Genomic DNA, 906,616 nt, shown 5'->3' on the forward strand with positions numbered 1-906,616 from the left:
GGTCATCGCGACCTCAGCCGCCCGGGCCTCATCCTTCAGGTCGATCCCAGCGGTCAGCAGCGCATGCGCCACGGCCCGGTAGATCACGCCCGTATCCAGATGCCTGAGGCCATAATGCGCCGCGAGGCGCTTGGCCATGGTGCCCTTGCCCGAGGCAGCCGGGCCATCGATGGCGATGATCATTCTAGCGCTGTCCTGAAGTGTCGCGTGCCCGCCGCAGCGGCCGCTCGTCGGTAAATATGTTGCGGGAGGCGAACTCTCCCGGGCTGGCGAAGGTCAAGTACTCCCGGAGCGCCGGGGACGTCGAACTGGTCGTGAACCAAGGCTCCTTCAGACGCCGCGCCGCGCCGCCAGTCCAGGGCGGCACCCGCCCCAGCTTGCGCTGCTTGGCGAGATATTCGGCAATGGCGCCAGCGAGGGCATCAAGCTTCGCATCGCCCGTGAGGCTGGGCTCGGCCTCGATGGCCGCATAACGCGCCTCGTCAGACGGAGCGAGATCGAACGTATCGACGAATTCGGCGAGCATGACGTCCCGCGACTCCCCGTGCCCGATCCGGGCGACCGCCTCAGCGAGGGTATTTGGGCGCATCGACCGCTCCCTCTGGGTTCATGTGCTTCAGCAGAAAACGCTGCTTTTCGGCCGAGGCCGCACTCGCCGGAAAGTATCTTGCAAGGAGCGCGACCGCTGCATCCGCGTCCGTGATTCCAACGACCTTCATCAGGTTGAGGATGTCGAGCCGCTCGGCCTCGCCGCGCGCGGGGTCGAGGACCCTGACCGCCTTGAGCTTCAACGCCAGCATATACTCGGCCGAGGGCACGGAGACCACCAATCCCGGCGGCGAGCCGTCGCGCGGAAAAGTGCCGAACTCCAGGTGGTCGGCCGCCTGATCCGCCAGCGGACTGAGGTGGAAGGTAACGCCGTCGTTGAACCAATCGTTTGACCAGCCATTCTGCTGGGCAATGCCATGGAGCGTCTCGGCGAGCCAGGGAGGAAGCGGACTCGGCAGCGCCGAGACGTCGACGTCTTCCGTGGCGAAGCGAAAGTTGCTTGCCAGCATCAAGGCTGATCCGCCGTAAACCGCGATCTGCAGTTTGGCCCCGGCCTGGGCCGCCGCCCGTCCGATCGCGTCGAAGGCCGCCAGCAGCGCGTCGCGGTCAAAGGCGGAAGGCATTGCGTTCCCTTATGCGAAATCCGCGCCCGCCTTGCGCATCAGCGGGATGAAGTCGGGGAAGCTGGTGGCGATGAAGGCGGTGTCGTCGACGGTGACCGGCTTGTCGGAGGCGAGGCCCATGACCAGCGCGGACATCGCGATGCGGTGGTCCATGTGGGTAGCGACCACGCCGCCGCCCGGGACGTGGCCGCGGCCCTCGACGATCAGGTCGTCACCGGTGATCTCGACCTTGACGCCGTTGACGCGCAGCATCGCCGCGGTGGCCTCCAGCCGGTCGGATTCCTTGACGCGCAGCTCGTGCAGGCCGCGCATCACGGTCGTGCCCTCTGCGTAAGCGGCGGCGACGGCGAGCACGAGATATTCGTCGATCATCGAGGGCGCGCGCTCGGGCGGCACCTCGACGCCCTTCAGCTTCGAGGCGCGCACCCGCAGGCGGGCCATCGGCTCGCCGGCATCGCCGCGGACATCGTCCTCCTCGATCGAGGCGCCCATCTCGCGCAAGGTGGTGAACAGGCCGGTGCGCAGCGGGTTGGTCATGACGTCGGAGAGCACGAGGTCCGAGCCATCCACGATCAGCGCCGCGACCAGCGGGAAGGCGGCCGAGGACGGGTCGGCCGGCACGATCACCGGCGCGCCTGTCAGCTCCGGCTGCCCGGTCAGCGCGATGCGGCGACCGTGACTGCCTTCCGGCGTGGTGACGATCTCGGCGCCGAAATGCTTGAGCATCAGCTCGGTGTGGTCGCGGCTCGCCTCCTGCTCGATCACCGTCGTGATTCCGGGCGCGGCGAGGCCGGCCAGCAGCACGGCCGACTTGATCTGCGCCGAGGCCACCGGCGTGCGGTATTCGATCGGAATCGGGTTGCTGGCACCCTGAAGGGTTAACGGGAGCTTGCCGCCCTCGGCGCTGGCGGTGACCTTGGCACCCATCAGCGCCAGGGGATCGAGGATCCGCAGCATCGGGCGGCTGCGCAGCGAGGCGTCGCCATCGAACACCGCCGAGATCGGACAGCCCGCGACGGCGCCCATCACCAGCCGGCACCCGGTGCCGGAGTTGCCGAAATCGAGCGTGGTGGCCGGCTGGGCAAAGCCGCCGACGCCGACACCGTTCACGGTCCAGGCGAACTCGCCGGTGCACTCGACCTTGGCGCCGAGCGTCCGCATCGACTTGGCGGTGTTGAGAACGTCCTCGCCCTCGAGCAGGCCGGAAATCCGGGTCTCGCCCACCGACAGCGCGCCCAGGATCAGCGCGCGGTGCGAGATCGACTTGTCGCCGGGAACGCGAATCGTGCCCGAAAGCGGCCCGGAGGCGCGGGATTCGAGTGGAGTGGGGGCGGCTGACGTGCTCACGGCGGGATCCTCGGGTTTTGGAGCCGGCAGGTATCACAGCGCCCGGCGGCCGTCACGGCCGTGATATCCGGTTGAAAGCGCTATTGACAGCGGCGCGGCAACTAGCCAAGTGAGACACCGCTTTTCAGACATTGCCAGGACGCCTGCACGTGGCCAAATCCGAGCTCGGAACCAAACGCATTTGCCCGACCACGGGCAAAAAGTTCTACGACCTCAACAAGAACCCGGTGATTTCGCCCTACACCGGCGAGGTCGTGCCGATCGCTCCGGTGGCGCCCACCCGCGCCATGCGCGGCGAGGCGGCGCGCGCCGCCGCCGCGCAGGACACCGCGCACGAGCCGGCCGAGGCCGAGGAGTTGGTGTCGCTCGAGGAGGCCGATGCCGAGGAGAACTCCGGCAAGGTCAAGGCCGTCGTGCCCGAGTCCGAGGACGACATCGAGATCGACGAGACCCTCGACGACGACGAGGATGACGACTCGACCTTCATCGCCGACGAGGAAGAAGGCGACGAAGATGTCACAGACATCATCGGTGATGTCGGCGGCGACGAAGAATAATCGTCGAAGCCACTTGAGATCAGCCGCGAACTGTGGTTCACGGTGCTCCCCGGCGGTCACCCAGACCGCCGGTTCGGTTCAGGGGCCATAGCTCAGCTGGGAGAGCGCTTGCATGGCATGCAAGAGGTCGGCGGTTCGATCCCGCCTGGCTCCACCACGCTTCGCCCTCCGGGCTACGCGTGGCGCAGCCACGACGGAGCCCGGAGGGCGAAGCGTGGTGCCCGGCGAAGCCCCTCGGCGAAGCCGGGCTGCTCAGCAACGAAATCTCTTGCCTTAAGTTTGGACTTCAGCTTCGCGCGGCTTCAAAGCCGAGCTGACAAATTCTTTTCCCGATCACAAAATGCACGCCTGCGGTCCCTCGCGGCGAGCACCTTCGCATGTGGTACGTCTACATTATCCGCAGCATCAACTTTCCCGACCAGGAATACATCGGCGCGACCGCGGACATCCGCCAGCGCCTAAGGGATCACAACGCAGGGCGCTCGGCCCATACCTCCAAGTTCGCGCCGTGGACGCTCGTCTGGTACTGCGCCTTTCCGGACAAGCTCCGCGCTCTGGCCTTCGAAGCCTATCTGAAGTCGCATTCGGGCCGCGCCTTTTCGAAGAAGCGCCTGCTCGGTCCGGCTTGAGCCTCACTCCACCGCCGCCTCCAGCCGCTCCCGCAGCTTCACCAGCTTGCCGTGCAGGTCCGCCAGCTCCGCGATCGAGCAGCCGGTCGCATCCAGGATCGCGGGCGGCACGATGGCGCGCGCTTTCTCGCGCAACGCAGCGCCCTGCGCGGTCAGGGTGACCAGCACCTGGCGCTCGTCCTCGGCTGATCGCGTCCGCGTCAGCAGATGCAACGCCTCCATCCGCTTCAAGAGCGGCGTCAGCGTGCCGGAATCCAGGAACAGCCGCGCGCCGATCTCCTTCACCGACAGGCGATCGCGCTCCCACAGCACCAGCATGACCAGATATTGCGGATAGGTCAGACCGAGCCGGTCGAGCAGCGGCTTGTAGACGCGGTTGAAGGCGTGGGCGGTCGAGTAGACGGCAAAGCAGAGCTGGCTGCCGAGCTGGAGCGGCACGTCGGCGGTGGTCTTCTTGGGCATCGTCACACCAGGAATGGATCATCGGGTGCATCTTGGGCGTTGCGAAACAGATCCGGCAACGACCCGGACGTACCGATCACGAATTTTCTACCGAACAATTATATTGTGCGCAATCTAATTGCGTGCAATATATGCCTTACTGAATTCCACTCCACCCAACCCAGGAGACACCCCATGTCCGTGAACGTGCTCTACAAGACCAGCGCCAAGGCCACCGGCGGTCGCGACGGCGAGGCGGCCACCCTCGACGGTTCGCTCAGCGTCAAGCTCGCCACCCCGAAGGAGCTCGGCGGTGGCGGTGGCGCCGGCAACAATCCGGAGCAGCTGTTCGCCGCCGGTTATGCCGCCTGCTTCATCGGCGCGATGAAGTTCGTGGCGTCGCAGGGCGGCCCGAAGGTTCCGGCCGATGCGTCGGTGACCTCGACGGTCGGCATCGGCCCGCGCTCGGAAGGCGGCTTCGGCATCACCGCGGAGCTCGCGGTCTCGCTGCCTGGCCTCGCCAAGGCGGACGCCGAGGCGCTGGTCGCCAAGGCCCATGAGGTGTGCCCATACTCCAACGCCACCCGCGGCAATGTCGACGTCAAGCTGACCGTCGTCTGAGCCTGAATTCTGCGACGCGGCAGATTGCCGCGCACAGCCATACAGCCCTCGCTTTTCCGCGAGGGCTGCATTCGCGCGAGCCGGTTTGCGCAGGTGGCGCAGCAATGCTTAATGACCGCGAGTTGCAACCAACCTCGCGATGTCCATGACACTCCCATTTGCTCCCGGCGCCATGGCCGGCCTGCGCGTGATCGATCTCACGCGCGTGCTCGGCGGGCCCTATTGCACGCAGATCCTGGCCGACCACGGCGCCGACGTGATCAAGGTCGAGCCGCCCGCCGGCGACGAGGTGCGCGACTGGGGCCCTCCGTTCCACGACGAGGACGCGGCCTACTTCGTCGGCATCAACCGCAACAAGCGCTCGATCGGCCTCGACCTCGCCTCCGAGGGTGGCCGCGTGGTGCTGCTGAAGATGCTCGAGACCGCCGACGTGCTGATCGAGAACTTCAAGCCGGGCACGCTCGAGAAGTGGGGCATCGGCAGCGACGTGCTGCGCGAGAAATTCCCCAAGCTCGTGCACTGCCGCATCTGCGGCTTCGGCGCCGATGGGCCGCGCGGCGGCAATCCCGGCTATGACGCGATCATCCAGGCGATGACCGGCATGATCGCGGCGACCGGCTCGCCCGAGAGCGGCCCGATGCGGATCGGCGTGCCGCTGGTGGACATCACCACGGGTCTCTATGCCGCGATCGGCATCCTGATGGCGCTGTCGGAACGGCAGCGTTCGGGACAAGGCCAGTTCCTCGAGGTCACGCTGTACGAGACAGGCCTGGCGATCATGCATCCGCACACCGCCAACTACTTCATGCATGGCAAGCCGCCATCATTGACCGGCAACGAGCATCCGAACCTCGTGCCCTACGCGATCTTCCCGACCAAGACCGACGACATCTTCATCGGCGTCGGCAATGACGGCACGTTCCGCAAGCTCGCCAAGGAAATCGGCCGCCCCGAGCTCGGCACCGATCCGCGCTTTGCGCGCAACCGCGACCGTGTCGCCAATCGCGAGGCGCTGCGCGCCGAGCTCGCGGCCGTGTTCAGCGCGTTCGAGGCCGAGCCGCTGTGCGACCGCCTGCTCGCCGCCGGCCTGCCAGCCGGACCGGTGCAGAAGATCGATCAGGCGCTGACCAATCCGCATACGCTCTACCGCGGCGATGTCATCGAGAAGGATTGGTACAAGGGCGTAGCCTCGCCGATCCGGCTCGAACGCACCAAGCCGACCTTGCGCTCCACTCCGCCGAAATACAGCCAGCACGCCGCGGAAGTGCTAAGCGAATTCGGCTACACGCCGAGCGAGATAGAAGCGCTACAGGCGGCGGGAACCGTCTGCACGGAACGGAAACGCTGATCCTGCCTACGCGCGACCGCCGCATCGCACCACGATGCGGCGGTCGAGAGATGCAATTGACCGCTTCTCGCGGCCGCACGGCGCGCCGCTTTCCTACGTCTGGTCATACGTCTATACATTCACAAAACTGTCATGCGGCGCTGTTAACGGCCGCCACGACCGATGACGTTCATGGGAGGATCTTTTTGATGTCATTTCGACAAATCGCTGCTGCGACTGCCGTTGCGGCCACCTTTGGTTTTGCTGCTTCGCCCGCACTCGCAGTGACTGAAATCCAGTGGTGGCACGCCATGACCGGCGGCAACAACGACATCGTCAACAAGCTCGCCGAGGAGTTCAACGCGTCGCAGAGCGACTACAAGGTCGTCCCGACCTTCAAGGGCGCCTATCCCGACACGATGAATGCCGGCATTGCCGCGTTCCGCGCCGGCACTGCGCCGCACATCCTGCAGGTCTTCGAGGTCGGCACCGCCACGATGATGAGCGCCAAGGGCGCGATCAAGCCGGTCTATGAGCTGATGAAGGACGCCGGCGAGCCGTTCGATCCCAAGGCCTATCTGCCGGCGATCACCGGCTACTACTCGACGTCGAAGGGCGACATGCTGTCGTTCCCGTTCAACTCGTCCTCGATGGTGATGTGGATCAACAAGGACGAGCTGAAGAAGGCCGGCGTCGCCGAGATCCCGAAGACCTGGCCGGAGGTGTTCGACGCCGCCAAGAAGCTGAAGGCGGCCGGGCATGACACCTGCGGCTTCTCCAACGCCTGGGCGTCCTGGGCCAATATCGAGCAGTTCTCCGCCTGGCACAACGTGCCGATCGGCACCAAGGCGAACGGCCTCGACGGCTTCGATACGGTGCTCGAGTTCAACAGCCCGCTGCACGTCAAGCACCTTCAGAACCTCGTCGAGCTGCAGAAGGACAAGACCTACGACTATTCGGGTCGCGGCTCGGCCTCCGAGAGCCGCTTCGGCTCCGGCGAGTGCGCGATCTTCCTGACCTCGTCGGGCTACTACGCCACCGCCAAGAACACCGCGAAGTTCGACTTCACCTCCGCGCCGATGCCGTACTACCCGGAGGCCCAGGGTGCGCCGCAGAACTCGATCATCGGCGGCGCCTCGCTGTGGGTGATGGGCGGCAAGACGGCCGACGAGTACAAGGGCGTCGCCAAGTTCTTCACCTTCCTGTCGGACACCAACCGCCAGGCCAAGCTGCATCAGGAATCCGGCTACCTGCCGATCACCAAGGCGGCCTATGAGAAGACCAAAGCGGACGGCTTCTACGAGAAGAACCCGACCTTGCAGACGCCGCTGAAGGAGCTCACCAACAAGGAGCCGACCGAGAACTCGCGCGGCCTCCGCTTCGGCAACATGGTGCAGATGCGCGACGTCTGGTCGGAGGAGATCGAGGCGGCGCTGGCCGGAAAGAAGACGCCTAAGGAAGCGCTCGACTCCGCCGTTGCCCGCGGCAATGCGATGTTGCGCACCTTCGAGAAAACGGCCAAGTAAGTCCGTGACAGAGGCTTCCCCGTACCAAGGGGAAGCCTCGCCTTTATCCCTCTCGCAGCGCGCTCCATGGAAAAGTCGGTCGTCTTCAACGGCAAGCTGTTGCCTTACCTGCTGCTGGCACCGCAGCTCGCGATCACGCTGATCTTCTTCTACTGGCCAGCCAGCCAGGCGATCTGGCAATCCTTCCTGCGCGAGGACGCCTTCGGCCTCAATTCCGAATTCGTCGGGCTCGAGAACTACCAGGCGCTGTTCGCTCAGCCGGAATATTACACCGCCATCGGCACGACGATCGTGTTCTCCTCGCTGGTGACAGTGCTGTCGCTCGGCGTCGCGCTGCTGTTCGCGACGCAAGCCGACAAGAACCTCAAGGGCGCCTCCGTCTACAAGACGCTGATGATCTGGCCCTATGCGGTGGCGCCCGCGATCGCCGGCGTGCTCTGGTTCTTCATCTTCCACCCCACACTCGGCACCCTGGCGCGGCCGCTGCGCATCATGGGCTTCGACTGGAATCCGATGCTCAACGGCACCCATGCGATGGTGCTGCTGGTGATGGCCGCGGTGTGGAAGCAGGTCGCCTACAACTTCCTGTTCTTCCTGGCCGGCCTGCAGGCGATCCCGAAGAGCGTGATCGAGGCCGGCGCGATCGATGGCGCGGGTCCGCTGCGGCGATTCTGGACCATCATCTTCCCGCTGCTGTCGCCGACCACCTTCTTCCTGCTCGTGGTCAACATCGTCTACGTGTTCTTCGAGACCTTCGGCATCATCGACGCGGTCACCGGCGGCGGTCCGGCCGGCTCGACCACGACGATGGTCTACAAGGTGTTCGCCGACGGCCGGCTCGGCGGCGATCTCGGCGGCTCGGCCGCGCAATCGGTCGTGCTGATGGTGATCGTGATCGCGCTGACCGCGATCCAGTTCCGCTATGTCGAGCGCAAGGTGCAGTACTGATGGTCGAGCATCGTCCGCTCCGGGATCTCGTCGCCTACCTCGTGCTCTCGCTGGGCATCGTGATCTTCGCCTTCCCGGTGTATGTCGCCTTCATCGCCTCAACCTATGACGCGGCGACCGTCGTCAGCGGCAACCTGCCGCTGGCGCCTGGTGGCCGCATGCTGGAGAATTATTATCGCGCGGTGTTCGTCGGCGGCTCGCGCTTCATGAACCAGCCGGTCGGCGTGCTGCTGGCCAACTCCTTCATCACCGCCATCGGCATCGCCGTGGGCAAGATCCTGATCTCGATCCTGTCGGCGTTCGCGATCGTCTATTTCCGTTTTCCGTTTCGCAAGACCGCGTTCTGGATCATCTTCATCACCCTGATGCTGCCGGTGGAGGTCCGCATCTATCCGACCTACAAGGTCGTCGCCGATTTGCGCATGCTCGACACCTATGCCGGCCTGATCCTGCCGCTGATCGCCTCTGCCACCGGCACGCTGCTGTTCCGCCAGTTTTTCATGACCATTCCCGACGAGCTGCTGGAGGCCTCGCGCATCGACGGCGCAGGTCCACTGCGTTTCTTCTGGGACACGCTGCTGCCGCTGTCGATGACGACGGTGGCGGCGCTGTTCGTCATCCAGTTCATCTATGGCTGGAACCAGTATCTCTGGCCGCTGCTGATCACCACCAAGGACTCGATGCAGACCATCGTGATCGGCATCAAGAAGATGCTCACCACCACCGACGAGCTCGCAGAATGGCAGCTCGCGATGGCGACCGCCGTACTGGCCATGCTGCCGCCGGTCGCGGTCGTCGTCTTCATGCAGCGCTTGTTCGTGAAGGGCCTCGTGGAGACGGAAAAGTGAGAGGGGCGAGCAGCGAATGGCGAATAGCGAATAGGGTTGCGCTGCCGCCTGAACCTCATCTCTCTCCGCCCCTCTTCGCTACTCCCTATTCGCCATTCACGCATCACCGGTAACCACAATGGCCAACGTCACGCTCCGCAACGTCCGCAAGGTCTATCCCGGCGGCTTCGAGGCCATCAAAGGCATCGACTTCGAGGTCGGCGACGGCCAGTTCTGCGTGCTGGTGGGCCCGTCCGGCTGCGGCAAATCCACGCTGCTGCGGATGGTCGCCGGGCTGGAGACGGTGTCGTCAGGCGAGATCGATATCGGCGGCCGCGTCGTCAATGCGATCGAGCCGGCCGAGCGCGACATCGCGATGGTGTTCCAGAACTACGCGCTCTACCCGCACATGACCGTGTACAACAACATGGCCTATGGCTTGCGCAATCGCGGCATGGCGGAAGCCGAGATCAAGACCCGGGTCGAGGAGGCCGCACGCATCCTCGAGCTCGGCACCATGCTGCAGCGGAAGCCGCGCCAGCTCTCCGGCGGCCAGCGCCAGCGCGTGGCGATGGGCCGCGCCATCGTGCGCCAGCCGAAAGTGTTCCTGTTCGACGAGCCGCTGTCCAATCTCGACGCCAAGCTGCGCATCGCGATGCGGGTGGAGATTCGCAAGCTGCAGCGCCGGCTCAACACGACGGCGATCTACGTCACCCATGACCAGCTTGAGGCGATGACCTTGGCCGACATCCTGGTGGTGATGAACGGCGGCAAGGTCGAGCAGATCGGCAATCCGCTGGAGATCTATCAGAAGCCGGCCACCACCTTCGTCGCCTCCTTCATCGGCGCGCCGCCGATGAACCTGATGCCGCTCGATGACCTGCGCGCACAGTTGCACGGTGCCGACGCGGTTCCGGCGGAAGCGGGCCAGCTCGGCATCCGTCCCGAGGATTTCGAACTCGGCGACACCGTGCCCGCCGGCGGCGTCGGGCTCGACCTTCGCGTCGACGCGATCGAGCATGTGGGCGCCGAAACCTACGTCTACGGCTCGCGGCAGGACGGGGGCGGCGACGACCGCCTGACGGCCACCGCCAATGACGTCATCGTGCGGCTGCCCGGCGTCACGGCGCCGGAGATCGGCGCCAGGATCCGCGCCGTGGCGCCGCGGGCCAAGCTGCATCTGTTCTCGGCCGATGGGCGGCAAAGGCTGCCGGCTTAAGCCCTTCCACAGACTGACTGATTCCCGGAAGCTTCAGGTGCTTGAACGTGCCTGGGATCGTGCCCATATTGCTGCTCAAGGGATGCCATCCGGGTCCCGAAACGTCAAAGTCGCTTCGAGAGGACTTTGTAAACCATGTCTCGTGTTCCTTCGCTCTCCAGCCCGTTCCTCCTGGGCTTCGACGAGATCGAGCGCGTGCTCGACCGCGTCGTCAAAGGTGCCGACGGTTATCCGCCCTACAATATCGAGCGGTTCGAACGTACCAATGGCCAGCCCGAGCGGCTCCGGATCACGCTGGCGGTGGCGGGTTTCACCCGCGACCAACTCGATGTCACCATTGAGGAAAACCAGCTCGTCATCCGCGGCCGGCAGCAGGACGACAAGACCAGGCAATACATTCATCGCGGCATCGCCGCGCGCCACTTCCAGCGCACCTTCGTGCTGGCGGAGGGAATGCATGTGCTCGGTGCGGATCTGAAGAACGGGCTGTTGTCGGTCGATCTGGCCAGGCCCGAACCTGAGCGGATCGTTAAGACAATAGCGATCAATGAACACGAATAATGGTTTGATGGAACGAGTAGCGGACTCGACCGCTTGAGTCTCAGAAGGAGTCGAGACCATGACTGAAGGTAATGTTGCGTCGGAATCCCCCGTCTCCGTGGAGTCGCTGGCGACCTTGGGCGAGGGCCACATCGCTTATGTGAAGCAGATCCGCTCCGAAGACGTGCCGGGCCTGTTTCCGCAAGCGCCGCAGATCGCGCCGGGACTGAAGCTGTTCGCCTTGCATGCCGCCGACGGCACGCCGATCATGCTCACCGACAGCCGCGAAGCCGCGATTGCGAACGCATGGAGCCATGAGCTCCAGGCCGTGAGCGTGCACTAAGCGAGGCCGGAGGTCACGCGCGCAACGGCGTCTCGCGAGACGCCGTTGTTGTGAGACCCAAGCGGATCATGCACTGATACGAGGGCGGTCCCCAAGCCAGGGGACGGCCCTTTTTTCTTATCAGGACGATCGCCAAGCATGGGTTCGTTGGTCACACCGGTGAGCACAGCCGAGTTGCGAGCCGATGATTCGCTGTCATCCGCCCTCCTCGCGCTCAACAATGCGCATGCGTCCGAGTTGTCCTGGTTGGCGCCCGATGCGCTCGCACATCTGATCGGGCAGGCATGGCGCGCGTGGCGGATCGGCGAAGCCGATGCACTGATTATCGCGCTCGACGAAGCCGCCGACTACGCCAGTCCGAACTATCGCTGGTTTTGCGCGCGCTACGATCGCTTCATCTATGTCGACCGGATCGTCGTGGCGCAGACAGCGCGCGGCCGAGGACTCGCGCGCCTGCTCTACGAGCAGCTCGCTCGTGATGCTCAGTCGGCAGCTCATCAGCGCCTCGTCTGCGAGGTCAATGTCGAACCGCCGAATCCGCAGTCCGATGCCTTCCACGCTGCGCTCGGCTTCGTGCCGCTGGCGACAGCCAGCATCCACGACGGCACCAAGACGGTGCGCTATCTGATCAAGCCCTTGAGCTAGTGCATGATGCGCTTGTACGACGTCGCATTACGCTCCAGATGTCGACAAACTCTGCTCTCTCCGTTCCCTCCCCCCTTGTGGGGGAGGGTCAGGGAGGGGGGTAGCCGCGGGCGCGATCGACGATGGCCTGGCGGATCGCTTCAGCAGCGCTGACTAAGTTCGGCGTCAGCTACATGTTGTTGAAGCGAAGGACAAAGAATTTCTTGGTCTAGGAACGCATCGCTCGATTGCACCGGCGGTGCTCTCCAACTACGTGCAGCATCCTGGGCCACCCCCCTCCCTGACCCTCCCCCACAAGGGGGGAGGGAACGGACAGACTGGTGATTGTCGAAGTCTCAGCATGAGGCGATGGTGCGGGAACGCAGCACGCGCTGGGAGCAGGCGAAGAAGCGGGTATCAAGCCGCAGAAGCGACCTCAGGCCGCAGAGGCCGGCGGCAGGGCCAGAACCGAATAGATCGCCTGGGCATCGCGCGACGCGCGCAGCTTCTTGGCGACGTCTTGGTCGCGCAGCAGGCGCGCGATGCGCGCCAGCGCCTTCAGGTGATCGGCGCCGGCACCTTCGGGGGCGAGCAGCAGGAACACGAGATCGACCGGCTGGCCATCCATGGCCTCGAAATCAATCGGCCGCTCCAGCCGAGCGAACAGGCCAAACAGCTTCTCCAGCTTCGGCAGCTTGCCGTGGGGGATGGCGACGCCGTAGCCGACCGCCGTGGTGCCGAGCTTCTCCCGCTGCAACAGCACCTCGAACACGCTGCGCTCGTTCTGCCCGGTCAGCGCAGCCGCACGCGCCGCCAGCTCCTGGAGCGCCTGCTTCTTGCTGATAACCTTTAAAGCCGGCAAGATCGCCTCGGGTGCGACCAGATCGGTAATCGGCATAGGGCGTTCCGAGGTGATTGAACCGTCAGTGTGCGAAGTAAGTCGGGACAGACCGGCGTCAAGAAGCTGAGGCGGCAGACGGGCTTACCCCGTGTCCAATGCGAGGCGCTTCTACCCCAACGCAACGGCGGTGCCAACTCCCACAAGCATGTTCCCGCAGCCTATCCTTAAAGATCGCCAGAGCATGGCGGTCTGAAGGCACCAACGCGCCGGCCCGTCGCGCGGCACCGCCGCGCGACCGTGGCGTGACGTCGCAAGCGCTCCGCCAACCACCTGATCAGGAACCCGTTTTCGGCTCGCGCAACGGGGACCGCGCAGCCCCGGCCGTACGATTACGGCTTCACGGCTGGCGGATCGACCCAGCCGATGTTGCCGTCGGCGCGGCGATAGATGATGTTCACCCGCCCGCTGGAGCCGTGCTGAAAAACCATGCAGGGCGCACCCGAAAGATCGAGCTCGAGCACCGCTTCGGACACCGACAGGCGCTTCAGCGCGGTGGTGTTCTCGGCGATGATGACGGGATTGTAGCCGGTGATCTCCTCGTCGCCTTCGGCGGGCGCCTCGATCACATAGCTCGGCGCATCGAGCACCGCGCCGTCGAGGCCGGCGAGCGCGGCGTTGGCCGCGTGCGTCTTGCGCGCCGAGCGGTCCTTCAGCCGGCTCTTGTAGCGGCGCAGCCGCTTCTCGATCATCAGCAGCGCCTGGTCGGCGCTGGCATAGGCATCCTGCGCATTCGATTCGGCCTCGAGCGTAATTCCCGAATCAAGGTGCAGTGCGCAATCGGTCTTGAACCCGAAGCCGTCCTTGGAGAGCGTGACGTGGCCGGAATAATTGCCGTCGAAATATTTGCGTAAGACCTCGTCGGTGCGCTCGCTGACGCGGCCGCGCAGCGCTTCGCTGACGCTGATGCTCTTTCCGGAAATCCGCAGGGTCATGTGTCGCCTCGATTCATGTGAACCAAGTATGACACTAAGCCTATTTGGTTAAGGCGCAATCGCAGGGCAAGGTCAAACTGACGCGGTATCCCGGGTGCGGTCGGCGCTGGCCGGCGACGACAGGGCATGTGCGAGCATGCTCTGCTTGTCGCGGCGGCGCTGCACCGAGGACGGGATCCGCATCGCTTCCCGGTATTTTGCGACCGTGCGGCGCGCGATGTCGATTCCGGCGGCCCGCAGCTTCTCGACGATGGTATCGTCGGAGAGAATTGCGGAGGGATCTTCCGCATCGATCAGCTGCTTGATGTGATGCCGCACCGCTTCCGCCGAATGCGCCTCGCCGCCATCGGCCGAGGCGATCGAGGCGGTGAAGAAATATTTCAGCTCGAACGTGCCGCGATTGGTCGCCATGTATTTGTTGGCGGTGACACGCGACACCGTCGATTCGTGCATCTGGATGGCATCCGCGACGGCCTTCAGGTTCAACGGGCGCAGATGCGCGACGCCGTGGGTGAAGAAGCCGTCCTGCTGGCGCACGATCTCGGTCGCCACCTTCAGGATCGTGCGGGCACGCTGGTCGAGCGCGCGCACCAGCCACGTCGCGTTCTGCAGGCAGTCGGTGAAGTAGGACTTGTCGCCGTCCTTGCGGATCGTCTTCGACAGCTCGGAGTAGTAGACCTGGTTCACCAGGACGCGCGGCAGCGTGTCGCTGTTGAGCTCGACCAGCCAGCCGCCGTCCGGACCCGGACGCACATAGACGTCGGGCACCATGGTCTGCGTGCGCGTGGTGCCGAACTTCAGGCCGGGCTTCGGATCAAGCCTTCGGATCTCGCCGATCATGTCGACGAGGTCCTCATCGTCGACGCCGCACAGCTTGCGGAGTGCGGCGAAATCGCGCTTTGCCAGCAGGTCGAGATGCTCGACCAGCGCCTGCATGGCAGGGTCGTAGCGGTCGAGCTCACGCAGCTGGATCGCGAGGCATTCGCTCAAATTGCGCGCGCAGATGCCGGGCGGATCGAAGGTCTGCAGCACGCCCAGCACCGCATCGACATCGGCCTGCTCGGCGCCGAGCCGGTCGGCGGCCTGGCCGAGGTCGAGCGGCAGGTAGCCCGCCTCGTCGACGAGATCGATCAGGTATTGACCGATCATGCGATCGGCCGGCGAGACGAACGCCACCGCGGCCTGCTCGGCGAGATGATCCGACAGCGTCGTCTCGGCCGCGACGAAGGCTTCCAGATTGTAGTCCTCGTCACCCGAGGCCCCGCCGCCCCATTCGGTGTAGGTGGTCGGAGCGGCATCCTGCGCATTGCGCGCCGCGGCTTCCGCCGGCTCCTCGGAGAAGACGTTTTCGAGCCCGGAATCCAGCGTCTGTTCGATCTCCGTACGGGTACCTAGATCGCGGCTCATCCAGTCCTCGGGCGCGCTTTCGTAAGCATCGCCGGCACTGCTGCCGCCGTCGCCGAAATCCTCGGCGCCGGCTTCACCGCCTTCTGAGAACTCGCCGCGCTCCGCCATCTGCTGCTCGCCGGCGACCGGGGCCTCGGGGCCATCGCTGGCGCGCTCCAGCAGCGGGTTACGCTCCAGCTCCTCTTCAACGAATGTGGAGAGGTCGAGATTGGACAGCTGCAGCAGCTTGATCGCCTGCATCAGCTGCGGCGTCATCACCAGTGACTGTGACTGGCGGAATTCTAATCTCTGCGTCAACGCCATGGGAGCAAGAACATTCCCTTACTGGTCCAATTCTTGCTTATCCTAATCTGCGCGCGATGTACACGTCTTGACGAATAAGAAAAACGGAGTATGGCGCGGCTGGGAAGACGAGGTTACCAGGCCTCGGGCGCCCGTACGGAAACACCGTGAATTGCAGTCTTTCCGTCGCTTGTCACGTCAGTGACAATACCGACGACAAAGCCGACAAACAGCGCGTCCGGAATCCTACAGCCTGAACTCCTCGCCGAGATACAGCCTACGCACGTCGGGATCGGCGACGATCTCCTCCGGGCTGCCCTCGGTGAGAATCTGTCCGGCATAGACGATATAGGCGCGGTCGGTCAGGCCCAGCGTCTCGCGGACGTTATGGTCGGTGATCAAGACGCCGATGCCGCGATTGGTGAGATGGCGCACCAGTTGCTGAATGTCGCCGACCGCGATCGGGTCGATGCCGGCGAACGGCTCGTCCAGCAGCATGTAGTTCGGGCGCGTGGCGAGCGCGCGCGCGATCTCGACGCGGCGGCGCTCACCGCCGGACAGCGCGATCGACGGCGATTTGCGCAGCCGCGTGATGGTGAACTCTTCCAAGAGCGCATCGAGCTCGCGCTCGCGCTTCTTGCGCGACGGCTCGACCACCTCGAGCACGGCGCGGATGTTCTGCTCGACGGTGAGGCCGCGGAAGATCGAGGCTTCCTGCGGCAGGTAGCCGATGCCCAATCGCGCGCGCTGATACATCGGCAGCCGCGTGACGTCATGGCCGTCGAGCTCGATGGCGCCGCGATCGGCCTTGATCAGGCCTGTGATCATGTAGAACACGGTGGTCTTGCCGGCGCCGTTCGGTCCGAGCAGGCCGACCGCCTCGCCGCGGCGGACATAGATCGAGACGCCGCGCACCACCTGGCGGCTGCCAAAGCTCTTCTCGATCGAATGCACCGCGAGGAAGCCGGGACGGCGCAACAGCTGCGGACCGCCGCTCGCGCCGTTGTTGCGCGGCTTGGCGGGCGCAGGCTGCGAGGCCGGCCGCTTGCGCTGGATCTGCTCGGTGTTCTGCGGCGAGCGCGGATTGATCCGCATCGCCGGCTGCTGCTCGTTGCGCACGGATTCGTTGCGGACGGAGTCGGCGAGCACGGCCAGGGGATCGTCGACCTGCGACGGATTGAACGGATCGTCCATGGCGGTGATGTCGTCGCGCCGACGCGCGGAGCCTCGCTGGCCACGCTTGGCGGGACGCCCACGAAACATGCCGAGTAGATCCACCATCCTCGCTTCGCTTACGCCCTTCGAAGCTGCCCGTCACCGACCGCAGCGCTGGCTCGCCCGCCCACCGCGAGCGAACGCATCTCACCTGCCCTACGGATCAATCGGAAGCGCAGGGCCGGCCAAAGCGCGGCTGACCGCGCTCCGGAGTTTGTCGTCTGACGGCGAGGTCGCGATCGATCGCAAAATCGCAATCGGCGCTGCTCGTCACCGCCCGCACGCGGCCAGCCAAAGCCCTTGGCTTGGCCAGCGGTGCCGGTCCTGCGACGCGAACAGCCCGACCGCTAGATAGAGGCAGGTGCGGCGCGGTTCAACTGGAGCCGCGAGCCTTTTGCTAAATAGTTGAGTTTACTTTTGTTTGTTGCCGAGCGACAACGGAGCGCCGATCGCGACCGGCGCGCCGGACGGTCCGGGCGACGATCCGCAGCCGCCGCTGGCCCCCGATCCTGATCCCGATCCTGCATTCGGCAGCAGCACCTGCACGCCGCGCCCGCCGTCCGATTCGACCCGCGACACGCCGGTGGTCATGTCGACGGTGAGGCGGTCGCCGCGCATCACGTTCTTGCACTGGGTCATGACCACGCCGCCCTGCATCGTGATCATGTTGGTCTTGGTGTCGTAGACCGCGGTCTCGCCGGTCACGACCTGGTCCTTCTGGGTCACCTTGACGTCGCCGCGCGCCTCGAGCCGGCGAATCGCCGAGCTGCCGTCCGGCCCCGGCGTCGCGGCCGGCGTCGCCTTGGTCGGCTTGCCGCCGGGCTGGGCGCCGCCGTCATAGAACACCACCAGCGACTTCGAGGTCATGGTGGTATCGCCCTGCACGACCTTCACATTGCCGGTGAAGGTCGCCTCCTTCTTCTTGTCGCGCATCTCCAGCGAGGCCGCCTCGATCTGGATCGGCTGGTCGCGATTCTGCGAAAAACCCTGCAGCGCGTTGGGCACGCCGGTGGTCGTGCTCTGCGCCTGCGCCGAGGCGGCGAGCGACACGATCGCGAGCGCGGCGAAGCCTGCGGCGCAGAGCGCCGGACGAATGAAACGACGAATCATCTGATCACTTCACGTTGCGGGCCGGCCGGCCCGTATCCGCGCTGGCGGTGGTGGCCGGGGCGGCGTTCATGTTGTCGAGGTTCATCACCACATTGCCCTCGAACCGGACCACCTCGCCATTGTCGATGATGCGCAGGCGATCGGCCGAGAGCGTGCCGTTCGTCAGCTTGACGTCGACGCGCTCGTCCGACGACACGGTGCCCTTGGCCATGTCGACCGAGGCCCGGCTGAGGCGCGCCTCATAGCCGGTCGAGGTCGTCAGCAGGATGTCCTTCTTCAATTCGAGCTGCTGCTGCTTGGTGTCGAACACGCCGGTGTTCGCCCGCAAGGTCACGGTCGACTGATCCTCCATCAGCACCTTGGCGCGGAGGATGTTGAGCTCGACGTGATCGGGATCAGTGAGGTCCTGCACCGCGCTGTGGGCGACGAGGTCATAGGGCCGCTGGTCCGGCGTGAAGCCGGTGAGATGCGGCGTCTCCATCGTGATCTTGCGGCCGGAGATGACAAGATTGCCGGAGAGGTTGTTGGTCTCGACCTTGACCCGGAAATCGTTGAAGAAGGCGACGTAGAGCACCACCGCCATCGCCAGTCCCACCGCCGTCGGCACGGCGATCCGCAACGCGCGCACGAAGCGGCTGTGGCGCGCCGCCACCGCGAAGCGCGCCTGCAAGGTGGGATCATAGACGGGGTTCTGGACCGAGTTCACCAGGGCTCCGACGGACACGGGACACGTGCGAAACAGCGGTCATCCTACCATGGCCGTGCCGGGCATTGCAGCCTGGAACTGGCGCGAAATCGCGACGCAGGTCGCCTACAATCATTAAGAGAGATTAATGATCCTGAACGGCAGCCCGCCGCCGCATCACGAATGGGCAAAAATGTCCTCGGCCTCGAATCCGCCCAGATCGAGCGTGGCGCGGTGGGGCAGGAAAGCGAAGCAGGCCTGCGCCAGCGCCAGCCGGCCCTCGCGCGCCAGCATCACGTCGAGCTTCTCGCGCAGCGCGTGCAGATGCAGCACGTCGGAGGCGGCATAAGCGAGCTGCGGCTCGCTGAGGGCATCGGCGCCCCAGTCGCTCGACTGCTGCTGCTTGGAGAGATCGATGTTGAGCAGCTCGCGGACGAGATCCTTCAGCCCATGGCGATCGGTGTAGGTGCGCGCCAGCCGCGAGGCGATCTTGGTGCAATAGACCGGCTGCGGCATCACGCCGAACGTGTGAAACAGCGTCGCGACGTCGAAGCGGGCGAAGTGGAAGATCTTGGTGATCGCGGGATTGCCCAGCAGCGCCTTCAGGTTCGGCGCGTCGGTGTGCCCCTTGGGGATCTGCACCACGTCGGCCGAGCCGTCGCCGGGCGACAGCTGCACCACGCAGAGCCGGTCGCGGTGCGGATTGAGCCCCATCGTCTCGGTGTCGATCGCAACCGAGGAGGTGTAGCGGGACAGATCGGGCAGGTCGCCACGGTGCAGGCGGACGGTCATGGGTATCAAAACCTCGGTCGGATCGATATCGGACGCGACGGGCCAAGGCGACACGGGCCAAGGCGACGCCGCAGGACGGGCTCGGGGAACCGGCTGTAGCCCGGCGCTGGTAACCATCCGGCAAACGCGCCGCACGGAGATCGGACCAGGGAATGCCAGCCGGGCTGCCCGGACGCAAGGCCCGGCTGGCACCGGCGCTGGCATGCAAGACCGCCCCTACGGCGCCGCAGCCATCCTTCGGCACGTGCGTAAGGAAGGTCCCTCAGACACGGATCGGTTGCGCTGCGGCCGACACAAACGAGGCAGGGCCGCCCGTCTGCGTCGCGCCTCATCCTCCCCCATCGATCGATGCGACTCTTGCATTGATCGATGCCGCCTTTGGCTTTGACAGAGAATGCCGCCCGCCCTAGGCACGAGATTGGCGCTTGACTACGCAGCATTTGCGGTGGAGCGACCCAAGTCGGCCCGCAGACGCTGCCCAACGACGACAAAATCAACGAGGAGGAAGCCCAGATGAAGACAGTCTCAGCTCTCATTGCAGCCGCCGTGCTGGCGGTCACGTCGCCCCTGGCGATGGCGCGCGATTTCCGCTCCGCCGACGTGCATCCGGCCGACTATCCGACCGTCGAAGCCGTCAAGTTCATGGGCAAAGAGCTCGCAGCCGCGAGCGGCGGCAAGCTCGGCGTCAAGGTGTTCCCGAACGGCGCGCTCGGCTCCGAGAAGGACACGGTCGAGCAGCTGAAGATCGGCGCGCTCGACATGATGCGCATCAACTCCTCGCCGCTGAACAATTTCGTGCCCGAGACCGTCGCGCTGTGCCTGCCCTTCGTGTTCCGCGACACCCAGCACATGCGCAATGTGCTGGACGGTCCGATCGGCGACGAGATCCTTGCCGCCATGGAGTCCGCCGGACTGATCGGCCTCGCTTATTATGACAGCGGCGCACGCTCGATCTACACGGTCAAGGCGCCGGTCAAGTCGCTCGCCGACCTCAAGGGCCTGAAGATCCGCGTCCAGCAGTCCGATCTCTGGGTCGGCATGATCCAGAGCCTCGGCGCCAACCCGACGCCGATGCCCTATGGCGAGGTCTACACCGCGCTGAAAACGGGTCTGGTCGACGCCGCCGAGAACAACTGGCCGTCCTACGAATCCTCGCGTCATTTCGAGGCCGCCAAGTTCTACAACGTCACCGAGCACTCGCTGGCGCCTGAAGTCCTCGTGATGTCCAAGAAGGTCTGGGACACTCTGAGCAAGGACGACCAGGCGCTGGTCCGCAAGGCCGCCAAGGACTCCGTTCCGGTCATGCGCAAGCTGTGGGACGAGCGCGAGCAGGCCTCGCGCAAGGCCGTCGAGGCCGCCGGCGTGCAGGTCATCACCGTCGCCAACAAGCAGGAGTTCGTCGACGCGATGAAGCCGGTCTACCAGAAGTTCGCCGGCGACGAGAAGCTCCAGAGCCTCGTCAAGCGTATCCAGGACACCAAGTAAACCAGACTAACGACACGACCTAGCAGCACCAACGAACAACAACAGTCACCCGCTCCGGCGTCGTCATCGGCGACGCCGGATGCAGGCCAGGGGAGGACGGGAATGACAGACCCACATGTCGGCGACCACGAGCACGGTGAGGGGCGCCCGTCACGCGGCCCGCTGACGCGGATCAACGCCGTGATCGCGCGGCTGGGCATGTATCTGTCGGTCGCCGGCCTGCTCGTCATCGTCACCATCGTCTTCTACCAGGTGTTCGGACGCTACGTGCTCAACTCCAGCCCGACCTGGACCGAGAATTTGGCGCTGGTCCTGATCCTCTATGTCACCTTGATCGGCGGCGCCGTCGGCGTCCGCGATGCCGGGCATATCGGCATGGACAGTCTTCTGGTGATGCTGCCGGACTCCACCCGCGAGAAGATCGAGATCGTGATCCACGTGCTGGTCGCCCTGTTCGGCATCGCCATGGCCTATAATGGCTGGATCCTCGGCGCCTCCGTCGGCACCGTGAAGATCGCCAATCTCGGCCTGCCTGAGCTCGTCCGCTACGTCCCGCTGGTCGTCTCCGGGCTCCTGATCGTCTCCTTCTCAATCGAGCACATCATTGCTCTCCTGCGCGGTGAAGAGGTCATCCCGTCATGGAACTGATCATTCTCGGCGTCACCTTCTTCGGCTTTCTCATTCTCGGCGTCCCCGTCGCGTTTGCGATCGGCCTGTCCGCGATCTGCACCATTCTCTATGAAGGCCTGCCGGTCGCCGTCATCTTCCAGCAGATGATGTCGGGGATGAACATCTTCTCGTTCCTCGCCATTCCGTTCTTCGTGTTCAGCGGCGAATTGATGCTGCATGGCGGCGTCGCCGACAAGATCGTGCAGCTCGCGAAAAACCTCGTCGGTCACATCCGCGGCGGCCTGGGCATGTCCAACGTCGTCGCCTGCACGCTGTTCGGCGGCGTCTCCGGCTCGCCGGTCGCCGACGTCTCGGCGATGGGCGCGGTGATGATCCCGATGATGAAGAAGGAAGGGTTCGACACCGACTACGCCGTCAACGTCACCACCCACGCCTCGCTGGTCGGAGCGTTGATGCCCACCAGTCATAACATGATCATCTATGCGCTCGCCGCCGGCGGCAAGGTGTCGATCGGCGCGCTGATCGCCGCGGGCCTGATGCCGGCGCTGGTGCTGATGGTCTGCATGCTGGTCGCGGCCTATGCGGTTGCCGTCAAGCGTGGCTATCCCGCCGGCAAGTTTCCCGGCTGGTCCGAGGTGGCCCGCTCGTTGGCGGCGGCACTGCCGGGCCTCTTGATCGTCGGCATCATCCTGGCGGGCATCCTCTCCGGCGTGTTCACCGCCACCGAGTCGGCGGCCGTCGCGGTCACCTACACGATCGTGCTGACGTTCTTCATCTACCGCACCATGACCTTGCAGAACTTCCTGCGCGCTGCCGCCAAGGCGGTGAAGACCACCGGCGTCGTGCTGCTGCTGATCGGCGTCTCCACGATGTTCCAGTATCTGATGGGACTCTACGAAGTCGCCGATTTCGCCGGCGATCTGATGAGCAAGGTCTCGACGCAGCCCTGGATGATCTTCCTCTTGATCAACATCATCCTGTTCCTGCTCGGCACCTTCATGGACATGGCGGCGACGATCCTGATCTGCACCCCCATCTTCCTGCCGATCGCGATGAAGGCCGGCATGGATCCGGTGCAGTTCGGCATGCTGATGCTGATCAACTGCGCGCTCGGCCTCAACACCCCGCCGGTCGGCACCACCCAGTTCGTCGGCTGCGCCATCGGCGGCATCTCGGTCGGCGCGGTCATGCGCACCATCCTGCCGTTCTACGCCGCGCTGATCGCAGCACTGATGTTCGTGACCTATGTCCCGGCGTTCTCGCTGTGGCTGCCGCGGCTGCTGATGGGGTACAAGGGATAGGTGGAAGCGGCCGCTGGTTTGTTGGCCGACCCCGGCCGGCAAACCGCGCCTGCCATGGCTTGCTGACAACAACATTTGCTGACCGCGTAGGGTGGGCAAAGGCGCGCCCGACAGCAGGTTGGCGTAAGAGGTCTCGCGCGCGACGTGCCCACCGCGTCGCGCCGAGATCAAGATGGTGGGCACGGCGCACCAGCAGCGGCGCAAGCCGTGAGATCTTGCGACGCGCCTTTGCCCACCCTACAGCCTGACAGCCACCTCCTCCGCTGCCGTCCCGGACAAGCCCGCCGAAGCGACGCGTCGACGCTCACTTGACGCAGGAGCGCGCGACGATGCCGATCTTGCGGCGATCGCCGGCGAGATCGAATTCCAGCCCCATCGCGGTCTCCGAGTCGACCGTGCCGATCCCGTCATACAGGATCTCGATCCGCTTGGCCGCCTCCAGATCCGCCATCGTCGCGCCGACGATCTGCCCCGTTGTCTGCGGACCGAGCGGGCTCGCTTCCAGCGCGACCAGCTTGAACGGATAGCTGCGCCTGCCATGATCGTTGACCAGGAACACCTGTCGCTCCGTCATGATGGCCCGCATCGTCTGCTCGAACGTCTCGCTGTCGTATTTCCAGTTCGGAATCATCGCGAGATGGACGGTCGAGGCGTCGCCGCGGCAATACAGGCGCAGGCGGAAGTTCACGAACAAGGACCGGTTGAAGATTTCGACATAGGCGCCGCCGCCGCCGAACGGCTCAACGGTCATCGGGCTAGAGTATGCCGAGCTGATCTCGATGCCGAGATCGACAACCTCCTGCCGCGTCAGCCATCGGACCTTACCCCGCGTCGAGGCGGCCAGCGCGAGCAGTCTCGGACTGGCATCCATGCGCAGAACGTAGTCAATCAGCCTCCCCATCATCGCCTGGTCGGCAGCACGGACGGGCTCGCTCGCGGTGCTGGCCTTCGGCTCCTTGCTCGGCTCGGGGTCGAGCAGCTGCCGCAAGCCGAGCTCGCCTCCTTCGGCGTGCCGCCTGATGCCGCCGAGAAACGCCAGGACGCAGGCTGATGCACAATGACCGCGATCCCAGCCGCCGTCGATGGTGTTGATGAATCTGCCGTCCGCATCAAGCGTCCCGGAGGTCTTGCCGACCGCGCTGTGCAGGTTCTCCTCGCGGATCATCTCGCCAAGTCGCATCGCAGCCGTGAGATCGCCGCCGGGCGAGTTGAACCTGATGTCATATCCACTCCTCCCCTTGGCGAGAAACTGCCGAAACACCTCCGGCGTGTCGCGCTGGATGGTGCCCTCGGCCGCGATCCACGAGCAGCCGTTACAATTGCCGGTATCGCCGGCGTTGAAGAACCGCATCGGCTTCGACGCATCGTAGTTGAATGTCTCGTCGGCAGCGGAGGGCTGGGCAGCCAATGCGGCGATAACGCCGAGCAGGACGGGCGCCACCAGGCGCAGAGACGAGCGGCGGTGCGCAGCCGCAAGGTGCTTTGCGCGGGTGGAGATGATGAACGACATGGATTGTGTCCGTGACGACGAAAAGGAGACGGGATCGGCTGACGGAGCCGAGGCAATGGCAGAAATGTGCGAGAGACGGCGGATAGCAAAACCTTGTATGACTTCGCCCGCTGCAGCGATTAACGAAGCTGGCGCCTCGAGCAGGAGAATGCTACCGTCAGCAATCACAGATCGCAAGCGCGCCGCTCTACGTCTAAGCCCTGCGTGCGCTGAAGCGAGAATCGCTTAGACTCTGCGCTCGTTTGCTATGATGTTCTGGATCTGCACAAGATATCTTCCAGGGCGACGGAGGATGACCGCGCCTCCTGGCGACGAATGACGCACCATCACGCCAGTCATGAGCACCGATTGATCCGCCTCGATGAGGACAGCCTTTCCGACAGAGCCGCTGCCCAACACGTTCTGGATCGATGGGGACGCGCAAGCAACGTGAGCACATGGTCACCCTGTCCCACTTCCTGAACCTCGATCTCGTGCTGAGATCGAAGTCCGACCTCACCGAGCTGATCGCGCATCTGGACCAGGGCGTCTACGTGCTGCATCACCAGGAGCACGAGCAGGAGTTTCTGCTGGTGCTGGAGACCACGGATGCGCTCGATCCGATCGCATGCACGGATCGATTCCTCACCTGGATCGAATCGCTGTCCGACGCGGCGCGGGAGCTGTGGACAGGCTGCACGTCGCGCACCTTCTCCTATGGCTTCGAAGGCGGCGGCGACTTCCCCGCGCTCGACATCACGATCCCCGCCGATCTTGTGCTGCGGATCGCTGCGCTCGGCGCCGCCATCGGCATCACCGTGTATCCCCTTCGCAATACTGGTGCGGAGCGGAAGGACGAACCAGATGCGCTATCCTGACGGACAGATCGCGCGGCTCGGCGACGAGGTTGGTCTCGCCGGCATGAGCGGCAGGGTCGTCTGCTCGATCGACACCGGCGAATATTCAGACGCTTTCCCCAAGCAGGACTGGGCCTACCTACAGCGCGGCGTCATGATCGAATGGGATGGCCAGGGCCTGACGCATTACGAGGAGCCGGAGGCCGGTATGATCCTGGTCAGACGTCGTCGATCAGTTCGAGCATAGCAACACCAACAGTAAATAGGTCACAGCTTCGGACAAGAATGAAAAGGCACCTCGGCGTTGGGCAGCCAGGTCCGGATAGAGAGGAGCTTGCAATGGCGGCGATCGGATTCATCGGTTTGGGTGTCATGGGCGAGCCGATCTGTCGGAATCTGGCGCTGAAGTCCGGCGTCCCGATCCTCGGCTTCGATCGTGCGGATGCACCGCTGCAGCGGCTCGCCGCGGTCGGCGTCATCAGGGCCGCATCGCTCGCGGAGCTGGCGCGCGAGGCGGATGTGATCTTCATGGCGTTGCCGAGCGGCAAGCACGTCCAGGCCGTGTGCGACGGCGATGGCCTGCTCCGCCACGTCGAGGCGCGTCACACCATCGTGGACCTCGGCACCTCGCCCGTGCAGGCCAGCCGGGAGTTGGCCGAGCGGTTTGCGGCCAAGGGCGCCGCCTACGCGGATGCGCCGATCGCCCGCACGCGGCAGGCGGCCGAGGACGGCACGCTGAGTGTGATGGTGGGGACCGACGCGGCGACGTTCGAACGGCTGCGGCCGCTGATCGCGATGTTCGCGACCGACATCACCCATTGCGGCGGCGTCGGCGCCGGCCAGGTCGTGAAGATCCTCAACAACATGGTGCTGATGCAGACGGTCGTGGCGCTCGGCGAGGCGCTGGAGACCGCCAAGCGTGCGGGCCTCGATCCCACGCTGCTGTTCGAAACCCTCGCCAAAGGCTCCGCCGACAGCTTCGCGCTACGCAACCACGGCATGTAGGCGATGCTGCCCGACACATATCCCGAGCGCGCGTTCTCGACCGAATATGCCCGCAAGGACATCCGCTACGCCCTCGATCTCGCCAGGTCCGTGCAGATCGATCTGCCGGGCGCCGAGCTTGCCGACAGACGGCTCGGAGAGGCCATCGAGGCGGGATATGGCGATCTGTATTGGCCCGTGCTGGCGCGCGTGATCGCGGCGTCACGTAAGATTTGACCTGCATGAGGCTTTGTTGGCCGGCCTGACCGGCGAACCGCGTCTGTGATAGCGAGCGGATAGCGGTATCATCCCTCATCAATGAACCGGCTCCGTGGCACGCGGCAGCGATTGCGCGCCTTGCGCCTCTCTTGGCCCGGATTTATATGTCGATCGTCGGATAATTCGAGAATTCCAAATGGTTCAGACGACCGCACTCGAATTTCAAAGCAAGCTCGACGAGTTTCAGGACCGCGCGCAGCGCGAGCCTGTTGAGATCATCCGGCATGGCCAACGCGAACTCGTCCTGATGTCAGCCGAACATTACGACTGGCTGGTCGCGGCGGCTCATCGTGTTCATCGCACCGCGGACGCGCCGGCAATCGTCATCGATGCGATCGAGCGGGCCGAGATGGATCCGGAGCACGTGGTTCTCGACGATCTACTTAAGTGAGGCCTGGGCGTGGCGTTTCCGGATCCGAAGCCGGGTCTTATCGTCCGCTACGATTATCTCTGGTCGCATGATGCCGCCGCGGGGCGCGAGCATGGGAAGGATCGTCCAACATGCCTCGTAGCAGCCATCGACCGTTCCGGGTTATCCCGTTACGTCGTGTTGCTGCCAATCACGCATGCCCCTCCGGATGACGCCACTGTCGCGGTAGAGATACCTGCCAAAGTGAAGCAGGCGATTGGCTTGGATAACGCGCGCAGTTGGATCGTGGTTTCGGAGTACAATATCGACGAATGGCCCAACGCCGGCCTCACACCTATTCCAGGTCATCCGGGACAATTCAGTTACGGCTTCATTCCCCCGGGATTGTTCGCGCAGGTGAAAGCCAAGTTTCTCAAGCTGGCAAAGGACAAGAGCACCAAGGCGGTACAACGATAATTGGCGCAACGGCGCCACGCGCAGTTCTGTAACTGCTGCACGCGCCTGACTTCGATACAGATGTTACGGTCTTGCTAGTCGCGCCCGCATGCCACCCATCCCCAAACTGCCCGTCGTGCCAGTCTGTCGCAGCATTTGGCCTTGCCCCGTCGGGCAAATCAGCTGCACATTTCCGCGCGCCCCTGCTGCCGCATGAGGGGCGTGTCGCGACCGTCACGAGACGTTGGCAGTGGGATGCGATGGGCGTGCGTCGACGCAGCGTGAACTAATCGCGCGGACGAACGGCGAGGCACGCACGGTCAAGTCGCGCGGTCCTGACATCCCGATGCTGATGTCAACTCACGCAGAAGCTTCAGCTTCGCGTGGGGATGGTGGCCAGCAAGCCGGCGCACCAGGGAGAGCGCGAAGCAGCCGTTAAAACCGTTGCGCAGGGAAGGCCGGATGATCCGGCGCGTACCTGTGGTTCCTGCCGCCAGCATTTTCTTGTCGCTGGCGGGCCATGGGTGCGACCGGCACCCGGCCTTCCCTGCGCCCTCAGTATTGACAGGGCGAGACGATCGGCAGAGCTCGGGCGCGGGATGCGTCGCGAGATCGTCGCCCCTCGTCCGGGAAGGACCAACGTTGCTGTTTGACAGGTAAAGGCTGTGAAACGGCAGGGCAAGCAGCACTGTAGCCCGACTGCGGCATTCGGCGTTCCGGCTGACAGTCACAAAGATCCGGTTGAAATCGACGTCTCGAACAATAACTATGGCTTGGACTTAGGAGAGGCCCATGACGACCAGTCCCGATCTCGGAGACGTGCTGGACGAGTTCGTAACTGGGCTCGTCGCCTCCGGTCGATATCGCTCGAAGGACGAAGTCCTGCGCGAGGGAGTCCGGCTTCTCCAGGAGCGAGAGCGGAGACTCGCGGCTCTCGACGCTTCGATCGCCCGTGGGCTTGAGGATGCGGATAGGGGTCGAACCAGTCCCAGCGCGGAGGTCTTCGATCAGCTCGAAGCGAAGCTGCTCGCCCGGGCCGTGATCACCCCGTGATCGTTGTCCTAACGGCTGAAGCTAAAGCCGATCTCGAGCAGATCGTAGAATTTGTCGCGACGCAAAGTCCCGCAAGTGCCCTCAAGCTCCTGCGAGAGCTCCAGGAAAAATGCGATACGCTGCTCGACGCACCGCGAGGCTATCCGCTGGTGCCGCGTTACGAAGACCGCGGCATTCGCCGCCGGCCGTTCGGTAGCTTCCTCATCTTCTACCGCGTGCGCGACGATAGGATCGAGATCATCCATATCCTGCACGGCGCGCGCGATTACGAGAAGCTTCTCTTCCCTCAGGATTGAACGGCGAGGCGGCGGCTTGGATCAAGGAAAAACGTCGCACAATGGACGCCGGGCTATGCGTGCACGCCGTGTGGTCCATCGACCATCTCGGCGGCGCCACGCGAAGCTCGAAGAGCGAAGCGTGGTGCCCAGGAAAGGACTCGAACCTTCACGGCCGTTAAGCCACTGGCACCTGAAGCCAGCGCGTCTACCAATTCCGCCACCTGGGCATGTGGAGGCGGTGTGTACGGATCGAACGGCGGCTTGTCAAACCACTCGGAGCCCAAGATGACAATTTTTCTCAAGCCAAGCGCAAAAACACGGCTCCCTTTTCCGCGGTGCGGGCGATGGGCTATACAACGGCGCAAGATGGCGGGCCGCGGGGTGCGAATCGCCGCTGACAGGCTTCTCGTCCGGGGCGGATCGACCGCCCGGCTATCCCAGGAATGATCCCAATGGCATCGAATCTGGACACCCTCGTCACCGTGTTCGGCGGCTCCGGCTTCGTCGGCCGCAATGTCGTCCGGGCGCTGGCCAAGCGCGACTACCGCATCCGCGTCGCGGTGCGCCGGCCGGAGCTCGCCGGCCATCTGCAGCCGCTCGGCCGCGTCGGCCAGATCCACACCGTGCAGGCCAATCTGCGCTATCCCGACTCGGTCGCGGCGGCGCTGCGCGACAGCCATGTCGCCATCAACCTCGTCGGCATCCTGACCGAGAGCGGCGCGCAGACCTTCGACGCCGTGCAGGCGGAAGGCGCCGCCACCGTCGCCAAGGCCGCGGCCGCCGCCGGCGCCCGGCTGGTGCACGTCTCGGCGATCGGCGCCGACGCCAACTCGGCCTCGAGCTACGCCCGCGCCAAGGCGGCGGGCGAAGCCGCATCGCTCGCCGCAGTGCCGGAGGCCGTGATCATGCGGCCGTCGGTCGTGTTCGGCCCCGAGGACCAGTTCAGCAACCGCTTCGCCGGCCTCGCCCGGATCGCGCCGTTCCTGCCGCTGGTCGGCGGCGGCGAGACCAAGATGCAGCCGGTCTATGTCGGCGATGTCGCGACCGCCGTGGCGGATGCCGTCGACGGCAAGGCGCAGCCGGGCGCGACCTATGAGCTCGGCGGGCCGGAGGTGCTGAGCTTCCGCGAGATCCTCAAGATCATCCTCGACATCACCGACCGCGACCGCGCGCTGCTGCCGCTGCCGTTCGGGCTCGCCAAGCTGCAGGCCGCGTTCCTGCAATTCGCGCCGGGCCCGCTGAAGCTGACGCCGGACCAGGTCGAGCTGCTGCGCCACGACAACATCGTGTCGGAGGCTGCGAAGGCGGCGGGGCTGACCTTGCAGGGCCTCGGCATCACGCCGGATTCGCTGGAAGCGATCGGCCCGCAATATCTCTGGCGCTTCCGCCCGGCGGGTCAGTTTCAGCGCAAGAACGCATGAGGGGTCCGTAGGGTGGGCAAAGCGAAGCGTGCCCACCACCTTGCTTCGGCATACGCGGTCAGAACGGAGGGCACGGCGCTGCGCGCCTTTGCCCACCCTACGCGGTAACTACTTCCCCAACGCCAGCGCGATCAGGCCGAGCGTGCCGACGATGACGCGCCACCAGGCGAACAGCACGAAGCCGTGGCGGGTGACGTAGCCGAGGAAGGCCTTCACCACGATCATCGCGGTGATGAAGGAGACGACGAAGCCGATCGCGATGAGGCCGAGGTGATCCGAGGTCATCTCGGCACGGCTCTTGTAGAAGTCGTAGACGAAGGCGCCGACCATCGTCGGGATCGCCAGGAAGAAGGAGAACTCCGCCGCCGAGCGCTTGTCGCCGCCGAGCAGCATCGCCGCCACGATGGTCGAGCCGGAACGCGACACGCCGGGGATCATTGCCAGGCACTGCGCGACGCCGATCCACAGATACATCATCAGCGGATAGCGCGTGGCGTCGTGCTCTCGCGGCTTGAGATCGATCTGGTCGACCCACAGCAGGATGGCGCCGCCGACGATGAGAGAGAAGCACACGACCCAGGGATCGAACAGCAGCGCCTTGATGTATTTGCCGGCGATGAGGCCGATGATCACAGCGGGCAGGAACGCGATCAGCACGCCGATGATGAAGCGGCGATCGTCGGGATTGGTGAGGGCGCCGACGGCGACGCGGGACAGCTTGAAGAAATACAGCGCGACGATGGCGAGGATGGCGCCGAGCTGGATCAGGATCGCAAAGCTCTTCCAGAAGCCGTCCTCGCCGAGGCCGAAGAAGCGCTCCGCGAGCAGCAGATGGCCGGTCGAGGATACCGGAAGGAATTCGGTGACGCCCTCGACAATGCCGAGAAGCACCGCCCGCAGCGTATCTGACATCATGATCGGATCCAGGATTGCCGGCAAAAACGCCGCCCTTCTCGCCTATTCGGCCGGCGCCCGCAATTGCAAAAAGCGCTGGCCACGGCCACATCGGATGAATGAACCGAGACGTGATCGGGCCTACGAATCAGAACGCGGCCGTGCCGCCTCGCGGACCTCACATCTCGATCCGTGTTCCCGGAACGTCATTTCCCGCATGCCGCCCCGTCGCCCTACTGCTTACACTTTCGCCGACCATGCGCTAATGGTCCGAATCGCGCCAGGCTCCCCTGCGCCGGTATCGGGACGATCCATCGGTGCGAGCCGGTGGTTGATTGTTCGTTAAGTGCCAAGCCGCCGCGCGGTCGTCGAAAGGCTCCATGTACACGCTCTACCACCATCCCTTCTGCCCGCATTCGCGCTTCGTCCGGCTGGTGCTCGGCGAATACGGGCTCGATCTGCGCCTGGTGGAGGAGCGCGCCTGGGAGCGTCGCGAGGCGTTCCTGGTGCTCAATCCGGCCGCGACGACTCCCGTGCTGTCGGTCGACGACATGCCGCCGGTGCCGGGCGTCGGCGTGATCGCGGAATTCCTCGACGAGACCTGCGGGCCGGAGGCCGGTGACCGCCGGCTGATGCCATCGTCGCCTGCCGAGCGCATCGAGGTGCGCCGGCTGATGGACTGGTTCAACACCAAATTCTTCGAGGAGGCCTCGAACCTGCTCGTCACCGAGCGCATCTACAAGCGCTTCATGAGCGAGGAGGATGGCGGCGGGCCGCCATCGACCGACGTGATTCGCGCGGCCAAGACCAATGTGCGCTATCACCTCGCCTATATCGGCTGGCTGGCGCAGCGGCGCAATTTCCTCGCCGGCGACCGCCTGACCTATGCCGACCTCGCCGCCGCCGCGCATCTCTCCGCGATCGACTATCTCGGCGACGTGCCGTGGATCGAGGACGACGCTGCGAAGGCGTGGTACGCGCGGGTGAAGTCGCGACCGTCGTTCCGGCCACTGCTGAGCGACTGGCTGGCCGGCGTGCCGGCGTCGCGCACCTATGTGGACCTCGACTTCTGAGCGCCCACGCGCCAGACGCCCTCAAGGCGACGCTGGCGGCCGAGGCGCTGAAGCTCGGCTTCGACTGCGTCGGCATTACCGCGCCGGTGGTGAGGCCCGAGCGTGCAGCCGCGTTCGAGCGCTTCCTCGCCGAGGGCCAGCATGGCGACATGGACTGGCTCGCCCGCGAGCCGTCGAGGCGCACCGATCCGCTGAAACTGTGGAGCGAGGTCCGCAGCGTCATCATGCTCGGCGTCAATTACGGGCCTGACGAAGACCCGCGCGCGATCCTCGCCCAGCGCAGCCGCGCCGCGATCTCGGTCTATGCGCGCGGCGACGACTATCACGACGTCATCAAGAAGAACCTCAAGACGCTCGCCCGATGGCTGATCGCGCAGACCGGCGGCGACGTGAAGGTGTTCGTCGATACCGCCGCCGTGATGGAGAAGCCGCTGGCCGAAGCGGCCGGGCTCGGCTGGCAGGGCAAGCATACCAATCTGGTCTCGCGCGGCTTCGGCTCGTGGCTGTTCCTCGGCGCGATCTACACTACGCTCAAGCTGCCGATAGACACACCGGAGCGCGACCATTGCGGCTCGTGCCGGGCCTGCCTCGACAGCTGCCCGACGGCAGCGTTCCCCGCGCCCTATAGCCTCGATGCGCGGCGGTGCATCTCGTACCTGACCATCGAGAACAAGGGGCCGATCCCGCGCGAATTCCGCAAAGCCATGGGCAACCGCATCTATGGCTGCGACGATTGCCTCGCCGCCTGCCCCTGGAACAAGTTCGCGCAGGCGGGACGCGAGGCGAAGCTCGCGGCCCGCGACGCGTTGCGCGCGCCTGATCTGGCCGAGCTGGCTGATCTCGACGATGCCGCGTTCCGCGCACTGTTCACGAAGTCGCCGATCAAGCGTATCGGCCGCGATCGTTTCCTGCGCAACGTCCTGATCGCGATCGGCAACTCCGGCGATGCTGCGCTGATCGCCTCGGCAGAGCGGCTCACGGTCGATCCGAACCCGCTGGTGCGCGGCGCCGCGGCCTGGGCGTTGGGGGAGTTGCTTGAAGGCGACGCCTTCGCGAAAGCGGCGGACTCGGCGCTGGCGGCCGAGGCCGACGACAGCGTCCGCGCGGAATGGCAAGCCCGATGCTGACGCCGACCGCCTCAGCCCATCTCGCCGACGGCGGCCAGCATCCGCGCGATGTCCTGCGGCCGCGACAGCCGGTGGTCACCGTCCTGGATCATGGTCAGCACCACGTCCTCGGCCGGCAACCGGTGCGCCAGCGCGAAGGCATGCTGCCAGGGCACGTCGGGGTCCTGGGCGCCCTGGAGGATGCGCACGGGGCAGCCGACATTGATGGCGCTGCCGAGCAGCAGGTGATTTCGGCCGTCCTCGATCAGGGCGCGCGTGATCGGATAGGGCTCGCCATACTCCGAAGGCCGCATCCAGACGCCATTGGTCTCGATCTCCCGGCGGATCTCGGCCGAGAAACCCTTCCACATCAGCTCCTCGGTGAAATCGGGCGCCCGGCGCGATCAGGACCAGACCCGCCAGCGAAGCCTCGCCCGGCTGCTTCAAGAGCTCGCGCGCCAGCAGCAGCGCCATCCAGCCGCCCATCGACGAGCCGATCACCACCTGCGGCCCGCGGCAGAACTGCCGGAACACGGCCACGCTCTCCTCCAGCCAGCGGCCGATCGTGCCGTCGACGAAGCGCCCGCCGGACTCGCCGTGGCCGGAATAGTCGAACCGGACGCAGGCGCGGCCACGCTCGGCCGCCCAGGCCTCCAGCGCCACCGCCTTGGTCCCCTTCATGTCGGAGTTGAAGCCGCCGAGCCAGAACAGCCCCGGCGGCGTCCCCGGACGCGCCCGCACCGCGATCTGGCGCGCGGCTTCGCCGGCGCCGACGGCGATGAAGGCAGGAAGATCGCTCGATTCGATAGCTTGGTTCATGGATCGTTACCCCCTGGCGGGCGTTGTGTGGGCGAGCCGGCCGTTGCCGTCAATCCGATCGATCTGAGCTGCGGCTTGCGAAAGCGAGGCGTGCACTCTATGTCCGCCGTTGGAACCACATGGCCCGGCCCCGCGCGTTGGCGCGTCTGTCCTGGCCCGCTGGTCTCCTTTGGGGGAATACGCCGCCACGCCGACTGCGCGTGCGACGCAAGTGCCGCAACGGCCGGGCGGAATTTCGACGCACCGGCCATGCGCGACCTTGCCCGCAAAGGCATCTTCCTTCAAAATAGCCGCCTTCTTCCACAACCTTGGAGCACTACCCATTCGCCGCCCCAATCGAGCCCCGCCCGCTGCCGTCAAAGACGGGCCGCGCACCAATGATGAGATTCGCAATGCGCAGATCCAGCTGATCGACGCCGAAGGCACCAACCGTGGTGTCGTCGAGACCGTTGTCGCGATCAAGATGGCGGCCGAGGCCGGCATGGACCTGGTCGAGATTTCGCCGAACAATTCGCCTCCCGTCTGTAAGATCATGGACTACGGGAAGTACAAATATTCGGCGCAGAAGAAGGCCGCCGAGGCCCGCAAGAAGCAGAAGGTCGTCGAGATCAAGGAGATCAAGCTCCGTCCGATGATCGATGACCACGACTACGACGTGAAGATGCGGGCAATGCAGCGCTTCTTCGAGGAGGGCGACAAGGTCAAGATCACCCTGCGCTATCGCGGCCGCGAAATGGCGCACCAGGAGATCGGCACCAAGCTGCTCGACAAGGTGAAGTCCGACGTTGCGGCGTTCGCCAAGGTCGAGCAGGACGCCAAGTTCGAGGGCCGTCAGGTCGTCATGGTTCTGGCCCCGCGCTGACAGCGAGGCGCGGGAGGGTTTTGCGGTCCGTCAGACGGTTGACGGGCCGCTTTCGTTTGCAAGCCGATCGTTGACGAAATCTTTCCGCCGCGCGCGAACTTGTCCCTGACCGCCCGGTATCTCGGTAACCGCCCCCCACTAGGATGGGCCTCCGCATCGCTGAGGCTCGATCGATCATGACTGGGCGCATCCTCTGGGGATTGCTGGCGCTGTTCTTCGCCGCGGCCGAGGCCCGAGCTGACCCCGAGCCGGGCGGCTGGGTCGATCCGGGCTGGCGCCGGCTCGTGGCGCGCTATGCCGTGACATTCGGGCAGGATGGTCTGAGCAGGACGGTGATCGACTTCGAGATCCTCGCGCTCAATGCGCGTGGCGCCGAAACCATCGCCCAGCAGAGCTTCAACTATAACAGCCACTTCGGCGAGCTTGCGGTCAGCAACCTCACCACCATCAAGGCCGACGGCCGGGTCATTCCGGTCGACCCGCGCGCGATCCGCGACCAGCCCACGGCGACTGAGACGTCATCGCCCTATTTCGATGAGGAGCGGACCCGGATCATCGCCTATTCCGATGTCGCTGCCGGCGACAAGGTCACCGGACGTGCTGTCTACACCGACAAGCTCGCCCATTTTCCGGGCCAGTTCGCGCAGTTCTGGGTCCAACCCCAGGATCAGCCGCCCGAAGTCCTGGAGCTGACTGTCGACGGCCCGGCGTCGATGCCGCTGCAGACATCGGCGCAGGACGTCGAGCACCGCGTGGAGCAGTTGGGCGACCGGATCATTCATCACGTCCGGTTCACGCAGCAGACGCCACGGTCCCGAGCGATCGGGCTGGACGCGTTCGATAGCGCCCGTCGCTTCGAGGCCAGCACATTCGCCGGGTATGCCGCGTTGGCAGGCATGCTCAGGGAGCGCAATGCGCCCATGGCCCGGCCGACGGAAGTCTTGCGGCGCTTCGCGGCCGAGATCGTCGGCGACGCCGCCACCACCGCGGACAAGGTCGAGCGCCTCCACAACTGGGTGACCCAGACGATCCGTTACGTCGGCATTGGGCTCGAGGATGGCGGCCTGACATCGCAGCCGGCAGAGTCCGTGCTCGCGGCGCGCTATGGCGACTGCAAGGCGCATGCGACCCTGCTGAAGGCGCTGCTCGCCGCGCAGGGCATCGCCGCCGACCTCGTCGCGATCAACAGTGGCGCGCGATATCGGATCACGGAGGTCGCGACCCAGAATTTCGACCATGTGATCATCTATGTGCCGGAATTGGACCAGTACCTCGATCCGACCGCATCGCTGGTCGCATTCGGTGCGCTGCCATCCGACTTGGGCGGCAAGCCGGCGCTCGACATCGACAGAGGCGAGGTGGTGACGCTTCCGCTCACGCCAGCGGAACGCTTCTCGCTCACATCGGACAGCGAGGTCACGCTGGCCCCTGACGGCGCCCGCATCGGCCGAACCGTGCTGGGTGGACGCGGGCTGGGAGCGGCGTTGAGCCGAGCCATGGTGAGACGTTCCGAACGGATGGACCGTCGGCGAGGCCCGATCGAGATGCTCAATGGCGAGCGGATCGAGGACAGCCCCGATCCCCTCGCGCCAGACGTGCGCCAACTTGCCGACTCCTACGCCGCCATCACGTCCTATCGCCTGAAGCCGATCCCGCTCGACGCACCGCTGCGTCTCTCGGCGCTCGTCACCAGCGATCCGCGGCCCTCTCCGTTGGAGCTGGCGACGGCAGGTGTGCGGCGGGAGACGTTCAGATGCCAGTCGGTGCAATATGTGCACACGGTGACGCTGCACTTGGCCGACGGCGTCAGTCTCGCGTCCAAGCAAGCAGCGGTCTCCCATGCCGCCGACTTGTCCGGCGAGACTGTCTATGGCCCGGTCCACGGCCGGATCGAGGTCGGCGGCGAGATCACCGACGACAAGGGGACGGTCCGCGCGACGTCCCGCCTGCTCGTCCGGTTCGACGGGCCGGTCTGCCCGGCGGATTTCGCCGGCAGCATCGAGAAGGCCTGGATCAAATTCGATCAGTTCCGGCGCGCCGCGATCAGCCTCTCAACGAAGCCGGTCGGCTATGTGCTCGAGACCAGCCCCGAATTGGACGCGGCGCTCGAGGCCTACAATCGCAAGGACTACCAGCTGGCGCTGTCCCGGTTCTGGCCGCTCGCGAAGGCCGGACATCCCAAGGCGCGCGCCTATATCGGCTTCATGCACGAATACGCCTACGGCGTCGCCCGCGACTATTCCGAGGCGGCGCGCTGGTATCGCATGTCGGCCGAACAGGGTGACACCTACAGCCAGGCGAAGCTCGCCGGCCTCTACGCCAATGGATTGGGTGTCGCGCGTGACGATACGATCGCGGCCGAGTGGTACGCGCGGGCCGCGCGGCTCGGCGACCGCCAGGCTCAGCTGCATCTCGCGACCTTCTACCGCGATGGTCGCGGCGTCGGCCGCGACCTGAAGCAGGCCGAGACATGGTTCGCGCTCGCGGCGGAGCAGGGCTCGGGGTGGGCGCAGATGAGCATCGGGTTGCTCTACACCAAGGGTGGCGACGGGCTGCCGGTGGACTATGGCAAGGCCGTCGAGTGGTTCCGAAAAGCCGCGGCCAATGACGACGCCACCGCCAAATACAATCTCGGCTGGGCCTATGAGGCCGGGCTCGGCGTGCCCCGGAATAACGAGCAGGCCATCGAGTGGTATCGCAAGGCCGCGGATCAGGGCGATCAGCTCGCCAAGGAACGCCTCGCCCGCCTGACGAGCGCTGGCTCGCCATCCTTGCCGGCCGGGCGCCTCATCGGCGGCCTTCTGAACCTGCTGTCCAGCCGCGCTGAATAAGCCGCCCGTTCAAATCGGGCTGCCGTGCCGCCAGCTGGTCGTCCGTCGCTGCTCTAGCTGCGCGTCGCCTGCCACCGCCCGCTGCAGGTGCCGGTCGAGCCTTTGCCGCTCCAGCGACCGGAGCCGGAGGTCGCGCCCAGCCGCCCGTTACCGCTGGCCGACGAGCCGCCCTGCGAGACCCGCACCGTAACGGCGCCGCCGCGGCCGACGGTGCCGGTGATGTTGGCGGAGCCGGCCGAAGTCACGCGGCCGCCGCTGATCTGCACCGGGAAGCTGTAGCCCTGGTCGCAATTGCCGGCTTCAGTAATGATCAGGACGGTCCAGGGACCGTCGAACCCGGCGGCGTGGACTGGTGCGGAAGACGAGATGGCTGCCGCGGCCAGGACAGCGGCGACGGCAGCGGGACGGATGATGCGGACCATGGACGGACCCCGGCTTGGTTAACGAAAGCTGATCATGGGTCGGAATAGCCGATTCCATGGTTCGACGTTGCCAAGTTCGATCGTCTCTGGCATAAGCGCGACCTTCGTCGCCCGGCTGATCAAGGGCTGCCGTGGCGATGTCCCTGTGCGGGTGGATCCTCGTTTGGATCCGAAACCTGAGCACAACCAACGCTCTAACGAGCATTTTCGCCAGATGGCGCCGCTTTTGCGGGCGGCTTGCCGTTGGCAATCTAAGGAGAGCCAAATGCCCAAGCTGAAGACCAAATCCGGCGCCAAAAAGCGCTTCAAGGTGACCGGGACCGGCAAGGTGATGCACGCTCAGCGCGGTAAGCGCCACGGCATGATCAAGCGGACCAAGAAGCAGATCCGGCAGCTGCGCGGCACCCGCGTGCTGTTCAAGACCGACGGCGACAACGTCAAGAAGTACTTCTTGCCGAACGCCTGACCGGCCTCTCGCTTCCGAACCCGGCCGCGCGTGACGCGGCTCGTCATCACCTCTGAACAAGGATTTCCGTCATGTCTCGCGTCAAACGCGGTGTGACCGCCCACGCCAAGCACAAGAAGGTCTACAAGGCCGCCAAGGGTTTCTACGGCCGCCGCAAGAACACCATCCGCGCCGCCAAGGCCGCCGTCGAGAAGGCCGGCCAGTATGCGTTCCGCGATCGCAAGCGCAAGAAGCGCACCTTCCGCGCGCTGTGGATCCAGCGCCTGAACGCCGCGGTGCGTCCGTTCGAGCTCACCTACAGCCGATTTATCGACGGCCTGTCCAAGTCCGGCATCACCGTCGACCGCAAGGTGCTGTCGGATCTCGCGATCAACGAGCCCGCCGCGTTCGAGGCGATCGTTGTGAAGGCCAAGGCGGCGCTCGCCCCCTGATCGCCTTCCGCATCGTGAGGACTTCAAAAGCGGCCGACGCTCTCGGCCGCTTTTTGCTGTCTAGCGCCCTCACTCGTTTCGCTTGACCCCTGTCGCCGTCGCGGCGACAACCCAGCCGCCTTTGCCCCGCGGAGATCTTGCCCGTGTCCGACCTCGCCTCGCTCGAAATCTCGATCCTCGACCAGATCGCCGCCGCCGGCGACGAAGCCGCGCTGGAAGCGGTGCGCGTCGCATCCCTCGGCAAGAAGGGCTCGATCTCGGCGCTGCTCGCCACGCTCGGCAAGATGTCGCCGGACGAGCGCAAGACCCAAGGCGCCGCCATCAACCTCGCCAAGGACAAGGTCACGCAGGCGCTCTCCGCGCGGCGCGACGTGCTGAAGGCCGCCGCGCTCGACGCCCGCCTCGCCGCCGAGACCATCGACGTCACCTTGCCCTTGCAGGATACGCCGGCCGATACGGGGCGCATCCATCCGCTCAGCCAGGTGATGGACGAGCTGACCACGATCTTCGCCGACATGGGCTTCTCGATCGCCGAAGGTCCCGATGTCGAGACCGACGACTACAACTTCACCAAGCTGAACTTCCCGGAAGGCCACCCCGCACGCGAGATGCACGACACCTTCTTCTTCAATCCGAAGGAGGACGGCTCGCGCATGCTGCTGCGGACGCACACCTCGCCGGTGCAGGTGCGGACAATGCTGACCCAGAAGCCGCCGATCCGCGTGATCTGCCCGGGCCGCACCTACCGCATCGATTCGGACGCGACCCACACGCCGCAATTCCATCAGGTCGAAGGCCTCGTGATCGACAAGGGCTCGCATCTCGGCCACCTCAAATGGATCCTGCACGAGTTCTGCAAGGCGTTCTTCGAGGTCGACCACATCAACATGAAATTCCGGCCGTCGTTCTTCCCGTTCACCGAGCCGTCGCTCGAGGTCGACATCCAGTGCCGCCGCGACAAGGGCGAGATCCGCTTCGGCGAGGGCGAGGACTGGCTGGAGATTCTCGGCTGCGGCATGGTGCATCCGAACGTCCTGCGCGCCTGCGGCATCGATCCCGACGAGTACCAGGGCTTTGCCTGGGGCATGGGCATCGACCGCATCGCAATGCTGAAATACGGCATGAGCGATCTGCGCCAGCTGTTCGAAGGCGACGTCCGCTGGCTGTCGCATTACGGCTTCAAGCCGCTGGAGGTGCCGACTCTGGCGGGAGGGTTGAGCACGTGAGCGTTGGGCCGCTCAATCTTGCCTATGGGGCAGTCGGACTCCCTTTCCTGCGTGCGGGGGAGGGTTGGGTACTCCGCATGCTTGGTTCGGCAAACGCCGGTCTCTCCGTTCCCTCCCCCCTTGTGGGGGAGGGTCAGGGAGGGGGGTAGCCCAGGATGCCGCACGCAGTCGTTACCGAACGCCAGCGCAACAGAGCGAAGCAACTTCGCCAAGCGATGACGCGCGCCGAGACGCTGCTGTGGCGCCACATCAAGGCGAACCGAATCGATGGCGTTGGCTTTCGTCGGCAGGTGCCATTTTGTAACTACATCGCAGATTTCGTCTGCTTCTCGGCAAAGCTCGTGATCGAGCTCGACGGCGAGTCGCATGATTTTTCCGAACGTCAGGCGAAGGACACCGCCCGCGATTCATTCTTTGCAAGCGAAGGTTTTCAGATCCTGCGCTTCACCAATGAGCAGGTGACCTCGAATTTGGAAGGCGTCGTTGAGGCCATCCGCCAGGTTATCGCCGGTCGCGCCCGCGGCTTACCCCCCTCCCTGCCCCTCCCCCACAAGGGGGGAGGGAACAGAGAGAGCGGTGCAAGCACCCAAGACAATTCACACGATACGAACAACATCAAGATCCGAGGCATGCAGCCATGAAATTCACGCTGTCCTGGCTGAAGGACCATCTCGACACCGACGAGCCCGTTGAGAAGCTCGCCGACAAGCTCACGATGATCGGCCTCGAGGTCGAGCATCTCGAGGACAAGGCGAAGCTGCTTGCGCCGTATAAGATCGCGCGCGTCGTCTCCGCCGAGCAGCATCCCAACGCGGACCGGCTGCGCGTCTGCATGGTCGACACCGGCGACGGTGGCGCACCGGTACAGGTCGTGTGCGGCGCGCCGAATGCGCGCGCGGGGCTGGTGTCGGTGTTCTCGCCGCCCGGCACCTACATTCCGGGCAAGAATATCACGCTGTCGGTCGGCACCATCCGTGGTGTCGAGAGTCGTGGCATGCTGTGCTCCGAGGCCGAGCTCGAATTGTCCGAGAACCACGACGGCATCATGGAGCTGCCGGCGGATGCGCCGATCGGCAAGCCCTATGCGGAATGGGCCGGGCTCGGCGATCCCTTGTTCGAGATCAATCTGACGCCGAATCGCCAGGACTGCACCGGCGTGCACGGCATCGCGCGCGACCTCGCCGCGGCCGATATGGGCAAGCTGAAAGACCCCGGCATCAAGCCGATCAAGGGCGAATTCCCCTGCCCCGTGAAGGTCACCGTCGAAGACGAGAAGCTGTGTCCGGGCTTCGCGCTGCGGCTGGTGCGCGGCGTCAAGAACGGCCCCTCGCCGAAATGGTTGCAGCAGCGGCTGACCTCGATCGGACTGCGCCCGATCAACGCGCTGGTCGACATCACCAACTACATGACGTTCGACCGCGCGCGTCCGTTGCACGTGTTCGACGCCAAGAAGGTCAAGGGCAGCCTGGTCGTCCGCCGCGCCCGCGACGGCGAGACCCTGCTGGCGCTCGACGGCCGCACCTACACGCTCGATCCGTCGATGTGCGTCATCGCAGATGATGCCGACGTGGAATCGCTCGCCGGCATCATGGGCGGCGAGGCCTCTGGCTGCGACGCTGATACCACCGACGTGCTGATCGAATCGGCGCTGTGGAACGAGATCAACATCGCCCAGACCGGCCGCAAGCTCGGCATCAACTCCGACGCGCGCTACCGCTTCGAGCGCGGCGTCGATCCGGCCTTAATGGTGCCGGGCCTGGAGCTGGCGACCAAGCTGGTGCTCGAGCTGTGCGGCGGCACGCCGTCGGAGACCATCGTGGTCGGCAACGCCTATGGCGATGACCGCATCATCGACTTCCCGGTCACCGAGGTAAAGCGCCTCGCCGGCATCGAGGTCCCCTTCCCGGAGATGCGGCGCATCCTGACTCATCTCGGCTTCACCTTGGCCGGCAATGGCCCGGTGGTGAAGGTCGCGGTGCCCTCGTGGCGCAGCGACGTCCATGGCAAGGCTGATGTGGTCGAGGAGATCGTCCGCATCTTCGGCGTCGACAAGGTGCCGATGACGCCGTTCGAGCGCGGCGACGCGCCGCGCAAGCCGGTGCTGACGCCGCTGCAGCTGCGCACCCGCCGCGCCAAGCGCGCTCTGGCGGCGCGCGGCATGGTCGAGGCGGTGACGTGGTCGTTCATCTCGAAGCCCGCCGCAGAGCTGTTCGGCGGCGGCAAGCCTGAGCTTGCGCTTGCCAATCCGATCGCGTCCGACCTCTCCGACATGCGGCCGAGCCTGCTGCCGGGCCTGATCGCGACCGTGCAAGCCAACGCCGATCGCGGCTTCGGTGATGCCGCGATCTTCGAGGTCGGGCAGATCTTCAAGGGCGATCGTCCGGAGGATCAGTTCATCGCCGCCAGCGGCATCCGGCGCGGCATCGCTTCATCCAAGGGTTTCGGCCGGCATTGGACCGGATCGCAGCCGGCGAATGCCTATGACGCCAAGGCTGATGCGCTCGCCGTGCTTGCCGCGGCCGGGGCGCCGATGGCGTCGCTCCAGATCGTCAGCGGCGGTCCGGCATGGATGCATCCGGGTCGCTCCGGCACGATCCAGATGGGACCGCAGAACGTGCTCGGGCATTTCGGCGAGCTGCATCCGCGCACGCTCGAGGCGCTGAAGGCCGATGGCCCGCTGGTCGCGTTCGAGGTCATCCTCGATCGTATCCCCGCCGCCAAGGCGAAGCCGACGCGCGCCAAGCCGGCGCTGGAGCTCTCGGCGTTCCAGCCGGTGTCGCGCGACTTCGCCTTCATCGTCGATCGCAAGGTCAAGGCCGGCGATATCGTGAAGGCGGCGCAGGGCGTCGACAAGAAGCTGATCAGCGACGTCACGGTGTTCGACATCTACGAGGGCAAGGGCATCGAGGACGGCAAGAAGTCGGTCGCGATCGCCGTGACCTTGCAGCCGCGCGACAAAACGATGACCGACGAGGAGATCGACGCCGTCGCGGCGAAGATCACCGCTGACGTGGCCAAGAAGACCGGCGGCACGTTGCGCGGATGAGCCTCTCCGGGCTCATCCCTGCCGAACTCAGCCTGTTCGCGACGATCGCTGTGGCGGTCGTTGCCTTCATCGCAGCGACCGCGCGCGGCTTCTCCGGCTTCGGTGCGGCGCTGATCTTCATGCCGCTCGCCAGCAGCTTCGCGACACCGCGCCTCGTCGCGCCGCTGCTGCTGGTGATCGACTTCGTGGCGATGGCGCCAACGGTGCCCAACGCCTGGCGCAACGCCGACCGCAAGGCGACGGCCGTGATCGTCGCCGGCGCGCTGGTCGGCGTGCCCATTGGCACCACCTTTCTCACCCGGCTCGATCCGGTGACCGTGCGCTGGATCATCACCGGCTTCGTGATCGCGTTGCTCGCACTGCTGATCTCCGGCTGGCGCTATCGCGGCAAGGACCACACGGCGCTGTCGGTCGCCGTCGGCGCCGTCTCCGGTTTCTGCAGCGGCGTGGCCCAGACCGGCGGGCCGCCGATCGTCGGCTATTGGCTCGGCCGCCCGATCGAGCCAAAGATCGCGCGCGCCAACATCGTGCTGTTCTTCGGGGCCTCCGACTGCTTCGCGATGATCAGCTATGCCGCGAGCAGCCTGATCACCTGGGACTCGCTCAAGCTCGCCTTGCTCATCGGGCCCGTCTATGCGGTTGGCGTCGCGTTCGGCGCCGCCTTGTTCGGCCGCGCCAGCGAGCGCGTGTTCCGCATCATCTGCTATGCGCTGATCGCGATCGCCGTGATCTTCGGCCTTCCGGCCCTCGACGGCGTGCTCGGTCGGAGCTAGCCTCCGCGCAACGAGACCACCGGGAGCACGCCATGATCAATCGTCGCACGATGCTGTCGCTGGCGTTGGGTACGGCTGGGGCCATCGCGGCACCGTCAGTGTTCGCGCAAGGCGCCAAGTCCGGAACACGCATTGTTTTCCTGGGCACCAAGGGCGGCCCACGCGTCGGTGTCGGCGCCTCGAACCCCGCCAATCTCGTCGTCGTCAACGGCACGCCGTTCGTCATCGATTGCGGCATGGGCGTCAGCCGGCAACTCGTCAGCGCCGGCGTACCGATCCCGTCGGTCAAATACATCCTGATCAGCCACCATCATTCCGATCACAATCTGGAATACGGCAATTTGTTCTACAACGCCTGGGCCGCGGGACTGTCGACGCCGATCCAGTCGTTTGGACCGAAAGGCCTGGAGGCGATGACGCGGAGCTTCTGGGAGACGAACAAATTCGATGTCGACACCCGCATCGACGACGAAGGCCGCCCCGATCCGCGGCCGCTGCTGATCGCGAAAGACATCGACGCCGACGGCGTGGTGGTCAAGACGGCCGACGTGACGGTGACCGCGTTCCGCACGCCGCATCCGCCGATCACGGACAATTTCGCCTACAAGTTCGAGACGCCGGACGGCACGATCGTGTTCTCCAGCGACACCGCCTACAATCCGAAGCTGGCCGAGTTCGCCAAGGGCGCTGACGTTCTCGTGCACGAATGTTTGTACGTGCCCGCTGTCGACCGCCTCGTCCTCAAGACGAAGAACGGCTCCACCTTGAAGAAGCATCTGCTGGAGAGCCACACCACCACGGAAGACGTCGGCCGCATCGCCGCTGCAGCGGGCGTGAAAGTGCTGGTGCTCAGCCACTTCGTGCCTGGCGATGATCCCGAGGTGACCGACGAGGATTGGACCCGCGACGTGAAGAAGACCTACACGGGCCGCATCGTCGTCGCGAAGGACCTGATGGAGCTGAAGCTGCCGGTGTAGTCCACATAGTGACCATGAACCGCATAGCTCATCGCTTCCACGACACGGTGCGCATGAATGCGCCCTCTCCCCTTGTGGGAGAGGGCATGTAGGGGTCCAAACCGGCTACATAGGTGACAGAACAAACCGACGACATGGGTGACAGGTTGAGGTGATCGGCAGGAGGACTTGCCGATGGGCTGGAAGGAAACCTGCGCTGTGGACGAACGGATGCGTTTTGTGTTGGCAGTTGAAGCGGGAGAGAAGTCGTTTGCGGCACTCTGTCGGGAGTTCGGGATCAGCCGGCAGCAGGGCTACAAGTGGTGGCACCGCTACCAGGAGGAGGGTTTGGAGGGTCTGTTCGACAGGTCCCGAGCGCCTTTGCATCACCCCCAAGCAATCTCGGGGAAGATCGCCGAGCTCTGCCTCGAAGTCCGACGGGCTCATCCGACCTGGGGACCAGCGAAGGTACGCGCCTTTCTCAAGCGGAAGCGGCCCAGCACGACATGGCCCGCGGCCAGCACGATCGGAGCGCTGTTTGACCGCGAGGGTCTCACGGTGAAGCGGAAGATTCGTCGCCGCAGCCCTCCTTCGAGCTTTCCATTTGCCGATTGCGAGCAAGCCAACGATGTCTGGTGCATCGACTTTAAGGGCTGGTTTCTGACTGCGGATGGCACCCGTTGCGAACCGCTCACGCTGACGGACGCAGAGAGCCGCTGTCTGCTGCGGTGCCTGCCGTTGCAGCGTACCGACGGTGAGCATGTCTGGCCCGTGCTGGATGCGGCATTCCGCGAATTTGGCCTGCCGCTGCGGATGCGATCGGACAATGGCGCACACCCTTCGCATCACAGGGTGCGGGCGGGTTGTCGCGGCTATCGGTGAAGCTGATCAAGGCCGGCGTCACACCGGAGCGCATCACGCCCGGCAAGCCGCAGCAGAACGGCCGCCACGAACGTATGCACCTGACGTTGTTGCAGGACACCGCGAAGCCGCCGGCCCGAACGTTGCGCGAGCAGATCAAGCGCTTTCAGAGCTTCCAGCGCATCTTCAACGAAGAACGGCCGCACGAGGCTCTCGACAACGCAACGCCAGCCGAGCGCTATCGTCCCTCGCCGCGCGCCTATCATGGCGTGCTGCGCTCACCCGAATACGAAGCGGACAGGGATGTCCGGCGTGTTCGCCACAATGGCGAGATCAGGTGGGGCGGCGAAACGATCTACATCAACCAGGCGCTCGCGGGTGAGCCGGTCGGCCTCTTGGAAACCGAGACGGGCTGGACTGTGAGCTATGGACCCGTCCTGCTCGGTACCATCGATCCAAAGAAGCACCTGCTCAGGCCGCCGAAGCGAAAGCGCCGTGGACTTGTGGACAACGCTACGCGTTGCCCACAGGGTCCACAGCGGCAAACGCAGCAAAAACCACAACAATTGAAGATCTGAACAAAACGAGAATTGTGTCAACTATGTCGTCGGTCAGATCTGTCACCTATGTCCCCGGTTGCTCATAGGACAGATCCGTAAACGCGGTGGGGTGAGGGGTCTCTCTCCGCAATGGTGCTCGTGGATAGATACCCCTCACCCTAGCGAGTTTGTTGCTCCGGCGTGCATGCCCTCTCCCAAAAGGGGAGAGGGCGCATCCATGCGCACCTGCATCGCGGTTCAGCTGAAGTCGTTCGTAGTTGAGGAGCAAGCAGCCGGCGCAGGCGGCAGCAGGCCCACCATCTATTCTCAAACTCATCAGCTCGATGGTGGGCGCGGTGCCACGGCGATCGGGATGTGGTCAGAGCGCCGGCTCGCCTTTCCCCACCCTACGGACTTAGCGCGGCGATCCGCAATCAATCCTCCGGCGCCGGCCGCCCCTTGCGACGACGACTGCGTTGCCGCTCGGTCGACTCCGGCTCGGGATCCTTCAATGCACCGATCCGGCGCAGGGCGGCCTCTGCGGCGCGCTCGCCGGACTCCCAGGCACCGTCGACCGTGCCCCACAGCGTTTCGTGCGTCGCTTCACCGGCCACGAACAGCGGCCCCAGCGGCTCGCCAAGGATCTTTCGCGCACCCTGATTGCCGGGCGCAGCGGCTGACATCGCGCCGAGCACGCCGGGCACCTGATTCCAGCGCGTGGCCGCTGACGACTTCACGGCGGCCGCGGCTTCGCTGCCGAACAGCTTGCCGATCCACTCCTTGCCGAACGCCGTCATCGCGGCCTCGCCCTGCGCTGACAGATCGCGACCAAAGCTGCCGGCGACGTCGATGGTGCACAAGGACGAGCCGCCGACATTGGCCAGCAGCAGACCGGTGCGATTCGAGTTGCTCTGCTCGACGATGACCTCATCGCGCGAGAGGCCGAGCGGATTGCCTGTCAGCATCAGGGCGATGTGATCGGTGCTGCCGAGACTGAGCTTCGCCGCTGCGTCGAGCTGACGCTTCGGCAGCTCCGGTGCGAACTTGATCGCGCCCGAGGTGAGCACGTTGGTCGAAACGGTGAGAATGACGGCGCGCGTCGCGATGCGCCCCGCAGGCGTCTCCACCGCGACATCGCGGTTGCTCCACACGATGCGGCTTGCCGGCGTCGACAGCGACACAGGAAGCCCCTCGCCGAGCTTGCTCACCAGCGTGCCGAGCCCCTGGCGGCAGGCGAGCGGCGCGTTACGATCCTGCGCGCGCGCCTTGTCCATTACGGAGAGATCGGTGAGATCCTTGCCGGTCGCACTGGGGCCGAGCACGAAGGCCGTGGTGTTGGTCCAGTCGCCGAGATCCTTCGGCAACGCCGCCGCGCAGGACATGTCGAGCTTGCCGCGCGCGGCCTCGTCGAGGGCGCGGTTGGCGCGCACCAGGCCCGCAAGGAACTGCTCGGTCTCGCCGGGCCGCGCATTGCGACGACCGACGCGGATCTTCTGGCCGACAGGTGCGGCCGCGAGGTCGAGACCGACGCCGCGAGCGAGCTTGCCGATCGGATTGCTGTCGGTGCTGAACAGCCAGCGCGCGCCGCGATCGAACGGCACGCCAAAGGTCGTGAGATCGGTGCTGCAGCGGCCACCGATCTGCGCGGAGGCCTCGATCAGAACGACCTTGCGATTTGCCGCCACGATCCGGCGCGCGGCGGCGATGCCCGCCGCGCCGGCGCCGATCACGACAATGTCAGCCTCGCGAGGAAGCGCGGCCTGCGCGGCGCGGATGAGAAGGGGCGTAGCGGCCAGCGCCGCGGAAGCGGAGAGGAAGCCGCGGCGCGTGAAGCTCATGACATGGTTTCCAAAAACTTTTGTGAGGTGCGATTCCCCGGAATTTGCCGCATCTTCTGCAGCGCGGCAATCAGTTTGGTAAACGCGATGCCGCATGTGGCGCTTCGGTGATGAACCAAATTGCAACCGCAATCGACCATCATCGAAGAAGGGACAAGCGGCCAGTCAAGGTCGCCCGGGGACCGTCATGGGTATCGTGCTCGACCAGATCGGCAAGCTGATTGCCGCCTATCTCCAGAAGGAGATACCGGGCTATGAGCCGTTCACGCCTAGCGACCCGGACTATCTGCGCAAGGATATCCAGCCCGGCGACGTGCTGCTGGTCGAAGGCAACAGCCGCATCTCCGGCATCATCAAATATCTCACGCAATCGACCTGGTCGCATGCCGCGCTCTATGTCGGTCCGATCGACGGCGCCGTCGAGCCCGATGGCGAGCCGCATGTGCTGGTCGAGGCCTATGTCGGCGACGGCGTGATCTCGGCGCCGCTGTCGAAATACTTCGCCTATCACACCCGCGTCTGCCGCCCGGTCGGGCTGACCTTCGAGGACCGGCATACGGTCTGCCGCTACGCCATCAACCGCATCGGCTTCGGCTACGACACCAAGAACATCATCGACCTGATGCGCTTCCTCGTGCCGCTGCCGATCCCGCAGCGCTGGCGTCGGCGCATGATCGCGCTTGGCTCGGGCGATCCGACCAAGATGATCTGCTCGGCGCTGATCGCGCAGGCGTTCGACGCGGTGCGCTATCCGATCCTGCCGAAGATCACGCGAGCGCCGTCGCGACGCGCCAAGCGCGAGATCCTGCACATCCGGGATTCCTCGCTGTACATGCCGCGCGACTTCGACATCTCGCCCTATTTCGAGATCGTCAAGCCGACCATCGTCAACGGCTTCGACTACACGACGCTTCACTGGGCCGACAAGCAGAAGCCGCTCGCGGAGGTAGCGGGCGAGTTCGCCGTGTTTCCAGGATCTGTCATTGCGCCGCCGCTCGTTCCTGAGGCGGCTGACGAAGAAACGGCGCAGCCGGTTGCGGCTGAGGAAGTGATGATCGAGAAGGTCATCGAACGGCTTGTGGTCAACGAGCATTTCCTCGTTGCTGAGCCGGTGCGGAAGCTGGCGCCGCGCCCGGCCGCACGGAGCCGCCGTAAGGTTGCGATTTGAGCTCTAGCTAGTTGCATCTAAGTCGGATTCGAGCACGCGCTCATTAGGCAGTGTGCTCTCCCCGTTCTTACGGGGAGAGGGTTGGGGGGGGCAGCCACAAGCACCGGACTCGCGGAGAGCCCCCTCACCCGGATGGCATCTCACGATGCCATCCGACCTCTCCCCGCAAGCGGGGCGAGGTACACGGCGTTCGTGGCTCAGGGCTCGCGCTTTAATTACCAAGATTACCGATCCGACCGGCTGATCACATCCATCAGCTCCGCGATCTTCTGCCGCTGGTCGGCTTTGTCGCCGGACGCGATCGCGTGCTCGACGCAGTGGGAGACGTGATCGCGCAGGATCTCCTCCTCGACGCGCCGCAGCGCCGCCCGGACCGCAGAGATCTGCGTCACGATGTCGATGCAGTAGCGGTTGTCCTCGACCATCTTCGACAGGCCCCTGACCTGCCCTTCGATCCGGCTCAAACGTTTCTGGCAGGAAGTCTTGATGTCGTCGCGCATGGGCTCTATATACCCCTACAGGGTATAGGTTTCAAGAGGCGAGGCTGGCATGTCGGAAACCGAACACGGGCATGGTGCCGCAGCGGGCACGGCCGGCGGATGCGGATGTGGATCGGCGGAAACCGGACACAAGCAGGCGTCTTCGGATGCATGTTGCAGCGATCATGCCGAAGCACCGGCAAGCACAGTTGGTGAGGGGCATGACCACGCGGTTGCAGCGAAGGTGAAGGATCCCGTCTGCGGCATGTCGGTCGATCCGGCGACGTCGAAGCACCGCTTCGAGCATGACGGTGAGACCTTCCATTTCTGCTGCGCGGGCTGCCGGACCAAATTCGCGGCCGATCCCGTGAAGTATCTCGCGCCCGTTGCGCCTGCGGGCTCGTGCTGTGGCGGCCATGATCATCACGCCGACGCGGACAAGGTCACCGATCCCGTCTGCGGCATGAGCGTCGATCCCGCGACGTCGAAGCATCGTTTCGATCACCAGGGCCATACCTTCCATTTCTGCTCCGCCGGCTGCCGCGCCAAGTTCGCTGCTGATCCGGCGAAGTATCTCGACAAGCGCGAGCCGCCGCCGGAGATGCCGGCCGGCACGATCTACACCTGCCCGATGCATCCGGAGATCCGCCAGGAGGGGCCGGGCACCTGCCCGATCTGCGGCATGGCGCTGGAGCCTGATGTCATCAGCCTCGACGATGCGCCCAATCCTGAGCTCGCTGACATGACCAAGCGCTTCTGGATCGGCGCGGTGCTCGCGGCGCCCGTGGTGGTGCTGGAGATGGGCGGGCATCTCGTCGGCGGCCATGGCCTGATCGAGCCGATGCTGTCGAACTGGATCCAGTTCGCGCTGGCGACGCCGGTGGTGCTGTGGGCCGGCTGGCCGTTCTTCGTGCGCGGCTGGCAGTCGGTGCGGACCCGCAATCTCAACATGTTCACCCTGATCGCGATGGGAACGGGTGTCGCCTATGTCTACAGCGTGATCGCGACCTTGATGCCGCAGGCATTCCCGCCCGCATTCCGCGGCCATGGCGGCACTGTCGCGGTGTATTTCGAGGCAGCATCGGTCATCATCGTTCTCGTCCTGCTCGGCCAGGTGCTGGAACTCCGCGCGCGCGAGGCCACGTCGGGCGCGATCAAGGCGCTGCTGCAGCTCGCGCCGAAGACCGCGCGACGGCTCGATGCCGACGGCAACGATCAAGAGGTGGAGATCGCCGAGCTCGCAGTTGGCGATCGCCTGCGCGTTCGGCCCGGCGAGAAGGTGCCGGTCGACGGCATCATTCTCGAAGGCCGCTCATCGCTCGATGAGTCACTGGTGACGGGCGAATCGATGCCGGTGACCAAGGACGAAGGCGAGCGCGTCATCGCCGGCACCTTGAACCAGACCGGCAGCTTCGTGATGCGCGCCGACAAGGTCGGCCGCGAGACCCTGCTGTCGCAGATCGTGCAGATGGTCGCCGATGCGCAGCGTTCGCGCGCGCCGATCCAGCGGCTGGCCGACCAGGTCGCGGGCTGGTTCGTGCCGACGGTGATTGCCGCCGCGATCACCGCCTTCGTCGCGTGGTACGCCTTCGGCCCGGAGCCGCGTTTTGCCTTCGGCCTCGTCGCCGCCGTGAGCGTGCTGATCATCGCATGTCCTTGCGCGCTGGGCTTGGCCACTCCGATGTCGATCATGGTCGGCGTCGGCCGCGGCGCGCAGGCCGGCGTGCTGATCAAGAGCGCCGAGGCGCTCGAGCGGCTGGAGAAGGCCGACACGCTGGTCGTCGACAAGACCGGCACATTGACCGAGGGCAAGCCGAAGGTGACCGGCATCGTCACGGCGCAAGGCGTCGACGAGGCCGAAGCGCTCAGGCTCGCCGCCAGCGTCGAACGCGCCAGCGAACATCCGCTCGCCGAAGCCATCGTCCGTCACGCCGGCGAGCGCAAGCTCAAGCTGGCTGACGTGAGAAACTTCGACGCGCCGACCGGCAAGGGCGCGCGCGGCGAGGTCGACGGCAAGGCGGTCGTGCTCGGCAACCCGACCTATCTGGCCTCGCTCGGCATCATCACCGACACGCTCGGTGTCGAGAGCAAGCGGCTGCGCGAGGACGGCGCGACCGTGATCACGATGGCCGTCGACGGCAAGCCGGCGGCGCTGTTCGCGATCGCCGATCCCGTGAAGGCGTCGACGCCGGATGCACTGAAGGCGCTGGCGGCTGATGGCATCAAGGTGATCATGCTGACCGGCGACAATCGCACCACGGCCACGGCCGTCGCGCGGAAAATCGGCATCACCGAAGTCGAGGCCGAGGTGCTGCCGGAGCAGAAGAGCGCGGTCGTCGCGCGGCTGCGCGCCAGCGGCAAGGTGGTGGCGATGGCCGGCGACGGCGTCAACGACGCGCCGGCGCTGGCCGCGGCCGATGTCGGCATCGCCATGGGCACCGGTACCGATGTGGCGATGGAGAGCGCCGGCGTCACTCTGTTGCAGGGCGATCTCGGCGGCATCGCGCGGGCGCGAAAACTGTCGGCGGCGGTGATGAGCAACATCCGCCAGAACCTGTTCTTCGCGTTCATCTACAACGCCGCCGGCATCCCGATCGCGGCGGGCATTCTTTATCCCGTGTTCGGCATCCTGCTGTCGCCGATCATCGCCGCGGCCGCGATGTCGCTGTCGTCGGTGAGCGTGGTCGGCAACGCGCTGCGGCTGCGGGCGACGAGGCTGTGAGACCTGGCAGCTGAGGCCTCATGGTTCGAGACGCGCGCCAAGGGGCGCGCTCCTCACCATGAGTCTCCAGCGCGGAGCGTGCTGCACACCGACCATGAACACGGTACCATGGCTGCCGGGTTCCGTCGGGAGCAGCATGTCCGCTTTGACCTCTGGTGCACTGTTGCCCGGCCATGAGGTTGGTTCCGATAGCTGGCGATTGCACATTTTGGCGAGCATAGCGCTTCCCGTTGGAGAGGTTTGCAATCTCAAACGCGCGATCGGGCTCTCGGCGGGGCTCTGCGTCAGAGTGGGCAGCAGATACATGGAGGCTCGGATGAGTGACTTGGCGGTTTTGGATCCGCGTGCAGCCTTTGTCGATGTCGGCAGCGAGAAAATGCATGTATCGATCGCGGGTGGTGAACCCATGGTGTTCGGCACGGTGACCTCGCAACTGTATGCGCTGCGGGACTATTTGGCTGAACATCAGGTACGCTCGGTCGCACTGGAAGCGACCGGTGTTTATTGGCTGCCGCTCTATGGGGTTCTGGAAGCTGCAGGCATAGAAGTGGTGATGGTAGATGGTCGCCAGACCCGCAATCTGCCGGGGCGAAAGACCGACCTGAAAGATTGTCAGTGGGGCGCTACGCTGCACGCACATGGCTTGCTGCGAGCAGGCTTCGTTCCCTCGGCCGAGATCCGCCGCCTGCAGGACTATCTGCGCCTTCGCGGGGACCACATCGCCGCAGCGGCCGGACATGTCCAGCACATGCAAAAGGCCCTGGAGCGGATGAACATCAAACTGCACGATGTCATCAGCTCTCTGACCGGGGCGAGCGGTCTGGCCGTGATCCGCGCCATCCTCGCCGGAGAGCGCGATCCGCAGGTGCTGTTGCGGCTGTGCGACGTTCGCATCCGAAACGTCAAGGCGGATCGCGTCGTCGAATCCCTGCGCGGCAACTGGGCAGAAGAGCATTTGTTCGCCCTCGCACAAGCCGTTCAAAGCTGGGACCATTATCAAGGCCTCATCTCTGCCTGCGATCGCCAGATTGAAATCGTTCTTCGCCAGATGCAGGGCTCGGACACGCCGCCGGTTGGCCCGACAAAGGCTGGAAAATCGCGCACACGGCCGGGCGTCAATGCGCCGGATATTGCAGATCTGCGACAGATTCTTGCGCAGATCTGTGGTGCCAAGGATCTGACTACACTGCCCGCCCTGACCGAATACGGTGTTTTGCAGATCATCGGCGAAGTCGGTACGGATTTGACCAAGTGGCCGACCGAAAAGCACTTCACCTCGTGGTTGGGACTTGCTTCCGGAAGCGCCCAAAGCGGCAAACGCAAGGGAAAGGTCAAACGACGCCGCAACCGGCCCGGCCAGATCTTCTGCGTGATCGCCCGCTCCTTGGCGCGCAGCAAGGATATCGCACTCGGCGGCTTCTACCGCCGCTTGGCGGCACGGCGCGGCGGGCTTGTCGCGAACAAGGCCCTCGCACGAAAGCTGGCCACACTCTTCTGGCGCGTCATGGTTAAGGGACTGGACTTCGTCGAGACAGGTGTGGCCCGATACGAAGCGAAGGTATTGGAAACCAAACACCGCACTCTCCAGCGACTGGCTCGTCAGTTCGGTATGCAAGTCGTCCCCGCCGTCTGAGCGTGTTCATGGAGAGAGGTTCTGGCACCCAACCCGGTCCTGCACATCAACCATGAACACGCAAGAGGCGTGTTCATGGAGAGGATTGAGATATCGCCGCGGCGAAACATCGCTGCGCACTCCGCCCTCGTCCTGAGGAGCCCGCCAGAGGCGGGCGTCTCGAAGGACGGCCGCAGTCTTTGGTCCGCGCCAAGCAGGCTTGCCGAAACCCTCGGCCATGTCTAACTCCTCTCGCGTGTCTCGCAGAGAGGTTCCACCGCCATGATCGACGCCGCCGTCAAGGCGCTATCGCAGATGCTGTCGCCGCCGATGCGCTCGATTCTGTATCGCTCGATCGGGCTGTCGCTGGTGCTGATCACCGTGCTCGCGATCGGGCTGCAGCGGCTGTTGAGCTGGCTCGCGACCGCCGGCGAGGGCTGGGCCGAATCCATGCTTGGTCCCGGATCCCACTCAGCCTTGGAGGTGCTGACCTGGATCATCTCGATCGCGGCCGGCTTCGGCGTCGTGTTCGGCGGCATCATGCTGATGCCGGCGATCACCTCGCTGATCGCGAGCCTGTTCGTCGATGACGTCGCCGATCTGGTCGAGCGCGAGCATTATCCGGCCGAGCGCCCCGGCGTCGCGCTGCCGTTCGGCATCGCTATTGCCGAAGGCCTCAAGGCCGCCGGCCTCACCATTCTCGTCTACCTGATCGCCCTGCCCTTCGTGTTCCTCGCGGGCGCCGGTTTCGTGATCTTCTTCATCGCCACGGCGTGGCTGCTCGGCCGCGAATATTTCGAGCTCGCCGCCATGCGCTTCCGCCCGCCGGCGGAGGCCAAGGCGATGCGGCGGGACAATGCGGTGACGGTGTTCACGGCAGGCCTGATCATCGCCGCCTTCGTCGCGATCCCGATCGTGAACCTGGCGACGCCGCTGTTCGGCATGGCCTTCATGGTCCATCTGCACAAGCGGCTATCCGGACCGCGACCCGAGCTGATCGAGCCGTCGCCGGAGCGACGGCTGCGCAGCCTCTAGCGCCACCTTCCGAGGCGACGCGCTGACAGGCTTGTTGCGCGCGAACGGAATCAAGAGAAAGCCGAGCAGCGCGATGCCGGCGAGCAGCGACCACGCCTCGTTGACGCACAGCGCCAGCGAGGCCTTCTCCACCAGCGGCCGGACATAGGCGATCGCCTGCTCCTCGGAAATGTTGCGGGGACGATTGCGCAGCAGCTCCGGCGCGAGCCCGATCGCCTTGGCGGCTGTGCTGTCGCCGGCCATCAGCCGGTCGCGGAACGCCTGGGCGTGCAACGTCACGCGGCCGTAGATGATGGTGTCGATCAGCGCGATGCCGATGGCGCCGCCGAGATTGCGCATCAGATTGAACAGCCCGCTGGCGTCCGCCACCTCGGCCGGCGGCAGGTCGCCGAGCGCGATCCGCGTCGGCGGCAGCAGGCAGAACATGATGCCGACGCCACGCACCACCTGCGGCCAGAACATCTCCTGATAGTCGGCGGTCGGCGGCTGGAATGCGCTGGCGGCGAGACCGGCGCTGAACAGCGCGAAGCCGAACGCGGTCAACAGCCGCGCATCGACCTTGCCGTCGAGCGCGGTGACGATGGGCGCGGCGACCAGTTGGGCCACGCCCGTCACCAGCATGATCTTGCCGATCTCGAACGCGTCATGGCCGCGCACGAAGGCGAGGAACACCGGCATCAGATAGACCGAGCCGAACAGGCCGATGCCGAGACAGAAGCTCGACGCGCAGCCGAGCGTGAACGCGCGGCGCTGAAAACTGGCGATGCGCAAGATCGGGTCGCTAGAGGCCAGCAGGCGCTGGATCAGCAGCGTCAGGCACGAGGCGCTCAGCACCAGCAGCGCGAGGCAGTTCGACGACAGCCAGCCGCCCTTCGGCGCCTCCTTCAGCCCGAGCTCGAGGCTCCCCAGCGACACGGCGAGCAGCAGCAGCGCGAGCAGGTCGAGCTTGTCGAGCTCCTCCGGATTCATGTCCTGCTTCGGCAGCAGCGCCGGCGTCGCCACCGCTGCGACGATGCCCGGCGCGATGTTGATCAGGAACAGCCACGGCCACGACCAGGTGTTGGTGATGAAGCCGCCAACGACAGGACCGATGGTCGGCGCGAGCACCGCGACCACGCCGCCGATCGTCGTCGCCACCGCATGCAGCCGCGCCGGAAACAGCAGGAACACCGCGGAGAACACCACAGGGATCAGGAGCCCGCCGAAGAAGCCCTGCAGCACGCGGAACGCCAGCAGCATGTGGAAGCTGACGCTCAGCGCGCAGCCGAGCGACGCCAGCGTGAACACGCTGACGGCGCCGACGAACAACCAGCGCAAGGTGAACACGCGCGTCATCAGGCCGGTGAGCGGGATCGCGATGATCTCGGCGATCAGATACGCCGTCTGGATCCAGCTCATCGCGTCCGGCGTGATGCCGAGCGCCTCCTGGATGGTCGGCAGCGACGTCGCCACCACCTGGATATCCAGGATCGCCATGAACATGCCGACGCACATCAGGACGAAGCCGAGCCAGGTGGCGAGGCTCGGCGTCTCCTCCGGCGCGGCCGTCTCGCTCATGCGGTCTGGCCGCCGACACCACCGCCAGCAGCGCCGGACAGCGCCTCGGATTCGGCGCGGATGCGGATGAACAGCACGGCGGCGTTGAGCCCGGAGAAGATCAGCGCGATCAACGGCAGATGCAGCGCCAGCGGCAGCAGCGCGATCTCCGCCGTGACGACCAAATAGTTCGGATGCGAGATGTAGCGATAGGGACCATCCGTCACCAGCGGCGCGCCCGGCAGGATGATGATGCGCGTGGTCCAGCGCGGCCCGAGCGTCGCCAGCACCCACCAGCGCAGGCCCTGCAGCGCCACGAAGCCGGACAACAGCCAGGGATCGACCTCCTGGTCGATGCCAAGCAGCCACAGCGACACCAGCCAGGCCGCATGCATCGAGATCATCAGCGGATAATGATCCGCGCCGACCTCGACCGCGCCCATCGCGCGCAGGCGCTTCGTATTGTGGCGGGCGAGCACGAGCTCGCCGAGCCGTTGCATGGTGACGAGGGCGAGGACGAAGGCGGCGAAGGTCATGCGGCGTGCCTCAGTGATACGCAGCTTGCGGTGAACCCGGGTCCGAGCGCCGTCAGCACCGAGCGCGGCGGCAGGCCTTGCGCACGCGCGCGCTCCAGCACGAACAGCACTGTTGGCGCCGACATGTTGCCGTAGTCGGCGATGATCTCGCGCTCATGATCGAGCGTGCCCTGCCCGATCGCCAGCGCGCGCTCCAGCGCCGTGATCACCTTGGCGCCGCCGGGATGGCAGACGAAGCGATCGACGTCCGTGGCCGACAGCTTCATGTTGCCGAGGATCTCGTTGACCGCCGGGCCCATGTTCTCGGTGACGAAGTCCGGAATTGTGCGCTGGAAGATCACGCCAAAGCCTTCGGGATCGACGCTCCAGCCCATGATATCCAGCGTCTCCGGCCACAGCTTCTCGCCGGTCGCTTCCACGCGCGTCGCGCCACCGTCGCCGGCACGCAGGATCGCGGCCGCGGCGCCGTCGCCGAACAAACTCAGCGCGACGATGTTGGCCTTGCTCAGCTCGTCATGGCGCACCGCGAGCGTGCACAGCTCGAACGTCACGAACAGCACGTTGGTGCCCGGCCGCGCCTGCGCCAGCCGTGCGGCGATCGACAGGCCGGAGACGCCACCGGCGCAGCCCAGCCCGAACACCGGCACGCGCGAGACATCGGAGCGAAAGCCCATGCGGCCGGCGACGCGTGCTTCCAGGGTCGGCGTCGCGATGCCGGTCGAGCTCACGCTGACGATGGTGTCGATCTGATCAGCGGTGAGATCAGCCTGCGCCAGCGCCTTGTGAGTTGCCTCGACAAATAGAGCCTCCGCGCCGTCGAGATAGGCCGCGGTACGCTCCGGCCAGCCGCGCCGCTCCATGTACCATTCGATCGGCTTGACGCCGTAGCGGGCGCGGATGCCGGTGTTGGCGAACAGGCTCGCCATCGTGTCGAATTGCGGAAAGCGCGGCGACAGCACCACGCGCGCCGCCTCCATCACCTCGTTCTGGCGGAACTGATGCGGTGGCACGGCGGTCGCAAGCGACACGAGTGCGGCGGTGGTGTCCATGCAACTGATCCTTCCCCGTCCCGGCGCACAAAACTCCGAGAACGCGGACATCATCACGCGCCACTCACATCGCCCGGATTTCGGGTTTCATCTTATGACCAATGCAGGCGGCGATGTGGCCCGGCCATGGTGAGACCGCGTCGCAGCGTGACGCTAAAGTGACTGTCAAACGCGTAGTCGCGTGCAACCTTACGTCGCGCGCTACGTACCGGGCCGTCTTCTCGAGCCAGCGGCAGAGCTCCTTGATCAGGCACAGCTCACAGCGCGGCTTGAAGATCGTTCTCTCGCCGCGTTGATCTGCTCACGACCGTCACGCTGTCACCCTCCTCTGGAGGGGGAGGGTCGATCGCACGCCAAGCGGGCGAGCGGGGTGGGGTGAAGCCGCGGACACCGATGCGGTGGAGAGATCACCCCACCCCGCCTCACATTTCGCTTCGCTCAACGTGAGCCGACCCTCCCCCTCCAGGGGAGGGTGGCAGCGGGGGCCAACCTCAAAGCTGCGGGCGGCCTCACGCTGTCTTCTCCGGCCAGCGGCTGATCAGTTGCAACTCACAGCGCGGCTTGATGATCGTTCTCTCGCCGCGCTGATCTGCTCACGAAGGTCCCGCCGTCACCCTCCCCTGGAGGGGGAGGGTCGATCGCACGCGAAGCGGGCGAGCGGGGTGGGGTGAAGCCGCGGACACCGGTGCGAGTGGAGAGATCACCCCACCCCGGCTCACATTGCGCTGCGCTCCGTGTGAGCCGACCCTCCCCCTCCAGGGGAGGGTGGCAGCGGGGCCAACCGCAAAGCTGCGCGTCGCGTCAGGCGGTCTTCTCCGGCCAGCGGCAGAGGTCCTTGATCAGGCACAGCTCGCAGCGCGGCTTGCGGGCGAGGCAGGTGTAGCGGCCGTGTAGGATCAGCCAGTGATGCGCATGCAGCATGAACTCGGCCGGGATCACCTTCTCCAGCCCGAGCTCGACCTCCAGCGGCGTCTTGCCCGGAGCTAAGCCCGTGCGGTTGCCGACGCGGAACACATGGGTGTCGACCGCCATCGTGTGCTCGCCGAACGCCATGTTGAGCACGACATTCGCGGTCTTGCGCCCCGCGCCCGGCAACGACTCCAGCTCCGCGCGGGTGCGCGGCACCTCGCCACCGAACTCGGCGATCAGCTTTTGCGACAGCGCGATCACGTTCTTGGCCTTGGTGCGGAACAGGCCGACGGTCTTGATGTAGTCGCGCACCGTGTCCTCGCCGAGCGCGAGCATCTTCTGCGGCGTATCGGCGACCGCGAACAGCGGCCGCGTCGCCTTGTTGACGCCGGCGTCAGTCGCCTGCGCCGACAACACCACGGCGACCAGCAAGGTATAAGGGTTGACGTGCTCGAGCTCGCCCTTCGGCTCCGGGTTCGAGACCGCGAAACGGCTGAAGGCCTCGCGGATCTCGGCGGGGGTCCAGGGTTTCGTCGCCTTCAACGCTGTCTTGACCGGCTTGACCGAGCCTGCCTTCGGCTTGGCCGCCGGGCTGATCTTGGCAGCCTTCTTGACCGTTCTGGATGCGGATTTGGACGCTGCCCCCGGCGCGGCCTTGGCCGCCTTTTTGGCGGGCGTGCGAACCGGGGCCGGCTTGGCGCGTTGGGGGCGGGTGATTTTGGCCATGATCCGGGTATACTGAGGCCCCATGACGCCAGGCAATGCTTTTGCGTATCAGGAGACCGGCACCGCCGCCGCTGATCCCGAGCTGTTCTCGGCCCGGCTGACGCCGCATCGCTCGCTCGGCCGCACCGGCTTCCTGGTGCTGATGGCCGTGGTCTGCGCCATCAGCTTCATCGGCGGCATCGCCTCGGTGATGATGGGCGCCTGGCCGGTGCTTGGGTTCTTCGGCCTCGACGCGCTCGCGATCTACTGGGCCTTCCGGGTCAACTTCCGCCGCGCCAACGCCTATGAGGACGTCTCCATTACGCTGACCGAGCTGCGCCTGCGCCGCGTCAGCCACAAGGGCCAAATCATGGAATGGCGTTTCAACCCGCTCTGGGTGCGCCTCGACCAGGAGACCCACGAGGAGTTCGGCATCGAGCACCTGTATCTCGTCGCCCGCGGCCAGCGCGTCGCGATCGCGAGCTTCCTCGGCCCCGAGGAAAAGGCGAGCTTTGCGAAGGCCCTGACGGCCGGCTTGCAGGCCGCGAAACGCGGCCCGGTGCTCAATCCGCTGTAGGCGATCAAAGGCCGTAGGAGCCGAGCTGCCCGCCCAACCGGCAGCGCGCTCCCTCTCCCCGTTCTTCACGGGGAGAGGGTTGGGGTGAGGGGCCGCCCCACGGGTGGTCTCAATAGGGGCCCGCGCGCCAGGAGTGTCCGTGGAGAGACCTGTACCCCCTCACCCGGATTGCATCTGGCGATGCAATCCGACCTCTCCCCGCAAGCGGGGCGAGGTTACACCGCCGCCGCCGCGCCACCCGGGCTCAATCGCCTATGGCCCCGCAATCAGAAATCGGGTGGAGTGCCCTCCCCGGCCGCCCTACATCCGGACTCATGATGACCCTCGCCATTCACGATTCCGCCCTGGCCAAGCCGGGCCCGCAACAATCCGCTGCGCTCCGCGACTACGACGCGGTGCGCCGCGCGATCGCGTTCATCTCGGAGCACTGGCGCCGGCAGCCCACCATCGAGGACATGGCCGATGCCGCCAGCCTGACGCCGGACGAGCTGCACCATCTGTTCCGGCGCTGGGCCGGGTTGACGCCGAAGGCGTTCATGCAGGCGCTGACGCTCGACCACGCCAAGGGCCTATTGAAGGGCTCGGCCAGCGTGCTCGACGCCGCGCTCGACTCGGGGCTGTCGGGCCCCGGCCGCCTGCACGATCTGTTCGTCACCCACGAGGCGATGTCGCCCGGCGAATGGAAGACCGGCGGCGCCGGCACGACGCTGCGCTACGGCTTCCACCCCTGCCCGTTCGGCATGGCGCTGGTGATGGCCACCCCGCGCGGCCTCGCCGGCCTCGCCTTCGCCGACCCCGGCGAGGAGGCTGGCGCGCTGGCCGACATGAAGAGCCGCTGGCCCCGCGCCTCCTACATCGAGGACGTCCCCGGCACCGCCGCGCTGGCGCAGCGCATCTTCGACAAGAACCACTGGCGCCCCGAGCAGCCGCTGCGCGTCGTCCTGATCGGCACCGACTTCGAGGTCCGCGTCTGGGAAGCCCTGCTCAAGATCCCCATGGGCCGCGCCGTCTGCTACTCCGACATCGCGACAAGGCTGGAGTCACCGAAGGCCTCGCGCGCGGTCGGCGCGGCGGTGGGCAAGAACCCGATCTCGTTCGTGGTCCCGTGCCATCGCGCGCTCGGCAAGACCGGCGCGCTGACGGGCTATCACTGGGGACTGACGCGCAAGCAGGCGATGATCGGGTGGGAGGCTGGGCAGGTGGGGATGGGGTAGGATCTCCCACCTGCTGCCCTCAGAGGCGATCATGCCTAACATCAGCGTCGGCGTCGGCTGAGCCAGAACGCAACAGCCAACAGCGCAAGAAACGCGGCGAGTGTCCAACCGTTCTGAACGGCGGGAAGGACGTTAAGCCATGGAGTGAGTCGCATTGGGATCGCCTCTGTAGTGAGTGAGGCTTCCCATTCATACGACGCCAGATATGCTCGCAACGCACCCAGCGGCTCGGAGCGGCAAGCACGAAGCACCGTTACCTTCGGAGGCCCCCCCAAGAGACCTCGACGGCCGAACATTCACGGTTCAAACAGCAAGGGACACGGTTGCGCGATCTCGCGGCGAATGACGCCCGAGGTCTGCATCGTACGTGTCCCTCCGAGATCGAGAGGGCGCAGGGAATGCCGGATGCTGGCCGCACCCATGGCCCGCCTGCAGAAAAAAAAGCAGGCGGCAGTCACCACAGGTTCAGCCGAGAACAACCGGCATTCCCTGCGCGATGGTCTTCACGCTTATACGCAGTCTCCCTGGTGCGCCGGCTTGTTGGCCACCATTGCGCATGATGCCTACGCATCAGCGCGTGATACCAGCTTCGGGGTATCAGGACCCTACGACTTCACGTCCGCGGCAAGCCGTTCGTCGGCGTAGCAAGCTACGCTGCGGCAATACCGCGGCCATCGCACCCCGCCTCGCGTGTCGTGACGATCGCGCGCTACGCCCCACTCGGTGAGACGGGATGCGCGGAGATAATCATGGATTCGGAAATTTAGCAAGGCGTATTTTTAATTTCCCGAACTCGGAGAGACAACCGAGCCAGCGCTCGCCTCGTCAGGCCGTCACGACCGGGCTTGACCCGGGCATCCAGCTTCTTGGAAAGAGTCTCGCGAAGGGGATGGATGCCCGGGTCAAGCCCGGGCATGACGAGTAACTAATTAGCTGCGTCGTTGGGCGCTTTTAAGAGACACTGCCCGTGGGGCTGCCCCTCACCCCAGCCCTCTCCCCGTAAGAACGGGGCGAGGGGGCGCACCGGTGGCGGGGCGGAGAGTGGGGCTTCAACTCACAGAGGGCGCCATAACTCACAAAGGCGCCGTCAACTGACGGGCTGGTCGCGCGTGCGACTGCTAGCCGGCCAGGTCCAGCTTCGACTCCACGGTCGAATCCGCCTTGAGGCGATAGATGATAGGCACGCCCGTCGCCAGCTCGCGCTTCAGGATGCCTTCCGGGGTGAGCTTCTCCAGCACCATGATCAAGGCGCGGAGCGAGTTGCCGTGGGCGGCGACCAGGGTGCGTTGGCCGTTGAGGACGCAGGGGAGGATCTCCTGCACGTAGTAGGGCAGCGCGCGGGCGAGGGTGTCCTTGAGGCTTTCGCCGCCGGGCGGGGGGACGTCGTAGGAGCGGCGCCAGACGTGGACCTGCTCCTCGCCCCATTTGGCGCGGGCGTCATCCTTGTTGAGGCCGGAGAGGTCGCCATAGTCGCGCTCGTTGAGCGCGAGGTTTTTCGAGGTCGGCAGGCCGGGCTGGCCGAGCTCGTCGAGGATCAGCTTCAAGGTGTGCTGGGCGCGGGTCAGCTCGGAGGTGAAAGCGACGTCGAAAGACAGGCCATGCGCCTTTAGCTTGCGGCCGGCGTCCTTGGCTTCGCTGACGCCCTGCTCGGTGAGATCAGGATCCTTCCAGCCGGTGAACAGGTTCTTCAGGTTCCACTCGCTCTGGCCGTGGCGCACCAGCACCAGGAGACGTTCGCTCATTGCTACGAGATCCACTTGGTTTGATTAGAACAGGTCCTTGAGGCCGAGCACGTCGTCCATCGTGTAGTAGCCCGGCGGCTTGCCATGAGCCCACAGCGCCGCCTTCAGCGCGCCATGGGCGAAGATCATGCGGTCCTCGGCCTGGTGCGACAGCACGAGGCGCTCGGAGGGACCGGCGAAAATGACGCTGTGATCGCCGGCCGCGGTGCCGCCGCGCAGCGAGGCGAAGCCGATGTCGCCGGTGCGGCGCTCGCCGGTGATGCCGTCGCGTCCGCGGGCGGAATGGTCATCGAGCGAGATGCCGCGGCCGTCGGCGGCGGCGCGGCCGAGCATCAAGGCGGTGCCGGAGGGCGCGTCGACCTTGTGCTTGTGGTGCAGCTCGAGGATCTCGATGTCGAAGCCGGTGTCGAGCGACTTCGCGACCTGCCTGACCAGTGCGGCCAGCAGGTTGACGCCGAGGCTCATATTGCCGGACTGCACCACGATGGCGCGCTTGGTGACGCTCTTGATGACGGCGTCGTCCGACACCGACAGGCCGGTGGTGCCGATGATGTGCGCGATGCCGCGCTCGGCGGCGATGGCGACATTGGCGATGGTCGCGGCCGGCACGGTGAAATCGAGGATGCCGTCGGCCTCGGCCGACATCGCCCAGAGATCGGCCGAGAGCTTGATGTTGTTGGCAGGGAGACCTGCGAGCAGGCCGGAATCCTTGCCGATCAGCTCGGAGCCCGGGGCTTCCAGCGCGCCGGCAAGCTCGGCGCCGTCGCTGTCGGCGATGGCGCGCACCAGCGCCCGGCCCATGCGGCCGCCGGCTCCTGCAACGATCAAGCGCATCCTGGACATGTCGCGTTCCTCCGCCCCGTCAGGGGCTATAGCCGGGGCTGACAGCGGCGGCAACCGAGGCGGCCGCGGAGCCGGCCTGCGCGTCAGGGCTGCGGGCCGTCATAGCCCTCGATGATGACCAGGTCGCCTTCCGAGTGCGGCGAGCGCATCGCGACCAGGCGCTGGTATTCCGGAGAATTGTAGCACGCGAGCGCGGTGGCGTAGTCCTTGAACTCGATCACCACGTTGCGCGAGCGCGAGGTGCCTTCTTTGGTTTCGTACTGGCCGCCGCGGACCAGGAACTTGGCGCCGTACTGATGGAACACCGCGCCGTTCTGCGCGACGTACTCCTTGTAGCCGTCCATGTTGTGCACGTCGATGCGGGCGATCCAATAGGCCTTGGGCATCCCTGGGGTCTCCTTGTTGTGAGGCGTTTCTGCTTACGAGCGATTGGTCTTGCCGACCAGCGCGACGGCGGTGGCGATGTCGGCGACGATGGCCTCCGCGGCGGCGGCGGGATCCGCGGCGGCGGTGACGGGGCGGCCGACGACGAGGCGGTCGGCGCCGCCGGCGATCGCCAGCGCAGGCGTCATGATGCGCTTCTGGTCGCCAACGTCGGATCCCGCCGGACGGATCCCGGGGGTGACGAGCTGCATGTCGGGGCCGACCAGCGGGCGCACGAGCTGGGTCTCCTCGGGCGACAGGATCAGGCCGTGGATGCCGATGTCGCGGGCCTGCACGGCGCGGTGAGCGACGAGCTCCTTGACGGTCATGGCGTAGCCGGCGGCGGCGAGGTCGGCATCGTCGTAGGAGGTCATCACGGTGACGGCGAGCAGCTCGAGGCTGGAGCCGGCAGCGCCGGCCAGCGCGGCTGTCATGCTCTGCGCGAAGCCGTGCACGGTGAGGAAGCGGGCGCCGAGTTTGGCAATCTGCCGCGTGGCGCGCTCGACGGTGTTGGGGATGTCGTGCAGCTTGAGGTCCATGAAGACGTGCTTGCCGGAAGCGGCGAGGCGTTCGGCGAGGCCGAGGCCGCCGGCATAGGTCAGCTCCATGCCGATCTTGTAGAACGTCACGCTGTCGCCGAGCCTTGCGATCATCGCCTCAGCATCCGCGACGCTGGGCAGGTCGAGGGCGACGATCAGGCGGTCGCGCGGAGCAATCTCGGTCGGCATGTCACCTCAATTCGTGTGTTGGGCGGTTTCGATCAGCTGCCTGACCAGCGCATCGAGCGCGGCCACGTCGGCCGGCAGCTTCAGCCGATCGAGGTCATTGTACGCCTTGTCGGCAAAGCCGAGTGCGAGCTGGCTCGGGATCACCAGCGCGTTGCAGGCGGTCAGTATCAGCCGCAACGCGGAGAGCGCGCGAATACCGCCGAAACGGTTCTCGGAAGCGGCGGCGATCGCGAACGGCCTGCTGCGAAACACCGCGCCACGGCCCTCGGGCGGCTCGTCGACACGCGACAGCCAGGCGAGCGCGTTGCTCAGCAGCGGCGGCACCGACGCGTTGTATTCCGGCGTGACCAGCAGCACGCCATGATGCGCTGACATCATGCGTTTCAGGTTGACCGCCTCTCGCGGCACGCCGGCGGACTCGACATCGGCCTCATAGAGCGGCAGCGGGAAGTCGGCGAGCGAGATCCGGGTGACGTCAGCGCCGGCCTGCACGAACTGATGGGCTGCCGTCGCAGCGAGCCTCGCATTGTGCGAGCCGGCCCGGGTCGAGCCGGGGATGATCAGGATCTTGAGCGCAGACATCGGGCGGACGGGTGTGTGACCCGCCGCGCACACCGCGGCTGCCGGTCAGGGCTTGCGATACACCCAGACGCGGGCGGGCGGAAGGTTCATCCAGATCCGCTCGGAGGCCTCGGTGGTGACGCCGGGCAGCGATTTCGGAATCGGCGGCACCACGGAATAGGTGAACTGCACGAACGGCGCGTTGGGCGCCATCGCCGCAAAGGCATCGCGCACCAGCTTCATGCGGGTCAGCATCGGCTTGGTGACCAGCGGCAGGCCGGAGACGACGGCCGAGGCCGGTCCGCCCAGCACGTTCCACAGCGTGTCGCGCAGGCGATAGGCGTCGCCCTGAACGACCTTGGCGTGGGGATAGCGGTCGCGCAGCAGCGCGCAGAAGCTCGGATTGTATTCGACCAGGACGAGCCGCTTCTGATCGATCCCGCGCTCGACCAGCGCATTGGTGATCGCGCCGGTGCCGGGCCCGAGCTCGATCACCGGGCCGGTGCCATGAGGATCGACATAATGCGCCATGGTGCGCGCGAGCAGGCGGCCCGACGGCATCACCGCGCCCATATGCAGCGGCTTCTCGATCCATGAGCGGAGGAATCGCACCTCATCGTCGAGACGAAGAGGTTTTTTCGACGCACGCACGGACGTTTGCAGGGGCATCTCGGTACCGGACGGGACCGTTTTCACGGCGATGTCAGAAAAGAGTCACAAAGACGTATAGGGCGCAGGCGGGGCGGTCAAGCCGAACCGTAACTCACGATTAAGGCTGCCGGGTCCGCGCTCATATCTTTGAAATTGATAATTTTTTGCATGTGCAGAGCAGCAAAGTCGCAGCATCCGCACAGGCTGGGGCCGCCCGGCCGGGGTGGTCGAGCGAATGGCTCTCTGGCTCAGCTCGCGGCCTTGCCGAAGAAGTCCTTGACCTTGGTGAAGAAGCCGGCGGCCTCGGGCTGGGTGGCGCCGGAGGACAGCTTCTCGAACTCGGCCAGCAGCTCCTGCTGTTTCTTGGTGAGGTTCTGCGGCGTCTCGACCACGATCTGGACGTACATGTCGCCGGTCTGGCGCGAGCGCAGCACGGGCATGCCCTTGGCGGCGATCCGGAAGCGGCGGCCGGACTGGGCGCCGGCGGGGATCTTCACCTTGGTCTTGCCGTTGTCGATCGTCGGCACCTCGAACTCGCCGCCGAGCGCGGCGGTCACCATCGAGATCGGCACGCGGCAATGCAGGTCGGCGCCGTCGCGCTGGAAGAACTCGTGGCTCGTCAGCGACAGGAAGATGTAGAGGTCGCCGGGCGGGCCGCCGCGCAGGCCGGCCTCGCCCTCGCCGGCGAGACGGATGCGGGTGCCGTCCTCGACGCCTTGCGGAATGTTGACCGAGAGCGTGCGGTCGCGCGTCACCCGGCCGGAGCCGGAGCAGGACGGACAGGGATCCTCGATCATCTGGCCGCGGCCGTGACAACCGGGGCAGGTGCGCTCGAGCGTGAAGAAGCCTTGCGCCTGCCGCACGCGTCCGGCGCCGCCGCACATCGCGCAGGTCTTCGGCTTGGTGCCGGCCTTGGCGCCGGTGCCGGAGCAGGGCTCGCAGGTCACCGAGACCGGGATCTCGATCTGCGCGGTCTTGCCGAGGAAGGCCTCCTCGAGCGTGATCTCCATGTTGTAGCGCAAATCGGCGCCGCGCTCGCGCCCCGTGCCGCCGCGCCGCTGCCCGGCCATGCCGAACAGATCCTCGAAAATGTCGGAGAAGGACGAGGCGAAGCCGGCGCCGAAGCCGTGCGGGCCGCCGCCGGCGCCCTGCTCGAACGCGGCATGGCCATAGCGGTCATAGGCGGCGCGCTTGTCGGCGTCGCGCAGCACCTCATAGGCCTCGTTGATCTCCTTGAACTTGACCTCGCTGGAGGCATCGCCCGGATTCTTATCGGGGTGCCATTTCATCGCGAGCTTGCGGAAGGCCGATTTCAGCTTGGTCTCGTCGGCGTCGCGCTCGACTTCCAGGGTCTCGTAGTAGCAGCGCTTGGTGGACATCAATCAAACCCGCCCGAACATCGTCAGACCTCAACGGCTCGCGCGATCGCCGCGCGCCTGTTCAATGAAAATGACCCCCATCCAACGAGACGCTGTCAGCGCTCTTTGGCATGGGGGTCATGGCTATCAGCCTCTACCGTCGATTAAGCAGATTTCTTCTTGTCGTCGTCGACCTCGGTGAACTCCGCGTCGACGACGTCATCCTTGGCAGCGTCGCGGGCCGCATCGCTCTCGGCCTGCTGCTTGTACATCGCCTCGCCCAGCTTCATCGAAGCCTGGGCCAGGGTATTGGTCTTGGTCTTGATCGCCTCGGCATCGTCACCCTTCAGCGCTTCCTTGAGGTCGCTGACGGCATCCTCGATGGCCCGACGCTCGGTGTCGGCGACCTTCGAGCCATGCTCGGCCAGCGCCTTCTCGGTGGAGTGCACCAGCGCGTCGGCATGGTTCTTGGCATCGACCGCCTCGCGGCGCTTCTTGTCGGCCGCAGCGTTCGCCTCGGCGTCCTTGACCATCTTGTCGATGTCGGCTTCCGACAGACCGCCCGAGGCCTGGATGCGGATCTGCTGCTCCTTGCCGGTGGCCTTGTCCTTGGCCGAGACGTTGACGATGCCGTTGGCGTCGATGTCGAACGTGACCTCGATCTGCGGCATGCCCCGCGGGGCCGGCGGAATGCCCATCAGGTCGAACTGACCGAGCATCTTGTTGTCGGCCGCCATCTCGCGCTCACCCTGGAAGACCCGGATGGTGACCGCGTTCTGATTGTCCTCGGCGGTCGAGAACACCTGGCTCTTCTTGGTCGGGATCGTGGTGTTTCGGTCAATGATGCGGGTGAACACGCCGCCCAGCGTCTCGATGCCCAGGGACAGCGGGGTCACGTCGAGCAGCAGCACGTCCTTGACGTCGCCCTGCAGCACGCCGGCCTGAATCGCCGCACCGATCGCCACCACCTCGTCGGGGTTGACGCCCTTGTGCGGCTCCTTGCCGAAGAACTGCTTCACCATCTCCTGGATCTTCGGCATGCGGGTCATGCCGCCGACCAGCACCACTTCGCCGATCTCGCCGGCGGTCAGGCCGGCATCCTTCAGCGCCTTGCGGCACGGCTCGATGGTCTTCTCGACGAGGTCGGCCACCAGCGCCTCGAACTTGGCGCGGGTCAGCTTCATCGTCAGATGCTTCGGACCGGACTGGTCCGCGGTGATGAAGGGCAGGTTGATCTCGGTCTGCGTGGTCGACGACAGCTCGATCTTGGCCTTCTCGGCAGCTTCCTTCAGGCGCTGCAGAGCGAGCTTGTCGTTGCGCAGGTTGATGCCCTGCTCCTTCTGGAATTCGTCGGCGAGGTAGCTGACCAGACGCATGTCGAAGTCTTCACCGCCGAGGAAGGTGTCGCCGTTGGTCGACTTCACCTCGAACACGCCGTCGCCGATCTCCAGGATCGAGACGTCGAAGGTGCCGCCGCCGAGGTCGTACACGGCGATCGTGCCGGCCTTGGTCTTGTCGAGACCATAGGCAAGTGCCGCCGCAGTCGGCTCGTTGATGATGCGCAGCACCTCGAGACCGGCGATCTTGCCGGCGTCCTTGGTGGCCTGGCGCTGGGCATCGTTGAAATAAGCGGGGACGGTGATGACGGCCTGGTCGACCTTCTGGCCGAGATGGGCCTCAGCGGTCTCCTTCATCTTCTGCAGGATGAAGGCGGAGACCTGCGAGGGCGAATAGGTCTTGCCGTCGGCCTCGACCCAGGCGTCGCCGTTGCCGGCCTTGACGATCTTGTAGGGGACGAGCTTCTTGTCCTTCTCGACCATCGGGTCGTCGTAGCGGCGGCCGATCAGGCGCTTCACTGCGAAGAAGGTGCGCTCGGGGTTGGTGACGGCCTGGCGCTTGGCCGGCTGACCGACCAGCCGCTCGCCATCGTCACTGAAGGCGACGATCGACGGCGTGGTGCGCATGCCCTCGGCGTTCTCGATGACTTTCGACGATTTGCCGTCCATGACGGCCACGCACGAATTCGTGGTGCCGAGATCGATCCCGATGACCTTTCCCATGGTCTCATATCCTTCTTTTTGCGGCAGGTTGGGTGGGGCCCTGACGGCGCCCCCATCCAAAACCCCCTCAGATCAAATGCTCGCGATATTGCGACGATGAGCGTCATATAGGAGGGGGGGAGGCACCCGCAAGGACCGGACGCGGCCTGGGCGCGCGGAAAAAACGCGGAGTTTTCGGCGTTCCGTGAACGCCCGCAACGGAGGTCTGGATCGCTGCCCTTGATGTAGGCGGGATGCCGCTGAGAACGCCGGCCGAGCCCTGCACCGGCTCCCCATTGAGCCGCAAAGTCGCCCTCATTCGGATGCGGCCGGCACCGCGGATCATGCTTAGCGAAACGATAATGGCGGCGGATCGGACGCCAGCAGGCGGAACCTCTGGTCGCACCCATCGGCCTGTTGCCGGCGCGGCAAACCCGCGTAAAAGGCGTCTCGTCCGTGGACGGCCACCGCGGGGACGATGACGGCCGTCGCACCGGCTTGTCGAACTGGTCAGTGAACGAGGCTGTTTCTTCATGATGTTCTCCCGACTTCTCGCCGCGGCGCTCGTGTCGATCTCCCTGCTGCGACCGACGCTGGCCGCGGATGCCGTGTTTCCGCCCGGCGTCCGGATCGGACTCGCGCCGCTGGTGGGGCTCACCAAGGCGAGGAATTTCTCCGGGTTCGTCACCGAGGACCAGAGCGTCAAGGTGCTGCTGACCGAGCTGCCGGCGGGCGCCTATGGCGAGGTGAAGAACGCGTTCAACGCCAATCCCGGCGGCACCGGCAACGTCAAGCCGGAGAGCATCGAGACGTCGGCCGGCACCGCCTACTACACGGTCGAGAACGGGCGCGACGGCGTGACGCCGGTGCGGCGCTATTCGATGATCCTGCCCGGCATCGGGTTCTCCGGCTATGTGGCGGTCCAGGTGCCGGAGACGGCGAGCAAGATCTACACCGACGACGCCGTGCGCCAGATGTTCGCCTCCGCCGTGGTGCGCAAGGACGTGCCGGTCGACGAGCAGCTGTCGACGATGCCGTTCAATGTCACCGATCTGTCCGGCTTCAAGACCATGCGCACGCTGGGACCAGGTGCGCTGATTCTCGCCGATGGCGAGGAGGAGAAGGGATTCGAGGCAGCGCCGTTCGTGGTGATCGGGCTGATCGCCGGGGTCGCTCCCGAAGCGGGCGATCGTGGGCGCGTGGCCCAGCAGGCCGCCACCACCATTCCCGGCGTCCGAGACGCCCGCATCACGATGTCCGAGCCGATCCGCATCGACGGCCTGCCAGCTTATGAGACCCGGATCGAGGCCACGAGCGGCAAGGACAACACGCCGGTCACGGTGGTGCAGTGGCTGCGCTTCGGCGGCCCGAGCACGCTGCGGATCATCGGCAGCGCCCCGCGCGACCAATGGTCCGCGGCCTTCCCGCGCTTCCGCGCCGTCCGCGACGGCATCCAGCCCAAGGGTTAGCGGCGCCGCCGCTCAGTCCGGCCGCCGGACATAGACGTCGACGTCCTGCACCGTCTCGGCAAGGCGATAATCCCGTAGCAGCCGATCGAGGTCGGGCGCTGCGTGCAGCCATTGGCCCCAATCGCTGGTCTTGTTGTCAACGAGCAGGATCGACGGTTTGAGCCGTCCGATGTCCTCGGCCAGCCAGCGGCGCTCGCGCTCCGCATAGAGAGCGATCCGCGCCAGCACCTGCGGATCGGCGCCGAGCTCACGGGCGAAATCCTCGTAGCTCGCGACCATCAGGCTCTGGCCGCGCCAGGTCCAGACGCCGCCGACGGCGCGCACCAGCGGATGGGGAACGCCGGCATTGCCGGTCACCGCCAGGATGGTCGGATGCACGATGCCGGTCCGCTCGATCGCCGGCCGGAGAAAGCGACCGTCCATCGCGCTGTTGAACCAGACGAACGTCGCCGCGAACAACGCCGTCGCTGCCGCAGCCACGCCCGCTCGCGCCGGTGCGTCGCGTCCCGCGGCAGGCCGAGCCGTGACCGCCTGGACGAAGCCGAGCCAAGCGAAGGCCAGCATCGGATAGGATTGGTAGGGAAAGCCCTTGCGCTGCAGGAGATAGACGCCGAGGAACGCCACCGAGGCCGACAGCAGCACCAGCGGCGTCGGCGTCACGGCGCTGCCGCGCCGGAACAGCAACGCGGCGACCAGGATGAGCACGCAGAGCGCGACGCCGGGCTTCGCCACCATCACCGGCCATGGCAGGCCGAGCGAATAGACGTCGCGGATCAGCGGCCACATGTCGCTGAAGAATTCCGGGAAGAACAGCACCGTGCCGAGGCTGTAGATGGCCAGCACGAGCGCTGCGATGAGGTTCTCCGGCGCGAGCAGCAGACGCGGCGATTTCAGATGCACCGCCACCACGCCGATCACGCCCAGCATCGCCAGCGCGAAATGCGGCTTGAAGCAGACCGCGAGCCCAAGCCCGAGGCCGGCGACGGCGGCTGCCCATAGCGGCGGCGTCCCTGCATTGGCCCGCAGCGACAGCACCGCCAGCACGGGCAGGAGCTCGATCACGGCGATATGCTCGCGCTGGCCGAAACATTGCGCGGGCAGCACCGCCAGGACGGCGACCGCGGCCAGCGCCATCGGCCATCGCTGCCGCGGCGTCAGAGCCTTGGAGTCACGCAGGACCAGCATGCTGATGGCGAGCGAGAGCGCGATGGCCAGGAACAGCAGCGCATCGAGCATGACCTCCGCGGCAAAGCCGGTCGCGCGGGCGAACAGGAGCGCGGGAACATAGACCAGCACCGCCATCGGCGGGTTGGTCTCCAGGATCTCGGAATAGAGCCGCTGGCCATCCAGCCACCGCTCAGCCGCGATCAGCAGCCAGCTGACATCGGTATTGGCGGCCACCACATGCCGCATCGGCAGGCCGGTTGCAACCAGGACGAGAAGGATCGTCACGACGGGCAGGCGCGACCACCGGTCGGTGGCTTGCAGCGCCGGCAGCGCCAGGCCGCCATCCGCGTCGACATTGATCGTCATGGTCCCGCCCCCGTAGATCTACGGACCATACGTCGACACCTTTAACGGATTGCTTCTTCCCTCAGCGACAATCTGTGGTTTACGGAGCTTGGAGTCGGGGATGGCAAGGACGCGCCACCGAGCTGTCCGGAGCCGTGGGGCGACCCGGACGTGGCAGTCTCTTTGGGGGTGATGGGATTAGAGAGGACGCCAAATCCTCGGCGGCGCGGCCACGACCGGGCACGCCGCCTCGACGGACTTCAGCCTAGGCCTTACGCGCCAGCGCGACGTATTGGGCACCGAGCGGCAGCCAGCCGAGCATCTCCTCCAGCGGCCGCAGCCAGGCGAGGGCGCGCGGGAAGAACAGGCTGTACTGCGTGCGCGGCGCGCGCCAGCCCGCGTCGTGGAGACGCCGCGCCAGGTCGCGGGCGAGGATCAGCTCGGCGTTCTCATCGAACGGGCAGGTGTTCACGGCGCGCACCGTGAGCGGGTTGAGCGGATTGTGCTCGAACACCGCAATCAGGCCGCCCGGCCGGGTGATCCGGTGCAGCTCGCGCAGCCAGGCGGCATGCTGGTCATGCGGGATGTGGTGAAACACGCAGGCGGAGAACACCACGTCAAAACGGCCGGCTTCGCAGGGAATGTGATCCTGCTCGATCAGCAGGCTCTCGCCGCCGCCGGGATGGCGCTGCCGCGCCAGCGCCAGGCTGCGCTCGGAGACATCGGCATTGGTCAGCGCCGCCGCTGGGAAATACCGCCTGAAGAACGGGATGGAGTTGCCGATGCCGGCGCCGAAATCGCAGATCTGCGACACGTCGACGCCGCTGCGATCGACGATCCGGCGCAGCAGCCTGATCTTATACTCCGCGAAATATTCCGGACCCTCGCCGGTCACCGCGACGTTGGCACGGTGCTGATCCTCATAGGCGTCAGCGAAACGGTCAAACTCGGCCTTGTCCATCGTCCGCGGTCCAGTGCTGACACGAGGTGGTCGATAGCGGCCTTTGGCCTGCCACCAGTCGACCCACCCTCAATAGCCGGCAAATGCTTAACCGGAGGTCTGCGTCGCCGTTCGCGCGCATCGCGCAGCCGCGAATCTGGCCGCCTGGAGGCGCGGAATTGAAGAACAATTAACTGCCCCTGACCGACACTCGCTGCGCAGCCGAACCCCCGTCGGGGTCGCACGAGGCCTTCCCTTTGACCGAGCAGCAGGACGAGACGCCGCGCCCCGGCAAGATGTTCGTCTCGATCGTTGTGCCCTGCTACAACGAGGCCGACGGCTTGCGCGAATTTCATCGCCGGACGACCGCGGCGGCGCGTGCGCTGTGCGGCACCCGGTTCGAGCTGATCCTGGTCGACGACGGCTCCACCGACGGCACCTGGGGCATCATCAATCAGCTGCTCGCCGAGGACCGCAACGTCGTCGCCGTCAAGCTCGCGCGCAATCATGGCCATCAGCTGGCGCTCACCGCCGGGCTCTCGACCGTGCGTGGCGACCTCGTGCTGGTGATCGACGCCGATCTGCAGGATCCGCCGGAGCTGCTGACCCCGATGTACGAGATGATGGCGCGCGAAGGCGCCGACGTCGTCTACGGCCAGCGCCGCAGCCGTGCCGGCGAGACCCGGTTCAAGACATGGTCGGCGGAAGCCTTCTATCGCCTGCTCGCCCGGCTCACCCGCGTGCAGATTCCCGTCGACACCGGCGATTTTCGGCTGATGAGCCGCCGCATCTCGGACCAGCTCGTGCAGATGCCGGAGCATGACCGCTTCATCCGCGGCATGGTGGCCTGGCTCGGCTACAAGCAGGTGGCGTTCGAATACGACCGCGCGCCGCGCTTCGCCGGCAGCACCAAATATCCGCTGCTGAAGATGATCAGCTTCGCCGCCGACGCGCTGGTCAGCTTCTCGATGGTCCCGTTGCGGATCGCGACCTATGTCGGCGCGCTGCTGACGACCGGGCTGACTTTCGTCGGCATCGGCGCCGTGATCAGCTGGATCTTCTCCGGCACCGTGCCGGGCTGGACCAGCCTGACCCTGCTGGTCGTGATGATCTCCTCGGTGCAGCTGCTGGTGCTCGGCCTGATCGGCGAATATGTCGGGCGGATCTACATCCAGTCCAAGAACCGGCCGCTGTTCCTGATCTCGCAGATCCAACGGCGCGGCCGGGTGCCACAATTATCGACCGATGCGCTGGAGGAGATCGAGAGCCCGCCCCTCAACACCTTGCTCGCACAGTCCGGACCGGAGCTGCGCCGCTCGGCCTATGAGGAGGCCTCCTCGTGAAGGAGCTCTTGAAGCATCCGGCGCTGTACCAAGCCTATCAGAACGCCGGCGGCTTCTTCGGCGCGCGGATCAAGGCGATCCGCGACTATCTGACCTTGCGCCCGGGCATGCGCATCATCGATATCGGCTGCGGCCCCGGCTACATCCTGCGCCATCTGCCCGAAGGCATCGACTACACCGGGTTCGACGTCGACGAGGCCTATATCGCCCATGCGCAGCGGTCGTTCGGCCATCTCGGCGCGTTCCATTGCCGGCACTTCGATGCGGACGCCGCGCGCGAGTTCGCCGGGGCCGACGTCGTGATGATGAACGGCGTGCTGCACCACATCGGTGATGACGAGCTGAAGACCACGCTCGCCAACATTCGCGACGTGCTCGCGGCCGACGGCGCGCTGTTCACGCTCGACGGCTGCTACCGCGAGGGACAGTCGCGGATTGCCAAATGGCTGCTCGACAATGATCGCGGCGATTTCGTCCGCGACCGCGCCGGCTATTACGACCTGCTGCGCAGCGCCTTCAGCCGCGTGACGCTGGAGCTTCACGACGATTATTCGCGCGTGCCCTATACCTTCGCGATCGGCGTTGCGCAGAAATAGTCACTCCGTCCGTTCGAGGATGTCGACCCCCTCGACCGTTGCCACGAGTCGATAAGGCTTGAGCAGCTGCTGCAGCTCGGCGTCGGCCCGGGCCCAGTCACCCCAGCCATCGCGCAGATTGTCGACCAGCACGATGTCGGGCTTGCCCGCCTTGAAATCCTCGACCAGCCAGTTGCGCTCCAGCGCGAGATAGCCCTCCAGCCTGGCCTCGGTCGCCGCATCGACCGTGGTTCGTTCGCGCGTCAGCCGGACGAATTCGCGGATCCACAGATTCTCCTGCCGCGACACCCAGGTGCCGCCGATGTCGCGGACCAGCGGATGCCCGATCGCCGCCTCGCCGCTCAGCACCAGCAGCCGCGGATGCGGCTTCAGCCGGGCGATCGCCTCGGGGATCGGCCCGACATCGACGCGCAGATTGAACCATTGCAGGCCGAGCGCGAAGGCTGCCGTCAGGATCAACATCGACGCCGCGCTCGCGCGGCGCACCGGGCCGCCATCATCGCCGCCGACCAGCATCGCATAGCCCATCGTCAACATGGCCATCGCGACCATCGGATAGGAATGATACGGCCATCCGCGCCGCTGCAGATAGAACGAGATCGCAAATCCCATCGACGCCAGGACCAGGACGAGCAGCGGCCCTTCGAACCGGCCGCTCCGGCGTGTCAGCGCGATCGATGCGAGCGCGACGACGAGGAGCAGCGTCGCCACGTTGACGAAGATGGCCGACGGCGACATCGACCATGACAGATAGGTGTCGCGCACCAGCGGATATGTCACCGTGAAGTATTCGGGATAGAGCAGATAGGTCCCGACGCTCACCGCCGACACGATCAGGCCGGCGATGATGTTCTCCGGCGCGAACAGGTGACGCCAGCTGCGCGCGCGCATGGCGGCGGCCAGGATGCAGAACGCGGCCGGGAAGGTGAAGAACGGCTTGAACGCCAGGGTGATGCCGACGCCGATGCCGGCCACCAGGACCGCCCAGGCCGGGACCGGATCGCGATGGCTGCGCAACGCATACACGGCGAGGCCCGGCAGGAATGTCAGCGTCGCGATGTGCTCGCGCTGGCCGAACACGTGCATCGGCAGGATTGTCACGACCGCCGCGGCCCAGATCGCGAACGGCCCCCAATTCAGCGCAGCGAGGCTCGGCGACAACCGGATGATGCGCGACGCCGCATAGAGCGAGGCTGACGCAAGCAACAGCAGCTGCGCGTCGATGACATGCCGCGCATCGACGTGCAGCACGCGCGCCAGCGCGACGCCGGGCAGATAGGCGAACGCCGCCATCGGCGGATTGATCTCGATGATCTCGCGGTAGAGCTTCTGGCCGTCGAGCATGCGCTCGCCGACGACGAGCAGCCAGCTGACATCGGTGTTCAACGGCACGATTTGGCGCAGCAGGATGGCGACGATGAACACGACGCCGATCAGGAGCCACGGCGTGACAGCCAGCCGCTCATGCGTCGGCGGAGCCAGGGTTTGGCGCGTCACGGCGTCGATCGGGGGGCTCATGGGACGGTCCTCTGCCAGTGAGGGCCCACGCTAGCGGAGGTTGGTTAAGGCACGATGTGCTGCGGCCTGCCGGGCGCAGCGCACGCTCGTCACCACCGGGCTCGAACCGCTTGCGGGTCTGGCGGAGCGGAAACACCGGGTTCAAAACGCTGTTCAAAACGCTTGGGCGTCACATCCGAACTGGATGGGCGCCCCGCATCGCATGAGTTGATGGGTCGTTGGCGGCGCCCGCCTCAGGCCGCGCTGTTCGACTGGTCGTTGCTCGCGGCCGGTGCCGCCTTGGCGCCGCCCTTGGAGACGCCGACCAGCGCCGGGCGCAGCACGCGCTCGCCGATCATGAAGCCGGCCTGCACGACCTGCACCACGGTGCCCGACGGCACCGACGGATCAGGAACCTCGTACATCGCCTGCTGGAAGTTGGGGTCGAACTTCTGCCCCGTCGGATCGAACTTCTTGACGCCGTTCTTCTCCAGCGTGTTGAGCAGCGAGCGCTCGGTGAGCTCGACGCCTTCGATCAGCGACTTCAGGCCCGCATCGGCATTGGCGCGCGTCTCGGCCGGGACGGCATCGAGCGCACGCTGCAGATTGTCGGCGATGTCGAGCACGTCGCGGGCGAAGCCGGTGATGCCGTACATCCGGGCGTCCGCGACCTCGCGTGCTGTGCGCTTGCGCAGATTCTCCATCTCGGCGAGCGTGCGCAGCATCTTGTCGCGCGCCTCGGCCGCCTCCTTCGCCAAGGCCTCGGCCGAGCCGGTCTCGGGGTCATCGGGCATGATGTAGGGCTTCGAGACGACGGGTTCGCTGGCCTGCGCAGGATTTTCCGGATCGTTCTGATGCAGGTCGGGATCGGTCATGGACAGACTTCTCGCAAGTTCGGCGGGTTCTGGGGGATGTCGGGCGGGATATCGTGCTTTGGGCGCTGAAAATCAAGCGCAGCCTGACGGCGGCGCCGGCGTCGGATTAACCATGTTCGAGATCAGCCACCCATCAGCCGGCTGAGCAGGCGGGCGGCATAATCGACCGTCGGAATGACGCGGGCATAGTTCAGCCGTGTCGGACCGATGACGCCGAGCACGCCGACGATGCGTCCCGTCGCATCCGAATAAGGCGACACGATCGTCGACGAGCCCGACAGCGAGAACAGCTTGTTCTCCGAGCCGATGAAGATGCGCACGCCCTCGGCGCTCTCCGCGCGCCCGAGCAGATCGACGACGCCGCGCTTGGTCTCGAGATCGTCGAACAACCGGCGGACACGCTCGAGATCCTCGAGCGCGTGCAAATCTTCGAGCAGATTGGCGTGGCCGCGCACGATCAGCTGACGATCGTCGCTGTCGCCGCCGGACCAGCTCGCGACACCGGCCGCGATGACCTTCTGCGTCAGTTGATCGAGCTCGGCGCGATCGGCCGCGAGCGCCGTCTCGAGCTCCAGCCGCGCCTCCGCCAGCGTGCGTCCGCGGATCCGCGCATTGAGAAAGTTCGAGGCTTCGGTCAGCGCCGACGAGGGCACGCCCGGCGGCAAGGTCAGCACGCGGTTCTCGACCTGGCCGTCCTCGCCGACCAGCACGACGAGCGCCTGCTCCGGCTCCAGCCGCACGAACTCGATGTGCTTCAGCCGCGTGTTCGATTTCGCCGTGAGCACCACGGCGGCGGCACGGGTCAGGCCGGACAACCGCGTCAACGCCTCGTCCAGCGCGGCCTCGACCGACTGTGCGCGGCCGACCGCGGCAAGCTGGCTCTGGATCGACTGCCGCTCGGCTTCCGTCATGTCGCCGACCTGCATCAGGGCGTCGACGAAGAAGCGCAGGCCGGCTTCGGTCGGCAGCCGGCCGGCCGAGGTGTGCGGCGCGTAGATCAGGCCGAGCTGCTCCAGGTCGGCCATCACGTTGCGCACGGAGGCCGGCGACAAGGGAACCGCGATCAGGCGCGAGATGTTGCGCGAGCCGACCGGCTCGCCGGTCGCGAGATAGCTCTCGACGATCTGGCGGAAGATCTCGCGCGAGCGCTCATTGAGCTGCGCGAGCCCCGCCGGCGGTGTCATCAGGTTGATCGGATCGTGGTGGGCCACCAGATATCCTCCTCACCCATCTGCATATAATTTGGCCATGCGGCGGCTCGGTGGCAAGCCGGTCTTGTGGGCGTGTTCCGGCGTGATAGGCCTTGCCGCTGCGGGGCTCGACACCTACAAGGCCGTTTAACCCCGTCTTTTGCCTTTTCCACGGAGAGAATCATGCGGCCGAGCCGCCGTGCACCGGATGAATTGCGGCCTGTGAGCCTGGAACGCGGCGTCGTCAAATACGCCGAGGGCTCCTGCCTGGTGAAGTTCGGCGACACCCATGTGCTGGTGACCGCGACCCTGGAGGACCGGCTGCCGCCCTGGCTCAAGGGCCAGGGGCGCGGCTGGATCACCGCCGAATACGGCATGCTGCCGCGCGCCACCCTGGAGCGCACCCGCCGCGAGGCCTCCTCCGGCAAGCAGACCGGCCGCACGGTCGAGATCCAGCGCCTGATCGGCCGCTCGCTGCGCACCGCGATCGACCTGGAGGCACTCGGCGAGCGCCAGATCACGGTCGACTGTGACGTGCTGCAGGCCGATGGCGGCACCCGGACGGCCTCGATCACTGGCGCCTGGGTTGCGCTCGCCGACTGCATCAAGTGGATGAAGGCGCGCAACATGATCAAGACCGAGGTGCTGCGCGACAATGTCGCCGCGATCTCCTGCGGCATCTACAACGGCACGCCGGTGCTCGACCTCGACTATGCCGAGGATTCCGAGGCTGAGACCGACGCCAATTTCGTCATGACCGGCGATGGCCGCATCATCGAGGTGCAGGGCACGGCGGAGAAGACGCCGTTCACCGAGGCCGAGTTCCTGGCGCTGATGGCGCTGGCGCGCAAGGGCGTCGCCCGGCTGGTCGATCTGCAGAAGCTGGCGGTCGCGTGAGCAGCAACCATCGCCAGATCACCGGGCGCATCGTCATCGCGACCCACAATGCCGGCAAGCTCGTGGAGATGCGCGAGCTGCTCGCGCCGCATGGCGTGGAGGCCGTCTCGGCCGGCGAGCTGGGATTGGGCGAGCCGGAGGAGACCGGCGACACGTTCCAGGCCAATGCGCGGATCAAGGCTGTGGCCGCCGCGGAAGCCGCGCAGCTGCCGGCCTTCGCCGACGACTCCGGCATCGTCGTCCATGCGCTCGACGGAGCGCCGGGCATCTACTCGGCGCGCTGGGCCGGCCCGGGCAAGGATTTCGGTGCAGCGATGGCCCAGATCGAGCGGCTGCTGCAGGAGCGCGGCGCCACCAGCGCCGACAAGCGCACCGCGCATTTCGTCTCGGCGCTGTGCGTGGCCTGGCCGGATGGGCACATCGAGGAGGTCGAGGCGCGCGTCGACGGCACCCTGGTCTGGCCGCCGCGCGGCACCGCCGGTTTCGGCTACGACCCGATGTTTCTCCCCGATGGCCATGATCGCACCTTCGGCGAGATGACCAGCCTCGAGAAGCACGGGCTGCCGCCGCTTGGCCTCGGCCTGTCGCACCGGGCGCGCGCCTTCGTGAAGCTCGCGGAGATCTGTCTTGAGCAGCGCTGACAGCGAAGCGTTCGGCGTCTATGTGCACTGGCCGTTCTGCCTGTCGAAATGTCCGTATTGCGACTTCAACAGCCACGTCCGCCACGCCGCCATCGACCAGGACCGCTTTGCTCGCGCCTTTGCGCAGGAGATCGCCAGCACCGCCGCCCGCATTGGGCCGCGCACCGTCAGCTCGATCTTTCTCGGCGGCGGCACGCCGTCGCTGATGCAGCCGCAGACGGTCGGCGCCATTCTGGACGCGATCGGCAAGCACTGGCATGTCGCAGATGATGTCGAGGTGTCGCTGGAAGCCAATCCGACCAGCGTCGAGGCGACGCGGTTTGCGGGCTATCGCGCAGCCGGGGTCAACCGCGTCTCGCTCGGCGTCCAGGCGATGGACGATGCGTCGCTGAAGATGCTCGGACGGCTGCACACGGCCGAGGAGGCGATGAAGGCGGTGGCGATCGCGCGCGGCGCGTTCGACCGCTATTCGTTCGACCTGATCTATGCGCGGCCCGACCAGACGCCGGCCATGTGGACCGAGGAGCTGTCGCGCGCGATCGGCGAGGCGGCGGAGCATCTGTCGCTGTATCAGCTGACGATCGAAGAGGGCACGCCGTTCTACGGCCTGCACGCGGCCGGCAAGCTGAAGACGCCGGACGAGGGTCTCTCACGTACGCTCTACGACGTGACGCAGGAGATCTGCGCGCGTCACGGCCTGCCAGCCTATGAGATCTCCAACCACGCGCGTGCCGGCGCGGAGTGCCGGCACAACCTCGTCTATTGGCGCGGCCAGGAATATGCCGGCATCGGCCCCGGTGCCCACGGCCGGCTCGACATCGACGGCGTCCGGCACGCCACCGCGACCGACAAGCGGCCCGAAGCCTGGCTTATGCGCGTCGAATCCAACGGACACGGCGTGATGACCGATGATCTGCTCAACAGCGAGGAGCGCGCCGACGAATTCCTGCTGATGGGGCTGCGTCTCCGCGAGGGCATCGATCCCAAGCGCTATGCCGCGATCTCCGGCCGCTCGCTCGATCCGCGCCGCATCGCGCTGCTGCGCGAGGAGGGCGCGATCGCCGTCGAGCCGGACGGCCGGTTGCGCGTGACGCAGGACGGCTTTCCTGTGCTCGACGCCGTCGTTGCCGATCTCGCTGCCTGACGAACGTACTCGTCCTTAGGTCGCGCTAAAACTCTTCGGCGCGCCGGCGACTGCTTGGCCGCCGCCAGAGCCGACGCGCATCACCGCGAGGCCGCGCTCATTGGTGCCGTCGCTGCGGAAACGGAACAGGCCGTCGATGCCGGCGAAGCCGGAGGCGTTGGTCAGCACGTCCGGCGCAAAGCGTTGCGCGCCTTGCGTGCGCGCCAATGCTGCGACCAGCGCCACCGCGTCATAGGCCAAGGTCGCCGTGCGCACGGGATCGCCGCCGAAGCGCGTGCGGTAGCGGCCGGCGAAGGCACGGAAGCCCGAGGGATCCGGGGCGGCGTAGAGGCCGCCCTGCAGGCTGGCGCTGTTGTAGACGCGCGGATTGTCCCACAGACCGGTGCCGAGCAGCTGGACGGCGCGCAGGTTCGCGCCGGCCGCCGTCAGCGCATCCGCGGTCGCGACGACGGATTCGCCGTCATCGGCCAGCAGCAGCGCATCGGCGCCGCTCAGCGCCTGCGCGACCGCGCGCACCGCCATGGTGCGGTCGCCGGCATATTTCTCGAACGCCACGATGCGCCCGCCGCGGCGGCTGACCGCGGTCTTGAACGCGCCTTCGACCACGGTGCCGTAGGCATTGTCGGGCAGCAGCGCCGCGAAGGAGCGTTTGCCGACGCCGGCCGAGTAGTCGACGATACGCGTCGCATCGGACTCCGGCAGGAAGCTCAACAGATACACGCCGCGGCCGGCCACGCTCGAATCGGTCGAGAACGCGATCACCGAGATGTTGCGCGTGCGCGCGACCTGGGCGGTCGGCGGCACCGAGCCTGCGAACAGCGGCCCGAGCAGGATCTCCGCGCCTTCGTCGCAGGCCTGCTGCGCCCCTTGCTGCGCGCCTTGCGGACTACCGGCGTCGTCCTTGATCAGCAGCTGGATGTTGGGGTTCTGAAACTCGGCGAGCGCCATCTCGGCCGCGTTCTTCATTGATTGCGCGGCCACGCCGGCATTGCCGGAGGCGGACAGCGGCAGGATCAGTCCGACCTTGACCTGGCCATTGCCCGCGACAGCCGGCTGCTGCGGCGGGCCGGATGGCCCGGTCGGCGTCTCGAACGGATTGAAGCCCTGCTGCACATTGGAGCAGGCCGACAGCAGCGGTGCGCCGAGGATCAGGCCAAGCGCGGTTCGCCGGGCAACCCCATGGGGTCCCGGAGCGTGAGAACTGGGATGACGCGGGCCCACCATGACATCTCTACGTTCGGCCGGAAGCGGCCAGAAGTTCCCCAACCGCACGTCCCCCAGGCCGTGCTGATTCACTCATATTGTCGACGAATAGTTAAGCAAAACAAAAGGCTGTCAGAACCACACCCGATATCAAATCGACGTTTTGCACGGCCTATCCCCTGTTGGGATCAATGCCCTTTGAAGTGCATTTTCGAAGTTGAAGCTCCGATGAACAGCGCGGCTGGCCGTGCTGGTTGGCCCTTCACATTCATAGAACCACTGTTCCCCGGTGGCATTCCCCCGCCCGGCCCTTTAAATTACCCGCATGGGCGCCAAGGCAATCCCGAACATCTTGCCGGACGACGGCAAATCTTCCACCGCGTGGACCTATCTGGTGGCGGGGCATCGCATCGCGGCGCCGCGGGCCCGGCCGGGCCTGCATCTGGTGGCGACGCCGATCGGCAATCTCGGCGACGTCACCTTGCGCGCGCTGGAAACGCTGGCCGGCGCTGACGTCATCTTCTGCGAGGACACGCGAATCACGCGGCGGCTGGCGGAGCGCTACGGCCTCGGCGCCGAGCTTGCCGCCTATCACGAGCACAACGCCGAAGCGGTCCGGCCGAAGATCCTGCAGCGCCTCGCCGAGGGCGCGGCCATTGCGCTGGTGTCGGACGCCGGCACGCCGCTGATCTCCGATCCCGGCTACAAGCTGGTGCGCGCCGCATGCGAGGCCGGTCACGCCGTCACGGCGTTGCCGGGCCCCTCCGCGGTGCTCGCCGCGCTGAGCGTCGCGGCGCTGCCGACCGACCGGTTCTTCTTCGAAGGCTTTCTTCCGGCGAAGCAGCAGGCGCGGCGCACGCGGCTGTCGGAGCTGGCCCGCGTCGAGGCCACGCTGGTGGTGTTCGAAGCAGGCAGCCGCGTGCAGGAGACGCTGGCCGATCTCGCCGACGCCGTGGCGGGACGACAGGCCGCGATCTGCCGCGAGCTGACCAAGCTGCACGAGGAAGTGCTGCGCGGCACGACCGGCGAGCTCGCCGCACGCGCCGACGAGCTCGAGACGCGCGGCGAATTCGTGCTGGTGATCGGGCCGGCGCCGCGCGACGCCGAGGTCATGACCGACACCGCCGTCGACGCACTGCTCACGGATCTCCTGCAACGGTCGAGCGTGAAAGATGCCGTGATGCATGCCGTCGAGCTGTCGCGCCGGCCGCGCCGCGAGGTCTATGCGCGTGCGCTGGCACTTGCGAAGGACGCGCAGTCGGGAGAGGCCGATGGCGCGGACTGAGCGTGCCAAGCCCGATAAGCCGGCCAAGACCGCTGCGCCCAAGACCGCTGCGACCAAGACCGCCGCGCCGGAGCGCGTCGCCGCCTTCCGCACCGGCCTGTCGGCGGAGGCGCGCGCCGCGGCGCTGCTGATCGCCAAGGGCTACCGCATCCTGGCCAAGCGCTTCCGCACACCGCATGGCGAGATCGACCTCATCGCGCGCAAGCGCGGCCTGGTCGCCTTCGTCGAGGTCAAGGCGCGCGCCTCGCTCGACGACGCGGCTTACGCGGTGACGCCGCGCCAGCAGCAGCGCATCATCGATGCCGCGCAGGCCTGGCTGATGGCGCATCCCGACCATGCCGAATTGGAGCTGCGCTTCGACGCGATTCTGGTTGCGCCGCGCAGCCTGCCGCGCCATCTGATCGCAGCCTTCGACGCCAGCACCTGACATGAACCGACTGCAGAGAGCAGGGACCTGCCCATGAAACTGAATGTCGCCGTCCAGATGGACCCGATCGCGCGCATCAACATCCGCGGCGACTCGACGTTTGCGATGCTGCTCGAGGCGCAGCGGCGCGGGCACGGCCTGAGCTACTACACGCCCGACAAGCTGTCGCTGCGCGGCGAGGAGGTGGTCGCGCCGGTACAGGCGCTGACGGTGCGCGACGAGGTCGGCGATCACTTCACGCTCGGCGAGCCGAAGCCGACCGCGCTCACCTCGTTCGACGTCGTGCTGCTGCGCCAGGACCCGCCGTTCGATCTCGCCTACATCACCTCGACGCATTTCCTCGAGCGCATCCATCCGAAGACGCTGGTGGTCAACGACCCCGCCAGCGTGCGCAATGCGCCGGAAAAGCTGTTCGTGATGAATTTCCCGCAGCTGATGCCGCCGACCCTGATCTCGCGCGATCTCGACGAGATCAACGCCTTCCGCGATCAGCACGGCGCCGTGGTGATGAAGCCTCTGCATGGCCATGGCGGCGCGGCGGTGTTTCGCGTGATGCCGCAGGACATGAATTTCGGCTCGCTGTTCGACATGTTCTCCGTGACGTTCAAGGAGCCCTGGGTGATCCAGCGTTTCCTCCCCGAGGTGAAGCACGGCGACAAGCGCATCATCCTGGTCGACGGCGAGTTCGCCGGCGCCGTCAACCGCGTGCCCGCGGCCGATGATCTGCGCTCCAACATGGTCCGCGGTGGTGCCGCGCAGGCCACCGATCTCAGCCCGCGCGAGCGCGAGATCTGCGATACGCTCGGCCCGGAGCTGCGTGCGCGCGGCCTGCTGCTGGTCGGCATCGACGTCATCGACGGCAATCTCACCGAGATCAACGTGACCTCGCCGACCGGCATCCGCGCGATCGCCCGGCTCGGCGGCCCCGATATCGCCGCGCGTGTGTGGGACGTGATCGAGGCCAAGCGGGGTTGATCGCAATCCCAGTTAGCTGGGGAAAAGCCCTGATGGTGCAGTCATTCGGCTGCGCCGCGCCAAAGCTCCGGGCGCTGACGCCAGTGCAATTCATGCTATCGCAGATCTCATGCGTCTCGTCCTGACCACCTGGAACATCAATTCGGTGCGCCTGCGCATCGATCTCGTCGCAAAGTTCATCAAGCAGGTCCGGCCCGATGTGCTGTGCCTGCAGGAAACGAAGTGCATCGACGATGCCTTCCCGCTGAAGCGCTTCAAGCGGCTGGGCTATGAGCACATCGCGCTGAACGGGCAGAAGGGCTATCACGGCGTCGCCGTGATCTCGAAATGGCCGTTCGAGACGACGGACGTCCGCACCTTCTGCGACAAGGTGGATTCCCGCCACATCACCGTGGCGTTCGGCGAGAGGGCGCAGCTCGCGCAGCCGTTGGTGCTGCATAATTTCTACGTGCCGGCCGGCGGCGACATTCCCGATCCCGCGCTCAATCCGAAGTTCGAGCACAAGCTGCAATTCCTCGACGAGATGAAGGCGTGCGAGCCGCTGCATCCGCGCGGCGACGACCGCCACATCCTGGTCGGCGATCTCAACGTCGCGCCGCATGAGCACGACGTCTGGTCGCACAAGCAGCTTCTGAAGGTGGTCTCGCACACGCCGATCGAATGCGAGAAGCTGTTGGCGGCGCAGACCCATGGCGAATGGGTGGACGTCGCGCGCGAGCGCATCCCGATGTCGGAGAAGGTCTACACCTGGTGGAGCTACCGCGCCGCCGACTGGACCGTCGGCAATCGCGGCCGCCGGCTCGACCACATCTGGGTGTCACGGGCGCTGAAGGACCGCGTCGCCGATTTCAGCATCCTGCGCGACGCCCGCAGCTGGGAGCGGCCGTCCGATCACGTGCCGGTCACGGTGACGCTGGACGTGTAGGACTTGGCTGGGAATTGGTGAAACCCGCGAGCGGCCACAAGCTCCACCTCTCCCCACCGGGGAGAGGTCGGCGCGCAGCGCCGGGTGAGGGGGCTTGCGCGCATATCGATAGACCTTAACCCCTCACCCGGATGGCATCTGGCGATGCCATCCGACTCTCCCTTCGGGAGAGGTGAAGACGTCACGACGTCAGCTTCGCGCCGGCCATCAGGATGTCGTTGGCGATGCGGTTGGCGCGGTGGGCGAACTCGTCGCGCAGGCGGCGCGCCGCCATGGCGTCGCTCTCAAGCACGCGCTGAAACAGACTGCGCGAGATCCGCACCACGGTGGAATATTCGAGCGCGGTCGCCGTCGCCGGCCGCCGCATCTCGACCAGCAGCGCCAATTCGCCGATCAGCATGGTCGGCGTGGCGACGATCTCGGCGCCGACCTCGTCGCTGATGCGCAGCTTGCCGCGCTGGACGACATAGCCGCAATCGGCCGTGTCGCCCTCGCGGAACAGGGTCTCGCCGTTCTGGATGTTACGCGGCTCGGAGCCGATCGCGATCATGCGCAGCGAATCGCTTCCCAACAGACGCAGGGTCGGGACGCGCTCCAACAGCGCAATATCGTCTTCGATCGACATAAAGGGCCCGGGGAAGGCGAAATGGAACCAATATCATAGACGGCAGACCGCCATCCCCGAACCGTATCACGGCACCAACTTGTAGCCACCGGCCTCCGTCACCAGAATCTCTGGATTGGCGGCATCTTTCTCGATTTTCTGGCGGAGACGGTAAATATGGGTCTCCAGCGTGTGGGTGGTGACGCCGGAATTGTAGCCCCAGACTTCCTGCAGCAGGGTCTCGCGCGACACCGGCTGCTGGCCGGCACGGTACAGGAAGCGCAGGATCGCGGTTTCCTTCTCGGTGAGGCGGACCTTGCGGGCATTGGCGCCGGTCAGCATCTTCGAGCCGGGCCGGAAGCTGTACGGGCCGACTGAGAACACCGCGTCCTCGCTGGCCTCGTGCTGGCGGAGCTGAGCGCGGATGCGCGCGAGCAGCACGGCAAAACGGAAAGGCTTGGCGACGTAGTCATTGGCGCCGGACTCCAGGCCGAGGATCGTATCCGAATCCGTGTCGTGCCCGGTCAGCATGATGATCGGGGCCTTGAAGCCGCCCTTACGCAAGCTACGCACCACCTCGCGGCCGTCGGTGTCGGGCAGGCCGACATCCATCAGGACCAGATCGGGCGAGTTCGCCTTGGCTGCGCTGGCGCCCTTGGCGCCGGTGTCGACGGCCTGAGCCTCGAATTCGTCATGCAGCGAGAGCTGCTCCATCAGGGTGTCGCGCAGATCGGTGTCGTCGTCCACGATCAGGATCTTGCGGGCATTGGCCATAGGTACAATCCTCTTGGTGGCGCCCGGCGGGAATGCGGGAAGTGGGCGCCGCAGCGGTGGGCAAACAGGCTCATGAGCCCTGTTCCGTCTTGAAGTAGGGGGCTGTTACCGATTCACAAGCGGCAGCCACTCTACTCCAGAATTGGGCAGGGAATGCGATGAATGTCCCGTTCGACCGTCGCCGCGGACCATTCGCCGACATTAAGGCAATTGCCGGGCAATGCATGGCAATGAAAAGGCACGTTGTTTCATCTCTTTATGGACGAGGTACATTGGTATGCCAGCGAGCCTGATCTCGATTCGCAGCAAGGCCGGGTCAAGGCAGCGCGGTTGGCTCCAGATCTGGGGCCATGTCATCCCGGTGGCGCTCGGCCGCGGCGGCATCCTGGCCAACAAGCGCGAGGGTGATGGCGGCACCCCGCGCGGCACATTCTACCCGCGCCGGCTGTGGTGGCGCGCCGACCGGCATCCGCGTCCGCAAACCTTGCTCCCGGTGCGACGGATCGGTCCCGAAGATGCCTGGTGCGAGGATCCCGCCGACCGGCATTACAATCAGCCGATCCGGCTGCGCGGCGACCAGCCCGGCGACAGGTTGGCTCGCCCTGACCATCTCTACGACTTCATCATTGAGATCGACCACAACACCAGGCCCCGGATTGCGGGCCGCGGCAGCGCCGTGTTCCTGCATCTGGCGCGGCCGCATTTCGGTCCGACCGCCGGCTGCGTGGCGATGACCCGGCCGGCGATGCTCATGCTGTTGCAAAGGATCGGCCCGCTCACCAGGATCGTCATCGAATAAGAAGAGAGGGGGAGGACATCATGCGCGCGACCGACCAGCCTGCCGGCGCCTCGGCGATCCTGCGCTCGCACTGGCGACAGGGCAGCAAGCTCTCGGAGCTTCCGCCGGAGCTGCGCCCGCGCGACCGGGCGGAAGGCTATGCGATCCAGGCCGAGCTGGAAAAACACTCGGGCAAGCCGCTGTTCGGCTGGAAGATCGCCGCCACCAGCGAGGCCGGGCAGCGCCACATCAACGTCGCCGGCCCGATGGCCGGGCGGATTCTCGCCGAAACAGTTCTGCCGGTCGGCGGCACCGCGTCGATGGCCGGCAATGCGATGCGCGTCGCCGAGCCGGAGTTCGCCTTCCGCCTGCGTGTCGACCTGTCGCCACGACCGACTCCTTATGATGTCGCCGAGGTGCTCGCCGCGGTCGGTACGCTGCATCCGGCGATCGAGATCCCGGATTCGCGGTTTGCCGACTTCGTCAGCGCCGGCGAGGCGCAGCTGATCGCCGACAATGCCTGCGCGCATCTGTTCGTGCTCGGCGAGCCGGCCAGCGTGGATTGGCGCAGCCGCGACCTGGTCGGGGAGCGGCCGCGCATCACGCTGCGCGGCGAGACCTTCATCGGCCACGGCCGCAACGTGCTCGGTGATCCCCGCGTGGCCCTGGCCTGGCTGGTCAACGAGCTCAGCGCGCTCGGCATCACGACGCGGGCCGGGCAGGTGGTGACGACCGGAACCTGTCATCCGCCACTGCCGATCGCCAGCGGTGACGTGATGGACGCGGATTTTGGCGAGCTCGGGCGCGTGTCGGTCAGGTTTGCATAGGCCAGCAACGAAGAGCGATCGCTCTCAGCGGTGCCCGAAGATCGCCGAGCCGACCCGCACATGGGTGGCGCCGAACTGGATGGCGGTGGCGAAATCGGCGCTCATGCCCATCGACAGATGGGCCAGACCATTGCGGGCCGCGATCTTCGCCGTCAGAGCGAAATGCGGGCCCGGCGCCTCGTCGACCGGCGGGATGCACATCAGGCCGGAAATCTCGAGCCCATAATCCTTCCGGCACGCGGCAATGAACGCATCGGCATCGCCGGGCGCGATGCCGGCCTTCTGCGGCTCCTCGCCAGTATTGATCTGGACGAACAGCTTGGGATGCCGGCCCTGAGCGGCGATCTCCTTGGCCAGCGCGGTACAGAGGCTCGGCCGATCGACCGAATGGATGGCGTCGAACAGCGCCACCGCCTCCTTCGCCTTGTTGGATTGCAACGGCCCGATCAGGTGCAGCACCAGGCCCGGATGCGCGTCGATCAGCGCCGGCCATTTTCCTTTGGCCTCCTGAACACGGTTTTCGCCGAACTCGCGCTGTCCGGCCAGGATGACGGGCTCGATCGCGTCGGCGGCGAACGTCTTCGACACCGCGATCAGGGTCACCGAGGCGCGATCGCGCTTGGCGTCGGCGCAGGCGCGCAGGATCTCCTGCTCGACGGCGGCGAGCGCGGAGGTGGAGGACGAGGCGGCATTCGATGCGTCGGTCACGATGGCGTCCGTTGGTCGGTAGATTTACGGGTTTGGCTGCAATTTTACGGAGTTCGAGAAAGGGTTCTTGAACCCTTCCCCTTACCTTGCCCGACCGGGGGTGGGGGAAAGAAATGCCAAGCATCCGCTTCAATCGCAATAGAGTGAAGCTGAACCGGCTGATGGGGATTCGCGCGCGCCTGGCGCTGCTCGCCCTCATCCTGGTCGCGCCGCTGATGTTGGAACGCGCCCGGTCGCTGGAAGGCGCCCGGACCCGGCAGATCGCACTCGCCTCCGAGGAATTCTTCGCTCTCGCCCGGCAAAGCGCCGACATGCAGCGCGAGGTCATCATGTCGGTGGAGACGGTGCTGAAGTCGACCGCCTATGTCCGGGCGTCGGCCACCGGCATCAGCCGCAGTTGCGACATGATGCGCGCCAGCCTGCCGGCGACGCTGCCCTGGATTCGCACCTTGATGATCGCCGGCCGCGACGGCCGCATCCAGTGCTCGACCAACAATCAATATGTCGGCCTCGATTTCAGCGACCGGCCGTATTTCCGCGGCGCCCAGGAAGCACGCGACTTCGTCTTCAGCGACTATCTGCTGTCGAAGCCGACGCACATGCCGATCGTGATGGCCGCCTATCCGGTCGGTGCGATCACCGGCGAGCCGGATGCGGTGATGCTCGCCAGCGTGAACCTGGAATGGATGTCCAAGATCATGAGCAATCTTGGCGGCCGCCCGGGCATCACGGCGGTGCTGATCGACAGCGAGGGAACCGTGCTGGCGGCACCCGCCGATCGCACTGAGCTGATCGGCCGGCCGCTCGACAGCGTGCCGCTGCTGTCGGCCGTCGCCGAGACGGCGATGAGCTCGAGCAAGCCGACGGAAACGCTGAGCTTCACGGCCGCCGACGGCTCCAAGCGCGCGATCACCTTCACGCGCATCGCCGACAGCGGCTCGCGCCTGATCGTCAGCATCGACGAGACCCGCGTCACCGCCGCGATCGACCGCGAGATCCGCAACGCCTATCTGCAGGCCGGCCTAGTCTGCCTGATCGTGCTGCTCGGCGCATTGATCGCGGCCGAGAAGCTGATCGTGAAGCCCGTCAGCATGCTCGCGGCGACCGCCAAGCGCTTCGGCCATGGCCACTGGTCGGCGCGCGTCGCCACCAAGCATCTGCCGTCGGAGTTCCTGCCGCTGGCGAAATCGTTCAATGCGATGGCCGCCAAGCTCGGCCAGCGCGAGCGCGAGCTGGTCGCCGCCAATGACAGGCTGACGGTGATGGCGTCGATCGACATGCTCTCCGGCCTCGCCAACCGCCGCGGCTTCCAGAATCGCATCGACATCGAATGGACCCGCGCGCAGCAGACCGGCACCGACCTGTCGCTCTTGATGATCGATGTCGATCATTTCAAGCTCTACAACGACACCTATGGTCATCCCGAAGGCGACGCCTGCCTGTCGCGCCTCGGCGAGACGCTGTCGCAGATTGCATGCGCCACGACCGCGTTTGCCGGCCGTTATGGCGGTGAGGAGTTCTGCCTGCTGCTGCCGGGCCTGAACGCAAGGCAGGCGCTCGTGATCGGCGAGCAGGTGCGCGAAGCCGTTCTCGACCTGGAGCTGCCGCATGCGACCTCGGTGCATCAATGCGTCACCGTCAGCGTCGGCGTCGCCTCGACCCGGCCGAATGAATCCCTGACGCCCGCCGACCTGATCGAGGCGGCGGATGCCGCGCTCTACGCCGCCAAGCATCGCGGACGCAACACCGTGGTCGGCCATGGTTTCGGGGATGGCTTCGAAGATGGCTTGGGCGATGTCCCGGACGAAAACAGGGACGTTGCGCGCGCCGGCTAAGCCGGCGCGATGTCCGCTGTGATCAGCCGACGGCCAGCTTGCGGTCGAGCTCGAGCTCGGTGACCACGCGGTTGCGGCCGAGCTTCTTGGCGAGATACAGCGCGCGGTCGCAACGATCGATCAGATCCGCCATGGACTCACCGAACTGGAACTGGCCGACGCCGATCGACACCGTGATCTGCGGCAGCACCTCGCCGGTCGAGCGCCGCGTGAACTGACAATCCGCGATGGTGCGGCGGATGCGCTCGGCGATCGCCGTGCAGCCCTCGAGATCCGTCTGCGGCAGCACCGCGATCAGCTCCTCGCCGCCATAGCGCGCGGGCAGGTCTTTGTCGCGAACGCGCTCGCGCAGCGCCTTGGCGACGAGGCGCAGCACCTGATCGCCGACGCCGTGGCCGTAATTGTCGTTGAACTTCTTGAAGTGGTCGACGTCGATCAGGAGAATGCTGAGCGGCTCGTCCTGCTCCATCGCCGCGATCTGGACATGGCGGAAGAACTCTTCGAGCGCGCGACGGTTCGGCAGACCGGTGAGCGTATCGGTGCGCGCGCGCTGCTCCGACTTATTCAGCGAGTCCCTGATCGTGTCGAGCTCGCGCGACTTCTCGGCGAAGCTCGCCTCCAGCTTGGCGGCGCGTGCGGTCGCCTGCGCCAGCTCGCTGACGAGATTCTCGATCAGGATCTTCGGATCGACGCCCTGCTCGCTGCGCTCGGCGACGCCGTCGATCGCCTCCATATGCGTGCGGTTGTCGGCGATCGCAGCCGTGAGATAGCTCTTGGCTGAGTCCATCACGCCATGCAACTGCTGCGAGACTTTGTGGACTACAGCCGCTTCCGTGCCCTGCTGGCCGATATACGTATCGAACAGCGCCTGGTTGGTGGTCTTGTCGAACTTGCGCTTGTTGCTGACGAGAATGTCGACCGCGCGCTTGAGATCCGACGCCGAGCCGAGTGAGTACTTGAACCACAGATGGAAGTTGTTAGGCGTCGGTGGCACGCGCTGTTGTGCCATGGATTTCATGGCTTTTTCCGCGACAGTGGTCGCGTACTCGAAGTCAAGCTCGTCGTACGTAGCGCCGGACACGATGTGGAGTGACCCCAGATGCGGGCAGAAGCCTGGATGTATGCACTCATCCTCCCATTCAAGTCTTAACCGTGCCTCAATCGGACCTTCGACAGTACGGGCGAGGCGCGCAAAAAAACTCGCAATTACCGTCGCTTAGCAGCTGCACGAAATGGTATCATCATCTGCCGCCCCATTGACCCGCATGCCGCTTTTGTGGCCTAGTCCGCCGTCTTGAAACGACGCGAATCCTCGAAAATTACAAGCGATTCCATGACATCCGAACGCTACAACGCCCGTGAAGCCGAGCCGCGCTGGCAGCGCCAGTGGGACGAGAAGGCGATCTTCGCCACCAAGAACGACGATCCGCGTCCGAAATACTACGTACTCGAGATGTTTCCCTATCCGTCGGGACGCATCCATATCGGCCATGTCCGTAATTATACGCTCGGCGACGTGTTGGCGCGGTTCATGCGCGCCAAGGGCTTCAACGTGCTGCATCCGATGGGCTGGGATGCGTTCGGCCTACCGGCGGAGAACGCCGCGATCGAGCGCAAGGTGGCGCCGAAGGCGTGGACCTACGACAACATCGCAGCAATGAAGAAGCAGCTGCGCTCGATCGGCCTGTCGCTCGACTGGGCCCGCGAGTTCGCGACCTGCGATCCGTCCTACTACAAGCACCAGCAGAAGATGTTCCTGGACTTCATGCAGGCCGGGCTGGTGGAGCGCGAGCAGCGCAAGGTGAACTGGGATCCGGTCGACATGACCGTGCTCGCCAACGAGCAGGTCATCGACGGCCGCGGCTGGCGCTCCGGTGCGGTGGTCGAACAGCGTGAGATGAACCAATGGGTGTTCAAGATCACGAAGTACTCGCAGGAGCTGCTGGACGCGCTGGATGGCCTGGACCGCTGGCCCGACAAGGTCAGGCTGATGCAGCGGAACTGGATCGGTCGGTCCGAAGGCCTGCTGATCCGCTTTGCGCTGGATGCGAAGACAACACCGGCCGGCGAGACCGAGCTGAAGATCTTCACGACGCGGCCGGACACGCTGTTCGGCGCAAAGTTCATGGCGATCTCGGCCGACCATCCGCTGGCGCAGGCCGCGGCTGCCAAGAATCCGGAGCTCGCCGCGTTCATCGCCGAGATCAAGCGCATCGGCACCGCCCAGGAGGCGATCGATACCGCCGAGAAGCAGGGGTTCGATACCGGCATCCGCGCCGTGCATCCGTTCGATCCGAGCTGGACCCTGCCGGTCTATGTCGCGAACTTCGTGCTGATGGAGTACGGCACCGGCGCCATCTTCGGCTGCCCGGCGCATGACCAGCGCGACCTCGACTTCGTCAACAAATACGGTCTCGGCAATACGCCGGTGGTCTGCCCCGAAGGACAGGACCCCGCGAGCTTCGTCATCACCGACACCGCCTTCGACGGCGACGGACGGCTGATCAATTCGCGCTTCCTCGACGGCATGACGATCGCCCAGGCCAAGGACGAGGTGGCGAAGCGGCTGGAGACCGAGCAGCGCGGCGGCGCGCCCGTGGGCGAGCGCCAGGTCAATTTCCGCCTGCGCGACTGGGGCATCTCGCGGCAGCGCTATTGGGGCTGCCCGATCCCGGTGATCCATTGCGCCAAATGCGATGTCGTGCCGGTGCCGGCGAAGGACCTGCCGGTCGTGCTGCCTGACGACGTCACCTTCGACAAGCCGGGCAATGCGCTGGATCACCATCCGACCTGGAAGCACGTCACCTGTCCGAAATGCGGGGCTAGGGCGACGCGCGAAACCGACACCATGGACACCTTCGTGGATTCGTCCTGGTACTTCGCGCGCTTCACCGATCCGTGGAACGAGACCGCGCCGACGACGCCTGCGGTCGCCAACCGGATGATGCCGGTCGACCAGTATATCGGCGGTGTCGAGCACGCGATCCTGCATCTGCTCTACAGCCGCTTCTTCACCCGCGCGATGAAGGCGACTGGCCATGTCGCGATGGACGAGCCGTTCGCCGGCATGTTCACGCAGGGCATGGTGGTGCACGAGACCTATCAGAAGGCTGACGGCACCTACGTCAATCCGGCCGAGGTCAAGATCGAGGTCGGTGGCAATGGCCGCCGCGCCGTGCTGACCGCGACCGGCGAGGACATCACGATCGGCCCGATCGAGAAGATGTCCAAGTCCAAGAAGAACACCGTCGACCCCGACGACATCATCGAGAGCTACGGCGCCGATGTCGCGCGCTGGTTCATGCTGTCGGACTCGCCGCCGGATCGCGACGTGATCTGGAGCGACGAGCGCGTCCAGGGCGCGGCCCGCTTCGTCCAGCGCCTGTGGCGGCTGGTCAACGAATCGGTCGCGGCCTCGGCGGAGGCCCCCTCCTCCCGTCCGGCCGATTTCGGCCCGGACGCGCTGGCGCTGCGCAAGGCCGCGCATGGCGCGCTCGACAAGGTGACCGGCGGCATCGAGCGGCTGCACTTCAACGTCTGCCTGGCGCATATCCGCGAATTCGCCAATGCGCTGGCCGATGTGCTGGCAAAGCTCGCCAAGCCGGCGCCGGACCTCGCCTGGGCGATTCGCGAGGCAGCCGGCATCCTGGTGCAGCTGTTCTCGCCGATGATGCCGCATCTGGCCGAGGAGTGCTGGCAGGTGCTGGGTCACTCCGGCCTGATCTCGGAGGCCTCCTGGCCGCAAATCGAACGAGATTTGCTGGTTGAGGACAGCATGACCTTGGTCGTGCAGGTCAACGGCAAGAAGCGCGGAGAAGTCACAGTCGCCAGCAACGCGCAGAATCCGGAAATTGAGTCTGCCGTTTTGGCACTCGATGCAGTAAAACTGGCGCTGGACGGCAAGCCCGTCCGCAAGGTGATCATTGTTCCCAAGAGGATCGTGAATGTCGTCGGCTAGGTTTCGGATCGCTGCACGGCTGCTGGCCGTGGCCGCGTTGGCTGGGCTGACGGCTGGCTGCTTCCAGCCGATGTATGCCGAGCATGCCGACGGCACGCCGGGGCTGCGCGACAAGCTCATGGGCATCGAGCTGCCGCCCGTCGACAAGCCGAACGCCTCGCCCGAGGCGCGCATCGGTGTTGCGATCCGCAACTCGCTCGCCTTCAAGCTCTACGGCACCGCGACCGGAACCGCTCCGACCCACAAGCTGGTGCTGCGGTTCCAGACCAGCCGCTCGTCGCTGATCGTGTCGCAGACCACCGGCCTGCCGACCACCGAGAATGTCGGCATCGACGTGCAGTACAATCTGGTCGAGCTCGCCACCAACAAATCGGTGATGACGGGCACGACCTTCGCGCGCACGTCGTACGACATCCCCGGCTCCTACCAGCGCTTCGCCCGGCAGCGCGCATTCAACGATGCCGAGGACCGCGCCTCCGAGGAGGTTGCGGAGAAGATCAAGACCCGGCTCGCGGCCTATTTCACCGCGGGCACCTGACGCACGGCTGACACCGCCGTGGTCGCGCTGCGCGGACGAGAGATCGACGCCTTCCTTGCGAGGCCTGACGCCGCCCGTCCGCTGATCCTGCTGTACGGGCCGGACGCCGGCCTCGTCCGCGAACGGGCCGAGGCGCTGATCGCCTCCGCCGTCGACAATCCCGATGATCCGTTTTCCGTGGTCCGGCTCGACGGCGACGAGCTCGCCGCCGAGCCGTCGCGTCTGGTCGACGAGGCCATGACCGTGCCGCTGTTCGGCGGCCGCCGCGCCATTCGCGTCCGCGCGGGATCGCGGACCTTCGCCAGCGGCGTTGAGACGCTCACGCAGATGAGCGTGCGCGACTGCCGCATCGTCATCGAGGCCGGCGATATCAGGCCGGATTCACCGTTGCGCAAGATCTGCGAGAAGGCGGCGAGTGCGGTGGCGATCGCGTGCTACCCGGACACCGAGCGCGATCTCGCCAAGCTGATCGACGACGAGCTCCGCATTGCCAGCTTGCGCATCTCGCAAGACGCGCGCGCCTATCTGATGGCGCTGCTCGGCGGCGACCGGCAGGCGTCGCGCAATGAAGTGCGCAAGCTGACCTTGTTCGCGCATGGCGAGGGCGAGGTGACGCTCGACCATGTCATGGCGGTGGTCGCCGACGCCTCGGAGATGAAGCTCGATCCGATCGTCGACGGCGCCTTCGGCGGCAAGCCTGAGGTGGTCGAGACCGAGTTCGGCAAGGCCATGATCGCCGGCACCTATCCCGGGGTGATCATCTCGGCAGCGCAGCGGCATGCGGCATGGCTGCACAAATCCGCGCTCGCCGTCGCTTCGGGCACGCCGGTTTCGAGCATTCTCGAAGGCGGCTTCCCGCGGCTGCACTTCTCGCGCAAGCCAAGCGCCGAAACAGCGCTCCGCAACTTCTCCCCTGCCCGCTTGCTGCCGATCATCGATCAGCTCGCGACGGCCGCGCTCGACATGCGCAAGCAGCCCGGCCTCGCAGCCGCGATCGCACAGCGGACGCTGTTGTCGATCGCGGTGGCGGCACGGCGGAAGGGATGATGGCCATCGCAGCGCAGTCAGCAGCGACGAGTCACAACTAGCCCTGCTCCAACCTGCGCATCACCTCGTCGAGCTGCTCGAGGCTGCGGTAGGTGATCTGCACGGTGCCGCCGGGATCGCGGTGGCTGATCGAAAGCGTGAGACCGAGCGCGTCACCGACGCGCTTCTCCAGCGCGAGCGTATCGGCGTCCTTCTTCTCGGGCGTGGCGCTGCCGCCCGTACTGCGCGGCTTCTGCGGCTTGCGCTCGGGCACGCCCTCCTCATGCGCCAGCGCCTCGGTCTGCCGAACGTTCAGGCCCTCCGCGATGATCTTCTTCGCGGCCGTCAGCGGGTCCGGCAGGTTGATCAGCGCGCGCGCATGGCCGGCCGAGATCTCGCCGGTGGCGATGAAGCCCTGCACCTCGGCCGGCAGCTTGGTCAGCCGCATCATGTTGGCGACGTGGCTGCGGCTCTTGCCGACGATCTTGGCGATCTCTTCCTGGTTGCGTTTGAACTCGTTGGCGAGCGCATGATAGCCCTGCGCCTCCTCCATCGGGTTCAAGTCCTCGCGCTGCACGTTCTCGATGATCGCGAGCTCGAGTGCATCGCTGTCGCTGACGTCGACCGGGACGATCGGCACCTCGTGCAGGCCGGCCGCCTGCGAGGCACGCCAGCGGCGCTCTCCGGCTATGATCTCGTAGCGATCCTGCTGGCCCTTGATCGGACGCACCACGATCGGCTGGATCACGCCGTGCTGCTTGATCGAGGCCGAGAGCTCGGCGAGCTCGCCGTCGGAGAACGTCTTGCGCGGGTTGCGCGGGTTCGGCTTGAGAAACTCGATCGGCACCTTGCGCTGATTGCGCGGCCGCTCCGGCGGCGCACCCGCCTCGCGGCCGACGTCACCGATCAGGCTCGCGAGGCCCCGGCCCAACCGCGATCGCGACTCCTCCGCCATCGCCTTCTCCTTTGGATTCACGTCACGCTCCGCTTCCGTGCTGCTGCCGAACCGCAGCGTCAGGGCAAAGAAAGGACATGACGAATCCCGCTGTCGGAATTCGCCGTCATCCTCGATCGAGATGCGGCTGACATGACGCCAGCCGGCACCATGGCAATCGCTTAGTTGGCGCGCAAATCGCGCTCGCGCTGGATGACCTCGGTCGCGAGCTTGAGATAGGCTTCGCTGCCGACGCACTTCAGGTCATAGACCAGCACCGGCTTGCCGTAGGACGGCGCCTCGGAGATGCGGACGTTGCGCGGGATCATCGTGTTGTAGACCTTCGATCCCATGAACTGGCGGACGTCGGCGACGACCTGGTTGGACAGGTTGTTGCGCGAGTCGAACATCGTCAGCACGATGCCGTGGATCGACAGGTTCGGGTTCAAGGTCGAGCGCACCTGCTCCACGGTCTGCAAGAGTTGCGACAGACCTTCGAGCGCGAAGAACTCGCACTGCAGCGGCACCAGGATCGCGTCCGATGCGGCCATCGCATTGACGGTCAGCAGGTTCAGCGACGGCGGGCAGTCGACCAGCACATAGGTGTAGTCGTTCTCCGGCGAGACGTTGTTGTTGAGGCCGGCGATCGCGTCGCGCAGACGGAAGGCACGGTTGGCGCTGTTGCCGAGCTCGAGCTCGAGGCCGGACAAGTCCATCGTCGAGGACGCGATGTGCAGCCGCGGCACGGCGGTCGCGACCACGGCGTCGCGCAGCGAGGCCTCGCCGATCAAGACGTCGTAGGTGGAGCAGTTGCGGCTGCCGCGGTCGATGCCAAGACCGGTCGAGGCGTTGCCCTGGGGATCGAGATCGACGATCAGGACGCGCTCGCCGATGGCGGCCAGCGCGGTGCCGAGGTTGATCGCGGTCGTGGTCTTGCCGACCCCGCCCTTCTGGTTGGCGAGCGCCAGGATGCGCGGATGCCCGTCCGGGTGAGGGGCTCTATCTTCTTGATAAATCTGATCAATTACGGACATGCGCGATCGCCATGGTTGTTGTGCGGGAGTTCAGCCTTGTCGCTCGATGCAATCGATTGCGACGATCCAGCCCTGCCCGCCCGTCCGGCTGGAATGAAGTTTCGGCTCGATTTTCCAATACTTGGTAGATTCGGTCAATTCCGCATCTACATCTTGACCCTTGAGAAACAGCGCTTTCGCGCCTTTTTTCACCAAGGGCTCCGCAAAGCCGATGAGTTGGTGTAGCGGAGCCAGCGCGCGTGCGGTCACGCAATCGACTCGCCCGCTCCACTTCTCCACGATATCCCCGATCTCTGACAAATGCACGATCCCCGGTGAGCCCGTGACGCGAATTGCTTCACGCAGGAACGCGGCCTTCTTGGCGATGCGCTCGACCAGATGAACCTGGGCCCCGGGCCGCTCGGCCAAAGCGCAAGCCAGCACCACGCCGGGGAAGCCACCGCCGCTGCCGAGGTCGACCCAGATCTTGGCCTCGGGCGCGAGATCAAGAAGCTGCAGCGAATCCGAAATGTGTCGGGTCCAGAGATGCGGCAAGGTGGACGGCGCGACCAGATTGGTCTTGGCCTGCCACTCCAGCAACAGCGCGATGTAGTGGTCGAGGCGCTGCTCCGTTTCACGTGAAACGGGGGTGAGAGCGAGGGCCTCGGCTTTGTCGCTTTGGAGCGCATCAGGGGGTGCGACGGACGTTGCTCGTTTCACGTGAAACGTCCTCAACCCGTGGCCTTGTTGCGCCGCGCCTCACGGCGCAGATACGCCGCCAGAATTCCGAGCGCCGCCGGAGTCATTCCGTCGATGCGACCCGCCTGCCCGATCGTCCAGGGCTTGGCCGCGGTCAGCTTCGCGCGCGCTTCGTTCGAGAGACCAGGGACCAGCGCGTAGTCCAGGTCACCGAGCACCAAACCTTCGTCGCGTCGGAAGGCCTCGACGTCCTCACTCTGGCGGCGGACATAGACATCATACTTGGCATCGATCTCCAGATGGGTGGCGATCACCGGATCCATCGCGCCGAGCTCGGGCCAGATCGCCCTCACCTGCGCGTAATCGATTTCAGGATAGGCCATCAGCTCGAATGCCGACCGCCGCTGGCCATCCCGGTTCAGCGTGAGCCCGTGCTTGGCCGCTTCGTTGGGGGTGATCGTCAGCGACTTCGCCAGAGCGCGAGCCGCTTCCAACGCCTGCATCTTAGTCCGGTGGAATTGCGCCCGCTGACCGCCGACACAGCCGAGCGCGATGCCCTTGTCCGTCAGCCTTTGATCCGCATTGTCGGCCCGCAGCGTCAGGCGATATTCGGCGCGCGAGGTGAACATGCGATACGGCTCGGTGATTCCCCGCGTGACGAGGTCATCGATCATCACACCGAGATAGCCGTCGGCCCGATCGAACACGATCGCCTCGCCACCACTCGACACCAACGCCGCGTTCAGACCAGCCACCACACCCTGTGCCGCCGCCTCTTCATATCCCGTGGTGCCGTTGATCTGGCCAGCCAGGAACAGGCCCTTCATCCGCTTGGTCTGCAGGCTCGGCTCCAGCTCGCGCGGATCGACGTGATCGTACTCGATCGCGTAGCCCGGCCGGATCATCCGCACCCGCTCCAATCCCGGAATGGTCGGCAGCAGCGCGAGCTGAACCTCCTCCGGCAGCGAAGTGGAGATCCCGTTTGGATAGACCGTGCTGTCGTCGAGCCCTTCCGGCTCCAAGAAGATCTGGTGGCCGTCGCGATCTCCGAAGCGGACGATCTTGTCCTCGACCGACGGACAATAGCGCGGACCGGTCGACTTGATCTGCCCGGAATACATCGGCGAGCGATGCACGTTGGCGCGGATCACGTCGTGGGTCGCGGTCGTCGTCCGGGTGATGCCACACTGGATCTGCGGCGTGGTGATCTTGTCGGTGAGGACGGAGAACGGCTCCGGCGGATCATCGCCGGGCTGCATCTCGACTGCGGACCAGTCGATTGTGCGTCCATCCAGACGCGGCGGCGTTCCGGTCTTCAGGCGGCCGAGCTTGAATCCGATCGCCTCCAGCGAGCGCGACAGTCCGAGCGCCGGCGCCTCACCGACGCGACCGGCCGGCCAGGTCTTCTCGCCGAGATGGATCAGACCGCGCAGGAAGGTCCCGGTCGTAATGACCACGGCACCACAAGCCAGCGTCCGGCCATCCGCCAGCTTGAGCCCGGCGACACGTCCGTTGGCGACGGCGAGTTCGTCCGCCTCGCCTTCGATCACGGAGAGATTGACGGTCTCCCGGATCGCAGCCTGCATCGCGACGGCATAAAGCTTCCGGTCAGCCTGTGCCCGCGGGCCGCGGACGGCCGGACCCTTCCGCCGGTTCAGAACACGAAACTGGATGCCCCCGGCATCGGCGACGCGACCCATGAGACCGTCCAGCGCGTCGACCTCCCGCACCAGATGGCCCTTTCCCATTCCACCGATCGCAGGATTGCAGGACATGGCCCCGATGGTGGCGAACTGGTGCGTGACCAGAGCGGTTCGGGCGCCCATACGCGCCGACGCGGCCGCTGCTTCACAGCCGGCGTGGCCGCCACCGATGACGATGACGTCGTAAGATGTCAGATGCTCGCTCATGGCGGATATCTAGCGCTTAGGGACAACGCCCGGAAGACGTTTCACGTGAAACAAGCCCACGAAGCTGACGCCGTGTTTCACGTGAAACGTCTTGGTGAGACCGACCCTTGTTTCACGTGAAACGATTGAGGATGGGTTAACCAATCAACGTTTCATTAAACATGCCGCGCCTATTTCCCGATGCAGAACTCGCGGAAGATCACGTCCAGCAGATCTTCGACATCGACCCGCCCCAACAGCCGCCCGAGCGCAAGAGCGGCGATGCGCAGCTCCTCCGCGACAAGCTCTTCGCCCAGCGCGACCGCATCGGTGCTCCGCCGGAGCGCCGCAACGGTCTCAATCAGCAGGCTTCGCTGCCGCTCCCGGGTGATGAGGCCGCTTTCCGTGGCACCGAAATAGTCCCGCGCAAAGTCGATCAGAGCGTCCAGCAATCGCGCCATCCCCTCTCCGCTCCTGGCGGAGATCCGGAAGGCCGGGGTTTGATCCCGCGGGACTGCGCCGTCCTGTCCCGACGAGGTCACATCGATCTTGTTACGGACAAGCCAGACCGGCGTTTCGCCCTGACGCTCGACCTCGGCCTGATCGTTCTCCGATAGCCAGAGCACAAGATCCGCCTGCGCGGCGCGATCCCGGGCGCGTCGGACGCCCTCCTGCTCGACCGGATCATCCGTGTCCCTGATGCCCGCCGTGTCGATCACGGTCACCGGATAGCCGTCCAGATCGAGCTGAATCTCGATGACGTCGCGCGTCGTGCCGGCATAGGGAGAGACGATCGCCACCTCGCGCCGCGCCAGTTGATTCATCAGGGTCGACTTGCCCGCATTCGGCGGCCCGGCGATGACGACGGTCAGACCATCGCGCAGACGCTCGGCCCGTCCCTGCGCATCCAGGACGGACTGGACCTCTCCCCTGAGCTGCTCGATCCGGGACAAGGCAGGAGCCATCAGCTCGGCCGGCACGTCTCCTTCATCGGAAAAGTCGATCCCGGCCTCGATCAGCGCCGCCGCTTCGATGATCTGGTCACGCCAGCGACGCGCCTTGTCGCCGAGCAGACCCTTGAGCTGCCGCAACGCCTGGCGGCGCTGGCGATCCGTGTCGGCGTGAATGAGATCGTCGAGCCCCTCGGCCTCGGTCAGATCGATCTTGCCGTGCTCGAACGCGCGTCGGGTAAACTCGCCTGGCTCCGCCGGGCGTAGCCGAGGCATGGCCGACAACTCGGAGAACAACGTCGCGATCACCGCGCGGCTGCCATGGACATGCAGCTCGGCGACGTCCTCGCCGGTGGCGCTGGCCGGCGCCGGAAACCACAACGCCACGGCATCGTCGATCGGATCGCCGTGGCTGTCACGAAGCAGCGCCCGTGTCGCCACCCGCGGTGCCGGCATCTTTCCGGCCAACATCTGAAGCGCTGGGCCGGCATGCGAACCAGAGAGACGCACGATCGCGATCGCGCTCGGCAGCCGCCCGGAGGACAGCGCGAAGATGGTCTGGTCGTGAGGATGCATGACGTTCAATTGGGCTTAGCGGCCCAGAAAGACAATCAGTTTACGCCGGCATGCTTTACGCGGGATGGCGATGCTCCGCGACGGAGCTCGAGCAGGATGCGATGACATCGAGCAAAGCCTGCACCATCGCCACCATGCTTACGACCAAGACGAAGGGCGCCGCGAATCTCAGTCCCACCCTCCCCCTCCAGGCCCCCCTCCAGGCAGGGCTATCGCATTTGACGATCGCAGTGGCGCGCTCGCCTTCCTCCACGTCGTCATGGCCGGGCTTGTCCCGGCCATCCACGCCGTTCAGCGCGCTGAGAATCACGTGGATGCCCGGGACAAGCCCGGGCATGACGGAGTAACTAATTGCCAGGATTGTTGGTGGCGACAGCGCCGTATCTTCATATGCGATAGCCCTGCCCCTCAAGGGGAGGGTGGCACCGAGGTTGATCTCGAAGCTGTCCGCGGCACTATCAGCTTTATGCGCAAGACCGCCCCATAACAAAAAGGGCGCCCCGAAGAGCGCCCTTTCAAATCCTGCGATCGTAACCGATCAGGTGTTCATCGACTCGAAGAACTCCGAGTTGCTCTTGGTGCTGCGGAGCTTGTCGAGCAGGAAGTCGATCGCGTCCATCGTGCCCATCGGATTGAGGATGCGGCGGAGGACGTACATCTTCTTGAGGTTCTGCGGCTCGGTGATGAGCTCCTCCTTGCGGGTGCCGGAGCGGGCGATGTCGATCGCCGGGAAAGTCCGCTTGTCGGCGACCTTGCGGTCGAGGATGAGCTCGGAGTTGCCGGTGCCCTTGAACTCCTCGAAGATGACCTCGTCCATGCGGCTGCCGGTGTCGACCAGCGCGGTGGCGATGATGGTCAGCGAGCCGCCTTCCTCGATGTTGCGGGCAGCACCGAAGAAGCGCTTCGGCCGCTGCAGCGCGTTGGCGTCGACACCGCCGGTCAGCACCTTACCGGAGGACGGCACGACGGTGTTGTAGGCGCGGCCGAGACGGGTGATCGAGTCCAGCAGAATGACGACGTCGCGGCCGTGCTCGACCAGGCGCTTGGCCTTCTCGATCACCATCTCCGCGACCTGGACGTGGCGCGCCGCCGGCTCGTCGAAGGTCGAGGACACGACCTCACCCTTGACCGAGCGCTGCATGTCCGTGACTTCTTCCGGGCGCTCATCGATCAGCAGCACGATCAGATAGCACTCGGGATGATTGGCCGTGATCGAATGCGCGATGTTCTGCATCAGCACCGTCTTGCCGGTGCGCGGCGGCGCGACGATCAGCGCGCGCTGGCCCTTGCCGATCGGGGCGACGATGTCGATGACGCGCGGCGACAGATCCTTGCGGGTCGGATCCTCGAGCTCGAGCCGGAAGCGCTCATCGGGAAACAGCGGCGTGAGGTTGTCGAAATTGACCTTGTGCTTGGACTTCTCGGGATCCTCGAAGTTCAAGGTGTTGACCTTGAGCAGCGCGAAATAGCGCTCGCCTTCCTTCGGGCTGCGGATGTGGCCCTCGATGGTGTCACCGGTGCGCAGGCCGAAGCGGCGGATTTGCGAGGGCGAGACGTAGATGTCGTCCGGGCCCGGCAAATAGTTGGCATCCGGCGAGCGCAGGAAGCCGAAGCCGTCGGAGAGAACCTCGACGACGCCTTCGCCGATGATGTCGGTTTCCTGGATGGCGAGCTGCTTGAGGATGGCGAACATCAGCTCCTGCTTGCGCATCGTGCTGGCGTTCTCGACCCCGTTCTCCTCCGCGAAGGAGACGAGCTCGGCCGGCGTCTTTGACTTGAGGTCCTGTAGTTTGATTTCCCGCATTGGGGGAGGTCCTGTGGAAGCGACTTGGGAGGGATGCGAGGTGGCTGTGGGAAGGCGGACGAAAATGAGGTCCGCAGGTCTGAGCAAGGTTGGCGCCGATGAGGCACCAAACCTGATGCGGCGGCCGGTCAAGCCGGAACGCAACCACATCCGCCTGCGTGGGGTGGGATAGTCTTAATATAGAAAATCGCGCCGCCCTCCGCAAGCCGTCTGCAGCAGGGCGGTATTCTCATGGATGAGATCAGAACGGCTTGACGATCACGAGAATCACGATGCCGATCATGAGGACCGTCGGTACCTCATTGATATACCGATAGAACTTCTGAGTGTGCGCATTCCGGTCGGCGGCAAAATCCTTGACCCAGCGGGTGAACAGCCCGTGCACGCCGGACAGAATGAGAACAAGCAGAAACTTGCCGTGAAACCAGCCGCTGGCATACCAGTGCCCGGCCCACACCAAATAGAGCCCGGCCAGCCACGTCACCATCATCGCCGGATTGATGATCGCCTTCAGCAGGCGGCGCTCCATGACCTTGAAGGTCTCGGATTGCTTCGAGCCGATCTCCGCCTCGCAATGATAGACGAACAGTCGCGGCAGATAGAGCATGCCGGCCATCCAGGCGATGACGGCAATGACGTGCAGCGCCTTGATCCACTCGTACATCAGACTTCGCGATCCATTAACCGGATGGTGACTCTTGGGAGGCGAGACATATCCGCTGGCTCGATCGCTTCCAAACCAAATAATTTTAGAATCTTAGGGTTTGAGTCTAGGTAGCGGTGGATTGGACTCATGCAACGCCATCCGCAGATTGCGAGCCGCTTGTTCACATCCTTCAACAGGCCAGCTCGGCGCAATCGCCTGCGTGCGAGTCCGATGTGATTCAAATGCTTGCCGAATTTGGTCGACAGCTTATCCCAAGACAAACGGACCTCGTCCCGATATCATCAGGCGTGACGCCTGAGTTGTCCCGGACAGCGACCATGTGAAGAAGATTCGGGGTTATCCAAAGGGGGCGGCTCGCGCCCGCGTTTTGGCCCCGTCCTTCACAGGGATTCACAGATCGTTAAGGATTTGATGCCCACCACCGGCAATTACTTTCACCTGCATCTGGTTTCCGACTCAACCGGCGAAACCCTGATCACGGTTGCGCGAGCCGTCGCTGCGCAATACGCCAACGTGACCCCGGTCGAGCATGTCTATCCGTTGGTGCGCAGCCAGAAGCAGCTCGACCGTGTGCTCGACGAGATCGAGGAGGCGCCGGGGATCGTGCTGTTCACCTTGCTCGAGAAGGATCTGGTCTCCAGGCTCGAGGCCAAGTGCCAGCAGATCAACATCCCGAGCCTGTCGATCATCGGTCCTGTGATGCAGCTGTTCGAGGCCTATCTCGGCGCCTCCACCGCGGGCCGGGTCGGCGCGCAGCACGTCCTCAATGCCGAATATTTCGCGCGCATCGATGCGCTGAACTACACGATGCTCCATGACGACGGCCAGATGGTCGACGGGCTGGAGGATGCCGATGTCGTTCTGGTCGGCGTCTCCAGGACATCGAAGACGCCGACCTCGATCTATCTCGCCAACCGCGGCGTGCGCACGGCCAATGTGCCGCTGGTCCCGGGCATCCCGATTCCGCACCAGCTGGAGATCCTGAAGAAGCCGCTGGTCGTCAGCCTGCATGCGACGCCGGAGCGGCTGATCCAGGTGCGGCAAAATCGGCTGCTCAGCATGGGTGCGGAATCCGGCAACGAGAACTATGTCGACAAGCAGTCGGTGACCGATGAGGTCGCCTATGCACGCAAGCTCAGTGCGAAGTTCAACTGGGTGATGCTCGACGTGACGCGCCGCTCGATCGAAGAGACGGCGGCCGCGATCCTGAAACTCTATTCCGACCGGCAGCGGCAGCGTCTGCCGGATTGAGTGGACTGCGATGACCCTATGGTGTGGTGACGGGCCGCTGGTGCTGGCCTCGCAAAGCCGAGCCCGGCGCATGCTGCTCGAGAATGCCGGTCTCGCCTGCGAGGCGGTGCCGGCCGATATCGACGAGCGCGCTGTTCAGGCCGAGGCCGGGTTGGTTGCGCCTTATGAGATCGCGCTGCATCTGGCGACGGCCAAGGCGCGGGCGGTCTCGGCGTTGAAGGCTGGCTCATACGTGATCGGCGCCGACCAGACGTTGGCGCTCGGCGAGCGGATGTTCAACAAGCCGGCCGGCCGACAGCAGGCGATGCACCAGCTGCTGGCGTTGGCCGGTCGGACCCATGCGCTGCATTCGGCGATCTCGGTCGTGCGCGATGGCGAGGTCTTGTTCTCCCACGTCGCCGTGGCCTGGATGACGATGCGGACGCTCACCGAGAGCGAGATCGCGTCCTATCTCGACACGGCCGGCCCGCCGGTGATGTCGAGCGTCGGCGCCTATCAGCTCGAAGGTCTCGGCGTGCATCTGTTCGACCGCATCGACGGCGATCACTTCACCATCCTCGGCCTGCCGCTGCTGCCGCTGTTGGCTTTCCTTCGCGAAGCCAAGCTGCTCAAATTCTGACGGGCCGCCGAGGCTGATGGTTGCGAGGAGCGAACGCGGATGAGGGTGTTGGGGCTGACCGGCTCGATGGGCATGGGCAAGTCGACGACAGCCAAGCTGTTCGCGGAAGCCGGCGTTCCCGTCTATGACGCCGACGCAACGGTCCATCAGATCTATGAAGGCGAGGCGGCGCCTGCGGTCGAGGCTGCGTTCCCCGGCACGACGGTCAACGGCAAGGTCGATCGACCGAAGCTGTCAGCGCAGGTCGTCGGCAATCCGGAGGCCATTCGCAAGCTCGAAGCCATCGTGCATCCGATGCTGCGCTCTTATCACCAGGCGTTCCTCGATCACGCCGAGCAGTCCGGCGTGCCCGTTGCCGTCGTCGATGTGCCCTTGCTGTTCGAGACCGGCGGCGACAAGCGGGTCGATGCTGTGGTCGTTGTGTCGACCTCACCCGAGATCCAGCGCCAGCGCATCCTGGCGCGTGGCACCGTGACGGAGGAAGCGCTTGACGCGCTGCTCGCCCGGCAGATGCCCGATGCCGAGAAGCGCGCGCGCGCCGATTTCGTCGTGGATACCTCGCATGGGCTTGACCCGGTGCGCGCCCGCATCCGCGACATCCTGGCCGAGGTCGTTAAGATGCCGCGGCGGCGCGGCTGATTCGACGTGCGCCGTTGCAGCGACGGACAGACCGATGCGTGAAATCGTACTCGACACCGAAACCACCGGCCTCGACGCGCTCCGCGGCGACCGCCTGGTCGAGATCGGCTGCGTCGAGATCGTCAACCGCATGCCGACCGGCCAGGTCTTCCACGTCTACATCAATCCCGAGCGTGACATGCCGGCCGAGGCCTTCGCGGTGCACGGCCTGTCGAGCGAGTTCCTGGCCGACAAGCCACTGTTCCACGAGGTGGTCGAGGATTTCCTGGCGTTCATCGGCGATGCGCCGCTGGTGATCCACAATGCCTCGTTCGACATCGGCTTCATCAATGCCGAGCTCGACCGGGTCAAGCGCCCGGCGATCCCCAGGGAGCGGCTGGTCGATACGCTGCTGCTGGCGCGCCGCAAGCATCCGGGCGTGTCGAACCGGCTCGACGATCTCTGCTCGCGCTATGCGATCGACAATTCGCGCCGGACCAAGCACGGCGCGCTGCTCGACGCCGAGCTGCTGGCGGAGGTCTATGTCGACCTCGTCGGCGCCCGTCAGTCGCAACTGATCCTGACCCAGGAGTCGCAGGAGATCCGGATCGGCGTCGGCGGTGATACGCCGCGGCGTCAGCGGGATGTTCCGCTGGCTCCGCGCGTGACCGATGCCGAGCGCGAGGCACATCGTGCCTTCATTGCCACCCTGGGCGACAAGCCGATCTGGATGGAATTTTTAGCGGGGTCGTGATCCCCGGCGCCCGGCCGCGGATCACGCCCTTCAATCATCGACAGTAAAAATCTTAACGGATCAGCTCTGAAGAACCTGCGCGCCCTGGGCCGCGGCCTGGCGCTCCATGTTCTGCCGGTACAGGCTGACGAAGTCGACGGGGTCGAGCATCAGGGGCGGGAAGCCGCCGTCGCGGACCGAATTGGCAACGATCTCGCGCGCGAACGGGAACAGCAGCCGCGGGCACTCGATCAGCAGCATCGGCGACAGGTGCTCCTGGGGCACGTTGACCAGCCGGAACACGCCGCCATAGACCAGCTCGAAGCTGAACATCACCTGGCTACCGCTCTCGGCCTTGCCCTCGATCGTCAAGGTCACTTCATATTCGGTCTCGGCCAGGGCATTGGCGCCGACATTGATCTGGATGTTGATCTGCGGCGCTTGGCCCTGGGGTGCCAGCGACTGCGGCGCGTTCGGGTTCTCGAACGAGAGATCCTTGATGTATTGCGCCAGCACGTTGAGTTGGGGAGGAGGGGCCGCCTCGGGAGTGGCGCCGTTACCGTTGGTCATCGAAGTATTCTCCTGGCACAAAGGGCGGATCGTTGCGGCGCGTGGCTACCATAGGGCCGGCTTGTTCCACAAGGACGAGCCGAGGACGCCGTTAAGGCGCGGGACGACGGCCGTTTCGGCCGGCATGCCTCTATTTGTCGCATCGGCGACCGGACGGAACGACTGACCGGGCTCACCTGTTCCGATCTCAGACGAGCCGATGTCCCGGAGCGATTTCCCCTAGGGTCCGAAACGGGTTAGGATCGCCGCGCCACAATGTGCCATTGGCCGGGCCCAATTCGATGACTACATCCGGGTCGACCGAGGGATTCACTGGTCTTTACCTGGATCCTGTAGAACGGGTGCCCGGTGGCCGGGCTCCGCGTTCGGCTCGACAAGTCAGAAAGCGAACACGACGTGGACATTTATACCATCATCTTCCTGGCGTTGGCGGTCTTCATCTTCGTGCGTCTGCGTGCCGTGCTCGGCCAGCGCACTGGTAGTGAGCGGACGCCGTTCGATCACGCGGCCCGGAATGCCGTCCAGGGTGCTCCCGACAATCGCGTGATGCCCGTCCCCGGCGCGCCGATCGATCCGGCAGCACCGAGCACCGGCGCGGAGTTCGGTGCGCCGAGCGATCGCTGGCGGGGCGTGGCCGAACAGGGGACGCCGCTCGCCCGGGGTCTCGATGCGATCGCCGCCAGCGATCCGTCGTTCGACCCGCGTCACTTCCTGACCGGCGCGCGCAGCGCCTACGAGATGATCGTGCTGGCCTTCGCCAATGGCGACCGCCGCGCGCTGCGCGACCTGCTGTCATCCGAGGTCTATGACAGCTTCGATTCCGTCATCAAGGATCGCGAGAAGAACGAGCAGAAGACCGAGACGCGTTTCGTCTCGATCGACACCGCCGAGCTGGTCGGCGCCGAGGCCCGCGACCGCACCGCGCAGCTCACGGTGCGGTTCGTCTCGCAGATGATCTCGGTCACGCGCGACAAGATGGGCAACATCGTCGACGGCAATCCGGACAAGGTCGCCGACATCACCGACATCTGGACCTTCGCCCGCGACACCGGCTCGCGTGATCCGAACTGGAAGCTGGTCGGCACCGGCAGCCATTGATCAGGAACGGACGCCGGCCCGCTCACATCGCGTGTGAGGCGGTCCGGCGGCTGCAGCTTCTCGGAGCACCACGAGACGCACTTCAAGTTTTTCGAAATCCCGGTTCTTAGAAATCCCGTTTTTTTCCGAGCTTCGCGTTGAGTGGTACTTTGACGGTGCAGGCATGGTTCGCGAAATTTGGAAGCGGGGTTTTACGACCCGTCACCTCAAATATTGGACGCCGGCGCTCGCGCTGAGCATCGCCGCGGTGGCGCTTGCGCCGGAGGTCGCCGAGGCCGTGCGTGCCCGTCATCGGTCGCCCGCGCCGCCGATGCGCCACCTGCCCTACCCCCAGCTCGACTGGCCGCTCGAGATCACCAACAGCCAGTATCAGCCGCTGGCGTGGAGCGACGTGCCTGGCTGGACGGATGATGATCAGCTCGCCGCCTACAAGACGTTCCGCGCCAGCTGCAAGCCGATCGCGGCGAAGCCCGATGGTGCGCCCGAGGACAAGGCGCTCGGTGATTCCTTGCGTGATCCCTGCCGTGACGCACGCGCCAACGATCTCACCGACAACGCAGCTGCGCGCGGCTTCTTCGAGCGCAACTTCGAGCCGCTGAAGATCTCCAAGCTCGGCGATGCCGACGGCTTCGTCACCGGCTACTACGAGCCGGTCATCGAGGGCTCGCGCACCCAGAACGAGGTCTACAACGTTCCGGTCTATCGCCGCCCTTCCAACCTGTTCGTGCGCGGTTTCAAGCAGGACGCGACCAGCCTGCCGAACAAGGGCCCGGTCTATCGCAAGATCGGCCGGCGCAAGCTTGTGCCCTATTACGACCGCGCGGAGATCGAGGACGGCGCCATCGAGGGCCGCGGCCTCGAAATTGCCTGGCTCCGGAATCAGACGGATCTGTTGTTCGCGCAGATCCAGGGCTCGGCCCGCATCAGCCTCGACGACGGCTCGACCGTGCGCATCAACTACGACGCCTATAATGGTCATCCCTATACGCCGGTCGGCCGCATCCTGATCGAGCGCGGCATCATCCCGCGCGAGCAGATGTCGATGCAGCGCATCCGCGACTGGATGGAGCAGAATCCGGAAGGGGCCAACGAGCTGCGGCGGATGAACCGCTCCTACATCTTCTTCCGCGAGGTACAGCTGTCGGAGAAGGACGAGGCCGTCGGCGCGCAGGGCATTCCGCTGACGCCGGGCCGCTCGATCGCCGTCGACAAGTCACTGCACGTCTATGGCACGCCGTTCTTCATTACCGGCGAGCTGCCGATCGACTCGGAGAAGCAGAAGAACCCGTTCCACCGGCTGATGATCGCGCAGGACACGGGATCGGCGATCGTGGGCCCGGCCCGCGCTGATCTCTATTTCGGCGCGGGACAGGAAGCGGGCAAAGTGTCGGGCCGGCTCAAGCACAGCATCCAGTTCGTGATGCTGGTGCCGCGCAGCCTCGATCCGGTCGCGCGGGGCCGCAAGATGCCGCTGCCGGATGCGCGTCCGTCGGAGAAGATTGGCAAGCTGTTTCCGCAGGTTTTGCCGAAGGAAGCGGCCAACGACGCGCAGAAGGCGCCGGCGAAAGATCAGACGAAGGAACTAGCCAAGGATCAAGGCAAGGGTCAGGATCAGACAGGCGTTGCGGCCTCGCCGGCCAAGGATGCTAACAAGGATGTGAAGGTCCCTGCCCCGGCCGCCGGCGGAAGCTCGACGACGACGGTGGCGCAAAATGTCGTCGCGCCGGTGCCCCTGCCGGAGGCGCGGCCGCGGCTTGAAAGTGATCGCAATTCCCGCCGATTGCGTTATGGCAGGCGTCACCGCAATCACCGATGAACCGCCATTGCCATGTCTGAAGATCCCGAGCCGCCGCGTGGCCGGCGCAAGCGTGGCCTCTCCGAGGACGAGCGCACGCTATGGGAGACGGTGGCGCGCCAGGTCAAGCCGCTGCGCAAGGCGCCGCGTTTGGTGCGGCCGCATCCGCCGATGACGACAGCCGAGCCGCAATCCGCCAAGCCAATGACGACGCCCCGCCCGGTCGCTCCGATCGCGGTCCCCAAGCCGGTCAAGCCGGCGATCCCGCCGCTGGTGTCGCTCGGCCGCAAGGAACGCTCGAAGCTGTCGCGGGGCCGGAGCGAGATCGATGCGAGGCTCGACCTGCATGGCATGACCCAAAGCCGGGCGCATCAGGCGCTGCATCATTTCCTGCATCGGGCGCAGCATGATGGACTGACCTTCGTGCTCGTCATTACCGGCAAGGGCACGATCGGTGCCGATCCCGAGCGCGGCGTGCTCCGCCGCCAGGTGCCGCATTGGCTGAGCCTGCCGGAATTCCGCGCGCTGATCGTGGGTTTCGAGGAAGCCCATGTCGGTCATGGCGGCGCCGGCGCGCTGTACGTTCGGATCAGGCGCCCGCGCGGCTGATCGTCAGAATGGCCGGATGATGCCGACGCGCGGGATGACCGTGACGATCCAGCCGAGAATTGTGATCTTGCGATCTTCGCCATTGATGAGGGCCATGGGCCTGGCCGCGGGCAGCGTCTTGACCGCATGCAGCATCAGCACGATGCAGACCACCCAGCTCGAGATCCAGCGCGAATAGTCGAACACCATGGCGAACATCACGAGATAGGCGAGGCTGATCACGACGAGTGCGGAGACGACAATCTGGCGGTGACGCGGCGCGCTCAACGCATCCACGTGCTGCTTGAAGGCACGCCACAACGGCCAATGCAGCCACAGCAGCAGCGCATAGACGGGCACGCCCAGCAGGTTCGACGGCAGCCGCTCCAAAGTATCTTGAACCTCCTTGTTGAGCGGCTGATACCAGACATAGGCGAACTGCAAGAGCTCGGTGCGCGACGGGTCGACCATCCGCGCCTTCAGGTAGCTCACGAAATCCGCCTCGGGCAGCGGCATCGTGCCGAGGAATTGCGCCGCGAGGAACAGCACGCCGAGGCCAAGCAGTGCCATCGCCCCGACCGCGATATCCAGCCGCGTGATGGGGCGTATCATGTAGTAGCGCAGCACGACGATCGCCGTGATGGTCGGCACATACATCAAGAGATGGATGTGATGGATCAGCACCAGCGCTGCCGAGATCAGCGCTGCGAGCAGCACGTAGGCAAGCGAGCGCGCCGGCACCAGCAGCAGGATGATCGCACCAAGGCAGCCAAAGATGTCAAAATGGCCGAGCGTGAACAGGAAGTTCTTGAACACGAATGGCGAGCCGGCGGTGAAGATGACCAGCGGCAGCTGCGCGCGGTCGAGGCCAAAGGTGCGGCGGAAAAGCTGAATGAACAGAGCGAAGGTGATCAGCCAGACGCTCCCCGCCAACGCGAACACCAGCCAGACCGGAACCTTGGCTGTGAACAGTCCAATGACCGCGCCGATCAGCGCGCGCTTGATGAAGCCGAAGTGGTAGTCGACGAGCAGATGGATGTAGGGAACGTAGGGGGGTAGCGTGAGCTTATGCAGGAAGACGCCGAGCATCACGGCGGCGTTGACGATGAGCATCGCGCGCCAGTGCTTGCTGTACCCGCTGGTCATGCCAAGCTCGACGAGTGGTAGAAGGAGGCGAGGTCGTTGCCACATCCGCAGATGTCGTCCCGGCCTTGAGCCGGGACCCCTAGCCACCGTTGTCTGTGGTGAGGCAGGGCTGGAGCCGCCATCTTCAGCTACTATCAGCTTCGGTGGTTATGGGTCCCGGCGTTCGCCGGGACGACAGCGGAATTTGTGGTGAGCGCTCGGGCAGACGGCTAGAGAATGAACCGGCTCAGATCCGCGTTTTTCGCAAGATCGCCGATGTGCTGCTGCACATAGGCGGCGTCGACGCGCATGGTTTCGCCTGATCGGTCCGAGGCCGTGAAGGAGATGTCGTCGAGCACGCGCTCCATCACGGTCTGCAGCCGGCGTGCGCCGATGTTCTCGACCGTCGAGTTCACGGCGACCGCGACGTCGGCGAGCGCATCGATCGCGTCGTCGGTGATGTCGAGCGTGACGCCCTCCGTCTTCATCAGCGCCACATATTGCTTGATCAGCGACGCTTCCGGCTCGGTCAGGATCCGGCGCATGTCGTCGCGGGTCAGCGCCTGCAGCTCGACGCGGATCGGCAGGCGGCCCTGCAGCTCCGGCAGCAGATCCGACGGTTTTGCGATGTGGAACGCGCCGGACGCGATGAACAGGATGTGGTCGGTCTTCACGGCGCCATGCTTGGTCGAGACCGTGGTGCCCTCGATCAGCGGCAGCAGGTCGCGCTGCACGCCCTCGCGCGACACGTCGCCACCATGGCGGTTCTCGCGCACGCAGATCTTGTCGATCTCGTCGAGGAACACAATGCCGTTGTTCTCGACGACGGTGATCGCCTCCTGCACCAGTTGGTCGCTGTCCAGCAGCTTGTCGGATTCTTCCGCGATCAGGATGTCGTGAGAGGCCTCCACCGTGATGCGGCGGGTCTTGGTGCGGCCGCCGAGCTTGCCGAAGATGTCGCCGATCGAGATCGCGCCCATCTGCGCGCCCGGCATGCCCGGGATCTCGAACATCGGAAAACCGCCGCCGGATGACTGCGTCTCGATTTCGATCTCCTTGTCGTTGAGCTCGCCGGCGCGCAGCTTGCGGCGGAACGAGTCGCGGGTCGCGGCGCTCGAATTGGCGCCAACCAGCGCATCGAGCACGCGCTCCTCGGCGGCGAGCTGGGCGCGGGCGGCGACGTCCTTGCGCTTGCGCTCGCGGACCTGGTGAATCGCGACCTCGACGAGATCGCGAATGATCTGCTCGACGTCGCGGCCGACATAGCCGACCTCGGTGAACTTGGTCGCCTCCACCTTCAGGAACGGTGCGCCCGCGAGCTTGGCCAGCCGCCGCGCGATCTCCGTCTTGCCGACGCCGGTCGGGCCGATCATCAGAATGTTCTTCGGCAGCACCTCCTCGCGCAGCCCCGTATCGAGCTGCAGCCGGCGCCAACGGTTGCGCAGCGCAATGGAGACAGCGCGCTTGGCGTCGGCCTGGCCGACGATGAAGCGGTCGAGTTCGGAGACGATTTCGCGGGGGGAAAAGTCGGTCATGGATCAGGCCAGAAACTGGTTGCGGGGGCTGTGCAGGGTGTCGCTGCCGCGTCGATCGGCGGACGCCCGGGCGGCATCTACTCCGCCGACAGCGCTTCGATGGTGATGTTGCGGTTGGTGTAGACGCAGATGTCGGCGGCGATATCGAGCGAGCGGCGCACGATGCTCTCGGCGTCCTTCTCGGTGTCGATCAGGGCGCGGGCCGCCGCCAGCGCATAATTGCCGCCCGAGCCGATCGCCATCACGCCTGCCTCCGGCTCCAGCACGTCGCCGGTGCCCGTCAGCACCAGCGAGACCTCCTTGTCGGCCACGATCATCATCGCCTCCAGGCGGCGCAGATAGCGGTCGGTGCGCCAGTCCTTGGCGAGCTCGACGGCGGCCCGGGTCAGCTGCCCCGGATATTGCTCCAGCTTGCTCTCCAGCCGCTCGAACAGGGTGAAGGCATCAGCCGTGGCGCCTGCGAAGCCGCCGATCACGTCGCCCTTGCCGAGCTTGCGCACCTTGCGGGCGTTGGACTTGATCACGGTCTGGCCGATCGAGACCTGGCCGTCGCCGCCCACGACCACCCTGCCCCCCTTGCGGACGGTCAGGATCGTGGTGCCGTGCCAGACGTTGGGCTCATGGGAGGATGCGTGCATGGAAAGTCCCTGGGTTGACGGCCTGATTTAGGCGCTCAGGGGTTGGGATACAATTACCGCGTCCCTGCCCTGCTCCGTCAGGCCTTGAAATCCGCTCACCATGGGCCGAGATCAGGGCTCCAGGGCGTCATCCCGCAGTAGCTAAGGTGTCATCCGCCTGATAAAAGGGCCGCGTTTTCAAGGGAAAGCTGACCCCATGCGTAGCGCGACCATCAAGCGCAAGACCAAAGAGACCGACATCGAGGTGTCCGTGAACCTCGACGGCACTGGCGTCGTCGAGATCGCGACCGGTATCGGCTTCTTCGATCACATGCTGGATCTGCTCGCCCGCCATTCCCGTATCGACATGACCGTCAAGGCGGTCGGCGACCTGCATATCGACTTCCATCACACCACCGAGGATGTCGGCATCGCGCTCGGCCAGGCCGTGCGCCAGGCGCTCGGCGACATGGCCGGCATCACCCGCTACGCCTCGATCCACATGCCGATGGACGAGACGCTGACCCGTGTGGTGATCGACGTCTCGGGCCGGCCGATGCTGGTGTTCCGCACCACCTTCGCGCGCGACAAGATCGGCGAGTTCGACACCGAGCTGGTGCGCGAGTGGTTCAATGCATTTGCCATGAACGCCGGCATTACCTTGCACGTCGAGACCCTGTACGGCGAGAACGCCCATCATATCGCCGAATCCTGCTTCAAGGGTCTGGCGCGGGCGTTGCGGACAGCGCTCGCGATCGACCCGCGCAACAAGGGCGAAGTGCCTTCCACCAAGGGTCAGCTCGGCGGCTGACCTCCCTCCTCCAACTCTCTACTCCGAGGGGTTATTCGACATGCCCGTCTATACGGTTCACGCGCCCCTTGCCGCTGGCGCCGATCTGCGCTCGACAGATCGCTTTGTGTTCATTCGCGACGGCTTCCATCTCTGGGCCGCGGTGCTCGGCGCCGTCTGGCTGGCCTGGCATAGGCTGTGGCTGGCGGTGATCGGCTACATCGCGCTGGTGATCGTGATCGACGTGGTGCTGGCGCGGATCGGCGTCGCCGGCGGCGCGATCGCCACTACCGATCTCCTGATCGCGATCCTGCTCGGGCTGGAAGCCTCCAGCCTGAAACGCTGGAGCTACTCGCGCGGCAACTGGCGCCAGCTCGATGTCGTCGTCGCCGATGATCTCGATGCCGCCGAGCGCCGCTTCTTCGAGCGCTGGGCTGCGAGGCGCAGCGATCTCGGCACCGACAACAACACCGTCGACCGCGGCGGCGCGCCGCCGACGCGTGACAACGGCAACGGCCAGCGGCCGCCGCCGCCTTTGCCCCACGCCAGCATCATTGGCTTGTTCCCTGAACCCGGAGGTGGACGATGAGCGTCGCAATCATCGATTACGGCTCCGGCAATCTGCATTCCGCTGCGAAAGCATTCGAGCGCGCCGCGCGCAGCATGGAGGATCCGCAGAAGGTGGTGGTCACCCGCGATCCCGACACGGTGTATCGCGCCGACCGCATCGTGCTGCCCGGCGTGGGCGCCTTCGCCGATTGCCGCCGCGGCCTCGACGCCGTCGACGGCATGCTGGAAGCGATGACGGAGGCCGTGCGCCAGAAGGCGCGGCCGTTCTTCGGCATCTGCGTCGGGATGCAACTGATGGCGACGCGCGGCAAGGAGCACGTGACCACCGACGGCTTCGACTGGGTGTCCGGCGATGTCGAGAAGATCACGCCACGCGACGAGAGTCTGAAGATCCCGCATATGGGCTGGAACACGCTCGACGTGTTGCAGGAGCACCCGGTGCTGGAGAAGCTGCCGCTCGGTCCGAAGGGCCTGCACGCCTATTTCGTGCACTCCTATCACCTCAATGCCGTCAACGAGAACGAGGTGCTGGCGCGCGCCGATTACGGCGGGCCGATCACCGCCATCGTCGGCAAGGACACCGCGATCGGCACGCAATTCCATCCCGAGAAGAGCCAGCGGTTCGGTCTCGCCCTGATTTCCAACTTCCTGAAGTGGAAGCCGTGAGCGCTATCGTCCTGTTCGCCTGAGGCGCGCAGGGCACGCTCTTGAGAGACTCCAGACATGATCCTATTTCCCGCCATCGACCTGAAGAACGGCCAATGCGTGCGCCTGGAGCAGGGTGACATGGCACGCGCCACCGTGTTCAACCTCGATCCCGCCGCCCAGGCCAAAAGCTTCGCCGACCAGGGCTTTGAATATCTCCACGTCGTCGACCTCGACGGCGCTTTCGCCGGCAAGCCTGTCAATGCGCAGGCCGTCGAAGCGATGATGAAAGTGGTGAAGATGCCGGTACAACTCGGCGGCGGCATCCGCGATCTCAAGACGGTCGAGGCCTGGCTCAACAAGGGTATCACCCGCGTCATCATCGGCACCGCCGCGGTACGCGATCCCGAGCTGGTGAAGACGGCCGCGAAAAACTTTCCCGGACGCGTCGCGGTCGGTCTCGATGCGCGCGACGGCAAGGTCGCGGTGGAAGGCTGGGCCGAGACCTCCGAGGTGACCGCGCTCGACATCGCCAAGCGTTTCGAGGACGCCGGCGTCGCCGCGATCATCTTCACCGACATCGCGCGCGACGGTTTGCTGAAGGGTTTGAATCTCGACGCGACGATTGCACTTGGAGATGCCATCTCGATCCCCGTGATCGCCTCCGGCGGCCTCGCTTCGATCGAGGACGTCAAGGCAATGCTGACACCGCGCGCCAGGAAGCTCGAAGGTGCCATCGCCGGCCGCGCGCTCTATGATGGGCGGCTCGATCCCGCGGAAGCACTGGCGCTGATCCGCGCGGCGGGCGGGTAGAGCATGATCCGGAAAAGTGGGAACCGGTTTTCCGAAAAGATCATGCTCAAAAAGAGATGAGAGAACACGATGTTCAAGGTCCGCGTCATTCCCTGCCTCGACGTCAAGGACGGAAGAGTCGTCAAGGGCGTCAACTTCGTCAATCTGCGCGACGCTGGCGATCCCGTCGAGGCCGCGATCGCCTATGACGCCGCAGGTGCCGACGAGCTCTGCTTTCTCGATATCACCGCAACCCATGAGAACCGCGGCATCATGCTCGATGTGGTCCGCCGCACGGCCGAGGCCTGCTTCATGCCGGTCACGGTCGGCGGCGGCGTGCGCACGATCGATGATATCAAGACATTGCTGCGCTCCGGCGCCGACAAGGTCTCGATCAACTCGGCCGCGGTGGCGCGCCGCGAATTCGTGAAGGAAGCGGCGGAAAAGTTCGGCGAGCAGTGCATCGTCGTGGCGATCGACGCCAAGTCGGTGTCGCGCCCCGGCGGCGGCTCGCGCTGGGAGATCTTCACCCATGGCGGCCGCAAGTCGACCGGCATCGATGCGCTGGAATATGCGCAAGAGGTCGTCGCGCTCGGTGCCGGCGAGATCCTGCTGACTTCGATGGACCGCGACGGCACCCGCCAGGGTTTCGACCTGCCGCTGACCCGGGCGGTCGCCGACAGCGTCCCGGTGCCCGTCATCGCCTCCGGCGGCGTCGGCAATCTCGATCATCTGGTCGACGGCATCCGCCAGGGCAGGGCGACCGCGGTGCTGGCCGCCTCGATCTTCCATTTCGGAGAATTTACCATCCGGCAGGCCAAGGAGCACATGGTGCGCCAGGGGCTGCCGATGCGGCTCGATCCCTGACGACATTGCGCCGCAAAAATGTTAGATGAACAGGGGTCCGGCCGGTGCGGCCGACCCGCGTTCTGAGACCTGGCTGATGTCCCGCTTCACGCTTCACGACCTGGCTGCCATCATCGACGCGCGCGCCGCGGCGGGCGGTGAGGCGTCCTATACGCGCAAGCTGCTCGACAAGGGCCCGGCGCAGTGCGCCAAGAAGATGGGCGAGGAGGCGGTCGAAACCGTCATCGCCGCGGTCGGCACCGATCGCGAGCATCTGATCTCCGAAAGCGCCGATCTGTTGTTTCATTTGTTGGTGCTGCTGAAGTCGCGCGACATCGCGCTCGCCGAGGTCGAGGCGGCGCTCGGCAAGCGGACCGGTCAGTCGGGGCTGGAAGAAAAGGCGTCGCGCAAGACGGAGTAGGGCGCGACGGCCGGGGGAAACGAAGGGCAGCGTCATGGATATGCGCACCACAGAACAACAATATAATCCGTACCGCGTCTTCACCCGCCAGCAATGGGCCGAGCTGCGCAACGACACGCCGATGACGCTCGAGCCTGGCGAGTTCTCCAAACTGCGCTCCATGCACGACCGCCTCGATCTGCAGGAGGTCGAGGACATCTACCTGCCGCTGTCCCGCTTGCTGTCGATGTATGTCGATGCAGCGCAGCGGCTGTACTACGCGCAACGCCAGTTCCTCGGCATCCGCGACCGCAAGATGCCCTACATCATCGGCGTCGCCGGCTCGGTCTCCGTCGGCAAATCGACCACCGCGCGCGTGCTGCAGGCGCTGCTGACGCGCTGGTCGCCGCGGCCGAAGGTCGACCTCATCACCACCGACGGTTTTCTGTTTCCGAACGCCGTGCTCGAACGGCAGGGCCTGATGCAGAAGAAGGGCTTTCCGGAGAGCTACGACAAGCCGCGGCTGCTCGCCTTCCTCTCGGACATCAAGGCCGGCCGCCATCCGGTGCGCGCGCCGGTCTACTCGCATCTCAGCTACGATATCGTCCCCAATCAGTGGACCGAGATCGACCAGCCAGACATCCTGATCGTCGAGGGCGTCAACGTGCTGCAGACCGGACCCTTGCCGCGCGACGGCAAGGCGGTGCCGGTCGTTTCCGACTTCTTCGACTTCTCGGTCTACATCGACGCCGACGAGGCGGTGCTGCGCAAATGGTATGTGAAGCGCTTCCTGTCGCTGCGCGACACTGCCTTCCACGACCCGCGGTCGTACTTCAACCGTTACGCGCTGCTGTCGGATGAAGAAGCCACCGCCACCGCCATCGCAATCTGGGAACGCACCAACCTCGCCAACCTCGAGGACAACATCCTGCCGACAAGGCCGCGCGCGACCCTGATCCTGAAGAAGGGCGCGGATCACGAGATCGAAACGGTGGCGCTCAGGCGGCTGTGAGCTGAGTGCTAGACGGATGCTGGCATCAGCTGAGTTGGTGTCTCCTTGTTTGATGAGGAGAGTACGGTGCTGCGGCTTGCGCCGCTCTAACCTCTCCCCGCCCTTTTGCGGGGAGAGGTCGGATTGCGCAGCAATCCGGGTGAGGGGCATGGCACTGACATAGCCCGGACTATAGGTTTATCGGACGGGCAAGGCGGCTCTGAGCTGCAGAAAGAGGGCACCACCCGTGTGGCTGCCCCTCACCCCGACCCTCTCCCCGTGAAGGACGGGGAGAGGGAGCGCACCTCCCGTGCTACAAACTCAACTACGCCGCCACCTGCCGGGCCGCCGCCAGATTGGCCAGCGCCTCGTCGAGCTTGTCGCGGTCGATCGGCTTGACCAGAAAGCCATCCATGCCCGCCTCGAAGCAGGCATAGCGGTCCTCGACCAAAGTATTCGCCGTCAGCGCCAGGATTGGCGTGCGGCGGCCCGGCTCGCTGGCTTCGAGCGCGCGGATGCGCTTCGCCGCGGCGATGCCGTCGAGGCGGGGCATCTGCACATCCATCAGGATGAGATCGTAAGGTGTGCCGGCCGACCGTGCCGCGAGCCACGAATCGAGCGCGGCCTCGCCATGCACGGCGATATCGGCGTGATGTCCGAGCTTGGTCAGCAGTGAGCGCATCAACAGCGCGTTGATGTCGTTGTCCTCGGCGACCAGGATCGAGAGGCCGGTGCCCGCGCGCGCCGCGATCGGCGGCGCGATCATCGGAACGGGGTCATCGATCAGCGTCGATGCGGCACCATCGACGTCGTAGCCGACGCGCGCGGCGAGCGAGGCGGCCCGAAGCGGCTTGACCAGATATCCGTTGAACGGCCCGGTTGGCGCCAGCTCGTGGCGGCTCACGGGCGTGACGAGCACGATCAGCCGCGTCGTATGACGCTGCGCTGTCGCTCCGAGGCGGCGCGCGGTCTCGCTGCCGATGGCGTCATCGACCAGCACGGCGTGCCAGGCCCGCTCCGGCAGCAGCGCTTCAGCCACTTCGGTCTCGGCGACGAGGCAGGTCTGTGCGCCCCAGTTCTGCAGCCGTCGCTCGATCAGCTCGGCCTGCAGGCCGGGTGGCGCGATCAGCATGATTGATTGGCCCGCCAGATCGGGCCCGCGAAAGCTGTTTTGCTCGCCGCGCTCCAAAGCGGCCGGCAGCGGCACCGAGACCTCGAAGGTGGAGCCGGCGCCGAGCTCGCTCTGCAGGCTGATCCGCCCGCCCATGCGTTTGACGATCCGGTCGGAGATCGCGAGCCCAAGCCCGGTGCCGCCAAAGCTGCGCGCGACGCTGTCGTCGGCCTGCTCGAACTCGCGGAAGATGCGCTCCTGCGCATCGGCGGCAATGCCGATGCCGGTGTCGCGGACCTGAAAGCTGATCTCGTTCGGCCAGATGCCTGGCTCGGCGATGACAGCGACGCCGCCTTTGGCCGTGAACTTGATGGCATTGCCGGCCAGATTGAGCAGCACCTGGCGTAGCCGCGCGGCGTCGCCGGTCACGAAGGTCGGCAACCGCTCGTCCATGTAGGCCGCGATCTCCAGCTGCTTGGCTTGCGCGCGCGGCGCCAGGAGCTCGGTGATCTCCTCGATCAGCGCGGCAAGCGAGAACGGCTGGGCTTCCAGCGCCAGCTTGCCGGCCTCGATCTTGGAATAGTCGAGCAGCTCGTCGATCAGCGACATCAGGGCCTCGCCCGAGCTGCGCACCGCCTTGGCGTAGGTCGTCTGCTCCGGCGTGAGTTGCGTCTCCAGGAGCAGCCCGCTCATGCCGAGAATGCCGTTGAGCGGCGTGCGGATTTCGTGGCTCGCCATCGCCAGGAAGCGCGACTTGGCGCGGTTCGCCGCATTGGCCTGGTCGCGCGCATCCGCCAGCGCCCGCTCGGTCTCGGTGCGGTCGGTGACGTCGCGGCCGACACATTGCAGCAGGGCCGGGTGGCCGGCATCGGAGCGCACCAGCGCCTCGCGCCAGGCAATCCAGCGCGGCCCGATCGCGCTGTCGATGCGCTGGTCGTGCACGCGCGTGCCGCTCGGCTCCAGCGCGCTCTCGCCCTGCTCGATCAGTGCGAAGGCGAATCGGCTGCCGACCAGGTTCTCGCGATCGAGACCGGCCATTTGGCAATAGGCGTCGTTGACGAACACAACTGTCCCGTCCTGCTCACGCATGATGATGAGATCGCCCTGCTGCTCGAACAGATTTCGCGCGCGCTGCTCGGCCTCCTGCAGCTCCCAGTTCCGGTCCGCCAGCACCTCATTATGCAGCACGATCTTCTGCATCTTCTTGTTCACGAAGCGCAGCCGCATGCTCAGCGTGGCGAGACCGACGCAGGCGATGGCGAACAGGAAGCTCGCGCCGATCGCAAAGGTATGCGGATTATAGCCGGAGTTCTCCGACATGCTGGCCTTGATGAAGCCATAGGCGCCGCCGAAGCCGGCGGAGAAGATCATCAGCGAGCGCAGGATCGCGAATATGGTGCGGTGACGGCGCATGAACCGGCGCAGCTGCAGCCTGATACGAAACATCCGTCCCATCGTTCACCCCTGACGATCTCGATTCCAATGCCCTGGCCGGCCGCAACCATGCGGCCTCGGTCTTGCTGAGACTTTGAAAGCTCCGGCACGCGCGCCTCACGCGTGCAGAGATGGTGAACCGGGCGTTAGCCCGGCTCACAGCACCGGATTGCCCGGAGGTGAGGAACGATGGCGTGCTGCGGCGATCAGCGCGGTAGCCTCGCGGGCCGTAGTGCGGCTCTCCGACACGGAGCTGCGATAGCCGGTGCGGCCATCCGCCGCATCGTCACGGGCGAGATCGATCAACGGCGCGCTCGGAAGCGGCTCGGCGGCGATCGCGACGGTTTGGTTGGCGGCCGTCATGCCGCAGCCCTGATCCATTTTCACCGGCGCATCGTCGACCACGACGAGATCGGCCGTCTCCGGAGACTCGGCCAGAGCCACACGAACCGTGGCGAGCGCCGGATCATCCGTGAAGTCGACATGCAGATCGGCATGAAACGGCGAGGAGCCGATCGTCACGGTCTCGGCGCCGACGGCGATGCAGGGCTGCGGGGAGGGCGCCCATTCGAGCTTGGCAAAGACCGCGGCTGCGATCAGCGGCACGGCCGAAACAAGAACCTTGAAACGCAACATGACACGCACCGACGCAACAGGCCTGGGGGCGGAAACGCGGGCCTTATGGTTGTCGGAGCGTAAAGAGAAGTCGTTACCAGAGGGTTGAAGGGAAAATGAAACGATATGAGCATTGTGGGAAGAGGCTGAAGTCGATTAAATGACCTCAGAGAAGGCGCGAAGGTGCGCGACAGTTTGAGGGAGTCCGCATCTTTCGAGGGCGAGCAAATATTGGATGGCGTCCCTGGGATTTCTCTTCAGCCTCAACCTGCATCGGCGCGCTGCGTTCAGGACCGCTGCCTCGTTCAGTCCAAACTGATGCACGAGGAATTCGTCGGGATGCTGTGGTTCGATGTTGTAGGTTGCGAGCGTCTCGACGGGAAAGTCTTTGACGTTGAATGTCACGATGGCGTCTGCGCCGCAGTGAATGCCGGCCGCCAACACGTGTCGGTCGTCTTCGTCAGGCAGATCGAGGGCGTCAATGATCGATTCGTACCCGGTGACCAGACAATCGGGAACGGCGCTGTTCATCAACTGTCTTGTTCTCTCGAGTTTCGCCGGGTCGAGATCTGGCCGCTTTGCAAGCAGGTTGGAGATCCACTCATCGTGGATTCTGTCGCTCCATTTTGCGCGAAACAGTCCCATCGACGCGGTCTCCATCACAAGATCCCGCAGTGGGGCTGGGTAGAGAGTGCAAGCGTCGAGGATGACGGTGTAGCGAGAGTGGTTGCTAATAGCCCATGTCCTCTTGCTCGGCTTGAGCCGCAAGCTCCTCCATGATCTCCCGGCGGCGCTTCTCGAACGCTGCGCGATAATCGACGAGATCCTGGAAGCGAACGCGTCGATGCGTTCCCACCTTGTGGTAGGGAATCCTTTTTTCCTCGAGCAAGCTGACGAGATGCGGCCGCGAGACGTTGAGATAGTCTGCCGCCTCCTGGGTCGTCAGCACCGCATGGATCGGAATGATAGTGACCGCATTGCCCTGAGCCATCTCTGTCAGAAGATGGGCGATGAGCCGTGTGGCCGCCTTCGGCAAGGTGAGTTCTTGGCCGTCGTCCAATCTGACCTTGAGCTCTGAAGGCTGCTTCGTTGCTATGGCTCTCGAAGCTTCCTGGGCAAGGGCGGTATCTTCCTTAGAAGGAAGCGTGATTGGTCTCTCTAGATCTCGTGCGCTCATTTTCCATTCCCCTGGAAACACGATAGGGATAGCCGAGCATAATCGCAATAATCGAAACGCGTGAAGACCGGCTTGGTTTCAAATAGAATACTATTCTATAGATTGGCCCAATATCGGTCGTATCGAGTAAATCAATCTAAACCGTTTGTCTGAAGGGATCGAAGCGCCGAGCGCTTTCGTCAGGCCGCGTGGCGATTGTCCTCCGCCAGCGCCCGGTACGACAGCGCCTCCGCGAGGTGCAGGCGGCCGATCGTGTCGGCGTGATCGAGATCGGCGAGCGTGCGGGCGACGCGCAGCACGCGGTGATAGCCGCGGGCGGACAGCCGCATCGTCTCGGCGGCTTCGCGCAACAATTTCTGGCCGGGTGCATCCAGCTTGGCGACGTCGTCGAGCACGGCGGCGGGGGCTTCCGCGTTGGTCCGGATGTGCGGCAGGCCGGCTTTGGCGTAGCGCTCGCGTTGCAGATCGCGCGCGGCGGCGACGCGGGCCGCGACCTCGGCGGAGCCTTCCCGCGCGGGCGGCAGGATCAGGTCGGCGGCGGTGACGGCGGGAACCTCGATGCGCAGGTCGATGCGGTCCATCAGCGGGCCGGAGATTCGGGTTTGATAATCGGAAGTGCAGCGGTCGATGCGGCCGCGCTTGCAGGCATAGCCGGGCTCGAAGGCATTGCCGCAGCGGCACGGATTCATCGCGGCGACCAGCATGAAGCGGGCAGGGTAGGTGACGCGGTGATTGGCGCGCGAGATCGAGACCTCGCCGTTTTCCAGCGGCTGGCGCAGCGAATCCAAGACGCGCGGATCGAACTCGGGCAATTCGTCGAGGAACAGCACGCCCTGATGTGCCAGCGAGATCTCGCCGGGTCGCGCGCGCAGCCCGCCGCCGGTCAGCGCCGCCATGCTCGCGGAATGATGCGGGCTGCGGAACGGCCGCCGGTTGGTCAGCGCGCCGCCTTCGATCTCGCCCGCGACCGAGGCGATCATCGAGACCTCCAGCAGCTCGGCCGGCGACAGAGGGGGCAGGATCGACGGCAGCCGCGCCGCCAGCATCGACTTGCCCGCGCCGGGAGATCCGATCATCAGCACGAGGTGACACATTTCTCGAGAATATCCATCCCTTTTCAGGGTATTTCGAGGCACCTCATCAAATCAATACTTCCACAGATCGCATGGTTCGGAGAAGAACTCGGTTGTCGCCGGCGCTGATCTCGCAGGGTTGTCAAGCGCTTTTCCACAGATTTAAGACCGCTGCGGGAGTTGGTGCTTCTCCGAATATCGCCAGAGCGCCCGGTCGAGGGTGCGGAGATCGACGCCAGCCTTGGCTGCGATCCGGCGACAAGTCGCAAGGTAGTCGAGATAGAAGGAGACCGAGTAGGGCGGCCGCCGCTTGGCGCGCAGGCTCCAGAGGGCACGGAAGTCGATGATCGTGTACCGGTGCGCATCCAAGGTGGTGAGGATGGCGGAGGCGACCGGCACGTCGACGCCCTCCAGGCCCCTGAGCACCGCCACGGCGGCCCGCTCCGTCCGGGCGGCGATCGCAAGACCCAGGGCATCCGCGATATCGTCGTCGGCGTTGCGCTCCGGCCTGGACCGTCCCCTTCCCCGTGTCTTCCACTCGACGATAGCCAAGAAGTCGCTGCGGCCCCGGCCGCCGGCGGCGATCCTGCGGCCCGCCGCGAACGCCTTCCGCTCCATGTCGTCCTCGACGTGAGCCGCGGCGAGCGCCTGGATCTGAGATAGCGGGAACCGCAGGATGAATTCGGGGGGCACGGAGGAGCGGCCGCGGCGACGAGGCGGTCGCTTCCCCGCTGCAGTCCGTATCGCGGCCATAGGTCGTTCCCCGCGGTCCCCTGGTCTCCTTCTAGCGCCGCGCGCTCAGAGTCGCCATCGGTGTCGCGATATGGGTTTCGACAGTACGGAGATCGTATCTGAATGGTATGAACGAACCGCCCTGAGACGGTTTTTGACGCCCTGATCTGCTCTGAGCATTTTCGAGAATGCCCGTTTTTATTGGGTCCCCGAGTCCCGGTTAACCGGAACGTAAAAGGCGCCGGCGATGGAGGCCTTGTCGAAAGCATAGCGAATCCAAAGATCTAAGAGGCCTCGCCGCTCCGCGCCCGCGTGGAGGGTCGAGAGATCGTACAAGAGGCACCCGGGAAGGCGTCCGAGAGCCCATCCGCTGGCCACGAAAAAGGCGCCGCGGCGGTTGCCTGCGGCGCCTCGATAGGGCCTGAGATCACCGCGGAGCGGCCTAGGTGAACATGGTCGCCATCGCCCCGTGGGCGAGCGGCTGCACGGCGCGGTCTTCGTGGTGGTCGTAGCGGGAGTGCAGCATCTTGATCGAGATGCCGCAGACCGCCGAGATGATGGCGGCGGACAAGCCCTTCTCGACCATGCGGGTGATGCATGAGTGACGCAGCACGTGGCCGGTCACGTCCTGAATGCCGAGGGCGGCCAGACGCGTGGAAAAAATTGCGTTCTGCTGCTCCCGGCCCAGCGGGCCCCCTCCCACCACGGTCCGGAAGAGCCAGGGATTGCCGTCATCTTCCCTCCTCCACCGGCGGAGCTCGTCGATCACCTCCGGCGGCATGTCCACCGCCGGCGCCCGCTTGTTGGCGTGGGTGGGCGCGCCGGGCGGCACGCGATGGAAGACCCCGCCGTCGACGTCCATCCAGCCGCCCTCGTCGTGGTGCTGCCAGGAGAGCTTGTCGTAGATGCCGGGCCGGGAGCCGAAGATGTACCCCAGGTAGAGCTCGCGATAGACCAGCTGGCGGTCGCGCAGCTCCGTATCGTCGATGTCGTTTCGGGGCTTGGTCCAGATCTTCGTCTTCGGGTCGTAGTCCTCCCGCCCCTTCGCCCAACGCATAGCGATGTTGCGCTCCGCCGCCGAGATCACCCTCTGGCGTCCGGGAGCGCTGGGCGGAGCGTCGAACGGAAGAAAGATCGTGCCGTACCGCTTCTTGGTGTACTGCCGGATCGCCGTGCGAAGGAACCGAATACCGTTACAGAAATATTCGTAGCTGTAGCCGCCTTCGGTCATGCAATCCTCGGTCTCCTCCACCCATTCGTCGGTCAGGTGGCGAAGCTGCCTGCCCTCCAGGAACGGCTCGATCGCTGTGAGAGTAGAGGTGATCACGCCGGCGCTGGCGAGTTTCTGCTTGGCGACCTGCTTCTTGCGATGCTCCACGATGGCAAGGGCGTCGGCCCGGCGAATATCGTATATGCCGTCCGCCTCGGCGTCGCGCTGCAGCTTCCAGATCTCGAGCCAGCGCTTGGCGTCGGCCTCTTCCTTCTCGCTCGTCGTCTGCTCATAGATGCCGTCGACGAACAGCGCCCAGTACCCACTCGGGCGGAGGCGGATCTCCAGCTTCGGCAACTGAAGCTTCTCTCCCTCGGCCAAGCGCGGCATCAGGGCAGCCTTCTCCATCTGCGCTTCGCGCAGTTTCCTGTCGTAGAAGTTCATGATACGATTAGCTCCTCTAGGAGCGCGCGCCCGGTTTGCTTTTGGAAGGGCTAGGTCGAGCACGCGATCCGTCAGCGGCCCCGTCGAGCGATCGGCGGGGCCGTCGTCTGTCCGGACGTCTGCCCCAACGGCTCATCCGCCGAGGTCGTCCGGTCTATACTGCGCCGCCGGTTCGTTTCGGCTGTAAGCGCGAGTAAAGGGATTCCCGAGCTCCGCCTCGAAATCAACGGGGGCTGTCTAGCGCGGTGCTCGGTCGGGGTGGCGCGAGCAGCGCTCGAATCTATACTTGCGAATACTTAGCCTCTCAGTCGGCCGCCTTCGCCGGCCGGCGGGCGGCTTCCTGCATCGCTTGGAGTGCGCGCTTCGTCGTCATCAGCTTGCGCGCGAGCATCACCGTCTCGAGGAGCCCACCCCGGTACGCGGTCCTCAGCGTGCTCGCCGTGATCGGCCCGCTGGGCCACAGCAGCGCTGCCGCCTCGGCCAGCGTCAGGAGCTCGTCATCGCCCCAGGCTGCAGGGTCGGGCCGGGCGGCGATACGTCGCGGTACGATTGCCATTTCGGTTTCCTCTGCTTGAGCGATTCGGCCCGACGCCTGACACGCCGGAAATCGCGGCTCGACCGGCGCGGCTGCCGGATTTTGGGGATGCCGGCGGACGGAGACGCCGCCGATCAGGTTTCGCGAAACCGGAAATCCAAGGATTCGATCTCAAGGACTCGATCTTTCAAGGACTGGTCCGCCGGCACGGATTTCAAGGACTCGATGTCCGAGTATCGATCTCAAGGATTCGTCCGTCGATCCGGCCCGGGACCCGTCAAGGCCGCTGGCGCCGGCGGGCTTGGCCGGGATGCGCGCGGACGATCTCCTCGACCTCCGCCCCCGATAGCCGGCGCTTCTCTGCGAGCGCCTTGGCCACGGCCAGGATCGCCGCGCCGTGGGCAGCGACCCGCCGGGCCGCGCGGGCCTGGAGCCGGCGGAGATCGGCCTCCACGCGGGTCCGTAGGTCGGGATCGAAAGCGAGGGCATGCCTCAGGTCCTCGGACGTCGAGCCGATGAAGAGCGGCGCGCCGCGCAGCGCGAAGGAGGCGTGGAGGCTGGCGGCCAGGGCCGTCGCGTAGCCGATGTCGCTGTCCGGCGCGCCGCCCGAGCCGACCGACATCGCGCCGGCGAACGCCTGCTCTGCCGCCCTGCCCGCCAGCGCCGCGGTGATGCGGTCCTCGATCGTGGATCGGACGACGAGATCGTCGTCGTGATAGCGCACGGTCATCCGGCCGCCCGAATCCCCTTCGCCACGCAACACGACCTGCTCGACGACGCCCAGGTCCAGCGCCATCGCAACGACCGCATGGGCCGCCTCATGGACCGCCATCCGGAAGAGTTTTGCCGCCGGATGCTCCTCGCGCGGGATCAAGACCCGCTCGAGATCGGCGACGCTCAGCGGACGCCCGGCATGCCTGGCGGCACGGCGCGCGGCGCGGACCAGCGCCATGATCTCGGCGCCCGTGGATCCCGCCAGCACCGGCCCAAGCGCCGACAGATCGTCCTGAATGTCGCCGGCGAGGTGGAAGCGGAGGATGGACAGCGCGCCGTCGGCGTCCGGCGGGGTGATCTCGACCCGCCTCTCGAGGCGGCCCGGCCGCAGGAGTGCCGAGTCGACCTGATCGATCGCGTTGGTAGCGCCAACGACCACGATGCCGTCCCGACCACTGATGGCCGAATCCAGCATCGTCAGGACGTCGGTCACGACGGTGGTCCACCACTCGCGCGCGCGATCGGTCATGGTCGCCCGGCTTGGCAGCGCGTCGATCTCGTCGATGAACAGGATCGCAACGGGCGCGGCCAGCGTGCGAGCTTGCGCGAACGCCGCCCTCGCCTGCTTGACAACCGCCCCCAGATCGCCCGAGCTGTCAGCGAACCACGCACCGACGCTGGTGGTCACCAGCGGCACACCGCAGTGTTGCGCGAGGACCTGCGCGAACAACGTCTTGCCCATGCCGGGGGGCGAATGCAGGCAAATGCCGCGGTCGACGTCGCGCCACGCGATCCGGCCCGCGCGAAACTCCGCGATGTCCCGCGCGAGATTTAGGCCCCAGACGCGGGCCGCCCCGTATTCGACGGCCGTCGCCAAGTCGGGCACCCGAGCATCGGCGCTGGCGTGCGAGGCCGCCGCCGCCGTTTCGAGCCGCCGTGCGACCGTCCGGGGACCGGTGCCGGGGCGGAGCGCTGCGACGAGATCGTGGAAACCCAGGCCCGCCACGGCCTCCTCTGCGATGTCTCGAGAGGGCCTCTTCGTGAACAGCCTGATCGCCCGCCGCACGGTCTCCGTCGTCGGCGCCGGAAGCCGGATGGCAATATCGGCGGCTCGCGCCAAGTTCTCTGGAATGAAGGATTCGTCAGCGGCGATGCACATCACGCACCGCCCCTCGGACAGGTCCTCGGAGATCTCCTTGACGGTGTCGCTCAAGAAGAGCCGGCGAAGGGGAGCGGTTAGCGCATGAAGTCGCCACCGGGTGCCGAACGAATTCCGGACGTAAGTCGCGATCGGCGAGACCCACTCGGCCGATGCCACCACCACCGTCACGGCCAGGGCCTGGCCGTGCATCAGGCGGCGGCGCAGCCGCGCGTCCACGGCCGCCTCGAAAGCCGTCCGGGCGAGGGCCTCGGTCGCGCTCGGCCGCCTCGCCTGCGCCGGCGTTTCGTCCGCCGACGACGTGTCGTCGGCGGCCTCAACCTGCATTGTCCCGCGCAGATCGGCAAAGGCCGACCGCTTTCCGATCTTGCGCGAGCGCGTGCCGACTTCTTCTCGCTTGTTCACGTAGGACCTCGCTCTGGAGTGTTGGGGGTCGGGCGCCGCAGGCGCGGCGGCTGCCATGGTGCGTCAGGCGCTCTCGCCGTCGTCGCTGTCCGCGCAGCGAGCGATGGCGTCGCCGAGAGCCTCTAGGAGGTCCGGGAGCTCCTCGGCAGCCATCGCGAAGACCACGTCGGGCGACCCGCAGCGCGGGCATTCGTGCCTGTCCGGGTCGTAATCGACCTGGCCGGTGCCGCCGCACGCGCAGCACATGAATTTCGCCATCCTGGTCCTCCTGGTCTGGATTGTGGGAAAGGGGGTGTCCGCCCGGCGGGCGGCATGCGCACGGCGTCCCGCAGCGGATGTCCGCGCGGGCGGTGCGAGATGATCGCGCCGGCGCTCCAGCCGGAGGCGCGCGGCGATGGATGGGACGGTGGGCCTATGCCGCGAGCACGACCGCGCGTGCCGGTAGAGCGGTCCATTGCGGCGCCGAGTGAGCGCCGCAGACGGTCTTGGCAGCGATCGACTCGGTCGCGAACGCCACGGCGACCGTCAGCCGGCGCCGATCGGAGACCCCCGGGATCTCGCCCAAGACGCCGGCACGGAACAGCTCCTCGCGCCGCCTCCGCGTGGTGGCGTCGACGCTCTGGTTGGTGGCAGTCCTCACCTCGGAGCCAGCCGCGACGACGAACCGGCCACCCGACCGATAGCCGCGAGCCCAGAGTCCGCAGTAGCTGAGTTCGAAGGATTCGCCCTCAACCGGCATCGCGGACACCCCGATCGCCATCGGACCGCTGTCGGCCGAGTCGGCGCCGTCGGCGGGGGGCGCCTCGGCCGGTGGGGGCGACTGGCCGGCATCGTGGGCCAGACAGCGCACCCGCGTGAAGACGGCGCATCCCGCGTCGTGTAGCAGCCTAAGGGCGTCGGCGTAGATCCGGTCATGCGTCGACCGGTCGGCAGCCGGCAGGTCCGGCTGAATCGGGTTTGCCCCCTTCGCTACTGATACCGCGCCCGCCTCGATCGCGTCGCGGGTCAGCCGGAATTGGAAATCCAGGCCCAAGGCCTTGTCGAAGGCTGCTCCGTCGCAGCCCGCGACCACGAAAGCCTCGGTGGCGAATCCTTTGCTCGGGTCCGCCGCGTGCTCGCCGAGCCGGCGCATGGGACGGCCGCTCTCGCCGATGTAGGCCAGCCCGCCTCCGGTCAGGATGTACGCGCACCCGCCCCGGAGCAGCCCGGCTGCGGCGACGGCGGCCAGGTCGCTCAGCGGGAAGCCGTGGACGACGGCGCGGCTCGCGCGGTCGGAGACGATGCGGTAGCCGTCCATCCCGCCGAACGGCCGGTGGACGATGGTGGTCGTGGCGATCGAAGGATTCGACAAATTGGCCTCGCTCTGGTCCGGGTCCGGCGGAAGGTGCATGCGGTCGCGTGGCCCCTGTCAGGGGAAATCCTTGAGGCCGAGGGCCGCTGCGGAGGTCTCCACGAAGCTGTCGAGCGTGCGGTCGTAGACCTCGCAGCGCACGATCTGCGAGCGCCCCTCGACGAAGTCGCGGCGGATGCGGACCGTCGGCCAGTTCGGCTCGATCGCTTGGGCAGCGCGGGGCGTGTGGATCGGACAGACCGCGAGCTTCAGGAAGCCGGCGTGGTAGCGCCGACCCGCCCTGCCGCAGACCTGGCAGGTGCAGGCGGTCCGGGCGGAACTGCGCGCGGCGATCCCATCGACCTCCACGGCGAACGCCTCCCTTGGCGAGATCGCCTGAAAATCTATCTCCAGCGCAGCGTTGACGGTCTCCAGCCGGGTGATCTTGATCTCGCCTCCGGGCTCGCCGGCGGCTGCGTCCGCAAGCCTGTTGCAAAGGGTTTCGACCGTTTCCCTCCAACCTGGCGGCAGCGTGCCCATGCCGGTCGCGAATGGCGCAGCGGGGGCGAACAGCGCCGCGTGCCTCGCCCAGAGCTCGTCGCGCCAGTCCGCCGTTGAATCCTTGGTCATGAGACCTCCTGAAAATGGACGTGAGGGGGCGATCGCCGGCCGCGGTGCAGCCGCCGACGCGAGGTCGCGGGTCGTGAAGAGCGGGGGAGGGGGAGCTTAGGTGCCGTAGCGCAGGCAGAGGCCGGCGGGGGCGTAGGAGACGCCGGCGCGCACGATGGTCCGGCCGTCGAGGCCGGCGGAGAGGTCGATCGACAAGCTGCCCTCGGTGGCCAATGCGTAGATCACCTCGGTGACGTCGCGTCTGGTCGCGGTGAGACCCCGAAGGGCACGCAGCGGCAGCGGCCCCTCCTGGTCCAGGGCGTCGAGGACCTGTGCGCGGTCTCCGGCGGTGATGGTGACCGCGTTGAAACGCCAGACCTGCCGGGCCGCCGACAGGCGCGGCTCGCGGCCGATATCGGAGCGGGTGACCTCCATGATTCCGGAGCATCCCTGCTCGAAGCCGATCTGCAGCAGCCCCTGGCCATGGAGATCCTCCGGCGGGCGCGCATCGACGAAGTCGATGGCGTACCGGCCGTCGTCCCGGGCGAGGACGAGGGTCTCGGAGGCGACCGCGTGGTCGTCGATCACGGCGATCGGGTGATACTCGATGTGCCTGACGCCGGGGTCCAGAGTGGACTGGATCATGAAATCTCGGCGGTGGGGCCGGGCGCATGGGATCGCCCGGGAGGTCTTGAAGCTGCAGAAGAGCGCGGCGGAGACGGCTTTCTTCATGGGTACTCACTGGAATTGGCCGCACGCCTACGGGCCCGCTCGCGCACGTGCGAATGGGCCGCGCAGGTGTGCGCGTGCGGGGCGGACTGGCCGGATGACAGTGGTGGGGACGGCGCGACTTAGATCATAAAACGGTGGAAAAGTCAAGTGTTTTCGGCATTAACTACCAACTCGATATCGAGTTAGTAGCGGTCGTTCGCTACCGCAGAGTCGTCTATGGTGACTTAACATCCACCCCGACATTGTCTCCATCGACCGCGTTTCGCCTGCTAGAATCTCGCCGATTCGAGGACGCGGACGGGATGCCAGCGGCGAAAAAGAAGCAAAGGAAGAAATCGCCCAGGCGGGACGGACGGATCTCTACCCTCATCTACATCGAGGCAAAGCTTCTCGATCAAGTGCAGGAAATAGCCGCCGCGCAGGATCGTGCAGCGTGGCGCGTCATCGAGGATGCCGTGAAGCGGGCGCTGGAGATCAAAAAGGCGTAACCGGGCCGGCGCCGACGGCGTTGGTCAGACATCGCTTCTCCCTCCTCCCCCTCTTCGCGCTCCGGCTGCAATCCTTTCGCTGCATTAACTACAGTCTATAGGCCCGTTAGACAGCATGTAGCTATCTCAGATAGGTCTATAGGGCCCTTTAGGTGCTCGAGAACTCAACGTTATTTCAGGGAGATATCGGAGCTTGCCCGCGAAGAGCCGCCACCGAACGACGGGAAAACCGGCCGCTCATCCGTTCGGAGCGCTTGCCGCGCCGCTCAACCAATGCGACGATTCAGGCAAACGCACAACGCGCGGGCAGGGTTATGGCGGATCGGAAGGCGCCTCGCCGGGGAAGAAAGCCCCCGGACGGCGAAAAAAAGCAGTTCCTGACGAACATGGATCCGGAGGTCATTCGCCGGATCAAGGCCGCCGCCGCGCTGCGCGACAGAACGGCGTCATCGCTGCTGGAGGAAGCCGCCAAGGAGTGGCTCGAGCGGCATCCGGACGGAAAGAAATAAGGGGCGGGCGGGGTTACATGCTTCAGACAGTCAAGGACGCGTGCAAATTCGATCCGAAGGCGATCGACTACGCGCTGAGCGACCAGATCGAGAATCTCGACGACCTCATCGGCCACGATGCCAAGGCCGCGAAGGGGTTCTTCGAAAAGACCTACGTCACGGGAGGCATGAAGACGCTGCTGCGGCAGGGACTGCAGCGGCTCGCCGGTAGCTCATCTCAAGCGGTCTTCGAGCTGAAGCAAGCGATGGGCGGCGGTAAGACGCACTCCATGCTGGCGCTCGGCTATCTGGCTGCGAACCCCTCGCTGTTTTCGCTGGTCGATGGAGAGATCACAAAGGGTATCAAGCTGCTCGCGGCCGCCAAGGTGGTAGCCATCTCGGGGCGATCGATCTCCCGGGAGAGGCATCTGTGGGGCGACATCGCAGAGCAACTCGGCAAGGCCGAGCAGTTCCTGCCCTTCTACAAGGGCGCGCCCATTGCCCCCAACGAAAAAGATTGGGTCGAGCTCATCGGCGACGAGCCGACCTTGATCCTGCTCGACGAGCTCCCGCCCTATTTCCGCAACGCGATCACTCAGTCGGTTGGTGCCGGCACCCTCGCCGACGTCACCACCTACGCTGTCTCGAACCTCCTGTCTGCAGCGCTCAAGCTGCCGCGCCTATGCATCGTGATCTCGAACCTGTCCGGCGCCTATGAGGGCGCGACGAAGGAGATCACCGCCATGGTCGCGAAGGCGACGCGAGACCTGCAGAACGAGACCGGCCGCCAAGCCAAGGGCATCACCCCAGTCGAGCTCGGATCGGACGAGATCTACAGCATCCTCCGGACGCGCCTTCTGAGCTCGCAGCCGAACGCCAAGGTGGTCGATGCCGTAGCGACAGCCTTCTCCGATGCGATCTCCGACGCTGTGAAGTCCAAGGCGGTCGCCAAGTCCGCGACCCAGATCGCGGACGAGATCGCCGCCAGCTATCCTTTCCATCCGTCGTTCAAGCACATCCTGGCGCTGTTCAAGGAAAACGAGCGCTTCCGCCAGACCCGCGGCTTGATGACGATGGCCGCCCTCATGGTTAAGTCCGCCCTCGCACGCCCCATGAACGACGTGTTCCTGGTCGGCTGCCAGCACATCGACCTGGCCAATCCAGATGTGCGCGACGCGATCACCAACGTCTACGATCTCTCCGGGGCGATCGCGCACGATATCGCGGGCACCGGCGCCGAAAAGGCGCACGCCCAGACCATTGACGACCAGATGGACAACGACTCGGCCAGCCAAGTCGCGCGTCTCGTCCTGATGGCTTCGCTCTCGGAAGCCAACGACGCGGTCAAGGGTCTCGCCAAGGCCGAAGTCGTCCAGAACCTTGTGGCGCCCCACCGGTCCCCGATCGAATTCGACGAGGCATTCGAGAAGCTGCGGGTCGAGTGCTGGTACCTGCACCGCAAGGAGAACGACGCCTGGTACTTCTCGAAGAACGAGAACCTCAAGAAGAAAATCGAGAAGTATGCGGTCACCGCCCCGCAGCCGAAAATCGACGGCGAGATGGAGCGACGGCTCACGATGGTATTCGAGCCGAAACGCCGGAACGCCTATTCGACGGTACTGTCGCTTCCGAAGATCGAGGACATCAAGACTAGCGGCGAGCGCATCCTGCTCGTCCTCAGTCCTGACAAGCGCGTCCCGCCGGAAGAGGCCGAACGTCTGTTTAATGCGGTCGCCGAGAAGAACAACTTCTGCGTTGTGACCGGCGACGGGACCGATCTCGCCAAGCTGGAAGACAAGGTGCGCCGCATCTGGGCGACCGCGAAGGTCATGCAGGAAGACGGCGGCGAGCGATCGCCCAACCTGGCCGAGCTCGAGGAGGAGGCCGAAAACGCTGAGTTCGAGTTCAACTCTGCGCTGATCAACCTGTTCAACCGCGTCTATTATCCTGCCAGGCTGCCCAAGGGCGGCGTGGACGGGTTGACGTATGCTGCGCTCAAGCTCGTCGAACGTCGAAGCCAAGGCGGCGGCCCAACCACGATCGACGGTGAAGCCGCCGTCGAGGAGGCGTTGAGTGCCACGGGCGCCTCCAAGCTCCTTCTGGACCTCACGGCCGAGCAGACGCTGTCCAGCCTCCGCACCAGGGCCGAAGACCAGCTTTGGGGCACGACTGAAAGAAAGACGCGCTGGAAGGACGTCGAGGAGCGTGCGATCTGCAACGTGCGCTGGCCGTGGTTGCCGCTCCGCGGGCTCGACGAAGTCAAGCGTGCAGCGCTCGCGAACGGGCAGTGGCGCGACAACGGTGACGGCTACATCGAAAAGGGTCCATTCCCCGCGGCCAAAACGTCAGTCAAGGTCCTGACCCGAAACTACGACGACAAGACGGGCACGGCGACCATCGAGCTCACGGCGACCGATGCTGGGCCGAGTGGCGAAATCCATTGGGCACAGACTGCCGATGTCTCCAGCAAGTCGCCCCTCGTTCCCGACCTGATCATGGAGCGGGACGAGACCGTACTCTGGTTTGTCGCCGTGGACCCGGATGGCAAACACGAAGCCGGCGAGCCAGTGAAGTGGACCAACACTCTGACGCTGACCTATGAGCCGAAAGAGGTCATGGGCAAGCGCAGCGTGACGTTGACCGTGAAGCCGCGGGGCAAGATCCGCTGGAACACCGACGGCACCAATCCGCGCGAAGGCAAGCCCTACACAGGCCCAATCCCGATCGACGGCGACGACGAAGTGAAGATCTACGCCTACGCGGAAGACGCGGGCGTGGAGACCACGAAGACGTTCACCATTCGGCCCGTGACGGGCGGTAAGATCCGGATCGACCCGGACCGACCGGTGGTGCTCAAAAAGCGCCAGAAGATCGCCTCGACAAAGGACGTCTTCGTCGTGATCAACGCCCTGAAAGTCGCCCATGGTAAGGTTCGAGGCAGCCTTTCGGCCACGGTCGGCCAGGGTGACGTCAACGCCACGACCCGCTTCGGGCCCAAGACGGAGCTCTCGGCGGAGATCCTGGAGGGCTTTCTGACCGCCGGTCGCACTGCGCTCACCAACGACTTGGCTGAGGTCGAGGTCGGTTTCTCGGAAGTCGAGTTCGCTACCGGGCGCGAGATGGAAGAGTTCATCGCGGCAGTCGGATGGAACGTGCAGCCAAACGAGGTTGAACAGCAGTGAGCGATCGCAAGACCACGGGCTTCGGCGTACCCAACGACATCGATCCGCACCACTTCGTGGTGGAGATCCCGGCTGCGCGCGCGAACCCTGTGGTGGTCACCGAGCACTTCGGTCTCGCTGGCGGCACCGGCGGGCTGCCGGACGCCGTGGTGCGCTGCAAGCTACCTCAAGACCATTGGAACGCCATCCGCAAGGAGCTCGAGCGCGTGCTCAACGAGCGCCTGAAGGAGAAGAAGCTGACCACGAGCCGCTGGAAAAGCGGCAAGAACCAGGTCGAGCGCCTGCTCGGGCGTGAACTGTGCGTCCTTCTGTGGGCCGTCGAGGCCGCCCCGAAAGAAGCCATTCCTAACGCGATTCGCAACTGGACCGGGCTCAAGCCGGAGGAGCGGTGGTGGCTGTTCGCCATGGCCGCGTCCGTCACAGGGACTTCTGACGACGTCGACATCGGCTGGCGCAAGGCGATCCGCGTCGCAATGACAGAGAACCCGACCGGCGAAGAGGTCGGATCCATTCGAGCCAAGAATCCGCGCCGCCCCGAGGAGCGTCCGACGCTTCCTTTGTTCGAGCGCGCCAAGTGAAGAGTGTCGCCATGGATGCTGCCAGCCCGAAGTCTGCCGTAGTACCTTTTTCGTTGAGGGATACCCCGTCTCTAATTGAACGCGTATGGCCGGCTCAAAAGATTTCCGTCGAGACTCAGAAGGAACGCAAGGCTGGGGCCGGGCAAACACTGACTGCCTTGGGCTCTTACTGGAAGGGTCGAAAACCGCTCTTTCTGGTTCGCGCCTGCATCTTGGCCGCCTTGCTGCCCGCCACGGGTGACGATGAGAAGGACCTTGCCATCTTCGAACTGCTTGTCGGAATGGGTGACGATCAGATCGACATACGTTCCCGCACGGCTCTGAGTGCACAGGAGGTACAGAAATACGGAACGCCAGCACAGTGCGCTGCATTGCTCGACCCCGATGACAACAAGCAGATCAAAAAGTTGCCCAAGGTCGACCGATCGCGCCTGATGGCCGGCGTGATTGCTCGCATGCCTTACCAAGAGCGCCTCGAAAAGTTGTTACGCCCGGAAGAGGTTCAAGAAGATCTGTTGACCGGTCCATACTTGGCTAGAGTCAATAATCATCTAGGCACCACCGCAACCACACTCCACGAGCTCGTCGAAGAGCTTGGGATTATGCGTTTCGGCCGCCGCCCGATTATAAGCGACACATTTTCGGGAGGTGGATCAATCCCCTTCGAGGCGGCGCGCCTGGGCTGCGACACGAACGCGGCGGACCTGAATCCAATCGCCTGCATGTTAACTTGGGGCGCCTTGAATGTGATTGGCGCCGCTCCGGCAGAGCGCGACGCTATTGCGAAACTCCGGCAGTCGGTGCTGGGCAAGGTCGACGCAGAGGTTACTCGGCTGGGCATCGAACATGACGCCGATGGCAACAGAGCCAAGGCGTTCCTCTACTGTACGGAGGTTCGATGTCCACACACTGGTTGGAGTGTACCTGTCAGTCCCTCTTGGGTTGTCTCTACAAATAGGAAGACGATCGCCGTTCTCGTTCCGGATCGTGCCAAACAGCGATTCAATATTCAGATCAGATCTGATGTCTCCGATGATGAGCTTGAGGCCGCTGCAAAGGGGACGGTTCAGGACGGGCGGCTCACCTACTCGCTCGACGGCGAGGTCTACGTGACGCCAATCAAGACAATTCGAGGTGATCGGCGCGGCTCGGACGGGGAGACCGTTACAGATCTAAGGCGCTGGGAGAAGCAAGACTTCCGCCCTCAACCCGGTGATATCTTCCAAGAGCGCCTCTACTGTATTCAATGGATCACCAAGGAAACTTTGGGTCATGGCCGCCAGGCGACTTTCTTCGCGGCCCCGACGGACGACGACATGAGGCGCGAAGAGAAGGTCGAGCAAATTGTTCGAAAAAATCTCGCCGCGTGGCAAGAGCGAGGATTAGTTCCTGATCTTCTGATTGAGCCGGGTGATGAGACATCCCGTTTGATGCGTGAACGCGGGTGGACCTACTGGCATCATCTCTTTAACGCGAGGGGACTACTTTACGGAGCACTTGCGCAACAGCATGCCGCAGGTGCTCCGCCGCTCTGCATCAATATCTGTGACGTCGTTGATCGCTTGTCAAAACTGTGTCGCTGGGATCCGCGGAATGCAGCTTCAAAGCGCGACCCGACCTGCCAAAGCACGTTTTACAACCAAGCTCTAAATACGATCTTTAACTATGGCACGCGATCGTGGGCATATGTCTCGTCGTCTGCCTTTGACGAGCCTCCTCGGTCTCGGATTTATGGGCAGACGACTGTTTCCTGCGATTCAGCGGAAAGCTTCCATGTCGGGTCGGACATCTTCGTTACTGATCCGCCATATGCAGACGCGGTAGCATATCATGAGATCACTGAGTTCTTCATAGCTTGGCTGCGCAAGCGCCCGCCGGCACCGTTCAACCGATGGACCTGGGATTCGCGTCGTCCGCTCGCCATCAAGGGTGAAGGCGAGGAGTTTCGGCGAAGCATGGTGCAATCCTATGACGCCATGGCGAAGCACATGCCTGAGAATGGTTTGCAGATTTTGATGTTCACTCATCAGTCTGCTTCCGTTTGGGCCGACATGGCTCAGATCTTCTGGGGGGCCGGCCTGCAGGTTATGGCTGCTTGGTACATTGCGACGGAAACGAGCTCAGAACTGAAGAAGGGCGGTTACGTTCAAGGAACGGTTATCCTGGTGCTGCGGAAGCGCCGCTCTGATGCGTCTGGCTACAAGGATGAGATCGTCCAGGAAGTCAGGGCCGAGGTGGCTCAGCAAATCGATACGATGGTCGGACTCAATCAGACTCTTCGCGGTCATGGCCGAATCGAGAACCTTTTCGAGGATGCTGATCTCCAGATGGCGGGATACGCCGCTGCGCTCCGTGTTCTGACCAGCTACGCCAAGATCGACGGCGTCGACATGACGAAAGAGGCGCTAAGAGCGCGTCGAAGCGGTGATGTAAATCTTGTCGGCGAGATCATCGATTTTGCCGTCCAGGTCGCAAATGAGCATATGGTCCCAGAGCATATGCAGCCGCATCTGTGGGAAACTCTCACGGGTGCCGAGCGATTCTATTTCAAGATGATGGATATCGAAACGACGTCACTTCGTAAGCTCGACAACTATCAGAACTTCGCGAAGGCTTTCCGGGTCCCGGACTATACGGGGCTGATGGGCAACCTCCAGCCTAACAAGGCACGTCTGAAGAGCGCGAAGGAATTTAAGAAAACCGGGTTCGAAACGTCAGAATTCGGCCCTTCGGCGACGAGGGCCGCTCTCTACGCTATCTATGAGCTTGAAAACGAGGTTGAGGGCGATGAAGTCCTCTCGCACTTGCGCGACATGGTTCCTTCCTACCACTCCAAGCGGGATGACCTGGCATCCATCGCCGAGTACATTGCCCGCAAACGCGAAAAGGTGGACGAGACAGAATCGCGTGCAGCGCGTATCCTCCACGGCCTGATCCGAAACGAACGCCTGGGGTAGAGAACGATGGAAATGCAGGCGCCAGGCCGCACCACCGGTCTCGTCGGAGGCGGCAACCTGCAGCGCTTCTCATCCCGGACCCACCGGCTTTCGCACGTCTACCTCAAAGATAAACTCAAGGGTGCGTCTGAATACCTCCGGATCGCCGGGTACTTCCGCTCGTCCATCTTCGACCTGATCAACGAGGAGGTCGAGACAATCGGCAAGGTGCGGATCGTCTGCAATTCCGACCTCGATCAACTCGACATCGACGCCGCCCAGAGGGCCCGGGAGCAACTGCTCAAGGAGAAGTGGAACGAGGTCGATGACGCCGTCGAAAGCTTCTTCCGTCGCCCTAGGTACAAGCGCCTCTACGACATCCTGACCCGGGGTAACGTCGAGATCAGGGTAGTCTCCAGGCGGGACGCCCCGTTCGTGCACGGCAAGGCCGGCGTCATCCGCCGTCCGGACAGCGCTGCGTCGGCTTTCATGGGGAGCCTCAACGAGACGCGGGAGGGCTGGACCAGCAATTACGAAATGGTCTGGGAGGACACCTCCGCCGACGGCGTGGCATGGGTGGAGGAGGAGTTCGAGGCCCTCTGGGAGCGCGGCAAGCCGCTTCCGGATGCGATCGTCGAGGAGATCGGCCGCAGCGCCAAGCGTGTCGAGGTCCAGCTCGAGGAATTGAAGCCCGAAGAAGTCGCCCCAGCCGCCCTTGTGGAGGCCGACATCTACCGCAAGGGCGAAGAGTTGATGCCGTGGCAGAGGGCCTTCGTCGGCCTGTTCCTCGAACACCGGGCGACCTACGGCGACGTCAGGCTGTTGCTCGCCGACGAGGTCGGAGTCGGCAAGACGCTGTCGCTCGCCGGCGCGGCCCTGGTATCGGCCCTCCTAGGCGACGGGCCGGTGCTGATCCTGTGCCCGGCCACCCTCACGACGCAGTGGCAGATTGAGCTCAAGGACAGGCTGAACATCCCGTCGGCGGTCTGGCTTTCGACGGAAAAGGCCTGGCGCCTGGATCCGGACGAGATCCCGATGCCCTCGATTGGTCCGGAGGGCGTGACGAAGTGTCCCCGCCAGATCGCCCTAGTCTCGACCGGCCTGATCTTCCACAACACGGAAGAACGCCGTCTGCTGATGTCGAAGTCCTTCGGAATGGTCATCCTGGACGAGGCCCACCGGGCGCGCGGCAAGGACGACATGGACACGGACGAGCGGGCGCCCAACAACCTGCTGTCTTTCATGCACGAGGTCGCCAAGCGGGCGCGACACGTGCTGCTCGGCACCGCCACTCCCATCCAGACCGACGTGGAGGACCTCTGGGATCTCCTCAAGGTCCTCGGCGTGGGGGCGGAGCACGTGCTCGGCGACGCCTGGAGCGAGTGGCGGTCGGCCGAAAAGAGCGTGCCGATCATCAGCGGCAAGCAGCAGGTCACCGACGAGCGCGAAGCCTGGACGCTGTTCCGGAATCCGCTCCCCGCAGCAGCCGAGAGCGAGGTCATCTTCGGGCTGATGCGGGACGCCGTGGCTCTCGCCAAGAACCGCTTCGTCTCTTCCACCCCGTTCAGCGAGATCGACGACCAGTTCTGCCGCGACCAGTTCGTCGACGACGTCCTGACGCCCCGCGGTTCGCTCGGATTCTTCCAGCGCAACAATCCCGTTGTCAGGCACGTCGTGCTGCGCAAACGCTCGACGCTCGAGGAGCTCAACCTGATCCCCCGGATCCCGGTCGACATTCACCCATTGCCGGGCGCCCACATGCCGCCCATGTTTGACGGGTTGGGGTTGCGGACGTCGAGCGCCTTCGACGCGGCGTACGCCGCCGCGGAAAAGTTCACGAAGGCGCTGCAGAAGCGCAAAAAGTCGGCCGGCTTCATGCGGAGCCTGATGCTGCAGCGTTTGTGCTCCAGCTACGCCAGCGGCTTGGCCACCGCCGCGAAGCTGCTCTCCGGGCGCGTTCTCGACGACGAGGAGATGCAACTTGAGCTCGGCGATGAGAACCTCGACTTCGTGGGCGAAGAGGTCCGGCAGCTTCAGACGATCATCGACGTCCTGTCGCCGCATCCGACCGATCCCAAGCTTGACGCTGTCCTCTACTTTCTTCTGGAGCGTCCGGATCCCTGGCTGCCGAAGGGATGCATCATCTTCAGCCAGTATTTCGACACCGCCAAATGGGTGGGCGAGGCGCTCACGCTGAGGATCCCGGGCGAGCCGATCGCGGTCTACGCCGGTGCCGGCAAGTCCGGCATCTTCATCAGCGGTGAGTGGAAGAGCGTCGAGCGCGAGCAGATCAAGCGGGCGGTGAAGGAGCGCACTATCCGCCTGGTGGTCGCCACCGATGCGGCCTGCGAGGGCCTGAACCTTCAGACGCTGGGCACCCTGATCAACATCGACCTGCCATGGAATCCCAGCCGCTTGGAGCAGCGCATCGGCCGTATCAAGCGCTTTGGTCAGCGCCGCGACCGCGTCGATATGCTCAACCTGCTCTACCATGGGATCGCGCAGCAGACCGTGGACGAGAAGGTTTACGCCAAGCTCTCCGAGCGAATGCGAAATCGATTCGATATCTTCGGCACCTTGCCGGACGTAATCGATGACGACTGGATCGAGGACGAGGAGAAGCTCGATGCTCGCCTGAAGGAGTACACGGAGCGCCGGACCCGGGCCAATGCCTTCGACCTCCGCTACGCCGGCGACGTGACCCCGAAGGGAGACCGATGGGAGCTCTGCGAGAAGGTGCTCGCTAGGCACGACGTGAAGCAGCGACTATCGCGCGGATGGGGCGAGCGGGAAGCAGCGGTTTGATCGGGGTCAGAGGTTCGAGTTCAACGACGTTGCATGTAACGTTTCCATATCTGAGTGTGCTATCTCGAATAATTATTTGAACAAAAAACGTACTCATACTCCTTCTCGAGAATCCTTTAAACACGGGGCTTAGTCGCGAATCCTGCCGCTATATACGTACGTCGTCCTCATCCGACGGGATTGACGATTGCGCCGTGGAGCGGATGCTGAGGCACCATGACTGCAGCGAGACCGCTGCTGTTGAAAAGGAGTCTCCGTCCATGGCTAGCAAGCGATATCGAAATCGGACCTGCGTTTACTGCGGCGGCGCGTCAGCGGAGCCCGACCATGTTTTCGCTAAGATGTTCTTTTTGGCGAATGAACGTCATGGGTTGCCGCAGGTGCCTTCTTGCCGCGATTGCAACGGCAAGAAGAGCGCTCTGGAGACCTACGCCACCGTGGCGATGCCTCTGGCCTGTCATCCCTCCTCTTCGCGCATGAATGAACATATCGAATGTGCGTTGAGGCGGCTTGACCGGAATGAGCGATTGCGACGCGATCTCAGTCTGGGGTCAAAGCAGGTACTTGTAAGTTGCGATGGTGTCACCCACGAAGCCGCTTTGATCCCCTTCGATCGCGATAAGATCGGCGACCTCATGCGATATATCGGCATCGGCCTGGTCTTCCATCACTGGCGACAGCTTCTTGGCGATCACCCCAAAGTCGAAGTAACACCCATTCTCCACGGATACTGCAACTTGATCAGGAAAACCGACAGGACCGTTGCTGGCGATCGATTCTCCGCGAACCTGGGAAACGGCACGATATTTTATGCTGCCGGCTTCGACGCCGCACGGCGGAGATTTGGCATTTTGACGACCTTCTACGACGGCGTGATCATGGTGCCTTCTGGTAGCATCGAATCGGCTTGCTCCGGCTGGATCGTCACGATCGATCTCCCGGAGATCCGATTGCCGGTCGCTGCTTAGCGCGCTCGACGACGTATTCTGGCTCAGACGACACAGTGCACTGAAGCCAGAAACCCGGGCATCCTAGTCTTCCTGGCGACGTGAGCGCTCACCAACGTTGGCGATCTGCCCTGAATGCCGAGAGCATGATCCCCGGACCGGAAACGGAGCGATGAGTTCATGTTCGCGAGGCTCTTGAAAAGCGTGCTGAACCCGGTGCCGCGCTGCGCGGCCTTCCCGAACCTCGACTCGCCGTCTGTTAGGGCACACTGCAAGGCGTCGCCCTCATCTGCCAGATGAGCATACTCCGGGTTGGACCGAAGACTTGCCAGCGCTCCCACGCCGTCGTCGGCGACGACGAACTCGAACACGCCGGCGCGCGAACTGAAGACGACGAATCCGGTCGACGCCGCTTGGGAGTGCTCGATTACGTTGTCGACGATCTCGCCCATGGCGCCCGTGAGACGGCTGACTGCCTGCGAGGGGAACCCGGCCGCGAGCGCCGCCTTGTGGGCCTCCAGTTTGAAGGCGGTCCACCTATTCGGGGCCGTCTGTAGCAGGTCGCATCGCAGAAACCCGGAGGGGCTGCCGTAGGGCGATGCCCATCCCTCGGAGCCGGTGGTCGCTGCGCGCAGGATCGCCTCGGCCCCGTTCAGGCTAAGCCACGGCGCCGAGACCGGCGAGGGCAAGAGCCCCGTGCGGGCCAGCTGGACCATCTCGATCAACGGCCCGAGTTCGCCAGCAACGAGTGGCGGGGCAACACCGAGTCGCCCCCGTGCGGCGGCGAAGGCGAGCCCGTCGAGCGCGGAGAATGTCAGGCTTTCGTTTTCAGGCAACTGCGACCGCCGGCGCCGGGGGCAGATCGCGCCGCATCGCCTTGGTGATGGCGTCGCGCGAGATCTCCCAGTTGGTCTCGAACAGGTCGTCCAGCTGTTGCTTGGCCGTGGTCGGATAAGGCCACCAATTCACGGTCGCGCCCCTTACGGCATGATACCTCATCATCGTCTTGAGGAAGGTGGTTGTCTCCAGGAACGTGACGCCGGCGAACGCCGCGCACAGTTCCGGCAGAAGATCGCTGCCGCCCCGGACAAGAAGGTGCAGCGGCCGTCCGACGGTCTTCGCTACCCCGCACAGCCAAGCCGCATGCTGCCGGCGTCGCGTGGGGCGGCCCGTCCCGGTCGTGAATTCGAAGCTGAGATGTGTCACCTCCGGATGTGCGAGGATGAACTCCGCCCAGCGTTCGAAATCCTGGTCGGTCCTGCCGTTGACGTGCAGCGCGGCCGGCATCCCGGCCTCGAGGAATTCGCCGTGCGCGATGGCGATGCGCTTGATCGCGTGAAGGTCGTCCCAGCGCGGCCTGTCGACGAACAGGCTGTAGTTGGGCGTGGTCGCCATGACGATGCCCAAGTCTCCGGAGGCCTTGATGATCGTCCGCCTCCGATCCTTGCCGAGCTCCCACCAGCGTTCGAGGGGGCGGTCGCGCTGGATCGCGGTGAGCAGGAGGCGCGTATCGGCCGCGATCTTGAAGTTGTCGCCGAGTTCGGCGCGCGTGCGGTATTTCGGCAGCCCCTCCTTGCGATCGAACATGCCGTAGAGGGAGACGCTCGCTACCTCCGGCGCGAAATGGCGCGTGCGCTTCGATCCGTGGAAGATCTCGGGCACCACGAGAGGCAGCGCGGGAGCGGAGAGAAGCGGGGCCTGCGGAAGTTCGAGCTTGAAGCCGCCGACCTCGTGGACGCGGGAGGCATAGTCGGGATTGGTTCGGCAAACCCTGTCGCATTTGTCGGGCTCGCCACAGCAGAAGCTGAGACAACTCCAGACGGCGGCCTCGATGGAGAGGCCGCCGCAGAGCGGCCTTTCGGCGCATCCGGCGCACCCCATGGACATCTGATGGAGATTCCGGTCGTGCCGGAGCCTGCGCTCTGGAATTTCGAAACGGTCGGTCTTGCGCGCGTCTACTGGGGCCGGGCGATGCATACGGAGATCTCCACGACCCTGGCCATCTCATGGACCTCGTCCACGATGCCTTGCGCTACGCCGCAGTTCGCCTCGATCGCCGCCACCACCGCGGCGGGCGGGTCCTCGCTGAGAGCGAGCTCCGTGTGCCCGCGCGACACCAGGAGCCCGCGTCCGACCTTGTCGATCGTGATCCTGTCGCCCTTCTTTACCGGGGCGCCCCCGAGCAGGACCGCCTCGAAGGCCCGCGATTTCGTCGTCGGCAGGCGGGTAAACAGGTCCTGAGTGACGAGATCGAGCCGCCCCCTGTCCCAACACTTCTCGAACTGCGGAGCCGCTTTCTGCAGAAAATCCGCACCCATGAAATCAAACCCCTTCGAAAATAGGCTTGTAGCGCTTCGATCGGCCTTGGCTGATCTCCGCAACCAAACCGAGCATAGCTAAGCTCGCCAAGCGGTTATTCCAAGCCGTTGGACTCTTGACCGGATCGGTGGCCGCGAAATCGCGCATCAACTCGCCGGCGTCGGTCTCGCGGCGCTTCTGCACCAGGTCGAACGTCAGCTGCTGCTTCGGGTCCAATTCTCCGATCGGGGCAGCGGCCACGACCTCATCGCCCTCCGCGACACAGGACATCAGGACGCCGCCCCGGCGGCTGAGGAGGTCCTCGAGCTCTTCGCGGACGTCGGCGTTCACGTTGGCGACCACCGGGTAATAGTTGGAACGGCGACCGCGGATGGCGTCGCGGAACGCCAGCACGCTTTCGCGCAGGAAGCTGGAGGTCGCGACCTTGACCCACTCGAAGTTCAGCAGGACGGGCGTGACCTCCGACGGCTCGCTGGCCGTCGCCTTGAGAAGGTCCGCCAAGACCATTCGCCCGGTCGTCGCTCCGGATAGGATTTCGCCGTCGCCCAGCTGGGCCATGTTCAGAATCATTTCTGTCCTCACGTGTGATATGTGAGATAGCCAAGGTGGCTCCGCTCCGCAAGGGACGCCCTGAAAATAAGGCCCGTTATCCCCGGTCTCCGACTCGACTCTAATGTTCTTGATATGTTCTATTCCGGCATGACCGACCGCCCTGCCTCATGGCGCATGCCGACCCGAGCCCAAATGGAGAAGATGGCCGCTACCGTCGGCAGGGACGCCCCTCCAGCGCGCGGCCTGGCTCCGGGTGACACTTTGCCCGAGGAATACTGGCGGGCGCTGCTGGACGCCGCCGAGGCCGACCGCGGCCAAGCGACTCCGGGCGTCCCCAGGCGCTCTCTGCGGCTCGGCCAGACGCGCGAGCACGTGCTGCGGGTCGGCTGCCGGCGCTGCGGGCGGACCGTCGAGATCCAGAAGACCGACGCCCAGCGCCTTTATGGCCAGGATACGCCCTGGAAGACGGTCGCGCAGCGCCTCCTGGACGACACCTGCACCCAGCGAACTGGCCGCTACGAAGAGGACGGCTGCTGGCCGTCACTCGGCTGAGCCGGCAGATGGCGCCCAAACGTCACCCGACGCCCCTCAGCGGAGGCGACCGCAAGGCGCTGCAGAAGGAGCTCGGCCGGGCCCGGGCCATGACGACCATCCTCGCCGAGCAGGCCGCCGAAGCGCGGGCCGAAGGCGAGGCGCTGATCCGGAAAGCTGACAGGCTGCTGTGCGAAAGCTGGAACGAGCGGATGTGGGCCAACGGCGGCCCGGTCGACCCCTCGCCAGCGATCGATCAGGTCATCAACGGCGGCTACCCCTGGCTGGAGATCGAGTGCTCCCGCTGTAAGGCGCGGCGGGACGTCGATCTGGCCGCGCTGCGCCATCCGCCCACCACCTTCGTCCACGACCTAGCCGGCCGGCTCCGCTGCAGCCGGTGCGCGGCGGCCAATCGCCGGCCACGGGCGACGCTGCTGCAACTGGCGCAGCGCCCCCGCCAAGCGGCTCCACAGCATAATCTGGATTAGCATAATCAGGCTTATGCTAATCCGAGCGGGAATCCGGCGATGTGCAACCTCTACTCGATGACCAAGAACGCCGATGCCATCCGGCGTCTGTTCGGCGTGCAGCCTGGGAACGACCGCACAGGCAACTTGCCGGCGCTCCCGGGAATCTTCCCCGACTACCCGGCCCCCATTGTCCGCAACTCGGCAGCCGGCCCTGAGCTCGCGATGGCCAGGTGGGGCATGCCCTCGTCGGCCAAGGCGCTCATGGACGCAACCAAGAAGCGGGCCGAGAAACTGGAGGCCAAGGGGAAGACCGTCGACTTCAAGGAGCTGCTGCGCCTAGAGCCGGACAGCGGGACGACCAACATCCGCAACGTCGGCAGCGCGCACTGGAAGCGCTGGCTCGGTCCGGACCACCGCTGCCTAGTGCCGTTCACGTCGTTCTCCGAGTACGACACCATCAATGGCAAGAAGGTGCCGGTCTGGTTCGCCTTCGACGAGAGCCGGCCGCTGGTCGCATTCGCCGGCCTCTGGACGACTTGGACGTCAGTCCGCAAGGCCAAAGAGGGCGAGGTCACGATCGACGTCTATGGCTTCCTGACCTGCGAGCCGAACGCCGAGGTGGGGCGGGTTCACCCGAAGGCCATGCCGGTGATCCTGACTACGGCAGAGGAATACGACGTCTGGCTGCGCGCGTCCTGGGACGAGGCCAAGGCGCTGCAGCGGCCGCTCCCGGACGGGGCGCTGCGGGTCGTGGCTACGGGTGAAAGGCAGGACGCATCCCCGACCGCCTAGGGGGCGGGACGCGACCGAAGGCGCTTCGCCGCACGTTGAGCCGATCGGGACGCAGCGGTCGTCGGCGCGTGCTATCGTCGGCAGCCTGAGCAACACCGATGAATTGGTCAGACACCTTCCGCAATCGGCACTACGCACCCGGCTATGTCTACATCGCCGGATCCCTCGAGCATCGCGTCCTGAAGATCGGCACGACGGTCAACATCGGCGCCCAGGAGAAGCGGCTCCGGAGGACGAAGTACGGCAGCATCGGCGACTGGCGCCTGCTCTACTTCGTAAAGGTCTCGGAGGGCGGACGGATCGAACACGATGCACGCCGTATTCTTCGCCGGCACCAGGTGCTCAGGATGTACGACAAGGAGGGGCACCGGCAGAAAGCACGGGAAATGGTCGGCTGCAGGTTCGGGCTCGCGTTGGAGGCGGTCGAGAGCCTGTTGGCCGAATCCGAGCGCGACCTAGCGATCAGGTATCCGCGATCCAGCGCTTACGAATTCGGGTGGAGCCCGCCAGAGCCCGATCCACCGCCGCCCGCTCCTCTTCCGACCCCGGCCGGCCTTCCGCCGACGATCCGTCTCTTTCGTGACATCGACCAGCTGGACCTGTCCGTTCTCGCCTACAATTTCTTGAAGGATGCCGGCATCCGCTATCTGGGCGATCTGGTCCGGCGCAGCGAGCGCGAGCTGATGTGGACGCCCGGCCTCACCCGCAAGGCTCTGGTCGAGATCAAGGAGCTTCTCTCCGGGATGGGCCTCTCGCTTGGTCAGGCGCCGTCGGGATGGCCGCCGGCCGACCTCGACGCTCGGGCGATCGAGGCGGCTCAGTTTCTGACGCTCGTCGACGAACTCGATCTGACGGTGCGATCCTCGAACTGCCTGAAGAACAGCGAGATCGTCTATGTCGGCCAGCTGGTGCAAAGGACCGAGGCCGACCTGATCGCGACGCCGAATTTCGGACGCAAGTCGGTCAACGAAGTCAGGGACATCCTCGCGCAGATGGGTCTGCATCTCGGGACGGATCTGTCGCGATGGCCCTCCGGCCCCTTGTCCGCGGAATAGCCCAAACGCCAGCCGGCGGAGCGAACCTCCTCCAATTGACCGTGAATCGTCTGAATCCGTGATACCTCGTGGCCATTGACTTCGGTATGGTGCGTGCCCCATGAGCGCCGCGCCTCGTCCCTCCCGCGACCCCTTCCCCGACCCAGTCGACCTGGCTGCCATGGCCGAGACCCTCGCGCTCTCGCCAGACTACCGGGTGTTGCGCCGGTTGGTCCCCAGGTCCCCGACCCCTGCCGCCGTCGGTCAGGAGACACGAACTGGCATCCTTCTGGACACCGAGACCACCGGCCTCGACCACTCCCGGGACGAGATCATCGAGCTCGGGATGGTCTCGTTCGACTACACCCGCGACGGGCGGATCCTCCGCGTCAGGGACGTCTTCTCCGCCTTTAACGAGCCGTCCGCCCCCATCTCGCCCGAGGTGACGGCACTCACCGGCATTACCGACGAGATGGTCACGGGGCATCGGATCGATCCCGAAGCGGTTTCGGCGTTCGTCGCCGGCGCGGTCATCGTCATCGCCCACAACGCCGCCTTCGACCGCCGGTTCGCCGAGCGCTACTGGCCGGTCTTCGAGCGGATGGCCTGGGGCTGCAGCGCGACCGAGGTTGACTGGCGCTTGCACGGCTTCGCCGGCGCGCAGCTGGGCTACCTGCTGAACGGCGCCGGCTTCTTCCACCAGGCCCACCGGGCCGTCGACGACTGCCACGCACTGCTCGAGGTCCTGAACTTCGTCCTCCCGACGACCGGCGCGCCGGCGCTGGCCGCCCTGCTGCAGACGGCACGGAAAGCTACGACCCGCGTCTGGGCGCAGCAGTCCCCCTTCGAGCTCAAGGACGCCCTTAAGAAACGCGGCTACCGCTGGTCAGACGGCACCGACGGGCGGCCAAAGTCCTGGTACATCGACGTCGACGAGGGCGCGCTCGAGGCGGAGATCAGCTTCCTCAGGTCGGAAGTCTATCTTCGGGACATAGAGCCCCGGCTGCAGCGCCTGACCGCCTTCGAGCGCTTCTCGGGGCGGGTCTGAGACGACGGCGTCCTAATCTGGGATCAGACCGGACTGGAGCATTCGTGCCGCCAACGCTGAGGACTGTTCGGGCACCCCCTCGGTGCCTCGCTTCCGGGACAAGAGGACTTGCCAGACAATCTGGCACCTCCGGATGAATTATACACGCGGAGGTCGCGTTGATCAAAAACATGATGTAGCCTCGACACATTCCTCGGGGGGTATTCAATGTCAGTGACGGGAAGTTTCGAAAAGATCGTCGAGGGCACTTTCGGCATGCATCAGATCGTCATGCCAAGGGATGGCATCGCGCCCCTTCAGGTGCGGCCGATTGTAGGCGGTGCGGAGCTTGGCGAATTTACCCTGCGCGATGTACTCAACGGGTCCTTCAACATTCCAGTCAAGCCGACGGTGGAGCTAGCCGATGTCGAGCAGACCCGTTCCAACGATTATGACGTATCGTCGAGGGGCAGCTTCCGTGGCCCGCTCGGAGAACTGAGCGACGCCACCGCCGAACTTGAGACCTCAGGGGCAAAGAAGGTGCAGGTCTCCCTGGTGAACGGCTCGCTTATCTCGGTGGACGAAGGAGAGCTTTACAGGGCGGTTTCGTCCGCCACCATTCGAGCGGACGGTCCGCTGGCACAGAGCGGAAAAGCTTACCTGCTCACTGCGGTGGCGAGCGTGAAGCAGTTCAAGATCGATCTGGCCAATCGCACTGGCGGCTCGGTCGCGGCAGACGCCAAACTCGTCGCGCAGATCCAGGCCAAGGTTGAGGGAAAGGTGTCGCTTACGTCTGACGGCGGACTGCTTATCCAGCATGAGAGACCGAAGGCGTTCGCCGCGCGCGTATGGCTGCTGAGACGGCCATGGACCGGCGGCGACAAGGTGCAAGTTCTTACCGTAAAGGGGACAATGGGACTTCTTGGGGAATACCGGAAAGACGAAGATCGACCCCGAATTCGCTGAGCAAAGCGGACTACATGACATGAGCATCCGGCTTTAGCCGGCCCGCAGCCCGCAGTTAGACGGCCCAGACACCGCGCTGGACGCAGGTGCCATTGACGTAGGCACTCGCCCAGATCTCGGTTTGCCTATCTGAATTCCGGTTCTTTTCCGCAAGCCTGAGGCTCTGCTCGACGACGATGGCCTGAACGGTGCCGTCCACGGCCGTCACCTTGTACTGCTTTGCGGGCCCCGCGACGCTAGCGTGGAGCGAGAACAGCGACAGCCGAGGTTCGCACTTTAACAACCAAGCGGGATCAGCCACCCTGACAGTGGCCGGCGAGCCGACGTCAACGGATAAAGATCCGAGCACCGTCATCTTAGCATTGAGGATCCCATCGTCGGAATCGTCTGGCGAGCATGTGAAGCTTGCCAGGCAGTTCACGTCCAGCTCCGCGAGCAGGCGGCTCACACAGGACTGGAGTTCGGATAGCGACTTCTCCGCTACAGCCTTGGCGGTAAGCGCGCCGAGCTCATCGCCGACAAGAGCAGCTATCTCCGCGAGGTTGGCGCTTTCGTCCGAGGAAGCGCTGGTCTTGCTGGCTACTCGCTCCAATAAGGAGACCGCCCTATCCTGCCGAGCCTGAGACGCCATCTCTGCGAACTCCTTCGCGTCCGCCTCGGTGCGTACGACGTGTACCTCGATCTCGCCGACGATATCAGCGAACAAGTTAACGGCGACTCTATGGCTTCCGAACGTGTTGATCGGATTGGGCAGTCTGATCTGCTGGCTCTTCACGTCGATCCCTTGCAGCGAGACCATCCGCGCGATCTTCTTTGCCCCAAGCGAGCCGTAAAACACATCGCCGGCCATTGCATTTGCCACGTAAGTCAGCGGTAGATCGGCCAAGGCGATCCTATCCTGCTCGGCTTGATGACGCTTGGCCTTAGCCACCTCTTCAAGCCTCGCCCGCTCGTCTTCGAATACCACCACGTTGTGTGCGGTGGCATAAACCGCCAACCTGCGGGGAAAAAGGAAGTTCCTCGCGAATCCCGGCCTTACCGGGACCACGTCACCTATTTCGCCCAGGCTCGGAACGGGCTCGAGCAAAATAACGTTTCTTCTGGCTGCGGCCATGTTCAATCGGCATATCGGCAATTAGAGGGGAATATTCAACCATAGATCGAGAAAATCAAGGTCAACCGCCGGCATTTGCTCCGCCCTGCTAAGTAGGGTTAGGCCGCGCCTTATCGCGACTCCAGGTCAAAGAAGTCTAATTGGCTTACGGATGAGGCGAGAGGCACTCGAAGCGTGACTGGGCCGACATAGCGGTACGTCAGGGCAGTGCAGTCTCCAGCCTCCAGGCGCTCGCGTCTTGCGCTCACGAAACTGGCATAGGCCGATCCGTTCGACGCTAAAGAGGCATAAAATGCCTGCGTAAACGGCAATGTATCAGGATCGAGTACCGCGCAGAACGGACCGATCACCGAGGGAACAAAGCACTCGCTCATGAAATACTCGCTCCAGCTGCTCTGCAGGTCTGGCTGTCCGCTGAGAAAATTGGTCGCACCGCAGCCATTCAGGAATATGCCGGACAACGCCGTAGATGCCGAGGAGAATCTATCAGTAGTCGCGAGAAAGTGCCGCGTAAGCTGCAGCTTCTTGTTTCTCGGCTGCTCCGGCGGATACTCAACGTGACATTGAAAATGTGCCCACGCGGATTTCCCGTTCTTGAATAGGCGATCTATCTCGTTCGTAGCTTCTTTGAGTTTCAGGTATTCGAGATCAACGTGCTTTTCGACGCTGAGCCCGAAGGCGCTCTGCACGGCCGCCAGTGCTTGGCCTTTCGAGACGGTTTCGGCCGTATGGTCGTGAAAGAACGAAGCGCCCCTTCCGGTCGCTCTTCCGGGCCGCCACGGCGAAGCGTAGTAGATGTTCGGCCTGCCGCCGATCATCCTCGCAAAGGGACCGACGCCCGCCACCGGCTTGTCAAAAAGCAAAAGCTCGAGCGGTATCGGGAGATGCACTTGGCACTGCAGATCGGAATCAGCAAACTTCCGAAACAGATTGGCGAGGCGAATCCTGTTCTTTCGCGTGTCGGAGTGGGGGTGGCAAACCAGAAGGCAGTCCGTCAGCCGTCGACCAACGTCGTGCAGATTGTTGCAGATCTCTTCTTTGCTCAGGCTGGTCCTGAGGGAGCTTTCAATATCTGCCTTCAGCGTCGGCAGTAGAGCATCGATCTTTGCTCGCTGGCACGTGAAGGAGACAACTTCCCTATTGGGCGCAGTAAAAGTAGTCACCAGAACGGGCCCATGGAGATGCAGCTCGCTCAGGGTGACCCAGAAAGATCCGCTCTCGCTCTCCTCAGGACGATCAGCCACGCGTCCCGCGAAGCCGGAACGATGCATCAAAAACCCCTCCCCCCTGACGCAAATGTAGTTCAACTGAAACGTGTGACAATTGGCCGTAATCGTCGGTTGCCGTCAAGGTCAACTTCAGTTTCGACGATCTAAATTCTTGAAGCTCGAATTTGACGGGCTCACCCGCTCTCGCCACTTGCGTATACGGTGCAAACGAGGCTTCGCGGCAGCTTAGAGAATAATTCAGACGCTGAGAATGCGAAGAAATGCCCAAGCCCAGGGCTCTTCGTGGAGCGAGATCGAGGCAGATCTCAAGCTCTATACGGTCCTCGCCGATGCTCCTTAAGCCGGCAGAGCCGAGCACGATCTCCGCGCCGATCAGCGAGGCATGGTCGATAGCGGAGGGATCCAAGTCCAGATATCCGAGGTGTTGCCAACGGCGAGATGTTGCCATCATGGGACAAATCGGACTGTTCGTCAGTGTGGCCCTCGCATACGTGACGGGCACTACTTCATAGCGGATTTCCGGGACTTTGAGGGTATCAACAGAGCGGAAGAGGTCCAACTGCGAGCGCCTTTCCATGCGTCGAGCCAGGGAATCGGCTCTTCCTGCATGTGAGGTGATCGCAGCGCGCCTGAACTCGTTGGCGGCGAGTGACAGCGCGGCACTGGCGGCGTGAGGTGACTGGTCTGTCTTGGCGCGAGCGAGCTCCCACCACAGAAGCGCCGTCGCTGCCGAGGGCCGATCCCGACGCAACGACGAGAGGCCGCGGCGGCACAGTTCATCGGCTCTCGTCCCGCTAGACACAGTGCGGAGATCGCTCAAGAGATTAGGCAAGTAAGCGCGCGCCGTGTTCAAGGTTTTCGGACGATCGCGTCCCAGCACGAGCATTCCGCCCTCCTCAAACCATCCGCCGCGGAGCAGATCCTGAAGATGAGGACGGATCGCCGTCAGGCCGGAGCGCGCATCCGAAACATCGTCCTTGGCGTTGATGTAGATGCTCGTCTGTCCAGCCCTACCGGCGACAGCGAGAATCACAGGACCGGTCTGCGTGCTCGTCTCGTCGTCGACCAGTTGAACATGCCTGTTCGGCAGCGCTTCCGCCAAACGGGCCTGATCTCTCGTCTCCGGAATGACGAGAACGACATCCAATTGACTCCCGGACGTCGAGCGGAGTTCGTGCGACATGAATCACCGCCCGATGATTGAGCAGAGGCACGATCGCCTTTTGGAGGAAATTTTCCAGCGCCAGGAACGTTATTTCTGTGGATTGCATCGCAGTCCAGCCCTACCGGGCCGCGCAGGCGAGGGCTCTCTTCGAACTCGCGGATGGCGCTTACCGTCAGGTGCATCGCGCGGCCGTTTTTTGCCAAGGAAAGGAATTTCGATGAGCGAGTTTTTTGAAGGGAACTACGTCAAGGTCGATGAGCGCTTTTTTGCGCCGCCCGCCGACCAGGTGGCGCCGCGTCTGATCGGATGCGTGCTGTACTCCTATCACCGGGACCTGGAGACCGCGGTCATGCTGATCGACGTCGAGGCCTACGGTGGAGGCAACGACCGCGCGTCCCACCTTCACCCCGACAACCAGTCGCGCCGCAATAAGGGAGCCAAGGTCCTGACGCCGCACGGGACCGCGCGCATCCATGGCAGCCGCGACATGTGGGCCATGGACATCGTCTGCGGAGAGCCGACCCCGGGGAGCACCGTTCTCCTCCGGGCAGGTCTCCCCCTCGTCGGGCTTGACGTCATGGCCGAGCGCCGCAGCCGGGCGCCCGATGCCGACCGGGACGTGAAGGCCCGTGCCCGGGGATACGAAAAGAAGCTCTGCGACGGACCGTTCAAGCTGGGCGAGGCGATGGGCTTCGATCACGTGCTCGACGGGCAGTCGCTCCTCAAGCGCCCCTTCCGCCTGCTGCGTCCTCTTGAGCTCGTCCCCGGGCTGCTCAACGGGCCGAGGGTCAGAGTCACCCAGGACGAGGATCTGCTCTGGCGCTGGGGACACCCCGACTACCAGGCCTGGATCAGGGACAAGTTCGAGAGGGCCCCAGCATGACGGAGGGGATCTGCATCCCGGCCGACCTCTGGCCCATGCGCGCACCAACATGAAGCCGCCGACCGATAGGTCGCCAGATCAATCAGAGCAGTGAGGAAGAAAATCCAGCCTCGCAGCCCGGCGCAGGCGGACTAGCGCGAACTATTCTTCGGTGATCGTGTATGTGGCACCATGGTTGTCGAAGATCTTCCAGGGCACACCGTCCTTGAAGACGATGGCATCTGATCCGTAAGCAGTGGTCCTGGCTTCTTCGTCGCTCTTCGGCAACACATGAAGATTCTTGAAGGTGTCGGATACAGGATCGAGAAGATAAACGACGAAATTGCTCATCGAAATCACCTGCAGTTGCGGCGCGGGCAGATGCCGGCCGGCGGTAGTTAATCGGGGGCGGCTAGAATCGAACCGTCGCCTTGAGCGGACAATGGTCCGAGATGGCCAGCAGCGGATCGGGATGGTCTTGGTTCGCTGGCCGCGTTCCGCCGAGCCGCCCGATGGCCACCTTGGTTGCCGGAGCTACAGCCGCGAGGCCTTTGCTGACAAGCATCTGATCCAGCCCGATCGGATTGCGACAGCCGAGACTATCCCCGCGCGTCACCGGCTTGAGGGCGTCCTGATCAAACAATTCGCGCTTCGAGCGCTCGCAGATCTCCTTGGCAACTGCGTTCACCGGGCACTCGGGTTCGAGATGCGTCAGGGCGCTGTCCGCCGGAGCGCCATCGTTCACCTCTCCCGACAGGCTGCGTACAAGGACCCCTGCGGGCAATGGTGATGCGGGGTCACTGCCGTCCGCCCGGACGGCAGACGGTCCTATCGAGCTTTCTTCGTGGGATACATTGCGGTTGAAGTCGCCCATGAGAACGACAGGAGTCCCCGCCGACCGGGCTTCAAGCCAAGCTTCCAGCGGCCGCACCTGCTGTTGCAATATCTGACATGCATCTCCTGTGCCGTCGAGCTTGCCCCGATCTTCGAGAGGGCTTACGCAAGACGACTTGAGGTGAACCGTCATGATCCTCAGTGGCCTCCCGTCGATCTGCAGCGTGAGCGACAAACCCGGACGCACCTGATCGGTCGCATCGAGATGCGGAAGGGCGAGCGACTTCTCGACGACGCAATCTGTCGACGAGCCCAGCGATCGCTTCCAGGCGATGGCGAGCCTCTGAACTTTGAAAGTGTCGAACGAGCAGACCTCATAGTCCGCGCCGCTGTTGGGCAACACCTCACGAACTGCAGTCTCGCCGCTGACTTCCTGGAAAGCGATGATGTCCGCGTCAATATTTGAGCGGATAAAATCGCTGATTTGCTGCGTCCGCTTCTGGTAGGCGGGCTCGGTCACTGGAACGATCTTGAAATTGGACTGGAAAACATCACAGGGGGGCTTCAGCGCGATGTCCCATTTGATCTTTGCATTGCGGCCCCAGCGTAGCTCCCAGCCTGGCTTCGTCTGTCCCGTTGTTGATGGCTCAAAAAGGCCGGTCGCCTGGTTGAGAGCGAAAGGCTGTCCACACTCCCTGATCCATGTCTTGGCTTCGTCTTGGCTTAGGTGCCACCCAAGATTCCACGTCGCGATGGTGAGATCGCGAGCATTTGCGGAAGTCGAGTTGACGAGGATCACGGAAGCGAGCAATGCCAGAATGAAAGAAAATTTCATAGCGCCACCTCAAACGAAGCTGCGGCTTGAACTTGACAATGGGTGCTGACGCCTGGCCGGCATCCACCGCTAACAAGGCTCAGGAGACGAGTGGATTTCCACCGCAAGCACTGCTGGTCGCAGCTATCATGCACGGATGAATTGCTCACGCAAGGCGCGCAAATGTGAAACTTTTCCCGCAGGATGAGATCGGCGCGCCTCGCGCCATGTCGAAGGAGTAAAAGCTGAGAAGCCACAGTCCAGATCAAGGCCTTTCTCGACGAGAACCAGAACTGGCTCGCCAACCTGATCAGCTTCCGGGACGGGCTGGCACATCGGATTCCGCTCTACATCGCTCCATACGTCATCAATGACGAGGGCGAAGAGGCTCACAAGGCGCTTGACGCCAGGCGGTGGCCGCTCTCGCAGCGGGAGACGAGGCCGACTACGACCGACTGCGCGGCGAATAACAGAAGCTCGGTCGCTTCCGCCCCTGGATGACGCACTCGACCTACGAAAAGTCGCCGGCCATCTCTCTCCACCGCAGATGATCGAGGATTCCAAGACCATCGACGCCTACTGCTGTATGCTGATCGAGGAGTTCAAAAAGCAGCCTGACGGACGTCTCGCATCAGATACTCACGGTTGAAGGTTCAAATTCACGCCAAGACAGCGCCAAGCTAAGGCCCCAAGATCTCGGCAAACTAGGACGCGAGTTTGTTGGAGGCCGGCATGTCAAACGACGAGCCCGACTTTATCGCTCTGATGGATCGGATTGCCGACGCGATGAAGGCCGCCGACTGCGACCCTGAGAAGGATCCAGAAGCGGCCGCACTCGTCGCGCGCCGTGAGGCCGATTTCATTGGACAGGAAACGGGCTTCTGGATCGCATTCGAAGTCAGAGGCGGAAAGCTGTGCGCCATACCACCGTGGCGGTTTGAGGTTGGCTGACCCGACGAACCCCCGATCGATAACCGATCATGCCGGTTCGTTCCGGGGGGAGAAGAGCCCCTAGCGTCCGGATAGACCAGAACGTGGGGTGATGATCCCCGTCCCTCCGCCGAGCCCGGCGAGCTCTTCTGGGTCGTCTCCGAAAAAGCGATGCGGCACAAAAAAATGTTCGACTTCATTGATCACGTGGGTCTCGAAATTCCGATTTACAGAGATCGGGCCGAGCCTATACGGCTTCGGCTTAGCCGGAACCTCGATCAAGCCGGCAATGGAATGAGGGCGGAATACGATTCGGAAGTACGCTACCCGCAGCTGCTGGGCGAACGAGCGCCGAAGTCCCGTCCGCTCGGCATCGGTCGCGTTGGCTAGTTTTGCGGCCAGGTCCGCGACCAGCGCCAGATTTTCCTGAGCCGTCGGCAGGTGCGGCCGCTCCCGCTCGGCCTTGGCGAGCGCCTCGCGCAGCTGCTTCTTCTCCTGGATCTGCTCGGTGAGGCTCTCGGCCTCCCACTTCAGATCCGGCGCCAGAACGCTATCCTCGTTATCGAGCAGGATGTTGATTGCCCTCCTCTTCTTGGCGGTCAGGTCCGCGATTAGGAGGTCGTAGTCCTGGACCGACATTCCGGGCTGCTTCTCGACGGGCTCGAAGGTGGCGAGGACCTTCGTCGGGCTGACCTGATGCATCAGCCACCCATCGACGTTCTTGGCGTTCCAGAGCCGCTTGTTGTCGCACTTGTCCTCACGATAAGCCGCAGAGCAGACGAAATAGTGACCGCCCTTGGGTGGATCCCCCTTATTCAGGAATGCCATCCGCCTTTTGCAGACGCCGCAGTACGCGATTCCGCGCAGCAGGTTGGCCTCCTCCCGGCTCGGCCGACCGCCGGCATTCTTGCGGCGGCTGGTCACGGCCCTGTTGGCCCGAAGGTAGAGGCCCTCGTCGACTACCGCGGGGTAGTAGTTCAAGATTGGCTGCCCGTCGGGGACACGCTTTCCATCGGCGTCGCGACGGGAGGGCTGGTACTCCCCAAGCACGGTCCGTGTCGCGACGATCTTGGCCACGGACGAGGTCTGCCAGCCCTTCTCCGAGAGGAAGGACAGTTTGCCCTCGCGGTTCAGCCTCTTGACGATCGTCCTGCGCCCGAGCCCCTGCTCGGTCTCCAGGAAAATTCGACGGACGATGTCGGCGCGCTCGGGGTTCTCGGAGAAGATGCGGCGGCCGGACTCGTCCCGCGAGATGACGAGCCATCCAGGGACCCTGTCCGTCAGGGGAATCGACTGAGCGCGGGCGGCCTGGCGCTTACGGGCCCATGCAGCGGCCACACGCTGCCCCTTCAGGGAGGATTCCTCGTTGGCCCTGATCATCGACATCAGGGTGCCGAACAGCATCATCCTGTCTTGGCGCATCGTCTCCCTGGTGTAGAGACGCTCGTCCGACAGAGTCAGGATCCCGATGCCCGCCCTGATGATGCCCAGGAACACAGGCAGCGCATCTTCCGGTTCCTGTCTCGACATCCGGTCGATGTTCTCAAGGATGAGGACCGAATCCTTGGGCAGCTGGTTCGCGGCCACATCGCGCAGGAATTCGGCAAACGCGCCGGCCTTCGCGTTCGCACCCCGGTATCCGCTGACGCCGAGGTCCCTCCAGGTTTTAGCGATCCGGTAACCATTCTTCTTGGCCCACTCCGCCGCCCGTTCGCTCTGGCGGCGGTAAGAATCACCCCGCGCCTGCTCCGGACTGGAGAATCGGATGTATGAGAAGGCGACTTTCATAAGAAATAGGGTGCTTCACAGAAGTTCTTTCCAAGTAAATGTAGCCTGTCTTGAGTAAATGATGCCCTCCGGCGGCGGCGATCTCGAGCGCGCGCTTGCCGCTTTCCTGGCCCTTGATGTCGCGCAGGTCGAGCAGGCTCGCCGGCGCCTCCTGGATTTTCGGCTGCGGCCGCGACAGCACCTGCGTGCCCTTGAAGTGATTGGCGATCTGGATCAGCGACGTCGCCGCGATGATCTGCAGATCGGGACTGGCCCACGCCGCCTCGGCGCCGCAGGTCGCCGGACAGATCAGCCCTTCCTCGCGCGCATTGGCGCCGATCGCCGCCGGCAGCACGCCCGCCACCGGCGCGATCGAGCCGTCGAGCCCGAGCTCGCCGAGCACGGTGAAACCGCTGAGCGCATCCGGCGGGATGGCGCCGATGGCCGCCATCAGCCCGAGCGCGATCGGCAGATCATAATGGCTACCTTCCTTCGGCACGTCGGCCGGAGCCAGATTGACGGTGATCCGCCGCGCCGGCAGCGCCAGGCCAGAGGCAATCAGCGCCGAGCGCACCCGCTCGCGCGCCTCCGACACCGCCTTGTCCGGCAGGCCGACGATCGCGAACGCCGGCAGTCCCGGCGCGACCTGAACCTGCACGTCGACCGCGCGGGCCTCGATCCCCTCGAAGGCAACGGTGGAAACGCGCTGAACCATGGATGCCCCTCCAGTGTAGAGGCTAGCGGAAGCGGGCGCGGTTCGCAAGAACAATACCAGAACATCGGTGCGGCCCGGATGCACTCCGTTAACGACGGCCTGACGCCTCCGTCGTCCCCGGCGCTTGGCTTAACGCCCCTTTAGTCCGCGCTTCGCATTCTTCCGCAAATTGATCATCGACGAGCGCTGCGTCACAGCCGGCCGGCGCTCTCAGCGAGGAACGTGCGATGCCTCCAGCGCCTTCGGCAGCTCCCCCCGTCAAGCCGCCTGCCGGCGAGGCGAGGACCGTGTCCGAGCTCGCGACCGACATGCTGCGGCGGACGACGAGCCTGTTCCTGGCCGGCCCGCGGCCCGCACCCGACGAGCAGCTCGATCTCTATGATCAGATGTTCGCGCGCCTGATGCCGCAGGTCGCGACCGATGTGCTGGCCGAGCTGAGCAAGGCGCTCGCCGGCGTCGAGCGCGCGCCCTACGCCACGGTCCGCCTGCTCGCTGTGCATCCCGAGCTGCGGATCGCCGGGCCGATGCTGGCCAAGGCGCAGGTCCTGACCGAGCGCGATCTCGCCGAGTTCATCCGGACGTCGAGCCCGGCGCATCTCGTGGCGATCGCCAGCCGCCGCGGCATCAATGACTCGCTGACGACGCAGCTGATCGCGCGCGGCTTCCCGCCGGTGCGGATGGCGCTGGCGCAGAACCTGACCGCGAAACTCTCCGAGGACGGCTATCGCAGCCTGTTCAAGATCGCCGAGCGCGACGAGGATCTCGCCGAGAAGCTGGCGCTGCGCACCGATCTGCCGGCCAAGCTGTCGCGCGCCTTCGTCGCCGCCGCCAGCGAGGGCGCCCGCGCCCGCTTCATCAAGGCCGCGCCGCCCGCGACCCGCGCCACCTTGAAGGCCGCGCCGACCCGGTCGGCTGCTGCTGCGATGCGCGCGATATGGGATTATGAGCAGGTCAAGACCGAGGTCGCCGCGCTCAACCGCAGCGGCAAGCTCGGCGACTCTGCCGTCAATCGTTTCTGTGTGACCGGCGATTTCCCGGCCGTGATCGCGGCGCTGGCGCTGCTCTGCGTCGTCTCGATCGACACGATCGAATCGCTCTTGCAGGAGGAGCGCCTCACCGATCTCCTACTCGCCTGCAAGGCGGCGCGGCTGAGCTGGGCGACGACCGCCATGATCCTGCGCGCCCGCCCCGGCTGCGATGCGCTGCCGGCCGACGATGTCGAGGAGGCGCGCAAGCGCTTCGAGAAGCTCGTGTTGTCCGAGGCGCAGTGGAAGGTGCGCGGGCTCGAATCGAGCTGAACGCGGAGCGCGGCCTCAGCCCGGCGGCGTCGCGTAATTGGTGAAGTCGATCTTGAACATCGCCGGATCGAGCTTCTTGGTGGTGTCGAGATTGTAGACGGCGATCGTCGTATCGTAGCCCTGCGGGTCGGTCACGGTCCACTGCTTGAGCTGGCCGTCCTTGGCGCCGAGCATCAGCATCAGCCGGCTGGTGCCGATCAGCGCCTGCTTCTCCTCGATCGTGATCGTGACGTAGAGATCGTCGGACGCCACCGCGATGACATTGGTGTCCTTCAAGAGGTCGATACGGTCGGACAAGAGATAGCGCAGCGGCGTCTGCGACAGCGGGTAGACGTCCTGGGTGGCCAGCTTGCGGTCGCGCACCACCAGCGAGGAGCCGTCAGCGATGATGTCGATCGGCGTCGGCGGCTCATATTCGAAGCGCACCTTGCCGGGCTTCTGGATGTAGAAATCGCCCTTGGTCTTGCTGCCGTCCGGACCGACCTGCACGAAGTTTCCGACCAAGGTCTGCAGCGAGGACAGATAAGCGCTGACCTTGGCCGCGACCGCCTTTTGGTTGGCGTCGAACGAGGTGAAGATGCTGGCCGGCACGTTGCGCCGGGGATCGGGAATGATCGGGTTGGGCGGCGTGGCCTGGGTGGTCGCGGCGGCGCCACGCTGGGCCTCGGAGGCGCTGAGCGGGCCGCTCTTGGCACCCGCCTTGGGGGCCGGCGTGCCCTGGGCGGCCGCGTCACCGGGGGCGCCGGTCGCCGCGAGGGCGGTGATGGCGCAGACCGCCATCAGGGCGGACATGCGGCGGCCGCGCGGCGCGCAAGGTGACGAAAAGGGGCTGTTCGACAAGGAGCTTTTCAAAACGACGTCCTGATTTCTTACGCGTTTCTATCGTGGTTCGGTCGGTCAGCGTGATCGTAATTGCGTGAAGTTACGACCCGGAAACGGCAGTTCTGGGACCAAAGCGGGCGGGGATCAGAACCCGCCTTCTTCCTCGGGCACCAGGATCTCGCGCTTGCCGGCGTGGTTGGCCTGGCCGACGATGCCTTCCTGTTCCATCCGCTCCATCAGCGAAGCGGCCTTATTATAGCCGATCTGCAGCCGGCGTTGAATGTAGCTGGTCGAGGCCTTGCGGTCGCGTTTGACCACAGCCACGGCCTGCGCGAACAGGTCGTCGCCGCCACCGCCCATGCCGGTGGCGTCGAACACGGCGCCCTCCTCCTCGCTCGGCTCCTCGGCGGTGACCGCCTCGAGATATTCCGGCGAGCCCTGGGCCTTGAGATGGCGCACCACCTTCTCGACCTCCTCGTCGGAGCAGAACGGGCCGTGGACGCGGCTGATGCGGCCGCCGCCGGCCATGTACAGCATGTCGCCCTGGCCGAGCAGCTGCTCGGCGCCCATCTCGCCGAGGATGGTGCGGCTGTCGATCTTCGACGTCACCTGGAAGGAGATGCGGGTCGGGAAGTTGGCCTTGATGGTGCCGGTGATGACGTCGACCGACGGACGCTGCGTCGCCAGGATGACGTGCAGGCCGGCGGCGCGCGCCATCTGGGCGAGGCGCTGCACCGTGCCTTCGATGTCCTTGCCGGCGACCATCATCAGGTCGGCCATCTCGTCGACGATGATGACGATGTAGGGCAGGGGATCGAGGTCGAGCTTCTCCTCCTCGTAGATCGCCTTGCCGGTCTCCTTGTCGAAGCCGGTATGGACGGTGCGCGTCAGCTCCTCGCCCTTGGCGCGGGCCTCCGCCACGCGGGCGTTGTAGCCGTCGATGTTGCGCACGCCGAGCTTGGCCATCTTCTTGTAGCGCTCCTCCATCTCGCGCACGGCCCATTTCAACGCGACCACGGCCTTCTTCGGGTCGGTCACGACGGGCGTGAGGAGATGCGGGATGCCGTCATAGACGGAGAGCTCGAGCATCTTCGGGTCGACCATGATCAGCCGGCACTGGTCGGGCCGGAGGCGGTAGACCAGGCTGAGGATCATGGTGTTGATCGCGACCGACTTGCCCGAGCCGGTGGTACCGGCGATCAGCATGTGCGGGGTGCGGGCGAGATCGATGATGATGGATTCGCCGCCGATGTTCTTGCCGAGGCACAGCGGCAGCTTGGCGACGCTCTCGGTCGCCTCCTTGGCGACCAGCAGCTCGCGCAGATACACCTTCTCGCGATGCACGTTCGGCAGCTCGATGCCGATGGCGTTGCGGCCGGGTACGACGGCGACGCGCGCCGACAGCGCGCTCATCGAGCGGGCGATGTCGTCGGCGAGGCCAATGACGCGGGACGACTTGATGCCCGGCGCGGGCTCCAGCTCGTACAAAGTGACGACCGGGCCGGGATGCGCCTTGACGATCTCGCCGCGCACGCCGAAATCCTGCAGCACGCCTTCCAGCGCGCGCGAATTGGCCTCCAGCTCGCTCTTCGAGAGCGGCTGGCGATCGGACGATTTCGGCGCCGCCAGCATCGAGACCGACGGCAAATCGTATTTGTCGCTGGACTTCTTCGGCGGAGTCTTCGGCGTCGGCTTCTTGCGCGACTTCGGAGCCGGCTCCTCCTCCTCTTCGTCCTCCTCCTCGCCGGCCTCTTCTTCCTCCTCGTCCTCGTCCATCTCGGGCGCGAGCGTCGGCTTCTTCTGGCCGCGGGCGAGGCTCGGCTCCTGCCGGCCGGCGGCCGTGCGCGGCTGCGGGCCGGAGGAGATCAGCGCGCGATAGGCCGTCGAGAGGAACCAGCCGATTTGCGCTTTCGCGCTCATGATGGCGTGGAAGATCCAGCCGAGGCGGATGGCCTTGCGATCGTCGTCATCCTCCAGATCGGCGAGCGGCGTGTCGTCCTCCTCCTCGTCGAGCAGGCTCGGATCGGCTTCCCTAGCGCCCAGGCCGCCGGCGACCAGCAGGCAGCCGATCATCGCGACCAGCAGCAGGCTGCCGAGCACCATCCGATAGATCACGCCGGGCGGCCCGAACACCACCGCCGGCGCGCGCACCAGCGCGTCGCCGACGACGCCGCCGAGACCCGTCGGCAGCGGCCAGGCATGCGAGCGCGGCCAGCAGCTGGCAAAGCCGGCAGCGATGACCGCCGCAAGCACCCAGGCGCCGAAGCGCAGCGCCTCGCGGTCGAACGGCCGGTGCGTCATCATCCGCCAGCCACGGACCGCAAGAGGCAGGATCGCCATGATCGAGCCGAGGCCAAGGATCTGCATTAAAAGATCGGCGCTGATCGCGCCGGGATAGCCGAGGATGTTGCGGATCGCGCGCGATGTCGCATGCGACAGGCTCGGGTCCTGCACCGACCAGGTCATCAGCGCCGCGGCCGCGAAGCCGCACAGCGCGATCAGTCCGAGGCCCGCGAGCTCGCGCAGCCGCCGCACCAGCGCCTCGCGCAGCGAGGTCGGCAGATGGTTGACCAGGGGAATGACTCGTTCGATCGCCGGCATCCGCATCCGCCCCGCGATTATCCGAGTGTCTCGACCAGCCGGTGCAACGCCTCGCCGGTCGAGGCCGCATCGGCCACCAGCGCCAGCCTGATATAGCCGACGCCCGGATTGAACCCGTCGGGTTGCGGCCGCGCCAGATAGCTGCCGGGCACCACGCGCACGCCGGCGTCGCGATACAGCCTGACCGTCACCTCCTCGTCGCCGCCGCGGTCTGCGACGTCGAGCCAGACGCAGAAGCCGCCCTCAGGGCGCCTGTAGCCGTAGCGGTTGCAGATGATCTGGTCGGCGAGATCGAACTTGGCGCGGTAGAGCCTTCGGTTCTCCTCGACATGCGCCTCGTCGGCATAGGCCGCGACCGCGACATGCTGCAGCGGCACCGGCACCTGCGGCGCGGCGACATTGCGCAGCTCATGAAAGGCCGCGAGGAACTTGCGATCGCCGGCGGCAAAGCCGATCCGCATGCCCGGCACGTTGGAGCGCTTCGACAGCGACTGGAACGCGACGACGTTGGTGTAGTCGGGACTGGCATGCTCCAGCATGCTGCCCGGCGCCTCACGCGTGTAGATCTCCGAATAGCATTCGTCGCTGAAGATCAGGAAGCCGTAGGTGTTGGCGAGCTGGACCAGCTTGCGCATGTAGTCCGCCGACGCCACCGACCCTTGCGGATTGGCCGGCGTGGCGAGGTAGAACGCGACGGTGCGGGCCAAGGTCGCCTCGTCGATCGCATCGAGATCGGGCAGGAAGCCGTTGTCGCGGATCGTCGGCAGATAGATGGAGTCACAGCCCGCCGTGCGGGCGCCGACGCCATAGACCGGATAGAACGGATTCGGCATCAGGACCGCAGGCTTGCCGCGGCGCGGACCAACATGGCGAAGCGCGGCATGGGCGCCGAAGAACAGGCCCTCGCGGCTGCCGTTCAGAACGAGAATTTCATGTTCGGCATCGATCGCGCGCGGCAGCGCGAATCGGCGCGACAGCCAGGCGCTGGCGGCCTTGCGGAACGGCTCGATGCCCTTGGCGGCGGGATAGCGGCCGAAATCGGCGATGTGCTGCGCCAGCACGGGCCCGACGAAATCCGGGACCGGATGCTGTGGCTCGCCGACGGCGAGCGTGATCATCGGCTTGCCCGGCTGGTAGGGGGCGAGCAGCTCGTTCAGCCGCGCAAACGGCGAGCGTTCGCTCTCCGAATGGCTGGCGCCAGCGGGCGCGGGGGATGAAGCGGTCATTGCCATACGTAAAACGCGCGCCAAACCAGTGGAAGCCGCCGATCGCCCATGAACCGGTGCCTTTTGCGGTCACCATAGGTGGGGCGAGGTTAAGACGCGATTAACCATCGGCACTGCCGAACGTTTTGATGGTTTTTCGCATGCCGATCCAGAGGCAATTTCGCAACAGCGGCGGACATTGTGGTGATTCGGGCGGCGACGGCGGGAACCGCGGACCCAAAAAGCTGTCGCCGAAGGCGAGCTGCCAGATACAGCGCCCTCTCCCCTTGTGGGAGAGGGCATGTACGGCCCGTCCGCGCATGCGGTTGGGTGAGGGGTATCTCTCCGCGAGCGGTGCGCTAGGAGATATACCCCTCACCCAACCGAGTATGCTGCGCTGTCCTACATGCCCTCTCCCGCAAGGGGAGAGGGCACAGTCAAGGGCACCGCGGCCATTTATTCGTCATCGAAAGCTGAAGAAAAACGGGCGGCCCGGTGCGCCGGAATAAGAATGGGAATCTACGCGCACCGGGCCTTGGCCGAACTACTTGGGGGTTTAGTTCGGATGGGTAGCATGTAGCACCGTCGTTTTTCCGGCGTATTGCCGGTGTTCGTTGATTTGTAGAATTTGATGTCGGAACACACCGATTGCGGCGGCGGCCGGCGCAATGCTTAACAGAGATGTCAGTCGCCACCGTGGCCTTTCGGCCTCAACGCTGATGCCAGCCTTATTAGTCATCGGCGACGTCTGGATGCGATCTCGACGGTCATAGATTTCCAATCGGAAACATCCAGTCACGTAGCGCATCAATCGACATTTCACGAAACGAGATTGGCGCATCTCGACCATCTTTGACGGGCATCACCGATTCCCGGGGCGTGCCGACATGCGTCGCGCGCCCGTGGATTCCGAACGATCGAAAGAGCGTCGATGATGCGTCTGAGACTGCCGGGCGTGCTTGCCCTGATGCTGCTGGCCATGCCCGTTTCGTCGCTGCCCCGCATGGCGGTGGCGGCGCCCGCCGCGGCCGCGGCCTCGATCACCATCGAGGGCAACCGCCGCATCGAAGCCGACACCATCCGCTCCTACTTCAAGCCAGGTCCGTCCGGCACGCTCGATGCCGGCCAGATCGACGACGGCCTGAAGGCGCTGATCGAGACCGGCCTGTTCGCCGACGTGACAATCGATCGCCAGGGCGGCCGGCTCGTCGTGCGCGTGGTCGAGAACCCCGTGATCGGCCGCGTCGCCTTCGAAGGCAACAAGAAGGTCAAGGACGAGCAGCTCCAGGGCGAGGTGCAATCGAAGCCGCGCGGCACGCTGTCGCGCCCGATGGTGCAGTCCGACGCGCAGCGCATCGCCGAGATCTACCGGCGCTCCGGCCGCTATGATGTCCGCGTCACGCCGGAGATCATCGAGCAGCCGAACAACCGTGTCGATCTCATCTTCACCATCACCGAGGGCGTCAAGACCGGGGTGAAGTCGGTGGAGTTCGTCGGCAACAACGCCTACTCCGCCGCGCGCCTGCGCGACATCATCAAGACCCGCGCGACCAACTGGCTGAGCTTCCTCGGCAACAACGACGTCTACGATCCCGATCGCGTCGAGGCCGACCGCGACCTGATCCGCCGCTTCTACCTCAAGAACGGCTATGCCGATGTCCAGGTCGTGGCCGCGCTCAGCGAGTATGATCCGGAGCAGAAGGGTTTCCTGGTCACCTTCCAGATCGAGGAGGGCCAGCAATACCGCGTCGGCTCGGTCGAGTTCCAGTCGACGGTCGCATCGCTCGACGCCAACAGCCTGCGCGGCTATTCGCGGGTCAATGTCGGCGCGCTCTACAATGTCGAGCAGCTCGAGAAGTCGGTCGAGGAGATGCAGATCGAGGCCTCGCGCCGCGGCTTCGCCTTCGCGGTCGTGCGTCCGCGCGGCGATCGCAACATGGAGGCGCACACCGTCGCCATCGTGTTCTCCGTCGACGAGGGCCCGCGCACCTATATCGAGCGCATCTCGATCCGCGGCAACACCAGGACCCGCGACTACGTGATCCGGCGCGAGTTCGACCTCTCGGAGGGCGACGCCTATAACCGCGCCCTCGTCGACCGCGCCGAGCGCCGGCTGAAGAACCTCGACTTCTTCAAGGAGGTGAAGATCACGACCGAGCCGGGCTCGTCGAGCGACCGCGTGATCCTCGTGGTCACGCTCGAGGAGAAGTCGACCGGCGACTTCTCGATCTCCGGCGGCTATTCGACCACCGACGGCGCGCTCGCCGAGGTGTCGATCTCCGAGCGCAATTTCCTCGGCCGCGGCCTGTTCGCCAAGGCCTCGGTCACCTATGGCCAGTACACCCGCGGCGTGGCGCTGTCCTTCGTCGAGCCCTATCTGCTGGACTACCGGGTGGCGCTCGGCCTCGACGTCTCCTACCGCCAGCAGCTCGCCAACTCCTACACCAGCTATGGCACGCGAACGGTCGGCTTCAGCCCGCGGTTGGGATTCCAGTTGCGCGAGGACCTGTCGCTGCAGCTGCGCTACTCGCTGTACCGGCAGGAGATCACGCTGCCGTCTTATCTCGCCAACTGCAACAACAACTCGGCCAACGGCCTGCTCGCCTTCAATCCGACGCCGGCCTATATCCAGAGCGTGCTCGGCGGCGTCGACCCGACCAATTCGACGACATCGGGCGTGTATGGCTATGGCTGCTATGGCGACGGCGAATCGAGCCTCGCGGTGCGCAAGGAGCTCAACGACGGCGCCGCGCTGACCTCGGCGCTCGGCTACACCTTGAGCTACAACACGCTCGACAACACCAAGAACCCGACCGACGGCCTGCTGATCGACTGGCGCCAGGATTTCGCAGGCGTCGGCGGCAATGTCAGCTATCTGAAGTCGGCGGTGGACGCGAAATATTTCACGCCGCTGGTCGCCGACATCGTCAGCGTCATCCATCTGCAGGGCGGCGTCCTCAACAAGGTCGGCGACAAGGACCTGCGGATGCTCGACCACTATCAGATGGGTCCGACCCTGGTCCGCGGCTTCGCCTCCAACGGCATCGGCCCGCGCGACATCACCTATCGCAACTTCGGCGTGACCGGCGATGCGCTCGGCGGCACCAAATATTGGGGCGCGTCGGCCGAGCTGCAGATGCCGTTCTGGTTCCTGCCCAAGGAAGTCGGCCTGAAGGGCTCGGTCTACGCCGATGCCGGCTCGCTGTGGGGTTACCAGGGCCCGACCTCCTGGGCCGCCACCGGCGAGGTCAACTCCGCCGCCTGCAAATGCGCCATGCAGTACGACGACAGCAAGGTCGTCCGCTCCTCCGTCGGCGTCGGCCTGATCTGGGCCTCCCCCTTCGGCCCCCTGCGCTTCGACTACGCCGTGCCGCTGTCCAAGGGCAAGTATGACGTCGTGCAGGAGTTCAAGTTCGGCGGCGGCACGTCGTTCTGAGGGGGGGACGAGGCTCCTCCTCAAGGCGGCCAGCGCCCCACTGCCGACCACATGGAGGTGAGCTCCCCTCCCCCTTGCGGGGAGGGGTCGGGGGTGGGGGTCCGCGAGTCCCGCTATCCATGAGAGCCGAGCTCACTATCTGCCTCTTCCGCGGATCATGTGTAGCTCTTTGTTGCTCGATGGGTAGCTCACCATCGACGTCATCGCCCGGGGACCCCCACCCCCAACCCCTCCCCGCAAGGGGGAGGGGAGCCCACCGTCTGCGTGGCACAGAGCTCGGCTCACATGAGCTGTCGCCACGATCGCACCCACCGCATGCTGATCGGCGCATCCCTCCCATGCTCAAGCTGCCCGTCGTGTTAGTTTGCCGCATCATCAACCCTTGTGTCGTCGGGCAAATCACCTGCACATTTCCGCGCGTCCCTGCTGCCGCATGAGGGGCGTGTCGCGACCGTCACGAGACGTTGGCAGTGGGATGCGATGGGCGTGTGTCGCTGCAGCGTGATCATTCGCGCGGACGAACGGCGATGCACGCACGGTCAAGTCGCGCGGTCCTGATATCCCGACGCTGATATCACCCGCGCAATGCGCATCAGCGCATTGTCGCGGCATGGTGGCCAGCAAGCCGGCGCACCAGGGAGAACGCGAAGCAGCCGTTAAAACCGTTGCGCGGGGAAGGCCGGGCGTTCTCGGCCAGACCTGTGGTGACTGCCGCCTGCTTTTCTTTCTGCAGGCGGGCCACGGGCGCGGCCAGCGCCCGGCCTTCCCTGCGCCCTCTATTTGTTGAGGGCGGTGAATTCAGCACAGCTCGGGCGCATCGTGTCGCGAGGACGAAGGTGCGCGCGCTCAATTCTCTCTTTCTCGGAGGCAACGCTGCGCACCCCATCCACAGCTGTCATCCCTGCGAACGCAGGGATCCATAACCACAGGGGGCAGTTGTCTTGCGCGGGACGAGCCGCATGCCTGTTTCAGACATCACGCGGTATGGGTCCCTGCGTCCGCAGGGACGACACCATTTGTTTGGCGCGCGATCGGTTCTCCCACGCTGTTTCGATGCCGACGCAGCTGACTGGAGGGCCACACCAGTTGCGGGGCATCGCCTCGACCTTCATGGCCCGCGCCGGCACGATTGCCGTGACTGATACTCGGTCAAGCTCACTCCCTGTTCGCCGGCGTCTGGATGAATCCCCGATTCCATGTCGGGCTGATCAGGATCTCATTCATGCACACCCGCGGCGGCATGCTCGCCACGAACGCAATCGTCCGGCCGAGATCCTCCGGTTGCAGCATCCGGGCCTGCTCCGCTGCGCTCGGCACCACCGGGCGCTGCTCCAGGATCGGCGTCGCGACCTCGCCGGGCATCAGGCAGCATGCGCGCAGGCCGTTCACGCATTCCTCCATGTTGAAGGAGTGCGTCAGTGCCAGCACCGCGTGCTTGGTCGAGGTGTAGGCCGGCCCTGGCATCTTCGAGACGTGGCGGCCGGCCCAGGACGAGACGTTGATGATGATGCCGTCCTTTTGCGTACGCATCGCCGGCAGCACCGCCTTCATGCAATACAGCACGCCGTTGAGATTGATCTCCACCAGCTGGTTCCAGCCCTCCAGCGTCATGTCGTCCCAGCGCCGCCGCGGCACGTTCACGCCGGCCGAGTTGACCAGGAGATCGATGCGGCCGTGACGCATCAGGATGGCGTCGGCCGCGGCTTGCACGTCCGCGGACTTGGAGACGTCGAGCACGGCGGCCTCGGCCGCGCCGCCATCAGCCGCGACCTTGGCCACTACGGCATCGAGCGCCGCCTTGCGCCGGCCCGACACCACGACGGTCCAGCCATCGGCGGCGAGCGCCAGCGCGCCGGCCTCGCCGATGCCCGTGCCGCCCCCGGTGATCCATGCGATCCGTTTCCCCTTGGTCATTTCCTGGCGTCTCCCGTTGCCTTCGAAAGGGCGTTTTTGCTAAGGCAGCCTCGATCAGAGACGGCAGCCCCGGCGCTCCAGCCGCTGCTTTCAGCCGTCCAGGCCCTTATCGCCTTCGTCGAGCACGATGTTCCGCCGGCTGACACTGCCGGCCGGCCACGGCTCCAGGGGAATGTTGCATGAACCACGCCGCCAACGCCAATCTGTTCTCCCGCCTGTTCGACGGTCTCGACGATCCCAGCCGCCTCGCGATCGAGACCCATGACGGCCAGCGCATCACCTATGGCGACCTGGTCGCGCGCGCGGGCCAGATGGCCAACGTGCTGGTGGCGCGTGGCGTGAAGCCGGGCGATCGCGTCGCGGCGCAGACCGAGAAGTCGGTGTCCGGTCTCGTGCTCTATCTCGCCACCGTGCGCGCCGGCGGCGTGTATCTGCCGCTCAACACGGCCTACACGCTCAATGAGCTGGATTATTTCATCGGCGATGCTGAGCCGACCGTCGTGGTGTGCGATCCGTCGAAAGCCGAGGGCATCGGCGCGCTCGCGGCGAAGGTCGGCGCCAAGGTCGAGACGCTCGATGCGTCCGGCAAGGGCTCCTTGACCGACGCGGCCGACAAGGCCGACACCGCGTTCACCACCGTGACGCGCACCTCGGACGATCTCGCCGCGATTCTCTACACGTCCGGCACCACCGGCCGTTCCAAGGGCGCGATGCTGAGCCACGACAATCTCGCCTCGAACTCGCTGACCCTGATCGACTACTGGCGCTTCACCAAGGACGATGTGCTGATCCACGCGCTGCCGATCTACCACACCCACGGCCTGTTCGTAGCGAGCAACGTCACGCTGTTCGCCCGCGCGTCGATGATCTTCCTGCCGAAGCTCGATCCGGACCTGATCATCAATTTGATGGCACGCGCCACGGTGCTGATGGGCGTGCCGACCTTCTACACGCGGCTGTTGCAGAATCCGCGGCTGTCGAAGGAGACGACCAGCCACATGCGTCTCTTCATCTCCGGCTCGGCCCCGCTGCTCGCCGATACCCATCGCGAATGGTTCGCGCGCACCGGCCACGCGGTGCTCGAGCGCTACGGCATGACCGAGACCAACATGAACACCTCGAACCCCTATGAGGGCGAGCGCGTCCCCGGTGCGGTCGGCTTCCCGCTCCCCGGCGTGTCCGTGCGCGTGACCGATCCCGAGACGGGCAAGGAGCTCGCGCGCGACGACATCGGCATGATCGAGGTGAAGGGCCCGAACGTGTTCAAGGGCTATTGGCGGATGCCGGAGAAGACCAAGTCCGAATTCCGCGACGACGGCTTCTTCATCACCGGCGACCTCGGCAAGATCGATCCCCAAGGCTACGTCCACATCGTCGGCCGCGGCAAGGATCTCGTGATCTCCGGCGGCTTCAACGTCTATCCGAAGGAGATCGAGAGCGAGATCGACGCCATGCCGGGCGTGGTCGAATCCGCTGTCATCGGCGTGCCGCATGCCGATTTCGGCGAGGGCGTCACGGCCGTGGTCGTGAAGCATCCCGGCGCCGACGTAAACGAGGCCAGCGTGCTCAAGGGCCTCGACGGCCGGCTCGCGAAATTCAAGATGCCCAAGCGCGTCTTCGTGGTCGAGGAGCTGCCGCGCAACACCATGGGCAAGGTGCAGAAGAACGTGCTGCGTGATCAGTACAAGGACATCTATACGAAGTGACCGACAAGCGATGACGGGGCGGATGACGCGCGAGCAGGCCGAGGCGATCCTGCGTCATCTGCTCGACGCCTCGCGCGCGCTCGGACGGGCCGGGGCGGCCATCGCCGATCTCGGTGAGACAGATCGCCAAGCTCTGACCGACCGGCTAGCTGGCGTGTCGTCGCAGCTCTATTTCGATCTGTTCGAATACATCAACGAACGGCATCCCGACTTGACGGTGTGGCTCGAGTCCGTGCCGACGGCGCATGTGCTGAGCTGGGACGAGGTCAGCCTGCCGCCGGGGGTCGCCGAGTCCGAGCTCGACGATCTGATCTTTTCGCTGCTGAAGCCTGATTGGCGGAAGACTGCAATGATCCTCGCGATGGCCTCCGGGCGCTGCGAGCAGCTCTTTGTCTCGCTCGACATTGTCGCAGCACGGATCCGCGCGCTGGCAGAGGCTGGCCGCATCGACCACCAGGGCGATCTTCGCAGGTGGCGCGCCAGCGAGGTGCGGCTGCCTAGCTCAGATGGATAGTATGCGCATGACGAGCGCCCGATCATGTCAGGCAATGTTGCGCCGTCCGCACCCGGGGGACTTAACGCCGTCGCGCGATCTTGAGCCCCGCCAGCGCCGCCAGCGGCGGCGCCGCGCAGATCACCACGAGCTTCAACACGGCCAGCCAGGCGATATCGTGCTGGATGGCGATCGCGAGGCAGGCAGCGAACAGCCCGGCAGCCGTAAAGCCGAGGACGCAGGTCAACGGCTCTTCGGCCGGTTGCTGCGAGGACGCATTGCGCACCGGCAGCGCCGCGGGGCGTTCCGTGATCGTCGGCCGGACCGTGGGAACGGGCATCGGACCTCCCTGCAGCGCGTTTTTTTGATCGCGTCTCGCCGCAGACTAGGCGACGCCGCCCATGCCCGACATGCGGCAAAATCGACCAGCGGCAAGATACGGACATCCCGCTGCAGGAACACGTCGCATCGCCGCCGACTTGCTCTCGGGAAGCTGAGCCACCGACGGCGCTGGCGCCTGCAGATTCGTCCCGCGAATCTGTCCGGTCAGCCCTGCAGATTCGACGGCTCGCAGCCCCTTCTTCAGGCGAAACCGGCGTGGTCGAGGCCGTAGTTAAGCGGTGAATCAATGCACTACGATCTGCGTTATTTACTAGTGCCATCGGTTCGTTTGGGTCAGCGTGAGGAGCTAAAAGTGAATAGCAATTCGCGACATGGTGAGGTCGGATGGCTCTGGTATACCACGACGGCCATTGATCCTTTTTCACTGCTGCCGTAGTACTGAATCGCTGTTCGGTTTCGGGCCATTTGTCCGTTGCAAGCCCTGTTCCTTCTCCGTAAATAAAGCCCGCCTTGCCGATCCACACGGCCGCAAGCCCCTTCCGTTCACGGCCCACAAGAAATCATCAAAGCAACCAATGACAGCCAGGATCGAACGACCGCTTTCGCCGCATCTGCAAACCTACCGTTGGACGCTGACGATGATCCTGTCGATCGTCCATCGCGCCACCGGTGTTGCACTGTATTTCGGGACGCTGCTGCTGGCCTGGTGGTTGATCGCCGCCGCGTCCGGCCCCAGCGCCTATTCCTATGTCCAGGGCTTCATGGGTAGCTTCCTCGGCCGCCTGATCGTGTTCGGCTACACCTGGGCGCTGCTGCACCATCTGCTGTCCGGTATCCGTCACTTCGTCTGGGACCTCGGCTACGGCTTCAAGCCGAGCGAGCGTGAGACTTTGACCTGGGGCGCACTGATCGGCGGCATCTCCTTGACCGTTCTGGTGTGGATCGTGGCCTACGCCGTCGGAGGTGGACGATGAGCAACGCACGCGGAAAATCGATGCGGACCCCGCTGGGCCGCGTCCGCAATCTCGGCGCCGCGCACTCCGGCACCGGTGATTTCTGGCGTCAGCGCATCACGGCGGTCGCGATGACCTTGCTGATCGTGCCGGTCGTCGTCGTCGTGATCATGCTGCTCGGCCGCAACCAGGCGGGTGCTGCTCAGATCCTCGGCTCGCTGCCGATCGCGCTGATCATGCTGCTGTTCGTGGCGGCCAGCTGCTGGCACATGAAGATCGGCATGCAGGTGATCATCGAGGACTACGTGCATAACGAGCCGCTGAAGCTCGTCGCCATCATGGCTAACAACTTCTTCTCGGTGACCGTGGCAATCGCCTCGATCTACGCCCTCATCAAACTGTCCACTGGAGTCTAGCGAATGGCCGGCGGAGCAAATGGCAGCGCGAACGGCGCGCCCGCGACGAACGGAAAAGCCTATCCGATCGAGGACCACACCTACGACGTCGTCGTGGTCGGCGCCGGCGGCGCGGGCTTGCGCGCGGTGGTCGGTTGCAGCGAAGCGGGCCTGCGCACGGCCTGCATCACCAAGGTGTTTCCGACCCGCTCGCATACCGTGGCGGCGCAGGGCGGCATCTCGGCCTCGCTCGGCAACATGCACCAGGACGACTGGCGCTGGCACATGTACGACACCGTCAAGGGGTCGGACTGGCTCGGCGACCAGGACGCGATCGAATACATGGTGCGCAACGCGCCCGACGCGGTCTATGAGCTCGAGCATTGGGGCGTGCCGTTCTCGCGCACCGAGGACGGCAAGATCTATCAGCGCCCGTTCGGCGGCATGACCATGGACTACGGCAAGGGCCAGGCGCAGCGCACTTGCGCCGCCGCGGACCGCACCGGCCACGCGATGCTGCACACGATGTATGGCCAGTCGCTGCGCCATGCGGCTGAGTTCTTCATCGAGTATTTCGCCATCGACCTGATCATGGACGATCAGGGCACCTGCCGCGGCGTGATCGCGCTGCGCATGGACGACGGCACGCTGCATCGCTTCCGCGCCCAAACCACGATCCTGGCGACCGGCGGCTACGGCCGTGCCTACGCGTCCTGCACCTCGGCGCACACCTGCACCGGTGACGGCGGCGGCATGGCGCTGCGCGCCGGCCTGCCGCTGCAAGACATGGAGTTCGTGCAGTTCCACCCGACCGGCATCTACGGCTCGGGCTGCCTGGTGACCGAAGGCGCGCGCGGCGAAGGCGGCTATCTCGTCAATTCCGAGGGCGAGCGCTTCATGGAGCGCTATGCGCCGTCGGCGAAGGACCTCGCCTCGCGCGACGTCGTCTCGCGCGCGATGACCATCGAGATCCGCGAAGGCCGCGGCGTCGGCAAGAAGAAGGACCACATCTTCCTGCATCTCGATCATCTCGATCCGAAGGTGCTGCAGGAGCGCCTGCCGGGCATTTCCGAATCGGCCAAGATCTTCGCCAATGTCGACGTCACCCGCGAGCCGATCCCGATCGTGCCGACGGTGCACTACAACATGGGCGGCATCCCGACGAACTATCATGCCGAGGTGCTGACCAAGAAGGATGGCGACGACAACGCGATCGTCCCCGGCCTGATGGCGGTGGGCGAGGCGGCCTGCGTGTCGGTGCACGGCGCCAACCGTCTCGGCTCCAACTCGCTGATCGACCTCGTGGTGTTCGGTCGTGCGGCTGCGCTGCGGCTCGCCGAGAAGCTGACGCCGAACGGCAAGCAGCCGGATCTGCCGAAGGACTCCGCCGACAAGGCGCTCAGCCGGCTCGATCATTATCGCTACGCCTCCGGCGGCACGCCGACCGCGAAGCTGCGCGAGAGCATGCAGCACGTGATGCAGACCAACTGCGCCGTGTTCCGCACCGGCGAAGTTCTGCAGGAAGGCCATAACCTCATTCACAAGGTGTATGGCGGCATCGGTGACATCGCCGTGTCCGACCGCTCGCTGGTGTGGAATTCCGACCTGATCGAGACCCTGGAGTTCGACAACCTCATCGCCCAGGCGGTCGTGACCATGGACTCCGCGGTCAATCGCACCGAGAGCCGCGGCGCCCATGCGCGCGAGGACTTCCCGGATCGCGACGACAAGAACTGGATGAAGCACACGCTGGCGTGGATCGACAACAAGGACGGCAAGACCACGATCGATTTCCGCCCGGTGCACAACTACACCATGACCAACGACGTGCAGTACATCCCGCCGAAGGCGCGCGTGTACTGAGTCCTGCAGTCATAACCAAGAAGGCCTCCCGAAATGGCTGAGTTCGCACTTCCGAAGAATTCGCAGATCACCGGCGGCAAGACCTGGCCGAAGCCGGCCGGCGCCACCGAAGTCCGCGAGTTCAAGGTCTATCGCTGGAATCCGGACGACGGCAAGAATCCGAGCGTCGACACCTATTATGTCGACGTCAATGATTGCGGTCCGATGGTGCTCGACGGCCTGATCTGGATCAAGAACCACATCGATCCGTCGCTGACCTTCCGCCGCTCCTGCCGCGAAGGCGTGTGCGGCTCCTGCGCGATGAACATCGACGGCCAGAACACGCTCGCCTGCACCCGCTCGATGCACGACGTGAAGGACGGCGCGGTCAAGATCAACCCGCTGCCGCACCAGCCGGTGGTGAAGGATCTCGTGCCGGACCTCACCAACTTCTATGCGCAATACGCCTCGATCGAGCCGTGGCTGAAGACCACCACGCCGACGCCGCAGAAGGAATGGAAGCAGACCCACGAGGACCGCGAGAAGCTCGACGGTCTCTACGAGTGCATCCTGTGCGCCTGCTGCTCGACCTCGTGCCCGAGCTATTGGTGGAACAGCGAGCGTTATCTCGGACCCGCCGCGCTGCTGCAGGCGACGCGCTGGGTCAAGGACAGCCGCGATGAGGCCACCGGCGAGCGGCTCGACAATCTCGAGGATCCGTTCCGGCTCTATCGCTGCCACACCATCATGAACTGCGCCAAGGCCTGCCCGAAGGGGCTCAACCCGGCCGAGGCGATCGCCGAGCTGAAGCTGAAGCTGGTCGAGCGGCAGATCTGACCGGGCGACAGTTAGACATGATGCGCCCGGAACCGGCAGAACTTCCGGGCGCATCTCCTTTGTAGCTGACGCCGGTTGCGTTAAGCTCTCAGCCCTTTGGGCCGGAGCGACCGTGCAGACCGCACAACGCAAATCGCTGACAATGCTGCGCTGGATGATGGTCGCGTCGCTGGCGCTGCCTGTTGCGCTGTTCGTAGTCGCAGCCTACGTCTCCTACGGCACGACCAGCGAGGAGGCCGACCGCGAGATCAGCCGCTCGCTCGAGATCGTCCACGAGCATGCGCTCAAGGTGTTCGAGACGATCGACCGCAGCCTGTCCGAGATCGACGAGATCGTTCGCGATCTCACCGACGCTGAGATCAAGGCACGCGAGCAGACGCTGCACGCACGGCTTCGCCAATTGTCGGACTCGCTGCCGCAGATGAAGTCCGCCTGGGTGTTCGACGCCGATGGCCGGCCGCTGGTCAACAGCATGATCGACCCGGCCCCGGACATGTCGTTCGCGGACCGCGACTACTTCAGCGCCCACGTCAAGAACAGCATCGGCACCTTCATCGGCGCGACTTTGATCCCGCGGACTCCCTATCAGGGCGCGGCGTTCTTCAGCATCAGCCGCCGCCGTCAATCCGACGACGGCAGCTTCACCGGCGTCGTGCAGGCTTCGGTGCTGCCGGACTATTTCGAGCACTTCTACGCCCGGATCGGCCGCGCCCCCGGCAGCTCCTTCGCGCTGCGTCGCTTCGACGGGCTGACGCTCGCGCGCTTCCCCGTGGCCGAGCGAAGCGCCGGTCCGGCGCTGAACGACATTCCGGCGAGTGCGGCGGATACCGAGCAGCTGGTCACCGAGATCTCGCCGATCGACGGCACCGAGCGGCGTGTGGGCTATCAGCGTCTCGCCGGCTATCCGGTCTATGTCTCGGCTGGAATGGACACCGCCACCATCCGCAACCGCTGGCTCTCGACGATGGGGCGGCATCTGATCTTCGGCATTCCGGCCACGGCGCTGCTGATCGTCTTTCTCGCCCTCGCCAAGCGGCGGACCGAACACTTCTACGTCGAGGCCGCGCGCCGCCTGGAGGCCGAGAACGCGCGGAAGCACGGCCAGCGCATGGAGGCGCTGGGCCAGCTCACCGGCGGCGTCGCGCACGACTTCAACAATCTGCTGACGGTGATCCGCGCCTCGGCCGACCTGCTGCGACGGCCCAACCTCTCCGACGAACGCCGCCAGCGCTACATCGATGCGATCTCGGACACGGTCGCACGCGCCTCCAAGCTGACATCGCAGCTCCTGGCTTTCGCGCGCCGGCAGGGCTTGAAGCCGGAGGTGTTCGACATCGGCCGCAGCGTCCTGACCCTGCGCGACATGACCAAGACCCTCGTCGGCTCGCGCATCGAGGTCGTGACGGCGGTGCCGGACGAGCCCTGCTACGTCAACGCCGATGCCGGCCAGTTCGAGACGGCGCTGATCAACATGGCCGTCAACGCCCGCGACGCCATGGCCGGCCAAGGCCTGCTCAGCATCACGGTCGCAGCCGCATCGGATCTGCCGACCCCGGCCGCAACGCATGAGCGCCCGCCGCTCGGCTATGTTGCCGTCGTCGTGCAAGATACTGGTGTGGGCATTCCGCGGGATCAGGTCAGCCGGATCTTCGAGCCGTTCTTCACCACCAAGACGATCGGGCAGGGTACCGGCCTCGGCCTGTCTCAGGTGTTCGGATTCGCCAAGCAGTCCGGCGGCGAGATCGGCGTGGTCAGCGACGTCGGCAAGGGCGCGACCTTCACGCTCTATCTGCCGCGCGTCGCGCCGCCCCAGGACCAGTGCAGCGAAGCCGGCGGGCACGCCGCGCCGATCAGCGGCCGCGGCATGGCGGTGCTGGTGGTCGAGGACAATATCGATGTCGGTCGGTCCGCTACCGAGGCCCTGGCCGAGCTCGGCTATCTCACCACGCTGGTCGACAACGCGCGGGACGCTCTGGAGGAGCTGATCGACGGCGCCAGCCGGTTCGATGTGGTGTTCACCGATGTCGTCATGCCCGGAATGACGGGCCTCGAGCTGGCCGAGGAGATCCGCCGGCTCGAGCTCAACATCCCCGTGGTGCTCGCCAGCGGCTACAGCCACGTGCTGGCGCAGCAAGGCACCAACGGATTCGAGCTGCTGCGCAAGCCCTATTCGATCGAGGAATTGTCGCGCGTGCTGCACAGGGTCGTGCCCGTGCCGCTGCATCGGGCCCCGCCGGTGGCGCCGAACTCGGGCGGTGCTCTGAGATCACTCTGATGCGGAACTCGCCCGGAACCTTCTACTTGGGTTCCGGTTATCGCGACATGGGACAGATCCAGGACATCGAGCGGCCCGTCGCATCGGAGCCCGTGAAGGCGCCGATCATCGAGATCGCCGCCGAGAACGGCGACCAGGTCGAGCCGCCGCCGCCCGAGGTGGTGGAGCCGGACCCCGAGCTGACGCCGGAAGAGGCCGAGCAGGTCCGCAAGCGCTATCTGCTGACGCGGTTCTGGATCAGCGCCCGGGGGTTTTGGGGCAAGTCCGGCGACCGCCTCGCCTGGCCGTTCACCCTCGGACTGCTCGTCCTGATCGTCGGCACCGTCGTCTTCCAATATGGCATCAACGTCTGGAATCGCTCGATCTTCGATGCGATCGAGAAACGCGATGCAGGGACGATGTTTCATCTCACCGCGATCTTCTTCCCGCTCGCGATCGGCAGCATCGTGCTCGCGGTGGCGCAGGTCTATGCGCGGATGGCGATCCAGCGGCGCTGGCGCGCCTGGCTGACCAACAGCGTCATCACGCGCTGGCTCACCAGCGGTCGCTACTACCAGCTCAACCTGGTCAGCGGCGACCACAAGAATCCCGAATACCGCATCGCAGAGGATCTGCGCATCGCCACCGACTCGCCGGTCGACTTCGTTGCCGGTGTGACCTCGGCGCTGCTGTCCGCCGCGACCTTCATCGTCGTGCTCTGGACCATCGGCGGTGCGCTGACCTTGCATCTCGGCGGCACCGAGCTGACCATTCCCGGCTTCCTGGTGATTGCCGCCATTGTCTATGCCGCAATCGCCTCCGGCTCGATCATGACGATCGGTCGCCGCTTCGTGCAGACCTCGGAAGACAAGAACCAGGCCGAGGCCGACTTCCGCTACACCTTGACCCGCGTCCGCGAGAACGGCGAGAGCATCGCGCTGCTCGGCGGCGAGACCGAGGAGCGCGCCGGCATCGACCGGACGTTCGGCAATGTGCTGCAGCAATGGGCTCGGCTTGCAGGCCAGCACATGCGCACCACGCTGGTGTCGCAGGGATCGGGCCTCATCGCACCCGTCATTCCGCTATTGTTGTGCGCGCCGAAATTCCTCGACGGCAGCATGACGCTCGGCCAGGTGATGCAGGCGGCGAGCGCGTTCACGATCGTGCAGACGGCGTTCGGCTGGCTGGTCGACAACTATCCGCGCCTCGCCGACTGGAATGCCTGTGCGCGCCGCATCGCCTCGCTGATGATGTCGCTCGATGCGCTGGAGCGCGCCGAGCGCGGCGACGGCATCGGCCGCATCAAGCGCGGCGAGACGACGGGCGAGGCGATGCTGAGCCTGAACGATCTCTCGGTCACGCTCGACGACGGCACGGCCGTGGTGGGCGAGACCGAGGTCGTGGTCGATCGCGGCGAGCGGCTGCTGGTCGCCGGCGAATCCGGGACGGGCAAGAGCACGCTGGTGCGCGCGATTGCCGGCCTGTGGCCGTGGGGCGGCGGCAGCATCAACTTCCATCCCGACCGCCGGCTGTTCATGCTGCCGCAGCGGCCCTACGTGCCCTCGGGCACCCTGCGCCGCGCGGTAGCCTATCCCGGCGCCGCAGAGGATTGGAGCGTCGAGCAGGTCGGCGAAGCCCTGCACAAGGTCGGCCTCGATCATCTCAAGGACCGCATCGAGGAGGAAGCGCCGTGGGATCAGACGCTCTCCGGCGGCGAGAAGCAGCGCTTGGCCTTCGCGCGCCTGCTGCTGCATAGCCCTGACATCGTCGTGCTCGACGAGGCGACGTCGGCGCTCGACGAGAAGAGCCAGGACAAGATGATGCAGATGGCGACGAGCGAGCTGCCGAAGGCCACCATCGTCAGCGTCGCGCATCGGGCCGAGCTCGAGGCGTTTCACAGCCGCAAGATCGTGCTGGAGCGGCGCAAGGGCGGCGCCAAGCTGGTCAGCGACATCGATCTCATTCCTCGCAAGGGCAAGCGCCGCCTGATCGGCCGCTTCCTGCGTCAGCGCAAGGCGGTGTGACCACCGCAAGCCCCTCAGGCCGTCGCAGTGAGACCACATTGCGGCCATGCCGCCTGCATTGGAGTCCCGCGCAAAACCGGGTATCACTCGGCGCCCTCATCTCAGGACCCGACCTTGACGCCCGATAACGATCCCTCGCCGCCGCCCTTCGGGGCCTTCGCTCCGAATGCCGCGCAGGCGCTGGTGATCCGCCTGGCGCATGGCTCCGGGCTGAAGCGGGGTGCCTTCCGGCCGATGCTGACGCGGCTCGTGAATCTTCTGCGCGCCGGCCCGCTCGATGTCCACTATCAGGGCGCCAGCTTCCGCTTCCATCACCAGGTCAGCGCCACCGAGCGCGGCGCGCTGTTCAATCCCGACTATAATCGCGAGGAGCTGGATTTTCTGCGCAGCCATCTGCCGGTTGGCGGTGTGGCCGTCGATGTCGGGGCCAATGTCGGGACCTTCGCGTTGCCGCTCGCGCGTCATGTCGGCCCTACGGGGTTGGTGATCGCGGTCGAGCCGCACCCGGTCACCCATGCGCGGCTTCGCTTCAATCGCGATGCATCCGCGCTGTCGCAGGTGACGCTGGTTGCCGCGGCCGCCGGCGAGAGCGACGGCGAAGTGATGATCGAGACCGACGGCGATAATCTCGGCGCCAGCCATATCGTGACCGGCACCGCCGGTGGCGAGGCGTTCAAGGTCCCCTCGTTGCGGTTGCAGACCATTTTGGATCAGGCCGGTGCGACCAAGGTCGACGTGCTGAAGATCGACATCGAGGGCTTCGAAGACCGCGTGCTGACCTGCTTCTTCCGCGAGGCGCCGGAGACGCTGTGGCCGCGGGCGATCGTGATCGAGCATCTGTCGCGCCAGGAGTGGCAGAGCGACTGCCTCGCCGACATGATCCATCGCGGCTATCGCGAGACCGGCCGCACGCGCAGCAACACGCTGCTGCTGCGCGATTGAGACAACGCGCCGCTCGCTTTCATCTCCTGGGTTCCGGAACATCGCCTATGACGCGGCGTTAGCGCCCCTGACATCCAGGGAGCGCACTATGAGCCATGATGATACGCGCGATCAAGATCGCGTCTGGGAGCTGATGAAGAAGATCACTTTCGCCATGCTGGTCACCCGCGACGGGGACAAGCTGCGGGCGCGCCCGATGAGCGCCTATCTCGAGCGCGACGAAGGCCTGATCTATTTCCTCACCGACGCGCGCCACCACAAGGACGAGGAGATCGCGCGCTCGCCGCAGGTCAATCTGTCCTTCGCCGACGCCGGCGCTCAGAAATACGTCTCGCTGACCGGCACTGCGGCGATCTCGAACGATCGGGCCAAGATCCGCGAGCTGTTCACGACCACGGCCAAGGCGTGGTGGGACAGTGCCGAGGACCCGAACATCCGCCTGCTGAAGATCACGCCCGATGACGCCGAATATTGGGATTCGCCGGGCACGGTGGTCAGCTACATCAAGATGGCGGCGGCAGCCGTGACCAACACGCGCCCCGACATCGGTGACAATCGCAAGGTGGCGATGTGATGCCGATCGAGCCGCCCGAGATTCCGCCGGCGACGCCGGGTCATCCGGTCGAGCCGCCGCCGGAAGATCCGGTCGGCAATCCCAGGCCCGACATTCCTCCGCCGGTGTACGAGCCCGGTGCGCCCGTGCCGCCGCGCGAGCTACCGGGCCAAACGCCCGACGAGGTGCCGGGGCGGGGGCCGCTCGGTCCGACAACGCCCAGTCCGGTCACGGATTGACCGCCTTCGTACCTTGATCGTGATGGACAGAAGAGAGCTGGCCCCAAGGCCGGCTCTCTTGCCGTGGAGTTCCGCCAAGCCTTTGAAATTCAAGACTGAATGAAACATGAATGGCGGCGATCCGGCGGCTGCAACGTGCCGAAATAAATCCGCGACCGGATTTGAACTACGCCACAATCCAGCCTAACGCATAAACGTTGATCACTCCGTGCTTGAAAAAGAACGTTTCGGGAAACCAAGACACATGAGCAAACTTCGCGTTCTGCTGCTTGCGACGACCGCGCTGTCGGCGATGCAACTGACGAACTCCGCATCCTACGCGCAGAGCGCGCCGATGATCGTGGCCCAGGGACCAGGCGGGCCCGGCGGACCGGGTGGTGAAGTCGGCCCCGACGGCCGACCGAAGCAGCCGCCGCACGCCCAACCTCCGGGCCAGCCGCAGCGCCCGGGGCCTGGCGCCCCTCCGCCGGCTCCGCCTCAGCATCAGGCTCCGCCTGCGCCTCCGCCGCCGCCAGCAGCTGCGCCTCGGCCGGCCCCGCCGCCGCCTCCCCCGCCGCCGGCTGCCGCGCCGCGTCCGGCTCCTGCACCGCCGCCGCCGCCTCCTCCTCGCGCCGAGCCGCCGCGCGCTGAGCCGCCACGTCCGGCTCCGCCGCCGCCGCGCGCCGAGCCGCCGGCTGCTCCGCCCTCGCGTCCGACGCCTCCGCCGCCGCCTGCCGCGGCTCCTCCGGTGCATACCCCCGCGCTGCCACCCGTGGCGCCGCGTGAGCCGGCACGCCCGACGCCGCCGCCCCCACCGCCTCCTGCCGCGGCACCGCCCCCGCCGCCGGCTCCGGCGCGTCCGACTCCGCCCGTGCCTCCGGCGGCCACGCCGGCGCCGCCGCCCGCACCGGGCGCCGCCCCCGGGCCGAGGCCTGGATCGCCGCCGCCTCCGGCCGCGACGAATCCGCCCCCGCATTCACCGCCGCCGGCCGCTGCGCCCTCGCCGCAGCCGTCCCCCGGACAAACGCCGCCTCCAGGCGCTGGCCAGCCTCCGGCCGGCCGACCGGGCGTAGGCGCGCCGCCTCCCGGCGGTCCGCAGGGTGGACCACCGCCACGTCCGCTGCCGACCCCGCCGTCCGGAACCACAGCACCGGCTCCGGGAACGCCGCCTGCTCCGGCGACGCCTCCGGCTGCTCAGACGCCTGCACCGGGGACCCCGCCTGTGTCCGGCACTCCGCCGACCGGCGGCCGTCCGGGCACGCCTCCGGGCGGCCCCGGCGCACCGCCGCCGCCCGCGGGGCCAGGTCAAGGTGCCGGTCCGGGCACCGTCCCGGCTCCTGCGCCGACTCCCGCTCCTGTTCCGGCTACTGGCGCAGCCGGTCCTGGTCCTGGTCCTGGTCCGGGTGCCGGACCTGGCGCGGTGCCGCCCGCCGGACCGCCTGCGATGGCAACCCGGCCGCCGCCGCAGGTGGCTGCGCCGATTCCCGCGCCGCCGCCGCCGACTCCGCAGCAGCTCACGCCGATCGCCCCTGGCGCGCCGATGCCGGGACCGCAGCGGCTCGACGACTTCCGGGCCCAGCGCCGCGAGGTGCAAGAGGGCGGTCGAACCGTGATCTACGAGCCGGGCCGCGTCATCGTGCGCGACCCGAGCGGTCAGGAGTTCGTGCGTCACGACGAGCTCGAGCGCTTCCGTTATGGTGCGCGCGATATTCGCGTGCAGCAGGAGCGGGGCGAGACCCGCACCGTCGTGATCCGTCCCGATGGCAGCCAAATCGTCACGGTCACCGCACCCGACGGCCGGCTGCTGCGCCGCATCCGTCGCGACATCGGCGGCCGCGAGATCATCATCATCGACAACACCTACCGCGATCCGCAGGCGGTCGGCGGCTTCTATGTCGATCTGCCGCCGCCGGAGATCCGCATCCCCTACAACCGCTACATCGTCGACGCCGAGGAGGCGCCGCCGGATGTCATCTACGACACGCTGATCGCGCCTCCGGTGGAGCGCGTGCAGCGCCGCTACTCGCTCGACGAGGTCCGCTACTCACCTTCGGTGCGCCAGCTGATGCCGTCGATCGATCTCAATACGATCACGTTCGACACGGGATCGTGGGAGATCGGGCCTGACCAGGTGGCGAAGCTCCAGGTCATCGCCGACGGCCTCAACCAGGCGATCCAGCGCAATCCGCGCGAGGTCTACCTGATCGAGGGCCACACCGACGCGGTCGGCAACGAGACCGACAATTTGTCGCTCTCCGATCGCCGCGCCGAATCGGTGGCAACCTTGCTGACCCAGCAGTTCGGCGTGCCCGCCGAGAACCTGACCTCGCAGGGCTATGGCGAGCAGTACCTGAAGGAGCAGACCCAAGGACCGAGCCGCATCAACCGCCGCGTCACGGTCCGCCGCATCACCCCGCTGCTCAACGGCGGCCAGGCCGCGCTGCCGCCGCCGCCTCCGGGCGTGGCGCCGCCGCGGTGAGATAGCGACTAACAGAAATGAAAATGGCCGGGAGCGATCCCGGCCATTTTTGTTGGTGGCAAACTGCTACTTGTTGAAGCGAGTTGCTGCCTCGCCCTCGGTGTCGTCCCGGCCTTGAGCCGGGACCCAGACTCACAGGGTCCAGCTTTGCGATGGCTGGAGCCACAGCCCGCTCTCACCATGTCATTCGGTGGTTATGGGTCCCGGCTTTCGCCGGGACGACAGCGGTAAGTGTCGTGCGCGTCTCGTGCCGAGACGTTGCGCTCAGCTCTTGTCGCTCTTGTCGTGGCCGAGCTGGAAGATCTGCGTGCCATCCGCGCCCGACAGCAGGCCGGTGTCGGAATAGAGCTTCAGCTTGGTGCGGGTGTCGGTGATGTCGAGGTTGCGCATGGTGAGCTGGCCGATGCGGTCGGCGGGCGTGAAGGCGGCGTCCTCGACCTTTTCCATGCTCAGCCGCTCCGGCTGATAGGTGAGGTTCGGGCTCTCGGTGTTGAGCAGCGAATAGTCGTTGCCGCGGCGGAGCTCGAGCGTGACCTCGCCGGTGATGGCGCTGGCCACCCAGCGCTGCGCGGTTTCGCGCAGCATCAAAGCCTGCGAGTCGAACCAGCGGCCCTGATAGAGCAGGCGGCCGAGGCGCAGGCCGTTGATGCGGTACTGCTCGATCGTATCCTCGTTGTGGATGCCGGTCAGCAGCCGCTCATAGGCGATGTGCAGCAGCGCCATGCCCGGCGCCTCGTAGATGCCGCGGCTCTTGGCCTCGATGATACGGTTCTCGATCTGGTCGCACATCCCCAGGCCATGGCGGCCGCCGATCGCATTGGCTTCCAGGAACAGCGCCACCGGATCGGTGAAGGTCTGGCCGTTGAGCGCGACCGGCTGGCCCTCCTCGAAGCGCACCACGACGGTCTCGGCCTTTACGACACAGTCCTCGAGCCAGAACGGCACGCCCATGATCGGGTTGACGATGCGGATGCCGCTCGACAGGCTCTCGAGATCCTTGGCCTCGTGGGTGGCGCCGAGCAGGTTGCTGTCGGTCGAATACGCCTTCTCGGCGCTCATTTTGTAGTTGAAGCCGTTGGCGGTGAGGAACGCCGACATCTCGGCGCGGCCGCCGAGCTCGTCGATGAATTGCTGGTCGAGCCAGGGCTTGTAGATCTTGAGGTTCGGATTGGTCAGCAGGCCGTAGCGGTAGAACCGCTCGATGTCGTTGCCCTTGTAGGTCGAGCCGTCGCCCCAGATGTCGACGCCGTCCTCCTTCATCGCGGCGACCAGCATGGTGCCGGTGACGGCGCGGCCGAGCGGCGTGGTGTTGAAGTAGGTGGCGCCGCCGGTCGAGATGTGGAAGGCGCCGGACTGGATCGCGGCGATGCCCTCGTGCACGAGCTGGGTGCGGCAATCGACCAGGCGCGCCTTCTCGGCGCCGAAGCTCATCGCCTTGCGCGGGATTTCGTCATAGTCGGACTCGTCGGGCTGGCCGAGATTGGCGGTGTAGGCGAAGCAGCGCGCGCCCTTCTGCTTCATCCAGAGCAGCGCGGCGCTGGTGTCCAGGCCGCCCGAGAAGGCAATGCCGACTTTCTCGCCCGTAGGCAGGCCTTTGAGGATCGTGGTCATGGGAGTCCAACCGGTGTTGATGGCCGAAACGTTTCCGAAATTCGCGCGCGGATAGCAGATTTCTCCCCGCTCGGCACGCGATTAATGGCGGCTGGGCCGCGCTCAGCCCGCGGGGCTGGTGTCCGGCTGGCGGCGGCCGAACAGGCGGCGCATCAGGCGGAAGCCCGGCATGGCGAAGCGAGTCAGCGCGGCATCGACGCCTTCATCCGTCAGACGCGTGGACGGCCAGCGGTAGATGTAGCCATGAGCGAGCCAGATCACGAGGAAGGTGACCAGCCCGGCAGCGGAGATGTCGGTGAAGAAATGGCCGCCGAACGCCATGCGCAGCACCGAGGTGGCGAGGCCGAACAGCACGGCGGCGGCATAGGCGACGGGGCGGATCGCCGGCGGCGTGAGCGCGGCCGGGGCGAGCGTCCAGAACGCGGTGGCGCCTTCGCCGGAGAAGAACGAGCAGTTGCGGCCGCAGCCGCCGCGCGGATCCCAATATGGCACGAACTGCATGTCGCCGCCGAACTCGGTCACGGCCACGGGGCGCGGCCGGCCCCAATAGGATTTGAAGGTGAAGTTGGTGAGCACGCCGGCTGACAGCGACAGAGTCAGCAGCAGGAAGGCGACGGTCCGGCCCTTGATCAGCAGCGGCCGATCGGGGCGGATCAGCTTCACCGCCAGTGCGACGATCGAAGGCAGCGCGAGGCCCCAGGCGATCCACATCGCGGCATCGCGCGCGAATGCGGCAGTGCTGTCCAGCTTCAGCGGGAAGCTGCGCGTGTGCGGATCGTAGAACAGCGCGGCCAGCTTGAGGTCGAGCTCGGGATAGACGCCGAACAGCACGCCGATGACGAGCGCGAGCGACAATGCGATGAAGAGGCCGTTGCGGTTCATGGCGCGCGGTTTAGCGAAAGCGGATGGCGATGGAAAGGCTCAGCGCGGCGATCCCGACGGGAGCGGCGGAGGCGGGGGCAGAAGCCGTGATTCACGCCAGCGGCCGGCATTGCGGCCGGCGATCAGCCAATAGATCAGGCCGCCGAGGATGCCTGCGCCGGTCAGGATCTCGAGCTGGCGGCGGACGATGCCCTCGAAGTGGAACGTGTCGGGATCGAACGGGACCAGGCCGAGATAGCAGGCCGCACCGACCACGCCGCCGCCGATCGCATAGGCAAGCACGCTGCGGATCGAGAACGCCTCGGTGATCAGCGCGATCAGCAGCGCCGGGATCAGCGCGAAGCCGGACACGAAGATGAAGCCGAAGCCGATGACAACCTGGAGCGCGCTCTGGTCGATCGGCCCGATGCCGATGTCGGAGAATTCCGGGATCAGGATCGCTGTCACTACGACCAGTCCCGCGACGAAGCTCGCGAGCAGGAAAGCGAACGCCATCACGATCAGCCGGCCGATCAGCGCCATGGCGAAGATATCTCCCGATCGTCATCGCGAGGAGCGTTAGCGACGAAGCGATCCAGGGTCACGAGTCAGCCCTGGCTTGCTTCGCTTCGCTCGCAATGACGGAGCATGCCGTTCGACATCGGCCCTAATCCGTCATCGCCATCGCGCGCAGCGCCTGGCGCTCCCTGGCCGACAGCTTCTCCGTCTCCGACTTGAGCTGGCCGCAGGCGGCGAGGATGTCGCGGCCGCGCGGGGTGCGCACCGGGGAGGAGTAGCCGGCGTTGAAGACGTATTCGGAGAATTTCTCGATCTGCTCCCAGTCCGAGCATTCATAGGCCGAGCCCGGCCATGGATTGAACGGGATCAAATTGATCTTGGCCGGAATGCCCTTCAGCAGCTTGACCAGCAGCCGGGCGTCGTCGAGCGAATCGTTGACGCCCTTGAGCATCACATATTCGAAGGTGATGCGGCGGGCATTCGACGCACCGGGATAGTCGCGGCAGGCCTGCAACAGCTCGGCGATGGGATATTTGCGGTTCAGCGGCACGAGCTCGTTGCGCAGCTCGTCGCGCACGGCGTGCAGCGAAATCGCCAGGGCCACGCCGATCTCCTCGCCGGCGCGCTTGATGTTCGGCACCACGCCGGACGTCGACAGCGTGATACGGCGGCGGGAGATGCCGATGCCCTCATTGTCGGAGACGATCAGCAGCGCATCGCGCACCGCGTCGAAATTGTACAGCGGCTCGCCCATGCCCATCATCACGATGTTGGTGATCAGGCGGTTGCCGTGCGGCGTCTCGCGATCCGCCCAGTCGTTGAGCCGGTCGCGCGCGACCATCACCTGACCGACGATCTCGCCGGCGGTGAGGTTGCGCACCAGCCGCTGCGTGCCGGTATGGCAGAACGAACAGTTCAGCGTGCAGCCGACCTGGGACGAGACGCAGAGTGTGCCGCGATCCGTCTCGGGAATGTAGACGCACTCGACCTCGTGCGCCTTCTGCAAGCCGTCACCGCTCGGCAGCCGCAGCAGCCATTTGCGCGTGCCGTCATTGGAGATCTGCTCGGCGACGACCTCGGGGCGGTCGACCGTGAAGCGCTCAGCGAGAGCGCTGCGCGTGTCCTTCGACACGGAGCTCATCTCGTCGAAGGATTTGGCGCCGCGAAAATACAGCCAGTGCCAGAGCTGCTGCACCCGCATCTTCTGCTGCCGCTCCGGTACGCCGATCTCGCCGAGCGTCGCAGCCAGCTCCGCGCGCGACTGGCCGATCAGCGACGGCTTGGCCGGCGGCACGTAGGTTTCGAGCGGAGTCTTTTCGAGGGGCGCGGCGGCTCCGCGCAGCCCGGCAGTCGTTGCCATGTCCAGGGGCCCAAAATGCTGCCCGGCCGCTGCGGCCGAAGGCGTTGTCAGGCGTTATATAACGATCCGGCCGGCAAATGCGACCCGCGACGAGCGGTATCGAAGGCCGGCTTACCGGCGGCAATCCTGGGCGATGCGGTCGAGGGCCTGGGACAGCCCCTTGAGCGAGAACACGTCGGTGGTCTCCGTTCCCTTGGCCGAGACGCCCTTCACCACCGCCTCGGGCGCCTTGCGCATGGCCTCGACCATGCGCTCCTCCTCGGCCGCGTTCTTGATCCAGAGCCCGTCGCCCTGGGCGTACATCGCATAGGACGCGCCGCCGACATCGAGCGATCCGTCGGCGCCGGGCTTGAGCGCGTAGCCGATCATGATCGACACCTCGTTGAACACCTTCTCGGAGGGGCGGGTCGAGACGAAGGCGTAGGCGGGATCACGCGGACGATTGGCGGGGGTGGTCTTCGACGAGGCCGGCTTGGCGAGCGCGAAGCAGACCTTCTTGCCGCCGGGAGCCGCGGTGTATGCGCCCCAGCCGCCGAACTGAGCAATCAGCGTCGGTTCCGCACCGCCGATGCTCGGAACCGCGGGTTTTGCCTCAGCCTTTGGCGCGGCCTTTGGCTGCGGAGCCGGCGAAGCCTTGGGCGGCGCCTTCGGCGCAGCCGTCTGAGCGGCGGCAAGGCTCGGGCTTCCGAGCACGAGCGCGCCGGTGGCCAGCGCAGTCGACAATCGCAAAAACAACATGATTAAGCTTACGTCCCCCGCGATCTCGTTCCACCAACATTGTGACTGGAAAATGGCCCGGATTCGCAGACCGTCCGGGCGAGGGATAGCGGCTTCGCGGCTCGCTTGCAAAGCGGATCGACAGGGCTGGTGAACCGCTCCGCGGCTAGTTCATCGCGCTCGTTGTTCCGAGAGGCGGTATTCGCCGACGACCTCTTCGCAGCGGCCGCGGTTTGGCAATTGTCGGGCGTGTGCAAATCCGGCATGACGTTCCAAAAGCCCGGCACGATCCGGATAACAGCTGAAGGAGCGCCCATGAAAGCCATTCTCTGCTCGCAATTCTGCCAGCCCGACGATCTCGTCCTCGCCGACGTGCCCGATCCGGTGGCGGGTCCCGGGGAGGCCGTGATTGCGATCAAGGCTGCGGCGCTGAACTTCTTCGACATCCTGATGATCCAGGGGAAGTACCAGATGAAGCCGCCGTTCCCGTTCTCGCCGGGAGCGGAGGTCGCAGGCGTCATCGAGAGCGTCGGCGAGGGCGTGACGGATCTCAAGGCCGGCGACCGCGTCGTCGCGTCCTGCGGACATAACGGCGCGCGCCAGAAGATCGCGCTGCCTGCCGCCTCGATCGTCAAGATCCCCGATAATCTCGATTTCGACCGCGCCGCCGGCATCATCATCATCTACGGCACGGCGCTGCATGCGCTCGAGGACCGCGCCAGCCCAAAGCCGGGCGAGACGCTGGCCGTGCTCGGCGCCGCCGGCGGCACCGGACTTGCGGCGTGCGAGCTCGGCAAGCTGATGGGGCTGAAGGTGATTGCCTGCGCCTCCTCGGACGAGAAGCTCGACTTTGCCAAGCAGCACGGTGCCAGCCTGACCCTCAACTACGCCAAAGAGGATCTGAAGGAAGGCCTGCGCCGGCTGACCGACGGCAAGGGCGCCGACATCATCTTCGATCCGGTCGGCGGCTCTTACGCAGAGCAGGCGCTGCGCTCGATCGCCTGGGAAGGCCGCTTCCTGGTGATCGGCTTTGCCGCTGGCGACATTCCGAAGATGCCGCTCAACCTGGCGCTGCTGAAGGGCTGCGATATCCGCGGCGTGTTCTGGGGCGCCTGGACCCGGCTCAACCCGGCGAAGAACCGCGCCAATCTCGAGAAGCTCGTGCAGTGGACCGCCGAGGGCAAGCTGTCCTCCCATGTCGACCGCACCTTCCCGCTGGCGCAGACCGCCGACGCGCTCAAGGTGCTGGCGGGCCGCCAGGCCATGGGCAAGGTAATCCTGCATCCCTGACGAAGTCACACCGAACAGCTCGGAGCGATGTCGCTCCGAGCTGTTCGGTGTACGGTTCGCGCAAGTCTCGTCAGTCGTCCTGGTCGTGTAGGACTGGCTCTGCACGTGAGCAGAAATGTTGCGAGGAAGTCGCACGTTCGCCGGAAAATGACGCTGCCCGCCGGAGGGCTTCTGCAACCTAAGGCAGAAATTCCGAAAACGAGTGTTTCTTGGTTAACGCAACTCAAGAACATTGTGGCAGGGTTAATTCCTGCGCTTGCCCGTTGTTATTTCGGTGTTTCTCGTTTTGCTGCCACGCGAATTCGCGTGTGCGTCGTCACAATCAGATCAAAATATTTCCAGAATCGCGCCAGCTCTCGTCCACTTTTAGTCGGATTCAATTAGTCAATTAGTTGTCGGCAGTGGGGTGCCTCTAGCAATCGTGACGCGTCTCGAGCTTCTGACAGGCTCGGGACTAAAAATGTATGTTGCGTGAAGTGAGATGGGGATGAAGGCCATGGCTGAGCGGACGACACGCGGGAAGTTCAACGACAGATCTCCACCCGGTCCTGACTTCAGGCCCTTCCCGGACGATGCCCCCGAGGCGCGTCCGTCGAATTACCGATTCGGCCGGTCCGCCCAGGATCATCACTATCCCAACGACGAATCGATGCCGATGTTCCTCTCCGAATATGAGAGCGGCAACGAAATCGAGAGCACCGAGTTCGAGGACCAGTGGCCGGTCCGGACCCGCAAGGCGTCGGTCTCCTCGCGCATTCTGCTCGCGGTGGTGGCGGCGGCCGGTGTTGCCGTGCTGTTTGCCTTGGTCACCTCGGACGCGACGCGCGACCTGATCGCCAGCGCCAAGGCCTCGATGGTCGGCTCGGCGCCGGATCCGACCGCTCCGCCGCAGGACAGCGGCACGCAGCTCACCGCGCGCGACATGCAGTTGAACGACCCGGTGCGGTTGCCGCCCGAGCAGCCGGCAGCGGCGGCGACAACCCCGATGCAGACGGCCGCCGTTGCGCCGAGCCGTGACGACATCGCCAATGCCTACCAGACGGCCCTGCAGAACCGAGCTCCCACGCCGCCGGCTCCGAGCGTGGCGACTGCGCCAGCCGCGCCCTCGGCCATGGCGCCGTCCTCGATCAACTCGCCAGGTGCGGGCGCTGCGATCGTGGCCCCGGGCTTCGGCTCGGTCACGGCGGCGCCGCCGCCGGCCCAGCAGGCCCGGCGCCTCGACCCGGACGAGCTTGCCGGCATCATGAAGCGCGCCAAGGGACTGCTCGCCGCCGGCGACATCCCCTCGGCGCGGCTGCTGCTGGAGCGTGCGGCGGAGGCGCAGGAGCCGGCCGCAGCGCTGATGCTGGCGCAGACCTATGATCCCCACGTTCTGGGAACCAAGGACATCCGCAACATCAATGCCGATCCGGCCGCGGCTCGCAATTGGTATCGCCGCGCCGCGCAGCTCGGCTCGTCCGAAGCGCAGCGCAGGCTGGATCAGCTGCAGAATTGAGCAGGCGCGACGGCTCTTGATGCCGCCGCGTTCGATTTTCGCATTTTGCGCATGATGCTCGAGCTGACCCGCGGTGTCGCCTTCACGTCGGCCGCGCCCGCGTTGAGGCCGACGATCGTGCAACAGCCTTAGATCGAGGGAGATACATGCGACGTTTTCTTGGAGCGGCCATTGCCGCAATGATGATTGCGTGCGGTTTTTCCGCCCACGCCGAAGAAAGCGAATTCGACCCGGCCAAGGTCAGCGACAGCCTGAAGGCGATCTTCCAGTTCGGCTCGGTGCAGACCAAGCAGGCGCTCAACGCCAATACGGTCACGCTCATCACCGGCACGATCGGCGGCACCTATGTGCAATTCGGCGCCGACCTCGCTTCGCTGCTCGACGACGGTAACAGCCTGCGCGTCCTGCCGATCGTCGGCCGCGGCTCGGTGCAGAGCGTCGCCGACATCCTGTTCCTGCAGGGCGTCGATCTCGGCGTCGTCCGCGCCGACACGCTGGATTATCTCGAGCGCAAGGGCTTCGCCAAGGACATCAAGCGCCAGTTCACCTACGTCACCAAGCTCTACAACGAGGAGATGCAGGTGATCGCGCCGCGCGCGGTGCGCAATCTGCGCGACCTCGAAGGCCGCCGCGTCAGCGTCGACCTGCCGAACGGCGGCACCTTCGTGACGGCGCTGACGGTGTTCGAACGCCTCAACCTGCGCGCCAACTTCCTCTACATCGAGCAGCGCATCGCGATGGAGAAGCTGAAGCGCGGCGAGCTCGATGCGGTGATCGTCGTCGGCGGCAAGCCCTACAAGTCGGTCAGCAACTTCGTTAATGATGGCCGCTTCCACCTGGTGAATGTCGATTATGACCGCCCGTTGCAGACCGACTATCTGCCCGCGACGCTGACGGCCAAGGACTATCCGAACCTGATCGCCGAGGGCGAGAAGGTCGATACGATCGCGGTGCCCGCCGTGCTCGCAGCCTATAATTGGGCGCCGAACACCGACCGCTACCGCAAGCTCGCAACCTTCGTCGATGCGTTCTTCACCAAGTTCCCGGCGTTCCAGAACCCGCCCTTCCATCCGAAGTGGAAGGAAGTCTCGCTGTCGGCACCGCTCGCCGGGTGGCAGCGTCTGCCGGCCGCCAGCAAATGGCTGGAGACTCATGCGATGGAAGGCGCGCAGCGCGACCGCTTCGACGACTTCCTGAAGCAGAGCAGCGCCGGCAAGGCGCTGCCGAGCGAGGCCGACCGGGAGGCTCTGTTCAAGCAGTACCAGGCCTGGGAAGCCGAGAAGACCGGCAGCGCCCGCGCCCAGGCGCGACCGCAGCGTTGAGCGGACCAACGCATCTGCGCGACGTGACGTCATAAGAAAAGCCCTGCTCACGCAGGGCTTTTTTGTTGATGCACGTCTTGTCCGGGGTTGGCCTATACCGCGCGCAATGCGTCGTCAGCCAGCCTTGTCGCCGTCCTCTGCCGGATCGAACGTCTTGTCCGCGTCGAGCCGCGCCAGCGCGGCCTTTGCCGCCGCGCGATGGTCCGGCGTGATGTTCGACGCGACCATCCGGATGGCGGTGGCCAGCACGGCGGCGTCGTCGGTGAAGCCGAGCACCGGCATGACATCGGGCAGGAAGTCGAAAGGCAGGATGAAATAAGCCAGCGCGCCGAGCAGCGCGACCTGCACATGCCGCGGCGTCTCCTTGTCGAAGGCGCAGTAATAGGCAGCCAACAGATCCTCGGCGAACGGGATCCGGGACACGACCTGCTTGAACTTGGTCCAGAAGCGGCGACGGACGCTGTCGCGATCCTGCGCCAGCCGGTCGGCGGGCTCGAAGCCAACGCTGTAATCGGTGCTCCCCGATGCCATATCGGTCTCCCCAAAGAGCGAGGCGCCGCGCAGTCGCGGTCCTCTTGCGGACATGTGGGGATGGCAGCCTCCGCCGCAAGGCGGCGATCTCCACACCAGGGCTTGGCGTCTCAGCCGCCGCTCGCCGCCGCGATCGCATCCATCGCCTTGGCCAGCGCGATGTCGCGCTCCGTCAGTCCGCCTGCGTCATGCGTCGACAGCACGACATCGACGGTGCGGTAGACGTTGCGCCATTCCGGATGGTGATCATGCTTCTCGGCCACCAGGGCCGCGCGGGTCATGAAGCCGAACGCCTCGTTGAAGTCGCGGAAGCTGAAGGTGCGGGTGATGGCGTCCCGGCCATCGACCATGGACCAGCCGGGAAGGGCCTTCAGGGCCGTGACGCGGGCCTCGGCCGACAATCGCTCCACCATCTCTGAACCTCCCATTCATCTCGCCGGCCCCTCGGCGGGCGCGGTCGAAGCCGGACATTTACGGGGTCTCGCGGGCAGCCAAGTGTCCCGCGACGTCGTGGCAGACTAGCAGAAACGGCATCCGGGTCAGAGCCTTGCGACAAAATCGGCGCGACCGGGTCACGGAACCGCCGGGTTAGTCGGCGACTGCGCTCCGGTAACCATGACGCAGATGTCACTCCGGACGGACAATAAATTTGCTACAGTTTCGCCCTAGCGAAGAACGAGGCCGGACGGAGCTGCGCGTGGCGCCGCTCCCCGACCATCGGATCAGCGGAGGATCGGACCTGGCAGACCCCCAGACCACGCCAGCGCAGCGCTCTCAGATGCGCCCTGCCGTGTTCATCGTCATCGCCGGGGATCCTCGCGATCGTCGGCGCTCTGGCGGGCGCCTATTATTTTGCCATGCGTCCGGTGGTCTTGAAGATTGCCGTCGGTCCGCCCAACAGTGACGACCTGAAGGTCGTCCAGGCGCTGACCCAGGCCTTCTCGCAGTCTCATGCCTATGTCCGACTGCGCCCGGTGCCGACCGAGGGGGCCGGCGAGAGCGCGCAAGCGCTCGCCGCGGGCAAGGTCGACCTCGCGATCGTGCGCGGCGACCTCGAGGTCCCGAAGAACGCGCAGGCCGTCGCGACCTTGCGCAAGAACGTCGCCGTGCTCTGGGTGCCCTCGTCCGGGAAAGGCAAGGGCAAGAAGGGCGCCGCCAAGATCACCAAGATCTCCCAGCTCGCGGGCCATAAGGTCGGCATCATCGGCCGCACGCCGGCCAACGCCAACCTGTTGAAGGTGGTCCTGCACCAATATGGCGTCGACGCCGGCAAGGTGGAGATCGTGCAATTCCCGGCGAGCGAGGCTGCCGAAGCCGTTCGCAGCCAGAAGGCGGACGTCTTTCTCGCGGCTGGGCCTGTCAACAGCAAGATCACGGGCGATGCGATCGCGGCCGCCACCAAGGAGGGCGGCCCGCCGACATTCCTCGCGATCGATTCGGCGGAAGCCATCGCCCAGAACCATCCCGAATATGAGGCGGCGGAAATTCCGGCCGGCGCCTTCGGCGGCTCGCCCGACCGGCCCGAGGAAGAGGTCAAGACGATCAGCTTCAACCACCACATCGTCGCCCGCAAAGGCCTTGCGGATTCGACCGTGTCGGCGTTCACGCATCAGCTGTTTTCGGTGCGTCAGCAGCTGCTGTCCGAATTCCCCCTGGCGGCCAAGATCGAGACGCCGGATACCGACAAGGACGCCGCCATTCCCGCGCATCCCGGCGCGGCCGCCTTCGTCGACGGCGAGGAGAAGACCTTCCTCGACCGCTACAGCGACTACATCTGGTGGGGTCTCATGGCCCTGTCGGCGATGGGCTCGGCCGGCGCCTGGTTCGCCGGCTATTTGAAGCGCGACGAGCGCACCATCAACACCTCGCTGCGCGACCGCCTGCTGGAGATGATCCCGATCGCGCGCAAGAGCGATTCGACCGACGAGCTCGACCAGCTCCAGGCCGAGGCGGACGAGATCCTGCGCAATACGCTGACCTGCTTCGAGGACGGCGCGATCGAGCACGCCGCGCTGACCGCGTTCAACATCGCGCTCGAGCAGTTCCACAATGCAGTCGCCGACCGCAAGCTCATCCTGATGAGCATGCCGGCCAACCTGCAGCGCACCGGCGCGCAACTGCGCGCCGCGGGCACCTGAGCCCGCGCGGGCCGCGCCGCGGAGCCGTTCACCCGCCCTGTAATTCCAGCGTCATCAATCTTTCCTACGTCTGCCCCGTCTCGGCAGCGCCGGCTCCGCGCGCCATCGACCAGGAGATCCCCCATGACCGTTCACATTCGTCGCCCGCACCTCACCTTGTCCCGCCGCCGCTTTCTGTCGACCGCGGCGGGAGCCGGCGTTGCGACGCTGTCGATGCCCTATCTGAGCCGCGCGGCCGACCGGCCGCAGATCACGCATGGCGTGCAGTCCGGCGACGTCAGCATGGACGGAGGCGTGGTATGGGCGCGCGCCGATCGGCCATCACAGATGCTGGTCGAGGTCGCCACGACCGAATCGTTCAAGGACGCTGCAGCTTGCCGCCGATCGCGGCGCTGCCGGAGAGCGACTTCACCGCCAAGATGCTGATCGAGAACCTGCCGAGCGGCCAGGACATCTTCTACCGCGTCAAATTCCGCGATCTCTCGCACACCGCCGTTGAGAGCGAGCCGGTGGTCGGCCGCTTCCGCACCGCGCCGGGCAACAAGCGCGACGTGTCGTTCGTCTGGGGCGGCGACGTTGCCGGCCAGGGCTGGGGCATCAATCCCGACGACGGCGGCATGTTCACCTTCGCGACGATGAAGAAGCATCGTCCGGACTTCTTCCTGCATTCCGGCGATACCATCTATGCCGATGGCCCGATCAAGTCCGAGGTCAAGCTGCCGGACAACAAGGTCTGGAAGAACCTGACGATCGAGGAGAAGGCCAAGGTCGCCGAGACGCTCGACGAATTCCGTGCCGCTCACAAGTACAATTTCCTCGACGAGAACGTCCGCGGCTTCAATGCCGAGGTGCCGATCTTCGTGCAGTGGGACGACCACGAGGTGACCAACAACTGGTCGGCCTCCAAGGATCTGCCGGCGGCCTACAAGGAGCGCAACATCCAGCTGCTCGCCGCGCGCGCAGCCCGCGCCTTCCATGAGATGTATCCGATGCGCGAGAGCATCGTCGAGCCGGGCCGGGTCTATCGCACGATCAATTACGGCCCGCATCTCGACGTCTTCGTGCTCGACGAGCGCAGCTATCGCGGCGCCAACGGTCCGAACCTCGAGGACAAATACGGCCCGACGTCCTACTTCATCGGGCCGGAGCAGATGCGCTGGCTGAAGCAGGCGCTGTTGAACTCGCGCGCGACCTGGAAGGTGATCGCCTCCGACATGCCGCTCAGCCTGATCGTGTATGACGACGCGGCCAACAAGAAGGGCTCCGAGGCGATCGCGCAGGGCGACGGCCCGGCGCGCGGCCGCGAGCTCGAAATCGCCGAGATCCTGCGCTTCATCAAGACGGCGCCGATCCAGAACACGGTGTGGCTGACGGCGGACGTGCACTACGCCGCCGCGCATTACTACGATCCCAACAAGGCGCAATTCCAGGACTTCGAGCCGTTCTGGGAGTTCGTCTCGGGCCCGCTGCATGCCGGCACGTTCGGCCCCAACGAGCTCGACAACACCTTCGGCCCCGAGGTCCGCTTCATCAAGGCGCCGGGCCTCGACAAGCAGAACCTGCCGCCGTCCGCCGGCATGCAGTTCTTCGGCCACGTCAAGATCGACGGCGCCAGCGGGCAGATGACGGTGACCTTGCGTGACCGCGCCGACGTCGCGCTGTGGTCGACGACGCTCGATCCGAAGCTCGGCTGATCAACGGCTGCGGCGGCGACTAATCGCGTCGCCGCAGCACCGCCTCCAACGCATCGGTCGGACACGGCTTGGGCAGGCGCGGCCGATCGGAAAACGCCGCCGGTACGCCGTCGGCGCCATAGCCTGTCGAGAATGCGAAGGGAATGCCGAGCGTGCTCAGCCGCTCGGCGATCGCAAAGCTCTTCTCGCGAACGAGGCCGACATCAAGCAGCGCGAATTGCGGCGGGCGCTCCTCGATCATGGCGAGCGCCGTGGCGACATTGGCCGCGATCCTGACCTCGGCAACACCGAGGTCGGTGATGGTGTCTTCCAAGCCGAGCGCGATGATCGGGTCGTCCTCGACGACCAGCACATGCTGGTAGAGCTCGGGCACGCTGGATTGCGAGCTGGTCATGTGATCTGCGGGTTCCAAGATGAAAGCTGGCTCCCGCAGCCGGCGCCTCATTGCAAGCACGCTGGCGGGTCCTGGAACCGAAGCCATCATATCGGAGTTCCTGTGTCGGTGCACTTGTGAACACAAGGAGCACAGATCACGCACATGCGTAGCGCGGGGAGCGACGATGCTGAGCCAAGGTGTGACGACACTCGCGCGGGAGCGGCCCTACAACAATCTGCTGCGGCGCCTGAGCCCCGCCGACTACGCGCTGATCTCGCCCTACCTCGTCGAGGAGGAGACCGCGCCGAATGAGCTGCTGTACCGTCCCGGCGACGATGTGCAGATCGTGCATTTCCCCTGCGGGCCGGCTTTGACGTCCTATCTCGTGCCTAACGAGGACGGCCGCGATGTCGAGACCATCCTGGTCGGCCGCGAGGGCGCCGTCGGCGGCATCGTCAGCGAAGGTTTTCTGCCGGCCTATACGCGCATCGTGGTGAAGTTCGGCGGCCCGTTCGCGCGGCTGCCGCTGTCGCGGCTCGCCGCCGCCAAGCTGCAATCCAAGACCTTGCGCAACGTGTTCGCGCGCTACGCCGATTGCATGCTGGCGCAGATGTTCCAGTCGACCGCCTGCAACGCCATCCACTCGATCGAGCAGCGCACGGCGAAATGGATCGTCGCCGCAATGGACCGCACCGACGGCGAGCCGATCGTGCCCCTGACGCATGAGCAGCTCGCCACCCTGTTGGGCGTCGGCCGCTCCTATGTCAGCCGCGTCGTCCAGACCTTCAGGGCCGAGGGCATTCTGGAAACCCGGCGAGGCGCCTTCATGGTCCAGAATTTCGATGCTCTGAAGCAGCGTTCATGCCTGTGCAACGAGGCGGTGAAGAGCCATTTCGAGGAAGTGCTCCGCGGCGTCTATCCGACCGAGCAGGCCGCCACCGGCTGATACCAGCAGGCGCTGATACGAACACGTCATTGCCTTCGGGCTTGGGAACTTGCCATAGTCCGGATGCAACCGGACGATGGGAGTCATGGACGGCGCTGCCCTTCACGCGATCTTCGACCTCGCTGCGTGGCTCAGCGCGGCTGCCGCCGGCTGGTGGCTTGCAAGAGGGGGGCGCGTCAGCTTCCCGACGCAGTCCACCGAATGGCCCTATGTCGCCGCGCTGGTGTTCGGCGCCGGGCTTGGCGCCTATCTGTTCGGGACGCTGAACCTGTGGCTGTCCGGCATGACCGGGCTGGCACGCTCGGTCGAGGGCGCGCTCGCCGGCGGCATCGTGGCGGTCGAGCTCTACAAATGGCGGCACGGCATCGCCTTGCGCACGGGCGCGCGGTTCGCGCTGCCGCTGGCGGTCGGCGTCGCTGTCGGTCGCATCGGCTGCTATGTCGCCGGGCTCGACGATTTCACCTATGGCACGCCGACGGCCTTGCCGTGGGGGCATGATTTCGGCGACGGCGTTCTGCGCCATCCGGTCCAGCTCTATGAGAGTCTGGCGATGGCGGCCTTTGCCGCGCTCTACATCGTCGCGGTCCTGAGGCGGAACGAAGTCATCATCGTCAACGGCTTCTATCTCGCGCTGCTGGTCTACGGCCTGCAGCGCTTCGCCTGGGAATTCCTCAAGCCCTACGGGCCGGTGATCGGCCCGCTCACCCTGTTTCATCTGCTGTCGCTCGCGATTGCCGCCTACGCCGCGGTCATGCTGGCGACCGCGCCGCAACCGAAGGCCCTGCATGAACGCGCCGCTGCGTAAGTCACGCCCCTACGTGTTCTGGGGACAGACGCAATCCCTGTGCGAGACCTGCCTCGCGCTGGTGCCGACCAAGATCCAGATCCTCGACAATGAGGTCTGGTATGAGAAGCGCTGCAAGCAGCACGGCGTGCAGTCGACGCTGGTCTCCGACGACGCCGCCTATTGGCGCCGCTGCAAGTCCTTCATCAAGCCCGGCGACACGCCGCTGAGCTTCCAGCGCCGCACCGAATATGGCTGTCCCTATGATTGCGGACTGTGCCCGGACCACGAGCAGCATTCCTGCCTGGCGCTGATCGAGATCACCGATCACTGCAACCTGACCTGCCCGGTGTGCTTCGCCGAGTCGTCGCCGCAGCGCGCGCATTTCACGCCGCTGGCAACCGTCGAGCGGATGCTGGATGCGCTGGTCGAGAGCGAGGGCGAGCCGGACCTGGTGCAGATCTCCGGCGGCGAGCCGACCTTGCATCCTCAGTTCTTCGATATCCTCGCCGCGGTGCGCGCACGGCCCATCCGCCACGTCATGATCAACACCAACGGCCTGCGCATCGCGCGCGAGCCGGAATTCGCCGCGAAGCTCGCGGAGACCAAGCGCGGGCTCGAGGTCTATCTACAGTTCGACTCGCTGTCGCGCGCCGGCCTCACCAACATTCGCGGCGCCGATCTGCGCCGCATCCGCCAGCAGGCGCTGGAGAACTTGGAGCGCGCGGGCATCTCGACGACCTTGGTCGCGACCATCAAGCGCGGCGTCAATGACGATGAGATCGGCGACATCGTCCGCCATGCGCTACAATGGCGCTGCGTGCGCGGCGTCACGTTGCAGCCGGTGCAGGACGCCGGCCGCAATGCCGATTTCGACAAGGACACCGATCGCATCATGCTGTCGGAGATCCGCCGCCGCGTGATCGAGACCGGCGTGTTCGGCGAGGACGACATGATCCCGCTGCCCTGCAATCCCGAGAGCATCTCGATCGGCTATGGCCTGCGCAACGGCAGCACCGTGCTGCCGCTGACATCGATGGTGCCCGAGGCGGAGTTGCTGTCGGTGATGCCGAACACGATCAGCCCGGAGAAATACCCGGTGCTGCGGGAAAAATTCGTCGAGCTGTTCTCGCTGTCGTCGGGGCCGCTCAACACCAGCGAGCGCGTCGCCGAATTCCTCTGCTGCCTGCCGTCGGTCCAGGTGCCCGACAATCTCGGTTATGAGCACGTGTTTCGGGTGACCATCGTGCAGTTTCTCGACCGCTTCAATTTCTGCGTCGCCAACGTCAAGCGCTCCTGCATCCACTTCGTCACCGAGCGCGGCGAGATCATCCCATTCGACACCTACAACCTGTTCTACCGCAACGGCGCCATCGATGGCATCCGCGCAAGGTTGGAGAAGGCAGGCGCGTGAGCGACGGGCCTCCCAATCTGCCGCCGGGCGCCCCGCGTCATGGCTGCCTGTCCGCACTCATGGTCGTGGGTGGCATATTTCTGCTTTTGCCTGGGCTATGCGCCGGGCTGTTTGCCGCTGATGCTCTGACTCATTTGAGCTGGCCCTCGGAAATCGGTCCGCTGATCCTGTTCGGGCTGTTCTGCGGTGCAGCCGGTCTTTGGCTGCTTGCCAAGGTCTCTCGGAGATAACGGGCGAGACACAGATCGAATCTTCTCGGAGTGTTCTCGATGTTTTCAGCAAATCGTCTCATGATCCCTGGCCGCCATGAATGATCGACCGATCCTTCCTCCCGAGCTTCCTCCGCAGCCGCAACGCTCGGGCTGTCTTGCTGCGCTCGGGATCATTGCCGGCCTCATCCTGCTGTTTCCGATGACCTGCGTCCTGGTGGCCTTCCCCAATCAGATCACGCGCAGCGACCTGGTCAATCCGATCGGGCTGCTGTTCATCGGCGCGGCCATCGCTGGAATCGTGCTGATCGCCCTTGCCGTCCGGTCAGAGCGTCGCCGTTCATGACGCCGCAGCACGCTGCCCAGGACGGTCTGCGCAACGGGTGTGCTGATGACGCGTCCGGTCGATCCTGATGCTGCTGGTCGGGCTGGTGCTCCTTGCGCCCGGCTTGCTATGCTTCGTGTCGGAGTTGCGTAAGCCAAGCTGCGGCAGCCCGCTCGGGGATCCCTGTCCTTGATCGCCCTCATCGGACTGCCGGCCGTCTTCTTCGCCGTTCTCCTGATGATGCCGCGCCGCCATGGATGACGATCCGTTCCACCGCCGCCCGCCGCTCTCGCCCTTCCTGGAGGAGGTACCTCGGGCGCGGGAGCCTGCCAGCCTGGTTGCCACGGTGGGAGCGATCCTGACAGGCTTGGCTTTGGCTTTTCCGTTCGGCTGCACCATGGCCTTCATGCGCCGCGAATGGCATGAGTTCGGCGGCTTTTTCGGCCCCGGAGCGTTTCTCGCCCTGGCGGCCCTCGTCGGACTCGCGCGGATCGCATGGGCGGTGTACCGCCGTTGGGGCTGAGCTTCGTTCGCCGGCACATGGGCGGCCAGGCAGCTCTGGCTGCCGGAGGCGTCGGCGAAACCCTCGCTCGATCCGTCCGAACCCGCTCCTCATTCCCGAAAGCAGTCATTGTTTTTTGGCATTTTTTGCATATATTGCGCCGCAACGCGTGAGGTTTGCCCGGTCCATTGGCCGGGCTTCCTATTTGGGGCTGCAGGCCCCTGCCGCCGAACGAGTTTCGCGAGCGCGCGTCGCAAAGCTAACAGCTTGATTCGACTAACATAAAGCGCGCGCCCCGCCGGGGACAGAGCACGGGCTCTTGAGAAAGCTTAGAAGATACCGACCATGAACCTCCGAAACATCGCCATCATCGCCCACGTCGACCACGGCAAGACCACCCTCGTCGACAAGCTGCTGCAGCAATCCGGTACCTATCGCGAGAACCAGCGCCAGGTTGAGCGCGCGATGGATTCCAACGACCTGGAACGCGAGCGCGGCATCACCATTCTGGCCAAGTGCACCTCGGTGCAGTGGCAGGACACCCAGATCAACATCGTCGACACCCCCGGCCACGCCGATTTCGGCGGCGAGGTCGAGCGCATCCTGTCGATGGTCGACGGCGTCATCGTCCTGGTCGACGCCGCCGAGGGCCCGATGCCGCAGACCAAATTCGTGGTCGGCAAGGCGCTCAAGCTCGGCCTGAAGCCGATCGTCGCCATCAACAAGGTCGATCGCCCGGACGCCCGCATCACCGAGGTCGTCAACGAGGTGTTCGACCTGTTCGCGGCGCTCGACGCCACCGACGAGCAGCTTGATTTCCCGATCCTGTACGGCTCGGGCAAGAACGGCTGGATGGCCACCTCGCCGGACGGCTCGCATGAGGACGGCATGAAGCCGCTGTTCGACCTCGTGCTCAAGCACGTGGCGCCGCCGGTGGTCGAGGAAGGTCCGTTCCGGCTGCTCGGCACCATCATCGAGGCTAACAACTATCTCGGCCGCATCATCACCGGCCGCATCGCGTCGGGCTCGGTGAAGCCGAACCAGGCCGTGAAGGTGCTGTCGCGCGACGGCAAGCTGGTCGAGACCGGCCGCATCACCAAGATCCTGGCCTTCCGCGGCCTCGAGCGCCAGCCGCTCGATTACGCCGAGGCCGGCGACATCGTCGCCATCGCGGGCCTCACCAAGGGCACCGTGGCCGACACCTTCTGCGATCCCTCGGTCGAGACGCCGCTGCAGGCGCAGCCGATCGATCCGCCGACCGTGTCGATGTCGTTCATCGTCAACAACTCGCCGCTCGCCGGCACCGAGGGCGACAAGGTCACCAGCCGCCTGATCCGCGACCGCCTGCTGCGCGAGGCCGAGGGCAACGTCGCGCTGCGCGTGGTCGAGTCCCAGGACAAGGACGCGATGGAAGTGTCCGGCCGCGGCGAATTGCAGCTCGCGATCCTGATCGAGACCATGCGCCGCGAGGGCTTTGAGCTCTCGGTGTCGCGTCCGCGCGTCGTGTTCGAGAAAGACCCGACGACGGGCCAGACTCTAGAGCCGATCGAGGAGGTCGTGATCGACGTCGACGAGGAGCACTCCGGCGTCGTCGTGCAGAAGATGAGCGAGCGCAAGGCCGAGCTGATCGAGATGCGCCCGTCCGGCGGCAACCGCCTGCGGCTGGTGTTCTACGCGCCGACCCGCGGCCTGATCGGCTACCAGGGCGAGCTGATGACCGACACCAAGGGCACGGCGATCATGAACCGCCTGTTCCACAACTACCTGCCCTACAAGGGCCCGATCCAGGGCCGCCGCAACGGCGTCCTGATCTCCAACGACCAGGGCGAGGCAGTGGCCTATGCCATGTTCAAGCTCGAGGATCGCGGCCCGATGATGATCGAGCCGGGCTGGAAGGTCTACAAGGGCATGATCGTCGGCGAGCACACCCGCGACAACGATCTCGAGATCAACGTGCTGAAGGGCAAGCAGCTCACCAACATCCGCACCACCTCGAAGGACGAGGCCGTCCGCCTCACGCCGCCGATCCGGATGACGCTGGAAAAGGCGCTCGCCTATATCGAGGACGACGAGCTGGTGGAGATCACCCCGAAGTCGATCCGCTTGCGCAAGAAGCACCTCGACCCGAACGAGCGCAAGCGCGCTGAGAAGCAGAAGGAAGCGGTGGCGTAAGCCGCCCTCCGTTATCTCCTTCGGAATGGCCGGGCTTGACCCGCCTGCGGGGCCGAAGGCTCCGCGGTGCGGCGAAGGCCCGGCCATTTACGTTTTGGGCCTGCGAGGACGACGTGGATGCCCGGGACAAGCCCGGGCATGACGACGGAGTTGGATGAGCCGATGTCTTTCCCATCCTCCATCGATATCGCGATCATCGGCGCCGGCGCGGCTGGCCTCGGGGCAGCACATGCGCTGAAGGACAAGGGCGTCTCCTTCATCGTGCTGGAGGCCCGTGGCCGCATCGGCGGCCGGGCCCACACCATCATGGCGTCACCGGACGTGACCTTCGATCTCGGCTGCGGCTGGTTGCATTCTGCCGACCGCAACTCCTTTGTCGGCATCGCCGAGCAGCTCGGTTTCAGCATCGACAAGTCCCGCCCGCCGTGGCGCGACCAGGCCTATGAGGCCGCATTCCCCCGGGCCGAGCGCGAGGACTTCCTCTGCGCGCTGGAGGCCTTCTTCACCCGCACGGCCGAGGCCGCCGCAGGCGGCCGGGATGCGCCGGCCAGCATCTGCCTGGAGCCCGGCAATCGCTGGAACGGCATGATCGATGCGATCTGTACCTATCTCAACGGCTGCGAGCTCGACCAGATGTCGCTGCTCGACTTCGAGGCCTATGAGGATACCGAGCTGAACTGGCGCGTCCGCCGCGGCTATGGCGCGCTGGTCTCCGCCTACGGCGCCGGCCTGCAGATCGCGCTGAACTGCAACGTGACCCTCATCGACCACAGCGACAAGCGAGTCCGCCTGACGACGTCGCAGGGCACGCTGACCGCCGACAGGGTCATCGTCACCGTGCCGACCAATCTCATCGCCGACGAAGCGCTCCGCTTCACGCCGGCCTTGCCCGATAAGGTCGACGCCGCTGCCGGCCTGCCGCTCGGCCTCGACAACAAGGTGACGCTGGCGCTCGACCGCTGGGAGCACCTGCCGAAGGATTCCGGCATGCGCGGCCGCAGCCCCACCGCCCGCGTCGGCAGCTTCCAGCTCCGCCCGTTCGGCCAGCCCTGCATCGAAGGTTTCTACGGCGGCAGCTTCGCCCGCGACATCGAGGCGGCGGGCGAGGGCGCATTGGCGGCGCAGGCGATCGACGATGTGGCAGCACTGCTCGGCAACGACATCCGCAGGAGCCTGAAGCCGCTCGCCGAGTCCCGCTGGGGCGCCGACCCGTTCGCGCGCGGCGCCTATTCGCACGCGCTCCCCGGCCATGCCGACAAACGCGCCGTGCTGGCCGCCCCGGTCGACGATCGCCTGTTCTTCGCCGGCGAGGCCACGCCGCCGGACTTCTTCTCCACCGCCCACGGCGCCCGCGACAGCGGCGAGCGTGCGGCGAAGGAAGCGCTGGCGGCGCTAGGCAGGCCCTGACCTCTCCATCGTCATTGCGAGCGCAGCGAAGCAATCCAGGGGCCGTTCGGGTGGTGAGAATCCTGGATCGCTTCGCGGCGCTCGCGATGACGACCGAAACTAACTCCGACTCTCTGCGACCATCCGCAAGAACTCCCGCGCCGCCTGCGTCTGGTGATGCTCCCGATGCCGCAGGCTGTAGAAGCGCCGCTTCGGCAGGTCGAGATGGGCGACGGCCAGCAGCCCCGCCTTCACCGCCCGCATCGTCACCAGCCGCGACAGCACTGTGACCCCCGCGCCGGCCTCGACTGCGCCGCGCACGGCCTCGTTGGACGGCAGGTCGAATGCCACGTCGAGCTCGGCGGGAGAGATGCCGAACCGGCCCACCGCCGCTTCGAGCACGGCGCGGGTCCCCGAGCCTTGCTCGCGCAACACCCAGCGCGCCGTCTTGAGATCCTCGACCTTCACCGACGCGTCCCGGCACAGCGGATGATCGACCGGCCCGACCAGCACCATCTCGTCCTCCGCCACCGGCTGCGCCGCCAGCACGGGATCGTCGACATCGCCCTCGACGAAGCCGAGATCGGCCGCGCCCTCGCGCACCCGCTCCGCCACCTGCTCGGTATTGCCGATCGACAGCTCCAGCCTGATCGCGGGATGCGCGGCGTTGAAGCGGTGAATGAACCCCGGCAGCCAATAGCCCGAGATGGTCTGGCTCGCCGCCAGCGCCAGCCGTCCGCGCTTCAGGCCGGCGAGATCGTCGAGCACGGTCTCGGCCGCGGCCGCGCGCGCCAGCACCGCCTTGGCCTCGACCAGAAACGCCTTGCCGGCGGCCGTGAGCACGATACGGCGGCCGACGCGGTCGAACAATCTGGTCTGATAGCGCGCTTCGAGCGCCGCAACGGCCGCCGATGTCGCCGACTGCGTCAGGTTGAGCTCGCGCGCCGCCTGGGTGACATGCTCGCGCGTGGCGACCGCCACGAAGATCCTGAGCTGCTCGAGCGTCACATCGTCTCCTAGGTCGCTAGTTTCACCAGAGCGAGGCTGAAGCTCGCGATGAACAGGAAGGCTGCAAGGCCCAGCGCCGCCGGCCGCAGGCCCTTGGCTTTCAGCTTGGCGAAATCCGTCTCCAGCCCCATCGCGGCGAGCGCCATCGACAGCAGGAAGGTCGTCGCGGTCGCGATGATCGTCTTCGCTTCGGCCGGCACGGTGATGACGCTGTTGATGCCGACCATCGCGATGAAGCCGAACACGAACCAGGGCAGCGGCGGCTGCGCGCTGGCATGACCATATCCGCCATGGCGCGCCCGGCGCGTCGCCAGCAGGCCGAGCGTGAGCACGACGGGCGCCAGCAGCATCACCCGCGCCAGCTTGGCAATGGTGCCGAATTCGCCGGCCTGCTGGCCCTGTTGAAACGCCGCCGCGACCACCTGCGCGATCTCGTGGATCGAGGCGCCGCTCCACAGCCCGTAGGCGTGGCCGTCCAGATGCAGCAAGGCGGGCAGCAGCGGATAGACGACCATCGCGATCGAGCCGAACACGGTGACGCAGGCGACCGCATAGGCGACGTCCTCGTCAGGCGCGCGCGTCACTGTGTTGGTCGCGATCACGGCCGAGGCGCCGCAGATCGAGGTGCCCGCGGCGATCAGCTCGGCCAGCTTGCGATTGACGCCGAGCAGCCGGCCCATCCACACCGTGAACAGGAACGTACCGGTCAGGCTCAGCGCGATCACCAGGAGGCCGCGGGCGCCGACCTCGACCACCTGCGCCGCGGTCAGCTGCAGTCCGAGCAGAATGATCGCGAACCGCAGCACGCGGCGCATCGCGAAGGTGACGCCCGGTCTGGCCCCCGCCGGCGTGCCGACGATGTTGTGAAGCGCCATGCCGGAGACGATTGCCAGGATCATCGGGCTGAACATCCCGAGCCCCGGCAGTTGGCGCAGCCCGAAGGCGGCGGCCGCAATGGCGGCCGACAGCGCGAGCCCGGGCAGCAGCGCCGGCCGGCGGGGCGTTGCCGGCGCGTGGACCTGGGCAGGATGAGCGGCAACGGGCGCATTGGCGGTGAGATCGTGCGAGGAGGCGGCCATGGAAAACTCTCCCAAACCAGGGGTTGGGAAGAGAATTTCATGCTCAAATCAATCGATCCAACGGATTATATCGGACATTACGTTCGTTTCAATCGATTGATTGGCGGCCGGAAGTCACTGCTCCAGCACGCGCCGGCGCAGCTCGGCGTCGGGCACGAAGCAGGAGTCGTATTTGCCGAAGATGCGGTAGCGGTTGCGGGCGACCACGCTGTAGACAGCGTCGCGCAACGGTTTCGGCACCGCGAACAGTGCGCGCGTCCAGCCCCATCCCGGCAGGTTCGAGAGCACCGTCAGCGCCGCATCCGATTTCAGATGCGCCTTGCCGCCATGCACGACGGCGTTGGTGTCCGGCTCATCGGGATCGATGCCGAAGGCTTGCGCCAGCCTGATGCCGTAAGGCGATTGGATCGGCGTGAAACGAAACCGCTTGGCGGTGTCGCGCGCGATCACGAATTGCACCCAGCGCGAGCAGAACACGCAGACGCCGTCATAGAGGATCACGTCGTCGTCGGGCCAGCTCGTCATCAGCGATTGTCCATCATCAAGAGCGCGACCAGCATCAAGACGATCGCTGGTCCCGTCTTCACCAATGCGCCCAGCGGCTCCAGCCAGAGGTCCGGCGTCAGCACCGCGCATCCCAGCATGTAGCCGAGCGAGACGACAATGCCGGCAATGAGGCCGAAAGCCGCCGTTTTACGGAACGCGATCAACACGCCGACGGAGATGTCCATCATGCTGGTGATCGCCGCGAAGGGAATCGCAAATCCCTCGGGCCACCCGCGCGTGGTCAGGATCGCAGTGGTCGCCGGAAACGAGATGAACAGCGCGATGCTGCCGGACGCGACCCAGAACAGCACGAGGCTCGCGATCATCAGCGCCTTGATCAGGAACAGCCGCGCGAACCATTTGTCCTGAATGGACGCGCCATGCGCGCCGACTACGTCGCGCAGCGTCCTCGGTGTGATGCCGGTGGCCGCCATCCACGGCGCAGGATCGCCGCGCACGCCGCGCCGGAGCTCGGCGATGGCCGTGCGGCGCATCGGCGGCATCCAGCCGAGCCAGCTCGCCAGGTCGCCGGCGAAGGCGCCAAAATCGACGAGCGGCACGGGCACGGTGATGCGCGGCCATGTCGTCGTGCCGAAGCTGCGCCGGAACGCGGCGATGACGTCACCCAGCGTCACCGCATCGGGCTGCATCAGATCCCAGCTCACCGCCCGCGTCGCGTCGTCGCTGAAAGGCCGCGCGGCGAGCCAGGCGATGGCCGCCGCGATGTCCGCCACCGCGACGGGCTGGAACGGCGTCGCCGCGTCGTTGGCCGGCAGATCGATCGGGAACGCCGCAAGCGCGCGCAGCATCGCGCTGCCGCCATAGGCCGATGGTGCGATCACGAAGCCGGGCCGCAGGATCGCGTGCGGAATTGCGGAGGAGGCGATCAGCCGCTCCGCCTCGCGCTTGGTGGTGGCGAAGGCGGTGTGATCCTCGTCCGCCGTCCCGGGAATCGAGATGTGGACCAGCCGCACGTTGCGGCCGCTCGCCGGGATCGCTGCGAGCAGCCGCGCGACGAACTCGCGATGCACGTCCCGGGTGTCGCTCCCCGGCCCGTCCTGCAGAACGCCCAGGCAATTCACGACGACGTCGATCTCATGCGCGCGCATGAGCCCGGCCAAGCCGGATGCGTCGAGCGCCATGATCGGCAGCTCGATATCGAGCGCCGAGATCCGTTGTGAGGCCGAGAACGCGCGCGCGACGCCGACCGCTGTAAAGCCGCGCCGGCGCAAATCGTCGGTGACGAAACGGCCGATCAGCCCGGAGGCGCCGAGCACGAGGACGCGCGAAGTTGGAGCGGCGGTCATGCAAAACCTATCAATACGGTTTGGCGATCATCAGCCAGAGAATGGCCATGACCGACCCGAAGCCGGGAATACCGCACAGGAACCAGCGGCGGAACACGGTGAAATAGCGCGGCGGCAGCTTTTGCGACGTGCTGTCGGCGGCGCGCGCGAGGTCGCGCAACTCGATCTGCATGAAGATCACGGGCACCCAGAACAGCCCGGCGACCGCGTACAGCGCGAGCGAGGTGAGCAGCCATCGCTCGGTCACGGCCGTTGACGACAGCCACATCAAGGTGCCGCCAGTCACCGGCTGCAGCAGAACGGCGGACAACGTGAACAGCATGTCCGCGATGACGACCACACCGGCCGTTCGTGCGATGAACGCGGCCTCACCGCTCAGATGCGCCATCAGCATGAAGAACGCGATTCCGGTGCCGGTGCCGAGGATGATGATGGCGCCGAGCACGTGCAGATATTTGACCAGGAAATACAGCGTCATCATGGTCCTGTTAGTTCGTCGGTCCCGCGCGGGACGATCGTCGCGCCGGCGGCTTGGCGAGCGCGCGTTCCAGCGCGTCGGATGCGGCGCCGATCCCCTCGTCGTGCTCTACCAGCCAATGTCCCTCGCTGCGGAACGAGGGTAACACCTCGAACTCTGCGTGGCCGCCGGCAGAGATGAAGGCATCGGCCCATGGCCGCGACAGCGCCGGTGGAAAATAGCTGTCGTTGGTCGCGACGAGCCAGCTGACGGGAACGCGCGCGCCGCGGCCAAAGACGCCGGCCACTTCGCGCAAGCGCGCCTCGGCACACACGCGGCCCGGCACGTCATCGGCATGACCGCCCCGGCCTGGGGCAAACGAGATGATCCGAGCAACGATCTGAGGCGGCTGGTCGGCGAGCGCCAGCGCGCCCCAGCCTCCGGCAGAATGACCGATGACGACAGCTCCGCCCTTTCCGACAAAGGATTGATCGCGCATGTAGGCGAGCGCGCGCAGGATCTGCGCTGCCGTTGCGCGTCCCGCCTTCTCGTAGTTCGGCTCGGCGCACTCGCCCTGGTCTTCGACGTAAGGCCCGCCGGTGCGGCTGTGCCCGAGCCGCTCCGGCACCAGCACGGCATAGCCGCGCGCCACCAGAGCGCTCGCTAGCGCCGTGTAGCTCGGCTGCGGCATCTGCGCGCGGCGCAGCGCGTTCTGCGTCGAGGCGTGTGCGATCAAGGCCAAGGGAAACGGTCCATCGCCGGCAGGGCGATAGAGCAGCGCACGCGCTGGGATTCCGGGCTCGATCGACGGCACCAGCCATTGCTGCTGGCGCGCCGGCTCGCCTTCAGGCGCGACCGGGCCGAACGTCTGCGCCCACGCACTCGGTCCGGTCAGGACGAGCGCGATCAACCATGAGACGCAGCGAAGCAGCACCATTCAGCCGGGCGGGAAGATTGTTGAGCTCAGGCCACACTAGCCGAGGCCGCCGCGAGTCAGTTGCAGTTTTTCGTTCGTCGTATGAACCCGCGGTGACAGGACACCGCCATCCCTCAACAATGTTGCGAATTTGTCCCTTTTCGGCACAGGTTTCCGCCGCTGTGATGCCGAAAATCCACAGGTTAACCGATCTTTAACGTGGCACCTTGAAGGCGGACCGCCGACTTGCTTTGATCTCGTCATGAGCACAACCCTGATCGAAGTCCGTCCGGCCAAGGCTGCAGATGCGGCTGCGGTGGCGTCAGCCCACGATGAAGCTTGGCGTTCTGCCTATCAGGGGATCATCCCCGGCGCAGAGCTGGAGAAGCTGATCAACCGGCGCGGTCCCCAATGGTGGGACAGCGCGATCCGCAAAGGCAGCCGCGTCAGCGTGCTGGTGTTCAACGACAAGGTCGCAGGCTATGCGAATTACGGCCGCAACCGCGCCCGCAGCCTGCACTTCGACGGCGAAGTCTACGAGCTTTATCTGCGACCGGAATTTCAGGGGCTGGGGTTCGGTCGCCGGCTCTTTCAGTCCGCCAAGCGCGATCTCGCGCAGAGCGGGCTGAAGAGCATGGTGGTGTGGGCGTTGTCCGACAACGACCCCGCCACCGAGTTTTACCGCGCGTTGGGCGGCCGCATGGTCGCGCGGTCGTCGGAGCGCTTCGGACCGAAGTCGCTCGACAAGGTCGCCTTCGCCTGGACCAACTGAGTCCGGGCCGGCTTGAGCTCTGCGACGCGTTAAGCGTTAACGCGTCGGTGAATTGAACTGAAGGTCTGGATTTGAGGTAGCTGTTGCGCAGCCGCGATTTTTTTGCGACTGCGAATGCGAGCGCTCATGTCACGAGCGTCCGACCCTCAAACGTTCAAGTTCAACCGTTCAAGTTCAACGGAGCATCCATGCGCATCGACGCCATCCCGATCGGGAAAGATCCGCCGCGCGAGGTCAACGTCGTCATCGAAGTGCCGGTCGGCGGCGAGCCGATCAAGTACGAGCTCGACAAGGAAGCCGGCACGCTGTTCGTCGATCGCTTCCTCTACACGGCGATGCGCTACCCCGGCAATTACGGCTTCATCCCGCACACGCTGTCGAACGACGGCGACCCCTGCGACGTGCTGGTGGCCAACACCCGTGCGATCGTGCCCGGCGCTGTCATGAGCGTGCGCCCGGTCGGCGTGCTGATCATGGAGGACGAGGCCGGCGGCGACGAGAAGATCATCGCGGTGCCGTCGTCGAAGCTGACGCAGCGCTACGACAAGGTCCGCACCTACTCGGACCTGCCCGACATCACGCTGCAGCAGATCCAGCACTTCTACGAGCACTACAAGGATCTCGAGCCCGGCAAATGGGTCAAGGTGCTGCGCTGGGGCAATGCCGACGACGCCCACCAGCTGATCAGCGAAGGCATCGCACGCGCGAAGGCGGCGAAGAAGTAACACCGACTGATGCCATCCGGGGTCGGCTCAGTGAGTCGCCCCGGAATGACAGCAGGCTCACACTGCCGGCTTCGGCAGCCCGGCGATCGCACAGGCGGCGCGCAGCGTGTTCACCAAGAGGCACGCCACCGTCATCTGGCCGACACCGCCCGGCACCGGCGTGATCGCGCCGGCCACCTCAGCCACCTCCGCATAGGCGACATCGCCGACCAGCTTGGTCTTGCCCTCCGCCGTGGGGATGCGGTTGATGCCGACATCGATCACCGTCGCGCCCGACCTGATCCAGTCGCGCTTCACCATCTCCGGACGGCCGACCGCCGCATAGACGAGATCGGCGCGCGCGGTCAGCGCCGGCAGATCGCGCGAGCGCGAATGCGCGATCGTCACCGTGGCGTTCTCGTTGAGCAGCAGCTGCACCAGCGGGCGTCCGACCAGATTGGAGCGACCGATCACGATCGCATTCAGGCCCTCCAGCGAGGTGTGGACCGTCTTGCTCAGGATGATGCAGCCGAGCGGCGTGCACGGCGCCAGCGCCGGCTGACCGCCGGCGAGCCGGCCGGCATTGTGCGGATGCAGGCCATCGACATCCTTGGCCGGATCGATGGCGTTGATCACGACCTCGGTCTCCAGCCCCTTCGGCACCGGCAGCTGCACCAGGATGCCATGCACTGACGGGTCCTGGTTGAGCTTGCCGATCAGCGCCAGCAGCTCCGCCTGCGAGACGTCGGCCGGCAGCTTGTGCTCGAACGAGGCCATGCCGGCGGCCTGGGTCTGGGTGTGCTTGCTGCGGACATAGACCTCGGAGGCGGGGTCATTGCCGACCAGCACGACGGCGAGACCCGGCGTCAGCCCGTGGTCGCGCTTGACCCGCTCCACCTCGCCGGCGACCTGCGCCCGCAAATCGGCTGCGATGATCTTCCCGTCGATGATGCGTGCGGTCATGTCTGGTCCTCTCGTGTCGGCGTCCAATCAGTCGCAAGATCGTTGCCGCAAGCTCCCACCCTCCCCTGGAGGGGGAGGGTCGATCGCGCGCGAAGCGGGCGAGCGGGGTGGGGTGATCTCTCCGCCCGCACCGGTGCTCGTGGAGAGATCACCCCACCCCGCCTCACGTTTCGCTTCGCTCATCGTGAGGCGACCCTCCCCCTCCAGGGGAGGGTGAAGACCACCGCCGCCAGCAACGCGAACGCTCCGGCTCGCTCGTCTTGCGTCTGCTCTCGTTATGTCCCGGTCGGCTTATGGGCTGCGATGAGGTCGCGCAAGGCCTGATCGAGCTTGGACGGGTCGCCGTCGATCGCCACCTGCTTGAGCCGGGACGTCGTGCCCGAGGTGATTCGCACCGCCTTCTTGGTCACGCCAATCGCCTTGGCCAGGAGCTCGGTGACGGCGCGATTGGCCTCGCCGCCATCGGCGATCGCGCGCACCCGGACCTTGAGCACGCTGCGGCCGTCGGACAGCGTCTCGACGCCGTCGATCGCGTCACGGCCGCCGCGCGGCGTCACCCGCAGGGCGACGGTCAGGCCGCCCGCGGCAGGACGCCAGGGGTCCATCGCGGGCAGCGCGTCAGAACACGTAGGGATAGATGTAGTAGCCGATGACCCGCTGGATCAGCATGATGATCAGGATCAGGATGATCGGCGAGATGTCGAGGCCGCCGAGATTGGGCAGCATGCGGCGGATCGGGGCCAGCACCGGCTCGGTGATTCGGTAGAGGAATTCGGCCACCGCGGACACGAACTGATTGCGCGTGTTGACGACGTTGAAGGCGATCAGCCAAGACAGGATCGCCGAGGCGATGAGCAGCCAGACATAGAGGTCGAGAACGATCAGAACGATGTCGAGAACGGCACGCATGCGGGTCCACTCGGGGGCGAGGTCGCGGATTCGACCTGGGTTGTGCGGTAGATATCGGTTCCCCACCGCCCAAACAAGGGAAGCCGGGCGTCAAGGCTAACGGGCGATGTGAGCGTTCTTGACTTGACCAGTTCACCGCCTGTAAATGGCGCCCGATCTGCCGGCCGCCTTCCCAATCTCGCGCGGCCGCGTGACCAAGACGTCGGACTGTCCAAAGCTTCGGACAGTCGAAGTCGTGACTTGGGGCCATAGCTCAGCTGGGAGAGCGCATCGTTCGCAATGATGAGGTCGGCGGTTCGATCCCGCCTGGCTCCACCAACCTTCGCTCGCTTCGCGAGCTTCGGCTCGGCAAGCCGGTTCGGCAAATGAATAGCGAAGCGTGCGAAGGTTGCCGCGCCGGAGCCCGAAGGGCGGCGGCGGGCTTTTCGGCGCTCACGGACGTCCTTTTCGCCGCCTCTACTCCGCCGCCTCGGCCATCGCCGCGACCGGCTTCCGCGCCAGCCACCCGTCCAGGAAATGCTTCAACCACACCCGCTCGGCGGCGTCGTGCACCGCGCGGCCCTCGAAATGATGATGGCGCGGGCAGGCGCCCGGGGTGTCCAGCCGGGCATGGCCACGCGTGGTCCAACGGCACATCATCGCGTAGGTCACGTCGGGGTGGAACTGCAGCCCGGTGGCGTTCTCGTATTGATAGGCCTGCACCGGGAAGTCGCCGCCCTCGGCGAGGAGGTCGGCGCCGGCGGGCAGATCGAAACCCTCGCGGTGCCAGTGGTAGACATGATCAGGCCAATGCGGGCAGAGCTTCTTGCCGGCGCGCGTCGGCCGGATCGGATAATAGCCGATCTCGGCGCGCCCCTGCGGATGCGGCGCCACCTTGGCGCCGAGCTGCATCGCCAGCATCTGCGCGCCCAGGCAGATGCCGAGGAACGGGCGCTGCTCGCGCAAGGGCACCTCGATCCAATCGATCTCGCGCCGGACGAAATCGTCGGGATCGTTGGCGCTCATCGGCCCGCCGAAAATCACGGCACCGGAATGCCCATCGAGCGTCTCGGGAAGGGGATCGCCGAAGCGCGGCCGGCGGATGTCGAGCCGGTAGCCGCGGGCCCGAAGCGCATTGCCGATGCGGCCGGGGCTCGATGTTTCCTGGTGCAGGATGATGAGCACGGGCCGATGCGGCGCAGCCGCCGCAGCCGGCTTCGAGGACAGGGGCCGAACGTCCGCATTGGCGGTCCCGTTCGAAGCAAGCGAAGGGTCTGGCCTGAGCATCACCTGGCGATCATAGCTAAGCGAAGGTTAACGGGGGGTGAGCGAGTCCATATTGGAAAGCAAGCACCGGGCCAGCACGGGGAGATTCGTATCCAGCAAGGATTCATCTGCGCGCCGTTTCGTGAGAGCCGAAGGCCACTGGGCAACACAGAATTGCGAGACGAAACATCTCGTGTCGTTTCAGGCCCGCAGCTCCGATGGAGACAACGCCGACATCCCGCAACGGAATGTCAGATCCGCGACTTCAGCGCGAATCAACTCCGCTTCAGCTGCAACCGTCCGACCGCGTCGAGGATGAAGCCGCGCGGGAACCAGCGCAGCAGGAACGGCACGATCTTGATGCCGATCCCCGGCAGCACCACGCGCTTGTCGGCCATCAGGCCGCGATAGCCGGCCTCGGCGACGGCCTTGGGTGGGACGTTGAGGATCACCGAATCGACGCCCGGCTTGAAGCCGGCGCGGTCCTGGAATTCCGACGGCACCGGTCCCGGGCACAGCACGGTGACGCGGACGCCATGCGGCGCCAGCTCCTTGCGCAGCGCCTCGGTGAACGAGATCACATAGGCCTTGGAGGCGTAATAGACCGCCATGCCCGGCCCGGGCAGGAACCCGGCCACCGAGCCCAGATTGAGGATGCCGCCCTTGTTGCGGATCAGCTGGTCGGAGAAGCGCAGCGACAGCTCGGTCAGCGCGCGCACGTTCACCGAGATCATGTCGAGCTGCTCGGTGCGGTCGAGCTGCACGGCCTTGCCGAACAGCCCGAAGCCGGCATTGTTGACGAGATATTCGAGCTCGACGCCGGCCGCCGACAGGGCAGACTCGATGGTCGCGCCGGCGTCGGGCGAGGTCAGGTCGCACGGAATGACCAGCGGCGCCGGGCTGCCCTTGGCGGTGATCTCCGCGGCGAGCGCCGCCAGGCGGTCCTCGCGGCGTGCCGTGAGCGCCAAACGGTGTCCGTTCGCGGCGAACACGCGAGCCAGCTCGGTCCCGATCCCCGACGACGCACCCGTTACGAGCGTGACACGTTCACCCACGACACCTGCTCTTCGATCACATTCCAAACATCATCCGATTGCCGCGGACGAGAGCATAGGCAGCGGGGAACATGCAAGCCGCCGCAAAATGCGGCGCGGCGCCCAATTGACGCAATATCTCCGGATTCACATAGCTTTAGATGAACACCGGCTGCCCGGAACAAAATTAAAGTTTGTTCATCCCGATACCGTGGGTGGGAATTTTTGGGCGGATCGGGCTCAGGCCGGGCCGCCCGGCCGCCGCGCCGCCACCCGATGCTTCAGGTCGATCCGGTCGCGGGCGGAGATGCCCAGCAGCTCGGACGCGCGCCAGACCACATTGTCCTCGAACTCGGTCATTTTGCCGTCCGCATAGACCAGCTCCCACATCATCTCGACGATGCGCAGCCGCCCGGCCTCGTCGACCTCGCGCATGATGACGCTGGTGAAGCGGTAGAGATCGACCGCCTCGCCCTCGGCCAGCATGGCCTGGGCGATCAGCCGGTCGGCGGAGCCGTGATCGAGCCCGAAGCGCAGCTCGATCAGGCTGTGCAGCTTCCGCCGCTCAGCCTCGCTCGGCTCACCGTCCAGCGAGATCACATGGATCAGCAGCGCGGTCGCGGCGAGCTGATAGCCATTGTCGTCGAAGGCCGGCGTCTCGTGCGGCGAAACGACGTCGGCGATGAATTGGCGCAATCCTTCGAGCATGGCGTCCTTCGCGCTGGTCACACGGGTCCACAGCCCGCTCGCTCAATATGCGAGCCACTGTCGGATCCGGCAATGCGGCGGATCGTTCGGAGCGCATGACATTTCGGTAAAGTCGGGCCAGCGGCCGCGCGCTGCTCAACGCAGCGTGATTTTGAACAGCGGCGAGCGGTCCGGCTGGGTGGTCACCACGCCGACCGGGATCACCGGCGCCCGGTCGACGACCTCGATCCGGAAGGCGCCGACCAGGCGCGCCAGCGCCAGCACCGCCTCGACCAGCGCGAAATGCGCGCCGATGCAGACCCGCGCGCCCGCCCCGAACGGCAGATAGGCGAACCGCTCCGGCGGCGTCGCGCCGGGCATGAAGCGCTCCGGCTTGAACGCGTTGGGCGCGTCCCACAGCTTCTCGTGCCGATGCAGCAGCCAGGGCGCGATCAGCACGACATCGCCGCCCTTGACCTGAAACTGCGCGATCTTGTCAGGCCCGCTGGCGGCCCGCGCAATCAGGAAGGCCGGCGGATACAGCCGCAGCGTCTCGTCTATCACGGCGCGGGTGAACGGCAATTGATCGGGGTTGCCGAGATCGGTCGCGACGCGAGCCTCCTGCGCGAGCTTGTCCTGATTGGCGGGATCGAGCGCGATCAGATACAGCGCCCAGAACAGCGCGGTGGCCGTGGTCTCGTGCCCGGCGAGGATCATGGTCGCGACCTCGTCAGCGAGCTGCGCATCGCTGAAGGCCGCGCCGGTCTCGGGATCGCGCGCAGCGCCCATCAGGTCGAACAGGTCGCGCGGCGGCGCGTCCTCGAGCTTGCCGGCCGCACGGCGCTCGGCCATCAGCGTGCCGATGAAATCGGTCCAGCGCTTGCGAAAGCGCCTTCGGGCAAAGTCGCGCGGCGTCGGCCAGGACAGCGGCAGCACGATGTCGAGCAGATGCGGCGCCGCCAGCCGCTCGCCATACTCGTAGACGAAATCGCGCAAGGTCGTGCCGTGACGGCCCATCTCGAACGAGAACATCGTGCGGCCGGCGATATCCAGCGTCATGCGCTGCATGATCTCGCGCAGGTCGATCGGCTGCCCGCACTGTTGCCGCAGCCGGTCGACGGTCTCGTCGGTCACCGCGACCATGTGCGGAATGAGCCCGGAGACGGCGCGTGGCGTGAAGGCGGGCGCCAGGGTGCGGCGCTGGTGCTTCCACGCCCGGCCCTCGGCGATCAGCAGGCCCTCGCCCAGCACTGGCCGCAGCACGCGGATCGCGCCGACGGTGCGGGCGTAGTTCTCCCAATTGTCGACCAGCACATGCTTGATCGTCTCGGGCGTGTTGAGGATGTAGCTGGAGCTGCCGAGGAAGCGGCCGCGGATGATCTCATCCTCATAGGCGCGCTGGCTCCAGGTGGCGATCGCGTTCTGCCCCATCATCAGCACGCGGCGAAGCGTGCCCATGCTGTCGGGCGCGCGCGGCGGCATTGGCGGGATCAACGGTCCCCGCGACTGCTGGACCCGTGCCTGCGGCAGATAGTGGATCTCGGCGGTGCTCATGGAATTCCTCGCAACGGTCTTGCGCCGAGGCGCCGGCGGCTGCCGGCGTCGCATCCGGCCGCGGGTCGGCTCGCGTCCAGGACGAGCCTATCCAGGTCGCGTGCCGCCATCGTGACGAGGAGGGCCCGCTTTCGGGCCCTCCGGAAATTCTGACGTACCATCTTACTCCAGCAACTAATTAGTCAGCTCGATCAGCGCAATCCTGCTCTCCGATGCTGGCCAAAGCCGGGCGGCGATGCGTTCCTCGTTGAACAGTCCGATGACGCTGCGTGCGACGTCGCCGGCCGGCAGCCGCAATGTCGTTGCCGCATCGGTCGGAACTCCCTTCTGTATGTCCGCCGGCTCCTTGTCGTCGAGCAGCACGATGTCGCGCGGCAGGCCAAAATAGCCGCGTGGCCTCGTCATGATGACGATGGCGCCCGCGCCGGCATCAGCCTGGCCCAGCGGGCGCGCCGCCCGCAAATGCACCACATCCGACGAGCGCGGGAACGGCGAACGGTAAAAATGCGTGATGGGCGCGTTCGGTGACGTCAGCACGATCTCGATATAGGAGGTCGGATCGATCTCCGCAGGCCCCCAGCGACCATCGGCGCCGGTCTGGCCGCGATAGACCGGCTCGCCGTTGCGCGCGCCGGTCTCGCCCGAGACGCGATACACTTCCACGCTGGCCCCGGCGACGGGACGGTTGGTCGGCGCGCCGCCCGGCGTTCCCGTGACGAGGCCGCTGATGCGCACCTCGCGCTCCGGCTGGACCGCGATGAAGGCCGGCTCACGGCCGGCAATGAATCTATAGATCTCGCGGAATGCGCGCGGATGGAACGCGACCTCGCGATGATCGAGGGCGCCGATCACGAGGTTGGTCGCGCCCTTCAGCGCCGGGCCCTCGGCGGTGATGCCGGTGGGCACGCCGGGCTTGCCGAGCAGGCGGCCATCGGCCTGCGCATATTTGTCGAGCCCGTCGCTGCGCAAGGTCAGGAAGGCGGTGCCTTCCGTCACCTCGCTGTCGCCAGCATTCAGCCCGCGCAAAAACGGGCCGCGGCCATTGAACTCGCTGCCGGGGCTGTCGTCCCAGTCGAACACGCCATGATTGGGCGTGCCGCACAGCACGGCATGGCTGACATCGGCGCCGCCGCCGTTCTTCACGACGTTGCGGATCGCATTGCCGCCGCGCGAGCTGCCGACCAGCGCGACGCGCGCAGCACCCGTGCGCTCCTTCAGCGCCTTGATGGCGTCGCTGAGCTCGCGGCGCTGATCCTCCGTCGACGACCGGTTCGGCTGCGCCACGGCATCGTCATTGCGGGCCAAGGGATCGGTGAAGTTCAGCGCCGCGAGGCGCGTCCGCGGCACGCCGTTGGATTCCATCCGCCACAGCACGGTCATCCACAGCGCCGCGTGATCGCCATTGCCGTGCACGAACAGCACCGGCGGCATGTCGCCCGCCGAAGGTGCCGCCGTCGTTTGCGCCGAGGCAGGTAAGGTCAGACCGCTGGTCAGCAGCGGCAGGGTTCCCATGCTCTGCAAAATGGTGCGGCGCGTCAGCGTCATCGGCGGTCCTCCGTCTCGTTCATTTGGTGTTGGTTGGCCGCAGCCCATGATCGGGGATCGCGCACTGGACAGCGGCTGACGTTCGCAGGCATCACATACGTCCGCCCGGAATCAAGCGATAGTTCAATGCCAACGGACGTGGACGGACCTGAATGAATGCGCCTCCGAAACGAGAGCTGTTCGCTGCGGAAAGCATCGCCGCGCCGCTGAAGCACATTGTGTTCCGCCGCATCTGGCTGGCGAGCCTGTTGTCGAATCTCGGACTCCTGATCCAGGCCGTCGGCGCCGCCTGGGCGATGACGCAGATGACCTCCTCGGCCGACAAGGTCGCGCTGGTGCAGACTGCCCTGATGCTGCCGGTGATGTTCATCTCGATGCCGGCCGGCGCGGTCGCCGACATGTATGACCGCCGCATCGTCGCGCTGGTCTCGCTCGCGGTCGCGCTCGGCGGCGCCACGACGCTGACCATGCTGGCCTGGCTCGGCATGATCACGCCCGAGCGTCTGCTCGCGCTGTGCTTCGTGATCGGCAGCGGCATGGCGCTGATGGGCCCGGCCTGGCAATCCTCGGTCAGCGAGCAGGTGCCGCCGGAGACGCTGCCCGCCGCGGTCGCGCTCAACGGCATCAGCTACAATATCGCGCGCAGCTTCGGACCTGCCATCGGCGGCGTCATCGTGGCCGCGGCGGGCGCCGTCGCCGCATTTGCCGCGAACGCGCTATTGTATCTGCCGCTGCTCGCAGCGCTGTTCCTGTGGCGGCGCGTGGTCGAGCCGAGCCGCCTGCCGCGCGAGCCGCTCAACCGCGCCATCGTCTCCGGCGTCCGCTACATCATCCACTCGCCGTCGATCCGCATTGTGCTGATCCGCACCCTCGTCACCGGCATCATCGGCGGCTCGATCTCGGCGCTGATGCCGTTGGTGGCGCGCGACCTCTTGCATGGCGGCGCGCAGACCTACGGCATCATGCTCGGCGCCTTCGGCATGGGCGCCGTGGTCGGCGCGCTCAACATCGGCGAGATCAGGAAGCGGCTGTCGGGCGAGGCCGCGATCCGCACCTGCGCGCTGACCCTGGGCGCTGCGACGGCGGCGGTGGGACTGAGCGGCGAGCCGGTGCTGACGGCCGCGGCGCTGGTCATCGCCGGCGCGGTGTGGATGCTCGCGGTCGCGCTGTTCAATATCGGCGTGCAGCTTTCGGCGCCGCGCTGGGTCGCGGGCCGCGCGCTGGCGGCGTTCCAGGCGGCGATATCAGGCGGCATCGCGATCGGCAGCTGGGGTTGGGGCCGTCTCACCGACGCCGCCAGCGTCGAGGTCGCGCTGCTGGTCTCGGGCGCGCTGATGATCGCCTCGCCGCTGCTCGGCCTGTGGCTGCGCATGCCGCCGATCGGCGCCCGCAACGAGGACGGCGAGACGCTGGCGGATCCCGAGGTGCAGCTGGAGCTGACACCGCGCTCGGGGCCGCTGGTGGTCGAGATCGAGTATCGCGTCGCCGAGGACAATGCCCGCGCCTTCCACGATTTGATGCAGGAGGTGCAGCTCACCCGCCAGCGTAACGGCGCCTATGGCTGGTCGATCGCGCGCGATATCGCCGATCCCGAGCTCTGGACCGAGCGCTATCACTGCCCGACCTGGGTCGACTATCTGCGCCAGCGCAACCGCTCGACCCGCGCCGAGCGCGAGCTGCACAAGCGCGCGATCGATTTCCACATCGGCGCCGACCCGGTGCGCATCCGCCGCATGCTGGAGCGCCCGTTCGGCTCGGTGCGCAGCCGCGATGACATCGATCGCACTGCGGAGCAGGCCCCGGCGGTGGCGTCCGCTGCGCGCAGCGGGCCTTAGAGCGACGGCCGAGAGATTACTGGCCGTGCTCGGTCAGCACCTTGTCGCAAGGCTTCGACAGCTTGGCGCGGTGCTCCTTGAGGCAGGCTAGCACCGCCTGGTCGCCATTGTTCATCACGGCGCGGCAATGCCGCGACACGTCGCGTGCGCAGGCATCCTGGCCGACCTGCTGCTGGGCCGCGGCCGCTGACGCAAGCAGGAGGAGGGGGATGATGACCAAGACTTTGTTCATGACTGACGCCTCGCTCCCGGCATTGAGGGTTTGGCGGCGCTTTTAGTGGCCACAACCGGGCCTCGCAAGCGCCTCGGTCGCAGCCGAGGCGCGCAGGCGGAGCCGGGGAGGGGCCTCAGTTGGACTCGCCGGCCTCGGCGACCTTGCCGTTCCGCTTCAGCACTTCCTTGTCGAGCACCGTGCGGCAGCCGGAGCTCAGCGAGGAGCGGTTCTTGATCATGCAGGCGGTGACCGCCGGGATGTTCGGGATCTCGCTGCTGCATAGGCGGAACGCGTCGCCGGTGCACATCTGCTGCGCCTCGGCGCTGAAGGCGAAGCTGGTGCTCGAGCTGAGGGTCGAGATCGCGGCGACGCCGGCGGCCGTCAGAACGGCGGTGCGGAGGAGATTGAGGGTCTTCGTCATGGCTGGCTCCCATCGGCTCCGCATCGCGCGGGGCCCTTGTTCAATGCGTCCATCATGGCCGGCCCGCTCTCTAGCAACAGTGACGCGAGTCACGCCAGATCGGGCCGTTCAACCCAGCTCCGCGCGGCGCGTGCGGGCATGGCCGCGGCGACATGCCGCTCCGGGGGAGTGCCGATATGGCGCCTGCATCGCCCTGGAAATGTTCGCCGATCCGCAACCTGTTGGGACCGCGTTAACGAGTCGTTGGCATTAATGGATTTCAAATCAGGGCGGCGGAATCCTTCGTCTCCGCCTGTCACGTGTCTCGCGTTTTCGGGAAGAGTAACCATGCGTAATGCGTTAGGCTTGCTGCTGGCCACCGTCGTCGCGGCGCTGGCGATCACCGGTGTCTGGTATTGGGTGTCCAAGCCCAACGCCGCCAAGGCCGCAGCGCAGAGCGCAGCGGCAAAGCCGTCCGAGCCCGCGCCGCCGCCGCCGACCAGGGTCGCGGCCAAGGGTGCGAAGGACGATGTCGAGTATACCGGCACCGTGCCGGCGAAGCCCGCGGCGTCCGCGGCCCTGCCGGTGCAACCGAAATCGACCTGCGCCAATCCGGATGCGCTCGGCATCTCGCGCACCGTTGTGGTCGACACCACCGGCGGCCCCGGCTTCGGGCTCGATCATTTCAAGCAGTTCGACTTCCTCGCCGACCGCGAGGTGGTGCTGACCTTCGACGACGGCCCGTGGCCGGTCAACACGCCGGCCGTGCTGAAGGCGCTGGCTGACGAATGCACCACCGGCATCTTCTTCACCATCGGCAAGCACGCGACCTATCATCCGGAGATCCTGCGCCAGGTGCTGGCGGCCGGTCACGTGGTCGGCGTGCACACCTGGTCGCACGCCAATCTCAACGGCAAGAAGATGACCGATGAGACGGCCAAGGAGGAGCTGGAGAAGGGCTTCAGCGCGGTGAAGTTCGCGCTCGGCACCAATCCCGCGCCGTTCTTCCGCTTCCCGCAACTGCAGCACCGTCCGTCGGCGGTGGCCTATCTCGGCAACCGCAACGTCGCGATGTTCTCCTGCGACGTCGACAGCTTCGACTTCCGCTCCAAGGATGCCGACCAGGTCGTCAACACGGTCATGACCGGGCTCGACAAGAAGGGCAAAGGCATCATCCTGATGCACGACTTCCAGAAGAACACCGCGCTGGCGCTGCCGACCCTGCTGCGGCGGCTGAAGGCCGGCGGCTACAAGGTGGTCGCGATGAAGCCGAAGGGCACGCTCGACACCCTGCCTGAGTATGACGCGATGATCGGCCAGGATCCGAAGCTGCCGACCACCATGACCAATGCGCGGCCGATCTCGAGCGTGATCCAGACCGTCCAGCAGTGACGCCGCACACGCCTGAAAAACGCGAAGGCCGGGCAGCTCGCCCGGCCTTTTTCGTTATCGGCCTGATGCTGACGCTCACCAATAGATGCCGTGGCGGTGCAGCTCGCGGACGATGCGCGCCTCGGTCCAGCCCTTGCTGCGCGGCTTGCTGGCGCGGGCCGTTTTCGATCGCCGCGACGAGGACTGCACCGGTCTGGCCTGCTCGGTGGCCGTCGTTGCGGTCGCCGGGGCGGCCTGCGCGGCGGCAGGCACCGGTGCTGCTGCCGTCGCCGGAGCGGCTGGCGCCACCGGAGCGGGCTGGGCCTGGGCGGCCACCGCCGGCACCGGGGCCGGGGTGATCGTAACCTCGCCGGCCTGCTGGACATAGGTCGGCCGCGGCGCCGGCGCCGCGGTCTCGCTCGGCGACAGCGACAGGCTGCGGGTTCCCTGGGCCTGGGCTGTGGTGGCGGATGCGAGCACCAGGGCTCCGATCAGGATCATCTTGCGCATGTGAGAAACTCCCCTCGTTGATGGAGGCGAGGTTTAAGCGCTGGCGGGATGCTTCGATGTGACGTCCGTCACACCAGGCGCTGCAAGCCTGAATTGAGCCAGGCCATCCGGCACGTCGGCGCGGCAAGGGGCACCATTTTTCTCGGAACCTTTTTGCCGTCGCGGCGACTTCCGTTGAGGACGACAGGGCGCGGGGACGCGTCGGCCGAACATTCCGAACCACCGATGGATTGCAGCGTCTGCGCGGGTCAGGCGCACCGCAATTTCGTTCACCGGCGTCTGCTACCACATTACCGTCATGACGAGGTGTTCCATGGTGCCGGAACGACCGACACGCTCAGGTATGAGCGGATGCATACCTCCTGTCTGTTGGTGATGTTTAGAAAGTTCGCGAAATCCGATACTGGCCTTCGTTTAGCGGGAAGGATGGGCGCATGCGCCGGATGATGATTGCGTTTCTCCTTGTGGCCGCCGGCGTGCAGGCCGGCTTCGGCCAGGCCCGGGCCCAAAGCGGCGAGAACGAGGTCGAGGAGATCTATATCGGCCGCACCGTCCGTCATGGCCGCGTGGTGCCCTCGGATTTCTGCGCGCCGACCAAGACCGGCTTTGCGCCGGCGCTGGAGGACCAGCTCGCGGTCCAGTCCGTCAACGTGCAGCCCGGCGACGGCCGCATGACCGGCACCAACGACAAGAGCATCGGCGAGATGCGCGTGTGCATCGGCCAGGCGATGGACCCGACCCAGCTCGGCACCTACACCGAAGGCCAGCTCAACGGCATCGCCTTCACCGGCATCGGCGAGTGCCGGCTGGTGCGCGGCAATCTGCCGGAGGAGGGCATCCTCACCCATCGCTGCTTCATGGCGCTCTCGGGATTGCCGGCGCCCTATGTCGGCGGCTTCCTGATCACCAGCTCGCTGTATTCGAAGACGCCGTTCGGGCCCGAGAGCTCGCCGCCGGGCTATGCCCAGGCCGGCATCATGATCGTTCGGCTGTGGAAGAAGCGGCTGCCCTGAGGCGGCCGTTCTCCTCGCCTCCTAGAGCATGCTGTGATCGCGTGGAAACGCGTCATGTCTTGATCGCTATGCCCCCGATGATCACGACGGCGGGCGCTGCGATCTCACCCTCCCCTTGAGGGGGAGGGTCGCTCGCACGCAAAGCGGGCGAGCGGGGTGGGGTGAAGCCGCGGAAACCGGTGCAAGCGGACAGACCACCCCACCCCGGCTCACACGCGCCTCGCGCCTATGGGCCCACCCTCCCCTTCCAGGGGAGGGTGATAGTTCTCCGTCGCGCGCTCAGGCCGGCGAGAAGGTCTGCACGAAGGCGCGCACCGTCGCCGACACCTTGTCCTCGGAGACGTGCCACGCCGCGCCGTCATCGGCGGCAAAGAAGCTCGAGGCATTGGAGCCGCCCCAGCGGAACACCTCGAAGGACGGCCAGTACCAGATGTCCTCGAGCTTCGAATTGTTGACGACCTCGTGCGCGACCAGACGCATCGTGCTCTTCGACAGGCAGTCGGCCTGCACCACCGATTCATATTCGAACGAGGTCAGCAGCGGCACCGGCGACACCGTGACGATGACCTTGATGCCCGGCGAGATGCTCCTGACGAAGTCGATCAGATAGAGCACGTTGTCGACGTTCTCCTGCACGGTCGCGGTGCGGAACTTGTACTTCTCGGCCAGCGCCCGCGAATTCAGCGCGGTCGGCCGCGGCAGCACGAAGGCGCCGGTCTCGCGGTCGAAGAACGCGGCGGCCACGCCCAAGGTCAGGATGAAGACGTCGGCCTGCCGGATCACCGACAGCGTGTTCTCCTTGCTCGATCCCGGCGGCAGCAGCTCGACGATGCGCTCGCGGATCTCCGGATCGATCGTGGCATCGCGCAGCCAGTCGACGAACACGCGGTTGGCGAACGTGGTGTTGATGTATTCCGAGATCTCCATGTGGTGGCTGGAATAGCCGCTGTCGTTCAGGCTCTTTGACAGATTGCGCGCGAAGCACGAGCCCATCGTGAAGAAGCGCGTGCTCTTGTCGAGGAATTTCGGCGCGGCGGCGAGGTTGACGGCGATGTGGTTGGTGATCAGCGTCTGCAGATCGCCGAGAAAGTCCTTGGTCTCCGGATAGCGGCCGACCTTGGCGCGTCCCTTGACGTCCTTCGCCTTGCCCTTCTTGGCGTTGGAGCGCGCGATCTCCAGCGTCTCGCGATTGGCCGGCAGGTCATAGGCCGGGTCGAGCTTGATCGCCTTCTCCAGCGCCGCGACAGCCTCGTCGAACTCGTTGTTCTGGGTCAGGATCTCGCTGAGCGAGAAATAATCGGCGGCCTGGTTGGAGGCGCGGGCGAGCTTGCGGAACAGCTCCATCGAGCGGGTGAACGGACCGACATGGCTGCAGCGCACGGCGGCGCTGCGGATCAGATGCAGATTGCCTTCGGTCGCCTGCTCGAAGATCTCGGGGTTCTCGTCGAGGATCGCCAGCATCATGTCGCGCGCCTCGGCGCGCTTCTTGTGCGAGCCGTCGTCGATCAGCTGCGCATAGATGAACCGGGCGTTGATGTCCTTGGGGTCGAGCTCGAGCAGCTTCTGGAAGGCGAGCTGCGCGCTGACGAAATCCTTGTCCTCGATATATTTGTAGGCGAGCGTCCGGATCTGGCCGAGGATCGATTGAAACTGCGTGTGGCTGTCGAGGGCAGTGGTGCTCATGTCGAGGCTCGCCTTGTGTCTCGTTGCGGTTCGGCCGTTGATCCGGCTCGCTGCGGCTGCCAGAGCCGCGCGTCGTCGCGTCGGGCCGAATTGTCACGCGCGCACGTATCGCAGACCGCGGGCGGTACATCTCGACCATGACTTTGGATACTGATCGCCACCGGCGGGGCCGCTGGCGTACGCCCGAGCGCAGCCGACATTTGCGGGATTCGAGCGAACAAAACGCCGGATCGCCACCTGCTGCCAGTGCGGGTATTCGTCCCGCGGCTCGCGCCGGACGATGGCGCGATTTGGGTTAAGCAATTCTTAACCGGGCGTGCCGGCGGCAAGGGATCGAGGTGAGCGCTGGTACGCAAGAGAGCGCCTGACTCCATGCGCGCCGTCCTGACCTCGTCCTCTGCCGGCTTAGCTATGGAGGAATGGCGCACAGGATCAAACCTTGGACTAAACGTCATGGCTGGCGTCATTCGCGGTGATTTACACTGCTTGCTGCGGACTGATAGAATCAACTAATAGTTGTTGGTTGGACATTGGAAAGAAGACCTTGATGAGCCGCCGCGAGCGCCGGGCTTCCGCCTCTCTCCGAGCATCGAAGACAAGCTCAAACGGCTCCAAGCTTGTCACTCCAGCTGCTCTTTATGAAACGGCGTTTGCCCAGTTTCAGGCCGGCAAGCTCCCGGAGGCGATCCGCTGTTGCGAGGACGCGCTTGCGTCGGACCCCAATCATTCGGATGCGATGCATCTCATGGGGCTTCTGTCGCTCCGGATGGAGCAGAATGGCCAGGCCATCGACTGGTTTGCGCGCGCGATCAAATTAGCTCCCAAGAGCGAGTACGTCTCAAGCCTTGGATCGGCGCTTCGCAAAGCGGGACGGTTGGAGGACGCCCTCAAGGCCTTCGACAAGGCAGTCTCTCTCCAACCGGACAATGCCCAGTATTGGAAGGATCTCGGAGCTGTTCTGGCGGAGATGGATCGTCCAGATGACGCCATCCTGAGCTTGCGCCACGCTCTGCAATTGTCGCCGCAATATGTGGACGCGGCCAATTTATGCGGGCTGCTGCTTTGCAGGCGGAATCGGTTTGCGGAAGCTCTCGCGTTCTTCGACATCTCGGTGAAGGCAAACCCCAACCAGGCAGAGGCGCTTCACATGCGCGCGCTCGTTCTTCAAAACCTGGGGCGGTTGGAAGAAGCGGCCGCCGATGGCCGGCGGTCGCAAATGCTCGATCCAGCGAATTTCGAGACGCACAATAACCTCGGCTGGGTGCTGCACCGGCTCGGGCGGCACGAACAGGCATTGGCCTGCTTTGATCGCGCCCTCTCGCTTCGGCCAGACTACGTGTTGGCTCTGAAGAACAAGGCGGATCTGCTGGCTGATGGCCTCCGATTCGAGGAGGCGATGGCTTGTCACGAGAGGGTCCAAACCATCGCGCCGAGTGATCCAATCACCATTTGGAACATGGCGTTGATCCACATGGTGACCGGAAATTTCGAAGCAGGCTGGCTGGGGCGTGAAATCCGATGGAAGACGGGGCTCGGTCTCGCCCATCCGGATTTTGCCCAGCCGCAATGGTCGGGGGACGACTGCATTCGGGGCAAGACGATCCTGATCTTCGCCGATGAAGGACTCGGAGATGCCTTCCAGTTTGCCCGATATGTTCCGATGGTGGCGGAGCTCGGAGCCAAAGTAATACTTGCGGTGCAGGACCCGGCCTCCTCGCTGTTGTCGAGATTGGCGGGCGTGACTGAATGCATCCCGAGATCGACGGCGGCCTCGGCAAGCTTCGATTTGCACTGTTCCATGTCGAGCCTGCCGCTCGCGTTCAAGACGACGCTTCGCACGATTCCAGCCGATGTGCCCTATCTGCCGTCGCCGCTCCCGGCACGGCAAGCGGAGTGGGAGAGAAGGTTGGGTCCGCACGACAGGCTTCGTGTCGGGCTGGTCTGGTCAGGTAACCCCGGGCACAGCAACGATCGGAATAGGTCGGTGCCCTTGCAGCTCCTCGCGAGACTGTTGGACGTCGATGCGCAATTCGTAAGCCTGCAGAAGGACGTCCGGGAGTCGGATAGGGGCGTTCTAGCTGGGCTCGACATCGTCGATACGACCAAGAGCCTGGCGGACTTCGACGATACTGCGGCGCTCTTGTCCTGTTTGGATATCGTCGTCACTGTCGACACGAGCGTCGCTCATCTCGCCGGCGGCCTTGCGCGTCCCGTATGGATCCTCTTGCCCTACCGGCCCGATTACCGCTGGCTGCTCGGCCGCACGGATTCTCCGTGGTATCCGACAGCGCGTCTCTTCAGGCAGAACGAAGCACGCGACTATGGCTGGGTCATCGATCAAGTTCGCCACGAATTGGCGGCCGAGGCCGCGGCGTTTCGATCCACATCCGGTGGCATCAACAATGACCATCGGAGTCAACAGGCGATCGTGCCGAGCACGCAATCGGATTCTGTCGTCGCGCCTTGATTTCGGCTGTAACCTTGCGAGCTGCGGTGACGCCGCAACTTTCTCTGCCTACGAAGATCAGGTAGATGGTCCTCGGCATGACCCGGATCAGGTCACACAGGCCATGAGGATACCGGGTGCGGTAAGCACCCGGCCTTCCCCGCGCCCTCTCACCTCAAGAGGACGCCGACAGCAGCAGAACTCGGGCCGACACGGCAGCGGTGCGACGCGCGGCGGGCTGTTTGATAGGGTTGATGGAGATCAGATGGCGGGCAAACGGGCCTCGAACGCCCGGCTACGAACGCTGGAGCGGAGAGAGCGGCTAGGAGCCGGCCCTTCCACCTAATAGTCCTTCGAGTTACGAGGTAGACTAGAGTCAACATTACCGGGGGCTAGGATGACATGGTTAGCGACGATCGTCGCCGTTATCGCAATCGCTTTCTTTGCGCTCATCCATCCCGTATTTAGGAGGTTCCTCGTCGGTCTATTTATTGCGACGGTAGCCACTGCGATCGGTATCTATATCTATGTAGATTACGACTCGCGGCAGCGGGAGAAGCGGCAACTCCAGGCGCGTATGCTGATCACCTATTCGGACGTTGAATTTCAGGATCTCGTGATGAGCAATCGTTACGGCTCCTGGACGATCAAAGGACTTGTGAAGAACAATTCTAAGTATCCGATCGAAACCATCAAGCTTGCGATCGAGGTTTCGAATTGCGATGCAAACAAAGCGAACTGCGTTGTTGTCGGCAGTGATGATAGCGTAACTGCCTACTCCATAAACGTTCCTTCGGGACAAGCGCGCGCCCTAGACTCTTACGTTACCTTTAACCTACCAGAGCTAAAAAACTGGAGTTGGACTTATCGCGTCGTATACATCGAAGCGAAGCAATAGCTGCCAGCACAGCTAGGATGACATGAGTAGACCACGAAGGGTAGATGTGCGCTGTATCGGAGCAGGGCAGGGTGTTAATTCCGAAAACCAGAAAATCTCTTGACGCCTGCCCCAAATCAGTGGTCTTATCCCGTCATCCTGCTTCGCCGAGAGGGACGTATCGCGATCGTCACGGCACGTGAGGCGGGTTGCGGTGGCCGTGGCTTCGTCAGGCGCTTTTGCGCGACGACTGATGGGGTGCGGACGGCGAAGTCGCGTGGTCCTGGCGCCCCGAAGCTGGCGTCAAGGTCGCAGCGTTCATGACGAGCGCAGCGGGCGACGGGGGCAAGACAGCCGGTCCCCGGGGAGATCGCGTATAAGACGTAAAGCCACCGCGCGGGGAAGGCCGGATGTTCGGCCGTACCTGTGGTTCTGCCGCGTGCTTTTTTGCTGCACGCGGACCGCGGGTGTGGTCAGCACCCGGCCTTCCCCGCGCCCTCTCACCTGAAGAGGACGCCGATTGCAGCAGAGCTCGGGCTGATCCGGCCGCGGGATCGCGGCGGCATGGGCGTCAGCAAGGCCGCAATGAGCGCCGCGCTGTTTGACAGAGTTGATTGGGATCAGAGAGCCCGGCTTGGCTGAAGCACTTGGGGGGCTCAAACGCCCGGCTTCGCGAAGGCGCTACGCCGGGCACGCTTCGCCCCTCGGGCTCCTGCGCGGCCGCGCCACGCGTAGCCCGAAGGGCGAAGCGTGGTGCCGCAAGAGGGACTCGAACCCCCGACCCCGTCATTACGAATGACGTGCTCTACCAGCTGAGCTATTGCGGCGAACCAAAGCGGTGCGTGCCCGGCACGGGCCGGACGACGCGAACGCGCTCCTGATATCGGGCGAACGGGCGGTTGGCAAGGACAACCCGTGCCGCCCGGGCCCGGAATCGAGCCGGTGTGACCGGAACGGCTGGCCAACCTGGCCGTTCGCTGGCCTCAGCTCCCGAACCGGGACCAGAACCCGCGCCAGCCGCCGGCCTGGACCTTGGGGGCGATCTGCTCGGCGAACTCGTCGCGCGGCTGGTCCTCGTCCTCGACACCGGGATCATCCGGCGGGCGCATGATCGGGACGATCGCCTGGATCTGGGTCTCCGCCGGCTTGGCCAGGTCGTTGCGGTTGCGGAACAGCGGCGTCGGCGCGGCGGCGGCAGTCTCTGCTGGCTTCACGGGCTCGGCCGGCGGCTCCGGCTCCTCCGCGGTCTCAGGCTCCGCTTCGGCCTCGGTCGGGGCGGCCGCCTGCAGCGGCGGCGCCGGCTCTGCGGCCGGCACGGCGACGGGCTGCGCCGTCACCTCCAGCGGTGGGTTGTCCTCAGCCTTCTCAACAGGGATATCCACCGGCTTGTCGACAGCCTTGTCCACCGCCGCCTGCTCGCTCGGCGTCGCAGCGCTGGGCTCGGGCGTGGCGACGATGTCGGCGGGCTTCGGCGGATCGTTGTCCTGCAAGGTGGTCGGCGCGATCACCACCGGAGCTGAGGCCGCGCCGCGCGGCGGCTCGACCAGACCCTCGGGAATCGCCGGCCGGCTCGGCGGCGCCAGCACGGCCTCGGCGAATTCCGAGCTTTCGATCACGCTGTTGCGCTCCGACGGCAGGCTTGCCACCGGGGTCTGCCACTGGAACGCGTCGAGCCGGCCGGTGACCGGCGAGATCGGCCGCCAGCGGTCGCTGACATAGCCGTCGGCGGTCCAGGCCGGGTCGTGGCGGGCGCGCACCGCGCGCAGGGTCCATTCGCGCGCCTTGCCGGCATCGCCGTGCTCGGTGCGCTCCAGCTCGGCCATCAGCATCGCCACGCGCTGGGTCGGATCGTCGGTGAACGGCGCCAGCACTGCGCGGGCGCGGCCGAACTCGGCGGCGTCGATCGCGGCGCGGGCCACGGCCAGCGCAGCCTCGACATGCTCGGGCGTGCGCGCGGCGAGGCTCTCGATCCGCGACAGCCGCTGCCGCGCCGAATCGCCGAGCCGGACATGGGCATAGGCATCGGCGAGGTCTGGATGCGGGCAGGACGCCCAGGCCGCCTCGATGATCTTCATCGCGCGCCGCACCTGGTGCGCCTCGCTCTCGAACTTGGCGGCGAGCACGGCGGCCGGCACCAATGTCGGCGCCAGCTTCACGGCTTCCATCGCGCTGGAGCGCGCGAGGTCGCGCTCCTCGGTCTCCAGGGCCATCGCGCGCGCCGTCAGCAGCACGCCGCGCTGGCGGCGATAGGTCGGCTTGTCGATCATTCCGGCGGTGTAGTTGCCGTCGAGGATCGCAAGCGCCCCGTTCCAGTCGCCTTGCGCGCAGCGGAAGCCGAGCACGGCATGCGAGGCCCAGGTCGCGTTCGGGGCGAGCTTGAGCGCCTCGTCGGCGATGACGACCGCGGCCATGGCGTCGTCGGCGCGCTGCGCCTCGACAAACAGCCCGCGCAGGCCGAGCAGGCGGGTATCGTGGCGCTCGGCCATGGCGCGGAAGGCGCGGCGCGCGCCGTCGCGGTCGCCTTCGAGCTGCGCCGCCTGGGCGTGCAGCAGCAAGGTCAGCGGATCGTCGCCGGCCAGCCGCTTCGCCGTGTCGGCATGCTGGCGCGCCGCGGTCGAATCGCCATGGCCGATCGCCAGCAGGCCGTGGGTGATGGCGTGGCGGCCGCGCCGGTGCCGGCGCTCGCGATGCGCATGGCGGATCCGGCCGGGCGCGCGCAACAGCGCGCTGAGCAGGTTCCAGACCAGCACGCAGGCGGCAATGGTCAGGCCGAGCGCCAGCACGAACACGGGCAGCGTCATGGCGATCCGCCAGGGACCCCAGTTCAGCACGACGTCGCCGGTCTGCTCGGCGACCCAGGCGGAGCCCGCGGCGGCGAGCCCGACCAGGATGAGGAAAACAACGATCCGGATCATGAGCGTCCTTGGGCGTCCTATTGCGCGGGTTTGGCGAGCGCGGTCATCGAGTCGTCGGCGAATTTGCGTGCCGCCGACAACGCGGCATCACGCGCATCGGCCTTGGCGAGCCAGTCATTGGCGGGGACGCGCTCGTCCGCCGGCAGGCCCTTCAGCTCGCGCCGCGCCTCGGCGAAATCGTTGCGCAGCGCCGCCGCGGTGATCCGCGCGACCACGGCGCCGCGATCGGTGCCGGCGCCATCGGTGCGCTCGACCTTGACCAGGTTCGAGGCGCCGGCCGAGAGCTTGCTGAGGATGGAATTGCCGGTGGTGCTCTCGGTGGCGGGCGGCGCCAGCTTCGGCACGATGGTCAGGAGATCGCGGCTGAGCGCGGCCGGGCTCGGCACGCCGTTCGCCGCGAAGGCCTCCAGCGGCTTCAGCGCGGCAGCGTCCGGCGCGAGCGATTTCGCGGTCGACAGCGCCGCCGCATAGGGATCGCCGTGGCGGACGGCGACGTCGAGCAGCGTCGCCGCGACCACGCGGCGCAACGGCGCATCATCGGACGTCTTGGCCGCCTCGGCGGCTTCCGTGAGCTTGCGGCTCTCCTGCGCGAGCGCCGCGCTCTGGGTCCTGCTGGCGCGCTCCAGCGCGTCGATGCGTGCGGTCAGGCCGGACAGGTCCACCGGGGCCGGCGCGGGCGCAGCGGCCGAGCCGTCGCGCGGCTGCGCCTTGACGTCGTTGAGCGCCGCCACCGTCTTGTCGCTCTGGCTGCGCAGGCCGGCGACGTCGCTGCGCACGCCGGCGATGGCCTTGTCGATGGCGTCGATGCGGCCGGTCACGGCGGCATCGGGCTTGCCGATGCGCTGCTCCAGGCCGGCGACGCGCGAGGTCAGCTCGTCGACCGCAGTGGACAGCGGCGTGGTCGGCGACGGCGGCTGCACCGGCGGCCAGCCCAGCATCCAGCCGACGCCGATCACCAGCGCCGCCGCAGCCGCGCCGGAGAACGGCGCGATGATCCAGGGCGACACCGGGCGCGGCGGCGGAGGTGGCGGAAGTTCGGCGCCCGGCGGCTCGGCCGCTGCGACCGTCTCCTCGGGCGTCGCGGTGCTGGCGGTGTCCGGCGCGATGTCGTCTGCGCCATGCGGATGCGACTGGCTCGCCGCGCCGGATGACCCCTCGGCGACCGCTTCGGCCGGCGCGGACCATGGCGAGGGCGTCGGCCGCTCGGCTGCGCTCTCGCTCGCGGCGGGACGCTCCTCGCGCGAGGTCGGCTCCAGGTCGATGGTCGGCGGTGGCCGCTTCGGCCGCCCGGTATCGGAGGCCGGCGCAACGGTGTCGGGTTCATCGACCATGGTGGGAGTTCCCTGGCTGAGGCAAGATTGAGCAGGCCCTCTTACGCCATTCACGACCGTAGCGCACGAGCTAGCCCTTCCAGCATCTGGTTTTCATCCGGATGCGCTGGGATTGTGACCTGGGTCGCCCCGGCCTCACGCAGCACCTCGGCCACATTGGCCGACAGGCAGCCATGCGGCACGGCCAGCGCCGAGATTTCGACGCCCTCGGCCCGGATCGCCGCCACGAAGGCCGCGGCACTTCGCCGCGAGTAATGCAGCACGGCCTCGATTCGATTCGCCGCGAACGCCTCGCGGACGGCGCGCGGCAGCGCGGCGACCGGCGCCATGCGGTAGACCGTCTGCGTGACCACGTCGAATCCGCGCTCGGCGAGCTCGCCGGCGAGATCGCGCGAGATGTCGGCGCCGGCCAGATAGAGCAGGGTGCCGCCCGCGCCGATGACGCCGCTGGTCGCGATCAGCTCGCGCAACGCCGCGGCATCGCCGGACGCCGACATGACCTGCTCGAAGCCGGCTCCGCGCGCCGCGGCGGCGGTCTGGTCGCCGACCGCGAACAGCGGCAGGCCGAGCAGCGCCGAGCCCTCAAGCTGGGGCGCGATCGCGCGCAGCGCATTCGACGAGGTGACGATCACGCCTGCGGCCTCGCCGCCGGCATCCTCCGGCAGCGCCACCGGCTCGAAGCGCAGCATCGGCGCCAGCAACACGTCGAAGCCGCGCGCGCGCAAAGCCGCGGCGGTGCGTTCATTGTCGGGAGCGGGACGGGTCACCAGCACGGCCATGTGCTATGCTCCCGTCGAATACGGATCGGCCCGGCTGCAACGGACGGACGATTGCACCTGGCGACCTCGTGGTGTTAGGCGGTTCCGCGCACTCATAATAACCGAAGGGTTGAGATTGGGTAACGATTCGACAACGCTGCTGCTCGGCATCGAGACCACCTGCGACGAGACCGCTGCGGCCGTGGTTGCGCGTGATTCGGACGGCAAGGGGCAGATCCTCTCCAACGTGGTGCGCTCGCAGACCGATGAACACGCGATCTATGGCGGCGTGGTTCCCGAGATTGCGGCGCGCGCCCATGTCGACATGCTCGATCACCTGATCGACGCGGCGATGCGCGAGGCCGGCATTGATTACGCCGAGCTGGCCGGCGTGGCCGCCGCGGCGGGACCCGGCCTGATCGGCGGCGTCATCGTCGGTCTCACCACCGCCAAGGCGATCGCGCTGGTGCATGGCACGCCGCTGATCGCGGTCAACCATCTCGAGGCGCACGCGCTGACCCCGCGCCTCACCGATGCAATCGACTTCCCTTATTGCCTGTTCCTGGCCTCCGGCGGTCACACCCAGATCGTCGCGGTGGCCGGCGTCGGCGACTATGTGCGCCTCGGCACGACGGTCGACGACGCGATGGGCGAGGCGTTCGACAAGGTCGCGAAGATGCTCGGCCTGCCCTATCCCGGCGGACCGCAGGTCGAGCAGGCCGCACGCAACGGCGATGCGACGCGATTCGCCTTCCCGCGCCCGATGCAGGGGCGCAGCGATGCGAACTTCTCGCTGTCCGGCTTGAAGACCGCCGTGCGGAGCGAGATCGGCCGATTGGAGAGCGTCAGCGAGCAGGACACCGCCGATCTCTGCGCCAGCTTCCAGGCCGCGGTGCTTGATTCGACCGCGGACCGCCTGCGCGTCGGCCTCGATCTTTTCAAGCAGCGTTTCGGCGCACCAACCGCACTCGTCGCCGCCGGCGGCGTCGCCGCCAACCAGGCGATTCGTTCTGCGCTCGACGACGTCGCTGATAACGCCGGCACCCGCTTGATCATGCCGCCGCCTGCGCTGTGCACCGACAATGGCGCGATGATCGCGTGGGCCGGAGCGGAGCGCCTCGCCCTCGGCATGGTCGACGGCATGGACGCCGCCCCGCGCGCCCGCTGGCTGTTGGACGCCAATGCGCAGGTGCCAGGCAAGTTCGCGAAAACGCGCGCGGGGTTTTGACCGTGGCGTTGGTGCCTGATGTCGTGAGCCATCGCTCGGCCCGTGCTCCTGCGTTTAGCGACGCAAGCCGGCGCGGCGCGTTCAGTGCGCCCCCCTCCCCCTTGCGGCGAGGGGTCGGGGGTGGGGGTGGCTCCACAAAGACTCTCGCGCGTGGCACCCACCTCAACCTCTCCCCGCGTGCGGGGGCGCTACGAGCTTCGCTCGCGCTGAGAGGTCGGATCGCATCGCCAGATGCAATCCGGATGAGGGGGGCTCTGCGCGCGTTCGCTGGGTGGGGCTGCCCCTCACCCCAACCCTCTCCCCGTAAGAACGGCGAGAGGGAGCGCAGCGGTGTTTGTCGCGCATGACGCGCTTCCAAACCATCTCCATCATCGGCGCCGGTGCCTGGGGCTCCGCGCTCGCGGCCGTCGCCGCGCGGGCCGGCCGTGACGTCACCCTCTTCGCCCGCGATACCGACCACGCCCTACGCATCGCAGCCGCGCGCGAAAATCCGCGTCTGCCCGGCATTCCGCTGGCCGACAGCATCGCCGTCACCGCCGATCTCGCCCAGGCCGCCCGCGCCGATGCCGTCCTCGTCGTCGTTCCCGCGCAGCACCTGCGCGGCGCCGTCATGCACCTCGCGCCACTGCTCAAGCCAGGTACGCCGCTGGTTGCCTGCGCCAAGGGCATCGAGCACGGCACCCACAAATTCATGACCGAGGTGATCGCGGAAGCCGCGCCGAACGCCACGCCCGCGATCCTGTCCGGCCCGAGCTTCGCCGACGACGTCGCTCGCGGCCTGCCGACCGCGGTGACGCTCGCCGCACCCGACGAGACGCTCGCGGCCGATCTCGTGCAGGCGCTGGGCTCGCCGACCTTCCGGCCCTATCACTCGACGGACGTGCGCGGCGTCGAGATCGGCGGCGCCGCCAAGAACGTGCTGGCGATCGCCGCCGGCATCGTCGCCGGCCGCAATCTCGGCGCCTCCGCGCTGGCGGCACTGACCACGCGCGGCTTCGCCGAGCTGGTCAGGCTCGGCCGCGCCTATGGCGCGCGCAGCGAGACGCTGACTGGCCCTCTCCGGCCTCGGCGATCTCATCCTCACCTGCGCCGGCCCGCAGTCGCGCAATTTTGCCGCCGGCCTGGCGCTCGGCCGCGGCGAGCCGCTGCCCGCGGGCAAGCTCGCCGAAGGTCAGTACACCGCGCCCGTTCTGGTCGAGCTCGCCGCCTCGCGCGGGGTCGAGATGCCGGTGGCGCAAGCCGTCGCCGCGATCCTAGCCGGCGCGGTCACGATCGACGCCGCGATCGAGGCCCTGATGATGCGGCCCTTCAAGGCGGAGGAGTGAGCTGCGTCGGCCGGGCGAGAGCGCCACGCGCCGACGCTTGTGTGATCCCGGGAGGACATGATGGAGATCAAGGATGCAAGGCTTCTGATGAAGTCGCTCGATGCGCTGGTCGAACAATTGAACTTGCCGTTCTACGTGGCCGAACATTTCTGTGACGCCGAGATCAAGGATGCCGTCTTCGCCGCATTCGCGAATCTGATCAGGGAGGTCGACTACGAGATCGTGCCGAAACTGATTGCAAGATATCCCGAGCTCAAAGAAGATATGACCCTGCGCTCGCGTAATTGATAAGAGGTCTGAGAGACGATGAGCTACTGGCTGGTGAAATCCGAGCCCTCGGTGTGGTCCTGGGACCAGCAGGTGGAGAAGGGCGCCAAGGGCGAGGCATGGACCGGCGTGCGCAACTACACGGCGCGGCAGAATCTGGTGGCGATGAAGAAGGGCGAGCTCGCCTTCTACTACCATTCCAACGAGGGCAAGGAGATCGTCGGCATCGCCGAGATCATCAAGGAAGCCTATCCCGATCCGACCGACAAGACGGCCAAGTTCGTCTGCGTCGACATCAAGGCGCACAAGCCGTTCAAGACCCCGGTGACGCTGGCCGCCATCAAGGCGGAGCCGAAGCTCGCGGAGATGGCGCTGGTCAAGCAGTCGCGTTTGTCGGTGCAGCCTGTGACGCCTGAGGAGTGGAAGCTCGTCTGCAAGATGGGTGGCGTGTAAAGCACCACCGGCATTTCTCCCAGGGCACCGATCGTGCCGAGATAACTCACGACACGCCGGACGGTGGCGGGACATTGGCGGCGTACCAGGCGCGGAGGGGCTCCAACGCCGGGTGCGCCAGTGAGCGTTGCAGATAGTCCCAGATGCGGGGCTGGTGCTTGAGGTAATGCGGCTTGCCGTCGCGGCGGTTGAGGCGGGCGAAGGTGCCGAGCAGGCGGGTGTTGCGCTGCGCGGACATGATCGCGTAGTGCGCGCCGAACTCATCGGCGTCGAACTCGGCCGAGGCAACTTGCCGTGCCGCGACGTAGCGTTCCCGCAGCGCCTGCTCGATCTCCGCGGGAACGTCGATGCGGGCGTCCTGCGCCAGCGACACCACATCATAGGCGGGCGGGCCCATCACGGCGTCCTGGAAGTCGATCACGCCAACCCTCGCGATTCCCTCGCGCGCCCCAAGCCAGAGCAGGTTCGGCGAATGATAGTCGCGGATCACCCAGGTTGGCCTGGCCGCGAGCGGCGCCTCCAGCAGGTCGCGCCACATCTCCAGAAATTCCGCGCGCAGCACCTGCGACGGCTCGACGCCGCGATCCGGCAGGTACCATTCGAGCATCAGTCCGATCTCGATCAGCATCGCATCGACGTCGAACGTCGGAACCTTGTAGGTGACCTGCGGCGCCAGCGGCAGCACGGAGGGCACGTCCTGCGCATGCAGCGCGGCGAGCAGGTCGGTCGCGGCCTCGTAGCGTTCCACGATCGGGCGCGGCGGATCTCCCTCGATCACGCCCTCGCGGCCCAGATCCTCGGTAATCAGAAAGCCGTGGTCGAGATCGGCATCGTTGATCTTCGGCGCCGAGATGCCGCGGCCGCGCAACGCGCCGGCCATCGCGACGAACGGGCGGACGTCCTCCGCGAGATGCACGGCGCCGCTATAGGGCTTGCCGTTGTAGACCGCCGGACCATCGGGCCGCTTCGGCGAGTTCATCAGGATGTAGACGCGCTCGCCCTTGTAGAGACGGGCGTAGGAGCGGGTCGAGGCATCGCCGGCCATGCGCTCGCGGCGCGATTTGCTGTGGCCGGCTTCGGTGAGGAATTCGCGCAGCGCTTTCAACCGCGCGACCACAGCCGCCGCCTTGCCGCTGCCGGTGATCTCGACGCTGCGCGCGCTGTCGCCCTGGGCTGCATCGTGGCGCAAGGCGATGTCGATGCGGTCCTGTGGCAGCGCGCCGCCGGCGCGCTCCGGCCATTCGATCAGCACCACCGTCGCTTCGGGCAGCGGCGACAGGCCGATCTCCTCCAGTTCGGAGGCGTCGCTGATGCGGTAGAGATCGGCATGCACCAGGGGGAAGCTGGGCAGATCGTAGCTCTGCGCCAAAGTGAAGGTCGGGCTCGGCACTTCCAGCTCGGCATCGTCGGCGAGATAGCGGATCATCGCCCGCGCGGCGGCGGTCTTGCCGGCGCCGAGATCGCCCGTGAGCGTGATCAGTACGCCCGGGCCGATCAGTAGCGCGAGGTCCGCCATCAAGGCGGCGGTTGCGGTCTCGTCCGCCAGCGCGATCGTGTATGTCTGCCGGTCCGTCATTCCGCAGCGTTGCGTTGCGCGATGTGGTCGGTCGGGAAGTCGCAGGTGACCGTGGTGCCCTTGCCGACCACCGAATCCATCCGCACCTTGCCGCCATGCAGCTCGACGAAGGAGCGCACCAGCGACAGGCCGAGCCCGGCGCCGCGATGCCGCGAGCCCTGCGAGCGGCTGACGAACCAGTCGAACATCTGGTCCTTGATGTCGGCCGGAATGCCCGGGCCGGAATCCGTGACCGCGAAGGCGACGCTGTGGTCGGTTCGGCGGGCCGACACGATCACGGTGGAGTCCTGCGGCGAGAAGCCGACGGCATTGGCGAGCAGATTGTACAGCACCTGCACGACGCGCCGCTCGTCGCCGACGAAGCTGCCGACATCGGCGGCGACCTTGACCTCGAGGCGGATGCGGTCGGTGGCCAGCCGGTCCTGCACGCCCTCGGCGGCGGCCTCGATCGCCTTGGCGGCGTCGACGGGCCCGAGCTCGAGCTTCATCGCACCGGCATCGATGGTGGCGAGGTCGAGAATGTTGTTGGTCAGCGCCAGCAGCGCATTGGTCGACTTGGTGACGTAGTCGAGATACTCGGCCTGCTTCGGCGTCAGCGGGCCGGTCGACGGATCGGACAGGAAATGCGCGAAGCCGATAATCGTCGTCAGCGGCGCGCGCAGCTCGTAGGAGACGTGGTGGACGAAGTCGATCTTCATCTGGCCTGCGGCCTCGAGCGCCTCGTTGCTCTCGCGCAGGGCACGCTCGACATTCTCGGTGTCGGTGATGTCCTGGAACGTCAGCATCGTCGCGCCGTCCGGCAGCGGGCGGCTCATGCAGTCGAGCACGCTGCCGTCCTTGCGCTCCAGCTTGAGCGCGACGTCGAGGCGGTTCTCGATCGAGGTGATCGCCTCCCGAATGGTGCGCCAGGCGACTCCGTCGTCATAGAGCGAGCGGCACCAGGATTCGACGGTGTCGATGTGCGGATGCTCGCGCAGGCTATCGGGCGACAGCCGCCACATCTTGGCAAAGGCCGGATTGAACAGCTCGACGCGGCCGTTCGAGCCGAACACCGCGACGCCCTCCGCGAGGCTGTCGAGCGTCTCGCGCTGGACCCGGATCAGGCCGTCATAGCGGCGGGCGAGCGCAAAGCTTTCGGTGACGTCGTCGAACAGATAAGTGACGCCGCCCTCCGGGTTCGGCGTCGTGACGACCGAGAGCGCGCGGCCGTCCGGGAGGAACCAGGTGTCCTTGGCGGCCTCGACAGCGCGATACGCCTCGTGCAGCTTGGCCTTCCAGGCGCGGAAATCAGCCTGCTCCGGCAGCTTGCGCGAGGCGCGCAGGCGGTCGAGCACGGAGGAATCATCCGGCTGGCTGTCGAGGAAGGCGGTGTCGAGATCCCAGAGCCGGCGATAGCTGTCGTTGTAGAAGGCGAGCCGGCGCTGGCCGTCGAACACGGCGACGCCCGACGACAGCTGGTCGAGCGTGCGGCGATGCGCCTCGTGCATGCGCACCAGGGCATCGGTCAACGCGGCCGCTTCGCTGGCATCGATCGCGACGCCGGCGCTGCCGCTGCCCAGCGTGAAGGCGCGGACGTCGTGCATCCGCCGCTCGCCACTCACGACGATCGGCAGCCGGCCCTCGAAATGTCCGCCGGCGCCGAGCGCACGCTGCAGGTCGGTGCGATCGGCGGAGTCGAGCAGCTCGAGATTGCGGCTGATCGCGTCGGGGATATCGCGCGCGTCGGCGGCGCGGGCATAGGCGGCGTTGACATAAGACAGCGCGCCATTGGCTTGGCGCGCCCAGATCGGCCAGGGCAGCGCGGAGGCCAGCGCGCGCAGCGACTCCGTCTCCTCGCCGAGCGCCTTGAAGCGCAATTGCGTCTCGGCGAGCTCGCGGCGCAGGCCGGAGAGCTCGCGGATGCGCACGATCGCCTGGCCGCCGATCGCGCGGCCCATCGCCTCGATCGCGTGACCATGCGAGGTCGTGAGATTGAGCATGAAGCCTTCGCCCGCCTCACGCAACGCCTCGACCGCGTGGTCGAGCTGCAGCGCCGGCTCGGGCGGCAGCCAGGTGCCGAAGGCGAGGATGCGCTGCGGCTGATCGGACGGCACCAGCATCGAGGTGTCGCCAGAGATCTGCGGGCGATGGCCGCCGGCGGGCCAGGCGATCAGGATCTGCGGCTCGGCGAACAGCAGCGCGCGATAACGGTCGGCCTGCAATTGCAGCTCGGCGACATCGGCGCGCAGCCTCGCTTCCTTCCGCGCAGCGGCAAGCCGGGTGCGCACGAAGGCGATCGCCGCGACCACGGAGAAGCCGAGCAGCGCCAGCATCGCCGTGAGCTCGGCGACGTCGGATCGGCTCAGCTCGAACAGCGTAGAAATCGCATCCGCCGGCACGCCATCGCCCGCGAGGACCGGCGTTGCCGGCGCAAGCGCAGTCGCAGCGAGACCCATCAGGCCTTTGCGCGCGAGTGACGTGCACGACAGCAGCGTCTGACGCATCACCACGATCACGCCCGACATATTTGCCCCAAACCGCACGAAAGTTCCGCGCGGCGCCGATCGGGTCGACCGCGCCGTCTCACGAATCAATCAACAATAACCGCTTCAGGACTCCAGCGGTAAGAGTCCAGACCGTGAACGGTGGTTGCACGGACTGAAAATGCGTTCATCGATGGGCATAGGCGAGTCGGAACGATGGCGAAGAGCCCGTAGTTCAACGGCCTGTCGAGCCGAAGCCGCCGCTGCCGCGCGCGGTCGCCGACAGCGACGTGACGATGCTGAGCTCGGCGCGCGCGACGGCGGCGATCACCATCTGCGCGATGCGCTCGCCGCGGCGGATCGTGAACGGGGCCTCACCGTGATTGATCAGGAGCACGCAGACCTCGCCGCGATAGTCGGCGTCGACGGTGCCCGGCGCGTTCAGCACGGTGACGCCGTGACGCGCGGCAAGGCCGGAGCGCGGCCGCACCTGCGCTTCGAACCCGTCCGGCAAGGCGATCGACAATCCCGTCGGCACCATCGCGTGGCGGCCGGGCGCGAGCACGACAGGCGCATCGTCGGGAACCGCGGCGAGCAGGTCCATGCCGGCGGCGTGCGCGGTTTGATAGGCCGGCAGCGGCAGGCCGGCGCCATGCCGCAGGATCTGAACGTCGATGGCAATGGTCTGTGTCACGCTCATGGTTGTCACGCTGATGGTCCTATCGTTCTGGCGATCTCGGCGACCAGGGCGGTGGCGACCTCGTCCTTGGTCATGATCGGCCACGAGGCGACATGGACGCCGTCGGCGCTCCTGGTCAAGAGATGCACGGTGTTGCGGTCGCCGCCCATCACGCCGGTCGCCGGCGAGACGTCGTTGGCGACGATCCAGTCGCAGCCCTTGCGCGCGAATTTGGCTTTCGCGTTGTCGATCAGATGCTCCGTCTCGGCCGCGAAGCCGATGACGAGGCCGGGCCGCTTGTCCTTCAGCTTGGAGATGGTGGCGAGAATATCGGGGTTCTCGACCAGTTGCAGCGGCGGGATCGCCGTGTCGGTCTTCTTCAGCTTCTGGCCGCCTTCACTGGCGACGCGCCAGTCCGCCACCGCCGCGGCGAAGATCGCGACATCCGCCGGCAGCCCGGCCTCGACCGCCTCGAGCATCTGCCGCGCCGATTCGACATGCGTGACCTTGACGCCCTTGGGATCGGTCAGCTCGACCGGCCCCGTGATCAGCCGCACGTCGGCGCCGGCCGCCTGCGCGGCCGCGGCAATCGCAAAGCCCTGCTTGCCGGAGGAGCGGTTGGCGATGTAGCGCACCGGGTCGATCGCCTCATGCGTGGGCCCCGCGGTGATCAGCACGCGCCGGCCGGCGAGCGGCCGCGGCACAGGCGGCTTCAGCATCGCGACCACGGCCTCCGCGATCTCGGTCGGCTCGGCCATGCGGCCGACGCCGGCCTCGCCCTTCTCGGCCATCTCGCCGGCGTTCGGCCCGATCATGTGGATGCCGTCACGTTGCAGGGTCGCAGCGTTCCGGCGCGTCGCCGGATTGCTCCACATCATCGGGTTCATGGCCGGCGCCAGCAGGATCGGCCGGCTCGCGGCGAGCAGGATGGCGCTGGCGAGGTCGTCGGCATGGCCCTGCGCCATCTTGGCCATGAGGTCGGCGGTGGCGGGCGCCACGACGATGAGATCGCAGTCGCGCGCCAGCCGGATATGGCCGACATCGAGCTCGCTGCGGGCGTCGAACAGGTCGGTGAAGACGCGATCGCCCGAGAGCGCCGACGCCGCCAGCTCGGTGACAAACTGCGTCGCCGCCTTGGTCATCACGCAGCGGACGTGGATGTGGCGTTCCCTGAGCCGCCGGATCAGGTCGAGCGATTTGTAGGCCGCGATGCCGCCACCGATGATCAGGGTGACGCGGGCTTCGCGGGCGAGGCCTGGCTGCGGCACGAGCGGCTCGGGCAGGGCGGCGGGCGCGGGCGGCGCCGGGGGAGGGGCGGACGGATCGACCGGCTCGATCAGCGCGCGCAGGATGACGCGGACTTCCTCCTCGACGGAGCGGCCATTCTGCGCGGAGCGCAGGCGGAGATAGGTTTTCAGCGAGTCGTCGAGCTTGCGGATGGTCAGGCTCGCCATGACAGCCCCCCGGCATTATCGTTATGAAGGCAATGCTAGCAGAAATTGAATGCAGTGCAATCAGATGCTGCGCCAGACGCGTCTGATCGGCCTCGCGGCCTGACGGTCCGAGCTTTGCCGATCGGTCTCGCCCTCGGACATGCCGAGGGCGCAGGGAAGGCCGGGAGCTGGCTGCTCCCATGGCCCGCGTGCGAAAAAAATGCACGCGGCGGTCACCACAGGTTCAGCCGAGACATCCCGGCCCTCCCTGCGCGATGGGTTTAACGTCTGCTCCGCGCTCTCCCCGGGGACCGGCTTTCTTGCCCCCGTCGCCTGCGCGACACGTCATGTCACGCGACTTAGCGCCAGCATCGGGGCGCCAGGACCACACGGCTTGAACGTCCGCAAGCTGCCAATCGTCCAGCGCATCAGCACCTGACAGGCTCGCGGCCACCGCTCCCCGCCTCAACGTATCGTGACGACGCGTACGCCCCTCTGCATGAGGACGGGATGCGCGGAGTAGAGAATGATTTCGGAAAAATAGCAAGACAAACGTTTGCGCTTCACGGAAGCGTGGGAGCGTTGTGTAGCTAAAGCATGACGTCATCACACCCATCATGCTTCAATCGCCATGTCTCCCTATGATTACGACGGTGGGGGCCGCGATCTCGGTCTCACCCTCCCCTAGAGGGGGAGGGTCGATCGCCCGCGAAGCGGGCGAGCGGGGTGGGGTGAAGCCGCGGGCTCGGTGCAAGTGGAGAGATCACCCCACCCCGGCTCACACGCGCGTCGCGCCTATGAGCCGACCCTCCCCCTCCAAGGGAAGGTGATCACGGGGCTGACATCGAAGCTGCACGCTGCGGAATCCGGAATGTCGCAAGGCGCGATTCCGTACAAGCAGATCGAGCTCTAACAGCGTTCTTCGCGCGAGCGCCCCAAGTGCTTCGCGAGAAATTCGCTCAGTGCTCCGATCCGGGCCGGCCGCACATGCGCGGCCGGGGTGATGAAGTACAACCCGCCGCCCGGGAGCTTCCACTCGGGCAGCAGGATCTCCAGCCGCCCTTCGGCCACGTGGGGATCGGCGACGAAGCATGGCAGTTCGGCGATGCCGATGCCGTCCAGCAATGCCGGCAGCAGCGCATCGATGTTGGTCACTGACAGTGGTCCGGTGGGCGTCACCGCGGCCTCGCGGCCGTCGCTGTGGGTCAGGTGCCAGGTCGCCGTCCGTGCGCGATAGGCGTAGCCGAGGCAGTGATGGACGTTCAGCTCGGCGGGTGATTGCGGCCGGCCGTAGCGGGCGATGTAGCTTGGTGATGCCACCAGGAAGCGGCCCATCGGCCGCAGCAGGCGGGCGATCAGCGATGAGTCCCGCAATGCTGCGATCCGCAATGCGGCATCGAAGCCGTCGCCGATCAGGTCGACGGCAGCGTCGCTGAGGTGCAGGTTGAGCGTGATCTCCGGGTATTCGCGCACGAAGGCGGGAAGCAGCGGGCTGACCTCGCGCAAGCCGAACGACATCGGCACCGCAAGATTGATGGTGCCGCGCGGCCGGCTCGACAATTCGCGCGCGGCGCTTTCCGCCTCCTCGGCTTCCCGCAGCATGCGCGCGCCGCGCTCGGCGAGCGTCCGGCCGAAATCGGTCAGTGCCACTTTGCGCGAGGTCCGGTTGAACACCCGTGCGCCGAGCCGGTCCTCGAGGCGGGTGATGGCCCGGGAGACCGTTGCCACCGACAGGTTCAGCGCGCGGGCGGCGCCGGCGAAGGAACGCTCCTCGGCGACCCTCGACAGCAGGGCGAGGCCTTCGAAATCGGGTAAGCGCGTGCTCGACATCGACTTTCCTGCAACGATGACTTTCAACCGTTTCTATATCGAAATGCCACGGCCTTCGCCATCTTCTGTTGGCCACCACAACAGGAGAGACCAACATGTCCCAGAAGCTCAGCGGAAAAATCGCCGTCGTCACCGGCGGAACCAGCGGCATTGGCCTCGCCACTGCCAAGCGCTTCGCCGCCGAAGGCGCCCAGGTCTATGTCACCGGCCGCCGCAAGCCGGAGCTGGACGCCGCCGTCACCGCGATCGGCCGGAGTGCCAGCGGCGTGCAGGCCGATGCTGCCAAGCTCGCCGACCTTGATGCTCTATTTCAGAAGGTGAAGCAGGATGTCGGCCGCATCGACGTGCTGTTCGTCAATGCCGGCGGCGGATCGATGCTGCCGCTCGGCCAGATCACCGAGCAGCAATATGACGACACCTTCGACCGCAACGTGAAGGGCGTCCTGTTCACCGTGCAGAAGGCGCTGCCGCTGCTGCGTGACGGCGCCTCGGTGATCCTGACCGGCTCCACGGCGGGCACCGAGGGCACGCCGGCGTTCAGCGTCTACGGCGCCTCGAAGGCAGCGGTGCGCGCCTTCGCGCGCAACTGGATCCTCGATCTCAAGGACCGCCACATCCGCGTCAACACGCTGAGCCCCGGCGCCACCAAGACGCCCGGCCTCGTCGAGCTCGCAGGTCCCGACGCCGCGCAACAGCAGGGACTGCTCGACTACCTCGCCTCGCGCATTCCGCTCGGCCGCGTCGGCGATCCCGACGAGATCGCCAAGGCGGCCGTGTTCCTCGCCTCGGACGATTCCAGCTTCGTCAACGGCGCCGAACTGTTCGTCGATGGCGGACAGGCGCAGGTGTGAAGCACGCCGTCATCGAGACGACCTTGTTACAACGCTTGACGCCGCATGCCGCACGCAAGCCCGTCCGCACGCGGCGCTCTCGCCATCACAGGAGTAAGTCATGTCGCATCCATCAGACAACTACGACCATCTTCTCCGGTCGAACCTCAATCGCGTCTTCAACGAGCGTGATCCCGCAAAGCGCGCGGACGCGATCGCCGAGCTGTTCGTCGAAGCGCCGGTCATGTTCGAGCCGACCAACGTCGTCAACGGCCGCGCCGAGATTTCACGCGTGGCGGGCGACCTGCTTCAACAGTTCGGGCCTGATTTCGTCTTCGCCCCCGTCGGCAGCGCGGTGGGTCACCATGGCCTGGCCCACCTGCCTTGGCAGGCAGGGCCGAAAGGTGGACCTGTCGCGGTGACCGGCGCCGACGTTGCCGAGATCGTCGACGGCCGGATCGCGCGGCTTTGGGTGTTGCTGAATGGCCCGGCTTGAGACGAAGTGGGCCTATGCTCATCTACCATGCACGTGGAAAGGTGCGGGGCGCTAGGGCAGCAAAGGCAGCAGGGTAGCGCGTCCCGAGATGCGACCGTCGAGCCGACTGCCTCGCCTTCAAACGCGGGAGCCGCTCGCGGTGCCGGCGAGTGTGCCCTCTCCCCTTGCGGGAGAGGGCATGTAGGAACGTGCAGCAAGCTTGGTCGGGTGAGGGGTCTCTCTCAACGAGCGTCGCTCGCGGAGAGATACCCCTCACCCAACCGCGTTCGCGGACGGGCCGCACATGCCCTCTCCCGCAAGGGGAGAGGGCACATTCATGGACACCGCACTCGCATTGGCAAATTCAAGTCTCGCGGCAGAGCGACCACTCTGTCGAGTAGCCAAAAGGCAAGTGCAGTGAGGTGAGATCGAAGCGGCGCCGTGCCCACCCCGCGGACCGCCTCGCCTTCAAACGCGTCCGCCGAACGCGGTGCCGGTGAGTGTGCCCTCTCCCCTTGCGGGAGAGGGCATGTAGGAAAGTGCAGCAAGCTCGGTTGGGTGAGGGGTCTCTCTCAACAAGCGTCGCTCGCGGAGAGAGACCCCTCACCCAACCGCGTTCGCGGACGGGCCATACATGCCCTCTCCCGCAAGGGGAGAGGGCACAGTCATGGGCACCGCACTCGCATTGGCAAATTCAAGTCTCGCGGCAGAGCGACCACTCTGTCGAGTAGGCAAAGGCGAGCTCAGTGCATCCCGAGTCGAGATCGCGGCGGCGCTTTGCCAACTAACTGCCGTGCCTTCAAACGCGTCCGCCGAACGCGGCGCCGGTGAGTGTGCCCTCTCCCCTTGCGGGAGAGGGCATGTAGGAACGTGCAGCAAGCTTGGTTGGGTGAGGGGTCTCTCTCAACAAGCGTCGCTCGCGGAGAGATACCCCTCACCCAACCGCGGTCGCGGACGGGCCGCACTTGCCCTCTCCCGCAAGGGGAGAGGGCACATTCATGGACACCGCATTCGCTTTGGCAAGTTCAAGTCGCAGCAGAGAGGTAAGCGCTGCCTTGTACGCCCACGCTTCCCGGACCTGAGCTACTCCTCGAATCCCACGAACACCGTCGCGTCCTTCACCGACTTGCGCTCTGACACCACGGCATTCGCCGGGAAATCATGATCCGGCCAGCCGAGCGCGATGCTCTTCATGATGACCTGGTCGGCGGCGATGCCGGCGTGTTCGCGCACGACGGGCGACTGCATGATGCCCTGGCTGTTGATGACGGCGCCGAGGCCGCGCGACCAGGCGGCGTTGACGAGTGCGTTGGTGACCGCGCCGCAATCGAATGGCGTATCGTCGCTGCCGGCGAGGACGCGGTCATAGGTGACGATGATGCAGACCGGTGCGTCGAACTGGCGGAAGCCGCGCAGCACCCAGTCCTGGCGCTTGTCCTTGTCGTCGCGCGCGATGCCCATCGCGGAGAACAATTGCTTGGCGACCTGCACCTGGCGCTCGCGATGATGGCCTGCGAACGGCTCACCGATGCGAAATTCACGCGACTGCGGCACGCCGGCGACCATGCGCTCGGTGTTGCCGGCGCGGATGCGGTCGAGCGGCTCGCCGGTGATGACGTAGAAATTCCACGGCTGGCTGTTCATCGACGACGGCGCGCGCATCGCAAGCTGGATGATCTCCTCGATCAGCGCGCGCGGCACCGGATCAGGCTTGTAGCCGCGAATGCTGCGGCGTCCGAGGATGACGTCGTCGAATTCCATGTGCGTGGACTTCCTGCCCTGAGATTGTTTGGTCGCGATCTTCGCGGCTTTTGAGTTCCGGCGCAAGATTGGCACCCGCCACCAGCGTCCGGCCGCGAGCTATCGGGTCAGCATCGACGCAACCGTGCGCGCAAGATCAAAGGGACTTTCCACCACGCGGTCTGCGCCGGCCGTCTCCAGCTCATCGCGACCACCATAGCCCCAGAGCACGCCGAGGCTGCGCATGCCGACCGCTCGCGCGCCGGCAATGTCGTGACGGCGATCACCGACCATCAGACCGTCGCGCGCGGCGATATTCCGCTCCGTGAGAATATGCGCGAGCAGCTCGGGCTTGTGGTCCAACGCCCCTGACGGCACCGAGCCATGAATCGCCGTGAACAACGATGCCAGGTCGAAATGCTCCAGGATGCGGCGCGCGAACAGCTCGCGTTTGGATGTCGCCAGATAGAGCCGTCGTCCGGCGCCGTGCATCTCCTGCAGTGCCTCGCGGATGCCGGGATAGAGCGTGCTGGCGAACAGACCTTCGGCGCCATAGTGCTTGCGATAGGCGATCACGGCTTCATCGACCCGATCATCGCCGAAGCGCTGCAGGATGATACGCAGCATGTCCTGTAGCGGCGGTCCGATGACGCTGGCAATGTCGAGCGTGTCGTCCGGCGTGTGCCCGAGGGCCCGCAGCGCTGCCGCCGTGCTCGCGGCGATACCGGGCTGCGAATCGATCACGGTGCCGTCGAGGTCGAGCAGGACCGAATGGGACATGCCTGACCATAGTGGCGGGCTGATCCGTCGTAAACGCCAGCGCAGGACACACAGGCCCGACGCACCAGCTCAAAGGTCGATTTCGCGTCCATTGGTTAGCTGGATGACCGACGGCAGGCCGTCTGCGCTGATACACCGACGAGATGACACCCCTTGTGCGCTGGCTCGACGACCTCGCGCGGCTGTTTCGACCGGTCGAGCCCGCGCGCAACGCGGAAGACGAGCGCATAGCGCGACGGGCGAACGCATGGGCCAATTCGCCAGGGCTTCAACCACCGAGGGACGATGACACATCTTCGACACCGCAAGGCCGAGCTTGACTGCCTCGCTGCGGCGGAGCGCGTCAGCGACGCCATGCTGCGTTCGTTCTGGCTGGCGGCGGCGGACTGCTATGCGGTGCTGCAGCATTCGATGGAGCAGGTCAGTCCTGCTCCAGCAGCCGCCGATACTGGTCATCAATCAGGCGGTAGCAGGGACATGCCGCGGCTTGCAGACCATCCCGGTCGAGCACCTCGACTTGGCCGCGATGGTAGCGGATGAGGCCGGCCTGCTGCAGCATGCGCGCGGCGATCGTCACGGTCGGACGGTGCACGCCGAGCATCTGGCTGAGGAACTCCTGCGTCAGCATGAAGCTCTCGCCTTCGACGCGATCGTGGGTTTGAAGCAGCCAGCGCGCACAGCGCTCCTGCACGGGATGCAGCCGATTGCACGACGCGGACTGCGCCACCTGGTTCAAGAGCGCCATCACGTAGCGCATCAGCCGCACGTGAAACACCGGCATGCGCTTCAGCTCGGTCAGCAGCTCGGCAGCGCCCATGCGCAGGCCCGACCCCGGCACCTGCACCAGCACGCGGCTCGGCATCGTCGGACTGCCGAGCAGGATCGGCACCCCGGCCATGCCTTCATTGCCGACGGTGGCGAACTCGACGATGTCGCCGTCGTCAGGCTCGTTGACCATCGACAGGACGCCGTTGATCGGGAAGTAGATCTGCGTGATCGGCTCGTCCGGCTCCGACAAGACCTGCATGTAGTTCAAATGCGTCTTCTGCAGATGCGGCCGCAGAAACGCGAACTCCTCGGCGGGAACACGGGCGAGCAGGCGGTTCTCCATGAGGATCTCCGGTGAACTGTTCCCCCAAACGTCATCTGGATGACAGATGTCCGGGGCCAAGCCGGGCCACACGCGAACGTTCCTGTCGTACGTTGGCGTAGGAAGCTGGCGTGGCAGCGCGCGACCTGGCGTAGCTGCGCCGCAGCAGACAGCCCGTTCGATCATCGCCCTCAGGCAACGATCACATGCCCTTTGCGGAGAAGCTGCGAACTAACATGCTTTATTGCGGCAACCCCCGCGCGCGCCGCCGGCCGATGCCATGTCGCGGCTTAGGAACGTTGCTGCCGAGGCGTCATTAGGGTCGCGGTAACCCATTGAAGGAGTGTGCCGAAGTGAACACAAGCGGGGTGCTCGGAACGCTGACCAATCGCCATGCCAAGCACACCGTGCTGGTCGTCGACGACGAGGTCATCATCCGCATGATGATCTCGGATGAACTGCGAGAGCTCGGCCTCAACGTGATCGAATGCGGCGATGCGGACGAGGCCTTGCAGGTGCTCGCCTGCGGCGCGCAGGTCTCGCTGCTGTTCACCGACGTCCGGATGCCCGGGACGATGGACGGAGTAGCGCTGGCGAGCACCGTGAAGCAGGATTATCCAGAGCTCACGGTTGTGCTGACATCAGCGCAGCGCATGCCGCCCGGCGCATTGTGTGATCAATTCTTCAGCAAGCCATGGGACCTGGCGCTCGTGATGAGCTACATCCGCTCTGTGATCGGCGCTTAGGAACGAAGCCTGCGCCGCTTCGGTTGTCCCGCATGCAGATGCGACAGAGCCAGACACCGGCACTTACGATCCTGCTTGCGGAAGACGACGTGCTCGTCCGCATGTCGCTGGCGGAATTTCTCCGCGGCTGCGGTCACAAGGTCCTCGAAGCGAGGTCCGCCGATGAAGCGATCGAGCTGCTCGAAGGCGGCTTTTCCGTCGACGTGGTCGTGAGCAATGTGGCGCTGGCGGGCGACGGATTCGGTCTCGCCAAGTGGATCAGAGACCATGGCCAGCAGCTCGATTTTCGGCTCATGGGAACGACCAAACGGGCGGTCGAGATCGCGGCCTCGCTATGCGCCAGCGGACCGCTGCCGGCGCCGTTCGATCCGCAGATTCTCGAGCGCCGCATTCTGCGACTGCTCGCCGGCCGCAGGCAGCGTCCGCAGGAAGGCAAGCGGATCGCGGTGAGCGGGACATCGTGGCGCGGATAGCAACCCGCGTCGTTCGCCGTGGCCGGCATCGTGAGGCGCGATATCCCTGATCTGGATGCGACGAGCCGGCTCAGGCGCCCTCGAACACCCATTCGAGCGCGGCATTCTGCGCGTGCAGCAGAAATGCCTTGGCCTGCGCCGCGCGACAGGCGGGATGCCGCATCGCATCCTCGGAGACCTCGTGTCCCCGGGTCACGGGCGGGCAGGGCAGGAACTCCAGATCCGGCCGGAGACCGTCCAGGAGCGGGGCCGTGATCTGATAGTCCTGCAGGACGCTGGGTTCCTCATCTCTCGGCCAGCAGTCCGTGACGATCACGTCGGCGTCCTGCAAGGCGGCGAGATCGGTCGTGACGTGAAAGCGCGGTGACTCGCCCGGCGCGTGCCATCGTGCCGGATAGACCTGCACGACGTCGATCGGAAGCACCTGCGCGGCCTCGATCCACGAGCCCAGGATGTTCGCGGCCGGCGCCACCACGGCGATCTTCAATCCCTCGATCGTCCCGCGGCGATGCCACAGGAAGGCGAGGTCGCCGAGAATCTCGCACGGGTGATTCTGCCGCGTGCGCGCGTTGACCACCGGCGCCTGCGCCCAGTGCGACAAGGCATAGAGCATCTCGAGCTCGGGCGTCCGGCAGACCACCGCATCGAACCAGTTGTCGAGATAGGCGGCGAGATCCTCGACCGCCTCGGTGGCGTTGAGGCGGATCGGCGCGCGCACGCAGACGCCGCCCATCGCCTGCACGCCGAGATCGAAGGCGGTGGTGTTGCGCCAGCCGCCATCATCGACCACCAGCGCGATGCGCCGACCTGCAAGCGCTTGCGGCATCGCGCGCGCCTGCCAGCAGGCGCCGAGCTCCTGCGCGCGCACCAGCATGCCCAGGATATTCGAGCCATCGAGGTCGCTGAGGGCCAGGATGTCACGATCTCCCGTCATGCACTCTCACCACATCCGGGGGGCGCCGATCGCATCGAAGCCCCGCTCGCATCCGCCATGCGCCGTTCGCAATTGCCGTCGTCCCAGCACGAGCATAACCTTCGGCAAAAATCCAGGGAAGGAACCGCGCGATGGCAGAGATCAACACGATCGACACCGGCCTGTATCGCATTCCACTCAGCGTGACGCTGACGGACAGCACCCATGGCGCGATGACGGCGTTCGAGCTGATCACTTGCCGCGTGCGCGACGCCGACGGCGCCGAAGGGGTCGGGTACACCTACACGGTCGGGCGCAACGGCACCGCCGTCGCCGACATCGTCAGGCGCGAGATCCCGGATCTCGTCGTAGGCCAGGAGGCGGACGGTACCGAGGCGATCTGGCATCGGGTGTGGTGGGGCCTGCATTATGGCGGGCGCGGCGGACCGGTCGTGCTGGCGCTGTCGGCGCTCGACATCGCGCTCTGGGACCTCAAGGCCCGCCGCGCGGGCTTGCCGCTGTTCCGCCTGCTCGGCGGCTTCGATGCGCGCGTGCCGTGCTATGCCGGCGGCATCGACCTTGATCTCTCCATCGATGCCCTGTTGCAGCAGACCGACGACAATCTCGGCCGCGGCTTCCGCGCCATCAAGATGAAGGTCGGCCGGCCCGATCTCGCCGCCGACGTCGGGCGCGTCAAGGCGATGCGGCAGCATCTCGGCGACGGCTTTCCGCTGATGGCGGACGCCAACATGAAGTGGACGGTGGAGGAGGCGATCCGCGCCGCGCGGGCGTTGCAGCCGTTCGATCTGACCTGGCTGGAGGAGCCGACCATTCCGGACGACATCGCCGGTCATGCGCGCATTCTGGCCGCCGGCGGCGTGCCGATCGCGGCCGGCGAAAACCTGCGCTCGCTGTGGGACTTCAAGAACTACATCAGTGCCGGCGCGGTGTCCTATCCCGAGCCCGACGTCACCAATTGCGGCGGCGTCAGCGCCTTCATGAAGATCGCGCGGCTGGCGGAAGCGTTCAACCTGCCGGTCACCAGCCACGGCGCGCATGACATCACCGTGCACCTGCTCGCGGCCTGCCCGAACCGCTCCTTCCTCGAAGCCCACGGCTTCGGCCTCGACCGCTATATCGAGCATCCGCTGGTGCTGGAGAACGGCATGGCGCTGGCACCGGCACGGCCGGGGCACGGCATCACATTCGATTGGGAGAGGTTGGCGAAGCTCGCGGGCTAAGGGCGGACAGTCATCACTGCTGACACAAGCTGAGATCGATCTCGGTCGCTCTGGCCGGCCTAGGCTCTTGCACTCGGGCGGCTCGACACGTCGCCGTACCATCGCTTGATATGACGGAGATGATCCGGGGGATCGAGCTTGGCACGAACGGCGAAGTCGACCGTCACCATGGCGCTGATGTCGGCGATCGTGAAGGCGTTGCCGCAGACGAAGGCGTGGTCGGCGAGCCGCGAATCGAGCCACGCGAAGTAGTGCGCGGTGCGCAGGCGGCCACGCTCGGCGAGCGCCGGGATCTGGTCGAGCGGCAGCGGGCCCGGCAGCGCGCGGTGCTCGAGCCCCGGCATGCTGTTGCGGAACGCTTCCTGAATGGCATAAATGCCGTCCCATTCGATCCTCCGCACCCAGCATTCGATCACGGCGCGCTCTTCCGCGTCGCGTCCCATCAGCACAGGATCGGGATGCAGCTCCTCGATGTAGCGACAGATCGCGATGATGTCGGTGATGGCGGCGCCGCTGTCGAGCTGCAGGACCGGAACGGTGCATTGCGGATTGAGCGCCCGAAACTCCGGCTGAAACTGCTCGCCGGCGCGCAGGTCGAGCTGGACGGTGGGAATCGTGACGCCCTTCTCGGCGAGGAAGATGCGCACGCGGCGCGGGCTTGGCGCGGTCGGCGAATCGTACAGCTTCATGGGCGTTCTCTCTGGGTGAAAACTGCGCACGGACGGGCGCGATGGCGCGGCTACGCCACGTCGAAGATCTCGTCCTGGTCCATCCGCACCGCGCGCAAGGCGCGGGTCCGGCGCCATTCCTCCTGCTGGGTGGAAACGGCGTAGGTGATCAGTAGCGAGCGGCGGCGGGCGCCGCTGCGGTTGCGGGTCGCGCCGTGCAGCAGGTTGACGTCGAACAGCAGGATGTCGCCGGCCTCGCCCGTGGTGACGAAGGGCACGGCCTGCACATCATCCGTCTCCAAGCGATGCGTTCCCGGCGCGACCTGCGTGGCGCCGTTGTCGGGGCCGAAGCCATCGAGAAAGGCCAGCGCCGAGACCGCGTCGGTGCGGAGCCGATCGACGCCGTCGCGATGCAGCGGCTGCTGACCGCCACCGGCGAGCGGCTCACGGCCCTCGACCTGGCCGAGAAAGAACGGCGCCTTCAGGATGTGAGACACCGCTGATAGCATCGGAGGCAGCCGGCAGACGCGCTGCACGGTCGGGTCGAGATCGACCATCGCGTGGCGCCAGTCCCGGCCGCGCGGCACCGGCCATTGCTCCGAGGGCACCGTCCCCGCCTCGAACGCGTCGCGCAGCGGCGGAAGCCAGTCCGCCGGGATCACGCCGCGCAGCAGCAGATAGCCGTCGACATCGAGCCGCCGCGCCTCGGCCTCGGCGAGGGAGCCGACGCGTGTGATCGCCGCTGCCGAAACCTGCATCCACACTCCAAGGTGTCGTCGTGAGATCGATGCATCTTCGACGAAGGATCGCCTGGCTGCAAGCGGCATCGCGCACGATCGAAAAGGACGTGCATGTCACAAAATTCCGCTTGCGCGACGCGCAGGCCGGCCTACGAGTGAGCCATTGATTAGAGGCATATTGACGTGAGTAGAACCCTGACTGCCGGCCGCGCCGATCCCTTCATGCGACGCGGCCTCGATGACATTTTCGGCGGCGCCGCCGCCAGCGTGCTGACCATCACCTACGGCCTGTCCTATTCGCTGCTGATCTTCGCCGGGCCACTCGCGGCCTATCTCGGGCAGGGCATCGGCATCACCTTCATGGTGTCGGCCGTGATGGCGCTGGTGCTCGGGCTCGGCAGCTCGCTGCCTTTCGCGATCGGCGCGCCTGACAGCTCGACCGCCGCCGTCACGGCGATCCTGGCGGCGTCGCTGGCCGAGCGCGTCATCGCCACTGACCCCGCCGCGTCGCCGTTCATGCCGGTCGTCATCACCCTCGGACTGACCAGTCTCGTCACCGGACTCGTGCTGTGGGCGTGCGGCATCAGCCGGGTCGGGCGGATGATCCGCTACGTGCCTTATCCCGTGGTCGGCGGCTTCCTCGGCGCCACCGGCGCGCTGATCGTGATCGGCGCGATCGGGGTGATCACCGGGCATCGGCTGCAGCTCTCGACCTTGCTCGCCTTCGCCAACGCGCAGACCGGCTATGAGCTCGCGGCCGCCGCGGCGATGGCGATGCTCCTGTATCTGACCTGGCACCGGTCACGGAATCCGTTCGGCCTGCCGGTGATCCTGGTGAGCGGCACGATCGCGGCGCATCTCGGCTTCTGGCTATGCGGCATCACGCCGGTCGCGGCGCAGGCGATGGGCTGGACGTTCCAGTCGCCGCCGCAGGTCGCGCTGGTGTGGCCCTGGACGGCCGATGCGCTCGGCAACTATCCGTGGGCGGCGCTGTCCGATTTGTCCGGCAACATCGTCGCCGTGATCTTCGTCACCGCCGCCAGCACCTTGTTCAACACGGCCGGGATCGAGGTCGCCACCCATCACGAGGCCGATGTGGAGCGCGAGCTCGCGGTCACCGGCGTCGCCAATGCGCTCGCCGGCGTGCTCGGCGGCTACACCGGCTGCATCTCCATCAGCCGCACGGCGCTGAACGTCAAGGCCGGCGGCACCGGGCGACTTTCGGGCCTCACCGTCGCCGCCGTCTCCGTCCTGATGCTGGCGTTGTCGCAGCCGCTGCTCGGCTACATGCCGAAATTCGTGCTGGGCGGTCTGTTGCTCTATCTCGGCGCCGACACGCTGCACAAATGGACCGTGCAGTCGCGACGGCGCCTGTCGAAGACCGACTACGCCTCGCTGCTGCTGATCATCGCCATCATCCTGCAATGGGGCTTCATCGCGGGGATCCTGATCGGCGTCGTGATCGGCTGCGCCGCCTTCGCGCTGAGCGCCTCGCGCGTCAGCGCCGTCAAATACGCTTTCGACGGCAGCGAATATCGCTCCTCGCTCGATCGCTCGCGCGATCATCAGGCGCTGCTGACGGCGCAGGGCAGGGAGATCCAGGGGCTCTGCCTGCAGAGCTATCTGTTCTTCGGCTCGGCGAACCGGCTCTATCAGCAGGTCAAGCTGCTGCTGGCGCGGCGGATGGAATGCCGCTTCCTGATCTTCGACTTCAAGCTCGTGACCGGGATCGATTCCTCGGCCGCCTACAGCTTCGCGCAGATCAAGCGGCTCGCGGTGGAGCGCGACGTCAAGCTGGTGCTGGTCCACGTGCCGCGCTCCGTCGAGCGCACCTTGCGCGCCAGCGAGTTCATCAGCAAGGACGTCCTGATCGCGCCCGAGCTCGATCATGCCTTGGAATGGTGCGAGAACGCGATCATCGCGCGCCACCGCGAGCATGCGGAGGACGAGGCGTCGTTGCGCGACTGGCTCACGCGCATTCTCGGCAGCGAGGCCGAGGCCGGCGAACTGATGGCGCGCTGCATCAGGCTCGACGTCGGTGCCGGCACCACGGTCGTCCGCGCCGGCGAGCCGGCCGCCTCGATGCATTTCATCCTCGACGGCCGCCTCGGGATCATGGTGCCGGCTGAGCATGGCGGCACCACGCGGGTGCGCAGCCTCGGCCGCTACACCACGATCGGCGAGATGGGCCTGGTCGCACAGACCCCGCGCAGCGCCACCATCCAGGCCGAGACCGACAGCGTGCTCTACGAGCTCACCGTCCCGCAATTCCAGGCGATCTCGCGCGAGCATCCGGCGCTGGCGCAGAAGCTGTTGACCTATTTCGTGACGATCATGGCGGAGCGGCTGAGCTTCGCCAACCGCACCATCGCCGTGCTGCGCCGGTAGCCGGGTTGAGCGCGCAAGGACCGCCCGCCGGGACGATCGGTCGCGGCGCGCAAGGGCGCGGCGGTCGCGGAGATTTACCGATCGTTAACGCCGACGGCCTACCTGCAGAGAGTGGTCATGATCAGACACAGATTGAAATGATCTGACCAGCCGCTTGCAGGTGCACATGGTCGCCGTCAGTAGCATGAACCAGATCTCGCCCGCGAATGAGCGGGTCTACCGCCAGAGCAACCTGCTCGGCGAGTGGAAAGGCAGCTGGACCGCCAGCGGCCAGGCCGTGAGCTTCAAGGTCGTCAACATCCGAGGCGCGGCGGCCACGGTGGAATACACCCATAACGGCCGCACCGAGCGCGGCATCGGCCAGGTCAACGGCTCGACCATCGATTTCGGCCCCGTCACGCTCGGCACCAAGAATGGCAAGAACGCGGTGCTGCTGTTCTCGGCCGGCGGCGGCAAGGCCACCGCGATGCTGGAGAAGCAGGCGCCCCCCGCCAGCGAGAGCAATCTCCTCGGCAGCTGGGCCGGCTATTCCGGCGAGAACGGCATGAGCGCGAACTATCGGGTGTTGGCGGTCAACGGCAAGGAGGCCCAGGTCAGCGTCACCGCGAACGGCATCACCCGCCAGGGCACCGGGATCGTCTACAAGAACACCATCATGTTCGAGCAGACGCAAATCTCGACCGACGACGGCAAGAGCGGGAAGGTCATCTATCAATACGGCAACAAGTCCTACATGGTGCCGGTCGACAAGCTTCCCAAGATCGCCTGAGCCGGCGCGCTCGAAGCTACGACGCGCTAGCTCAGGGTCTTCGAGCTCAGACGCCCGCCATCATCACGTATTTGATCTCGAGATATTCCTCGATGCCGTGATGCGAGCCCTCGCGCCCGAGGCCGCTCTCCTTGACACCGCCGAACGGCGCCACCTCGGTGGTGATCAGGCCGGTGTTGACGCCGACCATGCCGGATTCCAGCGCTTCCGCCACGCGCCAGACGCGGCCGAGATCGCGGGCATAGAAGTAGGACGCGAGACCGAACGGCGAGGCGTTGCACATCGCGATGACGTCAGCCTCGTCCTTGAAGCGAATCACGGGCGCGAGCGGACCGAACGTCTCCTCGTGGGCGACCAGCGCATCGGCCCTCACGTCCGACAGCACGGTCGGCTCGAAGAAGGTGCGGCCGAGCGCATGGCGCTTGCCGCCGGTGACGACCTTGGCGCCGCCCTTGACCGCATCGGCGATATGGCGCTCGACCTTCTCGACCGCCTCCTCGTTGATCAGCGGGCCCTGGGTCACGCCCGCCTCGGTGCCGTCGCCGATCTTCATCGCCGCGACCTTGGCGGCGAGCTTCTGCACGAAGGCGTCGTAGATGCCCTCCTGCGCGTAGAGGCGGTTGGCGCAGACGCAGGTCTGGCCCATGTTGCGGTACTTCGACACGATGGCGCCTTCGACCGCGGCGTCGACATCGGCGTCGTCGAACACCACGAACGGCGCATTGCCGCCGAGCTCGAGGCCGAGCTTCTTCACCGTGCCGGCGGACTGCCGGTACAGGATCTTGCCGACCTCGGTCGAGCCGGTGAAGCCGACGAAGCGCACCGCCGGATGCTCGCACAGCACCTTGCCGATCGGCGGGGCGTCGCCGGTGACGATGTTGAGCGCGCCTTTCGGAATGCCGGCGCGCTCGGCCAGCACGGCCAAGGCTAGCGCCGACAGCGGCGTCTCGTTGGCCGGCTTCAGCACCACGCTGCAGCCGGCGGCGAGCGCCGGCGACACCTTGCGGGTGATCATCGAGTTCGGAAAATTCCACGGTGTGATCGCGCCACAGACGCCGATCGGCTGCTTCAGCGCCAGAAGGCGCGCATCCGGCTTCTGTGTCGGGATGGTCTCGCCATAGACGCGGCGGGCCTCCTCGGCGAAGAACTCGATATAGGCGGCGCCGATATCGACCTCGCCGAGCGCCTCCGTCAGCGGCTTGCCCTGCTCGGAGGTGAGGATCAGCGCGAGATCCTCACGGTTCGCCATGATCAGCTCGAACCATTTGCGAAGGATGTTGGAGCGCTGCTTGGCGGTCTGCTTGGCCCATAGCGGAAAGGCGCGCGCGGCGGCCTCGACGGCCTGCGTCGTCTCGGCGGCGCCGAGCTGCGCGACCTTGGCGATCTCGACGCCGGTGGCGGGATTGTTGACCGGAAGCTCCGGCGTGCCGACCCAGGCGCCGTCGATGTAGCACTGCTCACGCAGCAGCGAGGCGTCCTTCAGGCGCTCGCGCAAGCTGGCGGTGGCAGGCGCAGTGGAGCGGGCAGCGGCGGTCGGTGTCATCGGGCGTCTCCCTCGAAGCGGTCGATCTGTCGCGCGCGACTATAGCCACGGCCCGTCACAGGCGCACCGCGCGTGCGCCTTCCGACCGGTACATTCGACCGGGCCAAGCGTGCCTTGACGGCACCAAATGCGACGTGCGCAGGTCCCGCCGGTCGGAGCGGCCGTTAGGCCGCGCCGCTCATATAGGTCTCGCGACGGCCGATCATGCGCTCCGCGGCGGCCTTGGCGTCAGCCTTGGTCGAGGTCGCGCAGGTGCGGTATTCCAGGTCGGGCAGCGCGGCGGGATCGCGGCGGCCGAACCAGGACTTCTGCCCGACCGGCAGCATTGCAAGCGCCTGGGCCACATTGTCGACCGCGCCGAACGAATACAGCGCGCCGGTCGCGGCGACGCGCACCTCATAGATCCCTGGGGTGATCGGTGCCTCGATATTGTCACCGCGCCCCGGCCGGGGATACCGCTTCCACTCGCTCCACTTCGAAATCATATCGCCCCCAACGGCGGACGTTGCCGCCATAGTCATACCTTCGGCCCGAAAAAGCCGGTTCTTGAACCCTTTAATGCAAAAATGGTTGCAACTCACAACAGTCCGAGGCCCGTGGTGGGAACATGGCGCCCATGTGACGGACTCGCGGCTCGATGGAACTAATCATGATTCTCTGAGGAATTTGAAGGGATGTGGCGTCCCCGTCCCGGTTCTCCCGCCTCTTCTGCGTTCGCGCCGCATCATCACGAGATCGCGACCTGCTGCGTCTCCAGCGCTTCTTGCCGCCCCGATCAGGGCGGGGAACAATCCTGGACCGCCGAGCAAGAGCGGGACGGAGGAGACCATGCAGAACAAGACCGACATCGATGGCGTGCTGCGGCAGAAGGCGGAGGCGCGCGAGATCCCCGGCGTCGTCGCGATCGCGGCTGACAGCAACGGGGTCATCTATGAGGGCGCCTTCGGCAAGCGCGACCTCGGCCGCGACGATCCGATGACCGCCGACAGCGTGTTCTGGATTGCCTCGATGACCAAGGCGATCACCTGCGCGGCCGGCATGCAGCTGGTCGAGCAGGGCAAGCTGTCACTGGATGCGTCGATCGGCGCGGTGCTGCCCGATCTCGCCGCACCCCAGGTGCTCGACGGCTTCGATGCGAAGGGCGAGCCGATCCTGCGGCCGGCCAAGACCGCGATCACCTTGCGCCATCTCATGACCCACACCGCCGGCTTCTGCTACGACATGTGGAACGGCGACATGGCCACTTACGTGCAGAAGGCCGGTACGCCCGGGATCATCACCTGCAAGAACGAGGCGCTGAAGCTGCCGCTGGCGTCCGATCCCGGCACGCGCTGGGAGTACGGCATCAACATCGACTTCGTCGGCAAGGCGGTGGAGGCTGCGAGTGGGCAGACGCTCGACGCTTACTTGCGCGACAATCTGTTCGCGCCGCTCGGCATGGACGATACCGGCTTCAAGCTCGGCGCCGCGCAGCGCGCCCGCCTGGTCGGCATGCACGCGCGCGGCGAGGACGGCAGCCTTGCGCCGATCCCGTTCGAGATCGAGCAGGAGCCGGAATTCCACATGGGCGGCGGCGGCCTCTACGGCACGGCCGGCGACTACATCCGCTTCACCCGAATGATCCTCAATGGCGCGCCGCGGCAACGGCAACCAGGTGCTGAAGCCCGAGACGGTCGCGGCGATGCGCGACAACCACATCGGCGAGCTGGAGATGACGAAGATGGCCGCGGCGGTGCCGGGCGTGACCAACGACGTCGACCTCTATCCGGACATCGTCAAGAAGTGGGGCCTCAGCTTCATGATCACGACGGCGCAGACGGCAGAAGGCCGCAGCGCCGGCAGCCTCGCCTGGGCGGGGCTCGCCAACACCTACTACTGGATCGATCCGGCCCGTGACGTCACCGGCGTGATCCTGATGCAGCTCTTGCCGTTCGCCGACCGGCTGTGCCTGGAGACTTTTGCGGGCTTCGAGCGCGGCGTGTATGCCGGGCTGGATGCCGCGGGCGGACAAAAGGCGGCGTGATGAGGTGAGGACGTGCGGGGGCGGCGAGCGTGATCATCAGCCCGACGCGCTCGATACATCAACTAATGAGTTGATCACCCTTCCTGCTGTACGACCGGTGCGCCCCCTCTCCCCCGTTCTTCACGGGGAGAGGGTCGGGGTGAGGGGTAGCCACACGGGAATTGCAGCTATCTGTGACGACTTCTCCGGGGCTCGGCTCGGGCGTAGTTATCCGGCGCCGTTATCTCACAGTGCGTCGCATCTGAGCGGTGCCGTCATGCCCGTCCGATGGACCAAGATCTGAGCTGCCTATGTGCCATGCCCCTCACCCGGATTGCTACGCAATCCGACCTCTCCCCGCGAAGGGCGGGGAGAGGTTGAGCCTCTGCCGCGGTCGTGGTGCGCTCCCTCTCCCCGTTCTTCACGGGGAGAGGGTTGGGGTGAGGGGCAGCCACACGGGAAGTACATCCATGTGCTGCGACGTCCACGGGCCGTGCTAAGGCGTAGTTGTCTAACAGGTGCGCCTGATCTGAGCGGCGCCGTCGTGCCCGTCCGCTGGACCATGATCTGGGCCGCTGATGTGCCATGCCCCTCACCCGGATTGCTGCGCAATCCAACCTCTCCCCGCGAAGGGCGCGGGGAGAGGTTGAGCCTCTGCCGCGGTCGTGGTGCGCTCCCTCTCCCCGTTCTTCACGGGGAGAGGGCTGGGGTGAGGGGCAGCCACACGGGAAGTGCATCTATCTGCGACGACTTCCCCGGGGCTCGGCTCGGGCGTAGTTATCTGGCGCCGTTATCTCAACAGTGCGTCGCATCTGAGCGGCGTCGTCGTGCCCGTCCGATGGACCAAGATCTGAGCCGCTGATGTGCCATGCCCCTCACCCGGATTGCTACGCAATCCGACCTCTCCCCGCGAAGGGCGGGGAGAGGTTGAGCCGCTGCCGCGGTCGTGGTGCGCTCCCTCTCCGCGGTCTTGATGAGCCGCGTCGGAGCGTCCGATGCAGACGTGAACTACACCTTCAGCCCGTTCTGCGCCGCCAGCTCCTTCAGCGAGACCTGCGGGCGGGCGCCGATGTGCTGGATCACTTCGGCCGCAGCCAGGCCGCCGAGCTTGCCGGCGATCTCGTAGCCGGTCTTGCGGACGAGGCCGAACAGGAAGCCCGCGGCGAACAGGTCGCCGGCGCCGGTCGTGTCCACCAGCGTCTCGATCGGATGCGCCGGCACCGCGATGACGCCGTCGTTCGACACCACGACGCAGCCCTTGTCGCTGCGGGTGACGATGCCGAGCGTGGCGTCCTCGCGGAGCTGCTTCAGTGCGCCGTCGAAATCTGAGGTCTGGTACAATGAATGCAGCTCAGCCTCATTTGCGAAGACGAGATCGACGGTGCCGCCGCGCATGAGGTCGAGGAACTCCTCGCGATAGCGATCGACGCAGAACGCATCCGACAAAGTGAGCGCGACCTCGCGTCCCGCATCATGGGCGATCGTCGCGGCCTTGACGAACGCGTCTTTGGCGTCCTTGGGATCCCACAAATATCCCTCAAGATAGACGATGCGCGCAGCCGCAATCTGGGCGGGATCGATGTCGGCCGTGGTCAGGTTCTGCGCGGCACCGAGATAGGTATTCATGGTGCGCTCGCCGTCCGGCGTGACGATGATGTAGGAGCAGCCGGTGGCCGGGCCGTCGGCCGCGGGCGCCGTGTCGAATGCGACACCGGCGGCGCGGATGTCGTGCGTGTACATCTTTCCAATCTGGTCGCCCTTGACCTTGCCCACATAAGCAGCACGCGCGCCGAGGCTGGCGAGGCCGACGATGGTATTGGCGCCCGAGCCGCCCGACATTTCGGTCGCCGGGCCCATATCCGCATAGATGGCTGCCGCGCGCGCCTCGTCGATCAGCGCCATGCCGCCCTTGGTCATGCCGTGCCTGGTGAGGAAAGCCTCATCGGCCTGCACCAGCACGTCGAAAATCGCGTTGCCGATCCCGAGAACATCGTATTTCGCGTCAGTCATCCACTGGCCCCGTTTACGGCGTTTGCAAACGCTGCGGCCTATCACAAGCGGCGCTGCTATAGAAGCCTCATGATCCGATCATTCGTGACCGTGTTGTCAGGAACACTCAGCTCGCGCCTGCTCGGCTTCGGCAGGGACGCGCTGATCGCCGCGCTGCTCGGCGCGGGGCCGGTCGCGGATGCATTCCTCGCGGCATTTCAGCTCGTCAACGTCATCAGACGGCTGCTGACGGAAGGCGCGCTCAATGCGGCGCTGGTGCCGGCCTGGCTGCGGATATCCCGGCAGGCGGGCAGCACGCGTGCGGCAGCTTTTGCCGGCCGCGTGCTCGGCACCGTCAGCGCCGGGCTGCTCGTGGCCACGATCGCGCTGGCGCTGCTGATGCCGTGGATCATCACCGTGCTGGCGCCCGGCTTCGCCGGTGAAGAGACGCTCACCCTCGCCGTCAACGATGCCCGGCTGATGCTGCCTTATCTCGCCTTCGCTGGGCCTTCGACCGTGCTGCTCGCGCTGTCGACGGCGCAGGGACGCTTCGCGCTCGCGGCGTTCGCACCATTGCTGTTCAACGCCGCGCTGATCGCAGCCACGATCGTGCTGCTGATGCAACATCCGGATCCGTCATCCGCTGCCCTGCTGCTTGCCGCCACGATCGGCATCGCCGGACTGCTGCAGCTCGCGATGCTGGCGCAAGGTGGAAAGCACCTTCGCATTGCCTGGCCGATCCGTGTCGCGATTGATCCAGAGATGCGCGGCTTCTTCACCAAGGCGCTGCCCGGCATGGTCGCCAGCGCCGGCCCGCAATTGATCGCGGTGGGCGGAGCGATCGTCGCGTCCACCACGCCGTCGGCGGTGTCATGGCTGTATTTCGCCAACCGCCTGATCGAGCTGCCGCTCGGCCTCGTCGGCGTCGCGATGGGCACCGTGCTGGTGCCGGAGCTGACCCGCGCCTTGCAGTCGGGTGATCAGCAGGCGCTGTCCGAGGTGCAGTCACGCGGTCTCGAGCTGACGATCGGGCTGGCGCTGCCCGCGACGCTCGGACTGATCATCCTGAACGAGCCGGTCGTTCGTTTGCTGTTCGAACATGGCGCGTTCACGCCAAGCGATGCAGCGGCGACGGCGCGGGTCTTGACCTGGCTCGCGGCGGCGCTGCCGGCGCAGGTGTTGACGAAGGCGCTGCAGCCCGCCTTCTTCGCCCGCGAGGACACGCAGACGCCGCTCCGCGCCACACTCATCGGATGCGGCGTGGCGATCGCGCTGGCGTTCCTGCTCGCGCAGCCGTTCGGCGCCAGCGGCATCGCGGCGGGCTTGGCGCTCGGCGCCTGGGCCAATGCGGCGGTGCTGATCCGGCGCGGCACCGCGAGTTTCGGCTTTGCCATCTCGCATGATGCGCGGCGCCGGCTGCCGCGCATCGCGCTGGCAGCGGCAGCGATGGGCGGGTGTCTCTGGATGGTCGCGGCGCGCACGGGAGCGCCATCGGGTGGCCATCTCGGCGCCGCCCTCGTTCTCGCGGCCCTGATCGGCGGTGCGATCGTCCTTTATGCCGCGCTTCTGCTGGCGCTCGGCGTCGTCGATTGGAAGCAGGCCGCCCGGGTCATCCGGCAAAAGCCCGCACGCGACTTGCACCTTTAGGGCGCTCGTGCCAAACGACGCCCAAATCCATCGGGAACAGTGATCATGGCCTTCGTGGAACGGGTTTTCTCGGGCGTCCAGCCGACCGGCAACCTGCATCTCGGCAATTATCTCGGCGCGATCGTCAACTTCGTGAAGATGCAGGAGACGCACAACTGCATCTATTGCGTCGTCGACATGCACGCGATCACGATGCCCGTGGACGTCTGGGGCGGCCCGGCAGAGCTCGCGCGCAACACGCGCGAGGTGACGGCTGCCTTCATCGCCGCCGGCATCGATCCGAAGAAGCACATCGTCTTCAACCAGAGTCAGGTCTCCGGCCATGCCGAGCTGGCCTGGATCTTCAACTGCGTCGCGCGCATCGGCTGGTTGAACCGCATGACGCAGTTCAAGGAGAAGGCCGGCAAGGACCGGGAGAACGCCTCGGTCGGTCTCTACGACTATCCGGTGCTGATGGCGGCCGACATCCTGCTGTACCGCGCCACCCATGTTCCGGTCGGCGAGGACCAGAAGCAGCATCTCGAGCTGTCGCGCGACATCGCGCAGAAGTTCAACAATGATTTCGGCGACTCGATCCGGGCGCAGGGTTTTGGCGACGGCTTGTTCTTCCCGCTGCCGGAACCGTTCATCACCGGTCCCGCGACGCGCGTGATGTCGCTGCGCGACGGCACCAAGAAGATGTCGAAGTCGGATGCGTCGGACTATTCGCGCATCAACCTGACCGACGATGCCGACACCATCGCGCAGAAGGTGCGCAAGGCGAAGACCGATCCGGAGCCGCTGCCGAGCGAGGAGAAGGGGCTGGATACACGTCCCGAGGCCGACAACCTCGTCGGCATCTATGCGGCGCTGTCGGAGCGCAGCAAGGCGGACGTGCTACGGGAGTTCGGCGGTGGCCAGTTCTCCAGCTTCAAGAACGCGCTGGTCGAGCTGTGCGTCACCAAGCTCGGCCCGATCGCCGGCGAGATGAAGCGCCTGACGGCCGATCCGGGCTATGTGGACTCGGTGCTGGTCGACGGTGGCGAGCGGGCCCAGGCCATCGCGGCGGAGACGATGAAGGCCGCCAAGGATATCGTCGGATTCATCCGCAAGGCGTGATGCATCGCGCCTGGCCGCGGCCGCGCAGCGATCTGCGCTGCCGCCAATCGCAAGTGGAACCCGCCGCCCCTCTCCCCAACGGAGATGGGCTGTGGCAGCATCTCGGCCGGATCGACTCGCAGCAGCAGGCGGGAACGAGGATGGCGGCGCAGCGGCAGAGCTACCAGACCGGCCATGCGCCGAAATGCCTGGTCGTGGTCGACGACAGCGAGGAATGGGACCGCGCGATCCGCTATGCCGGCCGCTGGGCCGTGCGGGCCGGCGGCCGCATCGTGATGCTGCACGTCATCGAGACCGAGGACCAGAACCAGCAATGGCTGGGGGTCGCCGACCTCATGCGCGCCGAGGCCCAGGACGAGGCTAATGCCGCGCTCGACCAAGCGTCCGAATTGCTGTCCGCGATCGGCGCGCCCGCGCCCGAGCGGCTGATCCGCGAGGGCGAGCCGACCGCGCAGATCCTGGCCAGCATCGAGCAGGACAGCGACATCGCGCTCTTGGTGCTCGCCGCCCATTCCGGCCCGGAAGGCCCGGGGCCGCTGGTGACCCATGTCACCAAGACGATCGGGGCCTTCCCGATCCCGCTGGTGATCGTCCCCGGCGACCTTGATGACGCCGATATTGACGCACTTTCATAGGCTTATTCATAGACTTGGCGAGCGCGTGCAGGTGTCGGCCTCTTGATCGTGCGCGGCCGCGCGCCATCTGCTATGAGGAACACCACAGGCCGGCCTTGAACCGGCGCTGCCGGAGAAAACCATGTTCATCCAGACCGAAGCCACCCCCAATCCCGCCACCTTGAAGTTCATCCCGGGCCGTGTCGTGCTGTCGACCGGAACGATGGAGTTTTCGAGCCGCGACGCCGCGGCGCGCTCGCCGCTGGCCGAGCGGCTGTTCGCCGTCAACGGCGTCACCGGAGTGTTCTACGGCGCTGACTTCATCACCGTGACCAAGAGCGATGGCGAGTGGCAGCACCTCAAGCCGGCCATCCTCGGCGCGATCATGGAGCACTATATGTCCGGCGCGCCGCTGCTCGCCGACGGCAGCGCGGCCAACGACGAATCCGCCGACGAGGACGATGAGTTCTACGACGAGGCGGATACCGAGACGGTCGGCATGATCAAGGACCTGATCGAGAGCCGCGTCCGCCCCGCGGTCGCCAATGACGGCGGCGACATCACCTTCCGCGGCTTCAAGGACGGCATCGTCTATCTCAACATGAAGGGCGCCTGCTCCGGCTGCCCGTCATCCACGGCCACCCTGCAGCACGGCATCCAGAACCTGCTGAAGCATTTCGTGCCGGAAGTGGTCGAAGTCCGGCCGATGTGAATAGGGCGATTGGCGAGTAGGGAGTAGCGAATAGGAGACGTCCCTTCGCTGCTCGGCGCTCGCTATCGCTCTCTCGCCACCAGGCTCTGGCAAATCGAGATCCGCGGCTGTCGGTCCACGGAATCCTGACTGCTAGTTGACTCCGTCATGCCCGGGCTCCGTCCCGGGCATCCACGTCGTTCCCAGCATGCCGGACGACGTGGATGGCCGGGACAAGCCCGGCCATGACGACGCTGTGAGAGATCAGTGCAACTGCGATCGTCAGATGTGAGGGCCCTGCTCTCCTCACGCCACCTTGCCGATGCTGGCGGCCTCGGCCGCCGCCTGGCGCATGTTCGACGACATCTCGCTGGTGACAGTGCTCTGCTCGCCGACCGCCTGCGCCGTCGACGACACGTATTCGTTGACGCTCTGGATCGCAGCCTTGATGGCGTCGAGCGCGCCGACGACATCGGATGAGATGCCGTTGAGGTTGCCGATCTCGCTGCCGATCCGATCGGTGGCCTGCTTGGCCTGATTGGCGAGGTTCTTCACCTCGCCGGCGACGACGGCGAAGCCGCGCCCGGCCTCACCGGCGCGCGCGGATTCGATCGTCGCGTTGAGCGCGAGCAGGTTGATCTGGCCGGTGATGCTGCCGATCAGCTCGACGATGCTGCTCATCGCGCCGGCGGCCGACGACAGCCGCTTCGCCTGCTGGTCCGCATCCTCGACCCGCGTCACCGCCGCGGTGGCGGTGTCCTTCGACTTGGCCATGGCGTCGGCAATCTGCTGCACCGAGGAATTGAGCTGCTCAGCGCCCGCCGCGACATGCTCCATCATGCCGCGGACCTTGTCGCCCTTCATGCGGGTGATCACCTGCGAGGTGACGTCGGTCGCGAACTTCACGATCTTGAACGGCTTGCCGTTGAGGTCCTTGATCGGATTGTACGTCGCCTGGATCCAGACCTGGCGGCCGCCTTTGCCGGCCCGCTCGTACTCGCCGCTCTGGAACTCGCCGCGCGCCAGCGCTGCCCAGAACTCCCGATAGCCGGCGCTCTCGCCCGTGCCTGGCGGCATGAACATCCGGTGGTGCTTGCCCTTGATCTCGGCGAGCGTGTAGCCGAGCGTCTTGAGGAAATTGTCGTTGGCGTCCAGCACATGGCCGCTCAGATCGAACTCGATCACCGCCTGCGATTTGCGGATCGCCGCGATCTGCCCGGCGAAATCGGCGGCATTGAGCTTCTGCTGCGTAACGTCGGAGGCGTATTTCACCACCTTGAACGGACGTCCGGTGTCGTCGAGGATCGGATTGTAGGAGGCGAGGATCCAGACCTCCTTGTTGTCCTTGCCGCAGCGCTTGAACTCGCCGGAGCGGAACTCACCGCGATTGAGGCTCGCCCAGAACTCCTTGTAGGCGGCGCTGTCACGCTCGCCCGGCAGCACGAACAGGCTGTGGTGCCGTCCCTTGATCTCGGCGAGCGAGTAGCCCATCGCGTCGAGGAACTGGTTGTTCGCATCGATGATGGTGCCGTCGAGATTGAACTCGATCACCGCCTGCACCCGTCCGATGGCGGCGATCTTGCCGGCATCCTCGATGCTGCGCATCTTCTGCGCCGTAATGTCGGAGGCGAATTTGATGATCTTCACCGGCCTGCCGCCATCGAGCACCGGATTGTAGCTCGCCTGGATCCAGATCGGACGGTTGCCCTTGCCGAAGCGCTTGTACTCGCCGGAGCGGAACTTGCCGGCTCTGAGATCGCTCCAGAACGCGCGATAGTCGGCGCTGTCGCGCATCTCGGGCGACACGAACATGCTGTGGTGCCGCCCCTTGATCTCGGCCAGGGAATAGCCCATCGCATCGAGAAAATTCTTGTTGGCGGTGATGATCGTGCCGTCGGTGGCGAATTCGATCACGGCCTGCGAGCGATTGATCGCCTCGACCTGAGCCATCGCATCGCGCGATGCCGAGCTGCCTGACCACAACGACATGAAGGATCCTCTTTTCGGGATGTGGGGCGGCGCCTTGCTCGGAGGAGGGGCGCCAGCCGGAACGATGTTTGCGGGGGACAACTCCCACGGGCCAGGAAAGATTTGGTTAAATAATCGGAAATTCAGTAGTTTACCTGCCCGGTGATTGTCGCTTGATGCGTTTTTCCTGATCAGGATGTAAGAAGACGGCAACTGACTTCATCAAAATACCCAAAAGGTATTCGGCGCTCCCTCACTGCGAACCTAACGGATGTTGATCCTCGCCATCGATACTGCCCTCGACCATTGCGCCGCCGGCGTTCTCAATACTGATTCGGCCGAGATGATCGCCCACGAAACCTTGCTCATGAAGCGCGGTCACGCCGAGGCGTTGATGCCGCTGCTTGCGCGCGTGATGCAGCAATCCGGCATCGGCTTCGCCGATCTCGACCGCGTCGCGGTCACGACCGGTCCCGGTAGTTTCACGGGACTTCGCGTCGGGCTCTCCGCAGCGCGCGGCATTGCTCTCGCCGCACACAAGCCGGTGGTCGGCGTCACCACGCTTTCCGCCTATGCGGCGCCGGTCGTCAGCGAGGATCGCGACAGCCCCGTCATTTCGGCGATCGATGCGCGGCACGATCATCTCTACTACCAAGTGGTGAGCGGCAGCGGCGAGGAGCTGATTCCGCCGCAGGTCGCGGCCATCGGCGACGTGCTCGCGGCCGCGCGGTTCGGCGCGCCGCATCTCGTCGGCAATGCCGCGGCGATCCTGGCTGAGCGCTGGCCTCCCGAGGACGCCGCACCCGTTGCGGTCGAGGCCCTGGCCGGGCCCGATATCGCGTGGGTTGCCTGGCTCGGAGCGGCGGCGGATCCTGATCACGCTCCGGCGCGGCCGTTCTATCTGCGCGCGCCCGACGTCAAGCCGCCCGCCGGCGCAATGCCCAGTCCGGTGCAGACGGCCGTTTGACGATGAACATGCTCTTCCGCTGGCTCGGGCGCTCCAAGCCTTCCATCCAGGCCGCCACGCCGCGCGACGCGGCGCGGCTCGCTCAGATCCATGCCGCATCGTTTCATCGCGGCTGGGGCGAGGGCGAGTTCGAGACGATGCTGACCGAGCGCAATACGCTGATCCATCGCCTGCAACTCGGTCGCAAACTCATTGGCTTCATCGTCTCGCGCATCGGCGCCGACGAAGCGGAGATTTTGTCGGTCGCACTTGACCCAAATCAGCGCGGCCGCGGCCTCTCTCGTGATTTGTTGCTGACGCATCTCGGACATCTTGCAGGTCGCGGCGTTCGCACGGTTTTTCTCGAGGTCGAGGAAAACAACCAGCCGGCCCGGCGACTCTATGAACGCGCCGGATTTGCGACCGTCGGTCGGCGGGAGCGCTATTACCTCCAGCCCGGCGGGGAACAGTTGAATGCGCTTCTGATGCGCCGGGACTTGTCGTAACCTGCGCTTGGTGGCAGAAAGCGCATCCTTGAGGCGAGAGACGATGACCTCCTTGAAAACAACGCCAGCGCTCAGTTCCACCGGCATCGAGGCCCGTTGCGCCGCCACCGGCATGCGGATGACCGAGCAGCGCCGGGTCATCGCCCGCGTGCTCGCAGAAGCCTCCGACCATCCCGACGTCGAGGAATTGTATCGGCGCTGCGTCGCCGTCGACGACAAGATCTCGATCTCCACGGTGTATCGCACCGTGAAGCTGTTCGAGGACGCCGGGATCATCGAGCGCCATGATTTCCGAGAAGGCCGCGCGCGCTACGAGCAGATGCGTGACAGCCATCACGATCACCTGATCAATCTGCGCGACGGCAAGGTGATCGAATTCACCTCCGAGGAAATCGAGAAGCTGCAGGCGGAGATCGCCCGCAAGCTCGGGTACAAGCTGGTCGACCATCGCTTGGAGCTGTATTGCGTGCCGCTCGACGAAGAGACGAATGGCTGACGCTGCACAGGCTTCCCCGCTGGATCTCGTCATTTTCGATTGCGACGGCGTGCTGGTCGATAGCGAGGTGATCTCGTGTCAGGCGCATGCCGACGTGCTCAGCCTGTGCGGATATCCGATCACCGCCGCCGAGGTGTTCGACCGCTTTCTCGGGCGCTCCTCGAAACAGGCGACCATGGAGGTCGAGGCCGAGCTCGGCCGCAGCCTGCCGGACGATTTCAATGCCAGGTTGCAGGAGCGGCTGTTCCGGACATTCGAGCAGGAGTTGCAACCGGTCGCCGGGATTTCGGACGCGCTCGATGCGCTGGACCTGCCGGTCTGCGTGGCATCCTCCGGCTCGCACCAGCGCATGCGCGTGAGCCTCGGCGCCACCCGGCTGTATGACCGGCTGATGCCGGACATCTTCTCGTCGTCGCAGGTCGAGAACGGCAAGCCGGCGCCCGACCTGTTCCTGTTCGCGGCCGCCCAGATGAATGCGCGTCCGGCGGCCTGCGTCGTCGTCGAGGACAGCATCGCCGGTATCCGGGGCGGCCTCGCCGCGGGCATGACGGTGCTCGGGTTCCATGGCGGCAGCCATTGCCGGCCCGGCTATGCCGACAGCCTGCGCCAGGCCGGCGCCTCCCTGGTTTTCGACGATATGCGGCAATTGCCAGCGATTCTGCGCCAGCTTGGCCAGAAAACCGCCCCGCTCGCTGGATTTTCGGCGGTCTAGCCTATATCTGAGCGCGGCGCCGAGATTGGCGCTCCCGACCGCATGCAAGGTTTCATGACGCCGCCGCGCAAGCTGCACATCAAGTCCTATGGTTGCCAGATGAACGTCTACGATGCCCAGCGCATGGTGGACACGCTCGCGCCTGAGGGCTTCGTCGAGACCGCCGAGGCCGGCGACGCCGACCTCGTGATTCTCAACACCTGCCACATTCGCGAGAAGGCCTCGGAAAAGGTCTATTCGGAGCTTGGGCGCCTCCGGGTGGCGAAGGAGGAAGCGGCGAAGGCCGGCCGTGCGATGCAGATCGCGGTGGCGGGTTGCGTGGCGCAGGCCGAGGGCGAGGAGATCATCGCTCGCGCCCCCACCGTCGATGTCGTGGTCGGGCCGCAGAGCTATCACCATCTGCCGCAACTGCTTGCCCAGGCGGGCCGTGGCGAGCGCGCGATCGAGACCGAATTTCCGGCCGAGGACAAATTCGGACATCTCGCCAAGCCTAGCCGCGAGGCGATCCGCGCCCGCGGCATCTCGGCCTTCGTGACGGTGCAGGAAGGCTGCGACAAGTTCTGCACCTTCTGCGTGGTGCCGTATACGCGCGGCAGCGAGATGTCGCGGCCGGTGGCGCGGATCGTCGACGATGTGACTCAGCTCACCGAAAGCGGCGTCCGCGAGATCACGCTGATCGGCCAGAACGTCAACGCTTATCACGGCGAAGGCCCCGACGGCCGCGCCTGGACGCTCGGCCGGCTGCTCTATCGGATCGCGGATATTCCCGGCGTGGCGCGCATCCGCTACTCCACCAGCCATCCCAACGACGTCGATGACAGCTTGATCGCGGCGCATCGTGATCTCGCAGCGGTGATGCCGTTCGTGCATCTTCCCGTGCAGTCGGGATGCGACCGCATCCTCGCGGCCATGAATCGCAAACACACCGCCGCCGATTACCTGGAGGTCGTCGACCGTTTCCGCCGCGCGCGGCCCGATATTGCATTCTCTTCGGACTTCATCGTCGGGTTCCCCGGTGAGACCGAGGAAGATTTTCGCGCCACCCTCGCGCTGATCGACCAAATCGGCTACGCTGCGGCCTATTCTTTCAAATATTCGCCGCGCCCGGGCACGCCGGCGGCGGACATGCAGGAGATGGTGTCAGCGACCGAGATGGACGAGCGATTGGAGCGTCTCCAGAGCTTGATCGACAGCCAGCAGGCAGCCTTCAACAAGGCCGCGATTGGCTCGGTCGTGGACGTGTTGTTCGAGCGCGCCGCGCGCAAGCCGGGTCAGCTGGTCGGACGCACCGCCTATCTGCAACCAGCCCATGTAATGGCGGACAGCGACATTATCGGTCAGGTTCTGCCGGTGCGCATCGACAGTCTCGAGCGCTACAGCCTGCTCGGCGAGCTCGTCACGGCCGCCGCCGCACCCCGTCCTGACGCCGCATCCCTGATGTCCATCGGAGGCTGAGCACTTGCCCAAGAGCGCATCGGATTCATCTTCCCTCGCTCCCAGCCGCAAGTTCGACCGCGACATGTCCATGCCCCCCGAAACCCAGGTCGTCATCGATTTCGACGACAACCGCGCCGCTTCCGCCCTGGTCGGTCCCTACGGCCAGAACCTCGCGCTGCTCGAGCGCCGTCTCGGCGTCGTCGTCGATTCCCGCGGCAACCACATCACGATCGGCGGCAGCCGCGACGGCTGCGACGCCGCGCGCCGCGTGCTGGAATCCTTGTACGCCCAGGCCGTGAAGGGCATGGACCTGTCGCAGGGCGACGTCGAGGGCGCGATCCGCGCCGTGGTCGCGCAGGGCTCGCTGTTCGAGTTCGACGCCAAGAACGGCAAGAACGCGTTCGAGAGCATCAATCTGCGCAAGCGTCCGGTGCGCGCCCGCACCGCCGCGCAGGATTCCTACATCCGTGCGCTGAAGCGCCATGAGCTGGTGTTCGGCATCGGCCCGGCCGGCACCGGCAAGACCTGGCTCGCGGTGGCGCATGCCGCGCAATTGTTCGAGCGCAAGGAAGTCGATCGCATCATCCTGTCGCGGCCTGCAGTCGAGGCCGGCGAGCGGCTCGGCTTCCTGCCCGGCGATCTCCGCGAGAAGGTCGATCCGTATTTGCGCCCGATCTACGACGCGCTGTACGACCTGATGGATGCGCGTGTCGTCGAGCGTGCGTTGCAGGCCAACGAGATCGAGATCGCGCCGCTCGCGTTCATGCGCGGCCGCACCTTGACCAATGCTGCGATCATTCTCGACGAGGCGCAGAACACGACATCGATGCAGATGAAGATGTTCCTGACGCGTCTCGGCGAGAACAGCCGCATGATCATCACCGGCGATCCCTCGCAGGTCGATCTTCCGAACGGCCAGACGTCCGGCCTTGCCGAGGCCGCACGGCTGCTCGACGGCGTCGAGGGCATCGCGCAGGTCCGGTTCACCGGCGAGGACGTCATCCGCCACGAATTGGTGGCGCGCATCGTTGCCGCCTATGAGGGCCCGAAAGCCCGCTGACGCGAGAGCACACCGCCGATGCGCGCGTCGTGAAGCGCCATCCGCACAGATATCGATCAGGATGCCACAAAGTCCCATTCCAATTACCGAGGTCATTGTCGCCGCCGATTGCTGGCAGGACCAGCCCGACGCCGAAGATGTCATACAACGCGCCATCCTCGCCGCCGCTGAGATGGTGGAAGCCGATGTCGACGACGCCGAAATTGCGGTCATGCTCACCGACGACCAGGGCATCCGTACGCTGAACAGCAATTGGCGCGGCATCGACAAGCCGACCAACGTGCTGTCGTTTCCGGCGCTGCAGCCGACCGGTCCGCGCGGCGACGATGATGCGCCGCGCATGCTCGGCGACATCGCCATTGCCTATGAGACGATGCGGCGCGAGGCCGACGACGAGCAGAAGCCGTTCGAGCACCATCTCAGCCATCTCACCGTGCACGGCTTCCTGCATCTGATCGGCTACGATCACGAGAGCGACGACGAGGCCGAGGAGATGGAGGCGTTGGAGACCGAGATCCTGGCCCATCTCGGCATCCCCGATCCCTATGCTGACCGGGAACGGATCAATTGACCATGGCCGATTCCGAGCCCATTCACGACAATCCGCGCAACACGCGCAATCTGCCGGCTGTCGTGCCGCCGTCCGAGCTTGGCCGCTCGCCGAGCGAAAGCTGGCTGCTGCGCGCGCTGCGCAATCTGTTCGGCTGGAAGGGCGGCGGTTCGGTCCGCGACGATCTGCAGGTCGTGCTCGATGCGTCGACGCCCGACGATATCGGCTTCTCCGCGGTCGAGCGCACGCTCCTGCGTAACATCCTCGATCTGCACGAGCGGCGCATCGCCGACGTGATGGTGCATCGCGCCGACATCGTCGCCGTCCGGCGCGACATCACGCTCGGCGAGCTCATGAGCCTGTTCGAGAGCGCGTCGCATTCACGGCTCGTCGTCTACAACGACACGCTCGACGATCCCGAAGGCATGGTGCATATCCGCGACCTGCTCGCTTACATGACGGCGCAGGCCCGCATCTCCGATGATGCAAAGGCCCGGCGCAAGAAGCCGCTGCCCGCCGGGCTCGACCTGAAGAGCGTCGAGCTGTCGATGCCGCTGTTCGAGGCCAACATCATCCGCAAGCTGCTCTATGTGCCGCCGTCGATGCGCGCCATCGATCTCCTGGCGCAGATGCAGGCGTCGCGCATCCATCTGGCGCTCGTGGTCGACGAATATGGCGGCACCGATGGGCTTGTCTCGATCGAGGACATCGTCGAGCAGATCGTCGGCGAGATCGACGACGAGCACGACAGCGACGAGCCGCCGGCGATCATGCGCCAGGCCGACAACGCCTTCATCGCCGATGCCCGCGCCAGCCTCGATGACGTGCGCCGGGTGATCGGCGAGGAGTTCGTGACCGGCGAGGCGGGCGAGGGCGTCGAGACGCTCGGCGGCTATCTCGTCAACCATGTCGGCCGGCTGCCGGTGCGCGGCGAGCTGATCTCCGGCCCCGGCAATTTCGAGGTCGAGGTGCTCGACGCCGATCCGCGCCGCGTCAAGCGGCTGCGCATCGCGCCGCGCAAGGAGCGCCCGGTGCCACGGCCGCCGCGCGAGAGCCGACGCCGCGAGGCGCTTCCTGACACCGGCATGTCGGCCGAGCTGCCGCGGCCCGCGGATGCCAGCCCGCCGTCCAACAACGACGACAGCAGCCCGCCCCAAGGCGACGGCGCAAAAGGCGACGGAGCAATCTCACAGTGATCCGCACCACGATGATGCGCGACCTCGCCGCCAGCGTCGTTCTGGCCTGGGGGTGGAAGCGCGCAGCGATCGCGCTCGCCGCCGGCGCCGTCTCCGCGCTGGCAATGGCCCCGTTCAATGCGTGGCCGGTGCTCGCCGTCACCTTCCCCGTGCTGGTCTGGCTGATCGACGGCGCAGCGGCCGGACGGCGACGTGGCATCCCGGCGGCGGCCTTGACCGGCTTCTGCTTCGGCATGGGCTATTTCGTGCCCGGCCTGTACTGGATAGGCAACGCGTTCCTGGTCGATGCCGACACCTTCGCCTGGCTGATGCCGTTCGCGGTGCTCGGTCTGCCCGCTTATCTGTCGCTGTTCCCGGCATTAGGCTTTGCGCTGGCGCGCCTGCTCTGGACGCGCGACGCCAGCCGCATCCTGGCGCTGGCGGCCTCTCTGACCGCGAGCGAATGGCTGCGCGGCCACGCGCTCACCGGCTTCCCCTGGAACACGTTCGGCTACGCCCTGTCGCAGCCGCTCGCGCTGGCGCAATCGGCCTCGCTGATCGGCATCTGGGGCATGACGTTCCTCACGATCGCGATCTTTGCCAGCCCAGCGGTGCTGATCGACGGCAAGAGCTGGCGCGAGCGTTGGCAGGTTCCGGCCGCAGCTGGCGCGCTGCTGATCGTGATGGGCGTGTTCGGCGCCATCCGGCTGGGCCAGCACCCGACCGCCTTCGTTGCCGATCTCAAGCTGCGGATCATGCAGCCCAACCTGCAGCAGGACGTCAAATTCAATTACGGCGCCAAGGCCGAGGTCATGCGCCGCTATCTGGCGCTGTCCGACCGCGCCACGGGGCCGAAGGCGACCGGCGTGCGCGACACCAACGTCCTGATCTGGCCTGAATCGGCGTTTCCGTTCTTCCTGACCCGTGAAGCCGACGCCATGGGCCAGATCGCCGACCTGCTATCGCCCGGGACGGTGCTGATCACCGGTTCGGTGCGCGCCCCGGACGGCCCGCGCACCACGCCGATCACCCGCGCCTATAATTCGATCTATGTGATCGACCATGACGGCACCGTGCTGTCGGTCTATGACAAGCTGCATCTGGTGCCGTTCGGCGAGTTCCTGCCGTTCCAGAATCTGCTGGAGCGGATCGGGCTGGAGCAGTTGACGCGCGTGCAGGGCGGCTTCATTGCGGGCACGGTGCGACGCAACCTGGACGTGCCACACGCTCCGCGTGTTCTGCCTTTGATCTGCTACGAGGCCATCTTTCCAAGTGAGAGTGTGCCGCACGAGGAGCGTCCCGGCTGGATCGTGAACCTGACGAACGATGGCTGGTTCGGCATCTCGACCGGTCCTCATCAGCATCTGCAGCAGGCACAGTGGCGTGCGATCGAACAGGGGCTTCCATTAGTTCGATCAGCGAACACGGGCGTCTCCGCAGTGATCGATCCTGTCGGCCGCATCGTCGCGCAACTATCTCTCGGTGCGGAAGGCGTGTTGGATTCCGCGCTGCCTGTTGCGCTGCAGCCCTCTATTTATGCGAGATTTGGCGATATTCCGGCGGCCATCTTGTTAGTGATCGCCCTGAGCACGGTCGTTCGCAGACGTGTTGCTCAAAAGCTTCCCTGACGGCAGCAAGATCTGAATTCTTTCCGGGTGTGTAAGATTTTTTTTGACATCCAAAACCCCAAGTGTTGACAGATAGCTGCTGCAATTCGCATTCTCGCGCGGCAGCATGATCCGCTCAGTTCGCTGCTCGACCGTCCACCATTAGTACGACATGCGAGCAGAAATTGACGGTGTGAGCGCCTGAGGCATACTGCGATCGCCTCGTTCCGAGGCCCTGATTCTAAGGAGTTGAGAGATGTCGACGAAAGCGCCCAACCCTGTTGACAAGCATGTCGGCAGCCGGGTGCGGATGCGCCGTATCATGTTGGGCATGAGCCAGGAAAAACTTGGTGAGGCTCTCGGACTCACGTTCCAGCAGATACAGAAGTACGAAAAAGGCACCAATCGAGTCGGCGCCAGCCGGATCCAGCAGATCTCCGAAGTCCTGCAGGTCCCTGTCTCGTTCCTGTTCGAAGGCGTCCCGAGTGGTGGGACCAATGGTGAAGCTTTCGGCGAGGGCGCCTCTCCGGCCTATGTGTCTGATTTCCTGGCAACCTCCGAAGGACTGGCGTTGACCCGCGCATTCACGCGGATCCACGATTCCAAGCTTCGCCGCAGCATCGTCGACCTGGTCGAGCAGATCGCTGATCGCGAGGCGCCGGAAGAGGGCTAGAGCTGAGCCACGCTGATGCGCTGGCGCTGACATTCCTATTGCGACCGCTCTCATATGAACGCTTCTCATATGAATGTCAGCGCCTCCGGGGGGCCATGAGCGAAGCCAGCTTTGCGGATGTTGCAGACACGTCTCGTGTTCCGCAACGCCAATGAGCCGATCAACAAGTTCGATGACGACCATGAGAGCGCGATGGCTCCCCTTCGGGAAAGGCTGTCGCGCTCTTAATCATTTTGTGCGCATGTGACGCCTGAGAGAGGGCATCGCACCGGCGATGATCCGCGCGTGAACGCCCTCCATTCGATACCTTTCGCTAACCATCGAGAACGACTGACGTAACTCATGACTGCCGCGACCAATCCGTTCGATAGCCGCACAATTCTCGACGGCATCCGCCAATGGGTCGAGATCGAGACCCCGACCGAAGCCCCTGATCAGGTCAACCGACTGGCCTCTTTGGTCGCCGACGGCTATCGCGGGCTCGATGCGGTGGTGGAGCGGATCGCCGGCCGTGATGGCTGCGGCGATCACCTGGTGGTGCGCTCCTCATGGGGACAGAACGAGCCGGGCATTCTCGTGCTGAGTCATCTCGACACGGTGCATCCGCTCGGCTTCATCGAGCGCCTGCCGTTCTCGATCGACGGCGACATCGCCTACGGTCCCGGCATTTACGATATGAAGGGCGGCGCCTATCTCGCCTATCATGCCTTCCGTCAGCTCTGCATCGCCGGCGAGACAACGCCGCTCGGCATGACTCATTTGTTCGTCTCCGACGAGGAGATCGGCAGCCCGACCTCGCGTGCGCTGATCGAGGAGGAAGGCCGCAAGGCCAAATATGTGCTGGTCACCGAGCCGGCGCGCGATGGCGGCAAGATCGTCACCGGGCGCAAGGGCGTGGCCCGCTTCGATGTGTCGATCCGCGGCGTGCCTGCGCATGCCGGCGCGCGTCCGCAGGATGGACGCAGTGCGATCCGCGAGCTCGCCAACGTAATCCAAGCGCTCGAAGCGCTCAACGATCCCGCGCGCGGCATCACCGTGAATGTCGGCGTCGTCCGCGGCGGCACGCGGCCGAACGTGATCGCGGAGGAAGCCTATGCAGAGGTCGATGCGCGGCTGCCGTCGCCCGGCGATGCCGACGAGATCGTGCCGAAGATCCTGGGCTTGAAGTCGCGTAGCGAAGGGGTGACCGTCGAGGTCAGAGGCGAGGTCAATCGGCCGCCTTACGTCAAGGGCAATGCGGGCGCTGCGCTGTTCGAGCATGCGAGAACACTCGCCGAGGAGCTCGGCTTCGATCTCGTCGACACCTACACGGGCGGCGGCTCCGACGGCAATTTCACGGCGCCGTTCACGGCGACGCTCGACGGTCTCGGCGTCGACGGCAAGGGCGCGCATACGCATTACGAGCAGATGTATATCTCCTCGATCGAGCCGCGGGCGCGGCTGCTGCACCGTCTCTACCAGACCTTGCGATGAGCACTGCGATGATGCCCGTCGACGACGATCACGCCGGCCACGAGGCCCTGCACGGCCAGGGCTCGTTCTTCGGCCGCCGCAAGGGACACAAGCTGCGGGCACACCAGGCTGATTTGGTGGAGAACCTGCTGCCGCACCTCGCGCTCGATCTCTCAGCGCCCGCCGATGTCGTGCTGCCGACGCTGTACGACCCGCCGGTCGAGGCGCTGCGTCTGGAGATCGGATTCGGCGGCGGCGAGCATCTTGCCGCCGAGGCCAAGGCGTATCCGGCGACCGGCTTCATCGGCTGCGAGCCCTATGTCAACGGCATGGCGAAGATCCTCTCGGCGATCGAAGCCGACAACATCGGCAATATCCGGCTGCTCGCCGGCGACGCCGCCGAGCTGCTCGCCTGGCTGCCGGCGCACTCGCTGCAACGGATCGATCTCATTCATCCCGATCCCTGGCCGAAGCGGCGGCATTGGAAGCGGCGCTTCGTGCAGGACGCGACCATCGTTGCGATGGCGCGCGCGCTCAAGCCGGGCGGCGAATTCCGCTTCGTCAGCGACATAGCCGATTACTGCGCCTGGACGCTGTGGCATCTGCTGCGCTCGCCCGATTTCGCCTGGACGGCGGAGCGCGCCGACGATTGGCGCCTGCCCTGGCCGAACTACACGATGACGCGCTACGGCCGGAAGGCCACACGCGAGGGGCGCGTGGCGAGCTATCTGATCTTCCGTCGGCGTTGAGTCCGATGGATGAGAGCATGATCCGGAAAAGTGGAAGCCGGTTTTCCGAAAAGATCATGCTCAAGCAAAGAGATCTAGTGGCGCGTCTTCCAGAACGCCACGACGCGGTCGGCCGTCGATGATGACAGGCGCGCGTAAGTCACGCGGATGGCATCGAGGTCACGCTGCGCCGGCACGCGCTTCGGCCCGAGGCGGAGCTGGATCAGCGCCTGCACGGTGCTCCAGTCGAGGCCGATCGTACGGCCGAGGATCAGCAGCGGGTCGTGGCGGTCGCCGGAGACAAGCCGATCGAGCGTTGCGAGCTTGAGCCCCGTCATCGCGGCGAGCGCTGCGATGACCTCCTCATATTTGTGCTCGCTCGCGAAGCCCAGCAGCGCCGCCTCGTCCAAGGCGTCCGCTTCATAGAGCGACAGGATGATCCGTTGCGCCGGCACGAAATTGCGCCTGCCGACACTCGCGCTCGCCGTCCCCGCAAGCTCCGCGACGGCCTGCCTGATCTTGCTCTGCCGCTCCGGCCCGACCACATCGAGCAGCCGGCGCTTGACGACATCGAGCGAGCCTTCGAGCAGCCGTTTCAGGTGCTCGTCGGAGAGATCGTCGCGCTTGCCGACCGCAAGCGTCAGCACGCCGTCGAAGCTCGCGCGGTTGATCAGCCCGGAATAGCCGGCCTCAGAGAACGTCGCGCCGTCGTTCGCCGCTGTCCGCCGCACCACGTCGCGATCGCCGCGACGGACCAGCACATCCGTCGTCTCCGGCGACAGCCGCGAGCGTTCGGCGATGGCGAGCAGATGACCCTGGCTCTTGCCCTGCGCGATGTCGATCAGCGCGCCATCCTCGAGCGCCGGCGAACGGCGGAGCAGGGGAGCGGCCACGGCGACCTCGTCGTCGCGCGCGAGCTGGCCGATCACGACGCGCGGCGCTTTCGCGAGCCGCGACAGGCGCTCGGACAGATCGATCCGCGTCGCCAGGTCCGCGAGCGGCACCAGATCGATCAGCAGGCCGTCGAACAGATTGATGTGCTCGGGGCGCAGCCTGGCCGCGTCGGCGAGGAAGAGGTCGGCAATGCGGCGCGTCGCCTCGACGCAGCGCTCGGCGTCGCCTTGCCTGACGATCCCCTCGAGTCCCGGGATCAGCGCAGTAGCTGGGGTCATGACAACAACTCGGTACGCCACGCGACACATCTGCGTGTTCGCCACACCCAGGCATCGGCCGGAGGCAGCGCACGCCAACTGATCTCCATTTTTAGATGATCTTGGTGAATGAAGGATTAGGCGCCGCGGACGGCCGGTTTGCCCCTGCGCGGGCGCGAGACCGCACCTGAACTGGAGTTCCGGCCCTGGCTTGGCCGACAAGAGAGCCCACACGACCCTTGCCGTCGGCCGGCAAAGCGGCTATATGAGCGCCATCAATCTTCATCTCATATACGATCGCGTAGTGAGGGTGGGCCCTTCCGGACCCGCTCTTTTTTGTTACCTGGATCGCTCCGCCCCTGGCGTGATCGGTCTGGTGAGCGCGATCGGCAGGCCGCAAGGCCGAAACAAGCAAGACGCGATCGACGCCTCGATGACGGAACCGACCCTCGCAGCTGCTGACACCGACCTTCTGACCGAGCCCCGGCTCGTCGTCGAGCCGGGCGTGGCAGCGCGTGTCGCGGCGGTCGCCGACCCCGTGCTGCAGGGAATGGGTTACCGCCTGGTCCGCATCCGCATCTCCGGCGAGGCCGGCTGCACGGTGCAGGTCATGGCCGAACGTCCTGACGGCACCATGCAGATCGAGGATTGCGAGGCGGTGTCGCGGGCGCTATCGCCCGTTCTCGACATCGCCGACCCGATCGACCGTGCCTACCGGCTCGAGATCTCCTCGCCGGGCATCGACCGGCCGCTGGTCCGCCGCTCGGATTTCGAGCGCCATATCGGTCATCTCGTGAAGATCGAGATGGCGGTGGCGCATCAGAACCGCAAACGCTTCCGCGGCATCATCAAGGGTGTCGAAGGCGATGGCGTGCGCATCACCCGCGACGACGTCGCCAAGGATGTCGACCCGGACGTCGTGCTGCCGATGACCGACATCGGCGACGCCAAGATGGTGCTGACCGACGAGCTGATCGCCGAGTCCATGCGCCGCGGCAAGGCCGCCGAGCGCGAGAAGAAGCGTGAGCTCGGCATTGCCCCGCCGCTGGCGCCGCACGCCAAGCCGGCGGCCCAAGCCAAGCCGAAGTTGAAGGAGAAGCAGCCGGCCAAGAAGCCGCTGCCGACCAACACCAAGAAACATCGCCTCGCCGCCGATCGTGCGCGCAGGGGCGAGATCGATCCTGATTAGAGGAGACTTACGCCATGGCCGTCAGCGCCAACCGGTTGGAACTGCTGCAGATCGCCGACGCCGTCGCGCGCGAGAAGTCGATCGACCGCGGCATCGTGATCGCCGCCATGGAAGACGCGATCGCCAAGGCCGCCCGTGCCCGCTATGGCAGCGAGACCGACGTTCATGCCGAGATCGACCCGCGCAAGGGTGAGCTCAGGCTGTCACGCCACATGCTGGTGGTCGAGAAGGTCGAGAACCCCTCCAACCAGATCTCGCTCGACGACGCCCGCCGCGCCAATCCTGGCGCGCAGATCGGCGACACCATCGCCGACACCTTGCCGCCGCTGGAGTATGGCCGCATCGCCGCGCAGTCGGCCAAGCAGGTCATCGTGCAGAAGGTGCGCGAGGCCGAGCGCGACCGGCAATACCAGGAGTTCAAGGACCGCATCGGCGACATCGTCAACGGCGTCGTCAAGCGCGTCGAGTACGGCAGCGTGATCCTCGATCTCGGCCGTGGCGAAGCGATCATCCGCCGCGACGAGATGCTGCCGCGCGAGGTGTTCCGCAACGGCGACCGCGTCCGCGCCTATGTGTTCGACGTCCGCCGCGAGACCAGGGGACCGCAGATCTTCCTGTCGCGCACCCATCCGCAGTTCATGGCCAAGCTGTTCGCGCAGGAGGTGCCGGAAATCTATGACGGCATCGTCGAGATCAAGGCGGTCGCCCGCGATCCCGGCTCGCGCGCCAAGATCGGCGTCGTGTCGCGCGATTCATCGGTCGATCCCGTGGGCGCCTGTGTCGGCATGCGCGGCTCGCGCGTGCAGGCGGTGGTGAACGAGCTGCAGGGCGAGAAGATCGACATCATTCCGTGGTCGCCCGACATCGCGACCTTCGTGGTCAACGCGCTGGCGCCGGCCGAGGTCGCCAAGGTCGTCATCGACGAGGACCGCGAGCGCATCGAGGTCGTGGTGCCCGACACCAACAACCAGCTGTCGCTGGCGATCGGCCGCCGCGGCCAGAACGTACGCCTGGCCTCGCAGCTCACCGGCTGGGACATCGACATCCTGACCGAGCAGGAGGAATCGGAGCGCCGCCAGGCCGACTTCGAGAACTCGACCCGCGTGTTCATGGAATCGCTCAACGTCGACGAGGTCGTCGGCCAGCTCTTGGCGTCGGAAGGCTTCACCTCAGTCGAGGAATTGGCGCTGGTCGATCTGAAGGATCTCGCCGGCATCGAGGGTTTTGACGAGGAGACCGCGACCGAGCTGCAGACCCGCGCCCGCGAATTCCTGGAGCAGCAGGAGGCCGAGCTCGAGGCCAAGCGCAAGGAGCTGGGCGTCGAGGACGCGCTGAAGGACGTGCCCGGCGTCACCTCCAAGATGCTGGTCAAGTTCGGCGAGAACGACATCAAGACCGTCGACGACCTCGCCGGCTGCGCTACCGACGATCTCGTCGGCTGGGTCGAGCGCAAGGATGGCGGCGAGCAGACCAAATATCCCGGCATTCTCGACGGGCTCGAGGTGTCGCGCGACGACGCCGAAGCCATGGTGATGCAGGCCCGCGTCAAGGCCGGCTGGATCACCGAGGCCGATCTCGCCAAGGGCGAGGCCGAGGACGAAGCCGAAGGACAGCCTGCCTGACCCATGACATCAGCTGTGATGACACCCGCCATAACTTTGCTGGCTTGAGATGAGGAGCCGCACCACCGCATGCTCGCTATGGCCGACCCCGAGCTCGACAATGGACCGCGGACCGAGAAGTCCGCGACCATGCGCATGTGCGCGGTCAGCCGCGAGGTGCGGCCGATCGGCGAGCTGATCCGGTTCGTGGTCGGCCCGTCGGGCGAGGTGGTGCCCGACATCAAGCGCAAGCTGCCCGGACGGGGATTGTGGATCACGGCGTCAAAGCCGGCGGTTGCGGAAGCGGTGCGGCGTCACCATTTCAGCCGTGGCTTCAAGACCAACGTTCGCGTCCCTCCGACACTTGCCGACGATCTGGAGACCTTGCTCGTCCGCAGCGCGATCGAGGCGCTGGGGATTGCGGCCAAGGCCGGCCAAGTCGTCTCGGGTTTTTCCAAGGTCGAAGCAGCGCTGTCGCAGCGGCAGTCGCGGGCCGGCTTGGCCGCCCTGATCCACGCCTCGGACGGTGCCGCCGACGGGATTCGCAAGCTCGATGCGCTGGTGCGGCCGACTGACGGGGATCAAGGACAAGCCCTGACATTTCCGATCATCTGCTGCCTCACTTCGGCAGAATTGGATTTGGCACTTGGGCGCTCAAATGTGATACATGCTGCCGTGCTCGCAGGCCCGGCGAGCAGGACATTCCTGTCGCGCAGCCAGACTCTGGTCCGATACCGGTCGGCCGACGCTGACAAGATTGCCGGAACCGCGGCCACGAAATCTGCTTCGACTTCAACCTCTTCGACTTCGAAGACATAGCGACCGATTACGCGACGATTGCACGAATGAGACGGTGCGGCAGCCCCGCACGCAGGTAAACGAGATTAGGACGACTGAATGGCCGATCAAAACACTCCGGGCGACAAGAAACTCGGTGTCCCGAGCAAGACCTTGACGCTCAAGCCGCGCGTCGAGACTGGCACGGTGCGTCAGAGCTTCCCGCACGGCCGGAGCAAGCAGGTGGTGGTCGAGAAGCGCGGCACCAAGCGCCGCGTCGGCGATGGGGCGCCCGATGCGCCGCATGCGCCGGAGCCGACCGTCGCCAAGGCGCCGCCACCGCCGCCGCCGAGCAACCGCCCGTCGGGCCCGCGTCCGTCCGGTCAGCAGCGTAGCGGCTCCGGCGTCGTGCTGCGCACCCTGACCGAGGATGAGCGTTCGGCCCGCGCCAGTGCGCTCGCCGATGCGCGCGTGCGCGACATCGAGGAACGCCGTCAGGCCGAGGAAGAGGCCCGCCGCCGCGCCGAGCGCGAAGCCGCCGAACGCGCCGAGCGCGAGGCCGCCGAGGCGCGCCGCAAGGCCGAGGAAGAGCGTCACCGCCACGAAGAGGAAGCCAAGCGCAAGGCCGAGCTCGAGGCCAAGAAGCGGTTCGGCGAAGGCGAGGCGCCGCGTCCGACGGTCGCCGCAGCCGCTGCGCCGCAGCCGACCGCGACTGCCCCGGCCCGCCAGGCCCAGGCGCCTGGCCGTCCCGTGGGCGCACCCGGCAGCCGGCCGCCGCAGATCGGCGGTCCGAGCTCGCGTCCACCCGGCACTCAGCCGGCCGGTGCCCGCCCTGCCGGAGCCCGTCCGGCCGGTGGCGGCCCGCTCGGCCGTGCGCCCGGCGTCGCAGCCGGTCCCGACGAGGATGAAGGTCCGCGCCAGATCCGCCGCGGCCCCGGTGGCGCCGCGCGTCCCGCGCCGCCGCCGAAGACCACGCACAAGCCCGGCCCGCAGAAGCAGCGCGGCCGTCTGACCGTCGTCACCGCGCTCACCGCGGACGACGTGCGCGAGCGTTCGATTGCCTCGTTCCGCCGCCGCACCCAGCGCCTGAAGGGCCATGCGGCGAACGAGCAGAAGGAAAAGCTCATCCGCGAGGTGACGATTCCCGAGGCGATCACGATCCAGGAGCTGGCCAACCGCATGTCGGAGCGTGCGGTCGACGTGATCCGTCTGCTGATGCGCCAGGGCGCGATGCACAAGATCACCGACGTGATCGACGCCGACACCGCGCAGCTGATCGCCGAGGAGCTTGGCCACACCGTCAAGCGCGTTGCCGCGTCGGACGTGGAAGAGGGTCTGTTCGACGTCGTCGACGATTCCTCCGACACCGAGCCGCGCTCGCCGGTCGTGACCGTGATGGGCCACGTCGACCACGGCAAGACCTCGCTGCTCGACGCGCTGCGCCACGCCAACGTGGTCTCGGGCGAAGCCGGCGGCATCACCCAGCATATCGGCGCCTATCAGGTGACCGCGCCGGACTCTGGCAAGAAGATCACCTTCATCGACACGCCCGGCCACGCCGCGTTCACCGCGATGCGCGCCCGCGGCGCCAAGGTCACCGACATCGTCGTGTTGGTGGTCGCGGCCGATGACGGCGTCATGCCGCAGACGATCGAGGCCATCAACCACGCCAAGGCGGCGAAGGTGCCGATGATCGTGGCGATCAACAAGATCGACAAGCCCGACGCCCGGCCCGAGCGCGTCCGCACCGAGCTGCTCCAGCACGAGGTGCAGGTGGAATCGCTCGGCGGCGAGGTCGTCGATGTCGAGGTGTCGGCCAAGAACAAGACCAATCTCGATCGTCTGCTCGAGATGATCGCGCTTCAGGCCGACATCCTCGACCTCAAAACCAATTCGGATCGTCCGGCCGAGGGCACCGTGATCGAAGCCAAGCTCGATCGCGGCCGTGGTCCGGTCGCCACCGTGCTGGTCCAGCGCGGCACGCTTCGCGTCGGTGACATCATCGTCGCCGGCGCCGAGATGGGCCGCGTCCGCGCGCTGATCTCCGACCAGGGCGAGACCCTGCAGGAGGCCGGCCCGTCGGTGCCGGTCGAGGTGCTCGGCTTCAACGGTCCGCCGGAAGCCGGTGATCGCTTGGCCGTCGTCGAGAACGAAGCCCGCGCCCGTCAGGTCACGTCTTATCGTGCGCACCAGAAGCGCGAGAACGCCGCTGCCTCGATCTCCGGCATGCGCGGCTCGCTCGAGCAGATGATGTCGCAATTGAAGACCGCGGGCCGGAAGGAATTCCCGCTGGTCATCAAGGCCGACGTGCAGGGCTCGCTGGAAGCCATTCTCGGCTCGCTGGAGAAGCTCGGCACCGACGAGGTCGCCGCCCGCATCCTGCATGCCGGCGTCGGCGGCATCAGCGAGTCCGACGTTACGCTCGCGGAAGGCTTCAACGCCGCGATCATCGGCTTCTCGGTCCGCGCCAACAAGGAGGCCGCCGCGCTCGCCAAGCGCAACGGCATCGAGATCCGCTACTACAACATCATCTACGACCTCGTGGATGACGTGAAGAAGGCGATGAGCGGCCTGCTCGCGCCGACGCTGCGCGAGACCATGCTCGGCAATGCGCAGATCCTGGAGGTGTTCAACATCTCCAAGGTCGGCAAGGTCGCCGGCTGCCGTGTCACCGACGGCACCGTCGAGCGCGGCGCCAATGTCCGCCTGATCCGCGACAACGTCGTGGTTCACGAGGGCAAGCTGTCGACCTTGAAGCGCTTCAAGGACGAAGTGAAGGAAGTGCAGGCCGGCCAGGAATGCGGCATGGCCTTCGAGAGCTACGGCGACATGCGTGTCGGCGACGTCATCGAATGTTATCGCGTGGAGACCATTCAGCGCTCGCTGTAAGTCCGAATCCTACAGAGCGCGCTGTCTTTCGAGTGAGCGGCGATTCCGTGTGTCAGCGGAATCGCCGCTCGGCTTGAACTTAACCAAGCGTCGTTGAACTCAATCAGAATGATCCGCCCGCCCTGTGTCCGCGCGGGGCGATGATCCGTTGGATATTTTGCAACATGCCTCGTCATCATCAGAGGGGAAGTGCGGCCTCCGGCGGCTCGCAGCGCCAGCTGCGCGTCGCCGAGACCGTGCGCCACGCTGTCGCCGACATTCTCAGCCAGGGTCATGCGCACGATCCGGACCTGGAGGGACACATCATTACGGTGCCCGAAGTCCGCATGTCGCCCGATCTCAAGCTTGCAACGATCTACATCATGCCGCTCGGCGGACGTGACACCGAACTGGTGCTCGCGGCGCTGGAGCGTAACAAGAAGTTCCTGCGCGGCGAGGTCGCGCGGCGCGTTAACCTGAAATTTGCACCTGACATCCGCTTCCGCGTCGACGAGCGATTCGACGAAGCGGAACGGATCGAGAAATTACTCAGAACACCTGCGGTGCAGAGAGACCTCAATTCGGATTCGGAAGAGAGCTGATGACCATCCCCCCCGAAACCGGCACTGTCGACTCGCTTCCCGCCGATGCGATCGCCGTCACTGCCAAGAAAAATCACGCCGCCGACGGACGGGCGCGTGACAACAATGACCCGCGCAACAAGCAGCAGAGGGGCAACCAGCCGCGCCGCGACCGTCGTGACGTCCATGGCTGGGTGGTGCTGGACAAGCCGATCGGCATGACCTCGACGCAGGCCGTCGCCGTCGCCAAGCGGCTGTTCCAGGCCAAGCGCGCCGGCCATGCCGGCACGCTCGATCCGCTCGCCTCGGGCGGCCTGCCGATCGCGCTCGGCGAAGCCACCAAGACCGTCCCCTTCGTAATGGACGGCCGCAAGCGCTACCGCTTCACCGTGTGCTGGGGCGAGGAACGCGATACCGACGACACCGAAGGCCGTGTGGTCCAGACCAGCACGGACCGCCCGGACGTCGAGGCGATCCGTGCGCTGCTGCCGCGATTTACCGGCCGGATCGAGCAGACGCCGCCGCGCTATTCCGCGATCAAGATCCAGGGCGAGCGCGCCTATGACCTCGCCCGCGACGGCGAGGTCGTCGAGCTGCAGCCGCGCCCGGTCGAAATCCACGAATTGACCCTGGTCGACCAGCCCGATGCCGATCATTCGGTGTTCGAGGCTGAGTGCGGCAAGGGAACCTATGTCCGGGCGCTGGCCCGCGACATGGGCCGAATCCTCGGCTGCTACGGCCATATCAGCGCGCTCCGGCGGACCCTGGTCGGTCCGTTTACCGAGAACGACATGATTCCGCTGGAACAGTTGGAGGCTTTGTGCAATAGAGCCGCGTCCGGTGAGGGAAGCCTCGCCGACGCACTGCTGCCCGTTGAGACCGCGCTGGACGACATCCCGGCACTGGCCGTCACGCGGGCTGATGCGGCAAGGCTCCACAGGGGCCAGGCCGTCTTGTTGCGCGGACGGGATGCGCCCCAGAGTAGCGGCACAGTCTATGTCACGGTCGCAGGCCGCCTTTTGGCGCTTGCCGAAATTGGCAATGGCGAACTCATCCCCAAGCGCGTGTTCAACCTGACCGGACTGACTGCCAGCTCCGGTCGCAACGAAAGAGACTGACGATGTCGGTGACCGCAGAGCGCAAGGCGGAAATCATCAAGGCGAATGCCACCAAGGCCGGTGATACCGGTTCTCCCGAGGTGCAGGTTGCGATCCTCTCGGAACGCATCAACAACCTGACGAACCATTTCAAGACCCACGGCAAGGACAACCACTCCCGCCGCGGCCTCCTGAAGCTGGTGTCGACCCGCCGTTCGCTGCTGGACTATCTGAAGAAGAACGACGAGGCGCGCTACAAGGCGCTGCTCGAGAAGCACAACATCCGTCGTTGAGCTTCGACTTGGAAGGAGCGCGCGCGAGTTCGCGCGCGTGATGGCATGGTCCCGAGAGCGCCGCAGGTCGCTGCGTTCGATAAGTCCGGGATCATGCGGTCTGGCCGGAATCCGGAAAGAAGCGCTACGCTGACCCGCCGATTCCGCCCAGACTGTACAGTGCGCCTCAGCAGCAATCCGGCCGCTGGGCGTGACGGGCAAGGTGCCCGTACGACAAGAAGGATGGACGCCATCCGAAATAAGAAAACCATGGCAGGATCGCAGGGCGCTGATCGAAATCCAGCGCCCTGCAATCTTGCGCATGGTTTTTTTGTTTTGGGGGGTCTGCCTTCGCTCATCCTATGAAAGAAGATACCCATGTTTACCAAGCATTCCGTCGAGATCGACTGGGGTGGACGTCCCCTCAAGCTGGAAACCGGCAAGATCGCGCGCCAGGCTGACGGCGCCGTCGTCGCCACCTATGGCGAGACCGTCGTGCTGGCGACCGTCGTCGCCGCCAAGGCGCCGCGCGACGGCGTCGACTTCCTGCCGCTGACCGTCGACTATCAGGAAAAGGCTTACGCTGCGGGGCGCATCCCCGGCGGCTATTTCAAGCGCGAGGGCCGTCCGACCGAGAAGGAGACGCTGGTCTCCCGCCTGATCGACCGCCCGATCCGCCCGCTATTCGTCGACTCCTGGCGCAACGAGACCCAGGTCATCGTGACCGTGCTGTCGCACGACATGGAGAACGATCCGGACATCGTGGCGCTGGTCGGCGCGTCCGCTGCGCTGACCCTCTCGGGTGTGCCGTTCAAGGGCCCGATCGGCGCGGCCCGCGTCGGTTTCGCCAATGACGAATACATCCTCAATCCGACCCTCGACGAGATGGCCGACACCCAGCTCGACCTGGTCGTCGCCGGCACCTCGGACGCGGTGCTGATGGTGGAATCGGAGGCCAAGGAGCTCAACGAGGACATCATGCTCGGCGCGGTGATGTTCGGTCACCGTCACTTCCAGCCGGTCATCAACGCGATCATCGAGCTGGCCGAGAAGGCCGCCAAGGATCCGCGCGACGTCGCGATCATCGACAACAGTGCGATCGAGAAGGAGATGCTCGGGATCGCCGAGCAGGACCTGCGCACCGCCTACGCGATTCCGATCAAGCAGCAGCGCTATGCCGCGGTTGGCGCCGTCAAGGAAAAGGTGATGGCGTACTTCTTCCCGGAAGGGCAGGAGCCGAAATACGACAAGCTCCGTGTCGCCGCCGTGTTCAAGGAGCTCGAGGCCAAGATCGTTCGCTGGAACATCCTGGACACCGGCAAGCGCATCGACGGCCGCGACGCCAAGACGGTGCGCAACATCGTCTGCGAGGTCGGCGTGCTGCCGCGCGCGCACGGCTCGGCGCTGTTCACCCGCGGCGAGACCCAGGCGCTGGTCGTGACCACGCTCGGCACCGGCGAGGACGAGCAGTACATCGACGCGCTGTCGGGAACGTACAAGGAGACGTTCCTGCTGCACTACAACTTCCCTCCCTACTCGGTCGGTGAGACCGGCCGCCTCGGCGGCACCAAGCGCCGCGAGATCGGCCATGGCAAGCTCGCCTGGCGCGCGATCCACCCGGTGCTGCCGCCGCATCACGAATTCCCCTACACGACGCGTGTCGTGTCGGAGGTGACGGAGTCGAACGGCTCGTCGTCGATGGCGACCGTCTGCGGCTCGTCGCTGGCGCTGATGGATGCCGGCGTGCCGCTGAAGCGGCCGACCGCAGGCATCGCGATGGGCCTGATCCTGGAAGGCAGCCGCTTCGCGGTTCTGTCCGACATCCTCGGCGACGAGGATCATCTCGGCGACATGGACTTCAAGGTCGCGGGCACCGAGAGCGGCATCACCTCGCTGCAGATGGACATCAAGATCGAGGGCATCACCGAGGAGATCATGCGCGTGGCCCTCGGCCAGGCGCGTGAGGGCCGCATCCACATCCTGGGCGAGATGTCCAAGGCGCTGACCAACGCCCGCGCCGAGCTCGGCGAATACGCGCCGCGCATCGAGACCTTCAAGATCGCCACCGACAAGATCCGCGAAGTGATCGGCACCGGCGGCAAGGTGATCCGCGAGATCGTCGAGAAGACCGGCGCCAAGGTCAACATCGAGGACGACGGCACCGTGAAGGTCGCCTCCAGCGACGGCGAGGCCATGAAGGCCGCCATCAAGTGGATCAAGTCGATCGCCTCCGATCCGGAGGTCGGCCAGATCTATGACGGCACCGTCGTCAAGGTGATGGAGTTCGGCGCCTTCGTGAACTTCTTCGGCACCCGCGACGGCCTCGTGCACATCTCGCAGCTCGCCGACAAGCGCGTGCAGAAGACCACCGACGTCGTCAAGGAAGGCGACAAGGTCAAGGTCAAGCTGCTCGGCTTCGACGACCGCGGCAAGACCCGGCTGTCGATGAAGGCCGTCGACCAGGCCACCGGCGAGGACCTCGAAGCCAAGCAGAAGGACGCCCCCGCCGAGGCGCGCGAAGCCGCCGGCGAGTGAGCCGACAAGCCATCGCAGAGATACGAAGGGCGGCTCTCGGGCCGCCCTTTTTTTGATCTTTATCGTTTGCAGCCCCTCCGGGTCATTGCGAGCGAAGCGAAGCAATCCAGGGCCGTGCCCGGGACTCTGGATTGCTTCGTCGCTTCGCTGCTCGCAATGACGGATGAGAGCGCGTACGTTTCCTCCACAATCGTGGCGGAGGTTGCAGTCCATGTCCGAACTGATCATCCGTCCCGCCCGTCCCGATGAGTATGACGCGGTCGCGCGGCTCTGGATGGAAAGCTGGTGCTCGACAGGCTTGGATAGCCCGAGCGAAAGACTCCTGACCTCTCTTACGGACCGCATACCACGCGAGATCGTCGGCGGTTGGAGCCTCTATGTCGCCGATGACGGTGGCGCGCTGGCCGCGATGCTCGCGATCAATGTCGAACGGCTCTATCTCGACCAGCTGATGATCGCTCCGGCGTATCAAGGCCGCTCGCTCGGCCGCCGTCTGCTCGGCTTCACCCGCGAGCTGCTGCCGCATGAGATCTGGCTGCGCTGCGCCGAAGGCAATGAGAGGGCCTGGCGCTGGTATGAGCGTGAAGGCTTCCTGCTGGAGAAGCAGGAAGCTGATCCCGTGCATGGCCGGATGATGAAATATTATCGCTGGAAGCGCGGCGACAACGCGGCAGCGGACTGACCATTTCGCGAGCGCCAGCCCGCAATCACGCGCAGCCTGAAAGAGATTGCGGGTGCCGCTCGGCGCGAACTAAGTTGGAGTTCCCTTACAGTTCCGTCAGTCATGGCGTCCCCCTATGTCCGTATTGCTCGCGCCGCGCCGCGGCCTCTTTGTCACCGGTCTTGCTCTTGTCCTCCTCATGCTGCCAATCCAGGTGTCGTGGGCTCAAGCTCCGTCAGCGCCGGCAGCGGCGGCGGTCCCACCGGCCGGGGCGGCGGCCAAGAAGCCGGCCGCAAAGGCCAAGCAGGCGCGGAAGCCGGCTGCGACTGTGGCAGTCGAAAGCGGCCCGTGCCGCCTAGGCGTGGTCTCCATGCTCGGGGACGAAATGACGGTCCACAAATTCGGTCTCACGGTGTTCGAGACCGAGGATCAGCAGGTCACGATTCCGGGCTGGGGGCTCGACGATCTGGTCATGGCGCGCGTTCGCGCCGCGACCGGCAACGATCCGGGGATTCGCAAGATCAACGTTCCCAAGGACACGTTCGACCGCTTGTACCACCAGAAGCGAAGCTTCCTGCCCGATCCCAACCAGAGCCTGACCGCGATCGTCCGCGATGTCACATCCAACGCGAATTGCGCGCGCTATCTCGCCGTCATCAAGTTCGAGGGCAAGATTCCCGGGACCAATCTCGTGGTGAACGGCATCGGCGCCTATAATCAGGGGATCGGATCGGTGCTCCGGCACTCGCATCTGTTCGCCAACCTCATCATCACCCTGATCGACGGCCAATCCTATGAGAAGGTCGGCACGTTCTCGGCGGATGTCGGCTCGCGACTCAACGAGAGCATGCGACTGACGGAGGACCCGATCAACAAGCTCGACAACGCCGACTTTCCCGAGCCGCTTGCGGCCGCGGCCAGCAGCGCCGTCCTGCGTGATCGACTTCGCACGCTGGTCAGCACCAAGATGGATCGCTATCTGCCGTCCTATCTTCAGGTCGAATGATCCAGCCACGCGTGAGGCGCGGCGTCCCCCTCACAGCCTGAGCCGAAGGACTCCATGACCTGACTGCCGGACCAGGCCGGACGGCGTCGCATCGAGGCCGTAGCGAATGCCGAGATCGAGCCGGTCGCTTGCGGTCGTGATCAGACCAAGACCTGCCGAATAGGTCCACGCCGACAGGCCGAGGCCGTTGGTGACGAAGCTGTCGCCGCCGCCGGAGAAGGCGGCGCCGATCTGCAGTCTCTGGTTCAGGGCGTTGTAGCCGGCGCCGAGATCGGCGGTCAGACGGACCTGCCTCGCCAGCTGGTAGACGGCCTTCAGGCTGGCAGTCGTCGTCAGCTCCTGATAGCTCTGCGGGTCGACGTTGAGGCTGAAGCCGCCGGCGCCGCTTTCCTGATAGGCATTGCTGCGCACGGTGCCGTAGTCGAGACGCAGCGAGGGGATCAGCGCGACGTCTGCCGTCACCGGAACTCGCGTCTTGATGCCGATGCCGGCATGACCTGTGGCGGAGCGATAGCTTCCACCCGCGGACGCTGCCATGAAGGTCAGCGATCTGCTCTCGCCATTGTCACTCCATCCGCCGTCGAGCTGATAGTCCAGCATCACGTCGCCGCTGATCGCGTAGGCGCCGTAGAGTCCGAGCTGATAGGACGACAGGCCGAGACGGTTCGGCACGGCGTCGTCGCCTCCGGTGATCGTCTGCCGTGAATAGCCGAACACGCCGCCGATCATGGCGCGTGGCGAGAGCGCCGCATCGGCGCCGAAGGCCAGGCCGCCGCCGGCAGCGTTATAGCCGGGAATGCCATCGCGGCCGGCCTGCCGCGCGACGCTGCCGAGCGGCTGCATCCAGACATTGCGGCCTGCGGCCTCGCCGACCTCATCGAGCCGGTTGGTCATCGTCTGACGGAAGTCGCGCTGCGTCAGATAGGTCGCCTGCGACGCCGCGCCGGTCAGCACCGGCAGCGTCTGCTTGACCGCATTGCTCAGCGACGGGCCGCTGAGATTGTCGAGCGCGACGAATCCTGAAGCCATCGATCCGCTCCAGCCTGCCGGGCGTCATCGACAGACGATACAACGCATCGGCCGCCGCCAGGCCGACGCGGCCTCCGCTCGACCGCAACGTATCGCCATAGGGCTGGACCAGCGACATCGAGGCCAGATCTCCGGTCAGGTTGCCGGTGAGATCATAGGTCGAGGTGATCATCTGCGCGCCCGACGCATTGCCGCTCACCGTGCCGTACAGGCTGGTGAGATTGCCGCGCGACAGCGTGTTGAACAGCACGTTGCCCTCGGGGGTGACGGAGCCGAGCAGCGTAAAGCCGGCGGCTGCGCTTCCGGCCGGCGCGATGCCTGCACCCCAGAAATAGCCGTTCTGATAGTTCGTGATGACGAAGCGGCCCGGCGCCTGCGTGCCGAACAAGGCCGGGCTGACGATCCGCCACGGCGTGCCCGCGGTCCACGCCCATTGCGGCACCGAATTGGCCGGCACCGGCGCCGATGGCGGCGGCGTGAAGGTGGCGGGATCGTAGGGCAGCATGTAGGCCCAGTGAGTCACCAGCAGCGTGTCGCCAGTGATCATCTGCATCTCCATGCTGGTGACGCCATTGAGCGTCCGCATGTTGCCGAGTCCGACCGTGACCGCGCCGCCGCCCGCGGGCGTGAACAGCATGGTGATCTGGCCTCGCGGCGTGACGAAGCCCTGGATGGTCGACGTGTCCGTCAGCAGTGCCGGACCGATCCTGAGCTGCGCGACGCTGGTGCCGGTGAAGGCGCCGTTGGTCGCGGTGCCCAGGGTCCAGAGCGTCTGGTCGCCGATCGGGATCGGGTTACTGAAACCCGTCTTCGGCGACATGTAGGCCAGCAGCTGGGCTGTCGGCACATACCAGCTGGTATTGGAGATCGTGGAGTCCCAGACATTCGACTGGGCACGTACCGGCGTCGCAGCGCTGACATAGGTAGCGCCCGCCACGCACAGCGCGACGGCGCAGGTCTTCGGATGCAGCATTGTCGCCCCCACGACTCATTTTCTGCCGGCACGAGCCAGCGCGCGCTGATCGCGCCGAGTCACGGGCGATTATCCGTGGGAGATGCGGGTCTTCAACTGGGAAAAATTGGGTGCATCGCAATCGGGCCGTCAGGGGTCGCCTGACGGCCACGCTGATCTCGGCGCCAGGGCGCGCCGACTATTCCGCCTTGAGATCCTCGGGGCGCGGCATCGAGATGACGTTGTAGCCGGAGTCCACGTAGTGGATCTCGCCGGTGACGCCGCCCGAGAGCTCCGACAGCAGATAGAGCGCGGAGCCGCCGAGCTCCTCCAAGGTCACGCCGCGGCCGAGCGGCGAATGCTTCTGCTGGAACGCGAACATGAAGCGGGCATCGCCGATGCCGGAGCCGGCGAGCGTGCGCACCGGGCCTGCCGAGATCGCGTTGACGCGGATGCTGCGGCGGCCGTAATCGGCGGCGAGGTAGCGCACCGAGGCTTCGAGCGCGGCCTTCGCGACGCCCATCACGTTGTAGTTCGGCATCACGCGGTTGGAGCCGTCGAAGGTCAGGCGTGATCATGCTGCCGCCGCTCTCCGGCATCAGCTCGGCGGCGCGCTTGGCGATCTCGGTGAAGGAGAAGCAGGAGATCAGCATCGTGCGCGAGAAGTTCTCGCGCGAGGTGTCGGCGTAGCGGCCCTTGAGCTCGTTCTTGTCGGAGAAGGCGACGGCGTGGACGACGAAGTCGAGCCCGCCCCAGGCCTCGCGCAATGCCGCGAAGACGCTATCGACGCTGGCGATGTCCTCGACATCGCAAGGCAGCACGTGCTTGACGCCGAGCTCGTCGGCAAGCGGACGCACGCGCTTGCCGAGCGCATCGCCCTGGTAGGTGAAGGCCATCTCGGCGCCGTGCGCAGCGAGCGTCTTGGCGATGCCCCAGGCGATCGAATGGTCGTTGGCGATGCCCATCACCAGACCGCGTTTGCCTGCCATCAGACCCTGCATGATGTCTCTCCTTCGTCATGCCGGGCGCGCGCCCTGGCTGCTTGAAACGACCGTGCGCCAAAGACGTCGATGGCCGGACATCGGTGCGAAGACATTGCTTCGCGCTGTTGCCCGGCCATGATGCCGATGGAACGATCCTGTTCGGAAACCTTAAGCGTCGAGGTGCTTGAAGACCAGCGTCGCGTTGGTGCCGCCGAAGCCGAACGAGTTCGACAAGACGGTGCCGAGCTTGGCGTTGTCGATGCGCTTGCGCACGATCGGCATGTCGGCGAATACCGGATCGAGCTCGGTGATGTTGGCGCTCTCGCAGATGAAGCCGTTCTTCATCATCAGGAGCGAGTAGATCGCCTCCTGGACGCCGGTGGCGCCGAGCGAGTGGCCGGTCAGCGCCTTGGTCGCCGCGATCGGCGGGCACTTCTCGCCCGGGCCGAACACCTTGCGGATCGCCTCGATCTCCGGCGGATCGCCGGCCGGCGTCGAGGTCGCGTGCGGGTTGATGTAGTCGATCCTGGTCTTCACCGTCGACAGCGCCATCTGCATGCAGCGCTCGGCACCTTCGCCCGAGGGCGCGACCATGTCGTAGCCGTCGGAGGTTGCGCCATAGCCGACGATCTCGCCGTAGATCTTCGCGCCGCGCGCCTTGGCGCGCTCGAGCTCCTCCAGCACGAGAACGCCGGCGCCGCCGGCGATCACGAAGCCGTCGCGGCTCACATCATAGGGGCGGGAGGCAGTCGCGGGCGTGTCGTTGTGCTTGGAGGACATCGCGCCCATCGCGTCGAACAGCACCGACAGCGACCAGTCGAGCTCCTCGCAGCCGCCGGCGAACATCACATCCTGCTTGCCGTACTGGATCATCTCATAGGCATTGCCGATGCAATGGTTCGACGTCGCGCAGGCCGAGGAGATCGAGTAGTTCACGCCCTTGATCTTGAACCAGGTCGCGAGCGTCGCCGACGCCGTCGACGACATCGCCTTCGGCACTGCGAAAGGCCCGACCCGCTTCGGGCCTTTGGTGCGGGTGATGTCGGCGGCCTCGACCAGCGTGCGCGTCGACGGTCCGCCCGAGCCCATGATGATGCCGGTGCGGACGTTGGACACGTCAGTCGGCTCGAGGCCGGAATCGAGGATCGCCTGCTCCATCGCGACATGGTTCCACGCCGCGCCTTCGCCCAGGAAGCGCATCGCGCGGCGATCGACCACCTCGGCGGGATTCAGCGTCGGCGCACCTTGCACCTGCGAACGAAACCCAAGCTCGGCATATTTCTCAGCACGGGAGATGCCGGACTTCGCCTCGTACAGGCTCGCCAGCACCTCCTGGGTATTGTTGCCGATCGACGAGACGATGCCCATGCCCGTGATGACGACCCGCCTCATGATGTCCGCCTCGCCTTGCTCGTGTGTTTTGTTGCCGTCATGCCTGCTGCACTGTCTGTGGTCGCAGCTCGTCGGTTCAAGATGGCGCGGCGTCCTGCTTGAACAGGCCGACCTTCAGATCCTTGGCGCGATAGATAATGTCGCCGTCCATCGAAAGCCACCCGTCGGCGATGCCAAGCACCAGCTTCGAGCGCATCACGCGCTTGATGTCGACGTTGTAAACGACCTTGCTGGCGGTCGGCAGAACCTGGCCGGAGAATTTGAGGTCGCCGAGGCCGAGCGCGCGGCCGCGGCCGGCGCCGCCGGTCCAGCCGAGGAAGAAGCCGACCATCTGCCACATCGCGTCGAGGCCGAGGCAGCCCGGCATCACCGGATCGTTCTTGAAATGGCAGCCGAAGAACCAGAGGTCCGGCTTGACGTCGAGCTCGGCGCGCACGACGCCCTTGCCGAACTCGCCGCCGGTCTCCGAGATCTCGACGATGCGATCGAACATCAGCATCGGCGGCAGCGGCAGCTGCGCATTGCCCGGACCGAACAGCTCGCCGCGGCCGCAGGCCAGCAGGTCCTCATATTCATAACTGCCGCGCCGATCCAGCATGCTTGATGAGCCCTTCTCAACGTCCCCAGTGGAAAATATGCCGCGCGACATGCCCCTTCGCGCGTCGACCCGTTGATGCGCCGCTTCGCCGTCCGGCCATACCGTCGACTGGCCAGCGCCCCATGCCAGGCAGTTCGACGGCACCAACGGCCATCACGGCCAGCCGTGCCCGCCACGGCAGGTCAAATCGGGTCCGCGCGCTCTCTAACATAGGGGATTGCCGCGTCAATGCGCGTATCCAGCTAAATCGACGCGTGGCCCGGGCGCGCAACCGCGCCGGGCAACAGCTGCAGTTTAGGGTCGTTCTAGACAGGGTAGTTGCGATAAGCTTGCATCTGAGCGGGTTTCTTCCTATATCGAAACTGGTCGATGTGAATTTTTCGGTGCATGACGTGGACGCCAGCAACAACGCTTCGATGAGTGGTCACGATCGGGCCGGTCCGGATGGGCTGGGAACGGGTCGGCAGCCCGCGCTCAACGGCTGCCCGTGGCACGACGTCAATGAAATGCTGCAGACGGCGGGCTTGCGGCCGACGCGCCAGCGCATGGCGCTGGGCTGGCTGCTGTTCGGCAAGGGCGCGCGGCATCTGACGGCGGAAATGCTGTACGAGGAAGCGACGCTGGCCAAGGTTCCGGTGTCGCTGGCGACCGTCTACAATACGCTGAACCAGCTGACCGATGCCGGCCTGCTGCGCCAGGTCAGCGTCGACGGCACCAAGACCTATTTCGATACCAACGTCACCGCCCACCACCACTTCTATCTCGAGAACAATCACGAGCTGGTGGACATTCCGGACCAGCATCTGGCGCTGTCGAAGCTGCCGGAGGCGCCGGAAGGCTACGAGATCGCGCGGATCGACATGGTGGTCCGGCTGCGCAAGAAGCGCTGAGCTCAGCAGTCCTTCTCCAGACAACCAAGCCCGCGTTCGCCGCGGGCTTTTTCATGTCGGGATGATGCCGAAACGGCGGCCGGCGGAGCCGGCCTGCCAAATGCGTCAGTTCACCTGCTCGTCGGCATAGACGCCCCACAGCCGCTGCTGCTGGATCCAGCCCTCGAAGCCGTTGCCGAGCACCCGGCACCAGCCATTGCCGCACTTCTTCACCGTCGCGACGACACCGGCCTGCAGCCGCGCGGTCACCGCGCTCGTCGCATCGGCGCTGTCATAGATCGGGGCGAGCTCGTCCTTGTTTTTCATCGTCACGACAGCGGTGCGGCGGCCGGACAGCAGCGAGTGATAGACCCAGCCTTCGGAGCCCTCGGAATCGCGCACGCGGCGCCAGTTCTCATATTCCGCGGTGATCTCGACCGGCAGGCCGGAGCGCGTATAGACCCAGGCCACGTCGTTGTCCTTGGTCGGACCGGCGCGGACGTTCACATGATCGGATTTCAGGCTGACATAGCGCGGCACCGGCAGGCCGCTGGTGGTGAGCGCCGAATCCTTTGCTGCTGCGCCGCCGACCATGACGTCGAACAGAGTAACCACGAGAACCGCGACCGCACCGAAACGCCCCAACGCAACTGAACTCAACTCACTCTCCCTCGTCAGGGAACGCCGCCTTCGCTGCGTGCGACCCCTTCGCCCGATCCCCATCGAACCGCCGGGCTGCCCCCCTTCGTGCACAGAGAGGGCTTGCCGCAGCGCAGGTTCCTGACCCGCCGTTCGCTTCTTGTCTTGGCCCGGCCTTCTGCTAGACAGGACCGAACACAAGCGGCCAGGAAGCGCCTGAGAATCGCTCGCGAACCCCTGTCAGGGACGGATCGGCGAACTGCGAGATCCGACACGACCAATCCAGGGACACGCCCTTCTCAGGCGACGACGGTAGTTTCGGCGAACCCGGTTAATGAGGTCTGAAGGATCTCATGAGAGCAGCACATGTCAGGTAGGAAAAAGCCCCTCGTCGTGGTGACACGCAAGCTGCCGGACTCGGTCGAGACCCGCATGCGCGAGCTGTTCGACGCGCGACTCAATCTCGATGACGAGCCGATGAGCCAGGAGCAACTCGCCGACGCCGTGCGCACCGCCGAGGTGCTGGTTCCGACCGTCACCGACCATATCAGCGCGGACATTCTCAATCAGCCCGACTGCAAGCTGCGCATGATCGCGAACTTCGGCAACGGCGTCGACAACATCGACGTCGCCGCGGCGGTCGCGCGCGGCATCACCGTCACCAACACGCCGAAGGTCCTCACTGAGGACACCGCCGACATGACCATGGCGCTGATCCTCGCCGTCCCGCGGCGGCTGATCGAAGGCGCCTCGGTGCTCACCGAGGGCAAGAACTGGGCGGGCTGGTCGCCGACCTGGATGCTCGGCCACCGCATCGGCGGCAAACGCCTGGGCATCATCGGCATGGGCCGCATCGGCCAGGCCGTGGCGCGCCGCGCTCGCGCCTTCGGGCTGCAGATCCACTATCACAACCGCCGCCCGGTCGCTCCCGTCATCGCCGATGAGCTCGGCGCCACCTATTGGGAGAGCCTCGACCAGATGCTGGCGCGCATGGACATCATCTCGGTGAACTGTCCGCACACGCCGGCGACGTTCCATCTGCTGTCGGCGCGCCGTCTCAAGCTGATCCGCAAGGACGCCTATATCGTCAACACCGCACGCGGCGAGGTGATCGACGAGGAGACGCTGACGCGGCTGGTCGAAGCCGGCGACATTGCCGGCGCCGGCCTCGACGTGTTCGAGCACGAGCCCGCGGTCAACCCGCGCCTGGTGCGCCTGGCGAAAGCCGGCAAGGTGACCTTGCTGCCGCATATGGGCTCGGCGACCATCGAGGGCCGCGTCGAGATGGGCGAGAAGGTCATCATCAACATCAAGACCTTCCTCGACAACCACCGCCCGCCGGACCGCGTGCTGCCGAGCATGCTGTAGGCCGAGCGGCCGGCCACATCATTGGTGTCGTCCCGGCCTTGAGCCGGGACCCATACCCCCAGGGAGCGGTTTGAGGCACGCTGGTCATTGGCCTTTTGCCCATCACCACTGCTGCGGAGTCTAGATCCCGGATCGGCGCCCGACGACGCGTTGCGTCGCCGGTCTTGTCCGGATGACGAGGGAGTGTGTAGCGGGCCTCAAGGCTTACTCGCCCGTCACTTCCGATGCGCGCTCAGATCCGCGATCACCGGCCCATCGCCATTAAGCGGGTTCGCGGGATCGCGGCCATAACGCAGCGTCTCGAAGCGCATGGTGCGAGCGTCCAGCATCAGCAGCCGCCCGACCAAGCCCTCGCCGAAGCCGACGATCTCGCGGATGGCCTCCAGCGCCATCATCGAGCCGAGCATGCCGGCCAACGCGCCCATGACGCCGGCTTCGGCGCAGGCCGGCACGGTGCCGGGCGGCGGCGGCTCCGGGAACAGGCAGCGATAGGTCGGATTGAGCTCGCCCTTGTCGTTCCGCTCATGCGCGCGGATCGTCGTCAGCGAGGCGTCGAAGGTGCCGAGCGCCCCTGATATCAGCGGCTTGCCGGCCAGGAAGCAGGCATCGGAGGCGAGATAGCGCGTGTCGAAATTGTCGGAGCCGTCGAGCACGAGATCGTAGCCGCCGATCAGCGCCAGCGCATTGTCCGCATTGAGCCAGGTCCGGTGCGCGACGACCGTGACATGCGGATTGAGCGCGTTGATGCGCTCGGCCGCGCTGTCGACCTTGGGCCTGCCGATGTCTGGCGTCGTGTGAATGACCTGCCGCTGCAAGTTCGACAGCGACACCACGTCGTCGTCGACCACGCCGATCGTGCCGACACCGGCGGCGGCGAGATACATCAGCGCCGGTGCGCCGAGCCCGCCCGCGCCGATCACCAGCACCTTGGCACGCTTCAGCGCCGCCTGACCGGGACCACCGACATCGCGCAGCACGATATGGCGCGCATAGCGCTCGACTTCCTCATCGCTCAGCATCGATACAAATATCCTTCCGTTGCCGGATCGCGGTCAGCCGGCGATGCAGACGGCAGATCTCCCCACTGAACCCCTGCCGGATTGTGACCGACCAAGCAGATGTGCTTATTTACGGCAGCGGCAAGAGCAGCGGGATTTGTCATGAGACGGCTGGCCACGGCAACCTTCATCTGCGCAATCGCCGCGTCGGCACAGGCACAGACGCCCATGCCGACACAGGGCGTGTTGCCGGGCGCCAAGCCGAAACCCGTGACCACCCAGGCCGTGCGGCCCAGCGTGCAGGCCCCGGCCGACACCGCCAACGGGATGAGCCAGGCCGAGCGGCTGTCGCTGCAGTCAGACCTCGCCTGGGTCGGCCAGTACAACGGCGCCATCACCGGCGATGTCAGCGAGCGCATGGTCAATGCGATCAAGGAGTACCAGAAGCTCAAGGGCGGCAAGCCGACCGGCGTGCTCAATCCGCAGGAGCGCAGCCAGCTCGCCGACACCGCCCGCCGCAAGCAGGAGGGCGTCGGCTGGAAGCTCGTGACCGAGCCGACCAGCGGCGCGCGCTTAGGGATTCCGACCAAGCTGGTGCCGCAGCAGACCACCGATGCCAACGGCTCAAGATGGACCTCGCCCACCGGCACCGTGCAGGTCGTGCTGGCACGGCGCAAGGAGGCCAACCCGACCACGGCGGCGCTCGCCGACCGCGAGAAGAAGGAGCCGGGCCGCACCGTCGACTACAGCGTCGTGAAGCCCGACTTCTTCGTGCTGTCAGGCCTGCAGAACCTGAAGAAGTTCTACATCCGCGGCACCTTCAAGGGCGACGAGGTGCGCATCCTCACCATCCTCTACGACCAGGCCACCGAGAACACGGTCGAGCCGGTGGTGATCGCGATGTCCAGCGCCTTCACCGCGTTTCCGGCGGCGGCGCTCGCCGCCCAGCCGGCGCCGCGGCGCAGCGTCGATTACGGCACCGGCATCGTCGTGAGCCAGGACGGCGCCGTCATCGCCGATCGGGAGGTGACCGATGGCTGCGTTGCCATCACCATTCCCGGCTTCGGCCATGCCGAGCGCATTACCGAGGACAAGGAGCGCGGGCTGGCGCTGCTGCGCATCTATGGCGCGCGCGGTCTCAAGCCGCTGGCGCTGTCTGGCGGCGTCGCGAAATCCTCGGTCGACATCGTCGGCATCGCCGATCCGCAGAGCCAGGGCGGCGGTGCCGCGATCAGCACCGTCAAGGCGCAGCTCACCGGCAATGGCGGCAGCGAGGTGTCGCTGGCGCCGGCACCCGGTCTCGGCTTCTCCGGCGCGGCCGCGCTCGACGGCGACGGCAAGTTCGTCGGCGTCACGCTGCTCAAGCCCGGCGTGCTCGCCGGTGCCGCCTTCGTGCCGTCGTCTCAGGTCGTCATGATCAGCGCTGAAAACACACGTGCATTCCTTGCGGCGAACGGCGTCAAGCCCGACGGGACCTCGCTCGACGCCAAGGCGGCCACCGTGCGCGTCATCTGCGTGCGCAAATAGCATCGCCGCGAACGTCGCGCCTCCACCCGGCCGCTCCCCGCAACGCGGCAGGTGTTTACGCAAAATTAAGCATGTCCTTTTAGAAAAAATTAAGGGCCCAACGGCGGCCATCGGGGATCTCAGGTGCAGCATCGCGACTGCGCGTGACGATGCGCGACGATGCCGAGCGCTCCTCCGCGGCTTGCGTGCCGCTCTCTTCCTAGCACCTTGCTATCAACTCGGAACGGCTCCCGCCGTAGTCAACCGGTCTGTCCAATCGCGGGCCGGACATGAGATAGTTCGAACAGTTTTGTCGGCGTGCTGATTCGGACCACCGCGATCCCTCCATGTGAGCAGGATCGGGCCGGGACTGTCCTGAGCGAGAATAGCTCCGTATCGCGATCGCGATGCACCTCAGCTTTGGCGTTCTCATAAGTTCCGTCAACATCCGAAGGACTGTCTCCCGATGTACACGATCGTTTTGGCCACGCAGAAGGGCGGCAGCGGCAAGAGCACGCTCGCCATCGGTCTCGCCGTGGCGGCCCAGCAGGCCGGCCACAGAGTGCGCGTGATCGAAACCGACCGCCAGGGCACGCTGACGAAATGGCAGGCGCGCCGCGCCGCCGGCGAGCCGATCGTCGAAGCCGTCTACGATGCGAAGATGATCGAGCCGCGCCTCGAGGCGCTGCAGCGTGACGGCGTGACCGTCTGCGTGATCGACACCGGCGCCGGCATCACCGCTTCGACCACCGCTGCGATCCGCTATTGCGATCTCTGTCTGATTCCCGCGCGGCCGAGCGTCGCCGACATCGAGGCCACGGCGCCGACGCTCAGCGTGGTGAGAGCTTGGCGCAAGCCGTTCGCCTTCGTGCTCAACCAGGCGCCGATCCGCGGCGGCCACCGCATCACCGACGCGACCACGGCGCTGGACGCTGACGCGCCGCGCGACATCGCCGAGGTGCTGGCGCAGCCCTTCATCATGATGCGCAACGACCACCAAGACGCGCTCGCCGCCGGACTTGGCGTCACCGAGTTCGACGGCGACGGCAAGTCGGCGCAGGAGATCAAGAGCCTGTGGCGCTGGACCGCGGGCAAGCTCGCCGGCGATCACGTCATGCACGAGGCGGGCGAGCTGAAGGACGCCAGCGAGCACGTCGAGGTCGAATTCCCGATCATGCTGACGCCGCAGCCGGAGGAGCCGAAGCTGCCAGTGACCCGGGTCTACCCGACATGGGCTGACAACGGCATCAACTGGAAAGCCGGGTTGTGAGGCTCGCCTGCGAGCCGCCGGCGCATTCGTAGCCCGCACATCATTTGCTTTTCTGATACGGCCGCTCGCCAAACGAGCGGCCGTATTCGTTACGCGTCGTCATCAGCAATGGCCGGACTGATACGGCCCATTTGACACAACTATCAACTTTGCGTCGCTACGCCCGCCATCTGACATTTACAATTGTCACGTGAGTGTCATAATTCAGGCGGGACGTAAAAGCTTGCGATTCGAGCGACGTCATTCGAATCGATCCGCTCAAAGGCGAGCGCTCAGCAGCAAGCGCTGCCGACCGTTCGAACGGTGCTTCCGTTGCGGTGGTCTGCAGATGGCTTTTGCGGACGCGCAAGGGAATGCAGGATGCGCACGATCGTCTTGGCCACGCAGAAGGGCGGCAGCGGCAAGAGCACGCTGGCGATGGGTCTTGCAGTCGCGGCTCAGCAGGCCGGCGAGAGCGTGCGCCTGATCGAGACCGACCCGCAGGGGACGCTGTCCTATTGGCAGAGCCGGCGCGGGCTGGCGGAGCCCTTCGTCGAACCGATCCATGCGCCCGCCGACATCGGCCGCCGTCTCGACGCGCTGGCGCGCGGCGGCGTTACATTGGCTGTGATCGACACGTCGAGCGGCATCAATGCGCTGACGCGCGCGGCGATCGAGCATGCCGATCTCTGCCTGGTGCCCTCGCGACCGTGCGTTGCCGACATCGTGGCTTCGGCGCCGACCGTGAGGATCATTCGCAACAGCCGGCGGCGGCTCGCCTTCGTGCTCAACCAGGCGCCGCATCGCGGCCCGCGTGCGAGCGATGCTGCCCGCGCGCTGATCCAGGACGACCGGGACGTGGCCGAGATGATCGCGACGCCGCTGATCACTCTGCGGAATGATCATCAGGACGCGCTCGCCGCCGGACGCAGCGTGACCGAATTTCATGTGAGCGGAAAATCGGCCGACGAAATCCGCCTGCTGTGGCAATGGGTCGCGCAGCGCCTGCCGCACGAGGATACGGTCCATGCGCCGCATCACGCCGATGTCGAAGCCCGCGCTTTGCTGGCAACCACTGCGGCAGCTCTGCCGAGCGAGCCGACGCTGTCTTGGGATGCCTGCCTCTAGGCTCGCGCACCACCCTCGCGCATCTCCAGCGTCTTGATGCGCGCGTCGGCGCGGCGCAGGCGGCGGCACAGCTCGCGATTGATGTTCTGCATCACCAGCACATAGGCCTGGATGTCGGACTTGTAGAACGCATAGAGCTCGCGCGCCGTCAGCTCGTACAAGACCGTTGGAGTCTGCGCGACCACCGTCGCCGACCTGTTCTGCATCTCCAGCAACGTCATCTCGCCGAAAAAATCGCCGGGCTCGAGAGTCGACATGTGAATTACTCCGCCCGTCGGCAGACGCTCGCTGACCTCCAGCGTGCCGCTATGGACCACGAACATCGAGCGTCCCGGCTCGCCCTCGGCAACGACGCTGGCGCCCGCCTCGAAGCGACGCTCGGCCAGCATCGCAACAAGCCGATCGAGGCTCGCGTCCGACAGGCCGCCGAAGAACGGCGTGGCGAGCAGAAATGCTTTCAGGTCGGGCGAGCTGACAGCCATGGCGCGAGTATACGCCCGCAACCGGCCCCTACAAGCGCACGGCAGGTGGGGCGCGCGTTCAAGCCGTCATGTCACCTCTGGCACTTTGGGCACCAGAATGTCGAGCGCCCGTTCTGCACGAAGCGCTTCACCACGCCCTCGCACCCATCCGTCCGGCACGGCTCGCCCTCGCGATCGTAGACCTGAAACGAATGCTGGAAATAGCCGAGCTCGCCGGTGGTCTGGCGATGATCGCGCAGCGACGAGCCGCCGGCGCGGATCGCCTCATTGAGCACGGTGTGGATGGCGTCGACGAGGCGTTTGGCGTGATCGGTCGGCTCGCCCTTCTTGGTCGCGAGCGTCGCGGCCAGGCGGCGCGGCGACAGATGTGCGCGGAACAGCGCCTCGCAGACATAGATGTTGCCGAGCCCGGCAACGACGCGCTGGTCGAGCAGCGCCGCCTTCAGGCTGGTCTTCTTGCCCGCGCAGGCGCGCGCCAGCATCGCGGCGTCGAATTCGTTGCCGAGCGGCTCCGGCCCGAGACCCTTCAGATGCGGCTCGCTCTCGATCTCGCCGCGGCAGATGATCTTCATGAAGCCGAAGCGGCGCGGGTCGTTGAAGACGATGTCGGCGCCGGAGGACATGTGAAACACGACATGGTCATGCACGCTGTCCTTGCCGCGCGGATAGTGAAACTCGCCCGGCGTCTCCTCGGCATCGCGCTTGATCACCCGGAACGAGCCGGACATGCCCAGATGCATCAGCAGCACGTCGCCGGAGCCGAGATCCGCCAGCAGATATTTGGCGCGCCGGCCGAGCCCCTTGACGGTCTGGCCCTTCAAGCGCTTCACAAAATCCGGCTGGAACGGAAACCTGAGGTCGCCGCGCCGGGCCTCGGCGGTGACGATGACGGCCCCTTCCATGACCGGCTGGAGGCCGCGCCGGACGGTCTCGACTTCGGGCAGCTCAGGCATCCCAGTTCATTTCACCTTTTGCAGCGGCGACCATTCACCTTGTCCGGCTGACGTGATAGCGCCTTGGCCGCACCGGCGCTATGGTGCCGTATCGGAGTAAGGGTGATGGATCAGACGGACCAGACCACTCATTTCGGCTTCAGGGACGTGCCTCTGGGCGAGAAGCAGACGCTGGTGAACGACGTGTTTCACAGCGTGGCCTCCCGCTATGACCTGATGAACGACCTGATGTCCGGCGGGCTGCACCGCGTCTGGAAGGACATCATGATCAACACGCTGAACCCGCCGAAGAGCGACGCGCCGTTCGCGCTGCTCGACGTCGCCGGCGGCACCGGCGATATCTCTTTCCGCGCGGCGAGGAAGGCCGGCGCCGGCTTCCATGCGACGGTGTGCGACATCAATGGCGACATGCTCGAGGTCGGCCGCCAGCGCGCGGTGAAGCAATATCTCGACGACAAGGTGTCGTTCGTCGAAGGCAATGCGGAGAAGCTCGACTTCCCCGACCGCTCCTTCGACGCCTACACGATCGCCTTCGGCATCCGCAACGTGCCGCAGATCGAGCTGGCCCTCGCGGAAGCCCATCGCGTGCTCAAGCATGGCGGCCGCTTTCTGTGCCTTGAGTTCTCGACCGTCGAGGTGCCCGGGCTCGACAAGCTGTATGACCTGTTTTCGTTCAACGTGATCCCGCAACTCGGCCGTGCCGTCACCGGCGATGCCGAGTCCTATCGCTACCTCGTCGAATCCATCCGCCAGTTTCCGCGCCCCAGCGCCTTCGCCGAGATGATCTCGGCCGCTGGCTTCTCGCGCGTGTCCTGGCAGACCCTCTCCGGCGGCATCGTCGCGCTTCATTCCGGCTGGCGTTTGTGATCTCCGCACTCACTCATATCACGCGGCTCGCCCGGGCCGCCCTGGTGTTCGCGCGCGAGGGCGTGTTCGGAGCCGTCGACCCGAGCCTCGCGCCGCCGCCCGGCCAGATCGCGCTGAAGCTGGCGCGTCTTGTCGAGCGGCCGGGCGCCAAGTCTGGACCCAGGCTGTCGCGCGCGCTGGAGCGGATGGGACCGGCCTATCTCAAGCTCGGCCAATTCCTGGCGACGCGGCCGGATGTCGTCGGCGTCGTGATGGCGCGCGATCTCGAATCCTTGCAGGACCGGCTGCCGCCGTTCCCTCAGGCCGAGGCTGAGGCGGTCATCTCCACGGCGCTGGAGCGGCCGATCAGCCAATTGTACACCTCGCTCGGCCCGCCGGTCGCGGCCGCCTCGATCGCGCAGGTGCATCGCGGCGAGGTCGAGCGCGACGGCGTCCGTCACGCCGTTGCGGTGAAGGTGCTCAGGCCGAACGTCTCGGCCCGCTTCCGCCGCGATCTCGCTGACTTCTTCTTCGTCGCCGAGAAGGCCGAGGCGCATTCGTCGGAGGCGCGTCGCCTGCGGCTGGTCGAGGTCATCAACACGATGTCGCGCTCGGTCGCGATGGAGATGGATCTGCGCCTGGAAGCCGCCGCGCTGTCCGAGATGGCCGAGAACATCAAGGACGATCCGGACTTCCGCGTCCCCACGGTCGATTGGGACCGCACCGCCAACACCGTGCTCACCATGGAGTGGATCGACGGCATCGCGCTGAACGACCACGCCCGCCTTGCGAAGGCCAATGTCGATCTGCCCGATGTCGGCCGCAAGGTGATCCAGAGCTTTCTGCGCCACGCGTTGCGCGACGGCTTCTTCCACGCCGACATGCATCCGGGCAACCTGTTCCTGGACAAGGAGGGCCGGCTTGTCGCGGTCGATTTCGGCATCATGGGCCGGCTCGGCATGAAGGAGCGGCGCTTCCTGGCCGAGATCCTGCTCGGCTTCATCACCCGCGACTATCGCCGCGTCGCCGAAGTGCATTTCGAGGCCGGCTACGTGCCGCCGCATCATTCGGTCGAGAATTTCGCGCAGGCCATCCGCGCCATCGGCGAGCCGATCCACAACCGCACGGCCGAAGAGATCTCGATGGCCAAGCTGCTGACCTTGCTGCTCGAGGTCACCGGCCTGTTCGACATGCGGACACGGCCGGAGCTGATCCTGCTGCAGAAGACCATGGTGGTGGTCGAGGGCGTGGCGCGCGGCTTCGATCCCAAGCTCGATATCTGGAAGGTCGCGGACCCCGTGGTGCGCGAATGGATCGAGCGCAATCTCGGCCCGCTCGGCCGCATCGAGGGCGCCGTCACCGGCATCGGCGAGCTGGCCCGCATCACGTCCACCTTGCCGGTGCTCGCGGCGCGCGCTGCGGCCGTGCTGGAGAACCTGGAGACCATGACCCGCGACGGTCTCCGCCTCTCGCCCGAGACCATCGCCGCCATGGGCCGCACCGAGGGCAAGAAGAGCCGCTGGCGCGCCATCGCGTTGTGGGTCATCGCGCTGACCTTCATCGGTATTCTCTTCGCCGTGCTGAGGCTGTGACCTCATGGGGTCGGGCGCCCAGCTCGGCCCGCACATTCAAACAAGCAGCCCTCAGACCTTCAGCTCCCGCCCCGTCACCCGCCGGAACGCCTCGAGATAACGCTCGCTCGTCGCATCGACGACGCTTCGAGGCAGCTGCGGGGGCGGGGCTTCGCCGTTCCAGCGGCCGGCCTTGCGCTCGGAATCGAGATAGTCACGCAGCGGCTGCTTGTCGAAGCTCGGCTGCGGCTGGCCCGGCTGGTAGGCGTCGACAGCCCAGAACCGCGAGCTATCCGGCGTCATCACCTCGTCGATCAGGATGATGTTGCCGTCCTTGTCGCGGCCGAACTCGAACTTGGTATCGGCGATGATGATGCCCTGCTCGCGGGCGAGCGTCTCGCCCAGCGTATAGATCGCGCGGGTCATGCTCTCGAGCGTGTAGGCCGTGTCGTCGCCGACCACCTCGCGCATCCGGCTAATGGTGATGTTCTCGTCGTGGCCGGTCTCGGCCTTGGTCGCCGGGCTGAAGATCGCGGGCTCGAGCTTCTGGCTCTCGACGAGCCCTGCAGGCAGTTGTTCACCGGCGAGCGTGCCGCTCGCGGCATATTCCTTCCAGGCCGAGCCGGAAAGATAGCCGCGGATCACGCACTCGATCGGAAACACGGTGGTGCGCTTGCACAGCATCGCGCGCCCCAGGATCTCCTCGCGATGCGGCGCCAGCGCCGGCACCTCGGCGATGATCGCATCGGTATCTGCCGAGATCATGTGATGATGCACGACGCCTTCGAGCGCGTTGAACCAGTAGGCCGAGATCTGCGTCAGCACCGCGCCCTTCATCGGGATGATCTCGTTCATCACGACGTCGAAGGCCGAGATGCGGTCGGTGGTCAGCAGCAGCACGCGGTCGTCGCCGACGGCATAGATGTCGCGGACCTTGCCGCGGCCGATCTTCGGGAGCGGCAGATTGCTGGCGAGAAGCGTGGTCATGGTTCAGTGCTTTCGAAAAAGAGAATTGCTCCCCATAGCCTATTCCGGCAGCGGAATGAACTCGTGCTCCTGCGGAACGGCCGCGAAGCGGCCGGTTTTCCAGTCCTGCTTGGCCTGCTCGATGCGCTCCTTGCTGGAGGAGACGAAATTCCACCAGACGTGGCGCGGCCCCTCCAGCGCGTCGCCGCCGAGGAACATCATCCGGGTCGGCTTGATCGTGCGGACGCTGATGGCGTCGCCCGGGCGGAAAATCAGCAGCCGCGGCCCCTCGTGGCGCTCGCGGGCGATTTCGATTTCGCCGTCGACGATGTAGATCGCGCGTTCCTCGTGATCGGGATCGAGCGGCACCACGGTGCCGACCTGCGCCGTCACCTCGACATAGAACCAGGGCGAGACCATCGTCACTGGCGAGGCTTTTCCGAACGCCTTGCCGGCAATGATGCGCGCCGAGAAGCCGGTGTCGCTGACGGTCGGCAGCGCGCCGGCCGCGTAGTGCTGGAAGCTCGGCGCGATCTCCTCGGATTCGACGGGGAGCGCGATCCAGCTCTGCAGGCCGAGCATCTGCTGGCCGTTCTGCCGCTGCAGGTCGGGCGTGCGCTCGGAATGCGCGATGCCGCGGCCGGCGGTCATCAGGTTCATCGCGCCGGGCTGGATCTCCTGCACGTTGCCCTCGCTGTCGCGATGCATGATGGCGCCGTCGAACAGATAGGTGACGGTGGCCAGGCCGATATGCGGGTGCGGCCGCACGTCCATGCCCTTGCCGGAGACGAACTGCACCGGGCCGAAATGATCGAAGAAGATGAACGGACCGACCATCTGCCTGCGGCCGTGCGGCAGCGCGCGGCGCACGGCGAAGCCGTCGCCGAGATCGCGGGTGCGCGGCACGATGACATGCTCCAGCGCATCGCAGGAGGTGGGATCGCCGAATTCGGGATCGATCGATGGCTGCCAGCTCATGGGGCGCTCCTGAGATATGTTGCGCTGAGCCTAGCAGCTTCGCAAAGGCGAGGGCAGGGCATGCGGTCGCAGTCTCCGTGCGATTTGAACGCCGTGAAGCTCCGGCCTAGAGTTCCGGCCCCGACCATGGATTTGGGATGATGCCGCTCGACCACCTCGATCTCGCCCTCCGCGCCGCCGCCATCGCGCTGCTCGCCGTGCTGGCGGTGTCGTTGGGGCGCGATCTCGGCAAGCAGTTGGTCGGCCGGCTCGCGGTCGCGCTGGCGCTCGGCTCGGCCGCGCATGCGGCGACGTTCAACATCGGCGGCACCACGGCGCCCTCGCTGCTGACCGCGCCGCTGATTGCGGTCGCGACAGCCGATGTCGTCGTGCTCTGGCTGTTCTGCCGCGCGCTGTTCGATGACGGTTTTCGTTTGCGCTGGCAGCACGGCCTGATCTGGCTCGTCGTGGTCGGCTTCAGCCTGACGAGCTGTCTCGTGCTGGGGCCCAGCGGATATGCGAACGTCGTCATCGTCGCGAACAATCTGCTGGCCCTCGGCTTCGTCGGGCTGACCCTGGCGCAGACGATCCGCTCCTGGTCGGCCGATCTGGTCGAAGGCCGCCGGCGCGTCCGCGCGTTCGTCGTGATTGCGGCGCTTGGTTGCGGCGGCGTCAACGCGTTGCTGCAGATGTTCGGGGCCGGCAGCGGTCCGTCGGAACTCGCCAATGTCGTCAACGCGGCGATGTTCTTGGCCGTTGTCGGCGCGGTCGCGCTGATGCTGCTCAAGGCCGGGGCCTCCGATGTGTTCGCTGCGGAGGCGCCGCGTGTCGCGCTGAGCGTGCCAGCGCCTGTCGCGGCGGCTGAGCCCTCTGCCAACCGCAAGCTAGTCGATGCGCTGATGCGGCTGATGGCCGACGAGCGGATCTACCGCCAGGAGAACGTCACCATCGGCATGCTGGCGACCAGGCTCGCCATTCCCGAATACCGGCTGCGCCGGCTGATCAATGGCGAGCTCGGCTACCGGAACTTCAACACCTTCCTGAACAACTATCGCATCGAGGAAGCGAAGGCCGCGCTCGCCGATCCCGCCCAGGCCGAGGTGCCCGTGATCACCATCGCGATGGACGCCGGCTTCCAATCGCTTGGCCCCTTCAACCGCGCCTTCAAGGCGGCGACGGGCGTGACGCCGACGGAGTTCCGGCGCATGCGGCTGGCCGCGGCGTGATGCTCCGAACTCTGAAATAAAAGGAGAATTCCGAAATCGGCGAGGCTGCTGTCGGTTTCGGAGGTTGTCTGTTTCGAAATCGGCGAGCCGCGCGACGGCCACTGCGGTGTGGTCCGGCAGGTCCATCTGCCGGAGCTGTCCATGACCCGCCGCCGCCTGCTTCTCGTTCTCGCCTCCACCGCTGCTCTGACCGCTCTGGCGATCGGCGCCGCCCGTGCTCGCGACGTGCCGCAGGTGGCGACAGGCTTCATCGCCAGCGTGCTGTGCTCGGAGACGTTCGTCTCCGGTCTCGATCCGGACCGGATCCTGTCGGAGACACGGGACGCGATGCCCGGCGCTGGGCTGCTGACCTGGGCCATGAATGTCCAGGTGGATCGCGCCGCCAAGGACGTGTCCGTGACGCTGCTCGGGCTCGGCCGCAGCCGTGCGGTGTATCGGGACGGCCTCGGCTGCCATCTCGATCATGGCGAGGCGCACGGCTGGCCCACCATCCGGCCTGCCGCCCCGGAGCCGGCCTTGCTGCCCGACATCGCTCCGCCGCAGCTGGTGACACCGGCGACTCCAGCCCTCGCCGCAGCCGTCGACCGCGCGTTCAGCGAGCCCGAGGCGCCACCTTTTCGGCGGACCCATGCGGTCGTCGTGCTCAAGGACTGGAAGCTGATCGCCGAGCGCTACGCGCCGGGCTACACGCTCGACACGCCCTTGCTCGGCTTCTCCGCGACCAAGTCGATGACCGCGACCTTGATTGGCATCCTCGTCCGCCAGGGCAAGCTCGCGCTCCATGCGCCTGCGCCCGTCGTGGCGTGGCGCAGCGACAACGACCCGCGTCATGCCATCACCGTCGATCATCTGCTCCGCCACACCGCCGGGCTTGCGCTCGGCAGCTCGCTGCAGGCGTCGTTGTTGTCGGCGCTCGAGCCCGTGAACCGCATGAAGTTCATCGAGCCCGACCGCGCGGCGTTCGCCGAGTCGATGCCGCTCGAAACCCCACCAGGCGCGGTCAGCAACTATCACGACGGCAACACCATCATCCTCTCGCATCTGATCCGCGACGCCGCCGGCGGTAGCGCCGCGGATGTGCTTCGCTTTGCGCATCGCGAGCTGTTCGATCCGCTCGGCATGCGCAACGTCACCATCGAATTCGATGCCGCAGGCACGCCGGAAGGATCGAGCCAGATGCTCGCCTCGGCGCGCGACTGGGCACGGCTCGGCCAACTGTATCTCGACGACGGCGTGGTCGGCGGCCGCCGCATCCTGCCCGCCGGCTGGGTCGCGTATGTCAGGACGCCGACACCGGGCGCCTTCGTCGGGCTCGGCGCCGGCTTCTGGACCAACAGCGGCGACAGCTTTGGCGCCAACTACCGCGCCTCCCATGGCTGGCCGCGCGATGCCTTCTTCGCCAAGGGCTCGCTCGGCCAATATGTCATCGTCATCCCCTCCGAGCGCCTGGTCATCGCGCGCTTCGGCCGCACCGTGAACTGGCCGCCGGAAGCCGACGGCGTGGCGCAGCTCGTGAGCGACGTGATCGCGGCGACGCGTGGGGAGTGATGTGTGGATCAAGCCCTCCCCAAAGCGGTGGCCTGCTCGACGCGATCGAACCGCTCCAGCGACAGGATCGCATCGGCAAAGCTCTGCGCGCGGCTGCTCAGCACCGGCCGCGCCAGGGTGATGAACTTGTCGCTCATCGCCTGTGCCGTCGGAAACGAGGTCGGCTCGCCCGAGGGATCGTCGTGCAGCCGCTCGTGCACGCCGTCCTCGGTGGTGATGGTGACGCGCGCGCCGAACGGATGGCTGCGGCCTTCCAATTTCTCGTCCTGCACGACGTCGAACTTGTCGGCGAGGCTGTTGATCGCGCGATCGCCGAGCCGCGTGTAGTCGTCCCAGCCGAAGCGGCCCTGGTCGAGCGCCAGCGCGCCAGTGAAGAACATCGAGAACTGGCCGCCGACGATCGAGGTCGGATGCCGCTTTGTGCTCGCATCGCCCGTGAGCGTGATGCCGTTGCGATGCAGGCCGACCTCGACGCGCTTGACCTGGTCCGGCGTCAGATTGTGCTCGCGGCGCAACGCGATGATGGCGTCGATCGCGGCATGGGTGTAGCGGCAGCTCGGATACGGCTTCACGCCGATCTTCATCGTCTCGTAGGTCGTGCCGAGACCCGCAACCGCCTTCTCATGATGCGGCGTATCAGTGTAGCCGACCAAGAGGCCATGCTTGCCCTCGACGGATTCGATCGCGCCGACGAAATCGTTCTTGGCGAGCGTCGCCGCGATGACGCCATTCATCGCCGACGCCCCGACCTGGTAGCGCTTGTTCCAGGCGCCGTTGACGAGAAATTGCAGCGAGCCCGCGGCCTGGCTGCCGGAGACGCCGAAGGCATAGACCAGCTGCTGCTCGGATAATCCGAACAGCTTGCCGGCCGCCGCGGCCGCGCCATAGGTGCCGGCGGTCGCCGTCGGATGAAAGCCGCGCGCGTAATGCGAGGTCGGATCGAGCGCATTGCCGAGCCGGCAGCACACCTCATAACCTGCGACGATCGCGGTCAGCACCTCGCGGCCGGACGCACCGACCATTTCGCCCACGGCGAAGGCCGCAGGTACCACCGGCGCGCTCGGATGCAGCGAGGAGTCCGCGTGGGTGTCGTCGAAGTCGAGCGAATGGCCCATCGTCCCGTTCAGCAGCGCAGCCACCGCCGGAGTCCAGGTCCTGCTGTCGCCGAACACGGTGGCCTCGCCCGCCGCGTCCAGCTTCAGCGCGGCCAGCATGTTGACCACCGACGGCGTCGATTCCGCCTCGCGCCGGGCGCGGATGGCGCTGCCGAGAAAATCGAGGGTCAGCACCTTGGCGCGGTCGAGCACCTCGTGCGGGATATCGTCATATTTCAGCTCGGCGACATAGGCGGCGAGCGTTGCGGTTTCCTGGGCCATCGTGTTTCCTCACATCGTTGCAGCGACCGTAGGCAGACTGATTCCGGCTTTCAAGCCGGTTCCGAGCCGCGAAGAGCTGCCATGCCGGTACCGGGCTGGTCCGTTCGAGGTGAGTGACTGATGGCGTCGATGAAGGAGCTGTTCGGCCGGGTGCGCGCCCGCAAGGCGCAGATGTCGCTCGCCGTGCGCGGCACGGTGGCGGCGACGCTCGCCTTCGCCATCGCCACGGCTTTCCAGCTCAAGCTGCCGCTGTGGGCGGTGCTGACCTCGCTGATCGTGACCCAGGGCAGCGTCGGCCGTTCGCTGAAGGCGACGCGCGACTACATGTTCGGCACCATCGGCGGCGCGATCTATGGCGGCGCCATCACCGTCTTCATTCCGCATTCCGGCGAACTGCAATTGTTGGGCATGCTGATCGTCGCGGTGACGCCGCTCGCCTTCATCGCCGCGCTCAACCCGAGTCTCAATGCCGCCACGGTGACCGCCGTCATCGTGCTGCTGGTCCCCACCATGGGGCATCTCGATCCGCTGGGCTCGGCGATCGATCGCGTGTTCGAGGTCGCGGTCGGCGCGCTCACCGGGCTTGCGGTGTCGTTCGTGGTGCTGCCGTCGCGTGCGCATGTGCAGATGCGCAGCGCCGCCGGGCGTCTGCTCGAGCTGATCGCGGCCGCCTTCACCGAGCTGTTGGCCGGCCTGTCGCGCGGCCGCGACAACGACGCGCTGCATCGGATCCAGGACGGCATCGGCACCGCCTTGAACGAACTGAACGCCACCGGCACTGAAGCGGAGCGCGAGCGTTCGGCACGGCTGTCGTCGGGCGCCGACACCGGTCCGCTGCTGCGGACCATTCTGCGCTTGCGCCATGACGTCGTCATGATCGGCCGCGCCAGCGTGGTGCCGCTGCCGTCGGAGCTGCAGGCGCGCCTGTCGGGGCCGGTCACGCGCGTCGCTGACGCGATCGCGACCTATCTGCGCGGCTGCGCCGCCGCGATCCGCAACGGCTCCGGCCCGCCGGCGATCTGGCCGGTCCATGTCGCGGTCAAGGCCTATGCCGAGGCGGTTGCGGCCGTGCGCAGCGATGGTCTCACGCGCGGCCTGCCGGGCGACGCCGCCGAACGCTTCTTCGCGCTCGGCTTCTCGCTCGACCAGATGCGGCAGAACCTGATCGATCTCGAGCGCGTGGTGGCCGAATGGGCCGGTGCATCGCCGGGCAAGCCGCACCGGCCGGAGCCGGCGGACACGTCCGATACCGCCGGCGCGTGACCTCGTCATCGTGACAGCCGGACGAAGCGCAGCACCAGCAAGGCTGCGTAGATCGCGGTGCCGCTCGACAGCCCGATCCAGATGCCGATCGCGCCGAGCTGCGTGTGCAGGCCGAGCATGTACGACGCGGGGAAGCCGATCAGCCAATAGCCGAGCACGGCGAGCAGCAGCGGCACGCGCGTGTCCTTGATGCCGCGCAGCGCGCCGACGGCGATGGTCTGCAGGGCGTCCGTGATGAAGAAGGTGGTGCCGACGAGCAGCAGCGTGGCGGCCAGCGTCGCCGTCGCCTTCGCATCAGCCAGGCCAGAGCCGAGGAACAGCTGCACGATCTCGAAGCGCGCGACGATGATGCCGAGCGTGAACAAGATCGCGAGGACGAGGCCGAGCAGCATCGCCATCAGGCCGGCGCGGCGAGCGCCATGCGGATCGTTGCGTCCGGCGGCATGGCCAACGCGCACGGTCGCGGCCATGCTGATGCCGAACGGCACCATGAACAGGATCGCCGTGATCTGCAGCGCGATCTGATGCGCGGCCAGCGCCGGCGTGCTGATCAACCCCATCAGGATAGCGGCCGCCGAGAACAGGCCGTATTCCAGCAAGAACGATAGCGAGATCGGCGCGCCGATGACGAGGAGCTGGCGCATCAGCGGCCAGTCGATGCGACCCAGTTGCGACAGCACGTGATAGTCGCGGAATGGCGGACGGGCGACGGCAAACCACAGCCCGGCAAGAAAGGTCGCGAGATTCACGGTGGAGGTCGCGAGCCCGACCCCAGTCAGGCCGAGGCGCGGAAAACCCCACTCGCCGTAGAGCAGCGGATACACCAGCAAAGCATTGAGCGGGATCGCGGCCAGCGTGATCCAGAGCACCGGCTCGGGGCGATTGACCGCGCCCATGAAGCTGCGCAGCGCCAGGAACCACAGCATCGGCGCGATGCCCCAGGCGAGGCCGGCGAGATAATCCTGCGCGAGATGCGCGACGCCGGGGGCCTGTCCGAGTGCCAGCAGGATGGCTTCGCCGTTCAGCGCGATCAGCATGATCGGCAGCGCAATGAAGAGACCGGTCCACAGGCCGACGCGCAGCGCGCGCCGGACGAGCCCGGCATCGCCTGCGCCGAATGCTTGGGCGGCCAGCGGCGCCACCGCCGACATCAGGCCCATGCCGAAGGTCGAGCCGACGAAATACACGGTGCCGGACAACGCGGCCGCCGCGACCGCATCGCCGCCGAGCCGGCCGATGAAAGCGAGGTCGGTTGACATCATTGCGATCTGCGACAGTTGCGTCAGCGCCATCGGCGCGGCGAGCCGGATCGTCTCCCAGAGCTCGACGGTGAAAGAAGGCGGCGGCGCCGCCGGTAGCGGCGCATGATCGGTTGCAACGATGGGGGTCATGGACGCGGCTATAGCAGCCTCCGCCGGTTCCTGCACATCACGGGCTTTATTCTCTCTCGGAAACGTGCGGCGTATGAGCGCAGCCGGGCGACATCCATATGAGCTGTCGGATCGCACGCCCGCCGCGTGCGCGCGCCCTGTCGTTCTCGCGGCATCTTTCGCGCCCGAGCTTTGCGGAATGAGTGGCCCTCGAAAGAGAGGGCGCAGGGAAGGCCGGGTGCTTGACCACACCCATGGCCCGCCTGCAAAAGAAGTAGCAGGCGGCAGTCACCACAGGTGGGCCGCACAACCGGCCTTCCCTGCGCAATGGTTGGAACGGCTTATACGTACTCTCCCCGGTGCGCCGGGCTTATTGGCCACCGTCACCGACAGATCGTTCGCCGGCTTGACCTCAGCGTCGGGAGGCCAGGACCATACGATTTCGCCGTATGCGACCGCTCCTTCGTCCACGCGCCAACTCGAGTTGCCCCGAGCGCGCGCTGAAAGCCGCCGCATCCATCGCATCCCCACCCTCAACGTTCGTGACGATCGCGAAGCGCCCCTCTCAGCGAGGACGGGATGGGCGTAGTATTTCTGAAGTTCGGAATTAAAGCAAGCAAAAAATTCTGAAAAACGGCAGTCTGCCCGACGGCAGCTTGGCCGGGCTGGGCTCGCGAGCCCTCAGCCATCCATGCGGGCGACGAGTGCTTCTGCGGGCGAGTAGCGCTCTTACCTGATCTTGGCTGCAAATCGAGGCAAAGCGCAGTGCCCATGATTGCGCCCTCTCCCCTTGCGGGAGAGGGCATTGAGGACAGTCCGGCAAGCTCGGTTGGGTGAGGGTATGTCGCTACGAGCGTCGCTCGCGGAAAGATACCCCTCACCCCACGCGAATTCGCCGATGGGCCGGTGAGGCCCTCTCCCGCAAGGGGAGAGGGCGCATTCGCTGGCATCGCGATCATCTAGCTGCTGCGAGCAAACAGCCGTTCCTGAAAACGCCTACCGCCCGCGCTCCGGCACACGCGTGATCTTTGCGCCGAGCGCGTTGAGGCGCTCGTCGATGCGCTCGTAGCCGCGTTCGATCTGGTCGGCGTTGTCGATAGTGGACGTGCCTTCGGCGCAGAGCGCGGCGAGCAGCATGGCCATGCCGGCGCGGATGTCGGGGGAGACGACGCGGGCGCCGCGCAGCTGGCTCGGACCGGCGACGATGGCGCGGTGCGGATCGCACAGCACGATGCGCGCGCCCATCGAGATCAGCTTGTCGACGAAGAACATCCGCGACTCGAACATCTTCTCGAACATCAGGATCACGCCCTCGCATTGCGTGGCGGTGACGATCGCGATCGACATCAGATCGGCGGGGAAGGCCGGCCAGGGCTGGTCTTCGAGCTTCGGCACGTGGCCGCCGAAATCGTCCTTGATCTTGAGCGTCTGGTCGGAGGGCACGATGAGGTCGTCGCCAGCCACCTCGCAGACGATGCCGAGCCGCTCGAAGCCCATGCGGATCGAGCGCAGATGCTCGGTGCCGGCGCGCACGATGCGCAACGGCGAGCGCGTCACCGCGGCAAGCCCGATCAGCGAGCCGACCTCGATGTGGTCGGGCTGGATCGCGTAGGACGCCTGGCCGAGCGTGCTGGCGCCATGGATCACCATGGTGTTGGTGCCGATTCCCTCGATATTGGCGCCGAGCGCCACCAGGAAATGCGCGAGATCCTGCACATGCGGCTCGGAGGCGGCGTTGCGCAGGTACGTCGTGCCGTGCGCGGCCACCGCCGCGACCAGCGCGTTCTCGGTGGCGGTGACGCTGGGCTCGTCGAGGAAGACGTCGGCGCCCTTCAGGCCGGAGGCGCGCAGCTCGATCTTGTCGGTTGCGGTGACAGTGGCGCCGAGCTGCTCGAAGGCGAGGAAATGCGTGTCGAGCCGGCGCCGGCCGATGACGTCGCCGCCGGGCGGCGGCAGCGCCACTTCGCCGCAGCGGGCGAGTAGGGGACCGGCGAGCAGGATCGAGGCGCGGATGCGTGCGCACAGGTCCGGATCGAGATCGGCGGCGCGGATGTCCTTGGCATGGATCGCGAGCCTGTTCCGGCCGCGCCATTCAGCCGACGCGCCGACCGAGCGCACCAGTTCGACCAGGGTCTCGGTGTCGCGGATGCGCGGCACGTTGTCGAGCGTCACCGGATGATCGGTCAGAAGCGCCGCTGCAATGATCGGCAGCGCCGCGTTCTTGTTGCCCGACGGCTCGATCGCGCCCTTGAGCCGGTGACCACCCTCGACGATGTATTGAATGGGCGCCATGTGTCGGTCCGTTTTTGATGCTGAGGTCAAAGGCGGCGCCGGCGACAGCGGAACCTCGCTCCGGCGTGCAATTATCACGGAAGCCGCACGCAGACCACTGTCCTAAAGAGTCTCCGGGCCGAGCAGGTTTATTCGGTGTTGGGCCTTGCGGCAGGCTAGCCGCTGCCGCTCCAGCAACTCGACGTCGGCAGTCGTGAGGCCGATCGCGCGGCTCATCTCCGAGAGTTTGCTGCCGATGCGCAGCCTGTCGCTCGGACTTGTCGCTTCGTCGAGAATGGCGCGGATTTCGGCCTCAATGCTGCGGGCATTTTGCGTGGCGCGCAGCTTGAGAGCCCGATGGATTTCGTCGGAAAGTTCACGAACAGTGACAGTGGTCATGACGATGTCCTCCGTAAGAACAGCGAGAACGCCAATATCACATGCCGAGTTGCACAGCGGCCTATCGAGAACCGCTGCGGCGTCCCTGCCTACACGTCCACGTTCGCCGACAGCGAGTTGTCCTGGATGAACTCGCGGCGCGGCTCGACGACGTCGCCCATCAGCTTGGTGAAGATGTCGTCGGCCTCGTCGACCTCCTTGACCTTCACCTGGAGCAAGGTGCGCGCCTCGGTGTCGAGCGTGGTTTCCCAGAGCTGCTGCGGGTTCATCTCGCCCAGCCCTTTGTAGCGCTGCATCGCGATGCCCTTGCGGCCGGAATCGGTGACCGCCTCGAACAGGTCGACCGGGCCGTGGATCACGGTCTGGGTGTCGCCGCGGCGCAAGGCACCGGGCTTGGCATAGGCGTCCTGGAGGCGGGCGGCGTAGTCGTCGAGCTTGCGCGCGTCGGCCGACGCAAGCAGCGCGTCGTCGATGACAGCCACGTCCTTGACGCCGCGCACGGTGCGCTCGAACGTGAAGCCCTGGCCCTCGACGAAATGGCCGATCCAGCCACGCTCGACCTCGTCCGCCAGCACGTCGAGCCGCTTGGCGATGTACTCGGCCGCGGCATCGGCGGTGGCGATGTCGCGGGTGATGTCCGCGCGCAAGACGCCGGCGATCGCGGCCTGCTCGACCACCTTGCGGTCGTAGCGCGAGTGCAGGTTGCGCAGGATGTTGCGCACCAGCCGCGCCTCCTCGACCAGCGCCAAGAGGTCGCGGCCTTTGCGCTCCTCGCCGTCGGCGGTCCGGAACACGCAATCGTCGAGGCCTGTGCCGATCAGGTAGTCCTCGAGCGCGCGCTCGTCTTTCAGATACTGCTCGGACTTGCCTCGCGTCACTTTGTAGAGCGGCGGCTGGGCGATGTAGAGGTGGCCGCGATCGATGATCTGGCGCATCTGCCGGTAGAAGAACGTCAGCAGCAAAGTGCGGATGTGGGCGCCGTCGACGTCGGCGTCGGTCATCACGATGATCTTGTGATAGCGCAGCTTGTCGATCGAGAAATCGTCGCTGATCCCGGTGCCGAGCGCGGTGATCAAGGTGCCGATCTGCTCGCTCGACAGCATCTTATCGGGGCGCACGCGCTCGACATTGAGGATCTTGCCGCGCAGCGGCAGCACCGCCTGGAACTCGCGGTTGCGGCCCTGCTTGGCGCTGCCGCCGGCCGAGTCACCCTCGACGATGAACAGCTCGGATTTCGCGGGATCCTTCTCCTGGCAGTCGGCGAGCTTGCCAGGCAGCGAGGCGATGTTGTTGAGCGGATTCTTGCGCGTCAGCTCGCGCGCCTTTCGCGCGGCCTCGCGGGCTGCGGCCGCCTGGATCACCTTGCCGACGACGGTCTTGGCCTCCGACGGATGCTCCTCGAACCACGCCGACAGCGCCTCGTTGAGGACGTTCTCGACCACGGGGCGCACTTCCGAGGACACCAGCTTGTCCTTGGTCTGCGACGAAAACTTCGGATCCGGCACCTTCACCGACAGCACGGCCGTGAGTCCCTCGCGGCAGTCGTCGCCGGTCAGCGCGATCTTTTCCTTCTTCGCATTGGCCTCGGCATAGCCGTTGACCTGGCGCGTCAGCGCGCCGCGGAAGCCGGCGAGATGGGTGCCGCCGTCGCGCTGCGGGATGTTGTTGGTGAAGCACAGCACGTTCTCATGGTAGCTGTCGTTCCACCACAGCGCGGCCTCGACGGTGATGCCGTTGGCCTCCGAGCGCACCATGATCGGATTGGGAACGATCGCCTTCTTGTTGCGGTCGAGATATTTGACGAACTCCTCGACGCCGCCGGAATAGAACATCTCCTCGCGCTTCTCGACCGCATGGCGCATGTCGGAGAGGATGATGTGGACGCCGGAGTTGAGGAACGCGAGCTCGCGCAGGCGATGCTCGAGCGTGGCGTAGTCGTATTCGACGATCTTGAAGGTCTCGGTCGACGCCAGGAACGTCACCTCGGTGCCGCGCTTGCCCTGACCCTCGCCGACCACGCGGAGCGGCGCCACGGCGTCGCCATGGGCGAACTCGATCAGATGCTCCTTGTCGTCGCGCCAGATGCGCAGCTCGAGCTTGCTCGACAGCGCGTTGACGACGGAGACGCCGACGCCATGCAGGCCGCCGGAGACCTTGTAGGAGTTCTGGTCGAACTTTCCGCCGGCGTGCAGCTGGGTCATGATGACCTCGGCCGCCGAGACGCCTTCGCCCTTGTGGATGTCCACGGGAATGCCGCGGCCGTCGTCGCGCACGGTGACGGAATTGTCGGCGTTGAGCACGACCTCGACGCGGGTCGCATAGCCGGCCAGCGCCTCGTCGATGGCGTTGTCGACGACCTCGTAGACCATGTGATGCAGGCCGGAGCCGTCATCGGTGTCGCCGATATACATGCCCGGGCGCTTGCGCACGGCATCCAGGCCCTTCAACACCCGGATCGATTCTGCGCCGTATTCGTTCGCGGTTGCAGGCTCGGTGTCGGCGATGGTTTGCCGGGCGGGTTCGGTCATGTGAGGCCTTTGAAGGGGTCCCGAAGGGCGAGGTCGCGCAAGGGTGCTGAGAGCGCTCTTTGTGCCATGAAAGACGGGGCGCGCCTAGCGCAAAAAGGCGTGCCTTAAGATGTTGAAGAGATGGGTTTTTTTAACGGTTTTTCAAGCCGTTCGAAGGCCCTCTGCGGGGCTTGCGAAAGGCCGATTCGGAGCGCCTCTGAAGGGCCTCGTGAGGAGCGCCGAGGGGCCTTCCTCCCATGCGCAGGTTCCGGCTCGGGGGGACGTTTCCGCGGGGGCCGGAGAAGCCGGAGGCGAGGGATGGGCGGCCGTCAGCGCCGCGCGGTGATGCGGCCGCCTTCGACGTCGAAGATTTCCCCGAGCTCGCGCAGCTCGGCGAACGCGGCCGGATCGGCGCCGGTCAGCCACACCTGGGCGCCGAGCGTGCCGAGCTCGGCGAACAATGCGGTGCGGCGGCCGGGATCGAGATGGGCGACGATCTCGTCGAGCAGCAGCATCGGCACGATGCCGGTGGTCTCGGCGACCAAGGTCGCATGCGCGAGGATCAGGCCGATCAAGAGCGCCTTCTGCTCGCCGGTCGAGGCATCGCGCGCCGGCATGTTCTTGGGCGCGTAGATCACGTGCAGGTCGGTGAGATGCGGCCCGTCGAGCGTGCGGCCCGCGGCGGCATCGCGCGCGCGATTGTCGCGCAGCAGTGCGCGATAGCGATCCTCGACCGCGAGGGCGGGCTCGGTGAGCAGCGCGTTCTCCATCCAGCCGTCGAGCGCGATCTCGGCGGAGGGGAAAGCGGACGCAGCCCCGCGCTGACGCAGCATCGCGGCGAGCTTCACGGCGGTCTGGCCACGGCTTGCGGCGACGGCGACCGCAAGCTCGGCGGTCTCGCGCTCGATCGCCTCACACCAATGGTCGTCGAAATTGCGCACCTCGAGCAGCCGGTTGCGCGAGCGCAACGAGCGCTCCAGCGCCGAGACGCGGCTGGAATGCTCGCTGTCGATCGCCAGCACCAGGCGGTCGAAGAACCGCCTTCGCTCGGACGCCGCACCCATGAACAGGCCGTCCATCGCCGGCGTCAGCCACACCATGCGGATGTGGTCGCCGAACGCGGCGGCCGAGCCGACCGGCTCGCGGTCGATGCGGCAGCGGCGCGTGGTGCTGGCATCGCCGCGCGGCGGCTCGATGCCGGTGCCGAAGGTCGTCAGTCCCAGCGCGCCCTCGACCTCCGCGGAAACCGCCCAGGAGCCGTCGCCCTGGTTGTCGGCGACATCCTCAAGTGTGGCGCGGCGCAGGCCGCGGCCGGGCGCGAAGAACGAGATGGCCTCCAGGCAATTGGTCTTGCCGGCGCCATTGGCCCCGACCAGCGCCACCAAATCCGCCTGCACGCTGACACCAGCCGCGCGATAGCTGCGGAAATGCGTCAGCGACAGGCGATTGATGCGGGAGGGGGTCATTGGAGGGATCTAGGCCACACGCTCAAAATCCCCTCTCCCCTTGCGGGAGAGGGTGCCGCCGAAGGCGGCGGGTGAGGGGTATCTCACGGCTCGCTCAACTTCGCGAGGATGTCCTCTTGGACAGCGGACGCGTTGTACAGCACATCGTTGTTCCAATAGCGAACGATGCGAAATCCAGCGGCTTTCAAGATTGCGTCTCGCTCGATGTCCTTCTCATTGTCAGCATGCTGGCTGCCATCGATCTCGATGATCAGGCGCTTTTCGAAGCAGACGAAATCCAGGATGAATTGCTCCACAGGGGCCTGACGAAGGAATTTGTAGCTTTCGAACCTGCGATCACGGAGCAGACGCCACATGGCCGCCTCTGACTCGGTCGGCTCACGTCGCATCGTCCTGGCGAAGCCGCGGATGCGTCTGGATGTCGTCCGATGGCTCGGTGATCGCGGAGGCATACCCCTCACCCGCCTCGCTTCGCTCGGCACCCTCTCCCGCAAGGGGAGAGGGGGTCTCGTCGTGTGGCTTGTCCCACGTGTTGCGTGCGGCGCGCGCTCAGCTTTCTGAGCCTCACACCCGCATCGGCATCAGCACGTACAGCGCGTTCCGGTTGTCGCGGTCCTGGATCAGGGTCGGCGAGCCCGGGTCAGCCAATCGCAGCACCGCGACCTCGCCTTCGATTTGGGCGGCGATGTCGAGCAGGTAGCGCGAGTTGAAGCCGATATCGAGCGCGTCGGAGGCGTATTCGACCTCGAGCTCCTCGGTGGCGCTGCCGGAGTCCGGGTTGGTCACCGACAGCACCAGCTTGCCGGCGGAAAGCGCGAGCTTCACGGCGCGGCCGCGCTCGCTGGAGATGGTGGAGACGCGGTCGACGGCGGCGGCGAAGTCGGCCTTGTCGACGACCAGCTCCTTGTCGTTGTTCTGCGGAATGACGCGGCCGTAATCCGGGAATGTGCCGTCGATCAGCTTCGAGGTCAGCACCACCTGTCCCAAGGTGAAGCGGATCTTGCCCTGCGACAGCTCGATCCTGATCTCGCTGTCATTGTCCTCGATCAGGCGCTGCACCTCGCCGACAGTCTTGCGCGGCACGATCACGCCGGGCATCTCGGCCGCGCCGGCCGGCTGCGGCAGATCGACCTGGGCGAGGCGGTGGCCGTCGGTGGCCACCGCGCGCAGGGTCGGCTGCTTGGCGGTGCCGCCGGCATGCAGATAGATGCCATTGAGGTAATAGCGCGTCTCCTCGGTGGAGATCGCGAACTGCGTGCGGTCGATCAGGCTCTTGATGTCCTTGGCGGGAACGCCGAAGGCGTGCGTCATCTCGCCGGCGGCGAGATCGGGGAAGTCGCTCTCCGGCAGGGTCTGCAGGGTGAATTTGGAGCGGCCGGCGCGGATCGCGAGCACCGCGCGCTCGCCGTCGCTCTCCAGCACGATCTGCGAGCCGTCCGGCAGCTTGCGCACGATGTCGTAGAACATGTGCGCCGGGACGGTGGTGGAGCCCGCGGTGGCGGTCTCGGCGGCCAGCGTTTCCGTGACTTCGAGGTCGAGGTCGGTGGCGCGCAGCGACAGCCGGGCATTCTCGGCGCGGACCAGAACGTTGCCCAGGATCGGGATGGTGTTCCTGCGCTCGACCACGCGATGGACGTGGCCCAGCGACTTCAGGAGCTGCGCGCGTTCGACGGTTACCTTCATTGCACTACCCGCCCGTTCCCAACTGAGCTCGTCCTGGAATGCCGGCGGGCTGGAGCAGCGCCGCGGCCGATGACACCTCGCGCCCGAACGGTCGCTTTTTCAGCGTCCAGGAGCGTGAAGGGGAGGCGTAAAGTGGCGCGGATAAGGCCCAAGCGCAAGGGACAGCGGGCCGATTTCCCATGTTTCGGCAGGCGTTTCCGCGTGCCGGTGAGCTGATGGGAGGACGTCGGAATGACGTGACGAGAGCGGCTGGGGCCGGACGTTCTGTCCGCACCCCCTCAGCCGACCGGCTGGCCGTGCGGGCGAGCTAGTCCTGCAACTGGCGCTTGAGCGACTCGACCTCATCGTTCAGCGTGACGTCCTTGCCGACCAGGGCCTCGATCTTGCGCACGGCGTGCAGCACGGTGGTGTGGTCGCGCCCGCCGAAGCGGCGGCCGATCTCGGGCAGCGACCGCAGGGTCAGCGTCTTCGCCAGATACATCGCGACCTGGCGCGGGCGCACGACATTGGCGGTGCGGCGCGACGACAGCAGGTCGGAGCGGCTGACATTGTACTGCCGCGCCACCACGCGCTGGATGTCCTCGATCTTGATCCGCTTCGGCTCCTGCGGACGGACGAGATCGCGCACCTCACGCTCGGCCATGTCCAGCGTGACCGGCTGATTGTTCAGCTTGGAATGCGCGAGCAGGCGATTGATCGCGCCTTCGAGATCGCGGCCGTTATGGGTGATGGAGCGGGCGAGATAGTCGAGCACCGGCTCAGGCACGTCGAAGCTCGCATGATGGGCGCGGGCGGCTGCGACGCGCGACTTGAGAATGCCGAGGCGCAGATCCTCGCCGAGCGTCGCCATCTCGACGACGAGGCCGCCGGCGAGCCGCGAGCGGACGCGGTCGTCGAGGCTCTCGAGATCGGACGGCGGCCGGTCGGCGGCGATCACCACCTGGCGGCCGGCTATCGATCAGCGCGTTCAGCGTGTGGCAGAACTCGGCCTGCGTCGACTTGCCCTGTAGGAACTGCAGATCGTCGATCACCAGCACGTCGATGCCGCGCAGCGCTTCCTTGAACGCCAGCGCCGTCTGGGATTTCAGCGCCGCGACGAAGCCGTACATGAACTTCTCAGCGGTGAGATACAGCACCTTGCGCTCGCCGCCGGCATTGCCGGCCCAGGTCACGGCCTGCAGCAGATGCGTCTTCCCGAGGCCGACGCCGGCATGGATGTAGAGCGGGTTGAACATCACGGGATCACCGCGGCGGCCGTCGGCGACCTGACGCGCGGCGGCATGCGCCAGCGTGTTGGCGCGGCCGACGACGAAGCTTGCGAAGGTCAGGCGCGGATCGAGCGGCGAGCCGCCGAGCGCGTCGTGGCTGGCTGCGACCGGAGTCATCGTCACCGGGGCGCGCGTGTCGGCCGCCGGCTTGGCATCGTTGCGCTCGACGCGGCGCGCCTCGACCGGAGCCGGCGCTTCCTTAGCCGGCGTCGCGCAGCGCATCGCGGTGCGGACGGACAGATCGATACGATGCACCTCCGGCATCTCGGCCTGCCAGGCGGACAGCACGCGCTCGGCATAATGCGCCTGGATCCAGCTCTTCAGGAAACGCGTCGGCACCGACAGATGAACGCTTTCGTCCTGGACAGCTTCGAGGTCCATGCGGGCGAACCAGCTCGTATAGACATCCTCGCCGACGGTCGAGCGCAGCCGACCCTTCACGCGAGACCAGCGTTCCTGTTCCGAATTTGTCATGGCAGTCGCAACTTTTCGAATTGAGTGGTGGTGTCGTGTGACCGCCGGGCAGACGTCCAAATGGAAAAGACGCGTCTGCCGCAGCGAGACCTCGAGCGGAGGTTCAACTCCAGACATAGGTTACCGTTCGGCGCGCACGCCGTCGGGCTCATCGATGCTGGGGAAGAAAGTATCTCCGCGAGGTCAGCGCATACTCAGACGCGCGAGGGACACGAGAGGCGGGCCGATGGCCGTGCTGGTGATGGCCGCGCTGGCGATCACTTCGATCTCTAAGGGTGCGTGATCCGGAACCAGCCTTTGGTGCTTACCCGCAATGTGTCCGTAAAGCATGCAACCTCCCCGCCTTACCGTGATTGCTCACGGCAAGTTGTCATCCCAATGCTGCCGCGTCCGAACCCCAAGACTCAGCCGCAGCAACGTCAATCCCGTCCAACTTGTCCACTCGCTGAGCGCCGCCGTCGCAAGCCTTAGCCGATCGACCGATGTCGTATCTCTCTTGTTCAAAGCGGCGCAACGATGATGCTGCGCCCGAGAAATTTCGACAACATTCAGTCGCTCCCCATATCGCTATGGAGATTGATCCGGCCACCGCTTTGGAAAGCGTCGCCAACGCGCACACCGCCGCCGATTTGCACGTCCGCCCCGTTTCTAAAACCGCGCTGGTCTCAAGATCGTGGGCGCCGCGAGTGGATAAAAGAAATACACGATGCGTCGGGACTCGCAATCCATTTGATTTGCGCACGCCTGACGAGTCTTCGCGCACCTTGCCGCGCGGTGCTCGGCGTTAAGAAAGCAAGGTTTTGAATCATCGCGAGGAATCTCGGATGTGACAAACAACATGGTCTGCGCAAATTTTCTTCATAAATTTTTTAATATTCGACCGGGCTCACCCGCTTTTCCAATCACTTGGACTCGCTATGCGCTTAAGTCATTTTCGAGACGATGTTTTTTGCGATTGCTGGAAGCGGGTAACTCCCGCCGCGTGCGTTGCGTAGGGCGCGCGGAGACATCGTGCGCTCTTGACATCGATGCGCAGCCGCGACGCGCAGATTCGCAGCTGTTTCCGGTGAGATAATTTTGTCACCGCGTAAATTTACGGAACGATACGTAGGACTACGGAACGTGTCAGGAGCACGCGACACCGCGCATGTTCCAGCACGCGGAGAATGCATCGCTGCAGTGATGTCGCCATGAAATAGAGCTGCGAGACTGCGATCGAGCAGCGCGCCGCAACAGCACGCACATCTGCCACGCACATCTGCAACGGCATGCGCAAAAGAAAAGCCCGGCGTGAGCCGGGCTGTTTGCATCTTGATAGTTCGTCAGTCGCGCGGTGTTTCAGTCGCGCGATCGGTTCACTTCGCGAGCTTCGCGATCTGATGAACGAGGCGCGAGACTTTGCGGCTGGCGTTGTTCTTGTGAATGATGTTGCGCTGCGCGGCGCGCATCAGCTGCGGCTCGGCGTTGGCCATCGCCTTCAGCGCGGCCTCGCGGTCGCCCTTCTTGATCGCGTCCTCGACGGAGCGGACGGCACCACGCATCTGGGTGCGGCGCGACTTGTTGATGATGGTGCGGCGGGCAATCTTGCGCGTCGCTTTCTTCGCGGAGGTCGTGTTGGCCATGCTCTCAAATATCCTTCGGCGGCGAGCAGTCGCCGCTTGTGCGGGTACGCGCGCGGCCCGCTTGACGCGGTCCCATCGACGCGGTGGGTTGTTCGGACGCCTCTCTGAGAATGCCATGACCGGAGCGGTTGCTCGGCGGATCGGCGCTGCTCAAAGAACAGCGGCGGCGGGATTGCGCCCACCGCCAGTGGCGGACCTTATAGGCGCGACACCGCCGACCGTCAACGGTCTCGGAAGCCGCTTCGCGCGCCGGAACCGGCCAAAAGCCGGTTCTAAACCCCTGACGAGGTTGAATTTCTAAGGAGGCCCCGCTATGGCCTTGCTGCCCCATGGGGCGAGCGAGAGAGGGCAGGTGAGGCATGATCCGCGGTTTTTTCCGCCTGGTGGGGCTGTTGCTGCTGGCCGGAAGCTTCATCTTCCTGGTCTATGACGGCGCCCGCTGGGTCGCCGACCAGGCCCTGCAGTTCACCCGGTTCGGCCAGCTCTGGAACGACGTCCATCAGGCCAGCCAGGCCGCCTTCAAGGCCTGGGTCGAGGCCAAGGCGCCGTTCCTGTGGGACTGGATCGTGAAGGGCTTCCTGGACCAGCCGGTGTTCGCCGTGCTCGGCCTGCTCGGGATCCTCTTGATGCTGCTGTTCCGGCCGCGCAAGCCGCTGATCGGCTATGCGCGCGACTGAGCGCCGGGGCGCAGGCGCGGCGTAACAACGCTGCGGCGGACAGCGTAGAGACCTATATATTCCCCGACCAACGGCCATCGCGCCGCCGGAGCCCGTTCCGGCGGCGTCCGGCCATGCCCGGAGACGCCCCATGTTCTTCATGCGCAAGCCCGCTGCCCTGCCGACCGCCACTGAGGCGCTGCCCGGCCGCGCCCAGCCGATCCCGACCGCAAGCACCCATTTCGTCAACGGCCGCCGCCTGCTGCCGCCCTATCCCGCCGGCCTCGAGCAGGCCGTGTTCGGGCTCGGCTGCTTCTGGGGCGCCGAGCGCAAGTTCTGGCAACTCGGCGACGGCATTCACATCACGGCCGTCGGCTATGCCGGCGGTCATACGCCGAACCCGACCTATGAGGAGGTGTGCTCGGGACTGACCGCGCATACCGAGGTCGTGCTCGTCGTGTTCGATCCCAAGGTCATGTCCTATGAGCGTCTCTTGAAGACGTTCTGGGAGAGCCACGACCCGACCCAGGGCATGCGCCAGGGCAACGATGTCGGCACGCAATATCGCTCGGCGATCTACACCTTCAGCGACGCGCAGCGTGAGGCGGCAGAGGCATCGAAGTCCGCTTATGAGCAGGCGCTGCGTGCCAAGGGGCTCGGCGCCATCACCACGGAGATCGCGCCGTCCGGACCGTTCTATTTCGCCGAGGACTATCATCAGCAATATCTGGCGAAGAACCCGGCCGGCTATTGCGGTCTCGGCGGCACCGGCGTCGCGTGTCCGATCGGCGTGGGCGTGAGCGCTTAAACTGCAGGCGCGCGATTAACGCACCGCGTCCGTCCGGCGGACAGGCTATCGCAGATGAGATGCGGAGCTGTCGGGACCAACGATCCTGCTGGTGAGTTACTCCGTCATGCCCGGGCGTGTCCCGGGCATCCACGTCCTTCTCGGCATGCCGGACGACGTGGATGGCCGGGACAGGCCCGGCCATGACGAGGTGGAGAAAGGCGAGCGCAAAACTGCGATCGTCGTATGCAAGAGCCCCGGTAGGGCGACTTTGCAGCCGATCTGCAACAGGCCCCGCTTGCGCCCGGCGCCGGCCACACGCGCCAACGATTTGTTAACCTTAACCGCGCATGACTAGGGCACATCCTCATTCAAGGATTGTTCGAGTGCGCGCGTTGTTACTTCCGGTCATTGCCGTCTTGTCCACGATGCTGCTGTCGGGCTGCATGCACACGGCCTCCCCCGTTGCTGTCGGCCAACCGCAGAGTGATCTCGACGCCATGGCCTATGGGACACCTTCGACCGGCCCGGTTGCCGCCACCGGGCAGGGCGGAGCGATCCCCGCGCTGCGCAACGCCTTCGCCGCCGCGCCCAGTCCGGGCGCCTACGTCATGCCTGCCGGCTACGCGCCGGCGCGGCGCGACGCCGCCTATCATCTCGATGCCGGCGACAAGCTGCGCGTCGTCGTCTACGGCCAGGAGGGCCTGACCAACACCTATGCGATCGATGCGTCCGGCTCGATCACCATGCCGCTGATCGGCAGCGTGCCGGCGCGTGGCCGCACCACCGCCGGTCTCGCCGCCGAGATCACCGCCAAGCTGCGCAACGGCTACATCCGCGAGCCGTCGGTGGCGGTGGAGATCGAAGCCTACCGTCCGTTCTTCATCCTCGGCGAGGTGCAGGCGCCCGGCCAATATCCTTACGTGCCCAACATGACGGTGGAGAGCGCCATCGCCATCGCCGGCGGCTTCTCGCCGCGGGCGCGACGGGACATCGTCACGCTGACGCACACCGATGCGGCCGGAGCCGCTCGCTACGAGGTTCCGCTCGGCACATCGCTGAAGCCCGGCGACACGATCCAGGTCAGCGAGCGCTGGTTCTGAACGGCTGCCTTGGTCGTAGCAAGGCGGCCATTCGATCCTCAGTCATTGCGAGCGAAGCAAAGCAATCCAGGGGCGTCATGCGCGGCCCTGGATTGCTTCGTCGCTTCGCTCCTCGCAATGACGGTGGTGTTGTTCAGCGCAGGTGCTGCGCGAAGAACGCCAGGCTGCGCGTCCACGCCAGATCCGAGCTTTCCTTGTCGTAGCTCGCACGCTCGTCGCAGCCGAAGCCATGCTGGGCGCCGGGATAGACGAAGATCTCGACATCCGGCCGCTTGGCCTTGATGGTCTCGACGTCAGCGAGCGGAATGCCCGTGTCCTTCTCGCCGAAATGCAACTGCGTGGGCACGGTCGGCTTGTCCTCGGCGAAGCGCACGACGGCGCCGCCATAATATCCAACCGCGGCCTTCAGCCCGGTGAGCTTGGTCGCCGCCGCATAGGCGATGCTGCCGCCGAGGCAGAAGCCGATGATGCCGACCGGGCCGACAGCCTTCACCGCATCGATCGCCGCCTGGGTATCGCGCAGGAACGCCTGCCAATCCGGATTGGCGACGAACTTCCGCGCCACGGCGATCTCGTCCGGCGAGTAGCCCGAGGTGAAGTTGGGCTCGACGCGGTCGAAGATCGCCGGCGCGATGGCGACATAGCCTTCGGCGGCGAGCCGGTCGCAGACGTTGCGGATGTGGTGGTTGACGCCGAAAATCTCCTGGATCACGACCAGCGCGCCCTTGGGCGTTGCGGTCGGGTCAGCCCTGTAAGCGCCGAGCTGGACGCCGTCCGATGCGGTGAGCTTGATGTCCTGTCCCACGTTCTGTCCTCTGCAAATGGTCGCGCCGCGCTCAGCGCCACATCCAGTTGGTGCCGTAGTCCTCTTTCCAACCCGTCAGCCGCCCCTTGCGGAACTTGAGAAACAGGCGGTGATGCTGCGGCACCAGCCTGCTGCCGCCGAGATCGCGCAAGGCGAGAAAGGTCTCGTTGCCCGGCGTGCCATTGAGATAGATCAGCGGCTGCGCCAGCACGCGCGATGTCTCCCCGACATCCATGCCGAAGGCAAGCGGCGACACGTTGGATAACGTCGCTGTGAAAGGCGCACGAACGGAGAGCGGCAGGGGCTGCTGGGCTTTGGCTTGCTCCGGGATCAGCATCGTGGCGATCTGCAGCACGGATGCGAGCATCGCGGCGCCAGCGCACTGATTGGCGTAGGCCTGTAATCTCATGAGCTGACCTCTTCCTCGCGTACCGTCGGCTGCTTTCTTCTTAGCCGATGCGGCGCTGCGATCCCACAGCTTCTGCGTCGCACAACGCGAATTGCCGAATTCTTTCGCAAAGCGGTGTTCCAAAATTCGTTGCGTCGCTCCGCCGACGCGATCATTCTTTCGGGCAGGCTGGCATCGAACCGGTGGGTGCCGGCGTCTCACAACCGAACTTCGCCGTAAGCGAAGTCGCACGCCGGGCGGGGAAGAAACCACATGCCTAATCTCACCATCAATGGACGGACCATGTCCGTCGATGCGGCGAACGATACGCCGCTGCTATGGGTCATCCGCGCGAGCAGTTGCAGATGACCGGCACCAAGTTCGGCTGCGGCGCGGGGCTGTGCGGCGCCTGCACCGTGCACGTCAACGGCGAGGCGGTGCGCTCGTGCCAGACTGTGGTCGGCGACGTCAAGGACAAGAAGATCACCACCATCGAAGGCCTGTCGCAAAAGGGCGATCATCCCTTGCAGAAGGCGTGGATCGCCGAGCAGGTGCCGCAATGCGGCTACTGCCAATCGGGACAGATCATGCAGGCCGCCTCGCTGCTCGCCAAGACCACGAGCCCGACCAAGGAGGAGATCACAGCCCATATGGACGGCAATCTCTGCCGTTGCATGACCTATTCGCGGATTCAGAAGGCGATCCAGCGCGCCGCATCCGAGATGCGCACCGCGTCGAACGGCAGCGACCGGAGGGCGACATGAACCAGCACGTGAAAGCAGCGCCTGCTATGGCAACAGATCTCAGCCGCCGTTCCTTCCTGGTCGGCACCGCCGCGTCAGGCCTCGTGCTCGGCTATGCCGGCCTCGCCGATTCCGCGCTCGCGGCCACCACACCCTCGGCCTTCAAGCCGACCGTGTGGTACGCGATCGCGCCCGACGGTCTCGTCACCGTGACGTGCGGAAAGGCCGACATGGGTCAGCATATCGCCTCCACGATGGCACAGATCATCTGCGAGGAGCTTGGCGCGGCCTGGAAGGACATGCGCGTCCAGCTCGCCTCCAATGATCCCAAGTTCAACGACCCCGTGCTTGGCGCCCAGATCACCGGCGGCAGCTGGAGCACGATGATGAACTTCGACGCGATGAGCCGCGCCGGCGCCGCCGGCCGCATCGCGCTGACGGAAGCCGCCGCGACCGCGATGGGCGTGCCGGCCAAGGAGCTCGTGACGCGCGACGGCGTCGTGATGCATCCGAAGTCGAAGAAGCAGATGAGCTATGCCGACATCGTCAAGAGCGGCAAGATCACCAAGAGCTTCACGCCGGACGAGCTGAAGGCGATCACCTTGAAGACGCCCGATCAGTACACCATGATCGGCGTCTCCGTGCCGCAGCTCGACATTCCGTCGAAGACCAACGGCACGGCCAAGTATGGCATCGATACGATGCTGCCGGGCATGGTCTACGGCAAGGTGGTGACCCCGCCGGTGCGCTTCGGCGCCACCGTGAAGTCGCTCGATGACAGCGAGGCCAAGAAGGTCCCCGGCTTCATCAAGGCGGTCGTGCTCGACGACAAGACCGGCTCCACGTCAGGCTGGGTCGTGGCGGTCGCCAACACCTATGCCAATGCCAGGAAGGCGGCGGATGCGCTGAAGATCACTTACGACAAAGGCCCGTATGCCAATGTCAGCACCGACACGATCATCACCGAGGCGATGCGGCTGCAGGCCCAGGAGGACTCGGGCCAGTTCTTCGTCAAGGACGGCGATGCCAATGCGGCGCTGGCGAGCGCGGTGAAGGTGCTAGAGGCGGAGTACACCACCAGCATCAACATCCACGCGCCGCTGGAGCCGATGAACGCGACCGCCGAGTTCAAGGGCGACATTCTGCACATCTACTCGGGCAATCAGTTCGCGACCCGCTCCGGCGCGATCGCGGCCGGAGCGGCCGGGATCGATCCCAAGTATGTCGTGATGCATCAGGCCTGGCTCGGCGGCGGCTTCGGCCGCAGGCTCGACGCCGACATGATGGTGCCGGCGGTGCAGGCGGCCAAGGCCGTGGGCAAGCCGGTCAAGGTGATCTATTCCCGCGAGAACGACATGACGATGGACTACTCGCGGCCGCTCACCTACCAGAAGGTCAAGGCGGGCCTCGACGCCAGCGGCAAGCTGGTCGCACTCAGCCACGACGTTGTCTCGGCCTGGCCGACCGCGCGCTGGGGCATCCCGGACTTCCTGTCGCCCTCGGTCGACAAGAAAGGCCCGCTCGACTCCTTCACGGTCAACGGCGCCGACTTCTTCTACACCGTGCCCAACCACCATGTACGCGCAATCAAGAACGAGCTCGCGCATAATGCGACGCCGTCCGGGCAGCTCCGCTCGGTGGCGCCGGGTTGGACGTTCTGGGCGGTCGAGAGCATGATCGACGAGATCGCGGCCGCTTCGGGCCAGGATCCGGCGCAGTTCCGCATCGCTCTGCTCGACGGCAAGGGCAAGAATGACGGCGGCGCGCAGCGGCTGCGCAATACGCTGCTGGCCGCGATGGGCCTGTCCGGCTACGGCGCGAAGAAGCTGCCGAAGGGCGAGGGCATGGGTGTCGCCTGCGTGTCGTCGCAGGAGCGCGCGACCGCGAGCTGGACCGCGTGCGTAGCCCATGTCGCGGTGGCCGACTCAGGCGCGGTGACGGTGAAGAAGCTCACCGTGGCGACCGATGTCGGCACCCAGGTGCATCCCGACAACATCCGCGCCCAGGTCGAGGGCGCGGCGCTGTGGGGATTGTCGCTCGCGATGTACGAGAAGGCGACGTTGAAGGATGGCGGCATCGAGCAGACCAACTTCGACAGCTACACACCCTTGCGCATGAGCCAGGTGCCGGAGGTCGCGATATCAGTGATCGCCAATGGCGAGAAGGCAACCGGCGTCGGCGAGCCCGCGGTGACCGTGGTCGCCCCCGCGCTCGGCAACGCCATCTACAACGCCTGCGGCGCGCGACTGCGCTCGCTGCCGATCACCGCAGAGGCGGTGAAGGCGGCGATGAAGGCGTAGCCGTATTCGCTAACCTCGCATCGATGGGAAGCCGCCGGAGATCCTCTCCGGCGGTTTTCGTTTGCTTCGGGCTTTGGCAGAAAGAACTTACAATTTGAATGATTGTCGCAACGCTTCGCTCACCCGAACGCAGACAGCTTGAACGATCGGATTAAGCCGCGTCGAACCCGGAGCCCGGTAACGTGCGTGTGCAGCAGACCGAGAGGGGCGAGCACGTATGAGCGCGACAGCCAAGCAGACCGTGACCCAGACCGCGACCAGGCGCCATCTCCTGCTCGCGTCCGATCGCGGTGACCAGAGCAGCGAGCTCGCGCGCATCCTGCGTTCGGTCGGCGACGTCGACCTGATGCCGACCACCGAAATTCCGGAGAATCCCGGCAACCGCTTCTCCGGCGTGATCGTCGACATCAACCTGCGCTCGCCCGAAAGCGTGCAGCGGGTGCGCAAGAAGCTGTCCTCGCGCGCCTATAGCGAGGTGCCGCGGCTGTTCGTTCTCGCCGAGGCGCTGCATCACGCCACCATGCAGGCCTGGGCGCTCGGCGCCACCGACACTATCGCGCGTCCCTTCACCCCCGCCGACGTGCTGCAGCGGGTCCGCTCGGCGCTGCCGGCCGACGACGGCTATGACGAGAGCGACCGCGGCAAGCTGCTCAATCGCGGCGTCGAGGCCGCGCACGCAGTGATGGTCAAGATCTTCGAGAAGCTGCCCGCGGGCGTCGCGCTGACGATGGAGGACATCGTCGCGGCCGAGAACAAGATCCTGAAGGCGATCAAGCACTCCTCATTGCGCGAATGGATGACCGTGGTCGGCTGCCACCACAACGACACCTATCGGCATTGCCTGTTCGTCACCGGCTTCGCGGTCGGCTTCTCGATGCATCTCGGCATGCGCGAGGACGATCAGCGGCGGCTGGTGCGCGCGGCGCTGCTGCATGATGTCGGCAAGGCCTTCATCCCCGTCGCGATCCTCGACAAGCAGGGCAAGCTGACGGCCGAGGAGATCGCGGTCCTGCGCCAGCATCCGCGGCGCGGCTACGAGGCGCTATGGCGGCAGGGCGGCTTCCCGCCGGAAATGCTCGACGTGATCCTGCACCACCACGAGTTCCTCGACGGCTCCGGCTATCCCGACGCGCTGCATAACGAGCAGATCAGCGACATCGTCCGTCTCACCACGATCGTCGACATCTATGCCGCGCTGATCGAGCGCCGTGCCTACCGCCCGGCCTTCACGCATGCCCGCGCGTTCCAGATCATGGAGAACATGGGCCCGAAGCTCGACCAGCAGCTGTTGCAGGCGTTCCGCCCGGTCGCGATGGGCGCGCACTGAGCGCGCGCTCGGCCGCCTCAATCGAGCAGCTTGCGCAGCTCGGCCTTGGCGACTTTCTCCAGGGTCGAGCGCGGCATCTCGTCCACCAGCCTCACCTCCTGCGGCACCTTGAAGTCGGCGAGGCCGGCGCGACAGGCGGCCAGCACCCTCTCCGGCAATTCCTCGCATGCGACGCCCGCCTGCGGGATCACGAACGCCACCGGCACCTCGTCGAGCATCGGATGCTTCTTGGCGACGACAGCCGTCTCGCGCACGCCCGGCACGGTGATGATCACCTGCTCGATCTCGGAGGCCGCGACGTTCTCGCCGCCGACCTTGAGCATGTCCTTGGTGCGGTCGCCGAACTTGATGAAGCCGTGCTCCAACCGCGTGACGCGATCGCCGGTGAGGAAGAAGCCGTCGGCATCGAAGCTCGTCCGCGTCGCCTCTTCGTTGTAGAGATATTCGGCGAACAGCGACAGGCCGGGGACGCCCTTGATGGCGAGATTGCCGGTGGCGCCGACCTCCGTCGGCCGTCCGTCATCATCGGTGATGCGGATGGTGTATTCGGGCGCGGCGCGGCCGATCGACATCGGCGTGTTCGGCTGGTCGATCTCGCCGAGGATGCCGTGGGTGATGGTCTCCGTCATGCCCCACCAGCCGATGATCTTGATGCCGAACTTGGCAAAGGCGGTCGGCTCCGACATCGCGGTGCCCCACAACCGGAATTTGTGGTCCGTCGGCACGTCCTGGTCGACCAGCGCCTTCAGGCAGAACGGGATCGTCGAGGTCCAGGTGCAGCCATGCTCCAGCGCCACGCTCCAGAATCGGCTCGCCGAGAAGCGCGGCTGGATCACGCAGGTCGCGCCGACCCACAGCGTTGCCAGCATCGAATAGGCCAGCGCATTGGTGTGGAATAGCGGCAGATAGGTCTGGTGCACGTCGTACTGATGCAGGTCCTCATGCACGGCATTGACCTTGGCGCCCCACAGCGCATTGGCGTGGGTCCATAGCACCGCCTTCGGCCGCGACGTCGTGCCCGACGTGTACTGCACGCTGCACGGCGCCATCGGATCGACCGCTCGCCGCGGCCTGTCGGCGCTATCGGCAAACAGCGTCTCGAAACGATCGCCGGCGGTCGTCGTTTCCGGCTGCCCCGGATCATGCGAGATCACTGCGAGCCAGCGGATGCCGCGGCAATGCGCCGAGATCATTTCGGCATAAGCAGGTTGCGTGATCGCGGCGACGGCGCGGCAATGATCGGCGAAGTAGCTCATCTCGGCGGCCGCCGAGCGCGTGTTGGTGGTGACGGCGAGCGCGCCGAGCTCGACGCAGGCAAACCACGCGAGCATGGCCTCGACGCAATTGTCGAGATGAATCAGGACGGCATCGCCCGGCTTGATGCCGCGCTTGACGAGGCCGGCCGCGAGCGCACCGACGCGCTCGTGAAACTCGCCATAGCTCCATCGCCGCGCCGGCCCGTCGAACGGGGCCCAGATCAGGAACGGATGATCGCGCCTGACCTCGCTGCGCAGCTTCAGCAGCCAGGGCACGTCCATGCCGTCGAACGGCGTCACCGTGCCGGGCGCGATCCTCGATCCGTTCATCTTCGCTCCCGATATTTCTTGTCCGCGGCCCGTCCCGGCCGCTTCGTTTCGATCTTGTCCAACCGTTGTGCCATTCCCGGCCGCCGCGAGCAAATCAGGATTGAACCCGCCTCCTTTTGGCGGCGACCAATGGCGCGGCAAAACACGCCCGGAGGTTCGCATGCAGGCCCTGGCACGACCATGGCGGCTGCCTGATGCCCGCTATTTCCAGATCGCGGCATTGGCCACGCTGCTGTCGATCAACTTCGCCCTGATCGATTTCGGCGCACGGCCCGAAGCGAGCATCATCGCGGTCACGACCACCTTGGTCACGCAACTGATCTGCTGCCGCCTGACCGGCGCGCCTCTCGATGTCAGATCACCGTTGATCACCGGCCTGTCGCTCAGCCTGCTGCTGCGGGCCGATGCGCTGTGGCTCCACGCAGCGGCGGCGGCCATCGCGATCGGGTCGAAGTTCGTGCTGCGCATCGAGGGCAAGCACGTCTTCAATCCCGCCGGCTTTGCCATCGTCGTGCTGCTGTTCACGTCTCGTGGCGTGTGGATCTCGCCCGGCCAGTGGGGAGCGGAAATCTGGTTCGCGAGCCTCGCCGGCTTCTTCGCCATCCTCGTCCTCAGTGCGTCCCGGCGCGTGGACATTGCGTTCTATTTCTTCGGTAGCCACGCAGTGCTGTTGCTCATGCGCGCGCTCTGGCTCGGTGATCCCATGGTGATTCCGCTGCATCAGCTGCAGAGCGGATCGCTGCTGATCTTCACCTTCTTCATGATCTCCGACCCGCGGACAACGCCGGACTCGCGCGCCGGCCGGCTGCTGTTCGCGATATCAGTTGCCGTGACCGCGCATTACCTCGCCTTCGTGATGCAGATGCGCCCGGCGCTCTACGTCGCGCTGATCGCGCTGTCGCCGCTCACGCTGGTGCTTGACCGGCTGATTCCGGCCGCCCGCTTTTCCTGGCTCTCGTCCGTTCCCAAAGGAGTATCGACATGACCCCTCGCTTCAGCAAGATGGCCCGCGCCTCCGTCGCGACTGCTGCGATCCTGTCCCAGGCGGCCATCGTGCCGGCCCAGGCGTTCTGCGGCTTCTATGTGGCGCAGGCCGATTCGAAGCTGTTCAACCAGTCCTCGAAGGTGGTGCTGGCGCGTGACGGCCAGCAGACCTCGATCACCATGGCCAGCGACTTCGAAGGCGACGTCAAGGAGTTCGCCGTCGTGGTTCCCGTGCCGACCTTCATCGAGCGCAAGCAGATCGGCGTGGTCGAGCCGAAGACGATCGATCACCTCGACAAATACACCGCGCCACGGCTGGTGGAATATCATGACGAGGACCCTTGCAATCGGATCATGTACCGCATGAGCGCGGCCGCGCCGATGCCGTCGGCGGTGTCGCGCGGGGAGGCAGCCATGTCACGCCAGTACGGCGTCACCATCGAGGCCAGCTATGACGTTGCCGAATACGACGTGCTGATCCTGTCGGCTGAGGAAAGCGACGGCCTAACGCGCTGGCTGACCGACAACAACTACCGCATTCCCCAAGGCGCGGAGGCCGTGCTCGGCAGCTACATCAAGCAGGGCATGCGGTTCTTCGTCGCCAAAGTCAATGTCGAGCGGATGAAGGACATCGGAAACAATACGCTGCGGCCGCTGCAGGTGCGCTACCAGAGCGCCAAGTTCATGGTTCCGCTGCGGCTCGGCACGGTGAACGCCAAGGGACCGCAGGACCTGATCATCTATGCCCTGACCAGGAGCGGTCGCATCGAGGCGGCCAATTATCGCACCGTGAAGATCCCTTCCGACATCGACGTGCCGCTGTATATCAAGAGCGAGTTCGGCCCGTTCTACAAGGCGCTGTTCGAGCGCGCGGTCGCGCGGGAGAACATGCAGGCGGTGTTCGTCGAATATGCCTGGGACATGGGATGGTGCGACCCGTGCGCCGCGGATCCGCTGAGCAACAAGGAGCTGGTCGAGCTCGGCGCGCGCTGGATCGGCAGCGACGACGATACCGCTTTCCGTGCCGCCCGCCGCGGCGGCGGCTCGGATGCCTACGTGACCCGGCTGCATGTGCGCTATGATGCGAAGTCATTCCCCGAGGACATCGTCTTCATCGAGACCAAGGATCGCAGCAACTTCCAGGGCCGCTACGTCCAGCACCATCCCTGGCGCGGCGAGGCGAAGTGCGACGCAGCCAAGTCTTATCGGGAGAGCCTGTCGGCGCGCTTCACCAGAGAGGCTCTCGACCTCGCAGCCTTGACCGGCTGGTCGCGCAGCGAGATCGAGGCCAAGATGGCGGCGAGCGGCGAAACCGTTACGAAGTGACGCGGCTCAGTCCTGATAGGACGAGATCTCGATGAGGCTGCCGTCGGGATCGCGACAATACACCGAGCGCAGGGTGCCTCGGGCGCCCTGCCTGTCGACCGGGCCTTCCTCGATGGCGATGCCGAGCGCCTGCAGATGCGCGACGACCTCGTCCGGCGTGCTGCTCGTCAGGAAGCAAAGGTCGTCGCTGCCGGCCATCACATGGTCGGCGGTGAACCAGTCGACCTTGTCTGCGTCCTTCGGTCGCACATTGATCTTCTGGTTGCCGAACAGCAGCGAGGTCCGCTTGGCGCGCCCCGGGCCAGGGTCGGACACCTGCAACGTCATGCCTAAGACCTTCTGGTACCAGTCCGTCGTGCGATCGACGTCCGCGACGTTGATCACGAGGTGATCCAGCGCATCGATCTTGACCGGCATCAGCTCTCCCTCCGATTGAGACATCCATCTCGCCGCATCGGCGGCCGTCTGCTACGGTCCGTGTCGGCTGTTCGTCAACGAACGCTCAACGATATATCCGAGGAAACGCATGATTTCACGTCGTACTGCGCTTGGTCTGATCGCTTCTGCCGTCCCGTCCGTCGCCGCCATTCGCAGTGCGTCCGCAGCGGATTATCCCGCCCGCCCGGTCCGTTTCGTGGTGGGCTATCCGCCGGGCGGAGCCACCGACATCCTCGCGCGGCTGATCGGCCAGCGCCTGTCTGAGACCCTGGGCCAGCAATTCGTGGTCGAGAACAAGCCGGGCGCCGGCAACAATATCGGGACCGAGTCCGTCGTGAACGCGCAGGCCGACGGCTATACGCTGCTGCTGGTGAACCCGGCGAACTACATCAATGCCAGTCTCTATACCAATTTGAAGTTCAACTTCGTGCGCGACATCGCGCCGGTGGCGTCGTTCAACCGCGTGCCGAACGTGATGACCGTCAACGGCGACATCAAGGCCAAGACCGTGGCCGAGTTCATCGCCTACCTCAAGGAGAACCCGGGCAAGGTGAACATGGCGTCCTCCGGCAACGGCACGTCGGTGCATCTGTCGGGTGAGATGTTCATGGCCATGACCGGCACCAAGATGCAGCATGTGCCGTATCGTGGCGCCGCGCTGGCCATCACCGACATGCTCGGCGGCCAGGTCCAGGTCATCTTCGACAACATGCCCTCGATCATCCAACACATCCGCTCCGGCTCGCTGCGCGCGCTCGGCGTCACCACCCAGGAGCGCTCGGCGCAATTGCCGGATGTGCAGGCGATCGCCGAGACGGTGCCGGGCTATGAGGCGAGCGCCTTGTTCGGCATGGGCGCGCCGAAGAACACGCCGAAGGAGATCGTCGAGAAGCTCAACAAGCAGGTCAACACGATCCTCGCCGAGCCCGACATCAAGAAGCGGCTTGTCGAGCTGGGCGGTGACCCGCTGATCCAGACGCCGGAGCAGTTCGGCGCGCAGATCGCGGCCGAGACGGACAAGTGGAAGAAGGTCGTCGAGTTCGCCGGCCTGAAGCTGGATTGAGTCGCAGGCGCTTTGGCCAGCAAGAGCGATGGCGTGCCGCGGCCGTTACACGTCGTCGCCTTGCTTGGTGATCCGCTCCGCCAATCCGTCGTTTTTTGACCATGCCAGTGTGCTGCAATCTTCCCGCCAGAAGAGGAACAGATCATGCGCAAGGTTTTGATGATGGCGGCCGGCCTCGTCGGCGTTGCACTCGTCAGTGGCAGCCATGTCACGCCGGCCGCAGCCGGAGGCTACGATTATCCCTGGTGTGTGCAGGGCAGGGGTGTCGGCTACCCCGGTGACTGCTCCTATCAGACCTTTGAGCAATGCCGGGCCAGCGCGTCCGGACGCAATGCCGGCTGCGGCATCAACCCGCGCGTGGCGTTCGAGTCTGCCCGGCGAGGCCCCACCGTCTACGTCGACATGCCGCCGCCGCGGCGCGTTCATCGCTTCAATTATTACTGAGCTCCTCCACATCCGACGCCCGGGCACCTGCTCGTGCCTGGGTGGTATCAGCAGGCGCAGGTCCTGAAACACTTCGACCGGCAGACTTGCGTTCACTTTGCGCACGTGTATACTTTGTAACGCAAAGTGAATCGCGCCCCAGGCGGCGCCGGGTGAGACATGCGCGACCTCGACAAGGCGCTGGCCGACATCATCGCGATCCGCAGCCAGCTTGCGGCTGGCACGGCGTTCCGCGGCTATGGGCCGGCGACGATGGCGGCGACCGCGGCGGTCGCGCTGATGACCGCCCTGATCCAGCAATTCGTGCTGCCCGACCCCACGGCTGAGCCGCTCACCTTCCTGCTTGGCTGGGCCGCGGCAGCTTGCGTGTCGCTTGCGATGATCTGGATCGAGATGCGCGCGCGCTCGCGCCGGCATCATTCCGGCCTTGCGGACGCCATGATTCACCAGGCTGTCGAGCAGTTCCTGCCGGCCGGCATCGCCGGCGTGCTGCTCGCCGTGCTGCTCTGGAAGTTCGCGCCGGAGGCGCTCTGGATGCTGCCCGGCCTGTGGCAGATCCTGATGTCGCTTGGCGTGTTCGCCTCGGTGCGCTCGCTGCCGCGCACGGTCGCGCTGGCGGGTGCGTTCTACTTCCTGGCTGGCTTCGCGGTGCTGCTGGTCGGCAGCGTCACACATCTGCTGTCGCCCTGGACGATGGGGCTGCCGTTCGCGGCCGGCCAGGCGCTGATGGCGGGCATTCTGTATTTTGCGACCGGAGACTCCGATGTCGAAGACTGACGGCAGCGCGCCGTTTTCCTATGACGGGCTCGACCGCGTCATCCATGAGAAGGCGCGGCTCGGCCTGCTAACCTCGCTGATGGCGCATCCCAAGGGCCTCGCCTTTGCCGATCTCAAGCAGTTGTGCGGCCTGACCGACGGCAACCTGTCGCGCCACCTCCAGGTGCTGCAGGAGGCCGGGCTGGTCGAGGTCACCAAGGGCTATGAAGGTAATCGCCCGCATACGAGCTGCCGTCTCACCAAGGCCGGGCGCCGCCGGTTTCTCGACTATCTCGCCGTGCTGGAACGCCTGGTCCGCGACGCCGCGGCGGCAGCCGGCAAGGATCACGCGCCCTCGTCGGCCGGCCTCATCCCCGGCCGCGCCTGATCGTCTTATCGGATTTTTTTGACCTGGAGCTTTGCAATGCAAAGTAGTCTGCAACCGAAATCGCCTGCTGTGGTCGATGGCCTGCATGTCGGCATCATCATGGACGGCAACGGCCGCTGGGCGACGCGGCAGGGCCTGTCGCGGCTGCGCGGGCACGAGGCCGGCGTCGAGGCGATCCGCCGCGTCGTCGAAGCCGCGCCCGACCAGGGCGTCGGCACGCTGACGCTCTATGCGTTCTCCAGCGACAATTGGCGCCGGCCCCGCGCCGAGGTCGCCGCCTTGATGGCGCTGTTGCGCGTCTATCTCGCCAGCGAGGTGGAATCGCTGGTGCGCAACGGCGTCCGCCTCACCGTGATCGGCCGCCGGGATCGCCTGCCGGGCGGCATCGCCGATGCCATCGGCCGCGCCGAAGCGGCCACGCGCGACGGCCGCACCCTGCATCTGCGCATTGCCGTCGACTATTCGGCGCGCGATGCGATCCTCAATGCTGCTGCGAAAGCTGGCGGCGTCGACGGACTGACGCGCGAGCGGTTCTCCGATCTCGTCACCGGTGAGGCCGGCCTGCGCGACGTCGACCTGATCATCCGCACCTCCGGCGAGCAGCGCCTGTCCGACTTCCTGCTGTGGGAAGGCGCCTATGCCGAGCTGCATTTCACCGAGCGCATGTGGCCCGATTTCGATGCCGCCGATCTTGCCCAGGCATTGGCTTCCTTCCGCGGCCGCGAGCGCCGTTTCGGCGGACTCGAGGCGGTGCCGCTCGCGCCGGCCGCCGCGTCCTGACGGCGGCCCGGCCGAGCCGCAATCTTTCCGCGCATCGAGGAATCATCTACCGCTTGCGTCACGAGCGCAGAGATTCCGTGATGAAGCACAAGCCGCATCGGCCCGCCGGCAAATCTCCGGTGAAACCCGGATCGTCGGGACGCAGCGATACGCCGGATGCGTTGTGCGCGGCGGCGTTGCGGCTGCTGCGCGCCGGCCAGTTGGCGCAGGCCGAGGACGCCTGCCGCCGGGCGTTGACGCTGGATGCCGCCTCGGTCGATGCGCTGCAGGCGATGGGCCAGGTCTGCCTCGCGCTCAAGCGCGCCGATGATGCGATCGAATGGTTCGCGCGTGCGATCAGGCAGGATATCAGCCGTTCGTCGTCCTTCGTGGGACTCGCTCAGGCGTTGCGGCTCGCCGGCCGGCTCGACGAGGCGATCAAGGCCTATGATCGCGCGCTGCAGCTGCAACCGGACTCGGCCGACAGCTGGGATGCTCTCGGCGAGCTGCTGCAGCTCACGGGCCGTCATGCCGAGGCCGCGCTCGCCTGCGATCGCCTGCTGCAGCTTGCACCCGATCACGTCCCGGCATGGCTTCGGCTCGGCGAGGTGCTGGAAGCCCAAGGCCGTCGCGACGAAGCCGCGCTGGCCTTCGATCAGGTGGTGAAGCTCAAGCCTGACCAGCTCGAGGCCGCCAACAAGGCCGGTGCAGTGCATTTCGACGCGGGCCGATACGACGAGGCGATCGCGCGCTTCGACCACTCCCTGAAGCAGCAGCCGGACCAGGCCGGCGTGCTCTGTCTCAAGGGCATCTCGCTGCGGCGTCAGCGCCGCTACGGCGAGGCGCAGGTGTCCGGCCAGCGCGCGCATGCGCTGGCGCCGCATGATCCCGATATCGCCAACAGCTATGGCTGCATCCTGCAGAATCTCGGCCGTCACGACGAGGCCATCGCCGTCTTCGACAAGGCGATCGCGATCCGGCCGCAGACGGCCGAGTTTCATAATCATCGCGGCACCTCGCTGGCCGAGCTGCACCGCTTCGACGAGGCGTTCGCCAGCTTCGACCGCGCGGTCGCGTTGAAGCCGGACCTCGCCGACGCGCATTGGAATGCCGCGCTGTTCCGGCTGCTCACCGGCGATTTCGCGCGTGGCTGGGCGGCGCGCGAATGGGGCCGCAAATGTCGCGCGGTTGGCTTCGTCGAGCGCAGCTTCGAGGCGCCGATGTGGCTTGCCGACGCCCCGCTCGCGGGCAAGACGATTCTGCTGCACAGCGACGAGGGCTTGGGGGACACGATCCAGTTCGCGCGCTACGCGGCGATGGTCGCGGCCGGGGGCGCGCGCGTCGTGCTCGAGGTCGATGCTCCGCTGCAGCCGCTGCTGGCGGGCCTGGAGGGCGTGGCAGAGTGCTTGGCTCGCGGCGTCGATCCGATCCCGGCGATCGACTATCACTGCCCGCTGTCGAGCCTGCCGCTCGCCTTTGCGACCCGCCTCGACACCATCCCCGCTGCGCCGCGCTATCTGCCGCGTCCGGCTGCGGAGCGCCGCGCGCTTTGGGCGCAGCGGCTTGGACCGCATAAGTCCTTGCGCGTTGGCCTCGTCTGGTCCGGCAATCCCGTGCATCTGAACGACCATAACCGCTCGATGCCGCTGGCGACGCTGCTTCCGCTGCTCGACGTCGGAGCGCAATTCGTCAGCCTGCAGAAGGACGCGCGGCCCGCGGACAAGGCTGTGCTGGCCGAGCGCAACGAGATCCTCGACCTCACCGGCGACATCCGTGACTTCGTCGACACGGCGGCGCTGATCGACAACCTCGATCTCGTCATCACCGTCGACACCAGCGTGGCGCATCTTGCCGGCGCGCTCGGTAAGCCGACCTGGATCATGCTGCCCTACACGCCCGATTATCGCTGGCTGCTCGATCGCGATGACAGCCCCTGGTATCCGAGCGTCCGGCTGTTCCGTCAGGATCAGCGCCGTGACTACTGCCATGTCGTCACCCGCGTCCGCGATGCGCTGGCGCGGCAGGTTGACGGCTTTGCTGCAAGCTGAGCCGCCGTCAGCTCTCGCGAAGCCTGATCGAAATCTCGTGCACGCGCCGCGTCAGCTCGGTGACGCTGCGCCAGCCTGTCTTCTCTCGCGTCCGCTTCAGATGCGTGTAGACCGTGGTGACCTTGACGCCGCGATGCGTCGCGTATTCGACGGCCGTCATGCCAGTGCTCAGCGCGCAGGCGAGCTGAGCTTCGGCCCGGGTCAGGCCATGAAGATCCTGCAGCAGATGTGTCGCTGCGCTTTCCTGCAATGGATCGTGCACGAGCATCATCACGGCAGCGTCCGGGCCATCAGGCCGCGGCCAGCGTTGGCGCAGGGCTCGTAGTGAAATCGTGCACGGCGGCAGTCCACCGGGACGGGGCGCGAGAAAGTCGATGGCGTCGTCGGCGAGGGTCAGACCGTCACGGCCTATCACCGCGCCGAAGGCACGCGCATAGCGGTTGCGCAGATCGGACGCGCCGAAGTGAATGCCGCGTGTATCGATCCGGAACAGCCCGGTCTCGATGGCGATGGCCTGCAGGCTCGGATTGACGTGGACGACCTCGCCCTTGGGATCGAGCAATGCGACGCCGTCCTTCAGGAGGTCGAGGACCTTGGTGCCGACGCCGTCGCCGTGAGCTGCGGCCATGCTGCCTCTCATCCCATAGGCGCGCTGCAAATGCGGGGTCAGACGTCGCATCAGTGCGATCTCGGATCTGCCGACATGCCCGCGTTGCGACGACCGCTGCAGGGTGAAGGCGACGAACCGCTGCGGCGATCGGTCGATCACCAACGAGATAAAATAGCGAAGGCCGGCGCGGGGCAGGAACTCCGCGTAAAATGGATCGCGCTCCATCGCGCTCTCATCCATGACCTGATAGTCCCATGACAGCTCGCCGCGTTGCTGGCGCAAGGCCACCGGCAGGCGCGGGTTGCGGTGCGCGAAGTGGGCGAGATAGACGTCGCCTTCGGCCGAGGCGACGCCGCTGCTGTGAAACAGCACGGGCCGTCGGATGGCCGGGTCGATCACTTCGAAGGTCGCGCCTTCGGCTCCTATCAGATTGCGAATCGACTCCAGTGCGGTGGGGATGCCATCGACGTCCGCAAAGCCTTGATAGATGGCATCCAGCGCCTGCGTATAGCGTTCGCTCTCCACGGTCACCTCTCTGCGATCGCCGCTGGCGTTGCCGATCTCCACAATCAACACGGATCGGCAGACGATATTCCCAATCATAGGTCGTCACGGCGCGTCCGAGGTTCACGGAGCAATCTCTCTCGTCAAGCATCGTCCAGAGAGCATCATCCTGATCGCTTGTGAAAGCGGCAGACCGCGCCATTCCTGCGCACGCGGCGCCTTGGTGCCCGGCGATGGTTGCCGGGGCTGTCACGACTAGACGTGATCCAGTTCACATCCGAATGCCGCAGAGGAAGGCACGTCCTCCCATCGGAGGACGCCGGCTGCGCGCGGATGGCGCTATCACTTGTGTCGTCTGCGCGAAGCTCCAGCTGCCGCTTGTCAAAGTCTCGGTTGATAGCATGTCGGACCTCACCTCTCGCATCGTCGAATTCTCGACCGACCACGTTGATGTGGGTTTCGGCGATCTGTCGCATTTCAATCGCTCCTTCCGCCGGCACTACGGCACGACGCCGCGCGAGGTGCGAGGCGACGGCGGCCGCGACATGCCCGGCGGGTGTCTGGCCGATGAGGGCGTGCGATGACGAGCAAGATGATCGCGCTGAAAATTCTCGATGGCATCTTCCTCGCAGGCACGGGTCTTCTGCTGCTGATCGTTGCCGGCCTTCCGGTGGATGGGATGCTGGCTCTGCTCGGCATGTCGCTGCGCGAATTCCATGCCTTCGCGCTGTTCGTGATCTTCAGCTGCCTGCTGCTGATCCATGCCATCGCGACATCCGATTCCGCGCCGTAAACCAAACGTGATCGTTCGTGCGGGCGACGCCATCGTCGCCGATTGAGCTGTGTCAACGGATTCTCGAGGGCCTGTGGCAAACGAGGCGCCTGCTTCAGGTGAAGAAGGCCAATCGGAATGGATCCACAGGACACCCAGCTCGTCGGTGACGAACGGCCCGTTCAGCAGGTTCGGACCGAGCCCGCAGCGCTCGTTCCTGCGCCGGTGTTGCCTGTCCCCGCGGCACATGAGCCGCGGCGGGCGTGGCGTCGCTGGCCGCTCCTGCTGCTGCTTCTCGTCGTCGGCGCGGCCGGAGGCGGCGGCTATGTGTGGTGGCAGCGTCTGCATCCGCCGCTGCCGCCCGGCATCAGCGTCAGCAATGGCCGCATCGAGGCCGACGAGATCGACATCGCAACCAAATATGCCGGCCGCGTCGCCGAGCTGCGCGCCGATATCGGCGATCTCGTCGAGGCCGGGCAGATCGTCGCGCGGATGGACAGCAAGGAGCTGCAGCAGTCGCTGTCGAAAGCCACTGCGCAAGCCGAGCAGGCGCAGCACGTGGTCGATCAGGCGCGCGCCAATCTCGTGCAATTGCAGACGCAGAAGACGCTGGCCGAGCAGGAGATGGAGCGTACGCGCGGGCTGCTGCAAAATGGCTGGACGACGCGCGAGCTCGCTGACCAGCGCCAGCAGGCGCTCGATGCCGCCACCGCCGGCCTCGTCGGCGCGCAGGCGCGGATCTCGGAGGCCGAGCGCGGGCTCGAGGCCGTTCGCCACGATGTCGCGCTCTACACGGTGCAGATCGCCGACAACTCGCTGATCGCGCCGAAGGCGGGCCGCATCCAGTATCGGCTCGCCAATGTCGGCGAGGTTCTCGGCGCGGGCGGCAAGGTCTTCACCATGCTCGACACCGGCTACGTCTACATGGATGTGTTCCTGCCGACCGAGGAGGTGGGCAAGATCAAGGTCGGAAGCGATGCGCGCATCGTGCTCGATGCCTATCCTGATCGTCCGATTCCGGCCAAGGTGTCGTTCGTCGCGAGCCAGGCGCAGTTCACGCCCAAAACCGTGGAGACGCGCAGCGAGCGTGACAAACTGATGTTCCGCATCCGCGTGCGCGTCGACCCGGATCGCCTGACCGCGCACGCCGATGCGGTCAGGAGCGGGCTGCCGGGGGTCGCCTATGTCAGGTGGAATCCCGACACGGCATGGCCCGCGCGTCTGCAAGCTGCGCCATGAGCACATCAGCGCCGGCTCCGGTCGCGGTCGCGAGGCATCTCTCCCAGCACTATGGCGACGTCACCGCGCTCGACGATATTTCGATTGAGCTTCCCAGCGGCTGCGTCATCGGCCTGATCGGGCCGGATGGCGTCGGCAAGTCGTCGCTGCTGTCGATCCTGGCCGGCGCCCGCGCCATCCAGAACGGGCAGGCCGTCGTGCTCGGGGCCGACATGTCCGACCGTCGCGCGCGGGAGCGGATCTGTCCGCGCATCGCCTACATGCCGCAGGGCCTCGGCCGCAATCTCTACCCCGACCTCAGCGTGCGCGAGAACATCGCCTTCTTCGCGCGCCTGTTCGGCCAGGCTCGCGCCGAGCGCGACTGGCGGATCAACGAGCTGATGCAGGCAACGGCTCTGTCCGATTTCGCCGACCGGCCGGCGAAGAAGCTCTCGGGCGGCATGAAGCAGAAGCTCGGCCTGTGCTGCTCGCTGATTCATGATCCGGACTTCCTCATCCTCGACGAGCCGACCACCGGCGTCGATCCGCTGTCGCGGCGGCAGTTCTGGGACCTGATCGATCGCTTGCGCGCGCGCAGCGCCACCGGCATGAGCGTGATCGTCGCAACGGCCTATATGGAGGAGGCTGCGCGCTTCGATTGGCTGATCGCCATGAATGATGGCCGCATCCTCGCGACCGGCACGCCTTCCGAGCTCAAGGCACGGACCGGAGCCGACACGATCGAGGACGCCTTCATTGCGCTGCTGCCTGCGGAGGCCTCGCGCGATCACGCCCAGATGCCGGACAAGTCGGAGCTCGACGGCGACCATGAGACGGTCATCGTCGCCCGTCACCTCACCTGCCGCTTCAGCGACTTCACCGCCGTCGACGATGTGAGCTTCGAGATTGGCAAGGGCGAGATCTTCGGCTTCGTCGGCTCCAATGGTTGCGGCAAGACCACGACGATGAAGATGCTGACGGGCCTGCTGCCGCCGACGTCCGGCGAGGCGCTGATCTTCGGCCGCTCCATGGAAGCCGGCAACCATGAATCGCGTAGCCGCGTCGGCTACATGTCGCAGGCGTTCTCGCTGTATGGCGAGCTCACCGTGCAGCAGAATCTCGTGCTGCATGCCCGGCTGTTCCAGCTGCCGCGCGACGTCGCCGCCAAGCGGATCGCCGAGCTGATCGACCGTTGTGACCTGGCCGAGCATATCGACGGGCTCGCCGCCGACCTGCCGCTCGGCATTCGGCAGCGGCTGTCGCTCGCGGTGGCGATCGTCCACAAGCCCGATCTGCTCATCCTGGACGAGCCGACATCCGGCGTCGACCCGGTCGCGCGCAATCAGTTCTGGCGGCTGCTGATCGAGCTGTCGCGCCGGGACGGCATGACGATCTTCGTCTCCACTCATTTCATGAACGAGGCGGCGCGCTGCGATCGGCTGTCGCTGATGCATGAGGGCCGCGTGCTGGCGACCGATACGCCGGACGGGCTGATCCGCGCCAAGGGGGCGCAGACGCTCGAGCAGGCGTTCATCGCGTTCCTGGAGCAGGACGCCGGCGTCGCCGATCCGCCGGTCACGCTGACCCAGGCGCAGTCCGCCAGCCATCCGGAAGCTGTGCCGAGCAGCGGCGGCCACACCGGCTTCAGCCTGCGGCGGCTGCTGGCCTATACGATCCGCGAGGGACTCGAACTGATCCGCGATCCGATCCGGCTGATGTTCGCGCTGTTCGGGACGGCGTTCCTGATGATCGTGATCGGCTTCGGCATCTCGACCGACGTCAACAACCTCACCTTCGCCGCGCTCGACCGCGACCAGACGCCGGAGAGCCGCGCCTATCTCACCGAGCTCCGCGGCTCGCGCTACTTCGTCGAGAAGCCGCCGTTGGCCGATTATGCCGAACTGGAGCGGCGGATGAAAAGCGGGGACATCAAGGCCTCGATCGAGATCCCGCCGAACTTCGGCGCGGATATCAAGCGTGGCCGCCCCGCCTTCGTGTCGGCCTGGATCGACGGCGCGATGCCGTTCCGCGCCGAGACCATCCGCGGCTATCTCGAAGGCACGCACCAGCTCTATCTGTCCGATCCCGCCGTCAAGACGACGCGGCCGCAGGCGGCCTCGCCGGTCAGTGTCGAGATCCGGTTCAAGTACAACCAGGCCTTCGACAGCATCTATGCGATGGCCCCGAGCACGATCGCGCTGCTGCTGGCGCTGTTTCCGGCGATCCTGATGGCGCTCGCGGTGGTGCGCGAAAAGGAGCTCGGCTCGATCACCAACCTCTACGTCACGCCGGTGACGCGGCTGGAGTTCCTGGTCGGCAAGCAACTGCCCTACATCGCCGTCGCCATGGTCAACTTCGCGCTGATGTACGTCATGGCCCTGACCCTGTTCCAGGTGCCCATGAAGGGGGACTTCCTGCCGTTGCTCGTCGGCACCTTCGTCTACGTGATCACGACCACCGGCTTCGGCATGTTGATCTCGACCTTCTGCCGTACCCAGATCGCGGCGCTGTTCGGCACGGCGATCCTCACAGTGCTGCCGGCCACGCAATTCTCGGGCATGCTGGTCCCGGTGTCGTCGCTGTCCGGCGTCGCCCGCCTGCTCGGCATGGGCTTTCCGATGACCTATTACCGCCCGATCACCGTCGGCACCTTCACCAAGGGGCTCGGCTTTGCCGACCTCGGCGCCGACATCCTGGTGCTGCTCATCTTCATCCCGGTCCTCACCGGGATCAGCCTGGCCATGCTGCCGAAGCAGGAGCGTTGAGCCATGCTGCGTTCGCTCTCCAACATCTTCTGGCTCGGCACCAAGGAGCTGCGCAGCCTGTTCGGCGACGTCGTGCTGATCGGGCTCGTGATCTATTCCTTCACCATCGCCGTCGTCAGCGAGGCGCAGAGCAATTCGCAGGAGCTGAGCCGGGCCTCGATCGCCGTGGTCGACGAGGACCATTCCGAGCTGTCGCGCCGCATCGCAGGCGTGTTCCTGCCGCCTTACTTCCAGCCGCCCGTCTACATCGCGCAGCACGAGGTCGAGCATCTGATGAACAGCGGCCGCTTCACCTTCGTGCTCGACATCCCGCCGAATTTCCAGCGGGACGTTCTTGCCGGGCGCAAGCCCTCGGTGCAGGTGAATGTCGATGCCACAGCCATGATCCAGGCCGGTATCGGCTCCGGCTATGCGCTTGAGATCATCAACACCGAGGTCGCCTGGTTCGTCGCCCGCTCCGAGACATCGACGCAGGCGCCGGTCAATCTGGTGACGCGGATCGCCTTCAATCCCAACGTCACGACCGCCTGGTTCGAGGGCGTGATGGGCATCATCAACAGCGTGACGATGCTGGCGATCATCCTGGCCGGCGCCGCGCTGGTGCGCGAGCGCGAGCATGGCACGATGGATCATCTCCTGGTGATGCCGCTGTCGCCGTTCGAGATCGCGATGTCGAAGATCTGGGCCAATGCGCTGGTCATCGCGGTCGCCGTTGCCATCGCGCTCTACCTGGTCGTGCGCTGGTATCTGCAGGTGCCGATCATGGGCTCGATCCCGCTGTTTCTCGGCGGCACCGTGCTCTATTTGTTTTTCGCGACCGCGGTCGGCCTGTTCCTCGGCACCATCGCGCGCTCGATGCCGCAGCTCGGGCTGCTCTACATCCTCGTCGCCGTGCCGATCAACATGCTCTCCGGCGGGATGACGCCGGTCGAGAGCCAGCCTTTGTGGCTGGCGACAATCATGAAAGCCTCGCCATCGACGCACTTCGTGTCGTTCGCTCAGTCGATCCTCTATCGCGGCGCCGGCCTCGATGTGGTGTGGCCGCAATTCCTCGCCGTGGCCGTCACCGCCGCGCTGGTGCTGTGGCTGACCCTGCGGCGATTCCGGGCCGCGATCGCGGCGGCTTGAGCTCAGCAAAAAGGCCCCGGCGGTGCCGAGGCCTGTGCGCGCAGATGACGTTGCTGCTGCGATCAGTAGCGGGCGACGACCGGGCTGCCGAGCTTGTAGTTCACGCCGATCCGGACGGTGTGGAACGAGAAATCCTGCGACAGCCTTTCGCGATAATTGAAGCCGGGGGGAGCGAAGGTGCTGCCCGGCACATAGGCGGATGAATAGTTGATGCTGCCGAGATCGGTGTAGAGATATTCGGCCTTGACCGTCCAGTTCGGTGCGAACGCGTGCTCCACGCCGGCGCCGACCGTCCAGCCGGCCTTCGTCTCGTTGGCAGATCCGGTCTTGCTGTAGCCATTGCCGGAGGTCAGATCCCAGCTGCCCTTGACGTTGCCAACCGCGAGGCCGCCCGTGACGTAGAACAGCGTGGTGTCGACCGCATAGCCCGCGCGGCCGCGGAGCGTCATGAACCAGTCGCTGCGGATGCTCTCGTTGAACGTCCGGGTGGTCGGCGCATTGGGCGCCGTATAGATGACGCGCTTGTTGATGTCCGTGCCGTTGATGTCGGCCTCGATGCCGAACACACCCGCGCCGCTCTGCCAGTTGTAGCCGGCCTGAAGGCCACCCAACACGCCGGCCGGATTGAGCCTGTTGTTGCTGATGCTGACGAACTGATTCTGGAAGGCGGCGCCTTCGAGCTGCCAGTCGCTGGTCTGGTCGAGGGTCGTGCCGAGGTTCGAGCGGCCCCAGCCATAGCCGACGTTGCCGCCGAAGTAACCGCCGGTCCAGTTGTAGATCGCGGCCGGAGGCGGAGCCTTGGTGTAGCGCGCCGGCAGATCGGCGGCGAAGGCGCTGAGCGAGCTCGTGATGAGCAGAGCGACGGCGGAGGCAAGCGTTTTCATGGTCACAATCCCTCATCAAATTCAGCAATGTTCGGACATACTCCTCTCACATTTCGGGCTGCGCGGCTGTCATCGAACTACAACACTCGTGTTCGTATGCGTCTGTGATCACGTCACTAAGTATCTGTGATTACGTCACTTTCGGAGCTCGTCCGCTTAACCCTAAGAACCCGTAAATGCACCCGCGCGGGCTCCCGGCCGGTCGACCAACACGTTCCTGCCGATGATAACCGAGACAATTCGATGCATTCGCTTAGGCAAGGATTTGCCAACCATCAGAACGCGCTGTGCAGGCCGCTAACGATTTCGCAAAGCGCGCCCGTGCACTTTCGGCGTGTCCTGAGGGGACGGAGAGGGGAGAGCGATCATGACGATGAATGGGGAAGCGGTTCTCGAAAACGTGCGGCGCTATCGTACCGTCGCGTCCTTGTACCGGCAGACTGCGGCATTTCGTCCCCATCAGCGCGACTCGTTGCTGGCGCAGGCCGCGGAATGGGAAAGCCGGGCCGTCGCCGAGCTCGAAGCCTATTTCGTCGCGCGCCAGGCGCCGTCGCAGCCGCCGGCCAATCTGAACTATCACGCACCCTCCTACACGCCGTCGCCCTGGCAGTTCGCCGCGGCATAGCTCGACAAACAGTTCGTCCGTCTCGCAGCGCGGTCCGCGCCCGAGTTGTTGCGACGATGGACCCTCCCGACGTGAGAGGGGCAGGGAAGACCAGGCGCCGACCGGCGCCTGCGGCCCCCGTGCGAGAAGAATGCACGGGGCAGGAACCACAGGCTCGGCCGGGCATCCCGGCCTTCCCTGCACGATGGGCTACGGCTTATACGCGCTCTCCTCGGTGCACCGGGCTTTCTGGCCACCGTTGCGCATGACGCTCACGTCAGCGCGGACACCAGCATCGGGGTGTCAGGACCACACGACTTCACCGTCCACCGCGAACCGTTCGTCGGCACGCCCGAAGGCATGCTGCGATCCGCCGTGGCCATCGCTCCCCGCCTCGCGTGTCGTGACGACCGCGATACGCCCTCTGCCCGAGGCGGTGTGGGCACAGCAGACACCAGATTCCGAAATAACGAAAGTGGAATATTTTTGCGCTGGCACCTGGACAGAGGTCATCGCGTTGAGGCCGCGTGTGAAATTGGTCTTGAGGCGCACGCGTCTTCGGCCGTGGAGGGGAGTTGTTTGAAGCGCCGCCGCGTCTCGATCTGCCCGACGGGCGACTCATTGTCCCCAGGGATCACGACGCGTGAGTTGCTCCAGGACGTGGTCAATAACCGGCGTCCTCCCGGGCAAGCCTTGGCGTCGCGACGCGATGTCAGGGTGCCGACCGGGGACCCATAGCCACAGGCCGTCGTTGTGGTGAAGAACGCCGCTCCAGCGTGCGCAACACGGATAGCACGGAGTATGGATCCCGGATCTGCGTTCGACCACGCTATCGCGTGTTCGGACTTGTCCGGGATGACGGTGGAGGGTGGGGCTACTCCGTTGACATGCGTGCTGCAGCGAGCAGGCCGATCAGTGCGGTCAGCGCGGCGACGCTCATCGCATTGATGGAAATCAGCGAGGGATAGTTGGCGTCGGCGACCTGCATCACGGGGGCGCCGAGGCGGGAATCGATCAGCAGATACGACGCGAATGGCAGCGCCAGCAGCGGCAGCGAGCGCAGGCGTTCGTCCGGCCGGAACAGCAGCGCGCCGAGCAGGGCGCAGGGAATCAGAAACAGCTCGACGCCGCTGTGCGCGCCGAACAGCTTGACGCAGAACACGGTGTTGAGCGTGCCCGCCAGCACCATCAGGGCGCGGCCGGCGAACGGATTGCGCCGCGCCAGCACCGGCACGCTGGCGAACAATGGCGTCGTCAGCAGCGTCAGCCAGGCCGGCCAGGCGGCGGTGCCGGCGATGGCGTGGAGATAAAGCGGGTAGAAGGGCTGGTTGGAGACGATCACCAGCGCCACCTTGGCGGCGATGTCGGATTGCGGATCGTCGGCCGATGCATAGGCCTGCACCGCGGCCAGCCAACGCCCGAACATGTTACGCATTCAAGTCCCTCATCCCGCTACGCTTTTGCACATCGCATCCGTTTCGGAAACGCACCCGCATGAGTGCCGGATCATGCGGCGCCACTGACCGGGATCATGCGTTCAGCGCCGTCCGCAGCATGCGGGCGAGATCCGCGCTCTGATAGGGTTTCGTGAGCAGCAGCACGCCGGCGTCGAGCCGGCCGTGGTGCACGATCGCGTTCTCCGTATAGCCTGACGTGTAGAGCACCTTCAGGTTCGGGCGCCGCTTCAAGGCCTCGATCGCGAGCTGACGGCCGTTCATGCCGCCGGGCATGATGATGTCGGTGAACAAGAGGTCGATGCGGGCCGGACTGTCGATCAGCGCTAGCGCCTCATCCGCCTTGCTGGCGGCGAGCGTGGTGTAGCCGAGCCGCTTGATCTGGGCGATGACATATTCGCGCACCAGCGCATCGTCCTCGACGATCAGGATCGATTCGTCGCCGCGCTCCACGCCGGCGGTGTTGGCGGCCGACAGCAGCGCCTCCGCGTCGACGGTGGCCTGTGGCAAATACAGCTTCACCGAGGTGCCGTGATCGGGCTCGCTGTAGATCTTGATGTGGCCATTGGACTGCTTGACGAAGCCGTAGACCATGCTGAGCCCGAGGCCGACGCCCTTGCCGACATCCTTGGTCGTGAAGAACGGCTCGAACACCTTGTCGAGCAGGTTGGCCGGAATGCCGATGCCGGTGTCGCTGACCGCGATCATCACGTAGTTGCCGGGGATCACCTCCGGATTCATCCGCGCATAGGCGTCGTCGAGCAGGACGTTCTTGGTCTCCAGCGTCAGCTTGCCGCCATTGGGCATGGCGTCGCGCGCGTTCAGCGCGAGGTTGAGGATCGCGGTCGAGAGCTGGCTCGGATCGATCATCGCCGGCGAGGAATCGTGCGCCAGCATGGATTCGATCTCGATCTGCTCGCCGAGCGTCCGCCGCAGCAGGCGTGCGGTATCGACCACCATGCCGTTGATGTCGACGCTGCGCGGCTGCAGCGGCTGGCGCCGGGCGAAGGCCAGCAGATGCTTGGTCAGGTCGGCGCCGCGCGCGGCGGCCGAGTTGATCAGGCTGGTGATCTGCACCAATTGCGGCCGGTCCTTCACGGCTTCGGCGAGGATCTCGATGGTGCCGGTGATCACCGTCAGAATGTTGTTGAAGTCGTGGGCCACGCCGCCGGTGAGCTGGCCGATCGCCTCCATCTTCTGCGCCTGGCGGACCTGCGTCTCGGTGGCCTCGATCTCCTGAAAGCGCTTGACCATGGCTTCGGCGGTGCGGCGCTGCCGCGTCTCCTCCTCGAGCTGCGCATAGGCCTGCTTCAGTTCGGCGCGGGAGGGCATCGTCAGCACCCGCGGCAGCAGCAACAGCATCGCGGCGGCGATGCCGGAGGACATGAACGCCAGGAAGCCCTTGGTCGTCGCCTCCAGCACATAGGCCGGCACCCAGAGCGTCAGCACCTCGATCAGCCGGGTCAGCCCGCACACCGACACCCACAGCGCGAACGCCCAGAAGATGTAGCTGAACTGAAAGTCGCGGCGGCGATAGACGATATAGGCGAGCACGAAGGCGATCGTGAAGAAGGCAAAGGAGATCAGGGTGTCGGAGATCGCATTCACCCAGATGAGTTCAGGCGACCACAGCAGGCACTCGCCATGCGGCGTGAGCTTCGACATGTCCGGTAATCCCCACAGCGTCTGGCCGGCGGATCGTGTTGTCCCCGCGATCCGGCCGCTTCCCTGAGCAGATCATTCAAATTTCCCGTTGAGCACACAAGCGTGCTGAGTGCCGCGATGTAAAGATCGGTAGATGCGCACCGTGCATTCGGCAACTCCCGCGACGAACGTCGGAGATTGCGAGGCGCGGTCGAGACCGATGTTCAAAGGCCGGTCAGTTGACTCGGTGTACCGAAAGGTACAGAGTAGTCGAATTGGTACAATGGAGAGCTTTCATGACTGCGCTCGCACCTCCCTTCAACTTGCAGACCGCCACCCAGAAGGTGCGGATGGCCGAGGACGGCTGGAACAGCCGGAATCCCGAGCGCGTATCGCTGGTCTACACGCCGGACAGCCGCTGGCGGAATCGCGCCGAGTTCATCACCGGCCGCGCCGAGATCGTCGCCTTCCTCACCCGCAAATGGGCGAAGGAGCTCGATTACCGGCTGATCAAGGAGATCTGGGCGCACAGCGACAACAGGATCGCGGTGCGCTTTGCCTATGAGTGGCATGACGACAGCGGCAACTGGTTCCGGTCCTATGGCAACGAGAACTGGGAGTTCGACGCCGAGGGGCTGATGCAGCGCCGCTACGCGTGCATCAATGATCTGCCGATCAAGGAAGCTGACCGCAAATTCCACTGGCCGCTCGGGCGCCGGCCGGACGATCATCCGGGGCTGACCGACCTCGGTCTCTGAGCAGGCGCGCGATGCGGACGCTGAACGAGCGCGCCGACGTCATCCCGCTGATTGCCGAGGTGTTCCGCGAGCACGGCTTCGAGGGCACCTCGCTCAGCCGCATCACCGAGACCACGGGCCTCGGCAAAGGCAGCCTGTATCACTTCTTCCCCGGCGGGAAGGACGAGATGGCGCGTGCCGTGCTCGCGCATGTCGACGGCTGGTTCGAGCGCGAGATCTATGCGCCGTTGCGCGACGACGCGCCGGAGGTAGCGATCGCGCGGATGTGGCGCGGCGTCGACGACTACTTCCGCTCCGGCCGGCGGGTGTGCCTGGTCGGCGCCTTTGCGCTCGACGGGACGCGGGACCGCTTCGCCGCTGTAATCGCCAGCTACTTCACGCGCTGGATCGCGGCCTTGCGCGATGCGCTGATGCGCGCCGGCTGGCCTGCGGCGCCGGCCGCAGACAGCGCCGAGGAGGTCGTGCTCGGCATCCAGGGCGCCCTGGTGCTGGCGCGGGCGACCGATGATCAGGCCGTGTTCGGTCGCGCGCTGGCGCGGTTCCAGAGGCGGTTGCGACACGCCCCGCGCTGACGACGGAACTGCCTCCTCAAGCGGCAATGCGCGGGCTGAAATATCGGCGCGCGGCGTCGGTGAAATCGTGGTTGTGTTGGGCGCAACGTCCCAAGCAGCGGCGACATCACGGGAGGTCCGGCATGAACGGCTTAGGCGGTCTGAATAAATCCGAACACGGCGTGGTCATCGGCCTGGTGCAACTTCAGTTGCCGGTCGTCGTGACCAAGGAGGATCTCGCGCGGCAGACCGAGAAGATCGTCTGGATGGTCGGCAAGGCCCGGCGCAATCTCGGCACCATGGATCTCGTGGTCTTCCCGGAATATTCGCTGCACGGCCTGTCGATGGACACCAACCCGGAGATCATGTGCCGGCTCGACGGGCCGGAAGTCGCCGCGTTCAAGCAGGCCTGCATCGATAACAAGATCTGGGGCTGCTTCTCCATCATGGAGTACAACCCCGACGGCAATCCCTACAATTCCGGCCTGATCATCGACAGCAATGGCGACATCAAGCTGTATTACCGCAAGCTGCATCCGTGGATTCCGGTCGAGCCGTGGGAGCCGGGCGACCTCGGCATCCCCGTGATCGAGGGACCGCGCGGCGCCAAGATCGCACTGATCATCTGCCATGACGGCATGTTCCCGGAGATGGCGCGGGAGTGCGCCTACAAGGGCGCGGAGATCATGATCCGCACCGCCGGCTACACCGCGCCGATCCGCGACAGCTGGCGCTTCACCAACCAGGCCAACGCGTTCCAGAACCTGATGGTAACAGCCAATGTCTGCATGTGCGGCTCCGACGGCTCGTTCGATTCGATGGGCGAGGGCATGATCGTCAATTTCGACGGCAGCATTCTCGCTCATGGCACGACGGGCCGGGCCGATGAGATCATCACCGCGGAGGTGCGTCCCGATCTCGTGCGCGAGGCGCGGCTCGGCTGGGGCGTCGAGAACAACATCTATCAGCTCTGGCATCGCGGCTATGTCGCGGTGAAGGGCGGCGCGATGGATTGCCCCTACACCTTCATGCACGACATGGTCGCCGGCACCTACCGCTTGCCGTGGGAGGACCAGGTCAAGATCACCGACGGCACCTCCTGCGGCTTCCCGGCGCCGACGCGCGTGTTCGGCAGGATTGCCAAGGCGGCGGAGTGACCGGCGGCCCACCGGGACGAACGCCGCAAGCTTGACAGACCGATCGTCCGCCAATTATTTTATGTTTAAAATAATTGGCGGACAGGTCCATCATGAGTGCATCGGCCAAGGTGATCCCGCGCGACTGGCTCGACTGGCCGTTCTTCGAGCCGCGTCATCGCGACCTGTGCACGCAGCTCGACCGCTTCATCGGCTCGGGCGTGCTCGACGACGTCGATCACGGCGATGTCGACAAGGCCTGCCGCAAGATCGTGCGCGCGCTCGGCGCGGCAGGTCTGCTGGACAGCGCCGTCGTGGCGCCGGATGCCGATGCCGGCGCGATCGACTCCCGCGCGATCTGCCTGTCGCGCGAAACGCTTGGCTATGCCGATGGCCTCGCCGACTTCGCCTTCGCCATGCAGGGGCTGGGCTCCGGCGCGATCGCGCTCGGCGGCTCGCCCGAGCTGCGCGCCAGCGTGCTGCCCAAGGTGCGCACGGGCGAATGGCTGGCGGCGTTTGCGCTGTCGGAAAAGGAGGCGGGCTCCGACGTCGCCGCGATGTCCTGCGTCGCGCGGCTGGACGGCGACACCTATGTGCTCGACGGCGAGAAGACCTGGATCTCCAACGGCGGCATCGCCGATGTCTACACGCTGTTCGCCCGTACCGGCGAGGCGCCGGGCGCGCGCGGCATCTCCGCCTTCGTCGTGTACCCCGATGATCCCGGCTTCTCGGTCGCCGAGCGCATCGAGGTGATCGCGCCGCATCCGCTGGCGACCTTGCGCCTCGAGAATTGCCGCATCCCGGCAAGCCGGCGGCTCGGCGCGCCTGGCGGCGGCTTCAAGCTGGCGATGCAGACGCTCGACATCTTCCGCGCCTCCGTCGCCGCCGCCGCGCTCGGCTTCGGCCGCCGCGCGCTCGACGAGGCGCGGGCACATGCGCAGAGCCGGCAGATGTTCGGCGGCGCGCTGGCCGACCTGCAGATGACGCAGGCCGCGTTCGGCGAGATGGCGACCGACATCGACGCCGCCGCGCTTCTGACCTATCGCGCCGCCTGGCGCCGCGACGTCCAGAAGCTGCCGACCACGCGCGAGGCCGCGATGGCCAAGCTCACCGCCACCGAGACCGCTCAGCGCGTCATCGATCGCGCGCTGCAGATGTTCGGCGGCCGTGGCGTCCGCAAGGGCGAGATCGTCGAGAGTCTCTACCGCGAGATCCGTGCGCTCCGCATCTATGAAGGCGCCACCGAAGTGCAGAAGCTGATCGTCGCGCGCGAATTCCTCAAGCCGCGGGCCTGATCGCGCATAGCATACCGGCTCGACCTCTCAGCTTAGCAACGAAGAAATTTCTGGGCATCATTCATTTGAATGAGGCGGGGAGCGTTGCTCCTTGGTCTCGCAGCAAAGTGACAGATCCGTCTTCTGATCAGGACTGATGCGAGTTTGCTGATCTGATCAACGATTGCCGCTTCTGTGTCCACGGAGAAACACTCGTTCTCAAAACGCGGTGCCGAGCACGAATGTCCGCTCTCCTTCGTATGGGATCATCAGTTGAGGAAGTAACATAGGTTGCGTATTCACGAGACTCGTTCGGACGATCATGCAGAAGCAATTGATTTCGAGCCTTGTTGTTGGATTGGCGATTGCCGCGGTCGCGCCTGCATTTGCGGCGGACCTGCCGGTGTCGATTCAGAAGCGGCGCGTGGAGCCGCAGCGAACCCAGCAGGTGGCCAAGAGCAACTGGTCCGGCGGACAGCTCGGTGGCTCCAACGGCGTCAGCTCGGTCAACAACAATTTCGTCGATCCCGGCGCCTATGTCTGCCCGGCCGGCTTTCCGTTCGGCGTGAGCTGCTTCGAAACGCCGTTCTCGTTCGGGCGGCATCCCCTCAGCTACACGGTCGGTCCTTTCCTTGGATACCGCTGGCAGCTCGGCGATACGGTGGTCGGCGTGGAAGCCGACTGGTCGTGGAAGCGTGCTGAAAGCTCGGCGCTGCAGTCCTTGCCGGCGGTCTGTTTCGATCCCGGCTGTCTCAACAGCCGCTCCGATACGAAGTTCGGCTCGATCAGGCAGAACTGGGACAGCTCGCTTCGGCTGCGTTACGGCTGGCTCGTGACGCCTTCGACCCTGGTCTACGGCACCGCCGGCGTCGCGGTCGGCAACATCAGCGGCTCGTTCACCTACGCCGGCGCGCTCAGCACGACGACCATCGTGGTCTCGTTCCCGCCCGTCGTGACGCCGGGCAGCACGGCGACGGCGTCGGCAAGCTGGTCCGACACCAGGGTCGGCGGCACCGCCGGCGTCGGCGTCGAGACCGCGCTATGGGATCGGTGGAAGGCGCGCGTGGAATACCGCTACACGGACTTCGGCAGCTACACCAAGACCGTGGCCGTCAACACCGTGTGTATCGCGCCGACCGGCTGCAGCGCGCCGTCCAGCAGCGCGACGATCAACCTGCGCGAATCCTTCCACACCATCCGCGTCGGCATCGGCTTCGATTTCTGACCGCCTCCCGGGCGTCTGCTTGCATCGGGGATGCGAGCAGCGCGTTTGCCGATTTAGCGCCGGGCGCCTTCTCCGATCAGCGCGAACGGACCCCAGATCGCCGGATGGGCGCTGGTGCGTGACGACCGGTCATTGAGCAGGGCCAGCATGGCGCGTCGCAGCGCTTCGGCGCGCCCGAGCGTCGGCTCCGCCTTGAGCGCGGCGAAGGTCGAGATGTTCAGCCGCGTCGCTGCCTCGGAGTCGACAGGCCAGTGCGAGACCAGCAGGGCCCGCGCTCCCGCGAAGAAGAAGGCGCGCGCCAGGCCGGACAGCGCCTGCGCGCCAGGCTTGTCACCGGCCGCCGTGTTGCAGGCCGACAGCACGACCCATTCGGCACTCAGCTTGAGCTGCGCGGCCTCGCTGGCCGTGAGTAGCCCGTTGTCCTCCTCGCTCGGCTGGGCCGGCAGGCTCAGCAGCAGCGCGGGCTCGGCCAGGCCCTTGATGTCGCCGGCAACGAGACCATGCGTGGCGAAATAAACGATGCGAAAGGCGGCGAGCGGCGCGTGCTTCACGGTGGTGACGCTGGCGTCGCGACCGAGATGGATATCGGACATCGCAGCGCCCAGGTCCGAAGCCACCGCCTTCAGCTCATCTGCCGTATCGGCGAGCCGTGGCGCCGACGCCAACGCGGAGCGATCGAGGCCGGCCCCCCGCCAATATTCGGTATAGGCGCGGGCCAATCGTCGCGTGCCCCGGCCATCCTTGCCGTTGCCCGGCGCCTGCTCCTGGCTGAACACGGGGTCGCCAAATCCGATCATCGGCTTCTGGCTCAAGTCCCTGCGAGCGAATGAGCGGAGCGTCTGCAGGCTGGCGACCGAGGGCAGAACGGTCACCGCCTGGCGTTTGATCAGCCACGCAGCGTCGCGATAGGCCGTGGCATCCTGCGCAGGGCCGGTGGGCGGCGGATCCGTCACGAGCAAATGAAACGGCAAGGCCGTCAGCGCGCCCGATGCGACGACCAGCAGATTGCGCTTGGTCTTGATGATCCCATCGACAGGACCGATCAGTTGCTCGAACATGCGGTGCGCGAGCGGCAGGTCGAACGGGCCGAGCTGATCGATATCGAGGCCCTTGCGGAATTTCGCGATCTCGACCGCAAGCTCGCTGCCGCCGATCGGGATCGCATGCCAGTCGAAATCGTCTGCCGAGAGGGCAAAGACGTAGCTCTCCTTCTCACCCGTCAGGAGCAGCAGCAGCCCCTCGTCCGGCCCGAGCAGCTTCTGCGCATCGTCGACTTTCAGAGGCTTCGGCGCCGACAGTCTCGCGAAGTCCGGAAACTGCGTTTGCAACGCCGCCGCGTTGGCGGCGAGCTTGCGCTCGGCATCGGCAATGCTCTTGCGGATGTCGTCGATCCGCGCGGTCGCGGACGCGCCATCCAGGCTCGCCAGCGCCGACGCCAGCGCCTTGTTGCGATCACGCAGATAGGCCGACAGATCCTGGTTCGTCCGCACCAGCGCGGCAAGCGCATCGTTTCCCGTGGCAAATCGCGGTCCAAGCTGTTGGAGCGCGGTGCCGGCCGACGACTGGATGGCCCACTGCGCGCTGTCGAACGCCTCTTGTCCGAGCGCGCGCGCCGAGCCGCCATCCTCGCGTACCGCGGCCGCCAGGCCAGCGACATGAGTGACGAAGATGTCGCTGCGCTGCTCGATCAATCCACCCGATGCACTGTCCGCTGGCGTTCCCGGCGAGATGTCGTTGTCGGCATGCGCCAGGATCGCCGCGGTGGCCTTGCGGGATAAGGCGACCGCCTCGGCTGGCTTTGCTTGCAGGAGGCTCAACGACGCGAGGTCGTTGAAGCCGCGCGCGACCTCGGGATGGTTCGGCCCCCGTGTTGCTTCGTTGATCGTGAGCGCGCGCTTGTAGGCCTGCTCGGCCTGATCGTAGCGGCCCTGATGCTCGAGCAGATGGCCCTGGCTGACCAGGACCGGAGCGATGAAGCGGTGGTTCGGCCCGACCGCCTTGGTGAGGATGGCCAGCGCGCGATCGAACTGCGCCTCGGCTTCGCCGTAGCGGCGCTGCCCGTCATAGGCGACGCCCAGCTTGCGAAGCACTTTCGCCGTATCCGGATGCGCGGGACCGATCGACGTCTCGGCGATCTCGAGCGCTCTCCTGGCGTATTTTTCGACGTCCGCGTAACGCTCCTGCGATTCATAGATCGCGGCGAGATTGTTGAGCACGGTGGCGACGCCGAGACTGTCGGCGCCGAACGCCGCCTCCCGGATCACCAGCGCGCGCATGTAGAGCGCCTCGGCATCGTCGAGCCGATCCTCATCGGCATAGACGCTCGCGAGGTTGAGCAGCGAGGTCGCGAGACGCGGATGGTTCGCCCCGACGCTCTTCTCCCAGATCGCGATCGCGCGCCGGTACAAGCTCTCGGCTTCGGCGTAGCGGCCGACCCGCTCGTAGACATGCGCAAGGTTGTTGAGGCTTGCCGCGACCTCGGGGTGATCAGGGCCGAGCGCCTGCTCGCGAATCGCCAGCGCCCGTTGGGTGGCCTGCTCGACCTCGGCGAACCGGCTCTCATCCTCATAGAGCTTGGTGAGATTGTTCAGAACCAGCGCGACGGGGAGGCTGTTCGGACCATTGCTCTTCTCGGCCAGCGCCAACGCGCGCTGGTACTCGGCCTCGGCGTCCGCGTGACGCGCCTGGCTGGTGTAGACGTCGCCGAGATTGCCGAGCAGCCTGACCACGGCCGGATCGTTCGCGCCGAGCGCCTTGGTCGCGATCTCGAGAGCCCGCTTGTACAGCGTCTCGGCCTCGCCGCTCTTGCCCTGCAACAGCTCAACCGTCGCGAGGTTCGCGAGCGCCTGCGCGATCCGCGGGTCCGATGGCGGCACGTTCTTCTGCAGGGCGTCGAGCACCTGCTTGAACATGCCGGCCGCCGCGGCGTAGCGGCCCAGCTCCTGGTTGGCGCGGGCGAGGTCGTTGAGGGCCAGAACGTAAGTGAGATTGTTGGTCCCGGCGCGCTTGGCCGCAGCCTCGGTCGCCTGCGCCTGGGCCAGAGCTCCGGAATAATTGCCGGCCGCGTAAAGCTCCGTGAAGCGCTTCTGCGCGGCCTCGATATCGACCTTCTGCGCCGCGGCCGGCGCCAGAGCAGCCGCCAGGACAATACTGACAAGTCCGTTCCCACCAACCCGATCGCATCAACCACTCGCATGCAATGACGGAGCGCGATCCGGCAGCTCGCGCTGCGGCGGCCTGATCGAGCTCTCGCATCGACATCAAATCGATCCACGTTTCGCCGCAGCGAACCACAGCGACGGAAAAACACCAACCGCCGCCTCGTGCTCTAAAGCCAGGCCGACGACAGATCTGTGATGGTCAGCATTGACATGGACGGCAATGCCATTCGGATCGGAGGCGATCACGCCATCCAGGGCAGGCCATCGGGGGGGTGGTCAGTGATCAAACAGCGAATTGCTGCACGATGCCAGCGTTCCCAGAGGCTGGCGCACCCGACACGATTCGAACGTGTGACCTTTGCCTTCGGAGGGCAACGCTCTATCCAGCTGAGCTACGGGTGCGTGCGGGGACCGGTTTAGCCGATTGGCCCGTGGTCGGCAACGCCCTTTGGGCGTTGCTTTCGACGACATGTGGCGGATCGTCCGGGGACCGGAGGGCACGCCTCAGGGCTTTGGCCGGTCCATGGCCGGCCGCCGGCCAGCGTTACGCCGGAACGATGGTCTTGCCGATCGGCCACAGCGCCAGCCCGGCGAGCTTCAGATGCGCCCAGGCGAAGGGCAGGCCGATGATGGTGACCGCCAGTGCGACCGCGGTCAGGAGGTGGCCGAGCGCGAGCCACCAGCCGGCCAGGACGAACCAGATGATGTTGCCGAGCAGGCCCAGCGGTCCGGTGCCGATATCCTCCATGCCGGTGACCTCGTCGCGGCGGACGGCGCGCGAGCCGAACGGCAGCAGCGTATAGGCGGCGATGTTGAAGGCGGCGCGGGCCCAGGGCAGGCCGACGATGGTGATCGCCATGACAACCGCAGCTACCAGCCAGCCGAACGCCATATAGGCGCCGCCCAGCACGATCCAGAGGACATTGAGGAGCAATGAGACGGGTTGCATGAGGTCACCTTCCAGGTTCCGACGGCGCTTATATAGGGCGTCTTCGGCACGCGCCAAAGCCGGCCGCCACAGGGCGGAGGGAGATGATGTGAGACGGTTTGGCGCGGGCGTGTGACGGCCGTCACGAACGCCGGACGGGACTTGGCGCATGGTCCTCCCACCGGCCGCACAGTGTGGCCGAGGGGAAAGGGACCAGGACCATGTCGTATTTTGCAAAGTCGCCGTCTCGCACGATGCTCGTTGCGCTCGTCATCGCGGGCGCGGCTGCAGCCTTGCTTAGCTCGAGCCAGAAGGCCGCCGCGATCGATCTCAGCTTCCTCGATCGGATGAATCCGCGCTACAAAAAGTGCGTCAACGACGTCAACGCGCAGCTGCTGCCGCAATACAAGAACGATCGCAAGATCCACGATTCGATCATCACCGCGTGCAATTCGCGCTATCCCGCGTTCGGCCGATGACGGCCGAGCGAGCGCGAGGCGGATCGCCGGCTGCGGTATCAGCCGGCGGCCTGCAGGTCCTCTGCGGCTGCGTCCGGCGCGAACAGCTTGCGCAGCTCGGCGGCGGGCTTCGGCGCGCTGAACAGGTAGCCCTGCATCTCGGTGCAGCCGAGCTGGCGCAGCGCGGTCTGCTGCGCGCCGGTCTCGACGCCCTCCGCGGTTGTCGTCATGTTGCTGGCGGCAGCGATGCTCACCACCGCCTGGACGATCGCCGACGAGCTTCCGGCGCCGATGTCGCTGACGAAGCAGCGGTCGATCTTGATCTTGTCGAATGGGAACCGCTTGAGATAGCTCAGCGACGAATAGCCGGTGCCGAAATCGTCGAGCGCGATGCGCACCCCCATGTCGTGTAGCTGATGCAGGATGCTGAGCGCGACATTGTCGTCGCTGATCAGCACTGCCTCGGTGATCTCGACCTCGAGCCGCTCGGGTGCGAGGCCCGCGGCGGACAGGGCGCCCGCGATGCGCAGCGCCAATGTCGGCGATTTCAGCTGCACCGGCGAGACGTTGACGGCGATGCGGATGTCGGCCGGCCAGCTCGCGGCTTCCGCGCAGGCGGTGCGCATCACCCAGTCGCCGATCTCGTTGATCAGCCCGGTGTCCTCGGCGAGGGGAATGAAGTCGAGTGGCGGCACCATGCCGCGCTCGGGATGGCGCCAGCGCAGCAGCGCCTCGCAGCCGGTCATCACGTTCTCGGTAAAGCCGAGCAGCGGCTGGTAATGCAGCTCGAACTGGCCTTCGGCGATGGCGCGGCGGAGATCCTGCTGCAGCTGCAGCCTGGCGCGCGCGCTCTCGTCCATCGACGGCTCGAAGAAGCGGAAGGTGTGGCGGCCGCCGGCCTTGGCGGCGTACATCGCGAGATCAGCGTTCTTGGTGAGCTGGTCGCACTCGATGCCGTCCTGCGGCGCCAGCGCGATGCCGATGCTGGCGTCGGTCGACAATTGGTGACCAAGGCAGCGATAGGGCTTGCGGATCGTCTCGAGAATCTCCCGCGCGAAGACCATCACCTCGTCCTGGTCGGCCACCGTCGTCAGCAGCACGGCGAACTCGTCGCCGCCGAGCCGAGCGACCATGTCCTCCGGCCCGAGGCAGCTCTCGATCCGCCGCGCGATCGTCTTCAGGAGCTCATCGCCGACATGATGGCCGAGCGAGTCGTTGATGCCCTTGAACTCGTCGACGTCGATGTAGAGCAGCGCGAAGAAGGTGCCGTGGCGCGCGCGCTCCAGCTCCTGATCGATGCGCTCCCGGAACAGCACCCGGTTCGGCAGCTCGGTCAGCGCGTCGAAATGAGCGAGGTGGGCGATCTTCTCGTCGGCGAGGCGCCGCTCGGTGGTGTCCTCGATGACGTTGACGAGGTAGCGCGGCCGGCGCTGCTCGTCGGTGATGGCGATGCGCCGCGAGGTGATGTAGCGGGTCCCCAGCGCAGGCGTGTTCCAGGGATGCTCGGCCAGGACCAACCCGTCCGGCTGCTCCAGCGCGCGGTCGTCGTCGGCAGTCACCTTTTCCGCCGTGGATCGCGGCAGCAGGTCGAACACCGTCCGGCCGACGATCTGATCGTGCGCCAAGCCGAAGCCGCGCTCGGTGGACCGGTTCACCAGCACGTAGCGGCGGTCGCGGACATCCTTCACCATGATGTGCGACGGGATGTGGTCGATGATCTCGCGCAGGAACGCATGGTTGCGGTCGCGCTCCTGCTCGAGCCTGCGATGCTCGCTGATGTCCTCGATCGTCGTGACCCAACCGCCTGATGACAGCGGCTTGTCGATGACGTTGAAGAAGCGGCCGGAGCTCGCCTCCGTGACCATCTGCGACGTGCCGCCGGCTGCGGCGCGGTTGATGACGTCGGCGCAGAAATCGGCATCGTTGCCGATGAAGGCGCCGCGCGCCTTGCAATGCGCGACGACCTCTCGGAGGTGGAGGCCGGGCCGGATCACGTCGGTGGACAGATCGAGCAGATCGATGAAGCGCTGGTTGAACATCACCACGCAGGCATTCGCGTCGAACGAGATCAGCCCCTGCGTCATGTTGTCGAGCGCGGTCTCGACCCGCTGCTTCTCGTCCTCGAGCTGCTGCCGTGCGGACCGGTTCTGGCGCACGATCTGCCGGATCATCAGGCTGAACGTGATGGCGATGACGAGGACGGCGAGTGATGCCGCGGCCACCAGCAGCACCATCTGCGACCGCCAATCGGCCAGCGCGTCATCAACGCTCTTGGTCGCGGTCATCGTGAGCGGAAAGCGGCCGACCTTTGCGGCGGCCAGAATCTTGTCGACATCGTCGACCGGGCTGGTGATCAGGCGGGTGTGGACGTTGCCGTCGGCCACCGTGCTATGCAGGTTGTCGGTGGCGATCTTGCGCCCCATGACCGACTCGACATGCGGATAGCGCGCCAGCATCGTCCCGTCGGCATGAAACAGCGTGATCGCCGCATTGCGGCCGAGCGCGATCGATTCCATGAAGGTCTCGTAGGCGCGCGGGTCGACGCGGCGGGTCAGCAAGCCCAGGAATTCGCCGTTGGCGCCGCTCAGGCGATGCGCGACGATCGTGGCCCAGCCGCCGGTGACGCGGCTCGTCACTGGCGTGATGACGAAGGCATTGGGCTGCGCGGCTGACTTGAGGTCCTTGAAGTACGAGCGGTCGCCGACCTCGATGGAGGGCAGCGGATCGTTGGTCGACCAATTGACGAAACGGCCGTCGTCGCCGATCAATGTGAGGTCGCCCATATAGGACAGGCCATTCACCTGCGACTGCAGCATCTCGCGGATGTCCGGCTGCGACATCCGCGCGCGGAAGGCCTGGGGCGAGGTGATTGATCCCAGCTGCATCCTGCGGATCGCATGCGACACCGCCGTCTCGGCGTCCTCGAATTGCTGGCTGAAATGCCGGCTCAGCAGCAGCACCGTGTTCTCGAGCTCACGCTCGTTGTTAGCGATCGTACGCGTCCGAAAATCGTTCGCCATGACGATCGTGCCGATGACGATGGCTGCGATCAGCAGCGCACCGCAGGCAATCAGCCACGGCACCGGCCCGCGCCAGAGGGACGTGCCAACCCGTTCCGGCTCGATTGCGCCGGCCCCCGACGTGTCTGCTGCGCCCTGCATGCCCTGATCGATCCGGAAGAAAATGACTTGTTGCAAGCAAGCTTGATAACAAGGCAGTGGTACCGGAGGGGTTAGCAAACGCGGTTAGCTGTGGCTTAAGGCGACGACGAAATGTCGTCTCAAGCCGTCGATGCTCCATCGGAGTACCGCGGCCGCTGCTGTAGCGGCTAAGATGCGCAGAGTTTTAATGGTATTTGCAGCTCAGCGTGATGAGCCGGGCTTGCTGCGCAAGCGGCCGACGACGCCGGTCGGGAAGAAATAGACGCTGGCGATGAACAGCAGGCCGAGCCACAGCAGCCAGCGGTCCGGATGCAGCAGGCCCGGCAGCAGCGGCAGCCCTGCCTCCGACGCCGCCGTCGAGGCAATGCTCATCAGCGCCTGCAGATAGTTCTGCGCCAGGATGAAAATCGCCGCGCCGATGATCGCGCCGTAGATCGTGCCCATCCCGCCGATCACGACCATCAAGAGAATGTCGAGCATGATCGAGAACGACAGCGAGGTGTCGGGGCCGGCATAGCGTAGCCACAGTGCGTTCAGCATGCCGGCGCTCGCGGCGATGACGGCGGCAATGCAGTTGGCATAAGTGAGGTGGAAGACGGTGCGATAGCCGAGCGCCTCAGCGCGAAACCTGTTCTCGCGGATCGCCTGCAGCACGCGGCCGAACGGCGAGTTCACCACGCGCAGCAGCGCCAGGATCATCAGCGCGCAGGCCGACAACACCAGATAGTAGGTCAGGATGCGGCCGTTGATCGGGAAGCCGAACCACTCCTTGCCGATGAACACGGTGCCGGGGCGCAGCAACTCGGGCAGCTGGAAGCTGCGGCCGTCCTCGCCGCCCGTCAGCCACGACAATTGCGAGGCCAGCACCAGGAAGGCGGAGGCCACGGCGAGGGTGATCATCGCGAAGAAGATCGCCTCGACGCGCAGCGAGAACAGCCCGATCGCGAGCGCCAGCAGCAGCGCGAGCGGCAGGCCTGCGGCGACGGCGACTGCCACGGAGGTCCAGCTCGGGCCGAGCCCGTAGAGCGCGATCGCGATCGCATAGGAGCCGATGCCGTAGAACATCGTGTGGGCGAACGACACCGAGCCGGTGTAGCCGAGCAACAGATCGTAGGACGCGACCAGCGCCGCGAAGATGCAGACCTTGGCGGCGACGTTCAGTGCCTTGGCGCCGGGAAAGATGAAGGGCGTCGCCAGCAGCGCCAGCACGATCACGACGAGCAGGATCGACAGCGCGCGGCTGCGCGGTGGATCGCCAGAGAGGATCATCATCGGCTGGTCACCGCATAGAGGCCGCGCGGCCGCCACATCAGAACGGCGACCATCAGCAGGATGTTGGAGACGAGCGCGAGCTTGGGCACCAGGAAGCCGCCGTAATTGGCGACCATCGCGACCAGGATCGCGCCGATGAAGCAGCCGGTGATCGAGCCGAGCCCGCCGATGATGACGACGATGAACACGAGCACGGTGAGCTCGTCGCCGATCGAGGCATGGACCTGCTCGCGATACAGCCCCCACATCACACCGCCGAGTCCGGCCAGCGCGGAGCCGGTCATGAACACGCCGAGGAACAGGCGGCGGATACGATAGCCGAGCGCCTCCACCATCTCGCGGTTCTCGACGCCGGCGCGGATCAGGAGGCCGATCTTGGTGCGGTTCAGCACCAGCTCGATGGCGATGAAGATCACGAGGCCGATCAGCAGCGCCAGCAGCCGGTATTTCGAGATCGCGACGTCGCCGAGAATGAACGAGCCGCGCAACGCCGCCGGCAGCGGCATCGGGATGATCTGCGGGCCGAACAACGCATAGAGCGTCTGCTCCGCGACGATCAGGCCGCCGGTGGTCATCAGGATCTGCTTGAGGTGCTGGCCATAGACCGGCAGCACCAGCACGCGCTCGACGACGAGGCCGAGCGCCCCAGTGACGCCCATAGACAGCAGCGCGGCCGGAACCAGCACGGCGAGGTTCGTCAACAACGAGTCGGCCTGCGCCCAGCTCGCGAGCGGCAGCAGCACCAAGGTCGCGACATAGGCGCCGACCGCGATGAAGGCGCCGTGGCCGAAGTTGAGTACGTCCATCAGCCCGAAGACGAGCGTGAGGCCGGAGGCCATGATGAAGATCATCATGCCCATCGCGAGGCTCGCGACCGTCAGCGTGACCCAGGAGCTCGCCGAGCCCACCAGCGGGATCATCAGGAGCGCCAGCACCACCGGCAGCAGCACGGGCGCAATGTCGCGCTTCGGCTTCGGCAGCGCATCGATTGCGGCAATCTCGCTCATTGATGCGCCTCCAGGCTGAGGCCGAGCAGGCGCTCCTGCAGCGGGACGTCGGCGGCGAGCGTGGCCATCGCGCCCCGATGGACGATGGTGCCGTTGTCCATCACCAGCACCTGGTCGCCGAGCTCGCGCGCGGCATGGAAGTTCTGCTCGACGAGGAGGATGGTGGCACCACGCCGTTTGATCTCCTTGAGGCATTCGATCAGCGACATCACGATCGCCGGGGCCAGTCCCTTTGTCGGCTCGTCGATCAGGAGCAGCTTGCGCGGCTCGACGATCGCGCGCGCGATCGACAGCATCTGCTTCTGGCCGCCCGACAGGCTGCCGGCGCGCGACAGCCAGAATTTCTTCAAGGCCGGGAAGAAGCCGAAGATCCAGGCGAGCTGTGCGTCGTCGAGCGGACCGTTGCGCGCCGCCAGCACCAGGTTCTCCTTGACGGTGAGATCGGAGAACACCGCCATGCTTTCGGGCACGTAGCCGACGCCGCGCTGCGCGATGTCGGGTGTCGCGAGCTTCTCGATCGGCTCGCCGGCAAGTGAAATGTTGCCGCTCCTCGCCTGCCACAGCCCCATGATCGTTCGCAAGGTCGTGGTCTTGCCGGCGCCGTTGCGGCCGAGCAGCATCGTGGTCTGCCCCTCGGGCACCTCGAAGTCGACGCCCTGGAGGATGTGATAGCGGCCGATATAGGTCTCGACGCCCGTGAGCTTCAGCAGCGCGCTCATGCGGCGCTCCGCGGCGACACGCCGAGATAGGCTTCCTGCACGATCGGCGAGGCGATGACCTCCGCCGGCTTGCCATCGGCGACGAGCTGGCCGTTATGCAGCACGATGATGCGGTCGGCGAGCGAGCGGACGACGTCCATCTTGTGCTCGACCAGCAGGATGATCTTGCTCTTGTCCTGCTTGAGCCTTGCGATCAGGTCGAGCACGACCGGCACCTCGTCGATGCTCATGCCGGCGGTCGGCTCATCGAACATGAACACCTTCGGCTCCAGCGCCATCATCAGCGCGACTTCGAGCTTGCGCTGGTCGCCATGCGACAAGGTGGTCGCGGTGACGCTGCGCCGGCTGCCGAGCGCGACCTGGTCGAGGATCGCATCGGCGCGCGCGATCAGGTCGCGACGCGCCATCCACGGACGGAGCAGATCGTAATGCGTGCCGCTCTGCGCCTGCACGGCGAGGCGGACGTTCTCCTCGACGCTGAGATTGGGGAAGAGGTTGGTGAGCTGGAACGCGCGGCCTAGGCCAGCGCGGGTGCGCAGCGGGGCGGAGAGCGAGGTGATGTCGCGGCCGTCGAACAGGATGGAGCCCGAGGAGGCCGTCAGTTGGCCGGAGATCAGGTTGAAATAGGTGGTCTTGCCGGCGCCGTTGGGGCCGACGATCGCGGTCAGCTCGCCGGGCCGGAAGCTGCAGCTGACGCTGTTGACCGCGACATGGCCGCCGAAGCGGATCGTCAGGTCGCGGGTTTCGAGGGTGAGGGACATGGCGCCAGCTGTATGACTTCCAAATATCGCTTCCAACCAAATATCACTTCTAACGACGTGCCCGGCGCGAGGGCCGGGCACGGATTGCATCCTTAGCGCTTGTTGCGGATCGGGATCGTCATCTCCTCGATCTTGATCTCGCGCACCGGCTCGTTGACGGCCCAGGCGAGGTTCGGATCGACCTTGACCCGGAAGTGATACATGCTTTGCAGCGCCTGGTGATCCTCCTTGCGGAAGATCATCTTGCCCTTCGGCGTGTCGAACTCCATGCCCTCCATCGCCGCGATCAGCTTTTCGGTGTCGGTCGACTTCGCCTTGGTCACGGCGGTGACGACGGCCATGGCCGCGGAGAAGCCGCCTGCGGTGAAGAAGTCCGGCGGCGCGTTGAAGCGCTTCTGGTGCTCGGCCACCAGCCAGTCGTTCACGGGGTTCTTGGGGATGTCATAATAGTAGTAGGTAGCGCCTTCCATGCCCGGCAGCCGCTTGTAGGCGGCGAGCGCCGGCAGGATGTTGCCGCCGGTCGACAGCTCGATGCCGTAGCGCTTCGGATCCATATCCTGCAGCTTGGTGAGCGGATCGCCGGCGCCGGCCCAGATCACCCAGATGATCTTCTTGCCCGGCTTGTCCTTCAGCGCATCGAACAGCCGCTGGCCGACGGCTGTGAAGTCGGTGGTGTTGGTCGGCACATATTCCTCGGCGCCCAGAGTCGCGCCGGTCTTGGCCAGCGCCTCCTTGAAGGCGGCGACGCCGTCGCGGCCGAAGGCGTAGTCCTGCGCCAGCGTTGCGACCGTCACGCCGGGCTTGCCGATCGCCACCGCGTTGGAGATCGCGTCCTGCGAGGAGTTGCGGCCGGTGCGGAAGATGTAGCGGTTCCACTTCTCGCCGGTGATCTGGTCGGCCACCGCCGGCTCGACGATCAGGATCTTCTTGTTCTCCTCGGCGACCGGCAGGTCGGCGAGCGCCGCGGCCGATGAGGTCGTGCCGATGGCGATGTCGGCGCCGTCATCCTGATAGGCCTCCGAGAGCGCGGCCTTCGACAGGTCCGGCTTGCCCTGGTCGTCCTTGGTGATGATGACGATCTTGCGACCGTCGATCATGTTGGTGCCCTTGGTGGCGTATTCGAAGCCGAGGCGGAGGCCGGCTTCGGTCTGCTTGGCGTAGGCTTCGAGCGGGCCGGTCTTGCCGTAGATGAGAGCGATTTTCAGATCATCGGCCTGGGCCGCGGTGGCCAGCAGGGTTGCAGTCAGTGATGAAACAATGCCTTTGAAAATATGTGACGTTCTCACGAAGCCTTCCTCCCAGCGATCGGCGGCTATATTGTTTGCAACTGATAGTGTGCAGGCTTAGGCGCGGTCAAGGCGCTTTCGGGGGTAGTCTGGCGTCGCTCATACTTTGTGCTGACAGGTCCTCGCTCTGATTGATGTCAGCGGCGATATCGGCTGCTGCGTGCGTAGGCCTGGCGATTTTCCTGCACAGCGCGACTGGCGAGGCTCATGCGCGCTTCGCTTGCAAGCGGCACGGCCGGCTTCAGCTCCTCAAGGAAGATGGGGCGCGAGAAGTAGTAGCCCTGCGCATAGCGGATCTTGGTCGCGGCCTGCAGATAAGCGAGCTCCTCGAAGGATTCGATGCCTTCCGCGATCACGGTCATGCCGAGCGCTTCACTGAGCGACTCGATCGCGCGCAGGATGCCCTGGCTGCGCGGCCGCTTGTGGATGTCCGTGATGAAGGAGCGGTCGATCTTGATCTCGTCGGCGGTGATATCGGCGAGCGCCGACAGCGACGAATAGCCGATGCCGAAATCGTCGATCGAGATGCCGACGCCGATCTCGCGCAGCAGCGGCACGATCTCGTCCTGGAAATGGCTGCGGGTCACGAAGGCGTCCTCGGTGACCTCGACCATGAAGCGCTTCGGAAATCCGGTCGCCTGGAGCGCGCGGGCGAACGGCTGCATGAATTCCGGGTTCGATGCCTGCTTGGCGGCGACATTGATGCTGATCGTCGCGTCCTGGCCGAACGTGTCGTTGATGAGATCGATCGACTTGACGATCTCGTCGAGCACGAGATGCGCCAGCTCGTCGATCAGGCCGAGCTCGACCGCAAGATTGATGAAGGCGCCCGGCGCCTGGATCACGCCCTCATTGTCGCGCAGCCGCACCAGGGCCTCGATGCCCTTGATCTCCTCGGTGCGGATGTCGACCTTGGCCTGGAACGCACAGCAGAAGCGCTTTTCGAGAATCGCGAGCCGCAGCGACTGCTCGACCTTCATGCGCGCCAGCGCCTCGTGCTCCATCGCGCTGGAGAAGAAGGCGAGCGTGCCCTTGCCGCTGTTCTTGACGCGATACATCGCGAGGTCGGCATTCTGCCGCAGCACGTCGTAGCTCGCGCCATGCTCGGGAAACAGGCTGACGCCGACCGAGGCGGAGGCGAACACCTCGGCGCCGTCGATGAAGAATGGCGCGTTCAGGCGATCCAGGAGCGCCTGCAGGAATTCGGCAACCTCCTCGGCGCGCTCGATCGGATGCAGCAGCAGCAGGAATTCGTCGCCGCTGATGCGCGACAGCAGGTCGGATTCGCGCAGGTCGCGGCTGATGCGCTTGGCGAGCTCGACCAGCAGCGCGTCGCCCGTGGCGTGGCCGTAATAGTCGTTGATGTACTTGAAATTATCGAGATCGAGGAAGGCGAGCGCGAAGCGTCCCTCGACGCGGCCGCGGCGCACCAGAGTATCGGCGCGGTGCTCGACCACGCGGCGCATCGGCAGCCCGGTGAGCTCGTCATAATAGGCGGCGCGGAACAGCTGGTCCTCGAACTCCTTCTGCTCGCTGATATCAGCCGAGCTCGAGATCAGCACCTGGCGGTCGCCGATGCGCACCGGGCGATGGGCGGTCAGCAGCGTCTGCGCGCCGCGCTCGCCGGTGACTTTCTCCTCGGCGATCACGGTCCGCCCCCGGCCGAGAATCTCGCGACAGCTCGTCCGGCGGACATCGAGATGCGGCGCCGAGACGCCGTCGACGCTGTTGACGGCGGCGCCGAGCTGCACGGCGGCGGTATCGTTAACGAGAAGAAAACGACCCTGCTCGTCCTGCACCGTGACGCCCGACGGCAACTGGCTGAGGACGCTGCGCAGGAAGCGCAGCTCGGCCTCGGTGGCGCCCAGCCCGTCATTGGCGTCGGGGGAAAAGTTGAAACGGTCGCTGCTGTACATGCGCCGATTGTGCAAAGTTCCCGCTTCATTTTAGTTAAGCGCTACGTAGAAACACGGAATGCGCGAACCAAGTATCTGGGACAGCGTGCGTTTGTGCCGCGGCGTCATTAACGGATCCTCAATTTGGTCCGACACCGCCGGCGCGCGCCTGCTGCGAAAGTCGTAGGCCAAATTGGCCGCCCGCCGGCCTCTAGCTCGGCGGCACGCGGCACTGCATGGTGCAGTGAAGACCGGTGGCGAGAAACGTCGTCTCGGTGCTGCCGTCGAACGAGGACAGCGCCGCCTTCAAAAGCTTGGTGCCGAAGCCGGGCTTGCCGATCGGACCGGGCGTCGGTCCCTCGGCCTCGTCCCAGGTCAGCTTGAGGCGATCGCCCTGCATCGTCCATGACACCTGCAGGAAGCCGCGCGGCGAGGCGAAGGCGCCGTACTTGCCGGCGTTGGTCGCGAGCTCGTGGAAGATCAAAGCCAGGCTGACGGCGAGCTTGGCGGGAAGAAACAGCGGCTCGCCGTTGAGCTCGAAGCGGACATGACCGTAGGGCCCGAGCTCCGACGTCAAGAGATCCTTCAAGTCGCAGCCCTGGGCGTCGGCGCGCGCGATGAGGTCGTCGGCGGTCGCGAGCGCGCGGATGCGCTGGTCGATGCGGCCCCAGACCTGCGGCTGGTCGTGCAGCACCTGATGCAGCACGGCGTGAATGGTCGAGGTCTTGTTCTTGAGCCGGTGATGCAGCTCGTCGACCAGCAGCTTGCGATACTGCTCCTCCTCGATCAGCCGCCGCGCGATCTCGCGCTGCTTGGCGGCCAGAGAGCGATAGTGATTGACGCCCCAGATCACCAGGCCTGCGACCGTCAGATACATCGTCATCAGCGCGAGCCGCGCGCCATCGGTCGGCCCGCCGCCGAAGTCGAGCACGAGGCCGAGCGCCGCGCCGAGAATCGCAGTGGCCAAGCCTACGCCCGATCCGCCCATCGCCGTCGCGAAGAACACCGCCGGCATATAGGGCGTGAAGAACACGTCCGGCCGCAGATGCGCCATGCCGTAGCGGATCGCGGTCGCCGCGATCAGGCACAACGCTGCAAACAGGCAGCTCCATGTCAGCGACGGCTGCTGCTCGCCCCGCCAGACCTGCTTGATGTCGTCGATGAGTCGCGTCATGGACTCCCATCAGCCTCAATCGCGCAACCAAATTAAGGCCGACGTGGCGGTAATTTGTCCAGCTGATGAAAGCTGCTTCGCTTATGTTGCAATTCCAAATGCAGGATGATGGTTCCGTGACAGGAACTCGTCGGGCATCGTGGTCGGATGATCTGCAAATATTCAACAAGAGGAGTGGGGGATGGGACGACTGAATGGCAAGGTGGCGGTGATCACCGGCGCGACCAGCGGCATCGGCTTGCGCACGGCGGAGATGTTCGTCGCAGAAGGCGCCACGGTGATCGCCGCGGGCCGGCGCCGCGCCGAGGGTGAGGCGTTGGCGGCTCGGCTTGGTGCGAGCTGCATTTTCCACCAGACGGACGTTACTGTTGACGCGCAGATGCGCGCGCTGATCGATCTCGCCGCGGAGCGCTTCGGCCGGCTCGACTGCCTGTTCAACAATGCCGGCGGACCGGCGCAGACCGGCGGCATCGAGGGGCTCGAGGCTGACAGGTTCGATCAGGCAATGGCGGTGCTGGTGCGCAGCGTGATGCTGGGGATGAAGTATGCGGCGCCTCACATGAAGAAGCAGGGCACGGGCAGCATCATCAACAACGGCTCGATCGCCGGCCGGCTCGCCGGCTATTCGACCTCGGTGGTCTACAGCACGGCGAAGGCCGCGGTGATCCATCTCACCAAATGCGTCGCCATGGAGCTCGGCGAATCCGGCGTGCGCGTCAACTCGATCTCGCCGGGCCTGATCGCGACCGGCATCTTCGGCAAGGCGCTGGGGCTCTCCACCGAAGCGGCGGAGAAGACGCCGGAGACGATCCGCAACGCCTACGCCACCGCGCAGCCGATCCCGCGCGCCGGCCTGCCCGACGACATCGCTCATGCGGCGGTGTTTCTCGCCAGCGACGAGTCCAGCTTCATCAACGGCCATGACCTCGTCATCGACGGCGCCATCACCGGCGGCCGCAACTGGAGCCAGCAGCAGCAGGGCTATGCGGCCATGCGCAAGCTGCTCGGGGATGCGGTAGAGTAGGCGGCGGTCGCTTCGAGCGTTGTCTGCCGAATGATGCAGAATATCGTGATTGTCCCGCTTTCTCTCCATCGTCATGGCCGGGCTTGTCCCGGCCATCCACGTCGTCTGGCATTCGTGGAGCGACGTGGATGCCCGGGACAAGCCCAGGCATGACGAGTAACTAATAGCTCTCACTGGTCGTGGCGACACGCGGGACTCGTGGAAAACTGACCTCGCCGACCACGACACATGGAGATCACACCGCCTTCAGCTGCACCTTCAGCCCGTCACGCGGCTTGGGGATTGGCCAGACCTGCCAGCTCGGCTGATAGCCCGGTGCGAACGAGACCTCGACATTGCCGAGGAAATGCCGGGCGAAGCATTTCGCCTGCATGTAGGCGAAGTGCAGGCCGAGGCACATATGGGCACCGCCGCCGAACGGCACCCAGGCGAAGCGGTGGCGGCCGCGCTGCGCTTCGTCGGTGAAGCGCATCGGATCGAACCGCTCCGGCTCCGGCCAGATCTCCGGCATGTGGTGGGTGTACATCGGATTGATGCCGACGCCGGTGCCGGCCGGAATCGCAAAGCCCTTGAAGGTGAAGTCGCGGACCGGGCGGCGCGGCAGCGACGGCACCGGCGGCATCAGCCGCAAGGTCTCCTGGAACGCCATCTCCGTGAGCTTCATCTTCTCCAGGTGCTCCGAGCTCATCGGATCGCCCTTGGCGAGGCCGAGGCCCTCGACCTCCGCGCGCAGCTTCTGCTGCCACTCCGGATGCGCGGCGAGCTGGGCGACGAAGGAGGTCAGCGACGAGGTCAGCGTGTCGTGCGCCGCCATCATCAGGAAGCTCATGTGGTCGACGATATCCTGCGTCGACAGCAGCGCGCCCTCGTCGTCAGTGGCGCGGCACAGATGCGAGAACAGATCGTCGCCGTCGCCTTTGGCGCGGCGCAGCGGAATCTGCTCGGAGAAATAGGCGACGATGCGCTGGCGGCCCTTGACGCCGCGCGCCATCTGCGTGCCCGGCAGCGGCTTGCGGATCGGCGCGACGGCGGCGGCCACCATATCGATGAAGGCGCGGTTGATGGCGTCGACCTCCGGGCCGATCTCGGTGCCGAGAAAAGACGTCGCGGCAAGGTCGAGCGTGAGCTGCTTGATCGCCGGATAGAACAGCATCTCGCCGGGCCTCTCGCGCCACTGCGCGATGCGCGTGGCGATGCCGCGGTCGAGGCCGGCGAGATAGGACTTCATCGGCCCCGCCTTGAACGCGACCGACAGCGCCTTGCGGTGCATGCGGTGCTCCTCGAAATCGAGCAGCATCAGCCCGCGCGGAAACAGCCGATTGAGAATGTGGCCCCAGCCATGGGCGGAGGAGAACAGCTTGGCCTGGTCGAACAGCACCAGCTCGTTGGCCTCCGGCCCGAGCAGTACGACGTTGACGTCGCCGAACATGTGGCTGCGATAGACCGGACCGTATTTCCGGGCGTTGCGCTCGACATGGCCCTTGGGGTCAGCCAGCACCTCGAAGGTCTTGCCGATGATCGGCCAGCCTTCGTCGCCGGGAATGTGGGTCAGCGAGTTGCGCCGGGGCGGCGTCAGCCTGATCGGGTCAGAGACCACATGCTGCATCGACATCTCGGGTTTCCTCTCGTCTGCTGGCTCGCGTCTACCGTTCGCTGTCTCTGGGCCGACTTCTGAGCGTTCGGCATCTCCGGACTGTCTGACCCTCATTGATAGGCAGTTGCAGCGACGATGCAATACGCTCCGGCGCCACATCATCGATCGGTCGTGCTGCAACGCAAGCGGTCGCGATCTCGCGGCGCTGGGGCGTCCGAGGGATGGACCATGCTGCCTTCCTCGAAAGCAAGGCGCGGGGAATGCCGGGCGCTGGACGCGCAAGGGGAGAGGGCGCTGCATCCGACAGCGGCATGTTCGGCTTCAGCAGGAAAATATAGGCGGTTGCTTGGCGACTGACACGCGTTCCATCGCTCCGAGCCATGCAGTGGCACGCTCGACCAGCAGCGAAGTGTGCCGTCCATCACAGTGACGATCCCCTCCGCCAATGCATCAAGAGCCCAAAGCTGGTTCTGGCCAAGGGGAGTTACGACCGTGACGTCACGCTTTGTGAGATTCGTTAAGCTGCAGCTCGTCGGCATCATCATTCTGTTCATGGCGGCGATCGTGGTCGGCGCGAAGAACTTTCCGGATGCGCCGATCCGGCCGTGCGGCGAGCAGTTCTGCGGGCGGTCCGGCGAGCTGCACAGCGAAATGGAGTTCAAGCGATACAGGCCGTGGGAGCGCACCACGCTGTCGATGCTCCCGGTGATGCTCGGCTCGGTCGGCCTTCTCGTCTGGCTGCGGCGACGGAAGAAGAATGATGTGCAGCGTCTGCTCGTCAAGCAGCGGGATCTGTCGCCGGCCGTGGAGGAGCTGCGCTATGAGGGCGCCTGGACCAGCCTGAAGTGGCGGAAGACGCTGCCTTTGGCGATCGCTCTCGTCGCGGCGCTGACAGCCGTCGCGACCCGCCTGGTCGGCTATCCCGGACCGGCGCTGCCGTTCATGCTGGTGATGTTGCTTCCGGCGGCGCTCTTCCTGCTCGGCCGCTTCGCCTGTCCGCGATGTGACGAGCGGTTCTCGTTGCTGTCGCCGGCAAAGTGCCACTGCTGCGGTCTGCGCTACGGCACGACCTTCCAGCAGTCGCTCAAAGAGGTGAGCGAGCGGACCTTCGCCTGTCATTGAGCGGCCTGAGCTGTTCTGTTGATCCGACCTGTGGTCCTGGCTTTCGACGTGGAGGCTGGGCCCGGCGGATCATCCGTAGATCTACGGGCCGGAATCTTTACTTCGCGCGGCCATTCGCCCGGTCTACCAACGGCCCGATTTTCAGCTCTGGCAAACAGGCAACGGGGCAGGACCATGAGCAATCAGTTGCTGGTGATCGAGGATGCCGAGGTGCATCTCTCGATTTTGCGCAAGATCGCCGCGCAATGCGGCTATGAGGCGACCTGCGTGACCTCGGTCGAGGCGGCCGCCGAGGTGCTGCGCGAGAAGACGTTCGACTGCATCACGCTGGATCTGTCGCTCGGCGACCGCTGCGGCGCCGACATCCTGCTGCTGCTCAATGAGTTAAAGATACGCACGCCGGTGATCTTCATCAGCGGCGCCGAGGATGGCACCCGCGAGGAGCATGTCCGTCTCGCCACCGTGCTCGGGCTTGTCGTCTATCCGCAATTCCAGAAGCCGGTCAACCTGCCGGCGCTGCGCGAGACGCTGAAGCAGATCGCGACGCTTGCCGAGTGCGAGCGGCTGGTTGCAGCGGTGAGGTAGTAGCGCTGCGTAGGGCGGATTAGCGCAAGCGTAATCCGCCGACGAGCGCGGGCTCTCGCCATTCGTATATCTTAAGAGACAGCGACATCCGACATCGCCGGACGCGGCGGATTACGCTTGCGCTCATCCGCCCCTACGTTCTTTTTCACCCTCTGCGTTTCGCCGCCTCCTGGAGGTCCGGCGCATTGACGGCCGGAATCGCAATCCGTCCCGGGCCGGTCTGCGACAGCGCCGCGGCGGCCTTGTCGTTGTCCATGATCTTGGCCATCACCGCCTGGCCCGCGCGCTCGAAGATGGCGCGGTTCTCGATGACGAATGTCTGCGAGCGGCGCAGTCCGTCGATATAGCCGTTGATCTCCGGCACGACGTAGCGCGCGACCATGTCCCAACTCCGCCGCGTGTTCTCCGGATTGGCCCAGTCGTGCACGAAGCCGATGATGGCGCCCACGCCGCCGGACACCTGCATCAGGTTCTTGATCGTCTTGACGAGATCGTCGGGCGTGCCGATCGTCGAGGCCGCGCCCTCGACGAAGGCGGTCTTGTCGACGGCCTCGTCCGGCGACGAGAACGGCTTCAGCCCGGGCCGCATCAACGTGCCCACCGTATACTCGTTGTGCCAGCGCATCAGCCCAGGCCCGGCCTCGCGGCGGGCCTGCTCGCGGGTCTCTGCGATGTGCCACGACAGCAGCACGCGCCAATTGGCCCGGCTCACGGTGGTGCCGTGCTTCTTCGCGGCGTCCTCGGCGAACTCCCATTGCTGCGGCAGCGCCATCAGGCCCTGCGTCGACATCGAGCCGAGCGAGATGATGCCGATGCCGTATTTGCCGGCGAGCGTCATGCCCGACGGCGAGATCTGCGACGCCACGACGAACGGCATCTCCTCCTGCAAGGGCAGGATCTGCAGCGCCGCGTCGTTCATCGTGAACCAGTCGCTCTTGGCGGTGACGCGCTCGCCGTTGAACAGGCGGCGGATGATCGCGATCGCCTCATCCTGGCGGTCACGCTGCGTCATTGGATCGATGCCGAGCGTATGCGCATCGGAGGCCAGCGCGCCGGGGCCGGAGCCGAAGATGGCGCGACCGCCGGTCATGTGGTCGAGCTGCACCATGCGCTGCGCGACATTGTAGGGATGATGATAGGGCAATGAGATCACGCCGGTGCCGAGCTTGATGCGCTTGGTGCGCTCGCCGGCGGCGGCGAGGAACATCTCGGGCGAGGCGATCATCTCCCAGCCGCTCGAATGATGCTCACCGCACCAGAACTCGTCATAGCCGAGCTCGTCGAGCTGCGAGACGAGATCGAGGTCGCGGCGGAATTGCAGCATCGGGTGCTCGCCGATCGGATGATGCGGAGCGAGGAATGCGCCGAATTTGAGCCGCGCCATATAGTTTTCTCCCGAATGGAATATCGTTGTTGCTTGTCGGTCAGGCTAATTGCCGCCTCGTGCGCAGGCAATCTTCTTCGTGCTCCGCGGTGAGCGGTGCATGCCTGCCATTTGTTGTTTACTGTTCGGGGGTGGCTGCGCACACTCCGAGGTGGGATCGCGATTCGCGAACGGGATTGAGGCGTCCAACTTGCTGCGATCGGCGGACAGCAGTTGCGTCGTTGGCCGTGCTCACGCTCTCCGCGATTTCGGCCGTGTCAGGGTCGCATTTCGGTGAGGACTGCGTGAAACGCCGCCTCCGCGTGGCATTTTGATCGCAGCAAGCGCGAAATTCGCAATCAAATTGCCGACGTCCGCGTTCGCGCGGGCTTTTTCTTTTGCGCTGCAGCAACCATCTGGGTGATGGTGGAGTTTGATCCGAGCTGAACTGAAGACGTGACTGCTGAAGACGAGACTGCCAAGGAGCCGCCGTTGTCCCTCGCCGAGAATGTTGAGTATTTGCGACGGCTGCGCGAGCTGAAGGGGATCTCCGTCTTCGGTGACCTGCAGGGTCAGGCGCGCCCCGCGCCGGAGTGTCCGCTGATCGAGGTCGAGAGCTTCGGCAGCAATCCCGGCCGGCTGAAGATGTTTGCCTATGTGCCGGCGCAGCGCCAGCCGCTGCTGCCGGTCGTGGTCGTGCTGCATGGCTGCGGACAGAGCGCGGCGGAGTATGATCTCGGCGCCGGCTGGTCGACGCTCGCCAAGCATTTCGGCTTCGCGCTCTTGATGCCGGAGCAGCAGCGCATCAACAATCCGCAGCGCTGCTTCAACTGGTTTCAGTCCGAGGACATCACCCGCGGCCAGGGCGAGGTCGGCTCGATCCGCGAGATGATCGCGCGCATGGTGGCCGACTGCGCCATCGACGAGAGGCGGATCTTCGTCACCGGGCTTTCAGCCGGCGGTGCGATGACCATGGCGATGCTGTCGGCGCATCCAGATTTGTTCGCGGCCGGCGCCGTCATCGCCGGCCTGCCGTTCGGCGCCGCGCGCAATATGCGCGACGCCATCCTGCAGATGCGGATGCCGCCGGCGCGCCCCGCCGGCGAGCTCGGCGATCTCGTGCGCCGCGCCTCCAACCATCGCGGCAAATGGCCGAAGCTGTCGGTGTGGCACGGCACCGCCGACTATACGGTGCATCCCGACAATGCCGGCGAGATCGTCAAGCAGTGGCTCGATTTGCATCATCTGCCGTTGGCGCCGATGGCCGCGAACAATGTGAACGGCTATCCGCATGAGCAGTGGTGGAATGCCGACGGCGAGACGATGGTCGAATCCTATACCATCACCAACATGGCGCATGGCACGCCGATCGGAATCGCCGCCAACGACAAGCGCTATGGCAAGGCGGGGCCGTTCCTGCTCGAGGCCGGCATCTCCTCATCCTATCTGATCGCAAAGTTCTTCGGCGTCACCGATTGGATCCGGCAGCCGAAGCCGGCGGTGACATCGCCGAGCACCAAGCTCATTCCCGAGGTGTCGCCGATCTCGGCGCTGCCGGCGCTGACGAAGATCCTGCGCCGGCCTGACGATGCGCGCGCCGCAGAGCCGACGGAGGCCGCGCCCGAGCCCGCCAAGCCTGCACGACCGCGGCCTGCGCGCGCCAAGCCGAACAGCTCCGCGGCAAGGCCGCCGAAGCGCAAGGCCGAGTCGTCCAGCGCTACGCCAGCGCCGAGCGAGATCAAGGCGCTGAGCGCAGTGCCGGCTGACGCGCCCGCCGAGGTGAAGCCGCCCGTGGCCAAGCCCGTGGTGGCCAAAGCCATCGACATGACGCCGGCCGATCCATCGCCGGTCGTTGTGGTGAAGGCCCCACCGATTCCCGCCGCGCCGGCCCCGGAGTCGAAGCGCCGACGCGTCATCGACGTCGCCGCCGTGATCGACCGCGCGCTGAAGGCCGCCGGTCTCAAGTGATCCGCATTCCCGCCGGGTGATGCGAGCCGCGTCGAAGCCCCAAGGCGCGCTCTCCCTTTACTTCTCCCCGTCGGGGGAAGTCGGCGCGCAGCGCCGGGTGAGGGGGCTCGCGACATCGAGGCACTGTAACCCCTCACCCGGATGGCATCTGGCGATGCCATCCGACCTCTCCCTTCGGGAGAGGTGAGGGGGGGGCTCAGCTTTCGAGCAAACCTCAGGCCATGCCTGTCAGGAACGGGTTGGTCATCCGCTCCTGGCCGAAGCTCGAGCCGGCGCCGTGGCCGCAGATGAAGCCGATGTCGTCGCCGAGCGGCAGCAGCTTGTCCTTGATCGAGCTGATCAAGGTCTCATGGCTGCCGCCGGGCAGGTCGGTGCGGCCGACCGAGCCGTTGAACAGCACGTCGCCGACATGGGCGAAGCGCATCTGTTTGTTGAAGAACACGACGCTGCCTGGCGAATGTCCCGGGCAATGCAGGATATCGAACACGAGCTCGCCGATTTCGACGGTGTCGCCTTCTGCAAGCCAGCGGTCCGGCGTGACGTCGCGCACGCCCGTGATGCCGAACCGCTTGCCGCTCTCGACGACGTTGTCGAGCAGGAACTTGTCGGCGATATGAGGGCCCTCGATCGGCACCTTCAACGCATCGCGCAGATCGGCGGCCCCACCGACGTGATCGATATGGCCATGCGTCAGCCAGATCTTCTCCACGGTGACATTGGCTTGCGCGATCGCCGCCTGGATGTTCGGCACGTCGCCGCCGGGATCGATCACGATCGCCTTCTTGGTGGCCTCGCACCACAGGATGGTGCAGTTCTGCTCAAATGGCGTGACGGGCACGATCATCGCGCCGGCCTTGGCCTTGGTCTGGTTTGGCTCGCTCATGCCGCCAGCATGCCGATTTTTCGCAATGCGCCAAGCGAAAAAGTCTGTTGGCGGGTGGCGCGGGCCGCGGTGTGAACCTGCCGCCGGTTCCTGCGTTGGGCCGCACGGTTGCGAGCAGAAAGCGGTTCGAGATGGCGGAGCAGGGCGCCTGGTGGCGCGAGGGGATTTTCTACCAGATCTATCCGCGCTCGTTCCAGGACAGCGACGGCGACGGGGTCGGCGACCTCACCGGCATCATCCACCGTCTGCCCTATCTGATGACGCTCGGCGTCGACGCGATCTGGCTGTCGCCGATCTTCACCTCGCCGATGGCCGATTTCGGCTATGACATCGCCGACTACACCGGCATCGATCCCCTGTTCGGCACGATGGAGGATTTCGACGCGCTGGTGAAGGCCGCGCATGAGGGTGGACTCAAGGTGATCCTCGACCTCGTGCCGAACCACACCTCCGACCAGCATCCGTGGTTTCTGCAGGCGCGGCAATCGCGCGACGATCCGCATCGCGACTGGTACATCTGGCGTGATCCGGCGGATGATGGCGGGCCGCCGAACAACTGGCTGTCGGAGTTCGGCGGCAGTGCGTGGCAGTTCGATTCCGGGACAGGCCAGTATTACTATCACGCCTTCCTGGCGCAGCAGCCGGACCTCAACTGGCGCAATCCGGCGGTGCGGGCGGCGATCTACAACGTCATGAGGTTCTGGCTCCGCAAGGGCGTCGACGGCTTTCGCGTGGACGTGATCTGGCACCTGATCAAGGACGCGGAGTTTCGCGACAACCCGGCCAATCCCGACTATCACGGCGGCCGGCCGCCGCACGAGCAGATCATCTCGCGCTATTCCGCCGATCAGCCGGAGGTGCACGAAGTCGTCGCGGAGATGCGCGCTGTCATGGACGAGTTCGATGATCGCGTGCTGATCGGCGAGATCTATCTGCCGCTGGAGCGGCTCATGACCTATTACGGCAAGGATCTCGGCGGCGCGCACCTGCCATTCAACTTCGCGCTGCTTTCGGCGCCCTGGCATGCCCGCGAGATCGAGACCATCATCGCCGACTACGAGGCGGCGCTGCCGACGGGGGCGTGGCCGAACTGGGTGCTCGGCAATCACGACCGGCCGCGGGTGGCGAGCCGTGTCGGCGAAGACCAGGCCCGGGTCGCGGCGATGCTGTTGCTGACCTTGCGCGGCACGCCGACACTGTATTACGGCGACGAGATCGGCATGCATCAGGTGGCGATCTCGCCAGAGCAGGTGCGCGACCCGTTCGAGAAGAATGTGCCGGGCATCGGCGTCGGCCGCGACGGCTGCCGCACCCCGATGCAGTGGAGCGCGCTGCCGGGAGCGGGCTTTACGAATGCGTCGCCGTGGCTGCCGGTGGCGGATGATTACACGCGCGAGAACGTCGTCAATCTCACAGCCGACCGGCGCTCCATCCTCAATCTCTACCGTGCCCTGATCCGGCTGCGGAAGGCGCATCGCCTGCTCGTGAGCGGCAGCTATCGCCCGGTCGCCGCGCAAGGCGATCTGCTGCTCTACCGCCGCGAGGGCGACGGCGAAGTCTTGACGATCGCGCTCAATCTCGGCGACGAGCCGGTCTCGATCGCCACAGAAGGATCAGGCCTCGACGGCGCGATTCTGCTCTCGACCTGGCTCGACCGCGATGGCGAGCGCATCGACGGCACGCTGGATCTGCGCGGTAATGAGGGTGTGGTGATCGGGCGGGCGGTGTAGCAAAGTCGGAGATCTCGCTGCTCCGTCACATCCGGTGTTGTCCGGGAGGGGCCGACGCCGTTGACGTGTGCCGACAACGGCGCCATATCCGCGGTTCAAGCGGAGGATTTCAGGTCTCCGCAATGAACTTCGTGATACAAGTGTCAAAAGGATGCCCGGAGCTTGGTAACGGCAATGCCGCAAAGGACGTTGGACAGTGTCACGGCAGCCGTGACCACGATCAATACGCCACTGCCGGTCCGCATCGACGAGCCGACGTTGCTGGCCTGCCTCAAGGCGAAGACGCCCGAGCCGAAATGGCGCGTCCACGTGCAGGCGTTCTTTGACGAGATCGACGTTTCCGTCATCCATCAACTTGTCCTCGACAAGGCCGTGACGTTCGAAGATCTATCGAGGGCAATCGACATTTGGCACGTCGCGGGGGCCGAGAATGAAAGATGGGTCAGGGAAATGGCGGCCTTCGAGATGGCAAGACCTCATGCAGAAGGCGCTGCTCGCGCTCGATAGTCTGGAGGGCGGCCCCGGGGCCTGGACGTTCGGCGGCGGCACGGCGCTCGCGCAGAGCTTCGATCATCGCGTCAGTTACGACGTCGACATCTTTCTGGACTCGAGCGCCGCGCTGAAGCGCCTCGCGCCCAACATGAACGCTATCACGAAGGCGCTCTGCGACACGTGGCAATGGCCGGGGAAGTACCTGAAGCTGATATTGCGGGACGTCGGCGAGATCGACTTTCTGAACGCACCCACCTATACTGATGACCCGACCTACCCGTTGAGCATTGGCGAGCGCGTCATCCCCGCAGAGCGGCCGGCGGAGATCATAACCAAGAAGCTGATCTACCGCGCATCGACGTACACCGCGCGCGATGCGTTCGACCTCGCTGCGGTCTATCACTATGACCGCCGGGCGCTGGCCCAGATTGCGCAGTCTCCGGCCATCACCGGAGCGGTCGTCTCCTCTGCGAAGAACCGGCTCAATCTCGCCAGGCACCAATTTCAGTCCGACATGCGGGGGGTCATCAATGCCACCCCACGCGGCGAGACGTTCATTGACGACGCCTGCGAATTGGCCTTGCAGGCTCTCGCGGAGATTTCGAGTCTCGTGCAGAAGAAGGAAGCCGAGCCAGGTTGAAGTGACAGATCCCGCGGGCCGAAATGTTCAGCTGCCAGGTGCGTGTTGTGGATCTGCGCGGCCATGAAGGCGTGGTGATCCGGCGAGGTGTGTCGTAGCCGGCCATTGTTGCTCGATGGCGGCGCCTCACCCTCAGTGTCGTCCCGGGCTTGACCCGGGACCCATACTCACAGGGAGGCGTTTGAGGCAGGCTGGCAACTCCGAGTCCTCGCCACATGACGGCCTGTGGTTATGGGTGCCGGGTCCAGCCCGGGACGACACCGAGTTTGATGATGCCGAGTGATCAACTCATACGTTGTGGTCGTGTGCTTGCTGCGCTCATCGCCGTCGCAGCTTCTTTACCTTCTTCACCGGGCTCTCCGTCTCGATGTCGCTCCGCCGCAGCAGATAGTCCAGGCCGCCGATGCGGTACCAGCGGTAGCCATAGGGCTCCAGCACCAAAGTATGGCGGCCGCTTTCGTCGGCGTGGCTGTGATCTTCCGAGAGCAGATTGATCAGCAGCTTGCCGGTGTCGTCGGGCAGGCCCACGTCGAAGCTGATCTCGCGCGGCTTCTCGTCGAGATTGTGCACGATCAGCACCGAATTGTTGCGCCAATCGTAGCGCATGATCAGCACGGCGGGGTCCTTGGTCGCGATGACGGCAAAGTTGCCCCAGCCGATCTCCGGCACCTCCTTGCGCATGCGGATGATGCGCTCGGTCCAGTTCAGCATCGAATTGGGATCGCGGCGCTGTTTGGCGGCGTTGACATGGTCATAGCCATAGGGGCCGTGATCGATGACAGGCGAAACAGAGGTTTCGCTCTTGGTGAAGCCGCCATGCGGCTCGGTCGACCATTGCATCGGCGTGCGCGCGCAGTTGCGCTCAGGCAGGCTGAGATCGTCGCCCATCGCGAGCTCGTCGCCGTAGCGGATGACGGGCGTGCCGGGCAGGGTGAACATCAGGCTGTAGGCGAGCTCGATGCGACGGCGATCGCCGCCGAGCATCGGCGCCAGGCGGCGGCGAATGCCGCGGTCGTAGAGCTGCATGCTCTTGTCCGGCCCGAATGCCGCGAACACCGCGTCGCGCTGCTGCTTCGTCAGCCGCCCGAGATCGAGTTCGTCGTGATTGCGCAGGAACAGGCCCCATTGCGCCGAGGCCGGACGCGGCTTGGTCGCCTGCAGCGCCTTCGCCAGCGGCCTGACGTCGCAGGCGGCGAGCGCATAGAACAGATGCTGGTTGACGTGGAAGTTGAACATCATCTGCATGCGGTCGCCGTCGTCGCCGAAATACTCCATGTCGGTTTCGGGCAGCACATTGGCCTCGGCCAGAATGATCGCCTCGCCCTGACGCCATTGCAGGAATTCCCTGAAGGTGCGGAGCATATCGTATTGCTCGACCGGCTTCTTGATATCGGCGCCCTTGGTCGCGATCACGAACGGCACCGCGTCCATGCGAAAGCCGGAGACGCCGAGCTGGATCCAGAAGCCCATGATCTTCAGGATCTCGGCCTGCACCTCCGGATTGGCCGTGTTGAGATCGGGCTGGAAATCGTAGAAGCGATGGAAGTAGTACGCGCCGGCCTCTTTGTCGCGCGTCCAGGTCGTCTTCTGCACGCCGGGAAACACCATCCCCTTGTCGGCATTGGCCGGCTTCTTGTCCGACCAGACATACCAGTCGCGGTAGCGCGAGTCCTTCGAGCTGCGGGCATCGAGAAACCACGGATGCTGGTCGGAGGTGTGGTTGACCACGAGGTCGATGATCACGCGGATGCCGCGCTGCTGGCAGCCATGGGTGAACTGCACGAAATCGCCGAGCGTGCCGTAGCGCGGATCGACATTGTAGTAGTCGGCCACATCATAGCCGTCGTCGCGCTGTGGTGACGGCTGGAACGGCATCAGCCAGATCGCGGTGATGCCGAGACCATGCAAGTAATCCAGCCGGCGCGTCAGGCCTTTGAAGTCGCCGATGCCGTCGCCGTCAGCGTCCATATAGGTGCCGACCGACAGGCAGTAGAACACGGCGTTCTTGTACCAGAGATCATCGATCATGGACGGCGCTCCGTTGCGCCGCCCAGTCAGCGGCCGCTTGTTAAGCGGAAGGCCGGCGCCGGGTTCCGGTTCCCCGCGCAAAGCGTGCTTGGGCGGCTTTCAGAATCGGCTATGCTGTGGCGATGGAATCCTCCGCCGCCAGGATCAGCCTCGTCCCCGTCGACCGCCGCCAGTCGGAGACGGCGCTGGCGATCGCGCGCGGCACCTCGCGGCTGCTGCGCTCGCTGGGCTTCGCCACCATCAGCGAGCTGCCGCTGCCGTCGGGCCGGCGCGCCGATCTCGTGGCGCTGAACGAGCGTGGCGAGATCTGGATCGTCGAGATCAAGTCGTCGCTGGAGGATCTGCGCGCCGATCACAAATGGGAGGAGTATCGCCTCCATTGCGACCGGCTGTTCTTCGCCTTCACGCAGGACTTGCCCTGCGAGCTGTTTCCGCAGAGCACCGGGCTGATCGTGGCGGACGCCTATGGCGCCCATCTGCATTGCGAGGCGCCCGAGCACAAGCTGCCGGCCCCGACGCGCAAGCTGATGACGGTCCGCTTCGCGCTCGCGGCCGCCCAGCGCATGAGCCGGCTGATCGACCCGCAAGGCCATCTCGGCGATTGATGGTGGCGGGCCGCGCCTCGCAATCGGTCGATTCCCTTATCAGGCACATGATACCGTCCCGGACGATTTGTGCCCGAGAATGAGGCTTTGTCGTCTTGTAAGACGATACAGACCTCGCCGGCGGATTCATTTCGCAGCTTTGCCCGACAATTGCCCCGCATGGGGCGCAACAATCCGGAACAATCTTAACGTTCGAACGGTATCCAGCCCAGGGGTGCAGACAGGGACGGGCGATGCGTTGGCTGGTCTTGGCGATGACATTGCTGTTTGCGACGCAGCTTCACGCAGAGGAAATGGCGTTCTACGTCATTGGCGTGGGCGCGGATTCCTGCGAGCGCTTCATCGCCGCCGCCGAGGAGCAGCCGCCGGGCACCTATAAGGCGATCGGCAATCCCGACGGGCCCTATGTCAACGCCATCTCCAAATATCAGCAATGGATGATGGGCTACGTCTCGGCGGTCAACGCCGCGCGCGGCGACGAGGGCATGCAGATCAAGCTCGATCTCACCGAGATGGACAGCTGGATGCGCAACTGGTGCAGCCGTAACCAGCGCCGCACGGTTTTCCATGCGCTGCAGGCGTTCGTGAAGTCGCATTGAAATGAGGCTGGCGCGCCTATTTCGGCGCGCGCTTCGCCAGGATGCGCTGCAGGGTGCGGCGGTGCATGTTGAGGCGGCGCGCGGTTTCCGAGACGTTGCGGTTGCACATCTCGTAGATGCGCTGGATGTGCTCCCAGCGCACGCGGTCGGCCGACATCGGGTTCGACGGCAGCTCGGACTTCTCGCTGGTGGTCGCCAGCAGCGCCGCGACGACGTCGTCGGCATCCGCGGGCTTCGCCAGATAGTCGACGGCGCCCATCTTCACAGCGGTCACGGCGGTGGCGATGTTGCCGTAGCCGGTCAGCACGATGGCGCGGGCCTCGGGGCGCTTGCGCTTGAGCGCCGACACGACTTCGAGCCCGTTGCCGTCACCGAGCCGCAGGTCGACCACGGCGAAGGCCGGGGCTGCCTTGCCGATCTCGGAAATGCCTTCGGCCACGCTCTCGCAGGACGTGACGGTAAAGCCGCGGGTTTCCATGGCGCGCGACAGCCGCTCCAGGAATGGCTTGTCGTCCTCGACGATGAGAAGGGAGCGGTCCGGGTGATTCGTCAGTTCGGCGATGGCGCCCACGGTCATATCCTCAGGAGAAGGCTCGATGGCTACGAGACGATCTGTGTCAGCATCATATGGTCTGCCGGTCCGGCGCTGCCAAGATCGCGGGTTGCCGCAGTCTGCGGCGTGACGCCGCGCAGGCGCGCCCAGCTCTGTATACCAGCGCGGGTGCCGTTCATGCGTCCGGCTTCGCCTCCCCGCCGTCCTCGCTGGCCTCGAAGCGCCGCCGGGGCCAGGAGATCTGGACAACGGCGCCGTGGTCCGGAAAGGTGCGATTGCTGAAAGAGACCTTGGCGCCGGTGCGCTCCAGCAAGGTGCGGGCGATGAACACGCCGAGCCCCAAGCCGCCGCCCTGGGTACCCCCCTGGCCATCCTCGCCGCTGCGCCGGCGCGACAGATAAGGCTGGCCGATCCGCTTCACGATATCAGGGGCGAAGCCCGGTCCATCGTCGGAGATCACCAGCTCGACGACGTCGTTATTCCACCAGGCATTCACCTCGACCGTGTCGCGGGCGAAGTCGACCGCGTTTTCGAGGATGTTGCCGACGCCGTAGAGGATTGCCGGATTGCGGGTGCCGACCGGCTCCTTGGCGGCGGCCACGGCGACGCGGACCTTGATCTCGACGCCGAAGTCGCGGTGCGGCGCGACGGTCTCCTCGATCAAGGTCGACAGCTTCATCCGGTCGAACATCGAGCCGGTCGACGAGAGCTGGGTGATCTTGCCGAGGATATCGCGGCAGCGCTGGGCCTGCTCGCGCAAGGTCTTGATGTCGGACGTGACCTGGCTGTTGTCCTGCAACGCCCGCTCCAATTCGCGCGAGATCAGCACGATGGTGGCGAGCGGCGTGCCGAGCTCATGCGCGGCTGCCGCGGCGAGGCCGTCGAGCTGGGTGAGATGCTGCTCGCGCGCCAGCACCAGCTCGGTGGCGGCGAGCGCATCCGACAGCTTGCGCGCCTCCTCGGTGACCTGGAAGGCGTAGAGGCTGGTGACGCCGATCGCGAGCGCGATCGAGAGCCAGACGCCGAACAGATAGATCGGCGGAAAGATCAGCGGCTCCTCGCCCTCCCAGGGCAGCGGCAGATGCATGAAGAACAAAGCGGTGGCGCAGGCCACCGCAAGCAGCCCGAGCATGATCGTCAAGCGCACGGGCAGGGCGGTCGCTGCGATCAGCACCGGCGCCAGGAACATGTAGGAGAACGGATTTTCCAGCCCGCCGGTGAGATAGAGCAGCACCGTCAGCTCGATGATGTTGAGCGCGAGCAGGCCGCCGGCATGCGACGGCTCCAGCAGTTGCATCGGGTTGAAGGCGATCTGCAGGCCGAGATTGAGCAGCGCCGAGATGCTGATGACGGCGAGGCAGGGGACGACAGGCAGGTCGAACTCCAGCCCCTGCACGACGATGAAGATCGCGCTGAGCTGCCCGAGCGCCGCGAGCCAGCGCAGCCGCAGGATGGTGTCGAGCCGGACGCGCTGGCGCGGATGGCGATAATCCGTATCGGGCGCGTCGATGATCAGGGCATCGGTGATGGCTTCGGTCATGGTTGGGAACTTTAAACCCGCGCAGGCGCGGCGACAAATCGGCCCGGCCGTTGGTGGCCTGTTGCGGTTTGCGGCACAATGCCTCAATGAACCCAGGACATGACGCAAGATGACGCAGCGCCGACGCCTTCGTCGGCTTCCGGTTCAGGCTCGCCTGCGATAGCGGTGTCGCGCCTGACCAAGATCTACAAGACGGCCACGGCCGTCGACGGCATTTCGTTCGCGATTCCCTGTGGCAGCATCACCGGGCTGCTCGGCGGCAATGGCGCGGGCAAGACCACGACGATCGCGATGATCATGGGGCTGGTGCAGCCGACCTCCGGCAGCGTCGAGGTGCTCGGCCACAAGATGCCGGACGAGGCGGCCGCCGTGCTCGGGCGGATGAATTTCGAGAGCCCCTATGTCGACATGCCGATGCGGCTCACGGTGCGGCAGAACCTCACCATCTTCGGCCGGCTCTATGCGGTGGACCATCTCAAGGAGCGTATCGCCGAGCTCGCCGCGCAGCTCGACCTCACGGATTTCATCGACCGCGCCAGCGGCAAGCTGTCAGCCGGACAGAAGACGCGTGTTGCGCTCGCCAAGGCGCTGATCAATGATCCCGAGCTCCTGCTGCTCGACGAGCCCACCGCCTCGCTCGATCCGGACACCGCCGATTGGGTGCGCGGCCATCTCGAGCGCTATCGCAAGCGCCGCAACGCCAGCATTCTGCTCGCCTCGCACAACATGCTGGAGGTCGAGCGGCTCTGCGACCGCGTCATCATCATGAAGCGCGGCCGGATCGAGGACGATGACAGCCCGGCCCAGATCATGGCGCGCTACAACCGCTCGACGCTCGAGGAGGTGTTCCTCGACGTCGCCCGCGGCCGCGACCGGGAGGCCGCCCAATGAACGATCTGTCCTTGCGCATCGCGCCGCATCGCATTGGCGCGATGGTCCTGCGCTACTGGTATCTGCTGCTGTCGTCCTGGCCGCGGCTGCTGGAGCTGATGTACTGGCCGACCCTGCAGATCATCACCTGGGGCTTCCTGCAGACTTACATTGCCTCGAATGCCGGGTTCTTCGCCCGTGCCGGCGGCACGCTGATCGGCGCCGTCATCCTGTGGGACATCCTGTTCCGCGGCCAGCTCGGCTTCTCGATCTCCTTCCTGGAGGAGATGTGGGCGCGCAACATCGGCAATCTGATGATGAGCCCGCTCACCCCGATCGAATTCCTGCTGTCGCTGATGACGATGAGCCTGGTCCGGCTCGCCATCGGCATCATCCCGATGACCCTGATCGCGGTGTGGTTCTTCGACTTCAATTTCTACAGCCTCGGCCTGCCGCTGATCGCGTTCTTCTGCAACCTGATCTTCACCTCCTGGGCCGTCGGCATCTTCGTGTCGGGTCTCGTGCTGCGCAACGGGCTCGGCGCCGAGAGCATCGTCTGGACCCTGATGTTCGCGCTGATGCCGCTCGCCTGCGTCTATTATCCGGTGCAGGTGCTGCCGCACTGGCTGCAACTCGTCGCCTGGTCGCTGCCGCCGACCTATGTATTCGAGGGCATGCGCGCGCTGCTGACCGAGCATGTTTTCCGCACCGACCTGATGCTGACCGCGCTCGGGCTCAATGCCGCCCTGCTGTTGGCGTCGTTTGCGGCATTCATTGCTCTGTTACGTAGCGCGCGCCGCGCCGGCTCGCTGCTGTCGTCGGGTGAATAATTGCGTTTTCCCGTGGATTTTCGGGCTCATTTCGCTTCTTTGAGGCACCAACTCGTAATGCACCGCATTGACGCTTAATTACGCATTCGGCAGTATGCTGCGCTGCAGAGAGGGTCGAACGAGAATGCCGATAGGTGAGTTTGGCGGTGCACCGCCCCTGGCGTCGGAAGGCAGTCCTGTCCTGACGACGCCGATGTACTGGATGTACGAAATGGCGCATGCCTCGCTCAATCCGGCGCGCGCTGTCACCGACGCCACCAAGATCCTGTTTCAGAACCCGCTCAATCCGTGGGCGCACACCGAGATGGGCAAGTCGATCGCGGCGGCCTGCGAATTGTTCGAGCGCACCACGCGCCGCTACGGCAAGCCCGAATGGGGCCTCGATGAGACCGAGGTCAACGGCGTCAGGACGCCGGTCGAGGTCCGCTCGATCTGGGAAAAGCCATTCTGCCGTCTGCTGTATTTCGATCGCAAGCTGACGCGCCCGCTGCGCGCCCCGCAGCCGCGCCTCCTGATCGTGGCGCCGATGTCCGGCCATTACGCGACGCTTCTCCGCGGCACGGTCGAGGCGTTCCTGCCGACGCATGAGGTCTACATCACCGACTGGTCGGACGCGCGCATGGTGCCACTGGCCGAAGGCCGTTTCGACCTCGATGACTACATCGATTACGTCATCGAGATGCTGCGCTTCCTCGGCACCAACATGCATGTCATGGCGGTGTGCCAGCCGGCGGTGCCGGTGCTCGCCGCGGTGTCGGTGATGGAGGCCGAGCGCGATCCGTTCGCACCGCTTTCGATGACCCTGATGGGTGGCCCGATCGATACGCGGCGTAACCCCACGGCGGTGAACAACCTCGCCCAGGAGCGCGGCATCGACTGGTTCCGCAACCACGTCATCACCAAGGTGCCGTTCCCGCATCCCGGCGTGATGCGCGACGTCTATCCGGGCTTCCTGCAGCTCAACGGGTTCATCAGCATGAACCTCGACCGGCACGTCGACGCCCACAAGGCGCTGTTCGCCAACCTCGTGAAGGGCGACGGCGACCAGGTCGACAAGCACCGCGACTTCTACGACGAGTATCTCGCGGTCATGGACCTCGCTGCGGAATATTATTTGCAGACGGTCGAGACGGTATTCATCCGCCACGCGCTGCCGAAGGGCGAGATGACTCACCGCGGCACGCTGGTCGATCCATCCAAGGTGACCCGTGTGGCGCTGATGACGGTCGAAGGCGAGAAGGACGACATCTCCGGTCTTGGTCAGACCGAAGCGACGCATGCGTTGTGCTCGTCGATCCCGGATCATCGCCGGGTTCACTACGTGCAACCGGGTGTCGGTCATTACGGCGTGTTCAACGGCTCGCGATTCAAGTCGGAGATCGTGCCGCGCATCAACGACTTCATGCTCTCAGCAGCAGATCCCAAGTCGCTGCTTGCGATTGCTGCTGAATAGCGTCGAGTCCAGGGTTCTGCGCAGTCGAATCCGACTGCGCGTTAACTCTTTGAAGAGGCTTCGAAAACTCGATTTCAGGAGTGACTCAAGCAGTGAATGTGGCGTCGCTGCTTGAGCGATGCTTTTGAATCTGAATTCATTGTCTGAGGCCGCGGGGAGGCCCAAGCTCTGGGGTGCGGAACCCCGGGAGCCCCTGTATGTTGGGCAAATGATTTGTTTTTGCGCCGAGCGCTTTCCCTAGCGGTGGATATGGCAAAATCCGGGCGAGTTCTTCCCTCCCGGACTGACAGAAATGGCCACTCGCGCGCTACTCTATCGGCGGCCCGCCGAACCTTCGCGTCTTCTCGTCAAGCACGGCTCGCAAATCTACTCGATTAGATTGCGGCGTCACCGTCGTGCGCGACGTTATACACTGAGAATCCATCCGTCGGATCGCGAAGCGATCCTGACGATGCCGCCGCGCGGCACCATCATCGAAGCGAAGGACTTCGCGCAGCGTCACGGCGCATGGATCGCGGCGCGTCTCGGCCGTCTGCCGAAGGCCGCACCGTTCCTGCCCGGCACCTTGGTGCCGTTGCGCGGCGTGCCGCACAAGATCGTGCATCGCGCCGGCGAGCGCGGCACGGTGTGGACCGAGACGCGCGACAGCGGCGAGAAGATCCTCTGCGTCGCCGGCGGCATCGAGCACACCGAGCGCCGCGTGCTCGACTTCCTCAAGCGCGAGGCACGTCGCGACCTGCAGAAGGCGTCCGACGCCTATGCCGAGCAGCTCGGCGTCAAGGTGAAGCGGCTGTCGATCCGCGACCAGTCGAGCCGCTGGGGCTCGTGCACCTCGGCCGGTTCGCTGTCGTTCTCGTGGCGCCTGATCCTCGCGCCGCCCTTCGTGCTCGACTATCTCGCGGCGCATGAGGTCGCGCATCTGATCGAGATGAACCACTCGCCGCGGTTCTGGAAGGTATGCGGCAAGATCTGCGGCTCGGTCGAGCGCGCCAAGAAGTGGCTCGACACCTGCGGCAACGATCTGCACCGCTACGGCGTCGAGGACTGAGACATCGACCATCGCGACGACAATGGCCCGGCCTCATGGTCCGGGCCATTTGCTTGAGTTCCGCCATCTCGCAAGAAGCGGCCGGCGAGCTATCGAATTCTTAAGCCTTCTCGCACGCAACCAGAGGAGTCCGTCCAATTCGGCGGCGCTTTAACGTGGCTGTAACGACGACCTCTCAGATTCGAGCGTGATCAACCCCCCAAGGTGACGCCCCAGCGAGCTGCCGGGTCGTTCGCTGCAACCCAAGTGCTGATCGTTTCTCCGAAAACGTGCAGCGCGCCTCGAATCGAACGATGCTTGCAAGCGAGTTTCAACCGGCCGCCTCCGCTCCACTGCTCTCGGCCGCGTTCGAGCGTGCGTCCGAAGCGATCCTCTTTCTCGACGGCAACGGCCGCGTCCATCACGCCAACAAGGCCGCCGCTGCGCTGCTGCGGCGTGATGTTGCCAGCCTGACCGGGGCCGAGCTTTCGGATCTCGGCGTGCCTGCGGACGCAATGCCCGCGCCGCTGGCGGCGGAGGAGCCGGCCGACGATACGGTGGACACCGAGCCTGCGCGCGACGAGGCCGATTTTGCCTGCGAGCTGACGATCCGCCATGAGGACGGCTCTCGCCATCGCGTTCACCTGACCCGCTACGAGCTGCCGCCCGGCCCGACGCCGGTGCGCGCGATGCTGCTGATGCGCGACGTCACGTCCGAGGTTCAACTGCGCGAACGCAACGCGCTGATGACGTCGGTGGCCGATCGCAGCAACCGCGCGGTCATCGTGACGGATCACGACCTGAACATCCTCTACACCAATGCCGCCTTCACCGGCATCTTCGGCTACGCCGCCGAGGAGGCGCTCGGCCAGCAGGTCGAGAAGCTGCTGGTCGGCCCGTGCACCGACCCAGCGATGGTCGAGCGATTGAAGCAGTGCATTCTCGATGAGCAGGGCGTCGAGGAAGACCTGCTGATCTATGACAAGGCCGGCCACGAAATCTGGACGACGGCGCATGTCAAGGCGCACCGCAACCGTCACGGCAAGGTGAAATATCTCGTCGGCCTGCTCAGCGACATCAGGGAGACCAAGCAGCTCCGCTCGCTGCAGCAGCTGATCATGTCGTCGCTGGCGTCCGATGTATCGATTACGACCATCGCCGACCAGCTGTGCCGCCAAGTCGAGCAGCTGGCGCCCGACGTCGTCTGCTCGATCCTGCATGTCGATGCCGACGGCAAGATTCATCCGCTCGGCGGACCCAGCCTGCCCACGGCCTATTCCGAGAGCCTCGACGGCGTTGCGATCGGGCCGGATGTCGGCTCCTGCGGCACCGCGGCCTATCTGGGCGAGCCGGTGCTCGCGCGCGACATCGATAGCGACTCGCGCTGGCAGCCTTACAAGGCCGGCCCGCTGGGCGCCGGCCTGCGCGCCTGCTGGTCGACCCCGATTCAGGGCAAGGACGGCCGCGTCATCGGCACCTTCGCCTTCTATTTCCGGGAATGCCGCGGGCCGAGCCTTTGGCACGAGCAGATCGTACAGGCTTGCGTCCAGCTCGGCGCGCTGGCGATCGAGCGCCAGGAGGTCCGCTCGACGATCTCCCAGGTCGCCTATCACGACATGCTGACGGGCCTGCCCAATCGCGCCCGCATCCCGTCGATGATCGCCGAGGCGATCAAGGCCTGCCCGGAGGGCAGCCATCTCGCCGTCGCCTTCCTCGACGCCGACAATTTCAAGGATGTCAACGACACGCTCGGCCATGCCGCCGGCGACGAGTTCCTGGTCGGCTTCGCCAATCGCCTGCGGGCGCAGATCCGCCCCGGCGATATGCTCGGCCGGCTCGGCGGCGACGAGTTCGTGATCGTGCTGCAGAACCGCGATGCGCTCGAATGCTCGCTGGCGGCGGCGCGGATCACCGCGGCGCTGGCGATGCCGCTGACCATCGGCAAGCGCCAGGTGCCGATGTCCGCGAGCATGGGACTCAGCCTTTATCCGGACAACGCCACCGACATCGAGACCCTGATCAAGCAGGCCGACGGGGCGATGTACAAGGCCAAGCGCGCGGGCCGCGCGACCTATCGCTTCTTCAGCGCCGACATCGACAAGCTCGCCGAGGAACGGCTGATGCACTCGACCGCGCTGCGCGAGGCGATCGCCAGCGAGGCGCTGACCCTGCATTACCAGCCACAGATCTGCACCAGGAACGGCGCGATCCATGGCGTCGAGGCGCTGGCGCGGTGGCATGATCCGGTGCTGGGCGAGGTGTCGCCGGCCAAGTTCATCCCGCTCGCCGAGGAGTGCGGCCTGATCGAGCAGATCGGCGTGTGGTCGATCAAGACCGCCTGCCAGCAGATGGCGTCGTGGCGCCGCGCCGGTCTCGACATCCCCTGCATCTCGGTCAACCTGTCGCCGATCAACTTCCAGAACGTCAACCTGGCGGCTGTCGTGGCGCAGATCCTGGCCGCCAACGATTTGCCGGCGAAGATGCTGATGCTGGAGATCACCGAAGGCGTGATCCTCAACGAGCGCGCCACGGTGATCGCCACCATGAGCGAGCTCCGCAATATGGGCGTCGGCCTGTCGCTCGACGATTTCGGCACCGGCTATTCCAGCCTCAGCCGGCTGGCGCAACTGCCGATCCACGAATTGAAGATCGACCGCAGCTTCATGCGCGATTTCGAGAACGACCAGGGCACGCGGGCGATCGTCACTGCGGTGGTCCGTGTCGGCCAGAGCCTCGATGTCAAGGTGGTGGCCGAGGGCGTCGAAACCGAGCCGCAGCGCAAGCTGCTTGCCGAGCTCGGCTGCGACGCGATGCAGGGCTTCCTGTTCGCGCGCCCGATGGCTGCCAGCGCCTTCAGCCGCTGGCTGCTCGACTATAGCGCCCATCGCGCCAGCTTGATGCTGCGGCAGGTCGGGCGTGCCCTGGCGCAGGCGACACGGCCTGCCAAGGCCGAAGCATCGACGCCGCCGGTCGCGGCCGTCGGCTGATCGGCGCGGGCCTTCCTGTCTCCCCCTCGCGAACGGCTCGCGGCGTCCAACGACGTCGCGACAAACGACCCTGTAAGTTAGTTACCCCGTCATGCCGGGGCCCTGGGGCTGAATGAGATCAGCTCAGCGCTGACCACCGAACAATCGATCGACCAGCCAGCCGTCCAGGCCGGCCGCGGGCTCGGGCCGGATGTTGCCGCGGCCGGGGCTCGGCGCCGACGAGCGCGCCGCGTAGGCCGCATTGGGCGCGGGGGCAGGGGCCGGCGGCGCCGTGATCTGCGAGGCGATCTGCGCGAGCGTCGGCACCAGCCCCGAGCCTTGCGCATTCGGCAGCGCCGCGACGGGCACGCCCTGATGCGCTGATCGCATGAAGCGGGTCCAGACCTCGACCGGCAGGCCGCCGCCGGTGGCCTTCTTGGTCGGCGAGTTGTCGTCATTGCCGAGCCAGACGCCGGTGACGAGCCGCGCGGTGTAGCCGATGAACCAGGCGTCTCGGAAATCCTGGCTGGTGCCGGTCTTGCCGGCGGCGACCCAGCCGGGGATCTCCGCCTTCTTGGCGGTGCCGGAGATCAGCGTCTCCTGCATCATCTGGTTCATCATCGCGACGTTGCGCGGCTCGATCACCTGCGCCGCCTGCTCGTTCTGGCGCATATAGAGCAGCTTGCCGTCGAGCGTCTTGATCCGCGTCACCACATGCGGCGACACGGCGAGCCCGCCATTGGAGAACGGCGCGTAGGCGCCGACCAGCTCGATCATCGACACCTCGGAGGTGCCGAGCGCGATCGACGGGTTGGGATCAAGCTTGGAGGCAATGCCGAGCCGGTGCGCTGTGCGCACCACGTTCTTCGGACCGACCTCGAGGCCGACCCTGACAGCCACGGTGTTGAGCGACATCGCCAGCGCCTGGGTCAGCGTCACCGCGCCGAAATATTCCTTGGTATAGTTCTCCGGCCGCCAGCCCTTCAGATCCAGCGGCGCGTCCTGCCGCACCGTGTCCGGCGTGAGGCCCTGCTCGATCGCGGTGAGATAGACGAATGGCTTGAACGCCGAGCCGGGCTGGCGCTTCGCGGTGACCGCGCGGTTGAACTGGCTGTCGGAATAATTCCGGCCGCCGACCATGGCGCGGACGGCGCCGTCAGGCGTCATCGCCACCAGCGCGCCCTGGCTGACGTTGAACTTGACGCTCTTGGCCGCGAGCTCGTCGATGATGGCGGCTTCCGCCACGCTTTGTAGCTTCGGATCGATCGTGGTCTCCACCACGATCGACTCCTCGACCTGGCCGACGAGGTCGTCGAGCACCTCGCCGATCCAGTCGGCGACGTAGTTGACGGTGCCGGCGCCGGCCGGCTTCACCGCCACGGAAGGATGCGCGATCTGCGCCTGCGCCTGGGCATCGGTGATGAACTTGGCGTCGGCCATCGCCGCCAGCACGGTCTGCGCACGCTTGGCCGCGCCTTCCGGATTGCGGTTCGGCGCCAGCCGCGATGGCGACTTCACGAGGCCCGCGAGCATCGCGGCCTCGGCCACCGTGACCTGCCGCGCCGACTTGCCGAAATAACGCTGTGCCGCCGCTTCGACGCCATACGCACCGGAGCCGAAATAGACGCGGTTGAGATACAGCTCGAGAATCTCGCGCTTGGAATATTTGCGCTCCAGCCACAGCGCCAGCTCCGCCTCCTGCAGCTTGCGGGCGAGGGTGCGCTCCTGGGTGAGGAACAGGTTCTTGGCGAGCTGCTGCGTCAGGGTCGAGCCGCCCTGCGACACGCCGCGATGCAGGATGTTGGCGACGACGGCGCGCGCAATGCCGATCGGATCGATGCCGAAATGCTGATAGAAGCGGCGGTCCTCGATGGCGATGAACGCCTTCGGCAGATAGGGCGGCAGATCCTTCAGCGCGACATTGGCGCCGGCCATCTCGCCGCGCTGCGCCAGCATAGTGCCGTCATAACCCACGATCTCGATCGTCGGCGGCCGCTTCGGGATCTCCAGCGACTGGATCGGCGGCAGATGCGCGCCGGCCCAGATCACGACGCCGACCAGCGCGATCACGCCCCACAGGCCGCACACGACAGCCCAATAGGCCATGCGGCCGATCGACATCCCCCAGCGCGATTTGCCGCGGGCAGGCTTCGATTTCGGGGGGGTGGGTTTCGGCTCGCGCGCCGGCACATCGTCCTCGTCGTCCGGCTGCACCGGTTTCTTCTTCGCCGATTTCTTCGGCGTGTCCTCGCTTGCCGGAATACGGTCCTTGGGATCGAGGCGCAGATCGGCCATCGCCGCCGCAAGGCCGAAACGCGGCTCCTTGCGACCGCCGCCGCCCTGTTTCCGTCCCCGCGCCATACGCAACCCGAGCCCTGCCGTCCGACCACGGTAATGTCCGGAGTTTAAGGGGCAGTTAGGAAAACCTTAACGCGCAATTAGGAGTTCCGCGGTGTTCACGCCGCGTTATGGTTAAGCCGAGGTAAACAACGAACAGGCGAGGAAGCTGATGGGCCATATCGATCCCACCAAGGAGGTGTTCGCGCAGTTTCGCGACAACGACCGGCCGGGTCCGATCCACATGCTGAACCTGGTGCGGCTTCGCAAGGAGGCCGCTTATCCCGATGGCCGCAAGGCCAGCGGCGCGGAAGCCTATGCCGCCTACGGCCGCGAGAGCGGACCGGTGTTCGAACGCCTCGGCGGCCGCATCGTCTGGCAGGGCCGCTTCGAGCTGATGCTGATCGGCCCGCAGCAGGAGCGCTGGGATCACTGCTTCATCGCGGAATATCCGTCCGTGCAGGCCTTCGTCGAGATGATCCGCGATCCGGCCTATCGCGAAGCAGTAAAGCACCGGCAAGCGGCCGTGGAGGATTCGCGGCTGATCAGGCATTCGGTGCTGCCGGTGGGCAAGAATTTTGGCGAGGTGCCGCAGGCGTGACAACGTTGCTCTCCTGTTAGTTGGATAGGGGTACGAGCCGCGCAAACGGTACGTTCCCTCCCCCCTTGTGGGGGAGGGCTAGGGAGGGGGGTAGCCACGGAGACGGTCGCCCGGAGTACCCCCCTCCCCAACCCTCCCCCACAAGGGGGGAGGGAGCACAGCGGAGAGCGGCGACAGAGAAAGCCTAACAACAGCATAGTCGCCGCTTGCGTATCACATAAGTATATGCTTATGTCTCGCCATGATCGAGAGCGACATCTTCAAAGCCCTGGCCGATCCGACGCGCTACGCGATCTTCGAGAAGCTCGCGGCCGGCAGCATGAATGCCAGCGCGCTGCGCGAGGGCATGACGATCAGCCAGCCGGCGATGTCGCAGCATCTGGCGGTGCTGCGCAATGCCGGGCTGGTGCGGGAAGAGCGGCAGGGCCGGTTCGTCAACTACGAGGTCGATCCCGATGGCTTGGCGCGGATTGCGCGTTGGCTGGCGAAGTATCGCGCCTACTGGCCGTCACGGGTCGATGCGCTGAAAACCTTGCTGAAGGACATGGACCAATGACCGATTTCAAGGCTGCCTCGCAGGACGAAGACCTCGTTCTCGACTACGACCTGGACGCGCCGCCGGAGAAGGTCTGGCGCGCCATCAGCAGTCCCGCGCTGCGCGAGACCTGGCTGCCGTCAGGCGACCTCGCCGATGCCGCGCCGATCTCGTCGATCTCAGGCGAAGAAGTCCGCTACCGCATGCGCGACGACGAGCCGCCCTACCTCGAAAGCATCGTGACGTTCCAGCTCACGCCCAATGCGGACGGCGGGACGCGGCTCAGGATCATCCACGGGCTGCCCGCCACGACGCTGCTGCGGCAGATGCCACGCGCGGCCAACAGCAACGCGCACTGTCTGATGCGCGCGGCCTGATCCGTCCCTTCCTCACCCGAAACCAACCAGCCTGGAGGTCGCCGATGCGCGAAACGATGCAGCTCGTCCCGATGGTCATCGAGCAATCCAGCCGGGGAGAACGCTCCTTCGACATCTATTCGCGGCTGCTCCGCGAGCGCATCGTGTTCCTCAACGGCGAGGTCAATGACACCGTCTCCGCTCTGGTCTGCGCGCAGTTGCTGTTTCTCGAAGCCGAGAACCCGAAGCGGCCGATCCATCTGTACATCAATTCGCCCGGCGGCGTGATCACCAGCGGGCTCGCGATGTACGACACGATGCAGTTCGTCAAGGCGCCGGTGCACACGGTATGCATGGGCACGGCGCGGTCGATGGGATCGTTCCTGCTGATGGCCGGAGAGAAGGGTGAGCGCACGGCGCTGCCCAATGCCAGCCTCCACGTCCATCAGCCGCTCGGCGGCTTTCAGGGCCAGGCGTCGGACATCCTGATCCACGCGAGGGAGATGGAGCAGACCAAGCGCCGCGTGATCCGGCTCTATGCCGAGCATTGCGGCCGCAGCTTTGAGGATGTCGAACGCACGCTCGACCGCGATCACTTCATGACGGCGGAGGAAGCGCTGGACTGGGGGCTGATCGACCGGGTGGTGAAGCAGCGCGACCTGGCGAGCGTCAGTGGCGATTGATCGTTTGCGGTCACCGCGTTCGGCGACCGGAGTTGGGGGCGTATCCATCTCCAGGCCGTCATGGCCGGGCTTGTCCCGGCCATCCACGTCGTCCGGCAAGGTTGGGTAGGCGTGGATGCCCGGGTCAAGCCCGGGCATGACGGAGAAACTAAGTGCGAGGATCAGTTGGAGCGTCAGATCGATGGCTCCATAAGCGACCACCAAGCGTTCTTTGTGGGCCACCGCGCTTGACCACGGAAAAGGTATGTTCCCTCCCCCCTTGTGGGGGAGGGCTAGGGAGGGGGGTGGCCACAAAGACGGTCGCCCGGAGTACCCCCCTCCCCAACCCTCCCCCACAAGGGGGGAGGGAGCGCAGTGGAGTGCTTGGCGCGATCCTTTTCTCTCTCTCGCGCGCGCGCTGAATGGCGGGACCGATCACGCCAGTGCGATCTACCCCGCCGCGCCCGTGTCCTCGATGATCGGGCCGAACAGCTCCCAGCGTTCGCCGTTGAAGCGCATCATCTGCATCTGCTTGTTGACGCGGAAGTCGGTCGGCGAGGTGTTGATGGAGAGGCCGGGCAGCGCGAGGCTCGGGACGAAGCCCTTGATGTTGGCGGCTTGGCGCATCACGTTGTCCCGCGTGAGATCGTCCCCGCATTGGCGCAGGATCTGTACCAGAAGCTCCGCCGTCGAATAGCCGTAGGTGTTGACCGTGTTGAGCTTGTCGCCTTCCGGATAATACTTGTCCATGAACTCGAAATAGGCCTTCACGCCGGGATCGTCCTTCCACTGCGGGTCGGCTGGGTCCTTGCCGTAATTCGTGCTGATGATGTCCTTGGAGATGTCGAGCCCGGCGGGCTTCAAGGTCGCCGACACCGGACTGGCATTGATGTCGAGGATGTGCACCGGCTTCCAGGCGAGATCGGCGAGCTTCTTGATCGCCTGCGCCGCGAATTTCGGCGTCGAGGCGTTGTAGAGCAGGTCGGCGCCGGACGCCTTCAGCTTGACGATCTGCGAATCCACGGTCGGATCGGACAGCTCGTAAGAGGCTTCCGACACGATCATGGTATCGGCCTTGGCGCCGAGGCCGCTGCGCAGCCCGGCGATGTAGTCGCGGCCGAGATCGTCGTTCTGATAGAGGATGCCGATCTTGGCGTTGGGATGGTTGGCGAGAATGTATTTGGCGTAGATCCGCCCTTCCGACTGGTAGTTCGGATTATAGGCGATGGTCCACGGGAAGTTCTGCGGGTCGGTGAAACGCGAGGCGCCGGTCGAGGCCAGCAGTTGCGGCACCTTCTTGGCGTTGAGATATTTCTGCACGGCGGCGTTCGACGGGGTGCCGATGATCTGGAAGGTGAACAGCACCTCGTCGCCTTCGACCAGCTTGCGTACCTGCTCGACCGCCTTCGGCGGCGAATAGGCGTCGTCGTACTGGATCAGACTGAGCTTGCGGCCGTTGATGCCGCCTTTGTCGTTGATCATCCGTAAGTAAGCCGCCTGGGTCTTGCCGATGCCGGCATAGGCGGACGCCGGACCCGAGAACGGCACGGTCTGGCCGATCTTGATCTCGGTGTCGGTGGCGCCGGTGTCGTATTTCTTCTGAGCGTAGGCGGATGAAGCAGGCAGCGTGACGGTCAGCGACGCGGCAAGCGCGATGGCACACGACTTGATGCCGACGAGACCGAACAGTGACGTTCTCATGCGAGTCCTCCCTCCGGTGATGTTTGTCGATGGTTCTTCTTGGTTGTTATCTCGCCATCGCTGCACGCGAGTGTGGAGGAAGCAAGTCGACAAGGCAACGCTTGTGGGAGCGACCAACCGGCGCAATCCGTGCCGCAATGCAAAAGGGCTGCGCGATTGCGCAGCCCTTTACCGGCGTTCACTTCGCCAGTGATAGGCGTGGCGAGAGGTTACATGATGGTGCGGCGACCCGGCTTCACCTCTCCCGGAGGGAGAGGTCGGATTGCATCGTCAGATGCAATCCGGGTGAGGGGCTGCGGCCTGACTTATCGTGTGGAAGCACCCCCTCACCCGGCGCTACGCGCCGACCTCTCCCCGACGGGGAGAGGTGGATTGAGGTCGTGGCAGCACCAACCAGCACGGTGGCAGGCGAACTAACCCGCCGCGCCCTTGTCCTCCAGGATCGGGCCGAACAGTTCCCACCGTTCGCCGTTGAACTTCATCATCTGCAGCTGCTTATTGACGCGGTAGTCGGTGGGCGACGTGTTGATCTTCATGCCCGGCAGCGACAGGTCGCCGACGACATCCTTCAGCGACGCCGCCTGCTTCATGACGTTCTCGCGCGTGAGATTGTCGCCGCACATCCGCAGGATCGTCACCAGCAGCTCGGCATTGCCATAGCCATAGGTGTTGAAGTTCGAGTTCTTGTCGCCATCGGGATAGTACTTGGCCATGAACTCGAAATAGCGCTTCATGCCCGGATCGTCCTTCCACTGCGGATCGAGCGGGTCCTTGCCGTAATTGACCGAGATCACGCCCTTGGACGCCTCCAGCCCGGCCGGCTGCAGCACCGCGCCCACCGACGTCGCATTGATGTCGACGATGTGCACCGGGTGCCAGTCGAGCTCGTGCAGCTTCTTGATCGCCTGCGCGGCCTGCTTGGGCGTCGCGGCCGAGAACAAGAGATCGGCGCCGGCCGCCTTGAGCTTGAGGAGCTGCGAATCGATGGTGGGATCGGAGACCTCGTAGGAGGCTTCCGCAACGATCATCGATGAGGCCTTGTCACCGAGGCCGGCCTTGATGCCGTTGAGATAGTCCTTGCCGAGGTCGTCGTTCTGATAGAGCACGCCGATCTTGGCGCTGGTATGCTCCTTCAGAATGTACTGGCCGTAGATGCGCCCTTCCGTGAAGTAGTTGGGATTGTATCCCATGGTCCAGGGGAAGTTCTTCGGGTCGGTGAACTTGGTCGCGCCCGTGGCCGCAAACAGCTGCGGCACCTTCTTGGCGTTGAGATATTTCTGCACCGCGGCGTTGGAAGGCGTCCCGATGATCTGGAAGGTCAGCAGCACCTCGTCGTCCTCGACCAGCTTGCGCACCTGCTCGACCGCCTTGGGCGGCGAATAGGCGTCGTCATACTGGATCAGCTTGATCTTACGGCCGTTGATGCCGCCCTGCTCGTTGATCATGTTGAAATAGGCGGCCTGGGTCTTGCCGATCGAGGCATAGGCCGAGGCGGGGCCCGAGAACGGCACGGTCTGGCCGATCTTGATCTCGGTGTCGGACGCGCCGGGATCGTATTTCTTCTGGGCCTGGGCTGACGTGACGGAGAGGGTGACGGCCAACGCGGCCGCACCGGCAAAACGGAAAATTCCCTGTCGCATGGGGTCTATCGTTCCTCCTGATGTTTTATGCGGCTGGTCTGCCCGGAGGGCGCCATCGCTGGGGAGGAGTGTGGAGGAAGGGCTGGGCGGACGCAAGGCGAGGCGGTTACGGGCGGCGGTTCCGCGGCGATGCCGCCATGACGGAGCCACGCTGGCTCAACAAGTTCGGTGTCGTCCCGGACAAGCCCGGCAACGCGCCAGCGTTGGCGGGCGCCGATCCGGGACCCAGCCACAGGCCGGTGTGTGGCGACGGCTCGGAGTGGCGATCGGGTCCCAAACACTGCCCGGGATTATGGGTCCCGGGTCGGCGCATGCCGGCGCGCTGCGCCGTCATGCTTGCCCGGGACGACACCGATGATGGAGCCGGAGCCGCTGTCTCATACTCGGTGTCGTCCCGGCCTCGAGCCGGGATCCATAGCCACAGGCGGTCGTGTGGCGAAGACTCGGAGTGGCGATCGTGCCTCAAGCGCTGACCGGGGTTATGGGTCCCGGCTCAAGGCCGGGACGACACTGGTTGTGGGGATGCAGCCCGGCTCAGCCCGCGAGCCAGACCAGCACGAGGCCGATCGTGGCCGGCACGCTCTGGATGAACAGGATCTTGCGGCTTGCGGTGGCGGCGCCGTAGAGGCCGGCGACCAGCACGCAGAGCAGGAAGAAGATCTTGATCTGGACCGCGAACGCCGGGGCCGGGTGCGCCAGGCCCCAGAACAGGCCGGCGGCGAGGAAGCCGTTGTAGAGGCCCTGATTGGCGCCGAGCACCTTGGTCGCCTCGGCCCGCTCCGGCGTGTTGTTGAAGGCTCGCAAGCCGGCCGGCTTGGTCCAGAGAAACATCTCCAGCACGAGAATGTAGACGTGCAGCAGGCCGATCAGTCCGACGACGATGTTTGCGATCAATGCCATTGTTCGGCTCCCCCAAGCCGGGCCGGCGACGTTGCCGGTCCTCTCCATGAACTCTGCGCGGGACGGCTCGAGGCCGCCCCAAAACTCTCAAGAGAAACTCACGCCGCCGGCTGCGCCGCCGCGTCGTCGCTCGCCAGCAGATGCAGCAGCGCGCTCTTGATCGCGGCCTGCCGGGTCGGCGCATTGATCTGCGCGCCCAGCAGATCGGTGACATAGAACACGTCGCGGGCGCGCTCGCCGAAGGTGGCGACATGCGCCGAGGCGATGTTCAGGTTCAGCTTCGAGATCGCCGTCGTCAGCTCGTAGAGCAGGCCGGGCCGGTCCAGGCCGGAGACCTCGATGACGGTGTAGAGCTCCGACCATTGATTGTTGATGCTGACCTCGGGCTCGACCGAGAACGCCTTGTGCTGCTTGCCGCGCGTCGTGCGCCGCGCCACGGCGTCGGGCAGCCGCAGCTTGCCTTCGAGCACCTGCTCGATGGTCTCGCCGATGCGCGTCGCGCGGCGTCCCTCGTCCTCGTCGCGCTCATATTCCCTCGATATCGCGATGGTGTCGAGCGCGCGGCCGTCGGTGGTGGTGTAGATCTGGGCGTCGACAATGTTGGCGCCGGCCGAGGCACAGGCGCCGGCGATGATCGACAGCAGCCACGGATGGTCCATGGCGAAGATCGTCAGCTCGGTGACGCCGCGCGCCGGATCGAAGCCGACATTGATCGCGAGCTTGTGGCCGGCGTCCTCGCTCGACCTGACAAAGCGGGCGTGGCGGATCTTGCGCGGCAGCTCGACCTTGAGCCAGTAGGCCGGATAGTGCCGGCCGATATAGGTGGCGAGCTCGTCCTCCGGCCAGTCGGTGAAGGCGTTGCGGAATTCGGCCTGCGCCGCGGTGATGCGCTTGGCGCGGTTGACCTCGGAGAAGCCGCCGGTCAGCACCGGCTCGGTCTCGTAATACAGCGTGCGCAACAGCTGCGCCTTCCAGCCGTTCCAGACACCAGGACCGACGCCGCGGATGTCGGCGGTGGTCAGGATCGTCAGGAGCTTCATCTGCTCGACCGACTGCACCACGGCGGCGAACTTCTCGATGGTGCGGCGGTCCGACAGGTCGCGCGACTGCGCCACCGTGGACATCGTCAGATGCTCCTCGATCAGCCAGGCGACCAGCTCAGTATCGGCATTGTTGAAGCCGAGCCGCGGGCACAGCCGCCGCGCGATCTTGGCGCCGGCGATGGAGTGATCCTCCGGCCGGCCCTTGGCGACGTCGTGCAGCAGCACCGTGATGTAGATGACGGCGCGGTGCTCGGGCCGGATCTTGCGCATCAAATCGGAGGCGAGCACGAACTCGTCATTGCCGCCGCGCTCGATCTCCTGCAGGAAGCCGATGCAGCGGATCAGATGCTCGTCGACCGTGTAGTGATGATACATGTTGAACTGCATCATCGACACGATGCGGCCGAAGGCGCTGATGAAGTGGCCGAGCACGCCGGTCTCGTTCATCCGCCGCAGCACGGTCTCGGCGTCGTTGGAGGTCAGGATCTCCATGAACAGCCGGTTGGCTTCCGGATTCTCGCGCAGCTCGGTGTTGATCATGTTGAGCGAGCGCGTCACCGCGCGCATCGCGTCGGGATGGAAGGCGAGGTTGTTCTTCTGCGCCAGCCGGAAGATGCGGATCAGGTTGACCGGATCGTGCTTGAAGACGTCAGGCGCGGCGAGGTTGATGCGGTTGTTGTCGACGATGAAATCGTCGCTCTCCGGCACGCGCCGCCAGGTCGAGCCGGTGGTCAGGCGCGAGATCATCCGGCTCAGCACCGGCGCCGCCTTGGCCTGCTGATCCTCGAGCTTGGCGCACAGGATGGCGGTGAGATTGCCGACCTGCTTGGCGACCAGGAAGTAGTGCTTCATGAAGCGCTCGACATCCTGCATGCCGGGATGGCTGGTGTAGCCCAGCCGCACCGCGATCTCGCGCTGCAGGTCGAACGACAGTCGCTCCTCGGGCCGGCCGCTCACGAAGTGCAGATTGCAGCGCACCGACCACAGGAAGTCGGCGCAGCGCCGGAAGGTGCGGTATTCATGCGCGTCGAACACGCCGCGTTCGACCAGCTCGGCGGTCTCGCGCACGCGATAGACGTATTTGGCGATCCAGAACAGCGTGTGCAGGTCGCGCAGGCCGCCCTTGCCGTCCTTGACGTTGGGCTCGACCAGGTAGCGCGACTGGCCGCCGCGGCGATGCCGCTCCTCGCGCTCGGCGAGCTTGGCGGCGACGAACTCGGCGGCCGTACCTTGTACGACCTCGCTGTCGAAGCGTGCGACCAGCTCGTCATACAGCGGCTTGTCGCCGGCGAGATAGCGCGTCTCCAGGATCGCGGTGCGGATGGTCATGTCGCCGCGCGCCTGACGGATCGACTCGTCGACCGAGCGGGTGGCGTGGCCGACCTTCAGCCCCATGTCCCACAGCGAATACAGGATCGCCTCGGCGACCTGCTCGCCCCAGGCGGTCTGCTTGTAGGGCAGGATGAACAGGAGATCGATGTCGGACTCCGGCGCCATCAGGCCACGGCCATAGCCGCCGGTGGCGACCACCGCCATCCGCTCGGCGCCGCTCGGCACGTCCGAGCGGTAGAGGTGCTCGGTCGCCGCCGCGTAGAGGATGCGGATGATCTCGTCTTGAACGAAGCACAGCCGCTCCGCACAGCGCCGGCCGTGGCGATCCCTCAGCAGCTGCGCCTGGGCGGCGGCCCGCGCCTTGACCAGCTCGGCTTTCAGGAATTGCACCACCGCGGCGCGGAACATGTCCTCGCGGCCGGAGTGCTGCTGCGCCAGGGCATCGACGGCGGCCGCGATGCCGGCGCTGTCGAAATCGGCTGACGTGAAGGCTTTGGAATCTGTGGCGACGCTGTCCATGGATGCAACCGGTATCGAACAAGGCCTGTGCTGTCACGAAACTTCCAATGCAGCAATCGATCCATGCTGTCACCGGCCCGGGACGGATGATGATCGTGCTTCGATCCGCCCCGCAAAGGAAAAGCAATTCTCGTTGAGCCCTGGCATAACGCGTTGAAACAACAACGATGTTTTTACCGCAGGAGGGTTGACGATGGGTGGATTGTCGAGGCGCGCCTTGGTCGGGCTCGCGGCCGTGGTTCTACTGGGATGCGGCATTGCAACAGCCGCGGAGCAGCCCAAGGAAATCCGGATCGACTGGGCGACCTACAATCCGGTGTCGCTGGTCCTGAAGCAGAAGGGCCTCCTGGAGAAGGAGTTCGCCAAGGACGGCATCAGCATCACCTGGGTGCAGTCGGCCGGCTCCAACAAGGCGCTCGAGTTCCTCAATGCCGGCTCGCTCGATTTCGGCTCGACCGCCGGCTCCGCCGCCCTGGTCGCCCGGATCAACGGCAACCCGATCAAGTCGATCTACGTCTATTCGCGGCCCGAATGGACCGCGCTGGTGACGGGCAAGGACTCCAAGATCGCCTCGGTGGCTGATCTCAAGGGCAAGCGCGTCGCGGTGACCCGCGGCACCGATCCGCACATCTTCCTGGTCCGCGCGCTGCTCGGCGCCGGCCTGACCGACAAGGACATCACCCCGGTCCTGCTGCAGCACGCCGACGGCAAGGCGGCGCTGATCCGCGGCGACGTCGACGCCTGGGCGGGGCTCGATCCCATGATGGCGCAGGCCGAGGTCGAGGAAGGCGCAAAACTGTTCTACCGCAAGGCCGACGCCAACACCTGGGGCATCCTCAATGTCCGCGAGCAGTTGCTGAAGGACAATCCGGACATCGTCCGCCGCGTGCTGGCGACCTATGAGGTCGCGCGCAAGGATGCGCTGGCGAATTACGACGACCTGAAGAAGACGTTCATTGCGGCCACCAAGCTGCCGGAGACGGTTGTCGACAAGCAGCTCAAGGAGCGCACCGAGCTGACCCACAGCCGCATCGGCGCGCCGCAGCGGGAGTCGATCCTGGCTGCTGGCTTGGCGCTACAGCAGGCCGGTGTGGTGGATGCGAAGGTGGACGTGAAGGCGACGCTAGATGCCCTGATCGACGACCAGGTGCCGCTGCCGACGAACTGACGTAGCCGACGCCAAGCTCGTCCCTGCGCTAGCGCTTGCCGCAAAGTGAGCGCAACAAAACCCGGTGGCGCGATAAAGAACCGGTGTCGTCCCGGACAAGCCCGACTACGCGCCAGCGTTGTCGGGCGCCGATCCGGGACCCATACTCCGTGAAGGTGTTCGAGGCACGCTGGAGCGGCATCTCGCCTCCCCACAACGGCCGCGGAGTATGGGTCCCGGCGCGGAGGCCGGGACGACACCGAGATTGTGGCGCCGCTGTCGGCTCAACCCTGACAGCCGCGCGCTCGGCTCCGCAAGCGTCTTCCGCCATCCGCCCTGCCTTGCATTTCCACGCGAGACGCTGTTCTCACTATGGCCATGACTGTTGAATTGCAGGCCCCCGCCGCGGCCGTCCCATCGGAGACTGCACGCCAGCCACGCCAGCCTTGGGCCGCGCGTCTGGCGCGCCCGCTGCTCGGCCTGCTGTTGCCGCTGTCCCTCGCGCTGGCCTGGGAACTCGCCGTCCGCGCCGGCTGGTCCAACGGCCGCCTGGTGCCGCCGCCCTCAAAAGTCTTCACCACCATCGCCGAGCTCGCCCGTTCCGGCGAGCTGACCCGCCACATCACCATGACGCTCTCCCGCGTCGGCATCGGCTTCGGCCTCGGCGTCGCCGCCGGCACCCTGCTCGGCGGCATCTGCGGCTATTGGAGCCTCGCCCGCCGGCTGGTCGATCCGACTATCCAGGCGCTGCGCGCGATCCCCTCGATTGCCTGGGTGCCGCTGTTCATCCTCTGGCTCGGCATCTTCGAGACCTCGAAGGTGGCGCTGATCGCGGTCGGCGTGTTCTTTCCGGTCTATCTCGGCCTGACCGGCGCGATCCTCTCCGTCGACCGCAAGATCGTCGAGGTCGGCCGCGTCTTCCGGCTCTCCGGCCCGGCGATGATCCGCCGCATCCTGTTGCCCGCCGTGCTGCCGGCCTATGTCGTGGCGCTGCGTGTCGGCCTGGGCCTGGGCTGGATGTTCGTCGTTGCCGCCGAGTTCATGGGCGCCTCCGAGGGCCTCGGCTATCTCCTGATCGACGGCCAGCAGCTTGGCAAGCCGGCGCAGATCGTCGCCGCCATCGTCATCTTCGCGATCATCGGCAAGGCGACCGACTGGCTCTTGGAGATCGCCACCGCACCGCTGCTGCGCTGGCAGGACAGTTTTGCGCGCCAGAGCGGGGCCGCCTGATGCTGCAGCTCGAAGCCGTCACCAAGGTCTATCCCAACGGTGTCCATGCGCTGGAGCGGTTCTCGTCCGAGATCCAGCTCGGCGAGATCATCGCCATCATCGGCGGCTCCGGCTGCGGCAAGTCGACCTTGCTGCGCGCAATTGCTGGCCTCGACCGCGCCAGCGCCGGCACCGTGACGCTCGACGGCGAGGCGATCACGGCGCCGCATGCCAAGGTCGGCATCATCTTCCAGGAGCCGCGCCTGCTGCCCTGGCTCACCGTCGCCGACAATATCGGCTTCGGCCTGTCCGAGCTGCCGGCGGCCGAACGCCGCGAGCGTGTGGCCCGCGCGCTCGAACGTGTCGGCCTCGCCGACAAGGCCAAGGTCTGGCCGCGCGAATTGTCGGGCGGCCAGGCGCAGCGCGTGGCGATCGCCCGCGCGCTGGTGGCGCAGCCGGAGGTGCTGCTGCTCGACGAGCCGTTCTCCGCGCTCGACGCCTTCACCCGCAAAGACCTGCAGGACCATCTGCTCGACCTCTGGGCCGACACGCGGCCCACCCTGGTGCTGGTCACCCACGACGTCGAGGAGGCGGTGGTGCTGGCCGACCGCGTGCTGGTGATGCGGCCGCATCCCGGGCGGCTGTTCGAGGAGATCACCATCAATCTGTCGCGGCCGCGAGACCGCAACGCGCCGCTGTTCGAGCAGTTCAAGCGCCATGTGCTGACCGCGCTGGACAGGTCGCTCGATCGGACGGTACCGGATACGCAGGGCAGGCGTGAGTCCGGCGGCGGGCTGTGGTGGTGACATCCGCGCGATCGCCCGGTACATCTGTTCCGAAATGACTCCGGGAGAGAACGACAATGGATGCTGCCGAGCTGCGCGCCATGCAGGCGCCGATCAAGGAACGCTACAAGGCTGACCCCTCCGCCGCCGTGATCACCTTGAAGGCCAAGGGCGAGGTCGGCGGCGAAGGCCTGACCTGCAAGCTCGAGACCGGCCGCGCGCTGGCGGTGGCCGGCCTGCATCCCGCCACCGGCGGCTCGGGCCTCGAGCTGTGCTCCGGCGACATGCTGCTGGAAGCCTTGGTCGCCTGCGCCGGCGTCACCCTGAAATCGGTCGCGACCGCCGTCGAGGTCCCGCTCAAGAGCGGCCTTGTGCTGGCCGAAGGCGATCTCGATTTTCGCGGCACGCTCGGCGTCGACAAGGAGGCCCCGGTCGGCTTCCAGGAAATCCGCCTGCGCTTCGAGGTCGACACCGATGCGCCGCAGGACAAGCTCGACCTGCTGCTCAAGCTCACCGAGCGCTATTGCGTGGTCTATCAGACCATCAAGAACGGCCCGAAGGTGTCGGTCAGTTTGAAGCGGGTGGCGGCTTAGCCTCTCGCAACGGTGTCGTCCCCGCGAAGGCGGGGACCCATAACCACCGTCGGTGATGGCCAGCCCGCTGGTCACTCCGATCTTTTCTCACCCATGACCCCCTGTGGTTATGGGTCCCGGGTCAGCGCTCCCCACGGCCATGCTTGCGCATGGCCGCGCCCCGCTTGCCCGGGGCGACGGCTGAACATGTCCCTTGATCCGTCCTTCCTGCTCGTCCTCGGCCTGCGCATGGCGATCGCGGCCTCGTTCGTCGTATCGGCCTCGATGATCGCCGAGCGCACCGGCCCCGTGATCGGCGCACTGGTCGCGACGTTGCCGATCTCGGCCGGCCCGACCTACGTCTTCCTGGCGCTGGACCACGACGCCGCCTTCATCGCGCAGGGTGCGCTGACCAGCCTGCCGATCAACGCCGCAACGATCTTCCTGAGTCTCGCTTATGCCGTGCTGGCCCAGCGCCACAGCGTGTGGGTGGCGAGCGCCACCGCGGTCGCGGTGTGGCTGGGTCTCGCGTCCCTCATCAAGAGCGTGCAGTGGACGCTCGCGATGGGCATCGTCGCCAACATCATCACCTTCGCGATTTGCCTGCCGCTGTTACAGCGCTATCGCCATGCCAAGATGCCGCTGATCGTCAGGCGCTGGTACGACGTGCCGTTACGGGCCTCGCTGGTGGCGACACTCGTCGCTACCGTCACCTCCGTCTCAGGCTGGGCCGGCCCCAGCGTCTCCGGCATCCTCGCGCTATTTCCGATCGTCTTCACCTCGATGATGCTGATCCTGCAGCCCCGCATCGGCGGCCCCGCCACCGCCGCGGTCATGGCCAACGGCGCCTGGGGCCTGATCGGATTTTCGCTGGCGGTGGTGGTGCTGCATCTCGGCAGCCTGCATCTCGGCGCGGTGTTCGGATTGAGCGGCGCGCTGGCGACGTGCGTGGGGTGGAATCTCGGCCTGTGGTGGCTGGGGCGGCGGAAGGCGGCGAGGCAGGCTGCGTAGGGTGGGCAAAGCGAAGCGTCCCATCGATTTGCAACACGTGTTCTGGTGGTGGAGCAGGATACGGCACGTCTTGCTCGCGCAACAATTGAGCTGTGCGTTACAGCGCCCTCTCCCCTTGTGGGAGAGGGCATGTACGGCCCGTCCGAGCGCTCGGTTGGGTGAGGGGTTATCTCGGCGCGCGGCGCTCGTGGACAGAGACCCCTCACCGAACCGAGATCGCTGCACTGTCCTACATGCCCTCTCCCACAAGGGGAGAGGGCGCATTCATAAGCACTGCGCGCTTTCGATTTGCGTCGTTCCGGAGTGAAGGCAACTACTTGTTCGGCAGCTTCGCCTTTAGCCGATACAGCGCATCCAGCGCCTCGCGCGGCGTCATCTCGTCCGGATGCAGGTCCTTCACCGCGGCGATCAGCTCTTCCGTCTCCTTCGACATCGCCGGCTCCGCGGTCGCGCGCGATGGCACCGCGAACAGCGGCAGATCGTCCACCAGCGCACGCGCGTTCTGGCCGCGATCGGCGGCCTCCAGCTTGGCCAGCACCGATTTGGCGCGGCTGATCACGGCCGGCGGCAGGCCCGCGAGCTTGGCGACCTGGATGCCGTAGGAGCGGTCGGCGGAGCCGGGCAGCACCTCGTGCAGGAACACCACGTCGCCCTGCCATTCCTTGACGCGCACCGTGGCGTTGAACAGCCGCGGCAGCTTGGCGGCGAGCGCGGTCAGCTCATGATAGTGCGTCGCGAACAGCGTGCGGCAGCGGTTGCTCTCGTGGAGATGCTCGATCGCCGCCCAGGCGATCGACAGCCCGTCGAAGGTCGCGGTGCCGCGTCCAATTTCATCCAGGATCACCAGCGCGCGCTCGCCGGCCTGGTTGAGGATCGCCGCGGTCTCGACCATCTCGACCATGAAGGTCGAGCGCCCCCGCGCGAGATCGTCGGCGGCGCCGACGCGCGAGAACAGCCGGTCGATGATGCCGATGCGGGCGCGGCTCGCCGGCACGAACGAGCCAATCTGCGCCAGCAGGGCGATCAGCGCGTTCTGGCGCAGGAAGGTCGATTTGCCCGCCATGTTCGGGCCGGTCAGCAGCCACAGCTGCCCGCTCTTGTGCCCCGGAGTCGGCGACAGGTCGCAGGAATTGGCGATGAACGGCTGGCCCTCGCGCTTAAGCGACTGCTCGACCACCGGATGGCGGCCACCTTCGATGGCGAAGCCGAGCGAGCCGTCGACCTCGGGGCGGACGTAGTTGTCGTCGACGGCGAGCTTGGCGAGCGCGGTGGCGACATCGAGCATCGCGAAGCCATGCGCGGCGGCGCGCAGATCGTCGCCGATGGCGAGCGCTTGCGCGCACAGACGGTCGAAGATCTCGAGCTCGAGATTGAGCGCGCGCTCGCCGGCGTTCGCAATCTTCGCCTCGATCTCGCCGAGCTCGGAGGTCGTGAAGCGCACCTGGCCCGCGAGCGTCTGGCGATGGATGAAGGTCGTATTCAACGGCGCCGACATCAGCTTGTCGCCGTGTTGCGCGGTGACCTCGACGAAATAGCCGAGCACGTTGTTGTGCCGGATCTTGAGCGCCTTGACACCGGTCTGGTCGGCATAGCGCGCCTGCATCGAGGCGACGACGAGTCGGGAGGCGTCGCGCAGATTGCGCGTCTCGTCGAGCGTTGCGTCATAGCCTGCACGCACGAAGCCGCCGTCGCGCTTGATCAGCGGCAGCTGCTCGTCGAGCGCGCGGGCGAACTCGTCGGCCAGCGTCCGCGCCGGCCGCGCCAGCGCCGCCATCACCGACGCGATCTCCTGCGGCGGCTGGTCGAGCGTCGATAGCCGCGCCAGCGCCTGGTCGGCGGCGAGAATGCCGTCGCGCAAGGCCGCGAGATCGCGCGGGCCGCCGCGGCCGACCGACAGCCGCGCCATCGCCCGGGTCATGTCCGGCGCGCCGCGCAGGATGGAGCGGATGTCCTCGCGAGCCGCGCTGTCGGCGACGAACACGTTGACAGCATCGAGCCGCCGGCCGATCTGCGCCGGCTCCGTCAGCGGCGCGGCGAGGCGCTGTGCGAGTAGCCGCGAGCCGGCCGAGGTCACCGTGCAGTCGATCGCATCGAGCAGCGAGCCGCGGCGCTCGCCGGCGAGCGTGCGCGTCAGCTCGAGATTGGCGCGGGTCGCCGGATCGATCGCCATGGTGCTGCCGGTCGCCTCGCGCGCGGGCGGCGCCAGCGGCGGACGCTGGCCGACCTGGGTGCGCTCGACATAGGTGACGCAGGCGGCCGCCGCGGTGGCCTCCAGTCGCGACAGCACCGCGAGGCCATCCATGGTGGCGACGGCGAAGTAGTCGCACAGCCGCCGCTCGGCGGTGGCGCCGTCGAACACGTCGCGCGTCAGCGGCGTCACCGCGGCGAGCTCGCGCAGCACCGGCTCGAACGCCTCGTCCGAGTAGAGCGCATCGGAGACGATGACCTCGTTCGGATTGATACGCGCGAGCGTCGCGGTCAGCTCCGCGAACGCGCATTCGGTGACGATGAAGTCGGAGGTCGAGATGTCGATCCAGGCGAGCCCGAGCCGATCGCCGCCGGAGGAGCCGCGGCTGCGCGCGATCGACAGCAGATAATTGTTGGCGCGCGCATCGAGCAGGTTGTCTTCGGTGAGCGTGCCCGGCGTCACCACGCGCACCACGCCACGCTTGACCACGCTCTTGTTGCCGCGCGCCCGCGCCGCCGCCGGATCCTCCATCTGCTCACACACCGCGACGCGGATGCCCTGCGCGATCAGCCGGTGCAGATAATCCTCGGAGCGCTCGACCGGCACGCCGCACATCGGGATGTCCTGGCCCTGATGCTTGCCGCGCTTGGTGAGCACGATGCCGAGCGCTTTTGAGGCGACCTCGGCGTCCTCGAAGAACAGCTCGTAGAAATCGCCCATGCGGTAGAACAGCATCAACCCGGGATGCGCGGCCTTGATGTCGAGATACTGCTCCATCATCGGCGTAAGCTTCGCCGGCGCCTCGGCGGGCGCGGCCGAGGACGCCGATTCTTGCGGAACCGGGGCGGAGATGGGCTGCTGGATCGTCATGGCGCGGAAACTAGCCAATTTGCCCGGACGGTCCTACCGCTTTGCGGTGGCTGTCCCGGTTTTCCACGATGGGTGTTGCCGACGTCTCCTCCCGTTGTCGGGCCATGAAGCGGGAGAGGGAGCTCACCGTCGGCGCAGCGGCGGCGGTGTAACCTCTCCCCGCCCTTTGCGGGGAGAGGTCGGATTGCGCAGCAATCCGGGTGAGGGGCCTGGCACATACGCGGCCCAGTCGTCGGTCTGTCGGACGGGCACGGCGGCTCTCGGTGACATGGCCACCGCAAACAAGCTGTCACTTCCCGTGCGGCCGCCCCTCACCCCTACCCTCTCCCCGTAAGAACGGGGAGAGGGAGCGCACCGTGCGCGGGGCTCGCGCCATCTCCACGCATGCCACCCCGCGTTCCCGTCATTTGACCTGCCCCGACCGCACTCCTAAAACCGCCGTCAATTCTGACCAGAAACACCCCCGGGAGAGAGCGATGCGAGACGTGTTCATTTGTGATGCGGTGCGGACCCCGATCGGGCGCTTTGGCGGCGCGCTGGCCAAGGTGCGGACCGACGATCTCGCCGCGACGCCGCTCAAGGCGTTGAAGGCCAAGCATCCGAATCTTGATTGGGCCGCGGTCGACGAGGTGTTCTTCGGCTGCGCCAACCAGGCCGGCGAGGACAACCGCAACGTCGCGCGCATGGCGCTGCTGCTCGCAGGCCTTCCGGATTCCATCCCCGGCCAGACGCTCAACCGTCTCTGCGCCTCTGGCCTCGATGCGGTCGGCGCCGCAGGCCGCGCGATCCGCGCGGGCGAGGTCGATCTCGCCATCGCCGGCGGCGTGGAATCGATGACGCGCGCGCCGTTCGTGCAGGGCAAGGCCACGGAGGCATTCTCGCGCTCGGCGGAGATCTTCGACACCACGATCGGTTGGCGCTTCATCAATCCGCTGATGAAGAGCCAATACGGCGTCGATTCGATGCCGGAGACCGGCGAAAACGTCGCCGAGGAATTCCAGGTGTCGCGCGCGGACCAGGATGCGTTCGCGATCCGCTCTCAGCAGCGCGCCGGCCAGGCGATCGCCTCGGGCTATTTCGCCGCCGAGATCACGCCGGTGTCCGTGCCCGGCGGCAAGGCGGGACCGATCACGGTGGACAAGGACGAGCATCCGCGTCCCGAGACCACGCTCGAAGGCCTCGCCAAGCTGAAGCCGATCGTCCGCAATCCCGGCACCGTCACCGCCGGTAACGCCTCGGGCGTCAATGACGGCGCCGCCGCGATGATCCTGGCTTCGGAGGCCGCGGTGAAGAAGCACGGCCTGACGCCGCGCGCGCGCGTGCTCGGGCTGGCGTCGGCTGGCGTGCCGCCGCGCATCATGGGCATCGGCCCGGTGCCGGCGGTGCGCAAGCTGCTGGAGCGGCTCGGCCTGAAGATCACCGAGTTCGACCTGATCGAGCTGAACGAGGCGTTCGCCAGCCAAGGCATCGCGTGTCTCCGCCAGCTCGGCGTCGCGGAGGATGCCGATTTCGTCAACCCGCATGGCGGCGCCATCGCGCTCGGCCATCCCCTTGGCATGAGCGGCGCGCGCATCGCGATGACCGCGGTGCACGGCCTGGAAGTCCGCGGTGGCAAGCGCGCGCTCGCCACGATGTGCGTCGGCGTCGGCCAGGGCGTCGCGCTGGCCGTCGAGATGGTCAACTGACCCGTCACTCTCCTCATCGCTGACGCGTCGCCCCGGAATGACGCAGGGCTGTCGCATTAGACGATCACAGTTTTGCGCTCGTCTCTATCAACATCGTCATGGCCGGGCTTGTCCCGGCCATCCACGTGGTCCGGCATGCTGAGAACGACGTGGATGCCCGGGACAAGCCCGGGCATGACGGAGTAACTAACGGGCAGGGTCGTTCTCCGGGACGGCTCTGCATCTCCAAATGCGATAGCCCTGCGGAATGACGGAGACCTGACCATGACCATCTCCCGCGAACAGGACGTCACTCCCGCTGTTTTGGCCGTGATGGAGCAGACCTCCAACCCGCGGCTGCGCGAGATCATGGTGTCGCTGATCAGGCACCTGCACGGCTTCGTCCGCGACGTCCGGCTGACCGAGGCCGAATTCCGCGAGGCCGCCGCCATCATCGCCGAGCTCGGCCAGCGCACCAACGACACGCATAACGAAGTCGTGCTGATGGCCGGCTCGCTCGGCGTCTCGCCGCTGGTCTGCCTGCTGAACAATGGTGATGGCGGCAACACCGAGACGGCGCAGTCGCTGCTCGGCCCGTTCTGGCGGCTGAACTCGCCGGTGACCGCGAATGGCGGCTCGATCCTGCGCTCCGCCACGCCGGGCCCGGCGCTGTTCGTCCACGGACGCGTGGTTGATCCGAAGGGCGCGCCCGTTGTCGGCGCCGAGGTCGACGTCTGGCACGCCTCTCCCGTCGGCTATTACGAGAACCAGGATCCCGAGCAGGCCGACATGAACCTGCGCGGCAAGCTCACCACGGATGACGACGGCCGCTTCTGGTTTCGCTCGGTCATGATGGTCGGCTATCCCATTCCGACCGACGGCGTCGTCGGCCGTCTCCTGAAGGCGCAGGGCCGTCACCCCTATCGCCCGGCGCATCTGCATGCGCTGATCGTGAAGCCAGGCTTCAAGGTCCTGATCTCACAGGTCTACGATCCCAACGACCCGCACATCGACAGCGACGTCCAGTTCGGCGTGACGAAAGCGCTGCTCGGCAACTTCATCCGCCACGACGCGCCGCATCCGACCGAGCCGGATGTCGCCGCGCCCTGGTACTCGCTCGATCACGTCTACCGCATGGAAGAGGGTGACACCGTGCTGCCAAGGGCGCCGATCAAATAGCACTGTCTTGATTTTCTGTTAGAGTCGGAGGCGCTGTAACCGTCGAAGGACAGCTCCTGATGACGTCTCCGGCCTTGCCACTCGTCGCCGACCCCGCGTGTTTGACCGAGGCGCTGCGTGCCTCCGGCGCGCTCGGCGCTGGCGCCGTGCGCGAGGTCGCCGTGCTCAGCGCGCGCGACATCATCGTTTCGCGCATCATCCGGCTTGGCGTGAGCTATGACGGCCCGGCGCCCGATGCCCCGCGCACGCTGATCCTCAAGATCGCGCAGGAGAGTTTTGCCGAGACTCTGTGGCGGGCCGGCCGCCAGGAGGTTGCGTTCTACACCACCGTCGCGCCGCATCTGCCGCAGCAACTCGTGCCGCGCTGCTTCGGCGCGCATTGGGACGACGACAGCCACGACTGGCATCTGCTGCTGGAGGATCTGACCGACAGCCATGAGATCGCGACGGAGTGGCCGCTGCCGCCGACATCGGCGCAGGCTGGGGCCATCGTCGAGGCGCTGGCGCGGCTGCATGCCACGTGGTGGGACCATCCCGATCTTGGCCAGACCATCGGCGAATTCATTACGCCCGCGGCCATGGCGCAGGTGATGGCGCAGCTCGCCGGCCATCTCGAACGCTTCACCGCGCTGCTCGGTGATCGCCTGAGCGCGGAGCGACGCGATGTCTACCGACGCTTCATGGCGGCTACGCCAAAACTGCTCGCGCGCTATCATTCGCACCGTCACCTCACAATCGCGCATGGCGACGCGCATAGCTGGAATTTCCTGCTCGCCAAGCCCGGCGTGGCCGATCGCGCGCGCGTGTTCGACTTCGACCAGTGGCGGATCAATGTCGGCGCCAACGATCTCGCTTATCTAATGGGTCTGCAGTGGTACCCCGAGCGCCGGCGACAGGTCGAGCGCGAGCTGCTCGATCGTTATCACGAAACCCTGCTCGGCCATGGCGTGACCGGCTACAGCCGCGCCGCGCTCGACGACGATTATCGCTATGGCGTGCTCTGGCAGATCACCAAGCCGGTGTGGCAGTGGACCGCGAACATTCCGCCGATCATCTGGTGGAACAATTTGGAGCGCATCTTCCTCGCCGTCGATGATCTCGGCTGCCGCGATCTGTTGGATTGAGTGAGGAGCCGGCTGCACCTTGGTGCAGCGCGCTGATGACTAATCTCACGTCGGCAGCGTGGCGTTGCCGTACGAAGCCACAAATTAGGTGTCGTCCCGGGCAAGCACGGCGGCGCAACGCGCCGGCCTGCGCCGACCCGGGACCCATACCGCGTGATCCATCTTGAGGCAGGATGGTCGTCGGACAAGTCGTGCGACCCCCACCGGCCGTAATGACGAGAGTTAGCAACAGCCACAAGCCGCTCGCGGCCCGCAAGGACAGAACCAACAATCGTTCGGGAAAAATTCCCCGGGGGCTGGGGGCGGCGCTGGAGGAGCCACCGCCCCCGCCCGGCACATCACGAGTGGGGCGCTCATGAGGTGCAGTCCCTGCGCGCAACTCATACGCAGGGCCGAGTGGGGTACTGAGAAGATAGCGAGATCCGCGCCGGATTGAAGTTACAAATCCATCACGTCGTGGTCACTCTTTTGCTACTCCCGCCACACTGCGTCCGAACAGCGCACGCTCGTTCCCGCGACAGGACCATTCACTATCGTTAACTACTCCATTACGGCATGATCGGCCGGCGCGGATTGTGCGCGCAAGGCCGTGCGGGTCGACCCGATCATCACCGCGAGCGGGATCGACACCAGAATGAAGGTCATCACAAGCTGGTAGTCGTGCGAGAAGGCCAGGATCTGGGCCTGTACCATCACCATCGCATCGGCCATTGCACGACCCGCATCGGTGGAGAGGTTCAGCAGCCCCGCCACATTCGGCATCTGCAGGGCATGATTGAACGGGTTGATGTGCTCCACCAGGATCGCATGGTTCCGCCGCGTGCCCTCGGTGAGCTGCGCGATCGCAATGGAAATGCCGATCGAGCTGGCGACGTTGCGCACCAGGGTCAGCATCGAGGTTCCATCGGTGCGCAGCTCGCCCGGCAAAGTCAGAAATGCCACCGTGGACAGCGGCACGAAGACGAGGCCGAAGCCGAAGCCCTGCATGATGCTGATGGTGATGATCTCGGGCACGCCGGTCTGGTCCGTCCAGGCCGTCATCTGGAACAGCGACAGCGCCGTCAGCGACAGCCCGACGATGATCAGGGTGCGCGCCTCGATGAAGCGCAATAGACGCCCGACCAGCATCATCGCCGCGAAGGTGCCGCAGCCGCGGGTGGCCAGCAGCACGCCGGCGGTGAGGATGGGATAGCCGATGACGTTCTGCAGATAGGGCGAGGACAGCGCCATGGTCGAGAACAGCACCAGGCCCATCACCGTCATGAACACGCAGCCGCCGACGAAATTGCGGTCCTTGAATAGCGCGAACTGGATGAACGGCCGCTTGGTCGTCAGCGAATGCGCCAGAAAGTAGTAGAAGCCGACGGCCGCGACGATGAACTCGATGATGATCTCGTTGCTCTCGAGCCAGCCTTGATCCTCGCCGCGGTCGAGCGCGATCTGCAGCGAGCCGATGCCGATGGCGAGCGCCATGAAGCCGAACCAGTCGAAGGTCAGCTCGGCATTCGGCTTGGTCTCCTCCATGAACGCCGTCAGTCCGAGCACGGTGACCGCGCCGAACGGCAGGTTGACGAAGAACACCCAGTGCCAGGAATAGGTCTCGGTCAGCCAGGCGCCGAGCGACGGTCCCATGATCGGGCCGAGCATCACGCCCATGCCCCAGATCGCCATCGCCTTGGCGCGCTCGTGTAGCGCGTAGGAGTCGAGCATCACGGCCTGCGACAGCGGCACCAAGGAGGCGCCGAACACGCCTTGCAGGAGGCGGAACAGCACCATCTGGGTGATGTCCTGGGCCAGCCCGCACATCACCGAGGCGATGGTGAAGCCGGCCGAGCAGATGATGAAGGTGCGCTTGCGACCGAAGCGGTTGGCGATCCAGCCCACCGGCGCGGTCATGATCGCCGCCGCGACAATATAAGACGTCAGCACCCAATTGATCTGGTCGGTCGAGGCCGACAGCGTGCCCTGCATGTAGGGCAAAGCGACGTTGGCGATGGTGGTGTCGAGCGCCTGCATGATCGTCGCCGTCATGGCGCAGATCGTCACCATGTTCCGGCGGAAGCCGGGAACCGCGGATGAGGCTGCAGGCGCATTCATCGCGCTAATCCTTCTCGGCGGCGTGCGCAGCGCCGAACAGCCCGGCGAGCGTGCGCTCATGCCCGGTGTCGATCGACACGTTGACGCTCATGCCGGCCTTGAGCTTGGCGACGAACTTGTCGGACTTGTCGAAGGCGATCCTGACAGGCACGCGCTGCACCACCTTGACGAAATTGCCGGTCGCGTTCTGCGGCGGCAGGATCGCGAATTGTGCGCCGGTGCCGGGCGACAGCGAGCTGACCGTGCCCTTGAAGCGGTGGTTCGGGAAGGCGTCGACGTCGAGCTCGACCGGCTGGCCGACCGCGACATAGGTGAAGTCGCTCTCCTTCGGATTGGCGTCGACCCATGGATTGCTGACGTCGATCACCGAGAACACCGGCGTGCCCGCGGCGACGAAGCGGCCGAGCTGGATCTGGTCGACCTGCGTCGCGATGCCCGGCATTGGCGCGCGCAACGTCGTATGGTCGAGATCGCGCTGCGCATCCTCGAGCTTGGCCTTGGCCTGAACGTAAGGCGGGAACTGCTCCAGCGGCAGGTCGGGATTGCCGAGCAGCTGGGTCCGCGCGTTCGACAGCTGCTGCTTGATGAACTGCGCCTGCGCGCTCGCCGTCACCAGCGCATTCGCCGCGTTGTCGAGATCGAGCTGCGAGCCGAAATTGTTCTTGGCGAGCGTCTGCTTGCGCTCGACGTCCTTCTGCTTCAGGTCGATGCCCTGGTTGGCCAGGTCGAGCATCTGGCCGTAGATCTTGATATTGGCGGTGAGGTTCTCATAGCTCGTGCGCGCCAGCTCGAGCGCCGCCTTGGCCTGGTCGACGGCGAGGCGATAGGGCACCGCATCGATCTCGAACAGCTCGTCGCCCTTCTGGACCTGCTGGCCCTCTTTCACGAGGACCTTGATGATCTTGCCGGAGATATCCGGCGTGATCAGCACCTTCTGCGCGCCGACATAGGCGTCGTCGGTGGTCACGTAGCGGCCGCCATTGAGATACAGCGCGAGGCCGCCGACCGCGGCGAGCACCGGCAGCACCACCAGCAACAGCGTGCGGCGATAGCGGCGCAGGACTCCGGGACGCGCCGGCTTCTCGGCAGCAGCAGGCGGCGCCGCGTCGGGATTGGCCTTCTGTTCGGGGGCGAGTTTCAGGGCTGGCTCAGCCATAGCGCTGCTCCTTTCGCTGCTCGTCGCAGAGCGACTGCAGGGCGTTTCTCACATTTTCTTTGATGGCTTCGAGATGGGTCATCAGCCGCTCGGCCTCGGCCGCGCTGATGCCCTGAAGGGCGGTGTCGGTCAGCTCGGCCTTGAGAACGCCGAGCTTGGCGAGCAGCGGGCGCGCGGCCTTCTTCAGGTAGAGCCGGTTGACCCGCCGGTCGGTGTCGTCGCCGCGGCGCTCGATCAGGCCGGCATCGGCCAGCTTGTCGATCAGCCGCGTGAGCGTGATCGGCTGCATCTCCAGCTGCTCGGCAAGCTCGGACTGCTTCATGCCCTCGTTGCGCTCGACCTTCACCAGCACGGCCCATTGCGCGCGGGTCATGCCGAAGCGCGCGGCCTCCTTGTCGGCATAGGCGCGCATCAGGCGCTGCAGCTCGCCGAGCGTAAACAGGAAGTTGGCGTCCGCGGAGGAGCGGCTCATGGCGGGTCTCGATTCGGGAACGGAGGAGGTAAGCTTTGGCTGTAATGAGCCTCGAATATGATAAGCAAGCTTATGAATATTTCATGTCTTTTGGACGCGGGCCCGTTCGGCGAAAATGCATGGCCCGGCCGCAGCCTTTGGCGAGCGGGGCGCGAGATGCTAGATTGCAGGCGATGACCCTCGCGAAACCCATCTTCCCGGCGCCCGACCACGATCACGGCCGCTGTGCGGCCGATGCCCTCGACCATGCCGAGCGCGTCTGCGCCCAGCGCGGCCAGAAGTTCACGCCGCAGCGCCGCCAGGTGCTGGAGGCGCTGCTGTCCAGCCACCGCCCGCTCGGCGCCTATGAGATCATCGAGGAGCTCGCCAAGGCGGGAACGCGGCCGGCGCCGATCACGGTGTACCGCGCACTCGAGTTCCTGATGGCCAACGGCCTGGTGCACCGCATCGAGAGCCGCAACGCCTTCCTCGCCTGCGCGCATGACCACGAGCAGACCGCGCTGGTCGCGTTCCTGATCTGCGAAAGCTGCGGCGCCGTCGGCGAAGTTCCCGCGGCCCCGATCGCCGAAAGCCTCAAGAGCGCCGCCGCTGCATCAGGGTTCCTGCCGAAGATGTCGGTGGTGGAGATCACCGGCCTCTGCGCGCATTGTCAGACGGCTGCATGAGCTGGGTCAGTGCGCTCTAGCGCTCCAAACTGTACACACGCCACTTGCCATCGTATTCGAGATCTCGCCGCAATGACGCTGCGCTCCCTCTCCCCGTTCTTACGGGGAGAGGGTTGGGGTGAGGGGCAGACGCACGGGAAGTGTATGTGGTGAGACCTGTACCCCCTCACCCGGATTGCATCTTCGATGCAATCCGACCTCTCCCCGCAAGCGGGGCGAGGTTGCACCGCCGCTGCGGGCCGAGTGTTCGTCCAATCTCTGCGGACGACTAATCAAGCTAACCGCACTCGTCGCGGTCCAAAAACAAAACGCCTCCGGGAGCCCCCGTCCTCGTGTCCGCAACGTCCCCTTCATCCGCCGCCACCCGGCCGCTTGGCCCGGGCGCCATCGCCATCACGCTCGTGCTCTGCCTGTCCTGGGCGTTCAACCAGATCGCGATCAAGCTGGCGCTGCCCGAGGTGCCGCCGATGCTGCAGGCGACCTTCCGCTCCGCCGGCGCCCTGCCGGTGCTCCTGATCTTCGCGCAACTGCGCGGTGTGAGGATGTTCGAACGCGACGGGACCCTATGGCTCGGCCTGATCGCGGGCGCGCTGTTCGGCTTCGAGTTCGTGCTGATCTACCAGGGCCTGCTGCTGACCTCGGCGTCGCGCGCCGTCGTCTTCCTCTACACCGCGCCGTTCTTCGTCGCGCTCGGCTCGTTCCGCTTCCTCGGCGAGCGGCTCGGCCCGGCGCAATGGGGCGGGCTGGCCATGAGCTTCACCGGCGTCGCGCTCGCCATCGGAATCCCCCAGGCCAATGTCGACAGCCGCGTCCTGCTCGGCGATCTGCTGGTGGTCGGCGGCGGCCTGCTCTGGGGCGTGACCACGGTCTTCATCAAAGGCACTCGCATGCGCCTGATTGCGCCGGAGCGCGCACTCGGATACCAGGTGGCCGTCTCCGTCCCGATCATGGCCGCAGCCGCGCTGATCGCGGGCGAGCGGCTGGCCCATGTTCCCAGTCCGTTCGTGATCGGACTGCTCGCCTATCAGGCGATCTGGGTGGTCGGCACCACGTTCACGATCTGGTTCGCGCTGATCAAGGCCTATTCGGCCAGCAAATTGTCGGCATTTACCTTCATCACCCCTTTATTCGGGGTCGTGGCAAGCTATTTCATCCTGCATGACGCCCTGACGCTGGCCTTTGGCCTCGCCGCCGTGCTTGTGATCATTGGGCTTTTTCTCGTAAACCGCCCGAACCGCGCGGTCGCAGCCGCGACTGATCCATTGCTGACCGTCACCAAAACCTGATATCCGAGCGCCCATGAACAAGCCCGAGACAGTGACCCAGAACGATGTCGCCGGACCCGCTCCCCGGCATCAGACCACCAAAGTCATGGTCGGCAACGTCGCCGTGGGCGGCGGGGCGCCGATCGTGGTCCAGTCCATGACCAACACCGACACCGCCGATGTCGAGAGCACGGTGGCCCAGGTTGCAGCGCTGGCGCGCGCCGGGTCGGAGATGGTCCGCATCACCGTAGATCGCGACGAGGCCGCCGCCGCCGTCCCGCACATCCGCGAGCAGCTCGACAAGCGCGGCATCACCACGCCCCTGATCGGCGACTTCCACTATATCGGCCACAAGCTGCTGACGGATTACCCGGCCTGCGCCGAGGCGCTGGCGAAGTACCGTATCAATCCCGGCAATGTCGGCTTCAAGGACAAGCGCGACACCCAGTTCTCGACCATCATCGAGCTCGCCAACAAATACGGCAAGCCGGTGCGCATCGGCGCCAATTGGGGCTCGCTCGACCAGGAGCTGTTGTCCAAGCTCATGGACGAGAACGCGGCGTCCGAAAACCCGCGCGATGCGCGTGCCGTGATGCGCGAGGCCATGGTGCAGTCGGCGCTGCACTCGGCGGAGCGCGCGCAAGAGCTCGGCATGCCCAAGGACCGCATCATCCTCTCCGCCAAGGTCTCGGCGGTGCAGGACCTGATCGCGGTGTATCAGGATCTCGCCGCGCGCTCGGACTACGCCATCCATCTCGGCCTCACCGAGGCCGGCATGGGCTCGAAGGGCATCGTCGCCTCCTCGGCCGCGCTCGGCATCCTCTTGCAGCAGGGCATCGGCGACACCATCCGCATCTCGCTGACCCCCGAGCCCGGCGGCGACCGCACGCTCGAGGTGCAGGTTGCGCAGGAGCTGCTGCAGACCATGGGCTTCCGCACCTTCGTGCCGCTGGTCGCGGCGTGCCCGGGCTGCGGCCGTACCACGTCCACCACGTTCCAGGAGCTGGCGCGCTCGATCCAGGATTTCATCCGCGACGAGATGCCGACCTGGAAGACGAGATATCCCGGCGTCGAGGCGCTCAACGTCGCCGTCATGGGCTGCATCGTCAACGGCCCCGGCGAGTCCAAGCACGCCAACATCGGCATCTCGCTGCCCGGCACCGGCGAGGCCCCGGCCGCACCGGTCTTCGTCGACGGCAAGAAGTTCCGCACCCTGCGCGGCCCGACGATCGCCGCCGACTTCAAGGCCCTGGTCATCGACTACATCGACCAGCGCTACGGCAACGGCGCGAAGGCCCCGGAGAGCGTGACCGCGGCGGAGTAGGAGCGGGGTTTGGCTGCGCCTCGCGCGGCTTTGCTACGACGATGATCTGAGATCGAGCCGCCGCCAAGACGGCGGTGCGCTCCCTCTCCCCGTTCTTCACGGGGAGAGGGTTGGGGTGAGGGGCAGCCACACAGGCGGTGCCGATGCCCTGCAACGAACTGAACGAAGATATCTGCGACATATTAGTCGGCCCCGGCGGTCGTGCCCGTCCGATAGACCGTTGACGTGACTTCGCGCGTGCCATGCCCCTCACCCGGATTGCTGCGCAATCCGACCTCTCAGCGCGAGCGAAGCTCGTCGCGCCCCCGCAAAGAGCGGGGAGAGGTAAGAGGGCCGCAACACCCGATGCGACAACTCACACCTGTTGCTGGGCGAGGCTGTCTCATCCTCACAACTCACAGCTGCTTGTCCCTCGCGCTTCATTCTGAAAATTTCCGCAGCGTCACTGCCGCCTCGTCCGCCGCTTGCGCGAGCGGCGCGGCTCCGCCGCGCCGCCCCACTGCTGCCCGCATGATCAGCACCTTGAGGCCTGCTGAAAAGGATGCCTCGATGAACCTCGACGTCAGTGAAATGACCCTCGCCGAGACCTCGCTGGTCATCGACTATTTCTATGCGTCGAGCGTCGAGCAGCTCGACCTCATGGGCATCGACCCGACGCGGCTCCCGGCCCGCCCGGTCTGGACCAGCCTGTTCAAGACCCTCTACGAGACACCGCTGACCGAGCGCGCCGCGCTGCTGGTGATCTGGCGCCTCGACGGCCGCCCCATCGGCTTCTCCAGCTGCGACCGCATCGTGTTCGGCAACCGCGCCCACATGCATCTCCACGTCACCGAGCCCGAGCTGCGCGGCCGCGGCTTGGGCACCGAATGTATCCGTCGCAGCATCGATCTGTATTTCGATCGCCTCAAGCTCAAGCAGCTGTTCTGCGAGCCGAACGCCTACAACACCGCGCCCAACCGCACGCTGCAGAAAGCGGGTTTCCGTTATCTGAAGACCTACAAGACGGTACCTGGTCCGATGAACTACCACCAAGCGGTGACGCGATGGATGTACGAGCGGTGAGGGCTGCGCTCGGAATGCGTGCTGATGATGCAGGCTGTCTACGAAAATGGTTCTTCTTGGGCCGTATGGCTAACATGCAAGATCACGATCTCATCGGCGGACTCATCGATTGCATAGAAAATGCGGAAGGGATAACGCACGACGGCTAGGACGTGAACGTTGGGCTCGTCCGTGACGTGGCCGGCAAACGGAAAGTCCGCGAGTATCGATGTCAGCCGCTCGATCCGTGCGACGACTGAAGAAGCTGCGGTCGGATGATGCTCGCGGCTATAGGAGAAGATGCTCTCGATTTCATCCAAAGCCGACAGCGACCATCGGACTTTCATGCCCGATAGCGGTTAAAGACGGCCGCAACCGCGTCGTCGGTGGCGAGTTTTCGATCCCGCATTTCCTGCAGCCCGCGCTGGACCGCCTTCCGCTCATCATCGCTCAGCCGGTATGGTCCGAGATGTCTCGTCTCGATGTCTTCCACCGACCGCACGAATTCCGCCTGAGCCTGGTCTGGCCAAGCTGCGACGCGTTCCAGGAGTATTTCGAGGGCGTCTCGGGTCATGGCCTTATCATAGCAGATAACGGAGCGCGGCGCATCATGCCGTGAGTGGCCGCTTGGACTGTTGCAGTGCGGCTGTCCATCCAGGCGCATGAGCACCGGCGACCCGTTGCGGGGTGTGCGGCAAGATATTGCCGCGTCACTGGTGTCGTCCCGGCCTTGAGCCGGGACCCAGAACCACCGTTGTTAGTTGTTGAGCAAGCTGGAGCGGCATTCGTCGCAATCACACCCGCCGGTGGATATGGGTCCCGGCTTGAGGCCGGGACGACGACGGTGGGTGTGGTTAGCGCCCGCAATCTCAAATCTTGCCCGTCGCGTTACCATGTCGCACCCCTGCCGCCTTGTGTCGTCGGGCAAATCAGATCGATGCTTCCGCCCGTCCCGCCTCACTGAAGAGGGACGCTTCGCGGTCGTCACGAACGTGGAGGTGGGATGCGGTGGACGCGGTGTGGCGCAGCGGGCCGATGGGCTCGCGGACGAACGTCATGGCGCGGACGGTCAAGTCGCATGGTCCTGACATCCCGACGCTGATGCCAAGCTGGCCGACGATGGGCCGGTGACGGGGACAAGAAAGCCGGTCCCCGGGGAGAGTGCGAAGCAGCCGCTAAAACCATTGCGCAGGGAGGGCCGGGTCGGCGGCCTCAAGCGGTCGTCGCAACATCAAGTGTTTTCATTCCCGACAGCAACTCGTCAAGCGCCTCGGCTGGGGTTTTCCATCCCAGCGTCTTTCTCGGCCTGGAATTGAGCGCTGCGGCCACAGCGGCGATCTCGTCGGCATCGTAGATGCTCAGATCTGTGCCCTTCGGAAAGTACTGCCGCAGCAGGCCGTTTGTGTTCTCGTTGGTGCCACGCTGCCAGGGGCTCCTTGGATCGCAGAAGTAGACTTGGATTTCCGTAGCGATCGTCAAGTCGCTATGCTTGGCCATTTCGGCCCCCTGATCCCAAGTGAGCGAGCGGCGCAGTTCCTTGGGCAAGGTGATGATGGTGCGCGTGATCGCATCGCGTACCGCTTCAGCTCCGTGTCCGGAGAGCGCAGGACCATCTTTCGTACGGGGGCCGTCGTCAAACCCTGGCAACCGTGGAAGGTGCAGGAGCATTGTAAACCGCGTGCTGCGTTCGACCAGCGTGCCGATTGCCGAACTCTCGGAGCCAACGATCAGATCCCCTTCCCAATGTCCCGGCACGGCGCGATCCGCGACTTCAGCCGGACGCTCACTGATCATGATCTCCGGCGAGACGAAGCCTCTGCTGCGCTTCCGCGTGCGCGCTCGAGGCACCCGCAGCGCACGTCCCGTTCGCAAGCAGGCCGTCAACTCGCGATTCAGCGCTCCTCTGCTCTGAACAAAAAGTGCTTGGTAAATGGCTTCGTGACTGATCCGCATCGTCTCGTCATCCGGGAAGTCGATCGGCAAGCGTTGGGCGATCTGCTCGGGGCTCCAGGCTTTTGCCCATCGCCGCTCCTGGTCCGAACCCGCACGATAGGTCTTCCGCCGAGCGCCGCCTGGAGGCGCGACAACTCCAGCCAGCCGTTCTTCAACATAAGTGCGCAAGGCCGCGTTGCTTGCAAGCTTGCTCGGCTTGGGACGCCGGGCCGATCGATCTGCATGCCACTGGGCGGCCGTCGCCCGATAGGCCATCTTGCCGCCATGCGTCGCAGCATTGCGATCGAGCTCACGAGAGATGGTCGAGGGAGACCGATCAAGGCGCCGTGCTATTTCTCGTACAGAATGGCGCTGCGCATGCAGCAGTGCAATCTCTTCGCGCTCAGAAAAAGAGAGGTATCGTCCGGAGAGCGGCTTCGCCGACGGCCTGAACATCGCTGGTACCACGCCGCCTGCCTTTCGAAACAACCGGGGGCCGACAGCATCGGCCAATCCAGCGGCCAGCGCAGCATTCTCGCTGTTCAACCCAGCGGCAATCCCCCGCCAAAATTTCTGCTGTTCCGCACGCCCCGCAACTGGTGGGCGCCCCATCGATCCCAGCTTGCCTCGCGTTGACCATCTCTTTCGAATCCCCATCGCAACCTCCTCATCGAGTGTTGCGACGACCGATTGAATCCGCCGTCTTGTCCGGCTGAACCTGTGGTACCTGCCGCCTGCATTTTTTTCCGCAGGCGGGCCACGGGCCTCAGTCGGGGCCCGGCCCTTCCCTGCGCCCTCTGATGGAAGAGGGCGAGAGAGGATCAATGCTCGGACGCGAAACGCGGGCGCGAGGATGATGACCTGTGTCGACAAATTCCGGGACCCAGATTCCCAGGAGGGAATGTAGGGCGCGCTGGAGCTATCAGCCTTCGTCACCGCGCTGGCCGGTGGTTATGGATCCCGGCGTGCGCCGGGATGACACTGAGTGTGACGAGGCGGCTCGCAACTCACTTCTACAACGGCAGCTGCCCATATTCGCGGTTGGCGAGGCTCGCTTCTTCCAGATCCAGGTCGCGCTCGATGCGGCGGCGGGTTTCGTCGGTGATCTGGCCGTCGCGGAGCATGGCATGAATCGTCTTGCGCTCGACGCCGATCAGCTCCCGGGTCAGCTCGATGCCGAGCGCCGAGGCATCGTAGTCGTCGGGATTGAGGTTCTCCGGCAGCTGCTGCATGCGCACGTCATGCCGGGCTCGCAGCAATCGCACGACCTCCTCGGACAGTTCGCGATCGCTCGTCATCGTCTCCAGCGATTTCAGCGCACGGTCGAGCACCTCGCGTCGCGCGGCGATCTCCTGCGCGTGCTCGCGCACATGCTCGGCCCGTCCGGTGCGGCCGATGCCGAGCGAGCGCACGACGATCGGCAGGGTCAGGCCGAGGCCGATCAGGGTGAAGAAGATCACGCCGAAGGCGATGAACAGGATCTCGTCGCGATAGGGAAACGCGTCGCCGGTCGAGAGCGTCAGCGGCAATGCCAGCGCGGTGGCGAGCGAGACCGTGCCGCGCACGCCGGTGAAGCCGATGATGAAGGTCTGCTGCCAGGGCGGCAGCGGATCGCGGGCGCGCAGCGACGGACTGAGAACGCGCGGCAGGATGGTCGCCGGAAACGTCCAGGCGAAGCGCGCGACCACGACGATGGCGACCACCAGGGCGGTCGCGATCAGGATGTCGTCGAGCGGAAACACCTTCGACTTCTCGTAGATCAGCCGCATTTGCAAGCCGGTCAGCAGGAACAGCATGCCCTCGATCAGGTAGACGACGAGGTCCCAGAAGAACACGCCTTGCAGACGGGTCGCCGAGGAGATCCAGAGCGGGCCGTTCCAGCTCATATAGAGCCCGCAGGCGACGGTCGCGATCACGCCGGAGCCGCCGAGATGCTCGGGGATCCAGTAAGCAAGATAGGGGGTCAGCAGCGACAGCGTGATCTCGACGCGGGTGTCGTCGGAATAATGCCGGGCGCGCAGCATCAGCCAGCCGACGCCGATGCCGAAGGCGATCTCGCCGACAACAATCGCGGCGAATTCGCCGGCGGCGACCGGAAGCGAGAACGCGCCCGTGGTGATCGCCGCCACCGCGAAGCGGTAGAGGATCAGCGCCGTCGCGTCATTGGCGAGACCTTCGCCCTCGAGGATGACCATGACCCGTCGCGGCAGATGCAGCCGACGGGCGATGGCGAGCGGGGCCACGACGTCGGGCGGCGCCACGATCGCGCCGAGCAGGAAGCCGAGGCTCCATGGCAGGCCGAGAAGGAAATGCGTCGCGACCGCCACCATGGAGGCGGTGAACAGCACGCAGCCGACCGCCAGGAACACGATCGGGCGCAGATTGCGCTTGAACTCGCGCCAGCTCATCGCGACGCTGGAGGAGTAGATCAGCGGCGGCAGCACCACCAGCAGCACCAGCTCCGGCGGCAGCGCGAAGGCCGGCATGCTCGGCACGAAGGCCAGCGCGATGCCGGCGAGCATCAGCAGGATCGCCGGGGCCAGATTGGCCCGGCGTGCAATGAGCGCAGTTCCCGCCAGCACGGCCAGCAGGATCAGGAAGATTTGAAAATGCTCTGCCATCAGCGACAGCCTGGCGTCGATGCGCCGGGCTCAGTCCCGGAGATCGTAGCGGTAGGATTTCGAAACGATCTGCCAGCCGTCGGCGAGCTTCATGGCGACGAGATAATCGGTGAAGTAGCGCGGCGGCAGCTGGCAGCGCACCTTGATGAAGGCGGTCTTGTCGTCCGAGCGGTCGATGGTGACGATGAAATCCTCCCGCGGCTTGCCCTCGGCCTTGGCGGAGGGGCGCTTGCGCACCCAGGCCAGCCAATCCGGCACGGTGAGGATCTTCAGCTCGCCCTTCTCGACCCAGCGCAGATCAGCGGTGGGGTGGAACACTGCGCCGAGCTTGTCGGCATCGCCCTCATAGAGCGCATCGAAATAGCCCTGCACGACGGATTCGACGGTGGAACGGTCTGCGCTCATGGAATGCTCCTGGAACCCCGACAAACAAGCATCGCATTTTCGATGCAAATCGGGGGTTGGCAAGCCATGAACTGCGGCCGATGCTTCGTCGACAAAAATAACGCGGCCGCAGCGGGTTGTTCCGGCAATAAAGGTTGCGTGATGTCGGTCACAAGCCGAACGGGCCGCCGTCTGATAGGCAGAGCCGGCAGGTCTCCCAAGATTATGGGGTAAATTCGATGTCGTGGTCGGTTCGATTGGGCGGTTACATCCTGGCGGCAGCGCTGCTGCTGGTCGGCCATCCCGCGCTCGCCGAGAAGAGGGTGGCGCTGGTCATCGGCAATTCCGCCTATCAGAACGTGCCGCAGCTCACGAACCCCGCCAATGACGGCGCGGTGATGACCCAGACCTTCAAGAACGCCGGCTTCGACGTGGTCGATTACCGCCGCGATCTCACCGCCCGCGAGACGCGACGCGCCTTGCGCGATTTCGCCGATGCGGCCCGCGATGCCGATATCGCCGTGGTCTATTATGCCGGCCACGGCATGGAGGTCGAAGGCTCGAATTACCTGATCCCGATCGACGCCCGGCTCGAGCGCGATACCGACGTCTATGACGAGACCTTGTCGCTCGACCGCATCCTGGTCGCCGTCGAGCCCGCCAAGAAGCTGCGGCTCGTCATCCTCGACGCCTGCCGCGACAATCCCTTCACCCGCAACATGCAGCGGACGGTGGCGACGCGCAGCCTCGGCCGCGGCCTCGCCAAGGTCGAGCCGACCAGTCCGAACACGCTGATCGCCTATTCGGCGAAGGCCGGCTCCACCGCGCAGGATGGCGACGGCAACAACTCGCCGTTCACCTTGGCGCTGTCGCGCCACATCGCGACGCCCGGCCTCGATGTCCGCAAGGCGTTCGGCTTCGTCCGCGACGAGGTGCTGAAGTCGACCAGCAACCGCCAGGAGCCGTTCGTGTATGGCTCGCTCGGCGGCGAGGACGTGCCGCTGGTGCCCGGCGTGCCGCGCGTGGTCACGCAGATGCCGGTGACGCCGCCGCCCGCCAATCCGCAGGCCGACATCCGCCGCGACTATGAGCTCGCGATGCAGGTCGGCAACAAGGGCGCGCTGAACGCTTTTCTGGCGCAGTACCCCGACGGTTTCTATGCGAGCCTCGCCAAGCTGCAGCTCGAAAAGCTCACGGCCGAGGAGAACCGCGCCGCCGCCGCCGAGAAGGCCCGCGTGACGGAGGCCGAGCGGGCTCGTCTCGCCGCGGAGGGTGCGCGCAAGGATACGCTCGCCAAGGCGGAGGCCGAGGCCAAGGCCGCCGAGCAGGCGCGTCTAGCGGCCGAGAAGGCGACCCAACTCGCGCAGCAGCAGGCCGCTGATGCTGAGCGCAAGCGCCAGGAGCAGCAGCTCGCGGCCGCCGACAATCCGCGTGCCGCCACGTCTCCGGCGGCAGCTCCGCAGCAGGGGCCGCAGGTGGCGTCGCTGACGCCGGCCTCGCAGCCGGCTGACCTGACCAAGTCGGTGCAGCTCGAGCTGCGCCGGGTCGGCTGCCTCACCGAGGATGCCGATGGCGACTGGGGCTCGGCCTCGCGCCGGTCGCTGTCGCAGTTCAATCGCTATGCCGGCACCAAGCTGGACACCCAGGCCGCCTCGGCCGATGCGCTTGCTGCGATCAAGCTCAAGCAGGCGCGCGTCTGTCCGCTGGTCTGCCAGCACGGCTACAAATCCGACGGCGACCGCTGCACCCGCATCGTCTGCGCCGAAGGCTCGTTCGTGAACGACGACAATGAGTGCGAGAAGCGGCGCGACAAGAAGCCGGTGGCCAAGCGCGATAGCAGCGACGACGAGGACGTGCCGTCGCGCCGCCGCGGCGCTCGTGCGGCGCCCGAGCCGAACATGCCGATGGCGGCGCCGAATGTCGGCGTTGGCGTCGGGATCGGTGTCGGCGGCGGCGGTCTCGGTGTCGGCATCGGAGTGGCCCCGAGCTTCACCGCTCCGAAGCCCCAGGCGCAGGCACGTCCAAAACCGTCGTCGGGCCAGATCTATTGCGACGCCTATCTCTGCCGTCCCGTCCGCCAAGGCTGCCGGCTCGAATATCGCGGCGGCGGCGGCCCCGGCGTGAACGCCACCGCCGAGGTGTGCAATTGATGGGAGAGCGGACCAATGGCCCGGCCATGCTGATCGAGCCGAGCTGTCGCCGCGATCTCGGTCCACCTCTCCCCGCCGGGGAGAGGTCGGCGCGCAGCGCCGGGTGAGGGGGATCACACGATCATCTCTCACCTCAAACCCTCACCCGGATTGCATCTGGCGATGCCATCTGACCTCTCCCTTCGGGAGAGGTGAACGTGCCCCAAGCTCGCGATCAGGTCAGCCTGATCGAAACTCGATCAGGACGAGATCGCACTGGCGGCGATGTTGACCATCAGGGCGACGAGGGCGGTGTTGTAGACGAACGAAATGATGCCGTGGACGGTGGCGGTGCGGCGGATGACCTTGTCGGTGATGCCGACGTCGGAGACCTGGGCGGTCATGCCGATGATGAAGGAGAAGTAGACGAAGTCCCAATAGTCGGCGTGCTCGTCCTTGTCGCCGCTCGGAAATTGCAGGCCGCCCGGCTTGGCGCCGCGATAATAGTCATGGGCGTAGTGCAAGGCGAAGGTCGCATGCACCGCGACCCAGGACAGCGAGACGGTGAGCAGCGCAAGCGTCAGCGCAGGCGCATCGCGCTTGGAGGCGCCGAGCTCGAACACGATGGCGGCGATGCTGGCGAAGGCGCCGAGCGCGGTGACCAGCAGGATCACGAATCGGCCATCGTCCTGCATGACCGCCTTGCGGCGGATGTGCTGATGCTCGCTGCGCAACATCATCACCGCGACCAGCACGAGGTAGATCGTGGCGAAGATGTCCCAGCTGATCAGGAGCCGCGTGATCAGCCGGAGCGCGGACGGAAGCAGAAAGAACGAGACGGCGGCGATGCCGAGCGACATAAAGGTGCGCGGGCGCGCATAGATGATGCGCAACCCGCGTGGCAGGCGCGCGAAGCGCGCCAGCACCGGATCGTCAGGATGCAGCCCGGTCAACCGCGCGGCCCCGGCTCAGCTCTTGCGCTCGGCGACGAAATGCGCGGCCGCGCGCAAGACGTCGCCCTTGGCTCCGAAGATCGACAGCGCGGCGTCGCCACGCGCGAGCAGGTCGCGGACGCGCTGCTTGGCGCCCTCGACGCCAAGCTGGGTGACGAAAGTGGTCTTGCCGAGCTCGGCGTCGGCGCCGGCCGGCTTGCCGAGCGTGGCGGCATCGCCCTCGACGTCGAGCAGGTCGTCCGCGATCTGGAAGGCCTCGCCGAGCGCGCGGCCGTAGTCGTCGAGCGCCTGGTACTCGGCTGGCGTGGCCTGGCCGAGCAGGGCGCCGGCGATGCAGCCGAAGCGGAGCAGGGCGCCGGTCTTCATCTGCTGCACGCGGGCGACGTCGACCGGATCGCGATCACCGAACCGGCCCTCGCCGGCAAGATCGAGGATCTGGCCGCCGGCCATGCCGCCGACACCGGCGCACCGGGCCAGCGCCCGGGTCAGCGCCAGGCGCACGCCGGCATCGGGATGGATCTCGTCGCGGGTGATGATGTCGAAGGCAATGGTCAGGAGCGGCGTCGCCGGCGAGGATCGCGGTGGCGTCGTCATAGGCCTTGTGCAGCGTCGGACGTCCGCGGCGGAGGTCCGAATTGTCCATCGCCGGCAGGTCGTCATGGATCAGGGAGTAGCAATGGATGCATTCGAGCGCGGCGCCCGCCATCAGCGCGCCGCGGCGGGGCACGCCGAACACGGCAGCGCTCTCGACCACCAGGAATGGGCGCAGCCGCTTGCCGCCGCCGAGGCTGGAATAGCGCATCGAGTCGATCAGCCGCTTCGGACGGGCGATCTCGTCGGCCAAGGGCGCATCGGACAAGAGCTCGCCGAGCAGCGCTTCGGTCTCCTCCGCGGTCTTGTCCAGGCGTTGGGTGAAGTCGGTGGCCGTCGCGGTCATTTAAGAAGAGCTCCAAGGGCAAAATTCGCCGGACAATCGTTGATGGCGGCGACTTCGTCAATTGCGGGGACGGTGGTGGCTTTCGGCCGCAACGGCGGAAAAAAGCAGGAAACCTGATGGAGATGTCGGATAATCCGCCCCTCACGGCCGCCCCCAGCGTGGTCCAACCCGAGCGACGCCTGCCCTTGCGTACCGTCAGAGCCATCCTCCTGGTCGTCGTCCTGGTGCTGCTGGTGCCCTATGTCCTGACGCCGTTCTATGCCGTGGGTCACCCGGTCTCGACCCTGATGCTGTGGCGGACGGTGACGGGCCGGCCGATGGAGCGGCGCTGGATTGATCTCGCGGCGATGTCGCCCTATCTGCCGCGCTCGGTGGTGGCGGCCGAGGATGCCAAATTCTGCAGCCATCATGGGATCGATTGGGGGGCGCTGCGCGAGGTCATGGACGATGCCGAGGACGGCGATGTCAGCCGCGGCGGCTCGACCATCACGCAGCAGGTCGCCAAGAACCTGTTCCTCTGGCAGGGCCGCAGCTATGTCCGAAAGGCCCTGGAGCTGCCGCTGGCGCTGTGGATCGACCTCGTGCTGAGCAAAAGGCGGATCTTGGAGATCTATCTCAACATCGCCGAGCTCGGCCCGTCCGGCCAGTTCGGCGTCGAGGCGGGGGCGAATTACGCCTTCGGCCGCTCGGCCGCAGGCTTGGGGCCGCGCGAGGCGGCGCTGTTGGCCTCGATCCTGCCCAATCCGGTCCGGCGCAGCGCCCGGACGCCGGGGCCAGGGGTGCGGCGGCTGGCGGCCACCTATATGGTCCGGGCGCAAGCGTCCGCGCTTCAGACCTGCTGGGGCGACCGGCGGTGAGGTCGGGGGAGGGTGAAATTTGGCCAAAAATGCCTCGGAGAGCCCTAGCCATGCCGCAACCCATCCTCTATAAGCGCGGCCTTGATCGGCATCCGGGCTCGCCAGCTTCATGGCTGCAGCCGTCCCTTTCGCGGACGATGCCTTCCGAATACCCCTAGAGGATACCGATATGGCCGTCCCCAGAAGAAAAACTTCGCCGTCGCGCCGCGGCATGCGCCGCTCGGCTGACGCGATCAAGAAGCCGACCTATGTCGAGGACAAGGACTCTGGCGAGCTGCGTCGTCCGCACCACCTGGACCTGAAGACCGGCATGTACAAGGGCCGCCAGGTCCTGAAGAAGAAAGACGCCTGATTGCCCGTTCGGGTCGCTGTTCAAGCTGCCCGAATTCGGCCATCGATGGGGTTGAAAGCGGTCCCGCGCGACGTGATTCGCCGGGGCCGCTTCCGCTTGTGTGCTGCGTGATCCCGTCTCGCCGTCATAATCTTCCAATTGATTTCGTGGCGGGTCCGCCCCCCGCGCCATAAGGCTCCAACCGATGTCCATGGTCGGTTTCCCGCTGCTGCTGATCCCGCTGGCGATCTACAACATGATCGTCTTCCTGATGCCGGGGGTCGAGTTCGGCGAGGTCCTGCTGCGCCTGCAGCTGCCGTCCGGCGAGCTCTGGACGATCTCGCTGGGCGACATGCTGCTGGCGCTCGGCGTGCTGCTGCTGCTGCTGGAGGTCATCAAGGCGTCCAAGCCGAACGGCAAATATTTGACCGACCATCTGCTGTCGCTCCTGGTGTTCGGCGGCGCCGCGGCCGAATTCGCGATGTGGAAGAAGTTCGGTAACTCCACCTTCCTGCTGCTGACCCTGCTGGCGATGGTCGATTTCTTCAGCGGCATCGCGCTGCGCACCAAGCGCGCCGCCCGGGCGGTGGTCGCCGCACCTGTTCCGGTGACGCCGGCTGTGGCCGAGGAGCCTGTCGCCCATCCCGTGCCCGAGGCGGTCGAGGAGCCGATCAAGCCCGAAGAGCCGGTGCCTTCAGAAGTTCATCACGTCGAAGCGCCTCCCGCTCCGGCGCCGGTCGTCGAGCCGGTGACCGACACGGTGCCGGCGGCTGCGTCGGTCGCCGAGTCCGTGCTGCTCGATCGCTCGGTGCCCCGGCCGGCCCCTGTGCAGACGACCGGCTGGGTCGCGGAGGTCAAGGAGGCTGAGGCCGCTGCTCCGAGCGCTCCGGAGCCGCATACAGCCGAGACGCCAAAATCCGAGACCCCCAAATCCTGAGGCGCAGGCGGGCGCCGCTCAGATGACCTCCCGGGTGCGATCGCCCGCCCGCATCACCGGCCGAAGCCGTGCCGCATAGGCGCTGTGGACATCCGCAGCCGCCGCGCGCCTGAGCGTGCTGGTCTGCGGCAAGTGCTCGGCCGTCGCGATCAGCTGGGTGACGAAGCCGGCATCGGGACGGGCAGCGCGGATCATCGTCGCGCGGCGGTCGGGGCTCCGCGTGCCCGGCACCAGTGCCAGGGAGCGGGACGCCTCATCTGCTCCGCGTGAGCCCTCGTCCTGATCAATCGTTGACATCGTCCCACCACACCCGGCGCACTTGTCACATTATGGGACGCCGGAGCCTTTCACCATCCCATCTCGCAAAGGCAATGCCGCGCCCGCCGCGCCGGGTCCGTCCGAGGCGAAAGATGGTTGATGCGGCCGGGACATGCTGATGTCGCGACGGCATGCTCTCCGTTAACCAGAGATGCGTAGTCTGATTCGCGAATTGCGCCGCCGCCGCTCGCAACGGTAGGTGGCGGCTGTCCTGCTATCGACGCCGGTGCGCGCCGGCGTGTTCCAGAACGAGGCGATCTTGACATCCGATTTGCCACAGACCTCGATGATCCTGGCCTCCCTCGGCCAAGCCGCCTTCGTCTGGGATCTGGCGAGCGACGTCATCGTGTGGAGCGACCACGTCGGCGCTGTCTTCGCCGACGTGCCGCTGCCGCAGCTCTGCAACGGCACCGAATTCGGCAAGCTGATCGAGCCGGACCGCAACATTCGCTCCGAGGTCATGCGCCAGGCCGCGCCGCTCTACGGCGCCAGCGGCACGCCCTACCGTATCGAATATGGTGTGCGGACCCATGCCGGCGCGCCGCTGATCTGGGTCGAGGAAACTGGCTGCTGGTTCGCCGGCTCGGACGGACGGCCGTCGCGCGCCCAGGGCATCGTGCGCATCAACAACGAGCGCCACGCCCGGGAGGAGCAGCTCCTCAAGCTGTCGCGTCACGATCCGCTCACCGGCGAGCTGAACCGCACGCATCTATTGGCGACGCTGGCCGAGGTGATCGAGGAATCGCAGCGCTTTCGCTTCTCCTGCGCCTTCATGCTGGTCGGCATCGACCATCTCGCGCGCATCAACGACGCGTTCGGCTTCGACGTCGCCGATGGCGTGGTGCTCGAGGTGGCGCAGCGGATCCGCGCGCGGCTGCGCGGCGGCGATGCGCTGGGACGCTTCTCGGGCAACAAGTTCGGGCTGATCCTCAAGAACTGCACCATGGACGACATGACGATCGCAGCCGAGCGTTTCCTTGCGGCAGTTCGCGACGACGTGGTGCCGACCAAGTCGGGACCGGTCGCCGTCACCGCCACGATTGGCGCCGTCAGCGTGCCGCGCCATGCGCGCTCGGTCGAAGAGGCGGTCAACCGCGCCCATGAGACGCTCGATGCCGCCAAGCGGCGCCGCATCGGCTCGTTCTCGACCTGGCGGCCGAACGTCGAGCGCGACGCGCAGCGCAAGGTCAACATCCGCGTCACCGACGAGATCGTCACCGCGCTCAACGAGCGGCGCATCGTCACGGCGTTCGAGCCGGTGGTGAATGCCACCACGCTCGCGCCCGCCTTCTATGAGTGCCTGGTGCGGATGCGGCAGGATGACGGCCGCGCTTTGCTGGCGCCGGATGTCGTGCCGGTCGCCGAGCGACTCGGCCTGATCCGCCTCGTCGATCACCGCATCCTGGAGCTCGTCGTGACCGAGCTCGCGAGCACGCCGGACGTGACCCTGAGCCTCAACATCTCGCCGGAGACCACCATGGATCCGGACTGGTGGGCCTCGATCGAATCGATGATGCGCGCTCATCCCGGTGTCGCCGAGCGGCTGATCGTCGAGATCACCGAGACGGTCGAGATCCAGGACATCGATGATCTCCGCGGCTTCGTGACCCGCTTGAAGGATCTCGGCAGCCGCATCGCGATCGACGATTTCGGCGCGGGGCACACCTCGTTCCGCAACCTGCGCAAGCTCGGCGTCGACATCGTCAAGATCGATGGCGCATTCGTGCAGAATCTCGCGCGCTCGGCCGACGACCGCGCCTTCGTGCAGACGCTGGTCGAGCTGGCGAGGCGGCTCGAGATCAAGACCGTGGCGGAATGGGTGCAGGACGATGCGTCGGTGGCGCTGCTGCGCGACTGGGGCTGCGACTACATCCAGGGTCGCGTGATCGGCCTTGCCTCGACGGACAGGCCATGGATCGAGCAGGGCAGGGTGGAGTTGCCGGCGGCAAGCTGATCAGCCGCCGGCTTTCGATCGCAGCAAACGGCAAGCTCAGCCTTGCTGCTCGTCCTTCTTTGGCTCCGACATGCGGTCGAGCCGGTCCTGCATTTCCTTCATCTGGCGGCGCAGCTCGTCGATATTGTCGTCAGCGGCGGCTGCGGGCTCGGCGGCCTTGTCCTCGCTGCGCGCCGCTGCAGGCGTGAACGGCTTGAACATCGAGAAGGTCTGCTGGAACAGCTCCATATTGCGACGCACCTGCTCTTCGAGCGGCGCGAACGGCGTCCCGCTGAAGGTGTCGGCGATCTGCTTGCGGAACTTCTCCTGCTCCTTGGTCAGCGTGTCGATCGACTGCTCAAGGTACTTTGGCACCACCATCTGCATGCTGTCGCCGTAGAACCGGATCAGCTGGCGCAGGAACGTCGTCGGCAGCAGGTTCTGCCCCGCCTTGTTCTCCTGCTCGAAGATGATCTGAGCGAGCACCGAACGGGTGATGTCGTCGCCGGTCTTGGCGTCATAGACCAGGAAATCCTCGCCGTTCTTAACCATGGAAGCCAGATCTTCCAGGGTCACGTATGTACTCGTCCCGGTATTGTAGAGCCGCCGGTTCGCGTATTTCTTGATCGTGGTGGGTTGGTCAGATTTCGCCATGAGCTCACACATGCAAACCGAGAACAGGGAACCCTGCGGCGCTGCCGCGGGGGCGAAGAGCTACGCAATGCAATAACGTAATCACTTTCGAGCGAGTTCGGCTACGGTTTTGTGCGGAACGGTTAATCCGACAGCAGAAATCTTGCTCATGAAACGGCCATCCGCGCCATTTTGAGTGCGCTGCAACAGGATTCGATGGCCCCACCGATTGACATGTCGCAACGACGTTCACAGGATGATGGGCGAAGGTTGCGCCCGCCCGCAGTGGGGCTTGCGGACGGCCGGCATAACTATGAACTGAGATATATGAACTGAGATCGTCGTCTTCGTTTCAAAATCGCTCCCGCTCTCAAGCCTCGCCTTCACACCCAAGATCAAGAACCTCAGGAGATGCCCATGTCGGACGATGTCGTCATCGTCAGCGCCGCCCGCACCGCGGTTGGAAGTTTCAACGGTGCCTTCGCCAGTGTCCCGGCCCATGAGCTGGGCGCGGTTGCCATCAAGGCCGCGCTGGAGCGCGCTGGCGTGGAGCCGGGCCGTGTCTCCGAGGTCATCATGGGTCAGATCCTGACCGCAGCGCAGGGCCAGAACCCGGCACGTCAGGCGTCGATCGCCGCCGGCATTCCGGTGGACAGCCCGGCCTGGGGCATCAACCAGCTGTGCGGCTCCGGCCTGCGCTCGGTGGCGCTCGGCTATCAGGCGCTGAAGAACGGCGATTCCGACATCGTGGTCGCCGGTGGCCAGGAGTCGATGAGCATGGCGCCGCATGCGCAATATCTGCGCGGCGGCGTGAAGATGGGCTCGCTGGAGTTCGTCGACACCATGATCAAAGACGGCCTGTGGGACGCCTTCAACGGCTATCACATGGGCAACACCGCCGAGAACGTTGCGAAGCAGTACCAGATCACGCGCGCCCAGCAGGACGAGTTCGCGGTTGCATCGCAGAACAAGGCCGAGGCCGCGCAGAAGGCCGGCAAGTTCAAGGATGAGATTGCGCCCGTGACCATCAAGGGCCGCAAGGGCGACACCATCGTCGACACCGACGAATATCCGCGTCACGGCGCCACGCTCGACGCGATGGCCAAGCTGCGCGCGGCGTTCGAGAAGGACGGCACCGTCACCGCCGGCAACGCGTCCGGCATCAATGACGGCGCTGCGGCCGTCGTGCTGATGACCGCCAAGCAGGCGGAAAAGGAAGGCAAGACTCCGCTGGCGCGGATCGTGTCCTGGGGCCAGGCCGGCGTCGACCCGAAGATCATGGGCACCGGCCCGATCCCGGCCTCGCGTGCAGCGCTGAAGAAGGCAGGCTGGACTATCGCCGATCTCGACCTGATCGAGGCGAACGAGGCGTTTGCGGCGCAGGCCTGCGCCGTCAACAAGGATCTCGGCTGGGATCCTGCCAAGGTCAACGTCAATGGCGGCGCGATCGCGATCGGCCATCCGATCGGTGCCTCCGGCGCCCGCGTGCTCGTCACCTTGCTGCATGAGATGCAGAAGCGCGACGCCAAGAAAGGCCTGGCCACGCTGTGCATCGGCGGCGGCATGGGCATCGCCCTGTGCGTTGCACGCGACTAAAAACGCGGCACTGATTGCGAAACGTTCGATCTTCGCAATCGCGTCCAGCTCAACTAAAGATCAACGCCCGGCGATCTCGCCGGGCGTTTTGTTCTTGATGTCCGTCAAACACGTCGCATAATCGAAGACATAAAAAATGAGAGTTGAGCGAGCATGTCTGTCGCAGCGACGAGATGATTGTCGCGACGGCGTCCATGGTCCAATAACAACGGAATGCACATCGGCATCCTCAGGTTGTTGTCGTGTGATCAGTCATCGAGGGAAGGATTCGACATGGCACGTGTGGCGTTGGTGACGGGGGGGACGCGCGGTATCGGTGCGGCCATCAGCAAGGCGCTGAAGGCTGCCGGATACAAGGTCGCGGCGAATTACGGCGGCAACGATGCCGCTGCCGAGAAGTTCAAGAGCGAGACCGAGATCCCGGTCTACAAATGGGACGTCAGCTCGTTCGAGGCCTGCTCCGAGGGGATCAAGAAGGTCGAAGCCGATCTCGGCCCGGTCGAGGTGCTGATCAACAATGCCGGCATCACCCGCGACACGGCGTTCCACAAGATGACGCTCGAGCAGTGGAGCGCCGTCATCAACACCAATCTCGGCTCGCTGTTCAACATGACCCGGCCGGTCATCGAGGGCATGCGCGCGCGCAAGTTCGGCCGCATCATCAACATCTCCTCGATCAACGGGCAGAAGGGGCAGTTCGGCCAGGTCAACTACTCCGCGGCGAAAGCGGGCGACATCGGCTTCACCAAGGCGCTGGCGCTGGAGACCGCGAAGGCCGGCATCACCGTCAACGTGATCTGCCCGGGCTACATCAACACCGAAATGGTGCAGGCGGTGCCGAAGGATGTGCTGGAGAAGTCGATCCTGCCGCTGATTCCGGTCGGCCGCCTCGGCGAGCCCGAGGAGATCGCGCGCACCGTCGTGTTCCTCGCGGCGGACGAGGCCGGCGCCATCACCGGCTCGACCCTGTCCGTGAACGGCGGCCAGTACATGGCGTGATCTCGGCGGTGGCGTTGCCACCGGGCGTGATCTCCGGCTAAGACACCGAATGCCCGCGCTCGCCGCGGGCATTCACGTCTTTGGAGTAGCCCGGCACGGGCACAGGCGTGGATGGCTGGTCGGACCCGGCCGTGATGGAGCCTGCCACCCGATGTCCCAGCGCACCGCGACCTTGATCGGCCTGACCGCGATCCTGATGTGGTCGCTGCTCGCCTTGCTGACGGTGGCCACCGGCGCCATTCCGGCGTTCCAACTCGCCGCGATGACCTTTGCCGTCGGCGGCATCGTCGGCATGCTGACCGTTCTGAAGCGAGGCCAGGTGCTGCAGGTGCTGCAGCAGCCGGCGATGGCGTGGGCCGTCGGCGTCGGCGGCCTGTTCGGCTATCACGCGCTGTATTTCCTGGCGCTGCGCTTTGCGCCACCGGCGGAAGCAGGCTTGCTGAACTATCTCTGGCCGCTGTTGATCGTGCTGTTCTCCGCGTTTCTGCCCGGCGAGCGGCTCGCTGGTCATCACGTGATCGGCGCCGCGCTCGGGCTGGTCGGCACGGCGTTGTTGTTGATGGGCAATGGCGCGAGCTTCGCCGCGAGCCAGCTCCCGGGGCTCTTCGCTGCGTTCGTCGCAGCCTTCGTGTGGGCGATCTACTCGGTGCTGTCGCGCCGTCTGAAGGCGGTGCCCACCGATGCCGTCGCGGGCTTCTGTCTCGCCACCGCCGTGCTCGCCGCCCTGGTTCATCTCGCCGTCGAGCATACAGTCTGGCCGGACAACGCGACGCAGTGGCTGGCGGTGGCCGGGCTCGGCCTCGGCCCGGTCGGGGCCGCCTTCTACGCCTGGGACATCGGCATGAAGCGCGGCGACATTCGTGTGCTCGGTGCTGCGTCCTATGCGACGCCGCTGCTGTCGACGGCGTTCCTGATCGTCGCCGGCTACGCCCAGCCGAGCGCCACCATCGCCGTTGCAGCCTTGCTGATCGCGGGCGGTGGCCTCGTCGCGGCAAAGGACATGTTCCTGCTGCGCCGTCGCTGACGGCACGCACGTCATGCCGCGACCATCGTCGCGAATACGCTCTTTATCCTTGATTTCAGCTTAAGCCGGGAACCGGCGGCCTCGTTTACTGGTAGCTTGCAACCGCCGATCGGAGCTTGACGCCGTCTGCACCTAACCCAGCCTTTACCGGTGCTGCGCAAGACTTTTGCCCGCAATGGTGCTGACAACGGGGCGGCGGATGCCGGACGTGAGACGTTACATGGCCCGCGCCGGGGAGTTGTTTCGCGTTCCCGCCGACAATCCCGAGCTGACGCGCGCGCAATTCCAGGCGTTCTCCAAGCAGGTGCCGCTGCTCTATTTCATCCTGATCACCAATAGCCTCGCGCTCGCCTACACGTTCCTGCCGGTGGCGCCGATATGGCTGACCGTGTCGGTGCCGGCGCTGCTGTCGACCATCACCGGCCTTCGCATGCTCTGGTGGTTGCGGCAGAGCGAGGTGCCCAGCAGCGACGCCGAGGTGCTGCACAATCTGCGCTTCACCAACCGGATCGCCGGGCCGATCGGTGCGCTGTTCGTAATCTGGTCATTTTCGCTGTTTCCCTATGGCGATCCGTTCGCCAAGGGACAGGTCGCGTTCTACATGGCGGTCACCGTCATCGGCATCATCTTCTGCCTGATGCATCTACGGTCGGCGGCGCTGATCGTGACGCTGGTGGTGATCGTGCCTTACGTGATCTTCTTCATGGCCACCGGCGTCCACGCGCTGCGGGCGATTGCCGTCAATCAGCTGCTGGTCTCCGGCGCCATGGTGACGGTGCTGTTCATCTATTACCGCGACTTCGCCGCGCTGGTCGCGAGCCGCAAGTCATTGTTGGCCGAGCAGGCTGCGACGCAGGCGCTGTCGGACGAGAACTTCCGGCTCGCCAATCTGGACTCGCTGACCGACCTGCCCAACCGGCGCCGGTTCTTCTCCGAGCTGACCTCCGCCTTCGCCGAGGCCGAGCGCGACGGCACGCGGCTCGCCGTCGGCATCATCGATCTCGATGGCTTCAAGCCGATCAACGACACCTATGGGCATACGGTCGGCGACCGCGTTCTGATGGAAGCCGCGCGCCGCATTCGCGATGTCTGCGAAAACCGTGGATCCCAGGTCCATCTGGCGCGCCTCGGCGGAGACGAGTTCGGCCTCATCGTCGTCGGCAATCCGACCGATGCGGATCTGTTGACGCTCGGGCGGGAGATCACCGATCTCATCAAGCTGCCCTATCAGTTCGACACCACGCACACCGGTCTGTCCTGCTCGACCGGCTTTGCGATGTATCCACGCTCGGCGATGGCGGCGGATGCACTGTATGAATGTGCCGACTACGCGCTGTATCACGCCAAGCGCCGCGCGCGCGGCCAGGCGATCATCTTCTCGACCGAGCTCGAAGCCGAGATCCGCAGCCGCAGCGTGATCGAGCATCTGCTGCGCACGGCGGATTTCGAGACGGAGATGGAGCTCGTCTACCAGCCGATCATGGATGCCGCGAACGCGCACACCACCGGATTCGAGGTGCTGGCGCGCTGGCACAGCCCCAAGCTGGGCATTGTGGCGCCCTCCAGCTTCATCCCGGCCGCCGAGCGGATCGGTGTCATCCGCAACCTCACCCGCGTTCTCCTGGTCAAGGCGCTCGCTGCAGCACGGATGTGGCCTGATGACATCCAGGTGTCGTTCAACCTTTCGGCGCATGACATCTGCTCGCCGGAAGGCATCCTGCCGCTGATCTCGATCATTCAGGCCAGCGGCGTTCCGCCGCGCCGCATCGAGTTCGAGATCACCGAGACCGCCGTCACCTTCGATTTGGCCCGGGCCGAGGAGTCGATCGCGGCGTTGAAGGCGATCGGCTGCGGCATCTCGCTGGACGATTTCGGCACCGGCTATTCGTCGCTCAGCCACGTCCACCGGCTGCCGCTCGACAAGCTCAAGGTCGATCGAAGCTTCGTGCGCGATGTCAACGCCAATCCCGTCAGTCACAAGATCATCAAGTCGCTGACCGGCCTGTGCGCCGACATGGAGATCTCCTGCGTCGTCGAAGGCGTCGAGACGCAGGAGCAGCTCGACAGCCTGCGCGGCCTCGGCGCCGACTACATCCAGGGCTATTACTTCGCTGAGCCGATGCCGGCTGACGCCGTCTTCGGCTTTCTCTCCCGCGAGCGTCAGCGTTTTGCCGAGCCCCCCGCCGTCAAGGTGGCCGGCGCTTGAGCTAGACCGGCGGCTCCCAACCGGGAGGCGCGAGCTCGAATCCTGAAAACTCGAATCCCGGCGCGACCGTGCAGCCGACGAGCGTCCAGTCGCCGGTGCTCTCGGCCGCCTGCCAAGCGTGGGTGGGGACCACGGCCTGCGGCTGCTGGCCGGCCAGGAGGTCGATGCCGAGCGTCGTCGTCTGCGGCGCCTCGCCGTCGCCCGCGATGCGCAGCAACAGCGGCGCTCCCGCATAATAGTGCCACGTCTCGACCGCATCGACGCGGTGCCAATGCGAGCGCTCGCCGCGCGCGAGCAGGAAATAGATCAAGGTCGATGCGGCACGCCCGGACGCCTCGACGACAGTGTCGCGAAACGTCTCGCGAAAATGTCCGCCCTCCGGGTGTGGTTGCAGACCGAGGCGCGCGATGATGTCGGCGGCGGAGAGCGCGGTCATAAGCGGGATGCGTTCTACGACTTGTTCTTGCGCTCGCGCAGCTCGCCGAACACGTCCTCGGCGCTCGCGCCCTTCATGCGCAGCCGGACTGCGACCGCGGGATCGTCGGCGCGCAGGAACACGTTCGCGAGCTTCTCCTCGCCGAGCAGCACCGGGATGGTCGGCTGATTGGCGGCCCGCAGCCGCGTCACCTCGGCTGCGCGCGCCTTCAGCGCCTCGTTATCAGGATCGACGGTCAGCGCGAATTTGACGTTCGAGGCGGTGTATTCGTGGCCGCAATACAGCCTGAAATCGTCGGGCAACGTGCGCAGCTTCAACAGCGAATCCCACATCATCGGATAGGTGCCCTCGAACACGCGGCCGCAGCCAATCGAGAACAGCGTGTCGGCGGCGAACACCGCCTTGTCGGCATCGAACACGTAGGACACGTGGTCGAGCGTATGGCCGGGCGTCTCCAGCACGCGCGCAAGCAGCTCGCCGATCTTGACGACGTCGCCATGGCCGACGCGCAGGTCGACATTGCCGATCGCCGTGGTCTTGTCGTGCGGCGCGACGACGCGGCAGCCATAGCGCTGCTTCAGCTCGGCGACCCCTCCGACATGGTCGTGGTGATGATGGGTGACCAGGATGTCGGTGAGGGTCCAGCCGGCGGCCTCGAGCTGGCGCACGATCGCACCGGCTTCCGGCGCGTCGATCGAGGCGGTGGCGCCGGTCGCGGGATCGTGGATCAGGTAGCCGAAATTATCGGACAGACAGGTGAAGACGCGGATGTCAGCGGCCATGATGTCTCCGTCGGCGGTACTGCCGGGCAGAGATATGGCGTTAACGCTGCAGGCGCAACGCAATATTGGGCGCGCGACCGCCCGCGTCCGCATGATACATTGTCGTCATGGACGTGATCGATCTGCGGAATTTCTATTCGGGGCGCCTCGGGATCGTCGCGCGGCTCTTGATCAACCGCGGCATCCGGGCGCGCTGGCCGAGCGCGGCCGGGCAGCGCGTGCTCGGCATCGGCTATCCCACGCCCTATCTCGGACTGTTCCGCGAGGATTCCGAGCGCTGCATCGCCTTCATGCCGGCCGCGCAAGGTGTGCTGAAATGGCCGACGGCACGGCCGACACTGGCCTCGCTGGTGGACGAGTTCTCACTGCCGCTGCCGGACTCGGCGGTCGACCGAATCCTGATCGTGCATGCGCTGGAGATGTCGGACGATCCGGCCGGATTGCTGCGTGAGGTCTGGCGCGTGCTGGCGCCGGCGGGCCGCATGATCATCGTCATTCCCAACCGCCGCGGCGTCTGGACGCGGACCGACAACACGCCGTTCGGCCACGGCCGGCCGTATTCGCGCTCGCAGATCACGCAACTGCTGCGGCAGACCTGGTTCACGCCGAGCGCCTGGGGCGAGGCGCTGTTCATGCCGCCGGTCGGCGGCTGGTTCCTGAGATCGGCGATGGCCTGGGAGCGCGTGGGCGCGGCGCTGTCGCTGCCGTTCGCCGGCGTCCATATCGTCGAAGCGACCAAGCAGGTCTATCGCGTCATTCCGGCACGTCGCGAGCGCATCAGGCTGATCCCGCGGCTCGAGCCGGTGCTGACGCCGGCGCCGTCAGCGCAGGGCTCCAACCGCGGCAGCGAGGATCGACGCGATTAGTCCTGCATCGAGGAGGGTTGCGTCGGGGAGGGGTGCATCGAGAGGCTTGCGCCGCTGCGAGGCAAAGCCCGCAAAATAAAACGGGCGAGCCGAAGGCCCGCCCGTGTCGTCAAAGCGCAATGGTAAGCGTCACTCGCCGGGATTGAGATCCTCGCTCGGCGCCGGTGCAGCAGCGGCCGCTTCCGCACGCGGGCCGTGCGGCCGGCGACGGCGCCTTGGATAACGCTCGGCGCCACCTTCGAACGCGGCGGGAGGATTGGCGATCTGCGGCTGCGGGCCGGTGATGAAGGACGGCAGGCGGTCGACCCCGCTGTCGGCGACGACCGGCTGCGGTTGCGGCTGATACTGCGCCGGCTGCGGACGTTCGCGATGCTCGCGCGGCTCCCGCTCGCGATGCTCCTGCGGCTCGCGGTGCTCACGCGGCTCGCGAGCCTCTCTCGGCTCCCGATGCTCGCGGGGCTGACGATGCTCGCGGGCTTCGCGGTGCTCGCGCGGCTGTTGCTGATCGCGCTGATAGGGCTGCTGATTGTCGCCACGCTCGCGCTGACCGCCGTCACGGTCGCGCATGAAGGGCTGGGCTTGAGGCTGAGGCTGAACGAAGCCCGGCTCCTGGCCGAAATGCGAGAAGCTCTCGCCGTCATCGTCGAGATCGTCGACGGTCAGATCATCGGCTGCGCGCGGCTGCGGCTGGTTCTGACGGAACTGCTCCTGGGCCGCCGCGATCAGGCGGAAATAATGCTCGGCGTGCTGATAGTAGTTTTCGGCGGCAACGGGGTCGCCCGAGGAGCGGGCGTCACGGGCAAGCTGGACGTATTTTTCGGCCACATGGGAGGCGGTGCCACGGATCTTGATGTCCGGCCCGTTGGACTCGAACACCCGGGTCAGAGGATTTTGGCCGCGCCGGTTATTGTTGTTGTTACCGTTGTTGCGGTTGCGCATCCGCTTGTTGTTTTGACCGTTTCTCATGTCCTGCCTTTATTCCAACCCTGCGTGAGGAGCACTGATTGTCAGAGCATTGATTGTCATCAGAATACCGATGCCGTATTGAAATACCGTCCCGTGGTCCGGGCGCATGGCGCGCGGCCCAGTCCGGTCGATGCCGGTCCCGACCTGCCAGTACCGACCCATGCCGATGTGATCGACAGCCGATTCGCTCGACAAAAGCGCGTTCAAAACGCGTTCCCCACCCACCGGCTCGTTCGGCCGGCGAACCACGTCATTCAGCCAGCCAGGGCGAGCTTCGCCACGACTGACCCAGTTTGCTTCGCGTAAGACCTCAAGTGCAAAGTCTGGCTTTCGTTCGCTTTGCAGTCTTAGGCTGCGCAGCCATTCGGCTCTCGCGCTCAACAGATCTGCGTTCTGGAACCAATCGCCCGGCGCGGCTCTCTGGCATCTGGCCGCCGCGGTGTTCCGTGAATACCGCTCAGCGGGGCCTGCGCCGATGCTATGGAGGGAACGTAGTCGCTCCCAAGGGATATTCCAAGAGCTTTTTCTGGATCGCCGGCCCTTTATGGGTGCTTTTTTAGGCCCATGACCGCCCGCGGAATACCGGTCAAATCTGCCCTGGTGCACGCCGAATTGGTGGTCAGACCCGCCTCGATCATCAGCGCGGCAACGTCATCGCTCTGGTCGTGGCCGACCTCGACGATGACGGCGCCGCCGGGACGCAGCAGCCGGGCCGCCTGCGGAATCAGCGCGCGATAGGCGTCGAGCCCGTCATCGCCGCCATCGAGCGCGCGCCAGGGATCATGGATGCGCACCTCGACGGCGAGATCGCCGATGTCGGTCGAGGGGATGTAAGGCGGGTTCGATACGATCAGATCGAACGGCGGCGCCAGCGCGGCCGCATACGAGCAGGCAACGAAGCGGCTGCGGTCGTCGAGCCCCAGCGCGCGTGCATTCTCCCGTGCCGTCATGAGTGCGGCGATGCTGATGTCGGTGCCGACGCCGGAAGCCTGCGGCAGCTCGGACAAGAGCGCCAGCAGGATGGCGCCCGAGCCGGTGCCGAGATCGGCAATGCGCAAGCGTCGCGTCAGCGCACCGCCGGTCGCGAGATGCTCCAGCGCCAGCTCGACGACGGTCTCCGTATCCGGCCGCGGGACCAGCGTGTCGGCCGAGAGCCGCAGCGGCAGGCCCCAGAACTCCTTGGCTCCGAGAATCCGGGCCACGGGCTCGCCAGCGAGGCGGCGCTGCACCAGCGCTTCGATCTGCGTCACTTCAGCGGCGGAGAGCGGGCGGCTGCCCTGCGTGACGAGGCCCGTCAGATCGAGCTGGAGGGCATGGCCCACCAGCAGTCGAGCGTCGAGCTCGGGCGAATCGAGCCCCGCATTTGCGAAGCGTGCTGCCAGTGCGCGTCGCGCGGCATCGACAGTTGCCCCCGCCGCGATCTTCGTCATCGCGCCGTCTCTTTCCACGGGTCATCCCCGCGAAAGCGGGGATCCATACGCCGTGCTGGCGCGGGACGGGTGGTCGGAGTTGCCTTCCATGACAACCGCTGAAGCCGGTGGTTATGGGTCCCGGCGTTCGCCGGGACGACACCGTTTGTGTTGAAGCAGGGTCGCAGCATCGCCTCTCGCAACGCGCGGGCGCTCATCACGCCGCAGCGCCCTGCGCTGCGAGCTGCGCGGCCTGGTGCTCCGTGGTCAGCGCGTCGATCAGCTCACCCAGCGCTTCGCCGGCGATCACCTGCGGCAGCTTGTAGAGCGTCAGATTGATGCGGTGATCGGTGACGCGCCCTTGCGGAAAATTGTAGGTGCGGATGCGCTCGGAGCGGTCGCCGGAGCCGACCTTCTCCTTGCGCTCGGCGGAGCGCGCCGCGTCGACCTTCTGCCGCTCCGCGTCGTAGATGCGCGAGCGCAGGATGTTCATCGCCGACGCCCGGTTCTTATGCTGCGAGCGGCTGTCCTGCATCATCACCACGATCCCCGTGGGAATGTGCGTAATGCGGATCGCCGATTCCGTCTTGTTGACGTGCTGGCCGCCGGCGCCTTGCGCACGCATGGTCTCGATGCGCAGATCGTCCTGCTTGATGTCGACGTCGACATCCTCGACCTCGGGCAGCACGGCCACCGTCGCCGCCGAGGTGTGGATGCGCCCTTGCGTCTCCGTATCGGGCACGCGCTGCACGCGGTGCACGCCGGATTCGAATTTCAGCTTGGCGAAGGCGCCGCGGCCCTGCACCTCGGCGATGATTTCCTTGTAGCCGCCGACGGTGCCCTCGGACGCCGAGATCACCTCGACCTTCCAGCCCTGCAAGGCGGCGAAGCGCTCATACATCCGGAACAGATCGCCGGCGAACAGCGAGGCCTCGTCGCCGCCAGTGCCGGCGCGGATCTCGAGCACCACGTTGCGGTCGTCCATCGCGTCCTTCGGCAACAGCGCGACGCGGATCTTCTGCTCCAGCTCGCCGCGGCGGGCGACCAGCTCGTCGCGCTCGGTCTCCGCCATCGCGCGCATCTCGGCGTCGGTGTCGGGATCGGCGATCAGCGCCTCGGTGTCGGCCAGTTCTTTGACGCCCGCACGATAAGCCTTCACCGCCTCGATCAGCGGATTGAGCTCGGCGAGCTCGCGGGTGATCTGCACGTAGCGATCGGAATTGACCTGGCCGAGCAGCTCCGCCTCGAGCGAGGCGTGATGCGCCAACAAAACGTCCAGTTTGGCTTCGGGAAGCGACGACATGATGCAATCTGATGTAGGAACAAACGATACGGAAGGAAGACACGCAGGCCGCGACAGGCCCGCTACAGTGCGAGGCCTTCGCTCTCGGCGAACTCGGTCAGCTTCTGCCGCATCGAGAAGCTGCCGGCAGGCGCGGCGAGCCACTCGGCCATCTTCGCCTCGGCCTTGGCGGCGTCGAGCTCGAGGATCATCGCCTTTACGGGACCATGCGCGGTCGCCGACAGCGACAGCGAGCGGTAGCCGAGCGCGATCAGCGCCAGCGCACCGATCGGCTTTGAGGCCATCTCGCCGCACAACGACACCGAGCGCTTGGCGGCCTTGGCCTTGCACACGATCTCCCGCAGCGCGCGCAGGATCGGCGTCGACAGCGTATCGAACCGCTCGGAGACCTTGGCGTTGCCGCGGTCGACCGCGAAAAGGAACTGGAACAAATCGTTGGAACCGACCGAGATGAAGTCGACCTTCGCGAGCAGCTCGTCGAGCTGATAGAGCAGTGCCGGCACTTCGAGCATGGTGCCGATGTCGACGCGCTCCGGCAGCGTATGGCCGTGCTGGCGCAGATAAGTCAGCTCGCGCTCGACGATCGCTTTCGCGGTGTCGAACTCGGCGACCTCCGAGATCATCGGGAACATGATGCGCAGCGAGCGGCCACCGCCGGCGCGCAGCAGCGCGCGGATCTGGCCGCGCAGCAGGCCCGGACGATCGAGCCCGAGGCGGATCGCGCGCCAGCCGAGCGCGGGATTTTCCTCGATCACCGTCTCCATGTAGGGCAGCGCCTTGTCGCCGCCGATGTCGAGTGTCCGGAACGTGACAGGCCTGTTGCCGGCGGCGTCGAGCACCGTGCGATACAGCGCGAGCTGATCGCTGGAGCGCGGCAGGCTGGCTGACACCATGAATTGCAGCTCGGTGCGGAACAGGCCGATGCCGGCGCTTCCGGTGTCCTCGATATGCGGCAGGTCGATCACCAGGCCCGCATTGATCATCAGCTCGACCGGCTGGCCGTCCTTGGTCTTGCAGGGCTTGTTGCGCAGCTCGCTGTACTGCGCCTGGCGGCGGGCGCGGAAGCGCACCCGCTCGGCATAGGCGGATTCGATCTCCGCCGACGGCCGCACATAGATCGAGCCGGAGGTGCCGTCGACGATGATGGCGTCGCCGGGGTCGGCGATGCCGGGCGCGTTCGGCACCTCGCCGACGGCGGGAATGCCGAGCGCGCGGGCGACGATCGCGACATGCGAGTTGGCGGTGCCTTCCTCCAGCACCAGGCCACGCAGCCGCTTGCGGTCGTAGTCGAGCAGGGCGGCCGGGCCCATCGCGCGCGCGATCAGGATGGCATTGTCGGGCAGGTGGTCGCGGCTCGGCGCATGGTCCTGGCCGACCAGTTGGCGCAGCAGGCGGTAGCCGAGATCCTCGAGGTCGTGCAGGCGCTCGCGCAAATAAGGATCGGTCGAGCGCAGCATGCGCGCACGGGTGTCGGACTGCACGCGCTCGACGGCGGCCTCGGCGGTGAGGCCGGTGGCCACCGCCTCATGCAGCTTGTGCGACCAGCCCTGGTCGTTGGCGAACATGCGATAGGCTTCGAGCACCTCGCGATGCTCGCCGCCATCGGCAACGTCGCCGCGCTCCAGCATGCGATCGAGATCGGCGCGCAGCTTCACCAAGGCAGCATCGAGCCGCTTGATCTCTTTCGGCAGGTCCTCGGCGATGTAGTTGTTGACGACGACGCGCGGCTCGTGGAGCACGACATGGCCGAGCGCGATGCCATCCGACAGCACCGCGCCGGTCTTGTGGATCGAGTGCCGGACGGCCGGCTCGGCGCCGGGCTGCGCGAGCGCTGCGAGCTCGCCGGAGGCGATCATCTCGGCGAGCACCATCGCGGTGGTCTGCAGCGCCTCGACCTCTTCCTCGACATAGGTGCGCTTGGCGCGGTTCTGCACCACCAGCACGCCGAGCGTGTTGCCGGCGCGCAGGATCGGCACGCCGAGGAAGGAATGGTAGATCTCTTCGCCGGTCTCCGGCCGATACGAGAAGGCCGGGTGATTCTGCGCGTCGCTCAGATTGAGCGGGGTGGCCTCGCTGGCGACGAGGCCGACGAGGCCCTCATGCGCGCTCAGCACCGTCATGTGGACGGCGTCGCGGTTCAGACCTTCGGTGGCATAGAGCTCGAGCGTGTTGTCGACGCGCAGCACATAGACCGAGCAGACCTCCGCGACCATGTTGGCCGCGATCAGCACCACGATCTTGTCGAGCCGCTCCTGTGCCGAGACCTGCTCCGCCATGGTCTCGCGAAGCCGTCTGAGCAGGACGCGGGGGCCTCCCGACGTGCTTCGCATGTGGCACAATCCCCCTTCCTGGGGCCAGTCCGGCGCGCGGCCGAGCTGGCGCTAAAGTCGCGAAATCGAACAGCTTTCTTGATTCGCTACCGTCGCACGTCGAGGGTGCCGAGTCGAATCAGGACAACCATCACTGGAGCACTTTTCGCGGCAGCCATCCTGCGAGGCGTATAGCGAATTAGGGCTTGTTTTGCCAAGCAAAACGCCTGCCACCAGCGACGGCTTCAACGGCTTTCGCGCACGTCTGCGCGATGTCCCGCTGTTACAGAACGGGACACCGGCGCGATGGGGGAGATTTTTCTAGGCCTGGTCCAGTCCGTAGAGCGTATGCAGCGTGCGGACGGCCAGCTCGGTATAGGCGGCGTCGATCAGCACCGAGAACTTGATCTCGGAGGTGGTGATCGCGCGGATGTTGATGTTGCGGGCGGCGAGCGCCGCAAACCCCTTGGCGGCCACCCCGGCATGGCTGCGCATGCCCGAGCCGATCACCGAGACCTTGGCGACGTCGGTGGCGGTGTCCAGGCGCTGGTAGCCGATCTTGTCCTTGGCGGCCGTGATGGTCTCGCGGGCCCGGTTATAGTCGGTCGCCGGCACGGTGAAGGTCAGATCGGTGGTCTTGCCGTCCTCGGAGACGTTCTGGACGATCATGTCGACGTTGATGTTGGCGTCCGCCAGCGGCCCGAAGATCGAGGCCGCGATGCCCGGCTTGTCCTCGATCTGGCGCACCGAGATCTGGGCCTCGTCCTTGGAGAAGGCGATGCCGGTCACGACGTGATTTTCCATGATTTGTTCCTCGCTGCAGATCAGCGTCCCCGGCGGCTGCTTGGCGTGCGGGTCGATATCTTCTGGCTTGTCGAATGAGGAGCGGACGAAGATCGGCATGTTGTGGACCATGCCGAGTTCCACCGAGCGCACCTGCAGCACCTTGGCGCCCTGGGACGCCAGCTCCAGCATGTCCTCGAAGGCGATCTTGTCGAGCCGCTTGGCCTTCGGCACCACGCGCGGGTCGGTGGTGTAGACGCCGTCGACGTCGGTATAGATGTCGCAGCGGTCGGCCTTGATCGCGGCGGCGATCGCCACTGCGGAGGTATCCGAGCCGCCCCGGCCGAGCGTGGTGATTCGCCCGGTCTCCGCATTGATGCCCTGGAAGCCGGCGATGACCGCGACCTCCTTGCGCTCCTGGAACCGTTGGATCAGCTCGCTGCCGTCGATGTCGACGATTCGCGCCGAGGCGTGGGCGTCGCTGGTCTTGATCGGGATCTGCCAGCCCTGCCAGGAGCGGGCCTGGATGCCCATGCTCTGCAGCACGATCGCCAGCAGGCCGGATGTGACCTGCTCACCCGAGGCCACCACGGCGTCGTATTCGCGCGCGTCGTGCATCGGCGAGGCTTCGGTGCACCAGGCCACCAGCTCGTTGGTCTTGCCCGACATCGCCGAGACGACGACGGCGACCTCGTGACCGGCATCCACCTCGCGCTTGACGTGGCGCGCGACGTTGCGGATGCGGTCGATGTTGGCGACGGAGGTGCCGCCGAATTTCAGCACGAGGCGACCCATGACGACGCGCTCATTCCCATCAGGAGGATAAGTTGACCGGCCCGCGCGGAAACCGGAGGCGCGCCAGCCGAAACGCGCGTATACATAGCGGCGCGGCCGGGGGCAAGACGGTTCCTTGTGGTGATGGAGTGGGGTAGAGGACTGGCATGGCGCGTTACATCGACGAAATCCTCCAGCCTGGCGAGAAGGTGCTTTATTCGACCAATGCGCATTGGGTGTTCTATCTGCCGGCGATCGGGGCCTGGATCGTCGTGTTTGGGTTGCTCGTCCTCTCCCGCATGACGCTCAACGAGAACCTCATCATGCTCTGCCTGGCGACAGCGGCCGTGATGGCGCTGGTGTCGCTGTATTGGACGGTCCGGGCCTGGTTCCATCGCCTGACCACCGAGACCGACGTCACCAATCGCCGGGTCGTTCACAAAACCGGTTTCATTCGCCGCCGTACCTTCGAGATCGCGCTCGACAAGGTCGAGAGCGTCGACGTCAACCAGACCATTGCCGGACGCATTCTCAATTACGGAGACGTGACCATCAAAGGCGTTGGCGAAGGTCACGAGAAGATCCCGACGATCGCGGAGCCGCTGGCGTTCCGCAGCGCCATCACGGCGCGCTAGCGCGCTGCCGTCCCGTTTCGATCATGAGTAGTCACCGATGACAATGCCTCAGGATTCCCGCAGCAGCCCTGTTTCTCCAGGCTCGACCGTCGATCCCGCGGAGATCGCAAAGTTCTCGAAACTGTCCGAGACCTGGTGGGACCCCAAGGGCAAGATGGCGCCCTTGCACAAGATCAACCCGCTGCGCCTGACCTACATCCGCGACGCCGCGTGCCGGAAGTTCGAGCGCAACGCCAAGAGCCTCAACTGCCTGTCGGGCCTGCGCATGCTCGACATCGGCTGCGGCGCCGGCCTGTTGTGCGAGCCGTTCACGCGGCTGGGCGCCCAGGTCGTCGGCGTCGATCCCTCCGCCAGCAACATCGCGGCGGCGAAGCTTCATGCGGAGAAGGGGCATCTGTCGATCGACTATCGCTGCACCACGATCGAGGAGATGGACCCGCGCGAGCGCTTCGACATCGTGCTGGCGATGGAGGTCGTCGAGCATGTCACCGACGTCAGCGCCTTCCTCGGCCGCTGCGCCGCGGTGCTCAAGCCGGGCGGCCTGATGGTGGTCTCGACCCTGAACCGCAATTGGAAGAGCTTCGCGCTCGCCATCGTCGGCGCCGAATATGTCCTCCGCTGGCTGCCGCGCGGCACCCATGAATGGAGCAAGTTCGTCACCCCGGACGAGCTGACCAAATACCTGCTCGACAACCGCCTCGTCATCACCGAGCAGAGCGGCGTTGTCTACAGCCCCTTCGCCGACCGCTGGAGCCTGTCGGGCGACATGGACGTGAACTACATGGTGGTCGCCGAGCAGATGGTGTAGCGGCCATTCGTTTAGGCCAGCATCTCGCTCCACGAAGGGTGTCGTCCCGGACCTTCGCTGCAAGCCTGACATGCGGCTGATCTGCCGCATGTGCTGTTGACCCGGCGCGCCGCGCTGGTCACGGTGGCGGTCCCTCACATCCGACCGTGCCTCATGCTCTCCATCGCCTCGCTCTGGATTCCCTTCACCCTCGTCGCTGCCGCCGGACAGGTGGCGCGCAATGCGATGCAGCGGTCGCTGACGGCCAAGCTTGGCACGTGGGGCGCGACCAATATCCGTTTTCTGTTTGGCTTTCCGTTCTCGCTGCTGTTCCTCGCGGTGGTGCTGCTCACGACCGGCGATCATCTGCCCTGGCCGCCGGCTTCGTTCTGGCCCTGGCTGCTGCTCGGGGCGTTGAGCCAGATCATCGCGACCGGGCTGATGCTGCTGGCCATGACCGATCGCTCGTTCGTGGTGACGACCGCTTATCTGAAGACCGAGGCGATCCAGACGGCGATCTTCGGCTTCATCTTTCTCGGCGATCCGCTGTCGTTGCCGAAGCTCGTCGCGATCCTGATCGCCACGATCGGCGTCGTCATCACCGCGCTCAGGCCGGGCGGCGAGAAGAGCTTCGCGGAGCTGAAGCCGACCGTGACGGGTCTCGTCGCAGCGGCTGCCTTCGCGCTGTCGGCGGTCGGCTTCCGCGGCGCCATCATCACCGTCGAAGGCGTGTCCTTCGTGACCGCGGCGTCCTATACGCTGGTCTGGGGCCTGTTCGTGCAGACGGCGATCCTGACCGTCTATCTGCTGGCGCGTGCGCCCGACATCCTGCGCGGCATCCTGTCACTGTGGCGGCCGTCGATGATGGCCGGCTTCGTCGGCGCCTTCGCCTCGCAGTTCTGGTTCCTGGCGTTCGCGCTGACGGCGGCAGCGAACGTCCGCACCTTGGCGCTGATCGAGGTGCTGTTCGCGCAAGGGGTGTCATACTACTCGTTCAAGCAGCCGGTCTCGCTGCGCGAGATCTGCGGCATCTCGCTGATCGTGGCGGGTGTCGCGCTGCTGATCGCGGTGTAGTCAGCCCTTGATCGCGATCAGCACGGCGCCGCAGGCGATCAGCGCGATGCCAATCCAGCCCTGCAGGCTGGGCCGCTCGCCGAGAAAGACCACGCCGAACAACGCGACGAGGACGACGCTGAGCTTGTCGATCGGTGCCACCAATGTCGCCGGTCCAAGCTTCAAGGCGCGGAAGTAGCACAGCCAGGACGCGCCGGTGCCGAGCGCCGAGAGCGTTAGGAAAATCCAGCTCTTCGTCGAGATCGGTCCCGGAGTTGTGAGCTGGCCGGTCGCGAACAGGATCAGGGCCAAGGTCACCAGCACGATCGCCGTGCGGATCAGGGTGGCGAGATCGGAGTTGAGGCCCTCGACGCCGACTTTGGCGAAGATCGCCGTCAGCGCGGCAAAGAATGCGGAGAGCAGCGCCCAGAGTTGCCAGGAAGATGAGAGAGGGGACATCGTGATCTCGCAGAGCAAGGTCGCAGTTCAGGTCGAGATCTCTCAACCGTCATTGCGAGCGGAGCGAAGCAATCCAGGGCTGCGCGCGGGGCTCTGGATTGCTTCGCTGCGCTCGCAATGACGGAGATTGGAACGAGAGCTCGCATCAAATTAGCGTGGTTCATGATCGGCACGAGCCCGCGCCGTCATTCCAGCACGTCAATTCCGATCGTCCGGCAGCACCGGAATCGGCGCCACCTCGATGCCTTCCTCGATCAGCTCGCGGGCTTCGTCGAGCGAGGCCTCGCCGTAGATCGGCCGATGCTCGGTCTCGCCGTAATGCATCTTGCGCGCCTCGGTCGGGAAGCGGTCGCCGACATCGTCGGCGTTCTTGACGATATGATCGCGCAGCTCCTTCAGCTTGGCGCGCAGCTCGCGCTCCTGCGCCATCAGCAGCGAGGTCGGTCCGGGCGGAATCACCTCCTGCGCCGGCACCGGCGCAGGAGCGGCGGGCACGGGCGCGAGTTCGCGGCCCTTCTTGCTGACGATGCGCGGCGCCATGATCGCTTTCTCGATCCTCGTCGAGCCGCAGGTCGGGCATTCCACCAGCTTGCGCTTCACCTGGGAGTCGTAAGCCGAGGAGCTCTGAAACCAGCTTTCGAACGTGTGGTCACGCTCGCAGCGCAACGCGTAGCGGATCATGCCGAGCCCCGCACGAGGTGCAGATAGTCCGGGCCGCCCTTGGGGTCGGCGATGCCGAAGCGGCGGCCGTGCTGCAGCGAGGGGATGGTCTGGCGCACGCTCTCGACCCGTGCCGGATCGATCTTGGCGACGATCACGCCGGGCTCGACGCCGCCCTCGGCGAGGATCTCGCCCCAGGGATCGATGATCAGTGAATGACCGAACGTCTCGCGCTTGTTCTCGTGCAGGCCGCATTGGGCGGCGGCGAACACGAAGCAGCCGGTCTCGATGGCGCGGGCGCGTAGCAAGGTGTGCCAATGCGCCTCGCCGGTCTTGCGGGTGAAGGCGGAGGGCACGCTGATGAACGACGCGCCGCTCTCGGCCAGCGCGCGATACAGCGCCGGAAAGCGCACGTCGTAGCAGATCGTGAGGCCCAGGCGTCCCCACGGCAGATCGCTGATGACCGCCGTCTCGCCGGGCTGATAGTTCGCCGACTCGCGGTAGCTCTCGCCGCCCGGCAGGTCGATGTCGAACATGTGGATCTTGTCGTAGCTCGCCAGCACGTTGCCATCCGGCCCGATCAGGAACGAGCGATTCACCGCCTTCTCAGGCGAGAAGCGCAGCGCCAGCGAGCCGATATGCAGGTGGATGTTCAGCTCCTTGGCGAGCGCGCGATAGGCCTTGAGCGAGGGATCGTCGTCCTCGCTCTTGAGCTGCTCGAACAGCGCCGTCCGGTTGAGCTGCATCATGTTGCTCACTTCCGGCGTCTGGACGTATTGGGCGCCTTGCGCAACCGCTTCCCGGATCAGCCTGGTGCCCTGCTCGAGGCTCGGCTCGGGCAGCAGCGAGGTGCGCATCTGCACCATGGCGGCGGTAAAGCTGCGGTCGTTGCTCATGATGTCGCCTTGTCTCCAGCCAGCATGGCGTCGAGCCGGCCCTCGCGGTCGAGCGCATAGAGGTCGTCGCAGCCGCCGACATGGGTCTTGCCGATGAAGATCTGCGGGAAGGTCGAGCCCGGGCCGACGCGATCATACATCTGCTGCCGAACGTTCGGATCCTTGCCCGCGTCGTATTCGGTGAAGGTAACGTTCTTGCGGGTCAGGAGCGATTTGGCGGCCGTGCAGTAGCCGCACCCCGGACGGGTATAGATTTCGATCGCAGCGGTCATGTCGCGCTCAGCTGTTGCGGAAGTGTCAGATTATATGGGAGCGCGGGGCGCATCGACAACCCGGGCGAAGACGAGCACGCCGACCTCGGCCGCCTTGGCGCGCAGCAGAGCGCGGGCGCAGGCATCCACGGTGGCGCCGGTGGTCAGGACGTCGTCGACGATCACGATGCGGCGCCCCTGGACGTCGTGCAGGCGGTCTGAGGATACCTGGAATGCGCCCTGCACATTGCTAGCGCGCTGAGCCCGGGACAGCCCGACCTGCTGCTCCGTGGCGCGGACCCGGCGCAGCGTGTCGCCGCTCATCCGGACGCCGCTCGCGCGGGCGACAACCCGGGCCAGCGCGCCGGACTGGTTGTAGCGACGGGAAAAGCCCCGCCGCCAATGCAAGGGCACGGGGACCACGAGGTCGGCTTCGGCCAGCAGCTCGCGGCCGGCGCGGGCCATCCAGCGTCCCATGATCGGCGCGAGGTCGGTGCGATCCTGATATTTTAGCTGATGCACCAGCGTGCGCGCGACCTCGTCATAGCGCACGGCGGCCCGGGCGCGGGCATAGGCCGGCGGCGCCGCGATCGCCTCCATGGACAGTAGCTCAGGGCCGGGATCGTAGACGAAGGGAATGCCGAGCTTCGGGCAATAGGGCCGCTCGATGAACGACAATTTGCCCCAGCACGCCGCGCAGACGCCCTCGCCCTCGACCGGCTCGCGGCAGGCGATGCACAGGGTCGGCAAGGCAATATCGAGCGCGAGCTTGGCTAGATGGCCGCAGGCGCCACGGGCGGCGTTCGCCGCGGCACGGAGTTGCGCGATCCCGATTGGAGCAAAGTTGAGGCTCATGGATTGAGGCTAGCCGCGCGGCCGATGCGGCTCAAGCGGCGCATTGCCCGTTCCCGAGGATCGGCGTAACCAGCCCCACATGACACAGCCTGCCACCGCTCCTACTCTGTTCGATCGTTCGCTGCTCGCGCTGAGGCTGCGGCGGGCGGCGAGGGCACCGGAGACCTTCTTGCTCGAGCGCGTGGCGGAGGATCTCGCAGATCGCCTTGCCGCGGTGAACCGCTCCTTCCAATCGGCTGCCGACATCTGGACGCCAGGCGATGGCCTGAGGTCGCATCTGGCCGGACAGGTCGCGGAGCTCGCGCATGTCGCTCCGCCCGACACGGCGACCGAGACGCTGCCGTTGCAACCGCAGTCGCTCGATCTCGCGCTGTCGGCGCTGGCGTTCCAGTTCGTCAACGATCTTCCCGGCGTGCTCGCGCAGATTCGCCGCGCGCTGCGGCCCGACGGTCTGTTGCTGGCGGCGATGATCGGCGGCGACACGCTGACCGAGCTCCGGCAAAGTTTCGCGGCGGCCGAGGCTGAATGCGAGGGCGGCGTGTCGCCGCGGGTCGCGCCTTTTGCCGATCTGCGCGACATCGGTGGCCTGCTGCAGCGGGCCGGCTTCGCGCTGCCGGTGACGGACGTCGACCGGGTCGTGGTCCGCTATGCCAGCGCGTTCGGGCTGATGCAGGACCTCCGCCGCATGGGCGCGGCCAACAGCCTGGTCGAGCGCCGCCGCACGCCGCTTCGCCGTGCAACCCTGCTGCGCATGGCCGAAATCTACGCCGAGCGTTTTGCCGATCCCGACGGCCGCCTCCGCGCCACCTTCGACATCATCTGGATCTCCGGCTGGGCGCCGCATGACAGCCAGCAGAAGCCGCTGAAGCCGGGCTCGGCAACCACGAGTTTGGAGGCGGCGGTGAGGAAAGCTGGCCGGGACTAGACTTTCTCCCGACGGCTGCGCCTTATAGCCGTCGCCCATCAAATCGCACGGTATCGCCTGCCATGCTTACCCAGATCAGCTACGTCGCGGTCTATGTCGCCGACCAAAGAGCTGCACTTGACTTCTATGTCGGTACGCTCGGATTTGAGCTGCGGCATTGCTCGCCCGGCGGCATCATCAATTGGGGATATGACCTGACCGTGGGCCTGCCCGGGCAACGCATGGCGCTGCAACTCACCTTACGCCCGCCCGGCGATACCTCGCGCAGCAGCCCCCCGATCATGCTGAGCTGTACGGATTTGGAGCAGACCTACGACGCGCTGCTTGCAAAGGGAGTTCGCTTCCACTGTCACCTCAATGGCGGGCTTGAATTCGTGTCGTTCCACGATCCAGACGGCAATGAGTTTTACATTTCCGATAACAACCAACGCTGGATCGATGAAGACGCCCTTGTAAGGATGAAACAAGGGATTCCGGACGGGCTATAACCGCGCCCGGAGAAACATCGCTGCGCGATCGTCACAGCAGCAGATCCGTGAGATGCGGCAGCAGCGGAATGTCCGCCGGTGGCATCGGATAATCGCGCAGCTTGTTCGGCCGCACCCACGCCAATTGCTGGCCCTCGCGCGCGGTCACCAGGCCTTCCCAGCGCCGGCAGATGTACAGCGGCATCAGCAGATGGAACGTCTCATAGGCGTGGCTGGCAAAGGTCAGCGGCGCCAGACACGCCTCGCGCACGGTGATGCCGAGCTCCTCGTCGAGCTCACGGATCAGGCTCGCCTCCGGCCGCTCGCCCGGCTCGAGCTTTCCGCCGGGAAATTCCCAGAGGCCGGCGAGCGTCTTGCCGGGCGGCCGTTGCGCCAGCAGCACGCGGTTGTCGGTGTCGACGAGGGCGCAGGCGACCACGAGAGTGAGTTTCAAGTCAGGCATGATCCGGTCGGTGTTCGGCGCGCGGCGCGCTCATTCAAATTCGAAGAGGCGGCCGCGCCTGTTGAGGGATTGTTAACCTAGGCCGTTTCGAGCCGTGATTCCACGATTGAAATAAGCCGACCTTAACGGGCCGACGCGTATTTTCACGGGTGTCCGCCGTGACTCCCTCATGGTTCGTTAGGCATCTTTCATGCGAATTCTCTCCAGCCTGCTTGCTCGTTTGCGTCGCGACGTCAGCGGCAATGTCGCGGTGACGTTCGCCATCGTCTGCGTTCCCGTGATCGCCGCCGTCGGCTGCGGCATCGATTACAGCCGCAACAACCAGATGCGCGCCAAGCTGCAGTCCGCGGTGGATGCGGCCTCGGTCGGCGCGGTGTCGCGGACATCACCGGCCTTCATCGCCGCCGGCTCCATGACCGGCGACGGTCCGATCGCCGTCGGCAACGACGATGCGCGCAAGATCTTCAACGGCAACATGTCCGGCACGACCGGCTACACGCTGAACAGCCTCACGCCTGACGTGAAGAAGGCCGGCGCGGTGGTGACCGCCACGGTGTCGTTCACGGCCACGGTGCCCACGATGTTCATGAGCATCGTCGGCTTCAAGACCATGACCTTGCAGGGCTCGTCGACGGCGAAGGCCTCGATGCCGAAATACATCGATTTCTACCTGCTGCTCGACAATTCACCCTCGATGGGCGTCGCGGCGACACCCGACGACGTGACCAAGATGGTCAACAACACTTCGGACAAGTGCGCCTTCGCCTGCCACGACTACAACGATTCGAACAACTATTATAATCTCGCGAAGAAGCTCGGGGTCACCACGCGCATCGACGTGCTGCGCAGCGCCACCCAGCAGCTGATGGACAAGGCCACGTCCACGCAGACTTATCCCAATCAGTTCCGCATGGCGCTGTATGATTTCGGCGCGGCGTCGAAGACGATCGGCCTGCGCGCTCTGTTCGCGCTGTCGGCCAATCTGTCGAGCGCGAAGACCGCCGCCGGGAATATCGACCTGATGGGCGTCTACGGCAACAACGACGCCTATACGGCCGACAAGGATACGCCGTTCTCGACCGTCTTCCCGGCCATCAACAACGAGATCTCGACGCCCGGTGACGGCACCACCGGCTCGCCGCTGAAATATCTGTTCTTCGTCTCCGACGGCGTCGCCGACGAAAGCAATGCCGCCTGCCTGAAGGCCAAGGGCGAGCGGCAACCGCTGCCAGTCGCCGCTCAATCCGGCGCTCTGCACCACGCTGAAGAATCGCGGCATCAAGATCGCGGTGCTCTACACCACCTATCTGCAGCTGCCGACCAACAAATGGTACATGGACTGGATCGATCCCTTCAACAAGGGCCCGTTCGGTCCGTCGCCAAACAGCGAGATTGCGCAGAACATGCAGGCGTGCGCGTCCGAAGGATACTACACCGAGGTGTCACCCACCCAGGGAATCTCCGAGGCATTGAGGAAGCTGTTCGACAGGGCGGTGGCCGACGCACGTATCGCGAGTTGATCGAAGCGTCGCTGCAATCCGAAGCATGCATTGATCGCGCCTACGCCTTGAGGTGAACTCCCCGGGGCATGTCGCCCTGGGGGAAATCAAAATGATCAAAGCAGCAGCGCTCTCGTCTGTCATGCTCCTGGCGTTGTCGGCGGGCGCTTCGGCCGAAAATTGCCGGGTGCCAACGATCCGCACCTTGGAGAACCAGACGGTTCAAGGACACATGTTTGCCAGGACGGGCAGGTCCTGCAGCATCATCGTCCTCGGCTCGCGCGGGCCGATGTCCGGCGTCCGCGTGGTAGCCTCGCCGAGCCACGGCACGGTTGCCGTCGAGGGACAAAAGATCGTCTACCGCTCGACCCCGGGCTACGTAGGCGAGGACCATTTCGCCTACGAGCGCAGGGGCGCTGATGCGGTCAACAAGCCGGTGACCAAGGGTGTCGAGGTCACCGTCCATGTCAGCAGCGAGAAGATCTGAAGGCTGCGCTCAGGAGCGGTAGTCGCCGTTGATCGCGACATACTCCTTGGTGAGGTCGCAGGTCAGCACGCGGTCGCGGCCCTTGCCGAGACCGAGTGCGACCTTGATCTGGATGGTCTGCGCCTTCATCGCCTCGGAGACCTCGGTCTCGTCATAGGACGGATCGCGGGCGCCTTTTGAGGCCACGCGGATGCCGTTGAAGGAGATCGAGAGCTTGTCGCGGTCGGCCGGCTCGCCGGCCTTGCCGACGGCCATCACGACGCGGCCCCAATTGGCGTCCTCGCCGGCGATCGCGGTCTTCACCAGCGGCGAGTTGGCGATCGACATCGCGATTCTGCGCGCCGATTGTTTGGTCGTGGCGCCCTCGACGATGATCTCGACCAGCTTGCGCGCACCTTCGCCGTCGCGCGCGACCTGCTCGGCGAGGTCGGCGAGCACAGCGTTGAACGCCTTCACGAAGGCCTTGGCATTGGGATCGCTGATCTTGCTGATCTTCGTCGCACCCTTGGCTGCGGCCGCGCCGGTGGCAAAGGCCAGCAGCGTGTCGGAGGTCGAGGTGTCGCCGTCGATCGTCACCGCGTTGAAGGTATCCTCGACGCCGGCCTTGAGCAGCGCCTGCAGGGCAGGGGCGGTGATCGGTGCGTCGGTGAAGATGAAGGACAGCATCGTCGCCATGTCGGGCGCGATCATGCCGGCGCCCTTGGCCATGCCGTTGATCGTCACCTTGGTCTTGCCGAGCTTGACGGTGGCGGTCGCGACCTTCGGGAAGGTGTCGGTGGTCATGATGGCGCGCGCCGCGCCCATCCAGTCCTCAGGCGCAGCCGTGCCGGCGAGGCCTTCGAGCACGCCGTCGAACTTGGTGGCGTCGAGCGGCTCGCCGATCACGCCGGTCGAGGCGAGGAAGATCTCGTCCTGCTTGCAGCCGACCGCCTTGGCGGCGATCGAGGCCGTCAGCGCCGTCGACTGCTTGCCGGTCTTGCCGGTGAAGGCGTTGGCGTTGCCGGAATTGACCACCAGCGCGCGCGCCTTGCCGCCCTTCAGCTTGGCGCGGCACCATTCGACCGGGGCCGAGGGGCATTTGGATTTGGTGAACACGCCGGCCACGGTCGTGCCGGGATCGAGCAGCGCCAGCAGCACATCGGTGCGGTTCTTGTAGCGGATGCCGGCCGCGGCAGTCGCGAGCCTGACGCCGGCGAGCGCCGGCATATCGGGGACTTCGGTCGGGGCGAGCGGGGAGACGGCAGAGGACATCAGAGGGGCTTCCGGCAGGATGGCGGGAAGCGCTCTGTATCATCTCGATTGACGTTGTGGGAGTGGATGTCTACACGCCCACAGCCGTCATCCCGGCGTACGCCGGGATCCATAACCACAGGGTTCAGTTGTAAGCCGCGGGACTGGCCGCGTGCCCGTTTCCAACATCACGCGGTTTGGGTCCCGGCGCGGAGGCCGGGACGACACCTTTTGTGACGCGGCGGTTACGGCTCTCTAACAAATCAGTGACGAGCCCCGCCGCGCTTAACCAATCCGCTTACTTCTTCGCCGGCTCGGCCGGCTTCGCGTCGGCCGGCTTCGCGGCGTCGCCCGCCGGCTTGTCCAGGCGCTCGATCTTCGCGGCCTCGCGCAGCTTGCTGACATAGTCGGCCTGGGCCTTGCGGGTCACGTAGGTCTCGATCTGGCTCTTGACCTGATCGAACTCCGGCGGCTTGCGGTTGCGCTTCTCCTCGACCTTGATGATGTGCCAGCCGAACTGGGTCTTCACCGGATCGGAGATCTTGCCCGGCTCCATGCTGAACGCGACGTTGGCGAATTCCGGGACCATCTGCTCCTTGGTGAAGAAGCCGAGGTCGCCGCCATCCGAGGCGCCCGGATCCTTCGACTTCTTCTTGGCCAGCTCGGCGAAGTCGGCGCCCTTGGCGAGCTCGGCCTTGACGGCCTTGGCCTCGTCCTCGGTCTCGACCAGGATATGGCGCGCATGCACCTCCTGCTCGCCGCCGATCTGCTTGGAGGCCTCCTCATAGACCTTCTTCATCGCGTCCGGCGTGGTCGCGGCCTTGCCCTCGCTGGCGAGCAGGCTGTCCATGAGCAGGCGGTTGCGGGTGAAGGCGAGGCGCTTCTTGAAGTCCTCGCTGTCGGCGACCTTCTTGTCCTCGGCCGCCTTGGAGACGAGCTTCATGTCGATCAGGAACGACAGCACGTTGTCGTCCTTGGTCGCCGGGTCCATCTGGGCGAGGCTCGGCCCGAGCTCCTCCTCCGCGAGCGCGACGTCGCTCTTGCGGATCTCGGCGCCGTTCACCTTGGCCAGCACCGGGTTGGCATCGTCGGCGGCGCGCGCGGGGGCGACCAGCAGGGACAATGCGAGACTGCCGGCAAGAGCGGTGGCAAGGCCGAAGCGCAGGCCGGTTTTCGTAACCGGGAACGACGTGGTCATGGAAAATCCTTGTTCTGAAGAGGGGCTCGAGGGGCGTTACCTCTGGGCGGCGGGGACACTCGCCCAATCGCGGTGCCTTGGCAACGCGAAAAGTCTGTCAATTTCGTGAAATCGGCGACAGGTTAAGGGCCGACGTCTCGCTGTCGGGCGCCGTTGACAACGTTCCCCCCCAGCCATATCTCTGCCCGGTCGCTACAAGGGCGATAGCGCTTATTTTGCTGCGTTTTTGGCCGTTGACCCCTGGTTTGCTCGTCTCCCGCTCATCCGACGGCCGCCTCAAGGCGCCGAAGTCGAGCCTGGCGCGTGTGCTGCGGTGCATCACGCCGGGAACAGCAAAGCCAAAGCATGAGTTACGGCTGCAACGCAGACCCACAGAGGCAGGATTTCAGCAATGATCGGCGCGCTCGCCCGTAAGCTTTTCGGCTCATCCAACGACCGCCGGGTCAAGGGCTACCAGTCCCGCGTCAACGCGATCAACGCGCTGGAGCCGGAGCTCGTCAAGCTGACCGACGAGCAGCTGAAGGCGCGCACTGAGGAGTTCAAGAAGCAGCTCGCCGAAGGCAAGACGCTCGACGACCTCCTGGTCCCGGCCTTCGCCACCGTGCGTGAGGCCTCCAAGCGTACCCTCGGCCAGCGCCATTTCGACGTGCAGCTGATCGGCGGCATGGTGCTGCACGAGGGCGACATCGCCGAGATGAAGACCGGCGAAGGCAAGACCTTGGTGGCGACGCTCGCGGTCTACCTCAACGCGCTCGCCGGCAAGGGCGTCCACGTCGTGACGGTGAATGATTACCTCGCTCGCCGCGACGCCGGCTGGATGAGCCAGATCTACGGCTTCCTGGGTCTCACCACCGGTGTCATCGTGCACGGCCTCGACGATGCCGAGCGCAAGGCGGCCTATGCCTGCGACATCACCTACGGCACCAACAACGAATACGGCTTCGACTATCTGCGCGACAACATGAAGTACCGGCTGGAGGAGATGGTCCAGCGCGGCCACTTCTTCGCCATCGTCGACGAGGTCGACTCGATCCTGATCGACGAGGCGCGCACGCCGCTGATCATCTCCGGCCCGCTCGACGACCGCTCCGATTTCTACAACACGATCGACACCTTCGTGCCGAAGCTCGACAAGACCGATTACGAGGTCGACGAGAAGCAGCGCACGGTCACCTTGACCGAAGCCGGCATGGAGAAGATCGAGACCCTGCTGCGCGACGCCGGCCAGCTCAAGGGCGAGTCGCTGTACGACGTCGAGAACGTCTCCGTCGTGCACCACATCAACCAGGCGCTGCGCGCGCACACGCTGTTCACCCGCGACAAGGACTATATCGTCCGCGACGGCGAGGTCGTGATCATCGACGAGTTCACCGGCCGCATGATGCCGGGCCGGCGCTATTCCGAAGGCCTGCACCAGGCGCTGGAGGCCAAGGAGCACCAGCCGGTGCAGCCCGAGAACCAGACGCTGGCCTCGATCACCTTCCAGAACTACTTCCGCATGTACGAGAAGCTCGCCGGCATGACCGGCACGGCCGCGACCGAGGCCGACGAGCTGTTCGACATCTACAAGCTCGAGGTCGTCGAGATCCCGACCAATCTGCCGGTCGCGCGTCTCGACGAGGACGACGAGGTCTACCGCACCCAGCAGGAAAAATACGCCGCCATCCTCGCCGAGATCGAGCGCGCCAATTCGCGCCTGCAGCCGGTGCTGGTCGGCACCGCCTCGATCGAGAAGTCCGAGGTGCTCGCTGCCTATCTCAAGCAGCATGGCTACAAGCAGATCGATTTCGGCAGCGAGCGCGCGCTCGACAAGCTCTATGCCGCCGCACGCGCCGGCAAACCGGCAAAACTGTTCGCGGTGCTGAACGCGCGCTTCCACGAGCAGGAGGCCTATATCGTGGCCGAGGCCGGCGTCCCCGGCGCGATCACGATCGCGACCAACATGGCCGGCCGCGGCACCGACATCAAGCTCGGCGGCTCCTTGGAGATGCGTATCCAGCAGGAGACCGGCGGCATCACCGACGAGGCCGAGAAGGCCGCCAAGATCGAGCAGATCAAGGCCGACATCGCCCGCTTCCGCGAGATCGTGCTGAAGGCCGAGGAGACCGTCGAGATCGAGCCCGCCAAGGGCTCCAAGCCGGCGAAGACCGTGACCAAGCCCGGCGGCCTCTACATCATCGGCTCCGAGCGCCATGAATCCCGCCGCATCGATAACCAGCTGCGCGGCCGCTCCGGCCGCCAGGGCGATCCCGGCCGCTCGAAGTTCTTCCTGTCGCTGGAAGACGATCTGATGCGCATCTTCGGCTCGGACCGTCTGGACAGCATGTTGACCCGCCTCGGCCTGAAGGAAGGCGAGGCCATCATCCATCCCTGGATCAACAAGGCGCTGGAGAAGGCGCAGCAGAAGGTCGAGGCGCGCAACTTCGACATCCGCAAGAACCTGCTCAAATTCGACAACGTCCAGAACGATCAGCGCAAGGTGATCTTCGACCAGCGCGTCGAGCTGATGCAGGACGAGAGCGTGGTCGAGACCATCACCGACATGCGCCACGCCTTCATCGACGATCTCGTCAGCAAGCACGTGCCCGAGCATGCCTATGCCGAGCAGTGGGACGTCGTCGGCCTGAAGGACGAGCTAAAGCGCGTGCTCGACCTCGATTTGCCGGTGGAGGATTGGGCCAAGGAAGAGGGCATCGCCGACGAGGAGCTGCTCAAGCGCATCGAGACCCATGCCGACGAGCGCATGGCCGCCAAGGTCGCCCAATGGGGCCCCGACGTGATGCGCTACGTCGAGAAGACCATCCTCTTGCAGACGCTCGACCATCTCTGGCGCGAGCATCTGATCATGCTCGACCATCTGCGCCAGGTCATCGGCCTGCGCGGCTACGGCCAGCGCGATCCGTTGCAGGAGTACAAGTCGGAAGCCTTCACGCTGTTCGAGGCGATGATCGCCCATCTGCGCGAGGCCGTCACCGCCCAGCTGATGCGCGTCGAGATCGTGCCGCCGGAGGAGCAGCAGCCGGTGCTGCCGCCGATGCAGGCGCACCACGCCGATCCGAACACGGGCGAGGACGAGATGGCCTTCGCCAACGTCTCGCTCGTGCCGTCGTCCGGTGCCGCCCCGGTCCCGGCCGAAGCGCGCAACCCGAACGACCCGACAACGTGGGGCAAGGTCGGCCGCAACGAGGACTGCCCCTGCGGCTCAGGCAAGAAGTACAAGCACTGCCACGGCCGCTATGCTTAGCCAATAAGATCAACGGGTTAGACAATTCGACTGTTCAGAACTGCGTCGTTTTTGTCTAGCTGTTGAAAGCATATCGATCCTGGTGGTGCTTGCCGGACTTCAGGGGGCACCACGAATGGACGGCGCTCGCTATCTCGAAGATGGCCGACTCACAGTTTTTCGGCGTAACGGCACCTATTACGCCCGCCTACGACTTTCACCGGGGAAATACGTCACACGGTCGCTGAAGACGACGGTCGAGGAGAGTGCCGTCCAGCTCGGCCGAAGGCTGCTGTTCCAGTTGGAGCAGAGAGCCGAGCAGGGCCTTCCGGCGAAATCCAAATTGTTCGCTGCCGTCATCGACGACTACATTCGCTTTCGTGAGCGGGATCACGTTCACGGCAAGACTTCGGCAGGGATGCTGCGGCAAATCAGGCGGGTTTCGAAGTTCTGGCGGGAGTATGTAGGGCCACTGGCAGTCGAGGCTATCGATGACAAGGTGATGCGGGAGTTCATTCCGTGGCGCCGGGATTATTATGCCTCGTTCGACAAGCTTCCGAAGAACGCTAAGCGGCATCCGACGGACAAGACCCTTCAGTGGGACATGATGCTCGGCAAAGCCATGGTGAAGTGGGCTGCCGAGCGGGGCCTCCGAGGCAGCAAGCCAGCGATCACCCTAACGTTCACTCCGAAGAAGAAGCGGGTACGGCCGGCGTTTGAGCAGTGGGAATACCGCAAGCTGTGGCGTACGCTTTGCGGCCGTATTGAAACAGCAAGAGATGTTCGCACTCGCAAAAGTCGGGAGCTATTGCGGATCTATGTTCTCGTCTTAGCGAATTCTGGCATCAGAACAGGTGAGGCTAACAACCTACGTGTTCGAGATGTTCATCCGTTTACGGACGAAAAAGGTCGTAAGAACTTCCGCCTTGTCGTCCGAGGAAAAACAGGAGAACGGGATGCGATCGTAAGAGCAGTCGCAGCCAAACGGTTAGACAAATTCTTGACAAAGCGAAGGGAGGAGGATTCTGACGGCTTGCTGTTCGTCATGCCTGACGGATCTAAGATCATCACGCTCATCGACCAGCTAAATGCGGCGCTGCGAGACGCTCGGATCGAGCGGAGCAGCTTCGGCGAAAAGTACACCGTTTACAGCTTACGACACTTCTATGCTGTGAATGCACTGCGCAGCGGAATTGGAGTCTTCGAGGTTGCTCGTAACATGGGAACATCGGTACAGATGATACAGGAATATTACGGAAAGCAAGCTACACCGAGCGTGTTTGCCACTAGACTCGGCGATTAACCGTTGTATCCGTCGGCCTTCAAGACGCAATGATCCCCGACAATACTCTGTCTTAAGACTCTGGACATCTCGGCAGGACCAGTCATGCCCGTCGATCTACATTTCATCTGCAGACACGGTCAGAATCATGTTCACCTGGGGCATCAGATTCACGAAACCGGAAATTGGGTTGTATCCGATGAGGTGGCGAATAGCGCAATAGGTGGCCGCTTGTATCTCCATGAACGGCAGGCAGATCGTGCGTGGCATGGTGGTGCCATTCTGGAGTGGCGGCAAGCCACCGATCCATCCCGCAAAATATTCAAGTATCAGGTTGATGGTGAGTTTCGGATTTTATGTCCCGGCAGGTGGGCGCAAGAGAAAGCTATTATTCGCCGCTGACGCGACGTTTTTCACGCTTCGTCAATTCTGCCCCTAATAAGCAGCTTGGCTACGACGGCCGACACCTGATTTTCGTATCCTCTACTTGCCATGACTTTTAGTCGATTTCGCAGCCAATTCTCATCCCAGAGCAGCCATCCATTTTCTGCGAAATGATCTCTTAGTTTACCTCGATCAACTTCATTGGCGATTCGACCGCATGCCAAGCAAAGCGTTACCGATGGTTCGGCCGAGCATGCGCCGGATTCAGCAAGTTGCAGTCTCAACCTTCGAAAAACGACCTCTCGGAGTTGGGGTCTATTGAAGAGCTTAAATCTATTCGCTTCCTTCTCGTTAGATCCATCAAATCCGTAGAACCTGACTCCCGGATTATCGAGGTAGCTTTTGCACTCGACTGCCAAAAGTGAATTTTCGTTCGCCTTGTATGCAACAACATCGAGCTCCCATCGCGGGGCCGAAGGAAGTCCAATCTCTCTCTTTTCTTCCTTGGTAAGTTCGACTTTTACGGACGTACGAACCCAATATCCTTCCTGCCAGAGAATTTCAGACACTACTTGTTCAAAAGAATCCATATGTGCCCAATCCTCGTTGGGTAAAGTCCGTCCATCCCTCCACCGCTAACCAGACTTTCTGCCTGCCTTGGGAAATTTAAGCAGTTCAGCCGGTTCAACGTCGAGCGTCGACGCGAGCTTCTCAATAATCTTTAGGCTAGCGTAAAACACGCCCTTCTCAAGCTGGCTCAAGTATCCCCTGCTAATGCCTGCTTCATAAGCAAGCTCATCCTGCGAGAGACCCTTCGCATTCCGTAGCCGACGCAAATTCGTCGCGAAAACTTCCCGCAAGTCCATGCGGGAAGCATCCAATCTTGTTCAGTATATTGCACCTCGATATACTGAACAAAAATCGCTAAATCAATAGGACCGGTCGCCAGCCAGATGTGCGGCGCTGATTGCAGGGGTTGAGGCAGATGAACAAGATCGGAAGAGCGGTTTCGTATGCGGGGGCCTTCGGCCTCGGTTGGCTAGTTGGGAACGGCTACTATGTTGCGCAGGCTGACAGATTTCGGTTGATGCAGCCGATTGCCGAGCATCTTACTTTCGCATTCCAAAAGGCGCCGTTCGGCCCGCAAAAGGCCGATGAGGGAGATCATCCAGATCTGGCACGTGGAGCCGACGGGTCGATGCCTGAGGAGAAGCGAGCGGAACAGGACGAGGAAAGTCGATCCGCAGCGACGAACGAACTTGAGCTACGTTCACTTGGAAGCAGGGCCGTCAACGAGGGTATCACCAAGGAACGGTACGTGCTGCACTCATATCTGCAGCTGACGAATGTTTCAAACAGAACGATCAAAATAGAGGAGTGGTGGATTAATCGGCGCCGGGGCGTCACACTGTGCTCTAAGACCATTGAAATGGAGGATAGTCTCTCAAACGAAGCAGCAAAGCTCAAGCGGGAAGCGGGCAAGGATATTTCGGGCCTTTTTGGCCGGCAGTTGCGCCCTTTACAGCCGGGTGAGTTTTTGACCCTCGACGTCAACAACGATTACTGCGGAAGTGTTTTCAGGGTTGACGTCAGGACCGACCGACAGACGGAATTCTGGACGGTACAATAGTCGTTCGCCGGATTGCCCTTTGCTATCTCTATGGGACGAGGCGCTCTAACCGAAAACGGCATAGGACCATGCAACTATCCCTGCAGCCGATGGACGAGCTACTGCGCTGCCTGTCATCTCAGCAGGCTAAACAGCGACCATCCAAACAACCCCAGCCCTGAGAGAGTGAGAATAACAAAGATAGAGAGCCAAAGCCTGGCTAGAGAGAGGCGAGAACCAATGAGTGGTGAGCTAGCAGCTCTTGCCTCCCGATTGACTTTAGAGAGAAGGTCGGACGAGTAAGCTCGCTCATAACCTTCTAGAGCAAGTCTCGCTCGATGCCTCTGAAGTACAATGAGAGCTTCGAACTTAAGCACAACAAGGCAGGAAGTAACCGAGAGCGCAACCATAACGATTGATGCGATAACTATCGCTACAAGATAAGGTGGGTGCTTATCTCCCAATCCGGCCGCAACGATGACAGTTCCAAAGATGGCCAGGAGGGAAGCGAATATCGTGGTGAATGATGATCGTTGAACATCATAGTGGCGGATTGTCGTTGTGGCGTCTGTATAAAGTTCCTTGAAGAAGTCTCTTGGGTCTTCCTCAATTTCGGATGTGCTGTTGGCGCGCCCCACAGGCTTCTCTCCAGTTTATGACGTTTCGTTCGACTTTTGAGGTGATGCGGTCGTGCAAGGCAGCGGCTTCTGCATCCCGCTCGGTCTCCATCGGCGTAATCCGAACCGTGGCTCTACTTCTTGGCCTGATACCTTTCGGCTCGTCGCTTGAGGATCTCAGCATAGTCGAGCGAGACCACGCGGTCCGCCGGGATGCCGATTTGTCCGAGTTCATCGCGTGCTCTAGTCTCCAAAACGTCCGGTACAAAAAAGCGCTTCACGCATTGGGACAATGGCATCGTGCCTTTGTACGCGATGGCTCTTGATATCGAGGATCGTCGTGCGCTCGAACCGTCCTTAAGATAGACAGTCTCGGCGAAGAACTCAGATATCTTCTCCAAGTCAGAACTTTCCGTCGCTGTCAAAGGACGGTCAACTTGCTGCCCTTTAGACTTAAGCCCGGAAACAATCCTCCACTCTCGTTGAAGATAATACTTGAGATCATCTTCCAGAATGATCAGCTCCTTACGGGCTGAATCAACATGGTAGAATACATTTGATAGAAAATCGACGCTATTAAGCAAGTTTTTAAAGCTCACCTTCTTGCCCAGCAGATGGTCGAGCACCAAGTCGATTGCGGAGAATGTCAATCTGCCAGTTTTCCGAGAAGTCCTGACCGTTACAGGACCGCTAGCCAAGTCATTGTTTTGAATGACAAGATTCTGAAGATCTAACAATTCTCGCAATAGTACTGCGACATCGCGAAGCTGATGTACAATGTTGTTGCCAATGATGCTCGACTCGCTAAAGCGTTGGCTGCCGTGGTCAAAAATCGGCTGCGGAATATAAACGACAGGGAACGCGCCTAACGATCTTAGGTCGCGAACATCGAACTCAATTGAGAACGCGCCGAATACGGCGGCGTGGTCTACCAGTTCGGTCTGATCAAGGAGAGTAAAGCAGCACCGAAGTTGGTCGACTAAAGTGCCGGAGTTCAACTCAATATCTGTATGGCGAACGAGCGGATAAGTAATTCTTTCGTGCGTAAGAAGCAGCCCAAGCTTCAGGACCGAGGAAAAAATCGTCCAGCCTACGTTCAGCTCCTCGAGCAGTGAAATTCGTGGAAATGAGTGGTAAAGATGCATGGGCCGTTCGTCGAAGAATATATCAGTTGATGACTTTGCTCCACATTTTGTTAGGGGGCACCTGGATCTCCCTCATGTCGGCTCGATGAGCCGCGAGATCTGTCAAAAAGCGACTCCAAACCGTATCGCATTTCTGGGCCAGATACTTGAAGAAGGCGCTGTATTTGGCAACTCTGTAAATGCTGTCATAGATGGTAGGATTGGACAATCGCGCAGTCGCGACATCTCGAAATGAGCGAATGACACGGCCATCTCCCTCTTTGTTAATTTCGTCGACCGCCACCCAATATGGTTCGCCCGAAATAGACAGGCGTTGGCCATTTACAGAAAATACAAAGTTGACGTCCCTATCCCAGAACATAAGCTGTTCATCGCCGAGAAAATCTCTCAGCACTCGCCAGGCTGCTAGACCGGCGTCGCTAGGTTGAGATTGAGGATAGCCGTCTACAACGGGGGCTTTTAGAAAGAGATGAGCATAAGGAAACCGCGTCCATTGCCGTGAGTTGTCGAGTAGGAACAAGTTGAGGCCGACTAGATTGTTAGAAAACGCCTTTTGATATTCGGCCTCATACTTCATATAGGAAATTAATCCGTCTTCTCCGCTTGCAACATATTCTGCCGTAGGAATCAGCTCCCAGTCAAAGATCTCGCCGTGGACTTCTTTCTTTGCGGAAAGCTGGGCGGTGAGCCTCGTGCCGTTCGGCTGGGTAAGGTCAATTCGCACATCGGGACATGCGTTCGCAATGTCCTTTGCTGGTTTTGCTACTTGGCGAAATAACACGCCTCCCATCGTTCGCATTGTTTTGCTATGGAGATATCCGGCCTTAAACGGGACATCCTTAGCCGCAATGAATGCAAGTTCCTTCGGGCCTTCTGCGCTATTTGCCGCGCTTATCCCAAATTTCGCGTTGAAGTCATCTTCGAATTCAACAAATTCGACGGCCGTAAAGCCCGCGGCGCTCGTAAGAATAAATATTGCAGCGCTAACTACGAAGGTTTTGAAATGCCTCACTTTCAATCCCCCTCTGGTCTGAAAGCCTTGATCATACACCGTGGGGTAGTGTCTGACTAGATCTCAAGCCCGAATAAATTTCGTCCCGAATCGTACGGCACTCTCCTCGACCGTCGTCTTCAGCGACCGTGTGACGTATTTCCCCGGTGAAAGTCGTAGGCGGGCGTAATAGGTGCCGTTACGCCGAAAAACTGTGAGTCGGCCATCTTCGAGATAGCGAGCGCCGTCCATTCGTGGTGCCCCCTGAAGTCCGGCAAGCACCACCAGGATCGATATGCTTTCAACAGCTAGACAAAAACGACGCAGTTCTGAACAGTCGAATTGTCTAACCCGTTGATCTTATTGGCTAAGCATAGCGGCCGTGGCAGTGCTTGTACTTCCAACGGAAGTAAAATTGCGGAATATTTTCAACAGCCTGCAGCCCTGCGGAGTACCCTGTCAATCTTTTGTCGAGAACCCTGCAGTTTCTCTTGTGCGTCGTAAGCTGGAGATGTGCCCCAGCGTTCTCCGAGCCTCTGATGCGTTTCGTGTTAGCCCCAGTGCATCGGAGCCCGTAGCTAATCTGAACGCACCGTCGGGGCTCACTTTGGACTGTTGGGTAGCTGTAGCGGCTTGGGGTGCTGATCGCGACCGGCTTTCGTGGTGCGCACGATCATACTTGCCGGACCACGACTAGGGGCGCTGACCGGGTGCATACGCTGGATTGTGCGATGCAATACAAGGTGGCCCCGAACGCATCAGGTGAGCTTCGCAAGCGGCGCAGCCGCTTTAAACGTCAACATCGCAATGAGATGATCGGTGGAGCGGGCGCGGACTGTAAGCCTGCGCTCTACACGGTACCCCTAGCCATAAGCTCCAGTACTAATAGATATAAGCCATGGTGCTTACGACTGGAGTTAAGACGTGCCCTTGTAGAGCGCAGGACTCCGAAAAGCCAAAAGGCGAGCGGCTGGTAAGAGACGGGAGGGGTCTGCCGCCGGCGAATAGCCGATGAGGACCTCGTTACATTGATTTACCCGCAAACGACGAAATTTTTCTAGAGCGACGGCTTGAACTGCTGCAAAGGCTACGTAGCTTTAGAGCAGCCCAAGGGCAACTTCTGCCCGAAGCTATAATCATTGACACGGCCAAGGACCACGTCCTGGGCCGTTTTTTTTTGCCTGGAAGGAAGGATCTAAATGGACCGAAGCACTGCACCTGCTACTCTAAACGACTCCGCGGGTCATGTTATCGATATACCGTCAATCGCTGCGGACGAACGCACGATTGCGGACACGATAACGGAGACCATCGACTCCTTCGTCGAGCATTACTGCACATTTGGCAAGAACGCGGCGACTCATACGATCAAGAAGTTCGCTATTCTTGTGACAGCGCAGACGTCCCTAGGAGATCGCTTCGGCGAATTCTGCAGTCGAGTTCGACTTGATCCTAAGTCAGGCACATTCCGCAAGAAGATGCTCATTGGCAGGCGAGCAGACGTACTTTTGCCGATAGCACATCTACTGCCTCCAAACTGGACGACGATCTATCGGATCGCACAGCTATCTACTGAGCAGCGAGAGAGATTGCTATCGCTGAACACTCTGCACTCTGAAATCTCAGCGAAAGACCTGACTGCTGCAACGGCCAACGACGGTTGTTCGCAAACCGACAATACTCAAGATAAAGGCCGTTCGATTCGAGCCGCCGATAGACAGATCCTTTCGATCGATGTCTCTGCCCTCGCTCCGGAGAACAGGATCGAACTGTCCCTAAAGCTCAACCCCATACTAGTGGAGTTCGGGGTCTGCCTCTCGGACCACCCGCTCCAGTTACCTTGCGAACCTGCACCGCACGACCGGCTCCGTGACAGCTCGCTCGATTATTGTCCGCGACCGTAATGATCTGCACCGCCGTGGTCCGCGGCATCCTGTTCCAAATGGAACGACTCCCGGGCTCAACAACGCAGCTCAGGTTTGATCGAGCTGCCCCTTGCTAGAACAAGTTCGATGATGATTATGCGAAACATAACCCTCGACTTCTGGCGATTGCCCTTATCAAACGCCGTGCGGCGTCGCCTTGCCTCCATCGCCGACTCAAGACGTCGATATCCCAACCAAAAGATGGCGCTAGCACAACGCCTCTTGTCCTGTGCTTTGGATGCAAAGAGGGGGCTCTACGTACCCCTTGGCTCCCATCCGTATTTGCGCGGGAGGCTCACCGAAGATTTTGGATCGGTCCCTGACAGCATCAGGGCCGACGAAGGTACGCCCCTTTGTTTCTTCGGAAACCCTCTGTTGCTGCCGCAGGGTTGGACCAGCAAAAGCTTTGACATCCAAAAAGTGGAAAAGCCGGTCTTGCGTGCGACAAACGCCGGCTTCTTAGTGGTGACCATAGAGCACGATTGCACGGAACGGGAGCACTTCGATCAAATTTGCGGCTGGGTCGCCGCTAAGGGACACTTTAAGGAGGTCGACGCGGAGCTTCGAAAGTATCGGGACTACGCTGGGTATAGCGTTGTCTTTTCAGGGAGCCGGTCGCTTCACTTTCATTTCGTCTTTTGCACGACCCACCTTCTTGGTGCGTCGCACGACCATTCCGCCTTTGAGCGCTGGGACAGTCGGCAAGTCCACACGACGGTTATGTCCAATGCTTACCAAACCTACTGGAACGCCGTCGCCGAAATCATGGACAAGCTGCTCACGTCACCTGTACCGGCCGACAAGAGCGGGCAGACATACATACAGTTGAAGAGAATGCCTTGGGGCATACGCAAGCTTGATAAAGACTCGGCCGTCTTGGGCTTGCCCGCTGGCACGTTGGTACCGCAACTTGTTCTCGACGAAAAGCTTCGCGGCGGGAGATCTTCGAAGGGTAGCGGCTCCTTCTTGGTGCCACCCGAGTTTTCCGCATCAGACTTTGCGAAAGCTCGGCAGCATCGTGTTGCCGCTCGGGATGCAAGGGGGGAGACCGCCGCAGGTCCTGAGATGGTCCAGCTGTTCGCCGAAATGTGCCAAGAGGAATGGAATGCACCGTTCCCCAAGCCGGTTTCCATGGTCATGAAGCGGGGAGAATGGGTGCACCACTTCCAGAACCATCCGGCGGATAACACGCCATCGACGGTTATTAGAGGTGAACATACGACCCTGCTTATACAAGGGCAGGGTGCCCCGCAAGGTATTTTTCGGCTTCCTAACGAGCTAACAGCAAACGAGATCGGCGATTACCTGGGTCGACGCTTCGGACTCATTCCGAACGAACCAGGGCCTCCTATCGAGCAGATAGAAAGAGTCGTTCCATACTTTGAACGACTGAAAGGTCAAGCTGGCAAAGCATTTAAGGAAATATACGAGGAGGCGGCCACTCGCGCTTTCCCTCATATCTCTTCGTGTCCCACCTCTGAGCTGCAGGTGATCTATCGCCAAAAACTTTGGCAGCACCTTAACGATGCCATGTTCTTCGACGGAGACATCATCTGCACTTCCGGGGAGGGAATCGGAAAGACAACTGCTTTGTTCCACATCACGCAGCAGGCCGCTTTAGACGCGGCAATGGGCACCGAAGACACCAAGTTGCGCTTCTACGTGTTCGCCTTCCGGAGCCAAATGCAGGCTAACGAGAAGGCCAAGGAATACGCTAACGAGAACCGGCGTGCTTTCGTTCTGAAGACGTTTTGGTCTTACTATGAAGACGCATGCAAGAAGTGCGATGTCGAGTCGCTCCGAGACGAGTTCGTGCAACGAGGAGACATTCTTTCGGTCTTGCGTCAGGTGTCCGGCTCTCAGCCCCGCGTATACGAGGAGCTAGAACTTGTTCGTAAGGCATTGTGGGTTACTCCTGACGGAACCTCGATCTTCTCTGGTACAACAGTTCTCTTTACTACACATGCGACGGCGGCGTCATGGTATCGGACATACCTGAATAGGATTTGGCATCATCCGCGATTTAGTCCTGAGATGAATCCCGACAGGTGCCATGAGCTTAGGTCAGAGCTGCTTTTTGACACCGTCGTCTTCGACGAACCCGAGTGGGACGACTTTGCGCACATAGTGTCAGACGAATTGTATAGACACCTGTCGATACGCAGTCGGTGGAACTGGCAAAAGCTCACTGTCCGGGAGCGCAAAGACGACTTCAACAGAATGAAGAAGGAAGATGGGGCACTCTCTAACGTCAATTTTGAGGACTATAGCGAACTGCGCTTTATCGATCTATCTCACTTCGAGCAAGTCCAGGTGGATTACAGTTCCCAGCCTTTCGGTCGCGAAAACACCGCTAAAGCAATTTATCGCAGCCAGGATGCTAAAACCTATTACTTCGGCTCGAAGCGGTGGTTGACGTCAGACAAGACCAGGTGGGTCTTCTTGACGACAGAGAGCTTTACGACCGAGGCGATAGTTGAGCTGTACAGGTCGAAGCTCAATCGTCCACTTCTACGATTGACGCTCGACGATCTGCCGGGTGTGTACCCAGTGAACGTTCCGATCGTGAAACATAAGCATGCTAACGCTCAAGGAATTCAGAAATTGGCAGCAGAAATTTTGGCTAGCGACGATCGGAATGTCGTGATTGCGGATAAGCTCAATGAGCTGAAGGGAGAGAGAGCAAGAACATTCCAAGGTATGAAGGGATATAGTGGCTGGTCAGAAGAGAACGTCTTCATTGTGCTCACGTATATTCATCCCGAGGTTTACGGCCGATTGAATGCAGTTGGGAGCTGGCTCCAGATAGAAGACACAATCGCCAAATATTACGCAGCTCAGCTTTCACAAGCTGTTGGGCGGAATACAGGCTTTCGTAAGACTCCGGGGACCAAGACAGTCATCGTGACGAGCCCAGGTCTTCTTCGCCTTCTCCAGACTAAGCTTGGCCGATTTGCGCCGAGGGTACGTCTTCAGCCGAGCGCGGAAAAGTTCTGGTAGGGCACACTTCGCTCGTAATGATTTGACCGAGCGAGGCTTGTCTGAGTCGGCTCGAACTTCAGATCGACGGCGGCATTTTTTCAATGTGACGGGATGCCGGCTCTGAACGATTGGTGGCCACCTTAACCAAGCTTGCGAGAACGCAGACTAGCTGCTTAGCCCAACGGGAGCCCTTACCGACTTCTTTCAAGCGGCAAGTGAAAGTCTCGCCTAAGAACCATGGACATGTACGACGGGTTGTGAGCTCGCAGCCCCGGCATCGATTTTGCTATATCCGACGCTTCGTTTCGAAATTGGTGCAATCGCTTTTCTACGTCGCCGATTTGAGAGACGTCGAGATTCATTCGAATCGCGGTACCCTGAAGGCTTGTCGAAAAGTTCAGCTTTCGCATCTCCCGGGACAGCATGATGCAAGCGTCACCACTTGCCATAGTAAAGTTGCCGCCGTGCCGAGAGAGCCTGCTGGTCATGTATAGGCCATAACCTGAGTTGGCCCAGTTCTCAGACCGCGGCTTGAGATGCGTCTTTCCCGACACACCAGGCCAAAGCGACATCTCGACCGCCTCTTTGTCCGTCTTATAGCGGAAATTCGGATTTGTTCCCAAGCTCTGTCTAATGCCCATACCGCGATCCAAGAGGCATACTTCGACTTTCTGCTTCGCAGGCCAATACTGAGCGCAATAAAAAACTCGATCCGCTCCGCTGTGCTCGAAGACATTCCGAATCATTTCGCGGATGCTGTACGAAAGTACATTGAAGAAATCAGACTTCCGAGTTTCGTCCCTTGATATGATTACCGCGATGTCGTCGGCATGTTTCTGGATGAGATCTCCTAGCTCGGCACCCCATTGTCCATCGCTTTGAGCGAGCTCGTCCTGAGTCAAGGATCTAATGGGCAGGTAGCGAGCATTGCCTTTCGCCTCTCCAACGTCCTTTCCATAGTCGAATCCAGCAGCACGAAAGAATCCCATATGCGCTGCATACGAGTGTGCCTCCTGGTGCAAAAGCTGGATCGTGGTCTCGGGGTGGCGGGCTCGAAACTCAGATAGCTTGGCCACCAGGAACAGCATGGGGAACGGAGGGAAATGCCTCTCTTTACCCATGTCCAGGACGAAAACGTCGCAGGTTCGGACAGCGTCTAACCGCCTCGCGAACTGAAGCAGGCTGTGAAGTTCGAGAGTGTCGGGTAAGGCGAGCGTAGCGACGATCATGATCCTATCGAGATCTGGACTGAATAGACGGCTGATACTGTAGGTAAGGACGGCAATTCGAAACAATACAACTCTCGAATTAGGCTACCTCAGACGAGGTAAGGGCTAGAGGGCGTCATTTGTGCAGGTTTGCAGCGCATATGGGAAGTCGATTTTATCCTTTTCGGGCTCGACCGTTTGATCAAAGGAGCTATGTCGGAATGGCGTTGTGTCCCTCCAATAGCCAGGAGCCCAAGATGTCGACGTCTATCCTTAAGTCTTTCACCTTCGTCCCGCAGCCGAAAGTCAGCTCGGACCCATTGATTCTCAAGAGGGAACGCATGGTGTCCCGCTTGGAGGATCAAAAGAAGCTGCTTGCCGATCCCCTGTACCAGCGGCGAGTAAAACGCTGGGAAAAGAAGGAGGGCGGCGAGAAAGCGCTGGTCGAGAAACCACTCCGCACGGGCAAGTGGTGGCAGCAGGACCCGACCGGCAGTTTCGTGATGACGATAAAGGTCGGATCGAGGCGCATCGAATTCGAGAAGGGCAAGGCCGCGATTTCCGTAGGTTCCCTAGAGAAGCTGCCCGGGGTGATCGATGCATTGATCAAGGCCGTTCGAGCTGGCGAGCTTGACGCTCAGCTAAGCGAGGGCAAGGGAGGACGAACTTTCCCAGCTCGCAAAGCAAACTAATCGCGGTCAGGCCGATGCCGCTGAGAGCCCGACTGGAGACGCCGGATCACCCCCTCGCCTCAATCTCTCTCGCTGCTCGGAAGAACCGCTGCGGAACGCGATGGCCCCCACCATAAAGCTTCACTAAGAGCCGCCCTATTGTCGATAGTCGCTCAATACGCCTGCTCTTAGTGTGCCGCTGGGGAAACCGTTCTACGCTTGTGAAGCGAACCGCATCATCAGCAATTTGCTCGAGGTAGTTTGTTGGCGGAAATCCGTCGTCGACTAAGCGAAGCGTCAATTCGATTATGCGATCGATGCTTTCTCGCTTGAATGTTCTATACGCGTTATGAACAAAGTAGTTCGAAACAGCGGAGGCCAGCCGATTGACGTATATTGATACGCTCTCGGCACGGCCATCGCCCAGGGCTTTAACACATTCGAGCATTACGATTTCATACCCGCGAAATGCCCCCCCAAAATCGCCGCCGTTTTCCCGAGACCTGGCATTCCTGTACAGTCCGACTAACCGATACAAAAGTGGAAGTCCGGATAAGTTCGGCACCAGTAGAGGGTTCGTAATTTTCAAGAGACCGGAGATATTGTCACTCTTCAATCGCGCAAGAGCCCAATACTCCAGGAGGCCGGTCTCATTTGATTTCTTTAGGTGGGCATCTTTAAAGGCGTTGTCGGCCGAAACGTAGTCTGGCGGGGTCTGGTAGAGGTACGTGCGACCTAGCACAAAGCTGGCTTCCGCGCTCTTTGGAAAATCCTTGACAGCTCTTTCGGCTTCAATTCTGGCTTCAGGAAATCGCTTTCGATGCCACAATAACTTTATGCCACGGATCCGCTTACTTAATTCGCTCTGCCCGTCACCGGAGCGGCTAACAACTCGGGCGCACTTCTTTCGGAGATCTTCGGCATCGTCAGGACTGAGATTTTCCTCGGTGATCTTAACCATCAGCCGGATAGGCTCAGGAACATTCAGTTGCGCTCCGGTTGCTGGGTTTCCGCCGGTTGCGAACAAATGAAATTGATTAATCTCGGCCAGCGAATTCTGGAGCGTCTGCCGGTCCTCACCCGTCACCTCCATAAGTTCCTCAAACGAGGTTGAAGAGAGAAGTTGCAGGACATAGAGGACTCGCCACTGCGGGTAAGCCAAACTATCGATCTCCCGCTTGAACGCAAACCGCCTGACCTCATCACCGTCCTTTCCGGACCAATGGTGCAGGACGACCTCCAACTCCTCGCCAAATGTCAGAAGTCTCAGAATCGAAGCGACAAAGATTGGAGACCCTTTCGACGCATTGTGGATTGCCGCTAGCCATTCGAGGGCCTTTTGGCCCCAGGCTTGGCTTCCCTTGAGGGTCGGTATTAGCGACTTAACATAATCTAGGGTCTCCTTTGGATCAAAGCCCTGTATCGCCATGATCCGGTTGGGGCCTGCACTAGGCTCAAGACGTGATGTGAACAGAACTCGGCTTGGGTGTTTTCTTGACATCGACTGATCGAAGAGCTGAGCTATTCTCGAATACAGCTCCTTTTGCTTTTCTCGGTCTAATGAGTCGAGATCGTCAATTACTAGCAAGATTGGAATTTCGCTTACAATTTCCTTTGCGAAATCAAGCTTATCTTCCAGCTGATCGAAGTCCGCGAAGTCCGACTCAAGAGATCCAATTTCGCGAAGAAATGCGTCAAGAAAGGTGTCGATATCGGTAAAGTCAGTTCGGGTTGTACTGACGTACTTGTGCAGAATAGCACGCAAACGTCTGCGACTTTGCTGTGAGCCAAATGACCTTCGAGAAGACCTGCGAGCGGGATTTGACAACTTGCTCGCAGAATTCGTACGCGATAGCTGTTTTCCCTGTTCCACCCAACGCCGTCAGCACTTTGACAGGGTTTCTGGTGTCAGCGAGCCAGCTCCATAGAATGGCGAGATATTCTCTTCGTCCAATGAACTCTACTAGATTCGGATCGCGTGGCGGTAGATTGTTGTCGATTTCATTTAACAGCGAAGGCAGCTCTCCGACGTCCGGCTTCCTTTCACCAAAAGCAAACACCAACAAGTCATGTCGATTATTGATTGTCTGAGAGCTTGAGCCGAAGCGGAGAGGGATATCTTCTGCCTTGAATGAGGGGCGCCCTTTGTCATCGAGCGCGCCGTTTCGCTTGTACGCGATTGGGGGACCAACCGTCCTCTTGCTCACGTGGATGAGGAGGACGTTCACCTGCGTTCCATCAAGCGCATACTTAGAGAGCAGCGTAGCGATGGGAATGTACGCCTTGAAGTATCTGTCGCTCAGTTTATCAAAATCATCCTTGTTCGTAAATTTGCGGAACTTATCGTCCTGCTCATCTTTGAATGCAATTATGAGATAACCACCAAAGGCATTATACATGCATGCGATGTCGTGGAGAAGCTCGCAGGCCAACAGGGCGTCTTCCTGGAGAATGGCTGACGGATTGCAGAAGCCGACTTTATAATCCCACATTGGACCTTCATTCGGCCGGATCGTTCCGCAGGGCAGAAAGAAGTCGACGAGCTCTCTATCTAACTTTCCAGCTGAATGGGCATTATAAACTTCGGTCTCAAATGACATGACCTTGAACTCTCAAGCCTTTGGGCAAAGTGCGCGCACAGGTTGATCGTTAATGCTTCTGTATCATTCTAGGCCGTTCCAGTTTTTGCGGCGAGAGCTAGATGGCTCTTACTCACAGATTTGGCGGCAAGATGCCTAGCTATTGGGTGGCTTTCACTGGCCGTGGGTTCCTGCGATCAGGAGCGCGGAGTCCTGCGCTCTACAAGGGCACGTCTTAACTCCAGTCGTAAGCACCATGGCTTATATCTATTAGTACTGGAGCTTATGGCTAGGGGTACCGTGTAGAGCGCAGGCTTACAGTCCGCGCCCGCTCCACCGATCATCTCATTGCGATGTTGACGTTTAAAGCGGCTGCGCCGCTTGCGAAGCTCACCTGATGCGTTCGGGGCCACCTTGTATTGCATCGCACAATCCAGCGTATGCACCCGGTCAGCGCCCCTAGTCGTGGTCCGGCAAGTATGATCGTGCGCACCACGAAAGCCGGTCGCGATCAGCACCCCAAGCCGCTACAGCTACCCAACAGTCCAAAGTGAGCCCCGACGGTGCGTTCAGATTAGCTACGGGCTCCGATGCACTGGGGCTAACACGAAACGCATCAGAGGCTCGGAGAACGCTGGGGCACATCTCCAGCTTACGACGCACAAGAGAAACTGCAGGGTTCTCGACAAAAGATTGACAGGGTACTCCGCAGGGCTGCAGGCTGTTGAAAATATTCCGCAATTTTACTTCCGTTGGAAGTACAAGCACTGCCACGGCCGCTACGCGTAAGCGCGGCCGAGGTCTTCTTAGCTGCTGTAGGGTGGGCAAAGCGGCCGCCGCAAGGCGGCAGCGTGCCCACCGTCGATCGGCAATCTCGCAGCAAGATGGTGGGCACGGCGCCACGACGACCGTGTTCGCGGAAAGATCAGCGGCCCGCCTTTGCCCACCCTACGGCAGCTTGCTAACTAACAAATCCCGGTGACTGCTCAAATGACGCTGTCATCCGGCGAACGCCGGGATCCATAACCACAGGATGATGCGGTGACGCAGGCTGGTCGCTCCAGCGTGCCTGATAACTTCTGCTGAGGAGTATGGGTCCCGGGTCGGCGCACATCGGCGCGGTGCGCCGAGGTGCTTGCCGGGACGACATCGAGGGTGGGTCAACCAGCTTTGGAGGAGGTCAAGCCGCCTTGGCGGCGTCGACCTGCGCGCCTTCCGCAATCGTCCGCGGCGCCGCGTTGAGCTGCTCGATCGCGAAGCCCGCGGCCTTCTTGTAGTTGGCCATGAACGCCTCGCGCTCGGCCGGCGGCACCACGTCGTCGATGTTGGTGAACTTGCCGCCGCAGCGCTCGTCGACCAGATTGAGTAACCCGAACGGCCCCGCGCCGCGGTTGCGGAGGATGACCGCCGAAATCGGCCCGCACAGCTTCTCGTCATAGGCCGCCAGCGCCGCCGGCGTGACGCCGTGGGCCAGCAGCATCGTGCCGAGCACGCGGGCGTCGACGATCGCCTGGCTCGCGCCGTTGCTGCCGGTCGGATACATCGCATGCGCGGCGTCGCCCATCAGCGCGACCGGGCCGTCGACCCAGGTCGCGACCGGATCGCGGTCGATCATCGGGTTCTCATAGGCCCCGTCGGCGCCGGCGATCAGCGCGGGCACGTCGAGCCAGTCATAGGTCCACCCCGCGAAATGCTGCGCGAATTCGGCGACCGGCACCTGCCGGAACCAGCCGGTCTGCTTCCAGCCTTCTGTGTTGTCCATCGTCACTTCGGCGATCCAGTTGATCAGCGCGAGCCCCGTCCTGGGATCGGGATGCGAGATCGGATAGACCACGACGCGGTGGCGATGGGTGCCGAGCCCGACGAAGGACGAACCGGTACGCATCGGCTTCGCCCAGGTCACGCCGCGCCACATCACCGCGCCACCCCAATGGATCGGCGGCTGTGTCGGGTGCATCTGTGCGCGCACCGCCGAATGGATGCCGTCGGCGCCGATCAACAGCCGTCCACGCTGCTCCGACCGCGAGCCGTCGGCATGCTCGACGCGCGCCGTCACGGTGCCATCCGCATTCTTCTCATAGCCGGCGACGCGGCTGCCGAGCCGCACCGTCTGGGCGCCCGCGCGCTGCACCAGCCGGCTGTACAGGAGCATATGCAGCTTGCCGCGATGCACGGCATATTGCGGCCAGTTGTAGCCGGCGAGCAGCCCGCGCGGCTCGGAATAGATGTCGTTGCCGTTCAGCCCGACCAGCGCCCATTCCTTCGCGGGCACGCCGACCTCATCGAGATCATCAGGCCCGATGCCGAGGTCGTACAGCTCGCGCACCGCGTTGGGCTGCAAATTGATGCCGACCCCGAGCGGCCGCATCTCGCGCACGCTCTCATAGACGATGCAGGGCACGCCGATCTGCTGCAGGGTGAGCGCCGTCGCAAGGCCGCCGATGCCGCCGCCGGCGATGATCACAGGGAGGTCGGTCATAGGCAGGATCCGTCGCGCGTGAACTCAGGAAACAAGGCTCGAAAAGCGGCCGAGGGATGCCATCGCGCAGCATGCCCGCGCGCGGATCGCCTCCCCTCGATCCAATCGAGGCCAGCGTTGACCGCCAGCCCGAGCCCGAAGGCGTAGTTCAGAAGGGACGTCGAGACAAGGAAAATGGAGTGCGGGGTATGATGGTGTGCGCGAGATCGGCCGGCGTCTGGCTCAGCCGGCCCGTCGCATCGGGGCCCGATCAAAAAAGGGCGACTGATGATTCAGTCGCCCTCCGAGACTTCCACAGCATCCGGTTGTGACCGTCTTCGATCCACCGCCGCCGATCAGAAGTGATAGTTCACGCCGATCGTCGCGGCATGGATGGTGTCCTTGAAGCCGGCGAAGTTGACGCGATTGACCGGACCGGTCAGCAGCAGGCTCTTGGTGCCGAAATCATAGTAGTTGTACTCGATATTCGCCGACCAATGCGCTGCGAAGGCCCATTCGATGCCGCCGCCGGCCGTCCACCCGGTGCGGGTGGTGGTCGCGCTGGGGTCGGTGAACACGCCAGCGACCGGAGCGAAGAACGCATCATCGAGCTTTTCGCGCGTCCATGCCGCGCCGCCCCGGGCGTAGATCAGCCATTTCGCGTTGTAGACGTAGCCCAGGCGTCCCGTGACCGACGCCAGGAAATCATTACGGATGTGGAGCTGAGACGGCACCCGTAATCCGCCCAGCGCCGGGAATCTCACCGTCTCGTTGCGCATGTTATCGAGGCTCGTCCAGGCCGCACGGCCCTCGGCTCCGAGCACCCAGTTCGGCGCAAACTGATAATCGCAGCCGATCTGGCCGCCGACGACGAATCCGGCAGCGCTGTAGTCGAGCGAATTGCCGAGATTGTTGGTCGATTTGTCGTCGTTGACCGCGCCGCCGAGATGTCCGCCGGCGTAGCAGCCGGTCCAGGTGAATGGGGCCGCGGCGACCGGGGCCTTGACGGCCATCGGCAGATCGGCGGCAGAAGCCGCGGCCGCGGACAGAATGATCGCCGCCGCGCTCAACATGGTCTGACGCATTTTACAGGAAGCTCCCAATGTCCCGCCGAGGTTGTAACATCGGGAGGTAGCTCTGTATGTTGTTGCCCAGCAACATTCCGCAAAAATACGGAACTTTGCCGCAGCTACCCGTGCGTCACCTCATGCCGGATCACGAACGGCGCCAGCAAGGTGTGCACCTCGTTCTCGATTGCCTCGCGTTGCTCCGCCGGCACGTTGCGCAACGTCACAGTGGCCAAGCTGCCATGGCTGCCATGGGCGCCGACCTTGACGCTGCAATCGACCCCACGGTCCGTGAGCTGCGACAGCACCTTGGTGAAGACGCGCGTCGCGGCGTCCCAGCGCAATTGCGGCTTGAACACCTTGCCGACGCCGGTCACCGGCATCGGATCGATCGGGATGATCTGCACCGGCACGGCGGCGCGCTCCGGCGTGCGGGCGCGCACCCAGTCCTCCAATTCGCCCGGCTGCACGGATGCGCCCGGCTTGAGCTGGACGTAGCCGATCGGCAGCTCGCCGGCATAGGCGTCGGGCTGGCCGACCACGGCGGCGAAGCCGACCGAGGGATGCTGGAACAGGATCTCCTCGATCGGCGCCGGATCGATGTTGTGGCCCCCGCGGATCACGAGATCCTTGGCGCGGCCGGTGATCCACAGGAAGCCGTCGGCATCGAGCCGGCCGAGATCGCCGGAGTTGACCCAGTGGCCTTCGACGAAGGCGCCCTTGTTGTGGGCGTCGTCGAGATAGCCGGAGAACACGCCGGGCCCGGCCATGATGACGACGCCGATCTCGTCGGTGGCGCAGTCACGCTCGTAGCGGCCGTCGGCGTCGAGCTTGACGATGCGCACCTTGGCGTAGGGCAGGGGCAGGCCGACCGAGCCGAGCCGGATCGGCTGATCCGCATAGGCCATGGTGTGCACGCTCGACGTCTCGGTCATGCCGTAGACCTCGATCACCGGCAGCTTCAGCCGGTCCATGATCGCCTGCCCGACGGCGACCGGAATCGCCGAGCCGCCGCCGGCGGCGTAGCGCAGGCTGGAGATGTCCGCGTTGCCTTGCGGCACCGCGAGAGTCGCGGCGAGCACGGTGGGCACGCTCGACAAGGTCTCCGGCTTGTATTTCTCGACCAGGCCCCAGATGTTGCGCACCGCATTCGGATTGCGCCAGCCGGCGCCGGAGAGCACCACGAGGCTGCCGCCGGCCGAGAGCGTCTGCAGCGCCTGCGTCAGCGAGCCGCCAACGTGAAACAGCGGCATCCCGAACAGCAAGGTGCCGCCGGGCTTCGCCTTCAGGAGCAGGTTGACGCCCCAGGCCTGGTAGACCTGGTTGCCATGGCTGTGCCGCACCAGCTTCGGCGTGCCCGTGGTGCCGCCGGTGTGGAAATAGGCCGCGGTGTCGCTCGCCTTGATCTGCCGGCCGCTGACAAAGTGATCGGCGGGCTGCGGCTTGATCAAATCGTTGAACGCATGGATGCCATTGGCCGGATCGCCGCCGCCGCCATGGACCTGCACGATCGCCTTGAGGTGCTTGAGGCTGCCGCGCACCTTTTCGACCTTCTGCCAGATGTCGGTGCCGGGCAGGGGCCCGAGCGCCACCAGCACCTTGGTCTTGGCGGCATCGAGGATCTCCGCGATCTGGTGCGGCTCGAGCAGCGGATTGACCGGGTTGGCAATCCCCGCGGCCTCCGCGCCGAACAGCGTGATGAAGGCTTCCGGCACCAGCGGCAGCATGAAGCTCACGACGTCATCGGGGCCGACGCCGAGCGCATGAAACATGTTGGCCGCCTGCGTCACCTTCGCGATGAAGTCGCGATAGCTGATCACGACCGGCGTATCGGCCGGATCGGCATTGGGCAGAAACTGGATGGCGGGCGCGTCGAGGTTTGCCGAGGCGCCACACTTCAGCGCCTCATATGTGCTCTCGGCGGCGATGCGCTCGCCGTACGGCGTCTGCTCGAAGGCGCGGATGTCAGCTTGGCTTGCAAATATCGGATAATCGCTGCCGATGGCGCGATCGAGCAGATGCATGCCCGTCATGGCCTGTCCTCCCTGTGTTTGTCCTCGTCCGGCCACGCATGGCCGGAGATCGCGCGCGGGCTCTATGCGGCCCGTTCGTCGCGATCGCGAGAGGACAGGATGCGGGAGGATTCGTCTTGCGTCTATCCCAGCGTGATCGGGGACGTCGGGAGTTTTGTCGCAGCAACGCTGCGCTGCGAGATACAGCGCCCTCTCCCCTTGCGGGAGAGGGCATCTCCGGTTCATCCATGCACTCACTTGGGTGAGGGGTATCTCTCCACGGACGTCGCTCGTGGAGGCATACCCCTCACCCGACCGAGCTGGTCGAACGATCCTACATGCCCTCTCCCGCAAGGGGAGAGGGCGCATTCACGAGCGGCGCGCCTGAAGCTTCCATCGTCAAGCAATGCGGCGATTCTCGCCGACAGGTGAGCGCCCTCAACTCGCCGCGTCGATCAGATTCTCCAGCAGCCGCTTCAGCTCACCGGTGGCCTTGTCGCCGTAGTTCTCCAGGATGTGCGCCTCCTGGCTGGCGGCGAGCGAGTTCAGCCGTTTGCACAGCGCCTTGCCGCGGTCGCTGATGAACATCAGCACCTTGCGGCGGTCATGGGCGTCCTGGCGGCGGTAGACCAGCGAGTCCGACACCATGCGGTCGATCATCTTGGTCAGGGTCGGATGGTTCAGCAGCACGGCCTCGGCGAGGTCGCCCATCGAATGCCCTTCGCCGTCCGACAGCACCTTGAGGATGCGCCACTGCTCGACGGGCACGCCCTCCGTGCTCAGGCGCGATTCCAACTGCCGGTTGATCTCCCGGTTGGCCTGCGCGAGCAGATAGGCGAGATGTTCGGTGAGGGGGGTGTTGGGATGGGGCGATTTGGCCACGATGAACTTCGCTCAGAGGTCCCGAATTGAATGAATGTCCGGCAGTTGCTGCCCGATCTATATGCATTCGAATTCTTGAACATTCAACATTTTCGAATAGGATATTTGCCGAACGCGTGCTGATTTTGACGGCGTATGACCGCCGGCCCACACCGGGCCAACGACGATCGCGGCCAAGGAGTGGGTGTGCTCTCGACAGGATCTGTCATGGCCGGGCGTTGCAACCTGCCGCCCTCCCTGCTGTTCAGGAGCCCGCCCAAGCGGGTCGGCCCGCCGTCGCTGGCCCCCTTCGATCCCGATCGCTTCGCGCGGCGCGGCCGCCACAACAAGCTACGCATCGGCAATTTCATCACCTTTTCCGGCTCGCCGGGAATCTGGGGTCCGGCGGCGACCAACAACGCGCTGCTCGCGGTCTCCGAGATCAACCGCCGCGGCGGCATCCTCGGGCGCGAGATCGAATTATCGTTCTACGATTCCGGCGGTCCGGTCGAGGAGGTGGTCGCACGCGCCCGGGACGCGCTCGATTTCGACGACATCGACGTCGTGATGGGCTCGCATATCAGCGCCGTCCGGCTGGCGCTGCGCCGGCTGACGCGCGGCCGTATCCCTTATGTGTATACGCCCGTCTATGAAGGCGGTGAGCGAACGCCGGGCGTGATGGCGATCGGCGAGACGCCGCACAGCCAGACCCGACCTGCGATCCATTGGCTGGCGGAGAACAAGGGCGCCAAGCGCTGGTACCTGATCGGCAGCGACTATGTCTGGCCGTGGCAGTCGCACCGCTCGACCAAGACCTACATCACCGAGGCCGGCGGCCAGGTCGTCGGCGAGGAATTCGTCCCCGTCGGCGAGGATGATCACGAGGCGCATCTGGCGCGCATCCGCGCCGCCAAGCCCGACGTGGTGCTGATCTCGCTGATCGGCACCGACAGCATCACCTTCAACCGCGCGTTCGGCGAGTCCGGCCTCGCGGCGACGACGCTGCGCCTCGCAGGCGCCGTCGATGAGACCGTGCTGCTCGGCATCGGCGCCGACAACACCGAGAACCTGTATTCCTCCTCGGGCTATTTCAACTGCATCGGCTCCGACGCCAATGACGCCTTCATGAGCCGCTACACCGCGATGTTCGGCACCGAGGCCCCGCCGGTCGGCTCTGTCGGCCAGTCGAACTACGAAGGCCTGCGTTTCCTGAAGGCCGCCGCCGAGCGCGCCGGTTCATTGTCGTTGCACCCGCTCGCCGCCGCCGGCCGCAACATCGTCTATTCCGGCGCCCGCGGCGACATCGCCATCCGCCACGGTCGCGCCGCCATGGCCATGCACCTCGCCGCCGCCGACGGCCTGGACTTCAGGATCATCCGCACGTTTTGAGCGGCGCGACGAAGGCCCCCGCCCGGCATTCCGCTGCCACCCTCCCCTGGAGGGGGAGGGTCGCCTGACGTGGCGCGCAGCGGCACGGCAGGCGGGGTGGGGTGATCTTTCCTCTGGCTCCGGCGCGTGTGGAGAGATCACCCCACCCCGCTCGCCCGCTTCGCGTGCGATCGACCCTCCCCCTCCAGGGGAGGGTGGCACCTACGTTCACGCGGCTGCGGCGTTCTTGGCCGGCGCTTCCGCGACAAGGGCCGGCGCGTCCCCCACCTCCCGGATCATCCGGCTGATCGCGTCCTGCGGCATCGGCTTGCCGAACAGGAATCCCTGCACGCTGGTGCAGCCTTCCTCGCGCAGGAAGGCCAGGTGCTGCTCGGTCTCGACGCCTTCGGCCAGCACGGGAATGTTCAGGCTGCGGCCGAGCAGCAAGGTCGCCTTGACGATCGCCGCCGCATGCACGCTGGTCTCGACCGACTGGATGAAGCTCTTGTCGACCTTGATCTTGTCGAACGGAAACACCTGCAAGGTCGACAGCGACGAATAGCCGGTCCCGAAATCGTCCATCGCAACGGTGACGCCGATCCCTTTCAGCGCCTGCATCACCTGCAGCGCGTGCTGGCGGTCGGCGATGATGCCCGTTTCCGTCAGCTCGATCTCCAGTCGCTCCGGCGCAAGGCCCGTCTCGCGCAGCACCTCGGCGACGCGCTTCGGCAGATCGTGGTTGAGCTGCATCGGCGCGACGTTGACGGCGACCTTGAACGGCTGGCTCCAGGTCGCGGTTGTCGCGCAGGCGGTGCGCAGCACCCAGTCGCCGATGTCGACGATCAGTCCAGTCTGCTCGGCCATCGGGATGAAATCGTTCGGCGGCACGCGGCCTTTAAGCGGATGATTCCAGCGCAACAGCGCCTCGAAGCCGATGATCTCGCCGCTCTGCGTGTCGTTCTGCACCTGGTAGTGCAGCTCGAATTCGTTACGCACCAGCGCGCGCTTCAGGTCGATCGCGAGCTCGGCGCGGCGCCGGCTGGCCTCGTCCATCGACGGCTCATAGGTGCAGATCTTGCCCTGGCCGAGGCTCTTGGCGCGATACATCGCGAGATCCGCGCGGGTCAGCAGTTCGTCCGAGCCGAGGCCGTGCTCGGGATACAGCGCGATGCCGATGCTGCAGCCGACCGAGAGGCTGCGCTCCTCCCAATCGACCGGCGTCAGCACCAAGGTGCGGATGCGCTCGGCGAATTTCGCGGCCTCGGTCCGCGCGAAGATCTCGCTCTTCACCGCGACGAACTCGTCGCCGCCGATCCGCGCCAGGAATTCGCCCGGCTGCAAGGTGGCCGCGATGCGTTGGGCGATCGACGTCAGCACGGCATCGCCGGCGGCATGGCCATGCGCGTCGTTGATGTCCTTGAAGCGGTCGAGGTCGATGGCGAGCACGACGAGATGCGCGGTCTCGTCGCCCCCGGTCAGCAGCGGCGCCAGCCGCTGGCCGAGGCCGTTGCGGTTGGGCAGTCCGGTCAGCGGGTCCTGCAGCGCCAATTGCCTGTAGCCTTCGACCGCCTCCTGCGTCGCCTGCATATCGATGATGTAGGCCGAGGCCGCCATCGCCATGATCAGGCCGATGCCGGTGACGATGCTGATCAGCATGACGCTGTCGGACAGCGCCTGGACCGGCGCGTCGGCTCCGGCCATCGGTGCCAACGTCAGCGCCGCCATGCCGGTGAAATGCAGGCTGAGGATCGCGAGCACCATCGCAGCCGAGCCGCCATACTTGCAGAACCGCGTCACCGGGCGCGCGATCCGGTTGGCGGCGAGCGCGCCAAACCCCATCGCCAGCACCAGCGAAAGCCAAATCGCCGGTGCATGCCAGGTCCGGATGCCCTCGAGATTGAGCGCGCTCATGCCCGTGTAGTGCATCGCGGCGATGCCGAAGCCGAACACCGCGCCGCCGATCTCGATCAGCGGGCCGCGTTGCGTGCGCGTCGTGATGAAGAAGCCGAGCCACGAGAACGCGACGGCGAGGCCGAGCGAGGCGAAGGTCAGGCCGGCTTCGAAGGAGCGGCTGCCGGGTGCGTCATAGCCGAGGATCGCCGCGAAATGCGTGGTCCACACCGTGCCGCCGGCGACCAGCCCGGCGAGGAACAGCAGGTGAAACCTGCGCAGCCCGGTGTTGCGGCGGACGCGCGCAAGCAGGCGCATCGAGAGAATGGAGCCGAGCACGCAGACCAGCAGCGCGGCGGCGACGTAGCGGAGATCGTGATCGGCAGGCAGGCAGGACAGGATGGTTAACATCGGCAATGAACCCTTACGCAGGCCAGCTACGCACCGCCGCGCGCTTCGTTTTGGCGCCCGGGATTCGCGGTTAGCAAAGCGTCAATGCGGGCAGGAAATCTCGGCCCCTCACTTACTCATGCACGAGGTCTGGAAGCCGACGATTAAGGCGCTCGCTCGGCCAGCAGAGTTCCTCCGCGGAACCCCGGATATCGTGAGCAAACGTCCAACGCGTCGTATCACTCTGTGACGAGCTGGAACCGGCGAGCTACTTGCTCGCGACATTGCCCGGCAGGGCATACGCCCGCACGTAGTCGCCGAGCTTGGTGCCGAACGAGCCATGGCCGCCATCGACAGTGACGACGTACTGCCGGCCGCCGGCCTCATACGTCATCGGCGTCGACTGGCCGCCGGCCGGCAGCCGGTCCTGCCACAGCAGCCGGCCGTCCTTGACGTCGAAGGCGCGGATGTAGTCGTCCATCGTGCCGGTGAGGAAGGCCACGCCGCCGGCCGTCACCATCGGGCCGCCGAGCATGGGAACGCCCAGCTTGAACGGCAGCGGCACCGGTGCCTGGTCGCGGATGGTGCCGACGCGGTGCTGCCAGACGATCTGGTGGGTCTTGAGATCGATCGCCGCGAGGCTGCCCCAGGGCGGCGCCATGCAGGGGATGCCGAGCGGCGACAGGAAGATGCCGAGGTCGACGCCATAGGGCGTCCCGTACATCGGCTGCACGCCGAGCTCGGTGCCCGGCGGATGCGCGGAATTCGGCGCGGCCGGATTGTCCTTGCCGCGCGGCACCAGCCGCGACACGAACGGGATCGACTGCGGATTGGCGATCGCGATCTTTCGGACCGGATCGATGGCGATCCCGCCCCATTCGAACATGCCGAAATCACCGGGATAGACCAGCGTGCCCTGCTCGGACGGCGGCGTGAACGGTCCCTCATAGCGCAGCCGCTTGAACTTGATGCGGCACGCCAGCTGATCGAACATCGTCGCGCCCCACATCTGCGCGCCCGACAACTCCTTGCGCGGACGGAAGCTGAGCTCCGAGAACGGCTGGGTCGGTGACAGACGGTCGCCGGGCGCCGCGCCCTGCGGCACCGGCTTCTCCGGCGCCGGGACTAACAAGTGGCCGTCGCGGCGATCCAGCACGAAGATGTTGCCGGTCTTGGCCGGCACGTAGATCGCGGGCACCACGCCGTCCTGGCCGGGCATGTCGACCAGGCTCGGCTGCGACGGCATGTCCATGTCCCAGAGATCGTGATGCACGTTCTGGAACGACCAGCGCAGTTTTCCCGTGGCGATGTCGAGCGCGACCAGCGCGGAATCATAGCGCTCGTTGTCGGCCGAGCGGTTGCCGCCCCAGATGTCCGGCGAGCTCGAGCCGAGCGGGATGTAGACGAGGCCGAGCGCCTCGTCGGCCGCGCCGACGCTCCAGCCGTTCGGCGAGCCCGGCGTGAAATGATGCGTCTCCGACGGCATCTCGTTGGGATCGGGATTGCCCGGATCGAACGCCCAAAGCAGCTTGCCACTGTAGACGTCGAAGCCGCGGATCGCGCCCGACGGCACCTTGTTGGAGTAGTTGTCGATCACGGCGCCGGCCATGATCACCACCTTGTCGGTGACGACGGGCGGCGAGGTGCCCTCGTAGAAGCCGAGCGTCTTGATCTCGTTGCCGGCCTTGAGGTCGATCTGGCCGTGATCGCCAAAACCGTCGCACGGCTTGCCGCTGTCGGCATCGAGCGCGAACAGCCTTCCGTCATTGGTCGGCAGGAAGATGCGCTTGGTGCATTCGCCGGGCGCTGCCGCGCCTGACACATCGACCGCGCCCGGCTTGGTCTCGTGATAGGCGACGCCGCGACAGGTCATGTGCTGGAAATTCTTGTGGTGCTCGATCTTCGGATCGAACGTCCAGCGCTGCTTGCCGGTGGCGGCATCCAGCGCGAACACGATCTGATGCGGCGAGCAGGTGTAGAGCAGGTCGCCGATCTTCAGCGGCGTGACCTCGTTGGTGAACTCGTCGGGATCGTCGGGCCCCTTGCGATCGCCGGTCCGGAATTCCCAGGCGAGCTGCAGGTTCTTCACATTGTCGGGCGTGATCTGTTTCAGGCTGGAGAAGCGCGTGCCGAAATTGCTGGCGCCATAGGCGGTCCAGTCAGCTTGCGCTTCTGCCGGCGCGGTATCGGTGCCCGCGGTCGCAGCCGCAGCTTGCGGCAGCGCGCCGTTGACGCCGAAACGGTCGCCGCGCAGCGACGCGCCGAGCACGACGATGGCGACCGCGAGCACGGCGACGAGGCCCCAGCGCGCCGAGCGCATGTCGCCCAGGAGATGAGCGGTGATGAACGGCAACAGCAGCCAGATGCCGAGCGGCGCCAGCACGTCGCCGCGCGGCGCCAGCGACCAGAAGTCGAGGCCCACTTCCCAGATCGCCCAGATCATCGTGCCCAAGAGCAGCGCCGCATAGAGCCACAACGCCGCCGCGCGCCGCTGCCACAATAGCCATGCCGTGCCGAGCAGCGCGCCGCCGGCGATGACGTAGTAGAGCGAGCCGCCGATCACGGCGAGCCAGAGGCCGCCGGCGAGCAACGCCAGCCCCATCAGTGCGACAACGATGGCAGTGAAGGTCAGCAGCGGCGCGCGCTGCAGCTCGCGGGCGGCGGCCATGCGCGGCTCCAGGCTGATGAGAACGAAGCGCGGCAGGACGCCGCAGCCGCGTCATGAACGGCGATGCCCGGCGTAAGTTCCTTGTCCCTGCCCAACGAGCCGAACGCAGCCCGGAACGCTCCCTGCGGTGCTCCGTTGCCGCGTGGCCTCCCTCCGCAGCCGCCTCCCGTCACACGCGCTTTTGTGAACCCCCCGGGCCGGAACGGGTTGCCGCTTCATGACGGAATTAATACGATCAGATGTCAGTCACATGAAAATTGGAGTGCCGGATGCGTGCGCAGTCGCGAGCCCTGTCGAACCCCGTCGCCCTGTGGTGGGCGATGCTGACCCTCGTCAGCCTCGCCAATATCGCGTTCTGGTTCATCCTGTACCGCCAGCTCCATGGCGGCAGCGTCGCGGTCAGCCAGTCGCCGGAGACCGGCCAGATGCTGGCGCTGTCGGCGGCCTATGTGTTCGGCTGCGCCTTCCGCTCGGTGCTGCCGCGCGCCGACGTGCAGCGCATCTGCCTGGTGGATAGCTGGCTGTCGAGCGTGTTCGTCGGCCGCTCGGTCGCGACCATCGCCGAGATCGCCTTTGCCGCGCAATGGGCGATCATCCTGGCGCAGCTCGGCGCGATCGCCGACGCCGAGACCGCCGTCAACATGGCGCGCCTGATCGTGCCGATCATCGTCGTCGCCGAGATCTGCTCCTGGTACGCGGTCGTCACCAAGAACTTCCTCTACAATGCGATCGAGAACTCGCTGTGGGCGGTGGCTTTCCTGCTGGTCGGCATCGGCCTCGGCCGGTTGCTGCCGGAGTTCGACGGCCTGGTACGCGGGCTCCTGGTCGCCGGCCTGATCGGCATCGCCTGCTATCTCGCCTTCCTCGTCGTCGTCGACGTGCCGATGTATGTGAAGCGCTGGCGCATCGAGCGCGCTGCCGGCGTGCCGCTGCTGCATCCGCTGGTGGGCCTGCGCGATTCCGCCACGCAGTGGACCGTCACCCATGACATCGAGCATTGGCGCGAAGAGATCGCCTGGATGTCGCTGTATTTCAGCGCCGCGGTCTGGGGCTCGCTGGCGCTGTGCGCGCTGTCGGCCATGAACGTGCCCGCGCCGCAGGCGCGCGCGGAGGTGGCGGCGCCGGCCGCGATCGTGCAGCCGGCGCAGACGCGCTGAGCCGCACGCGACATCGCTAAGATCACAAAAAACCCGCGGTGCTTGCACCGCGGGTTGTTTCTTGTGTCCGGCCTCAGCCATGCAGCGTGAAGTGATGCGCGTCGTCGATATGGGCGACGTGGCTGAAATCGTGGTGCGGGGCGTCGTGCGCGCCGGTGGCGTGGCTGAAATCGTGCGGCGGCACGATGCCGGTGTTGCCCGCCTGATGATCGTGGCCATGGTCGCCGAAGCCATGATTGCCGAGCCCGTCGGCGATGATCGGGTGGTGCGACGAGCCGTCGCCGTGCAGCGGCAGATGGAATACGCCGGTGTTGGCGCCGCCGCTATGGCCATGGCCGTTGTCGCCGGCCTGGTGGATCGCCTGCGCGATCTGGTCCCAGAACCCGCCACCATGGCCGCCAGTGTGGCCGCCGTCATGGCCGCCGCCGAGCACGTCGCCGGCGAGCTTGAACAGGTCGTTGAGCGCGGCATGAGCATTGCCGTGGCTGAGATCGCTGGCCAACGCGCCGAGATCGTGGCCGATCGCATTGGCCTGGTGCCCGACCGCATGGGTCAGGTCGCTGGCGGCCTCCGTCAAACCCGACACGCCCGCGCCGACGGCGTGGCTGATGCCGCCGGTGATCCCGGAGCTGACGGTCTCAGCGGCGTGCGCGACGTCGGAGATGACGTGGCCGAGCGGTCCGCCCACCAAGTGACCGGCGTTCGACACCGCATCCGCGGCCACGCCGATCGCACCATGACCGAGCGTCGTGCCGAGCTCGAGGCCGCCCTTGACCACGTCGCCCGCCAGATGGATGCCGTCGGCGCCGACATGCGCCGCGGTGTCGACGATCGTGCCGGCCATGCCGAGCGCGCCGTGACCGATCGCCCCGGCCGCTTCCAGCCCGGCATGGCCGAGACCGACGGCGCCATGGACGGCGTCACCCACCGTTGCGATCACGCCATGCGCCAGGTCACCGCCGACCTTGACGCCGCCATTGACGATGTCGCTGCCGATATGACCGATGTCGTGGGCGACGCCACCGAGATCGCCATGAACGAGATGGTTGAGGCCGGAGGCGACGTCGCCGACCACATGAGCGCCGGTGTTGGCGATGTCGCTGGCAACATGACCGGCGGTCGACACGACGTCCTGAACCCCGTGAATGATGCTGCCGCCGACCGCCGCGCCGGCATGCTCGACCGCATGCACCACGCCGCCGACGGTGTGAATGGCCTCGCTGCCGAGATGGCCGATGCCGTGGGCGACGTCATGCACGACATGTCCGACGTCGCCGGCGACGTGACCCACCGTGTGGACCACGCTCGACGCGGCGTCGCCCACGGTGTGCGTGACCTTGCCGATGGTATGGATGACCGAGCCGCCGAGATGGCCGACCTCATGCGCGACGCCGCTCGCCGCATGCTCCACCGTATGCACCACGCTGGAGGCGGCATGACCGACCGCATGGCCGACGTCCGATGCCACATGCGCCACGCCCTTCACTGCTGACCCCAGAGCGTGTCCGATGTCGCCAAATATGCTCATTGTTGTTCTCCCTCGGTTGGCGTCACCTCACCGCGGGTGACGGCCGAGTTGTCGCAGACCCCGAGCGATCGCTCCGTGAGCCGGGTCACGGAGTGGTCGGGCGGAAGAATCGATGGAGGCGAGGCCGGTCGGGATCGCGCATCAAGCGGCGAGAGCCCTGGCTTGCTCGAGCTGTCCTCGTGAGGAGGGCAACCTCTCCAGGCTCCCTCCCCCCTTGTAGGGGAGGCTTGTGGAAGGGGGTAGCCCAGGGGACGGTGGGTGTGGTTACCCTTCGTTCCTACACCTCGGAAGGGGCGAGGATCGGGGCTCAGCCGCCTTCTCCACACGCGCAGCAATGACACGCGTGCCTTCGAGTTCGCGCACGATCCGCTCGTCGGCGTCGAGCTCGCCGACATCGAAGTCCTGGTCCGGCCCGACAAGGATCACCCGGCGGCCGATGACGACGATGACGGTCACGTCGTTCGCTTCACCAGCGCGTGCCCATTCTCGGATCTGCGCCTCGTAGGGTGCCCGGCGCCATGCGTCCGCGAAGCTCGGATCGCAGCGGACTTCGATGCCGTCGTCCGACGTCGTCAGGACGATCTTCGCCCTGCTCGGCTTCCATCGCTCGTCGAGCCGGTCGTTCAGCAGCCAGAGGCAGCTGAAGTCGACGCATTCAGCCGGGCGGCTTTGATAGATCGTGCAGCCCTGTCGTGGCGCGCAATGCGGACACCATGCCTGCGCCGGCTTGGCAAGCTGCTCGATCTCCATGATTTTGCAGCACAGCGTGCAATCACCGCACTGTCTCGTTCTGTTGTTCGAGATCGTCATCCCGTCATTGCCACGTCGATGCTTTCCGCGTTCAAGAGTCCGTCCGTCGAGCAACTCGGTTGGGTGGTCTTGGAAGGCTGTAGGCATCTTACCCCAAACTAAGTGCTCACGCTCGATCCGGCTTCGTCCTCGTCAGGAGGGCAAGCTCTCGAGGCTCCCTCCCCCCTTGTGGGGGAGGGTTGGGGAGGGGGGTAACCCAGGGGTCGGTGGGTGTGGCCACCCCCCTCCCTAGGTCTCCCCCACAAGGGGGGAACGACCGCGCGCGAGGAGAGAGCACGGCGAAGCGCCAACTACGAATCGTCAACTAATACGCCTGCTTCGCGTCCGCCTCTTCGCTCGTCTGGATCAGATCCAGGCTCGCCTCGATCTTGCCGATCAGCCGGTCGAACACATTGCGCTCCTCCGCCGACAGGCACGCCATGATCTCGCGCTCGCGCTGCTGCAGCCGCGGGATCAGCTCCTCATACAGCGTCTTGCCCTTGCGCGTCAGCCGCAGCCGGAATTCGCGGCGGTCGTCGGCATTCTCGACGCGCTCGATCAGCCGCCGCTCCAGAAGCGACGTCACGGCGCGGCTGATCGTGGATTTATGCGTCCGCGTACAGGCCGCGACATATTGCGCGCTGCAGGCGTCGCGGCGGAAGCCGAGCGTGGCCAGCACGCGCCATTCCGGGATGTCCAGCCCGTAGCGCTCGCGATATTCGCTGGCGAGCGCCGCGCTCACCTCCGCCGCCAGACGATTGAGCCGGAACGGCGCGAATTTGAACAGGTCGAGCCGCTGCCGCTCCGCCTCCTGCGGCACTGCGGCATGCCGCCCGTCCGTGGCCGATTTCGCCGGACGCCGGGTGTCCGCAGGTGATGGGTTCGTCACGCTGGCACTCCGATTTTTTGAGTTGACGCCGCCGAGGCCGTCCGGTGTAGAATAGTTGCAGATGAGACTATCTGGCAAGATGGCCGGTCAGCCTCATCCGAGGAAATGTCAAAAGATCGAACGATCAACCCAAGCGACGCAACGAGCAGGGCAGACGCGCCATGGTGCAAGCCAATCCGGGGCAGGGCACAAGTCAGGCAAAAGTTCAATTCGGCTATCATCGCCACCGCGATCAGGATCAGGCCGCTCCGGCTGAGCATCCGGTCGTCGTGGTCGGTGCCGGCCCGGTCGGCCTGTCATTCGCGATCGATCTCGCGCAGCGCGGCCATGCCGTCGTCGTGCTCGATGACGCCGACCGCATCGGCGAGGGCTCGCGCGCGATCTGCTTTTCCAAGCGCTCGCTGGATTATTGGGACCGGCTCGGCGTCGGCGACCGCATGGTCGACAAGGGCGTGGTGTGGAATGTCGGCCGCATCTTCCACGGCCCGTCGGAGCTCTATCAGTTCAACCTGCTGCCGGAGCCCGGGCACAAGCGCCCGGCCTTCATCAACCTGCAGCAGTTCTATGCCGAGGCCTATCTGGTTGACCGCGTCAACGAGTTGCCTGCGGTCTCGCTGCGCTGGCGCAACAAGGTCACGGCGCTGGAGCAGCGCAACGATCACGCGGTGCTGACGATCGAGACGCCGGATGGTCCGTATCGGCTGGCGGCGCAATACGTCATCGCCTGCGACGGCGCGCGCTCGTCGCTCCGGCAAATGGTCGGCGCCGGCTTCTCCGGGAAGGTGTTCGAGGATCAGTTCCTGATCGCCGACGTCAAGATGACCGCCGCGTTTCCGACCGAGCGCTGGTTCTGGTTCGATCCGCCGTTCCATGCGGGACGCTCGGCGCTGCTGCATCGCCAGCCCGACGACGTCTGGCGCATCGATCTGCAGCTCAGCCGCTTTGCTGATCCGGCCGTCGAGAAGCAGCCGGAGACCGTGCGGCCGCGCATCGCCCGCATGCTCGGCCACGACCAGTTCGAATTCGAATGGATCTCGCTGTACAAATTCCAGTGTCGGCGCATGGACCGTTTCATCCATGGCCGCGTGATCTTCGCCGGCGATTCCGCGCATCAAGTGTCGCCGTTCGGCGCGCGTGGCGCCAACTCCGGGTTGGAGGACGCCGAGAACCTCGCCTGGAAGCTCGATCGCGTGCTGCGCGGCACGTCGCCTGCGCGGCTGCTGGAGACCTATCACCTCGAGCGCAGCGCGGCGGCCGACGAGAACATCCGCGAGTCGACTCGGGCAACCGATTTCATGGCGCCGAACTCGCACCAGGAGGCGCGGCTGCGCAAGATTGTGCTGTCGCTCGCCAAGGAGACCGAGTTCGGCAAGCGCATGGTCAATGGCGGCCGGCTCTCGGTGCCGTCGGTCTACGAAACGCCCCTGTCGAGCGTGGATGCCGAGCCCTGGACGGACGGTCCTTGTCCCGGAACCTCGCTGCTCGATGCGCCGCTGACCGCGGCGGACGGACGGCAGCTTCATCTCACCGATGCGTTCAATGCCCAGGGCCGGCGCTTCACCATGCTGTCCTTCGCCAATGGCGAGGCTACCGACGCGCCCGACGATGTCGGCGTCATCCGGATCGGCGGCGACGGCTTTGCAGACACCGAGGGCTTCGCAGGGAGGCGTTACGGCGCCGAGCCTGGCACATCCTATCTGCTGCGCCCGGACGGCTACGTCGCGGCGCGCTTCCGGCATGCATCGCGAGCCGACATCGCGGCCGCCGTGGCGCGCGCCTCCGGCCTGAGCTAAGGAGGTGATGATGGCCCTCTCCACCGCGTCCAACTTCGCCAAGCCCGATGACGCCTTCCGCGCCATCGTCGAGGCGCATCGCGGACTCTCCGATCTCGAAAGCGCCGATCTCGATGCGGCGCTGGTCCTGATCCTCGCCAATCACATCGGCGACATCACCGTGTTGCGCGAGGCGATCACGCTCGCCAAGCGGCGCATGATCGACGCGAGCCAGCAACAGCAACAACAGCAGCAATAGCTGCCGACAAGGGAATGAACTGATGGCGAAGGGTTTCGCATCCACCACTGACATGGCCGAGAAGAAGATCACCTTCTCCGAGATCGGCCCCGACCTCTATGCCTTCACGGCGGAAGGCGATCCGAACTCGGCCGTGATCGTCGGCGATGATGGCTGCATCGTGTTCGACGCGCAGGCGACGCCGGCGATGGCGAACAAGGTGATCGAGCGCGTCAAGACGGTCACCGACAAGCCGATCAAATATGTCGTGCTGTCGCATTACCACGCCGTCCGCGTGCTCGGCGCCTCGGCTTATCATGCGGAAGGAATCGTCGCCTCGCAGGAGACGCACCGGCTGATCGTCGAGCGCGGCCAGCAGGATTGGGATTCCGAGTACGGCCGCTTCCCGCGGCTTTTCCAGGACGCCGAGAGCATTCCCGGCCTGACCTGGCCGACGCTGACTTTCGAAGGCGAGATGACGATCCATCTTGGCAAGCGCGAGGTGCAACTGATCCAGCTTGGCGCCGGCCACACCTCCGGCGACATCGTCGCCTGGGTGCCGGACGCCGAGGTGATGTTCTCCGGCGATCTCATCGAGTACCACTCGGCCTGCTATTGCGGTGACGCGTACTTGCGCGAATGGCCGTCGACGCTCAACGAGATCCGCGACTTCAATCCGAAGGCCATCGCTCCGGGCCGCGGCGACGCGCTGAAGGGCGAGGCCACCGTGCGCGAGGCGATCGCGATGACCCGCGACTTCGTCTCGTCGCTGTATGGTGCGGCCGAGCTGTCCGTCGCCAAGGGCCGCAGTCTCAAGGAGTCGATGGCGGCGACGCGCGAGGTGATGGATCCGAAGTTCTCGAGCTTCGCGATCTACGAGCACTGCCTGCCGTTCAACGTGTCGCGCGCCTATGACGAAGCCAGCGGCATCGACGATCCCGTGATCTGGACCGCCGAGCGCGACCGCGAGATGTGGGCCCGCCTGCAAGGAGAAGGATGATGAACATCAACACATCGCCTGACCAGCTCAGCCGCGCGACCGGGCAGGTCACGCCGGGCTACATGTCCGGCTTCGGTAATTCCTTCGAGACCGAGGCGCTGCCTGGCGCGCTGCCGATCGGGCGCAACTCGCCGCAGCGCTGCGCCTACGGGCTCTATGCCGAACAGCTCTCCGGCTCGCCATTCACCGCGCCGCGCGGCTCCAACGAGCGCTCCTGGCTGTATCGCATCCGCCCCTCGGTGAAGCACTCCGGTCGCTTCACGAAAGTTGATGCTGGCTTGTGGCGCACCGCGCCCTGCCACGAGCAGGGGATCACGGTGCAGCAGTTGCGCTGGGATCCGACGCCGATCCCGTCGGGCGAGGTGACATTCCTGCAGGGCGTGCAGACCATGACGACGGCGGGCGACGCCGCGACGCAGGCGGGCATGGCGACGCATGTCTATGTCATCACGAAGTCGATGGTCGACCAGCACTTCTACGATGCCGACGGCGAGCTGATGTTCGTGCTGCAGCAGGGACGCCTGTTGTTCGTCACCGAGTTCGGCCGCATCGATGCCGAGCCGGGCGAGATCGTCGTGATCCCGCGCGGCGTGAAATTCCGCGTCGAGATTCCGGCGGGACCGGCGCGCGGCTATCTCTGCGAGAACTATGGCGGCGCCTTCACTTTGCCGGAGCGCGGCCCGATCGGCGCCAACTGCCTCGCCAATGCCCGCGACTTCCTCACGCCCGTTGCGTCCTACGAGGACAAGGACACGCCGACCGAGCTCTTCGTGAAGTGGGGCGGCGCGCTGTTCAAGACCGAGCTGAAGCATTCGCCGATCGACGTCGTCGCCTGGCACGGCAACTACGCGCCGTATAAATACGACCTCCGCACCTTCTCCCCGGTCGGCGCCATTGGCTTCGACCACCCCGATCCGTCGATCTTCACCGTGCTGACCTCGCCGTCGGAGACCGCGGGCACCGCCAATATCGACTTCGTGATCTTCCCCGAGCGCTGGATGGTGGCCGACAACACCTTCCGCCCGCCATGGTATCACATGAACATCATGTCGGAGTTCATGGGCCTGATCTACGGCGTCTACGACGCCAAGCCGCAGGGTTTTGTGCCGGGCGGCATGAGCCTGCACAATTGCATGCTGCCGCACGGCCCCGACCGCGAGGCGTTCGACCACGCCAGCAATGGCGAGCTGAAGCCGGTCAAGCTGACGGGCACCATGGCCTTCATGTTCGAGACCCGCTTTCCGCAACGGATCACCAAGCACGCCGCGGAGTCCGGCACGCTGCAGCCGGACTACGCCGATTGCTGGAATGGTTTGGAGAAGCGCTTCGATCCGAACCGGCCGTAGCCCTCTTCACCCTCCCCTGGAGGGGGAGGGTCGGCTCACATTGAGCAACGCGAAATGTGAGCCGGGGTGGGGTGTCTCTCTCCATACCCACACCACCCCACCCCGATTGCTCATTCCATTCGCAATCGACCCTCCCCCTCCAGGGGAGGGTGGTTCGCAATCAGGCTAGCCAGTCGTCATGCACCCCAACGATCCCTCGCTCCGCTCCTTCATCCCGGTCGACCCATCGTCCGACTTCCCGATCCAGAACCTGCCCTACGGCGTGTTCTCGGCAGCGGACTCACCGAAGCCGCGCGTCGGCGTCGCCATAGGCGACTTCGTGCTCGATCTCGCCGTGCTGGAGGACGAGGGTCTGCTCGATCTCGCACCCGCCTATGAGGTGTTCGCCCAACCCTCGCTTAACGCCTTCATGGCGCTCGGCCCCGCCGTCTGGTCGAAGACCCGCGCCGCGATCAGCGCGCTCTTACGCGATGACAATCCGCGGCTGCGCGACGACAAGCCGCTGCGCAGCCGGGCGCTGCTGCGGCGCGCGGACGTCACGTTGCACCTGCCGTTCCAGGTCGCCGGCTACACCGACTTCTATTCGTCGAAGGAGCACGCCACCAATGTCGGCGTGATGTTCCGCGGCAAGGACAACGCGCTGCAGCCGAACTGGCTGCACATGCCGATCGGCTACAACGGCCGCGCCTCGACCGTCGTCGTCTCCGGCACCAGGGTGCGCCGGCCACGCGGCCAACTCAAGCCGCCGAGTGCCGACGTGCCCAGCTTCGGCCCGTGCAAGCGGCTCGATTTCGAATTGGAGATGGGCGTCGTCATCGGTCAGCCCTCGCAGCTCGGTGAGATGCTGACGGAAGCACAGGCTGAAGCGATGATCTTCGGCTTCGTGCTGCTCAACGACTGGAGCGCGCGCGACATCCAGCAATGGGAGTACGTCCCGCTCGGCCCGTTCCAGTCCAAGGCGTTCGTGACCTCGATCAGCCCGTGGGTGGTGACGCGCGAGGCGCTGGAGCCGTTCCGCGTGGCCGGACCGGCGCAGGATCCGACGCCGCTGCCCTATCTGCAGCAGAAGAAAGCGCAGAACTACGACCTCGCTCTCGAGGTGTCATTGAGCGCCGGCGCTGCCGCACAGACGATCTCGCAGACCAACTTCAAATACATGTATTGGTCGAGCGTCCAGCAGCTGATGCACCACGCGTCATCAGGCTGCGCCATGAGCGTCGGCGATCTCCTCGGCAGCGGCACCATCTCCGGCCCCGAGACCCATCAGCGCGGCAGCCTGCTGGAAATCAGCTGGAACGGCGCCGAGCCGGTCGAACTTGCAGGCGGCACGAAGCGCTCGTTCCTGGAGGATGGCGATTCGCTGGTGATACGCGGCTGGTGTCAAGGGCAGGGCTATCGAATCGGCTTCGGCGAAGTGGAGGGCACGATCGCTGCGGCCGAGTAGGCGTCATTGCGAGCGCAGCGAAGCAATCCAGGGCTGCGCGGGACTCTGGATTGCTTCGCTGCGCTCGCAACGACGAACAGAGAGATCAGCGATTCTCTGGCGCGACATCTTTCACGCCAGCCACAAATGCAGCGATCTCTTCGGCCGTAAACTTCAGATGGACGCGCTTGTCCGACGGCACCTGTTTCACCGCGCAGACACCCGGCCGCCACTCCCGCGCCGGCCGGATCGGCCGCGGCGCAAAGCCGCGGCCGCAGTTCGGGCAGACGTTGGAGAGCTTCGTTTCCACACAGTCAGCGCAGAAGGTGCATTCATACGAACAGATCCGCGCGTCCGTCGCGGACGGCGGGAGGTCCTTGTCGCAGAACTCGCAATTGGGCCGAAGCTGCAGCGCCATGGTCGCCTCGCAAACCTTCAATGAGTCGAGTGTCGCAAACGCCAAGTCCCAGTTGAATGCCGAAGTTCCCTCGATTTCCGCCACGCCGTCAGCCGGACGGCAGCGCCGCCAGCGGCAGCTTCGCGCTCTCCTTCAGCCGGTCGAGCACGATCGAGGAGCGCACATGCGCGACGCTCTGATGCGGCATCAGCACATTGTTGACGATGTCCGAGAGGCTCTTGAGGTCGCGCAGCACGACCTTCAGCAGATAGTCGGAGTCGCCGGTGAGCGCGTAGGCCTCCTGGATGTCGTCGACCCGGTTGACCAGTGCTCGAAACTTCTGGGCGTTGTCCGGCGAATGCGTCGCCAAGGTGATCTGGATAAACGCGATCAGCTCGAAGCCGAGCGCCTGGCTGGCGAGCTGCGCGCGGTAGCCGGCGATGACACCGTCCTCCTCCAGCCGCATCCGCCGCCGCGAGCATTGCGAGGCGGAGAGCCCGGCGAGGTCGGCGAGCTCCTGGTTGGTCAGCCGGCCATCGTCCTGGAGGGCGGAGAGGATCTTCAGATCGAAGCTGTCGACAGAAATCATGCGCCAATTCCTTGTGGGACGCACAGATCGTGCATATCGGCGCGAAAATGACAACCGTTTGCATGCTCCATGCGCCATATCCGGGAGATCATGAGCGCAAGTCAGCCAAGGAGCTTGCCATGGGTCCGTTTCCGCACGATGCGCCGCCTGCCACGATCTCGGCCGACAATCCGATGGGCACGGATGGCTTCGAGTTCGTCGAATATGCCCATCCCGACGCCGGCGAGCTGCATGCCCTGTTCAAGCTGATGGGCTTCGCGGCGGTCGCCCGGCACAAGACCAAGGCGATCACGCTCTATCGCCAGGGTGACATCAACTACCTCGTCAACGAGGAGCCCGGCAGCCACGGCCACGACTTCGTCGCCGCACACGGCCCCTGCGCGCCGTCGATGGCGTTCCGCGTCGTCGACGCTGAGAAGGCCTATGCGCGGGCGATTGCGCTCGGCGCCGAGCCCGCCGATCTGCCGGCGGCCCAGAAGACGCTCGACGTCTCCGCACTCAAGGGCATCGGCGGCAGCCTGCTGTATCTGGTCGATCGCTACGGGCCTAAGGGCTCGGCCTATGATCTCGAATTCGACTGGATCGGCGCGCGCGATCCGCGTCCCGCGGGCTCGGGCCTCTACTACATCGATCATTTGACCCACAACGTGCATCGCGGCCGCATGAACGTGTGGGCGGGATTCTACGAAAAACTGTTCAACTTCCGGCAGATCCGCTTCTTCGACATTGAGGGTCGCGCCTCCGGCCTGTTCTCGCGCGCGCTGACCAGCCCCGATGGCAAGATCCGGATTCCGATCAACGAGGATGCCGGCGATGCCGGGCAGATCGAGGAATATCTCAAGACCTATCGCGGCGAAGGCATCCAGCACATCGCCTGTGGCGCGCGCGATATCTATGCGACCGTCGAGGGGCTGCGCGCCTCAGGCCTGCCGTTCATGCCGTCGCCGCCCGACACCTATTTCGAGCGCATCGATCACAGGCTGCCGAAGCACGGCGAGGACGTCTCGCGGCTGAAGCGCAACGGCATCCTGATCGACGGCGAGGGCGTCGTCGATGGCGGCCAGACCAAGGTGCTGTTGCAGATCTTCTCCGCCAACGCGATCGGCCCGATCTTCTTCGAGTTCATCCAGCGCAAGGGTGACGACGGCTTTGGCGAAGGGAACTTCAAGGCGCTGTTCGAATCGATCGAGGAAGACCAGATCCGTCGCGGCGTGCTGAAGGTCGAGGCGGCGGAGTAGGAAGAGTCGGTTTGCCCGTCATTGCGAGGAGCAAAGCGACGAAGCAATCCAGAGTCCCGCCCCGGCCCCTGGATTGCGTCGCTTCGCTCGCAATGACGGTGTGCTTGGAGACACGCTGCTGCCCCACAAGCAGTGTCGTCCCGGCGAACGCCGGGACCCATACCGCGTGATGTCTCAGGAGGGCACGATGGCAGACAATCTTCGCCTCACGCCGGCCGGTGGCTATGGATCCCGGCGTGCGCCGGGATGACACCGAGTTTGAGGCGCGAGCGTCGCCAACTCATACCGATTGGATGGTCGCGGCGTGGGTGTGGGTGGCCCGTGCGCCCGCGATGCTGAGCTTACCGCCCCACCTTCCAAGCGCTCGCGAGCGCCCCGATCTCCGCGGCCTCCGGCTCCCTGATATTCGACGGCGTCCGCGAGAATCGCGGCGCTGGCGCCGGCTGGGTCACGCCATGGCGCTCGACGAAGACGCCGCGCGCGGCCATGTGGGCGTGCTTCGGGGCCTCCGACATGGTCAGCACCGGTGCGAAGCAGATGTCGGTGCCTTCCATGATCGCGCACCACTCCTCGCGAGTCTTGCTCTTGAACACGGAAACCAGCTTCTCCTTCAGCGCCGGCCACGCGCGCGGATCCATCTGCGCGTCGAAGGCGGGATCGCTGAGGTCGGCGTGCTGGCGCAGCAGGGCGTAGAACTGCGGCTCGATCGAGCCGATCGAGATGAAGTTGCCGCAGGCGCATTCGTAGACGCCGTAGAAATGCGCGCCGCCGTCGAGGAAGTTGCGCTCGCGTCCCTCGCTCCAGCGGCCCATCGCGGTGAGGTCGAAGAACATCGCCAGTAGCGATGCCGCGCCGTCACACATTGCGGTGTCCACGACCTGGCCCTTGCCGGACTTCGACGCCTCCAGCAGCGCGGCGAGCACACCGACCACGAGATACAGCGCGCCGCCGCCGAAATCGCCGACCAGGTTGAGCGGCGGTACCGGGCGCTCCTTCGGCCCGATCGCGGCGAGGGCACCGGTGATCGAGATGTAGTTGATGTCGTGACCGGCGGCCTGCGCCAGTGGTCCTTCCTGGCCCCAGCCGGTCATGCGGCCATAGACCAGCTTTGGATTGCGCGCGAGCACGACATCGGGGCCGAGCCCGAGACGCTCCATCACGCCGGGACGGAAGCCCTCGATCAGCGCGTCGGCGCCGGCGAGTAGGTCGAGCACTTCCGCGATGACGGCCTTGTTCTTCAGATCGAGCTCGATCACCTTGCGGCCGCGGCCCGCGACGGACTTCATGTTCTTCCGCGCACCGACACGATCCAGCGTCACCACCTCCGCGCCCATGTCTGCCAGCAGCATGCAGGCGAACGGTCCAGGTCCGATGCCGGCGAATTCGACAATGCGGAAGCCTGCGAGCGGGCCGGTGGCGCGGGTCTGGTTGTGGGGGGCGGTCTTGTCGAGCACGTCGTTATGTCCTTGGGCGTTGCGCGTCTTGTTGCTTGCGTTTCCTGATCCCTCGATTGTCCCGCGTGCATCAAGCCAACGCAAGCGCGCCGTATGCCGCAAAGCAAAACGGCGCGCATTGCTGCGCGCCGTGGAATTTGTCGTGCCGTTGCGCGGAATGATCCGCGCGGCAGCCTCAGCCCGCGGCTTGCACCGCGCGCTGCGCCATCACCTTCACCAGATTGGCGCGGTAATCGGCCGAGCCGTGGATGTCGCTGAGCAGGCCGCTCGCCGACACGTTGACGCTGTCGATCGCCGACGCCGACCAGTTCGACTTCAGCGCCGCCTCGATCGCCGACACCCGCATCACGCCGCTCTGCGAGGCGCCGGTGGCCGCGACGCGGACGTCACCGGCCTTGGTCCTGGTGACGAACACGCCGGTCAGCGCGAAGCGCGACGCCGGGTGGCGCATCTTGGCGTAGCCGGCCTTCTCCGGCACCGGGAACGACACCTCGGTGATGATCTCGCCGTCTTCGAGCGCCGTCGTGAACAGGCCCTTGAAGAAATCATCCGCCGAGATCGACCGCTTGTTGGTCTTCACGGTCGCGCCGAGCGAGACCAGCGCTGCGGGAAAATCCGCGGCCGGATCGTTGTTGGCGATCGAGCCGCCGATCGTGCCGCGGGCGCGCACGGCGGGATCGCCCAGCACCGAGGTGAGATGGGCGATCGCGGGGATCGCCTTCTTCACATCCGCATTGGTCATGATGTCGTAGTAGGTCGTCGCCGCCTTGATTGTGAGCGTGTCGCCCGAGAGCTGCACGCCGATCAGGTCCTTGATCTTGCCGATGTCGATGACATCGGACGGCGAGGCAAGGCGCTGCTTCATGACCGGGATCAGAGTGTGACCACCGGCAAGGAACTTCGCCTCGCTGCCTTTGGAGAACAGCGCCGCGGCCTCGTCGACCGAGGAGGCGCGATGATAGGTCGTCTCGTACATGGTTGCTCCTCCCGTTCGATCAGGCGTTGCCGTGGATCGCGTGCCAGACGCAGTCCGGGGTCGCCGGCATTTCGAGCTTGTTGTTGCCGATCGCATCCGTGATCGCGTTGATCACGGCCGCGGAGGCACCGATCGCGCCGGCCTCGCCGCAGCCCTTCACGCCGAGCGGATTGCCCGGGCAGAGCGTGGTGGTGTGGCTCAGCTTGAACGACGGCACGTCGTCGGCCCTGGGCATCGCGTAGTCCATGAAGGACGCGGTGACCGGCTGGCCGTTGCCGTCATAGACGGCATGCTCCAGCAGCGCCTGGCCGATGCCCTGGACGAGACCGCCGTGCACTTGGCCCTCCACGATCATCGGGTTGATCAGCCGGCCGAAGTCGTCCGCGGCGACAAAGTTGACGAACGACGTCTTGCCGGTGGCCTGGTCGACCTCGAGCTCGCAGATGTAGGTGCCGGCCGGGAAGGTGAAGTTGGTCGGATCGTAGAAGGCACTCTCCTTCAATCCGGGCTCCATGCCGTCCGGCAGATTGTGCGCGGTGTAGGCGGCCAGCGCGACCATCGGCAGCGCGATCGACTTGTCGGTGCCGGTCACCTTGAACTCGCCGTTCTCGATGACGATGTCGCCTTCGGATGCCTCCAGCGCGTGCGCTGCGATCTTCTTGGCCTTGGCCTCGACCTTCTCCATCGCCTTCAGGATCGCGGTGAGACCGACGGCGGCCGAGCGCGAGCCGTAGGTGCCCATGCCGAACTGCACCTTGTCGGTATCGCCATGGACGATCGAGACCTGGCTGATCGGCACGCCCAGGCGGTCGGCGATCAGCTGGCAGAAGGTGGTCTCGTGGCCCTGGCCGTGGCTGTGCGATCCCGTAAGCACCTCGATGGTGCCGACCGGGTTGACGCGGATCTCGGCCGATTCCCATAGGCCGACACCGGCACCCAAGCTGCCGACCGCCTTCGACGGCGCGATGCCGCAGGCCTCGATGTAGCAGGACAGGCCGATGCCGCGCAGCTTGCCCTGCGCCTTGGCGGCCTCCTTGCGCGCCGGGAAGCCCGCATAGTCGATCGCCTTCATCGCCGCGTCGAGGGATGCGTTGAAGTCGCCGGTGTCGTAGGCCATGATCACCGGGGTCTGGTGCGGGAACTGGGTGATGAAGTTCTTCCGCCGCAGCTCCGCCGGATCCATCTTGAACTGCCGCGCCGCGGTCTCGACCAGCCGCTCCAGCAGATAGCTCGCCTCGGGACGTCCTGCGCCTCTGTAAGCATCGACCGGCGTGGTGTTGGTGTAGACGCCCATCACCTCGGCATAGATCGCCGGGATATTGTACTGGCCCGACAGCAGGGTCGCGTACAGATAGGTCGGCACCGACGATGAGAACAGCGACATGTAGGCGCCGAAATTGGCGTGGGTCTTGACCCGCAGGCCCAGCATCTTGTGGTCGGCGTCGAACGCCATCTCGGCCTTGGAGATATGGTCGCGGCCGTGCGCGTCGGTGAGGAACGCCTCGGTGCGGTCGCCGGTCCACTTGACGGGACGGCCGACCTTCTTCGAGGCCCACAGCGCCACCATCTCTTCCGGATAGATGAAGATCTTGGAGCCGAAGCCGCCGCCGACGTCGGGCGCGATCACGCGCAGCTTATGCTCCGGCGCGATATTGTAGAACGCCGACAGCACGAGACGGGCGACATGCGGGTTCTGCGAGGTCGTGTAGAGCGTGAAATGCTCCTCGGCGGCGTCATAGTCGGCGAGCGCCGCGCGCGGCTCCATGGCGTTCGGCGCCAGCCGGTTGTTGGTCAGCTCGAGGCTGACGACGTGCGCGGCCTTGGAGAAGGCGGCGCTAACGGCGGCTTCGTCGCCGATATGCCAGTCATAGACGACGTTCCCGGGCGCTTCAGGGTGAAGCTGCGGCGCGCCGGGCTTCAGCGCCGAGGGCATGTCGGCGACCGCCGGCAGCTCCTCGTACTCGACGACCACCGCTTCGGCGGCGTCACGCGCGAGGTTCTTGCTGTCGGCGATCACGACCGCGACGGCCTGGCCGACGAAGCGCACGGTCTCCGGCGCCATCGCCGGCCATGCGCCCATCTTCATCGGCGAGCCGTCCTTGGAGGTGATGGCCCAGCCGCAGATCAGATTGCCGACCTTGTCGTCCACGATCTGCTTGCCGGTCAGCACCGCGACCACGCCCGGCATCGCCTCCGCGGCCGAGGCGTCGATGCTCTTGACCTTGGCGTGGGCGTGGGGGCTGCGGATGAAATGGGCATAGGTCATGCCCACCAGCTTGATGTCGTCGACATACCGGCCCTTGCCGGTGATGAAACGCTTGTCCTCCTTGCGGACGACGCTTGCGCCAATGCCTTCCATACCCATGCGGATCTCTCCCCTACCGGAGTTTGTTGTCCCGCCGCGGCTAGCGCGCGCAGCGGTCGTGGTCTCGGTATTGATTGATGGTGTCGAAGCCGACGGCAGCCTCTATTATTCGGCGGCCTGGGCGACCTTCATCCGGCCCGCGGCATCGAGCACGGCCTTAACGATGTTGTGATAGCCGGTGCAGCGGCAGATGTTGCCTTCCAGCTCCTCGCGCACCGTGGCCTCGTCGAGGTGGCCTCCGTGGCGATGCACAATATCGATCGCCGACATGATCATGCCCGGCGTGCAATAGCCGCATTGCAGGCCGTGATTGTCGCGGAACGCCGCCTGCATCGGATGCAGCTCGTCGCCCTTGGCGATGCCTTCGATGGTGGTGACGTTGGACCCGGCGGCCTGGCCGGCGAGCACGGTGCAGGATTTCACGGCCCGGCCGTCGATATGGACGACGCAGGCGCCGCATTGGCTGGTGTCGCAGCCGACATGGGTGCCGGTGAGATTGAGATGATCCCGCAACAGGTTCACGAGCAGGGTGCGATCCTCGACCTCAGCCGAGACCGCCTTGCCGTTCACTGTCAGTTTGACTGTCGACACGAGTAACCTCCCGATGAATTATTCTTATTCTGATTAGAAACAGCGCCCTCAGGACTTTGCAACTCGAATTTTCGTCTGAGATGTCATTGCGACGTCTTGCGCGCGGCCATGACGAATCGGTCGCATCTGGCCTGCCGGGTGAGGCGCCCGCGACCAATTGGCCGCCACCCCGCTGCATCTTCCGGCTGTATGCCGGTGCCACCATTTACCGCGCCTTAGCCAATGTGACGTAGTTTTGATCACGCTTCGGTGCGTGCCGCCGGGCGGGCCGCTTTGGGCCAAGATAAAGAATGAGCTGTCGGGGGTGGGAATGTCTGCGCAATTTGCGCCGCAGTCGCGGCGTGCCAATTTTCTGACCCTGCGGTTTCGTGGCAAGATCGTGCTCGGCTTTGCCGTCGTGTTGGCGATCTCGGCTGCCAGCATCGGCTTCTCTTATCTCGGCTTCGAGCGGGTCGCCGGCGCGGTGGCCACCTATCGCGGCAGCGTGGCCGAGGCCGACGCCGCCCGCAACATCGACCGCGAGCTGGTGTCCTACCAGGCGCTTGCCCGCTACTTCGCCCTGACCGGCAAGCCCGAGGACGAGGCGGCCGCCACCGCAGCCCAGCAGTCGTTGCAGGCCGCCATCGACAAGTCGATGGCCGCGACCAGCGCGGCCGATCGCCGCGCCCAGCTCGGCAAATTGCAGGCGCAGTTTCAGACCTTCGCCAAGATCTTCTCCGACATCGTCGCCTTGACCCGGGACAACGCCAAGCTGGCGACCGATCAGATCGGGATCATCGGCAACAAGATCCGCTTCAAGTTCGATGATCTGGCGGACACCGCGGCGTTGGCCGGTCTTCCGACGGTTCAGACCACGGCCAAGGATCTGACCGGCCAGTATCTGACCGCCTCGGCGCTGGTCGGCACCTACCTCGCCAAGCCGGATCCCAAGACGGCCGACGGCGCCATTGCCCGGACGCGATTCCTCGAGACCTCCCTGGTCACGATCTACGCCAATGACGAGAAGGTCACGCAGCGCGTCACCGAGCTCGGCGATCTCATCAAGCAGTACCGCGCCGCCTTCATCAAGTTCTCTGACAATTCCAAGGCGCTGGCGAAGCTGGTGCAGGACATGGGTAGCGCGGCCACGGAGATCCTCGCGCTCTCGAATGGGCTGAGGTCCGATCTGGCTGCCGATCAGCAGCGCATCGAGGCGTCCACCAATGCCACCATCGGCGAGATCGAGCGGCTGATCGCGATCCTGGCCGTCGGCGGCCTCGCGCTCGGCGCGGCGCTCGCGCTGATGCTCGGCAACGGCATCTCCAAGCCGATGATTGCGATGTGCAAGGCGATGCGCGAGCTCGCCTCGGGCCAGTTCGATGTCCGCCTGCCGGGGCTGGGCCGCAGCGACGAGATCGGCGAGATGGCCGCGGCCGTCGAGGAGTTCAAGGTGCAGGCGGTCGCCAAGGCGGAGCGCGATGCGGCGTCGCAGGACGCCCAGAACAAGGCCGCCGGCGCGGCGCGCCGGGCGGAGCTGATCCGCTTCGCCGACGAGTTCGAATCCGCGGTCGGCTCGATCGTGTCCAACGTGTCGAGCTCGGCGCAGCAGCTCGAGCATGCCGCCTCGACCCTGACGCGCACCGCCGAGACGACGCAGTCGCTGGCGAGCCGCGTCAGCGGCACCTCCGACCAGGCCACCGGCCGCATCCAGTCGGTGGCGAGCGCAACCGATGAGCTGTCCGCGTCGGTCAACGAGATCGGCCGCCAGGTGCGCGAGTCCAACCGGATCGCCGAGTCCGCCGTCATGCAGGCCGAGGAGACCGACGGGCGCATCGGCAAGCTGTCTCGCGCCGCGCAGGAGATCGGCGACGTCGTCAAGCTGATCACTGCAATCGCCGAGCAGACCAATCTGCTCGCACTGAACGCGACCATCGAGGCGGCCCGCGCCGGCGATGCCGGCCGCGGCTTCGCGGTCGTCGCCTCCGAAGTGAAGTCGCTGGCCGAGCAGACCGCCAAGGCAACCGACGACATCTCCAACCACATCTCCGGCATGCAGGCCGCCACGCAGGAGTCGGTGGCGGCGATCAAGCAGATCGGCGGCACGATCCGCCAGATCTCGACCATCGCCTCGTCGATCGCGACCGCGGTCGAGCAGCAGGGCGGGGCGACGCAGGAGATCGCCAGGAACGTGCAGAGCGTCGCCGCCGGCACGCAGGCTGCCGCGACCGACATCACCCAGGTCAATCGCGGCGCGACGCAGACCGGCGAAGCCTCGGAAGAAGTGCTGCGCTCGGCCCAGTCGCTGTCGTCGGAGAGCGCAAGGTTGCGCGAGGAGCTCAACCGCTTCATGGCGAATATTCGCGCGGCGTAAGGCGGGCGGCGCCAGGCTCCTTTTTCGCGGCCGGCAGCTACGTCGCGAGCTCGCCGCCCAATCCTCCGCTGTCATCCCGGCGAACGCCGGGATCCATACGCCGCGGCGGATGTGAGGCGGACGGTACTGATCGAGTGCCCCAACTCGGCATCACGCGGTATGGATCCCGGGTCGCGCTCGCTTTGCTCGCTTGCCCGGGACGACGGCTGAGTGAAAGGCGCCATCCCGGCTCACGATCGACTTGGTCACTGAGCGGACGCCGACGAAGCCGCTGACGCTTCTGAGTTCCCTCACCTGCTGCCGGGAACCCCCCGCCGACCGGGACGTTGGGTCGCAGCGGCAAACCTTCGCTGCCGCATTTGCTTCATCCTCTCCGGTCTAGCATGCGGTGCGGCCCGCGCCGTCGCAGTGGGATTCCATGGCACCCCGGCAGGCATCGTTCCCCCATCTTCGCGTCATCACATCGGAGCCGTCCGGCGAAGTCACGCGCGCGCCTCGGCCCGACGATGACCGCGTCATCGAGACCAATATTCCAGCCCGGCTCGACGATCTCCGCTGGAGTACTTTCCATACACGCGTGGTCCTGGCGCTCGGCATCACCTGGGTGCTCGACGGTCTCGAAGTCACGCTCGCTGGCGCGCTCTCCGGCGCGCTCAAGCAGAGCCCGAGCCTGCACTTCTCCAATCTCGACATCGGGCTTGCCAACAGCGCCTATCTCGCCGGCGCCGTCATCGGCGCGCTCGGCTTCGGTTGGCTCACCGACCGTATCGGCCGCCGCAAACTCTTCTTCATCACGCTCGCGCTCTATCTCTCCGCGACCGCCGCCACCGCGCTGTCCTGGAATGTCGCGACCTACGCGCTGTTTCGTTTTCTCACCGGCGCCGGCATCGGCGGCGAATACACCGCGATCAACTCCACCATCCAGGAGCTGGTGCCAGCGCGCTATCGCGGCTGGACCGATCTCTTGATCAACGGCAGCTTCTGGCTCGGAGCCGCATTAGGCGCCGTCGGCGCCATCGTGCTGCTCGATCCTGCCTTCGCCGGCCCCGATGTCGGCTGGCGGCTCGCTTATGGCATCGGCGCCTGCCTCGGTCTCGTCGTGCTGATCATGCGGATGTGGATCCCCGAAAGCCCGCGCTGGCTGATGATCCACGGCCATCCCGAGCAGGCGCATGACATCGTCGTCGCCATCGAACGCGACGTCACCGGGCACGATCATGAGGAGCGCGCCAGATCGCTGCCGAAGATCCGCCTGCGCATGCGCGACCACACGCCGCTCGGCGAGGTCGCTCGCACGCTGCTCTCAGCCTACAGGCAGCGCTCGCTCGTCGGCCTCACCTTGATGATCGCGCAGGCGTTCTTCTACAACGCCATCTTCTTCACCTTCGCGCTGGTGCTGACCGATTTTTACGGCATCAAGTCCGACCATGTCGGCTGGTACATCCTGCCTTTTGCCGCCGGCAACGTGCTCGGGCCGCTGCTGCTCGGCCGTCTTTTTGACACGCTCGGACGCCGCGCGATGATCACCTTCACCTACGGCGTCTCCGGCGTGCTGCTGGCATTGACCGGCTATCTGTTCTCGATCGGCGTGTTGAGCGCGCAGACCCAGACCGCGGCCTGGATGGTGATCTTCTTCTTCGCGTCGCCGGCAGCGAGCGCTGCCTATCTCACGGTGTCGGAGAATTTCCCGCTCGAAGTGCGTGCGCTCGCGATCGCATTGTTCTATGCCATCGGCACCGGCATTGGCGGCGTCGCCGGACCTGCGCTATTCGGCGCATTGCTCGACAGCGGCGCGCGCGGAGCGGTGTTTGCCGGCTATCTGTTTGGCGCCGGCCTGATGCTGGTCGCTGCCTTGGTCGCCTGGCGCTATGCGATCGCGGCCGAGCGCAAATCGCTCGAGCAGGTCGCGCGCCCGCTGGCCGTGATGGAGTAGGTGATGATGTCCGAGAATTCCGATCTGATCGCGCCCGGCGCCTCCCAGCCGGCGGAGATCGTGCCGGCGCCGGCGAGCCTGGTGCCGCATCTACGCGAGGTCGCCATCCTGCTCGACATCGACGGCACCCTGCTCGATCTGGCGCCTACGCCGCGCGAGGTATGGGTGCCGCCGGGCTTGGCCGAGACGTTGAAGACCTTGATGCAGCGAACGTCAGGCGCGCTCGCTCTGGTGTCCGGCCGCTCGCTCAACGATATCGACCTCATCTTCGCGCCGGACGTCTATCCTGCCGTCGGCGGCCATGGCGCGGAGATGCGGCTCGCCGGCGGCAGCGAGGCCGACGCGGTCAAGGCACCGCCGCTCGACAAGGAGCTGAAGCGCAGGCTGGCGGCGATCGCCAAGCTCAGCCAGGGCATTCTGCTCGAGGACAAGGGCTACTCACTGGCCTTGCATTATCGCCTCGCGCCGCAGGCGGAGCAGGCGATCTACGACGAAGTATCCCGCATCCGCGCCGAGCTGCCGGAGGCGCCGATCGAGGTGCTGCCCGGCAAATGCGTGTGCGAGATCAAGCCGGCCGGCTTCACCAAGGCGAGCGGCGTGCGCGAGTTGATGCGTCACGCGCCGTTCAAGGGGCGCAAGCCGTTCTTCATCGGCGACGACGTCACGGACGAATCGGTGTTCGCGATCATGCCCGATTTTGCCGGCCTGTCGTTCTCGGTGGGACGGCGGGCGTTCGGCGTCGACGGACATTTCGATGCGCCGGACGACGTGCGTGCCTTCCTCGCGCGGCTCGCCGGACGCTGAACTAACAGGATGTGTCGCACATCAAGCGGGCGGGTTGGTAGTTCCGCTGTTAGTTCCATCTGCGTGGCGTTCGCAGTCATTCTCTGCTGCTTTTGATTAGAAATGCTCTGACTTGCGCCGCGCTGTGATTACACCGCGCCGCTGCCTGAATTTGGTTTCAATTGGTTGAAAGGGTGGCCCGGAACCATATTGATGAACGGTTGTTAACCGACATGACCAGCAGGAGGGGAGCTGTGAACCTCGTCGTGGTTTCGAATCGGGTGGCCCGTGGCAAAGCCAACGAGCCAATGACCGGCGGACTTGCGGCAGCTCTGCTGCCCGTTGTGGAGAATTCAGGGGCAGTCTGGGTGGGTTCCTCGGGGCGTGTGCGCGATGGTGCGCAGACGGAACCGATCGCGCAGATCGAGCAGCTCGGCCAGGGTGCGCTGGCGCTGCTGGATCTGCCGGCCGCGCATTATGCCGGCTATTATGAAGGCTTCGCCAATTCGGCGCTGTGGCCCGCGCTGCATTCGCGCAGCGACCTGATCAGCGTCTCGAACGACGACTACACCTCCTATCGCGAGGTCAACGCCTTCGTCGCCCGCGCGCTGCTGCGGTTCCACAAGCCCGACACGCTGTTCTGGATCCAGGACTACCACTTCCTGTCGCTCGGCGCGGAGCTCCGCGCGCTGGGGGTAAAGAGCCCGGTCGGCTTCTTCCTGCATACGCCCTGGCCCGCGCGCAGCGTCATCGACAGCGTGCCGAATCACCGTGATCTCGTCACCGCGATGCTCGCCTATGACCTGATCGGCTTCCAGACCGAGGACGATCGCGACAACTTCACCGCCTGCGTCCGCGCCGATCTCGGCCTGCACGTGCGCGACGGCGTGGTGAGGTCGGTGCATGGCCGCACGCGTCTTGCGGTGTTTCCGATCGGCATCGATGCCGACAAGTTCGCGCAGCAGGCCGCAAAGGCCGCCTCGCATCCCGATGTCTCGCGGCTGCGCCGCAGCCTGCACGGCGAGAAGCTCGCCATCGGCGTCGACCGGCTCGATTATTCGAAGGGCCTCGTCAACCGCATCAATGCCTTCGACCGGATGTGGACGGTCCATCCCACCCTGCTGCGGGCCGCATCGCTGTTGCAGATCGCCACTCCGTCGCGTGAATCGATCGAGGCCTATGGCCATCTGCAGAGCGAGGTTGCGCGCCTCGTCAGCGAGGTCAATGGCCGTCACGGCGAGGTCGACTGGACGCCGATCCGCTATCTCAACAAGGGCTATGGCCAGAGCGTGCTGGCGGGGCTCTATCGCAGCGCGCAGGTCGGCGTCGTCACGCCGCTGCATGACGGCATGAATCTCGTCGCCAAGGAATATGTCGCCGCGCAAAGCCCGGTCGATCCCGGCGTGCTGGTGCTGTCAAAATTCGCCGGCGCCGCCAACGAGCTCGATGCCGCGCTCCTGGTCAATCCGCACGATATCGACGGCATGGCGCGCACCATCGCGATGGCGCTGGCGATGCCGCTCAACGAGCGGCGGATGCGCTACGAGATCCTGATGACCAAGCTTCGCCGCCATTCGATCCAGCAATGGTTCGCCGACTTCCTCGACGCGCTGCAGGACGACGGCAGCCAGGAGGCCGCCGAGATCGAGCCTCTGCCGGCGGCGCCGGCGGGATTCCTCACCAGCCGTCTGGCCTCGTCGAGCGCCAGATATCACTGAGCGATCGCCGAAGGCGCCCGCGAGCGCCTTCATTGGCTCAGTGGCAATAGGACACGCCGTCGAGCACGGCGCAGCGTAGCTTGTTCGGCGAGCTCGGATTGTCCATCGGCACCATGCCGTTGCCCTGGCCCACGAACACGCCGGGGCCGACCACGACCGAGGCCTTGTTGCCGACGATCACCGACGGGTGCGGCTTCAGGCTGGACTTGGTGCCATCAGGCCACAGGATCGCATCCCCTTGCCAAATCCCCTTGCGGCCGTCGTCGCAGGTCACGTCGACACCCTGCCGCGTGCACTGATCGGCCTGGGCCGCGCCGGCGCCGCCGAGCACGGCAGTGAGGATCAGGGCGAGGCGGGCAGGGGCAGACAACGGCATGGCAGGTCCTTCGAGGAGCGGTCGATCGGGCGCGGCGGCGCAAATCAGTGGTCGCGGCACAGCGGAGGCGGGTTCACCCGGTCGTGGCCAGCCTTGCGAACGACGCGGATCGGGCCCCGGTGCAGCCGGATTGGTGATTTTTATCAGCCATTTGGGGGAAATTTGGCCCGGATGCCTCCGCCCCGCTTGCAAAACGCCCCCGACCCCGCCAAGAGAGGGCCTCCGGAGAGATGGCCGAGTGGCTTAAGGCGCACGCTTGGAAAGCGTGTGTGCGGGAAACCGTACCGTGGGTTCGAATCCCACTCTCTCCGCCAGCACCTCATCCCAGGCATTCCCAAAACCTGCCCGGCAGGCGGCAAGCTCTGGCGCTTCCGATACGAGGTTGATGGCAGGGAGAAGCTGCTCTTGCTCGGTTCGTACCCCTTGGTCGGGCTTGCCCAAGCGAGGGCCGCGGTCGCGAACCCGGCCTGAACGTCCCGCCTTCTGGTTCAAGTTCGCCGGGCGACGTCCAGCAAGTCCCTCCGCGGCATCACCCGACCGGCTCGTTGCCGTCTTGATGCGCTCACATGTCCTTGACGAGGGCGAGCAACCGGAAATCCTCGAGCGCAGCGTGGCGATGCGGGGCCGCCTCGCGCCGGTAGATCTCGGTGTCGACGATCGAGCGGAAGGTGGCGAAGTCACCGTATTCGTTGATCGCCGCCTCGTCCCAGCGTTCGCCGTGCGCGCCGACCAGGTGAGCCAGGACCGGTCCGGAAAAGATCCGCGCAAGCGGCTTGCCAGCTGCGAGACGCCGAAATGCCGGCCGGTAGCGTTCGTGGAAGGCTTCTCGACCAGAGCAGGGCGTGGCGTCGAATCCGTCCTCATAGTGCGCATGCACGCGGTAGCGCAGCAGATTGAGCATGTAGACCGGCTGTCCGGGAGGAAGCACGCGCTCTGCGGCGTCGAGGGCTTGCAGTGTGATTTCGATGGGGTTCATCGGATCTCCATGGCCTTTCCGTCGGCGCGGATTCACGCCGTCGATCTCCATTTGGCGCATCGGGATGCCCCCTTGTAGTGACTGCGCAGCCATGACTATGTGGACACAATGTCCACAACCTCCCTGCCGCCCGACGTCTCCCGTCTCCTCGCCCTGGTTCGCGTTGTCGAGGCCGGCTCGTTCGCCGAGGCCGCGCGGCGGGCGGGGACGACCACCTCGGCGATGTCGAAGGCGGTCGCCCGCCTCGAACGAGCACGCGGGATGCGGCTCCTGCATCGCTCCACCCATTCGCTGACCCTGACGGAAGAGGGCGAGCGGCTGATGGCGGCCGGTCGCGTGCTCGTGGAAAGCCTCGCCCGTGTCCAATCCGCCCTCGGCGAAGTCTCGCGCGATGGCGGACGCGTGCGCGTGACCGCGTCCGCCTCGTTCGCGCGCGCTTGCATCCTGCCGCGGCTGCCCGCGTTCTTGCGGGAGCGGCCGGAAATCGAGATCGAAGTGAAATTCCGCAATGAGATCCTCGATCTCGCAGCGGAGGGGGTGGACATCGCGATCCGCTCGGGCCCCCTCGACCGCGTACCAGGCCATACGGCCCGGCGGCTTTGCACCTTCTCCTGGATTGCTTGCGCCTCGCCCGCCTATTTGGACGCACGTGGTACGCCCTCGACTCCCGACGAGCTGTCCGCGCATGACCACGTCGGCTTCCGCAATCCCGCGACCGGCCAGATCCTGACCTGGCGCTTCGCCGACCCGCGCGGAAAAAGTCTCGTTCGCGTCGCGACGAAGCCCAAGCACATTTGCGACGACGCGCACGCATCGGTGGCTTTGATCGCGAACGGGTTCGGCATCGGCTGGGGACCGGCGTGGCTCGTCTCCGACGGCCTGCGCACCGGTCAGCTCGTCGAGGTCCTTGCGCCCTGGCGCGCACCGGCGGAGCCTCTCTGGATGCTGCGCACCTCCAACCGCCGCCCGCCCCTGCGCACGCAACGCGTGATGTCGTTCCTCGCCACGCTGCCCGCTGCATTCAGCGGCTCGGCTGAACAAGGCGTCGGCCGTGTCAGAAGCGAGAAGGCACCTGATTAGCACGTGAGCAGCACATCCGAGCTGGACGCATATTCGTTCGACATTGATAGCAGACGTCTGGTCCGGGACCGTTGGATGAGCTGCGTCGATCTTCGTGACCGAGCCCGGAGTCGAAGTGACTATTTGCGCTCCCCGGCAGTACGGAGGTGTGCAGCCGCGCCTCGGCAGCAACCTCGCGGCGAGGACCGCAGGACTTCCGATCAGTCGCCCCGAGTGGAGCTGACAATGTCGCTATGAGGCAACGCTGGTGCGGTGTTTGCCCTGTTGGGCATTCGCACCAGCGAACTTCGGTTGGGTCTTCCGAATCGCGCACAGCCCTTCGTGCATCGTGATCTGCGGCTTGTAGCCCAACTCGGTTCAAGTCCTGCGGATACTGATTCACTGCGGATTGACTGAAACACTCTCTCCGCCAGCCGTCCATCCCTTGCTGGCCGGCATAGTCACAATCCTTCCGCTTTTGTTAACGCCCCACCCGTATCTTTCCGGAGACAACCGGGGAGATGATCATGGCTGGGGCGTGCGCGGGATGCGCTGACGGGGTCGAGCTGCCATTTGCGTTCAAGATGGCGTTTCAGCCGATCGTCGATGTCAACGCGCGCAGGATCTGGGGGTACGAGGCGCTGGTGCGCGGGCCGAATGGCGAGGGGGCGTACAGCGTGCTCTCGCAGCTCACCGAGGCGCAGCTCTATCGCTTCGACCAGTCGGCGCGGGTGCTCGCGATCGAGACCGCCGGCCGCCTGTTCACCGATCCCAGCGCGCGGCTGTCGATCAACTTCATGCCCAACGCGGTCTATGAGCCGCGCGCCTGCATCCAGAAATCGCTGGCGGCGGCGAAGCGCGCCAGCTTTCCGTCGGAGAACCTGATGTTCGAGTTCACCGAGAACGAGCGCATGACGAGTCCCGACCATGTCGAGCGCATCGTCAAGAGCTACAAGGAGCTCGGCTTCTGGACCGCGCTCGACGATTTCGGCGCCGGCTATGCCGGTCTCAATCTGCTGGCGCGGTTGCAGCCGAACCTGATCAAGATCGACATGGAGCTGTTGCGCGACATCGATCGCGATCACGCCAAGCAGGTGATCGTGTCGGGCGTTGCCGCCATGGCGCGGCAGCTCGATATCGCGGTGCTGGCCGAGGGCGTCGAGAGCGCGGCGGAGCTCGCGGTGCTGCGCTCGGCCGGGATCAACCTGTTCCAGGGCTATTACTTCGCCAAGCCGGCGCTGATGGCGCTGCCCGAGGTGCCGTGGCTGGCAGAGCCCGCGCGTGATCTGGCGGTGGGCTGACCGTCGCCGTGCTCACACATCCTTCGCGCTATCGCCTCCCGTCACCTCATACTCGGCGCCCGTGACCATCGCGGCCGCGTCGGAGGCGAGGAACACGGCGGCCGGCGAGATGTCATCGGGCTGCAGCCAGCCGACCTTGAGCGGCACGGTCGGCGCGCGCGCATCCCACGCCTGCTGCGGCGTTGGATTCGCCGGCGCCTCGCGGCCGGTCTCGCGGATCGCCTCGCTCAGGCGTGCGTCGTAACGTGTCAGCGCGGTGTCGACGAGGCCGGGGATCAGCGCGTTCACCGTGATGTTGTGCTGGCCGAGCTCGAGCGCGGCGGACTTCATCAGCCCGAGAATGCCCCATTTCGACGCCGAGTAGCTCGATGCATCGCGGGTGCCGTGCTTGCCTTGCATCGACGACAGCACGATGATGCGGCCGGTCTTGCGCGCGACCATCTTCGGCGCGAAGGCGCGGATGGTGTTGGCGGTGCCGTTGAGATTGTTGTCGATCACGTCGCGCCAGTCGCTGTCCTCCATCTCCAACAGCGGCTTCCAGCGCTGGATCGCGGCGTCGGCGACGACGATGTCGATCTTGCCATAGGTCTGCTCGACATGATCGGCGGCGGCGCGCAGTGCGGCGATGTCCCGGATATCGGCGCGGATGCTCTCGCCGCGGCTTCCATAGGCCATGATCTGACGCACCGTCTCGGCGAGATCCTCAGGCGTCGCGGGTGCCGCGTTCGACGCAGTCGAGACCGGTCCGGCAATGTCGAGTGCGACCACATCGGCGCCATTGGCCGCCATCTCCACCGCGATCGATCGCCCGATGCCACGCGCCGCGCCGGTGACGACGGCGACCTTGCCGGCGAGGGACGAGCCACGCCCGGGCCGGATTGGCCCGGCGCTCTTCTCCGGCGGCGGCTCGGGCACGGGCTGGCCGTGCAGCTCGCGCGGCCCGGTGTCGGTGCGGCCGCCCTGATTGCCGCCCGCGCCCGTCTGCGCCGACGCCTGGTTGAGCACCGCGAAAGCGGTCGCCGCCGCCGTGCCCTTGAGAAGTCCGCGGCGAAAGATGTTGTAGGCAGGCATGGCGCGCTCTCCAGCTGGCGGTTCTCGACAACCGTCCGTCCGCAGCGCCGTTCCAGTCGGCTGGTCGATGTTCGGTCCGTCCGGTGATGGTGGAGATCTTCTAAACAAGGCCGCAGGCATGCCTGCTCCGATGTCATGCGGCAGATCTAGTGTGCGGCCGTGGCTTTGAACGGAGTGACACGGGTGATGGCGCAGAAGGAGGTCCGGACGGCTCTCATGGTGCTGGCGGTGACCCAGCTCATCGGCTGGGGCACGCTCGGCCTGCCGGCCGTGCTCAGCCGTGCCATGGCTGCGGATCTGGACATGACGCTGGCGGCGATCTTCGCCGGCTCCTCCGTGCTCTATGTTGCGATGGGCGTGTGCTCTCCGCTGCTGGCGCAGCCGTTCGTCCGCCATGGCGGCCGGCGGGTGATGGTCGCCGGCACGCTGCTGAGTGCGCCCGGCCTGGTGCTGTTGTCGGCTGCGCAGGGGCCGGTCTCCTATTACGCCGCATGGCTTCTGCTCGGGATCGCCGGCAGCGCGACGCTCTCGACCGCGGCTTATGTGGTGCTGAACGAAATCGCCGGCCCGCGCGCCCGCCAGGCAATCGGCGCGCTGATGCTTGTAACCGGCCTGTCGAGCAGCATCTTCTGGCCGGTCAGCTCCGCTATCGCCGCCCATGTCGGCTGGCGCGGCACCTGTCTCGTCTATGCTGGTTTGCTGCTGCTGGTCTCGCTGCCGCTCCTCGTCCTGGTCTTGCCGGCGCGCCCGGCCGATCGGCCGGCCACCGCATCCGACACCCCCGCGGTCGCCCATCCTGCGTCGGCACGCAGCACGTTCCATCTGCTGGTGGCTGCGATCGGCCTCAACGCCTTCGTCTCGATGGGATTGAGCGCCGTGCTGATCGAGCTGCTGAAGGCCGAGGGGCTCAGCCCTGGAGAGGCGATCGGCTTCGGCTCGATGCTCGGCGTCGTCCAGATCAGCGCCCGCGCGCTGGATTTTGTCGGCGGCGGCCGCTGGGACGGCCTCACCACCGCACTGACGGCAGGTCTGGCGCTGCCGCTGTCGATGCTGCTTCTGATGCTGGCCGGCGGCTCCCATGCCATGGTGGCTGTCTTCATCCTGGTCTATGGCCTCGGCAGCGGCGCGTTGGCGGTGGCCCGCGCGACCATGCCGCTGGTGTTCTATGACAAGGCCGCCTTCGCCAAGGCATCGGCGCAGATCGCGCTGCCGCTCAACCTGTTGTCTGCCGTCTCAGCGCCAGTTTTGGCTTGGCTTCTCACCAGCTACGGCAGCAACGCCCTGCTGGCCCTCATCCTGGTGTTCTCGTCGGCGGCTTTCCTCATGCTGCTGATGCTGCGCCGACGCCGGCCGGGGCATGCGATGGCGGCCGCATAGGCTCCAGCACCCCATCCCAGGCAGGGGGCAATTCCGAAACAGCGGGACTGGGGCGGCGCGAATGCATTAAAAAGCATCCGCGCGCCCCGCCTCGTGCCCGGCGCTCCCTCCCTGCAATGCCCACATCACCCGCATGCCCCCCGTCATCGCCGATCCCTCCATCCTGCGCGTCCTGATCGTGCTGGCCGTCACCCAGCTGATTGCCTGGGGCACGCTCAGCCTGCCGGCGGTGATCGGCCGGGCCATGGCGGCGGACCTGGAGATGGACCTGACCGCGATCTTCGCCAGCACGACCGTGCTGTACATGTCGATGGGGCTGTGCTCGCCGCTCCTGGCGCGGCCGTTCATCAAGCAGGGCGGCCGCCGCGTCATGATCGCAGGCACGGTGCTGGCGGCGCCCGGCTATGTGCTGCTGTCGGTCGCGCAGGGGCCGCTGACCTATTACGCGGCCTGGCTGCTGCTCGGCATCGCCGGCAGCGCCACGCTCTCGACCGCCTCCTACATCGTGCTCAACGAGATCGCCGGGCGGCGCGCGGGCCGGGCCATCGGCGCGCTGATGCTGGTGACGGGATTATCGAGCAGCATCTTCTGGCCGGTGACGTCGGCGCTGTCGGCGCATATCGGCTGGCGCAGCACCTGCCTCGTCTATGCCGGCCTCTTGATCCTGGTGTCGCTGCCGCTGTTCGTGTTCCTGCTGCCGCGCCGGGTCCATGATCATCTGCCGGCTGACTCGGGCGCGGCCGCGCGGGCGCCTGCCGCTACGCCGGCGCGCAGCACCTTCTATCTGCTGGTCGGCGCCTCCGGCCTCAACGCGTTCGTCGCCTTCGGCATGGGCGCCGTGCTGATCGAGCTCCTGAAGGCCGAGGGCCTCTCGCCGGCGGAGGCGATCGCCTTCGGCTCGATGCTGGGCGTGATCCAGATCAGCGCCCGCGCGATCGACTTCCTCGGCGGCGGCCGCTGGGACGGCATCACCACCGCGATCGTCGCCGGTCTGGCGCTGCCGGCCGCCATGCTGCTGCTGATGCTGAGCCACGGCTCGCATGTCGCGATTGCGATGTTCATGCTGGTCTACGGCCTCGGCACCGGCGCGCTCGCAGTGGCCCGCGCGACCATGCCGCTGGTGTTCTATGACAAGGCGGCGTTCGCCAAGGCCTCGGCGCAGATCGGCCTGCCGATGAACGTGCTGTCGGCGGTGTCGGCCCCGATCCTGGTCGAGCTTCTGACCCGCTACGGCAGCAATGCGCCGCTGGCGCTCAGTCTGGTCTGCTCCTGCGCCGCGGTGGCGATGCTGCTGCTGTTGCGGCAGCGCCGGCCTGCGCAGGTGACGGCGTCATCTTAATGCTGCTGAGTCGCCCGTCGGGCAGGGCGCGCAGACGACCGGCGAGCGCTGATGCGCGCCGTCGCCCTGCGCCGGACAACGAAGTTTGCAAGCGGCGTCAAGGGCATCGGCACATCCGCACGAGGCAGCGCAAACTTTGCGCTTTCGTTTTATCGGAATTTGTGGTTGATTGTCCCCGTCCGGCTTCATCGACGAGGGGCGCTGCGCATCGTCAGGAGCGTTGAGGCAGGATGCGATGGACGGGCAGGCGCCGACTGACGAGCGGCGCCGGCACGGACGGTCAAGTCGCATGGTCCTGGCATCCCGAAGCTGATGTCTGCGCAACGTGCATTCCGCGCGGTGCTGCAAACGGGGGCAAGAACGCCGGTCCCCGGGGAGAGTGCGAAGCAGCCGTAACACCATTGCGCAGGGAAGGCCGGGTCGCGCTGGCTGAACCTGTGGTTCCTGCCCCGTGCATTCCTTGTCGCACGGGGGCCGCAGGAATCAGCCGAGGCCTGGTCTTCCCTGCGCCCTCGATGAGATGAGGGCTTCGTTGCACAAAGCTTGGTCGCTCTGCGCGTCGCGAGGCCGTAAAGCCATGAGACGAGCGCCTGAACCGGCCACCGCGGCGAGCCCATCGTATGTTAGTTTCCGAGACGAAAAAGGGATGTTGGGCGGTTGTGCTCGCGAAGCGCCTCGCGCAATCGGATTTTTCTGCTGCTAAAGACTAATTAGTCCATCGGCGCACGGGCGCACAGATAGCAAACCATTAATGTGAGCTTGGTATCGTGCATACAGTCCCTGCAACGAGAACCAGAAAATGCGACACCTGACTGTCTATCAGCGTCTCGCGGCGATCATTGCCGTGATGTCGATCGCTCTGTTCGCCGTCTCTGCCATGCAGATCCTGATGCTGCGTGGAACCGTCATCGAGGAGCGGCAGGCCATGGTCCGCAACCTCGTGGACTCCGCCGTCAAGGTTCTCAGTTATTATGACGCTGCTGCGGCCTCCGGAAAGATGTCCGCGGACGAGGCCCGCCAGCAGGCCTTCGCTGCGATCGGCGCGATGCGCTGGGGTCCGTACAACGACTATCTCGGCGTCTATGGCACCGGGCCGTCGGATGCGGGCGTCACCTATGTCCACGCCAAGCGTGAGTATATCAACGTCAATCGCTGGAACTACCAGGATGCGAACAAGAAGTACCTGATCCAGGACATCGTCCGCGCCGCGCGGGCCGGCGGCGGCTTCGTCGAGTACCAGGTGCCGCGCGCCAGTGGCGGCCCCGAGCTGCCGAAGATGTCCTATGTCGGCGCCTATGGCAGCGGCGACAAGATGCTGGCGATCCAGGCCGGCGTCTATGTCGACGACATCGATGCCGCCGTCTATCAGCGCGCGCTGTGGGCCGGCCTCGGCGCCCTTGCCGGGCTGCTGATCGCCGCGATCACCGCCTTCTGGCTCGGACGCAGCGTCGTCGTTCCGCTCGACCAGACCTGCGCCGTGATGGACGAGCTGACCAAGGGCCATCTCGGCTTCGAGGTGCCGTTCACCGATCGCCGCAACGAGATCGGCCGCATGGCGCGCAGCCTGCAGATCCTCAAGGACCATCTCGCCGAGAGCGAGCGCATCAGGGCCGAGCAGGAATTGGCGAAGCAGCAGGCCGCCGAGGAGCGGCGGGCGGTGCTGGCGCGCATCGCTGACGAGTTCGAGCGCTCGATCGGCGGCGTGATCCAGACCACGACGAGCGCGGCCGGCGAGCTGCAGACCTCGGCGCAGTCGATGTCGAGCATCGTCTCCGGCACGTCAGACCAGAGCGCCAAGGTCGCCGCGGCCGCCGAGCAGACCGCCAAGAACGTCCAGACCGTGTCGGCCTCGGCCGAGCAGTTGTCGTCGTCGATCCAGGAGATCGCCAAGCAAGTCACGCAGTCGTCGTCGATCGCGCAGAACGCGGTCGAGCAGGCGACCCGGACCGAATCCATGGTCACGCGTCTGGTCCACGCCTCGCAGAAGATCGGCGAGGTGATGGCGCTGATCCAGACCATCGCCGGCCAGACCAATCTGCTGGCGCTGAACGCCACCATCGAATCGGCACGCGCAGGCGAAGCGGGCAAGGGCTTCGCGGTCGTCGCCAATGAGGTCAAGGCGCTGTCGGCGCAGACCGCCAAGGCGACCGAGGAGATCACCAGCCAGATCGAGGCGATCCGCGACGCCACCACCTCGACCGTGACCGCGATCCGCGAGATCGGCACCACGATCGGGCAGATGAACGAGATCACCGAGACCATCGCCGCGGCGGTCGAGGAGCAGGGCGTCGCCACCAAGGAGATCGCCCGCAGCGTGCAGCAGGCGGCGCAGGGCACGCAAGGCGTCATGCAGCACATCGTCGGCGTGCGCGAAGCCTCGGGGCAGGTCGGCGCGGCGGCGGCGCAGGTGTTGAGTGCGGCGGCCCAGCTCGGCAGCCAGTCGGATCAGCTGAAGAGCCAGACCGGACGATTCCTCGGCAACGTCCGGGCGGCCTGAGGCCGCGGCGGCGGATGGTGATCGCTCACCCTCCGCCGATGTCAGTGAGACGATCGAGCAGCGCGGCTTGCGCCGGATTGATGCGGACTCTCGCCTGGGCGAGATCGAACCAGGCGGCGCGGTCGACCTCGGGAAAGCGCTGCAGACGACCGCTGCGCGGCGGCCATTCAAGCTCGAATTCGTTGCTGGTGATCGCCTCGGCATTGAGATCGGTCTCGGCGGCGAAGGCCTCGACCACCTTGCCGCCGCGCTGCCGGATCTCGCCGAGCGGCAGCAGCGGCGCCGTCAACTCGGTGCCGAGCTCCTCGGCGAATTCGCGCCGCGCCACCGCCTCGGCGGCCTCGCCGGCAGTGAATTCGCCCTTCGGGATCGACCAGGCGCCGAGATCCTTGTTGCGCCAGAACGGCCCGCCCGGATGCACCAGCAGCACCTCGAGCGTGCCGCCCCGACGGCGAAAGGCGAGCACGCCCGCGCTGCGCGCCGGCATGCTCTCAGGCCTCGCCGGTGCGCTGGATGAGGTCGCGCTCCCAGCCGAACACCGATCGTCCATCGAGCTCGGGCGAGGCGGCCCGCTCGGTGGCGATGAAGGCGTCGAGCGAAGGGCCGGTCGCGGTGCGCTCCAGCCGCCGCGCCTGGTCGTCGAGCCGCTTCAGCGCCGCCATCGCCTCGTCGCGGCCGAGCTTGGCATTGCCGACCGCGGATTTCAGCACGCGGATGGTCTCGTCATAGACCTTGATGGGCACGGGATAGGGATGCCGATCCTTGCCGCCATGCGCCAGCGAGAACCGCGCCGGATCGGTGAACCGATACGGCGCGCCATGCACGACCTCGGCGACCATCGCCAGCGAGCGCACGGTGCGGGCGCCGACGCCGGGTGTCAGCAGCAGCTCGGGAAAATCGACCGGGCCGCGCTCGGCGGCGGCCGCCAAGGTGCCGTGCAGCCGGCGGGCGAACACGTCCTTCGGCCTGACGTCGTGATGATCGGGCATGATAAGATGCGGCAGCATCGCTTGCGCTTGCATCGGCGCCGGCGTGCTCAGCCGCTCGAACTCGGTGACGACACGGTCGGGGCCGAGCTCGGCGAGCAGCTCGAGCTGCGCGTTGCGCGACGGCGCCGCGCGCTTGTCGGTGAGATTGACGATCTCGCCCTGCGCCGGACCGTCGATCGCGCTGTGCGGCGCGTCGACGAAGTCGGCAATGTCGGGAGAATGCCAGTGATAGCGCCGGGCCTGGCGCGCCTCGCCATTCATGCCCTGCTGCACGACGGTCCATTTGCCGTCCGCGGTGACGAAGAAGCCGTGCAGATAGAGGTCGAAGCCGTCCTGCACGGCGGCGCTGTCGACCTTGGCGACGAGCTTGCTGGTGCGCACGAGACCTTCGCCGTCGAGTCCCAGATGGTCGCTGAGCAGCCGCAGCTCGTCCGGCGTCTTGCGCGAATGCTCGCCGCGGCCGCCGCAGACGTAGATGCCGAGCTCAGACGAGAGCGGCTTCAGCCCGCGCTTGAGCGCGCCGATCACGCTGGTGGTGATCCCCGAGGAATGCCAGTCCATGCCCATCACGGCGCCGAACGACTGGAACCAGAACGGGTGCGACAGCCGCGCGAGGAATTCATCGCGGCCGTAATGATGCACGATGGCTTGCGTGATGATGGCGCCGAGCGCGGACATGCGCATGCCGAGCCAAGCCGGGACGCGCCCGGAATGGAGTGGAAGATCGGCGCTGCCGGTGCGACGGGCCATGGAATCCTTGCGCTGGGGAACTGCTGCGCCAATGTATCAGACGGCGTGCAGCGGTGGATCACAAAGTTTGACCGCAAGCGCACGCGCTCGGAGCACGACGCCGCATGACCAACGCGCAGCCTGCCGACACCGTCTTCTCACCGGCCTATGCCGAGGACGATGTCGCAATCGCCGACCGCCTGCTGCGCACCCAGGACGCCGCCGACCTACCCGCCGTCAAGGCCACCGCGCGGCGGCTGATCGAGGGCCTCCGCGCCAAGGCCTCGCGCTTCGGTGGCATCGACGATTTCCTGCAGGAATATTCGCTCTCCACCAATGAGGGCCTCGCTTTGATGGTGCTGGCCGAGGCGCTGCTGCGGGTGCCTGGCGACGACACCGCCGACCGGCTGATCGAGGACAAGCTCGGCCGTAGCGACTTCCTGCATCACGAGGTCAAGTCGCACACGCCTCTGGTCACCGCCTCGGCCTGGGCGCTCGGCCTCGCCGCGCGCGTGATCGCGCCGGACGAGACGCCTGAGAGCGTGGTCGCCGGCCTCGCGCGCCGCCTGGGCCTGCCGACGGTGCGCACTGCCGCGCGGCAGGCGATGAAGCTGCTTGGCAGCCATTTCGTGCTCGGCGAGACCATCGCCCAGGCGCTCGACCGTGCCAATTCCGGCACCGGTCGGCTGTTCCGCTATTCCTTCGACATGCTCGGCGAAGGCGCCCGCACCGCCAATGATGCCGCGCGCTACCGGCAGTCCTATGCGGCGGCGATCGCGGCGATCGGGCGTGCCGCCGGCAACGCGGCGTTGCCGGAGCGTCCGGGCATCTCGGTCAAGCTGTCGGCGCTGCATCCGCGCTATGAGGAGATCAGCCGCGACCGCGTGCTGCGCGAGCTGGTGCCGATGGTCATCGATCTCGCGAGGCAGGCCAAGTCGTACGACCTGAACTTCACCGTCGATGCCGAGGAAGCCGACCGGCTCGACCTGTCGATGGCGGTGATTGCGAAGGTCGTGGCTGATCCTGCTCTCGCCGGTTGGGAGGGCTTCGGTCTTGCGATCCAGGCTTATCAGAAGCGCGCCGACAAGGTCATCGCCTTCGTCGCGGACCTTGCCGCAAAGCACGATCGCCGCTTCATGGTCCGGCTGGTCAAGGGCGCCTATTGGGACACCGAGATCAAGCGCGCGCAGGAGCGCGGGCTCGACGACTATCCGGTCTTCACCCGCAAGGCGATGACCGATCTGAACTACCTCGCCTGCGCGCGCCAACTGCTGGCGCAGCGCAGCCGCATCTTCCCGCAATTCGCAACCCACAACGCGCTGACGGTCGCGCATATCGTGCATGAGGCCGGCGGTAGCGGCGGCTACGAGTTCCAGCGGCTGCATGGCATGGGCGATCCGCTGTATGCGAGCTTGCGCGAGCTGCATCCCGACATCGCCTGCCGCACCTATGCGCCGGTCGGGCAGCATCGCGATCTCCTGGCCTATCTCGTTCGCCGCCTGCTCGAGAACGGGGCCAACTCCTCGTTCGTCTCGGTGGCGGCCGATCCGAATGTGCCGATCGAGCAGTTGGTGACGAGCGAGGCCGAGATCATCGGCAGGCCGGAAGCCGCCCGTCATCCGCATATCGTGCGGCCGCGCGATCTCTACGGTCCGACGCGTCGTAACTCGCAGGGCATCGAGCTCGGCCATCACGCCTCGCTGAATGCCATGCGTGCCGAGATCGTGCGAGCTGGCGCCGCACCGGCCGCGGCCTCGCCGATCATCGACGGCATCGCCCAGGACGGTACGCCGCGTCAGCTCACGAGTCCGTTCGACTCGGGCGTGATCGCCGGCACAGTCGTTGAGGCCGATGCGGCCGTGGTCGAACGCGCGGTTGCGGCGGCAGTCGGCGGCTTGGCGTCCTGGCGAATGACCACCGCCGCCCAACGCGCCAAGGCGTTGCGGCGCGCGGCTGACATCATCGAGCAGCGCCGGGCGCGTCTCATTCATCTGCTGGCTATCGAGGCCGGCAAGACCATCGACGATGCCATCGCCGAGATCCGCGAGGCGGTGGACTTCTGCCGCTACTATGCCGCCGAAGGGGAAGCGCTGTTCGGCGCCGAGCTCGGCCTGCCCGGACCGACCGGCGAGTCGAATGCATTGCGGCTGCGCCCGCGCGGCGTCTTCGTTGCGATCTCGCCATGGAATTTTCCGCTCGCCATCTTCATCGGACAGATCGCTGCGGCGCTGATGGCCGGCAATATCGTCGTCGCCAAGCCGGCCGAGCAGACGCCGCTGATCGCAGCCGAGACGGTGCGGCTGCTACATGAGGCGGGCATCGCGGCCTCGGCGCTGCAGCTCGTTCCGGGTGATGGCGCCGCCGGCGCTCGCCTCGTCGACCACCCGGCGATCGCAGGCGTGGTCTTCACCGGCTCGTATGAGACGGCGCGCGCGATCAACATCGCGCTCGCCAACCGCAAGGGGCCGATCCTGCCGCTGATCGCGGAGACCGGCGGCATCAATGCGATGCTGGTCGACTCGACCGCTTTAGCCGAGCAGGTGACCGACGACGTCGTCACCTCGGCGTTCCGCTCGGCCGGCCAGCGTTGCTCGGCGCTGCGGCTTCTGTGTTTGCAGGATGATGTCGCCGACGACATCATCGCGATGATCGCAGGCGCGGCGCGCGAGCTGCGGATTGGCGACCCCCGCGATGTGTCGACCCATATCGGCCCGGTGATCGACCGGGAGGCCAAGGCGCGGCTGGATCAGCACATCGCGCGCATGAAGGTCAGCGCGCGCGTGCATTACGCTGGATCCTCGCCGGACACCGGCTGCTTCGTGGCGCCGCATGTGTTCGAGCTGCAGCGGCCTGAGGAGCTGGAGCAGGAGGTGTTCGGCCCCGTCCTCCACGTGGTGCGCTATCGCGGCGAGGATCTCGAGCGCATGCTGCAGGCGATCGCCGCGTCGGGATATGGTCTGACCTTCGGCCTGCATTCGCGCATCAGCCAGCTCGCTGACCGCGTCGGTGAGCTTCCGATCGGCAACATCTACGTCAACCGCAACATGATCGGCGCCGTCGTCGGCGTGCAGCCATTTGGCGGCTGCGGGCTGTCGGGAACGGGGCCGAAGGCCGGCGGGCCGCATTATCTCGCGCGCTTCGCGACCGAGCAGACGCTGACGATCAACACCGCAGCCGCGGGCGGCAATGCCGCGTTGGCCTCGCTGGGCGAGAAAGGATGACGCGCGATGGCGCTAGCCGTCGGCGAGATAGCCGATCCAGTTCCTGAACAGGAGCTTGGCCGCGTGGCCGGCGGCGAGATCCGGGCGAAGCGTCAGGCCAGGCAGCTCGGCGGCCAAGGTCGGATCGCGCCGCGCCTTGGCGCGCAGCTCGAATGCGTTCAGCACCGCCTCGGTCTCGGCGCTGAAATAGGATTTCGGCATCCGCGGATAGTCGTCGCGCTGCCCGGCGAGATACCGCGCGATGTCGCGCATGTATTCACGCTGCAGCGACAGCGCGTCATATTCGGGATGGCCCTGGAAGAACACGAAGCGGCTCGGCATCTCCCGCGCAAAGATGTCGACGCCGACCTCGGCCGACCGGGTCAGGATGTCGTAGCCGCGCTCCGCCAGCAGCGGCTCGTTGACGGCGTTGAGACGGGAGTGCGGCACCTGCAGCGGCGTATCGATGCCTCGAGTCAGCCAGTCGTCCCGGACCTTGACGCAGTCGAAGACGCCGGAGCATTTGTGGGCCAGCCGCTGCCGCTCGATGTCGTCGAGATGCAGCACCGCGGCATGCGCGGCGAGGCAGGACCAGATCGTCGTCTTGGTGTTGGTCCTGGCCCAGTCGATGAGGGACGTCAGGTCCGGCCAATACGGCTCATCACGCAGCCTCGCTGCGACGGGCTCGGCGCCGGTGACGATCAGGCCATCGATGCCGAGGCCATCGAGCCGGTCGATGTCGGTGTAGCTCTGGGCGACGTGGCTGCTGGCCGCAGGCGAGCGTGCGATCGACGGCAGCGAGAAGCAGTGCAGACGGATGCGGACGTGCCACGGCGCCGATTGCTGCAGCAGCCGCGCGATCTGTAGGTCGGTTGCCTTCAGCGCGCTGTCCGGCATGTTGTTGACGAGCCCGATCGTGAGCTCGATCGGGTCGCGCAGGCGCCGCTCGCCGCCGGCGGGCGCGAGGGCAGGGCTGGTGATCCTGCGATCTCTGTCGAACAGCAGGGTCATCGGCTGAGCGCTCTACTCCGCGGCGTCCAGCTGACGCGGACAGGCCTGCGCCAGCGCCTGGTCGAGATCCTCGATGATGTCGCTGATGTGCTCGATCCCGATCGACAGCCGGATCGCCTCGGGCAACACGCCGGCCTTGCGCTGATCCTCCGGCGGCATCTGCCGGTGCGTGGTCGAGGCCGGATGGCAGGCGAGAGACTTCGCATCGCCGATATTGACCAGCCGCGTGATCAGCTTGAGCGCGTCGTAGAACGCCTTGCCGGCCTCCATGCCGCCCTTGATGCCGAAGGTGAACAGCGAGGAGGCGCGGCCGTCGAGATATTTCTGCACCAGCGGGTAGTACGGGCTTTCCGGGAAGCCGGCATAGTTGACCCACGCGACGCGCGGGTCGTTGCGCAGGAAGTCCGCGACCTTGCGCGCATTCTCGACGTGACGCTCCATGCGCAGCGCCACGGTCTCGATGCCCTGCAACAGCAGGAAGGCGTTGAACGGCGACAGCACCGCGCCCATCGTGCGCTGGTAGACGCTGCGCGCGCGCTGGATGTAGGCGCTACGGCCGAAATGGTCGGTGTAGACCATGCCGTGATAGGACGTGTCCGGCTGGCTGAAGGCCGGGAAGCGGTCGGCGTGATCCTTCCAGGGGAAGTTGCCGCTGTCGACCAGCATGCCCCCCAGCGTCGTGCCATGGCCGCCGAGGAATTTGGTCAGCGAATGCACCGCGATGTCGGCGCCGTAGTCGAAAGGCCGCAGCAGGATGGGCGTCGCGACCGTGTTGTCGACGATCAGCGGCACGCCGTTGCGATGTGCGACCTTAGCCAGCGCCTCGATGTCGCAGACATTGCCGGCAGGGTTGCCGATCGTCTCGGCGAACACCGCCTTGGTGTTCTCGTCGATCAGCCGCTCGATTGCGTCCGGCTGATCACTTTCGGCAAAGCGTCCGGTGATGCCCTGGCGCGGCAGGATGTGGCCGAGCAGCGTATGCGTCGTGCCGTAGAGCTGCGGCACCGAGACGATGTTGCCGCCGCCATCGGCGAGATTGACGAACGCGAAATGCAGCGCCGCCTGGCCGGTGCCGACCGCGAGCGCGCCGACGCCGCCTTCGAGCTCGGCGACGCGCTTCTCCAGCACGGCCGTCGTGGGATTGGAGATGCGGCTGTAGCGATAGCCTTCGACTTCGAGGTTGAACAGGGCGGCGCCGTGATCGGCGCTGTCGAACGCATAGGCAGCGGTCTGATAGATCGGGACCGCAACGGCTTTGGTCGTGCCTTCGGGCTCGTAGCCGGCGTGGATTGCAATCGTCTCGTTGCGCATCGGCGATCTCCGCTCCTGCATCGTTGTCTGCAGGCCGCTCGTATTCCGCGAGTGACCGATTTGTATGAGCGTGGCGGTAAAGCGGTCCATAATTCGCGACAACAACGACGAAATAACCCTAACGATATCTCGCCGGGTTACGTTGAATTAGCGCGAGCCGGAGTCCTGCAGCAGCGATCGCAACTGCCGGCCGATTAGGTCCAGAGCCGGCTTGGCCTGCGGCAGGATCGTGCCGAGCGCGTGAAAATTATGAACCATGCCGTCATGGCAGACGTGCGTGACGCGGACACCGGCGGCCGTGAGCCGCTCGGCATAGGCGTTGCCTTCGTCCCGCATCGGATCGAATTCCGCGGTGTGGATGACTGCGGACGGCAATCCGGCCAGGACGGTCGCGCGCAGGGGAGAGATCCTCGGATCGTCCAGAGCAATTCCCTCGGGAAGATAGTCGGCGAGGTCGGCCTGCCAGGTCGCTGCATCGATCAGATAGCCGCTCCCATAGTGCTCGCGCGACGGCCACGCCGTGGCGAAATCCAACACGGGACAGATGAGACATTGTGCGGAAATCGGCAGACGGCCAGACAGAGCCTGGCACACCGCGGCCGCGAGGGTCGCGCCGGCGGAATCGCCGCCGACCACAACACGGTTGCCATCGATTCCAAGCGTCGTCGCCTGATCGAAGACGAATTCGACCGCGGCCATTGCATCGTCGAAGGCAGCCGGGAACGTGTGCTCCGGCGCGAGGCGATAGTCGATCGAGAGCAGCCGGCAGCCCGAGACCACCGACAGCGCTGCCGCGACCTTGTCGTGGGTCTCGATGCTGCCTGCAACGAGTCCGCCGCCATGAAAATAGACGAAGCCAGGGAGCGCGCCGTCGTCAGTTTTGCTCTCTGCAGCCGGCGTATACAAGCGATAGCTGAGCGGGCCTGCAGAGGTGACGAGCTGCGCGTCCCGCGCGACCACGGGGCCAAGATCATTGCGCGAGAACTGCATCAGCTTCGCGAGCGACTGCCTGCGTTGCTCGGGGCTCGGCCGCTCTCGAACTCCGGTCCCGGTAGCAGCGACCATTGTCAGCAGGCGCTGAGCGCGAGGATCGAGCGGCATCGGGGTTCCAGGTTAACCAAGACGGCGGCCATTGTGGCAGCCAAGCGTGAATCGATCATGAGTGGCCGCGCGGCAAGCAGATCCTTAAAATATCCACGCCAGAACGGCAGGATCGATATCTGTTGAACGGGAGCACCGCTATGACCGCCATCGTCAAGCCTGTCAGCTACTCGCAGACCTGGACGTTCTTCGATGGCGAATGGCGCGAGGGCAATGCGCCGATCATGGGCGTGCGGACCCATGCGACCTGGCTGGCATCGACCGTGTTCGATGGCGCGCGGGCCTTCGAGGGCGTCACGCCGGACCTCGACCGTCACTGCGCGCGGGTCAATCAGTCGGCCGTCAATTTCCGGCTCAAGCCGGTCGTCGATGTGAGGACCTGGATGGGGCTGGCGCGCGAAGGCATTGCGCGGTTCGGCGCCAATGCGGAGCTCTACATCCGCCCGATGTATTGGGCGCAGCATGGCGCCGGCGGCGGCGTGCTGTTCGATCCCGAGACCACCAACTGGTGCCTGTGCATCTACGAGGCGCCAATGCCGCAGCCGACCGGCAATGCGATCACGCTGTCGCCATTCCGGCGGCCGACCGCCGAATGCGCGCCGGTGGATGCCAAGGCCGCCTGCCTCTACCCGAACAATTCGCGGGCGCTGATCGAGGCCGCCTCGCGCGGCTTCAACAATTGCCTCATGCTGGACATGCTCGGCAACGTCGCCGAGTTCGGCAATGCCAACGTGTTCATGGTCAAGGACGGCGTCGTGTTCACGCCGGTGCCGAACGGCACGTTCCTCAACGGCATCACCCGCCAGCGCGTGATCGAGCTGCTGCGCGGCGACGGCGTCAGCGTGGTCGAGACCACCCTGCGCTACGAGGATTTCCTGGCAGCCGACGAGATCTTCTCATCCGGCAACTTCGCCAAGGTCGCCCCTGTCCTCCGCATCGACGACAGGACGCTGCCGATCGGCCCGGTGTTCAGCCGGGCGCGGAGGCTTTATTGGGACTTTGCGCATTCCGTCAGAGCCGCCGCCTAGGTCAGGCGCCATAGAGCGGAAGCTCGGTGTCACTGAGATCACCGAGCCGCGGCGGCTGCGGGCCCTTGATGTACTTTCGGCCTCTGCGTTCGGTGTAGACGCCGATGAGGCCGTCGATCGGCTCATTGGCGCCAGTCACGACGGAGACGCAGCCGCGTCGCAGCAGCAGAAGCCGGCCGATTGCTCCTGCGCATCGCACGTAGTCGGAGATGTCGCGGCAATAGATCAGCTGCATCGCAGGCAACGCGAAGCGCCCTTGCCGGATGCGGAATTTCTGGAGGACCAGGGGAATAGGACCCGTCTTCGATCGAACGATAACGCTGAGACAGCCATAGCGGGCGTGCCGGATGAGCAATTCGGCTTCATCCGGCGGAATGCCGTCCACACTCGCGGCGTACGCCTCGATCCGGTCGATCGGCGAACCGAGGCCGGCGGTCGACAGCAGCGGCAACGAGAAGAACAGGCCCCGGCCATAGGCGCGAAAACCCTGCGCCTCGACGATCGGCCAAGTCGGCCTTGCGGCGCTGATGTTGACGTAGGTCACCTCGGGCCGCCGCTGCGCGATGCGCGTCAGCATGGTCGCATAGTTGCGAAAGGCGGGCTCGACATACCAGCTCGACAGGTTGCACCAGATGCGCGGCTCTCCCGGCGTACCGCGATCGCTGTAGATCAGGAGCAGCACGCCGACGGCGGAGCCGTCGTGATCCAGCAGGTAGCCGTAACGTGGATAGCCGTCGGGCACGGCCCGGTTCGCCTGCCGTCGCAACCCGCTCGACCAATAGTCGCGCGAGCGTCGTGGGAAGCCGCGCGTCAAGAGATCGGCCACCGCATCGAGATCGGACGCTCCGATCTCGCGGCACCGGATCACTGGCTTGAGCGCGGTCATGAGCTGCTTTGCCGATCTCCGACGACGAGCGCTGCGCTAGCCGACGGGAACAGCCTGCTGCTCCAGTCGCAGCGCCTCGCGGACGCGCGCGGGCCAGCGCGTGAGATCGATGCCGTGGGTGTGGAACAGCGCTACCGCGAGCCGGTCCATGCCGAAGGCCACGCAGCCGGTATGCGCGGGCGCACCATCGGCATCGGCAATGCCCCAGGTGGTGCCGAAATGCTCACGGTGATAGTTGAAGCTCATGCATGCCGTCGGCTGCTCCTCGGAGCGCAGCGGCACCAGCAGCTCGAACTTCAGCGACTGCTGCTTCTGGCTGACCGCCTTCATCTGGCCGACACGGCCGAAGAACGGGTCGCTGGCGTGATCGACGCGGAACGACAGGCCGAGATCCCTGGCGATCGCCTGCGCCTTCGTCATCCAGCGATCGCGGAAGGCCGAGACGTCGTCGGGCGTGCCGATGCAGACATATTCGCGCATCCGGAACGATTGCAGCCGGTCGAGATGCCGCGACGGCTCGCGGCGGAAGCAATCGGCGGCGACGTCGAAACGCAGGCCACCGACAGGCAGCGCGCCGCGGCTGGCGGCGATCGGATAGACGGGATAGCAGGCGGCCGGCGACAGCACGAGATCGGCGGGGGACAGCGACGTCGTCCAGTCGCCGCCTTTGTCGAAGCAAGCGACGGCCTCGTGAATGTCGCGCTCGGTGCCGTGCAGGCCGCAGACGCAGCCGAGCAGATTCGGGAAGCTCTTCAGATAGCCGGATTTCTCCAGCTGCGCCCGGCTCATCACCGGCGGGAAGCGCATCACCTCGGTGCCGGGCTCGCGATGGCGCGTGATCAGCGCGGCGAGCTGCTCGACCACGCCTTCATACAGAGCGGTGCGGGCATAGACGCCGTCCGCGCCCATGCGGTGGAACAGGGCATCGGTGAGATGGTCCAGGGCGTCGACCGGCTGAGGGGCAATTTCGGGCGACTGCGGCAGAACGGGAATGGTCATGTCTCAAATCCCTAAATGGAAAACAGGCAAGCGAGCGATGAGATCACTCGTAGAGCGAGTTCGGCACCGCGCTCATCAAATTGGCGGTCGCGATATTGGTCAGGATGCGATCATTGTTGATCATGATCGGCGCCGACAGCACGTCGCGCAGATGTCGACCGATGGAGAACTCGCCATCATTGCGATAGCCGGACAGGCCGCAGGCGCGCATCGCATGCATTACGGTCTCGACAGCAAGCTCGGAGGCCTGAACCTTGAGAAGGGTGATGGTCGACTGGAAATCGAGCGAGCTCAGCGCCCGCTCGTCATATTCGTGGGCCGCGAACGCATCCATGGTGGTGACGAGCATCGCGCGCAGCCGCGCCAGTGCCATCTTCGCCGCCGTGTAATGCGCGGCAGCTGGCGGCATCTGTCCGCCGGCGCCGCGGGCCGCCTTGCGGAGAAACTTCTGCGCACGCTGCACCGCTGCGGCGGCAATGCCTGCCCAGGCGGATGACCAGCAGAGATGCGCGAACGGGGTCATGGTCTGGGCGTGAATACGGTCATAAGCCTCGGAGAACACCCGGTCGGACGGACAGTCGACCTTGAGCTCGAAGCCGGTCGAGCAGGTGCCCCGCATGCCGAGCGTCTCCCAGCCCTGCGTTCGCGCGATCGTGTAATCGTCCTTGGTGAGGGCCAGCAGAACTTGATCGGACGCGGCCGCGCCATCGGCGCGACGGGCGATCGTGACGAGGCCGTCGGCCTCGGCGCCGTAGGAAATCACGGTGGCGTCGCGCAGCAGAGTGATGCGGTCGCCGTCATGTCCGACGGCGGCCGCGCTGGCGCGGATGTTGCCGCCATTCTGCCCTTCGGTGGTGGAGGAGGCCATCAAAAGCTGCTCGGATGCGATGCGGCGCATCAGCGATTCCATATAGGCGTTGCCGCGGCCGTGGCGCACGAGGCAGGCCACCTTGGTCTGGTGCATGGCAAAGATCATGGCGCTGGAGGCGCAGGCGCGTCCCAGCGCATAGCAGACGTCGGCGATGTCGTGGACCGATGCGCCGAAGCCGCCGAACTCGACCGGGATTTGCATGCCGAGCAGCCTGTGCTCACGCGCGGCATCGATTGCGGCCTTCGGAAAGCGGCCGTCACGATCGACGTCTTCGGCCTCGGCGGCGGCTTGCGCGGCAACCGCATTGCTACGCTGGACAAACAGGGAGCTGCGATCGAGCAGCAGGCTCTCATCATCGTCGGAGACGGGAGGACGAAGTGCGGTTCCCTGGAGTGTCATGACCGATCTGTGCTCCGGATTTTGCCTTGTTGAGAGATCGGGGCCGCGCCTGTCAGCACGTGCATCGATGCCCTGCACCACAACGCAGGGTATGGATTTGATTCAAATGCGTCGACGAAATTCAGGGTAAACGCCGTGAAATCACGGGGCCGGGGTTAATTCTCAGTTTCCGGCGCCAGTCAATTTGGAGCTAACGCGTTAGCGTTAAGACAAATTCAGAGGTAGAGCGCCGCGCTTGTGTAACGCTTTCGCTGCGGCATCCGCGTTATCTCTACGATCGAGGCAACCGACAGGTGGATCACGCGTCTGCTGTCTTGCAAATGAGAAACGACATGCCGAATTTCAAAGCCGATATTTCAGACCGCGTCGTCACGCTGGTGCGGGACATCCTCCTCCAGAACGGGATATCTGCCGAGCTTGCGGCCGATACGAAGCTCGTGGATGCCGGCCTCACCTCGATGGACATGGTCAACCTGATGCTGGCGATCGAGGCGGAGTTCGATTTCACGATTCCGCAGGAGCTCATCACGCCGGAGAATTTCCAGTCGGTGGCGACGCTCGAGCGCCTCGTCGCCGGTCAATTGGCGGCCGCAAAGGCGGCCTGATCCGGCCGCGGCCCCGGTCCGCGTCACGGTTTCCAATCTGGTCCAAAGCTGGCATTCTCGTCTCCGATGGAGATGGGGACGTCATGACGAAGGCTGTGCTTGGCATTATCGGCGGCTCGGGCATCTATGACCTGCCGGGCTTGGAAGATGCGCGCGAGGAGGTGATCGCGAGCCCTTGGGGCGAGCCCTCGGCGCCGTTGCGCCGCGGAACCATCGCGGGCCTGCCGATCGTGTTCCTCCCCCGCCATGACAAGGGGCACCGGCTGTCGCCGTCCGACATCAACTATCGCGCCAATATCGACGTGCTGAAGCGCGCAGGGGTCACCGACCTGGTGTCGCTGTCCGCCTGCGGCTCCTTCAAGGAGGAGCTGCCGCCGGGCACGTTCGTTCTGGTCGATCAATTCGTCGACCGGACCTACAAGCGGGAGAGCTCGTTCTTCGGCAAGGGCTGCGTTGCGCATGTCTCGATGGCGCATCCGGTGTCGCCGCGGCTGCGCATTCACCTGGCTGCCGCCGCGGAAGCCGAGGGCATCACGGTCGCGCGCGGCGGCACCTATGTCTGCATGGAGGGGCCGCAGTTCTCGACCTATGCCGAAAGCATGACCTACAAGTCGTCAGGCTATTCGGTGATCGGCATGACCAACATGCCCGAGGCCAAGCTCGCCCGCGAGGCCGAGATCTGCTACGCGACCGTGGGGATGGTGACGGATTTCGACTGCTGGCATCCGGACCATGACGCCGTCACGGTGCAGGACATCATCCGTGTGCTCACCACCAACGCGGACAAGGCCAAGGGGCTGGTGGCGCGGGCTCGCCCGCGAGTTCCCGCGTGAGCACGAGCCGTGCCCGATCGGTTCGGATCGCGCGCTCGATACAGCGCTGATCACGGCCCCGGACGCCCGCGATCCCGATCTCCTCAAGAAGCTCGATGCGGTCGCCGGCCGCATTCTGCGCGGCTGACCGGAGGTCGAACATGAAGGTGGATGGCAAGCATTTTCGCAGCATCTGGCTCGATGCCGACGGCTGGACGGTTTGTGCCATCGATCAGCGCCGGCTGCCGCATGAGTTTGTCGTGGCGAAGATCACGACCTGCGAGGAAGCGGCGGATGCGATCCGCTACATGCTGGTGCGCGGTGCGCCGCTGATCGGGGCGACCGCAGCCTTCGGCATGGCGTTGGCGATGCGCGACGATCGCTCCGACCCTGGGATCGACCGCGCTTACGAGATGCTGATCGCGACGCGGCCGACGGCGATCAATCTGAAATGGGCGCTCGACACCATGAGCACGATGTTGCGCCGGCTGGCGCCATCGGAGCGGCGCGACGCGGCCTATGCGCGTGCGGTCGACATCGCCGGCGAGGACGTCACCATCAATCAGGGCATCGCGGCGCATGGTCTCGCGCTGATCGAGGCCGCAGCAGCGCGCAAGAAGCCGGGTGACGTCGTCAACGTGTTGACTCATTGCAACGCGGGCTGGCTGGCGACGGTCGATTGGGGCACGGCGACGGCGCCGATCTACCTGGCCCATGATCGCGGCATTCCGATCCATGTCTGGGTCGACGAGACGCGGCCGCGCAACCAGGGGGCTTCGCTCACGGCATGGGAGCTCGGCCATCATGGCGTCGCACATACCGTGATCCCGGACAACACCGGCGGCCATCTGATGCAGCATGGCATGGTGGATCTCGCGATCGTCGGCACCGACCGCGTCGCCGCCAATGGCGATGTCTGCAACAAGATCGGCACCTACCTGAAGGCGCTGGCGGCGCATGACAACGGCGTGCCGTTCTATGTCGCGCTGCCGTCGCCGACGATCGACTTTGCCGTTGCCGACGGGCGGCAGATCCCGATCGAGCAGCGCAGCGCACAGGAAGTCACGGAGATGACGGGCCGCACCGCCGATGGCCGCATCGAGACCGTTCGCATTGTACCGCCGGGGTCACCTGTGGCGAACTATGGGTTCGACGTCACGCCGGCGCGGCTGGTGAGCGGACTGATCACCGAACGTGGCGTGCTGCAGGCCGATGGCGCGGCATTGGCTACTGCGTTTCCCGAACGGGCAACACAGACAAACTATTAGCCGTCATCGCGAAGCCGGGACGACGGTCAGCGCAAGGACAGCCCGGTCGCCGCTTCCAGTTCGGCAATTGCCTGCGAGGCGCTGAGGACCTTGATCGTCGTCATGCCCATCTCACGCGCCGGCTTCAGGTTGACGCCGAGATCGTCGAGATAGACGCAATCCGCCGGACTGATGCCGAGAGCTTCGGTCATCATCTGGTAGATGCGCGGATCGGGCTTGCGTAGGCCGATCTTGGCCGACTCGATCACATGGTCGAACAGCGCCATCACCTCGGCGACGTAGAACGAGCGGCCGCCCTGGCTGCCGATCGCGTTGGCCGGCAGGTTGTTGGTGATGCAGCCGGTCTTGCACTCCGACTTGATGCGGCGCAGAGCCTCGACCATGTCGGGACGGAGGTCGCCGGCCAGCAGCGGCAGCACCTCGCGGCCGCTGACGGCGGCGCCGCCAAGCGCCAGAGACTCCTCGGCGAACAGCCGGTCGAACGTGTCGAGGTCGATCTCCGCGCGTTCGAACTTCGCCCAGGCGTTTTCGAGGTGGTTGGCGGCGTTGGTCTTGCGGATGATGTCGACGGGATAGCCGCGCTCCTTCTCGAACCGCGCGAAGGCTTCGAAGGGCGAGGTCGTCATCACGCCACCAAAATCAAAGATCACCGCCTCGACCATCACTGCCAATTCCTTCGTTTCGATCTCCCGACGTGATCGCTAACACGGGACGCGGCGCTTGGCGATTCGCGGCAACGATCCACATGCCGCATCTCTTGGCGATATCGACGTCACCGGCTATTGCTCGCAGCCATGAAACGGTTTCTCTCGATCTCGGTCTCCACGCTGCTGGCCGGGTCGCCGGCATTTGCGATCGTCGGTAGCGCACCAGCGATCAACGATGGTATCGGACGCTCCGTGGTCACGATCGTCGGCTCACGCGGCAATTTCTGCAGCGGCGCTCTCATCGCTCCGAAGCTGGTTTTGACCGCGGGTCACTGCGTGCAGCCGGGAGTCGATTACCGCATCGTGGAATACGACCGCGACCGCAAGCCGCTTCTCAAGACGGTGCGGCGCGTGGCCGTGCACCCCGCCTTCAGCGCGCAGTCGATCGCGGCGCATCGCGCCACTGCCGATGTCGCGCTGCTGGAGTTGGAAGCACCGACGAAAGAGCGCGTTCCTGTCGCGGTCGGCATGCCGCAGTCGCCGCTGGCCGCCGGCAACCGGTTCAGGGTTGCGGGGATCGGCGTGGCCATCCCTGGCGACGGCAAGAGCGGTGGCGTGGTGCGCGCGGCGCCGCTGGTCGCGACGGGCAAGCCTGGAACATTGCAGATCCGGCTCGTCGATCCGGCGACGCAAGGAGCCAAGCCCGGGCTCGGCGGCTGCACCGGCGATTCCGGTGGGCCTGCGTTCGAGACGCAGGCGCAAGGCGAGGTGCTGATTGGGGTCATCTCGTGGTCGACCGGACCCAACCTGACGGATGGTTGCGGCGGCATGACCGGCGTCACGCCGCTGACGCTGTATCGCGACTGGATCGTGCAGACCGCTCGGCAATGGGGCATGCCGCTCGGCGGAAATTGAGATCGTCTGGGCTGGGTTGCGACCGCGCGTCGCGGGTTGACCATCCTCGTGATCAGGTTCAGCCTGTGCAGCGCGGAAACAATAACACCAAGGCCCAAGGACTCTCATGAACGTCATCGCGCCCATTCGCGAGGCCGCGTCCGCTCACGCGACCGAACATTTCGACGTGCTGATCGTCGGCGCCGGCATCTCCGGCATCGGCAGCGCCTATCAGCTCAGCAAACAGATGCCCGACGCCCGCTTCGTGATCCTGGAAAGCCAGGACAGCTTTGGCGGCACCTGGCGGACGCATCGCTATCCCGGCATCCGCTCCGATAGCGACCTGCACACCTTCGGCTACAGCTTCAAGCCGTGGGTCGGACCGCCGATCGCGACCGCGGAAGAAATTCTCAAATACATGGGTGACGTGATCGAGGAGAACGATCTCGGCCGCCACATCCGCTATGGCCACCGCATCGTCTCCGCAAGCTGGTCGAGCGCGACCAACCTCTGGACGGTTCACGCCGTGAAGGGCGAGACCCAGGAGCCCGTCACGATCACGGCGAACTTCCTCTGGATGTGCCAGGGCTATTATCGACACTCGAAGGGCTATACGCCCGAGTGGCCCGATATGGCGAAGTTCAAGGGCCGCATCGTGCATCCGCAGGTGTGGCCCGACGATATCGATCTCACGGGGAAACAGGTCGTCGTGATCGGCTCCGGTGCGACGGCGGCGACGATCCTGCCGTCGATCGCCGGCAAATGCGCGCATGTCACGATGCTGCAGCGCTCGCCGACCTATTTCCGCATCGGTCGCAACGCGATCGAATTGGCCGAGGAGCTGCGCCGGCTGCAGATCAAGGAAGAGTGGATCCACGAGATCGTCAGGCGCAAGATCCTGTTCGAGCAGGACTGGTTCACCAAGCGCTGCCTAAGCGAGCCCGAGCAGGTGAAGAAGGAGCTGATCGGGCAGATCAGCGCCATCATCGGACCGGACTATGCTGCCAAGCATTTCACGCCGAGCTATCGGCCGTGGCGGCAGCGCATCGCCTTCGTGCCCGACGCCGATCTGTTCGAAGGCATCAAGAGCGGCAAGGCATCCGTCGTCACCGACGAGATCGAGCGCTTCACCGAATGCGGCATCAAGCTGAAATCCGGCGATGAGCTCAAGGCCGATATCATCATCACCGCGACCGGCTTCGATCTGTGCGTGCTCGGCGATATCGCGTTCACCATCGACGGCAAGCCGCTCGATTTCGGCGACACCGTGACCTATCGCGGCATGATGTTCACGGGCGTGCCGAACCTCGCCTGGGTGTTCGGCTATTTCCGCGCGAGCTGGACGTTGCGGACTGATCTCGTCGCGGAGTTCGTGTGTCGGCTGCTCGCGCATATGAAGGCGAAGGGCGTCCACAAGGTGACGCCGACGCTGCGGCCCGAGGACCACAACATGCCGCGGTTGCCGTGGATCGATCCGGAGAACTTCAATCCCGGCTACATGATGCGCAACATGCATCTGCTTCCCAAGCGGGGCGACAAGCCGGAATGGCAACACAGCCAGGATTACTGGAGCGAGAAGGACGAGATTCCGGCGATCGATCTGGATGATCCGGCGTTTGTTTATGGGTGAGTGCTGACTGCTTGAGTCAGGCTGCTGCACCCCAACGGTGTCATCCCCGCGAAAGCGGGGATCCATAACCACCGCCGGGTGTGTTGGGCACGACGCCAGCTCACATCCTGCCCCAAGACAGATCACGCGGTATGGGTCCCGGGTCGGCGCCCGCTGACGCTGTGCGTCGTCAGGCTTGCCCGGGACGACAGCGAGTTTCACTCCGCACTCCCGAGTGCGACGCCCGCCTCAACTTTCCCGTCGTGCCAGCCCTGTCGCAATCGCCGCGGCTGCCGTGCGGTTCTCGACGCCGAGCTTGGCGTAGATCTGTTCCAGGTGCTTGTCGACGGTGCGCGGGCTGAGCCCCAGGATCTGCGCGATGTCGCGGTTGGTCTTGCCTTTGGATAGCCAGGACAGCACCTCGCCTTCGCGCGTGGTGAGGCCGAACTCGCTGGAAAACTGCTTGGGCAGCTCGCCCGTGGATTCCTTGGCGAGCCGCAGCAGGAACTCGTTCGGGCCGGCGCCGCCCATGTAGTACAGCCGCAACTCCGGATGATCGGGGAGCGAGGCGGCAGCCTTGGCGCTACCCTTGCCGTTCTGCGCCTGGTCCAGCCATTGCCGCAGGGCGTCCGGCAGCACCAGCTCCTCAGTCGCGCCAAAGCTGTCGGACAACAGCTTCTGGGCCTGCGGCGTCGCCCACATCAGCCGTCCCTCGCGATTGACCGCGAGCAGGAAGCGGCCGGAGACGTCGAGCGCGGCGCGCGCGCTCTGCGTCATCCGCGCGTTGGCAAGATGCACGCGGATGCGCGCGAGCATCTCCGAGACCGCGATGGGCTTGGTGACGTAGTCGACGCCGCCGGCCTCCAGCCCCTGCACGATGTGTTCGGTGTCGGCGAGGCCCGTCATGAAGATGACGGGGACGTTGGACAGTCCCGCCTCGCGCTTGAGCTTGCGGCAGGTCTCGAATCCGTCCATGCCGGGCATGACGGCGTCGAGCAGGATGATATCAGGCGTGATCTGGTCGACGATGCGCATCGCGGCGGCGCCATCGAGTGCGACCATCACGGTCATGCCGGCGCCGTCCAGCGCGTCGGTCAGCAGCCGGAGCGTCTCCGGCGAGTCGTCGACGACCAGCGCCACATCGCGCTTTTTGCTGTCAGTGTTCATAGGCGTGCAAGGTCTTCAGAGTGGCCATGTACTGATCGAGATCGAAGCGATCGATCAACATGCGCATCTGGGCCACGAATGCGGCATGCTCTGGGTGCGCGCTGCCGATCTCGTCAAGCTTGAGCTGGATGGCACGGATATAGCCGATCTGTCCGAGGCCCATCAGCTCCTCGACATATTTCAGCGGCGGGCGCGAGCCGGTGTCGGGCCGCCAGTGCGGCTGGATGACCTGTTGGTTGGTCTGATAGCTCCATTCGAGCTTGAGCAATTGGCGGATGGCCTCCAGCAGTCGGGGAATGTCGATCGGCTTCATCAAATAGCTGTCATGGAACGGCTGCGCCAGCGGCCTGCCATGAGCTTCCAGCGCGCTCGCTGACGTCATCAGGATGCGCGCCTGATGATGACCGCTGCTGCGCAGCGTCTCGGCGACGGTCCAGCCGTCCATGCCGGGCATCGAGATGTCGAGGATGAACAGGTCCGGCTGGCAATGCTGCGCCAGCGCCAGGCACGCGGCGCCATCCGGCGCGCTGAGCAGGATGAAGCCGAGTGGCGTCAATACCTCGCGCAGGAGATCGCGATGCACCGGATCATCATCGGTGACGAGGATGGTCTTGCGCGGCCCGAGATAGCCGGCGACAGGTGCCTTCACCGGCGCATGCCGCGTCGGATTGGTCACCTCGGACAGCAGGATCTTCACCTTGAATGTGCTGCCGGCGCCGACCTTGCTCTCCACCTTGATGTCGCCGCCCATCACACCCGCAAGCAGTCGGCTGATCGTGAGACCAAGGCCCGTGCCGGTCTGCGGCTGTGCGGCGCCGAGCGCACCGCGCTCGAACGGCGCGAAGATGCGCTCAAGATCGTCGGGCTGGATGCCGGGGCCGGTATCGATCACCTCGAATTCGGCGACCGGGCTGCGATAATGCACGACGAACTGGACGCTGCCCTCCTGGGTGAACTTGATCGCATTCGACAGCAGGTTGATCAGGATCTGCCGCAGCCGCTTCTCGTCGGCATAGACGACCAGCGGCAGCACGGCGGGACGCTTGAAGACGAAGTCGACACCCTTTGCGGCGGCCTGCAGCCGGAACATGCCGACGAGCTGATCCAGGAATTCGCTCAAGCGGACCTCGTCGCGCGACAGATACAGCCGTCCTGCTTCGATCTTGGAGATATCGAGGATGCCGTCGATCAGCCCCGAGAGGTGGTCGGCGCTGCGGCGAACCACACGCACTTGATCCTTCGGCTTCGGCGCAAGGCTCGCATCCTGTTCGAGCAGTTGCGCATAGCCCGAGATCGCGTTGAGCGGCGAGCGCAGCTCGTGGCTCAGGCCGACGACGTAGCGGCTCTTGGCGAGGTTGGCGGATTCCGCCACTTCCTTGGCGCGCTGCAGCTCGGCATCGGTGCGCTTGTGCGCATCGATCTCCTGGATCAGCAACTGCGTCTGCCGCCGCGTCTCGGCCTCGGCCGCGCGGCGGCTCTGCTGCGCCAGCACGAACAGCCAGGCGACGACGCCGATGATGATCGATAGCGCGAAGAACACCTTCCACAGCACGTCGGAGATGATGCCGCGGTAGCCGGGCAGCGCCGCCGAGGTCTCCAGATAGATCATGCCGAGCGTCAGCGCGACGAGGCCGGCCGAGGTCAGGAACACGCCGACGTAATGTCCGAATTGCGAGTTGATCCTCGCCAGCACCGATTGCGGCAACATGCCCCCGAGCGCCGCCGACACCTGGGCCTGCGCCCGCGCATGCGGCTTGCACAGATCATGGCAGCGGGCATCGAGCGAGCAGCACAGCGAGCAGATCGGACCGGCATAGGCCGGGCAGGAGGCGGTGTCCTCCGGCTCGAAATGATGCTCACAGATGCAGCATTTGATCTGCTCGATATTCTGCCAGCTGCGCTTGGGCTTGCGGGCGAGATAGTATTTTCCGTCGGTGAGATAAGCGATCGCCGGCGCGGTCACGAGGGCCACGGCGAGCGCGACGAAGGTCGACAGCGCCTTTCCGGTCGGCCCGAACAGGCCATAGAAGGCGCTGATCGAGACGATGGTGGCGATGGTCATCGCGCCGACGCCGACGGGATTGATGTCGTACAGGTGCGCGCGCTTGAACTCCATCTGCGGCGGGCGCAGGCCGAGCGGCTTATTGATGACGAGGTCGGCGACCAGCGCCCCGACCCAGGAGATCGCGATGTTGGAGTACAGCGCCAAGGTCTGCTCCAGCGCCTTGTAGACGCCGATCTCCATCAAGAGCAGCGCGACGACGACGTTGAACACCAGCCAGACGACGCGGCCTGGATGGCTGTGCGTCAGCCGCGAGAAGAAGTTCGACCAGGCGATCGAACCGGCATAGGCATTGGTGACGTTGATCTTGATCTGGGACAGGATCACGAAGGTGCCGGTCAGGGCCAAGGCCAAGTCCGGCCGCGCCAGCACGTAGCGGAATGCTTCGAGATACATGTGCGCAGGCTCGGCCGCATGATCGGCCGAGACGCCGTGACTGAGGGCGAAGAAGGCGAGGAATGATCCCGCCATCAGCTTCAGCGCGCCGAGCACGATCCAGCCCGGCCCGGCGGACAGCAGCGCGATCCACCAGGAGAGCTTCGATGTCCGGCGATCGCGCGGGAGAAAGCGCAGGAAGTCGACCTGCTCGCCGATCTGCGCGACGAGCGAGAAGACGACGGCGGCGGCGGTGCCGAACAGCGCCAGATCGAGATGCCCCGAGAGATCGCCGTGTTCGCCGGGAAATTGCTGCCAGTCGGAAAAGGAATGCGGGCTGGCATAGGCGATCGCGGCAAAAGGCAGGATGTGCAGAACGACCCAGAGCGGCTGCGTCCACAGCTGGAAGCGGCTGATCAGGGTAATGCCGTAGGTCACCAGCGGGATGATGACGACGGCGCTGATGAGATAGCCGATCGGGCGCGGGATGCCGAAGCACATCTCCAGCGCAGAGGCCAGGATGACGGCCTCGATCGCGAAGAAGATGAAGGTGAAGGAGGCGTAGATCAGCGAGGTGATCGTCGAGCCGATATAGCCGAAGCCGGCGCCCCGGGTCAGCAGGTCGATGTCGATGCCGCATTTGGCCGCATGATAGGCGATCGGCAGGCCGCAGCAGAAGATGATCAGGCTGGCGACGAGGATGGCGGCGGTGGCGTTGGTGACGCCATAGTTCAGCGTGATCGTCCCGCCGATCGCCTCCAGCGCCAGGAACGAGATCGCGCCGAGTGCGGTATTGGCGACGCGGGCGGCTGACCAGCGCCGGGCGCTCTTGGCGGTGAAACGAAGTGCGTAGTCCTCCAACGTCTGGTTGGCGACCCACTGGTTGTATTGGCGCCTGACGCGGTCGATCCGCTGCCGCCCTGCCACTCTTATAACTCCTCACGCGAAGCGCCTGCGCGCTTCGTCCTGCCCGTCGCGAGATCTGCGTAGAGCCTACGTCGCGCTTTTGCGGTGCAGTATACGCAATCTTGCGTATCCGTGCAGTGCATGAAGCGCGCCATCCTTGGTTCGACCTAACGCGTGTCCTCGAACCAATGAATGGGGTGCTCATGTCAGACGAAGCTAAAAAAGGCCTGAAGTCGCCACTTCGGCGCCAATTGATGATGGGAATGGCCGCCATCCCGGCGCTTGCCATGCTGCCGCGCCCCTCGTTCGGCGCCGGCCCCGCAACCTCTGCTGTCAACACCACTGGCCTTGCAGTCACCGATAGCGAAGTGACCGTCGGCATTCTGCATTCGGTCACCGGCACGATGGCGATCTCGGAGACAGGCTCGGTGCAGGCCGAGAAGCTCGCGATCGAGCAGATCAACGCCTCGGGCGGCGTGCTCGGCCGCAAGATCAAGTTCATCCAGGAAGATGGCGCCTCGGACTGGCCGACATTCGCCGAGAAGGCCAAGAAGCTGCTGGTCAACGACAAGTGCGCGGCCGTGATGGGCTGCTGGACCTCGGCCTCGCGCAAGGCCGTGCTGCCGGTATTCGAGCAGTACAATGGCATGCTGTACTACCCGACCTTCTACGAGGGCCTCGAGCAGTCCAAGAACGTCATCTATACCGGCCAGGAAGCCACGCAGCAGATCATCGCTGGCCTCGACTGGGTCAACAAGACCAAGGGCGCGAAGACCTTCTATCTGCTCGGCTCCGACTACATCTGGCCGCGCACCTCGAACAAGATCGCCCGCAAGCACATCGAGGGCCATCTGCAGGGCGCCAAGGTCGTCGGCGAGGAATACTTCCCGCTCGGCCACACCCAGTTCAACTCGGTCATCAACAAGATCAAGCTGACCAAGCCGGACGTGATCTACGCGATCATCGTCGGCGGCTCTAACGTCGCGTTCTACAAGCAGCTCAAGGCGGCCGGCATCGACATGTCGAAGCAGACGCTGCTGACGATCTCGGTGACCGAGGACGAGATCGACGGCATCGGCGGTGAGAACATCGCGGGCGCCTATGCCTGCATGAAGTACTTCCAGTCGCTCGATAACCCGAACAACAAGGCCTTCGTCTCGGCGTTCAAGAAGATGTGGGGCGAGAAGACCGTGATCGGTGACGTCACCCAGGCTGCCTATCTCGGTCCGTGGCTGTGGAAGTTGACGGTCGAGAAGGCCGGCAGCTTCGACATCGACAAGGTCGCGGCCGCCTCGCCCGGCATCGAGTTCAAGGGCGCGCCGGAAGGTTACGTCCGGATCCACGAGAACCACCATCTCTGGTCCAAGACCCGCGTCGGCCGCGCCAAGGCGGACGGTCAGTACGAGCTGATCTACGAGACCGCCGACCTGGTCGAGCCCGATCCGTTCCCGAAGGGCTATCAGTAAGTCGAGCGCCTGGTCCTTCGCTTAGCTGATCAAGCGATGCTGCCGCCACACGACAAGTGCGCTCCCTCCCCCCTTGTGGGGGAGGGTTGGGGAGGGGGGTACCCCACGCACAGCTCGTCGTGTGGACCCCCCTCCCTAGCCCTCCCCCACAAGGGGGGAGGGAACGACCTTTCCTGAGGCGCTCTATCCGCGAGCCAATGCGCACCGGACATCGATGCGCATCGAGAACAGACACCACGCATCATAAGAGGACGGATCATGTTCGGCGACTATTCCATCGGCGACCTCGGGGCCATCTTCGCGATGCAGGGCTTCGCGGGCCTCATCCTGTTTTCGGTCTACGTGCTGATGGCGCTGGGGCTTGCCATCATCTTCGGCCAGATGGGCGTGATCAACATGGCTCATGGCGAGTTCATGATCCTCGGCGCCTACGTCACCTGGATGACGTCGAACGCCTTCCAGAGTTTCCTCCCCGCCCTGTTCCCCGGCTATTTCTTCGTCGCGATGGCGCTAGCCTTCATCGCCTCCGGCTCGCTCGGCATGCTGGTCGAATGGGCGATGATCAGCCGCCTCTATAAGCGTCCGCTCGATACGCTGCTCGCCACCTGGGGCCTCAGCCTGATCCTCCAGCAAGCCTATCGCTCCGTGTTCGGCGCTCGCGAGGTCGGTGTCGAGCTTCCCGAATGGATGATGGGCTCGTGGCAGGCGACCGACGCCATCCAGATCCCGATCAACGGCATGTTCGTGATGTGCCTGACCATCCTGATCACCATCGTCGTCGCCTACGTGCTGTTCCTGTCGCGCTGGGGCAAGCAGGTCCGCGCGGTCGTGCAGAACCGGGTGATGGCCGGCGCCGTCGGCATCAACACCGAGAAGGTCGACCGCTACACCTTCGGTCTCGGCTGCGGCATCGCCGGCGTCGCCGGCTCGGCCTTCACCATGATCGGCTCGACCGGTCCGACCGCCGGCCAGCTCTACATCGTCGACACCTTCCTGGTCGTCGTGTTCGGCGGCGCCGCCAGCCTGATCGGCACCATCGCCTCGGCCTTCACCATCTCCCAGGCGCAGTCGACCATGGAGTTCTTCATGTCCGGCTCGATGGCCAAGGTGCTCACGCTGCTCGCGATCGTCGCCATCCTGATGCTGCGGCCGCAGGGCCTGTTCGCCCTCAAGGTCCGCAAATGAGCCAGCTCCGTCAGTTCAACAAGAAAGCCCGGCCATGATCAACTCGCGCTTTTTCAACCGATCGGAGCTCATCGGCTTCGTCTCCCTGCTGCTGCTGCTCGTCGTCATCCTGCCGCTGGCGCTCGACATCTTCCGTCTCAACCTCGTCGCGAAATATCTGACGTATGCCTTCGTCGCCATCGGCCTGGTGCTGTGCTGGGGCTATGGCGGCATTCTCAGCCTCGGACAGGGCGTGTTCTTCGGCCTCGGCGGCTACTGCATGGCGATGTTCCTGAAGCTGGAGGCCTCCAGCGTCGAGAACACCAAGATCCAGTCGACGCCGGGCATCCCGGACTTCATGGACTGGAATCAGCTGACCGCGCTGCCGTTCTTCTGGAAGCCGTTTCAGAGCTTCCCGTTCGCGCTGGCTGCGATCATCCTGGTGCCCGCGATCTTCTCCTTCATCATCGGCGCCGCCATGTTCAAGCGCCGGGTCGGCGGCGTCTACTTCGCGATCATCACCCAGGCGATCGCGGCGATCATGACGATCCTGATCGTCGGACAGCAGGGCTACACCGGCGGCATCAACGGCATCACCGACCTGCGCACCTTGCACGGCTGGGACATCCGCACCGATCACGCCAAATACATCCTCTACTTCGTCGAGGTGTTCTTCCTGTTCACCGCGATCCTGGTGGCGCAGTTCATCCGCCTGACCAAGCTCGGCCGCATCCTGGTGGCGATGCGTGAGCAGGAGGATCGCGTGCGCTTCTCCGGCTACAGCGTCGCCAACTTCAAGATCTTCGCCTTCTGCGCGGCGGCGGTGTTCGCGGCGGTCGGCGGCGCGCTGTTCACCCTCGAGGTCGGGTTCATGTCGCCGTCCTTCGTCGGCATCGTGCCGTCGATCGAGATGGTGATCTACACCGCCGTCGGCGGGCGTCTCTCGATTTTCGGCGCGGTCTATGGCTCGCTCCTCGTCAACTTCGCCAAGACCAGCCTGTCGGAGACCTTCCCGCAGCTCTGGCTGTTCGGCCTGGGTGCGCTGTTCATCGCCGTCGTCCTCGCCTTCCCGAATGGTCTCGCCGGCATCTGGGGCGACTATGTGCAGCCGCGCATCGATCGGCTGTTGGCCTCGCGCAGCAAGAAAACCAATGGCGGCCTGGTCGCCGACGGCGCCCCCGCAGAGTGAGGAGACAGCGATGCTCATCGGTCATCAGCCCAAGGAATTCCTGCTCGCGGTCGAAGCGCTCACGGTCTCCTTCGACGGCTTCAAGGCGGTCAACGACCTCTCCTTCTATGTCGAGGAGAACGAGATCCGCGTCATCATCGGCCCGAACGGCGCCGGCAAGACCACGGTGCTCGACCTGATCTGCGGCAAGACCAAAGCGACCTCCGGCTCGATCCAGTTCCGCGGCAAGGAGCTGACCAAGCTGCGCGAGAACGAGATTGTCAAGGCGGGTGTGGGCCGCAAATTCCAGACGCCGTCGGTGTTCGAGGATCTCAGCGTGTTCGAGAATCTCGAGATCTCGTTTCCGCGCGGTCGTACCGTGTTCGGCTCGCTCGCCTTCAAGCGCGACGCCGTGGTCAAGGATCGTGTCGAGGAGGTCGCCGAGATGATCTTCCTCAAGGATCGTCTGAAGACCTCGGCGGCGGAGCTCAGCCACGGGCAGAAGCAGTGGCTCGAGATCGGCATGCTGCTGATCCAGAACCCGGACCTCCTGATGCTCGACGAGCCCGTCGCCGGCATGAGCGTCAGCGAGCGCGCCAAGACTGCCGAGCTGCTCAACCGCATCATCAAGGACCGCTCGGTGCTGGTCATCGAGCACGACATGAAGTTCGTCGAGGACATCGCCCACAAGGTCACCGTGCTGCACCAGGGGCAGATCCTGTCCGAGGGCACGATGGAGCGGGTCAAGAACGATCCCAAGGTCGTCGAAGTCTATCTGGGGCACTGAGAGCATGTTCGCAATCCTGTCTGCTCCGGGTGACGCTGCGTTCCCCTCCCCCTTGTGGGGAGGGGTTAGGGGAGGAGGCCCACGGCGGCAGTTTCGCTTGGGGCCACCCCCCTCCCCAGCCCTCCCCCACAAGGGGGGAGGGAGCAGACCGCCGATGTCACTGCAGCCTCTCCCAATTTCATCACTGTGCAGGAGCCATTGATGCTCGCAATCTCCGATCTCCATGTCGCCTATGGCCAGAGCGAGGTGCTGCATGGCCTGAACGTCAAGGTCGCGCCCAACGAGATCGTTGCGATCATGGGGCGCAACGGCATGGGCAAGACCACGCTGATGAAGTCGCTGATGGGCATCCTGCCGGCGAAGAGCGGCTCGATCGCGATGGATGGCTCTGAGCTGGCAGGGCTGAAGAGCTACGAGCGTGTCGCCAAGGGACTGGCCTACGTGCCGCAGGGCCGCATGATCTTCTCGACCATGACGGTCAAGGAGAACATCGAGACCGGCCTCGTCGTCTCCGGCGAGTCCGAGGTGCCCGGCGACATCTATGAGCTGTTCCCGGTGCTGCTGGAGATGAAGGGCCGCCGCGGCGGCAATCTCTCCGGCGGCCAGCAGCAGCAGCTCGCGATTGCGCGCGCGCTCGCCACCAAGCCGAAGGTGCTGCTGCTCGACGAGCCGACCGAGGGCATCCAGCCGTCGATCATCAAGGAGATGGCGCGCACCTTGAAGCGCATTCGCGACGAGAAGGGGCTGTCGATCGTCGTCTCCGAGCAGGTGCTGAGCTTCGCGCTCGATATCGCCGACCGCGTGCTGGTGATCGAGAACGGCGAGATCGTCCGCGATGATCCGCGCGAGTCCGTCGATGCCGCGCAGGTGTCGAAATATCTGTCCGTCTAACCACTCCGTCCAAGCAAAGGTAAAGGGGAGCTCTTGATGCCTGACACACTGATCAAGGTCGATCTGACCAAGTCGGCCTACGAGAATGACAAGGTGCACAATCGCTGGCACCCGGACATCCCGATGGTGGAGTGGGTCAATCCCGGCGACGACTTCATCATCGAGACCTATGACTGGACCGGCGGCTTCATCAAGAATAATGATTCCGCCGACGACGTGCGCGACATCGACCTGTCGATCGTGCACTTCCTCTCGGGCCCGATCGGCGTCAAGGGCGCCGAGCCCGGTGACTTGCTGGTGGTCGACCTGCTCGATGTCGGTCCGCTGAAGGAGAGCCTGTGGGGCTTCAACGGCTTCTTCTCCAAGCAGAATGGCGGCGGCTTCCTGACCGACCATTTCCCGCTGGCGCAGAAGTCGATCTGGGACATCAAGGGTCTCTACACCTCGTCGCGGCATGTGCCCGGCGTGAACTTCGCCGGCCTGATCCATCCCGGCCTGATCGGCTGTCTGCCCGATCCGAAGCTGCTCGCGACCTGGAACGAGCGCGAGACCGCGCTGATCGCGACCAACCCGACTCGCGTGCCGGGCCTCGCCAATCCGCCGTTCGCGCCGACCGCGCATGCCGGCCAGGCCAAGGGCGACGTCAAGGCCAAGATCGGCGCCGAGGGCGCCCGCACCGTGCCGCCGCGCGAGCATGGCGGCAATTGCGACATCAAGGACCTGTCGCGCGGCTCGAAGATCTACTTCCCGGTCTATGTGCCCGGCGGCGGCCTCTCGATGGGCGACCTGCACTTCAGCCAGGGCGACGGCGAGATCACCTTCTGCGGCGCCATCGAGATGGCGGGCTGGCTGCACATCAAGGTCGACGTCATCAAGGACGGCGTGGCGAAATACGGCATCAAGAACCCGATCTTCAAGCCGTCGCCGATCACGCCGAACTATCGCGACTACCTGATCTTCGAGGGCATCTCGGTCGACGAGGCCGGCAAGCAGCACTACCTCGACGTCCACATCGCCTATCGCCAGGCCTGTCTCAACGCCATCGAATACCTGAAGAAGTTTGGCTACTCCGGCGCCCAGGCCTATTCGATCCTCGGCACCGCGCCGGTGCAGGGCCACATCTCCGGCGTCGTCGATGTGCCCAACGCCTGCGCGACCTTGTGGCTGCCGACCGAGATCTTCGACTTCGACGTGATGCCGTCGGCGGCCGGACCGATCAAGCACATCACGGGCGATATCCAGATGCCGATCTCGCCGGATAAATAAGCCTCTCCCTGTGCGACGGGATGCGGGACGGCTGCGTATCTGGCCGCCCCGCATCCGCCGCGCCGAGGAGAGAGACGATGTTGCGCAGGAGACGAGACAATGCCGGTCTATGAATATCTCTGTGATGAATGCGGGCCGTTCACGGACATGCGCCCGATGGCGGAATGTGATGATCCGCAGGTCTGTCCACAATGCCAGGACATGGCGCCGCGCGTGATCCTCACCGCGCCCGCCTTCGCCTGCATGCCGGCGGAGCGGCGCACGGCGCATGCCACCAACGAGCGCAGCCGCCACGCGCCGCAGACGCTCGCGGAATATAAGGCCAAGCATGGTCCGGGCTGCGGCTGCTGCTCGCCGAAAAAGTCGCCGCGGCTGATGACCAAGTCCAAGAGCGGCGCCAAGGGCTTTCCGACGGCGCGGCCGTGGATGATCAGCCACTGAACGAACGCGAGGGGCGGTGCGTCCGCCCCTCAGCGTGACGCCGGCACCCGCCGCGGTCCCGGCGCGACCGGCTGGCCGCCGAACTTCGCGCTCATCGAATTTGCGCCGTCGCTGATGTCGACCAGCGTCTTGCGGCTCTCGTCGATCACCTTGGCCGATTTGCGCCTGAAGCTGTCGACCAGCTCGCGCATCGACTTGATCTGATCGAACAGCTGGCCGGGATTGCCATCGGCAAAGCCGGGAATGGCGCCGTCGATCTTGGTCACCAGCGTATCGAAGCCCTTGAAAATGTCCTCGGCCTTGTCGATCGCGGAGTCGAAGGCCGCGGTCTTGGCCTGCAACGCGGCAGTCTCTGTCTCGAAGCTCTGCAGCGCCTCCTTGATCGCGGGCGCATTGCTGACGACGTAGTTGTCGATGTTGTGCACCGTCTCGACCATCGTCTCCTGGTCCTTGAGATCGGCCGTCAGCACCGGCACGCCGTCGTGATCCAGCGGCACCGGCGGCGCCGTCGGCGCGCCGCCGACCAGCGAAATCGCCGCGATCCCGGTCAGGCCCTGGAACTCGATGCCGGCCGTGGTGTCCTTGCGGATCGGCGCCGACTTGTCGAGCGTGATCATGGCGACGATCTTGCGCGGGCTCTCGAGATTGATCGACAGGATCTGCCCGGCCTGCACGCCGTCGAAATTCACCGGGCCGCCCTTGCGCAGGCCCGCCGCGGAGCCACCGTCGAACACCACGCGCATGGTGCTGCGCTGCTCGGCGATGCGGCGCTTCTGCTTGATCAGGACGCCGCTGATCCCGGCCGCCACGGCCGCGATCGTCAGGGTTCCGACAATGAGATTGATCGCGCGCATTCCGGGTCCGTGGCTGCCTCAACGCGATTTTAGCGACTAACCTGCCGAGGGGGAAGCTCAGCGCGCGAGACCTGGGCGGGAGGGCGCGGCAAGGCCCGCCAGCAGCACCGCGAGGATGCCGGTGAGAAACACGCCATCGAACGTGCCGGCGCCGCCGATCGAGGCCACGGGCGCGCCGAGGCTGCCGATCTTGCCGAGGTTCATCAAATCGGCGCCGACCAGCGTGCCCATCGAGCCGCCGATATAGGCCAGCGGCGCCGCGTAGTCGCGCGACAGCAGGAAGGCGAGGATCGCGGTCACGACCACCGGTGCGAACACCGGCACCGCGATGCCGACCCCCTGCACCGGTGTCGCCATGGCGTGGATGATCACCGCGATCACCAGCACCGCGATCGTGGCGCGCAGCCACAGCTGGTAGCGCAGCACGAGATAGCTCGACATCAAGGTCGGGATCACGGCGCCGCCGACATTCACCGCCAGCAGGGTGCCGGGCCATTGATGCACCAGCGGCACGACATATTGCATGCCGAAGAAGTCGATGACCTCGCCGGAACGCGCGACCTGTCCCGCCAGCATCGTGATCGGAATGTTGAAATAGCTGCCGACCAGGGAGCCGAGCAGCAGCAGCATCGCCGTGCCCGAGCTGACGCCGAGCTTCATGTAGGCATAGCGCAGGATGCCGAGCTGGATCAGGATGAGCAGCACGCCGAACGCCAGCACCAGGATGGCGAAGAAGGCGGGCGTGATCGGCAGGTAATGAACTTGGGAATGCATGGCGAAAGCGCTGCGCAATTGAGACGTGTCGTCCAGGCGGGATCATCCCATCCCGGCGGCATCGTGACAAATGGGCATTCGGTGCTTGGTTCCCAAGGTCCGCCATGCTTGCTCTGTTCATCGGTCGGTGATCAGCGTGGCATGCAGCAGGTATCGCTCGGGGCCTTGGGTCAGCGCGTCGAATGGCCAGCAGGTCGACAGCACCAGTTGGGCATCGTCGGCCTGCGGATCGATGCCGGATTCGTCGAAGCGGACCACTCGCGTTGCATCGGCCCGGTAGCGGAAGCTCCGCCCATCGCGCCGGACGATGTCGATCTCGTCGCCGATCCTGAGGTCCTTCAGGAAGCGGAAATGCGTGTCGCGATGCGCGGAGTAGACGGCGATGCCGGGCTCGCCCGGCTCGGCCGTGCCCTCGACGTGGCCGGCGCCGAAGGCCAGCGCCTGCCCGCTGGAGCCGGCCAGCGCGATGGTCGAGACGCCGAGCCGCTTCACCTCGATGCGGGCCACCGGGACGGTGTCGGCCCAGGACCACGGCTTGACCGGCTGGCCGGTGGCGATGGTCTGGCTGAAGGCACGATCGAGCAGCAGCTGCGCGACGACCGCCTTGGCATGGATGAGGGCACCGTGGCCGAACAGGATGAGTCCGACAAGCGCGACTGCGAGCGCGATGACAAGACGGGGCATTTTATCTCCTCTCGTCCTTTCAAGGAACGAAGCACGTACCGAGACGACGGTGAGCTCCCTCTCCCCGTTCTTCACGGGGAGAGGGTTGGGGTGAGGGGCAGCCACACCCACCGACCGTGCGGAGAGCCCCCCTCACCCGGATTGCATCTTCGATGCAATCCGACCTCTCCCCGCACGCGGGGAGAGGTAAGAACCGAGCAAGCTCGGAGGGACTAGCGAACAATAGTTCGTCGACTTCTCGTATTCGCATGACGAAGTCCATCAGTTGGCAGCTCGTCGCCGGATCGCGACGAGCCAGATTAGTTCGAGCATCAGCACACCAAGCCCGAGCAGCATGCTGAGCTCGGCATCGGTGGCCGTCTTCGGCAGCGTGATCGTCGCAGGCGTTACCGGCACCACCGGGCGCTTCAGCGCGGCGAGCTGCACGTCGCCATCGCCCTCGGCACGGCGGTCCTTCTGCATTGCCGGCGGGCGGCCGCGCTCGCCGAACACCTTCTCGAAGTCCCAGCCAGCCGGCAGGTTGATCGGCAGCTCGGCCATCCGCAGCGGCTCGCCGTCGGGGCGGCGCGGCGTTTTGTCGACGGCTATGAGGCTGGTCAGGCGGGTCACCAGCTGATGCTCCAGCGCCAGCTTGAGGATCGCGCCGTCGGCTTCCTCCGGCGTCATCTGCCGCATCGTCTTCGCCACCTCGGCATCGCCGATCTTGCGCCGCGCCCACAGTTTTGAGAGACCCTTGCCTTCGGCGGCGCCCGACAGCGGCAGCGTGATGGTCCAGGGCTGGTCGCCGATGTGGCCCTTCAGCTGCAGCGATCCGGCGAGGCGGTCGATCTTCGCGGCGAGCACCAGCGGCTCGTTGCGATAGACGTCGGGCAGCACGGCCGGCGTGAGATCGGCGGAGGCTTCCGAGAAGCTGGCGCTGAGCCCCGTCACCACCGGGTTCTCCAGCTTGGCGAACAGATCGCGCATGCGCTCCTCGACCTGCTCGACCGAGCCAATATGGGTGAAGGCACCGCGGCCGAGCTCGGCGGCGCGGCTCATCAGATAGGTGTTCGGCGCCGAGCCGATGCCGACCATGAAGATGCGCGAGCGTCCGCGCATTGCGGTGATGGTCTCGAACAGCTGCTGCTCGTTGCCGATCGCGCCGTCGGTCAGGAACACCACCTGGCGGACGCGGTCGCTGTCGCGGCCATCGTCGGTGAGCGCCGCGCGCATCGCCGGCACCATCTCGGTGCCGCCGCGCGCTTCCAGCGCACCAACGAAGCTGGTGGCGTTGCCGACATGCTCGGCATCGGCCGGCACCGAGGATGGAAACAGCACGGTCATCGTGTCGTCGAAGCGGATCACGTTGAAGCGGTCGCCGGGCTGCAGCCGTCCGAGCGCATAGAGCAGGCTGGCCTTGGCCTGGCGGATCGAGGTGCCGCCCATCGAGCCGGAATTGTCGATCACGAAGATGACGTCGCGCGGCTGCGGGCGCTGCGTGGTGGCGGCCACCGCGGGCGGCGTGACGAAGGCGAGCAGATAGTCGGCATCGCCAACCTGCTCGTGGAACAGCCCGACCGACGGCAGCTTCTCCGACGCCGGCTTCCAGGTCAGCTCGAAATCGCGATCGGCGGGCACCACGCCTTCTGCCAGCGTCACGACACGCGTTTTCGCGTCAGGGCTGTCGACCGTCACCTGGTGATGGTGGCTCTTGACCTCGCCCAGCGCAAAGCCCGCCTGCAGCCGCACGGTGATGCGGGTCGGATTGACCGGAGCATCCTTCGCGGGGTCGAGCACTTCGGGCGAGATGCGGTCGCGGTCCGGCACCGGATCATTGCTCGCTGCGCCCCAGCCGTTGCTGTCCGGGCGGAGATCGACGCTCTGAACGATCGGCTTGGGATTGTAGCGCGGCGCCACGACGAGCGGCACCCGCAGCGAGAATTCGCCAGCGGCCTGCGCCACCGGCTGCTGATATTCGATCTGCACCAGCACGGTTTCGCCGGGGCCGATATTGGCGAGCGAGTTGGTGAAGATGTTCGGCCGCTCCTGCTCGGTGAGTGTCGCCGTCTTGCCGTCGCGCTTGGCCTGCTCATAGATCACCTTGGCCTCCTGGCGCGGCTTGATGTCGCCGACCACGACGCGATCGCCGACGATCATCTTCAAGCTGTCGACCGCGCTGTCATGCGGCAGCGGGTAGACGTAGACGGCTTCCAGCCATTGCGAGCTGGTGTTCTTGAAGAGTTGCGTCACGCGCGCCCGCGCCGTCGGCCCTGACACCACGATGTCGACGTCGATGCCGAGCCGCGGCGCTTCCGTGTAGCCGCCATCGCTCTTGAACAGCAGCGCGCCGGAGCGCGCGTCGGCCGGCTTGGTCAGCGGCGCCAGCGGGCCCTCGGCCGACCAGCCAGGGGTGATGCTGAGAAACAGCGCGGTGAAGCCGACCAGCGCCACGGCGGCGGCTTGCAGCAGCAGGAACAGCAGCATGGTCACGATCCAGGACCGGACCGGATGACGGCTGCTGCGGATGTCGGTGTCGAACGTGTGACTCATCGGAGGCTCCGCAACGAACAGAATGGGCAGGCTGAGATTGAGCGGGCGCCGCGATCGCCGCGAGCGGAATGGTCGGTCTTGTTCGGCCATCGGCCGCCCGGCTACGTCCGGTGGTGCGCGAGTTGGCGGCTGATCTGTCCGGGTTTGTGCTGTTTTGTCCGTCTGCTAGAAGAGGTCTGCGCCACGCGGCAGGGGACAGGATGTCGAACCCGGACAACGAACTCTCGGACGAGCAGAGCCGGCAGGTGGCGGAGGCGGTCCGCGAGGAGATCGCGCGGCGGCGGATGTCGCGGCAGGCACTGGCTGAGCAGGCCAAGCTGAGCCTGTCGACCCTGGAGAAGGCGCTCGGCGGCCGGCGCCCATTCACGCTCGCCACCATCGTCCGGCTGGAGCAGGCACTCGGGATCTCCCTGCGCAAGGCGCCGAATATGCCGGCGGCGGCGCCGGCCACGAGAGGCGGCATCGCGCCGGACAGCCTCGGCTCCTATTCGCGCCGCGCGGTCGAATGGATCGAGGGCACCTATGTGACCTTGCGGCCGTCGTTCGGCGACAAGGACGCGATCTATGCCTATCGCACCGACATCGTCTGGGACGATGCCGCCTCGTCGCTGGTGTTTCGCGAGGGCGCGCGGCTCGATGCCGCCTTCTCGCAATTCGGCGAGGTCGCCGTGCCCAACCAGTCGGGCTTCGTCTACCTCGTCACCAACCGCCACGGCCAGCACCGCCTGATCACGGTGTCGCGCCCGACCATCACCGGCGAGATGTACGGCATCATCACGACCTTGCTCGCCGGCCGCGGCTCGCTGCTGACCCCGATCGCCGCGCCGATCGCGCTGCTGCCGCTGCGGAACGTGGTGGAGCCGAGCTTTGGACGGCTTGGGACGGATGACACGAACTATCAGTTGTATCGCGAGCACCTGCGCAAGACGGTGGAGGAGCCGTTCGCGCTGTTCGTGCAGGGCGTGCCGTGATTTCGGTGGATTGTAGAATGGTGCGACACGCAATCGAACGGCTTTTGCAAGGCGATGCGCCGTTCGTGAATGTGCGCCCTCTCCCCTTGTGGGAGAGGGCATGTAGGACAGTGCGGCAGTCTCGGTCGGGTGAGGGGTATGTCTCCGCGTGCGACGTTCGCGGAGAGAGACCCCTCACCCAACCGAACTCGTGGATGCGCCTGAGATGCCCTCTCCCACAAGGGGAGAGGGCACTGTATTGCGCAGTTCGTCGCTTAGCACGCGGCGCCTCAACAGCCTCCGCTGTCGTCCGGCGAACGCCGGGACCCATACCCCCAGGGAGCCGTTTGAGGCACGCTGGTCATTGGCGTTTCGCGCCACATCACCACCGCCGCGGCGTATGGGTCCCGGATCGGCGCCGTGCCGCGCTCGCGCGCGTCACGGCTTGTCCGGGACGACAGCGACGGTGTGGCGGATTCACGGGCTCAAACAGCATGACGTTCAAACAGCCGAACGTCTCAACGGCAGACTGGATCAATCAGCAGACAATGGACGAAGGACGTATCAGCGCGTTCTCGCGGCGAAACTCGCCCGAGGCCTGCCATCGGTTCGTCCCTCGCAAATAGGCAGAGGGCGCAGGGAATGCCGGGTGAGGGCCTCACCCATGGCCCGCCTGCAAAAAAAATGCAGGCGGCAGGTACCACAGGTGCAGCCGACATTCCGGCATTCCCTGCGCGATGGGTGGAACGCTTATGCGCAGTCTCCCTGGCGCGCCGGCTTGTTGGCCACCATGCCGCGACAATGCTCGCGCATTGCGCGGGTGATACCAGCTTCGGGGTATCAGGACGCTGCGACTTCACGTCCGCGGGGCTGCCGTTCGTCCGCGCATCCCAAGGACACGCTGCGGCACCACCACGGCCATCGCATCCCCACCTCGCGTGTCGTGACGATCGCGCGCAACGCCCTCTGCGGTGAGGCGGGATGCGGGAATATGATCATGATTTCGGTAAAAACGCAAGGATTATTTTCGGTTTCAGAATTATCGTTAGGATGAGACCTGGGGCCGCGTCGGCAGTCTGCTCCCTCTCCCCGTTCTTCACGGGGAGAGGGTGGGGTGAGGGGTAGCCAAAAGGGCGGTGCATGCGGAATTTCCGCTATTAGTGGCATCTTGCAAATGCAGCCTGCCCCATTTTCGCATTCTCACAACTCAGACTTCCCGTGCGGCTGCCCCTCACCCCGACCCTCTCCCCGTGAAGAACGGGGAGAGGGAGCGCAGCGCCTTCGGAGCTTCGGAGTGCTTCATTCGCCAGCAGGTTGCCCTGAAGCTTGGATATCAGGAGGTCCGCCGCCACCTACCCCCCGACGTCAGCGCTGATGATGTCCCCGAACAGGTCCCACTTGCCGCCCTTGAACTGCATCATCTTGAGCTGCTCGATGGGGGCGAAGTCGTTCGGGCCGGTGTTGACCTTGATGCCGGGGATCAGGGTGTCAGGCGCGAAATCCTTCAGGCTGGCGGCCTGCTTCATGACGTTCTCGCGGGTGAGATTGTCGCCGCACTGCTTCAGGGTCTGCACCATGGTCTGCGCCGCGGCGTAGCCATAGGCGAGGTTGGCGTCGGAGATGTTGGCGCCGGGCATGTACTTGTCGATGAACGCCATGAACTTCTTCATGCCCTCGTCATCCTTCCACTGCGGATCGGACGGGTCCTTGAGATAGCCGGCGGACAGCACGCCCTCGGAGGCCTCGAGGCCGGCCGGCTTCATCACCGCGCCGATCGAGATCGAGACGTCGGTCATCACATGCATCGGCTTCCAGTCGAGTTCGGCGATCTTCTTGATCGCCTGCGCTGCGAATTTCGGGGTGGCGATGTTGACGAACACGTCGGCGCCGGTGCCCTTGAGCTTGACGATGTGGGCATCGATCGACGGCTCCGAGGTCTCGTAGCTCTCCTCGGCGACGATCATCGTCTTGGCCTTGTCGCCCAGCACCTCCTTGATGCCGAGGACGTAGTCCTTGCCGAAATCGTCATTGGCATAGAAGATCGCGATCTTCGCGTTCGGCTTCTCCTTCAGGATGTACTTGGCGAAGATCCGCGCCTCGACGCGGTAGCTGGGCTGGAAGCCCATGGTCCACGGGAATTCCTTCGGGTCGTTCCACTTGCTGGCGCCGGTGGCGAGGAACAGCTGCGGCACCTTCTTGGCGTTGTGGTACTTCTGCACGGCGGTCTGGGTCGGCGTGCCCAGCGCGTTGAACACCAGGAACACCTCGTCGCTCTCGATCAGCTTGCGGACCTGCTCGACCGTCTTCGGCGGGCTGTAGGCGTCGTCATAGGAGATGAAGTTGATCTTGCGGCCATTCACGCCGCCCTGATCATTGATCATCTTGAAATAGGCTTCCTCGGTCTTGCCGATGATGCCGTAGGCCGAGGCCGGGCCGCTATAGGCCTCGACATTGCCGATTCTAATTTCGGTGTCGGTGACGCCGGTGTCGTATTTCTTCTGCGCGAGCGCGCTGTGGCTCGCCAAGACGGAGAGTGCAGCGGCGGCCGCGAAAGACAGCAGAGTCCTGGTGGTGATCGGCAACATTCCCTGGGCTTCCTCTTGGTTGATTGTCGTGATTGCCGTTTTGCCTCGACCTGTTTTCGGCCGCTTGCCCGGCCGATGACAGCGGCGGCCTTGGATGGCCGCGCATTGGCGGCGAGTGGGCAGATGTGTGCAATGCACTGTCTTGCGTCCAGTCGCTGGTCCGGAAAGCAACGGACGACGTCTGCCGAACGGGGACGTGATTTTGCCTGCCAGCCACTCGACGCAAGTTGATACCATCGCTTCGGGCGCATCTTCGTCGACGCAAGAAGCAGGAGTCGCGCGGCACGCCATGACGACAAGCCCGTTCTACACGGCCGAGCACGAGGCCTTCCGCGACGTCGTCAGGCGCTTCGTCGACCGGGAGATCGCGCCGTTCGCCAACGCCTGGGACGAGGCCGGCGAGTTTCCGCGTGCGCTCTATGCCAAGGCGGCGGAGATCGGCCTGCTGGGCCTGGGCTTTCCGGAAGAGTTCGGCGGCGTCACCGCGGACCAGTTCATGCACATCGTCGCCTCGCAGGAATTGGCGCGGGCGGGCATCGGCGGTGTCAGCGCCAGCCTGATGAGCCACAGCATTGGCGCACCGCCGATCGCGCGCGCGGCAAGGCCGGAGGTGCGTGCGAAGGTGCTGCCGGAGATTCTCGCAGGGCAAAAGATCTCGGCGCTGGCGATCACCGAGCCGAGCGGCGGCTCCGACGTGGCCAATCTCCGCACCAAGGCGGTGCGCGACGGCGACCATTATGTCGTCAGCGGCGAGAAGACGTTCATTACCTCCGGGATGCGCGCGGACTACATCACCGTGGCCGTGCGCACCGGCGGCTCCGGCGCCGGCGGTGTCAGCCTGCTGCTCATCCCCGGCGACACGCGGGGATTGATCCGCACCAAGCTCAACAAGATGGGCTGGTGGGCGTCGGATACGGCAACCCTGCACTTCGACGACTGCCGCGTGCCGGTGGAGTACCTGATCGGCGAGGAGGGGCAGGGCTTCAAGCTGATCATGCACAATTTCAACTCCGAGCGGATGGGCATGGCCGCGAGCTGTACGGCGTTCGCGCGCGTCTGCCTCGACGATGCCATTGCCTATGCGAAAGAGCGCCAGACCTTCGGCAAGCCGCTCGCCCAGCACCAGGTGATCCGGCACAAGCTGGTCGACATGGCGCAGCGCGTCGCGGCCTCGCAGGCGATGCTCGAGATGCTGGCGTGGCGGCTCGAACAGGGCGATAATCCCGTCGCTGAGATCTGCATGATGAAGAACCAGGCGACGCAGACGATGGCCTATTGCGCCTCCGAGGCAGTGCAGATCTTTGGCGGCGCGGGATTCATGCGCGGCGTGCGCGTGGAACGCATCTATCGCGAGGTCAAGGTCAATGCCATCGGCGGCGGTACCGAGGAGATCATGAAGGACCTGGCAAGCCGGCAGATGGGGTTGTGAGCCGCGCTCTCTCGACGCGTCATGCCCGGGCTTGACCCGCCTGCGGGGCCGAAGCCCCTTCGGCGCGGCGAAGGCCCGGGCATCCACGCTGTGCGCCACATCAGAACGACGACGTGGATGGCCGGGACAAGCCCGGCCATGACGTCAAGAAAAGAGACGACAGGAGCCCGAGGACGAATGCTCTTCACCGCCGATCACGACGAACCGCGCCGCATCCTGCAGAGGTTCATTGCCGCCGAGATCAATCCCCATGTCGACGAATGGGAGGAGGCCGGCATCTTTCCGGCGCATGAGCTGTTCAAGAAGCTCGGCGACCTCGGCTTTCTCGGCCTCAACAAGCCGGTCGAGTTCGGCGGCCAGGGGCTGGACTATTCCTACGCGCTGATGATGGCGGAAGAGCTCGGCGCCATCAATTGTGGCGCGATCCCGATGGCGATTGGCGTGCAGACCGACATGGCGACGCCGGCGCTGGCACGGTTCGGCTCCGACGAGGTGCGCAGGGAATTTCTGGCGCCGGCGATCTCCGGCGACTACGTCGCCTGCATCGGCGTCTCCGAGCCGGGCGCCGGCTCCGATGTCGCCTCGATCAAGACCCAGGCGCGCGCCGACGGCAACGATTACGTCATCAATGGCGGCAAGATGTGGATCACCAACGGCACGCAGGCGGATTTCATCTGCCTGCTCGCCAACACCAGCGACGGCCCGGTCCATCGCAACAAGTCGCTGATCTGCGTGCCGATGAAGAGCAAGGGCGTGCAGGTCGCGCGCAAGCTCGACAAGATGGGCATGCGCTCGTCCGACACGGCGCAGATCTTTTTCGACAATGTCCGGGTGCCCAAGCGCAACCGCGTCGGCGAGGAGGGGATGGGCTTCACCTACCAGATGATGCAGTTCCAGGAGGAGCGGCTGTGGGCCGGCGCCGCCTGCCTCAAGGCGCATGAGGCGATCATCAATGCGACCATCGAGTACACCCGCAACCGAAAAGCCTTCGGCCGCTCGATCCTCGACAACCAGGTCGTCCATTTCCGCCTCGCCGAGCTGCAGACCGAGGTCGAGCTGCTGCGCGCGCTGACCTATCAGGCGGCGGAGGCGCTGGTGGCCGGCGAGGACGTGACGCGGCTCGCGACCATGGTGAAATTGAAGACCGGGCGGCTCGGGCGTGAGCTGACCGATGCCTGCCTGCAATATTGGGGCGGCATGGGCTTCATGAACGAGACGCCGGTCAGCCGCGCTTATCGTGATTCGCGGCTCAGCTCGATCGGCGGCGGCGCGGATGAGGTGATGCTCACGATCCTCTGCAAGATGATGGGCACCTTGCCGGGCATGGCCAAAGTGGGGAACGCCTGATGATCACGCTGTATCATTGCGACGGCGCCCGCTCGTTCCGCCCGCTCTGGATGCTGGAGGAGCTTGGAGCTGACTACGAGTTGAAGATGCTGCCGTTCCCGCCGCGGGTGCTGGCGAAGGAGTATCTCGCGATCAATCCGCTGGGGACGATTCCTTTTATGATCGACGGCGAGACGAAGATGACGGAGTCGTCCGGCATCTGTCACTATCTCGGCATCAAGCACGGCCCGACGCCGCTGATGGTCGGGCCCGAGGAGGCCGGCTACGGCGCGTTCCTGAACTGGATGTATTTCTCGGATGCGACGCTGACGTTCCCGCAGACGCTGGTATTGCGATACACGCAGCTCGAGCCTGAGGAGCGGCGCTCAGCGCAGGTCGCCACCGACTATGCCAAATGGTTTCTGGGCCGGTTGCGCGCGGTGGAGGCAGCGACCGGGAATGCCGAGTTTCTGTGCGGCCGTTTCACCGCAGCCGACATCGTGATCGGCTACGCGTTGCGGCTTGCCGACACGCTCGGGCTCTCCAAGGAATTCGGGCCGAACGTCGCGGCCTATTGGGCGCGGCTGCAGCAGCGCGATGGCTACCTCAGGGCGCGCACCGCCGAGCAGCGCGCCGGTGTGGAGCAGGGCATCAAGCCGCGCGTCAGGCCGTGAGTTGCGCACGTCATTCTGAGGCGATGCATCTCGGAGAGCGTAGAGTTAACCGCGACAAAAATCGGCAGTCATCGCCGATGACAGCGGCGCGAATTGCGCTATGGTTCTCTTCCAAAGAAGCGGCCGACAGAGCCGCGCCTCAGGAGGAAGACCATGGATGTGAAGACCATGGATTTGCCGCGCCGGGACTCCGGCCATCTCATGCTGATCACGCCCGAGCGCGTCTTCTACGCCGGGCTGCTCGGTCGCCCGCGTCAGCGCTGCTCGGGCGCGTTCCATATCTATGTCGCGCTCACCGGCAGCCTCAGGCTGCTGCCCGACGGCGGCGAGGAGCGCCGCGGCGAGCTTCTGGTCGTGCCGCCGAACAAGCAGCACACCATCGAGAGCGATTATCGCACCGTCATCGTCGTCACGATGGAGCCGGAGAGCGTGCCGATCGGCACGCTCGATCGCTTCGCCGCCAAGGTCGCGCGCGAGGCCGAGGCCTATGCCTGCCGCATCCGCGCCGCCTATGAGGAGCTGGTGCAGCGGCCGCTATCCGGCGACGTCACCAGCGCCGTGTTCGACCGGCTCTGCTTCGGCGAGGTGCTGCCGCAGCGAACGCTCGATCCGCGCGTGGTCAAGGCGATCGGCCTGATCAACCGCTTCTCGGGCGAGCCGGCCACCGCCGAGAGCTGCGCCGCCGCGGTGGGCCTGTCGACGTCGCGCTTCCTGCATCTGTTCAAGGAGGAGACCGACATCTCCTTCCGCTCGTTCCGCGCCTGGAAGCGCGCGCGGCATCTGCTCAACTACGCCAACCAGGATCTCAACCTGGCGCATCTCGCGCAGGACATCGGCTATCCCGATTCCACGCATTTCAGCCATTCGATCCGCCGCTTCTACGGTCTGAAGCCGCGCGCGATCTTCTCCGGCTCGCGCGATCTCGCGATCTATCGCGCCGGCGAGGTGGCGTTGACCTGATCGGCCCTGGCGCGCCGCGTCAGCGCGGCGCGCAGCGGGAATTTCGACAGCTCCAGCACGATCAGCGTCGCGAGGGCGGCCGCCGCGGTCAGCGCGAGGTCGTCCGCATGCAACGGCCCGAACTTGAACAGCGCCGCCACCGGCGGCACCGTCAGGCTGGTCGCGAGCACGGCGATGACAACAGCGATCACCAGCAGCAGCATCCGATTCGGCCGCAGCAGCGCGTCGCGTAGCGAGCTCGAGAACGAGCGGTTGACGAAGATCAGGCTGACGATCACCGACACCAGGGTGAAGAACACCAGCGCGCGCAGCTCGTCGTCGGGCATGCCTCTGCGGTGCGCGAGCAGCAGCACGCCGCCCGTTGTGATCACGGCGAGCAGGCCCTGCAGCGCGCCCCATAGCACCAGCGGGCGCGGCAGCAGCGCTTCCTGGGGATCGCGCGGCCGCCGCCGCATGATGTCGTTCTCCTCGGTCTCCGCCTCGAACACCAGCGAGCAGACGGGATCGATGATCATCTCCAGGAAGGCGATGTGAATGGGGCCGAGGAGCAGCGGCAGGCCGGTAACGAGCGGCAGCAGCGCAAGCCCCGCGATCGGGAAATGCACCGCGAGGATGAAGCTCATCGCCTTGCGCAGATTGTCGTAGATCCGCCGTCCCAGCCGGATCGCCTTCACGATCGAGCCGAAATCATCGTCGAGCAGGACGATCGCGGCGGCCTCGCGCGCCACGTCGGTGCCGCGGCCGCCCATCGCGATGCCGATATGCGCCGCCTTCAAGGATGGCGCGTCGTTGACGCCGTCGCCGGTCATCGCGACGATCTCGCCGTCGGCCTTGAGCGCGGAGACGATGCGCAGCTTCTGCTCCGGCATGATGCGCGCGAACGCCGTCGGCGTGCGTGCCGCTTGCGCCAGGGCGTCGTCGTCGAGATCTGACAGCTCAGGGCCGGTGATGACGCGTTCGGGATCGAGCCCGGCCTGCCGCGCGATCGCCGCCGCCGTGGCCGGATAGTCGCCGGTGATCATGAGGATGCGGATGCCGGCGGAGCGGCATTCGGCGACCGCGCCCGGCACCTCGGCCCGCAGCGGATCGGCGAAGCCGACGAGGCCGCAGAAGCTGAACGCAAAGCCCTGCTGCGTCTCGGGCAGCGCGCCGCCGCTCCAGCGCGCCTCGGCGACACCGAGCACGCGCAGGCCCTCGGCGGCGAGCATTTCGACGCGCGCTTGCAGCGTGGCAAGCTCGGCTCCGTCGAGGCCGCACAGCTTAGCGATCGCTTCCGGTGCGCCCTTGGCCGCGACGACGCTGTTGCCATCGCGCGACCAGACATTGGTCATCGCGAGCAGATCTGGACGCAGGCCGTAGCGGCGCTGCAAGATTGCACCTGTGGTCGCATGTGGATCGAGCGCTTGCAGCGCCGTCTCCATCGGGTCATGCGACTGCGGGTCGCAGGCCAGCACGGCGGTCGCAACGAGATCGCGGAAATCCGCTGTGACGGCCTCGGGCGATGCCGTCGCCGGCTGCAGCACCGCGCCATCGGCGCGAAGCAGCCGCGCCACCATCATGCGGTTCTGCGTCAGGGTGCCGGTCTTGTCGGTGCACAGCACGGTCGCCGCGCCGAGCGATTCGATCGCCGCAGCCCGCCGCGTCAGCACGCGCGCTTGCGAGATGCGCCAGGCGCCCATCGCCAGAAACACCGTCAGCACGACCGGGAATTCCTCGGGCAGCATCGACATGCCCAGCGCGATGCCGGCGAGGAGGCCTTCGAGCCAGCCGCCGCGATACAGCGCATAGAGCACGACCGTGATCGCCACCACGACGGCGCCGCCGATCGCGAACGCCCTCACCAGACGCCGCGTCTGCTGGCGGAGGCGGGGCGTCTCGGTCTCCAGCGTGCTGACTGATTGGCCGATCCGGCCGATCGCCGTGCGCGGTCCCGTCGCCATCACTTCGGCGATGCCGCCGCCGCGCACGACGAGGCTCCCGGAGAACACGAACGGCTAATCGTCGCCGCCGGCCGCAACGGCCGGGTCCATCGCCCCATCAATGGCCGGCCGCTTGCGCACCGGCACGGACTCGCCTGAGAGCAGCGATTCATCCGTCAGCAGATCGTCGCATTGCCGCAGCACCGCATCCGCTGCAACGCGATCACCTTCGGCCAGCACGATCAGATCGCCGCGCGCCACCTCGCGGCCGGCGATGCGGACGCGCTGGCCGTCGCGGATGACGAGCGCGCGCGGGCTGGAGAGATCGCGGAGCGAGTCCAGCACGCGCTCGGTGCGCGCCTCCTGCACGATGGTGATGAGGACCGAGGCCGAGGCGAATACACCGAGCAGCAAAGCCTCGGCCGTATCGCCGAGCGCGAGATAGATGCCGGCGCCCGCGAGCAGCAGGAGCAGCATCGGTTCCTTCAGCACGTCCGCGATCAGCCGGATGATCGAGCGCGCACCGGCTTGCGGCAGCTCGTTGAATCCCTCCGCCTGCAGCCGTCGCGCGGCCTCGGCGGCACTCAGCCCATGCGGAGAAGTTGGCGCCGGTTGTGGATCGATCAGCATTGCACGCTCGGTCATGAGGACGGACAGGAACCGCTTAGCGTCCATGGCAGGTCGCAGGCTTGATGCAAAGCAATAACGGGAAACCGCCGTTCCAACCAGCGAGTCAACGCAAGCAGATCGCGCCGCGACATCCTCATATGGGCTGAGATCTGCACCGCGCTGCTTGCGCGCAAGCTTCATAGAACGAGTGCAAGAATGAGCAACAAAGCCGTCATCACCTGCGCGCTGAACGGCGTGCTCACCGATCCCAGGCAGCACAACGTGCCGGTCACGCCCGAGGAGATGGCGCGCGAGGCGCGGCGTGCCTATGACGCCGGTGCTGCAATCATGCACATCCATCTGCGCCAGCAGGCGCCGGGCAAGGGCCATCTTCCCTCGTGGGAGGTGAACGTTTCGCGCGAGATCCAGCAGGCGATCCGCGAGGCCTGTCCCGGCGTGATCATCAATCACACCTCCGGCGTCTCGGGGCCGAACTATCAGGGCGCGCTCGATTGCATCCGGGAGACGCGGCCGGAGATCGCAGCCTGCAATGCCGGCTCGCTGAACTATTTGAAGGTCAAGGCCGACAATAGCTGGGCGTGGCCGCCGATGATGTTCGACAACTCGGTCGAGAAGATCGGCGACTATCTCGCCGTCATGAAGGACGTGAGAACGATCCCGGAGTTCGAATGCTTCGACGTCGGCATCGTGCGCTGCGTCGGCATGTATCGCCAGACTGGTATGTATAGCGGGCCACTCGAATACAATTTTGTCATGGGCGTGGCCTCGGGCATGCCCGCGGATCCCGAGCTGCTGCCGATCCTGCTCAAATTGAAACTGCCCGAGGCGCATTGGCAGGTGACGGCCATCGGCCGCGCCGAGATCTGGCCGCTGCACCAGCGCTGCGCCGAGCTCGGCGGTCATCTGCGGACTGGGCTGGAGGATACGTTCTATCTCGGCGACGGCACCAAGGTCACCTCGAATGGGCAACTGATCGAGGCGATCGCCGGCTGCGCGCGGCGCGCGGGCCGCGAGATCGCGAGCCCCGCGGAGGCGCGGCAGATCTTCGGAACTGTCAACTGAGCTCTGCCGTCATTGCGAGCGAAGCGACGCAATCAGGGACCAAACAGAAAGTCTGGATTGCTTCGTCGCTACGCTCCTCGCAATGACGGCGTCGTTTGTCAGAGATATTCGCACGACAAAGCATGGCCATCATCGACAACACCATCTCTCCCACCGGCGCCGCCTTCCAATCCAACCGCGACGGCATGCTCGGGCTGATTGCGCGGATGCGCGATCTCGAGGCGCGGACGCGCAATGCGTCGGCGGCGGCCAAGGACCGCTTCCATCAGCGCGGCCAGTTGCTGCCGCGCGAGCGCGTGGCGCTGGTGCTCGATCCCGGTGCGCCGTTCCTGGAGCTATCGACGCTCGCCGGCTACATGATCGATACGCCTGATGCCGCCAAGAGCGTGCCGGGCGGCGGCCTCATCGCCGGCATCGGCTTCGTCTCGGGCGTGCGCTGTATGGTTTCGGCGAATGATGCGGCGATCGATGCCGGCGCGCTGCAGCCCTATGGCCTGGACAAGACCCTGCGCGTGCAGGAGCTGGCGCTGGAGAACAAGCTGCCTTACGTGCAACTGGTCGAGAGCGCCGGCGCCAACCTGTTGCGCTACCGCGTCGAGGATTTTGTTCGTGGCGGCAACATCTTTCGCAATCTGGCGCGGCTGTCGGCGGCGGGCCTCCCCGTCGTCACCGTCACGCACGGCTCCTCGACCGCGGGCGGCGCCTATCAGACCGGCCTGTCCGACTACATCGTCATGGTGCGCGGCCGCACCCGCGCGTTCCTCGCTGGGCCGCCGCTTTTGAAGGCCGCGACCGGCGAGATCGCGACCGAGGAGGAGCTCGGCGGCGCCGAGATGCACACCTCGATCTCCGGCCTCGGCGACTACCTGGCCGAAGACGACCGCGACGCCTTGCGCATCGCCAGGGAGATCATGGGCAAGCTGAACTGGGACCGGCCGTCGCACGAGGCGCCAGCGGCGAAGCCGCCGCGCTACGACCAGGAGGAGCTGCTCGGCATCATGCCGCTCGATCACAAGCGGCCCGTCGACATGCGCCAGGTCATCGCCCGCATCGTCGACGACAGCGACTTCGTCGAGATGTCGCCGAACTACGGCCCGGCCACGGTCTGCGGCCACGCCCGCATCGAGGGCCAGGCGATCGGCATCGTCACCAACAATGGTCCGCTCGATCCGGCCGGCGCCAACAAGGCGACACACTTCATCCAAGCCTGCTGCCAGAGCCGCACGCCGATCCTCTATCTCAACAACACCACCGGCTACATGGTCGGACGCGCCTATGAGGAGGCCGGCATGATCAAGCACGGCTCCAAGATGATCCAGGCGGTGACCTCGGCCATGGTGCCGCAGATCACGATCTATTGCGGCGCCTCGTTCGGTGCCGGCAATTACGGCATGTGCGGCCGCGGCTTCCATCCGCGCTTCTGCTTCTCCTGGCCGAACGCCAAGACCGCCGTCATGGGCGGCGAGCAGGCCGCCGAGACGATGGCGATCGTCACCGAGGCCGCGGCCGCGCGCCGCGGCAAGCCGGTCGAGCGCGAGAAGCTGGAGGCGATGAAGGCTGAGATCATCGGCGTGTTCGACAGCCAGATGGACGTGTTCGCGACCTCGGCGCGCGTGCTCGACGACGGCGTCATCGATCCGCGCGACACCCGCGCGGTGCTGGCGGAGGTGCTTTCGATCTGCCGCGAGGCGGAGGCGCGCGAACCGCAGCGGATGCAGTTCTCGGTGGCCCGGCCATGACAGGAGACATCAGCGGAGAGCAGAGGATGTCGCGCCGGCCGTTCCACAAGGTGCTGATCGCCAACCGCGGCGAGATCGCTTTGCGCGTGATGCGCACGGCGCGCCGGCTCGGTTACGGCGTGGTCGCGATCTATTCCGACGCGGATCAAGACGCGCCGCATGTGCGGCTCGCCGACCAGGCCGTCCGCATCGGCGCGCCGCCGCCGGCGCAGTCCTACCTGAACATCCCGGCGATCATCGCCGCGGCCAAGGCGACCGGCGCTGATGCCGTGCATCCCGGCTACGGCTTCCTCGCCGAGAACGAGGATTTTGCGCAGGCCTGCAAGGACGCGGGCCTTGTCTTCATCGGACCATCGCCCGAGGCGATCCAGGCGATGGGTAACAAGGCGGGCGCCAAAGCCATCATGCAGTGCGCCGGCGTGCCCTGCGTTCCCGGCTATCAGGGCGAGGACGAGAGCGAGGAGGCGATGCTGCGCGAGGCGCGGCGGATCGGCTTCCCCGTGATGATCAAGGCGGTCGCCGGCGGTGGCGGACGCGGCATGCGTCTCGTCAGCGATCCGGACGCCTTTCCCGATCTGCTGCGTAGCGCGCGCTCGGAGGCCGCAGCAGCGTTTGGCGACGGCACCGTCATCCTGGAAAAGGCGATTCAGAATCCGCGGCACATCGAAATCCAGGTGTTCGGGGATAGTCACGGCAACGCCGTCCATCTCGGCGAGCGCGACTGCTCGGTGCAGCGGCGGCATCAGAAGCTGATCGAGGAGGCGCCGTCGCCGGCCGTGGGGCCGGAGCTACGCGCACGCATGGGCGCGGTCGCGGTGCAGGCAGTGAAAGCGCTCGCTTACGAAGGCGCCGGTACCTTGGAGTTCCTGCTCGACGGCGACGGTCAATTCTACTTCATGGAGATGAACACGCGGCTGCAGGTCGAGCATCCCGTGACGGAGGCGCTGACGGGGCTCGATCTCGTCGAGTGGCAGCTCCGCGTCGCCGCCGGCGAGCCGCTGCCGCTGCGCCAGGAGCAGATCAGCTTTTCAGGCCACGCCATCGAGGTGCGGCTATGCTCGGAGGACGCCGCGCAGGACTTCATGCCGCAGTCCGGGCGCATGGCGCTGTGGCAGATGCCGGAACAGATCCGCGTCGAGCATGCGCTGGAATCCGGCGTGGAGATTCCACCCTACTACGACTCGATGATCGCCAAGCTGATCAGCCATGGTGCGACCCGCGAGGAAGCGCGCGCACGGCTCATCACCGGATTGGAGCAGGCTGTCGCGCTGGGCGTGACGACGAACCAATCGTTCCTGCTGTCCTGCCTGCGGCATCCGGCGTTTGCCGGGGGCAAGGCAACCACGGCTTTCATTCGCGCACATCGCGACGAGCTGCATGCGCCGGCTGCCAACTCGGGCGGCACGGCGCTTGCCGCCTTGCTGCTCTCGGTCAGCCATCCGCTGGCGCATCCGGTCCGGGGCGGCCGCTCCGTGGCTGCGACTTTTGCGACGCCGCTGCGCTTCGAGATCGGCGGCGAGGTCAGGGAATGCGAGCTGCTGCGCGAGCGCGACGGCAGCTATTGCGTGACGTGTGATGGCTCCGAGCATCGCTGTGAGATCGTCTCGCTCACCGGCGATACGATCCGTGTCCGCCATGCCGACGTCACCGAAAGCGCGCGCTTCATGCGCGACGGCGATCGGCTGTGCGTGCACCATCGCGGTCAGACGCTGACGCTGCGCGATCTCACCTTGGCGGCGCCGCAGTCCACTGCGGTGGCTGGCGGCGACGGCAAGGTGCGCGCCGCCCTGAACGGCCGTGTCGTTGCGGTGCTGGTCAAGCCCGGCGACCGCGTCGTGCTGGGGCAAGCGGTCGTGACGCTGGAAGCGATGAAGATGGAGCATGTCCACACCGCCGGCCTGGCCGGCACCGTGAGCGCGATCGAGGTCGCCGAGGGTGACCAGGTGATGACGGGACGGATCGTGGTGGAGATTGTGGGGTGATCGATGGGCGGAGCCTCGCGTCGTCCTCGCGCGAGGTTGCTGGGCTTTTACATAGACCGCCCGTGCGGCTGCCCCTCACCCCGACCCTCTCCCCGTGAAGAACGGGGAGAGGGAGCGCACCGGTGCTCGTGGGAATGGCTCGTGTCAAACTGACGATCCGAAACCAATGACTGAGACGACAGCTAATTGTTGCGGCAATCTCTCTCGGCACCGGCAGTGCAACCTCTCCCCGCCCTTTGCGGGGAGAGGTCGGATTGCGTAGCAATCCGGGTGAGGGGCATGGCACTGACTCAGCCACGTCGGAGGTCTGTCGGAGTCGTAGATCGGCGCCACCCGCATGTGCCGTACGCCGCTGTCGCCAAGTCGCAGGACGCTAGCTGAACCTCAACGCGGCAATTGCCGCCTTAGCGTCGCGACCAGCCGCGAGGTCTGGAACGGCTTCGACAGCAGCGGGGCGGTGGCGAATTCTTCCGGGCACTGGTCGACGGAATAGCCGGTGACGGCGACGAACGGCACGCCTTCGGCCGTCAGCGCGCGCGCGATCGGGGCTGAGGTCTCATGGCCGAGATTGACGTCGAGCACCGCGAGATCGCAGCGGTTCCGCTGCAACAGATGCAGCGCTTTGCTGACCGTCGGCGCCACGCCGACGATGGCAAAGCCGGCTTCCTCCAGCTCGACCGAGAGATCGAAGCCGATCATCGGATCGTCCTCGACGATCAGGACCTTGATCTTGTCAGCGCCGGGCATGGCTGCTGCCGCGGCTGAGACGTTGCAGGGGGCACCTGAGGTGCCAGCGGAGTCCCGTCGGCGCGAAGTCGACCTCCACCGCTCCGTCGAGCCCGGCTCGGACCATGTCCGAGATCACGCGGCTGCCGAAGCCCTTGTGCTCGGGCGGAGAGACCGGCGGTCCGTCACGCTCGCGCCAGTCCATGTCGAAATCATCCCCGTTGCAAGCCCAGGTGAGCGCAACGCGTCCGTCGTCGGTCGACAGCGCGCCGTATTTTGCCGCGTTGGTCGCGAGCTCATGCACCGCCATCCCGATCGCTTGCGCAGCCTCCGGCGTCAGCTCGATCTGCGGGCCGTCGATGGCAATGCGGTTGCCGATCAGGTCGCGAAAGGCGCCGAGCTGCGAGCGCACGAGGTCGCCGAGCGGAATGAAGCGCCAGTCGTTCTTGATCAGCAGATCCTGATTGCTCGCGATCGCCTGCAACCGCTCGAGAAAGCGATTCAGGTCGAGCTGCCGGCCGTGCCGGGTCATCTGCCGTGCGATCGCCTGCACCAGTGACAGCATGTTCTTGCTGCGATGATTGACCTCGGCGAGCAGGGTGCGTAGCTGCTCACGGGTCTGGCGCCTGTCGGTGATGTCGCGGACGATCTTGGAGGCGCCGATGATGCGGCCAGCGGAATCGCGCACCGGCGAGACCGTCACCGAGACGTCGATCAGCGCGCCGTCCTTGCGCAGGCGGACGGTCTCGAAATTGTCGATCATCTCGCCGGAGACGACGGTGGCGAGGATGCGGTCCTCCTCGGCCTGGCGCTCCCCGGGGATGATCGTGCGGATCGAGCGGTTGATCATCTCGCCTTCCGAGAAGCCGAAGATGCGCTCGGCGCTCTTGTTCCAACTGGTGATGGTGCCGTCCAGCGTCTTGCTGACGACACCATCCGAGGACGAGGCGATGATGGCGGCGAGCATCGCGGCGCCGCGCTGCGCCGCCTTGATCGTGGTGACGTCGCGCAGGATGCCGGAGACGCCGATGATCTGACCGGAGCCGTCGCGGATGGGAGAATAGGTGATCGCAACCTCGAGCGGGCGGCCATCCTTCGCCAGCCGCACGGTCTCGAAGCTCTCGATCGAATCGCCGCCGCTGACGCGAGCGCGGATCGACAGGGCCTCCTGCTTCAGCTCGGGAGGAACGATGTCCAGGATCGACTGCCCGATCATCTCCGCGGCGCCATAACCCAGCATGCGCTCGCACGCTGTGTTCCAGCTGCGAATGATTCCGTCCTGGGTCGTGCCGAAGATCGCGTCGGCAGACGCGTTCACGATCGCGGCGAGATACGCCGTCTCGTCATCGGTCGTGCGGGCGGGGGAGGCGCCGGGCATTCCGTGCACGTCGCACGCTCCTTGCTAGCAGTTCGGCAGAGAGGATGCCGCGCACCCGATTACCAACTCGTTTGTGTACGAATGCAAGTTCTATCTCGTTCGCTGCTTGTTGTTGGCTTTTTTCCGGCAACGAGGACAAGGAGCACCGCCGTCTGCAGACCGCGACAGGTCATGCGACGTGCTCCAGCTCACGGCGGCGAGTACACGAAACGTCGACTTGACAGTTTTGTTCCAAGCTGGCGCCGCGAAAAGGCGGAGGCTTTCGGGGCGCATCCCCATACCGCGTGCAATGCACAGCGCCTGTACCTGATCCTAACAGCGGCGAACTATTTCCCGAGGCTGAGGATGTAGCCGGCCAGATCGTTCGCATCAGCGGCGCTGAGCGGGCTGTTGGCCATCGTGGCGTGCGGGAGCAGGAGGAACTTCACCAGCATGTCCCTGGTCAGGCCCTGCTTGGCGGCAATGGCGACAAACGGCCGGGCGCGCCGGAACCGGGGCTGCTCGGCGCCGACCACATGGCACCCGGCGCACCAGCGCTCCGCGAGCCGGCGGCCATTGTCGAGATCATCGGCCGCTGCGGGAGGCGTGTGGAGCAGCAACAGCGATATTGCCAGGAAGCGGCGCACGGCCAGGGCTCCTCACAGCGGCTGGTCGTCGTCGGTCGAGGGCTGCTCCTGCAGCGAGACGATGTCGCCGCCGCCCAGATCCTCCTCTGGAGGCGGGTAGATCCACATGTGGTCGCGGACGTCCTGGACGCCCTGCACGCTCTTGGCCGCCACGATGGCTGTGGCCCGTTCCTTGTCATCACGCACCGCCCCGGTGAGATGCGCGACGCCGTTGCGGACGACGACGTTGAAGCGGCAGTGCTTGCAGGCGGTGTGGTCGAGCGCATCGAGGATGGCGCTGCGAATCGCGTCGTCATCGCGGCTGGGAGCCGGCACGGCGGTGGCGAGATCCGCCAGCGTCTGCACGAAATCGGTGTGCGTCACCATGCCTGCCAGCTTGTCGCCACTCACGACCGGCAGCCGCTTGATGCTGCGCTTCTCCATGATCTCGGCGATCTCCGCCAGGCTGGCGTCCGTGCCGACCGTCACCGCAGGCCGGCTCATGATGTCGCCGACCGTGCGGCCATGGGAATGGACGAAGTCGGCGGCGATGCGGCCGCGTCCGACCAGCAGGTCGAGCCAGCGGCCCTGCTTGCGCTCGGTGCCGAGCTCGGCGCGGCGCAGGAAGTCGCCGTCGGTCACCATGCCGACGAGCCGGCCGGCGGCATCGACCACGGGCAGCCCGCCGATATGGTTGCGCAGCATGATCCGGGCTGCCTCGGCCACCGGGGTTCCCGGCGTCACCGTGATCACGGATCGGGTCATGATCTGATGGGCACGCATGGCGTGGTCTCGCGAAAGGGCGGCGCTCGCAATCGAGAAAGAATAACGACGCCGCGCTTGGTCCCTTTGACAAGGATCAACCGGGAGTCGCAGCACTCTACACGATGCGCGAACTCTTGTTCCGCCAAGAGCGGCCGCGCAGCAGGTTCTCGTAGAGCTCGCCGTTGGGCGAACGGCTTGTCTCCGTCCTTTGGCTGAGGCGGGAAGGGATGGGCGCGGCCGGGGTTCTGGCATAACATGAGCGTGCATTCCGAAAACGAATGATTTCTCAAGACCAAGAAACTCCGGGAGAGAACGATATGAATTCGCGTTGGTTGGCCGTTGCGGCCGTGGGTGCGCTGCTGATCGCGGCGCCGGCCTCGGCCCAGGTCAAGATCGGCATCCTCAACGACCAGTCCGGCGTCTATGCCGATTATGGCGGCAAATATTCCATCGAGGCCGCCAAGATGGCGATCGAGGATTTCGGCGGCGAGGTGCTGGGACAGAAGGTCGAGCTGGTCACCGCCGATCACCAGAACAAGCCGGATCTGGCGTCGTCGATCGCGCGGCGCTGGTACGACACCGAGGGCGTCGACATGATCACCGAGCTGACGACCTCATCGGTCGCGCTCGCGATCCAGGAACTCTCCGCGGAGAAGAAGAAGATCGACATCGTCGTCGGCGCCGCGACGTCGCGCATCACCGGCGACGCCTGCACGGCCTACGGCTTCCACTGGGCGTTCGACACCCATGCGCTCGCGGTCGGCACCGGTGGCGCGCTGGTCGAAGCCGGCGGCAACACCTGGTTCTTCATGACCGCGGACTATGCCTTCGGCTACGCGCTGGAGAAGGACACCAGCGACATCGTGACGTCCAAGGGCGGCAAGGTGCTGGGGTCGGTGCGCATCCCGCTGAACTCGTCGGACTTCTCGTCCTTCCTGCTGCAGGCGCAGAGCTCGAAGGCCAAGATCATCGGGCTCGCCAATGCCGGCCTCGACACCACCAACTCGATCAAGCAGGCGGCCGAGTTCGGCATCGTCAAGGCCGGCCAGAAGCTCGCGGGTCTGTTGATGACGCTGGCCGAGGTCAACGGCCTCGGGCTCGAGGCCGCACAGGGCCTGGTGCTGACGGAAGGCTTCTATTGGGACCATGATGACAAATCGCGCGCGTTCAGCGAGCGCTTCATGAAGCGGACGGGGCGGATGCCCAGCATGATCCACGCCGGCACCTATTCGGCGACGCTATCCTATCTCAAGGCGGTGAAGGCGGCCGGCACCAAGGATTCGGATGCCGTGGTCAAGAAGCTGAAGGAGCTGCCGGTCGACGACGCGTTCGCGCAAGGCAAGGTGCAGGCCAACGGCCGTATGGTGCACGACATGTATCTGTTCGAGGTCAAGTCGCCGGCCGAATCCAAGAAACCGTGGGACTACTACAAGCTGCTTGCCACGGTGCCCGGCGACAAGGCGTTCTTCTCCGCGAAGGAGAGCGGCTGCCCGCTGACGAAGTGAGCCGCACCATCGGTGTCGTCCCGGCGAAAGCCGGGACCCATACCGCGTGATCTGTCTTGAGGCAGGCTGGCGGTTGAACAGCCCGGCTAACCAACATCCGCTGGGGGCTATGGGTCCCGGGTCAAGCCCGGGACGACAGCGGAGGCGGAGCGATCAGCCGTGCAGGAGCCGCCACAGGATGGCGATCAGCGCGCCGAACAGCAACGCCATCGCGGCGAGCGCCTGCACGCCGAAGCCGGGGCTGCGCTTGTCCGCGGCCTTGGCGTAGGACACCATGTACAGCGCGCGGCCCGCGATCCAGACCAGGCCGAGCAGCGCTGCGATCGCGTCGCTCACATAGATCGCGAACAGCCACAGCGCCGGCAGGAAGATCGGCAGCCATTCCAGCGTGTTGATGTGCACGCGATAGATCCGCTCGAAATCGGCGTTGCCGGTGGTCGCCGGCGCCTTCACGCCGTATTGCCCGCGCGCCTTCCCCACCAGGATCGACATGTAGAAATAGAGCAGCAGCGCAAGCACCGTGACGATGGCGGTGAAGTGATACATTGCGGTTCCCCTTGATCGGTGCGTCCTAATATCCCGTCAGCTCGAGATAGCCCACCCCCGAATGGCTGCCGTTGAAGCTGATCGGTCCCTCCCAATACGGCACGCGGGTGCCCATCCAGGCGTTCGGATTGAGCGGTGCGCTCTCGATCGCGATGCCGAGCGCTGATATCTCGACGCGCCAGCCGACCGGCAGCTTGCGCTCGCCGATCGCGACAATGGTCGTCGGCCGCATCGCGATGTCGCCGGGTCCGAGCGGGCGCGACGTGCCGTCGGCCTTGATCCAGGTGCCGGAGGTGTAGTCGCCATTGCCCTGGCGCATCCGGTACAGCATCAGCTTCTCACCGCCGGCAAAATGTAGGGCGAACCAGTCCCAGCCGCTCTGGTCGGAGGCCAGTGGCTGGCTGCTCCATTCGCGGTCGAGCCAGGCTTGGCCCGTCACCTCGACCGGCGTGTCGTCGAAGGCGATGCGGCCGCGCGCGCGGTAGAACGGCTGGCTGTAGTAGTACGACGCCTGGCCGCGCTCCGACTTGCGGCTGTAGCCGCCGCTGCCCTGCAGCACCACGGGACGATCCGCCTCCAGATGCAGCGCATAGGAGAACTCGGCCGCGCTCGCGCTCATGTCGAGCGGCGCCAAGGTCTGGTCGTCCGTCGCGGCCGAGCCGCGCAGCTGCCAATCGTCGATCCAGGCCTGGAACGGTTTTGCTTCGACGCCGGCCTGGCCGACGCCGCCGCGCGCGAACTTCTCGGTCGAGCGGTGGCTGTCCGCTCGCGTCACCGCGGCATGCGCCATCCAGAGCTGCTGATTGTCGAAGCTCTCGCCTTGCGGGCCGGGCCGCGCCGCCGAGCGGAACAGCGTCCATTGCAGGCCGTAGGCCTTGCCGCTCGCATCGCTGAGATTGGCGGTGATGTACCACCATTCGATGCGGAAATCGTCATGCGGCCCATGGTCGGCGGGGAAGCTGAAGCTCTTGCCCGGCGTCACCGGCGTGAAGCCGTCGGCATTGTCGCTCAAGCCGGCAAAGCCCTGCGCGTGCGCGAGCCGCGGCAGCGCCAGCAGGCCGAGCCCGCCGATCAGGCCGCGTCGCGTGATGGTGGCTCTAGCGCTCAATGGTGAAGGTCCTGACCAGTTGCGCCGGCTGCATCCGTGCCAGGCGCAGCACGGGGAGCAGCGAGGCGATCAATGCCGCGATCAGCGTGACGATCAGCAGCCTGATGAGCTGCAGCGGAAACACATCGAACGGCAGCCGCCAGCCGAACGCTTTCACATTGACGATCGCGATCAGGCACCACGCGACAACGAGCCCGAGCGGAAGTGCAAGAAGCGCGGTCAGACCGGCGAGCGACAGCGTCTTCAACAGCTCGACCTCGGCGAGCCGCCGCCGCGTCAGACCGATCGCCCAGAGCGGCGCGAGCTGCGGAAGGCGCGAGTTGGCGAGCGTCAGCAAACTCGTCAGCAGCGCGATCGCGGCGACGCCGAGCGTGAAAGTGTTGAGCGCGCCGGTCACCGCAAAGGTGCGGTTGAAGATCTGCTTGGACTCCTGCTTGACGGTCGCCTGATCGACCACATTGCGGCCGTCGAGGCCGAACTTCTCGGTCAGCGCGCTGATCAGTCCGGGCACGTCGGCCGGCGCCGCACGCACCGCCATGCGCGTGATCGGCGTCGCGGGAAACCGACGCGTCAGCGCGGCGACGTTGACGGTGACCTGTCCCTTCGGATTGCCGTAGTCGGCATAGATGCCGGCGATGGTGATGCGCCAGTCGCCGGTCGGCGCTGATATGTCGATGCTGTCGCCGAGCGAAAGACTAAGCCGGCGCGCCAGCTGCTCGCTGACGAAGCCGGCATCGCCGCGCACCAGCTGTTTCCACGCGTCTTGGTTAGCTCGCAGCAGCGGCCAGTGGTCGCGATAGGTGTCGTGATCGGGCAGGCCGAGCACGTCGATCGGCGCGCCCGCGAGCTGCGTTTCGGCGCGGCCGCCCGGCAGCACGGCCTGCGCCTCGGGCCGTGTGCGCAGCCAGCCTTGAATTTCGCGCGCCTGCGCTTCATCGGCGGCACTGATGTAGACGTCGGCCGCGAGCCGGCCGTCGAGCCAGACGAGAAAGGTGCGGCTGAAGGTTTCCACCATGGTGGCGACGCCGACATTGACGGCCAGCGCGAGCAGCAGCGCCATCAGCGCCAGCGACAGCCCCGAGATCTGCTGGCGGCTGTCGGCCCAGAACCATCGCGTCAGCGCCGCGCGCGCGCCGCGCTCGCCAAGGCGGAGCACGAACTCCAGGATCGCCGGCAGCAGCAGCGCGGCGCCCAGCATCATCGCGGCGAGTACGCCGAAGCCGGCGAGGAGCGACTGCCCGAGCCATAGCAGCAGTCCGGCGGCCACGAAGAAGGCGAGCGCGACCGCGCTCTGCAATCGCAGCCAGCGCCGCTGCGCCTCCTGCCACGCATAGGGCTGCGCGGTCGACAGGATCGGCAGCCGCATCGACTTGACGAGACTCGTGGTGGCGGCTGCGAGCGCGCCGGCGATGCTGATCACGAGCCCGGCCAGCCACCATTCCGGCCGCAGGCTCAGCTCTCCCGGCACCTGCGCGCCATAGAGGCCGCGCAGCGACGCGGCGACGTTCGGCAGCAGCGTCGCCGCGATGACATAGCCGCAGACGAGGCCGACGATCCCCGCGACCAGCGCGAAGGCGATGAGTTCGCCGATCAGCACGGCGTTGAGCTGGCGCGCCGATACGCCGCAGGCGCGCAAGGTGCGCAGCACCGGCAGCCGCTGCTCGAAGGCAAGGCCGATCGCGGAATTGACGATGAATAGCCCGACCACGAAGGACAGCAGACCGAAGGCGGTGAGGTTGAGGTGGAAGCTGTCGGTCAGCCGCTCCAGATCGGTCTCGGCCTCCGGCTGCACGAGCTGGAGCCGACCGCCGGCGAAGCTCTGCAACGGGGCGCGCTGCCCCGGCGTCTTGCCGAGCAGGAGCCGTGAGATCTGGCCGGGCTTATCGAGCAGCCGCTGCGCGTCGCTGATGTCGACGACGAGCACGCCGGGCGCGAGCTGCTGCTGCACCATCAGCGGCGGCAGCATGGCGTCATTGCTGAGTCGCGGCGTCGCGCCGTCTTTGAGATCGAGATCTGCCAGCGTCTCCGGCGAGATCAGGGTGCGGTGTGGCGGCGTCAGGAATGCCTCGAGCTCGCTGCGCCCGACCATCGGCGCATCGCCGACCTCCTTGGGAATGCTGAACGGCTCGATGCCGAGCAGCCGGATCGAGCGGCCATCGATCTGCACGCGGCCTTCGACGACCGGCGACACCGGCCAGCCGGCGCGGCGCAACTCCGCGAACACGCTCTCGGGCAGCATCTTGCCGTCACGCGCCACCAGCATCGGCGTGCGCACGCCGCCGAAGATCGCGGCCGCGCGATCATAGGAGCTGCGCGCCTGCTGGTTCAGCGCCTGCACGCCGCTCCACAGCGCCGTCGCCGAGATCAGCCCGATCAGCAGCGTCGCAAGTTGCATCGGATGCCGCCGCCAGTGGCTGAGCAACACGGCGAGGATCCAGAGAACGCGCCTCATGCGACGCGGCCCGCATGCAGATGCACATGGCGATCCAGCATCGCGGCAAGGCGTGCGCTGTGCGTGACCATCAGGAAGCCGCAGCCGGTGCGCGCGACGAGGTCGCGCGTCAGCGCCATCACCTCGTCGGCGGTGTCCTCGTCGAGATTGCCGGTCGGCTCGTCGGCGAGCAGCAGCGTCGGCTTGATCGCCAGCGCGCGGCCGATCGCGACGCGCTGCTGCTGACCGCCGGAGAGCTGCTCGGGATAGCGCTTGAGCAGCGGCTTCAATCCGAGCCGCTCCACCAACTCGGTGTGCCACGCCGGATCATGCCGTTCTGCGAGCCGCGCCTGGAAGCTGAGATTGTCCTGCACCGACAGGCTCGGCACCAGGTTGAATTGCTGGAATACGAGGCCGAGCCGCTCGCGCCGGATCGCGGCGCGCCCGGCATCGTCGAGCGCACCCACGGATGCGCCGTCGAGCACGATGTCGCCCCCATCGGCGGCATCGAGCCCGGCGATGAGATGCAGCAGCGTGCTCTTGCCGGAGCCGGATTCGCCGGTCAGCGCCACGCGCTCGCCAGGGGCCACGTCGAGGTCGACGCCGCGCAGGACTTTGATCGGCTCGCCGCCGGATCGGTAGGACTTGGTGAGATGACGGACGCTGAGCACGAGCATGATCGAGGTTATTGCATCACAACATAGCAAGGGCCAACGCGAACATCACGCGGTCGTTCTTCGCGCGCCCGCGATGTCATGGCCATCCCATCATGCCCAGGTTGCGGGAGCGTTCCTGCGCAGCCAAGAAGCGTAAATTCTCGCGTTGCAGCAACAACTTAGCGTGCGCGCCGGTTGCCTGCGGATCAGGTTCGTGGGTAGCATCGACCAAACGCCCGGACCACAGCGGCGGATCATAACAAGGACGGGGAAGGAACATGGCCGCGCCATCGACGCTTCAAGGCACATCCCGCGCAAGCGCGCCGTCCACGCCGAAAGGAGCCTGGAAGATCACCTTCCTGCTGTTCCTGTTCATGCTGGTGAACTTCGCCGACAAGATCGTCGTCGGGCTCGCCGGCGTGCCGATCATGACCGAGCTCAATCTCACGGCCGAGCAGTTCGGCCTGCTCGGCTCATCGTTCTTCTTCCTGTTCTCGATCTCGGCCATCGTGGTCGGCTTCGTCGTCAACAAGGTGCCGACGCGCTGGGTGCTCTTGGTGCTGGCGCTGATCTGGGCGGTGGCGCAATTCCCGATGGTCGGCACCGTCGGCTTCACCACCTTGCTGATCTGCCGAATCATCCTCGGCGCCGGCGAAGGGCCTGCGGCTTCCGTCGCGGTGCATGCGGTCTACAAATGGTTCCCCGACGAGAAGCGCGCGATGCCCACGGCGATCCTCTCGCAGGGCTCGGCGTTCGGCGTGATCCTCGCAGTGCCTGCGCTGAACTTCATCATCGTGAGCTATGGCTGGCACTATGCCTTCGGCGCGCTCGGCGTCGTCGGGCTGATGTGGAGCGCGGCGTGGCTGTGGCTGGGCCGGGAAGGGCCGCTGGCCGAGGTCGAGTCCGCTGCCTTGCGCGAGCAGCGCGTGCCCTATCTGCAACTGCTGACGTCGCGCACCTTCGTCGGCTGCGTGACCGCGACCTTCGGCGCCTATTGGGCGCTGTCGCTCGGGCTGACCTGGTTCACGCCGTTCCTGGTGAAGGGGCTCGGCTTCTCGCAGGCGCAGGCCGGCTTCATCTCGATCCTGCCCTGGATCTTCGGAGCATGCGTGGTGCTGACGACGGGCTTCGTCTCACAGCTGCTGATGGCGCGCGGCCTCTCCACGCGCATGGCGCGCGGCGTGCTCGGCGCGACGCCGCTGGTGATCGGCGGCGGGCTGATGGCGGCGATGGCCCATGTCGACGGCGCGGCGGCCCAGATCGCGCTGCTCGTGGTCGGGTCGGGATTGTGCGGATCGATCTACGTCGTCTGTCCGCCGATGATCGGCGAGTTCACGCCGGTCGCGCAGCGCGGCGCCGTCATGGCGATCTACGGCGCGCTATACACGCTCGCCGGCATCGTTGCGCCGGTCGTGATGGGCAAGATGATCCAGGCCTCGGGCAGCATGGTCGAAGGCTACATGGCCGGCTTCACCATCAACGCGGTCACCATGGTGATCTCCGGCCTGCTCGGCCTCGCGCTGCTCTGGCCGAACAGCGAACGCGCCCGCCTGCAGGCCCACCAGGCTGTCGCGCCGGAATTTGCGTGATAACCTCTGCCTGGGGTCATCGGGAGGCGGCCTCGCGTTCATTCGTCGTGAGGTCCTGCATGATACGCCTGTTTTCTCATATGCTGCATTACTGGCGCGGCGTGCGATGCTTGGCGACCGAGGACTTCCCAGGCGCGGTGCTTCACTTGAGCAAGGTGATCCAGCTCAATCCGCGCAACCATTACGCCTACCACAATCGCGGCGTTTCCCTTCAGGGCATGGGCAGCTACGCCAGCTCGATCGAGGATTTCAGTCTGGCGCTCAAGCTCAAACCGAACGCGCAGACCTACGGCGCTCGCGGTGTGTCACGGAAGTTTCTTGGCGACTTCGACGGAGCCGTTGACGACCAGACGCGCGCTCTCGCTCTTGAGCCCAGGCTCGCGGCCGCTCATGGCGAGCTCGCGTACCTTCATCATGTGAAGGGCGATCTGGATCGCGCGATCGTCCAGAGCACGACAGCGCTCGACCTCGCGCCCAAAGATCCGATCATGCATAGGGGACGTGGCTACATACAGTTCTGCCGCGGCAGGTTCGAAGCGGCAGCAGCGGACATGGAACGATCGCTCGCGCTCCAGTTCGAGCCCTATGCGGCCCTGTTTCTTTACTTGTCGTTGGCTCGATCGCCGGGACGCGTCAGGCCTGATCTCGCTGCTTTCGCCGGGCGCTGGACGACGGCGCAGTGGCCCGGACCGGTGTTCGATCTTCTGATGGGGCGCTCGACCGCACAGCAGGTGCTGGATGCGGCCGCAACGGCTTCTGAACAGGCCGAAGCCTATTTCTACATCGGCGAGTGGCATCTCCTGAACGGTCGCGATGACGAGGCCAGCAGGGCACTCGAGATCGCCCTGCGTTCGTTGCCGCCCTGGTTCAACGAGCATCCAGCCGCGCAAGCCGAGCTTGCTCGGCTTGCCGATACGGTCGCGATCAGTTGACCTCTGAGCCCAGCTGGCGCGCCCCTCTCACCAGCCGCCCCGGCCGTGCGCCGGTGGCTTCGCCATGGCGGCGCGTCACCACGCCGGACACGATCGTCGCGTCGTAGCCGTCGACCTCCTGCATCAAGCGGCGGCCGCCGACCGGCAGGTCGTAATGCACCTTGGGCGGATGCAGGTGCAGCCGGTCGTAGTCGATGACGTTGACATCGGCCTTGTAGCCCGGCGCGAGCAGGCCGCGATCGTCGAGGCCGACGGAGAGCGCGGTCTTGCGCGACTGGGCCGCGACGACAAAGGGGATCGAGAGCCTGTCGCCGCGCTTGCGGTCGCGCGTCCAGTGCGTCAGCAGATAGGTCGGGAAGCTGGCGTCGCAGATGATGCCGCAATGGGCGCCGCCGTCGCTCAGGCCCGGCACGCTTCTGGGGTTGCGCAGCATCTCATAGGTGGCGTCGAGATTGCCGTCGGAATAGTTGAGGAACGGCACGTAGAGCATGCCGCGCCCGCCCTCCGTCAGCATCGCGTCATAAGCGAGCTCCTCCGGGCGGCAGCCGCGGGGCGCGCGCCTGCGCGCCGAGCGACCGCTCCGGCGGCTGCTCGTAATCGGGCGGATCGCCGAGCAGGTACATCTTGTCGTAGTTCGGCTTGAAGAACAGCGGATCGTCGGTCGCGCTGGCCTGCTCGCTGAGGATCGCCGCGCGAACCTGCGGATCGCGCATTCGTGTGACGCGCTCGCCGAGCGGCAGGTGCGCGATCGCCTGGTAGCTCGGATGCGTCTGCAGCGGGTTGCGCGACAATTCGAGCCCGAGCAGCAGCCCCACGGGGCGCGCCGCGATCTGCGCCGTCACCGACAGGCCGCGCGCCGCGGCGGCATTAATCTCGGCGAGCGTCTGCCGCCAGCGCTGCGGCGCGCGGTCGTTTTGCGTGACCGAGAACGAGATCGGGCACTTCGTCGCGTCGGCGATGCGCAGCATCATCGGCAGGTCTTCGTGGATGGTCGAGATGTCCAGCACGAATTGCAGCACGCTGCGGCCGGCGCTGTGCATGGCGCTCGCGATCGTCGTCAGCTCGTCCTCTCCGGCCTTCAGCGTCGGCGTGTAGTCGCCGGTGGAGGTGCGATGGTTGAGCGTGCGCGAGGTCGAGAAGCCGAGCGCGCCGGCCTTGACCGCGTCGCGCGCCAGCGCCGCCATCGCGCGGTTGTCGTCGGCGGTGGCGGGATCGCGCCGAGCGCCGCGCTCGCCCATCACATAGACGCGCAGCGCCGCATGCGGCAGTTGCGCGCCGATGTCGAGATCGAAGGAGCGCTTGGCCAGCCATTCCATGTAGTCGGGAAAGCTTTCCCATTCCCAGGGAATGCCGGCTTCGAGCACCGGCTCGGGAATGTCCTCGACGCCTTCCATCAGCTGGATCAGGCGCTGGTGATCTGCCGGCCGGCACGGCGCGAAGCCGACGCCGCAATTGCCCATGATCGCGGTTGTGACGCCGTTCTGTGATGACGGCGAGATGTCGTGGCTCCAGGTGACCTGGCCGTCATAATGCGTGTGAACATCGACGAAGCCCGGCGTGACGAGCTTGCCGCGCGCATCGATCTCCTCGCGGCCTGATGCGGCAACCTTGCCGATAGCGACGATGCGGCCGTCCGCGATCGCGACATCGGCCTCATAGAGCTCGCCGCCCGAACCATCGGCAACGGTCCCGCCGCGGATCACGAGATCTGGCTGCGTCATGGCGTGTCTTCCCCGGATGTTTGTTGTTGTGGGGGCATCATCGGCCAGCGGGCGATGATGTCAACATGCGGGAGGTGAGGGCAGCGTTGCGACAGCAGCCGATGGAGTAAGCCGCAGCCATCGCGGTGCCCATGACTGCGCCCTCTCCCCTTGCGGGAGAGGGCATGTGTGAGGGTTCGGCAAGCTCGCTTGGGTGAGGGGTATGTCTCCACGAGCGCCGCAAGCGGATAGATACCCCTCACCCGACTGCGCAAGTGGATGAGCCGGTGATGCCCTCTCCCGCAAGGGAAGAGGGCGCTGCATCTGGCAGCGCTGACGAACTAACAATCGGTTGTCCGTAGTCCGTAGAGTGGGCAAAGCGAAGCGTGCCCACCGTTTACGGCGGCGGTCTTAGTTGCAATGGTGGGCACGCTGCGCTTTGCCTACCCTACGACGATAACTACGCCGTCTTCTTCTTCGGCTCGGTGAAGAACGCCAGCACGATGGTCAGCAGCATGAACACCACGGACGTGCCGAACACCCAGCGCGGGGCGTTCATGTCCATGATCCAGCCGAACAGCAGCGGGCTGACGACGCCGGCGAAGTTGAAGCCGGTGGAGACGATGCCGAAGGCGCGGCCGGCGGCGCCGGCGGGAGCGGCGTTGCGGACCAGCATGTCGCGCGAGGGCGCGATGACGCCGCTCATGAAGCCGGCGGTCAGCATGATCGCGACCAGCAGCACCGGATGCAGGCTGACGAAGGTGATGATCAGCACCAGCACGGCATTGATGGCATAGGCCACCGCCGCGACCAGGTTGTGATGGCGGATGCGGTCGGCGAGCTGGCCGCCGGCGAGCACGCCGACCGCGCTGGCGCCGAGGAAGGCGGTGAGCGCAATGTTGGCGGTCGAGAACGAGATGCCGTAGCCGTTCATGAAGGCGACCACGCCGAAGCTGGAGATGCCGGCGTTGGACAGGCTGAGCAGCATGAAGAACACGGTCAGCAGCATCAGCATCGGCGTCAGCAGGCCCGGCTGCTTGACCTTGGTGCCATCAGCCTTGGTGGCATGCGGATGCGGCGGCACCTCCGGCACGTTGCCGACGAGCAGCAGCAGCGCGGCGAGCGGCCCGACCAGGCCCGCCGCGATCAGCGCGCCGGAGCCGCCGACGGCGGTGACCAGCGCCGCCATCACGGCCGGCGCGACCGCGCCGCCGAGATAGCCTGCGAAAGTATGCACGCCGAAGGCGCGGCCCATCCGGCTCTCTTCCATATGCGCCGACAGCAGCGCGTAGTCGGACGGGTGATAGACCGCGTTGGCGAGGCCGAGCAGCACCGCCGAGACGACGAGGCTGGTATAGGTCAGGTAGACCCCGAGCATCGCCAACGACAGGCCGCCGAGCGTCAGGCCGAGCAGCAGGATGCGGCGGGCGCCGGCGCGGTCGACGAGATAGCCGACCGGGGCCTGGGTCAGCGCCGAGACCACCGCGAACAATGTGAGCGGAAAGCCGAGCTCGACATAGCCGACGCCGAGCTTCTCCTTCAGGTAGGGAAACAGCATCGGCAGCACCAGCATGTGCAGGTGGCTGACCCAATGCGCCAGCGAGACCAGCGCCAAGGTGCGCAGCGACGAGGCGGCCCGGACCGGAGCGGCGGTGTGTTGCGATGCGGCGAGAACGTCAGCCATGCTCGATCCGTGTGGCTCCGGAGCGTCGATGATGAAACTGGAGAGCGCGTTGCCGGCAAACCGCCGAGGCTCCCGCAATGCGGGCGCGCGACACATCGCCACACTATCGGATTGCGGTTCATTGTCCATGAACGCCGGCGCATGGCACCTGCGCGCAGTCCCGATTTAGGCCGTCGTCCCGGCGAACGCCGGGACTCATAACCACCGTCGCCTATGGCGAAACGCGATGCCGCTCCAGCCTGACTCACCCCGCGCCAGCGGTGTTTATGGGTCCCGGCTTTCGCCGGGACGACAGCGGAGTTGACGAGGCACCTCTGGGCGATCGGCACAGCGTGACCTCGATCCCCTCACGACTGCGACGCAAACCCGGGATTGCCGTCGACGCCCGAGAGCGTGACCTTGTTGGTTCCCGTCAGCACCAACTGGCCGTTGCGCAGGTGGTTGGCGACGACGTCCCACACTGGCTTGCCGTCCTGCGCATTCATCGAGGCCCAGCCGGCGACCTTGTAGGTCTTGCCGGCTTCCAAGGGATGGCCGTCGTCGCGCGTGAGGTCGGAGATGCGGCGGCCGATCGGCTCCGACGGCGTGCAGCGATAGGAGAAGCCGCCGGTGCGCACCATGTCGCCGCCCTGCTGCAAATAGGGATCGGCGTTGAAGAGGTTGTCGCAGACGTCCTCGAGCACGGCCTTGATGTCAGCCCCGGTCATCCGCTGCACATAGGTTTCCGGGTAGGTGATCGCGGTCTGCGCGAGCACGTCCTCCAGCATGATCGACTGGCCGGCGAGCACCGAGGGGCCCCAGCGGAAACCCGGCGACAGCGCCAGCTCGGCATCGAGCTCGCGGCGCAGCGCCGCGCAGATCAGATCGTCGGTGGTGCCCTCGAAATTGCCGCGGCGATACAGCAGCCGGTCCGAGGTCGCGAGCTTCTCGCTCCAGGCGGCGACCTGCGGCTGCTGCGTCTGGTCGATCAGCGCCTGCATCGCCGGATCAGGCTTCAGCAGCTCCGAATAGACCGGCAGCAGCCGATAGCGTGCATCGGCGACGCGGCCCTTGCCGACGTCGAGATCGAGCACGCCGACGAATTTGCCGTTGGAGCCGGCATTGGTGACGAGGGTGGCGCCCTTGGCGTTGCTGACCGCGACCGGCTGCGGGATCGCGTCATGGGTGTGGCCGCCGAGGATGACGTCGATGCCAGTGACGCGGCTCGCGAGCTTGAGGTCGACATCCATGCCGTTGTGCGACAGCAGGATCACCGCATCGACCTTGTCGGCGCCGCGCAGGGCATCGACCAGCTTCTGCAGCTCCTCCTCGCGGATGCCGAACGTCCAGTCCGGCGTGAAACGGCGCGGATGGGCGATCGGCACGTAGGGGAAGGCCTGGCCGATGATGGCGATGCGCGCGCCGCCGATCTCCTTGATCGTGGCCGGCTTGAACACGCGGCCGGAGCCGCGGTCGAACGCCTTGGCGTCGTTGAACGCTGCCTCCTCGGTCAGGAACACATTCTGCGCCAGGAACTCGCCCTTGAAGCGCGCGAGATTGGCGCGCAGCGCCTCCTCGCCATAGGTGAACTCCCAGTGCCCGGTCATCGCGTCGATGCCGAGCAGATTGGCCGCGCTGACCATGTCGGCGCCGCGCATCGCATGGGCCAGGCCGGTGCCCTGCCAGAGATCGCCGCCGTCGAGCAGCAGCGAGCGACGGTCGCCGGCGTCAGCGCGCAGCTTGTCGATCAGCGTCTTCAGATGCGCGAAGCCGCCCATCTTGCCGAAGCGGACCGCAAATTTCTCGAACTCGAACGAGGTGAAGGCATAGGCCTCGGCGCTGTCGGGGCGGATGCCGTAGCGGTCGAGGAAGGCGCGCTCGACCAGATGCGGCGGCTTGCCCCACATCTCGCCGATGCCGAGATTGACGCTGGGCTCGCGGAAATACACCGGCCGCAGCTGCGCATGCGTGTCGGTGATGTGCAGGATGCGCGCATTGCCGAACTTCTCGACGTCGTAGAGGCTGACGGTCTCGGCGGCGCAGGCGTTGCGCAGCAGCGCCGGCGCGGCGAGCACGGCGGCACCTGATGCTTTGAGAAAATCCCGGCGCCGCATCATCGCTCGCGTCCTAGCGGATCTCCAGGTCCTTCCAGCGCTGCTTCTCGCTGGTGGCCTGGACGATCGAGGCCTTGGCGAGCGCCTCGGCCTCCTGCGCCGATTTCAGCGCCTGGTCGAAATTGCCGGACTCCGCCGCCTTCTTTGCAGCATTCAGTGCGGCCTGGGTCACGGTCCATTGGTTGCGCAGACGTCCGGCTTCCTTGTTGGCGCTCTCGGCCGCCGCGACAGCCGCGACGTAGTCGGCTTCCGACGCAGCCCGCGCGGAGCCGGCGCAGACCGCCGACACCATCATGGCGAACACGATCTTTTTCATGACGTTTGTTGTCGTGACTTTATTGGTCATGGCCGCGCTCCCGGTCCTGAAACCGGCAGGCCGTTCGACACGTAGGACAGATAATATTCGAGGTTGCGATACTCGTCCGACTGCGGCTCCAGCGGCACGGCGCGTGTCTGGCTGTTGCACGTCACGATGCGGCGGCTGATCGTGCCCATGCCGCTCCATTCGGAGCGGTAGATCGGCATCGCGTTGAGAATGCCGAGCGCAGGCGCCAGGATCTCGGCGCGGATGCGCTCGCCCGGGCTCTGCACGTGACAGCTCGCGCAGGAGAAGTTCAGCTGGCCGCGGCGGGTGTAGAAATATTCCTTGCCCTTCTCATAGGCGTCCAACGCGCGCGGATCGTCGGGGATCTTGATGTCGAAGCGCTTGCCGCGCGAGGTGAACGCCATGTAGGCGGTCAGCGAGGCCATCTCGTCCTTGACGTAGGAATAGGGCGGCTCGCCATTGGCCTCGCGGCAGCGGTTCAGCGCCAGCTCGAGCGTGACGACCTTGCCTTCCTTGTCGTCGAAATACGGGTAGTTCTGGCGGATGCCGATGCCGCCGTTCGGGAAGCAGTCGGCATAGGTCTTGCCGTTCTTGAACGGCTTGGCGAACATCTCCTTGCCGGCCTCGAGCGCGAACTCGTAAGGCGGAAACTGCTCCTTCTCCTCCCACTGCCGGCGCATGTCGGCGTTCATCGAATAGGGACCGTTGACGAAATCGTCGAACGCCACCTTCGGGAACTTCTTGACGAAGTAGTCCTGGAACGCCTTGGCGTCGGCAACCGGGTTCGGCTTGTCCGCGGCAACCGCGGAGACGCCGAAACCGAGCGCCCCCGCGACAGCAAGAAGGAGGCGCAAGCGCATCATTGGATCGTCGCCGTCAGGCTGTCGGTCGCGCCCTTGTTGTCGACCCAGCTCACCTTCAGCTCGTCGCCCTTCGCCGCGCCCTTGAAGCCGAACTTGACGTAGGGATCCTTGGAGACCGCGGTGCCCCAATCCGCCAGGAACACGGTCTTGTCCTTGTGCGTGAAGGTGAGTTGCTGGATGTAGTGCGCCGGAATGACCTCGCCCTTGGCGTCCTTGACCAGCCCCGTATCCATCGGGTGCTGGATTAGGGTTTGCACCTCGGTGATGTCGCCGTTCAGGATCGCGCGGACGCGAATGCTCGATGCCATGGTCGCTCTCCCTAGCCGCCGCAGCCGCCGACGGTGACCTTCACTTCCCTGGTCGCGCTGTAGAGCTTGCCGCCGGATTCGACGAGCGCGATCACGCTGGAGGTCTTGGCCATCTTCAGCCGGTTCGCTACCGCCGGCACGGTGCCCTCGGGGATCTTGTAGGATGCCGCGAGCGCGTTCGGGTTCTCGGCGACGATGAAGGAAATCGAGGTGACGTTCTGCAGGCTCGTCGTCACCGCGATCGGCACCACGCCGCCGTTCTCGGCGATCTCAGGCGCATCCAGCTTGATCTTGTCGGACGCCTCGTGATCACGGCCGTACAGCGCCTTGATCGCGTCGCCCGCGTTCTTCTGCTTGAAAGCGTCTTCGGGATATTTGTTGTCGTTGGTGGCGGCGAACACGGGCGTCGTGTGCAGCACGGCGTTGCCGAGGCCGATCAGCGCGACGAGGCCTGCGCCCTTCAGGATCAGGCGGCGGCTGGCCACTGGGCCGAACGAGGCAGTCATAGGTGTCTCCAAACGGAATCAGAGGGTCTGCAGGAAATCGACGATGGCGCTGATTTCCTGCTCGGTCAGGATGCGGTTGCGGCCGAACGGCGGCATCACCGTCAAGGGATTGCGGACCGTCTCGTCGTTGAGGATCGCGGTCAGCTCGGCACGGTCATACCGGCCTTTGAGGTTCTCGAGCTTCGGCCCGATCGAGCCCGGCAGGTCGCCGCCCTTGATCTCGTGGCAGGTCAGGCAATTGCCCTTGCCGCGGTCGAACGCCAGCTTCTGGCCGTCCGTGGCGCCGGACTGGGCGTGAGCAGCTGCGGAAAGGGCAAGCGAAAGCCCCAGCGTCAGGGCGGTACGCATGACGGATGTGATCAAGGTGGAGTTCCGACGTCTCGGTGATGCCAGCAATATAGGGGCTGCAAAGCATAAAGACCATCGGCTGACAATGCAGGTATGGTGGCCGGCTGAACGCGGTTAACGAGAGCCGTTCAGCGGCGGCCAGGAGAGTTGCAATGGCGGAGTATGTCGTGGAGTTCGGCCGGGATGGCCGGCGGGTGGAACCGGACGGACGGCTGGATGCCCCCGCGTTCCATCGCAACCATCAGCCGATCTGGGCCGTGCTGGCGCGGCTGCTCGACGGCCGGACCGGCGACGTGCTGGAGGCCGGCAGCGGCACCGGGCAACATGTGGTGCATTTCGCCGCGCAGCGGCCTGATCTCATGTGGTGGCCGAGCGATTACAACGACAATCACCTCGCCAGCATCGCGGCGTGGCGTACGCACGCCGGTCTCTCCAACATCCGCGACGCCCAGCGCATCGATCTCTCAGATCCGGCCTGGGTCGCCGGCTTCAAGGCCGCCGGCGGCCCGGCGCAACTCGCCGCGATCTTCTGCGCCAACGTCATCCATATCGCGCCGTGGGCAGTGGCGGAGGGATTGTTCGCGGGGGCAGGCGAGGTGCTGTCACCGGGTGGGCTGCTGATGCTCTACGGCCCGTTCAAGCGCGGCGGCAAGCATACGGCGGTCAGCAACGCCGTGTTCGATACGTCTCTGCGCGAGGGCAACCCGGAATGGGGCGTCCGCGACATCACCGATCTCGACGCGCTCGCCGCGCGCAATGGCCTGACGTTGCGCGAGATAGTGGAGATGCCGGCGAACAACATGATTCTGGTATTCGCGCGCAGCTCGTGACTTGTCGACGGCGCATCGCCATCCACAGCCGTCGTCCCGGCGAACGCCGGGACCCATAACCACAGGGGCCAGTTGTGACGCGAGATCGTTGTGACAACTGTCATCGCGACAAACTGCTGCCGCGGAGTATGGATCCCGGCGTTCGCCGGGATGACAGCTGTGGGTGGCGCGCGCAGCGCCGTCCGTAACGAAGCGCGGGGTTACCCCATCTCCAGCCCCACATGCCGCGCGAGAAACCGCACGCCGAGCGTGATGAAGCTGGCGCGCTCGCGGTTGTCGGTGCCGTAGCCGTGGCCGCCGGCGGCGGGCTCGTAGAAATAGCTGTCGTAGCCCATGGCCTGCAGCTTGGCGGTCATCTTGCGCGCATGGCCCGGATGTACGCGATCGTCGCGCCGTGTCGTGGCGATCAGGATCGGCGGGTAAGGCTGGCCGGGCTTCGCCGTGTGATAGGCCGAGTAGGTCTGTAGCCAGCTCCACTCCTCGGCCTTGTCGGGATCGCCATACTCCGCGATCCAGCTCGCGCCTGCCAGCAGCTTGGTGTAGCGGCGCATATCGATCAGCGGGATGGTGCAGAACAGCGCGCCGAAGCGCTCGGGATAGCGCACCAGCATGTTGGTGATCAGGATGCCGCCATTCGAGCCGCCCTGCGCGCCAATGCGCTTCGGTAGCGTGACGCCGCGCCGGACGAGATCGGCGGCAACAGCGGCGAAATCATCATGCGCGAGCCGCTTGCCGGCGTAGCGGCCGGCGTCGTGCCAGGCGGTGCCGAACTCGCCGCCGCCGCGGATGTTGGCTTCGACGAGGCTGCCGCCGCGCTCCAGCCACAGCTTGCCGAGCGCAGCATTGTAACTGGGGCGAATGGTATGGCCGAAGCCGCCATAGGCGCTCATATACACGGGCGCATCGCCCGTGAGCTCGGCCGGTCCGGTCAGCGTGTAGGGAATGCTGGTGCCGTCCACCGAGACCGCCTCGTGTCGCGACACCACATAGCCCTCGGCGGTGAAGGTGCGCGGCGCCCGCTTCAGGATGACGGGCGCACCAAAGCCCTCGATGAGCTGGAGCGACGGGGGCGTCAGCGGATCCTGGACATTGGCGAGCAGGTCGCCATTGCTCTCGGTGTCCTCGATGTCGAACCGCCAGACGTCCACGGTCGCGATCTCCGGCAATCCCGGCAACTGCTCGCAAGTCCATCGCTGCGGTGACGGCGTCCACAGCTCGAATTGCGGCCGGAGCTCGTCGAGGATCGACAGCACCAGCCGGCCACCGGCCCAGTACAGTCCCTGCAGCGCGCGGCGTTGGCCCGGCTCGAACAGGCGAACGAAGTCGCGCGAGCCGGCCAGAAACGCCGACAGCCGGATGCCCAACACGACATCGGCGGGATAGGCGGCCTCGCCGACGATCCATGGCTCACGCAGCTTCACGGCCATCCAGTCGCCATCCGCCGTCATCCAGCAATCGGTCGGCAGATCGAGCCTGGTGCGCGCGCCCTGGGCGTCGCCGAGCCAGAGATGATGGTTGAAGAAGTCGAGCCCCTCGGTGAACCACACGCGCGCGGGCGTCACGCTGCGATCGACACCGGCGCGCACCCAGACCGACTGATCGTTCCCGGCGGCGAAGATCACCTTCGCTGCATCGACCGGCTCGCCCCGCCGCCACAGCCGCACGGTGCGGGCATAGCCCGACGGCGTCGCCATGCCCTCGCCGAACGCGCTCGACAGCAGCAGCGTGTCTTGGTCGAGCCAATCGACGCTGCCCTTGGCCTCGGTGAGCGTGAAGCCACCCTCGACGAAACGCTTGGTGCTGAGATCGAATTCGCGAAGCACCACCGCGTCGCTGCCGCCGCGCGACAGTGACAGGATCGCGCGCTCATGAATCGGCGGCAGGGTCGAGACCCAGTTCAACGTCCAGTCCTCGCCTTCGTCGGCGGCGAGACGGTCAATGTCGAGCAGCACGTCCCATTTCGGCTCCGCTTTGCGGAACTCGTCCAGCCTGGTCCGGCGCCACAGCCCGCGCGGATGCGCCGCGTCCTTCCATTGATTGTAGAGGCGGCCGCCGCGCCGGCTGACGAACGGAATGTTGTCCGGCCGGTCGAAGATCGCAGCCAGCGTGTCCCGATCCCTTTCGAAGCCCGCGCCCCCGAACGCCGCGAGCGTGCGCTGATTCTGCGCCGCGACGAAGGCGAGCGCGCGCTCGCCCTCGATGTCCTCGAGCCACAGATGCGGATCGTCGTCGGGGGCGGCGAGGGTCGGACGATCGTCGATTGACATGGCTCAAGCTCCGCAGCCGCCGTTGACGCGAGAATACCGCCGGCTGGATTAGCCGGGCCGGCTTGGCCTGTCGAATCACGCATCGCGCATGGCTTGCTTCCGTTGCGGCCGGTTGCCTCGGCCGCGGGCTTCCCGCAATAGTGCCGCGACAGCGGAGCAATGAGGCAGCGCGGGCCAGGCCAGCGCCGTCCGGACAACCCATGATCGACGTGACCGTGACCGAAGACACTTCCGATGATGCCCGCGCGCGCCGCAACGTCGCCCGCCTCGCTGCCGCGCAGGCGCTGACCGGCGCCAACTCGGCGGTGATCTTCGCCACCGGCGCGATCGTCGGCGTCACCATCGCGCCGAACATCGGTCTCGCGACCGTGCCGATCTCAATGTACGTCGTCGGCCTCGCGGCCGGCACCTTGCCGACCGGCGCGATCTCCCGCCGCTATGGCCGCCGCGTCGCGTTCCTGATCGGCACCGGCTGCGGCGCCGTCACCGGCGTGCTCGGCTGCCTCGCGATTCTGCGCGGCTCGTTCGCGCTGTTCTGCCTGGCCACGTTCCTCGGCGGCCTCTATGGCGCGGTCGCACAGTCCTACCGCTTCGCGGCCGCGGATGGCGCCAGCGCGGCCTTCCGGCCGAAGGCGGTGTCATGGGTGATGGCCGGCGGCATCTTCGCCGGCCTGCTCGGTCCGCAGCTCGTGCAATGGACCATGGACGTCTGGCAACCGTATCTGTTCGCGTTCAGCTACCTAGTGCAGGCTGCGGTGGCGCTGATCGCCATGGGCATCGTCGCCGGCGTCGATCTGGACAAGCCCGCAGCTGCCGATCTGCATGGCGGCCGTCCGCTGTTCGAGATCGTGCGCCAGCCGCGCTTCATCGCGGCGGCATTGTGCGGCACCATCGCCTATCCCGTGATGAACCTGGTGATGACCTCGGCGCCGCTGGCGATGCAGATGTGCGGGCTGACGGTGTCGGATTCCAATTTCGGCCTGCAATGGCACATCGTCGCGATGTATGGCCCGAGCTTCTTCACGGGCTCGCTGATCGCCCGCTTCGGCGCGCCGGTCATCGTTGCCGTCGGGCTGGCGCTGGAAGCCGTCGCCGCGATCATCGGACTGTCAGGCCTCACCGCGATGCACTTCTGGGCCACGCTCGTGGCGCTCGGTGTCGGCTGGAATTTCGGCTTCGTCGGCGCCTCCGCTTTGGTGCTGGAGACGCATACGACCGCCGAGCGCAACAAGGTGCAGGCCTTCAACGATTTCCTGATCTTCGGCCTGATGGCGCTGGGCTCGTTCTCATCGGGCCAACTGCTCGCGCATTTCGGCTGGTCGGCGGTGAACATGGTGGTGTTCCCGCCGGTGCTTCTGGGCTTGTGCGTGCTGGCGCTGGTGTGGTCGTCGAAGCGGCGGGTGGCGGCGGAGCCGGGATAACAAGAGCTCGCACGCAACAATAGGCTCACCCGTCGAGCGGATCGGGCGGTGTACCCTCTCCCCTTGTGGGAGAGGGTGGTTTCGATGCGAAGCATCGAAACCGGGTGAGGGGTTGCCCCGGGCGACGGCCTGAGTATGCGGCACGAACCCCTCACCGGAGTGAGTTTGTAGCTGCCGGCGGTGTAGCCCTCTCCCACCCTGGCGAAGCTTTGCTTCGCCTTAGGGGAGAGGGCGCAGTCATGGGCACCGTAGCGGCGGGAGCGCTGTCGTGCTCCTGACTACTTCAACTCCGACACCTCGCCCTCGGGCAGGTCGAACTCGAACGCGTTCAGCGTCATCGAGACCATCGTGTAGTAGCCGCACAGGCCGATGATCTCGACCAGGCCGCGCTCGCCGAGCGTGGCGATCGCCTCGGCATAGAGCGCGTCCGTCAACCCGTGCCCCTCATGCAATGACTTGGCGACATCGTAGATGATCTGCGCCTTCGGATCGGAAAATTCCGGCGTGCGGCGGTCGCGGATGGCATCGATGATCTTGATGTCCAAGCCGCCGGCCAGCGCCAAGCGCTTATGCGCGTACCATTCGTAATGCGCGGTCCAGTGCCGGGCCGTCACCAGGATCGCGATCTCCGAGAGAGCCGCCGGAAACACCGTGTCGTAGCGCAGGAAGGCGCCGAGCCGGGTGGCGTGCCGCGCCATCTCCGGGCTGTTGAGCCACGCCATCATCGGCGGCGGCGGCGAGCCGCGCTTGCTGGCGATCGACTCGTCATAGGTCTGGCGCTGGTCGGCGCTCATTTCGCCAGGCGAAAGAAGTTTCAGGCGCATGGTCGTGTCCTCGTATTTTCACGCAGCGGTATCATGACCATAGATCGGCCTTCGAGGCGAGCCGCCCGCGGCGACATCGATATTGAATTCCCTGACGTGCTGAGGTTAGGTCGTGCCAACGACAGCAAACATGGAAACGCGCGAGGACTGGGCATGGCCGATCTCGACACATTCCGCCGCGAAACGAGGGCTTGGCTGGAGGCAAACTGCCCGCCCGAAACGCGCCAGCCGATGACCTCCGAGGAGGATACGTTCTGGGGCGGCCGCAACGCGAAGTTCTCCTCCGAGCCGCAGCGCGTCTGGTTCGAGCGCATGCGCGACAAGGGCTGGACGGTGCCGCATTGGCCCAGGGAATATGGCGGCGGCGGCCTCGATGGCGAGGAGGCCAAGATCGTGCGCCAGGAGATGGCCGCGATCGGCGCGCGCGCGCCGATCACCTCGTTCGGCATTTCGATGCTCGGGCCGGCGCTGCTGAAATACGGCACGGAGGCGCAGAAGCGCGAGCACCTGCCGAAGATCACCGCCGGACTCATTCGCTGGTGCCAGGGCTATTCCGAGCCGAATGCCGGCTCCGACCTCGCCTCGTTGCAGACGCGCGCGGAGAGCGACGGCGACGACTACATCATCAACGGCCAGAAGATCTGGACGTCCTACGCCAACTACGCCGACTGGATCTTCTGCCTGGTGCGCACCGATCCCACGGCGAAGAAGCATGACGGCATCAGCTTCATCCTGTTCGACATGACGTCGAAGGGCGTCACGACCAAGCCGATCCTCTTGATCTCCGGCCGCTCGCCGTTCTGCGAGACCTTCTTCGACAATGTGCGTGTGCCCAAGGCCAATGTGCTCGGCACGGTCAACCGCGGCTGGGACGTCGCGAAATATCTCTTGCAGCACGAGCGCGCGATGATCTCCGGCATGGGCGAGCGCGGCGGCAGCCGGCCGCTCGGCCAGGTCGCGGCGGACTCGGTCGGCAGCGATGCGCAAGGCCGGCTCGACGATGCGCTGCTGCGCGCCGAGATCGCCACCTTCGATGTCGATGAGGCGGCGCTTGCCGCTGCCGCGGAGCGCATGGTCGATCTCGCCAAGGCAGGGCAGGGCCATCCGGCGTTCTCCTCGGCGATGAAGTATTACGGCACCGAGCTCAACAAGCGCCGCCACGAGCTCCTGATGTCCGCGGGCGGCATCGACGCGCTGGAATGGGAGAGCGAGCGCTCGCACGAGGGCGCCCGTGCGCGCGCCTGGCTGCGCACCAAAGCCAACTCCATCGAAGGCGGCACCTCCGAGGTCATGCTCGGCATCGTCGCCAAGCGCATCCTCGATCTGCCGGGGGCGTGACGAAAGACCCTCATCCTGAGGAGCGCGCCCTTGGCGCGCGTCTCGAAGGATGAGGCCCCACTGTCGGCCTCATGGTTCGAGACGGCGCAAGGGCGCCTCCTCACCATGAGGGTTGAGAGCGAACTGGTCAGCTGCAGCTTGAGTTTCAAGGATTCTCGCCATGCCTCTCCTCCTCACCGAAGAACAATCCATGCTGCGCGACAGCGCGCGCGGCCTGATCTCCGATCACGCGCCGGTCGCGCATCTGCGCAAGCTGCGCGACACGCGCGATGAGGCCGGCTTCTCCAGGGAGCTCTGGGCCACCTTCGCCGAGATGGGCTTTGCCGGCCTGCTGGTGCCCGAGGAGCACGGCGGCTCCGGGCTCGGCGCGGTCGAAGCGGGTGTCGTGATGGAGGAGATCGGCCGCACCTTGATGCCGTCGCCGTTCCTCGCGACGGCGGTGCTGTCGGCGTCCGCGCTGACACGCGCCGGCTCGGCCGCACAGAAGTCGGAGCATCTGCCGAAGATCGCCAGCGGCAAGCTGCTCGCGGCGCTCGCGCTCGACGAAGGCGCCAAGCATCGTCCGCTGCACACCTCGCTTCAGGTCATCCGCTCCGGTAACGGCTTCAGGCTGAGCGGCGCCAAGGCGATGGTGGTCGATGGTCATGTCGCCGATCTCCTGCTCGTCGTGGCGCGCAGCGCCGGCGCGCCGGGCGAGCGCGAGGGCCTGACGCTGTTCCTGGTCGACCCCAAGGCCAAGGGCGTCGCGATCGAGCGCACCATCATGGTCGACGCGCACAACGCCGCGCGCATCACATTCGACAATGTCGAGGTGAATGCGGATCATGTGCTGGGCGAGATCGATGGCGGCGCGACCGTGCTCGGCGGCGTGCTCGATCTCGGCCGCGGTGCCGTCGCCTCCGAGATGGTCGGCCTCAGCGAGGAGGTGTTCGGCCGCACCGTCGCCTATCTCAAGGAGCGCAAGCAGTTCGGCAAGGCGATCGGCGAATTCCAGGCGCTGCAGCACCGTGCAGCCCAGCTCTACATCGAGATCGAGATCACCCGCGCCGCCGTGCTGAAAGCGCTGCAGGCGCTCGATGCCGACCCCACCAATGCGACCGCAGCCGTTGCCGTCGCAAAAGCCCGCGCCGGCGCCACCGCGACGCGCGCGGTGCAGGAGGGCGTGCAGATGCATGGCGGCATGGGCATGACCGACCAGTTCGACATCGGCTTCTTCATGAAGCGCGCGCGAGTGTGTGAGGAGCTGCTCGGTGATGCGCACTATCACGCGGCGCAGTTGGCGGAGAAGAGAGGGTATTGAGTCGGATCGCCGGCTGAGTCGGGCGGTCGCCCCTAAAGGATGCAGTCGCCTAGACGCTCTGCTGAGGGCCGAAATAGGCCTACAACGACGGTGTCGTCCCGGCCTTGAGCCGGGACCCATAGCCACCGTCCGCAATTTGGCGAAGGCTGGAGCTGTCTGCGCGGGTCACCGCGTCGTCTTGGGGTTATGGGTCCCGGCGTTCGCCGGGACGACGGCGGTGGGTGTGGCGCCAGCCGGGTCACGACTGCCGCAAACATTGCATTGAGCTCTCGAAGGTCCATCTTGATAGACTAAGACGAAAAGCGCGCCGTCATCAACGGCGCGCTCTCGTTTCAATCGATGCTTTGTCGTATCAGTGATGCATCGCCGTCTTGGCCGGCGGCAGCAGCACCTTGTCGATGACGTGGATGACGCCGTTCGAGGCGCCGATGTCAGCCTGGACGACATGGGCGTCGTTGACCTGCACGCCGAACATGGTGCCGTCGACGGCCACCGGCTGGCCCTGCGCGGTCTTGACGCTGAGCTTCTTGCCGGCGACGTCGCCCGCCTTCACCGCGCCCGGGATCACGTGATACTTCAGGATCGCGGCGAGCTTGCCCTTGTTCTTCGGCTTGAGCAGGTCCTCGACCGTGCCCGGCGGCAGCGCGGCGAACGCGGCATCCGTCGGCGCGAACACCGTGAACGGACCCTTGCTCTTCAGCACCGGCACGACGCCCGCGGCCTTGGCGGCGGCGACCAGCGTCTTGAACTGGCCGGCACCGACGGCGGTGTCGACGATATCAGCCGCGCGAGCGGCGGTAGCGGAGATGGAGAGCGCGCCCAGCATCAACGCGCCGGCAACGAACGAACGGAATCCCAGCGTCATTCGAGTGTTTCCTTGTGAACTGAACTGATGAGTTGGCTGATGCGCAAAAAGGATTTGCGGCCCTTGTTCTCCCCTGTGGTCCAGGGTCGCATCACCCCGACCGGATTGGTCGAAATCGTTACGACCGGTGCGATCGGATGGATTTGAGAGATTGTTCACGAACTCGTGAGCGTGTTGCCGAGGCGTCCAGGCGATATGTGCGAGACGCATGAATCCGCACAACTAATCGGCCGGTATCACTCGACGGCTTTGCCCGTCGTGCCATTTTGTCGCAATCCGACGGGCGTTGTGTCGTCGGGCAAATCAGCCGCACATTCCCGCTCGTCTTAGCCCACAAGAGGGACGCTTCGCGGTCGTCACGAGTGTCGGGCTGATGATGCGATGGCCGCATCGGGTCGCAGCGTGAGAGATCATGCCGACGAACGACGCCGATGCGGACGTGAAAGCGCGTGGTCCCGGCATCGCGGTGCTGATGCCAAGCCGGGGGATGATGATGGTCTCGCCGGCGACGGTGGCTAACAAGCCGGACACCGAGGAGAGCGCGCCATAAACGTAAAGCCATCGCGCAGGGAAGGCCGGGTCGCTCCGGCTGAGCCTGTGGTTCCTGCCGCCTGCATTTTTTTTCGCAGGCGGGCCGCAGGTGCCAGTCGGCACCTGGCCTTCCCTGCGCCCTCGATCTGGAGAGGGCGTAGAAATTAGCAAAGCTCGGGCGCACGGGGCGTCGCGGGGAAGATGATGGCTGCTCTACGTCAAACACCAGAGGTGCAGCAGGCGCGATGCCGATAAATGCGCCCTCTCCCCTTGTGGGAGAGGGCTACACAAAAGACAACTATAAGCTCGCTTGGGTGAGGGGTTCGTGCCTCACACTCCGCTCCGAGCTCGTGGCAACCCCTCACCCGGTTTCGATGCTTCGCATCGAAACCACCCTCTCCCACAAGGGGAGAGGGTACACCGAGCATGTCGAGAGAGGTGTTGCAAACGTCGAAGAGAATCCGGCTGTCGCAACCCACAGCCTACCGGATCGGCGGCGCGTACTGGATGCCGCCGGCGTTCCACAGCTGGTTCATGCCGCGCGGGATCTTCAGCTTGGACTCGCTGCCGACGTTGCGCTCATAGACCTCGCCGTAATTGCCGACGTGGCGGATGATGCGCGCCGCCCAGTCCTTCGACAGGCCGAGATCCTGGCCGTAGGTGCCCTCATTGCCGACCAGCCGCATCACATCCGGCTTCTTCGACTTCAGCGCCTCGTCGATGTTCTTGGAGGTGACGCCGAGCTCCTCGGCATTGATCATCGCATACAGCGTCCACTTGACGATCATCATCCAGTCGTCGTCGCGCTGGCGCACGACGGGTGCGAGCGGCTCCTTGGAGATCAGATCAGGCAGGATGTCGTGATCGCCCGGCTTGGTCAGCACCAGCCGCAGCGCATAGAGCTGCGAGACGTCGGCAGTGAAGGTGTCGCACTTGCCGCTGTCATAGGCCTTGAGGACGTCGTCGAGCTTGGGCAGCTTGACCTCCTCATACTTCATGTTGTTGATGCGGAAGTAGTCGGACACGTTGAGCGCGTTGGTCGTCGAATCCTGCACGCAGACCTTGCTGCCGTTGAGGTCGAGCGCGGTCTCCAGCTTCCGCGAGCGCGGCACCATGAAGCCCTGGCCGTCGTAATAGGCGACCGCCGGGAAGTACAAATCGTAGTTCTGCTCGCGGGCCATCGACCAGGTGGTGTTGCGCGAGAGGATGTCGACCTTGCGGCTCTGCAGCTCCTTGAAGCGCTCGCTGGCGTCGAGCGGCACGAACCTCGCCTTCTTCGGATCGTCGAAGATCGCCGCCGCCACCGCGCGGCAGAAGTCGACGTCGAAGCCGGTCCAGTTGCCCTTGTCGTCGGGGATCGAGAAGCCGGGCAGGCCGGCATTGACGCCGCACAGCACCTCGCCGCGGCGGACGGTGCGCTTCAGGGTGCGGGTGTCGTACATCTCATAGGTGACGGCGAGCGCCGCGACGAGAACGGCGACGGCGAGCCCGATCAACAGGCCGCCTCGGAAAGTGCGCATGGTGAATCTCTTTCGGAAAATGTCAGAACAAAGCGATGGCTGAATGTCCGGCGGCAGGCGCCGCCGTCACAGTTCCGGCTTCTGCCGCACCACGACCTTGGTGCCGACGGGCACGCGGTCGTAGAGATCGGCGACATCGGCATTCACCAGGCGGAAGCAGCCGGAGGAAATCTTGCTGCCGATGGTCCAGGGCTGGTTGGTGCCGTGGATGCGGTACACGGTGGTGCCCAGATACATCGCGCGCGCGCCCAAGGGATTGCCGGGGCCGCCGGCCATGAAGCGCGGCAGATAAGGCTGGCGCTGGATCATCTCCGGCGGCGGCGTCCAGTCCGGCCACTCCGCCTTCTTGGTGATCGACAGCAGGCCCTGCCACTGGAAGCCGTCGCGGCCGACGCCGATGCCGTAGCGGATGGCGCGGCCGCCGGGCTGCACCAGGTAGAGATAGCGCTCGGCGGTCGAGACGATGATCGTCCCGGGCGGCTCGGTGGTACGGAAATAGACGACCTGCTTGCGCCACTCCGGATCGAGCTCGTAGCCGTCATCGGCGACGAGACCGGGCTGATCGCCCGGGTCCTCGGACTGGGCGAAGCTGTGCGATGTGGACAGCGCCAGCGCGATGATGGCGCTGGCCGCACACAGCAGGCGACGGAAACTCGGCATTCAAAGCTCTCCTCAACGGACCCCTGCGAAGCTTGCCCGATCAAATCCACCCGCCAAATTTCAGGGGCATCTTGGCCGCAAAGTCAAGCTGAGCGCAGCGCGTCCGTTGTCATCCGAGCTTCATCCAGAGCCGCAGCAGGAAGGCGACCGCGCCGACGGTCGCCACGCCGGCCAGCCACAGCGCGACGAACCAGGCGAGGCGCTTGGCGAGCGGGGCGGGCGGCTCGGAGCGCATCAATGATAGCCGGCGTCGTGGCCGATCTTGCCGCGAAACACCCAATAGGCCCAGCCGGTGTAGCCGAGGATCAGCGGCACCAGCACGAGCACGCCCGGCAGCATCAGCAACTGGCTGCGCTCCGGCGCGGCCGCCTGCCAGATCGTGATGCTCTGCGGCACGATGTAGGGATAGATGCTGATGCCGAGGCCGGCATAGGACAGGAAGAACAAAGCGAGGGCCAGAAAGAACGGCCAGCCATCGTGCCTCTCAGCGAGGTTCTTCATCATCAGCACGGTGACGCCGATGACCGCGAGCGGCACCGGTGCGGTGAGGATGATCGCCGGCCAATTGAACCAGCGGTGGGCGTATTGAATGGTCAGCAGCGGCGTCGCGAGGCTGACCGCGGCGATGGCGAGCAGCATCATGAACAGAAGAATCCAACTGATCCGGTAGGCCTTGTCGCGCAGGTCACCCTCGGTCTTGAGGATCAGCCAGGTCGCGCCGAGCAGCGCGTAGCCGGCGACGAGCGAGATGCCGGTGAGGATCGAAAACGGCGTCAGCCAGTCCCACCAGCCGCCGGCATAATGCCGGCCCTCCACATGCACGCCTTGCAGGATGGCGCCGAGCGCGATGCCTTGCGCCAGCGCCGCCACCCAGGAGCCGCCGGCAAAGGCGATGTCCCAGAGATTGCGTGTCGCGCGGGTGCGCCAGCGGAATTCGAAGGCGACGCCGCGGAAAATGAGGCCGACCAGCATTGCGATCAAAGGCGCATACAGCGCCGGCAGCAGGACGGAATAGGCGAGCGGAAACGCCGCCATCAGGCCGCCGCCGCCGAGCACCAGCCAAGTCTCGTTGCCGTCCCACACCGGCGCGACCGTGTTGGTGATGATGTCGCGGTCCTGCTTGGCCGGAAACAGCGGGAAGAGGATGCCGAGGCCGAGATCGAAGCCGTCCATCACGACATAGATGAACACGGCGAGCGCGATGATGAACGCCCAGAGGGTGGCGAGATCGACGGCGACGCTCATGATCCCGCTCCCTGCACGACGCCGGCCGCCGGCGTGATGCCGGCCGTCCGCACCGGCTGCGCGCTGCTCGGGCCGGGCTCACCGGGATGCGGCGGGTCGGCCATCAGGCGCAGGATGTAAATCACGCCTGCGGCGAAGATGATGAAGTACACGATGATGAAGGCGAGCAGCGAGGTACCGACCGCGGGCGCGGCGAGTGGCGAGACCGAGTCGGCGGTGCGCAGCAGCCCGTACACGGTGAAGGGCTGGCGGCCGGTCTCGGTCGTCACCCAGCCGGCGATGACGGCGATGAAGCCGGCCGGACCCATCGCGATCGCGAAGCGATGCAGGCCGCGATTGATGTACAGCCGGCCGCGCCAGCGCTCCCACAGGCTGAACAGGCCGAGCGCCAGCATCAGCATCCCCAGCCCGACCATGATGCGAAACGACCAGAAGGTGATCGGCACCGGCGGCCAGTCCTGCCGCGGCACGGTGTCGAGCCCGGCCATCGGCGCGTCGATCTGGTGCTTGAGGATCAGCGAGCCGAATTTGGGAATGCCGAGCGCGTATTTCAGCTCGCCCTTGGCCTGGTCGGGCCAGCCGAACAGATATAGCGGCGCGCCGTCCTTGTGGCTCTCGAAATGACCCTCCATGGCCATGATCTTCACGGGCTGGTGCTCGAGCGTGTTCAGGCCGTGCTGATCGCCGACGAAGATCTGGATCGGCGCCACCAATGCCGCCATCCACATCGCCATTGAGAACATCACGCGCGGGCCCGGCAGATGTGGATTGTGCAGGAGATGCCAGGCGCCGACGGCGCCGACCACGAGCGAGGTGGTGAGATAGGCCGCCAGCACCATGTGAACGAGACGGTAGGGGAAGGACGGGTTGAAGATCACCTTCAGCCAGTCGACCGAGACGAACTGGCCGTCGGCGTTTACGGCGTAGCCGGCCGGCGTCTGCATCCACGAATTGGCGGAGAGGATCCAGAACGCCGAGATCAACGTGCCCACGGCGACCATCAAGGTGGCGAGGAAATGCAGATTCGGGCCGACGCGCTTCAGCCCGAACAGCATGACGCCGAGGAAGCCCGCCTCGAGGAAGAACGCAGTCAGCACCTCATAGGCCATCAAGGGGCCGATCACCGGGCCGACCTTGTCGGAATAGACCGACCAGTTGGTGCCGAACTGGTAGGACATCACGATGCCGGAGACGACGCCCATCGCAAAGGCGATGGCGAAAATCTTGAGCCAGTAATTGAAGACGTTGAGATAGACGTCGCGGCCGGTCCACAGCCACAGCGCTTCGAGCACCGCGAGGTAGGAGGCGAGCCCGATCGAGAAGGCGGGGAAGATGATGTGGAAGATCACCGTGAAGGCGAACTGCGCGCGCGCCAGCTCCACCGCATCCAAACCGAACATCCGAAACCGTCCGTCATTGCGAGGCGCGCCCGGCCCCTTCGCGCGGACAATCGCACCGCAGAGGGGCGATATCAAATGGTCAAATCGCCCTACGGCGATCCCACAAAAGACGAAGACCCGGCGGGGGCATCCGCCGGGTCTTCGGAGCAACCTTGGAGGTGGAATTTGCTCGCTCAAGACTGAGGTCAGCTGGGGGACTGAGGCTCAGTTGATGGGGGACGTTATAGCTGTCGAAGTTTTCGAGGTGATTTCGCCGATTGTTTCAATTGTGTCATTCGGCGATTTTCGTGCGTCGTCGTCTTCTGGACCCGCCGGGACATCGGTCCCGACGAGGATGTGGCGCTCAAGCTGCGAGACTGTTAACGCCGGCACCGCGCAGCAGTTCCGCGAGGTGCTTGCGGGCATAGAACATGCGGGTCTTCACGGTCGACTGCGGGATGCCGATGATCTGGCCGACCTCCTCCACCGACTTCTCATGGTAGTAGATCAGCGTGATGATCTCGCGATGCGCCGGCGACAGCTTGGCGACGCAGGCCCGCAGGATGGCGCTGGTGGTGGCGCGCTCGAGCGAGGTCTCCGGCGTGTCGCTGTCATCGGCGATCTCGCGCACCTCGTCCTGGTCGATGTCCTCGAAGCGGCGCTGGCGCAGCGCGGTCAGCGCCTTGAAGCGGGCGATCGAGAGCAGCCAGGTCGAGACCTGCGAGCGGCCTTCGAACTGCTTGGCGGTGCGCCACACGTCCAGGAACACCTGGCTGACGAGGTCCTCGGCAATGGTGGTGTCGCGGACGATGCGCAGGATGAAGCGATAGACCCGCACATTGTGGCGCGCATAAAGTGTGTGCATCGCGGTGCGGTCACCATCGGCAATGCTCTCCAGGAGCATGTCGTCCGTGGTCGCCTGGGCCGCGATGATGCCCTGGCTGGCTGCGGAATTGATGGCAACGACGTTCTGCATGGCACTCTCCCGTTCCGCCGCCCCCTTGCGGCGTTTCGACGGGTGGGATTGTTACGGAGTGCCCGTTTCGGGACGTCTGCACGAAATCAGGAAAATGGTTTCGTCGGAGTGCAGAAATGTTTCGTCGCACCGCACATCGCGAAACAGTCGTGGCGGAATTGTGCCTTATTCCAAAATGCGGAACTGAATCGGCGCCCAAGCCGGTTCAGGCCGCGCCGCAAGCCGTGTGTTGAATGTCGTTCAGGCCTTCTCGCCAGCCGGGGAAAACAGGTACCCGCCGCCACGAATGGTGCGGATCACCGCCGGTTTCGTCGGGTCCGGCTCGATCTTGCGGCGGATGCGCATGATCCGGAGGTCCACGGCGCGGTCGAAGGCCTCGGCATCGCGGGCGTTGGCGAGCTCCAGCAGCCGCTCCCGCGACAGCACCCGCTTCGGATTGGCGGCGAACACCTTGAGCAGACCGAATTCCGAGGCGGTCAACGGGTGCTCATTGCCTTCGTCGTCGCGCAACGCCTGGGCATCGAGATCGAGCCATTTGGTGCCGAACCGCACCAGCTGTGGGTCCGGGGCCTTGGCCGGAGCGGGCTCCGCGACAGCCGCCACGGCGGCGGCCTTGGCCGGGACACTGCGGCGCAGCACGGAGCGGATCCGGGCCATGAGCTCGCGCAGCTCGCAGGGCTTGGCAACGTAATCGTCGGCGCCGAGCTCGAGACCGACCACGCGATCGATCGGGCTGGCGGTCGCCGTCAGCATGATGACGGGGATGTTGGTACGGCCCTTGAGGTCGCGGATGATCGACAGGCCGTCCTCTTCGGGCATGTTGAGGTCGAGCACGACGAGATCGGCCGGGCCGGTCTCGATGGCGCTGCGCAGGCTCTTGCCGCCGTCGCACAAGGTGACGGTGAAACCGTGCATCCTGAGGTAATCGCCCACCATCTCGCGGGCGGGCGCCTCATCGTCGACGATGATGATGTGCTGGCTCTGACTCATGACAACTCGGCCGCCGGCAGTGTGATGGTGAAGGTTGACCCCGATCCCGGCCCATCGCTCTTGGCCGTCACCTCGCCACCATGCATGTCGACGATGCGTTTGACAATCGACAGGCCGAGCCCGGTCGAGCTTTCGCCGGCGGTCGGTTTTGCCGAGAGCCGCTGGAATCGGCCGAACAGCCGGCCGAGATCCTCCGGCGACAGCCCGGCGCCCTGGTCGGTGATGCCGATGATCGTGTTGTCACCGTCACCGCCGACATCGACGCTGATCCGGCCGCCGATCGGACTGTACTTGATGGCGTTGCTCAAGAGATTGTCGATCGCCTCGCGGATGCGATCGATGTCGCACATGGTGGAGAGCTGCGGCGGCGCCGACACCGTGATGACCTGCTGCTTGTTCAGCGCCAGCGGCTGGTTGGCCTCCACGACCTCGTGGATCAGCGCGGCAATATCGACCGGCTCGCGGCGGATGGTGATGTCGAACGCATCGGCCATCGCATCGGAGATGAGGTGGTCGACCATCGAGGTCAGCCGCTTGGCCGCATCACGGATGTGCCCGATCTGGCTGGCGATGCCGTCAGCCGAGGCGCCGGTCGCGAACAGCTCGGTCAGCATCTCGGTGCGGCCGAGGATCACGCCGAGCGGATTTTTCAAGTCATGGGCGACGGTGCCCAGGATCTCGTTCTTGAAGCCATTGGCGCGCTGCAGTCGCAGCCATTGCGCCGACAGCCGCCGGTTGGCCTGCATCAGCGCGCGGGTGCGCTGCGCGACCCGATCCTCGAGCTGGGTGTTGGCCTCGTGCAGCTGCTGATACAGGATCACATTGTCGAAGGCGATCGACAGCCGGCTGGAGAAGATCTCGACCAGCGAGCGGTCGGTCTCCGACAGCGGCCGCTCGGCCTGCAGCAGCACCACGACCTCCCGCCCCGAGCCGGTCCGCAGATACAGCACCGTCTTGTGGTCGGCGAACTCGTTGCTGCGCTGCCTGAACGCGGCCTCGACCATGTCGCGGAGGTCGGGATCGAGCGAGCGCGAGGTGACCGCGCCGGAGAAGCGGCTGTAGCAGCCGGAGCCGGCCAGCACGGAGAAATCCTCGTTGGGTGTGCCGTCGTCGCGCAGCACGAGAATGCCGGCGCAATCGACGTTGAGCAGCGAGGCGATCTGCGTCAGCACGCCCTCGGCCAGCCGCTGCATCGACTTGAAGTCGTACAGCGTCGAGGCGGCGTCGATGATGATCTCTAGGCCACGCCTGGTCTGCACCATGCGCTCGAGCTGCTGATAGCTGCGCAGTGCCGCGGTCAGCGACGTGAACAGCTTGTCGGCGGTGAGCTCGGTCTTGGCCTTGTAGTCGTTGATGTCGTACTGGACGATGACGCGCCGCTCCGGCGCCTGGCCGGGCTGGCCGGTGCGCAGGATGATGCGGACGGTCTCGTTCTTGATCTCGTTGCGGATGTATTCGACCAGCTCGAGGCCGGCGACATCCGTCTCCATGATGACGTCGAGCAGCACCGCGGCAATGTCGCCGTGCTCGCGCATCAATGTGCGGCCCTCGGCCGCCGAATAGGCCGAAAGAATTTCGAGGCCCTGGCCGTTCAGGCTGTAGTCCGACAGCGCAAAGCGCGTGCCCTCGTGCACGGCGTGATCGTCGTCGATGACGGCGATCTTCCATTTCCGGGCCGGTTGGGCGTCCTCGTCGAAGCCGGTGTCGTCGATCAGGTGGAGGACATCGTCCTGTTCGGCCATTGCGTCGTTCCGTCACCCATTGCTGTCTCGGTGCCGCCCTTGGCGACCCGGGGCATGATAATCCGAAAGGTGGTGCCTTGTCCCTCGCGGGATTCCAGCATCATGCGGCCGCCGAGCTGCTGCGTCACGAGATTGTAGACGATATGCAGCCCCAGCCCCGTCCCGCCCTCGTTGCGCCGCGTCGTGAAGAACGGGTCGAAGGCCTGGCGCTGGACGTCGGGGGTCATGCCGGCGCCGTTATCGGCGAAAATGATCTCGATGTCATCCGCGCCGCGCGGCCGGGCGGTGATCGAGATCGTGCCCGCGCGGCCGCCGGCGAAGGCATGGTTGACGGCGTTCAGGAACAGGTTGGTCAGGATCTGGCCGTAGAAGCCGGGATAGCCGTCGATGAAAAGGCCCTCGGGGACATCGACGGCAAGCGTGATCGGGGCGCGCTTGAGCACCGGCTTGAGGCTGGTGATGATCTGGTCGGTCGCCTCGCCGAGCAGGAAGGTCCGCCGCTCCGCATGCGAGCGGTCGACGGCGACCTGCTTGAACGACTGGATCAGCTCGCCGGCGCGCTGCAGATTGGCCACCAACTGCTCGGAGGCATCCCGCGAGGAGCGCACGAACTCCTCCAGCTGCGAGCGGCGCAGGCCGCCGTCCGGCGAGCGCAGCGCGGCCTCGAACAGCTCGACCCGGCGCGCGAAGCTGGAGGCCACGGTGAGGCTGATGCCGATCGGGTTGTTGACCTCATGCGCGACGCCGGCGACGAGACCGCCCAGCGCCGCAAGCCGCTCGGCGTCGATGAGATTGCGCTGCGCGGCATTGAGCTCGAGCAGCGCGCTCTCGGCCTTTTCCTTCGCGGCGCGCAATTCGTCCTCGGCCTCGCGCTTGGCGATCGCGTTCTCGCGGAAGGTCTCGACCGCGCGGGCCATCGCGCCGACCTCGTCCCGCGCCTCGGTGCCCTGAACCTCGCGGTCATAGTCGCCCAGCATGATCGCGCGCATCGAGGCCATGATCTGCTGCAGCGGCAGCCGGATCGACAGAGCGATCAGCACGCCCGCGGACAGGATGACGCCGAGGAAGATCACCGCGATCGACAGCACCCGGCGGGAGATGTCGCGCAACGTCTTGTCGAAGGTCGCCTGCGCCTTCTGCTCGTGCTGGCGCATCTTCACCGACAGCCCGTCGATGGCTGCTATGGTCTCGGCCTGGCTGGCGTCGATGGTGTTGCGCAAGAGCTCGGTGCGGTTGGTGAGCTGTTCGGTGAGCTTGGAGAAGCCTGCCCGCAACGCCGCCGTCCGCGCCGACAGCCGCTGCAGCGCCGTGCGTTGCAGATCGTTGTCGGCGAGCCCCGACATCACGGGGATGGTTGTCTCGATCGTCTCGATGTTGCGGCGGGCATCATCCGCGGAGGCGGGGGCCAGCGACAGGTAATAGGAGTTCGCCGCCACCAGCATCGCGGTGAACGCCTCGCGCGACTTGCCGAGCGAGGGCCAGATCTCCGCGTCGCGATGGCCGGTCGCGTCCTCGATCACCGAATAGAGCGCCGCGATGTCGCGGCCCGGGCCGAGCACTTGCTCTTCGTAAGTCTTGGAGATCGTCGCCTGCAGGCCGCGCAACTCGCCGAAGCCGTCGAGAAAGCGCACCGTGACGCGCTCCAGCTCCTCGACCGAGCCCGACAGCATCGGATCGGTCGAGGCGCGCGTCGTCAAGGTGCCGAGCACGGCCTCGCGCAGCAGCAGGATCTCGGCAAACAGCTCCGGGCTCGGCTGATTGATGTAGCGGTGGATCAGGTTCTGCAGCCGGCTGGTCTCGCTTTCCAACAGCGCCAGCACCTTGTCGGACTCACGCACCTGGCGGACGTCGTCCCAGGCCGTTCCCAGCACCTGCGCGCCGTTCCAGATCAGCGCCGCTAGCACGATCACGACGGCCGAGTTCAGCGCGGCAATCGACAGGATGCGCCAGCGGATCGGCACCGCGCGCAGCACGCGGACGATCCGCGCCCGGCCGAGCGCCGCCAGGCTGAGTTGCCTTCCGACGGATCCGCGCTGCTTGGATCCCGCCACCGCCGTTACCTCGAAGCCTTGCGAGGGGAGCAAGCTGCGAACGATCCTGCGCCTGTAAGGCCGGGCGCAGCCCGGCCGTCATGTTGCGACGCAACCAGCCCCGACATGGATCGTGCGGCGCGGCTTGCACGAGACGACACTGGCGAGAGGCATCCGACGCCGGCCACGGCCTGCGTCAGCACCGGCGTGGCGTCCACTCTCGACATCAACGAAAGGCGGGCGCGGTACACAGGCAACAACTTTCCCCTTGATGATGAGGTCGGCCCGGAAACGAAAAGGTTCAACGCAATCCCAGTCAGGTGCTATAAGGCCATTCTGACGCTAAAGCGATACGCGTCAATGGCTTGCCTTAAAGTTGTTGCAGCCATGGGTTGCCGGATCATGAAGGCGGTCCAATTGCGATTTCAGCCCAGACGAATTTTTTCATCGATTTCTGGAGATGGCCGGTGATGGTCTTGTTGCGTTGCCTTTCGTTCGCGCTCCTCGTCGGCACGGCCCTGCCGGCCCAGGCCGCGACCGAGATCATGTGGTGGCATGCGATGTCCGGCGAGCTTGGTCGCCAGGTCGACAGGCTGGCTGCCGATTTCAATGCGTCGCAGTCCGAGTACCGCATCGTGCCGAGCTACAAAGGCAGCTACACGGAGACCGTGACGGCCGCGATCTTCGCGTTCCGCTCGCGCAGCCAGCCCGCGATCGTGCAGGTCAACGAGATCGCGACCGCAACGATGACCGCGGCGAAGGGGGCGATGTATCCGGTCCACGAGCTGATGCGGGACGAGCAGGAGAGCTTTGCGCCGTCGGCCTATCTGCCGGCCGTCACCGGCTACTATGCCGATGCCGATGGCAACCTGTTGTCGTTCCCGTTCAACGCATCGACTCCGATCCTGTACTACAATAAGGATCAGTTCCGTGCGGCTGGGCTCGATCCCGCAGTTGCGCCGAAGACCTGGCCCGAGCTCGGCCAGGCCGCGAAGCGGCTGCGCGACCATGGAGTCGCGTGCGGCTTCACGACGTCCTGGCCCTCCTGGGTCAACATCGAGAACTTCTCCGCCTTCCACAATCTGCCGATCGCCACACGAGCCAACGGCTTTGCCGGGCTCGATGCCGTCCTGACCATCAACAATCCGTTGGTTACGCGTCATGTCGCGCAGCTCGCGGAATGGCAGAAGAGCAAGGTCTTCGACTACGCCGGCCGCGGCCAGGCCGCCGAGCCGCGTTTCCAGAAGGGCGAGTGCGGCATCTTCATCGGATCGTCGGCGACGCGCGCCGACATCAAGGCGAATTCGAAGTTCGAGGTCGGCTACGGCATGATGCCGTATTGGCCCGATGTGGTGGGCGCGCCGCAGAACTCGATCATCGGCGGCGCGACCTTGTGGGTGCTGCGCGACCGCCCTGCCGCCGAGTACAAGGGAGTCGCAAAGTTCTTCGCCTATCTGTCGCGGCCCGACATCCAGGCGGCGTGGCACCAGAACACGGGCTATCTGCCGATCACCCAGGCGGCGTTCGACCTGACCCGTGCGCAAGGCTTCTACGATCGCAATCCCGGCACCGCGATTTCGATCGAGCAGGTGACGCTGCATCCGCCGACGGAAAGCTCACGCGGGCTGCGGCTCGGCTCCTTCGTGCTGATCCGCGATGTCATCGAGGACGAGATGGAGCAGGCGTTCACCGGCCGCAAGCCGGCGCAGGCGGCGCTCGATTCTGCGGCCGATCGCGGCAATCGCCTGCTGCGGCAGTTCGAGCGGGCAAGTCCGGATCGCTGATGGTTGGGTTGCCTGATGTCGCCGATGCCGCGCAGTTGCGGCGCCTGCGGTCTGATCCGGCACGCTGGCTGCCGGCTGCGTCGGACATCGTGAGGTCCCACGGCTATGGCGCGGCGCGGCTCGTGCCATTCGGCGCCGGCACCAATCTGGTCTCAGCTCTCGGCGACGGCGCGATCCTAAAGATCTTTCCCGCTTTCCTGCGTGGTCAGTTCTCGTCCGAGCGGACGACGCTGCCGCTGGTTTTCCGTCGGCTTGCGGACGTTGCGACACCCGAATTGCTTCACGAGGGCGAGCGCGACGGCTGGTCCTATCTGATCATGACGCGGCTCGACGGCATTGCTGCATCCGAGGTCTGGCCGCAATTGGCGGAGCCGGACAAGGAGGACGTGCTTCGGCAGCTCGGCCGAATCATCGCCGATGTACAGCGTGTGCCGCCGGGCGGTCTGCTTGGACTTGGGCCGAGCTGGTCCGATGTCCTGCAGGCGCAATTCGCAGGATGTCGTGATCGCCATCAGCGGCTCGGCCTGCCGACGCCGCTGCTGGCCCAGCTCGATGATCTACTGGAGGAGGCGGCCGTTCTGCTGCCTCTTGATCCAGACCCGGTCATCCTCACCGGCGAATACATCCCGGAAAACTTCCTCGTCACGCACGACGGCGGCGGTTGCCGCGTGAGCGGGCTGTTCGACTTCGGCGACGTCATGACCGGGTTCGGCGACTACGACCTGCTCGGCCCAAGCGCGTTCATGGCCGCCGGCCATCCCGGCCGCGTGCGCGCTCTGTTCGAAGGCTATGGTCTGACGCCCAGCGAGATCACATGGCAGCTCAAGCGCCGGCTGCTCGCGTTGATGCTGTTGCACCGGGCCAGCGATCCCGTTCGGCATATCTGCGTCCCGGACTGGCCTTCGAAGGTCCGCAGCTTTGATGAGCTGCAGGAGCTGATCTGGCCGGATTGAACGAGCGCGCGGCGTCGTCCGCACAGATCGGCCGCATGGTCGCGCGCCGGTCTAAATTCTAGGCAAAATCGCGCTTATGTATGCAATGGGCTATGGCGGCATTCCCTTGTCCGCCGTGTCGCCTCAGCCAATTCAAGCACTTAACCGCCCCGCAGGATTGGCACGAAGCTTGCGAAACCTGCTCCCGCCGGTCGTATTCCGTGGGAGCATTTGATGAAGCGTCGCGATTTTCTGAAATCCGTATCAGGCCTGGCCGCAGGTGCCGCGCTGCCGATGGCGCCGGCGGTGATGTCCTCCGCGAAGGCCGATGCGCGGTCCGAGACGCTGCTGATCGTCTCCGAGGGCGGGCCCAACAATCTCGACATCCACGGCGTCGGCACCAATGTGCCGGGCTATGAGGTCTCCTGGAATTGCTACGACCGTCTCATCAGCCACGAGATGAAGAGCGGTCCTGGCGGGATCCCGTATTACGACCGCGACAAGTTCAAGCCGGAGCTCGCCGAGGACATGACCATCGGCGACATGTCCGCGACCTTCAAGCTGCGCAAGAACGCCAAATTCCACGACGGCACGCCGGTCACTGCCAAGGACGTCAAGTGGTCGCTGGACCGGGCCGTCAGCGTCGGCGGCTTCCCGACCTTCCAGATGAGCGCGGGCTCGCTGACCAAGCCGGAGCAGTTCGTCATTGTCGATGATTATACGGTGCGTGTCGACTTCCTGAAGAAGGACCGCCTGACGATCCCGGATCTGGCCGTCATCGTGCCCTGCGTCGTCAATTCCGAGCTGGTGAAGAAGAACGCGAGCGAGAAGGACCCCTGGGGCCTCGAATACACCAAGCAGCAGACCGCGGGCTCCGGCGCCTACAAGGTGACGAAGTGGACCGCCGGCACCGAGGTCATCATGGAGCGCAATGACGACTGGGCCTGCGGTCCGCTGCCGAAGATCAAGCGCGTGATCTGGCGCATGGTGCCGCAGGCCGGCAACCGCCGGGCGCTGCTGGAGCGCGGTGATGCCGACATCTCCTATGAGCTGCCGAACAAGGACTTCCAGGAGATGAAGTCGAACGGCAAGCACACCGTGATCTCGCTGCCGATCTCGAACGGCATCCAGTACATCGGCATGAACGTCACCAAGCCGCCGTTCGACAATGCCAAAGTGCGGCAGGCGCTCGCCTATGCGATGCCGTACCAGAAGATCATCGACGCCGTGATGTTCGGCCTCGCCAATCCGATGTTCGGTGCACCTGCCGACACGGCCACCGAGGTGGCTTGGCCGCAGCCGACCAAATACGTCACCGACATGGAGAAGGCCAAGGCGCTGCTCGCCGAGGCTGGTTATGCCCAGGGCTTCGAGACCACGATCTCATTCGATCTCAACTTCGCTCAGGTCAACGAGCCCCTGTGCGTGCTGGTCCAGGAGAGCCTGGCCCAGCTCGGCATCAAGACCACGATCAACAAGGTGCCCGGCGCCAATTGGCGCACCGAGCTGAACAAGAAGGAGATGCCGCTCTTCACCAACATCTTCTCGGGCTGGCTCGATTACCCCGAATACTTCTTCTACTGGTGCTATCACGGCAACAATTCCGTGTTCAACACGATGAGCTACAAGTCGCCCGAGATGGACAAGCTCATCAACGGCGCCCGCGACGCCGCCGCGACAGGCGACAAGGCGGCCTACGACGCCGACGTGAAGGGTTTTGTCGATCTCGCCTTCACGGACGTGCCGCGCATTCCGCTGTACCAGCCGTTCGTCAACGTCGCGATGCAGAAGAACATCTCGGGCTACCAGTACTGGTTCCACCGCCGCCTCGACTACCGCGCCCTGGTGAAGGGGTGACGGTCGTGATCGGATCGAGTGAGGTGGGCCGAGCTCTCTCGCTCCCTCCCCCCTTGTGGGGGAGGGGCGGGGAGGGGGGTAGCCGCACCCACCACCGTCGCGGCTCACCCCTCTCCCCAGCCCTCCCCCACAAGGGGGGAGGGAGCGCACAGCGCCGTGCTGAGAAATCCTGCCTCGTACTGGCGAGGTCCCGCCCATGCTGAGCCTCATCGCCAAGCGCCTCGCCTTCGCGATCCCCTCGCTAATCGGCGTCGTGATCGTCACTTTCCTGCTGACGCGTGCGCTTCCCGGCGACCCCGCCGCGTACTTCGCCGGTCCCGCCGCGACCAAGGAAGCGGTCGAGCAGATCCGCAAGAAGCTCGGCTTCGACAAGCCGCTGGTCGAGCAGTTCTTCCGCTACACTGTCGATCTCGCGCATGGCGATCTCGGCAGCTCGCTGACAACAGGGCAGCCGGTCGCGACTGAGATCCGCAACCGCCTGCCGGCATCCGCCGAACTGACGTTGCTCGGCCTGTTAGTGTCAGTGGCAATCGCATTGCCGCTCGGGGTCCTCGCCGCGACGCGGCCGGGATCGTGGATCGATCATACCTGCCGGGTCGTGACCACCGCCGGCGTCTCACTTCCGGTGTTCTTCACCGGCCTCGTGCTGGTCTACGTGTTCTACTTCCGGCTCGGCTGGTCGCCGGCGCCGCTCGGGCGCCTCGACGTGTTCTACAGCGCGCCGAACAATGTGACCGGGTTGTATCTGATCGATACGCTGATCGCCGGTGACGGCGAGGCGTTCCGTTCGGCGCTGAGCCAGCTGATCCTGCCGGCGGCAACGCTCGCGATCTTCTCGCTGGCGCCGATCGCGCGCATGACACGCGCCTCGATGCTGTCGGTGCTGTCGTCGGAGTTCGTGCGCACGGCGCGCGCCTCCGGCCTGTCGCCCGCGACGGTCACCGTCACCTACGCGTTCCGCAACGCGATGCTGCCGGTCATCACCACGCTGTCGATGGTGTTCTCCTTCCTGCTCGGCGCCAACGTGCTGGTCGAGAAGGTGTTCGCCTGGCCGGGCATCGGCTCCTACGCGGTGGAGGCGCTGATCGCCTCCGACTTCGCGCCGGTGCAGGGCTTCGTGCTGACGATGGCGGTCATGTACGTCGTCCTCAACCTCGTCATCGACATTCTCTATGGCGTCATCGATCCCCGTGTGAGGCTGGAAGGATGAGCACTGTCGCGCCGACCCTCGAACCCGCCGCTCCTTCTCAGAGCTCGGGCCTGATGGCCCTGATCGGCCACACGCGCTATGTGCTCGCCGAGAACAAGGTCACGGGCTTCGCCTTCGGCCTCCTGGTCGTGATCCTGTTCGCCGCGATCTTCGGGCCCTGGATCGTGCCGTATGATCCGCTCGCCAGCGACACCGCGTCGGCGCTGAAGCCGCCCTCGGCGGCGCATTGGTTCGGCACCGATCAGCTCGGCCGCGACATCTTCAGCCGCGTCGTCGTCGCGACCCGGCTCGACACCTTCATCGCGGTCGCCTCGGTCGCGCTGGTGTTCTTCATGGGCGGCCTCGCCGGCGTCGCCGCCGGCTTCTTCGGCGGCTGGACCGATCGTATCGTTGGCCGCATCGCCGATACGATCATGGCGTTCCCGCTGTTCGTGTTGGCGATGGGCATCGTCGCAGCGCTCGGCAACACTGTGCAGAACATCATCATCGCGACCGCGATCGTGAACTTCCCGCTCTACGCCCGCGTCGCGCGCGCGGAAGCCAATGTCCGCCGCAATGCCGGCTTCGTCCAGGCCGCACGCCTCTCCGGCAACAGCGAGCTGCGCATCCTGCTCGGTCACATCCTGCCGAACATCATGCCGATCATGATCGTGCAGATGTCGCTGACCATGGGCTACGCGATCCTCAACGCCGCCGGCCTGTCCTTCATCGGCCTCGGCGTGCGCCCCCCGACCGCGGAATGGGGCATTATGGTCGCCGAGGGCGCGTCGTTCATGGTGTCGGGCGAATGGTGGATCGCGCTGTTTCCCGGCCTCGCCCTGATGATCGCGGTGTTCTGCTTCAACCTGCTCGGCGACGGTCTGCGCGACATCGTCGACCCGCAACGCAGGACGTAATTCGGAGCCATACATGACCGCCCAGCCGCTGCTCGATGTTCGCGATCTCACGGTCGAATTCTCCACCCGCCGCGGCATCGTCAAGGCGGTGCAGCATGTCGACATCTCCGTCGCCAAGGGCGAGACGCTCGCGATCGTCGGCGAATCCGGCTCCGGCAAGTCGGTGACGTCCTACGCCGTCATGCGTATCCTCGATCGCGCCGGGCGCATCGCCGAGGGCTCGGTGATGTTCTCCGGCGTCGATGTCAAGGCGGCAGCCGAGACCGAGATGCGCGACCTGCGCGGCCGCGAGATCTCGATGATCTTCCAGAACCCGCGCGCGGCGCTCAATCCGATCCGCAAGGTCGGCCAGCAGATCGAGGACGTGCTGAAGCAGCACGCCCAGGCGGCCGCGAGCGATCGCGCCGAGAAGGCGATCGCAGCCCTCGAGCAGGTCAAGATCGCGCGTCCGCGCGAGCGCTATCACGCCTATCCGTTCGAGCTGTCCGGCGGCATGTGCCAGCGCGTGGTCATCGCGCTGGCACTCGCCTGCAATCCCCAACTGCTGATCGCGGACGAGCCGACCACCGGCCTCGACGTCACCACGCAGAAGGCGGTGATAGACCTCGTCGTCGAGCTGACCCGCAGCCGCGGCATGTCGACGATCCTGATCACGCATGACCTCGGTCTCGCCGCGGCCTATTGCGACCGCGTCGTCGTGATGGAGAAGGGCCGTGTGGTCGAGACCGCCAAGGCCACCGACATCTTCGCTAACCCGCAGCATCCCTACACGCGCAAGCTGATGCGCGCGACGCCGCGGCTCGGCGTATCCTTGCGCGATTTGTTGCCGGAGGAGGAGGCGTCCTCGCCGTCCCATCCTCTCTCCGTAATGGCCGGGCTTGACCGGCCTGCGGGGCCGAAGCCCCTTCGGCGCGGCGAAGGCCCGGCCATCCATCCTTCTTCGCAGGAGTTACTGGAGGTGATGGACCCCCGGGGCAAGCCCGGGGGTGACGAGCGGAGCGTGGGGGACGAGCGGAGTGGGGAGGGCGGGCGAAGTGCGGCCAGCGCCAAGCCGCTTCTCCTCGTCGACAAGCTGGTCAAGGAATATCCCCGTCAGGGCGCGTCGGCGACGTTGTCAAAACTGTTCGGGCCGCAAGCCGGCCATCGAGCCGGACGTGTTTCGCGCCGTCGACGGCATCAGCTTCACGGTCGGTCACGGCGAGAGCGTCGGGCTGGTCGGCGAGTCCGGCTGCGGCAAGTCGACGACGTCAATGATGGTGATGCGGCTGCTCGACCAGACCTCGGGCCGCATCAGCTTCGACGGCGAGGAGATCGGCAACATCCTGCCGCAGGCCTTTGCGCGATTGCCGCAGCGCAGCCATATCCAGATGGTGTTCCAGGATCCGACCGACAGCCTCAATCCGCGCTTCACCGCGGCGCGCGCCATCGCCGATCCGATTTTGCAGCTCGGCGACATCAAGGGGCGCAATGCGCTGCGCGCGCGCTGCGAGGAGCTCGCGATGATGGTCGGGCTGCCGCTGAACCTGCTCGACCGTTTTCCGCACCAATTATCGGGCGGCCAGAAGGCCCGCGTCGGCATCGCGCGTGCGATTGCGCTGCACCCGAAGCTCGTCATCCTCGACGAGCCGACGGCGGCGCTCGATGTCTCCGTGCAGGCGGTCGTGCTCAACCTGCTGCAAGACCTGAAGCAACAGTTAGGTATGAGCTATCTGTTCGTCTCCCATGATTTGAACGTGGTGCGGCTGTTGTGCGATCGTGTGATCGTGATGCGGTCGGGTCGAATCGTCGAGCAAGGCACGTGCGAACGTGTGCTAGGTGATCCGCAGGATGCCTATACGCGTGAGCTGCTGACTGCGATTCCGCACCCGCCGCTGCCGGCGCATTGAGGTGAAGATGCATGGCTGAGCCATCGGATGAATCTTCAGGTAAGTCCTGGGACGATTACATCGACGCGGTCGGGCGCGCGCTGGGCCTGCCGATCGAGGACGCATGGCGGCCGGCGATCCGCGCCAATCTCGAGGTTTCGCTGAAGATGGCGAAGCTGGTCGACGAGTTTTCCCTAGCTGACGAAGCCGAGCCTGCCAGTGTCTTCACCGCTTGATCCCGCCAATATGACCGCAGGCGCCATCGCTGCCGCGGTCGCCGCCCGCAAGCTCTCTGCTGTCGAGGCCACCGACGCCGCATTGGCGCGGATCGCCGCGCGCGATGGCGTACTGAATGCGTTTACCGACGTCACCACGGAGCGTGCGCGTTCGAAGGCACGCGCCGTCGATGCCGATATCGCCGCGGGCAAGCCCGTCGGTCCGCTCGCTGGCGTGCCGTTCGCGGTGAAGAACCTGTTCGATGTCGAAGGGCTTCCGACTCGCGCCGGCTCTAAGATCAATCGCGATCGTGCGCCTGCAACCCGCGACGCGACGCTGATCGAGCGGATGGAGGCCGCCGGCGCGGTTCTCGTCGGCGCGCTCAACATGGGCGAATACGCCTATGACTTCACCGGCGAGAACGTGCATGATGGCCCGTCGCGCAATCCGCATGACCCCTCGCGGATGAGCGGCGGCTCATCAGGCGGCTCGGGCAGCGCCGTCGGCGGAGGCCTGGTGCCGATCGCGCTCGGCTCCGACACCAACGGCTCGATCCGCGTGCCCTCGTCGTTCTGCGGCATCTTCGGGCTGAAGCCGACCTATGGCCGGCTGTCGCGCGCGCGCTCGTTTCCGTTCGTGATGAGTCTCGATCATCTCGGCCCGTTCGCGCGCTCGGTCGAGGATCTCGCGCTCGCTTACGACGTGATGCAGGGGCCCGATGCTGATGATGCCGCCTGCACCACGCGCGCGCCGGAGCCTGTCTCCGGCCTGCTGTCGCAAGGCATCGGTGATCTCAGGATCGCCCTGGCCGGCGGTCACTTCCAGAAAAACCTGTTTCCCGAAGCGGCCGACGCCGTCCGCCGCGTCGCCGCCGCGCTGAAAGTAACTCAGATTATCGAAGTCCCCGAGGCCGCGCGCGCCAGGGCCGCGGCCTATGTCATCAGCACGACCGAAGGCGCCTCCTTGCATCTCGATCGCCTGCGCAAGCAGCCGCAGGATTTCGATCCGGCGGTGCGAGATCGACTCATCGCCGGCGCGATGATCCCGGCGCCGATGGTCGACCGCGCGCAGAAATTCCGCCGCTGGTATCGCGCGCAGGTGCTGGAGCTGTTCAAGTCGGTCGACGTGCTGATCGCGCCGGCCACGCCCTGCATTGCGCCAAAGCTCGGGCAGGCGACTTTCGTGCTCGACGGCGTCGAGCTGCCGGTGCGGGCGAACATCGGCATCCATACGCAGCCGATCTCGTTCATCGGGCTTCCCGTCGTCGCAGTTCCCATTCCGCTGGAGCCGATGCCCATCGGCGTGCAGATCATCGCCGCGCCCTGGTGCGAACATGTCGCATTGCGTGTGGCCCACGCCTTGCAACAGCTGGGCGTCGCCGCTGCGCCGGCCCCGAGAGGAGTTCTGGAGAATGGAAGTCGATCTGCCTGACGTCGTTGCGGAGGTCACCGCGCAGTTCCAACGCTACGAGCAGGCGCTGGTCAGCAACGATGTCGCCGTGCTCGACGAGCTGTTCAAGCAGGACTCGCGCACGCTGCGCTACGGCATCGGCGAGAATCTCTACGGCTATGGCGAGATCTCGGCGTTTCGCTCCGCGCGCTCGCCGGTCGGACTGATGCGGCGCACCGCGCGCACCGTGATCACGACTTACGGTCGCGATACGGCGGTGGCCTCGACGCTGTTCTATCGCGACAGCGCGCCCGGCAAGGTCGGGCGCCAGATGCAGACCTGGATCCGGTGTCCCGAGGGCTGGAGAATCGTCGCCGCCCATGTCAGCGTCATCGACGAAGCAAAGGGCGGCTAAGTCATGAGCCTGGACGATCTTCCGCCGCGCACGCGTCAGCGGCTGACGCGCGAGTCCGATGTGTCGCGCCCCGATCGCGCGCCGCCGGCTGTCGCCAAGATCACGCGCGCCGAGGAATTGCGGCTCCAACTCGCCGACGACATCGTGCGCGGCGCGCTCGCGCCCGGCGCATCGTTGGATGAGACAGAGATTGCCAAGCGCTTCAACGTGTCGCGCACGCCGGTGCGCGAGGCGCTGCGCCAGCTCGCGGCCTCCGGCCTGATCGAGGCGCGCGCGCATCGCGGCGCCGTGGTGGCGCGGCCCTCGGTCGATCGGCTCACCGGCATGTTCGAGGCCATGGCCGAGCTCGAAGGCCTGTGTGCCGGGCTTGCCGCACAGCGCATGACGCCGATCGAGCGGCAGCGGCTGGAGGCCATTCACGAGGAGCTGCGCAATCTCAGCCACGCCGGCAATCCCGAGCGCTTCCACGAAGTGAACGAGCGCTTCCACAATGCGATCTATGCCGGCGCGCACAACGCCTATATCGCCGAGATCACCTTGGCCACGCGCGTGCGTGTGCAGCCGTTCCGCCGCGCCCAGTTCCGCAATCTCGGCCGCCTCGCCAAGTCGCACGCCGAGCACGACCGCGTCGTCGTCGCCATCATGCGCGGCGACAAGACTGGTGCTGCCAACGCGATGCGCGCGCATATCGAGCTGGTACGCGGCGAGTACGAGATCTACGCGGTGTCGGTATAGGAGAATTTGTAGGGTGGGCAAAGGCGCTGCCGTGCTCTCTCCGATGTGAGGTCGTGATGGCGCCGTGCCCACCGTCCTGCCGATGAGCTCGCTGGTCGAACGGTGGCACGTTGCAATGAGCAAAGTCCTAGCGCGCTATTAGATGCAGTGCCCTCTCCCCTTGTGGGAGAGGGCATCGCCGGTCCATCCAAGCACGCGGTTGGGTGAGGGGTCTGTCGCCGCGAGTTGCGCTCGTGGAGACAGACCCCTCACCCAACCGAGCTTGAGGTCCGGTCTTACATGCCCTCTCCCACAAGGGGAGAGGGCGCATTTATGAGCACCGCGCTTATCTGCTGGCGACGGAGTGCGGTGACGAGTTCTGCGGCTGCGCTGTGTTCGTAATCAGAAGGGTTCTCAGCCCTTCCGCGCCATGTAGGCGCGCCAGCCGCCGAACTCGGAGATGTCGCGCGCGCCGTCGAGCGCGGCGGGCTCGACGAGGAAACCTTTGGCGCTACGGCCATCAGCCAGCCTGATCGTGCCGATCGACAGCGGCGGTGGAATGAGGTCGACGAACTTGCCGAAGCTTGCGGCCGAGAGCGCCCAGAGCTCGACCGCCATCGCGGCGCCCTTGCCCTCGTCGGTTCGCAGCATGCCGGGCTTGGGAGGCGTGGTCGACAACGCGTAGAGCTTGTAGTCCGGTGCGGTCGATGTCGTCTCCAGCAGGCGACCTCCGAGACTTGTCAGTTCGTGATTCAGCGCCATTCCGGACAAATGCGCACCGACGACAACGATCGCGATCTCGTCACCATGCAGCGACGACGACACCGGCGCGAGCGGCGGCTGCGGCACCGCCTTGGCGCCGACCGGCAGCGCCGTGTCGGCATGAAACGCGCGGCCGAGGCTCGCCAGCGCGGCGTCGCCTCCGGCAGGCGCCAGCAGCGTGATGCCGAACGGAATGCCATCGCCGCGCATGGCAGCGGGAACGGCGAGCCCGCAGAGATCGAGCAGATTGACGAAGTTGGTGTAGGTGCCGAGCCGGCTGTTGAGCAGGATCGGATCGGCCAGCACCTCCGCGGTCGTGTAGGCGGTCGGCGCCGTCGGCAGCAGCATCGCATCGATCGCGCCGAAGGTGCGCTCGGCCACCTTGCGCAGCGCGTGCAGGCGATACATCGCGGCGAACGCATCTGCCGCGCTGCCGCGCGCCCCGCCGATGGTGATCTCGCGCGTCACCGGATGGATCGCTTCGGGATCCGACGCCAGCAGATCGCGGATGACGAGATAGCGTTCGGCGACCCACGGGCCCTCATAGAGCAGCCGCGCCGTTTCGTAGAACGGCTCGAGGTCGAACTCGACGAGCTCCGCGCCGAGCTTGACGAAGCGCGCGACCGCCGCGGCATAGGCCGCTTCCGCGGCCTTATCCCCGAAGAAGATGAGTTGACCGGGGCGGGGAATGCCGAGCTTCACGCCCTTGGGAAACGCCGTCACGGCTCCCACGGGCCGGTCGCGCGAGAACGGATCGAGCGGGTCCGGCGCCGCCATCACCGACAGCGCAGCCACTGCGTCGTCGACGGTGAGCGAGAACACCGAGATGCAGTCGAGCGTCCGGCAGGCCGGAACGAGACCTGTGGTCGAGATCATGCCGAGGCTCGGCTTCAACCCGACGATGTTGTTGAGCATCGCCGGCACGCGGCCGGAGCCCGCGGTATCCGTGCCCAACGACAACGGCACGAGACCGGCCGAGACGGCGACCGCCGAGCCGGAGCTCGAGCCGCCCGGCACCAGATCGCCACGCACCGGGTTTTTCGGAATGCCGTAGGGCGAGCGCACGCCGACGAGACCGGTGGCGAACTGATCGAGATTGGTCTTGCCGATGATGATCGCACCGGCCGCGCGCAACCGCCCGACCGCAGTCGAATCCCGCGCTGGCGTGTAGGCGAAGGCGGGGCAGGCCGCCGTGGTCGGCAGGCCCGCGACGTCGATATTGTCCTTCACGGCAACCGGCACGCCATAGAGCGGCAGCGCTGCCGCATCCTTGGCGGCCAGACTTTCGGCCTCGGCCAGCGCGTCCTGCTCGTCGCGCAGGTTGATGAAGATGGCGGGGTCGCCATGCGCGCGGATGCGCGCGAATGTGCGTGCGACGGTCTCCTTTGGCGACGTCCGGCCGGCGCGGTGAGCGGCTATGATCTCGGCAACGGCCTCGGTCACGCCGCGCTCCGCCGTCGTCGGCCCGATGTCTGGCTTGCCATGTGCTCACGCTCCGCGTCACGTCGATCCGACCGCAAGAGTAGCAAGGGACATGCCATTGTGTACATTGCGCGTCTGCGCGCGTCTGACGAAAAACGTTGTAATTCAGCAGTTTATGAATCCGACAATCTCGGAATTCGTCTGGGCTATCCGCGAAAGCCGAGCGGTTGCTTAAATATTGTGCGGCGACCGCCCATGGCCTCGCTGCCGCCCGGCGGGATGATCAAATGGGACCGCTGGTTTGCGTGTTTCAGATCCGCGCGACGCTCAGCCCGATTGCACAAGCTGATCGGGAGGTGAATATGCGCCTGCGACGTAGATCAACCGCGGGCTGATCCCATCCAATATCTATCCACTGCGGGATGGAGCGGTGCGTGCTTCGAATTCCGTTCGGCAATGCAGCAGGTCGGGCCGCACACAACTCATTCGGCTGTTCATGATCGGACATCGCCGTCATGACGATGCTCGCCGCTGCGCATGAGGCTGTTCGCCCGCTTTGCGGCAGGACGCCTCGGGCCGGGTATCCTTAACAAGCACTATAATTCTTGCCTTTGCCCGTTCGTGGGAATTATGGTGCATGGATCGATAGCGCGCAGACTATCATTCGCGCAACGCATGCTGCGGCGAAACGCCGCCGCTCGTTGCGCTGCTGCGTGGCGGCGACAAAACAACGATAAGAACTGAGCGTGATCAGGAGAGGGGATGACAATGAAGACGAGCTTCTGGCTGGCAGGCGCGGCGGCGCTGCTGTTTTCGAGCGCGGCGTTTGCCGGCGACACCATCAAGATCGGCTTCGTCTCCACCTTCAGCGGTCCGACCGCCGTGATCGGCAACGACATGCGCAATTCGTTCGAGCTCGCGCTCGACCATCTCGGCCGCAAGATGGACGGCAAGCCGGTCGAGGTGATCTATGAGGACGACCAGCAGAAGCCCGACGTCGGCAAGCAGAAGACCGAGAAGCTGGTGCAGTCCGACAAGGTCGACTTCATCGTCGGCTACATCTGGTCGAACGTGCTGCTGGCCTCGCTCAAGACCGCTGTCGATTCCCAGACCTTCCTGGTCTCCGCCAATGCCGGCCCGTCGCAGCTCGCCGGCGAATTGTGCTCGCCCTACGTGTTCTCGACCTCCTGGCAGAACGACCAGACGCCCGCCGCAATGGGCCTCTATATGAACCAGAAGGGCGTCAAGTCGGTGTTCCTGATCGGCCCGAACTATGCGGCCGGCAAGGACATGCTGGCGGGCCTGAAGAGCACCTTCAAGGGCCAGGTGGTCGGCGAGGAATACACGGTGTGGCCGAGCCAGCTCGATTTCTCCGCCGAGCTCTCCAAGGCCCGCGCATCCGGCGCCGAGTCGATCTTCGTGTTCTATCCGGGCGCAGCCGGCGTGCAGTTCCTCAATCAATACGCGCAGGCCGGCCTCAAGGAGAAGATGCCGCTCTACACCGCCTTCACCGTCGACGAATTGTCGCTGCCGTTGCAGAAGGACAATGCGATCGGCGTGCCCGGCGCGCAGGAATGGGTCAACGACCTGCCGAACGAGCAGAACAAGAAATTCGTCGAAGATTATCGCAAGAAGTACACCGGCCTGCGCCCGACCTATTACGGCGCCCAGGCCTATGACGCGGCGCAACTGATCAACAGCGCGGTGGTCGCGGTCAAGGGCGACACCTCCAAGAAGGCCGAGATGAAGGCCGAGATGGAGAAGGCCAACTTCAAGTCGCTGCGCGGCGCCTTCAAGTTCGGTAACAATCACATCCCGATCCAGAGCTTCTACCTCCAGGACGTGGTCAAGGACCCCGACGGCCAGCTCTCCCTGAAGACCGTGGCGACCATCGTCGAGAACGACCAGGATCGCTTCCACGACAAATGCCCGATGAAGTAGCGATCAAGAAAATTCCCGGGTCGGTCCCGCCCGGCCTGGAATTTGCTTGAAGCTTAAAACATCTCCGGCCTAAGATCGGGACGGACATGGCGGCAGCGCCTGCAACGGTTCTGCCGCCGTTTTCTTGAGCGTGAAGTGAGGGGCATGCTTCTCGTCGTCGAACAATTCCTGAACGGGCTGCAGTTCGGACTGCTGCTGTTCCTGCTGGCTGCCGGCCTGACGCTGGTGTTCGGCATCATGGACCTGGTCAACCTGGCCCATGGCTCGCTCTACATGATGGGCGCCTATTTCGCGGCGACCTTCGTGGCGTGGACCGGCAGCTTCGTGCTCGGCGGCGTCCTGGCGCTCGGTGCCACGCTTCTGCTCGGCATCGTGCTCGAATTCACGGCACTGCGCCATCTCTATGGGCGCGACCATCTCGACCATGTGCTCGCGACGTTCGGCCTGATCCTGTTCTTCAATGAGGCGGTCCGGCTGATCTGGGGTCCCGCAGGCCTCGCGCTGCCGCTGCCGTCCTGGCTCGCTTTCCCGGTCACGATCCTGCCCGGCATCCAATATCCGGCCTATCGGCTCGCGATCATCGTCGTGGCGCTGCTGGTGGCGCTGCTGCTCTATCTCGGCGTGATGCGCACCCGCATCGGCATGCTGATCCGCGCCGGCGCTTCCAACCGCGAGATGATCGGCGCGCTCGGCATCAACATCAAGCTGCTCTACACACTCGTGTTCGGCCTCGGCGCTGCGCTCGCCGGGCTCGCCGGGCTGATGCAGGCCCCGATCCTCACCGTGCAGATCGGCATGGGCGAGAACATCCTGATCCTCGCCTTCGTCGTGATCGTGATCGGCGGCATCGGCTCGATCCGCGGCGCCTTCATCGCTGCGATCATGATCGGCCTGATCGACACGATGGGCCGCGCCTTCCTGCCCAATCTGCTGCGCCAGGTGCTGAACTCGGCATCGGCCTCCACCGCGGCGCCGGCGCTGTCCTCGATGCTGATCTATCTCCTGATGGCGATCGTGCTGGTGGCGCGGCCTGAAGGTCTGTTTCCGGCCAATCGCAGATGACATCCAAGCTCAACGTCTCAAGCCTCGTTGCCATCATCGTCGTGGCCGGCCTCGTGCTGCTGCCGGTCTATTCGAACCTCACCGGCAACATCTTCATCCTCACGCTGTTCACCCGCATCGTGATCCTGGCGCTCGCGGCCGTCAGCCTCAATCTGCTGATGGGCTATGGCGGCATGATGAGCTTCGGCCATGCCGCCTATCTCGGCATCGGCGGCTACGCGGTCGGCATCCTGGCGCAGGAGGGTATCGGCTCCGGCTGGGCGCAGTTCGCGGTCGCGATCGCGGTGTCGGCGCTGTATGCCCTGGTGATCGGCGCGCTCTCCTTGCGCACCCGCGGCGTCTATTTCATCATGATCACCTTGGCCTTCGCGCAGATGGCCTATTACGTCGCGTCGGGGCTGGCGCGCTACGGCGGCGATGACGGCCTCACCGTCTACAAGCGCAGCGATTTCGGCGGCCTGATCAATCTCGGCAACCGCGTGCAGTTCTATTATCTCTGCCTCGCCTGTCTGCTCGCCGTCGTCGTGCTGGTCTGGCGCATCGTCAATTCGCGCTTCGGGCTGGTGTTGCAGGGCCTGCGCTCCAACGAGCAGCGCATGCAGGCGATCGGCTTCCCGTCGAAGCGCTACAAGCTCGCCTGCTTCGTCATCGCGGGCATGCTGTGCGGCCTCTCCGGCGCGCTGCTCGCCAACAACACCGATTTCGTCAGCCCGGCCGTGATGTACTGGACCCGCTCCGGCGATCTCATGGTGATGGTGATCCTCGGCGGCATGGGCACCCTGATGGGGCCGGTGGTCGGCTCCGTCGTGTTCCTGGTGCTGGAAGAGGTACTGTCGCAGCTCACCGAATATTGGGCGCTGATCATGGGGCCGCTGCTGCTCCTGATCGTGCTGTTCGGCCGCGGCGGCATTATGGGCATGCTCGGGAGGTTGAACCGTGGCTGAACCGCTGCTCCGCGTCGATAATCTCGTGCGCCGTTTCGGCGGCATCATCGCCACCGATCACGTCTGCCTCGACGTCTCCAAGGGCGAGATCCACGCCATCATCGGTCCGAACGGCGCCGGCAAGACCACCTTGATCAGCCAGCTCACCGGCCATCTCGCGCCGCATGCCGGCCGTATCTTCCTCGGCGGCCGCGACATCTCGCATTTCCCGGCCTACAAGCGCAGCGCGCTCGGGCTCGCGCGCTCGTTCCAGATCACCTCGCTGCTGACCGATTTCACCGCGGCGGACAACGTCGCGCTCGCGGCCCAGGCGCATGACGGCAGGCATTCGTTCCGCTTCTTCGCCAATGCGCGCAAAGAGAAGCCGCTGCGCGATGCCGCGCGCGCCGCGCTGGAGCGTGTCGGTCTCGGCCATCGCGCCGACGTGCTGGTGTCGAAGCTCAGCCATGGCGAGCAGCGCGAGCTCGAGCTCGCGGTCGCGCTCGCGACCAAGCCGCAAATCATGCTGCTCGACGAGCCCATGGCCGGCCTCGGCGTCACCGAGTCGCAGCGCATGGTGAAGCTGCTCGCCGAGCTGCGCAACGAGGTCTCGATTGTGCTGGTCGAGCACGACATGGAGGCGGTGTTCGCGCTCGCCGACCGCATCTCGGTGCTGGTCTATGGCCGCATCATCGCCTCGGGCAAGCCGGACGAGATCCGGCAGAACGAGGAGGTCAAGCGCGCCTATCTCGGCGACCAGCACGTGGTGGTCGGCCATGGTTGATCAGAAAATGGTTGATCAGAAAGACAACGGCATGCTGCTCGACGTCGACGGCATCGAGACCTGCTACGGCCTCAGCCAGGTCCTGTTCGGCCTGTCGCTCGCGATCCGCCCCGGCGAGATGGTCTCGCTGATGGGCCGCAACGGCATGGGCAAGACGACTACCATCCGCTCGATCATGGGGCTGACCCAGGCGCGCGCCGGCCAGATCCGCTTCAGCGGCCAGGAGACGCGCAAGCTGCCGTCCTACCGGATCGCGCAACTCGGCATCGGCCTGGTCCCGGAGGGGCGGCAGATCTTCCCGAACCTCACCGTCACAGAGAATCTGGTGGCGGCCTCGACCAACCGGCTCGGCGCCTCCGACCCGTGGACGCTCGACAAGATCCATGCGCTGTTTCCGCGGCTGGCCGAGCGCGGCGGCAACATGGGCAACCAGCTCTCCGGCGGCGAGCAGCAGATGCTGGCGATCGGCCGCGCACTGATGACCAATCCAAAGCTGCTCATTCTCGACGAGGCGACCGAAGGCCTTGCGCCGCTGATCCGCGAGGAGATCTGGAGCTGCCTGTCGCTGCTGAAATCGCGCGGGCAGTCGATCCTGGTGATCGACAAGAACGTCGAGCATCTGACCCGCATCTGCGACCGCCACTACATCATCGAGCGCGGCCGCACGGTGTGGAGCGGCACGTCGGAGCAATTGATGGCCGAGCCCGAGCTACAGCACCGCTATCTCGGGATCTGAACGGTCGTTCTCTCGCGCCAAAGGCCACGGTCGTCGCCGCGAACGAAATTGGGACTTAGTTACTCCGTCATGCCCGGGCTTGTCCCGGGCATCCACGTCGTTCTCAGCGTGCCGACCGACGTGGATGGCCGGGACAAGCCCGGCCATGACGACGCGGTGAGAGGCGGCAAAAAACTGCGGTCGTCATATGCGATTGCATGTCCCGCAAGCGGGAGAGGGGCGCACCACCGCTGGGGCGGGGTGATCGGCCAACTAACTGGCTCGGGGTCGCCAAGTCCGTCAGTCCTGCTGACGTGAGCCGAATTTCCGCATTGAGCGGCGGCGCGGAGAGGACTATTCTTTCAAGTGGTAATTTGTCTTGCCTTTTATCGAAGGTTGAGCAAATGCGTGCGCCCCGTCTGAAAGTCCGAGCACCGCAAAAAGCCGCATCAACCCTGCGCGGCTTCTGGTCCGGTCATTCCGACCTCGAGACCGCGTTGTGTCTCGCGTTCATGTTGATCGTCGCATTCATCGTCAAGCTGACGCCGCCAGCCTAGGCGCCGCCGATCATCGAACCAACGCTCAGCGTTCGAACGGGATGTACTTCTGGTACTCCTTCGGCACGCGGCTGCGATAGCGCGAGGGCACCTTGCCGCTGCGCAAGGAGTCCTCGACCTCCTGCCGGGTGGTCTTGGTCCGCTTCTTCTTTTTCGTCGCCGTCGCATCGGCTGCAGGCTTCGTCTCGGCCGGCTTGTCGCTGGTGGTTGCTGGAGCAGTCGCGGGTGCCGCAGGAGAGGCATTCGGCGTTGGGGAGGGCGTGGCGGCCGGCGTCTCCGTCGCGGGTGTGCTCTGCGCCATCGCAGTTGCGGACATCAGACCCACCGCCAGCAGGCTTGCCACTGCGATCCCCGACAATTTCATCATGACGAATAGACTCCAACGGCCACGGTTGTGCCGGCCTGATGAAGTCGCCCGCGCGAGTCAACCGGTTCATGCCTTCGGTGCATGGCCGTTGCCCCCACGATCAGCCTCATCGCCCAAGATGAATTCGGACTGCCAGCTTTTTGGGCACAGGCTGCCGTGCGTTCCGTTGAATCGCAAGCATTTTCCTCTGGCACGTCACTTGCTGATCTCGTTGCTCAGAGTTGGCAGCTAGGGTTCCGGTTCTCCTCGCGGGAATGCTGGTCCGAGAGCAGCCGCCAGGGGAGAGCCCTGGTGCACGGCGGGACAAAAACCCGGGAGACCTCAGTGGCCGCGCTTGGCAGGCTCGAGGTTGTCTTTGCCAGTCCGCAGGTCACAAAACCGATGAGGGACTGGACATGTTCAAAGCGCGAAATCTGTTTGTTGCACTGCTCGCGGCATCGACGCTGGCGACCGCATCGCCGTCGCCCGCTCACGCCGAGAAGAAGAAGGAATTCAACATCGCCTGGACGATCTATGTCGGCTGGATGCCGTGGCCCTATGCGGCGGAGTCCGGGATCGTCAAAAAGTGGGCCGACAAATACGGCATCTCGATCAAGGTCACCCAGATCAACGACTACGTCGAATCGATCAACCAGTACACCGCCGGCAAGTTCGATGGCGTGACCGTCACCAACATGGATGCGCTGACGATTCCCGCCGCCGGCGGCGTCGACACGTCGGCCATCATCATGGGCGACTATTCCAACGGCAATGACGGCGTCGTCCTGAAGAAGGGCAAGACGCTGGCCGACATCAAGGGCCAGAAGGTCAACCTGGTCGAGCTCTCGGTGTCGCATTATCTGCTGGCGCGCGGGCTGGAGACCGTGAAGCTCTCTGAGAAGAACATCAAGACGGTCAACACCTCGGACGCCGACATCGTCGCGGCCGCGAAGTCGCCGGATACCACCGCGGTCGTGACCTGGAATCCGCAACTGCTCGAAGTCAAGTCCGAGCCCGGCGCGACCTTGGTGTTCGACTCCAGCAAGATCCCCGGCGAGATCGAGGATCTGCTCGTCGTGAATACGCAGACGCTGAAGGACAACCCGGAGCTCGGCAAGGCGCTGACGGGCATCTGGTACGAAACCATCGCGCTGATGAAGGACCAGAGCGAGAAGGGCAAGGCCGCGCGTGAGGCGATGGCCAAGCTCTCCGGCACGGATGTCGCGGGCTTCGAGACCCAGCTCAAGACGACCTTCATGTACTACGAGCCGAAGGACGCACTCGCCTTCATGACCGGGCCGGAGCTGCCGAAGATCATGGACCACGTCCGCACCTTCTGCTTCGACCACAATCTGCTCGGCGAGAACGTCAAGTCAAAGGACGCGGTCGGCATCTCCACGCCGTCCAAGGCGCTGGGCTCGACCACGAACGTGAAGCTGCGCTTCGATCCGACCTACATGAAGATGGCGGCGGACGGGAAGCTTTGACCGCTCTGCCGCTACGCCAGCAGCATCTCCCCTCATCCTGAGGAGCTTGCGTAGCAAGCGTCTCGAAGGATGAGGCCTGGATGGGGCCTCATGGTTCGAGACGGCGCTACGCGCCTCCTCACCATGAGGTTCTGGCACCCAAGGCGGTCCTGCACACCGACCATGAACACGCCAAGAGCCGTGTTCATGGAAGGATTGGCGGCAGAATCCGGCGCCGTACATTCAGCTCGAGTGGCGTGGTCATGAAACGGAATGACGGAGTCTTCTGATGCCGCGTGCCATAAACGTTGTCCCGAGCCGCGGCACCCGGCTGCTGCTGGCCTTCCTGCCGTTCCTGCTGATCGCGCTGATCTACGTGATCGGCTCGGCGCAGCGGCGCGCTGATAATCCGGACGACAAGCTGTTGCCGCCGGTGTCGGAGATGGTCGCCACCTCGAAGCGACTCGCGACCGAGCCGGATCGCCGCTCCGGCGACTACGTGCTCTGGTCCGATACGGCGGCGAGCCTGCAGCGCCTTGCGCTCGGGCTCGGCATTTCCGCTGCCATCGCCCTCGTCGTGGGCCTCGCGATCGGCTTGCTTCCGATCGCCGGCGCCGGCTTCGGGACTCTCGTTGCGGTGCTCTCGATGATCCCGCCGATGGCGGTGCTGCCCGTGCTGTTCATCGTGTTCGGTCTCGGTGAGCTCTCCAAGGTGGTGCTGATCATCATCGGCGTCACGCCGACCCTGGTTCGCGACCTGTCGATGGAGGTCCAGAACATGCCCAGGGAGCAGCTCATCAAGGCGCAGACGCTTGGCGCCTCCACCTGGCAGGTCGCGATCCGCGTGGTGCTGCCGCAGATCATGCCGCGGCTGATCCAGGGTCTGAGGCTGATGATCGGCCCGGCCTTCCTGTTCCTGATCTCGGCCGAGGCGATCGCCTCCGACGTCGGGCTCGGCTATCGCATCTTCCTGGTCCGCCGCTATTTGTCGATGGACGTGATCCTGCCCTATGTCGCCTGGATCACCTTGCTTGCCTACATCTTCGACTACGCTCTCGTGTGGTTCGGCCAGCGCGCCTTTCCCTGGGCCTATGCGCAAGGAAGTCGCTGATGAGCACGCTGTCCTTCCGCAACGTCTGGGTCGAGTACGGCAATCAGGTCGTGCTCGAGCGCATCAATCTCGAGATTGCCTCCGGCACGTTCCTGTCGATCGTCGGTCCCTCCGGGGCTGGCAAGAGCACCTTTCTGCGCCTGATCCTCGGTCAGGAAAAACCGAGCCAGGGCGCCGTGCTGCTCGACGGTCAGCCGTTCCCGGCCGAGCCGGGTCCTGACCGCGGCATCGTTTTTCAGCGCTACTCCGTGTTCCCGCATCTCACCGTGCTCGGCAACGTCCTGCTCGGCTACGAGTTCGCGGCGAGCCCCTTCACAGCGCGGCTGTTCGGCTCGGCGCGCAAGCATGCAGTGGAGAAGAGCCGCGCGTTGATCGACGCCGTCGGCCTCGGCCCTCACGCCGACAAATATCCGAGCGCGCTGTCAGGCGGCATGCAGCAGCGCCTGGCAATCGCGCAGGCACTGGCCAAGCAGCCGCGCGTGCTGCTGCTCGACGAGCCGTTCGGCGCGCTCGATCCCGGCACCCGCGCACAGATGCATGCGCTGATCAAGCCGCTGTGGCGCGAGCACAACATGACCATCGTGATGGTCACCCATGACATCAAGGAGGCGTTCGGCTTGGCGACACGGCTGATCGCGCTCGACCGTCCGCGCAAGGATCCGCAGGCGCCGGAACGGTTCGGCGCGCGCATCACCTACGACCTCGATCTCACCCGCGACAGCGCGGTGCCCGTGCTCGGCTTCATCCGCGCCAGCGTGCAGGCGGCGCAATAACACCCAGAAGAAACGAAGGAGAACTCCATGTCATTCCCCGCCATGCGGCGCACCCGCCGTGCCGGCTTGCAGCCGCAGCGCCCGATCACGCGCCGGCATCATCCGGATTTCGACAAGATGGCCACGCAGGGCTGGCAGGCGCTGGAGGCCGAAGGCAAGCTGCCGAGCAACGGCTGGCGCAAGGAGCGTCAATGGGCGCTCGACATGGGCCTGCCCGGCGCCGACACGCTGACGGATCGCGACATCCCGACCTTCGCGCGCGGCGAGCTGCCGCATTTCGCTGGCATCAACACCTTCATGAAGGCGCCCTATGTCGAGAACGTCCGCGACGTCGGCAAATACGATGCTGCGGTCATCGGCATCCCCTTCGATTCCGGCACCACCTATCGCCCCGGCACCCGCTTCGGGCCGCAGGGCATCCGCCGCATCTCCGCGCTTTACACGCCTTATAACTACGAACTCGGCGTCGACTTGCGGGAGCAGATGACCCTGTGCGATGCCGGCGACGTCTTCACCATCCCCGCCAATCTGGAAAAGAGCTTTGACCAGATCAGCCGCGGCGTTGCGCATGTGGCCTCGTCCGGCGCGCTGCCGATCATGCTTGGTGGCGACCATTCGATCGGCTTTCCCTGCGTGCGCGGCATCGCGCAGTGCACCGACAAGAAGATCGGCATCATCCATTTCGACCGCCACATCGACATCCAGGAGAAGGATCTCGACGAGCGCATGCACACCACGCCCTGGTACTGGGCGACCAATCTGCCGAACGTCTCGCCCACCAATCTGGTGCAGCTTGGCATCGGCGGCTGGCAGGTGCCGCGCGAGGGCGTCGAGGTCGCTCGCAAGCGCAACACCAACGTGCTGACCATCGCCGACATCGAGAAGATCGGCCTGGAGAAGACCGCCGAGATCGCGCTGGAGCTGGCGTGGAAGGATGCCGACGCCGTCTATATCTCGTTCGACGTCGACTCCATCGATTGCGGCTTCGTGCCCGGCACCGGTTGGCCCGAGCCCGGCGGCTTCCTGCCGCGCGAGGCGCTGAAGCTGCTCGGCCTCGTTGCCGCCGAGGGTCTGTGCGGGCTCGAAGTCGTCGAGGTCTCGCCGCCCTACGACACCTCGGACATCACCGCGCTGATCGGCGTCCGCGTGGTCGTCGAGGCGCTCGGCTCGATGGTCGCCCACGGCAAGCTCGGCAGCCACAAGCATATCATCAACAAGCCCGTCAGCTTCTGAGGTCCGCGATGCGCCATCATCACGGCCATCATCATCACGATCATGGTCATTCCCACGATCATGATCATCACCATGATCACGATCACCCGCCGCATGGCCCCGGCCACAACCATCCGCATGGCGGTCGCTCGCCGGTGCAGTGGCAGACGCCGCATCAGCCCGAGGGAGCCAAGCCCGCGCCGGTGGTCGAGCCCGATCTCGATAAGGTTGAGGCTGCCTTCGTCGACGGCTTTATCGCCGCCCCTGATCCGACCAGCTTCCTGCGGCTCGCCCGCGTGCCGTTCGAGATCCTGCGCGATGGCGAGAGCCTGAAGCTGCTGCGCGTCGAGATCGATGCGCTCACCGATGTCGGCAGCCTGACGCCGCATCTCGGCGGCAGCAGCTTCCGCTACGATCCGCTGCCGTCCAATTTCATCTCCCGCCGCCGCCGCCTGCGCTTCATCTATTTCGACGGCTCCGGCCTGACCCCGCTGACCTATGCGGAGCTGCGGGAGATCGAGACGCGCAGCTGATCCTCTCCGTCCTGTCGTTCCGCACGGCCGGCCCGCTTGCGCGCGGCAGGCCATTGTCGTTGGATCGTCTCTCAATCAGGGAGCGAACCGGCTGGGGAGAGAGCGATGGCGAACGGGCATGGGCCGGAGGCCGGCGCGGATTTCGTGGCGCGCACGTTGAACGACGCGCTGCGCTGGAGCGGCCGGGGGCAGAAGTGGTGGAGCTTCGCCAACCACGGCTCCACCGTGTGCGTCGTGGTGTTCAGCGCGACCGCCGCGGTGCTGTCGCAGATCGGCCGTCCCATCGTCGGCCTCGACCCGAAGACCGTCGCGACCGTGCTGTCGCTTTGCGTCACGATCATCTCGACGGTGCAGTCGAAGCTCGGCTTCGAGCGCAAATGGGTCGCCAACCGGCTGACACACAGCGCGCTCAACGGCCTGCTGCTCGACGAGAAGACCGGCGGCGACGTGCAGGACATCAAGGACAGGCTGAAGGCGATCCTCGAAGCCCACGATCGCGCGATCGCCGCGACCGGCGGTTAGCTCACCCCCGCGCGAACATCCGCGCCTCGTTGGCGATCACCGGCTTCACCGCCTCGCCCAGTCGCGCGGCCGCCGCATCCACTGTCAGCCCCGCCGTATCAACCACCGCATTCGCCCGCGCATACAGCGGCTCGCGGCTGGCCAGAATGTTGCGCAGCTCGGCCATCGCGGAGCGGTCGTCGGCCATCGGGCGGAGGTCGCCCTGCTTGCGCACGCGCGCCATGTGCTCCTCCGGCTCGGCCTTGAGCCAGATCGTGTAGAACGACGTCAGGATCAGGTCGAAGGTGACGGGCTCGGAGACGATGCCGCCGCCGGTCGCCAGCACCATCGGCTCCTTGCGTGCCAGCAGTTGCACCAGCGCCGTCTGCTCCATGCGGCGGAAGCCTTCCTGGCCGTAGAGCGCGATGATCTCGGCAGCTGACAAGCCGTTCTGCCGCTCGATCTCCTTGTTGAGCTCGACGAAGCTCCAGCCGATCCGCTCCGCGAGCATTCTGCCCAGCGTCGATTTGCCGGCGCCGCGCAAGCCGATCAGCGCAATGCCTGAGAAGGTGCGCCGCAGCGGCGCCGAGGCCGCGCCGGCGAGCAGCTCCTTGACCTGCGCGATCTGGCTCGGGCTCGCTTTCTTCAGCAGGTCGCGGATGACGGGCCAGTCGGGCGACGGCTCGCTGCCGGGAATGATGTCGTCGAGCGGCGCGTTGATGGCATTGGCGATGCGGCGCAGCAGCACGATCGAGACGTTGCCTTTGCCGCTTTCGAGCTGGGCGATGTAGCGCTCGGAAATGCCGGAGACCTCGGCCAGCACCTTGCGCGACATGCCGGCGAGGCCGCGCATCCGCCGCACCCGCTGGCCCAGCTGGTCGAGGAAATCGGTCTCGGCTGCGGACTGGCCCTCGTCGCGCGGGGCGTCGCTGTGTGGCGTCATATCCCTGAGGCACTCTGTGTTTATGAAACATAATGCCGGGGAGGATTGACAGCAAGCGATGTTGGTGGCCTTCTATGAATTATAATTCAAAAATCGGGGGAGGAACGCCGTGAAGTCGTACAATGCGGTGTCATGGCTGCTTGACCGCAATGTCGAGGCCGGCCGCGGCGACAAGCTCGCCTACACCGACACGGTCTCCGAGCTGACTTATCGCGGCCTGCAGCAGCAGACCTGCCGCGTCGCCAACATGCTGCGCCGCCTCGGCGTCCGCCGCGAGGAGCGCGTGGCGATGATCATGCTCGACACGGTGGATTTCCCCGCGGCGTTCTTAGGCAGCATGCGCGCCGGCATCGTGCCTGTGCCGCTCAATACACTGCTGACTTCGGAGCAATATGCCTATGTGCTCGCGGACTGCCGTGCCCGCGTGCTGTTCGTCTCGGAGGCGCTGTATCCGGTTGTGAAGGACATCGTCGGCCGCATGCCCGATCTCGACTGCGTCGTGGTCTCCGGCGCGAACGCGTTCGGTCACAAGCTACTGTCGCAGGAACTGGCGCGCGAGAGCGATCAGTTCGACACGGTCGCAACGCATGAGGACGAGCCTGCGTTCTGGCTGTACTCATCCGGCTCGACCGGCATGCCCAAGGGCGTCCGCCATCTGCACGGTAATCTCGCCGCTACGGCCGAGACCTATGCCAAGCAGGTGCTCGGCATCCGCGAGAGCGACGTCTGTCTTTCCGCCGCAAAACTGTTCTTCGCCTATGGCCTCGGCAATGCGCTGACCTTCCCGCTGTCGGTGGGCGCCACCACGATTCTCAACTCCGAGCGCCCGACGCCGGCTCTGATGTTCAAGCTGCTGAACCGCTACAACCCGACCATCTTCTACGGCGTGCCGACCCTGTTCGCCGCGATGTTGCACGACGAGTCGCTGCGTCATGAGAAGGCGGGCTCCGCCTTGCGCATCTGCACCTCGGCCGGCGAGGCGCTGCCGGAATCCGTCGGCAATGCCTGGAAGGCGCGCTTCGGCGTCGACATTCTCGACGGCGTCGGCTCGACCGAGCTGTTGCACATCTTCCTGTCGAACGCGCCGGGCGACATCAAATACGGCTCCTCCGGCCGCCCGGTGCCCGGTTATCAGGTGCGGCTCGTCAACGAGGCCGGGCAAGACGTGCCCGATGGGGAAGTCGGCGAGATGCTGGTCCACGCGCCCTCCGCCGGCGAGGGCTACTGGAATCAGCGCCACAAGACGCGCTCGACCTTCGAGGGCTATTGGACGCGCACCGGCGACAAATATGTCCGCGACGCCGACGGGCGCTACACCTTCTGCGGCCGCTCCGACGACATGTTCAAGGTCTCCGGCATCTGGGTGTCGCCGTTCGAGGTGGAGAGCGCGCTGATCACGCATCCGTCGGTGCTGGAAGCCGCCGTCGTGCCCGATGCGGATCCGGAAGGGCTGTTGAAGCCAAAGGCCTATGTCGTGCCTGCGCCCCAGCGTCGACCGCGAGACGCTGCACGAGGTCTTGAAGGAGCACGTGAAGCAGAAGATCGGCCCCTGGAAGTATCCGCGTTGGATCGAGGTGGTGGATAGTTTGCCGAAGACCGCCACCGGCAAGATCCAACGCTTCAAGCTCCGCGAAGGAACTAATTAGCTCACTCTCTTGCCCAGACGACGCTGCGCTCCCTCTCCCCGTTCTTCACGGGGAGAGGGTCGGGGTGAGGGGCAGCCACACGGGTGGTGCGACAACAGATGCACAAGCTGACGCAACTCATCGCGGCAACCACCGCTCGGCTCTCTCCCCCCTTGTGGGGGAGAGGTGGAGAGGGGGGTACCACGAGCGCCGGTGCTCGTGGCCACCCCCCTCCCTAGCCCTCCCCCACAAGGGGGGAGGGAACGACGGAGCGCGCGGCGCGAGCATTTTTCGTCAGTGGCAAGGATGGAGATCGCGATGACCTTGGCTGCATCAGGCTTCCTCACGATCGACGCCACACAGCTCGAATATCGCCTGATCGGGCCACAGCCCGCCGACGCCCCGTGCATCGTGCTGCTGCATGAAGGCCTCGGCTCGGTCGGCCTGTGGGGCGATTTCCCCGACAAGCTCCAAGCCGCCACAGGCGCCTCCGTGTTCGCCTATTCGCGTGCCGGCTACGGCGCGTCCAGTCCGGTGCCCTTGCCGCGCCCGCTCGACTACATGCAGCGCGAAGCGCGCGACGTCCTGCCCAAGCTGCTCGACACGATCGGCTTCCAGCGCGGCCTGCTCGTCGGCCATTCCGACGGCGCGTCGATCGCGGCGATCTACGCCGGCAGCCACGCCGATCACCGTCTCGACGGCATCGTGCTGATTGCCCCGCATGTGATCGTCGAGGACGTCTCGGTCGCCTCCATCGCCGCAATCAAGACCACCTACGAGACCACGGAGCTGCGCGCCAAGCTCGCCCGCTGGCATGAGGACGTCGACAACGCCTTCCATGGCTGGAACGGCGCCTGGCTCGATCCGGCGTTCCGCGCCTGGGACATCACCGCCGACCTCGCCTACATCCGCGTCCCCGTCGCCGTGATCCAGGGCGTCGACGACCAGTACGGCACCGTCCGCCAGGTCGAGATCATCCAGGAGGGATGCTACTGCCCGGTCGAGGTGACGATGCTGCCCCGGACCGGCCATTCCCCACATCGCGAGGCGCCCGAGGCCACCTTGCGCGTCATCGCCGAGTTCGCCGAGGCGACCCTGCCGCCCCCACCCATCACAAGCATGAAATAAAATGCATATTTCGGCTTTTCGCCGTAGACGTCAGCCAAAACATGCATTATTTTACATCTCAACGATAAGCACTCCAACGCAAGGGTGGCTCATGGCCGGGGAAGACCGCGTGCTCGCGGGAGGCAAGACGTTCATCGATTTTCAGACCGATCCCTCCCGCTACAAGCATTGGAAGCTCTCGATCGACGGCGAGGTGGCGACCCTCGCCATGGACGTCGACGAGAATGGCGGCCTGTTCGAGGGTTATCAGCTCAAGCTCAATTCCTATGACCTCGGCGTCGACATCGAGCTCGCCGACGCCGTGCAGCGGCTGCGCTTCGAGCACCCTGAGGTGAAGGTCGTGGTGCTGCGCTCGGCCAAGCCGCGCGTGTTCTGCGCCGGCGCCAACATCCGCATGCTCGCCGGCGCCACCCATGCCCACAAGGTCAACTTCTGCAAGTTCACGAACGAGACCCGCAACGGCTTCGAGGATTCGTCCGAGAATTCCGGCCAGCGCTTCATCACCGTCGTGAACGGCACAGCGGCCGGCGGCGGCTATGAGCTCGCGCTCGCCACCGATCACATCATCCTCGCCGATGACGGCTCGTCCTCAGTGTCGCTGCCGGAGGTGCCGCTGCTCGCGGTGCTCCCGGGCACCGGCGGCCTTACCCGCGTGGTGGACAAGCGCAAGGTGCGCCGCGACCGTGCGGACGCGTTCTGCACCACGGAGGAGGGCGTCAAGGGCAAGCGCGCCGTGCAATGGCGGCTGGTCGACGAGATCGCGCCGAACTCGAAGGTCGACGCCAAGGTCGCCGAGCGCGCGAAGGAGTTCGCCGCTTCGTCCAAGCGCAACGGCAGCGGCAAGGGTGTCGCCCTGACGCCGCTGAAGCGGGTGATCGATGCCTCCAGCGTGCGCTACGGCTTCGTCAATGTCGATATCGATCGCGCCGCCCGCATCGCCACCGTCACCATCTCGGCGCCGGAGGCCGCAGCCCCGGCCGATATCGACGGCATGATCGGGCAGGGCGCTTCGTTCTGGCCGCTGCAGGTCGCGCGCGAACTGGATGATGCGATCCTGCATCTGCGCATCAACGAGCTCGGCATCGCGATGCTCGTCTTCAAGTCGCATGGCGACCGCGCCCAGGTGCTCGCGCATGACGCGTTCCTGGAGGCCAACAAGGCGCATTGGCTGGTCAACGAGATCAGGCACTATTGGAAGCGCGTGCTGAAGCGCATCGACGTGACGTCGCGCACGCTGGTCACCCTGGTCGAGCCCGGCTCCTGCTTCGCCGGCACCTTGGCCGAGCTCGTGTTCGCCTCCGACCGCTCCTATATGCTGATCGGCACCATCCAGGGTGACAACCGCCCGGCGCCGGCGATCGAATTGTCGGCGATGAATTTCGGCCCCTATCCGATGAGCCACGGCCTGACCCGGCTGCAGTCGCGCTTCCTGGACGATCCGAACGGGCTTGCGCGCGTGCACGAGCACGTCGGTAAGCCGCTCGAGGCTGAGGACGCCGAGGAACTCGGTCTCGTCACTTTTGCGCTCGACGACATCGACTGGGAGGACGAGATCCGCGTCTTCCTCGAGGAGCGCGCCAGCTTCTCCCCAGACAGTCTCACCGGCTTAGAGGCCAATCTGCGCTTCGCCGGTCCCGAGACGATGGAGTCGAAGATCTTCGCCCGCCTCACCGCCTGGCAGAACTGGATCTTCCAGCGCCCCAACGCGGTCGGCGAGGACGGCGCGCTCCGGCGCTACGGCACCGGCGAGCGGCCGCAATACGACATGACGCGCGTTTAGTTCTCATCATCATGGCCGGGCTCGCCCCGGCCATCCACGAGCCAAGCTGCTCGAACGAATTCAGGGAGGCACGCCATGAACATGAACATCATGAATGTCGACTACTCGACCAAGATTCCGAACAACGTGAATCTCGCCGAGGACCGCCAGGTCCTGAAAGCCCTGGAAGGCTGGCATCCCGGCTATGTCGACTGGTGGAACGACATGGGGCCCGAGGGCTTCCAGCAGTCGCTGGTGTATTTGCGCACGGCCTATTCGGTCGACCCGCGCGGCTGGGCCAAGTTCGACTACGTCAAGATGCCCGACTATCGCTGGGGCATTCTGCTGGCTCCGCAGGAAGAGAACCGTAAGATTCCGTTCGGCGAGCATTATGGCGAGCCGGCCTGGCAGGAGGTCCCCGGCGAATATCGCGCGCTGATGCGCCGCCTGATCGTGATCCAGGGCGACACCGAGCCGGCCTCGGTCGAGCAGCAGCGCCATCTCGGCAAGACCGCGCCGTCGCTCTACGACATGCGCAATCTGTTCCAGGTCAATGTCGAGGAAGGCCGTCACCTCTGGGCGATGGTCTACCTGCTGCAGAAGTACTTTGGCCGTGACGGCCGCGAGGAGGCCGACGATCTCTTGCGCCGCCGCTCGGGCGATGCGGATTCTCCGCGCATGCTCGGCGCGTTCAACGAGAAGACGCCGGACTGGCTGTCGTTCTTCATGTTCACCTACTTCACCGACCGCGACGGCAAGATGCAGCTGCACTCGCTGGCGCAGTCCGGCTTTGATCCGCTGTCGCGTACCTGCCGCTTCATGCTGACCGAAGAGGCGCACCACATGTTCGTCGGCGAGACCGGGGTCGGCCGCGTCATCCAGCGCACGGTCGATGCGATGCGCGCCGCCGGCATCGATGATCCCACCGATATCGCCAAGGTCCGCGCGCTCGGCGTGATCGATCTTCCGACCATTCAGAAGAAGCTGAACCTGCACTACACGCTGTCGCTCGATCTGTTCGGCTCGGAGGTCTCGACGAATGCGGCGAACGCCTTCAACGCCGGCATCAAGGGCCGCTATCACGAGACCCAGATCCAGGACGATCATCAGCTCAAGAGCTCGACCTATCCGGTGCTCAAGCTGGTGGACGGCGCGATCAAGCGCGTCGACGAGCCGGCGCTGACCGCGCTCAACATGCGCCTGCGCGACGACTACTCGCAGGATTGCATCAAGGGCCTCTTGCGCTGGAACAAGATCATCACCACGGCCGGCTACGACTTCGAGCTGAAGCTGCCGCATACCGCTTTCCACCGCGCGATCGGCGAGTTCAAGGACGTCCATGCGACGCCCGACGGAATCCTGATCGACGAGGCCACCTGGCAGAAGCGCAAGGGCGACTGGCTGCCCTCGACCGATGACGGCGCCTACATCACCTCGCTGATGAAGCCGGTGACCGAAATCGGCGAATACGCCTCCTGGATCGCCCCGCCCAAGGTCGGCATCGACAACAAGCCGGGCGACTTCGAGTACGTGAAGATCGAGACCTGATGAGAGGCGAATAGGGAGTTGCGAGTAGCGAATAGGGCGACAACCTATTCGCTATTCGCTATTCGCTATTCGCTATTCGCTATTCGCTATTCGCTATTCGCTATTCGCTATTCGCTAGCTCCGAGCGCCGGCCTCTCCAAACCTCTCCCCGCCCTTTGCGGGGAGAGGTCGGATTGCGCAGCAATCCGGGTGAGGGGCATGGCACATACGCAGACCAGCACGCAGGTCTGACGGACGGGCACGCCGGTGTCGTCCTGATAGTAAATGCTCTGAAGATGAGCCGAGCCCGGCTCCTTCGCTCAGGATCACCGGCACCACCCGTTCCGCTGCCCCTCACCCCGACCCTCTCCCCGTGAAGAACGGGGAGAGGGAGCGCACCAGTCGGGTCGCGAGAGCGCTGCCTCAGCTATCCCAGCCCGCGCCGGGAATGCCGGGATTCGCATAGACGATCCCGCCGTCCACCGCGATCGTATTCCCCACCACATAATCCCCTGCGCGCGAGGCGAGGAAGATCGCCGTTCCCGCCATGTCCTCGTCGGTGCCGATGCGCCCCGCTGGCACGCGCGTGGCGACCTCGTCGGCGTGGTCGCGGGCAGCCTTGTTCATGTCGGACTTGAACGGGCCCGGCGCGATCGCCGTCACCACGATGTGGTCCTTGATCAGCTTGGCCGCCATGCGCCGCGTCAGATGGATCAGGCCGGACTTGCTCGCCGCGTAGGAATAGGTCTCCAGCGGGTTGACGAAGATGCCGTCGATCGAGGCGATGTTGATCACCTTGGCCGGACGCTCGGCGCTGGCTGCCGCACGCAGCGGCGCCGCCAGCGCCTTGGTGAGGAAGAACGGCGTCTTGAGGTTGAGGTTCATCACCTTGTCCCAGCCGCTCTCCGGGAATTCGTCGAACTCGGCGCCCCACGCCGCGCCGGCATTGTTGACGAGGATGTCGAGCTTCGGCTCGCGCGCCTTGATCTCGGCTGCCAGCATGTCGATGCCGGCCATCGTGGAAATATCGATCGGCAGCGCGATGCACTCGCCGCCATACTCCGCCGTCAAAGCCTTGGCGGTCTCCTCGCACGGGCCGGCCTTGCGCGCGGTGATGTAGATCCGCGCCGCGCCGTGGGCGAGCAGGCCGGACGCGATCATCCGGCCGATGCCGCGCGAGCCGCCAGTGACCAGCGCGATGCGGCCCTCGAGAGAGAACAGGTTCTTCAGCATGAGGTTTCCTCCTGTTGTTGTCACCCGTTCTGGGTGGCCGTGTCGGACAAGTCAAGCGACGGCGATACCAGCGATCACTGGCCTCGCCGGCTTTGTCACCACACGCATCGTCGTGATATCGTCGACGCGATGATCGCGTGATTGAGTCGGTGGCGTGATGTTCGGGTGGATCAAGAAGCGTCTGGTGCGGGAGCCCTCGGCCGATGATGCTTCGGCCGAGTTCGTGCGGACATTGCTGGCCGAGTTCGCGCGGCAAGCTCTCGTGGTGCAGAGCTACGATCCCGCCCGCCGCAGCTTTGTCATCGCGCTGCAAGACGGCTCGCAGGTCACGGCCTTCGTCGACAACACGTTCCTCGAATGGCAGCACCGCGCGCCATCCCGTCAGAAGGAATTAATCGCCCGTTTCGTGCGCTCGCTGATCGAGACGCGCCGCCATGACCCGATCTCGTCCAAGAGTCTAGCAGACGAGCTGATGCCGGGGATCCGCTCGCGGGTTCTGGTCAGCGACATGATGATCCGCGACTGGATCGCCGGCGGTCGCGCCGATGACAGCCAGGCTGCGGCCTTCCTGCCGTTCGCGGCCGATCTCGTCGTCTGCGCCATTCGCGACCGGCCCGACAGCATGTCGTTGATCAAGGGCGGCGAGCTCGCCGCGGCCGACCTCCCGCTGGACCGCGCGCTGCAGCAGGCGATGGCCAATTTCCGGGCGAGCATGCCGCGGCCGGTGTTCGAGCCGCTTGGCGATGGTGTGTTTGGCTGCGTGAGCCTTGCCGACTATCAGTCGGCGCTGCTGCTGCTGTCGCCGGGCGAGGACTATGCGCTGCCGCCGGTCGACGGCGCGCCGGTGCTCGCGGTGCCCGGCCGCAACGTCGTCTACGTCACCGGATCGAACGACCGAGCAGGCGTCGTGCGGCTGCTCGAGATCGCTGCCGGAGCCGCGCAGACGCCGCACTTCTGCACCGTGTCGCTGCTGCAATGGAATGACGAGCGTTGGACGGAGGCGACATTTGCAGATGCCGCATTGGACCGTCGCTATCGCGAGATCGTTCAGCAGCAACGCGCGGCCGATTATGCTGCGCAGAAGCAACTGCTCGATCACTACCACCAGATCAACGGCCAGGATGTCTATGTCGCCGACCTACAGCTGTATCGGTCGAAGGACGGCGCGGCGATGTTCAGCATCACGACGCTGGGATCCGGCACGTATGGAACGCTGTTGCCGCCGGCCGACAGGCTGGCCTTCGTCCGCCAGGTGATCGATCCGGCAACGGGACTGGCCTTGCCCAAGCAGGGCGACGTGATTCACGTTCCCTGGTCCGACGCGATGGTCATCGTCGGCGGCCTGTTCGCGCCCGTGCCGCATCTGTATCCGCCACGCTTTCGCGCGCTGGGTTTCCCCGACGCCGAGGCGTGGACGCGCCTGCAAGCGATGGCCGGCTGATCAGCCGATCACGCGGCGTCGATACGGCGAAAACCGTTCCACATCGCGGTCGCGGCGCCCGAGGTCAGCACCGGCAGCACGCGGGCGTCCTGGTAATGACCGTTGAGCGAGACACGTGACAGCGCGGTGAGATGCTCGGCGCTCTCGGCGAAGACCATGCCCGGACGCGTCGTGACCGCCGTCTTGTAGCCGCACGCCGCCGCCAGCACGAACTCGCGCTGGGACGCGGCGGCGCGATCGCCATAGGGATAGGCCATGTGCAGCACCGGGCGCTGCAGCTCGGTCTCGATCCGCGCCCGGCTCTCGACGATCTCGTGGCGCGCCGTGTCCTCGGTCTGCTTGGCGAGATTGCAGTGGCTGATCGAATGCGCGCCGATCGTGACCAGCGGCTCGGCCGAGAGCGCCCGCAGCTCGTCCCAGGACATGCAGAGCTCCGGGCAGATCGACGTCTCGTCGATGCCATGACGCGCGCAAAGCGCGCTGATCTCACGCTGGATATCATGCTCGCCGGGCAGCGATCGAAGCCAGTCGTGCAGGCGCTGAAAGGTCACGCATTTGGCCGCCGGCGTCGATGCGTCGAGCCGCAAGGCGAGGCCGCCGATCTGGACCTCGATCATGTCCGCTTTCGCCACGATCAGCTCGAGCGCAATCCACCACAGCCGGCCGCGGCCTGATGCGAAATCGCTGGTGACGTAGATCGTGAACGGTGCGCCGAACTCGCGCATGACAGGTAGTGCGAAGTCGCGATTGTCGCGATAGCCGTCGTCAAAGGTGAAGCAGGCGAAGCGGCGCGCGAAGTTGCGATCCACGAGCCGGTGATGCATCTCGTCGAGCGTGATGATCTCGATGTCATGATCACGCAGATGCGACAGCATCTCGCGCAGGAAGTCGGGCGTGACTTCCAGATGACAATTGGGCTGGAAGCAGGCGTCGCGGCGCGGTCGCACGTGATGCAGTGTGTAGATCGCGCCGACGCCTGAGAAAATCGGTCGCAGCCAGACATGGGCGCCGCTGAGATACAGCGCTTCCAGGCCGGCGCGGATAAAGGTTTTGCGAAATCGCCTCATCTGAAATAAGCGGCCCGGTGACTGTCGGGACAAGGTTACCGATGAATGATTGAAGAAAACCTTAGCCCGTGGCCGCAAGGGTCCCGTGAGGGGTGCGTTCATTTCCGGTTTGACAGGCCTGCAAGGGTTTGTTTTCTCTCTGCTTCCTCGATGCGACGGATGACGAATGCGTGGACTTTTCAGGTGGAGCGGCAAATGGTGGCCTGGCGTCATCCCGCTGATCGTGCTTTGGGGCTTTGCCGCCTGGACCAGCACCGTTCCGCTCGAGACTGATCTCGCCGGCCGCAGTTCGGCCGCACTCAAGGGCGCCGTGCTCGACAAGACCAGCATCACGGTCGACGGCCGCGACGTCTCGGTGCGCGCCGATGCGTTCTCGGAGGCCGGCCGGCGCGACGCCGTGGCGGCTGTCGATGCGGTGGACGGCGTGCGGCTCGTCAATGACCAGACCCGGCTCGTGCCCGAGGCCAAGCCGTTCGTCTGGTCGGCCGAGCGCGACGTCGTCCGGGTGACCTTGGGCGGCAATGCGCCGTTGCCGGCGCTCAAGGGCCGGCTGGTCGAGGCCACGCGGGCGGCGCTTCCGGGCGTCGAGGTGGCGGACCAGATGGGCCTCGCCCGCGGCGCGCCGCAACGCTTCGAGGAGGCCGCGCTGCTCTTGATCGGCCAGATCGGCAAGCTCAAGGACGGCAAGTTCACGCTCTCCGACGGCGAGGTCACGCTGACGGGCATGGCGCGCGAGCTCGGCGGCCGCGAAGCGATCGCAACGGCCTTGGCCAAGCTGCCGGAGGGGTTCAAGGTCGCCAGCAACGAGGTCAAGGCGCCGCCCTACATCTTCCAGGCCTACAAGGACCCGGTCGCGGTTACCGTGACGCTCGCCGGCAATGTGCCGGACGAGAACATCCACGCCGTCGTGGTCGGCTCGTCCTCGCGCAAATTCTTCAGCGAGAAGGTCGTCGACAATCTCAAGAACAGCGTCGGCGCGCCGGCCAATTTCGTCAACGCGGTGGTGCCGGCGCTGGGGGCGCTGTCGCGGCTGTCGACCGGCACGCTGGTGGTGTCGGACCGCGACATCAAGATTTCCGGCGACGCGCTCTACGACGCCGCCGCCGCCCAGATCCGGACCGGCCTCGCCAAGGAGGTCCCGCAGGGCTGGCAGGTGAAGGCCGACATCACGGTCAAGCCGGCGGCCGCCCCGGTGGACCCGACGGTGTGCCAGCAATTGTTCTCGGACGTGCTGGGCAAGGCCAAGATCCGCTTCGAGACCAACCGCAGCGACCTCGATCGCGACTCCACCGGGCTGCTCGACCGCCTGGCCGAGATCGCCTTCCGCTGCCCCACCGCCAATGTCGAGATCATCGGCCACACCGATGCCGAGGGTGACTCGGCGGCTAACCAGGTGCTGTCGCAGAAGCGCGCCCAGGCCGTGGTGGACTATCTGGTGAAGGCCGGGCTGCCGGCCGACCGGTTCAGCGCGATCGGCTATGGCAGCACCCAGCCGATCGCCGCCAACGACACCGCCGACGGCCGCGCGCAGAACCGGCGCATCGAATTCATGGTGAGGTGAGCATGGCCTATTTCATTGCCTTTCACGGGGGCTGGCTGGCCGGCGCCTTCGCCATCGGGCTCGCCATGGGCTGGGTTGCCGTAGTGCATCGCGCACCCCGCGTCTCCGGCTGGCTGACCTGGCTGCTGGCCGCGCTCGCCGCCGGTCTGGTCGCGGCCGCCGTGGCCTGCCTGATCCCGGGCCGGGCCGGCTACTGGCTCGAGCTGCTGCTGGTGATGTTCGTGCCGTATCTGGTCGGCTGCGCCATCGGCACCTGGCTGCGCGCCCTGGTGGTCACGCGCAGCATGCGGCAGCGCTCGGCGGCCTGACCCGCCTTCCTGCGATCCTTTCGCAATCATTGCACCTGCGTGCTCGCTCGCGGGCGGCGGGTAGCATCATTGCTGCCTGGAGACACGAAGGTTTGACGCCGCCGGAGCCTTTCAAAGCGGCGTCCGCCGCTTATCGTTTAACCATGTCCTTTCCCCGTCCAGGACGACCCGCCGCGACGGCTGCTCCTCACCGAAGTTTAACCCGGCGTGCGCAGGCTGAACGGCACTTCCGTCGGCCTCATCTGCTGCCCCGTATCTTGCCCCGTATCTTGCCCCATGTGCGGCAAAACGGTGCATCGCATTTCCGCGAAGCCTGCTAAGTATATCGATGTGTACGCTTTTGCTCAGACGCTCCGTGTTCCCCAATGCGCCGAAACGCGCTACGAGGGCGTTGGTTGCGCACATGACGTGGCGACCTCTAGGGCGCCCTGTTCCCGGCCGTCGTGATCGGATCACGGTGAGAGGTGTCGATGCTTGAAGCCATACGCGGAGCGGCCACGTTCCTGCGCGAGAAGCAAGTGCTGCACAAGCTCGGCGTGCTGATCAGCATCGCCGTCATCGCGGTCGCCTGCTACGTCCTCTACCACATGCTGCGCGGCATCGACACCTATGAGGTTCTGGAAGCCATCAAGAGCACGGAGCCGCACCAGATCGCGCTGGCCGCTCTGTTCGTCGCCGCCGGCTATTTCACACTCACCTTCTACGATCTGTTCGCCGTGCGCGCGATCGGCCACGACCACGTGCCGTATCGCATCAACGCGCTGGCTGCCTTCACCAGCTATTCGATCGGCCACAATGTCGGCGCCAGCGTCTTCACCGGCGGCGCGGTGCGCTACCGGATCTATTCGGCGCATGGGCTGAACGCGATCGACGTCGCCAAGATCTGCTTTCTCGCCGGACTGACGTTCTGGCTCGGCAACGCCGCCGTGCTCGGGCTGGGCATCAGCTATCATCCGGAGGCCGCGGCCTCGATCGACCAGCTGCCGCCCTGGGTCAACCGCATGGCCGCCATCGCGATCCTCGTCGGGCTGATGGGCTATGTGGCCTGGGTCTGGACCAAGCCGCGCGTGGTCGGCCGCGGGCCCTGGACCGTGGTGCTGCCGGGCGGCCCGCTGACGCTCCTGCAGATCGCGATCGGCATCGTCGATCTCGGCTTCTGCGCGCTCGCGATGTATGTGCTGGTGCCGGACGAGCCCAATCTCGGCTTCATCGTCGTCGCCGTGATCTTCGTCTCCGCGACCCTGCTCGGCTTCGCCAGCCATTCGCCGGGCGGGCTCGGCGTGTTCGACGCCGCGATGCTGGTCGGCCTCTGGCAGATGGACCGCGAGGAGCTGTTGGCCGGCATGCTGCTGTTCCGGATCCTGTATTATTTGGCGCCGTTTCTCATTTCTGTAATCTTGCTGACGTTTCGTGAGGTCATCATCAGCGCGCGGTCGAAACGGCTGCGCCAGGCGGCGCTCAGTCTCGACCCGAGCCCTCCGCCCGAGGCCGCTTTTGTGAGGAAACGCAGCGATTCCGGTGCCTGACGCGATCAAGGGAGCCAATTAGGACGCGATGGCGCTCGACGCTCCCTCCCAACCCCCGATGACCATCTTCACGCCGTGGCCGGACCGGCTGCGGCATTCCGCCATCATCCTGCTGGCCGCCGCGCTGGCGTTGGCGGGCCTGGTGCTGCTCGACGAGCTGCTGCCGCTGCGCGCGCTTGCCGTGTTCCTGTGCATCGCCGGCGCGGCGCTGGTGCCATGGCGGCTGCACGGCGCGGTCGCCAAGCGCGAGGAGGAGCGGCTCGCCAATCCCGTGGAGTCGCCCGCGGTCAGCGCCGTCGTCGACGGCATTCCCGATCCCGCCGTGCTGCTCGACCGCGCCGGCCGCGTCATCCACCTCAATGCCGCCGCGGCGGAGCTCGCGCCGGCGCTGCGCAAGGGCGAGCTGGCGCAGTTTGCGCTGCGCACGCCCGAGATCATCACCGCGCTGCGCGAGGCCATCGCCACCACCGAGCCGCGGCGCGCCAGCTATCACGACCATGTGCCGGTCGATCGCTGGATGGAATTGGTTATCGTGCCGGTCCCGGTGCCGACCGCGTTCGGCAGCACCGACAAATGCATGCTGATGACCTTCCACGACCTGACGCCGCTGCGCCGGGTCGAGGAGATGCGCGCCGATTTCGTCGCCAATGCCAGCCATGAGCTGCGCACGCCGCTCGCCGCGCTCTCCGGCTTCATCGACACCCTGCAAGGCCCGGCCAAGGACGATCCCAAGGCGCGCGAGCGCTTCCTCGGCATCATGCACATCCAGGCGACGCGCATGGCGCGGTTGATCGACGATCTGCTGTCGTTGTCGCGGGTGGAATTGTCGGCGCATGTCCAGCCGCACAGCATGGTCGACGTCGTCACCATCATCCGCCAGGTCACCGATGGCCTGGAGCCGCTCGCCAGGGAGCGCCAGGTGGTGATCGAGACCGCGCTTCCCGAGGCGCCGGTGACCATCGCCGGCGACCGCGAGGAGCTGCTGCGCGTGTTCGAGAACCTGATCGAGAACGCGCTCAAATACGGCGCCTCGGGCGGCCGCGTCATCGTCTCGCTGGAGCAAGCCGTCTCAGCCGACAATGCGCCGGAGGTCCGCGTCAAGGTGCGCGACTTCGGCCCGGGCATCGCGCCAGAGCATCTGCCGCGGCTGACGGAGCGGTTCTATCGCGTCGATGTCGGCGACAGCCGCGCGCAGGGCGGCACCGGCCTCGGCCTGTCCCTGGTGAAGCACATCCTCAACCGCCATCGCGGCCGGCTCTTGATCGAGAGCGTGCCGCGCAACGGCGCGTCCTTCACCGCCTGCTTCCCGCAGTCCCGCTCGGCGCGCGCATCCTGATCTGCCGACATGCAAAAGGCCCGGCGCAGGCCGGGCCATAATCCTCGTTATGAGTTAGGCCGCCTCAGCGCGACGTCGACTTCGCCGGCTGGCGGCGGCGGTCGGCCGCGGGCTGATAGGCGACGCGCGAATGCTGCGCGCAATAGGGCAGGCCGGCGAGCGCCTTGCCGCCGCAGAAGAAGAAGTCCGGGCTCGAGGGATCGCCGACCGGCCAGTGGCAGGTCGCCTCGTTCAGCTCCAGCAGCGACAGCCGCTGGTTCATCGGCACGACATTGTCGAATGCAACCGGATCGGGCTCCGCCTCGACCTCGAAAACCTGTGCGAGCGCGGTGTTGCCGCGCGCCACCGGGCGCGCCACGCGCATCATCGGCTGTGCGGGACGGGCCGCCGCCTTGCGCTGGCGCGGCGCCGCAGTGGCCGGGCTCTTGGCGCGGCCGGACAGACCCAGCCGGTGCACCTTGCCGATCACGGCGTTGCGCGTCACGTTTCCGAGTTCCGCGGCGATCTGGCTGGCCGACAGTCCGGCCTCCCAGAGCTTTTTCAACTGCTCGACGCGATCGTCGGACCAGGTCAATACCGTCATCGAACCTTTCCCTTCGCGTATGCCGGCCAATTCTGGGACGGCGCTGCGATATCTGTCTCAAAAACCCCTGCCGGCAGAATCCCTTATCCCTCGCCGGGAGCGCGTGAAGCACCCGGACGTTACGCGAACTCAAGAACTCCTAGAGGGATCAGAACTGCCGCACGAGATGTCGTACTCGACGCTGAAAACGCTACAATATGGCGTGACTCTCGCGCAAGAGTCGGTGGTCACCGTCCACACATTCCGCGGTTCCGTGTTGCATGTTTTGAGCTATGTCATGCGCCCGTGATCTCACGGACCGGCGCCAATCGTTCAAACGACGCGTAGTTGACTCCCAACGCCGCCCGCATACAATAGGTGCACGTGCCGCCTTGAAAAGGCGGCACATTTTGTTTTCCAGGGTGGGGTCCCTGATGCGCGATGGCATCGCATGGCGCGTGTCTCGGCCACCCGTCAGCTCATGTGATCGCCATGACAAGTGTTGCTGCTACGCATCTTCTCCCCGTATTCGCCCGGGTCGATCTCGCATTCGAACGCGGCGAAGGCGCGTGGCTGATCGCGACCAATGGTGATCGCTACCTCGATTTCACCTCCGGCGTCGCTGTCAACTCGCTCGGCCATGCGCATCCGCATCTGGTCAAGGCGCTGCAGGAGCAGGCCACCAAGCTCTGGCACATGTCGAATTTGTTCAAGAGCCCGGACGGCGAACGTCTCGCCACCCGGCTCTGCGAGCAGAGCTTTGCCGACTACGTGTTCTTCGCCAATTCCGGCGCCGAGGCGATGGAAGGCGCGATCAAGATCACGCGCAAATATCACGCGGCGAAGGGCCATCCTGAACGCTACCGTATCATTACGTTCGAAGGCGCGTTCCACGGCCGCACCTTGGCAACGCTCGCCGCGACCGGCTCCGCGAAATATCTCGATGGCTTCGGCCCGCCAATGGACGGCTTCGATCAGGTTCCGCTCGGTGACCTCGAAGCCGTGAAGAAGGCCATCGGCCCGCACACCGCCGGCATCCTGATCGAGCCGGTGCAGGGCGAGGGCGGCGTGCGCACCGCGCCGCTGTCCTTCTACAAGGCGCTGCGCCAGCTCTGCGACGAGCACGGCCTGCTGCTGGTCGTCGACGAAGTGCAGACCGGCATGGGCCGCACCGGCGATCTGTTCGCGCATCGCTGGCTCGGCGTCACGCCCGACGTCATGTCGCTCGCCAAGGCGCTCGGCGGCGGCTTCCCGATCGGTGCGGTGCTGGCGACGGCAGAAGCCGCCTCCGGCATGACGCCCGGCTCGCACGGCTCGACCTTCGGCGGCAATCCGCTCGCGGTGTCGGCGGCCAATGCCGTGCTCGACGTGATGCTGGCGCCGGGCTTCTTCGATCACGTCCGCAAGATGTCGCTGCTGTTGAAGCAGAAGCTCGCCGCCGTGGTCGATCGTCATCCGGATGTCATCTCCGAGATCCGCGGCGAGGGCCTGTTGATCGGCGTCAAGGCGGTGGTGCCCTCTGGTGATCTTGTGGCCGCGTTGCGCGAGCAGAAGCTGCTGACGGTCGGCGCCGGCGACAACGTCGTGCGCTTCCTGCCGCCTTTGATCGTCAATGAATCCGAAATCGAACAGTCGGTCGAGATGCTCGATCGCGCCTGCACGGCGCTGTCGGGCGGTCCTGGCAAGCAGGCGGCCGCATCATGAGCAAGACCATGGGCAACACGCCGCGTCACTTCCTCGATCTCACCGAGATGCCGGTCGAGGAGCTGCGCAACATGCTGGCGCTGTCAAGCCGGATGAAGAAGACGCTCAAGTCCAACGAGCCGGCGAATAAGCCGCTCGAGGGCAAGGTGCTGGCGATGATCTTCGACAAGCCGTCGACGCGCACGCGGGTCTCGTTCGACGTCGGCATGCGCCAGCTCGGCGGCGAGGCCATCATGCTGACCGGCACCGAGATGCAGCTCGGCCGCGGCGAGACCATCGCCGACACCGCGCGCGTGCTCTCGCGCTATGTCGATGCCATCATGATCCGCATCTTGAGCCACGAGGCGCTGCTCGAGCTCGCCGCGCACGCCACCGTGCCGGTCATCAACGGCCTGACCCGGCGCTCGCATCCCTGCCAGGTGATGGCCGACGTCATGACCTTCGAGGAGCATCGCGGGCCCATCGAGGGCCGCACCGTGGCCTGGACCGGCGACGACAACAACGTGCTGGCCTCCTGGGCGCACGCCGCCGAACGCTTCAAGTTCCGCCTCAACGTCGCCACGCCGCCGCAGCTCTCGCCCGGCAAGCCGATGAAGGACTTCATCCGCGCCACCCGCGCCGACATCCATCTCGGGCACGACCCGGACGTCGCGGTGAAGAACGCCGATTGCGTCATCACCGACACCTGGGTGTCGATGGGCGACAAGGACGGCGAGCACCGCCACAATTTGCTCAAGCCCTATCAGGTCAATTCCAAGCTGATGTCGCTGGCGAAGCCCGAGGCCCTCTTCATGCACTGCCTGCCGGCGCATCGCGGCGAGGAGGTCACCGACGAGGTGATCGACGGCCCGCAGTCCGTCGTCTTCGACGAAGCCGAAAACCGCCTGCACGCCCAGAAGGGCATCCTCGCTTGGTGTTTTGGGGAGCGGGCGTAGCTTGTTGCCGCCAGGCGCGAGTAGTTAGCCAATCTTTGAGCCGCGGATCCGGGTGAGGGGTTGCCCCGGGCGCAGGCCTGAATTTGCGGCACGAACCCCTCACCCGAGCGAACTCGCCGGACCGTCCTACATGCCCTCTCCCACAGGGGGAGAGGGCGCAATCATGAGCACTGCCGAGGCTTACTCGTTCGACCTCCGTAACCGGATCTAATTCGTCTTCGATGGCCGATATCTTGCGGCACGGTCGGTGCACCCTCTCCCCTTGTGGGAGAGGGTGGTTTCCATGCGGAGCATGGAAACCGGGTGAGGGGTCGCTCCGGGCTCAGGAATGAGTTTGTGGCAAGAACCCCTCACCCGAGCGAACTCGCCGAACCGTCCTACATGCCCTCTCCCACAAGGGGAGAGGGCGCAGTCATGAGCACTGCGGTGACTTATGGTTCGATCGTCCTACGTGGATCGAATTAGTTCGATTCTGGGTCAACATCGCGCGGCACGCTAGGCGCGGCGGGGTGAGAGGGCGCTCTCCGCTCGCTCAGCTTGGCGAGGATGTCCTCCAGCACGGCGGTTCGCTGTTGAAGCACATCGTTGTTCCAATACCGCGCAACTTTGAAGCCCTCGCGAGCAAGCACCTCGTCTCTCGTCCGATCACTGCACGCATCAGTGTGCTGAATTCCATCGATTTCGATCACCAGCCTCCGCTCGAAGCAGACGAAGTCGAGGATGTAGTTTTGGAACGGCACTTGCCGGCGGAATTTGAACTGCGACAGTCGCCGGTCCCGCAGCAGCCGCCACATCGCGGCCTCGGCATCAGTCGGTCCCCGGCGCATCGCCTTGGCAAAGTTGCGGATACGCTTGCTGGTCTGGCGATGATGCGGTGTCGACGACATGAACCCACCCCTTCCAACGCGGGCTGATCCTCGCCAGCAGAGGTATACGGACCCCGCCATATGCGCTAGTTCCACAAACCCCTTCACTTTCCGCGCTCGATCCCCAAATACGCCCCATGACAGCCAATCCCCCCGACATCAACATCAACCTCGACACCAGCCGCGCTCCCTCCGCCGTGCCGGTCGACGACGCCGTGCTGCCGTTCGAGGTCGCCGCGCTCGATCTGCGCGGGCGGCTCACCCGGATGGGGCCGGCGCTCGATGACATCCTCACCAAGCACGCTTACCCCGCGCCGGTCGGCAAGCTGCTCGGCGAGGCCATCGTGCTGACGACCTTGCTCGGCTCCGCGCTGAAGTTCGACGGCCGCTTCATCCTGCAGACCCAGACCGACGGTCCGGTGTCGTTCCTGGTGGTCGACTTCCAGGCCCCCGACCGGCTCCGCGCCTATGCGCGCTATGACGAGGCGCGCCTCGGCGAGGCCAAGGACTCCGGCGGCCTGCTCGGCAAGGGCCATCTGGCGATGACCATCGACCAGGGGCCCGATATGAGCCGCTACCAGGGGCTGGTCGCGCTGACCGGCGGCAGCCTGGAGGAGGCCGCGCACGAATACTTCCTGCGCTCCGAGCAGATCCCGACCCGCGTCCGCCTCGCCGTCGGCGAGGAGTGGAGCGGCGGCAAGCACCGCTGGCGCGCCGGCGGCCTGCTGACGCAATTTTTGCCGCAAGCGCCCGAGCGCCTGCGCCAGGCTGATTTGCCTCCCGGCGATGCCCCCGAAGGCACCGAGCTGCACGAGGTCGAGGAGGACGAGGCCTGGGTCGAGGGCCAGTCGCTGGTCGCGACCGTCGAGGACGTCGAGCTGATCGATCCCGCGCTATCTGGCGAGCGGCTGCTGTATCGTCTCTTCCACGAGCGCGGCGTGCGCGTATTCGATCTCGTGCCCCTGCAGGCGCGCTGCTCCTGCTCGCGCGATGCGGTCGCCAGCATGCTGAAGAGCTTCTCGCCCGAGGACCGCGCCGACATGGTCAAGGACGATAAGGTCGTCGTCACCTGCGAGTTCTGCTCCTCGGTCTATGAGTTCACGCCGCACGAAGCGGGCGTGACGGAGAATTGAGGCGGCGTCCAAGCGTCACAAGCGGCGTCAGCTCGGCAGTTTCGCTGGTAGACGCAGTGCCCTCTCCCCTTGTGGGAGAGGGCATGTTCGGCCCATCTGCGAATGCGGTTGGGTGAGGGGTGGTTTCCGCGAGTGAGACTCGTGGAAAGAGACCCCTCACCCAACCGAGTGCGCCGCGCTCTCCTACATGCCCTCTCCCACAAGGGGAGAGGGCGCAGTCACTGGCATGGTGTCGGTCTCTTCACGTGCTACGGTTGTTAGTTCGCGATCTTCGGATCTTTGACGACGCTCACCTTGCCCGTCGCGCTGCTCTGTCGCAGCAACAAACAGCTTGTGCCGTCGGGCAAATCAGGCGCACATTTCCGCGCGTCCCTGCTGCCGCATGAGGGGCGTGTCGCGACCGTCACGAGACGTTGGCAGTGGGATGCGATGGGCGTGTGTCGGCGCAGCGTGGGTCTCCTGCGCGGACGAACGGCGATGCACGCACGGTCAAGTCGCGCGGTCCTGATATCCCGAAGCTGATATCAACTCACGTCCAGGCCTTCGCCTCGCGTGGGGATGGTGGCCAACAAGCCCGGCGCACCAGGGAGAACGCGAAGCAGCCGTTAAAACCGATCGCGCAGGGAGGGCCGGGTCTGTCCGGCTGAACCTGTGGTACCTGCCGCCTGCATTTTTTCTCGCAGGCGGGCCGCAGGCCTCAGCCGAGGCCTGGCCTTCCCTGCGCCCTCTGTTGGAGGGCGAACGAATGGACAAAGCTCGGGCGGGGGATGCGTGGCGAGAACGAAGATGCTTGGCGTGATCTTGGACTCTCAGCTCATGCGCCTGTCAGGGGTGACGCGCCCTGGTTCGACACCCACGGTGTCGTCCCGGCCTCGAGCCGGGACCCATAACCACCGGCGGTGGCGGTAAGACAAAGTCACCGCTCCAGCCATCGCCAAACCGGATCCTGTGGTTATGGGTCCCGGGTCGGCGCATCCGCCAACGCTGGCGCGTTGCCGGACGCTTGCCCGGGACGACAGCGGTGGATGTCGTCGACAGGTACGGCAGGCCGGAAGAGAGCGAGCGAGTGAAACGCGAGAGCAGCATTCGGCCAATCAAATGCACGATGGTGCGCCGATCGAACCCAATGTTTGCCGGACTAATTCAACACCCGCTTGCCGGCATCAGGGCCGTCCAGCGAGAACGCGGGCACCGCGATGTCGAACTGCTCGCCGCCGGCGGTCTCCATCTGATAGGAGCCGGACATGAAGCCGGAGGCGGTCGTGAGTGGGACGCCGGAGGTGTATTCGAAGCGCTCGCCGGGAGCGAGCACCGGCTGCTCGCCGACCACGCCCTCGCCGCGGACCTCCTGCTGCCGGCCGGCGCCGTCGGTGATGATCCAGTGCCGGCTGCGCAGCTTCACGGTCTCCTTGCCGGTGTTGGTGATGACCACCGTATAGGACCAGAACCAGCGGCCATCCGCGACCGACGACTTCTCTGGCAGGAAGTTCGGTTCGACGGTCACTTCGATGTGGCGAGTCACGGCGCGGTACATGGATGCATTGTAGCGGAAACTTGTCGCGGAACCAATCGTAACGCCATCGTGGTTTCAACACAGTTCCGGATTATGGCACCAAAATCGCGGACTCTGCGCGTGCTCTGCATCCTCCGTCTGACGGCTCACGGAGTGGGGCAGGGCATCGTCGCAGGGCATGCGGTGGCGATACGGCCTTGTTGGCATCACGCAGTCGCCTCCGGTGTCGCGAGGGAGTTCCTGGCTCGGCTGTCGTTCAAGCTGTTGGCCAGGCTTGTGAACCAACCTCTGGATCGAGCTTTCGGACCGAAGGTCTGGGCCATGCGCCGAAAACTGGGCACGGCTCTGCTGATAAGTCCTTCATCGCTTGCGCAAAAATTGCGCAGCCCTACATTCCCCTTGCCGGGCCTTTCGGGCTGGCAGCCTTGACGTGGTGCCTGATGACGTCGATTGCCGATCGCCTTTCCGGACCATCCGCCGCTGCCGCCCCGACACCGGCTGCGGAGACCGTCGCGGCTGCGAGCACGGCTGCGCCTGCCATCGCGGCTGCACCGGCGATTGCGTCGCCGGCAAAGGCCGTGTCGCCCGCGATCACCTTCCCAGCGGTCGGCGAGCGCGAGTTGCGGCTCGATCTGTTCCGCGGGTTGGCACTGTGGCTGATCTTCATCGATCATCTGCCGCCGAACCTGCTGACCTGGTTCACGATCCGCAACTACGGCTTCTCCGACGCCACCGAGATCTTCATCTTCATCTCCGGCTACACGGCCGCCTTCGTGTATGGGCGGGCGATGCAGGATGCCGGCTTCATCGTCGCCACCGCGCGCATCCTGCGCCGGGTCTGGCAGATCTACGTCGCCCACGTCTTCCTGTTCACGATCTTCCTCGCCGAGATCTCCTACGTCGCGACCAGCTTCGAGAACCCGCTCTACACCGAAGAGATGGGGATCATGGACTTCCTGAAGCAGCCCGACGTGACCATCGTGCAGGCGCTGATCCTGCGCTTCCGGCCCGTCAACATGGACGTGCTGCCGCTCTACATCGTGCTGATGCTGTTCCTGCCCTTGATCCTGTGGCTGATGCGCTGGCGCCCGGATGTGACGCTCGGGCTCTCGGTCGTTCTCTACGCGGTCACCTGGGAGCTCGATCTCTATCTGACCGCCTATCCGAACGGCTTCTGGGCCTTCAACCCGTTCGCCTGGCAGCTCTTGTTCGTGTTCGGGGCGTGGTGCGCGCTTGGCGGCGCGCAACGCATGTCGCGCATCATCAACTCACCGATCACGCTCGGGCTCTGTGTCGCCTATCTGGTGGCCGCCTTCTGCGTGACCCTGACCTGGTACATCCCGCAGCTCGGCCATCTGATGCCGCGCAGAATCGAGCAGTGGATGTATCCGATCGACAAGACAGACCTGGACGTGTTGCGCTTCGCGCATTTCCTCGCGCTTGCAGCACTCACGGTGCATTATTTGCGCAAGGATTGGCCGCTGTTGAAGTCGCCGTGGCTGCGTCCGCTGATTGTTTGCGGGCAACACTCGCTGGAGATCTTCTGTCTCGGCGTGTTTCTGGCGTTCGCCGGACACTTCGTGCTTGCCGAAGTGTCGGGCGGCGCCATGATGCACGCGGTGATCAGCCTGTGCGGCATCCTCATCATGTGGGGAGTGGCCTCGCTGATTTCATGGTACAAGCGTGAGGCCGATAAGGGCGCTGCGCGAAAAGGTGTGCGCAGCAACGCCGATCTGGCGGGAGGGGGCTGATGAAGTCCGTCTCGTGGTTAAGGTTTGGTATCGCAGCGCTGGCGGTGACGCTGGCAGCCTCCGTGCGCGCCGAAGATGCGCCGCAGAACTGCGAGGTTCCGGCCTACCTGCTGACCACCGAGAGTCCGCTCCCCAAGGTTGCAGAGGCCGTCAAGAACGGCCGGACGCTCGAGATCCTGGTGGTCGGCAGCCGTTCATCCTCCATCGTGAGCACCTCCGACGCCGCTGCCTATCCTGCCCGCCTGCAGGCCGCGCTGAAGGACAAGCTGCCGGCCGTCACCGTCAATCTCAGCGTCGAGCTGCAGCCGAAGAAAACGGCAGAGGAAATCGCTGGCAATCTTGTTAAACTGGTGGAAGGAAAAAGGCCTAATTTGGTCATCTGGCAGACCGGAACGGTCGATGCCATGCGGTCGATCGATCCTGATGAGTTTCGTCAGGCCGTCGACGACGGTGTGGCGACGCTGCAGAAAGCGGGAGCTGACGTCGTCTTGATGAACCTGCAATACAGCCCGCGGACGGAGACGCTGATCTCCGTGCCGCCCTATGTCGACAACATGCGGGTCGTCGCGCAGCAGCGAGATATCCCGCTGTTCGATCGCTTCGCCATCATGCGGCAATGGAACGAACAAGGCGATTTCGACCTGTTCAATCCGACGCATGGGGTCGAGCTGGCCAAGCAGGTTCATGATTGCCTCGGACGGGCGCTGTCGAAGTTCATCATCGACGCGGCGCATCTCGGCCCGGCGCAGCAGAACTAGGGTTATGTTGTCTATGTCTTCGAACAAATTGTACCGCGTATCTGGGACATGGGAGACGCTTTCGGCTGTCGCGGCCCTGTTGATGGCTCTCTCGATCAGCCCGCCACGCGCGCAGGGCGCCGAGGCTGCCGATGCGCTCGCGGTCAGCGAGCTGCGTCCGACCATCGGCCACGTCACGGTGGCTCAAGCCGCCAATCCGGCCCCCGGGCCGATCGCCGCCGTCAACCCCGCTGCCAAGACATCGCAACCGGCACCGTCAAATCCACCGGCCATGACGGATGCGCAGTCGCCGGCGAATGCGCCGGTCATGGCCGCCACGCCATCGCGCAGCATCACCGAGCGCGCGATCGACAAGGTCAAGCAGGTCGCCAAATCCGCCACCGACATCTTCAACCGGGTGCCGTGCCTGCCGCCGAAGGGCGTCGCGAAAAAGAATTTCATCTCGCTGCCGCACGTCGCCAACAAGCTCGCATCGGGCTTGCCGGTCGTCATCGTCGCCTTCGGCTCGTCATCGACGCAGGGCTATGGTGCCAGCACGCCCGACTACACCTATCCGAACCGGCTCGCGGCGCAGCTCCGCCGGCAATATCCGATGGCCGACATCAGCGTCATCAATGCCGGCGTCGGCGGCGAGGACGCGCCGGAGATGATGAAGCGGCTCGAGACGTCGGTGATCGACCGGCATCCGGATCTCGTGATCTGGCAGGTCGGCACCAATGCCGTGCTGCGCGATCTCGATCCGACCGAGACCGCCAAGCTGGTCGAGGATGGCGTCGCCAAGATCCAGGCGGCAGCCTCCGACGTCGTGCTGGTCGATCTGCAATATTCGCCGCGCGTCAACGAGCGCCCGGAGAATGCCAGCCGCATGAACAAGCTGCTCGGCCGCATCGCCGAGCTGCATCACGCCGGCATCTTCCCGCGCTTCGAGGTGATGCGCGACTGGCACGAGAGGCAGGCGATTCCGATCAATGAGTTCGTGATCTCGGATGGCCTGCACATGAGCGATTGGGGCTACGCCTGCTTCGCCCAGCTGCTCGGCGACGACATCATCCGCTCCGTCGGCCAGGTCAAGCTCGGCATCAACCAGCCGTCAGAAGTGCTGACCTATCGGCCGATGTGACGAGGACGAGTAGCAGGGCTATCGCATATGAAAATCCGGGGCTGTCGCGATCGACAACTCCCCGCAGTTAGGTATTCCGTCATGCCCGGGCTTGTCCCGGGCATCCACGTCGTTCTCAGCGTGCCGAACGGCGTGGATGGCCGGGACAAGCCCGGCCATGACGATGTGGAGAGGGTCGAGCGCACCACTGCGATGGTCACATGCGACAGCTCTACAGCGCTACGCGGCCCGCAGCGCCGCGTCGAGATCCTCGATCAGATCGTCGGCATGCTCGAGGCCGGCGGAGAAGCGGATGAAGCCCTCGCTGATCCCAAGCTCCGCGCGGGCCTCCGGCGACAGCCGCTGATGCGTGGTCGTCGCGGGATGCGTGACCAGCGTCTTGGAGTCGCCGAGATTGTTGGAGATGCGCGCAAGCTTGAGCCCGTTCAGCGTGCGGAACGCGCCGGCCTTGCCGCCCTTGACCTCGAAGCCCACCAGCGTCGAGCCGGCGCGCATCTGCTTCCTGACCGTCGCGGCCTGCGGATGGTCCTCGCGGCCCGGATAGATCAGCCGCGAGATCTTCGGATGCGCGGCAAGGAAGTCCGCGACCTTCGCTGCCGTGTCGGTCTGCGCGCGCACACGCACTGCCAGAGTCTCCAGCCCCTTCAGCAGCACCCAGGCGTTGAACGGCGAGATCGACGGGCCGGTCTGGCGCATGAAATTGTGGATGTGCTCGGCAATGAACGCCTCCGACGACAGGATCACGCCGCCGAGGCAGCGGCCCTGGCCGTCGATATGCTTGGTCGCGGAGTACACGACGACATCGGCGCCGAGCGCCAGCGGGCTCTGCCAGATCGGGGTGGCGAACACGTTGTCGACGATCAGCCGCGCGCCATGGGCATGCGCGATCTCGGCGATCGCCGGAATGTCCATCACGTCGAGCGTCGGATTGGTCGGGCTCTCCAGGAAGAACGATTTGGTGTTCGGCCGGACCGCGTTCTGCCACTGGTCGAGATCGAGCCCGTCGACCAAGGTCGACTCGATGCCGTAGCGCGGCAGCAGATCCTCGACGACGTAGCGGCACGAGCCGAACAGAGCCTTCGCAGCGACGACGTGATCACCCGCGCGCAAGGGCGCGAGGATCGCGGTGGTGACGGCGGCCATGCCGGTGGCTGCGGAGCGGCAGGCCTCGGCGCCTTCGAGCTCGATCATGCGGCGCTCGAACATCGCCGTGGTCGGGTTGGAGAAGCGCGAATAGATGAAGCCGGGATCCTCGCCCTTGAAGCGCGCCTCGCACTCCTCGGCGGTGGCGTAGACGAACCCTTGCGTCAGATACAGCGCCTCGGCGGTCTCGCCGAATTCGGAGCGCAGGCCGCCGGAATGCACCAGCCGGGTTTCAGGACGATAGTGAGCGAACGACGCGGGCGACTTCGACGCAGGAGAATTGGACATGTGACCTCCATCGTGACCACCGCGCGGTGCGCGATGGGCACAAAAAAACCGGCCTGGGAAACTCCTCACGGCCGGGATCACAATCGTCCCCGGCCTGTTTAGCGACTTATTTAACGTGGCTGCAAGCCGGCCGGCTCAAATCACCACGGGATAAGTCGTGCTCTTAGTCTTCCCCGGCCTTTCCGTCAAGCCAGCCATCGGATAACCGGTCAAAAGACCCTATATAGGCTCGCATAGCCGCCATTCCGGCAAAGGATAAGGTCTTGCCGTTTTCGCTTCCCGCCGACGCCCATGGCATCCTGCCCGACCGCATGATCGTGGCGATGGCCGAGGCCGGCCTGATCATTCCGGAATATGATTTCGTCGAGAGCCAGATCCAGCCGGCGAGCCTGGACCTGCGGCTCGGCGACGTCGCCTATCGGGTGCGCGCGAGTTTCCTGCCGGGGCCGGGCTCCACAGTCGCCGAGCGCATCGACGAGTTGAAGCTGCACGAGATCGCGCTGGCCGACGGCGCGGTGCTGGAGACCAACTGCGTCTACATCGTGCCGCTTTTGGAGAGCCTCGCGCTGCCGAAGGACATCGTCGCCGCCGCCAATCCGAAAAGCTCGACCGGGCGGCTCGACGTCTTTACCCGCGTGATCGCCGACGGCACCCGCCGCTTCGACATGATCGGCGCCGGCTATCACGGCCCGCTCTATGCCGAGATCAGCCCTAAGACGTTTCCCGTCTTGTTGCGCGAAGGCTCCCGCCTCTCCCAGGTCCGCTTCCGCTACCGCGATGCCGTCTTGTCCGAGGATGAGCTGATCGCGTTGCACGACGCCGAACGGCTGGTCGATCGTGATGATGCCGATCTCGCCGGCGGCGTTGCGCTGTCCGTCGACCTCTCGGGCAGCAATGCCAATGGCTTCGTCGGCTACCGAGCCAAGCGCCATACCGGCGTCGTCGATGTCGATCGCCGCGGCGGCTATCCGGTCGAGGAGTTCTGGGAGCCGATCAAGGCGCGGCCCGACGGCAGCCTCATTCTCGATCCCGGCGAGTTCTACATCCTGGCCTCCAAGGAAGCCGTGCAGGTGCCGCCGGATTACGCCGCCGAGATGGTGCCGTTCGATCCGCTGGTCGGTGAATTCCGTGTCCACTATGCCGGCTTTTTCGATCCCGGCTTCGGCTATGCCGGCGCCGGCGGGCAGGGCTCCCGCGCCGTGCTCGAGGTGCGCTCGCGCGAGGTGCCGTTCATCCTCGAGCATGGCCAGATCGTCGGCCGCCTCGTCTACGAGAAGATGCTCGCCCGTCCGAACGCGATGTATGGCAGCCGCATCGGCTCCAATTACCAGGCCCAGGGTCTGAAGCTTTCGAAGCACTTCCGCCTGTAGAGCCGCGGCTGCGCGCGGCGCGCGTACCCCCAATGCGTCCGCCGCACGGGGCGATGTGCTACGAACGAACGACAATTGCGCTGCGACATCAACCGCAGCCACGCGGGGAGCGAACATGTCCGAGATCGGACTGGCCGACACTCCGGTCGGCGAGGGGCGGCCCGTGCCGCCCGTGAAGCCGGCGCGGAACACCGTAGTCGACGGACCGATCCTCAAGACGCTGCTGTCGCTCGCCTGGCCGAACCTTATCGCCAATTCCGCCGGTACCTGCGTCGTCATTGCCGAGACCTCCTATATCGGTCGCCTCGGCATCGAGGCCCTGGCCGCCATGGCCTTGGTATTCCCGCTGGTGATCCTTACCATGACGATGTCCGGCGGCGCCATGGGCGGCGGCGTGGCTTCGGCGATCGCCCGCGCTCTCGGCGCGGGGGAGACAGAGCGCGCCTCCACGCTGGCCTCGCACGCGCTGCTGATCGCGTTGACCTTCGGCGCCACCTTCATGGTCGGCATGCTGGTGTTCGGCCCCGCTCTGCTGGAGGTGCTCGGCGGCCGCGGCGCGGTGCTGGAGCATGCCGTGGCCTATCTGCAGATCTTCTTCGGCGGCGCGATGCTGCCGTGGCTGATGAACTCCATGGCCGGCATCCTGCGCGGCACCGGCAACATGAAGCTGCCGTCGTTCATGATCCTGAGCTCGGCGCTGCTGCAGATCGTGCTCGGAGGAACGCTGAGCCTCGGTCTTGGCCTGGGCATGCGCGGCGTCGCCGCCGGCGCGCTCCTTGCGTTCAGCGTCAGCATCTCGGTGATGGGCTGGTATCTGTTCTCCGGCCGCGCGCGCGTGAGGCCGAAGCTGCGCGGCCTGAAGATCAGCGGGGCGATGTTCGCCGACATTTTGAAAGTGGGTGCTGTCGCCTGCTTCTCGCCGCTGCAATCGGTGTTGTCGATCGCGATCTTCACGCACATGCTCGCGGGCTTCGGCACCGCGGTGCTGGCCGGCTACGGCATCGGCGCGCGGCTGGAGTTCATGATGACCACCGTCGGCTTCTCGATCGGCATGGCCTCCGTGCCGATGGTCGGCATGGCGATCGGCGGCGGCAACGTCGCGCGGGCCCGTCGGATCGCTTGGACGGCGGGGCTGGTGTCCTTCAGCGCGATGGGCCTGCTGTCGACGATCATCGCGATCGTCCCGCAGCTGTGGGTGGACATCTTCACCCAGGACGAGAGCGCGCGCAGCGCCGGACGGCACTATCTGCAGATCGCAGCCCCGATGTACGCCTTCATTGGCCTCGCCATCGCGATGTATTTCTCGTCGCAGGGCGCGGCGAAGGTCATCGGCCCGGTGCTGGCGCAGACCGCGCGGCTCGTCTTCATCGCCGCAGGGGGAAGCTATCTCCTCAGCCGTGCCGCAACGGAAGGTCAGTTCTTCATGCTGGCGGCGGCGTCGATGGTGCTGCTCGGCGTGTCGACGCTCGCGAGCGTGATGCTGACCCGCTGGGGACCGAAGCCGGCCGCGCTGGAGCTGCGCCCGGCCGTTGTCACGGCCGAGCTTGGCTCCGTCGCAGAGGCCCCGCCGGTGCGGCGCGCCAGCTAGACGGCTGGCTTTCCCAAGGCCGTCTGCATCGCACGCGCGCCGAGCTCCATCTGCTGCTCGATATATCCAGCGATCTCGTGCGGCAGCACGTCGGTGATCCAGATCACCCGGCAACGTTCCTCGCCGTCCGGGATGACCTGAAACGACGCGCTGTGCTGGGTGATGCGCTCGTTCTTGATGGCATAGACGAGGCGCCGGCGTTCATCATTGCGGTCGACCAATTGCTCGCGCGCCACGCTGCCATTGGCAAAGCTGACGATGCGGACGTCGCCGTCGAGTTTGGTATCGGTCACGAAGCCGGGCGCCACCCTGGTATGAACTGCGCCGAAATCGCGCACTGCGTCCCACACGGCAGCCGCGGGGGCTGCGATCGGAATGTCCTTCTGAATCGATGCCATGGCCAGGACCTCACAGACACACGGCTTCGATGTTGTTGCCGTCGGGATCGATCAGGAATGCCGCGTAGTAGGTCGGGCTGTAGTCGGCGCGCGGACCGGCGCCCCCATTGTCGCTCCCGCCGGCCTTCAGCCCCTCGCTGTGGAACTTGGCGACAGCCGCGTGATCCCCGGCGCGGAACGCGACATGCGCCGTGCCGCCGCTCGCGCCACGGTCGAGATACAGCCACAGCGCCGGCTCACCCTTGGGGCCGATGCCTGCCGAGGTCTCGTCCTTCGAGCAGAGGATGTGGCCGAGCGGCGCCAGCGCTGAGGTGTAGAAGCGGACGCTGGCGTCGAGATTGCGGACCTTCAGCCCGATATGATCGTACATCGATGATCTCCATGCTTCGCACGCGGCTGCCGCGTGCGCCGGGATCATCCAATCAATGGCGGCGCAATCGTTCTTGGAAAATCTTGCGCTCGCCGCGCGAGGCCTTGCGGAATTTGAGCGGCGAGACGCCGGCGGCGCGGGTGAAGGTGCGGGTGAAGTTCGACAGGTCGGCAAAGCCGACATCGTAGGCGATCTCGGTGACTGGCGTGTCCTCTTCGCTGAGGCGCCGGGCGGCGCGGCGCAGCCGCGCGCGGATCAGATATTGGTGCGGCGTCACGCCGATGGTGGCTGCGAACAGGCGCAGGAAGTGGAACGGGCTGACGCCGGCTTCGCGCGCCACATCCGCAAGCTCGATGTCCTGGTCGGCATTGTCGTCGATCCACAGCGCGCTCTCGACGGCGCGCCGGCGGTCGCGCAGGCTCGGCGCTGCCGGCCGTTCCGCCTCTCCGCTCACTGTCGCGACGAAGCGGCTGGCGATCAGGTGACCTATTTCGTCGAGGCCGAGCGTTTGCTCGCGGACAGCAGAGGCCTGGGCGAGCTCGCCGAGCACGATCAGCTCCGGAACGGGCGGCACGGCGCCGGCCTGCCAGAGCCGTTTGTCGCCGATCTCCTCGATGAGAGCGTCATCGAAGGAGAACGACAGACATTCGTCGCCGCAGACATGGTCGTGCGTGCACATGAACTCATCGCCGGGATGGCCGACGAGCAGTGAGCCGGTCACCAGCTCGAAGAAGCGGCCGCGGTGATGACAGCCGAAGCTGCCCTTGCGCACATAGGACAGTGAATAGCCGGTAAATTGCTCGGCATAGGGACGCTCACCCGGCACCGCCGTGCAGCGGAACTCGGACACCGTAACGTCCCGGCCTTCGAACAGATGGCTTGCGCTCATGCTGCCAATCTAAGGCATCGCGGGCGAAACGCGAGAGGCTTCGGCCGCGATCACCGCAGAGCGTTACGACGCCTGCCGCCGATCCGCCGCGAGAAATGCGTCGAACAGAGTCAGGCCCGCGTGCGGCCGGGCGCCCTCGAGCGACAGCAGGCGCCGCTTGGAGATGATGCCGTTGTTGGGCGACGAGCTGTCGAGCCCGTTGCCCACCTCGCGAACGCGATGACACGGCACGATCAGAACCCACGCGTTCTTCGTCAGCGCCTGCGCGATCGAGTTCAGCGCGCCGGGAACGTGCAGCTCCGCCGCGAGCTCGTCAGCACTGCGCGTCTCACCGCGAGGGATCGCGCGGATCGCCTCATAGACGCGCTGATTGAACGGCGTTACGCCGGCAAGATCGAGCGCGACGTCCGAGAAGTCGACAGCCTGACCGCGCAACATCGCGGTGATGCCTTCGATGGCCAGTTCAGTATTTGAACACGGGCGCTGCTCCCGTGCCTCTGGAAATTGTCGGAACAGACGCCGACGCGTCTCGATTTCCCGCGCTTCCGGCAGTTGTATGCCGGTGAGTCCGGCATCGCTCCACGCAATGCCGCAACGGCCGAGGGCCGTATCAAAGATCGTATACCCACGCCCCATGACGCCACCCCAACCCCACGCCGCAACCATAGCACTGTCGCGATCGCCCGCATCAATTTTGTTAACAACATGTTAACAGAGCGGCACGACCGGGGCGGGGTTTGCCCTGATTTGGGTCGTGGTTGTCAAGCGCCGTCTCGCGATCGTCGTCGTTGGTATCGTGATGGTGACATGCGACGCAGCACGCGTCGTGACGACCGGTGCGTCATTCATAGGCGATCGCCAGCGAAATCAGGATCATGCGCCAGCCAGAGTTCGAGCAGGCTCAGGAACGTGACGACGATGCCGATCGCGATGCTCACATGCATGGCCGGCGCATGGACGAAGCCGACAAGCACGGCGCCGCGATCGGCCACAATCCGAGTGCGACTTTCAGCCACTTCTCCCAATCCGCGAAGGCCATGAGCTCGCCGAGGGCTCGCATGTGAGGGCTGATGCGCGGCTAATGTCTCCGACGGCAAAGGCGGCGGCTGCGCCATCCGTTCCAGCAGCCGCCCGCTGCGCCGATCACGATCGGGCGACCGCTGGCGCTGGAGGCTGCTTCTGGCCCGGGACAACAACCCGCTTGGCGAAACGCCGCGTCTCGGCTAAGCATGGACCCATGCGGGCGTAGTTCAATGGTAGAACGGCAGCTTCCCAAGCTGCATACGAGGGTTCGATTCCCTTCGCCCGCTCCAACCCCCAGATGCCGATCACTTCCAAACGCGCCAACGGTTGATTGCGTTTGCGCGCCGCCACCGAGATCACCGCTGCACTTGCCAGGTGATTACGGCCAGCGATCTGGGACTTGAGACTCGGGCCACAGCGTTGACGGCTGCTGCCATCGATAAGATAACCTCGGGCAACGCAGATCGAAACCAGCAGCGGAGGAAGCAGAGTGGCGGTCGACTTGTTCGATCTGGCGGGGCGTCGCGCCCTGGTGACCGGATCATCTCAAGGCATTGGGCTTGCGCTGGCGCGGGGCCTGGCTGATGCCGGAGCCGAGGTCGTGCTCAATGGCCGCGACGAGGCCAAGCTTGCTGCGGCCGCGAGCGCGATCAAGGGATCGCGCGTGCTCGGCTTCGACGTGACCGATCACGCTGCGGCGCGTGCCGCCGTCGACCGCTTCGAGGCTGAGATCGGCCCGATCGATATTCTCGTCAACAATGCCGGCATGCAGCACCGTGCGCCGCTCGAGGATTTTCCGGAGGAGGCGTTCCAGCGTCTGCTACAGACCAACATCGCCTCCGTCTTCAACGTCGGCCAGGCCTGCGCGCGGCACATGATCGCCAGGCGGGCCGGCAAGATCATCAACATCGCCTCGGTGCAGACCTCGCTCGCGCGCCCGTCGATTGCGCCCTACACGGCGACCAAGGGCGCCGTCGGGAATCTCACCAAGGGCATGGCCACGGACTGGGCCAGGCACGGCCTGCAGGTCAATGCCATCGCGCCCGGCTATTTCGACACGCCGCTGAACGCTGCGCTGGTTGCCGATTCCGCATTCTCGGCCTGGCTCGAAAAGCGCACGCCGGCCGGGCGCTGGGGCAAGGTCGAGGAGCTGGTCGGCGCCTGCATCTTCCTCGCCTCCGCCGCATCCTCCTTCGTCAATGGACACGTGCTGTATGTCGACGGAGGCATCACCGCCTCGCTCTGAGGCGCGCCGTCGATTCTTGGTCTAACGACGCGTTGGCGCGGAGGCTGCCGGCCGCTTCGCGTAGATCGCCTCGATCTCCCGCGCGAAGGTCCGCTCGATCGCCGGGCGCTTGTTCTTCAGGGTCGGCGTGATCAGGCCTGCCTGCACCGTCCACGGCTCCAACGTCCAATACACGGCCTTGGGCGTCGCGTAGGCCGGGTAGGCCTTCACCGCGCGGGCGATGTGGCGCAGCAGGGAAGCGGCTTCGGCCTCGGGACCGCGCTGGCCGTGGGCGGCGAGCTTCGCCTGCTGCTCGGCCCAGCCCTTCGGGTTGAGCACGACGATCGCCGCCAGGAACGGACGGTTCTCGCCGATGACGATCGCCTGCTCGAACAGCGGGTCGGTGAGGACAGCGGTTTCGAGATCGGCCGGTGCGATCTTCTCGCCGGTCGAGGTGACGAGAATGTCCTTGATCCGCCCGGTGATGGTGATGCGTCCCTGGTCGATGCGGGCCTGGTCGCCGGTGTGCAGCCAACCGTCGGGCTCCTTCACCCGCGCGGTCTCCTCCGGCTTGTGCCAATAGCCGAGCATCACGCTGGGGCCGCGCACCATCAGCTCGGCATTGTCGCCGATGCGCACCTCGATGCCCGGCAGGGCGCGGCCGACCGTGCGCGGGTCGTTATCTCCGGGCGTGTTGACGCTGACGACAGGCGAGGTCTCGGTCATGCCATAGCCCTGCAGCACCTCGAGCCCGAGCGCGAGGAACAGTCGCACCACCGGCTCGGCGATCGGCGCGCCGCCGCTGACCGCCACCTGCAATCGCCCGCCGAACCGCGCCTGCACCTTGTGGGCGACGAGACGTTGCAGCAGCGGCCAGGCGAGGCGGTCGAACGCCGAAAGCTTCGCTTGGCCATGCTGCGCGTCGAAGCGGCGGCCGCCGATCGCGACCGTCAGATCGAGCAGCGCGCGCTCGAACGGATTCGCCACCGCGCGGTGATGCATCACCAGCGAGTAGATCCGCTCATAGATGCGCGGCACCGAAATGAGGATGGTCGGACGGACCTCCAGCAGATCGTCCGAGAGTTGCTTCACCGAGCGGGCATAGGCGACGCAGGCGCCGATCGCGATCGCGTAGTAGTAGCCGGCGGTGCGCTCGAACGTGTGCGACAGCGGCAGGAACGACAGGAACACATCGTCGATGTCGGCCGCGAGCCGCTGGTGGATGGCCTTTACGTTGGCGACGACGTTGTCATGCGTCAGCATCACGCCCTTCGGCCGCCCTGTGGTGCCGGACGTGTAGACGATGGCGGCGAGATCGTGCGGCGCGATCGCGATGTCGTCGTCGGCTGGCGCGGCATTGGCGGCTGCATTCAGCCAGGCGTCTAGCGCGACGAGACGTGGCTCCTCGGCCGCTCCGGAATCTTCACCGAACTCGGCACAGACGATGCGCTGCAGGTCCGGCAGCGCCTGGCCGACGGCGGCGATCTCCCGCCAGCGCGCATCGGAATCGACCAGCAGCAGCCGGGCGCCGGAATCCGCCAGGATGTAGGCGATGCTGTCGGCATTATCGACCGCGTGCATCGGCACCGGCACCAGGCCGCGCGACAGCGTCGCCTGGTCCATTGCAAGATGCGCAATGCCGTTCGGCATCAGGATGGCGATGCGCTCGCCTGGAATGAAGCCCTCGGCGGCCAGTGCTCGACGCCATCGCGCGACGACGTCTTCGATCTCGCGCCATGTGAAGCTCACCCAGCCGCGGCCGGAAGCGAAATGGCGATAGGCCGGCTGCTCGGGGCTCTGGCCGACGCGCCAGCGCCAGAGCTCGGGCAGGGTCGCGACGGCGGCCAGCGTGCCGGCCGCCGCAGCGTGATCATCGATGGGATTGGCTTGCTGCAACCTGGCCTCCGGCGATCCTGAGCGCCTCACATCGGCTGCGTCTTGCAGCCGCGGGACAGGACCGACGTTGACGTAGCGCAATCATCCGGCGTGTGCTCACACGCCTGGACATGGCAGCCTGTCAAAGCGGGCAGGCACGGTCCGCCCTGCTTATTGAGCCGGTCGCGGCCGTGCTCCCGAGGTAAGCGCTGCGTGCGAGGTCAGGCGCCCTCCGGGACCTTGTCGAGAAAGCCGGTGACGCGCCGGATGCGACCATCGGCCAGCTCGACGAAATCCGTGCCCTGGATCGGACAGTCCGCATTGTCAGGACCGAGCCCCCAGGAGAAGCGGACGTAGTTGCCGTGGCCGTCGGCGGCGCCGAGCTGGCGGAAGCGAAACTCGGGGAAGCGCTGCTGCACGCCACTCACCAGCGCGTCGATGCCGTCGATGCCATCGCCATGCATCAGCGGATCGACATAGCTGACATCCGCTGTCCATTGACGCGCAAGCCGAGCGCGGCGCTCTGCGCCGTCGCGTTCATTCCACAGCGCAATGTAGCCGTCGGCGATTGCGGCGAGGTCGATCATCTCTGCTCTCCATGTTGTGAACGATGAGGAGCCGAAGATCGCGCACGCCGCGCATCGAATCGATTACCTCCGACGTCATCTCATTTGGCATGACCAAACTGTAAGTTGCCGCTTCTGTGCGCGAGGCTTAACCAGCGCGCAGAGACGGTGCGGGGGATTTGCGTCGCATGTTGTCCGATACTTGGAAGTTGATCGCGGTTGCGATCTGTCTCGTCCTGTTCACGGCTGACACCGTGCTGAAGCCGCAGGACAAGCCCAACCGGATGGTGTTCTTCGAGCTGCATCGTGGCGAGAGCCCGATGGTGATCGGCGTGATGCGCGATGATCTCGTCAAGCTGCCGGGACGCGGCGCCGCGCGCATCCGCGATGCGCTCGCGCGCGGCGAGACGTTAACGGTCTGGCAATACGAGTTAAGAAAGACTGAAGACGGCAGCTATCAGGAAGTGCCTGAGCGGCAGATCCAGCTCAGTGCCGCCGATGCGCCGCTGGTCACGTTTGGCGCGCGCATTCGTCTGCCGAACGACTGACCGGGGCTCGCAGGCGCGGGGATGCACACGCGCGCCAGATTTCTGTACTCAGTCGTCCGCACGAAACAGGAGACGTGCCGCGGCGGGATACCATCACCGTTGAGCTGATGGCCGTTGCGCCGGCTGAGACGGTCGCGCGAGCGTCCGTCTCGCGGCCGCCCATCTCCTGCCGTCGTCTCCGATCACCATTGTTGCGGGGACGAGGATACCGCGCCGAATCTCCTCTCGTCCAACGCCGTGCGTATGCGTGCGCACGCTCGAGGTTCCGCCTTTGAGGTTCCCCTTGAGGACCCCGGGTTTTCCCGGGGTTATTTTGCGCTGCCGTGATGCGAATGCCGCGCCTGTGGGCGAATCATGCCGGGCCGTCGCCCCGCCCGTGGCGCAACTGCCATGCCCGGAGCCAAGTGAGGCGATCTTTTCACGGCAGCAACCGGGTGGTGCAGCGAGCCTGCAACACTTGCCCTGAATTTGGTTCGCGCCGCTGCACCGTCCTGGACAAAAACACGATCTCGCAACACGCTGCAGGTGCGATTTGGATTTGGCTTTCACGTTCCGGTCTGGGGAAAGGCTCGTGATTGCAAGGTCCGCCGCAGGCCAAGCATCACAACAAGCGCATCACGTGACTTCCATCATGCGATGCGCGTCACAGTCGGTCAGATCGGCTTCGCCGGGTTGAACTGGGGCTCGACATGAAATTCTGGACGGGGTTGCTCGCGGTCGTTCTCTTGCTGTCGGGCGTCAGTGCGAGCCAGGCCGTGGTCCGCATCGCCGACGACCGTGGCGGGCGGATCGGGACCTATGTCGACAAATACCAGGGCCTGCGGACGTCCGGTGAGTATGTGATCATCGACGGCCTGTGCGCCTCGGCCTGCACCATCGTGCTTGGCGCGATTCCCCACGACAAGATCTGCGTCACCTCGCATGCCAATCTCGGCTTCCATGCGGCCTGGGATTTCGGCGCCAACGGCCGCGCCGTCACCAATCCCGAGGCGACCCAGATGCTGTACTCGATGTATCCGTCGCCGATCCGCCGCTGGATCACCCAGCGTGGCGGCCTGACCCCGCGGATGATCTTCCTGAAGGGCAGGGAGCTGCAGGCGCTGTACAAGCCCTGCTACATGGACGCCCAGGCAGCCTCGCCGTCTGCGCCGCAGGTTGCCCCGAACGCCCCGGAGATCTCGCCGGCCGCGGCCAAGGCGTCGGCCTCGCACTGATCGGGCCGGCTGTCCGCCGCCCCCTGACTTCGGCAAGCGCCGGAGTGCTTGCCTCCCCCGCTGCCGCGGCCTATCTCAGAGCTTGAGAGGCGGGGTCACGGTCTGTACCATTTCAGGCCAGTGCCCCGCGAAGTGGGCACGCCATCATGCAGCCTCTTTCAGCGCAGCAAGAGATATCGTCCGGTCCCGGTCGCCGTTTGACTGCACCGGCGATTGCGGCTGCGGTGCTGGCCTTTGGTCTCGTCGCTGGGGCCATGACGCTGTGGGCGCATTACGGGACCGCGGTGTTCTTCGAAATGATCGCGGCCGGCTTCAGCGCCTGCTTCTGAGACAGAGATAAGGAACACGGCATGCCGTCCAATGCCATCCGCCCGCTGGTGATCGTCGGAGCCTTTGCCCTGAGCCTCGTGATCGGGCTGGCTGGCATGTTCCTCGTGATGGGCGGCGGTGGCCGCAACATCGCAGCTCCTGCCGCGATCGGCGGACCATTCCAGCTCACCGACCAGACCGGCGCCGTCGTCACCGAGAAGAGCCTCGAAGGCCGTCCGAGCCTGATCTTCTTCGGCTTCACCCATTGCCCGGACGTCTGTCCGACCTCGCTGTTCGAAATGTCCGAGGTGCTGCGCGCGATGGGTACGGATGCCGAGCGCGTCAACGCCTATTTCATCTCGGTCGATCCCGAGCGCGACAATCCGGCGACGATGAAGGACTATCTCTCCAGCTTCGACCCGCACCTGAAGGGGCTGACGGGCGATCCCGAGGTGCTGGCCAAGGTCCTCACCGAATACCGCGTTTATGCCAAGAAGGTCCCGCTCAAGGACGGCGATTACACCATGGACCACACTGCTCTGGTCTATCTGATGGACCGCAACGGCCGCTTTGTCGCGCCGTTCAACCTGAAGCGGACCCCCGAGGAAGCCGCCTCGGACCTGAAGAAATACCTCTGAGCGCGTTAACGCCAGCGGCGGAGCGGGGGCCGCGGAGCCTCCTCCAGCCTCGAAATTGCGCCGGGATGGTCTATAACGCGCGCTGACCATCGGGAGCGCTGATGCCGACCGCCTTGTCACACGCCGCCAAGCCCACCCGCGCAGCCCGCGCCGCGATCGCGGGCGTGCTGCTCTGCCTCGGCTTGGCGGCCTCCGTCCCGGCCGCGCGCGCGCAGGCTCCGGTTCGTCCCGCCGTCGAGGCGGCCCCGCAGGCGGTCCCGGGCTTCTGGGACCCCCGGCGCCGGCCGGAGCGGCCGGATCTGTCGCGCCTCACGGTGATTCGCTTCCTCACCGAGACCGACTATCCGCCGTTCAACTTCACCGGGCCCGACGGCAATCCGGCCGGCTTCAACGTCGATCTTGCGCGAGCGCTGTGCGACGAGATCAAGGTCACCTGCACCATCCAGATGCGTCGCTTCGAGACCCTGCTCGACGCGCTGTCCTCGAACCGCGGTGATGCGATCATCGCCTCGATCGCGGTGACGCCGCAGATGCGGGCGCGGCTGGATTTCTCAGACCCCTATTATCGGGCACCGGCGCGCTTCGTCTCCCGCCGCGACGCGGTCATGACCGAGATCCGGCCAGAGTTCCTGGAGGGCAAGAAGATCGGCGCCATCGCCGGCACGGCGCATGAGGCCTACCTCAAGGCGATGTTCACCGATGCCGAGATCAAGCCCTATCCGAACGACGACGCGCTGCGCCAGGCGCTGCGCCGGGGCGAGGTCGACCTGATCTTCGGCGACGGCATTTCACTGGCCTTCTGGGTCAACGGCACCGATTCGGCCGATTGCTGCGCCTTTTCCGGTGGACCTTTCGTCGAAAGCCGCTATTTCGGCGAGGGCGTCGGGATCGGGGTGCGCAAGGGCAACGACCTCTTGCGCCAGGCCCTGAACTGGGCGCTGTTCCGGGTCTGGGAAAAAGGCCGCTACACCGATCTGTGGCTGCGCTATTTCTCAATCAGCCCGTTCTGACTTTTCACCCGTAGGGTGGGCTAAGGCGCGCAGCGCCGTGCCCACCACCACCGCGGTGGGCACGCTTCGCTTTGCCCACCCTACGTTATCAAAATCGGTAGTTGATATGTCCACGATCGATCTCGCCCCTCCCAGCCCGAGCGACCTGCGTGCGCTCGCCGAGAACTCCAACGCCTGGCCGTTCGAGCAGGCGAAGGCGATCGTCAACCGGCTGAAGAAAAATCCGAAGGACGAGGTGCTGTTCGAGACCGGCTACGGTCCGTCCGGCCTGCCGCATATCGGCACCTTCGGCGAGGTCGCGCGCACCACGATGGTGCGCCACGCCTTTCGCGTGCTCACCGAGGACAGGATCAAGACGCGCCTGATCGCGTTCTCCGACGACATGGACGGCCTGCGCAAGGTGCCGGACAACGTGCCGAACAAGGAGATGCTGGCGAGCCATCTCGGCAAGCCGCTGTCGCGCATCCCCGATCCGTTCTCCAACGAATACCCGTCCTTCGCCGCGCACAACAATGCCCGGCTGCGCGCCTTCCTCGACAAATTCGGCTTCGAGTACGAGTTCGCGTCGTCGACCGAGTACTACACCTCGGGCAAGTTCGATGCGGCTCTGCTGCGCATGCTTGAGCGGCTGGAGAAGGTGATGACGATCATGCTGCCCAGCTTGCGCGAGGAGCGCGCGGCGAGCTATTCGCCGTTCCTGCCGATCTGTCCGCGCACCGGCCTCGTGCTGTACGTGCCGATCGTCGAGCACGACGCCCGGGGCGGCACCATCTCCTATGACGATCCCGAGACCAAGGAGCGGATGACCGTCCCGGTCACCGGCGGCCATTGCAAGCTGCAATGGAAGCCGGACTGGGCGATGCGCTGGTTCGCGCTCGGCGTCGACTATGAGATGGCCGGCAAGGACCTGATCGATTCGGTGAAGCTGTCGGGCAAGATCTGCGCGGCGCTCGGCGGCACGCCGCCGGAGGGCTTCAACTACGAGCTGTTCCTCGACGAGAAGGGCCAGAAGATCTCGAAGTCGAAGGGCAACGGCCTGACCATCGACGAGTGGCTGCGCTACGCCTCGCCGGAATCGCTGTCGCTGTTCATGTATCGCGAGCCGAAGGCGGCGAAGCGGCTGTATTTCGACGTCATCCCGCGCAATGTCGACGACTATCAGCAGTTCCTCGAGGGCTTCCCGAGGCAGGACGCCAAGCAGCAGCTCGGCAATCCGGTCTGGCACATCCATTCCGGCCAGCCGCCGAAGGCGGACATGCCGGTGACGTTCCAGCTGCTGCTGACCCTGGTGTCGTCGTCGAATGCGGAGAATGCCGAGACCTTGTGGGGCTTCATCGGCCGCTACCGTCCCGGCGTGACGCCGCAGACGCATCCGAAGCTCGACGCGATGGTCGGCTACGCCATCAACTACTATCGCGACTTCGTGGCGCCGACCAAGACGTTCCGCGAGCCGACCGAGGGCGAGCGCGTGGCGCTGCAGGATCTGCGCGATGCGCTGTCGAACCTGCCGGCGGAAGCCACCGCCGAGGACATCCAGAACGTGGTCTACGAGATCGGCCGCCGCGAGCCGTTCCTCGATCACGTCAAGAAGGGCAAGGACGGCCGTCCCGGCGTGTCGCTGGACTGGTTCAACATGCTCTACCAGGTGCTGCTCGGCCAGGAGAAGGGCCCGCGCTTCGGCTCCTTCGTGGCCGTCTATGGCATCAACAACGCGGTGGCGATGATCGACGGCGCGTTGGCGCGCTCGGCGTGAGGCCCAGGTCGGTCACCCCACAAACGGTGTCGTCCCGGCCTCCGCGCCGGGACCCATAACCACCGGCCGTTGTGTGGCGGAAGATCTCCGCCACCTCGCAAACCAATTGGCACTCCGCGGTATGGGTCCCGGCTCGAGGCCGGGACGACAGCGGAGTGCTTGGCAGCCGCTTCGGTCCGAACCGGCCTGTTGGACTACACCCCCTGCAACACAAACCGGCGGTCGAGCTTCTGCACCGGGCGGGCGTTCATCGGATAGAGCTTGGCGAACTTCGCGACGTCGGCTTCCGCGACCTGGATTGGATCGGCCAGCAGCAGCCACTCGACCACCTCCGAGCAGGGCGGCGTCGTCAGCGAACCGGCATAGCGATAATAGGAGCGGCGGTTGGGCAGCATCATGTTGGGATTGATGCGCGCATCGGCCTTCACCGCGGGACCTTCCTTGTCCGGCATCGTCGCGACGATCTGCGCGAAAGCGGGGTTGGGGCGGCCGGTGGTCATCAGCACGCCGACCACCGCGAGCCCGCCGGAGGCGGCGCGGTGCACGAAATGCGCCTCCATCGGATAGTTCTTGCCGCCGATCTGGTGCTCGCTCGGACGATGGAAGTGCACCTGCAGCAGCTTGTAGGTGGTGCCGTCGAGCTTCAGCGTGCTGCTGCCGTCGGCGAAGTTGAGCTGGATGGTGTGGCCGTTGTTGACGATGGTGTCGGCGGTCTTGGCCCATGACAGCTTGAAGTCGGGCAGTTGGGCGCGGGTCGGGTGCTCGATGTCGATCGGCGATTGCTGCGTGCCGACGCCGCAGACCTTGTTGGCCGCATCCAGATCGCCCCATTTGGCCGGTCCGGTCGCGCCCTCATAGCTCCAATGCGGCGCGCCTTCGGCGGCGAAGCCCGGCTGGGCGCAGACGGGACAGAGGGCGAGCCCCGCAAGGGCCTTCAAAACGTTGCGGCGGTCCATGGCAATCTCCAAAGGTCAAGTGTGATGCAGGCAAACATTGCGGCCCATCAGCGCCGGCGGCGCGGGGCGAATCGCGACAACTAGGAAAGCCGAATTCCGTTAATCCTTGTTGATGGAACCGGCTGCACCCAGGAAAACCCGTGTTGCCACGGGCACAACCTTTGCGGGCCGGGCGGGCGCCACTTCAGGGCAATCGATGCTTGAGTTCGAAAGCCCCTGCCGATACGGTCGGCCGCTCCCGAAAAGATCAGCAAACTCAAGATCAAGCCAGGATCGCGCGAAGGTGCCCAAAATCTACAAAATCTGCTCAGCTTCGGCCTGGCGCGAGGCGGAGCGGCAGGGTGTCTACCGCGGCAGCGCCGATGATCTGCGCGACGGCTTCATCCATTTTTCGACCGCCTCGCAGGTGCCGGAGACCGCCCGGAAGCACTTCTTCGGGCAGAGCGCGTTGTTCCTGGTCGAGGTCGAAGCGGATGCGCTGGGCCCGGGCCTGCGCTGGGAGCGCTCGCGGAACGATGAGCTGTTCCCGCACCTCTATGGCGAGCTCGATCCCGGCGTTGTCACCGCCGTTCACCAGATGCACAGCCGGGCTGATGGCGGCCACGACATTCCGGACCTCAAGCCGTGATTCGCGCCTTCGACCAGCTCTCGCTGCCGCTGCTCCGCTGGCTCGATGCCGAGGATGCGCACCGGCTCGCTATCCAGGGCCTGAAGCTGCTGCCGGCGGTCAAGCCGCGGCCTAAAGATGCCAAGCTTGCGGTGCGCGCCTTCGGGCTCAATTTCCCGAACCCGGTCGGCATGGCGGCTGGCTTCGACAAGAACGCCGAGGTGCCGGACGCGCTGCTGCGGCTCGGCTTCGGCTTCGTCGAGATCGGCTCGGTCACCCCCCGGCCGCAGAGCGGCAACCCGCGGCCGCGGCTGTTCCGGCTGGAGCGCGACGAGGCGGTGATCAACCGCATGGGCTTCAACAATGACGGCGCCGAGGCCGTGCTGCGCCGGCTCGCCGGGCGGGCCAGCCAAGGCGGCATCGTTGGCGTCAATGTCGGGGCCAACAAGGATTCGGCGGACCGTGTCGCCGACTACGTCCGGCTGATCGAGACCTTCGCCCCGGTCGCGAGCTATTTCACCGTCAACATCTCCTCCCCGAACACGCCGGGCCTTCGCAATCTGCAGCAGGCCTCGCAGCTCGACGAGCTCCTGTCCAAGGTGCTGGAGGCGCGCGACCGCGTCCGCCGCAAGGCCGGCGACACCCCGGTGCTGCTCAAGATCGCGCCCGATCTCAGCCTCGCCGAGCTCGACGACGTCGTCCATGTCGCGCGCTCGCGCGGCGTCGACGGCATAATCGTCTCGAACACCACGCTCGCCCGGCCCAACTCCTTGCGCGAGCAGCTGCGCGCCAAGGAGCAGGGCGGCCTGTCCGGCCGGCCGCTGTTCCGGCTGTCGACCCGCATGGTCGCCGAGACCTTCGTCCGCGTCGAGGGCGCCTTCCCGCTGATCGGCGTCGGCGGCATCGACACCGGCGGCGCCGCGCTCACCAAGATCCGCGCCGGCGCCAGCCTGATCCAGCTGTATTCCTCGCTGGTCTACAAGGGCCTCGGCCTGGTCGAGAGCATCAAAGCCGATCTGACCTCGACCTTGCTGCGCACGGGCCGCGAGTCTCTGTCCGAGATCGTCGGCGCCGATGCGGCGACGATCACGGCCGAGGATTGGCCAGTTTAGGCCGAACTACATCATCGGCCAAGAATGGAGGGTGGGCAAAGCGCAGCGTGCCCACAGATCCGCGCGGAGCAAGCACGCGGTGGGCACGCTGCGCTTTGCCCACCCTACGAACTACGCGCTGTGTAATACAGCGCCCTCTCCCCTTGCGGGAGAGGGCGCAGCCACAAGCAGAGCGCTCAGCTTCCAACGGCTATCAAGCTTACTCTATCTCCCGAACGACATCCTCAGCAGCGCCGGATAGCGCGTGGCCTGCAGGGCGCCGCGCGAGGCATAGAACGCGAGCAGGCCGAACCACAGCGCGGTGTTGCCGAGTGAGCGAAGCGCGAGCCAGGTCAGGAAGAACGCGGCCAGCGAGGCGATCATCAAATTGCGCATGTCGCGGGCCCAGGTCGCGCCGATATAGATGCCGTCGAACGCGAAGGCGAAGACCGCAGGCAATGGCGAGACGATCACGAAGACGAGAAAGTCGCGCGCGGCGAGCCGCACGGCAGCCGAGGCCGTCATCAGGTCGATCAGCGCGGGACCTGCCACCGCGAGCACGATCGCGACCGCCAGCGCAAAGCCGAAGCCCCAGGCCAGGATCAGCCTGATGGCGCCGGTGAATGCCTTGCGATCGCGCGCGCCCACGGCAAAGCCGCAGAGCTGCTCGGCCGCATTGGCGAAGCCGTCGAGGAAGAAGGCGCTGACGAGCAGGAAATTGTTGAGCACGGCGTTGGCCGCCAGCGTCACGTCGCCGGCGCGCGCGCCCTGCGCGCTGAAGAACAGGTAGACTGCAATCAGCGCCGATGTCCGGATCATGATGTCGCGGTTGACGGCGAGGACCTGCAGCAATTGATCCCGGTCGAGCAATTGTCGCCACGACTCCACCAGCCGGCCAGGGAGGTAGTGCCGGGCGACGGCGAGCCCGATCACAACGCCGCTGCTCTCGGCGATCACAGCGGCGATCGCTGCGCCGGTGACGCCGAAATCGAATAGCGACACGAGCATTAGCGTCGCGGCCATGTTGATGAGATTGATGGTGATCTGCACACCGAGCGCCAGCCGCGCCCAGGCCTGGCCGACCAGCCAGCCGAGGAACACGTAGTTGGCGAGCGCGAACGGGGCGGACCAGATGCGGATCAGGAAGTAGCTGCGCCCGGCGCTCACGACGGGGGCCGAGCCGCCCATCGCTGCGAACAGGATATCGGCCAGCGGCCGCTGCAGGGCGATCAGCGCAGCCCCCACGAGGGCGGCGACCAGCAGCCCGCGCATTAACGTCACGCGGATGCCGCTGGTGTCCCCGGCGCCGAGCGACTGCGCCGTGAAGGCGAGCGTGCTCATGCGCAGGAAGCCGAACAGCCAGAACGTGCAGTCGAAGATCACCGAGGCCATCGCGACGCCGCCGAGCTGGCTCGCCTCGCCGAGGCGGCCGATCGCGGTGGTCGCGACGACGCCGATCAGCGGCGTGGTGATGTTGGCGAGCATCGCCGGGCCCGCGATGGCGAACACCCGCGCGCTGGTGACGTCTGGCCTGCTGACTGCCGGTGAATGCAACGGAAAGCTCGCCCGCTTTGCCGGTCCGATCCGGCGCCATGCTGCGGCGGATATCAGTCCCGGTCCGACCTGAACATAGCCGTGACGGCGGGTATGAGGCTATAGATCAATCGTCATACCATCATGCGCCGTCGTATACGGCAGCGTCGATAGCCGGCCCAGCATGTCCTCGCCCATATGGGTGAGCACCAGCCGCTTCGGCCTGATCTCGCCGAGATGCGCCTCCAGTGCCGCGAGGCTGAGGTGGTTCTTCACGGCCTTGTCGTAGGTGTAGGCCTCGGCAATGAGCAGGTCGGCATCGCGGCCGAGCGGCACCAGGCTGTCCGTCCATTCGGTGTCGGCGGTGTAGGCGACGATCTTGCCCTCGGCCTCGATCCGGTAGCCGAGAAACGGTCCGCCCGAGCGGCCATGCACGACCGGGAACGGTGTCACGGTGACCTCGCCGAACTGCGCTGTCTCTTCAGGCGCCAGCTCGATCACCGACAGCTCGAACTTGCGCGGCGTATTCGACGAATGCCCGAACAGCGCCTCCATCACCTGCGTCAGCCGTGTCGCAATGCCGGCAGGGCCGGCGATCACCAGCGGCTGTGTTCGCCGCGAGAACTGCGCATCGAGCAGCAGGAAGGGGAGACCTGCGAAATGATCGCCATGGAAATGCGTGATCAGGATCAGCGCGACATCGTTGCAGGCGATGCCGAGCCGCTTCAGCGCGGGGAGCGAGGAAGCGCCGCAGTCGATCAGCAGGTTGGTCTCCGCGCCCGTCAGATGGAAGCAGGTGTTGAACCTGCCTCCGGAGCCGAACGCGTCACCACAGCCGACGAAGCGAAGCTGCATCGGCTGCGCCCTCTCAGCGCCCGCGCGGGGCGAACAGCCGCGACAGGAACCAGACCGGGATCACGATGACAGCGCCGAGCAGGAAGTAGCGCCACAGCCAGTTGAAGGCGTCGAAGCCGAGCTCATAGAGCCGGATGAACAGCAACTGGATGCTGTGCAGGATGTTCAGCGGATCGAAGCCGATCGCCGACAGCACCACGCCGACCAGGATCGACAACAGGATCAGCCGGAACGCCACCGCGACCGGAGATCCGCCGAGAAAGCGATACAGGCCATCCGAGCTGCGGGCGCGGGCCGGATAGTCCCTGATGTCGTTCGACATGTCGTCGTCTCCAAGGCAACTGCGAAGGCCGGTGACCGGCGGATTCGTGCTCGATTATAAAGCACGGCAGGGCAGGTGGGGAACCCGCCTGAGCCGCGCAAGCCGCTTACCGGCATTTAATGTTCCAGCGGCTCACCCGGCCGTCTCGCTCTTCAACATCCGCTCCAGCGTTTCCAGCCGGTCGGCGTCGCGCGGCGGCTTGTCCCAGCGCAGGCGATTGATGCGGGGGAAGCGCATCGCGACGCCGGATTTGTGACGCGGCGATTTCTGCAGGCCCTCGAACGCGACCTCCAGCACCAGGCCCTGCTCGGGCTCGTGCACCACGTGGCGGACGGGGCCGAACTTCTCGGTGGTGTTGCGGCGGACGAAGCGGTCGATCTGCAGCAGCTCCTCGTCGGTGAAGCCGAAATAGGCCTTGCCGACCGGCACCAGCTGATCGCCGGCCTCACCGGCCGTCCACACACCGAATGTGTAGTCGGAGTAATAGGACGAGCGCTTGCCGTGACCGCGCTGCGCATACATCAGCACCGCGTCAATGATATGAGGATCGCGCTTCCACTTCCACCACTGGCCTTTCGGCCGTCCGGGCAGATAGACCGCGTCGCGCCGCTTCAGCATGACGCCTTCGACTGCCTCGGCGTCGTCGCCGGCGCCGGCCGACGCCGGATCGGCGCGAGCGGCCGTCAGCTCGTTCCAGGTGGAGAAGGCAACGGTTGGCGACAGATCGACGCGCGGATCGTCGAGGCGCTTGATAAACGCTTCCAGCTTCACGCGCCGCTGTTCAAACGGCAGCTCGCGCAGATCGTTGTCCTCCTCGCTGAGCAGGTCGTAGGCGCGCAGATGGATCGGATACTCCTTCATCAGCTTCGCCGACACCGTCTTGCGGTTCAGCCGCTGCTGCAGCACGTTGAAGCTCTGCACGCGCTTATCTCGCACCACCAGCAGCTCGCCGTCGAGCGCGCCGGGCAGATGCAGCGACGGCAGCAGATCGGGAAAGCTCGCGGTGATGTCCTCGCCGCTGCGCGAATACAGCCGCGTCACCATGCGGCCATCCGTCTCGCGGCCGCTGACCGCCTGCACGCGGATGCCGTCCCACTTCCATTCGGCGATGTAGTCGCTCGCATCCATATGAGCGAAGTCGCCGTCCTCCACCGCATGCGCCAGCATTACGGGTCGGAACGGCGCGGGATCGCGGTTGACCGGCTTGTCGCCGCGGCCCTCCAGCCAGGCAAACAGCTCGAGATAGGGCGGCGATAGGCCCGGCCAGATCAGCTCGACGTCGTGCGGGTCCTTGTCGCCAAGCGCGGCCGCCGCGGTTTTGGCGAGGCGCGCGGAGATGCCAATGCGCAATGCGCCAGTGACGAGCTTCAGCAGCGCCCAGCGCCCGGTCTCGTCGAGCTCGTCCAGCCATAGCGCGAGCTGCTTCGGCATCTCGGTCTTGCCGAGCGTGCGCAGCGTGGTGACGACCTCGGTGAGCGTCGGCGGCGGCGGGTTGTTGTGGCCTGATAGGGGCTGATCCAAGAGACCACCCGTGGGGTACCCCTCTCCCTGACCCTCTCCCCCACAAGGGCGGAGGGAACGGAGAGAGCGGAGGTCGGTGACGCAAAAGTAACTGCTGCTCCCGCACTCGCGGTCCCGAAAGCAGGGCTCGATCGTGTCGAGTCGCTGTCCGATGTTGTCCGAGCTGCCAGCTCCGCACGCCACTGCGCTCCCTCCCCCCTTGCGGGGGAGGGCTGGGGAGAGGGGTGCCCCACGACGCGGTGCTGCTGAGACCCACTCTTCGGCCACATCAGCGCGACCGTCTCCGACAGATCCCCCACGTAGTCATACGATAGCGCAAACAGCACCGGGTCAGTCCGCGCCGCGATCAGGTCGCGGATCAGTGCCGGCTTGGCATGCTTGAACGACAGCGCGCCGGTCAGCGCGCCCAGCGCGTAGCCGCGGTCGGGATCCCCAACCTCGCGGAAATACGAGGTCAGCAGGCGCAGCTTGTTGTTGCGGCCGGGCTCATAAGCGAGGCGGTCGAGCAGCTCGGCGAAGCGGTTCATGCCTCGGCATCCTCCGCGGCCACCACCTCGCTCTCCTCCTCATCGCCATAGCCGACGAGATCGAGCGGCCGCGCCGCAAGCCCCTTGCTTTGGCACCAATGCACCAGCGCATCCTCCTGGCCATGCGTGACCCAGACCTCACCGGCGCCGGTCGCCGCGATCGTCGCGGTCAATCCGTCCCAGTCGGCATGGTCCGAGATCACCAGCGGCAGCTCGACGCCACGCTGCCGCGCGCGGGCGCGCACGCGCATCCAGCCCGAGGCGAAGGCGGTGACCGGATCGGGAAAACGCCGCGTCCAGAGATCGGACGTCGCACTCGGCGGCGCGAGCGTGATGGTGCCCGCAAGCTCGGCCTTCTTGACGCCCTTCACCGGCCGGAGCTCGCCGAGTGGGATGCCCTTGTCCTGGTAGTAGCGCGTGATCTTCTCCATCGCGCCATGCAGATAGATCGGTGCGTCGTAGCCGGCCTCGCGAATCAGCGCGATGACGCGCTGCGCTTTCCCGAGGGAATAAGCGCCGACCAGATGCGCGCGCTCGGGAAACAGCGCCACCGAGGCGAGCAGCTTGTTCATCTCCAGCGCCGTATCGCCGTGCCGGAACACCGGCAGCCCGAACGTCGCCTCGGTGATGAAGACGTCGCATTGCACCAGCTCGAATGGCGCGCAGGTCGGATCGCGGGCATCCTTGTAGTCGCCGGATGCCACGATGCAGGTGCCGCCGGAGGACACCTTGATCTGCGCTGAGCCCAGCACGTGGCCCGCCGGGTGGAAGCTCACGGTGACGTCGCCGAGCCTGATCTCCTCGCCATAGCGGATCGCCTGCGTCGAACCGGCAAAGTTCTCGCCATAGCGCAGCCGCATGATGTCGAGCGTTTCCTGCGTCGCCAGCACGGCACCATGGCCGGCGCGGGCATGGTCTGAATGGCCGTGGGTGATCAGCGCCCGATCGACCGGGCGCACGGGATCAATGTGAAAGCCGCCAGCCTTGCAGCACAGGCCGGAAGGAACGGGCAGCAGGATGTCTTGCGGACGCATGGTCGTCATATAGGTCTCGGTTGGAGAAATTCAGCCGGTCCCACATTCCGGCTCGTCATGCGCGGGCTTGACCCGCGCATCCATCTCCTGGAATGACAGCGCCGCGCACACATGGTTCCCCGATGCCCCACCGCCTGTTCCTCTCCTCCGGCGACCTGATCGCCGACCGCCGCTATGAATTCGCCCGCGACCTGCAGCTCAAGGGCGATCTCACGGCTGCCGCCGACGTGATGGAGCAGGCCATCGAGGTCGCGCCGAGCTTCGCCTCGGCGTGGTTCGAGCTCGGCAAGATCCGACTCGCACTTGGCGAGACCGACAAGGCGATCACCGCCTTCCAGAACGCCGTCGCGGCCGATCCGGATGACCGCCACGGCGCCGCCGTGCGGCTGATGCAGCTCGGCGCCGCGCCGCTCACGGATATGCCGAAGGCCTATGTGCAGTCGCTGTTCGACCAATACGCGCCGCGCTTCGAGAGCGAGCTGATCGAGCGGCTGCACTATCGCGCGCCTGCGATCCTGTTCAAGGCCGTGCTTGCGGTCCGCGCCGCCGAGAGGAAGCCCGCCTATTTCAAGCGCGCGATCGATCTCGGCTGCGGCACCGGCCTCGGCGCCGCCGCCTTCGCCAGCAACGTCGATAGCTTCATCGGCATCGATCTCTCCGCCGGCATGATCGCGCAGGCGCGTGACACCGGACTCTACGCCGCGCTCGAGGTCGACGACATGACGGCCGGCCTGGAGCGGCAGGCCGATGCGTCGGCTGATCTCGTCCTTGCGGCGGACGCAATGGTCTATGTCGGCGATCTCGGTCCCGTGCTGCGCGAAGCGAATCGCGTGCTGATGCCCGGCGGCATCGTCACGTTCACCGTCGAGACTCATGACGGCGACGGCGTGATCATGGGCAAGGGACTGCGCTATGCCCATGGTGCGGAATATATCCGCCGCGTCGTAACAGAGGTAGGATTGAAGCTCGCGTATCTCGAACCGGCGTCGCCGCGTACCGAAGATCAGGCGCCGGTGCGTGGGCTTGCGGTGGTCGCGATCCGGACTTGAGTCTACACGCTATTGAATGCGCTGCACGCAGCGCGCGATGCGGCAACTTCGCTCTTGCCGCGGCTCTCCCGATGCCAAAAAATGCCGGCAGTCTAGGGAGAGACAATAATGAAAAAACATCTGACCCGGCGCGATTTCTGCGCCACCGCGCTCGCGACTGTGGGTGCCTCGACCATCGCCTCGCCTTCCGTCTGGGCCGCTGAGAAGAAATACGACGCCGGCGCCACGGACACCGAGATCAAGATCGGCCAGACCATTCCGCATTCCGGCCCGGGCTCGCTGTATGGCGTGCTCGGCCGTATCGGCGAGGCCTATTTCCAGATGCTCAACGAGCAGGGCGGTATCAACGGCCGCAAGGTCAAGTTCCTCACCATGGACGACGCCTATAGCGCGCCGAAATGCGTCGAGGCGACCCGCCGCCTGGTCGAGCAGGAGGAAGTGCTGGCGCTGTACGGCTCGCTCGGCACCGCGCCGCAGACCGCCGTGCACAAATACCTCAACTCCAAGGGCGTGCCGCAACTCCTGCTCAATACCGGCGCCTCGAAGTGGAATGATCCGAAGAACTTCAAATGGACCATGGCCGGCCTGCCGCTCTATCCGACGGAGGCGCGCATTCTCGCCAAGCATGTGCTGAGCGTGAAGCCCGAGGCCAAGATCGGCATCCTCTACCAGAACGATGATTTCGGCCGCGACTTCTTAGGCCCATTCAAGAAGGTGCTGGCGGATGCGGGCGGCAAGGCCCAGGTGATCATGGAGCAGACCTATGATCTCACCGAGCCGACGGTCGATTCGCAGCTGATCAATCTGTCGAAGTCCGGCGCCGACGTGTTCTACAACATCACCACCGGCAAGGCGACGTCGCAGTCGATCCGCAAGGTCGCCGAACTCGGCTGGAAGCCGCTGCAGCTTCTGTCCGCGGGCTCGACCGGACGCTCCATCCTTTCGGCTGCGGGGCTGGAGAACGCCAAGGATATCGTCGCTATCCGCTATTCCAAGGATGCCGGCGTGCCGCAATGGAAGGACGATCCTTACGTCAAGGGCTTCGAGGCGCTGCGCGCGAAATATGTCCCGAACATCGATCCGGACAACAGCATCGCCTATGCCGGCTATGGCCAGGCAGCGTCAATGGCCGAGATCCTGCGCCGCTGCGGCGACACTTTGACCCGCGAGAACGTGCTGAAGCAGGCCACCACGCTCGCCGGCTTCCACTCGCCCTACTTCCTCGACGGCGTCAACTACGCCTACACGCCCGACGACTACACGCCGATGAAGACGCTCTACATCTCGATCTTCGACGGCAAGGACTGGATCGTTTCCGAGAAGCCGATGACGGAGTAGGCGGTCTCCATCGTCATCGCGAGCGCAGCGACGCGATCCAGAGGTCCTCTGCTGAGACAATCTGCATTGCGTCGTCGCTGCGCTCCTCGCGACGATGTGGCACGAGCGGGAGCCACAAACTCCGCTGTCGTCCCGGCCTTGAGCCGGGACCCATACCGCGGAATCTTTCGGTGAATCACAGCTGCCAGTCATCGTCCCACCGAAGCCGGTGGTTGTGGGTCCCGGCTTTCGCCGGGACGACGGCGGAGAGCGGGGCGGCCGTCCGCCCTCGACGAAAGGTGATGGACTCCCTACCTTCCCCCAGTGCCGCCCCGCATCCGACCAGTCCCGCCCGATGACCGCGCCACGCTGCCGGACCATTTTACGAAATGGTTCGCGGCGCGCGGCTGGACGCCACGTGCGCATCAGCTCGCGCTACTGGAGAAAGCCCGCGCGCAGCGTTCGGCGCTGCTGATTGCCCCGACCGGCGCCGGCAAGACACTCGCCGGGTTCCTCCCGACCTTGGTCGAGCTGGGCTCAGCCGTTGCGAAAAGCAGTCGACCTGCTCTCACCAAACACTCCGCGCTCTCCACTCCCTCCCCCCTTGTGGGGGGAGGGGCGGGGAGGGGGGCCTCCGGCGGCGGTGCCGATGGAGACCCCCTCGTCGCAACCTCCCGCGCTGGCAGAGGGCTCCACCATCGTCACCACGACCGGCCGCAATCCGCCGCGCCCCGCCGGTCTGCACACCCTCTACATCTCCCCCCTGAAAGCGCTCGCCGTCGACATCGCGCGCAATCTCGAGTCCCCGATCTCCGAGATGGGTCTGCCGATCAAGGTCGAGACCCGCACCGGCGACACGCCGGCGTCACGCAAGCAGCGCCAGCGGCGTTATCCGCCTGATATCCTGCTGACGACGCCGGAGCAGCTCGCGCTGCTCCTGTCGTCGGACGACGCGCCGTTCCTGTTCTCCTCGCTGAAGCGCGTGGTGCTCGACGAGCTGCATGCGCTGGTCACCTCCAAGCGCGGCGATCTCTTGTCGCTGGGGCTGGCGCGGCTGTGGCGGCTCGCGCCCGAGATGCGCATGATCGGCTTGTCGGCGACGGTGGCCGAGCCGGATCAGCTTGCGCGCTTCCTGGTGCCGCAGCCGGAAGGTGCCGAGGCCGCGGCCGACATCGTCGTCGCCGGGGGCGCCGCGCAGCCGGTCGTCGAAATGTTGGACACCCGCGAGCGCCTGCCCTGGGCCGGTCACAGCGCACGTCATGCGCTCAACGAGATGTACGAGCTGATCAAGGCCAACAAGACCACGCTGGTCTTCGTCAACACGCGCAGCCAGGCCGAGATGCTGTTCCAGGAGTTCTGGCGCATCAATGACGACAACCTCGCCATCGCGCTTCACCACGGCTCGCTCGACGTCGCGCAGCGCCGCAAGGTCGAGGATGCGATGGCCGCCGGCCGGCTGCGCGGCGTGGTCTGTACGTCGTCGCTCGATCTCGGCGTCGACTGGGGCGATGTCGATCTGGTCATCAATGTCGGCGCGCCCAAGGGCTGCTCACGGCTGATGCAGCGCATCGGCCGCGCCAATCACCGGCTCGACGAGGCCTCGCGCGCGGTGCTGGTGCCGGCCAATCGCTTCGAGGTGCTGGAATGCTCGGTCGCGATCGACGCCATTGCCGACAACGCGCAGGACACGCCACCGCTCCGCACCGGCGCGCTCGATGTTCTCGCGCAACATGTGCTCGGCTGCGCCTGCGGCGAGCCGTTTCTGAGTGACGAACTCTATGCCGAGGTGATCACCGCCGCGTCCTACGCGACGCTGACACGTGCCGATTTCGACGATGTCGTCGACTTCGTCGCGTCGGGCGGCTACGCGCTGAAGACCTATGAGCGCTTCGCCCGCATCAAGCAGGATGCGAAAGGCCGCTGGCGCGTCGCCAATCCCAAGGTGCGGCAGAGCTACCGCTTGAATGTCGGCACCATCGTCGAGGAGGCGATGCTGAAGGTGCGGCTGGTGCGCTCGCGGGGCGCGGCCAAGGGCACCACAGGCACGATCGCGCGCGGCGGCCGGCTGCTGGGCGAGATCGAGGAGTATTTCATCGAGGGCCTGACGCCGGGCGACACCTTCGTGTTCGGCGGCGAGATCGTGCGCTACGAGACGCTCGCCGAAGACCAGGTCTATGTCTCGCGCGCCAACGATGCCGACCCGAAAGTGCCGTCCTACATGGGCGGCAAGTTTCCGCTGTCGACCTATCTCGCCGAGCGCGTGCGCGGCCTGCTCGACGACCGCACGGCCTGGAGCGCGTTGCCGGAGCAGGTGCGCGACTGGCTGTCGCTGCAGAAGGACGTCTCGCGCATTCCGGCGCGGCGCGAGCTGCTGGTCGAGACCTTTCCGCGCTCCAACAAGCACTACATCGTCTGCTATCCTTTCGAGGGTCGGCTTGCGCATCAGACGCTCGGCATGCTGCTGACGCGGCGGCTGGAGCGCGCGCGCGCCCGGCCGCTCGGCTTCGTCGCCAACGAATATGCGCTCGCGGTGTGGAGTCTCGGCGACATGTCGTCGATGGTGAAACAGGGCCGGCTCGATCTCGCCGCGCTTTTCGATCCGGACATGCTCGGCGATGATCTCGAGGCGTGGCTCGACGAATCGGCGCTGATGAAGCGCACGTTCCGCTCCTGCGCCATCATCTCCGGCCTGATCGCGCGGCGCTCGACGACGGAGGAGAAGACCCGCCGCCAGGTGCTGTTCTCGACCGATCTCGTTTACGACGTGCTACGCCGGCACCAGCCCGATCACATGCTGTTGCGCGCCGCCCGCGCCGATGCCGCCACCGGCCTGCTCGATCTCCGCCGCCTCGGTGATATGCTCAAGCGCATCGAGGGCCGAATCACCCATCGCCCGCTCGATCGCGTCTCGCCGCTGGCGGTGCCGGTGATGCTGGAAATCGGCCGCGAATCCGTCTATGGCGAGGCCGCCGACGAGCTCCTGGCGGAGGCCGCCGAGGAACTCGTCAAGGAGGCGATGGGGTAGCGAAAGGCGAGGCGGAGTTGCGGGGCACACTGTGCGTATCGGGGATGATGGAGGTCGCCGGCACCGCGCTGCGCGCCGATCTCTCCGGTGCCTTGGTGTGGGACGAGCAGCGCCTGCTGGTGGTCTCCGATCTGCATCTTGAAAAAGGCTCGAGCTACGCGTCGCGCGGCACCCTGCTGCCGCCGTTCGATACAGTTGCGACTTTGCGCCGGCTCGCGACGGTCATCGCGCACTACAATCCGCGCACCGTGATCGCGCTCGGCGACAGCTTTCATGATCGCGAAGCGCATACCCGCCTGACCGGCGACGACCGCGCCTGCATCGCGAATCTTCAAGTCGGCCGCGACTGGATCTGGATCACCGGCAATCACGATCCCGCGCCGCATGGCATCGGCGGCGAGGTTGCGGACGAGATCACGCTTGGCTCCGTGACGTTTCGCCACGAGCCGACCGGCGCACGCGGCGAGATCGCCGGCCACCTGCATCCCAAGGCCCGCGTCGCGACGCGCGCCCGCACACTCGAACGTCGTTGCTTCGTCTCCGACGGCGTCCGCGCGGTGATGCCGGCGTTCGGTGCCTATGCGGGAGGGCTGAGCGTGCGCGACGCGGCTTTTGCCAAGCTGTTCCCGAAGCGCGCCTTCATCGCGCATGTTCTGGGCGACACGCGGCTGCACAGCATCGCCGCGGCGAAATGTTATTAGTTCGGCGATCGTCATTGATCGTCGGGTTGGGTCATCCTCCTGGCAACAGCTACGCTGCCTTCGCCTGCACCTTGTCGCAGAACTCCGCCAGCCGGTCGGCCAGGCGCAACGTCGCCGGGCTGGCGTTGGGCGAGGCGAGCAGCGCGACCTCGGTGCGGTCGATCGGCGCAAAACCCTCGCGCGCCGTCAGCACGCGGTGCTCCGCCTGCACCGACATCTCCGAGAGGATGCTCAACCCCATGCCCGCCGCGACCGCGGCCTGAATCGCGGCGAGGCTCGATGACGTGTAGGCCATGTGCCAGGCCCGCCCCGCGGCTTCCAGCGCGTGGATCGCGCGGGTCCGGTAGATGCAGCCGAGCGGGAAGCCGATCAGCGGCAGCGAGCTGGTGTCGAGGTCGACCGGATGGCTCCTGCTGGTCACCCAATGCACCTGCTCCGGCCATGCTGCGATCGCCACGCGTGTGTCCTCGACACCGCGCTTGAGCAGCGCGAGGTCGAGATCGCCGCGCTCGATATCACGCTTCAAATTCAGACTCTGGTCGGCGCGCACGTCGAGCCGCAAATTGGGATGTGCGCGCGAGAACGCAGCCAGCAGCTTCGCCAGACGGTAGGCGGCAAAATCCTCGGGGATGCCGAGCTTCACCGCGCCGTCAGGCCCCGGGCGCGCCACGACATCACGGGCTTCCTCGGCCAGCGCGAGCAGCCGGCGCGCGTAGGAGAGCAGCCGCTCGCCGGCCTCGGTCGGCGTCACCTCGCGGCCGTCGCGGTTGAGCAGCGTCTGGCCGAGGTCGTCCTCCAGCCGCCGGATCTGCTGACTGATGGTCGACTGCGTGCGGTGGACCCGCTCGCCGGCCCGGGTGAAGCCGCCGGCCTCGACCACCGAGACGAAGCTGCGCAGCAGCTCCAGATCGAGCATCGGGAGACTCCATTCGAAAATCCACTGAGTTTCAGTCTATCATTTAATTTCCAAATGAGAAAGAACAGCCCTAGACCGGCGGCGAAGGAGATCCCCGATGTCGTCCGTATCCTCGCCGGCTGCCGCGACCCCGATGAAATCGAACCTGCTGCCGCTCGAGATCGGCCTGTTCTGCCTGCTCTGGAGCTTCGCCTTCGTCGCCGGCAAGATCGGCGTGACCTATTGCCCGCCGCTGCTGCTGCTGGCGGCGCGATTTTCGCTCGCGGGCGTGATGATCCTGGCGGTCTCGCTCATCCGCGGCGAGCTGCGCATGGGCTGGCGCGATGCGGCCGTGTTCGCGATCATCGGCGTCGCCAACAACGCGCTGTATCTCGGCCTCGGCTATACCGGGCTGAAGACGGTGTCGGCCGGCCTGGGCGGGCTGATCGTCTCGGCCAATCCGGTATTCACCGCGGTGTTCGCCGCGCTCCTGCTGGGCGAGCCGCTGACCTTGCGCAAGATCGCAGGCCTCGCGCTTGGCACGCTCGGCGTCGCGATGATCGTCTGGCACCGCATGTCGGTCGGTACCGATCATCTGGAAGGCATCCTCTATACGCTGGCAGCGCTGGCCTCGATCGTCACCGGCACCATCCTGTTCAAGCAGCTCGCGCCCAAGGGCAGCCTGTGGGTCGGCAACGGCATCCAGAACCTGTCCGCGGGCCTCGTGCTGTGGCCAGTCGCGCTCGGCATCTCCGATATCCACGACGTCACGCCGAATGCACAACTTGCCGGCGCCTTCGCCTTCCTCGTGCTCGGCGGCTCGATCCTGGCCTATGTGCTGTGGTTCCATCTGCTGAAGGTGTGCGGCGCGACCGCGGCCAGCGCCTATCACTTCGTGATGCCGCCGCTGGCGATGATCTTCGCCTTCCTGGTGCTCGGCGAGCATGTCGCGCTGCAGGACCTGCTCGGCGTCGTCCCCGTCGCCATCGGCATCTATCTGGTGACGCGCACGACGCGCGCTGCGGCGGCCTAATCGCGCCGGAACACGATCGACGCCATCCAGCCCGTCATCAGCGCCATCGCCGTCGTGACGAGGCCATAGACAAAGCCGTTCTGTCGCGCGGAGCTGGCGACGAACTGCTCGAAGCCGACCTTGACGATTTCGAACGCGGTCTCCGTCTTGGTGATCAGCGCGCCGTCGGCGAGCAGCTTGATCTCGATCTCATAGGTGCCGATCGGAACCGCGGCCGGCAGGGGAATGCCGGTGCGGAACAGCGTTGGCGTCAGGAACGTCACTGCCGACGTATCCTCGCGGTATAGGCCGTGCTGCGACTGCAGCCGCACGAAGGCGCTGCGAAAGACGTCGTTCGGCACCACGTCGCCATAGTCGGGCCCGACGCGCTGCGTCAGCAACACATTGGTGAGGCCGAGCTGCTGGCGCCGTTGCACCTCGGGATTGGCCATCGCATCGAACGGCCGGTTGGCGAACAGCGCGAGATAGCCGGGCACCTTCAGGAACTGCCGCGAGTCGGTGTTGATCCAGATGCCGAATTTGCGCTCCTTGCGCCGGGTCACCATGTCCGCGCGCGGCCCGCGCACGGTGACCACGAGATCATAGGCGGTCCGGGTCGGCGGGGTCTGCGCGTCCTTCTCGACCGAGCCGAACAAGACGAGTTCCTCGCCGGAATAGTTCGGCGTCACCGTCACGCGATGGTTGGAGACGGAGGCGATCAGCCGTTCCGCGCGCGCCGGTGCCGCACCGGCGAGCAGCAACGCGAGCGTCACGCAGGCGAGGCGGAGCAGGGTCATCGGCTCGCCTCGGTCTCGCGGATGGTGAAGAGGTCGTCGGGCTTGATCACGAGCTCGATCGCAAAGCGGATGCCGACGGCAAGGATCAAGAGACCCAGCAGCAGCCGCAGCTGCTCGCCGCGGATCATCTGGCCGGCGCGGGCGCCGAACTGCGCCCCAGTGACGCCGCCGACCATCAGGATCAGCGCCAGCACGGCGTCGACCAGATGATTGCTCAGCGCATGCAGCATGGTTGCGATCATCATGGTGGCGAGCGTCAGCACCATCGAGGTGCCGATCACGGTCGAGGTCGGCACCCGCAGCAGATAGATCAAGAGCGGCACCAGGATGAAGCCGCCGCCGATGCCCATGACGGCGCCGAGAAAGCCGATGAGAACGCCGATGCCGATCACCGGAATGACCGAGACATAGATCTTGGAGCGCTTGAACCGCATCTTCAGCGGCAGGCCATGGACCCAGACATGGCTGCCGGGACGGCGCACGGTCGCGGCCGCGCCCTGGCGTGCGCGCAGGATGGCGCGCAGGCCCTCCCAGAACATCAGGCCCCCGACGCTGGTCAGCAGCACGACATAGGACAGCGCGATCATCAGGTCGAGCTGGCCGAGCGAGCGCAGCAAGGTGAAGGTGGCGACGCCGAGCGCGGTACCGAGCGTGCCGCCGATCATCAGCACCAGCGCCAGCGACGGATCGATCGCCCGCCGCCGCCAATAGGACAGCGCGCCGGAGAACGAGGAGGCGGCGATGTGGCTGGACACCGAGGCGACCGCAACCGCCGGCGTGATGCCGACGAAGATCAGGAGCGGCGTCATCAGGAAGCCGCCGCCGATGCCGAACATGCCGGACACGAAGCCGACGGCCGCGCCCATGGCCAGCAGCAGGAAAATGTTGACCGGGATGTCGGCGATGGGGAGGTAGATCTGCATCCGCGGGCCCTGCGAACGTTCAACTGGAGCAGCCCGCGCATGCGAGCAGGTGCTTTGCGTCCTGCATAACCGAAAACGCGGCCGAGGGGATCAAGGATTCCCGCTCCAAGCCCCGCGATCTGCCGACGCTGTCACCGTCCGATCGATCAGAGCGGCTTCAGCGGCGCCGTCACCAGCTTCATCGCCTCGGCCTCCTGCGGATCCAGCCAGCGGATGTCGCGCGTCTCGGACATCGCTTCGATCACCTGCGACGAGATGCCCATGCGGGTGACATAGCCCAGGATCGCGCCGGTGACGCGCTGGGTATCGGCGACCGCGTCCTCGCCCTCCGCTTTGGAGGTGAAGCGGTGGACGCCGAGCGCCGAGCCGTCGAGGCCGTAGCGGGTCTGGCCACCCGCGAAGGTGAAGACGCAGGCGCTCGCGCAGTAGCCGGGGCGGATGCGGCCGCTTTTGTCCAGCACGCCGACCGCGGTGGCCAGCCCGTGGGCGCGGATGATCTCGCCCATCAAGACGCCCTGCTCGAGATTGCCGCCGGGTGAGGACAACAGCACCACATCGCCGGTCTTCAGGTTGGATTCATTGATCCGCTCGCGCAGCCAGATCGCGGCGGCCGGGCCGATGCGGCCGCTCACCGCGAGCACGGCACGAGTTCCGCCGGTCGCACCGAGTGCGGCGTCGGTGACCAGCGCCGAGGACAGGCTGGGCGAGACGTACTGATCCTTCCAGAACGACCAGGCATCCGGACGCGACAGGTCGCGATAGGCGCGGATTCCGCCGCTGAGCATGATGCCGACAAAGAAGATTACCGAGGCTATCCGGCGCCACCGGAACGCCGCGGGATAGCCGTCGGTCACCTGCTGCACCGGGGATCGAGGCGCGGCGGTGAAGCTCGGCTGCGGCCGCGGCGCCACGCGCGGGCCGGTCGGCGATTGTCGGAACGGCGCGCCGTCCTGCTGCTGGTCTCCGGCTGTCACGCGCCGACACTCCCTCGCGGCGTCCATCACGCGCCGTCGCGAAGTCCTATACCGATCGCCCGCACGACACTATGGCGCGCGGGCGGACGTGTTCAGGATTTTGTCGCCATCTTCACGGCCGCAGCATCGCTGCCGGCGCGCTGCGCCGAGGGGGTCCTCAGCGCGGGGCCGCCGCGGCCGACCGCTTGGCCAGGGCGGCCTTGGCTGCGGCGGCCTTGGCAATCGCCTGGTTGCCGTCCCAGCCGCCGGCGGGTGCCGGCACGTTGATCGCGTCGTCCGGCTGCGGCTCGATTGTGAAGGTCTGGATCGCGAGCTTGGCGGCGGCCAGCGACTGCGCATCGAGCCGCTTGGCGACGTCGTCACGCTTGCGTCCGGCATCCGCATCGCCCTGGGCCGCGGCGAGGGTGAACCATTTGTAGGACTCGGCGAGGTTCTGCTCGACGCCGATGCCCCGCGCATAGAGGATGCCGAGGTTGAACTGGCTGTCGGCGACGCCGCGCTCAGCGGCCTTGCGGAACCATTGCGACGCGCTCTTGTAGTTCGTGCCCTTGCCGCCGCCATCGGCATCGAGCACCGCGAGATTGTGCATCGCCTTGGCGTTGCCGCGCTCGGCGGCGACGACGTAGTAGCGGCGGGCGATATCGGGGTCCTTCTTCACGCCGAGGCCCTTCTCGTAAAAGGTGCCGAGCCGGAACACGGCGGGAATGAGCCCGGCCTGCGCAGCGCGGTCATACCATTTGGCGGCTTCCTCATAGTTCGGCGCGATGCCCTTGCCCTCGGCAAAGCGCACGCCGACCTCGTAGGCCGCGGTCGGATCGCCCTTCAGCGCTGCATTGCGCAGCGCCATGCCGCCGATCGCATCCGGCAGCTTTTCGGACGCCGGCACCTGGACGAGGCCGAGCCTCTGGCCGTTGGCGGCGGTCGGGATCGTCCCGGTGACGTCGTTGGCGGCGGCGGCCTGCTTGTCGGTGTCCTGCGGGATCGCGAGCATCGCGATCGTCTCCGCCTCGCTCGGCATCGCCCGGTTATAGGACTGGCGGTCGATCGGGGTCGGCGAGGTCAGCGACGGCACGCTCTGGTCCGGCGTGGCCGGGCGCGGCGACATGCTGGGCGTCGACGACGGCATCTGCGCGCGCGGCGCCTCGCTCTGGCTCTCCATCGGGGCGACGGGCGGCGGCGTCGAGCCGGTGTCGAGCAGCGACATGGCGAATTTGAAGGTGCCGAGCACGATCACCACGACGCTGGCGCCGACCAGCAGCGAGCGGATCTTCGAGCCGATGGTCGAGACCTCCTCGTCACCTTCGGCCGTCAGGGCGATCGTCGGCTTCTCCTTGGTCTTGGCCTTTGCCGGCTCCTTGGCCGCTTCCTTGGCGACGGCCTTCGGTGGCGGCTCCTTGGCCTTCTCCTTCGGCTTTTCCTTTTTCGCCTTCTTCGGATCGACCGGCTGTGCCGCGGCGGCAGCCTGCGCGGCGCGCCGGGCAGCGGCGATGAAGCTGGACGTGGAGACAGGCTCACGCTTGGCGGCGGGCAGCTCGCTCAGCGCGTCCTCGGATGCGGCGATGCGCTCGGCGGGAGACGCGGTCCGGCCCGGCGGGCGCGTGCCCGGCTCCAGCGGATGATCCGGCGGCAGCTCGGGAACGATCGCGGTGGGACGCGCGGCCTGCGCCGCCTGGGCGGCGTGCGGCTCCAGGATGTCGGCGATCGCCTTGGGCGGGATCGGCGGCGGCATCGGAGCAGGGGCCGGCGCTGCCGCCGCGTGGAAGTCGCGCGGGGCCGCGGCGAACGCCGATGGAGCGGGCGCCGGAGGGGCCATAGGGGCAGCCATAGGGGCAGCCATAGGCGCAACCATCTGCGCGGCCGCCGGATTCGGCAGCTCCGGCCGATAGGACGGCTCGGCTCGGGGCGGATCGGCATAGGCCTGCGGCGCCGGCGCACGTGCGGCGGCGGGAATCGGCGGCTCGATCGTCGGCGCAAGCGGCGGCAGGACCGCCGGCTGGCTGGTCGTCGCGCGCACATTGCGCAGATCGCCCTCGATCATCGCGAGCCGGTCGACGACGTGGCCGAGCGTATTGTGGACCGCTTCGAGCGAGTCCTGGGTGTTGCGATCGGTCTCGGTCTGGCTGAAGCGGATGTCCGACAGCTCGCGCTTGACCATGTCGACGAGGCCGGTGTCATGCGACGCCTCGCGCTGCGACCGGCTCTCCGACAGCGCTGCGAACGTCGCTTGCTGCCGCTCGAGATAGCGCAGGATGTCCTGCAGGCCGTCCTCGACCCGGGACATGTTGCCGCCGCGCGGATCGTTGGCCGCTTCCAGCCGCTCCAGGAGATAGCTGATGCGCTGCTCGAGATGGGCGATCGCGGACGAGCCGTCATTGCCGACCTGCAGCCGGTCGATGCGGTCCGACAGGCCGCGCAGCGCGTCCTCGATCTGGGCGGTGTTGTCAGGCGCGGGGGCGGGATGCTCGCGGTTTTCGAGCGTCGAGGTCAGGGCCGCGATGCGCTGCTCCAGCGCCGCAAAGGAATCGTGGAAGGACTCGTGCGTGTCGCGCGCCTGCGTGACCTGGTCGACCTTCGAGGACAATTGACGCAGATCGTCCGACAGCCGCTCCAGCGCATCGTTGGAGGCGACATTGGCCACGATCGCGCGCAGCGCCGTGATGGCGCTTTCGAGCTGCTGAACCGTGCCGGGATCATCATTGGCGCGCAGGATCAGGTCGAGCTTGGCGCCGAGATTGCGGATCGCCTCGTCATAGACGGCGAGCTGCTCGGCGGGCTTGAGCGAGCCGACCACCTCGCGGATGTCGGTCAAAGCGCGCTCGATGCCGGCAAGCGCCTGGCCGTCGACGCCGCTCTGGCGGTTCTCGTCGATGCGGCGTGACAGCGAGCGGATCTCGTTCTCGATCGACTCGATCGCACGCCGCGGCATCGCCTCGGTGATGGTGAGGCGGATCTCGGCCAGCTCGGTGCGGAAGCCCGCGATCGACTGCTCGATGACGTCCTCGGGACGATGCAGCGACTCGATCTGGCTGGTGATCTTCAGCAGGTGACGTTCGAGCTGCGAGAAATCGGGGCCGGCTGCGGGCGCCGGCGGCGGCGTCATCAGCGGGGCTGCGGCAGGCGCCATCGCGGGCGCGGTCGGCGGCGCCTGATGCGGCGGCAGCGGGCGTGCATTGTCGAGCTCGCTCTGGCGGGCGCTGATCTCGGCCACGGCGATGTCGAAGGAGCCGGCGCTGAGCGGCTGGGCCGGACGATAGAGCTGGGCGGCGGCGCGCTCGACGCCGTCGGGACCGCGATAGCGGTCCTCGGTGGCGGGCTTGCGCAGCGGCGTGGAGATCTGCGACAGGCGGGCGTCGAGTCGCGAGATGGCGTCATTGAGCTGGCGCGCCACGCCCTGCTCGTCGCGCGGCGCGTCCTTGCGCGCGCCCGGACGCGACATGTGCTCGATCTGTCGTGCGATGGAATCGAGCCGCTGGTGGATGTCCGAGACTTCACGAGCATCGCGGCTGGCCGGCGGCGTGCTGCGCGGGACGGGGCTGCCGCGGAAATCAGGCGGAGCCGATGCGCCGAGCGTGGAGTTGATCCAGTCGTTCAGCGTCATGCCGGCGCGTTGCGCCGCGGCCTCGGCCCTCTCGCGGACGGACGGGTCGATGCCTTCATTACTCCACGGTACGCGCGAATTCATGTCTCGTCCGGTTCCGCTTCCAGCGCTCCACCAAGCGCCTCCAGCCTCCCCACGCGTCCCCAGACGTGAACATGAACGGGTCCGCGCAGATCGTCTGCTCCAGGTCCCGACTTTTGACTTTTACGGTAAATAACGGGTTAAGTTTACCGCTGGCGCGGTCAGAAGTTTTGCGCTGAGCGAACGCCGCGAATCAGCCCGCGTTTTCACGTGACGACGCATCGAGCGGCCGCACGCTGGCAGTGGGCGAGAGAGCCGACAGCGCGGTGATCGCTTCCTCGCACCATTCGGCGACCATGCGCTCGTGGCGCAGGCCGAGCCGCAAATTGAGCAGCTTGCCCATGTCGGCCGGCGCGACGCTGCCGTCGGCATAGTGCTTCTTGAGGATGCGGTCGTAGCGCTCGGCGCGGTCACGGTGATGCTCCAGCCGCGCCATCAGGTCGGCCCGGATCGGCGCGATGTCGGCCGCCCCCAGCGCATAGAGTCGGACGAGAAGATCGTCCTTGGTGGAAGCCGGCGTGCTCGGCCGCGCGGCCCAACTGCGGAAGGCGGCGCGGCCCTCCGGCGTCAATGTGTAGACGAGCTTGTTCGGCTTACCGGTCTGCACCACCTCGCGGCCCTGGATATAGCCGCGGTCGCGCAGCCGGGAGAGTTCCCGGTAGATCTGCTGGTGGTCGGTCTTCCAGAAGAACCCGATCGAGGAGTCGAAGGTCTTGGCGAGCTCATAGCCCGTCATCGGATGTTCGGTGAGGCAAGCGAGAATGGCGTCGCCGAGGGCCATGGCCGGAAACTGCTCCCGTTTTTCTGATCTTGGTTCGCCCCGCTCCACGCTTGACATTATGCACATTGGCGCATATGCGTCAATGTGCATATGGGGTGGTTGTGGTGCTGGCCTGTTCCGCCCCGAGGAGACGCCCAATGACAAAGACCGGCCTCGACGGATGGTACGGCTATATGAGGTCTCACGATCTCGGCGCTTTGCGGGAGCTGCTGCACCCGGATGCCGTGTTTGAAAGCCCCGTCGTGCACACGCCGCAGCGTGGCCGCGACATCACCTTCAAATATCTCGCGAGTGCTGAGAAAGTGTTGGGCGGTCCCGGATTCAAGTATGTGGGGGAGTGGCGTAACGCCACGGGCGCCGTGCTCGAATTCGAGAACGAGATCGAAGGCATCAAGCTCAACGGCGTCGATATCATCAGCTTCGACGATTCCGGCCTGATCACGCACTTCAAGGTGATGGTGCGTCCGCTCAAGGCGGTCAATTTGCTGCACCGCCTCATGGGCGAGCAACTCGCTGCAATGACGAAACCCTCGTGACGCGACCACCAGCCGCAAATCAACGGCTGCCGCAAGTGCAACGAAATCGCTAAAGTCCGCGGCCTGCATTGCCTGCCGCGTCCGCAAATCTCAGTCTGAACCTTCAGCCTTCCTGCCGGAGACGCCGATGCCGATCTACAAAGCCCCCGTGGAAGATGTCACCTTCCTGCTGAACGACGTGTTCCAGATCGACCGCTACGACAATCTGCCGGGCTTCTCCGATGCCTCGGCCGATGTCCGCGAGGCGATCCTCAGCGAAGCGGCCAAGCTCGCCGAAGAGGTGCTGCACCCGCTCAATCGCACAGGCGATCTCGAAGGCTGCAAGCGTCATGACGATGGCAGCGTGACCACGCCGAAGGGCTTCAAGGAGGCCTATAAGCAGATCAAGGAAGGCGGCTGGCTCGGCCTGTCGGCGCCGACGGAATATGGCGGGCAGGGCCTGCCGGTGACGCTCAGCCAGACCGTCAACGAATTCCAGTGCTCCGCCAACATGGCGTTCTCGATGTATGGCGGCCTCACCATGGGCGCGACCGCCGCGCTGATCGTGCATGGCAGCGAGGAGCAGAAGAAGACCTACGTGCCGAAGATGGTCGCCGGCGAATGGACCGGCACCATGAACCTGACCGAGCCGCATTGCGGCACCGACCTCGGCCTGCTGCGCACCAAGGCGGTGCGCCAGGACGACGGCAGCTTCAAGATCTCCGGCACCAAGATCTTCATCTCGGCCGGCGAGCACGATCTCGCCGACAACATCATCCATCTCGTCCTCGCCCGCATCGAGGGCGCGCCGGCCGGCATCAAGGGCATCTCGCTGTTCGTCGTACCCAAGTTCCTGGTCAATCCGGACGGCAGCGTGGGCGCGCGCAACGGCGTCATGTGCGGCTCGATCGAGCACAAGATGGGCATCCACGGCAACTCGACCTGTGTGATGAACTACGACAACGCCACCGGATGGCTGATCGGCGAAGAGAACAAGGGCATGCAGGGCATGTTCGTGATGATGAACGAGGCCCGGCTCGGCGTCGCCGTGCAGGGCCTCGCGCAGTCCGAGGTCGCCTATCAGAACGCGGTCGCCTATGCGCGCGAGCGCATCCAGGGCCGCTCGCTGACGGGTCCGAAGGCGCCGGACAAGGCCGCCGATCCGATCATCGTGCATCCCGACGTGCGTCGCACCTTGCTGTCGATCCGCGCCTTCAACGAGGCGGCGCGCGCGATGGTGGTGTGGACCTCGCTGAAGAGCGACGTCGCGCATCGCTCGCAGGACCCGAAGGACCGCCAGGCCGCCGACGACCACATGGGCCTGATGACCCCGGTGATGAAGGGCTACATGACCGACATGGGCTTCGCCAACGCAGTTCAGGCGCAGCAGATGTATGGCGGCCACGGCTACATCGCCGAATGGGGCATGGAGCAGTTCGTGCGCGATGCGCGCATCGCGATGATCTACGAGGGCGCCAATGGCATCCAGGCGCTGGACCTCGTCGGCCGCAAGCTGCCGCGCGACGGCGGCCGCGCGGTCATGGCGTTCTTCGGCGAGGTCGGCTCGTTTGCCAAGGAGCACGGCGGCAACGACGCGATGAAGCCGTTCATCACGCCGCTCTCGATGGCGCTCGGCCATCTGCAGCAGGCCACGACCTGGCTGATGCAGAACGCGATGACCAAGCCGGACAATGCCGGTGCGGCCGCCACCGACTACATGCATCTCTTCGCGCTGGTCACCTTCGGCTACATGTGGGCCAGGATGGTCAAGGTCGCGCAGGACAAGATTGCTGCCGGCGACAGCTCGACCTATCTCACCACCAAGCTGGTGACGGGCCGCTTCTTCATGGAGCGCGTGCTGCCCGAGACGGCGGCGCATCTCGCCCGCCTGCAGGCCGGCTGCGCGACCGTGATGGAGCTGCCGGCGGAAGCCTTCTGATTTCGGACGAAGGCCGGTGCGACCTGCGTGCCGGCCTTCGTCCTATGCTGACAACGACAAATTGGACCAGATGAGGAGGGCGTGATGCCTGAGGCCTTTATCTACGACCACGTGCGTACTCCCCGCGGCCGCGGCAAGTCCGACGGCGCTTTGCACGAGGTGACCGCGCTCGCGCTCGCCACCGTGCCGCTGAAGGCGCTCAAGGACCGCAACAACATCCCCGAGGACGCCGTCGATGACGTCGTGCTCGGCGTCGTCGATCCTGTCGGCGAGGCCGGCTCGGACATCGCGCGCTTCGCCGCGCTCAACGCCGGCCTCGGCGAGGCCGTGCCGGGCGTGCAGATCAGCCGCTTCTGCGCCTCGGGCCTGGATGCCGTGAACTTCGCCGCCGCGCAGATCATGAGCGGCCAGCACGAGCTGGTCATCGGCGGTGGTGCGGAGTCGATGAGCCGCGTCGGCATCGGCGCCTCCGGCGGCGCCTGGCCGATGGACCCGTCGATGGCCGTTCCGTCCTACTTCATGCCGCAGGGCATCTCGGCCGACCTGATCGCGACCAAATACGGCTTCTCGCGCGACGACGTCGACGCCTACGCCGTGCAGAGCCAGCAGCGCGCGGCGAAGTCCTGGGAAGAGGGCCGCTTCGACAAGTCCGTCGTGCCGGTCAAGGACGTCAACGGCCTGACCATCCTCGCCAAGGACGAGCATATGCGCCCGTCCACCACGATGCAGTCGCTGGCGCAACTGCAGCCGTCATTCGCGGCGATGGCGCAGATGGGCGGCTTCGATGCGGTCGCGGTGCAGTCGCATCCCGAGATCGAGCGCGTCAACTACGTGCATCACGCCGGCAACTCCTCGGGAATCGTCGACGGCGCCGGCGCTGTGCTGCTCGGCAGCAAGGAGGCGGGCGAGAAGTACGGCCTGAAGGCGCGCGCGAAGATCCGTGCGTTCGCGAATATCGGCTCGGAGCCGGCGATGATGCTGACCGGCCCGGTCGACGTCACCGAAAAACTGTTCGCACGCTCCGGCATGACGAAGTCCGACATCGACCTCTTCGAGCTCAACGAGGCCTTCGCGTCCGTGGTGCTGCGCTACATGCAGGCGTTCGAGATCGACAAGGACAAGATCAACGTCAATGGCGGCGCCATCGCGCTCGGCCATCCGCTCGGCGCCACCGGCGCGATGATCCTGGGCACCGTGCTCGACGAATTGGAGCGCACCGGCAAGGCGACCGCCTTGGTCACGCTGTGCATCGGCGGCGGCATGGGCACCGCGACCATCATCGAGCGGGTGTGATCTTTACCCTCTCCCCTTGCGGGAGAGGGTGGCACGAACACGCGGAGCGGGTTCGGGCCGGGTGAGGGGTATGCCTCAGCAATCGCATCTGTGGAGGCATACCCCTCACCCGCCTTCGCTTCGCTCAGGCACCCTCTCCCGCAAGGGGAGAGGGTGAACCCAGATCTTAGCACGCATCAACGCCGCGCCGACCGGCTGCTGGCACCGAGGGAGCACCATATGGCCTTCAAGAACTTCAAGCTCGAAACCGATGCCGACGGCATTGCGCTGATCACCTGGGATATCCCCGGCCGTTCGATGAACGTGCTCGACGAGACCTCGACCAACGAGCTCGAGGCCCTCGTCAAGGAGACCACCGCCGACGCCGCCATCAAGGGCGTCGTCATCACCTCCGCCAAGGAGGCGTTCTGCGCCGGCGCCGATCTGTCGATGCTCGAAGGCATGAACCGCATCTATCAGGATGTGCTGACCAGCAAGGGCGAGGAAGCCGCCAACCAGATGTTGTTCGACACCAGCCGGCGGTTCTCGCAGATCAATCGCGCGATGGAGACCTCGGGCAAGCCGTGGGTCGCCGCGATCAACGGCCTCGCGCTCGGCGGCGGCTTCGAGATCACCCTGTCGTGCCACTATCGTGTCGCGGCCGAGAACCCGAAGACCCGGCTCGGCCTGCCCGAGATCAAGGTCGGCCTGTTTCCCGGCGCCGGCGGCACCCAGCGGGTGCCGCGCATCGTGCAGCCGCAGGACGCGATGAACCTGCTGCTGAAGGGCGAGGCGCTCACCCTCGATAAGGCCAAGGCGCTGAAGCTGGTCGACGCGATCGTGCCGGCAGCGGATCTCATCAAGGCCGCCAAGGACTGGATCAAGGGCGGCGGCAAGGCGGTTCAGCCGTGGGACGAAAAGGGCTTCAAGCTGCCCGGCGGCCCGGTGTTCTCCAAGAACGGCATGATGATGTTCCCGGCAGGCAACGCCATCTACCGCCGCGAGACCTACGACAACTATCCGGCCGCGCGCGCCATCATGAGCTGCGTGTATGAGGGCCTGCAGCTTCCGATCGACGCCGCGCTGCGCGTCGAGTCGCGGTACTTCACCAAGATCCTGCGCTCCAAGGAAGCGGCGGCGATGATCCGCAGCCTGTTCCTGTCGATGCAGGAGCTGAACAAGGGCGCGCGCCGTCCGGCTGACGTGCCGGCCACCAAGATCAAGAAGATCGCAGTGATCGGCGCCGGCTTCATGGGCGCCAGCGTGGGTTATGTGTCGGCGCGCGGCGGCCTCGAGGTCGTGCTGATCGATCGCGACCAGGAGAGCGCCGACAAGGGCAAGGCTCATGCGCAGAGCGTGATCGACGGCCTGGTCAAGAAGGGGCGCGCCAAGCCGGGCGAGGCCGAGGCGATCATGGGCCGCATATCTGCGACCGCCGACTATGCCGCTCTGAAGGATTGCGACCTCGTCATCGAGGCCGTGTTCGAGGACCGCAAGGTCAAGGCCGAGACCTACGCGAAGGCTCAACAGCATCTGAAGGACGGCGCGATCTTCGCCTCCAACACCTCGACCCTGCCGATCACCTCGCTGGCCGAGGAGTTCAAGGACCAGGGCCGCTTCATCGGCATCCACTTCTTCTCGCCGGTCGAGAAGATGATGCTGGTCGAGATCATCATGGGTAAGGCGACAGGCGATGTCGCGCTGGCGACCGCGCTGGATTATGTCCGCACCATCGGCAAGACGCCGATCGTGGTCAACGATTCCCGCGGCTTCTTCGCCAACCGCTGCGTGATGCGCTACATCGCCGAGGGCAACGAGATGTTCCTCGAAGGCGTGCCGCCCGCGATGATCGAGAACGCCGCCAAGATGGCCGGCATGCCGGTCGGCCCGCTGTCGCTGTCGGACGAGGTCGCGCTCGATCTCGGCCTGAAGATCATGAAGGCCACCGAGCATGATCTTGGCGCCAACGCGATCAACCAGGACCACAAGAAGCTGATGGTCGAGCTGGTCGAGAAGCAGGGCCGCTTCGGCCGCAAGAACGGCAAGGGCTTTTACGACTATCCCGAGAAGGGCAAGGGTGAGAAGCGGCTCTGGCCGGAGCTGGCAGCGATGCAGCCGAAGCATCTCGATCCCGACACGCTCGATGTCGAGGAGCTGAAGCAGCGCTTCCTGGTGGTGCAGGCGGTGGAAGCCGCGCGCACCGTCGAGGACCACGTTATCACCGACGTGCGCGAGGCCGATGTCGGCTCGATCCTGGGCTTCGGCTTCGCCCCGTTCACCGGCGGCACGCTGTCCTACATCGACTTCATGGGGACGAAAAACTTCGTCGAGCTGTGCCACAAATACACGGCGAAGTACGGCTCCCGCTTCGCCCCGCCGAAGCTGCTGGAGGAGATGGCCGCCAAGAACGAAACCTTCTACGGCCGCTTCCCGCCGAAGAAGGCGGCGGCTTGAAGGTGATCAGCTGCGCTTGAGGAAACTCCTTGGCGCTACATCGACGCTGCACTCCCCTCCCCCTTGCGGGGAGGGGTTGGGGGTGGGGGTCTCAGGAAAAGGTCTCAGTTGGTGAAGACCTCGTTCATCTGTGGATCTCAGCACGAGCTCTGCTCGTAAACTCGCGCTCTAGATCGTCCCACGGCACAGCGTGTCGCGCATCCGCATCGAAGCTAGCCATGCGGCGGGACAATTCGGCTTCTTGAGCCGAGGTCAGCTGCACGTCTTCAGTGGTCAGGCTGTCCCACAACAGGCCGATGAGATTGAGCCGTTGTTTCGCCGTCAGCTTGGAAATGTCGAACGAAAGGGACATCAGGTCAGCCTCAACGTTAGAGATGGGAGGTCCATTGACACGATTAGAGTCTCCGCGTGGACCCCCACCCCCGACCCCTCCCCGCAAGGGGGAGGGGGGCCCACCGACTTCGCGGTTATACGGTCGCGTCTTAAATGCGAGCTCACCCCGCCTTCATCAGCCCTTCCTTCGTCAAAGCCTCCTGCACCTTCGGCCGGGACGCGACGCGGTTCTTATAGGCGACGAGGTTCGGCATTCCAGACAGATCGAACTTCATCCGGTCCGCCCAGGTCAGGATCGTGAACAGATAGCCATCGGCCACCGTGAACTCCTTGCCCATCAGATAGTCGCGGCCGGCGAGCTGGCTGTCGATGTACTTGAACTTGCCCATCACGCGGTCCTTGAAGAACGCCTTGGCGTCGTCGGCGAGCACCGGCGAGAACATCGGGCCGAAATTCTTGTGCAGCTCGGACGTGATGAAGTTCAGCCACTCCAGCAGCTTGTAGCGCTCGCTGCTGTCGCGGGCCGGAGCCAGGCCCTTGTCCTTGGCCTGGTCGGCGATCATCTGGACGATGACCGGGCCCTCGGTCACGATCTCGCCGCTCGGCAGCCCCAGGGCGGGCACCTGGCCCTTCGGATTGACCTTGAGATAATCGTCGCCATTTTCCAGGGTCTTGGCGCGCAGATCGACCTTGACCAGGTCGTAGGGCAAGCCGGCTTCGAGCAGGGCGATATGGGGCGACAGCGAGCAGGCGCCGGGTGAATAATAAAGCTTCATTGTGTATTCCCTCCGTGAGACCGTTTCTTGTGGAACCGACCGGGCGTTAACACGCCCTTAAATGCATTTGCATGGAATCGTCAAGATTGATGCAGCTGCATCGAATGCGCTAGAACGAGGACCAGAGGATACGAGCCGGCCCATGAAACGCAAACCATCGACCGAGGCGACCGCCGCCTGGATCCGCCTGATGCGGGTCCAGAGCCGGGTGCTCGACTGTGTCGAGCAGGAGCTGAAGAAGGCCGGGTTCCCGCCGCTCGCCTGGTATGATGCGCTTCTCGAGCTGTCGCGTGCGCCTACGGGTGAACTGCGCCCGGTCGAGCTGGAGCGGCAGATGCTGATCCCGCAATATTCCACCTCCCGCCTGATCGACCGGCTGGTCGATGAAGGCCTGGTGGTCAGGCGCGAATGCAAGATCGATAAGCGGGGCCAGTTCGTCGAGATCACCGAGGCCGGCCGCGAGTTGCGAACGCGGATGTGGTCGGCCTATTCGGCCGCGATCGAGAAGCATGTCGGCTCGAAGCTGTCGGATGCCGACGCCGCCAAGCTCTGCATGCTGCTCGACCGGCTCGGCTGCTCCTGCGGCCAAGCCGCGCAACTCTCGGCCGCAGAAGGCGCGTCACCCCGATGAGCCATCTGATGTCATTCACATCCGCGGTCCCCAGGGGTCCGCGGCCCTTCCTGTCACCCCGCGCTGTCACCGACGCGCCTTTCCACCGAGACTCCCATGGCGCGTGACCAGATCGATATGACCCCGCTGCAGTCGCGCGACGAGCTCGTGGCGTGGCTGGAGGCCGGCGTGAAGCCGCCGTCGGCGTTTCGCATCGGCACCGAGCACGAGAAGACGCCGTTCACGCTCGACGGTCACCGCCCCGTGCCTTACGAGGGCGCCCGCGGCATCGGCGCGCTGCTGGAGGGCATGAAGCTGCTGCTCGGCTGGGAGCCGATCATGGAGCGCGGCAATATCATCGGGCTCTATGACGTGACCGGTGGCGGCGCGATCTCGCTGGAGCCGGGCGGCCAGTTCGAATTGTCCGGCGCCCCGGTCGAGACCGTGCATCAGACGCATTCCGAGCTGATGGCGCATCTGGCGCAGGTGCGCGAGATCGCGACCCCGCTCGGCATCGGCTTTCTTGGCCTCGGCATGACGCCGTCCTGGACGCGCGCCGAAATCCCCGCGATGCCCAAGGGCCGCTACAAGATCATGCGGGACTACATGCCGAAGGTCGGCAGCTACGGCCTCGACATGATGTTCCGGACCTGCACGGTGCAGACCAATCTCGACTTCTCCTCCGAAGCCGACATGATCAAGAAGCTGCGGGTGTCGGTGGCCTTGCAGCCGATCGCGACCGCGCTGTTCGCCAACTCGCCGTTCACCGAGGGCAAGCCGAACGGCTATCTGTCGTTCCGCTCCGAGATCTGGCGCGACACCGACAATCAGCGTTCCGGCATGATCCCGTGGGCGTTCGAGGACGGCATGGGGTTCGAGCGCTGGGTCGACTACGCGCTCGACGTTCCCATGTATTTCGTCAAGCGCGAGGAAAACTACATCGACGTCTCCGGCACCTCGTTCCGCGACTTTTTCGAAGGCAAGAATCCGGCGATGCCCGGCGAGCGTCCGACGCTATCGGATTGGGCCAACCACCTCTCGACGATCTTCCCGGAGGTGCGGCTGAAGCGTTATCTGGAGATGCGCGGCGCCGATGGCGTGCCGTGGGGCCGGCTGCCGGCTCTGCCGGCGTTCTGGGTCGGCCTGCTCTATGACGACACCAGCCTCGATGCCGCGTGGGACCTGGTCAAGACCTGGACCGCGTTCGAGCGCCAGAACCTGCGCGACGACGTCCCGCGCCTCGGCTTCAAGGCGCGCATCCGCAATCGCTACGTGTTCGAGGTCGCGAAGGACTGCCTGACGCTCGCCCATCACGGCCTGCGCCGGCGCAACCGCGTCGACCAGAGCGGCCGCGACGAGAGCCGCTACCTCGAGCCGCTCGACCAGATCATCGATTGCGGCCGCTCGCCGGCCGAGGAGATGCTCGAGAAGTTCAACGGTCCCTGGCACGGCTCGGTCGAGCCGGCCTATGACGAATATGCGTTCTGATCGTTCACGATCGCGCTGAGCATCTTGGGCGCGCGGCGGTTTCGTTGGTCGCGCGTCTTGCGCCTGATCCGGCAAGCCGCCAGCGCGGCATCTGTCTGCTATTTTGTTTCGTTATGTGTCTGGCGTCCGTTTGGGCCGCTGTCTGCCGTTGCTTTGCCTTTGGCCGTTCCGTTCGGTTTGGCCTCGTTCATCGGCCATACAGGTTCGTGGCCATCAAATGACGGTCCAAGAACACGTCAGAAAAACGCGAACGTTAACAATGGGTCCAATGGTTCAGCGGCGCGCGGGGCGCCTCGTCGGGGCATGGCTGCGCGTCTGCGTCGGCCTGATCGCTGCTGCTTGCCTGACGCCGGCCCACGCCCAGACCTATTCGGATCGTCCCGGCGGCGACTACATGAGCGCGCCGATCGAGTCGGGTGACCCGGCCGACTGTGCCCTGCTGTGTGAGCATGACAAGCGCTGCCGCGCCTGGAGCTTCAATTATCCGACCGTGATGGAAGGCGGCGCCGTCTGCTGGCTGAAGAACAGCGTGCCGGCGCGCGTGCCCGATAATTGCTGCGTCTCCGGCGTGCGCGGCGCGGGGGTCGTGGAGATCCGCAACGACGCCGTGGAAACCTCGATCGACCGCCCTGGCGGCGATTACCGCAGCTTCGACATCAAGACCACCGATCTCAAGGCCAACGACAAGGTCGAAAAGCCTGCCGAGAAGGTTGCTGACAAGGGCAGCGACACCAAGCCGGCGGACAAGAAGGACGAGAAGGCGGCCGACGCCGAGGAGATCTGCAAGGCGGCCTGCACGGGCGACAACAAATGCCGCGCCTGGACCTTCGCGCGGCCCGGCTATGCCGGCAAGGAGGCGCATTGCTTCCTGAAGAAGGAGATCAAGCCGCCGCGGCGCCGGGCCGGCTTCACGTCCGGCGTGGTTCGCTGACGCGTCCCGCCCTGGCCTCAGAATTATTTCTCCGTCGGCGCGTAACATTGCAGCAGCCCCGTCCGAAATGAGTTGCGGCGCCTGACGGCTCTCGCCGCCGGCTGCCTGTCGCAACGCAGAGATCGGGGCTTGCCATGATGTTTTCGCGCAGGTTGTTTGCCACCGCAGCGGTCGCTGCCACCTTCGCTGTCGTCGGGCTCGGGACGGCCTTCGCCGTCGAGACCACGCCCTATACGGACGCCGCCTTCAAGGCGGCGCAGACCGCCGGCCAGCCGATCCTGATCGAGATCCATGCCGTCTGGTGCTCCACCTGCAAGGCGCAGAAGCCGATCATCGACAAGCTCGCGGCCGAGCCGAAATTCAAGGACCTGAAGATCTTCCGCGTCGATTTCGACGACCAGAGGCCGGCGGTGAAAGGTTTTGGCGCGCAGATGCAATCGACCCTGATCGTGTTCAAGGGCGCGAGCGAGACCGGCCGCTCTGTCGGCGACACCAAAGAAACCTCGATCGCGGCGCTGCTCGACAAGAGCCTGTAACGCGCCATGGTCGCGCTGGCGCTGGCCTTCGTGGCCGGCCTGCTCTCGATCCTGTCGCCCTGCGTGCTGCCGCTGGTGCCGATCGTGCTCGGCGCGGCGGCCTCAGTGCATCCGCGCGGCGCGCTGGCGCTCGCGGCAGGCCTTGCGCTGTCGTTCACCGGCATCGGCCTGTTCATCGCGCTCGCAGGCAATAGCGTCGGACTCGATGCCGGCGTGTTCCGCCTCATCGCAGCGGTCCTCATGCTGACGATCGGCGTCGTGCTGCTGGTGCCGTCCTGGCAGGCGCAGCTCGCAATCGCCGGCGGACCGGTGCAGCGCTGGGCCGACCGGCACTCCCAGGGCTTCGCGGCGGCAGGCGCCGGCGGTCAGTTTGCGGTCGGCTTGCTGCTCGGCGCGGTCTGGTCACCCTGTGTCGGTCCGACGCTCGGCGCCGCCTCGCTGCTGGCCTCGCAGGGGCGCGACTTGGTGCGCGTGACGCTGACGATGCTGGCATTCGGCCTCGGCGCCGGCCTGCCACTGGTCGTGCTCGGACTGGTGTCGCGCACCACCATGATGCAGCTCCGTGAGCGGCTGCTGTCGGCCGGCAAGCTCGGCAAGATGCTGATGGGCGCGGCCTTCGTCCTCGTGGCAGTCGCGATCCTGAGCGGCGCCGACAAGCAGCTCGAGGCTTGGCTGGTCGCGATCTCGCCGGGGTGGCTGACCGAGCTGACTACATCGATTTAGAGTGAAGGAGCTGGTGCTCCTCGCGGGATCACTCCTCGGGTGTGATCACCGTGATCTCGGGCCAGAGCGTCTTCCACCGCTCCGCCTTGGCCGTGTAGTTCGCCGCCGAGAAATTGGCCGTGTAGTTCGGCTGCACGATCATCTGGTCGATATCGTCCAGGCCCTTGGGTGCATAGAGCTCGTATCCGTCGCGGATAGGACGCAGGCCGACCTGCGTGTTGGCGGTGAGGAACCGATCGATGCCATCGGTGGATCGCGACAGCGGCGGGTAGGGGCGGCCGTGCTTGGCCGGATACCAGAGATGAACGCGGGCCTGGTTGCGCACTTCCACCTTGGCGTCGATCCCGCCCAGACAGGACGCGACCCGCCGTATCACCGCATCTTCGGCATCCCACGACGTGTCGGGATCGAAATAGAACACATCGTAGTCGAGGATGCCGTGGTCGACGGGGCGGCCGCTGCGCACATTCCAGACCGTCTGCACCAGACAGCCCGAGACCAGCCACGCATCCGGCAAGGCTGTCGCGCGCAGCACGTCGATGATCGCCGCGTTCACGTGATTGCGCAGGGCTGACGTGACGAAGTCATCCTCGGTCATGTCCCATGATAACACGCCAATACCGTCCGCTCACGCGGACATCGCGGCATGCCTCGCGAGGGATGGGGAAAAGACCGAGCGTTCAGCCGCGATCGAACGCGGCAAGCGCCTTCTTCGACGCCAGTGTCCGCCACTGCCGCCGCAACAGCGGCTCGACGTCGGCGGTCCCTGCCTGTGAGAGCCGCAGCAGCACGATCGGATAGTCGCGGTAGTGGTCGGTGAAATAGAACTGCTGCGGCCGTGTTTCGACCAGCATCGCGCGCTCGTCCGGCGGAACGCCGGGCAGAACGAGGCTGTCGCCGTCCTCCTTCAGCCGCGTCAGCATCTTCTTGCGGACCTTCAGCGCCGGCGTGCCGTAGGACGTGCCGTCCTCGACCTCCGGCCATGCCAGCGCGAGTGCCCTGACATCGTCGAAGGTCACGGTCGCCGTCCGCTCAGCGCACCGCGGTGAAGAAGCGGTCGAGACGGAAGCCGGACAGCCAAGCCCAGACCGGCTGGTTCTTGAAGCCGAGATCCCAGGAGCCGACAACCGCGTCGGCGCGGCCGACGAGATTGTCGATCGGCAGCAGGCCGACGCCACCGTCGCGCAGGGAGACGCGGCTGTCGGCGGAGTTGTCCCTGTTATCGCCGAGCACGAACAGCTTGCCCGGCGGCACGGTCACTTCCGGCGTGTTGTCGAGGCGGCCGTTGTCGCGCATCTTGAAGATCAAATGCGACACGCCGTTCGGCAGTGTCTCGACGTAGCGATAGGCCGGCTCGTTGCGGCCGGTGTCGTCTTCGGCGTCGCCGATGCCGTCAGGCTTGAGCTGGGCGGCCTGGCCGTTGATGTAGAGCTGACCCTGGCGCATCTGGATGCGGTCGCCGGGCAGGCCGACGACGCGCTTGACCCAGGCCTGCGAGGTGTCGCCCGGCCAGCGGAACACGACGACATCGCCGCGCTTTGGCGTCTCGCCGAACAGGCGCCCGGTCTCCGGCAAGGTGATCTGCATCGGCAGCGACGAGGTGCCGTAGCCATACGGGAATTTCGACGCGAGCAGCGCGTCGCCGATCAGCAGCGTCGGCTCCATCGAGCCCGAGGGCACGTAGAACGGCTCGGCGATGGCGCCCTTGGCGAGGAAGACGACCGCGACCACGGCGGCGAGCTGGGCGATCTGCCCAGTCCACGTCGTCTCCTTGCGCGGCGCTTTGGTGCTGACCTTGCTCGTGGACATCTTGTCGAGGCTCATCGGCCCGTGCCTCCCACCGTGATGCGATCCATGCGAAGCGTCGGCTGTCCCACGCCGACCGGCACGCCCTGGCCGTTCTTGCCGCAGGTGCCGATGCCGGTGTCGAGCGCGAGATCATTGCCGATCATGCTGATGCGGTTGAGGTCGGTCGGGCCGTTGCCGATCAGCATCGCGCCCTTCACCGGCGCACCGACCTTGCCGTTCTCGATCTTGTAGGCCTCGGTGCATTGGAAGACGTATTTGCCCGAGGTGATGTCGACCTGGCCGCCGCCAAAGTTGACGGCATAGATGCCGTTCTTGACCGAGGCGATGATCTCGGCCGGATCGCGCTCGCCGGCCAGCATGTAGGTGTTGGTCATGCGCGGCATCGGCACATGCGCGTAGCCCTGGCGACGGCCATTGCCGGTCGGCGCCATGTTCATCAAGCGCGCATTCTGGCGGTCCTGCATGTAGCCGACGAGAATGCCGTCCTCGATCAGCACGGTGCGGCTGGTCGGCGTGCCCTCGTCGTCGATCGACAGCGAGCCGCGGCGCGAGGCCATGGTGCCGTCGTCGACCACGGTCACCCCCTTGGCGGCGACCGGCTTGCCCATCAGGCCTGCGAAGGCCGAGGTCTTCTTGCGGTTGAAGTCGCCTTCCAGGCCGTGGCCGACCGCTTCATGCAGCATCACGCCGGGCCAGCCGGCCCCTAACACGACGTCCATCTCGCCGGCGGGGGCGGGGACGGAGTCGAGATTGACCAGCGCCTCACGAAGCGCGCCGTCGGCAGCCTCGCGCCACGCCTTGGTCTCGATGAAGCGCGCATAGGCCTCGCGGCCGCCATAGCCCTTGCTGCCGCTCTCCTGGCGGTCGCCCTGGCCGGCGACCACGGAGACGTTGACGCGCACCAGCGGGCGGATGTCGCGATAGCTCTCGCCGTCGGGGCGCAGGATTTCCACGACCTGCCAGGTCGCACCCAGGCTCACCGTCACCTGGCGCACGCGCGGATCCTTGTCGCGCAAATAGGCGTCGATCTCGCCGAGCAGCTTGACCTTGCTTTCGAACCCGGGCGCGTCGAGCGGATTGTCGTCACCATAGAGGCGCACATTGGTGTGCGGCGGCGCGCTTGCGAACGTGCCGGAATAGCCGCCCCGGACAGCGCTGACCGCGTCCGCCGCGCGCATCAGCGCCGGCAGCGACACGTCGGAGGAATGGGCGTAGCCGACCGCATCGTCCTTCACCGCGCGCAGGCCAAAGCCCTGGCTGGTGTCGTAGGTCGCCTGCTTGAGCCGGCCGTTGTCGAAGGTCAGCGCCTCGGTCTGGCTGTATTCGAAGAACAATTCGCCGTCATCGGCGCCGGCCAGGCCCCGCGCGACCTCGCTCCGGACCGCATCACGATCCAGATTGGCGCGCTCGAGCAGGGAAGTTGTGGGAGCTGTCATGGGTCAATCCGTTGTCGGAGCGTTCATTCCAAGATAGTTGTTTTGACGCCGGGGCGCGAGGGGCAGGATGATTACCGAACGGACATGGTTGAGATCGTTCCCATTACCGCCGCCTACATCGAGAGCTTCCATCGCACGCTGGACTGCGTCGCGCGCGAACGGCGCTATTTGTCTTTCGTGCAGGCGCCGCCGCTGGATAAGACGCGCGCCTTCATTCTGAACAATATCAACGAGGGCTATCCGCAATTCGTCGCTCTCTCCGCCGGGGAGGTGGTCGGCTGGTGCGATGTGACGCCCAAATCTGGGCCGATCGATGCCCGGGTCGGAGTGCTCGGCATGGGCCTTTTGCCGCAGTTCCGACACCAGGGGCATGGACGACGCCTGATGTCCGCAACTCTAGAGGCGGCCCGGGCGGCCGGGTTCTCCCGCGTCGAGCTGAACGTCTATCGCGGCAATGCCAATGCGATCCGGCTGTACCAGAAGGCGGGCTTCCTGTTGAAGGCCGTAGAGCCGCGGGAAGCCGGCCATGACGGCTTCGACCGGACCCTGCTGGTGATGGCCTTGGCGCTGGACCCGTCGCGCTGAGCGGGCGCGTGCTGGAGGTGAGGCGAGAACGCCAGCCGATCACGGCAATGTGCGTCAAATCGTGACGTCAATTCAGCGCGACGTCAGGGCAACTTGTCAAAGCCGTCGGCGAGGCCGTTGAGGCTCAGCGGGAAGCCGATGCCTTCCTCCGGCGTCTCGAAGATGATGAAGGTCGCGGTCTTCGCCGTCTTGAGCTGGCCGAGCAGCTTGTCCTCCAGCACCACCTCGGCGACGCAGCCGTTCGGCAGGCAGCGCACGAAGCCGGCGCGGCCGACATCCTGGTTGTCGAGCTTGAGGCCGAGGCCGGACGGCAACAGCACGCCGAGCGGCGCGACCACGCGCATCAACCGGCTCTTCTGATCCGCGGTCTTGAGCATGATCACGGTGAGGCCGGCATTGGAGCGGTCCTCGGCGACGACGCTCTGGATCAACGCGCATTGCTCGGTCTGCGCGCCCGGCGGCGTGTCGCAGCGGATCTGCCAGTCGCCATGCACCGAGCGCACGGCGCCCTGCGCGAGCGCGGCGTGAGGCACGCCGATTGCAGTCGCGATCACCACAATCGCTGTCGCTGCGGCAGAGACCAGCGCGACGACGCGCGTCAAGGAGTTGCGCGCGGCGCTGAGTCGGCACGAACGGCGCGAGTCATTCGCAGCTGGGCGTCGCACGTCAGCTGTCCTGTCCGTTGAAACCCTGGTGCGGGTCAGTGCCATGACAAATTCCTGTGGGTGATCTGCGCATCCGACGCCATGATACGGCAATGATGGCGTCATGAGGACCGCCTCACCAGCCTACGGCACGAAACGATACGAAATATGGCCGCATCCGGTGCACGGCCGCTGCGCCTCGCCGAATCAGCGTCGCAACCGGCCATGTTCCGTTGCCTACATCGCAGCATGCGCCTGTCAAGCGCTCGTTGTCCGGGAAATCACGGCATGCGGCAATTTCTCGGAAAATTAGCTCATCGTAACGCATGACGCTGCGCGCGAAATCCGGCTTAAGACTGCATTGCGATAGATCAAGAATTATGGTTTGAGAAGAAAGATTTCGTCATTCCAGTGAACTGGCCCAGGTGCTTTTCTAAGCGTCCGCCCGAAGGCCATTTGTCAGGAGAGCGGATCGACGGCGCGCCGCGCGAAGCTCGCGGAGCGCTGAGGGGGAAAGTTCTGAAGGGAGCGCGACGGCATGAAGATGTCGAAAGGCCAATTGGGCGCCTGCTTGCTGGGATTGGCCGTAGCGGGCATGACGGGTGGATCGGCATTTGCTGAAAGCGGGCAGCCGGCCCCGTGGGAATACAAGCTGCAGGAAGCCGCATCGCCGGTGATGGAGAACATCACCTGGTTCCATGGCCTGCTGCTGACGATCATCACGCTGATCACTCTGTTCGTGCTCGCGCTTCTGGTCGCCGTCGTCGTGAAGTTCAATGCGCGCGCCAATCCGGTGCCGTCGCGGACCACGCACAACACGCTGCTCGAAGTGGCGTGGACGCTGATCCCGGTCTTGATCCTCGTCACCATCGCGGTGCCGTCGTTCCGCCTGCTGTTCCTCGAGCTCGACGTGCCGAAGGCCGATCTGACGATCAAGGCGACCGGCAAGCAGTGGTACTGGAGCTACGCCTATCCCGACAACGGCAAGTTCGAGTTCGACTCGCTGCTGGCGCAGGACAAGAAGCCCCGCCTGCTGGCGGTCGATAATGAGATGGTCGTGCCGGTCAACAAGGTTGTTCGTGTCCAGACCACCGGCGCCGACGTGATCCACTCCTGGGCGATCCCGTCCTTCGGCGTGAAGATCGACGCCATTCCGGGTCGTCTCAACGAGACCTGGTTCAAGGCGACCAAGGTCGGCATGTATTACGGCCAGTGCTCCGAGCTCTGCGGCAAGGATCACGCCTACATGCCGATCGCGGTGCGCGTCGTGAGCGACCAGGAGTTCACCGCCTGGGTCGAGGACGCCAAGAAGAAGTACGCCAGCGCGCCCACGAGCACCTACGCCTCTGCTGCGGACGTGCAGCAGTAACGCACGGGGACGAACGCGAAGGAATTGAGGGCCGCGTCACGCGGTCCACGGGGACACTGAGGATTGGACAATGGCGACGAACGTAGCGACCCATACCGGCCATGACGATCACGCGCACGACCATCCGACCGGATGGCGGCGCTGGGTCTATTCGACCAACCACAAAGACATCGGCACGATGTATCTGATCTTCGCGGTGTGCGCCGGCATCATCGGCCTCGCCATGTCGGTCGCGATCCGCATCGAGCTGATGTATCCGGGCGTTCAGCTCTTCCACGAGAACCATACGTACAACGTGTTCGTAACCTCGCACGGCCTGATCATGATCTTCTTCATGGTCATGCCGGCGATGATCGGCGGCTTCGGCAACTGGATGGTGCCGCTGATGATCGGTGCGCCGGACATGGCGTTCCCGCGCATGAACAACATCTCGTTCTGGCTGCTGCCCGCCTCGTTCGCGCTCCTTCTCACCTCGACCTTCGTCGAGGGCGAGCCCGGCGCCAACGGCGTCGGCGCCGGCTGGACGATGTATGTGCCGCTGTCGACCTCCGGCCATCCGGGTCCGGCCGTCGACTTCGCGATCCTGTCGCTGCATCTCGCCGGTGCATCGTCGATCCTCGGCTCGATCAACTTCATCACGACGATCTTCAACATGCGCGCGCCGGGCATGACCCTGCACAAGATGCCGCTGTTCGTGTGGTCGATCCTGGTGACGGTGTTCCTGCTCTTGCTGTCGCTGCCGGTGCTCGCCGGCGCCATCACCATGATGCTGACCGACCGCAATTTCGGCACCACCTTCTTCGATCCGGCCGGCGGCGGCGACCCGGTGCTGTTCCAGCACCTGTTCTGGTTCTTCGGCCATCCGGAAGTGTACATCCTGATCCTGCCCGGCTTCGGCATGATCAGCCAGATCGTCTCGACCTTCTCGCGCAAGCCCGTATTCGGCTATCTCGGCATGGCCTACGCCATGGTCGCGATCGGCGGCATCGGCTTCGTGGTGTGGGCGCACCACATGTACACGGTCGGCATGTCCTCGGCGACGCAGGCCTATTTCGTTGCCGCCACCATGGTGATCGCGGTGCCCACGGGCGTGAAGATCTTCTCCTGGATCGCCACGATGTGGGGCGGCTCGATCGAGTTCCGCGCGCCGATGCTGTGGGCCGTGGGCTTCATCTTCCTGTTCACGGTCGGCGGCGTCACCGGCGTGGTGCTGGCGAACGCCGGCGTCGACCGCGTGCTGCAGGACACCTATTACGTCGTCGCGCACTTCCACTACGTGCTGTCGCTCGGCGCCGTGTTCGCGATCTTCGCCGGCTGGTACTACTGGTTCCCGAAGATGTTCGGCTACATGTACTCGGAGACGATCGCCAAGGCGCATTTCTGGGTCACCTTCATCGGCGTGTGAACCTGGTGTTCTTCCCGCAGCACTTCCTTGGCCTGTCGGGCATGCCGCGCCGCTACATCGACTATCCGGATGCGTATGCCGGCTGGAACCTGATCTCCTCGCTGGGCTCCTACATCTCGGCCTTCGGCGTGCTGATCTTCATCTACGGCGTTGTCGATGCCTTCCGGCGCAAGCAGCAGGCGGCCGCCAATCCGTGGGGACCGGGCGCGACGACCCTGGAATGGACCCTTTCCTCGCCGCCGCCGTTCCACCAGTTCGAGGTGCTGCCGAAGGTGCAGTAAGCCCGACGGCATCCATATGCGGCGCCGTGATCGGCGCCGCATCGACATCTGCCAGCCGGTGCGTCCTTGCTTTCACTCTCGGGCGCGCCGGCCGGATCTCCGAAGCCAAATTGCTGACCTGCGCGCATCCGCGCGAATGTCCAGCGCCATTTTGAATTGAAGTCTGGATTCGCCGTGTCGGTCATTGATCAGAACGCCATCGCCGTCGGCCCGCGGATTTCCGAGGCCGATGTGGGCGATTATCTCGCGCTGCTGAAGCCGCGGGTGATGTCGCTCGTGATCTTCACCGCGCTGATCGGCCTTCTGATCGCCCCCGGCCATTTCCACCCCATCCTCGCGATCACCTCGCTGTTGTGCATCGCCGTCGGCGCTGGCGCGTCCGGCGCGCTGAACATGGCGCTGGAAGGCGACATCGACGCGCTGATGTCGCGCACCGCCAACCGCCCGATCCCGCGCGGACGCGTGACCCGCCAGGAGGCGCTCGCCTTCGGCATCACGCTGTCGTTCTTCTCGGTGCTGACGCTCGGCATCCTCGTCAACTGGATCGCCGGCGCGCTGCTCGCCTTCACGATCTTCTTCTACGTCGTGATCTACACGCTGTGGCTGAAGCGCTGGACCGCGCAGAACATCGTCATCGGCGGCGCCGCCGGCGCGCTGCCGCCGGTCGTCGCCTGGGCCGCGGCCACCGGATCGGTGGCGCCGGAGCCGCTCTGGCTATTCCTGATCATCTTCTTCTGGACCCCGCCGCATTTCTGGGCCCTGGCGCTGTTCCGCACCGACGATTACGCCCGCGCCGGCGTGCCGATGCTGCCCGTGGTCGCCGGTCCCGATGCGACCCGGCTGCAGATCCTGCTCTACACCATCGTGCTGGTGGCGATCGCCGCCGCGCCCTGGCCGCTCGGCTATTTCGATGCCGTCTACGGCGTCGTCTCGCTCGCGCTCGGCGCCGGCATGCTGTGGCTGGCCATCGATGTGTTCCGGAAGCGTGAGCGCCTCGCCTCGCTGCGCGCCAATCGCAAGCTGTTCGGCTTCTCGATCCTGTATCTGTTCGCGCTGTTCGCGACGCTCGGTCTCGAGGCGGTCGCGCGCATGATCGCGCCGCTGATCTGGTAAAGGACGAATGGCAGGCGCGATGGTCGATCCGAATGAGCCAGAGGGCATCGTCCTCACCGAGGCGCAACTGCGCAGCCGCCGCCGGCGGTCGATCGCGATTGCGCTGGCGCTCGGCGTCCTCGTGGTGCTGTTCTTCGCAGTCACCATGGTCAAGGGCCCCGCGGTGCTGAAGCGGCCGATGTAGCGGATGTGAGTAGCCAGCCGATGGACGATAGCGACCAGACCCCTCCGACATCAGCGCAGGCTGCGCCGGCACCCGCCGCGCAGGGCTCCGTCCGGTCGCGCTGGAGCCTTGGTCGCGATGCGATGGTCGGCACGATCTGCGGCGCGGTCGTCGTGCTGATGGTCGGCGCCTCCTATGCCGCCGTGCCGTTCTATAACTGGTTCTGCCGCGCCACCGGCTTCAACGGCACTACGCAGGTCGCGACATCGGCGCCGTCGTCGGCGCCGCTGGCGCGCCGCATCGGCGTGCGCTTCGACTCCAACGTCGCCGGCGGGCTGCCCTGGAAGTTCGAGCCGGAGAAGACCGAGATCGAGGTCGCGATCGGCGAGGTCGTCACGGTCTACTACAAGGTCACCAACCAGTCGGCGCGCACCACCATGGCGCAGGCCGCCTACAACGTGGCGCCGCTGACCTCGGGCGCCTACTTCCAGAAGATCAACTGCTTCTGCTTCACCGAGCAGACCATGGCCCCGGGCGAGACCCGCGAGATGCCGGTCGTGTTCTACGTCGATCCGGCGATCACCGCCGATCCCGAGAACGACTCGCTGAAGACGATCACGCTGTCCTACACCTTCTATCCCGTTCGCGACGCCGGGCCGAAGCCGGTGGCTGCGGGCGAGCCGGACAAGCCGCGGGGCAATCTATGACCGCGGCGACCTCCGAAATTCGGGGACCATCGCTGTTGAACGACACTTTGCCGGGGCGACCGGCATCGATCTGGGGAGAGACTTGCCATGGCTGAGGCGCACGCCAAGCATCACGACTACCATCTGGTTGATCCAAGCCCGTGGCCGTTCGTCGGCTCGGTGTCGGCCTTCATCATGGCGTTCGGCGCGATCGGCTGGATGCACAAGATGTTCGGCGCCGCGCCGATCGTGTTCGGCATCGGCACCATCGGCGTGCTCTACACGATGGCGAGCTGGTGGGGCGACGTCATCAAGGAAGCCCAGTACAAGGGCGACCACACCCGCGTGGTGCAGCTGCATCACCGCTACGGCATGATCCTGTTCATCGCCTCCGAGGTGATGTTCTTCGTCGCCTGGTTCTGGGCCTATTTCAACGTCGCGCTGTTTCCGGGCTACGAGGTGCAGGCGACCCGCGACGCGCTGATCGGCGGCGTCTGGCCGCCCAAGGGCATCGAGACCTTCGACCCCTGGCACCTGCCGCTCTTGAACACGCTGATCCTGCTGACCTCGGGCACCACCGTGACCTGGGCGCATCACGCGCTGCTCGAAGGCGACCGTAAGGGCCTGAAATACGGCCTGATCCTCACCGTCCTGTTGGGTGCGACCTTCACCTGCGTGCAGGCCTATGAGTACAGCCACGCGACGTTCTCCTTCGCCGGCCACATCTACGGCGCCACCTTCTTCATGGCGACCGGCTTCCACGGCTTCCACGTCCTGGTCGGCACGATCTTCCTGATCGTCTGCCTGCTCCGCGCCTATGCCGGCCACTTCACCCCGAAGCAGCATCTCGGCTTCGAGTTCGCCGCCTGGTACTGGCACTTCGTCGACGTGGTCTGGCTGTTCCTGTTCATCTGCATCTACGTCTGGGGCCACGGCGCCGAGTCGATGGCGCACGGCGCGCACTGACGCCGGCCGCGCACCGGCTCCGTCGACGTGTGAAGGAAGGGCGGCCGTCTGGCCGCCCTTTCTCGTTGAGTCGCGGCTCCCGGGTCATTTAAACGTGACGGGTGATCCGAATGTGATCAGCGCTCGCCGCCTGCGGTTGTATCACCACAGGCGCGTGCGCCCGGCGGCCCGGATCGAGACCAGGGGCAAGACATAAGGGGCAAGACATCATGACCATCCATCCGCCCGTCACCTTGACCCAGACCATCTTTCGCGGGCTTGCCTGCCGCTGCCCCCGCTGCGGCCAGGGCAAGCTGTTCGAGGGCTTCCTCAACTTACGCAAGCGCTGCGAGGCCTGCGACCTCGACTACGCCTTCATCGACACCGGCGACGGTCCCGCGATCTTCATCATGATGCTCGCCGGCGCCATCGTCGTCGGCGCCGCCCTGATCGTCGAGGTCAAGTATCAGCCGCCATTCTGGGTGCACGCCGTGTTGTGGGGCCCGCTGATCCTGGTCACGACATTGCTGCCGCTCCGCGCCATGAAGTCGCTGCTGATCTCCCTCCAATTCCACCACAAAGCCGCCCCCGGCCGCCTCGTGGACAAGACGCCGCAATGAGTTGTTGTTGGGGCCAGGACATCAGTCGCGTGATGATCGCACGTTCGAGGCGGACGGCGATCATGATTTGCTCTTTCCCGCCCAAGATATCTGAGCAGTCACCGGTGCGCTCCCTCTCCCCGTTCTTACGGGGAGAGGGTTGGGGTGAGGGGCAGCCGCACGGGAAGTGTATGCGGATCGACCTGTACCCCCTCACCCGGATTGCATCTGACGATGCAATCCGACCTCTCCCCGCAAGCGGGGCGAGGTTGGCACCGAGCCCGCCGTGCCGTCTGCCTCCTCATCAAATCCGAGAGGCGTCAGACTTGGCCAATTCAACCGCCTCATGACCTCCACCCTTCCCAAAACGTCCTCCCGCGCCTTCGCCGCCTTCACCCTCGTGATGGTCGCGCTGTTCATCGGCCTCGGCGTCTGGCAGTTGCAGCGCCGCGCCGCCAAGCACGCGCTGATCGCAGCGCTCACCGATCGCGTCGCCGCCGCTCCTGCCCCGCTGCCGCCGCCAAGCGACTGGCCCACGCTGACGCCCGAGCGGGACGAATTCCGCCGCGTCAGCTTCACAGCTGTCTACGCCAAGCTTCCCGACGCCATGGTCTACAGCGCCGGCTCGGCCGTGCGCGAGGACGTCTCCGGCCCCGGCACCTGGGCTTTCCTTCCGGCGCGCCTGCCCTCCGGCGAGACCCTCGTGATCGACGCCGGCTTCGTCGCCAACACGATGCAGGAGCGCAGCATCCAGGATCGCCAGGTCGGCAAGCTCGTCACCGGCGAGCCGGTGACCTTGACCGGCTATCTGCGCTTCCCCGAAGCTGCCGGCCTGCTCACCGCGGCTGAGAACCGCGACAAGCGCCTGTGGTTCACCCGCGACCATCTCGCGATGGCCCGCGCGCTCGGCTGGGGCGAGGTCGCGCCGTTCTACATCGATCTGGAATCCCCGGCGCCGGAGAACGGCACGCCCAAGCCCGGCCCGCTGTCGCCGCATCTGCGGGACGAGCACATGCAATATGCGATCACCTGGTTCTCGCTGGCGGCCGCGCTCATCGCTGCCTTCGCCGTGTGGGCGCGAGGACGGCGCGCAGCGAACGGCTGAAGCCGCCGCCTCTCAGGCCGCTCATGTCCCCGGCGAAACGCCACTTGACTTAGAGTGCGCTCGAACCCGTAGCCTGCCTGGCGTCGTGAATGAGATGAGGCACGCATGAAGATCGGCGAGCTGGCCAGGCAGTCGGGGCTGACGGCCCACACGATCCGCTACTATGAGCGGATCGGTCTGCTGCCCAGAGCTGATCGCGATCATGCCCGCCAGCGGGACTACGACGCATCGATCCTGACCTGGATCGAATTTCTCGGCCGCCTGAAGGCGACGGGAATGCCGATCCGGGACATGCTCCGTTATGCTGAGCTGCGTGCCCGCGGCGCCGCCACCGAGCCGGAACGACGCCGGCTGTTGGAGCGGCATCGCGAGGCGGTCCGGGCGCGCGTCGCCACATTGCGGGATTGTCTTCTCGTTCTCGACGGCAAGATCGCCGGCTATGCCGGCAGCAGCGAGAGGACTGATGACGATGACGCAATCGATTCCAAGCCGATCCGCGACAACGAGCACGGTGCCGACCGGCGCGCAATCCGGCGCCAACCACGATCAGGATCGGTTGGCGCGCGGCCGGCGCGCGCTCGATAGAATCGATGGAGAGGCCGGTCACAATGTGATCGCGGCGCTCGCCGACATCGCGCCTGACTTCGCCACCTACGTGATCGAATTCCCGTTTGGCGACATCTATTCGCGCCCGGGTCTCGATCTGCGCAGCCGCGAGATCGCGACCATCGCGGCGCTGACCGCGCTCGGCAATGCCAGCCCGCAGTTGAAGGTGCATATTCACGCCGGCCTCAATGTCGGCCTCAGCCGCGAGGAGATCACCGAGGTCATCATGCAGATGGCGGTCTATGCCGGCTTTCCCGCGGCCCTCAACGGGTTGTTCGCCGCAAAGGCGGTGTATGCCGAGGCGGACGCAAAGGCCGGCGCGGCCGCTTAGAGCGTGATGTGTTTGTACGGATCGCGCCTCGCGCACGCTCCCGATTCCGCAGCGCGCAGCTTCGAGGTCAGCCCCGCTGCTACCCTCCCCTGGAGGGGGAGGGTCGGCTCATAGGCGCGAAGCGCGTGTGAGCCGGGGTGGGGTGATCTCTCCACTTACACCGGTTTCCGCGGCTTCACCCCACCCCGCTCGCCCGCTGCGCGTGCGATCGACCCTCCCCCTCCAGGGGAGGGTGAGACTGAGATGGCGGCGCCTTCCGCCGTGATCATCGGGGCATGGCGGTTGAAGCATGATGCGTTTCCGCGCGATCACATCGTGCTCCATGTATGAGCGACGACCGAGGGCGTCATGGCCCGCACGAGAGAAGCGAGATGCGGGACGGGTGGTGACCCGCATGTCGCCCGCGGAGGCGGGCTACGCCTCGATCGACCTCGCGCTGCCTGACACCTTCACCGGCGCACCCGCAGGCCCATCGAGATCAACCTGCAGGCAGCACGGCACACCCATGTCCTCGCCTTGCCGGATCACGATCGGTCCTTGGGCCGGCCACGCCAGCTCGCGCAGATAGCCGGCGAGCGCCGCGGCGGCCGCGCCCGTCGCCGGGTCTTCATAGACACCACCGAACGGAAACGGATTGCGCGCGTGAAGCAGCTCCGGCGTCTCGGCGTGAACGAGGGCGAAGGTGCAGTAGCGCTCGCGCTGCGCCAGCGCCTGGCCGCGGCTGAATTCGTAAGCGATGGCCGCGAGGCGGCCGCGGTCGCGCAGGGCGATCACCGGATGATCCATTCCGGCATGGGCGATGACCGGCGGAATCCGCGCGTCGAGCTCGCCCTGCGTCAGTCCGAACAGCGCGAGGATCTCGTCCAATGCGGCCGGTGACAGCGCGCGGGTCTGCGTCGGCGGCGATCGAAACGCCGCACCCCATTCGGTTGTCGAATGATGCCCGTCGACCGTGATGTCGGCATGATTGAGCTTGAGGGCAAATGTCCCCGAGCGTTCGTGCCGCGCCAGCGCCGCGCCGAGCGCGATGGTCGCATGCCCGCAAAAGTCCACCTCGGCCTGCGGCGCGAAGTAGCGCACCCGCCATCCGTCACCGTCCGGCGCCGCAAACGCCGTCTCGGAATAGCCGATCTCCGCCGCCATCGCCTGCATCGCAGCAGGCTCGGGCAGCGTCTCGCCGATGACGACACCCGCCGGATTGCCGCCGCGCGGTCCGTCGGTGAAGGCTGCGATGCGTTGGATGATCATGGGCGGACTCGCGCTTGATCGTTGTCTGCGAATGTTAGGCGTCCGGCGCCCGCAAGTGAAGATCGGCAAGCGGACCAGCCGCTGCGAGGCTGCCTTTCACCTCGGGTCACGCGCCTCTCTCATGAGAATGTGGTGTGAGATCTGGCTACACGAGAGGTGTCGTCCTTGCGCACGCAGGGACCCATACCGCGGAAATCTAAGTTTGGCGCGCAACTGCCAGTCATCGTCTCACGAAGGGCGGTGGTTATGGGTCTCTGCGTTCGCACGGACGACAGCAGGGTGAGAAGGCACTACGCTCCCTCATCGCGAGACGATGGCGGCCTCTTCGCCGACCTGAGTCCCCCGACGCGGGTGCCAGCCGGCATCCGGTCTTCCCTGCGCCCTCTGCTTCTTGGAGGGAGAATGGTTGCAAAGCTCGGGCGCCGATTGCGTCGCGGGAATGCTGCTCCACGTTCTGCTGTACGCCGGGGCGGCCCGAGTTGCCGATCCCGCTCCGGTCACCGTAACCCCGCCGTAACCCGCAGCGATGACCATCCCCGGGTCAACAACCGGTTTCGCAGCCTGCCCAAAACCATTATGGTGCCGGACCATGTTGCCGCCAGGCGGTTCCGATTTCGAGTTCAATCAACGGGTTATGGCCTGGTGACGCAGGTCAGGAGAGCGGTTTGACGCGCTATGTTTCGACCCGCGGGGAAGCCCCCGCGCTCACCTTCTGCGATGTGATGCTGACCGGGCTCGCCCGGGACGGCGGGCTGTACGTGCCCGAGACCTGGCCGCAACTGACGCCCGCGACCATCGCCTCGTTCTTCGGCCGGCCCTATTGGGAGGTCGCCGTCGAGGTGATCAAGCCGTTCGTCGCCGGCGAGATTTCCGATGCCGAGCTCGGCCGCATGGCCAATGAGGCCTATGCGACGTTCCGCCATCCGGCGGTGGTGCCGCTCGACCAGACCGCCCCGCACCAGTTCGTCCTGGAGCTGTTCCACGGCCCGACCCTGGCGTTCAAGGACGTGGCGATGCAGCTGATCTCACGGCTGATGGATCACGTGCTGGCCAAGCGCGGCGAGCGCACCACCATTGTGGTCGCGACCTCGGGTGATACCGGCGGCGCCGCGGTGGATGCTTTCGCCGGCCGCGACAATGCCGACCTCATCGTGCTCTATCCGCACGGCCGCATCTCCGAGGTGCAGCGCCGGATGATGACGACGTCGGGCGCGGGCAACGTGCATGCGCTGGCGATCGAAGGCCATTTCGACGACTGCCAGGCGCTCGTGAAGGGCCTGTTCAACCATCACGCCTTTCGCGATTCCGTCGCGCTGTCCGGCGTCAACTCGATCAATTGGGCCCGCGTCGTCGCCCAGGTCGTGTATTACTTCACAGCGGCGGTCGCCATCGGCGCGCCGCATCGCGCCGTCGACTTCACCGTGCCCACCGGCAATTTCGGTGACATCTTCGCCGGCTACGTCGCCAAGCGCATGGGCCTGCCGGTGCGCAAGCTGCGCGTCGCCACCAACGTCAACGACATCCTGGCGCGCACGCTTCAGACCGGCATCTACGAGGTGCGCGAGGTGCATGCGACGGCCTCGCCCTCGATGGACATCCAGGTGTCGTCGAACTTCGAGCGGTTGCTGTTCGAGGTCGGCGGCCGCGACGCCGGCACGGTGCGGCGGCTGATGGACAGCCTGAAGCAGTCCGGCCGCTTCGTGCTGCCGGATGCGATGCTGGCGGCGATCCGTGCCGATTTCGACGCCGGCCGTGCCGACGAGACCGAGACGGCGGCCGCGATTCGCGCCGCCTTCCGCGAGGCCGGCGATCTCGTCGATCCGCACACGGCGGTCGCGCTGGCGGTGGCCGATCGCGACGACACCGATCGATCGGTGCCGAACATCGTGCTGGCGACCGCGCATCCCGCCAAATTCCCCGATGCGGTCGAGGCGGCCTGCGGGCAGCGCCCGCATCTGCCGGTCTGGCTGGAAGGGCTGATGAGCAAGCGCGAGGACATCAGGATCATGCGGAACGATCAGGCCGAGGTGGAGACATTCATCCGCTCGGTCAGCCGGGCCGCCAAGCAGGGAATTGCATGATGGGTGTGGAAGTCACCAAGCTGCCGACGGGTCTGACGGTCGTCACCGACACGATGCCGCATCTGGAGACGGCGGCGCTCGGCGTCTGGGCGGGCGTGGGTGGTCGCGACGAGAAGCCGGACGAGCACGGCATCTCCCATCTGCTCGAGCACATGGCGTTCAAGGGCACGACGACGCGCAGCGCACGCGAGATCGTCGAGGCGATCGAGGCGGTCGGCGGCGATCTCAATGCCGGCACCTCGACCGAGACCACGGCCTATTATGCCCGCGTGCTGAAGGCCGATGTGCCGCTGGCGCTCGACGTGCTCGCCGACATTCTCGCCAATCCGTCCTTCGTGCCCGAGGAGCTGGAGCGCGAGAAGAACGTCATCGTGCAGGAGATCGGCGCGGCGCAGGACACGCCTGATGACGTCGTGTTCGAGCATCTCAACGAGCTGTGTTTTCCGGACCAGCCGATGGGCCGGTCGCTGCTCGGCACGGCGAAGACGCTCGAGGCGTTCGACCGCGACAAGCTGCACGGCTATCTCTCGACGCATTATCGCAGCCCCGACATGGTCGTCGCCGCAGCCGGCGCGGTCGACCACCAGCGCGTGGTCGAGGACGTGACCAAGCGCTTCGCCAGCTTCAACGGCGGCGAGGGGCCGAAGCCGCTGCCGGCCTCGTTCGGCAAGGGCGGCTCGCGGGTGGTGCATCGCGATCTCGAGCAGGCGCATCTGACGCTAGCGCTGGAAGGCGTGCCGCAGGCCGATCCGTCGCTGTTCTCGCTGCAGGTGTTCACCAACATCCTGGGCGGCGGCATGTCGTCCCGGCTGTTCCAGGAGGTGCGCGAGAACCGCGGGCTCTGCTACTCCGTCTATACGTTCCACGCGCCCTACAGCGACACCGGCTTCTTCGGCCTCTACACCGGCACCGATCCGGCCGACGCACCGGAGATGATGGAGGTCGTGGTCGACATCATCGGCAATGCGGTGGAGACGCTGAGCGAGGCCGAGGTCGCCCGCGCCAAGGCGCAGATGAAGGCGGGGCTGCTGATGGCTCTGGAGAGCTGCAGCGCCCGCGCCGAGCAGTTGGCGCGGCACATCCTGGCCTATGGCCGGCCGCAGACCTTGCAGGAGATGGTCGCCAAGATCGAAGCCGTCAGCGTCGAGAGCACGCGCGACGCGGCGCGTGCGCTCCTCGCACGCAGCAAGCCCGCCGTGGTCGCGCTCGGCAGCGGCAGGGGTCTGGACACGGCGGTGACTTTCGCCGAAGGTCTCACCGGGCCGAAGTCGAAGGCCCAGCTGCATTGAGCACGGGTCCTGACATCGCGAGCATCTGGCGGATTGCCGCTGGAAGCGACGGTGACGGATTCGGGTGCTGAAGAGCAGGGGAGCATCACCGATGGCCCTGTTTCGTCTACCGTCCAGTGGACCGGCCGCGCTCGCTCCGCGCGGCAATGGCCTGCTGTTGCGCGCGCCGCAGATGGCCGACTATGCGCAATGGGCGCGGCTGCGCGAGATCAGCCGCGATTATCTGACGCCGTGGGAGCCGATCTGGCCGTCCGACGACCTGACCCGGTCCGGCTTCCGCCGCCGGCTGCGCCGTTATGCCGAGGACATCTCGGCCGACCGCTCCTATCCCTTCATCGTGTTCCGCGAGCAGGACGGCGCCATGCTCGGCGGCATCACCCTGGCCAATGTTCGGCGCGGCATCGTCCAGGCCGGCACGATCGGCTACTGGATGGGGCAGCCGTTCGCGCATCATGGCTACATGACGTCGGCGCTGCGGCTGCTGCTGCCCACCTTGTTCGGCGAGCTCAATCTGCACCGGGTCGAGGCCGCCTGCATTCCGACCAATACGCCATCGATCCGCGTGCTCGAGAAATGCGGCTTCACCCGGGAAGGGTTGGCGCGGCGCTATCTCTGCATCAACGGGGTCTGGCAGGACCATTACCTCTATGGCCTGCTGCACGAGGATTTCAGAGGTTAGCATTTGTGATCGGGCGGGGAGAGTGCGAGGCCGAACGGGGCTGGTTCCGGCCTCTGAAATGGGTATAGACGCCTTCAATAGAGTCGCCTTGGTGCCGGCGTCCTTCGGCTGGTCCGCGATCGCGCGATCCGAGCCTGGGGTCGGGCCGTCGAGCCGGGCGGCCGAGATGCCGGGGACTTCGAGATGCGACAGATGCGTGTGATTCGGGTGGGGACGTTGGCGGCCGCTCTGCTGGCCTTGGGAACGGCAGCCGCCGCGCCGCCAGCCGCCGCTCAATCGCTCACCGACCGTTTCAAGAGCCTGTTCGGCGGCGGCTCGGATGACAAGGAGCAGCCCAACCTGCCCGCAGGCGGTCCGCCAGTGGATCCGACCGAGGGGCTGACCTGTCCCCAGGTCAACATCCGCTCCGGCGCCTCGACCTATGCGGTGGCTTTGCCGGGCAAGCAGGCCGTCGGCAACGACGTCCGCTTCCAGGCGTCGATCACCAAGACGGCGCGCGAGTGCAATCTCAACGGCGCCGAGATCATAGCCAAGATCGGCATCCAGGGCCGCGTCGTGGCGGGCCCAGCCGGCGCGCCGGCGACGGTCGATATCCCCATGCGTATCGCGGTGGTGCAGGGCGGCATCGGCGAGAAGGTGATCGCGACCAAGGCCTATCGGACCACGGTGCAGATGACCGGCGACGGCAGCGTCCCGTTCACGATCGTCGCCGAGGACATGGTCTATCCAGTGCCGCCGCCCGGCTCCAACGCCGACAATTACGTCTTCTATATCGGCTTCGACCCGCAGGCGCTGACGCCCGAGCGCGGCGGCAAGAAGCGGAAGTGACCTTGTGCCGTTGCCAAGGGGGCGACGGCGGAGAGAGGTTTGAGAAGCAAAAGGCCGGTGCGGGGCACCGGCCTTTTGGAAGATGTTGGTTGGTCGAGCGTCGCTCAGTTCAGCTTGCGGCTGACTTCCGCGATGCCCTTGGCGACCAGGTCCTCCCCGAGAGCGCCCTTGACCGACTGCGACAGCACGGTCGAGGCGGCCTGGACGGCGGCGTCGGCCGCGGCGGCCCGGACGTCGGCCAAAGCCTGGGCCTCGGCGAGGGCGATCTTGCTCTCGGCAGCCTTGGTGCGACGGGCGACGAAGTCTTCCATCTTGGCCTTGGCGTCCGCCGCGATGCGCTCGGCTTCCGCCTTTGCGCTCGTGACGATCTCCTCGGCCTCACGCTCGGCGCTGGCGCGGCGGGTCTGGTAGTCGGCGAGCACCTTGGCCGCCTCGTTCTTGAGCCGCTTGGCCTCGTCCAGCTCGTTCTTGATGCGCTCGGCACGGTGGTCGAGCGCCTTCAGGACCATGCGGTGGACACCGAGATAGGCGAACAGGCCCATCAGGATCACGAAGGCAATCGCAACCCAGGTTTCCGGATCAGCGAGCAAATGCATCAGGCTGTTCCCTTCAACGATGCATCGACCGCAGCTTCCACCGTCTTGGCCGCGGGGGCCTTGCCGGTGAGCTGCTGCACGATCGCGCTGGCCGCGTCAGCGGCGATGCCGCGGACATTGCTCATGGCGGTCGCACGGGTCGTGGCGATCGACGTCTCCGCCGCCGCGAGCTTGGCGGCGAGGCTGTCTTCCAGCGCCTTGCGCTCGGCCTCCGAGGAGGCCGCGAGCTTGTCTCGGGTCTCGGCACCGATTGCCTGGGCGCGGGCGCGAGCCGTCGCCAGCTCGGTTTCGTAAGCCTTCATGGCGGCTTCGGATTCATCCTTCAGCCGCTGTGCCTCGGCCAGATCGCCGTCGATCGCCTTCTGGCGGGCGTCGATCACGGCCCCGACCTTCGGCAGCGCCACACGCGAGACGATCACGTACAGCGCCACGAAGGCGATCACCAGAGAGACGATCTGGGAGGGGAAGGTTTCCTTCGAGAAGGGAGGGAAACCATGCCCGCCATCGGCCTCCGTATGGGCGCTTGCAGTGCCCTTGGCCTCACCATGACTTTCAGCCACGGGCTTCTCCTGTCCGGCTCAGGCCGTCTTAGACGGCGTACAGCAGGAGCAGGGCGATCAGCAGCGAGAAGATGCCGAGCGCTTCGGTCACCGCGAAGCCGAAAATCAGGTTACCGAACTGGCCCTGGGCGGCCGACGGGTTGCGCAGAGCAGCCGACAGGTAGTTGCCGAAGATGATGCCGATGCCGGCACCCGCGCCACCCATGCCGATGCAGGCAATGCCCGCGCCAATGTACTTCGCTGCGACCGGATCCATGACGAACTCCTTTGAGAGGTTTGGTAGAGAGGGCCGGATCAGTGGCCCGGATGGATAGCATCGTTGAGATAGATGCAGGTGAGGATCGTGAAGACGTAGGCCTGGAGGAACGCGACCATCAGCTCGAGGCCGGTCAGGGCGACCGTGAGACCGAGCGGCAGCAGCGCGCCGACCTTGCCGACGAAGCCGAGCGCGCCGAGCATGGTCACGAAGCTCGCGAACACTTTCAGCGTGACGTGGCCGGCCAGCATGTTGGCGAACAGACGGACGCTGTGCGAGATCGGGCGGGAGAAGAAGGAGATGATTTCGATCACGACCACCAGCGGCAGGATCACCGCAGGAATGCCGGAGGGCACGAACAGCTTAAAGAACTTCAGGCCGTTCTTGTAAAAGCCATAGATGATGACCGTCAGGAACACCAGCAGCGCCAGCGAGAAGGTGACGATGATGTGGCTGGAGACGGTGAAGGTGTAGGGAATGATGCCGACGATGTTCGAGACGAAGATGAACATGAACAGCGAGAACACCAGCGGGAAGAACGTCATGCCGTGCGAGCCGGCGCTGGTTCTGATGGTGTTGGCGACGAACTCGTAGGACAGCTCCACCACCGACTGGAACCGGCCCGGGACGAGCGCGCGCCCGGCGGCCATCATCATGACGGTGATGAGAACGACCGCGAGCAGCATGTACGCGGACGAATTGGTGAAGGCGATCTCCTGATTGCCGATGTGGCCGATCGTGAAGATCTTGTTGAGATGGAATTGATGGATCGGATCGATCATCCGCGTGGCGTCTCAGTTGTTCACCGGCCACGCCGGCGCTTTGCAATTCAATCGTCGGTCTTCCGCCCTGAGGTCTTCCGCGCGGATCTCATTGGCGGGACCTGTCGGGGGCGACGCCTGCAGATCTGACCACGTTCAACACGCCGGCGGCGAAGCCGAGCAGGAAAAACACGATAAATCCGAAGGGCGATGTCGACAGCAAGCGGTCGAAGCCCCAGCCAAGCACCGCGCCGACGAGGACACCGGCAATCAACTCCGAGGACAGTCGCAGGCCACGCGCCATGGCCGAAGCCCGGGCTGCAGTGTCACCGCCGCTGTTTCCAGGTTGATCAGCCCCGGTCTTTCGGCCGCCCCGAATTTCGGACAACCGTTGATCGAGACTTCCGAGCCTTGCGGAAAGCGCAACCTCATCAGGCGACTTGTCGCGATCTCCGTGTCCGCTGCTCTCGTTCGTGCCATCCGCCATGTGCTTGTCCGCCATGTGTGGAGACCCGACCCGTTGCTGCGAGTTTCAGGAAATAGCGCCCCATCGCCCTTTAAAGCCGCGCGGACCATACTGACCGCATCCCCCCAAGTCAAGATTGCGTGTTGAACTGTTAGATGCCTGAATTTGCTCGTTTTCTCGGCCTTTTCGTTAGATCGGGCCGACGTGTCACCGCGCCGCATCAACAGTGTTCTGTGCGGTTGCAATGCTGCTCGGATCGGCGCGGTCCTGGCCGTGCTGGCGGGACGCGCGCGCGTGGAGGCGGTTCCAGGTCCGCCCCGCCTGTGCCACGAGCCGCCGCGTTGAAATTCGACGCCGTCGCGCCTACGTCGGGAACAAGGGGGCGGCCTGTGGCCGCTCATCGCACGGAGCGGAATGTCACGGCGCCGACACAATGCAGGCGTGCATGACGACCGTCGTGAATCGCGCGTCGTGGCGCCTTGGAGGCTCGGCCAGTCATGAATCTCATGCAACACTATCGGCAGCCTCTCGTGGTCCTCCTGGCGTTTGGATGCCTGGGCGAGCCCGCGCTGGCCGAGGACGCCGCTCCTGACAGCGACAAAGGCCGTTACACGATGTCGACGACGCCGGACGGCGTGGTCCGGCTCGATACCAGGACCGGCGCGGTCTCGACCTGCAACAACAATTCCGGCTCCGGCTGGGCGTGCTACGCCGTTCCCGACGAGCGCGCCGCGCTGGACGCCGAGATCGGCCGGCTGCAGGCGGAGAACGAAAAGCTGAGGGCTCAGCTCGCCTCGCGCGACCAGAGCATCACCGGCAAGATCGACGAGCCGCTGCCGAAGGACCAGGCGCTGCCCAAGTCGGATCAGTTGAAGTCGGACCAGTTGAAGAAGGCCGAGCCGAAGTCGGGTGATACCAAGTCTGCGGACGGAACGCGCAAGCTGGAGATCCCGTTGCCCAGCGACCAGGACATGGACCGCATGATGGGCTTTCTCGAGCAGGCCTGGCGCCGGCTGCTCGACATGGCCAACCGGGTGCAGAAGGACGTCTCGGGCAAGATCTGAGGCAAGGCTGAGGAGGCGGACTGCATGGCCGCAAGATCGATCACGCGGGCAGCGCCGTCGAAAGCTGTCATCGACAGCGTCGTCACCTCGGTGTTGACCGTGCAGACCTCCGGCCGTGGCTTCACCGATCTCACCCGCGAGGTCGACGCGTTTCTGCGCGAGGTCCCCGCAAGAGAAGGCGTCGTGACGGCCTTCATCCGCCACACCTCGGCATCCCTGACCATCCAGGAGAACGCCGATCCGACCGTGCTGCGCGATCTCACCACGGCGCTGTCGCGGCTCGCGCCGGAGGATGCCGGCTGGGTGCACGACACCGAGGGCCCCGACGACATGCCGGCGCACATCAAAACGATGCTGAGCTCGGTCTCGCTGCAGGTGCCCGTGCAGGACGGCCGCATGCTGCTCGGCACCTGGCAGGCGATCTATCTGATCGAGCATCGCGCGCGTCCGCACGCGCGCGAGGTGGTGCTGCAGTTCATCGGGGCGGGCTGACGTCAAAAGAGAAAACCTGTCTGCTGAAATGCGGAACGGCCGCGGAGCGATCCGCGGCCGTTCGTTGTGGAGATGGATGCGAGCGGTGGCGCCGCTCGCCTCACGATCAATGGTCCGCTCAGTGATCCTGGATGTTGACGTCCTTGGTCTCCGGCAGGAACAGGAAGCCGACCACCGCCGTGATCACCGCGAACGTGATCGGGTACCACAGGCCGGCATAGATATCGCCGGTCGAGGCCACGATCGCGAAGGCGGTCGCCGGCAGCAGGCCGCCGAACCAGCCGTTGCCGATGTGATAGGGCAGCGACATCGAGGTGTAGCGGATCTTGGTCGGGAACAGCTCGACCAGCATCGCGGCGATCGGGCCGTAGACCATGGTCACGAAGATCACCAGGATGAACAGCAGGCCGATGATCGCGGCCACCTGCGGACGGAAGATGTCGAAGGGGTTCGACATCTTCACGATGGCCGCGTCGCCCGCCTTCGGATAGCCGGCGGCCTGGACGGCGGCGAGCACCGCGGGGTTGCCGGCCTTGGCGTCGGCATAGGCCACATCCTGGCCGTTGACGGTCACCTTCACGCCAGAGCCAGCCGGACCAGGCACGGTCGAGTATTTGACCGACTGCTGGGACAGGTAGGCGCGGGCGGTGTCGCAGGGCTGGGTGAAGACGCGGGTGCCGACCGGGTTGAACAGATCGCCGCAGCCGGCGGGATCGGCCACCACTTCCACCTTCACCGTCTCGATCGCCTTCTCCAGCGCCGGGTTGGCGTTGCTGGTGATCATCTTGAAGATCGGGAAGAAGGTGAGCGCCGCGATCAGGCAGCCGCCCATGATGATCGGCTTGCGGCCGATCTTGTCGGAGAGGATGCCGAAGACGACGAAGAAGCCGGTGCCGAGCAGCAGCGACCAGGCGATCAGCAGGTTGGCGGTGTAGCCGTCGACCTTGAGGATCGATTGCAGGAAGAACAGCGCGTAGAACTGGCCGGTGTACCAGACCACGCCCTGGCCCATGGTGCCGCCGATCAGCGCCAGCAGCACGATCTTGGCGTTGCTCCAATTGGCGAAGGCTTCCGTCAGTGGCGCCTTCGAGCTCTTGCCCTCTTCCTTCATCTTCTGGAACACCGGCGACTCGTTGAGGCGCAGGCGGATCCAGAGCGAAATGCCGAGCAGCAGGACCGAGACCAGGAACGGAACGCGCCAGCCCCACTTCGCGAAATCGGCCTCGCCGATGATCGTGCGGGTGAACAGGATCACCAGCAGCGACAGGAACAGGCCGAGCGTCGCGGTGGTCTGGATGAAGGAGGTGTAGTAGCCGCGCTTGCCGTTCGGCGCGTGCTCGGCGACATAGGTCGCGGCACCGCCATACTCGCCGCCGAGCGCGAGGCCCTGCAGCAGGCGCAGCGAGATCAGGATCACCGGCGCGGCGAAGCCGATCGATTCGGCATTCGGCAGCAGGCCGACGATGAAGGTCGACAGACCCATGATCAGGATCGTGACCAGGAAGGTGTATTTGCGGCCGACGATGTCGCCGATGCGGCCGAACACGATGGCGCCGAACGGGCGGACCAGGAAGCCGGCGGCGAAGGCGAGCAGGGCGAAGATGTCGCGGGTGGCCGGCGGATAGGCGGAGAAGAACTGCGCGCCGATGATCGAGGCCAGAGACCCGTACAGGTAGAAGTCGTACCACTCGAAGACGGTGCCGAGAGAAGAGGCCAGAATGACGAAGCGTTCGTCCTTCGTCATGCCTCCCGATCTCGCTTGCGTGGCGACCATTGTTGACATTGGCATTCGCTCCCCAAGATCGTTGTGATGATGGCTTCGTCTCCGCATGCCGGACTTGGACGGCTGTCGTCGCGGAGGCCTTGGCGCTTAAGTAACATTGCAGTGAAACTCGGCCCAATACGACTTTCGGCCCTGGCCGGCGCGCGATGCGGGAAAGGTGGGGACATTGCGGCGGATCAAGTTCGCTCACCGGCCGCCGCGCTACTGATGTTGCGTCGCACAAGGTGCGGATTAACCGCCTTCCCCGCCAGTGGAATTGCATGCTTGCATGCAACCGGTCGGCGGGCGAGTATTTCTGCGAAAGCCAGCGTGCGTGCAGATGCAGCATGGTGCTGGTGTCGCAAGGTCAGGTCGGGATTGTTCAAGTCAGGATTGGTCAAGTCAGAGTTCATGGCGGCTGCCAGCACCCATCTCGTCATTGCCGATGATCATCCGCTGTTCCGCAACGCGCTGCGGCAGGCGGTCGCGAGCGTGCTCGCCGAGGCGGTGGTCGACGAGGCCGGCTCGTTCGAGGACCTGACCGCGCTCCTGGAAAAGGACTCCGAGGTCGATCTCGTCCTGCTCGACCTGACGATGCCCGGCATCTCCGGCTTCTCCGGCCTGATCTATCTGCGCGCGCAATATCCGGCGATCCCGGTCGTGATCGTGTCGGCCAGCGACGACGGCGCGACGATCCGGCGCTCGCTCGATTTCGGCGCCTCCGGCTTCATTCCAAAACGGTTCGGCGTCGACACCCTGCGCGATGCCATCATGAAGGTCATGGACGGCGAGATCTGGGTTCCGCCGGACACCGACCTCGCCGCCGGCGCCGATCCGGAGATGACGAAATTGCGCGACCGCCTGGTGACGCTGACGCCGCAGCAGGTGCGCGTGCTGATGATGCTGTCGCAGGGGCTGCTCAACAAGCAGATCGCCTACGAGCTCGGCGTCTCCGAGGCCACCATCAAGGCGCATGTCTCGGCCATCCTGCAAAAGCTCGGCGTCGAGAGCCGGACGCAGGCGGTGATCGCTGCGGCGAAGATCGCGGGAAGCGCGTGGCGGCAGGACATGCCGACGGGGAAGTGATGGGCAGATCGCCTGTTGATTCAAGCCTGCCTCCAAGGTGAGATTGTTGACCCTCTCCATGAACACGCCTCTCGGCGTGTTCATGGTCAGTGTGCAGGACGGCCTTTGGTGCCAGATCCTCATGGTGAGGAGGCGCGTAGCGCCGTCTCGAACCATGAGGCCACAGCGCGGGCCTCGCCCTTCGAGACGCACGCCTTCGGCGTGCTCCTCAGGGTGAGGAGCTTCAATCGCTGTGCAGTGAGGTGATTCCATTTCGACCGCGAGACCCAGGCCGCTCCCGGACAGTTCAAGGCATTCGATTGAAGGCTCATCGCGGCACAGCTTTTCGTCTTCGCGGCGCCTCCGGCGTCCGAGCTTTGCTTATCGATCGCCCTCTTCAAACCAGAGGGCGCAGGGAAGGCCGGGCGCTGGCCGCGCCCGTGGCCCGCCTGCAGCAAAAAAAGCAGGCGGCAGTCACCACAGGTCTGGCCGAATACACCCGGCCCTCCCTGCGCGATGGTTTTGACGGCTGCTCCGAGCTCTCCCCGGGGACCGGCTTTCTTGCCCCCGTCGTCAGCAACATCGTCGTCACCGACTTGGCATCAGCGTCGGGATGCCAGGACCACACGGCTTGACCGTGCGCGCCGGATCGTTCGTCCGCGAACCCCAAGCCCGCTGCGCTCCGACGCGCCCACCGCATCCCGCACCCCACGTTCGTGACGATCGCGAAGCGCCCCTCATGACGAGCACGGGACGACTCAAGGGATAACATGATTTCTGGGAAAAAGAAATGGAAAAGGGAGCGAGGACGGCTCGAAAATTCTACCGGGCTTTAGGGTGACGTGTACTACCCGATGGATGGCTTGCTTGAATTGATCGGGCCAGTTCTCCAGGATCGGCAAGGCCAGACGAAAGTCCAGATTAACTGGCTGCGCGCGTCGGCAGCTTCTTCACGGCTTCGCCCACCTCCTGCTGCGCCAGACGCAGTTCGTAGATCTTCTGCAAATTGAGCCAGAATTCCGGGGCTGCTGCCGAACCAGTGGCCGAGGCGCAGGGCCGTGTCGGCTGTGATACCGCGCTGGCCGTTGATGATCGCGGTGATCCGGTTGACGGGCACATCGAGCTGACGCGACAGCTCTGCGGCTGACATGCCGAGTTCGCCGAGCTCTTCGGCAAGGTGAACACCGGGATGAATAGGACTGCGTGCCATGATGGACCTCCTAATGATAGTCGACGATCTCGACGTTGACGGGACCCGGCGAGCCGGGCGGCCATTCGAAACAGATCCGCCACTGATCGTTGATGCGGATACTATACTGGCCTTGCCGATCGCCCTTGAGCGCTTCCAGCCGATTTCCTGGAAGTGCGCCAAGATCACTTAGGCTCGTCGCCGCTTCCAGCCGGTCGAGACGTATCTCGGCCTGCCGGGCGAAACCGGAGAATTCCCTCACGGCCTCGCCGTTGGCGAAACGCTCGGTCTTCCTGTCACGGTAGCCGACGATCATGATCCTGTCCCATAGCTCGAATTACGCTTTACGTAAAGCGTCCATAAGCGTGTTTCAAGGGATAGTCGCACGAAAGGGCAAGCCGCCGAGGCAAGGGCCTGCCGGCTCCCGGTTGCATTCATCAGTGGGACGTACCTGTTCAAAACATGTACCTTGTATCACAAGATAGCTCCTGATACCTTCTCTCTCATGACGGACCAGATGCAGGTGCAGCTCAAGAAGGGGGCGCTCGAATTGTGCGTGCTGGCGCTGCTCGCGCGCGGCGAGAGTTATGCCTACGAGATCGCCAGTGAGCTTTCGACCGGCGTCGGCATGGGCGAGGGCACGATCTATCCGCTGATGCGGCGCATGCAGGACGACAGGCTGGTGGAGACGCGGCTGGCCGAATCCAACAGCGGGCCGCCGCGCAAATATTATCGGCTGACAGCGGCAGGCCGCTCCGCCTTTGCCGCGCAGAAGCGCGAATGGCGGGCGTTCACGAATGCCGTCGATAGCTTGCTGGGAGAACGTTGATGAACCGCGTCGGCTTCCTGGATCTGCTCAAGGCCGGTCTTGCCGGATTGCCCGCTGCTGACGTCGACGAGATCATCGCGGACTACATGTCCTATTTCGACGAAGCCGCTGCGTCCGGGCGCGATGAGGCTGAGGTGGCGGCGGCGCTCGGTGATCCCCGGCGATTGGCGCGCGAGCTGCGCGCCGAGACCGGGCTGCGGCATTGGGAGGAGCACCGCAGCCTCGGCAACTCGGCCGCGGTGCTGCTGGCGCTCGGCGGGTTGGCCACGGTCGACATCCTGTTGTTGTTGCCGCTGCTGGTCGCGGTCATCGTGGTGACGCTTGCGGTCGGCCTTCTGGTCTTCGTGCTCGGCGTGGTCGGCATCGGCATGTTGCTCAGCCTGCTCAAGGTCGGCCACTTCGCCTCGATCGCCGCGATGGGGCTGCGGGCGGTCGCCGGCATTGGCCTGATCGCCGGCAGCATCGGCTGTGGCGCGCTGCTGCTGCTGGCGCTCAATTCTGCGGTGAGGATGCTCGGCAACTACGCGAGGCTGCACTACCGGCTGCTCAGGCCGGAACATGAACCTGTGTGAGTGGAGATGTGCCATGAACGGACGGCTCGGACGTATCGCAGCGGCGTCATTCAGCGTCGCCGCAACCTGCGCCATCATCACGGTCCTCGCTTCGGCGAGCGACTGGATCGACGGCGACGAATTGCCCTGGGCAGGGCGGCCCTGGGTCGGCAGAACCTGGGCCGCGGCGTCGCACGGCTGCGGAGGGATGCCAGGGGCGAGCGGGGTTGAAACGCGCGAGCGCCGCACGGCCGATCTCGCATGGTCCGGCGGCGACGCCATCAAGATCAGGATCCCGGCGCAGGTGCACTATCAGCCCGGCCCGTCGCCGCAGGCCAGCGTCACGGGTCGCGCGGATCTGGTCGGCCATGTCCGAATGCGCGACGGCAGCCTGGAGTGGGATACGCCGGAATGGGGCCGGCAGGTCGACTGTCTCCAGGCGGATGATCTCGTCGTGCAAGTCTCCGGGCCTTCGGTTGCGGCCTGGACCGTCCAAGGGTCGGCCCGTCTCGAGCTCTCCGATCTGCGCCAGGATGCGCTGCGCATCACGGCGCATGGCAGCGGTGCGGTGATCGCGAGCGGCGAGGTCCGCGACGCGACGGTCGAGGCGGCGGGCTCCGGCGGCGTCGATCTCGGCCGCCTCGCGACCCGGACCACCCTGGCCAACATCCATGGCAGCGGCAATGTGAAGCTCCCCGAGAGCAGCCAGGACTCGCTGCGGATTACGCTGCACGGCAGCGGCGGCGTGAGCGCCGGCGGCACGGCGCAGCAGGTGTCCCTGGAAGCGTCCGGGTCGGGCCGCGCCGATCTCGGCAGGCTGGTCGTCGAACGCGCCAGCGCGACGATTCGTGGCAGCGGCGACGTCGACCTCGCGCCGCGGCAGGACGCGGATGTTTCCGTTTCGGGCAGTGGAGTCGTGCGGTTGCACGGCGCCGTGGCGCGGCTCAGCTCGCATGTGTCGGGATCAGGCCAGGTCAAGCAGGTGCCGTAGGAGTTCGCGCCCTCCGCGCTCTTCCTGACGCGCTCGCGGTTGGCGCGCCGCGTGAGAGCATGATGTGCCTTCCACGGAATCGGATCATGGCGGTAGCACGCACGGCTCCGATTCCTCAGTGCGCAGCTTCCAGGTCAGCCCGATGTCACCCTGCCCTGGAGGGGGCGGGCTATCGCGAAAATGAGGCGCGTTGAATACCGACGTTGCGGCCATCCTTCGAGACGACCGCCTGCGGCGGTCCCTCAGGATGAGGGCATTCTACGCGGCATAATGTTGAATCCTCATGGTGAGGAGCGTCGCTCTTGCGACGCGTCTCGAACCATGCAGGCCGGGATGCCGCCGCGCAGAGAGCCATTTGCGATAGCCCTGCCTGGAGGCGGAGGGTCGGCTCATAGGCGCGAAGCGCGTGTGAGCCAGGGTGGGGTGATCTCTCCACTTGCACCGGTTTTCGCCGAGAGATCACCCCACCCCGCTCGCCCGCTTCGCGCGCGATCGACCCTCCCCCTCCAGGGGAGGGTGAGATTGAATTCGCGGCGCCTTCATCGCATCATCCTTTAGGGAGCGGCTTTCGGGCCCGGCTGCGCGTTGAGGAAGGCGTCGATCGCGGCAACCGTTGCCGCGGGCTGCTCCTCCATCAGCCAGTGGCCGGAGCCGTCGATGACCTGCTGCTGCACGTTGTCGGCGCCGGCGCGTGCCACCACGGCCATGGTCGGGCCGAAGGACGCGGAGCCGCCGATTGCCAGCACCGGCATGGTCAGCTTGCCATGCGCGTCGAGCCAGGCGCGGTTGTCGATCGTGTCCTGATCGAAGGCGGCGAACTGGCTGAAGCCGGCATGCATCCGGCCCGGGCCGGCATAGAGCTGCGCGTAATGGACGCGCGCGGCTTCCGGGAAGTTCGCAGGCTTGGCCGAGAACTCGTTCCAGAAGCGGTCGAGATAGATGCGCTCGCGACCCTCCACGAGGCGCTCCATGTCCGGGCCGCCGAAGCGGAAGTGCCACAGCAGCGGGCTCTTGAGGATCTCGTCCCACGGGCCGATGCCCGGCACCGGCGCGTCCATCAGCACCAGCTTGGTGATGCGGTCGGAGTGCCGCGCGGCCAGCGCATAGGCGACCATGTTGCCGATGTCATGCGCGACGACGTCGGCGGTGCGGGCGCCCAGCGCATCCATCACGCCGGTGATGTCCTCGGCCTGGTTGGCCTTCTCAAACCCCTTGTCGGCGCGAGCGGAGAGGCCGAGCCCGCGAAGGTCAGGCACGATCACGGTGTGGTTCGCCGACAGCTTGGCGGCGAGCGGCACCCACATGTCGCCGGTATCGCCATAGCCGTGCAGCAGCACCACGGCCGGCCCGCTGCCGCCGACGCGGACGTGGATCGTGGTGCCGTTGGTCGGAATCTCCTGGGTGCGGAAGGCCGCCGGGAAATGGCCGGGCGCCTCGGCCGCATCGGCGAGGGCGGCGCTGGTTAGGACAGTGAGTGCGGTGGCGGTGAGGGCGGCTCGTTGCAGCAGGCCGGGCAGGGTCATGGCGGTCTCCTCTGGGCTCGTCGGTGCACGCAAAGCTAGACCGGCGCCGATCGCGGTAACAGAGGAGTGTGAGCCCAAGTGGGCGTGTTCGTGGACCATGTTGTCGAGCGGATGAGCGAAGATCCCGCAAAGCCGCCAGCGCGGCGGCGGGAACCTCGGCGCTGCAGCGACTACTCCGCCGCCACCATCTGCTGAATGCGCCACTGTCCGAGCAGCGCGCGCAAGGACGCCGGCTTTAGCGGCTTGTTGAGCACGGCGATGTTGTCGTCGCGGGCGGCGGCGCGGACGTGGGGGCTGCGGTCGGCGGTGATCAGGATCGCGGGCAGCGTCTCGTTGAAGCGGCGGCGGATGTCGCGGATCGCGGCGATGCCGTTGCCGCGGTCGAGGTGGTAGTCGACCAGCAGGCCCGTGACGGCGCCGTTGCGGGCGGCGATCGCTTCTTCCGCGGATTCCGGATCGGGGACGGCGATCACTTCGGCGTCCCACGCGGTGAGCAAGGTGCGCATGCCGTCGAGGATCGCCGGGTCGTTCTCGATGCAGACGATCAGCGCGCCGGAGATCGGCGTCTTGGCTAATGGTGTCGCGCTGGTGACGGCGGCAGTGTGGTTGATCGCCTTGGCGATCGGCACGGTGACCGAGAACACCGAGCCGCGGCCGGGGCGCGAGTCCAGCGCGATGCCGTGGTTGAGCACGCGGGCGATGCGCTCGACGATGGAGAGGCCGAGGCCGAGGCCGCGGGCGATGCGCGCGCCTTGTTCGAGGCGGTGGAATTCCTTGAAGATCTCGCCGCGCTTGACCGGGGGAATGCCGACGCCGGTGTCGTAGACGCCGATCTGCAGCGAGGTGCCGTGGCGCCGGCAGCCGACCAGCACGCGGCCTCTGGGCGTGTATTTGATGGCGTTGGAGATGAAGTTCTGCAGCAGCCGGCGCAACAGGAGGCGGTCGGACTCCACAGGTAATGAGCTGGGTACGAAGATGAGATCGAGGCCCTTGGCGCGCGCGGCCGGCGCGAACTCGATTTCCAGCGAGCGCATCAGATCGGCCATCTTGAAGCTCGAGACCTGCGGCGTCATCGCGCCGGCATCGAGCCGGGAGATGTCGAGTAGCGCGCCGAGGATCTCCTCGATGGCCTCGAGCGAGTCGTCGATGTTCTCGACCAAGCGGGAATCCTCGCCGGCCGTCTGGCGCTCGACCAGGCTTGTGACGTAGAGCCGCGCGGCGTTCAGCGGCTGCAGGATGTCGTGGCTGGCGGCGGCGAGGAAGCGCGTCTTGGAGATGTTGGCGTCCTCCGCGGCGCTCTTGGCGACCGCGAGCTCGGAGTTCAGCCGGGTCAGCTCCTCGGTGCGGTCGCGCACGCGCTTTTCCAAGGTGGCGTTGGCGCGCTCCAGCGCCTCGGCGGCTTCGAAGGACGGCGTCACGTCGGTGAAGGTGATGACGAGGCCGCCGTCGGGCATTTTGTTGGTGCGGACCTCGATCACCATGTGACGGTCGGCGAGGCGTTCGAGATAGGACTCGCCCTCGGTGGTGTAGGCGGCGAGCCGGCGCGCCAGCAGCGCCTCGCTGTCCTCATAGGTCGGCGCGCCGATCGTGCCCATGAATTCGAGGATCTCGCGCAAGGGACTGCCGATCTGCACGAGGTGCGGCGGCAGGCCGAGCAGATCGACGAACTGGCCGTTGGAGCAGATCAGCTGCAGATCGGCATCGAACACGGCGATGCCCTGGCGCACATGGTTGAGCGCGGTCTGCAGGATCTCGCGGTTGAAATGCAGCGCGGCGTGGGAATCGTCGAGCAGCTTGAGCGCGGCCTTTGCGGAGACCGTCCGCTTGCGCAGCAGCAGCGACATCACCAGGCGCGACGACGCCGCGCCGATCGACGAGGCGATCAGGTGCTCGGCGTGGCGCAGCAGCTCGAAATCGGCGGGCGCGGCGGGATCGAGCGACATGTTGCGCTGGAGGGCGAAGGCCTCGAACGAGGCGCGGGCGCGGTCGGGGCCGAGATACTGGCCGACGGTGCTCTGGATGTCCTGCACGGTGACGGTGGAGCGCCAGCGCCGGAAGCTCGGCGCGCTCGGCGTCAGCTCCGCGGGTACAAACAAGTCGGCCTGCAGCAGCTCGATCGACGACGGTTGCCGCGCCAAGGACAGCACGATGTAGGTGAGCAGGTTGAGCGACAGGCTCCACAGCACGCCATGCAGCAGCGGTGGCAAATCGGTGCCGAGCAGCGCCTGCGGCCTGAGCGGCTCGAAGCCGAACGGGCCGTGCTGGAGGAAGAGAATGCCGGCGGTGGAGGTGTCGAGGAAGCTCGGGATGAACAGCGTGTACAGCCAGACCGCGAAGCCGACCAGCATGCCGCCCATCGCGCCGCGCGCGGTGGCGCGTCGCCACAACAGGCCGCCGAAGAAGCTCGGCGCGAGCTGCGCGATCGCAGCGAACGACAGCAGGCCGATGGCGGCGAGCTGGGCGGTGCCGAGCGCGCGGTAGTAGAAATAGGCCATCACCATGATGGCGAAGATCGCGATGCGCCGGGTGCCGAGCAGGAAGCCGGCAAAGTCGCGGCCGATCTCGCGCTGCGCCTGCTGGCGCTGCAGCACCAAGGGCACGACGATGTCGTTGCAGACCATGATCGACAGCGCGACGCATTCGACGATCACCATCGCGGTCGCCGCCGACAGGCCGCCGACGAACACCAGCACCGACAGCCATTGCGATCCCGCCTCGATCGGCAGCGCCAGCACATACATGTCGCTGTCGACGGCGCCGAACGGGAAGGTGACGAGGCCGGCGATCGCGATCGGGATCACGAACAGGTTGATGGCGACGAGATAGAGCGGAAACAGCCAGCGCGCGCGCGAGACCTCGGCGTCGTCGGCGTTCTCGACCACGCTGACATGGAACTGGCGCGGCAGCAGCATCGCGGCGCAGAACGACAGCAAGGTCATGGTCAGGAAGTTGCCGATGCCCGGCACGTATTCCAGCGCGCGCTCGGCCTCCGGCGATTTCATCGCGCGCTCGACCAGCTCGACCGGCGAGAACATCCAGAAGGTGACAAAGGCGCCGGCGGCGATGAAGGCGATCAGCTTGATGATCGACTCGGTCGCGACCGCCAGCATCAGGCCGTGCTGGTGCTCGGTCGCGTCGGTCTGCCTTGTGCCGAACAGCACGGCAAACACGGCCATCGCGAGCGTCACCATCAGCGCCATGTCGCCGACGATCGGAATATGGGCGAAGGCGCGGTCGTCGATCAGGATGGTCTGCAGCGAGGACGCGACGGCCTTCAGCTGCAGCGCGATATAGGGCACCGAGCCGATGATCGCGATCAGCGCCACGGTGGCGGCCACCGCCTGGCTCTTGCCGTAGCGCGCGCCGATGAGGTCAGCGACCGAGGTGATGTTCTGCGTCTTGGCGAGATGGATCACCCGCCGCAACAGCGGCGTGCAGGCGCCGACCATCAGGATCGGGCCGAGATAGATCGCCAGAAAATCCACGCTGGTGCGCGAGGCGAAGCCGACCGAGCCGAAGAACGTCCACGAGGTGCAGTAGATCGCCAGCGACAGCGGATAGATCAGCCCGGCGAGCCAACTGCGGCCTTCCGGCGCGCGCCGCTCCCCGGCCCGGTTGCCGCGGCTCGCGACCAGGAACAGGAACCCGATATAGCCGAACGCGGCCAGGATCACGCCCCAGTCGTGCAGCATGTCTCGCGCGAACTCCTCGTTTGTCCGCTCTGGAATTGAGGCGCGAGCTTAGCGCTTTGGGGAGGGTGCGGCGATAGCGATGTGGACAGGGCGCGGGCAATGAGGCGGCGTCGTTAAGGACGGGCGCCGCATCCGCTGTCGCCGCGCGGGCGCCCATGAGAGCCGACGTCGTCGCAGCAGGGCCGGTGCGCTCCCCTCCCCCTTGCGGGGAGGGGTCGGGGGTGGGGGTCTCCGGGCGCTGAATTGAGTGAGGCGCGCGTCGCCTTATCCGAAGATTCAATTGTGCTCTTGCGAGCCCAGGCTCCTCATCGGCAGCGGGACTCGTGGACCCCCACCCCCGACCCCTCCCCGCAAGGGGGAGGGGAGCGCAGCGCCGTCGCGGGGACGTGTGCGGGCTCACCACAACAAGTCAAAACTACTCCGCCGCCAGCGGCTTCTTGTGCAGCGCCAGGCCCAGGCGCTCCCAGACCTGCAGCAGGGCTTCCGCCAGGCGGTCGATCAGGCCGTCGTCGTGATAGGGCGAGGGCGTGATGCGCAGGCGCTCGGTGCCCTTGGCGACGGTCGGATAGTTGATCGGCTGGATGTAGATGCCGTGCTCCTCGAGCAAGAGGTCGGAGGCCTGCTTGCACTTCTCGGGATCGCCGACGAACAGCGGCACGATATGAGTGTCGTTGTCCATGACCGGCAGGCCGGCGGCGTTGAGGATCGCCTTGACGCGGGCCGCGCGGTCGTGGTGGCGCTCGCGCTCCCAGCTCGACGATTTCAGGTGCTTGATCGCGGCGGTCGCGGCCGAGCAGATCGGCGGCGGCAGCGCGGTGGTGAAGATGAAGCCCGGCGCGTAGGAGCGCACGGCGTCGATGATCTCGCCCTTGGCCGCGATGTAGCCGCCGAGACAGCCGAAGGCTTTCGCCAACGTGCCTTCGAGGATGTCGATGCGGTGCATGACGCCGTCGCGCTCGGCGATGCCGCCGCCGCGCGGGCCGTACATGCCGACGGCATGCACCTCGTCGACATAGGTCATCGCATTATAGCGCTCGGCGAGGTCACAGATCGCAGCCAAAGGTGCGACGTCGCCGTCCATCGAATACAGGCTCTCGCAGGCGATCAGCTTCGGCCTGCTGGGGCCGGCGGCAATCAGCAACTGCTCGAGATGGGCGAGATCGTTGTGGCGCCAGATCTGGCGCTCGCAGCCGGACTGGCGCACACCCTCGATCATCGAGTTGTGATTGAGCGCATCCGACAGGATCAGGCAGTCCGGGATCAGCTTGGCGAGCGTGGCGATGCCGGTCTGGTTGGAGACGTAGCCGGAGGTGAACAGCAGCGCCGCTTCCTTGCCGTGCAGGTCGGCGAGCTCGGCTTCCAGTTGCACCAGCGGGTGATGGGTGCCGGCGATGTTGCGGGTGCCGCCGGCGCCGGTGCCGACGCGGGTGGCGGTCTCGACCATTGCGCCGACCACCTTCGGATGCTGGCCCATGCCGAGATAGTCGTTGGAGCACCAGATCACGACATTGCGCGGTCCGTTCGGCGAGTGCCAGGTCGCGTGCGGGAACCGGCCGGCGATGCGTTCGAGATCGGCGAAGACCCGGTAGCGGCGCTCATCATGCAGACGACCGAGGGCGGCACTGAAATATTGGCTGTAGTCCATCACGAGACCTGACGTGCTGCGCTGCAGCGCAGCGCCTGGAACGGACCCTCTAAGCAGCGGGGCTTAAAGCCTTCTTAGAGCCTTTCCAGAGCGGCTGTCGAGCCGGAATCCCACGGCGGGACTTGGGCGATTTGTCCAAGGGAGTGCCGATGACGGCCGAACCACGCTCGTCTTGCGGCAGACCTGCGGCAGCCTCAGGTGGTGCGATAATGCAGCACGCCGTCGACCTCGCGGGCGGTCAGGCGGCCCTCGACGATCATGTAGTTGACGTGGGCGATCAGCTCGCCGGCGGCGAAGCCCATCTGGTGCGGGTCGAGCACGTGCTTGTGGAACACCACCGGGACGAGCTGCGCGGAGGTCTTGGTCTCTTCGCGGCAGGCGTCCGCGATCATCCGGCAGCGCTCCTCGTGATGGTCGGCGAGCTGCTTGATGCGGGTCTTGAGACCGTAGAACGGTACGCCATGGCCGGGCAGCACCAGGAGATCGTAGGGCAGCGTGGTGGTGAGGCTCGCCAGAGAGGCCAGATATTCGCCGAGCGAGTTCTGGTCCGGCTCGACCGCCCAGACGCTGACATTCGGCGAGATCTTGCTCAGCACCTGGTCGGCGGACAGGAACAGCTTGTCGGCGGCGCAATACAGCATCACCTGGTCGAGCGCGTGGCCGCCGCCGGTGATCACCTTGAAGCGGCGGCTGCCGATCTGGATCTCGTCGCCATGGGCGATGCGGCGGTAGGAGGCCGGCAGCACCGAGACGCGTTGCAGATATTCCTGGCCGCGGCCGAGCAGCTTGTCGGTCAGCGTTTCGTCCATGCCGTGGCGGCGGAAGAACAGCCGCTGCGCGTTGCGGCGCTCCTCGGTGCCGCGGTTCTGGTGATAGACCGATTGCAGATACTCGACCTGCGACATCATCAGCGGGCAGTTGAAGCGCTCCACGATCCAGCCCGCAAGACCGACATGGTCGGGATGCGAATGGGTGACGATGAGCCGGCTGATCTTCACATGCTTCAGCGGCCCATCGAGCAGCCGCGTCCAGGCGGCAATCGACTCCTCATTGCCGAAGCCCGAGTCCACCGCGACCCAGCCGTCGCCGTCGGCCAGCAGATAGATGTTCACGTGGTTGAGCCGGAACGGCAGCTTCAGCCGCAGCCACAGCACGCCGGCCGCTACCTCGACGACCTGGTCCTCACCGGGATGCTGCTCCCAGGGGTAGCGCAGGGCTTCGGCGGAGGAGATGGCGGTGTCGGTCTTGGTCATGTCTTCGGCTTAAACGCGGTCGCGGGCGAGCGCCAGCCGAAAAACGTGGCGGAAACACATGGCTGGACGGCATTCCGGGACGCGGCAGGCCGGGCCTCATGGTTCGAGACGCGCCGCAAGGGCAGCGCTCCTCACCCTGAGGGTCAAGCGCTGTGGGCGGCGCTGCACACCGACCATGAACACGCAAGGGATCCCATGGAGGGCTCATGTTTGGATGGAAGCAATGTCGGCGCGGCGATGTTGGTGCGCTCCCTCTCCCCGTTCTTCACGGGGAGAGGGTTGGGGTGAGGGGCTGCCACGCCCACCGACCGCGCTGAGAGCCCCCTCACCCGGATGCATCTTGAGATGCAATCCAGCCTCTCCCGGCACGCGGGGAGAGGCTGGCAGCGAGCGTCGCGCTCGACTGTCGCGACTCATGAGCATCAGCCGCGTGTTCATGGAGAGGGTCGAGAGCTTGTGCTCCGAATTCATTGCTCTGCCTGCCACGGAGCTGCCTGTATCTCCTCACCCCAAGGGCCCGCCAGAGACGGGCGTCTCGAAGGGCGAGGCCCGGCTGTCACTACGCCGCCCTGATGTTGGTCAGGAACGCATCGACCTCCTCACGCAGCGTGTCTGCCTCGCGGCGCAGCGCCTCCGAGGCGCTCAGCACCTCGTTCGCCGACGTGCCGGCCTGGGCCGAGGCGCTGGAGACGCCGGTGATGTTGTGGGACACCTCGCTGGTACCCGACGCCGCCTGCTGGATGTTGCGGGCGATCTCATGCGTCGCGGTGCCCTGCTGCTCCACGGCGGCGGCGATCGCGGTGGTGACGTTGTCGATCTCGGCGATGGTCTCGCCGATGTTGCGGATCGCCGCCACCGCCGACGAGGCGACCTGCTGCATGCCGGCGATCTGAGTGCGGATCTCGTCGGTGGCTTTCGCCGTCTGGCTGGCGAGGCTCTTCACCTCCTGCGCGACCACGGCGAAGCCACGGCCGGCCTCGCCGGCGCGCGCGGCCTCGATGGTGGCGTTGAGCGCGAGCAGATTGGTCTGCGAGGCGATCGCCTGGATCAGGTCGACCACGACGCTGACGCGGCTCGCATTGTCGGCGAGGCCCTGCATCGTCGAGTCGGTGGCGCCGGCCTCCTCGACCGCCTTCTTGGCGATCTGCGCCGAGGTCACGACCTGGCGGCCGATCTCGGCGATCGACGACGACAGCTGCTCGGTGCCGGCCGACACGGTCTGCACGTTGACCGAGGTCTCCTCGGCCGCGGCGGCGACCGCGCTCACCAGCGAGTTCGACTGATCGGCCGTCTGCGACATGCTCTGCGCCGTGGTCTGCATCGCGCTGGCGGAGCTCTGCAGATTGGCGAGCGCGCTGCGCACCGTCGCCTCGAACTCGGCGATGCGCGCCTCCATGCGCGTGGCGCGCTCGGCCTTGGCGGCGCTCTCGCGCTCCTGCGCGGCGGCGAGCGTCCGCGCCTGGATCATGTTCTCGCGGAACACCTGCAAGGTGTCGACCATCGCGCCGATTTCGTCGCGCTGCTTCGAAGCTGCGATCTCCGTCTCCAGATCGCCGCTCGACAGCTTCTGCATCGCCTGCTGCAGCCGCTTGATCCGGCGCAGGATGTTGCCGCCGACATAGAGCCAGACGAACAGCACCGAGCCGAGCAGGGTGGCCGCGCCCGCGCCGATCATGCCGAGCGTCGCCAGCTCGATCTCGCGTCCGGCGGTTCCGGTCGCGCCTTCGGTCGATTTGCGCACGCCTTCCACGAGCTGCTGGACGCTGATGTCGAGGCCGACATTGAGCTTGCGCGTCTCCTCCAGCACGGTCTGGCCATAGTCGTTGGCGTCGAGCTCCTTCTCGCGCGTCTTGAACACGCGGGTCTTGCCTTCGCCGAGCGCGGCGAGCTTCATCCCGGCATCGTTGATGGCCTTGGTGCTACGGCCGGAGGGCAGCAGCTCCAGGTTCGACTTGAGCTGCGCCAGCGAGTCCTTGAACTGCCGCTCGACCGCCTCCAGCGTGTCGCTGTCATTGGCGGAGAGCGCGGCCGCCATCTGCGCCACGATCAAATTGCCGGATGTGATGACGTTGCCGAGCTGCTCGACGAAGCGCGCCGCGGCGGTGGCGTCGTCAGCGGAGACTTCGGCCGCGCCGAGCACGGCGTTGAGCTGCGTCTGCGCGTCGAGCATCGGCTCGTTCGCCGCCTTGGTGAATGCCTCCTGTGCCTTGCGTAGCGCATCATATTGCTGGTTGTGGGTGGCGGCGACCGCGAGCCGCTCGCGCGCCGCCGACACCAGGCTCTGATTGGCCTCGTTGATGTTCTTGATGGTCTCGGCAAGCGGCGCCACGACGCTCTTGGCGGCGCCGAGTGCTGCGATTTCGGCAAGCCGCTGCTCGGTGCCCTTCTGGATATCCTGCATCTTCCTCAAGCGATCGTTGAGCGCGTCCTCGCTCTGCGATCCGAGCAGCGCGGGACCAAGGCTGGCGAGGCTCGCGCTCTGCGCCAGGAGTTGCAGGCTGGAGGTGAGGCGAGGAATGTCGCGGCCGGAGAGCTCGACCATGGTGCCGCCGATGTGGCGCAGCATCAGTCCGGCGCCGATGCTGATCGCGATCGCCATGCCGGCGATCACGGCGAAGGCCGCGAACAGGCTGCCACGGACGCCCCATCTGGGACGCAGGACTCCGAGCCTTCTGCTGAAGCTGAATCGACCCGCCATGTCTCGTTCCCTCGATAGCCGCTACTTTGAGCTGATGTTTGCGGGGCACTATCGCGGTAGCGAGTTAACAATCCGGGAAATTACGCAGATCTTGCTGATTTTTTGCGCATTCCCGCATTTCACGTCGCGGCATTTCACGGCGCGGACGAGTTATTTGGATGTGGAACTGATAACCCATGATAACAAAAGGCCGGCATCGCTGCCGGCCCTCCGCTGCTTGTTATTATTTGACGCCTGGAGATCAATAGCGGGCTGCGACCGGAGCGCCCCAGTTGAAGCGATAGTTCACGCCGGCCTTGAAGGTGTGATCGTCGGTGCTGAAGCTGCCGGTCGGAACCAGTGCGGCCGGCGCCGTGAAGGTGGCGTTGCCGAAATTGTAGTACTGATACTCGGCCTTGGCCGACCAGCTCGGCGCGAACATGTATTCGAGGCCGGCGCCGATGGTCCAGCCGTTGCGGTGGTCGCCATTGGTGGCGAAGCCGATCGGATTGCCGGCGAGCGTCACCTTCTCGTTGTTGTCCGAATAGGCGTAGCCGCCCTTCACATAGAGCAGGCCCGGACCCCAGGTGTAGCCGAAGCGGCCGGTGATCGAGCCGAGGCCACGCTGGCTGTTGGTGTAGACATAGCCGCCAGGGAATGCCGCGCCGACATTGCCGCTCAGCCAGCTATACTGGCCTTCCGCGCCGATCACCCAGGTGGGCGCGAACTGCCAGTCGGCGCCGACCTGCACGCCGCCGAGGAAGCGGCCGTTGGAATTGTTGCCGGTGCCGAGGCCGGAATAATTGTTGTTGCTGGAGAACGCACCGCCGAGATGGGCGCCGAGATAGAAGCCGGTCCAGTTGTAGATCGGCGCGACATAGGCGGGTGCCTTGGTCGCGTAGGGATAGGTGCGGGCGCCGAGATCGGCTGCGAAGGCGGACGGGGCCGAGGCGAGCACGGCGAGCGCAACGGTGACGAACAGGATCTTCTTCATGGCGGGTCTCCAACTCAGAACTAACAAGGCTCGCGCAGCGCGCGCCGTCGATGGATTGGAGATAGATCGCTTTTGAGTAAAATGCTGTCACTCGCGCGGCACACCGCCCTCCAACCCAACCCGTCGGCGGGCAAACGTTGCGGCGTAGTTAGCAGAGTCCTAACGAAGCCTGTCGCGCGGGGTGAACGGTTCGCCAAGCTGTGCCGTTGCGGCACAAGCGGTTAACGCGCCTTAAGAGCTTCGTGCAGCGCCGCGGCGGCGTCGCGCAGTTGCGAGCGGTGAAAGTCGTCGTCCGCGGGAATCACGCCGACACTTGCGGCGAGCTCGGTGAGGATCGCGGCGAGCAGCCCATAGTTCAGCTGCATATGGATCGACTTGCGCACGTCCTCGGGGCCGGGCCGCTCCAGGGTCAGCGCCAACCCTGAAGGTTCGAGATGCACCTCGAAGCGCGAGGACCGCTCGAACGTGCCGACGTAGAACTTGTCGGGATATTCCAGCGCGATCTCGGCCTTGTCGGGAACGGGTTTCATCGGGAGCTCCTGAGGAGGGACATGCCGCAGTCTGGCAAATCCGACGCCGCCCGCCTTGCGCCAGGTCAGAGGATTGCGCGCATCGCAGACCGCACCCGCCGCGGCCAACGGCGCTTCCTCTCGGGCGACCCAGCTCATGCGTCAATGGCGCGGCCGCAGTTCTACGGATAGGGAAATTTACGTTTGTTGCAAAAGGGTTGTGCATGCTGATCGCATTATACGTTCAGTCCGGGGCTGCCACGCCGGCGCCCATTGATCCTCAGCGCCGAGGACGTGGCACGACCTGGGCCTCTGCCGTCTCGGTCCTCACGAGGAATGTCATCCGACATGAAAATGCGTCTTTCCATTTCCGCTGTCATCGCGGCCTTTGGCCTCGTGCTCGCGCTCGGCTTCGGGGCGGTGGTCCTGACCAGCGCCTATGCGCTTCGCGAGCTCAAGGTGGGCGGACCGCTCTACAGCAAGATCAAGCTCGGCAACGACCTCGTCGCCGACATCCTGCCGCCGCCGGAATATGTGCTCGAAGCCTATCTCGAGGCGACGCTGGCGCTGCGTGAGCCCAAGAGTCTGGACGCGCATGTCAAGAAGCTGACGCAGCTCAGGAAGGACTATGAGGAGCGCAAGGCGTTTTGGACCACCTCGTCACTCGAGCCTGAGCTGAAGTCGCTGCTGGTCGAACGGTCCGATGCCGAGGTTGGCAAGTTCTGGCGGACTGCCGAAGGCGAGCTGATCCCAGCGCTCAGCGCCGGCGACATGGCCAGGGCCGATGCCGCCTATGCGCGGCTCAGCGAGGCCTATGCCGCGCACCGCGCTCTGATCGATACGCTGGTCGAGAAGGCGAACAAGCTGAACTCGGACATGGAGGGCACGGCCGCGGATCAGGACGCCCGCATCTCCGTCGTGGTCTGGAGCGTGGCCGGGATCGTGCTGGCGCTGGTGGTCGCGGGCATGGCGGGCCTCGTCATCGGCGTCGTGCGGCCGCTGTCGCGCATGACCGGTCTGATGCGGCGGATTGCCGAGGGCCAGCTCGCCACGGAGATTCCTTACGCCGATCGCGGCGACGAGATCGGCGCGATGGCGCGCGCGCTGGACGTGTTCAAGACCAATGCGATCGAGAACAACAGCCTGCGCGACAAGCAGGACCGCGACCGCACCGCAGCCGAACAAGCGAAGAAGCGCGCCATGCTGAGCATGGCCGACATCATCGAGCGCGAGACCGGCACGTCGGTCGAATCGGCGGCGAGCGCCTCGCGCCAGGTCGAGGCGGTGGCCAGCGGACTGTCCGACCTCGCGCACGAACTGTCCGCTGATGCCCAGTCGGTCGCTGCGGCTTCCGAGCAGTCGCTCGCGAACGCCCAGACCGTCTCGTCGGCGGCCGAGCAGTTGAGCTCGGCGATCCGCGAGATCTCGAGCCAGGTTGCGCGCGCCAGCACCCTGACCCGGTCGGCCGTGGGCGGGCGCGAGAAAGCCAAGGCGACCATGCTGTCGCTGACCCAGGCGGTCGACAAGATCGCCGAGGTGTCGAACCTGATCGGCGGCATTGCCGGACAGACCAACCTGCTGGCGCTCAATGCCACGATCGAGGCGGCGCGCGCGGGCGAGGCCGGCCGCGGCTTTGCGGTGGTGGCCTCCGAGGTCAAGTCGTTGTCGGATCAGACCGCCAAGTCGACCGAGGAGATCTCGCGCCTGATTGCCGAGGTGCAGGCCACCACGCAGGCGACGATCAACGCCGTCGAAGGCATCGGCAGCCAGATTTCGGAGATCGACGAGGTGGCGGCGTCGATTGCGGCGGCGATGGAGGAGCAGCACGCGGCGACGCAGGAGATCAGCCGCTCGGTTCACTCCTCCGCAAGCGCGGCGCGTGACGTATCGTCCAAGATCGGCAATGTCGGCAAGGACGCCGGGATGGTGAATGACCGTGCCGCGGAGGTTCGCAGCGCCATCGGCGAGGTCGCCTCCAGCCTGAGCTCGCTGCGGACGACGCTTGTGAAGGTGGTCAGGACGACGACCGCCGAGGCCGACCGCCGGCATGCGCCGCGATTCAAATCCAGCCTGCCGATCAAGGTCATCGACACGAATAAGGGGGTGATAAAGGCCGAGCTGGTGGACATCTCCGAGGGCGGCGCCTGGTTCCGCTTCCAGCCCGAGCCGGGCATCGGCGATCGCGGCATTCTACAGTTCCCAGGTTTCGACCACGATGTGCCTTATCTGGTTCGCGGCCGCGACCGCGATGCGTTGCGGGTCGAGTTCGATCTGGGCGCCAACCGCGAGTCCTTTGTGGCATGGTTCAAGTCAGCCTTCACGCGCGAGGCGGCCTGAGCCGCTTGCGATACGACTCAACGAAAAGCCTCCGCCGGATCGGCGGAGGCTTTTCTCTTTGACGCGTGTGCCGTGTGTCCGTCAGGCCCGGCGCACGAGGTCGCTGATCCGCACCGGGAAGCGCCTGATGCGAACTCCCGTCGCATGCGCCACGGCGTTGGCCACCGCACCAGCGGAGCCGGTGATGCCGATCTCGCCGACGCCCTTGATCCCCAGCGGGTTGACGAACGGATCGTGCTCCGCGACCGTGAAGGCTTCGATCGCGGGAACGTCGGCATTCACCGGCACATGATACTCGCCGAGATTGGCGTTCATGATCCGGCCGCTGCGGCGGTCGGTGACCGCCTCCTCGTGCAGCGCCAGCGAGATGCCCCAGATCATGCCGCCGACGAGCTGGCTCCTCACCAGCTTCGGATTGATGATCCGCCCCGCCGCGAAGGCGCCGACCATGCGGGTGACGCGCACCTGACCGAGATCGGGATCGACCTTCACCTCCGCGAACACGGCGCCATGCGAATGCATCGCGTACTGCTCGTTGGCGGCCGGATCAGGCACGCCTGAGCCGGAGCCCTCGACCTCGTCGAGGCCGGCGCGCGCGAGGATGTCGGCATAGCTCTCGCCGCGCCCCTCGTCGTCGCGCCGGATGAGGCGGCCGTTGCGGGCGATCACGCCGGCATTGCCGGCGCCGAACAGCGGCGAGCGCTGGTCCGACGTGGCGAGTTCAGCGAGCTTGGCGATGACGGCGGCGCCTGCATTGTGAATTGCCGTGCCGACAGTTGCCGTATGCGCCGAGCCGCCGGCGATGCCGGCATCGGGTAGGTCCGAGGTGCCGGCCTTGAACGTGACCTGATCAAGCTCGAGCGCCAGCGAATCCGCCGCGACCTGCGCCAGCGCGGTCCACGCGCCCTGGCCCATGTCATGGGCGCCGCTCTCGACCACGCCAGAGCCGTCGCGCCGGATCAGGGCGCGGGCGTGGCCCGCGAACATCAGCGCATGGAACGTCGCCGTGCCCATGCCCCAGCCGACCAGGAAGCCGTCCTTGTCGCGCATCATGCGCGGCTTCAGCGGCCGCTCCCACCAGCCGAAGCGCTCGGCGCCTTGCGTGTAGCATTCGCGCAGCGCCTTGGACGAGAACGGCTTGCCGGTCGAGGGCTCGACCTCGGCGTAGTTCTTGACGCGGAAGGCGAGGGGATCAAGGCCGCAGGCTTCCGCCATCTCGTCGACCGCGCTCTCCAGTGCGATCGAGCCCGGCGCGATGCCGGGGGCGCGCACGAACAGCGGCGTGCCGGTGTCCATGCGCACGGCGTCATAGGTCGTCGCGATCGCCGGCGCGGCGTAGAGCGTATGCGTCACATGCGCCGCCGATTCATAGAAATCCTCGAAGCTGGAGGTCGCGATCCGGGCGTGGTGATGGATGCCTGCGAGCTGTCCCGCGGCGCTGGCGCCGAGGCGCAAGGTCTGCCTCGTCGGTGAGCGGTGGCCGAACGGGCCATAGAGCTGCTCGCGGCGCGCGACGAGCTTCACCGGCCGGCCGACCATCTTTGCTGCGAGAATGCCGAGCACCTGCGGCCCGGCCATCAGGCCCTTGCCGCCGAAACCGCCGCCGAGAAACGGGCTGCGGATCAGGATGTTCTCCGGGGCGATGCCGAACAGCTCGGCGAGGCGCGCGCGCATCAGCACGAGGCCCTGCGTCGGCGTGTCGATGACGAGATTGTCACCCTGCCACTCCGCGACGATCGCATGCGGCTCCATCGCGTTGTGATAATGCGGCGGCGTTTCATAGATCGCGGTGATCTGCTTCTCGCTCGTGGCCAGCGCCGCCTCGACATCGCCATGGCGCTCCTCGGCCGGCATGCCCATGCCGACGACCGGCGGCACATAGGCCGCTTCAGCGTCGAGACCGATGCGCGCGGGCTCCGCCTCATAGCGCGGCGCCAGCAGCGCGGCGCCTTCGGTCGCGGCTTCCAGCGATTCCGCGATGACGACGGCGATCGGCTGGTTGGCGTAGCGCACGCGATCGTTCTGCAGCGCCTCGAAGCGGAACGAGAACGGGTTCGGCTTGCCGTCCGGGTCGGAATAGAGCGGCGGCCGGTTGGCCTGCGTCATCACCTCGACGACGCCGGGATGCGCCTTGGCGGCCTCGACATCGAGCGAAACGACGCGGCCGCGCGCGATGCTGGACACAGCCAGCACAGCATAGAGCAGGCCGGGCGGATTGTTGTCGGCCGCGTAGGTCGCGCGGCCGGTGACCTTGGCGAGACCATCGACGCGCGACAGCGGCTGGCCGACATTGGAGCCGTGGCGGAGATGGGCGGGATCGCGGGAGAGATTGAGCTCAGGCGTCATGAAGCGCTCCTGGAACGGCGGAGAAGGGAGAGGCCGGCAGCGCCGGCATGCGCGACGGCGTGCCCTGCGCTGAGGCCTGCAGGGCGCGCACGATCAGCTGCCGTGCGAGCGGGATCTTGTAGGCGTTGTCGCCGGACGGCTTTGCCTCGCGCAGCGCCGCGTCGGCGGCGCGTTCGAACGAGCCGTGCTCGGCCGGCTGACCGGCGAGCAGCGCCTCCGCCTCATGTGCACGCCATGGCTTGGCGGCGACGCCGCCGAGCGCGAGACGCGCCTGCGTGATGCTGCCGTTCTCGATCACGAGGCCGGCCGCAGCGGAGACGACGGCGAAGGCGTAGGAGTTACGCTCGCGCACTTTCAGATAGCGCGCATGCTTGGCAAAGCCGCGCGCGGCCGCGGGCAGCCGCACCGCGACGATCATCTCGCCGGGAGCGAGCACGCTCTCACGCTCGGGTGTGGTGCCGGGCAACAGATGCAACGCCTCCAGCGCCACCTCGCGGCGGCCGGATGCGCCTTCGATCTCGACAACGGCGTCGAAGGCGGCGAGCGGCACGCAGAAGTCGGACGGATGGGTGGCGATGCAGGCGTCGCTCCAACCGAGCACGGCGTGCTGGCTGTTCTCACCCTCGCGGGCATCGCAGCCCGATCCCGGCGTGCGCTTGTTGCAGGCCGAGGCGGTGTCATAGAAGTAGGCGCAGCGCGTCCGCTGCAGCAGATTGCCGCCGACGGTGGCCGCATTGCGCAACTGCGCCGAGGCACCCGACAGTAGCGCTTCCGCCACGGCGGGGAAATCGCGCACGAACGATGCGTCGTAGGCGAGGTCGGCATTGCGCACCAGCGCGCCGATCCTGACGTCACCGTTGCCCAGCGTCTCGATCCGCGTGAGCTCCTTGATCTGGGTGATATCGACCAGCCGCGCCGGCCTGATGACATTGCCCTTCATCAGGTCGAGCAGGTTGGTGCCCGAAGCAAGGTAAGCCGCGCCCGGCGCGCCGGCCGCCGCGATCGCCTCGGCGACCGTCGCGGGCTTCACATAGTCGAACCGGTTCATGCCGCGCGCTCCTTCTCAGCCGTGAGCGTCGCCTGCGCGTCGAGCACGGCTTCGACGATGCCGACATAGGCGCTGCAGCGGCACAGATTGCCGCTCATGCCCTCGCGCACGCGCTCGGGATCATCGCCGGCGTGGCCTTCGTTGATGAGGCCGACCGCGCTCATGATCTGGCCCGGCGTGCAGAAGCCGCATTGCAGCGCGTCGTGGGCGATGAAGGCCTCCTGCACCGGGTGCAATTGGTCACCCTGGGCGAGGCCTTCGATGGTGGTGATGGCGGCGCCATCCAGGCTGAGCGCGAGCGTCAGGCAGGAGTTGATGCGGCGCCCATCGACGAGGACGGTGCAGGCGCCGCATTGGCCGCGGTCGCAGCCCTTCTTGGTGCCGGTGAGGTGGAGGCGCTCGCGCAGCAGGTCGAGCAGGGTGATACGGGGATCGTCGAGCGCAAGGGTGCGCGGCTCACCGTTGACGGTGAGTCTGACAGTCATATTCATGCGTTGTTCCGATCGAAGCGATGGCCTAATCGGATCGCAGCGGGCACCGCCTTACGGGCAGTGGTCCGTCCAGATCCAGCAACCGCGGGACGACGAGCTCAAGGAAAGGTTGGCTGTCCCGAGTAGCAGGTCTATTTATACGGAGGGTTCCTCCGTTTAGCAAGAGGACATGAACAGTCCGTCATCAAGAGCTGGTGAGATGGAGACGAAACCACAAGAGCGCCACCGCAAGCCGCGCGCCGATGCGCAGCGGAATCGCGAGCGCGTGCTCGAGGCGGCGAAGGCGGTGTTCAGCGTCGGCGGCGCGGAGGCGAGCCTGGAAGCGGTGGCGCGCCAGGCCGGCGTCGGCATCGGCACGCTGTATCGTCACTTCCCCACCCGCGGGGACCTGTTCGAGGCGGTGTATCGGCGCGAGGTCGAGCAGCTTGCAGAGTTGGCCGAGGAGCTGAAGAGCGAGCCGTCCCCGGTCGAGGCGCTCCGGCGCTGGCTGCGCTCGACGGTGCAGTTCGTGGCCACCAAGAAGGGCATGATGGCCGCGCTCGCGATCGTGATGACCGCCAACTCCGAACTGTCCGCCTATTCGCACGCCCATCTCACCCGCTCGATCGGCGCGCTGCTCACCCGCGCCGTCGATTCCGGCGAGATCCGCGCCGACATCAGCGCCGACGACGTCCTGCGCGCCCTGATCGGCATGTGCTACATGCACGATCAGATCGGCTGGCAGCAGAGCGTGCTGCGGCTGCTGGATGTATTCGTGGATGGGTTGCGGGTAAGCAATGGACGAGTCGGGGACGCATAGCCACGTCCCGCTCAGCGCGGCGGGAACAGCAACAAAGTCAGCAACGTCAGGAACGCGTCCTGGTTCTGTGTGCGGGCGGCTTCGAACCTCGTCAGCGCCGCCCGTGCCATTCTGATGGCGACCTGTGCATCCAGGCTTTTGATGCGGATCATCGGATTATAGTCGGCCTCATGCCGCTTCTGTTGCAGCTCCAGAACAGCGAATGCGAACGCTTGGAGGTTTGCTTCAAAGCCTCCAAAAGGCGCAAACGGCAGGTATTTAGCGGAGAGGTTTCGACTTCTTGACCTCTTCGCAAAGCAGCCGGAGGTCGCGATGATCTACGGATCTGTAGACGAGAGCGTATGGAGGCGTCCCTTGCTTCGTCTTGCCGCGAATTGATCCGCAGCAGCGATCAACGTCGCATGAAATAGTCCGTAGTAGGCAGCCGAAATCGCACGACGAATGTTGACCTGCCGTGGCGGCCCAGCCGCCGGCGGAACGATCAACTGCTCTGCCTGCTGGAAAAGATGCTCCGGATTAAGAATCGCCAACGACCTCGTTCTCCGCCTCGTAATCGATCAACGGAAAACGGTCCTCGCCTGCAGCCTGGAGCTGCTCCTGGATCTCGACCAACGTATCCAGAACGGCCTCTCCGCCAATGTCCGTCCCTTCAATGGGGCTCACCACGATCGTGATCCGCAGCGCGTCGCGGCCTTCAGAATCCGCGTAGGGCGCCGTCGTGACATCAGTGACTGCGGCCGAGCTGCTCAAATTTGCAGTGGCAATCTCGCGGACGATCTTGGCGATTTTTGCGTTGTCCAGCATCGTCGAATTATACGCTGCATTTCGCAAAGTTACCACCGGCGATCGGGCCGAGTCTTGACCGGCGCAGCGGCAGGCTCACCCCCTCAGCCACTCCATCAGCGCCTGCGCCGTCTCCTCCGGCTGCTCGGGCTGCGGCAGGTGACCGCAATTCTCCAGCACGACCAGCCAGCTGCCGTCGATGCCGTCGGCCATTTCTTTCGACAGGCTGTTCGGAATGGTGTTGTCGGTGTCGCCGGTCAAAACCAAGGTCGGGCAGCGGATCGCGGTCAGGGTCGGCCGCGAGTCGGGGCGCGCCATGATGGCGGTGAGCTGACGGACGAAGCCGTCGATGCCGACCTCGTCGGCCATGTCGTGGACCAGCTGGCGCAGCCGCGGGTCGTCCTGACGCGACGGATGAACGAAGCCTGTGAACAGCTCGTCGACCACGGCGTGGTAGTCGCCGTCCTTGGCGCGCGTGATCATGGTGCGGCGGCGCGCGCTCGCCTCGGGCGTGTCGGGCCGCGCCTGGGTGTTGATCAGCGCCAGCCGGCCGACCCGCTCCGGCGCCTGGCGCATGATCTCGAAGGCGATGTAGCCGCCCATCGAGTGTCCGGCGAGCGCGAAGCGCGGCGGCGCCTCCGCCAGGATTCGCCGCGCGATTCCCACCATGCTGTCATCGCGGATGTGGTTCGCGACCATCACGGGGGCGAGCCGCCACAGCGCCGGGACGACCGGCGCATAGATGCGGGGCGACGAGATCAGCCCGGGCACCAGCACGAGCGGCAGCGCATCAGTCATGGCTTGTCCCCCTGGAACGGCGTTACGCTGGTTGAAATCGGGTGTTGATCGCCCGCCATGCCATTTACGCGCGAGATGCCGCCGATGTCCAACGAAGTCGCTCGCGTCGAGCTGCGACGCCAGAGCGGTGATCCCGTTGACGGCTTCGACCGCATCGTTCGTCCGGACGGCACCAGGTGGGGCGAGGCGCGGCGACCCGCCATCCGAATCGCTGGCGCGATCGGCTGACGATACTGAAGGTAACATCGAACGAGGATACGCGCATGCGGAGCGCGAGGTTACGAGAACGGCCGGGCTGATCGCGATCGCATGGTCATTCGCGGCAAACTGGTGGCGTCGTCACATTGTGCGCTGTCGGTCTCGATCTAATGAGTTCCGTTCCGGATCATGTCACCGCCGCTGACAGCGCCATGATACCTGGAGACGCCGTCAATCATGGCAGTGCGTGCCGGCCGTCACGATAATATCACGTAATGGGCGCGGCCGTTGCGGCGCGGGCGCCTGCGACTCTGGCGATTAGTTCACGAAAACAAAACTTCACGTCGTCGCACGGCGCGCGAGACATTGTGCAGGCCCTGTGGCGAGATGTTCGCTTGATCGAGATCCTTGCGGCGGCGGGGACGTGCTGGCCGCGGCGACGAGCCGTGGCTGCGTCGTAATCCGCGCGCTCTCTGATTGCGCGAGTATAGAGGTCATGCGCCATGAAGACGTGATGCGACGCATGACCGGCACGATATGGCTTCGCTGCGAAGCGAGTGTTCGCATCGCCAGGCGTCCGACCGGCGGAGCCGTCGACGCGAGAGGGAACGCAACCGCAAGCCGGCCGCGGACACAACAAAAGGCTCCGGCCTCGCGTGAAGCCGGAGCCTTTGCGTGATCAACAGAAGATCAGACCAGCAGCGGTTGGACCGTCGCCGCGAGCTGCTTCAGCAGCGGCAGGAAGCGCTCCATCATCTCGTCCGTGCTGACGCGATCGACATGGCCGCCGATATTGGCGGCGGCGACGATGCCGCCGTCATAGCGGCGAATCGGCACTGAAATCGAACGAAAGCCCGGCTCCGCTTCGCCGTCGACGAGGGAATAGCCGTCGCTGCGGACCGCCAAGATCGCCGCCATCAGCGCCTCCTTGTCGGTGAGCGTCTGCGGCGTCAGTGCGGTGAGCGTCATGCGCTCGATCGTCTGGCGCAACTGCTCATCCGGCATCCGGCTGAGCAGCGCTCGCCCGACCGACGTGCAGAACGCAGGTAGGCGGTAGCCGATCTCAAGACCGGTCGAGACCATGCGCGTCGGCGTCGCGCGCGCGATGAACACGACCTGATCGCCGTCGAGCACGGCGAGCGAGCAGACCTCGCGCGCCTCCGTCGCGGTCACGTCCATCAAGGGCTGCATCACGCTGTTGATCTGGTTGGAGGCGAGATAGCTCGAGGCCAGCAGCAGCACGCGCGGCGTCAGCGAGAACAGCCGGTCGTCGCCATGCACGAAGCCCGAGGCCTTCAAGGTCAGCAGGATCCGCCGCACCGTGGCACGGGCGAGGCCCGTGAGCTCGGCGGCCTTGCTCAACGTCATTGGCCGGCCTTCGCGGCTGAACGCCTGGACGACACGCAAGCCGCGGTCGAGCGCTTCCACGAACTCAGGCCCGTCTCCACGCGCCTGCTTCTTCTCCTCATCAGTCCGCTTCAGTTTAGGCATCGGCCTGACACGATCCGCTGTTGTTGTTCTGGGACGCAGTGATGCTGCCGCACGTCCGCCCTTCGGCTTCGGTTGTAGCTTTTTCACTTGCTCTTCTCCCTGTTTAAAGCGAATCTAATCGAGGCGAACATATGTTCGTCTAGCGAACATTATTGGATGATCGCGTGACGTCAACGCCCGACTTGCGACGGAACAGGAGGAACGGCCATCATGATGAGCAAGGAGCAGAACGACCTGATCACGCGCATCGGACCTGATGCTCCTGCCGGTAAGCTGATGAGGATGTATTGGCAGCCGGCCGCCCTGGTGGATGAGCTTGTGGGCGAGCGGCCGGTGCGCGCGGTGAAATTGCTGGGCCAGCAATTTGTTCTCTTCAAGGATGAGCAAGGCCGCTATGGACTACTAGACCGCGATTGTCCGCACCGCGGTGCGGACCTCGCCTTCGGCCGGCTCGAGCATGGCGGCCTGCGCTGCGCGTTCCACGGCTGGCTGTTCGACGTCGATGGTCAGTGCCTGGACACTCCGGCCGAGCCGGCGGGCTCGCCGCTGTGCAAGAACGTCAAGCAGCGCTCCTATCCGGTGATCGAGAAGGGCGGCATCCTCTGGGCGTGGCTCGGCGAGGGCGCGCCGCCAGCATTTCCGGATCTCGACTGCTTCACCGCGCCGGACACCTACACGTTCGCTTTCAAAGGCCTGATCGAGTGCAACTGGCTGCAGGCGCTGGAGGTCGGCATCGATCCGGCGCACGCCTCGTTCCTGCACCGCTTTTTCGAGGACGAGGACACCTCGACCGCCTATGGCAAGCAGTTCCGCGGCGCCTCCGCCGACAGCGAGCTGCCGATGACCAAGGTGCTGCGCGAATATGATCGCCCGATCATCAATGTCGAGCGCACCGAATACGGAATGCGCATCATCGCGCTGCGCGAGATCGACGGCGAGCGTACGCACGTGCGCGTCACCAATCAGCTGTTCCCGCATGCCTTCGTGATCCCGATGAGCACGGAGATGACGATCACGCAGTGGCACGTGCCGGTCGACGACGAGACCTGCTACTGGTACGCGATCTTCACCAGCTACGGCGCGCCGGTCGACCGCGCCAAGATGCGCGCCCAGCGCCTCGAGCTGTATGAGCTGCCGGACTATCGCTCGCGCAAGAACAAGAGCAACGATTACGGCTTCGATCCGCGTGAGCAGGCGACCGCGACCTACACCGGCATGGGCAACGACATCAACGTGCACGACCAGTGGGCGGTGGAGTCGATGGGGCGTATCCAGGACCGCACCCGCGAGCATCTCGGCCAATCCGACAAGGCGATCATCCAGTATCGCCGGCTGCTGCGTGAGCAGATCGAGACGGTCGCGCGCGGCGAGCCGCCGATGCTCTTCCTCGACCCGGCCGCAGCCCGCAGCGTGCAGGGTCCGGCGACGATGGACGGCATCGGCCCGACCCGCGGCTGGGAAACCTATTGGATGGAAGTCGACGTCCGCCGCCGCCGCAACGCCCCCTGGGCCGCGCCGGTGCCAGCGGATATCATCCGTCTCGCGCCACATCTGAGCGCTGCGGAGTAGGCGGCGCGGTCGTACTATCGTTCTCGTTGATGTGCCCGTGCTCTTGCCCCGCAGGCGGTGCGCTCCCTCTCCCCGTTCTTCACGGGGAGAGGGTTGGGGTGAGGGGCAGCCACGCGCACCGACCGCGCGGAGAGTCCCCCTCACCCGGATTGCATCTGACGATGCAATCCGACCTCTCCCCGCAAGCGGGGCGAGGTAAGGATAGTCCCCGCTCGCGGGCGGGAATTTGATCATGCAAGTTGCCATCCTCACCAGGAGCCATCGTTGAGTTTCGTCGCCAGGCATCAGCTATGGACCGCTGAGCAGACCGAGGCCGCGGCGCGCATGCGCCGGCTCGCTGAGGAGCACGGCCTCACCACCATCCGCTTCTCGTTCCCCGATCAGCACGGCATCCTGCGCGGCAAGGCGCTGACCGTCGACGCCGCGCTGGCGTCGCTGGAGGACGGCTGCTCGATCACGACGACGCTGCTTGCCAAGGACACCTCGCATCGCACGGTGTTTCCGGTGTTCACCGCCGGTGGCGGCTTCGGCATGGCCGAGATGCAGGGCGGCAGCGATGCGCTGATGGTCGCCGATCCCACCACGTTCCGCGTGCTGCCCTGGGCGCCCGGCACCGGCTGGGTGCTGTGTGATCTGTATTTTGCCAATGGCGCGCCCGTTCCGTTTGCCACGCGTAATCTGCTGCGGTCCGCCCTCGCGACGCTCGATGCGCGCGGCTATCAGTTCAAGGCCGGCCTCGAGGTCGAGTGCCATATCTTCAAGATCGAGGACCCGCGCCTGGCGCCTTCGGATGCCGGCTCGCCCGGACAGCCCGGCGTGCCGCCGGCGGTCAGCCTGCTGACGCAGGGCTATCAATATCTCACCGAGCAGCGCTTCGATCAGATGGAGCCGGCGCTCGAGATCATCAGGGCCAACCTCACCGCGCTCGGCCTGCCGCTGCGCTCGATCGAGCTCGAATATGGCCCGAGCCAGTGCGAGTTCGTGCTGCAGCCCGGTATCGGCATGGAGCCCGCCGACACCATGGTGCTGTTCCGCAGCGCTGTGAAGCAGATCGCGCAGCGCCACGGCTATCACGCCACCTTCATGTGCCGGCCGCGCATTCCCAACGTGATGTCGTCGGGCTGGCACCTGCATCAGTCGCTGGTCGCGCGCGACGGCAGCAACGCCTTCATGACGGATGAGACAGAGGGGCTGTCAGCGCTCGGCCGGCACTACATGGCCGGCCTGCTCACGCATGCCCGCGCAGCCGCGGTGTTCTCGACCCCGACCATCAACGGCTACAGGCGCTACCGCGCCTACTCGCTGGCGCCGGACCGGGCGATCTGGGGTCGCGACAATCGCGGCGTCATGATCCGCGTGCTCGGCGGCCCCGGTGACCGCGCCACGCGGCTGGAGAATCGGATCGGCGAGCCCGCCGCCAATCCCTATCTGTACATGGCCTCGCAGATCGCGGCCGGCCTCGACGGCATCGACCGCAAGCTCGATCCCGGCCCCTCGGCCGACGTGCCGTACGAAACCAAAGCGAGCCTGCTGCCGAAATCGCTGCGCGAGGCCGTTGATGCACTTAAGGACGACGCGTTCTTCCGCGCAGCCTTCGGTACCACCTTCGTCGACTACTACACCTTCCTCAAGAACGCCGAGATCGAGCGCTTCAATGCCGAAGTGTCCGACTGGGAGCAGCGCGAATATTTCGAGATGTTCTGAGGCGCCTCACACGCTCCGCGTCAATCCGCCGTCCACGCGGATGTTCTGCCCGGTGATGTAGGCCGCTCCCTCGGAGGCGAGGAAGGCAATCGTCGCGGCGATCTCCTCGGCCTTGCCGTAGCGTCCCATCGGCACCGTGCTGCGGCGCTCCTCGGTCGCGGGCAGGCTGTCGATCCAGCCCGGCAGCACGTTGTTCATTCGGATGTTGTCGGCCGCATAGGTGTCGGTGAAGATCTTGGTGAACGAGGCAAGCCCGGCGCGAAACACCGCCGAGGTCGGGAACATCGCCGACGGCTCGAAGGTCCAGGCGGTGGAGATGTTGATGATCGCGCCATTCTTCTGTGCCTGCATGATCGGCGTCACCAGCCGTGCCGGACGGATGACGTTGAGCAGATAGGTGTCCATGCCGGTGTGCCACTGCTCGTCGGTCAGGTCCAGGATCGCCGCGCGCGGGCCGTGGCCGGCGCTGTTGACGAGCACGTCGATGCGGCCCCAGCGGTCCATCGCGCCATCCACCAGCCGCTTGAGATCGTCGTTGGACTTGTTAGAGCCGGTGACACCGAGGCCGCCGAGCTCCGCGGCCAGCGCCTCGCCCTTGCCTGACGACGAGAGGATCGCGACGTGAAATCCGTCCATAGCCAAACGGCGCGCGGCGGCTGCGCCCATGCCGCTGCCGCCCGCCGTCACGAGTGCCACCTTTTGTTCTGCCATGACGGTAACTCCTGCCCATCTCCGTTGATCGGAGCGATGATGTAGCGCGCCGGCCCGGAACCGTCGAGCGTATCGCAAGACGAGCTGTGCTCCGAGGCGCCTGAATGGTTCCCGCGGCGGGTTGTCGCTTTCGCGTGAGCGCATCGCCGCCGATTCAGCATCGGCAAGTCAGGCGGGAACCCGTTCCGCCTCAGCGGCATATCGATGGGTGCATCGCGGCGGCCTTCGCGTCGTCATGCGCGCAAGCGACAACGCAGTCGGAGCCGGGAAGAGAATGTCAGAAGAGAAGCCGCAGCGCGTCCGCGCAGTCGTCGACAGCGGCGACGCATCGGATCTGTCGTCGGAGCGCCACGACATCTTCTTCGCGGCCGTCGAGACGACGCGCATGCCGATGATCGTCACCGATCCGCGCCAGCCCGACAATCCCATCCTGTTCGCCAACCGCGCCTTCATCGAGATGACCGGCTACAGCCTGGCCGAGATCGTCGGGACCAATTGCCGCTTCCTGCAAGGACCCGACACCGACCGCGACACCGTCGCCGCGGTTCGCACGGCGATCGACAATCGGCAGGACGTCGCCGTCGAGATCCTCAATTATCGCAAGAATGGCGCCGCGTTCTGGAATGCGCTGTTCATCAGCCCGGTCTACAATCGCAATGGCGATCTGGTTTATTTCTTCGCCTCGCAGCTCGACGTCTCGCGCCGGCGTGATGCCGAGAGCGCGCTGGTGCAGTCGCAGAAGATGGAGGCGATCGGCCAGCTCACCGGCGGCATCGCGCACGACTTCAACAACATCCTGCAGGTCATCATCGGCTACACCGAGACCTTGCAGGGCGCCGTCAGCGAGCTCGCGCCGCGGCACCGCCGTGCCGTCGACAACATCCGCTCCGCCGCCAATCGCGCCGCGACCCTGACCCAGCAATTGCTGTCGTTCGCGCGCAAGCAGCGGCTCGACAGCCGGCCGATCAACCTCAACAACATGATCGAGACCATGGCGCAGATGGCGCGGCATACGCTCGGCGAGAACGTGCGCATCGTCGTCAAGCCGCAGCCGGACCTCTGGAACAGCCGGGTCGACCAGACCCAGGCGGAGGTCGCGCTGCTCAACCTGTTCGTCAATGCGCGCGACGCCATGCCGGAGGGCGGCACGCTGACGATCCGCACCGAGAACAAGGAGATCGCGGACGACGACATCCTGCAGTTCGGCGTGCCCAAAGGCGGTCGCTATGTCGCGCTGAAAGTCTCCGATGACGGCGTCGGCATTCCGCATCACATCCTCGCCCGCGTCGCCGAGCCGTTCTTCACCACCAAGGAGGAGGGCAAGGGCACCGGGCTCGGGCTCGCGATGGTCTATGGCTTCACGCGGCAGTCCGGCGGCAGCACCTACATCTACAGCGAGGTCGGGCTCGGCACGACGGTGCAGCTGCTGTTTCCGGCGACCGAGCAGGAGATCGCCACGCCGTCGGTGCGCCCGCAAATGGCGATGGACCGCACCGGCAGCGAGCGCATCTTGATCGTCGAGGATCGCGCCGAGGTCGCCGAGCTGGCGCGCTCGATCCTGGAGGATTTCGGCTACCGCACCGAGGTCGCCGCCAACGCGCATGCCGCGCTGGAGCTGTTGGATTCGGAGACACGATTCGATCTCCTGTTCACCGATCTGGTGATGCCTGGCGGCATGAACGGCACAGTGCTGGCGCGCGAGGCGCGCAAGCGCCAGCCGAAGCTGAAGGTGCTCCTGACGACCGGCTATTCCGATGCCGCCGTCGAGCGCGCCGACGCCAACATCGGCGAGTTCGAGATCATCAATAAGCCCTACCGCCGCACCGACCTGGTCCGCCGTGTGCGGCAGCTGCTCGACGGCCCGACGGGCGTGACCTGATGCGCCGCTTGACCCAGCGAGTCCTCGCGTCGAATGTCGGTCTTGCGAGCGGAGAGCCAGGGATGCGCCACGTCATGATTCAGCCAGCCGATGTGCCTCGCGAGGCAGGCGTGGTCGCCGCCGGCGTCTACGCCAATGGCCATCGCGTCGCCGACATCGCGATCGAGGAGGCCGGCGAGTGGAGCCGGCGGCCGGGCCATGTCGTGTGGATCGGGCTGCACGAGCCGGATGCGGCGCTGCTACAGCGGATCGCCGATCAGTTCAACCTGCATGAGCTGGCCATCGAGGACGCGTCCAAGGCGCATCAGCAGCCGAAGGTCGAGCGTTACGGCGATGCGCTGTTCGTCGTCGCCCGCACCGCGCAGCTCGTGAAGGATCACATCGTCTTCGGCGAGACGCACATCTTCGTCGGCCCGGGCTTCGTCGTCTCCGTCCGACACGGCGCCTCGACCTCCTATGGCGCGGTGCGCGAGCGCTGCGAAAGCTGCCCGGGCTCGCTCGCCAAGGGCGAGGACTACATCCTCTATGCGATCCTCGACTTCATCGTCGACAACTACCGCCCGGTGACCGAGAGCATCATGGCCGAGGTCGAGACCCTGGAAGAGGTCGTGCTGCAGCGTCCGCTGGCGCGCCACGAGGTCGACCGGCTCTATCGCCTGCGTCGGGACCTGCTGCGGTTGCGCCGCGCCGTCGGTCCCGTCGTCGACGTCTGCAAGCGGCTCGAGCATGTCGACAATGTCGCGATCGACGCCGAGATGGCGCCGCTGTTCCGCGACGTGCTCGACCACGCCAAGCGCGCCGAGGAGGACGCGGATTCGCTACGCGAGATCCTCGCTTTCGTGTTCGAGGCCAGCATGATGGCCGGCCAGGCGCAGCAGACCGACATCGCCCGCCGCCTGGCAGCCTGGGCCGCCATCCTCGCGGTGCCGACCGCGGTGGCGGGAATCTACGGCATGAACTTCGAGCACATGCCGGAGCTGAAATGGCAATACGGCTACTACGCGGTGCTCGGCTTCATCGCAGTCTTGTGCAGCGTGCTGTACTGGCAGTTCCGCCGGCGCGGGTGGCTGTGAGGGCGGCGATCGGCTGCGTTATGTCCATCAAGCATTGAAGGAAAAGTGCAGCCGCGATGTCGGTGCACCCTCTCCCCTTGCGGGAGAGGGTGGCTTCGATGCGAAGCATCGAAGGCGGGTGAGGGGTCTCCATCCGCACGGGAAGTCGCGGAGAGAGACCCCTCACCCGGCATGACCGAGCTTCGCTCGATCATGCCACCCTCTCCCGCAAGGGGAGAGGGTACACCGGTGCCGTGGCGAGAAGGGTGATCATGTTGCCAGCGAGGACGGACCAGCCTGTCCCGACTAACACGCTATCCTTTCGCGAACTGCCGATAGTCCGGCTCCCGGTGAAACCAGAACTCGTAGCCGCTCACGGCCTTCTGCATCGCGACGTCGTGGATCGGCTGGTTCAGCGGCACCACCGGCACCTCGCGCATGCACAGCGTGATGAACGCCTTCACCGTCGCCTCGTATTCCGCCGCGTCCGTCGTGAACCGCGCCTTGTCGATCAGCGCATCCATCTCCTTGCTCTGGTAGGACGAGATGTTGAAGATCGAATTGCGGCCGTGGAAATTCCAATAGAAGTAGTATTCGGGATAATCGAGCCAGCCCGAGAAGCGGTTAAGCGCCATCGGCAGCTCCTTCTTGTTCAAGGTCGTGCGCCAATTGGCGCCGGGGATCTTCTCGATCGCCGCCTTGATGCCGATCTTGGCGAGGTTCTCCTGGATCAGGATCGCGGTGGGCTCGCCGACCGTCGCCGTGCCCGCGTCGAGCGACAACGTCGTCCCCAGGCCCTCCAGGCCGGCCTCCTTCATCAGCGCTTTGGCCTTGTCGAGATCGGTGACGTAGGGGAACGGCTGCGGCCATACCGGCTTGGTCACGTCGCCAGCCCCGCCATACATCGGCACCGCGCGGCCGAAGAACGCGCTTCCCTGGATCTGCTCATAGGGCATCGCCCAGGCGATCGCCTGGCGCAGCTTGACGTTGTCGAACGGCGGCTTCGCCGTGTTGAGCGCGACGTACCACAGCGCATTCGGGATCGGCACGCCCGTGACCTTGACCTTGCCCTCCTTGATCAATTGGTCGAAGTCGCGCGGCGCGAAGCCGCTGGAGAGATCGGCATCGCCGCGCTCGAGCATCGCCCGCCGCGTGCCGGCCGAGGGGATATCGCGCGCGATCACGCGCTTGATCTTCGGCAGCGGACCACACTTCCAATTGTCGAACCGGCTGAGAATGGTCTCCGTGCCCGGCTTCCAGCTCTCGACCTTGTAGGCGCCGCCCCCGGCCTCGTTGTTCTTCAGCCAGGCCAGCGCCCACGGATCCTCGGCGGTCGCGTTCTTCCGGGCGAGCTCCGAATTGATCACGAAGGGCACGACCACCGCGACGTTGAACAGCAGCATCTTGTCCTTGCGGATGTAGTCGATACGGAAGGTGTGGTCGTCGACCACGACGAACTGCTCCGGCTTCTCCAGCGAGCCCGCCGACATCTGGAAGGTCGGGAAGCCGCCGACCGAGACGGCGCGGTCGAACGACCATTTGACGTCCTTCGCCGTGACCGGCGTGCCGTCATGGAAGGTCGCGTCCTTGCGCAGCTTGAAGGTGCAGGACATGCCGTCGGCGGCGACCTCCCAGCTTTCGGCGAGCTCCGGCGCCAGCGTCGCACGATCATAGGAGATGGTCCCATCCGGCAGCGTCTTCGCCGCGTAGCTGAGCAGCCGGTCGTAGCAGTTCCAGGCGAGGCCGTTGACCGTCTGGTTCGAGCCGACGCCCTGCATGTCCAGCGAGTTCGGGCCGAGCTCCTGCACCACCAGCAGCGTCTCGGCGCGGCCTTGCGCCAGCGCGATGCGCGGGCCAAAGGCGCTGAGCCCTGCGGCGCCAAGGCCGCCGAGCACGACATGGCGGCGTGTCAAATCGAAATGCGAGCTGCTCATGGAGACCCCCCTGCGGCGTGATACATTGCCGTTGAGGAAGGCAAGGCGCGTGCCATCATCGCGAGGTCAATGGCGCGCTCACGCCGCGGCGGATCGTCCCTGATGCGCGCGCCACCAGCCGGCGATCGCGTCGGTCAGCTCGTCCCAGATAGCCGTCGGCAGATCGGGCACCGCGACGCGCACGCTGTAGCGGTCGGTGGTGGCGTCGTGAAACCATTCGGTCGCGGCGAAGTCGAAGCCGAAGCTGCCGGCGTGGCGGATCGGCAGGCCGGCGCGCCGGATGTCATCGCTCATCGCGGCCGCGGCCTGCCGCGCGGTGGTCTCATCCAGCGGCGCGCGGCTCGCCAGCGTGACATAGAGACCGTGCGCGTAGTCCAGCTCGGCCGTGAGGCCGCGCAAGGTCGTGGCAAATCGACGCCGCGCGCGGCGGCTGTTGCGCAGGATCGCGGCCATGCGCCGCGCCGTCAGCGCGCGATAGTCTTTCGTGCCGACATAAGGCGGAAAATGCGCCGGCAGCGCCGCGCCGCCGAGCAGCCGGACGGCGTTGCGCGTCTGCTCCGGTAACGCGGCGAGCGCCTCCGGCACTCGTGGCCAACCGACGAAGGCGACCGAGCCGAGACGGCCATATTCGGCGCCAAGCGAATCCAGCTTGGTATGACTGCGCAGCATCACGACCGGCACGCGCGAGCGTCGCGCCCAGGCGAGCACGCGGCGGATGCGGCCCGAGCCATTGGCGAAGCACGTCGTGTCGAAGATCAGGAGATCGAGCGCCGGGCGTCGGCAGCGCAGCACGGCTTCGAACCGCGCCGCCGTCGTGCTGGAATCGAGCAGCAGCAGCCGCGCCTTGGATGATCGCTGCGCCAGCGCGTCGGCGAGGTCGCGCGTCAGCGTCAGGGGATGCAGATGCCGCGCATGCGCCTCGACCAGCTCCTGGGTCTCGCCATAGGAGCCGGGCAGCATCAGCAGATCAGCCTCGCCGAGCACCGGCCGCGTCGCCAGCAGCAGCGCCGCAATCGCCGCCATGCCTGAGATCGTATAGAGCGTGTCCGCGATATCATTGCCGGCCGCATAGAATGACGGCCCGCGCACCTCGAGATCGGCGCGCTGATAGTCGTAGGCGAATGCGAACGGACCGGCGCGGTGATCGTCCGCGTCAGCCCAGGCCGTCTCGGTCGCGGTCCAGTCGCCGAGCGCGTGCTCCGCCTTCAGTGCGGCCGCGAGCTGAAACTTTTGCCTGACGACCTCGCCGACCGAGCTTGGTCTCGGCAGCGCATGCGGCCGCCGCAGGCAATCGTTCAGAAGCGTCAGCTCCTGATGCTTGCGGGCGAGATAGGCGTCGATCGTCTCCATCGGGCTCTTTCTTGGGGGCGGGCCGTAACCAAACGCGCGGATGCTGTGATGGGTTCAAATCGAGCAGCGGCAGGCGCATCCGAACTGCGCTAGGGTGCGTGCCAACAGGGAGGATGCGATGACCAGGGAACTCGAAGGCAAGGTGGCGGCCGTCACCGGCGCGGCGTCAGGCATTGGGCTCGCCAGCAGCGAGGCGATGCTGGCCGCCGGCGCGCGCGTCGTTATGATCGATCGCGACGCCGCGGCACTGGCGCGCCTGCGCGAGCGCCATGGTGAGGCGGCGATCCCGGTGGTCATCGACCTGCTCGATACCGCCGATTGCGCCACCCTGTTGCCGCGCGTGCTGGACGCGGCCGGCCGGCTCGACATCTTCCACGCCAATGCCGGCAGCTATCTCGGCGGCGACCTCGTCGACGCCAAGACCGATGCGATCGACCGCATGCTCAATCTCAACGTCAACGTCGTGATCAAGAACGTTCGCGACGTGCTGCCGCACATGATCGCGCGCGGCTCCGGCGACATCATCGTCACCAGCTCGCTCGCCGCGCACTATCCGACGCCGTGGGAGCCGGTCTATGCCTCCTCGAAATGGGCGATCGACTGCTTCGTGCAGACCACGCGCCGCCAGGTCTTCAAGCACGGCATCCGCATCGGCGCGATCTCGCCCGGTCCCGTCGTCACCGCGCTGATCGCCGACTGGCCGGCCGAGAAGCTGAAGGAGGCGCGCGCATCCGGCAGCCTGCTGGAGCCGGCCGAGGTCGCCAATGTCGTGATGTTCATGCTGACGCGCCCGCGCGGCATGACCATCCGCGACGTCGTGATGCTGCCGACGAATTTCGATTTGTAGCGGACGCCAGCGTCATGAGTCGGAATCAGCTCGAGGTCATCGCCGCGCGCCAGGGCATCCTCGACGTCGCGAGGGACGTGTTGTCGGGGGTGGTTACGCCGATCGAGGGAGCGCGGGCGATTGCAAGGCTCCGCTTCGCCGCCCGGCTCGATACAGACGTCGACGTTCTGCCCCTGGTCGGAATCGACTCCGAGACGGACGCGCTCCCGCTTGGTCGCGAGCGCAACCACTGGCAGGCTCAGGCGCTGGCTGATCTGCAGGACGCGATCGATGAGGCGCAACGCTGGGCGCGCGATTTCGGAGACAGCCATTACCGCAACCTTCTGGGTCGCGCGGAGAGTCTGCTCCGCTGGCCGGATTGACGATGAGCTGAGACGCTTAATGCATTCGCTTTTGTTAGCTGCGGAGCTGGCGGTGCACCTCGCCCCGCCTGCGGGGAGAGGTCGGATTGCATCGCAAGATGCAATCCGGGTGAGGGGGGCTCTCCGCGGGCGCGGTATCCGTGGAAGCCCCCCTCATCCCGACCTTCTCCCCGCAAGCGGGGAGAAGGAGCTCACTGCCGTTGCAGCAACTGACGTCGCTCACCTATTCGACACCATCAGAGCCCTGCGGCGTAGCCCGCATGAGTGAACGCAACATGCCGGGTTCATGTCAGTCTCGGTGATGGCCCACACTCTGCCGAACGCGCGCTTCGAGCTGCCAAGCGAGTCCCGCAGCGTCACTCCGGCACGGGCACGTCGAAGGTGTTGAGCGTCACCGAGACCATGCAATAGATGCCGATCAGATAGGACAGCTCGGCCGCGCCATGCTCGCCGAACTGCGCCACCGCGGCCTTGTAGGTCAGCTCCGGCAGCACGCCGCCATTCACCAGCGCCGAGGCGAAATCATAGGCGACGGCTTCCTCCCTTGTGAGGTCCGTCGGCCGCTGCCCCGCGACGATGGTGGCCAGCTTGTCGTCGGACAGGCCGCGCTGCTCGGCCACGTGCACATGCGCATAGATTTCGTAGGCCGAGCGGAAATGCGCTCCGGTCACGAGGATCGCAACCTCGCGCACCGCCGCCGGCAGCGACGGCTTGTTGGCGATCGCCTTCACCAGGTCCCAGACTGGCTTGCCGAATTTCGGCTCACGCAGCCACGGATTCCACGGACCCAGCAGCGCGCCGTCGTCGCGGATGTTGATGAAGCCCTTGAAGCTCGCCTGGATGCCCTGCTTCATGTCGGCATAGAGCGGCTTCTGCTCGTCGGTCAACGCGTCCGGGCTGAGAATGGGAAGGCGCATGGTGGGCTCCTGTTGCGAGGGCTCGAGAATAAGGCCGCATTGCAACAGGGCAAGGACCGAACCGGTCACAATCAGGTTCGATTGGGCCGCGCGATGAACTTTTTTGCAGGGGAACGTCTGCGGCCTGGATGGTGTCGCGCGATCGCTGCGCTGACCGCCTCCAAGCCTACTCGAAGCCTACTCGGTCTCAGGCGGCAGCGGCGCAGTCCGAAACGCCTCACGCAGCGCCAGAATCCGGTTGTTCAGGCCCATGGTCTCGGCCGCGCGTTCCAGGTCGCGCCAGAAGCCGCCGTGGGGCGAGGTGAGATGGCCGAGCTCCATCAGCGTGTCGAGCGCGAGCTCGAGCTCGTTGTGCTCGAGATATTCGGCGAAATCCCCGTACAGCTTTGCGCAGGCCTGCACATGCCGCAGCGGAGGCGCCGGCAGCGCCGCCTGGGCTCGTCCGAGCAAGGCCCTGACCATCGTCCATCGTGCCGCCAGCTCCGGGCTCACCATCTCATCGCTCCCGCGGGTCAGCTCTACAATCGAACATGAGCGTTAAAGATTGTTGCTCCGATCATGTGAGGCGCTGCGCTGATGCATCCCTTCCGCCGCCTGCCTGATGGCCCCCAGCATGCGCCGGCGGATCAGGCCGCTCGCCGGCCGGATCACGAGCCAATATGGCAGAAACATCAGGAAGGAGGCGCGGTCGGGACAATGCACGCGCGTCTCGGTGACGAGCCGCGTCATCGCGCCCTCGGGCTCGACCATGAAGCCGAGCACGAGCTTCGGCGTGCGTGGCGCGCTGAAGGCTATGAATTCGTCCGGCCCTGTGATCTGCACCAATCCAAAATCGCTGCGCCAGAACTGCCCGATCAGCCCGCCAACCATCGCCCGGTCCCCGTCGCGGCCGAGCGGCGCAAAGCTCTTCAGGCTGAACGGCCGTGGCGACGCATGCCGCGACGGCGCCACCGCATGCATCAGCCGCGCCGGCATCTGCCGCAGGGCCATTGCAATCTCGGCGAAGCGGTCGTGTGGCGGCTCCCAGCCCTGGATCAGGTCGAGCAGCTCGCCAGGCGGACAGCGCACCAGGGCCTGGTGGCGTTCTGAGAACTGATAGTTCGGCAGGACGTCGTCGAGCAGGGACATGGTTGCGACTCGGATACTATACCCGTAGGGTATTTCAGTTTGCAGAGTAGCTTGCATGGTGGTGTCAGAAAGCGTCAATGGCGCAAGTCGTTCTGACTCTTTTGATTGGCTGGTTAGTGCTGCAGCTGCTCTACAGCCGGATCAAGGTTACACACGGGCAAGGAGCGTCATTCTCGCCGACCATTGCGACGATCATCACAGCGTCTATACTTGCGATTTTCGCTTTGATAGGGACGAGAATGGATTTGTCCGAGGAGACGTCGGACTGGAATTGCGCAGAGCACTGGATGATGTTTACTTTTTGGCCCTGCAATCCTTGGGTTTTCAACACTGCTTGCCTTTTATGTTCGCCGCGCATCGCAAGAGATGCGTCGAACAAGCGTGTTTGCCGCTTATGTCGTAATTGTCGTCGTTCAGTATTTTTGGATCGCACTTCCATTTTTTGGAGGTGCGGAGTGATTCTAATGCTGTCGCATTCAATGTAAGGTCGCTCCTTGTTCTACCGCGCATACCGGCCATGCCCAAACTGCCCGTCGTGCCACTCTGCCGCACTAATTCCCCTTGTGTCGTCGGGCAAATCACCTGCACATTTTCGGCCGTCCCGTGCTCATCAACGAGGGGCGCTTCGCGAGTCGTCACGAGCGTTGGGCGTGGGATGCGGTGGCCGGATCGGAGTTGCAGCTACGCATTCGCGAGCGGACGAACAGTTTCGATGCGGACGGAGAAGTCGCGTGGTCCTGGCCTCCCGGTGCTGAGGTCAAGCTCGTGATGTGCCTCGCGCGCATGGCGGGTGATGGGGGCAAGACAGCCGGTCCCCAGGGAGATCGCGTATAATTCGTAAGCCCATCGCGCAGGGAGGGCCGGGATGTCCCAGCCGAACCTGTGGTGACTGCCGCCTGCATTCTTTTTCTGCAGGCGGGCCATGGGGGCGGCAGGCTCCCGGCCTTCCCTGCGCCCTCGATTGTGAGAGGGCGGTCTTGCAAGCAAAGCTCGGACGCAGGATGCGTCGCGAGGATGCGTTGTCATGGCCCGCGATCGGGCGCTGTCATTTCGCGGTCATCGTCTCCGTTGCATGCCGCCGTCTGGAACTCTTGCGTCACGCGGGTTTTTGATTGGGTTGGCCCGGCTCATGCAAGGTACGACACTGGATCGACGGAGGCCGCGCTGTGCGGCCCTTCTCAGGACCAAAGGATTGATCAGCTCATGGCCACCCTAGCAGACCAGATCGTCGAGACGCTCGAAATTGCCGGCGTGAAACGTATCTATGGGGTCGTCGGCGACAGCCTCAACGGGCTGACGGAGTCGCTGCGCGTCCGCAAGACGATCGACTGGGTGCATGTTCGCCATGAGGAGACCGCGGCCTTCGCAGCATCAGGTGAATCGCAGATCACGGGAGAGCTCGCCGTCTGCGCCGGCTCCTGCGGCCCGGGCAATCTGCATCTCATCAACGGTCTTTATGATGCGCAGCGCAGCCGCACGCCGGTGCTGGCGATCGCCGCCCATATCCCGACCAGCGAGATCGGCAGCGGCTATTTCCAGGAGACGCATCCGCAGAACCTGTTCCGCGAATGCAGCGTGTATTGCGAGCTGATCTCCGATCCCTCGCAGATGCCGTTCGTGCTGGAGAACGCGATCCGCGCTGCGCTCGGCGAGCGCGGCGTCGCCGTCATCGTCATTCCCGGTGACGTCGCGCTGAAGGCGGCGCCGAAGCGCGCATTGCCGCCGACGATCGGTCTCGTGCCGCCGAAGCCGGTGGTGCGCCCGGCCGAGCCGGAGCTCGATGCGCTTGCGTCGCTGCTCAACGCCGGGGAGCGCGTGACCTTGTTCTGTGGCCGCGGCTGTGCCGGTGCCCATGCCGAGCTGATGCAGCTTGCGGAGACCTTGCAGAGTCCGATCGTGCACGCGCTCGGCGGCAAGGAGCATGTCGAGTACGACAATCCCTATGATGTCGGCCTCACCGGCTTCATCGGCTTCTCCTCCGGCTATCACGCGATGCACAGCTGCGACACGCTGCTGATGCTCGGCACCGACTTCCCCTATAAGCAGTTCATTCCCTCCGACATCAGAATCGCCCAGGTCGACATCCGGCCGAGCCAGCTCGGCCGCCGCGCGCGGCTCGATGTCGGCGTGGTCGGCGATGTCGGCGAGACCATTCGCGCGCTGCTGCCGAAGCTCACGGCGAAGTCGCATCGCCAGCATCTCGACGACAATCTCAAGCGCTATGCCTCCGCGCGCAAAGGCCTCGACGATCTCGCCGTCGGCACGCCCGGCCGCCGCCCGATCCATCCGCAATATCTGACGCGGCTGATCAGCGAGACCGCAACTGACGATGCCGTCTTCACCTTCGACGTCGGCATGCCGACCATCTGGGCCGCGCGCTACATCGCCATGAACGGCCGCCGCCGCCTGGTCGGCTCGCTGGTGCACGGCTCGATGGCCAATGCGATGTCGCAGGCCATCGGCATCCAGGCGGCGCAGGCCGGACGGCAGGTGATCTCGCTGTCGGGCGACGGCGGCTTTGCGATGCTGATGGGCGATCTCATCACCTTGAAGCAGATGAAGCTGCCGGTGAAGGTCGTGATCTACAACAACGGCACGCTCGGCTTCGTCGCGCTGGAGATGAAGGCCTCGGGCTTCGTCGAGCACGGCACCAGCCTGGAGAATCCGGATTTCGCCGCGATGGCGCAGGCGATGGGCATCCACGGCCGCCGCGTCGAGGATCCCGGCGAGCTGCCCGGCGCCGTCAGCGACTGGCTGGCGCATGACGGCCCGTCGGTGCTCGACGTCGTCACCGCCACCCAGGAGCTGTCGATGCCGCCGACCATCGGCCTCGAGCAGGTCAAGGGCTTCAGCGTCTGGCTGATCCGCGCCGTCATGAGCGGCCGCGGCGACGAGGTGATCGACCTGGCGAAGGAGAATCTGTTGCCGCGGTGAGGCGTGGTGTGGTGAGCATGGTGCTCGTAGCGGTGAGGGCGCCGCGCCCAATCGAACGGCTATGACGATCGCCAATCGCGGCACGTTCAGGCGATGCGCTTGCATCGCCTTGAAAAACATGAGGCCGAGTGGTGCGGAGCTGTGTCGGGGGGAGAACGAGATGGTGCTGCCGGACAGGATTGAACTGTTGCTAACGGCGGCTTTCGTACTGAAATCGTTGATAAATTTCGTCTCGCCCAAGCTCTGTGTGTATCAGCTGCGTAAGCAGTTGTCACGGGGTGACCAGTCGTAGAGGTGATGCTGCATTCTCTGCTCCTTCTAAAAGTTGTTTATGCTAAATTGACAACTTATAGTGGGGTGGGGGTGCCGATGATTCTTAAGCGGATCGCTGTTCGCAATTTCAGATCCATCAAGAACGCCGTCGTTGAGGCCGGTGGCCAGATTGCGATTGTCGGGGGCAATGGCGCCGGGAAGTCCACCCTCCTGAGGGCTGTTGATCGCTTTTATAGTCAGTCGACAGCGGTTGAAGCTGACGATTTCTTCGCCCGGCAGCTCACGGCGCCGATCGAAATTGAGTTGACGTTTGTTTCCTTCTCCGACGCTGAGCGCGACATGTTCGCGTCACGCATTCATGACGGCGAGATGACCGTCGTTCGCGTGTTCGAAGCAGGCGGCGGGAGAAATAACGGACGTTATTTCGGCGTGATGTCGCAGCACGGCGCCTTTGGCGCAGTCCGGCAGGCTTCAGGAGCCGCACCCGCGCGGGCTGCCTACAACGAACTTCGTGCGCAGGGGAGCATTTATTCGGAGTTACCGGCTGTCACGAGAGCAGACCAAATTGAACCCGCTTTAGCAGAATGGGAGCAGCGCCATCCTGACTTATGCGAGATGGGCAGAGACGACGGCCAGTTCTTCGGATTCACTAACGTGGCCAGAGGAAGTTTGCAGAAGGCAACTAGCTTTGTTTTCATCCCAGCGGTTCGTGATGTGTCGGCGGACGCTGTCGATGCAAGAGGGGCGGTGATCTCTCGCCTGCTCGAACTGGTGGTCCGCAGCACAATTCAAAGAAGGGCAGATGTTCGAGAGTTTCAGCTGCGGGTTTCGGAGGAATACAGAGAGCTAACCAATCCCGAAAGACTCACGGAGCTGGGAGGGTTATCCGGCGGTCTAACTGAGACACTTCAGCTTTTCTACAAGGAGGCTGCGGTATCGCTGCGTTGGAAGCCAACTGACGATTTCGTCATCCCCCCTCCGACCGCCGACGTTCTGCTTGATGACGATGGCTTCGAAGGTCCGGTTGACCGCAAAGGGCATGGTCTCCAAAGAGCCTTCGTCCTGACCCTGCTGCAGCACCTTGCCAAAGCCACGTCTGCTGACATCGAAAGAGCAGACGCGCCTCCCGATCAATCTGTGAATAGTGCGGGCGATGATCAGTCGGTGGCTGAAATTACTGAATTTCGCATTGTGGAAGCCGACTTGCCTTATGTGCTGCCAGGCCTGATCTTGGCAATCGAAGAACCCGAGCTCTACCAGCATCCAACAAAGCAGCGGCATTTCGCAAAGGTTTTGAGCGAACTTGCTAGAGGAACCCTGCCAGGGGTCGCGACGCAAACGCAAATTCTGTTTGCCACGCACTCTTCGCTTTTTGTCTCAATGGATCGATTTGATGAAATTCGTCTGGCTCGGAGAAAGAAAAGGGAAGGGCGTGACCAAAAGGAGTGCTGCCTATCTTCATCAACTTTGAAGGAGGTGGCCGAACGTCTTGAGGTCGCGCGGAACAAGCCTGCGGGCACATACTCTGCCGACGGACTCAAGGCTCGGCTCCACATCATGGGTTCTGAGATTGCCGAAGGCTTCTTCGCCGACCTGGTTGTCTTGGTTGAGGGGGCTGGTGACAAGGCAGCACTATTCGCCGCAGCGGCACTAGAAGATGTAGACTTCGAGGCGCTCGGAATTGCTCTGATTGCCGTTGATGGAAAGGCAAATCTGGATAGACCAGCAGCGATTTTTACGAGCCTTGGGATACCAACCTATTTGCTGTGGGATTCAGACCGAAAGCGAGAAACGATCGAGGGGGTCGACCACAATCGAGCATTGCAGCGCCTCGTCGGTATTCTTGAAGAGAATGTTGTAGACGCTGCCTCTAGGGTCGAAGCAAACTACGCTTGCTTTGAGACCAATTTGGAAACGGTTCTCAGAAGCGAGATTGGCGAGGCGGACTATGCGCGTTTCCTGCATGGTGTGAAAGAAAGATATGGCATTGAGCGAGCTGATCACGCGGTGAAGGCGCCATTCGCGATGCGAGAGCTTCTTCAAGATGCCGCAACAGAGGGCAAGAAGAGCGACACGCTATTTCGGATTGTTCAGGCGATCGTCAAGCTTCGTTCTGACACGGAGGGAGGTTTGCATGGATAAGCTTATCTGTCAGGCTATCGCCGCTCGAAAGGTGATTTCTTTCACTTACGAGGGTAGGTTGCGAACTGTAGAGCCTCATACGCTGGGATACTCCCTCAAAGGGATTATGACGCTGAGCGCTTGGCAACTGAGCGGGGGCAGCGCCATTGATTGGCGCGACTACCATTGCAGCAAAATGGCAAATCTGAGCGTTACCGATCAGCAGTTTTCTGGTCCGCGCCCTGGTTACAACCCTCACCCTGCAACGTTCTCTTCTGTGCTCTGTCGCATCTGAATTGGCCTAAGAAGGCGCAATGCTCATCTTAATCACTGAATTTATAAAACACTGATCGTGCCGAATGGATGTGATTATTGGTTCGTCGACGCAATCGGGACGGATCGGATGACATTGGTTTGAATCGGCCTAGCTGGGACGCCTTGGAGCTTGCTCCGCACTCGGCCGTGCTAAAGTTCTGCTAACCTGTACTGCGCACCATTCTGCGGAGCCGCGCGGTGGGAGTCGCGTTCGGTAAGATCCTTTGCGAAGCCGTTGGGGCTGGTTATGCGGACATTCTGTGGCTATTGAATTATCGGGGCGAGGTACTCTGCCTGTAGAGAAAGCTGCCTGGGCATCCCGCCCGAACTTACGTGCCCCACGAAAATCGTGGGGATGGCACGAACGATGCGGTCCGGCGAAACGACGAAAAGGGACTTTGTGATGTCGGATCACGACCTTGTCGTCGGTTGGAAATTGATGGCGACAATGCAAAGGCGTACGCCTCTTGCGTGGTTATTGCGGCACGGCGAGTTTCACGAAGGCGGCGATCCGCCGACGGAAGTCGTGCCAACGCGGCATGCGTCTTGGCTACCGATCGCTCGATCGTGGCGTTCGCTTGGGATCGAGTTCGAGGAATTGCCCGAGCCTACGATAGCCTCGGAAGTTGGTCAGATACCCGCTGACGGCGGAGACTTTTTGCCGTTTTTAATAGAGTACCGGATGATAGTGGAAGAAGGCGGCGGTTCGCTGCTGGACCTGGCAAGCCGCCATCCTCAGTACCGTAATCTGCTATTTCCGCCTTCCACACGTAAGGGAGGCAAGTTGCAGAAGGCGGGGCTTGCGCTCTCAATCTCGATTCTGAACTACGAGCCTATACCGGGGAGGCCGGATGAATATCACTTTAATTTCGAATTTCACTGCACCGAATGTGGCGGGTACCTCATCAGAATGCCAGATAGCGAGGACCAACATGTCTGCTGTACCGCGTGTGGCGTAGCGTTTGGGACATTGGCGAGCGTAAAGGAGAGGTGTCGATCAATTGGGATCGATGAGATGAGGCTTCGCAAATTGGGTGTATTCCGCGAAGGCTGACGCCGCCGCGGCCATTTGATCAAGAGGAGCATTGCATGAAGCGATGGGCGGTCTGGGCATTTGCCTTTGTTGTTGCAGCCGCATCGCCGACGAGGGCCGAATGGGGCGTCCGGACCTACAGGGACAAGATGACTGACAAGACCGGAAAATATGCGGTGCTCCAAGCAAAAGCGTCTGATCGCGGTATCGCCGCTGCCCTTGAAATTGACTGCATGGCCGGCCATCGCCCGTTCCATCTCAAACTATCGTCGCCGCTGACACGCGGAAAAGTCAGTCTCAATATGCGCGTTGATGAACGAAAGGTGCGGCCGATCATTTTGAATGTGCTGTCTGATCCTCACCAAATTGCCTTTATCACCGCGCCGCCGTTTGATCTGTGGGGCCGGAAGCGGTTTCGAGTGCAGGTTTTCCCGGCGGGCGGCCCGGTCCTCTTCTATGATTTCGATCTGACCGGAATTGAAAAGGCCATCTCGGGGCTTGATTGCAACGGGGCGCCGGGCGAGACCTTTGAAGATACGGCGGATTAGATGTTCGACCGCCTGCTAGGCAGCCTGCCAATGATGCGGGCGACTTGTGTCGCAGTCCACGGACCGTCTCCACGCGCGGTAGGCACGCCGCGATCGTTGAGGGCGCGAGCAAGACCGCTCAAAGAAATCGTTCCGGCTCTCTGCAACTCGCCAATAATGTGGGAAAGGTCTGCAGCCCGCTGATTGGCGCGAGAGACTTGCGTATCGCGGCCAGCTTCCCGCGCGGCGCCGGAGAGCCTAGCACCCCGGTCGCCCCCAAGCTGTACCCCTCGTTTTTTGGCCGCAGCCAACGCCGCCTTCGTCCGCTGAGAGATCATGCGTCGCTCTTCGTCCGCCACCATGGCCATGATGCCTACGGTCAGCCGGTTGGCGTGGGGCATGTCCGCCGCCACGAAGTCGACCCCAGCCTTCTCCAAGCCAAGCAGGAAGTGCGCATCGCGCGACAGGCGGTCCAGCTTGGCGATGACCAGCTTGGCCCCGTAGACTCTGCAGGCCTGTAGGGCTTTGGCAAGCTCGGGGCGGTCATTCCGCTTGCCGCTCTCAACCTCAGTGAACTCCGCTACGAGGGACCACTGCCCACCGTTTAGATAGCGGCTGACGGCCTCGCGCTGTGCCTCCAGGCCGAGGCCGGACTTCCCCTGCCTCGCAGTGGAGACCCTGCAGTACGAAACGAACGCACCTTCAGCCATCCGGCCAGCCCTTTACATCATAACCAACCGACGTTGACACGGATGTAAAGCAAACCGCGGCCTTGTGCAATGCGTGGGCCGCTTTGATTTCTTGGAAGTCGGCAAAAGCGTAATCGGCCGAGTTGGAGGGCACGGCGTCCTTGGTAGCGGTGGAGCGGTAACGAGGCTGCAGCCGTGTCAGGCTCATCATCGCATGCAGGAGCCCCGGTGCCGCCTCGTCGTCGGATTGATTGCAATGACCTTGCTGAAGACGTCGAACGGCTCAGTATTGGAACATCACTCGTCAATCTGATCGGCGGCGACGATGGTCGACGCATCATCGAAGGTCTCTCCGAGCGCAGCGGGCAAAACGACAGATGCGTTGTCGCCGGATGGAGCTGCATTCTCACGAACTCCTGCAGACCCCGGCCGCGCCATGCCCGTGCGCCGCCTGATCAGGGCGTCAGCATCTTGGGCACGGCAGCAGCCGGGAGACGGTCCGCCTGGGCCACCGATGGCCGAAGCGCATTTGACAAGTTGCCCCCTGCACGTGGTCAAAATCGATAGCGTGCCGCCGGGCACGGGGGATGTCGGGCTCATTTTGTAGTCGATGTGCCGGTTCAGAGATTTTCGTCAGAATACCGGGCATCGTGGAGCGCCGTTGCGATCGTCGCCGGCCGGAGGAGGCGCGGCTATAGCGACGAGGGCGGATCGGGCCCAAGGGCTTCGATTGACTGTCCGGCGAGGTGGGGCGTTTCGGAGTGGCTGGACACAGGAGGAGGCCTTGCACCAATGATGGCACCGATGCGAAGCCCTCTCCAAAGGACGGTTGCATCGCCATCTGCTTAGGTTGGCTTCTATTGGGGCTGATTATCGAGGCCCACCTCGCTGTCCTCTAGACCCCCCATAAAGAGTCTCCCTATTAGAGGGGGGCTCTAAGTGGGGATGGTGATCGAGGTCCACCTCAGTACCACCATCCTCACCCTACCGTCCCACTTCAGTGTACTATAGGGGTGTAACCCCGGATGCGTATGCAGTAGTGCAACCTATTGGTCAGGGTTGCGCGTAGCGCCTGCGCACGCACTCGATGTGTGGCGCCTCGGGTGTGGGTGCGGAAGCGTTGGCCGAGGCCCGTCAGGGCGCCTAGGAGAGGCGTACAGACGGTCGGTATGGCTCCTCGTAATGGGCGAGGGCCGCTGGCTAACCTCCTCAGTGGGCTTCTAGTCCGCGCCTGTACGACATCGGCGGACGCCAGCCCCCCTTGGCGCCTGCCTGTGAACTTTCCGCGTCAGCAGGCCTCGAAACGTCTCAGGGCAAGACGAAACGAGATTAAGCGCGGTCGTCTTGATGACCTTGATCCGTCCTGTATCTCGCGAATCGGCGCATCGCCTCAGCTCGCGCCTTCAGCGTCACCTCCGGGTCGATCATTCCGTCCCAGGTTCGATGGTCAGGGCTCCGTCGCTCCTGGCGAGGGCGTAGCGCGGAAACTTTCTAATGGCGGCAGAGCGCGTCTTGAGAGTGACCTTGGTGTATGCCTCGCCCTGAGTCCGCGGGGAGTGGTTCGAGATGGCATCTAGCGTAAGGCTTTCGATGCCCGCCTCTAACCCGTAGGATTTGAAGGTATAGCGCCAAGCGTGGTTGGGTTGGACGTGCGGGTCCTTGACCACGTCGCGCACCATGCTCAGGATGCGCTTGTAAACGCCTCCCGCTGGGCCATCGATCGTGCCGTCCTTGCTGGCGTCGCAGAACAGGTGGCCCGACTTGGCATTGGCCACGAAGGCGATGAACCCGGTGTCGATCAAGTGCTGATGCACGGGCACGTCACAGAACTTGTTGTTCTTGATGCTGCCAGCCTCTGGCGTCAGCCTGATCACCCAGCCGACCGCGGGGTCCTTGCGAACGTCCTGCTTTCTCAGCTGGATCATCTCCGCAACCCGAGCCCCCGAATAGGCGCAAAGCCATGGCACCCAACGCTTGGCAGCGGTGGTCTTCGGGCTCTCTCGCTCCGAGCCGACGATGGCGGCGGCGGTTTGGAGAATCGTTGCCGCTTCCTCGGGCAGGAAATACTTCTCCCGAACCTCCGCGGTGTTCCGCTTGGTCTTGATGGACGTCCGCTCGGTGGGATTGGCTGAGAGCCAGCCGCGTTCAGCGCCCCAGCTAAAGACGTTGCTGAAAGACGTGATGTCGCTGTCGTTAATTGTCTTGATGCTGATCTTGTTCGCAAGCCGATGGTCGCGCCAGCGAATGATGTCCTGTTTGGTCACTCGCCCTGCATCATCATGTTCGAGGAACTCAATCAGCTTCTCAAACCGTTGCTTGATGCGTTTCGCGTCGCGGTCCTTAACGCCCCGATCAGGTGCCGCCTTGTGCCACGCCTCCACCAGCGCAGTAAGGGATCGTCCGCTGGCCGCTTTCGGCTGCTGATCTTCGTATCGCGGGAAGCGCTTTGCATATTCATCGGGGGTGAAGTCGCCATCGGCATTTTGCGACAGCTTCTTCGCGGCTGCGGGGAGGTCAACGGAGGCGCGTTGAATGAGCTTCCACCGGCTTTCGCTGTCGGTGTGAATGCCGCGTCGTGCGAGGAATGTATCGGTCAACTTGCCAAGAAGCTGCTCCAGAGAGGCGCGGCGACGGTCCTCCGGTGACCGGTGAATGCCGATTGCGGCAACGAGGCCCTCCTCGCCCTTTTGGGCCCGCTCGATCTTCTGCGCGGCTCGCAGCCAAAGGTCAGCACCGACCACGGGGTCGTCCTCCAGGCCGTCAGCAAATGCTCTGTACAGCTCACCCGAGAGGGCGCTGATCTGCTTGACCGACAGCGGCTTGGGGCCAACTCGGAGCGCCGCCATCGTGCGCTCGACCTCCGCCGCGACCTCGGGACATTTTGCTTTCGCTGCCGCGCGGTCTGCCGTTTTGAGGGAGATGCTGATCTGATCCTTGTACCAGTTTGGTGGGCGCTGCTCCTTGGGCAGCTTGGCAAGGATCGCTTGAACGTCGGACGGAATTCGCTTTCGGAAGTACCAATTATCGGAACCGGGACGCTTAGTGGGGCAGGCCATTCTCAAAACCATCGTGCAACACCTGTGTGTATCAGGCGCAGCGCGAAAATCTCAACATGCTCAGTAAGTTGTTGATGTCGCAGGGACAACAATGGTGCTGCCGGACAGGATTGAACTGTCGACCTCTCCCTTACCAAGGGAGTGCTCTACCACTGAGCTACGGCAGCAGGAACGCGACTGGGGCCGGCCCGAAAGCCGCGCCCGAACGCGGGCGGTTCTTGCCACAAGGTCCGGACATGCGCAAGCGCGGCTCGCCCGGTTTTCGGGGAAAGACGTCGGCGCGATCCGCCAAAATCGGCGAAAGGCCTCCGAATCCGGACCAAACGCGCCCGGCGGGCAACAATCGGCCGACCTCCGCGCCGCGGCCCCGTTCCGGCCACACCTCCCCACCTGGGCAGGCGACGCCGGGCGGGACGGAACCTACCTTCTGCGCCGCCATCCCCTCTTGGCTTTCGCGCCCGCAGCACCGATTGTGCCTCTGGTAAAAGATGACCGGGGAAGGGGGATGACCGACCAGAGCAAGCCGGCGGCGCCGAAAACCGCGCGCGAGGAGCGCCTGAAGCAGGCCCTGCGCGAGAATCTGAAGCGGCGCAAGGCGCAGAGCCGGGAGCGGAGCCAGGCCGCCGTCGCGAAGGACAGTGCCGAGGGGACGACGGGCGATAGCGCCGACGAATCGGAGCGTTGAGCAGAGTGAAGCGGGGAGCGTGATGACGGCGACTGAGGGGACGGCGACTGAAGCGGCACAGGGCGCGGAGCTGGCGAAAACCTTCGCCCGATTCGAGCAGACCTTCCCGGAGCTGACGCCGGCCGAGATCGCGCGCCTGCGCGGCTTCGGCGAGATCCGCACCTACCGTGACGGCGAGCGTCTGTTCGAGACCGGCAAGCCGGGCCCTGGCATGTTCGTCATCCTCAAGGGCCATGTCGCCATCACCCAGCGCGACGGCCTGGGCCATGTCACCCCGGTCATCGACCAGGGACCGGGGCAGTTTCTCGCCGAGATCGCCCAGCTCTCCGGCCGCGTCGCGCTGGTCGACGGCCACGCCGAAGGCGAGGTCGAGGTGATCCTGATTCCGCCGGACAAGCTGCGCGCATTGCTGATCGCCGAGGCCGAGCTCGGCGAGCGGATCATGCGGGCGCTGATCCTGCGCCGGGTCAATCTCATTCAGGGCGGCGCCGGGGGCCCGGTCATGATCGGCCCGTCGCAATCGGCGGCGATCGCGCGGCTGCAGAGCTTTCTCACGCGCAACGGCTTTCCGCATCATCTGCTCGATCCGGCTACGGATCATGACGCGGCCGATCTGATCGCGCGCTATTCGCCCACGCCTGCCGAGCTGCCGCTGGTGGTCGTCTCCGACGGCAGCGTGCTGCGCAATCCGAGCGAGACCGAACTCGCCCGCGCCATCGGCATGATCGGCGGTCCGCGCGGCGAGAAGATCTACGATGTCGCCGTGGTCGGTTGCGGCCCGGCGGGGCTTGCAACGGCCGTGTACGGCGCCTCGGAAGGTCTTTCGGTGGCCGTGCTGGATTCGCGCGCCTTCGGTGGCCAGGCCGGCGCCAGCGCGCGCATCGAGAACTATTTCGGCTTTCCGACGGGGATCACCGGGCTTGCGCTGACCGCGCGCGCCTTCAACCAGGCGCAGAAGTTCGGCGCCGAGATCATGATCCCGGTATCGGTGACGGCGCTCGACTGTGAGCGCAAGAACGGCGCCTTCGTGCTGGCGCTGGAAGGCGGCGACGAGGTGCGGGCGCGCTCGATCGTGGTCGCCAGCGGCGCGCGCTATCGGCGGCCTGATCTCGACCGGCTCAAGGAGTTCGAGGGCCGCGGCGTCTGGTACTGGGCCTCGCCGATCGAGGCGCGGCTGTGCGCGGGCCAGGAGGTCGCGCTGGTCGGCGGCGGCAATTCCGCAGGGCAAGCCGCGGTGTTTCTCTCGGGGCACGTCAAGAAGGTGCGGATGATCATCCGCGGCGGCGGGCTGGCCGCCTCGATGTCGCGCTATCTGATCGAGCGCATCGAGGCGACGCCGAACATCGAGCTCCTGTTCAACACCGAGGTGGTCGCGCTCGATGGCGGCGCCGACACCGGACTGGAGCGGATCACGTTGAGAAGCCGGCTGTCCGGCGAGGAGACACAAGCGGAGATCAGCCATCTGTTTCTGTTCGTCGGCGCCGATCCCGCCACCGGCTGGCTCGGCGATTGCGGCGTGACGCTCGACCGCGCCGGCTTCGTCGTGACCGGGGCGCAGTCGGAGCAGAATGCCGGGCGGATGGTGTCGCCGCTGGAGACCTCGGTACCCGGTGTCTTTGCGGTGGGTGATGTCCGCTCCGGCTCGGTCAAGCGGGTCGGCGGTGCCATCGGCGAGGGCGCCCAGGTTGTCGCGGCGCTGCACGGTTTCCTGGCTGACGCGCTGGTGCCGCCGGTCTGATTCGCGGCGGTGATTGCGGTGATGGGGATGAATTCCCGGAGGTTGCGAGCTGCCGTTGCCAACCCATCAAATCGCCGTAATGTCGGTCCTGTTGCGCCAACCTTAGGCAAATCTCCCGGCCAGCTCAGCAGGACCAGCATGGATCGCATTCGCATCGTCGGCGGCAACCCGCTCCACGGCACCATCCCGATTTCGGGCGCAAAGAACGCTGCCCTGCCGCTGATGATCGCGGGTCTTCTGACGCCGGAGACGCTGATCCTGGACAACGTCCCCCGGCTCGCCGACGTTGCGCAGCTGCAGCGCATTCTCGGCAATCACGGCGTGGACATCATGTCCGTCGGCAAGCGCCCGGGCGACGGTCAGTACCAGGGCCAGACCTTGCAGATCTCGGCGGCCAACATCATCGACACCACGGCGCCGTACGAGCTGGTGTCGCGGATGCGCGCCAGCTTCTGGGTGATCGCGCCGCTGCTCGCGCGCATGCACGAGGCACGGGTGTCGCTGCCCGGCGGCTGCGCCATCGGCACGCGGCCGGTGGATCTCCTGATCATGGCCCTGGAGAAGCTCGGCGCCAGCATCGACATCGATGCCGGCTATGTCGTCGCCAAGGCGCCCGGTGGACTGCGCGGCGGCACGATCGATTTCCCCAAGGTCACCGTCGGCGGCACCCACGTCGCCGTCATGGCCGCGAGCCTTGCCAAGGGCACGACCGTGATCACCAACGCCGCCTGTGAGCCGGAGATCACCGATCTCGCCGACTGCCTCAACAAGATGGGCGCGCGCATCACCGGCGCTGGCACCCCTGTTATCGAGATCGAAGGCGTGGCGTCTCTGCACGGCGCGCGGCATACGGTGCTGCCGGATCGCATCGAGGCGGGCACCTATGCGATTGCCACTGCGATGACCGGCGGCGACGTGCATCTCGCCGGCGCGCGGCCGGAGCTGCTGCAGTCGGCGCTCGACGTGCTGGCCGAAGCCGGTGCCGAGATCTCGAGCGATGCCGATGGCATTCGCGTCGTGCGCAACGGCCACGGCATCCGTCCGGTGCAGGTCACCACCGCGCCGTTTCCCGGCTTCCCGACCGACCTCCAGGCCCAGTTGATGGCGCTGATGGTCCGGGCGCAGGGGGCGTCGGCGATCACCGAGACCATCTTTGAGAACCGTTTCATGCACGTCCAGGAACTCGCCCGCTTCGGCGCGCGTATCAGTCTGGACGGCGAGACCGCGCGGATCGAGGGCATCTCGACCCTGCGCGGCGCGCCTGTCATGGCGACCGATCTGCGCGCCTCGGTGTCGCTGGTGATCGCAGGCCTGGCGGCGGAAGGCGAGACCATGATCAACCGCGTCTACCATCTCGATCGCGGCTTCGAGCGCTTGGAAGACAAGCTGAAGGCCTGCGGCGCCACGATCGAGCGCATCCGCGAATGAGATGAGGATGATGTCGTGACCGACCGGCTCAAACTGATCGCGCTCGACGCCGACGATCTCGCCGTGATCTCCGCCCATGTGCAGGATGCGCGGGTGCAGCCGGCCGACATCATCTGGCGCCAGGCCGAGAAGCGGCTGGTCATCGGCATGAACCGGCTCGACTGGGAGCAGGCGCTGCACGGCGAGAACGAGCCGCGCCGGCTGCTGGCCGCATTGCGCTTCGACCGGGTGCTCGCCTGCAAATCGCGCCGCATCGACCTTGCCGCGCCCGATGCCGCGCTGGAGCTGATCGGCATCGAATTCCACGCCGGAGCCGAGGCGCCCGCCGGCAGCGCGCTTCTGCTGTTCTCCCATGGCGGCGCGCTGCGGCTCGATGTCGAATGCCTGGAATGCGAGCTGACCGATCTCGGTGCCGACGATCTCGGCACCTCCGACGACGTGCCGCCGCTGACCGGGTAGGGGCCGGTTCAAAGGGTTGACGGCCCCGCGCTGCCGCGCCATTGAGCAGGGGGTCTGGGGCAGCCACCCCTTCGGAAAGTGCCAGAGATGCCCATTCGCCTGTCGCGCGCCAGCGCCGATTTCGACACCCAGTTTCGGCAGTTTCTCGCCGCCAAGCGCGAGGTCTCCGCCGACGTCGAAGCCGCCGCCCGCGCCATCGTCGACGACGTCGCCAAACGGGGCGATGCGGCGCTGCTCGAGGCGACGGCCAAGTTCGACCGTCTTGAGCTGACCCCCGCCACGCTGCGCGTCACGCCCGATGAAATCCAAGCCGCGGTCAAGGCCTGCGACGCTGCGACCGTCGATGCGCTGACATTCGCCCGCGACCGCATCGAGGCCTTCCATCTCAAGCAGCTGCCGTCCGACCAGCGCTTTACCGACGCCGCCGGCGTCGAGCTCGGCTGGCGCTGGAGCGCGATCGAATCCGCCGGTCTCTACGTCCCCGGCGGCACCGCGGCCTATCCGTCCTCGGTGCTGATGAACGCCATTCCCGCCAAGGTCGCCGGCGTCGGCCGGCTCGTGATGGTGGTGCCGGCGCCCGACGGCAAGCTCAACCCGCTGGTGCTGGCGGCCGCGCATCTCGGCGGCGTCTCCGAGATCTACCGCGTCGGCGGCGCGCAGGCCGTGGCCGCTCTCGCCCATGGCACCGCGACGATCGCCCCCGTCACCAAGATCGTCGGCCCCGGCAATGCCTATGTCGCCGCCGCCAAGCGGCTGGTGTTCGGCAAGGTCGGCATCGACATGATCGCAGGCCCCTCCGAGGTGCTGGTCATCGCCGACGACAGCGGCAATGCCGACTGGATCGCCGCCGACCTGCTCGCCCAGGCCGAGCACGATTCCAGCGCGCAATCGATCCTGATCACCGACAGCCGCCGCCTCGCCGATGACGTCGCCCGCGCTGTCGAAGGCCAGCTCAAGACCTTGCCCCGCGCCGCGATCGCCGGTGCGTCCTGGGCCGATTTCGGCGCCATCATCGAGGTCGACACCCTCGACCAGGCCGTGCCGCTCGCGGATGCCATCGCCGCAGAGCATCTCGAGATCATGACAGCCGACCCAGATGCCTTCGCCACGAAGGTTCGCAATGCCGGTGCCATCTTCCTCGGCGCGCACACGCCGGAGGCGATCGGCGACTATGTCGGCGGCTCCAATCATGTGCTGCCGACCGCGCGCTCCGCGCGGTTCTCCTCCGGTCTCGGCGTGCTCGACTTCATGAAGCGCACGTCGCTGTTGAAATGCGGTCCGGACCAGTTGCGCGCGCTGGGGCCAGCGGCGATGACTCTGGGAAAGGCCGAGGGTCTCGACGCCCATTCACGCTCCGTGGGAATACGCCTCAATCTGCCATGACCCAGCACCCGCCAGGCGACGACCGGACCAATCGCATCGTGGCGGTGACGCTCGACGAGGAGTCGATCGGCCGCTCCGGTCCGGATATCGAGCATGAGCGGGCGATCGCGATCTACGATCTCGTCGAGGAAAACCTGTTCGCGCCCGAGGGCGCCGACGGCACCGGTCCGTTCACCTTGCATCTCGGCATCACCGCCAACCGGCTGATGTTCGAGATCCGCCGCGAGGACGGGACGCCCGTCGTCACGCATTTGTTGTCGCTGTCGCCGTTCCGGCGGATCGTGAAGGACTATTTCATGATCTGCGACAGCTACTACCAGGCTATCCGCACCGCCACGCCCGACAAGATCGAGGCGATCGACATGGGCCGCCGCGGCATCCATGACGAGGGCTCGCGCACGTTGCAGGAGCGGCTCAAGGGCAAGGTGCGGGTCGATTTCGAGACCTCGCGCCGGCTGTTCACTTTGATCACGGTGCTGCACTGGAAGGGCGAGGGCCAGTGACGCCGCGCGCTCAGCCTTGCGCGTCCTGCCGTCCGGCCAAGGGCGCCTAGACGCATGGCCGAGGGGCCGCCGCGCGCGCGCCAGCCGCAGGCGGTGCTGTTCGCCTGCGGGCAGAACAGCGTGCGCTCGCCGATGGCCGAGAGCCTGCTGCGGCAGATGTTTCCGCATGCGCTCTACGTCCGCTCCGCCGGCGTCAAGAAGGGCGAGCTCGATCCGTTCGCGGTCTCCGTGATGGCCGAACTCGGCCAGGACATCTCGCAGCACAAGCCCACCACCTTCGAGGAGCTCGAGGACTGGGAGGGCCTGAACTTCGACCTCATCATCACCCTCTCTCCGGAAGCGCACCACAAGGCCCTCGAGCTGACCCGCACCATCGCCGCCGACGTCGAATATTGGCCGACGCCGGATCCCACCAATACCGACGGCAACCGCGAGCAGAAGCTGTCGGCCTATCGCGAGGTCTGCGACGGCCTGTTCACGCGGATCCGCAAGCGCTTCGCCAAGCCCGGCCCGGCCGGGTTGTAGTTCCAAGTTCCCCACCTCTGTCATCGAACCGAAATACCAGCGTCGTCCCGCGCTCAAACGAAGCGCTTAGAGCAGGCCTGTCGCAGCCTTGTCGCAGTCTCCGGGTTGTGGAATGGCACCCCTTCCGATAGGTTCCGCGCGCCCGCCCCGCCGTTTCCGAATCCCTCAGCGAAATCAGCATGCTCGGCCGTCCGAAAATCGTTCTTGCATCCGGTTCGCCCCGGCGTCTGGCGCTGCTCAACCAGGCCGGCATCGAGCCCGACGCGCTGCGTCCCGCCGATGTCGACGAGACGCCGAAGCGCGGCGAGCTGCCGCGCGCCTGCGCCAACCGCCTGGCGCGGGCCAAGGCCGATGCGGCGCTGAAATCCGTCCAGCTCGACGACGAGCTGCGCGGCTCCTTCATCATCTCCGCCGACACCGTCGTCGCGGTCGGCCGCCGCATTCTGCCCAAGGCCAATCTGGTCGACGAGGCCTCGCAGTGCCTGCGCCTGCTGTCCGGCCGTAACCACCGCGTCTATACCGCGATCACCTTGGTGACGCCGAAGGAGGCGTTCCGTCAGCGCCTGGTTGAGACCCGCGTCCGCTTCAAGCGCCTCAGCGAGGACGACATCCAGGCCTATATCGGCTCCGGCGAATGGCGCGGGAAGGCCGGCGGCTACGCCGTGCAGGGCATCGCCGGCTCGTTCGTGGTCAAGATGGTCGGCTCCTACACCAACGTCGTCGGCCTGCCGCTGTACGAGACCACGACCCTGCTCGCCGGCGAGGGCTTTCCGATCCGCTTCGGGTGGCTGAACACCGTCGGCGTCTGAGGCGGCCTTTTGGACCGGGCATGATCCTCCCGGACAACCGGGGCTCGACGTTCCGGATCATGCTCGGGGGATGCATTGGGCCGCGCGGTCGCCTAGATAGCGGCCATGTCCAACGAATCGCCTCAACCGAACACCGCAGCCGCGGCCAAACCGATCCGCCGCTGCCCGATCTGCAACCGCCCCGCCGCGGAGGCCTCGCGCCCGTTCTGCTCGCCGCGCTGCCGCGACGTCGACCTCAATCGCTGGCTCAGCGGCTCCTATGTCATCCCGGCCACCGAAGGCGACGAGGACGACGTCGAATAGCGCCGTGTTTTCATGGCCTTGCCCCGGCGGTGCCCGCCGTCCGGCAGCGGTCCCGGGGCGTTCCGCGCAACTGCGAAAGGAATGTGAAAACTTCGCGCTTGGGCGGTAGACAGCACCGTCTCGTCCCACTATAACCCGCCGGCTCGTTGGGCTTTTGGCCCCGCACGAGACCTGCCCAGGTAGCTCAGTTGGTAGAGCATGCGACTGAAAATCGCAGTGTCGGTGGTTCGATCCCGCCCCTGGGCACCATCAGCCTTTCCGGACCTGTTCTGATCTGTCCGCCGGCGTTCGCGAACCCGCAAGAATCGCCATAAAATCAGACACTTCCTCGTTTATTGACGCCCGGTACGGTTCGCGATCGTTCGGTGGCATCCGGCTCATTTGGGTACACTGTAGGTACACTGGAGAGGCCGGGTACACTGGAGGGCCGCGCGATTGCGAGGGCGTCTTCCATGGATGAACTGAGCGATACCAAGATCCGCAACGCGGCGCCGGCGGCGAAGGAATACGCCATGGCCGACGGTCAGGGCTTGAGCGTCGTCGTGCGGCCAAATGGAACTAAGCTCTGGCTTTTTCGCTACCGCTTCGGCGGCAGGCGCAAGAACATGTCTTTCGGCACCTTCCCATCCGTGGGGCTAAAGGCCCGCGCGCGAAAAGCGCCATGACGCAGAGAAGCTGCTCGACCAAGGTGCGGATCCCGTCGTGGTGCGCGAGGCCAATCGGCAGGAGGACGAGAAGCTCAAGCACACCTTCCGGGCCGTCGGCGAAGAATGGGTGAAAGCGAAGCTCGAAAAGGAGAACAAGGCAAAGGCAACGATCAAGCGAGAGCGGTGGAACCTGGATCAGCTCTACCGCGAGCTCGGTGACCGTCCTCTGTCAGAAATAGCTCCGCCGGAGTTGCTGACAGCCTTGCGCCGCGTCGAGGCTCGCGGCCGCTTCTACACCGTGGGACGTCTGCGATCGACCGCATCGCGGGTGTTTCAGTTCGGCGTGGGCGCCTCGTATTGCAGCAGCGATCCCACCCGGGACTTGAAGCACGCGCTCACCAAGGCACCCAAGGGCAACCCGCGCCCCGCGCTGACCGATCCCGATGACGTTGGTGACCTGATGCGCCGGATAGAGGTCTATGACGCCAAGAACGGAGGGTTGGTCCGTTACGCGCTCAAGCTGATTGCTTTGACCATGGTCCGGCCAGGTGAGTTGCGGCTGGCCGAGTGGACGGAGTTCGACGAGGCAAATTGCATCTGGGTGATCCCCGCCAAGAAGATGAAGATGCGAGACGATCACGAGGTCCCGCTCGCGCGTCAGGCGCTGGCTATTCTGGCGGAGCTACGGCCATTGACTGGACGCGGCCGCTATTTGTTTTCCTATAACGACGGTGTCCCGATGTCCGACAACACGATCAATAAGGCGCTGAGGATCATGGGCTACGACACCGGCCCCGGTGGCGACCACTCCGCGCACGGGTTCCGCTCCAGCGCTTCGACCTTGCTAAATGAAGAAGGCCTGTTCGACGGCGATGTGGTCGAAGCACAGCTCGCCCACGAAACGGATGAAAAGAAGCGGCGACGTCGAGATGAGGTTGTGCGGCGCCAGCTTGCCAAGGGCGACAAGAACAAGATACGGGGCATCTACAACCGGGCAGCCTATTGGGGCGAGCGCGTGCGCCTAATGCAACACTGGGCTGATCGTCTGGATCACTTGCGCGAGAGAGCCGCTGAGCCGCTGCGCAAGTCCGGCTGAACCACAGCTCGAGACGCAACCCGCGGCAGGGAGGCGTGATACTCATCAATGCTATCGAGATCAAGAAGTGTCTTGCCACCCATCTTGTACGCCCTGATTCGTTCTTGCGCGATCAGCTCATAGGCTTTCGTTTTACCGAACTTCCCATAGCTGCACCCGTCCCTGAACTCGGCCAAACGGCGCTGCTTGATGTCGTTGCCTACTACGCTCATAGATGTGCTCAGACCGCCTAGGTTAGCAGGGACACGGAGGCGCCCCGCAATGCGACTTCTCTTAGCTTAAAGCCCGGAGACTTCGGGCTAGGCAGTCAAAATGATGTAGCTCGAAAGTGGAAGGGTCCTGAGCCTCGATGCGTCTTTTGGATAGAGTGGCGTAGAAATTCATTCCGCCCAGAAGATTTGTTGCTAAGTGGACAACGATCGGTGTGTTCATCTACCGCACCCCGATCCAGAACAACTCGGGGGGCGGGCCTGCGTTGACGATTTCAGTGGATCAGAGGTCGCCCGGTGCGAAGCTTCAGTTTTCCAAAGGATGGGCCATAGAACGTCGACAAGAATGCCTCTCGTACATAAACGTTGAGATGCGATGGCTCTAAGTTTTGTAGCGCATTTGCTACTTCAGACTGCCTCAGTGACAGGTCCAACCGCTGTTTCCACGTATTCAGCCATCGAGGTTTTGAGGCAGCACTGCTACACCGGTAGGCAACTAGTGGTTTAGGTTAAGGCGTCTCCGGTCACGACCGGCCGCATTCAGCGGCCGTTGACTTGAACACGCTCGTGATCCGTCGACGACTGAGCCTCGTCCTAATGAGTACGCCGCTGCGAGCGGGGTGGTCCATTTCAATATCACTCTCGATCGTTATACAAGGGAGCCATCGCTTCATCGGCAACCGGTGCGACTGTAGCCATTGCCGCGGTTGGGAGGAAAAGTACATTCGTGGCTGCATTGACTACGATTCTGGAATGGCTCACTAAGAGATCAAGCCCTGATCAGGGTGCGGCCAGCGCGATCGCGGTCCTTCAGAGAGATAATCACTGACGATAAGACATCGACGTTGCTTTTTTACACGCAGAAATAACTGCGGCTTCTATATCCGCTCGATGTTCATAGGGCCTCCCGTGAGCTTGGTCTCTAGGAAATCCGTACAATCCCTGCACGTCAAAAAGACCATCCGCACGGCTGAATGGTTCGTTCAGGCCGTGCTCAGGGGATGGGCATGCGCGAACAATGCCACCTCCGATCAGGTTGCAGCGAAGGTACCCCTTTGGCTGCACTACATGATAAGATCGGAGGTGGGAATCGGGCCGTCGATGGTCCTGCCGTTTGTCCCACTCTCCGGTTACATCAGCTCAAGCACTTCGACCCCTCGGGGGAGGCGATTACGATCGACACTGACGGAGTAGTCGCAAAAACGCCGGGCGGGCGGCAGGTTGTCGAGAAGCTGACTATCGAGATCGTAGAGGTCTTCACAGAACTTGCGCTGGACAATGACACGATCAAACAGATCATGGGCTGGAGCATTGCCGATGGCTGAAGCGTGCTTGAACGCGACGATCTTGCGCGAGGACATCATTCCGCGTGCGGCAGATCGATCGTGCTCGAACATCGACTTCAGCGCATCGAAGAGGAGCTCGAGATCAGCCTGTGCGAAGCCGGTTCGCTCGGCGAGCTTGGCGTTGACGAAGATGTGTGCGCGATAAAGGCCATACGGGATAATGTGCTTCCGACCCATAGTGCGATTGTCAGCTCGCTCCTCGCTGTCCACCCCCTGCACGCGTTCGCCTTTTTCTTTCTTGTTGGTCGCAGCCATGCGGGTGATGGAGATCTCCAGCGGCATCACGGGCTGGACCGAGCGCGCGAACGCCAGCTGAACAGGACCGCGGACTTGGCCGCAGTTTATACCGGTCGACATTACAGCGCCAAAGGTCCGGACATCGAAAAAATGGTCGCACATAAAGCGTGTTAATGCCTTCGCCTCGTGATCCTTGGGTTCCAGCTTGGCTGCGCTGATGACTCTTTCATCGTCTTTGCGCACTTGCAGATAGGCTTTGCGATGCTGTTCATTCAGAATGGCGCCCTCCTGAACGTAAATGCTGTACCGCGGCTCCGAGCTTCGAGTCAGCTCGACATAGTTTCTGATCTTACGCTTCAAGGATACATCGCTGACCAGTCCGACATTGGTCTCAGGATCGAGGCGGGGCATGTTGCCGGCGTCCGGGTCGCCGTTAGGATTGCCATCGGTGACGTCGAACAGAAAGACGATATCGTAGCGGTTCTCGATCGCAGTCATGCGTTGTTGTCCTTTAAAGCGCGTTCTGCTGACCTTTCGCAGGATCGAGGGAAGCGATGGCTGCGCTGGTGATAGTAGCCGAGCGCAAATAGGCCCTGCTGTTTGTCGGACAGGTGAGCCGGGAATGGATCGGCTCCCGGAGACAGCGTCTCCATGATTTCGCCGATTGCATTTTCGAGCGCGATACGAACACCTCTGCGTTCTACGCCAAACTTCGACAGGTGCGACCGAGATCCCCTATCCAGAATCGGAAAGATTCTTCGCGGCTGCGAGGCGGCGGCGCCATAGAATTTATCCTTGATCGTGGCGCTGACATTTTGCCCGAGCGCGGCGGTTTGAATCTGCTCATATAGGGCAAATAACCGTCCGAGCAGATAGCCCGGCTCCCTGTTGTCTGCGTCAAGCGACACTGGTATCTCCCGCGGGAATGAGCGTCCGAAGTTACGAATCAGAATGGATTTGATGATTGCGACGCGCAATCCGTTGACGTCGTGATCGGCACGAAGCCGCATCAACAACGTCGCGAGGAGCGTCAAAGGGTAGGGGGCGCCAGTCAGGATCGAGCGCATCCAGTCGCCGGCGAGGTTGGGAACAATGTTTTCGCTCTTCTTAAGGGTGGCTGTTTCAATCAAGAGCCGCCACATTGATGGCATCGACTCGCGAGGCGGTGGATCAATGCTCATACGACGAACGTGCTGTCCATAGCGCTCTGCAATCTTGCCGAAATCATCCTCGATATAGAAGCGGATCGACAGTCGAGCTTTATTGGGGGCAAGAGCGAGCACGAAAAAGCGTACGCCACCGGAAAGGTGGGGCGCGACTTTCACCAACGGAGCCCCGTTGCGGATTGCTCTTAATAATTCGCCGGCCTTGCTTGCCTCCAGCTTTTCATCGACGGCAAATAAGCTTGCGAAAACATTCTCCGCTTGCTCAGCTGCCTGCGGCTCCCCGGCCTCCGCCCAGAAGATGGTCGAGGCATCACCAATTTGAATCCGATTTCGGCTGCCTTTGGCCAAGAACCTGTTCAACGCTGTTGTATATGCAAATGCTGCCGACTCGGAGATGGGCGCATTGTCACCCTGCTCGTGCCCATAGGATTTGAACGCGTCGAGATTAAAAGAGACAATCGATGCTCCGCTCGTCTGCGCGTTCCAAACGCCTTTAATCGGCGGGTGCAGGCGAGCAATTGGACCATGCTTGCCGGTCACCAAGCAGATGCCGGACTGGGCCTCTGCCCCACGTGCAAGTCTGCCCCAGAGTTCACGTGCGACCGGTCGCTCATGAATTCTGATTCCTCTCCTTCGTTCGCTCTCCAACGCGAACACAACATTCGTATCTTTCATATATTCCGGCCAACCCAAGCGACAGAAGTCTTCCGGTCGCCAAGACTGCACAAATCTGAGGAGCGCTAGGAGTCCAACATCTTGCGTTTCAGACAGCATTCTCTTATGCAAGTCTCTAAATGCTTCCAGCCGAGAGGTCCCGGTCCTGTTATCGGAGGCTGTGACACCTAGCGCGTAGGCCGTGTTGTCCCATAGGAAGAAGGCCCTTGGCCTAGTGCCGGGACGTTTGAAGGCCGCAGGAACCGCCATCAAGCGTGCTGTCTCCTTCCGTCCATCACTCTCCCTGAGATCGATTGGTGGGGCGGCTGGTGTTCCGTCTGCATTCAAGGAAATCAGAAAGCTTATCTTTTCTTGAGAATAGCCGTAGGTCGGGACCTCGCCCCTCGACGCGAGCCGTTCATACGCGCGGACCAGTGATGCCAGGGCGCTCATCTGTGAATCTCCGGCGAGCCGGGCTGAGGCACTCTGACGACCCCCTTAACGAGCTTCGCTCGGAAGAAGAGCGATGAACGATCGCCAGCATGATCGATGTCCCAAAGCATGAAACCGAGGTCACGCGTTTCGCCAATCGCGCGTGGTGTCGGATCGCCAGCTTCGATCAGGCTGAATCGCGCAGTAAACTCGCGGTTGCCAAGTGCTGGCTGGTGGAAACACTGCCCCTTTCGTGCCCTGCGATTGAAGATGTCGAGATGCTTGCCGGCCGTCTCTGCGGCGTCGGCCCCTGGTCTTAGCTCCAACCGGGCCGCGATTACGTAGGCAACATCTGCTAGCAGGGTGGACGCACGCTGCTGGCGATCGTCCTCGACAATGAGGCCTAGGCCTTCGATCGACCCGGAGTTCATCGACTGTTTCACCCTTCTGGTCGACACCTTGCTGCCGACCTCATTTCTTCGCATCGAGTGGAAGCGGATCGGTTTCAAGACATGGATCTCTTCGACTATCCAACGAATCGCAGGTTTCCAGTGGATCGCTTCGAGGATTCCGCGCGCAGCCGAAGGTGTGATCACGTCATACGAGACGCGTTCGACCTTCATCTCCGGCCTCGTGAAGCAAGCATATTCACCGGAAACCAGGAGCCTCACGCCGTAGGACATGTCTTTTCTCAGAACTGTGGATTGAAATAAACGTGCATGCATGAGAACGCACGGTGAGCCCAAAAAGGCCGTCGATACCTTCGGTCGTGTGATCGGCTCATCAGGCCGGCGAAGTTGTCCTCGACGCTATCGACGAAGCGAATGTGTCCGTTGTTCGGGAATCCCCGTCCGTGTCTTAGCGCCACTTTCACGAGATATTGCTGCATGCGGCGCGCAACTCCTGGTTTCAGCCAGCTGCAGCGCAGACTAAGAAGTAGGAGACGGGCAAGGTCGCTGCCGGTGAGGATCATCCGCAGCAGTCCGCGACTGATGAGCCGGAACCTCTGAGCGAGCGTGTGATGAGAACAAGACGCATGCTTGAGCCGACTAGGAACGCGACCATCACCACCTCGCGGTTTTGCGAGTTTCTTATTCGCCCAAAAATTAAGATCGACGACGTCCTGGTCCCTTGCGCCAATAGACCTCTCCGAAATAGCCGGGCTGTGCCTCACGTGACAGCAGGTCGCTGCCATTGGCGGCCTTCCTCCGTTCCATCTCGCCGATAAAGCCCTTGATCTCACTCGGAGTCCTCTGGCGTGGCACGAAACACGGCGCCGAGTTTCGGTCGGCCGGACGCGATTGCGACGGCGGCTGCCTGGCTACGGATCAGCTCAAGGCCTGTCTCGGCCCGGTAGGAAAGTGAGAATTCGAAATCAAAGCCCGCTGCGACCAGGCTGGTGGAGGTCACCCGCCTCTCCTCGATGAAGGCTCCGTTTGATCTCGGGTAGAGTCGTGCGGCGATCCGCGGAAAATGTTCTGCATCCTCAGGTGGCAAAGATGTGCGGATCTCGCTGTTGTTGAACGCAGGCTGGACAGGACCGTCGCATCAAGATTGCGCTGAGTGGCAGGGACTTTCGCGTTTGACCTTTCCGACCACGCTTGGCGAAATCGTCATGCTGAGCGGGCTCGACCATAACCGCGCGACTCTCGATTTCGACGAACTCGGACCCGCCGACCAATAAGCCCCGACGCCCCGATCGCGGCTGCGGCAAACCGCCATTATCCTGGTCACTGAGCCCGTCGAAAAGACCGTGACGCTGAACAGCGCTGATCGCAACATATTCACGGTATACGGTTCGGTCGAGTACCGGATTCCTGGAGTCAATCAAGTGCAGGTGCAGTCTGTAACTGGTCAGACCTTCCTGTACACGCTGCTGGCGAGGATCCGGCAGGACACGGATCTCGCGATCTGCGACATAAAAAAAGCCGAGACGGACATTGCTGACTCTGCAATTGCTCGGCTGATCGACATCGGCGTCGAAAATTATCTTCCGGCCCCGAAGCTGAAGAACGTGATCACGCGCAAGCTGAAGCACAAACTCGGCCTGAATTGCACATCGTCTGATCCCAAGCGGGAAACCGGACGGACAACTCTGAAGGATCTGGTGAGGAGCCCCGAAGCCACCGTCCTTCACGTCGTATCGCACATGTTCCGACAAATTCTGAAACTGGGCAGCAAAATCAATGTGGAGCGGGCTCGTTAAGCGTCCCTTTGATGCGGCCTCGGTTCGCCGCTCTGTGGATTAGACGAGTTCACGGCCACATCAACGATGTTATAGCCGGACTCATTCAGCCAAGCGAGAACACGATCTGCCGTACCGTAGTCCCAGCTCGGGTATGATCTCGCGATGATGTCTCGCGGAGAAAGCCTGCGTCTGGCCAACGGTTTCGCAAAATTCTCGGACATTGTCGGCGCCATCAAAGAGTTTACTCAACAGCCCGCAAGTTAACTTTCTTTCGCCAATAATTCAACAGTTGAGCTGGAGGAGATTCTGCGGGACGCCTTTTCTGACATGCAGGCGCGCAGAGAACGTCCGATGGCTGCTCGCGAAAGTTGCTGAAATGCGCGGCCTCTCCTAGGTACTTGCTTTTCAGATCCATCCCATACTTTCGCGCTTGGGCTTCAGCTGCGTGAGCGTGAGCATTTGCTGTGGGCTTCGTATTGTCTGAAGGGATACGCTGAACTTCCGGTGGTCACGTTGAGCGGAGCGGGCCGACGTGTCGCTCCGGCGAGGCCGGCTTGCCAGGCAAGGCGCAGCGGTCTAGGGCTCACCTTGAGTTGAGCCTTCAGCTAATGCGGGTGTGCTGACGGAAGTGCCGAGCATAACAAGCGGCCCCGTTCGGACTATGAGGGAGGAGGTTAATCAGATCGATGATCGATGTAGCCCAGGAACGGCCTTGGACGCAGCCAGAAGGACACTGGACCGGGGACGGAGCCTGCTGATTCTTTGGCCAGCGCCAACCTCGGCGAAGACGATGCTGGTGGTGCATATGTCGCACGTATTGACAGGAGGCGAACGACCTCAGCGAAGAATACGACGACTGAATATAGAGCGGTAAAGGTTGGATCCGCTCAGGCGTAAGATTGGCCGCCGAGGGCCTTTCCGGACGTCTCCGTTGTCAACGTTGCATGGGAGGCGGCCGGATCAAGACGCGCCTAGAAAAACTCCTTCGATTCAAGCCAGGCATCGCTATCGATTAACCGCAGCAAATAGACGGATATAGCGGCAAAGCCGATTGTAAATGACGCCACAAGCGCCAAGGCGGTAACCATCCAACTCATCGCCATTCTGGCCCACTCCCGTCAAATTTCGACCTTAATGTACCATTGTTTCTAAACGAAAATCAACCCCGACGCGAAAATGACCGAGGGTTCCTGTGCCTGCACCTGACTGGATTATTCGGGATCGCTCGGGAACCAAGTGGACGCAGTCAGGGCGCGGCGGAGCGCTACTCGCAAGCCGGTGTCCTATCGAACGCACCTGAGTGACCAGGCGGCCGCGAGAAGGCGCAGCGAACGCCTTGCGTCCGCACCGCCGATCCTGGGCCGGATCTGTGAGACTTTCATCCCATAGAATCAAGCTGCGCCTCCCAGGTGATGTTGCAAGGACCTTCCACTTTTCCGACTTTGCCTGACAGTCGTGAACCGTCTCAGACCCATGTGCAGCGCGTCTCAAATGCCATTCTCGGACGACTTGGATCGTTCACGGCGGCAATCTGCATCGTCCAGAGGCTTCTTGGCTGTCAACGCTCCATCTACAGCCAGACATCTGCGGGGCCTTCTGGCCTGGAAGGGGGCAGCAGGTTCGCCGATGCCGGCGACTTCAAGGGCGCTGTGAGAATCTAGAATCGGCGGCACCAACGGCTCGCCGACCGCGAGCACCTGGCGGCTGGCAACGACCCGGTCATCGAATGCGCTCAGTCGACCGCATTAGGTCGTGGCCAAGCCGATGCCCGGCAGCCGGCCGACCGCCAAGCCGCCCAAGGACGTCGACGACGCCGCCGTGGCCGGCATCTGCTCGCCTGCAAACGGGCGGCGTTCTTGCCAACTGGTTCTGACCGGGCCCCCTCCCAACCCACTCATCAGAAGGAGACGATCATGTGAACCATCGTTCTTGTCGTCCCCGGCGCCAACGAGACGAAGGCGCTGGAGCGAGAAGATCGGCGCGCTGACGGTCCGGCAGGCCGGCGTACCTGACCAACCTCGACGTCGCCAGGCGCGAGATCGGCGAAGCGGTCGCAGCCATCCGGACCAAGGGCGCAAGACATCGAGACCTGGGCGCGCGACGAGTTATGCGCAAGGACTCCTTCGAGCTGGTCGTTGCGCGGATGGAGAAGAGCCTCGAGACGCGCGCGACAAGATCGACAAGCGCCTCGAACGCCCCGTCTAGAAGATCGATGGCAAGGACTGACGAAAACCCTCATCCCACCTCGCCATAGGGGGCGCGCATGGCGCTGGCGCTCGCGGCAGGCTTGCCTTGGAAGGAACCATGCCGTGCTCCGCGTATTGGAGCAAAGTGAGATGGTTCGTTGGAATAATCGCCTCTCTTGCCGTCTGCTCTGTGGCATATCTGGCTTGGGCCGTTGCGTCGTTTTCAGATCTGGCCGCGGCTGCTCGCCGCGGTGATGCAGAAGCGGTGATGGCGCGCACCAACTTGCCCCGGGTACGTCATGCGCTGGTGGATCAGATCGTGTCGGCCTATCTCCATAAGCTAGGGAGTGCGGGCCCGGTTCGTCCCTTCGAGCGGCTCGCTCTCACTACGTTTGGCGCAAGCGTCGCTGATGAGCTTGTCGGCAAGCTGATGACCCAGGATAACCTCTCCGCGTTGTTGAGAAGTGGCGAGTTCAAGGGGGAGCCCGACCTAGGCGTCATCCCTCCGCTCTCGAAATTTGACTTCTCCAATTTTGGAACATTGACTAGACGGATAGTGCTGGTGAAGCCTGTTGAGTTTTCTTATCGTCTCGGAGACGAAGAGGATTCCGGCAGCGTGAGCCTGCATTTGGAGGCGACGACTTGGAAATTGTCAGCCTTGAACTTGCCAAGCCGCACGCTGCAAAAGCTGGTCGGGCGGCTTCCCCTGCGTCCCTGACATAACGGTTGTGGACGACAGATCGAGATCCAGGGTGCTGAGGTCGATCTGCTGGGCGGCCAGATCAAGATGAATTGCGTGCCCATGGACCCCAGCAATATCGAAGCCTACGATCATCCGAACGCCGATGGCGTGTCGGCTTCCGTCACGCCGCTCAGCGACCGATCGTCGCTGCTGCTGCACGCGGATCCCACGCCTCTGCTGTGCGAGATTGGCCGCCCGATCCGCGAGAGAGCTGAGCCAGAAGATCATGACGGCGAAGATTTCGCAAACTCGGGACGTCGGCACGACGACCGGCAGCGAGAAGCTCGCTTGCGTCTCTGGCGGCGCCAACAAGACGATAACGCCGGGGGAGATCGCGAGCTATATTAGTGCGCCGGCGCTGGCCTTCGTCAACTAGACGATCGATGCTGCATCGAACATCATCACCAACCTCACTACGGCGATGTTTGCTGCCGGCGTGGTCGACAGCGACGGTACGCAGGCCGCGGCCGGCGACACCCAGCTCGCGAAGCGTGGACCCGTGCCACCGATCAGGACGCCTAGTCCGAGATTCCTGGTGCCTCAGACTGGGTGGAGCAGGGCACGACCTTGGCCGATACCGGCTGGGTCTGCGCCGCCGACCAGGGCGGCACACGACGTCGATCACATTCACCAGTTCGGCGGCTCCGGCGCTTTTATGGCGGCCGGGACGGCGATCAAAATATCGCCTGCGGCCACAGCCGATGTCTCGCTGAACACGCACAAGCTGACCAACGTGGTCGATCCGACGTTGGCGCAGGACGCAGCGAGGAGGAACTACGTCGAAGGCTGTGCCTGGACCAACTACACGCCGACCCCGGGCGCTATCTTAATCTCGGAAAGCGCTGCTTCGTCGGCCTCGCGATCAAGATCACCACCAAGAGAACGGGCGACACATTCGTGACGGCGACGCTGCCGTTCAATATAGTGGCGGACAGCCTCTTCGGCGGCAAAGCGCCCGGTTAGCGGAAAGCTGGTTGGCGCCGCTTTATAGGTCTCCGGAATACTATGGTAATCGCCAGCTATGGCGTCAGGAGCGAACATCGGCACCGTCTACGCTACAAATTCACTGCAGCCCTCGTGCTCGCCGCGCCGCGCCACAATGGCCAGGACACTCTCCGTGCTCCTCATGGCGGCTGTGCGCTGCTACAGCCGCTCGTTCGGCACGAAGATGAAATTCGCAATGGGATGCGCTCGTGTAATTTCCTCGACCAGCGGCCCGGCTAATCCGTAACCAATGCGGCCCCAAAATCCCCGTTACCTGCTCGAGGTTCGGTCGCTCGATCTCGATCCAGAGGATGGGGCGGAATTTCCGGATCGTCTGTTCTGCCCCTGACAAAGCATCGATTTCCCAGCCCTCAACGTCAATCTTAATGACGTCGCAATTTTCGAAACCAAAGCTGTCGAGCTTGTCTATGATCAATCCGCCGCCGGCGGAAGTGTCGGAGCCAATGTTGATGGCTGTACCGAAGTGCGTGCCGAATGGGTTTTCCGACATCCTCATCCCATGCTTGCACTCTTTGCCAATGCCGCAGTTGTGCAGATTTGCGACGCTCATCCCGTTCAGTCGGAAGTTCCTGGTCAGTAGCTCGAAGGTCGCAGTATTCGGTTCGAATGCGTGAACGCTCGCGGCCGCACAGCATTTGGCGAAGAAGACCGAGTGATTTCCGATGTGGGCGCCTACATCCAGGAATGTCATCTGGCTTTTCACAAACCGTTGCCGGAAATCGACCAGCTCCTTGATTTCGTAAAACGTCTCGCTCGTGAAGATGAAGTTCTGGATGCCGTCCGAATAAGGCTTTGGGACTGAAAGCTTGATCGGAACCCCCTCATATTGGAATTCAAGAACGCGCTCGGGCCCCAGTAGCTGTAGTTTTGTTAACATACGCAACTCTTCGAGCAAACTTCGCGCCGCGCGTATCTCTTGCGACATGTTTTTGACCTCTTCTTTCAGCGTCGCAATCTCATTCATCGCTTCGCCCGTCGCTTTGTTCGAAAACATACGTCTCACCCCTTTATGGAAACGCCGGTCTTTGTGCGCCACAGCCCATCGTTGTGTTAAGCCGATAAGGCTGCGCTCAGCGGCAGCATTGATAAAAAGCCGTGGTGAGGCTGGCTCGTCAACCACGAACCGCGCGTGCGTCAAATTTGCGCGCAGTCCTGTGTTGCGTAAGTACGATCAACTCCGTCTTCCCTTGTGGCTGGGCTCGACTCGCTGCGCGGCCGTAGCCGCTTTGGCCCGGCGAAAGTCTGGCCGTTGCCTCTGACAAGCAAATGCTCCCACGACGTCGCCTTTCCAGGCCGCGCGGCTGGCGCTGCGCGGCGGCGCCTTTGGCGCGGCCCAACCGGCTGTTCTGGCAGGACTTCATCCTTTAGCTCGTCCCGGTCGAGAGGGACCACGGCGCGCTTCGGCGGCCCGCGATCACCGGGCCGCTGTTCTGTTCGCGGTCGCGCGGCCGGCGCGTGCCGAGATCTCGGCCGGTGGCAGGGCGCCGCTCCCGCCGTCCAAAAATGGTATCATCCCTGATGCAGCCGGACGTGCCGACGGCCAGCTGCTGCGGCGAGGCCGACGCCTATTCGGTAGACCAGACCCACGTCCGCAACGGCAACGCTTCGTGATTTTCCTGTTGGAAACGACGTTTTTGGAATGTAACCTCTGACGACCTCAAAGTGGCTTTGGTGAAAATGTTTGCACAAGTGCGTGCCTGGTGGCGATATGCGAGGCAATGGGGATACACCAACGCCACAATCTACGGTCTGTACAAGCTTTCGCCGAAAAGGTTTGGGCTGTTAAAGGCAGCCGTTCAGAGGCAGTCAGCAGTTGAATTGATGGTGATGCATCAGGCGCAAGTGGCTCAACGGGCGGAGCCAAAGGCTGAGCCGACGTTTCCCTCAATCTACGACTTCAAACCATGGACAGAGTTTGGTGGTGTAGAGCACCCCCGCCGACATTACGGGGACAGATGCATCATATGGTTTGTCCCCGACTGGCTGAATGTCTGGGGTGGCGGCCATTACACGCTGTTTCGATTCGCAAATCACCTCGCGCAGGACGATACGAGGTGTGTGATCTTCGTCTACGATAATCATCGGCATACCACGCCGCATGCTCTGCAGCGCGAGCTGGATGCCGCGCTTCCTAATTGTAAAATTGAGGTCGTTGTTGACCCGAAGTTGCTGCCGGAATGTGCCGCTGCAATCGCCACGACGTGGCAGTCGGCGTATTCGGTACGAGCTTTCCCGTTTGCTAAGAGCAAATTCTACTTCATGCAAGACTATGAGAGCTTCTTCTACGCTTTCGGGTCGGCGTCGATGCAAGCGAATGCAACATACGGATTCGGCTTCTACGGCATAACCGGGGGAGGGTGGCTTAAAAGCAGGTACGAGTCGCACGGCGGATCTGCCATAGCTTATCGGTTTGCGGCCGACCGAAAGATCTTCTTCCCGAGGCGTGAGGACGGGCAAGTCAATCAGCAGGTGCGACGGCTGTTCTTCTACGGTAGGCCATCGACAGAGCGTCGATGCTATGAACTCGGAATGGCATCTCTGTACTTGATTTCGAAGAAGTATCCGGACCTTGAGATCGTAATTGCGGGACTTGATCTGCAATCGCCGCCGCCTTTTAAGGCAACCCTTGAGGGCAACATGAGCCTCAAGGAAACCGGTGACCTTTACCGAACCTGCGACATCGGAATGGCCTTTTCCGCTACCAACCTCTCGTATCTACCTGTCGAGCTGATGGCGTCGGGCGTTCCCGTTATCTCGAACAACGGTCCTCACGTCGAGTGGCACTGCCACCACGGCGTTAACTCGTGGCTCGTCGATCCCGTACCTCAGGCTGTACTTGAGGGTTTCGATCGACTGTACGAATCCAGAGAGTTGCGCCAGAAGTTGGTCGATGGTGGTTTGGAGACGATGGCATCGCTGTCCTGGGAAGATCAGATGACCAGAGTCGGGGACCATATCAAACGACTGATGATGGAGCAGTCGACCGCCCTGGAGAGAGACCGGGACGACGCGAGTAGCACACGCTGATCTATGATTGAGGCGGCCAACGTTGTGATTTTGCCTGTGTAACGGGACCGCGGCTCGGTAAGCATCACCTGGATGTGGGCAATTGCGCAGTTAACGGGTCGCTAGCTTCCCCAAATGGGAGGCGCGGCGCGAGATGATCGGCTTTGCCGCCCACAGCTCGGCGGAGCCGGAGGTTAAGGAGCTGACGACGGCATGGTTTACGGAGAGAACAGCCAGTATGGCCAGCTCCAGTGCAACTGCTACCGTCACCGGGTTTGGGAGGCGCGCGCACGCACTGTCGAACTGCGCATTCCACGCTGCGCAAGGGCTACTATTTCACGGGCTTTCTCAAACCAAGGCGGGTGGCGGAGAAGGCACTCAAGGCCCTGGTGCAGGAGGTCTATGTGTAGGGCGCCTCCACCCGTTCGATCGACGATCCGGTGCAGCCATGGGCATGAGCGGCATCTCCGATAGGGAAGTGTCGGGCTGTGTGCCGAGATCGACGGCAAGGTGACGGCCTTCCTCACGCGGCGTATGGGGGGGGCGCCTGGCCGTATTTGTTGATGGGCGCCACGTACGTGAAGGTGCGCCAGAACGGGCGCATCGTCTCGGTCGCGGTGATCATCGCGGCCGGGGCGACGGCCGGCGCGGGGTTCTCGGCGTGGAAATTGGTCCGTCCGAAGCCGAGATGTTCTGGAAGGCGTTCCTGCGCAAGCTCGAGCGGCGCGGCCTGCGTGAAGCGCATGAGGGGATCATGGCGACGGTCGCAAGGGTTCTCGGCGCCTCCTGGCCGCGCTCCCCGAACGCTTGTCGTCATAGGTCGCCACAGGCTTCAGCTTGCGCGGGCCGGGCTTGGGACCGCGCTTCCGGTTCAGCCCCTCCGGCCCATGCGCCTTCCAGGCCTTGATCCAGTCATGCAGAAGCTTCCCCGCTATGCCCAGCGGGCGACCGGCAGAACACCTTCGCCCCGCTCGACGCGCTTGATCGCCTTCAGTTTGTAAGCCGTCGGGAACTGACGGGTCTTTCCTCGTATCGCCACAGGTCATCCTCGGAATGCCTGTCACTGAAATTATCGTGTCTCACTTGAGGGGGGCAGTCCACCTGCGATATCAATTTATGACTTTCGATCTCGTCCCGCCGCGTGAAGTAGCTGAATGCGGTCGACCGCGGCCGTGCTGGACCGCCCACTCGTCGTTCTGCTCGAGCAGGATGGCGCCAAGCGTGCGGGTGATGGCGTCCCCGTCGGGGAAGATGCCGACCACTTTGGTTCGCCGCTTGACCTTGCCGTTGAGGCGTTGGGGCGGATTGGTCGAGTACAGGTTGACCCGACGCGCGGCGGGGAAGCTGATGTAGGCCACACGTCGTCTCGGCCTCATCGAGGAAGATCTGGAGCTTCGGCAATCTGGCGCGCAGCCACGCCTTTGCCCAGGAGGCTGCCGAAGCCAAACGGCCGCAATGGCGGTGCATCGGTTGAAGCAGGCGAAGGCGCGGATCGCCGAGCTGGAACGGCTGGTTGGCCGACAGCAGATGGATCTCGATTTTTCGGCAAGCCTTGCGCGCTCTGGAGCGGCCGGTCGCGCAAGGCAAACCCGCACCCGCATCATCGAAGTCATTCAAGGCATGACGTCGCAGGCGGCCGACTCCCACGCGCACGTGCAGCGCTTGTGCGCGCTGGCCGGCGTGCCGCGTGCAACCTATTACCGGCATCTCAGCAAACGCAACCGCGAAGAGGTCGACTGCGAGCTGCGCGACCAGCTGCAGCGCATTTGCCTCAAGCATCCGTTCTACGGCTATCGACGGGTGACGGCCACGCTCCGCCGCCAGGGGATGGTCGTCAACGCCAAGAAAGTCCTGCGATTCATGCGTCAGGACAATCTTCTCGCCCAGCGCAAGACGCCGTTCCTGAAGCCGCCGACCGAGCGGCCGACGGGCGTGATCGTCGTCCCGAATCTGATCCGCGGCCTGGCGCCGTCCGCTCCGGATCAGATCTGGGTCGCCGACATCACCTATGTCCATCTCGCCAAGGCGTTCGCCTATCTCGCCGTCATTCTCGATGGCTTCTCGCGCAAGGCGGTCGGCTGGGCGTTCGAAAACACGCTCGACGCTTCGCTCGCCGTCGCCGCGCTCGACAACGCGCTCAAAGCCCGCAACCCGAAGCCCGGCAGCCTGATCCATCACTCCGATCGCGGCGTGCAATACGCCTCGATCGCCTACCGTCAGCGCCTCGCCGACCGCGAGATCAAGATCAGCATGAGCAGCCCCGGCAACCCCTACGACAACGCCAAGGCCGAGAGCTTCGTGAAGACGCTCAAGGCCGAGGAGATCAACAGCAAGGCATTTGCCGATCTCGACGACGCCCGGCGCCGGATCAACAGCTTCATTGCCGAGATCTACAACAGGAGCGGCTGCACTCAGCGCTCGGATATCGATCTCCCCTTGAGTTCGAGACCGCCTTCGCGCAGAACAACACACGATGAACTTCACCCTCTGTCACTGAAATTATCGTGTCTCACTTGAGGGGTGCAGTCCACAGGCGTCACCGAATTGTAACCGGTAAAGCAAATGCGATTTGACGCAATTAATCCGCTCCAATCTAACCTCAGCCAGCGCGGTGGCTGATCGGGAAGCGTTCGTTGGCGATCGGCGCCGACAAGAGAGCTAGGTCCAGTATACGATCCGCGACCGATAGCGCGTGTAGATGTACACCATAGACATCGTAGAAGTCGCGGTGAAGCCGATGGCCCCGGCCCAACTCGTCAAATCGGGAACAATTCCCATCAGAGGATCGCGCGTTACCGCCAATAGATAAGCTATCGGATTTACCGCGATCACCCATTCGCCGCCTTTGATCTGCGAGGGCTCCCAAATGATGGGTGATATGAAGAAGAGCAGCTGTGTTATGGCTGCCATTAATGGCGGTACGTCGCGGTAGCGCACGCAGATCATTGATACGACCATCGTCGTGCTGACGATGAAGACGTAGACCAACGCGAGTCCAAGAAGGCCGAGGAGGCTGACTAAGCTGAGCGGCCAGGGATAAACTAGCCAAATGATGGGGATCACCGCACTGTTATGCAGGAAGATGATCAGGTTGCGCTGAACCATCCGCATAATGTGGATTAGGATAGGCATGTCAACTGCCTTGATCATCCCGCCAGCGCTAATAATCGTGTAGCAAGACTCGTTGAGCGATGAGGAAATGAAGTTCCAGAGAATCGTACTGACCATAAAATGCGGCAGGTAAGTCGTCATGTCTGCGCCAAGGAAGCGGCCTGCGACTGTGCCCATAATCAGCGCCGTAATGCCCTGCGTTGCGGTGATCCACCAAGGGCCCAGCAGGGTGCGGCGATATTTGGAACGGATGTCACCAGACGCCAATGCGCGCCAAGTGACGTGGCGTGTAAAGAACGGGGAAATTTCTGCGCGGCAGCGAGCCCAGCTAAAGCGACGCTGATCCGCAACGATGAGCCTCTCGACTTGTTTTTCGGCAGGTCGGTCGGTTAGCGTGCTCATTCGTGCGCCCTCGCGAGTCTCGCATGGCAGACAATGGATATAGTTGCCTCACGCATCGACCCGTTTGCTGGATCATGTTATGCTCGGAGAGTCAACTGGTCAGCAAACGGGCCGGCAAGCTGGTTGAGATCCCTGCCGTCGTCCGCGCCCGTCAGCGATTCAGGTCCAGGCTCCGGTCGCCGCCAGTCATTGACCTCCGAAAAAGGCATACGGGGGTATGAATGGGAACCGTAGAGACAATCTAAGATGTCCGCTCGGTTGCAGTTCCTTGTGCTCTCTGTCGCCCAGCCGGTTGCAACATGCAATGTCGCTCTCCCCACTATTGTTGAATTCGATGGCAAAGGCCCTAAAGACAGTCAATCTCTACAAATTGTGGATTCAGTCCGGCCATGCAGCAAAATGTGGGGGGCAGTCGAGCAGCTCAGCCTCATCTCCTGCAGCCGAAAAGACCTTCGGCGGAGGCGTTGAGTGGACTCATCCACAGCTGCCTTGGCGCCGCAGCCCCCTAAGTCCGGTTTACGTCACTCTCGAATTCTCGGTCATATCCTATTCGGCTGAGAAAAGTACTGCTCGACGATGAAAAGTGCTGCTTGACCACCATAATCCATGAGCTGCACTGCTGCCGATGATTGGAGACGCGACGGAAGGATGTCTCAGGATTAGCCCTGTCAGCGTCGGGGATCGACAGCTCAAGATGCTTGCAATTTCTCGGTCGCTAAATGCGTCAGTTGCCTGCCTTGTGCTCAGATCTCCCAGTGGGAGAAAACAAGCATTTATCAGAAGTTGACGATTGTGTTCCCCTCGTGTAGTCGAAACGACTGGTGTGTGCTGTGAGCTCTCCAACCTTCCGCGCAATTGGATCGCCCCAAAAATGCTTGAAGTCGCGGGAACTAGCGCGAAAAGCAGCCCCCGTGCGGACCGTACGCTTGGGAAGCTCGGCAACTCTCCATCTCGCCGTGCGAGTGAGGTCGACGTGCAGCCAGTAGGCCATTCGCCTACATATGAAGCTGCCTCTTCACGCGTAGCTATCCTGCTCGCTTCTTGGAATGGCGCACGCTTCATTGAAGAGCAGTTGAATTCGTTTGCAGGTCAGACACATGGAAATTGGTCTCTCCATATCTCAGACGACGGATCAAGCGATCAAACTCGTGAAATCATTCACGCCTTCGCATCTCGCAGTCCGAACCTGGTAACCTTGAGAGAGGGGCCTCGTTCAGGTTGCCAGACGAACTTCTTTTCGCTGCTTCGTGACCCCAGTATCGACGCTGATTATTTCGCATTCAGTGATCAAGATGATGTTTGGTGTCTGGATAAGCTCGAGCGGGCGGTGCAAGCGCTGCGGGTTGCCCAAGACAGTCAGGCGGCTCTCTACTGCTCGCGGAGCGAACTGATTGATGAACATGGGCGGCACATCGGATTTTCCACCAGCGCCAAGAAGCCGCCGAGCTTTCGGAATGCAATCGTCGAAAACATCGCTGGTGGCAACACAATGGTGTTTAATCGCGCCTCTCGCGCGGTGCTCAGCAAGATCTCCGATGATCGAATAGTCATGCACGATTGGACAGCCTACATCGCCATCACGGCGGTTGGTGGTCGAATTCTTTACGACCAACGACCTTCGTTGGGGTATCGGCAGCATGCAAACAACGTGATAGGTGCCAGATCCAATATCCGGGCTCGCTTCGATCGAGTGAGTAGTGGGAAGTGGCGCGATTGGACTACCGTGAATCTTGCTGCTCTTGAACAATTGCGGTCCGAGATGACTGCGGAGAACATTGGCGTTCTCGACAGCTTCGTGCAAATGCGAAAGTCGGCCAGTTTTGCAGAGCGATATCGCTGTTTTTTGAGAAGTAGAGTCTATCGCCAAACTGTAGTCGGACAAATTGGATTGCTCGTCGGTGTTATCGGAGATCTGATTTAATTAAGGTTCGATATCAGTGCGAGGCTCCGCTTGGTGATTGGCCTCTTGATTAGAAGCGGGAAGCTAGGTTGGAAGTCTGTTGCTATGCTCTGCTCCTAACAAGCAGCAAGGCGCAGAAAATGAGACAGAAAATTGACGTGACCCAGAAGGCGAGGATAGGCAGTTGAAATTCTGAAACCATGAACCAGGAGTAGTTCTTCGTTGATCCTGCCGTGCGCAAGAGCGCTATACAATCTAGAACGATTCCGATCGCGAGATCCGCGCGCAGAGGCCTTGTAAACCCCGATCGTCACGAACGAAATGGACAGCATCGACCCGGAGGTCTATCTAGCAGATGTTCTGCCGCGATTCGCGGCTCGTCCGGTGCATTGGCTGGAAGATTGTTGGTTTGGAATGGGAGGCCAACACCAGCGTTCTCTGCTCGCGTGGCAGGGGCTCACACTCAACAAGGTTCATCACGTCACCCAGATCAGGAAGACCTCGGTGTATGGCATCGGAGAGAATGGCGTCGAGGCCTTCATTGACCGAAGGGGGACGAAACTCTGATCGAGCTGGTCCGGCTGCAGCAAGACGGGCCAGGGCTGCTAAAGCGCCGGCAATCCGAGCTGCTTGCGGCAGACCGCAAAATGCTTACCGATGTGTCGTAGCCCTGGGGAATGGCTATTCCCGATCTGCCCGACAATCGAAAGTCTGCATATGGGCCGCTGCAGGGTCCGAAAATACGCCCTTCGGTTCTGGGAGGGTTTTAGTGCCTCTTCTCGGCATTGTGCTCCTTCAAATCAGCACTGATCTTAGTCTGCTTGAACAGCTTCATCTGTCTGTTCTGTCTCCGGTCAGACGCCAAATTGTCCTCAAGGAGTTTTTAAGGGTAAGTCATTCGGACCAGTGCGTCGATAGCTATACGGGCTTCGCTGCACTTCCACCCTAGGCCGCGCTGCTAAATTCAACGGAAGGTGTCTTGCTCAGCGATACCCGGATCGCCATCTCCGCCCCGCCAAGCACCTCTTGGCAGGTGCTGTCTTCGGTACGCATCCGGTGAAGACCGTAGGCTGAGCAGCTGCTCTGGGCCGTCGGTTGGTTCAGGCGGCCGCCGACGTCTGGCCGGCCCGCCAGCTCCAGGGCAGCATCTCGGCGACCTTGCTGGTCGGATGATCGGGCAACCTTGCGAGGACGTCAGTAATCCAAGCGTGCGGATCCACGTCATTGAGCTTGGCGATCTGATCAGTGTGTAGATGGCGGCGCCGCGGTGGCCGCCCTCGTCGGAGCCGGCGAGGTCCAGTTCTTGCGGGCGAGGGCCACGGCGCGCAACTCGCGTTCGGCCGCATGGTTGGTCATGCACAGCCGACGGTCGTCGATCAAGCGCGTGAGCACATCTCAGCGCTTGAGGCTGTAGTCTATCGCCTTGGAGGTCTCACTCTTACCGGACAGCTTGGTACGGCGTTCGCGCAGAAAGTCGTGGAGCTCGTTGACGAGTGAGCGGCTGCGTGCGTTGCGCACGGCTTTGCGTTCGTGTACCGGAAGCCCGTTGATCTCGCGTTCAATCGCAAACGGCGCGTCGATCTTGGCGATGGCTTCGGCCGCCATCGGCGCCTTCTTCAGCCGTGCGATCTCGAAGAGTTTGCACCGTGCATGCGCCCAGCAGCCAATCTAGATGACCGGGCCAGGTTTGCGCGACGTCTCGTAAAGACGGTTGAATCCGGCATAGGCACCCGCCTACATCGGTCCGGCATAGGTCGCAAGATGCGTCTCGGGATGCGAAGCCAAATGGACGCGGAAACAGCCTCTCGCGCAGTCGGCGCCGCGGCAGCGGTCCTGAGGGGGGCACGGATCGCGGTGCGATCATAGCGGTGCCTCTAGCGTAGCCATTCAGATGGATATGGGCCGACAGTTGGCCACGAGTCCTGTTGGCGCTGAAGGGGAGCCCAATTAACCCTCGGTTAACTGTCCACAGGGGATGGTCGATCAGATATGCCGTGCCGACAGCAGCGACTAACTCGTCTGCAGGCTCTAACGAAAGCTGGCCGATGCGTTCGCGATCTTTATGGGATCAGGAGCAGCTGCAAGAAGCAGCCGACAACTTCAACTGGTCGTGGCTCGAGGCGCGCCCCTTAAGCGAGCACTTCAGCCATATCTCCCCCCCGGTCACAAATGAAACTGAAGTGTCACCGTCGGATGATCCCTTCTTCACCGTCGTGAACAACTCCATCCAGGCGAGCTACATCACAGGCACATCCGACTCATCGACCGATCTAAGTACTGCACCAGGATCGCAGGCGACTGTGACCTCCGGCGGAATTGTTATCAATCTTCTATTCGACAACGCGGCAATGGCCGCTCCGGCCAGCTTCCGAGCGGGGATACAGCAGGCGGTTGGAATTCTTGCTGCCAACATAACAGACAAGATCACGGTTAACCTAAAGATCGACTATAGCGGGACTGGAGGCGGCGCGGCAGCTGGCCCCGACGGTGGTCTTTACGAGAGCTATTCTTGGGTCCACTCGCAACTTACGGGGAATGCGAGCCCGGGAGACACCAGCTTCAGTGCCCTTCCCAATGGAACCACGATCCAGGGAAAGACAAGCGTCGCGGTGTGGAACGCCCAACTTAAGCTCTGGGGCGTTGTGGGGGCTAACGATACGACCACGGACGACGGCAGCGCGACCTTCGCTACGGACATTAGCCCTAATCTCCTGGTAGGAGTAGCGCTACACGAACTGACGCACGCTCTCGGGCGAGTACCATACGGCTCTACCCCGGACATCTTCGATTTCTACCGAATGACTGGTATCGGAAATCGTCTATTTCTTGGAGGATCGACCGCTCCGGCTGCATACTTTTCCCTCGATGGAGGCATCACAAAGCTTGCAGATTATGGTATGACATCTGACCCGAGCGACTTCCTGAATTCCGGTGTTCAGGGGCCGAATGACCCATTCAACGAATTCTATCTTAGTTCGACCACTCAAGGTCTGAGCGCCGTCGACCTAAAGCAACTCAATGCACTGGGATTTCATCTTGCCACACAAGACACTCATCCGCCAACTTTGACCGCAAATAATGTCTTGTCAGCCGGGGAAGGATCTACCACGCCGATTTCCACGACGTTTCTCAGTGCAGTAGATGATTTTAGTAACGGAGCAAATCTGCGCTTTGATGTAATTAGCAATCCTGTCGATGGAGCGCTGTTAGTCAACGGAAGTCCGGCCAATGCATTTACGGAGGCCGATCTCCTCAGCGGAATGGTGAGTTATAAGGAGAACGTTCCTGGCGCTCATTCCGATAGCTTTCACTTCGTTGTAACCGATGCTGCGGGAAATCAGACCCCGACGCAAACATTCACTATCAGCATTGGACCAGCATTCGCTACGAGCAGCATTCTGCCGAGCATGCCCGGTTGGACGGCCATCGCTTCTGTGGACGTGAATGGCGATGGGACAGCGGATGTTCTTTGGAAATCCGGCGCAGGCGAACTTGCTGCTTGGCTAATGAACAGCGGACAAATTGTCGGGGTTGAAAGATACGTTCAAATGTCTGGATGGCAGGTCGCTGCGACTGGAGACCTGGATCGTAATGGCGCGACTGACGTGATTTGGCAATCAGGATCCGGTGAAGTCGCATCTTGGATGTTCTCGCAGGGCAAAATTTCGAGTATGGAACGGTTCCCGCAAATGGCGGGTTGGACATCTGTAGGCTACGCAACAGATGCGAGCGGCGCTGTCGAATCTATTTGGAGGAGCTCCACAAGCCAAGTAAGCACATGGTCGATTGTCAATGGGCAAGTCTCTGCCAACAGCAATCTTCCTCCTATGCCTGGATGGACCGCTATTGCGACAGGTGATTTTGACCACAATGGAAGTGCTGATGTTCTTTGGCAGTCAGGTTCGGGTGAGCTTGCGGCATGGATGATGTTAAACGGCCAGTTGGCATCCATTACTCGCTATCCAAGCATGCCGGGTTGGCACGTTGCCGCAGCCGCTGATCTAAATCATGATGGCACAACCGATATTCTCTGGGTGTCTGATGCACGCGAGATTGCGTCTTGGATGATGTCAAATAGCGGTCAACTATCCTCCATAGCTCGATATGGTTCACTTCCCGACGGAAACATAATTTCGGTCGGCGATTACTACCATTTGGGTGAGACCGACCTCTTGGTCCAAAACGCCTCGTCGGTCCAAGTTCTTTCCCTAGACCATCATCTGCTCGTATAGTGCCGGGATGCTAGACGCTGTCGGAAGATTGCTCGGCTGATGTTGGCTCTTTGAGCCGGGCGTCTATCTTAGCAAGCGTCGGACCTATATCAAACTGATTCATTCGTTATCTGTCGGTTCCTTGTCGCAAGTAGCTGGCTCAGGGTCAGTCTGCGCTGAACTAGAGGGGGCCTGTCATGAGTAATCAGACCTTGAAAAATCGATCGCGCCGAGCCGAGCGAAAATGAAGCAGTTCGCTGGACTGGACGTGGTTAGAACATTTCTAGCGCTGTCGGTCGCGACGGGGCATTACTTTTACTGGAATGGCGTCCAGACGCGATATCCGAGCGCGTTCTTTCTCGCTGTCGACTTCTTCTTCATATTGAGCGGCTTTGTGCTAGTTCAGTCGCTCCTATTTTACGATGTGCAGCACGTAGGTAGCTTCTTGCGGATGTTTGCGATCCGGCGGATCTTTAGGTTGTATCCTTTGTACGGATTGTTGTTTCTCCCGTCGGTGTTGATCTCTGCACTGAACTACGGCGGCGCTTTGGACCGGCCTTTCCATTATCTCGCCTCTGTGTTCCTTCTCCAAGGAGTGGGTGTAATTGACGGCATTCCGCCAGTCTTGGATAGCAGTATGATTGGCGTCGCTTGGTCGATATCTGTGGAGCTCTGGGCAGGATTGCTGTTTTTCCCGCTTGTATTCATTTTTCGGAATCAAAAAGCCGGTCTTGTGGTGTTTTGCTTAGTAGTAATGTTGTGTGCCTGGAGTGCGATGCTCGCATCGCCAAACTACTTCAATGTAAATCTGCAGCGCTTCTGGGGTTTGGTTGCTTTGGGCTTTGTTCGTGGGTTGTTAGGGTTCGCCCTCGGTTCCCTTTGTTATCTGATATGGATGAAGATGAGCCGTGTGAACATCTCTCGCTCGAAAATCACCATTGTTGAGCTGACGTCGATTGGCTTGCTTGGCCTATTTCTCCCCCTCGACTATGACCGAAGACTCGATTTTGTTGCCCCATTGATTCTGGCGGTGGCGTTGGTTGCGATCGCGGCCGAAAGCGGGTGGATCGGGGCGGCCTTGACAAGCGTAAAGTTTGCATTCGCTCGGCCGCTATCCTATTCGATATACTTACTTCATCCATTCTCGATTTCGTTCATGAAGAGCCAGCGCGTGCCGTTCGATAATGCGCATCTTCTTCCCTATCTAGCGAGCCTGGTTCTAATGGCCATTCCAGCCTATTATTTTGTTGAGCGCCCAGGGATAGATCTGGGGCGGAGAAGTTTAGCTAGACTGGCTGTTTTGAACGACAGGGGATCGTCTAAGTAGTGTAATCCCTTTACGAGCCGGATAGAGCATGACCTGATGATGCTATGCGGACTTTGAGGTTTTGAGGGCCTTCTCTCAATCGGGCAGAGATCGCCTTTCGCGGGCGAGATATGGCAATCTGCCTTGCAAGCAGGGCAGACCGGTGGCTTCTGCATGGAGGGGCTAGATCGGCGGCGCGCCTTGGATGTCGGGCGACTATAGCCGAGCGGCAGGTCTGTTCAATTTGGGTCTGTCTGGATGGGGCGCGACCAAGCTCGTCCGCCATCTGACGGTAATTCTAGGGTGCCTGCTCGTGTCGGTGAATGGCGGCGTTCTGGTGTCGTAGCCGCCTATCTTGCCCCGGAGGGACGGCCAGCGGGCCGAGGTCACCTGCTTTTCAGGTAGAAAAGGCTCGCGGTCGATAGTCTCGGATTCTCGCCTCGCCTAGGGATGCGCGATCGGGCGTGGCCACTAAGGCGCACGTTGGCAGGCCGCCCCGACCCATATTTGGGGCCGCATTTTTTAAGAACGCAGGCGGTAGGTCAGCTAAATCTTTCAACAACTTATGGACCGGATCGATGGGAGGTGAGCTGCTGAGGCTCGGGCCTTCCGATAGATTGGCTTCCTGGCTCTCGCCGCCTTTTCGCCCCGGTTCCGGGAGGCCGCTTCAGGAGTTGTGTCCCCTGGGCGCGATCGTCAAAATACCGGTGGACGGCCAATGCCGCGCGGAGTAGGGGAACGACAACAGGCGGACTTGAGCAAACCCGAAGAATGCAACCACTGTTGATTTCGACTTCCGGTCGTGGTCGGTAGCCAGCTCGACCGAAGCTGGGCGCAACGTCGCTTCGAATTCAACTTCGTGCGGATGATGTGCCTATTGAGCGGTGAGCTCGCGGATCTTTGCGCTTGGATGATGAAGAGAGGCTTCAATCGAACATGATCAGTCGTCCGATTCTCGTAACGGGAGGCGCCGGGTTTATCGGCTCCAACTTCATCCTGCAACAAGTGGGGGCGGGTACGCCCATCGTAAATGTCGATAAACTGACTTATGCTGGGAACGTAGCAAACCTCTCATCTATCGAATCCTCCCAGCTATATCAATTCGTGAGGGGCGATATATGCGATTCTGCGTTCTTGGCGCATGTCTTCGAGACGTTTCAGCCCAGCGCGGTGGTCCACTTTGCGGCAGAGTCGCACGTCGACAGATCGATCAAAGGACCCGACGATTTCGTAATAACCAATGCTCTAGGAACCGCGCGGCTTCTGCAGGCGGCTAGGAAGCATTGGGAGCAACTGGATAACGCCGCCAGATCCTTGTTTCGCTTTCTGCATGTCTCGACAGATGAAGTGTACGGAAGTCTCTCCCCTACCGATCCAGCTTTCAACGAGAGTACAAGGTACGATCCACGTAGTCCGTATTCTGCCTCGAAGGCGGCTTCGGATCACTTCGTCCGTGCATGGTTCCACACTTACGGGCTTCCCATACTGCTGACAAATTGCTCGAACAATTACGGCCCCTTCCAGTTTCCAGAAAAGCTGATTCCTTTGAGCATTCTGACCGCGCTTAAGGGAGAAAAAATCCCGCTATATGGAGATGGGCAACAGGTGCGGGATTGGCTCTACGTCGAGGACCATTGCCGTGCGCTGGCCTTAGTTCTCAAATCCGGACGAGTTGGAGAGACGTACAACATCGGCGGCGAGAGCGAGTTGTCTAATAAGACTGTTGCTGAGACGATCTGCAAGTTGTTGGACGAAGTTCATCCTCTGAAGAGCGGAGCGCGAAGAGATGATGCGATCAAGTTCGTCGCTGATCGGCCCGGACACGACAGGCGCTACGCTGTAGATATAACGAAGATCCGGCAGGAGCTGGGATGGCAACCGCAGGAAACGTTTGAAATCGGCCTGAAGAAGACCATTCTCTGGTATCTTGAAAATGATCTTTGGATTGAGAGCGTGAGAACAGGATCCTATCGAGACTGGATCGCGTCACATTACAACGAGGGGCATTAAATGACGCGTAGAGGAATTATCTTGGCCGGCGGTACAGGGTCCAGGTTGTACCCTGTAACGATTCCGATTTCTAAACAGCTGCTGCCCGTATTTGACAAGCCGATGATTTACTATCCCCTGAGCACATTGATGTTGGGGGATATTCGGGAAATCCTCATTATAACAACGCCCCACGATGCTGACCAATTTCAGCGTCTGCTGGGCGACGGGTCTCAGTTTGGCGTCAGGCTCGAGTATGCCGTTCAGGAGCGGCCAGATGGGCTTGCGCAGGCTTTCGTGATTGGTGAGAGGTTCCTTGATGGAGGTGGTGCAACCCTGATTCTTGGGGATAACATCTACTTTGGTCACTCCTTGCCTCCTCTCTTGAAGCAGGCGTCTCTAAGAACCGCTGGGGCAACCATATTTGCGTACAGGGTGAAGGACCCGGAGAGATATGGTGTGGTCGAGTTCGACAGTCAGCAGCGCGTAGTCAGCATCGAAGAAAAGCCTCGGTCGCCCCGGTCAAATTTCGCAGTAACAGGCCTTTATTATTACGACGCCAATGTCTGCGAATACGCAAAGCGTCTGAAGCCATCTTCGCGTGGCGAGCTTGAGATCACGGATCTCAACGCCGTCTATCTCGAATCGGGGCTCTTAGCTACCGAGTTGCTGGGGCGTGGATTTGCCTGGTTCGATACCGGCACTCACGAGTCGTTGCTTGAGGCCTCCCAGTTCATCGCGACGCTCGAGCACCGCCAAGGACTGAAAGTCGCATGTCTGGAAGAAGTTGCGCTCCAAAAGGGGTGGATCGGTGCTGCCGACGTAGAGCGCGCGGTCGCCAAGATGGGCAAAAGCAGTTACTCGTCTTACCTGAAGTCGATATTGGAGTAAGGCATGTACAGGAATCTGGAAATTCCCGAGGTGGTGTTATTTACGCCGAGGCGTTTTGAGGACAGCCGGGGACATTTTTGCGTCACGTACAATCAGAAAGAATTCGCTGCCGCGGTGGGTGGAGATGGCGCATTCGTCCAGGACAATGAGTCCCTGTCCCGGCGGGGCGTATTAAGAGGGCTCCATTATCAGTTGGGAGCTGCTCAGGATAAGCTCGTTCGAGCCTGTCGAGGTGAGATTTTCGACGTTGCGATCGATCTGAGGCGGAACTCGCCAACATTCGGGAAGTGGGTGGGTGAAGTTCTGTCCGAAGGCAACGGCGCTCAACTCTGGGTTCCGAAGGGCTTTGCACATGGTTTTCTGGTTCTATCCGAGACGGCAGTTGTCAGCTACAAGGTGACTGATTACTGGTCTCCGCAGGATGAGCGGTGCATCCAGTGGAACGATCCGGACCTTGCCATTCAGTGGCCGAATGTTGGGTGTGAGATCATACTGTCCCCGAAAGATGCCGTAGGAATGAGCTTTGCTGACGCGGAGTATTTTTGAGGATGACTGTCTCTCGACTGAACTTAGGGTCCGGAAAAATCCTGGTGACCGGAAGCACCGGTATGCTCGGACGATATGTGATGGGCCTTCTCATCGACCAGGGTTTATCGCCGATTGCACCGGACCGGAGTCAGTGCAATCTCATCAATCCTGAAGCGGTATACTCCTTCGTGAAGGGCGAGCGCCCCGATATTGTTCTCCATCTGGCAGCAGAGACGGACGTGGATCTCTGCGAACGAGATCCGACGCGTGCTGGAATCGCAAACCATTTGGCGACCGACGCGATTGCCCGAGCCTCACAGGAGATCGGCGCGTGGATGCTATACATCTCGACCTCAAACGTCTTCGGAGGAGAAGGGAAGCTAATCTATAACGAGCTAGATCAGCCGTCGCCGATGAATTATTACGGACGTTCCAAGCTCCTCGGTGAACAAAGCATCCGGCTGCGGATTCCTGATCAGCACCTTATTATTCGTGCCGGATGGATGATTGGAGGAGGTGCGGCTCACGATCATAAGTTTGTCGGTAAGATCGTTGCGCAGATCAGGAATCGTGTTCCAGAGATCAAGGCGGTGAGGGACAAGTTAGGGACTATTACGTCTGCCAAGCTGCTTGCTGAACTAATCGTTTCCACTGTTCTGGAAGAAAGGAAGATGGGGACTCTCCATTTCTGCAGCGAGGGCGTAACGACTAGGTTTCAGATCGCTCAAGCTATGGCGCAGTATCTCAAGTTTGAGGGCCGCGTAACCGGTGTGTCATCGCCGGTTTTTCCGCTCTCAGCGCCGCGTCCTCAGTCTGAGGGAATTGAGACGATCTATCCCATGTCGATAAAAGTGAATGCGGGCACCTGGCAGAGCGCGCTGTCTCAGTATCTCGAAGAGTTCAAAGATGTCGTTTGAGCGTGATGTTCGGGCTTGGTACAATTATGTTCGGCTTTATGGGTTCGCAAACGCAACATGCTATGCGATGTACAAGCGCTTTCCGCAGCCCTTTGCTCTGTTGACGCAAAGGATTGCGGCCAATCCTGCTGCGAGCAGCGCTTCTTCCAGTTTGCTCAATGGGCTGATAAGTTCGGTTTTTGATTTCGGAGCGTGGTCCGACTTCGGCGGCTCGGAGTCTCCAGCGCAACAAAATAGCCCTGCCGAAACTCTTATCTGGTTCGTTCCTGACTGGTCAAATGTCTGGGGTGGTGGACACTATACGCTTTTTCGGTTCGCGAACCATCTCGCTAGCCGTGGGCTCAAGAACATCATCTACATCTACAACAATCATCGGCATTCGACTCCCCATTCGCTTCAAAAAGACCTTGAGATGGCGCTAAAGCCTTGTCGTATTGAAGTGGTTGTCGATCCTAAAAAGCTTCCATCTTGCGCGGGGGCCGTGGCCACCACATGGCAGTCGGCCTATCATGTTCGCGCCTTTCCGTTCGCCCGTGAGAAGTTTTATTTCATGCAAGATTATGAAAGCCTATTTTATGCATTTGGTACCGGATCCATGCAAGCGAACGAGACTTATTCGTTTGGTTTTCATGGAATAACCGGAGGCGGATGGCTTCGGTCGCGCTACGAAGCTCATGGCGGTTCTGCAATCAACTATAGATTTGCCGCTGATAAGGACATTTTCTTCCCAGCCGAGCAGGGAATCGTGCGCGACAAGGTTCGTCGTCTTTTCTTCTATGGACGCCCCTCGACCGAACGAAGATGCTTCGAGCTGGGCATGGCTTCTTTGAAGGCGATTGCGGAGCGGTACCCCGATGTAGAGATCGTGATTGCGGGATTGGATTTGAATAGTCCGCCGCCCTTCAAGGCTACCTTACTTGGGAACATGAGCTTGCAAAAGACGGGGGACCTGTACAGGACGTGTGACGTCGGAATCGCATTCTCCGCCACGAATCTTTCCTACTTGCCTGTTGAGCTCATGCAGTCAGGAGTGCCTGTAATCTCAAATCGTGGCCCGCAGGTCGAATGGCATTGTCTGAATATGCAGAATTCACTGTTAGTAGAGGCGACGCCAAAAGCGGTCGTGGCGGCTTTCGACAAGCTTTATCGCTCGCGTGATCTGCGCCAGAAGATCGTTGATGGAGGGCTGGAAACGATGAAGGAGCTGAGCTGGCAGGACGAGATGGAGAAAGTGTACCGATATGTGGCTGAGAAGATCTCGCTGCGGTCCTCGATCGAGTCGTGATGTCGCGTGGTTTCTGGGATAGCTTGGTGCCTCTAAGTTCCTGCCCCTGGCGGCGTTGAGGGCGTCGTGTGCTTTATGCGCCTCGCGCGCATCTGAGTACCTACTGGCGAGCTCGCCGTCTTGGGTGCGGCAGCTGTCATGCAGCTGGTCGCGCTTAGACGGTTCGACGATCATTTTGAGGCTCAACTCAGATCTGCGCGTTATGCTTCTTTCTGATCTTGAGCGACGTGTGAGGTCGGTGAGCCTCGCCGCTTGTCTCTGACGCGAAGCCAGATTGGGACGGCGACTTGAGTTGCGGTGATCCGGCGGCGCTCCTGCCCTCGCTCGAGCTGTCTTGTTTGTCGCATCATATCGATCACCATGCCGCAGGTGCACTGCTTCCTGGTGCTTGCGCTATGATGCAAGCTCCGGAACGCCTGCATGGCGAAGAGCGGGCGCTGACATGAGACGGGTGCGCCCTCGTTCGGATCTGTCCTGGTGGACCTCGCCGCAGTTGTCGCCGCACCGCTGATCTTGCGCAGGCGATCGTAGCCGTAGCCCTGTATTCGAGGCGGTGGATTGATCAGCGGTGTTGCGCGATGAATACCTAGCTAAGTCTGGTACTCATCGGGCCGATGGTCAGATCCACGCCTGGCCGTCATGTGCCCACCACCGGCTCAGCCGACCATTCGTTCTCCATAGCGCCGGACTTCGGAGCTCCCCGAAGGTGAACGCCAGGTTCTCGGTCAGGGACGCGGATCGCCAGAATCACTCGCGGTAGATCTGATGTCGCGTGGTCCATCTGCAGCCCCTACTAGAAGAGTAGCTCGCTCTCTGCTGTCTCACGCATGTTTCGTTTGCGCCACGGCCAGCTGCGCCTGGCCAGCTCGGCGTCTGCGCCTCTTTCAAGGTTGCTTGTTATCCAAACTGAGTCGCGCTCCGTGCCCATGAGAAGCGATGAATCAAAGACCGCAGGCCCTGTGATCGGCTTTGGGCTTCCCTGGAATCTAGGAGTGAGGAATGCGTTCCCGCTGTTGGTCGTCGCATTCTTATGCGTGCACGCCGGACGAAATCGGGATCGTTGATTTCCGTCCGCAGTTAGCCAATGACTGCGGGCGCGGAGAAGACGCCGTCAGGTGATCGGCGTGCACAAGGCGGGCCGGCTAACGAGGTCTCGGCGCCGCAACATCGCGCGTGAACCATAGTTCAGTTGCGTCGATGTACACGTCCCGGTTCGATACCTGGACCGTAAGGGAGTCAAAATGAGCAGAGTGTCGGGTAGAGCAATAATCAAATTTGTGTCAAGCTGGGCCGCTCGGGGGAACATCGAGAGTGTGAACCAGGAGCTGCAGAGAACCCGCGAGCAGCTACAGGAAGCTCAACGAGAATTCGAAGGCAAGCACCATCATCTCGAGGACAGCCATCGTCAGCTTGAAGTCACTTACCGCGAACTCGAGGATCGTTATCGTGAGCTTGAGGGTGGCTATAAGAATCTCGAATGTGGCTGTCGAGCGCTTGAAGCCAATCATAGAGAACTCGAAAACGGCTATCGCCAGCTTGAGGGTTACCACAAAGAGCTTGAGGCGCAGCACCGGCAGCTCGAAGCCGCTTATCGTCAGGCGGAGGATGAGATCTACAGGCTCAGGAATGAACCATACCGCGTCGTGGCGGCTCAAGCGTTAGCGTCGGTGGATCTATTTCTGTTGGATGATCTGATTGTTGAAGCGCCATCAGTCGTGACGTCTAAGGACGTGCGCGATGCGCTAGCAGCTCAATCATATGAAAGCGTCGAGCTGTATCTTGCTAGGAGTCTTGTTCGTCCTGGCGATACCGTGTTGGACCTCGGATCCGGCCTGGGCGTGATATCGATTGCGGCAGCCAAATCCGCGCAGAGCGGACGAGTTGTCGGATTCGAAGCGGACGAACGGCTGATTGAGATTGCGAGAAGAAATGCGTTTCGCAACCAAGTCAACGTGGAGTACAGGTTGTGTGCTGTTAATTCTAAGGCGGGCATGCTGACCTTTAATGTTGCAGGTAATTTCCTGGCGAGTTCAATAATCGAGGCTTCTGGATCAAGGCAAGTTGCGATCGAAGGCGTTGCCTTCCGCGATATCGTCAAAGAAATCAGACCCACGATCATTATATGCGACATCGAGGGCGCTGAAGGAGAGATCTTCGCGAATGCTGATCTGTCTTCAGTTGATCGCATGATAGTCGAGACGCATCAGTCTATCATCGGGATTGATGGCGTCGAGCGATGCGTCGAAGAGTTGAGGAGGGCAGGCCTTGGCCGGCTAGAGCCGCTATGTTGGGGCCCTGTCCTTGTCTTTGATCGAGATGGGGCGGCGGCTCTAGTTCGTCCGTTCGAGCCTGTCCCCAGGGGGCATCCGTTACCGTCTCCGGACTCTTAGTCCGCTGCCAAGGCGCAAAGAAGACTTGCGACTGAAGTGTCGTCCAGTCGTGCGTTATGCTCCGAGCGAGCTGTGCGCAGGGTAGCCAGGGTCGAGCAAAGGGCGAGTGACGGAGCTGCTCGGTGTTGCGTGGACGATCGTCCGTTGCAGTGAGGATGACGGCATGCATAGGAGTCGGGTATGCCCGCGATGGCACGCCAGTCGTCCTAACAGATAAGCCGGGCAGCGATCTGTGCTTCCTATTATCAAGCCCGAAGGAGGGCGCTTCATTTTTGGCATCGACCAATGGCTCTTTCGAAAGGCGCCATGGACGCGCTAGTGCAACAGAGTACCGGTCGTTGGTGCGTCATAAAATGTCGTATATGACAGGTCGAATCCGACTTGCCGCGCCGGCCGTTGAATGAGATCAGCTCGCGCGCCGGCTTCTACCTGAGAGCGATTTCGGCAATTGCGCCCGGACAATCCGTGGTGAAGGCAAGTTGAGGATGTGGAGGGGCCCTTCGCCTCTTGAACTGATCGGGCGCGGGTTCCGGCGACCAGCCCGCGTTTGGCTTTGCCCGTGACAGAATAGGCGCGCGGACGCCGTACCCGTTCGGTGAGAGCTCCATCTCCGCGGTAAATCCCTCGAATCCGATTTATCCCGCGCGGGCCCACCCACCCGACGTAGCATGACGAGCAGTTGTGATAATCGAAGTATCACCGTTGGCTCGCGGCCGCCAAGCTCCTACCATTTTCAAGGAGCTGTTCCCGTAGGCGTGCCGCTCCGAGCATCTCTGTGTTCGGACGATAGCTTCCTCAGCTCGGCACTATCATTCTAGAGAGGCTCAAGCGTGCCTCGCCTCAGTAAATCCATTCAGCCGAACTTGGCCGTCGAACTTTAGAACGTTGCCCGAGGGCTCAAATGCTAGCAGCAATATCGGCCGTCTTCTCGCTGGCCGCGGGCCCTTCAAAGCCGCGATGATCCTCTCCTTGTGAGCCGGTCCCGCTTACCCTGTCCGTCCTAGGGTAGGGTCGGATTCCAAATCGTGCTCCAGGGGGGGTAGGTGCAGGCTAAGGTCATCTGATTGTAAGAGGAATCCGCTGCGACCTAAGTTGGCGAGGTTGGCTCCAGTGACCGAATGGAGGGTTTGTCGAGCCTGTATTTGCGACGTCGCGGAGGGCGCCGTCTGTCGTGATGGTGGGGCTGTGGCAGCACTCTGATGACTGCCGCTCCCGCTAAAATTGCATCTTGCGATAGGCCTATGCTTCGGGCAAAATATGAAAATTGTCTGGCTAAGATTACCAGCAGTCCGCTTTCACTCAATCTTACGCGAGAAGTTCGGAGCAAAGAGTTGCAATTTAGGATGCCTTTCACCGGGTGTCTGAGTGTTCGTCTCGGACGTCGTTGTATATTGGTTCAGAGAGATCAGCCGTGCTAGCCAAGATAAGGAGGTGGCTCGGAATCGCTTTGTCTGTCCCAGCGGAGCATCAGGAGTCTAGTAAGGATCTCTGTCAAATCGGCGATGTCGACTGCGCATTCCCCAAATGCGGATGCGATGCGGCTAAGACGTTTTTCCAGCGATATGGAATGGGCACCGAAGAAAATTTATCTGCTTCTAGATCATCTGCCCAAACGTGGAGGGTTACCTAGAATACACTTAAGGGGTTGCAGGCCCGAAGCTGGGGTCTGCGTCGCGCGGCCTCCCACAAGGCTCTCGGCAGCTTGTGTTGTCTCGCGCGCGACAGTATCGGCTAGCGCGGCGACCTCAACGGCTACATCCGGGCGCGGCAGTATTCAAGCTGCAGTGCTCGTCGAGCTCTGGATGCCGCTCAATTGGTTTGGCGCTCGCCGTGGGATGTCGATCCCAACGTCTCACCTACTATCTTGAGCGTCCTTAGCTCTTAAAGCGCGTCTCTCAAACGGCGGTGTCCAGAAAACAGCTTATGTCGAGCTTTTTTCTGTTGATCGCCCCGACCAAATTCACGAGATGACGAGTGGACGCGTTGAATTCCGCGCGATGGAGCGTCGGGCCCGAGATGATCGGCATTTAAGTTTCGATCCACGCTCCCCGAAGGGAGCGACATTACTTTAACTTACTCTATGCCAATTGGCAGGGGTTTCGATCCACGCTCCCTATGCGGGGAGTGACACTCTGACGTCCGCAAGAGGTTGCCACTAAGTTTTTAGCCCTCTCTCATCCGGACCTTCGACCAAGTAGTCGATGAGAGCCAAAAGTGCAAGGTCTCGATGCCGCCGCGCTGAGCACGGCCGAAATAGTTCTAGTTTGCTCGGGACACGAACCAGCGGCGGTGCGGTCGACGGCCAAGTCAAGCTCGACCAAATGCCCGACACATTCCACGAGATCCGAGCTTCTTCGACGCGGGCGGTCCTAGTATTTTCGAGGATGGAATCTCTCTAAACCACGCTCGCTAACGCCGAAGAAATCAATGCTAAGCCGGCCAAGTTATCGTCCCTTGGTTGCATAGGATTGTATCCCTCAAATTGGTCGACGTCCGAATGGCTCCGCTTGGAGCAGCCTTCGATGGTGTCGCTCGCCGGAGGCACTCGCGTTCGGGACGGTTAGGTTGAAGCACCGCCGTGACTGTCCCAAACGCGGGTGCCTTGTTAACCGGTCTCGCGACTGCACTCGGTCCCGGGTCCTACCGCTGCGGCGGTGGCAGCTATGCTGACCCTCCTGCGGGTGCCTTCTCCGTCGTCGCTGCGCGATGGCCTGACGACGATGCGCTATTCATGATCGGTACGACTGATGTCAGAGGACAAGCGCAATGAACGCGAACAACGGCTCAGTCGGAATTTGGGTAGGGTGGTAGAGCCTCCTGAGCAGATCGCCAGTGGGCAGTGCAGTCTCTCCATGAGATGCTTGCGACAATTAGGAGGGTTTTTGGCTGCGGTGCCCCATTCGAGACCGTAGCTTCGACATGCCCGATCGCTGTGATTCTTGATCCCCTTTGCTTTTGAGAGGGCACGCAGATGGCGATAGCACCCGACCAATTCGAGACGCCGATCTTATCTGGCCAGATCCCGCAGGAGGACGTCCCGGAACTGCTGCGGTAAGACCCGGAGTTCGCCGCGGGGTACGAGGCTAGAGCCAAGCGGCGCGAGGCGTCTGGCGGCGAGCAGTAGCCGGCAAAGCGATCGCCGATCTCTCCCATCGGGGCTGCGGCAAACCGCCGGCTCGACGGGCGCTTGGAACGCCCAAATCGAGTCGGCGGTCACGGCCGGCATGTGTCAACTTGACGGCGAACTAGTGTATGATGAAGAATCCGGACCTAGCAAGCTCCTGCTGCGTTAGGATGCCGACTATATCCGCGCCTGGCTCGATGTCCTGCGCGAAGGCAACCACGCGATCGTTCGTACGGCGAACCATCTAGCCGCGTAGTCGACTATCTTCTCGGCTTTGCACCAGATGCGGCTGAGCAGAGCGAGACGAGCGAAGCGGACTACGCTACTGCCTGGGTGCGGCGCTCCCGGGGCCGAGTGGAGGAGAGTAAGAGGGCGAGAGGTGCTCTGCGACGGGTTGAAGCCTGAGAGAGAGGTTCTTGGGCCGCTCGTCGCGGAGAACCCGAGCAATGACCAAGGCTACCCAGAGGATTACGCTGTCGCTGTCGCGCGACATTCCCTTCAACAAGCTCGTCCTGAGCCAAGCCAACGTCCGCCGCGCCAAGGGCGGCGTGTCCATCGAGCAGCTCGCAGAGAGCATTGCCGAGCGGACGCTGCTGCAGAGCCTCAACGTCCGTGCCGTGCTCGATGACGACGGCAGAGAGACCGGGATGTTCGAGGTGCCGGCGGGCGGCAGGCGCTATCGGGCGCTCGAACTCCTGGTGAAGCAGAGGCGGATGGCGAAGACGCAGGCCGTGCCTTGCGTGGTGCGCGATTCCGGTTCGGCCCTGGATGACTCGTTCGCCGAAAACGATCAGCGAGTCGGCCTGCATCCCCTCGACCAGTTCCGCGCGTTCCATGCGCTGCTGGACAGCGGCATGAGCGAGGAGGAGATCGCGGCTCGGCATTTCGTGGCGGTTGCGGTCGTCAAGCAGCGTCTGCGGCTGGCCTCGGTGGCGCCCGCGCTGCTCGAGGTCTATGCGACCGACGGCATGACGCTGGAGCAGCTGATGGCGTTCACGGTGACAGCAGACCACGCGCGTCAGCAGGAGGTCTGGGACAAGGTCAGCCGCTCCGGCTGCGATGCGCCGTATCAGATCCGCCGTCAGCTCACGGAGCAGACGGTACGGGCGTTCGATCGCAGGGTCCTATTCGTCGGGCTCGCCGCTTACGAGGCTGCAGGCGGGCTGGTGCTGCGGGATCTGTTCGAGGCCGATGACGGCGGCTGGCTGCAGGATGTCGCGCTGCTAGATCGCCTTGTCGCGGAGAAGCTGCAGACCGAAGCCGAGCGGATCGGTGCCGAGGGCTGGAAGTGGATCGCTGCCGCCGTCGACTTCCCATTCGGGCATTCCCATGGCTTGCGCGAGCTTCAGGGAGAGCCGGCCGAGCTCACCGCGGACGAGCAGGAAACAATCGAAGCGCTGAGGGCCGAACAGGCCAAGCTCGAGGCGGACCGTAGTCAGGCCGATGAGCTGCCCGAGGACGTCGATCGACGCCTTGGTGAGATCGAGGAGGCGCTGCAATCATTCGAGGAACGGCCCATGATCTTCGATGCGGCGGAGATGGCGCGCGCCGGCGCGTTCGTCAGCGTTGATTCGGAGGGCCGGCTCCGGGTCGCCCGCGGCTTCGTCCGCCCGGAGGATGAGGCGGTCGCGACGCGTGACCAGCCGGATGCCGAAGCTGGGACGGACGGCGACGGCCGGACCGGCATTCCGGACGGGGAGGTCAGGGCAACGGCGCCGACGATCGTGATCGGCGGCGGCCAGACCGAGATGCCCGCCGAGGAGGGGGAGGATGTCGAACGGCCCTTGCCGGAACGGCTGATCAGTGAGCTTTCGGCCTATCGCACGCTCGCCTTGCGCGACGCGCTGGGTCGGCAGCCACAGGTCGCCTTCCAGGCGGTGCTGCACAGCTTCGTGCTGGCGACGTTCTATCCGTTCGGCTCCGCGCTCAACTGCCTGGAGATCTCGCTGCGCAGTCCGAGCTTTCCGGAGCAGCCGCCGGGTCTGCAGGACAGTATTCCGGCAAAGGCGATTGCCGCCCGTCACGCGGCCTGGAAGGCAAAGCTGCCGACGAGCGACAAGGACCTCTGGGAGGCACTGACGGCGATGGATGGGACGGCGCAGGCCGAGCTCTTCGCCCATTGCGCCGCCCAGGCGGTGAACGCGATCTCTGAGCCGGCCAGCCGGGTGCATCAAGGGCGCCTGTCTGCGCATGGCGCCCGTGGTCGCCTCGAAGAGGCGGACCGGCTGTCGCGCGCGGTCGGGCTCGATCTGATCAGGGCCGGCTGGAAGCCCACCGTGGACAACTATCTCGGTCGCGTCACCAAGCATCGCATCCTGCAGACGGTGCGCGAGGCCAAGGGCGAGGCCTCGGCCCAGCTCATCGAACATCTGAAGAAGCCGGACATGGCGCGCGAAGCTGAGCGACTGCTCGACGGTAGCGGCTGGCTGCCGGAGCCGTTGCGAGGAGCAGAGACCGATGTCGCACCGGCAGCTGAGGGCGAAGGTGGCGACAGTCTCCCGGCTTTCCTCAGCGAGGACGAGGAGGCGACGGAGGGCGCTGATGAAGTCGAGGAGCTCATCGCCGCGGAGTGACCCTCGGTCCGGAACGGCCCGAGTGAGAAGCTATCGATGATGGAAGCCCGGCCAAGTCGGCCGGGCTTTGTCATGCAGGTCATCGGTGAACGGAGGAGAGGCGAGAGTGAGAGGGTGGGACAGCGCGGGTGAGGTCGCCCGACAAGAGAGAGCGTTCGGCGGCCGTTCCGCATCCTCGCTCTCCCTTGAGGTTCTTCGCCATGGTCACCGAGACGAGCTGCCAGACGGCTCCCTTCGCACTCCTTGCACGCGCCAAGGCCATCCATCGTGCGGCCGAGCCGCTGCTCCAAAACCTTGCCCGCGGCGAGCGCATCGATGCGAGATGCCTGCGCCACGCTATGCAGACCGCCTTTGGCGCCTCTGATGCCGAGGGCAGCTGGGACTGGAAGACGGCGTACGAGGCTTGCGAGATCGCCGCCGTTCTGTTCCTCGCCAAGTACGGTCCAGCGATCATCAAGGCGAGCAATGGCAGCCCCTCGGCCATGCTGCCGATGGTCAGCAAGATCGCAGCCCTTCTGCCGAGCCATACCAGGCGCTCGATGGAGAGCCAGAGCTTCCAACAGTTCTCGACGCCGCTGCCGTTGGCGCTTGCCGCGGCCGCGGCGGCGCAGGTGACCTCGGCCGATCGCGTGCTGGAGCCATCCGCAGGGACGGGGAGCCTCGCCATCTTCGCGGAGCTCGCGGGCGGCTCGCTTGTGCTCAACGAGCTCGCTGCAAGCCGCGCAGCGTTGCTCGATCTGGTGTTCGCAGGGCTGACAGTGACGCGCTTCGACGCTGCGCAGATCGATGACTATCTCGATAGAGCCTGCCTCCCGAGCGTGGTCCTGATGAACCCGCCGTTCTCGGCAACGGTGAATGTGGATCGGCCCCAGGCCGATACGACGTTGCGCCATGTGTCCTCAGCGCTTGCTCGGCTTGGAGAGGGCGGGCGCCTCGTCGCTATTACTGCCGCTGGCTTTGCGCCGGACAATCCGACCTGGACGGACGCCTTCGTGCGCCTGCAGGAGCGAGGTCGTCTCGTGTTCTCCGCCGCGATCGACGGATCGGTCTACGCACGACAAGGCACTACGACTGCCACGCGCTTGCTGGTGATCGACAAGCAGGCCGGCGCAGGATCCTCGCGTGTTTCCGCAGTCGGCGGGAATGGCACCGGATGTGCGGACCTTGCTCGACTGGATCACGGCGCTCGTGCCGCCGCGGCTGCCGATGGTGGGTCGGCTCGTCGCGCCGGCGGGGGAGCCCGTTGGTCTCCGTGCGAGAGCAGGGCGCGTCCCGCTTGCTGCCTGCGAACCTTCTTCGGCGCCGGCCCGCGAGCCGGCCGGCTGCGAGCTTGCCTATGAACTCGTGGAGGATATGCCCGAAGACGGACCTCGCCTGAGCGAGGCGCTCTATGAGGCGTATCGGCTACAGTCGATCCGAATTGCTGGAGCGAAACCTCATCCGACAAAGTTGGTGCAATCAGCGGCGATGGCTTCGGTCTTGCCGCCCAAGCCGACCTATCGGCCGCATGTGCTGCCTCAGCTTGTCTCCAATGGCGTTCTTTCCGATGCTCAGCTCGAAAGCCTCATCTATGCCGGCGAGGCGCATAATGGATTCCTCGCGGGCTCGTGGATCGTCGATGAGACCTTCGATCAGGTCCGCGCCGCCGGTGACGATGTCGAGGGGGCGGTGCGCTTCCGGCGTGGCTGGTTCCTCGGCGATGGGACCGGCGCGGGCAAGGGGCGCCAGGCCGCAGGCATTCTGCTCGACAATTGGCTGAAGGGCCGGCGCCGCGCGATCTGGGTCAGCAAGTCCGACAAGCTGATCGAGGACGCCCAGCGCGATTGGGCGGCGCTCGGCATGGAGCGGCTCCTGGTGACGCCGCTGTCGTGCTTCCGCCAGGGTGCGCCGATCAGGCTCAGCGAAGCCATCCTTTTTACGACCTACGCCACGCTACGGACCGACGAGAAGGCCGAGAAGCTTTCTCGCGTCCGCCAGATCGTTGATTGGGTCGGACGCGACTTCGATGGTGTGATCATTTTCGACGAGAGCCATGCGATGCAGAACGCCGCAGGCAACAAGGGCGATCGGGGCGAGCAGGCCGCTTCACAGCAGGGCCGCGCCGGCTTGAGGCTGCAGCACGCGCTTCCCAATGCACGCGTCGTCTACGTCTCGGCGACAGGCGCGACGACCGTCCATAATCTGGCTTATGCGCAGCGGCTCGGATTGTGGGGCGGTGCCGACTTCCCGTTTCCGACGCGTGCGGATTTCGTGGCGGCCATCGAGGAGGGCGGCGTCGCGGCCATGGAGGTGATGGCCAGGGATCTCAAGGCGCTCGGCCTCTATGCAGCGCGGTCACTGTCGTTCGAGGGCGTCGAATATGAACTCCTCGAGCACCGGCTGACGGATGAGCAGGTCAGAATCTACGATGCCTATGCCGAGGCGTTTGCGGTCATTCACAACAATCTCGAAGCCGCGATGCGCGCGGCCAACATCACCGGGGCGAGCGGGACGCTGAACGCCCAGGCCAAGTCGGCGGCGCGCTCCGCGTTTGAATCCGCCAAGCAGCGCTTCTTCGGGCATCTCCTGACCTCGATGAAGACGCCGACCCTGATCAACGCGATCAAGCGGGATCTCGATGCCGGCCACGCCGCGGTCATCCAGATCGTCTCGACGGGCGAAGCCTTGATGGAGCGCCGCCTCGCCGAAATCCCAACGGAGGAATGGGGTGACGTCCAGGTCGACATCACGCCCCGCGAATACGTCCTCGACTATCTCGCCCATTCGTTCCCGGTCCAGCTCTATGAGCCGTTCACCGACGGCGAGGGCAACCTGTCCTCGCGACCTGTCACTCGCGACGGCCAGCCGGTCGAGTGTCGAGAGGCAGTGGCGCGGCGGACGGAGATGATCGAGCGCCTCGCCTCCCTTGCACCGGTACCCGGCGCGCTCGACCAGATCGTCCAGCGCTTCGGCACCGAAATGGTTGCCGAGGTGACCGGCCGTTCCAGGCGGATCGTTCGTATCCGTGATCGGATGGCGGTCGAGACCAGGGCAGCTTCCGCGAATCTGGCCGAAGCCGCGGCATTCATGGATGACCAGAAGCGCATCCTGGTGTTCTCCGATGCCGGAGGCACCGGCCGCAGCTATCATGCCGAGCTGTCGGCGAAGAACACGCGGCAGCGCGTGCATTATCTGCTGGAGCCTGGCTGGAAGGCGGATGCTGCGATCCAGGGGCTCGGGCGCACCAACCGCACCAACCAGGCGCAGCCGCCGCTGTTTCGGCCGATCGCGACCAACGTGAAGGCGGAGAAGCGCTTCCTGTCCACGATCGCGCGCCGGCTCGACACGTTAGGGGCCATTACCCGCGGCCAGCGTCAGACCGGCGGGCAGGGGCTGTTCCGCCCGGAGGACAATCTCGAAAGCCCGCACGCTCGCGATGCCTTGCGCCAGCTTTATGGGCTTCTGGTCCGCGGCCAAGTCGGCAGCTGCTCGCTGGAGCGCTTCGAGCAGGCAACGGGATTGAAGTTGACGGACGAGAACGGCCTGCGCGACGAACTGCCGCCGATCACGACATTCCTCAACCGGCTGCTGGCGCTGACGATCGAGCTGCAGAACATCTTGTTCACTGTTTTCGAGCAATTGCTTGCGGCGCGTATCGAGGGGGCGATCGCCTCTGGGACCTTGGACGTCGGCTTGGAGACGCTGCGCGCCGAGAGCTTCGTCGTCACCAAGCGGAGGACGATCTACAGCCATCCGGCCACCGGCGCGGAGACTCATCTCGTCACCATCACCCAGCGCGACCGCAACCGGCCGATGCCGCTGAACGAGGCCTTGGAGCGGCTCCTGCAGCGCCGTGCCGTTCCGCTGCATAACGTCCGATCCGGACATGCAGCGATCCAACTGCCGGCGCTGAGCGGTCTGCTCGACGATGGCGAGATGGAGCGACGCGTCCATCTCGTGGGGCCGATGGGACGCCAGACTCTGCCTCTCGCCAAAGTCGCTGAGCACGATTGGGTGGAAGTGGATCGCGAGCAATTCAAGGAGGCCTGGAGCGCGCAGCTCGCGTTCATCCCGGAGTTTACGACGAGTACGATCTACCTCGTCACGGGCCTGCTGCTGCCGATCTGGAAGCGCCTGCCCCAGGAGTTCACGCGGGTCTACCGGCTTCAGACGGACGCGGGCGAGCGCATCATCGGTCGCAAGGTCCCGCTCAGCTGGGTCTCGGCCATCTCGGCGGAAGCCCCAGCGCTCGCGCCCGAGGACGCGTTCGCGGCGCTGCTCCGCGACGACTATGCGCTCGATCTCGCCGAAGGTCTGCAGCTCCGGCGCGTCCGTGTCATGGGCGTTCATCGCATCGAGCTGTCGGGCTTTGCTGAAGGGCTGAGGGACTGTCTGAAGGCCTGCGGGCTGTTCGGCGAGATCATCTCCTGGAAGCTTAGGATGTTCGTGCCCACAGATGCGAGTGGCGCTGCGGTCCTGGCCAAGGTTGTGGAGCGGTTTCCGATTGCGGATGTTCGCGGTCGGGAGCAAACGTGATGGCAGGCGACGCGTCCGAACTGGCAGGCCGGCTCGCGCGCGAGGCCGAGGCGGTGTGCCGTCACTATCTCTCCAACGGCCGGCGTGAGGGCCGCTACTGGCTGGTTGGCGACGTCAACAACACGCCCGGACGATCGCTGTTCGTACGGTTGCATGCCTCATCGAAGGGGGCCGCTGGCAAATGGGTCGATGCCGCGACCGGCGAGCATGGTGATCTGCTCGACATCATCGGGGCGACGTGTGGTCTGCGGAGCTTTCGCGAGATTGCTGAGGAGGCGCGGCGGTTCTTGAAGCTGCCTCGGTGGCAGCGCGAGCCGCCGGTCGAGGCCAAGGCCATCCGCCCGCGCGACGCGATCAAAGCTTACAGGCGTCTGTTTGCGATGGCGCAACCGCTGCCTGGGACGCTCGGAGAGACCTATCTTGCCAACCGCGGGATCGACGCACCCATCAGCCCCGATGCTCTCCGCTTCCATCAGCGCTGCTTCTATCGCCCGGAAGGCACAGACATTGTGGAGACTTGGCCGGCGCTGATCGCCGCTGTGACCGACCTCAAGGGCCGTATCACAGGCGTCCATCGAACCTGGCTCGATCCCGACGGCTTCGACGATCGCAGGCGTGGCAAGGCGCCGATCGATACGCCGCGGCGAGCGATGGGGGATCTGCTCGGACATGCCGTTCGCTTCGGCATGACTGATGACGTTCTAGCGGCCGGGGAGGGCATCGAGACCATGCTGTCGTTGCGCACGGTGCTGCCGACCTTGCCGGTTGCCGCCGCACTCTCTGCCAATCATCTCGCGACGCTGCTGTGGCCAGCCACACTGCGCCGGCTCTATGTCGCTGCCGACGCAGATGCCGCAGGTCTTAATGCGGCGGAGGCTTTGACGAGACGTGCGCTGGACGCCGGCATTGAGGCCATTTCACTCTGTCCGCGCCTGGAAGATTTCAATGAAGATCTCCGCGCGTTCGGGAAAAGCCCGCTTCGGGAGATGTTGCGGCCTCAGTTGCTGCCCGAAGACGCCGCGAGGTTCATGGGCGTGGGTGCGGCCTAAACGCCCGGCCTTTGCTTGGGTGCCGTTCGGCATCAGCGACGCGTGCGGGTGCAAGGGAAATCTCGTCTATGCCCGAGAGGGCCGCGCCGAGGGCCTTCTTAAGAGGCGATCGGACGTCAGCCGGTCCGGTCCGGCAATGGCGGTTCGCAGCTATTTTCCGCCGGCCCGCACGCGGGCCTTTGCATCGCGAAGCAAAATAGCTGCGCTCCGCCATCCTCCGCTGTCGCTCCGGCCCGCTGCTCGAAGGCAGCGGGTTCTGGTCCGGGCCGCCCGCCGTCTTGGAGATCGCTATGGAAGGCCGCGATGGGCGCGGCTCTGACGATCACAGACGAGGTCCCCATGTCCGACCCGAACGACGAGATGCACGAGCCGCGCGACATCCAATCGACGACAGACGACGCCCTGACCGAACTCCAGCTCCATGGCTACCGTCCATTTGACGACGAGCCTGATCCGCGGCCTCTACCCGAAGGCAAAGTCATCGCAGGCGCAGTCGCTGACATCTTCGACGCCCTGGTGGCGACCCTCTCGGACACTCGCCTCGAGCCTGAGCTGAAGGATCTCCTGTGGTCGACGGTCAACCTCTTCCACCGCGCGACAATGCGCATCGAGCGCGAGCTCGACGATAACGAGCAGGCGCAGCGCGCGAGCCAGCGTGAGCAGAACGGCTCGGAAGTCCGCTCCGTCGAACTCGAGCGCCTGACGTCGGAAGGGCTGTCACTGGTCGAGCGCCGCAACGCCATGGAGCTGTTCCGCGACCTCGCCACCGACGCCTTCGAGCTCCACACGCGATCACCTTGGCACCCGCGGTCGGGATCGCAGGTCAACCACCGCACGCTGACAGCGGCCATGATCGACTCGCGCGACTTCCTCGCAGCCAAGCGCCGCGCCGAGGTCGAGGTCATGCTGCCGCAGGGGCCGAAGATCGCACTCACCGGCGGACCTGACTTCAACGATGTCGCACTCGTCTGGGACCGGCTCGACAAAGTTCACGCCAAGCATCCGGACATGGTCCTCCTGCACGGCGGCTCGCCGAAAGGCGCCGAACTGATCGCCTCCAAGTGGGCGGCGAACCGCAAGGTGCCGCAGATCGCCTTCAAGCCAGATTGGACCAGGCACAACAAGGCCGCACCCTTTAAGCGCAATGACGCGATGTTGGAGACGCTGCCGATCGGCGTCATGGTCTTCCCTGGCTCGGGGATCCAGGGCAACCTCGCCGACAAGGCTCGTCGCCTCGGTATTCCCGTTTGGACCTTCGGGCAGGGCGGCGCGTGAGCGCCGCCGACGCCAACCATTATGGAAGGCGAGCGGAGACGCGGAAGTCGGCGCGACTCTCCGCAACTTTGTCCAAATCGAGATTTATGCCTTTTGGATCGCGCCGCGGTGGTGGTGGAAGGCGCATCCGTCAAAGTCATGTGCGGAGGCCACCACTATGCTTCCAATTGCTCTCCTTCTCGGACTGATCAGCCTTGGTCTGATGTGCCGGGCGCTGTTTGCGCTTGCGGTCCACGCGCTCCCATTCTTCGTCGCGGTCAGCATCGGCATCGCGCTCATGAATGCTGGAGACAGTGTCGGCTCGGCATGTCTCGCCGGGTTCATCGCGGGAGTGTTCACTGTGGTCTGTGGCCGGGTTCTGTTCGCCGTCTCGGAATCTGTTCTGGTGCGCGGTGTCGTCGCAGCCGCTTTCCTCGTTCCCGCTGCGATCGCCGGGCGTCACGCGGCGCTGGGGCTGGCACTGCTCGTCGGGCCGTTACCGCTCTGGCGCGAGATCATCGGATGGTCAGGAGCGCTGCTGGTGTGTAGTGTAGCCTTGCGCCAGTTGCTTGGTCACGAAGTTCCTCGCCCGTGTCGCTCCGAGCGAGATCACGACCAGATTCTTCGCTCCTTGCGGCCATGAACCCTGCGGGGGCGCCTAGCCGCCCGGTTGCCGAGTGGTCGTCCATGATGGACGGGCATGCATGATGAGCGCGCCTTGAGCTGAAGGACCGCGTCACCGCGGAGCGAGCGGCCATTTTTGCGAGGATCTCGACCCAGCTCGATCGGTTGGACGGCTGAAGTGGCGCGCGTTCGCAAGGCATTGAGTGCTATACAGACGCTCTTTTCTTTCCGGCGATTTCTGATCGTACGCCTGGTGCTGCCGTCCTCTTGTGCTGCCTCAGTTCACGATGTCTCTCCTGTGAGCTGATCAGGGCCGGCGACGCACCTTGCCTCGTGATGGCTTGATCTGGCCGAAGGCCGGCTACGCCTCGATCGCCTGAGCGCAACGCCGCCGCCCAACTTTCTTCCCCTGGGCTGAAGCCCATTCCTCGCGGGACAAGAAAGTTGGCCGGCGCCGTCCTCCGCTGTCGCTTCAGCCCTTCGGGTGCGCCGTCGCTCGCCATTCGCCCGAGATGCGCCATCGAGGCCGCGGTGGTCGCGGCTTGAACCAGCCAAGGAGAGACAACATGGCTTCCATCGGTTCCTTCAAGAAGGTCGGCGACGATTTCCAGGGCGAGATCATCACCCTGAGCCTCAAGGCCAAGGGCGTGCGCATCGTCCCCGAAGCCAACCGCTCCAGCGAGAACGCGCCCAGCCACCGCGTCTACGCCGGCCGGGTCGAGATCGGCGCCGCCTGGGCGCGCCGCTCCGAGGAAGGACGCGACTATCTCTCGCTCAAGCTCGACGATCCCTCCTTCAACGCCCCGATCTATGCGAACCTGTTCGACGACGAGGCCAGCGAGGGCTACACGCTCCTCTGGTCGCGGCCGCGCAGGACGGCGGAGTGAGGTGGCGATCGCGTCCCGCTCGGGTACACCGGGCGGGGCGCAATCGACCTGGGTCGGACAAGGTCCGAGCTCGCCGAGCCTAGCTCGATCGCTGACACCAATCGGTGAATTCTGATGTACGAACCTAGCCACGAGCAGACGTCGCAAGCGCCGACCGGAAGGTCCGCGGCGGACCAGGAAAAGACTTGGTGCATTCCAGGATGGCGCCTCCGAATTTGCTCCTGGAGCCAACCACCATTAATCGAGTCCCGCGAGAATTGCGCAGATGAATGGATCCTTTGCTGCGAGATACTCTTGAATGCCGCCAGTATTCTCAAATTCGAGCTTAAGCTTTAGTTCTTGGTATCTCATCCGATCCGCTGGATGTCGTCGCAGGTGGTCGCGAAAACGCAGCATTCTGACGATTTGCGCGTGACCCTTCAGGCAGATATGGAGCTTGTGTGTGCGGACGCGGGCGACATCGCGTTTGAAGAAATGATGGTCCTGGGACAAGTCTCCTCCGCGTCGGTAGCCTAAACCTTCAAACGATCGAGTCCAATCTTCCACCGTGCCGCCTGGATTGATCACCGCAAGTATGTCGATTTCACCTTTCGCAGCCAGTTCGGGTACGGCTGTGCTCCCGACGTGATGAATTTCCACCAACGCCGTGCCAAAGATAGGTCGCAGGCGAACTTCCTCGTTCGCGTATTTTTGCGGCCACCTCGGATCGTAAGGCCGTATGGGGCTAGTGAGCGGCATGCGTAAACGTTAGTCGAGACATAGATTCCGGACAACGACAAGCGTTGGCTGGACCATAACCAAACCATGCGTAAAGAACATTCAATCACCCTCTCCCCATTGAACGACCGCTCCAGATGGGATGCCCGCTACTTGCCAAGATGCGATTACCAGGCCAAGTCTCGGGCATACTCCCAGGACACGTCGGTCGTTGACCCCAGGAATGCCGCGCGGCTTGTTCGGCAGCGTCAATCTTATGGCAGTCCATTCATAGTCGGCGAGTTCGTAGCGTGTGATGCGGCCCTAGTTTTGGGAATTTGACTCACAGGGGCTCGACCAAACGTAACGCTTCTGGCCCGGACCCGGTACGACACCAAATCGGAGTAGCGACTGAAGTCCGTCTTCCTCGGAGAGTGGCCTGTGCGAAATCAGTCAGACTCTGTAGGCTGCGAGCTGATGCGTATGGCGTCCATATTGGGCTCGAGACAGGTCGGGGAAGCATGCGTACTGTTCTGAAAATGTTCAAACTTTTTATCACGATTGCGCTTCTCGCAATTTTGGGATTCACCGGCTGGTTAATCTTCAGCCCGCCCGATGGGCTACTGTCGGCATCGGCCGTCGCAGCAAAACTGGTTTGCTCCAACGTGTTCATTACCAAACGCGATGCGGAGTTGGTCATTGGAAACGATGTGGCCTTTGCGCTTCCTAATGTCGCCAAACGACTGAAAATCTCGGTCGACCCTGTCAACCAGCGTGTCGAAGCGGCATTTCGCGGCTTTTTCGCCAGACGCTATGCTCAATACGAGGAGGGACGCGGTTGCACGCTCGTCTCGAAAGCCGAAATCCCCGATCGCGCCGCGCTGCCTTCGCTTCCGGTAAAACCCGATGCACTCTGGCCGGCGGGCGAGAGGGTACAATTGTCCGAGGACAATCGCTTGGTGGCTGCGCTGAATGATCCGGCGCTCCAAGGGCCCGGCATGCGCGCAATCGTCGTGGTTCAGGACGGGCGCATCGTCGCTGAAACCTATGGTGAAGATTTCAACGCTTTGACGCCCTTACAGGGCTGGTCAATGACGAAGACCGTGAACGCCGCCCTGGTCGGCATGGCGATCAAGGACGGAAAGCTTTCGCTCGATCAAAGAAATCTGTTTCCGCAGTGGACGGGGGATGCCCGCGCGGACATCTCGGTGGCCGATCTGATGGCTATGACGAGCGGATTAAAATGGAGTGAGAACGGCGACTCTCCCGATCCTAACGGATTGGAGAATCTCGCGAGGGATGCAGCGGCTTTCGCGAGGGACCGACCGCTCGTCGCTGCGCCTGGAACAGAATTCAATTATTCAAGCGGTTCGTCTGTCCTGTTGGCGCGGCTCTGGCAGAACGCGGTCGGAGCTGACGCGCGAACATTTCCGCGGGAGCGATTGTTCAAGCCTTTGGGCATGACCAGTGCCGTTCTCGAAGCCGATCCTGTAGGCACGTTCCTCGGCGAAGCCTTTCTCTACGCCAATGCGCATGATTGGGTGCGCTTCGCCGAATTCCTGCGCCTGAACGGAGCGTGGAACGGCGAGCAACTATTACCGGAGGGCTTCGTCGATTACATGCGCTCGCCAGTGCCTGCCTCCGATAGGGGACACGGCCCGGTCTACGGTCGCGGACAGCTTTGGTTGGGACCGGGCCAAGGGTTCCGACTCCCTGCAGACACGTTCATGATGCAAGGACATTTGCGTCAGGTGATCGCGATTATCCCTTCGCGTAAACTGGTGATCTTGCGCATGGGAATGACGCGGGAAGATATTGGTTACAGCACTGCGAAACTGCTGTATGCGATAGTCGCCGCGTGCCAATCGAAATAATCGACGAAGATTTGTGAGTACGCGTCCTAGCCGGTCTCCTCGAGGCCGGGTCGCGCAAGCTGAGGATCTTCTCGTTCGCCTCGTGCGACGACCCGCAGGGTCTGATTGGAGAGCGGCTGCAGTGCTGCGGCTTCGTTCCAGGGGGCACGTAGCCAGACGTCGTGCTCCTCTTCGGTGGTCAGAATCACCGGCATAGCTTTCGGGTGGATCGGGGCGACCACTGCGTTTGGCTCGGTGGTCAGGAAGCCAAAGAGATCGCAGGTGACCTCGCCTTCCTTGACCTTACGTACGGACGTCCAGTTGGTCCAAAGCCCGGCAAAGCAGAGCAGGGGGCGGCTCTCGTCCGCTGCGAACCACACCGGCACTTTCTTGCCGTCGATGGTGTCGTACTCGCTGAACGATGTGAATGGCGCCAGACAACGGTTCGCCGGCGTCAGCCAGCGTTTCCAATGTGCGCTATTGACGTTGCGAATGTTGGTCGTGCCGCTATCCGGCTCCATCCGGAGCAACTGCTTGAAGTCGACGGTCTTGCCCTTCGCTTCGAGCTTCTCGGCTCGGCGCTTCGTTGCATCTATCAGCGCCTTCTGCGACGAGGGCATGCCCCAGCGCGCCATCACCAGTTCGCGCGCAGCCCCGCCGTTGCCGACGATCGGGGCGGGATAGTCGGGGAAGATGCCGGGCAGACTTGGCAGGTTGCCGGTGTGGTCGTTGGCCGGCGAAACACAAAAAACCGTCGGATCGCATCGGCGTTCTTGGTCATCGAGTAGAGATTGCACATCTGATCTGTATCCGTGGTCCGCTCTATCGCGGCGAGGTCATATGGTTTGATAAGATGTGGTGATCCGTTGTGCGCAAGTCGATCTCCACCCGGCAGAAGCACCGAGAGCGGTGGGGCTCTGGGTCGGAAGGCGGCAGCCGACGTCCCACATGGCGTATTTCCACCTGGTCCAAGCGCGGTCGCGACGCCAAACATCGAAATCGGACGGCGAGCGCCGGGCGACGAAGACGTCCCAAGCCGTCTGGAATTCCAATCGGGCCTTTTCGTACGACGCCGCCGTACCGAGGGTCTGCTCACCCGGGTGGCTGCCAGGGTAGAAACCGCAAAACCACTGCCAGGCCGGTGTTCCCGAAGGCCCTGCCGTGCATTTTGCAATTGTGCCGGCTTGGACATCTCCGAAATAGATGCGCCAAGTCTCGTTCGAGGCTTGCGGATCGCGGCGGCGGGTGAGGCCGGTCATGCCTAATTGATTCCAGCCGAACGCTGCGAATGGAAGCCGCTACGCCTTGGAGCAGCCGACCCGTCTTGCCACCAGTTCTGGAGAGCCAGACCCGACCATCGATCCCTCGGGCGTCGGAGCGGTCTGACGGCTGGCCAGAGGATCTGCTGTGGCGGTCAGCAGGGAGCTGCCCTTGCTGCGACCGGATGAGCGCCCGTTGGCGCGGTCAACGAACTTCCCTCGGCCAACGCCAAATTTTGAGCACGCTTTGGCATTACCGGTTTCTAATACGTCGCCCCTTCTTGTTGAGATCCAGTGTCGGCGGCGTCGGCTTCAACAGGTCTGCCGGCTCGACGCCGAGGCCAGCCGCGAGAGCGGCGAGCACGTCGATCGAAACGGCATTGCGGCTTCTCTCAACCAGGCTGATATAGGTCCGATCGATATCGGCGCGGTGGGCGAGTTCTTCCTGCGAAACGCCCTTGGTTCGGCGCAAGCGCTTCAAGTTGGCGGCCAAGACGTCTCGGATGTTCATCTCCAAGACAGCACAGGCTTGTCGAGTATTTCACCACGGAGTATTTTCTACAAAGCGGGACCAAGCGATTGATTACGTTGGCTAATGGTCCCCGATGCCTCGTCGGATGTAGAGAGTGCTCCGTCTGCTGTCGGCCAAGAATGAGAGTTGTGTTTGCCTTTGTGGGTTTCTGACCGATGTCCTTTCCCCCGCTCGATCCCGATGTCGACGACGTGGCTCCGTCCGATCCCGTCCTGACGCGCTATGACGAGGAGCACCTCGTCACCTATCTCCGCCTCCTCGACGCGCAGAAGGCAGGCGCTGACTGGGAAGAGGTCGCGCAGATCGTTCTGCACATTGATCCGCTCCGCGAACCCGAACGTGCGCGCCGCGCGTTCGATAGTCATCTTGCGCGTGCAAAGTGGTTGTCGGAGGAAGGCTACAAGGGCTTTCTACGTAGTCCTCCAGAGACCTGAAGTTGTGCAACCAGGACGGAACTCGATCGCCTCAAGCAATCGTGTAGTTGGTCGTGGCAGTCATCCGCATCCATGTACCTGCACGAGTCGAGAATCCCTTCAACAATCTTAAATGGCGCCATCATTGGCCTATTGCGTTGCAGTCCTAACCTGATGAGGACAGCACGATGTCGGAATTCGATTGGCGCTCACCCAAGGCCTACGCGAACATTCATCGCGCGGACCGCCCAGGCTTTGCTTGGGAGAGTGTTCGCCGGTCACCGAACTATTGTACGGAGTTTTCGGCGATAGCTCATCTTGATCGCAGTGCGCCTGCTAACTTCCGGAAGCATTGGGGGTTGATATTTCGCCGCTGATCCCGCGCTGCCTTTCGACGCCCAGCCTGTGTTCTGGGCGCCTGAGGAGTTGTCGACTGTTCTGGCGCTTGTCGAGATCGGCGAGCATATGCCGGTCGTCGCGCCGCTCGTAAAGCTGCCGTCGTTCGCGCCGGATCAACTGCGCCGAGCGACAGACGGCTGGCATGTCGTCGCTCGAATCGGCGCAAGCCAGCACCGCGTGTGGCTTCGCAGGAAGCCGTTGAGCGCGGTGTCCTACGCGGCACTGCTGCCGTATGACCGCGACTTCAAGATGCGCAACGAGGCTGCCGACCGTCTCTGGCGTGCCCTGCGTGCGCAGCCGCTTGGACCCGCCTCTGACGGCTTGACGGAGCAGCGCCGCAGGCGCCTGGTGCTGATCTTGCGCGCGCTCGATGGTTGGCAGCAGGGTCATAGTCATCGAACGATTGCAGAAGTGCTGTTCGGCGCAGCGCGCATTCCTGCGCGCGCTTGGAAAACGAGCGAAGTGCGCAGCCAAACCCGACGTTTGGTCGAGGACGGCCTGTCCTTGATCCGCGGGGGATATCGGCAACTCCTGCGACCGCCGCGCAAGGACGAATAGCATCTCGCATCCAATAGGAGGTGGCCGGAAACGGCCACCTCGATCTGCGGCCTCCCCCTTCGCTGGCCTACGCCTCCATGCTGACCGGCAACGCGCTGCACTACGAGGAAGCGCGCAGGTCTGTCCTGGAGGTTGCCAGATGTCCGATTCCTTGGCCGGTCTTCCGCCGCGCTTTCTTCGTACGCCCGAGGCTGCGCGTTATCTCGGCCTGTCCGGCCGCACGCTCGAGAAGCACCGGACCTACGGCACTGGCCCGACCTATCGCAAGATCGGCGGCCGCGTCGTCTATGCGCTCGACGACCTCAAAGCGTGGGTCGACCGCGGCACCAAAACGTCGACCGCCGATCCCGGGCAGGGCACGGTTCTGCCCGCCAAGCGGCATGCAGGTCTCGTCCCCTATGCAGGCAAAGAGCGCCGCGTACAGCGGGCTGTGCGGGCGTGAGCATGCGTCACTTGCGCAAATCCGAGCGCGCCCAGCTCGATCTGTTTCGCGCGCTGCCTGGCGATCTCGCCCCGCGCGACGCGCAGGATCTGATGGCCTATCCGTTTTTCTCGCTGGCTAAAACCAAGCGCGTGGTGCCGATCGATTTCCGCGCCGGGACTGTCGCGATCCGTGTCGAGGCCGTCCCCGAGCACGGCATGGCGACCATCTGGGATGCGGACGTTCTGATCTGGGCAGCGTCGCAGATCGTCGAAGCGCGTGACGCCGGACTGAAAACATCGCGCCTGATGGCGGCTACGCCGTATGAGATCCTGACGTTCGTCGGCCGCGGTACGGGCGTGCGCGATTACGACCGTCTGAAAGCAGGTCTCGACCGTCTGCAATCGACGACCGTGCTGACGTCGATCCGCCAGCCGAGCGAGCGCCGGCGGCATCGATTCTCCTGGATCAACGAGTGGAAGGAGACGGCGGATGCGCATGGCAAGCCCTCCGGGCTGCAGCTGATCCTGCCGGATTGGTTCTATTCAGGCGTCATCGACGATGCGCTCGTGCTGACGATCGACCGCGATTATTTCGCGCTGACGGGCGGTCTGGAGCGCTGGCTCTATCGTCTCGTGCGCAAGCATGGCGGTCATCAGGATTGCGGCTGGAGCTTCGATCTCGGCTATCTCCACGCCAAATCCGGCAGCCTCTCGCCGCTCAAACATTTCGCCTACGACCTGCGCGAAATCGTCCGCCGCCAGACGTTGCCCGGTTACGAGCTCATGCTGACACGCGATCCGAACGGAACCGAGCGGCTGAACTTCACGGCCGCCATTACGGATCCCATCGCGCGCCGCTTCGCCAAGCGTGCCTCATCGAACGCTGCTGGGGACAAGCTGTGAATTGTCTCGTGCTATCGGGGACCGGAAGACTCGTGCCATCGGGGACCGGATCCTCGTGCTATCGGGGACCGAAATCGGTCTTAACCCGCTCTGACAGTTCAGCTTTTCGGCCCCTTAACTTACCTAACTGCAAAATCCTTCGGATTTTGTCTAACGGGCACCGTCAGCGCCGTACCGTTGGAAGCCCGCCGCCTTTGCGTGGGCGGTCCTCAAGGGTGCTCGAGCAGCCTCCTGTGCGCTCGTGCCGGGCCCTCCAGCGCCTCCCAATCCTGTCCAAACGAGAGATGATCAGATGAGCGAGCTGACGCGCGTCCAGCTGCTATGGCTGCAGGGTAGAATCGAGAACCGCATCCGCTTCGGCCGAACCGTGCAAGAGTTGCGGCTCGATCACTTCCGCCGCGTGGTCTCATTCACGCCCGGCAGCGTGTTTGCGTTCGTTCGCTGGTCGTCGAATGACTACGGCACGGTGCTGTCGCGGATCGACATTCTGCAGGCTGTCTACCCAGGGGAAGCCTGCGCGACCGTGCCGTTCGTAGGCCCTGGAGCAGCCATTCTGCTGCAGGTTTTCGGCTGGCCGAAGGTCGAGCGCGTGCTGCAGCACATCGATGCGATCGAGGCGCTCGGCATCGACCCAGCGGATGTCGCACCGGATCATTGGCGGCACGTCCAGAACCGCTTCACAGCCAATGAGCCGCCGCGGCCATACACGCTGCTGCGGCACCGCGCCTGGCTGCATCGCCGGAGCATCATGCCATGAGACAACGCGTGTCGATCGTCGCGGCTATGCTCTTCGGTGTTTCGCTTCTGCTCGGAACGAGCGCGCTCGATCTGCGGCCGCGCTTCATCTGGAATGCCTCGGACAGCGTGCCCATCGGGCTCTATGCCGTGCGGCCGGTCAGCGACTGGTTCGTCACCGAGCTGGTAGTCGTGAGGCCTCAAGCGCAGCTAGCGTCGTTCCTCGCCGCTAGCGGCTACTTGCCGGCCAGCGTGCCGATGCTGAAGCGGATCCTTGCCCTTCCAGGCCAAACCGTCTGTCGCCGCGAGCTCGTGATCATCGTGGATGGCGTTGAAGTTGGCGCCGCGCGATCGAACGATCATCGTGGCCGTCCGCTGCCGGATTGGCAGGGCTGTCGCATCGTCGGCGACGGGCAGATCTTCCTGATGAACTGGCAGTCGGACAGATCGTTGGACGGCCGGTATTTCGGTTTGACGGCGATGTCGGATGTGATCGGACGCGCGGTTTCCATGTGGACCAGGGAGACGGAATGATGCGCTCGATCTGCAGCCGACTTGCAATGAAACCGTCTGACCCGCAGCAGGGCCGCAGCGGCTTTCGGGCTCTTGGCAGTGCTGCTAGCACCAGTGTTAGCACTAGTGCTAACGCCTGCTCGGACGTCGATTTAGGTGCGCTCAATACCACCGAGGGTCAATTCGCAGTCGAATGCTGTGCCGGGCAATCCCATCCCCGAAGCACATACGCTTTGCACTCCGGGCGTTTGTCTGGCGCCGGATCAGACGACAAAAAGGCTCGTTGGTCGAACGACTCAGATCGTGCAGTTGCCACCTGCGGCCCTCGTCCGGACTACGCTAGACTGCACGGCGAACGACGGAAGTTTGCCCTCCTTCCGGCACCTTCGTTGCAGCAGATTCAGTTGGTTGCTGAGGCCGTTAACGGCCGATCTCCGGCCGACCTGTCGTCTGATGACGAGCACTGCCGTAACATGTCAGATGCCGCTCAGCCGGCTTTCCTGGTTGCTGCCAAACTGCCGTCATGTCGCACGCCGCTCGCGCTGGTGGCAGCCAATGTTCTCGGCTTGTTTCGGTATCGCCGTTTTTTCTCTGGACCCGTCTGGAGTACGACGAGACGCGCCAACATACGAACTAATAGGGCCGTAGAGAGCAAGCCGGAAGGGGGCGAGCTTTCAGGGCAAGATAAAAGCGGCTCGCCGGTTGAACGCCAAGCCATTGGCATGGCTTGTGTTCAACCGTGCCGGTCGGTCGGAGCGCGTGCCGCGCTCTGCACTTTTAGTAGTGAGATCAATGTTGTTTTCGGCACTGTAGTTTTTCCGGCGGCCCTGGGGCGCCGCGCATGACCACGAGCGAGCGCGAGTTCCGCATCCGACCGGGGCGCATTCGTCAGGGGCGGAGCGCCAAGGCGAAGAGCTTCATCAATCGCGTGCTGCGGGCGGCGAATGCGGCGGGGCACATGCCGCCGTTGTCAGTCGTGAATGGACGCTACGCAGTACGGGCTCATTCGACCTTCGGGCGGGGCCGGGTGAGCTTCAGCCGAGAGCGGCTGTTTGCGCCGACCCGCCGGGTCACGGTCAAGGCGCGTATCGTAAGACACAAGGGGCGTGCGTTTCGGTCAGCGCCTCTGGCGACGCATCTGGCCTACCTCAAGCGGGACGGCGTCACGCGGAACGGCGGGCCGGCGCGGATGTTCGATGCGGCAGGCGATCATGCCGATGAGGCTGGCTTCGAGGCGCGGGGCAAAGGTGACCGGCATCATTTTCGCTTCATTGTCTCGCCGGAGGATGCCGCCGACATGGTGGACCTCAGGGCCTTCACCCGCGACCTGATGCGGCAGATGGAGGCCGATCTCTCGACGCGGTTGGAGTGGATCGCTGTCGACCACTGGAACACGGATAATCCACACATCCATGTGCTCGTCCGCGGCGTCGACGAGACGGGCGCGGATCTCGTGATCTCCCGCGACTACATCAGCCGTGGCCTGCGCGCTCGCGCTGAGGAGCTGGTTGGGCTCGAGCTCGGTCCGAAGCCGGAGCACGAGATCCGCAGCGCGTTGGAGAAGGAGATCACGGCCGACCGTTGGACGCGGCTCGATGGCGAGATCCGGATGGCGGCCGACGAAGTCGGTGCTATCGATCTTCGTCAAGACGCGCCCGGTCTTCCGGATCGGCAGGTCGTCGGACTCATGCGCGGGCGTCTGCAGTATCTGGAACGGCTGGGGCTCGCGACAGCGGCGGGCCCGAACGAGTGGATGTTCGAGCTCGGGGCCGAGCGGAAGCTCTGGGAGCTCAGCACGCGTGGTGACATCATCAAGACCATGCACCGGGCGTTCGCTGCCCGTGGCGAAGGGCGGGCTATCGCGGATTACGCTATAGAGGGATTCGAGGCTGCCTCGCCGATCGTTGGCCGGCTGGTCGACCGCGGGCTGCATGACGAACTGACGGGCGAGGCCTTTGCCGTGATCGATGGCGTGGATGGCCGAGCGCACCACGTCCGGTTCCGTGGACTCGAAGCCTTTGCACAAGCGCCGCCGGCCGGCGGCATCGTCGAGGTTCGCCGCTTCGGCGGATCAGACGAGGCACGGCCGACGCTGGTGCTGGCGACGCGGTCCGATCTCAGCCTGGCCGACCAAATCGGGGCCGAGGGTGCGACTTGGCTCGACCATCGGCTGGTCGAGCGCGAGCCCATGCCGCTGGCCCATGGCGGCTTTGGTGCCGAGGTTAGGGACGCACTCCGTGCTAGGGCCGAGCATCTCGTGAGCCAAGGACTGGCCCGGCGTGATGGCCAGCGGATCGTCGTCCAGCGGGATCTCTTAAAGACGCTGCGGCAGCGGGAGCTCGAGACGGTCGGTGCCAGGATGTCCGCCGAGCTCAAGCTCCCGCATCTGCCGGTCGAGCCTGGCGCGCCGGTTGCGGGGACCTACCGTCAGCGGCTCGCGCTCGCCTCGGGACGCTTCGCCCTGATCGACAATGGTCTCGGATTCCACCTCGTGCCGTGGTCGCGCGAGATCGACCAGCGGCTCGGCAAATCCGTCACTGGTCTCGCCAAGGCCGGCGGCATCGAATGGCAGATCGGTCGCAAGCGCGACCTTGGCCTCTAGTTCAATCGGGAGAGCGCACATGCCGGCAACCAGGATCCTGTGGGGCCAAGTCCTTGCCGTCTCGTTGATTGTCCTGCTCACGGTCTGGGGCGCGACTGAATGGACGGCGTGGCGTCTCGCCTTCCAGCCACGACTGGGACCCGCTTGGTTCACCGTTGCAGGATGGCCGGTCTATTGGCCGCCGGCGTTCTTCTGGTGGTGGTTCGTCTATGACGCTTACGCGCCGACCGTGTTCACCGAAGGCGCGGCGATTGCGGCACTGGGGAGCCTGCTGGCTGTTGCTGCCGCCATTGGCATGTCGCTGTGGCGGGCGCGTGAGGCGCGGATCGTTGCGACCTACGGATCTGCGCGCTGGGCCGAGCCGGCGGAGGTGGAGAAGGCCGGGCTGCTCGGTGACGACGGTGTCGTACTCGGACGGCTGGGGCCGTGCTATCTCCGTCACGACGGACCCGAACACGTCCTCTGCTTTGCGCCGACCCGCTCCGGCAAGGGTGTGGGTCTCGTGGTGCCCTCGCTTCTGACCTGGTCTGGGTCAGCCATCGTCCATGACATCAAGGGCGAGAACTGGCAGCTGACGGCCGGCTTCCGCGCGCGGCATGGACGGGTGCTGCTGTTTGATCCGACCAACCCAAGGGGCTCCGCCTACAATCCCCTGCTGGAAGTCAGGCGCGGCGCCTTCGAAGTCCGTGACGTGCAGAACGTCGCCGATGTGCTGGTGGATCCTGAAGGCTCCCTCGAGAAGCGCAGCCATTGGGAAAAGACCAGCCACTCGCTGCTGGTTGGGGCCATCCTGCACGTGCTCTACGCGGAAGCAGACAAGACCTTGGCGGGGGTCGCCGCCTTCTTGTCCGATCCGAAGCGGTCGATCGAGATCACGCTCATGGCGATGATGGCAACGCCCCATCTCGGCGAGGCAGGACCACATCCCGTGATCGCATCGACCGCGCGCGAGCTCCTGAACAAATCCGAGAACGAACGATCGGGCGTGCTGTCGACCGCGATGTCGTTCCTCGGGCTCTACCGCGATCCTGTGGTAGCAGAGGTCACCGGCCGTTGCGACTGGCGGATCGCTGACCTGATCGCGGCCGAGGAGCCGGCCACGCTGTACCTGGTCGTGCCGCCGTCCGACATCTCCCGCACCAAGCCGCTCATCCGGCTCGTGCTCAATCAGATCGGCCGTCGCCTGACCGAGGATCTGCAGGCGCGAGCGAGGCGGCATCGCGTGCTGATGATGCTGGACGAGTTTCCGGCGCTCGGGCGGCTCGACTTCTTCGAATCTGCGCTCGCCTTCATGGCCGGCTATGGGATCAAGAGCTTTCTGATCGCCCAGTCGCTCAATCAGATCGAAAAGGCCTATGGGCCGAACAACGCGATCCTGGACAATTGCCATGTTCGGGTCAGCTTCGCCACCAACGATGAGCGGACCGCCAAGCGTGTCTCGGATGCGCTTGGCACAGCCACCGAAATGCGCGCCATGAAAAACTATGCCGGTCATCGGCTGGCGCCCTGGCTTGGCCACCTCATGGTCTCGCGCCAGGAAACCCCGCGGGCGCTGCTGACGCCGGGCGAGGTGATGCAGCTGCCGCCGACCGATGAGGTTGTCATGGTCGCGGGCGCACCGCCGATCCGGGCCAAGAAGGTTCGCTACTTCGAGGACCCGCGGCTTGTCGCGCGGATCATGCCGCCACCGGAGCTGGCGCGATCCGAGACTTTGCGGAGGGCAGACGATTGGTCAGCTCTGCTAACGATCGCGCCGGTGCTGGCCAAGTCGGAGGCGAGATCGCCGACGAGCGAGGATCAGGCCAATGGTGGTTTGCGCCGCGAGCCGGAGCTACCTGAGCACGTTGCGATTGCGAGTGAAGCGGTGCCAGCGGACCCAGCTGACGAGTTCTCGCTCGTGCTCGATGATGATGACCAAGCGCCTCTTCCCAGCAGTAGTCGAGATCCGACGATGGTGGGTGTCGCGCGCCAAGCGGCGCTCGATCCTGGCGACGATCTCGGTCTCTGAGGATCGCACGATGCGTGATCGTATGAATGTCTATTTCCCACCCGAGCTTCTGAAGCAGATCACCGAACTGGCCGACCGCAAAAAGCTGTCGCGCTCGGCGATCGTGGAGGCCGCCGTGCTGTCGTTTCTGTCGCCCGACGGAGCCGACCGGCGCGAGGCGGCGTTCACGCGCAGGCTCGACCGGTTGTCACGACAGATGCAGCGACTGGAGCGCGACGTCGGCATTCTCGCCGAGACGCTTGCGCTGTTCGTCCGCTTTTGGCTGACCGTAACACCACCACTGCCGAACGAGGCGCAGCCCGCTGCGAATCTCAAGGGGCGTGAGCGCTTCGAAGGCTTCGTCGAGGCGCTAGGCCGGCGGTTGCAAAAGGGGCAGAGCTTTTTGCGGGAGATCCCCGAGGATTTCGTCAGAAATTTCCCGGAAGAGCCATCCAGCCATAAGGATAAGCCGAGTTCCAGCGCTGGAACCTGACTCAGAGTGCTGTCTTGGAAAGATGACGGCCGTAATTTAACGGCCACAATATTTAATGGTTATGCAAGCTGTTCGCATCAGCTTCGTTCAAGGTATCGGCACCGGCGCCGCAACCTTTACATACAGCTTTGGTGTGTGCATGCGGATCAGTCTGTCCGTTCGAATTTACGCGATTATCGGCTTAAGCTTTTGTGGTCTTCTCGGTCTGGCGCTGTTTCAGGCGCTGAATCTGTCGACCTCTCTCCGGCAGCAGAGGCAGAGCGAGCTCCAGCATCTCGTCCAGAACGCGCTGAGCATAGTCCGAGACGAGTACGATAAGGCGAATGGCGGCAGCACATCGATGGTCGATGCGCAGAAGCGCGCGGCCGACCGCCTTGCAAAGCTGAGGTACGGCAGCGGCGACTATTTCTGGATCAATGATCTGGCGCCGCGCATGGTCATGCATCCGCTCAAGCCGGAGCTCAACGGTCAGGACCTCAGCCAGAACAAGGATCCAAGCGGCAAGCGTCTCTTTGTGGAGTTTGCTGACGTTGTGAAGAAGCAAGGCGCAGGCTTTGTTGATTATCAATGGCCGAAGCCGGGCAAGGATGCGCCGCAGCCCAAACTGTCATATGTCGCAGGTTTTGAACCGTGGGGATGGGTCGTCGGAACGGGCGTCTATATCGACGATATGCAGGCCCAGGTCTGGCACAGTGCGAGCGAAGTGATTTGGGCAGCGCTTGGAGTCATTGTGATAGTCGGCGGCATTACGCTGTTGATTGCCCGTCGAACCTCAAAAGCGCTGGCCAGCATGACGGCAGCGCTCGACCGGCTTGCCAGCGGCGATTTCGACATTCAGCTGCCAGGTCTGGCTCGGAAGGACGAGCTCGGCGACATGGCGAGATCGATCGCGCAATTCAAGATCAAATCGATGGAGAGGGCGAACGAAATTGCCCGTGAGGAGAGCGAGCGACTTCAGGCGATGGACCGTATGAAGGCAAAAGCCTTGCGGGACATGGCAGAGACCGTCGAGCGTGAGACCAACAAAGCCGTCGGCGAAGTCGCGGGCGGAACGGAAGAAATGGCCGGAAACGCGTCTTCAATGACCGAGAGCGCCCTCACGCTCGGGAAAAACAGCAGCAGTGTCGCTGCCGCAGCAGAGCAGGCTCTGGCCAATACGCAAACCGTAGCGCGTGCATCTGCACAGCTCGCAACGTCGATTTCAGAGATCGCAGCACAGGTGAAATCGTCGCGAGAACTCACCGCTCGCGCTGTCTCAGCTTCGGCAGAGGCCCAGACCACCGTGGCAAAGCTATCGGAAGCGGCAAGCAAGGTCGGTGCGGTTACCAACCTTATCAACGAGATCGCGGGCCAGACCAACCTTCTCGCTCTCAACGCAACAATTGAGGCCGCTCGGGCCGGTGAAGCGGGACGAGGATTTGCTGTGGTGGCCTCCGAGGTCAAGTCACTCGCTGAGCAAACGGCGCGGGCAACGAGTGAGATCGCGCAGCAGATCAGCGAAATCCAGAGTTCCACACAGGCCTCGGTAGCCTCGATTGGAGCGATTGGTGAGGTGATCCGCAACGTCGAAGCTGTCTCTTCGACGATCGCAAACGCTATTCAAGCACAGGATGGCGTGACACTGGAGATCTCGCGCACCGTCGAAGAGACGTCCCATGCCGCTCGGGAGGTCGCCACTCAAATTGCCTCCGTGTCCCGAGAGGCGAGTGAAACTGGGCGGCGTGCATCTCAAATCAGAGATGGATCGCTCGACATCGCCAAGAAGGTCGATCTCTTGCGCGAGACGCTGGTTCGTGTGATTCGGACATCCACGGGAGACGTGGATAGGCGGCGTTCTACGCGCGCAGAGATTGGCCGGCCGGGCGTCATCACGACAGATGGTAAGACCATCAACGTGCTCGTGCGGGACCTATCGCTTGGTGGGGCCATGGTCGAGCAGGCAGATGCGCCATTTCCAGCCACTGATCGACAGCTTGAGCTCGCGATCGAGGGGATAGGCTCGCACCTCAAGGGAGCGATCGCGCGAACGAACGGTCAATCGGCAGTGATCCTCTGGAAGCATACCGAGGATCAGAAAGCGACGGTTGAGCATCTCATGGCTCGATTAGCCGCCTAAGGGCGGCTCTGCCCTGTCATGGTTTAGCGCGGGTTTGCCTTCTCAACGCGGCGTTTGCGTCGGCGGGCTCATGGGGCACCGCGGTTTGCGCTGAGAGTCTGTCATCCACCAAGCCGACGTCCGGCCAGCTTACGCCAGAGCGTCCTTTTATGCGCAGGAGCGCGACGCGTTCTGGCGCACGCGTGCGATGAACCGAGAAGCGGCTTAAGGACGGACCAAATGAGGTCCGTACAATGAAGAAAAAGATCACTCTGCAGCTCTCCGCTGAAATTCTCGACCGTCTGAAGAGCGCAACCGACGAGCGATGTGTGAATCGCGCGATCCTGGTGGAGAAGGCACTGGAGCGCTTCCTCTGTGAGTCGGCGGATAAAGGAGTGCCGTCGCAGGATCGACTAGTGGGGTTGGAGGAGCAGCTCGAAGCTATTCAGCGGGATCTGAAGGCGCTGAATGACACCGTCGGCCTTCATGCCCGCTATCATTTGGCCTTGACGTCTTTCGGGCGCGATCGGGCCACCCAAGCTTCGGCGGATGGTCCTGGTGAGGCACCAGCGACCCGACGCGGTGAAGGGGAGGTTCGAGAGCGTATCACGGAGGATCGTTCTTCCGAGCAGGATGACGAGCCGTTGCCGTTCGGAGCTCCGACCCGTCGCGTCAGTAACGGCCGAACCGCTGTGCCAGTGACTGAGGTGTCCTGGGGTGTGCCGGCCGCCCGGGAGGGCGGCGAAGATCCCTTTCGCCTTGCAGAGGGATCGCTGCGCTGAGCAGCCATACCGCAACTGTCCCCGAGAGGCCGAGCCGGACTACATGTTCGGGAGGAAGGATGCTGAGGCCAATGACCACGGCCGCGGCATCGCCGGCTGGGCTGTTGTGGCTCTGGTCTTCGTGCCATTCGCGGCCGGCTACTTTCTCTCGTACCTGTTCCGGACGATCAATGGCGTCGTCTCTGCGCGTCTGGCCGCAGAACTAGGCCTGAATGCCGCCGATCTCGGCCTGATCACTGCAGTCTACTTTCTGGTGCTCGCGGCCGCTCAGATCCCGGTCGGCGTGATGCTCGATCGGTACGGGCCGCGGCGCGTTCAGAGCGCGCTGCTGCTGGTCGCGGCGGTGGGCGCAGCCGGGTTCGCGCGCTCGACCGGGCCGCTCTCGCTCCTGATGTCGCGCGCGGTTATTGGCCTTGGCGTCGCAGCTGCTCTCACCGCCGGCCTGAAGGCGATCGTTCTCTGGTTCCCACGCGAGCGCGTCGCGCTCGTGAACGGATACATGGTCATGCTCGGCGCGCTTGGTGCCGTTGCCGCCACGCTGCCGGCGGAAGCGGTGCTGGCCAAGACTGGATGGCGGGATCTGTTCGATATCTTGGCCGTGACCACAGCGGGTACGGCGATCCTGATCTTCTTCCTGGTCCCCGAGCGGGACGTCGAAACGTCATCCGTAGCAGCCGCTGGCGGTCTGCGAGAGATTCTGGCCGACAGACGCTTCTGGAAGATCGCGCCGCTGTCGGGCGCCTGCATCGGATCGGCCTGGTCGATGCAAGGTCTCTGGGCGCCCGCGTGGCTGGCGGACGTGGAGGGAATGACACGCACGGAGGCGGTGACCGCGCTCTGTGCGACTGCCGTTGTGCTCAGTCTTGGGGCTTGGCTGCTCGGGATGCTCGCGAGTTGGACCCGTGGAAAGGGCATCAGGCCCGAGAAATTGCTCGCATTCGTGGCGGTGCTGTTCATCCTGGCCCAACTGGCGCTGGTGCTAAGACTGCCGCTGCCGTCGATCGGCCCCTGGCTGATGATTGCCATTGTGGGATCTGCAACCGTGCTGAGCTTTGCGATCATCTCGGACTATTTTCCAAAGGAGATGGCCGGGCGAGCGAATGGCGTTCTGAACGTCGTGCACTTCGGATGGGGGTTCCTTGCGCAATACGGGACAGGACTTTTGGTGGGACAATGGATTCCACAGGACGGTCATTATCCGGCCGTCGCCTACCAAGTGGCATTCGGCGCGAACGTGGCGCTGCAGACGGCAGCCCTTTTGTGGTTCGCGATTCCAGGAGGAGGGAAGGCGAAAGCGCCGGCAGTCGATCGGCGCAGCTTCGCACTCGGCGAGGACGGAGCCGGTTACAGATCGTCCTCCGGACTACCCATTTTTCGTGGGGATCCGACCGCACAGGACCAGTGGTGAGGCTGGCAATTGTACCAGAAGCCCGGATTACTACTGGAAAAGATGTTAACCATCATTTGATGGGCGTAGGACGATCATGTGCGCAGGAAATTCAGTTGCTCAACCGCCATGGATCGGCCTTAGGTCGCAGGATCGAATATGATTTCGTCTTTGATGAACATGAAGACGTCGCGCAAGCTGGGCGCCGGCTTCCTTTTGACAATCATCGTCTCTGTCGTAGCCAGCTTCATCACCTGGCAGAACCTGAGCACGCTCGCCCAGAACAACGGCTGGACCGTCCACACCTACCAGGTCATCGATCAGACCAAGGCGCTGGTCTCTGCGATGGTTGATGCCGAAACCGGCGTGCGCGGTTTCCTGGTCGGTGGCACCGACAATTTCCTTGAGCCCTATAATAATTCCGATGTCGCCTTCAAGAAGGCGCTCACGGAGGTGAAGCAGCTGACCTCCGACAATCCGGTTCAGCAGCGCCGTTTCGACGAGATCGCGAAGGCAGCCGCGGGCTGGCGCCAGGACGTCGCTGAAAAAGAGATCGCGCTGATGCGCAATCCGCAGACCGTGCAGGATGGGCGCAAGCTGGAAGCCTCTGGCGCCGGCAAGAAATACATGGACGGGCTGCGCGCGCTGGTGAAGGAAGCCATCGACATGGAGGCTTCGCTTCTGCAGACTCGCGCGGATGCCGCAGAAGCGGCGCTCGCATCATCAAAGATGGCGATCATGACGGGCAGTGTTCTGATGGCCTTGATCGCGGTGATCTCACTGCTGGTGCTGAACTCCGCCGTGACCCGCGGCATCACCAGCATGACCGCCGCGATGGGCCGGCTCGCCAACAACGATCTAACCGTCAATATTCCTTATGCTGATCGCCGCGACGAAGTCGGCGAGATGGCCAAGGCCGTGCAGATCTTCAAGGATAATGCCATCCGCGTTCAGGCCCTCGAAGCTGAGCAGAAGGAGAACGAGCGTCGCCAGGCTGAGAACCGTCGCCGCGACATGATGGACCTCGCCGGCCGTTTCGAGCAGACCGTCGGCGACATCGTGAACGCCGTATCGACCGCCTCCGGTCGGCTGGAGACGTCCGCCAATACGCTGCGCCGTTCCGCCGAGCGGTCACAGGAGCTGACGACGACGGTGAGTTCCGCGTCTGAGCTCGCCTCAAGCAACGTACAGTCCGTTGCTTCTGCCACCGAGGAGTTGTCCTCCTCTGTGACCGAGATCAGCCGCCAGGTCCAGGAATCGGCCCGCATGGCCAACGAGGCGGTCAATCAGGCGCGCCGTACCAACGAGCAGGTCAGCGAATTGTCGAAGGCGGCCGCCCGCATCGGCGATGTCGTCGAGTTGATCAACACCATCGCCGGCCAGACCAACCTGCTGGCGCTCAACGCCACCATCGAGGCGGCTCGCGCGGGCGAAGCCGGCCGCGGCTTCGCGGTCGTCGCCACCGAGGTTAAGGCGCTGGCCGAGCAGACCTCGAAGGCCACCGGCGAGATCGGCCAGCAGATCTCCGGCATCCAGAGCGCGACCCAGGAGTCGGTCGGCGCCATCAAGGAGATCTCGGGCACCATCGAGCGGCTGTCGGAGATCGCCTCGACCATCGCCGCGGCGGTGGAAGAGCAGGGCGCCGCGACCCAGGAGATCTCGCGCAATGTCCAGCACGCCTCGCAGGGCACCAAGGATGTCTCGACCAATATCGTCGAGGTGCAGCGCGGCGCCAGCGAAACCGGCTCGGCCTCTTCGGAGGTGTTGACCGCCGCCCAGGCGCTGTCGTCCGACAGCAATCGCCTGAAGGCCGAGGTGGGACGGTTCTTGGACACTGTCCGCGCGGCATAGACCATTCGTCGTGAAGGGCAAAGCGTACCTTTGCCCTTCCTGATCGTCTATGAGTGCGTGCGTCGGAGGAGCCACGACGCCCAAAAATGGCCGATTGGCAGATCGACAAGGCCCTTTTTCATCATCAGCCAAGCAGAGGTACGCACTTTTGCCGTCGTTGCCACATTGCAATGAAGGCAGCGGGCGAGGGTGAAGAGATCTGCGGCCTATCTTTTGTCCTGCGTCTTAGATGGTGAATGGCACATGCCAAACATAATCCAGTTCCCACGGTCATTAAAGACATTCGCGCTGGTGGAGCAGTCACCAGTGCCCCACTTGAACGCACTTGTCGCGGAACACCTATCTTCCGCACTTGTGATACAGGCCGACATGCTGGAGCAGCAGCTGTCTTCATGGCGCGGCCTCCTACAGAAGATTGCGCGTGAATGTGAAAGCGAAAGCCTTGCTCCAAGCGCGGCAGACGAATTGGTAGGATCAATCCGGCAGCAAATGGATTTGGCGGAGCAAGCCATTGCGGACGTACGGCTGAATGTCTCCGCTGTGCGGGACAAAATGGGGTGAGTCAGATTGCCCGCCATCCGCTGTAGGCGATCGATCAAATTTTACAATTGGACAGGCACGCTGACGATTTCGGATCGTACTCCCAACTATCTATTCTGATCGAGGAACCGGCGGCTCAAGGCAAATGATGAGGCAGTCGATCCGACGGCCTCAGATCCGCTGCGCACAAATTTGATCAACAACTCATGAGGTATGACGAGTGGCCGTGCCTTGAGATGCGGCAGTTCGTCAGATGCGACGCCAACTCGTTGGTCGCCTTCCAGAAGCGCCTCCCAAGCTCAGCGTCTACGCTTTTCTTCGCCAGAGCGCACCGAAGGTGAGGGTGATCTTGCTCGGTCGGAGTTGCTGCATTCTTTGATCATCCGGTTCGCGCGCCGCGCGTGCGCTTGGACGAATCGGAGATCAGGGGTGACCGGGATCGCTCAAACGCAGATTGCCTCGCGTGGCGCGCGCATGCTGAGGACAGCCCTGGGGCCGGCAATCGAGCTCCTTCTCGACGATGCGTCTGTGGTCGAGGTGATACTCAATCCGGACGGCCGGCTCTGGGCTGATCGTCTGGCATCTGGTCTGGTTGACACGGGCGAGATGGTTTCCGCTGATGATGGCGAGCGGATCATTCGTCTCGTCGCCCACCATGTCGGGCTCGAGGTCCATGCGGGATCCCCGCGCGTCTCGGCGGAATTGCCGGGTACGGGCGAACGGTTCGAAGGTTTGCTTCCGCCCGTCGTCGCCGCGCCGACCTTCGCGATCCGCAAGCCGGCCGTCGCGATCTTTACGCTCGACCATTACGTTGCCGACGGGATCATGAGCTTGGTGCACGCTGATGGCTTGCGGAAAGCCGTGCTCGATCGCTGCAACATCCTGGTCGCCGGGGGCACGTCAACGGGCAAGACCACGCTGACCAACGCGCTGCTGGAAGTGGTCGCGAGGACATCAGATCGTGTTGTGCTGATCGAGGATACCCGTGAGCTGCAGTGCAATGCGCTCAATCTGGTCGCGCTTCGGACCAAGGACGGCGTGGCGTCGCTCTCCGATCTTGTTCGTTCGTCTTTGCGCCTTCGGCCGGATCGTATTCCGATCGGCGAAGTACGCGGTCCCGAGGCGCTCGATCTCCTGAAGGCCTGGGGCACGGGGCATCCCGGCGGCATCGGTACGATTCACGCGGGCTCTGCGCTCGGCGCGCTCCGGCGGCTGGAGCAGTTGATCCAGGAGGCGGTGGTGACCGTGCCGCGAGCCCTGATTGCCGAAACCATCGACGTGATCGCCGTGCTGACCGGCCGCGGTCGCACGCGCCGCCTCAGCGAGCTCGTGCGCGTGGAGGGGCTTTCTGAATCCGGAGACTACGTCCTCGCACACATGGGAGATCACTGGTGACGATACCGAAAAGAGCATTACCGGCGAGTTGGGCCGTTGCGACGGCGCTATTGATGCTGCTCGATACCCCCGCTCGCGCCGCCGGTTCGAACATGCCCTGGGAGCAGCCGCTCAATCAGATCCTGCTGTCGGTCGAGGGGCCGGTCGCCAAGATCGTCGCCGTGATCATCATCATTACGACCGGGCTATCTTTAGCGTTTGGCGAGACGTCGGGTGGCTTCCGGCGGCTGATCCAGATCGTCTTTGGGCTCTCCATCGCCTTTGCCGCCTCGAGCTTCTTCCTGTCGTTCTTCTCCTTCGGCGGCGGGGTGGTGATCTGATGGATGAAGAGGTCAAAGGTTTTGTCGCGCCGGTCCATCGCTCCCTGACTGAGCCGATCCTGCTGGGTGGTGCGCCGCGCTCTGTCGCGATCGTCAACGGCACACTGTCGGCCGCGCTGGGCCTCGGTCTGCGGCTCTGGTTCTTGGGCCTGCTGCTCTGGTTCGTTGGCCACATGATCGCGGTGTGGGCTGCGAAGCGTGATCCATCCTTCATCGAAGTGGTGCGCCGCCATCTGCGTATTCCCGGTCATCTCGGTCAGTGAGTAAAGCCATGTTCAATCTCGCCGAATATCGCCGCACCAACATCCGTCTTGCGGATTTTCTGCCGTGGGCTGCGCTGGTCGATGAAGGCATCGTCCTCAACAAGGACGGCTCGCTGCAGCGGACGGCGCGTTTCCGAGGTCCTGATCTGGAGAGTTCGGTCGAGTCCGAGCTCGTGGCTGTCGCTGCCCGCCTCAACAGCACGCTGCGGCGGCTGGGATCGGGCTGGGCCATCTTCGTGGAGGCGCAACGTCATTCGGCGGGAGCGTATCCTCCTTGCGTGTTTCCGGATGCCGCGTCCGCCCTGGTCGATGCCGAGCGGAAGGCTCAGTTTGAGGAGCAAGGGGCGCACTACGAGTTGAGCTATTTTCTGACGTTTCTGTACCTGCCGCCGCGCGAGGACGTCGCACGGTCCGAACGCGTGCTCTACGAGGGCCGGCCGCAATCCGATGCCGTCAACGGCCGGGAGATCCTGCGCGGCTTCGTCGACCACACCGATCGCATCCTGCAGCTGATCGCCGGCTTCATGCCGGAGTGCGCGTGGCTCGGTGACGAGGCCGTGCTGAGCTACCTGCATTCGACGGTCTCGACCCAGCGACAGCGCGTCCGCGTTCCCGAAATCCCGATGCATCTCGACGGCCTGCTGGCCGACCAGCTGCTCACTTGCGGTCTAGAGCCGATGCTGGGATCGGTTCATCTGCGTGTGCTCACCATCGTCGGGTTTCCGTCGGCAACGACGCCGGGGATCCTGGATGATCTGAACCGGCTGGCCTTTGCCTATCGCTGGTCGACCCGCGCCATCATGCTGGACAAGCAGGATGCGGTGAAGCTCGTCACGCGCATCCGCCGGCAGTGGTTCGCCAAGCGCAAATCGCTGGCTGCCCTTCTCAAGGAGGTGATGACCAACGAGGCGGCGAGCCTGGTGGATACCGATGCGCATAACAAGGCGATCGATGCCGACGCGGCGCTTCAGGACCTCGGCTCCGACGACGTCGGCCAGGCCTATGTCACCGCGACTGTGACCGTCTGGGACGCGGAGCCGGCACGAGCGGACGAGAAGCGGCGGCTGGTGGAGAAGGTCATCCAGAGCCGCGACTTCACCTGCATGGCCGAGAGCGTGAATGCGGTTGAGGCGTGGCTCGGCGGTCTGCCTGGGCATGTCTACGCCAATGTTCGGCAGCCGCCGCTGTCGACCTTGAATCTGGCGCATATGATTCCGCTCTCGGCCGTCTGGGCCGGCGAGACGCGCGATCATCACCTGAAGGCTCCGCCGCTGCTGTTTGGCCGGACGGAAGGGGCGACGCCGTTCCGCTTCTCGCTCCATGTCGGCGATGTCGGGCATACGCTGGTGGTCGGGCCGACTGGTGCGGGCAAATCGGTCCTGCTGGCAACGATGGCCCTGCAGTTCCGCCGCTATCCCGGCTCGCAAATCTTCGCCTTCGACTTCGGCGGCTCAATGCGGGTCGCAGCGCTTGCCATGGGTGGTGATTGGCACGATCTCGGCGGTGCGCTGGCGGCCGAGAGCGAGAGCTCGGTTGCCCTGCAGCCCTTGGCCGGGATCGACGACGTGACCGAGCGCGCCTGGGCGGCAGACTGGATCACGAGCCTGTTGGTTCGCGAGAAGATCGTGGTCACCCCGGAAGCGAAGGAGCATCTGTGGTCGGCCTTGACGTCTCTGGCGTCTGCTCCGCTGGCAGAGCGCACCTTGACCGGCCTTTCGGTGCTGCTGCAGTCCAATAGTTTGAAGCGTGCGCTCAAGCCGTATTGCCTCGATGGCGCCTACGGCCGGCTGCTGGACGCCGATCACGAGGCGCTCGGAGATGGATCAGTCCAGGCCTTTGAGACCGAGGGGCTGATCGGGACGGCCGCCGCTCCCGCCGTGCTGTCCTATCTCTTCCACCGGGTTGCGCAGCGGCTCGACGGCCGGCCGACGCTCCTGATCATCGATGAGGGCTGGCTGGCGCTGGATGATGCCGATTTCGCCGGCCAGCTGCGGGAATGGTTGAAGACCCTGCGCAAGAAGAACGCCTCCGTCGTGTTCGCTACCCAGTCGCTCTCCGACATCAACGGCTCGGCGATTGCGCCCGCGATCATCGAGAGCTGCCCGACCCGGATCCTGCTGCCGAATGAGCGTGCGATCGAGCCGCAGATTGCGGCGATCTATCGTCGGTTCGGTCTTAATGATCGCCAGATCGAGCTCATCAGCCGCGCAACCCTGAAGCGGGACTATTACTGCCAGTCGCGCCGCGGCAATCGGATGTTCGAGTTGGGGCTGGGTGAGGTGGCACTCGCATTCTCGGCGGTCTCGTCCAAGACAGACCAACTGGCCGTGTCGGAGGTTTGGGCGGCGGCCGGGAAGCAGGAGTTTGCCGCGGCGTGGCTCCGACAGCGAGGTGCGGGCTGGGCAGCCGATCTCATCCCGAATCTTGAGAACCTGGAGAGGGGCTCGTGATGTGGATGCCGAGATGGGTAGCTTCAGTCGCTGTGATGTTCCTCGCTTCGGCACCGCCGTCGCAGGCGCAACTCGTTGTGTTCGATCCCAACAACTACGCCCAGAACGTCCTCACTGCCGCGCGTGAGCTGCAGCAGATCAACAATCAGATCCTGTCACTACAGAACCAGGCGCAGATGCTGATCAACCAGGCGAAGAATCTCGCGAGCCTGCCGTACTCCTCTCTAGCACAGCTGCAGCAGTCGATCCAGCGCACGCAGGACCTTCTGAAACAGGCGCAGCGCCTCGCCTACGACGTTCAGCAGATCGATCGCGCATTTGCGACGACCTATGCGCCGGCGAAAGCGAATGCGACCGCGCAGGACCTCGTCGATAACGCGCAGTCACGCTGGCAGACCTCGGTTGCGGCGCTTCAGGACGCGCTGAAGGTCCAGGCGGGTGTCGTCGCCAATCTCGATGCCGTCAGGGGCCAATCGGCCGCATTGGTCACCGCAAGCCAGGGCGCCTCCGGTGCGCTGCAGGTCACCCAGGCCGGCAACCAGATCCTGGCGTTGCAGGCGCAACAGCTGGCCGATCTCACCGCCGCAGTGGCCGCACAGGGCAGGGCACAAAGCCTCGACACGGCGCAGCGCGCGGCTGCCCAGGATCAGGGGCGCGAGCAGCTCCGGCGCTTCCTGACGCCGGGGCAGGGCTACCAGCCATCGAACGTGCAGATGTTCCACTGAGCATGAGTGGCCGATCTGCGGATCGCTTTACAGCCAATTGAGGAGGTTGCGCGGTGACCGGAACGGGCATCATCGACCAATTCCTGGAGACGTTCACCCGGTCGATCGACAGCGGCTTCGGCCTGCTCGGTGGCGAGGTCGGCTATCTCGCGACGACGCTGGTCGCCATCGACGTCACCTTGGCCGCATTGTTCTGGGCATGGGGCGGCGAAGACGACGTGATCGCGCGGCTCGTGCGGAAGACACTGTTCGTCGGGGTCTTCGCCTATCTCATCGGCAATTGGAACAGCCTCGCTCGCGTCGTCTTCGAGAGTTTCGCTGCGTTGGGGCTGAAGGCGTCTGGCTCGGCGCTGTCGACTGCGGATTTCCTGCGGCCGGGCAAGATTGCGCAGGTCGGGCTCGACGCTGGGCGTCCGCTGTTGCAGGCGATTTCGAGCCTGATGGGCTATGTCAGCTTCTTCGAGAACTTCGTGCAGATCACCGTTCTCCTGTTTGCCTGGGTGGTCGTGCTGCTCGCCTTTTTCATTCTGGCGATCCAGCTGTTCGTCACCCTGATCGAGTTCAAGCTGACGACACTCGCCGGCTTTGTGCTGATCCCGTTCGGTCTGTTCGGCAAGACCGCGTTTGCCGCCGAGCGGGTGCTCGGCAACGTGATCTCGTCTGGCATCAAGGTCCTCGTACTGGCGGTGATCTCAGGCATCGGATCGAGCTTGTTCACGCAGCTGACACAAGCCGCCGGGGGGGAACCGCCGACGATCGACAGCGCCATGGCTCTGGTATTGGCGTCGCTGTCCCTGTTGGGTCTTGGGCTGTTCGGACCGGGCATTGCCAATGGGCTGGTGTCGGGCGGGCCGCAGCTGGGCGCCGGTAGCGCTGCCGGCGCATCATTGGCGGCAGGCGGCCTTGTCGTGGCTGGCGCTGGTCTCGCGGCAGGAGCTGCGGGGTTCGGTGGTGCTGCCTTATCCGGCTCAGCAAAGGCGGCTGCTTCCCTTCGCTCTGGTGTGTCTAGCGTTTTGCGCGGCGGCATGACCGGAGCTGATGAGGCGGAGGCAACCGCAAGCCCGCTTCGTCAGAAGGCGGAAGCACGGAGCAGCGGAGTCGATCGCTCTCATGCAGCCGAGGGCGGCGGTTCGGCCGGCGGCTCGCCCCGTTGGGCGCAACGCATCAAGGCGGCGCAAGCCATTCAACAGGGCACATCCACGACCACGCAGGCCGTGCGCAACACCGAGCAAGGCGGGCATGGCGGCTCCGTCGATCTCTCCGAGGGGAAATCCTGACATGTTCAAGCGTCCATCCGTCCACTATGGCCGTACGCCCGAACCCGTAACGCCATATCAGAAGGCGGCTCAGGTTTGGGACGAGCGCATTGGTTCGGCGCGCGTCCAGGCCAGGAATTGGCGCCTGATGGCATTCGGATGTCTTGGACTTGCGGCCGGCTTTGCTTCCGCGCTCGTCTGGCAGTCGACGCGCGGCACGGTGACACCTTGGGTGGTCGAGGTCGGCCATCTCGGCGAGGTCCAGCGCGTGGCGCCTGCCATCGCAGACTACAGGCCGACCGATCCGCAAGTCGCCTTCCATCTAGCACGCTTCATCGAGGATGTGAGGGGCCTGCCGGCCGACGGCATCGTGCTGCGCCAGAATTGGCTGCGCGCTTACGACTTTACGACCGATCGCGGAGCGGCGGCGCTCAATGACTATGCGCGCTCCAACGATCCCTTCACGCGGCTCGGTAAGACGCAGGTCTCAGTCGAGGTCTCCAGCGTCATCCGCGCTTCACCCGACAGCTTTCGCATCGCCTGGGTTGAGCGCCGCTATGAGAACGGCGCGCTGAGCGCGACCGAGCGCTGGAGCGCGATCCTCACCATCGTCCTCGTCATGCCAGACAATGCCGACAGGCTCCGTAAGAACCCGCTCGGCGTCTACGTCCATGCCATCAACTGGTCGAAGGAGTTGTCGCAGTGAATAAGCCGATCGACTGGATGTTAGGGGCCAGATGGATCAACGCGGCCGCGATTGCTGGTGCGCTCGGTGGATGCGTGACGACGACACCGCCGAAGGTCAGCTATGACAGCGAGGTGCCGCCTCTGGCTGCGCCGCCCGCGATCGTGGATGACAAGCCACGACCGCTACATTTGCCGCCGGCGTGGAAAGTGTCGCTCGGCGGCAAAGCGGGGGTCAAGGAGGAGGCAGAGCCGCTCGATCGTGTCGAGATGGCCAACAGCGCGGCCCGTGTGGAGCCTCGGAAGCGGGGGTATTTCAACGCGGCGCAAATCTATGCCTACAGTCCGGGCGCGCTTTATCAGGTCTATGCCGCACCCGGGCAGATCACCGACATCATGCTCGAGGAGGGTGAGCAGCTCACGGGATCCGGTCCGGTCTCGGCCGGGGACACCGTTCGCTGGGTCGTCGGTGATACCGAGAGCGGAGCGGGCGAGACTCGCCGCGTTCACATCCTGGTCAAGCCGACTCGTCCAGCGATCGAGACTAATCTCGTCGTCAACACCGACCGGCGGACCTATCTGATCGAGCTCCGGTCGCGCGAGAAGCCGTATATGCCGGCCGTTGCCTGGTACTATCCGCAGAATGCCAACGTCCGTGCGCAACAAGCTGCCTTGAAACCCGAATTGCCCGATCCGGCGCGGCGGCATCTTCGCTATCGCATCGAGGGCGATGATCCGCCCTGGAAGCCGGTGAATGCCTATGACGATGGGCGCAAGGTCTATATCGAGTTCGCCCGCGGCATCGTTCAGGGTGAAATGCCGCCGCTGTTCGTGATCGGCCCAGACGGCTCTCCGGAAATCGTCAACTACCGGACCTTCCGCAACATGATCATCGTCGATCGTCTGTTTGCCGCCGCTGAGCTGCGTCTCGGCGGCGAGCAGCAGCAGCAGGTCCGGATCGTCAGAACAGACGGGGCGTCCCAATGACCGGTCCGGAGGATATTGCTTCGGACGCGCCGAAGATGTCTGCAGTTGCAGACCAGCGCGCACAGGAGATGCGACTGAAGGGTGATCCGCCGCCGATCACACGGCTGTCGCGCAAGGTCCTGGCCGGAGGGAGCGCGATGGCTCTACTCTTGATTGGCGGCGCCTTCATCTGGGCATTGCAGGCCAGCAAACCACGCCAGTCAGGCTCGGGTGAGCTCTTCAGTACTGAGCACCACGACGTTGCGGACGGCGTATCGGCCTTGCCGCGCGATTATGCCAGCGTGCCGAAGGACGTTCCAACTCTTGGTCCGCCGCTGCCCGGCGATCTCGGCCGGCCGATCCTGGCCGCGCAGGGACAGGCATCCACCGGGATGCCAGACCAGGACCAGCAGCGGCGCGAGCAGGAGACGGAGGCTGCCCGCGTCAGCCGGCTGTTCGCGACGACCAACGTCCGCGAGACACAACCGCCGGCGACCGCGTCTCAGACCAGTGATCGGGCGGTTGTTTCGTCAGGCGCTGACGATCCGATTGCCCAGAATGGGCAAGAGCGAAAGCTCGCGTTCGTGAATGAGCCTGTCGACCGCCGTACGACAAGCCCAGATCGCGTGACGAGGCCCACATCGCCTTACGTGGTGCAGGCCGGGACCGTCATTCCGGGGGCCCTCATCACAGGAATCCGCTCGGATCTCCCCGGGCAAATCACGGCGCAAGTCACCGAGAACATCTTCGATACACCTTCGGGACGGGTCCTCTTGGTGCCGCAAGGAGCTCGGCTGATCGGAGCCTATGATAGCCAGGTGACCGCCGGTCAATCGCGCGTGCTCCTGGTCTGGACCAGGCTGATCATGCCGAATGGCCGATCCATAGTGCTCGAGCGGCAGCAAGGAGCGGATGCCGGCGGCTATTCGGGACTATCGGACGAGGTGGACAATCACTGGAGGCAACTTGCCGGAGCGGCGCTGCTATCGACATTGC

The 906,616-nt window shown here is 65.1% G+C and carries 777 protein-coding genes, 9 tRNA genes, 30 pseudogenes and 2 riboswitches (2 of these 818 cut by a window edge); of the genes and pseudogenes, 456 read left to right on the forward strand and 360 right to left on the reverse strand.

The genetic code is table 11. The features are described 5' to 3' along the window. The 4 genes in view from cmk to aroA are tightly spaced (at most 40 nt apart) and all read right to left on the reverse strand, a layout consistent with a single transcriptional unit that may run on beyond the window. A protein-coding gene (cmk, locus tag ACVILH_RS06810; RefSeq protein ID WP_456712210.1) for a (d)CMP kinase crosses the window boundary here: on the reverse strand, positions 1-183 show its 5' portion. 456 nt of this gene lie to the left of the window's left edge; only the first 183 of its 639 coding nucleotides appear in the window; it begins with the start codon at positions 181-183; the stop codon falls past the left edge of the window. A gap of 1 nt (position 184) precedes the next feature. Then, the gene (locus tag ACVILH_RS06815) at positions 185-526 is read right to left on the reverse strand and encodes a hypothetical protein (RefSeq protein ID WP_456712211.1); all 342 of its coding nucleotides are present in this window, start codon (positions 524-526) and stop codon (positions 185-187) included. 40 nt (positions 527-566) lie between these two features. Then, positions 567-1,172 carry a hypothetical protein gene (locus tag ACVILH_RS06820; protein WP_456712212.1) on the reverse strand — a complete coding sequence of 202 codons (606 nt, stop codon included), beginning with the start codon at positions 1,170-1,172 and terminating at the stop codon, positions 567-569. Between the two features lie 9 nt (positions 1,173-1,181). Then, a complete protein-coding gene (gene aroA, locus ACVILH_RS06825; RefSeq protein ID WP_456712213.1) occupies positions 1,182-2,519 on the reverse strand; it encodes a 3-phosphoshikimate 1-carboxyvinyltransferase in 1,338 nt (445 codons plus the stop codon). Between the two features lie 149 nt (positions 2,520-2,668). Here aroA and ACVILH_RS06830 point away from each other — a divergent pair, with 149 nt between their 5' ends. From ACVILH_RS06830 to ACVILH_RS06840, 3 genes are all read left to right on the forward strand, one after another. Beyond that, on the forward strand, positions 2,669-3,076 hold the full coding sequence (locus ACVILH_RS06830; RefSeq protein ID WP_434858027.1) for a TIGR02300 family protein: 408 nt from the start codon (positions 2,669-2,671) through the stop codon (positions 3,074-3,076). Positions 3,077-3,157: 81 nt separating this feature from the next. Further along, a tRNA-Ala gene (locus ACVILH_RS06835) sits at positions 3,158-3,233 on the forward strand. Between the two features lie 220 nt (positions 3,234-3,453). Next, positions 3,454-3,705, forward strand: coding sequence for a GIY-YIG nuclease family protein (locus ACVILH_RS06840; protein WP_456712214.1), 252 nt, complete (start codon positions 3,454-3,456; stop codon positions 3,703-3,705). Positions 3,706-3,708: 3 nt separating this feature from the next. Here ACVILH_RS06840 and ACVILH_RS06845 read toward each other — a convergent pair whose 3' ends face one another. Further along, positions 3,709-4,167, reverse strand: coding sequence for a MarR family winged helix-turn-helix transcriptional regulator (locus ACVILH_RS06845; RefSeq protein ID WP_456712215.1), 459 nt, complete (start codon positions 4,165-4,167; stop codon positions 3,709-3,711). Between the two features lie 174 nt (positions 4,168-4,341). Here ACVILH_RS06845 and ACVILH_RS06850 point away from each other — a divergent pair, with 174 nt between their 5' ends. The 9 genes from ACVILH_RS06850 (at position 4,342) to ACVILH_RS06890 (ending at position 12,142) form a co-directional block, all read left to right on the forward strand. Beyond that, on the forward strand, positions 4,342-4,767 hold the full coding sequence (locus tag ACVILH_RS06850) for an organic hydroperoxide resistance protein (protein ID WP_434858024.1): 426 nt from the start codon (positions 4,342-4,344) through the stop codon (positions 4,765-4,767). Positions 4,768-4,912: 145 nt separating this feature from the next. Further along, positions 4,913-6,115 carry a CaiB/BaiF CoA transferase family protein gene (locus ACVILH_RS06855; RefSeq protein ID WP_456712216.1) on the forward strand — a complete coding sequence of 401 codons (1,203 nt, stop codon included), beginning with the start codon at positions 4,913-4,915 and terminating at the stop codon, positions 6,113-6,115. Between the two features lie 188 nt (positions 6,116-6,303). After that, positions 6,304-7,620 carry a sn-glycerol-3-phosphate ABC transporter substrate-binding protein UgpB gene (ugpB, locus tag ACVILH_RS06860; RefSeq protein WP_456712217.1) on the forward strand — a complete coding sequence of 439 codons (1,317 nt, stop codon included), beginning with the start codon at positions 6,304-6,306 and terminating at the stop codon, positions 7,618-7,620. 66 nt (positions 7,621-7,686) lie between these two features. Further along, positions 7,687-8,568, forward strand: coding sequence for a sn-glycerol-3-phosphate ABC transporter permease UgpA (ugpA, locus tag ACVILH_RS06865; protein WP_456712218.1), 882 nt, complete (start codon positions 7,687-7,689; stop codon positions 8,566-8,568). After that, positions 8,568-9,416, forward strand: a complete 849-nt coding sequence (ugpE, locus tag ACVILH_RS06870; protein WP_456712219.1) for a sn-glycerol-3-phosphate ABC transporter permease UgpE — start codon at positions 8,568-8,570, stop codon at positions 9,414-9,416. Before ugpA ends, ugpE begins: the two co-directional genes overlap by 1 nt. Before the next feature lie 118 nt (positions 9,417-9,534). Then, positions 9,535-10,614, forward strand: a complete 1,080-nt coding sequence (locus tag ACVILH_RS06875; RefSeq protein WP_456712220.1) for a sn-glycerol-3-phosphate import ATP-binding protein UgpC — start codon at positions 9,535-9,537, stop codon at positions 10,612-10,614. A gap of 135 nt (positions 10,615-10,749) precedes the next feature. Next, positions 10,750-11,175 (forward strand): Hsp20 family protein, encoded by a 426-nt coding sequence (locus ACVILH_RS06880; RefSeq protein ID WP_006613108.1) that lies wholly within the window; start codon positions 10,750-10,752, stop codon positions 11,173-11,175. Positions 11,176-11,233: 58 nt separating this feature from the next. After that, complete coding sequence (locus tag ACVILH_RS06885; RefSeq protein WP_456712221.1) at positions 11,234-11,497, forward strand: BQ00720 family protein; 264 nt, start codon at positions 11,234-11,236, stop codon at positions 11,495-11,497. A 138-nt stretch (positions 11,498-11,635) separates the two neighbouring features. Beyond that, positions 11,636-12,142: a GNAT family N-acetyltransferase gene (locus ACVILH_RS06890; RefSeq protein ID WP_456712222.1), complete on the forward strand. Its 507-nt coding sequence runs from the start codon at positions 11,636-11,638 to the stop codon at positions 12,140-12,142. A gap of 415 nt (positions 12,143-12,557) precedes the next feature. Here ACVILH_RS06890 and ptsN read toward each other — a convergent pair whose 3' ends face one another. The 7 genes from ptsN to ACVILH_RS06925 all read right to left on the reverse strand — a co-directional run bounded on the left by ptsN (position 12,558) and on the right by ACVILH_RS06925 (position 19,445). Next, positions 12,558-13,019, reverse strand: a complete 462-nt coding sequence (gene ptsN / locus ACVILH_RS06895) for a PTS IIA-like nitrogen regulatory protein PtsN (protein ID WP_011923380.1) — start codon at positions 13,017-13,019, stop codon at positions 12,558-12,560. Between the two features lie 332 nt (positions 13,020-13,351). Further along, on the reverse strand, positions 13,352-13,954 hold the full coding sequence (gene hpf, locus ACVILH_RS06900) for a ribosome hibernation-promoting factor, HPF/YfiA family (protein WP_456712223.1): 603 nt from the start codon (positions 13,952-13,954) through the stop codon (positions 13,352-13,354). Positions 13,955-14,026: 72 nt separating this feature from the next. Then, complete coding sequence (gene rpoN, locus ACVILH_RS06905) at positions 14,027-15,664, reverse strand: RNA polymerase factor sigma-54 (RefSeq protein ID WP_456712224.1); 1,638 nt, start codon at positions 15,662-15,664, stop codon at positions 14,027-14,029. A 225-nt stretch (positions 15,665-15,889) separates the two neighbouring features. Continuing rightward, the gene (lptB, locus tag ACVILH_RS06910; protein WP_456712225.1) at positions 15,890-16,924 is read right to left on the reverse strand and encodes an LPS export ABC transporter ATP-binding protein; all 1,035 of its coding nucleotides are present in this window, start codon (positions 16,922-16,924) and stop codon (positions 15,890-15,892) included. Positions 16,925-17,269: 345 nt separating this feature from the next. Beyond that, on the reverse strand, positions 17,270-17,968 hold the full coding sequence (locus tag ACVILH_RS06915) for an LptA/OstA family protein (RefSeq protein WP_456712226.1): 699 nt from the start codon (positions 17,966-17,968) through the stop codon (positions 17,270-17,272). Positions 17,969-17,972: 4 nt separating this feature from the next. After that, positions 17,973-18,674 carry an LPS export ABC transporter periplasmic protein LptC gene (gene lptC, locus ACVILH_RS06920; protein ID WP_456712227.1) on the reverse strand — a complete coding sequence of 234 codons (702 nt, stop codon included), beginning with the start codon at positions 18,672-18,674 and terminating at the stop codon, positions 17,973-17,975. 156 nt (positions 18,675-18,830) lie between these two features. Further along, complete coding sequence (locus tag ACVILH_RS06925; RefSeq protein WP_456712228.1) at positions 18,831-19,445, reverse strand: ribonuclease D; 615 nt, start codon at positions 19,443-19,445, stop codon at positions 18,831-18,833. Positions 19,446-19,958: 513 nt separating this feature from the next. On the opposite strand from ACVILH_RS06925, the gene ACVILH_RS06930 reads away from it, so the two are divergent. The 3 genes from ACVILH_RS06930 to ACVILH_RS06940 all read left to right on the forward strand — a co-directional run bounded on the left by ACVILH_RS06930 (position 19,959) and on the right by ACVILH_RS06940 (position 22,861). Beyond that, positions 19,959-20,930 (forward strand): TRAP transporter substrate-binding protein, encoded by a 972-nt coding sequence (locus ACVILH_RS06930; protein ID WP_456712229.1) that lies wholly within the window; start codon positions 19,959-19,961, stop codon positions 20,928-20,930. A 102-nt stretch (positions 20,931-21,032) separates the two neighbouring features. Then, positions 21,033-21,578, forward strand: coding sequence for a TRAP transporter small permease subunit (locus ACVILH_RS06935; RefSeq protein ID WP_434838710.1), 546 nt, complete (start codon positions 21,033-21,035; stop codon positions 21,576-21,578). After that, a complete protein-coding gene (locus ACVILH_RS06940; protein WP_456712230.1) occupies positions 21,569-22,861 on the forward strand; it encodes a TRAP transporter large permease in 1,293 nt (430 codons plus the stop codon). Before ACVILH_RS06935 ends, ACVILH_RS06940 begins: the two co-directional genes overlap by 10 nt. Before the next feature lie 304 nt (positions 22,862-23,165). Here the strand turns inward: ACVILH_RS06940 and ACVILH_RS06945 are convergent, their stop codons facing one another. Then, complete coding sequence (locus tag ACVILH_RS06945) at positions 23,166-24,371, reverse strand: hypothetical protein (protein WP_456712231.1); 1,206 nt, start codon at positions 24,369-24,371, stop codon at positions 23,166-23,168. A gap of 437 nt (positions 24,372-24,808) precedes the next feature. Between ACVILH_RS06945 and ACVILH_RS06950 the strand changes: the two genes are divergently transcribed. The 7 genes and pseudogenes from ACVILH_RS06950 (at position 24,809) to ACVILH_RS06980 (ending at position 28,624) form a co-directional block, all read left to right on the forward strand. Continuing rightward, positions 24,809-25,228, forward strand: coding sequence for a hypothetical protein (locus ACVILH_RS06950; protein WP_456712232.1), 420 nt, complete (start codon positions 24,809-24,811; stop codon positions 25,226-25,228). Next, entirely contained in the window at positions 25,215-25,454 is a 240-nt protein-coding gene (locus ACVILH_RS06955; protein ID WP_456712233.1) for a hypothetical protein, read from the forward strand. Before ACVILH_RS06950 ends, ACVILH_RS06955 begins: the two co-directional genes overlap by 14 nt. A 38-nt stretch (positions 25,455-25,492) precedes the next feature. Next, positions 25,493-26,428 (forward strand): annotated as a pseudogene (locus ACVILH_RS06960) (NAD(P)-dependent oxidoreductase). A gap of 178 nt (positions 26,429-26,606) precedes the next feature. Further along, a complete protein-coding gene (locus ACVILH_RS06965; protein ID WP_456712234.1) occupies positions 26,607-26,861 on the forward strand; it encodes a type II toxin-antitoxin system prevent-host-death family antitoxin in 255 nt (84 codons plus the stop codon). Positions 26,862-26,870: 9 nt separating this feature from the next. After that, positions 26,871-27,296: a hypothetical protein gene (locus tag ACVILH_RS06970; protein WP_456712235.1), complete on the forward strand. Its 426-nt coding sequence runs from the start codon at positions 26,871-26,873 to the stop codon at positions 27,294-27,296. 771 nt (positions 27,297-28,067) lie between these two features. After that, complete coding sequence (locus tag ACVILH_RS06975; RefSeq protein WP_456712236.1) at positions 28,068-28,328, forward strand: type II toxin-antitoxin system ParD family antitoxin; 261 nt, start codon at positions 28,068-28,070, stop codon at positions 28,326-28,328. Further along, a complete protein-coding gene (locus ACVILH_RS06980) occupies positions 28,325-28,624 on the forward strand; it encodes a type II toxin-antitoxin system RelE/ParE family toxin (protein WP_456712237.1) in 300 nt (99 codons plus the stop codon). Before ACVILH_RS06975 ends, ACVILH_RS06980 begins: the two co-directional genes overlap by 4 nt. Positions 28,625-28,746: 122 nt before the next feature. Here the strand turns inward: ACVILH_RS06980 and ACVILH_RS06985 are convergent. Then, positions 28,747-28,833 (reverse strand) — tRNA-Leu (locus ACVILH_RS06985). 225 nt (positions 28,834-29,058) lie between these two features. Between ACVILH_RS06985 and ACVILH_RS06990 the strand changes: the two genes are divergently transcribed. Beyond that, the gene (locus ACVILH_RS06990; protein ID WP_456712238.1) at positions 29,059-30,027 is read left to right on the forward strand and encodes a complex I NDUFA9 subunit family protein; all 969 of its coding nucleotides are present in this window, start codon (positions 29,059-29,061) and stop codon (positions 30,025-30,027) included. Between the two features lie 108 nt (positions 30,028-30,135). Here ACVILH_RS06990 and ACVILH_RS06995 read toward each other — a convergent pair whose 3' ends face one another. Beyond that, on the reverse strand, positions 30,136-30,942 hold the full coding sequence (locus ACVILH_RS06995) for an undecaprenyl-diphosphate phosphatase (RefSeq protein WP_456712239.1): 807 nt from the start codon (positions 30,940-30,942) through the stop codon (positions 30,136-30,138). A 359-nt stretch (positions 30,943-31,301) separates the two neighbouring features. Between ACVILH_RS06995 and ACVILH_RS07000 the strand changes: the two genes are divergently transcribed. Both ACVILH_RS07000 and queG read left to right on the forward strand, forming a co-directional pair. Continuing rightward, positions 31,302-31,994, forward strand: coding sequence for a glutathione S-transferase family protein (locus tag ACVILH_RS07000; protein WP_456712240.1), 693 nt, complete (start codon positions 31,302-31,304; stop codon positions 31,992-31,994). Further along, on the forward strand, positions 31,943-33,121 hold the full coding sequence (queG, locus tag ACVILH_RS07005; RefSeq protein WP_456716892.1) for a tRNA epoxyqueuosine(34) reductase QueG: 1,179 nt from the start codon (positions 31,943-31,945) through the stop codon (positions 33,119-33,121). The genes ACVILH_RS07000 and queG overlap by 52 nt, the downstream gene beginning before the upstream one ends. A 75-nt stretch (positions 33,122-33,196) precedes the next feature. Here the strand turns inward: queG and ACVILH_RS07010 are convergent, their stop codons facing one another. Continuing rightward, the gene (locus ACVILH_RS07010; protein WP_456712241.1) at positions 33,197-33,919 is read right to left on the reverse strand and encodes an alpha/beta hydrolase; all 723 of its coding nucleotides are present in this window, start codon (positions 33,917-33,919) and stop codon (positions 33,197-33,199) included. A gap of 322 nt (positions 33,920-34,241) precedes the next feature. Here ACVILH_RS07010 and infC point away from each other — a divergent pair, with 322 nt between their 5' ends. Together infC and ACVILH_RS07020 are read left to right on the forward strand one after the other, a co-directional pair. Continuing rightward, positions 34,242-34,781 (forward strand): translation initiation factor IF-3, encoded by a 540-nt coding sequence (gene infC / locus ACVILH_RS07015; RefSeq protein ID WP_085963464.1) that lies wholly within the window; start codon positions 34,242-34,244, stop codon positions 34,779-34,781. Positions 34,782-34,957: 176 nt separating this feature from the next. Next, positions 34,958-37,612 carry a DUF3857 domain-containing protein gene (locus tag ACVILH_RS07020; protein ID WP_456712242.1) on the forward strand — a complete coding sequence of 885 codons (2,655 nt, stop codon included), beginning with the start codon at positions 34,958-34,960 and terminating at the stop codon, positions 37,610-37,612. 53 nt (positions 37,613-37,665) lie between these two features. Here the strand turns inward: ACVILH_RS07020 and ACVILH_RS07025 are convergent, their stop codons facing one another. After that, positions 37,666-38,034, reverse strand: a complete 369-nt coding sequence (locus tag ACVILH_RS07025) for a hypothetical protein (RefSeq protein WP_456712243.1) — start codon at positions 38,032-38,034, stop codon at positions 37,666-37,668. A 265-nt stretch (positions 38,035-38,299) separates the two neighbouring features. Between ACVILH_RS07025 and rpmI the strand changes: the two genes are divergently transcribed. From rpmI to ACVILH_RS07065, 8 genes and pseudogenes are all read left to right on the forward strand, one after another. Beyond that, a complete protein-coding gene (rpmI, locus tag ACVILH_RS07030; protein WP_006612327.1) occupies positions 38,300-38,500 on the forward strand; it encodes a 50S ribosomal protein L35 in 201 nt (66 codons plus the stop codon). A 71-nt stretch (positions 38,501-38,571) separates the two neighbouring features. After that, entirely contained in the window at positions 38,572-38,931 is a 360-nt protein-coding gene (gene rplT, locus ACVILH_RS07035; protein ID WP_456712244.1) for a 50S ribosomal protein L20, read from the forward strand. 143 nt (positions 38,932-39,074) lie between these two features. Continuing rightward, complete coding sequence (gene pheS / locus ACVILH_RS07040) at positions 39,075-40,157, forward strand: phenylalanine--tRNA ligase subunit alpha (protein WP_456712245.1); 1,083 nt, start codon at positions 39,075-39,077, stop codon at positions 40,155-40,157. Positions 40,158-40,312: 155 nt separating this feature from the next. After that, positions 40,313-40,798, forward strand: a complete 486-nt coding sequence (locus ACVILH_RS07045; protein WP_456712246.1) for an endonuclease domain-containing protein — start codon at positions 40,313-40,315, stop codon at positions 40,796-40,798. Further along, positions 40,795-43,203 carry a phenylalanine--tRNA ligase subunit beta gene (gene pheT, locus ACVILH_RS07050; protein ID WP_456712247.1) on the forward strand — a complete coding sequence of 803 codons (2,409 nt, stop codon included), beginning with the start codon at positions 40,795-40,797 and terminating at the stop codon, positions 43,201-43,203. The genes ACVILH_RS07045 and pheT overlap by 4 nt, the downstream gene beginning before the upstream one ends. After that, a complete protein-coding gene (locus tag ACVILH_RS07055) occupies positions 43,200-43,976 on the forward strand; it encodes a sulfite exporter TauE/SafE family protein (protein WP_456712248.1) in 777 nt (258 codons plus the stop codon). Before pheT ends, ACVILH_RS07055 begins: the two co-directional genes overlap by 4 nt. 32 nt (positions 43,977-44,008) lie before the next feature. After that, on the forward strand, positions 44,009-44,953 hold the full coding sequence (locus ACVILH_RS07060) for an MBL fold metallo-hydrolase (protein WP_456712249.1): 945 nt from the start codon (positions 44,009-44,011) through the stop codon (positions 44,951-44,953). Between the two features lie 174 nt (positions 44,954-45,127). Further along, a pseudogene (locus tag ACVILH_RS07065) lies at positions 45,128-46,287 on the forward strand (helix-turn-helix domain-containing protein); the annotation flags it as partial. Between the two features lie 479 nt (positions 46,288-46,766). On the opposite strand, the gene ACVILH_RS07070 reads toward ACVILH_RS07065, so the two are convergent. Continuing rightward, positions 46,767-48,170, reverse strand: coding sequence for a flavin monoamine oxidase family protein (locus tag ACVILH_RS07070; RefSeq protein WP_456712250.1), 1,404 nt, complete (start codon positions 48,168-48,170; stop codon positions 46,767-46,769). 187 nt (positions 48,171-48,357) lie between these two features. Here ACVILH_RS07070 and ACVILH_RS07075 point away from each other — a divergent pair, with 187 nt between their 5' ends. Continuing rightward, positions 48,358-49,338 (forward strand): YiiX/YebB-like N1pC/P60 family cysteine hydrolase, encoded by a 981-nt coding sequence (locus tag ACVILH_RS07075; protein ID WP_456712251.1) that lies wholly within the window; start codon positions 48,358-48,360, stop codon positions 49,336-49,338. Positions 49,339-49,562: 224 nt separating this feature from the next. Here ACVILH_RS07075 and ACVILH_RS07080 read toward each other — a convergent pair whose 3' ends face one another. Continuing rightward, positions 49,563-49,838 (reverse strand): metal-sensitive transcriptional regulator, encoded by a 276-nt coding sequence (locus ACVILH_RS07080; protein WP_006613634.1) that lies wholly within the window; start codon positions 49,836-49,838, stop codon positions 49,563-49,565. A 49-nt stretch (positions 49,839-49,887) separates the two neighbouring features. Here ACVILH_RS07080 and ACVILH_RS07085 point away from each other — a divergent pair, with 49 nt between their 5' ends. The 3 genes from ACVILH_RS07085 to ACVILH_RS07095 all read left to right on the forward strand — a co-directional run bounded on the left by ACVILH_RS07085 (position 49,888) and on the right by ACVILH_RS07095 (position 55,186). Further along, positions 49,888-52,539 carry a heavy metal translocating P-type ATPase gene (locus ACVILH_RS07085; protein WP_456712252.1) on the forward strand — a complete coding sequence of 884 codons (2,652 nt, stop codon included), beginning with the start codon at positions 49,888-49,890 and terminating at the stop codon, positions 52,537-52,539. 316 nt (positions 52,540-52,855) lie between these two features. Next, the gene (locus tag ACVILH_RS07090) at positions 52,856-54,172 is read left to right on the forward strand and encodes an IS110 family RNA-guided transposase (protein ID WP_456712253.1); all 1,317 of its coding nucleotides are present in this window, start codon (positions 52,856-52,858) and stop codon (positions 54,170-54,172) included. A 261-nt stretch (positions 54,173-54,433) separates the two neighbouring features. Continuing rightward, positions 54,434-55,186, forward strand: a complete 753-nt coding sequence (locus tag ACVILH_RS07095; RefSeq protein ID WP_456712254.1) for a sulfate transporter family protein — start codon at positions 54,434-54,436, stop codon at positions 55,184-55,186. Here the strand turns inward: ACVILH_RS07095 and ACVILH_RS07100 are convergent. From ACVILH_RS07100 to nth, 4 genes are all read right to left on the reverse strand, one after another. Continuing rightward, on the reverse strand, positions 55,124-56,743 hold the full coding sequence (locus ACVILH_RS07100) for a DHA2 family efflux MFS transporter permease subunit (protein ID WP_456712255.1): 1,620 nt from the start codon (positions 56,741-56,743) through the stop codon (positions 55,124-55,126). The genes ACVILH_RS07095 and ACVILH_RS07100 overlap by 63 nt on opposite strands. Continuing rightward, positions 56,740-57,258 carry an isoprenylcysteine carboxyl methyltransferase family protein gene (locus tag ACVILH_RS07105; RefSeq protein WP_456712256.1) on the reverse strand — a complete coding sequence of 173 codons (519 nt, stop codon included), beginning with the start codon at positions 57,256-57,258 and terminating at the stop codon, positions 56,740-56,742. The genes ACVILH_RS07100 and ACVILH_RS07105 overlap by 4 nt, the downstream gene beginning before the upstream one ends. Next, entirely contained in the window at positions 57,255-58,307 is a 1,053-nt protein-coding gene (locus tag ACVILH_RS07110) for a type III polyketide synthase (RefSeq protein WP_456712257.1), read from the reverse strand. Before ACVILH_RS07110 ends, ACVILH_RS07105 begins: the two co-directional genes overlap by 4 nt. A gap of 801 nt (positions 58,308-59,108) precedes the next feature. After that, positions 59,109-59,942 carry an endonuclease III gene (gene nth / locus ACVILH_RS07115; protein ID WP_456712258.1) on the reverse strand — a complete coding sequence of 278 codons (834 nt, stop codon included), beginning with the start codon at positions 59,940-59,942 and terminating at the stop codon, positions 59,109-59,111. A 22-nt stretch (positions 59,943-59,964) separates the two neighbouring features. Between nth and ACVILH_RS07120 the strand changes: the two genes are divergently transcribed. From ACVILH_RS07120 to ACVILH_RS07130, 3 genes are all read left to right on the forward strand, one after another. After that, the gene (locus tag ACVILH_RS07120; protein ID WP_456712259.1) at positions 59,965-60,498 is read left to right on the forward strand and encodes a DUF2244 domain-containing protein; all 534 of its coding nucleotides are present in this window, start codon (positions 59,965-59,967) and stop codon (positions 60,496-60,498) included. A 314-nt stretch (positions 60,499-60,812) separates the two neighbouring features. Next, positions 60,813-61,712: a methylated-DNA--[protein]-cysteine S-methyltransferase gene (locus ACVILH_RS07125; RefSeq protein ID WP_456712260.1), complete on the forward strand. Its 900-nt coding sequence runs from the start codon at positions 60,813-60,815 to the stop codon at positions 61,710-61,712. A 405-nt stretch (positions 61,713-62,117) separates the two neighbouring features. Beyond that, a complete protein-coding gene (locus tag ACVILH_RS07130) occupies positions 62,118-62,357 on the forward strand; it encodes a hypothetical protein (protein WP_456712261.1) in 240 nt (79 codons plus the stop codon). A 473-nt stretch (positions 62,358-62,830) separates the two neighbouring features. On the opposite strand, the gene ACVILH_RS07135 is transcribed toward ACVILH_RS07130, so the two are convergent. The 8 genes from ACVILH_RS07135 to dnaK form a co-directional block, all read right to left on the reverse strand. Beyond that, positions 62,831-63,454, reverse strand: a complete 624-nt coding sequence (locus ACVILH_RS07135; protein WP_456712262.1) for a 2,3-bisphosphoglycerate-dependent phosphoglycerate mutase — start codon at positions 63,452-63,454, stop codon at positions 62,831-62,833. 24 nt (positions 63,455-63,478) lie between these two features. Next, positions 63,479-64,297 carry a 4-hydroxy-tetrahydrodipicolinate reductase gene (gene dapB / locus ACVILH_RS07140; RefSeq protein WP_456712263.1) on the reverse strand — a complete coding sequence of 273 codons (819 nt, stop codon included), beginning with the start codon at positions 64,295-64,297 and terminating at the stop codon, positions 63,479-63,481. 83 nt (positions 64,298-64,380) lie between these two features. Then, positions 64,381-64,683, reverse strand: coding sequence for a DUF1330 domain-containing protein (locus tag ACVILH_RS07145; protein ID WP_456712264.1), 303 nt, complete (start codon positions 64,681-64,683; stop codon positions 64,381-64,383). A 33-nt stretch (positions 64,684-64,716) separates the two neighbouring features. Further along, complete coding sequence (pyrF, locus tag ACVILH_RS07150) at positions 64,717-65,448, reverse strand: orotidine-5'-phosphate decarboxylase (protein WP_456712265.1); 732 nt, start codon at positions 65,446-65,448, stop codon at positions 64,717-64,719. Positions 65,449-65,454: 6 nt separating this feature from the next. After that, positions 65,455-66,030, reverse strand: a complete 576-nt coding sequence (locus tag ACVILH_RS07155; protein ID WP_456712266.1) for an NADPH-dependent FMN reductase — start codon at positions 66,028-66,030, stop codon at positions 65,455-65,457. 45 nt (positions 66,031-66,075) lie between these two features. Beyond that, the gene (locus tag ACVILH_RS07160; RefSeq protein WP_456712267.1) at positions 66,076-66,678 is read right to left on the reverse strand and encodes a class I SAM-dependent methyltransferase; all 603 of its coding nucleotides are present in this window, start codon (positions 66,676-66,678) and stop codon (positions 66,076-66,078) included. Positions 66,679-66,908: 230 nt separating this feature from the next. Beyond that, positions 66,909-68,039, reverse strand: coding sequence for a molecular chaperone DnaJ (gene dnaJ / locus ACVILH_RS07165; RefSeq protein WP_456712268.1), 1,131 nt, complete (start codon positions 68,037-68,039; stop codon positions 66,909-66,911). 143 nt (positions 68,040-68,182) lie between these two features. Beyond that, positions 68,183-70,078 (reverse strand): molecular chaperone DnaK, encoded by a 1,896-nt coding sequence (gene dnaK / locus ACVILH_RS07170; RefSeq protein ID WP_009031329.1) that lies wholly within the window; start codon positions 70,076-70,078, stop codon positions 68,183-68,185. A gap of 512 nt (positions 70,079-70,590) precedes the next feature. On the opposite strand from dnaK, the gene ACVILH_RS07175 reads away from it, so the two are divergent. Next, entirely contained in the window at positions 70,591-71,526 is a 936-nt protein-coding gene (locus tag ACVILH_RS07175; RefSeq protein ID WP_456712269.1) for a hypothetical protein, read from the forward strand. Positions 71,527-71,538: 12 nt separating this feature from the next. Here the strand turns inward: ACVILH_RS07175 and ACVILH_RS07180 are convergent, their stop codons facing one another. After that, entirely contained in the window at positions 71,539-73,059 is a 1,521-nt protein-coding gene (locus ACVILH_RS07180) for a hypothetical protein (RefSeq protein ID WP_456712270.1), read from the reverse strand. 244 nt (positions 73,060-73,303) lie between these two features. Continuing rightward, entirely contained in the window at positions 73,304-73,999 is a 696-nt protein-coding gene (locus ACVILH_RS07185; RefSeq protein ID WP_456712271.1) for a class I SAM-dependent methyltransferase, read from the reverse strand. 275 nt (positions 74,000-74,274) lie between these two features. Here ACVILH_RS07185 and ACVILH_RS07190 point away from each other — a divergent pair, with 275 nt between their 5' ends. Further along, on the forward strand, positions 74,275-75,321 hold the full coding sequence (locus tag ACVILH_RS07190) for a glycosyltransferase family 2 protein (protein WP_456716893.1): 1,047 nt from the start codon (positions 74,275-74,277) through the stop codon (positions 75,319-75,321). Further along, on the forward strand, positions 75,318-75,917 hold the full coding sequence (locus ACVILH_RS07195; RefSeq protein WP_456712272.1) for a class I SAM-dependent methyltransferase: 600 nt from the start codon (positions 75,318-75,320) through the stop codon (positions 75,915-75,917). Before ACVILH_RS07190 ends, ACVILH_RS07195 begins: the two co-directional genes overlap by 4 nt. Here ACVILH_RS07195 and ACVILH_RS07200 read toward each other — a convergent pair whose 3' ends face one another. The 3 genes from ACVILH_RS07200 to hrcA all read right to left on the reverse strand — a co-directional run bounded on the left by ACVILH_RS07200 (position 75,918) and on the right by hrcA (position 79,500). Beyond that, on the reverse strand, positions 75,918-77,435 hold the full coding sequence (locus tag ACVILH_RS07200; protein ID WP_456712273.1) for a hypothetical protein: 1,518 nt from the start codon (positions 77,433-77,435) through the stop codon (positions 75,918-75,920). Positions 77,436-77,668: 233 nt separating this feature from the next. Then, positions 77,669-78,289, reverse strand: a complete 621-nt coding sequence (grpE, locus tag ACVILH_RS07205; RefSeq protein ID WP_456712274.1) for a nucleotide exchange factor GrpE — start codon at positions 78,287-78,289, stop codon at positions 77,669-77,671. 122 nt (positions 78,290-78,411) lie between these two features. Then, entirely contained in the window at positions 78,412-79,500 is a 1,089-nt protein-coding gene (gene hrcA / locus ACVILH_RS07210; RefSeq protein ID WP_456712275.1) for a heat-inducible transcriptional repressor HrcA, read from the reverse strand. 162 nt (positions 79,501-79,662) lie between these two features. Here hrcA and rph point away from each other — a divergent pair, with 162 nt between their 5' ends. The 3 genes from rph to hemW are packed head-to-tail and all read left to right on the forward strand — an operon-like array spanning position 79,663 to position 82,161. After that, a complete protein-coding gene (gene rph / locus ACVILH_RS07215) occupies positions 79,663-80,376 on the forward strand; it encodes a ribonuclease PH (RefSeq protein WP_456712276.1) in 714 nt (237 codons plus the stop codon). Further along, complete coding sequence (gene rdgB / locus ACVILH_RS07220) at positions 80,373-81,017, forward strand: RdgB/HAM1 family non-canonical purine NTP pyrophosphatase (RefSeq protein WP_456712277.1); 645 nt, start codon at positions 80,373-80,375, stop codon at positions 81,015-81,017. Before rph ends, rdgB begins: the two co-directional genes overlap by 4 nt. Continuing rightward, positions 81,004-82,161: a radical SAM family heme chaperone HemW gene (gene hemW, locus ACVILH_RS07225; protein WP_456712278.1), complete on the forward strand. Its 1,158-nt coding sequence runs from the start codon at positions 81,004-81,006 to the stop codon at positions 82,159-82,161. The genes rdgB and hemW overlap by 14 nt, the downstream gene beginning before the upstream one ends. Before the next feature lie 15 nt (positions 82,162-82,176). On the opposite strand, the gene ACVILH_RS07230 is transcribed toward hemW, so the two are convergent. Beyond that, the gene (locus tag ACVILH_RS07230; RefSeq protein ID WP_006612698.1) at positions 82,177-83,385 is read right to left on the reverse strand and encodes a penicillin-binding protein activator; all 1,209 of its coding nucleotides are present in this window, start codon (positions 83,383-83,385) and stop codon (positions 82,177-82,179) included. 304 nt (positions 83,386-83,689) lie between these two features. On the opposite strand from ACVILH_RS07230, the gene rsmI reads away from it, so the two are divergent. From rsmI to ACVILH_RS07250, 4 genes are all read left to right on the forward strand, one after another. Next, positions 83,690-84,649, forward strand: a complete 960-nt coding sequence (gene rsmI / locus ACVILH_RS07235; RefSeq protein WP_456712279.1) for a 16S rRNA (cytidine(1402)-2'-O)-methyltransferase — start codon at positions 83,690-83,692, stop codon at positions 84,647-84,649. Then, positions 84,636-85,076 (forward strand): YraN family protein, encoded by a 441-nt coding sequence (locus ACVILH_RS07240; protein WP_456712280.1) that lies wholly within the window; start codon positions 84,636-84,638, stop codon positions 85,074-85,076. The genes rsmI and ACVILH_RS07240 overlap by 14 nt, the downstream gene beginning before the upstream one ends. Before the next feature lie 33 nt (positions 85,077-85,109). Then, entirely contained in the window at positions 85,110-86,051 is a 942-nt protein-coding gene (gene gshB / locus ACVILH_RS07245) for a glutathione synthase (protein ID WP_456712281.1), read from the forward strand. A 109-nt stretch (positions 86,052-86,160) separates the two neighbouring features. Then, complete coding sequence (locus ACVILH_RS07250; RefSeq protein ID WP_456712282.1) at positions 86,161-86,976, forward strand: exodeoxyribonuclease III; 816 nt, start codon at positions 86,161-86,163, stop codon at positions 86,974-86,976. A 181-nt stretch (positions 86,977-87,157) separates the two neighbouring features. On the opposite strand, the gene ACVILH_RS07255 is transcribed toward ACVILH_RS07250, so the two are convergent. Together ACVILH_RS07255 and ACVILH_RS07260 are read right to left on the reverse strand one after the other, a co-directional pair. Next, complete coding sequence (locus tag ACVILH_RS07255) at positions 87,158-87,601, reverse strand: cyclic nucleotide-binding domain-containing protein (RefSeq protein WP_456712283.1); 444 nt, start codon at positions 87,599-87,601, stop codon at positions 87,158-87,160. Positions 87,602-87,667: 66 nt separating this feature from the next. After that, positions 87,668-88,354, reverse strand: coding sequence for a response regulator transcription factor (locus ACVILH_RS07260; RefSeq protein ID WP_006612692.1), 687 nt, complete (start codon positions 88,352-88,354; stop codon positions 87,668-87,670). A 277-nt stretch (positions 88,355-88,631) separates the two neighbouring features. Here ACVILH_RS07260 and ACVILH_RS07265 point away from each other — a divergent pair, with 277 nt between their 5' ends. Beyond that, positions 88,632-89,153, forward strand: a complete 522-nt coding sequence (locus tag ACVILH_RS07265; protein ID WP_456716894.1) for a L,D-transpeptidase family protein — start codon at positions 88,632-88,634, stop codon at positions 89,151-89,153. A 20-nt stretch (positions 89,154-89,173) separates the two neighbouring features. Then, a complete protein-coding gene (locus ACVILH_RS07270) occupies positions 89,174-89,959 on the forward strand; it encodes a 2-keto-4-pentenoate hydratase (protein ID WP_456712284.1) in 786 nt (261 codons plus the stop codon). Between the two features lie 24 nt (positions 89,960-89,983). Here ACVILH_RS07270 and ACVILH_RS07275 read toward each other — a convergent pair whose 3' ends face one another. Beyond that, on the reverse strand, positions 89,984-90,667 hold the full coding sequence (locus tag ACVILH_RS07275) for a YggS family pyridoxal phosphate-dependent enzyme (RefSeq protein WP_456712285.1): 684 nt from the start codon (positions 90,665-90,667) through the stop codon (positions 89,984-89,986). Between the two features lie 113 nt (positions 90,668-90,780). On the opposite strand from ACVILH_RS07275, the gene ACVILH_RS07280 reads away from it, so the two are divergent. After that, positions 90,781-92,502 (forward strand): sensor domain-containing diguanylate cyclase, encoded by a 1,722-nt coding sequence (locus tag ACVILH_RS07280; RefSeq protein WP_456712286.1) that lies wholly within the window; start codon positions 90,781-90,783, stop codon positions 92,500-92,502. Between the two features lie 22 nt (positions 92,503-92,524). Here the strand turns inward: ACVILH_RS07280 and ACVILH_RS07285 are convergent, their stop codons facing one another. Beyond that, entirely contained in the window at positions 92,525-93,511 is a 987-nt protein-coding gene (locus ACVILH_RS07285; protein ID WP_456716895.1) for a GGDEF domain-containing protein, read from the reverse strand. 324 nt (positions 93,512-93,835) lie between these two features. Here ACVILH_RS07285 and leuS point away from each other — a divergent pair, with 324 nt between their 5' ends. From leuS to holA, 3 genes are read left to right on the forward strand one after another with little or no spacing between them, the layout of a single operon-like run. Then, on the forward strand, positions 93,836-96,460 hold the full coding sequence (leuS, locus tag ACVILH_RS07290; protein WP_456712287.1) for a leucine--tRNA ligase: 2,625 nt from the start codon (positions 93,836-93,838) through the stop codon (positions 96,458-96,460). Then, positions 96,447-96,998 (forward strand): LPS assembly lipoprotein LptE, encoded by a 552-nt coding sequence (lptE, locus tag ACVILH_RS07295; protein WP_456712288.1) that lies wholly within the window; start codon positions 96,447-96,449, stop codon positions 96,996-96,998. The genes leuS and lptE overlap by 14 nt, the downstream gene beginning before the upstream one ends. A gap of 18 nt (positions 96,999-97,016) precedes the next feature. After that, positions 97,017-98,045, forward strand: coding sequence for a DNA polymerase III subunit delta (holA, locus tag ACVILH_RS07300; RefSeq protein ID WP_456712289.1), 1,029 nt, complete (start codon positions 97,017-97,019; stop codon positions 98,043-98,045). A gap of 37 nt (positions 98,046-98,082) precedes the next feature. On the opposite strand, the gene ACVILH_RS07305 is transcribed toward holA, so the two are convergent. From ACVILH_RS07305 to hemJ, 7 genes are all read right to left on the reverse strand, one after another. Next, a complete protein-coding gene (locus tag ACVILH_RS07305; protein ID WP_456716896.1) occupies positions 98,083-98,979 on the reverse strand; it encodes a ParB/RepB/Spo0J family partition protein in 897 nt (298 codons plus the stop codon). Positions 98,980-99,140: 161 nt separating this feature from the next. Then, on the reverse strand, positions 99,141-99,992 hold the full coding sequence (locus ACVILH_RS07310; protein ID WP_006612682.1) for a ParA family protein: 852 nt from the start codon (positions 99,990-99,992) through the stop codon (positions 99,141-99,143). Positions 99,993-100,022: 30 nt separating this feature from the next. Beyond that, positions 100,023-100,691 (reverse strand): 16S rRNA (guanine(527)-N(7))-methyltransferase RsmG, encoded by a 669-nt coding sequence (gene rsmG, locus ACVILH_RS07315; protein ID WP_456712290.1) that lies wholly within the window; start codon positions 100,689-100,691, stop codon positions 100,023-100,025. A gap of 11 nt (positions 100,692-100,702) precedes the next feature. Continuing rightward, entirely contained in the window at positions 100,703-102,580 is a 1,878-nt protein-coding gene (mnmG, locus tag ACVILH_RS07320; RefSeq protein ID WP_456712291.1) for a tRNA uridine-5-carboxymethylaminomethyl(34) synthesis enzyme MnmG, read from the reverse strand. A 170-nt stretch (positions 102,581-102,750) separates the two neighbouring features. Then, positions 102,751-104,085 carry a tRNA uridine-5-carboxymethylaminomethyl(34) synthesis GTPase MnmE gene (gene mnmE, locus ACVILH_RS07325; RefSeq protein WP_456712292.1) on the reverse strand — a complete coding sequence of 445 codons (1,335 nt, stop codon included), beginning with the start codon at positions 104,083-104,085 and terminating at the stop codon, positions 102,751-102,753. A 538-nt stretch (positions 104,086-104,623) separates the two neighbouring features. After that, complete coding sequence (gene rho / locus ACVILH_RS07330; RefSeq protein ID WP_006612678.1) at positions 104,624-105,889, reverse strand: transcription termination factor Rho; 1,266 nt, start codon at positions 105,887-105,889, stop codon at positions 104,624-104,626. Between the two features lie 241 nt (positions 105,890-106,130). After that, positions 106,131-106,553, reverse strand: a complete 423-nt coding sequence (gene hemJ, locus ACVILH_RS07335) for a protoporphyrinogen oxidase HemJ (RefSeq protein WP_456712293.1) — start codon at positions 106,551-106,553, stop codon at positions 106,131-106,133. Positions 106,554-106,967: 414 nt separating this feature from the next. Between hemJ and ACVILH_RS07340 the strand changes: the two genes are divergently transcribed. The 4 genes from ACVILH_RS07340 to dnaQ are packed head-to-tail and all read left to right on the forward strand — an operon-like array spanning position 106,968 to position 109,798. After that, positions 106,968-107,807, forward strand: a complete 840-nt coding sequence (locus ACVILH_RS07340; RefSeq protein ID WP_006612676.1) for a pyruvate, water dikinase regulatory protein — start codon at positions 106,968-106,970, stop codon at positions 107,805-107,807. Between the two features lie 10 nt (positions 107,808-107,817). Further along, positions 107,818-108,426 (forward strand): Maf family protein, encoded by a 609-nt coding sequence (locus ACVILH_RS07345; protein ID WP_456712294.1) that lies wholly within the window; start codon positions 107,818-107,820, stop codon positions 108,424-108,426. A 39-nt stretch (positions 108,427-108,465) separates the two neighbouring features. Next, positions 108,466-109,065 (forward strand): dephospho-CoA kinase, encoded by a 600-nt coding sequence (gene coaE, locus ACVILH_RS07350; protein WP_456712295.1) that lies wholly within the window; start codon positions 108,466-108,468, stop codon positions 109,063-109,065. 34 nt (positions 109,066-109,099) lie between these two features. After that, entirely contained in the window at positions 109,100-109,798 is a 699-nt protein-coding gene (gene dnaQ, locus ACVILH_RS07355; RefSeq protein ID WP_456712296.1) for a DNA polymerase III subunit epsilon, read from the forward strand. A 60-nt stretch (positions 109,799-109,858) separates the two neighbouring features. On the opposite strand, the gene secB is transcribed toward dnaQ, so the two are convergent. Next, positions 109,859-110,347, reverse strand: coding sequence for a protein-export chaperone SecB (secB, locus tag ACVILH_RS07360; protein ID WP_456712297.1), 489 nt, complete (start codon positions 110,345-110,347; stop codon positions 109,859-109,861). A 396-nt stretch (positions 110,348-110,743) separates the two neighbouring features. Here secB and ACVILH_RS07365 point away from each other — a divergent pair, with 396 nt between their 5' ends. The 3 genes from ACVILH_RS07365 (at position 110,744) to ACVILH_RS07375 (ending at position 113,849) form a co-directional block, all read left to right on the forward strand. After that, complete coding sequence (locus tag ACVILH_RS07365) at positions 110,744-111,445, forward strand: Tim44/TimA family putative adaptor protein (protein WP_456712298.1); 702 nt, start codon at positions 110,744-110,746, stop codon at positions 111,443-111,445. A 163-nt stretch (positions 111,446-111,608) separates the two neighbouring features. After that, positions 111,609-113,261, forward strand: coding sequence for a murein transglycosylase A (gene mltA, locus ACVILH_RS07370; protein WP_456712299.1), 1,653 nt, complete (start codon positions 111,609-111,611; stop codon positions 113,259-113,261). Between the two features lie 12 nt (positions 113,262-113,273). Beyond that, on the forward strand, positions 113,274-113,849 hold the full coding sequence (locus ACVILH_RS07375) for a Smr/MutS family protein (protein ID WP_456712300.1): 576 nt from the start codon (positions 113,274-113,276) through the stop codon (positions 113,847-113,849). 3 nt (positions 113,850-113,852) lie between these two features. On the opposite strand, the gene ACVILH_RS07380 is transcribed toward ACVILH_RS07375, so the two are convergent. The 3 genes from ACVILH_RS07380 to hslV form a co-directional block, all read right to left on the reverse strand. Then, entirely contained in the window at positions 113,853-114,974 is a 1,122-nt protein-coding gene (locus ACVILH_RS07380; RefSeq protein WP_456712301.1) for a hypothetical protein, read from the reverse strand. Positions 114,975-115,183: 209 nt separating this feature from the next. Beyond that, positions 115,184-116,488: an ATP-dependent protease ATPase subunit HslU gene (gene hslU / locus ACVILH_RS07385; protein ID WP_456712302.1), complete on the reverse strand. Its 1,305-nt coding sequence runs from the start codon at positions 116,486-116,488 to the stop codon at positions 115,184-115,186. A 77-nt stretch (positions 116,489-116,565) separates the two neighbouring features. After that, complete coding sequence (hslV, locus tag ACVILH_RS07390) at positions 116,566-117,126, reverse strand: ATP-dependent protease subunit HslV (RefSeq protein WP_456712303.1); 561 nt, start codon at positions 117,124-117,126, stop codon at positions 116,566-116,568. Between the two features lie 196 nt (positions 117,127-117,322). Here hslV and hisB point away from each other — a divergent pair, with 196 nt between their 5' ends. From hisB to coaA, 7 genes are all read left to right on the forward strand, one after another. Beyond that, entirely contained in the window at positions 117,323-117,916 is a 594-nt protein-coding gene (gene hisB / locus ACVILH_RS07395) for an imidazoleglycerol-phosphate dehydratase HisB (protein WP_006612663.1), read from the forward strand. A gap of 40 nt (positions 117,917-117,956) precedes the next feature. Beyond that, complete coding sequence (locus ACVILH_RS07400; protein WP_456712304.1) at positions 117,957-118,484, forward strand: DUF2628 domain-containing protein; 528 nt, start codon at positions 117,957-117,959, stop codon at positions 118,482-118,484. Beyond that, the gene (gene hisH / locus ACVILH_RS07405) at positions 118,481-119,131 is read left to right on the forward strand and encodes an imidazole glycerol phosphate synthase subunit HisH (RefSeq protein ID WP_456712305.1); all 651 of its coding nucleotides are present in this window, start codon (positions 118,481-118,483) and stop codon (positions 119,129-119,131) included. The genes ACVILH_RS07400 and hisH overlap by 4 nt, the downstream gene beginning before the upstream one ends. Before the next feature lie 57 nt (positions 119,132-119,188). After that, a complete protein-coding gene (gene hisA, locus ACVILH_RS07410) occupies positions 119,189-119,923 on the forward strand; it encodes a 1-(5-phosphoribosyl)-5-[(5-phosphoribosylamino)methylideneamino]imidazole-4-carboxamide isomerase (protein WP_456712306.1) in 735 nt (244 codons plus the stop codon). Between the two features lie 69 nt (positions 119,924-119,992). Next, positions 119,993-120,769, forward strand: a complete 777-nt coding sequence (gene hisF, locus ACVILH_RS07415; RefSeq protein ID WP_006612658.1) for an imidazole glycerol phosphate synthase subunit HisF — start codon at positions 119,993-119,995, stop codon at positions 120,767-120,769. Positions 120,770-120,845: 76 nt separating this feature from the next. Then, positions 120,846-121,169, forward strand: a complete 324-nt coding sequence (locus ACVILH_RS07420) for a phosphoribosyl-ATP diphosphatase (protein ID WP_456712307.1) — start codon at positions 120,846-120,848, stop codon at positions 121,167-121,169. A 34-nt stretch (positions 121,170-121,203) separates the two neighbouring features. Next, the gene (coaA, locus tag ACVILH_RS07425) at positions 121,204-122,160 is read left to right on the forward strand and encodes a type I pantothenate kinase (RefSeq protein ID WP_456712308.1); all 957 of its coding nucleotides are present in this window, start codon (positions 121,204-121,206) and stop codon (positions 122,158-122,160) included. A gap of 304 nt (positions 122,161-122,464) precedes the next feature. Here the strand turns inward: coaA and ACVILH_RS07430 are convergent, their stop codons facing one another. From ACVILH_RS07430 to ACVILH_RS07490, 13 genes and pseudogenes are all read right to left on the reverse strand, one after another. Continuing rightward, a complete protein-coding gene (locus ACVILH_RS07430) occupies positions 122,465-124,705 on the reverse strand; it encodes an ATP-binding protein (RefSeq protein WP_456712309.1) in 2,241 nt (746 codons plus the stop codon). A 135-nt stretch (positions 124,706-124,840) separates the two neighbouring features. Further along, entirely contained in the window at positions 124,841-125,320 is a 480-nt protein-coding gene (locus ACVILH_RS07435) for a hypothetical protein (protein ID WP_456712310.1), read from the reverse strand. Positions 125,321-125,455: 135 nt separating this feature from the next. After that, positions 125,456-125,944: a PIN domain-containing protein gene (locus tag ACVILH_RS07440; protein WP_456712311.1), complete on the reverse strand. Its 489-nt coding sequence runs from the start codon at positions 125,942-125,944 to the stop codon at positions 125,456-125,458. 85 nt (positions 125,945-126,029) lie between these two features. After that, complete coding sequence (locus ACVILH_RS07445) at positions 126,030-126,476, reverse strand: helix-turn-helix domain-containing protein (RefSeq protein ID WP_035646914.1); 447 nt, start codon at positions 126,474-126,476, stop codon at positions 126,030-126,032. 179 nt (positions 126,477-126,655) lie between these two features. Further along, positions 126,656-127,564, reverse strand: a pseudogene (locus tag ACVILH_RS07450) (YifB family Mg chelatase-like AAA ATPase); the annotation flags it as partial. A 147-nt stretch (positions 127,565-127,711) separates the two neighbouring features. Then, a complete protein-coding gene (locus ACVILH_RS07455) occupies positions 127,712-128,242 on the reverse strand; it encodes a hypothetical protein (protein WP_456712312.1) in 531 nt (176 codons plus the stop codon). 481 nt (positions 128,243-128,723) lie between these two features. Next, the gene (locus ACVILH_RS07460) at positions 128,724-129,935 is read right to left on the reverse strand and encodes a tyrosine-type recombinase/integrase (protein ID WP_456712313.1); all 1,212 of its coding nucleotides are present in this window, start codon (positions 129,933-129,935) and stop codon (positions 128,724-128,726) included. A 304-nt stretch (positions 129,936-130,239) separates the two neighbouring features. Beyond that, entirely contained in the window at positions 130,240-130,491 is a 252-nt protein-coding gene (locus ACVILH_RS07465) for a hypothetical protein (protein WP_456712314.1), read from the reverse strand. Positions 130,492-130,747: 256 nt separating this feature from the next. Beyond that, positions 130,748-132,748: an AAA family ATPase gene (locus ACVILH_RS07470; protein WP_456712315.1), complete on the reverse strand. Its 2,001-nt coding sequence runs from the start codon at positions 132,746-132,748 to the stop codon at positions 130,748-130,750. A 63-nt stretch (positions 132,749-132,811) separates the two neighbouring features. Beyond that, positions 132,812-133,006 (reverse strand): hypothetical protein, encoded by a 195-nt coding sequence (locus ACVILH_RS07475; RefSeq protein WP_456712316.1) that lies wholly within the window; start codon positions 133,004-133,006, stop codon positions 132,812-132,814. Between the two features lie 154 nt (positions 133,007-133,160). After that, positions 133,161-134,138, reverse strand: a complete 978-nt coding sequence (locus ACVILH_RS07480; protein WP_456712317.1) for a hypothetical protein — start codon at positions 134,136-134,138, stop codon at positions 133,161-133,163. Between the two features lie 18 nt (positions 134,139-134,156). Continuing rightward, a complete protein-coding gene (locus tag ACVILH_RS07485) occupies positions 134,157-134,708 on the reverse strand; it encodes a hypothetical protein (protein ID WP_456712318.1) in 552 nt (183 codons plus the stop codon). A 96-nt stretch (positions 134,709-134,804) separates the two neighbouring features. Beyond that, on the reverse strand, positions 134,805-135,419 hold the full coding sequence (locus ACVILH_RS07490) for a hypothetical protein (protein ID WP_456712319.1): 615 nt from the start codon (positions 135,417-135,419) through the stop codon (positions 134,805-134,807). A gap of 134 nt (positions 135,420-135,553) precedes the next feature. On the opposite strand from ACVILH_RS07490, the gene ACVILH_RS07495 reads away from it, so the two are divergent. From ACVILH_RS07495 to ACVILH_RS07525, 7 genes are all read left to right on the forward strand, one after another. Beyond that, complete coding sequence (locus ACVILH_RS07495) at positions 135,554-135,907, forward strand: hypothetical protein (RefSeq protein WP_456712320.1); 354 nt, start codon at positions 135,554-135,556, stop codon at positions 135,905-135,907. A 152-nt stretch (positions 135,908-136,059) separates the two neighbouring features. Beyond that, on the forward strand, positions 136,060-136,416 hold the full coding sequence (locus tag ACVILH_RS07500; RefSeq protein WP_456712321.1) for a hypothetical protein: 357 nt from the start codon (positions 136,060-136,062) through the stop codon (positions 136,414-136,416). Between the two features lie 17 nt (positions 136,417-136,433). Then, the gene (locus ACVILH_RS07505; RefSeq protein WP_456712322.1) at positions 136,434-139,577 is read left to right on the forward strand and encodes an anti-phage-associated DUF499 domain-containing protein; all 3,144 of its coding nucleotides are present in this window, start codon (positions 136,434-136,436) and stop codon (positions 139,575-139,577) included. After that, positions 139,574-140,155, forward strand: coding sequence for an anti-phage-associated DUF3780 domain-containing protein (locus ACVILH_RS07510; RefSeq protein ID WP_456712323.1), 582 nt, complete (start codon positions 139,574-139,576; stop codon positions 140,153-140,155). Before ACVILH_RS07505 ends, ACVILH_RS07510 begins: the two co-directional genes overlap by 4 nt. Before the next feature lie 11 nt (positions 140,156-140,166). Beyond that, positions 140,167-143,112, forward strand: coding sequence for an anti-phage-associated DUF1156 domain-containing protein (locus ACVILH_RS07515; protein WP_456712324.1), 2,946 nt, complete (start codon positions 140,167-140,169; stop codon positions 143,110-143,112). Positions 143,113-143,118: 6 nt separating this feature from the next. Continuing rightward, positions 143,119-145,896: a phospholipase D-like domain-containing anti-phage protein gene (locus ACVILH_RS07520; protein WP_456712325.1), complete on the forward strand. Its 2,778-nt coding sequence runs from the start codon at positions 143,119-143,121 to the stop codon at positions 145,894-145,896. 260 nt (positions 145,897-146,156) lie between these two features. Beyond that, positions 146,157-146,864 (forward strand): hypothetical protein, encoded by a 708-nt coding sequence (locus ACVILH_RS07525; RefSeq protein ID WP_456712326.1) that lies wholly within the window; start codon positions 146,157-146,159, stop codon positions 146,862-146,864. Positions 146,865-146,887: 23 nt separating this feature from the next. Here ACVILH_RS07525 and ACVILH_RS07530 read toward each other — a convergent pair whose 3' ends face one another. The 4 genes from ACVILH_RS07530 to ACVILH_RS07545 form a co-directional block, all read right to left on the reverse strand. Next, positions 146,888-147,679 (reverse strand): ATP-binding protein, encoded by a 792-nt coding sequence (locus tag ACVILH_RS07530; RefSeq protein WP_456712327.1) that lies wholly within the window; start codon positions 147,677-147,679, stop codon positions 146,888-146,890. After that, positions 147,672-148,730 (reverse strand): hypothetical protein, encoded by a 1,059-nt coding sequence (locus ACVILH_RS07535; RefSeq protein ID WP_456712328.1) that lies wholly within the window; start codon positions 148,728-148,730, stop codon positions 147,672-147,674. The genes ACVILH_RS07530 and ACVILH_RS07535 overlap by 8 nt, the downstream gene beginning before the upstream one ends. Before the next feature lie 68 nt (positions 148,731-148,798). Beyond that, complete coding sequence (locus ACVILH_RS07540; protein WP_456712329.1) at positions 148,799-149,161, reverse strand: hypothetical protein; 363 nt, start codon at positions 149,159-149,161, stop codon at positions 148,799-148,801. A gap of 4 nt (positions 149,162-149,165) precedes the next feature. Further along, entirely contained in the window at positions 149,166-149,732 is a 567-nt protein-coding gene (locus ACVILH_RS07545; RefSeq protein ID WP_456712330.1) for a hypothetical protein, read from the reverse strand. 129 nt (positions 149,733-149,861) lie between these two features. Between ACVILH_RS07545 and ACVILH_RS07550 the strand changes: the two genes are divergently transcribed. The 7 genes and pseudogenes from ACVILH_RS07550 to ACVILH_RS07580 all read left to right on the forward strand — a co-directional run bounded on the left by ACVILH_RS07550 (position 149,862) and on the right by ACVILH_RS07580 (position 154,534). After that, complete coding sequence (locus tag ACVILH_RS07550; protein WP_456716897.1) at positions 149,862-150,266, forward strand: hypothetical protein; 405 nt, start codon at positions 149,862-149,864, stop codon at positions 150,264-150,266. An 8-nt stretch (positions 150,267-150,274) separates the two neighbouring features. Then, entirely contained in the window at positions 150,275-150,733 is a 459-nt protein-coding gene (locus ACVILH_RS07555) for a hypothetical protein (protein WP_456712331.1), read from the forward strand. 39 nt (positions 150,734-150,772) lie between these two features. Further along, positions 150,773-151,507 carry an SOS response-associated peptidase gene (locus ACVILH_RS07560; RefSeq protein ID WP_456712332.1) on the forward strand — a complete coding sequence of 245 codons (735 nt, stop codon included), beginning with the start codon at positions 150,773-150,775 and terminating at the stop codon, positions 151,505-151,507. Positions 151,508-151,893: 386 nt separating this feature from the next. Continuing rightward, a pseudogene (locus ACVILH_RS07565) lies at positions 151,894-152,235 on the forward strand (DNA-directed RNA polymerase subunit alpha C-terminal domain-containing protein); the annotation flags it as partial. A 93-nt stretch (positions 152,236-152,328) separates the two neighbouring features. After that, positions 152,329-152,562: pseudogene (locus ACVILH_RS07570) on the forward strand (DNA-directed RNA polymerase subunit alpha C-terminal domain-containing protein); the annotation flags it as partial. Between the two features lie 160 nt (positions 152,563-152,722). Continuing rightward, positions 152,723-153,589 (forward strand): 3'-5' exonuclease, encoded by an 867-nt coding sequence (locus ACVILH_RS07575; protein WP_456712333.1) that lies wholly within the window; start codon positions 152,723-152,725, stop codon positions 153,587-153,589. Between the two features lie 207 nt (positions 153,590-153,796). After that, positions 153,797-154,534 carry a hypothetical protein gene (locus ACVILH_RS07580; RefSeq protein WP_456712334.1) on the forward strand — a complete coding sequence of 246 codons (738 nt, stop codon included), beginning with the start codon at positions 153,797-153,799 and terminating at the stop codon, positions 154,532-154,534. 55 nt (positions 154,535-154,589) lie between these two features. Here ACVILH_RS07580 and rplI read toward each other — a convergent pair whose 3' ends face one another. The 3 genes from rplI to ACVILH_RS07595 form a co-directional block, all read right to left on the reverse strand. Next, positions 154,590-155,648: a 50S ribosomal protein L9 gene (gene rplI / locus ACVILH_RS07585; RefSeq protein ID WP_456712335.1), complete on the reverse strand. Its 1,059-nt coding sequence runs from the start codon at positions 155,646-155,648 to the stop codon at positions 154,590-154,592. Between the two features lie 110 nt (positions 155,649-155,758). After that, complete coding sequence (locus ACVILH_RS07590; protein WP_456712336.1) at positions 155,759-156,919, reverse strand: hypothetical protein; 1,161 nt, start codon at positions 156,917-156,919, stop codon at positions 155,759-155,761. Beyond that, entirely contained in the window at positions 156,885-158,060 is a 1,176-nt protein-coding gene (locus ACVILH_RS07595) for a hypothetical protein (RefSeq protein WP_456712337.1), read from the reverse strand. Before ACVILH_RS07595 ends, ACVILH_RS07590 begins: the two co-directional genes overlap by 35 nt. Before the next feature lie 199 nt (positions 158,061-158,259). Between ACVILH_RS07595 and ACVILH_RS07600 the strand changes: the two genes are divergently transcribed. After that, positions 158,260-158,925: a DNA-3-methyladenine glycosylase gene (locus ACVILH_RS07600; RefSeq protein WP_456712338.1), complete on the forward strand. Its 666-nt coding sequence runs from the start codon at positions 158,260-158,262 to the stop codon at positions 158,923-158,925. A gap of 141 nt (positions 158,926-159,066) precedes the next feature. Here ACVILH_RS07600 and ACVILH_RS07605 read toward each other — a convergent pair whose 3' ends face one another. Beyond that, positions 159,067-159,255, reverse strand: a complete 189-nt coding sequence (locus ACVILH_RS07605; protein ID WP_456712339.1) for a hypothetical protein — start codon at positions 159,253-159,255, stop codon at positions 159,067-159,069. Between the two features lie 61 nt (positions 159,256-159,316). Further along, a complete protein-coding gene (locus tag ACVILH_RS07610; protein WP_456712340.1) occupies positions 159,317-160,573 on the reverse strand; it encodes an endonuclease/exonuclease/phosphatase family protein in 1,257 nt (418 codons plus the stop codon). A gap of 711 nt (positions 160,574-161,284) precedes the next feature. Between ACVILH_RS07610 and ACVILH_RS07615 the strand changes: the two genes are divergently transcribed. Next, positions 161,285-161,503 (forward strand): hypothetical protein, encoded by a 219-nt coding sequence (locus ACVILH_RS07615; protein WP_456712341.1) that lies wholly within the window; start codon positions 161,285-161,287, stop codon positions 161,501-161,503. Positions 161,504-161,563: 60 nt separating this feature from the next. Here the strand turns inward: ACVILH_RS07615 and ACVILH_RS07620 are convergent, their stop codons facing one another. After that, positions 161,564-163,270: a recombinase family protein gene (locus tag ACVILH_RS07620; RefSeq protein ID WP_456712342.1), complete on the reverse strand. Its 1,707-nt coding sequence runs from the start codon at positions 163,268-163,270 to the stop codon at positions 161,564-161,566. A gap of 43 nt (positions 163,271-163,313) precedes the next feature. Beyond that, positions 163,314-163,964: pseudogene (locus ACVILH_RS07625) on the reverse strand (magnesium chelatase domain-containing protein); the annotation flags it as partial. A 227-nt stretch (positions 163,965-164,191) separates the two neighbouring features. On the opposite strand from ACVILH_RS07625, the gene ACVILH_RS07630 reads away from it, so the two are divergent. Continuing rightward, the gene (locus ACVILH_RS07630) at positions 164,192-165,262 is read left to right on the forward strand and encodes a DUF2336 domain-containing protein (protein ID WP_456712343.1); all 1,071 of its coding nucleotides are present in this window, start codon (positions 164,192-164,194) and stop codon (positions 165,260-165,262) included. A gap of 15 nt (positions 165,263-165,277) precedes the next feature. Here ACVILH_RS07630 and ACVILH_RS07635 read toward each other — a convergent pair whose 3' ends face one another. The 3 genes from ACVILH_RS07635 to ACVILH_RS07645 all read right to left on the reverse strand — a co-directional run bounded on the left by ACVILH_RS07635 (position 165,278) and on the right by ACVILH_RS07645 (position 169,917). Then, the gene (locus ACVILH_RS07635) at positions 165,278-166,054 is read right to left on the reverse strand and encodes an outer membrane lipoprotein carrier protein LolA (protein ID WP_456712344.1); all 777 of its coding nucleotides are present in this window, start codon (positions 166,052-166,054) and stop codon (positions 165,278-165,280) included. A gap of 174 nt (positions 166,055-166,228) precedes the next feature. Beyond that, entirely contained in the window at positions 166,229-168,691 is a 2,463-nt protein-coding gene (locus ACVILH_RS07640; RefSeq protein ID WP_456712345.1) for a DNA translocase FtsK, read from the reverse strand. Positions 168,692-168,702: 11 nt separating this feature from the next. Further along, complete coding sequence (locus tag ACVILH_RS07645) at positions 168,703-169,917, reverse strand: aminotransferase class I/II-fold pyridoxal phosphate-dependent enzyme (RefSeq protein ID WP_456712346.1); 1,215 nt, start codon at positions 169,915-169,917, stop codon at positions 168,703-168,705. A 904-nt stretch (positions 169,918-170,821) separates the two neighbouring features. Between ACVILH_RS07645 and bamA the strand changes: the two genes are divergently transcribed. Next, positions 170,822-173,326 carry an outer membrane protein assembly factor BamA gene (gene bamA, locus ACVILH_RS07650; RefSeq protein WP_456712347.1) on the forward strand — a complete coding sequence of 835 codons (2,505 nt, stop codon included), beginning with the start codon at positions 170,822-170,824 and terminating at the stop codon, positions 173,324-173,326. Positions 173,327-173,918: 592 nt separating this feature from the next. Here the strand turns inward: bamA and ACVILH_RS07655 are convergent. Both ACVILH_RS07655 and ACVILH_RS07660 read right to left on the reverse strand, forming a co-directional pair. Further along, positions 173,919-174,068, reverse strand: coding sequence for a hypothetical protein (locus ACVILH_RS07655; RefSeq protein WP_157681707.1), 150 nt, complete (start codon positions 174,066-174,068; stop codon positions 173,919-173,921). 413 nt (positions 174,069-174,481) lie between these two features. After that, positions 174,482-175,240 (reverse strand): SDR family oxidoreductase, encoded by a 759-nt coding sequence (locus ACVILH_RS07660; RefSeq protein ID WP_456712348.1) that lies wholly within the window; start codon positions 175,238-175,240, stop codon positions 174,482-174,484. A 179-nt stretch (positions 175,241-175,419) separates the two neighbouring features. Here ACVILH_RS07660 and ACVILH_RS07665 point away from each other — a divergent pair, with 179 nt between their 5' ends. Continuing rightward, the gene (locus ACVILH_RS07665; RefSeq protein WP_456712349.1) at positions 175,420-176,946 is read left to right on the forward strand and encodes a malonate--CoA ligase; all 1,527 of its coding nucleotides are present in this window, start codon (positions 175,420-175,422) and stop codon (positions 176,944-176,946) included. A gap of 22 nt (positions 176,947-176,968) precedes the next feature. Then, the gene (locus ACVILH_RS07670) at positions 176,969-177,460 is read left to right on the forward strand and encodes a DUF3658 domain-containing protein (protein ID WP_456712350.1); all 492 of its coding nucleotides are present in this window, start codon (positions 176,969-176,971) and stop codon (positions 177,458-177,460) included. 61 nt (positions 177,461-177,521) lie between these two features. Here ACVILH_RS07670 and ACVILH_RS07675 read toward each other — a convergent pair whose 3' ends face one another. After that, positions 177,522-177,779: a hypothetical protein gene (locus ACVILH_RS07675; protein WP_456712351.1), complete on the reverse strand. Its 258-nt coding sequence runs from the start codon at positions 177,777-177,779 to the stop codon at positions 177,522-177,524. Positions 177,780-178,356: 577 nt separating this feature from the next. On the opposite strand from ACVILH_RS07675, the gene sdhC reads away from it, so the two are divergent. From sdhC to ACVILH_RS07725, 10 genes are all read left to right on the forward strand, one after another. Beyond that, positions 178,357-178,755, forward strand: a complete 399-nt coding sequence (gene sdhC / locus ACVILH_RS07680; protein ID WP_006613013.1) for a succinate dehydrogenase, cytochrome b556 subunit — start codon at positions 178,357-178,359, stop codon at positions 178,753-178,755. Between the two features lie 20 nt (positions 178,756-178,775). Then, positions 178,776-179,150 carry a succinate dehydrogenase, hydrophobic membrane anchor protein gene (sdhD, locus tag ACVILH_RS07685; RefSeq protein WP_456716898.1) on the forward strand — a complete coding sequence of 125 codons (375 nt, stop codon included), beginning with the start codon at positions 178,776-178,778 and terminating at the stop codon, positions 179,148-179,150. Between the two features lie 3 nt (positions 179,151-179,153). Then, positions 179,154-180,992, forward strand: a complete 1,839-nt coding sequence (gene sdhA / locus ACVILH_RS07690; RefSeq protein ID WP_456712352.1) for a succinate dehydrogenase flavoprotein subunit — start codon at positions 179,154-179,156, stop codon at positions 180,990-180,992. Positions 180,993-181,025: 33 nt separating this feature from the next. Continuing rightward, entirely contained in the window at positions 181,026-181,808 is a 783-nt protein-coding gene (locus tag ACVILH_RS07695) for a succinate dehydrogenase iron-sulfur subunit (RefSeq protein WP_006613010.1), read from the forward strand. Positions 181,809-181,920: 112 nt separating this feature from the next. After that, entirely contained in the window at positions 181,921-184,083 is a 2,163-nt protein-coding gene (locus ACVILH_RS07700; RefSeq protein ID WP_456712353.1) for an ATP-binding protein, read from the forward strand. A gap of 47 nt (positions 184,084-184,130) precedes the next feature. Continuing rightward, positions 184,131-186,086, forward strand: a complete 1,956-nt coding sequence (locus ACVILH_RS07705) for an ABC transporter ATP-binding protein/permease (RefSeq protein ID WP_456712354.1) — start codon at positions 184,131-184,133, stop codon at positions 186,084-186,086. Positions 186,087-186,200: 114 nt separating this feature from the next. After that, positions 186,201-187,028, forward strand: coding sequence for an FkbM family methyltransferase (locus tag ACVILH_RS07710; protein WP_456712355.1), 828 nt, complete (start codon positions 186,201-186,203; stop codon positions 187,026-187,028). Between the two features lie 88 nt (positions 187,029-187,116). After that, positions 187,117-187,602, forward strand: a complete 486-nt coding sequence (locus tag ACVILH_RS07715; protein WP_456712356.1) for a pyridoxamine 5'-phosphate oxidase family protein — start codon at positions 187,117-187,119, stop codon at positions 187,600-187,602. Beyond that, entirely contained in the window at positions 187,602-187,820 is a 219-nt protein-coding gene (locus tag ACVILH_RS07720; RefSeq protein ID WP_456712357.1) for a hypothetical protein, read from the forward strand. Before ACVILH_RS07715 ends, ACVILH_RS07720 begins: the two co-directional genes overlap by 1 nt. Positions 187,821-188,064: 244 nt before the next feature. Beyond that, the gene (locus ACVILH_RS07725; RefSeq protein ID WP_456712358.1) at positions 188,065-190,278 is read left to right on the forward strand and encodes an OmpA family protein; all 2,214 of its coding nucleotides are present in this window, start codon (positions 188,065-188,067) and stop codon (positions 190,276-190,278) included. Positions 190,279-190,542: 264 nt separating this feature from the next. Here ACVILH_RS07725 and argG read toward each other — a convergent pair whose 3' ends face one another. The 5 genes from argG to ACVILH_RS07750 all read right to left on the reverse strand — a co-directional run bounded on the left by argG (position 190,543) and on the right by ACVILH_RS07750 (position 195,367). Continuing rightward, on the reverse strand, positions 190,543-191,889 hold the full coding sequence (gene argG / locus ACVILH_RS07730) for an argininosuccinate synthase (protein WP_456712359.1): 1,347 nt from the start codon (positions 191,887-191,889) through the stop codon (positions 190,543-190,545). A 102-nt stretch (positions 191,890-191,991) separates the two neighbouring features. Next, positions 191,992-192,771 carry a phosphatase PAP2 family protein gene (locus ACVILH_RS07735; RefSeq protein WP_456712360.1) on the reverse strand — a complete coding sequence of 260 codons (780 nt, stop codon included), beginning with the start codon at positions 192,769-192,771 and terminating at the stop codon, positions 191,992-191,994. A gap of 39 nt (positions 192,772-192,810) precedes the next feature. Next, entirely contained in the window at positions 192,811-193,293 is a 483-nt protein-coding gene (locus tag ACVILH_RS07740) for a hypothetical protein (protein ID WP_456712361.1), read from the reverse strand. Positions 193,294-193,417: 124 nt separating this feature from the next. Next, a complete protein-coding gene (rlmN, locus tag ACVILH_RS07745; protein WP_456712362.1) occupies positions 193,418-194,629 on the reverse strand; it encodes a 23S rRNA (adenine(2503)-C(2))-methyltransferase RlmN in 1,212 nt (403 codons plus the stop codon). Positions 194,630-194,740: 111 nt separating this feature from the next. Further along, entirely contained in the window at positions 194,741-195,367 is a 627-nt protein-coding gene (locus tag ACVILH_RS07750; protein WP_456712363.1) for an invasion associated locus B family protein, read from the reverse strand. A 294-nt stretch (positions 195,368-195,661) separates the two neighbouring features. On the opposite strand from ACVILH_RS07750, the gene ACVILH_RS07755 reads away from it, so the two are divergent. The 3 genes from ACVILH_RS07755 (at position 195,662) to ACVILH_RS07765 (ending at position 199,453) form a co-directional block, all read left to right on the forward strand. Beyond that, complete coding sequence (locus ACVILH_RS07755) at positions 195,662-196,636, forward strand: NADPH:quinone oxidoreductase family protein (RefSeq protein ID WP_456712364.1); 975 nt, start codon at positions 195,662-195,664, stop codon at positions 196,634-196,636. Positions 196,637-197,132: 496 nt separating this feature from the next. Next, positions 197,133-198,131 carry a hypothetical protein gene (locus ACVILH_RS07760; RefSeq protein ID WP_456712365.1) on the forward strand — a complete coding sequence of 333 codons (999 nt, stop codon included), beginning with the start codon at positions 197,133-197,135 and terminating at the stop codon, positions 198,129-198,131. Positions 198,132-198,277: 146 nt separating this feature from the next. Further along, positions 198,278-199,453 (forward strand): TAXI family TRAP transporter solute-binding subunit, encoded by a 1,176-nt coding sequence (locus ACVILH_RS07765; protein ID WP_456712366.1) that lies wholly within the window; start codon positions 198,278-198,280, stop codon positions 199,451-199,453. A 114-nt stretch (positions 199,454-199,567) separates the two neighbouring features. Here the strand turns inward: ACVILH_RS07765 and ACVILH_RS07770 are convergent, their stop codons facing one another. Both ACVILH_RS07770 and ACVILH_RS07775 read right to left on the reverse strand, forming a co-directional pair. Beyond that, positions 199,568-199,984: a YkvA family protein gene (locus ACVILH_RS07770; RefSeq protein ID WP_456712367.1), complete on the reverse strand. Its 417-nt coding sequence runs from the start codon at positions 199,982-199,984 to the stop codon at positions 199,568-199,570. A 110-nt stretch (positions 199,985-200,094) separates the two neighbouring features. After that, the gene (locus ACVILH_RS07775; RefSeq protein WP_456712368.1) at positions 200,095-200,397 is read right to left on the reverse strand and encodes a 4a-hydroxytetrahydrobiopterin dehydratase; all 303 of its coding nucleotides are present in this window, start codon (positions 200,395-200,397) and stop codon (positions 200,095-200,097) included. 377 nt (positions 200,398-200,774) lie between these two features. On the opposite strand from ACVILH_RS07775, the pseudogene ACVILH_RS07780 reads away from it, so the two are divergent. Then, positions 200,775-202,122: pseudogene (locus ACVILH_RS07780) on the forward strand (TAXI family TRAP transporter solute-binding subunit). A gap of 123 nt (positions 202,123-202,245) precedes the next feature. Continuing rightward, a pseudogene (locus tag ACVILH_RS07785) lies at positions 202,246-203,816 on the forward strand (alkaline phosphatase D family protein). Positions 203,817-203,835: 19 nt separating this feature from the next. Here ACVILH_RS07785 and ACVILH_RS07790 read toward each other — a convergent pair. Beyond that, the gene (locus ACVILH_RS07790) at positions 203,836-204,210 is read right to left on the reverse strand and encodes a response regulator (RefSeq protein WP_456712369.1); all 375 of its coding nucleotides are present in this window, start codon (positions 204,208-204,210) and stop codon (positions 203,836-203,838) included. Positions 204,211-204,376: 166 nt separating this feature from the next. Here ACVILH_RS07790 and ACVILH_RS07795 point away from each other — a divergent pair, with 166 nt between their 5' ends. From ACVILH_RS07795 to ACVILH_RS07825, 7 genes are all read left to right on the forward strand, one after another. Next, the gene (locus ACVILH_RS07795; RefSeq protein WP_456712370.1) at positions 204,377-205,138 is read left to right on the forward strand and encodes a Crp/Fnr family transcriptional regulator; all 762 of its coding nucleotides are present in this window, start codon (positions 204,377-204,379) and stop codon (positions 205,136-205,138) included. Positions 205,139-205,223: 85 nt separating this feature from the next. Then, positions 205,224-205,943 (forward strand): prolipoprotein diacylglyceryl transferase, encoded by a 720-nt coding sequence (locus tag ACVILH_RS07800; protein ID WP_456712371.1) that lies wholly within the window; start codon positions 205,224-205,226, stop codon positions 205,941-205,943. Further along, positions 205,924-207,336, forward strand: coding sequence for a radical SAM protein (locus tag ACVILH_RS07805; RefSeq protein WP_456712372.1), 1,413 nt, complete (start codon positions 205,924-205,926; stop codon positions 207,334-207,336). Before ACVILH_RS07800 ends, ACVILH_RS07805 begins: the two co-directional genes overlap by 20 nt. Positions 207,337-207,642: 306 nt before the next feature. Further along, positions 207,643-207,891, forward strand: coding sequence for a hypothetical protein (locus ACVILH_RS07810; protein ID WP_456712373.1), 249 nt, complete (start codon positions 207,643-207,645; stop codon positions 207,889-207,891). 232 nt (positions 207,892-208,123) lie between these two features. Continuing rightward, positions 208,124-208,393, forward strand: a complete 270-nt coding sequence (locus ACVILH_RS07815; protein ID WP_456712374.1) for a hypothetical protein — start codon at positions 208,124-208,126, stop codon at positions 208,391-208,393. Between the two features lie 324 nt (positions 208,394-208,717). Beyond that, on the forward strand, positions 208,718-210,544 hold the full coding sequence (gene typA / locus ACVILH_RS07820; protein ID WP_456712375.1) for a translational GTPase TypA: 1,827 nt from the start codon (positions 208,718-208,720) through the stop codon (positions 210,542-210,544). Between the two features lie 162 nt (positions 210,545-210,706). Continuing rightward, complete coding sequence (locus ACVILH_RS07825; RefSeq protein WP_456712376.1) at positions 210,707-211,951, forward strand: flavin monoamine oxidase family protein; 1,245 nt, start codon at positions 210,707-210,709, stop codon at positions 211,949-211,951. Between the two features lie 99 nt (positions 211,952-212,050). Here the strand turns inward: ACVILH_RS07825 and ACVILH_RS07830 are convergent, their stop codons facing one another. From ACVILH_RS07830 to ACVILH_RS07855, 6 genes are all read right to left on the reverse strand, one after another. Continuing rightward, complete coding sequence (locus tag ACVILH_RS07830; protein WP_456712377.1) at positions 212,051-212,938, reverse strand: LysR family transcriptional regulator; 888 nt, start codon at positions 212,936-212,938, stop codon at positions 212,051-212,053. Positions 212,939-212,946: 8 nt separating this feature from the next. Next, positions 212,947-214,017 (reverse strand): YeiH family protein, encoded by a 1,071-nt coding sequence (locus ACVILH_RS07835; RefSeq protein WP_456712378.1) that lies wholly within the window; start codon positions 214,015-214,017, stop codon positions 212,947-212,949. 114 nt (positions 214,018-214,131) lie between these two features. Further along, positions 214,132-214,542, reverse strand: a complete 411-nt coding sequence (locus ACVILH_RS07840) for a thiol-disulfide oxidoreductase DCC family protein (protein WP_456712379.1) — start codon at positions 214,540-214,542, stop codon at positions 214,132-214,134. Further along, complete coding sequence (locus ACVILH_RS07845) at positions 214,542-215,870, reverse strand: SDR family oxidoreductase (protein WP_456712380.1); 1,329 nt, start codon at positions 215,868-215,870, stop codon at positions 214,542-214,544. Before ACVILH_RS07845 ends, ACVILH_RS07840 begins: the two co-directional genes overlap by 1 nt. Before the next feature lie 10 nt (positions 215,871-215,880). Beyond that, positions 215,881-216,348, reverse strand: coding sequence for a DUF2269 family protein (locus ACVILH_RS07850; protein ID WP_456716899.1), 468 nt, complete (start codon positions 216,346-216,348; stop codon positions 215,881-215,883). Between the two features lie 10 nt (positions 216,349-216,358). Continuing rightward, complete coding sequence (locus ACVILH_RS07855; protein ID WP_456712381.1) at positions 216,359-217,264, reverse strand: dienelactone hydrolase family protein; 906 nt, start codon at positions 217,262-217,264, stop codon at positions 216,359-216,361. A 241-nt stretch (positions 217,265-217,505) separates the two neighbouring features. On the opposite strand from ACVILH_RS07855, the gene ACVILH_RS07860 reads away from it, so the two are divergent. Both ACVILH_RS07860 and ppa read left to right on the forward strand, forming a co-directional pair. After that, entirely contained in the window at positions 217,506-218,015 is a 510-nt protein-coding gene (locus ACVILH_RS07860; protein ID WP_006611902.1) for a GNAT family N-acetyltransferase, read from the forward strand. 188 nt (positions 218,016-218,203) lie between these two features. Further along, positions 218,204-218,740, forward strand: coding sequence for an inorganic diphosphatase (gene ppa / locus ACVILH_RS07865; protein WP_012040619.1), 537 nt, complete (start codon positions 218,204-218,206; stop codon positions 218,738-218,740). 57 nt (positions 218,741-218,797) lie between these two features. Here ppa and folD read toward each other — a convergent pair whose 3' ends face one another. The 3 genes from folD to ACVILH_RS07880 all read right to left on the reverse strand — a co-directional run bounded on the left by folD (position 218,798) and on the right by ACVILH_RS07880 (position 220,591). Further along, positions 218,798-219,682, reverse strand: a complete 885-nt coding sequence (folD, locus tag ACVILH_RS07870) for a bifunctional methylenetetrahydrofolate dehydrogenase/methenyltetrahydrofolate cyclohydrolase FolD (protein ID WP_456712382.1) — start codon at positions 219,680-219,682, stop codon at positions 218,798-218,800. Between the two features lie 275 nt (positions 219,683-219,957). Next, positions 219,958-220,287 carry a DUF167 domain-containing protein gene (locus tag ACVILH_RS07875; protein WP_456712383.1) on the reverse strand — a complete coding sequence of 110 codons (330 nt, stop codon included), beginning with the start codon at positions 220,285-220,287 and terminating at the stop codon, positions 219,958-219,960. 13 nt (positions 220,288-220,300) lie between these two features. Then, positions 220,301-220,591, reverse strand: coding sequence for a YggT family protein (locus tag ACVILH_RS07880; protein WP_006615376.1), 291 nt, complete (start codon positions 220,589-220,591; stop codon positions 220,301-220,303). Positions 220,592-220,833: 242 nt separating this feature from the next. Between ACVILH_RS07880 and ACVILH_RS07885 the strand changes: the two genes are divergently transcribed. Next, positions 220,834-220,909 (forward strand) — tRNA-Ala (locus ACVILH_RS07885). Between the two features lie 138 nt (positions 220,910-221,047). On the opposite strand, the gene ACVILH_RS07890 is transcribed toward ACVILH_RS07885, so the two are convergent. The 5 genes from ACVILH_RS07890 to ACVILH_RS07910 all read right to left on the reverse strand — a co-directional run bounded on the left by ACVILH_RS07890 (position 221,048) and on the right by ACVILH_RS07910 (position 226,656). Continuing rightward, complete coding sequence (locus ACVILH_RS07890) at positions 221,048-221,857, reverse strand: glutamine amidotransferase (RefSeq protein WP_456712384.1); 810 nt, start codon at positions 221,855-221,857, stop codon at positions 221,048-221,050. Between the two features lie 254 nt (positions 221,858-222,111). Next, positions 222,112-222,891 carry an SDR family NAD(P)-dependent oxidoreductase gene (locus tag ACVILH_RS07895; protein ID WP_456712385.1) on the reverse strand — a complete coding sequence of 260 codons (780 nt, stop codon included), beginning with the start codon at positions 222,889-222,891 and terminating at the stop codon, positions 222,112-222,114. A gap of 219 nt (positions 222,892-223,110) precedes the next feature. Further along, entirely contained in the window at positions 223,111-223,578 is a 468-nt protein-coding gene (locus ACVILH_RS07900) for a tellurite resistance TerB family protein (protein WP_456712386.1), read from the reverse strand. 135 nt (positions 223,579-223,713) lie between these two features. After that, entirely contained in the window at positions 223,714-225,111 is a 1,398-nt protein-coding gene (locus ACVILH_RS07905) for a cytochrome P450 (protein ID WP_456712387.1), read from the reverse strand. Positions 225,112-225,285: 174 nt separating this feature from the next. Further along, complete coding sequence (locus ACVILH_RS07910; protein WP_456712388.1) at positions 225,286-226,656, reverse strand: hydrolase; 1,371 nt, start codon at positions 226,654-226,656, stop codon at positions 225,286-225,288. A gap of 152 nt (positions 226,657-226,808) precedes the next feature. Here ACVILH_RS07910 and ACVILH_RS07915 point away from each other — a divergent pair, with 152 nt between their 5' ends. Continuing rightward, entirely contained in the window at positions 226,809-228,491 is a 1,683-nt protein-coding gene (locus tag ACVILH_RS07915; RefSeq protein ID WP_456712389.1) for an MFS transporter, read from the forward strand. 16 nt (positions 228,492-228,507) lie between these two features. Here ACVILH_RS07915 and ACVILH_RS07920 read toward each other — a convergent pair whose 3' ends face one another. Together ACVILH_RS07920 and ACVILH_RS07925 are read right to left on the reverse strand one after the other, a co-directional pair. Continuing rightward, positions 228,508-228,723: a hypothetical protein gene (locus ACVILH_RS07920; RefSeq protein ID WP_456712390.1), complete on the reverse strand. Its 216-nt coding sequence runs from the start codon at positions 228,721-228,723 to the stop codon at positions 228,508-228,510. A gap of 115 nt (positions 228,724-228,838) precedes the next feature. Continuing rightward, positions 228,839-229,126: a hypothetical protein gene (locus ACVILH_RS07925; protein ID WP_456712391.1), complete on the reverse strand. Its 288-nt coding sequence runs from the start codon at positions 229,124-229,126 to the stop codon at positions 228,839-228,841. A 327-nt stretch (positions 229,127-229,453) separates the two neighbouring features. Between ACVILH_RS07925 and ACVILH_RS07930 the strand changes: the two genes are divergently transcribed. Then, positions 229,454-230,497: a polysaccharide deacetylase family protein gene (locus ACVILH_RS07930; protein ID WP_456712392.1), complete on the forward strand. Its 1,044-nt coding sequence runs from the start codon at positions 229,454-229,456 to the stop codon at positions 230,495-230,497. Positions 230,498-230,572: 75 nt separating this feature from the next. Here the strand turns inward: ACVILH_RS07930 and ACVILH_RS07935 are convergent, their stop codons facing one another. After that, positions 230,573-230,986, reverse strand: coding sequence for a hypothetical protein (locus ACVILH_RS07935; RefSeq protein WP_456712393.1), 414 nt, complete (start codon positions 230,984-230,986; stop codon positions 230,573-230,575). Positions 230,987-231,420: 434 nt separating this feature from the next. Here ACVILH_RS07935 and ACVILH_RS07940 point away from each other — a divergent pair, with 434 nt between their 5' ends. Then, positions 231,421-231,999, forward strand: a complete 579-nt coding sequence (locus ACVILH_RS07940) for a hypothetical protein (RefSeq protein WP_456712394.1) — start codon at positions 231,421-231,423, stop codon at positions 231,997-231,999. A 279-nt stretch (positions 232,000-232,278) separates the two neighbouring features. Here ACVILH_RS07940 and ACVILH_RS07945 read toward each other — a convergent pair whose 3' ends face one another. Next, positions 232,279-233,682, reverse strand: coding sequence for a GSCFA domain-containing protein (locus ACVILH_RS07945; RefSeq protein ID WP_456712395.1), 1,404 nt, complete (start codon positions 233,680-233,682; stop codon positions 232,279-232,281). Positions 233,683-234,229: 547 nt separating this feature from the next. Here ACVILH_RS07945 and ACVILH_RS07950 point away from each other — a divergent pair. Together ACVILH_RS07950 and ACVILH_RS07955 are read left to right on the forward strand one after the other, a co-directional pair. Then, on the forward strand, positions 234,230-236,149 hold the full coding sequence (locus ACVILH_RS07950) for a tetratricopeptide repeat protein (RefSeq protein WP_456712396.1): 1,920 nt from the start codon (positions 234,230-234,232) through the stop codon (positions 236,147-236,149). A 376-nt stretch (positions 236,150-236,525) separates the two neighbouring features. Further along, positions 236,526-237,026 (forward strand): hypothetical protein, encoded by a 501-nt coding sequence (locus tag ACVILH_RS07955; RefSeq protein ID WP_456712397.1) that lies wholly within the window; start codon positions 236,526-236,528, stop codon positions 237,024-237,026. Between the two features lie 730 nt (positions 237,027-237,756). On the opposite strand, the gene ACVILH_RS07960 is transcribed toward ACVILH_RS07955, so the two are convergent. From ACVILH_RS07960 to ACVILH_RS07975, 4 genes are all read right to left on the reverse strand, one after another. Beyond that, a tRNA-Thr gene (locus tag ACVILH_RS07960) sits at positions 237,757-237,832 on the reverse strand. 156 nt (positions 237,833-237,988) lie between these two features. Next, positions 237,989-239,920, reverse strand: a complete 1,932-nt coding sequence (locus ACVILH_RS07965) for a heme biosynthesis HemY N-terminal domain-containing protein (RefSeq protein WP_456712398.1) — start codon at positions 239,918-239,920, stop codon at positions 237,989-237,991. A 17-nt stretch (positions 239,921-239,937) separates the two neighbouring features. Continuing rightward, entirely contained in the window at positions 239,938-241,251 is a 1,314-nt protein-coding gene (locus ACVILH_RS07970) for a COG4223 family protein (RefSeq protein ID WP_456712399.1), read from the reverse strand. A 50-nt stretch (positions 241,252-241,301) separates the two neighbouring features. After that, a complete protein-coding gene (locus ACVILH_RS07975; protein ID WP_456712400.1) occupies positions 241,302-242,030 on the reverse strand; it encodes a uroporphyrinogen-III synthase in 729 nt (242 codons plus the stop codon). Positions 242,031-242,169: 139 nt separating this feature from the next. Here ACVILH_RS07975 and tsaD point away from each other — a divergent pair, with 139 nt between their 5' ends. The 4 genes and pseudogenes from tsaD (at position 242,170) to ACVILH_RS07995 (ending at position 245,282) form a co-directional block, all read left to right on the forward strand. Then, entirely contained in the window at positions 242,170-243,237 is a 1,068-nt protein-coding gene (tsaD, locus tag ACVILH_RS07980; protein ID WP_456716900.1) for a tRNA (adenosine(37)-N6)-threonylcarbamoyltransferase complex transferase subunit TsaD, read from the forward strand. Between the two features lie 343 nt (positions 243,238-243,580). Further along, a pseudogene (locus ACVILH_RS07985) lies at positions 243,581-244,562 on the forward strand (NAD(P)H-dependent glycerol-3-phosphate dehydrogenase). 57 nt (positions 244,563-244,619) lie between these two features. Continuing rightward, positions 244,620-244,850, forward strand: coding sequence for a hypothetical protein (locus ACVILH_RS07990; protein ID WP_456712401.1), 231 nt, complete (start codon positions 244,620-244,622; stop codon positions 244,848-244,850). A gap of 18 nt (positions 244,851-244,868) precedes the next feature. After that, positions 244,869-245,282 carry an EVE domain-containing protein gene (locus tag ACVILH_RS07995; protein ID WP_035647550.1) on the forward strand — a complete coding sequence of 138 codons (414 nt, stop codon included), beginning with the start codon at positions 244,869-244,871 and terminating at the stop codon, positions 245,280-245,282. A 46-nt stretch (positions 245,283-245,328) separates the two neighbouring features. Here the strand turns inward: ACVILH_RS07995 and tsaE are convergent, their stop codons facing one another. From tsaE to ACVILH_RS08020, 5 genes are all read right to left on the reverse strand, one after another. After that, the gene (gene tsaE / locus ACVILH_RS08000) at positions 245,329-246,858 is read right to left on the reverse strand and encodes a tRNA (adenosine(37)-N6)-threonylcarbamoyltransferase complex ATPase subunit type 1 TsaE (RefSeq protein ID WP_456712402.1); all 1,530 of its coding nucleotides are present in this window, start codon (positions 246,856-246,858) and stop codon (positions 245,329-245,331) included. Then, positions 246,855-249,362, reverse strand: a complete 2,508-nt coding sequence (locus ACVILH_RS08005) for a PAS-domain containing protein (RefSeq protein WP_456712403.1) — start codon at positions 249,360-249,362, stop codon at positions 246,855-246,857. The genes tsaE and ACVILH_RS08005 overlap by 4 nt, the downstream gene beginning before the upstream one ends. 193 nt (positions 249,363-249,555) lie before the next feature. Beyond that, positions 249,556-250,014, reverse strand: coding sequence for a dUTP diphosphatase (gene dut, locus ACVILH_RS08010; protein ID WP_456716901.1), 459 nt, complete (start codon positions 250,012-250,014; stop codon positions 249,556-249,558). Positions 250,015-250,025: 11 nt separating this feature from the next. Then, positions 250,026-251,453 (reverse strand): bifunctional phosphopantothenoylcysteine decarboxylase/phosphopantothenate--cysteine ligase CoaBC, encoded by a 1,428-nt coding sequence (gene coaBC, locus ACVILH_RS08015; protein ID WP_456712404.1) that lies wholly within the window; start codon positions 251,451-251,453, stop codon positions 250,026-250,028. 888 nt (positions 251,454-252,341) lie between these two features. Then, positions 252,342-253,262 (reverse strand): LysR family transcriptional regulator, encoded by a 921-nt coding sequence (locus tag ACVILH_RS08020; RefSeq protein ID WP_456716902.1) that lies wholly within the window; start codon positions 253,260-253,262, stop codon positions 252,342-252,344. A 95-nt stretch (positions 253,263-253,357) separates the two neighbouring features. Here ACVILH_RS08020 and ACVILH_RS08025 point away from each other — a divergent pair, with 95 nt between their 5' ends. Both ACVILH_RS08025 and ACVILH_RS08030 read left to right on the forward strand, forming a co-directional pair. Beyond that, positions 253,358-254,113, forward strand: a complete 756-nt coding sequence (locus tag ACVILH_RS08025; RefSeq protein WP_456712405.1) for an SDR family NAD(P)-dependent oxidoreductase — start codon at positions 253,358-253,360, stop codon at positions 254,111-254,113. A gap of 100 nt (positions 254,114-254,213) precedes the next feature. Then, positions 254,214-254,588 carry a nuclear transport factor 2 family protein gene (locus tag ACVILH_RS08030; protein WP_456712406.1) on the forward strand — a complete coding sequence of 125 codons (375 nt, stop codon included), beginning with the start codon at positions 254,214-254,216 and terminating at the stop codon, positions 254,586-254,588. A gap of 1,062 nt (positions 254,589-255,650) precedes the next feature. On the opposite strand, the gene ACVILH_RS08035 is transcribed toward ACVILH_RS08030, so the two are convergent. The 3 genes from ACVILH_RS08035 to ACVILH_RS08045 all read right to left on the reverse strand — a co-directional run bounded on the left by ACVILH_RS08035 (position 255,651) and on the right by ACVILH_RS08045 (position 258,198). Beyond that, positions 255,651-256,328, reverse strand: coding sequence for a nitroreductase (locus ACVILH_RS08035; protein WP_456712407.1), 678 nt, complete (start codon positions 256,326-256,328; stop codon positions 255,651-255,653). Positions 256,329-256,427: 99 nt separating this feature from the next. Continuing rightward, on the reverse strand, positions 256,428-257,087 hold the full coding sequence (locus ACVILH_RS08040; RefSeq protein ID WP_456712408.1) for an HAD hydrolase-like protein: 660 nt from the start codon (positions 257,085-257,087) through the stop codon (positions 256,428-256,430). A 421-nt stretch (positions 257,088-257,508) separates the two neighbouring features. After that, a complete protein-coding gene (locus ACVILH_RS08045) occupies positions 257,509-258,198 on the reverse strand; it encodes a Crp/Fnr family transcriptional regulator (protein ID WP_456712409.1) in 690 nt (229 codons plus the stop codon). A gap of 332 nt (positions 258,199-258,530) precedes the next feature. Between ACVILH_RS08045 and ACVILH_RS08050 the strand changes: the two genes are divergently transcribed. Both ACVILH_RS08050 and ACVILH_RS08055 read left to right on the forward strand, forming a co-directional pair. Next, a complete protein-coding gene (locus ACVILH_RS08050) occupies positions 258,531-258,923 on the forward strand; it encodes a response regulator (RefSeq protein ID WP_456712410.1) in 393 nt (130 codons plus the stop codon). A 32-nt stretch (positions 258,924-258,955) separates the two neighbouring features. Further along, a complete protein-coding gene (locus ACVILH_RS08055) occupies positions 258,956-259,396 on the forward strand; it encodes a response regulator (RefSeq protein WP_456712411.1) in 441 nt (146 codons plus the stop codon). A 70-nt stretch (positions 259,397-259,466) separates the two neighbouring features. On the opposite strand, the gene ACVILH_RS08060 is transcribed toward ACVILH_RS08055, so the two are convergent. Next, positions 259,467-260,330, reverse strand: a complete 864-nt coding sequence (locus tag ACVILH_RS08060) for an ornithine carbamoyltransferase (RefSeq protein WP_456712412.1) — start codon at positions 260,328-260,330, stop codon at positions 259,467-259,469. A 131-nt stretch (positions 260,331-260,461) separates the two neighbouring features. On the opposite strand from ACVILH_RS08060, the gene ACVILH_RS08065 reads away from it, so the two are divergent. Next, entirely contained in the window at positions 260,462-261,550 is a 1,089-nt protein-coding gene (locus tag ACVILH_RS08065; protein ID WP_456712413.1) for a mandelate racemase/muconate lactonizing enzyme family protein, read from the forward strand. Between the two features lie 59 nt (positions 261,551-261,609). Here ACVILH_RS08065 and ACVILH_RS08070 read toward each other — a convergent pair whose 3' ends face one another. Next, positions 261,610-262,239 (reverse strand): glutathione S-transferase family protein, encoded by a 630-nt coding sequence (locus ACVILH_RS08070; protein ID WP_456712414.1) that lies wholly within the window; start codon positions 262,237-262,239, stop codon positions 261,610-261,612. Positions 262,240-262,289: 50 nt separating this feature from the next. Next, positions 262,290-262,976 (reverse strand): phytanoyl-CoA dioxygenase family protein, encoded by a 687-nt coding sequence (locus tag ACVILH_RS08075; protein ID WP_456712415.1) that lies wholly within the window; start codon positions 262,974-262,976, stop codon positions 262,290-262,292. 204 nt (positions 262,977-263,180) lie between these two features. Here ACVILH_RS08075 and ACVILH_RS08080 point away from each other — a divergent pair, with 204 nt between their 5' ends. Both ACVILH_RS08080 and ACVILH_RS08085 read left to right on the forward strand, forming a co-directional pair. Further along, the gene (locus ACVILH_RS08080) at positions 263,181-265,346 is read left to right on the forward strand and encodes an SLC26A/SulP transporter family protein (RefSeq protein WP_456716903.1); all 2,166 of its coding nucleotides are present in this window, start codon (positions 263,181-263,183) and stop codon (positions 265,344-265,346) included. A 166-nt stretch (positions 265,347-265,512) separates the two neighbouring features. Then, complete coding sequence (locus ACVILH_RS08085) at positions 265,513-266,115, forward strand: hypothetical protein (RefSeq protein WP_456712416.1); 603 nt, start codon at positions 265,513-265,515, stop codon at positions 266,113-266,115. Positions 266,116-266,161: 46 nt separating this feature from the next. On the opposite strand, the gene ACVILH_RS08090 is transcribed toward ACVILH_RS08085, so the two are convergent. Together ACVILH_RS08090 and ACVILH_RS08095 are read right to left on the reverse strand one after the other, a co-directional pair. Beyond that, positions 266,162-267,658 carry an NAD-dependent succinate-semialdehyde dehydrogenase gene (locus ACVILH_RS08090; RefSeq protein WP_456712417.1) on the reverse strand — a complete coding sequence of 499 codons (1,497 nt, stop codon included), beginning with the start codon at positions 267,656-267,658 and terminating at the stop codon, positions 266,162-266,164. 164 nt (positions 267,659-267,822) lie between these two features. Next, a complete protein-coding gene (locus tag ACVILH_RS08095) occupies positions 267,823-268,143 on the reverse strand; it encodes a hypothetical protein (protein WP_456712418.1) in 321 nt (106 codons plus the stop codon). Between the two features lie 343 nt (positions 268,144-268,486). On the opposite strand from ACVILH_RS08095, the gene ACVILH_RS08100 reads away from it, so the two are divergent. Then, the gene (locus tag ACVILH_RS08100; RefSeq protein ID WP_456712419.1) at positions 268,487-269,554 is read left to right on the forward strand and encodes a serine hydrolase domain-containing protein; all 1,068 of its coding nucleotides are present in this window, start codon (positions 268,487-268,489) and stop codon (positions 269,552-269,554) included. A 1,114-nt stretch (positions 269,555-270,668) separates the two neighbouring features. On the opposite strand, the gene ACVILH_RS08105 is transcribed toward ACVILH_RS08100, so the two are convergent. Further along, entirely contained in the window at positions 270,669-271,670 is a 1,002-nt protein-coding gene (locus ACVILH_RS08105) for an adenosine kinase (protein ID WP_456712420.1), read from the reverse strand. 69 nt (positions 271,671-271,739) lie between these two features. Between ACVILH_RS08105 and murJ the strand changes: the two genes are divergently transcribed. The 4 genes from murJ to ACVILH_RS08125 all read left to right on the forward strand — a co-directional run bounded on the left by murJ (position 271,740) and on the right by ACVILH_RS08125 (position 275,720). Then, on the forward strand, positions 271,740-273,296 hold the full coding sequence (gene murJ / locus ACVILH_RS08110) for a murein biosynthesis integral membrane protein MurJ (RefSeq protein WP_456712421.1): 1,557 nt from the start codon (positions 271,740-271,742) through the stop codon (positions 273,294-273,296). A gap of 45 nt (positions 273,297-273,341) precedes the next feature. Beyond that, positions 273,342-274,394 carry a tryptophan--tRNA ligase gene (gene trpS, locus ACVILH_RS08115; protein WP_456712422.1) on the forward strand — a complete coding sequence of 351 codons (1,053 nt, stop codon included), beginning with the start codon at positions 273,342-273,344 and terminating at the stop codon, positions 274,392-274,394. 140 nt (positions 274,395-274,534) lie between these two features. After that, positions 274,535-275,029 carry a universal stress protein gene (locus tag ACVILH_RS08120; protein WP_456712423.1) on the forward strand — a complete coding sequence of 165 codons (495 nt, stop codon included), beginning with the start codon at positions 274,535-274,537 and terminating at the stop codon, positions 275,027-275,029. A gap of 121 nt (positions 275,030-275,150) precedes the next feature. Then, positions 275,151-275,720 (forward strand): NifU family protein, encoded by a 570-nt coding sequence (locus ACVILH_RS08125; protein ID WP_456712424.1) that lies wholly within the window; start codon positions 275,151-275,153, stop codon positions 275,718-275,720. A 285-nt stretch (positions 275,721-276,005) separates the two neighbouring features. Here ACVILH_RS08125 and ACVILH_RS08130 read toward each other — a convergent pair whose 3' ends face one another. Next, positions 276,006-277,688 (reverse strand): methyl-accepting chemotaxis protein, encoded by a 1,683-nt coding sequence (locus ACVILH_RS08130; RefSeq protein ID WP_456712425.1) that lies wholly within the window; start codon positions 277,686-277,688, stop codon positions 276,006-276,008. Between the two features lie 250 nt (positions 277,689-277,938). Between ACVILH_RS08130 and tsaB the strand changes: the two genes are divergently transcribed. The 12 genes from tsaB to ACVILH_RS08190 all read left to right on the forward strand — a co-directional run bounded on the left by tsaB (position 277,939) and on the right by ACVILH_RS08190 (position 289,030). Then, a complete protein-coding gene (tsaB, locus tag ACVILH_RS08135; RefSeq protein ID WP_456712426.1) occupies positions 277,939-278,634 on the forward strand; it encodes a tRNA (adenosine(37)-N6)-threonylcarbamoyltransferase complex dimerization subunit type 1 TsaB in 696 nt (231 codons plus the stop codon). A 2-nt stretch (positions 278,635-278,636) separates the two neighbouring features. After that, entirely contained in the window at positions 278,637-279,119 is a 483-nt protein-coding gene (gene rimI / locus ACVILH_RS08140; protein WP_456712427.1) for a ribosomal protein S18-alanine N-acetyltransferase, read from the forward strand. A 43-nt stretch (positions 279,120-279,162) separates the two neighbouring features. Further along, positions 279,163-279,615 (forward strand): Fur family transcriptional regulator, encoded by a 453-nt coding sequence (locus ACVILH_RS08145; protein WP_006615442.1) that lies wholly within the window; start codon positions 279,163-279,165, stop codon positions 279,613-279,615. Further along, positions 279,608-280,327: an HAD family hydrolase gene (locus ACVILH_RS08150; protein ID WP_456712428.1), complete on the forward strand. Its 720-nt coding sequence runs from the start codon at positions 279,608-279,610 to the stop codon at positions 280,325-280,327. Before ACVILH_RS08145 ends, ACVILH_RS08150 begins: the two co-directional genes overlap by 8 nt. 54 nt (positions 280,328-280,381) lie before the next feature. Then, on the forward strand, positions 280,382-281,782 hold the full coding sequence (miaB, locus tag ACVILH_RS08155) for a tRNA (N6-isopentenyl adenosine(37)-C2)-methylthiotransferase MiaB (RefSeq protein ID WP_456712429.1): 1,401 nt from the start codon (positions 280,382-280,384) through the stop codon (positions 281,780-281,782). 64 nt (positions 281,783-281,846) lie between these two features. Then, a complete protein-coding gene (locus ACVILH_RS08160; RefSeq protein ID WP_456712430.1) occupies positions 281,847-282,824 on the forward strand; it encodes a PhoH family protein in 978 nt (325 codons plus the stop codon). A gap of 61 nt (positions 282,825-282,885) precedes the next feature. After that, on the forward strand, positions 282,886-283,395 hold the full coding sequence (gene ybeY / locus ACVILH_RS08165) for an rRNA maturation RNase YbeY (protein ID WP_456712431.1): 510 nt from the start codon (positions 282,886-282,888) through the stop codon (positions 283,393-283,395). A 2-nt stretch (positions 283,396-283,397) separates the two neighbouring features. Next, positions 283,398-284,570 (forward strand): hemolysin family protein, encoded by a 1,173-nt coding sequence (locus ACVILH_RS08170; protein WP_456712432.1) that lies wholly within the window; start codon positions 283,398-283,400, stop codon positions 284,568-284,570. A gap of 11 nt (positions 284,571-284,581) precedes the next feature. Further along, positions 284,582-286,177 (forward strand): apolipoprotein N-acyltransferase, encoded by a 1,596-nt coding sequence (gene lnt / locus ACVILH_RS08175; protein WP_456716904.1) that lies wholly within the window; start codon positions 284,582-284,584, stop codon positions 286,175-286,177. A 235-nt stretch (positions 286,178-286,412) separates the two neighbouring features. Next, a complete protein-coding gene (locus ACVILH_RS08180) occupies positions 286,413-286,829 on the forward strand; it encodes a helix-turn-helix domain-containing protein (protein WP_006615449.1) in 417 nt (138 codons plus the stop codon). Positions 286,830-287,171: 342 nt separating this feature from the next. Beyond that, entirely contained in the window at positions 287,172-288,302 is a 1,131-nt protein-coding gene (locus ACVILH_RS08185; RefSeq protein WP_456712433.1) for a M20 family metallopeptidase, read from the forward strand. Beyond that, positions 288,299-289,030, forward strand: coding sequence for a tRNA (guanine(46)-N(7))-methyltransferase TrmB (locus tag ACVILH_RS08190; RefSeq protein WP_456712434.1), 732 nt, complete (start codon positions 288,299-288,301; stop codon positions 289,028-289,030). Before ACVILH_RS08185 ends, ACVILH_RS08190 begins: the two co-directional genes overlap by 4 nt. A gap of 74 nt (positions 289,031-289,104) precedes the next feature. Here ACVILH_RS08190 and ACVILH_RS08195 read toward each other — a convergent pair whose 3' ends face one another. Continuing rightward, on the reverse strand, positions 289,105-290,181 hold the full coding sequence (locus tag ACVILH_RS08195; protein WP_456712435.1) for a DUF2336 domain-containing protein: 1,077 nt from the start codon (positions 290,179-290,181) through the stop codon (positions 289,105-289,107). 412 nt (positions 290,182-290,593) lie between these two features. Here ACVILH_RS08195 and rimP point away from each other — a divergent pair, with 412 nt between their 5' ends. From rimP to ACVILH_RS08245, 10 genes are all read left to right on the forward strand, one after another. Further along, positions 290,594-291,349 (forward strand): ribosome maturation factor RimP, encoded by a 756-nt coding sequence (rimP, locus tag ACVILH_RS08200; protein ID WP_456712436.1) that lies wholly within the window; start codon positions 290,594-290,596, stop codon positions 291,347-291,349. 14 nt (positions 291,350-291,363) lie between these two features. Beyond that, the gene (nusA, locus tag ACVILH_RS08205) at positions 291,364-292,971 is read left to right on the forward strand and encodes a transcription termination factor NusA (protein WP_456712437.1); all 1,608 of its coding nucleotides are present in this window, start codon (positions 291,364-291,366) and stop codon (positions 292,969-292,971) included. Between the two features lie 69 nt (positions 292,972-293,040). After that, a complete protein-coding gene (locus ACVILH_RS08210; protein WP_456712438.1) occupies positions 293,041-293,769 on the forward strand; it encodes an RNA-binding protein in 729 nt (242 codons plus the stop codon). 78 nt (positions 293,770-293,847) lie between these two features. After that, positions 293,848-296,616, forward strand: coding sequence for a translation initiation factor IF-2 (gene infB, locus ACVILH_RS08215; RefSeq protein WP_456712439.1), 2,769 nt, complete (start codon positions 293,848-293,850; stop codon positions 296,614-296,616). Between the two features lie 164 nt (positions 296,617-296,780). Further along, entirely contained in the window at positions 296,781-297,197 is a 417-nt protein-coding gene (gene rbfA, locus ACVILH_RS08220) for a 30S ribosome-binding factor RbfA (RefSeq protein ID WP_456712440.1), read from the forward strand. Then, entirely contained in the window at positions 297,197-298,294 is a 1,098-nt protein-coding gene (gene truB, locus ACVILH_RS08225) for a tRNA pseudouridine(55) synthase TruB (RefSeq protein ID WP_456712441.1), read from the forward strand. The genes rbfA and truB overlap by 1 nt, the downstream gene beginning before the upstream one ends. A 2-nt stretch (positions 298,295-298,296) precedes the next feature. Beyond that, positions 298,297-298,566 (forward strand): 30S ribosomal protein S15, encoded by a 270-nt coding sequence (gene rpsO, locus ACVILH_RS08230; RefSeq protein ID WP_006608909.1) that lies wholly within the window; start codon positions 298,297-298,299, stop codon positions 298,564-298,566. 357 nt (positions 298,567-298,923) lie between these two features. After that, positions 298,924-301,080 (forward strand): polyribonucleotide nucleotidyltransferase, encoded by a 2,157-nt coding sequence (gene pnp, locus ACVILH_RS08235; RefSeq protein WP_456712442.1) that lies wholly within the window; start codon positions 298,924-298,926, stop codon positions 301,078-301,080. Between the two features lie 211 nt (positions 301,081-301,291). Beyond that, a complete protein-coding gene (locus tag ACVILH_RS08240; RefSeq protein WP_456712443.1) occupies positions 301,292-301,762 on the forward strand; it encodes a GNAT family N-acetyltransferase in 471 nt (156 codons plus the stop codon). Between the two features lie 364 nt (positions 301,763-302,126). After that, entirely contained in the window at positions 302,127-302,747 is a 621-nt protein-coding gene (locus ACVILH_RS08245) for a hypothetical protein (protein WP_456712444.1), read from the forward strand. Positions 302,748-302,777: 30 nt separating this feature from the next. Here ACVILH_RS08245 and ACVILH_RS08250 read toward each other — a convergent pair whose 3' ends face one another. From ACVILH_RS08250 to fabA, 5 genes and pseudogenes are all read right to left on the reverse strand, one after another. After that, on the reverse strand, positions 302,778-303,641 hold the full coding sequence (locus tag ACVILH_RS08250; RefSeq protein ID WP_456716905.1) for an autotransporter outer membrane beta-barrel domain-containing protein: 864 nt from the start codon (positions 303,639-303,641) through the stop codon (positions 302,778-302,780). Beyond that, on the reverse strand, positions 303,622-304,749 hold the full coding sequence (locus tag ACVILH_RS08255; protein WP_456712445.1) for a hypothetical protein: 1,128 nt from the start codon (positions 304,747-304,749) through the stop codon (positions 303,622-303,624). The genes ACVILH_RS08250 and ACVILH_RS08255 overlap by 20 nt, the downstream gene beginning before the upstream one ends. A 178-nt stretch (positions 304,750-304,927) precedes the next feature. Then, positions 304,928-305,729, reverse strand: a pseudogene (gene fabI / locus ACVILH_RS08260) (enoyl-ACP reductase FabI). 150 nt (positions 305,730-305,879) lie between these two features. Then, positions 305,880-307,103, reverse strand: coding sequence for a beta-ketoacyl-ACP synthase I (gene fabB, locus ACVILH_RS08265; protein WP_456712446.1), 1,224 nt, complete (start codon positions 307,101-307,103; stop codon positions 305,880-305,882). A 76-nt stretch (positions 307,104-307,179) separates the two neighbouring features. Continuing rightward, positions 307,180-307,701 carry a 3-hydroxyacyl-[acyl-carrier-protein] dehydratase FabA gene (gene fabA, locus ACVILH_RS08270; RefSeq protein ID WP_006608915.1) on the reverse strand — a complete coding sequence of 174 codons (522 nt, stop codon included), beginning with the start codon at positions 307,699-307,701 and terminating at the stop codon, positions 307,180-307,182. A 416-nt stretch (positions 307,702-308,117) separates the two neighbouring features. Between fabA and irrA the strand changes: the two genes are divergently transcribed. After that, on the forward strand, positions 308,118-308,591 hold the full coding sequence (irrA, locus tag ACVILH_RS08275) for an iron response transcriptional regulator IrrA (protein WP_035638612.1): 474 nt from the start codon (positions 308,118-308,120) through the stop codon (positions 308,589-308,591). 105 nt (positions 308,592-308,696) lie between these two features. Here irrA and ACVILH_RS08280 read toward each other — a convergent pair whose 3' ends face one another. Next, complete coding sequence (locus tag ACVILH_RS08280) at positions 308,697-309,164, reverse strand: SH3 domain-containing protein (RefSeq protein ID WP_456716906.1); 468 nt, start codon at positions 309,162-309,164, stop codon at positions 308,697-308,699. 411 nt (positions 309,165-309,575) lie between these two features. Here ACVILH_RS08280 and ACVILH_RS08285 point away from each other — a divergent pair, with 411 nt between their 5' ends. After that, on the forward strand, positions 309,576-310,577 hold the full coding sequence (locus ACVILH_RS08285; protein ID WP_006608918.1) for a 2-hydroxyacid dehydrogenase: 1,002 nt from the start codon (positions 309,576-309,578) through the stop codon (positions 310,575-310,577). A gap of 215 nt (positions 310,578-310,792) precedes the next feature. On the opposite strand, the gene ACVILH_RS08290 is transcribed toward ACVILH_RS08285, so the two are convergent. Then, positions 310,793-311,596: a HesA/MoeB/ThiF family protein gene (locus tag ACVILH_RS08290; RefSeq protein ID WP_456712447.1), complete on the reverse strand. Its 804-nt coding sequence runs from the start codon at positions 311,594-311,596 to the stop codon at positions 310,793-310,795. 141 nt (positions 311,597-311,737) lie between these two features. Here ACVILH_RS08290 and ACVILH_RS08295 point away from each other — a divergent pair, with 141 nt between their 5' ends. From ACVILH_RS08295 to ACVILH_RS08305, 3 genes are all read left to right on the forward strand, one after another. Beyond that, positions 311,738-313,102 carry a serine protease gene (locus ACVILH_RS08295; protein ID WP_456712448.1) on the forward strand — a complete coding sequence of 455 codons (1,365 nt, stop codon included), beginning with the start codon at positions 311,738-311,740 and terminating at the stop codon, positions 313,100-313,102. Positions 313,103-313,547: 445 nt separating this feature from the next. Further along, a complete protein-coding gene (locus ACVILH_RS08300) occupies positions 313,548-314,351 on the forward strand; it encodes a nucleotide-binding protein (RefSeq protein ID WP_456712449.1) in 804 nt (267 codons plus the stop codon). A gap of 360 nt (positions 314,352-314,711) precedes the next feature. Beyond that, positions 314,712-315,458, forward strand: coding sequence for a nucleotide-binding protein (locus ACVILH_RS08305; protein WP_456712450.1), 747 nt, complete (start codon positions 314,712-314,714; stop codon positions 315,456-315,458). On the opposite strand, the gene ACVILH_RS08310 is transcribed toward ACVILH_RS08305, so the two are convergent. Together ACVILH_RS08310 and mutM are read right to left on the reverse strand one after the other, a co-directional pair. Further along, the gene (locus tag ACVILH_RS08310; RefSeq protein ID WP_456712451.1) at positions 315,455-315,940 is read right to left on the reverse strand and encodes a Crp/Fnr family transcriptional regulator; all 486 of its coding nucleotides are present in this window, start codon (positions 315,938-315,940) and stop codon (positions 315,455-315,457) included. The two genes, ACVILH_RS08305 and ACVILH_RS08310, sit on opposite strands and share 4 nt — an antisense overlap. A 71-nt stretch (positions 315,941-316,011) precedes the next feature. Beyond that, positions 316,012-316,893 carry a bifunctional DNA-formamidopyrimidine glycosylase/DNA-(apurinic or apyrimidinic site) lyase gene (gene mutM, locus ACVILH_RS08315; protein ID WP_456712452.1) on the reverse strand — a complete coding sequence of 294 codons (882 nt, stop codon included), beginning with the start codon at positions 316,891-316,893 and terminating at the stop codon, positions 316,012-316,014. A gap of 105 nt (positions 316,894-316,998) precedes the next feature. On the opposite strand from mutM, the gene ubiE reads away from it, so the two are divergent. Then, positions 316,999-317,760, forward strand: coding sequence for a bifunctional demethylmenaquinone methyltransferase/2-methoxy-6-polyprenyl-1,4-benzoquinol methylase UbiE (gene ubiE / locus ACVILH_RS08320; protein WP_456712453.1), 762 nt, complete (start codon positions 316,999-317,001; stop codon positions 317,758-317,760). After that, positions 317,757-319,331, forward strand: a complete 1,575-nt coding sequence (gene ubiB / locus ACVILH_RS08325; RefSeq protein WP_456712454.1) for a 2-polyprenylphenol 6-hydroxylase — start codon at positions 317,757-317,759, stop codon at positions 319,329-319,331. Before ubiE ends, ubiB begins: the two co-directional genes overlap by 4 nt. Before the next feature lie 51 nt (positions 319,332-319,382). On the opposite strand, the gene ACVILH_RS08330 is transcribed toward ubiB, so the two are convergent. Together ACVILH_RS08330 and ACVILH_RS08335 are read right to left on the reverse strand one after the other, a co-directional pair. Next, positions 319,383-320,297, reverse strand: a complete 915-nt coding sequence (locus ACVILH_RS08330) for a phosphoribosylaminoimidazolesuccinocarboxamide synthase (protein ID WP_456712455.1) — start codon at positions 320,295-320,297, stop codon at positions 319,383-319,385. Positions 320,298-320,336: 39 nt separating this feature from the next. Then, the gene (locus ACVILH_RS08335; RefSeq protein WP_456712456.1) at positions 320,337-321,254 is read right to left on the reverse strand and encodes a pirin family protein; all 918 of its coding nucleotides are present in this window, start codon (positions 321,252-321,254) and stop codon (positions 320,337-320,339) included. 140 nt (positions 321,255-321,394) lie between these two features. Here ACVILH_RS08335 and ACVILH_RS08340 point away from each other — a divergent pair, with 140 nt between their 5' ends. Continuing rightward, positions 321,395-322,459: a helix-turn-helix domain-containing protein gene (locus tag ACVILH_RS08340; RefSeq protein ID WP_456716907.1), complete on the forward strand. Its 1,065-nt coding sequence runs from the start codon at positions 321,395-321,397 to the stop codon at positions 322,457-322,459. A gap of 141 nt (positions 322,460-322,600) precedes the next feature. Continuing rightward, entirely contained in the window at positions 322,601-324,007 is a 1,407-nt protein-coding gene (locus ACVILH_RS08345; RefSeq protein ID WP_456712457.1) for a serine hydrolase domain-containing protein, read from the forward strand. A gap of 8 nt (positions 324,008-324,015) precedes the next feature. Here ACVILH_RS08345 and ACVILH_RS08350 read toward each other — a convergent pair whose 3' ends face one another. Then, a complete protein-coding gene (locus ACVILH_RS08350; RefSeq protein WP_456712458.1) occupies positions 324,016-325,383 on the reverse strand; it encodes an MmgE/PrpD family protein in 1,368 nt (455 codons plus the stop codon). A gap of 120 nt (positions 325,384-325,503) precedes the next feature. On the opposite strand from ACVILH_RS08350, the gene ACVILH_RS08355 reads away from it, so the two are divergent. Further along, positions 325,504-326,646, forward strand: coding sequence for an FUSC family protein (locus tag ACVILH_RS08355; protein WP_456712459.1), 1,143 nt, complete (start codon positions 325,504-325,506; stop codon positions 326,644-326,646). 5 nt (positions 326,647-326,651) lie between these two features. On the opposite strand, the gene ACVILH_RS08360 is transcribed toward ACVILH_RS08355, so the two are convergent. The 9 genes and pseudogenes from ACVILH_RS08360 to rpsT all read right to left on the reverse strand — a co-directional run bounded on the left by ACVILH_RS08360 (position 326,652) and on the right by rpsT (position 339,706). After that, positions 326,652-328,037 (reverse strand): MATE family efflux transporter, encoded by a 1,386-nt coding sequence (locus tag ACVILH_RS08360; protein WP_456712460.1) that lies wholly within the window; start codon positions 328,035-328,037, stop codon positions 326,652-326,654. A gap of 975 nt (positions 328,038-329,012) precedes the next feature. Then, positions 329,013-330,308 carry a UDP-N-acetylglucosamine 1-carboxyvinyltransferase gene (gene murA, locus ACVILH_RS08365; RefSeq protein WP_456712461.1) on the reverse strand — a complete coding sequence of 432 codons (1,296 nt, stop codon included), beginning with the start codon at positions 330,306-330,308 and terminating at the stop codon, positions 329,013-329,015. A gap of 102 nt (positions 330,309-330,410) precedes the next feature. Continuing rightward, entirely contained in the window at positions 330,411-330,686 is a 276-nt protein-coding gene (locus ACVILH_RS08370; protein ID WP_006610333.1) for a FitA-like ribbon-helix-helix domain-containing protein, read from the reverse strand. Positions 330,687-330,775: 89 nt separating this feature from the next. Then, positions 330,776-333,214, reverse strand: a complete 2,439-nt coding sequence (gene gyrB, locus ACVILH_RS08375) for a DNA topoisomerase (ATP-hydrolyzing) subunit B (RefSeq protein ID WP_456712462.1) — start codon at positions 333,212-333,214, stop codon at positions 330,776-330,778. 308 nt (positions 333,215-333,522) lie between these two features. Next, entirely contained in the window at positions 333,523-334,659 is a 1,137-nt protein-coding gene (recF, locus tag ACVILH_RS08380; protein ID WP_456712463.1) for a DNA replication/repair protein RecF, read from the reverse strand. Positions 334,660-334,742: 83 nt separating this feature from the next. Further along, positions 334,743-335,111, reverse strand: coding sequence for an endonuclease domain-containing protein (locus ACVILH_RS08385; protein ID WP_456712464.1), 369 nt, complete (start codon positions 335,109-335,111; stop codon positions 334,743-334,745). A 112-nt stretch (positions 335,112-335,223) separates the two neighbouring features. Beyond that, positions 335,224-336,342, reverse strand: a complete 1,119-nt coding sequence (gene dnaN, locus ACVILH_RS08390; RefSeq protein ID WP_456712465.1) for a DNA polymerase III subunit beta — start codon at positions 336,340-336,342, stop codon at positions 335,224-335,226. 307 nt (positions 336,343-336,649) lie between these two features. Then, a pseudogene (gene dnaA / locus ACVILH_RS08395) lies at positions 336,650-338,084 on the reverse strand (chromosomal replication initiator protein DnaA). Positions 338,085-339,439: 1,355 nt separating this feature from the next. Then, a complete protein-coding gene (rpsT, locus tag ACVILH_RS08400) occupies positions 339,440-339,706 on the reverse strand; it encodes a 30S ribosomal protein S20 (protein ID WP_008964367.1) in 267 nt (88 codons plus the stop codon). 359 nt (positions 339,707-340,065) lie between these two features. Here rpsT and ACVILH_RS08405 point away from each other — a divergent pair, with 359 nt between their 5' ends. The 3 genes from ACVILH_RS08405 (at position 340,066) to ACVILH_RS08415 (ending at position 342,252) form a co-directional block, all read left to right on the forward strand. After that, on the forward strand, positions 340,066-340,383 hold the full coding sequence (locus ACVILH_RS08405) for a hypothetical protein (RefSeq protein WP_456712466.1): 318 nt from the start codon (positions 340,066-340,068) through the stop codon (positions 340,381-340,383). A gap of 130 nt (positions 340,384-340,513) precedes the next feature. Further along, positions 340,514-341,170 carry a peptide-methionine (S)-S-oxide reductase MsrA gene (msrA, locus tag ACVILH_RS08410; protein WP_456712467.1) on the forward strand — a complete coding sequence of 219 codons (657 nt, stop codon included), beginning with the start codon at positions 340,514-340,516 and terminating at the stop codon, positions 341,168-341,170. A gap of 365 nt (positions 341,171-341,535) precedes the next feature. Next, complete coding sequence (locus tag ACVILH_RS08415) at positions 341,536-342,252, forward strand: polysaccharide biosynthesis/export family protein (protein ID WP_456712468.1); 717 nt, start codon at positions 341,536-341,538, stop codon at positions 342,250-342,252. A 133-nt stretch (positions 342,253-342,385) separates the two neighbouring features. Here ACVILH_RS08415 and ACVILH_RS08420 read toward each other — a convergent pair whose 3' ends face one another. After that, entirely contained in the window at positions 342,386-343,057 is a 672-nt protein-coding gene (locus ACVILH_RS08420) for a dienelactone hydrolase family protein (protein WP_456712469.1), read from the reverse strand. Between the two features lie 31 nt (positions 343,058-343,088). Continuing rightward, entirely contained in the window at positions 343,089-343,394 is a 306-nt protein-coding gene (locus ACVILH_RS08425; protein ID WP_456716908.1) for a hypothetical protein, read from the reverse strand. A gap of 324 nt (positions 343,395-343,718) precedes the next feature. Between ACVILH_RS08425 and ACVILH_RS08430 the strand changes: the two are divergent. The 3 genes and pseudogenes from ACVILH_RS08430 to ACVILH_RS08440 all read left to right on the forward strand — a co-directional run bounded on the left by ACVILH_RS08430 (position 343,719) and on the right by ACVILH_RS08440 (position 347,815). Further along, positions 343,719-344,209, forward strand: a pseudogene (locus tag ACVILH_RS08430) ((2Fe-2S)-binding protein). Further along, positions 344,206-346,488 carry a molybdopterin cofactor-binding domain-containing protein gene (locus tag ACVILH_RS08435; RefSeq protein WP_456712470.1) on the forward strand — a complete coding sequence of 761 codons (2,283 nt, stop codon included), beginning with the start codon at positions 344,206-344,208 and terminating at the stop codon, positions 346,486-346,488. Before ACVILH_RS08430 ends, ACVILH_RS08435 begins: the two are co-directional and overlap by 4 nt. 217 nt (positions 346,489-346,705) lie before the next feature. Continuing rightward, positions 346,706-347,815, forward strand: a complete 1,110-nt coding sequence (locus tag ACVILH_RS08440; RefSeq protein WP_456712471.1) for an HD-GYP domain-containing protein — start codon at positions 346,706-346,708, stop codon at positions 347,813-347,815. A 17-nt stretch (positions 347,816-347,832) separates the two neighbouring features. Here ACVILH_RS08440 and ACVILH_RS08445 read toward each other — a convergent pair whose 3' ends face one another. Then, a complete protein-coding gene (locus tag ACVILH_RS08445; protein ID WP_456712472.1) occupies positions 347,833-349,401 on the reverse strand; it encodes an AMP-binding protein in 1,569 nt (522 codons plus the stop codon). Positions 349,402-349,561: 160 nt separating this feature from the next. Between ACVILH_RS08445 and ACVILH_RS08450 the strand changes: the two genes are divergently transcribed. Beyond that, positions 349,562-350,386, forward strand: a complete 825-nt coding sequence (locus tag ACVILH_RS08450) for an RnfABCDGE type electron transport complex subunit D (protein WP_456712473.1) — start codon at positions 349,562-349,564, stop codon at positions 350,384-350,386. Continuing rightward, complete coding sequence (locus tag ACVILH_RS08455) at positions 350,383-351,711, forward strand: DUF2330 domain-containing protein (RefSeq protein WP_456712474.1); 1,329 nt, start codon at positions 350,383-350,385, stop codon at positions 351,709-351,711. Before ACVILH_RS08450 ends, ACVILH_RS08455 begins: the two co-directional genes overlap by 4 nt. 6 nt (positions 351,712-351,717) lie before the next feature. Here the strand turns inward: ACVILH_RS08455 and ACVILH_RS08460 are convergent, their stop codons facing one another. Further along, positions 351,718-352,128 (reverse strand): VOC family protein, encoded by a 411-nt coding sequence (locus tag ACVILH_RS08460; protein WP_456712475.1) that lies wholly within the window; start codon positions 352,126-352,128, stop codon positions 351,718-351,720. A 109-nt stretch (positions 352,129-352,237) separates the two neighbouring features. Between ACVILH_RS08460 and ACVILH_RS08465 the strand changes: the two genes are divergently transcribed. The 6 genes from ACVILH_RS08465 (at position 352,238) to ACVILH_RS08490 (ending at position 357,607) form a co-directional block, all read left to right on the forward strand. Further along, complete coding sequence (locus tag ACVILH_RS08465; RefSeq protein ID WP_456712476.1) at positions 352,238-353,212, forward strand: Bug family tripartite tricarboxylate transporter substrate binding protein; 975 nt, start codon at positions 352,238-352,240, stop codon at positions 353,210-353,212. 144 nt (positions 353,213-353,356) lie between these two features. Then, a complete protein-coding gene (locus ACVILH_RS08470) occupies positions 353,357-353,656 on the forward strand; it encodes a DUF3551 domain-containing protein (RefSeq protein ID WP_456712477.1) in 300 nt (99 codons plus the stop codon). A gap of 159 nt (positions 353,657-353,815) precedes the next feature. Then, on the forward strand, positions 353,816-354,433 hold the full coding sequence (locus tag ACVILH_RS08475) for a hypothetical protein (RefSeq protein ID WP_456712478.1): 618 nt from the start codon (positions 353,816-353,818) through the stop codon (positions 354,431-354,433). After that, positions 354,420-354,800 carry a winged helix-turn-helix domain-containing protein gene (locus ACVILH_RS08480; protein WP_006610310.1) on the forward strand — a complete coding sequence of 127 codons (381 nt, stop codon included), beginning with the start codon at positions 354,420-354,422 and terminating at the stop codon, positions 354,798-354,800. Before ACVILH_RS08475 ends, ACVILH_RS08480 begins: the two co-directional genes overlap by 14 nt. A 36-nt stretch (positions 354,801-354,836) precedes the next feature. Then, positions 354,837-355,580: a di-trans,poly-cis-decaprenylcistransferase gene (locus tag ACVILH_RS08485; RefSeq protein WP_456712479.1), complete on the forward strand. Its 744-nt coding sequence runs from the start codon at positions 354,837-354,839 to the stop codon at positions 355,578-355,580. An 80-nt stretch (positions 355,581-355,660) separates the two neighbouring features. Further along, entirely contained in the window at positions 355,661-357,607 is a 1,947-nt protein-coding gene (locus ACVILH_RS08490; protein WP_456712480.1) for a tetratricopeptide repeat protein, read from the forward strand. A 7-nt stretch (positions 357,608-357,614) separates the two neighbouring features. Here the strand turns inward: ACVILH_RS08490 and ACVILH_RS08495 are convergent, their stop codons facing one another. Continuing rightward, positions 357,615-358,742, reverse strand: a complete 1,128-nt coding sequence (locus ACVILH_RS08495) for a helix-turn-helix transcriptional regulator (protein ID WP_456712481.1) — start codon at positions 358,740-358,742, stop codon at positions 357,615-357,617. 380 nt (positions 358,743-359,122) lie between these two features. Here ACVILH_RS08495 and ACVILH_RS08500 point away from each other — a divergent pair, with 380 nt between their 5' ends. The 5 genes from ACVILH_RS08500 (at position 359,123) to ACVILH_RS08520 (ending at position 364,604) form a co-directional block, all read left to right on the forward strand. Then, on the forward strand, positions 359,123-359,305 hold the full coding sequence (locus tag ACVILH_RS08500; protein ID WP_456712482.1) for a helix-turn-helix domain-containing protein: 183 nt from the start codon (positions 359,123-359,125) through the stop codon (positions 359,303-359,305). Beyond that, the gene (locus ACVILH_RS08505) at positions 359,302-359,514 is read left to right on the forward strand and encodes a hypothetical protein (RefSeq protein WP_456712483.1); all 213 of its coding nucleotides are present in this window, start codon (positions 359,302-359,304) and stop codon (positions 359,512-359,514) included. Before ACVILH_RS08500 ends, ACVILH_RS08505 begins: the two co-directional genes overlap by 4 nt. A gap of 117 nt (positions 359,515-359,631) precedes the next feature. Beyond that, the gene (locus tag ACVILH_RS08510) at positions 359,632-360,732 is read left to right on the forward strand and encodes an HlyD family secretion protein (protein WP_456712484.1); all 1,101 of its coding nucleotides are present in this window, start codon (positions 359,632-359,634) and stop codon (positions 360,730-360,732) included. Then, entirely contained in the window at positions 360,729-363,476 is a 2,748-nt protein-coding gene (gene rbbA, locus ACVILH_RS08515; protein WP_456712485.1) for a ribosome-associated ATPase/putative transporter RbbA, read from the forward strand. The genes ACVILH_RS08510 and rbbA overlap by 4 nt, the downstream gene beginning before the upstream one ends. Before the next feature lie 3 nt (positions 363,477-363,479). Further along, the gene (locus ACVILH_RS08520; protein ID WP_456712486.1) at positions 363,480-364,604 is read left to right on the forward strand and encodes an ABC transporter permease; all 1,125 of its coding nucleotides are present in this window, start codon (positions 363,480-363,482) and stop codon (positions 364,602-364,604) included. 62 nt (positions 364,605-364,666) lie between these two features. Here the strand turns inward: ACVILH_RS08520 and ACVILH_RS08525 are convergent, their stop codons facing one another. Then, entirely contained in the window at positions 364,667-365,488 is an 822-nt protein-coding gene (locus ACVILH_RS08525) for an outer membrane protein (RefSeq protein WP_456712487.1), read from the reverse strand. Between the two features lie 367 nt (positions 365,489-365,855). Here ACVILH_RS08525 and ACVILH_RS08530 point away from each other — a divergent pair, with 367 nt between their 5' ends. After that, a complete protein-coding gene (locus ACVILH_RS08530; RefSeq protein WP_456712488.1) occupies positions 365,856-366,113 on the forward strand; it encodes a hypothetical protein in 258 nt (85 codons plus the stop codon). Positions 366,114-366,395: 282 nt separating this feature from the next. Here ACVILH_RS08530 and ACVILH_RS08535 read toward each other — a convergent pair whose 3' ends face one another. From ACVILH_RS08535 to ACVILH_RS08545, 3 genes are all read right to left on the reverse strand, one after another. After that, on the reverse strand, positions 366,396-366,644 hold the full coding sequence (locus ACVILH_RS08535; RefSeq protein WP_456712489.1) for a hypothetical protein: 249 nt from the start codon (positions 366,642-366,644) through the stop codon (positions 366,396-366,398). 322 nt (positions 366,645-366,966) lie between these two features. Beyond that, positions 366,967-367,527, reverse strand: a complete 561-nt coding sequence (locus ACVILH_RS08540) for a hypothetical protein (RefSeq protein WP_456712490.1) — start codon at positions 367,525-367,527, stop codon at positions 366,967-366,969. Between the two features lie 94 nt (positions 367,528-367,621). After that, entirely contained in the window at positions 367,622-369,211 is a 1,590-nt protein-coding gene (locus tag ACVILH_RS08545) for an ATP-binding protein (protein WP_456712491.1), read from the reverse strand. Positions 369,212-369,486: 275 nt separating this feature from the next. Here ACVILH_RS08545 and ACVILH_RS08550 point away from each other — a divergent pair, with 275 nt between their 5' ends. The 5 genes from ACVILH_RS08550 to ACVILH_RS08570 all read left to right on the forward strand — a co-directional run bounded on the left by ACVILH_RS08550 (position 369,487) and on the right by ACVILH_RS08570 (position 374,134). Further along, a complete protein-coding gene (locus tag ACVILH_RS08550; RefSeq protein WP_456712492.1) occupies positions 369,487-369,948 on the forward strand; it encodes a nuclear transport factor 2 family protein in 462 nt (153 codons plus the stop codon). Positions 369,949-369,959: 11 nt separating this feature from the next. Continuing rightward, positions 369,960-370,520 carry a TetR/AcrR family transcriptional regulator gene (locus ACVILH_RS08555; protein ID WP_456712493.1) on the forward strand — a complete coding sequence of 187 codons (561 nt, stop codon included), beginning with the start codon at positions 369,960-369,962 and terminating at the stop codon, positions 370,518-370,520. A gap of 122 nt (positions 370,521-370,642) precedes the next feature. Continuing rightward, positions 370,643-371,656, forward strand: coding sequence for a formamidase (locus ACVILH_RS08560; protein ID WP_456712494.1), 1,014 nt, complete (start codon positions 370,643-370,645; stop codon positions 371,654-371,656). 92 nt (positions 371,657-371,748) lie between these two features. Continuing rightward, positions 371,749-372,930 carry an acyl-CoA dehydrogenase family protein gene (locus ACVILH_RS08565; RefSeq protein ID WP_456712495.1) on the forward strand — a complete coding sequence of 394 codons (1,182 nt, stop codon included), beginning with the start codon at positions 371,749-371,751 and terminating at the stop codon, positions 372,928-372,930. 301 nt (positions 372,931-373,231) lie between these two features. After that, positions 373,232-374,134: an outer membrane protein gene (locus tag ACVILH_RS08570; RefSeq protein ID WP_456712496.1), complete on the forward strand. Its 903-nt coding sequence runs from the start codon at positions 373,232-373,234 to the stop codon at positions 374,132-374,134. Between the two features lie 53 nt (positions 374,135-374,187). On the opposite strand, the gene ACVILH_RS08575 is transcribed toward ACVILH_RS08570, so the two are convergent. The 3 genes from ACVILH_RS08575 to ACVILH_RS08585 form a co-directional block, all read right to left on the reverse strand. Next, entirely contained in the window at positions 374,188-377,283 is a 3,096-nt protein-coding gene (locus tag ACVILH_RS08575; protein WP_456716909.1) for a tetratricopeptide repeat protein, read from the reverse strand. A 337-nt stretch (positions 377,284-377,620) separates the two neighbouring features. Beyond that, a tRNA-Arg gene (locus ACVILH_RS08580) sits at positions 377,621-377,697 on the reverse strand. A gap of 142 nt (positions 377,698-377,839) precedes the next feature. Next, positions 377,840-378,244: a YccF domain-containing protein gene (locus tag ACVILH_RS08585; protein ID WP_035645076.1), complete on the reverse strand. Its 405-nt coding sequence runs from the start codon at positions 378,242-378,244 to the stop codon at positions 377,840-377,842. Positions 378,245-378,444: 200 nt separating this feature from the next. Between ACVILH_RS08585 and ACVILH_RS08590 the strand changes: the two genes are divergently transcribed. Further along, on the forward strand, positions 378,445-378,702 hold the full coding sequence (locus ACVILH_RS08590) for a hypothetical protein (RefSeq protein ID WP_456712497.1): 258 nt from the start codon (positions 378,445-378,447) through the stop codon (positions 378,700-378,702). A 38-nt stretch (positions 378,703-378,740) separates the two neighbouring features. On the opposite strand, the gene ACVILH_RS08595 is transcribed toward ACVILH_RS08590, so the two are convergent. The 8 genes from ACVILH_RS08595 to ACVILH_RS08630 all read right to left on the reverse strand — a co-directional run bounded on the left by ACVILH_RS08595 (position 378,741) and on the right by ACVILH_RS08630 (position 389,956). Further along, on the reverse strand, positions 378,741-381,842 hold the full coding sequence (locus ACVILH_RS08595) for a bifunctional diguanylate cyclase/phosphodiesterase (protein WP_456712498.1): 3,102 nt from the start codon (positions 381,840-381,842) through the stop codon (positions 378,741-378,743). Between the two features lie 201 nt (positions 381,843-382,043). After that, a complete protein-coding gene (locus ACVILH_RS08600) occupies positions 382,044-383,114 on the reverse strand; it encodes a branched-chain amino acid ABC transporter permease (RefSeq protein ID WP_456712499.1) in 1,071 nt (356 codons plus the stop codon). After that, positions 383,111-384,121, reverse strand: coding sequence for a branched-chain amino acid ABC transporter permease (locus tag ACVILH_RS08605; RefSeq protein ID WP_456712500.1), 1,011 nt, complete (start codon positions 384,119-384,121; stop codon positions 383,111-383,113). Before ACVILH_RS08605 ends, ACVILH_RS08600 begins: the two co-directional genes overlap by 4 nt. Then, the gene (locus ACVILH_RS08610; protein ID WP_456712501.1) at positions 384,118-384,840 is read right to left on the reverse strand and encodes an ABC transporter ATP-binding protein; all 723 of its coding nucleotides are present in this window, start codon (positions 384,838-384,840) and stop codon (positions 384,118-384,120) included. Before ACVILH_RS08610 ends, ACVILH_RS08605 begins: the two co-directional genes overlap by 4 nt. Beyond that, positions 384,837-385,601, reverse strand: coding sequence for an ABC transporter ATP-binding protein (locus ACVILH_RS08615; protein ID WP_456712502.1), 765 nt, complete (start codon positions 385,599-385,601; stop codon positions 384,837-384,839). Before ACVILH_RS08615 ends, ACVILH_RS08610 begins: the two co-directional genes overlap by 4 nt. Positions 385,602-385,693: 92 nt before the next feature. Beyond that, positions 385,694-386,887, reverse strand: coding sequence for a substrate-binding domain-containing protein (locus tag ACVILH_RS08620; protein WP_456712503.1), 1,194 nt, complete (start codon positions 386,885-386,887; stop codon positions 385,694-385,696). 137 nt (positions 386,888-387,024) lie between these two features. Then, positions 387,025-388,803 (reverse strand): putative bifunctional diguanylate cyclase/phosphodiesterase, encoded by a 1,779-nt coding sequence (locus ACVILH_RS08625; protein WP_456712504.1) that lies wholly within the window; start codon positions 388,801-388,803, stop codon positions 387,025-387,027. A gap of 190 nt (positions 388,804-388,993) precedes the next feature. After that, on the reverse strand, positions 388,994-389,956 hold the full coding sequence (locus ACVILH_RS08630) for a sensor histidine kinase (protein ID WP_456712505.1): 963 nt from the start codon (positions 389,954-389,956) through the stop codon (positions 388,994-388,996). A gap of 181 nt (positions 389,957-390,137) precedes the next feature. On the opposite strand from ACVILH_RS08630, the gene ACVILH_RS08635 reads away from it, so the two are divergent. Further along, the gene (locus tag ACVILH_RS08635; RefSeq protein ID WP_456712506.1) at positions 390,138-390,980 is read left to right on the forward strand and encodes an SDR family NAD(P)-dependent oxidoreductase; all 843 of its coding nucleotides are present in this window, start codon (positions 390,138-390,140) and stop codon (positions 390,978-390,980) included. A gap of 235 nt (positions 390,981-391,215) precedes the next feature. Here ACVILH_RS08635 and ACVILH_RS08640 read toward each other — a convergent pair whose 3' ends face one another. Then, positions 391,216-392,592, reverse strand: coding sequence for a cytochrome P450 (locus ACVILH_RS08640; RefSeq protein WP_456712507.1), 1,377 nt, complete (start codon positions 392,590-392,592; stop codon positions 391,216-391,218). 474 nt (positions 392,593-393,066) lie between these two features. Between ACVILH_RS08640 and ACVILH_RS08645 the strand changes: the two genes are divergently transcribed. Together ACVILH_RS08645 and ACVILH_RS08650 are read left to right on the forward strand one after the other, a co-directional pair. Further along, the gene (locus ACVILH_RS08645; protein ID WP_456712508.1) at positions 393,067-393,696 is read left to right on the forward strand and encodes a hypothetical protein; all 630 of its coding nucleotides are present in this window, start codon (positions 393,067-393,069) and stop codon (positions 393,694-393,696) included. Between the two features lie 174 nt (positions 393,697-393,870). Next, complete coding sequence (locus ACVILH_RS08650) at positions 393,871-394,281, forward strand: response regulator (protein ID WP_456712509.1); 411 nt, start codon at positions 393,871-393,873, stop codon at positions 394,279-394,281. A 145-nt stretch (positions 394,282-394,426) separates the two neighbouring features. Here ACVILH_RS08650 and ACVILH_RS08655 read toward each other — a convergent pair whose 3' ends face one another. Beyond that, positions 394,427-395,665 carry an LLM class flavin-dependent oxidoreductase gene (locus ACVILH_RS08655; protein WP_456712510.1) on the reverse strand — a complete coding sequence of 413 codons (1,239 nt, stop codon included), beginning with the start codon at positions 395,663-395,665 and terminating at the stop codon, positions 394,427-394,429. Positions 395,666-396,136: 471 nt separating this feature from the next. Here ACVILH_RS08655 and ACVILH_RS08660 point away from each other — a divergent pair, with 471 nt between their 5' ends. Next, positions 396,137-397,612: an extracellular catalytic domain type 1 short-chain-length polyhydroxyalkanoate depolymerase gene (locus ACVILH_RS08660; protein ID WP_456716910.1), complete on the forward strand. Its 1,476-nt coding sequence runs from the start codon at positions 396,137-396,139 to the stop codon at positions 397,610-397,612. Positions 397,613-397,826: 214 nt separating this feature from the next. Here the strand turns inward: ACVILH_RS08660 and ACVILH_RS08665 are convergent, their stop codons facing one another. After that, complete coding sequence (locus ACVILH_RS08665; protein WP_456712511.1) at positions 397,827-398,495, reverse strand: MBL fold metallo-hydrolase; 669 nt, start codon at positions 398,493-398,495, stop codon at positions 397,827-397,829. 131 nt (positions 398,496-398,626) lie between these two features. Here ACVILH_RS08665 and ACVILH_RS08670 point away from each other — a divergent pair, with 131 nt between their 5' ends. From ACVILH_RS08670 to ACVILH_RS08680, 3 genes are all read left to right on the forward strand, one after another. Continuing rightward, a complete protein-coding gene (locus ACVILH_RS08670; RefSeq protein ID WP_456712512.1) occupies positions 398,627-400,225 on the forward strand; it encodes an alpha-amylase family glycosyl hydrolase in 1,599 nt (532 codons plus the stop codon). A gap of 210 nt (positions 400,226-400,435) precedes the next feature. Next, the gene (locus ACVILH_RS08675; RefSeq protein ID WP_456712513.1) at positions 400,436-400,732 is read left to right on the forward strand and encodes a hypothetical protein; all 297 of its coding nucleotides are present in this window, start codon (positions 400,436-400,438) and stop codon (positions 400,730-400,732) included. Then, complete coding sequence (locus ACVILH_RS08680) at positions 400,704-401,357, forward strand: nucleotidyl transferase AbiEii/AbiGii toxin family protein (protein ID WP_456712514.1); 654 nt, start codon at positions 400,704-400,706, stop codon at positions 401,355-401,357. Before ACVILH_RS08675 ends, ACVILH_RS08680 begins: the two co-directional genes overlap by 29 nt. A gap of 318 nt (positions 401,358-401,675) precedes the next feature. Here ACVILH_RS08680 and ACVILH_RS08685 read toward each other — a convergent pair whose 3' ends face one another. Beyond that, positions 401,676-403,385 carry an alpha-amylase family protein gene (locus ACVILH_RS08685; protein ID WP_456712515.1) on the reverse strand — a complete coding sequence of 570 codons (1,710 nt, stop codon included), beginning with the start codon at positions 403,383-403,385 and terminating at the stop codon, positions 401,676-401,678. A gap of 122 nt (positions 403,386-403,507) precedes the next feature. Here ACVILH_RS08685 and ACVILH_RS08690 point away from each other — a divergent pair, with 122 nt between their 5' ends. Together ACVILH_RS08690 and ACVILH_RS08695 are read left to right on the forward strand one after the other, a co-directional pair. Further along, positions 403,508-403,990, forward strand: coding sequence for an MmcB family DNA repair protein (locus ACVILH_RS08690; RefSeq protein ID WP_456712516.1), 483 nt, complete (start codon positions 403,508-403,510; stop codon positions 403,988-403,990). A gap of 233 nt (positions 403,991-404,223) precedes the next feature. After that, complete coding sequence (locus ACVILH_RS08695) at positions 404,224-404,589, forward strand: hypothetical protein (RefSeq protein ID WP_456712517.1); 366 nt, start codon at positions 404,224-404,226, stop codon at positions 404,587-404,589. A gap of 16 nt (positions 404,590-404,605) precedes the next feature. On the opposite strand, the gene ACVILH_RS08700 is transcribed toward ACVILH_RS08695, so the two are convergent. Continuing rightward, positions 404,606-405,160: an ActR/PrrA/RegA family redox response regulator transcription factor gene (locus ACVILH_RS08700; RefSeq protein WP_456712518.1), complete on the reverse strand. Its 555-nt coding sequence runs from the start codon at positions 405,158-405,160 to the stop codon at positions 404,606-404,608. A 157-nt stretch (positions 405,161-405,317) separates the two neighbouring features. After that, the gene (locus ACVILH_RS08705; RefSeq protein WP_456712519.1) at positions 405,318-406,682 is read right to left on the reverse strand and encodes an ActS/PrrB/RegB family redox-sensitive histidine kinase; all 1,365 of its coding nucleotides are present in this window, start codon (positions 406,680-406,682) and stop codon (positions 405,318-405,320) included. A gap of 99 nt (positions 406,683-406,781) precedes the next feature. Between ACVILH_RS08705 and ACVILH_RS08710 the strand changes: the two genes are divergently transcribed. The 5 genes from ACVILH_RS08710 (at position 406,782) to ACVILH_RS08730 (ending at position 413,849) form a co-directional block, all read left to right on the forward strand. Beyond that, complete coding sequence (locus tag ACVILH_RS08710) at positions 406,782-407,573, forward strand: ABC transporter ATP-binding protein (protein ID WP_456712520.1); 792 nt, start codon at positions 406,782-406,784, stop codon at positions 407,571-407,573. Continuing rightward, on the forward strand, positions 407,570-408,382 hold the full coding sequence (locus ACVILH_RS08715) for an ABC transporter permease (RefSeq protein WP_456712521.1): 813 nt from the start codon (positions 407,570-407,572) through the stop codon (positions 408,380-408,382). Before ACVILH_RS08710 ends, ACVILH_RS08715 begins: the two co-directional genes overlap by 4 nt. Before the next feature lie 124 nt (positions 408,383-408,506). After that, positions 408,507-409,835: a polyhydroxyalkanoate depolymerase gene (locus tag ACVILH_RS08720; RefSeq protein ID WP_456712522.1), complete on the forward strand. Its 1,329-nt coding sequence runs from the start codon at positions 408,507-408,509 to the stop codon at positions 409,833-409,835. A gap of 292 nt (positions 409,836-410,127) precedes the next feature. Next, the gene (locus tag ACVILH_RS08725) at positions 410,128-410,883 is read left to right on the forward strand and encodes a M48 family metallopeptidase (protein ID WP_456712523.1); all 756 of its coding nucleotides are present in this window, start codon (positions 410,128-410,130) and stop codon (positions 410,881-410,883) included. A 293-nt stretch (positions 410,884-411,176) separates the two neighbouring features. Then, complete coding sequence (locus ACVILH_RS08730) at positions 411,177-413,849, forward strand: EAL domain-containing protein (RefSeq protein WP_456712524.1); 2,673 nt, start codon at positions 411,177-411,179, stop codon at positions 413,847-413,849. A gap of 123 nt (positions 413,850-413,972) precedes the next feature. Here ACVILH_RS08730 and ACVILH_RS08735 read toward each other — a convergent pair whose 3' ends face one another. Next, complete coding sequence (locus tag ACVILH_RS08735) at positions 413,973-416,189, reverse strand: transglycosylase domain-containing protein (RefSeq protein WP_456712525.1); 2,217 nt, start codon at positions 416,187-416,189, stop codon at positions 413,973-413,975. Between the two features lie 148 nt (positions 416,190-416,337). Between ACVILH_RS08735 and ACVILH_RS08740 the strand changes: the two genes are divergently transcribed. The 4 genes from ACVILH_RS08740 to ACVILH_RS08755 all read left to right on the forward strand — a co-directional run bounded on the left by ACVILH_RS08740 (position 416,338) and on the right by ACVILH_RS08755 (position 418,340). Beyond that, a complete protein-coding gene (locus ACVILH_RS08740) occupies positions 416,338-416,766 on the forward strand; it encodes a DUF1330 domain-containing protein (protein WP_456712526.1) in 429 nt (142 codons plus the stop codon). 223 nt (positions 416,767-416,989) lie between these two features. Further along, the gene (locus tag ACVILH_RS08745; protein ID WP_456716911.1) at positions 416,990-417,322 is read left to right on the forward strand and encodes an ArsR/SmtB family transcription factor; all 333 of its coding nucleotides are present in this window, start codon (positions 416,990-416,992) and stop codon (positions 417,320-417,322) included. Then, positions 417,319-417,678, forward strand: a complete 360-nt coding sequence (locus ACVILH_RS08750; RefSeq protein ID WP_456712527.1) for an SRPBCC family protein — start codon at positions 417,319-417,321, stop codon at positions 417,676-417,678. Before ACVILH_RS08745 ends, ACVILH_RS08750 begins: the two co-directional genes overlap by 4 nt. A 44-nt stretch (positions 417,679-417,722) precedes the next feature. Beyond that, positions 417,723-418,340 carry an ATP-dependent Clp protease proteolytic subunit gene (locus ACVILH_RS08755; protein ID WP_456712528.1) on the forward strand — a complete coding sequence of 206 codons (618 nt, stop codon included), beginning with the start codon at positions 417,723-417,725 and terminating at the stop codon, positions 418,338-418,340. A 429-nt stretch (positions 418,341-418,769) separates the two neighbouring features. Here ACVILH_RS08755 and ACVILH_RS08760 read toward each other — a convergent pair whose 3' ends face one another. The 4 genes from ACVILH_RS08760 to ACVILH_RS08775 form a co-directional block, all read right to left on the reverse strand. After that, on the reverse strand, positions 418,770-420,020 hold the full coding sequence (locus tag ACVILH_RS08760) for an ABC transporter substrate-binding protein (RefSeq protein WP_456712529.1): 1,251 nt from the start codon (positions 420,018-420,020) through the stop codon (positions 418,770-418,772). Positions 420,021-420,433: 413 nt separating this feature from the next. Further along, positions 420,434-421,660 carry an ABC transporter substrate-binding protein gene (locus ACVILH_RS08765; RefSeq protein ID WP_456712530.1) on the reverse strand — a complete coding sequence of 409 codons (1,227 nt, stop codon included), beginning with the start codon at positions 421,658-421,660 and terminating at the stop codon, positions 420,434-420,436. A 534-nt stretch (positions 421,661-422,194) separates the two neighbouring features. Further along, positions 422,195-422,560 (reverse strand): DUF1304 domain-containing protein, encoded by a 366-nt coding sequence (locus tag ACVILH_RS08770; RefSeq protein ID WP_456712531.1) that lies wholly within the window; start codon positions 422,558-422,560, stop codon positions 422,195-422,197. A gap of 98 nt (positions 422,561-422,658) precedes the next feature. Beyond that, the gene (locus ACVILH_RS08775; protein WP_456712532.1) at positions 422,659-425,454 is read right to left on the reverse strand and encodes a [protein-PII] uridylyltransferase; all 2,796 of its coding nucleotides are present in this window, start codon (positions 425,452-425,454) and stop codon (positions 422,659-422,661) included. A 193-nt stretch (positions 425,455-425,647) separates the two neighbouring features. Between ACVILH_RS08775 and ACVILH_RS08780 the strand changes: the two genes are divergently transcribed. The 5 genes from ACVILH_RS08780 (at position 425,648) to ACVILH_RS08800 (ending at position 430,178) form a co-directional block, all read left to right on the forward strand. After that, on the forward strand, positions 425,648-426,622 hold the full coding sequence (locus ACVILH_RS08780; RefSeq protein ID WP_456712533.1) for an aliphatic sulfonate ABC transporter substrate-binding protein: 975 nt from the start codon (positions 425,648-425,650) through the stop codon (positions 426,620-426,622). A 351-nt stretch (positions 426,623-426,973) separates the two neighbouring features. Beyond that, complete coding sequence (locus tag ACVILH_RS08785) at positions 426,974-427,831, forward strand: ABC transporter permease (RefSeq protein WP_456712534.1); 858 nt, start codon at positions 426,974-426,976, stop codon at positions 427,829-427,831. Further along, positions 427,831-428,616: an ABC transporter ATP-binding protein gene (locus ACVILH_RS08790; RefSeq protein ID WP_456712535.1), complete on the forward strand. Its 786-nt coding sequence runs from the start codon at positions 427,831-427,833 to the stop codon at positions 428,614-428,616. Before ACVILH_RS08785 ends, ACVILH_RS08790 begins: the two co-directional genes overlap by 1 nt. Positions 428,617-428,672: 56 nt before the next feature. Next, positions 428,673-429,188, forward strand: a complete 516-nt coding sequence (locus tag ACVILH_RS08795; RefSeq protein WP_172235798.1) for an OsmC family protein — start codon at positions 428,673-428,675, stop codon at positions 429,186-429,188. A 186-nt stretch (positions 429,189-429,374) separates the two neighbouring features. Then, positions 429,375-430,178: a hypothetical protein gene (locus ACVILH_RS08800; RefSeq protein ID WP_456712536.1), complete on the forward strand. Its 804-nt coding sequence runs from the start codon at positions 429,375-429,377 to the stop codon at positions 430,176-430,178. 313 nt (positions 430,179-430,491) lie between these two features. Here ACVILH_RS08800 and mutS read toward each other — a convergent pair whose 3' ends face one another. Continuing rightward, on the reverse strand, positions 430,492-433,236 hold the full coding sequence (gene mutS, locus ACVILH_RS08805; RefSeq protein ID WP_456712537.1) for a DNA mismatch repair protein MutS: 2,745 nt from the start codon (positions 433,234-433,236) through the stop codon (positions 430,492-430,494). A gap of 476 nt (positions 433,237-433,712) precedes the next feature. On the opposite strand from mutS, the gene pcaF reads away from it, so the two are divergent. The 3 genes from pcaF to ACVILH_RS08820 all read left to right on the forward strand — a co-directional run bounded on the left by pcaF (position 433,713) and on the right by ACVILH_RS08820 (position 437,203). Then, entirely contained in the window at positions 433,713-434,921 is a 1,209-nt protein-coding gene (gene pcaF / locus ACVILH_RS08810) for a 3-oxoadipyl-CoA thiolase (RefSeq protein WP_456712538.1), read from the forward strand. Between the two features lie 264 nt (positions 434,922-435,185). Beyond that, on the forward strand, positions 435,186-436,079 hold the full coding sequence (locus tag ACVILH_RS08815; RefSeq protein WP_456712539.1) for a dioxygenase family protein: 894 nt from the start codon (positions 435,186-435,188) through the stop codon (positions 436,077-436,079). A gap of 59 nt (positions 436,080-436,138) precedes the next feature. Next, positions 436,139-437,203, forward strand: a complete 1,065-nt coding sequence (locus ACVILH_RS08820; protein WP_456712540.1) for a phosphotransferase — start codon at positions 436,139-436,141, stop codon at positions 437,201-437,203. Between the two features lie 540 nt (positions 437,204-437,743). On the opposite strand, the gene ACVILH_RS08825 is transcribed toward ACVILH_RS08820, so the two are convergent. From ACVILH_RS08825 to ACVILH_RS08835, 3 genes are read right to left on the reverse strand one after another with little or no spacing between them, the layout of a single operon-like run. Then, positions 437,744-439,300, reverse strand: a complete 1,557-nt coding sequence (locus tag ACVILH_RS08825; protein ID WP_456712541.1) for a DHA2 family efflux MFS transporter permease subunit — start codon at positions 439,298-439,300, stop codon at positions 437,744-437,746. Between the two features lie 4 nt (positions 439,301-439,304). After that, the gene (locus tag ACVILH_RS08830; protein WP_456712542.1) at positions 439,305-440,456 is read right to left on the reverse strand and encodes an HlyD family secretion protein; all 1,152 of its coding nucleotides are present in this window, start codon (positions 440,454-440,456) and stop codon (positions 439,305-439,307) included. Next, a complete protein-coding gene (locus ACVILH_RS08835) occupies positions 440,449-440,928 on the reverse strand; it encodes a MarR family winged helix-turn-helix transcriptional regulator (RefSeq protein ID WP_456712543.1) in 480 nt (159 codons plus the stop codon). The genes ACVILH_RS08830 and ACVILH_RS08835 overlap by 8 nt, the downstream gene beginning before the upstream one ends. Positions 440,929-441,101: 173 nt before the next feature. Between ACVILH_RS08835 and ACVILH_RS08840 the strand changes: the two genes are divergently transcribed. From ACVILH_RS08840 to ACVILH_RS08855, 4 genes are all read left to right on the forward strand, one after another. After that, the gene (locus ACVILH_RS08840; protein WP_456712544.1) at positions 441,102-441,593 is read left to right on the forward strand and encodes a Fur family transcriptional regulator; all 492 of its coding nucleotides are present in this window, start codon (positions 441,102-441,104) and stop codon (positions 441,591-441,593) included. A 332-nt stretch (positions 441,594-441,925) separates the two neighbouring features. Beyond that, positions 441,926-442,879, forward strand: a complete 954-nt coding sequence (locus ACVILH_RS08845; protein ID WP_456712545.1) for a DMT family transporter — start codon at positions 441,926-441,928, stop codon at positions 442,877-442,879. Positions 442,880-442,892: 13 nt separating this feature from the next. After that, a complete protein-coding gene (gene ispG / locus ACVILH_RS08850; RefSeq protein ID WP_456712546.1) occupies positions 442,893-444,182 on the forward strand; it encodes a flavodoxin-dependent (E)-4-hydroxy-3-methylbut-2-enyl-diphosphate synthase in 1,290 nt (429 codons plus the stop codon). Between the two features lie 549 nt (positions 444,183-444,731). Next, entirely contained in the window at positions 444,732-445,244 is a 513-nt protein-coding gene (locus tag ACVILH_RS08855; protein ID WP_456712547.1) for a GNAT family N-acetyltransferase, read from the forward strand. 38 nt (positions 445,245-445,282) lie between these two features. Here ACVILH_RS08855 and ACVILH_RS08860 read toward each other — a convergent pair whose 3' ends face one another. The 5 genes from ACVILH_RS08860 to ACVILH_RS08880 form a co-directional block, all read right to left on the reverse strand. Continuing rightward, positions 445,283-445,570, reverse strand: coding sequence for a type II toxin-antitoxin system RelE/ParE family toxin (locus tag ACVILH_RS08860; protein WP_456712548.1), 288 nt, complete (start codon positions 445,568-445,570; stop codon positions 445,283-445,285). Next, entirely contained in the window at positions 445,567-445,797 is a 231-nt protein-coding gene (locus ACVILH_RS08865) for a hypothetical protein (protein WP_456712549.1), read from the reverse strand. The genes ACVILH_RS08860 and ACVILH_RS08865 overlap by 4 nt, the downstream gene beginning before the upstream one ends. A gap of 638 nt (positions 445,798-446,435) precedes the next feature. Beyond that, entirely contained in the window at positions 446,436-447,812 is a 1,377-nt protein-coding gene (locus ACVILH_RS08870; protein WP_456712550.1) for an IS30 family transposase, read from the reverse strand. 356 nt (positions 447,813-448,168) lie between these two features. Further along, positions 448,169-449,776: a Na+/H+ antiporter gene (locus tag ACVILH_RS08875; RefSeq protein WP_456712551.1), complete on the reverse strand. Its 1,608-nt coding sequence runs from the start codon at positions 449,774-449,776 to the stop codon at positions 448,169-448,171. Between the two features lie 30 nt (positions 449,777-449,806). After that, positions 449,807-450,181, reverse strand: coding sequence for a nuclear transport factor 2 family protein (locus ACVILH_RS08880; RefSeq protein ID WP_434858230.1), 375 nt, complete (start codon positions 450,179-450,181; stop codon positions 449,807-449,809). A 218-nt stretch (positions 450,182-450,399) separates the two neighbouring features. Between ACVILH_RS08880 and ACVILH_RS08885 the strand changes: the two genes are divergently transcribed. Continuing rightward, a complete protein-coding gene (locus tag ACVILH_RS08885) occupies positions 450,400-452,310 on the forward strand; it encodes a caspase family protein (protein ID WP_456712552.1) in 1,911 nt (636 codons plus the stop codon). A 239-nt stretch (positions 452,311-452,549) separates the two neighbouring features. On the opposite strand, the gene ACVILH_RS08890 is transcribed toward ACVILH_RS08885, so the two are convergent. Further along, positions 452,550-453,242 (reverse strand): DUF1345 domain-containing protein, encoded by a 693-nt coding sequence (locus tag ACVILH_RS08890; RefSeq protein ID WP_456712553.1) that lies wholly within the window; start codon positions 453,240-453,242, stop codon positions 452,550-452,552. A gap of 15 nt (positions 453,243-453,257) precedes the next feature. Then, positions 453,258-454,179: pseudogene (locus ACVILH_RS08895) on the reverse strand (polyprenyl synthetase family protein). A 185-nt stretch (positions 454,180-454,364) separates the two neighbouring features. Here ACVILH_RS08895 and mtgA point away from each other — a divergent pair. The 3 genes from mtgA to ACVILH_RS08910 all read left to right on the forward strand — a co-directional run bounded on the left by mtgA (position 454,365) and on the right by ACVILH_RS08910 (position 456,304). Next, complete coding sequence (gene mtgA / locus ACVILH_RS08900; protein ID WP_456712554.1) at positions 454,365-455,036, forward strand: monofunctional biosynthetic peptidoglycan transglycosylase; 672 nt, start codon at positions 454,365-454,367, stop codon at positions 455,034-455,036. Between the two features lie 169 nt (positions 455,037-455,205). Then, the gene (gene rpmF / locus ACVILH_RS08905) at positions 455,206-455,388 is read left to right on the forward strand and encodes a 50S ribosomal protein L32 (protein ID WP_006610266.1); all 183 of its coding nucleotides are present in this window, start codon (positions 455,206-455,208) and stop codon (positions 455,386-455,388) included. A 184-nt stretch (positions 455,389-455,572) separates the two neighbouring features. Beyond that, positions 455,573-456,304: a hypothetical protein gene (locus ACVILH_RS08910; RefSeq protein ID WP_456712555.1), complete on the forward strand. Its 732-nt coding sequence runs from the start codon at positions 455,573-455,575 to the stop codon at positions 456,302-456,304. Between the two features lie 18 nt (positions 456,305-456,322). Here ACVILH_RS08910 and ACVILH_RS08915 read toward each other — a convergent pair whose 3' ends face one another. Beyond that, a complete protein-coding gene (locus ACVILH_RS08915; RefSeq protein ID WP_456712556.1) occupies positions 456,323-456,601 on the reverse strand; it encodes a hypothetical protein in 279 nt (92 codons plus the stop codon). Between the two features lie 307 nt (positions 456,602-456,908). Here ACVILH_RS08915 and ACVILH_RS08920 point away from each other — a divergent pair, with 307 nt between their 5' ends. Beyond that, complete coding sequence (locus ACVILH_RS08920; protein WP_456716912.1) at positions 456,909-458,576, forward strand: EAL domain-containing protein; 1,668 nt, start codon at positions 456,909-456,911, stop codon at positions 458,574-458,576. A 36-nt stretch (positions 458,577-458,612) separates the two neighbouring features. On the opposite strand, the gene phaR is transcribed toward ACVILH_RS08920, so the two are convergent. Then, positions 458,613-459,209, reverse strand: a complete 597-nt coding sequence (phaR, locus tag ACVILH_RS08925) for a polyhydroxyalkanoate synthesis repressor PhaR (protein WP_456712557.1) — start codon at positions 459,207-459,209, stop codon at positions 458,613-458,615. 396 nt (positions 459,210-459,605) lie between these two features. Here phaR and ACVILH_RS08930 point away from each other — a divergent pair, with 396 nt between their 5' ends. The 4 genes from ACVILH_RS08930 to ACVILH_RS08945 all read left to right on the forward strand — a co-directional run bounded on the left by ACVILH_RS08930 (position 459,606) and on the right by ACVILH_RS08945 (position 465,013). After that, positions 459,606-460,784, forward strand: coding sequence for an acetyl-CoA C-acetyltransferase (locus tag ACVILH_RS08930; protein ID WP_456712558.1), 1,179 nt, complete (start codon positions 459,606-459,608; stop codon positions 460,782-460,784). Positions 460,785-461,057: 273 nt separating this feature from the next. After that, a complete protein-coding gene (gene phbB / locus ACVILH_RS08935) occupies positions 461,058-461,783 on the forward strand; it encodes an acetoacetyl-CoA reductase (protein ID WP_456712559.1) in 726 nt (241 codons plus the stop codon). 151 nt (positions 461,784-461,934) lie between these two features. After that, the gene (yddG, locus tag ACVILH_RS08940) at positions 461,935-462,807 is read left to right on the forward strand and encodes an aromatic amino acid exporter YddG (protein ID WP_456712560.1); all 873 of its coding nucleotides are present in this window, start codon (positions 461,935-461,937) and stop codon (positions 462,805-462,807) included. Between the two features lie 199 nt (positions 462,808-463,006). Continuing rightward, complete coding sequence (locus ACVILH_RS08945; protein ID WP_456712561.1) at positions 463,007-465,013, forward strand: putative bifunctional diguanylate cyclase/phosphodiesterase; 2,007 nt, start codon at positions 463,007-463,009, stop codon at positions 465,011-465,013. Position 465,014: 1 nt separating this feature from the next. On the opposite strand, the gene ACVILH_RS08950 is transcribed toward ACVILH_RS08945, so the two are convergent. Together ACVILH_RS08950 and gloB are read right to left on the reverse strand one after the other, a co-directional pair. Further along, positions 465,015-465,449: a cupin domain-containing protein gene (locus tag ACVILH_RS08950; protein ID WP_456712562.1), complete on the reverse strand. Its 435-nt coding sequence runs from the start codon at positions 465,447-465,449 to the stop codon at positions 465,015-465,017. Between the two features lie 14 nt (positions 465,450-465,463). Beyond that, the gene (gene gloB, locus ACVILH_RS08955) at positions 465,464-466,231 is read right to left on the reverse strand and encodes a hydroxyacylglutathione hydrolase (RefSeq protein WP_456712563.1); all 768 of its coding nucleotides are present in this window, start codon (positions 466,229-466,231) and stop codon (positions 465,464-465,466) included. A gap of 107 nt (positions 466,232-466,338) precedes the next feature. Here gloB and ACVILH_RS08960 point away from each other — a divergent pair, with 107 nt between their 5' ends. After that, positions 466,339-467,097, forward strand: a complete 759-nt coding sequence (locus ACVILH_RS08960; RefSeq protein ID WP_456712564.1) for a class I SAM-dependent methyltransferase — start codon at positions 466,339-466,341, stop codon at positions 467,095-467,097. A gap of 129 nt (positions 467,098-467,226) precedes the next feature. Here the strand turns inward: ACVILH_RS08960 and ACVILH_RS08965 are convergent, their stop codons facing one another. The 6 genes from ACVILH_RS08965 to ACVILH_RS08990 all read right to left on the reverse strand — a co-directional run bounded on the left by ACVILH_RS08965 (position 467,227) and on the right by ACVILH_RS08990 (position 474,662). After that, positions 467,227-468,063, reverse strand: coding sequence for a DUF4167 domain-containing protein (locus ACVILH_RS08965; RefSeq protein ID WP_456712565.1), 837 nt, complete (start codon positions 468,061-468,063; stop codon positions 467,227-467,229). A gap of 9 nt (positions 468,064-468,072) precedes the next feature. Beyond that, positions 468,073-468,444 (reverse strand): hypothetical protein, encoded by a 372-nt coding sequence (locus ACVILH_RS08970; RefSeq protein WP_456712566.1) that lies wholly within the window; start codon positions 468,442-468,444, stop codon positions 468,073-468,075. Positions 468,445-468,605: 161 nt separating this feature from the next. Further along, positions 468,606-469,493 (reverse strand): peptide chain release factor N(5)-glutamine methyltransferase, encoded by an 888-nt coding sequence (gene prmC, locus ACVILH_RS08975; RefSeq protein ID WP_456712567.1) that lies wholly within the window; start codon positions 469,491-469,493, stop codon positions 468,606-468,608. 196 nt (positions 469,494-469,689) lie between these two features. Beyond that, the gene (prfA, locus tag ACVILH_RS08980; RefSeq protein WP_456712568.1) at positions 469,690-470,775 is read right to left on the reverse strand and encodes a peptide chain release factor 1; all 1,086 of its coding nucleotides are present in this window, start codon (positions 470,773-470,775) and stop codon (positions 469,690-469,692) included. A 62-nt stretch (positions 470,776-470,837) separates the two neighbouring features. Next, positions 470,838-473,105, reverse strand: a complete 2,268-nt coding sequence (gene ptsP, locus ACVILH_RS08985) for a phosphoenolpyruvate--protein phosphotransferase (protein WP_456712569.1) — start codon at positions 473,103-473,105, stop codon at positions 470,838-470,840. Between the two features lie 300 nt (positions 473,106-473,405). Then, on the reverse strand, positions 473,406-474,662 hold the full coding sequence (locus ACVILH_RS08990) for an aspartate kinase (protein WP_456712570.1): 1,257 nt from the start codon (positions 474,660-474,662) through the stop codon (positions 473,406-473,408). 146 nt (positions 474,663-474,808) lie between these two features. Between ACVILH_RS08990 and ACVILH_RS08995 the strand changes: the two genes are divergently transcribed. The 3 genes from ACVILH_RS08995 (at position 474,809) to ACVILH_RS09005 (ending at position 477,137) form a co-directional block, all read left to right on the forward strand. Continuing rightward, positions 474,809-475,276, forward strand: a complete 468-nt coding sequence (locus ACVILH_RS08995) for a PH domain-containing protein (RefSeq protein ID WP_456712571.1) — start codon at positions 474,809-474,811, stop codon at positions 475,274-475,276. 43 nt (positions 475,277-475,319) lie between these two features. Next, complete coding sequence (gene ubiG, locus ACVILH_RS09000) at positions 475,320-476,084, forward strand: bifunctional 2-polyprenyl-6-hydroxyphenol methylase/3-demethylubiquinol 3-O-methyltransferase UbiG (protein ID WP_456716913.1); 765 nt, start codon at positions 475,320-475,322, stop codon at positions 476,082-476,084. Between the two features lie 153 nt (positions 476,085-476,237). Continuing rightward, entirely contained in the window at positions 476,238-477,137 is a 900-nt protein-coding gene (locus ACVILH_RS09005; RefSeq protein WP_456712572.1) for an EamA family transporter, read from the forward strand. On the opposite strand, the gene ACVILH_RS09010 is transcribed toward ACVILH_RS09005, so the two are convergent. From ACVILH_RS09010 to ACVILH_RS09030, 5 genes are all read right to left on the reverse strand, one after another. Then, positions 477,138-477,575 (reverse strand): EamA family transporter, encoded by a 438-nt coding sequence (locus ACVILH_RS09010; RefSeq protein WP_456712573.1) that lies wholly within the window; start codon positions 477,573-477,575, stop codon positions 477,138-477,140. A gap of 198 nt (positions 477,576-477,773) precedes the next feature. Next, entirely contained in the window at positions 477,774-478,256 is a 483-nt protein-coding gene (locus ACVILH_RS09015) for a DUF1178 family protein (protein ID WP_456712574.1), read from the reverse strand. Continuing rightward, positions 478,253-479,131 carry a carbon-nitrogen hydrolase family protein gene (locus ACVILH_RS09020; RefSeq protein WP_456712575.1) on the reverse strand — a complete coding sequence of 293 codons (879 nt, stop codon included), beginning with the start codon at positions 479,129-479,131 and terminating at the stop codon, positions 478,253-478,255. The genes ACVILH_RS09015 and ACVILH_RS09020 overlap by 4 nt, the downstream gene beginning before the upstream one ends. Further along, the gene (gene grxC / locus ACVILH_RS09025; RefSeq protein ID WP_456712576.1) at positions 479,128-479,403 is read right to left on the reverse strand and encodes a glutaredoxin 3; all 276 of its coding nucleotides are present in this window, start codon (positions 479,401-479,403) and stop codon (positions 479,128-479,130) included. The genes ACVILH_RS09020 and grxC overlap by 4 nt, the downstream gene beginning before the upstream one ends. Before the next feature lie 30 nt (positions 479,404-479,433). Next, on the reverse strand, positions 479,434-480,237 hold the full coding sequence (locus ACVILH_RS09030; RefSeq protein WP_456712577.1) for a ComF family protein: 804 nt from the start codon (positions 480,235-480,237) through the stop codon (positions 479,434-479,436). 79 nt (positions 480,238-480,316) lie between these two features. On the opposite strand from ACVILH_RS09030, the gene ACVILH_RS09035 reads away from it, so the two are divergent. Together ACVILH_RS09035 and ACVILH_RS09040 are read left to right on the forward strand one after the other, a co-directional pair. Further along, positions 480,317-481,162 (forward strand): methyltransferase domain-containing protein, encoded by an 846-nt coding sequence (locus tag ACVILH_RS09035; protein WP_456712578.1) that lies wholly within the window; start codon positions 480,317-480,319, stop codon positions 481,160-481,162. Positions 481,163-481,224: 62 nt separating this feature from the next. Further along, the gene (locus ACVILH_RS09040; RefSeq protein ID WP_456712579.1) at positions 481,225-481,650 is read left to right on the forward strand and encodes a VOC family protein; all 426 of its coding nucleotides are present in this window, start codon (positions 481,225-481,227) and stop codon (positions 481,648-481,650) included. A 31-nt stretch (positions 481,651-481,681) separates the two neighbouring features. Here the strand turns inward: ACVILH_RS09040 and ACVILH_RS09045 are convergent, their stop codons facing one another. After that, a complete protein-coding gene (locus ACVILH_RS09045; protein ID WP_456712580.1) occupies positions 481,682-482,092 on the reverse strand; it encodes a (deoxy)nucleoside triphosphate pyrophosphohydrolase in 411 nt (136 codons plus the stop codon). A gap of 190 nt (positions 482,093-482,282) precedes the next feature. Here ACVILH_RS09045 and ACVILH_RS09050 point away from each other — a divergent pair. Continuing rightward, positions 482,283-483,612: pseudogene (locus tag ACVILH_RS09050) on the forward strand (TadE/TadG family type IV pilus assembly protein). A 91-nt stretch (positions 483,613-483,703) separates the two neighbouring features. After that, positions 483,704-484,078: an Ig-like domain-containing protein gene (locus ACVILH_RS09055; protein WP_456712581.1), complete on the forward strand. Its 375-nt coding sequence runs from the start codon at positions 483,704-483,706 to the stop codon at positions 484,076-484,078. 9 nt (positions 484,079-484,087) lie between these two features. Here ACVILH_RS09055 and argJ read toward each other — a convergent pair whose 3' ends face one another. Together argJ and ACVILH_RS09065 are read right to left on the reverse strand one after the other, a co-directional pair. Beyond that, entirely contained in the window at positions 484,088-485,329 is a 1,242-nt protein-coding gene (gene argJ, locus ACVILH_RS09060) for a bifunctional glutamate N-acetyltransferase/amino-acid acetyltransferase ArgJ (protein WP_456712582.1), read from the reverse strand. Positions 485,330-485,606: 277 nt separating this feature from the next. Next, positions 485,607-486,506: a peptidylprolyl isomerase gene (locus ACVILH_RS09065; protein ID WP_456712583.1), complete on the reverse strand. Its 900-nt coding sequence runs from the start codon at positions 486,504-486,506 to the stop codon at positions 485,607-485,609. A gap of 391 nt (positions 486,507-486,897) precedes the next feature. Between ACVILH_RS09065 and secA the strand changes: the two genes are divergently transcribed. Both secA and ACVILH_RS09075 read left to right on the forward strand, forming a co-directional pair. Then, entirely contained in the window at positions 486,898-489,750 is a 2,853-nt protein-coding gene (secA, locus tag ACVILH_RS09070) for a preprotein translocase subunit SecA (RefSeq protein WP_456712584.1), read from the forward strand. 115 nt (positions 489,751-489,865) lie between these two features. Continuing rightward, entirely contained in the window at positions 489,866-491,032 is a 1,167-nt protein-coding gene (locus ACVILH_RS09075; protein ID WP_456712585.1) for a tyrosine-type recombinase/integrase, read from the forward strand. Positions 491,033-491,128: 96 nt separating this feature from the next. Here ACVILH_RS09075 and ACVILH_RS09080 read toward each other — a convergent pair whose 3' ends face one another. The 3 genes from ACVILH_RS09080 to ACVILH_RS09090 all read right to left on the reverse strand — a co-directional run bounded on the left by ACVILH_RS09080 (position 491,129) and on the right by ACVILH_RS09090 (position 492,261). After that, the gene (locus ACVILH_RS09080) at positions 491,129-491,281 is read right to left on the reverse strand and encodes a hypothetical protein (RefSeq protein ID WP_456712586.1); all 153 of its coding nucleotides are present in this window, start codon (positions 491,279-491,281) and stop codon (positions 491,129-491,131) included. 143 nt (positions 491,282-491,424) lie between these two features. Then, positions 491,425-491,985 (reverse strand): hypothetical protein, encoded by a 561-nt coding sequence (locus tag ACVILH_RS09085; RefSeq protein WP_456712587.1) that lies wholly within the window; start codon positions 491,983-491,985, stop codon positions 491,425-491,427. Between the two features lie 45 nt (positions 491,986-492,030). Then, positions 492,031-492,261, reverse strand: coding sequence for a helix-turn-helix domain-containing protein (locus ACVILH_RS09090; RefSeq protein WP_456712588.1), 231 nt, complete (start codon positions 492,259-492,261; stop codon positions 492,031-492,033). A 119-nt stretch (positions 492,262-492,380) separates the two neighbouring features. Between ACVILH_RS09090 and ACVILH_RS09095 the strand changes: the two genes are divergently transcribed. Beyond that, positions 492,381-493,025 carry a hypothetical protein gene (locus ACVILH_RS09095; RefSeq protein WP_456712589.1) on the forward strand — a complete coding sequence of 215 codons (645 nt, stop codon included), beginning with the start codon at positions 492,381-492,383 and terminating at the stop codon, positions 493,023-493,025. A 730-nt stretch (positions 493,026-493,755) separates the two neighbouring features. Here ACVILH_RS09095 and ACVILH_RS09100 read toward each other — a convergent pair. Next, positions 493,756-494,766, reverse strand: coding sequence for a hypothetical protein (locus ACVILH_RS09100; RefSeq protein ID WP_456712590.1), 1,011 nt, complete (start codon positions 494,764-494,766; stop codon positions 493,756-493,758). A gap of 22 nt (positions 494,767-494,788) precedes the next feature. Next, positions 494,789-495,778, reverse strand: a complete 990-nt coding sequence (locus ACVILH_RS09105; RefSeq protein WP_456712591.1) for a hypothetical protein — start codon at positions 495,776-495,778, stop codon at positions 494,789-494,791. A gap of 1,958 nt (positions 495,779-497,736) precedes the next feature. On the opposite strand from ACVILH_RS09105, the gene ACVILH_RS09110 reads away from it, so the two are divergent. Next, a complete protein-coding gene (locus tag ACVILH_RS09110; RefSeq protein ID WP_456712592.1) occupies positions 497,737-500,682 on the forward strand; it encodes a hypothetical protein in 2,946 nt (981 codons plus the stop codon). Positions 500,683-500,855: 173 nt separating this feature from the next. Here the strand turns inward: ACVILH_RS09110 and ACVILH_RS09115 are convergent, their stop codons facing one another. Beyond that, a complete protein-coding gene (locus ACVILH_RS09115; RefSeq protein WP_456712593.1) occupies positions 500,856-501,893 on the reverse strand; it encodes a hypothetical protein in 1,038 nt (345 codons plus the stop codon). A gap of 236 nt (positions 501,894-502,129) precedes the next feature. Between ACVILH_RS09115 and ACVILH_RS09120 the strand changes: the two genes are divergently transcribed. Further along, the gene (locus tag ACVILH_RS09120) at positions 502,130-502,564 is read left to right on the forward strand and encodes a DUF6641 family protein (RefSeq protein WP_456712594.1); all 435 of its coding nucleotides are present in this window, start codon (positions 502,130-502,132) and stop codon (positions 502,562-502,564) included. A 46-nt stretch (positions 502,565-502,610) separates the two neighbouring features. Here the strand turns inward: ACVILH_RS09120 and ACVILH_RS09125 are convergent, their stop codons facing one another. From ACVILH_RS09125 to ACVILH_RS09150, 6 genes are all read right to left on the reverse strand, one after another. Further along, positions 502,611-504,308 (reverse strand): hypothetical protein, encoded by a 1,698-nt coding sequence (locus ACVILH_RS09125; RefSeq protein WP_456712595.1) that lies wholly within the window; start codon positions 504,306-504,308, stop codon positions 502,611-502,613. Continuing rightward, the gene (locus ACVILH_RS09130; RefSeq protein WP_456712596.1) at positions 504,265-505,143 is read right to left on the reverse strand and encodes a hypothetical protein; all 879 of its coding nucleotides are present in this window, start codon (positions 505,141-505,143) and stop codon (positions 504,265-504,267) included. The genes ACVILH_RS09125 and ACVILH_RS09130 overlap by 44 nt, the downstream gene beginning before the upstream one ends. Before the next feature lie 1,159 nt (positions 505,144-506,302). Continuing rightward, positions 506,303-507,601 (reverse strand): flavin-dependent oxidoreductase, encoded by a 1,299-nt coding sequence (locus tag ACVILH_RS09135; protein WP_456712597.1) that lies wholly within the window; start codon positions 507,599-507,601, stop codon positions 506,303-506,305. 335 nt (positions 507,602-507,936) lie between these two features. Then, a complete protein-coding gene (locus ACVILH_RS09140; protein WP_456712598.1) occupies positions 507,937-508,665 on the reverse strand; it encodes an outer membrane protein in 729 nt (242 codons plus the stop codon). A gap of 104 nt (positions 508,666-508,769) precedes the next feature. Further along, positions 508,770-510,680: an acyl-CoA synthetase gene (locus ACVILH_RS09145; RefSeq protein ID WP_456712599.1), complete on the reverse strand. Its 1,911-nt coding sequence runs from the start codon at positions 510,678-510,680 to the stop codon at positions 508,770-508,772. Between the two features lie 417 nt (positions 510,681-511,097). Beyond that, positions 511,098-511,541 carry a MarR family winged helix-turn-helix transcriptional regulator gene (locus ACVILH_RS09150; protein WP_456712600.1) on the reverse strand — a complete coding sequence of 148 codons (444 nt, stop codon included), beginning with the start codon at positions 511,539-511,541 and terminating at the stop codon, positions 511,098-511,100. A gap of 186 nt (positions 511,542-511,727) precedes the next feature. Here ACVILH_RS09150 and ACVILH_RS09155 point away from each other — a divergent pair, with 186 nt between their 5' ends. After that, complete coding sequence (locus tag ACVILH_RS09155; protein WP_456712601.1) at positions 511,728-512,909, forward strand: substrate-binding domain-containing protein; 1,182 nt, start codon at positions 511,728-511,730, stop codon at positions 512,907-512,909. A 207-nt stretch (positions 512,910-513,116) separates the two neighbouring features. Here the strand turns inward: ACVILH_RS09155 and ACVILH_RS09160 are convergent, their stop codons facing one another. Together ACVILH_RS09160 and ACVILH_RS09165 are read right to left on the reverse strand one after the other, a co-directional pair. Then, entirely contained in the window at positions 513,117-515,189 is a 2,073-nt protein-coding gene (locus ACVILH_RS09160) for a putative bifunctional diguanylate cyclase/phosphodiesterase (protein ID WP_456712602.1), read from the reverse strand. A 247-nt stretch (positions 515,190-515,436) separates the two neighbouring features. Then, on the reverse strand, positions 515,437-517,836 hold the full coding sequence (locus tag ACVILH_RS09165) for a membrane-bound PQQ-dependent dehydrogenase, glucose/quinate/shikimate family (RefSeq protein ID WP_456712603.1): 2,400 nt from the start codon (positions 517,834-517,836) through the stop codon (positions 515,437-515,439). Positions 517,837-518,105: 269 nt separating this feature from the next. On the opposite strand from ACVILH_RS09165, the gene ACVILH_RS09170 reads away from it, so the two are divergent. Next, positions 518,106-518,993, forward strand: a complete 888-nt coding sequence (locus tag ACVILH_RS09170; protein ID WP_456712604.1) for a hypothetical protein — start codon at positions 518,106-518,108, stop codon at positions 518,991-518,993. Between the two features lie 73 nt (positions 518,994-519,066). On the opposite strand, the gene ACVILH_RS09175 is transcribed toward ACVILH_RS09170, so the two are convergent. From ACVILH_RS09175 to ACVILH_RS09185, 3 genes are all read right to left on the reverse strand, one after another. Beyond that, positions 519,067-520,521, reverse strand: coding sequence for a hypothetical protein (locus ACVILH_RS09175; RefSeq protein WP_456712605.1), 1,455 nt, complete (start codon positions 520,519-520,521; stop codon positions 519,067-519,069). A gap of 264 nt (positions 520,522-520,785) precedes the next feature. Further along, a complete protein-coding gene (locus tag ACVILH_RS09180; protein WP_456712606.1) occupies positions 520,786-521,271 on the reverse strand; it encodes a hypothetical protein in 486 nt (161 codons plus the stop codon). Between the two features lie 364 nt (positions 521,272-521,635). After that, positions 521,636-522,130: a MarR family winged helix-turn-helix transcriptional regulator gene (locus ACVILH_RS09185; RefSeq protein ID WP_456716914.1), complete on the reverse strand. Its 495-nt coding sequence runs from the start codon at positions 522,128-522,130 to the stop codon at positions 521,636-521,638. 230 nt (positions 522,131-522,360) lie between these two features. Here ACVILH_RS09185 and ACVILH_RS09190 point away from each other — a divergent pair, with 230 nt between their 5' ends. From ACVILH_RS09190 to fahA, 5 genes are all read left to right on the forward strand, one after another. Continuing rightward, positions 522,361-523,992 carry an FAD-dependent oxidoreductase gene (locus ACVILH_RS09190; RefSeq protein ID WP_456712607.1) on the forward strand — a complete coding sequence of 544 codons (1,632 nt, stop codon included), beginning with the start codon at positions 522,361-522,363 and terminating at the stop codon, positions 523,990-523,992. A gap of 10 nt (positions 523,993-524,002) precedes the next feature. Then, on the forward strand, positions 524,003-524,230 hold the full coding sequence (locus ACVILH_RS09195) for a DUF2783 domain-containing protein (RefSeq protein WP_456712608.1): 228 nt from the start codon (positions 524,003-524,005) through the stop codon (positions 524,228-524,230). 22 nt (positions 524,231-524,252) lie between these two features. Continuing rightward, on the forward strand, positions 524,253-525,209 hold the full coding sequence (locus ACVILH_RS09200; RefSeq protein WP_456712609.1) for an MBL fold metallo-hydrolase: 957 nt from the start codon (positions 524,253-524,255) through the stop codon (positions 525,207-525,209). Next, positions 525,209-526,555, forward strand: a complete 1,347-nt coding sequence (gene hmgA, locus ACVILH_RS09205; RefSeq protein ID WP_456712610.1) for a homogentisate 1,2-dioxygenase — start codon at positions 525,209-525,211, stop codon at positions 526,553-526,555. Before ACVILH_RS09200 ends, hmgA begins: the two co-directional genes overlap by 1 nt. 178 nt (positions 526,556-526,733) lie before the next feature. Further along, complete coding sequence (fahA, locus tag ACVILH_RS09210) at positions 526,734-527,999, forward strand: fumarylacetoacetase (RefSeq protein WP_456712611.1); 1,266 nt, start codon at positions 526,734-526,736, stop codon at positions 527,997-527,999. Between the two features lie 85 nt (positions 528,000-528,084). On the opposite strand, the gene ACVILH_RS09215 is transcribed toward fahA, so the two are convergent. Beyond that, positions 528,085-528,396 carry a DUF1272 domain-containing protein gene (locus ACVILH_RS09215; protein ID WP_456716915.1) on the reverse strand — a complete coding sequence of 104 codons (312 nt, stop codon included), beginning with the start codon at positions 528,394-528,396 and terminating at the stop codon, positions 528,085-528,087. Positions 528,397-528,484: 88 nt separating this feature from the next. Then, complete coding sequence (locus tag ACVILH_RS09220) at positions 528,485-528,964, reverse strand: Lrp/AsnC family transcriptional regulator (protein WP_456712612.1); 480 nt, start codon at positions 528,962-528,964, stop codon at positions 528,485-528,487. A 119-nt stretch (positions 528,965-529,083) separates the two neighbouring features. On the opposite strand from ACVILH_RS09220, the gene hppD reads away from it, so the two are divergent. Further along, entirely contained in the window at positions 529,084-530,202 is a 1,119-nt protein-coding gene (gene hppD / locus ACVILH_RS09225; protein ID WP_456712613.1) for a 4-hydroxyphenylpyruvate dioxygenase, read from the forward strand. A 341-nt stretch (positions 530,203-530,543) separates the two neighbouring features. Here hppD and ACVILH_RS09230 read toward each other — a convergent pair whose 3' ends face one another. The 4 genes from ACVILH_RS09230 to ACVILH_RS09245 form a co-directional block, all read right to left on the reverse strand. After that, positions 530,544-531,656, reverse strand: a complete 1,113-nt coding sequence (locus ACVILH_RS09230; protein WP_456712614.1) for a CaiB/BaiF CoA transferase family protein — start codon at positions 531,654-531,656, stop codon at positions 530,544-530,546. Positions 531,657-531,831: 175 nt separating this feature from the next. Continuing rightward, the gene (locus ACVILH_RS09235) at positions 531,832-532,632 is read right to left on the reverse strand and encodes an FAD binding domain-containing protein (protein ID WP_456712615.1); all 801 of its coding nucleotides are present in this window, start codon (positions 532,630-532,632) and stop codon (positions 531,832-531,834) included. A gap of 19 nt (positions 532,633-532,651) precedes the next feature. Beyond that, positions 532,652-534,997, reverse strand: a complete 2,346-nt coding sequence (locus tag ACVILH_RS09240; protein WP_456712616.1) for a xanthine dehydrogenase family protein molybdopterin-binding subunit — start codon at positions 534,995-534,997, stop codon at positions 532,652-532,654. A 105-nt stretch (positions 534,998-535,102) separates the two neighbouring features. Continuing rightward, a complete protein-coding gene (locus tag ACVILH_RS09245; protein WP_006612053.1) occupies positions 535,103-535,588 on the reverse strand; it encodes a (2Fe-2S)-binding protein in 486 nt (161 codons plus the stop codon). Positions 535,589-535,898: 310 nt separating this feature from the next. Here ACVILH_RS09245 and ACVILH_RS09250 point away from each other — a divergent pair, with 310 nt between their 5' ends. The 4 genes from ACVILH_RS09250 to ACVILH_RS09265 all read left to right on the forward strand — a co-directional run bounded on the left by ACVILH_RS09250 (position 535,899) and on the right by ACVILH_RS09265 (position 542,372). Continuing rightward, positions 535,899-537,938 carry a methyl-accepting chemotaxis protein gene (locus ACVILH_RS09250; RefSeq protein ID WP_456712617.1) on the forward strand — a complete coding sequence of 680 codons (2,040 nt, stop codon included), beginning with the start codon at positions 535,899-535,901 and terminating at the stop codon, positions 537,936-537,938. Between the two features lie 418 nt (positions 537,939-538,356). After that, positions 538,357-539,871 carry an MFS transporter gene (locus ACVILH_RS09255; protein WP_456712618.1) on the forward strand — a complete coding sequence of 505 codons (1,515 nt, stop codon included), beginning with the start codon at positions 538,357-538,359 and terminating at the stop codon, positions 539,869-539,871. Between the two features lie 3 nt (positions 539,872-539,874). Continuing rightward, positions 539,875-540,675 carry a trehalose-phosphatase gene (otsB, locus tag ACVILH_RS09260; protein ID WP_456712619.1) on the forward strand — a complete coding sequence of 267 codons (801 nt, stop codon included), beginning with the start codon at positions 539,875-539,877 and terminating at the stop codon, positions 540,673-540,675. A 233-nt stretch (positions 540,676-540,908) separates the two neighbouring features. Continuing rightward, entirely contained in the window at positions 540,909-542,372 is a 1,464-nt protein-coding gene (locus ACVILH_RS09265) for an alpha,alpha-trehalose-phosphate synthase (UDP-forming) (RefSeq protein WP_456712620.1), read from the forward strand. A 37-nt stretch (positions 542,373-542,409) separates the two neighbouring features. On the opposite strand, the gene ACVILH_RS09270 is transcribed toward ACVILH_RS09265, so the two are convergent. After that, the gene (locus ACVILH_RS09270; protein ID WP_456712621.1) at positions 542,410-542,748 is read right to left on the reverse strand and encodes a hypothetical protein; all 339 of its coding nucleotides are present in this window, start codon (positions 542,746-542,748) and stop codon (positions 542,410-542,412) included. Positions 542,749-542,972: 224 nt separating this feature from the next. Between ACVILH_RS09270 and ACVILH_RS09275 the strand changes: the two genes are divergently transcribed. Both ACVILH_RS09275 and ACVILH_RS09280 read left to right on the forward strand, forming a co-directional pair. Further along, a tRNA-Ser gene (locus ACVILH_RS09275) sits at positions 542,973-543,062 on the forward strand. Next, entirely contained in the window at positions 543,016-543,219 is a 204-nt protein-coding gene (locus ACVILH_RS09280; RefSeq protein ID WP_456716916.1) for an Arm DNA-binding domain-containing protein, read from the forward strand. Before ACVILH_RS09275 ends, ACVILH_RS09280 begins: the two co-directional genes overlap by 47 nt. A 91-nt stretch (positions 543,220-543,310) precedes the next feature. Here ACVILH_RS09280 and ACVILH_RS09285 read toward each other — a convergent pair whose 3' ends face one another. Continuing rightward, on the reverse strand, positions 543,311-543,724 hold the full coding sequence (locus ACVILH_RS09285; RefSeq protein ID WP_456712622.1) for a hypothetical protein: 414 nt from the start codon (positions 543,722-543,724) through the stop codon (positions 543,311-543,313). Between the two features lie 108 nt (positions 543,725-543,832). Between ACVILH_RS09285 and ACVILH_RS09290 the strand changes: the two genes are divergently transcribed. Together ACVILH_RS09290 and ACVILH_RS09295 are read left to right on the forward strand one after the other, a co-directional pair. Further along, positions 543,833-544,804 carry a LysR family transcriptional regulator gene (locus ACVILH_RS09290; protein WP_456712623.1) on the forward strand — a complete coding sequence of 324 codons (972 nt, stop codon included), beginning with the start codon at positions 543,833-543,835 and terminating at the stop codon, positions 544,802-544,804. A 506-nt stretch (positions 544,805-545,310) separates the two neighbouring features. Next, the gene (locus ACVILH_RS09295) at positions 545,311-546,084 is read left to right on the forward strand and encodes an EAL domain-containing protein (RefSeq protein ID WP_456712624.1); all 774 of its coding nucleotides are present in this window, start codon (positions 545,311-545,313) and stop codon (positions 546,082-546,084) included. 12 nt (positions 546,085-546,096) lie between these two features. On the opposite strand, the gene ACVILH_RS09300 is transcribed toward ACVILH_RS09295, so the two are convergent. After that, on the reverse strand, positions 546,097-547,155 hold the full coding sequence (locus ACVILH_RS09300; protein WP_456712625.1) for an SDR family NAD(P)-dependent oxidoreductase: 1,059 nt from the start codon (positions 547,153-547,155) through the stop codon (positions 546,097-546,099). Between the two features lie 186 nt (positions 547,156-547,341). Between ACVILH_RS09300 and ACVILH_RS09305 the strand changes: the two genes are divergently transcribed. The 3 genes from ACVILH_RS09305 to ACVILH_RS09315 all read left to right on the forward strand — a co-directional run bounded on the left by ACVILH_RS09305 (position 547,342) and on the right by ACVILH_RS09315 (position 552,368). Next, complete coding sequence (locus ACVILH_RS09305; RefSeq protein ID WP_456712626.1) at positions 547,342-548,532, forward strand: MFS transporter; 1,191 nt, start codon at positions 547,342-547,344, stop codon at positions 548,530-548,532. A gap of 133 nt (positions 548,533-548,665) precedes the next feature. Continuing rightward, positions 548,666-549,871 carry an MFS transporter gene (locus tag ACVILH_RS09310; RefSeq protein WP_456712627.1) on the forward strand — a complete coding sequence of 402 codons (1,206 nt, stop codon included), beginning with the start codon at positions 548,666-548,668 and terminating at the stop codon, positions 549,869-549,871. Between the two features lie 799 nt (positions 549,872-550,670). Beyond that, positions 550,671-552,368 carry a methyl-accepting chemotaxis protein gene (locus tag ACVILH_RS09315; RefSeq protein WP_456712628.1) on the forward strand — a complete coding sequence of 566 codons (1,698 nt, stop codon included), beginning with the start codon at positions 550,671-550,673 and terminating at the stop codon, positions 552,366-552,368. A 25-nt stretch (positions 552,369-552,393) separates the two neighbouring features. Here the strand turns inward: ACVILH_RS09315 and ACVILH_RS09320 are convergent, their stop codons facing one another. Both ACVILH_RS09320 and ACVILH_RS09325 read right to left on the reverse strand, forming a co-directional pair. Then, a complete protein-coding gene (locus ACVILH_RS09320) occupies positions 552,394-552,855 on the reverse strand; it encodes an NUDIX domain-containing protein (protein WP_456712629.1) in 462 nt (153 codons plus the stop codon). Between the two features lie 4 nt (positions 552,856-552,859). Next, a complete protein-coding gene (locus ACVILH_RS09325; protein WP_456712630.1) occupies positions 552,860-554,107 on the reverse strand; it encodes a DUF763 domain-containing protein in 1,248 nt (415 codons plus the stop codon). Between the two features lie 104 nt (positions 554,108-554,211). Between ACVILH_RS09325 and putA the strand changes: the two genes are divergently transcribed. Next, positions 554,212-557,307, forward strand: a complete 3,096-nt coding sequence (gene putA / locus ACVILH_RS09330) for a bifunctional proline dehydrogenase/L-glutamate gamma-semialdehyde dehydrogenase PutA (protein ID WP_456712631.1) — start codon at positions 554,212-554,214, stop codon at positions 557,305-557,307. A gap of 12 nt (positions 557,308-557,319) precedes the next feature. Here the strand turns inward: putA and metA are convergent, their stop codons facing one another. The 3 genes from metA to ACVILH_RS09345 all read right to left on the reverse strand — a co-directional run bounded on the left by metA (position 557,320) and on the right by ACVILH_RS09345 (position 560,709). Beyond that, positions 557,320-558,297, reverse strand: a complete 978-nt coding sequence (metA, locus tag ACVILH_RS09335) for a homoserine O-succinyltransferase MetA (RefSeq protein ID WP_456712632.1) — start codon at positions 558,295-558,297, stop codon at positions 557,320-557,322. A gap of 12 nt (positions 558,298-558,309) precedes the next feature. Continuing rightward, complete coding sequence (locus tag ACVILH_RS09340) at positions 558,310-559,608, reverse strand: O-acetylhomoserine aminocarboxypropyltransferase/cysteine synthase family protein (protein WP_456712633.1); 1,299 nt, start codon at positions 559,606-559,608, stop codon at positions 558,310-558,312. Between the two features lie 147 nt (positions 559,609-559,755). Beyond that, positions 559,756-560,709 carry an alpha/beta hydrolase gene (locus ACVILH_RS09345; RefSeq protein ID WP_456712634.1) on the reverse strand — a complete coding sequence of 318 codons (954 nt, stop codon included), beginning with the start codon at positions 560,707-560,709 and terminating at the stop codon, positions 559,756-559,758. Between the two features lie 140 nt (positions 560,710-560,849). Between ACVILH_RS09345 and ACVILH_RS09350 the strand changes: the two genes are divergently transcribed. Further along, entirely contained in the window at positions 560,850-561,737 is an 888-nt protein-coding gene (locus ACVILH_RS09350; protein WP_456712635.1) for a branched-chain amino acid aminotransferase, read from the forward strand. Position 561,738: 1 nt separating this feature from the next. Here the strand turns inward: ACVILH_RS09350 and ACVILH_RS09355 are convergent, their stop codons facing one another. The 3 genes from ACVILH_RS09355 to ACVILH_RS09365 are packed head-to-tail and all read right to left on the reverse strand — an operon-like array spanning position 561,739 to position 564,892. After that, positions 561,739-562,623 (reverse strand): acyl-CoA acyltransferase, encoded by an 885-nt coding sequence (locus tag ACVILH_RS09355; RefSeq protein ID WP_456712636.1) that lies wholly within the window; start codon positions 562,621-562,623, stop codon positions 561,739-561,741. Between the two features lie 36 nt (positions 562,624-562,659). After that, complete coding sequence (locus tag ACVILH_RS09360; RefSeq protein WP_456712637.1) at positions 562,660-563,622, reverse strand: amino acid--[acyl-carrier-protein] ligase; 963 nt, start codon at positions 563,620-563,622, stop codon at positions 562,660-562,662. A 43-nt stretch (positions 563,623-563,665) separates the two neighbouring features. Further along, complete coding sequence (locus ACVILH_RS09365; protein WP_456712638.1) at positions 563,666-564,892, reverse strand: acyl-CoA dehydrogenase family protein; 1,227 nt, start codon at positions 564,890-564,892, stop codon at positions 563,666-563,668. A 332-nt stretch (positions 564,893-565,224) separates the two neighbouring features. On the opposite strand from ACVILH_RS09365, the gene ACVILH_RS09370 reads away from it, so the two are divergent. The 3 genes and pseudogenes from ACVILH_RS09370 (at position 565,225) to mtnA (ending at position 567,577) form a co-directional block, all read left to right on the forward strand. Further along, entirely contained in the window at positions 565,225-565,497 is a 273-nt protein-coding gene (locus ACVILH_RS09370; RefSeq protein WP_456712639.1) for a phosphopantetheine-binding protein, read from the forward strand. An 83-nt stretch (positions 565,498-565,580) separates the two neighbouring features. After that, positions 565,581-566,457: pseudogene (locus ACVILH_RS09375) on the forward strand (S-methyl-5'-thioadenosine phosphorylase). Positions 566,458-566,470: 13 nt separating this feature from the next. Next, the gene (gene mtnA, locus ACVILH_RS09380) at positions 566,471-567,577 is read left to right on the forward strand and encodes an S-methyl-5-thioribose-1-phosphate isomerase (protein ID WP_456712640.1); all 1,107 of its coding nucleotides are present in this window, start codon (positions 566,471-566,473) and stop codon (positions 567,575-567,577) included. A gap of 26 nt (positions 567,578-567,603) precedes the next feature. On the opposite strand, the gene ACVILH_RS09385 is transcribed toward mtnA, so the two are convergent. Continuing rightward, positions 567,604-568,242: an HAD-IA family hydrolase gene (locus ACVILH_RS09385; protein WP_456716917.1), complete on the reverse strand. Its 639-nt coding sequence runs from the start codon at positions 568,240-568,242 to the stop codon at positions 567,604-567,606. A 129-nt stretch (positions 568,243-568,371) separates the two neighbouring features. Here ACVILH_RS09385 and ACVILH_RS09390 point away from each other — a divergent pair, with 129 nt between their 5' ends. Beyond that, the gene (locus ACVILH_RS09390) at positions 568,372-569,139 is read left to right on the forward strand and encodes a S1 family peptidase (protein ID WP_456712641.1); all 768 of its coding nucleotides are present in this window, start codon (positions 568,372-568,374) and stop codon (positions 569,137-569,139) included. Positions 569,140-569,245: 106 nt separating this feature from the next. Continuing rightward, positions 569,246-570,748 carry a flavin-containing monooxygenase gene (locus tag ACVILH_RS09395; protein WP_456712642.1) on the forward strand — a complete coding sequence of 501 codons (1,503 nt, stop codon included), beginning with the start codon at positions 569,246-569,248 and terminating at the stop codon, positions 570,746-570,748. A 228-nt stretch (positions 570,749-570,976) separates the two neighbouring features. On the opposite strand, the gene ACVILH_RS09400 is transcribed toward ACVILH_RS09395, so the two are convergent. After that, positions 570,977-571,894: a response regulator gene (locus tag ACVILH_RS09400; protein ID WP_456712643.1), complete on the reverse strand. Its 918-nt coding sequence runs from the start codon at positions 571,892-571,894 to the stop codon at positions 570,977-570,979. Continuing rightward, complete coding sequence (locus ACVILH_RS09405) at positions 571,884-575,258, reverse strand: hybrid sensor histidine kinase/response regulator (protein WP_456712644.1); 3,375 nt, start codon at positions 575,256-575,258, stop codon at positions 571,884-571,886. The genes ACVILH_RS09400 and ACVILH_RS09405 overlap by 11 nt, the downstream gene beginning before the upstream one ends. A 182-nt stretch (positions 575,259-575,440) precedes the next feature. Here ACVILH_RS09405 and urtA point away from each other — a divergent pair, with 182 nt between their 5' ends. The 7 genes from urtA (at position 575,441) to ACVILH_RS09440 (ending at position 582,420) form a co-directional block, all read left to right on the forward strand. Further along, positions 575,441-576,703: an urea ABC transporter substrate-binding protein gene (gene urtA, locus ACVILH_RS09410; protein ID WP_456712645.1), complete on the forward strand. Its 1,263-nt coding sequence runs from the start codon at positions 575,441-575,443 to the stop codon at positions 576,701-576,703. 258 nt (positions 576,704-576,961) lie between these two features. Then, entirely contained in the window at positions 576,962-577,888 is a 927-nt protein-coding gene (urtB, locus tag ACVILH_RS09415) for an urea ABC transporter permease subunit UrtB (RefSeq protein WP_456712646.1), read from the forward strand. 34 nt (positions 577,889-577,922) lie between these two features. Then, complete coding sequence (gene urtC, locus ACVILH_RS09420; RefSeq protein WP_456712647.1) at positions 577,923-579,056, forward strand: urea ABC transporter permease subunit UrtC; 1,134 nt, start codon at positions 577,923-577,925, stop codon at positions 579,054-579,056. 10 nt (positions 579,057-579,066) lie between these two features. Further along, a complete protein-coding gene (urtD, locus tag ACVILH_RS09425; RefSeq protein WP_006615092.1) occupies positions 579,067-579,822 on the forward strand; it encodes an urea ABC transporter ATP-binding protein UrtD in 756 nt (251 codons plus the stop codon). A 201-nt stretch (positions 579,823-580,023) separates the two neighbouring features. Further along, entirely contained in the window at positions 580,024-580,713 is a 690-nt protein-coding gene (gene urtE / locus ACVILH_RS09430) for an urea ABC transporter ATP-binding subunit UrtE (RefSeq protein ID WP_456712648.1), read from the forward strand. Positions 580,714-580,749: 36 nt separating this feature from the next. Further along, the gene (gene fmdA, locus ACVILH_RS09435) at positions 580,750-581,979 is read left to right on the forward strand and encodes a formamidase (RefSeq protein ID WP_035648524.1); all 1,230 of its coding nucleotides are present in this window, start codon (positions 580,750-580,752) and stop codon (positions 581,977-581,979) included. Positions 581,980-582,078: 99 nt separating this feature from the next. Further along, positions 582,079-582,420, forward strand: a complete 342-nt coding sequence (locus tag ACVILH_RS09440; RefSeq protein WP_456712649.1) for an FmdB family zinc ribbon protein — start codon at positions 582,079-582,081, stop codon at positions 582,418-582,420. 29 nt (positions 582,421-582,449) lie between these two features. Here ACVILH_RS09440 and ACVILH_RS09445 read toward each other — a convergent pair whose 3' ends face one another. The 4 genes from ACVILH_RS09445 to ACVILH_RS09460 all read right to left on the reverse strand — a co-directional run bounded on the left by ACVILH_RS09445 (position 582,450) and on the right by ACVILH_RS09460 (position 587,261). Next, positions 582,450-583,274, reverse strand: coding sequence for an MlaD family protein (locus tag ACVILH_RS09445; RefSeq protein ID WP_456712650.1), 825 nt, complete (start codon positions 583,272-583,274; stop codon positions 582,450-582,452). Positions 583,275-583,331: 57 nt separating this feature from the next. Continuing rightward, positions 583,332-584,048, reverse strand: coding sequence for a DUF1614 domain-containing protein (locus ACVILH_RS09450; RefSeq protein WP_456712651.1), 717 nt, complete (start codon positions 584,046-584,048; stop codon positions 583,332-583,334). 117 nt (positions 584,049-584,165) lie between these two features. After that, entirely contained in the window at positions 584,166-584,732 is a 567-nt protein-coding gene (locus ACVILH_RS09455) for a class GN sortase (protein WP_456712652.1), read from the reverse strand. 261 nt (positions 584,733-584,993) lie between these two features. Continuing rightward, positions 584,994-587,261, reverse strand: coding sequence for a marine proteobacterial sortase target protein (locus ACVILH_RS09460; protein ID WP_456712653.1), 2,268 nt, complete (start codon positions 587,259-587,261; stop codon positions 584,994-584,996). Between the two features lie 200 nt (positions 587,262-587,461). On the opposite strand from ACVILH_RS09460, the gene ACVILH_RS09465 reads away from it, so the two are divergent. Next, positions 587,462-588,232 (forward strand): helix-turn-helix domain-containing protein, encoded by a 771-nt coding sequence (locus ACVILH_RS09465; protein WP_456712654.1) that lies wholly within the window; start codon positions 587,462-587,464, stop codon positions 588,230-588,232. A gap of 1,331 nt (positions 588,233-589,563) precedes the next feature. On the opposite strand, the gene ACVILH_RS09470 is transcribed toward ACVILH_RS09465, so the two are convergent. Continuing rightward, a complete protein-coding gene (locus ACVILH_RS09470; RefSeq protein WP_456712655.1) occupies positions 589,564-590,796 on the reverse strand; it encodes an ABC transporter substrate-binding protein in 1,233 nt (410 codons plus the stop codon). Positions 590,797-591,085: 289 nt separating this feature from the next. Between ACVILH_RS09470 and ACVILH_RS09475 the strand changes: the two genes are divergently transcribed. The 4 genes from ACVILH_RS09475 (at position 591,086) to ACVILH_RS09490 (ending at position 595,185) form a co-directional block, all read left to right on the forward strand. Next, complete coding sequence (locus tag ACVILH_RS09475; protein WP_456712656.1) at positions 591,086-592,225, forward strand: acyl-CoA dehydrogenase family protein; 1,140 nt, start codon at positions 591,086-591,088, stop codon at positions 592,223-592,225. Positions 592,226-592,402: 177 nt separating this feature from the next. Continuing rightward, on the forward strand, positions 592,403-593,572 hold the full coding sequence (locus tag ACVILH_RS09480) for an acyl-CoA dehydrogenase family protein (RefSeq protein ID WP_456712657.1): 1,170 nt from the start codon (positions 592,403-592,405) through the stop codon (positions 593,570-593,572). Next, complete coding sequence (locus ACVILH_RS09485) at positions 593,572-594,225, forward strand: glutathione S-transferase family protein (RefSeq protein WP_456712658.1); 654 nt, start codon at positions 593,572-593,574, stop codon at positions 594,223-594,225. Before ACVILH_RS09480 ends, ACVILH_RS09485 begins: the two co-directional genes overlap by 1 nt. A 168-nt stretch (positions 594,226-594,393) precedes the next feature. Next, positions 594,394-595,185 carry a helix-turn-helix domain-containing protein gene (locus tag ACVILH_RS09490; protein ID WP_456716918.1) on the forward strand — a complete coding sequence of 264 codons (792 nt, stop codon included), beginning with the start codon at positions 594,394-594,396 and terminating at the stop codon, positions 595,183-595,185. On the opposite strand, the pseudogene ACVILH_RS09495 reads toward ACVILH_RS09490, so the two are convergent. Continuing rightward, positions 595,155-597,734, reverse strand: a pseudogene (locus tag ACVILH_RS09495) (cation-translocating P-type ATPase). The gene ACVILH_RS09490 and the pseudogene ACVILH_RS09495 sit on opposite strands and share 31 nt — an antisense overlap. A gap of 195 nt (positions 597,735-597,929) precedes the next feature. On the opposite strand from ACVILH_RS09495, the gene ACVILH_RS09500 reads away from it, so the two are divergent. The 3 genes from ACVILH_RS09500 to ACVILH_RS09510 all read left to right on the forward strand — a co-directional run bounded on the left by ACVILH_RS09500 (position 597,930) and on the right by ACVILH_RS09510 (position 602,517). Continuing rightward, on the forward strand, positions 597,930-598,796 hold the full coding sequence (locus ACVILH_RS09500; protein ID WP_456712659.1) for a 3-keto-5-aminohexanoate cleavage protein: 867 nt from the start codon (positions 597,930-597,932) through the stop codon (positions 598,794-598,796). A gap of 122 nt (positions 598,797-598,918) precedes the next feature. Continuing rightward, positions 598,919-600,535, forward strand: a complete 1,617-nt coding sequence (locus ACVILH_RS09505) for an acyl-CoA carboxylase subunit beta (RefSeq protein WP_456712660.1) — start codon at positions 598,919-598,921, stop codon at positions 600,533-600,535. 26 nt (positions 600,536-600,561) lie between these two features. Continuing rightward, positions 600,562-602,517 carry an acetyl/propionyl/methylcrotonyl-CoA carboxylase subunit alpha gene (locus ACVILH_RS09510; protein WP_456712661.1) on the forward strand — a complete coding sequence of 652 codons (1,956 nt, stop codon included), beginning with the start codon at positions 600,562-600,564 and terminating at the stop codon, positions 602,515-602,517. 384 nt (positions 602,518-602,901) lie between these two features. On the opposite strand, the gene ACVILH_RS09515 is transcribed toward ACVILH_RS09510, so the two are convergent. The 4 genes from ACVILH_RS09515 to ACVILH_RS09530 form a co-directional block, all read right to left on the reverse strand. Continuing rightward, positions 602,902-603,264, reverse strand: a complete 363-nt coding sequence (locus ACVILH_RS09515; protein WP_456712662.1) for a response regulator — start codon at positions 603,262-603,264, stop codon at positions 602,902-602,904. Continuing rightward, the gene (locus tag ACVILH_RS09520; RefSeq protein ID WP_456712663.1) at positions 603,251-604,630 is read right to left on the reverse strand and encodes a sensor histidine kinase; all 1,380 of its coding nucleotides are present in this window, start codon (positions 604,628-604,630) and stop codon (positions 603,251-603,253) included. Before ACVILH_RS09520 ends, ACVILH_RS09515 begins: the two co-directional genes overlap by 14 nt. Positions 604,631-604,947: 317 nt before the next feature. After that, a complete protein-coding gene (locus tag ACVILH_RS09525; RefSeq protein WP_456712664.1) occupies positions 604,948-605,247 on the reverse strand; it encodes a cytochrome c in 300 nt (99 codons plus the stop codon). A gap of 12 nt (positions 605,248-605,259) precedes the next feature. After that, positions 605,260-606,009, reverse strand: a complete 750-nt coding sequence (locus ACVILH_RS09530) for a CBS domain-containing protein (RefSeq protein ID WP_456712665.1) — start codon at positions 606,007-606,009, stop codon at positions 605,260-605,262. A gap of 299 nt (positions 606,010-606,308) precedes the next feature. Between ACVILH_RS09530 and ACVILH_RS09535 the strand changes: the two genes are divergently transcribed. Next, the gene (locus ACVILH_RS09535) at positions 606,309-607,496 is read left to right on the forward strand and encodes an ABC transporter substrate-binding protein (protein ID WP_456712666.1); all 1,188 of its coding nucleotides are present in this window, start codon (positions 606,309-606,311) and stop codon (positions 607,494-607,496) included. Positions 607,497-607,649: 153 nt separating this feature from the next. Here ACVILH_RS09535 and ACVILH_RS09540 read toward each other — a convergent pair whose 3' ends face one another. Genes ACVILH_RS09540 through ACVILH_RS09555 form a run of 4 tightly spaced genes read right to left on the reverse strand, consistent with a single transcriptional unit; the run spans position 607,650 to position 612,258 of the window. Then, complete coding sequence (locus tag ACVILH_RS09540) at positions 607,650-608,042, reverse strand: MAPEG family protein (RefSeq protein ID WP_456712667.1); 393 nt, start codon at positions 608,040-608,042, stop codon at positions 607,650-607,652. A 25-nt stretch (positions 608,043-608,067) separates the two neighbouring features. Further along, positions 608,068-609,150: a lipocalin-like domain-containing protein gene (locus tag ACVILH_RS09545; RefSeq protein ID WP_456712668.1), complete on the reverse strand. Its 1,083-nt coding sequence runs from the start codon at positions 609,148-609,150 to the stop codon at positions 608,068-608,070. Beyond that, a complete protein-coding gene (locus tag ACVILH_RS09550) occupies positions 609,140-611,602 on the reverse strand; it encodes an ABC transporter permease (RefSeq protein WP_456712669.1) in 2,463 nt (820 codons plus the stop codon). The genes ACVILH_RS09545 and ACVILH_RS09550 overlap by 11 nt, the downstream gene beginning before the upstream one ends. Beyond that, positions 611,599-612,258 (reverse strand): ABC transporter ATP-binding protein, encoded by a 660-nt coding sequence (locus ACVILH_RS09555; protein WP_456712670.1) that lies wholly within the window; start codon positions 612,256-612,258, stop codon positions 611,599-611,601. The genes ACVILH_RS09550 and ACVILH_RS09555 overlap by 4 nt, the downstream gene beginning before the upstream one ends. Before the next feature lie 257 nt (positions 612,259-612,515). Between ACVILH_RS09555 and ACVILH_RS09560 the strand changes: the two genes are divergently transcribed. Both ACVILH_RS09560 and ACVILH_RS09565 read left to right on the forward strand, forming a co-directional pair. Next, positions 612,516-613,826, forward strand: a complete 1,311-nt coding sequence (locus tag ACVILH_RS09560; RefSeq protein WP_456712671.1) for an MFS transporter — start codon at positions 612,516-612,518, stop codon at positions 613,824-613,826. A 59-nt stretch (positions 613,827-613,885) separates the two neighbouring features. Continuing rightward, positions 613,886-614,758, forward strand: a complete 873-nt coding sequence (locus ACVILH_RS09565) for a tetratricopeptide repeat protein (RefSeq protein WP_456712672.1) — start codon at positions 613,886-613,888, stop codon at positions 614,756-614,758. Here the strand turns inward: ACVILH_RS09565 and ACVILH_RS09570 are convergent. From ACVILH_RS09570 to soxX, 8 genes and pseudogenes are all read right to left on the reverse strand, one after another. Then, positions 614,751-616,479 (reverse strand): annotated as a pseudogene (locus ACVILH_RS09570) (N-acyl-D-amino-acid deacylase family protein). The gene ACVILH_RS09565 and the pseudogene ACVILH_RS09570 sit on opposite strands and share 8 nt — an antisense overlap. Positions 616,480-616,918: 439 nt before the next feature. Then, entirely contained in the window at positions 616,919-618,142 is a 1,224-nt protein-coding gene (locus ACVILH_RS09575; RefSeq protein ID WP_456712673.1) for an MFS transporter, read from the reverse strand. 347 nt (positions 618,143-618,489) lie between these two features. After that, positions 618,490-620,238 carry a thiosulfohydrolase SoxB gene (gene soxB, locus ACVILH_RS09580; protein ID WP_456712674.1) on the reverse strand — a complete coding sequence of 583 codons (1,749 nt, stop codon included), beginning with the start codon at positions 620,236-620,238 and terminating at the stop codon, positions 618,490-618,492. A gap of 10 nt (positions 620,239-620,248) precedes the next feature. Next, the gene (locus tag ACVILH_RS09585; protein WP_035648874.1) at positions 620,249-620,551 is read right to left on the reverse strand and encodes a hypothetical protein; all 303 of its coding nucleotides are present in this window, start codon (positions 620,549-620,551) and stop codon (positions 620,249-620,251) included. A gap of 26 nt (positions 620,552-620,577) precedes the next feature. Further along, positions 620,578-621,423 (reverse strand): sulfur oxidation c-type cytochrome SoxA, encoded by an 846-nt coding sequence (soxA, locus tag ACVILH_RS09590; RefSeq protein WP_456712675.1) that lies wholly within the window; start codon positions 621,421-621,423, stop codon positions 620,578-620,580. Beyond that, positions 621,420-621,731: a thiosulfate oxidation carrier complex protein SoxZ gene (gene soxZ, locus ACVILH_RS09595; RefSeq protein WP_456712676.1), complete on the reverse strand. Its 312-nt coding sequence runs from the start codon at positions 621,729-621,731 to the stop codon at positions 621,420-621,422. The genes soxA and soxZ overlap by 4 nt, the downstream gene beginning before the upstream one ends. Positions 621,732-621,742: 11 nt before the next feature. Then, positions 621,743-622,237: a thiosulfate oxidation carrier protein SoxY gene (gene soxY / locus ACVILH_RS09600; RefSeq protein ID WP_456712677.1), complete on the reverse strand. Its 495-nt coding sequence runs from the start codon at positions 622,235-622,237 to the stop codon at positions 621,743-621,745. A gap of 18 nt (positions 622,238-622,255) precedes the next feature. After that, complete coding sequence (gene soxX, locus ACVILH_RS09605) at positions 622,256-622,585, reverse strand: sulfur oxidation c-type cytochrome SoxX (protein WP_456712678.1); 330 nt, start codon at positions 622,583-622,585, stop codon at positions 622,256-622,258. A 152-nt stretch (positions 622,586-622,737) separates the two neighbouring features. On the opposite strand from soxX, the gene ACVILH_RS09610 reads away from it, so the two are divergent. Then, positions 622,738-623,415 (forward strand): DUF938 domain-containing protein, encoded by a 678-nt coding sequence (locus ACVILH_RS09610; protein ID WP_456712679.1) that lies wholly within the window; start codon positions 622,738-622,740, stop codon positions 623,413-623,415. Positions 623,416-623,615: 200 nt separating this feature from the next. Here ACVILH_RS09610 and ACVILH_RS09615 read toward each other — a convergent pair whose 3' ends face one another. Beyond that, positions 623,616-625,682: a prolyl oligopeptidase family serine peptidase gene (locus tag ACVILH_RS09615; protein WP_456712680.1), complete on the reverse strand. Its 2,067-nt coding sequence runs from the start codon at positions 625,680-625,682 to the stop codon at positions 623,616-623,618. A gap of 200 nt (positions 625,683-625,882) precedes the next feature. On the opposite strand from ACVILH_RS09615, the gene ACVILH_RS09620 reads away from it, so the two are divergent. Continuing rightward, positions 625,883-627,103, forward strand: coding sequence for an MFS transporter (locus ACVILH_RS09620; RefSeq protein WP_456712681.1), 1,221 nt, complete (start codon positions 625,883-625,885; stop codon positions 627,101-627,103). 278 nt (positions 627,104-627,381) lie between these two features. On the opposite strand, the gene ACVILH_RS09625 is transcribed toward ACVILH_RS09620, so the two are convergent. Continuing rightward, positions 627,382-627,927, reverse strand: a complete 546-nt coding sequence (locus ACVILH_RS09625) for a carboxymuconolactone decarboxylase family protein (protein WP_456712682.1) — start codon at positions 627,925-627,927, stop codon at positions 627,382-627,384. 153 nt (positions 627,928-628,080) lie between these two features. Here ACVILH_RS09625 and ACVILH_RS09630 point away from each other — a divergent pair, with 153 nt between their 5' ends. Next, positions 628,081-629,265, forward strand: a complete 1,185-nt coding sequence (locus tag ACVILH_RS09630; RefSeq protein WP_456712683.1) for an acyl-CoA dehydrogenase family protein — start codon at positions 628,081-628,083, stop codon at positions 629,263-629,265. Positions 629,266-629,425: 160 nt separating this feature from the next. Next, a complete protein-coding gene (locus tag ACVILH_RS09635; RefSeq protein WP_456712684.1) occupies positions 629,426-630,565 on the forward strand; it encodes an acyl-CoA dehydrogenase family protein in 1,140 nt (379 codons plus the stop codon). 352 nt (positions 630,566-630,917) lie between these two features. On the opposite strand, the gene ACVILH_RS09640 is transcribed toward ACVILH_RS09635, so the two are convergent. Beyond that, positions 630,918-631,430 carry a fasciclin domain-containing protein gene (locus ACVILH_RS09640; protein WP_456712685.1) on the reverse strand — a complete coding sequence of 171 codons (513 nt, stop codon included), beginning with the start codon at positions 631,428-631,430 and terminating at the stop codon, positions 630,918-630,920. Between the two features lie 412 nt (positions 631,431-631,842). Between ACVILH_RS09640 and ACVILH_RS09645 the strand changes: the two genes are divergently transcribed. Continuing rightward, on the forward strand, positions 631,843-631,980 hold the full coding sequence (locus ACVILH_RS09645; RefSeq protein WP_456712686.1) for a hypothetical protein: 138 nt from the start codon (positions 631,843-631,845) through the stop codon (positions 631,978-631,980). A gap of 463 nt (positions 631,981-632,443) precedes the next feature. Here ACVILH_RS09645 and ACVILH_RS09650 read toward each other — a convergent pair whose 3' ends face one another. The 9 genes from ACVILH_RS09650 to ACVILH_RS09690 form a co-directional block, all read right to left on the reverse strand. Beyond that, complete coding sequence (locus ACVILH_RS09650; protein ID WP_456712687.1) at positions 632,444-633,481, reverse strand: amino acid ABC transporter substrate-binding protein; 1,038 nt, start codon at positions 633,479-633,481, stop codon at positions 632,444-632,446. Positions 633,482-633,547: 66 nt separating this feature from the next. Next, complete coding sequence (locus ACVILH_RS09655; RefSeq protein ID WP_456712688.1) at positions 633,548-634,141, reverse strand: L,D-transpeptidase; 594 nt, start codon at positions 634,139-634,141, stop codon at positions 633,548-633,550. A 109-nt stretch (positions 634,142-634,250) separates the two neighbouring features. Then, positions 634,251-634,376 carry a DUF2474 family protein gene (locus ACVILH_RS09660; protein ID WP_456712689.1) on the reverse strand — a complete coding sequence of 42 codons (126 nt, stop codon included), beginning with the start codon at positions 634,374-634,376 and terminating at the stop codon, positions 634,251-634,253. Next, positions 634,376-635,386: a cytochrome d ubiquinol oxidase subunit II gene (cydB, locus tag ACVILH_RS09665; protein ID WP_456712690.1), complete on the reverse strand. Its 1,011-nt coding sequence runs from the start codon at positions 635,384-635,386 to the stop codon at positions 634,376-634,378. Before cydB ends, ACVILH_RS09660 begins: the two co-directional genes overlap by 1 nt. Next, a complete protein-coding gene (locus ACVILH_RS09670; RefSeq protein WP_456712691.1) occupies positions 635,383-636,786 on the reverse strand; it encodes a cytochrome ubiquinol oxidase subunit I in 1,404 nt (467 codons plus the stop codon). Before ACVILH_RS09670 ends, cydB begins: the two co-directional genes overlap by 4 nt. A 343-nt stretch (positions 636,787-637,129) precedes the next feature. Beyond that, positions 637,130-637,741 carry a sigma-70 family RNA polymerase sigma factor gene (locus ACVILH_RS09675; protein ID WP_456712692.1) on the reverse strand — a complete coding sequence of 204 codons (612 nt, stop codon included), beginning with the start codon at positions 637,739-637,741 and terminating at the stop codon, positions 637,130-637,132. 240 nt (positions 637,742-637,981) lie between these two features. Further along, complete coding sequence (locus tag ACVILH_RS09680) at positions 637,982-638,731, reverse strand: response regulator (RefSeq protein WP_456712693.1); 750 nt, start codon at positions 638,729-638,731, stop codon at positions 637,982-637,984. Beyond that, entirely contained in the window at positions 638,728-640,473 is a 1,746-nt protein-coding gene (locus ACVILH_RS09685; RefSeq protein WP_456712694.1) for an ATP-binding response regulator, read from the reverse strand. The genes ACVILH_RS09680 and ACVILH_RS09685 overlap by 4 nt, the downstream gene beginning before the upstream one ends. Then, complete coding sequence (locus ACVILH_RS09690) at positions 640,443-642,434, reverse strand: ATP-binding protein (RefSeq protein ID WP_456716919.1); 1,992 nt, start codon at positions 642,432-642,434, stop codon at positions 640,443-640,445. Before ACVILH_RS09690 ends, ACVILH_RS09685 begins: the two co-directional genes overlap by 31 nt. 539 nt (positions 642,435-642,973) lie before the next feature. Here ACVILH_RS09690 and ugpB (ACVILH_RS09695) point away from each other — a divergent pair. From ugpB (ACVILH_RS09695) to ACVILH_RS09740, 10 genes and pseudogenes are all read left to right on the forward strand, one after another. Beyond that, positions 642,974-644,287 (forward strand): sn-glycerol-3-phosphate ABC transporter substrate-binding protein UgpB, encoded by a 1,314-nt coding sequence (ugpB, locus tag ACVILH_RS09695; protein WP_456716920.1) that lies wholly within the window; start codon positions 642,974-642,976, stop codon positions 644,285-644,287. After that, on the forward strand, positions 644,287-645,240 hold the full coding sequence (locus ACVILH_RS09700; RefSeq protein ID WP_456712695.1) for a phosphotransferase family protein: 954 nt from the start codon (positions 644,287-644,289) through the stop codon (positions 645,238-645,240). The genes ugpB (ACVILH_RS09695) and ACVILH_RS09700 overlap by 1 nt, the downstream gene beginning before the upstream one ends. Positions 645,241-645,453: 213 nt before the next feature. Then, the gene (locus tag ACVILH_RS09705) at positions 645,454-647,076 is read left to right on the forward strand and encodes an ABC transporter substrate-binding protein (protein WP_456712696.1); all 1,623 of its coding nucleotides are present in this window, start codon (positions 645,454-645,456) and stop codon (positions 647,074-647,076) included. Positions 647,077-647,272: 196 nt separating this feature from the next. Beyond that, positions 647,273-648,286: an ABC transporter permease gene (locus tag ACVILH_RS09710; RefSeq protein ID WP_456712697.1), complete on the forward strand. Its 1,014-nt coding sequence runs from the start codon at positions 647,273-647,275 to the stop codon at positions 648,284-648,286. Beyond that, positions 648,283-649,182, forward strand: a complete 900-nt coding sequence (locus ACVILH_RS09715) for an ABC transporter permease (protein ID WP_456712698.1) — start codon at positions 648,283-648,285, stop codon at positions 649,180-649,182. Before ACVILH_RS09710 ends, ACVILH_RS09715 begins: the two co-directional genes overlap by 4 nt. A gap of 13 nt (positions 649,183-649,195) precedes the next feature. Further along, a pseudogene (locus tag ACVILH_RS09720) lies at positions 649,196-651,068 on the forward strand (dipeptide ABC transporter ATP-binding protein). A gap of 11 nt (positions 651,069-651,079) precedes the next feature. Further along, complete coding sequence (locus tag ACVILH_RS09725) at positions 651,080-651,283, forward strand: DUF4089 domain-containing protein (protein WP_456712699.1); 204 nt, start codon at positions 651,080-651,082, stop codon at positions 651,281-651,283. Positions 651,284-651,293: 10 nt separating this feature from the next. Beyond that, positions 651,294-652,694, forward strand: coding sequence for an AtzE family amidohydrolase (locus tag ACVILH_RS09730; RefSeq protein ID WP_456716921.1), 1,401 nt, complete (start codon positions 651,294-651,296; stop codon positions 652,692-652,694). Then, on the forward strand, positions 652,675-653,067 hold the full coding sequence (gene hpxZ / locus ACVILH_RS09735; protein ID WP_456712700.1) for an oxalurate catabolism protein HpxZ: 393 nt from the start codon (positions 652,675-652,677) through the stop codon (positions 653,065-653,067). Before ACVILH_RS09730 ends, hpxZ begins: the two co-directional genes overlap by 20 nt. 3 nt (positions 653,068-653,070) lie before the next feature. Beyond that, a complete protein-coding gene (locus tag ACVILH_RS09740; protein WP_456712701.1) occupies positions 653,071-653,802 on the forward strand; it encodes a GntR family transcriptional regulator in 732 nt (243 codons plus the stop codon). 393 nt (positions 653,803-654,195) lie between these two features. On the opposite strand, the gene atzF is transcribed toward ACVILH_RS09740, so the two are convergent. Continuing rightward, positions 654,196-655,986, reverse strand: coding sequence for an allophanate hydrolase (atzF, locus tag ACVILH_RS09745; protein ID WP_456712702.1), 1,791 nt, complete (start codon positions 655,984-655,986; stop codon positions 654,196-654,198). 747 nt (positions 655,987-656,733) lie between these two features. On the opposite strand from atzF, the gene ACVILH_RS09750 reads away from it, so the two are divergent. From ACVILH_RS09750 to ACVILH_RS09775, 6 genes are all read left to right on the forward strand, one after another. Further along, the gene (locus ACVILH_RS09750; RefSeq protein ID WP_456716922.1) at positions 656,734-657,906 is read left to right on the forward strand and encodes an ABC transporter substrate-binding protein; all 1,173 of its coding nucleotides are present in this window, start codon (positions 656,734-656,736) and stop codon (positions 657,904-657,906) included. A gap of 144 nt (positions 657,907-658,050) precedes the next feature. Further along, the gene (locus ACVILH_RS09755; protein WP_257169582.1) at positions 658,051-658,968 is read left to right on the forward strand and encodes a branched-chain amino acid ABC transporter permease; all 918 of its coding nucleotides are present in this window, start codon (positions 658,051-658,053) and stop codon (positions 658,966-658,968) included. Next, positions 658,965-659,912, forward strand: coding sequence for a branched-chain amino acid ABC transporter permease (locus tag ACVILH_RS09760; RefSeq protein ID WP_456712703.1), 948 nt, complete (start codon positions 658,965-658,967; stop codon positions 659,910-659,912). The genes ACVILH_RS09755 and ACVILH_RS09760 overlap by 4 nt, the downstream gene beginning before the upstream one ends. Beyond that, positions 659,905-660,675, forward strand: coding sequence for an ABC transporter ATP-binding protein (locus ACVILH_RS09765; RefSeq protein WP_456712704.1), 771 nt, complete (start codon positions 659,905-659,907; stop codon positions 660,673-660,675). The genes ACVILH_RS09760 and ACVILH_RS09765 overlap by 8 nt, the downstream gene beginning before the upstream one ends. 31 nt (positions 660,676-660,706) lie before the next feature. Continuing rightward, entirely contained in the window at positions 660,707-661,411 is a 705-nt protein-coding gene (locus ACVILH_RS09770; protein WP_456716923.1) for an ABC transporter ATP-binding protein, read from the forward strand. Positions 661,412-661,794: 383 nt separating this feature from the next. Then, entirely contained in the window at positions 661,795-661,947 is a 153-nt protein-coding gene (locus ACVILH_RS09775) for a transporter (RefSeq protein ID WP_456712705.1), read from the forward strand. A 25-nt stretch (positions 661,948-661,972) separates the two neighbouring features. On the opposite strand, the gene ACVILH_RS09780 is transcribed toward ACVILH_RS09775, so the two are convergent. Next, positions 661,973-662,314 (reverse strand): hypothetical protein, encoded by a 342-nt coding sequence (locus ACVILH_RS09780; protein ID WP_456712706.1) that lies wholly within the window; start codon positions 662,312-662,314, stop codon positions 661,973-661,975. 217 nt (positions 662,315-662,531) lie between these two features. Further along, a riboswitch (guanidine-I (ykkC/yxkD leader) is annotated at positions 662,532-662,634 on the forward strand. Between the two features lie 75 nt (positions 662,635-662,709). On the opposite strand from ACVILH_RS09780, the gene ACVILH_RS09785 reads away from it, so the two are divergent. The 6 genes from ACVILH_RS09785 (at position 662,710) to ACVILH_RS09810 (ending at position 667,910) form a co-directional block, all read left to right on the forward strand. Continuing rightward, entirely contained in the window at positions 662,710-663,780 is a 1,071-nt protein-coding gene (locus ACVILH_RS09785; RefSeq protein WP_456712707.1) for a putative urea ABC transporter substrate-binding protein, read from the forward strand. Positions 663,781-664,048: 268 nt separating this feature from the next. Next, positions 664,049-664,870 (forward strand): ABC transporter permease, encoded by an 822-nt coding sequence (locus tag ACVILH_RS09790; RefSeq protein WP_456712708.1) that lies wholly within the window; start codon positions 664,049-664,051, stop codon positions 664,868-664,870. After that, positions 664,870-665,643: an ABC transporter ATP-binding protein gene (locus tag ACVILH_RS09795; RefSeq protein WP_456712709.1), complete on the forward strand. Its 774-nt coding sequence runs from the start codon at positions 664,870-664,872 to the stop codon at positions 665,641-665,643. The genes ACVILH_RS09790 and ACVILH_RS09795 overlap by 1 nt, the downstream gene beginning before the upstream one ends. Positions 665,644-665,670: 27 nt before the next feature. Next, positions 665,671-666,876, forward strand: a complete 1,206-nt coding sequence (locus tag ACVILH_RS09800; protein WP_456712710.1) for an agmatinase family protein — start codon at positions 665,671-665,673, stop codon at positions 666,874-666,876. Between the two features lie 134 nt (positions 666,877-667,010). Continuing rightward, on the forward strand, positions 667,011-667,388 hold the full coding sequence (locus tag ACVILH_RS09805) for a hypothetical protein (RefSeq protein ID WP_456716924.1): 378 nt from the start codon (positions 667,011-667,013) through the stop codon (positions 667,386-667,388). Between the two features lie 105 nt (positions 667,389-667,493). Then, complete coding sequence (locus tag ACVILH_RS09810) at positions 667,494-667,910, forward strand: DUF4231 domain-containing protein (protein WP_456712711.1); 417 nt, start codon at positions 667,494-667,496, stop codon at positions 667,908-667,910. 1 nt (position 667,911) lies between these two features. Here the strand turns inward: ACVILH_RS09810 and ACVILH_RS09815 are convergent, their stop codons facing one another. Next, positions 667,912-668,832 (reverse strand): helix-turn-helix transcriptional regulator, encoded by a 921-nt coding sequence (locus tag ACVILH_RS09815; protein ID WP_456712712.1) that lies wholly within the window; start codon positions 668,830-668,832, stop codon positions 667,912-667,914. A 127-nt stretch (positions 668,833-668,959) separates the two neighbouring features. Between ACVILH_RS09815 and ACVILH_RS09820 the strand changes: the two are divergent. The 4 genes and pseudogenes from ACVILH_RS09820 to boxB all read left to right on the forward strand — a co-directional run bounded on the left by ACVILH_RS09820 (position 668,960) and on the right by boxB (position 674,892). After that, a pseudogene (locus ACVILH_RS09820) lies at positions 668,960-670,478 on the forward strand (benzoate-CoA ligase family protein). Between the two features lie 297 nt (positions 670,479-670,775). Next, positions 670,776-671,585, forward strand: coding sequence for an alpha/beta fold hydrolase (locus ACVILH_RS09825; RefSeq protein ID WP_456712713.1), 810 nt, complete (start codon positions 670,776-670,778; stop codon positions 671,583-671,585). Positions 671,586-671,676: 91 nt separating this feature from the next. Further along, positions 671,677-673,365: a 2,3-epoxybenzoyl-CoA dihydrolase gene (gene boxC, locus ACVILH_RS09830; protein WP_456712714.1), complete on the forward strand. Its 1,689-nt coding sequence runs from the start codon at positions 671,677-671,679 to the stop codon at positions 673,363-673,365. 75 nt (positions 673,366-673,440) lie between these two features. Further along, positions 673,441-674,892 carry a benzoyl-CoA 2,3-epoxidase subunit BoxB gene (gene boxB / locus ACVILH_RS09835; RefSeq protein WP_456712715.1) on the forward strand — a complete coding sequence of 484 codons (1,452 nt, stop codon included), beginning with the start codon at positions 673,441-673,443 and terminating at the stop codon, positions 674,890-674,892. 402 nt (positions 674,893-675,294) lie between these two features. Here boxB and ACVILH_RS09840 read toward each other — a convergent pair whose 3' ends face one another. After that, positions 675,295-676,104: an SDR family oxidoreductase gene (locus tag ACVILH_RS09840; RefSeq protein WP_456712716.1), complete on the reverse strand. Its 810-nt coding sequence runs from the start codon at positions 676,102-676,104 to the stop codon at positions 675,295-675,297. Positions 676,105-676,261: 157 nt separating this feature from the next. Between ACVILH_RS09840 and ACVILH_RS09845 the strand changes: the two genes are divergently transcribed. Continuing rightward, positions 676,262-677,545 (forward strand): hypothetical protein, encoded by a 1,284-nt coding sequence (locus ACVILH_RS09845; protein ID WP_456712717.1) that lies wholly within the window; start codon positions 676,262-676,264, stop codon positions 677,543-677,545. An 8-nt stretch (positions 677,546-677,553) separates the two neighbouring features. Here ACVILH_RS09845 and ACVILH_RS09850 read toward each other — a convergent pair whose 3' ends face one another. After that, positions 677,554-678,612 carry a polysaccharide deacetylase family protein gene (locus ACVILH_RS09850; RefSeq protein WP_456712718.1) on the reverse strand — a complete coding sequence of 353 codons (1,059 nt, stop codon included), beginning with the start codon at positions 678,610-678,612 and terminating at the stop codon, positions 677,554-677,556. A gap of 166 nt (positions 678,613-678,778) precedes the next feature. Here ACVILH_RS09850 and ACVILH_RS09855 point away from each other — a divergent pair, with 166 nt between their 5' ends. From ACVILH_RS09855 to ACVILH_RS09870, 4 genes are all read left to right on the forward strand, one after another. Next, complete coding sequence (locus tag ACVILH_RS09855; protein ID WP_456712719.1) at positions 678,779-680,173, forward strand: OmpA family protein; 1,395 nt, start codon at positions 678,779-678,781, stop codon at positions 680,171-680,173. Between the two features lie 2 nt (positions 680,174-680,175). Continuing rightward, entirely contained in the window at positions 680,176-680,481 is a 306-nt protein-coding gene (locus tag ACVILH_RS09860) for a hypothetical protein (protein ID WP_456712720.1), read from the forward strand. Positions 680,482-680,951: 470 nt separating this feature from the next. Then, positions 680,952-682,007 carry a lysylphosphatidylglycerol synthase domain-containing protein gene (locus ACVILH_RS09865; RefSeq protein WP_456712721.1) on the forward strand — a complete coding sequence of 352 codons (1,056 nt, stop codon included), beginning with the start codon at positions 680,952-680,954 and terminating at the stop codon, positions 682,005-682,007. Between the two features lie 28 nt (positions 682,008-682,035). Further along, the gene (locus ACVILH_RS09870; protein ID WP_456712722.1) at positions 682,036-683,343 is read left to right on the forward strand and encodes an ATP-binding protein; all 1,308 of its coding nucleotides are present in this window, start codon (positions 682,036-682,038) and stop codon (positions 683,341-683,343) included. A gap of 64 nt (positions 683,344-683,407) precedes the next feature. On the opposite strand, the gene ACVILH_RS09875 is transcribed toward ACVILH_RS09870, so the two are convergent. Beyond that, the gene (locus ACVILH_RS09875; protein ID WP_456712723.1) at positions 683,408-683,926 is read right to left on the reverse strand and encodes a GcrA family cell cycle regulator; all 519 of its coding nucleotides are present in this window, start codon (positions 683,924-683,926) and stop codon (positions 683,408-683,410) included. Between the two features lie 471 nt (positions 683,927-684,397). On the opposite strand from ACVILH_RS09875, the gene ACVILH_RS09880 reads away from it, so the two are divergent. Together ACVILH_RS09880 and argF are read left to right on the forward strand one after the other, a co-directional pair. Next, the gene (locus ACVILH_RS09880) at positions 684,398-685,609 is read left to right on the forward strand and encodes an acetylornithine transaminase (protein WP_456712724.1); all 1,212 of its coding nucleotides are present in this window, start codon (positions 684,398-684,400) and stop codon (positions 685,607-685,609) included. A gap of 8 nt (positions 685,610-685,617) precedes the next feature. Further along, entirely contained in the window at positions 685,618-686,544 is a 927-nt protein-coding gene (gene argF / locus ACVILH_RS09885) for an ornithine carbamoyltransferase (protein ID WP_456716925.1), read from the forward strand. Positions 686,545-687,005: 461 nt separating this feature from the next. On the opposite strand, the gene ACVILH_RS09890 is transcribed toward argF, so the two are convergent. After that, positions 687,006-687,431 (reverse strand): endonuclease domain-containing protein, encoded by a 426-nt coding sequence (locus tag ACVILH_RS09890; RefSeq protein WP_456712725.1) that lies wholly within the window; start codon positions 687,429-687,431, stop codon positions 687,006-687,008. A 116-nt stretch (positions 687,432-687,547) separates the two neighbouring features. On the opposite strand from ACVILH_RS09890, the gene ACVILH_RS09895 reads away from it, so the two are divergent. Next, positions 687,548-688,543, forward strand: coding sequence for an Hsp33 family molecular chaperone (locus ACVILH_RS09895; RefSeq protein ID WP_456712726.1), 996 nt, complete (start codon positions 687,548-687,550; stop codon positions 688,541-688,543). Positions 688,544-689,681: 1,138 nt separating this feature from the next. On the opposite strand, the gene apaG is transcribed toward ACVILH_RS09895, so the two are convergent. After that, on the reverse strand, positions 689,682-690,077 hold the full coding sequence (apaG, locus tag ACVILH_RS09900) for a Co2+/Mg2+ efflux protein ApaG (RefSeq protein WP_456712727.1): 396 nt from the start codon (positions 690,075-690,077) through the stop codon (positions 689,682-689,684). Between the two features lie 419 nt (positions 690,078-690,496). Between apaG and ACVILH_RS09905 the strand changes: the two genes are divergently transcribed. From ACVILH_RS09905 to ACVILH_RS09915, 3 genes are read left to right on the forward strand one after another with little or no spacing between them, the layout of a single operon-like run. After that, entirely contained in the window at positions 690,497-691,807 is a 1,311-nt protein-coding gene (locus ACVILH_RS09905) for an OpgC domain-containing protein (RefSeq protein ID WP_456712728.1), read from the forward strand. Further along, entirely contained in the window at positions 691,807-692,565 is a 759-nt protein-coding gene (locus tag ACVILH_RS09910) for an SGNH/GDSL hydrolase family protein (protein ID WP_456712729.1), read from the forward strand. Before ACVILH_RS09905 ends, ACVILH_RS09910 begins: the two co-directional genes overlap by 1 nt. Before the next feature lie 13 nt (positions 692,566-692,578). After that, positions 692,579-693,685 (forward strand): GDSL-type esterase/lipase family protein, encoded by a 1,107-nt coding sequence (locus tag ACVILH_RS09915; RefSeq protein WP_456712730.1) that lies wholly within the window; start codon positions 692,579-692,581, stop codon positions 693,683-693,685. 219 nt (positions 693,686-693,904) lie between these two features. Here the strand turns inward: ACVILH_RS09915 and ACVILH_RS09920 are convergent, their stop codons facing one another. Beyond that, positions 693,905-695,116, reverse strand: a complete 1,212-nt coding sequence (locus ACVILH_RS09920) for an O-succinylhomoserine sulfhydrylase (RefSeq protein WP_456712731.1) — start codon at positions 695,114-695,116, stop codon at positions 693,905-693,907. A gap of 77 nt (positions 695,117-695,193) precedes the next feature. Then, a riboswitch (SAM riboswitch) is annotated at positions 695,194-695,273 on the reverse strand. Positions 695,274-695,379: 106 nt separating this feature from the next. Between ACVILH_RS09920 and ACVILH_RS09925 the strand changes: the two genes are divergently transcribed. Together ACVILH_RS09925 and ACVILH_RS09930 are read left to right on the forward strand one after the other, a co-directional pair. Continuing rightward, positions 695,380-696,486, forward strand: a complete 1,107-nt coding sequence (locus ACVILH_RS09925) for a 2'-deoxycytidine 5'-triphosphate deaminase (RefSeq protein WP_456712732.1) — start codon at positions 695,380-695,382, stop codon at positions 696,484-696,486. A gap of 115 nt (positions 696,487-696,601) precedes the next feature. After that, on the forward strand, positions 696,602-698,074 hold the full coding sequence (locus tag ACVILH_RS09930; protein WP_456712733.1) for an MATE family efflux transporter: 1,473 nt from the start codon (positions 696,602-696,604) through the stop codon (positions 698,072-698,074). Here ACVILH_RS09930 and ACVILH_RS09935 read toward each other — a convergent pair. The 5 genes and pseudogenes from ACVILH_RS09935 to ACVILH_RS09955 all read right to left on the reverse strand — a co-directional run. Then, a complete protein-coding gene (locus ACVILH_RS09935) occupies positions 698,071-698,472 on the reverse strand; it encodes an SRPBCC family protein (protein ID WP_456712734.1) in 402 nt (133 codons plus the stop codon). The genes ACVILH_RS09930 and ACVILH_RS09935 overlap by 4 nt on opposite strands. Before the next feature lie 10 nt (positions 698,473-698,482). After that, a complete protein-coding gene (locus tag ACVILH_RS09940; protein ID WP_456712735.1) occupies positions 698,483-698,842 on the reverse strand; it encodes a VOC family protein in 360 nt (119 codons plus the stop codon). Positions 698,843-698,894: 52 nt separating this feature from the next. After that, positions 698,895-699,731 carry a helix-turn-helix transcriptional regulator gene (locus tag ACVILH_RS09945; RefSeq protein WP_456712736.1) on the reverse strand — a complete coding sequence of 279 codons (837 nt, stop codon included), beginning with the start codon at positions 699,729-699,731 and terminating at the stop codon, positions 698,895-698,897. A 63-nt stretch (positions 699,732-699,794) separates the two neighbouring features. Next, on the reverse strand, positions 699,795-700,367 hold the full coding sequence (locus ACVILH_RS09950) for a methylated-DNA--[protein]-cysteine S-methyltransferase (protein WP_456716926.1): 573 nt from the start codon (positions 700,365-700,367) through the stop codon (positions 699,795-699,797). Positions 700,368-700,576: 209 nt separating this feature from the next. Then, a pseudogene (locus ACVILH_RS09955) lies at positions 700,577-700,773 on the reverse strand (SPW repeat domain-containing protein); the annotation flags it as partial. A 197-nt stretch (positions 700,774-700,970) separates the two neighbouring features. On the opposite strand from ACVILH_RS09955, the gene ACVILH_RS09960 reads away from it, so the two are divergent. Together ACVILH_RS09960 and ACVILH_RS09965 are read left to right on the forward strand one after the other, a co-directional pair. Then, a tRNA-Gly gene (locus ACVILH_RS09960) sits at positions 700,971-701,044 on the forward strand. A gap of 200 nt (positions 701,045-701,244) precedes the next feature. Continuing rightward, entirely contained in the window at positions 701,245-702,000 is a 756-nt protein-coding gene (locus tag ACVILH_RS09965) for an SDR family oxidoreductase (protein ID WP_456712737.1), read from the forward strand. A 21-nt stretch (positions 702,001-702,021) separates the two neighbouring features. Here ACVILH_RS09965 and ACVILH_RS09970 read toward each other — a convergent pair whose 3' ends face one another. Further along, positions 702,022-703,875 (reverse strand): AMP-dependent synthetase/ligase, encoded by a 1,854-nt coding sequence (locus tag ACVILH_RS09970; protein ID WP_456712738.1) that lies wholly within the window; start codon positions 703,873-703,875, stop codon positions 702,022-702,024. A 200-nt stretch (positions 703,876-704,075) separates the two neighbouring features. Continuing rightward, positions 704,076-704,441 carry a nuclear transport factor 2 family protein gene (locus ACVILH_RS09975; protein WP_456712739.1) on the reverse strand — a complete coding sequence of 122 codons (366 nt, stop codon included), beginning with the start codon at positions 704,439-704,441 and terminating at the stop codon, positions 704,076-704,078. Positions 704,442-704,608: 167 nt separating this feature from the next. Between ACVILH_RS09975 and ACVILH_RS09980 the strand changes: the two genes are divergently transcribed. From ACVILH_RS09980 to ACVILH_RS10005, 6 genes are all read left to right on the forward strand, one after another. Then, positions 704,609-704,968 carry a hypothetical protein gene (locus ACVILH_RS09980; protein WP_456712740.1) on the forward strand — a complete coding sequence of 120 codons (360 nt, stop codon included), beginning with the start codon at positions 704,609-704,611 and terminating at the stop codon, positions 704,966-704,968. Positions 704,969-705,657: 689 nt separating this feature from the next. Further along, a complete protein-coding gene (locus ACVILH_RS09985) occupies positions 705,658-706,182 on the forward strand; it encodes a hypothetical protein (protein WP_456712741.1) in 525 nt (174 codons plus the stop codon). Between the two features lie 197 nt (positions 706,183-706,379). Continuing rightward, complete coding sequence (locus ACVILH_RS09990) at positions 706,380-706,511, forward strand: hypothetical protein (protein WP_456712742.1); 132 nt, start codon at positions 706,380-706,382, stop codon at positions 706,509-706,511. Positions 706,512-706,532: 21 nt separating this feature from the next. Further along, positions 706,533-707,129 carry an SCO family protein gene (locus ACVILH_RS09995; protein WP_456712743.1) on the forward strand — a complete coding sequence of 199 codons (597 nt, stop codon included), beginning with the start codon at positions 706,533-706,535 and terminating at the stop codon, positions 707,127-707,129. A 101-nt stretch (positions 707,130-707,230) separates the two neighbouring features. Then, positions 707,231-708,139, forward strand: a complete 909-nt coding sequence (locus ACVILH_RS10000) for a transporter substrate-binding domain-containing protein (protein WP_456712744.1) — start codon at positions 707,231-707,233, stop codon at positions 708,137-708,139. 106 nt (positions 708,140-708,245) lie between these two features. Next, positions 708,246-709,892, forward strand: coding sequence for a lysine--tRNA ligase (locus ACVILH_RS10005; RefSeq protein ID WP_456712745.1), 1,647 nt, complete (start codon positions 708,246-708,248; stop codon positions 709,890-709,892). 194 nt (positions 709,893-710,086) lie between these two features. Here ACVILH_RS10005 and ACVILH_RS10010 read toward each other — a convergent pair whose 3' ends face one another. After that, positions 710,087-710,848 (reverse strand): carbonic anhydrase, encoded by a 762-nt coding sequence (locus ACVILH_RS10010; protein ID WP_456712746.1) that lies wholly within the window; start codon positions 710,846-710,848, stop codon positions 710,087-710,089. Positions 710,849-711,131: 283 nt separating this feature from the next. On the opposite strand from ACVILH_RS10010, the gene ACVILH_RS10015 reads away from it, so the two are divergent. Further along, a complete protein-coding gene (locus ACVILH_RS10015) occupies positions 711,132-711,476 on the forward strand; it encodes a DUF952 domain-containing protein (RefSeq protein ID WP_456712747.1) in 345 nt (114 codons plus the stop codon). Next, positions 711,473-712,567: a quinone-dependent dihydroorotate dehydrogenase gene (locus ACVILH_RS10020; RefSeq protein ID WP_456712748.1), complete on the forward strand. Its 1,095-nt coding sequence runs from the start codon at positions 711,473-711,475 to the stop codon at positions 712,565-712,567. Before ACVILH_RS10015 ends, ACVILH_RS10020 begins: the two co-directional genes overlap by 4 nt. A gap of 204 nt (positions 712,568-712,771) precedes the next feature. On the opposite strand, the gene ACVILH_RS10025 is transcribed toward ACVILH_RS10020, so the two are convergent. The 5 genes and pseudogenes from ACVILH_RS10025 to ACVILH_RS10045 form a co-directional block, all read right to left on the reverse strand. After that, positions 712,772-714,055: an MATE family efflux transporter gene (locus ACVILH_RS10025; RefSeq protein ID WP_456716927.1), complete on the reverse strand. Its 1,284-nt coding sequence runs from the start codon at positions 714,053-714,055 to the stop codon at positions 712,772-712,774. A gap of 144 nt (positions 714,056-714,199) precedes the next feature. Continuing rightward, positions 714,200-714,934 (reverse strand): MBL fold metallo-hydrolase, encoded by a 735-nt coding sequence (locus ACVILH_RS10030; RefSeq protein WP_456712749.1) that lies wholly within the window; start codon positions 714,932-714,934, stop codon positions 714,200-714,202. Between the two features lie 13 nt (positions 714,935-714,947). Further along, positions 714,948-715,256, reverse strand: coding sequence for a DUF6460 domain-containing protein (locus tag ACVILH_RS10035; protein ID WP_012030208.1), 309 nt, complete (start codon positions 715,254-715,256; stop codon positions 714,948-714,950). A gap of 132 nt (positions 715,257-715,388) precedes the next feature. Then, a pseudogene (locus tag ACVILH_RS10040) lies at positions 715,389-717,304 on the reverse strand (ATP-dependent DNA ligase). Next, positions 717,301-718,347, reverse strand: a complete 1,047-nt coding sequence (locus ACVILH_RS10045; protein ID WP_456712750.1) for a ligase-associated DNA damage response exonuclease — start codon at positions 718,345-718,347, stop codon at positions 717,301-717,303. The pseudogene ACVILH_RS10040 and the gene ACVILH_RS10045 overlap by 4 nt, the downstream one beginning before the upstream one ends. A 113-nt stretch (positions 718,348-718,460) precedes the next feature. Here ACVILH_RS10045 and ACVILH_RS10050 point away from each other — a divergent pair, with 113 nt between their 5' ends. The 5 genes and pseudogenes from ACVILH_RS10050 (at position 718,461) to pdeM (ending at position 724,430) form a co-directional block, all read left to right on the forward strand. Then, positions 718,461-719,387 carry a methyltransferase domain-containing protein gene (locus ACVILH_RS10050; protein WP_456712751.1) on the forward strand — a complete coding sequence of 309 codons (927 nt, stop codon included), beginning with the start codon at positions 718,461-718,463 and terminating at the stop codon, positions 719,385-719,387. 108 nt (positions 719,388-719,495) lie between these two features. Beyond that, on the forward strand, positions 719,496-720,725 hold the full coding sequence (locus ACVILH_RS10055; protein WP_456712752.1) for an ABC transporter substrate-binding protein: 1,230 nt from the start codon (positions 719,496-719,498) through the stop codon (positions 720,723-720,725). 303 nt (positions 720,726-721,028) lie between these two features. Then, positions 721,029-721,275, forward strand: a pseudogene (locus ACVILH_RS10060) (hypothetical protein); the annotation flags it as partial. Positions 721,276-721,353: 78 nt separating this feature from the next. Further along, a complete protein-coding gene (locus ACVILH_RS10065; RefSeq protein WP_456716928.1) occupies positions 721,354-723,729 on the forward strand; it encodes a ligase-associated DNA damage response DEXH box helicase in 2,376 nt (791 codons plus the stop codon). A 47-nt stretch (positions 723,730-723,776) separates the two neighbouring features. Further along, positions 723,777-724,430 (forward strand): ligase-associated DNA damage response endonuclease PdeM, encoded by a 654-nt coding sequence (gene pdeM, locus ACVILH_RS10070; RefSeq protein ID WP_456716929.1) that lies wholly within the window; start codon positions 723,777-723,779, stop codon positions 724,428-724,430. 49 nt (positions 724,431-724,479) lie between these two features. On the opposite strand, the gene ACVILH_RS10075 is transcribed toward pdeM, so the two are convergent. Then, positions 724,480-725,346, reverse strand: a complete 867-nt coding sequence (locus ACVILH_RS10075) for a LysR family transcriptional regulator (RefSeq protein WP_456712753.1) — start codon at positions 725,344-725,346, stop codon at positions 724,480-724,482. A 97-nt stretch (positions 725,347-725,443) separates the two neighbouring features. Here ACVILH_RS10075 and ACVILH_RS10080 point away from each other — a divergent pair, with 97 nt between their 5' ends. Next, positions 725,444-726,358 carry a DMT family transporter gene (locus ACVILH_RS10080; RefSeq protein ID WP_456712754.1) on the forward strand — a complete coding sequence of 305 codons (915 nt, stop codon included), beginning with the start codon at positions 725,444-725,446 and terminating at the stop codon, positions 726,356-726,358. On the opposite strand, the gene ACVILH_RS10085 is transcribed toward ACVILH_RS10080, so the two are convergent. The 5 genes from ACVILH_RS10085 to ACVILH_RS10105 all read right to left on the reverse strand — a co-directional run bounded on the left by ACVILH_RS10085 (position 726,355) and on the right by ACVILH_RS10105 (position 733,491). Continuing rightward, a complete protein-coding gene (locus ACVILH_RS10085) occupies positions 726,355-727,134 on the reverse strand; it encodes a TIGR02186 family protein (RefSeq protein ID WP_456712755.1) in 780 nt (259 codons plus the stop codon). The two genes, ACVILH_RS10080 and ACVILH_RS10085, sit on opposite strands and share 4 nt — an antisense overlap. Next, positions 727,131-728,057: a sulfite exporter TauE/SafE family protein gene (locus ACVILH_RS10090; protein ID WP_456712756.1), complete on the reverse strand. Its 927-nt coding sequence runs from the start codon at positions 728,055-728,057 to the stop codon at positions 727,131-727,133. The genes ACVILH_RS10085 and ACVILH_RS10090 overlap by 4 nt, the downstream gene beginning before the upstream one ends. 146 nt (positions 728,058-728,203) lie before the next feature. Beyond that, positions 728,204-729,058 carry a hypothetical protein gene (locus ACVILH_RS10095; RefSeq protein WP_456712757.1) on the reverse strand — a complete coding sequence of 285 codons (855 nt, stop codon included), beginning with the start codon at positions 729,056-729,058 and terminating at the stop codon, positions 728,204-728,206. A 130-nt stretch (positions 729,059-729,188) separates the two neighbouring features. Further along, complete coding sequence (locus tag ACVILH_RS10100) at positions 729,189-732,713, reverse strand: hypothetical protein (protein WP_456712758.1); 3,525 nt, start codon at positions 732,711-732,713, stop codon at positions 729,189-729,191. Between the two features lie 190 nt (positions 732,714-732,903). Further along, positions 732,904-733,491 carry a PadR family transcriptional regulator gene (locus tag ACVILH_RS10105; RefSeq protein WP_456712759.1) on the reverse strand — a complete coding sequence of 196 codons (588 nt, stop codon included), beginning with the start codon at positions 733,489-733,491 and terminating at the stop codon, positions 732,904-732,906. A gap of 137 nt (positions 733,492-733,628) precedes the next feature. On the opposite strand from ACVILH_RS10105, the gene ACVILH_RS10110 reads away from it, so the two are divergent. From ACVILH_RS10110 to ACVILH_RS10125, 4 genes are all read left to right on the forward strand, one after another. Further along, positions 733,629-734,027, forward strand: a complete 399-nt coding sequence (locus ACVILH_RS10110; RefSeq protein WP_456712760.1) for a nuclear transport factor 2 family protein — start codon at positions 733,629-733,631, stop codon at positions 734,025-734,027. A 127-nt stretch (positions 734,028-734,154) separates the two neighbouring features. Then, a complete protein-coding gene (locus ACVILH_RS10115; RefSeq protein WP_456712761.1) occupies positions 734,155-735,945 on the forward strand; it encodes an acyl-CoA dehydrogenase C-terminal domain-containing protein in 1,791 nt (596 codons plus the stop codon). Between the two features lie 84 nt (positions 735,946-736,029). Then, entirely contained in the window at positions 736,030-737,238 is a 1,209-nt protein-coding gene (locus tag ACVILH_RS10120; protein WP_456712762.1) for an acetyl-CoA C-acetyltransferase, read from the forward strand. A 219-nt stretch (positions 737,239-737,457) separates the two neighbouring features. Next, on the forward strand, positions 737,458-739,671 hold the full coding sequence (locus ACVILH_RS10125) for a 3-hydroxyacyl-CoA dehydrogenase NAD-binding domain-containing protein (protein WP_456712763.1): 2,214 nt from the start codon (positions 737,458-737,460) through the stop codon (positions 739,669-739,671). Positions 739,672-739,795: 124 nt separating this feature from the next. On the opposite strand, the gene ACVILH_RS10130 is transcribed toward ACVILH_RS10125, so the two are convergent. Continuing rightward, complete coding sequence (locus ACVILH_RS10130) at positions 739,796-740,023, reverse strand: addiction module protein (protein WP_456712764.1); 228 nt, start codon at positions 740,021-740,023, stop codon at positions 739,796-739,798. A gap of 142 nt (positions 740,024-740,165) precedes the next feature. Beyond that, the gene (gstA, locus tag ACVILH_RS10135; protein WP_456712765.1) at positions 740,166-740,780 is read right to left on the reverse strand and encodes a glutathione transferase GstA; all 615 of its coding nucleotides are present in this window, start codon (positions 740,778-740,780) and stop codon (positions 740,166-740,168) included. 142 nt (positions 740,781-740,922) lie between these two features. On the opposite strand from gstA, the gene ACVILH_RS10140 reads away from it, so the two are divergent. The 5 genes from ACVILH_RS10140 (at position 740,923) to ACVILH_RS10160 (ending at position 745,068) form a co-directional block, all read left to right on the forward strand. Continuing rightward, complete coding sequence (locus tag ACVILH_RS10140) at positions 740,923-741,411, forward strand: MarR family winged helix-turn-helix transcriptional regulator (RefSeq protein ID WP_456712766.1); 489 nt, start codon at positions 740,923-740,925, stop codon at positions 741,409-741,411. Between the two features lie 96 nt (positions 741,412-741,507). Further along, positions 741,508-742,878, forward strand: coding sequence for a glutamate--cysteine ligase (locus tag ACVILH_RS10145; protein ID WP_456712767.1), 1,371 nt, complete (start codon positions 741,508-741,510; stop codon positions 742,876-742,878). A 268-nt stretch (positions 742,879-743,146) separates the two neighbouring features. Continuing rightward, the gene (locus ACVILH_RS10150) at positions 743,147-743,809 is read left to right on the forward strand and encodes a PAN domain-containing protein (protein WP_456712768.1); all 663 of its coding nucleotides are present in this window, start codon (positions 743,147-743,149) and stop codon (positions 743,807-743,809) included. A gap of 134 nt (positions 743,810-743,943) precedes the next feature. Next, positions 743,944-744,345 carry a thioredoxin family protein gene (locus ACVILH_RS10155; RefSeq protein ID WP_456712769.1) on the forward strand — a complete coding sequence of 134 codons (402 nt, stop codon included), beginning with the start codon at positions 743,944-743,946 and terminating at the stop codon, positions 744,343-744,345. Between the two features lie 6 nt (positions 744,346-744,351). Then, positions 744,352-745,068 carry a cytochrome c biogenesis CcdA family protein gene (locus tag ACVILH_RS10160; RefSeq protein ID WP_456712770.1) on the forward strand — a complete coding sequence of 239 codons (717 nt, stop codon included), beginning with the start codon at positions 744,352-744,354 and terminating at the stop codon, positions 745,066-745,068. A 28-nt stretch (positions 745,069-745,096) separates the two neighbouring features. On the opposite strand, the gene ACVILH_RS10165 is transcribed toward ACVILH_RS10160, so the two are convergent. The 4 genes from ACVILH_RS10165 to tldD form a co-directional block, all read right to left on the reverse strand. After that, on the reverse strand, positions 745,097-745,666 hold the full coding sequence (locus tag ACVILH_RS10165) for a nucleotidyltransferase family protein (protein WP_456712771.1): 570 nt from the start codon (positions 745,664-745,666) through the stop codon (positions 745,097-745,099). An 82-nt stretch (positions 745,667-745,748) separates the two neighbouring features. Further along, positions 745,749-746,087: an MmcQ/YjbR family DNA-binding protein gene (locus ACVILH_RS10170; RefSeq protein WP_456712772.1), complete on the reverse strand. Its 339-nt coding sequence runs from the start codon at positions 746,085-746,087 to the stop codon at positions 745,749-745,751. Positions 746,088-746,100: 13 nt separating this feature from the next. Continuing rightward, positions 746,101-746,892, reverse strand: a complete 792-nt coding sequence (gene lepB, locus ACVILH_RS10175; protein ID WP_456712773.1) for a signal peptidase I — start codon at positions 746,890-746,892, stop codon at positions 746,101-746,103. After that, positions 746,889-748,313: a metalloprotease TldD gene (tldD, locus tag ACVILH_RS10180; RefSeq protein WP_456712774.1), complete on the reverse strand. Its 1,425-nt coding sequence runs from the start codon at positions 748,311-748,313 to the stop codon at positions 746,889-746,891. Before tldD ends, lepB begins: the two co-directional genes overlap by 4 nt. A gap of 84 nt (positions 748,314-748,397) precedes the next feature. Between tldD and ACVILH_RS10185 the strand changes: the two genes are divergently transcribed. After that, complete coding sequence (locus ACVILH_RS10185) at positions 748,398-748,898, forward strand: N-acetyltransferase family protein (protein WP_456712775.1); 501 nt, start codon at positions 748,398-748,400, stop codon at positions 748,896-748,898. Between the two features lie 83 nt (positions 748,899-748,981). Here ACVILH_RS10185 and ACVILH_RS10190 read toward each other — a convergent pair whose 3' ends face one another. Continuing rightward, a complete protein-coding gene (locus tag ACVILH_RS10190) occupies positions 748,982-749,608 on the reverse strand; it encodes an invasion associated locus B family protein (RefSeq protein WP_456712776.1) in 627 nt (208 codons plus the stop codon). Positions 749,609-750,080: 472 nt separating this feature from the next. Here ACVILH_RS10190 and coxB point away from each other — a divergent pair, with 472 nt between their 5' ends. The 10 genes and pseudogenes from coxB to ACVILH_RS10240 all read left to right on the forward strand — a co-directional run bounded on the left by coxB (position 750,081) and on the right by ACVILH_RS10240 (position 758,145). Then, positions 750,081-750,911, forward strand: a complete 831-nt coding sequence (coxB, locus tag ACVILH_RS10195) for a cytochrome c oxidase subunit II (protein ID WP_456712777.1) — start codon at positions 750,081-750,083, stop codon at positions 750,909-750,911. Positions 750,912-750,981: 70 nt separating this feature from the next. After that, positions 750,982-752,597 (forward strand): annotated as a pseudogene (ctaD, locus tag ACVILH_RS10200) (cytochrome c oxidase subunit I). A 174-nt stretch (positions 752,598-752,771) separates the two neighbouring features. Continuing rightward, positions 752,772-753,710, forward strand: coding sequence for a heme o synthase (locus ACVILH_RS10205; RefSeq protein ID WP_456712778.1), 939 nt, complete (start codon positions 752,772-752,774; stop codon positions 753,708-753,710). 7 nt (positions 753,711-753,717) lie between these two features. Continuing rightward, complete coding sequence (locus ACVILH_RS10210; RefSeq protein ID WP_456712779.1) at positions 753,718-753,894, forward strand: CoxF protein; 177 nt, start codon at positions 753,718-753,720, stop codon at positions 753,892-753,894. A gap of 20 nt (positions 753,895-753,914) precedes the next feature. Further along, a complete protein-coding gene (locus tag ACVILH_RS10215; RefSeq protein WP_456712780.1) occupies positions 753,915-754,580 on the forward strand; it encodes a cytochrome c oxidase assembly protein in 666 nt (221 codons plus the stop codon). A gap of 87 nt (positions 754,581-754,667) precedes the next feature. After that, the gene (locus tag ACVILH_RS10220; RefSeq protein WP_456712781.1) at positions 754,668-755,525 is read left to right on the forward strand and encodes a cytochrome c oxidase subunit 3; all 858 of its coding nucleotides are present in this window, start codon (positions 754,668-754,670) and stop codon (positions 755,523-755,525) included. A 209-nt stretch (positions 755,526-755,734) separates the two neighbouring features. Next, positions 755,735-756,124 carry a DUF983 domain-containing protein gene (locus tag ACVILH_RS10225; protein ID WP_456712782.1) on the forward strand — a complete coding sequence of 130 codons (390 nt, stop codon included), beginning with the start codon at positions 755,735-755,737 and terminating at the stop codon, positions 756,122-756,124. A 325-nt stretch (positions 756,125-756,449) separates the two neighbouring features. Beyond that, complete coding sequence (locus ACVILH_RS10230; protein ID WP_456712783.1) at positions 756,450-757,208, forward strand: SURF1 family protein; 759 nt, start codon at positions 756,450-756,452, stop codon at positions 757,206-757,208. Positions 757,209-757,313: 105 nt separating this feature from the next. Next, on the forward strand, positions 757,314-757,793 hold the full coding sequence (locus tag ACVILH_RS10235) for a MerR family transcriptional regulator (protein WP_456712784.1): 480 nt from the start codon (positions 757,314-757,316) through the stop codon (positions 757,791-757,793). Further along, the gene (locus tag ACVILH_RS10240; RefSeq protein WP_456716930.1) at positions 757,678-758,145 is read left to right on the forward strand and encodes a carboxymuconolactone decarboxylase family protein; all 468 of its coding nucleotides are present in this window, start codon (positions 757,678-757,680) and stop codon (positions 758,143-758,145) included. Before ACVILH_RS10235 ends, ACVILH_RS10240 begins: the two co-directional genes overlap by 116 nt. Before the next feature lie 414 nt (positions 758,146-758,559). On the opposite strand, the gene ACVILH_RS10245 is transcribed toward ACVILH_RS10240, so the two are convergent. Further along, positions 758,560-759,393, reverse strand: coding sequence for a PhzF family phenazine biosynthesis protein (locus ACVILH_RS10245; RefSeq protein WP_456712785.1), 834 nt, complete (start codon positions 759,391-759,393; stop codon positions 758,560-758,562). Positions 759,394-760,058: 665 nt separating this feature from the next. Between ACVILH_RS10245 and thrC the strand changes: the two genes are divergently transcribed. The 4 genes from thrC (at position 760,059) to ACVILH_RS10265 (ending at position 764,270) form a co-directional block, all read left to right on the forward strand. Then, positions 760,059-761,474, forward strand: a complete 1,416-nt coding sequence (gene thrC, locus ACVILH_RS10250; protein WP_456712786.1) for a threonine synthase — start codon at positions 760,059-760,061, stop codon at positions 761,472-761,474. Continuing rightward, positions 761,474-762,763, forward strand: coding sequence for a M16 family metallopeptidase (locus tag ACVILH_RS10255; RefSeq protein WP_456716931.1), 1,290 nt, complete (start codon positions 761,474-761,476; stop codon positions 762,761-762,763). The genes thrC and ACVILH_RS10255 overlap by 1 nt, the downstream gene beginning before the upstream one ends. Before the next feature lie 91 nt (positions 762,764-762,854). Then, complete coding sequence (locus ACVILH_RS10260; RefSeq protein ID WP_456712787.1) at positions 762,855-763,442, forward strand: GNAT family N-acetyltransferase; 588 nt, start codon at positions 762,855-762,857, stop codon at positions 763,440-763,442. A 216-nt stretch (positions 763,443-763,658) separates the two neighbouring features. Beyond that, on the forward strand, positions 763,659-764,270 hold the full coding sequence (locus tag ACVILH_RS10265) for a hypothetical protein (RefSeq protein WP_456716932.1): 612 nt from the start codon (positions 763,659-763,661) through the stop codon (positions 764,268-764,270). A 104-nt stretch (positions 764,271-764,374) separates the two neighbouring features. Here the strand turns inward: ACVILH_RS10265 and ACVILH_RS10270 are convergent, their stop codons facing one another. The 5 genes from ACVILH_RS10270 to ACVILH_RS10290 form a co-directional block, all read right to left on the reverse strand. After that, entirely contained in the window at positions 764,375-764,866 is a 492-nt protein-coding gene (locus ACVILH_RS10270) for a F0F1 ATP synthase subunit B family protein (protein ID WP_456712788.1), read from the reverse strand. After that, on the reverse strand, positions 764,866-765,426 hold the full coding sequence (locus tag ACVILH_RS10275) for a F0F1 ATP synthase subunit B family protein (protein WP_456712789.1): 561 nt from the start codon (positions 765,424-765,426) through the stop codon (positions 764,866-764,868). Before ACVILH_RS10275 ends, ACVILH_RS10270 begins: the two co-directional genes overlap by 1 nt. 28 nt (positions 765,427-765,454) lie before the next feature. Beyond that, complete coding sequence (locus tag ACVILH_RS10280; protein ID WP_006615622.1) at positions 765,455-765,682, reverse strand: F0F1 ATP synthase subunit C; 228 nt, start codon at positions 765,680-765,682, stop codon at positions 765,455-765,457. Between the two features lie 38 nt (positions 765,683-765,720). Beyond that, entirely contained in the window at positions 765,721-766,464 is a 744-nt protein-coding gene (locus ACVILH_RS10285) for a F0F1 ATP synthase subunit A (protein ID WP_456712790.1), read from the reverse strand. A gap of 88 nt (positions 766,465-766,552) precedes the next feature. Further along, complete coding sequence (locus ACVILH_RS10290; protein WP_456716933.1) at positions 766,553-766,930, reverse strand: AtpZ/AtpI family protein; 378 nt, start codon at positions 766,928-766,930, stop codon at positions 766,553-766,555. 476 nt (positions 766,931-767,406) lie between these two features. On the opposite strand from ACVILH_RS10290, the gene ACVILH_RS10295 reads away from it, so the two are divergent. Continuing rightward, on the forward strand, positions 767,407-767,973 hold the full coding sequence (locus ACVILH_RS10295) for a hypothetical protein (RefSeq protein WP_456712791.1): 567 nt from the start codon (positions 767,407-767,409) through the stop codon (positions 767,971-767,973). A gap of 24 nt (positions 767,974-767,997) precedes the next feature. Then, entirely contained in the window at positions 767,998-768,465 is a 468-nt protein-coding gene (locus tag ACVILH_RS10300; RefSeq protein ID WP_456712792.1) for a secondary thiamine-phosphate synthase enzyme YjbQ, read from the forward strand. Positions 768,466-768,583: 118 nt separating this feature from the next. Here the strand turns inward: ACVILH_RS10300 and ACVILH_RS10305 are convergent, their stop codons facing one another. Beyond that, the gene (locus ACVILH_RS10305) at positions 768,584-770,209 is read right to left on the reverse strand and encodes an MFS transporter (protein ID WP_456712793.1); all 1,626 of its coding nucleotides are present in this window, start codon (positions 770,207-770,209) and stop codon (positions 768,584-768,586) included. 429 nt (positions 770,210-770,638) lie between these two features. Here ACVILH_RS10305 and ACVILH_RS10310 point away from each other — a divergent pair, with 429 nt between their 5' ends. Together ACVILH_RS10310 and ACVILH_RS10315 are read left to right on the forward strand one after the other, a co-directional pair. After that, positions 770,639-771,313, forward strand: coding sequence for a response regulator (locus tag ACVILH_RS10310; RefSeq protein WP_456712794.1), 675 nt, complete (start codon positions 770,639-770,641; stop codon positions 771,311-771,313). Positions 771,314-771,732: 419 nt separating this feature from the next. Beyond that, positions 771,733-771,927, forward strand: coding sequence for a hypothetical protein (locus tag ACVILH_RS10315; protein ID WP_456712795.1), 195 nt, complete (start codon positions 771,733-771,735; stop codon positions 771,925-771,927). 286 nt (positions 771,928-772,213) lie between these two features. Here the strand turns inward: ACVILH_RS10315 and ACVILH_RS10320 are convergent. Together ACVILH_RS10320 and ACVILH_RS10325 are read right to left on the reverse strand one after the other, a co-directional pair. Next, a pseudogene (locus ACVILH_RS10320) lies at positions 772,214-772,502 on the reverse strand (HigA family addiction module antitoxin). A 10-nt stretch (positions 772,503-772,512) separates the two neighbouring features. Next, entirely contained in the window at positions 772,513-772,797 is a 285-nt protein-coding gene (locus ACVILH_RS10325; protein ID WP_456712796.1) for a type II toxin-antitoxin system RelE/ParE family toxin, read from the reverse strand. Between the two features lie 189 nt (positions 772,798-772,986). Here ACVILH_RS10325 and ACVILH_RS10330 point away from each other — a divergent pair, with 189 nt between their 5' ends. Genes ACVILH_RS10330 through ACVILH_RS10340 form a run of 3 tightly spaced genes read left to right on the forward strand, consistent with a single transcriptional unit; the run spans position 772,987 to position 774,852 of the window. Further along, the gene (locus ACVILH_RS10330; RefSeq protein WP_035648044.1) at positions 772,987-773,310 is read left to right on the forward strand and encodes a PadR family transcriptional regulator; all 324 of its coding nucleotides are present in this window, start codon (positions 772,987-772,989) and stop codon (positions 773,308-773,310) included. Then, positions 773,310-773,882 carry a DUF1700 domain-containing protein gene (locus ACVILH_RS10335; protein ID WP_456712797.1) on the forward strand — a complete coding sequence of 191 codons (573 nt, stop codon included), beginning with the start codon at positions 773,310-773,312 and terminating at the stop codon, positions 773,880-773,882. Before ACVILH_RS10330 ends, ACVILH_RS10335 begins: the two co-directional genes overlap by 1 nt. A gap of 13 nt (positions 773,883-773,895) precedes the next feature. Beyond that, entirely contained in the window at positions 773,896-774,852 is a 957-nt protein-coding gene (locus ACVILH_RS10340; RefSeq protein WP_456712798.1) for a GIN domain-containing protein, read from the forward strand. 554 nt (positions 774,853-775,406) lie between these two features. Here the strand turns inward: ACVILH_RS10340 and ACVILH_RS10345 are convergent. From ACVILH_RS10345 to ACVILH_RS10375, 7 genes are all read right to left on the reverse strand, one after another. Continuing rightward, complete coding sequence (locus ACVILH_RS10345; protein ID WP_456712799.1) at positions 775,407-776,375, reverse strand: alpha/beta fold hydrolase; 969 nt, start codon at positions 776,373-776,375, stop codon at positions 775,407-775,409. A 170-nt stretch (positions 776,376-776,545) separates the two neighbouring features. Beyond that, positions 776,546-780,067, reverse strand: a complete 3,522-nt coding sequence (locus ACVILH_RS10350) for a PAS domain-containing hybrid sensor histidine kinase/response regulator (protein WP_456712800.1) — start codon at positions 780,065-780,067, stop codon at positions 776,546-776,548. A 415-nt stretch (positions 780,068-780,482) separates the two neighbouring features. Beyond that, positions 780,483-781,712 (reverse strand): 5-aminolevulinate synthase, encoded by a 1,230-nt coding sequence (hemA, locus tag ACVILH_RS10355; RefSeq protein WP_456712801.1) that lies wholly within the window; start codon positions 781,710-781,712, stop codon positions 780,483-780,485. Between the two features lie 194 nt (positions 781,713-781,906). Next, a complete protein-coding gene (locus ACVILH_RS10360; RefSeq protein WP_456712802.1) occupies positions 781,907-782,965 on the reverse strand; it encodes an MBL fold metallo-hydrolase in 1,059 nt (352 codons plus the stop codon). Between the two features lie 559 nt (positions 782,966-783,524). Further along, a complete protein-coding gene (locus tag ACVILH_RS10365) occupies positions 783,525-785,663 on the reverse strand; it encodes a methyl-accepting chemotaxis protein (protein WP_456712803.1) in 2,139 nt (712 codons plus the stop codon). A gap of 241 nt (positions 785,664-785,904) precedes the next feature. Then, on the reverse strand, positions 785,905-786,636 hold the full coding sequence (locus tag ACVILH_RS10370) for an outer membrane protein (protein ID WP_456712804.1): 732 nt from the start codon (positions 786,634-786,636) through the stop codon (positions 785,905-785,907). Positions 786,637-786,857: 221 nt separating this feature from the next. Beyond that, on the reverse strand, positions 786,858-787,166 hold the full coding sequence (locus ACVILH_RS10375; protein WP_456712805.1) for a hypothetical protein: 309 nt from the start codon (positions 787,164-787,166) through the stop codon (positions 786,858-786,860). A 327-nt stretch (positions 787,167-787,493) separates the two neighbouring features. Between ACVILH_RS10375 and ACVILH_RS10380 the strand changes: the two genes are divergently transcribed. Then, entirely contained in the window at positions 787,494-789,482 is a 1,989-nt protein-coding gene (locus ACVILH_RS10380; RefSeq protein ID WP_456712806.1) for a methyl-accepting chemotaxis protein, read from the forward strand. Positions 789,483-789,563: 81 nt separating this feature from the next. On the opposite strand, the gene ACVILH_RS10385 is transcribed toward ACVILH_RS10380, so the two are convergent. From ACVILH_RS10385 to ACVILH_RS10395, 3 genes are read right to left on the reverse strand one after another with little or no spacing between them, the layout of a single operon-like run. Beyond that, entirely contained in the window at positions 789,564-791,828 is a 2,265-nt protein-coding gene (locus ACVILH_RS10385) for a xanthine dehydrogenase family protein molybdopterin-binding subunit (RefSeq protein WP_456712807.1), read from the reverse strand. Next, positions 791,818-792,876 (reverse strand): FAD binding domain-containing protein, encoded by a 1,059-nt coding sequence (locus ACVILH_RS10390; protein WP_456712808.1) that lies wholly within the window; start codon positions 792,874-792,876, stop codon positions 791,818-791,820. Before ACVILH_RS10390 ends, ACVILH_RS10385 begins: the two co-directional genes overlap by 11 nt. Further along, complete coding sequence (locus ACVILH_RS10395; RefSeq protein WP_456712809.1) at positions 792,873-793,367, reverse strand: (2Fe-2S)-binding protein; 495 nt, start codon at positions 793,365-793,367, stop codon at positions 792,873-792,875. The genes ACVILH_RS10390 and ACVILH_RS10395 overlap by 4 nt, the downstream gene beginning before the upstream one ends. A 199-nt stretch (positions 793,368-793,566) precedes the next feature. Here ACVILH_RS10395 and ACVILH_RS10400 point away from each other — a divergent pair, with 199 nt between their 5' ends. Continuing rightward, positions 793,567-794,166 (forward strand): TetR/AcrR family transcriptional regulator, encoded by a 600-nt coding sequence (locus ACVILH_RS10400; RefSeq protein WP_456712810.1) that lies wholly within the window; start codon positions 793,567-793,569, stop codon positions 794,164-794,166. A gap of 11 nt (positions 794,167-794,177) precedes the next feature. Here ACVILH_RS10400 and ACVILH_RS10405 read toward each other — a convergent pair whose 3' ends face one another. The 3 genes from ACVILH_RS10405 to ACVILH_RS10415 form a co-directional block, all read right to left on the reverse strand. After that, on the reverse strand, positions 794,178-794,318 hold the full coding sequence (locus tag ACVILH_RS10405) for a hypothetical protein (RefSeq protein WP_456712811.1): 141 nt from the start codon (positions 794,316-794,318) through the stop codon (positions 794,178-794,180). Positions 794,319-794,682: 364 nt separating this feature from the next. Then, the gene (locus ACVILH_RS10410; RefSeq protein WP_456712812.1) at positions 794,683-794,970 is read right to left on the reverse strand and encodes a hypothetical protein; all 288 of its coding nucleotides are present in this window, start codon (positions 794,968-794,970) and stop codon (positions 794,683-794,685) included. Between the two features lie 75 nt (positions 794,971-795,045). Further along, positions 795,046-795,747 carry an alpha/beta fold hydrolase gene (locus ACVILH_RS10415; protein ID WP_456712813.1) on the reverse strand — a complete coding sequence of 234 codons (702 nt, stop codon included), beginning with the start codon at positions 795,745-795,747 and terminating at the stop codon, positions 795,046-795,048. An 84-nt stretch (positions 795,748-795,831) separates the two neighbouring features. Here ACVILH_RS10415 and ACVILH_RS10420 point away from each other — a divergent pair, with 84 nt between their 5' ends. Then, a complete protein-coding gene (locus ACVILH_RS10420) occupies positions 795,832-795,975 on the forward strand; it encodes a hypothetical protein (RefSeq protein WP_456712814.1) in 144 nt (47 codons plus the stop codon). A gap of 660 nt (positions 795,976-796,635) precedes the next feature. Here ACVILH_RS10420 and ACVILH_RS10425 read toward each other — a convergent pair. Then, positions 796,636-797,436 carry an IclR family transcriptional regulator domain-containing protein gene (locus tag ACVILH_RS10425; RefSeq protein WP_456712815.1) on the reverse strand — a complete coding sequence of 267 codons (801 nt, stop codon included), beginning with the start codon at positions 797,434-797,436 and terminating at the stop codon, positions 796,636-796,638. 210 nt (positions 797,437-797,646) lie between these two features. On the opposite strand from ACVILH_RS10425, the gene ACVILH_RS10430 reads away from it, so the two are divergent. Both ACVILH_RS10430 and ACVILH_RS10435 read left to right on the forward strand, forming a co-directional pair. After that, a complete protein-coding gene (locus tag ACVILH_RS10430) occupies positions 797,647-799,005 on the forward strand; it encodes an aromatic ring-hydroxylating dioxygenase subunit alpha (protein ID WP_456712816.1) in 1,359 nt (452 codons plus the stop codon). 264 nt (positions 799,006-799,269) lie between these two features. Further along, positions 799,270-800,709 (forward strand): glutamine synthetase family protein, encoded by a 1,440-nt coding sequence (locus tag ACVILH_RS10435; protein ID WP_456712817.1) that lies wholly within the window; start codon positions 799,270-799,272, stop codon positions 800,707-800,709. A 6-nt stretch (positions 800,710-800,715) separates the two neighbouring features. On the opposite strand, the gene ACVILH_RS10440 is transcribed toward ACVILH_RS10435, so the two are convergent. Then, a complete protein-coding gene (locus ACVILH_RS10440) occupies positions 800,716-801,420 on the reverse strand; it encodes an SDR family oxidoreductase (protein WP_456712818.1) in 705 nt (234 codons plus the stop codon). Between the two features lie 274 nt (positions 801,421-801,694). Between ACVILH_RS10440 and ACVILH_RS10445 the strand changes: the two genes are divergently transcribed. Together ACVILH_RS10445 and ACVILH_RS10450 are read left to right on the forward strand one after the other, a co-directional pair. Continuing rightward, entirely contained in the window at positions 801,695-803,299 is a 1,605-nt protein-coding gene (locus ACVILH_RS10445) for a hybrid sensor histidine kinase/response regulator (RefSeq protein ID WP_456712819.1), read from the forward strand. A 62-nt stretch (positions 803,300-803,361) separates the two neighbouring features. Continuing rightward, positions 803,362-804,372, forward strand: coding sequence for a magnesium and cobalt transport protein CorA (locus ACVILH_RS10450; protein ID WP_456712820.1), 1,011 nt, complete (start codon positions 803,362-803,364; stop codon positions 804,370-804,372). 293 nt (positions 804,373-804,665) lie between these two features. Here the strand turns inward: ACVILH_RS10450 and ACVILH_RS10455 are convergent, their stop codons facing one another. Both ACVILH_RS10455 and ACVILH_RS10460 read right to left on the reverse strand, forming a co-directional pair. Further along, complete coding sequence (locus tag ACVILH_RS10455; RefSeq protein ID WP_456712821.1) at positions 804,666-806,285, reverse strand: ABC transporter substrate-binding protein; 1,620 nt, start codon at positions 806,283-806,285, stop codon at positions 804,666-804,668. 78 nt (positions 806,286-806,363) lie between these two features. Then, entirely contained in the window at positions 806,364-807,635 is a 1,272-nt protein-coding gene (locus ACVILH_RS10460; RefSeq protein ID WP_456712822.1) for a hypothetical protein, read from the reverse strand. Positions 807,636-807,753: 118 nt separating this feature from the next. On the opposite strand from ACVILH_RS10460, the gene ACVILH_RS10465 reads away from it, so the two are divergent. Both ACVILH_RS10465 and ACVILH_RS10470 read left to right on the forward strand, forming a co-directional pair. Continuing rightward, a complete protein-coding gene (locus tag ACVILH_RS10465) occupies positions 807,754-808,482 on the forward strand; it encodes an SDR family oxidoreductase (RefSeq protein WP_456712823.1) in 729 nt (242 codons plus the stop codon). 14 nt (positions 808,483-808,496) lie between these two features. Continuing rightward, a complete protein-coding gene (locus tag ACVILH_RS10470) occupies positions 808,497-808,844 on the forward strand; it encodes a hypothetical protein (protein WP_456712824.1) in 348 nt (115 codons plus the stop codon). 356 nt (positions 808,845-809,200) lie between these two features. On the opposite strand, the gene ACVILH_RS10475 is transcribed toward ACVILH_RS10470, so the two are convergent. The 3 genes from ACVILH_RS10475 to ACVILH_RS10485 all read right to left on the reverse strand — a co-directional run bounded on the left by ACVILH_RS10475 (position 809,201) and on the right by ACVILH_RS10485 (position 810,889). After that, positions 809,201-809,761: a carboxymuconolactone decarboxylase family protein gene (locus tag ACVILH_RS10475; protein WP_456712825.1), complete on the reverse strand. Its 561-nt coding sequence runs from the start codon at positions 809,759-809,761 to the stop codon at positions 809,201-809,203. A 177-nt stretch (positions 809,762-809,938) separates the two neighbouring features. After that, the gene (locus ACVILH_RS10480; protein ID WP_456712826.1) at positions 809,939-810,256 is read right to left on the reverse strand and encodes a hypothetical protein; all 318 of its coding nucleotides are present in this window, start codon (positions 810,254-810,256) and stop codon (positions 809,939-809,941) included. A gap of 42 nt (positions 810,257-810,298) precedes the next feature. Next, complete coding sequence (locus tag ACVILH_RS10485; protein WP_456712827.1) at positions 810,299-810,889, reverse strand: hypothetical protein; 591 nt, start codon at positions 810,887-810,889, stop codon at positions 810,299-810,301. Positions 810,890-812,092: 1,203 nt separating this feature from the next. Between ACVILH_RS10485 and poxB the strand changes: the two genes are divergently transcribed. The 5 genes from poxB to ACVILH_RS10510 all read left to right on the forward strand — a co-directional run bounded on the left by poxB (position 812,093) and on the right by ACVILH_RS10510 (position 818,113). Continuing rightward, entirely contained in the window at positions 812,093-813,823 is a 1,731-nt protein-coding gene (gene poxB / locus ACVILH_RS10490; RefSeq protein ID WP_456712828.1) for a ubiquinone-dependent pyruvate dehydrogenase, read from the forward strand. Between the two features lie 297 nt (positions 813,824-814,120). Then, positions 814,121-816,238, forward strand: coding sequence for an ATP-dependent nuclease (locus tag ACVILH_RS10495; protein ID WP_456712829.1), 2,118 nt, complete (start codon positions 814,121-814,123; stop codon positions 816,236-816,238). Beyond that, positions 816,231-816,512, forward strand: coding sequence for a hypothetical protein (locus ACVILH_RS10500; protein WP_456712830.1), 282 nt, complete (start codon positions 816,231-816,233; stop codon positions 816,510-816,512). The genes ACVILH_RS10495 and ACVILH_RS10500 overlap by 8 nt, the downstream gene beginning before the upstream one ends. Before the next feature lie 423 nt (positions 816,513-816,935). Then, positions 816,936-817,586 carry a hypothetical protein gene (locus tag ACVILH_RS10505; RefSeq protein ID WP_456712831.1) on the forward strand — a complete coding sequence of 217 codons (651 nt, stop codon included), beginning with the start codon at positions 816,936-816,938 and terminating at the stop codon, positions 817,584-817,586. 35 nt (positions 817,587-817,621) lie between these two features. Then, entirely contained in the window at positions 817,622-818,113 is a 492-nt protein-coding gene (locus ACVILH_RS10510; RefSeq protein ID WP_456712832.1) for a hypothetical protein, read from the forward strand. Here ACVILH_RS10510 and ACVILH_RS10515 read toward each other — a convergent pair. The 3 genes from ACVILH_RS10515 to ACVILH_RS10525 all read right to left on the reverse strand — a co-directional run bounded on the left by ACVILH_RS10515 (position 818,110) and on the right by ACVILH_RS10525 (position 822,004). Further along, entirely contained in the window at positions 818,110-818,802 is a 693-nt protein-coding gene (locus tag ACVILH_RS10515; protein WP_456712833.1) for a recombinase family protein, read from the reverse strand. The genes ACVILH_RS10510 and ACVILH_RS10515 overlap by 4 nt on opposite strands. Before the next feature lie 1,403 nt (positions 818,803-820,205). Beyond that, positions 820,206-821,849 (reverse strand): phage integrase, encoded by a 1,644-nt coding sequence (locus tag ACVILH_RS10520; protein WP_456712834.1) that lies wholly within the window; start codon positions 821,847-821,849, stop codon positions 820,206-820,208. 80 nt (positions 821,850-821,929) lie between these two features. Continuing rightward, positions 821,930-822,004 (reverse strand) — tRNA-Thr (locus ACVILH_RS10525). 338 nt (positions 822,005-822,342) lie between these two features. Between ACVILH_RS10525 and ACVILH_RS10530 the strand changes: the two genes are divergently transcribed. The 12 genes from ACVILH_RS10530 to ACVILH_RS10585 all read left to right on the forward strand — a co-directional run bounded on the left by ACVILH_RS10530 (position 822,343) and on the right by ACVILH_RS10585 (position 831,413). Then, positions 822,343-822,522 carry a hypothetical protein gene (locus tag ACVILH_RS10530; RefSeq protein WP_456712835.1) on the forward strand — a complete coding sequence of 60 codons (180 nt, stop codon included), beginning with the start codon at positions 822,343-822,345 and terminating at the stop codon, positions 822,520-822,522. Positions 822,523-822,544: 22 nt separating this feature from the next. Continuing rightward, the gene (locus ACVILH_RS10535) at positions 822,545-824,260 is read left to right on the forward strand and encodes an FAD-dependent oxidoreductase (protein WP_456712836.1); all 1,716 of its coding nucleotides are present in this window, start codon (positions 822,545-822,547) and stop codon (positions 824,258-824,260) included. Between the two features lie 138 nt (positions 824,261-824,398). Continuing rightward, the gene (murA, locus tag ACVILH_RS10540) at positions 824,399-825,688 is read left to right on the forward strand and encodes a UDP-N-acetylglucosamine 1-carboxyvinyltransferase (protein WP_456712837.1); all 1,290 of its coding nucleotides are present in this window, start codon (positions 824,399-824,401) and stop codon (positions 825,686-825,688) included. A gap of 15 nt (positions 825,689-825,703) precedes the next feature. Then, positions 825,704-826,147, forward strand: coding sequence for a DUF2948 family protein (locus ACVILH_RS10545; RefSeq protein WP_456712838.1), 444 nt, complete (start codon positions 825,704-825,706; stop codon positions 826,145-826,147). Positions 826,148-826,234: 87 nt separating this feature from the next. Continuing rightward, positions 826,235-827,530 carry a histidinol dehydrogenase gene (gene hisD / locus ACVILH_RS10550; protein WP_456712839.1) on the forward strand — a complete coding sequence of 432 codons (1,296 nt, stop codon included), beginning with the start codon at positions 826,235-826,237 and terminating at the stop codon, positions 827,528-827,530. Further along, positions 827,527-828,033, forward strand: a complete 507-nt coding sequence (locus ACVILH_RS10555; protein WP_456712840.1) for a UPF0262 family protein — start codon at positions 827,527-827,529, stop codon at positions 828,031-828,033. Before hisD ends, ACVILH_RS10555 begins: the two co-directional genes overlap by 4 nt. Positions 828,034-828,087: 54 nt before the next feature. Then, the gene (locus ACVILH_RS10560) at positions 828,088-828,558 is read left to right on the forward strand and encodes an arsenate-mycothiol transferase ArsC (RefSeq protein ID WP_006613055.1); all 471 of its coding nucleotides are present in this window, start codon (positions 828,088-828,090) and stop codon (positions 828,556-828,558) included. A 179-nt stretch (positions 828,559-828,737) separates the two neighbouring features. Continuing rightward, positions 828,738-829,367 (forward strand): Maf-like protein, encoded by a 630-nt coding sequence (locus ACVILH_RS10565; protein ID WP_008962300.1) that lies wholly within the window; start codon positions 828,738-828,740, stop codon positions 829,365-829,367. Positions 829,368-829,472: 105 nt separating this feature from the next. Next, positions 829,473-829,670 (forward strand): DNA gyrase inhibitor YacG, encoded by a 198-nt coding sequence (gene yacG, locus ACVILH_RS10570; RefSeq protein ID WP_456712841.1) that lies wholly within the window; start codon positions 829,473-829,475, stop codon positions 829,668-829,670. A 173-nt stretch (positions 829,671-829,843) separates the two neighbouring features. Next, a tRNA-Phe gene (locus ACVILH_RS10575) sits at positions 829,844-829,919 on the forward strand. A gap of 203 nt (positions 829,920-830,122) precedes the next feature. Next, positions 830,123-830,335 (forward strand): Arm DNA-binding domain-containing protein, encoded by a 213-nt coding sequence (locus ACVILH_RS10580; protein ID WP_456712842.1) that lies wholly within the window; start codon positions 830,123-830,125, stop codon positions 830,333-830,335. Positions 830,336-830,372: 37 nt separating this feature from the next. Beyond that, positions 830,373-831,413, forward strand: a complete 1,041-nt coding sequence (locus tag ACVILH_RS10585) for a tyrosine-type recombinase/integrase (protein ID WP_456712843.1) — start codon at positions 830,373-830,375, stop codon at positions 831,411-831,413. Between the two features lie 1,339 nt (positions 831,414-832,752). On the opposite strand, the gene cas7c is transcribed toward ACVILH_RS10585, so the two are convergent. The 4 genes from cas7c to ACVILH_RS10605 all read right to left on the reverse strand — a co-directional run bounded on the left by cas7c (position 832,753) and on the right by ACVILH_RS10605 (position 836,867). Then, the gene (gene cas7c, locus ACVILH_RS10590; protein ID WP_456712844.1) at positions 832,753-833,703 is read right to left on the reverse strand and encodes a type I-C CRISPR-associated protein Cas7/Csd2; all 951 of its coding nucleotides are present in this window, start codon (positions 833,701-833,703) and stop codon (positions 832,753-832,755) included. After that, positions 833,700-835,478 (reverse strand): type I-C CRISPR-associated protein Cas8c/Csd1, encoded by a 1,779-nt coding sequence (cas8c, locus tag ACVILH_RS10595; RefSeq protein WP_456712845.1) that lies wholly within the window; start codon positions 835,476-835,478, stop codon positions 833,700-833,702. Before cas8c ends, cas7c begins: the two co-directional genes overlap by 4 nt. After that, positions 835,475-836,182: a type I-C CRISPR-associated protein Cas5c gene (gene cas5c, locus ACVILH_RS10600; protein ID WP_456712846.1), complete on the reverse strand. Its 708-nt coding sequence runs from the start codon at positions 836,180-836,182 to the stop codon at positions 835,475-835,477. Before cas5c ends, cas8c begins: the two co-directional genes overlap by 4 nt. A 514-nt stretch (positions 836,183-836,696) precedes the next feature. Further along, a complete protein-coding gene (locus ACVILH_RS10605) occupies positions 836,697-836,867 on the reverse strand; it encodes a hypothetical protein (RefSeq protein ID WP_456712847.1) in 171 nt (56 codons plus the stop codon). Between the two features lie 343 nt (positions 836,868-837,210). Between ACVILH_RS10605 and ACVILH_RS10610 the strand changes: the two genes are divergently transcribed. Next, positions 837,211-837,663: an ATPase, T2SS/T4P/T4SS family gene (locus tag ACVILH_RS10610; RefSeq protein WP_456712848.1), complete on the forward strand. Its 453-nt coding sequence runs from the start codon at positions 837,211-837,213 to the stop codon at positions 837,661-837,663. A gap of 953 nt (positions 837,664-838,616) precedes the next feature. Here ACVILH_RS10610 and ACVILH_RS10615 read toward each other — a convergent pair. Beyond that, positions 838,617-838,748, reverse strand: a complete 132-nt coding sequence (locus tag ACVILH_RS10615; protein ID WP_456712849.1) for a hypothetical protein — start codon at positions 838,746-838,748, stop codon at positions 838,617-838,619. A gap of 1,201 nt (positions 838,749-839,949) precedes the next feature. Between ACVILH_RS10615 and ACVILH_RS10620 the strand changes: the two genes are divergently transcribed. The 3 genes from ACVILH_RS10620 (at position 839,950) to ACVILH_RS10630 (ending at position 841,536) form a co-directional block, all read left to right on the forward strand. Then, entirely contained in the window at positions 839,950-840,549 is a 600-nt protein-coding gene (locus ACVILH_RS10620) for a DUF2939 domain-containing protein (RefSeq protein WP_456716934.1), read from the forward strand. 250 nt (positions 840,550-840,799) lie between these two features. Then, the gene (locus ACVILH_RS10625) at positions 840,800-840,949 is read left to right on the forward strand and encodes a hypothetical protein (protein ID WP_456712850.1); all 150 of its coding nucleotides are present in this window, start codon (positions 840,800-840,802) and stop codon (positions 840,947-840,949) included. A gap of 191 nt (positions 840,950-841,140) precedes the next feature. Beyond that, positions 841,141-841,536, forward strand: coding sequence for a hypothetical protein (locus ACVILH_RS10630; protein WP_456712851.1), 396 nt, complete (start codon positions 841,141-841,143; stop codon positions 841,534-841,536). A 100-nt stretch (positions 841,537-841,636) separates the two neighbouring features. Here the strand turns inward: ACVILH_RS10630 and ACVILH_RS10635 are convergent, their stop codons facing one another. Further along, positions 841,637-842,572 (reverse strand): FkbM family methyltransferase, encoded by a 936-nt coding sequence (locus ACVILH_RS10635; protein WP_456712852.1) that lies wholly within the window; start codon positions 842,570-842,572, stop codon positions 841,637-841,639. Positions 842,573-843,240: 668 nt separating this feature from the next. On the opposite strand from ACVILH_RS10635, the gene ACVILH_RS10640 reads away from it, so the two are divergent. Both ACVILH_RS10640 and ACVILH_RS10645 read left to right on the forward strand, forming a co-directional pair. After that, entirely contained in the window at positions 843,241-844,605 is a 1,365-nt protein-coding gene (locus ACVILH_RS10640; RefSeq protein ID WP_456712853.1) for a rhamnosyltransferase WsaF family glycosyltransferase, read from the forward strand. Positions 844,606-844,732: 127 nt separating this feature from the next. Next, positions 844,733-845,446 (forward strand): annotated as a pseudogene (locus tag ACVILH_RS10645) (transposase); the annotation flags it as partial. Positions 845,447-845,750: 304 nt separating this feature from the next. Here ACVILH_RS10645 and ACVILH_RS10650 read toward each other — a convergent pair. Beyond that, positions 845,751-845,997, reverse strand: a pseudogene (locus tag ACVILH_RS10650) (transposase); the annotation flags it as partial. 42 nt (positions 845,998-846,039) lie between these two features. On the opposite strand from ACVILH_RS10650, the gene ACVILH_RS10655 reads away from it, so the two are divergent. Next, positions 846,040-847,101, forward strand: coding sequence for an IS3 family transposase (locus tag ACVILH_RS10655; protein ID WP_456712854.1), 1,062 nt, complete (start codon positions 846,040-846,042; stop codon positions 847,099-847,101). 141 nt (positions 847,102-847,242) lie between these two features. Here ACVILH_RS10655 and ACVILH_RS10660 read toward each other — a convergent pair whose 3' ends face one another. Then, complete coding sequence (locus ACVILH_RS10660) at positions 847,243-848,097, reverse strand: ABC transporter permease (protein WP_456712855.1); 855 nt, start codon at positions 848,095-848,097, stop codon at positions 847,243-847,245. A gap of 871 nt (positions 848,098-848,968) precedes the next feature. On the opposite strand from ACVILH_RS10660, the gene ACVILH_RS10665 reads away from it, so the two are divergent. Then, complete coding sequence (locus ACVILH_RS10665) at positions 848,969-850,018, forward strand: glycosyltransferase family 2 protein (protein WP_456712856.1); 1,050 nt, start codon at positions 848,969-848,971, stop codon at positions 850,016-850,018. Positions 850,019-850,318: 300 nt separating this feature from the next. Continuing rightward, on the forward strand, positions 850,319-850,564 hold the full coding sequence (locus ACVILH_RS10670; RefSeq protein WP_456712857.1) for a hypothetical protein: 246 nt from the start codon (positions 850,319-850,321) through the stop codon (positions 850,562-850,564). Positions 850,565-851,097: 533 nt separating this feature from the next. On the opposite strand, the pseudogene ACVILH_RS10675 reads toward ACVILH_RS10670, so the two are convergent. Further along, positions 851,098-851,776 (reverse strand): annotated as a pseudogene (locus ACVILH_RS10675) (IS66 family transposase); the annotation flags it as partial. A 266-nt stretch (positions 851,777-852,042) separates the two neighbouring features. Between ACVILH_RS10675 and ACVILH_RS10680 the strand changes: the two are divergent. The 14 genes and pseudogenes from ACVILH_RS10680 to ACVILH_RS10745 all read left to right on the forward strand — a co-directional run bounded on the left by ACVILH_RS10680 (position 852,043) and on the right by ACVILH_RS10745 (position 877,540). Then, a complete protein-coding gene (locus tag ACVILH_RS10680; RefSeq protein WP_456712858.1) occupies positions 852,043-854,229 on the forward strand; it encodes an NF038122 family metalloprotease in 2,187 nt (728 codons plus the stop codon). A gap of 223 nt (positions 854,230-854,452) precedes the next feature. After that, the gene (locus ACVILH_RS10685; protein ID WP_456712859.1) at positions 854,453-855,535 is read left to right on the forward strand and encodes an acyltransferase family protein; all 1,083 of its coding nucleotides are present in this window, start codon (positions 854,453-854,455) and stop codon (positions 855,533-855,535) included. A gap of 915 nt (positions 855,536-856,450) precedes the next feature. Continuing rightward, positions 856,451-857,524, forward strand: a complete 1,074-nt coding sequence (gene rfbB, locus ACVILH_RS10690; RefSeq protein ID WP_456716935.1) for a dTDP-glucose 4,6-dehydratase — start codon at positions 856,451-856,453, stop codon at positions 857,522-857,524. Next, the gene (gene rfbA / locus ACVILH_RS10695; RefSeq protein WP_456712860.1) at positions 857,525-858,394 is read left to right on the forward strand and encodes a glucose-1-phosphate thymidylyltransferase RfbA; all 870 of its coding nucleotides are present in this window, start codon (positions 857,525-857,527) and stop codon (positions 858,392-858,394) included. A 3-nt stretch (positions 858,395-858,397) separates the two neighbouring features. After that, positions 858,398-858,940 (forward strand): dTDP-4-dehydrorhamnose 3,5-epimerase, encoded by a 543-nt coding sequence (rfbC, locus tag ACVILH_RS10700; RefSeq protein WP_456712861.1) that lies wholly within the window; start codon positions 858,398-858,400, stop codon positions 858,938-858,940. A 44-nt stretch (positions 858,941-858,984) separates the two neighbouring features. Then, a complete protein-coding gene (locus ACVILH_RS10705) occupies positions 858,985-859,839 on the forward strand; it encodes an SDR family oxidoreductase (RefSeq protein WP_456712862.1) in 855 nt (284 codons plus the stop codon). Beyond that, the gene (locus ACVILH_RS10710; protein ID WP_456712863.1) at positions 859,829-861,124 is read left to right on the forward strand and encodes a rhamnosyltransferase WsaF family glycosyltransferase; all 1,296 of its coding nucleotides are present in this window, start codon (positions 859,829-859,831) and stop codon (positions 861,122-861,124) included. Before ACVILH_RS10705 ends, ACVILH_RS10710 begins: the two co-directional genes overlap by 11 nt. A 1,313-nt stretch (positions 861,125-862,437) precedes the next feature. Then, positions 862,438-863,514: an FkbM family methyltransferase gene (locus ACVILH_RS10715; protein ID WP_456712864.1), complete on the forward strand. Its 1,077-nt coding sequence runs from the start codon at positions 862,438-862,440 to the stop codon at positions 863,512-863,514. Positions 863,515-867,084: 3,570 nt separating this feature from the next. Then, on the forward strand, positions 867,085-869,211 hold the full coding sequence (locus ACVILH_RS10720) for a chromosome partitioning protein ParB (RefSeq protein ID WP_456712865.1): 2,127 nt from the start codon (positions 867,085-867,087) through the stop codon (positions 869,209-869,211). 200 nt (positions 869,212-869,411) lie between these two features. Next, positions 869,412-873,726: pseudogene (locus tag ACVILH_RS10725) on the forward strand (strawberry notch-like NTP hydrolase domain-containing protein). Further along, complete coding sequence (locus ACVILH_RS10730; RefSeq protein WP_456712866.1) at positions 873,726-874,775, forward strand: DUF7146 domain-containing protein; 1,050 nt, start codon at positions 873,726-873,728, stop codon at positions 874,773-874,775. The pseudogene ACVILH_RS10725 and the gene ACVILH_RS10730 overlap by 1 nt, the downstream one beginning before the upstream one ends. Before the next feature lie 339 nt (positions 874,776-875,114). Beyond that, entirely contained in the window at positions 875,115-876,050 is a 936-nt protein-coding gene (locus ACVILH_RS10735; RefSeq protein WP_456716936.1) for a DUF2493 domain-containing protein, read from the forward strand. A gap of 157 nt (positions 876,051-876,207) precedes the next feature. Then, a complete protein-coding gene (locus tag ACVILH_RS10740) occupies positions 876,208-876,672 on the forward strand; it encodes a hypothetical protein (protein ID WP_456712867.1) in 465 nt (154 codons plus the stop codon). Positions 876,673-877,219: 547 nt separating this feature from the next. Further along, on the forward strand, positions 877,220-877,540 hold the full coding sequence (locus tag ACVILH_RS10745; RefSeq protein WP_456712868.1) for a DUF736 domain-containing protein: 321 nt from the start codon (positions 877,220-877,222) through the stop codon (positions 877,538-877,540). 237 nt (positions 877,541-877,777) lie between these two features. Here the strand turns inward: ACVILH_RS10745 and ACVILH_RS10750 are convergent, their stop codons facing one another. Together ACVILH_RS10750 and ACVILH_RS10755 are read right to left on the reverse strand one after the other, a co-directional pair. Beyond that, a complete protein-coding gene (locus tag ACVILH_RS10750) occupies positions 877,778-878,278 on the reverse strand; it encodes a GrpB family protein (RefSeq protein ID WP_456712869.1) in 501 nt (166 codons plus the stop codon). A 174-nt stretch (positions 878,279-878,452) separates the two neighbouring features. Beyond that, positions 878,453-878,554 (reverse strand): annotated as a pseudogene (locus ACVILH_RS10755) (IS5/IS1182 family transposase); the annotation flags it as partial. Between the two features lie 203 nt (positions 878,555-878,757). Here ACVILH_RS10755 and ACVILH_RS10760 point away from each other — a divergent pair. After that, on the forward strand, positions 878,758-880,110 hold the full coding sequence (locus ACVILH_RS10760; protein WP_456712870.1) for a serine hydrolase domain-containing protein: 1,353 nt from the start codon (positions 878,758-878,760) through the stop codon (positions 880,108-880,110). A 26-nt stretch (positions 880,111-880,136) separates the two neighbouring features. Here the strand turns inward: ACVILH_RS10760 and ACVILH_RS10765 are convergent. Further along, positions 880,137-880,888: pseudogene (locus tag ACVILH_RS10765) on the reverse strand (SOS response-associated peptidase). A gap of 713 nt (positions 880,889-881,601) precedes the next feature. After that, positions 881,602-881,859: a helix-turn-helix domain-containing protein gene (locus ACVILH_RS10770; RefSeq protein WP_456716937.1), complete on the reverse strand. Its 258-nt coding sequence runs from the start codon at positions 881,857-881,859 to the stop codon at positions 881,602-881,604. A 176-nt stretch (positions 881,860-882,035) separates the two neighbouring features. Between ACVILH_RS10770 and ACVILH_RS10775 the strand changes: the two genes are divergently transcribed. From ACVILH_RS10775 to ACVILH_RS10885, 23 genes are all read left to right on the forward strand, one after another. Then, complete coding sequence (locus tag ACVILH_RS10775) at positions 882,036-882,314, forward strand: DNA -binding domain-containing protein (protein ID WP_456712871.1); 279 nt, start codon at positions 882,036-882,038, stop codon at positions 882,312-882,314. Positions 882,315-882,481: 167 nt separating this feature from the next. Next, entirely contained in the window at positions 882,482-882,670 is a 189-nt protein-coding gene (locus ACVILH_RS10780; protein WP_456712872.1) for a transcriptional regulator domain-containing protein, read from the forward strand. 49 nt (positions 882,671-882,719) lie between these two features. Beyond that, positions 882,720-883,250, forward strand: coding sequence for a DUF2285 domain-containing protein (locus ACVILH_RS10785; protein WP_456712873.1), 531 nt, complete (start codon positions 882,720-882,722; stop codon positions 883,248-883,250). A gap of 139 nt (positions 883,251-883,389) precedes the next feature. Further along, a complete protein-coding gene (locus ACVILH_RS10790; RefSeq protein ID WP_434871248.1) occupies positions 883,390-883,692 on the forward strand; it encodes a helix-turn-helix domain-containing protein in 303 nt (100 codons plus the stop codon). 2 nt (positions 883,693-883,694) lie between these two features. Beyond that, positions 883,695-884,576, forward strand: coding sequence for a replication initiator protein A (locus ACVILH_RS10795; protein WP_456716938.1), 882 nt, complete (start codon positions 883,695-883,697; stop codon positions 884,574-884,576). 292 nt (positions 884,577-884,868) lie between these two features. Beyond that, complete coding sequence (locus tag ACVILH_RS10800; protein ID WP_456712874.1) at positions 884,869-885,333, forward strand: DUF2840 domain-containing protein; 465 nt, start codon at positions 884,869-884,871, stop codon at positions 885,331-885,333. After that, positions 885,330-885,845, forward strand: a complete 516-nt coding sequence (locus tag ACVILH_RS10805) for a S26 family signal peptidase (protein WP_456712875.1) — start codon at positions 885,330-885,332, stop codon at positions 885,843-885,845. Before ACVILH_RS10800 ends, ACVILH_RS10805 begins: the two co-directional genes overlap by 4 nt. 820 nt (positions 885,846-886,665) lie before the next feature. After that, on the forward strand, positions 886,666-888,426 hold the full coding sequence (locus tag ACVILH_RS10810) for a relaxase/mobilization nuclease domain-containing protein (protein WP_456712876.1): 1,761 nt from the start codon (positions 886,666-886,668) through the stop codon (positions 888,424-888,426). Positions 888,427-888,445: 19 nt separating this feature from the next. Continuing rightward, positions 888,446-890,434 (forward strand): conjugal transfer protein TraG, encoded by a 1,989-nt coding sequence (locus ACVILH_RS10815; protein ID WP_456712877.1) that lies wholly within the window; start codon positions 888,446-888,448, stop codon positions 890,432-890,434. Between the two features lie 10 nt (positions 890,435-890,444). Continuing rightward, positions 890,445-890,906 carry a ribbon-helix-helix domain-containing protein gene (locus ACVILH_RS10820; RefSeq protein WP_456716939.1) on the forward strand — a complete coding sequence of 154 codons (462 nt, stop codon included), beginning with the start codon at positions 890,445-890,447 and terminating at the stop codon, positions 890,904-890,906. Between the two features lie 139 nt (positions 890,907-891,045). Next, positions 891,046-893,022, forward strand: coding sequence for a cache domain-containing protein (locus tag ACVILH_RS10825; protein ID WP_456716940.1), 1,977 nt, complete (start codon positions 891,046-891,048; stop codon positions 893,020-893,022). A gap of 233 nt (positions 893,023-893,255) precedes the next feature. Continuing rightward, positions 893,256-893,783 carry a hypothetical protein gene (locus tag ACVILH_RS10830; protein ID WP_456712878.1) on the forward strand — a complete coding sequence of 176 codons (528 nt, stop codon included), beginning with the start codon at positions 893,256-893,258 and terminating at the stop codon, positions 893,781-893,783. 43 nt (positions 893,784-893,826) lie between these two features. Next, complete coding sequence (locus tag ACVILH_RS10835; protein WP_456712879.1) at positions 893,827-895,191, forward strand: MFS transporter; 1,365 nt, start codon at positions 893,827-893,829, stop codon at positions 895,189-895,191. 153 nt (positions 895,192-895,344) lie between these two features. Then, a complete protein-coding gene (locus tag ACVILH_RS10840; RefSeq protein WP_456716941.1) occupies positions 895,345-897,021 on the forward strand; it encodes a CHASE3 domain-containing protein in 1,677 nt (558 codons plus the stop codon). 969 nt (positions 897,022-897,990) lie between these two features. Continuing rightward, the gene (trbB, locus tag ACVILH_RS10845; RefSeq protein ID WP_456712880.1) at positions 897,991-898,956 is read left to right on the forward strand and encodes a P-type conjugative transfer ATPase TrbB; all 966 of its coding nucleotides are present in this window, start codon (positions 897,991-897,993) and stop codon (positions 898,954-898,956) included. Positions 898,957-899,009: 53 nt separating this feature from the next. Next, a complete protein-coding gene (locus ACVILH_RS10850) occupies positions 899,010-899,276 on the forward strand; it encodes a TrbC/VirB2 family protein (protein WP_456712881.1) in 267 nt (88 codons plus the stop codon). Further along, positions 899,276-899,539, forward strand: coding sequence for a VirB3 family type IV secretion system protein (locus ACVILH_RS10855; RefSeq protein WP_456712882.1), 264 nt, complete (start codon positions 899,276-899,278; stop codon positions 899,537-899,539). The genes ACVILH_RS10850 and ACVILH_RS10855 overlap by 1 nt, the downstream gene beginning before the upstream one ends. 8 nt (positions 899,540-899,547) lie before the next feature. Beyond that, complete coding sequence (gene trbE, locus ACVILH_RS10860; protein ID WP_456712883.1) at positions 899,548-901,989, forward strand: conjugal transfer protein TrbE; 2,442 nt, start codon at positions 899,548-899,550, stop codon at positions 901,987-901,989. Further along, positions 901,989-902,714, forward strand: coding sequence for a P-type conjugative transfer protein TrbJ (trbJ, locus tag ACVILH_RS10865; protein WP_456712884.1), 726 nt, complete (start codon positions 901,989-901,991; stop codon positions 902,712-902,714). Before trbE ends, trbJ begins: the two co-directional genes overlap by 1 nt. Before the next feature lie 53 nt (positions 902,715-902,767). After that, positions 902,768-903,991, forward strand: a complete 1,224-nt coding sequence (trbL, locus tag ACVILH_RS10870; protein WP_456712885.1) for a P-type conjugative transfer protein TrbL — start codon at positions 902,768-902,770, stop codon at positions 903,989-903,991. 1 nt (position 903,992) lies between these two features. Beyond that, positions 903,993-904,676 carry a conjugal transfer protein TrbF gene (gene trbF, locus ACVILH_RS10875; RefSeq protein ID WP_456712886.1) on the forward strand — a complete coding sequence of 228 codons (684 nt, stop codon included), beginning with the start codon at positions 903,993-903,995 and terminating at the stop codon, positions 904,674-904,676. Between the two features lie 17 nt (positions 904,677-904,693). Next, a complete protein-coding gene (gene trbG, locus ACVILH_RS10880) occupies positions 904,694-905,641 on the forward strand; it encodes a P-type conjugative transfer protein TrbG (RefSeq protein ID WP_456716942.1) in 948 nt (315 codons plus the stop codon). Then, positions 905,638-906,616, forward strand: the 5' portion of a protein-coding gene (locus ACVILH_RS10885; RefSeq protein WP_456712887.1) for a TrbI/VirB10 family protein. It continues 221 nt past the right edge of the window; the window shows 979 of its 1,200 coding nt (coding positions 1-979); it begins with the start codon at positions 905,638-905,640; its stop codon lies beyond the right edge, outside the window. The genes trbG and ACVILH_RS10885 overlap by 4 nt, the downstream gene beginning before the upstream one ends.

Source organism: Bradyrhizobium sp. USDA 4353 (assembly GCF_054063215.1).

What these genes read in the sequence shown, in the direction of transcription:
- ACVILH_RS10830 (WP_456712878.1), top strand. Translation starts at nt 893,256, where the DNA reads ATGAAGAAAAAGATCACTCTGCAGCTCTCCGCTGAAATTCTCGACCGT.
- ACVILH_RS07975 (WP_456712400.1), bottom strand. Translation starts at nt 242,030, where the DNA reads ATGGCCGTGCTGGTGACCCGTCCCGCTCCCGACAATGAACGCACCGCC.
- ACVILH_RS07995 (WP_035647550.1), top strand. Translation starts at nt 244,869, where the DNA reads ATGAGCTACTGGCTGGTGAAATCCGAGCCCTCGGTGTGGTCCTGGGAC.
- ACVILH_RS08150 (WP_456712428.1), top strand. Translation starts at nt 279,608, where the DNA reads ATGGCTGACGCTGCACAGGCTTCCCCGCTGGATCTCGTCATTTTCGAT.
- ACVILH_RS10385 (WP_456712807.1), bottom strand. Translation starts at nt 791,828, where the DNA reads ATGACGCCTGAGCTCAATCTCTCCCGCGATCCCGCCCATCTCCGCCAC.
- ACVILH_RS09940 (WP_456712735.1), bottom strand. Translation starts at nt 698,842, where the DNA reads ATGTACGATCATATCGGGCTGAAGGTCCGCAATCTCGACGCCAGCGTC.
- secA (WP_456712584.1), top strand. Translation starts at nt 486,898, where the DNA reads ATGATCGGCGCGCTCGCCCGTAAGCTTTTCGGCTCATCCAACGACCGC.
- ACVILH_RS09875 (WP_456712723.1), bottom strand. Translation starts at nt 683,926, where the DNA reads ATGACGGTATTGACCTGGTCCGACGATCGCGTCGAGCAGTTGAAAAAG.
- rfbB (WP_456716935.1), top strand. Translation starts at nt 856,451, where the DNA reads ATGATCAGTCGTCCGATTCTCGTAACGGGAGGCGCCGGGTTTATCGGC.
- ACVILH_RS08045 (WP_456712409.1), bottom strand. Translation starts at nt 258,198, where the DNA reads ATGGAGAACCGCCTGCTCGCCCGTGTTCCCGCCGAGGAGTTCGCGTTT.
- gstA (WP_456712765.1), bottom strand. Translation starts at nt 740,780, where the DNA reads ATGAAGCTTTATTATTCACCCGGCGCCTGCTCGCTGTCGCCCCATATC.
- ACVILH_RS10345 (WP_456712799.1), bottom strand. Translation starts at nt 776,375, where the DNA reads ATGACCCTGCCCGGCCTGCTGCAACGAGCCGCCCTCACCGCCACCGCA.
- ACVILH_RS09325 (WP_456712630.1), bottom strand. Translation starts at nt 554,107, where the DNA reads ATGGCCCGTCGCACCGGCAGCGCCGATCTTCCACTCCATTCCGGGCGC.
- ACVILH_RS07580 (WP_456712334.1), top strand. Translation starts at nt 153,797, where the DNA reads ATGTCAGTGACGGGAAGTTTCGAAAAGATCGTCGAGGGCACTTTCGGC.
- ACVILH_RS08005 (WP_456712403.1), bottom strand. Translation starts at nt 249,362, where the DNA reads ATGTCGGGCGTGATCGTGGTGATGCGTCAGACGCTGCTGTCGTGCACG.
- ACVILH_RS07465 (WP_456712314.1), bottom strand. Translation starts at nt 130,491, where the DNA reads ATGGCAATCGTACCGCGACGTATCGCCGCCCGGCCCGACCCTGCAGCC.
- ACVILH_RS06945 (WP_456712231.1), bottom strand. Translation starts at nt 24,371, where the DNA reads ATGTCGTTCATCATCTCCACCCGCGCAAAGCACCTTGCGGCTGCGCAC.
- ACVILH_RS09035 (WP_456712578.1), top strand. Translation starts at nt 480,317, where the DNA reads ATGACACAGCCTGCCACCGCTCCTACTCTGTTCGATCGTTCGCTGCTC.
- ACVILH_RS08835 (WP_456712543.1), bottom strand. Translation starts at nt 440,928, where the DNA reads ATGAGCCGCTCCTCCGCGGACGCCAACTTCCTGTTTACGCTCGGCGAG.
- ACVILH_RS08630 (WP_456712505.1), bottom strand. Translation starts at nt 389,956, where the DNA reads ATGACGCGACTCATCGACGACATCAAGCAGGTCTGGCGGGGCGAGCAG.
- ACVILH_RS10065 (WP_456716928.1), top strand. Translation starts at nt 721,354, where the DNA reads ATGGAGACCCCCTCGTCGCAACCTCCCGCGCTGGCAGAGGGCTCCACC.
- ACVILH_RS07665 (WP_456712349.1), top strand. Translation starts at nt 175,420, where the DNA reads ATGAACCACGCCGCCAACGCCAATCTGTTCTCCCGCCTGTTCGACGGT.
- ACVILH_RS09630 (WP_456712683.1), top strand. Translation starts at nt 628,081, where the DNA reads ATGGCCGATCTCGACACATTCCGCCGCGAAACGAGGGCTTGGCTGGAG.
- ACVILH_RS07485 (WP_456712318.1), bottom strand. Translation starts at nt 134,708, where the DNA reads ATGACCAAGGATTCAACGGCGGACTGGCGCGACGAGCTCTGGGCGAGG.
- ACVILH_RS08565 (WP_456712495.1), top strand. Translation starts at nt 371,749, where the DNA reads ATGAGTGCATCGGCCAAGGTGATCCCGCGCGACTGGCTCGACTGGCCG.
- ACVILH_RS07965 (WP_456712398.1), bottom strand. Translation starts at nt 239,920, where the DNA reads ATGATCCGGATCGTTGTTTTCCTCATCCTGGTCGGGCTCGCCGCCGCG.
- fabB (WP_456712446.1), bottom strand. Translation starts at nt 307,103, where the DNA reads ATGAGGCGGGTCGTCATCACGGGCATGGGCATCGTCTCGTCGATCGGC.
- ACVILH_RS10005 (WP_456712745.1), top strand. Translation starts at nt 708,246, where the DNA reads ATGTCCACGATCGATCTCGCCCCTCCCAGCCCGAGCGACCTGCGTGCG.
- ACVILH_RS08600 (WP_456712499.1), bottom strand. Translation starts at nt 383,114, where the DNA reads ATGATGATCCTCTCTGGCGATCCACCGCGCAGCCGCGCGCTGTCGATC.
- ACVILH_RS08035 (WP_456712407.1), bottom strand. Translation starts at nt 256,328, where the DNA reads ATGGAATTCGACGACGTCATCCTCGGACGCCGCAGCATTCGCGGCTAC.
- ACVILH_RS08770 (WP_456712531.1), bottom strand. Translation starts at nt 422,560, where the DNA reads ATGGCATTGATCGCAAACATCGTCGTCGGACTGATCGGCCTGCTGCAC.
- ACVILH_RS10295 (WP_456712791.1), top strand. Translation starts at nt 767,407, where the DNA reads ATGAATCTCATGCAACACTATCGGCAGCCTCTCGTGGTCCTCCTGGCG.
- ACVILH_RS10620 (WP_456716934.1), top strand. Translation starts at nt 839,950, where the DNA reads ATGCCGTGCTCCGCGTATTGGAGCAAAGTGAGATGGTTCGTTGGAATA.
- ACVILH_RS10260 (WP_456712787.1), top strand. Translation starts at nt 762,855, where the DNA reads ATGGCCCTGTTTCGTCTACCGTCCAGTGGACCGGCCGCGCTCGCTCCG.
- ACVILH_RS08795 (WP_172235798.1), top strand. Translation starts at nt 428,673, where the DNA reads ATGGATGCTGCCGAGCTGCGCGCCATGCAGGCGCCGATCAAGGAACGC.
- ACVILH_RS08750 (WP_456712527.1), top strand. Translation starts at nt 417,319, where the DNA reads ATGACCGATTTCAAGGCTGCCTCGCAGGACGAAGACCTCGTTCTCGAC.
- ACVILH_RS08310 (WP_456712451.1), bottom strand. Translation starts at nt 315,940, where the DNA reads ATGGCTGTCAGCTCGCCCGACCTGAAAGCATTTCTGCTCGCCACGCCG.
- ACVILH_RS07105 (WP_456712256.1), bottom strand. Translation starts at nt 57,258, where the DNA reads ATGACCTTCGCCGCCTTCGTCCTCGCCCTCGTCACCATGCAACGGCTC.
- ACVILH_RS09505 (WP_456712660.1), top strand. Translation starts at nt 598,919, where the DNA reads ATGGCCATCATCGACAACACCATCTCTCCCACCGGCGCCGCCTTCCAA.
- ACVILH_RS07515 (WP_456712324.1), top strand. Translation starts at nt 140,167, where the DNA reads ATGGATGCTGCCAGCCCGAAGTCTGCCGTAGTACCTTTTTCGTTGAGG.
- ACVILH_RS07930 (WP_456712392.1), top strand. Translation starts at nt 229,454, where the DNA reads ATGCGTAATGCGTTAGGCTTGCTGCTGGCCACCGTCGTCGCGGCGCTG.
- ACVILH_RS09905 (WP_456712728.1), top strand. Translation starts at nt 690,497, where the DNA reads ATGACGTCGATTGCCGATCGCCTTTCCGGACCATCCGCCGCTGCCGCC.
- ACVILH_RS08555 (WP_456712493.1), top strand. Translation starts at nt 369,960, where the DNA reads ATGCGGACGCTGAACGAGCGCGCCGACGTCATCCCGCTGATTGCCGAG.
- ACVILH_RS06925 (WP_456712228.1), bottom strand. Translation starts at nt 19,445, where the DNA reads ATGACCGTCCGCCTGCACCGTGGCGACCTGCCCGATCTGTCCCGCTAC.
- ACVILH_RS08510 (WP_456712484.1), top strand. Translation starts at nt 359,632, where the DNA reads ATGGATCCACAGGACACCCAGCTCGTCGGTGACGAACGGCCCGTTCAG.
- folD (WP_456712382.1), bottom strand. Translation starts at nt 219,682, where the DNA reads ATGACCGCACGCATCATCGACGGGAAGATCATCGCAGCCGATTTGCGG.
- ACVILH_RS09650 (WP_456712687.1), bottom strand. Translation starts at nt 633,481, where the DNA reads ATGCGCACTTTCCGAGGCGGCCTGTTGATCGGGCTCGCCGTCGCCGTT.
- sdhA (WP_456712352.1), top strand. Translation starts at nt 179,154, where the DNA reads ATGGCCGGCGGAGCAAATGGCAGCGCGAACGGCGCGCCCGCGACGAAC.
- ACVILH_RS08460 (WP_456712475.1), bottom strand. Translation starts at nt 352,128, where the DNA reads ATGCCGGTCAAGATCGATGCGCTGGATCACCTCGTGATCAACGTCGCG.
- ACVILH_RS07260 (WP_006612692.1), bottom strand. Translation starts at nt 88,354, where the DNA reads ATGGCCAATGCCCGCAAGATCCTGATCGTGGACGACGACACCGATCTG.
- ACVILH_RS10105 (WP_456712759.1), bottom strand. Translation starts at nt 733,491, where the DNA reads ATGGCCCTCGGCGACGCCATTCTCGCTTGCCTCACCGAACATCCGATG.
- ACVILH_RS09340 (WP_456712633.1), bottom strand. Translation starts at nt 559,608, where the DNA reads ATGCGCAACGAGACGATTGCAATCCACGCCGGCTACGAGCCCGAAGGC.
- ACVILH_RS10615 (WP_456712849.1), bottom strand. Translation starts at nt 838,748, where the DNA reads ATGGCGATGAGTTGGATGGTTACCGCCTTGGCGCTTGTGGCGTCATTT.
- ACVILH_RS07810 (WP_456712373.1), top strand. Translation starts at nt 207,643, where the DNA reads ATGAATGATCGACCGATCCTTCCTCCCGAGCTTCCTCCGCAGCCGCAA.
- ACVILH_RS08340 (WP_456716907.1), top strand. Translation starts at nt 321,395, where the DNA reads ATGCCGCTCGACCACCTCGATCTCGCCCTCCGCGCCGCCGCCATCGCG.
- ACVILH_RS08095 (WP_456712418.1), bottom strand. Translation starts at nt 268,143, where the DNA reads ATGATTTCGAAGTGGAGCGAGTGGAAGCGGTATCCCCGGCCGGGGCGC.
- ACVILH_RS10680 (WP_456712858.1), top strand. Translation starts at nt 852,043, where the DNA reads ATGCGTTCGCGATCTTTATGGGATCAGGAGCAGCTGCAAGAAGCAGCC.
- mutM (WP_456712452.1), bottom strand. Translation starts at nt 316,893, where the DNA reads ATGCCTGAGCTGCCCGAAGTCGAGACCGTCCGGCGCGGCCTCCAGCCG.
- hppD (WP_456712613.1), top strand. Translation starts at nt 529,084, where the DNA reads ATGGGTCCGTTTCCGCACGATGCGCCGCCTGCCACGATCTCGGCCGAC.
- argJ (WP_456712582.1), bottom strand. Translation starts at nt 485,329, where the DNA reads ATGTCCTCTGCCGTCTCCCCGCTCGCCCCGACCGAAGTCCCCGATATG.
- ACVILH_RS10810 (WP_456712876.1), top strand. Translation starts at nt 886,666, where the DNA reads ATGACCACGAGCGAGCGCGAGTTCCGCATCCGACCGGGGCGCATTCGT.
- dnaQ (WP_456712296.1), top strand. Translation starts at nt 109,100, where the DNA reads ATGCGTGAAATCGTACTCGACACCGAAACCACCGGCCTCGACGCGCTC.
- ACVILH_RS06820 (WP_456712212.1), bottom strand. Translation starts at nt 1,172, where the DNA reads ATGCCTTCCGCCTTTGACCGCGACGCGCTGCTGGCGGCCTTCGACGCG.
- coaE (WP_456712295.1), top strand. Translation starts at nt 108,466, where the DNA reads ATGAGGGTGTTGGGGCTGACCGGCTCGATGGGCATGGGCAAGTCGACG.
- ACVILH_RS07535 (WP_456712328.1), bottom strand. Translation starts at nt 148,730, where the DNA reads ATGTCCATGGGGTGCGCCGGATGCGCCGAAAGGCCGCTCTGCGGCGGC.
- ACVILH_RS09790 (WP_456712708.1), top strand. Translation starts at nt 664,049, where the DNA reads ATGCCGCGTGCCATAAACGTTGTCCCGAGCCGCGGCACCCGGCTGCTG.
- ACVILH_RS10750 (WP_456712869.1), bottom strand. Translation starts at nt 878,278, where the DNA reads ATGCCGCTCACTAGCCCCATACGGCCTTACGATCCGAGGTGGCCGCAA.
- pnp (WP_456712442.1), top strand. Translation starts at nt 298,924, where the DNA reads ATGTTTACCAAGCATTCCGTCGAGATCGACTGGGGTGGACGTCCCCTC.
- ACVILH_RS06935 (WP_434838710.1), top strand. Translation starts at nt 21,033, where the DNA reads ATGACAGACCCACATGTCGGCGACCACGAGCACGGTGAGGGGCGCCCG.
- ACVILH_RS07675 (WP_456712351.1), bottom strand. Translation starts at nt 177,779, where the DNA reads ATGCCCGTTCCCACGGTCCGGCCGACGATCACGGAACGCCCCGCGGCG.
- ACVILH_RS08595 (WP_456712498.1), bottom strand. Translation starts at nt 381,842, where the DNA reads ATGCAGGGCGCAGCAGACACGTCGGGGGCCGGCGCAATCGAGCCGGAA.
- ACVILH_RS08450 (WP_456712473.1), top strand. Translation starts at nt 349,562, where the DNA reads ATGCAGGCCCTGGCACGACCATGGCGGCTGCCTGATGCCCGCTATTTC.
- ACVILH_RS07240 (WP_456712280.1), top strand. Translation starts at nt 84,636, where the DNA reads ATGGCGCGGACTGAGCGTGCCAAGCCCGATAAGCCGGCCAAGACCGCT.
- ispG (WP_456712546.1), top strand. Translation starts at nt 442,893, where the DNA reads ATGAACAAGCCCGAGACAGTGACCCAGAACGATGTCGCCGGACCCGCT.
- ACVILH_RS10745 (WP_456712868.1), top strand. Translation starts at nt 877,220, where the DNA reads ATGGCTTCCATCGGTTCCTTCAAGAAGGTCGGCGACGATTTCCAGGGC.
- ACVILH_RS08245 (WP_456712444.1), top strand. Translation starts at nt 302,127, where the DNA reads ATGACGGTCCACAAATTCGGTCTCACGGTGTTCGAGACCGAGGATCAG.
- ACVILH_RS10530 (WP_456712835.1), top strand. Translation starts at nt 822,343, where the DNA reads ATGACCGACCAGAGCAAGCCGGCGGCGCCGAAAACCGCGCGCGAGGAG.
- ACVILH_RS07595 (WP_456712337.1), bottom strand. Translation starts at nt 158,060, where the DNA reads ATGTCGCACGAACTCCGCTCGACGTCCGGGAGTCAATTGGATGTCGTT.
- ACVILH_RS07285 (WP_456716895.1), bottom strand. Translation starts at nt 93,511, where the DNA reads ATGGCACAACAGCGCGTGCCACCGACGCCTAACAACTTCCATCTGTGG.
- ACVILH_RS10735 (WP_456716936.1), top strand. Translation starts at nt 875,115, where the DNA reads ATGTCCGACCCGAACGACGAGATGCACGAGCCGCGCGACATCCAATCG.
- prfA (WP_456712568.1), bottom strand. Translation starts at nt 470,775, where the DNA reads ATGTCGTCGCTTCCCGAAGCCAAACTGGACGTTTTGTTGGCGCATCAC.
- ACVILH_RS09850 (WP_456712718.1), bottom strand. Translation starts at nt 678,612, where the DNA reads ATGAGGCGATTTCGCAAAACCTTTATCCGCGCCGGCCTGGAAGCGCTG.
- ACVILH_RS06975 (WP_456712236.1), top strand. Translation starts at nt 28,068, where the DNA reads ATGACGACCAGTCCCGATCTCGGAGACGTGCTGGACGAGTTCGTAACT.
- ACVILH_RS07305 (WP_456716896.1), bottom strand. Translation starts at nt 98,979, where the DNA reads ATGGCGGAGGAGTCGCGATCGCGGTTGGGCCGGGGCCTCGCGAGCCTG.
- ACVILH_RS08160 (WP_456712430.1), top strand. Translation starts at nt 281,847, where the DNA reads ATGTCCATGCCCCCCGAAACCCAGGTCGTCATCGATTTCGACGACAAC.
- ACVILH_RS08120 (WP_456712423.1), top strand. Translation starts at nt 274,535, where the DNA reads ATGGCGGCGCAGCGGCAGAGCTACCAGACCGGCCATGCGCCGAAATGC.
- ACVILH_RS08290 (WP_456712447.1), bottom strand. Translation starts at nt 311,596, where the DNA reads ATGCTGAGCGATGAGGAAGTCGAGCGCTATGCGCGCCATATCGTGCTG.
- ACVILH_RS07955 (WP_456712397.1), top strand. Translation starts at nt 236,526, where the DNA reads ATGACATGGTTAGCGACGATCGTCGCCGTTATCGCAATCGCTTTCTTT.
- ACVILH_RS07255 (WP_456712283.1), bottom strand. Translation starts at nt 87,601, where the DNA reads ATGTCGATCGAAGACGATATTGCGCTGTTGGAGCGCGTCCCGACCCTG.
- ACVILH_RS08195 (WP_456712435.1), bottom strand. Translation starts at nt 290,181, where the DNA reads ATGACCCCAGCTACTGCGCTGATCCCGGGACTCGAGGGGATCGTCAGG.
- ACVILH_RS07790 (WP_456712369.1), bottom strand. Translation starts at nt 204,210, where the DNA reads ATGACCAGCTCGCAATCCAGCGTGCCCGAGCTCTACCAGCATGTGCTG.
- ACVILH_RS09730 (WP_456716921.1), top strand. Translation starts at nt 651,294, where the DNA reads ATGACCGCAGGCGCCATCGCTGCCGCGGTCGCCGCCCGCAAGCTCTCT.
- ACVILH_RS10035 (WP_012030208.1), bottom strand. Translation starts at nt 715,256, where the DNA reads ATGTCGAACGACATCAGGGACTATCCGGCCCGCGCCCGCAGCTCGGAT.
- ACVILH_RS07080 (WP_006613634.1), bottom strand. Translation starts at nt 49,838, where the DNA reads ATGCGCGACGACATCAAGACTTCCTGCCAGAAACGTTTGAGCCGGATC.
- pyrF (WP_456712265.1), bottom strand. Translation starts at nt 65,448, where the DNA reads ATGCCGACCGAGATTGCTCCGCGCGACCGCCTGATCGTCGCCCTCGAC.
- ACVILH_RS10710 (WP_456712863.1), top strand. Translation starts at nt 859,829, where the DNA reads ATGTCGTTTGAGCGTGATGTTCGGGCTTGGTACAATTATGTTCGGCTT.
- mnmE (WP_456712292.1), bottom strand. Translation starts at nt 104,085, where the DNA reads ATGCATCCTCACGACCAGACCATCTTCGCGCTGTCCTCCGGGCGGCTG.
- rfbC (WP_456712861.1), top strand. Translation starts at nt 858,398, where the DNA reads ATGTACAGGAATCTGGAAATTCCCGAGGTGGTGTTATTTACGCCGAGG.
- ACVILH_RS08470 (WP_456712477.1), top strand. Translation starts at nt 353,357, where the DNA reads ATGCGCAAGGTTTTGATGATGGCGGCCGGCCTCGTCGGCGTTGCACTC.
- ACVILH_RS08550 (WP_456712492.1), top strand. Translation starts at nt 369,487, where the DNA reads ATGACTGCGCTCGCACCTCCCTTCAACTTGCAGACCGCCACCCAGAAG.
- ACVILH_RS09135 (WP_456712597.1), bottom strand. Translation starts at nt 507,601, where the DNA reads ATGACCGACCTCCCTGTGATCATCGCCGGCGGCGGCATCGGCGGCCTT.
- ACVILH_RS08725 (WP_456712523.1), top strand. Translation starts at nt 410,128, where the DNA reads ATGGCCACTCGCGCGCTACTCTATCGGCGGCCCGCCGAACCTTCGCGT.
- ACVILH_RS09320 (WP_456712629.1), bottom strand. Translation starts at nt 552,855, where the DNA reads ATGCCGGCGCGCAGCGCGGGCGTGCTCGCCTTTCGCCGTCGGGGCGGC.
- ACVILH_RS10150 (WP_456712768.1), top strand. Translation starts at nt 743,147, where the DNA reads ATGGTTCAGCGGCGCGCGGGGCGCCTCGTCGGGGCATGGCTGCGCGTC.
- ACVILH_RS09165 (WP_456712603.1), bottom strand. Translation starts at nt 517,836, where the DNA reads ATGGCCGCCGCCCGCGAGCTGCAGCGCGCGCCGCTGCTGACCTTCACT.
- ACVILH_RS08075 (WP_456712415.1), bottom strand. Translation starts at nt 262,976, where the DNA reads ATGCAGGTTTCGGCAGCGGCGATCACACGCGTCGGCTCCCTCGCCGAG.
- yacG (WP_456712841.1), top strand. Translation starts at nt 829,473, where the DNA reads ATGTCCAACGAATCGCCTCAACCGAACACCGCAGCCGCGGCCAAACCG.
- ACVILH_RS10300 (WP_456712792.1), top strand. Translation starts at nt 767,998, where the DNA reads ATGGCCGCAAGATCGATCACGCGGGCAGCGCCGTCGAAAGCTGTCATC.
- ACVILH_RS07000 (WP_456712240.1), top strand. Translation starts at nt 31,302, where the DNA reads ATGTACACGCTCTACCACCATCCCTTCTGCCCGCATTCGCGCTTCGTC.
- ACVILH_RS07740 (WP_456712361.1), bottom strand. Translation starts at nt 193,293, where the DNA reads ATGGCGCTGATCGGCCGGCTGATCGTGATGGCGTTCGCTTTCCTGCTC.
- ACVILH_RS10820 (WP_456716939.1), top strand. Translation starts at nt 890,445, where the DNA reads ATGCGTGATCGTATGAATGTCTATTTCCCACCCGAGCTTCTGAAGCAG.
- coaA (WP_456712308.1), top strand. Translation starts at nt 121,204, where the DNA reads ATGGATATGCGCACCACAGAACAACAATATAATCCGTACCGCGTCTTC.
- ACVILH_RS08570 (WP_456712496.1), top strand. Translation starts at nt 373,232, where the DNA reads ATGCAGAAGCAATTGATTTCGAGCCTTGTTGTTGGATTGGCGATTGCC.
- ACVILH_RS07160 (WP_456712267.1), bottom strand. Translation starts at nt 66,678, where the DNA reads ATGCCCCTGCAAACGTCCGTGCGTGCGTCGAAAAAACCTCTTCGTCTC.
- ACVILH_RS07420 (WP_456712307.1), top strand. Translation starts at nt 120,846, where the DNA reads ATGTCCCGCTTCACGCTTCACGACCTGGCTGCCATCATCGACGCGCGC.
- ACVILH_RS07725 (WP_456712358.1), top strand. Translation starts at nt 188,065, where the DNA reads ATGAGCAAACTTCGCGTTCTGCTGCTTGCGACGACCGCGCTGTCGGCG.
- ACVILH_RS10475 (WP_456712825.1), bottom strand. Translation starts at nt 809,761, where the DNA reads ATGCGCCTTCCCATTCTCAGCCCGGACGCGTTGACCGACGAGCAGAAG.
- ACVILH_RS09935 (WP_456712734.1), bottom strand. Translation starts at nt 698,472, where the DNA reads ATGGCATCGATTCAGAAGGACATTCCGATCGCAGCCCCCGCGGCTGCC.
- ACVILH_RS07640 (WP_456712345.1), bottom strand. Translation starts at nt 168,691, where the DNA reads ATGCGGATGCCGGCGATCGAACGAGTCATTCCCCTGGTCAACCATCTG.
- ACVILH_RS09645 (WP_456712686.1), top strand. Translation starts at nt 631,843, where the DNA reads ATGCCGACGAACGACGCCGATGCGGACGTGAAAGCGCGTGGTCCCGGC.
- ACVILH_RS06955 (WP_456712233.1), top strand. Translation starts at nt 25,215, where the DNA reads ATGCGCTATCCTGACGGACAGATCGCGCGGCTCGGCGACGAGGTTGGT.
- ACVILH_RS09840 (WP_456712716.1), bottom strand. Translation starts at nt 676,104, where the DNA reads ATGCTGAAGAACCTGTTCTCTCTCGAGGGCCGCATCGCGCTGGTCACT.
- ACVILH_RS09300 (WP_456712625.1), bottom strand. Translation starts at nt 547,155, where the DNA reads ATGCCTGCCTACAACATCTTTCGCCGCGGACTTCTCAAGGGCACGGCG.
- ACVILH_RS09515 (WP_456712662.1), bottom strand. Translation starts at nt 603,264, where the DNA reads ATGCCCGGCGCTGACAAGATCAAGGTCCTGATCGTCGAGGACGATCCG.
- ACVILH_RS09460 (WP_456712653.1), bottom strand. Translation starts at nt 587,261, where the DNA reads ATGAGTCACACGTTCGACACCGACATCCGCAGCAGCCGTCATCCGGTC.
- ACVILH_RS08020 (WP_456716902.1), bottom strand. Translation starts at nt 253,262, where the DNA reads ATGTCGAGCACGCGCTTACCCGATTTCGAAGGCCTCGCCCTGCTGTCG.
- ACVILH_RS09775 (WP_456712705.1), top strand. Translation starts at nt 661,795, where the DNA reads ATGCGTGCGCCCCGTCTGAAAGTCCGAGCACCGCAAAAAGCCGCATCA.
- ACVILH_RS10555 (WP_456712840.1), top strand. Translation starts at nt 827,527, where the DNA reads ATGACCCAGCACCCGCCAGGCGACGACCGGACCAATCGCATCGTGGCG.
- ACVILH_RS09710 (WP_456712697.1), top strand. Translation starts at nt 647,273, where the DNA reads ATGCTGAGCCTCATCGCCAAGCGCCTCGCCTTCGCGATCCCCTCGCTA.
- ACVILH_RS08765 (WP_456712530.1), bottom strand. Translation starts at nt 421,660, where the DNA reads ATGCGACAGGGAATTTTCCGTTTTGCCGGTGCGGCCGCGTTGGCCGTC.
- ACVILH_RS08240 (WP_456712443.1), top strand. Translation starts at nt 301,292, where the DNA reads ATGTCCGAACTGATCATCCGTCCCGCCCGTCCCGATGAGTATGACGCG.
- ACVILH_RS10500 (WP_456712830.1), top strand. Translation starts at nt 816,231, where the DNA reads ATGGATAAGCTTATCTGTCAGGCTATCGCCGCTCGAAAGGTGATTTCT.
- ACVILH_RS08545 (WP_456712491.1), bottom strand. Translation starts at nt 369,211, where the DNA reads ATGTCGAAGCTCACGCCGCATGGCGAGTGCCTGCTGTGGTCGCCTGAA.
- ppa (WP_012040619.1), top strand. Translation starts at nt 218,204, where the DNA reads ATGCGCATCGACGCCATCCCGATCGGGAAAGATCCGCCGCGCGAGGTC.
- ACVILH_RS07880 (WP_006615376.1), bottom strand. Translation starts at nt 220,591, where the DNA reads ATGCGTGCCGTTCTCGACATCGTTCTGATCGTTCTCGACCTCTATGTC.
- ACVILH_RS08090 (WP_456712417.1), bottom strand. Translation starts at nt 267,658, where the DNA reads ATGACACCGACCGCCGCTGCCCGCTCCACTGCGCCTGCCACCGCCAGC.
- ACVILH_RS09055 (WP_456712581.1), top strand. Translation starts at nt 483,704, where the DNA reads ATGATCAAAGCAGCAGCGCTCTCGTCTGTCATGCTCCTGGCGTTGTCG.
- ACVILH_RS07270 (WP_456712284.1), top strand. Translation starts at nt 89,174, where the DNA reads ATGCGCGCGACCGACCAGCCTGCCGGCGCCTCGGCGATCCTGCGCTCG.
- ACVILH_RS09550 (WP_456712669.1), bottom strand. Translation starts at nt 611,602, where the DNA reads ATGAGGCGCGTTCTCTGGATCCTCGCCGTGTTGCTCAGCCACTGGCGG.
- ACVILH_RS06995 (WP_456712239.1), bottom strand. Translation starts at nt 30,942, where the DNA reads ATGATGTCAGATACGCTGCGGGCGGTGCTTCTCGGCATTGTCGAGGGC.
- ACVILH_RS08995 (WP_456712571.1), top strand. Translation starts at nt 474,809, where the DNA reads ATGGCGCGTTACATCGACGAAATCCTCCAGCCTGGCGAGAAGGTGCTT.
- fabA (WP_006608915.1), bottom strand. Translation starts at nt 307,701, where the DNA reads ATGCTGGATCGGCGCGGCAGTTATGAATATGAGGACCTGCTGGCCTGC.
- ACVILH_RS09565 (WP_456712672.1), top strand. Translation starts at nt 613,886, where the DNA reads ATGATACGCCTGTTTTCTCATATGCTGCATTACTGGCGCGGCGTGCGA.
- ACVILH_RS10480 (WP_456712826.1), bottom strand. Translation starts at nt 810,256, where the DNA reads ATGGTGAGCCCGGAGCTGGCGGCACGATGGACGATGGTCAGGGCCTTG.
- ACVILH_RS07635 (WP_456712344.1), bottom strand. Translation starts at nt 166,054, where the DNA reads ATGTCCGCCCTGATGGCGGTCTGCGCCATCACCGCCCTCGCGGCGACC.
- ACVILH_RS07475 (WP_456712316.1), bottom strand. Translation starts at nt 133,006, where the DNA reads ATGGCGAAATTCATGTGCTGCGCGTGCGGCGGCACCGGCCAGGTCGAT.
- ACVILH_RS07805 (WP_456712372.1), top strand. Translation starts at nt 205,924, where the DNA reads ATGAACGCGCCGCTGCGTAAGTCACGCCCCTACGTGTTCTGGGGACAG.
- ACVILH_RS09360 (WP_456712637.1), bottom strand. Translation starts at nt 563,622, where the DNA reads ATGACCATTCCCGTTCTGCCGCAGTCGCCCGAAATTGCCCCTCAGCCG.
- ACVILH_RS09715 (WP_456712698.1), top strand. Translation starts at nt 648,283, where the DNA reads ATGAGCACTGTCGCGCCGACCCTCGAACCCGCCGCTCCTTCTCAGAGC.
- ACVILH_RS09920 (WP_456712731.1), bottom strand. Translation starts at nt 695,116, where the DNA reads ATGTCCAATTCTCCTGCGTCGAAGTCGCCCGCGTCGTTCGCTCACTAT.
- ACVILH_RS09995 (WP_456712743.1), top strand. Translation starts at nt 706,533, where the DNA reads ATGCCGTCCAATGCCATCCGCCCGCTGGTGATCGTCGGAGCCTTTGCC.
- ACVILH_RS09270 (WP_456712621.1), bottom strand. Translation starts at nt 542,748, where the DNA reads ATGCCGTTGTCTGCCCCTGCCCGCCTCGCCCTGATCCTCACTGCCGTG.
- ACVILH_RS07380 (WP_456712301.1), bottom strand. Translation starts at nt 114,974, where the DNA reads ATGACCAGCGGGTACAGCAAGCACTGGCGCGCGATGCTCATCGTCAAC.
- ACVILH_RS07265 (WP_456716894.1), top strand. Translation starts at nt 88,632, where the DNA reads ATGCCAGCGAGCCTGATCTCGATTCGCAGCAAGGCCGGGTCAAGGCAG.
- ACVILH_RS07110 (WP_456712257.1), bottom strand. Translation starts at nt 58,307, where the DNA reads ATGGACACCACCGCCGCACTCGTGTCGCTTGCGACCGCCGTGCCACCG.
- ACVILH_RS08335 (WP_456712456.1), bottom strand. Translation starts at nt 321,254, where the DNA reads ATGAGCTGGCAGCCATCGATCGATCCCGAATTCGGCGATCCCACCTCC.
- ACVILH_RS09345 (WP_456712634.1), bottom strand. Translation starts at nt 560,709, where the DNA reads ATGCCGCTCGATCCTCGCGCTCAGCGCCTGCTGACAATGGTCGCTGCT.
- ACVILH_RS07145 (WP_456712264.1), bottom strand. Translation starts at nt 64,683, where the DNA reads ATGCCCAAGGCCTATTGGATCGCCCGCATCGACGTGCACAACATGGAC.
- lnt (WP_456716904.1), top strand. Translation starts at nt 284,582, where the DNA reads ATGATGCGCGACCTCGCCGCCAGCGTCGTTCTGGCCTGGGGGTGGAAG.
- ybeY (WP_456712431.1), top strand. Translation starts at nt 282,886, where the DNA reads ATGCCACAAAGTCCCATTCCAATTACCGAGGTCATTGTCGCCGCCGAT.
- ACVILH_RS10520 (WP_456712834.1), bottom strand. Translation starts at nt 821,849, where the DNA reads ATGGTTTTGAGAATGGCCTGCCCCACTAAGCGTCCCGGTTCCGATAAT.
- ACVILH_RS07060 (WP_456712249.1), top strand. Translation starts at nt 44,009, where the DNA reads ATGATCAATCGTCGCACGATGCTGTCGCTGGCGTTGGGTACGGCTGGG.
- soxB (WP_456712674.1), bottom strand. Translation starts at nt 620,238, where the DNA reads ATGATGCGGCGCCGGGATTTTCTCAAAGCATCAGGTGCCGCCGTGCTC.
- ACVILH_RS08355 (WP_456712459.1), top strand. Translation starts at nt 325,504, where the DNA reads ATGGCGTCGATGAAGGAGCTGTTCGGCCGGGTGCGCGCCCGCAAGGCG.
- ACVILH_RS08185 (WP_456712433.1), top strand. Translation starts at nt 287,172, where the DNA reads ATGACTGCCGCGACCAATCCGTTCGATAGCCGCACAATTCTCGACGGC.
- ACVILH_RS08100 (WP_456712419.1), top strand. Translation starts at nt 268,487, where the DNA reads ATGCAGAACAAGACCGACATCGATGGCGTGCTGCGGCAGAAGGCGGAG.
- ACVILH_RS08130 (WP_456712425.1), bottom strand. Translation starts at nt 277,688, where the DNA reads ATGTCGTTGTGGTCAGGCAGCTCGGCATCGCGCGATGCGATGGCTCAG.
- ACVILH_RS10115 (WP_456712761.1), top strand. Translation starts at nt 734,155, where the DNA reads ATGCCGATCTACAAAGCCCCCGTGGAAGATGTCACCTTCCTGCTGAAC.
- rpmF (WP_006610266.1), top strand. Translation starts at nt 455,206, where the DNA reads ATGGCCGTCCCCAGAAGAAAAACTTCGCCGTCGCGCCGCGGCATGCGC.
- ACVILH_RS10045 (WP_456712750.1), bottom strand. Translation starts at nt 718,347, where the DNA reads ATGACGACCATGCGTCCGCAAGACATCCTGCTGCCCGTTCCTTCCGGC.
- trbJ (WP_456712884.1), top strand. Translation starts at nt 901,989, where the DNA reads ATGTGGATGCCGAGATGGGTAGCTTCAGTCGCTGTGATGTTCCTCGCT.
- ACVILH_RS07835 (WP_456712378.1), bottom strand. Translation starts at nt 214,017, where the DNA reads ATGGCCGCCTCCTCGCACGATCTCACCGCCAATGCGCCCGTTGCCGCT.
- ACVILH_RS08920 (WP_456716912.1), top strand. Translation starts at nt 456,909, where the DNA reads ATGATCCTGGCCTCCCTCGGCCAAGCCGCCTTCGTCTGGGATCTGGCG.
- ACVILH_RS07310 (WP_006612682.1), bottom strand. Translation starts at nt 99,992, where the DNA reads ATGTCCGTAATTGATCAGATTTATCAAGAAGATAGAGCCCCTCACCCG.
- ACVILH_RS07345 (WP_456712294.1), top strand. Translation starts at nt 107,818, where the DNA reads ATGACCCTATGGTGTGGTGACGGGCCGCTGGTGCTGGCCTCGCAAAGC.
- ACVILH_RS09475 (WP_456712656.1), top strand. Translation starts at nt 591,086, where the DNA reads ATGACGACAAGCCCGTTCTACACGGCCGAGCACGAGGCCTTCCGCGAC.
- ACVILH_RS10460 (WP_456712822.1), bottom strand. Translation starts at nt 807,635, where the DNA reads ATGGAGACGATCGACGCCTATCTCGCCCGCAAGCATCAGGAGCTGACG.
- ACVILH_RS09865 (WP_456712721.1), top strand. Translation starts at nt 680,952, where the DNA reads ATGCTTGAAGCCATACGCGGAGCGGCCACGTTCCTGCGCGAGAAGCAA.
- ACVILH_RS07100 (WP_456712255.1), bottom strand. Translation starts at nt 56,743, where the DNA reads ATGAGCGAGACGGCCGCGCCGGAGGAGACGCCGAGCCTCGCCACCTGG.
- ACVILH_RS08760 (WP_456712529.1), bottom strand. Translation starts at nt 420,020, where the DNA reads ATGAGAACGTCACTGTTCGGTCTCGTCGGCATCAAGTCGTGTGCCATC.
- ACVILH_RS09175 (WP_456712605.1), bottom strand. Translation starts at nt 520,521, where the DNA reads ATGAGCATATTTGGCGACATCGGACACGCTCTGGGGTCAGCAGTGAAG.
- dnaK (WP_009031329.1), bottom strand. Translation starts at nt 70,078, where the DNA reads ATGGGAAAGGTCATCGGGATCGATCTCGGCACCACGAATTCGTGCGTG.
- mltA (WP_456712299.1), top strand. Translation starts at nt 111,609, where the DNA reads ATGGTTCGCGAAATTTGGAAGCGGGGTTTTACGACCCGTCACCTCAAA.
- ACVILH_RS10215 (WP_456712780.1), top strand. Translation starts at nt 753,915, where the DNA reads ATGGACGATAGCGACCAGACCCCTCCGACATCAGCGCAGGCTGCGCCG.
- ACVILH_RS10210 (WP_456712779.1), top strand. Translation starts at nt 753,718, where the DNA reads ATGGCAGGCGCGATGGTCGATCCGAATGAGCCAGAGGGCATCGTCCTC.
- ACVILH_RS08525 (WP_456712487.1), bottom strand. Translation starts at nt 365,488, where the DNA reads ATGAAAACGCTTGCCTCCGCCGTCGCTCTGCTCATCACGAGCTCGCTC.
- soxY (WP_456712677.1), bottom strand. Translation starts at nt 622,237, where the DNA reads ATGACTGCCTCGTTCGGCCCAGTGGCCAGCCGCCGCCTGATCCTGAAG.
- ACVILH_RS09255 (WP_456712618.1), top strand. Translation starts at nt 538,357, where the DNA reads ATGGCACCCCGGCAGGCATCGTTCCCCCATCTTCGCGTCATCACATCG.
- ACVILH_RS10850 (WP_456712881.1), top strand. Translation starts at nt 899,010, where the DNA reads ATGCTGCTCGATACCCCCGCTCGCGCCGCCGGTTCGAACATGCCCTGG.
- ACVILH_RS09075 (WP_456712585.1), top strand. Translation starts at nt 489,866, where the DNA reads ATGGACGGCGCTCGCTATCTCGAAGATGGCCGACTCACAGTTTTTCGG.
- soxZ (WP_456712676.1), bottom strand. Translation starts at nt 621,731, where the DNA reads ATGGCATCGAGCATTCGCGTCCGCGCGATCCTGAACGGCGACATCACC.
- argG (WP_456712359.1), bottom strand. Translation starts at nt 191,889, where the DNA reads ATGACCACGATCCTCAAAGGCCTGCCTACGGGCGAGAAAGTCGGCATT.
- rph (WP_456712276.1), top strand. Translation starts at nt 79,663, where the DNA reads ATGCGGCCGAGCCGCCGTGCACCGGATGAATTGCGGCCTGTGAGCCTG.
- ACVILH_RS10075 (WP_456712753.1), bottom strand. Translation starts at nt 725,346, where the DNA reads ATGCTCGATCTGGAGCTGCTGCGCAGCTTCGTCTCGGTGGTCGAGGCC.
- coxB (WP_456712777.1), top strand. Translation starts at nt 750,081, where the DNA reads ATGAAGATGTCGAAAGGCCAATTGGGCGCCTGCTTGCTGGGATTGGCC.
- ACVILH_RS10255 (WP_456716931.1), top strand. Translation starts at nt 761,474, where the DNA reads ATGGGTGTGGAAGTCACCAAGCTGCCGACGGGTCTGACGGTCGTCACC.
- ACVILH_RS08055 (WP_456712411.1), top strand. Translation starts at nt 258,956, where the DNA reads ATGCAGATGCGACAGAGCCAGACACCGGCACTTACGATCCTGCTTGCG.
- ACVILH_RS07095 (WP_456712254.1), top strand. Translation starts at nt 54,434, where the DNA reads ATGATCGACGCCGCCGTCAAGGCGCTATCGCAGATGCTGTCGCCGCCG.
- ACVILH_RS09975 (WP_456712739.1), bottom strand. Translation starts at nt 704,441, where the DNA reads ATGATCGACCTCGCCGCAATCGCCGACGGCTACATTGCGCTGTGGAAT.
- hslU (WP_456712302.1), bottom strand. Translation starts at nt 116,488, where the DNA reads ATGACCGACTTTTCCCCCCGCGAAATCGTCTCCGAACTCGACCGCTTC.
- ACVILH_RS07940 (WP_456712394.1), top strand. Translation starts at nt 231,421, where the DNA reads ATGCGCCGGATGATGATTGCGTTTCTCCTTGTGGCCGCCGGCGTGCAG.
- gloB (WP_456712563.1), bottom strand. Translation starts at nt 466,231, where the DNA reads ATGGCCGCTGACATCCGCGTCTTCACCTGTCTGTCCGATAATTTCGGC.
- ACVILH_RS10080 (WP_456712754.1), top strand. Translation starts at nt 725,444, where the DNA reads ATGTCGTCCGTATCCTCGCCGGCTGCCGCGACCCCGATGAAATCGAAC.
- ACVILH_RS09530 (WP_456712665.1), bottom strand. Translation starts at nt 606,009, where the DNA reads ATGCGTGCCCATCAGATCATGACCCGATCCGTGATCACGGTGACGCCG.
- ACVILH_RS07070 (WP_456712250.1), bottom strand. Translation starts at nt 48,170, where the DNA reads ATGAGCTTCACGCGCCGCGGCTTCCTCTCCGCTTCCGCGGCGCTGGCC.
- hisH (WP_456712305.1), top strand. Translation starts at nt 118,481, where the DNA reads ATGAGCGTCGCAATCATCGATTACGGCTCCGGCAATCTGCATTCCGCT.
- ACVILH_RS08465 (WP_456712476.1), top strand. Translation starts at nt 352,238, where the DNA reads ATGATTTCACGTCGTACTGCGCTTGGTCTGATCGCTTCTGCCGTCCCG.
- ACVILH_RS10625 (WP_456712850.1), top strand. Translation starts at nt 840,800, where the DNA reads ATGACGGCGAAGATTTCGCAAACTCGGGACGTCGGCACGACGACCGGC.
- ACVILH_RS08885 (WP_456712552.1), top strand. Translation starts at nt 450,400, where the DNA reads ATGTCGTGGTCGGTTCGATTGGGCGGTTACATCCTGGCGGCAGCGCTG.
- ACVILH_RS09510 (WP_456712661.1), top strand. Translation starts at nt 600,562, where the DNA reads ATGTCGCGCCGGCCGTTCCACAAGGTGCTGATCGCCAACCGCGGCGAG.
- ACVILH_RS09620 (WP_456712681.1), top strand. Translation starts at nt 625,883, where the DNA reads ATGATCGACGTGACCGTGACCGAAGACACTTCCGATGATGCCCGCGCG.
- ACVILH_RS08790 (WP_456712535.1), top strand. Translation starts at nt 427,831, where the DNA reads ATGCTGCAGCTCGAAGCCGTCACCAAGGTCTATCCCAACGGTGTCCAT.
- ACVILH_RS09450 (WP_456712651.1), bottom strand. Translation starts at nt 584,048, where the DNA reads ATGCATTCCCAAGTTCATTACCTGCCGATCACGCCCGCCTTCTTCGCC.
- ACVILH_RS07250 (WP_456712282.1), top strand. Translation starts at nt 86,161, where the DNA reads ATGCGTCTCGTCCTGACCACCTGGAACATCAATTCGGTGCGCCTGCGC.
- murJ (WP_456712421.1), top strand. Translation starts at nt 271,740, where the DNA reads ATGATCCGATCATTCGTGACCGTGTTGTCAGGAACACTCAGCTCGCGC.
- ACVILH_RS10145 (WP_456712767.1), top strand. Translation starts at nt 741,508, where the DNA reads ATGGCGCGTGACCAGATCGATATGACCCCGCTGCAGTCGCGCGACGAG.
- ACVILH_RS08680 (WP_456712514.1), top strand. Translation starts at nt 400,704, where the DNA reads ATGCAGAAGGCGCTGCTCGCGCTCGATAGTCTGGAGGGCGGCCCCGGG.
- ACVILH_RS10770 (WP_456716937.1), bottom strand. Translation starts at nt 881,859, where the DNA reads ATGAACATCCGAGACGTCTTGGCCGCCAACTTGAAGCGCTTGCGCCGA.
- ACVILH_RS06890 (WP_456712222.1), top strand. Translation starts at nt 11,636, where the DNA reads ATGGGTTCGTTGGTCACACCGGTGAGCACAGCCGAGTTGCGAGCCGAT.
- tsaE (WP_456712402.1), bottom strand. Translation starts at nt 246,858, where the DNA reads ATGACGGACCGGCAGACATACACGATCGCGCTGGCGGACGAGACCGCA.
- ACVILH_RS10660 (WP_456712855.1), bottom strand. Translation starts at nt 848,097, where the DNA reads ATGAGCACGCTAACCGACCGACCTGCCGAAAAACAAGTCGAGAGGCTC.
- ACVILH_RS09465 (WP_456712654.1), top strand. Translation starts at nt 587,462, where the DNA reads ATGTCGAACCCGGACAACGAACTCTCGGACGAGCAGAGCCGGCAGGTG.
- ACVILH_RS08800 (WP_456712536.1), top strand. Translation starts at nt 429,375, where the DNA reads ATGTCCCTTGATCCGTCCTTCCTGCTCGTCCTCGGCCTGCGCATGGCG.
- ACVILH_RS07695 (WP_006613010.1), top strand. Translation starts at nt 181,026, where the DNA reads ATGGCTGAGTTCGCACTTCCGAAGAATTCGCAGATCACCGGCGGCAAG.
- ACVILH_RS09915 (WP_456712730.1), top strand. Translation starts at nt 692,579, where the DNA reads ATGTCTTCGAACAAATTGTACCGCGTATCTGGGACATGGGAGACGCTT.
- ACVILH_RS06915 (WP_456712226.1), bottom strand. Translation starts at nt 17,968, where the DNA reads ATGATTCGTCGTTTCATTCGTCCGGCGCTCTGCGCCGCAGGCTTCGCC.
- ACVILH_RS08775 (WP_456712532.1), bottom strand. Translation starts at nt 425,454, where the DNA reads ATGGACAGCGTCGCCACAGATTCCAAAGCCTTCACGTCAGCCGATTTC.
- ACVILH_RS10780 (WP_456712872.1), top strand. Translation starts at nt 882,482, where the DNA reads ATGTCGGAATTCGATTGGCGCTCACCCAAGGCCTACGCGAACATTCAT.
- ACVILH_RS10760 (WP_456712870.1), top strand. Translation starts at nt 878,758, where the DNA reads ATGCGTACTGTTCTGAAAATGTTCAAACTTTTTATCACGATTGCGCTT.
- trbE (WP_456712883.1), top strand. Translation starts at nt 899,548, where the DNA reads ATGTTCAATCTCGCCGAATATCGCCGCACCAACATCCGTCTTGCGGAT.
- hisB (WP_006612663.1), top strand. Translation starts at nt 117,323, where the DNA reads ATGCGTAGCGCGACCATCAAGCGCAAGACCAAAGAGACCGACATCGAG.
- ACVILH_RS08705 (WP_456712519.1), bottom strand. Translation starts at nt 406,682, where the DNA reads ATGACCGAAGCCATCACCGATGCCCTGATCATCGACGCGCCCGATACG.
- ACVILH_RS10100 (WP_456712758.1), bottom strand. Translation starts at nt 732,713, where the DNA reads ATGAATTCGCGCGTACCGTGGAGTAATGAAGGCATCGACCCGTCCGTC.
- ACVILH_RS09755 (WP_257169582.1), top strand. Translation starts at nt 658,051, where the DNA reads ATGCTTCTCGTCGTCGAACAATTCCTGAACGGGCTGCAGTTCGGACTG.
- ACVILH_RS09040 (WP_456712579.1), top strand. Translation starts at nt 481,225, where the DNA reads ATGCTTACCCAGATCAGCTACGTCGCGGTCTATGTCGCCGACCAAAGA.
- ACVILH_RS08930 (WP_456712558.1), top strand. Translation starts at nt 459,606, where the DNA reads ATGTCGGACGATGTCGTCATCGTCAGCGCCGCCCGCACCGCGGTTGGA.
- ACVILH_RS07660 (WP_456712348.1), bottom strand. Translation starts at nt 175,240, where the DNA reads ATGACCAAGGGGAAACGGATCGCATGGATCACCGGGGGCGGCACGGGC.
- ACVILH_RS10030 (WP_456712749.1), bottom strand. Translation starts at nt 714,934, where the DNA reads ATGCAGCTTCGCTTCGTCGGCTGTGGTGACGCGTTCGGCTCCGGAGGC.
- ACVILH_RS10430 (WP_456712816.1), top strand. Translation starts at nt 797,647, where the DNA reads ATGATGAGCAAGGAGCAGAACGACCTGATCACGCGCATCGGACCTGAT.
- ACVILH_RS09095 (WP_456712589.1), top strand. Translation starts at nt 492,381, where the DNA reads ATGAACAAGATCGGAAGAGCGGTTTCGTATGCGGGGGCCTTCGGCCTC.
- ACVILH_RS07645 (WP_456712346.1), bottom strand. Translation starts at nt 169,917, where the DNA reads ATGGCAATGACCGCTTCATCCCCCGCGCCCGCTGGCGCCAGCCATTCG.
- dnaN (WP_456712465.1), bottom strand. Translation starts at nt 336,342, where the DNA reads ATGAAGGTAACCGTCGAACGCGCGCAGCTCCTGAAGTCGCTGGGCCAC.
- ACVILH_RS08485 (WP_456712479.1), top strand. Translation starts at nt 354,837, where the DNA reads ATGCAAAGTAGTCTGCAACCGAAATCGCCTGCTGTGGTCGATGGCCTG.
- infB (WP_456712439.1), top strand. Translation starts at nt 293,848, where the DNA reads ATGGCCGATCAAAACACTCCGGGCGACAAGAAACTCGGTGTCCCGAGC.
- soxA (WP_456712675.1), bottom strand. Translation starts at nt 621,423, where the DNA reads ATGATGCGCTTGCGCCTCCTTCTTGCTGTCGCGGGGGCGCTCGGTTTC.
- rsmI (WP_456712279.1), top strand. Translation starts at nt 83,690, where the DNA reads ATGGGCGCCAAGGCAATCCCGAACATCTTGCCGGACGACGGCAAATCT.
- ACVILH_RS10840 (WP_456716941.1), top strand. Translation starts at nt 895,345, where the DNA reads ATGAACATGAAGACGTCGCGCAAGCTGGGCGCCGGCTTCCTTTTGACA.
- ACVILH_RS07845 (WP_456712380.1), bottom strand. Translation starts at nt 215,870, where the DNA reads ATGACCGCCGCTCCAACTTCGCGCGTCCTCGTGCTCGGCGCCTCCGGG.
- ACVILH_RS09845 (WP_456712717.1), top strand. Translation starts at nt 676,262, where the DNA reads ATGTTCGGGTGGATCAAGAAGCGTCTGGTGCGGGAGCCCTCGGCCGAT.
- ACVILH_RS08635 (WP_456712506.1), top strand. Translation starts at nt 390,138, where the DNA reads ATGGGACGACTGAATGGCAAGGTGGCGGTGATCACCGGCGCGACCAGC.
- ACVILH_RS07490 (WP_456712319.1), bottom strand. Translation starts at nt 135,419, where the DNA reads ATGAAGAAAGCCGTCTCCGCCGCGCTCTTCTGCAGCTTCAAGACCTCC.
- ACVILH_RS09395 (WP_456712642.1), top strand. Translation starts at nt 569,246, where the DNA reads ATGAACGTCATCGCGCCCATTCGCGAGGCCGCGTCCGCTCACGCGACC.
- ACVILH_RS07800 (WP_456712371.1), top strand. Translation starts at nt 205,224, where the DNA reads ATGGACGGCGCTGCCCTTCACGCGATCTTCGACCTCGCTGCGTGGCTC.
- hisD (WP_456712839.1), top strand. Translation starts at nt 826,235, where the DNA reads ATGCCCATTCGCCTGTCGCGCGCCAGCGCCGATTTCGACACCCAGTTT.
- ACVILH_RS09455 (WP_456712652.1), bottom strand. Translation starts at nt 584,732, where the DNA reads ATGCCCCGTCTTGTCATCGCGCTCGCAGTCGCGCTTGTCGGACTCATC.
- ACVILH_RS07925 (WP_456712391.1), bottom strand. Translation starts at nt 229,126, where the DNA reads ATGACGAAGACCCTCAATCTCCTCCGCACCGCCGTTCTGACGGCCGCC.
- boxB (WP_456712715.1), top strand. Translation starts at nt 673,441, where the DNA reads ATGAACATGAACATCATGAATGTCGACTACTCGACCAAGATTCCGAAC.
- ACVILH_RS09190 (WP_456712607.1), top strand. Translation starts at nt 522,361, where the DNA reads ATGGTGCAAGCCAATCCGGGGCAGGGCACAAGTCAGGCAAAAGTTCAA.
- msrA (WP_456712467.1), top strand. Translation starts at nt 340,514, where the DNA reads ATGTTCTTCATGCGCAAGCCCGCTGCCCTGCCGACCGCCACTGAGGCG.
- ACVILH_RS09020 (WP_456712575.1), bottom strand. Translation starts at nt 479,131, where the DNA reads ATGAGCAACGACCGCAGCTTTACCGCCGCCATGGTGCAGATGCGCACC.
- ACVILH_RS09080 (WP_456712586.1), bottom strand. Translation starts at nt 491,281, where the DNA reads ATGCCACGCACGATCTGCCTGCCGTTCATGGAGATACAAGCGGCCACC.
- ACVILH_RS07560 (WP_456712332.1), top strand. Translation starts at nt 150,773, where the DNA reads ATGTGCAACCTCTACTCGATGACCAAGAACGCCGATGCCATCCGGCGT.
- ACVILH_RS08860 (WP_456712548.1), bottom strand. Translation starts at nt 445,570, where the DNA reads ATGAAAGTCCGATGGTCGCTGTCGGCTTTGGATGAAATCGAGAGCATC.
- ACVILH_RS10365 (WP_456712803.1), bottom strand. Translation starts at nt 785,663, where the DNA reads ATGGCGGGTCGATTCAGCTTCAGCAGAAGGCTCGGAGTCCTGCGTCCC.
- ACVILH_RS07125 (WP_456712260.1), top strand. Translation starts at nt 60,813, where the DNA reads ATGATGACCCTCGCCATTCACGATTCCGCCCTGGCCAAGCCGGGCCCG.
- ACVILH_RS08670 (WP_456712512.1), top strand. Translation starts at nt 398,627, where the DNA reads ATGGCGGAGCAGGGCGCCTGGTGGCGCGAGGGGATTTTCTACCAGATC.
- ACVILH_RS08145 (WP_006615442.1), top strand. Translation starts at nt 279,163, where the DNA reads ATGACCTCCTTGAAAACAACGCCAGCGCTCAGTTCCACCGGCATCGAG.
- ACVILH_RS10390 (WP_456712808.1), bottom strand. Translation starts at nt 792,876, where the DNA reads ATGAACCGGTTCGACTATGTGAAGCCCGCGACGGTCGCCGAGGCGATC.
- rimP (WP_456712436.1), top strand. Translation starts at nt 290,594, where the DNA reads ATGACGGAACCGACCCTCGCAGCTGCTGACACCGACCTTCTGACCGAG.
- ACVILH_RS08065 (WP_456712413.1), top strand. Translation starts at nt 260,462, where the DNA reads ATGGCAGAGATCAACACGATCGACACCGGCCTGTATCGCATTCCACTC.
- hemA (WP_456712801.1), bottom strand. Translation starts at nt 781,712, where the DNA reads ATGGACTACAGCCAATATTTCAGTGCCGCCCTCGGTCGTCTGCATGAT.
- ACVILH_RS07875 (WP_456712383.1), bottom strand. Translation starts at nt 220,287, where the DNA reads ATGGACCCCTGGCGTCCTGCCGCGGGCGGCCTGACCGTCGCCCTGCGG.
- ACVILH_RS09120 (WP_456712594.1), top strand. Translation starts at nt 502,130, where the DNA reads ATGTCGACGTCTATCCTTAAGTCTTTCACCTTCGTCCCGCAGCCGAAA.
- ACVILH_RS09785 (WP_456712707.1), top strand. Translation starts at nt 662,710, where the DNA reads ATGTTCAAAGCGCGAAATCTGTTTGTTGCACTGCTCGCGGCATCGACG.
- ACVILH_RS06885 (WP_456712221.1), top strand. Translation starts at nt 11,234, where the DNA reads ATGACTGAAGGTAATGTTGCGTCGGAATCCCCCGTCTCCGTGGAGTCG.
- ACVILH_RS07750 (WP_456712363.1), bottom strand. Translation starts at nt 195,367, where the DNA reads ATGTTGTTTTTGCGATTGTCGACTGCGCTGGCCACCGGCGCGCTCGTG.
- ACVILH_RS08330 (WP_456712455.1), bottom strand. Translation starts at nt 320,297, where the DNA reads ATGACCACGCTTCTCGCCAGCAATCTGCCGCTCCCGAAGATCGGCCGC.
- apaG (WP_456712727.1), bottom strand. Translation starts at nt 690,077, where the DNA reads ATGTACCGCGCCGTGACTCGCCACATCGAAGTGACCGTCGAACCGAAC.
- ACVILH_RS07090 (WP_456712253.1), top strand. Translation starts at nt 52,856, where the DNA reads ATGAGTGACTTGGCGGTTTTGGATCCGCGTGCAGCCTTTGTCGATGTC.
- ACVILH_RS10380 (WP_456712806.1), top strand. Translation starts at nt 787,494, where the DNA reads ATGAAAATGCGTCTTTCCATTTCCGCTGTCATCGCGGCCTTTGGCCTC.
- ACVILH_RS06875 (WP_456712220.1), top strand. Translation starts at nt 9,535, where the DNA reads ATGGCCAACGTCACGCTCCGCAACGTCCGCAAGGTCTATCCCGGCGGC.
- ACVILH_RS08385 (WP_456712464.1), bottom strand. Translation starts at nt 335,111, where the DNA reads ATGCCTCCGCGATCACCGAGCCATCGGACGACATCCAGACGCATCCGC.
- ACVILH_RS10130 (WP_456712764.1), bottom strand. Translation starts at nt 740,023, where the DNA reads ATGTCCCTTTCGTTCGACATTTCCAAGCTGACGGCGAAACAACGGCTC.
- ACVILH_RS10665 (WP_456712856.1), top strand. Translation starts at nt 848,969, where the DNA reads ATGCTTGAAGTCGCGGGAACTAGCGCGAAAAGCAGCCCCCGTGCGGAC.
- ACVILH_RS06880 (WP_006613108.1), top strand. Translation starts at nt 10,750, where the DNA reads ATGTCTCGTGTTCCTTCGCTCTCCAGCCCGTTCCTCCTGGGCTTCGAC.
- ACVILH_RS10140 (WP_456712766.1), top strand. Translation starts at nt 740,923, where the DNA reads ATGAAACGCAAACCATCGACCGAGGCGACCGCCGCCTGGATCCGCCTG.
- ACVILH_RS08070 (WP_456712414.1), bottom strand. Translation starts at nt 262,239, where the DNA reads ATGAAGCTGTACGATTCGCCGACCGCGCCAAGCCCGCGCCGCGTGCGC.
- ACVILH_RS09085 (WP_456712587.1), bottom strand. Translation starts at nt 491,985, where the DNA reads ATGGATTCTTTTGAACAAGTAGTGTCTGAAATTCTCTGGCAGGAAGGA.
- ACVILH_RS10740 (WP_456712867.1), top strand. Translation starts at nt 876,208, where the DNA reads ATGCTTCCAATTGCTCTCCTTCTCGGACTGATCAGCCTTGGTCTGATG.
- ACVILH_RS10425 (WP_456712815.1), bottom strand. Translation starts at nt 797,436, where the DNA reads ATGCCTAAACTGAAGCGGACTGATGAGGAGAAGAAGCAGGCGCGTGGA.
- rho (WP_006612678.1), bottom strand. Translation starts at nt 105,889, where the DNA reads ATGCGGGAAATCAAACTACAGGACCTCAAGTCAAAGACGCCGGCCGAG.
- ACVILH_RS10795 (WP_456716938.1), top strand. Translation starts at nt 883,695, where the DNA reads ATGCGTCACTTGCGCAAATCCGAGCGCGCCCAGCTCGATCTGTTTCGC.
- ACVILH_RS09780 (WP_456712706.1), bottom strand. Translation starts at nt 662,314, where the DNA reads ATGATGAAATTGTCGGGGATCGCAGTGGCAAGCCTGCTGGCGGTGGGT.
- rfbA (WP_456712860.1), top strand. Translation starts at nt 857,525, where the DNA reads ATGACGCGTAGAGGAATTATCTTGGCCGGCGGTACAGGGTCCAGGTTG.
- ACVILH_RS07480 (WP_456712317.1), bottom strand. Translation starts at nt 134,138, where the DNA reads ATGCACCTTCCGCCGGACCCGGACCAGAGCGAGGCCAATTTGTCGAAT.
- ACVILH_RS06965 (WP_456712234.1), top strand. Translation starts at nt 26,607, where the DNA reads ATGGTTCAGACGACCGCACTCGAATTTCAAAGCAAGCTCGACGAGTTT.
- ACVILH_RS08990 (WP_456712570.1), bottom strand. Translation starts at nt 474,662, where the DNA reads ATGGGTCGCCTCGTGCTGAAATTCGGCGGCACCTCCGTCGCCAACATC.
- ACVILH_RS09675 (WP_456712692.1), bottom strand. Translation starts at nt 637,741, where the DNA reads ATGCAGAACGTCGTTGCCATCAATTCCGCAGCCAGCCAGGGCATCATC.
- ACVILH_RS10835 (WP_456712879.1), top strand. Translation starts at nt 893,827, where the DNA reads ATGTTCGGGAGGAAGGATGCTGAGGCCAATGACCACGGCCGCGGCATC.
- ACVILH_RS09130 (WP_456712596.1), bottom strand. Translation starts at nt 505,143, where the DNA reads ATGTCATTTGAGACCGAAGTTTATAATGCCCATTCAGCTGGAAAGTTA.
- ACVILH_RS09485 (WP_456712658.1), top strand. Translation starts at nt 593,572, where the DNA reads ATGATCACGCTGTATCATTGCGACGGCGCCCGCTCGTTCCGCCCGCTC.
- ACVILH_RS08755 (WP_456712528.1), top strand. Translation starts at nt 417,723, where the DNA reads ATGCGCGAAACGATGCAGCTCGTCCCGATGGTCATCGAGCAATCCAGC.
- ACVILH_RS09115 (WP_456712593.1), bottom strand. Translation starts at nt 501,893, where the DNA reads ATGATCGTCGCTACGCTCGCCTTACCCGACACTCTCGAACTTCACAGC.
- ACVILH_RS08665 (WP_456712511.1), bottom strand. Translation starts at nt 398,495, where the DNA reads ATGAGCGAGCCAAACCAGACCAAGGCCAAGGCCGGCGCGATGATCGTG.
- ACVILH_RS08190 (WP_456712434.1), top strand. Translation starts at nt 288,299, where the DNA reads ATGAGCACTGCGATGATGCCCGTCGACGACGATCACGCCGGCCACGAG.
- ACVILH_RS07610 (WP_456712340.1), bottom strand. Translation starts at nt 160,573, where the DNA reads ATGAAATTTTCTTTCATTCTGGCATTGCTCGCTTCCGTGATCCTCGTC.
- ACVILH_RS10000 (WP_456712744.1), top strand. Translation starts at nt 707,231, where the DNA reads ATGCCGACCGCCTTGTCACACGCCGCCAAGCCCACCCGCGCAGCCCGC.
- cas7c (WP_456712844.1), bottom strand. Translation starts at nt 833,703, where the DNA reads ATGACTGCGATCGAGAACCGCTACGATATCGTCTTTCTGTTCGACGTC.
- ACVILH_RS10340 (WP_456712798.1), top strand. Translation starts at nt 773,896, where the DNA reads ATGAACGGACGGCTCGGACGTATCGCAGCGGCGTCATTCAGCGTCGCC.
- ACVILH_RS08180 (WP_006615449.1), top strand. Translation starts at nt 286,413, where the DNA reads ATGTCGACGAAAGCGCCCAACCCTGTTGACAAGCATGTCGGCAGCCGG.
- ACVILH_RS10055 (WP_456712752.1), top strand. Translation starts at nt 719,496, where the DNA reads ATGAAAAAACATCTGACCCGGCGCGATTTCTGCGCCACCGCGCTCGCG.
- ACVILH_RS08640 (WP_456712507.1), bottom strand. Translation starts at nt 392,592, where the DNA reads ATGTCGATGCAGCATGTGGTCTCTGACCCGATCAGGCTGACGCCGCCC.
- ACVILH_RS09065 (WP_456712583.1), bottom strand. Translation starts at nt 486,506, where the DNA reads ATGACCACGTCGTTCCCGGTTACGAAAACCGGCCTGCGCTTCGGCCTT.
- ACVILH_RS10395 (WP_456712809.1), bottom strand. Translation starts at nt 793,367, where the DNA reads ATGAATATGACTGTCAGACTCACCGTCAACGGTGAGCCGCGCACCCTT.
- ACVILH_RS07720 (WP_456712357.1), top strand. Translation starts at nt 187,602, where the DNA reads ATGCCGATCGAGCCGCCCGAGATTCCGCCGGCGACGCCGGGTCATCCG.
- ACVILH_RS08855 (WP_456712547.1), top strand. Translation starts at nt 444,732, where the DNA reads ATGAACCTCGACGTCAGTGAAATGACCCTCGCCGAGACCTCGCTGGTC.
- ACVILH_RS07155 (WP_456712266.1), bottom strand. Translation starts at nt 66,030, where the DNA reads ATGTCTGCGCTCAAGATCCTGATCATCCCCGGCTCGACCCGGGCCGGC.
- phaR (WP_456712557.1), bottom strand. Translation starts at nt 459,209, where the DNA reads ATGGCGAAATCTGACCAACCCACCACGATCAAGAAATACGCGAACCGG.
- prmC (WP_456712567.1), bottom strand. Translation starts at nt 469,493, where the DNA reads ATGACGAAGATCGCGGCGGGGGCAACTGTCGATGCCGCGCGACGCGCA.
- ACVILH_RS08685 (WP_456712515.1), bottom strand. Translation starts at nt 403,385, where the DNA reads ATGATCGATGATCTCTGGTACAAGAACGCCGTGTTCTACTGCCTGTCG.
- ACVILH_RS07190 (WP_456716893.1), top strand. Translation starts at nt 74,275, where the DNA reads ATGTTCGTCTCGATCGTTGTGCCCTGCTACAACGAGGCCGACGGCTTG.
- ACVILH_RS10635 (WP_456712852.1), bottom strand. Translation starts at nt 842,572, where the DNA reads ATGTTTTCGAACAAAGCGACGGGCGAAGCGATGAATGAGATTGCGACG.
- ACVILH_RS10370 (WP_456712804.1), bottom strand. Translation starts at nt 786,636, where the DNA reads ATGAAGAAGATCCTGTTCGTCACCGTTGCGCTCGCCGTGCTCGCCTCG.
- ACVILH_RS10405 (WP_456712811.1), bottom strand. Translation starts at nt 794,318, where the DNA reads ATGATCCGCATCAAAAGCCTGGATGCACAGGTCGCCATCAGAATGGCA.
- poxB (WP_456712828.1), top strand. Translation starts at nt 812,093, where the DNA reads ATGGCCACCCTAGCAGACCAGATCGTCGAGACGCTCGAAATTGCCGGC.
- ACVILH_RS07590 (WP_456712336.1), bottom strand. Translation starts at nt 156,919, where the DNA reads ATGCATCGTTCCGGCTTCGCGGGACGCGTGGCTGATCGTCCTGAGGAG.
- ACVILH_RS09700 (WP_456712695.1), top strand. Translation starts at nt 644,287, where the DNA reads ATGGTTGGGTTGCCTGATGTCGCCGATGCCGCGCAGTTGCGGCGCCTG.
- ACVILH_RS09740 (WP_456712701.1), top strand. Translation starts at nt 653,071, where the DNA reads ATGAGCCTGGACGATCTTCCGCCGCGCACGCGTCAGCGGCTGACGCGC.
- ACVILH_RS09370 (WP_456712639.1), top strand. Translation starts at nt 565,225, where the DNA reads ATGCCGAATTTCAAAGCCGATATTTCAGACCGCGTCGTCACGCTGGTG.
- rpoN (WP_456712224.1), bottom strand. Translation starts at nt 15,664, where the DNA reads ATGGCGTTGACGCAGAGATTAGAATTCCGCCAGTCACAGTCACTGGTG.
- ACVILH_RS10790 (WP_434871248.1), top strand. Translation starts at nt 883,390, where the DNA reads ATGTCCGATTCCTTGGCCGGTCTTCCGCCGCGCTTTCTTCGTACGCCC.
- sdhD (WP_456716898.1), top strand. Translation starts at nt 178,776, where the DNA reads ATGCGGACCCCGCTGGGCCGCGTCCGCAATCTCGGCGCCGCGCACTCC.
- ACVILH_RS08945 (WP_456712561.1), top strand. Translation starts at nt 463,007, where the DNA reads ATGCCGGACGTGAGACGTTACATGGCCCGCGCCGGGGAGTTGTTTCGC.
- ACVILH_RS09870 (WP_456712722.1), top strand. Translation starts at nt 682,036, where the DNA reads ATGGCGCTCGACGCTCCCTCCCAACCCCCGATGACCATCTTCACGCCG.
- ACVILH_RS07795 (WP_456712370.1), top strand. Translation starts at nt 204,377, where the DNA reads ATGCTGAGCCAAGGTGTGACGACACTCGCGCGGGAGCGGCCCTACAAC.
- ACVILH_RS09470 (WP_456712655.1), bottom strand. Translation starts at nt 590,796, where the DNA reads ATGTTGCCGATCACCACCAGGACTCTGCTGTCTTTCGCGGCCGCCGCT.
- ACVILH_RS10535 (WP_456712836.1), top strand. Translation starts at nt 822,545, where the DNA reads ATGACGGCGACTGAGGGGACGGCGACTGAAGCGGCACAGGGCGCGGAG.
- ACVILH_RS10400 (WP_456712810.1), top strand. Translation starts at nt 793,567, where the DNA reads ATGGAGACGAAACCACAAGAGCGCCACCGCAAGCCGCGCGCCGATGCG.
- ACVILH_RS10235 (WP_456712784.1), top strand. Translation starts at nt 757,314, where the DNA reads ATGAAGATCGGCGAGCTGGCCAGGCAGTCGGGGCTGACGGCCCACACG.
- ACVILH_RS07920 (WP_456712390.1), bottom strand. Translation starts at nt 228,723, where the DNA reads ATGAACAAAGTCTTGGTCATCATCCCCCTCCTCCTGCTTGCGTCAGCG.
- ACVILH_RS09290 (WP_456712623.1), top strand. Translation starts at nt 543,833, where the DNA reads ATGTCCACAACCTCCCTGCCGCCCGACGTCTCCCGTCTCCTCGCCCTG.
- lptB (WP_456712225.1), bottom strand. Translation starts at nt 16,924, where the DNA reads ATGGTGGATCTACTCGGCATGTTTCGTGGGCGTCCCGCCAAGCGTGGC.
- mtnA (WP_456712640.1), top strand. Translation starts at nt 566,471, where the DNA reads ATGAAGGTGGATGGCAAGCATTTTCGCAGCATCTGGCTCGATGCCGAC.
- ACVILH_RS08840 (WP_456712544.1), top strand. Translation starts at nt 441,102, where the DNA reads ATGACCCTCGCGAAACCCATCTTCCCGGCGCCCGACCACGATCACGGC.
- otsB (WP_456712619.1), top strand. Translation starts at nt 539,875, where the DNA reads ATGATGTCCGAGAATTCCGATCTGATCGCGCCCGGCGCCTCCCAGCCG.
- hemJ (WP_456712293.1), bottom strand. Translation starts at nt 106,553, where the DNA reads ATGTACGAGTGGATCAAGGCGCTGCACGTCATTGCCGTCATCGCCTGG.
- ACVILH_RS09145 (WP_456712599.1), bottom strand. Translation starts at nt 510,680, where the DNA reads ATGACGGGCATGCATCTGCTCGATCGCGCCATCGGCAGCGATTATCCG.
- ACVILH_RS09170 (WP_456712604.1), top strand. Translation starts at nt 518,106, where the DNA reads ATGCGTGCGCAGTCGCGAGCCCTGTCGAACCCCGTCGCCCTGTGGTGG.
- ACVILH_RS07430 (WP_456712309.1), bottom strand. Translation starts at nt 124,705, where the DNA reads ATGGGACGGATGTTTCGTATCAGGCTGCAGCTGCGCCGGTTCATGCGC.
- urtC (WP_456712647.1), top strand. Translation starts at nt 577,923, where the DNA reads ATGATCAACTCGCGCTTTTTCAACCGATCGGAGCTCATCGGCTTCGTC.
- ACVILH_RS08915 (WP_456712556.1), bottom strand. Translation starts at nt 456,601, where the DNA reads ATGTCAACGATTGATCAGGACGAGGGCTCACGCGGAGCAGATGAGGCG.
- ACVILH_RS10325 (WP_456712796.1), bottom strand. Translation starts at nt 772,797, where the DNA reads ATGATCGTCGGCTACCGTGACAGGAAGACCGAGCGTTTCGCCAACGGC.
- urtD (WP_006615092.1), top strand. Translation starts at nt 579,067, where the DNA reads ATGCTCATCGGTCATCAGCCCAAGGAATTCCTGCTCGCGGTCGAAGCG.
- ACVILH_RS08300 (WP_456712449.1), top strand. Translation starts at nt 313,548, where the DNA reads ATGTACACGATCGTTTTGGCCACGCAGAAGGGCGGCAGCGGCAAGAGC.
- ACVILH_RS09760 (WP_456712703.1), top strand. Translation starts at nt 658,965, where the DNA reads ATGACATCCAAGCTCAACGTCTCAAGCCTCGTTGCCATCATCGTCGTG.
- soxX (WP_456712678.1), bottom strand. Translation starts at nt 622,585, where the DNA reads ATGCGTACCGCCCTGACGCTGGGGCTTTCGCTTGCCCTTTCCGCAGCT.
- ACVILH_RS07175 (WP_456712269.1), top strand. Translation starts at nt 70,591, where the DNA reads ATGATGTTCTCCCGACTTCTCGCCGCGGCGCTCGTGTCGATCTCCCTG.
- ACVILH_RS10655 (WP_456712854.1), top strand. Translation starts at nt 846,040, where the DNA reads ATGGCGGTGCATCGGTTGAAGCAGGCGAAGGCGCGGATCGCCGAGCTG.
- ACVILH_RS10420 (WP_456712814.1), top strand. Translation starts at nt 795,832, where the DNA reads ATGTCCAACGAAGTCGCTCGCGTCGAGCTGCGACGCCAGAGCGGTGAT.
- rbbA (WP_456712485.1), top strand. Translation starts at nt 360,729, where the DNA reads ATGAGCACATCAGCGCCGGCTCCGGTCGCGGTCGCGAGGCATCTCTCC.
- cas5c (WP_456712846.1), bottom strand. Translation starts at nt 836,182, where the DNA reads ATGCATGCACGTTTATTTCAATCCACAGTTCTGAGAAAAGACATGTCC.
- ACVILH_RS07460 (WP_456712313.1), bottom strand. Translation starts at nt 129,935, where the DNA reads ATGAACTTCTACGACAGGAAACTGCGCGAAGCGCAGATGGAGAAGGCT.
- ACVILH_RS08250 (WP_456716905.1), bottom strand. Translation starts at nt 303,641, where the DNA reads ATGACCAACCGGCTCGATGAGGTCGGCGAGGCCGCAGGCCGCAATGTC.
- ACVILH_RS09140 (WP_456712598.1), bottom strand. Translation starts at nt 508,665, where the DNA reads ATGCGTCAGACCATGTTGAGCGCGGCGGCGATCATTCTGTCCGCGGCC.
- ACVILH_RS08060 (WP_456712412.1), bottom strand. Translation starts at nt 260,330, where the DNA reads ATGACGGGAGATCGTGACATCCTGGCCCTCAGCGACCTCGATGGCTCG.
- ACVILH_RS10225 (WP_456712782.1), top strand. Translation starts at nt 755,735, where the DNA reads ATGACCATCCATCCGCCCGTCACCTTGACCCAGACCATCTTTCGCGGG.
- pcaF (WP_456712538.1), top strand. Translation starts at nt 433,713, where the DNA reads ATGCGAGACGTGTTCATTTGTGATGCGGTGCGGACCCCGATCGGGCGC.
- ACVILH_RS10445 (WP_456712819.1), top strand. Translation starts at nt 801,695, where the DNA reads ATGTCAGAAGAGAAGCCGCAGCGCGTCCGCGCAGTCGTCGACAGCGGC.
- ACVILH_RS10515 (WP_456712833.1), bottom strand. Translation starts at nt 818,802, where the DNA reads ATGGCTGAAGGTGCGTTCGTTTCGTACTGCAGGGTCTCCACTGCGAGG.
- ACVILH_RS07770 (WP_456712367.1), bottom strand. Translation starts at nt 199,984, where the DNA reads ATGGCATCGGGGAGCACCGATTACAGCGTTGGCTTCGAGCCCGCCGAC.
- phbB (WP_456712559.1), top strand. Translation starts at nt 461,058, where the DNA reads ATGGCACGTGTGGCGTTGGTGACGGGGGGGACGCGCGGTATCGGTGCG.
- ACVILH_RS07180 (WP_456712270.1), bottom strand. Translation starts at nt 73,059, where the DNA reads ATGACGATCAATGTCGACGCGGATGGCGGCCTGGCGCTGCCGGCGCTG.
- ACVILH_RS06950 (WP_456712232.1), top strand. Translation starts at nt 24,809, where the DNA reads ATGGTCACCCTGTCCCACTTCCTGAACCTCGATCTCGTGCTGAGATCG.
- ACVILH_RS06940 (WP_456712230.1), top strand. Translation starts at nt 21,569, where the DNA reads ATGGAACTGATCATTCTCGGCGTCACCTTCTTCGGCTTTCTCATTCTC.
- ACVILH_RS06855 (WP_456712216.1), top strand. Translation starts at nt 4,913, where the DNA reads ATGACACTCCCATTTGCTCCCGGCGCCATGGCCGGCCTGCGCGTGATC.
- ACVILH_RS10485 (WP_456712827.1), bottom strand. Translation starts at nt 810,889, where the DNA reads ATGTCCCTGCTCGACGACGTCCTGCCGAACTATCAGTTCTCAGAACGC.
- ACVILH_RS07280 (WP_456712286.1), top strand. Translation starts at nt 90,781, where the DNA reads ATGCCAAGCATCCGCTTCAATCGCAATAGAGTGAAGCTGAACCGGCTG.
- ACVILH_RS09930 (WP_456712733.1), top strand. Translation starts at nt 696,602, where the DNA reads ATGTCCGAGATCGGACTGGCCGACACTCCGGTCGGCGAGGGGCGGCCC.
- murA (WP_456712461.1), bottom strand. Translation starts at nt 330,308, where the DNA reads ATGGCGCCCATTCAATACATCGTCGAGGGTGGTCACCGGCTCAAGGGC.
- ACVILH_RS08040 (WP_456712408.1), bottom strand. Translation starts at nt 257,087, where the DNA reads ATGTCCCATTCGGTCCTGCTCGACCTCGACGGCACCGTGATCGATTCG.
- rplT (WP_456712244.1), top strand. Translation starts at nt 38,572, where the DNA reads ATGTCTCGCGTCAAACGCGGTGTGACCGCCCACGCCAAGCACAAGAAG.
- trbG (WP_456716942.1), top strand. Translation starts at nt 904,694, where the DNA reads ATGTTAGGGGCCAGATGGATCAACGCGGCCGCGATTGCTGGTGCGCTC.
- ACVILH_RS08610 (WP_456712501.1), bottom strand. Translation starts at nt 384,840, where the DNA reads ATGAGCGCGCTGCTGAAGCTCACGGGCGTCGAGACCTATATCGGCCGC.
- urtB (WP_456712646.1), top strand. Translation starts at nt 576,962, where the DNA reads ATGTTCGGCGACTATTCCATCGGCGACCTCGGGGCCATCTTCGCGATG.
- ACVILH_RS10330 (WP_035648044.1), top strand. Translation starts at nt 772,987, where the DNA reads ATGACGGACCAGATGCAGGTGCAGCTCAAGAAGGGGGCGCTCGAATTG.
- ACVILH_RS07085 (WP_456712252.1), top strand. Translation starts at nt 49,888, where the DNA reads ATGTCGGAAACCGAACACGGGCATGGTGCCGCAGCGGGCACGGCCGGC.
- ACVILH_RS06990 (WP_456712238.1), top strand. Translation starts at nt 29,059, where the DNA reads ATGGCATCGAATCTGGACACCCTCGTCACCGTGTTCGGCGGCTCCGGC.
- ACVILH_RS06850 (WP_434858024.1), top strand. Translation starts at nt 4,342, where the DNA reads ATGTCCGTGAACGTGCTCTACAAGACCAGCGCCAAGGCCACCGGCGGT.
- ACVILH_RS10185 (WP_456712775.1), top strand. Translation starts at nt 748,398, where the DNA reads ATGGTTGAGATCGTTCCCATTACCGCCGCCTACATCGAGAGCTTCCAT.
- ACVILH_RS07900 (WP_456712386.1), bottom strand. Translation starts at nt 223,578, where the DNA reads ATGCTCGAAGGATTGCGCCAATTCATCGCCGACGTCGTTTCGCCGCAC.
- ACVILH_RS09445 (WP_456712650.1), bottom strand. Translation starts at nt 583,274, where the DNA reads ATGCGCGCGATCAATCTCATTGTCGGAACCCTGACGATCGCGGCCGTG.
- boxC (WP_456712714.1), top strand. Translation starts at nt 671,677, where the DNA reads ATGGCCGGGGAAGACCGCGTGCTCGCGGGAGGCAAGACGTTCATCGAT.
- ACVILH_RS08345 (WP_456712457.1), top strand. Translation starts at nt 322,601, where the DNA reads ATGACCCGCCGCCGCCTGCTTCTCGTTCTCGCCTCCACCGCTGCTCTG.
- urtA (WP_456712645.1), top strand. Translation starts at nt 575,441, where the DNA reads ATGTCAGACGAAGCTAAAAAAGGCCTGAAGTCGCCACTTCGGCGCCAA.
- ACVILH_RS10410 (WP_456712812.1), bottom strand. Translation starts at nt 794,970, where the DNA reads ATGCTGGACAACGCAAAAATCGCCAAGATCGTCCGCGAGATTGCCACT.
- ACVILH_RS07840 (WP_456712379.1), bottom strand. Translation starts at nt 214,542, where the DNA reads ATGACGAGCTGGCCCGACGACGACGTGATCCTCTATGACGGCGTCTGC.
- ACVILH_RS07630 (WP_456712343.1), top strand. Translation starts at nt 164,192, where the DNA reads ATGCCTCCAGCGCCTTCGGCAGCTCCCCCCGTCAAGCCGCCTGCCGGC.
- ACVILH_RS08255 (WP_456712445.1), bottom strand. Translation starts at nt 304,749, where the DNA reads ATGCTGCATCCGAAGACCTGCGCCGTCGCGCTGTGCGTGGCGGGCGCT.
- mutS (WP_456712537.1), bottom strand. Translation starts at nt 433,236, where the DNA reads ATGACGATCCAGCAGCCCATCTCCGCCCCGGTTCCGCAAGAATCGGCG.
- miaB (WP_456712429.1), top strand. Translation starts at nt 280,382, where the DNA reads ATGACGCCGCCGCGCAAGCTGCACATCAAGTCCTATGGTTGCCAGATG.
- ACVILH_RS08285 (WP_006608918.1), top strand. Translation starts at nt 309,576, where the DNA reads ATGTCAGGTAGGAAAAAGCCCCTCGTCGTGGTGACACGCAAGCTGCCG.
- ACVILH_RS07440 (WP_456712311.1), bottom strand. Translation starts at nt 125,944, where the DNA reads ATGGGACTGTTTCGCGCAAAATGGAGCGACAGAATCCACGATGAGTGG.
- ACVILH_RS07375 (WP_456712300.1), top strand. Translation starts at nt 113,274, where the DNA reads ATGTCTGAAGATCCCGAGCCGCCGCGTGGCCGGCGCAAGCGTGGCCTC.
- ACVILH_RS09825 (WP_456712713.1), top strand. Translation starts at nt 670,776, where the DNA reads ATGACCTTGGCTGCATCAGGCTTCCTCACGATCGACGCCACACAGCTC.
- ACVILH_RS09215 (WP_456716915.1), bottom strand. Translation starts at nt 528,396, where the DNA reads ATGGCGCTGCAGCTTCGGCCCAATTGCGAGTTCTGCGACAAGGACCTC.
- grpE (WP_456712274.1), bottom strand. Translation starts at nt 78,289, where the DNA reads ATGACCGATCCCGACCTGCATCAGAACGATCCGGAAAATCCTGCGCAG.
- ACVILH_RS10310 (WP_456712794.1), top strand. Translation starts at nt 770,639, where the DNA reads ATGGCGGCTGCCAGCACCCATCTCGTCATTGCCGATGATCATCCGCTG.
- ACVILH_RS10240 (WP_456716930.1), top strand. Translation starts at nt 757,678, where the DNA reads ATGACGCAATCGATTCCAAGCCGATCCGCGACAACGAGCACGGTGCCG.
- ACVILH_RS09015 (WP_456712574.1), bottom strand. Translation starts at nt 478,256, where the DNA reads ATGATCCGCTACGCGTTGCGCTGCGAGCGTGACCACACGTTCGAAAGC.
- ACVILH_RS10470 (WP_456712824.1), top strand. Translation starts at nt 808,497, where the DNA reads ATGAGTCGGAATCAGCTCGAGGTCATCGCCGCGCGCCAGGGCATCCTC.
- ACVILH_RS08815 (WP_456712539.1), top strand. Translation starts at nt 435,186, where the DNA reads ATGACCATCTCCCGCGAACAGGACGTCACTCCCGCTGTTTTGGCCGTG.
- ACVILH_RS10290 (WP_456716933.1), bottom strand. Translation starts at nt 766,930, where the DNA reads ATGGCGGATGGCACGAACGAGAGCAGCGGACACGGAGATCGCGACAAG.
- ACVILH_RS08085 (WP_456712416.1), top strand. Translation starts at nt 265,513, where the DNA reads ATGGTCGCCGTCAGTAGCATGAACCAGATCTCGCCCGCGAATGAGCGG.
- ACVILH_RS10565 (WP_008962300.1), top strand. Translation starts at nt 828,738, where the DNA reads ATGCTCGGCCGTCCGAAAATCGTTCTTGCATCCGGTTCGCCCCGGCGT.
- ACVILH_RS10190 (WP_456712776.1), bottom strand. Translation starts at nt 749,608, where the DNA reads ATGGCACTGACCCGCACCAGGGTTTCAACGGACAGGACAGCTGACGTG.
- ACVILH_RS07915 (WP_456712389.1), top strand. Translation starts at nt 226,809, where the DNA reads ATGAATGCGCCTCCGAAACGAGAGCTGTTCGCTGCGGAAAGCATCGCC.
- secB (WP_456712297.1), bottom strand. Translation starts at nt 110,347, where the DNA reads ATGACCAACGGTAACGGCGCCACTCCCGAGGCGGCCCCTCCTCCCCAA.
- irrA (WP_035638612.1), top strand. Translation starts at nt 308,118, where the DNA reads ATGAGTGGTCACGATCGGGCCGGTCCGGATGGGCTGGGAACGGGTCGG.
- ACVILH_RS07815 (WP_456712374.1), top strand. Translation starts at nt 208,124, where the DNA reads ATGGATGACGATCCGTTCCACCGCCGCCCGCCGCTCTCGCCCTTCCTG.
- ACVILH_RS10245 (WP_456712785.1), bottom strand. Translation starts at nt 759,393, where the DNA reads ATGATCATCCAACGCATCGCAGCCTTCACCGACGGACCGCGCGGCGGC.
- ACVILH_RS07505 (WP_456712322.1), top strand. Translation starts at nt 136,434, where the DNA reads ATGCTTCAGACAGTCAAGGACGCGTGCAAATTCGATCCGAAGGCGATC.
- ACVILH_RS09810 (WP_456712711.1), top strand. Translation starts at nt 667,494, where the DNA reads ATGGCGAACGGGCATGGGCCGGAGGCCGGCGCGGATTTCGTGGCGCGC.
- ACVILH_RS09200 (WP_456712609.1), top strand. Translation starts at nt 524,253, where the DNA reads ATGGCGAAGGGTTTCGCATCCACCACTGACATGGCCGAGAAGAAGATC.
- ACVILH_RS08875 (WP_456712551.1), bottom strand. Translation starts at nt 449,776, where the DNA reads ATGGCAGAGCATTTTCAAATCTTCCTGATCCTGCTGGCCGTGCTGGCG.
- pdeM (WP_456716929.1), top strand. Translation starts at nt 723,777, where the DNA reads ATGGAGGTCGCCGGCACCGCGCTGCGCGCCGATCTCTCCGGTGCCTTG.
- ptsP (WP_456712569.1), bottom strand. Translation starts at nt 473,105, where the DNA reads ATGCGAAGCACGTCGGGAGGCCCCCGCGTCCTGCTCAGACGGCTTCGC.
- ACVILH_RS08590 (WP_456712497.1), top strand. Translation starts at nt 378,445, where the DNA reads ATGTCGTATTTTGCAAAGTCGCCGTCTCGCACGATGCTCGTTGCGCTC.
- ACVILH_RS08735 (WP_456712525.1), bottom strand. Translation starts at nt 416,189, where the DNA reads ATGGCGCGGGGACGGAAACAGGGCGGCGGCGGTCGCAAGGAGCCGCGT.
- bamA (WP_456712347.1), top strand. Translation starts at nt 170,822, where the DNA reads ATGATGCGTCTGAGACTGCCGGGCGTGCTTGCCCTGATGCTGCTGGCC.
- ACVILH_RS10220 (WP_456712781.1), top strand. Translation starts at nt 754,668, where the DNA reads ATGGCTGAGGCGCACGCCAAGCATCACGACTACCATCTGGTTGATCCA.
- metA (WP_456712632.1), bottom strand. Translation starts at nt 558,297, where the DNA reads ATGACCCTGCTGTTCGACAGAGATCGCAGGATCACCAGCCCTGCCCTC.
- ACVILH_RS09555 (WP_456712670.1), bottom strand. Translation starts at nt 612,258, where the DNA reads ATGCTCGTGCTCAGCGTCCGTCATCTCACCAAGTCCTACCGATCCGGC.
- ACVILH_RS07020 (WP_456712242.1), top strand. Translation starts at nt 34,958, where the DNA reads ATGACTGGGCGCATCCTCTGGGGATTGCTGGCGCTGTTCTTCGCCGCG.
- ACVILH_RS06845 (WP_456712215.1), bottom strand. Translation starts at nt 4,167, where the DNA reads ATGCCCAAGAAGACCACCGCCGACGTGCCGCTCCAGCTCGGCAGCCAG.
- ACVILH_RS08105 (WP_456712420.1), bottom strand. Translation starts at nt 271,670, where the DNA reads ATGACTGACGCGAAATACGATGTTCTCGGGATCGGCAACGCGATTTTC.
- ACVILH_RS08730 (WP_456712524.1), top strand. Translation starts at nt 411,177, where the DNA reads ATGCTTGCAAGCGAGTTTCAACCGGCCGCCTCCGCTCCACTGCTCTCG.
- truB (WP_456712441.1), top strand. Translation starts at nt 297,197, where the DNA reads ATGACCATCCCCCCCGAAACCGGCACTGTCGACTCGCTTCCCGCCGAT.
- ugpE (WP_456712219.1), top strand. Translation starts at nt 8,568, where the DNA reads ATGGTCGAGCATCGTCCGCTCCGGGATCTCGTCGCCTACCTCGTGCTC.
- coaBC (WP_456712404.1), bottom strand. Translation starts at nt 251,453, where the DNA reads ATGGCGAGCCTGACCATCCGCAAGCTCGACGACTCGCTGAAAACCTAT.
- ACVILH_RS10110 (WP_456712760.1), top strand. Translation starts at nt 733,629, where the DNA reads ATGACAAAGACCGGCCTCGACGGATGGTACGGCTATATGAGGTCTCAC.
- recF (WP_456712463.1), bottom strand. Translation starts at nt 334,659, where the DNA reads ATGACCCCCTCCCGCATCAATCGCCTGTCGCTGACGCATTTCCGCAGC.
- dapB (WP_456712263.1), bottom strand. Translation starts at nt 64,297, where the DNA reads ATGTCCAGGATGCGCTTGATCGTTGCAGGAGCCGGCGGCCGCATGGGC.
- ACVILH_RS07075 (WP_456712251.1), top strand. Translation starts at nt 48,358, where the DNA reads ATGGGTATCGTGCTCGACCAGATCGGCAAGCTGATTGCCGCCTATCTC.
- ACVILH_RS09195 (WP_456712608.1), top strand. Translation starts at nt 524,003, where the DNA reads ATGGCCCTCTCCACCGCGTCCAACTTCGCCAAGCCCGATGACGCCTTC.
- ACVILH_RS07135 (WP_456712262.1), bottom strand. Translation starts at nt 63,454, where the DNA reads ATGAGCGAACGTCTCCTGGTGCTGGTGCGCCACGGCCAGAGCGAGTGG.
- ACVILH_RS08585 (WP_035645076.1), bottom strand. Translation starts at nt 378,244, where the DNA reads ATGCAACCCGTCTCATTGCTCCTCAATGTCCTCTGGATCGTGCTGGGC.
- ACVILH_RS08785 (WP_456712534.1), top strand. Translation starts at nt 426,974, where the DNA reads ATGGCCATGACTGTTGAATTGCAGGCCCCCGCCGCGGCCGTCCCATCG.
- ACVILH_RS07765 (WP_456712366.1), top strand. Translation starts at nt 198,278, where the DNA reads ATGCGACGTTTTCTTGGAGCGGCCATTGCCGCAATGATGATTGCGTGC.
- ACVILH_RS08910 (WP_456712555.1), top strand. Translation starts at nt 455,573, where the DNA reads ATGTCCATGGTCGGTTTCCCGCTGCTGCTGATCCCGCTGGCGATCTAC.
- ACVILH_RS08615 (WP_456712502.1), bottom strand. Translation starts at nt 385,601, where the DNA reads ATGTCCCTCACCCTCGAAACCCGCGACCTGACGATCCGCTTCGGCGGC.
- rlmN (WP_456712362.1), bottom strand. Translation starts at nt 194,629, where the DNA reads ATGGCAACGACTGCCGGGCTGCGCGGAGCCGCCGCGCCCCTCGAAAAG.
- ACVILH_RS09235 (WP_456712615.1), bottom strand. Translation starts at nt 532,632, where the DNA reads ATGTACGAGACGACCTATCATCGCGCCTCCTCGGTCGACGAGGCCGCG.
- ACVILH_RS07735 (WP_456712360.1), bottom strand. Translation starts at nt 192,771, where the DNA reads ATGAACCGCAACGGCCTCTTCATCGCATTGTCGCTCGCGCTCGTCATC.
- ACVILH_RS10800 (WP_456712874.1), top strand. Translation starts at nt 884,869, where the DNA reads ATGAGCGAGCTGACGCGCGTCCAGCTGCTATGGCTGCAGGGTAGAATC.
- ACVILH_RS10050 (WP_456712751.1), top strand. Translation starts at nt 718,461, where the DNA reads ATGCCCCACCGCCTGTTCCTCTCCTCCGGCGACCTGATCGCCGACCGC.
- yddG (WP_456712560.1), top strand. Translation starts at nt 461,935, where the DNA reads ATGTCCCAGCGCACCGCGACCTTGATCGGCCTGACCGCGATCCTGATG.
- ACVILH_RS07540 (WP_456712329.1), bottom strand. Translation starts at nt 149,161, where the DNA reads ATGGGTGCGGATTTTCTGCAGAAAGCGGCTCCGCAGTTCGAGAAGTGT.
- ACVILH_RS08445 (WP_456712472.1), bottom strand. Translation starts at nt 349,401, where the DNA reads ATGAACGGATCGAGGATCGCGCCCGGCACGGTGACGCCGTTCGACGGC.
- nth (WP_456712258.1), bottom strand. Translation starts at nt 59,942, where the DNA reads ATGGCCAAAATCACCCGCCCCCAACGCGCCAAGCCGGCCCCGGTTCGC.
- ACVILH_RS07520 (WP_456712325.1), top strand. Translation starts at nt 143,119, where the DNA reads ATGGAAATGCAGGCGCCAGGCCGCACCACCGGTCTCGTCGGAGGCGGC.
- ACVILH_RS09500 (WP_456712659.1), top strand. Translation starts at nt 597,930, where the DNA reads ATGAGCAACAAAGCCGTCATCACCTGCGCGCTGAACGGCGTGCTCACC.
- ACVILH_RS07185 (WP_456712271.1), bottom strand. Translation starts at nt 73,999, where the DNA reads ATGGACAAGGCCGAGTTTGACCGTTTCGCTGACGCCTATGAGGATCAG.
- ACVILH_RS09285 (WP_456712622.1), bottom strand. Translation starts at nt 543,724, where the DNA reads ATGAACCCCATCGAAATCACACTGCAAGCCCTCGACGCCGCAGAGCGC.
- ACVILH_RS10120 (WP_456712762.1), top strand. Translation starts at nt 736,030, where the DNA reads ATGCCTGAGGCCTTTATCTACGACCACGTGCGTACTCCCCGCGGCCGC.
- urtE (WP_456712648.1), top strand. Translation starts at nt 580,024, where the DNA reads ATGCTCGCAATCTCCGATCTCCATGTCGCCTATGGCCAGAGCGAGGTG.
- tsaB (WP_456712426.1), top strand. Translation starts at nt 277,939, where the DNA reads ATGTTGATCCTCGCCATCGATACTGCCCTCGACCATTGCGCCGCCGGC.
- ACVILH_RS10560 (WP_006613055.1), top strand. Translation starts at nt 828,088, where the DNA reads ATGGCCGAGGGGCCGCCGCGCGCGCGCCAGCCGCAGGCGGTGCTGTTC.
- ACVILH_RS08490 (WP_456712480.1), top strand. Translation starts at nt 355,661, where the DNA reads ATGAAGCACAAGCCGCATCGGCCCGCCGGCAAATCTCCGGTGAAACCC.
- ACVILH_RS07705 (WP_456712354.1), top strand. Translation starts at nt 184,131, where the DNA reads ATGGGACAGATCCAGGACATCGAGCGGCCCGTCGCATCGGAGCCCGTG.
- ubiG (WP_456716913.1), top strand. Translation starts at nt 475,320, where the DNA reads ATGCCTCAGGATTCCCGCAGCAGCCCTGTTTCTCCAGGCTCGACCGTC.
- ACVILH_RS07200 (WP_456712273.1), bottom strand. Translation starts at nt 77,435, where the DNA reads ATGAGCCCCCCGATCGACGCCGTGACGCGCCAAACCCTGGCTCCGCCG.
- tldD (WP_456712774.1), bottom strand. Translation starts at nt 748,313, where the DNA reads ATGACAGCTCCCACAACTTCCCTGCTCGAGCGCGCCAATCTGGATCGT.
- ACVILH_RS10775 (WP_456712871.1), top strand. Translation starts at nt 882,036, where the DNA reads ATGTCCTTTCCCCCGCTCGATCCCGATGTCGACGACGTGGCTCCGTCC.
- ACVILH_RS10455 (WP_456712821.1), bottom strand. Translation starts at nt 806,285, where the DNA reads ATGAGCAGCTCGCATTTCGATTTGACACGCCGCCATGTCGTGCTCGGC.
- ACVILH_RS09860 (WP_456712720.1), top strand. Translation starts at nt 680,176, where the DNA reads ATGGCCTATTTCATTGCCTTTCACGGGGGCTGGCTGGCCGGCGCCTTC.
- ACVILH_RS09890 (WP_456712725.1), bottom strand. Translation starts at nt 687,431, where the DNA reads ATGTCGTCGACACCGCATCATCGCCAGACCAGCAAGCGTATCCGCAAC.
- ACVILH_RS08030 (WP_456712406.1), top strand. Translation starts at nt 254,214, where the DNA reads ATGTCGCATCCATCAGACAACTACGACCATCTTCTCCGGTCGAACCTC.
- ACVILH_RS08405 (WP_456712466.1), top strand. Translation starts at nt 340,066, where the DNA reads ATGATCCGCGGTTTTTTCCGCCTGGTGGGGCTGTTGCTGCTGGCCGGA.
- ACVILH_RS07010 (WP_456712241.1), bottom strand. Translation starts at nt 33,919, where the DNA reads ATGAACCAAGCTATCGAATCGAGCGATCTTCCTGCCTTCATCGCCGTC.
- ACVILH_RS09400 (WP_456712643.1), bottom strand. Translation starts at nt 571,894, where the DNA reads ATGAACACTGACAGCAAAAAGCGCGATGTGGCGCTGGTCGTCGACGAC.
- ACVILH_RS07970 (WP_456712399.1), bottom strand. Translation starts at nt 241,251, where the DNA reads ATGGTCGATGAACCCGACACCGTTGCGCCGGCCTCCGATACCGGGCGG.
- ACVILH_RS09480 (WP_456712657.1), top strand. Translation starts at nt 592,403, where the DNA reads ATGCTCTTCACCGCCGATCACGACGAACCGCGCCGCATCCTGCAGAGG.
- gyrB (WP_456712462.1), bottom strand. Translation starts at nt 333,214, where the DNA reads ATGACCGAACCCGCCCGGCAAACCATCGCCGACACCGAGCCTGCAACC.
- ACVILH_RS08655 (WP_456712510.1), bottom strand. Translation starts at nt 395,665, where the DNA reads ATGGCGCGGCTCAAATTCGGCGCATTCCTCGCTCCGCATCATCCGATC.
- ACVILH_RS10685 (WP_456712859.1), top strand. Translation starts at nt 854,453, where the DNA reads ATGAAGCAGTTCGCTGGACTGGACGTGGTTAGAACATTTCTAGCGCTG.
- ACVILH_RS07025 (WP_456712243.1), bottom strand. Translation starts at nt 38,034, where the DNA reads ATGGTCCGCATCATCCGTCCCGCTGCCGTCGCCGCTGTCCTGGCCGCG.
- hisA (WP_456712306.1), top strand. Translation starts at nt 119,189, where the DNA reads ATGATCCTATTTCCCGCCATCGACCTGAAGAACGGCCAATGCGTGCGC.
- ACVILH_RS09725 (WP_456712699.1), top strand. Translation starts at nt 651,080, where the DNA reads ATGGCTGAGCCATCGGATGAATCTTCAGGTAAGTCCTGGGACGATTAC.
- ACVILH_RS08425 (WP_456716908.1), bottom strand. Translation starts at nt 343,394, where the DNA reads ATGCTGATCCCGGAGCAAGCCAAAGCCCAGCAGCCCCTGCCGCTCTCC.
- ACVILH_RS10280 (WP_006615622.1), bottom strand. Translation starts at nt 765,682, where the DNA reads ATGGATCCGGTCGCAGCGAAGTACATTGGCGCGGGCATTGCCTGCATC.
- ACVILH_RS09855 (WP_456712719.1), top strand. Translation starts at nt 678,779, where the DNA reads ATGCGTGGACTTTTCAGGTGGAGCGGCAAATGGTGGCCTGGCGTCATC.
- ACVILH_RS08505 (WP_456712483.1), top strand. Translation starts at nt 359,302, where the DNA reads ATGACGAGCAAGATGATCGCGCTGAAAATTCTCGATGGCATCTTCCTC.
- ACVILH_RS07890 (WP_456712384.1), bottom strand. Translation starts at nt 221,857, where the DNA reads ATGCTCAGGCCAGACCCTTCGCTTGCTTCGAACGGGACCGCCAATGCG.
- ACVILH_RS08950 (WP_456712562.1), bottom strand. Translation starts at nt 465,449, where the DNA reads ATGACCGCGCTCTCCGCCGCCGACATCATCGCGCGCCTCGGTCTGCAA.
- ACVILH_RS10505 (WP_456712831.1), top strand. Translation starts at nt 816,936, where the DNA reads ATGTCGGATCACGACCTTGTCGTCGGTTGGAAATTGATGGCGACAATG.
- ACVILH_RS09575 (WP_456712673.1), bottom strand. Translation starts at nt 618,142, where the DNA reads ATGGCTGACGTTCTCGCCGCATCGCAACACACCGCCGCTCCGGTCCGG.
- ACVILH_RS08710 (WP_456712520.1), top strand. Translation starts at nt 406,782, where the DNA reads ATGACGCAAGATGACGCAGCGCCGACGCCTTCGTCGGCTTCCGGTTCA.
- ptsN (WP_011923380.1), bottom strand. Translation starts at nt 13,019, where the DNA reads ATGCCGATTACCGATCTGGTCGCACCCGAGGCGATCTTGCCGGCTTTA.
- ACVILH_RS09660 (WP_456712689.1), bottom strand. Translation starts at nt 634,376, where the DNA reads ATGCGCTCCGAGCCGCCCGCCCCGCTCGCCAAGCGCCTCGCCTGGTTC.
- ACVILH_RS10510 (WP_456712832.1), top strand. Translation starts at nt 817,622, where the DNA reads ATGAAGCGATGGGCGGTCTGGGCATTTGCCTTTGTTGTTGCAGCCGCA.
- ACVILH_RS08295 (WP_456712448.1), top strand. Translation starts at nt 311,738, where the DNA reads ATGAGACGGCTGGCCACGGCAACCTTCATCTGCGCAATCGCCGCGTCG.
- murA (WP_456712837.1), top strand. Translation starts at nt 824,399, where the DNA reads ATGGATCGCATTCGCATCGTCGGCGGCAACCCGCTCCACGGCACCATC.
- rpsO (WP_006608909.1), top strand. Translation starts at nt 298,297, where the DNA reads ATGTCGGTGACCGCAGAGCGCAAGGCGGAAATCATCAAGGCGAATGCC.
- ACVILH_RS10415 (WP_456712813.1), bottom strand. Translation starts at nt 795,747, where the DNA reads ATGACTGATGCGCTGCCGCTCGTGCTGGTGCCCGGGCTGATCTCGTCG.
- ACVILH_RS09895 (WP_456712726.1), top strand. Translation starts at nt 687,548, where the DNA reads ATGACAGCCAATCCCCCCGACATCAACATCAACCTCGACACCAGCCGC.
- ACVILH_RS07775 (WP_456712368.1), bottom strand. Translation starts at nt 200,397, where the DNA reads ATGGTGGAGCGATTGTCGGCCGAGGCCCGCGTCACGGCCCTGAAGGCC.
- ACVILH_RS08880 (WP_434858230.1), bottom strand. Translation starts at nt 450,181, where the DNA reads ATGAGCGCAGACCGTTCCACCGTCGAATCCGTCGTGCAGGGCTATTTC.
- ACVILH_RS10270 (WP_456712788.1), bottom strand. Translation starts at nt 764,866, where the DNA reads ATGCATTTGCTCGCTGATCCGGAAACCTGGGTTGCGATTGCCTTCGTG.
- ACVILH_RS10495 (WP_456712829.1), top strand. Translation starts at nt 814,121, where the DNA reads ATGCTGCATTCTCTGCTCCTTCTAAAAGTTGTTTATGCTAAATTGACA.
- ACVILH_RS10010 (WP_456712746.1), bottom strand. Translation starts at nt 710,848, where the DNA reads ATGGACCGCCGCAACGTTTTGAAGGCCCTTGCGGGGCTCGCCCTCTGT.
- hslV (WP_456712303.1), bottom strand. Translation starts at nt 117,126, where the DNA reads ATGCACGCATCCTCCCATGAGCCCAACGTCTGGCACGGCACCACGATC.
- ACVILH_RS09295 (WP_456712624.1), top strand. Translation starts at nt 545,311, where the DNA reads ATGGCTGGGGCGTGCGCGGGATGCGCTGACGGGGTCGAGCTGCCATTT.
- ACVILH_RS07615 (WP_456712341.1), top strand. Translation starts at nt 161,285, where the DNA reads ATGTCAAACGACGAGCCCGACTTTATCGCTCTGATGGATCGGATTGCC.
- cas8c (WP_456712845.1), bottom strand. Translation starts at nt 835,478, where the DNA reads ATGAGCGCCCTGGCATCACTGGTCCGCGCGTATGAACGGCTCGCGTCG.
- hpxZ (WP_456712700.1), top strand. Translation starts at nt 652,675, where the DNA reads ATGGAAGTCGATCTGCCTGACGTCGTTGCGGAGGTCACCGCGCAGTTC.
- ACVILH_RS08435 (WP_456712470.1), top strand. Translation starts at nt 344,206, where the DNA reads ATGAACCAGCACGTGAAAGCAGCGCCTGCTATGGCAACAGATCTCAGC.
- ACVILH_RS09705 (WP_456712696.1), top strand. Translation starts at nt 645,454, where the DNA reads ATGAAGCGTCGCGATTTTCTGAAATCCGTATCAGGCCTGGCCGCAGGT.
- ACVILH_RS07055 (WP_456712248.1), top strand. Translation starts at nt 43,200, where the DNA reads ATGAGCCTCTCCGGGCTCATCCCTGCCGAACTCAGCCTGTTCGCGACG.
- rplI (WP_456712335.1), bottom strand. Translation starts at nt 155,648, where the DNA reads ATGGCCGCAGCCAGAAGAAACGTTATTTTGCTCGAGCCCGTTCCGAGC.
- ACVILH_RS09980 (WP_456712740.1), top strand. Translation starts at nt 704,609, where the DNA reads ATGTTGTCCGATACTTGGAAGTTGATCGCGGTTGCGATCTGTCTCGTC.
- ACVILH_RS07860 (WP_006611902.1), top strand. Translation starts at nt 217,506, where the DNA reads ATGAGCACAACCCTGATCGAAGTCCGTCCGGCCAAGGCTGCAGATGCG.
- ACVILH_RS08825 (WP_456712541.1), bottom strand. Translation starts at nt 439,300, where the DNA reads ATGAATGCGCCTGCAGCCTCATCCGCGGTTCCCGGCTTCCGCCGGAAC.
- ACVILH_RS07545 (WP_456712330.1), bottom strand. Translation starts at nt 149,732, where the DNA reads ATGATTCTGAACATGGCCCAGCTGGGCGACGGCGAAATCCTATCCGGA.
- ACVILH_RS07855 (WP_456712381.1), bottom strand. Translation starts at nt 217,264, where the DNA reads ATGGTGCTGCTTCGCTGCGTCTCATGGTTGATCGCGCTCGTCCTGACC.
- ACVILH_RS09815 (WP_456712712.1), bottom strand. Translation starts at nt 668,832, where the DNA reads ATGACGCCACACAGCGACGCCCCGCGCGACGAGGGCCAGTCCGCAGCC.
- ACVILH_RS08280 (WP_456716906.1), bottom strand. Translation starts at nt 309,164, where the DNA reads ATGGTCGGCGGCGCAGCAGCAAAGGATTCGGCGCTCACCACCAGCGGC.
- ACVILH_RS09615 (WP_456712680.1), bottom strand. Translation starts at nt 625,682, where the DNA reads ATGTCAATCGACGATCGTCCGACCCTCGCCGCCCCCGACGACGATCCG.
- ACVILH_RS10350 (WP_456712800.1), bottom strand. Translation starts at nt 780,067, where the DNA reads ATGCTGCACGACTGGGGCGTGATCCTGGCCGCGTTCGGCTATATCGGG.
- ACVILH_RS09315 (WP_456712628.1), top strand. Translation starts at nt 550,671, where the DNA reads ATGCGACACCTGACTGTCTATCAGCGTCTCGCGGCGATCATTGCCGTG.
- ACVILH_RS07850 (WP_456716899.1), bottom strand. Translation starts at nt 216,348, where the DNA reads ATGACGCTGTATTTCCTGGTCAAATATCTGCACGTGCTCGGCGCCATC.
- hpf (WP_456712223.1), bottom strand. Translation starts at nt 13,954, where the DNA reads ATGACCCTGCGGATTTCCGGAAAGAGCATCAGCGTCAGCGAAGCGCTG.
- ACVILH_RS10125 (WP_456712763.1), top strand. Translation starts at nt 737,458, where the DNA reads ATGGCCTTCAAGAACTTCAAGCTCGAAACCGATGCCGACGGCATTGCG.
- ACVILH_RS08480 (WP_006610310.1), top strand. Translation starts at nt 354,420, where the DNA reads ATGTCGAAGACTGACGGCAGCGCGCCGTTTTCCTATGACGGGCTCGAC.
- ACVILH_RS09680 (WP_456712693.1), bottom strand. Translation starts at nt 638,731, where the DNA reads ATGAGTCAGAGCCAGCACATCATCATCGTCGACGATGAGGCGCCCGCC.
- ACVILH_RS08440 (WP_456712471.1), top strand. Translation starts at nt 346,706, where the DNA reads ATGAGCGCGACAGCCAAGCAGACCGTGACCCAGACCGCGACCAGGCGC.
- ACVILH_RS08690 (WP_456712516.1), top strand. Translation starts at nt 403,508, where the DNA reads ATGGAATCCTCCGCCGCCAGGATCAGCCTCGTCCCCGTCGACCGCCGC.
- ACVILH_RS08170 (WP_456712432.1), top strand. Translation starts at nt 283,398, where the DNA reads ATGGCCGATTCCGAGCCCATTCACGACAATCCGCGCAACACGCGCAAT.
- ACVILH_RS07605 (WP_456712339.1), bottom strand. Translation starts at nt 159,255, where the DNA reads ATGAGCAATTTCGTCGTTTATCTTCTCGATCCTGTATCCGACACCTTC.
- ACVILH_RS09390 (WP_456712641.1), top strand. Translation starts at nt 568,372, where the DNA reads ATGAAACGGTTTCTCTCGATCTCGGTCTCCACGCTGCTGGCCGGGTCG.
- ACVILH_RS08720 (WP_456712522.1), top strand. Translation starts at nt 408,507, where the DNA reads ATGCCGATAGGTGAGTTTGGCGGTGCACCGCCCCTGGCGTCGGAAGGC.
- ACVILH_RS10465 (WP_456712823.1), top strand. Translation starts at nt 807,754, where the DNA reads ATGACCAGGGAACTCGAAGGCAAGGTGGCGGCCGTCACCGGCGCGGCG.
- ACVILH_RS09950 (WP_456716926.1), bottom strand. Translation starts at nt 700,367, where the DNA reads ATGGGGCGTGGGTATACGATCTTTGATACGGCCCTCGGCCGTTGCGGC.
- ACVILH_RS07130 (WP_456712261.1), top strand. Translation starts at nt 62,118, where the DNA reads ATGCTGGCCGCACCCATGGCCCGCCTGCAGAAAAAAAAGCAGGCGGCA.
- ACVILH_RS08605 (WP_456712500.1), bottom strand. Translation starts at nt 384,121, where the DNA reads ATGAGCGAGATTGCCGCAATCGATGCGCTGCCGAAGCCGAAGCGCGAC.
- ACVILH_RS08870 (WP_456712550.1), bottom strand. Translation starts at nt 447,812, where the DNA reads ATGGGGATTCGAAAGAGATGGTCAACGCGAGGCAAGCTGGGATCGATG.
- ACVILH_RS07620 (WP_456712342.1), bottom strand. Translation starts at nt 163,270, where the DNA reads ATGAAAGTCGCCTTCTCATACATCCGATTCTCCAGTCCGGAGCAGGCG.
- ACVILH_RS07945 (WP_456712395.1), bottom strand. Translation starts at nt 233,682, where the DNA reads ATGAGCACCACTGCCCTCGACAGCCACACGCAGTTTCAATCGATCCTC.
- rimI (WP_456712427.1), top strand. Translation starts at nt 278,637, where the DNA reads ATGAACATGCTCTTCCGCTGGCTCGGGCGCTCCAAGCCTTCCATCCAG.
- ACVILH_RS08370 (WP_006610333.1), bottom strand. Translation starts at nt 330,686, where the DNA reads ATGACCACTGTCACTGTTCGTGAACTTTCCGACGAAATCCATCGGGCT.
- ACVILH_RS09220 (WP_456712612.1), bottom strand. Translation starts at nt 528,964, where the DNA reads ATGATTTCTGTCGACAGCTTCGATCTGAAGATCCTCTCCGCCCTCCAG.
- ACVILH_RS07950 (WP_456712396.1), top strand. Translation starts at nt 234,230, where the DNA reads ATGAGCCGCCGCGAGCGCCGGGCTTCCGCCTCTCTCCGAGCATCGAAG.
- ACVILH_RS09560 (WP_456712671.1), top strand. Translation starts at nt 612,516, where the DNA reads ATGGCCGCGCCATCGACGCTTCAAGGCACATCCCGCGCAAGCGCGCCG.
- ACVILH_RS09490 (WP_456716918.1), top strand. Translation starts at nt 594,394, where the DNA reads ATGGATTTGCCGCGCCGGGACTCCGGCCATCTCATGCTGATCACGCCC.
- ACVILH_RS09305 (WP_456712626.1), top strand. Translation starts at nt 547,342, where the DNA reads ATGGCGCAGAAGGAGGTCCGGACGGCTCTCATGGTGCTGGCGGTGACC.
- ACVILH_RS09770 (WP_456716923.1), top strand. Translation starts at nt 660,707, where the DNA reads ATGCTGCTCGACGTCGACGGCATCGAGACCTGCTACGGCCTCAGCCAG.
- ACVILH_RS09640 (WP_456712685.1), bottom strand. Translation starts at nt 631,430, where the DNA reads ATGACGCTGGGATTCCGTTCGTTCGTTGCCGGCGCGTTGATGCTGGGC.
- ACVILH_RS09160 (WP_456712602.1), bottom strand. Translation starts at nt 515,189, where the DNA reads ATGTTAACCATCCTGTCCTGCCTGCCTGCCGATCACGATCTCCGCTAC.
- ACVILH_RS08540 (WP_456712490.1), bottom strand. Translation starts at nt 367,527, where the DNA reads ATGCGTAACATGTTCGGGCGTTGGCTGGCCGCGGTGCAGGCCTATGCA.
- mnmG (WP_456712291.1), bottom strand. Translation starts at nt 102,580, where the DNA reads ATGAGCGAGCATCTGACATCTTACGACGTCATCGTCATCGGTGGCGGC.
- lptE (WP_456712288.1), top strand. Translation starts at nt 96,447, where the DNA reads ATGTCGTCGGCTAGGTTTCGGATCGCTGCACGGCTGCTGGCCGTGGCC.
- ACVILH_RS10855 (WP_456712882.1), top strand. Translation starts at nt 899,276, where the DNA reads ATGGATGAAGAGGTCAAAGGTTTTGTCGCGCCGGTCCATCGCTCCCTG.
- ACVILH_RS09625 (WP_456712682.1), bottom strand. Translation starts at nt 627,927, where the DNA reads ATGCGCCTGAAACTTCTTTCGCCTGGCGAAATGAGCGCCGACCAGCGC.
- ACVILH_RS07755 (WP_456712364.1), top strand. Translation starts at nt 195,662, where the DNA reads ATGAAAGCCATTCTCTGCTCGCAATTCTGCCAGCCCGACGATCTCGTC.
- ACVILH_RS10450 (WP_456712820.1), top strand. Translation starts at nt 803,362, where the DNA reads ATGCGCCACGTCATGATTCAGCCAGCCGATGTGCCTCGCGAGGCAGGC.
- gshB (WP_456712281.1), top strand. Translation starts at nt 85,110, where the DNA reads ATGAAACTGAATGTCGCCGTCCAGATGGACCCGATCGCGCGCATCAAC.
- ACVILH_RS06930 (WP_456712229.1), top strand. Translation starts at nt 19,959, where the DNA reads ATGAAGACAGTCTCAGCTCTCATTGCAGCCGCCGTGCTGGCGGTCACG.
- ACVILH_RS08455 (WP_456712474.1), top strand. Translation starts at nt 350,383, where the DNA reads ATGACCCCTCGCTTCAGCAAGATGGCCCGCGCCTCCGTCGCGACTGCT.
- ACVILH_RS07905 (WP_456712387.1), bottom strand. Translation starts at nt 225,111, where the DNA reads ATGAGCACCGCCGAGATCCACTATCTGCCGCAGGCACGGGTCCAGCAG.
- ACVILH_RS10230 (WP_456712783.1), top strand. Translation starts at nt 756,450, where the DNA reads ATGACCTCCACCCTTCCCAAAACGTCCTCCCGCGCCTTCGCCGCCTTC.
- ACVILH_RS09045 (WP_456712580.1), bottom strand. Translation starts at nt 482,092, where the DNA reads ATGCCTGACTTGAAACTCACTCTCGTGGTCGCCTGCGCCCTCGTCGAC.
- ACVILH_RS07525 (WP_456712326.1), top strand. Translation starts at nt 146,157, where the DNA reads ATGGCTAGCAAGCGATATCGAAATCGGACCTGCGTTTACTGCGGCGGC.
- ACVILH_RS09985 (WP_456712741.1), top strand. Translation starts at nt 705,658, where the DNA reads ATGAAATTCTGGACGGGGTTGCTCGCGGTCGTTCTCTTGCTGTCGGGC.
- typA (WP_456712375.1), top strand. Translation starts at nt 208,718, where the DNA reads ATGAACCTCCGAAACATCGCCATCATCGCCCACGTCGACCACGGCAAG.
- trpS (WP_456712422.1), top strand. Translation starts at nt 273,342, where the DNA reads ATGGCCTTCGTGGAACGGGTTTTCTCGGGCGTCCAGCCGACCGGCAAC.
- ACVILH_RS10805 (WP_456712875.1), top strand. Translation starts at nt 885,330, where the DNA reads ATGAGACAACGCGTGTCGATCGTCGCGGCTATGCTCTTCGGTGTTTCG.
- ACVILH_RS07715 (WP_456712356.1), top strand. Translation starts at nt 187,117, where the DNA reads ATGAGCCATGATGATACGCGCGATCAAGATCGCGTCTGGGAGCTGATG.
- cydB (WP_456712690.1), bottom strand. Translation starts at nt 635,386, where the DNA reads ATGAGCGTCGCCGTCGATCTCGCCACCCTCTGGGCGTTCATCATCGCG.
- ACVILH_RS10155 (WP_456712769.1), top strand. Translation starts at nt 743,944, where the DNA reads ATGATGTTTTCGCGCAGGTTGTTTGCCACCGCAGCGGTCGCTGCCACC.
- ACVILH_RS09240 (WP_456712616.1), bottom strand. Translation starts at nt 534,997, where the DNA reads ATGGGTATGGAAGGCATTGGCGCAAGCGTCGTCCGCAAGGAGGACAAG.
- ACVILH_RS08625 (WP_456712504.1), bottom strand. Translation starts at nt 388,803, where the DNA reads ATGTACAGCAGCGACCGTTTCAACTTTTCCCCCGACGCCAATGACGGG.
- ACVILH_RS08125 (WP_456712424.1), top strand. Translation starts at nt 275,151, where the DNA reads ATGTTCATCCAGACCGAAGCCACCCCCAATCCCGCCACCTTGAAGTTC.
- ACVILH_RS10375 (WP_456712805.1), bottom strand. Translation starts at nt 787,166, where the DNA reads ATGAAACCCGTTCCCGACAAGGCCGAGATCGCGCTGGAATATCCCGAC.
- rbfA (WP_456712440.1), top strand. Translation starts at nt 296,781, where the DNA reads ATGCCTCGTCATCATCAGAGGGGAAGTGCGGCCTCCGGCGGCTCGCAG.
- ACVILH_RS10815 (WP_456712877.1), top strand. Translation starts at nt 888,446, where the DNA reads ATGCCGGCAACCAGGATCCTGTGGGGCCAAGTCCTTGCCGTCTCGTTG.
- ACVILH_RS07400 (WP_456712304.1), top strand. Translation starts at nt 117,957, where the DNA reads ATGCCCGTCTATACGGTTCACGCGCCCCTTGCCGCTGGCGCCGATCTG.
- ACVILH_RS08650 (WP_456712509.1), top strand. Translation starts at nt 393,871, where the DNA reads ATGAGCAATCAGTTGCTGGTGATCGAGGATGCCGAGGTGCATCTCTCG.
- ACVILH_RS09670 (WP_456712691.1), bottom strand. Translation starts at nt 636,786, where the DNA reads ATGTTCGGTTTGGATGCGGTGGAGCTGGCGCGCGCGCAGTTCGCCTTC.
- ACVILH_RS10440 (WP_456712818.1), bottom strand. Translation starts at nt 801,420, where the DNA reads ATGGCAGAACAAAAGGTGGCACTCGTGACGGCGGGCGGCAGCGGCATG.
- leuS (WP_456712287.1), top strand. Translation starts at nt 93,836, where the DNA reads ATGACATCCGAACGCTACAACGCCCGTGAAGCCGAGCCGCGCTGGCAG.
- ACVILH_RS07340 (WP_006612676.1), top strand. Translation starts at nt 106,968, where the DNA reads ATGCCCACCACCGGCAATTACTTTCACCTGCATCTGGTTTCCGACTCA.
- ACVILH_RS10090 (WP_456712756.1), bottom strand. Translation starts at nt 728,057, where the DNA reads ATGCAGATCTACCTCCCCATCGCCGACATCCCGGTCAACATTTTCCTG.
- rpmI (WP_006612327.1), top strand. Translation starts at nt 38,300, where the DNA reads ATGCCCAAGCTGAAGACCAAATCCGGCGCCAAAAAGCGCTTCAAGGTG.
- ACVILH_RS07990 (WP_456712401.1), top strand. Translation starts at nt 244,620, where the DNA reads ATGATGGAGATCAAGGATGCAAGGCTTCTGATGAAGTCGCTCGATGCG.
- ACVILH_RS09585 (WP_035648874.1), bottom strand. Translation starts at nt 620,551, where the DNA reads ATGAAAAAGATCGTGTTCGCCATGATGGTGTCGGCGGTCTGCGCCGGC.
- ACVILH_RS09880 (WP_456712724.1), top strand. Translation starts at nt 684,398, where the DNA reads ATGACAAGTGTTGCTGCTACGCATCTTCTCCCCGTATTCGCCCGGGTC.
- ubiE (WP_456712453.1), top strand. Translation starts at nt 316,999, where the DNA reads ATGGATCAGACGGACCAGACCACTCATTTCGGCTTCAGGGACGTGCCT.
- ACVILH_RS07575 (WP_456712333.1), top strand. Translation starts at nt 152,723, where the DNA reads ATGGCCGAGACCCTCGCGCTCTCGCCAGACTACCGGGTGTTGCGCCGG.
- ACVILH_RS10085 (WP_456712755.1), bottom strand. Translation starts at nt 727,134, where the DNA reads ATGACCCTGCTCCGCCTCGCCTGCGTGACGCTCGCGTTGCTGCTCGCC.
- ACVILH_RS09010 (WP_456712573.1), bottom strand. Translation starts at nt 477,575, where the DNA reads ATGTCCCCTCTCTCATCTTCCTGGCAACTCTGGGCGCTGCTCTCCGCA.
- ACVILH_RS10730 (WP_456712866.1), top strand. Translation starts at nt 873,726, where the DNA reads ATGGCAGGCGACGCGTCCGAACTGGCAGGCCGGCTCGCGCGCGAGGCC.
- ACVILH_RS08740 (WP_456712526.1), top strand. Translation starts at nt 416,338, where the DNA reads ATGGGCCATATCGATCCCACCAAGGAGGTGTTCGCGCAGTTTCGCGAC.
- ACVILH_RS07825 (WP_456712376.1), top strand. Translation starts at nt 210,707, where the DNA reads ATGTCTTTCCCATCCTCCATCGATATCGCGATCATCGGCGCCGGCGCG.
- ACVILH_RS09535 (WP_456712666.1), top strand. Translation starts at nt 606,309, where the DNA reads ATGAATTCGCGTTGGTTGGCCGTTGCGGCCGTGGGTGCGCTGCTGATC.
- ACVILH_RS08960 (WP_456712564.1), top strand. Translation starts at nt 466,339, where the DNA reads ATGGACGTGATCGATCTGCGGAATTTCTATTCGGGGCGCCTCGGGATC.
- ACVILH_RS09655 (WP_456712688.1), bottom strand. Translation starts at nt 634,141, where the DNA reads ATGCCGAGTTTCCGTCGCCTGCTGTGTGCGGCCAGCGCCATCATCGCG.
- rpsT (WP_008964367.1), bottom strand. Translation starts at nt 339,706, where the DNA reads ATGGCCAACACGACCTCCGCGAAGAAAGCGACGCGCAAGATTGCCCGC.
- ugpB (WP_456712217.1), top strand. Translation starts at nt 6,304, where the DNA reads ATGTCATTTCGACAAATCGCTGCTGCGACTGCCGTTGCGGCCACCTTT.
- ACVILH_RS07670 (WP_456712350.1), top strand. Translation starts at nt 176,969, where the DNA reads ATGACGCGCGAGCAGGCCGAGGCGATCCTGCGTCATCTGCTCGACGCC.
- ACVILH_RS10305 (WP_456712793.1), bottom strand. Translation starts at nt 770,209, where the DNA reads ATGACGAAGGACGAACGCTTCGTCATTCTGGCCTCTTCTCTCGGCACC.
- ACVILH_RS10360 (WP_456712802.1), bottom strand. Translation starts at nt 782,965, where the DNA reads ATGACCAAGACCGACACCGCCATCTCCTCCGCCGAAGCCCTGCGCTAC.
- ACVILH_RS07555 (WP_456712331.1), top strand. Translation starts at nt 150,275, where the DNA reads ATGGCGCCCAAACGTCACCCGACGCCCCTCAGCGGAGGCGACCGCAAG.
- ACVILH_RS09100 (WP_456712590.1), bottom strand. Translation starts at nt 494,766, where the DNA reads ATGCATCTTTACCACTCATTTCCACGAATTTCACTGCTCGAGGAGCTG.
- pheT (WP_456712247.1), top strand. Translation starts at nt 40,795, where the DNA reads ATGAAATTCACGCTGTCCTGGCTGAAGGACCATCTCGACACCGACGAG.
- ACVILH_RS09685 (WP_456712694.1), bottom strand. Translation starts at nt 640,473, where the DNA reads ATGGCCGAACAGGACGATGTCCTCCACCTGATCGACGACACCGGCTTC.
- ACVILH_RS10580 (WP_456712842.1), top strand. Translation starts at nt 830,123, where the DNA reads ATGGATGAACTGAGCGATACCAAGATCCGCAACGCGGCGCCGGCGGCG.
- ACVILH_RS08500 (WP_456712482.1), top strand. Translation starts at nt 359,123, where the DNA reads ATGTCGGACCTCACCTCTCGCATCGTCGAATTCTCGACCGACCACGTT.
- ACVILH_RS08560 (WP_456712494.1), top strand. Translation starts at nt 370,643, where the DNA reads ATGAACGGCTTAGGCGGTCTGAATAAATCCGAACACGGCGTGGTCATC.
- ACVILH_RS08080 (WP_456716903.1), top strand. Translation starts at nt 263,181, where the DNA reads ATGCGACGCGGCCTCGATGACATTTTCGGCGGCGCCGCCGCCAGCGTG.
- sdhC (WP_006613013.1), top strand. Translation starts at nt 178,357, where the DNA reads ATGACAGCCAGGATCGAACGACCGCTTTCGCCGCATCTGCAAACCTAC.
- ACVILH_RS07935 (WP_456712393.1), bottom strand. Translation starts at nt 230,986, where the DNA reads ATGCGCAAGATGATCCTGATCGGAGCCCTGGTGCTCGCATCCGCCACC.
- ACVILH_RS09945 (WP_456712736.1), bottom strand. Translation starts at nt 699,731, where the DNA reads ATGAGCGCAAGCCATCTGTTCGAAGGCCGGGACGTTACGGTGTCCGAG.
- ACVILH_RS08780 (WP_456712533.1), top strand. Translation starts at nt 425,648, where the DNA reads ATGGGTGGATTGTCGAGGCGCGCCTTGGTCGGGCTCGCGGCCGTGGTT.
- ACVILH_RS09800 (WP_456712710.1), top strand. Translation starts at nt 665,671, where the DNA reads ATGTCATTCCCCGCCATGCGGCGCACCCGCCGTGCCGGCTTGCAGCCG.
- ACVILH_RS09795 (WP_456712709.1), top strand. Translation starts at nt 664,870, where the DNA reads ATGAGCACGCTGTCCTTCCGCAACGTCTGGGTCGAGTACGGCAATCAG.
- grxC (WP_456712576.1), bottom strand. Translation starts at nt 479,403, where the DNA reads ATGACCGCTGCGATCGAAATCTATACCCGTCCGGGGTGCGGCTACTGC.
- ACVILH_RS09635 (WP_456712684.1), top strand. Translation starts at nt 629,426, where the DNA reads ATGCCTCTCCTCCTCACCGAAGAACAATCCATGCTGCGCGACAGCGCG.
- ACVILH_RS08820 (WP_456712540.1), top strand. Translation starts at nt 436,139, where the DNA reads ATGACGTCTCCGGCCTTGCCACTCGTCGCCGACCCCGCGTGTTTGACC.
- ACVILH_RS10825 (WP_456716940.1), top strand. Translation starts at nt 891,046, where the DNA reads ATGCGGATCAGTCTGTCCGTTCGAATTTACGCGATTATCGGCTTAAGC.
- ACVILH_RS07600 (WP_456712338.1), top strand. Translation starts at nt 158,260, where the DNA reads ATGAGCGAGTTTTTTGAAGGGAACTACGTCAAGGTCGATGAGCGCTTT.
- dnaJ (WP_456712268.1), bottom strand. Translation starts at nt 68,039, where the DNA reads ATGTCCACCAAGCGCTGCTACTACGAGACCCTGGAAGTCGAGCGCGAC.
- putA (WP_456712631.1), top strand. Translation starts at nt 554,212, where the DNA reads ATGACCAACGCGCAGCCTGCCGACACCGTCTTCTCACCGGCCTATGCC.
- ACVILH_RS08530 (WP_456712488.1), top strand. Translation starts at nt 365,856, where the DNA reads ATGACGATGAATGGGGAAGCGGTTCTCGAAAACGTGCGGCGCTATCGT.
- ACVILH_RS08305 (WP_456712450.1), top strand. Translation starts at nt 314,712, where the DNA reads ATGCGCACGATCGTCTTGGCCACGCAGAAGGGCGGCAGCGGCAAGAGC.
- ACVILH_RS08830 (WP_456712542.1), bottom strand. Translation starts at nt 440,456, where the DNA reads ATGGCTGAGCCAGCCCTGAAACTCGCCCCCGAACAGAAGGCCAATCCC.
- argF (WP_456716925.1), top strand. Translation starts at nt 685,618, where the DNA reads ATGGGCAACACGCCGCGTCACTTCCTCGATCTCACCGAGATGCCGGTC.
- ACVILH_RS08520 (WP_456712486.1), top strand. Translation starts at nt 363,480, where the DNA reads ATGCTGCGTTCGCTCTCCAACATCTTCTGGCTCGGCACCAAGGAGCTG.
- ACVILH_RS09440 (WP_456712649.1), top strand. Translation starts at nt 582,079, where the DNA reads ATGCCGGTCTATGAATATCTCTGTGATGAATGCGGGCCGTTCACGGAC.
- ACVILH_RS07445 (WP_035646914.1), bottom strand. Translation starts at nt 126,476, where the DNA reads ATGAGCGCACGAGATCTAGAGAGACCAATCACGCTTCCTTCTAAGGAA.
- lepB (WP_456712773.1), bottom strand. Translation starts at nt 746,892, where the DNA reads ATGAGCCTCGACAAGATGTCCACGAGCAAGGTCAGCACCAAAGCGCCG.
- ACVILH_RS10160 (WP_456712770.1), top strand. Translation starts at nt 744,352, where the DNA reads ATGGTCGCGCTGGCGCTGGCCTTCGTGGCCGGCCTGCTCTCGATCCTG.
- ACVILH_RS07120 (WP_456712259.1), top strand. Translation starts at nt 59,965, where the DNA reads ATGACGCCAGGCAATGCTTTTGCGTATCAGGAGACCGGCACCGCCGCC.
- fahA (WP_456712611.1), top strand. Translation starts at nt 526,734, where the DNA reads ATGCACCCCAACGATCCCTCGCTCCGCTCCTTCATCCCGGTCGACCCA.
- ACVILH_RS10095 (WP_456712757.1), bottom strand. Translation starts at nt 729,058, where the DNA reads ATGGACGCCGCGAGGGAGTGTCGGCGCGTGACAGCCGGAGACCAGCAG.
- ACVILH_RS07910 (WP_456712388.1), bottom strand. Translation starts at nt 226,656, where the DNA reads ATGACGCTGACGCGCCGCACCATTTTGCAGAGCATGGGAACCCTGCCG.
- ACVILH_RS08025 (WP_456712405.1), top strand. Translation starts at nt 253,358, where the DNA reads ATGTCCCAGAAGCTCAGCGGAAAAATCGCCGTCGTCACCGGCGGAACC.
- ACVILH_RS09540 (WP_456712667.1), bottom strand. Translation starts at nt 608,042, where the DNA reads ATGTATCACTTCACCGCCATCGTCACGGTGCTTGCGCTGCTGCTCTAT.
- hisF (WP_006612658.1), top strand. Translation starts at nt 119,993, where the DNA reads ATGTTCAAGGTCCGCGTCATTCCCTGCCTCGACGTCAAGGACGGAAGA.
- ACVILH_RS08360 (WP_456712460.1), bottom strand. Translation starts at nt 328,037, where the DNA reads ATGACCCCCATCGTTGCAACCGATCATGCGCCGCTACCGGCGGCGCCG.
- ACVILH_RS07045 (WP_456712246.1), top strand. Translation starts at nt 40,313, where the DNA reads ATGCCGCACGCAGTCGTTACCGAACGCCAGCGCAACAGAGCGAAGCAA.
- ACVILH_RS09750 (WP_456716922.1), top strand. Translation starts at nt 656,734, where the DNA reads ATGAAGACGAGCTTCTGGCTGGCAGGCGCGGCGGCGCTGCTGTTTTCG.
- ACVILH_RS07435 (WP_456712310.1), bottom strand. Translation starts at nt 125,320, where the DNA reads ATGTTGCGTTTCAAGGTTCTTGTTTCGGCCGTGCCGCTGATCGCAGCC.
- ACVILH_RS09030 (WP_456712577.1), bottom strand. Translation starts at nt 480,237, where the DNA reads ATGAGCCTCAACTTTGCTCCAATCGGGATCGCGCAACTCCGTGCCGCG.
- ACVILH_RS09365 (WP_456712638.1), bottom strand. Translation starts at nt 564,892, where the DNA reads ATGACACTCCAGGGAACCGCACTTCGTCCTCCCGTCTCCGACGATGAT.
- ACVILH_RS07230 (WP_006612698.1), bottom strand. Translation starts at nt 83,385, where the DNA reads ATGGTGGGCCCGCGTCATCCCAGTTCTCACGCTCCGGGACCCCATGGG.
- ACVILH_RS06815 (WP_456712211.1), bottom strand. Translation starts at nt 526, where the DNA reads ATGCTCGCCGAATTCGTCGATACGTTCGATCTCGCTCCGTCTGACGAG.
- fmdA (WP_035648524.1), top strand. Translation starts at nt 580,750, where the DNA reads ATGCCTGACACACTGATCAAGGTCGATCTGACCAAGTCGGCCTACGAG.
- ACVILH_RS09910 (WP_456712729.1), top strand. Translation starts at nt 691,807, where the DNA reads ATGAAGTCCGTCTCGTGGTTAAGGTTTGGTATCGCAGCGCTGGCGGTG.
- ACVILH_RS10670 (WP_456712857.1), top strand. Translation starts at nt 850,319, where the DNA reads ATGGACAGCATCGACCCGGAGGTCTATCTAGCAGATGTTCTGCCGCGA.
- nusA (WP_456712437.1), top strand. Translation starts at nt 291,364, where the DNA reads ATGGCCGTCAGCGCCAACCGGTTGGAACTGCTGCAGATCGCCGACGCC.
- ACVILH_RS08965 (WP_456712565.1), bottom strand. Translation starts at nt 468,063, where the DNA reads ATGAGAAACGGTCAAAACAACAAGCGGATGCGCAACCGCAACAACGGT.
- ACVILH_RS08865 (WP_456712549.1), bottom strand. Translation starts at nt 445,797, where the DNA reads ATGACCCGAGACGCCCTCGAAATACTCCTGGAACGCGTCGCAGCTTGG.
- ACVILH_RS09355 (WP_456712636.1), bottom strand. Translation starts at nt 562,623, where the DNA reads ATGACCGCGCTCAAGCCAGTGATCCGGTGCCGCGAGATCGGAGCGTCC.
- ACVILH_RS08715 (WP_456712521.1), top strand. Translation starts at nt 407,570, where the DNA reads ATGAACGATCTGTCCTTGCGCATCGCGCCGCATCGCATTGGCGCGATG.
- ACVILH_RS09250 (WP_456712617.1), top strand. Translation starts at nt 535,899, where the DNA reads ATGTCTGCGCAATTTGCGCCGCAGTCGCGGCGTGCCAATTTTCTGACC.
- ugpA (WP_456712218.1), top strand. Translation starts at nt 7,687, where the DNA reads ATGGAAAAGTCGGTCGTCTTCAACGGCAAGCTGTTGCCTTACCTGCTG.
- ACVILH_RS09610 (WP_456712679.1), top strand. Translation starts at nt 622,738, where the DNA reads ATGGCGGAGTATGTCGTGGAGTTCGGCCGGGATGGCCGGCGGGTGGAA.
- ACVILH_RS07550 (WP_456716897.1), top strand. Translation starts at nt 149,862, where the DNA reads ATGACCGACCGCCCTGCCTCATGGCGCATGCCGACCCGAGCCCAAATG.
- ACVILH_RS08210 (WP_456712438.1), top strand. Translation starts at nt 293,041, where the DNA reads ATGCTCGCTATGGCCGACCCCGAGCTCGACAATGGACCGCGGACCGAG.
- ugpB (WP_456716920.1), top strand. Translation starts at nt 642,974, where the DNA reads ATGGTCTTGTTGCGTTGCCTTTCGTTCGCGCTCCTCGTCGGCACGGCC.
- ACVILH_RS09090 (WP_456712588.1), bottom strand. Translation starts at nt 492,261, where the DNA reads ATGGACTTGCGGGAAGTTTTCGCGACGAATTTGCGTCGGCTACGGAAT.
- ACVILH_RS10285 (WP_456712790.1), bottom strand. Translation starts at nt 766,464, where the DNA reads ATGATCGATCCGATCCATCAATTCCATCTCAACAAGATCTTCACGATC.
- ACVILH_RS09180 (WP_456712606.1), bottom strand. Translation starts at nt 521,271, where the DNA reads ATGGAGATCGAGCAGCTTGCCAAGCCGGCGCAGGCATGGTGTCCGCAT.
- ACVILH_RS08350 (WP_456712458.1), bottom strand. Translation starts at nt 325,383, where the DNA reads ATGGCCCAGGAAACCGCAACGCTCGCCGCCTATGTCGCCGAGCTGAAA.
- hmgA (WP_456712610.1), top strand. Translation starts at nt 525,209, where the DNA reads ATGAACATCAACACATCGCCTGACCAGCTCAGCCGCGCGACCGGGCAG.
- ACVILH_RS09310 (WP_456712627.1), top strand. Translation starts at nt 548,666, where the DNA reads ATGCCCCCCGTCATCGCCGATCCCTCCATCCTGCGCGTCCTGATCGTG.
- ACVILH_RS08695 (WP_456712517.1), top strand. Translation starts at nt 404,224, where the DNA reads ATGCGTTGGCTGGTCTTGGCGATGACATTGCTGTTTGCGACGCAGCTT.
- trbF (WP_456712886.1), top strand. Translation starts at nt 903,993, where the DNA reads ATGTTCAAGCGTCCATCCGTCCACTATGGCCGTACGCCCGAACCCGTA.
- ACVILH_RS07760 (WP_456712365.1), top strand. Translation starts at nt 197,133, where the DNA reads ATGGCTGAGCGGACGACACGCGGGAAGTTCAACGACAGATCTCCACCC.
- ACVILH_RS10335 (WP_456712797.1), top strand. Translation starts at nt 773,310, where the DNA reads ATGAACCGCGTCGGCTTCCTGGATCTGCTCAAGGCCGGTCTTGCCGGA.
- ACVILH_RS06840 (WP_456712214.1), top strand. Translation starts at nt 3,454, where the DNA reads ATGTGGTACGTCTACATTATCCGCAGCATCAACTTTCCCGACCAGGAA.
- ACVILH_RS10720 (WP_456712865.1), top strand. Translation starts at nt 867,085, where the DNA reads ATGACCAAGGCTACCCAGAGGATTACGCTGTCGCTGTCGCGCGACATT.
- ACVILH_RS09005 (WP_456712572.1), top strand. Translation starts at nt 476,238, where the DNA reads ATGCTCTCCATCGCCTCGCTCTGGATTCCCTTCACCCTCGTCGCTGCC.
- ACVILH_RS10165 (WP_456712771.1), bottom strand. Translation starts at nt 745,666, where the DNA reads ATGACCGAGGATGACTTCGTCACGTCAGCCCTGCGCAATCACGTGAAC.
- ACVILH_RS09350 (WP_456712635.1), top strand. Translation starts at nt 560,850, where the DNA reads ATGACCGCCATCGTCAAGCCTGTCAGCTACTCGCAGACCTGGACGTTC.
- ACVILH_RS08475 (WP_456712478.1), top strand. Translation starts at nt 353,816, where the DNA reads ATGCGCGACCTCGACAAGGCGCTGGCCGACATCATCGCGATCCGCAGC.